The sequence below is a fragment of the Synechococcus sp. PCC 6312 genome, assembly GCF_000316685.1.
Taxonomy (GTDB): domain Bacteria; phylum Cyanobacteriota; class Cyanobacteriia; order Thermosynechococcales; family Thermosynechococcaceae; genus Pseudocalidococcus.
This window is the reverse complement of sequence record NC_019680.1, coordinates 1,565,390-2,478,008: the sequence shown is the minus strand read 5'-3', so window position 1 is coordinate 2,478,008 and position 912,619 is coordinate 1,565,390. Positions and strand designations below refer to the sequence as shown.

Sequence of the window (912,619 nt, the reverse complement as noted above, 5' to 3'; positions counted from 1 at the left end):
ACAGAGCAGTATTTAGCCCTGAAATTATGGTCACCCGAGTTAGACACAGGGGTATTTCGCTCCATTTCGGAATCAGCCCCCCTTGTTGTTCAAAATTTGATTAACTTGATGGAGCTGGCGGCTTTTGCGGGGTTGCCGTTGACTGGATTGGGGGAGTTGCTGGTCAATCGGGCGGACTATGATCCAGACTTGGGAGCGGCTGTCACCCAAGCCATTTTGCAGTGGCGGAGTTGGTGTTTGGCGCGGGGCCTGTTGACCTACGGGATTTTATTGGAGTTGTATGGCCAAGTTCTCCTCCCCCAAGCCCATTACCAGGCCCAACTGCGCCAACGCTATGATGCGGTCTTAGCCGATGATCTGGATAATTACCCGGCCCTCGCCCGAGATTTGTTCCAGGTTTTATTAGCCCAAGGGGTGAGGGGGGTATTTACCTTTAATCCGGCCGGTGGGTGTCGGCTGGGCCTGGGAGCAGATCCCGATTGCTTGGCCGGTTTAGCGGATTTTTGTCGGGTGGAAACTTTAGCAGACCTTAATCAATCTGTGTTGGGTTCGCAACCCCAGGCCCTGGTCTCCTATTGGTTGACGGATCCTCGCCCCCAACTCCCAGAAACTCTGCAATCTGTGCAGACTCCGTCCCGGATGCAGTTATTGACTACCGTTGCTGAAACCATCATCCAGGCCGTGCAGGCCAAAACCATCGCCCCGGCTGAGATTGCCATTGTTGGCCCCGGATTAGATGCCATTGCCCGCTACACCCTGAGTCAACTCCTGAGCCAGGCCGAAATTCCCCTCTATGCCCTCAATGACCAACGCCCCCTGATTAGTTCTCCCCTCGTGCGTGGAATTTTAACCCTGTTGTCCTTGATTTACCCAGAATGTGGGCGCGGCCTGGAGCGGGAAGCGATTGCGGAAATGTTGGTTGTCCTCTTTCAAGAAAAGGCCGAGATTGATCCCGTCCGGGCTGGGTTATTGGCAGATCATTGTTTTCGGCCAGATCCTGAGAACCCCAGTTTAATTGGAGCCACCGAGTTTTCCCGTTGGGATCGGTTAGGGTATCAAGCTTGCCAGGCCTATGAAGGGTTACGGACTTGGATTCAGGATCAACAAAATCAACTGGCGGATGTTCCCCGCAATCCCGTATTTATGATGGATCGGGCCATTCAGCGGTTTTTGTGGAGCCGCAACCTCAACTACAACCAAATCTTAGATCTGCGTAAACTTCTGGAAATTAGCCAGCACTACTGGGATGTCCAACGCCGTCTTGCTCAACACAGTACCGCCAGCAGCCCCGCCTATGGGGATTATCCCGCCGTTGCCACCTTTTTTCGCTTTATTCGCACCGCCCCCATCACCACCAATCCCCGCCTGCCCCGCCCAATTCCGGCTGTCACCCTCGCAACCACATTTCAATATCGCAATTCCCGCCTCAAACATCGCTGGCAGTTTTGGTTAGATGTCGGTGGGCCCCTGTGGCAAAATGGCGGTCTTGTGACTCGTTGGCAAAGTCCCTTACTCCTGCGCGCCCAAACGGGCGATCATGCGGAAATTTGGCATGATGAAATTGCCCGCTTGCAACGGTTATTGGTGGACTTAGGGAGTCGGGCCACGGAAAAAATTTATCTTTGCCATAGTGAACTGGCGGTCAATGGTCAAGAACAGTTGGGGCCGCTCCTGGGCCTGGTGGAGTTGGTCAATCCGGTGGCCGAGCCTTCAGCACCGCTGTAATAGCCTATTTTGTTGCATTGGGACTCGTCAGATTCAGTAAAAAGGGTAGATCATTCCCAGACCCCCCGAAAACCAAAACATCCGGGACTTGCGCGCCCCCTTCCCGCCAGGCCTCAATGGCTTCTTTTTGCAGGACTAATTGCCCCCCCGCACTTTTCAGGGTTTCAGCTAATAAACGTTGAGCTTCGGCTTTCCCTTGGGCCCGGTTAATCTCGGCTTGGGCCTCTTGTTCTGCTTCTTGGGCTACATAGACGGCGCGTTGGGCCCGCTGCTCGGCAATTTGTTTGTCTTCAACGGCCCGAGAAAACTCCCGGGAAAAGCTGAGGTTTACCACACTCGTATCCAAGACAATAATGCTGTACTTGGCCAGGCGTTGACTGAGGGCCAAATCAAAATCCATCTTCAGTTCTTCCCGTTTTGTAATCGCCTCTTCCGCCGTCCGCCGGGCCGCTGCGACTTTAAAGGACTCTTGGGTTTGGGGGGCAATAATTTTGGCGACAATGTTTTCTAATGTGCCTTGGGTCCGGCGAACCTTAACCACATCAATCGGATCGAGGCGGAAATTAATGGCGAAACTGGCCGTTAAATCCTGTAGATCACGGGTGGCACTTTCGGCAGGAACTTCAAACTTTTGGACGGTGACATCATAAATATCCACACGTGAGACAAAGGGAACTTTCCAATGCACTCCCTCTAAAAGCGGCACATCTTGGGCTTTCCCGGCAATGCTGAGCACCCCGGCCTGGCCTGGGTTAATGACAACAAAGGAGTTAAATAAAAATATCGCCCCGACCAAAATCGTAATACCAGCAAAGGATGTCAGCCAGTTTTTCAAATCAGACATAGACCATAGCCTCGCGTCTCACAGGGATAACTCGATTTAGAGCAGCCATGTAGCCGTTCCTTGACCCTTTGATTATGACCCGAGATTTCCGGTCAGACAGCCCAGCCAACAATTCATTAAGAATTAGAACAGTTCAGTAACATTTCCTAAGCTAAATTCTAGGATCTAGGCTGATAGGAACAGAGGGCCTGGAGGTGGTTATGCGGGCAGTCTTAATGGCCGGGGGAAGTGGAACGCGTTTACGTCCATTGACCTGTGAACTCCCCAAACCGATGGTGCCCTTGCTGAATCGGCCGATTGCGGAACATATTCTCAACCTGCTCCGGCGACATCAACTCACGGAAGTTATTATTACCCTCCACTACTTGCCTGATGTTGTCCGGGAATATTTTGGGGATGGCCATGAATTTGGCGTGGATATTACCTATGCGGTGGAAGAAGATTATCCTCTGGGAACAGCCGGTTGTGTTAAAAACATTGCCAGCTTGTTAACAGAAACCTTTTTCGTGGTCAGTGGAGATAGTGTTACTGATTTTGATTTGACTGCCGCACTGGCCTTTCACCGCCAGCACCAGGCCCCGGCTACCCTAGTTTTAACCTCTGTATCCAACCCGAAGGAATTTGGGGTCGTGATTACGGATGAACAGGGACGGATTAGCCGCTTTTTAGAAAAACCATCTCCTGGTGAAATTTTCTCGGATACAGTTAACACTGGAATTTATATTCTTGAACCTGAAGTCCTGGATTATCTACCCAGTGGCATTGAACGAGATTTTTCCAAAGACCTATTTCCACTCCTTCTCCAGTCCCAAATTCCCCTCTACGGCTATGTGGCTCAAGGCTATTGGTGTGATGTGGGTAGTCTGGAAACCTATCAACAAGTCCAATACGATGCCCTGCAAGAACGGGTGAAACTCGAGCCAGTTGGCCGAGAACTCTATCCGCAAATTTGGGTGGGTCATAACTCGATTATTCATCCGCGGGCTATTTTGCGCCCCCCCCTCTTGATTGGCCATAACTGCCGGGTTCAAGGGGATGTTTGCTTAGAAAGTGGCACGGTTTTGGGGGATAACGTGATCATCGGTAGCCGTTCCCATCTGAATCAGGCCATTGTTTGGGGGGGGAGTGTCATTGGTGAAGAGGGTGTTTTGGATAGCTGTATTATCGGGCGGCGGGTACGGGTGGATCGTCATGCCATTGTCCAGGAAGGGGCCGTGATTGGGTCGCGCACCCGGATTGGCGAAGAGAGTGTCATTGGGCGGGGGGTGCGGATTTGGCCGGGTAAACAGATTGAGGCGGGGGCAAGGGTTAATCAAAGCTTGATTTGGGGTAGCACCGGACAACGGAATCTATTCGGCTATCAAGGGGTAGCGGGCCTGGCCAACGTGGATATTACCCCAGAGTTTGCGGTGCGGTTAGCGGCAGCCTATGCGTCTACATTGGAACCCGGCACCAGCGTCTTAATTTCTCGAGATCAGCGCAGTGTATCCCGGATGATTGCCAATGCCCTAATCGCTGGGTTGATGTCCGTGGGGATCAATGTCTTATGCCTGGAAGCCATTGCCCTGCCCATTTCGCGGTTTGCGGTTCAGAGCCTTTCGGTTTGTGGCGGAATCCATGTGCGGCTGCATCCGGATCGGGATGAACAGTTGTTGATTGAGTTTTTTGATCACAAGGGCATTAATCTTAACCAGACCAAGCAGCGGCAAATTGAAACGGCCTATTTTCGCGAAGATATGCGGCGGGTTAGTTTCACGGATGTTGGCCGCATTACCTATCCCAGTCAAATTGTTGAGATCTACGCCCAAGGGTTTGGGAAATGGTTGAATACCCAGGCCCTCCAGCAATATGAATGCAAAATTGTCCTTGACTATGCCTATGCGGTTTCTGGGGCCGTCTTACCAGAACTGCTGAATAAATTTGGCTCCGATGTAGTTGTCCTGAATGCGACTGTGCATCAAACCCCCCCGAATACCGAGGAACGCCAAGGCCTGCTCCAGGAACTCGGACAAGTGGTGCAAGCGATTCAGGCCAATTTGGGGGTACAGGTTTCTGCCAATGGTGAGCGATTAACCCTCGTTGACGATAGAGGCCAGACCATTGTCGGGGAAGAATTGACAGCATTGATGGCCGATTTAGTTCTGTCTGCCTATCCAGGGGGGACGGTGATTATCCCGGTACATATTTCCAGTGCTATTGAGGTGATTGCCCGGAAACATGGGGGGAGTGTCATGCGGACTCGAGCCAATCCCACCGACCTGATGGAAGCCTGTCAGAAACAAGTGGGGGCCGTGTTGGGGGGCAGTGCTGAGACGGGGTTTATTTTTCCCCAACTCCATCCCGGCTATGATGCCATGTTCAGTATTGCCAAGCTGATGGAAATGCTCGCCCTGCGCCAACAACCCCTGAGTGAGATTCGTCAGAACTTACCCCAGGTTTTCCATACCCACCAGGCCCTGCGCTGTCCCTGGATTGCGAAAGGATCTTTGATGCGGCATTTAGTCGAAACCCATAGTCCCACTACCTTGAACTTGGTGGATGGAGTAAAAATTCTCCACCGTGATGGGAACGATTGGGTCTTGGTCTTACCTGATGCGAGTGAGCCATTGGTGCATTTGTTTGTCAATGGGCGAGAACAGGCCTGGACTGAGCAGATGAATCACGACTACAGGCAACGTATTCATGAGTTTGCCCATTTAGAACCCAGTGAGATTGGAGTATGAAAATCCCCACCCAATAAACTTATCCCCTAGGGCATCAGCCTTGCTCCTGGGCCTGTGGCACAATTTCCTAGGAGTCACATCAGGGTAGGGCGCAGCTTGTGAAAATTATTGTCGTGGGTAGTGGGGGGCGAGAACACGCCTTGGCCTGGGCTTTACTGAAATCAGCCGAAGTCACCCAAATCTATTGTTGTCCGGGGAATGGCGGAACAGCTACTCTCGAACGCTGTCAAAATATCCCCATCCAGGCCACGGATTTAGTTGACATTACCCAGTTAGCCTTAGATGAACAGGTGGGCTTAGTAGTGGTTGGTCCAGAGGTTCCCCTGGCCTTGGGATTAGTGGATCGGTTGCAAGCTGTGGGGATTCCTGCCTTTGGTCCCACTCAAGCCGGAGCCGAAATTGAAGCCAGCAAGGCCTGGGCAAAAGACTTGATGACCGAAGCCAAAATTCCCACGGCCCAAGCGGCTGTTTTTACCACTGAAACGGAGGCTATCCATTATGTTCGCGAGCAAACGGCCCCAATTGTAGTTAAAGCGGATGGCCTGGCGGCGGGGAAGGGAGTCACAGTAGCCCATTCAATGACTGAGGCCATTGAAGCGATTGAAGCGGCATTTGGGGGTGAGTTTGGCACTGCGGGGAGTCGTGTTGTGATTGAAGACTGTTTACAAGGCCAAGAAATTTCTGTCCTCGCCCTCACGGATGGCCAAGTCATTCGCCCGCTCCTGCCGGCCCAAGACCATAAACGCATTGGGGAAGGGGATACGGGGCCCAATACAGGGGGAATGGGAGCCTATGCCCCGGTGCCTTGGGTGAGTACCGCCTTAAGGGACAAGATTCAAACCCGGATTCTCGAACCCGCCCTAAACGCCCTCCAGGCCAGGGGGATTGACTATCGAGGGGTACTTTACGCCGGCCTAATGATTACTCCAGAAGGCGATCCCTATGTGATTGAATTTAATTGCCGCTTTGGTGATCCAGAAACCCAAGTGGTCTTGCCGCTGTTGGAAACTCCCCTCTTGGATTTGCTCTTGGCCTGTGTCAATGGCACCTTGGCAGAATTAGGAGAGTTGGCCTGGGCTGATCAAATGGCCACAGGTGTGGTGATGGCAGCGGGGGGATATCCGGGGCATTTTACAAAGGGGGATGAAATTACCGGGATTGAGGCCGCAAACTCCCAGGCCCTCGTGTTCCAGGCCGGGACAAGGGCAGCGAATGGGCAACTGTTTACGGATGGTGGGCGAGTCTTAACAGTGGTTGGTTGTGGGCATGATGTTAAGGAAGCCTTGGCCCAAACCTATGGTGGAGTAGCCCAGATTCAGTTTCATAATGCCTACTTTCGGCGGGACATTGGCCATCGGTTAACCGCTACTTCCTAAAATCTGCCCTAAAATATGGCTAAATCCTTGGGGAAAATCTACCGAGGGTAATTTGCATGGTCAGTTTGTTGTTATCCCGAAAGGACAGTTCAATGGTTGCTTGTGAATATCGCCCAGGCCTGGAAGGAATTCCGGCAGCACAGTCCAGCGTCAGTTTTGTGGATGGTCAAGTCGGGCGGTTGGAATATCGCGGCATCCCGATTCAAGAACTGGCCGAAAAAAGCACCTTTCTGGAAACCTCCTACCTCCTCATTTGGGGCAAACTGCCAACGGCCGAGGAGCTACGGGATTTTTGTTATGAAATTCAATACCATCGCCGGGTTAAGTACCGCATCCGCGACATGATGAAGTGCTTCCCGGAAAGTGGCCACCCCATGGATGCCCTCCAGGCCTCGGCAGCGGCATTGGGCCTGTTCTATTCCCGGCGGGCGTTAGATGATCCGGCCTATATCCGGGCGGCAGTAGTACGCTTGTTAGCGAAAATTCCGACTATGGTGGCGGCCTTTCAACTGATTCGCAAAGGAAATGATCCCGTCACCCCCAAGGATGATCTCGACTACGCCGCTAATTTTCTTTATATGTTGAGTGAACGCGAGCCGGATCCCTTTGCCGCTCATATTTTTGATACCTGCTTGACTCTTCATGCTGAACACACCATGAATGCCTCGACTTTTTCGGCCCGGGTGACAGCATCCACCTTGACAGATCCCTATGCGATTGTGGCTTCAGCAGTGGGGACTTTGGCGGGGCCGTTACATGGCGGCGCGAATGAAGAAGTGATTGAAATGCTGGAGCAAATTGGCAGTGTCGAAAAGGTGCGCCCCTTTGTGGATGATTGTTTAGCGCGCAAGGCAAAAATTCCCGGTTTTGGGCATCGGGTCTATAAGGTGAAGGATCCGCGGGCCACTATCCTGCAAAAATTGGCAGAGGATTTGTTTGCTCGCTTTGGCAGTGATATGTACTACGACATTGCCCTAGAACTGGAGCAAATTGTTAGTCAGGAACTGGGGCCCAAGGGTATTTATCCCAATGTGGACTTCTATTCAGGGCTGGTTTATCGCCGCTTAGGAATTCCCAATGATTTGTTTACCCCTGTGTTTGCCATTGCCCGGGTAGCGGGGTGGTTAGCCCACTGGAAAGAACAGTTAGAAGCGAATCGGATTTATCGTCCAACCCAAGTTTATGCAGGTCAACATGACCAGGCCTATGTTCCCATTGAAGCCCGCTAGTACCTAAATCTCTAAACTGTGGGAAGTTGCGCTAGCCAGTTAATCACCAGGGAATTGACTTGTTCGGGCCGCTCATCGTGGGGACAATGGCCGGTTTCCGGGAGGGTAATAAATTCCACAGGATGTTCTTCCCCCCAGGCCTGGAAAATATCGCCCCCTTTCACTGGAGTCCACGGATCCGCCTCTCCCCACAACACCAGCATCGGAATGTTGATTTGAGGTAATAGTTCCGCAATTCGGGGGCCGGGAGGGGCGGCTAAAATCCGGGCAAAGACGTTTTGGGCATTGGGGTCACAGGAGGGACGGTAAAGAATCTCGACTAACTCATCGGTAATGGCCGCTCGGTTGCCATAGACCTGTTTGAGGGTATTCCGAATCCGTTGGGGTTGGCGGACTTGGTTAAAAATAAAGGTTCCCAGGCCTGGGGTTGCGACTAACTTTGTAAACCCGCTCATCACCCAATTCAGGGGCCAATGGAGTTCTTCCGGCCGATGATTAAGTCCCCCAGCACAGTTGAGTAATATCAGGCCTTGGGTCATTTCCGGGGCCTGGGCTGCTACGGTCAGGGAAATTAAGCCACCAATGGAGTTCCCCACCCACACCGCCGGAGTCTGAATCTGGGCCTGCCAAAACTCCTGTAACATCTCGGCCCAAAGTTCAATGCTGTAATCCACATCTGGCTTATCTGAATCCCCAAACCCCAATAAATCCAAAGCAAAAACCTTATAGCCAGCTGTCACCCAGGCCGGGATGTTCTGCCGCCAATGCCCAATCGCCGCCCCAAATCCATGTACTAAGACGAGAGGTTGTCCTTCTCCCTGGACGGTGTAGTTAATGTGATAATCACGCCACTGCCAGGCCTGGGAGTTTTCGGAGGCTTTAACCGTTTCTACAAGGGATGTCATGGCTGAATATCCAAAATGTCCAAATTATGATGTCTTGTGTAAACCCTTTTTAGGATAACGAATTGTTAAAGGCAGATTTTCAGGATTAATCTTATTGCTCCGAAACAAAGGCTTCTAAATCAGGGAGATCGCGGGGCAAGGCCTGACTGAGTACCTGAAATCCTGTAGCAGTAACTAACACGTCATCCTCAATCCGCATCCCTTTAACATCAGCAAATTGACCTAAAACAGCCCAGTTAATCCATTGCCCCAGGCCAGGATCTAAACGCGCTTTTTCTAAGAGTTGTGGTATTTGGTAAAATCCCGGTTCAACCGTCACAACCATATTTTCTTGCAATGGCCGATGCAGACGTAGATATTGCCAACCGGGTTTGGGGCTGCGAGTTCGACCAGGAGCATATCCGGCTAAATCTCCCAAATCTTCCATATCATGCACGTCCAGGCCCAGTAAGTGACCAATCCCGTGGGGAAAGAAAACCGTAGCGACATCACCCGCTAATAAATCACTCAGATCACCCTGTAAAATTCCCAAAGCCAGCAACCCTTCTGTCATGACTCGCAAAGCAATCCCGTGAATATCCCAAAACTCCACTCCAGGTTTAATGGCGGCAATGGCCTGGGTTTGGGCGGCTAAGACCACTTCATAAATTGCCCGTTGAGTGCCAGAAAATTTCCCAGAAACCGGCCAAGTCCGAGTTATATCCGCTGCCCAGCCCGCCGGTGTTTCGGCCCCCAAATCTACGAGTAGCAAATCCCCAGGCCGGAGTGGGTGTGGTGAAAACTCTTGATGGAGAACTTGCCCTTGGGTGGTGACAATGCTGATGTAGGCGAGATTGAATTGATTGACCGCTACAACCTGTTCCATCCAGGCCCGGACTTTGGCTTCAGTTTTAGCGGTTGGTGTGGCTTTCATCCCGGCTTGGTGGGCCCGGATTGTTAACTCAATGGCCTGGGAAATCTCGGTTAGGGCAAGAGAATCATGGATGAGCCGCAGTTGAATGATTGCCTCGGCCAGTTCTAAATCACGACCACTCAGGGGAAACTCAACAGGGTGGTTAAGACAAGTGGCTTGATCAAGGCGATCACCGAGATTAACTAAGGGAATCGTGGCAGCGTTGGCAGTGAAGCGGAATAGTTCTGAATGGGGATAACTGGCCTGGGCCTGGAGTTGATCGGCCAATTGAGCACGGGTCGGGCTGTCTCCATGCCAAAGAGCAGCAGATTCCGGTAGTTCATCCCAAAAGAGAATTAAATTACCAGCTTCGAGATAAATTACGGCCTCGGCTAAGTTCAACCCGGTGAAATAGAGAAAATGACTACTGGCTCGAAATGGATAAGTATTAGCAGCAAAATTACGACTGACCCGACTCCCTGCCCAGAGTAACACCGGATGTGAACAGGTTTTCGCCAGGCCCCGCCGCCGTGCTAGTAAATCATTCACCCTTAAACCTCTGCTTCTAAAATAATCCGGTTCCCCGCCAGGCCAGAAATCCAAGGACTGGTTTGCCAGTTTTCTGTGAGTAAGAGTTGAATTAACTTGCTACTCCGTTGACTGGTCAAATTATCCTGTAACCCTAAATAATTACTAGCGGCATGGTGGCTATCTCGTTCCATCGTCTTAAACAGGCCATCTGAATTACTTAACAAATTTTGTAACTGGGCCTGGACATTATTCCACACTCCCATTTGCCGCATATTACTCAAGGACTCGGCCACCACATCTTGGCGATGCTGAATCAAAACCGTTTGTGGATGTAAAGCTGCTGGTAAATCCGCCCATAAAATCACCGGCCCATAGCCAACAATCCGCAGCATTTCCGCCCAGTTGGGGGAACCCTTCAACACTATCTCCACCATCCGACAAGCCAATGCCGTAATAATTAACCCTTGACTGTGGGCGACAATAAAAATTTCCGCACCGGCCTGGATCCCCCGCAAAATCTCATAGGCTAACCTTAATGTCGGTCGCGGCGCACCCGGTGGTAATGTCCCGTAAATATAATTGGCAAACTCCAACCAACCCATTTTCTGAATAAACGGCAACTGCAACACGGCCTGCAAACTCGATAGGTTTTGTTCACTTAGGGGCAAGGTTAGTTTTCCTGGTAATAGGGTTTTCGCGATGCCTACCATATCAGCATCTGGAGCTAAGTCCTGCACACAAAGCGCATTGAGTAATTGCCCATAGGCCTGGAGTCGCTGTGCTGCTTCGGGAGTCATTTCCCCAGGCCAGTAGCGATAGAGTTCCGCCTTTCCCAATAAGCTTTCTAGTAAATCGGCTTCAAACCCATGGGTCTGATTATGAATGCCATACATATCGAGGGGGTTGGCCTGGGTTAATTGGGCCAGTTGCTTTAGGTCTCGATATTGTCTATCTTGATCACTGGTTACGCCATTGACATGCAACAGCAAACGCCTGCGCCCAATTGCCGGGGCCTGGGCACATTTAAGGAGGTAGCCATCAACATCTTTCATAGTCAAAACTAATTTTAGTCCCAGATCAGGGGAGTTCCCAAGTATCAGTGATTTGGATCACAATAATACCCCCAAGGAATCAGGCATAATCAGAATTGACTCAGTACTATCCGAGTCATCAACAGGGAACACACAACGAGCCGGCAGACTTAATCTAGTTTGTCGGTTTTTTTTGAGTCCTCATTCACATCCTCGTACCTATGGCTGCGGCATCCTCTTTTTCCCAAAAAGTGACGGTTACTCTTGACCCGGCCCTCTATGCCCAACTTCAACAATGGCAACGTCAACACCATCTTCCCTCCACCGCCCAGGCCCTCCGACACATTCTTCAAGAGTATTTCCAGCCCACTACCCCAACTTGTCCAACTGTCCTGCAACGCCTGAATGCTTTGGAAACCGAACTGAATGATCTGAAAAAAGAACTCAAAACCGCCCTCAACCCGGAAGTCCCCCCCCTTGGCAATCTATCCTGGTTGGAACTAGAGGGCCTGGAACGATCACAACTAATTGCCTTGGCCAAACGACTGGGGCTGTATAGCTACAAACTCAATAACCAAGGCCTGCGTCGGGCCATCTTTACCGCCCAACATCAAGAATTACCCCCGATTTAGACAGGCTTCACATCATAAAAAATGCATAATTAGGCAGTCTTTCCGCTACAATTTGGGGGAACTTTACATTACTTTTTACGAAAACTATATGCCCCCACTGATTAACACCATTTCTCAGGATCAGCCCTATCTGCGGATTTACGGCGGACGACAACTGAGTGGTCACGTCAATATCAGTGGAGCCAAAAATTCGGCCTTGGTGTTGATGACTGGAGCCTTGTTAGCGGAAGATACCTGTCATTTTCACAACGTTCCTGCCTTGGCTGACATTAACCGGATGGGGGAAATTCTCCAGGCCCTGGGCGTACAGCTTTTCCCCTCTAAAGGCGGCCTCTCTCTCGACTCTCGCCATCTAACCTCAGCCCATGCTCCCTATGAACTGGTCAGTCAGTTACGGGCTAGTTTCTTTGCCATCGGCCCCCTCTTAGCTCGCCTGGGAACGGCCCGTGTGCCCTTACCGGGTGGCTGTGCCATTGGCGCGCGCCCCGTTGAACTTCATGTGCGGGGGTTACAAGCTATGGGAGCAGAAGTCCATATTGAGCATGGCATTGTTCAGGCCTACGCCCGCAAACTGAAAGGGGCGAAAATCTACCTCGACTATCCCAGTGTGGGGGCCACGGAAACGTTGATGATGGCCGCAACCTTGGCGGATGGGGAAACCATTATTGAAAATGCCGCCCAGGAACCGGAAGTTGTGGATTTGGCCAATTTCTGTCGCTCGATGGGGGCAAAAATTCGGGGGGCCGGGACAAACACTATTACGATTGTTGGGGTACAGAAACTCCACGGGACAGATTACGAGATCATTCCCGACCGGATTGAAACGGGGACGTTTTTGACCGCTGCGGCTATTACCCGTTCTGAAATTACCCTGGCCCCTGTTTTCCCAGATCACCTCACCCCAATCATTGCCAAATTGGAAGAAATGGGGGCGCAAATTGTTCAGGAGACCCCCAAAACTCTGCGCTTTATCCCGGCGGAAACTTATACCAGCACCGATATCGAGACCCTACCCTATCCAGGATTTCCCACCGATATGCAATCCCTCTTTATGGCCCTCATGACCATTGCCGAAGGAAATAGTATTTTTAGCGAAACGGTATTTGAAAATCGTTTTGGCCATGTCCCGGAATTGAATCGGATGGGGGCAGATATTCGGATTAAAGGCAACCATGCGGTGATTCGCGGCGTTCCCTTTTTATCCGGTGCGCCGGTGATGGGGACAGATCTGCGAGCCACAGCCGCTTTGGTGGTAGCCGGTCTCGCTGCCCAAGGAGAAACCCAAGTTTATGGTTTAACCCACTTAGATCGAGGCTATGAGGCCATTGAGGCCAAGCTCCAGCAACTGGGAGCCAAACTTGAGCGGGTGAATGGGGTACCCCAGGCCACGGCCGTACTTTAAGGTAGAACTATTGTCCTTGAAGTCGAGGTTTTGGACATGGAGTTGTCTCCGTTCATTGATTGGGACTATCTAGCGGAATTGTCGGGGGGGGATCGGGAGTTTGAACAAGAGTTACTCCTAACCTTTGTGGAAGATGCTCAAAGTCATTTAGGGGCGGCCCAAGCAGCGGTCACTCGCCAGGACTTAGAAGCAATGATGCGCGAGGCCCATCATTTAAAAGGCTCCAGTGGTAATGTCGGGGCCCATAGGATACAAACCTTAGCAGCGCAACTCGAATCCGAAGCCAAACAAGGTAGCCTAGACAATGCCCCAACACTCATCCGTGAAATGCAGACCATCTGTATAACCCTTGGGCAACAGATTGGAGTTAACTGGTAAGCCTATGACCGTGCCCACCAGTCTTGATGAAGTCATTAACCAGGCCAAAACCGCCACTCAGGTCGCCCTAGATGCTGGGATTAACCGAATTCAGATTGAAATACTCTTACCAGATTTACAAGTGATGCCCCTGGCCTGGAGCTATCTGGAACTGTTTCAAGATTTAGGCGTGCACCTAAAGGTCTTTTTTGCGGATGCAGGGGCAGCAGCCTTAGCCCGACGGGATTGGCAAAATCCGATTTTCTCGGTTCGAGGCGTGAATGAATTGCTTGAGCCTGTCCAAGACAGTGACCAGGCCTTTGTCTGCATTACTCCCTCCCCTGTTGAGGTGTCCTACATCGAACAAATGTGTAATGCTGCCGGAAATCGCCCATTTATTTTGCTGAACCCCAAACTCCAAGATGTGGCCATTGTTGGCATTGGCTATGCGGGACGACAGTTGCGGGAGCGATTCCTAAACACCCTGGAAACCGCTTATTACATCCGCCCCCTAGATGACACCACAGCCTTGTTACGGGCCTATCCGGGGGATTGGGAAATTTGGCGCGATGTGAACGGTGAATATCAACGTCTCGGAGCAACTCCAGCCAAGCCCAGTGGGGAGCAGATTGATAAAGTCCTCTATGGGGAACAGGCAGAAACCCCTGGGGGGGGGGGCTTTTTCGCCAGTATGCAGCGATTTCTCAAGGCATTACAGCAATAGGTTTGAATATATGGCTCTGATGTGACTTGAACACATGACCTTGGGCTTATGAGTCCCCTGCTCTAACCAACTGAGCTACAGAGCCGAAAATTTGCATTTTTAATCATAACGCAGCTAGGGACTTCAACAACAGTGCTTTGAAAGTAGGGTGGGTTAGGCGGGCTGTTCTGGCTCGAAAATAACTCAGAAACCCCATCAGCAAGATCATTTTCAACTCGCCCCTATCTAAGCTCCCAAGGGGAATTAAGATACAGACCTATCGCGTTACCCAGACTGTTCTGAGAGAGTAGAAATCTTAAAAAGACTGCCCATAAAGCATTTTCTGACTTGTCCTAATATGAGTCCTAAATGAGTAACGCTATAGCCAATGCCCAAGAAATACTGTCTCTCTTGGTTGGAATGTAGAGTCTTCACCCAACCCAGTTGCGTCCCTAAGTTAGAATTAACCTACCCAATAGCAGATCGGGGTCAAACAGACCGCCAGAGCCTGGGACATACTGATCCTGTTAGTTGGGGTTACTCATTGTTACTGTCCGAGCTAACGCTATATGCCTATCTCCTCTACTGCTGTTCCTCCCGTCATGAATGTGCCTAAGCATGGATTGCCTGTGACGATCATTACTGGCTTTTTGGGCAGCGGCAAAACTACCCTCCTGAACCATATTCTGACGAACCAAGACGGTCTGAAAACGGCCGTGCTCGTCAATGAATTTGGGGAAATTGGGATTGATCAGGAGTTACTGGTTAAAACCGATGACGACATGGTGGAGTTAAACAATGGTTGCATCTGTTGCACAATTAATAATGATTTGGTCAATGCTGTTTATCGTGTCCTGGAGCGACCGGACAAGGTGGACTATTTGGTGGTAGAAACCACTGGCCTGGCGGATCCTCTCCCCGTTGCCTTGACCTTTTTGGGGACTGATCTACGGGACTTAACTCGCTTAGACTCCATTGTGACGGTTGTTGATGCCGAGAACTTCAGCCTGGACTTGTTTAACAGTGCCGCCGCCCAGAGTCAAATTGCCTATGGGGATGTGATTCTTCTCAATAAAACGGATTTGGTGCCAACTAGCCGTGTGGAAGAACTTGAACACCGTCTCCGTCAAACTCGCGCTGGGGCCAGAATTCTTCGCACAGTTAAATCACAAGTTGCGTTGCCGTTAATCCTGAGTGTGGGACTGTTTGAGAGTGATCGCTACTTCAACCTAAAATCCGAAGATGCTTACCCAGAACATCCCGATCACCATGAGCATCATGGCCCAGCCTGTGACGAAACCTGTACCCATAATCATGATCATCGCCACGGGCATCATCACCATGCCAATCATTTGGAGATGGATGGCTTCATTTCTGTTTCCTTTCAAAGTGAGCAACCATTCCTCATTCGCCAGTTCCAGAATTTCCTAGACAACCAAATGCCAGATGCGGTGTTCCGGGCCAAGGGGATTCTCTGGTTTGCAGAAAGTCAGCGCCGCCATGTTTTCCATCTGAGTGGGAAGCGGTTTACATTGGATGATGAAGAATGGACGGGTGCTCCGAAAAATCAATTGGTTTTAATCGGGCAAGGGCTTGATGAAGCAACCCTCAAGGCGCAACTCCAGGCCTGTGTTGCCCCAATTCCGTCAATGACTAAGGGCAAGGGATTTGCGTAAGTTTTGGGCCAATTATGCAGTCTTGGGCGGCAATTCATCGGCTAAAATTGTGATTTTATCGCTTTGGCATAGGCAGAAATCTCTAGCCGTAAGGATTCACTGAACAGTTTAGATAGCATGAGGGGCAAGCGGTGCAGTTTCACATTCAGCCAGAGAGTGAGATTCCGGCCTCCACCCAACTCTTTAACCAAATTAGTTTTGCGATTGCGGCGCGCCAGTTTCCCCCTGGATATCGACTGCCCAGTACCCGCCAGTTGGCCATGCAAACGGGCCTGCATCGCAATACCATTAGCAAAGTCTATGAACGCCTAGAGGCGGCAGGCCTGGTCAAGGCACAGGTGGGGTCAGGTATTTATGTCCGGGCCCTTGGTCAAGAGGATAGTATGCCGCGGCGGGCCCGCCCCACGGTAGTACCCGTTCATCGCCTTGTTCAAGATAGTTTAGATACCTTGCTGGGGATGGGCTACTCCTTAGGGCAGATTCGGGAATTATTCCTAGCGGAAATTGAAGCCCGGCAAAAAGCAGGAGTGCGGGTGATTGTGACGGTACCACAGCATGATCAGGGGGCAGGTGAGTTAATTACCCAGGAACTCCAGCAACTCCTACCTGTCCCTGTGGAGTTAATCTATCTCGAAGATATTGAAACACTTCTGCAGCCGGATAGTGCGGCGACCTTGGTGACTGTGCGTTACTTTGCCAGCATGACAGAAGCGATTGCCCGAGCCAAGGGGGTAAGGTTGTTTTTTATTGATATTTATAACTATCAACGGGAATTGGAGGTCATTCAAAAGTTGCCCCCTGGCTGTTGCTTGGGCCTGGTGAGCCTGAGTTCCGGAACCCTGGGGGTGGCGGAGGTGATGATCCACAGTTTGCGGGGGGACGATCTCCTCTTGGTCACTGCACAGGTAAACGATGCCTATAAACTCAATGCCTTAGTTCACCGGGCCCACACAATTATTAGCGACCGTGCCAGTTCCGATCATGTCAAAGCTACCATTGCCTCTGTCCGGGAAAACTTGATTCGCCCACCCCGCTTAATTTGCTGCGAGAGTTACATTGATATCAATTCCGTGGATATACTCAAGCGGGAATTGGGATTAACGGATTTTTTGCAGGAAATTAAGGCTTCGTAGCCCAGGCCTTGTGACTGCTGCGATTATGGACATTAGCCATTGCTCAGTCATCACCTGAGGGCTGATAAATTGCATTCCTGCGAGAAGTCTCTGAGCATATCTCATTCTAGATAAGGAAAGGATGCAGACTGTTCTGATTCATGAGAATCCTATGACCCCTGCTAGTCGGGCAGCTTTGCACTTGCATCCATCTAGTCCTAAATGTGTAAAGCCATAGGGTAAGACTCATCCCAGGAGCAGGCCCAAGTCTATAGCGATGAATTCAGTTCAGACAGTGTGTTGAGTGTCGCACCCTAAGGTGTAGATTTCTTCACCTCTTTGCCCTGCATGACCTCCTCAACTTTATTCAATGTTGGCAGGGAGTCGGTTAACCCTCGTTTGAACTAGACTTTTTATATTCCACAGATATAATTTCCTCATCATTTAGGCTTAGCCTCAACTCCGAGGGGATTCTCCATTGCAGTTTAGACACATAATCCCAGGATGAAGTTGAACTAAGTTTAAGAAAGAAAACATAACTTTATATAAAACAGCCATTTTCTCGGATTATTCAAGGCTGTGGCTGGGAAATGATTTAAATTTCTACGTAAGTTTTACGAATTGATAACTTCTGATAAAACTGATTCCCGCAGCATTGTATAAGAAATACCTGAAGGGTCTGTTGAACAGGCTGTCTTGAATCCCGAATTGGCCAGATGGCGAACATAGGGTACGCAATTATCTGACCGCAGCATAGATTGGAGTTTGAAGCATTTCAGCTTGATTTATCTTGGCGAGAAGAGTTTATTGCCCAGGCCTGGTTCCTTTTTAAAGTGTGGCGATTCCTGTGGATCAAACAGTTCTTTAAGAAACAAACCTTCTATACTGCTTCGGCAGTTGCCTTAACTCTCTATAAATTGCTCACGAAGTCCAGACTTCTTTTTAAGGAGATTTTATCCATGCTAGACGCATTTGCCAAAGTTGTGTCTCAGGCTGATGCCCGGGGTGAATTCCTCACCAGTGCCCAATTCGATGCCCTGTCCAACTTGGTGAAGGAAGGGAATAAGCGCTTGGATGTTGTTAACCGTATCACCAGCAACGCTTCCACGATTGTTGCCAATGCCGCTCGGAGCCTCTTTGCCGAACAACCTCAATTAATTCAGCCCGGTGGAAACGCCTATACCAACCGTCGTATGGCTGCCTGCTTACGCGACATGGAAATCATCTTGCGCTATGTCACCTACGCTACCCTGGCTGGCGACTCCAGTGTATTGGATGATCGGTGCTTAAACGGCCTGCGGGAAACCTACCAAGCTTTGGGCGTTCCTGGTTCTTCCGTTGCTACCGGTGTCTCTAAAATGAAGGATGCAGCAATTGCTGTAGCTAACGATCCCAACGGTATTGTCCCTGGCGATTGCAGCTCTTTGATCTCTGAAGTCGCTGGCTACTTTGATCGGGCTGCTGCTGCTGTAGCCTAGTCCCCTTGGATGACTACACCAAAATTTTCCTGACCGCTTTCTAAGACACGAAACTTATTAAGGGAGAAATCTCAAGACTATGAAGACCCCGATTACTGAAGCGATTGCCGCCGCTGATACCCAAGGTCGTTTTTTAAGCAACACTGAACTTCAGGCCGCTGATGGTCGGTTCAAACGGGCTGCTGCTAGCTTAGAAGCCGCTCGCGCCTTGACCAGCAATGCTCAAAGCTTGATTGATGGTGCTGCTTCTGCCGTGTATCAAAAGTTTCCTTACACCACCTCTTTGCAAGGATCTCAATACGCTTCAACTCCCGAAGGCAAAGCCAAATGTGCCCGGGATATCGGCTACTACCTGCGGATTGTTACCTACTCCTTAGTGGCTGGTGGAACTGGTCCTTTGGATGAGTACTTGGTGGCTGGTTTGGCTGAAATCAACAGCACCTTTGATCTGTCTCCTAGCTGGTATGTAGAAGCCCTCAAAAGCATCAAGGCCAGCCATGGTTTGAGCGGACAAGCTGCTGTCGAAGCCAATGCTTACCTTGACTATGCCATTAACGCCCTCAGCTAGTTCCTAAGTTCTAGTTCGGTTGTGCCCGGGGTGGTTAGCAGATGATTTTGGGGGTAACTCTAATCCTTTGTTGACTGCGCCGGGCCTGTTTTTAGTCCACCTGTCCACTTTGATCTTTAGCAGGAGAATGCGTCGTGGCAATTACCGCAGCAGCTTCTCGTCTGGGAACGTCCGCCTATAGCAATGCGGCCCCGGTTGAGTTACGGTCTAGCTGGAGTGATGATGATGTCGAGGCGGTTATCCAGGCCGTGTATCGTCAAGTTTTAGGCAATGATTATTTGATGCAGTCGGAGCGTTTGGCTTCTGCTGAATCTCTTTTGCGCAATGGCAAGATCACAGTACGGGAATTTGTCCGGGCTGTGGCCAAGTCAGAACTATATAAAAACAAGTTTCTCTATAACAGTTTCCAAACCCGAGTTATTGAACTCAACTACAAGCATTTGTTGGGGCGGCCTCCCTATGACGAATCAGAGGTGATCTATCACTTGGACTTGTATCAAGAGCAGGGATTTGATGCCGATATTGATTCCTATATTGATTCCCAAGAATATACCGACAACTTTGGGGATTCTGTGGTTCCCTACTATCGGGGGTTTGATGTCCAAACTGGTGGCCGCACAGTTGGCTTTACCCGGATGTTCCAACTTTATCGGGGCTATGCCAGTAGTGATAATTCCCAGGCCGGGGGAACCAGTTCTCGGTTAGCACGGGACTTGGCCAGCAATAATGCCTCCTCAATTGTGCCGCCCTCTAGCAGTGATGGGAGCTTTGCCTTCTATGCTGCTACCGATGATGTCCCGCCAAAAAACTGCTTAGGGGGTTCCTATGGTGAAAGCGGCCGGATTTATCGGTTAGAGGTTGCTGGTATTCGGGGGGCTGGCTATCCCAATGTTCGCCGCAGCAGCACCGCTTATCTTATCCCCTTTGAGCAACTGTTGCCGAAAATGCAGCAAATTCATCGCACCGGCGGGCGCATTGTCAGTGTTAATCCTGCTTAGGGTCAGAGTCTCCTCAATCTCAGTTCACCATTGTTGGGAGTTTTTACATGTTTGGTCAAACTGCTACCAGCAGCACCGCTAGCAGTCCTTCCTCTGGACGGGTTTTTCGTTATGAAGTCGTTGGGTTACGGCAGAATGAAGAAGCTGATAAACAAGGCTTCCCGATTCGCCGCAGTGGCAGCACCTTTGTCACGGTTCCCTATGGCCGGATGAATGAAGAAATGCAGCGGATTTCCCGATTGGGCGGCAAAATTGTCAGCATTACTCCTTTAGTTGCTGAGGGTTAGGACGGCTGGGTGATGACGGCTTCCCTCTTGTCCGATCCTGATCTCAATCCTCCCCAGGCCCCCGGTGGTGAGGCTGATTCTGCGACTATCTTTTTACAGATGGTGGCTCAATTGAGTCATGCGGATACAAGTCTGCGTTACTATGCGGCCTGGTGGGTGGGGAAGTTTGGTCGCCAAGCTCAAGTTTCTCCTGAGGCACGCTCACAAGCGGTTTCGGCGTTGATTGAGGCCTTGGCGGATCAAGCAGATCGGACAGAATTGGGCGGCTATCCGCTCCGACGAAATGCAGCTCGGGCCTTGGGTAAGCTTGGGGATTTGCGGGCTGTGAGTCCCTTGATTGATTGCCTGGCCTGTGAAGATTTCTATGTCCGGGAAGCAGCGGCCCAGGCCCTCGGTCAATTAAAAGACCGTCAAGGGATTGAACCGCTGATGGCCCTCTTGGAAGGTAGTGTGGCCGCAGCCCAAATGGTGCCCGGTCGCCCCCACTTAACTCAGCCCTATGAAGCGATCTTGGAAAGCCTTGGGCAACTGGAAGCCAATCAGTCTGTTCCCCTCATTCAGCCGTTTCTCACCCATTCCCTCGAGCGAGTCAAATTTGCCGCGGCCCGGGCCCTCTGCCAGCTTACTGGAGATGCCGCGGCGGCAGAACTGTTGATGCAAGCCCTGAATTCACCGGATGTCCAATTAAGACGTTCGGCCCTATTGGATTTGGGGGCAACCGGATATTTACCAGCCGCCAGTGCCATTGCCGGAGCAGCGGTAGAAAACAGCTTTAAGCTGATCGCGCTCCGGGGCCTAGTGCAGGGGGCGATGCGTGTTGTTGATTTGTCCCAGTCGGATTTTCCTCCTGAGCTAACTGAATTACTGATGTTGATGGATGGGTTGCTTTAAATTATGGCTACTGCAACATCCCTCCTCTCCCTAATCCAAGCGGTTGAACAAGCGGAAACCCCAGCAGGCTTAATCCAATCTGTGGAAGCTTTGGCTGCAACCGGCTCTCTGGAAGCGATTTCCCCACTAATGGCAGTCCTAGGCTATAACAATCCTGGGGCAGCCCTCGTGGCGATGAATGGCTTAGTGCGGTTGGGTCATGCCGCAGTTCAGCCCCTACTCACTGGCCTGGATGGCTACAACTATGGGGCGCGGGCCTATGCGATTCGGGCCTTGGCGATGATTGCCCATCCCGATGCCTTGGAGATTCTCCTGCAAGCCGCCCTCAGTGATTTTGCACCGAGTGTTCGGCGAGCTGCAACGAAGGGGTTAGGAGGCTTAGATTGGCGCTTAGTTGCTGATGCCCAAGTTCTATCTACCCAGGCCCGAGTAGTTGCGGCTTTGGAACAACTGGTTCTAGAGAGTGATTGGGCATTGCGCTATGCGGTTGTTGTCGCGGCGACTCATCTGTTACCCCAAGTTAGGGATGAGTCTTTGGGAGAGCGGCTTTTAACTTTGCTGCAAACCTTAGCCCAGTGTGATTCGGATGTAGCAGTACGGGCCCGGATACAGCTATTTGCCCGTTCTTCTCCCCTCGGAGAGTGTGACCCAATGTTGCCTGCTTTCAGTGCTGCCCCTTAACTTTCGGTGTTGCTTTAATTCCCTCAATTTATCGTTATCCAGCAAAGGAACAAACCTATGGCGTTGCCCCTCCTCCCCATCCGTCCCCGCACCCAAGACCAACGGGTTGCCAGTTATGAAGTGGCTGCGGATGATGATCCAGTCCGCTATCGGCTCACAGATGCCACCTCCAATACCGATGTGGATGCCTTAATCTGGGCGGCCTATCGGCAGATTTTTAGTGAGCATTTAATCCTGGAAAGCTATCGGCAAACTTTCTTGGAGTCCCAACTGCGGAACCGGGCCATTTCTGTGCAAGAGTTTATCCGGGGCCTGGGTAAATCCGAGGTTTATCGGCAATTGGTGGCAGATACCAATTCTAACTATCGTTTGGTGGATATTAGTTTCAAACGCTTTCTCGGTCGTCCCACCTATGATCAGGGGGAGCAAATTGCTTGGTCAATTATTGCTGCGACCAAAGGTCTCAATGGCTTAATTGATGCGATTGTGGACAGTGACGAATATCAAGAAAACTTTGGCAACGACATTGTCCCCTATCAACGGCGGCGGCGGATGACCCGTCCCTTTAACCTGGTAAATCCCCGCTATGGCGACTATTGGCGCAATCAAGAACTGAAAGTCAGTGGTCTGTCCTACTATCGTGTCCGGGACTACAGTGTTGGCCCCCTCGACAAGCGGGTCATTCGCCAGGCCATTCCCGGTAACTTTCTCTCCATGGCTCGCAGTGTTCTCACCCCAACCCAAGATACTCAACGCCATGTGGCTCGGGCCACCTCCAGTTTGGTAACAGTTCCCGATTCCACGGTCTCTGGCCGGACGGATCGGGTCGCCATTAAACCCTCTCCTACTGCGTTGCCTTACCGTTATCTCCCTCGTAACCCCCAGGTGTAATCATGTCTATTCCTTTACTTGCCTATAGCCCCAGTTCTCAGAATCAGCGGGTGCCTGGTTTTGAAGTAGCTAATGAAGATACGCCCCGGCTTTATTCCTTGGTGGATGCTCCCGAGGCTAGTGATCTCGATGAATTGATTTGGGCCGCCTATCGACAGGTGTTTAGTGAGCACGTTTTGTTGCAAAGCTATCGCCAGGGAAACCTAGAGTCACAATTGCGTAACCGGGCCATCTCTGTCCGCGACTTTATCCGGGGCCTGGCCAAGTCTGAAGTGTTTCGCCGTCTCGTGGTAGAAACTAATTCTAATTACCGTTTGGTGGAAGTGGGTCTAAAACGGATTTTAGGGCGGTCACCTTATAACAAGGATGAGGAACTGGCCTGGTCAATTCGGATTGCCACCGAAGGCTGGGATGGTTTTGTCGATGCGCTGGTGGACAGTGACGAATATACCCAAAACTTTGGTGACAACACGGTTCCTTATCAACGCCGCCGCTATCAGGATCGGCCCTTTAATTTAGTCACGCCTCGGTATGCCAACTATTGGCGCAATAAGCTGGAAGAGGAGCGGTATAAATGGGGCGATATCAAAAACTTTTTGGCTATGGCTCGCACCGTCCAAGTTGCGCCGCTCCGCTATAATTCTGTCAAGACGGACAATATTAAAATTCCAGATATGAGTCGGGATGGTTCTGGGAATGCCCTAGCCTCGATTAACTCGACCGCATCGTTTCCGTTACGTTGACCTTGACCGCTATAAATTTCTGCTTTTATTTGGGAGATCTGCATGAGTTTACCGCTATTGGCTTATAAACCGACCACCCAAAATCATCGGGTTGCCAGTTTTGGCCCTGCTGATTTAGATGAGGATACCCCTTACATTTATCGGATTGAGGACGCTGGCTCACCTGGGGAAATGCAACAGGTTATTTGGGCTGCCTACCGGCAAGTGTTTAGTGAGCATGCAACTCTCAAGTTTAATCGCCAAGTCACCCTGGAGTCTCAGGTGAGCAATCGGGCGATTTCAGTGCGGGACTTTATCCGGGGGCTAGCTAAATCTGAGCGGTTCTACAACACCGTCGTGGCCGTCAATGATAACTATCGCTTGGTGGATATTTGCCTGAAGCGCTTTTTGGGCCGGGCAGCCTACAACGAAGCCGAGAAGATTGCTTGGTCTATCAAGATTGGTACTCTGGGGTTTCATGGCTTTGTGGATGTGTTGATTGATTCTGAGGAATATACGGCGGCTTTTGGGGACTATACCGTTCCTTATCAACGGAAACGGATGGAAGGTCGGCCGTTTAATTTGGTGATGCCTCGCTACGGTTATGAATATCGGGATAAAGTGGGCACAACAACGACCGATTGGCGGTTTGCCCTTGAGCAATTCTATAGCCGCAAGTACGAAATGCGCCAACTTCGGGAAGGAGATCCCCGTAAATTCCGGAGTATGGCGAACGCAATTGCGCCTACACCCCGCTATGCCCAGCGGCTGTCTTCCTTTGAAATTGATTACATGAACAAGGTGCCGAAACGGAAATAATTTGGGCTGATCGAGCACTGATAATTTCCAAGAAGAGAGGGTTAACAATATGACTCTCTCTTTTTTATTGACTGGCTATCCCCCAGGCCCTGTTCAGTATCCTTTGACCATCGTTATTGAAGAAACATTAACGTTGCTACCATAGTTGTTAGTTATTGAAGGTTGTTAGCCAGGCCTGGAACTCTGAAATATCTTGCAACTCAAGCAATGTCTTACCCAGTGATTCTAACTTTTGAGCAGTCAAAGACCTAACTTACTCCTCAATGGCGGTTGGTGAGTTGCCTACAGTTTGACGACTTCTGGATCTTGTTAAGCAAGAGAAGGTGTTGCTGTAGAAAATCGCTGATAAATAGTTGCTAGTGCCTGTTGATCGCCGACATTGCCAGGGAATAAGACCACGGGGAGCTTGGGGAATTTGGGATGATCAGCGGGGGTTTGTATCACAGAACAACCTGGCAAAATTTGTCCGAGGAGGCGAGCCGTGGGCAGGTTCAGACCCTTGCTTAAGACATCATTGGAGGTAATTCCCCCTTTGCTAATCAGGAAGCTAATGTCTGTTGGTAAGGCCTGGACAATATCCATCAAGAGTTGGGAAACAACCAGGCCAAAGGCGAGGCGAGTCGCGGTATCTGGAAAGCTCAATTCTTGACGGCTCGTGTAAATAACTGGAGTCAGATGAGCTTGAAAGGCCTCATAAATTTTAGTCAGGGTCGTTTCTAATAGGGTTGGGGCGGCGGCTTGATTGCTGGCCAGGGGAGCAATATCCAGTTCGATGCCAACCAGGCCCGGTTCTTTCAACAGTGCCATTAACTGTTCAGTTGTTTTGCGGACATGGGAACCGACAATAATCGCCCCAGGCCGGTTGTTACGCCGTAGTTGCCCCATCTCAGCAGCGGGAATTGGTTGAGGAGGGAGCTGGGCCAGGCCTGTGAGTAAACTTGCCGCACTGCGAAAGAGAAAGCGTTTACCCGTGGCCGCAACAGCCAAACTATCTTGGGCAAATTGATTCATCTGGGCCTGGTTAACCGCATCTACCACCACACATTGATTGCCATGGAGGGCTTGGAGTTGGGCCTGGACACCCTGTTGAATATCAGCTTCTAAAAACCGTGCCACCTGATCTGCTGGGATTCTACCCTGAGTTTTTTCCGCTACATAATCGGGTAAATAGCTATGGTGATAGGCAAACACTGAGTCTTGGGCAAATTCTGTTTCATGAACTGGGGTGGGAACGCCATTGATGATCAGGTAATGGATACTGTCTTGTGTGAAGCGGCCCCCTTCAAAAAAGGCTGGCACTAGAAAATGAGCATCAAAGGGGCCAAGGATTGCCGCAATGGCATCGGTTTCAATCGGGTAGTGGCCCCGCAGAGTAGAGTCCGACCGACTAACCACGAGAAAATCGCTAATTCCAGTTTCGACTAAGGCTATTTTCAGAGTTTGGCAGACTTCGGTGGTAATAGTTTGGGCCTGGTCAGGGGGTAGGGCGCGGGTATTGGTCAAAATAAAGAAAATTGGCGCAGCATCTTCCAGTCCCAGGCGCAAGGTCTCAGGATCCCAGCGAGTTAATAACAGGCAACTGTGAACGGTTTGGGAGCCAGTCGGGTCGTCATCAAGAACAATAATTTTGGGTTGGGCGGGGGCCAGGGTCACGGTATCGGCTCCTTAGGTGGGAGAAGCAATACCCTATTCTCTAATTTTTCTGGCTCTGAATCGTGTCAAAATTCATTGCTTTCCACCTAGCCAATCAATTCAATTCATAGGGAATCCAGGCTGGGAAAAATTGGCAGGAGTCGGTACAGTAAAGTCAGTCAAAATCGGGGATGTGGCAATGACCGTGATTAGTCTACTCCAACAAACAAATTATGACTATCAGGAGTTAGCAGCCAAGTTAACAGAATTATTAGCCCCCTTAGGTGGCCTGGCCGCAATCGTCAAACCAGGGGATCGGGTTCTTTTGAAGCCTAACCTCTTAACTGGAGCCAGACCCACGAAAGAATGTGTTACCCGTCCTGAAATTGTCTATTGTTTAACGCGGATGATCCGGGCTGTGGGTGGTGAGCCGTTTTTAGGAGATGGCCCCGCCTTTGGGACAGCTTTAGGAGTAGCGCGGGCCAACGGCTATTTACCGGTGATTCAAGACCTACAGTTGCCCGTGATTGAATTTCATGGGGAGCGATACGAAACTATTAGCCAAGAATTTAATCACCTCCGCCTTTCTAAGGAAGCGATGGCCGCCGATGTAATCATTAACCTGCCCAAAGTTAAATCCCATGTTCAACTGACTCTGACAATGGGAGTGAAAAACCTGTTTGGTTGTGTACCGGGAAAAATGAAGGCCTGGTGGCACATGGAAGCGGGCAAAGACCGAGATCGGTTTGGACGGATGTTAGTGGAAACTGCCAGGGCGATTCAGCCGGATTTAACGATTATGGATGGGATTATTGGCCATGAAGGGAACGGCCCCAGTGGTGGCGAACCCCGTCCCCTCAATCTTTTAGGAGCTTCTACCAATGTTTTTGCTCTTGACCAAGCCATTGCCACCATTCTCCAGGCCGACTTTAACCAAGTCCCCACCCTCAAGGCCACCGCAGAACTGGGCCTGGCCGTGGATTTAGCGCAAGTGGAATTTCCCCTCCTCAAGCCCCAAGACTTGCAAATTGATGATTGGCAATTTCCGGCCCAACTAGTTCCGATTGATTTTGGCGCGCCTCGGGTTTTGAAATCTACCTTTAAGCATTTATACGTGCGCTGGATCAAAGAACCCCTCTCAACCTACGGCCGGGTTTAAGGCCAGGTGGAGGCTTTGCTTTGGTCAGTATACCCAGTTGATGGACTCCCTTGGCGCCAAGGAGATAATGACAGACTGTTGTTATGACGGCACTAAGTTTGTTAAGGATGTCAAATAATTTGTTAATGCACAAGGATTTGCAGACATTCTCAGACTGTCTCAGATTATTGATTTATGGGGGCGGAGGGACTTGAACCCTCACGACTTATAAGGTCAACGGATTTTCATTCTCCTGCTGCTTTCACAGCCACCCGCAAGTGTTGAGAATTGGACTCTCTCTTTACCCCCTTTGACGAATCATGGTTGGGTAGCTCCCGTCGAGTCTCTGCACCTTCCGCTCCCGTGATGAAAAACGGCTTGGCTCAGGATTGCCCTATCTCAAATGCCTAAAATATGCATCAGACTTAGGTTTCCCTGAATTTGAGAGCATTCACTTAGCAAGTTTCCCCACTAAGGCTCAAATTTCTTAAGTCCGCAGCGTCTACCATTCCGCCACGCCCCCTTAAGTAAGCCTTATCATACCGCAGGCCAGGGAGCTATGGGGATAGAATAATTAAATTTTGGAACAACCTGATTAAAAATCCTCATCGGCTCCATTACCACGACTAAGATTGAACCCAGGCCAGCAATCTCTTAAGATGTCTATATTTCTAATGCCACATATGCACTGACCGGGGAACATATCAATGAGCACAATAGATTTGGCAGTGGTCGCAACCTACGGGGGCCTGGCCGGGGCTTATCTCTTAGTCCTGCCTTTTTTGACCTACCTCTATCTCCAAAAACGGTGGTATGTGGCTAGCTCTTTTGAGCGGGGGTTCATGTACTTTTTGGTGATGTTCTTTTTTCCCGGCATGATTGTTTTAGCGCCCTTTTTGAACATTCGCCCCCAACCGCGGACGTTGGAGTCTTAGAGTGCGGCGAATTGATGCCATTGCCCTAGGTCTGGCTGCTGTAATTATGGGGGCAGTCATCTATGGAGTTTTGCAACTGTTTGGTTTGGATGCCCAGACCGCCGGAGTTTGGAGTCAGGCCATCTTTGTCATCGGCTTATTGGCCTGGTTATCAACCTATTTTTTTCGGGTTTTTACCAAGCAAATGACCTATAACCAACAGCTTAAAGACTACGAAGATGCTGTCCTGGAAAAACGGCTGGAGTCCTTGACCCCAGAGGAGTTAGCCCGACTTCAAGCCGAGATAGAGGCCGATTCCCCCCATGATTGACCGCAACTCTCAGCTCAGTTTTTCGCATTTCATCAGACAAAATAGGTTACAACATCCTAACTGCAAGCTAAAATCAGGGCATCCCATCTGGGGTTGACTAGGAATCAGTTTGTCTAGACAGGCAGATTTCCGGTATTTGTCCTCATCCAGGCCTGGGAATCATGGTGTAGGAGATGGATTAGGGGTTACGGATGTTACAACGTCATTGGTTCGCCTCGCTAGTGGTGGGTGGTACTTTACTAACAGGCCTGGGAAGTTGCGCGAGTGAACAAGCTGGGGCTCCCCCTCCTCCTACAGTCAAAGTTGCTACCGTCCAAGCGGGGATGTTAGTTGATACTGGAACCTATAACACCCAACTCCAATCTCGCCGAGCCATCAACCTCAGCCCGCAAGTCTCTGGACGGATTGCCCAGATTTTGGTTCGTTCGGGGATGAATGTACCCCAAGGTGCACCGCTGATTCAAATCGATCCCTCGGAACAATCAGCCGCCGTTGCCAGTCAGTTTGCGGCCCTCCAAGCAGCCCAGGCCACCGTTGAAACCTCTCGTTCTGAATTGCGCGCCTTAGAAGCTCAACGTCGATCTGACTTGGCTACCCTAGAATTTAATCGTCTCCAGGCCGAGCGCTACACGGCTCTTTTTGAGCAGGGGGCTGTTTCTAAGGAGCAAGCCCAATCCTTCATCTTGGCCTATCGCACCGCCCAGGCCACCCTCCAATCTACAGATGCGGACATTCGGGCCCAACAAGCCACCATTATTGAAAATGAAAAGGTTTTACAACAGGCCCGGGCCAATACTCAACAACAGGCCGTCCTCCTGAACTGGTACACCGTCAATGCCCCTTTTGCGGGCAACTCGGCAATGACATCCATTTCTAAGCTCTGACCTAAACTCAGCATGGCTTGGATAATGTCACCACTGGCCTGGGAGGGGATGGGGGCTTCAAAATCCCAGAGGGGATAAATATCTGGGTCTAAGCGCAACACAAAGGAGCGATCAATTTTCAAGGCTTGAATGGGCAACTGATGAAGCCGACTAAGGGAGGAGTAACCTGTCCCGAAATCATCAATATTCAAAAACACGCCTAAGTCTTGCAGTTGCCGAGCAACCCGAACAACCACGTCTAGGCTGGTCATCATGGCGGTTTCAGTAATTTCTAAATGGAGATATTTGGGGGGCAGATCATAGGTTTCGAGAATGTCAGCCACATCATTGACAAGATTGCTTTGGAGAAATTGTTGTGGGGCTAAATTGACGCTCAGTTTTGGGATATTTCCCGGCCCCAAGGTTTGATACCACTGACTGAAATGGGCTACGGCGGTTTTTAAGACCCATTGTCCGAGGGGTAAGATGAGGCCCGTCTCTTCGGCTAAGGGAATAAATTCACTTGGGGAAATGACCCCCCGCCGCGGATGAAACCAACGACAGAGGGCTTCCAGGCCAATGACATGACGACTACTCAGGTCAACAATGGGTTGATAGTAAATTTGCAGAGGTGTGGCAGTTAGCTCTTTGGCAAGTTCACTCTCCGTCAAAAGGAGCGGATCACGGGTCTGGGCTGTGAGAATAGCACTGCGGAGTTCACTTTCTAAGCTCAGAGTAAAGCGAGCTTCCAGGTGCATTTCTGGAGTAAAGGTCAAACATTGATGTCGCCCCCGCCGCTTGGCCTGGTACATGGCAATATCGGCATCCCGGAGTAACTCATCAGGTTGACTGTAGGCTTCTGAACTCCAGGCCACGCCAATACTCAAGGTGAGTTTGATCAGATTGTCATAGATTGTGATGGGTTGTTCCGCTGTTTGCTGGAGTCGCCCAATCAAATGGTCTAAGTCTATCCCAGGATTAATGTCTTCAGCCAAGAGGACAAATTCATCCCCACTGAGACGGGCGAGGGTGTCTGTGGCCCTGAGGACGACTTGTAAACGTTCAGCTAAGGTCATGAGGATTTGATCGCCGGCCTGGTGTCCCAAACTATCGTTAATCCGCTTAAACCGATCCACATCAATAAACAGCAACACAAAGGGGCAATCGGGATGGCGGCGGTAACGGTTCCAGGCCTGGTTGAGACGCTCTAACAACAAGACTCGATTGGGCAGGCCAGTGAGGGAATCATAGAGAGCATCATGGATGAGTTGAAACTCAACTTTTTTGCGGCGAGTAATTTCACGGCCAAGGCACTGATATTCACGTAATTGATTCGCGCTGTCATAGAGGGCGCGCATTGTCCACTCATACCAGGCCTGGTCGCCACTGGGTAAATCCACAGCACATTCAATCGAACTCACGGGATGGGCTGGAGTTAGAGCCGCCAGTTGTTGGGCAAATCGAGCTGTTTCCACTTCATTAAAAGGATGGCGCACGGCCTGGTCAAAATAACACTGATCAGCTTTGATTTCCCCAGGTTCGATGAGGTGGAGATAGCGACAAAACGCAGCATTAGCAAAGGTTAAAATCCCATCCGAGCTACAGCGATAAATGAGTTCGGTTTGATCCTCAACAATGGCCCGATAGCGCGCTTCCTGTTCTTTTAAGGCCGTTACTAATTTGGCGCGACTGACAGCAATCCCCACTTGGGTAGCCAATTGCTTTAATAGGTTGACTTCATCCTCCTGCCAGGCCCGCGGCTGTTGACAGTGCTGAGCAATCAAGAGACCCAATAACTGATCTTGATAAATAATCGGTACAACAAGGTTGGCCTGGACTTGAAATTGGGCTAAAAACTCCACATAACAGGGATTCATATCCGAGTCGTGGATGTTCATGACCTGGGAAATCCGTCCCAAGCGATAAGGCCCGACCTGGGAGGCCCCAAAACAGGGATCGTAAATGATTTGGTTGAGCAAGGCATAATCAGGATTATCGACCGCCTCAGCGACAATTTTCCCAGACCAATCGGGGAGGAACTGATAGACAATGACCCGATTCACATCCAGGAATTGGCGCACCTCATCCACGGTTGTTTGGAGAATTTTGGGCACTTCTAAGGACTCGCGTACCTGAATACTCAAACGTAACAGTAATTCAGTTAGGTCACTTTGGCGTTGACGTTCGGCTTCCCGTTTTTTCTGGGCCGTGACATCCTGTAAGTAAATCGAGAAGCCCCCTGGAGTTGGGTAAATATTGGCCAAAAACCAGGTTTGGGTATAGGGGCAAAAATATTCCACTTTTTGGGGCTGATGGTTACCCTGGGCTTGCTCAATGGCCTGGAAAAAAGCCGTATGCTCCAGGTCTGGAAATACCTCCCAAGGGGTATGACCCAGCAATTGCGCCCGCGTTAGGCCTGTTCTGCGCTCAAAGTTACGATTGATATAGGTGAGCATTCCCTGCTGATCAACAGAAATAAAGGCATCCGTTGTACTCTCTAAAACAGAGCTTAATTCCTGATTGACCTCGGCTAATTTTGCTTCGGCAATGCGGCGATTGGTAACATCTTGAAAATAAACGGCTAACCCAGAATCAACCGGATAGGCCTTGACATAAAACCACCGCCCCAGCCCTGGATAAAACTCTTCCACCTCAATCGGAACCTGTTCGACCAAAGCTTGCTTAAATTTCAATTCAAAGGGGGTTCCAACCGCATCACTAAAAAGTTCCCACAGGTTATGACCAATCAGTTGCTCTTTCCCTAAGCCAACCGTCTCTTCAAATTTGGAGTTGCAGTAGGTAATTAGCCAGTCCGAGTTAAGATTAAAAAACCCATCGGTCGTACTCTCTAAAACCGTAGTCAGGCGATTATTGGTTTCCGCAAGTTGCAGTTCGGCTAACTTCTGCTCGGTGACATTCTGAAAATAGATGGAAAGCCCTTGCTCTGTGGGATAAGCTCTAACGGCGTACCAATGTTGGGTTCCGGGGTAAAATTCTTCAAACTGGACGGGTAGGTTCTCTCTGAAGGCCCTACTGTATTCCGACTCGAATAAGGTTCCTCGGGCATCGGGAAATAGTTCCCAAAAATTCTTTCCGAGTATGTTTTGACGTTTTGTCTTCAGTGTCTGTTCAAAGTTGTGATTAACATAAGTAATTGACCAATCTTGATCAACGCTGAAGAAGCCATCCGTCGTGCTTTCTAAAACATTAGTCACGGCCGCATAGGCTTCCTCTAATTTAATGCGGGTTTCCTTGCGCTCCGTAATATCTTTTTTGACATCAAAACAGCCTCGAATCCAGCCCCGTTCATCATAAAGACAAACAAAGTTACAATCTACCCACATCCAAGTGTTATCTAAGCGTTGTAAATGCAGTTCTGTTTGAAATCGTCCAAGATGAAACAAAGCTTTTAATAATTGCCGCCCCTGATCTAAATCTTTTCGGAACATATCTCCAAAGCAGAGTCCCAACAGTCGTTCCCGGCCAGCCCGATACATGGTACAGGTAGCATCATTAACTTTTGTAATTCTCAGGTTAAACAGGGCATATTCAATCGCTGCTTCACGATTTGGTTCATCCTGCCAATTCAGGGGCCTGGGTAATAGCTTAATAAAACAGGCATCTAATGATTGGCTAAAAAACGTTTCTAATAATTGTTCATTTGTACTGAGTTGTTTTTCTACCAAGCGGCGTTGGGTAATATCTCGAGATGTAGTGACAATCAGGAGAACATTCCCGGCTTCATCCAGAATTGGCCGAGTTAAGGTTTCTAGCCAAATGTATCCCCCAGATTTTTTCCGCATCCGGTAGGTAATATGAACATTTGTAACGCCCTGCAACGCCAAAGCATGGGGGCCGGAGCGAATTGCCTCAACATCATCGGGATGAAAGAGAAAGTAGGGGGTACTACCCACTAACTCCGCGGGGTCATAGCCTAACAAATCCTGACAGGAAGGGGTTAGATAAAGATAGCTGCCATCAGGTTCATGCACACAGATTAAGTCATCGGTATGGAGGGCGATCAGTTGTGCAAAATCAGCTATTAAATCATTGAACATTAAGACAAATTAACCTTTGGTCGGTTTTAATTAAATTGTTATTTCTTAATTATTTCATGAGTATAGTTAAAGACTTTTGGTTTAGTCTAGGATTGGCAAAATTTCTACATAGAGGATGAATCCGTTAGTCACAAAAAACTAGCGGCGGCTGCCAAGGGCATCCATATCAATCGGGGCAATAATCTCTCGCAAGGGTAGGCAACGGGTTTCGCCACTAAAGACATGACATTGATAAATCTGTTGTTCAGTCCAATCTAGGGCCGTTAACCAACCACTCCGACGATGATAGGCTCCGGTATCAATATCAATCCAGCCAGCACCAGCAGCCACCTGACCTGGGGCAATACCTGGGAGCGTAAAGGTAATCGTATGACCCACAACAATTACTTTTTCTGGAAAATAAGGCTCTTGACTGGCATGAAACTCCCGCCGTACCCAGCAAAATTGGTAATGACCTTGCACATCCAGGGGAAGATGGGGATCCACACCAGCATGCACGAGCCAAACATCCCCGAGATCTAGGTAGAGGGGGAGTTCTGCCATCCAGGCCAGGTGTGACTCCAATTGGGCATTACTGCGATAGCTACTCAGAGTTTCTTCCCCACCACAGGATGACCAGGCCAGCAGGCTACTCGGATCACTATCATGGGACAGGGCTGCTAGCATCATGTCTTCATGGTTGCCCAATAAGCAGGCATAGCCCCGACTTTTCACTAATTCCACCACCGCCGAACTATTGGGGCCGCGATCAACTAAGTCTCCTAAGAAATAGATTTCATCCGCCGGCTCTGGAGCAATGAACGCTAGAAGGTTGGTGAGACCCAAATAGTGTCCGTGGACATCACCAATGAAAATTCTGCGGGGTTCCATTACTAAACAATTATTGGGGAGAAGGAGCTAGGGATGTGAGAGGGTCTCGGGACGGCGCCTTGACGGTATTCTCATAATTGACATTGGGGAGTGTATTAACCGTTAAGACCTGGGGCGGGGTCGCATCCGGCGGATAGAGAAAATCAACCTGGGCCATCCGAGTTTCCCCAGGCCGTAAGTTTAAGACCGCCAAGGAATCACCTAACTGTCCCCGCCGTTGAACTAAATGGACAAACCGCACCTGCTCTTGACCGAGATCATCCAGATAGACCACCCGCACGGTGCCCCGGAAAAAGACCTGTGGGGCTGGTGGATTCATGAACTGGAGACCATTAGGATTAAAGTCATCCTTGAGGGGGGTTTGCAGGGTCAAGTTCACAGATCGAGTTTGCTGAGTCGGGTTGTGGAGAGGAATGGTAACGCTGTAATGGACTCCATAGTTACCGTGGGAGTAGTAGGCTGTATCGGGATACCGCACTAACATTGGCGCACTTTGGATTTGTCCAGTTCCCAAGGTGCCCCGCTGGAGGGTACTAATTCCATAAGAGATGGCCTGGCCGGGGTTGGGAATTTGTAGATAGTTGCGCCCATCGTCCGTCAGTTTTGCTAACCATTGAGACCCTCGACTGACCCCCGCAACTCGGCCGTAGAAAAAGCGAGCCCCATAGGTTTGAGTCGGAGGCGTGGGGGTAATATCCCGCGGACTCACAAGCCGACCGTGGTAGAGCATCCCTTGCCACTCTTCTAGGGTGGGGGCGCGCTCACTCCCATCGGGGTTGGTGCGGGCATACATCGCCATATGGGCTAAATAAAGGGGGCCGTCACTGTCCAGATACATCAACGTGGTGCGGCCGTTGGAGGATGAAACGGAGCCAAAGGGACTTGTATCTGCAATTAACGGGGTTTTGGGATCTACATAACCTTGATCGTTGACTCTAAACTCCTGTTGCGCTCGCCATGCTGCTGCCCGGGGGTTGCTCTTAGGTAAGGGCAAAATCAAATTGGTGAGCATCCGGCTTTCCCCCGGCGGGATGATAACTTGGGTTGGCCAGAAGGTTTGGCGCACTCCCCGGAGAATTTGATTTGTGGCCCGACTGCCTGGCCCCGAGAAGACATAACCAATCGGGTTATCAGCAATGGCTGGCAGCGAGCGGAAGGGCGCATCAGGAGTGCTTAAAAAGCTGGCAGCCTGGAGATAGCGAACCGTAATGGTTTGACTGGTGGGATTAGTGGCTAGCAGGCCCAGGTATAGGGACGGGACATAGGCCGCTGAATTGGATTGGGTGACATGGTGGGCAAAGACATCGAATCGCCCTTGCAAGGGATAGTTTAAGTGGGCCCGGGGATCTGTTTTGCCTTGATTCGGAAATGTTGACAGCAGTATTCCTTCACTACGAACCATTTCTGGGCTGTTACTGTTAAACACCGGCACATCATCAAGTTGTCCGGGCAACGGCCGTACCTGTTGGGGAATAAAGGCAATCCCATTGGGAATTGAGGGAACGGCCGGGACTGGGACTGAAGGGGCCGGTAAGGGGGCGACAACTGGAGGGACGACAATGGGAGAGTCAGGGCGATTGATCGAGTTAGAGGTCAGGGTTGTCGGCAGTGGGGCGGGATTAGGCTGAACAAACTGAGCGACAGGGCTAGGGCTAGTGGCTGTTGAGCGGGTAGGGGTAGGGGTGACAGAAAGGCGTGGGGCCGGGAACTGCTGACGCTCCAGGCCAGGAATTTGCTGAGGAGGTAAGTTGGGCGTGGTCTGGGCCAAAACAACAGGAAGAAACATAACCTAACCATTCAATCTACGGCAGCAAAATCACCAAATCCTCACCCCCCAATCATGGGGGAGAATTTAGCTTCCAAAAGTATAGCCTAGGACTTCCCATTCTAAATTTTTATTTTGCATCAAATCACCGCGACCACCGTAAGTCAAGATTCTGTTACTCGGCCCTGCGACTCTCGATGGCCATACCTGATTTACATCCGGTCGATAATTTTTAGTTCCAGTAAACCTAGTCCCAGTTTTAAGGTTTGGGCCGTCAGTTGACAGAGGGCAAGACGGGAGGTGCGCTCTGGTTCAGGGGAATTTAGGACAGGACACCGATCATAGAACTGGTTAAATTTTTGACTCAATTCAAACAGATATTGACAGAGGCGATTGGGCAGGAGTTCCTGGGTGACCAGACTCAAAATATCGGCAAATTGCAACAAATGCTTGGCTAAGGCTAACTCGGTGTCATCGCCTAGACAAAGTTCTAGATGGGGGGCCAGTGTCGCGAAATTAATCTCTCCTTTACGGATAATGCCTTGGATACGGACATAGGCATAGATGAGATAAGGGGCCGTGTTGCCTTGGAGCGAGAGCATTTTGTCAAAGCTGAAGACATAATTGCTGTTCCGGTTTTGGCTGAGGTCGGCATACTTCACAGCCCCCAGGCCAATCACCTGGGCCACCTCTTCAATAAAGTCTGGAGATTCCTGGCGACCTTCAATGTCCAGCCGAGAGCGCAAATCCGTTTTGGCCCGCTCAATGGCTTCATCTAAGAGTTCCTGGAGGCGAATCGTATCCCCGGAACGAGTTTTTAGGCGTTTTCCCTCGGCCCCTAGGACCAGGCCAAAGGGAATATGTTCAACCTTGACCGTTGGTGGTAGCCACCCAGCCCGCCGCGCCACTTGAAATACTTGGGCAAAATGGGTGGACTGGCCAGCATCAGTGACATAAATCAACCACTGGGCCTGGTCTTGAGTGACACGGTAACGAATCGCCGCTAAATCCGTTGTCGCATAGTTAAAGCCCCCATCAGACTTTTGAATAATCAGGGGTTGGGGATCGCCCTCCTTATTGGTGAAGCCTTCCAGAAATACACATTGGGCCCCTTGATCTTCTACCAGCAGGCCTTGGGTTTTCAGGTCAGCCACGACACTGGCCAAAAGCGGGTTATAGAAGGACTCGCCCCGCTCCGTCAGGCGAATATCCAAAAGATCATAGATTTTCTGAAACTCCCGGCGGGATTGCTGACAGAGTAACTCCCAGGCCTGGCGACTGGTGGTATCTCCTTGTTGTAACTTGACCACTTCTTCCCGGGCGGCGATTTGAAAAGCGGGTTCTAGATCAAAGCGTTGCTTGGCCTGTTTATAAAAAGAGACTAAATCACCCAAGTCCAATGCATCAGGAGTGGTTAAGGCATCAGGATAGGCGGTGCGTAAATGGGTAATCAACATCCCAAACTGTGTGCCCCAATCCCCCACATGGTTCAGCCGCAAAACATCATGCCCCTGGAATTCGAGAATCCGGGCAATGGCATCCCCAATAATGGTGGAGCGCAGATGGCCAACGTGCATTTCTTTGGCAATATTTGGGCTAGAAAAATCCACTACCACTTTTAACGGAGAGATAACTGGCGCAACACCTAACCGCTGATCCCCTAATTTCGGGGTGATTTCTCTGGCTAGATAGCTCGGCAGCAGACGCAAATTAATAAATCCTGGCCCGGCAATTTCCGGTGGCTCACAAATATCTGCAAGGTCTAGTTTTTCGATCAGCGATTGGGCCAGGGCCCGCGGATTTTGTTTAACAGCCTTGCCCAAGACCAAACAAACATTGGATTGATAATCCCCAAACTGAGGTTGACTTGCGGGGCCAACGACAACATCCGGTAAGGCCACCTGATCCCCTAAAACATCAACCAAGGCGATCCGAAATCGTGACTGAAGCTGTTGCAGAGGAGTTGTCATCTTTAACTATGCTCAAATCCAACAAAACTATCCCGGAGCCGATTCAATTCATGACGATCTACAGGATGGCATTTTGGATCATACCGGATTGACTTGACCTGCCCCTGTTTGTGGAGGGTCTCAGCCGCCTGGGTTTAATCATTGGCAATCTGACCAAGTTCAACGGCGCGAGCTTGGGCCACCTGGATAGTTTTAATAAGGGATCCCCGCACCCCGCCCGCTTCTAAAATACTAAGACCCGTGATAGTCGTACCGCCGGGACTAGTGACTTGATCTTTGAGTTGGCCGGGATGAAGATTTTGTTCCTCGAGAAGTTTAATTGTCCCAGTGATGGTTGCCAGCACAAGTTTTTGGGCTGTGGGTCTAGGCAGTCCAACTAAAACCCCGCCATCTGTCAAGGCTTCGACAATTAAGGCAACAAAAGCGGGCCCCGATCCGGCTAAGGCGGTAACGCTATTGATGAGTTTTTCCGGAACCGTAATAACTTGGCCAATTACTTGGAAGAATGTCTCGGCTTGGTGCAACTCTGGCGGGGTAATGCTTGAGGGTGCAGCAATTGCTGTAATTCCAGCTCCAACTCGGCCAGGCGTATTCGGAACGGCCCGGATCACAGTTCGCCCAGGGAAAACTTGTTCAAGCGTGCTTAAACTGATTCCGGTGACGATCGACAATAACAAACCAGAACTGGGGATGGGAGGATGCAGGTCTTGGCCCAGTTCTAAAAAAACTTGGGGTTTAATGCTGAGGAGAAGGGTCGGGGCCTGGAGTAATTCGCGATTGGCCTGGGCAATTTTTACCCCATAGGTTTGCGCTAACCAGGCCTGGCGCTGCCCTGATAATGTCGTCACCATGACCTGATCCGGCTGATAACATCCCTGAGCTAAGAGACGACTGAGAATGGCTTCGGCCATCACACCACAGCCAAGAATCCCCAGTTGGGGCGAGGTTGTCATAGGACGTTCATCAAATCTAACAAGATAGATTGAGGTTACATGGCCACCGCAGTATTCCAAGCTGGAGCCGGAGATGAGAGGGGTTGGCTTTGGGGGTGGGGAACTTCCCGGACAAGACCGGCCTGGGTACTGACCTGCACGCAACTGGGCGTAAACAGAAAAATACTCTCACCAATTCGCTCTTGATGGCCATCAATCGTAAAGGTGGCACCCGCAACAAAATCCACTGCCCGCTGGGCCTGTTCAGCATCCATCATCGTTAGGTTCAGGACGACAGATTTACGATCTTTCAGGGATTGGATGACTTGGGGCATTTCATCAAAGTTGCGCGGCTCCATGACGACCACTTCAGCCACGGCTCCCCACCAGCGATTTCCTGGCATCCCGACAACATTGTTGGCCGGATTATTGATAGAGTTGGCTGCGGTTGAGGAAGGGGTGGGAGCTTGATACGTCGAAGTGGGATCAACCTCAGGGTGAGAATAAGCCTGACCGGAGTTCAAGGTTTCTCCCAGGGAACTGTAGGGACTAGTACCAACACTCACGCCACCAGTTTGGCTAGAGACGGGTGAGGTCTCTTGGACATCGTCCTCGTAATATGTGGATGAATCTAAGCCAATCAATTCCTTAAGCTTGTTAAACATAGCGACTTATTGCATACTCCCTGGCGATGAGACGGTTGATAACCCTTAGCTTCAAAAATCTATGAGGAATATGGTAGCAGGGAAATCCTCAAGTCCAGTATCTGAAGTCAGGGAAACTGATCAAGAATCCAATCTTTCAGTAGGTTCGGAGTTTCCGACTCGTTCATTCATCTCATAGAACCGCAAATTTGTGGCTTGGCGGGTTCATAGAAAAATTTTACTTCGGCTGTTGGCGATATTACATCATGTTTACCTAAATGTCAGGTGTCTTTTCATTAATCTTTAATATTTTGTTAAGTTATGACCCAAGTCTCTGCTTTGCGGATGGCTCCATAGGAAGTATTTGCGGTTTTCAGAGGAGAAATTAAGATTGCCAATACTTATCTAAAATAGATAATTCTCTAGATCTTGCCTCATGAAGGTCTTCTAATTTGCTGCTTGACAGTCCTCAACAGGTAAGGTCATGCTCTGGCGTTTTTAAGGGATACTGCGTGGGCCAAAAATCACCTGACCCAAGCGAATCATGGTTGTCTGGGCTTGGAGGGCGAAGGGATAATCACTGGACATGCCCATAGAAAGCTCCTGAAAACTAAGGTGCTGCCAGGCCTGGTGTTGCCATGTTTCCCCTAAGTCATGGAGTTCCTGAAATACCAGTAATTGTTCAGCAGGTGTTAACCCCAGGGGCAGGATTGTCATCAGGCCCTGAATGTTTAGCTCCGTTAACTGATCTAGCTCGGGCAGGGCCGCAGTTAATTCAGAAATCGCCCATCCATACTTCTGGGGATCAGGCCGGAGTTTGACTTGGAGGAGGAGTTTGGGGGAGTTTTGGACTGCGGGGATCAAGGCCTGGAGGCGATGGGCCAATTTCAAACTATCCACGGTATGAATCCAGTCAAAGGTGTCGAGGGCTGCACGAACTTTATTGGCCTGGAGGTGTCCGATAAAATGCCATGTGATATCTGTCAGATCCGCCAATTCTCGCCGCTTGGACTGGGCCTCTTGAATCCGATTTTCCCCAAAATCACGGATCCCTGCTGCATAGGCCTGGCGCATCATCTCTGGAGAGATATATTTACTGACGGCAATCAGGCGGACAGAGGCGGGAACCCTTTGGCGGAGGGTAGCAATACGCTGGGCAATACTGGCCCCAGAATTACGATCAACCACGATAGCATTACCGATATAGAGTCAAACAGGCTCCAGTTAGGGAAAAGCTAGAACGTATTCCTGCAAGAGTCCAAGATTTAAGCATCGTTTGGGGTAACTTCGACACTAGGATTTAGAAAAAGTAAAGAGAACTAAAGAAAGGTTTGTTTATGGACTTTTTGGAGTTGATCATACTCAGCCCCTCGCCCTAATCGGCGCAATAAACGTAAGCGGGCTTCCACCATCATCCGGGCATCGCTGCGGCCCACAGGCTCAAACTCCAGGCCATCCGGACTGTGACTAACAACAAAAAAGAGGCGTTGAGCATAAAGTGTGGTGTAAAGTTCACGCCCACTCTCCACCGGACAGACACTATATAACAGGCCAAAATTGGGGTGACTAAGGTAGGTTTCGTTGGACATTGACGATTGAGCCAAAATACTCCCGCAAAGTTATTCAAGAATGGAAACAAAAACGAAATTGAGCCGTCAAGCGAGAGGAAAGCGATGGGGCAATAGGGGTTTTCTGAAATGATTAACCGATGGACGGTAAACCCAAGCAATTAAATTAAAATTTGCTGAAACTGTTCAGATTATACAGAAGTCCTGCACTCAACTCGGAATGATTCCGGCCTTTTTCAAAAACCTTTAGAAAAAGTTTTGGGGATCAACATCCAAACCTAACCGGACATTGCCTGGACAGAGCTGGCGGAGTGCGTTGACATCCAAAGGAAGGGGTGGACATTGCCCGGATTGGCGGCGATTAAACTTGAGGAGAATTTGCCAGCGATAGCGTTGAGCTACTTTTAGGATGGGGGCAGGGGCGGGGCCGAGAATGTCCACTTCAGCACTATTCAAACCAGTGAGTTGCTGGCAAGAGGTGCTGACAGTCTGGGCGGTCTGGGCAACAGCCTCGGGATCAGGACTACTGAGGCGAATTAAGACCAATTGTCCATAGGGAGGATAGTTGAGGGCCTGGCGCTGTTGGAGTTCGTCCGCAGCAAAATCCTCATAGGCATAGGCTTGAACAGCCTGAATCACTTGATGTTCAGGGGTGTAGGTTTGGAGAATAACCCGGCCTGGTTTATCCCCGCGCCCAGCCCTTCCAGCAACTTGGGTTAGGGTTTGAAAGGTGCGCTCCCCTGCCTGAAAATCGGCAAAATGCAGTAACCCATCGGCGGTGAGGATGCCGACTAAATTGACATTCTCGATATCCATACCCTTGGTTAACATTTGTGTGCCAATCATGACTTGGGCTTCTTGACGGGTGAAAGCCTCCAGTAACTGGCGGTGGGCCCCTTTACGTTGGGTAGTATCACTGTCAAAACGAATCACCTTCAGGTCGGGCAGTCGTTCCTTAAGTTCTTGGACAGCTCGCTGGGTGCCCCCTCCAAAGGGCTTAAGGTAGGGTGACTGGCAGCTCGGACATTGTTTAGGCTGAGGGCGGCTGAAGTTACAGTAATGGCAGCGAAGCACGGGGGCTTGTTGGGGATCGGGCCAATGGTAGGTCAGGGAAACGCTGCAATGGGGACATTCCAAGGCCTGGCCACAACTCCGGCAAGAGACAAAGGTGCTGTGACCGCGACGATGGATAAAGAGCAGGGCTTGACCAGAGGCGGGTAGATTTTCCAAAGCAGAAAATAAGGTTCGGCTAAACATGGAGCGATTGCCCTGGTGGAGTTCATTCCGAAGATCAACAATTTCAATCGGGGGTAATGGGCGGGCCTGGATGCGCTGGGGGAGGGGGAGATAGGTCAGTTTATCCTCTAGTTTTTGCTGCCAGGTGGCCAGGCCTGGGGTAGCACTTCCTAAAATCAACGGACAATTTTCTAACTCCGAGCGCCATTGGGCCAGGGTGCGGGCATGGTAGCAGGGGGAAGGTTGCTCTTGCTTATAACCACTGTCATGTTCTTCATCTAAGACCAAGATGCCGAGGCTGTGCAGGGGGAGAAAAATTGCTGAACGGGTGCCAATGACGAGGCGGGGTTTTTCCAGTAATAGTTGCCGCCAAGTGTCATAACGTTCTCCCTCGCTTAATGCACTGTGATAAACCAAAACCTGTTCGCCAAAGATGGCCTGAAACCGATCCAGCATTTGCGGCGTTAAACCAATTTCGGGGACTAAAACTAGGGCAGATTGACCCTCGGCAAGGCGAGGCCGAATAGCTTGAATATAAACTTCGGTTTTGCCCGATCCGGTCACTCCATGTAGCAAAAAAGTCTGGGCTTGAGTGGCCGCGTTGATGTGGGACAAGGCTTGGGTTTGGGCAGATGTGAGGGATTTTGGCGTAGCTACTGCTGTGGTCAGCCCCTGTTCTAGGCGCAGTTTTTGGCGGAGGGTGATCGTGATGCAACCCTTTTGGGCCAGTGTATTTAAGGTGCTTTTAGAGGTTTGACAGGCCTGGAGTAGGTCTTGCAGCCAGAGTTCCCCTCCAGATTGTTGCAGATAGCTGAGAATCTCCTGCTGCCGGGCCGTGAGATGATCCCCTGAGGCTTGGATGAGAATCACCGCTTGTTGTTGCTTGGCCTGGGGCGGGCTGGGGGGGCGAAGATAGCTTTTCACCCAACCATTTTTCAGGAGTTCTGCCAATGGGGCCTGGGCGCGGGGAATTTTTTGGTGAATGTATCGCCAACTGTAGTCACCCGTGGGGCTGGCCTGGAGTAGGGCTAAAATTTGCTGGGCTTTCTCAGAAATGAGACCATTACTGCGGGGGCATGGTTGAACCAGGGAAATTCGGCGTTGGGAGCGTTGCAACAGGCCTGGGGGTAGGGCTGTCTTTAGGACTTGGACTAGGGGAGTGTAATAGTATACCGCAGTACGTTCCAGCAATTGCCAATAGGTCAGACTAAAAAATCGCCGTTGAATGACTTCAATAATGGGACGAACCTGCTCAGGGAGTAAGTCCGGGGGGAGTTGCTCTAGTAGGCCAATAACAATGCCACCCATTTGCCCAGATCCAAAGGGAACACTCACTAAATCACCCGGATGAATAATCAAATCTGGGGGTTGAGCGTAGGTAAATGCTCCGGGATTCCCTGGACAGTCGAGTAATACATTCAGCCAAGGTGCGGATGGCATGGAGGAAGTGAGGAAAAAAAGTAGGAGTTAGGCATTTCCAGCATAGAAGCTAATCCAGGCCTGGAGGATTGGGGGCAGTTCACAATGGTGACGAGTTTGAATGTCGAGGCAAATATGGCGAGTCCGGGCCTGGGGAACCAAATCATTTATCTCAGGGTCGGAGGAGGCGATGATGTTTAAAAAACACGCCATGAACACGATGAAAACCCTAGCCCTACTGACAACTTCGCTGGGCTTAACCTTAACTACTCGTGTTGTTCCCGCCAATGCCCAGTTAAATGTGAATGTGAATCTCCCCGGTGCCCAACCTCAGCCAATTTATCTGATTCCGCCCCAGCCGCAAATTCAATATGTGCCTCCCCAGCCCTATTTTCACCATTCCTCACCTCGGTCTAAACACAACCGAGCCCGTTATGCCCGGCCACCCGTACAGTATATTTATCCGCAAAGTCGTTCCGGGGTAACGATCTCGTTTTAAGGTCGCTGCATTTGTCGGGGCCTTGTCCTGTTCCACTGGCCTGGGGTAGAGCCGTTCTTAGAACTTGGACGAGGGGTGTGTAGTAGTAAGCAGCCGTGCGCTCTAGCAGTTGCCAATAGGTCGAGCTAAAAAATCGCAATTGGATGACTTCGTTAATGGGGCGAATTTGCTCAGGGGTTAAGCCCGGGGGAAGATGCTCTGAGCTTCCTAAAACTATCCCACCCACTTGCCCAGGCCCCAAGGGGACGTTGACTAAATCTCCCGGATGGACGCTCAGGCCTGGGGGTTGGGCGTAGGTAAAGGCTCCGGAATTCCCTGGGCAGTCGAGTAATACATTCAGCCAAGGTGGGCAGGACATAGACGAGGTAAAACTGAGGGGGTGAGTGCAGAAATAGTTCGCAGTCTAATCCTTCCCAGCATAGGAGCTTAACCAGGCCTGGAGGATTGGGGGCAGTTCACAACGGTGGCGAGTTTGAATGTCAAGGCAAATATGGCGAGTCCGGGCCTGGGCCGCTAGCTTTTTACCCTTGAGATGCATGATCCAGTAATCAATTTGATAACTAGACGGGTCAATTTGTTGGGGTTCAAGACTAATATTCAAGTGATCCCCACAGGCCAAGGGGGCCATAAAATCCACCTCAGTATGGACAATTGGCAGGGCTAAACCTGGAAAGTCTGGAATGTTGGGCAGAGAAATTCCCTTCTGCAATAGGGCATCCTCGTAGGCCTCATGGCAAAAGTTTAAGACATTCGCAAAATAGACAACCCCCGCTGCATCCGTATCCGCAAACCGGACAATCCGCCCATAGGTCATGATCTTCAACTGCCCCAAAACCGATCCAAATCTAAAGAAATTATAAATTTTAGTCTATCTCTCTCCAGCCTTCGCGACGATTAGATCAATTGAAATGAGGTCAGCCCATAAAGACCTTAACCATAAATCAACTCTAAATACTATGACGAAGTGCTGATTTCCTGGCTGGGGATCGGCATTTTGTTTATGAAAACCCTTGATCCCCTTCTTTGGTTCTATTCCTAGACTTTGAGTGAACCCAGCCAAGACCACCAACATTTATCTAGAAGTATCTGGGAAGTGAGATAATAGCCTCTGCCAAAACTATTGATTTAATTGTGGTTGCAAATAGGTGGCGATGGAGTCCCAGGGCAGTAAGATTGTCGTCAAAATCGGTACCTCAAGCCTGACACAACCCCAGACAGGCCATCTTGCCCTAGCAACAGTGGCTCGTTTAGTGGAAGTCCTCTGTCAATTATGCCAGGGGGGGATGCAGGTGGTCTTAGTGTCTTCTGGGGCCGTGGGAGTTGGGGCGGCTCGGTTGGGATTAAAGGTGCGACCCCAGAATTTAGCTCTAAAGCAGGCCGTAGCGGCGGTGGGACAGGGGCGGCTAATCCGGTTTTATGATGATTTTTTCTCAGTCTTGGATCAACCCATTGCCCAGTTACTCTTAACCCGCCAAGATTTAATTCATCGTCAGGGTTATATCAACGCCTACAATACCTTTCAGTCATTATTCGAATTGGGGATCATCCCGATTGTCAATGAAAACGACACTATCGCGGTAGAAGAGCTTAAGTTTGGGGATAATGATACCCTCTCGGCCCTGGTGGCCAGTTTAATTGAGGCAGATTGGTTATTTTTACTCACAGATGTAGATCGCCTCTATTCGGCTGATCCCCGGCGAACTCCCTCGGCCCAACCCATTTCCGTGGTTCATGATCTCGATGAATTGGCAGCCTTATCCGTAGATGTCGGGGGTCAGGGGTCGGCCTGGGGAACCGGCGGCATGTCCACTAAAATATCAGCCGCAGAAATTGCCACTGAAGCCGGGGTGCGGACGGTAATTACCGATGGGCAGCAACCCGAAAATATCCTGAAAATCCTAGGGGGAGAATCCCTGGGAACGCAATTTATGCCCCAGGCCAAGCCCGTTAATGCTCGCAAGCGTTGGATCGCCAGGGCCCTAGTTCCCCAAGGCCAACTCCATTTAGATGGGGGGGCGATTCGGGCGATTCAAACTGAGGGGCGGTCTTTATTAGCTGCCGGGATCAAAGGGGTGGCCGGAGTCTTCCAGGCCGAGGATGCCGTGCAAGTATGCGATTTAAGCGGTGCTGAGGTGGCTCGGGGATTGGTCAATTACAACAGTGGCGAACTAACCTTGATCTGCGGCAAACATTCCGAAGACATCCCCAAAATTTTGGGTTACGCCGGCCCCGACACTGTGATTCATCGAGATAATTTAGTCATTTTATAACTGCCACAGCCGGGTTGGAGGTTGCCTTGGCATTGATATTGATATAGATAAAGAGGGGGCGGGGCTGAGAGGCGGCATTTTGGACAGTAGTGCAGGTTGATCTGATCCTGGGTCAAGATGGAGAAATGTAACGCTTCTGTAAACAATTGCCAACTCAGAGAGGAGGTTCGCTACGATGCTTAAATGAGTGTCCGCATATCTGGAACGACAGCGATACAACCATGGTTAATACTTTAACTAAGCCTGAGTTTGATGAAGTCCGGCCTGGGGTGAAAGCACCTGCCCAAGAAACGATTCTCACTCCCCGGTTCTATACCACCGATTTTGACGCAATGGCCCAGCTTGATGTCACAGAAAATCAGGCCGAGCTAGAGGCGATTTTAGCTGAGTTTCGCACGGACTATAATCGCAACCACTTTGTCCGGGATGAAGACTTTGAACAGTCCTGGGAACATATTGATGGGGAAACCCGGCAAATGTTTGTGGAATTTCTAGAGCGTTCCTGCACGGCTGAATTTTCTGGATTTCTCCTCTATAAGGAACTGAGTCGCAAACTGAAGGGAAAAAATCCCATTTTGGCCGAAGGTTTTTCCCTCATGTCTCGGGATGAGGCCCGTCATGCTGGCTTCTTGAATAAGGCTATGTCCGACTTTAATTTATCTCTGGATTTAGGCTTTTTAACTCAGGTTCGCAGCTACACCTACTTTGAGCCAGAGTTTATTTTCTACGCAACCTATCTGTCGGAGAAAATTGGCTATTGGCGGTATATCAAAATTTATCGGCATTTGGAGCAACACCCTGAAGACCGGATTTACCCCATCTTTAAGTTCTTTGAAAACTGGTGTCAAGACGAAAATCGTCATGGCGACTTCTTTGATGCTGTGATGCGGGCCCAGCCAAGTATGTTGGATCGCCCCCGGACGTTATGGCAAAAACTGAAGGAAATTCCCCGCTCATTTTCCGGCAAGGCCTGGAGTCGCTACTTGATGGTCTCCTGGGTTCCCCCCAAGCTGTGGTGTCGGTTCTTCCTCTTGTCTGTCTTTGCCACCATGTACCTGAATGATCTCCAGCGGTCGAAATTTTATGCGGCCATTGGCCTGGATGCGCGGGAATTTGACAAGGAAGTGATTAAAGAAACCAATGCCACTGCGGGGCGGGTATTTCCGATTGTTTTAGATGTGGATCACCCTGAGTTTTATCCCCGTCTGGAGGCCTGTGTGGAAAACAATGTCAAGCTGAGTGAAATTGCCAATAGTCAGCAGCCTGGCGTAGTTAAGCTCTTCCGCAAGCTCCCCCTCTATGCGGGCAATGTGGGTCAATTGCTGAAACTCTTTCTATTACCCCCCAAAGACGTTCCGGCGGGAGCTGTCAAGTAACAGACTTTAACGATAAATTACTTTATGTAACGCTCCTGTTTTTAACATGGGCGTTTTTTTATTGGCATGAGGTCATGATAAGGAGTTTGGGATCAATTGAAAACTAGACAAACGCAGGAAGATTAATTATTCCCCTGTTTATTAATAGCTTTGTGAAATTATAAACCCAAGAATAATAAATAATTAATTACGAAACGTAACTGAATTCTGAAAAGATTCTAAAAGTCTCTTTTCCCGTTTGAAAAACCGGAAGTGAATGCTTGATGCCTCTTTTGGCTTGTGATCGCTAAAAAAGTTGACTTGGACATATCTATAGGATGTAGGTAGAGGTATCTTTTTACTACGGAGTTGATCCCCAATGGAATACGCTTCGATCAATGTCTCAACCTGCCGTTTTTGCTCTCACTATGATCCCCAGGGTCGGCGTGGGGGTGAATGTCGGAAATTGGGCGTTCCAGTCCGGGGATACTGGCGAGCTTGCCCCCTAGCAATGGCAGCCTTTACCACCGATACCCCCAAACCAATCCCAATTCCTAGTGTGCGTCAAGTCATGTTTCCGACCATACCGGAGACAAAATAGCATTAATTTTAAATCCTTTCTTAACTTCTGTTCTTTTAATTTGGATAAAGTAACAAAAAATTTTGCCAGTTATTGACCTAAATAGGCCGCTAAAACATCAGGATGCTGTTGGATTTCCCTGGGGGGTCCGGCTGCTAGATTCTTTCCCTCGGCTAGTACCCAAACATTATTGCAAAGGGACATGATTACATCCATATTATGTTCAATAATTAAAAATGTTACCCCGGCTGCATTCCAGGCCTGAATATGCTCACAAATTTGTCGGATTAAGGTCGGATTGACACCAGCAGCGGGTTCATCAAGCAAAACGAGTCGGGGGCGGTGCATCATGACGCGGGCTAATTCCAGGAGTTTTCGTTGTCCCCCTGATAAGCAACCGGCATAATCATGGGCTTTGGCGGCTAATCCGACACAGTCCAAAATTTCCCAGCCCCGTTGTTGTAAGTCCTGTTCTTCTTGGCGAATTCGATGGGGCTGTAACCAACCATTCCAGAGTTTTTCACCGGACTGATGAGGAGCAGCGAGGAGCATATTTTCCATCACCGATAAACGGGAGAGGACGCGGGCGACTTGAAAGGTGCGTAACAGGCCTTGCAGGGCAACTTGGTGGGGCTGGAGTTGATTAATCGGTTCACCATCAAAAATCACCCGACCGCTATCGAGGGGTAAAAAATTACAGAGCAAATTAAAGAGGGTTGTTTTACCCGCACCATTCGGCCCAATTAAGCCAGTAATGCTCCCGGCCTGGACAGAAATACTCGCCCGCTCTACCGCCTTAATCCCGCCAAAGCTTTTGCAAATATCCGTCGCGGTTAACAACGGGGCCTGGGGAGCCAAGGTTGCCGTACCAGATTGAGCAGGTCGGGTTAAATCACTAGCGTCCAAGGGTCAGTTCCTCTTTTTTGCCCAAAATACCTTGGGGCCGCCACATCATCAAGATGATCAGTAACAGTCCGATAATCATCACCCGCAAGGCATCTAACTGGCCGCCGTCTAAGGGTAAAAATCGGGTAGTGGTACTATAAGCCCAAAATAGGGTTGCACCAATTAAAACACCAACATTACTCCCCGCTCCACCTAGAACTACGATTGTCCAGGCCTGGAACGTGAGCAACGAGATAAAACCATCAGGGTTAATAAAGGTCAACTGCCAGGCATAAAATGACCCCGCCAGACCGGCAATCGCTCCCCCTAACATTAAAGACTGTAACTTATAGGAAAAGACATTTTTGCCCAAGGCTTTAGCCACTTCTTCATCTTCCCGAATCGCCTTAAGTACCCGCCCCCAAGGAGAACGCACCCAGGTTTCCAACTGCCAAAAGACAATCGCTAAGACAACCAACAGCAGCCACAGTAAAACCGCTTTATAGGTAAACTCCCACAGACCTGTGACAAAGGCTCGGTACAGCATCCCCACCAGGCCAGCCACCAAGGTATTGACACCCCAAAGCCAGAGCCATTCTCGCCGAAGACTACGCCAGAGTTGTCTAGGATTAACATAGCGTAAGGATAAAAGCCCAACCCCGGCAGCCCAGCAGAGCAGAGCAGTTAGCAACCAGAAAACCTGAACTCCCCCGCCGGCCAATAGCTGATCAATTAAACTCCAAAGGCTCCATTCCAGGCCAACTAAGGTCAGCAAATAAGCACCTAAAATACCCACCCCTCGCCTAGGTTGATTAACCCGCAAAGGCATATCAATCATGCCCCCCAGCCATTGCCACCAGTGCCACCCCCCTAAGGCCGCAATGACCGTCAAGACAAGGATCATCCCAACTACCCAAAATCGCTGTGGTTCCCAGCCTTCTAAAGGGAGTGCATAGCCATAAACCCCTCGCGCTCCACGGGTTAGCCATTCCTCATTCAGAGCAATCAGGCGAATGATTTCAGCTGTCCCAATGGTGACAATGGCTAAATAGTCTTCCCGCAGACGCAAGGTAGAAAAGCCCATAATCACACCTAAAAGGGCTGAGAGCAACATTCCGGCCAACACAGCCAAAACAAGGGGAACATTCGCCAAACTTAGGAGCACTGTTGTATAGGCCCCCACCGCCAAAAAGCCGACATGGCCAAAATTAATCAGTCCCGTAAAGCCCCAATGCAAACTTAATCCCAAACTAAAGAGGGCAAAGGTGGCAGTAAAAATTCCTAAGGAAACTAAATATCCAACCATAGGGGCAAAATGTCCGTGAAGGAAAGGTAAACCGTTAAAAAAAGTTTCCAAATTTATTCAGGATTGACCTAAGGATACTACGCCATTTTGGTGGCCGAATTCAGGGGTTCATTTCTGAGCCATCCCTAGTGCTGGTTTTGGGGCCTGGTATCAGGATAAATTTCCAGGTAACACTGGGGGCTTTCTTAAGGGTTGGCAGATTTTAGGAGAGCAAACTAAGTAAAAATGCTTACCTCACCTAGGGTTTATGTTTTATGAGAGCATCGCCATCAAACTTGATATTTCGTAAGAATTCCGCTATCACGTTAATATGCACTTCCGCTCTCCCTTAGGGATTTGGGGTGCATTAGCCTGTGGCCAAGCTCGCTGATTGCCGGATCAACGGACTACTGCGGTGGTTGAAATTCTTCACAGGTCTTTTTATCTTGATATAAATCTCGTCTTGAAGTGTAAATTTGTATCTGTCGTAGCCCACCAAACTGGGTGAAGATAGGTAGCAGCACTTTGAGCATCCTTGCTAGGGAAACTTAATATCTGCAAGAGGGTTTAACTCCATGACCATAGCAATAGGGCGCGCACCAGCAGAGCGGGGGTGGTTTGACATCCTCGACGACTGGCTTAAGCGCGACAGATTCGTTTTCGTCGGCTGGTCCGGCATTTTATTATTCCCTTGTGCCTATTTGGCCTTGGGCGGTTGGTTGACCGGAACAACCTTTGTCACCTCTTGGTATACCCACGGGTTGGCTTCATCCTATCTGGAAGGCTGTAACTTCTTAACGGTTGCGGTTTCCACTCCAGCCAATAGCATGGGGCACTCCTTGTTATTACTTTGGGGTCCGGAAGCTCAAGGTGACTTTACCCGCTGGTGTCAGTTGGGTGGGTTATGGACATTTATTGCTTTGCACGGGGCCTTTGCGCTGATTGGCTTCATGTTGCGGCAGTTTGAGGTTGCTCGTTTAGTCGGGATTCGTCCTTACAATGCCATTGCCTTCAGTGCCCCGATTGCGGTGTTCGTCAGTGTGTTTTTGATGTACCCCTTGGGTCAATCTGGGTGGTTCTTTGCGCCTAGCTTTGGGGTGGCGGCTATTTTCCGGTTCTTGTTGTTCTTCCAAGGCTTCCACAACTGGACGCTGAATCCGTTCCACATGATGGGTGTAGCGGGTGTCTTAGGGGGTGCGCTCTTGTGTGCAATTCACGGGGCGACGGTCGAAAATACCCTGTTTGAAGATGGGGAAGGTTCAAGTACATTCCGGGCGTTTAACCCAACCCAGGCGGAAGAAACCTATTCGATGGTGACTGCGAACCGTTTCTGGTCACAGATTTTCGGGATTGCGTTCAGTAACAAACGCTGGTTGCACTTCTTCATGTTGTTTGTGCCAGTGACGGGGTTATGGATGGCTTCGATTGGGATTGTGGGTTTAGCGTTGAACCTGCGGTCTTATGACTTCATTTCCCAGGAGATTCGGGCCGCTGAAGACCCGGAGTTTGAAACCTTCTACACCAAGAACATTTTGTTGAATGAAGGGATTCGGGCCTGGATGGCTCCCCAAGACCAACCCCATGAAAACTTTATCTTCCCAGAAGAGGTACTCCCACGTGGTAACGCTCTCTAGTAATTCAATTTTTTCTACCAATCGGGATCAGGAATCCTCTGGTTTCGCTTGGTGGGCCGGTAATGCTCGTTTAATTAATCTCTCTGGCAAATTGTTGGGTGCTCACGTTGCCCACGCCGGCCTGATCGTCTTCTGGGCCGGGGCTATGACCTTGTTTGAAACGGCTCACTTCATTCCTGAAAAGCCGATGTACGAGCAGGGATTAATTCTCCTGCCCCACATTGCCACCTTGGGTTGGGGTGTCGGGCCTGGTGGTGAAGTGATTGATACCTTCCCATTTTTCGTGGTCGGTGTCTTACACTTAATCTCCTCGGCGGTGCTTGGTTTTGGTGGCATTTATCACGCCGTCCGTGGCCCGGAAACCTTAGAAGAATATTCTTCTTTCTTTGGTTATGACTGGAAAGATAAGAACAAGATGACCACCATCCTTGGCTTTCACCTGATTGTCCTAGGGATTGGGGCCTTCCTCTTGGTCTTGAAAGCCATGTTCTTTGGCGGTGTTTACGATACTTGGGCTCCCGGTGGTGGTGATGTCCGGGTGATTACAAATCCGACCTTGAATCCGGCTGTTATTTTTGGCTACGTCCTCAAATCCCCCTTTGGTGGTGATGGCTGGATTGTCAGTGTTGACAACATGGAAGATATTATCGGTGGTCATATTTGGCTCGGCCTGATTTGTATTTCCGGTGGTATTTGGCATATTCTCACCAAGCCCTTTGGTTGGGCCCGCCGTGCCTTTATCTGGTCGGGTGAAGCTTACCTCTCTTACAGCTTGGGTGCCTTGTCCTTAATGGGCTTTATTGCCTGCTGTTTTGTCTGGTTCAACAACACCGCTTACCCCAGCGAATTCTATGGCCCCACCGGCCCTGAAGCGTCTCAGGCCCAGGCCATGACCTTCTTAGTCCGTGACCAAAAACTCGGTGCTAATGTTGGTTCGGCTCAAGGCCCAACTGGTTTAGGTAAATATCTGATGCGGTCTCCTTCTGGGGAAATCATCTTCGGTGGTGAAACCATGCGCTTCTGGGATTTCCGTGGCCCTTGGTTAGAACCGCTCCGTGGCCCCAATGGTTTGGACTTGAACAAAATCAAGAACGACATTCAACCATGGCAAGCTCGCCGGGCTGCTGAATACATGACCCATGCGCCGTTGGGTTCCTTGAACTCTGTCGGTGGTGTGGCGACTGAAATCAACTCCGTGAACTTTGTTTCGCCCCGGTCTTGGCTCTCTACCTCTCACTTTGTCTTGGGCTTCTTCTTCCTAGTCGGTCACCTCTGGCACGCGGGTCGGGCTCGGGCGGCTGCGGCTGGGTTTGAGAAAGGCATTGAGCGGGAAACGGAGGCTGTTTTATCCATGCCTAACTTGGATTAGAGACGGCTTGAGTTTAGACATTTACATCATTTGTTAAAGGCTCCCGTCAGAAAATGGGGGTCTTTTTTTGTTGATAATTTTCATTTAAAAATACAGTCATTTCTGCCAAGACTGAGAAATCAAAAACTACTGCTCGCAATAGTTTCAAGTATTTTGGTGTTTAATTCTTAAGTAAAATGACTATAAAATCTAAAGGATCATTTATTTATTTTTTACCTTAGGAGTTTCAAATGTCTTTTGCTTAACTGTAATATATATTTTATTGACTAGAATAATATCTTTGGCTTACCAGTCTATGCCAGATTGATAAACAAATGAGTTATTTTGTTTGGCGATTTCCTCTAAATTTTTAATTTCCTGTTGGGCTTGTTCAATGCTCCACGGTGAAAACTGTTTGTTTAAATACGCCTTTAATTTTTCTCCTAAATCAATGATGGCTAGTTCTTCAGATAATTCCCGAGCTGATACAGGTGAGAACTGATATGATCGACACCTTGCTTTGCCAACAATGACTTTAGAAGTATCAATCCGAAGCAAAGCAATAGCGTTGACAAATTTATCTTTGTCTTCTGTACTATGAACTGAGGGACAAGAATCTTTGATTAATCTTTGCTTGTGAGCGTCCTTCATCAATAGTCGCAAGGGCAGAGACAAGTCATACGGCATCGTAATCTCACTATCACCTGTTTTTGCAAGGATAGAAAAATAAATAAAAGGCTCATCAAAGGGAACTTCACCAGCTTCCTGTGCTTGAATGAACTCTCTTTCAATAAACCATAGCTCAACTAACCAACTTAGAATATTGGACTGCCTAATCTTTTTTGTAAGAAAATCTGCATTAGCACGCAGGATTGGGAACTGAAGACAACGACAAATATTGTCTTTCTGGGTGTCATTGGCTGCGGCTTTGTCATCTTCTTGATGATGTGGCCCATCAAACTCTACGGCAAATAGTGCCTCATGATTTGAATCTGCGACAACAAAATCGAAGTGTGATTTTAAAGCGTATGAATATTCAACGTTTGACAAACCACTGTTCTTTATCTCTAGGACATCTGCAACACGTGTCTTAACAAACACTCTAGCCCCATTTTGAGAAGCGACTTTACTCAAGATGGCGTGTGTAGCATCTTCATGAAAGTTTAGAATTCTTTTTGTACGCTTCATGTTCTAACTCTATTGTGTATACCAGTTGAATAGTAATACGTTTTTTCAAAATGCTAATCAAAAGCTTTCAGCAGCCCAACAGGGAAAAAATTTCCTCAACAATGAAGATTTTATAAATCATTAAGCACTTTTAAAAAGTCTACTTCAATTTTATCGAGAGCATGATTAATTAGCTCTGAGCTATATCATTCCAACCTAAAGAGCAACTGAGAAATGTTGAAAAGTAGGAGAAAATAAATGTAGTCACAGCATTGGCGATCAACCTTAATAGTCTCAGGATTCAGATGGGGTATGCCTAAGCAACGCCGCAAAGAAAACCTCCCGACAAAAATTTGTTTCGTTTGTCAGCGGCCGTTCACCTGGCGAAAAAAATGGGCTGATTGTTGGGATGAAGTGAAGTATTGTTCAGATCGGTGTCGGAATCGTCGCACCCAGGCCTCAAACTTAGACTCGAAGTAATCCTTTCATTAACCTCTAGGAGCATTAACTGTGAACTTTTCCTCTCTTGGCCTCTTGCGGGGAATGCGGAAAACAAATCAACAATTTGCCGTCATTGGCCTGGGTCGGTTTGGCCGAGGTGTTTGCGAAACACTCCACAACTTGGGTTACGAAGTTTTAGGGACAGACCGGGAAGAACGGTTAGTGGCCCAAGTCATGCTAGAGCGGCTTGTGGATCACGCTTTAGAGTTAGACTCAACCGACCCCCAGGCCCTGAAGGAAGCGGGGATTATCGAGTTTGAAACAGTTGTCGTCGCCATCGGAAACCATTTAGAAGCCAGTGTGATTACAACTCTGAATCTCAAGGAAGCCGGAGTTCATCATGTTGTTGCCAAAGCCTCCTCAGAAGTTCATAAAAAGCTCTTGGAGCGGGTTGGTGCAGATTTAGTCGTTTTTCCGGAATATGAGGCAGGCTGTAACTTGGCCCACAGCTTAACCCGGCCAGCGATTTTAGATCGGTTTGATTTAGACCCGGATCAGAGCATTGTAGAAGTGCGCGTCCCGGAACAATTTGATCACAAAACCGTAGCGGAGGTTGGCCTGCGGCGACACTATGGCCTGAATCTTGTGGCTTTGATTTGTGATAACAATGTGGCCGTTAACCCAGACCCAGAGCAACGACTGAAAAAAGGGGCTGTGATGGTGGTGATTGGTCGGAACAAAGATATTGATCGCCTACCCCTCTAAAGCCTCAAAATTGACTTAAGAAAGCTTACCCCCACCCAGATAAAGTTCGCCCACCTGCGGGTCATTCAATAAAACTTGCCCAGGCCCGGATAGTTTATCTTTACCCGTATCTAAAACATACCCCCGGTCAGACAGGCCTAAGGCGGTACGGGCGTTTTGCTCAATCAAGATAATGGCAGTTCCCAACGCATTAATTTCCTTGATTTTGGCAAAAATATCATTGACCAAGAACGGGGATAACGCAGCCGAAGGCTCATCCAAAATCATCACCTGGGGATCAATCATCATCGCCCGTCCCATAGCCAACATTTGCCGTTCGCCACCGGATAAAGTCCCAGCCCGTTGTTTGCGCCGTTCTGCGAGTTTGGGAAAGGCTGTAAAAATTTTTTCCTTGAGTTTCTTGATATTCTGGCTGCGTAAAAATGCTCCCATCTCCAGGTTTTCATCGATGGTTAAGGAGCGGAACACATTGGCAATCTGAGGTACATAGGCAATTCCCCGTTGGACAATTTGGTTCGGCCGCAGTTGAGTAATGTCTTGCCCTTGAAACGTAATTTTGCCTTGCCGGGGTGATAAGAGTCCCGCAATTGTTTTCCCGAGGGTTGACTTTCCCGCCCCATTCGGGCCAATGACAGCCACGAGTTCTTGGGGAAAAAGTTGAAAGTTAATTCCCTGAAGAATATCTAAATCTGTTACATAGCCTGCATAGACGGATTCTACGACCAAGAGGGGTTCTGCCATCTGAGTGACTTACGCTGGGGTTTTTTGGAGTTCGGGCCGCTCTTCAGGGACAATGGCTCCCTCAACTGGGCAGACTTGGAAACAAATTCCACAGTCAATACAGGTTGCAAAATCGATCCAATACCAATCTGTACCCATCGTATTTTTACCAGGCCCCGGATGAATACAGGCCACCGGACAGGCTTCCACGCAATCGGCAATCCCGGCACAGGTTTCGGTGACAATTGTATGGGCCAAGGGAAGTTCTCCTTAGAAACTGATTGCTTTGTATTGTGACATGCAACAGACGATTGAGGATCATCTCTCAGTCCGATTGAATCGGAGGCAAGCCTAGGCTTTTTCAAGGATCAGTAACCATAGGGGTAATAGGGCTAAAATCCCCATTGTGCTAAGGGCAATGCTGCTGGTGGTAATGTCGCGGTTGAGTTCGTACTCCTCTGCCAAAATCAGGGCCGCAAATGCAGTCGGAGTTCCCGCCATCAGGACAATGGCAAAGATCGCTTCCCGATGTAAACCCACGCCCCAGGCCAGACCGCCCATCAATAGGGGCAAAATCAAGACTTTAATTAAGGTTGGTAAGAGGGCTAACTTCAACGACTGCCAATTGGGTAATTGTCTGAGGCGAATGCCAATCAAGATAAAAGCCAAGGGAATCACAAGATTAACTTCGGTATTCAGCGCAGTTTCCAAGCCAGTTGGAAATTCTACGGATCGCAAAGCCATACTCAGGAGAAATGCCCATAAACTCGGTACTGTTGCTAAGTCCTTAAGTTGTGTCCAGCCCTGGGTAGCCCGCCCATAGTAACTGGCAATTAAAACCCCACAGCCATAGGTGCCAATTACATTTTGAGTCACGGCAAAAAAGACCGCCCAGCCCAAATATTCTGGACTCATGACTTGAATCGCAATCGCTAAACCGACAAATCCCGTATTGCCTAACACCGAGGCCAGGAGATAGCTACCTCGATAGGCCCGCTCCTCAGCTACGGGTAAAAACAAACTGGCCTGGGTCGGGTTCACCCTTAACCATTGGGGAATAAACCACCGCCGCTGGAGGGGGTAACTAAATTGGGCCACCACAAACCCCACCGCTAAGGTACTGAGGGCAAACACCGGCACTAGGCCAATCATCTGACTAAAATCGGTTTGGCGGACTAGGCTAAACACCTCAATGGGAACCCCCAGCCAATACAAACCTCGCCCCAACCAGTAAGGAATCATCCCTGGCAGCCACCGACAGCCGATCATCCCCAGGCCAATCCAGGTAATCAGGGGCAAATAGCTGGCAACGAGGGCATCGGTCATGATTTAGTTCCGGCGGCGCAGGAAGGCCACAGTTTCCACATGGGCGGTTTGGGGGAAGAAATCAAGGGGTTGTGTCTTGGTCAGTTCATAGGCTCCCTGATGACAAAGCTGATCCAGGTCTCGGGCTAAGGTGGCCGGGTTACAACTGACATAGACAATCCGGGGAGCCGCTAAGGTTTCTAGACAGGCAAGAGTTTGGGGATCACAGCCTTTCCGGGGTGGATCTAACAAAATAATATCGGGATGTAAATCCGCCGCCGGTATCCAAGTCGCCATATCTCCCACAATAAATTCGGCATTGGTGATCTGGTTGATTTGAGCATTGATCTGGGCCTGGGCGACTGTAGCTGGACTAATTTCCACACCAACAACGGCCCGGGCCTGGGTGGCTAGGGGTAAACTCAAGGTTCCCACTCCACAAAAAGCATCTAAAATCGTTTCGGTTTGGGAGAGATTCAATTCCCTTTTAATCATCTCCACCAGAACTTCTGCCTGCTCTGTGTTGACTTGAAAAAAACTGGTGGCATTAATGACAAATTCCAGGCCAGCAAACTGTTCCCAAATAGATGCCTGTCCGGTAATTAACTCTGTTTCGGGGCCAAAAATCTGATTCCCTGGCTGAGAGTTGTAATTCAGACAGACCCCCACCAGGCCTGGATAAGTGGCCATCCACACCGCCGCCTGTTCGGATAATTCCGGTAAATCATCAGAAGCCGTAACCAGAGTTAAAAGTATTTCTCCCGTCCGCCGCCCAATCCGTAACCCCAAATGCCGTAACGCCCCGGTGTGATCTAGTTCGTTATAAATGCTCCAGGCCTGGTCTTGAATATCTAATTTGACCCCGGCCAGGAGGGGATTTAAGCGGACATCCTGAACCGGACATTGATTTAAGTTGACAATCCGATGGCTGCCTTTACGGTAATACCCAGCTTGTACCTGCCCTTTATGAAACGCCAAGGGATAACTCACCTTATTTCGATAGCCTAAAGCTTGTGGGGCAGGAATAATCGAGTCGAGGGGGACTTGTTGAAACTTGCCAATCCGTTCTAAGGCAGATTTCACCTGTTCATGTTTGGCCGCAATTTGTAAGTCATAGCCCACCGTTTGCCACTGACACCCGCCACATTTATCAGCCACGATACAAGCTGGTCGAACTCGTGCAGGGCCTGGAGAAAGTAATTCTAAAAGGTTGCCATAGCCATAGCGGGGTTTGACATGATTGAGCCGTAATTGCACTCGATCCCCTGGCACAGTATCCGGCACAAAAATAACTCGCTCATCCCACCGCCCCAGGCCATCCCCAGTCGAACTCAAATCCGTAATTGTTATTTCCAATATCTCTCCAGCTTTCCAACGGGGTAAAGTCTGGCCGGGCTCAGGCATTGCAGTTGATGAATCAGACAAACTTGGTAAAGCACTCATGTTTTAAGCAAACGTTGGGGGTGAGGGAGGCAGAGACATGATCCAAACTAGTGAGGATCCATTGAGCCAACCCTAACATCTAAAAAGGAAAAGCTACAACGGGTTTTGGAATTGTTGCGCGACTATAAAGATTAAAGATAGCTTGTAAGGAACGACTAGCTTTGTGCGGATCTGGATTAACTTTCTGGCCCTAGCCCCAGGCACGGCGGTAACAGTTTTAGTCATTAGCATTGCATTTTTGAGGTTCTACGATGAAAGAGACTTTTCCATCCTCGGCATCATCCCCGACCCACGAATCTGGAGCAACCGACTCACTGTGGCAGCCCTCTTGGCTACATTGGTTAATTTCGGCGTTGTAGAGCAAAGCTCGTGCGAAGCGTGGAACAATCGAAATCGAGAAACAGACCGCTTGGCTAGAGAAGAACAACGAAGAGTTGAGGAAGAGCAGCGAAGAGTTGAGGAAGAGCAGCGAGAACGAGCTAGAAGAATTGAGGAAAAAGAACAAGCGGCTCGCCGAGCTAGAGTTGAAGCTGAAAGAGATATTGCATTCGGAACCGTCCTGATTGACCCGAGTGACGAGAATCGGGAAAAGCTGCGCCGAGTCCTAGCGGTCATTGATGAATACAAAGACAACCTTTGAATATTTTTTTAATAACATTAAAATTAAAGTCATTTATTAATCAGGTTTTCAGGAATTTTGAAGCAGGATGTTATGGGAAGTGAGGCAAGTGGGTAAAGTAGCTTCTGAAGGGGAAAGTTAACCGAACTAAGGAGTTATAGCCCTCATGAAAACTGAACTCAAAGCCAAGTTTCTACAACACTTGCTCTCCAAGAAAAAAGCCAATGAAGGTTTCACCCTTGTGGAACTCTTGGTTGTGGTCATCATCATCGGGATTTTGGCTGCCATCGCCCTGCCCTCCATGTTGAACCAAGCCAGTAAAGCCCGTCTTGCCGGTGCTCAAACCCAAGCTGGCGCAATCAACCGAGCCCAACAAGCCTATCGTTTAGAGGCACCTACCTTTGCTTCTAGTACTACCGAACTCAAAATCGGTACACTGAGTAACCCTACTGGCTATACTGTCGCCTTTGGTACAGGGACTGCCACAATTGGTAGTGTTGGTTTTACAGCTGCGGATACTGCTACAGACAAATCTGTTTCTGGGTGCGCTACAGCTACAACTGATGGTATAACATCAAGTACAGTCATGGTTACTACCAATCCTAGTGGCACTCCTCCTACTTGTACATAGAGCCGATTGCTAAAAATTCACTATTATTTCCGATGAGTCAGGCCACCAGTGGTTCTGGCTTTTTTTATGATTAGAATAGGTTGTATTAGAAATTAGGCAGCACCCGTGCGAATTGCTTTCTTTGATGCCATTGGGTGGGATTATACGATTGAGTCTGTTCAGAGTCATCCTCTTGGTGGCACACAGTCGGCTCTCTGTTATTTGGCAATGGAATTGGTTAAATTTGGACATGAAATTTATCTTATTAACCATACTAAAATCCTTCATCAATCTTATGGTGTCACCTGTATTCCGATCTATCTTGTCAATGAAAGTATTTTTATTGCGTTAGATTTAGACTTTTTTATTGTTATTAATGATGCAAACAAAACTAATTTTCTAAGAGAAATACTGCCTCTTAAAACTCACTTGATTTTGTGGACAGGTCATGATGCAGATCAACCAGCAATCCAAGCACTAAGTGATCCTAATCTTGCTAGTCTTTATGACCAAATTGTTTTTGTTAGTCAATGGCAACGTTTACGATACATTAAGAAATTTAACTTAGTGTCTGAACAAACTACTGTTTTTCCAAATTGCGCTGCACCAATATTTCTCAAGACTTTTAGCTCAAAAAAATCTATTTCACTTAAAAAAATTACCCCTATCAAACTAGCCTATACCAGCACACCTTTTCGAGGATTGGAACTACTATTAGATATTTTTCCAAATATTTATGCTCAATTCAAAAATTGTCAATTGCAAGTATTCTCCAGCCTGAAAGTATATCAAATTGATAGCACTTTAGAGCAAGATCCCTATGTAGAACTATATCAACGCTGCCATGAAATTCCTGGAGTAGAATACATTGGCTCTGTACCCCAACCAGAGCTTGCAGAACATCTAAAAAACGTTGCCATTCTTGCTTACCCCAATACATTTCCTGAAACAGGTTGCATTGCCGTTATGGAAGCGATGGCCTCTGGCTGTCATGTCATTACTAGCAACTTGGGGGCATTACCCGAAACTACAGCTGGCTTTGCGACTCTCATTCCCATTAGTGATGATTGGCAAATCTATAAACAACAATTTACCCAGGCCCTGGTGACTATCTTAAAAAATATTCAAGATACTAATTATCAAGATGAATTATACCAAAAGTTAAATCAACAAATAAAATACATTAAACTCAATCATAATTGGACTATCAGAGCAAAAGAGTGGGAATCATGGCTGCAATCAATTCTTGAAGATCGGCATCATTCTCGACTAAATTGGCAAGCCTTAGCTAAGTTTTATAGAGACCACCAAAAATATACCTATCTCATCAGCCTTTATGAATCAGAACTTGAAAAGCAGCCCCACAACTTAGAACTTTACTTAGAAGCTGGTATTGCCCTAATTCTCAATGGTCAAGAAAGCGAAGCTCAACTGCTCTGGTCTGTTGCCCTGGCCGAACTGTCATCGGAAGATTACCAAACTTGGGTTTCCACTCTTGTAGATCAATTAGTTTTTACAGCTAATCAACAACATGGCCTGGGAAATATTGACATTGCCATAGCATTACGAAATTATGTCCGGGAATTTGACTCAAGTAACATTAATAATTTAATAACTATAGCAAATATCCTACTAACCCATGAATACGATCTTGACTATATTACCCAAGTATTAGGTGAAATTAAAAGTAAACTGAAAAACTGCGAATTAAATGAACTGACAGATGAAACTTACCTGGAATTAGAGAAATTAATTAACGTTTTGGCTGAAGTGATGCCTCTTGAAGAAAGTACCTATGAAATTCTCGAAATGATTTCGTCTTGGAAACATAATTCACTTGATATAGCTAATACTATAAAAGAAATAATCAACACAAGCAGAAAATATTATGAAAAAAAGTCATTCACCTATAAATATGGAGATATTTACCTGACGATTTGTAGGCGCAGTTATGCTTCGTTGTATTTTATGGCAGAGGTTTATTTCTTTAGTGATGATCTGAGTAACGCTCTCTTGTTAATTAACCAAGCACTGGCTGAATGTCATACTCTTGCCTCTCAAGCAATTACAAATGCAAAAAAACTTTCCTACCTGCTTAAATTCGGTGGACGTTGGCAGGAAGCTTTAATTACCTATCAAGACCAAATCAAATTACTCACTCAATTGGTTTCGGGAAAAGATGACAACCCCCTTACTTATCACGAGCCACTTCACCTGATTGTTATGAGTTTTGTTCACTATTATATGTCTGATGATTTAACTAATCGCCAAACTCTCCTAAGTCAAGTTTCTAGCCTGTGTCAATTATCAATCGCTAATAACTCTATTTCTCAAGGTTTTACACCCAAAATTCACATCTCCACAAAGCAAACTCAACAAACAAAAACACTAAAAATTGGTTATATTTCCCACTGCTTTAGAACCCATTCCGTTGGTTGGCTGGCTAGTGGCTTAATGACTCAACACAATCATGAGAAATTTGAGATATATTTATATATTATTGATGTCTTAAATAACGACCGAGATCCAGTATGTGAATGGTACAAACGAATTTGTGATCATTATTTTATTGGCCATACTGACTTTGAAGAACTGGCTCGTCAAATTGCTGAAGATGAGATTGATATTTTAATTGATCTTGATAGTATTACTCATGATATTACTACGGCTGTCATGTGCTTAAAGCCTGCTCCTATACAAGTATGTTGGTTAGGGTTTAATGCTCCAGGCCTAAAAGAGATTGATTACTTTCTGATTGATCACTATGTCCTTGGGAATGAGGCTCAAGATTATTATTTTGAAAAACTGTGGCGACTTCCCAATAGCTATATCAGTGTCGATGGCTTTGAAGTTCACCTAGCAACTCTTAAGCGTCATGATTTAGATATTCCCAATGATGTAATTATTTTCTTAAGTAGCCAAGGCGGACAGAAAAGACATCCTGATACGATGTCCCTGCAACTGCAAATCATTAAAAATGTTCCCAATAGCTTCTTTTTGATTAAAGGCTTTGCTGATCAAGTTTCTATACAGGAATCGTTTTATTCTATTGCATCTGAAATTGGTTTGTCTGCAAGTCAATTACGCTTTCTTAAACCTGACTCAACTTCCATGATTCATCGAGCTAACTTGGGAATTGCCGATGTTATTTTAGATACCTTTCCTTACAATGGCGCAACCACAACCCTTGAAGCGCTCTGGATGGGAATTCCCCTAGTCACTCGCGTTGGTCAACAGTTTGCTGCCCGGAATAGTTACACCTTTTTGAAAAACGCTGGTGTAGAAGAAGGTATCGCTTGGACAGATGAGGAATATGTTGAATGGGGAATCAAGTTTGGCACGGATCATGAACTCCGCCGCAAAGTAGCTGAAAAACTCCGCCGTGCCCGCTATTCTGCTCCTTTATGGGATGCGAAAGGTTTTACAAAAGAAGTAGAAGCTGCTTACCAGGCCATGTGGCATAACTATGTCACAGGTGAAATGATTCTACCCCCAGGCCATCGTATCGGCTAAAGCAAAATTTAACAGTGCCTTGGGGAAGATGGCACAATGAAAGCAACATTAATCTCCCTGATTCCCCCAACCCTACTAACTGTCCTCATCGCTGCCACCGCTGCTTTAAGATTTTATGACGCAACCGACTTGCCGCCCACCTTCCCCCAAACACCCTCCGACAATGGAGCTTCTGGATATTCATCGCCACCATCGGGATGGCTGTGGTGGATTTTGGCTTTAGGGGGTGGATTGGATATTTGGCAGCGGTTGAAAGAAACCGAGCGCGAGATGGAGAAGCTAGACAAGCTAAACTCCAAACTTGACGCGATTTGGCAATCCTCGCCTTCCTCGCCAATCCCACGGAACTCAACCGCACCCGACTAGAAGCCATGTATCTCGAAATTGAACAAGCTAATTTGAATAGTGAATGATTAAGATTCTCTGGCTTGATCTGCTGTTAGCTACCCTGTCTGAGTTTATCCAGCACCGAGCGATCTTCTAAGGTTGAGGTATCTCCAGTCACTTCTTCGCCAGCCGCTAACGACCGCAACAACCGCCGCATAATTTTGCCAGAACGGGTTTTGGGCAGGGCATCACTAAAGCGAATTTCACCTGGCCTGGCCAACGCCCCAATTTCACTGACAACGTGCTGCTTCAGGGTTTTGACTAAATTCTCATCTACGGTGACGTTATTCTCCAAGGTGACAAAGGCAACAATCTCTTCCCCTTTCACCGGATCGGGTTTACCGACAACTGCCGCCTCTGCCACAACCGGGTGAGAGACCAAGGCCGATTCAATTTCCATCGTTCCCAAGCGATGCCCTGAGACACTAATCACATCATCCACCCGGCCCATAACCCAGAAATAGCCATCCTCATCTCGCCGGGCTCCATCCCCAGCAAAATAGAGGTATTTTCCATCTTTCGGGGCAATATGTTCCCAATAGGTACGCCGGAAACGATCATCATCGCCATAAACGGTTCGCATCATTCCCGGCCAGGGGTATCGCACGACTAAATAACCGCCATCATTATCAGGCACAGGATTGCCGTCTAAATCCACGACATCGGCCAAAATTCCAGGGAAGGGTTTCGTGGCAGATCCAGGCTTAGCGGGAATGGCTCCAGGGAGTGAGGTAATCATGTGGCCGCCAGTTTCTGTTTGCCACCAAGTATCCACAATCGGGCAGCGCTCTTGACCAATGATTCGGTGGTACCACATCCAGGCCTCGGGGTTGATCGGTTCGCCCACTGTGCCTAAAAGACGTAATGAGGTCAGGTTGCGGGCCTGGGGCAGATGTTCACCCATTTTGATAAAGGCCCGAATTGCCGTGGGAGCGGTATAGAAAATCGTCACGCCATATTTTTCAATCACATCCCAAAAACAGCCGGGATTCGAGGCCCGCGGTGCGCCTTCATACATGATGGTTGTGGCCCCATTAGACAGCGGCCCATAGACGATATAACTATGACCCGTAATCCAACCGACATCAGCGGTACACCAAAACGTATCTGTATCGTTGAGGTCAAACACCCATTTGGTTGTCATGTGGGTATAAAGGTTATAGCCGCCCGTTGTATAAACCACGCCTTTGGGTTTCCCCGTAGAACCAGAGGTATAGAGGACAAACAGCATATCCTCGCTATCCATGGGTTCCGCCGGACAATTGGCACTCGCACCTTTTTGCAGGTCATGCCACCAATGATCGCGGCCGGGCAACATGGGGATGGTTTGTTTCGTGCGCTGGACAACCAGAACATTCTCCACAGAAGGGGCGAGATCACCGTCAAGGGCTTTATCCACCTGTTCTTTTAAGGGTACAATCGCATCTTTGCGCCAACCCCCATCGGCTGTAATCACCACTTTGGCCTGGGCATCATTAAGGCGATCTCGGAGGGCTTCGGCACTGAATCCGCCAAACACGACACTATGGGGCGCACCAATCCGAGCACAGGCCAACATGGCAATGGCTGCTTCGGGAATCATCGGCATATAAATCCCGACCCGATCCCCTTTGGTGACCCCGAGTTGCTTGAGGACATTGGCAAATTGGCAAACTTCCCGATGGAGTTGGGCGTAGGTGTAGGTGCGAGAGTCTCCCGGTTCGCCTTCCCAAATTAGGGCTGCTTTGTTCTTGCGCCAGGTGGTGAGATGGCGATCTAAGCAGTTGTAGGAAATGTTGATTTTGCCGTTAACAAACCATTTAGCGTGGGGTGGCTGCCAATCGAGAACGTGATCCCAGGCCTGGAACCAGTGGAGTTCTTTTTCTGCTAATTCAGCCCAAAAGGTTTCCGGATCGGCCTGGGCCTGGGCATAGAGGCGTTCATACTCGGCCTGGCTGTTGATTACCGCATTGGCAACAAAGTCTTCCGGTGGGGCAAAGCTGCGGTGTTCGTTGAGAATGGACTCAATGGGCGTGGAAACCATAGGGCAACTGCAATCAGGCTAATCTTTCCATCCTAGGACAGGACTTTACCAAATGGAACTCATCTCCACACGAAGAATGACAGGAAAATGCCAGTTTTAGTAGGTGTAAATTATTGGCTGTGAATATCTCTGAATGCTGGCCTCAGACAAATCATTGTACTATTCAACGATCAAAATATTAATCATTGTTAGTAGTTCTGGTAGCCTATGAGAAACCACATCCCAAATGACATCAAAGTCAAGTTGATCATACTCATGGACAATGACATCTCGCATTCCGGCTATTTCTCGCCAAGGAATTTCTGAATATTCTTGTCGGAGCTTGGGCGAGAGTCGGTTAGTGGCTTCCCCCAGAATGATAATTTGATAGAGAATTGCCGATAATTTTTCATTATTGCTGGCTAACTCCGACTCGCTAATTCTGTCCGTATATTGGAGAATTCGTTTTATCGCATTTGCCATGTCAATCAGGGATTCTTGATCACGCTGCATAGATAATTTGGGCTGATTCTAAGATTTTTTTACGTCTCAAATAGTTTTCACTGCGCTCTAAGGCAGCTTTGACAATTAAATCAACCTTTCGATTGAAGATTCTTTGTAGTTCATCCCGCATTTTAAATGTTTCCCTTAAACCTCGTTTGGCTATTGGAGAAAAGGTAATTAAAATATCAATATCACTGTTGACATGGAAGTCTTCACGCAAAGCAGAACCAAAGATTGCCAGTTCAGTGACCTGCCATGTTTGACAAAATTCCGAAATCTGATCCATGGGAAGATTAATGCCACTCTTGACTTGAAAACTTGTCATAGGATTCTTGGGGACTAGTTTTGCAGCAATTGCTCAACTCTCTTTACTATTCTAGGCCTGGAACCAGTAGAGTTCTTTTTCTGCAAGTTCTGCCCAAAAAGTTTCGGGATTGGCCTGGGCCTGGGTATAGAGGCGTTCATACTCGGCCTGGCTGTTGATCACCGCATTGGCAACAAAGTCTTCTGGTGGGGCAAAGCTGCGGTGTTCGTTGAGGACGGACTCAATAGGCGTGGAAACCATAGGGCAACTGCAATCAGGCTAATTTTTCTATCCTAGGACAGGAGTTGACTTGAGGGAACGTCAGTAGTGATAGATGACTACAAAAATTCCCAATGCTTATTAAGCACACTCACTATCGCTAATTTAGATAAAAATTACTTACATGACATAAATCCACTGGTGTATTCAATAGTTAACCTACAATCTTATTCTGCTTCTGCTGCATGACGCATTGAAAGAAAAGCCTCTTTAACAGGTTGACTTATAGAACTTTCTGGTTCGGCAAGAATCAATTTTTGATACTCTTGAAGAAAGCTAGTGCGTAATCTATGGAATAAATGTAAGTAATGCCTAATAAAACCTATACAATCAAGAATCACAAATTCTATGCCATTAGTCTCCAAATATAAAGAGCACGCATAATTTCGTACTTCTGATACAATCTCATCTGTTGTAACAAAAATATAATTATCAGGTTTATTCTGAATAACACTAAGCTTTTTTAAAGCACGATCTACATCTTCCTTTGTCACACGCTTATCTTTCATTTCATAACTTGTAATTACTTTGTTATCGTTAACAAGGGTAATCTCAATATCTCCAATTGCTCCAGTTTGAGAATCAGCAGCATTATGAGATTGAAGTGCAACTACTCTCTCTCCCAAATATTTCTGGGCAGCACTGTAAGCTGCGGCAACAATCAGAACAGGAAGTCGGCTAGTTCCTTTTAGACTTAAATGTTGCTCAATAAGTTTAATAATATCTTCTGAAGAAAGAGGAATTGCATCTTTTGTCGTTTCCAATGCTTGCGTAAGTTCTTTGATTCTCTGTTGTCTTTGATCTCTGAGAATTATTAGTAAACGGATAACTTCAGCCAGCAGATCACTTGCAAGGATTCGATTGCTATAAACATCATCCAGTAAATCAAGAGCATATGTGTAGAGTTGAGGAGGCCTACCAACCAGATTTAAACCTTGGACTAAAGTTTCATTTCGATTCCTTAATGCTGGGGTTAAAAAGGCAGTTGTAGTGTTGCAAGGTAAATTGTATTTATTGATAAAAGCTGTAATATACTGTTCGTCATAGGTTCGACCAGAAAAAGAATCTTTTCCTCCGATTTGTGTATATGGTTTTCTGATATCAACTTCTGGATTATGAATTTTGGCAAGAAGACAAGACATTAATAGTCTAACTCCAGCACGATTACTAAGGTTATTAGAAATGTACTCACACTTTTGTCTGATCTGATTATTTAATACAATGACTTTCTGTAAGTTTATGACTACTCGCTGAAGAGCAGTTTCAAGGATTTCTGATGGCTCTGACATTCTGTAACTCCCTGTTTTTTAATTTTATAGTTTACCCAAAGTACTTCTGTTCGATCTTGCTTAAGATTATCAGTTCGTGTATTGGTAGAGTGAGCTTTCTTAGGAGGAGATTCAATATAGTCCCAGTCTTTATATAGTTCGTTCATTAGTTTGCAGTGATAGCCAGATAGTGCAACTTTACCTTTCACATTTTTGAGTACATCTGCTAATTCTCGATGTTCTGAATCATTCATTTCAAAGCCATAAGCATTTTTATCAGATCGGGAATCATGCGGGTAAGGGGGATCGCAATAAAAAAGGGTTTTTTCGCTGTCATAGCGCTGTATAATCTCGATTGCCGATGCACACTCGATTTGGACTCGGAGAAGCCTCTGGACAATTTCAGATAATCCCTCTACACTACCTAGCCATCGAGATACTGCTCCTGCCATACCAGAACGACTTGTCATTTTGCAGTGAGCCCAACGCCCTACACTGGCTGTTTGTGCTAGTCCCGTTCTAACTTGTCGGGCCCTGACAAAAAACCGACGAGCTCGCTCTAAGTCAGAAACACTGTTCAGCGACTCTTCTACTGCAATCCTCAACTCCTCTCTTGAAAAAGGGGTAAGTCCAATTAACTTTATTAACTCGTCAGATTGATCTCTAAGAACACGAAAAAAATTAACTACCTCGCCATCAATGTCGTTATATGTCTCAATTGGAGAGGGTAAGCGATTAAGTAGTACGGCAGCACTGCCGCCAAACGGCTCACAGTAGTGGATTGCTTGCGGCAAAAGTGGAAGTAACCAATCAAGGTGTGAGTATTTACCTCCGTACCATCCAAATGCAATAACCTTAGACATTTCTGTGTTTCCATCCTGATTTTTGGTAAAGTCCAACTTTTTGTAGAGCTTTTATGCACTCTTTACCTGAAATACTCGGTAGCTTGCTCACACAACTGCCATAAATGTTTCAAACGTTTCTTCTGGAACGGTTAAGCCATCCTCTTCTAATGCCGCAACATAACCTGAGATTGCATCCTTGATATTGGTTAAGGCTTCTTCTTTAGTCTTGCCCTGGCTGACGCAACCCTTAAGACTTGGACATTCCGCAATCCAGTAGCCATCTTCATCTCGATATACAATCACTTGTCTCATTGTTTTATTACCCCTCAAGGAGTAAGATTTCCTTTATTTTAAGTAATTTTGAGCATCCTACCCCAGGCCTGGAAGTTATGGGATTATTTTTCTAGGATTTTTATCCAAACGGCTTTGGGGTTGGCCTGGGCCTGGCTCGAAATTTATTGACACACAAGAAATCGGTTTCTTCACCAACTTTAACTAAACTCTGCCAGAATTGTAGAAACAGGAAGAAAGTAGGTGAGATTTTATGGAAAAAATTAAAGTTGATCCTCAAGTCCATTTTGGCAAGCCTTGTATCGCTGGAACACGTATTACGGTGCAAAGTATCCTGGAACTATTGAATGAAGGAGTTTCCTTTTCTGAAATTGTCGGAGACTATTATCCTGATCTTGAAATTGAGGATATCCAGGCCTGCCTACGGTATGCAATCGCCCTGGTCGCATCTGAAGAAATTCACCTTGCCTCAGCTTAGTTGTGAGATTCCTGCTTGACCAAGATGTTTATGCCTTGACAGCTAGATTTTTGATCGGGCTAGGAAATGATGTTGTCTTAGTTTCGCAACTCGGTCTATCCCAGGCCAGCGATGAACAAATTCTTCAGACTGCCCAAGGACAAAACCGTATTTTGATTACACGAGATCGAGATTATGGCAATCTGGTTTTTGTTAAAGGTTTAGGCTCTGGTGTACTTTATCTGCGAGCTTTACTATCCAAAATCAATTCAATCCACCCTGAACTTGAAAGAGTTATCCAAAACTATTCTGAACAAGAACTTACTGGTGCTTTTATCGTTATTGATTCTAATGGTCATCGTTTAAGAAGGCCTTTATCTTAAATGACTTTTCAGATTTTTATCCCAGGCCTGGCTTTACTGTAGTTCAGCATTAGCAGTTTTGGCTCAAAGGGTTTTGGGGGCTGGCCTGGGCATAGAGATGTTCATACTCGGCCTGGCTATTAATCACCGCATTAGCAACAAATTCATCCAGTAGATCGTTGTAACCGTCAGAAATGACATAATCAGTTACTCTCTCATCACTTATTAGAAACACTAAAATACTTGGCCTGGGGATGATAGGCAATGATCGCTGTCGTGGATTGTTCGGGATAAATTTGTTCGCTTTCATCCATATAGAGATCAATCCGAGCCGTATCCAGTAACTCCAGTTGCTTGAATTGATCTTGAATGTTGGGACAGGCCGGATAACCAAAACTATAGCGAGAGCCTTGATAGCGTTGGGCTAAGACATCACGGATATTATCCGGGTCAAATTCCCCAAACCCTAACTCCTGACGAATCCGAGCATGAACCCACTCGGCTAAGGCTTCGGCCACCTGAACTGCCAGGCCATGGAAGTATAAATAATCGGTGTATTGGTTACTGGCAAAGAGGGATTGGGCAAATTCGGTGGCAATATGTCCAACTGTGACGGCCTGCATCGGAAAGACATCAAACTGACCGGATGACCCAGGTAAGAAAAAGTCAGCAATACAGAAGCGGCGGCCAGAACGTTGACGGGGAAAGGTAAAGGTGGCAATGGGAGAGTCTGGGGTTTGCCCAAGTTTGATCAGTTCGGGATCATAAATTTGGAGTGAATTACCGACTGATTGACAAGGAAAATACCCATACACGGCCTGGGGATGGAGTAAGTTCTCAGCAACTACCCGCTGTTTCCAAGTCTCTAAAATTGGATAAACTTTTTCACTCAAAAACTGATCGTATTCTTCGCGGGATTGCTCTTTCGGTTTGCGGAATTGCCATTGACCAGCAATCAGGGCCTGTAAATCCAAATACCAAAAGATTTCTTCCAGATCAATGTCGTTGGGCGTTAAAACTTGAGTTCCCCAGAACGGTGGGTTAGGTCGGGAAATATCTAGCGTGACAAATTCTGAGCGAGTTGTATCTTCTGGCGTTTCAATCACTGGGGCGTTTGATTCATCGGCATCCGGATCAATTGTTTCTTTAGCTTTTTTATGACCATTACCATTCACTTGATCTAAAAACCCCTGCTGATCATCCCAATTTTGTTTGGCTTTGGCGGGCATGAGTTGATCCATGAAGTGGAGATCCGCAAAGGCATCTTTCCCATAAATCACCTGACCGTGATAGACCCGCTGGCAATCTTCATGGACAAATTTAGGTGTTAAAGCAGCTCCCCCTAAAATCACCGGAACCGTAATCCCTCGCTCGTTAAATACCTCTAAGTTCTCTTTCATAAAGGCGGTGGATTTAACCAATAACCCGCTCATGGCAATACAGTCGGCCTGGTGTTCTTCGTAGGCGGCAATGATGTTTTCGACCGGCTGTTTAATCCCCAAGTTGATGACGCGATAGCCATTATTAGTCAAGATAATATCCACTAAGTTTTTGCCAATATCGTGAACATCCCCTTTGACCGTGGCAATAATAAACAACCCCTTGCCATTGCTGCCCACATCCTGTTTTTCCATGAACGGTTCTAAAAAAGCCACCGCCGCTTTCATGGTTTCCGCCGACTGGAGCACAAAGGGAAGTTGCATTTGCCCAGAGCCAAACAATTCACCCACGACTTTCATCCCATCGAGCAGGAATGTATTGATAATTTCTAAGGGCGGATAGGTTTCTAAGGCCTTCTGTAATTGTTCCTCTAAGCCAATCCGTTCCCCATCAATAATGTGCTGTTTTAGGCGTTGTTCAACCGGCAAGGCGGCATCTTGGGTGCGATCCCGTTTCGTCGTTTTCCCCGCAAAAACGTCTGTCAATTTCCCCAGAGGATCATAAATACAAATCCCATCGGCATCAAATTCCCGTCGGTCGTAAATTAAATCCTGACAAAGCTGTTGATGGTCGGGTTCAATCCGGGCTAATGGTAAAATCTTGGCGGCACTGACAATCGCAGCATCCATCCCTGCCTGCATCGCTTCATGGAGAAACATTGAGTTCAAGACTTGCCGCGCCGCCGGATTTAAGCCAAAGGAAATATTGGAAACCCCCAATAAAATATGACAGCCGGGTAATTCCTGACGCATTTGGCAAATGGATTCGATGGTAGCCAGGCCATTGGCGCGGTCTTCTTCAATCCCCGTCGAAACGGGTAAAGCCAGGGGGTCAAAGAAAATTTCATGGGCTGGGATACCAAACTCTAAGGCGGCGCGATAGGCCCGTTGGGCAATGGCAAATTTCTTCTCAGCAGTCCGGGCCATTCCCTCTTCATCAATCGTCCCCACGACAATCCCAGCTCCGTAGGTTTTGGCCAGTTCTAGGACTTTATAAAATCGGGGTTCCCCATCTTCAAAGTTGGTGGAGTTGAGGAGGCATTTCCCACCCGCAACCTTAAGACCGGCCTCCATTTTTTCCCATTCCGTGGAGTCGAGCATCAGGGGCAAGGTGACATTGGTAACGAGGCGGGAAACCAGATTGTGCATATCCCGCACCCCATCCCGGCCAACATAGTCCACGTTCACATCAAGAATATGCGCCCCTTCCCGCACCTGTTCCCGGCCTAAGGCGACTAATCCATCCCAGGCCTCAGCATTGAGTAAATCTCGGCATTTTTTTGAGCCACTGGCATTGAGGCGTTCGCCAATAATTAAAAACGAGTTGTCCTGATCGTAGGGTTGGGGGCTATAAATCGAAGCGGCGGCGGGAATAATTTCAGGGTGGCGTTCTTTTGGAGTCAGGGTTTGGGCAATTTCGGCCAGGGCCTGGATATGATCCGGACGCGTCCCACAACAGCCACCAATAACTTGAACACCCAAATCTTCGACAAACCGACTCAGAGTTAGGCGCAACTCCATCGGCGTGAGTTTGTAGTGAGCATGGCCGCCAATATTTTCCGGCAATCCGGCATTGGGAATACAAGAGACGACAAAGGGGGAATGTTTCGTTAAATAGCGAATATGATCGGCCATCAAGTCGGGGCCTGTGGCACAATTCAAGCCCAAAATATCAATCGGGTAGGGTTCGAGGATCGTCAGGGCCGCGCCAATTTCGGAACCCACCAACATCGTTCCCTGTTGCTCCATCGTCACGGACACCATAATCGGGCGGCGATCTTGTTTTTCCTCAAATACTTGCAAAATTCCATTCAGGGCCGCTTTAATTTGCAGGACATCCTGACAGGTTTCTACGAGGAATAAATCCACCCCACCATCCCACAGGCCCCGCGCTTGTTCGGCAAAGGCTGCTTGGAGCGTATCGTAGTCAATATGACCCAACGTGGGGAGTTTCGTCCCAGGCCCGATGGAACCGGCGGCAAATCTGGGTTTTTCCGGTGTGGAAAATTCCGCAGTGAGTTTTTTTGCTAACTCAGCCGCAGTTTTATTTAACTCGTAAGCCCGATCCGCCAAGTCATATTCGGCTAAAACAATTGAAGTGCCGCCAAAGGTATCGGTTTCAATCACATCCGCCCCAGCAGCGAGAAAATCCCGATGTACCTTAGCCACGGCCTCTGGTTTGGTCATGACTAAATATTCATTGCAGCCTTCGTACTCTTTGCCGCCAAAGTCTTCTGCTGTCAGGTTTTGCACTTGTAGGTTGGTTCCCATCGCTCCATCAAAAACAATGACGGGCCGGTTGGGGCTATGAAGACGGTCAAGGAATGCAGAGGTCATAAATTTAACGGTTAAGAATCCCAGAGATCCGTTAAGTCTAAAACAAAATTCGGTAACACATCATCCCCAAGGAGTTGGGTTGGTCGTTCAAGTTGTAAAGGAGCTTGTCCGGGACGATACACCCAGGCCTGGGACAATGACGGGACAATTAACCAACCTAGACGCGCTCCATTTTGAATGTATTCTGACATCTTGGCCTGGAGTAAGGGGAGGTTATCAGAGGGGGAAGCCAGTTCCAAAACAAAATCCGGGCAAATCGGGGCAAAGCCTTGTTTTTCTGCATCTGTTAATTTTTGCCACCGCTCTAAAGACACCCAGGCCAGGTCAGGGGAGCGCACCGCCCCATTGGGTAAGAAAAAGCCAGCCGAGGAATCAAACGCTACACCCAAGCCCCATTGCCGATTCCAGGCCCAGAGTTGCCCCGCCAATTCAAAGTTACGATGCCCAGTTTCACTCCCGGCGGGGGCCATTTGAATTAACTCACCTTGAGGATCACGCTCCAATCGTAAGTTGGGCCGGGCCGCACAAATCTGCCTAAATTCTTCGAGGGAAATAGGTGTTGAGATGATTGTGCCGAGGGGAGAGCGCATGATGAATTACAGAGCTCAGATAATTATTAATCTTGGGATACAACCCTAACATCAACCTAAACTCTAACATCAACCCAATTGGTCTAACATTGCGGCTCTCTGGATGAATATTAAACGACTGTTAGTTTATAGAACATTAACCAAATTATTCCAACCACCAGGCCAACCGTAATCGCCCCGATTAAATCCGTTTTAACACTGGGTTGTTGAGGTCGTAGCCACCCTTGCAGCTTTTGATTAACAAAGGGCATCCCCAGCCAGGTCAAAAAGACAACGCTAATGATATTACCCAAGAGCATACTTGTTGCTAGGGGGCGGGGAAAATAAGAGGCAATGGTTAAGTTAATGATCATCACTGTCGGGTAAAGGCACAAGATGACGGCAATCGCTTGTTTCCAGGCCGGGGGCGGGGTCGGGGTGGGTGAATTGACGCGGGCAGGAAACCAACCAGCAAAACTGCTAACCACAGGCCGGACTTCAAAGGATTCCACCAACGGCTCTAATTCCTTGAGGAGTTTCTGACGCTGCGGTGAGGCTAGCCAAGCATTTAAGTGATCTGGGCTGTCAAATTGAACCACATCTACCCATTCGTGCTCAGTATCGTAATGGGGCGGAAAACAATCAAAACTGACAAATCCGGAAAATTGCCGATGGACAACGGTTGCCTTTTCATGCCACTTTTGAAAGGCTTGTTCGTAACCCGGCTTAACCCGATTTGTAAAAATAACCGAAACCAACTGGCCGGGGCGGTTATCAGTCAGTAAAATCTGTTGTTTTGCAGGAGCAATAAATATTTCCGTTGTTGTTTTCAGCAGTGCTTCCCGTTCAGCGGAATTTAACCATTGTTCCAGGTTTTCTAGGGTGCGAAATCGAAAAATCACCACCCAATCGGCTTGAATCCCAGGCCTGGGGGGAAGTACTTCATGTCCCAAAAAACCGGGATAGCGGGCCAGGGTTTGACTGACTTGCTCTTGCCAGCTTTGATAATCATCCAAACATCCTGATTTAATTTGAAAGGAAATTAAGGCAACTGCTGCGGCCGTTGGCTGGGGCAGAATCATAGGTTAAACCAGGAAAAAACAGCTACCGATTAGAGATTCTGAAGGCCTTGTATGAATGATCATGTCTAAATCTACTCCCTAAACCTAAATAATCCTATGATTTGATTTAGATATTCACACGATTTAATGGACTTTGACTATGCCCCAGGCCGATGACGAAAAGTTTATGCGCCGGGCGATTGCGCTCAGTGAACGGGCAGCTTTAATTGAATGTACAGGCGGGCCGTTTGGTTCAGTCATTGTCAAAGATGGCGAAATTATTGCCGAGGGCTATAACCATGTGGTTGCGGAAAAAGACCCAACCTGGCACGGGGAAATGGAGGCAATTCGCAAGGCCTGTAAAGTTCTCGATACCTTTGATCTAAGCGGCTGTACGCTCTATACCAGTGCCGAACCCTGCCCAATGTGTGCCGCAGCTTCTTTTTGGGCCAGAATTGATCGCATTGTCTTTGCTGCCCATTGTGAAGATGCCCTCAAGTATGGGGACTTTGACGACACAGCGATTTACGAAGACTTGGCAAAACCACCGATGGAGCGAAGAATTCCCCACTCGGAAATTTTACGGGAAGAGTCTGTCGCTGTCTGGAAGCGCTATCAGGAAAAATCTGATCGAGTGCAGTATTAAGCCCAGGCCTAGAACTTGCTTCAGACTTTCGTTAAATCATAAAGATACGGGTCAGGGTTCATCATCTAAAACTGGTGCTGACCTCACTAATGGTAAGACAGTCGTTGTTCTCCTTCATGGTGCAGGGCCAGATAGTGGCGGTAATTATTCGCCCACTTCACAAATGCAGCAGCATCGCCAAGCAAACCCTGATTGTCTTGATAGAAAAAGTCTTCCGACTCCAGATAGTATTGGTTTTCATTGATGCTGAGTTACTTGTCAACAGCGACAAGGGCATCCAAGGGTTAGGGGGATTAGTCTTATCAATTTTTTTTGATATATTGAACTCAGTCGAGTAGTTGTATGTACGTGAGGAAAGCCCATGGCCTGGCGAGTTGGGATTAATGGCTTTGGCCGGATTGGACGTTTGGCATTACGGGCAGGGTGGGGCCGGCCAGAGTTGGAATTTGTCCATATCAATGAAATTAAGGGCGGAGTAGAAACTGCGGCCCATTTGCTCAAGTTTGACTCGGTGCAGGGGATTTGGCCAGCAGAGGTGACGGACAAAGAGGAGAAAGTTTGGATTAAGGATCGGGCCCTGAGCTTTTCTGAGTTTGCTACCCCGGCGGCTGTCCCCTGGCAAGAATTAGAGATTGATCTGGTTTTAGAATCTTCCGGTAAATTTCGCCAACCCGAGCAACTGGCTACCTATTTTGAGCAGGGGGTGAAGAAGGTGATTGTTGCCGCACCTGTCAAATCCCAGGCCTTGAACATTGTCATGGGGGTAAATGATCATCTCTATAACCCAACTGAGCATCATTTACTCACCGCCGCCTCCTGTACCACCAATTGTTTAGCCCCCATTGTCAAAGTCATTCACGAGGGCCTGGGAATTGAGCATGGTTTAATTACCACCCTCCATAACGCGACAAATACCCAAGTGGTTGTGGATGCCCCCCATCAAGATCTGCGCCGGGCCCGCTCTACCTTGATGTCTTTGATTCCCACCACGACTGGATCAGCAACGGCCATTGGGATGATCTATCCGGAACTCTTGGGGAAACTGAATGGCCTGGCGGTGCGGGTTCCCTTGCTGAATGCATCCTTAACGGATTGTGTGTTTGAAGTGGCCCGACCCACCACGGTTAATGAAGTGAATCAACTCCTGAAAACGGCTGCCGAAACGATTCTCCAAGGTATTCTGGGGTATGAAGAACGTCCCCTAGTCTCTGTGGATTATTGCCGCGACCCCCGTTCTGGAACTGTTGATGGCCTGTCAACCATGGTGGTGGATGAGACTCAGGTCAAAATCCTGGCCTGGTATGACAATGAATGGGGCTACTCAAATCGGATGGTGGAACTCGCCCAAAAGGTTGTCCAGCTTGGATAGAAAATTACTCCCCGGGCCTGGGTTTGGCACTATGCGGTAACCCCCACCCTAATTTCTGACGGAGAACATGGAAAAACTCCGGATCCCGCAAGCGAATAAACCGGGCAGCATAGGGAGAGCGACTGACAAAGACTTGATCTTCCGGCTGGATATAGCAACTGGCATTCCCATCCACAACCATAATTAAATGGCGAAAGGGGTTAGCCGGATAAATTCGCACCGGTTCCGTATTGGCAAAAACGAGGGCGCGGGCCGCTAAAGAATGGGGACAAATTGGCACCAGTTGGGAGACATTAACTCCGGGCGTAATCACTGGGCCGCCCGCCGACAACGCATAGGCCGTGGAACCTGTTGGAGTAGAGAGAATTAACCCATCTGCGGCAATATCCACCCGCTCGTGCGACCCCACATCCACCTCAAAGTGACACATCCCTGTTAACGGTTCTTTGTGTAAAACCATCTCATTGAGCGAGAGTGCTTCCCAAATCACCACCCCATCAGGATTGCTACAGCCATTTTTGCGAATTACCTGCACGGTTAACATGGTTCGGTCTTCTACGGTGTATTGACCACTGACCAACTGCTCAAGGGCCTGGGGCACCTCTTCAACATAGGCTTCGGTCAAAAATCCCATGTGGCCGGTGTTGATCGTCAAGAGAGGAATACCACAGGGCGCAAGTTGCCGAAATGCAGATAAAACAGTGCCATCCCCGCCTAAGACCAAGGCAAATTTCATCTCGGCATCAAATCCCGGCGGAGTTAAACAATCAATGGGGGTATGACAAACGGGACTATCGGGCCGGGAATAGCCTAAAATCCCACCGACTCCTGTGGCCATGCCAACCTGCCAGCCCCAACTCTCCAGTTTGTCCCTGATCTCAATGGCCAGATCGGCGGCCGCTGGTTTGGCTTCGTTGTAAATGATCCCTGCTTTCACAATTGCTCTGTACCAAGGGTTTTAGGGCGCGTTGGAGGATTTGAATGGGCTACGCTTGCGGGATTGTTTTTTCTGCTTGCTTTTTTCGTAGTCTAGTTCCTTGAGTTTACGCATAATCCGGCTGAAATATTCCTGCATGTAGGCTTCCAGGGTTAAAGTTGCTTCTGGGGCCAATTCAAAGGCTTGATAAGTATTGTCCATGGAACAGTTGAGGGGTTTGCCAGTCGCAATCACTTCTGTAAACGCAAGCCGATCTGCAACATTCCAGCCCCACTCAAAGAAAGAGACCACGTTCCGAGTTGAGCGTAGTAAGCCCAGGGGAATCCGGGTAATCTTGGCCGTTTTTCCAGACAGACGTTCACAAACTCGGACAATATCCTCTGACCCCCAGGCCTTGGGCCCGGCTAAATCATAACTTTGGCGTTCGGTGGCGGGAGACTTGAGGGCCTGGATGGCAAACTTAGCCAGGTCTTGGGTGTCCATGTAAGCCAGAGGCGTGTTTTCGCCCACCAACCAAACCGACTGCCCTTCCAAAATGGGGATCGCATACTGACCAATTAAGCCTTGATAAAATCCGCAGGGGCGCAAGATGGTATAGTTCAGCGTGGATTCTTGAATAAATTTTTCAGTACAATATTTAATGTCCATTAAGGGCACATGGGGATAGTCCGCCGCTGCCATAATCGAGAAAAAGATGTATCGCTGGATGTTAGCCCTTTCTAAGGCCTGGATCAGGTTGATTTTCCCTTGCCAATCGACATCTTTAATACTGAGGCTATCGGTGGCGCGAGCTGTGGCAGCATCAATGACTTGGGTTATTCCTTCTAAGGCTGGTGGTAAGGTTTCGGGTTCGCAAATATCCCCAGGGATCAGATGCGCCCCCCATTCCTTCAAAAATGCAGCTTTGCGCCGATTGCGGACAAGACAATGCACTGATAACCCTTCATCTAGAGCACGCCGGACAATTTGCCGCCCCAGAGTGCCAGTCGCGCCAACAACCAATAGGCTCATGAAAATTCCAGATATATATTCTTAACTTTTGTAATACTTTATCAGAATTCGTAAAACTTTTATTAAGGTTCCAGGATCATAAAAAGTCTTCCTAGGCTAAAATTAGCAGTTCTTTTTGGCCTGGCCCTGTCCGCATACAATTTAGGAAATTCAACTCTGTCATTCAGGAAGTTTGCTCATGGTAAGTCGCCCCAGTCGTGCCCAGATCGTCTGTTTTGCCTCCGCTCTCAGTATTCTGGGTGGAATGGCCCCAGCAACATTGGCTCAAACCCAGGCCCAGATTGCTCAACAGGAAGGTCTTTATGCGGTGGCTAACATAACCGAAACCCAGCGGACAGTGTTTCAAAAAAATGGGCAATGGCTGGCGGATGTTCCCAGTATTCAGCAATATATGGGCGCAACCTTACCCGCTACTTTTGACTATGCGGTGCGAACCACCACCGAAGCCGCCTATAGCTATGTCATTCCCACGACTGCTCCCAACGCAACTGGATTGAAAGCCTATGTCGGCGGGGCATTTTTAGCCCCGGATGGCAGTCAAAAAGTCACCACGATTATTTGTCAAAATCAAATATCTGGGCAAATCCGACCCGCTGACCCGCGGATTATCCGTGGAGCCGATCCGAGCCAACCCCCCTATGCTCTGGCCTGTGGAGATGGTTCAATCCAGATTCCGGCTTCAGAAGTAACTCGATAAGCTTGACTGGGGACATTTAGGAAACGGCCCTATCCTTTCAGACCGCTGCTGGCCTGGGAGGGCATGATATAGCGTTGCAGTAGTAAAAAGACGATCAGCACCGGCACAATCGAAATTACCGAACCAGCCGCAATCAATCGCCAATCCAACGAAAATGTCCCAGCTAGGGTAGCCACCCCAATGGGTAAGGTATAGAGTTCCTGTTGGTCTAAAACAATCAGCGGCCAGAGGAAATCGCTCCAGGCCCCGATAAAGACAAAAATCGCCAATGTCACTAAGGCCGGGCGAATGGCAGGGATCATCACAAACCACCACAACCCCAACTCCGAACACCCATCTAAACGGGCCGCTTCTTCCAACTCTTTGGGAACCCCCTGAAAGGCCTGGCGCAACAGAAAAATCCCAAAGGCCGAGGCAATCGCTGGAAAAATAATCCCTAAATAGGTATTTCTCAGCCCTAACTGAACTGCCAGGATATAGAGGGGAATCATGACGATCTGAAACGGAATCATAATCGTGGCCAGCACCAAGGCAAAAATAGTATCCCGGCCCCGAAAGTCCAATCTTGCCAAGGGATAGGCCGCCAAGGCTGAGGTGAAAAGATTCAGGATCACCGTCAGCACTGCGACAAGCGTACTATTCCAAAGATATTGCCCAAAAGGATTTGTTTGCCAGACGGTGAGAAAGTTAGCCAGAGTCGGGGACTGGGGCCACCATTGGGGGGGGAAGGCAAAAATATTTTCAGCGGCAGACTTAAAACTTGTACTCACTAGCCAAATCAAAGGGAGAAGCATCCCCACCGCCACCAGGCCAAGGATGGCATAGGTAATGACGGTTGCAAGCAGGTATGTAGCGCGGACCTTGCCAATCACTTGCGTGTCCAGACCGTGGTAAACATCATTGTCATACCCCCCAAGATAATTAATCCGGCTAAAACTCCGGCAATCAAGCTGGGCCAATCAAGGGATTCTGTCGCTTCTAACATCGTGATTTGCTCCAATTGTGATGGCAAGGGATACCTTAAAGCTCCAAGCCATCGGGTTGCATCGGGACGGGACTCTCTTCAGTAGGTGTTGGGAGTTTGACCCGCCGAATCGGTAAGTTGGCAATCAAAGCTGTGGTGCGTTGATCCGACTCTAGGGAAAAATCTAGGGCATCTAAATCCAGTTCCACATAGCGGGAAACGACTTCTAGAATGTCTTGGCGAAGGTGCTCGAGAATTTCGGGGTTGAGATCACAGCGGTCGTGGGCTAGTACCAGTTTCAGGCGTTGCTTGACCTGTTGACGGCTGGTTTGCTGGCGGGGAAAAATCCGTTCTAAGAGATCCGTAATCATGGCTAGAGCTTCCTGGTGAGTAGCCGTTTCAGCCTGGCAAACATCCCGTCACTTTCTCCCTGTAGGTCCAAAAATTCTACGGTTTCTCCCCCCATCCGCCGGGCAATATTCACATAGGCCTGACCGGCTAAGGAAAGGGATTCTGCCAAGACGAGGGGTTCACCTTTGTTTGTAGAAACAATCACTTTTTCATCTTCTGGGACAATTCCCAAGAGCGGAATCGAGAGAATTTCCTGCACATCTGACACCGACATCATGTCATTAGCTTTTACCATCGCCGGCCGCAGCCGATTCAAAATCAGTTGAGTATTGTGGATTCGGTTAGCCTCTAGGAGGCCGATCACCCGATCCGCATCACGCACCGCAGCAATTTCGGGAGTTGTGACAATAATCGCTTCTTGGGCTGGGGCAATGGCATTGCGAAACCCCCCTTCAATTCCGGCAGGGCAGTCAATCAACACATAGTCAAATTTTTTGGTTAAGGCTCCAGCTAATTGGCGCATTTGTTCGGCGGTAATCGCTTCTTTAGTGCGGCTTTGGGCAGCAGGTAAAAGAACAAGTTGATTCTGTCGCTTATCACGCACCAGAGCCTGATCCAACCGACAATGGCCGCTTAAGACATCAATGGCGGTATAAACCACCCGGTTTTCCAGGCCCAGAAGCAGGTCTAAATTCCGCAAACCAAAGTCAGCATCAATCAGGGCTACAGATTTTTGCTGTCGAGCGAGGGCCATGCCCAAATTTGCACTGGTTGTGGTTTTGCCGACCCCGCCTTTGCCCGACGTAATGACAATAATGCGCCCCATGAACCTGTGCCAGAATCCTTAAGTCAATTGGAAAAATTTAGCTAATTCAGTTTACCCCAATCCCGCCCAAGCAATTAAATAGCCACAGCGATGTTCCCCATTAACCAACCAGTGGGTGCGCGTCACCTGACAATCCGGCAAGGCCGCGGCAAACATCTCCAATTCATGATCACAGATAGAGGGAAAGGCTTTGGCCACATTGGCAATGGCACAGTTATACTCTGTCAGGACGAATTTTTTAGGCGGCTGATGATCCGAATCCACCGGAAAAAATTCGGCTCGATACCCCTCGCTTTGTCGCAGCTTGACCAGGCCAGCTAACCGCTCCATCAAGGGCTGCTCTCCTAGTTGTTGGAGATAGATGGCGGCTTTGCGTTTCCATTGTTGATGAAGAATCTCTTCCATTTGGGACTGCCCCAAGGTTTCGGTCAGGGTATCCAAAAGCTCGAGGGCAAATTCATTGCGGCCAGGGGTGGTATTGGGCAGGGTACGGAGGCGGTCACGGCCAATATCCGTCAGGGAATAATGATTATGGGGGCGACCCACACCATTGGCTTGCACTTCATAGCGGATTAACTGTTCTTCTTCTAAATCCTTCAGGTGTCGGCGAATGGCCTGGGGACTGACAGCTAGGGCCTGGGCTAACTCTTGGGCTGAGGCCTGGCCCTGATGTAAGAGATAATCAAGGATTTCCTGTTTAGTCGTGAGGGTAATGGACACAGCAGGTTAGAGAATTAGAAGGGGTAAAACCACTAGGACAACCAGGGAACAGGGCAACGGCAACCTTGACTTTGACAACAAAGATGTTGCTAAATTAGCATAGGATTAAGAAAACTTTCTTGTTGTTTAATTATCCTACCATTTTCCCGATCCGGCTTAGTTACTTGTCCACTGCTTGAATTCCCAAAGAGAACACTCGCATGTCTGCTACGGTTCAGTCCCTTGTTAATCAACCCTATAAGTATGGTTTTGTCACCGAGATTGAGTCGGAAACCATTCCACGGGGCCTGGATGAAGATGTGATCCGCCTCATTTCTACCAAAAAGAATGAACCAGAATTTATGTTGGCGTTTCGTCTCAAGGCCTATCGGCAATGGTTACAAATGACCGAACCCACTTGGCCCCATGTTCATTACCCGCCGATTAACTACCAAGACATTATTTACTATTCGGCTCCCAAGCAAGCAGCCAAGTTGAATAGCCTGGAAGAGGTAGATCCGGTACTCTTGGAGACCTTTGAAAAGTTAGGGATTCCCCTCTCGGAACAGAAACGCTTGAGCAATGTTGCCGTAGATGCAGTCTTTGATAGTGTGTCTGTTGCGACCACCTTTCGGAAAGACTTAGCCAAGCATGGGGTAATTTTTTGCTCCATTTCCGAAGCCGTCCATGACTACCCAGAATTAGTCGAGAAATATCTTGGTAGTGTCGTTCCCGTGGGTGATAACTTTTTTGCCGCGCTCAATTCAGCCGTGTTCAGTGATGGCTCCTTTGTTTATATCCCCAAAGACACCAAATGCCCCATGGACTTGTCCACCTATTTTCGGATTAACAACGGAGATTCTGGGCAGTTTGAGCGGACTTTAATTATTGCTGAGTCGGGAGCTTCTGTTACCTATTTAGAAGGCTGTACCGCGCCGATGTTTGACACAAATCAACTCCATGCCGCAGTGGTAGAATTGGTGGCCCTTGACAATGCGGAAATTAAATATTCTACGGTGCAAAACTGGTATGCCGGGGATGTCAATGGCAAGGGGGGAATCTATAACTTTGTCACCAAGCGGGGTTTATGTCAGGGCAAAAACTCGAAAATCTCTTGGACACAAGTGGAAACCGGCTCAGCGATTACCTGGAAATATCCCAGTTGTGTCTTGATTGGTGATCATTCGGTTGGTGAATTTTACTCAGTTGCCCTGACCAATAACTGTCAGCAAGCGGATACCGGTACCAAGATGATTCATGTGGGCAAAAACACCCGCAGCACAATTATTTCTAAGGGGATTTCGGCAGGGCGTTCCCAAAATAGTTACCGGGGCCTGGTGAAGATGGGGCCAAAGGCGATTGGAGCCCGTAATTATTCCCAATGCGACTCAATGTTGATTGGTGACCAGGCCGGGGCTAACACCTTTCCCTATATTCAAGTTCAAAATCACACGGCCCAAGTCGAACATGAAGCCTCCACCTCCAAAATTGGCGAAGACCAGTTATTTTACTTTGCCCAGCGAGGTATTTCCGCCGAGGATGCGGTTTCGATGATGATTAGTGGATTTTGTCGGGATGTTTTTAACCAGTTACCGATGGAATTTGCAGTGGAAGCTGATCGGCTATTGAGTTTGAAACTAGAAGGCAGCGTTGGTTAATTCTGGCTAAGACCCTAAAAAACATCCTCTTCCTGTTCATGCCACCACTCCCCTAAGCGCATCAAATCCCCATGAATATCTGCCAGGGCCTGGGCATAGACTTCCGGGGATAGTTCGCTGCGTTGCTCTTGAAGTTTGGTCAGGCGCAACTGGGCTAGTAACCAGGGCTGGGCAATTTTATCGGTGGCTTCCATATAGGCAGCAAGTTCAGCAGCAGTCATTGATTTTCACAGGTTGAGGAATGGATCTAGCCTTAGGAATATAACATGACCTATTTTGACGAGATGTAGGCTGGAGATGCTTCCGAGATTGTCTGATCAAATCCGTCTGGCAATTCGACCTATTCATTCTTTGAACGATGAATTGAGAAGACAGCCTGAATTGTGCTGGGGTTCTTGGTTTAGGATCAAGCTGTATCCTGTCCAGGCCAAACTCCAATGACAACAACCTCCACTGCTGCTGAAGATATTTGGCAAATTCTCCTAGACCTAGCTGAGTCTCAACAAGAATTAAAGCAATCCCAACAAGAGACCGATCGCCAGTTAAAAGAAACCGACCGCCATCTGAGAGAAACCGACCGCCATCTGAGAGAAACCGGTCAACAGCTGAAAGAAACCGGTCAACAGTTGCGAGAACTCGGCAAACAAATTGGGGGACTGGGGGCTAAGTTTGGCAGTTTTACAGAAGGTTTAGCTTTACCCTCAATGGAGCGGATTTTACGAGACCAATTTGGCCTGGAGGTGATTAGCCCCAGTGTTCGGGTCAGCAAAGGGGGACAGCATATTGAAATTGATGTTCTCGCCTATAGCAATGGGGACGTGAATGCCGTGTATGTCGTCGAAGTTAAAAGCCATGCCCGAGAAGAGGCCCTGACCCAGTTAAAAAATCTCCTCAGCCGTTTTCGTCAGTTTTTTCCAGAACATCAAGGCAAGCAACTCTATGGGATTTTGGCAGCGGTGGATATGGGGCCAGAGTTACGGGAGCGGATTTTACAAGAAGGGATTTATGTGGCCCGGATTCAAGATGAAGTTTTTTCCTTGGATATACCTGCTAATTTTGTGCCGCAATCTTTTTAGTCAGTAATTTGTTCCTGTGATTAGCTGAGTTGGGCTAGTTCTGCGGGGGTATAAGCATACCAACGGGAAAGCCGATTCAGTTCTTGTTCCAGGCCCAGGGTGGCCCGATAGCCTTCACAGTCATGGCCCAATTCCCGTAAAGCGGCCACAATCGTTGACGGTGCGACCCAGTGGGTTTGGCCCCAGGCCAGGAGATTGACCGTATTTCCATCTAATTGACTGAGGGCGATACTAAGTTTCATTTTTAACTCTGTGGCGGTGGGGAGGCTCGGGGCCTGGTTGCGGACATAGACTTGTTGGGGTTGGCCCTTAGCGAGTAACCAACGTAAATGGGTCAGCGAGGGGGGTAGGTTCCAAAGCAAAAAGGTGTCACAGGCCTGGTGGGGGCGGTCGTAGTCAATGTGGGCGGGCGTAGATTGGGTGGAAATGTAGGGGCATTGATCCCCATAGAGAAGGACTCGGCCATTCAGGGTCGCCAGGAGCCTCAGCAGATCCTCTAACTCTAGCCAAGCGGCGGGGCGGGGATAGGTCGGCGGTTCAGGGCATTGGACGATTAAATTGGGGTGATTGGCCGAGGGATTGACTCCAAGGCTAGTCCGATTGGCAGTTTTCGGTTTTCCTTTGGCTAGGGGAGAAGCCGCAGATTGTACGCCGACTAAACGGAGTTCTAGGGTGGTGTTGCCTTGCCAGGTATTTTCTTCCAGGGTGTAAGCCACATCAACCTCAGCGGGGAGGGGGTAATAACTACTCCAGTTCCAGGCCTTGGCTTTTTGAGAGATCAATTCTCCCGTTTGGGGTGCGGGTTGGGTCAGGGTCAGCATCAGATGGGTTTGATTGGGGCCAAAGAGGCGTTGCTCTTGGACTTGGACATTCCGGCTACAAAAGAGGGGTTCTGGGTTGCCTAGTCCACAGGGTTGCAGGGCCTGGAGTTGCTGCCAAAGGTCAAGGGTAATCTCACTCAGGGGAATCTCGGCATCGAGGGCAATCAAGGGCTTGAGATGTTCCGGTTGCAGGCATTGATTAGCAAATTCGGCGAGCCTTTTCCGCCAGTCCGAGAGTTTCACTTTTTCCAGACTAAAGCCCCCCGCCGCCCGATGTCCGCCAAATTTTTCCAGTAAGTCCCCGGAATATTGCAACGCGGCAAAGACATCAAATTCCGGAATCCCGCGGGCCGAGCCGCGCAGGTGAGTCTCACCTTCTTCGGTGGCAATGAACACGGGCACACCATACCGCTCCACCAACCGAGAGGCAACAATCCCAATCACCCCATGATGCCAACCCACTTTGACGAGGACTAATACCCGCTTTGCCAGTAAATCCAATTGGGCCGCTTCAACTTGAGCAATGGCTTCGGCGGTAATGCTTTCGGTTAATTCTTGGCGGCGGCGATTGGTTTCCTCACAAATTTCGGCCAGGGCCTGGGCCTGGAGCGGCTCCTCTGTGGTCAATAAATCAATCACCACCTGGGGATCCCCAATCCGGCCAATGGCATTAATCCGTGGCCCCAAACGAAATCCCACGGCGGTTGGTTTTAGGGCCGCATTATCTTCGGGCCGACATTTTGCCACCGTCATTAAGGCTTGAATTCCAACTAAGGTGGATTGAGGAATCGTGACCAGGCCCCGTTGCACCCAGCGGCGATTCACTCCCGTCAGACTGGCCAAATCCGCAATCGTTCCCAGGGTACAAAGCTCCAACAGTGGCCGGACTAAATCCTTCATTTGGCCAAAGGCCTGGGCGACACTGATCCCTAAGATATAGGCCACCCCAACTCCGGCTAAAACCGCATAGGGAGATTCGGTTGGTAAGAGTTTGGGATTGAGGATGGCCTGGGCTGGGGGCAGTTCTGGCGGTAAATCATGATGATCCGTGATGATGACAATTAATCCCAGTTGGCGGGCCAGGGCAATTGGGCCAGGGGCGGCAATCCCGTTATCCACGGTCAGAATCACCTTGACCCCGCGCCGATGACAGTCCTCCACAATCCGGTGATTAATGCCATAGCCCTCCTGCATCCGACTGGGAATTTCATAATCCACAGTGGCCCCCACGGCCCGTAAAGCTCGCAACAGTAGGGCTGTACTGGTCATCCCATCGGCATCATAATCTCCGCAAATGGCAATTTTCTCCCCCTTCATAATCACTTGGCGCAACAGTTCTACGGCAATATCCAAGTCGGCAAAGGCGGTATTGGGAGCAGGCAAATGGAGAGATTGGGGATTGAGAAACCCTTGAATGGCTTCAGTGTTGGTTAGGCCGCGATTAATCAGGAGTTGAGCCACAATCGGACTGAGATCATGGGCCTGGGCAATCGCCTGAGCCTGCGAGGCCGGGGGGTGAATTTGCCAACGTTGATTGGGAAGACTGGCCATGAAATTGGAATCAAAAAACTCTTATCAGATCCAGTATCAGAGCAAATCTCAAAAACGACCGTATTCTTCATCACGGCAAAGGAAAAAATCTCTTGAATCCCAGGCCTGGGGATTTCAGCGCATATTCTGTTTTCGCTCTTTTTTCTCATCCCGTTTCCCGACGGCCGCTAATTCAGCATCCATGAGGGTTTTACCCGTAGCAGCCAAATACACATCATCCAAACTAGGGCGGGCCTGGGCAATCCCAAAAATCGGCAAGTTGGCCTGGGCGAGAGTCGTTTGAATCGCACTCAGAGCATTGGGATTGGATTGAATGACCAAATTCAGGGAGTTACCTTGGGCTGCATTGATAATGACAGTTTGCACAAAGTCTATGCCTTGAATGAGTTCCTTGGCCTGATTGGCTTCTTGGTCTGAGGTAAATTCCCGAATCCGTAACGTAATCCGTTCCCCACCCACTTGATCCTTCAGGGCCTGAGGTGTATCCGAGGCAATGACCTGGCCTTGATCAATAATTGCAACTCGATCCGCTAGTAAATCTACTTCTTCCAGGTAATGACTTGTCAATAAAACAGTGATTCCACCTTGGCGGAGTTGTCGTAAAAAGTCCCAAATTACCACCCGGCTTTCAATATCCAGGCCCACAGTCGGCTCATCCAAAATCAAAACTTGGGGTTGATGCAACAGGCCCGCGGCGAGGTCTAAACGTTTCCGAATCCCGCCGGAATAGGTGCCACATTTGCGGTCAATCCATTCCCCCAGGCCAAGGACATCAACAATTTTGTTAATTCGTGAGGCAATTTGAGCAGACGGTAAATGATAAATCGCGGCCTGGAGTTGTAGGAGTTCCCGCCCCGTTAAGACCTTATCCAAGGCAACTTCTTGGGCCACATAGCCGAGTTTTTGCCGGACTAATTTGGGAAATTGCCCCACATCTGTCCCCGCGATTTCTAAAATCCCGGCATCGGCCTGGGTCAGCGTGGATAAGCAGCGTAATGTCGTTGTTTTACCCGCCCCATTGGGCCCCAAAAGTCCGAAAATTTCCCCAGGTTCAATCGTAAAGGTGACATCCCGACAGGCCTGGACAGCCCCATAGGATTTTTTCAAATGTTCAACCCGAACCGCAGTAGTCATAATCTTTCCTACTCCCTTCCCTACCATTGTCCCCACTTTTTGAGACCGGTGTAATTTTACTTGCAAAACTTAGGTTTAAGCAGAGTTCAAGTTTCAGAAAAATAAACGCAAAAAGCGGGCGATGGGACTCGAACCCACGACGTCAAGCTTGGGAAGCTTGCATTCTACCACTGAATTACACCCGCATTGGAAAATGGCTCTTTACCATTGGGACTTCTAGAATATCACAGGCCCTGAGTCTTGGGGATTCCCTTTTGGGTTTCCTGCCCAACCTCACCTAAGCTTGAATAATCCCTTTAGAACTGGGAATGGTCTGTAAGCGACGCGGGTCGGGAGCAACAGCCATGCGTAAGGCGCGGGCAAAGGCTTTGAATGTGGCTTCAATAATGTGGTGAGAGTTAATCCCATCTAATTGACGGATATGGAGCGTGAGCCGGGCCTGGGTGACAACCGCCACGAAAAATTCTCGTACCAGTTGAGTATCGTAAGTCCCCACCCGCTGAGTTGGAATCTCCAGGCCATAGGTCAAATGGGGCCGCCCGGAAAAGTCCATGACCACCTCAACTAAGGCTTCATCTAAGGGGGCAACAAAGTGGCCAAATCGCTGAATTCCCCGCCGATCTCCCAACGCCCGATCCAACGCCATTCCCAGGGTAATCCCAACATCTTCATTGGTGTGGTGGTCGTCAATGTGTAAATCCCCGGTCGCCTGAACTTGCACATCCACCAGGCCATGGGAGGCAATTTGATCCAACATATGGTCTAAAAATGGAATCCCTGTATGGTTGTCCGCCCCGCCGCTGCCATCTAAATTCAGATTGACCAAGACATCCGTTTCCCCCGTTTTGCGCTCGACCCTGGCCTGGCGGGGAGGTGTCATGATCAGTGGGGCAAGACTCGGTTGGCCTGGCAGAGACTGGAGCGGAACAGATTCAAGTTCGGGATGCATAGGGGGGAGGTAGAAATGGATAAAGCTTGAAAAATTATTAGGGAAAGAAAGCCATGGCAGCGTAAACTAATTCTACACAAATCCCGAAAACCAACCCCATCAGGTCTCTCAAGCCTTGATTTCGTGTTGCGGGAATCATTGCAAACGTTATTTTTCAGGATAGTAAACGTCAGTGCCTAGGACTATTATTGCTGGTAATTGGAAAATGTATAAAACCCAGGCCGAGGCGGTCGAGTTTTTACATGAATTTTTACCTTCCTTAGATATCACCCCCGAAACCCGTCAAGTCGTCCTCTGTGTCCCGTTTACCGATTTGCTCTGTTTATCCAAGAATCTTCATGGCAGCCGGGTGCAGCTAGGGGCGCAAAATGTCCACTGGCAAGACCAAGGTGCGTTTACAGGTGAAATCTCGGCCCCGATGCTGACGGAAATGGGGGTGCGTTATGTCGTGATTGGCCACAGCGAACGGCGGCAATATTTTGGTGAAACCGATACCACCGTCAATCAACGCCTGAAAGCCGCCCAGGCCCATGGCTTAACCCCAATTCTTTGTGTGGGCGAAAGTAAAGCTCAACGGGATGCGGGCGAAACCGAAACCCATATTATGAGCCAGCTTGAAATTGGCCTCCAGGGCATTGATCCAACCAACCTCGTCATTGCCTATGAACCAATCTGGGCCATTGGGACAGGGGATACCTGCGCTGATACCGAGGCTAATCGGGTCATTGGCATGATTCGTAGTCAGTTAAAGAATCCCGAAGTCACAATCCAATACGGTGGCTCCGTCAATCCCCAAAACATCGATCAAATTATGGCCCAACCGGAAATCAATGGCGCATTGGTGGGGGGAGCCAGTCTCCAGGCCAGTAGTTTTGCCCGGATTGTCAATTACGAGGGAGCCTAAAAGCAGCCAACGGGCGGAACAGGTTATAATTTGGGCGTTTGCCTTGAGCGTTGTGATAGGAAATTCATGAGTCAATCTCCCCTCCATGCATTTTTTCTCGGCCGGGCTGCGGCTGAAGTTTTACGGGAAAATGCCACCCACTGCCTAACGGATATTCTCAGTGAATTAGGCAAATTTGATGCTGAACAGCGGGAACGGTTACGGCAATTTACTGGGCAAGTCATGGAACGGGCCGAAACCGTAGCCAGCCAAGTCGCCACCACCAGCCCCAGCAGCGAACCCAGCCAAGACCTGCAAGCTACCATTGATGAATTACGAGCCGAAATTGCCCGCTTACGGTCTGCCCTGTTGAATTATCGCCAAGCTTAATGTGACAGCCGCCGAAGTTCGTTACAATTCGCAACAGGAGTCACTGCCCCTAGAAGAAGGAATCGCTGTGTCTGTGCCGCCGGAAACTACTGTCGGGCTAATGCCAACCCAAAAAGCCTATCGTTGGAATCGGCAGAAATATTCCCGGAAACGGCGCTTCATTGATATTTGGTCTTTTGTTTGGCAGTTTCTCTTTCGGCGGTGGCGACTGGGCCAGGCCTGGAGCTATCCGGGGGGCATGAGTGATGAAAAACGCACCACCCGCAGACGGAAGCAAGCCATTTGGATTCGAGACACCTTTTTAGACCTGGGTCCCACCTTTATTAAACTCGGTCAACTCTTTTCAACCCGAGCCGATCTGTTTCCAGCAGAATATGTCGAAGAACTCTCCAAACTTCAAGATCGAGTCCCGGCCTTCAGTTACGAACAGGTCTCGCAGATCATCCAAGAGGATTTTGGCCGCACCATCCCGGAACTTTTTCGGAGTTTCGACCCGATTCCCCTGGCAGCAGCTAGTTTAGGCCAAGTCCATAAAGCCCAATTGCAATCTGGCGAAGAAGTGGTTGTCAAAGTGCAACGGCCGGGCTTACGTCAGCTATTTGCCATTGACCTCGACATTCTCAAAGGGATTGCCCGCTACTTCCAAAATCATCCCAGTTGGGGGCGCGGGCGCGACTGGATGGGCATTTATGACGAGTGTTGCCGTATCCTCTACGAAGAAATTGACTATCTCAACGAAGGGCGCAATGCCGATACCTTTCGCCGCAATTTCCGAGCCATGGATTGGGTCATGGTGCCGCGGGTCTATTGGCGCTATGCCTCCCCCCGGGTCTTGGCTTTGGAATATATGCCAGGGATTAAAATTAGCCACTACGAAGCCCTTGAAGCTGCGGGTCTAGATCGGAAAGTACTCGCCCAATTGGGAGCGCGGGCCTATCTCCACCAACTTTTGGACAATGGCTTTTTTCATGCAGATCCCCATCCAGGCAATATTGCCGTAAGTCCCAATGGGCAATTAATTTTCTATGACTTTGGCATGATGGGGACTGTTCAGCCCGTTACCCGGGACAAGCTCTTGAAAACCTTCATGGGAATTGCCCAGCGCAATGGTGATCAAGTGGTACAGTCCTTGGTTGAACTGGGAGCTTTAGTGCCTACGGATGACATGGGCCCGGTGCGCCGTTCGATTCAGTATATGCTGGATAATTTCATGGATCAGCCCTTTGAAGTCCAGTCTGTAGCTAAGATTAGCGATGATTTATATGAAATTGCTTATGACCAACCCTTTCGATTTCCGGCAACCTTTACCTTTGTCATGCGGGCCTTTTCCACGCTAGAGGGTGTCGGCAAGGGCTTGGATCCGGACTTTAACTTTATGCAGGTTGCTCAACCTTTTGCGACACAACTTATGACTAATAGTAATTTTTCCGACAATGATAATCTCCTCTCGGAATTGAGTCGCCAAGCTGCTCAGATGGGAAATTCCGCCCTCGGGTTACCCCGCCGATTAGAAGATACCTTAGACAAGCTGGAAAGTGGGGATTTGCGGTTACGGGTGCGCTCCGTGGAAAGTGATCGGATTCTACGGCGGATCAGTAATACCAATTTGGGGCTGAATTACACGATCTTGATTGGTAGTTTTACCCTGGCTGCAACCATCTTAGTCGTCAATCAATTTATCTGGTTAGCCGTTTTAGCCGCAGCAGTCGTGGCCTGGGTGGCAGTTGCCTATATTCGCCTGTTGTTACGCATTGATAAATATGACCGGATGTTTTAGTCTAATGCCAGGCTCGCAGTTTATGGTTAATAAAGAAAAGGTGAGCGCATTGAGACGATGAAATTTATTGGGCTGACGGATACTGGGCTGGTTCGCAAAAACAATCAAGACTCATTCTGGTTAGATGACCCCCAAGGACGGTTCTTTATTGTGGCCGATGGCATGGGTGGTTATATCGGCGGTGAAGTGGCGAGTCAGCTAGCGGTTGAAAAAATTAGTCAGCATTTAGAGAAGAACTTAGCTCATCAGCCATTCGATCCTGTCCAAACCCTTAAAGATGCGTTTTTCGCCGCCAACCAGGCCATTTTGGCTGAACAACTGAATCAAGCTGAACAGTCAGATATGGGCACAACGGCCGTAGTGTTGCTGTTAGATGGCGAGCGGGCCTGGTGCGCCCATGTGGGTGACTCGCGCATCTATCATTGGCGGGATAACAAACTGGCCCAAGTCACCGAAGACCACACCTGGATTGCCCAGGCCGTGCGTTTAGGAACCCTTTCCCTTGAACAAGCCCGACATCATCCTTGGCGACACGTCCTGTCCCAATGCCTCGGGCGGGAAGACTTAATGACGGTGGATATTGAACCCATTCAAGTCCAGGCCGGAGACCGATTTTTACTCTGCTCTGATGGCTTAACCGAAGAACTTACAGAAGAACTCCTAGAAATTTATGTGAGTGATCCAAACCAAGCCGAGGCTGCCAAAAATCTAGTGGATGCGGCTAAAGACAGCGGGGGGAGAGACAATATCACTGTTGTTTTAGTCACCCTGTAGATAACGGGGGCTGATGGGGGTGTTTATAAGCAAAGTTTATTTTGATTTAAGAAATTCTTATAAATCAGCTTCGTTGCTAATAGTTCAAGGCTTTCGGGCGTAAAACGACCAAGTTCCCAGGAAATCACCTGAGTTTTTTGAGTAAATGTTCATTTTGAACAAAATCTCAAGGGAGTGAGTGTTATCCATTAAGTGGCAACGTTGTCAATATATTTGTTACACTTTGTAATACAAGTTGGCAATACGTCCTCAGAGGAGATAACTATGGACTCAATGCTACCCGAACTCAGTGTCGAACTCACCTTTGAACAGCAGTTTCAAATGCGGCTGATGGAGGAACAGGTCGGCGAAATGACCCAGCAACAGGCTAAGGAGTTATTGCTCCAGGCCTCACGGCTGTTGATGATGAAGGATAACGTCATTCGCTCTTTGATTAAGCGCGCGGCGTAGTTCTATGGACTGTTTAGGTCAACCTCAAGGCTCAGGCTGGATTCTCGCAAACGGGACACCGGCCGGGGATGTGGGGTGAACCTTTCTCTCGATTGAGTATTTACTTTTTTAGTATTTTTCATGTTTTTAAGGTTTAGATTTGACTCCATCAATGTTCTTGACTTTTACTGGTGATACAGTTCTGAAAGACCCCACTCCATAATCGGGATATTGCTCCTCACCCTTTCATCCCTTCAGGAGTTTGCCCTGTGACTTTAACAATTATTTTTGGGGTTGGTGTTTTATTTTTACTGACTTTGGCCGGTTTAGCGTTTTTCTTGAGTCGGAATACAACTCGTCTAAATCGGATTGAGCCGGATGGGAGTGAGTTTGCCAGCTTAGAGCTTTCAAGGAGCCAACGGGAACACCTGTTAGAGCTAGTCCGACAAAGAAAAAACATCGAAGCCATTAAGGAATATAGATTGATCACGGGGTCTAGCCTAAAAGCGGCCAAAAACGCCATAGACCGCCTCAGTCTGGACTCCTAAACCAAAATTCCGAGAAATCACTGTCTATGCCACTCGATTGATGCCCTGACTGACTGAATAGAAGTAGGCTGACGAGATAACTAAAATCGTTGAAATCCATCAAAGTCAGAAATAATCAGAAATCAGTAGCGATGATAGATAGAGGTCATGTCTTGGCTCATGAAACTCATTTTGATCCGCCACGGTGAAGCTGAAGGAAATCCAGAGGGTCGAATGCTGGGTTGTAGTGATCCCCCGTTAACCCCTATCGGTATCCAGCAAAGTCAGGCCCTCAATTCCTATTTATGGGTCCATTCCCCCGCACCAACCCAGATTTTAACCAGTCCCCTGCAACGGGCCAGCCAGACTGCTCAAATCCTAGCCAGAGCCACTCAGCAGCAACCCCAGGCCGCGGTGCAAACTTTTGAAGACTTAAGGGAGATCAGTGTAGGCATTTTGACAGGCTTAACCTGGACTGAAGCCACTGCGACCTATCCTGAACTCTGCCAACAACTGGAATCGCAACTCGATTGGCTCCCCATTCCCCAGGCCGAAACCCCAACCCAAATCAATGAGCGGGCGGCAAGGCTTTGGCATAACCTCTTAACCCAAGTTGAAGATCAAGATCACCTCTGGCTCGTCAGTCATGCTGGTTTTTTGCAGTATCTCCTCAGCGTGATTTTGGGATGTGATAAGGTCTGGCAGATTCAGGTTGGCCCCACGGCCTGGTTTGAGTTGGACATCTCCTTACCCCACTTGGATTTTGTCAATGACCCCAGTCGTCCTTTGAACACCACTCTCTGGAAAATTCAACAGTTTAATGCTTCCCCCCATTGGCCTGGATAGATTTTAGGGTGAGGAACGGGGATGTAGTGAGGCCAAGCTGGTTAACTATACTAAAGCTATTTGCTGCCCGATAGAATTGAATTTTCGCCATGTCTGGACTTAAGAGCCTTAGCCTGAGATTACCAAAACTGCCCCAATCTAGGCCGGTAGAGGTGGAAGAGTCCCTCCTGTTGCGCTTGGCCGTCCAGGTTTTAGTGATAATTGGGATTCTGGCTACAGACATTGCGGCTGAAACGAGTCATGCATTCTGGGCCGTTCCCCTTAGTCTGTTCGGTGGGGCCTGGAGTTGGCGAATGCGGCGGCGACCCAATATCGGGGCCAAGTTCTTGATTGCCATGGGCATGATTCTGGCCTTGGTCTTGTTTATTGGTCAATTAGCCCGCTTTGCCCAAGACTCCCGGATGCTGCTGACCGAGTTACTGATTCAACTGCAAGTCCTCCATAGTTTTGACCTACCTCGCCGGAAAGATTTGGGCTACTCCATGGTGATTGGGTTGATTTTGATTGGAGTGGCGGCAACTCTGAGCCAGACAATGCTCTTTGGGCTGTTTTTACTGCTTTTTTTGGCCGTGGCATTGCCCGTACTTGTTCTAGATTATCGGTCACGTCTGGGTTTGATGACTCAATCTATTCAAAGCCTAGGGGTTTCCCGCAAACAAATACGCCAAGTCGGCCGCCAATGGATCGTTACCCTCGCGCTGGTGCTTGGCCTGGGAATGGTGGTCTTTGCCGTTTTACCCCGTTTACCGGGCTATCAAATTCGCAATTTACCCGTCAGTGCCAACATTGAAGTCCAGGGGCAATTCAATCAGACCAATGTCACCAATCCGGGCTATGTCAGCGGGCAAGGGGCCGGGACGAGGGGCAATGGGGTGAATGGGGAACTGGGGGATGTTCGTTTTAGCCCTGACTTTTACTATGGCTTTGGTAGCGAAATCAATCAAAACCTGCGGGGCAGCCTGACACCTAAGGAGATTTTGCGAGTCCGCTCCCAGGCCCCAGGGTTTTGGCGGGTGATGGCTTTTGATGAATATACTGGGCAGGGCTGGCGGCTGAGTCGGAATGATGCGGCGGAGATCCTTCAACGTCCGGCCTGGTCGTTTCGTTTTGTGGTACCCCATAACAACCCCCTCGGCAATACGCGGGAAGTCATCCAAACCTATACCGTTGTTTCCGAGTTTAGTAACCTGATTCCCAATTTAGCCCAGGCCCAGGATGTCTTTTTCCCCACCCAAGAAATTGCCTACGATCCTGAAGGTGGATTGCGCGCCCCGTTAACTTTACCGGAAGGCTTAACCTATAGCGTCATCTCCCAAGTCCCCATTCGTGACCGGACCCGCCTGGGTCGCGCCAGTAGCACCTATAGCAAAGCTATGCGGGATATTTATCTGCAAGTGCCACCGGCCATTGCGCCAAAACTGCGTGCCCAGGCCCAAGCTCTGTTAGCGAAAGCTGAACAACCTCGGACAAACCCCTATGAACAAGTCCTCTTTTTAACCCAGGCCCTCAAACAAGGCTATCGGATTCAGCCAGAACTACCGCCCCTCAAACCTGGGGAAGATTTAGCCACCGCATTCTTGGCCGCGGAAGGGGGCTATCCCGATCACTTCTCAACGGTTTTAACCCTGATGGTGCGGAGTTTGGGGATGCCAGCGCGCTTGGTCACGGGCCTGGGAACCGGGGAGTTTAATCCCTTCACGGGTCTATACATCGTTAAAAATACGGATGCCTATGCCCTGACGGAAGTATTTTTCCCTGGTCAGGGTTGGTTTACCTTTGACCCCATTCCCGGCCATGATCTCCATCCCCCATCCTTAGAAGTTGATCAGACCTTTACCGTCCTCCAACAGTTTTGGAATTGGGTCGCGGGCTGGTTACCGTCCCCAGTGACCACTGGCTTTGCTAATATTTTTGCGCTCCTTGACCAGGCCTGGCGGTGGTTCCTAGGCTTATTTTCCGAGGGCATTGGTGGGGTTCTCCAGGGAAGTCTAGTCGTTCTGGGAGTTGTTGTCTTGGCCTGGTTGCTCTGGTTAAGTGGGCGAGGCCTGGTCTATCGACAACGGTTAGCCAAACTTCCACCGATGGAGCGTCTATACCAAGAGGTTTTAGATTCGTTGGCCATGCAGGGATTTCCCAAACGCCCCAGTCAAACCCCCTGGGAATATTTAGCAACCCTAGAATCTCAGCCCACACCGCCAAGGGTACAGCTAACTCTCCAAGCAGCCCTGAGGGAGATTACCAGTGCATACCTGGCCTGGCGGTATGGACAACAGATTGCCAATCTACCCGAACTCTACCGGACATGGCGGCAGGTCAAACGGCGCAATCTCAGGAAGTAGGGGTAGGGGGATCAAAGGAAAGATTTGCGGTATGCTAGAGACTGCCTTGAATGCGGATGTGGCGGAATTGGTATACGCGCACGTTTGAGGGGCGTGTGGCTTTGCCTTGCGAGTTCGAGTCTCGCCATCCGCATTACCAAACCCAACTTAGAAGGGACTTTAGTTCAGTTCTGAATTCTACATTCCCTGCTCCGGTTGCCCCTCCAACCGTTGGAGACGATTCCTCCCTGTCCGTTGCTCCATTTGGCTGGCCAGTTGTTGCCGTTGGGAGGGGGTAAGAATAGCATTAATTTCCAGCATGGTTTGGAAGCGCAATTCTGCCATTTTGCTTTCTAGCTGTTGTACCTGTTGAAACTTAGCCCGGGCCTGGCTTTCAGATGCACCATTCACCATTAGTTGCCGCAGTTCCGTCCGAGCTTGTTTTAATTGTTCCCGAGCTTGGGTCATCTGGCCCTTATACTTCTCCCGGACAGCCTGCATACGACTCGCTTGCTCAGGGGTCAAGTTCAAGTTCGGGCGATTTGGTCGGCTTGGGCGATTAGGAATCACGGGAGAGGGTGAACTGTCCTGGGCAAAGGCGGGAATGAGACTAGTCCCAGGCATCGCTAAAATAGCTGCCAAGACCCAAAGAGATGTGTTTCTTTTCCACATAGGAATGTCCTCATAAAATATAAACATGATTAGTCCAGAGACGGACTAAAAATTGTAGTGGGCGTGGGTTCTTCAGCGGTGCTGAACAGAGATTCCCAACGATCTGCCACATAGATATCCAACTCGGAAAGTTCGCTCGCTGTTAGAGCTTGTGGCCGGAGCAGTTGAGTCGTTACCAGGCCCCCACTGCCCACAATCAGCAAACTCAACAGGCCCCAGAACCAGACCCGCTGCCCTTGCCGAGTTGGAGCCTCATTGAGGACTTTTCCCATAATCTGCATTTCTAAATGACCTAAGGCAGGGGGAGGCACGGGCTGATGGCGGCGCAGAAATTGGCGCAACTGGGACGAGTGGGTGTCCTCTGGGGGCATCATAGAGCGATCCCCTCCTGGTATAGGAACTGGCGCAGGCTCTGGCGGGCATGAAACAGGCGTGATTTAACTGTACCGACCGGAATCCGCAAAATTTCCGAGACATCTTTTTGGGCTAACCCTTCCAGATCGTGGAGTACTAGGACAGTCCGTTGATCTGCTTTCAACACAGCTAGACCCCGCTGAACCAAATCCTGGTAATGGAGATCCGACAAATCAGGAGCTGGGGTGAGCGTGTGAGCCTGGTATTGGAGCGTTTCAGCTTGTTGGCGACGTTTCCCGGCCTGGCGGCGGAAGTCACTGGCAACATTACAGGTAATCCGATAGAGCCAAGTCGTGAATTTGGCCCGGTGTTCCATGCGGGGTAAACCTTTCCAGGCCCGTAAGAAAACTTCCTGCACCAAATCATCCAGAGCAGAGGGGCCACAGAGTTGAAAGAGCAACGCCCGAACCCGTTGCTGATGCCGCCGATAAAGCAGCCGAAATTGTGACGGTTGTCCCGCCAAAATCGAGAGAATAATCTCCCAATCTGGATCTGCTACTGCTGTTTCCCCTAGACAATCATCAACCGGGCCATAGTCAACCTGGGGCATGGTGTCGATCAAGCGGGTTGCCTCATCAAAGCCTACATAGATTAAAGACTGCTTCCCCGCAGGTTTGGTTCATTTGGCTTTTGATCCTGGGGATGATGCCGATCTGCGAAAAATAGATTCACCCTGAGGAACTTCCCAAAGTGCGTCACACTAAGAGAGGTGATCATTTCAAGGATATTTCTCCTATGGCATTAACCGTTGGGACTCCAGCCCCTGCCTTCACAACCAAAGATACTCAGGGTAATACCGTCTCCTTAAGCGACTTTGCCGGTAAAACGGTGATTCTTTACTTTTATCCCAAGGATGATACGCCGGGCTGCACCAAAGAGGCCTGTAGTTTTCGGGATAATTACTCCGCCTATCAGGGTAAAGATATTATCGTCTTGGGGGTCAGCGGTGACGATGAGGCTTCCCATCAAAAATTCACGGAAAAGTTTAACCTTCCCTTTCCCCTACTGGCCGATGTTAACAAGTCCATCATGACGGCCTATGACGTGGATGGCGGCGGCTATGCCAAGCGAGTTACCTATGTCATTGACAGCACTGGCACCATTAGCCATGTTTATACCAGCGTCAAAACCGATACCCACGCCACAGATATTCTCAAGGACTTGGGATATTAGGCCCAGGGACATTGATTGAAGGGCGACAAACCTAGACATTAAGGGAATTGTTACGCTTGCCTGAGGGAGCTTCCCAAACGTCGAGTTGTTATCCTCCCTACCTCGGAGCTTATCTTTTGGACAGATTGGAAATCTACTTTGAGTTAGGTTTCTGATCTGCCTGCTTTTTTTTAACAAGGGCTAACTGACTGACAATCTGTTTCTGAGTTCCAAGGCAGAAAACCCACTCCTCATCAATAAGTATCAATCCATTTAGTCCTAGAAAAACAGGTTTTTTTCCCTTAGGAGAAGGCACAGGCTGAGACCATTCCCGCCAAGAGTAAGAAGCCAATCCAGACGTTCTCGCTGAAGAATTCGCCATAACGTTGAGGGGGTAATTGGGGATAGCGCAATTGCAGATATTGCTTGAGCCAAAAGTAAGTAGCAATCGTCAAAGTCAGTCCAAACCCCCAGCCCAGGCCCTGTGTCCAACCCAATATCCCTAAAAATAGGACGGTCAATCCATAAAACCCAGCAATCGCATTCGGGGCCTGGGAGCCAAAGAATAAGGCACTACTGTTAATTCCTAAGCGCCGATCATCCTCCCGATCCGCCAAGGCATAGACCGTATCAAACCCCATTGTCCAGGCCACGACCGCTGCCCAAAGTAAACCAGTGGCAATTTCTAAGGTCCCTGTCACTGCTGTCCAACTGATCAAGACCGCAAACCCCCAGGCCAAGGACAGCACCAATTGGGGCAAGGGAAAAACTCGTTTCGCCAGGGGATAGGCAATAATTACGGGAACGGCGGCCACGGCTAACCAAAAGCTGAGGGGATTCAAATATAACGCCACGCCCCAGGCCAGCCCAAAAGCGACTGTGGCCACCACCAGACCGATCAAGACCGAAAGCCGCCGACTGGCCAAGGGGCGTTGTTTAGTCCGTTGGACATGGGGGTCTATATCCCGATCCCAGAGATCATTCACCACACAGCCGGCCCCACTGGTCGCAAACGTTCCAATCACAATCATCAGGATTAAACCTAGGGGTGGTAAGCCTCGACTCGCCAACACCGCTGCCCACAGGGCCGGAATCATCAAAATGAAGCGGCCGGCCGGCTTGTCCCAGCGCAATAGCTTAAGGATCGCGATCCAGGTGGGAGAGGAATTTGTCGGGACAGGGGGAGTATCCAGCACAATATCACCGCCACAAAACTAGAGAAGAAACTAATCCCTTTATCCCTAATTTGGGACAGGATCAATCTGGTCTGTAAACAAATTTTAAGCTGAATTTACCGATGTGTTCTAGAGGGCATGAGTTGGGCAAGAATTATTTTTCGCTCGAAATTCTTAGATCGCCAAGGACTCGCGCAGTATCTGGGGAGCATTAAACCCAGGCCTGGGGGAGATTTCTATGGGAATTTAACTGTTGCTTGCCCTAGGCTCTTTTCTACATCAGCCAAAATCAAATCTAGGAGCAATTTTTGCGTGTAGCGGCAATGGAGAGTTTCTGTCGCTTGAAAGGTTCCATGTTCCCAATACTTATTACTAGGCGCGCCCCCACCACAGATATCAAAATAATCACAACTGTCTCGACAAGCGACTACCCCGGCCTGGATATCGGCATAGATTTGAGCAAACTTCGGGGTGAAGCAAGCAGCCTCAAAGGAATCCGTCTGAACATGGCCTAGAATAAACCGCCCATAATCATCACTGGTCATGCCTAACAATTCCGGTGAATAGGTGGAAAAGTTACCATTCACATCAATATTGACCATTGCAAAGGGGGTACACAACTGATTCCGGGATAGCTGTTTTTGGGTATAGAGACACTCACTAATTCGATCAAATTCCCGTACCTTCAATTTTCCTTGGGTTTGTTTGGTTAGGTGCCAAAATGTTTCCATGAACTCGAGATATAACTCTTCTGTATCCCCTTGCAAACTGGATTGAGCATGGGCTCCTTCAATTTCCTCAACATTAAACCCAATATTATGAATTCCTGCCTCCCAAAAGAAGTCAAAGAGGGCCTGGGGATGGTGTAAGGTTTCTTGGGTTAGGACGGTAATCGTATGAAAGTTAATGTTCCAGGCCTGGAGATGCTGAATGCCGCGCAGGGTTGCTGCATGGGTTCCCAGGCCAGTGCGGGTTTGCCGGTGAGCATCGTGTAAAAAAGCGGGGCCATCTATACTGACACCGACTGAGATTTGGTACTTCTGAAATAACTCACACCAGGCTGGGGTAATTAAGGTGCCATTGGTTTGCAGGGCATGGGTAATCAGGCAGTCAACATCTGGGTAACGGGCCTGGATTTGGTTAATTTTTTCAAGGGCCTGGCCATAAAACGCTACTGGAAGGGCCAACGGTTCGCCTGCATGCCAGCAGACCGTAAAGTGCTGCCCCAAAAACCGGCTCTGGAGGAGATTAGTAAAGATCGGTTCAATTAAATCTAAATCTAAAATCTGCCGGGATTGACGGTCAGGTAGATAACAATAATCACAGTTAATATTACAAAAAGGCGTTGGTTGAATGATCACCAGTCGAAATGGGCCAAAGGTTGCCAACTCTGTTGAAGAAATAAGCATTTCAAGGGATATTTAAGGTACCTGAAAGATGACTAATGACTGACTAATAACTGACTAATTACTAAAGTCTGACCAAATATCTTCCCAATAGGCTCCATCATTAAAATTCACCCAACTATCTTCCCAGGCCGCCAAGTGTAAATTCTCCTGAAACACACCTGAACTTGTGGGGGCAAGCTGCTTAGCCGTCTCTAATTGTTGTCGCACCGCCGCTAAACGGGCCGGGATAGTTGGGGAAGGAACTAAGGTCTCGGCCTGGTTAACCGTGGCATTGGCAGAATTGGCATTTAGGAGCGTCAACAAAAACAATAAACTGGCTGTGCCATGAGTCACTCTATTTGTTTCATTTGGCATAGCGCGCCACAACCCAACTGCTCTAGAAGACAATCTCAATTTACTACATCGGTTGCATTATAGACTGGGTTAACCCGTTTGTGTTGGCCCAGGATTATTGGTCGCGCAGGAGTGGAAGTTTTAGAACGAAGTATCAACTCTCCCAAGGAAGGGATTTCAGTAGGGATTCCTGGTGGATCAGACTAACTCATGTCTAAAATATCCAAGCCCAGAGTTGGTTACTTTTCTGGTTAGTTTAATGACAGAGGACTTACCCGGTCAGCTTGGACAAAACTCCTCCGAATTGGGGTGAATCTTGCTGTACCCTTAGTAAAGAATCATTAACTATCTTTATTAAATTTTAAGGAGTGGGTTGTGGGGTATATCGAGCCGCCCTATTTTTTACTGGTTGCTAGTCTGGTTGCCGCCATCGCCTGTGGTCGGGCCTTTGAAATTACCCTAAAAGAACGGGTAGGAGAATGGTCACGGACGCGCTCGACTCGAATCCTCAGCCAACTCCAAGGGGGGCAACTCTTTGTTCCTTATTTGGGTATTTGTGGCGGGGTCTGCTCTTTCCTTGCATCTGGTTTGTCTATCTATGGGTTTCCCCTCTGGCTGAGTGGCATTGTCTCCTTCATTTTGACCTTGGGAACCGGAGCCTTAATTTGGTCGCAATTGGGTAAACTCCTCAGCCTACTCGCTCAAGGGGGGTCCCAGGCCATTGATCTTGATACCTTAGACATTCGCGAATAGCTAATCATCACTCCATCCCTGCTGCTATGGCCATCACCCGCAAACTCTCAGCCAATCAACAACGGGCCCTTGAACTCCTGATTCGCCTGAAGCGTTTGTATCCCGATGCCACCTGTAGCCTGAACTATGAAACGGTTGTCCAATTACTCGTGGCGACCATCCTCTCCGCCCAATGTACAGATGAGCGGGTTAATCAAGTGACCCCAGCGTTGTTTGCCCGTTTCCCTGATGCCCAGGCCTTGGCCAGTGCCGATATTTTAGAGATTGAATCCTTAATCCGCTCGACCGGATTTTATCGCAACAAAGCCAAGCACATCCAAGGGGCCTGTCAGCGGATTGTCACGATCTATGGGGGAGAAGTTCCTCAGGTGATGGAAGACCTGTTGACCTTACCCGGTGTGGCCCGCAAAACAGCCAATGTGGTGTTGGCCCATGGTTATGGCATCAATATGGGCGTAACGGTTGATACCCATGTCAAACGCCTGAGTCAACGCCTGGGCCTGACCAAAGCGACAGAACCGATCAAAATTGAACGGGACTTAATGCGCTTATTGCCCCAACCCGACTGGGAAAACTGGTCAATTCGGTTGATTTATCATGGTCGTGCCATCTGTAATGCCCGTAAACCCCTCTGTGACCAATGTGATTTAGCTGATCTCTGTCCCACCGCCCCAAAACCCCAACCGCCCCGCTTTGACCCACCGCCCCCTGCTCCCAACCCAAGGAAAATTACAGATGGTTCCTGATTGCCCCAGCCAATACAGTCCGAGAGGCCGTAAAATCAAGGGTCGCAAGGTTTGGCTAACCATACAAATCTCACCATCACCAGCCCTTCACTATTGATTCACTTGATCCACCACCCACCAGCGTCATGACCACCAAACAACGGGTTCTTTCTGGAGTTCAACCAACGGGCAGCTTGCATTTAGGGAACTATTTAGGGGCGATTCGCAACTGGGTCGCCGGCCAGGCCAACTATGAAAACTACTTTTGTGTGGTGGATTTACACGCCATTACGGTTCCCCACGACCCCAAAACCCTGGCTGAAAATACCCGGAAAGTGGCTGCCCTCTACCTGGCCTGTGGCATTGATTTGGCTCACGCCCAGATCTTTATTCAATCCCATGTCTCGGCCCATGCGGAACTCACTTGGCTGCTGAACTGCATTACCCCCCTGAATTGGCTGGAAGATATGATCCAGTTCAAGGAAAAAGCCATTAAGCAGGGTGAAAATGTTTGTGCCGGGTTGTTGGATTATCCAGTTTTGATGGCTGCTGATATTCTCCTTTACCAGGCCGATCTGGTGCCCGTGGGCGAGGATCAAAAACAACACCTAGAACTCACCCGCGATATTGCCGTGCGCGTCAATTATCTGTTTGGTTCCGAGGCCAATCCGGTCCTGAAACTTCCCCAGCCTTTAATTCGGACTGAGGGGGCGCGGGTGATGAGCTTAACCGATGGGACTAAAAAAATGTCTAAGTCCGATCCTTCAGAACTGAGCCGGATTAACTTGCTAGATAGCCCTGATGAAATTCGGAAGAAAATTAAGCGTTGCAAAACCGATCCCCACCGGGGCCTGGTTTTTGATGATCCATCACGGCCAGAATGTCACAATTTGCTGGGGCTTTACATGGTGCTGACCGATCAACCCAAGGCAAAAGTAGCTGCCGACTGTGCCGAAATGGGCTGGGGCCAGTTCAAACCCTTACTCACGGATGCGATCATTGCCGCACTCACCCCAATCCAGGCCCGCTATCAGGAAATCATGTCTGACCAGAGCTATTTAGCAGAGGTTTTGGAGCAGGGCCGATTCAAGGCCGAGACGTTGGCTCAAGAAACTCTCTCTCAAGTTCGCCAGGCCATGGGATTTTGCCCCAAATTTTAGCCCCGGATCCAGAGTTCTAAAGGAGCGCGTTCACCCAGGCCGGGATGATGGTTTCAGAGCCATACCAAGGAGCATTGGGGCAATCACGGGAACGACTGCGCGGGGCATGGAGGACTCCCTCTAGGGTGATATTTTCTGCTCCGGTTAAATGGGCTGAAATTACGGGCGTGACTCCATCTCCCCAGGCCTGGCCCTCCCCACAGGTGAGTTGATAGCTTTGATAGGTAAACCAACGCTCCAAGGGCCAAGTATTTTGTCCATAAATGGCTTTGCCCGCCACACAGACATACTGCACCTGGTCATAAAAGGCCCCTGGGTAGGTGGTATTGACAAAATCCAGGTTTTTCTTCGTCCAACGTTCCTGACTGGTGTGGGGAGTGCCTAAACTGACGAGGGTTTTAACATAACGTTTCCCATCCCAGGCCTGGCCGCAGTAAGGTTGATCCCCTAAATAAACCCTGGCAATCCAGCCCCCCGCCGAATGACCAATGATATTTACCTGTTCACTACCGGAATCTGCCTGCACCTGAGCCACTGTGGCCGCTAATTGATTCAAAATCGGAGTTACAGGCCGGCCGCCAATGGTGACTAACCAATCCTGTCCCCGGAGAGGCACAATCCTGGCCAAAATCCCCAAGGCTAAGAGGCTGTTCTGCAACGGAATATAATCATCTGCACCCGCTAAATAGCCTGGCAAAATCACCACAGGGAGAGACATAAGCACCAGACCTGAACCTACGAGGCGTTGGCAAAACGAATTTTCAAATAGTCCTCATCCATCTTGGCTCCCACGGGCTGCATCCCGGCCAACCCCTGCGGCAACACCATATTCCGGCGATGATTGCCAATCCGGATATTTAACTCATCTGCGTTTTTGTTCAGTTCAATTTTTTCCTTGGGAATTCCCGGCAAATAAAGCTCCAGGCTGTATTCTCCTTGGTCGGAAATGACGCGAATCGTATTTTCCTTGTAATAGACCTGGGCTGGGTCTTCATTGGCATAAAGGGTATCTTTGAGACGGTGGAGAGCCTCTAACCCACACAATTCCTCGGCAAACAACGGCACTTCTTTAACGGGCAAGGGGCGAAAATTATCATGAATTTCTTGACGATATTGCTGCTGGGACTCTTTCCAACGGGTAAAAAATGGATCACTGACCGTATCGGGAATAATTCGGTTAGCCACCACCATATCCGTTGCCACGTTATACAAACTCAGGTAGGCATGGGCCCGCAAAGACTCCTTGATCACCATTTTTTCAGGGTTGGTCACGAGCCGGACTGACGTTACAGTATTATCCGTTAGCACTTTTTCCAAGGCTTCAATCTGCTCATAAAATTCATAGGGAGCATCCATCACCTCTTGATCGGGCAAGGAAAATCCCACCAGGGGTCTAAAAATGGGTTCCACCAATGGGCGCAGGGCTACCGACATCCGTTGTAAGGGCTTGTAGAACCGCCGCATATACCAGCCACTCACTTCCGGGAGGCTCAAGAGTCGCAAGGCTGTTCCCGTGGGGGCAGAGTCAATAATCAATACTTCATAGAGGCCTTCGTCATAATGGCGTTTCATCCGGACTAAGGCAAAAATCTCATCCATCCCTGGCAGAATGGCTAACTCCTCGGCTTGTACCCCTTCCAGACCCCGCGCTTGTAAAACCTGGGTAATGTAGCGTTTGACAGCCCCCCAATTGTCTTCCAGCTCCATCAGCGCATCGAGTTCCGCACCCCAAAGATTAGGACTGATCTGGGCTGGAATATGGCCCAATTCCTGATCAAAGCTATCCGCCAGAGAGTGGGCTGGATCGGTACTTAACACGAGGGTTTTATAGCCCAATTCCGCGCACCGTAACCCCGTTGCCGCCGCCACAGACGTTTTCCCGACACCACCTTTTCCGGTCATTAAAATTACACGCATTAGGGTTGCAACCGCGTTACTGCCCTCTCATTGTAAAGAAATTTTGCAGCTTGTTCATAATCACTCCTAGAACCCGGACTGATCCCCAAACAACCCATTGGCAGGGCATACTGGAGTAGCATTATCAGGTTAGTTTCAGTTTTAGGCCTATGCCCCGTCGTCCCCCACCCCGCAACGTGCCCCCCCGTCCGACCCGTTCTGCTGCTTCTACCTCTCCGATGAATTCCACGACTTTAGCGGTGTTGGGAGGCGTATTTATTCTCGGGATTGGCGTTGGCGTGGCCTTTAGTAAAACTACGACCTTGAACCCGGAAAATGTAGCTTCAACCCAGTTCATTGACCAAAGTGCCCCTAATCCCGAACTCTGTGTCCAATATGGAGCCAGTGCCATTGTTGTGGATTCGCGGGTGTTTGTCACGTTTAACCCCTTTAATGTCTTTGTCTCTCAACCCGTGATGCAACCGGGCTGTGTGGTGCGGGCCAACAATATTGGTTTACTGGAGCAACGGAAATTGATCACAGGGGATCAGCTGCGAGAATGTCGGCAACGCTTGAATACCTTTGGTTTTACTGGCTCTATCGAAAACTCCCCCAAAATTAACTGTATCTATCAGAGCAATGCCGATCAAAATTTGTTTTTGGGAATGCCGGGGTTAGGGAATAATCCTTCCGAAACCAATAACTTCTAGGCATCTGCCCTTCATCGTCTTCCACTCAATCCCTCCAGGCCTGTTATGAATATCGGTTTACCCAAAGAAATCAAAGACCAGGAATTCCGCGTGGGTTTAAGTCCGGCATCGGTTCAAGCTTTACAGGAGCGAGGGCATCAGGTATTTGTGGAATCGGGTGCGGGTCTGGGTTCTGGGTTTAGGGATGCAGATTATCAAGCGGTTGGGGCCACCATTGTTTTGACTGCGGCCCAGGCCTGGGATCAGGAGATGGTCATTAAGGTCAAAGAACCCCTCGCGAGTGAGTATAATTTTTTAACACTTCCCAAGATTTTATTCACCTACTTACACTTAGCCGCTAATCGAGACCTAACTGAAACCCTCTTAAAAACCGACTTGACTGCCATTGCCTATGAAACGGTGGAACGGGAGCGAGGTGGCCAAATCAGTTTTCCCCTCTTAACCCCCATGAGCATGATTGCCGGACGATTGGCGGTGCAGTTTGGGGCCCGGTTTCTAGAGCGTTCTCAAGGAGGGCGGGGGATATTACTCAGTGGCTTACCCGGTGTCCAACCTGGCCATGTGGTGATCTTGGGCGGTGGGGTAGTGGGGACTGAGGCGGCTCGGATTGCGGTGGGGTTTGGGGCCAATGTGACGATTTTTGATGTCAATGTTGAGCGGCTGTGCTACTTAGAAACTCTCTTTGGAGCAAGGGTAAATTATCTCTACAGCACCTCAAATGCCCTAGCTCAAGTCATGCCCACGGCTGATTTACTGATTGGGGCGGTTTTAATTCCAGGCCAGCGACCGCCTTGTTTAGTCTCACGGGGCCTGGTGCAGCAGATGATTCCGGGATCGGTGATTGTGGATGTGGCGGTGGATCAGGGGGGCTGTATTGAAACACTCCGACCAACGTCCCACTCTCAACCCACCTATGTAGAAGCAGGGGTCGTTCACTATGGTGTCCCGAATATGCCCGGAGCTGTTCCCCGCACGGCCACCCAGGCCTTGACCAATAGTACCTTGCCCTTTGTCTTGAAATTAGCAGATCTCGGGATCGAGGCCTGTGACCAAGATCGGGGCCTGGGCCTGGGCATCAATGTCCAAAATCAGCGTCTGATCCACCCCGCCCTCCATAAAGAGTTTCCGGATCTCCTTTGAGGTGATCGCCAAACATCTCCAGAAATTTAGATCAACCCCAAAAAAAGGCCAGGCCAGGATGGTGATAGGGTAAAGAAAAACCGGCCTGGAGATTGAAGAATGGCCATCACCCTGACCCAAATTGCCCAATATCTGGATCATCACAACCTCAATTACAAACTGGATGCGGCTTACAACCAAATTATTACCGGGGTAACGGGAGATAACTTAGATCGGTTTGTGGTCGTGATTCAATTGGACGAAGAGGGGGAGTTTTTTAAGCTATTCGCCCCCGATATTTTGCCTGGGGTTCAGCACCATGCCTACAAAGAAGTAATTTTACAAACCCTGCTGGGGATTTCCTGGGAAACCAAGATGCTCCAATGGGAATACGATGCCTCTGATGGGGAGATTCGGGCCATTATTGAGTTTCCCCTTGAGGATGGCACCTTGACGGAACGCCAATTCTACCGTTGCTTAACCGCTTTGGTGGAAATTGTTGATACGACTATCCCTAAGGTGAAAGAAATCATGATGGCTGTGCCAGAAAATTCCAGTGATGATTTGGCGGTGGGTGAGCGGTTACTGTTAACGATTCAAAATGAAGCCCCAGGCCTGTTGGATTTAATTGCCCAGGCCCTAGAGGCTCGCAAACGGCGCGGCCAAACCCTGACTCCTGAGGATTAATTAGGTAATGCTTAAGAGTTTTGGGATAACTGCACTGGGAACTGGATAGTTCAGAGTAAAATTTTAGCTGGACTCAAGCGAGCGATTCAGAGGAAAGCATGATGTTGGATACCGCCATTGTCGCCATTCACGGCCGGGAAATTTTAGACTCCCGCGGGCGGCCGACTGTAGAAGCAGAAGTAGAGTTAGCCTGTGGCATTATTGGCCTGGCCCAAGTTCCCAGTGGGGCCTCAACGGGGAGTTTTGAAGCCCATGAATTGCGGGATGGGGATAAAAGTCGGTATGGCGGTAAAGGGGTTCTCCAGGCCGTGGACAACATCGAAGAAAAAATTCTCCCGGTCCTGATTGATTTTGATGCCGCCGATCAGACTGGCCTGGATCACTTGATGATTGACTTGGATGGCTCAGCCAATAAATCTAACCTCGGGGCTAATGCGATTTTGGCCGTATCCCTAGCAGCGGCTAAGGCCTGTGCGTTTGCCTTGGATGTGCCTCTATATCGCTATTTGGGTGGGCCCTTGGCGAATTTGCTCCCTGTTCCGTTGATGAATGTGATCAATGGTGGGGCCCATGCCGACAACAATGTGGATATTCAAGAATTTATGATTGTTCCCGCTGGGGCTAGCTCATTTAAGGAGGCATTGCGCTGGGGAGCGGAAGTCTTTGCGGCTCTGAGTAGTGTGCTCAAAGACCAAGGCCTGTTGACGGGGGTCGGGGATGAAGGCGGATTTGCCCCAAACCTAAGCTCAAACCGGGCTGCTTTAGATATTTTAATGAAGTCTATTGAATTAGCTGGGTTTAAGCCTGGGGATGAAGTGGCCTTAGCGTTGGATGTGGCCGCCAGTGAGTTCTATGCCGATGGTAAATATACCTACGATGGTGTCACCCGCAACCCGATTGATTTGATTGATTACCTGGGCGAATTAGTGGATGCCTATCCAATTGTCTCCATTGAAGATGGCCTCCATGAAGATGACTGGGAAAACTGGAAAATCCTCACGCAAAAGCTGGGCAGCAAGATTCAACTTGTTGGCGATGACTTATTTGTGACCAATCCGATTCGGTTCAAACGCGGCATTGATCAACATATTGGCAACTCAATTTTGATCAAACTCAATCAAATTGGGACTTTGACGGAAACCTTGGAAACCATAGATCTGGCCACCCGGAATGCCTATCGCTCGGTGATTAGTCATCGTTCTGGGGAAACGGAAGATACCACGATTGCAGATCTCGCTGTTGCGACTCGGGCCGGACAGATCAAGACCGGATCCCTTTGCCGCAGTGAACGGGTTGCGAAATATAATCGGCTACTGCGGATTGAAGATGATCTTGGCGAAAGTGCTGTTTACGCAGGGGCAGTGGGCTTCGGGCCGGGAACTCGTTAATGGTACGGCCGCAAAAGCGGTTTGGGCAGCATTGGTTACAGAGTTCGCGGGTTTTGGGCAAAATTCTCCAGGCCGGGGCCTTAACCCCTGAGGATCATGTCTTGGAAATTGGCCCAGGCACAGGAGTTTTAACGCGCCCCCTTTTGGCCGCCGCCGGACAAGTCACCAGTGTGGAAGTGGATCGAGACGCGTACCAGGCCCTAACCACAACCCTCACTCACCCCAACTGGAATCTAATTCTGGCAGATTTCCTCAAATTAGATTTAGCGGCCCTACCTGACCCCAAGCCGAATAAAGTTGTCGCCAATATTCCCTACAACATCACCGGGCCGATTTTAATCAAGCTCTTGGGAACTATTAGTCACCCCCAGGCCCTACCCTTTGAATCCCTCGTTTTACTGACCCAGGCCGAGGTCGCCAGCCGCATTTTAGCCAGTCCTGCCGATAAAGCCTATGGAGCCTTGTCCTTACGGGTGCAGTATTTAGCCAAGCCTGAAAAAATTTGCCACGTTCCGCCAACGGCTTTTTTCCCACCCCCCAAAGTAGATTCTACTGTCATTCGCCTCACTCCCCAGGCCCCGCCGATTCCCTGTGATTGCCCCCCATTATTAGATGAGTTAATTCAACTGGGCTTTGCCACCCGCCGGAAAATGTTGATCAATACCCTCAAGGGCCGGGTGGCGCGGGACGTTCTTCTCAACGCCTTTCAAGATTTAAATATTTCTGCCCAAACTAGAGCCGAGAATCTAGACTTAAAAACCTGGATTCAATTAAGCAATTGGTTAGACCAAGCTGGCCTGGAATCCGTCTCCTCAGACAAGCTACTTCTGTTCGGGCAGGGACAATTAAATCGGCTTAAATAGGCTGATCCGATAGCCCAAAAATATTATTGTAGGCTGCCACAATCACCCCATAACTGAGGGGAACAGTTACCAATAACCCTAGGCCACAGAGGCAAGCCCCGGCAAAGTTGATTAAGCCAAGCACAAACAATAAGCCAAAGATGACAAACCACTGATGGGTCACGGTTTTCCGACTGGCTTCCATGGCGGCCCAAAATTCGATCCGCCGTTCCACCACTAACGGGACAGCAAAGGTATAGGCCACGCCCAGATAGATAGCGGGAATCAGGAGAATAATACCTAGGATAATGAGGATTAGCGTCACACCAGCGGGAATTTCCGGTAAGCGTTGGAGAAAGTTAACAATTTGATCGAGTTCTGGATCTGGGGTCGCTTCTTCCAGTTGTATCCGCTCTAGCAAGGAACGAAATGAGGGCAGAAAGCCAACCACAAAGGCCATGCCCGCTAAAATGCTAAAAATGCCTGAAAATAACCCAGTCAGCAAGCTGGTTAAGAGAATAGGTAGAAAGCGATTACCCTGAAAACCAGTGAAGAAGTCTCCAAAAGAAGTGGGTTGCCCCCGGAGAAGCTTGAAGCCAACAATATAATTACCAGCCACGAGAATCGCAGAAACAAAACCATTCACCAGCGCGCCGCCAGGGATATTGCTCAAGACAATGCTGATGATGAAACTAATGACAAAAAAGCCAATGAATCCACCCACATTTTGGCTAATAATCTGCCAGCCTTCCCCCAAAAACAAGCCAATACTGACTTGATAATTTCGGCGCTCTAATGCGTTAGAACTACCCTGTTGGTCATACATACTCTATTTCCTCACACCTGAGAATTACCCCATCCCAACTCCAACCCCCCAGGCCTGGTAGCTAAGATGATTCATCGCCTTTAGATTATCTCAGATAGTCAGAACTCAGCTATCTTCTCTCAGCAGAACCAGTAGCCCCTAGTGTTTGAGTTTCCTACCCCGACTCAGTGATGAATTAAACTTTGGAGTTAGAAAAATGTCTAAAGACAGGTTTCCCAGGCCTGGCCCACCAACTCACTGAGCCAGCGGCGCGTGGTCGCATCTAATAAATAGTCCTCTGCCAAAACTTCTAATTGCAACATTTCTAAAGTTTGTCCCTGATCCCGGGCCATTTTCACCACCCCGGCAATGGCTGCGGCCACCAACTCAGCATTAACCGGCTGACGATCTAGTTCAGTCATTTCCGCGAGATTGCCAGGAATGGGATAATGCATAGGTGTGGGCAGCAATTATGAGAAATTTGTAAACTCTCTTAAACTAAGTATTTGGAAGTTTACTGTATTTCCTCGGTCTGTCAAGTCCTTTCGGGTGTGATTGAAACAAAATGCAAGAAATTCTCTATCTCGAAGTTCCAACCCCCGTCACCACAGATGTCCAGGCCTGGTTGCAGTCCCAATTTCAGCCTTTTGCGGGGCAAATTCAGGCCACGACCGCTGGGATTCGCTGGCAATTTCCGGGGACGGCATCAGAACTGTCCGTTTTTGCTTGGTCACTCCAACGCACCACCTACTTAAAAGTCTTTCGTTGGGGTCAAAGTCCGGTTCCGCAAGAGTCATCTTTGCTTCAACACCTGAAAAAATCTCTGCACACCGCTTTTCCACTCCAACACCCAGAGCCACCCGAAATTGATCTCAGCCAAAACTCGATTTTTACTGCCCTAGAGCCGTTTTATCCCCGCACGGTTAAATATTTTCAACAAATGCCCAATGGGGAAGCGGATCTGCAACGAGTTTATTGGTGGGAGCAACGCTGGCGGCAAGGCGTTCGTCATCCCCAGGCTCCCCAGCAGGTTGTCAGTCAATCTTCCGAACTGGCCGAAACGCCCAATTTTGACCTGATTTATATCGGTGGCGCGCTGGGGGTTGTCCATGCGGCCGTGATGGCCCGTTTAGGCTATCGGGTTTTGTTACTAGAGCGGTTGCCCTTTGGCCGGATGAATCGGGAATGGAATATTTCGCGGGCGGAGTTTCAACATCTGATTGATCTAGGCCTGTTCACGGCGGCGGAATTTGCCAGCATCATTGCCCGCGAGTATGTCGATGGGTTTAACCAGTTTTTCTCAGCGACTACCCCTAAACAGTGCCAGGCCCCGATTCTCCATACGCCCACCGTCCTCAATATTGCCCTCGACTCCAGCCGCTTTCTCCAACTCTGTGGGCAGAAACTCCGCCAGGCCGGGGGAGAAATTTGGGACGAAACCGAATTTATCAAGGCCACCGTTCACCCCAATGCAATCCAGATTCAAGCCACCCATCGGCCGACAAATCAAGCCCAAAGGGCAACTGGACGACTCTTGGTCGATGCGATGGGTACCGCTTCCCCAATTGCTTGGCAACTGAACGGCGGGCGGGCCTTTGATAGCGTTTGTCCAACAGTCGGGGCAATTATTTCCGGGCTAGATCCGCAAGTTTGGGATGCTGACTACGGCGATGTCTTGAACAGTCATGGAGATTTATCACGGGGGCGGCAACTCATTTGGGAACTGTTTCCGGCAGCGGGGGATGAACTGACAATTTATTTATTCCACTATCACAAAGTCCATCCCGATAATCCCGGTTCCCTGTTGGAGATGTATGAGGACTTTTTCGAGATTTTGCCGGAATACCGCCGTTGTGATTTAGATGACCTGGCCTGGATTAAACCCACCTTTGGCTACATTCCCGGACACTTTAGCTTGTATCGCCAAGACCGCACCATTGCCTTTGATCGCCTCGTGACCATTGGGGATGCCGCCTCCTTACAATCTCCCTTGGTGTTTACCGGGTTTGGCTCCCTGGTGCGGAATTTGCCCCGCCTGACGGATCTGCTCCAAACAGCCCTCAAACACGATCTTTTACAGTCTGAGCAACTCAATCAAATTCGGGCCTTCCAAAGTAATACGGCCGTGACTTGGCTATTTTCCCGCGGGATGATGGTGCCCACCGGGCGGAATTTACCCCCCAACCGCGTCAATGCCATGCTGAATACCTTTTTTGGGATTTTGGCGGGGGAATCACCCGAGTTGGCGGATCGGTTTATTAAGGATCGGGCCGGCTGGTGGCCGTTTAATCGGATGGCGATCACCGCGGCTTGGAAAAATCCGGGCTTACTCTATTGGATTTGGGATATGGTCGGCCCTTGGGATATGGCCCGTTGGTTGGGGAGTTACTTTACCTTTACTTGGGCGGCGTTTTTGAATGCCTTGTTTGGGGCCTGGGTGCCGGGATTAATCAGAAAGAGTCAGGCCTGGTTAGAGCCAAAATTTCCTCAGGTTTGGTTTCGGTTACTCTGTTGGAGCTATGATCTCACCTATTCTGTTGGCCAACCCCGGATCGAACAAACCTTACCCACCCTGCCCCGGCCTGGAACAACCCTAAACCGGCCAATGGTCACTGCTGGGAATATCCAATCACCAAATCCGTAAAACCTAACTCAACTTCTTAGTCTAGGCTAGAGCTAGTAAACATTTCCAAGAACGTATAATCTATGGGGGACATAGATTTTAGCCATATTAAAGAATGTCAGACCATGCTCAAAAACAACGACTTTACAGTGCTTTTCAGTCCCTATTGCCAGTTCATTGACCATCAATGTTGGTTATAAACCATAATACTTGCCTCACACCCTTAAGATTTAACGAATCCCAACTCCAAACAGCCTCATCTCAATCTCACCAATCCGCATACCGTCAGAAAAATTGAATCATATCGAGATTTTGAAAGGCGGAATCTCTCTAGCATAATCTTAAATATTTTCACAAAACAAATCAAATGCTCCACCACCATATGTACGATATTATCTTCATGGTCGGTGAATCAATTCCTGAGCTTTCTTCATCTTGATTGGTCGCACTAATAAACCGTTAACCGTATCGGGAAATAACACCTGTTTCAGGGGCTGAGGATGACGTTGGGTTTAGGTAAATCCAATCATGGCGACCTCCCAAACTAAGCGGGGTTGGACATATTGTTTGAGTTGTTGGCGGGCGGCTTCTAATCGTTGCACATCAGGGATATTTCGGTGGTTTTGCCAAAGGGTTTGTTGCATTAAATCCAAGAGCCAAATTTGTGATTCCACGTCCAGGCCTTGGCTAATCTCACGGGCCAACTCTAGTCCTTGTCGGAGAGAAATAGGGGGTGTTAAGCCTAAACAGGCCTGGCGGAGTTCGCTAGGAATAGTTTGCCACTGTTGCCAATGGGTAATCGCCGCTCCCGGACTGCCAGCCGCTAATTCCACCAAGGGGGGAAACCCTAAAACTTCGCTGGCCCCGGCCTGGTGGAGAACTTGGCTCATTTGACTCGCAGTGAGGCGATAAAAGGGAATCCGTTGGCAGCGGGACACTAAGGTGGGCAAAAGGGCTGTTTCACTAGGGGCGATCAAAATTAAGGTAGCCAGGCCAGGCTCTTCTAAGGTTTTTAAGAGTCCGTTGGCGGCCCCTTCAGCCATGGTTTCCGCCTGTTCAATCACCACCACCGACCGGGGAGCTTCCAAGGGGGGACGACTCAGGAACCGACTTAACTGCCGAATTTGCTCGAGGCGGATTTGGGGACGGGTTTTGGGTAAGCTCTGACCTTGGGCGATCAGTTCAGCGGCGGTTAAAAGTTTGTTGTTTTGTAGGTAGGTAGGCTGGAGCCAGAGCAGATCCGGGTGATTGGCCAAAGATTGATGGCAAGTCCCCAGCAGCGAGCGGATGAGTTGCCGCGCCATTAAAGCTCTGCCGACCCCTGGAGGCCCAGCAAACAAATAGGCCGGGGCGATCCGTTGCCGCACAAAAGCTTGTTCGAGGAGTTCTCGGGCCTGGAGTTGACCAATTACGGGGCTGAAATCTGGGGATACCATTGGCGCAGTGCATCTCGTAAGCACGATTGAATTTGGGCAGTTACCTCGGCCTGGGGGCAGTTAGCATCAATGCGCTTGATCCGCTCCGGGGCCAGGCCACTCAGTTGCGTAAATCCCTGGTGGACTCGTTGATGAAACGCTAAGGTGGCCTGTTCCATGCGATCTTGGCTGCCAGAGCGTTTTTCTGCCCGGCCCAGGCCTTGAGTTGGAGTCACATCCAGCCAGAGAGTTAAATCCGGTTGCCGGCCAGCAGTAGCAATTTGATTGAGTTGGTGAATCATCCCTAAATCCAGGCCCCGCCCATAACCTTGGTAAGCCACCGTAGAATCCGTAAAGCGATCACAGAGTACCAATCCCCCGGCATCGAGATGGGGCATAATTTTTTCCGCTAAGTGTTGGGCCCGATCCGCAGCGTAGAGCAACAGTTCACAGGCCGGGGCAATATCCGTGGGGCTATGGAGCAACAGTTGACGCAGGTGTTGACCTAGGGCGGTTCCCCCTGGTTCGCGAGTCAGCAGAATCACTGGCGTTAACTGTGGGACAAGGGTTTGTAAGGCCTCTGACCAGCCAGATTCCTGCAACCAGGCCTGGGTGAGGCCAATTTGAGTCGTTTTGCCCGCCCCCTCACCCCCTTCCCAAACAATAAAACGACCGGGAATCTGTTTACCCATCGTCATCCTGCATCCCTGAAATATCCGTTCAACTCACTGAACTATGATAGAGTGCCACAGAGCAGACTGAAATTTCTTAAACGCGTAACGCAGAACACAATCAGGCCTGGACAATCACCAGAGAATGATTAGAGGATAAATAATAAGTATCTTGACAAGCCGACCTAATTAGACATTAGATTTAGTACCCAATTCCGGTAACCTTGGTTATTATTTAAGTTAGCTGCAAGTCCGTCTCAACAATGCCATCGCTGTTCTTCTGAGTTCCTTATTTTATGGCTCGTTATACCCACAACCTAACAGTCGCTCTTCCGAAGGAGCAAGTTCAGGACGAATTAGCCGATGCCTTACGGGCCTGTGATTTAGAAGTATTGCATCAAGATAAAGATTATCTGGTCGCTCGAGAAGTTCCAGGCCGCTCGGCTCTTGCTCAATTGGTAACTGTGGAAATCTTGATTAATGATGTTCCGGTTGAGCCAGAAATCACTCGCGTGAACGTTGTCTTTAAGAATGAAGAACTACCCTTGAGCCGTAATAATCATTGTTCCCAAATTTATCGTCAAGTCCGGCAAGCCCTTACTGAAGAACGAAACTGGGAGCTTATTGGTAGCGTGTCAGGCCTATAAGCCCATTGAGAATATTATGAGTCAGCCGGCAACGGAACATCATGTGTTAATCATTCAAGACTTAAAGGGAAAACGCACCCTCCACCTCCAGTCCGCAACCTACTCTATTGGCAGAGATAAATCTAATGCCATTGTGGTTGAGGCTCCCGATATCTCCCGACAACACGCCCTCCTTTTACGACTGCCTAAACAGGGTGGTGATGGATATCACTATCGTCTAGTGGATGGAAATGCCCGTGGCCGCCTCAGTGCTAACGGTGTCTTTGTCAATGGAACCCGCTCTAAGACCCACAATTTGTTGCATGGGGATCAGATTCGCCTGGGCAGCGATGTCAAGATTGCCTATGAAGTGTTGACCATGGCTAAGGCAGAGTTTATTAGATATCTGGAGCAGATTCGTTTCCAAAGCATTAAGTCTATCCCCCTGACCGGAACCGAAACTTTAGTCGGTGAACCCTTTGAAGTTGATCCAACGGTTGTCCGTAAAGATACTTCTCTACCGCCGCCGCCAGTTGTCACCCTAGTAGAACCTAGTCCAGATGTAAGTTCTCCATCACTGTCTAAATACTGGCTAGTGGGAGTTGGAGGGATTGCAGCCGGAGTTGTTTTGGGGAGTTTGTTAATTTGGGCTTTAAGTCAATCAGCCCCGCCCAGTCCTCAACCCTCAGCCCCGCCCTCAAGTTTTCATTTCTTCAAAAGCTCCACAACTTAAAAGGGCTAGTCCCAAGATTTTGACCGCTTGGGTTTATCCGTCGGAGATAGCTAAGGGCAGGGGAAAACGCGTCTGACTGGCCAGGAGATTCCGGGGTATAGTTACGCAGACTGTTCTGAGAGAGTCAAAATCTTTAAAGAACTGCACCCATATAGTATTTCCTGACTTGTCCCAATAAGAAGCCTAAATGAGTAACGCCATAGAGCAGTCTGGGTAACCCAAGGGTGAGTTGTCAAAATGGGATTGGTTGTTGCAGCTTTTCCACCTTAGGGGGGTGTCGGAATTGGATCAGCAAGATGCCCAGGCCAAAAATTGTCAACCCCGCAGCCACCATAAAACAACCTGCCAGGCCATGGGTGAGGGCTAAGGGTGGGGCTGATTTAATTTCCGAACCGGGGGGTAAGCCGCCCAAAAGAATAAACAAACTACCCATTAAGGGCACGCCAATCATCTGCCCCAGGGTGCTAACCAAGGCAATCAAGCCTGAGCCAATGCCCATGGCGGTGGGGGGCACACTACTCATAATGGCGGTGACACTGGCAGCTTGAAACAGGCCTAAACCAATGCCATAGGGAATAAAGGTCAAAATAAACTGGATAATCGGCGAGTTGCTGTTAAATTGGCTGATCAGGAAACAAACGCCAATGACCAGGCCCAGGCCAATGATTCGAATCCGTTTGGTTCCCCAGCGATCGGATAGCTGCCCGGCCATCGGGGAAATAATGGCGTTACTAATGGGACACACGGCTAGAAGCATTCCCACCTGTTGGGTTGGAAACTGTTTAACAATTTCAAAGAAAAAAGGCAGGACAAAGACACCCCCAGCAATCACCAGGCTAACGATACAGTTGAGAATCACACTTCGGCTTAGTTCCCAGTCGCGAAATAGTTGGAGGTTGAGGGTGGGATATTTCACCTGGGTCTGAATCCAGAGGAAGAGACCGATACCAAGGGCGGCTAGGGCCAATAAAGTCAGGGGAATCATGTTTATAAACCCGCGGGCCTGGCCAGTGGTCATCCCCAAGGCAAAGCTACCTAAACTGAAGGCAATAACCCCGGCACCGAGATAATCAAAGGTTTCAGATTTACGAGGCCGGGCCTGGGTGGGTAAATACTTCAGAATAATTCCCATGGCAATTAATCCAATGGGGATATTAATCCAAAAAATCGCCCGCCAACTCACCCAGGCAATTAAGACTCCCCCTAAGGTTGGCCCCAAGGCAACTCCGACAGACATTAACCCAGAAACGATTCCGAGGGCTTTTCCCCGCTCCTGGGGTGTAAAGGATTCTGTGACAATGGCTGCAGCCAACCCGGCAATGAAAACCCCACCTAAGCCTTCTAAGGCTCGAAAGCCGACTAGTTCCCACACCGTCCCGGCAATGCCACAGAGGGCTGAACTTATCGTAAAGATTGCCAGGCCCCCGATAAATAGATACTTCTTACCCCACAGATCTCCAAGGCGTGATGCCCCTAACTGCAAACTGGTCATGACGAGAAGATAGCTGAGGACGACCCACTGAACAGCGGTAAAGCTGGTTTGAAATTCGCGGATCAAGGTCGGTAGGGCAATATTGACCACGCTTAAATCAATGGTGAACATCAAGATACCTAAACTCACCCCAGTTAAAATCCACCATTTCCGCTGTTGTCCTATTGCACCGGCCATGTTTTTCCCTATTGCTGATGTGATCTAAACCTTTTGTCCCATTGTCTCAGGTGAGCCAGGCCTGGGGCTGTAGGATTCTTACCGATTCACCATCTGACTTTGGTTAGGGCAATGACCTAAGACTCAATTGACGACCCCCTCCCCTCTCCCCAGAATCTCTTGAGTCTCATGAATTTGTAATCTGGCGGAAGACATAACATGCGCTAAACCAGAAGAGTTAAAAGTTAGCTGAAAAGACAAAAAGGGGAAAAATAAAGTATTATTGTCACTTTCAATATTTCCGGCTAGCCTGAGGTTTGGTCCTATCGCAGTTCTTTGGTTTGAGTCTAGGGAGGGGGCATTAATGCGCGTGAGTTCTGAGCATTAGCTCCTATAATCCTAGAGAAATGAATTATCGCGGCAACAAATCCGTTACTCGCCCTAGCAGAAAGATGGTAAACCATGTCTCAAAATAATAATATTGGCCCTTTACTGGCTTCCTTGGTGGTCACGCTGGGCTTATTGGGGGGTGGGGCCTGGTGGTTCTTTCGCTCCCAAGGGGGCAATGTTAACCCAATGATGTCCTTACCGACTTCAGGGGAAACAGGTCTTACGGATAGTAGTACTTCTTCCACCCCTGGGGTTGCTAACTTTAGCCAAGTTAAAGCTGTGCCATCTGGATTGTTCAACTACGGTGGGAGTACCACTTGGGCCCCCATTCGCTTGGAAACTGAATCTTTAATTGCCGGGGCCTGGCCTGATTTTCGCCTGCGTTATACCAACCCGACCACCGGGACACCGGGATCTGGCAGTGGGATTCGGATGTTATTAAATGGTCAGTTAGCCTTTGCCCAATCGTCACGCCCGCTCAATGACAAAGAACTGCAAGAGGCCCAGAGTCGCGGGTTTCGGTTGGTCGCTATTCCAGTCGCTATTGATGGGATTGCCTTTGCTGTGCATCCCAGTTTACAAATCCCAGGCCTGGCGGTATCTCAACTTGCGGATATTTACACTGGAAAAATTACCAACTGGAGTCAAGTGGGAGGCCCCAACCTAGGCATTACGCCCTACTCGCGCCGCCGGGAAGATGGGGGAACGGTGGAATATTTCATTGATGAGATATTGGGCCAGCAGAACCTCGGGGCTAACGTGCAAATGGCCAGGGATACAACCGATGGAATTCGCAAGGTGGCCAGTAACCCAGGGGGCATTTACTACGCCTCTGCGCCGGAGATTGTGGGGCAATGCACCGTCAATTACTTGCCGTTAAAAAGTAAATCCGGGGCCTGGATCCCGCCCTATCAACCCCCCTTTGTCCCTGCCAATCAATGTCCAGGCCAGCGCAATCAACTCAACCAGGCTGCATTTCAAAGCGGTGAATACCCCATTACCCGGCGATTATTTGTTATCGTCAAGCAAAATGACCAAAGTGATCAGCAGGCCGGGGAAGCCTATGCCAACCTATTATTAACAGATCAAGGACAGGCGGCCATTGCCAAGGCGGGTTATGTCCCGTTGCGATAACTGCAAAAAATCTTCAAAAAAAATCAGGTAAACCCCGAAGAGTTTACCCAAAAGGATGAAATGTAGAGCATTACTGATTTAGGATGGCGATGAGGGCAACTCAGGCAAGGCTTTTAAGATTTCTATGTCCTCAGAACCGTCTGTCCTAGGGGATGATCTCAATTTAACGCTCTGCCGAGCAACCTAGATACCAGCAAGAACTACCCCAGACGACCCTAGGACAAGCCCTGAATTAGGAAGTCAAAGTAGGGGGCGGTGGCCGCAGCATCATCTTCACTGAGGAGAGCCAAAGAGGCTTCTTTTAAGCAGCGAATCGCTTCGACCATCCCAGGCATCGGTACACCCAAGGAGTTATACATCTCCCGGACACCAATCAAGCCAATTTTCTCAATAGGCCCCTTATCCCCTGACAAGACACCATAGGTAATCAGCCGCATATACCAGCCGTAATCCCGTAGGCAAAGACTCCGTTGTTTTTGGCCATAGGCATTACCACCAGGGGAGATAAAGTCCGGCCGCTTTTGCCAGAGTTGCTTACTTGCTTTTTCGACAATCCGTTTTTCATTTTCAGATAAGGTCGAGGCGATGCGTACCCGTTGCTCCCCGGTTTGGAAGAATTCACTCAAGGTTTTTAATTCCCCGGCGGTCGGGTAGCGTAATTCATCGTCTGCTTGTAAAACAACTTGGCTAATCACACTCATATTATTTACACCGCTTGATACGCTATTTATTTTAACCAACTGCGGGCCTGGTGCTAATGGTTCTTAACATCCCAGGCCTGGGCCAGACTCACGCATCCTTAGAGAATTTGATGAGTATAGGCGTGCTGCTTCACATTATCCTCGGCCGTGACGAGTCGCTCGGAATTTAAGACCCGCTTGCGTTCTACGGAAAAATTTAAGTCGGTATAGACAGAACCCAGGGGAATATGTTCAGCCGCAACTGGTTTCGCACAGTAAGTCCGAGTGGCCGCCACAGCTCGCTCAGAAAATTCATCACAGAGTTGAGCCTCTGGGGCAAAGTCAGGCGGAACTTGGAGCGGATCCGTTGTCATCTGGCCAAGGCTGACCCCAAGAATTTTACTGTAGGAGGTGGGAATACCTTTGATGATGGCTTCAAGGGCTGCAGACGGAATTGGCTCTAACACCTGCACAGGCGTTAATTTACCATCACGTTTAATGAAGCAAGTCGCCAGGCCAAGGGCAAGGTAGCTGTCAGAGCTTAGGGCAGTGTCAAGGAGGGGTAAAGTCACAGTTTAGTAATCATCAAATAAAAAACGATCATGATCCAAGCTATCCACCGCCAGAATTAGGGAATTGGCGGGGGGCTGGTAGAATCACTGGGTTGGGGGACGGGACTGTTGAGTGGGGCCGGGTCTGAGTGGGCTGCGACTCCAGGTTTAACCCAGACAATTCGCCGTTGATTGGGACGAATGAGATTAGCATCTTCTTGGGCAATTCGTTCGATGGCCTGGGGTTGATTGTCCTGCTGATAGTGGACTTTGAGTTCATTGACCCGGGCCTGGGCTTCTTTTTGGGCCGCTTCTAAGTTCGTGAGCTTTTCCCGTTGAGCTAGGTAGTAAGGGAGAAGTTGTGTGAGAGCGACCAGGCCTGCGGTCACAATCCCCAAGTTAATCAAAACTTTGACGATAATTTCCCGCCCAATTTGTCTGTGTTTGGCCGCCAAGGACAGATTACGCTTTGGACGAACAGGGGGAGAGGGCTTAGGCGCGGTGGCAGTCATCGGGGGAATATCTCCAAACAAGGGGGGGCCTGGCCGATTTCACCTAACCCTCTATTTGTAGAGCTCAGTCGAAAGACGGAAAGCCAAGACAGCGGGAATTAAGGCAATTGCCAGGGCTATGTAAACTTGAGTATCGGTGAGAGTCATGGTTTTATTTCTCCTTAAAACAGCCAAAATGTCAGATCATGAAAGCACCATTGACCAGAAGCCAGGCCAATCCGCTGTTCCTATTAGTTCATAATCCTCAGGCCGATGGCAACTCCAGTTACAGATTGTTACACACTGTCATCTCAGGTCATTAATATTCCCCGACTTAACCCCTCTGTGAGTCCTCAATCGGGGACATCCGACCAGTCAGGGGCTGTTTAACTAGCTCCTCTTTAACCCTGAATTAGCGAGGCGATATTGGTGTAAATTTCTTGGGGCTTTTCAGGAATCTGGATCGCCAAAATTAAGCCCAGCCCAAATTGCCCACTCAGCGGCACAAATCTCTTCCCGAAAATTCACTGTATGGTGGAAGTAGCTCTAGTCATTATTTCGATGACATTATTTCTTACCGAGACCTCGACCGAGTCCCAATGTTAGATCAACTGCTGGAATTTTTTCCCGACTTTGGCTTAGAAACTGTCTCTCTACTATTGGTCCTTGTTGCCTTAGAGGCGGTTCTATCTGCTGATAATGCCATTGCCCTGGCGGCCCTTGTGCAAGGGATCCCAGATTTGAAGTATCAACAGCGGGCTTTGAATTTTGGCCTGGTGGCCGCCTTTGTGCTGCGGATTACCTTGATTTTGACTGCGACTTGGGTGATTAAATTCTGGCAATTTGAACTAGCTGGGGCCGCCTATCTACTGTGGTTATCCTTTAAGTACTTTTCCTCACCGGAAGATGAGCAACATCATCACCATGGCCTGGACATTAACTCCATCTGGCAAGCGATTCCGCTTTTGGCAATTACGGACTTAGCCTTTTCTCTGGATAGTGTGACTACAGCCATTGCCCTCTCAGAAGAACGCTGGATTGTTTTAACCGGGGGCGTGATTGGCATTCTTGTCCTGCGGTTTATGGCTGAGTTATTTATCAGACTACTTAAAGAATTTACTCACCTCCAAGATGCAGGCTATTTGACGGTGACGCTGGTGGGGTTGCGGCTGCTACTGCGGGTCTTTGACTCCCAATTTGTTTTACCTGACTGGTTAATGCTTTCGATGATTGGGCTATGTTTTGCCTGGGGCTTTTCTCAGCGGAATCCACCAGAAACAATCACCCCAGGCCCGGATTTATCTTTGAACTTAGGAACGGTCGAGCCAATGGCAGAGGACTCCCAAGAACCCGTATCCGCCGGAACTACTCATAAATCCACGGAGTTAAACTAGGCGACCAGGCCACGAGTTCTTCCGGTTGAAACCAAAGGCTAATTTCCTTGACAGCAGTTTCAGGGGCATCGGAACCATGGATGACATTGCGACCCACATCAACCCCAAAGTCGCCCCGAATTGTGCCTGGCTCAGAATTTAAGGGGTTTGTCGCGCCAATCATTTTCCGGGCTGTGGCAATGACACCTTTACCTTCCCAAACCATCGCTACCACCGGCCCCGAGGTAATAAACTCCACCAGGCCTGGAAAAAAGGGCTTGGCTTGATGTTCGCCGTAGTGAGTTGAGGCTAGTTCTTTGCTGACTTGAAGTAGTTTCAGACCTACAAGAGTAAATCCTTTTTGTTCTAGACGTTGGATAATTTCACCCACCAGGCCCCGTTGTACCCCATCCGGTTTAATGGCCAGGAATGTCCGTTCCACGCTGCTGTCTCCTCAATGTGAATGGATATGCAAGCTCATTTTACCTGTGTTTGGTTGAGGGGCCGCCGACCTGAGTTGTGACTAAAGAATTAACAGACGTTTTGAGTTAGCATAGCTGCAACCCTAGTCAATCAATCTTTTCCATAAAAATTATGCTCCTCACTGAATTATTCCCTGTTGTCAATCAACTATCCCATCAAGATAAACTGCGCCTAATTCATTTGCTGTTAATGGCAGTGGCCAAAGATGAAGGCTTTGATTTGCATACTTCTGATATTCGGGAAACGGAAATCGAAATGCTCAAGCAACTAGAAGCTAGTGAAGCGGTTGTCTGGTCGCCCTATGATGCTTACGATGCAGCACAAACCCTGGCAGATTTATTAGTAGTGGCAAAACAAGAGAATCATGCTTAACGGTCGGCAATTTATGTCTGTTTTAACTTGTGTCCCAGTCTTATGGCTAATTGAGCTTATCAATGTTATAATTCCGACAAAGTAAGGTTCATGCAATCCTCAAATGTTCATCATATAATTCTCAAATGTTTAAATGTATTGACTTATTTTGTGGAATTGGCGGCTTTAGGGTTGCAGCAAATCAAGCGTCTAAAGACTTAGGTATTGATCTTAAATGGGTTTTTTCATGCGATATAGATAGTCATGCACAACAAACATACTTTGAAAATTTTGAAGACTATCCTCAGAGTGATATTACAACGATAGAATCAAAAGATATCCCTGATCATGATTTATTATTCGCAGGATTTCCTTGTCAACCATTTTCTATTTGTGGAGACCTTAAGGGATTTGAAGATTCTCGTGGAACGTTATTTTTCGAGATCGCTAGAATATTGAGAGAAAAACGCCCAGTTGCTTTTGTTTTAGAAAATGTTAAGCAATTAGTGGGGCATAATCACGGAAAAACCTTAAGACGAATTTTAGACATACTACATGAAATTGGATATTTCGCAGATTATAAGGTTCTTAATGGATTAGACTTTGGTATTCCACACAAAAGAGAGCGAATTTTTATAGTTGGGTTTAGGGAACCGTATAATTTTGACTGGCCAACCCGAAAGATTCCAATGCAGTCCTTAGCAGATTTACTTGAAACCAAGGTATCAGATTTTTATTATGCTTCCCCTAAAATTCGTCAAAGTCGCCTAGAGAAATTTGAAGGAAAACTTCCAGAGCCACCAACTATTTGGCATGAAAATAAATCTGGACACCTTAGCGCATACCCTTACTCATGTGCGATGAGAGCCGGAGCGTCTTACAACTACTTGCTTGTCAATGGTGAACGCCGACTTACTGAGCGGGAAATGCTGAGACTGTTGGGTTTTCCTGATTCATTTAAGATCATTTATGGTTATAGTATTATGCGTAAGTTGGCGGGTAATTCTATAGTTGTTCCATGTGCTCTTTCCGTCATCAAAGCAGTCTTACTTACCTTGAAAAATCCAAACATATCTTCATCTTTAAACTATGACATCAAACAACTAGCCTTTCTCTAGATTTAGAATATTTTACATAACAAATTAATTCAAGAATAATTTAGATGATTGATATAGATGAAGCTAAAGGAAAGCTAGATAATATTATTAATATTGCTCGAACTGATTTGTATAAGCCTATTCAAATTGCAGAGGTTTTATACAATTCACGAATCAATCAAGATATTGATGTCAGTCAAGTTGAAACATATCGAAACACATCAAAGCAATGGAGGGATAATGTTACTCGGCGATTATTAGGAAAAGTTTGTACTTCGACTGCCAGATTCCAAGATAATCTTTGGGATCAAAATGCAATGCCAGTAAGTCATCTTAAAGTCTTAGATACCGAAAATAAGAGATTAGGTGGAGCTATTGAACGTTATATATATTATCGGTTTATAGAACGTCAAGAATTGGTGGCATCTGTTATGCGCAAACTAGATATTGATAATTATGAACTATTAAAATTAGAAGACTTACTTTCTTTGATTACTGATAGTACAGGATTGAGAAGAAGCATTGATAAAGTTTACGAGATCATTACTTATAGTTTGTTTGAAACAATTGTATCTAGCTTAGAAGTTGAAGTATCAGTTAAAATACCAGATAAAAATATTGAATTGTTGGAAGAATTTAATGATTTGACTCAGGTTCTGTTAGGTGTAAGTGCTGTAAATACTACATCAATGACTCAAGCTCATATTTATCGAGTTGGCGTGACAAATGCGGCAGATAGAGGACTTGATATGTGAGCTAATTTTGGCCCTGCTATTCAGGTTAAACACCTCACTCTAAAACCAAAATTGGCTGAGAAAATTGTTGATCAAGTTGAAAGTGATCATATAGTTATAGTCTGTAAAGATGCTGAGGCTATTGTGATTCAATCTGTTATTCAGCAAATTAGCTGGGGGCAACGTGTTCGTGGCATTGTGAAAGAGTCTGACCTGATTGCTTGGTATGAAAAATGCTTAAGAGGTAAGTTTGCTAAGTCACTGGGTCAAAATTTGCTGAGCCAAATGAAAAGTGATTTTGCTAATGAATTTCCACACGTAGTTGAAGCGTTTAATTTTTGCAAGGAACGGGGTTATTCTGAAATGCAACCGCTACCTTTTTGGGACGTTTAATTCGGTTCAAATTGAAGAGTGCAGGGTTAGGGTTGCGTGCTGTTGAGATAACTTTCGGCGGCTAATTTCAACCGATCTCCCTCCAAGATTAACTGATGCACATCGTTTTTGAGATCAAGATAGGGTTGGCGGGCTTCCTGTTTTTCCCGTTGCATGGCCTGGCGTGTCATTGAGCGAACAGTTCCGGCCATCCGGCGTTTGCCAAATAAATCCAGGCCAACAGAAACAAGGCTATCCGGGCGGGATTGAGCCACAGTTTGATTGATTTGTTGAATCTGGGCATTAATCTCCCGCTTAATCACTCGCAGTTGCTTTTGTACCAGCGTTATTTCTTTTACCTGCTGTTTGACTGAGGCGGGATGATCTAACACCAAGCTTATTTTTGACTTCAGAGTTTGAATTTCATCTACCCAGGCCATGGCGTTCTCCTTTTAACCAATGGATGTTTCTATGGGTTGGGGGTTTTATTGGACTTTTTCGGAAAATTTTAATCCCTACTGTACACGCTGAATTTACTCTTGCCCCTGCTCTAAAGCTGGTTGGTGGGGAACAAGGTAGGGAAAACCGTATCTACAAGCAGGGAGATTGCGAAGTCTGGAGTTCTCTGCCCCAGGCCCTACCCCTCGTAAAATAGGACTTAACGACTTTAACGCAAGCACTAGCGAGTAAGAACCGATCATGCTGGAACAGGGCACCATTTCGATCCATACTGAGAATATTTTCCCGATCATCAAAAAGTGGCTCTACTCCGATCATGAAATTTTCCTGCGGGAATTAGTCTCCAACGGGGTAGATGCGATTCAAAAACTGCGGATGATTGCCCGAACTGGGGATTATGCTGGCGATGTCGATCATCCCGAAATTACGATTGCCATTGATAAAGAAGCCAAGCAGTTAAAAATTACCGACACCGGCCTGGGGATGACCGCCGAGGAAGTCAAAAAATACATCACCCAAGTCGCGTTTTCCAGTGCCGAGGAATTTGTCGAAAAGTATAAAAATCAAGCGGATCAGGCGATTATTGGACACTTTGGCCTGGGCTTTTACTCCTCGTTTATGGTGGCTAAAACCGTTGAAATCGAGACTCTGTCGTACCAGGCCGGGGCCAGCGCGGTGAAATGGCATTGTGATGGCTCCACGGAATACAGCCTCACCGAATCGGATCGTACCGCAGTCGGAACCACTATTACCCTGACCATGCAAGAGGAGGAGTTGGACTACCTCGAACCCGCCCGGATTAAGGAATTGGTACGGAAATATTGTGATTTCTTGCCGGTGTCGATCAAACTGGATGGGGAGCAAATCAACAAACAAAAGGCGGCCTGGAAAGAGTCCCCTAGCAGTTTAACCAAAGAAGATTATTTAGAGTTTTATCGCTATCTGTATCCGTTCCAAGAAGAGCCACTCCTTTGGGTGCATTTGAACACGGATTATCCGTTTGTGGTGAATGGGATTTTATATTTCCCGAAATTGCGCCCCGATATTGATGTCACCAAAGGTCAAATTAAGCTCTTCTGCAATCAAGTCTTTGTCAGCGATAACTGTGAAGAAGTTATTCCCAAATTCCTGTTACCGTTGCGGGGGGTGATTGATAGCAGCGATATCCCGTTGAATGTCTCCCGCAGTTTCCTCCAAAATGATCGCACCGTCCGCCGGATTGCGGATTACATTGCCAAGAAAGTGGGAGATCGCCTCAAAGAACTCTATCGGGATGATCCCCAGGCCTATGCCCGCAGTTGGAACGACTTGGGCACTTTTGTCAAATTTGGCTCCATCAATGATGACAAGTTTAAAGAGCAAGTCAAAGAAATTATCATCTTCCGCACCTCTGCCAACCTAGCCGCCACCAAACCCGAAGATGCTGGAGATGAGTGGGCCGATGAGCAAAGCCTTGTTGTCGATGGGCAGTCCTACACAACCCTCAAGGATTACCTCAGCCGGACTTCGGAAAAACAAGGGCAACGGGTCTATTACTGCACCGATGAAGTCAACCAGGCCACCTATGTCAACTTGCTCCAGAGCCAAGGCATTGAAGTCCTGTTCATGGATAACTATTTTGATACTCACTTTGTCCCTTGGTTAGAGCAAGAGTATAAAGACCTTAAATTCTCGCGGGTGGATGCAGAACTCGATGAAACCCTAATTGATAAAGATAAGGCCGCCGAAATTGTCGATCCGGGCAGCAACAAAACCCGCAGCGAACTGATTCAAGAACTCTTTACCAAAGCTCTGAACAAGCCCAACGTTACTGTTCGCACTGAACCGCTGAAATCTGACAACCCTGAAGGCGCGCCCCCGGCCATGATCTTGCTCCCGGAATCCACCCGCCGGATGCAGGAAATGATGGCCATGATGCAGCAAAAAATCAGCATTGATCTGCCCAATGACCATACCCTCCTAGTCAACACCGCCCATCCCCTCGTTCAAAACCTGATCAGCCTCAGTCAAGGCAGCATTGTCCAAACCTCTGGGCAGTCACCTTCAGCGGAATTGGCCGACCAACTCTGTGCCTACATTTACGATCTGGCATTAATTGGGCAGCGGGGCCTGGATGCCGAGGGGATGAAACAATTTAGCCAGCGAGCCAGTTCCGTCCTAACCCGCTTAACCGCGATGGCCAGTAAATAGTAGATTCCCAACTCTTTGAAGTTATTTCGGGTAGAAATCATGGAGATTCACGAGCAATTATCTGAGATCCTGCCTTTTCAACTAACTTACTAGGCAATGAGCCAGGCCTATCTCAAATCTCTAAGCTCTAGTCCTACCGTGTTAGCCACTTGATAAATTGATCTGTCATCACCCATTTGGTTAAGGTTGTCGAAGGGGCAGTTTGATCGCCGAATTGGACGTAGGCACACTTGAAGGGGCAGATGGCATGGTTTTTACTGGACTAACGATTATTGGCGCACTCCTCATACTGGGTTGGGGGTTGTACCGAGCGTTACCAATGGGGAAGTTGGGCATCGTGGCCTGGTTGCAGTCGGTGGTGCTGATGCTGCCCTGGTTGCTCCTGTTTGGCTTAATGAGCGTTGGGGTCAATATCAGTTTTGCCGCAATTCTGGGCTTTCTCTTGATTTCTGTTGGGGTTTATATCGGCCTGGGTCGTTGGTTACGCGCATTAGCCGCCGCCAGTCCCCTCAGTCCCTCCATCTCCTCGGCCTCTGATCAGCCCTTGGATCAGCCAAACTCTGGGGGGATAACCAAGGCGGGGGAGGTTTCCCTAGAGGCTGAACCCATCGCCACCATTCCAGGAGAAGACTTCAAAGCGGTACAGGGAATTTTTGGAATTGACACCTTTTTTGCCACCGAACTTAAACCCTACAAAGAAGGCCTGATCTGCCGGGGGAACTTACGGGGAGAGACAAAGACTGTTCATCAAACCTTAACAACTCGCTTGGAAACGGTTTTGCCAGATAAATATCGCCTGTTCATGGTACCGAACCAAGAGAATAAACCCGTCGTGATTATTTTGCCGCGTCGGGAACCGGAACCACCCGCCGTCTCTGAGAAAATCCTGGCTACGGTCTTAGGTATTGCCGCAGTTGCCACCAGTTTAGAGGCCAGTTCTTTAGTCCAAGGGTTTAGTTTTTATCAAGAACCGGGTCGTATTTCCCAATCTTTGCCTTTGGCTTTGGGACTCATTTTAATTTTGATTGCCCATGAACTGGGACATCGTTGGATGGCGAATCAATACAATCAAGTCCTACCCCAGCGGGATCAAATTCGTTTGAGTTGGCCCTTCTTCATCCCGGCCTGGCAACTGGGTTCCTTTGGGGCGATTCTCCGCTTTGATTCATTTCTACCCAATCGAACTGTTTTGTTTGATCTGGCCATAGCTGGGCCGGCGGTGGGGGGAGTTTTATCTCTGGCGGTTTTAGTTGTCGGGTTACTGTTATCCCATCCCGGCAGTGTTTTTCAAATTCCTAGCCTATTTTTCCAAGGTTCAATCCTAGTGGGGACTTTGGCTAAGGCAATTTTGGGAGAGGCTCTACAAGCTGAGTTAGTGGATGTTAGTCCTTTCGTAATTATTGGTTGGTTGGGTCTGGTGGTGACGGCCTTAAATTTAATGCCTGCGGGACAATTGGATGGGGGACGCATTATCCAGGCCATCTATGGGCCAAAGGTGGCCACTCGATCAACTTGGATTACGCTGATCGTCCTTGGCTTAGTGGCCTTGGGAAATCCTCTGGCACTCTATTGGGCCCTATTAATCATCTTCTTGCAGCGAGATATTGAACGTCCCAACTTGGAAGAGATGACTGAACCCGATGATACACGGGCTGGCTTAGGGTTACTGGCTCTGTTGTTGATGGCGGCCACCTTGATTCCCCTTGCCCCAGGCCTGGCCGGACGCTTGGGGATTGGCTAATAGCGAGAGCGCGGTGGATAAATGAGCACGGGTTGGTTATGGGGGCTGGCCTGGTAGATAATCGGTTGACTACTGCCACCGGAATAGGTTGATCCAGAGCGGGGATAAATGAGCACCGGTTGATTGTAAGGATTGGCCTGGTAGATGATCGGCTGATTATTTTGAACTGGAAAGGGCAGCAGCGGCGGATAAGCTGACACAGGCGGCACAACAAAGGTGGGTTGACCAAAGGTATTGGGAATCGTCACAACTTGCCCCGTTTGGCCAAAAACAACTGATGTTTGGGCTAGAGTCGGCGAAACCAAGCCAAGGATTGCGGTGCTGGCCCCCAAGAAGCTAAGGCCCCAAACCCAAGGGGCTGGCTTAGCAAACTTTCCTAAAGATTGAATCATGATCTTATCCCCGCTGCGTGAGAAGCTGCTTTCAGAATATCAACCGCCTATGACGTTCAAGTGAACATGAAAGTTGCCTCAGACTGATCAATGCCCCAGCCCTAACGGGTGATGCCTGCCCCTATTTATACTTGATCCATGTCCCAACCTCACCCTAATCCTAATCCGTGGCTTTATCCCTACCCACCCCTACAAGCGGGGATTTTACTGAGGCGATACAAGCGTTTCTTTGCGGATATCCAACTCACAACAGGGGAGGAAATTACCGCTCACTGCCCAAACACAGGCCCAATGACGGGGATTTCGACTCCTGGGAGTCCGGTGCAGGTTTCCTATCATCCAGACCCCAAGCGCAAGTTAGCTTATACCTGGGAGATGATTCAAGTGAATGACAATGGCCCGGCCTGGTTCGGAGTCAATACCAGTCTCCCCAACCGCGTTGTTGCCGCCGCCTTAGACGCAGGAATTTTGCCGGAATTAGCGGGTTATGCCGAGATTAAACGAGAAGTCACCTATGGGCAAGAACGCAGCCGGATTGACTTTTTCTTAACTAGCCCCAAGCAACGCCCCACCTATGTGGAAGTCAAAAGTACAACCTGGGCCACTGGGGAACTGGCCTTATTTCCCGACACCGTTACTACCCGTGGGCAGAAACACCTCCGAGAATTGATGGCATTAATTCCAACTGCGCGGGTTTGTATGCTCTACTTCATTAACCGTGGCGACTGTCCCAACTTTGCTCCTGGAGATACAACGGATCCAACCTATGGTGAACTACTGCGCCAGGCCCGCGAGCGGGGCTTAGAAGTTTTACCCTATCGGTTTGAAATTACACCCACTGGGATTCAGTTTTGCGGACGGGCAGCTTGTCAATTTTAGGGGCAGCAGCAGTAGGTAAGGCAGGGGAGAAATAGGACTTGGACACCTGGGGAAAAGAGCCAGGCAGGTGTGTGAGAACGTCCAACGCTGCTTGTTTGACCTTGGGTTCCGGTTCATGGGGGATCAGCAATAACAAGGCCTCTTGGAAAATATTGACTCTTTGGGGATCCGTTGCCAAAGACAGGAGTTGCCGAATGGCCAAATAACGCTTGAGAGCTTGAGGATCAGCCAAATCCGTCAAGAGAGTTTGCCACTGGGTCTGGCTGTTCTGCTCGGTTTGACGTTGGTTAAGGGTGATCAATATCCAGAAAATTCCTAGTACGCCCAAGCCTTGGATGACCAAACCCAAACCAATCCACGGACTCGGACTATCTTGCCATATTTTTAGGGCTGTATAGGTACCTAAGGTTGCGCCACTGGCTAAGACTCCAGCTAAAAACAAGGGATGGTGTTGACCCAATCGCCAGAGGGAATGGGAGACTTGCCAGGCCTGGTTGAGGACAGCGGGAATGGCCGGGTGGCGGCGGTGAACAAGGAGTAATGTCCCAATTCCACTTATGGTTGCCGTCAACAAAATTGGCTCTGTCTCCCATAGCCCCAGCCCCAAAAGAGCAGTGCCCAGAACCAATGTGCCCCGTCGCGTTAATGGCCATCGCCATGAAAATCGCTGATTCGCTTGTTGCAATAAAAATACCCTGTCCAGTAAAGGCCTAAACCTGAAAAGATTAAGGGGGAGAGGCACTGATTTCCGCATCTTACTATCTCGTATCTTGACTGAAAAGCGGCGATCATGATTCAAAATTATGGTTTGAAATTGAGAGGGCATTTCCCAATTCAAACAGACTAAACCTAGGCTTAATCAACTGTCAATGGGACAGATCCCAGCCCAGCCTACACATATTGATATATCAAGATTTCCGTTGAGACTTAAAAAAGACATCCCCCTAATTTACCTCGGAATGAATCTTGCTTAGGAAAATGAGTTCATGCTTAAAGGATACCACTCGATAATTAATCGCGACCTCTTTAAGACTACCGCCGAGACATCGACATCAATGCGCTTTAAGTTAGATTCCTTCACTCAGTCCCAGGCCAGTGACGATGGTTTGCATCTCAAGAGAGGTGAGATAGGATGATGAAAATGCTTTCTAGGGCAGTCAATTGCCGCGTCCTCTGCATCTACGAACCCGCAAAGCTCTACACCCCCAGGCCAGGCCATTTCTCAAGTGGGCCGGTGGTAAATCCCAACTCATCGGGCAAATCATTCCCTACCTCCCCCTGGCACTCATGAACGGTGAAATTGAAACCTATATTGAACCCTTCATCGGTGGTGGGGCCGTATTTTTAGAAGTTGCCCAACACTATCCTGTCAAAAATCTAATCATTGCCGATGTCAACCCAGAAATTGTCCTAGCCTATCGGGTCATTCAAGCCCAAGTTAGGGAATTAATTTCAGCCTTAGCTATCCTAGAAAGCCAATATCTCCAGGCCCCTGAGTCCGAGCGGGAAGCCATGTTTTATGCCATTCGCCAAGCCTTTAACCAAACCCAAACTAAGATTAACTATGCCCGTGTAGCCGACCCGGAAATTCAGCATACAGCCCAATTAATTTTTTTGAATCGCACCTGTTTTAATGGCCTATTTCGGGTGAATCAAAAAGGTGAGTTTAATGTTCCCTTTGGGCGGTATATTCGACCGCGAATTTGTCAACCGGACAATCTCCAACGGGTTGCCGAACTCCTATCGTCTGTAAAAATCTTGCGAGGTGACTTTGAACTCATTCGCCCCTTTGTCAACCCTCAAACCTTTGTTTACTTTGATCCCCCCTATCGCCCGATTAGCAAAACTGCCAGCTTCAAAGCCTATGCCCAAGGTAACTTTACGGATCACGAACAAACCCGGTTAGCAACCTTTGCGCGAGAGTTAGATCAGCGCGGGGCCAAACTGCTCCTGAGTAACTCCGATCCCCACAATAAAGATCCAGAGGATAACTTTTTTGAAACCCTCTATGATTCCTTTCAGATTTACCGCCTCCAGGCCAAGCGGGCCATCAATAGTAACCCCAGCAAACGCGGCCCGGTCAGTGAACTGTTGATCCTCAACTATCTTGTTGAAACATTACCTGAGCAAATTGGCTAACGATCCTCATTCATCACTGCTGACGGTGTTTGACTCGGCCGGGAATCACCCTCCAAATGAGTGAGCGGCTCCATGAGGGGATATTCACTCACATAGGTGGGCGCAAAGGTGGTTAAGGACATCAGAGTGAGTTCCATTAATTCAATGTAATCCTGAATATTCACCTGATTCTCAATCAACATTTGTCGATAACTCAGACGCAGATCCTTGAGCTTTGTTAAGGCCTCTTCCGGCCTGGTTTGTAGGGTGGCTTGCCAGTCATCCACTAACAGTAAAGTCTTCAAAATTGCCTGATTCCGTTTCTCTTGAATTAAAACTTGGCACTGCTCCGAAAACCGTTGGGCGCGATGCTGTGCCTGGTCGTAGGCTTCGGCATTAATTTTGCCATCAATAAACATCAATCGCTGTTCTTGGTTTAATTCTTCAATTCCTTGCAAGGCCTGGTCAGGATAATCCGGTAAGAGTTGTTTCAATTCCGTAATCCGCTTGGTCGTAATTGCCATCACCTTTTGGGAACGCTGATATCGCCAATACTGCAAGACAATCCCCACCACACTGGACAACACCAGGATCATCACCCCGGCCTGGAGATCATTATTATTTTCCCAATAGCGCACCCAGGCACTGCGGGGATCACCGGATTTATAAACATCACTAGCCGCTGGATGGACATAGAACAGGCCCTGCTGCAATAAACGGGTTGCATCCCCAGTTTGTAATTCGGGATAAAACAGGGCAAACTCCCGCGCCGAGTCCAAAATTGCCCAAGTCACCAACCCCACAACCTGATCACTGACATCTGCGCGAGTAGCCAAGACCGTTGAGGTGCTGAAGGTGGCAATATCCTCAGGGGGAATCGGGGGATTAGCGGAATAGGAACCCTGCAAAATCCGCGTGGGAAAATAGGCATCGGGCTCCCGGATTGAGAGGTAGTTAATTAAACTGGGGGGCATTGAGATGAGCTTCAGGTTGGCCTGGGTTTTGAACCATTGCCGCAGGGTTAAATTTCCCCCCACACTGCCCACATAGACTACGGCTGCCAGTTGATTTTTAGTTAATTTATCGAGGGCCTGGTCGAGGGGACTCTCATCCGCTTGAACTTGGATATTTTGATTGGCAAAAATCACCTTGGCAGTATAACTCGGGCCACCCCCAGGCGGGCCAATCCCAACTTGCCGATTTTGTAAATCTGCTAATTTCCGCACCCCAGATGTGGTGGTCGTAATCACATGAATCGGTTCTTGGGATAGAACTGCAACCGCCTTAATTTGCCGCTTCTCCATCGCCGCCACCGCCACATCCAACTGAGTCAGGGCAAAATCCACCTGATGGGCCTGGAGTCGGGTTAAATTTTGCGTTGAACCGGAAGACGGTAGACCTTCCAGATTCAAGCCCACCTCGGCCTGGGTGACCTGGGTAATTTTCTCTCCTAACTGATGGTAAAAACTATCGGGACGACCACTGGAGAGGCGCACTGTTGAGTTCCCAGCCCCACAGCCCACCAGACCCCAGGCCAATCCCAGGCCCAAACAGCCCCCGGCTAGCCCAAGTCCTTCCCAATGCCAGTCCTGCCTTACCACCCTTTTAAATTCCCGCACTCCTACTAAAAACTTATTCCAAAAAAGTAAAAATCCCCAGCAGCCAGAGTGACTCTAGGGAAAGACATTTGCGTACTCATTAGTGTAGAAGAATTAGCCAGCGTTTGGGTAATCTTGGAGAGGAAATTAGGTTAACCCAAGAGACTCCCCGCTGCCCGAGCCATATTAGCCGGATTAAAGGCATCCAAAGCCGCCGTGGGTTCATAGCCGCAATGTACCATGCAATCACGACATTTGGGATTGCCACTGTCCCGCCCGTAGTTGTCCCAATTTGTTTCGTCTAAAAGCTCCTTATAGGTTTGGTAATGCCCTTCATTCAGCAAGTAGCAGGGTTTTTGCCAGCCCAGGACACTGTAACTCGGCATTCCCCAAGGGGTACATTCATAATCCTTCTCACCAATCAGGAAGTCTAAAAACAGGGGATTATGGTTGAAATTCCATTTTTTCTGCCCGGAGTACAACGGAGCCAGAATTTCTCGGAAAAGTTGCTTGGTCTGGTCCCGCTTGAGAAAATGCTCCTGATCTGGGGCCCACTCATAGGCGTAGCCCGGGGAAATCATCATCCCATCCACACCCAAGGTCGAAACAAAGTCAAAGAACTTTTGCATTTCGGCCACGTTGGCCCCTTCAAAAATGGTCGTGTTGGTGGTGACCCGGAACCCTTTGGCTTTGGCGGCTTTAATCGCTTGGACGGCCGTATCAAAAACCCCCTCGCGATCCACACATTTGTCATGCCACTCTCGCAGGCCATCCAGGTGAATACTAAAGGTCAAATAGGGGGAAGGTTGGAATCGATGCAGATTTTTTTCCAGCAGAATCCCATTACTACAGAGATAGACAAACTTCCGCCGCGCCACCAGGCCAGCGACAATTTCATCAATTTGGGGATGGAGCAAGGGTTCGCCCCCAGGAATGGCCACCACCGGCGCGCCACATTCTTCGGCCGCATGGAAACATTCTTCCGGAGTAAGTTGTTTGCGAAGGATTTCATTGGGGTGTTGGATTTTGCCACAACCCGTGCAGGCCAAATTGCAGCGAAACAAGGGTTCGAGCATTAAGGTGAGGGGAAAACGCTTTTGGCCCTGGAATCGTTTGGAAATAATATATGTGGCAATTTCTACGGCTTGCTTAATCGTGACACCCATGGATCCGTGCTCCTCCACCCTTTCAGGTCAGAACTAGTTGGCAAAATTTGCAAATGTTCACATTGCTTAAATATAGTATCCTGACGCTTAATCTGAATAGCCGGGCAACTGTCCCAACAGGTTTGCGAACTGGCACACTACTCTAGTTAATTTTTTCGTCCCACCCCCTAGCCAAGTTCCCCCCAGATCGCTATAATTCGATTCAATCGGGATAACTGGATTATGCCACCCGTTCTGGTTTTTGGAGATTATGGTGACGGGGTAAGGTTTTGTTTAGACTCCGGGCCTGGGTTAGAGACTCCTAGGTAAAGCCATAAAAATTTGGAACTGTAACCTCTTGACTTGTCACCACTGACACTTGCTACAGCTTCCTTAACAGATTTATCTGGACATCGCTGTTGGGCTGGCTTTTAGGCCTGGACTTTCTTAGCTTTTGCTGACTCGCAATTCCCCCAAAGCATTATTAGGTAGATCATTTCCAAGCCACGGACTTGGCCTGGTTGACGGCAACGATCATCACCCCATTGATCCAGACTCAGAACCTAGCAGCCAGTTGTGTAGCGTTAACAGTCTCGCTTTCCCAGTCATCCCTGGCTTTTTCCCCATCGTGCAGGAAAATCTTAATGTCGAAACAAATTATTATTGCGGAACAGCATCGCCTGGCCGCTGTGATTTCAGAAGATCAAATTCAAGAACTCATTGTTGCCTCAGGTAGTTATCAAATTAGTGATGTTTACCTGGGGATTGTCGAAAACGTCTTGCCCGGGATTGATGCCGCCTTTATCAACCTTGGAGATGCCACCCAAAACGGATTTATTCATGTTACAGATCTCGGCCCCTTACGGTTACGGCGGTCGGCGGGGGCAATTACAGAACTGCTAACTCCCCAGCAAAAAGTGCTTGTCCAGGTGATGAAGGAACCCACGGGCAATAAGGGACCCAGGCTGACGGGGAACATTTCCTTACCGGGGCGGTACTTAGTCCTGATGCCCTTTGGACGCGGGGTTAACCTGTCACGGCGGATTCTTAGTGAAGCAGAACGGCATCGCTTACGGGCTTTAGCTATTTTGGTTAAACCTGCGGGGATGGGATTACTCGTTCGCACAGAAGCAGAAGGCGTGGCCGAGGAGGCGATTCTTGAGGATCTAGAGGCTCTCCAACGGCAATGGGAAACGATTCAGCAACAGGCCCAATCCACCAGGGCCCCAGCCTTATTGGGACGGGATGATGACTTTGTCCAGCGGGTTTTACGGGATGTCTATAGCTCTGATGTCAACCGGATTGTGGTGGATGTGCCGGAGAGTGTCAAGCGGGTCAAGCAAAACCTGATGGCCTGGAACGAAAGTAAGTTACCCGTGGGGGTGTTAATTGACTACCACCAAGAAGCGATTCCGATTTTGGACTATTTCCGAGTCAATGCGGCCATTCGCGAAGCCTTAAAGCCACGAGTGGACTTGCCTTCCGGGGGATATGTGATTATTGAGCCAACGGAGGCCTTAACGGTTATTGATGTCAACTCTGGCTCCTTTACTCGTTCAGCAACGGCTCGGGAAACGGTGTTGTGGACAAACTGTGAGGCCGCGACAGAAATTGCCCGCCAACTCAAGCTGCGGAACTTGGCCGGGGTGATCATTGTTGACTTCATTGATATGGATACCCGCCGGGATCAGTTGCAGCTTTTGGAGCATTTTAGTAAGGCACTGCGGGCTGATAAAGCACGTCCTCAAATTGCCCAACTGTCAGAACTGGGCCTGGTGGAGTTAACCCGCAAACGCCAAGGGCAAAATATTTATGAGTTGTTTGGTCGTCCTTGTCGTAGTTGTGGGGGCTTAGGCCATTTAGTCCATTTACCCGGCTATCCCGATGACAGTCCTGGGGAAATTGTCGAGCGGGTCATTCCACCGCGGATTATTGAGACTCGATCCCGTCCCCTAGAGGTGCAAAACCGTCCAGAATTAGGCAGTGGGAATGGGATTGAATTGCAATTAACAAACCACCCTGGCTACCAAGAAGTATCCAGTTCCCGGCGGCGATCAACACGGCCTCGGGTTAGTAATGGCATCAGCTCTCCCCCAGGCCAGGCCCCAACCCCATCTCGGAGCTTGCCCCGTCGCGGCCGCCCAGACTCTACTCCGCCCCTAGATGTGACGGCCACGGTGGCTAAAACAGCCCGGACTGAGGCCGCACCCGCGACAACATCCCGGATTGTCCTGCCAGAGACTCCCCGCAGCGAAACTGGTAGCCGTCCGAGTCGGAAACCCACCCCCCGCCCCCGCACCATTGAGCCGCCTGAACATATTAATGTGACGATGACAACGGTTGAGCAGGATGTTTACGCTTTGATGGGAATTTCACCCCTTGTGCTCTACACCGGAGATGTTAAATCCCCTCGTAACACAATTGTCTCTGTTGCCGCCCCAGGCCAGGCCCCAGTTCCCCCCCCAGCCATCAGCCGAGCCGCTATTCCCGGCCAACGGGGAGAGGAGCCAGCCAGTGGTTATGCCCCTGAAGAAGTGGCCTCTCAGGAATTTCATGATGCCGTTAAGTCTCCTCTGGAGAGCCTGTCAGTGGTGGAGCCAGCCGTTATGAACCCAGCATTAGATGTGATGCTACCCCAGGCCCTGGAGACTGAATCAGCCCCAATTATTGAAACATCCCTTGAATCTGAAACACCGGAAAGTTTGGCCGTAGGAGTCAGGCGGCGGCGGCGGCGAACCACTGGGGGGGATGAACAGCTTTCTTTCGGAACTGAGATTCGCTAGTTGCGAGAGCCTCAAGTTTTAACGTTGACAGATGGTCAGCACGGTAGCAAAGGGACATCGTCTTGTTTAGGTGTCCCTCATTTTGCTTAATAAAGGTATTAGTCTATGGGTTGATGCGCCTTACTCCTTGTCCAGTACCCGTTATAGGGTTACTCATTTAGGGCCCTTATTGGGATCAGTCAGAAAATCCTTTCTAGGCGCAGTCCTTTTAAGATTTTGACTCTCTCAGAACAGTTTGCGTAACGCTATAGAACGTTACCTATTTAGGGTTAGGCATGGGCTAATAAGCAAGGAAATTACTCGACAATAAACTTAATGAAATGGGCTGTAATTAAGATTAGAGGGCATCTCTACCAGCATGAGGAGCTCGCATATCTTCAAGGGTAAGGTTAGGTTTATCCGTGTAAACTGAGCTAAGTAATAACTCTAGAACTTGAGCTTGGCGAGCACTTGCAATGGCTTGATGGGTAATCAACTCACCCACGTTCAAAATCACATTATCCTGTTGATCAAGAATCACTCGGCTTACGGCCCGGCCAAGAGCACCTTGAATCCGTTTTTTCTCAATTGCTTCAGTTCCCATCTCCTGTATCTCTTTAGCCGAATCTTTGATTTGACTCCAGAGACCTTTCGCCCCCGATTGCAGAGTCTCACCCGTGTTTTCACCAGTGGACTTGAGGCGATCTCCAGCTTCAGTCATAAATTGACCAGCCTGATCTCGCATTGCACCTTGAGTCGTCAAACCAACCGCCTCGAGTAATTCCTTTTCTTTGCCCGTAACTTTAGCTTGCTCAATGATCAGTTCGGTGACAATTTGACCTGGAGCCGTAATAATTGAACCTTCTTTGGCCCGGACAAACTGCTGGCTTCGTCGTCCTTGGGCCTGCTCAACTGTAAAACCAGCCACCGCATGGACAACCTGTTCGGTTAACTCCTGAACTTTATCACCAGTGCCTTGAGCCGTTTCTTGTACCTTATCTGTAACAGTCTGCATGGCTCCTCTAATGCCACCCACTTGCTCTTCCATCAATTGAGCCGTCTGAGTCGGGACAAAAGCAACATCTCGACCAATTTTCAAGGTTTGCAACGCAGGCACAAATGAACGTCCAGAATAGGTATCGGCAAATAATCCTCCAGAAACCTCATAGCCCTCTACCTGTCCTGTTTTCTCATCAAAATAAAGGTCAACAATAACGCCTAAATCATGGCCATCAACAGTAAGAATTCGAGTCCCGTTGAGAATATTATTCCGTTCCATTACATAATGAATTTCGGGAATTTCTTTGGCAGCTACAATGGTACTTTTAGAGGGTGTAATCACGGCATCGGGGCCAATGACCTGCACGTCCTTTAGCAATAAAATTTGAGTCGATGAAAACCACTTGGACTCATTAACAAGAAATCCCAAGAGTTGATTACTGTTCTGATCAAAAATTAAGTCTTCAATCTTATCAAACTTTTCACCTGATTCGTAACAAACCAAGGGCTTACCGATAAAATCTCTACCCTTATACATTTCTAGTACTCCTATCAATTAAGGTCGTGATCGAATCATGTAGATTGATTAGAATGCGGATGAAGGTTGATCGAATCTTTAGGGATTTAGCTGCTGTTGGGGCTGATCATTGAGCTTATTATCTAGACCGATGCCAGTAATAAGATTGATTGCTCCAGCATATTCTAGGTATCCCAAGGCTGCAATTGTCAAAATAAGAGTTATTCCTGCAAACCAATTACCATTTGACTGTTTACCTACGAGTCTTGGCATATTTTTCTCTTCAATGGTTTCAAATTTGACCGATTACTCGATCAAGTGGCTATATAAGTAAGCGTGACATAGAGATGCTTGAAATTAGGTATTAGGTGGGGATTAAAATGTATGAGTTAATTGATTTTAAAGACAGGATTCAAGAGTTTCTAAGCAGGTAAAAGATGAGTGTATGAAAGGGCCTGTTCAAGAAATACAGCAATCTTACCTGAGTCAAGAACGATTCAAGGCTGTGACTCCAGCAAAACCAATACCCCATGGTCCAAATTCCATCAGGATTGCGATAGAGATATCGGGAATTACGATTACTGCACAACTACAACAACCCAAAATACTCCATCAACCAGTAGGGTGCTGCCCACTGCCCCAATAAACCCCCACCAGGCCAGGGATTGTCGCCGCTGGAGATTGACGGCAAAAAAGGGAGCCAGGGTCAGACCCACGAGGATTAAAACCAAGAGCATGGCCCAGAACTGACCGTTAAAAGTTTGAACCTGAATGACCGCATCTTGAAAAATTCCCATGACCAGATCTGGGGCGGCTTCCACCCGCATCACCGACCGCCAGTGGGGGATCACATCAATAAGATAGAAATATAAATCTGTAATTGCCGTTCCCAATAGTGAACCCAGGTAGAATAATCCCCCAATTTTTAACTGCCCCCGCCATAGGAGCCAGGTCACGAGGGGAACAGCAAACGCTTCAATGGGTAAATGCCAGAGGGGTTCCCACCGCAACCAGCCCCAATAGACGGAGCCTGCTAACCAGCAACAGCTAAACCCGAAAAGTAAATCCCCCCAGGCCGGCCCCCGTTTTGAGAGGATCAACCACCCAGCCAATCCCCACAAGAGCGGTGTCAAACCCAAGCTTACCCAAGGATAAAGCCGGACAAGGGGGGCCTGGAAAAACACGGGAATTGAGACTAAGAAACCCGCCACGGCCATCAGTAAGCGGGGATGATAGGCAAGAGAGCCATCCAGGCCTGGGCGGAGCGGGGTAGCTAGAGAAGCGGCAGAAATTAGGGCAGACAAGGTATTCAGCACTGAAGGGGGTAAATGATGAGAGAATATTAACTTTTGTATATACTTACCCTAAGTTATCACAGAGTTAAATGTCTAAATAGGCTATCCCCCCCAGGGGTATTTAAACTTAATACTTTAATTTGAGTTTTTGCAAATATGTTTGAATTTAGCTGGCTCCAAGCGATCATTTTGGGTCTTGTCCAGGGTATTACAGAGTTTCTGCCCATTAGCAGTACCGCCCACCTGATCATTTTTACGGATATTTTTGGCTGGAAAAATGTCTGGAGTAAGCCGGCCTTGGATGCCATTCAATTTGGCAGTGTCGTGGCCGTGTTCTGGTATTTCTGGGGGGATATTCGGCAAGTCTTGGCGGGTGCGTGGCAGGCCTGGCAAGGAAAAAATTGGCAAATTGAGGAGTGGAAAATTTTTATTGGGATTGTCATTGGCACAATTCCGGCCTTGGGGATGGGCTTTCTCCTCAAAAAAATCGGGATAGACCTAGAATCTCCAGTGCTGATTGCAGTCATGGCTTTAGTGATGGCGGCCTTACTCGGCCTGGCCGAACAGGTTGGAAAACGCCAACGGGATTTTGATCACCTGGAGGTGTCTGATGGTGTTCTGGTTGGCCTGGGACAAACCATTGCGCTCTTACCAGGGGCTTCCCGCTCCGGCTCAACCCTGACAACAGCCCTCTTCTTAGGACTTAAACGAGATACAGCAGCCCGCTTTTCCTTTCTCTTAGGGATTCCGACTCTCACCATTGCCACGCTTGTCCAGGCCAGGGATGTCCTTCAAGAAACGGCGATGGCGGTTCCCCTCCTGGTGGGAATTATTTCCTCCTTTATTTTTTCCTACCTTTCCATTGCCTGGCTTTTACAATATCTGCGGAAGAAATCGGCCTGGGTCTTTGTTTGGTATCGGTTTGGGCTGGGAATTGCCCTCTTGCTGTCTGTTGGCCTGGGGTGGTTGCGGGGGTAATAGGGAGGATCAAGAATTTCGCGCAGCCCATGGCATCTCAGGGTGGGGGTGTTGGGTTGCGCCATTAAGGCTGGGATGGGGAGAGGTTAACAACTTAAAGAGTATTGGGACAAAACCGTCTGCCTAAGGCAATAGTTGAGTTCAAAGGCGCAGGAATGATTTTAATCCGCTAAATGCCTGACTTATAAAGTCTGACTTAATTTGTAGCAGCCGGCTCATTTCCGCTTCTATGGGGCAATATGCAGGAGAGGATATGATGAAAACGTTGTGGGTTTGTCCCCTGGTTAAAGCTCTTTTTCCTAACCCATCCCTCATCATGCGCTTTTCCTTTGGTTTTTCCCAGGCCCTCCTCTTAAATGCCTGCCTCACTGGCCTGGTAACGTTCACTCCTCTGGCAGGCTTGACCCAACCAGGGCAACGCTCCCTCCAAGATCAGCTTTATCAGGCCATTGGTAATCAAGACTGGGCCCAGGCCATTCGGGTCGTGGATTTAATGATCCAGGCCAATCCAAATCAAGCATCAGCCCTGCGCCAATATCGCCAAGAACTGGTTCAGATGGGCCAATTCCGCCCCACCAAGCCGCCAACCTCTGCCCCTGTGGCGACTCGGTCAACTCCTCCTAATCCTAGCCTGTTGGGTGTGGTGCAAATTCAACGCCGACAAAATGGGATTCCGGTGATTAATGTCACATTTAACCGCCGCCGTGACTTTGAAATGATGGTTGATTCTGGGGCTAGCATGACTGTGATTACGCGCCCGATGGCCAGTGCCCTCGGAATTACCCCCGCCAATATTGTTGATTACGCCATTTTTAATACGGCCAATGGTCAAGTCCGCTTGCCAATTGTTTTTGTCGGTAGTATGGATGTGGGGGGGCTGGTGACGCAACAAATTCCGGTGGCCGTGGCGGGGCCGGAAATGAGCGTGGGCCTCTTAGGGCAAGATTTCCTCCAGCGGTTTGATGTCAGTTTGCGCCGGGATCAAATTGAATTTCATTTACATCCCTAAAAGTGCTCTGGTTAACTGGGAATTGCTGGCTTTCAAGGTAAGGGTAGGAGGAGATACACCTGACCAGGCCTGGGAAAATGATGGGGAAGTTACGAAGCGGCGAAACGTTTTTTCATCACCTGTTGTCTCATATTTGGCCGACAGCTCAAGCCATAGGCAAAAAAAAGTGGCTTTATGGCAGTTTAGGGATTCTCGTAGCTGGCCTGGTGATTGGCTGCGGGCATTGGTTGGGCGCAAATGGTCTCTCCAGTCCGGTTATTACCCTATCTGGAGAAATCACACCTATTCATCAAATTCAAGGAGAGGAGCATTTTTCTCGCAAAGTTGGACAAATTGTTACCACAACTGGTATTGTCACGGGCCTGGATCAGCGGGGCTTTTATCTCCAATCTGAGCGACCTGATTCTACCCCCCGGACTTCAGAGGGACTCTTTGTATTTACGAATGTTGCCCCCACAGTCAGGCCTGGGAACCGAGTCGCGGTGCGGGGTCGCGCTCAAGAATATCAGCCAGAACAAGCCCCTGGGGAGTTGCCCTTGACCCAAATCAGTTGTCAGGGTGAAATTCAAGTCCTGAGCGAAAACCAGCCTTTACCCACTCCAATTGCCCTGAGTAACCCACCCACAGAAATTATTTATCGCCCGGCCACAAAACTGAAAAATACCCCGGTTCAACTCAATCCCCAGGCCCGGGGGCTAGACTTTTACGAATCTTTAGAAGGAATGCGGGTCACTATTCTCCAACCGCAAGTGGTCGGCCCTCAAAATTTCCGCAATCAGTTTTTTGTCGTGAGTCAAGGGGGGCAGCAGGCCACCGGCATGAACTCACGGGGCGGCATTACCATTCGAGCGTTGAGTCAGAGTCCCTATTTGGATGGTGATTTTAACCCGGAACGGATGCGGATTAACCCCAAACTCCTGAGCAAGCCCCAACAACACCCAGCCCTCCAAGTCGGAGATCGTCTCCCTAACTTAACCGGAATCCTCACCTATAACTTGGGCAACTACGAAGTTCTCCTTGACCCCAAGCAATCCCTCAAACCCATTAGTTCTCGCAACTTCATGCCGGAAACCACTCGCCTCAAAGGTGATCAGACCCATTTAACCGTAGCCACCTTCAATGTTGAAAACCTGAGTGCCCAAGAACCAGAACGGATCAACCTAGTTGCCCAGGCCATTCATCAGAATTTAAATAGCCCTGATTTGATTGCCCTCCAAGAAATTCAGGATGATAGTGGCAGCCTTGATGATGGGATTGTCAGCGCAACAAAAACGGCCCAACTGCTGGTGGAACAGATCAATCAAGAAGGTGGCCCCAGATATAACTACATAGACATTGCCCCAATCAACAATCAAGATGGTGGCCAGTCCGGTGGGAATATTCGTACCGCCTTTCTCTACAACCCCGAACGCCTAACATTGGTGAATAGTCCGAATGGCCGAGGCCAGAGTCAAACTCCCGTTCAAATTTCAACGACCGGCCTCAGTCATAATCCGGGGCGGATTCGTCCACAAGATCCGGCCTGGCGGGCGGGCCGCAAACCCCTCATTGCCCAATTCCACTGGCAGGATCAAACAATTTATGCCATCAATGTCCATCTCAAATCAAAGCGAGGTGATGAACCACTGATGGGACTGAATCAGCCACCAACCCTGGGTAGTCAGGAGATGCGGATGGCCCAAACCCAAATTTTGCAGCAATTCATTGGGGAACTTCAACAACGCCAACCCCAGGCCAGAATTATTCTCCTTGGGGATATGAATGATTTTGCCTTCTCTCTGCCTTTACAACAACTCAGCCAGACCCCGGCTAACCTCGCCAACCTGACCCAAATGCGTTTACCAGAGGTGGAGCAATACAGTTACATTTACGAAGGTAATTCCCAACAGTTAGATCACATCTGGGTCAGTCAAAATGTGGTGCAAACGAACCCAACCTCAGCGGCTGTGGATATTGTCCATCTCAACGCTGAATTTAGCCCCCAGATTAGCGATCATGACCCGGTTGTTTGTCGTTTACTTATAAATGCGGACGGAGGGACTTGAACCCACACACCTTGCAGTACTAGAACCTAAATCTAGCGCGTCTACCAATTCCGCCACGTCCGCTGATGTCTTCCCATTTTAACCCATTCACCTGAATTTTCCGTGGGCTGGAGCAAGCTAGGTTTTTGGCTCTACAAAGGAGAGATGGGCATTGGCCAAGACGGTTTTGATTTCTAAGGGGCGGGTGACTGGGCTGGGCATTAGAAAGTCGGGTTTAGGGGTGTGGAGGAGATAAACAACTTGATCCCCAGCTTGAAATTCCATATCCCCTTGAACAACCCGCACGGTCTCGGCGCGAATCCACAGCAGGGGTAAGAGCTTTTCCGACTTGACTAGGGCCAATAGATGGGCCAATTGCATATCCAGACGTTCGGCGGTCAAGGTGACTTCCCCCAGGCGGATGGAATCGGCGGTGATATACTCATTCCAATCTTTCACATTCAGGCTTTGGCTCAGGGCCGTGTCAATCCCTTGGGATAGCTCTGTGATCTCATTGCTGGGCTGATCTACCCTGGAAAATGCCGCCAAAACCCGTGGGGGCTGAAACTCTTCCCGGATCCGTTGGCTCAAGACACGATTCACTTCGGGATTACTCGTGATGGCTAAAAAGGTACCCAAATTTTCGATACCCGCCTGACGGAGAACCTCTGAGTTCAAGGCACTACTGACAAAAACCGTTAACCCCTCGGCCTGGGCTTGGTGACAATAGGTTGGATTACTGTCAATCATGACTACTAGCTCGCCCCATTGATGGAGGAGTTGCCCTAATAACCGCCCTAGAGGATTACAACCAACAATGATCACGCCACTCTTCCCGTGGGCCCGCACCTGGAGAAAGTCTGCCCAGAGTTTTGCCGTTAAGCCTTGGCCAAAGACAGTTAAGAGAATGGTCAAAAAGACAAGGGCTTTGATTGCATCTCCCCCGTTAATACCCCCATTGGTCAAACTAATCGAAAATAAAGAAGCGACGGAAGCCGCCACAATCCCCCGCGGGGCAATCCAGGCCAAAAATGCCTTTTGCTGCCATCTCAGGCCACTCTTCCAGGTTGCAACAAACACACTCAGGGGGCGGACAATAAACATCAAACATAGAACTGTACCCAGCCCTCCCCAACCCAAGGCAAACATACTGGAGACGGATAAATCTGCCGCCAACAGGACAAACAAAACAGAAATGGCCAGAGTACTCAGTTGTCCCTTAAACCGCCGTAAAACCCGCTCCCCCGGAATCTCAGCCCAGCGGAGGGTAATCCCCAACATCACCGCTGTCATTAGGCCCGACTCACTCACCAGGACTTGGGAGAGGGTAAACGTGCCCCAAACACAGGCCAAGACCAGGAGATTGCGTAATTCATCCGAGAGAAACTGGGCCTGGCGGAGAAACCAACTCAATCCCCAACCTGCTGTCCAGCCAACTAGCGTCCCAACTCCCAAGCGGATGCCTAAGCTCATCACCCCACTCCAGGGATCAAGATCATGACTGAGAACCAAATTGAGGACGACTACAGCCAAAATGGCCCCCAAGGGATCAATTAAAATCCCCTCTCCTTCCAAGATGGCCCCTAGTTTCCGCTCGGCCCCAACTTGCCGTAATAAGGGCCCGACCACCGTTGGTCCTGTCACCACGACTAAGGATCCATAGAGAACTGCAATGGGCCAGGGAAATTCCCCACTCCAATGGGCCGCTAAGGTTGCTCCCACCAAGGTAATAACTGCCCCGATGGTGACAAGATTGCGAATACTCCGGGTCACTTCCGCTTCACTGCGTTGGAGTTCGAGAGTTAACCCCCCTTCAAATAAAATCAAGGCGACAGAGAGCGGGACTAGGACTTCCAGGCCATCTCCTAAGAGTTGAGGGTGCAGCCAGTCTAAGCCACTCGGGCCAAGGCCAATCCCCACCGTCAGCAAGAGGACAATACTAGGCAACCGCAAGACACTGGCCAGGACTTGGGCCCCGATCCCAGCAACCACCGCCAAGACCACCAGCACCATAACTTGTAGGTTGTGATCCATCCAGTCACCTCCGAAATTCGGTTTTGACCTGTTGGCCTCATTTTAGGGAGTGAATTCTATTTTGTCTCCTCAAAAACATCAAAAGCCGATCAAATAAGACAGCGGCCTCTTGAGCCTAAGCTGGGCCAAGTCGGGCAATGGCCTGGTCTAGAAGGAAAGTACCCTGTTCAACGGTTTCAATTAAACAGAGTTCGCCCCGCAGATCCGCCGCGCCGCTAAATCCTTTGGCATACCAGGTAAGATGCTTCCGGGCCTGGCGAATGCCACTCAAGCCTTTGTACTCCCAAAGGGCAATCAGGTGATCACGGGCGCACTGGAGGCGTTCAATGGCAGTGGGGGTTGGTTTGGCTTGTCCGGTTTTAAGAAACTGATCAATTTCTCCCACTAGGAAGGGATAGCCCAAGGTTCCCCGCGAGCACATTACCCCATCGGCCCCTGTTTCCAGGAGGCATTGAACTGCGGCTTCAACCGAGAAAATATCGCCATTGGCAATGACGGGAATCGTCAGTTTTTCCTTAACTTTCCGGATCCACTCCCAACGGGCTGGGCCATTGTAGCCTTGGGCGCGGGTACGGCCGTGAACCGTAATCATCGCGGCTCCAGCATCCTGCATCTGTTGGGCAAAGTCGAGGATGTTAATTTCTTGATCCGTCCAACCAATCCGAGTTTTGACCGTAACCGGGACATCTACGGCCGCCACTACCGCCCGGACAATGGCCGCCGCCACCTCAGGTTGTCGCAGGAGAGAGGAACCACCGCCATTCTTGGTAATTTTATTCACCGGACAGCCCATATTGATGTCCACCGTATCGGCTCCTTCGGCAACGGCTTTTTCCGCCGCTTCTGCCAAGAAATCGGGGCGACAGTCAAATAACTGAATACTGATGGGGCGTTCTTGGGCTTCTACTTCCATGATCTGGGGCAGGTCTTTGACATAGTGCAGGCCAGTGGCATTGACCATTTCGGTATAGAGCATGGATTCTGGGGCATATCGCCGGACTAGTCGCCGGAAAACCAGGTCAGTGACTCCAGAGAGGGGGGATTGCAAGACGCGGCTATAGACAGGCAATGATCCAATCATCAGGGGAGCCGCCAGACGGGTTTTTAATTCAGGGGGAAGGGTTAGCATGACTGGGGCCTGGCAAAACTCAATGATCAAAAAAATTTAGGCTTGGTTTAGAGCAATTTCTCAAGACGGCGGCGGAGGGCATCGAGTTCGGGATTTTCAACTTCCAAGGTTTCGTAGTCAGAGAGTTCTGGATCATGATCGTGACTTTGCTCCGTTTCCCAGTCGGTTTCTGCCACATTCCGCTCTGGAGGGCTGAGGAATAAACGTTCGGCATCATTGGTCGGCATAAATCCAGCGGGAACGACTTGGCAATCATAGTCAGCGGCCTGGCAGAATTCTTCAATTTCCCGCTCATCTACACCCACAATACTGGGGGTGAGAAAATCTTGCGCTTCGAGGAGCAGGGCATAGCGGGTGGCATCATCTTCATCGGCAAACATCAGAATCAGGTTCCGATCTCCCATTTGTAAGGAGTGAATTCCTTCATTTTCAGTGCCCGGATTAAACAGCAACACATAGACTCGCATAATGGCATGAATCAATTTTTAATACTGCTTCTAGTTTACAAATGACGGGGCTGATTCAAAGAAATAGATCAGCGGCTGCCAAGTATTCTCAGGATTGAGTTGGGTTAGAGTCCTTATTATTGGAGAATATTCCAGGCCCGGCGGGGTCATGGCCCAATTTTGGCGGTTTGGCTTGCAGATGTTTCTGAGGAGGATGAAGATGTTGAACCTCAATCAAGTGGCCCAGCAAGTCACCGCCCTAGGCCAGCATTTTTACCAGGAAGCCCAGGCCCGCGCCTTAAAATTACAACTGGCCGGTGATTATCTGGCCCAGGCCCAAGGCCAAGAGACTGAATTTAGCGAGTCCCTGGCCGCCCATGAGAACCAGTTGCGGTTTACCCCGGCCTGGCCAGCAACGCCGCTCACCGAAAGAGTTACGATTCCCCCAGCTCCAGTTCAACATCGGGTTATGGCTACGGATGGCTCCCAAATTGCCCCGAGTCATCACGAAATTGCTTTTTGTTATCTAATTAACGTAGGGCGAGTGCGTTTGGACTATGGCAGCAATCTTTATCCCTTGCTGGATAGCGTGGCGGAGGTGTTCTATACTCAAGCCGAGGTTTATGCCGCCCAGGCCTGGGGAATTACACCGGCAGAATGGATGCGCCACAAACGCACACAGTTAGAAATTTTGCAATTAGTTGAACTCGCATTGGCTGATCCGGTCAATCTACCGACAGTGCTGATGCTGGATGGTTCCTTGATTCACTGGGCCTGGGAATCTTTGCCTAATGCGGCCCGGCAGGTGTTGCTAGAGCCTATTCTCCAGGCCTGGGGCCGGCTTGAAACTGCCAGAATTCCGATTGTTGGCTACCTGAGTGCTTCCCGCAGTAGTGAAACCCTGAATTACCTCCGCCTCCAGGCCTGCCCCTATCCTCTCCCCCACTGTCAAGACCATTGCCCCGCCCCAACCCGCCCACCCTGCCAAATTTTTACGGGCCTTCAGGATCCTGGCCTGTGGGAAACCCAACTATCTTCGGGTCAGCGCGGACCCCTCTGGCAAAGTCGTGCCCGCATCTTAGAGGACTATGGCCAGCAGCGAATTTTCTTTTGCTATTTCCATGTGGGGTCAGAAGTCGTGCGGGTGGAGTTTCCCCGTTGGGTCGTTGAGGATCAAACACTGTTAACCCAGGCTCTCAGTCTGACGATGGCCCAAGTGATAAAAGGCTATGGCTATCCCGTTGCCCTCGCTGAAGCCCATAATCAAGCGGTGATTCGCAGTGGGGATCGGGCCCGTTTTTTTGCCCTCTTGGAGCGAGAACTGATTAAAGCCGGCCTAAAGCAGGTTGCCCCTTCCCCGAAAGAACGTCGCAAACGCCAGAGTATTGCCTAATGGCCCAGGTGATTAGGGGAAAACCGTTAGCCCACCCTCGCAGGTCAGTTTTTCGGGAGTTAAGCATAGAGACTCCAGATGGACATCCTCCCCCAGGTTAATCTGAATGGTTTGGGGCTCTAAGCCAAAGGCCCGCAGTTGCCGAAACTCTAAACATTGGGGACTGGCCAAACCAATTTCTGAGGCAAAGCTGATGGTGAAGGGCTGTTCTCCCAGCAAATTTAAGGTGCAGTCTAAGGCCCCATGACCAAAATTGACTGTGGCTTCCGCAACTTGGAGGGTGGCTAATGCAGTGGGTAAGGGCTGATTTAATTCTTTGGAGAGAATACAGATCAAATCCCGCAGAGCCGAACGCATCAGGTCTGAGTCCAAGGATTGTTGAAAATCGGCGGAGGTCAAGTGAAGTTCACCCCAGGCCTGGATGGGTTCGAGAAGCTTTAAGGGTTTCCCCCGCAGCACTTGGCCCAGATTGACGCGAATATTTTCCGCCTGGAGTCGGGCCTGGGTTAAACAAAGTCCTTGGAAAATTACCCCCACAGCCAACACTCGCACTAAGGGTAAATAGCCGGCCAAAACCTGTTGATCCTTGGCCTGTAGGTCTATTTCTAACTCTGTAACTGCTTCTACTTGGGTTTGGAGCCACCATCGCAAAGCCGGAGTGAGGACCCGCCGAATCAATCGCTGCTGACCTCTGGGAACATCCTGAGCTTGGGGTAAATCAGCCTGGGTGGTCGGGGCTTCCTCTGGGGCAATGGGAGCAGGTTGCCCAAGATTAGACAGATCAGACGTTACCGGAAAACGAGTCATGGACGCAGAACACCAGCCAAAAGGTCTGTCCCATCATAGGGGGTTTGGAGATCCTGGAGATCGGATTTTCGCAAGTTAAGCCCCTCGGTAAAATTCTGGCTGTGAAGCTGACGTTACAGATGATTGCGAAATTTAGATCTGAGGGCCGCAAGTGTTAACTTCTAATATGGCAACTACGCCAACACCGTTAAACCAAGTTTCATACCCCACCTGCCGTTGGTTAATTTGGTTTTTTTGTCGAGTGTTAATCAAGGAGAACACGTTGCAGTCCCACACTTCCGCCTCAGCTTCCAGCCTTCGGGAAGATTTGAGTGATTACGTTGCTCACCTTCAACTTCACATGGCACTCCAGGCCCGGAATTTAGTTCCTTCTCTCAAGAACTCTCCCGATAGTCGCGAGCAACTCTTGCAGCAAACCCAGGCCACCTTTGAAAAGCATATTTCTCGCCAAAGTTACCTCGGTTAAATCCCCAGTTTTTGGGAGATGAGCTTGCAGGGATAGAGATATTGCTCCAGGCCGATATTCTCTGGGTTAGCTTAGGTGCAGTCAGAATCGGTTTGCCATCAAAACTTCCAGAAAAACGTTCCCGGCCTGGAAATAGTCCCTTTGGTGCGACTGTTTGACGAGGGAGCATCAGTAAAACAGTTGGACTGCCAGTCAATAACTTTGCATCATCTTTTGGGCTGGGCTAGACATAGGAATTCATCCTCAATTCTCAAGCGGACTGTATGGCCTGGGGACAATTCATCGCGTAGATCCAGGCCGGTTATGGGAGAGATAGGGCATAGGCCTCACTATTGTCGCCACCCCCTCACAAGTCTCTGAACCCAAGTTCCCCCTGGCCAATCATCTTAGAATGGGGAGAGGGAGGGCCAGCACCAACACCCATGAAATATTCTGCACCCCGTAAACAGTCCAGTTTCCAAAAACTCCTTACCTATCTGCGGCCCCATTGGCGCGTTACCTTGGCGGGAATTCTGGCCCTGCTGGTGGTCAACATCCTAGGCACCTATTTACCCCTGCTGATTGGCCAGGCCATTGATGAACTCCAAGATCAGTTTGAATATCAACGAGTTCTGTTTTATGTGTTTGCCCTCCTGGGGATGGCCTCGATCATGTGGTTTATTCGGATGGCCTCGCGAATTTGGCTGTTTGGCACAGGCCGTCAAGTGGAATTTGACCTCAAACAACAGATTTTTGAACATCTTCTGAAGATGGATCCGGCCTACTTTGCCCGGAACTCGGCCGGAGATTTGATTAGTCGCTCCACCAGTGATGTGGATAATATTCGCCGCCTAGTTGGTTTTGCTGTTCTCAGTTTTGTCAATACCATTTTTGCCTATGCCTTGACCTTACCTGTGATGTTAGCGATTCATCCCGGCCTGAGTTTGGGGGCGATTTCGGTCTATCCGTTAGTGTTACTAATTGTCATGGGCTTTAGTAATCAAATGCGCCTTGAACAACTGGAAACCCAGGAAGCTTTAGCAGACCTCAGTGATTTAATTCAAGAAGATATGAGTGGCATGGCCGTTATCAAGATCTATGCCCAAGAAGAAAATGAACGTCAGCAATTTAGCCGACTGAATCAAGACCTGTTAGCCGCCAACTTGAACCTGGCCAAAACCCGGAACGTGATTTTTCCGATGCTGGGGGGAATGGTGAGTTTAAGCCTGTTGATTCTCCTCTGGTTCGGCAGCCGGATGATTGCGGCCAATACGATTCAAGTTGGGGATTTCGTCGCCCTGTTGCTCTACATTGAACGGTTGATTTTTCCGACTGCCTTGTTGGGGTTTACGATTACAGCCTATCAGCGGGGAGAAGTGAGTATTGATCGAATTGAGGCTATCTTGGCGGTGGATCCCCAAATTCAAGATGATCCAACTGCTATTCCCTTAACCTCAAAAAAAGTTCAGGGCAAAATTGAGGTTAAACATCTCAACTACACCTATCCCCAGGCCCCGCGCCCAGCCCTAGAGGACGTTAACTTTCGGATTGAACCAGGGGAAACGGTCGCCATTGTCGGGCCAATTGGGTCTGGTAAATCAACCCTGGCGAATGCGCTTCCCCGACTGTTGGATGTTGGTGCGGGGCAAATTTTCTTAGATGGGATGGATATTACCCAAATTCGGGTTAGGGATTTGCGGGCCTGTATGTCCTATGTTCCCCAGGATAGTTTTCTATTCAGTACAAGCCTCAAAAACAATATTCGCTACGGTAATCCCCAGGCCGAGCTTCCAGAGATTGAAACCGCTGCCCAAGCTGCCCAAATCCACCATGAAATCCTTAACTTTCCCGATGAATATCAGACGGTGGTAGGAGAACGGGGGATTACCTTATCAGGGGGCCAACGCCAACGTACCGCCTTAGCCAGGGCCTTGTTATTAGATGCGCCAATTTTAATTTTGGATGATGCCTTGGCGAGTGTGGATAATCAGACTGCAACCCAAATTCTTCAAAATCTCCAAAGTAAACCCATTCAGCAAACGATTATTTTCATTACCCACCAACTTTCAGCCGCCGCTCTAGCCCAGCGGATTTTAGTGATGAATCGGGGCACAATTGTTCAATTTGGAACTCATGCAGAACTGATTCAAACCCCAGGCCTGTATCAAGAGCTTTGGCAACGGCATCAAATGCAATCTAATCTCTAGAAAATACATATAGCATTCCGTCTTGATTTGTGAGAATGATTGATCATCGTAGGCCCTGACAAGGAATACCCCCTCATTAAGTCTAGGCTGGAATCAAAAGTTTGCAAGTACAAATAATTCCGTACTAATCTCACGAATCATTACTGTTTGCTATGGAGTTAACCAACAAATATTTATATATAGCATTCCGTTTTTATATATGAGACAATATTAATATTCGGTGGATAATTTGATGGATGAATTAAATCAATTTATAGAGACTTGTCTAGATTCAAGAGAAATGAAGCGTGCCTTGGCTGTAAAGATGACATTGCAAGGATTTACTCACTCAGAAATTATGACTCTACTCCAGGTTTCGTCAGGATTTATTACGAAGTGGAAACAAGTCTTTCTATTGTCTGGTATCAACGCATTGAAACTGGGTTACAAAGGCAAGGCTAGATATTTATCAAATTTTGAAAAACAACAAGTTATTCATTGGTTAAAACAACAGAATCATTGTAATCTTGAAGAACTAGAAGAGTATATATTAGAAACTTCTAATATCATTTGTGCGGCTAAATCAAGTTATTATAACCTATTGTATGAAGCAGGTCTGTCTTGGCAAAAAGCCCAAGTGACTTATCCTTAGAAAGACCCTGAGAAAGTGGCGTTAAAAAAAGGAAATTTGTCAGTATTTAGACGCACATCGTCCCAGTATTGAATCTGAAGAAACTGTTGTCTATTGCCTGGATTTTGGCGTAGTCTCCCGGAGGGATTGAGTCATCTGGTCTGGGGAGATACCTGCGGATATACCTGGGGAAAAATCGATACCAGGGTACACATTCCTATTTCTAATCCAAAACAAAGACAAACCTATTATGGCGAAATTAACTACCGAACAGGGCAGATCATTATGAGAGCTTATACGAAAGGAAATAGTGTGAATACGATTAAATTTATAGAGACCCTGAGAACAATTCACCCCCATCAAAAACTGATTCTGATTTGGGATGGTGCTACTTATCATGACAGTCAAGAGTTTCGCAATTATTTAAGTGAAGTCAATGGAGATAAACCTGAACATCATTGGCCACTTTATTATATTAAACTAGCTCCCTATGTGCCTGAACAAAATCCAATTAAAGCGATGTGGCTACAAGCTAAAAACTTCTTGAGAAAAGTCTGGCATCTGTTTAAAACATTTAAAACTGTCAAGTGGTTATTTCAATCGTTTATTAATCATTTTATTTTGCGTTCTGCGCAGCTTAATATGTATGGTATCTTCTCATCAATTATTACTGTTTGCTCTAGTTCCCAAAACCAATTAGGGTTGCTATGGATCGAAACTCATGAGCTTTGATTGTGGCTTAATATTTTTACATTCGCAGTAAAACTCTAGGATCTCTTGATCCAGGATTGGCTTAACTTCTAGTACTTTCTTGAACTGAGCTTCTAACTGTAAAAAATCTAGAGGAACATCGTAAGCATGGCAAAAAAAGTGCTTGAAGGTTCACAAGCTGTTGAGTTGTTCGTAACTGTCCCAGGATAACAGTGAAGGGCGAACCCCAGGAACAGACTGCATCATGCGTTCGAGTAATTGGGTATGCCATTGGGGGCTGTCACTAATATTATTTTCAAAGTAAATTGCGACTATCTTGAGTAACTCTTCCACTGCACAGTAAAAGTTATGGATTTAGTAGGCCAGGCTTTCAAGCTTCTCGACATTATCAGACTCCAGGCCTTTGGCACGATTTTGGAGCAGAATAAAAATTCGATCAATCGTCTGTTGTTGGTTAATGTCGGCTTGGAATAAAATTAGTTGACCGCTGTCCATGATATTCCTTCCTGCCGCAGGCGATCACTAAAATGGCATTGGGCCAGGTTAATAATATCCACATCCCGTTTTAGGAACTCCGACAGATGCGCTATGGCGGAAAAAAATAAGTCGGGGTTGATTTGTTCAACGGCAAGATCCACATCGGATCGGGATGTGAACTGATAGGGACGGGTTAGAGAACCAACTAAATAGGCCTGGTAAATACCGTAATTCCGGGCATACTCTATTAGCCATTCTTAGAGTTTTGGCCGGGGTAGTTAGCCGATCTTGTTCTTGTTGCTGGCGTTGCTGGGCTTGGCTCTGATCCAGAAGGGGAGTCGGATAATTCATATGTTTGAGTCGGATCGATCTGAAACCTAACATTCCTTCCCACTTTAGGGTAGATGCAGCAGGACTGGCATATTTTGGCTTTAAAACAAAGAAAAATTGTTCTCAACGAAACATGATGAGCGAGCAAGAAAGCAAATATTTTGAAATTGACTTTACCCTAGAAATCATGGCTCGTCAGTATCTAGACAATCGAGTCTAAAAGCAGCTAAAACACCGTGATAAGAGCGATCCTAGCTCGTGGATGTTATAGGATCTACTCACGTTATTTTATAGCTGAGGCATCGGTGCTTCAACTGCATCAACGAACTGCACCCTAGAAGCGAGTCAGAATGAGTCCAACCTATAAGGCTGTCGGAATCAATCTCAAAGCCATGCCTTTAGGAGAAAGTGACCGCCTGCTAACTGTCTTGACCCGTGACCAAGGCCTTCTCAAGCTGGTGGCCGCGGGGGCCCGCCAACCCAAATCTAAATTGGGGGGGAGAACGGCCTTATTTGTCGTCAATCATCTTTTGATTCGCCCCGGCCGCACCCTGGATAAAATTGCCCAGTGTGAATTAATCTATGCCTATCCCCGCTTAAGCCAGCATTTAACAACCTTGGCGGCCGGTCAATATCTAGCAGAAATTATCTTGTACCTAGCCCGGCAACAGCAAACCCAGGCCGACTTGTTTGATTTATTTTGCCAGTCCCTCCAGGATTTAGAGCAGGTACAGGGACGAGCGGTGATGGAAACCTTACTAAAATCCATTTGGCAAATCTTGGCCTGGGCTGGTATTACCCCTCAGTGGGATGAATCTTGGCTGCCGGATAATCAGGATCTCCTGAACCCTGATTGGCGGATTGGGTTTAACCTTGGGGCTGGTTCCTTAGTCCCCCTCTCACAGCCATTGTCCAGCCTCTATGTCAGGGGAACTCATGGGTTTCCTCTGTTGAGTGCAGGTGAATTTCAAATCTTGGCCTGGATTGCCGCGCCGGTCGAAGCAAGGCAGGGGGAAATGGAGCGGCGGCCAATTCAACCTCTGGCGGCCTGGTTAGGGGTGGAGCGTTTGTTGCGACAATATATGCAGTTTCATCTTGAACATCCCCTCAAGGCAGCATCATTGTTGGATAGTTGTTTTTCGCCAATCCCCGCTTCGACTTGAGCACCATCCCTTCCCTATGACCCGTCCCCTTGCCCCTGAACCCTTGAACGCTGATCTGCCGCCTATCCCAAACGCTCCCCCAACTCCTTGGGCTGTGCTCCATAATCAAGCCTTTCTCTGGTTGTGGATCGCCCAGGTATTTTCCCAGTTGGCCGATAAGGTTTATTTGGTGTTGGTGATTGCCCTAACAACCCAATATTTTCAATCAGCCACAGCTAGTATTAGCCCTTGGGTGGCGACCATTATGGTGGTCTTTACCATTCCAGCGGTGCTATTTGGCTCCTTGGCTGGGGTGTTTGTGGATCGCTGGTCAAAAAAACGGGTTCTGATTCTCACCAATTTATGGCGGGCCGGCCTGGTGATCCTGTTGCCCCTCAGTGTTTGGCTTTGGGCAGGGGATGAGCGGGGATTTGCCTTGATTTTGGGAATTACCTTTGGGATTTCAACCCTGACTCAGTTTTTTGCCCCCGCCGAGCAGGCCGCCATTCCCTTACTCGTCGAAAGACATCAACTCCTGAGTGCCAATTCCTTTTATACCTTGACGATGATGGGGGCTTTGGTGGTGGGGTTTGCCATTGGGGAGCCACTCTTGTCCTTGGCCGGTAAATGGGGGGGCTTTGTCGGTGGGCCGGCCATTGTCAGTGGTTGCTATGGGTTGGCGGCTTTGGCCTTACTGTCCCTCAAGTCAGAAGAACAATGTCAGGTGATCCAGGCCACACCTCAGCAGTTTTGGGCCGACTTACGGGAAGGGATGAATTTTCTCAAGGGGCAACCCCTGTTACGGATGGCCTTGCTGCGACTCGTCCTGTTGTTTTCAGTCATGGCGGCCTTGGCGGTGCTTTTGGTGCGAATTGCCGAGGTTATGCCGAGCCTAGAGACAGATCAATTTGGGTTTCTCCTGGTAGCGGGGGCTATCGGTCTTGGGGGGGGTGTGTTAGTTCTCAATACGGTTGGGCATCGCCTCAGCCACAGTCAGTGGAGTCGGATTGGCAGTGGAGGAATGGCGGTCATGCTCCTAGGCCTGGGCCAGACAAGTCGCTCCCTCTGGTTAAGTTTATTGGTGATTGCCGGGATGGGAGCCTTTGCCGCCTTAATTGCAATTCCCATGCAAACGACGGTGCAGACACAAACCCCAGAAGACCTGCGGGGAAAAATCTTTGGACTCCAAAATAACCTCATTAACATTGCCCTCAGTCTACCCTTGGCGGTGGCGGGAATTGCGGAAACCCTCTGGGGCTTGAAAATTGTCCTGACTGGCCTGGCGGTGATGATTTTTTTGGGGTTAGTTTGGCCAGGCCCGGATCATGAGCAACCCGATACCTCATCCAATGAGATCAAATTAAACAAGTTCTAATGCAGGGATGGCAGCCTCCAGGCCCAGGGCCACATGAGTCCAATGGGTTCCCCCCTGACAAAAGACAATATAAGGTTCTCGCAACGGGCCATCGGCGGAAAATTCTGAGGTGCTGCCATCAATAAATGTCCCACCGGCCATCACCAACTCTGATTCATATCCAGGCATCGGGGCGGGAATCGGGTCAAGGTACGATCCGACAGGGGAAATTTTTTGTAAAGCACGACAAAAGGCAATGAGTTTTTCGGGACTGCCCAACTGAATCGCCTGGATTACATCACAGCGAGGAGCGAGGGGGCCTGGATTGACGGGATAGCCTAATTGATCAAACACATAGCCGGTTAGATAATTCCCTTTGAGAGCTTCCCCAACCATTTGTGGAGCCAAAAATAAGCCTTGTAGCAACAACCGATTTTGATCAAAGGTTGCCCCACCCTCACTGCCAATTCCGGGAGCTGTTAACCGACAGGCCGCTGCCTCGACTAAATCTTGTCGCCCCGCCACATAACCCCCAGCCGTGACAATCGTTCCCCCTAAGTTTTTGATGAGCGAACCGGCCATTAAGTCTGCGCCAACCGCACTGGGTTCTTGGGTTGAGGTTAATTCCCCGTAGCAGTTATCTACGAAACAAACAATATTGGGGTCTTGTTGCTTAACCAGGCCAATGATTTTACCAATATCCTCTAGGCTGAGACTGGGCCGCCAACTATAGCCACAGGAGCGTTGAATCGTGACCATTTTGGTTTGAGGGCGCAAGGCCTGGGCAATCGCAGACGAATCGGGTCTTCCGGCTGGAGTTAATTCAATTTGGCGGTAACTAATGCCAAAATCCCGTAAAGAGCCTTGTCCTTCACCCCGTAAACCAATCACTTCCTCCAGGGTGTCATAGGGGCTACCGACCACCGAGAGCAATTCATCCCCAGGCCGCAAGATCCCAAACAAGGCCGCGGCAATGGCATGGGTTCCAGAGACAAACTGGACTCGGACAAGGGCTGCTTCAGTGCCTAAAATATCCGCCAAGATTTTGTCTAACAGGTCTCGCCCCAGATCTCCATGTCCATAGCCCGAAACACTACTGAAATGGTGACTCCCCAACCGATGCTGTCGAAATGCAGTTAAGACGCGACTTAAGTTTTCTTTGACCAGTAGATCAATCTCGTAAAAGGTGGGGCTGAGGGTCGTGAGGGCCTGGGTAATGAGGGGATGGGTCATGGGATTGAGGACAAAAGAACAATGTGGGGTTAAAAATCCGCTTCAGCCAGACTCGATGGAAAAGATGGGTCTAAAAGTTGCTCCCAGGTATATGGAGAGTAGGAAGGCAAATCTCGATTCTGCAAGGGTGTTTCAGACACGACTAAATCAACTGCCAATGGAAAGCTAATCTCTAGGGCTTCTTGGATGAACGGCTTTAAGCTGAGATTTAGTTTTAGGAGGATTTTGATTTGTCGACGTTGATTGCGAATGCTAACAAAACAACTTTTACTTCTCTTTTCTGGTTGATAGTCCCATTTGAGGAGATGCCCAATTAAGATGACTAATCGGTTACATAATTCTTGTCGTTGTTGTTTACCCAAAGACTCAATTTCCTCAATCAAGTTGACAAAATCTAGTTGTTCTAAACAGCGTTCCCGTAAAAGATCAGCTTGTTGAACTGTCCAGGCGTAGAAATCGGTTTCGTAGAGATTCGTTTTCATACATTTCCACAGAATTTAGTGATTAAGTACAGGCTTCTAGGGCATCCAGATCAGCACTAACAATAGACTCTAGGTTACGGGTAATTTTCTCGATATCCCAATCCCACCAGGCCAAGGCTAACAACCGTTCAATCACCTCTGGGGCAAAACGAGACCGAATCACTTGGGCTGGATTTCCCCCAACAATTCCATAGGCTGGTACGTCTTTTGTTACGACAGATTTTGCGGCAATAATTGCGCCTGAACCCATTTGAACCCCTGGCATTATCGTCGCCCCATAACCAATCCAAACATCATTGCCTACCACCGTGTCGCCTTTATAGGGATAGTCACTGGCCTGGGGGGTAATCCGCTGCCAACTCTGGCCAAAAATTTCAAAGGGAAAGGCCGAAAATCCCGACATTTTATGATTTCCCCCGTTCATAAGAAACTGCACCCCACAGGCCAAGGCACAGAACTTCCCAATAATTAACTTGTCACCAACAAAGGGAAAATGATATAAGACGTTTCGTTCAAAATTTTCGGAGTCAATTGGATCATCGTAATAGGTATAGTCCTCAATCATAATGTTTGGATTAGTGACTGTATTTTTAATAAAACAAACTTGGGGAAACTCTGGTAGTGGATGAACAGAATTGGGACTAGGATAAACAAATCTTGGCATATAGGAAAATTTTTTATTAGCAGTAATGAGAGTAAAATTTAGCGGCAGTTGTTTTGAATGTCAGAATTAGACGGATGATTACTATACTTGCTCGAAGATAGTCCAGTCAATTCCGAGTTGCTTAATTGCTGCCTTGAGTGTTCCTAACTTTATGTCACGACTACCCCAATCTGGAATCACAGTTGTTTTATTCGTTTCAGGATTAAACCATTTGCGATGAGACCCACCAGAACGCTGACGAATTTCGTGACATTCGAGCTTAGATAGTTTTCTGGCAACATCTCGATACTTCATGAAGTAGAAATAATTGTCTCGATCAAAGCAGGTGTTTTTTGATCAATAATTTCTAAACCATTAGGCAGGGGTTTGCCAAAATCCTCATAAAGCTCTAAGACCGATGTAAAAGCATCTCGGACATTCGCAATCACGTCTGGCATAGAATCGCCTTCAGTAATCAACTCTGGAAACAACGGAGATGTAACAGTAAAACCGCCTTCTGGTTGGGGAGTGAGGAGAATTGGAATCTTATACAGCATTCTGACTACGTTTAATTAAGTCATTAAGATTGTATCCCAGGTCTAAACCTCAGCCCTTGCCACATTACGAATGCCAAAGGGAACATGAACCGAGGGAATATTTTGGGCGACTGAGGAAAGGTGAGTCATTTGATCATCAAAGAAAATGTGGGGTTTCATCACTTCTAGGATAGAGCGTTTTTCCAGGCCCCCTAAAAAGAAAGTTTCATCCGGCCTTACCCCCCAAGCATTTAAGGTGGTCACGACCCGATCACTGGCGGGGGAATTGCGGGCTGTAATGATGGCGGTGCGGAGAATGCGGGTGTACTGACTTGTTACTTCGGCCCGTTCACTTTCTAAGCGTTGAAAGGCAGCTAATTTCTTAAATAGGTTACTCAAGGGGCCAGGATTGTGGGGAACATGGGCCTTTTCAATTTCATGGGCCTGGAAAGAATCTAAGTTGCCAGCATAGTAAACCGCTTCGGCTTCATCATCGGCTAAAACCCCATCAAAATCAAAGGCAATCCGCAATTCAGAGTCGGTTTCTTCATCATGGACTTGGGAGGGCAAAACAATTCCGGCTGGATGACCTGCATGAATGGCCTGGCGCACATCCTGTTCATTGGCCGAGAGAAATAGGGCAATATTAAAGGCCGGAATGTAAGGATGGGGAGATTTACCATTCAAAAAACCAGCCCGTGTGATCCCCAGGCCATAATGTTTAATGCTGTTAAAGACTCGCTGACCGGTATCAGGATCGTTTTTGGACAGGAGGATCACCTCTACGGGCTGCTGATCGGGGTAGGCCTGGTTAATCCCCAAAAATCGGCGCACAAAGGGAAATGCAACTCCCAACGGTAAGGGTTCCCAAGATTTCTCCCGTTGAAAATGGCGATAGGCGGCGGCTCCCTTCTCGATAAAGATTTGATGGGATTCTGTCAAGTCAAATAAGGCACTGGAGGCCACCCCAATCACCAATTTTTCCGCCAGACTAGCCGTCATTGCCCTGCCCTAAATCTTCTTTGAGAACCATCTGATCCCTGATGGAATTATGCCGATGTAGTCTTAAGACCTCTTTAAGCCGATTTAAGCCAAATTAGGTCTTGCAACCGGGTGACACAGTTCGCTTTTGGGGACTAGAAAGCCTAAAAGCTTAACCAACAATATATTTCCTGGCTTGTTTTCATTCAGCCCTCAAGGATCATTAAAAGGCAATTCCTCATTCTAAATACTGCTAAAAAGCGAGAAATCACGAGTCCCAAAGTGGAGTGTTAAGGCCAGGTTCGTATGCTCTAAACAGTTAATTAACCAATCAACTTGCTGCCGCTGGCAAGACTGATAGTGATTAAATAAAATTGCCAAGCGTTGCTCTAAATGGGTTCTGGCTTTTTTGCAGATCAAAATAATTTTCAGTAACAGGCCCACAGTCGCCGTTGTGCCAATCGTATTCAACAAATCCATAAACACAGCATGATTGGGATTATCGGGATGTTCCACCACCAAGTAGTTCAAAGTTTGGCAACAGGTACGCACCAAAAGAAACTCATTCATCGCCGGGGCCTGTTGGAGGCTGGGTAAAGTGGTGAGATAGTGCTGCAACCGTTGACCAAAGCGACTGTTCCGTTGATCCAGGCCGGGAATATCCGTCAAATACCGATGAAAATCCTGCTGAAAATTTTGCGGCGCACTACTGGTGATGACCCGGCTTTGGAGCGAGAGGGCCTGCTGTCGAAAGGTATTTTTGCCGTTGGGCTTGCCGACATAATGCCGTAATGCGGTTTTGAGTTCTTGATCCGTTAGCAGGGTCGGATTGGGCTGCTGGACAAGACTCCCTTGGGCCCGGCGAAACTCTGTCGTCAGGTACTTAGAAATATCCCGCTCAAACAGGCCTTGGGTTTCCTGTTGTGATTTACGGATATACTCTTTTTCTTCGGGGGTATTTCCCTGGCTGAGGAGGCAGTGATCATAGAGATAGGGATAGCGGCGAATTAGGGTTACAAGGGGGCGTTCTGTGTGGCGGCGGACTTCCCGAACATCCAAGGTATCTTCACAGTAAAACTCGATGAGGCGGCGTAATTTTTGAAAATATTCGCTCTGAATGTAGCTTTTAACCAGTTGTCGTAACCGCCGCACTGCATCCGCACGACTCAGGCCTGGGGCTGGAACCATAATCGGACTAGAGAGCATGGCCAAAAAGTCCTGTACTGCGGCCTGGAGAAATGGGCGAGACTGCCAACGGTTAATTAAAATATGACAACAGCGGTTAAAGAATAACTTGAAGGTTTGTTGCCCTTGGGGACTGGCTACGATCTGATCCAGAATGAGTTGAATCTCCCGATCTGGATAGTTATAGCCCGTTAGGAATAACGTCCGAAATCGCTCAATGACTTGGTGAGGTGTTTCCTTCTGCACACAGTCCAGCAGGTGGTCATAAATCACTTGTTGATCATTTTGCTGCATCCACAGATTCATGGTGTTCATGATTTGGCCTGCTCTTGGGAGTGAAAATACTATCTCAAGGACACCAGCAACAAAACTTATTCGATACCTAAGATCGCCTATTTCTGGTATTGGCAAATGATAACGAGGTGTCCCCGGCATCTTGGTGATTTAGCTCACAGATATCTAGTGATTCTAGTCACAAAAAACAACGGCCGGGAATCAAGGATTTATCACCCCAAGATGGTCTATGTCCCCAGGGTAGAATCCGCAAGCACCATCTAGTCTTCGGTTTTGGCAAACTGAACTAGGGCAGGGAAAGCTTGGGATTAACCTAACTTATATTAAGCATCAAAGATATTTAAGGCTTCCGGCAGTGTCTAGAGCACTATAACGTCAAGGCCTGGGGATTGGTGGCAATGAGTTTGGCCAGGTCTTGGAGAAAAGCAGCGGCATCAGCCCCATAGATGACTCGATGATCACAGGTAATATTCACTTCCATCTGGGATTGCACTCCAATTAACCCCTCTTTTGTGGCCACGACCGTGGGTTTTGAGCCGCCCACCGCCATAATTGCCCCTTGACCGGGGGTGAGAATTGCATCAAACCCGTTTACACCGAACATACCCAAATTAGAGAGGCTAAAGGTGCCGCTGTTATATTCATCTGGTTGCAGTTGCTTGGCCCGGGCCCGCTCGACTAAATCCTTCCAAGTCCGAGAGAGAGTATAAATATCTACTTTGTCCGCATCTTTCAACACAGGGGTAATCAAACCACCGCCGGGCATGGCCACTGCAATGGCAATATTGATGTTGGGCTTGTATTGGATGCCTTGTTCTGTGTAGCAGGCGTTGATAATTGGGTGTTTTTGGAGAGTGAGCGCAACTGCCTTGGCCAAGAGAGCCGTCATCGTCACACCTTTGGACTTGATCTGCTTGTAGAGGGCATCCAGGCCATCGGTGGTGATGGTGTAGCTAACGTGGAAGTCAGGAATTTGCAAGCTGGCGTTCATATTCCGCACAACCGCATTTTGGAGAGTCGTCAGGGGTTGAACTTCTCCGGCTAAGGCAGCGGGGCTGACGGTTGGGGTTGGAGTAATATTTGCAGGAGTGGGGAGAGTAACCGGGGCCTGGGGGACTTGAGGGATGGTCGGTGTGACAACTTTCCCTACCGCAGCTTCCACATCAGCCATCGTAATCCGACCATGGGGGCCGCTCCCTTTGCCTTCGAGGGTTTTTAGGTCAACCTTCAGGTCTTTAGCTAGCTTTTTAGCCCGGGGCGAGGCCACTAAACGACCACTGGCCACGGGAGTTGAAATCGTGATGATCGGGGGAGCGACTGAACTACCATTGCTGCTTTGACTATTTCCATTACTGCTTGGGGTTGGGGGCGAGGTGGCGGGTGAACTGGGGGCTTGGGCCTGGGCTTGGGCAATTTCGGCTTCGGTTTCCGCAACTAGGCCAATGGTGGCACCCACAGGGGCGGAAGATCCGGCGGGAACCGTAATGACGGCTAAGAACCCCTCATAGAAGGATTCCACATCCATATCGGCCTTATCTGACTCAACAATGACAACTGTTTCGCCCTTTTCCACCTTATCCCCAGGCTCTTTGACCCAAGCAACAATTTTCCCTTCAGTCATGGTTGAACTTAGGGCCGGCATAAACACTTCGCGAATCATGGGGCAGTTTCCAACAAGCTAGAGAAGAACGGAGGTAAGTGAAGGTGAGACAGGCTCAGGGAAAAGGCTTGGGCAAAACTCAAAAACCCTGAATCAGGACGTCTGATTGGTCTAGAGTATGCCGCGGATATCTTCGATTACACCATCTCGGAGCAAGATTTCCACCTGCATTTTTTGCACCAGGTTATCTCCCTTTTTAACATAAAAAAAGTTATCCATTTGCCCCTGATCTACTTCCTGTTCAAACTCTAGTTGCTGGACTTGGTTAAGTTGCTGAAGAATCACATTTTTTTGTTGAAGCAGTTCGCTTTTTTGACCATTGGCCTGGGATTGGACTTCTTGGATTTTGGTTTCTACGGCATCACTATTCAGTTCAGTTTTCTGTTTCCGGAGTTCTGTCACGACCTGCTGAAGTTGCCCGTCAAGCTGTTGGAGTTGGCCATCCAGTTGATTGATCTGGGCCTGGAGTTGGCGTTGGGCATCTTCTTTCCACAGGGGCGTGACTACGGCCTTGATGTTAATTTGGCGGCGTAACAGGAGTGGATCCACAGTAGTCTCCATAAAAAGCAGGGGAACCTTAACTAAACATCCCGTTGATCATATCGTGGTAGCGTTCCATCACAACATGGCGGCGGATTTTTAGGGTTTGGGTGAGCAGACCATTATCAATGGTAAAGGGTTCCAAAATAAACCGAAAGTCAGCAATCCGGTCATCAGGACGATAGCCCGGCCGGTTTTTGATTTCCCGAACAAGCTCTTGGCGATATAAATCCTGGATGACCTTGCTTTCGAGGGTCACTTTTTTGCCACCAGACGGGGACTGGCCTGGGAGTTCTAAGGCATACCCGGATTCTGTCAGCCACAGTTGCAAGGCCTCGACATTGGGGACAATCAAGGCTCCTAGGGCTTTTTGATCCTGTCCCACCAGCATGATCTGATCCACATAGGGACTCCGAATACAGGCATCTTCAATCGGTTGGGGTTCGATATTTTCGCCATTGCTGAGGACAATCGTGTCTTTTTGCCGGCCAGTGAGGACAATATCTCCCGCGGGGGTCAGTAGGCCCAAATCCCCTGTATCAAACCAACCTTCGGAGTTGAGAACTTTGGCGGTGGCTTCTGGTCTGTTGTAATAGCCCTGCATGACTTGGGGCCCCGCGCCATGACCAGGCCCTTTTGCCAAAACCCAACTGGCTCCTTAATTTCAGGGTGAACAATTTTCAATTCTGTATCCGGTAAGGGCCGCCCGGAGGAACCCCGTAAATTCCCCCAGTATCGCCGCCCACTCAAGACTACAGCCGTTTCGGTTAAGCCATAGCCCACCAAGACTTCCACACCAATCATTTCGTAGAAGGTATCTAAATGGGCGGCCAAGGCTCCACCGCCGCTGATCACTTGCTTCAAGGCTCCCCCAGTTGCCCCACGGATTGTGCTGTAAACCTTTTTCTCTCCCAGGCCATAGAGGGGCTTTAAGCAAAAGAGTTGGACTTTAGCCCAAAATTTATCAGCACCGGAAGGATTCGGCTGCTCTAAACTCAATCCCTGGATAATCCGGCGGCTTTTGACATAGTGGGTGCCAATGTTGAGGAAAAATTCGGCTAAACGGCGTTTACTGGCTGGGGCTTCTCGGAGTTGTTTTTGGACTCCTTCATAAATCGCTTCCCAAATCCGAGGCACGGCAATCATGTATTGGGGTTTGTGTTTTTTCAGATCGTTTTTGAAATGGCGGATGTTGGTATAGGTTTGGCTGCATCCACTCGCAAAGAGAAAATATTCACAAACCCGTTCATAGGCGTGCCAAATCGGCAAAATACTTAAGACCCGATCCCCTGGTTCTGGTTGGACTACGGCCCAGATATTAATGATCTGACTGAGGAGGCCGGCATGGGTAATCATCACGCCCTTGGGTTGTCCTGTGGTGCCGGATGTGTACATCAAGGTGGCAAGGTTATCTTTTTTAAAGGGAACCGAGCGCACGGGGCCATATTTACCTTCTTGAAAGACTTGAGCAAAGTTTAAGAGGCGACAAGGAATATCTAAGGCAGGATTTTGGGGTTGCTCGGCTGAGAGAAGAATAATTGCTTTGAGGGGAATAAACTCTAGGCCGGGGGCGATTTTTTTGAGGGTGGCCAGGTCTTCAATAATCAATAGGCTTGAGCCACTGTCCTTGAGAATGTAGAGCAATTCTTGGGCTTCGGCCGTCCCACTGCGAACCACATTGACAGCACCAGCCAGCATTGTCCCTTGATCGGCAATTAACCAGCGGGGACTGTTATCGGCAAAGAGGGCAATGCGTTCTTCGGGTTCAATCCCCAAGGCCTGAATTCCGGCGGCAAACCGTTGAATTTGGCGATAAAGTTCACTGTAGGCAATGGCAGCGGTGGGTTCTTCGTAGGGGGCATTTAGAGCAATAATCTCGGGATAACGCTGGGACAAAAGACTCCAAATTTGGGGTAGTGCTTGCAATTTTTTATATTCTTCCCAGGCCTGGGGGAGCTTGGCATCTTGGGGTAATCCAGCCGCTGGTGTCTTGGTATATGCTGCTTCAACCATAGATCCCCACTCGATAAAACACCGTTTCACCCCTGATAATACTCATTTTCTGGCCCCTTCATGCCCGAATTTTGAGAAATCTTCCTAGCTATCCGGCCTGGCATCCCGTAAAATGACTGTGCCATTACTGATGAATATTTCACCTGGCTTAAGTAAGTTTGAATGCAACCCTCTAAAATCCCCATTCTTGACCTCAAGCCTCAGTACCAGGCCCTCAAAACCGAAATCCAGGCCGCCATTGATCGGGTTCTAGAGTCAGGACAGTTTATTTTGGGGCCGGATGTCACCGCCTTAGAAAACGAGTTGGCGCAATTTTTAGGAGTCAGGTTTGCCATTGCCGTTAACTCGGGAACCGATGCCCTGATTATCAGCTTGCGAGCCTTGGGGATTGGGCCTGGGGATGAGGTGATTACAACTCCCTTTTCCTTTTTCGCAACGGCTGAATCCATTACCCTAGTTGGAGCCAGGCCCGTCTTTGTCGATATTTGCCCAGAAACATTTAATATCAACCCGACCCTGATTGCCGCAGCCATTACCTCCCGTACTAAGGCGATTATGCCTGTTCATCTCTTTGGCCAACCGGCTCGGATGGGAGAAATTCTTGAGATTGCCCAGGCCCATGATCTAAAAGTGATTGAAGACACCGCCCAGGCCATTGGGGCACAGTATTTTGGAACGTGTTTAGATTGTCAATGCCAAGCTGGAACCCAACAGCAACTCCAAGGTAAATTTGTCGGCGGCATTGGAGATATGGGCGCGTTTTCTTTTTTCCCAACCAAGAACTTAGGGGCCTATGGGGATGGTGGGTTAATTACGACCAACGATCCAGAGTTAGCTGAACTGGCCAAAATGCTGCGGGTACATGGCTCTCGCCAACGCTATATTCACGAAATGATTGGCTATAACTCCCGGATGGATAGCATTCAAGCGGCTATTTTACGGGTGAAGTTGCCCCATCTAAAGTCCTGGAATGAACAACGCCGACAGATCGCCCAAACCTACAACCAAACCCTAGCAGATATTCCGGGAATCATCACCCCAAAAGTGACTCCAGGCCATGTGTTTCATCAATATACTGTGCGAGTTTTGGATAATAAGCGAGATCAGGTGATTCACCATTTGGCGGGCCTGGGGATTAGCACCATGATTTATTACCCCATTCCCCAGAACCGATTGACCGTCTATGACAATCACTATCCCCCCCTATCCGTCAGCGATCAATTAGCCACAGAAGTCCTGAGTTTGCCCCTCTGGCCGGAACTTGCCCCTGCACAAATTGCCCAAATTACCCAGGCCCTAGGGGAGGCGATCCGGATCAATTCCTAGCTCTCGTAATTTTGCTGCTAACAATTGCTGCTTTTGTTGGGCTGCCTCTAACTTGGCCTGGGTGGCTTGGAGTTCTAATTGGGACTGCTGCGCCGCTTCTTCAGGTGTGGGAACTAGCTCACCATTGACGGTGAAATATCGCAAACGGGACTATAGATCAGTTCATCGCTTAACAGGCCTTGGGCCGAGGGCATCACGGCAGCTAGGTCTTGAGCCAAAATAGGTTGAGTTTCTAATTGTCTAACCATTGCGACTTCTTTTAGGAGGCATTAAGCTCATTTCTCTTAGTATAGATAGGGGTTTAAGAATGGGGCTGGGTCATGGCAGCGGGTTGAATCCATTCATCAAACTGTTCTGCTGTTAAAAAGCCCAAATCCACGGCAGCTTGTTTCAAACTCAGGTTTTCGGCATAGGCTTTTTTGGCTACTTGGGCGGCTTTGTCATACCCAATATGGGGATTGAGAGCCGTCACCAACATCAACGAGTTTTCCACATACTGCTCCACCTGCGGATAATTGATCTCCAAACCCGTCAAACAAAACTCCGTAAAACAGCGACAGGCATCCGTCAATAGTTCAATTTGGGTTAAGAGATTGTAAATGATCATCGGCTTAAAGACATTCAACTCAAAGTTGCCTTGGGAACCCGCATAACCAATGGCCGCATCTAGACCCATAACCTGAACACAGACCATCGTTAGGGCTTCACACTGGGTGGGGTTAACTTTTCCGGGCATAATCGAAGACCCTGGTTCATTGGGGGGCAAAATTAACTCGCCCAGGCCACAGCGGGGCCCCGATCCCATCCAGGAAATATCATTGGCTAATTTCATCAGGGAGCCGGCCAAGGTTCTCAATACCCCACTGGCCATGACCATTGCATCATGTCCCGCCAAGGCCGCAAACTTATTCGGAGCCGAGACAAAGGGTAATCCCGTCAATTCGGCAATTTTAGCGGCCACCCGGATGGCAAATTCAGGATGGGTATTTAAGCCTGTCCCGACCGCTGTCCCACCAATGGCTAATTCACTTAAATGGGGCAGAACGGACTGAATCCGGCCAAGGTTTTGCATTAATTGGGCCTGATACCCGGAAAACTCCTGCCCAAAGGTCAACGGCACCGCGTCCATCAGGTGAGTGCGACCAATTTTAATCACACCTTTCCAGGCCTGGGCTTTTTCGGCCAACACCCGTTCCATCTCGGACAAGGCCGGAATTAACCGTTGCTGGAGAGACTGGACGGCAGCAATGTGCATCGCGGTTGGAAACGTATCATTGGAGGATTGGCTGCAATTGACATGATCATTGGGATGCACCGGATGCTTACTACCCAACACACCGCCGGCCAGTTCAATCGCCCGATTTGCAATCACCTCGTTGGCATTCATATTGGTTTGGGTGCCGCTGCCCGTTTGCCAAATTCGCAGGGGAAAGTGATCATCCAACGTCCCCTCTATGACCTCCTGTGCGGCCTGGATAATCAGGTTGGCCGGTTCAGCCTCTAGTTCGCCTAATTCCAGGTTGACCATCGCCGCCGCTTGTTTAAGAATCCCCAAGGCCTGGATCATTTCCCGCGGCATGGTTTGACCGCCAATGGCAAAATGATGGAGTGAACGGGCCGTTTGTGCCCCCCAATAGCGATCAGCCGGGACTTCCATTGGCCCCATCGTGTCAGATTCTGTCCGGGTTTGGTGCATAGGGTTGGGCTTGTCTTAGGTGCAAGATGAGTAAGCGGTAAAGAGCGAAGAAACATCAAAGCGTCGGGCCAGCATTGCCCAAAAAACATCCAGACCGCTGGGACTTTTCGGGACATTCCATCCAGTCAAACTACCATAGAAAACTAGCCCCAGTAGCTTTACCCCCCGATGGTTAAACAGTAATCCATACCCTTGCTCAAAATACAGCCCAGACCTAGGTTTTGGGAATGGTAATCGGGGTGATCAAAATTCTGGGGAGCATCAGGGAAATATTCAGATTTTCAAAGAAGCCCACGGTACGAGTCAAGAGGTCTTCAAAGGGGGTAAAGTCGGCATCCAAGACCGTAATTAATTTTCTAGAGGTATATTGTAGAGTATGGCTCGGGCTTCCGCCCTCAAGATAGCTCAGAACAGGTTAAGCTGAAGGATCCTCTCTGGAGTTTAGGGACAATCAGCAATGGATGATGGCTACAAACTGGTCAGCGATAATCGCCAGGCCCGGTTTCTTTACGAAATCTTAGATACCTATGAAGCGGGCATTGTCCTCCAAGGGACGGAAGTCAAATCTATTCGGGCAGGCAAAGTTAATCTCCGGGATGGGTTTGCGCGGGTACGCGATGGCGAAGTTTGGCTAATGAATGTCCATATTTCCCCCCATGACACCACCAATACCCACTACAACCATGATCCCCGCCGGAATCGAAAATTATTGCTACATAAGGAAGAAATTCGTAAACTGATTGGCAAAGTAGAGCAAAAAGGCTTAACCCTTGTCCCCTTAAGGATGAAACTCAAAAACGGCCGGGTCAAAGTAGAGATTGCTGTAGCCCGCGGGAAAAAACTCCACGACAAACGAGAAGACCTCAAACAAAAGCAGGATAAACGGGATATGGAACGGGCCATGAAACGGGGCTAGCCAGGGTTTTTGTGATCCCCAAGGTTCCGCTACCCCAACCGCTTGCAAGATGCCGATTCTAGAATTTCTACATATTTATTACTGTTCTTGCCGCCGAATTTTATGGAAGTAACCCGTCTGTCAAGTATAAGGACAAGTTATTTTCCAGAAGCTTTACGCATTGCTCATCCCTGGGAGATTGGTCAGCAACTGATTGCTATTGATGTCGGCGATGGTATCCTTTTAAAGCCCAAGAGGCCCTTTTCAGATGACGCTATTGAACCATATTGAACCATCAATTTTTGAAAAAATTTTTACTACTCAACTCGATCTCCGATAGGTTCTTCTGCTTCTAGTGTACTAGCCGTGTTGGGACTGGGTGAAGTGGCTGACCGAGGACGAGAAAGATAATCTTGCCACCGTTTTTTCAAGGCCTCAACTTCTTGACCCGGTGCAGAATTTGGTCGAGTATCTGTTGGCTCAGAGGAGGGGGTCTCTAGTTCAGGCTCGCTGGCTGTAACTGGCTCGGTGGATGCCATTTCTGGGATTGCCGCTGGTTCCGTCACTTCAGAATTGGGTTGGAGTTGAGATGGTGTTTCCTCCTCCAGGCCTGGGAGAGTTACAGAAGGCTGGGGCTTTTGTCTGAAGAAATTACGCCAAGACCGTTCTGATCCTTTGGGCGTGGGAGGAACCTGTTTTGTGACCTGATTTTCAGGCTTAGCTGGCGTGGCTGGGTTTGACTCCAAGGCCTGGGACGTTTCTAGACCAGAGGCTTTGGGCAGACTGACCTCAGACTCAATAGGTACAGTGAGTGCGTCTGATTCTGGGGGCGGGATTGGACTTGCGTCAAGCGGCTCTGTTGGAGTGGGGGAAAACGTGGGTAGTGGTTCCGGCTCCGAAACTGGGGGAAGGGTAGATGCAAATTTCGGGCTTAAAACTCCCTTCACGTCCGCTGCTGTTAATTCTCCCCGGAGCAGGCGAGAACGGGCATCTAGGCCCCCAGGTTGGTAATCTACGACCCAAGTTGTCGGGTTAAAGCCATTCTCGATCAGCCGCCCTTGCCCATCCAAGAGTTCCAAACGTACCCAGTTTTTGCCTTCTTTCAATCCACTTAGATAAAAAGCTTGCCAGCGATCGACTGTAAAACTGATGTCGTTAATGGTACAGCGCACCTGCCAATCGGAGAACGCATCGAGATCACTGGCCTTTCCGAGGGACAGCAACGGGGCATTGGATAGATAGAAGTCGAGGAGGAATGGCTCACCACCATAAAAACCTTGGGGTTGGTTATAGGTTAAAAGGGGACGTTGGGGCTGGGGACTGGTCTGATCGCTCTCAACAAGGGTATGAAACGTAACTTGAGCAAAAGCTCCAGCGGTTTTAAAACTCTCACCCCAGGGGCGGACGGCAATGACTCGTAAGGTATGGGTTCCGGGAGGGAGGTCTTCAATAATGACTGGCTTATCTAGGGAATAAACAGGGCGGCTGGCCTGGTTATCTAATGTCACCTGAAGATAGGGGCCCAACCCTGTGGCCAAGTCTCGAAAAATGGGCAGACTTTTGACCCCAATCTTTAAAATGACTTGGGTATCGGCCAGGATTTCATTAGGGCGGGGACTGAGAATTTCCACCTGGGGCTGGTACTGGTCAAACCATTCATTAAGTTCTTCAATAGCCAAGGGGGGGGAGACTTCACTGAGATTAGCCTTAACAATCGGGGCAACCGGAGCCATCTGCGAGACCTGGGGTTGGCCTTGACAGCCTGCCAAGCCAAAACCACAAACCAAGCCGAGAATTAAGCCAATCCTGCACAAATTTGTCCAGAAAAGACGAAAACGGCTAGATGTTAACAAATCCCATAACTGATTCATTAGTTGCCCCTAATGTAGCCACTTTTACCAATTTACAATTCCGAGACTGCACAATTATAAAGTTTTGTTACATTCTTGATAAAGAACTTCAATCTCGGCCCAAAACCTGCATTTTGGAAACGGCCCGAAGCCTGACTAGCCTTGAATATTGAGGCATCTTAAATATTGTTAACTATCGGCAAACTGAGGAACAGGCTTCTATAATTCTGAGAGTGAGCATTCCTCCCCCGGAGGGCTTCATTGTTCTTAGTCTGTCATGATCATTGAAGATTACTTTTAGTCTTGATTGATTTATTGATAGGTTCCGTATCTGGGGAGAGAGTGAACTCGTTCCTTCTTTGTCTAAAGAGAGGAGAGACTCGATGACAATCAGTCCACCGGAGCGAGAGAAAAAAGTCAGGGTCGTTGTTGATAGCGATCCGGTTCCTACTTCCTTTGAAAAGTGGGCCAAACCGGGACACTTCGACCGTACCTTGGCGAGAGGTCCCCAAACCACAACCTGGATTTGGAACCTCCATGCTCTTGCCCATGATTTTGATACCCATACCAGCGACCTGGAAGACGTATCTCGCAAAATTTTCAGTGCCCACTTCGGCCACCTGGCTGTTGTGTTCGTCTGGCTGAGCGGGATGTATTTCCACGGCGCAAAATTTTCTAACTATGAGGCTTGGTTAGCCAACCCGACTGGAATTAAACCCAGTGCCCAAGTGGTTTGGCCCGTTGTTGGTCAAGGCATTCTGAATGGCGATGTCGGCGGCGGCTTCCATGGCATTCAAATTACCTCGGGCCTGTTCCAACTCTGGCGGGCTTCTGGGATCACCAACGAATTTCAGCTTTATGTCACTGCCATCGGTGGCCTGGTTATGGCTGGATTAATGCTCTTTGCTGGTTGGTTCCACTACCACAAAAAAGCACCCAAGTTGGAATGGTTCCAAAATGTGGAGTCCATGCTTAACCACCACTTGGCCGGCCTCTTTGGCTTAGGCTCTTTGGGTTGGGCCGGACACCAGATCCATGTCTCCTTACCGATCAACAAGTTGTTGGATGCTGGAGTACCGATCAAAGATATTCCCTTGCCCCATGAGTTTATTCTCAATCCCAGCTTGATGACGGAACTCTATCCCAAGGTGGACTGGGGTGTTTTTAAAGGGGTGATTCCCTTCTTCACCTTTAACTGGGGAGCCTATTCTGACTTCCTGACCTTTAAAGGTGGTTTAAACCCCGTCACCGGTGGCCTGTGGTTGTCCGATACGGCCCACCATCACTTGGCCATTGCTGTCCTCTTCATCATTGCGGGGCACATGTACCGCACCAATTGGGGCATTGGCCACAGCATCAAAGAATTGTTGGAAGCACATAAAGGGCCCTTTACTGGCGAAGGCCACAAAGGTCTCTATGAAGTGCTCACCACCTCTTGGCATGCCCAATTGGCGATCAACTTGGCCATGGTCGGTTCCTTGAGCATCATCGTGGCTCAGCACATGTATGCCATGCCGCCTTATCCCTACTTGGCAACGGACTATCCGACTCAACTGTCACTGTTTACCCACCATATGTGGCTCGGTGGCTTCTTTATTGTCGGCGGTGCGGCCCATGCGGCAATTTACATGGTGCGGGACTACGATCCAGCGATGAACCAAAACAATCTCTTGGATCGGGTCTTACGTCATCGGGATGCCATTATTTCCCATTTAAATTGGGTTTGTATTTTCTTGGGCTTCCACAGTTTCGGCCTCTACGTCCACAACGACACGATGCGGGCTTTTGGTCGTCCCCAAGATATGTTCTCGGATACGGGCATCCAACTCCAGCCGGTCTTTGCCCAATGGATTCAAAATATCCATACCTTGGCTCCTGGTGCGACCGCTCCCAATGCAGCAGCTCCAGTTAGCTATGCGTTTGGCGGTGGGATTGTTGCCGTCGGTGGCAAAGTGGCAATGATGCCGATTGTCTTGGGAACGGCTGACTTTATGGTGCATCACATCCATGCCTTCACCATTCATGTGACGGTGTTGATTCTGCTCAAGGGTGTGTTGTTTGCCCGCAGTTCTCGCCTGATTCCTGATAAAGCGAATTTAGGTTTTCGTTTCCCCTGCGATGGCCCAGGCCGGGGTGGTACTTGCCAGGTTTCTGGTTGGGATCACGTTTTCCTCGGTTTGTTCTGGATGTACAACAGCATCTCAGTCGTGATTTTCCACTTCAGTTGGAAGATGCAGTCGGATGTTTGGGGAACGGTTGCGCCCGATGGCACGGTGTCTCACATTACCGGTGGGAACTTTGCCCAAAGTGCGATTACGATTAATGGCTGGCTCCGAGACTTCCTCTGGGCCCAGGCCTCGCAGGTGATTGGTTCCTATGGTTCGGCTCTGTCGGCTTACGGCTTGCTGTTCCTCGGTGCTCACTTTGTTTGGGCCTTTAGCTTGATGTTCCTGTTCAGTGGTCGCGGCTACTGGCAAGAATTGATTGAGTCCATTGTTTGGGCCCATAACAAGCTGAAAGTCGCTCCGGCAATTCAACCCCGTGCTTTGAGCATTATTCAAGGCCGGGCCGTTGGGGTTGCCCACTACTTGTTGGGAGGGATTGCCACGACGTGGGCGTTCTTCCTGGCTCGCATCATCTCAGTAGGATAAGGGCGAGGAGACTTTACCTAACTATGGCAACTAAATTTCCTAAGTTTAGCCAAGACCTCGCACAGGATCCGACCACACGGCGGATATGGTACGCGATTGCCACTGCGCATGACTTTGAAACCCATGATGGTATGACGGAAGAGAATCTTTATCAAAAGATTTTTGCCTCTCATTTTGGCCATCTGGCAATCATTTTCCTGTGGGCATCGGGTAGCTTGTTCCACGTGGCCTGGCAAGGCAACTTTGAGCAGTGGATTAAAGACCCACTCAATGTTCGTCCCATCGCCCATGCGATCTGGGATCCCCAATTTGGTAAGGGCGCGGTCGATGCCTTTACCCAAGCCGGTGCGTCTAACCCCGTTGATATTGCCTACTCTGGCGTTTATCACTGGTGGTACACCATCGGTATGCGCACCAACGGCGACCTCTATCAAGGCGCTATCTTCTTGATTGTTTTAGCCTCTTTGGCTTTATTTGCTGGCTGGCTGCACTTGCAACCGAAATTCCGTCCGAGCCTCTCTTGGTTCAAAAATGCTGAGTCTCGTCTCAACCACCACTTGGCTGGTTTGTTTGGGGTCAGTTCCTTGGCCTGGGCCGGACACTTAATTCACGTCGCCATTCCCGAATCTCGGGGACAGCATGTGGGTTGGGATAATTTCCTTTCGACATTGCCTCACCCGGCGGGTTTACAGCCCTTTTTCACCGGGAACTGGGGGGTCTATGCTCAAAATCCAGATACTGCTGGTCATTTGTTTGGCACAGCCGAGGGTTCTGGAACAGCAATCTTGACCTTTTTAGGTGGCTTCCATCCCCAAACCGAATCCCTTTGGTTGACGGATATGGCTCACCACCACTTGGCCATTGCGGTCTTGTTTATTGTTGCCGGGCATATGTACCGGACGAACTTCGGCATTGGTCACAACATCAAGGAAATGCTCGACAGTAAAGCTGGATTGCTTTCGGCTAAGAGTGAAGGTCAGTTCAACCTGCCTCACCAAGGTCTGTATGACACCCTGAATAACTCCTTGCATTTCCAGTTGGCCTTGGCATTGGCTTCCTTAGGGGTGATCACCTCTTTGGTAGCGCAGCACATGTACTCGCTGCCTCCCTATGCCTTCATTGCCCAAGACCACACAACCATGGCCGCCCTTTACACCCACCACCAGTACATTGCTGGCTTCATTATGGTCGGGGCCTTTGCTCACGGTGCTATTTTCCTAGTTCGGGATTATGACCCGGTGCAAAATAAAGGCAATGTCTTGGATCGGGTGTTGCAGCACAAAGAAGCGATTATTTCCCACTTAAGCTGGGTGTCCCTCTTCTTGGGCTTCCACACCTTGGGTCTCTATGTCCATAACGATGTTGTCGTTGCCTTTGGCACACCCGAAAAGCAAATCCTGATTGAGCCGGTCTTTGCCCAGTTCATCCAGGCCGCCCACGGGAAACTCCTTTACGGCTTCGATACCCTCCTGTCTAATCCAGAAAGCATTGCCGCTACGGCCTGGCCGAACTACGGGAATGTCTGGTTAGCTGGTTGGTTGGATGCGATTAACAGTGGCAAGAACTCGTTGTTCCTGACCATTGGGCCGGGAGACTTCTTGGTTCACCATGCGATTGCCTTGGGTCTGCACACCACCACCTTGATCTTGGTTAAAGGTGCCTTGGATGCCCGTGGTTCCAAGTTAATGCCCGACAAAAAAGACTTCGGCTATGCCTTCCCTTGTGATGGCCCAGGCCGGGGTGGTACTTGCGACATTTCTGCGTGGGATTCCTTCTACCTGTCCATGTTCTGGATGCTGAATACCATTGGTTGGGTCACCTTCTACTGGCACTGGAAGCATCTGGGTGTATGGGAAGGCAACGTGGCTCAGTTTAATGAGTCTTCTACCTACCTGATGGGCTGGCTGCGGGATTATCTCTGGCTGAACTCCTCTCAGTTAATCAATGGTTACAACCCCTACGGAACCAATAACCTTTCTGTTTGGGCCTGGATGTTCCTCTTTGGACACTTGGTTTGGGCAACGGGCTTCATGTTCCTGATTAGCTGGCGGGGTTACTGGCAGGAGTTGATTGAAACTCTCGTCTGGGCCCATGAGCGGACTCCCTTGGCAAACTTGGTGCGTTGGAAAGATAAGCCAGTGGCTCTCTCCATCGTCCAGGCCCGGGTGGTTGGTTTAGCTCACTTCACCGTTGGCTACATTGTGACCTATGCGGCATTCTTAATTGCTTCAACTGCATCGAAGTACGGTTGATGAACTGATTGCTGATTAGTTAGCTAAATTTTAAATCCTCTACCTTTGGGTGGGGGATTTTTTATTTTGTCTACCATTCCTCTAATGTATTAATAATGCAAAGTAATGTGAATAGTTTTGGTTCTTTCTCTTGATTTCTGTTTAATTAAGATTCAAATCCAAGAGCTTTTGATAAAATTGCTAAACTAGAATTGCCTTTAATTACCACAACACACTGAGATAGAAAATTTACTATTCCTTTTATGTAAAGTATATCTCTCATACTTAATTATGAAAGTAGAAGATTTTAAGCAAAAAAAACAAAAGTGGAATTGTTTTGCACCCACTGATACTCAAGGTTCTTTTGATCGAAAAGTAATTTCATGCAGATAATGAAGCGGTCATCAACCGACGCTCACGGTCAGCAGCATAAGCAATGCAGGCTTTTATATCTTCTCGCGTCAGATCGGGAAAATCGTCAAGAATTTCTGCTTCGGTCATCTCGGAAGCTAGATACTCAAGCACTTCATAGACTGTAATACGCAGGCCACGGACACAAGGCTTTCCACCGCGTTTTTCAGGCTCAATTGTAATGATGTCTCGGTAGTTCATAAACTAGCATGAGGGAAAAATATCTACTTAGCATTATATCGAGAACTTTTGCTGCCTGCCGACAGAGAAGACCTCTAGAGTTTATTTGCAATCTGCTGAAAAGCCTCTGCCGAAGTCCGCACTGGGATAATTTCAAAATGAACCAGATCGCTCCATGCTTCGATCCAAACTTCAAACAAGGCCTGGTCATCCGTTCGCATAAGTTGGAAGCACCGGAAATAGTTTAAATCCACCCAACTATCCACATACTCAAGGCCTGGTGGCAATTGACATTCCTAGTCAGTAGTTTTCAAGGTCTTTCCTTCACGGCAACCAGTCTCGGGAAATCCGCTACACCAGGGTTGTTAGGTGCTGACTAACTAAATCTAAAAAGTTGACAACAAGAGTCATATGGGTTGACAATAAAAAGAGGTTAGCTTGACAAAAGGGAGAGATGTAAGTGTCAAAAGTGCGAAAGCGTGGTGAACAAATTCGCCAATTTATCCTGACAAACGTTGAGAACCATCCAAGGGATATTGCTGCTCTAGTAGCGCAAGAATTTGGTATCACTAGGCAAGCTGTCAACAAACATATCAAGTGCTTAGTAGAGCAAAAGGCTCTTTCGTTTAAAGGCTCAACCAATAGCAGAAGTTACGACCTTCATCCCCTGCTTGAGTGGAGCAAAAAATACTCTTTGGATACTTCCCTTGAGGAGGATATTGTATGGGGTTCTGATATAAAGCCTTTGTTGTCTAATTTTCCGGATAATGTTAAAGATATTTGGATCTATGGCTTCACTGAAATGTTAAACAATGCCATAGATCACTCATCTGGAACAGAAGTATTTATTCAAGTCAAAAGGACTTCTTTATCCACTGAGATCATGATTCATGACGATGGCGAAGGAATCTTCAGAAAGATTCAGCGGTCATTGGAATTACATGACGAACGTCACGCAGTTCTTGAGTTAGCTAAAGGTAAGCTTACAACTGACCCAGATCGTCATAGTGGCGAAGGCATTTTCTTTACATCTCGAATGTTTGATAGATTTGCAATACTTTCTGGAAGTGTATACTTCTCCCACCAATTCGACAAGGCCGAAGATTGGATTCTTGAGAATGATAGTTCCCAAGATGGTACAACCGTTTGTATGGAGCTTAAAAATAATACTTCCAGAACCTCCAAGCAAGTATTTGACAATTTCTCATCTGGAGATGATTATGCCTTCAATAAAACAGTCGTCCCTGTGCGTTTGGCACAGTATAGAGATGAAAGGCTAGTATCTCGTTCTCAAGCGAAAAGGCTATTAGCTAATGTCGATAAGTTCAAGATAGTAATCTTTGATTTTTCTGAAGTGGAAGCGATAGGCCAAGCTTTTGCGGATGAAGTATTTCGGGTTTTTAAGAAGCAGCACCCGGAAATTGAAATTGTTGACTTGAATGCAAACGAAGAAGTTAAGAAGATGCTTAATCGTGCTACGAGTGCTCTTAGTACCTAATGGTTGAAGTTAGCAGCGGTGAAAAAATAGGCCACCCGATCGCGATCGCCGTTCCGTCGGCTACAGTGATTTGTTGGGCTGCTCGTTGCAATTAACGAAATAATGGTTGGACATTAACACCCAGAACCCAAGCCATAACCCAATCGACGAGACAATTTTCAACGCAGCAAGTCACGCGCGAAACTGGTCAACCAACGAGTAGAACGAGATAAACCTGACGCATTGCGCCCCTTGCATGTTGCAGCCCAACTATGGATTAGAGAGAAAGTTTCCACCTAAGAAACCTATAAGGAGGAAAATACAGAAAATTTCCGTCTCATTAGAAAATCTTTTTACTAGATTTAAACTCATAAATATTATGGTTGACAAATAAATCACCATTAATTTCAAGTTATGCAAGCTGAGCCTCCTCCTAAAAACTTCAACGTGAGGATCAGCAAGGTGTTTAGAACAGAAAGTATCGCCAGGCCATGGGTAAGACGGTTGCAGGTTCACAGGTGAGAATTTTCCCAATAATATCCCCATCTGCTGAGGCCCTAACGCATCAGGATTCTCTAACCACTGTAGTAATAACTACTTGGTCTTACTTCCCACCCTACCCTTACCCGAATTAACCAAGCAAGCTCAAAGAATAGATTCCAGAATTACAAGACAACAAATCACAACTTATACTCCGAGAATCAGACGACTAAAGTTCTCGCTCGCCGGATTCAGATAGCTTTTACGACTCAACCGAGCATATTTTCAATTTCGGTGCAGAGCGGTTGTTAGACAGTCTTTAGATGGGTAGAGAACAGCCTAAATCTGGTTATTGTTTAGCCAATCTATAAGAGCATAAACTTTCTTTAAATACTCAGGGAATGTTGCCAAATATGCATAAAGATGTTCTCTACGTATTTCTTTTCCTGAAGGATGACCTGCATCATTCCTTGTACTTCTAATAATAGAGAACAGCCCGATTAGGTAGTTGTCCAAATTCTCTTTTAACTCTTTAGGTAAAAGTGGTGATATCTTCGCATTTAGAAGATTCTGGAATTCGTCATGCTTTCTCTTGATGGCGAGAGTATCTGTCTTTTTCGCAAAGTTGGCTTGCTGTGTAGGATTTGATATAGCTACTTTATAGGCTTCTATTAAAAGTAGAATTGCCTTCTCAGATGCACATCCTAATGTAATTACAGAAGATAGGTGACAGTGGATTCTAAAAGCCTTTAAACTTTCTTCTAAATAAGAAATTATTACATCATCAATATTGGGAATTGCTCGAACTTCATTTAGATAGCCATCAGGATCGTAAGGCTGAGGTGATTGAGTTGTGAGAACAGTTTTGCCATACTCTGAAACATGATACCAAGGTAAACCTGGATTTAATGCATCTCCCAAGCCTGGTCTAACTAACCCCTCCATTATCAAATCCCAAATAATGTCTTCTATCCAAGTTTTATATTTTTCCGGGAGTTTGTATGTTGGATTTAAAAAGTTTGCTTCAGCAGGATTCTTTACAATACCTTTCTGAACTGCCAAGTTCGCAACATTAGAATATAGACTTGTTATTTGACCCGAAATCGAAGATTTTAATACCTCAATCACTAAAGCTCGTGTCTGCTCATACGATGTATCTAGTTTTATGGTTAGATCATTTGAGAACATAGAGCCTCCGCATGACTCTTATTGAAAACCGTGATGTTTGTCTAACTATTGATTAGACAGAAAGTTTCCATTCAAAGGAAACATATCGTGTTTAGGCTGAATGTCAAGTTTCCGCCTCAAAAAACCTATAAGGAGGGGAATACAAAAAAATTCCGCCTAATCAGCAAAACTTGCTAGATTGAAACTCATAGATATTATAGTTGATGGATAAAACACCATTAATTTGAAGCTATGCAGGCTGAACCTCCTCCTAAAAAACTGCAACGTTAAATTCAGCGTGTTTAGAACAGAAAGTATCGCTGGGCCATCGGTAAAACAGTCGCAGGTTCACAGGTGAGCAGTTCCCCATCCGCCCGGACTTCATAGGTTTCCGGATCAACTTCCATCACTGGGGTTGCGGTATTGAGTTTCAGGTCTAACTTACTTAAATTCCGGGTTTGGGAGACAGCCACCACATTTTTCTGCAACCCTAACTGTTCCTTAATCCCATTATTCAACCCCGCCTGGGACACAAAGGTTAAGGCAGTGGCATTTCTGGCTCCGGCAAAGCTGCCAAACATTGGGCGCATATGAACAGGTTGCGGGGTGGGAATACTGGCATTGGCATCTCCCATTTGGGCATAGGCAATCAGGCCGCCTTTAATGACCAGCTCTGGTTTCACGCCAAAAAACGCCGGCCGCCAGAGACATAAATCAGCGAGTTTACCCACTTCCACCGAACCGACATAATTAGCAATCCCGTGGGTAATGGCAGGATTAATCGTGTATTTGGCCACATAGCGTTTGGCTCGGAAATTATCAGCCCGTTCCGAATCTTCGCTTAATGGCCCCCGTTGAACTTTCATTTTGTGGGCGGTTTGCCAAGTACGAATAATCACTTCCCCTACCCGACCCATGGCCTGGGAATCAGAGGAAATCATGCTAAAAGCCCCTAAGTCGTGCAAAATATCCTCGGCGGCAATAGTTTCCCGGCGAATCCGGGACTCGGCAAAGGCGACATCTTCAGGAATGCTCTCATCCAAGTGATGACAAACCATCAACATATCCAGGTGTTCATCCAAAGTATTCAGGGTATAGGGCCGGGTGGGATTGGTGGAAGACGGTAAAACATTCATCTCACCGCAAATTTTGATAATGTCCGGGGCATGACCACCCCCTGCGCCTTCGGTGTGATAGGTGTGGATCACCCGATTTTTAAACGCCGCAATTGTATCTTCGACAAATCCGGCTTCGTTGAGGGTATCGGTGTGGATCGCCACTTGCACATCCATCTCATCAGCCACACTCAAACAGGTATCAATGGTGGCAGGTGTGGTTCCCCAATCTTCATGGAGTTTTAACCCACAGGCCCCGGCCTGGATTTGCTCCCGTAAGGCTTCTGGTTTGGCACTGTTTCCCTTGCCTAAAAAGCCCAAATTCATCGGAAAGGCATCGGCGGCCTGGAGCATTCGGTAAATATTCCAGGGGCCTGGGGTGCAGGTGGTGGCATTAGTTCCGGTGGCTGGCCCCGTTCCGCCGCCAATCATCGTGGTGACTCCAGAGGCAATGGCGACTTCGATCTGTTGCGGGCAAATAAAGTGAATGTGGCTGTCAATTCCCCCGGCAGTCAGAATCATCCCTTCCCCAGCAATGGCTTCTGTCCCAGGCCCAATGATGATCGTGACATTATCTTGAATGTTGGGGTTTCCGGCTTTTCCGATAGCAGCAATTTTCCCATCTTTAATCCCAATATCCGCTTTAACAATTCCCCACCAATCGAGAATTAAGGCGTTAGTAATCACCGCATCCATGGCCCCATTGGCATTTGTAATTGGGGACTGCCCCATGCCATCCCGAATGACTTTCCCGCCGCCAAATTTGACTTCTTCGCCGTAGGTTGTGAAATCCTGTTCGACTTCGATAATCAGTTCCGTATCCGCCAATCGCACCCGATCTCCGACAGTGGGGCCATAGGTTTCAGCATAGGCCTGGCGGGACATGGGATAGCTCATAACAAGAATCCAGAGACGATAATTTTTGACAAGTTAAATTGAACTCTACCAAATTTGCGGTTGACCAGGCCCCGTTAACTAAAAAAGTCCTCACCCTAACGCATTCCCATCAATTAGAAGATTTTTGGACAAGCTCTAAGGCCAGGCCATAGACATATCGCCGCGACAGATGCATTTCTAGGGCAAGTTCCCGGCTGGCCTGGGATGGAGAAAGCCCTTGTTGCAGCCGTTGTTGGAGGGCCGTTTTAATATCTTCTGGTGAGTAGTGTTCTGTTTGCGGGGATGAGCCAGCCAGAATAATCGTCAGTTCCCCTTTGGGCGGATGGGTTTGAAAATGTCTGATTGCATCTCCCAAGGTTCCCCGCCAAAATTCTTCGTAGAGTTTCGTTAGTTCCCTCGCAATCACAATCTGCCGCGTTGGGCCAAGATGGGGGATCAATGCAGTTAAGGTTTCTCTGAGTCGGTGGGGGGATTCATAAAAAATAATCGTGCGGGGTTCTCTGGCCCAGGCCTGGAGGATTTCATGTCTCACTTTTGGCTTGGTGGGTAAAAATCCTTCAAAAATAAACCGATTGGAGGGTAATCCTGAAGCAACGAGGGCCGTGAGGGCCGCATTGGGGCCGGGGAGGGGAATAATCGGAATTTGGGCATCAATACAAGCCACGACCAACTCATAACCCGGATCTGAAATGCCCGGCATTCCTGCATCACTCACTAGTGCAATGGATTGTCCAGCCTGCAAGAGTTCAATTAGCTCTGGAATCCGCTGTTGGGTATTGTGCTGGTGAAAACTAATTTGCCGAGTTGAAATTTGGCAGTGCTGCAACAGGCGGCCGGTGTGACGGGTATCTTCAGCGGCAATTAAATCTACGGTTTGGAGAATACCGAGGGCGCGAGTGGTAATGTCTGCCAAGTTGCCAATGGGGGTTGGAACTAGATACAAATATCCGGGAATTGCTTGACTGGAATTACCCATATCTAAATCTAAGGACAATGGAGCGTTCCCAAGGGAGTTTCGCGGGACGCGCCGGTAACACTGGGTAAATTCCCCGGTAAATTTTGGCCCTTCCAATAGGCTAAAACCGCAAAGGCAATCGCCTCTTTACTTTCTACGGGAACTCCAAGCTCAGTCGTTGTCAACACCGGAATCGGCTGTAACCAGGCCCCGAGTCGAGATCGTAAATAACTATTCAATGCTCCTCCCCCACACAGAAAAACCTGATCCGGCATTTGGGGTAGAAAACTTTGATAACTATGGGCAATGGTGGCGGCGGTGAACTCAGTCAGGGTAGCTATCGTATCGGCTGGGGTTAAATGGGCCGCATCCTTGAGACAGTCCTGAAAATAAGCAAGTCCAAATAATTCCCGGCCTGTAGATTTGGGTGGGGGGGCCTGAAAGTAGGGGTGTTTTAACCAGGCCTGGATCAGGTTTAAATCCGGCGTTCCAGTGGCAGCCCAGGCCCCGTTGTGATCATAGGTTTGTTGTCCCTGGGAAAAATAATGAACCGCTAAATCTATGAGAACATTCCCTGGCCCCGTATCCCAGCCAAACACTCCGGTTCCAAATCCATCTGTATCTCCTTGGGCGGGTAGATAGGTGACATTGCCAATTCCGCCAATATTTTGGACGCAACGAGTTTTTTCAGGATGCCCCAGTAAACATAGATCAATCCGCGGGACTAAGGGCGCACCTTGACCCCCCAAGGCAATATCAGCAGCCCGAAAATTTGTGACGGTCGGAATTTGGGTTAACTGGGCGATAACTTCCCCGCGGCCGAGTTGAACGGAATAACCGAGTTGGAAATCAGGGTTTGGGCCGGGAGGGCGATGGAAAACGGTTTGTCCGTGGGAACTAATCAGGTCAATTGGCTGTTGATCCCCAAGTTGGCTTTGAATCTGGCGGGCGGCCTGGGCAAAAGCTTGGGCAATTTGATCATCTAAGCTAGCTAGATCAGCAATACTCAGAGCGTCCCCGGCACAAACGCCTAAGATTTTCTCCCGTAACGACTCAGAATACCCATAGGTGGCACTGGCCTGGACTTTGATTGTCAGGTCTTGAGCAGCCCCATGGAGATCAACCACCACCGCATCAATTCCATCTACAGAGGTTCCACTCATTAAGCCGATCACCCGCATGGAGTCACCTTTAATGCCTTGCTTGCTTGATCACCGCGATTTGCGCCCATAATCTGCCGGAATTTCACCCCAGTTTACTGTATCCCACTTCAGGATTGGGTTTGGATAGGTGTGATAATGCAGCCAGGCCAAGGCCTCATCAATCCGCGTAAAAATTTCCTGATTTCCAGGCCGGCGGGCTAATTTGGTTTGGACGCGCTTTTTTTTAACCCAACTCATTCCCGTGGCCGAGTCAGAATAAATTGGGATTGTTAACCCCTGGGCCTGGAGATATTGCAATCCATCCACAATCGCTAAAAATTCCCCGATATTATTAGTCCCATAGGCTAAGGGGCCGACCGCAAATAAGACTTCTTTGGTTCCAGTATGGACACCCCGATATTCCACATCTCCGGGATTCCCCAAACAAGAAGCATCTACAGATAGGCTATCGAGGATATAAAGAACGTTACGGGTGGGTTGATCAGGGGGAGTTTGACCCGGCCTGGGCAATGGTGTCACCTGGGATGCAAATAAAAATAACTCTGTTTGCGAGGTGGCTTGGCTCATGGTGAGGGCAACTTCAGCTTGATCCCGAGTCGGAAAAGATTTGTAGCGGGCCCCTTGATACCCTTTAACTTGGGCTTCACAATCAGGCCAGGTAAAAAATAATCCAGTTTGACGACCCGCAAAAACCGCGTAGAATTTCTTAGACTTTGGCACAAGCGATTCACCTAATCATCGGTAGTAACGGTTATCCCCAGAGATTGCTCTAATTCCCAGACTAAGCTGGATTATGCTCAAAATAGAGTCGCGACAACAAATTAGTCTTATGGCTCAACTGCTCACGATTCATTGGCATCTGTGGCGGGTACGATGGCCTTGAACTTGTCACTCAAAAGGAAACATGAATGTTAGCCAAGCGAATTTTGCCCTGTTTAGATGTCAAAAACGGACGGGTTGTCAAAGGGGTGAATTTTGTGGAATTACGAGATGCCGGAGATCCAGTTGAACTGGCCCAGGCCTATAACGATGCGGGTGCAGATGAATTGGTCTTCTTAGATATCACCGCCACCCATGAGGAACGGAATATTTTGATTGATGTGGTCTATCGCACTGCCGATCAAGTCTTTATTCCCTTAACAGTGGGCGGGGGCATTGATTCATTGACTACCATTAAGGACTTATTACGGGCCGGGGCCGATAAGGTGAGTCTCAATTCTGCGGCCGTCCGTAACCCCAATCTCATTAACCAGGCCAGTGAACGCTTTGGTCAGCAGTGTATTGTGATTGCCATTGATGCCCGGCGGCGAGAGAGTTCTGAACATCCGGGGTGGGATGTCTATGTCCGGGGCGGTCGCGAAAATACTGGCTTGGATGCGCTGGCCTGGGCTAAAGAAGTTGAGAGTCGCGGGGCCGGAGAACTTTTGCTGACCAGTATGGATGCGGATGGAACCCAGGCCGGGTATGACCTTAACCTGACCCAAACCATTGCCAACCAAGTCACCATTCCTGTCATCGCCTCAGGGGGAGCCGGCACCTGTGAGCATATTCGGGCAGCCCTCACCACTGGCAAAGCAGAAGCCGCTCTTTTGGCCTCATTACTCCATTATGGGCAGCTAACGATTGCCGAAATAAAAAAACATCTTCAGGCCCATGCTGTCCCCGTGCGGGCTTAAAATACCTGTGCTGTCTTCTTGCCCCTACGGATAAAATTAGCCAGAATTCCCAGGAAACTCCTATAATTCAGGCAGCATTTTCGGCCCCACCACATAATTCTTCGGGAGTATGGTTCTAAACCTAGGTCAGTCATGATCATCTCAATAACATTCAGAAATTTTATCTACAAGGACTCTCTGTTGTGAAAGCATCCCCGGCCTGGTTAACGATTCTGAAAAGCGCTCCCGATTACGGTTTTCCCATTGCCCAAGATACTCTCACCATTGGCCGTACCCCCGAAAATACGATTGTCCTTGCCGACCGCTCTGTATCTCGCCAACACGCCCGAATTGTCTGCTCAAACGAAGGCTTTAGTATTACTGACCTTGGGAGTACCAGCGGCACGCGGATCAATTATCGGCCCTTATCTCCTCACACCAGCGAGTCCCTGAATGATGGAGACTTAATTCAAATTGGCGATTCGGTGCTGCGGTTTTCCTTAGAACGGCCTGAGCAAAGCCAACCGCGGGCTAGTCGAGTGCCATCAATTTTAGTCAGAACCGAGGCCTGGGCGCAGGAATTTATTTTAGAAATGTCTATGGTTTTGCTAGGTTCCCATAGTTCAGTGGATATTTTGGTGGATACGATTGGGATTGCCCCAGTCCATATCCGGCTTCAAGAACAGGGTGAGTACTGTTTCATTACCTACTTAGGAGACGCTCCCCAGGGACTGATGTCAGGAGGACAACCCGTGACAGAGTGGCAATTGCGTAAGGGGGAAACTCTCAATCTTGGCCCAGCTGCTACCCTCACCTACGAAGGCTTAAAACTTCCAGAACAAATTAAACGCGAACGAATTTGGCTAGATCGGCTCGCTGCAACTCAGATGGCCTTGGCTGGGGAGCAGAATATTCCAGTAGCAACAGAAGTTGGACTACCCGAAGAGGTAGATCTGACAACGCCCATGAAAACAGTCGCCTTATCCAGATTAAACACCTTGAGTATTGGCCGCGATACTAGCAATGATCTTGTCATTGAGCATCCCAGTGTCTCTCGGTTCCACGCCAAGATTGACCGTCAACAGGGGAGTTTAGTCCTCACAGATTTAGAGTCCTGTAACGGAACATTTGTTAACGGCAAAGCGATTACTGAAGTAACGAGTTTACGGGTCGGTGATGTTATCCGGATCGGTAGTGATCGGCTAATTCTCAACATTGATGAGACCTTAACCCAGTATGTAGAAGCCGGACATTTGCGTTTGGATGTGGTGGGCTTAAGCAAGGTCATTGGGGATGGCAAGCGGATTTTAAATGACATTCCCTTGTCAATTCTACCGCGAGAGTTTGTTGCCATTCTTGGCCCTAGTGGTAGTGGTAAGTCAACTCTCCTGGATGCCCTGAATGGTTTGCGCCCAGCCACCAATGGCTCTGTGATGATTAATGGGACTGATTTATATCAGAACTATGATGCTTACAAAACGCAACTTGGCTACGTGCCGCAGAAAAACATTATCCATGAAGAATTAACCCTCTTCCAGGCCCTTGACTATGCAGCCCAACTCCGCATGCCTCCCGATACAACGTCCACTGAACGGAACAAGCGGATTCAGGTAGTTTTAGGAGAGTTAGGGTTATCCCATCGGGCCGATGTCCCCATTCGGCAACTCAGTGGCGGTCAACAACGGCGGGCCTGTATGGGGGCTGAATTACTGACCCAACCGAGTTTATTTTTCCTGGATGAAGTGACATCGGGATTGGATCCAGGCACGGAAGCAGACATGATGCAATTGCTCCGGCAACTGGCTGATCAAGGACGAATCATTTTAATTATTTCCCATGCCACCCAAAATATCCGCGAATGTGACCTCGTGATTTATATGGCGGCCGGGGGCTATCTGGCCTATTTTGGCCCACCGGAGCGAATGTTGCCCTATTTTCGGGAAACCTTTCGGGATCGCTTACAAGGAGTCCCACTCCGAGATTTTGCCGATCTCTATCGCGCCTTAGATAGAGAGAAAAATCCTAACGCGCCCACCGCGACGGAATTGGCCAATCGTTATCAGCAATCCTCTCTCTGTCAAACCTTTATTGTCAATCGCCAAACCTTTCTGAGCCAAATTCCCAAAACTAATACCAAAACAACGATCCGTAGCCCGAAGAAAAAGCAGCGGCGAGTATCCCCCTGGCAACAATTTTTAGTTCTGAGCCAGCGAAATTTGACGATTCTCCGCCAAGATCGAACCCATCTCCTGCTGACCCTCTTGATTGCCCCAGTCCTGGCCCTGTTGGATTTTATTACCTGGGGACGAGATATCTTCGACTCAGCCCAAGGAAGTGCTGATGAAGCCTTAACGATGCTCTTTGCCACCGCCTTAGTTGCGGTCATGATTGGTTCCATGACGACGATGCGGGACTTGGTGCGAGAGATTGAAATTTACCGCCGGGAGCGAATGACGGGCCTCCAAATGCTCCCCTATATCTTCTCTAAAGTGGCTGTGGCCCTGATTTTAGCAATTTACCAGGCCGCGACCTATCTTTTGGTCACTAAGCTTGCAGTTAATATACCGGGGGGATGGGATATTACCTTCCAGATCTATATCACCATCGTCTTGGCCATCTTTGGCGGGATGATCATGGGGCTACTGGTTTCGGCGGTGGCTCCGAATCAAAACATTGTGCCGCTGATTTTATTATTTTTCCTAGTTCCACAAATTATCTTTAGCGGCGGCATCCAACCCCTATCTTCCTTGGGGCCAGTTGGGCAAGTTTTGAATCGAGTCACTGTCTTGAAATGGCCCTATGAAACCTTAGTCAGTCTCAGTGGCCTGGGGCGGGACGTGGCTAAGGATGCCTGCTGGCAGAAAACCAGTGAGGAGCGAGAAAACTTAACCGAGACCCAAGAAAAGGACTGTGCTTGCTTTGGGGAAAGTATTTTTCAACAGTGTAATTTTCCGGGCATCCAAAAGCAATACAACAGTGCTGTGGATCAAGCTGAGCCGCCTAAACCAGAAGATCCTGGCGACCCACCCAGTAATCCAACGGAATTAAAAGCCTATAGCGATGATCTCAAAACCTATCAGGATCAGATGGACACCTGGCAGGACAATTACACAACTTGGCAAAAGCAACGCAGCAAAGCTATTAATGGTGCCGAGGAATTAATCAATCAGATCAATAAAAAACAGGGGCATATGTTTGCCGTGGATGTGGTGCGCCATTGGCTTTATCAAGGATTTGTGATTGTTGGGATGTTAATTCTGATCCCGATCCTCCAACGCCGCCGGGATTTTAGTTAGGGTCGGCCGAGGTTGAAAACTAGACAAAAACTAAAGGTGTATCTTGGAGCGGGGCAAAGGCGATGGGGTCAAACCGATATAAACTGGCTGGCCGACCCGCAGCCCGAATGACTTTTTCTCCAGTATCTTGAAGAATTCCGAGTTTAAGTAAACGACTGCGAAAGTTAGAATAGTCAGCAAAGTTTTCCCCCAGTACAGTGCTGTAGAACTGATAGACCTCATTCAGGGTAAATTTTGCGGGGAGCACATCAAAGGCAACCGGGCTATACTCCAGCTTATTTTTCAGGCGACGATGCCCATAGGCGAGAATATCCGCATGATCAAAGGCCAAGGGAGGGACTTCATGGACTGGAAACCAGGCCCCACCCGCTTCTGCTGAAACCATTAAGGCGGCTGCCCCATAGGGAATCAAGGCAAAGTAACTGACAGAAAGATAGCGAATTCCAGCGCGAACGCTCTCTGAGGTTTTGGCTGAGTTGATCAGTCCACCCTCGGCCTGGGATCGGGCAAAAGGCTGGCGTTTCCCCAGGCCATCAAAGGTATAAAGCTGCTCCAAATAAAGAGTTCTTAAGGCAAGCTTCTCCGCCAAGACCCGATAGGCCGCCGCTTCCAGACCCTCCCCTGCCCGGACCAAGGTTCCCGGTAAACCATACCACCCTTGATAAGGAGCTTGCTGCCGTTGACTGAGGAGAACTAAGAGCCGATTCTTCTGACTATCCACCGCAAAAACCACATTATCGACCCCAACTGTAAATTCAGCTTTGTCACTCGTGGGGAAATGGGTTGCTGGAGGTTGAGTCCTGGGCGCGTTGGCTGGGGCTGTCAGGGAAGCTTGATAGAGGCCATACTGAGACACATATTGGGCAATCACCGGTAAGAGATTCTCCGGTTGGGCCGCTTGGCGGGAGGCCGTTGAGGAAATGTCGGGCCCCGTAAAAGCTCCGAGTTGAAACCGACCCCCGCGAGCGGTGAGGGAGTTGATCAAACTTGGGTTAATCGGCGCACCTGGGCGGGCTAGGACTAGAAAATCAACCAACTGAAATAGTAGTTCCACCTGATGCCACTGGCCTAACTTTGTGAGAATGTCGCTACCCACAACCAAGGTGAACTGACTTTTGGGCCAGTAGCGATGGGCCGCTTGGACAGAGTGGAGTGTGTAGGGATAGCTGAGAGCAGGTTGGTGTTGAATGTGTGGATAGGTGCTTTGCAGGTCGCCCACCAGGAGCCCTAACATGGCCTGGCGATGATGGAGAGATGTTTGTTCAGTCTTAAAGGGATTATCAGCCGCCCAGACAATGACTCTTTGAAATTGAGGTGCTAACCACTGAATAATCTCTTGATGGGCGATGGTGGGTGGATCAGCACTCATGCCAAACAGGGCTAGGCCAGTTGGGGCAATATTCTGTTCTAAAGCTTGTGGCTCAAGGGCGTGCATGAATGCTTGGGGATGGTGAGGAGGGGGGAGCTAGTTTAAGAATAAAAACCGGAGGAATCACCGAGATTTTACCAGGCCTCGCTCCAGAAGACCGACTGACCCGATAGACTGACTACTGTGCCCTATGTTTAGTATTGATTGATCCCCAAAAGGTAAGCCACCCATGACCCTCTGGCAACAGATTACCCTCGGTACCATTCCCTGGTCACAGTGGCGACAAAAAAGTCTGTTGGGGCAGTGGATGGGACTGATCCAGGCCTGGCAGCGGGGGAGTGTTTTATGGCCCTGGGTGCAGGGATTAGGGGGGGTACTGGCTGGCCTGATTTTAATTCTGGCCCCCTTTGTCCCCAGTGGGATGATCGGTGTTGTCCTCTTCGCCGGGGTGCTGTTTTGGGGCCTGTGGACAGTCAGCACTGCGCCGGAAAACCGCTTTACCCCGATTCATTCCTTGGTGGCTCTCTACTGGTCTATTGCTGTTGTTGCCACAGCATTTTCCCCCGTCAAGGCTGCCGCTTTTCAAGGACTGATCAAACTGAGTCTCTATATGGGCTTTTTTGCCTTAGCCGAACGGGTCATGCGCTCTCCCAAATGGCGGTCGGGGTTGATCACGATCTATCTCTTAACCGCGTTGGTTGTCAGCATTTATGGAGTTAGGCAATGGATCTTTGGGGCCGATGCCTTAGCCACTTGGACAGACCCCCAATCTGAATTGGCCAACACCACGCGGGTTTATAGCTACCTGGGCAATCCTAACCTCCTAGCTGGGTATTTATTACCCGCGATTCCCCTCAGTTTGGCCTCAATATTTGCTTGGCGGGGCTGGCTTCCAAAGCTCTTGGGGGGGGTGATGTTGGGGCTGAGTACCAGTAGTTTGATTTTTACCTTTAGTCGCGGTGGTTGGCTGGGCCTGGTGGTTAGTTTGGGCACGCTCTCTCTGTTGTTGCTCTACTGGTTGTTACCCCGCCTGCCTCGCTTTTGGCAATTTTGGGCCTTTCCGGCTTTGTTGGGGGGCCTGGCAGTGTTGGTTGTGGCCGCAATGATTCTCGTGCCAGCCATTCGGGGACGAGTCTTAAGTATTTTTGCCGAGCGCAATGACAGTAGTAACAATTTTCGGATCAATGTTTGGGCCGCTGTTCAGGACATGATCCGTGACCGCCCAATTTTGGGGATCGGCCCCGGAAATGAGGCATTTAACAAGGTTTATCCCCTCTATCAACGGCCGGGCTATACCGCCTTGAGTGCTTATTCGATTTTTTTAGAACTCCTCGTGGAGGCTGGGACGATTGGGTTTGCGGCTTTTGTCTGGTTTTTACTCACAACCTTGACCCAGGCCTGGCAGACCCTCAATCATCTGCGGAAGATGCGTCATCCCGATGGCTTTTGGCTGATGGCGGCCTTGGCAACCATGTTGGGGATGTTGACCCATGGCCTGGTGGATACAATTTGGTATCGCCCGGAAGTCGCGACCCTCTGGTGGTTGATGATTGCCGTGGTGGCCAGTTATCCAGCCTTTTCCCAGCCCCAGCCCCTGACGAATCCTGATTCAGAAGTTTGACCCAGTCCAGCAATCTGTTATGATTAATATCCGTCTATAGAACTTGGGATAAAAGAGTCTTACCGTGGCTAATATCAAATCTGCCATCAAGCGTGTCGAAATTGCCGAGCGCAACCGTCTGGAAAATAAAGCCTACAAATCGGTTGTGAAAACCATGACCAAGCATTACCTCCAGGCCGTGCAAACCTACACGAGCGAACCGACCCCAGAGGCCCTAGCGACCGCTCAAGCTAAAATGTCTGTGACCTTCAGCAAAATTGATAAGGCGGTCAAGCGAGGCGTTATCCATCGTAATACTGGGGCCCGGAAAAAAGCCCGTTTGGCCCGTGTACTCAATAAAGTAACGGCACCGGCTTAGAAAGATTTCATTGCCAACGTCTTTGGGGAGGGCTGGGGATGTTACCGCCATTGGTTGATACCCATGTTCACCTCAATTTTGACGTATTTACTCCCGATTTAGCGGAAATTGCCCAGCACTGGCGCGATGCCGGAGTCGTTGCCCTCGTTCATTCCTGTGTTGAACCCAGTGAATTTACTGCAATCCAGGCCATTGCCCAGCAGTTTCCCGAAGTTTATTTTGCGGTCGGCTTACATCCCCTTGATGCAGCTCAGTGGCAACCCGATTATCAAAGCCATATTCACGAGCTAGCCCGTTCCGATTCGAAAGTGGTGGCCATTGGTGAGATGGGCCTGGATTTTTTCAAAGCCGATAATATCGAGACGCAAACCAGGGTCTTTTGGAGTCAACTGGAAATTGCCCAAGCCCTGGATTTACCGGTGATTATTCACTGTCGGGACGCGGCGGCAACAATGCGTGACCTCCTGGAAAAATTCTGGCAAACCCAAGGGGCCGTTAGGGGTGTGATGCATTGTTGGGGTGGGACTCCTGAAGAAACTCAGTGGTTCTTAGACTTAGGCTTTTACATCAGTTTTAGTGGGACTGTCACCTTCAAAAATGCCCACGGAATTAAAGCCGCCGCCCAAATAGTTCCTGTGGATCGTTTGCTGATTGAAACCGATTGCCCCTTCTTAGCCCCTGTCCCCAAACGAGGGGAAAAACGCAACGAACCCAGTTATGTCCAATATGTCGCCCAACACGTTTCGGAGTTACGGAATATCTCGGTGATGGATTTGGGGCAACAAACAACTCAGAATGCGGCAAAACTCTTTGGCCTGGCCATTAGAGAGCAAATTTACGTTTAGCCGCAATGGGCATTCGCCAACCCGTTCCAAAGGCGCGACTGGTAATTTTCAGGCCTGGGGCGGCTTGATGGCGCTTAAATTCGGCCCGAGTCACCATTTGCTGAACCTGGATCACAATGGCTGGGGCATGGCCCGCTGCAATAATTTCTGCCGTAGATTGATGGTGATCGATGAACCGCTGGAGAATGTCATCCAAAATTTCATAGGCTGGCAGGGAATCTTGATCCAGTTGGCCAGGTTTAAGTTCGGCACTGGGAGGTTTGGCCAAGATATGGGTGGGGATCACTTCAGGTGTCATAAAGGGAAAGTTTGAGGCAGTATGTCCAGCCTGGGCTTGATGGTTTAACCAGTGGCAAAGATCATAGACCAGGGTTTTAGGCACATCGGCAATGGCTGCCAGGCCCCCACTCATATCGCCATAGAGAGTACAGTAGCCCACTGCTAGTTCAGATTTGTTGCCCGTAGAAATGACCAAATAGCCAAATTTGTTTGCCACGGCCATCAGTAAATTCCCACGAATCCGAGCTTGGATGTTTTCTTCCGCAATTCCGGGTTGAGTATTGGCAAATAACTCCCCCAAGGCCTGGTCATATCCTTGCATCAGATTGGCAATGGGAATGGTTTGCTGGGCAATTCCTAAATTGGCAACGAGTTGGTGAGCATCGGTGAGAGAATGATCAGAACTGTAGGGCGAGGGCATCAGAATACCAAGGACATTTTCAGACCCTAACGCCGCCGTTGCTAAAGCCGCCACCAAAGCGGAGTCAATCCCCCCACTCAGACCAATGACAGCCTGCCTAAAGCCACATTTTTCGGCATAGTCTTGAATCCCTAAAACGAGGGCGGCCCAAGTTTGCTGATGGTCATCCCCCAGGGAATTGGGTAAGATTTGACTGATTCCTGATAGCTTTCCCTGTGACCAAGTAACGTAATCCAAACTGGTCTGAAAGCCGGGAGCCTGGGCCACAAGCTGGGCCTGGTGATTCAGGGCAAAGCTATGGCCGTCAAAAATCAAATCATCATTGCCCCCCACTTGATTAACATAGATCACTGGGCAACCATAACGCTGAACGGTATGGGCTAAAAGGGCCTGGCGGAAACTGGGCTTAGAGAGGGTAAAGGGAGAGGCCGAAAGATTGATGATCAGTTGGGCTGCGGCACTGGCTAATTCTGCAATTGGGTTGGCGGGATACAGTCGTTTCCCTAAAAATTCCTCATCGTTCCAAATATCTTCGCAAATGGTCAGACCCAGGCGGATGATTTCATCTCCCTGTTGGAAGGTCAAGATGTTGATTTGGTTGCCACTGGCAAAGTAGCGATCTTCATCAAATACGTCGTAGGTGGGGAGCAGGCGTTTGGCAAATTGATAGATGATCTCACGGTTTTGAATGACTACGCCGACATTTAACAGCGGTTTTGCACCAATGTTGGCATCTGGATTGGGGGCGATAGTGCCGATGATTGCAGTGAGGGTTGGGGGAAGTTCTCGGCTAAGGGTATGGAGGGTTTTTTCGCAGGCCTGGCCGAAACTGCGGTCTAACAGCAAGTCTCGGGGTGGATATCCACAGAGGGCCAGTTCTGAGGTAATGAGAATATTGGCTCCCTGTTGCTGACTGGCCTGGGCGGCGGCTAGGATTTTTTGGGCATTCCCCTCCAAGTCCCCAATAATTGGGTTTAACTGTGCTAATGCCAAGGTAATAGACATGAAGATCCGGCCATTTAAGAAAGTACCAGGCCTGGAGCCAGGGTTGTCTTATTCTAAATCTCTTCTACAAGCGAGCAAAGCTACACAGGAGCCATGATGAGTGATGGGTACAAGCTGTTTTCAGCATCAGCAGAGTAGTTTTGGTCTTACCGATTCTCTAGCAGTAGGAGGTTTCTTCGGTATTTTGCTCAGGCGTTACCTTGTCCTGATTGTTATGTAGCCGATTGGTTGTACTATACCCACATGGAATCTCCTATCTCCTGTTAATCATTGGAGAACTTAATCTTAGGAACAATGTAAATTCTACAGCCCTAAATTGAGTGACGTTAATATTACCGCTTGCCAGAAATATTTGACAAGAATAGGAAAAACCTGATGATAAAGAATACTCAATGCGCTCAAGCTCATGAATCCCAAAATCCTTTTTTGGACTCAGTTATTCTGGCCTTACATTGGTGGTGTTGAAGTTCTCAGTTCACATTTTTTGAGAGCAATAAAGTGCTTAGGGTATGACATTATAGTTGTTACATCCCATGGAAGCCTAAGTTTACCCAATCAAGAGGACTGGGAAGGGATCACGATTCATAGATTCCCTTTTTTAAGGACTCTGGAAACCAGAGATATTGCTACTATCTTTGCGATCAAACAGCGGCTGATCGCATTAAAGCAGCAATTCCAGCCTGATCTAATCCATATTAACTTAAGTGACCCCAGTCTTTTCTTTCATTTATCCACTGCGCCGGCGATTCCCACGCTAATTTCAGCCAAAATTTCTTTTGGGCGCACACCCTTGGCATCTGATACGCTTCTCTATAAAGCCCTAAAATCTGCTCATTGGGTTACGGCTAATTCCCAGGCCATTTTGACGGAATTACACCAGCTATTTCCGCCTCTGGTCAAAAAAACTTCTCTTATTTACAATGGCTTGAAAATACCTCTACTCGCACCTACACCCCTGATTGCCACTCCCCCAAAACTCCTCTGCTTGGGCCGAGTAGTTCCAGAAAAGGGATTTGATTTAGCGATTCATGCGCTGAGAAAGGTAATTCAAGCCCATCCCGACACTCGTTTAATGATTGCTGGAGATGGCCCCCACCGCCCGGCCCTAGAACGTCAAGTTACTCTGCTTGGGCTAACAGATCGGGTCGAGTTTCTTGGTTGGATTAGGCCGGATGATGTGCCTGCTTTGATCAATTGCTCTACCTTAGTGCTGATGCCATCACGCTGGGAAGAGGCTTTTGGGTTAGTTGCGTTAGAAGCAGCCCTCCAGGCCAGGCCTGTGATTGCCAGTCGTGTAGGGGGATTACCTGAAGTTGTTATGGATGGTGAGGGAGGTATTGTTGTCGAAAAGAATAATCCCCAGGCTTTGGCTACAGCTATTTGTACTCTTCTTAGTAATTTGCCCCAGGCAAAAATGATGGGAGAGCGAGCCAGAACTAGGGCGGCAGAAATCTTTGGTTGGGAACGCTATGTCTCGGCCTATGATGCACTGTATCGTAAGCTTTGTTCATCTTAATCGAAGTCTAAGCTGTGAAAAAATTCAACGGTGCAATTGAGGCTACAGCACTTATTGAAGGGTTTAACCAGGCCTGGACAATTGCTGTAGCGGAGTATCATCAAACTACGATAGTTTTAGCTGGACGACCTGTACGCCTACGGGTAGTTGGGACTCTGTTGAACAAAAAATTGTTAACAGTCTGGCAACACCTGACTTTAGGAGCCGATACAAATCAAACTGCTGACTTAGAAATCCTGCTTTGGGATCATTCTCTAATGAGTAGAACTGAGGATGCCCATATTAATCTACCGGATAGCCTCGGAGCTAGCATCGAAATTTCCATTAACAACCGTTATGTCCTGTCTCGACAACAAGGGTTAACCACCCTTTTAGATCGGGAGAAATCGCGCTTAATTGGATATTTGTGTGCTAACAAAGCCCTATCATTTCGTGCTCAAGCCCGTCCTCTGGAACAATTGTTAAGACTTTGGCATCGAGATTTGGGGATTAATGTGATTCACGCCGCAATGGTAGCAAAAAATAATCAGGGAGTCCTACTTGCCGGTCCCAGTGGTGCAGGAAAATCAACCTCCGCCTTGGCCTGTCTAAGGGCTGGATTTACCTACTTAGGAGATGATCAAGTTGGCCTGGAAGCCGCTAATAGTCAGACTTATCTTGGTCATAGCCTCTATAACTCAATTCTGCTAAATCAAGATAGTTTAGATAAATTTCCAGATCTGATTGATTATGCCATGATCGATCGAGATCAAGAAGAATCGAAAAACTTAATCATTCTATCTCAAATCCATCAATCTCTTATTGTGAAATTCGCACTGATTAAAGTTATTATTTTGCCTCGGGTGAGTCAAGAATCAGTCACTTACCTCAGTCCGGCCAAGCAGTCTCAAGCTCTGATGCAAATGTTGCCTAACTGCCTAACCTTATATCCAAGTTGGCATCGCGAGGACTTTAATACATTGGCAACACTCATTAAAGATATACCTGCTTATTGGTTAAATTTAGGCGGAAATCCAGTGGATATTGCTAAGTGTATTCATGAAGCAATACTCAAAAATTAAGAAATGAAAATCCTCTTTTTTAGTGCCCACTTTTGGCCTTATATCGGTGGTGGTCAAATTATGGGTGCTCAGTTAGTTAAAGGATTACAAAGAAAAGGCCATGAGGTCACGGTCGTTACAGCCCATGATACGTTGGCACTACCCGATGAAGAAAAGTTTTTTGAAGTTCCCATATATCGCTTTAGGTTTTGGCACGCGGTAAGAGACCGTAATGCCAAGCTAATTTTTCAGCTCCGGCAAGACCTTTATGATTTGAAAAAGTCTCTGGCCCCTGATTTAGTTCACATGAGTAGCGTTTCACCAATAGACTTATTTCATTGGCATACAGTCAGAGCCGCCCCAGTACCAACCCTCCTCACCATTCAAGGATCAATTCCAACATGGGGTTCAGGAACGGAAAGTATTGCGATTCAAACACTCAATAGTGCTGACTGGATTTGCGCTTGTTCTACTGCAACTTTGGATGAGGCTATTCGCTTAAGTCCTACGATTCAATCTCGTATATCTATCATTCATAATGGCAAAGAACCAACGGATATCGCTCCTGCTCCCCTACCCAGCGATCCACCCCACATCATGTGTATTGGGCGCTTAGAGGAAGAAAAAGGATTTGATCTCGCCATTACTGCCTTTGCTAGAGTTTTAAAAATCTTCCCTAATAGTCGTCTTACGCTAATTGGAGATGGAAGCAAACGAAAAGAATTAGCCACTCAGACCGAAAAGTTAGGAATCTCCGAACAAGTTTTTTTTAGAGGTTGGGTCGCCCCTGAACAGATACCTGACTTAATGAACCGTGCAACTATTGTGTTGGTTCCCTCTCGGCGTGAGGCCTTTGGCCTGGTAGCCTTGGAAGCAGCCTTGTTAGCTCGCCCAGTTATTGCCAGTGCTGTAGGTGGTTTACCCGAAGTCATAGTAAATAGAGAAAGTGGAATTTTAGTTCCAATAGAAAATAGCCAGACTCTAGCCCAAGCCGTAATAGACTTACTTCAACAGCCTGAAACAATGATCCGCCTGGGTAAATTTGCCCGCCAACACGCTATCGATCATTTTAGTTTTGATCGTTATCTAGAAAACCATGTTATTTTATATAAGAAACTAATCAAGTAAGCCTAGAATGTCAATTCTATTGAAACAACTTACATCCAATCAGTCCGAAATCGCGGCACAAGTCTTAGATGGTGAGTTGATTATTATTAATTTATCAGACGGTGTCTATTACAGCATGGATGAAATTGGTGCAGACGTTTGGGTTTTGTTAGAGCAAGGTTACAGTTTATCGGCAATTAGTCAAACTCTCAGTGTGGCTTATAACATCCCCCAAAATACTATCGAAGATGATCTACAAGCCCTAGGTCAACAACTGATTTCAGAAAACCTAGTAAGAGTATCAGAACAAGATTTATCTACACAATCTAGCCTGCCTCAATTAGAGACCATTCGAGACTCTTATCGCTCGCCCATCCTAAATATTTATCGAGATATGGCTGATATGCTGGCACTGGATCCACCGATGCCTGATCTTAAAGAAGTTCCTTGGAAATAGTTCAGAAATTGTGAATCTAAACTAATAAGAGCTTGTGTCACAATCAACAACATTTATCCTCTTGACCACAGATTTCAAGCCTCTAGTTGGTGGAATTTCCGAGTATCTCCATCAACTTTTTCAAGAAATAGCTGAGTATTATCCTGTTGAAGTTTGGACAACTGTTGAGGCCCTACCTGATCAACGCTCAGCTTATCTACGTCAGCGACTGCCATATCTGCGGGAATTAATGTCGGAGCAAGAGCGAGAAAGATTCCAAAATCTTAATTCTGGTCAATATATTTATCTATTAAAAAAGTACAATGCTCAACAATTGCAGTCAATTCTTAAAAAGGAAAATTTAGCAAAAATTGAAATATTTATTGGTGTTTGGAATCTTATTGCATCTTGTTGGTGTCAGACTTTACGTCAAGTTGGCCTGCGTTACTCGATCTTTGCCTATGGCAATGAGTTAATCTCTCCTCAGTATCTAAGTGTAGATCACTGGCGTAGGGCAGATTTTCAACAGGCAAAGGCAATTTATGCTTGTAGTCAGGGAACTGCCCAGTTAGTTACTCAAGTGATGCAAACAGAAATTCCTATAAATGTAGTTAATCCGGGTATTAACCCTGATCTGGTTCTACAAAATTTCTCGACAGCTATCTCTTCCTGGCAGCCTCAACTTAATATCAAAACTCATCGTAATCAACTAACTCTGCTAACTGTAGCTCGCCTGGTTCCCCATAAAGGTATAGATTTAGTTTTAGCAAGTATGGAAACCTTGATAGCTGAGTTTCCTAATCTTGGCTATTGGATTGTAGGCAATGGCCCAGATCAGCATCGCTTGCAACATTTGTGTCAAGTCTATTCCCTAGAAGATTACGTCTATTTTCTAGGAGAGGTAGATGAACTAGCAAAGCAGACTCTTTACAAAGCTTGTGATATTTTTATTATGCCTAGCCACAGCCATAAGCATCAAGAATGGGAAGGATTTGGGATTGTTTTTTTAGAAGCAGCATTAGCTGGGAAACCATGTATTGGGAGTAATCAGGGAGGTATTTCCGACGCAATTGTGGATAATGTGACGGGATTTTTAATTGAGGCTGAAAATGTTGAAGCCATCAGCCAAGCAATCCGCTGTCTCTTACTCAATCCAAATTTAAGGGCTGAATTTGGCCGTCAAGGATTGGCTCGGGTTAGAGAAACTTTTACATGGAAAACCATAGCCCAAAAACTTATACATCTACATCAAATAGAGGTAAGTTAGAACTATATTTACTTTAATTATTTTATTAGATGCTTAATTTTTCTTGCTAAGACCATTGCTCCAAGTTCTTTAGTCAGCCAGAATTTTTCATAAGGATTTTGAGTAGATTTTAATAAATATCTTAAGCTCTTATGTCGTCCGGTAGAGTGCTTCAATAAAATTAATATCTCTTCTCTTGGGGATGAAACTTGCTCTACTAATGCAAATAAAAATGCTTCAGGAATCGGGGCCTGGAAAGACTGTTGTAAATATTGCAACATTACCCAAAGCGGGAGTGAGAACCTGGCAGACCTAGCATTATCCAGTAAATTTTGCCAATCAATTTGAGGAAATTGCTGAAGTAAAAAGTATGCATCATAAACCCATGTTAGGGCTTGACAACTAGATGAAGTAGCTGCGTGCCCGCATATATGTAGTAACAAATCTGTAAAATTAAGACTATTAACTTCTTTTTTCATGATCAATAGAGGTTTACTACCCACTAACATTTTATCTTGTACCTTGTTATAGACTGCATTAGCAAATAGGTTACGATGAATAAAGACCGGAAGACCCGATGGATGTTTTAACTCAATATCAAGCTGTTGAACATCTGAACTAATCAACCTTAATTTAGCTTTTTTAAAAGCAACAATTGCCTGTTTATATTCCATAGGTTGAATGAATAAATCAATATCATGACAGTGCCTTAGGCTTGGATGTGGATATGCAATTGATGCAGTTACAGAACCCTTTAATAAGAATGGTCGTATATTTGCTTTGTGCAAAACATCTAAGGTTTGATAGCAAATTCTTTCATAGGTTTTATTTCTTAGCTGTTCACGCATTACTGCTGTACGCAAGACAGTTTGTAGTGTATTAGAGATTTTAATCTTATTTCTTATTAACCCATAATAGAGTAATGGCAAATGCCTTTTGTAGGGCTGTGATTGCTTTTTGATTGCTATGAGTGGATTCTGGTTTTTCTGTTTCCAGGCCTGCCATGCTTTTTCTCCACCATCTCCTGTTAGTAAACATGTTTGCAAGAAGAGAGTATGGTCTGAATTTGGCAAAATAACATTTAAAATACCAGTAAGTTTTGCAATAGGCTTCATATTTTTCTCTTATTGTCTAAATTTAGTTTAACAACTTTGAGAAACTCCTGTTTACTCTCTAATGAACGTCGCCTGGTTAAATTTTTCTCATGCATTCGATGATATGTGAGGACATCAGTTAAAATAGCAAGCTTTAATCCAGCTACTCTGCCCCGGATAAACCACTCAGTTGCATCAGTAAACCATAAGTTAGTATCAAAGTTACCAATCAATTCAAAGGCTGTGCGTTTAGCCAAGAGACTTGGAGTTGCATAACCGGGAATGGGTTGTGAGCGTGAATGATTAGTAAAATAAATCTTCTCACGATTTAAAGACTCTGGCCAAAATCGCTCAACATAGGTAATACAAAGACTTAGGTCTGTGTCATCACAAAATGCAGTCATCTGCCGAGTTAGTTTTTCAGGGTGCCATAAGTCATCGGCATCTAAAAAAGCGATAAATTCACCCTGGGCATGGCTGAGTCCTAAATTGCGAGTAGCAGCCGGTCCAGAGGTAGGTTGTGAGTAAAAGCTGATGGACGCAGAGTAACTAAGAGCAATTTCCTGAGTATTATCCGTAGAGCCATCATCAGCGATAATAATTTCTAGTGGTCGCCAGGTCTGATTGAGGATACTTTCAATCGCTTCATCTAGATAGCTGCCGGAATTAAACGTAGGAATAATACAGCTAATTATTGGACTCATTATTAAGACTCTTAGTGCACTCTTGACTTATAGAATTTATATATTCACTTGATTCTTGTCTACCTAATCGAGCTAATATAACTCTTCTATAAGATAGAAGATCAGAATTATTTGGATGCTCGTTGAGAAGCTTTTGGGTAATTACCAATGCTTGCACTATTCTTCCCTTTTTTAAGAAACTTTTAATTATTGATATGCTATGGTCAAAGCTTGGCTTACCTGAAAAAAACAAATAATGTTGGTGACTATACTCTCTATCTAAAATAACTTCCGATGGTGTAATTAAGGGAAAATCCAGATCATAAACATCTAGAAAATCTTTAAGTATTGGATTTTTTGTGTTTGTAGCATCAAGACTTATGCCAACATTTTGAACTAGATTTTGAGATGGAACTACTGATAATCCTCCCTGCGATAGTTGTGCAAATGACCACTGATAATCCCAACAATGACTGAGATTCCGCAGAGCAAACACACACCCTTTTTGAAAATGCTCAAATTCTTCTGGATGCTTAATCAACTGAGCAATTGATTGCAGAACATTTGATTGTGAGTATGCTGATATTCCATGGTCATAGTATTTCCAGGCCCGCTTCCAAGTAGCCCACCCCCAGGCACTTCCATAGAGAGAAAAGTGATAACTTTGTTCATTTGATTTCCATTTTCCTAGTGGATTTGTACCACAAATTTGAGTAACCCTATGCTCCTCTCGATATCGTTCTAAAAGTTCTGAGCAGAACTGAAAAAAACTTGGCACAGGCAAACAATCATCCTCAAGGAAAATAGCCTCTTCAACTTGTGTAAACACCCAATTGATTCCTCTTGAAATGCAATAACCACACCCTAAGTGACGATCAGCATAGTTCTTGACAACTTCACAGGGCCAATCAATAGTTTCAATAATGGCGCGGACTTTTTGACATTGATCTATTTCTTTTGAATGGATAGAACGGGCTTCATCTGCAACTATAAATAATATAGTAGGTTTAACAGAACGTAAACGTTCAATAAGTCTTTCTGTAGATTGAGGTCGATTAAAAACAAATATAACAATCGGGATGTTTAGCATCTAGACTAACGCCATACAAAGTACGATAGTGAAAATGAAGCAATGAGTACTTATAGCAAAAGTAGCTATTAAAAATAATTATATAACAGTCCATCTTCATTTATGAGAATGATTGATTATCACTGACTCAGGCGAGGGATAGCTCTTCAGTGGGACTAGACTCAAATAAAATTCTCATAAAAATAAACATAAACCCAATCTCACAAATCATTGCTGTTTGCTATATTCCCTAGTAGGTTTGGTGCTGAGATCCTTGTCTTAGCCGCAGTGGTTCAATAGGACTTGTGATCAGCAAAACCGCCATTGAGCTTGAACAGTGGGCCACCGCCTTAATGTCTCGTTCCAGGCCCTGGCAGTGAGTCAAGGGGATCGAGAGTGAACAAATTTGAGACAATAAACGGGGAAATTCCCCTTGCTTGGAGGCTCTGATGACGAAAAAACTTCTCTTTGTCTGTCTGGGTAATATTTGTCGCTCCCCGGCTGCAGAAGGCATCATGAAGCATTTAGTCCAGGAGGCAGGCTTAGGTCAGGAGATTTTTTGCGACTCTGCGGGTACCAGTAATTACCACATTGGCGAACTCCCCGACTCCCGGATGATTATGATGGCTAGACAAAGGGGAATTCATCTGGAGAGCCAGGCCAGGCAGCTGCACCCGGAAGATTTAGAGAAATTTGATTTGATTTTGGCAATGGATAAAGATAACCTTGCGGATATTCGGCGTCTTGATCCTCATCAAAAATATCAAGACAAAATTAAATTGATGTGTGACTATTGCCAAACCTCGGATCTTCAGGAGGTTCCTGACCCCTACTATGGCGGTAAGCATGGCTTTGAATTGGTGTTGGATTTACTAACGGATGCCTGCCAGGGCTTACTCAATTCCCTCACTCCTAAGATAATCACTCCTCTGCCTCCAAGTTAACGGCCAGCCAGAATGAGACCAGATGCCATAGGTGTAACGTGACCATTATTCAATGTCAGGCCTTGTCTAAAATCTATACCGTCTCGGATAAAGCATCGGGTCTGAAGGGGACTCTGGCCCATTTTTGGCGGCGCAAATATCGGCAAATTCCGGCGGTTCAAGATGTCAGTTTTGAGATCAGGCCTGGGGAAGTGGTGGGATTTTTGGGTCCCAATGGGGCTGGTAAAACCACGACCTTGAAGATGCTCACCGGCCTCATTCATCCCACCTCTGGACATTTAAGTGTGGCGGGGCAAGTTCCCTATCAACGGCGACCCAGTTTTCTCAAGCAAATTACTTTGGTCATGGGGCAAAAGCAGCAGTTAATTTGGGATCTCCCGGCCTGGGACTCATTGCGAATCAATGCCGCGGTCTATGAATTGTCAGAACGAGAATGCCAGCAACGGGTCGGTGAATTGGCGGAAATGCTCGATTTGGGAGATAAACTCCGGCAGCCGGTGCGGAAGCTATCCTTAGGGGAACGGATGAAGGCTGAACTCTTGGCCGCCTTGCTACATCACCCGCAAATCTTATTTTTAGATGAGCCAACCCTGGGCCTGGATGTGAATGCTCAAATGAGTGTGCGCGCCTTCCTAAAAACCTATAACGAACATTTTCAGGCCACGATCCTCCTCACCAGTCACTACATGGCAGACATCACGGCTCTCTGTGAACGAGTCTTGCTGATCCATCAGGGTGAGTTAATTTATGATGGGCAATTGGATGACCTTTTAGATAAATTTTCCCCCTATCGCCAAGTCAAACTGGAACTCAATCAATCTGTCCCAGCCAGTGAATTAGAACAATTTGGGGATATTGAAGCGGTTCAGGAACGGGATGTTCGCTTAATTGTCCGCCGAGAACACCTCACCGAAACCGTCAGTAAAATTTTGGCTCAACTGGATGTTTGTGACCTGACCATTACGGATCCACCCATTGAAGAGGTGATTGGGCGGGTATTTTTAAGCCTGGATCAAACCCATGCAGCTTCTCAGTCACCTACTTGAGCAAGAGACTTTAGCATTTCTAGCAGGGATGATGGACAAATCTTTCAGGCTATTTATAGTCATTTCGATCAAGAATGGGACATTAGGCAGGACAACAGTTTCGGATAATCTCATCAATCAGGGGGCTTAATTCGGCGTACATCCTTGCTCACTTAAGGGCGTTAAAATCGTGCGCTATCTTCTTATAGACCAACGATTGTGCGAAGCCGTCCGGGAAGCATCCCCAGTTCCCTCCGTTGAATATCGGAGCTAATTCATTGTCGTAAATCTAGACTGTCACTCATGCAGGTAGTGAGAGAATCGGCACAATGCTTGAATTGATCGTCTTATAGATTCCCAGTGTCCCACTCCGGTTTGGAATGATCATACTATCCTACACAAACTGTTCTGAACGACTCTCAATCCTAAACGCAAAATTCCTTCAGCACTATTTGGTCGAGGTGTGTCTAATCTTAATATCCGTAGGCCCCTGAGCCGACTTTTACTTGAAAAGCTAAATAGCAGCCTTTTGTTTGATAGAATTTAGTCTATGTGAAGTCGTGATATATCTCTTCCAAGGAGAATTTAGGTGTGAAGCAAGCCACCCTGCACCAACTGAAAGTTTTTGAAGTTACCGCCCGTCATGGCAGTTTTACCCGAGCTGCAGAAGAACTTTTTTTAACCCAGCCGACTGTATCCATCCAGATGAAACAACTCACGCGAGCGGTGGGGTTGACCCTGTTTGAGCAAGTGGGTAAACGACTTTATTTGACCGAAGCCGGTAAAGAACTTCTTGCCACTTGTCAGGATATTTTTGAACGGCTGGATCGCTTTGACATGGCCATCGCAAATCTGAAAGGTCTCAAGCAAGGGCATCTGCGTCTGTCTGTGATCACCACTGCCAAATATGTGATTCCCCGACTGTTAGGCCCCTTCTGTCATCGCTATCCGGGCGTTGATGTTTCCCTGATTGTCACCAACCATGAGCAAGTGGTGGAACGTCTCCGGGATAATCTGGATGATCTTTACATTCCCAGCCATACCCCGGAACATACGGAAGTCGAGCAGCATAACTTTTTGGATAATCCCCTCGTTGTCTTGGCTCCCAGTTCCCATCGCTTGGCCGGACGGAAAAATATCCCGATCCAAGAACTCAACGGTGAGGCTTTTATCATGCGGGAGGTGGGGTCAGGAACGCGCCAGGCCATTGAGCGGTTATTTGCCGAGCATGGGATTGAAATTCAAGTCCGTCTGGAGTTGGGCAGTAGTGAAGCCATTAAACAAGCCATCGCGGGAGGCCTGGGAATTTCGGTGATGTCCCGTCACTGCTTGGCCTTGGATGGCGACTCTGGACAATTTACAATCCTAGATGTGGAGCATTTCCCGATTCAACGCCATTGGCAAGTGGTGTATCCCGCTGGAAAACAGCTATCTGTGGTGGCCCAGGCCTTTTTTGACTACATGATCCAAGAAGGGCGGACTGTGATTGAGGACAACTTAGATCGCCATGCACCCCCCCATCACCCCCCCGCTGTAGATGTCTATGCCACTGTTCCCGCCTGAGGTTCTAACTGCCGATTGGAGCGACTTTTAATTCTGCCCGCCAGTCAGTAACCGGTTTTTCCCAGGCCAACTCCCACTTTTGCCCCAAAAATGGCCCGGCATTCTGTCCCAGTTGATACCCCTGATAAACCTTTTCGATAGTCATGTTCAACTGATCTGGGTGCTTAATGGCGGCCATGATGCCTGACACAATAATCAAAACGGCACTGGGATAATGCATCTGGGCCAGGCCAAAGGCTTGAATGGCAATCTCCCCGGCCTCATCTGTGCCAAAACCCGTCACCACGTGCCAAATGTCATGGGTTTGCCGGACTCGTAAGCGAATGTAATCCAGCACATCATCCGTGGGAACCTGCGGGAAGAAATCCGCTTTGAATCCCCCTTGGGTCAGCATATTGGCATATTGAAAGCCCAGTGACTCTGTGGGTAACTTCAAAAGAGCCTCGAGGTCAAGGCTAGGGGCAACGTAGCGTTCCGTGATTAACTCAGCAACCGTTGGGATAGATTGTAGGTATTGGATACAGGCCTGCATGGCTTCCGTATTCCGCATGGCATCATTAATATCAAAGACTGATTTGAGGTTGGTTGAGTCTTGGGTTAGCTGAAACACACCCACCGCCGCCTTCATCAAGTCTTCGTGCATCTGAGCGTTAACTTCAAGCATTCTCCAGTCTCCAAATGCGAGATGAATGATTCAACCTAGATTTTCCCACTAACGTAATCCCCTCAACCATTTTCCTCACCCTGGATAGCCTGTTCTGGATCGGCCTCATTGTCGGAGTCGGGAGCAACAGAGCAATTTTTCATTAAACCGTCAGATTCGCAATGGCCTGCTCTGCTAATCCCAAAATCCGTTGTTTGCGGGTGAGTTCCAAGCGGTCAAAGGTTCGCAGCATGGGTAACAGGCGTGGGTTCTGGGCCAAGTAATCCCGTTTAGCGTCCACAAATCGCCAATACAGCCCATCCCAAACCTCTTGCCAGGCCCCACTGGGATAGTCCCCCATTTTGCGTAAATAATTCGAGCCAGAAATGTAGGGTTTGGTCATCATCAGCCCCCCATCGGCAAACTGCCCCATCCCGTAGACATTTGGCCCCATCACCCAGGCCGCCGAATCCACAAACCAGGCCATAAACCAGGTAAACACCGCGTTGGGAGCAATTTCGCAAAGCAACATCGCATTACTAATCACCATCAGCCGCTCAATATGATGGGCATAGCCCCGCAGTTTTAAGCCTTCAATGACCCGATCCACTGGGACTAAGCCTGTTGTTCCGGTTTGCCAGGCCTGGCTCAATTGCCGCTGATGCCCAAAAAAGTTGCTGGTTTCTTGGTGTTCTCCCAATGTCCAATAGGCCCCCCGCACATATTCCCGCCAGCCAATGATTTGTCGAATAAAGCCTTCGAGGGAATTTAAGGGGACAGGATGCCCAGCGATAAAGTCTAGAGTTGTGGTTAAGACCTGTTGGGGAGTCAGTAAACCAAGATTCAGCAGGGGAGAGAGGACAGAATGAAACACAAAGGGGCTGCGGCTGGGTAAGGCATCTTCGTAGGGGCCAAACTGGGGCAAACGGGCAGTTAAAAACTCTAGCAACCAGGCCTGGGCTGCACTATGGGTGACGGGTAACCAAAAATCCTCAGTCCGGCCGGGGTGCGTTGGAAACAGGTGATCTACTAATTGCGCGACCGTCTTGACAGTCTCAGTCCAGGCCGGGAACTTCACATCTGGCACAATCACATCCCTGGGTAGCCGCCGCCGATTATCCTGATCAAAACTCCACTGTCCCCCCTCGGGTTGACCTGCTTGATTGAGTAATATCCCTAGCCGCTGCCGTTGCTTTTTATAAAAATCAGCCATAAACAGCCGTTTGCGCCCCTGGCCGATTCCTTGAAATTCTGCTCGACTGGTCAAAAACATCGGTGTGGGATAAATGATCAACCGAATGGCCTGGGCCTGGCAGAACTGGACAAGCCGTTGACTAAAGCTGCGATCCTCAATTTCGTAGGTGTGGATCTCCTGATCTTGAGTCTGGTGGAGGGCCTGTAAGAGCTTATCTTCATAGGTCAAATGCTGATTGTCGGAATCCAACTCCCAATAGAGCACTCGCCGTCCCTCTGCCTCTAAGACCTGACGTTGATGCCGCATCGCTGCCAGGTAGAGCATTAATTTATGCTTGTGATAGGGAACAGCAGTGCAGAACCGAAAGTCCTCCGCCATAAAGATCAAATGTCTGTCACAGGGTAAGTCTTGATGACTGGGAAACAGCATATTACCGAGCAGAATGATCATTGACGCTTCCCCAGTGCCATGGCCAGCTTGTGATCTATCATGCCTCACCCTTAAGTTTTAACAGTTAGTCATCTGAGGATAGTAATTTAAGCTTCCGTAAGCGGGACTGAATTGCACTGGGTTGACGTTGAAATTGAGTTGCCAGTTGTTGAATAGATTGGCCCTGTTGAAAGCGTTGACCCAGTTGGAAATCTTCCTGGGCTTCCCAAGGCTCATAGGCCCGGGCATACTGTTGGCGAATTTTGGCAATCTGTTGGGAGCGTTGAAAAGAGGAACCCCCCGGTTGGCCTGGGTCTAAGCCCCCTTCTAGGGAGTTGTCCAGTGCATCCCCTAAGGGATCCGGTAAGGCGGTGGGCAATTCCATCATCTGGGTTTCTGCTGGGGGCTTTTCTGCCTTTTGTTGATCTAAGTTAATCCGAATGGTTTCAAAGCGAACCCGCCCCGCCCGGACGCTGTTTTCAATGGCCACTTGCCGATCTGATAATTTTGCCTTTCCCGACTTAATGTCCACTAACACAACTTCTAACTCCTCCGGTGAACCCTGTCCATCTTTGAGATTGGTATAACCATTAATCACTAAATAATCAATGGGGTCGCCAATAAAGCGGGCATCGGAGGGTAAATATTTGAAATTGGGGAGATACGGGGCTATTTGCTCGGCAATCTGACCTTTGATCACACTGCGGCTGGCATCAAGGCTTTTTTGCTTGGCCTGGTCAATATCCTGCTTGTGGTGAAGTTTTAGCTCGGCCAGGATGGCTTCATGGGTTTGGATTAAGTCCGTTAACTCGGCCTGATGGGTTTGTTGGAGGGCTAAAACTTCCCGACGCTGGGCCTGGCGTTGGCTTTTCTGCAAAATACTCCAGGTCAATCCGGCCCCAAACAGAACTCCAATGGCAAAAACAATCACCCAGGCCATGATCCCTTAGTCCCCCCGACGCAGCGAATAACCCACACCCAAGATAATAGCGATGAAAAACGCAACTGGAGCTAAATTCATGGGATAGGGAGGGAATGGGATCACCGACCCAATCAAAATATAGCCAGTGATGAGAAACCCCAATGCTCCTAAAGCCAGTTCCTGGGGCCGTAATCGCTGAACCTGCTGTAAAAAAACGGGTGCCGCCATACAGGTCAGGCCATAGGCAATTAAAAAACCAAAGGTGCCACAGGTGCCAAACCAAGCAAATAAATCCAACGAAGGCTTGAAAGTCAGAATACTCAGAACACCAACAATACTCACCGGAATGCAGGTCATCAGGGTAGCCCGGTGGGGTTGGCTGGAGGGTCGCGCAGTAATACTGAAAAACTGAGGCAGTTGCCCTAAGCGTGACATCGCAAAAATTAACCGACTCGCCCCCACCATCGTTGCTAGGGTACAACCAAATAAACTAGCCGTTGCCCCAATCCCAATCAAAAAACCTAACCCATCCCGCCCCATTGCCGTCGCCAAGGTTTCTAAGGGCGTAGCACTCTTGGCCACATCCACATCAAAGCTATTAAAACCCAGCACTAAAACGTAGGCGGAAAACACAAAGAAAATCCCGGCAAAAATGGGCGTAGCGACTAAGGTTTTGGGAATTGTAGCTAGGGGACGTTCCGCTTCTTCTCCCAAGGTGGTGGCCGCCTCAAAACCGGCAAAACTGAGCATGGCAATGATCAATCCTTGGTTAAAGCCATCAGTCGTCACCCCCCTCAGGGTCAGTTGGGACAAATCATCTCGCAAGCTGTCATGGAACAAGATCAAAACACAAAATACCAGCACTAACAGGACGGAAAGGGCTTCTAAAATCAACATGATCCGGGTTGAAAGCCGAATTTCCCGCAAGACAAAGACACTGGCAAGGCTGCTCACACCCATCGCTAAAACGCCTGGATGCATCCCTAACTGTAACCTCTGGCACAAACTATCCAAGTAGGTCACACAGGCCGTAATTAAGCCCATCGCCGTTGTTACATAGGCTAAGAGTAATGCCCAGGCTGTGATCAGTTGCCCCCGTTTACCCAGGCCCAAGCCAACATAATCCCCCAAAGCTCCGGCTGAGGCGGTGGTGCGACTAAAAATATTCAAGTTATGGGCAATAATCAGAGCTGCAACCGTTGCCACGACATAGGTTAACCAAGTCCCGCTCCCAGCCGCCAAGACAATAATGCCCACATTAACCGTTGGCGTTGCCGTGGGAGCCATACCTGCCAGGGATTGGGCCAAAATTCCCGTAAACCCCAGGGAACGTTTCAGGTGAGTGGTCTGTTCAGCAGTCATCGATGTTAAATCATCTGGAGGCTATCCTCAATAGTAATTTAAAAAATGTTTAGAGAATAATTTGATTCTCTGCCCAATCTGCCTAGGGTAAACGTCCTCATCGCCCAAGGCAGCCCCAAATCCGGTAAGGTTGATCCAGCATCTTTTGAGGCGATTGCGCTCCATGACTGTGCCGAAAACTCCTCCTGCTCAACGTCCTGTTCCCTTGGCGGCCCAATTTCTGAAGCTGGTGGGGGTTTTGCTCATCCTCAGTTTCTTTGGGGACTGGATTGTGCTGTTAATTGCGCCCCAGTTTCAAAATGTGCAATGGCAAATTAATCTATTGACCCAATTTGTGGATCGGGGTATTACGCCCTTGATTGCCTTTGTGCTGATCTATGTTGGGTTTTGGATTCAAGGAGTTGCCGGGGCCAATAAGGAGACGGAAGCGGGCGCGCCGGCCTGGAAAGATTGGCGATTTTGGGTCTTTGTGGTGTCCAGCTTGCTGGGTCTCCTCTTTTTGTTAACTATCCCGCTGCTAGTAGCCACCACTGGCCAATTGACCGACCAGGCCCTGACCCAACTCAAACAACAGGCGGCCCAAAGCGAAATTAATATTGATCGAGAAGAAAAACAACTGAAAGCCCTTGCCAGCAGCGGCCAGATTCCTGAAATCCTCAAAAATGATCAACTCCCGGCCGAACAACGGGCCTTACTCCAACAACTCCAGCAGGATCCCCAGGCCATAGAGAAGCAATATGGGCAAGTCCGAGAACAAATTCGCAGCAAGCAAAAAGAAGCTAGCGACCAAATTCAAACGGAGGCCTTGGTAAACCGAATTCGCTATGGCCTGCGAGCGTTTCTTTTGGCTATTGGCTTTATCACCATCGGCTGGAGTGGGTTACGGGAATCTCGCTAGCCCCTCAGGTCTTTAGCCCAGAAATCGATCTAAGGCCGCTTTGAGTTCAGCAATCTCAGTTTCAATCCGTCCCTGTTCTGCGGCCCGCGCCACACATTGAGTCAGATGTTCATCCAAAATGAGCCGGGCTACACGGTCTAACGCCCCTCGAACGGCCGCAATTTGAATCAGGACATCGGGGCAGGCCCGCTCCTCAATCACCATATTCTTAATCCCGCGAATGTGACCCTCTAGCCGCGCCAACCGATTCAAAATCGCCTTCCGAGATTCTGGGGAATGAACGTGATCCGCAGCATGAGGGACAGGGAGATCAGCATGGGAATGGGAGGGGGCAGTCACAGGATTGATTCCGATTATTGAGTTGTGATTAATTGACAGGGTTGCTGGGGCTAGGGCTGGAAGGTGGTGTATCTGGAGCAGGAGGCTGGGTGTTGACTGGGGGGGAATCCACTGGATCTGGGGTAGGGGGGAGCTCAGGGGACAATGGTGCTGCAGGACTGGGACTACTAGTGGGGGTTGGGGGAGAACTGGGCAACTCACTGGCTGGGGATGGCGTGAGAGATGGGGTTGTTTCCGGGCTACCATCGGGGCTAGGGGCTGGGCTAATTTCAGTTGTTTCCGGGGCTGGTTCAGGGCTGGGGGCAGACCAGAGGGGGCGGCGGGCGGCGGCTTCAGCATCTTCAATGCGTCTTCTTTCCCGGTACCAATCGCTAATCCGAGCTTGGGCCTGCCGATAGAGGGGGCTATGGAGGGGAATTTCTCCGGCCCGGTTAATAGCGTCGCTGAGCTTATCTTGACTGGCTAGGGCCTCGGCCTGAGCAAGAATCGGTTGATCCTGCTTAGTTTGGAGGGTGGCTTGCCATTGCTTCACTTCGGCTTGGGCCGTGCTGTAGAGAGGATTTGTGGGTGAGATCCGTTGGGCAATTAGCTGGGCAGCGGGATAGTTTTCGGCTTGGGCCAGTTTCTGGGCCGCATTCAGTAAGGGTTGAGCTTGACTGGCCTGGATTTGACGTTGCCATTGGGCAATTAGGGTTTGGGCTTCAATCCGGCGGGGTTGGTTAATGTTAACACTCTGGGCCTGGAGCACGGCCAGTTGATAGCCCCAGATTTGATCCAGGCCGGCGAGTGCCCGCGCGAGTTGCAGTTGTCCCAAGTTTTGAGCCTGCCGTTCCCAGGCCTGTTGTTGACGGGTGATATAGCCGGCTAAACCCGAATCCCCTGCCAGTTTTTCAAGACGCATAATCCCTTCCCAGTACCCCCAAAAGGTATCTTGATGAGCGGCTGCCTCGGCCTGGCCCAATTGGAGGAGGGGCGGATCTCCTTGGGTCGCTCGGAGCACTGGGGCAATTCCCCGCACCAAGTCAATGGCGGCTTCAAGGTTGCCCGCATTTTGCCACTCTTGGGCATAGTCCATGACCATCTTGACCCAGGGCTGAATTTCTTGAGGCACTCGCTGCCCGGCAATGGTTTCGGGGTTGATTTTCTCGGCCATTAAGATGGCTGCAACCAACTCGTTGACCGTTTGCCACCCCGCCAGGCCCCGGGCTTGTTCCAGTTGTCCCCAGGCCTCTCGCTCCCGGTTAATGCGGACAATCAACTCACTGGCAACGGAACTCCAGTGATCACTCCCTAGTAAACTTAATCGCCTGGCAATATCTAAGGCTGCTGGCCAATCGGCCCCATTGATGGCACTACTGGCCTGGGCCGCGAGGCTAGAACCTTCATCAGTGGTCCAATAGGTGAGTAGGGATTGGGCCTGGGGATAGTAATGAGAACCTTTGGGGACTTTTTGGATAATTGTCTTGGCATAATCAATATTTCCCTGGGCAAATTGCTGCCGGGCAATCACAATTGTCGCCTGAGACCATTGATTGCTGAGTTCCAAGGCCTGGGTATAAAGGGGATGATCCTGCGGCCATTGGCTGACTAAATCTAGGGCTGCCATCAGGGCGTTAATGTTGCCTCGGCGCGCCGCCATATCGGCACAGTACAGTTGCTCGGCATCGGTCGTACCCAGAGAAACATTCCGACATTCCGGCAGGGGGGGGAGGTTAAAGATCCAAATAGCGGCCCCCAAGGCAGTGGCCCCGGAAATAAAAAATGGCCAAAACCAAGGCGAGTTGAAAACGGGTGCAAAGGGCCAACGGATGGAGGACGAAGCCTGAGATGTAGTGGCAGCTGGAGATAATTCAATTGCACCCTGTTCACTCCTTAGGGATGGGTCTGTAGATGGATGCCGTTTGGGCTGACTCCGTTGGACTCGCCACCAAGGTCGAGATGCTTTGGGTTTCATGGCAAGTGTTCGGTCTCCTCACAGCCAGGCCGGGGCAATTTATCTTAAATCTTAAGCATAACTTAAGCGGAATCGGGTAGGGGATGTGACGTTTTCTAGGTTTAGGGATAGGAAATAGTCTAACCTTGACTCATAAGGATATGAGATCGTAAAGCATTCTGAAATGCGCTAAGGAGATGAGCGGGGGTGAAGGCAGAGGAACTACTTCAACGCTATGGAGCCGGAGACAGAAATTTTGCCGGGCAACGCCTTCGTCGCGTCAATCTCAATCACAGTTGTTTAGATGAAATTAACCTCAGTCGGGCTGACTTAACAGATGCCGGATTAAGTGGGGCTAAACTCCAGCGCGCCGATCTCCGGGGGGCCGTTCTCTCAGCCATTAATTTGAATCATGCCGACCTGATTGGGGCCGACCTGCGCGGGGCGATGCTCATGGGGGCAGATTTGCGGAAAGTGAACCTGCGGAAGGCAAATCTGACCGGAGCGGATCTAACCCGAGCAAACTTGACCGGCGCAATTTTATCGGAAGCGAACTTAACAGCCGCAGATATGAGCCAGGCCATCTTGCGGGGAGCAGACCTAACCCTAACCGATTTAACCCTAGCGGAACTGGAACAGGTGAACTTAAGCCAGGCCAACCTGACCAATGCTTATCTGCGAGGGGCGGATATGGCCGATGCAATTTTGCTCGAAGCAACCCTGATCCAGGCCAATTTACGGGGAGCTAACCTGCGAAATTGTAATCTTCAAGGGGCAAACTTACAAAAAACCAATCTTCGGGGGGCAAATTTACGCCAGGCCCGCCTAGAAGGGGCCAATCTACGAGAAGCGACCCTCACGGAAGCTAATCTCCGCTATGCCTGTTTAGATGAAGCCTGCCTAATTGGCGCAGATTTACGGGGAGCCAGCTTGGCCCGGGCCATGTTACGGGGAGCGCAACTCAACGAGGCAATCTTGACGGGGGCTAATTTGATGGGAGCCAATCTTTCTGAAGCCCAACTGCGGGGGGCCAATCTCATTGAGGCAATTCTGACTGGGGCCAATTTGACGGGAGTAGATTTAACCGGGGTGGATCTGAGTGAAACCGTGATGCCGGACGGAGCTCTGATGGATTCTCCGAGCGAGCAAGGCTCTACAGAGTCCCCTGTGGGATCAACCCCCTTTCCCTAGTTTGAGATTTAACTACGCAAGGTAACCGCAAATTTATCTTGGAGCGCGTCCCGAATGGCCTGATGGATTGGGGTGACATCTGCTTCCGTTAAGGTGCGGTCACTGGCTCGGTAAATGAGGCGAAAGGCTAAACTCCGCTGCCCTGAGGGGACGCCTTCCCCGACATATTGATCAAACAGTTCTACGGATTCGAGGAGCGTCTCTTGTTTACCAAAGGTGGCCGCTTTGATCATGATCCGTTCTAACTCCGAAACAGAGACTTCTATCGGGGCATAGAGGGCCAAATCCCGGTCGGTGGCGGGGTAAGTAGAGTAGGGACAAAACAGTTGTCGGGCCTGGTGTTGCATCAGGTGATCGAGCAGTACTTCCATGTCTAGTTCAAAAACATAGACTGCCTCTGGTAAATCTCGGGCTTGCCGCAGTTGGGGATGGAGTTGCCCAAAAGTACCGAGGCGTTCCCCTTGCAGCCAAAGTGAAGCGGTTCGTCCAGGGTGCAGACGGTCATCACGGCGATCCGGTTGATATTCCACCCCCAGGCCAAGGCGATCAAAAATACTGGTTAAAATACCTTTAGCTTCATACCAAGAGAGGGGTTGGCTGGCTTTTGCGCCCCTGACCCATTTACCCCGGAGTGGATCGCCGCTAATAATCCCGCCGAGATGATCTGTTTCCCACAGGCCCTCATCATCCTGGGTAAACACCCGCCCAATTTCAAAGCCATTTAGGGGGGGATTGCCCTGTTCTAAGTTGAACTGTAAGGCATTCAGGAGGTTGGTGATGATGTCAGTGCGCAAGGCTGAAAACTCCGCCACGAGGGGATTAACCACTGTGATTTTGCCTGTGGTATCACTGCCCGGTCGAATCCAGGAATAATGCACTAGTTCCGTTAACCCTGCCCCCCGACAGGCGGCCCGAATGGCCCGAGTTAGGGATTGCTCTAGGGGTAAGTAGCCTAATTCTGACTTGCTCGGCAGCGTATCAATAAAGCGGTCATAGCCATAGAGACGGGCCACTTCTTCAATCAGGTCTATTTCCCGTTCAATATCGCGAAACCGATAGGGAGGTACGGTAACGGTCCAGGCCGGGCTACGTTCTTCATCTTTACTGGCAGTAGCAGCAATCGGTTCCAGGCCAAACCCCAGGGATTTTAAGGTGCTCTCAACCACTTCGGCGGCTAGGTCTTCGATGTCTTCCTCAGGAGCATCCACCGGCCCTAAAACTTGCTGGAGGCGGCTGAGGCGTAATTCAAGGGTGCGAGTGAGGGGGGGGCGTTGATCAAAAATGACTTGGGATTGAATCTGCCCACCCGTCAGGGTTTGAATTAAGTCCAATGCATGGTCACAGGCCTGGAACAGTTCGGCCGGATTAACTCCCCGCTCATAGCGAGTTGAAGCCTCGGTTCGTAGGCCTTGAGCACGGGCCGATTTCCGAATCGCAACCGGACTAAACAAAGCCGCCTCTAACAATAAATTTACGGTGCCATCATGGACTTCCGTTTCTGCGCCCCCCATGATACCAGCTAAGGCAATGGGATAGTCTTCGGCAGTAATGACTAGGTTGTTAGGGGTTAAAGTACGGTCTTGTCCATCCAGGGTTTTTAAGGTTTCCCCGGCCTGGGCGAGTCGAACCCCAATGGTTAACTCGGGGCGCTCCGAAAAAGCTTGATCCAGGGAAACCGATGCTTTTTTCGATGTTTTGGCGGGTAAATCTGGGGCTTGCGCTGTTGTTGCCAGAGTTTGCAGACGATCTGCATCAAAGGCATGGAGGGGTTGCCCCCAGGTGAGGAGGATGTAGTTGGTAATATCTACCACGTTATTGATCGGGCGCATCCCAGCCGCAACTAACCGCTCTTGAAACCAGGCCGGGGAGGGGCCAATTTTGACACCCGCAATGACAGTCCCAATATAGGCAGGACAGGCCTGGGGATCGGCGATATCCAAGTTAACGTTGAGGGGGTAGGGGAGTTTTTGTCCGCTTTTGGGAATTTTAATCTCCCCCACATCTGGCAACCGCAGCGGTAACTGAGTTAAAGCCGCTACTTCTCGGGCAATGCCAATCATACTCAGGGCATCGGCGCGATTGGCAGTGGAGGTGACATCTAAAATCACATCATCTAGGCCCAGCAATGGCCGCACATCTTGGCCAGCTTTGAGGCTGTTTTCGGTGTTCTCAAAACTGTGGATTCCCGCTGACTCTTTGGCTAATCCCAGTTCAGCGAGAGAGCAAATCATCCCGGAAGAAAGCACTCCCCGCAGTTTAGTCGGGCGAATTTTCAGATCAATTTGCGGTAGATACGTCCCTGGAGGAGCTACCGGGGCCAACATCCCTGCCGCTGCATTAGGTGCGCCACAAACAATGGTGTAAGGATCATCCTCCCCAATATCCACTTGACAGACCCGGAGTTTATTGGCATTGGGATGGGGTTCGCAGGTGAGAATTTTGCCCACGACAACACCCTCTGCCCACGTGGTGCGATCTTCAATGTCCTCGACCTCAAATCCGGCCAGGGTCAAACGGCTGGCTAAATCCGTGGGGGAATCGGTAAAGGGGACAAATTCTCGCAACCACTTTAATGAGATACGCATTTAACTTCCTAAAAACCTGAGCTATTGCAGCAATGTTTGGATCTTAAACAAAATTTGACCGTCTCACGGTATGAGTAGCAGCCAGGTAACTCGAAAAATCGCTACCCTTGTTACAAGGCCTGGGGCAGATTCGAGCTATATTAGGCGCATTTCCGGTCAAATCAGGTTAAATTTCCTCTAGATTGTTGTCGTGTCTGCCAGGTATAACGATGGTTGCTTCCCCCACCTCTGCCAATGGTCAATCCCCCAAACCTGATGCTGAAGTTATTATCCAGGCCAGCAAAATTAACAAATACTACGGGGAGCGGCACGTCCTTAAAGATGTGGATTTACAGGTTCGCAAAGGGGAAGTTGTGGCCTTAATTGGCCCGAGCGGCTCTGGGAAAAGTACCCTGATTCGCTGTCTCAATGGCCTGGAGAAACATAGCAGCGGTGAAATCTATGTCCTCGGCCGGGTGATGCATCCCAACACCAGCAATAAGGAACTCAGCCTGATTCGTCGGGATTTGGGGATGGTGTTTCAGAGCTTTAACCTGTTTCCCCACATGACCGTATTGCAGAACGTGATTGAAGCCCCAATGCTGGTCCGCAAGATGCCGAAGAAAAACGCGATTGAAATGGCTGAGGTTTTACTCGCCAAAGTGGGCCTGGCAGAGAAAAAAGATGCTTATCCAGGCCAACTTTCGGGAGGACAAAAACAACGAGTCGCCATTGCTCGCGCCCTAGCGATGCAACCCCAGGCCCTGTTGTTTGATGAACCCACCTCTGCTTTAGATCCGGAACTGGTGGGGGAAGTTCTCAAGGTGATGAAGGACTTAGCCGATGAAAGCATGACGATGGTGGTGGTGACCCACGAAATGCAGTTTGCGCGGGATGTGTCGTGCCGAGTCGCCTTTTTAGCCGATGGGCATATTGTTGAAGAAGGGGAACCCCACCAACTGTTTAGCAATCCCCAACAACCCCGCACCAAAATGTTTCTAGAACGAGTTTTGGGGAAGTCTTAAGACGAACTCGGTCATTATCCCCTTGTATGTAAGCTATAGATGTGGTCTTTGGGAGCATACACCTCATGACTTTAAATCTTGAACTACCGCCAGAACTAGAAAACTCTCTGATTGAGGCTGCCCGAGAAGAAGGACTGTCAGTAGAGTCCCTAGCATTAAAGCATCTTAAGAATTTTTTTCAGGATGGGCAGAAACGCATTGAAGCTGCTAAGGTTCTCCAGTCCTGGATTGATGACTCTGATACTACTGAACAACAAGCAACAGGTGCATTCCTCTTACAGGTGCTAGATCAAGATCGTCCCATTGAGAGTAAGCTTTTTCCGAAGGAAATGAAGGGAATTACTTGGTGAGTCAGGCTATCATTTTAAATACTGGAGTTATTGGTCTTATTACTAACCCAAAACAATCAACTCTAAAGTGAATCTTGTGCTACGTGGCTTCAATATCATTTGATTTCTGGTACTACTGTAATAATTCCTGAAATTGCAGACTATGAACTGCGGCGTGAATTATTGCGGGCAAATAAAGAAGAAGGTTTAAAGCGGCTAGACGAGTTAATTAAACTTGTTGAATATTTACCTATTTGTACCCTTGCCATGCGTCAAGCGGCTCAACTCTGGGCCCAGGCTCGGCAACAAGGACAACCCACAGCCCACGATAAAAATATTGATGCCGATATGATTTTGATTGCTCAAGCTAAAACACTCTCAGCTAGAAATGTAGTGATTGCAACAACCAACGTGAGACATCTATCTCGGTTTATTAATGCTGAAATTTGGCCAAATATATTGCTGCCTGAATGAAATCAACTACCATAGAATATCTCAATTTTCGTTACGCCAGATTTGTGTATTGGTAGTTGTGTAATGTTGCGGTCGGTCAAGTTATAACCTAAAGAATTGAGTGCAAACAGGGAAATTCCGACACTATTACTCTCTATTGATCTTCCTGGCTGCTCAGACCAGCGACTAAAGCATCTGCAACTCTGGCGACAGGAATCACCTCCAGGCCTGGAAACTCTAAGGCTTGAGTCTTGGGAATAATTGCCCGCTTGAATCCCAATTTGAGAGCTTCCTTTAAGCGTATTTCCAACTGAGAAACAGAGCGCACTTGCCCCCCTAAACCCACCTCGCCAATCAAAACCGTCTGGGCTGTCACCAAGCGATCCCGAAAACTGGCCACCACTGCCACTGCAATTCCTAGGTCTGCCGCTGGTTCTGTCACCCCCAGGCCCCCCGAAGACGAGACATAGGCATCTAATTTTGAGAGGGGAATCCCTAGGCGTTTTTCCAGAACTGCCAAAATTTGTAAAAACCGATTGTATTCAATGCCCGTAGTGGAGCGTCTGGGGGAGGGGTAACTGGTCGGACTCACAAGGCTTTGTAATTCCACCACTAGGGGGCGGGTTCCTTCGCAGGCGACGATGGTTGCAGTTCCCGGGGTGGCATCGGCTTCTCCTAAAAACAAGGCCGAGGGATTACTGACTTCTTCTAAGCCCTGCTCCACCATCCGAAACACGCCAATTTCCTGACTGGCCCCAAAGCGATTTTTGACCGCCCGCAAGAGCCGATGACTGGCAAACCGTTCTCCCTCAAAGTATAAAACCGTATCTACCAAATGTTCTAAGACTTTGGGCCCGGCAATAGCCCCTTCTTTAGTGACATGACCGACAATAAATAAACTAATATTTTGTTTTTTGGCCAATCGCATCAAGGCAGCTGTACATTCGCGCACTTGAGATACCGAGCCGGGAGCTGCCGTCAATGTGGGTAAATAAATGGCCTGGATACTGTCAATTACCGCTACCGTGGGATGAATTTGCTCCAGTTCCGTTAGGATAATATCGAGATCATTTTCCGGTAACAATAAAAGTTTATCGCTGACGGCTGTACTGATCCGTTTTGCCCGTAACTTTACTTGCTGTCCCGACTCTTCTGCACAAACATATAAAACCGAATACCGTTGCTGCCAATGAAACGCGGCCTGGAGGAGGAGAGTGGATTTGCCAATGCCTGGATCACCGCCGACTAATACTAAGGAACCAGGGACAACCCCACCCCCCAAGACCCGATCTAATTCCTCAAAGCCAGAACTAAAGCGAAATTCTGGGGCATCGGTGATTTGCTCTAAACTCAGGGCTTGGGATGAACTGGCTTTGCGGGATTTACTGCTGGTTCCGGGAGTGCGGCTAACGCTAGGGACTACCTGTTCGTCTAAAGTATTCCACTGCTCACAATTACTACAGCGACCAAAATACTGGGCATATTCGGCTCCACATTCACGGCAAATAAATTGGGTGCGGGGCCTGGGCATTATTAAGAAAAAATGAAAGTTAATAAACCACTCATAATCCAGGAATCATAGGACAGACAAGGGTTTCCAGGCCTGGGACAACGTGGTAGCTTAATGATAGGATATAAACTAATAAACATTTACAACATTATATATCGGGAGTGGTAACAGTCTTGGAGAATCACAAAGAAAAGATCCTTGTGGTTGATGATGAAGCCAGTATTCGGCGCATTTTAGAAACCCGACTCTCAATGATTGGCTATCAGGTCGTTACCGCTGCTGATGGAGAAGAAGCCTTAGTCACCTTTCGGGATGAGTTTCCAGATTTAGTTGTCCTCGATGTGATGATGCCCAAGCTAGATGGTTATGGGGTCTGTCAAGAACTCCGCAAAGAGTCCGATGTCCCAATTATTATGCTGACTGCCCTGGGGGATGTGGCGGATCGGATCACGGGCCTGGAGTTAGGGGCAGATGACTATGTGGTCAAGCCTTTTTCCCCCAAAGAACTCGAAGCCCGGATTCGTTCAGTTTTGCGCCGCGTTGAAAAAACCACCACCTCAGGGATTCCCAGTTCCGGTGTGATCCAAATTAACGCCATTCGTGTGGATACCAATCGCCGCCAAGTCTATAAGGGGGATGAACGGATTCGCTTGACCGGCATGGAATTCAGCCTCTTGGAATTATTGGTCAGTCGTTCTGGGGAAGCGTTTTCTCGTTCAGAAATTCTCCAGGAAGTTTGGGGCTACACACCGGAGCGTCATGTGGATACCCGCGTGGTTGATGTCCATATTTCTCGGCTAAGGGCTAAATTAGAGGAAGATCCAAGCAACCCGGAACTGATTTTGACGGCTCGCGGTACCGGCTACCTGTTTCAACGGATTATTGAACCGGGTGAAGTCGCCGCTGCCAAAGCCTAATCATCCCGTCTTGAAGGAGGGCCTGTGACTGAATTTGGCGTTGTTTACATCACTGCCAGTTCCCAGGCCGAAGCGGAAATGATTGCTGATGCCTTGGTCAGTGATGGGTTGGCCGCCTGTGTTAGCCTCTTCCCAATTCAGTCAGTCTATATCTGGCAGCAGGAAATTTGTCGGGAGTCAGAATGGCAGTTACTGATCAAGACTCGGCGGGAAAAATACCCAGCCCTTGAAATCAAAGTCAGGACTCTCCACTCTTACACCACCCCAGAAATAATTTTTCTACCCATTGTCACCGGTTGCCCAAGCTATTTAGAGTGGATGCACACCCAAACTGCTTCATCTCAACCCTAAACACCCGGCCTGGCCATGCAGAACACCCGTCTGACTACCTTGCTCAACCGTACTGGGGATAATCTTCAGCAACAACTCCGCAATCCCTGGCGGCGGTTAGCCCTGATGATGATTGCCCTCCTGTTTGGCATCTATTTAGGAGCAGCTTTAGCCTCAACTGCTGGACAAGTGGGCTACATTGACATCGTGGCTTCGGCACTTGTGGCCATTGCCTCTGAAGTCCTCAGTGCTGTTTTCTATGGAAATCGTTGGAACTTTCAAAAAACAATCTTGGGGGAAACCCTGAATGCGATCAAAGTCGGAGTTCTCTATGGCCTATTCCTGATTGCCTTCCTCTTGGGTAGCTAGGGCTGAGGACGCGTTGGGGCATTTTCGGGGCCTGGTGAAATTCGTAAAGTATTGTTACCCAAGCATGATAGGTTTAATAGTGGCCAGTTTGAGACTTTTTAGTCTGCTTTGTGTCTGACGTTACACCTAAACCGGAAGAAAACTCCCTCCCTGGGAACTCTGAAGCCTTGGACAGTCCCCCTCAGGATATCCCCCGCTCGGATTCCATGAAAGAGTTTTATCAACTTCGTCAGGAATTACTGTTGACCAGTTTGATTCTGATGTTGATTGTGTTTCCCACGGTGTGTTTTTTTTACTCGTTCAATACCGCCCTCAATTATATGGTTGGGGCAGTCACAGCTTTAGTTTACCTGCGGCTGCTTGCTAATAACGTTGAGCAGTTGGGGCGAGGCAAAAACAAAGTGGGTAAGAGTCAGTTACTTGTCCTCGTTGTGGTGCTAGTCATTGCAACTCGTTGGCAGCAACTGCACATCCTGCCTGTATTTTTAGGGTTTCTGACCTATAAAGCAGCCATTTTGGTCTATATGTTTCGGACAGTCATTTTTCCGCCGCAGACAGGCCAATGAAAACTGGTATGATTTTTTCGCACTTCCATGAGGTTCTGGGCATGATGCCTTCCCTGTATTTTCCAGATTGGATGATACTCCCCCTGGCCAAGATCGAGGTCGGGCAACATTTTTACTGGCACATTGGCAATCTCAAAGTGCATGGGCAAGTGTTCATCACCACTTGGATTGTGAGTCTAATCCTGATTGTGGCAGCAGTTTTTGCAACCCGGAATATTCAACGGATTCCCCAAGGCGTGCAAAATCTAATGGAATATGCCTTAGACTTTGTCCGAGATTTGACCAAAGGGCAAATTGGCGAGGCAGATTATCGGGGTTGGGTTCCCTTTATTGGGACACTATTTCTCTTTATCTTTGTCTCCAACTGGTCAGGGGCCCTTGTCCCTTGGAAGTTACTAGAACTACCTGAGGGAGAATTAGCTGCCCCCACCAACGATATCAATACCACGGTGGCCTTGGCTCTCTTGGTTTCGTTGGCCTACTTCTATGCCGGGCTGCGGAAACGGGGCCTGGGCTATTTCCGGAGGTATATTGAACCAACCCCAGTGTTATTGCCCATTGCAATTTTGGAAGATTTCACAAAGCCGCTCTCCCTTAGCTTCCGTCTTTTTGGGAATATTCTCGCAGACGAGTTGGTTGTGGGCGTGTTAGTGCTGCTTGTGCCCCTGTTTATTCCCTTGCCGGTGATGCTCTTGGGCTTGTTTACCAGTGCCATCCAGGCCATTGTCTTTGCCACCCTCGCCGCTACCTATATTGGGGAAGCAATGGAAGGTCATGGTGAAGAGCATGAGGAAGCCCACTAGGTTAGCTCCGGGGAATAACTCTGGTGAAAGCCGAAATTGAGTTCAGCGACCAGGCCCATTGACTGGTATTGTTGACTCTGGAAATTTGATTGATTTCGTATTGTAGTTAGAGGAATAAAAATGGATCCCTTAGTTGCATCTGCATCGGTATTGGCTGCGGCTTTAGCAATTGGCCTGGCTGCCATTGGGCCTGGCATTGGTCAAGGTAATGCATCGGGTTCGGCCGTAGAAGGGATTGCCCGCCAACCAGAAGCAGAAGGCAAAATTCGCGGCACCTTGTTGCTGACCCTCGCCTTCATGGAATCCTTGACCATCTATGGCCTGGTTATCGCCCTCGTGTTGTTGTTTGCCAACCCTTTTGTGTCCTAAGCAATCTGAAGCGATCTCACGGGATTAGTGGTTATTCAACTTAAGTTTGATTTATCGCTAATCCCCAGGGTCTCCACAACTAGGAGAGATTGATGTTTGATTTTGATGCAACCTTGCCCCTGATGGCAGTGCAGTTCTTACTGTTGACGGTGATCCTCAACTTTGTTTTCTACAAGCCCCTGACCCAGGCCCTGGATGAGCGCAACGACTATGTGCGTACCAACCTCACCGAGGCTAAACAACGGGCTGAAAAAGCCAATCAACTGGCCGCCCAGTATGAACAAGAATTGGCTGAAACTCGCCGTCAATCCCAGGCCCTGATTGCGGAAGCCCAGGCGGAAGCAACCAAAATAGCCGCCCAGGAAATTGCCGCTGCTCAACAGGAGGTGCAAGCTCAACTGCTCCAAACTCAACAGGAACTGGATCAGCAAAAGCAAGCAGCCTTGAATACCTTAGAAGCGCAAGTATCAGGTCTAAGTCGGCAGCTCCTCACCAAGCTGTTGGGTGTAGAATTAGTCGGCTAACGGAGGAATATTGGTGGACGCAGTGTGGATTTTGGCAATGGAAGAAGCAGGCCAGTTTGGCTTGAACTTAAACCTGTTTGAGACGAACATTATTAACCTAGCCATTGTTATTGGCATCCTGGTTTACTTTGGTCGAGGTGTCCTGGGTAAAATTCTCGGAGATCGTCAAACTGCAATTGCAACAGAGGTCAAGGAAGCTGAGGAGCGCAAACAAACCGCTGCGGCCCGTCTGGCGGATGAACAACAAAAGTTAGCCCAGGCCCAGGAAGAAGCCAAACGAATTATCCGTGAAGCCGAAATCCGAGCAAAACAAGCTAAGGAGCAGATCTTAGCCCAGGCCAAAGTTGAAATTGAACGACTCAAAGCCACCGCCGGACAAGACACCCTGGCCCAAGAAGAACGGGTGAGTTTAGAAGTCCGTCAGCGGATTGCCGAGTTAGCCCTTGAACAGGTGGAAGCGGAACTGGCTCAACGCATTGCCCCGAATCAGTCGGCCCAACAGCAATTGATTGATCGGAGCTTGGCTCTACTAGGAGGTAACTAAATGGCATCCCCTGTCAGTGCAGCAATCACAGAACCCTACGCCGAGGCCCTTCTTTCCCTCGCTCAAACCCAGGGACTTGTTTCCCGCTTTAGTGAAGACACTAGTTTATTTCTAGAATTATTAGCGAGTTCCCTAGAGTTACGCAGCTTCATCAGCAACCCTCTCACAAAGGGTGAGGCCAAGAAAGCGGTGATTCGCCAGCTCTTGAACGATAAAGTCCACAGCTATTTTCTTAACTTTCTCCTCCTGCTTGTGGATCGACGACGTATCTTTGTGGCCCAAGACATTGCTGAACAATACCAGGCCCTGGTGCGGAAGCTGCAAAATATTGTCCTTGCTGAAGTAACAACCACTGTTGAACTCACTGAAGCTCAGCGGGAGGCCGTGATTCATAAAGTCAAAGCCATCACCGGAGCTAGCCAAGTGGAATTATCCTGTCACCTTGATCCGAGCCTGATTGGAGGGGTGATTGTCAAAGTGGGTTCCCAAGTTTTAGACGCGAGCTTACGAGGTCAACTGCGCCGCTTAAGTAACTCCCTTTTGGCTGCCACCTAAAGTTTTCTGGTTTCATTTTTCCTACTTTTTCCCTTGTCCAATTTTTAGAGAGCAACTCCTATGGTAAGTATCCGACCCGATGAAATTAGTAGCATTATTCGTCAGCAAATCGAACAGTACGACCAGGCCATCAAGGTAGATAATGTCGGGACTGTCCTGCAAGTCGGTGACGGGATTGCCCGGGTCTATGGGTTAGACAAAGCCATGTCCTCGGAACTCCTGGAATTTGAAGATGGGACTGTGGGTATCGCCCTAAACCTCGAAGAAGATAATGTCGGTGTGGTGCTCATGGGTGAGGGCCTGGATATTGAAGAAGGTAGTACCGTTCGCTCCACCGGGAAAATTGCCGCTGTACCCGTGGGAGAAGCTGTGATTGGTCGGGTTGTGGATGCCCTCGTGCGTCCCATTGACGGCAAAGGCGATATTGTCAGCAGCGAAACCCGTTTATTGGAATCAGCCGCGCCGGGGATTATTCAACGGAAGTCTGTCTATGAGCCGATGCAAACTGGAATTACTGCGATTGATGCCATGATCCCGGTCGGTCGCGGCCAACGGGAGTTAATTATTGGTGACCGTCAAACCGGCAAAACCGCTGTGGCCATTGACACCATCCTGAATCAAAAAGGCCAGGATGTCATTTGTGTTTATGTCGCCATCGGGCAAAAAGCCTCTACGGTGGCCCAAGTTGTCGAAGTGTTCCGGGAACGGGGTGCGCTCGATTACACCATCATCGTTGCTGCTAATGCCAGTGATCCCGCCGCCTTGCAGTATCTTGCGCCTTATACCGGGGCAACCTTGGCTGAGTACTTCATGTACAAGGGCAAACACACCTTAGTCGTCTATGATGACCTCTCTAAGCAAGCCCAGGCCTATCGACAAATGTCTTTACTCTTGCGGCGGCCACCGGGTCGGGAAGCCTATCCAGGGGATGTATTCTATCTCCACTCTCGGTTATTGGAGCGGGCTGCGAAACTCAGTCCTGAATTGGGTGAAGGGAGCATGACCGCCTTACCAATTGTGGAAACCCAGGCCGGGGACGTATCCGCTTACATTCCCACCAACGTGATTTCGATTACGGACGGGCAAATCTTCCTTTCCACAGACTTATTCAACGCTGGTTTACGGCCTGCGATTAACGCCGGGATTTCTGTGTCTCGGGTCGGTTCAGCCGCGCAAATCAAAGCGATGAAACAGGTGGCCGGGAAACTCAAGTTGGACTTGGCTCAGTTTGACGAACTCCAGGCCTTTGCCCAGTTTGCTTCTGATTTGGATAAAACCACCCAAAACCAACTGGCGCGAGGACAACGGCTACGGGAACTCCTCAAACAACCCCAATACTCACCCATTCCAGTGGAAGAGCAGGTGGCCATCATCTACGCCGGGAGTAATGGTTACTTAGATGACATTGCCGTTGATCAGGTGGTGAAATTTGTCGCTGGCTTCCGGGAATACCTCAGCAGCAGCAAGCCCCAATACGGTGAAGCAGTCCGCAGCAGCAAAAAACTGGATGAAACGGCCGAGTCTCTCCTCAAAGAAGCCCTGACCGAGTACCAGAAAACCTTTGCTGCGGTTGCCTAAGCTCAACCCTTGACGTTAATTTCATCATGATAGTCATAGTCCCTAGAGTCCGCAGCTTTAGGGATTTTTATTGCTGATAGCATTGGAGGATTCCGACAATCTTTCTAAAAGAGGCTATAACTAATTAACGGTCACAACAGGTGAAGGGAGAGGGGCGACGTAGATTTTATGTGGGAACTTTTAGCAGCAACTAATCTACTCTGGGAAATGCAAACTGGACAACCCCCTCTGACTCTCCCCCAACCCCAGGCCCTGGTGATGCAATCCGATCCGCAACTCCAAGCCCAAACCCAGGCCTATCTGAAAAATTTGGCATCCTTGGGCTTTTCTTCGCAGACTCAGGGGATTTGGCTCCAGGCCGGACAGGAATTATTGGTCAATCACAACGGCGAGAAACCCCTTTCGGCTGCATCCGTGACAAAGTTGGCCACCAGTCTTGTCGTCTTGGAAAAATTGGGCCCAGAGTATCGGTTTACCACCCAACTAGCCGCGACCGGGCCAATTCGGAATGGGGTTTTGCTGGGGGACTTGCTGGTGATCGGTGGGGGCGATCCGCTCTTAGTCTGGGAAGAGGGGGCGGCCATTGGGCATCGCTTAAATCAGTTGGGCATCCGGTCAGTCCAGGGCAACCTTGTCGTTATTGGGCCGTTGATGATGAATTTCGAGACGGATCCCCTCACCGCTGGGGTCTATCTCCGGCAAGCCATGACCGCCAGCCAACTGCCTGACTATGTCCGTAAACAGGCCCAAGCCGAGAAACTAGTCCTCCCCCCAGCCCAAGTGACCATTAACGGCACCGTCATCTCCCAGGCCGAGGCTCCCTCCCAGGCGCAACCCCTCTTTGAGCACCAGTCCCTCCCCTTAATTGAGATTGTCCGGCAGATGAATATTTACAGTAATAACGACATTGCCGAGGCCTTGGCGAGATTAGTTGGGGGTGGGCCGGCAGTGGCCAAACGGGCGATTGAGTTAGCCAATTTAACCCCGACCGATATTCAACTGATTAATGGCTCTGGGTTGGGGGATGAAAATCGGGTCTCGCCGCGGGCCGCCTGTGGAATTTTAGCAACCCTCCAGGCCTGGTTAACCCCTCAAAAGTATAACTTGGCAGATGTTTTACCCATGGCCGGTCGAGATAAAGGGACGGTAGAATATCGGCAGCTCCCCAAAGCAACCTTAGTCAAAACCGGAACCCTCTGGAATGTCAGTGCTTTGGTGGGGGTTGTCCCGACCGCTAAATTGTCAACAGTCTGTTTTGCGATTGTCAATAACGCCACCGTGGATCATGTCTGGGGTTTCCGGGAGCAACAGGATCAATTTATCCAGGCCCTGAGCCGCAGCTTGGGAACGCCAAACCCCCTCCCCACACCTTTTCGCAGTAAACAGACCTATCCTCGCCTGGGAGACCTAAATCGGAATCTTGACCCTGCCCCCCGCTCCTAAATTCAACCCAGCCGTGATGGTGGTCGGTACAACGTCCCATGCCGGAAAATCCCTCTTAACGGCGGTGATTTGTCGGCTCTTGGCCCGGCGCGGCTATCGGGTTACGCCCTTTAAAGGACAAAATATGGCCCTAAATGCTTATGTCACCCAAGCAGGCGGGGAAATTGGCTATGCTCAAGCCGTCCAGGCCTGGGCCGCCGGAGTTGAACCCCAAGTGGCGATGAATCCAATTTTGCTGAAACCCCAAGGGGACATGACCTCCCAGGTAATTTTGCGGGGCCAGGCCGTGGGGAAAACGGGAGCCACCGACTACTATCGCGATTATTTTGACCGGGGCTGGCAGGCGATTTGCGACTCTTTGGCAGACCTAGCCCAGGTGTTTGAGGCGATTGTTTGTGAGGGGGCCGGCAGTCCAGCGGAAATCAATCTCAAGCATCGGGATTTGACCAATATGCGGATCGCGACCTATCTCCAGGCCCGGACAGTGTTAGTGGCGGATATTGATCGCGGCGGAGTGTTTGCCCATATTGTTGGAACTTTGGAACTATTGGAACCGGCGGAGCGAGCCTTAATTAACGGGTTTGTGATCAATAAATTTCGGGGACAGCGATCACTCTTACAATCGGGGTTGGATTGGTTAGAGGCCCGCACTGGGATTCCCGTCTTGGGGGTGATTCCCTATCTTGAGACCCAATTACCCGCCGAAGATTCCTTAGATTTATTTGATCGCCGCACCTCCAAAAGTCAAGCGGATCTAGAAATTGCCGTGATTCAGTTCCCCCGGATTGCTAACTTTACGGATTTCGACCCCTTCTTAAGTGAACCCAGCGTGAAATTGTGCTATGTCAAACCTGGAGAACCCTTAGGCCAGCCGGATGCCGTAATTTTGCCCGGAAGTAAGACGACCATTTCAGATTTACAAACTCTCATAAAAACCGAGATGGCAACTCAGCTCCAAGACTACGCCGCGGCCGGGGGGACAATTTTTGGCATTTGTGGCGGGATGCAGATCCTCGGAAAAGAAATTGCGGATACAGAGGGACTAGAGGGAATTGCCGGAACTTGGCCAGGCCTGGGCTTATTACCCTTAACGACGATCATCACCCCGGCTAAAATTACCCAACAACGCCAGGCCACGATTCAGTACCCGATCACCTCCCCAATTACGGGCTATGAAATTCATCAAGGGGAAACCGACTTTGATCACCGGGGGGATAATCATGACTTGTTCGCCGAACCCGGCCTGGGGATGGTCAATGCGAGCCAAACCCTCTGGGGTACTTACTTACACGGACTGTTTGACAATGGCCAATGGCGGCGGGCCTGGTTGAATCAACTCCGGGCGAAAAAATCCCTGCCCCCCTTACCCACTGCGATTAGTAACTACGATCAACAACGGGACTTACACCTGAGCCAGATTACGGATTTAGTTGCCCCCCACCTCAACTTAGACTTGCTGTTGGAACCTGAAAGAAACCGCCCTAAATCCAAGAGCGAAACCACATCCGCCAACTAAATTCTAGGGGAGTTAAGGGCAAGCCCAAAAAGATCGGCAGCCAAAAGATAAACCCACCGATGACTAGGGCGATGGCCAAGACCACGACTCCCCGCCAACGAATATCCGATTGGCTCCCGGCCTGGGTGAGTAGTGCGGCTAATCCGAGAAAACTAAAAATCGCTGCAGGCAAATAGTGATAAATAAATAAACAGCGACCCACCTGCACCCAGGGTAGTAAATTTGCGCCATAGTTAATCACCACAAATAGAGCGACTGCTGGGGTTAAGTGTTGGTGAGGGGGCCATTGATCGACGTGTAAAAGGTTCCAGTGGGATTGATTTTGTTGCCAGCGTCCCCAGAGCCAGGCCCCGCACCCAACCAGCAAAATTAACACACTGATGGTACTGAGCCAGAGCAAAAGCGGATTGAATTGCGCGTGGACATCATAAACCCAGGCCGTGGCATTCCGGGGGGACATGGGGCCGAATAGGGGCGGGTTATCTAAATTGGGAGTGAGTTTGTCAACGGTCAAGTAAAAATAGCTCATCGGGCGCAAACCCAAGGGCCAAGTGAACCAAGCAGAACAGTAGGGATGGGCCGTGCTGCTAATACCCTTGTGGTAGTCGTAAAGTTGCTGCTGAATTTGGAAAAAGCCTACCCCCGGATTTAAGCGTAAATGGGGCCACCACAACAGGCTATAGATTGCGACCATCACTCCCGGTAATATCACGCCCATCTGCCAAATTGTCCACTTCCCCCAGGCCTGGAGATGCTGCCCCCAACCTTGCCGATAGCCCCAGAGCCAGCCGCTAATTTTGGCGATTCCCCAAACTCCGTAAAGTCCCAAGACATAACCCAGGCCACTCCACTTCACTGCCACAGAACAGCCCAAGGCTAACCCCGCCCCGATGAAATACCAGGCCCGATTTTGTTTTTTGGCCTCACTAGCCAGCAACCAAAGCCACTGTCCCAATAGCCCAAAGAAGAGCAAATACATATTGATTAGGGCATAGCGAGATTCCACTAATAACAGGCCATCGAGGCTGGTCAAGAACGCCGCCAAGAAAATAAATAACGGTTTTCGCCACAGACAGGCCGCAATCCCCGCCACCAATAACGGAATCAACGATCCTGTAAACGCATTCAGCCAGCGATACCCCCAAGGATCAAAGTGACCCGACAGATAAATTCCCAAGGCAATCAAATATTTTCCCAGGGGGGGATGGGCATCAAAAAAGGCGACTCCCGCTAAATAGTTCCGCCCAAAACGAGCAAAGTAAACCTCATCAAATACCAAGGTGTCAAAACGGGTCAGGCCCCAAAACCGTGTTACCAAGGCAAACAGCCATACTCCCACCAGGCCAAGACTAAGGGGTGTTAATAACAACTTCAGGGGCCTGGGCATCAAATAATGACTCGGACTCAATAGCTTAGACCTCTAAAAATTACATTTCTAGCTTGGTATATAGATGGTATTCCTGGAAGTTGTACAAGGGAATCTCAAAGCTAGGATATTCTGCCTTTTTCATCGCAAGTTATCGTTCTATAGGAAACTGAGATATATTTTATCTGTTACATCTATAATATGTTTTCGAGGAATAGATGGAGTGGGGAAGCTTTCAGTTCTTTTCAAAGGCAGCTTTGACGCGCATCAAGTCAACTGCGATGGCTCCGGGACTTTGGCTGGTAGGTACGCTTGGGTTTATTGGGCTTGGTGCTGCTGTTTTTTTTATTAATTTAGGTGCACAAGCCTTGGCCTGGGCATGTTTTTCACTTGTAGCATTTACTGTAGTGTCAATTATCAGTGTTTATCTTTTTTTTGCCTTTACAGATCCAGATCGTCTTCAGTCAGAAGAATTTGTTATTCGTAATCGTGTTGTAAGCCTTATTGGTGAGAAGGGAAAAGGATTCACAGACAATCTATACGCTCTCGAAAATGTAATAGACTTAAGTCCACCACTAGAAAAACGTGTGCTCGATCAAAATATTTATCCAGAGAAAGCAAGATTAGACTCTTCTCAAGCACAACAGGAAAATGAGACATTTAACACTGATTCGTTAGACGTTGGAGGAGATGATGATGGCAAACAATAGATACGCCTACCTCCTGGTTTTTGATACGGTAATTGGCTCATTACAAGAAGTAAGTAAGTTTTTAGACAAGCGAGAAGATATTTTCCAAAATTGGATGACGGTTTTACCGAACTCTTTTTTTGTTATTTCTGATAAATCTGCTAAGGAACTTTCAGAAGTATTCCGAACATTTACTAACGATCAGGGAAGCTTCATTATCCTTGATGTTAAAACTGATAGAAATGGGTGGCTTCCTAAGAAAGCGTGGGAATTTGTAAGAAAACCCAAAGCTATTTGGGAACAATAGATAAAACACCTAATTATCTCAGCTATAGAAAACTTTTGAGCCACATCAATGATTATCAAAGCTTGGAATTTGAAACTTTAAGCTTGAATATTGCACCTCTGAACCTCAACGATCCATCTCAGAGCTAACTATCAGGTATAGTCAAAGGCTTATGTATAATGCGCTACGCAAATAGTCCCAAACTCTTGTTAAGGCGTTCTGAAGATAAAATCTCCGTGATTAGGCTCAGATTAGACGCTGCATTGGAAAGCTATCAATCATTCTGCATCAATCCCTGCCCACATCTGAGACAGTGGGATTCTTTGTCCGGATGTTGCCTGTTGTAACGCTCGGCGTAAACTTGCTTTTATCTCTTCCACTACTGACGTATCGTCTGCATCTTCCTCAAAGTCTTCTGTCTGCTCAGGATACAAAATAATCACCCGCACAGCCCCTCGAACCCTCAAAGGCACAGGTTCTTGGAGGGACAAATTCCCTTGCGCATCTACAACACCTGTGACTTCAACTGCCCTCATCAGTCCGGCCTCAATCCATTTAGATTAAGGATAACGAACTCTTTCTTGATTAGGATTTTACTAATTCTGCATATCGCTCACTCTGGTTGATAATCAACAGCAATTGTCAATAGAAAATCTCCTAACCGTCTTGCCTCGAAAGCAGTTAGATCATGAGGTATCACGACTTGTGCAAGAAAATCAGACCGGAGTGGAAAAGAGAGCGTTAAACCACTACATGCTATTATCTCAACCTCCTGTTTCTCTGAGTACCTCTAGGCTGAATGGCTGGAGTTTTGGCGTTACTCAACTTCCGCCGCTCGCTTAAAGGCCTCATCTAAGACTTCTGAGAGGGTGGGGTGAGTATGCACCATAAAGGCGAGTTCTTGCACCGGAGTATTTTTAGCGATGGCATTGGCGGCTTCTTGAATCAAATCCGAAGCATGCAGGCCAAAAATATGAGTGCCTAAAATTTCTCCCGTATCCGGCCGGAAAATTACCTTAGCAATGCCATCGGTTTCTCCCTCGGCTAGGGCCTTAGAGTTGCCTTTGAAATAGGTACGAACACTGGTAACGGGAAATCCTTCCGCCTCGCCGAGTTTTTTGGCATCCGGTTCCGTCAATCCGACAAAGCTAATTTCTGGATGGGTAAAGGCAGCGGCTGGAATACTCCGATAATTCACTTCCCGCGGCCGGCCGGCAATATTTTCCACCACCGTAATCCCTTGGGCCGAAGCGGCATGGGCTAACATCATTTTGCCAGTGGCATCCCCAATCGCCCAAAGATTCGCTACAGGTTTACCATCTTTCAGCACCGCCATCTGATCATTGACGGTAATAAAGCCCCGCTTATCGGTTTCCACACCCACGGTTTCCAGTCCCAGGTCTTTGGTTGCCGGAATTCGCCCCGTGGCCACTAAACAGGCATCCACTTCTAAAACTTCCGTGACTTCCTTGGTTTTGGGATCCGCTAACTCAATCACAACCGGAGATCCAGGGGTAATTTTTTTAGCAATTTTGCCCGTGTGGGTTTCAATATCCCGTGGGGTAATTAAAACTCGTTGGGCCAACTTGGCAATGTCGGGGTCAAAGGTGGGCATGAGCTGATCCAAGGCTTCAATCATGGTGACTTCGCAGCCGAGAGCCGTGTAAATATCGGAAAACTCCAGGCCAATGTAGCCACTGCCAATAATCGCAATCCAATCGGGCAGCCAATCCAATTGCACGGCCTGATCGCTGGTAAAGACGGTTTTGCCATCGACTTCAATGCCGGGAGGAACCCAGGGAATCGAGCCACTGGCAATAATGATGTTTTCGGCGGTGACGGTCTTTTCCCCAGTGGGCGTGGTCACACTGACTTTTTGAGGCCCAGCGACTTTGCCCCGACCCACGAGAATATCCACCCCCAAGCGTTTGAGGCTGTTGGTTAAGTCCCCGCGGATTTTTTGCACCAGATTTTTGGCATGATCCGCAATGCCCTCCCGTTCAAAATTGACTTGACCCAGTTGAATCCCCAGGGTTTGGAGATGGTGGACCTGCTTGAGTTCCCGAACACGACCGGATGCGGCCAAAAGAGCTTTGGAGGGAATACAGCCCCGATTCACACAGGTGCCCCCCATTTCCGCCGCTTCGATAATGGCTGTTTTTAAGCCACAACTGACTGCATGCAGTGCCGCTCCGTGGCCCCCGACTCCGGCCCCAATAATGACCAAATCATAGTCAAAACTCACGCTGCGGACTCCTTCTTAGACAATGACACGATAAAAACTTAGGTGATTACCTGGATGGTCTTGGGTTGTGGCCACCAGAGCTACGAAAGCTACCAATGTTTAATCGTATCGGATTGCGGGTGTCCCGGGCCTGGGTTGGTTCGGTAAAAAAGGTTAAGTCAACGATGCCTCAGAGCTGTTCAATCTAAAGCTAAAGTCCAGCCAAAGACAGACCCGGCAAGAAATTCCCTAAGTATTTCTCGACACCCTTCGGATCCGTGAGGAGCTGACTCGCAATTTGCTGGGCCTGTTCACCTGGAAAGACATCTTCTTGACCATCTATCACGGCCTGGAGCGTATCTTTAACGACTTCTGTGGGTTCAACCTTGGGATCAGGCCAATCTTTCGCCAATTCTGTATTGACGGTCCCCGGCATGACTCCAATCACTAAAGTCCCTTGGCCCATCAGTTCTGCCCGGATGCCTTGAGTCATGGAAAATGCAGCTGCTTTAGACGCACTGTAGGAGCCACTAAAGGGGAGATTAATTTTTCCCAGCAGGGACAGAATGTTGACAATTGCGCCCCCTCCTTGAGCTTTAAGGACTGGGGCAAAGGCACGGCACATGGATAACACCCCAAAATAGTTGAGTTCCATTTCCAACCGCGCCGCCTCAAGGTCAGCCGCCGCAATTAACCCTTGATTCAGAGATGTTCCGGCGTTGTTGATCAATAGACTCACATCCGAACAATCTTTGGCGACCCGAGCTACGGCCTCAGCATTAACAACATTCAACTCTACAGGAATCACCCGATGCGAATCTAAAGCAACTAACTGATTCAGCTTAGAAACATCCCGCGCACAGGCATAGATTTTACTAACGTCTAATTTCAGTAACTCCTGAACAAAAATCGAACCAATTCCTCCATTCGCCCCAGTAATAAGAGCCACTGAGCCGGAAATATTCATGCTGAATCCTAGGTATTTATTGCCAAGCTTAAGCATAATGATAAAGTTATTATTGGTCAAATCAATTTCAAGCATACTAACCATCAATGAAATCAATAGACCTGGCAAATATTGACTTAAACTTGTTGATCGCATTTGAGGCGTTGTATCAAGAGCAAAGTGTTACTTTGGCAGCTCAGCGCATCCATGTGGGACAGCCAGCTATGAGTTCTGCGTTAGGGCGATTACGGGTGATTTTTGGAGATGAATTGTTTATTCGGATTGGCCGACAGATGTTACCCACTGCCACCGCCCAGGCCATTGCCCCAAAACTGATCCATGCCCTAGAGATGATTCGCGATGCCTTAATTGAGCCACAATTATTTGATCCGGCCACCACCAAACGAGCCTTTACGATTGCCGCCCCTGATTATTTCTCAAATCTGATTGTGCCGAAAATTTTAGACATTCTGAGCCAGACCGCCCCAGAGATTGACCTGCGCCTGATGACGGTGCAAAAAGAATCTTGTTTTAATCTGTTAGCTGAGGGTGTGATTGATTGTGTTCTCGGAACGTTTGTCGAGTTACCCAACTATTGTGTTCAAGAAACGTTGTTCTTAGAGCGGTTGGTCGGGATTTGTCAGGCGGATCATCCGGCTATTGATTGCATGGACTTGGAGCATTTTGTCCAATTTCCCCATGCCTTGTTTACCCTGCGTCGGGATGCAACGGGAATTATTGACCAGGCCTTGGCTGAACAGGGCTTAAACCGCCGCATTTTGTTAACAACTCCCTATTGGTTTATTTTGCCGGATGTGATTACAACATCGGATATTTTAACTGCCGTGCCAACCTGTTTTAGTCGCCATTTACTGGATAACTATGCTTTAGCGTCCTTTGAGATTCCCCTGAACCTTCCCTCTTGGCCTGTTTCGCTGGTTTGGCATCAACTTCAGGATCAGGATCTTGCGAATCGTTGGCTAAGACAAGTCATTCAACAGGTTTGTCGAGAAAATTTGCTCAAGATTTCTTAGATAAAAGGCTTATTTTTACGATTTGATGGTTGACCTAAATTGGTTTTACTGGGATTAGGTGATCATTAAGTTTTAGCTTCTATATTAGGCTGCTGGGAAAAGGGATGGAGGATAGTAATCTATGGATATTTGATAAGTCTAAATCTATGTTGTGTATTGAAATTGGTAATTCATTGAAAAAGCTAGAATGATACTCATAAATTCTAGTCAAAAAGATTAGCAGTAGCACTGTGACTATCCTGATTTTGCCTGTCGTGGTTAGCTAGGATTGAAGCCCTAGGGTCACAATTTATGGTTAAGTTGTAGTATCTTGGGATCAGTTATTGGCCCTGAGTGGCTAAACCTGTTCAGGTAATTAGGAGTTCGGTTCACTATGTCCCCCATCCAGGCCCCTACCCTCGACTACACCAGTGAGACCTATAAAGATGCTTACAGCCGGATCAACGGGATTGTGATTGAGGGAGAAAAAGAGGCTCACGAAAACTATATTTCCCTGACTAAGCTTATCCCTGACTATGAAGAGGATTTACTTCGCCTCTCGAAAATGGAAGCCCGCCATAAAAAAGGGTTTGAGGCCTGTGGGCGAAATTTAGCCGTTTCCCCTGATTTAGACTTTGCCGAAAAGTTTTTTGCGGATCTCCACAATAATTTCCAAGTGGCAGCGGCCGAGGGAAAAATTGCTACCTGCTTGGTGATCCAGGCCCTGATCATTGAATGTTTTGCGATTGCGGCGTACAACATCTATATTCCAATGGCCGATGATTTTGCCCGGAAAATTACCGAGGGCGTGGTCAAAGACGAGTATTCCCATTTGAACTTTGGGGAAGTTTGGCTCCAAGAGAATTTTGAAGCGGTTAAGGCTGAGGTGGAAACGGCTAACAAGGACAACTTACCTCTAGTCTGGCGGATGTTGAATGAAGTTGAAAAGGATGCCAAGGTTTTAGGGATGGACAAGGATGCTTTGGTGGAAGATTTTATGATTCAGTACAGTGGGGCGTTGGAAAATATTGGCTTTACCACCAGAGAAATTATGAAAATGTCCATGCATGGCCTGGTGGCTGCTTAAGGCAACTGATTAAGCCTATATTCCTACAACTAAGTTTAAGTAAGACCTAGGAGCTTAGGAGCTTGTTGGGGCCTGGTGAGTATAATCAGGTTATTTAACCCAGCCAGCAAGTTTCAGCCTCTAGGTCACGTTTATGATTGCCCAATCTAGCTCAACCGATGTCAGTGCAGAAGAGTACCTGGAATTAGAGCAAAATAGCCCAGAAAAGCATGAGTACATTGATGGCCTGGTTTATGCAATGGCTGGGGCAAACAGTAATCATGTCACGATCTGTATCAACTTAGTCACGATGCTACGGGATCATGTCCGGGGCCTGGGCTGTCAGATTTTTATGAGTGATATGAAAGTCAGGATTGAAAAGAAAAACTGCTACTACTATCCAGACTTATTTGTAACTTGCGATGCCCAAGATCGAGACAACACTACTTACAAGCAGTTTCCAAAGCTCATCATTGAAGTGTTATCTGACTCGACCGAAGCGTTTGATCGGGGCGATAAGTTTGATGATTATTCGAGTTTGGAAAGTCTAGAAGAATATATTCTAGTCAGTGCCAAGAGAAAGAAAATAGATTGTTTTCAAAAAAGTCAAAGTAATTCATGGATGTTTCAAAGTTTTACGAGTGATAAATTTATGTTGAAGTCTCTGAATTTTCTTGGAAATATTTCGCGGGTTTATGAAGAAACAACGACTATGGAAGAAGCTATTGATAAAAACTAATCAAAAACAATTTCTTGGAAGTGACTATTTAAAGCATTGACGATGTTTTTAGGTAGCTTTTTTTTAATATCTTGAGTATCTCTGTACGGGCGGCCTTTGATTATTTTTTGGGATAATTTATCTTTAATTCCAGGTACTTGCACCAATTCTGAGTCTGTAACCGAGTTTATCTTCAGTATTTTAGGCAATGGATTAATTAACTGTAGGATTTTGTTGACTTGATCAACTCTTTTTTGTTGTAACTTAAGTATCTGATTTTCTAAGGAATGTAAAGACTGCATCATTTCAGAAAGTTTTACAAGATCAATAATTTCTTCTTGATCTCCAAGAATTTCTGAAATCTCTTTTTGAATAATTGGAACCTGCTCATCCGAAATGTCAACTACCCAGACCCACAGCTTTGGTGCATTTATTAACTTTGCTGCTTCATAAACTTCATCGCCGTAGATAATTTCATAAAAAACATCATCACCTTTTTCAACCTGACGAACCACTAGAGGTGAAATATTACCTTGATATTGAACAATACTTTTTCCAACTACATTTATTCTTTCGGTATCAATAGGGAAAGAAGATTTAGAAATAACTGAATCAGTGTATATTTCACCGTGTAAAAGCTTTCGTAGTTTCAAATGCTTATAAATCTGCTCGTTTTGATCTAAATATCCTGTCATCTTAATTTGATTCCTGTAGCTTTAGATTTTGCTCAATAATATTCTTGGCTAAATTCTCATAACAAGTGGTGATCCTATCCAATGAATCTTTATCACTTGAGGATGATTGCTCATAAAATTCAACTGACTGAACTGGACATTTCTTCTCTGTAGAACGTGATACAGCAAGGAGTTGAGGAGTCCATGTATTTTCAGGAAGAATATCTACCCTTTGGTTAATCCTATTAAGTATTTTATATAAACTTTCCTTCATTACTAAATTCTCGTCTTTATTCCTCTTGTCATAGCGACTAACCGTAATTCCAAGTACATGAATCGGACGTTCAATAGACTGGGAAATAATAAATGTTCTATTGAGTACATACTCTAAAGCTCGAATAGGGTAGGAAGATAGCTCAGTTGGAATGAGAATTGCGGTTGAAGCAACAAGAGCAATAGCGTTAACTTTGCTAAATGATGGTGGTGGATCAATCAACACAAAGTCATAACCATGATTATTTAATTTCCTAGATAACACCCGATCAACATCAATTATTCTCATTAAATCTGGTTCCATATCTGCTAATCGAATATGGGATGGAACAATATCTAGGGTCAAGTCTCCCCATCTTCTTCTGTGAATGACATCTTGTAATGTTGTATCTCTTTCTAGTAATAGATGAGTAATATCTTTCTTTCCCACATCTTCCACATCTTTTAAGGGATCAACACGAAGACCAATACTTAAATTTGCCTGAGCGTCTATATCAATCAGTAAGACTCTTTTTCCCAACTTTGCCAGAGCAGCCCCAAGGTTAATCGTGAGAGTAGTTTTACCAACTCCGCCTTTGTTGTTGAAGACTGTAATAATCATGGGCTTTGTTTGGGGAATTACAGGAGGGTGATTACTAAAGCTAGGATAAACCTTAGTCACCACCTTACTGAATTGGGTATAGGCTTGTTGTTGTCTTTGATACAAGTGATGAATAAAACTAAGCGCGACTCTTTTATTAAGTAATGTAACTAGTTTTTTGAGTTTTGTCAGATTGGTTGTGTCTGCAATTTCTTCTACGAGCTTTACTGAGACAGGCTGAAATGGATTGTGATAGAACAGGCGCAAATGTTTGCCATTGCTAATCAGGCCAAAGATAGCCTTGGTTTTAGTCAGGTAGGTTTTGAGTTGGTTGCTTTTATTGTTGATGTTGATTGTGGGAGCTTTGACTTCGATAATCAGATAACTAAAATCTTTGATTGTGGCTTCACTTGGCTTGATAATAAAGTCGGGTCTTAATTTATCCACACTACTTTGAGCCAGCCAATCTGCTTCGGCATATCCCAGGCCTTGTAAAAATGGAATGATGATTTTTTGTTCGACATCGGCTTCTGTTTGACAAACTTTGACTTGAGTAAATATTTCTGCATAGTGTTTCATGTCCATAAGCTAACTTTTTAAGGCTCCATCTCCAGATAAGAGAACGTGATATAAATCGGTGCGCCGATCTCGGAAAAAGCCAAAAGCTGCTCGTGTTCTTTCGACTTGTTCTAAATCAAATGTAGCCGTAATAATTCCTGACTGATTGCGATCCAGCTCTGCCACTTTATCCCCCCGAACATCGGCAATAAATGAACTGCCATAAAACACCTGGCCATCCTCATTCCCAATTCGATTTGCGGCCACTACTGGGATAATATTGGCGACTGCATGACCGATCATGACGCGCTGCCAAGGGTCTTTCGTGTCCAGGCCTGGATCATGGGGTTCACTGCCAATTGCGGTTGGGTATAATAACACCTCGGCTCCCATTAGGGTCATGGCTCTGGCACATTCGGGAAACCACTGATCCCAACAAATTCCCACCCCAATGATCCCAAACTGAGTCTGCCAAACCCGAAACCCTGTATCTCCCGGCCGGAAGTAAAACTTTTCCTCATAACCCGGCCCATCAGGAATATGACTTTTCCGATAGACCCCTAAAACCTGGCCATCGGCATCAATAATCACGACACTGTTGTAATAGGCCGGGCCAGCCTTCTCGAATAAGGAAACCGGAATAACCACATTAAGTTCTGCCGCAAGGGCCTGGAAATGGCAAACCGTTGGATGGTTCTCTAAAGGGCGGGCCTGGGCAAAAAATTCCTCTTTTTCTTCTCGACAAAAGTAATGTCCTTCTAGGAGTTCTGAAGGTAAGATAATTTGCGCACCCTTAGCCTTGGCCTGGTGAATATAATCTGTAATGCTTTGGAGATTCTTATCCCGATTCGAGCTAAACGCCATCTGAATTGCTGCAACAGTGAGGTTTTTCATGGGTAGTTTTTAAGTGAAGGTTGAAGTTAGAGTTGTTGTTGAGTAATACAGTGAAAAGCCCCCCCCCCCAAGAGAATATGCTTGGCACTGAGTCCGATAGTTTTGCGCTCCGGGAATAGTTGGGCAATGGCCTTAACGGCTGGTTGATCAAACTCGCTGCCATAGGTCGGGACAATGACGGTTTTATTAGCAATGTAAAAGTTGATATAACTGGCCGGCAGCACGGTTCCATTCCCATCTAAAACCAGGCCGGGAGAAGGAATTTTGACCACCTCTAAAGGACGACCTTGGGCATCGGTGAATGTTTCTAAATCATGGGCAATTTGTTGTAACGTTGCAGCATTGACATCTTCCGCAGTCAAACTTTCCATACAGACGACCACCCCAGACCGGACAAAGCGCACCAAGGTATCAATATGCCCATCGGTATGATCATGTTCCAGGCCTTGATCCAGCCACAATACCTTTTGATAACCAAAGACCGCGTTCAGAGACTCTGTAATTTCAGATGGCGTTAAATGGGGATTGCGATTTGGATTGAGTAAACATTGTCGGGTCGTTAAACAAGTGCCTGCACCATCGGTTTCAATTGCTCCCCCCTCTAAGACAAAGGGAAAGGAATATTGGGGTAAATCCACGGCCTGGGCAATGTTTTCAGCAACCTGAGCATCTCCGGGTAAGGAATACTTTTCCCCCCAGCCATTAAACCGAAACCGGACTGTCGCAGCTTGGCCCCCTTGATTGCGTAAAAAAATCGGCCCCGTATCTCGCAGCCAAATGTCTCCAAAGGGGATGTGGTAAAACTCCGGGTTTAGCCCGTTCAACATGGCCTGGGCCGTTGCCTCTCCTGGGGCATCTAAAACGAGAATCTTTAATTGCTCTCCCTGGGGCTGTCCTGTAAGTGGATCCGGAAACGCAATGGCCTGGCAGAGAGCCGCAAATTCAGCTTGCACAGATGGTAAATTCTCACCCCACAACTCTGCATGACTGGGAAACGCTAACCAACAGGCCTGGTGAAATTGCCACTCTGCTGGATGAAAAAAGCCTTGGGCTGGGGGAACCATCATCACTCTTGGGCCTGGAGCGAAAATACGCTTAAATTGTACCGAGTCCAGGCCTGGAGATGCCTATACGCCACCATATTCTTCCAACAACGCGAGAAGATTGATCAAGGCTCCTCGAGTTTGGGGGGAGGGTTCGAGGGTATACCGTAACTGGACAACAGCAAATTGACTTTGGAGATAAGCTCGATAAGCCGCTCGTCCTCTTTCCTCCACCGCTCGTCTGCGATCCTCATTTGCTCGTCTTCTTTCTCGCTCTGCTTGTCTTCTTTCTGCATCCGCAAGATTTCGTTCTCGATCTGCTCTCTGTCTTTCCTCACTTGCAAGATTTCGTTCTCGATCCGCTCTCTGTCTTTCCTCGTCTGCTCGGCGATCTCGTTGTCTTTCTCGCTCTCTTGCTTCAATCTCACGATATCGGCTTCGATGTCCAGTGTTCCACTCAAGGCCGAGATTAACCACCAAAGCCAATGTGGCCGCCATGAAGGTTGCAAAACTCCACTGGAGGTAGGTAAAGGGGAAGAGTTGGAGGGGGATGGTGTCGGAGTTTCCATAAAATCTGAAGAGGGCCGCAAGGGCAAAGAGAAATGTCGTTAAGGAGCGGGGTAACAGGCCGAGTAACGTCACCATGCTTGTAGTCTAACCCCAATCTCTGGGCAATCATAATGTCATGAATTAGGCTAACAACAGTCATAGGTAGGCCGCTTGTGGCAGTGATCGGTCATGTGAAGATAGATTGAATGAGACTCTCGGCCTGTCTAAGAATTCTCCTAAATCTGCCCGGTTTTCAGGGATTGCTATAGGCTAGAACTAGTGATCATTAGCTGCTATGGAACTCAATGTCCAAATTCTCCGCCAGGCCCCGGATGCGCCCCCCTATTCCCAAACCTTTCGCCTTGATATTTCCCCCGGAGCGACGGTTCTCGACTGTCTGAATCAAATTAAGTGGTCACAAGACGGGACTCTAGCCTTTCGCAAAAATTGCCGCAATACGATCTGTGGTAGTTGTGCGATGCGGATCAATGGCCGGGCCGCCTTGGCCTGTCAAAACAGTGTCGCCAATGAACTGAAGTGGTCTCTACAGCCCCAGACGATCACCATTGCCCCCTTAGGGAACTTACCGATTGTCCGTGACCTAATTGTAGATATGCAACCCTTTTGGCAAAACCTAGATGATGTTAATCCCTACGTCAGCGCGGCGGCGCGCAATTTAGGAGAGCGGGAATTTCGCCAAACCCCAGACCAACGGGCCAAACTCAATGAGATGGGCAACTGTATTATGTGCGGGGCCTGTTACTCTGACTGCAATGGCAAAGAGGTCAATCCTGAATTTGTCGGCCCCCATGCCCTCGCTAAGGCCTATCGGATGTTGGCAGATAATCGCGACCAGGCCCAGGCCGAACGGCTGGAGCAGTACAACTCTAGTGCTGGAGTGTGGGGCTGTACCCGGTGTTTTAATTGCAATACGGTTTGTCCGATGGATGTGGCACCATTGGATCAAATTAGCAAGATTAAGGGAGAAATTCTCGAGCAAGCCCAGGGATTACCGGCCCCGCGTCCGATTCGGCATCGCCAAGTTTTAGTGGATTTAGTCAAACGCGGGGGTTGGGTTGATGAGCGCAAGTTTGGCCTGGAAGTCGTCGGCAATAAATTTCGGGATGTGCGGGGGGTGCTGAGTTTGCTGCCGTTGGGGTGGCGGATGGTGAAACGGGGGAAATTCCCGATGAGGTTTGAAAAATCAGCCGGCCAGGCCCAGGTGCAAGGATTAATTGAGTCTGTGCAATCCTTAGAAAAGAGCCAATCCGATCAAGGAGTTCGTTCCCATGAGTGAGCCAGATTCCCCTGAGACAACCCCAGAACCCAGTTTTGGTTGGAGCTATTACGCCGAACTGATCAACGGTCGCTTTGCCATGATTGGTTTTGTGGCCCTGTTGGTTTTAGAACTGGTCACCGGTACGGACTTTTTTAGTTGGATCGGCCTCCGTTAACTCCCTATGGCCAGTGTCACCCTTCACAATGTCAGCCGCCGCTTTCAGGATTCCCGTTTAGGGCCAGAGGCCAGTGGGGGAATTGAACCCCTTAGCTTAGAAATTCCCGATGGGGAGTTTTGGGTATTGGTTGGCCCCTCTGGTTGCGGGAAGTCCACGATTTTGAGATTGATTGCTGGCCTGGAAACCCCTACCACTGGAGAAATTTATATCGGCTCCCGTTTAGTCAATCAAGTTCCAGCCCAGGCCCGCGATGTCGCTATGGTCTTCCAAAACTATGCCCTTTATCCCCATTTGACCGTGGCTGAAAATATCGGCTTTGGCTTGAAAATGCGGAAAACAGACCCCAGCAAAATCCAAGCTCAGGTGCAACGGATCGCCCAAATGTTAGGGATTAGCCCCCTGCTGGCCCGCAAACCGAAGCAACTTTCTGGGGGACAACAACAACGGGTCGCCCTCGGCCGGGCCATTGCCCGCTCTCCCCAAGTCTTTCTGCTGGATGAACCCCTCTCCAATTTAGATGCCCAACTTCGGGATGACACCAGGGCAGAATTAAAACAACTCCATCAAACCATTGGCGTAACCACCCTCTATGTCACCCATGACCAAATTGAGGCCATGACCTTAGCGGATCGGATTGTGGTCCTAAATCGGGGGCAAGTGCAGCAAATTGGCACACCGGCAGAAATTTATCAAGCTCCCGCTAATCGTATGGTGGCCAGCTTTATGGGGCAACCGGCCATGAATCTTTGGCCTGGAGTCTATCAATCCGGGCAGGTGCAGTTTGGCGAACAGGGTATTCCTTGTCCTGAGGCATTAAAACCTAGATTACGGGAGGGGATCGGGTTGGAGTTGGGGATTCGCCCAGAACATTTGCAGGTGCACCCCTCAAATGCCGAGATGACCCTTAAAGCTCAGGTGATCCTCATAGAACCGATGGGGCGAGAAGTCTGGTTGCATTGTCAACTCCCCGGCCTGGTGGCTCATCCCCTTTTAGTCATCGCACCCACAGATTATCAGCCAACGTTAGGGGAATGGTTAAAACTAGGCTTTAGCAGTGGGCATCTCTATCTATTTGAGCAAGCCACTGGTCAGACCTTGCTATAGAGCCTCAGCCCAGGCCAGATAAGGTAAATTTGCCGCCACTGTCCGAATCTGTGCCCCTTGGGCCACTAATTGACCACAGGCATCCCATTGGCCGGAACGAAACATTTGCCGGATCCCTTCTCCCATGACCAGGCTAATTTGGGACTGGCCAAAGGTGACAAGCATTTGATCTAAATCAAGAGCAAGGGCTAAATTGGGGTCTGTTTCAATAGCCGTTTGGAGTTGGTTAATGGCTGCTGCAGTTGCTGTGACACAAGGAACGCCAAGGGAGACACAGTTTCCTAAAAAAATCTCGGCAAAGCTTTCTCCAACTACGGCCTGGATGCCCCACTTCAAGAGGGCCTGGGGAGCATGTTCACGGCTGGAGCCACACCCAAAATTGGCATTGGTGACGAGAATATTGGCCCCCTGAAATTGGGGTTGGTCAAAGGGGTGCTGTCCCTGGGCCTGGAGACGATCATCAGCAAAAACCTGGGATCCCAGGCCATCAAAGGTCACACAGCGCAAAAACCGAGCCGGGATAATTCGGTCTGTGTCAATATCATTGCCCCGTAAAACAATACCTCGCCCCTGAACCCTATTAACTTGCTGCATCGCGCCTTGTATTGAACGAATTTCTGTATTCATCATAACTTGTCTAATCCTAGGGGGAAATTTAACTATTTCTTCCAATTCCAGCTAGGATACATTTAGCTTCTTTGTCAATTTGTTAAGCCTGTTTGCTCTTGGGCCGCTCCTACCTGGGATCTTATCGGGAACTTTCTAAGAGGGCTGATTGTCTGAGAGGCCTGGTGTGAACAAGTCTTTCCTCACATCTCTAGTCACCTAGGTGTATTTTCGTCTTGAGTAGGTATCTTATGGCCGTACAAACCCGCATTTTTCCGTTAGCTCTAGCCGTAGGATGTTTAGCTACGGTGGCCGTGCCGGTCGTGGTGTATGCCCAATCGAATCCTGGGTTTACCTTTAATTGGGGAGACGGCCCTTCCGGCAAACAACAACTCCGCTACTACTTGGAATATGGCACACCTGGCTTTATGAACGACCGTTATTGGTTGCGATTGGGCAAGCAAAATGTCGCGATTAATCGGATCAATATCACCTATCCCGATTATTTTGATGGCCACTTTAATGCCAAAAGTATTGAGCTACGTACAGGGGGAACTTCCAATAACAGCTTGTTTAGTTTACGTCGGGATCCCGGTGAGGTAATGCCCTTAGCCGAAGCAACCGTGGATCAGGATAATCGAGTTATTGACATTACTCCCGCAGAACCGATTCCGGCTGGTAAAGATGTCCAAGTGGTGATTTCCAATGTGCGTAATCCGCAAGTAGGTGGAATGTACTACTTCAATGCTCGGATTAGCTCCCCTGGAGATATCCCCCTGATGCGCTACATCGGGACTTGGATTTTAAGTATTGCCCGTAACTAGAGGGTTCTTTCCCCCCTTGGCTGGGGTCAGGGTTCACAGGGTTCAATTGACAAACTGATCCATACGATTCTTGCGGCTAATTCATTCTCCATTAAGGTACTAAGGCAGGTTGTCCTTCCTCTGGAAATGTCCTTGTCCTGAAAGTCGGAGCTAAGGTTATTGTTTGATTTACTGGATACCTCTCCAACCATTACCCCCAACGTTTCCCCTGGGTTGGCCCGCTTTTTGTATTGGGCTGCTGGGGATGGTTTACTGCGTCACTATTTCCGTCAGATTGAGGTGACGGGTCAAGACTATGTTCCCCTCACCGGCCCAGTCATTATTGCCCCGACCCATCGCTCTCGCTGGGATGGTTTGCTGATTCCCTATGTCATGGGTCGGCCGGTAACTGGACGGGATTTATTTTTCATGGTTTCCCATAATGAGATGTTGGGTCTACAGGGATTGATTATTCGCCATTTCGGGGGATTTCCGGTCAACACCTCCCGGCCTGGGGTTGCTTCCGTTCGCACCGCTGTCGATCTTCTCCGCCACGGTCAAGCCCTAGTCCTGTTCCCGGAAGGTAATATTTTTCGCAACCAAAAGCTGACGGAAATTCGCCCAGGCCTAGCCCGGATTGCCCTCCAAGCTGCCGCTGTCCGCCCAAAGCCCGATGTTAAGATTCTCCCCGTCGCGATCCAATATGCCCCTGCAATCCCCCAATGGCATGCCAGCGTTACAATTCGGATTGGCCAACCCCTTTCAGTGGCAACCTATCCTTGGCAAAATTCCAAACAAGCTGCAACGGCCCTCACCCAAGACTTGACCCAGGCCCTTGTTGATCTGGAGTCTCCAGAAAAAGCCCTTTGCTCAACCGCTCCCACTGTTTAGACTCACCAGGCAAAATGGCCGAATCCTTAGGATAGAATGTTAAGGAAGATTTAATTCTCTTTCATAAATCTTTATCTCTTTTCTATGGATTGTATTATCAATCGCCGGGCTGAGTTTTCCGCCAGTCATCGCTATTGGCTACCAGAACGATCTGAGGCGGAGAATATTGCTAATTTTGGGGCTTGTGCTAATTTTCCCGGCCATGGCCACAACTACGAGCTTTATGTTTCAATGGCTGGCCCGTTGGACGAGTACGGCATGGTCTTGAATCTTTCTGATGTGAAACATATTATTCGTCAAGAAGTAATTAAGCCGTTAAATTTTTCCTTTCTCAACCAGGCCTGGCCGGAGTTTCAACAAACCCTACCCACGACAGAATTTATTGCCTACGCCATTTGGCAGCGACTCTCCCCCCATCTCCCCCTTGTGAACATTCAACTTTATGAACATCCCCGGCTTTGGGCCGAGTACCAAGGAAATGCTATGGAAGCCTACTTATCTGTCAGTACCCACTTCAGTGCCGCCCACCGTCTTGCCCTCGATGACCTGAGCTTAGAAGACAATACAAAAATCTACGGCAAATGCGCCCGCCCCCATGGTCATGGCCACAACTATCATCTAGAGGTCACGATCAAGGGAGAAATCAACCCCCGCACCGGCATGATTGTGGATTTAGTCGCCCTAGAAGCATTGATCAAGGATCACATTGTTGAACCCTTTGACCATACATTTTTGAATAAAGACATTGCCTACTTTGCCCAGGTTGTCCCCACCGCCGAAAATATTGCCATTCACATTCGCGACCTTCTACAAGAACCAGTCCGGGGCCTGGGGGCGCAACTCCACAAAATTAAGCTGATTGAAAGCCCAAACAATTCCTGTGAAGTTCTCTGTAGTCATAACGCTCCTTCTTTGACTCGGACTGGGCTGCCCACCTCCCAGGTCGTAAATGCCTAACAGGGGCAAATGTTGATCAGTAATTTTCTCATCCAACGTTAAATTTTTATTATGCTCAACTTGTCTGTGCCTTGGGTCTTAGCCTGCTCCCTGTTCCTCGCCAGTTTCCTGATTTACTTTCCCTATGCTGTGGTTGCCTATGGTCGCTTCCAGGCCGGGTTTGATATTGCGGCCCCGCGGGCGTTGTTCGATAAATTATCACCGATGGCACAACGGGCGGCCTGGGCCCATCAAAACTCTTTTGAAACCTTTAGTCCCTTTGCCGCTGCCGTTCTAGTGGCCTTGGTGGCTGGGGTGACGAGTACCACTGCTGAAATTGCGGCCATAGCCTTTGTTATCAGTCGCTTTTTCTACTCTATTTGCTATATCGCCAATATTCCTCTGGGGCGTTCTCTAATGTTTGGGGTGGGAACTGCGGCGACAATCACGATCTTTCTAGAAGCAATTAACAAACTTTCCCCAGCTTAGATGCAGCCCCTAGAGGTGGGAATTTGCTACCTTACGAGCAGAAAATGTGCCCTCCCTACCCATGCTCACTCATAACCCTGATTTACTCATTCCGCCAACCGTTCAGACTGTCGCTGAGTTAACGGACTATATCCGGGGAATTCTCGAGCAGGATCCAGAACTGATTCAAGTCTGCGTGACGGGGGAGGTTTCCAGTGTAAATCCCTACCCGAGCGGCTTGTTCTTTACCCTCAGTGATCCCACGACTCAAGCCACAATCCAATGTGTGGTCTGGCAGTCTTCTCTGCGTAAATTAGTCACAACGCCTTCACCCGGTGAGCAAGTTATTATTATTGGTAGAATCCAGGTCTATGGAGCCCGGGGCACCTATCGCCTCACGGCCTGGCAGGTATTACCAGCTGGGGAAGGCTTACAAGCCCTGAGACTGAAGCAATTGAAAGATCGCCTCGCAGCTGCCGGATGCTTTGATCCAGAACGCAAACGCCCCCTCCCTAACCATCCTCAAGTCATTGCCGTTGTCACCTCTATGCGGGCCGCGGCCTGGGGGGATATTCAACGCACCCTCAAAAATCGTTATCCCGGCCTGAAGGTACTCCTGTCGCCCGCTTTAGTGCAGGGGGAGCTCGCGCCAGACTCGATTGTTGCTGCTCTTCAGCGGATACAGGCCGATGGCCGGGCCGAGGTGATTATTTTGTCCCGCGGGGGGGGAGCCAAAGAAGACTTAGGGTGTTTTAATGATGAGCGGGTTGTGCGGGCCATTGCTCAATGTCAGATACCGATTATTGCTGGGATTGGCCACCAACGGGATGAGACCCTCGCAGATTTAGCTGCCGATGTTTGCGCCCATACCCCCACTGCTGCGGCCCAATTAGCTGTTCCTAGTTTGGCTGACCTTTATCAAGAGCATCAGCAACGGGTGGCTAGACTCCAGACTGTGCTCCAGGTTCAGTGGCAAACCACCCACAGGATTTGGCAACAGCAACAGCAACGGCTTAAACGGGTTGGCATTCAGCAAACGCTGCACTGGGAACAACAACACCTTCAGCGTCTCAAAACCCAACTTCAGCAGGCAGCCCTTGGTGAATGGCAAAGGGAATCTCATCACCATCAACTCTTAAGGGAGCGATTGCAGGGCCTAAACCCCCAGGCCATTTTGAATCGGGGTTATGCGATTGCCTGTCAAGCATCAGGGCATACCGTCAGCCAGGCCAATGACCTCAAATCTGGGGAGCTTTTGACCCTCCACTTGGCTCAAGGACAGGTTAAAGTTCGAGTCGAAAAGATTATCCCCAGCTATGGCATGACCAACCCTTTAGTCGCCAACCAGGCCGGATTAAATAACCGCGATTGGTAGCGAGAGCCACTGTCACATAAAACCGTCACAATCGTATGGCCGGGGCCTAATTTTTCTGCTAAAGCCACCGCCGCCCCAACATTGATCCCCACCGAGCCACCCATAAACAGCCCATCTTGACGTAGGAGTTGATAGACCAGATCCACTGCTACTTGATCACTGACCCGAATCGCCTCATCAATCGGGACATTTTCCATGTTGGCCATGACCCGACTATTGCCAATCCCCTCGGTGATGGAGTTACCTTCTAATTTGATCTCCCCAGTTTTGGTGTAACTGTAAAGACCACTACCATAGGGATCCGCCAGAACAGTTTGAATAGCTGGATTTTTTTCTTTCAGGTAAAGAGCAACCCCGGCATAGGTTCCGCCCGTTCCTGTCGCTGCGACCCAAGCATCAATGTTTCCCTCTGTTTGCTGCCAAATTTCTGGGCCAGTCGTGACATAGTGGGCCTGGCGATTGGCTAAGTTATCAAACTGATTGGCCCAAATGGCATTGTCTAATTCCGCCGCCACCCGGCCTGAGAGCTTGACGTAATTATTAGGGTCTTTATAAGGAACAGCCGGTACGGTGCGAACTTCTGCCCCTAAAGTCCGAAGTGTATCAATTTTCTCCTGAGATTGAGTATCAGGAATAATAATCAAACATTTATAGCCCTTAGCATTACAAATATGGGCCAGGCCAATGCCCGTATTTCCGGCTGTCCCTTCGACAACAGTTCCCCCCGGTTTTAGCAACCCCTTGGCTTCGGCATCTTCAATGATGAACAAGGCCGCCCGATCCTTAACCGAACCCCCTGGATTGAGAAACTCCGCTTTGCCCAAAATTTCGCAGCCGGTGGCCTCGCTAACACTATTGAGACGAATCAGAGGGGTGTTACCGATGGTTTCCACAAAGCCGCGTTTGATATCCATGGGTTTTCAGGCTAACTACATCACTGCTGTTCTTATTGTTAACGATTAGGGGAAAATTAGGCCCACCCGCCAAAATCCGGTAAACTAGCAGGCAGTTTCTGATCTGGGAAATTAATTAAGGCCGCCCATGAGTCAAAGAGCTTGGCTAGAGTTTGTTAAGTCTGTGAGTAAACAAGGACTCAATATTAGTCCATCAATTCTGACGATTGGGCGGGCTGCGGATAACGACTTAGTCCTCAATGATATTGCTGTATCTCGCTACCATGCTCGGATTGAACGGGTAGAGGCCGGTTATGTTTTGGTTGATGTTGGCAGTAAGGCAGGGACGCGCCTGAACGATGCAAAGTTACAGTCAAATACACCCCACCCCCTAACTGACGGAGATTTGATTACTTTCGGTAATTCAGCATTGCGTTTTCGTTTGCGTTGGCAACACCAAGATGAGGGGCAAACAACTACTCAGTCTGATGAATTATTTCAACGCAATGGTCAAGTGCCAGTCCTAGAGGTGAATACCCGGAAGTGGTCGCAAAATTGGGGGATGATGGATGCCGTTTGCCTTTTGGGATCTCACCCGGCCTGTGATATTGCGGTGGAGGGAGTGGATATTGCTCCTTGTCATTTACGGATCAGAGATTGTGGTCATTACCTCGCGATTACAGATCTAACGGAGTTGCTGTCAACCTCTGAAACTCTGCTTCAGATTGGCGATGAATATGAACTTGCGGATAAAACGACTGTCATGTACATGGGTTTAGAGTATCCCCAACAGATTGATCGTCAGCCCCGTCAATTATTCTTCCTACCACCAACCGAGATTAATCCTGATGTTAAAGCCACCCTCCTCACCCCCAATCCCCAGGCCGTGGCAACTGCAACTGTGCCGATTAAAACCCTGTCATTAGTTGGAAATGTTGAATTTACAATCGGGCGTGATCCAGCCAATCATTTACAAATCAGTCACCCAACCGTTTCCCGTTTCCAGGCCAAGATTGAGCACCGTGGTCGCGAATTTATTCTGACCGATTTGGGTTCGAGTAATGGGACGTATATCAATGGGCGACGAGTGAGTGAACCAACTTTATTACGGGTTGGCGACAGTATCAGGATTGGCTGTGAACGCTTTGTCCTGAACATTGATGAAACCCTGACTCAATACTCCGAATCGGGACATTTACGCTTAGATGCGATCCATCTGAATCGAGTGGTGGGCAAAGAGATCACCATTCTCCATGATTTATCCTTATCAATTTTGCCCAAAGAGTTTGTGGCGATTTTGGGCGCGAGTGGTAGTGGTAAATCAACTCTGCTGGATGCACTGAATGGTCTGCGGCCCGCCACAACTGGCCTGGTCTTGGTCAATGGCACCAACTTTTATCGCAATTACCAGGCCTATCAAACCCAACTGGGCTATGTCCCCCAACGCAACATTATTCATGAGGAGCTTTCTGTTGCCCAGGCCCTAGATTATGCCGCCCGCCTCCGAATGCCCCCCGATACCACCCCCAATGAGCGGGCCGAACGGGTTCAGGCCGTCTTGAATGAGTTGGGGTTAAGCCATCGCCGCCATGTCCCAATTAGTCGCTTAAGTGGGGGACAACAACGCCGAGTGTGTATTGGCGCGGAACTGCTGACCCAGCCAAGTTTATTTTTCCTTGATGAAGCCACCTCTGGCCTGGATCCGGGGACTGAAGCGGACATGATGTTTCTGCTGCGGCAACTGGCGGATCAGGGGCGGACGATTTTATTGATTACCCATGCCACCCAAAATATTCGGGAGTGTGACTTAGTCATTTACATGGCTGAGGGGGGGCGCTTAGCGTACTTCGGGCCGCCGGAGCAAATGCTGAGTTATTTTCGCAGCACATTTACCGAGGAATTTGCCGGCCTGAAACTGGATGACTTTTCCGGGATTTATCGGGCCCTAGATCAGGAAAAAAATCCCCAGGCCCCGACTCCCCAGGCCCTAGAGCAAGCCTTTCGAGATTCCCAACTGTATCAAGACTATGTGGTGGCCCGCCAAACTGTCCTGCAAAATATCCCCGATGAACCTCCCAAACGAACCCAAAACCTACAGCCAGTCTTAAGAAATCACCTCTCGGCCTGGCAACAGTTTTTGATTTTGACGCGGCGGAATTTAGTCATTCTGAGCCAAGACCGGAGTAATTTAGCTCTGACGTTGTTAATTGCCCCGTTACTGGGAATGTTGGGCTTTGTCTCTTGGCAACGGGATGTATTTGATCCGCTCAACGGGAATGCTGGCCTGGCCTTGACGATGATTTTTGTTACGACTCTAATTGCGGTCATGATTGGGGCGATGACGACCATGCGGGATTTGGTCAAGGAGGTGGAAATCTACCGCCGCGAACGGATGATTGGCCTGCAATTAGTACCCTATGTTGGTTCTAAAGTTGCCATTGCCCTCGTTTTAGCCCTCTACCAGGCCGCGACCTACCTTCTAGTCACGAAGTTGGCCGTGGACATTCCTGGGGATTGGGGCATTACCTTTGCCATGTTTATCACCCTAGCCACGGCGATTTTTGGCGGGATGGCGATGGGATTGTTGGTCTCTGCCTTTGCTCCCAGTCAGAATATTGTTCCGTTGCTGATTTTGATGTTCCTCGTGCCCCAAATCATTTTTAGTGGCGGCATCCAACCCGTAGATTCCTTTGGCTGGCCAGGCCAGGTAATCAACCATTTGACCGTCATTAAATGGCCGTTTGAATCTATGGTGACGTTGACGGGCCTGGGGGAAGGCATTGCTACAGATCCGTGCTGGCAGGAATTAACTGAGGCTCAACGGGATAACCTCACGGAAGCTCAGCAACGATCCACTTGTACCTGTTATGGGCCAGGCTTATTTCAGACTTGTAATTTTCCGGGCATTAGAGCTAAATATGTCCCGCAGGTTGATGAACCGGAACCTACCCGCCCGCCCGCCCCTGCTTTTCCCACCAATCCGGCTAACTTTCCGGCCTACCAGGCCCAGATGGATCAATACCAGGCTGACCTGAAGGAGTGGGAGGACAACTATAGCGAATGGAACCGTCAACGCAGCCGAGCCATCAATGAAGCGGAGGGGACCCTCAATCGGTTTAATCAGGATCAAGGCTATATGTTCAATGTCAATGTCCGTGATCATTGGCGCAATCAAGGCCTGTTAATTTTGGTGATGTTGGTGGCTGTTCCCTTCTTCCAAAGACAGCGTGATTTTACAAAATAAGTGATCACTCATTGGCTCCAACTGTTTCCTGGTTAATAATGTTAATTCTCATAATTTAGGCAGTGGGAAATTCAACATAAAAGTGACCTAAGGGGCCTTGGCCAGAACCAATTGGATAGCTGTGTTTGAGAGCTTGGGTAACGAAATTCTTAGCCTTTTGAATGGCCGTTAGCGGTGTCTCACCCCAGGCCAGGTTGGCGGTAATTGCGGCGGCTAAAGTACATCCACTGCCATGGGTATGCGGAGTTTCAATCAGTTCGGTTTGGAAAGTTTCTAACTGTTGCGAACTAGCCCACACATCCAGGCCCCGGAGTTCGCCTGTCATGCCGCCCCCTTTAACCAAAACAGATCGGCAACCCAAAGCCAAAATTTTCTCAGCCGCTATTTTCATTTCGTTCAGAGTCGTGATTTCCATTTCTGCCAGAATTTGGGCCTCGTAACGGTTGGGGGTGAGAATCAAGGCCTGGGGAATTAAGCTGGATTTCAGGGCTGCAATTGTGGCTGAATCAACAAAAACTGACCCCGCCCGCGAGACCATAACCGGATCCACAACAATGTTGCTGAGGTTCAAAGTTTTCAGATGATTGGCAACTGTTTCGACCAATGGGGCATTGACGAGCACACCGGTTTTGAGCGCCTGAATTTTAAGATCACTTAGCAGGGCCTGGAATTGGGCACTTATGGATTCTGGACTCAGGGCATCCACCCGTTGCACACCGAGGGTATTTTGGGCGGTAACGGCCGTCACAACTACAGTCCCATGAACTCGATAACTGGCAAAGGTACGCAGATCGGCCTGGATTCCGGCCCCACCCCCACTATCGGAACCCGCAACCGTCAAAACCACCGGCGGGACAGTTTGGGAATTGGAAGCGGTAGGCAACTGCATGGCTGGCTATACTGGACATTAGATAAAGAATGGTGCAGATCAATCCTACCTTTCCCGTCTGACCATTCCTGACTTTATGTTAACTCCCTCTGTTTGGGATACTCAGCCCCATCTCGTTGCTTCAGCCTTAGCTAATCTCTTAAACAGCGTTTTAGTCCCCCGCAATATTCGGCCCACCGTTACGCACCAGGCCTGGGGGATCAATATCATGTTGAATGCGGCCCAAAGAATTAACCCGGTTCCGGCCATCTCTCTGATTCAAAAAGCCCTAGATAAACTCAACTTCCAAGAATCCTTAACCGTTCATCTTCAAGCCCGCTGTTTAGGGATTCCCGATTGGCAGACCAACTTTGAATTTACAGGCAGCAGCCCAGTCCCAGAGACCCCTCTAGCCAAAGCCAAACGAGAGATTCAGCCCTTCAAACCCACTACCGAAAAACCTCCCCTTTCCGCCAAAACCTTTGTCAACCGTCAACCTCTCACCCCCCCAGGAAAACAACCGCCGATTCCCTTAACCTTAGAATCCTTTTTTGCCCCAGGCCGGACATCTCCAGAACCATTAGAGCTTGATCCAACCCATCAGGAAACTAACCAAACCTCTGAATCTGAGCATCTGAAATCAATAGAGGCACTCCCTGAAGTTAAACCAGCCGCCCCGGCAATGACACCCGCGATCCACTCAGGGGAGACAGAAAAAAACTCAGAACTGACTACGGCCGAACTCCTCACCCATATTGAAGCCAAGCTGGAGGAAATTTTAACCCATCAATTTGCTGACCTGATCCCAGAGCCAGAGGATAATGCCAAACCGCCAGCTAACCAGGAATTACCGACAACTCAGCCCCCCTTATCCGAGACGTTTTCCCTTTTAGAAGCCATAGAATCACCTGAAATCCCTGCTTTGGATATGCATATACCTGGCCTGGCCACCCCTCCACCGCCAATAGAGCCAAAACCATTCCTGGACTCACTCACTACCGATCTTTGGGACGCAGAACTATCTCCAGGCCCTAATCCCCCCCAGGCCCCGGAGTCTCCAAACCCACAACCGGACGATTCTACTCCTCCCCGTAAAAAACTGCCTGATCAAGCTACCCCTGACTTAGACCCGGCCCAGAATCCCAATATCTTGCCCAAGTACACGATCCCAAAGATTGAACGAGTTCCCCGCGATCAAGAAGCGAAAGTAGTCGGGTTGACTGGGTTGGTGATGGGAGTTGGGTTTTGTGCCACCGGCCTGGGAACCGTGATTGGCCTGCCGATGGTGATTGGTGGAGCTTATATGATGGGGGATCAAGAAGTGTTGCGCGGCCCTTGTCCCCATTGTGGCCAACCCTTGAAAGTCCTACTCGGTAAAATGTGGCGATTTAGTTGTCCCACTTGTCAGGGTTTAGTTCAAATTAAAAATGGGCGATTCTATCAGGTTATCCAGAGTTAGTGGGCCATGGCCTGTTCAATTATGGAAGCTTAAGACAAAGGGAGTTCACTATGTCTATTGAGTTAGCTTTAGAAGAATGAAGCAATCAGGTAGTTCTTAATCACTATCTAACGGCCGACACTTGGTATAGGAAGAATTTATCTATTGCTTGGATTCAAGAGCCTAGCACACCATTTATTTATTAGATCAAAAATTCTTGCTGTTGCAACATTTCGGGGTTATATATAGAAATGATTGGTATAGTTTATAGTTAAACAATTTGATCAACCCCAATTAGGAGGATTAGAAAAATGACACCTCAATATTATTCTCTTTGGGATCAGATACGGCAACCTTTCAGGAAGCGATTAGTTTGGCTCCTGTGGTTTGTTACCTGGATTGGCTTGGTTACAGGTATGTTTGACCGAATGTTCTACGAGTATGTAGTTATCTTTTCTGCTGCCCATACCCTGCTAGTATTATTTCTTGTTCGTTTTCGATTGGTCGTATTTCCGGCGCAAGTCAGAATCGCATATTTTTGTTGGGTAGCTATTGGGACTTATGTTTCATACATGGTGATTCTGATGTACATAACTACTATCGGTCTTGCGGCAAATCTTTTCTTTAATTACTGCCCATTAGCCCGAATGATGTATCTGTTACCCTGGAATAGAGAAGAACCATTTTCTTTTGAACTCGTTGTACGCGTTTTCCTTTCGCCTCCGGTTATGGGGAAATTCAAACCATACTCCTCAGTGGCCTAAGGAAGAGAGATAGACTATCGAATAGAATGAGAATAACGTTCAGTTATCGCGTTACGCAGATTGTTCTGAGAGAGTAGAAGCCTTAAAAAGATTACCCATAAAGTATTTTATGACTTATCCCAATAAGAGCCCTAAATGAGTAAGGCTATAGTGAGTCATTGGTCTGGCAGAATCCTCTATTGACACTAGCTATTCCTTTTATTGATTCCCACTCCAAGTTTGCTTAAGAGAAATCTAAACAGGAGCCAGGCCAAGGGAGGTTTCAATTTTATCAATCACTAGATCGGCAATCACTTGAGTTCGATAGCGACAGGCCAGGGTTTCGGTGCAATTAAATGTGCCGTTTTCCCAATATTTATTACTCCCGGCTCCACCCCCACACAGGCCAAAATAATGACAAGTCGCTCGACATTGCGCCACTCCGGCCTGCATATCAGCATAAATCTGTTGAAACTTAGGGGTCTGACAAACATCCACTAAACTATCAGTCAGAACATTACCCAAAATAAAGTCACCATAGCGTTCTGTTTTGACCGAGAGTAACTCTGGATCAAAGGTAGAAAAGTTCCCTTGATAATCCACATTCAGAATCACGAAGGGATAATTCATATCGGTTTGTGTGAGGCGATCATTGGTATAGATCAAATTGCACATGGCCTCAAATTCCCGCACCCGAAAATTCCCCTGACTGGCTGTCACTAATTCCCAAAACCGATCCATAAATTGCCGATAGCGTAGTTCTATGCCAGTTTTATTGAGGGATGAGTGTTCATGGATCCCTTCTGTTTCTTCCATATTGAAACCCACATCCCGCAACTGATGCTGGTCAAAAAAATCATAGATTTCATCGGCATAACCTAGGGAGTCTGCGGTTAAAACGGCAATTACCGAAGGATAAATGTCATGATCATGGAGGCATTGAATTCCCCGCATCACCCCTTGATGACTGCCCAGGCCGGTTCGGGTTTGCCGATGGGCATCATGGAGAAAGGCTGGCCCGTCAATACTCACTCCCACATGAACCGGATAATCCTGAAATAGTTGACACCAGGCCGGGTTGATTAATAGGCCATTGGTTTGAAAGGAAATATCGAAGGTAATCCCCTGCTGGTTAAATTCATCACTCGTGGCCTGGATCACGTCAAAGGCCTGGCGATAGTAATCCACCGGGACAGATAAAGGTTCCCCCGCGTGCCAACAAATAGTGAAATGCTCACGGGCAAAGGGACTAGAAAAAATCCGCTGAAAAATTGGCTGAATTAAATCTAGGTCAAGGCGATTGTGCAGGTGACGATTGGGAAGATAGCAATAATCACAATCCAGATTACAAAAAGAGGTTGGCTGTAACACCAATAACCGTAAGGGGCCAAAGTTTGCCACATCTGTCGCCACGGACTGACTCAACTCTGGCTTTGTCGGGATACTGGCCTGGGGGCTATCTTGCAATCGGGTCATTTACCCACCTTACCAATTCCAAAAACTACCACCATCGCCCCAACCATTCCGCCAGGGATTCCAATTGGCAAATGCACCGCCGCCTGTCCCGTTTGCCCAACCCGGCCCGCTGGTGTTGACAAAGGTGCCGCGCCCCCCGTTGACCCAGCCCGGCCCCCGCGTATTAACAAAACCACCACCGCCACGGACATTATTTCCCCAGCCACCCCCGCGATTGTTCACCCAGCCGCCGCGATTATTCACATTGCCAAAGCCCCGCGCTAACCAGATATAGCTCTCTAAACCCTCAGCAACTGCATTAGGAGTTTCCGTCCATTGGGCAGCATTCATCTGGAGATGGTGGGAGATGCGGGACAGTCGTGTTTCTACGGGATTATTTGATTGGCTGTTATTGGCCTGGGGCGCATAGTCTGCCTGCGCGGCCGCTGAGGAAGGTGTGAGGGTGGCCAGAGCTAGAACAAATGCAGCCCAACTGAGGTGTGGAGAGTCAGCCATGAGTTAATTCCTAATTAAACGCAACTTCAGATCTAATACCGATTGATAAATCCGCTCCCATCTGCCCAGGCGTTACGCCAAGGATTAGCATTATTCACAAATGTACCCCCGCCCCCGCCGTTGACCCAGCCCGGCCCCCGAGAATTTCCAAAAGCTCCACCCCCGGCCGTATTTGCCCAGCCTGGCCCCCGAGTATTCGCAAAACCACCACCACCATTGTGAGCATTACCAAACCCCCCTCCGGCCCCACTGCCCCCTTCACCCCCGTTGAGTTCTGTCATGGCCGGAATTTGCTCCGGGGATAACTGAGCTTCTGTAGCTTTTAGGGTGTTGGTGATCCGGCTAAGGCGATGTTCAATTTGGTTAGGAGTAAGAGAGGCAGAATCCGGGGCCTGGGATAATTCCGCCAAGACAGGAGGACTGGTTAACGCCGCCAAGGTCATAACAAAGGCCGTCCAACTGAGGGAATTTGCGGGAGTCATCAGGGTTTCTCCTGTTTTCTGACGGTTGATGAAGCTCTTGCCCTATGCTATCCCATCCCTCCAACGGCTATCGAGATTGGGCTGAAATTTTCACACCCGCCCAGGCCATAGTCCGATTATTTGATTACAACGGATAACGCCGAAATTGCCTCCAACAGCCCCCGCGCCTTATTGAGGGTTTCTTGATATTCCTTTTCTGGTTCTGAATCTGCGACAATCCCTGCCCCGGCCTGAACAGAAACTTGTTGTTGCCCATGACCCAGGCCCCGCACGATCATGGTCCGAATCGTAATTGCTGTATTCAACTGCCCTTCAAAGTCGTAATAGCCATAGGCCCCGGAATACAGCCCCCGCCGACAGCCCTCCAATTCATGAATAATTTCCATGGCTCGAATTTTCGGCGCGCCGCTCACCGTTCCGGCGGGAAAACAGGCTTGCAAGAGATCCCAGGCCGTCTTGTCTTGGGCCAATTCCCCAATCACGTTACTGACAATGTGCATGACATGGGAATAGCGTTCAATCACCATCAATTCCGCCACCTTGACCGTGCCTTGGGTGCAGACCCGGCCTAAATCATTCCGGCCCAAATCCACCAACATGACGTGTTCGGCAATTTCCTTCGGATCTGCTAACAAATCCTCTGCCAAGGCCTGGTCTTCTGAGGGGGTCTGGCCGCGGGGGCGAGTGCCGGCAATCGGGCGAACGGTGGCCTGGAGTTGACCGGGGTGATCAGGAGAATGTTCGGCTTTAACCATGACTTCTGGGCTAGAGCCAATCAACTGCCAATCCCCAAACTGAAAATAGGCCATGTAAGGGGAAGGATTAATGAGCCGCAGTGACCGATATAAGCCAAAAGGATCGCCCCTGTAGGTCGTGGTTAGCCGTTGGGAGAGCACCACCTGGAAAATGTCACCGGCCCGAATATAGTCTTTGGCCGTTTCAACATTTTTGCAAAACTCGGCGGGGCTGACATTGCTGGTAAAGCTGGGGGTGATTTTCTCCGGTTGCCAGGCCAGGAGGGTATCTTGGATTGCTAGAGGGGTTTGCAATTTTTGGGTCAGGTGTTCTAAACGGCGACAGGCCTGGTCATAGGCAGTTTTCACATCCGGGGCCTGGCGTAAATCCCCATACACTACGGCCCAAATCTTGCGCTTCACCTGATCAAAAATCAATAACTGATCCACCTGCATCCACAGGCCATCGGGTAAATCATCAGACTGGCCTGGATAAATCGGCACACGGGGTTCAATCCAATGAATCAACTCATAGCCCCAGGCCCCAAATAGGCCGCCAATTCCCAGGGGCAGTTCTGGTAGCTTGACGGGATGGTAGGGAGCCAGGCACTGGGACAAAATTTCAAAGGGATTGCCGCAAAAGGTCTCAACGCTGCCATTTCGATGAGTTCGGGTTGTCTGTGTCCCCCGTGTTTCTAAGACCCAAAGGGGATCGCAGCCCAAAAGACTATAGCGGCCCAGATGTTCACCCCCTTCCACAGATTCCAACAAGAAACTATAGGGTTGTCCGGCACAGAACCGATACCAGGCCGAGACCGGGGTTTCTAAGTCCGCGATCCACTCCCGATAAACCGGAATAAAGTTCCCTTGGGTGGCAAGGTGGTGAAACTGATTAAAATCGGGAAAAATCATGGGACAGCCCAGATGATGGGGCAATAAATTCGACTAGAGTGCGCTGTTATCGTATCTTGCCGTAGTCATGGGGACAGCCGCAATCTCCCCAGATTCCAGAAATAGGTGAGCTTAGTTCGAGGGGTCGGTGTTGGTATGGCAAAATAAAGATTCCTTCAGTATTGCCTATATGTTTGATGCCTTAGCGGATCGTCTGGAGTCGGCCTGGAAATCCTTACGGGGCCAGGACAAAATTAGCGAGACGAACATTCAGGATGCTTTGCGGGAAGTGCGGCGGGCCTTGCTGGAAGCGGATGTAAACTTGCAGGTCGTCAAAACCTTTATTGAAGAGGTACGCCAACGGGCCTTAGGAGCCGAAGTTGTGGCCGGAGTCCGCCCGGATCAGCAGTTTATCAAGATTGTTTACGATGAACTGGTCACGGTGATGGGGGAAAGTAATGTCCCGCTCGCCCAGGCCAGCCAGGCTCCTACGGTCATTCTTATGGCCGGGTTACAAGGGGCCGGAAAAACCACTGCCACCGCCAAACTAGCCCTTCACCTCCGCAAAGAAAACCGCACCACTCTTCTAGTGGCCACCGATATTTATCGCCCTGCCGCCATTGACCAGCTTTTAACGCTTGGAAAACAAATTAATGTCCCGGTGTTTGAGCTAGGCACTGAGGTTAATCCGGTTGAAATTGCCCGCCAGGGGATTGCCAAGGGTCGGGAATTAGGCGTTGATACCGTCATTGTGGATACGGCCGGGCGGTTACAAATTGATGCCGACATGATGGCGGAGTTGGGGGACATTAAAAAGACAGTCACCCCCGATGAAGTGCTTCTGGTTGTGGATGCCATGACCGGACAAGAGGCGGCCAACCTAACCCAGGCGTTCCATGAGCAGATCGGTATTACGGGGGCGATTCTCACCAAAATGGATGGGGATACCCGCGGTGGGGCAGCCTTGTCGGTGCGGCAAATTTCCGGGCAACCGATTAAGTTCATTGGGGTGGGTGAAAAAGTTGAAGCCCTGCAGCCCTTTTATCCAGATCGCCTCGCCTCACGGATTTTGGGGATGGGGGATGTACTGACCCTGGTAGAAAAAGCCCAGGAAGAAGTGGACTTGGCCGATGCCGAGAACATGACTCGGAAAATCCTCGAAGCTCAATTTGACTTTAATGACTTCCTCAAGCAAACCCGCCTCCTCAAAAATATGGGTTCCTTGGGGGGAATTATGAAACTGATTCCGGGGATGGGCAAAATCTCCAACGAACAACTCGAGCAAGGGGAATCCCAACTCAAGCGGGCGGAATCTATGATTAATTCCATGACGCGGCAAGAACGGGAAAATCCGCAACTTTTGGCCAACTCTCCCAGTCGCAAAAAACGGGTCGCCCAAGGTTCCGGTCATAAATTAGAAGATGTGGCCAAGCTCGTCTCAGACTTTCAACGGATGCGCTCCATGATGCAGCAAATGGGCCAAGGGGGGATGCCCGGAATGCCAGGCCTGGGAAATCCGTTTGGGGGTGGGGGAATGCCAATGCCAGGCCAGGGGGGATATCCAGGTGGACGACCGGGAGCAGGCAAGAAACCGAAAAAACAAAAGAAACGGAAAGGCTTTGGTGTACTTTAGACCCCAAAAATCAATCCCTAAGTACTTAAAACGCAACTTGGTCTTTAATTCGCTCTAGTATTTTGGGGCCAATACCGGGAACTGCATCAAGATCATCTAGGGATGTAAAAGGTTTCCCAGATCGGGCCTTGACAATCGCCGCGGCAACTTTGGGGCCAACTCCCGGCAAGTCTGTTAACTCTGACTCAGAGGCCGTATTGACATTGATCTTGCTCCCGGTTGCACTCGTAGAACGCTCATTAGCGGATTCGCGGCGGGTACTGCTTGGCGCACTAGTTGAGGCTGATTGGTCACTAGCTGGAGTTTTGGTGCGGGGTTTGCGGGGCGGCTTAGGGGCCGTAGTGGTGGATTCATCGCCTGCTCCTATATCTGGAAGCGTCACTACACCACTTTCTTCCGAACTCACAGAAGTCCGTTGCCGACTTGAGCCAGTAGCCGCCGTCCGGGTTTCAATTTTGCCGTCACAGTCTTGTAATTGTTTGGCAATTTTGGTTTTGATCCCATCCGGTAAGCCCAGCTTGGCATTGGCATAGAGTCGCTCAAATTCCCGGACATAATGAGCCGCTACAGTCGGGTGATACACCACAAGCAGATATTCGTCATTGCCTCGGTTTGCCGCTTCTGACCAGTTGTGAGACCCCATAATCACCGTTTGGCTATCAATGACCCCATATTTGTGGTGCAGCTTGTCCCCCTTGGGTAAATCAGGTGTTCCGACTGTTTGAATTGGGTTAGTCCAAGGCCGGTTGCCCGCTTCGTAGTAACATTTTCCCCGCTTGGCCTGACCTGTATTCGCCATTGCCACCCCGAGCATATCCAGAGCCTCACTAAAATCTCGATAGACAAAGCCGGGATCTACCAACGTCCGAATCCCAATACCGCTGCTATGCTTGGCTTCTAAGGTATTGACCAGTTGCTGATCGGAAAAAACAAACAGAGCCATATCAATGGATTTGCGAGCCGTGGTAAAGACATGGTTAATCAAGCCATTGGTGGTGTCTTCCCAAGGAATGCGGCGGGAGGCAGGGGAAAATTTCACATCCACTGTGGCATCGCCAATTTGCACACGCTGGGTTGGCCGAAAAGGCTTTTTGACCCCAAACAGGCTATCCAGTTTTCCCCCAGGCCCATCTCCCCACATGATGTTAAATTCTTCGATAAACAAAGCAGCTAATTGGGGGCTGTCAATATCCAGCAACGAGTTAGCATTCCCGCGGGTATCCGGCGCACCAATGTCCCCATGCACATCACTGAGGGTAAAGTTGGCTGAAGTGGCAATCACCTGTTGTCCATCAATGACGATAAACTTGTGGTGCATCAGCATACTGCCTGCCGAGCCATCCGCTGTATCATCAATCCAAGGAACTCCCCCCTGATTCAGAATCGTAATCGCATCTCGTTCCCCTAGTTCGGAGTCCGAGGCCCGCCCATCTCCATTGGTATCGACAAGGTTCAGCCAATCTCGATAGCGATCTTGCATGTGGGAGCCAAGGCTATCTAATTCTCCCTGGCTGTAGCTAGCCCAAGTGCGGGAATAGGTATTTTCCATTACGACCCGGACATTCACCCCGGCTTTTTTGCGCTCCACCAAGGCCTGGGCCAGGAGGGGTAAACGAAATTCCTGCACCGCAAAGTCAATCGAAAATTTTGCCCCTTTAATCCCATCAATCATGATCTGCTCAAAGTTCTCCCCTTCTCGGGTCATGTCTCGATAAGGTTCGGTATAGGTAAAGGCCTGGTCATGATTCATGTGGGCCTTGATGTAGGGATGTTGTGGTAAAGGTGAAAGCCCCCCAATCTTGAGTTCTTCCCGCTGGCACTGAGTTACACCAATCAGAGCAATTAACAGGCCAATGAGAAATAAGATTCCAGAGCGCCAATGTTTACGCAGGAACTTGACAACGTTTTGGGGAGGGGTAAACATAACTCCAGGCCTGGGTAGCGATAACTAAAAACGGCAGCAGGCAAGACTATGGGATGAAGTGAGATAAAATATTATCGAAATCAGAAAATCTGTGTTTAAAGTTATGCCAACTATAGGTGAACTTCGTAAAGTTGACGTTAAGGGTGGGTGGACATGAGTGAAATTCCCCAATACTTTGTTGAAGTGACCTTTACAGATGCAGGTGAGGTGGTTTGGGATCATCTCACCCGGAGTCTTGGCTTAGTGGAATGTTATACCCAACCCCAGGCCATTGCCGTTGCCCAATTTTTTGCTGACCATCCTCTGGTTGAATTAGCGACTGTCTTAGTGGAAACTGAATCGGAAGCCCCCCGCCCCATTTGGTCATCAGATGCTCGCACCCGGCAAAAATATCAACACGCCGAACGCCAGCGCCAAGAAGCCATCGAAATTCTGGGGGATGATTCCCAGTCCTTTCAAGAATGGTTAGTCCGGGAGGATGAAGGAGATGAATATTAAAGATTGGGGAGAGTGATGTCCTCAGGCCTACTGACAAAAAAAGCAATCCCCGCCGAGCAACGGTTGGTTTTACATGGGGTGAGTTGGCTGACCTATCAAGCCCTCCTGGCGGAAATTCTTGCGCAACAACGTCCCCGTATCGCCTACGACAACGGACAATTAGAGATTATGGTGCCTTTGCCAGAACATGAGTCCTACAAGCGGATCATCGGGCGAATGATTGAAGCAACAACGGAAGAACTAGGGATTGAAATTCGTAGCTTGGGGTCTTGTACTTGGAGTCGCGCTGATTTAGCCCGCGGGATTGAGGCCGATGAGTGTTATTACATTCAGCATGAAGGAATTGTCCGAGGGCAGATGCAACTGGACTTAGCAACCGATCCACCCCCCGACTTGGTCCTAGAAATTGACATCACCAGCAGTTCCTTAAATCGGATTGAAATTTATAAACTCTTGGGAGTTACGGAGATTTGGCGATTTGATGGGCGGGAACTGCTGTTTTATGTCCTGTCTGCCAATGGCTATCAAACCGTTGAACAGTCGGCGGCATTGCCTCTATTGCCCAGGCCAGAGGTGTTAGAGATGATTCAGCAAGCTTCGGAGATGGGAGAAACAACCTGGCTCAAAAGCGTCCGGCAACGGATTCAACGGTTAATCAAGGGAAACAGGGAATAAACAGGGTGACTAAAACCGGCCCTCAGTTTCTTAGGGTTACTCTGTTAAGACAAATAGAACCAGCCAAAATAAGCGAATCAAGGGTTTTATGACTTGTCCAGGCCAGCCTGAGTCACGCCATTTTCTCAGTCAAAAGAGGCTCAAACCCCCCCGACATTCGGAATGGTAATCCCTGGCAAGCTATTGAGTTGACCATCCGTTAAGGGATTGCCGCCAAACTGTTGATACATCCGCGCCAGAGCACCTGTTAAACCCGCGTTGTAGTCTAAGGCCACCTCATTAGCCACATAGTCATTCCGCTGATCTTGATAGGCAAAATCATTGGCAGAGGTCGGGCCACCCACAAGAGCACCGTAGAGAATATGGCGATTGGGGAGAGGATCATTAATGTTAGTCACTCCTGATGCGCCGCGATGATGGGGATTCAGGGCGTAATTTGTCCCAAAGCCGACCATGTAGCTAAAGTTGCGGGGGTTGTCACCGAGGAGATAATCAATTTGGCTCTTAGCTAAGTTGGCGTAGCGGCCATTTTTGTCATTGACGGTATCCGCATAAATGCCCGCCAGCATCGCCGTATTGGCCGCATAGCGATTCGACCCCCATTGAGTCAACCAGGCCAGGCCCCCAGAGGTATAGGAAATCCCGTTGCCGCTGCGATCTGACCAATAATCCAGCCAATTTTCCACATCGGTTTTGTAGCGACTCTTACCCGTTTCTTGGGCCAGCAACACCCCCACACCGTAGGATTTATCGTCCCAGTTTTGCGTCCAGCCGCGACCAATGCCGTTGTAGAGGGATTCCGCCTTGGTTAAGTAGGAGGTATTCCCCGTTGCCTTATAGAGCCAAGTTGCCCCCCAGGCCAGTTCATCATTAAAGCCGCTCCAAGAGTTGTAGTAGTTTTGAATTTCGGGAATGCTGTCGGAATATTTACCCCGGTATTGATCAGCAAAGTTATAGAGTTGAATCGCATTTTGCAGCAATAAATTCGCGTATTGGGGATTAGAAGCCTTAAACAACATCGACGCGGCGGCCAAGGTAGCAGCGGATTCCCCAGCGAGATCGGATCCGGGATTTTGGCGATCAATCTTAAAGGCAGGCCGGGCCATGGTCATATTTTCCGGCGCACCCCAATAGGCATGGTCTAAAGATGGTCGGCCCACCTGGCCCCAAAAGGCTTTCGTCCCTTGGCTGTCGGTTTCGTGGGCCTTGAGAATATAATCTGTGCCCCATTTGATCGTGCTGAGGAGTTCATCCAGTTGGCCGCTTCGGGTGTAGGCCGGGGTATATTCCAACCCGCCCCAGGCCAGCATGGTCATCGAGGCCGCCATCGGTAAGCCAAATTTCCCATGATCCCCGGCATCGTAATAGCCACCCGTTAAATCCCGGCCGACATCTTGGCCATCGTTCAAGGCTGAATTGCCGCGCCAATCAATCCGATTTGTGGGAGGTAAGGCTCCAGAGCGGTTGGCTTCATAGAACAGAAAGGATTTTTGCAGGGCTTCCCCATAATTGAATTTTGCTGCCGGGACTTCATTGCTAATAATGGTTCCGGTTCCGGTGGCTTTGGCTAGGGTGGCCTGGGTGGGGCTGCTGAGAACTAGGCTAAAGGTTTCCGGATATTCCTGGAGCGTGTCATCAATAATCGGAATTGCAATGGTTTTGCTGGTTTCCCCAGGGGCAAAGGTGAGGGTTCCGGTGCGGTTGGTAAAGTCTTGACCGGCGGTGGCAGTTCCGGATTGGGTGCCATAGTTGACGGTGATGCTGTTACTGCTGGCCTGGGAGAGGTTAACCGTAAAAACAGCATTGGCATTGAGGCCTTCCGTAACCGTCAGATCGTTGACCGTGAGAGTGGGCAGTGAAGGCGGGGGTTGGATCGAGTTACCATTAAAGACCAAATTGCTGGGGGGCGTGGTGACATTGTTCGGATTGTTGCCATTGAAGCCAAAGGAAATGGTTTGGTTGGGGTTTAGGGTGCCATTAAAGCTGGCATTTTTAATCGTATAGGTATTGCCCTGACGGCTAACAATTTCAGCATTCCAAATGTTCGTGATCGTGAATGGGGCATCAAATTTTAATGTCCAGCCATTGACGGTTTGGGTCGCCCGATTGGTGATGTTGAAGTTACCCGTAAAGCCCGAATTCCAATCACTAACAATATTAAACGTCACGGCTTGATTAGGTAGCGGTGGAGGGGCAATATCGTTATCAATAATTGTGGCTGTACCCGTGGTTTTCGCAATCGTAGCCTGTTGAGAATTACTGAGGCGGACTGTAAAGGTTTCGTTGTTCTCGACAAGGGTGTCGTTCAAAATTGGAACACTAATGGTTTTGGAACGTTCTCCCGGATTGAAGGTGAGGGTTCCGGTGCGGCTGGTGTAGTCTTGTCCGGCGGTGGCGGTTCCATTGGCAGTGGCAAAACTAACGGTAACGGGGGTTGTGCTAGCCTGAGAAAGACTGACTGTAAACACCCCATTTCCCCGATCTTCACCAACTGAAACATCATTGATACTCAGGGTTGGTAAGGGCGGCGATGGGGGCACATCATTATCGGTGATTGTGGCTGTGCCTGTGGTTTTCGCAATCGTGGCCTGTTGAGCATTACTGAGGCGGACTGTAAAGGTTTCGTTGTTCTCGACAAGGGTATCATTCAAAATTGGAACACTAATGGTTTTGGAACGTTCCCCCGGATTGAAGGTGAGGGTTCCGGTGCGACTGGTATAGTCTTGACTCGCAATCGCTGTTCCGTTGGTAGTAGCAAAACTGACTGTAACTGGGGTCGTGCTGGCCTGGGAGAGAGTCACGGTAAAAACTGCATTTCCCTTATCTTCCCCAATGGATAAGTCATTGATACTGAGAGTTGGTAGCGGTGCAGGGGCGGGGGTGGTTGTGGTCGTCAGGTTGAGATTAGTCACAGGTGGCGGAGTTGTCCCGGTATAGTTAGCGGTGAATCCGACATTGACAACTTGGCCTGGGGCAATGGTTTGATTCCACTCAGCAAAACGAATTGTGTAGCGGCTGCCTTGGCGACTGACAATTTCTGCATTCCAGATGTTGGTGATAGTAAAGGAGGCATCAAATGTCACAGTCCAGCCTTTTAAGGTTTGGGTTGGACTCCCGACAGCTAATTTTCCATTGAATCCATTTTGCCAAGTTTCCGTAACAGTATAGAGAACATTACTCATAATTGAATTCCATGCCAAAGGTAGCGATATAGAAAAACTCTATGCGCAGTGATTAGTGATCAAAATCAACCCAATTTTTCACAAGATCATCAACATAACATCTGTCTGTTTAGATGCCAGGGGAATGCAGTCAGAATTTTTTTGAGGTTTTACTCTGAGAACCATAGCATTGACGAACCATGATCATCAAAGTTCCTGACTTAAACATATTTTTTTCAAATTTCCTGTCGCTGGGATGCTCTGTCTCTCATGAAGAGGCTTGATGGAGCTTTAAGCGTGGTGATTCTAGCTTTGAGGTCAAATGATGGAGCTTTGAGCTTGGTGATTCTAGCTTTGAGGTCAAATGATGGAGTTCTGAGCTTGGTGATTCTAGCTTTGAGGTCAAATGATGGAGTTCTGAGCTTGGTGATTCTAGCTTTGAGGTCAAATGATGGAGTTCTGAGCTTGGTGATTCTAGCTTTGAGGTCAAATGATGGAGTTCTGGACTGGAAATCTGGAGTTCTAACCTGGGGGACTCATCTTGCTCAGGGTTGGGGAGACTTGGCTAGAGTAAATGAGAGTTTTCCCAAAGCAGACCATGATCAAACTCCAAAGCTGGCAGATTGGCGTGTTGGCCTTACCGATAGTGGCGGTGGGGGGCCTGGTGACGACTGCGGCGATGATCCAAATTCATACCTGGGGTCTGGATTGGCTGTGGGCAGTGGTGATTGTCATGCTCCTGGCCTGGCGGTTACTCCTTTTGCGTTGGTTAGCTCCATCGGCGGAAACAGAACTGCTCACGACTGATTTCTCTCCCCAGGTCCTGCGTTCAACCCCTGCCACCTCTGCACAAGATCAACAGGCCCAGGCCCGGATTCAATCTCTGCTCCAGACCGCCCGCAATGATCCGCCCCCTTGGGATAACTGGCCCCTGTTTTGGCAACGGATGCAGGCCTTACTGACAGAAGTGGCTTTGGTCTATAACCCGACTGTCAAGCGGCCTTTGCTCCATATCTACGTTCCCCAGGCCTATCGGTTGATGCGCGACACCGTGGAGGATGTGGATCGTTGGATGATGACCTTGGGGCCGGTTCTAAATCGAGTTACGGTTGGGCAAGCCATTCAAGCCTATGAAATCTATGAAAAACTGGCTCCGGCGGCGCGGTGGGGACTCCAGGCCTGGAACTGGGTGCAGTGGATCACGAATCCGGCCGTGGCGGTGACAAAAGTCGCGACCCAAGGCAGTCAAACCAAAGCTAATCAGGAACTCTTAGCCAACCTGGGGCAACTATTACGGGAGCAAACCCTCCGAGCTTTGGGAATTCGAGCGATGGCCCTCTACGGGAGTAAGACCACCCTGCCAAGCCTGCCCGACCCGATCCTAACGGTAAAAACTCCCCAAACCGAAACCCTGGCGGACATTCTCACCCAGGCCAGTGATCTGAACCAACTCGCAGCGGCCCCCCTGAACCTCTTAATTGCTGGCCGCACCGGAGCCGGAAAAAGTAGCCTGATTAACACCCTCTTCACCACGCCCCAAACCCAGACCAATGTTTTGCCAAATACCGCTGAGTTAAGTAGTTATCACTGGCAAAATCCCCAAGGTGAGGATCTGATTCTTTGGGACAGTCCTGGCTACGAGCAAATTAATCGTCCTGATTACCAGGCTCAGGTGGTGAACGCTCTCCAAAAGACCGATGCCCTGATTTTGGTTACTCCTGTGCTCGACCCTGCCTTGCAGATGGATCTGGAGTTTTTGGGACGGGTCAAAGCGGCCACCCCAGAAATGCCAATTGTGATTCTCGTCAGTCAAGTGGATAAACTGCGCCCGATCCGGGAATGGCAGCCCCCCTATGATTGGCAACATGGCCAGCGTCCTAAAGAATTGGCGATGCGGGAGGCCCTGAGTTACCGCCGCGACCATTTCCAGGCCTGTACGACCCATTTACTCCCAATGGTGATGGCTGATCCGAGTCGCGACCGCCAGGCCTGGGGTGATATGGAACTGATTGAAACCCTCTTAGGACTGATTGATCCGGCCAAACAGGCGCGACTGGGACGATGTTTAAAAAATCGGGATTTACGGGTGACGGCAGCGCGCCAAATTATTGATCGCTATGCCCTGGTTATGGGGTCAGCCCAAGGGGTCACCAGTTTACTCAAAGGCCCGTTGCTGCAATTTATCTCCACCTTTTTAACCGGTTCTCCCGCCGCGGCTTGGGTTTTAGCTGAAAAACTTCCCTTGGAAAAATCTCCAGTGATTCTTGGTAAAGTGCAAATGGCTTTTGAGTTGTTTAGCCTTTTAGGGGATACCCGCACCATCCATAACTTTAACTTGGCCCAAATTTGGCCGTTGCTGTTGTTAGATGAAGGCACTCTCGCTGCGCAGGCCTGGGCCCTGGGGCAAACCTTAATGGAATATTGGTCATTAAACGGGAAGAGCGATACCGCCTCTCAGTCCTTAAACCTCGAACCACGATACCGCTACTTATTAGAAAAACAAATTTAACTCAGTTCAATAATGGCAAGCCGAAGGCTACTCCGTCAGCTAGGGCTGGGGCTAGGGCTAGCGGGAGATTCAGTAGGAGCAGGTTCACCACCACCACAGGCAACCAAAGCGGTACTGGAAAGACCTAGGAGTAAAGCCAAGGCTAAGAGTTTGACAGTCGTTTTCATAGAGCTTAGGAATCCTCAATATTAATAATTCGAGTCAAATCTATTCATACCAAGAGAATCTGGACTTGACAAGATCACCACAAAAACGAAGTTAAGGAGAATTGCCCACCTCCAAAAAATTTTTGACAGCTAGGGTGAAGGCCGCCGTAGATTCGTAGGGTAAAACATTCCGTCCGGCTATCTCCACTCCCTGGGCCTGGGGCAGAGTTTCCAGATAGGGGGTCATCTGGTTAGTGGCGGGACGATTGCGGGCCTCGCGACTAATACTCGAAGCCTGATCGCCCATAACAATCAAGATCGGGGCCTGAATTTGAGACAGGAGCGGCTGATAATCTTTCCGCCAAAACCCCGATAAGAAAGAATAGACGGCATGACGGGTTTCTAAGGACTGACACCCTTGGGCTAAGAGGTCCAACCATTCCTGATCCACATCTTGGGGATGCGCAAACAGTTGCTTGATCGAAAAATCTCGTAAAAAGGCTTCGCTACGGGCATAGAGATAAAATCCCCACCCCAGCGGTGAATCAAACAGGTTCCAACTGGCTTGCTGCGGCCAGGTGTCCTTGGTTTCACTGATTAAACTCCAGGCCGGGGGGCCACTCCAAACCATCCCTTGCACCCACTGGGGATATTTGACTGCAAACTCTGCCGCCACTGGCATCAATGCGCCTTGGACAACTAGCACCGCCGGCCGTTTAACAATCACCTCAAAAAACTGCCCCAACTGATCCGCCCAATCCTCTGGATAAAAGGCCACATGGGGTAAATCACCATCCCCACAGCCGAGTAAATCTGGGTTGTAAATGGCCGCCGTCCCCCCCATCTCAAACCAGGCCTGGCAAAATCGCCCCCAAAACCGCCGCGATAAGCCGACTCCAATGGGATGAATTAAGACTAACGGGGCCGGGTCAACACCACTTTGGGCCGGGTAATGCTGATAGACGCATTGATAGGTTTGCCAACGGTAGGCCTGGAGGGGAGGAGAGGCAATCATAAACGGGTCAACCTAACGCACACAGTTTCCAGCCTAACCGTTGGTAGCGTCTTTAGGAATTAACTTGCTGGGCCTGGAGGTAGGCTTGCATCACCCGAACTTGATGGTGATCGGGATGGGCATAACTGTGACAGCGTTTAACTTCAGCAATGGCCGCCTCAAGGGGCAGATTCTGACTCTGAGTCAGGTACAACGCACAAACTGAGGCCGAGCGACCCACCCCTGCTAAACAATGGACATAGACCGTATGTTGCTTTTTGAACCACTGTTGAAGAATCGCCATGGCCTGGGCAAACTGTTCAACTTCCGGTACTCCCCCTTTAAACCCATCGGGAATCGGCACGCGCTGCCAAAGGAAATTACTGCTCAAGTCTTTCGGTAGCTCAATTTCCGTGGCTTCTGTCAAGGTTAAAACCGCTGTAATCCCAACTCGGCGTAAGTAGAATGTGGATGCACTGGCATTGGGAACAGAACCAACTGCTAATTGATTTGGTAATATCCAGGAAAATCGTTCGGGCATAAAAGGGACACCTTATAAAGCAACGATAAGCACAGCCACTCTCTCTGAGAGTCTGACCGATCTGGGATGGGTTCTAGATGCGCTCAAAACTCAGTCAACGTCAGGCAATGCAGTCGGGGAAAGTGTGCGTTTAGATACCGATCATAGTTCATCAGTACCGAGGCGGCTGTATTTCCTGCCTTAGAAATCTAGCTGGAGTTTATAGAAGATAATTTATGACACCTTGACCATCCCGACAATCTCTGGATTGAACCCGGCCGGGAATTTAGTCCGCTCATCATAACGGGCATTGCGGCGATCGGCTCCACTCAGGTTGGCCTGGGTCAAGTCGGCTCCACAGAAGTTACAGGAGTGAATATCCGCCATGGACAGATTGGCTCCCTGGAGATTGGCATCTTCAAAATTCGCTCCCTGTAAGTCCGTTAAGCGGAAATTGGCCTGACTGAGGCTACTACCTTGAAAGTTGGCCTGGTTGAGTTCCTGGGCCTGGCAGTCAATTCCAGTCAGGTCAAGCCCGCGAAAGTCTCGCTCTCCTTGGGTATAGGCGGCAATCAGTTGGGCAGCATTGAAGGCGATTGTGGGTGTGGCGAGTTCTGGGCCTGGAGAGCGATTTAGGGGCTGGGGTGGGGGACTGACGGGGCGGGTTTGGGTGGCGGCTTGAGGGGAACCATGGCGGTGGATAGTTTCTAAATAGGCATCCGTTAAGTTGGCCCCAATCAGACAGGTATTCCCAAGACTAGTCTGGTCAAGATTGGCCCGTTCTAAATTGGCATCTCGGAGATCACAATTTTCCAGGTTGGCCTGGGCTAGATTTGCGGCCTGGAGATTGATGCCCACTAGGACAGCCCCTTGAAGATTTGCACCTACCAAATTAATCCCAACAAAGTTACGTTCCCCTTGCTGGTAGCGTTTTTGCAGCTCTGCGCCTGGGTCTTGGGCCATAGGTATCTATTGGGGGTTGGGGCTAGTTAATTGGGTTGAGTTAGAGTCAGTCTTAAGTTTAATAGTCTGAGTTTTAGAACAAATTAAGCCTTGGGCAATTCCATCTGGGATGACGGGGGGAGAGGCGGGCCTGGCCAACCATATTTTTTCAGGTTAATTCGGTCGGCTCCATCAAAGATAATCCCCTCAGTCTCTAATCGCCAGCGTTGGAGGTCATCATTCCCTTGACGTTGGGGAGCATAGGAAATTTCCCCTTGGGCGTTAACAACCCGATGCCAGGGAATTTCAGAGTCTGGGGCGACCCGAAACAATGCATATCCCACTTGCCGGGCCTGGTTGGGTAGTCCTAAGAGTTGGGCAATTTGGCCATAGGTGGCGACTTGTCCGGCGGGAATTTGGCAGACAAGGGCATAAATTTGGGCATAGCGCGGGGATGGGGACTGGGGTTGCGGCTGAAAAGACATGGGCGGCTTGCAGAGGACTTGCTCCACTATCCTAGGGGGAAATATGGCCGGTGATTTTTATCTTTGGCCAGGTGACTGAGTCACAACCAGGCCCGGAAATGACCGTGAATCAAGGTTAAGATAGGAGATCACCACGATTAGCCATTGACTTAGCCTAGGAATTACAGTTGGCTGCGGTGGGTTGTTTCCTTGTCCTTTGTCTATGAAGCCCCTCACGACCTCTGATTTACTGCCAACCCTGACCATTGCTCCGGCCCAAGTTCAGCGTGGATGGGGAATTTTAGCCCAGGCCCCGGAACTAATTGCCAATTATGGCCACAAGCCCTTGATTATTGGTGGTCAACAGGCCCAAGCTGCCATTCGTCCCCATTTAAGCCATCTGAAAAAAAGCCAACTCCTCCTGGCCTGGGGGTCTCCGGTGCAAGATTGTAGTGAAGCCACCTTAGCCATCCTTGAAACAGAACTGACGGCCCACAGTGGGAATGTGATTATTGGGGTTGGTGGGGGCAAAGCACTGGATACAGCTAAGTTAGTCGCCCAGCGGGCCAAGTTACCGATTATGACTATTCCCACCTCAGGAGCAACCTGCGCGGCCTGGACAGCCCTATCCAATGTTTATAACGCGGCGGGGGCCTTTCAATACGATGTCGGCTTAACCACTTGCCCAAACCTGTTGTTGTTGGATTATCAACTCATCGCCACAGCCCCAAAACGCACCTTAATTGCCGGAATTGGGGATGCCTTGGCCAAATGGTATGAAGCCTCGATCAGTAGTGGTCATTCCCAGCAAACTCTGATTATTGCCGCAGTTCAACAGGCCCGGGTGCTCCGAGATCTGCTGCTCCAAAAATCTCCAGAAGCTCTGACGGAAATTGGCGGCCCGGCCTGGCAGGAAGTGGTAGATGCCACGGTGTTGATGGCGGGAATGATTGGGGGCCTGGGAGGGGCGCAATGTCGGACGGTGGCGGCCCATGCGGTTCATAATGGTTTAACCCACTTGACCTTAACGAAAAAAAGTCTTCACGGTGAAAAAGTGGCCTATGGGATTTTAGTCCAGTTACGTTTGGAAGAACTGATCCAAGGTAGTCACTTAGCTGCATCCTCTCGCCAACAACTCCTCAGTTTTTACCGGGAGATTGGTTTGCCCACTACCCTATCTGATTTGGGCCTGGGGGATATTTCGTTGCGAGAACTGGAAACCGCGGCAACCCAGACCTGCTTGCCCACGTCTGATATTCACCACCTTCCCTTTACTGTGACCCCGGCTGAACTAATGGCTGCGATGATCTCCACCACTGCCGAAACAACTGCGATGGCTCGTCCCAACTGTACGGAAGGGATTACCTAAGATGGGCCTGGATTGGATTAAGCCAGCCGACCGCCTCGGTTCTTTACCCCCCTATGTTTTTGCCCGTTTGGATGAGTTGAAAGCGCGGGCGAGAGAGCAGGGCCTGGACCTAATTGATTTAGGCATGGGGAATCCCGATGGCATGCCCCCACAACCCGTCATTGATGCGGCAATTCAAGCCTTTCAAGTCCCCAGCCATCATGGGTATCCCCCCTTTGAAGGCACCGCCAATTTCCGCAAAGCCATTACTCAGTGGTATCACCGCCGCTATCAAGTAGAACTGGATCCCGATGGGGAAGCCTTACCCTTACTGGGTTCTAAGGAAGGCCTGACCCACTTAGCCTTGGCCTATGTAAATCCAGGAGATGTAGTTCTCGTCCCCAGTCCGGCCTATCCGGCCCATTTTCGCGGCCCCGCCATTGCAGGAGCAAATATTTATCCGCTACTTCTCAAACCAGAAAATAATTGGCTGATTGACCTGAATCAGATTCCTGAAGACATTGCCCACCAGGCCAAGATTTTCTACTTTAACTATCCCAGTAACCCAACCGCGGCCACGGCTCCCCGGCAATTTTTTGTGGATATGGTTGAGTTTGCGCGGGAGTATAACATCCTCCTCGTTCATGATCTTTGTTACGCAGAATTGGCTTTCGATGGCTATCAACCAACCAGTTTGTTAGAAATTCCGGGAGCAAAAGAGATTGGGGTTGAATTCCATACTCTCTCCAAAACCTACAATATGGCCGGTTGGCGGGTTGGCTTTGTTGTCGGTAATCGGCATATTATCCAAGGCCTGCGAACTCTGAAAACCAATTTGGACTATGGCTTATTTGCCGTTCTTCAAACTGCGGCGGAAACTGCTCTAAACTTGCCCGATGAGTATTTAACCACCGTTTGTGATCGCTATCGAACCCGGCGTGATTTTCTCATTGCTGGCCTGGGAAAACTGGGCTGGACTGTCCCCAAAACTCAAGCGACGATGTATCTCTGGGTGCCTTGTCCCCTGGGGGTGAGCTCGACAGATTTTGCCCTGAAACTTTTGCAGGAAACGGGGGTTGTCGTTACACCTGGGAATGCTTTTGGCGAAGGAGGTGAAGGGTTTGTTCGGGTCAGTTTAATTACAGACTGCGAGCGGTTGGGGGAGGCCTTACAGCGGATGGAACAGGCCGGGATTCATTTTTAGTCGAGATTTCCTACCCCTAAATTCAGCTGGATACCAGGCCTTAAGCGGAGGATTAGAGGCGTTTTTAAGGCAGTCTCCAGGCCGGAACTTGTTACAATAGGGCAGTTTTTCAAAGCATCATGGCATTGGCCTCAATGTTCAGCAACCCAATCTGGAGAACACCAATGGCCATTGGCCTGGGAGCAATTGTCGGGGCTGTTTCCCGCTATGGGGTCGTCACCGTCTGCCAATCACAGTGGGGCCTAGGCTTTCCTTGGGGAACCTTGATTGTCAATATCTCTGGCTGCTATGTGATGGGGTTTGTGGTGGTCTTTTTTCTGAATGAGGCGATTCGGATTCATCCAGATCTCTATGTGATGATCACGACAGGATTTCTCGGTTCCTACACAACATTTTCCAGTTATGAGTTAGATACCTTCCTGCTTTGGCAAAACCAAAATGGGCAGATTGCCTTGTTTTATTGGGTTACCTCGGCGGCTCTGGGGATTATTGGGTTACGTTTGGGAGAGCGCACGGCCCAACGCTTTTTACCTCCCGATATTCCCAATTGAGTCAATTCCTACGTTAGATATAACCTGTGGCGAAACCCTTCCTATCCCTGTGCATGATTGTTAAAAATGAGGCCGCCCACTTAGCCCGCTGTTTAGCTAGTGCCCAGGCCTGGGTGGATGAAATTATTGTCGTAGATACCGGCTCAACGGATGAAACTCTGGCTATTGCTGAATCCTTCCAGGCCCAGATTTTTAGCTTTACTTGGTGTGATGACTTTGCGGCGGCGCGTAATGCTTCTTTAGAACAAGCCCAGGGGGAATGGATTTTTGTCATTGATGCCGATGAGGAATTAATCGTTACCGACCCGGCCTGGTTATCCCAACTTAGAGAACAAACAGATTTGAGCTATCAGCAATACTCAATTCGGCGTTTAGAGGCCCCCCAAGCTGAAAATAGCCCCACGATGACCGACTTCTGGATGAATCGTTTTGGTCGCAATCAAGGGGGAATTCACTATGCCGGCCGACTCCATGAACAACTGACTCACTCCGGTTCTTATCAAACGGGTTATTTAACAGGAGCTTACCTCTACCATCATGGCTGTACAACCCGGACTGAGATGATCCAGAAAATGAAAACCCGCAACATCCCTATTCTGGAGGCAATGCGGCAAGAGGGTAACATCGGCTTAATGTGGTTGATTACCCTTGCGGATCACTACAAGGCCTGTGGGGAGCTGGAGTTGGCCCAAGAATGTTTTCAAGCGGCCTATGAGCGGATTTTACCCAACCTACTTTCGGGAGAAATTCCTCAGGAAACGGGTTTTGTTAGGCAATTATTGTTTGTCTTGGCCTGGGATGCCCTCGAAGCTGAAGATTATGACCAGGCCCAATTCTTAATCCACAACGGGATTCGCTGGTTTCCCCACTATGCCCCCTTGATTTATTTAGCTGGCCTGTTGGTGTTCTATTTGGGGTTTTACTTGGGGGCAGTCCCCTATTTGGAGCAATGTTTAAGGATGGGGCAACGCCAAACCTATGATCGCAATGAACCCTTTGACCAGGCTTTTCTCAAGGCTCATCCGGCCTTTAGTTTGGGCTATTGCTGGCTGAAACTTGGACGAATCGATCAGGCTGAGACTTTTTTTGAATTAACTCTCACCCATGACCCCAATCATCAACCAGCCCAAGAACAACTCCAACAACTCAGGGAGCTCTAAGGTTGCCAGGCCTGGATATCTAATCCTTTCCCGCCTCAATTAACCACTGCCACCAAAGATTGAGGGGGGCATAGAGAATTGGGGCCCAAAGACTACTGAGAATTGCCGAACCGAGGGCAATCTGACGATGCTGTTGCCAAATCTCAGCCAGAGGACGGCTATTTTCCAGACTGAGTTGACCCGCAATGACCGTGGCACTAATGATCGCCATCGCAAAGGTAATCAGGGCAATGGAAATAAAGTCTTCAGAAACATACCGCTGTTTTTGGAGGAGCGCCGTAATCAGCCCCACAACTCCCAGAGACAGGGCATGGGTTGGTTGATGCCCCGTCAGCCCATCTTGAATCAGGCCCAGGCCGACACCACCAACAATCCCCTGCCAGGCCGGCCGCTTGACACTCCAAGCCACCACCCAAATCAAAAACCAGTCGGGGTTAATTCCCGTCATTTCCCAGGCCGAGTGATGCCAGAGGGCGGCCACCGCGCAGATAAAAATGGAGGTGACGATCACAACCCCATTTAAGCCATTACGGACTAGGGGTGAGAGTTGTTTGAGAGGATTGTCCATTCACCATTACCTGTACCCATTCCAACCGATCGACGGGGGCGGCTAATTGCACAATTGCGTGGGGGCGGGTCGGATCAGATAGATCTACTGATTCAATTACTCCGACAGGCAAACCGGCCGGAAATAAACTACTGAGTTCCGAAGTTAAAACTGCATCTTGGGGCTGCACCTTCGGATCTTTGTCAAAGAATTCTAAGACCGCCTTATTTCCCAATTGTCCCCGGAGAATACCCATTTGCCGAGTTCTACCCACGACCACCCCAACCCGACTGCTGGGATCCGTCAATAATAAAATCCGACTGGTATTGGGGGTAATGCTGGTAATTCGCCCGACTACGCCACCACTGGCTAAAACCACCGCCCCTTGGGCAAGCCCCTCACGACTACCCTGATTGAGTAAAACCTGCTGCCACCAATGATCCGCACTACGACCAATCACCCGCGCCACCACTGCTTTATTTTGTTTAACTTGGGGGATATTTAACAGTTGCCGGAGTTGGTCATTTTGGCTTTGGACTTCGGCTAGGCGTTGTTCTAGTTCCCACGTCCGGGCCTGAATTAACTGATCCGTATTATTGACACCGCCATAAATCGGTAATGTTACCACCCGATAAAGTTCGCGAATGCCCGCCCCATTGGTCTCTCGGACAACCCAGGCTACTCCTAAGGTCACTCCCGTTAATATTAACAGGCTGCTAAAGCGCGTCCACCACCGAACAACTGCCCCCATCGGTTTATTCCTGCCCTTGATAACGCTGCATCATGTTCTGACCTTGGGTGATGAGACTGGCCTGGTTAAACGCCTAGTGTGACATTGAACTTTGGCCGCCAAAGACCCGCCCTAGTTCCTTAAAGTTCTCCAAAACTCGGCCGGTGCCCAGCACCACACAGCGCAATGGATCCGGAGCCACGTGAACAACAATCCCGGTTTCATGACTAATTAGGGTATCCAGGCCCTTAAGGAGTGCCCCACCCCCTGCTAACATAATTCCCCGATCCACAATGTCGGCAGCCAGTTCCGGGGGAGTCCGCTCAAGGGTGCGTTTAATGGCTTCAATAATTCCTGTTAAGGGTTCTGCCATGCTTTCACGAATTTCTGGGGTTTTGATGCTCACGGTACGGGGTAGGCCAGAGAGTTGGTGTAACCCTCGCACTTCCATGAGTTCATCGTCGTAATGGTCGTTGGGATAGGCCGAGCCAATCCGAATTTTAATTTCCTCGGCAGTCCGTTCACCAACAATCATGTTGTGGACTTTCTTCATGTATTGAGTAATGGAATCTGATAATTCATCCCCAGCAATCCGCACCGATTCACTTAGGACTGTGCCCTGCATACTCAGCACTGCTACTTCGGTCGTTCCCCCGCCAATGTCCACGATCATGTTACCAGTGGGTTCTTCAACGGGTAATCCAGCCCCGAAGGCGGCGGCAACAGGTTCGTCAATTAAATAGACTTCCCGGGCTCCAGCTCCCCTGGCGGCATCTTCAATGGCACGGCGTTCAACCCCGGTCACACCACTGGGAATCCCGACCACGACCCGCGGCGCAAAGAGATTTTTTCCACCATGAACCTGCCGCATAAAGTATTTGAGCATGATCTCGGCCCGTTCAAAGTCAGCAATCACCCCATCCCGCAAGGGGCGCACTGCGACAACATTTCCGGGAGTTCGCCCCAACATCCGTTTGGCTTCTGTGCCCACGGCTAAGGGTTGTTGGGTAATTTGATCAATGGCAACAACAGAGGGTTCTTCTAAGACCACACCCCGCCCGGAGACATAAACCAAGGTATTCGCAGTTCCTAAATCTATGCCAATATCTCGCGAAAGTCTGTTAAACACTCCCACAGTTTTTTACCCCTGTCTTGGTAATGAATGAATCGCTGAATTGTAACAAAGTGGTTTACACAACAATGTGACGGATTTTAGTATGTTTGGGGTAACTTTGCAATTAAAAAGTTCTCCACGAAAGTCTTGCGTCTTAAGTAATAACAGTGGGTTTGTCTCGGCTGGTCAGCAGTTTGATTTGGGCGAGGGAGTCTGCCAGGCCAATTAAATCTTGCAACGCAATTTGGGCATCCAGGCCATGGTGTTGGGGATTGGGTTCATAGCGCTCTAAATAAACCCGCAGCGTGGCCCCTTCTGTCCCTGTCCCCGAAAGCCGAAAAACAATCCGACTCCCATCTTCAAAGCCAATCCGAATCCCCTGGTTGGCACTGACCGTCTGATCCACAGGGTCTTTATAACTAAAGTCATCGGCATAGGCAACCCGGCCGGCTCCCAGCGTTTTCCCCGTTAAGGTCGGCAGTTTGGCCTGGAGTTGAGACATCAATTCATTCGCCCGATCACTGGCTACCCCTTCGTAATCATGACGGGAATAAAAGTTACGGCCATAGGTTTGCCAATGTTGGGTGACAATCTCGGCCACGGACTCTTGCCTTACCGCGAGGATATTCAACCAAAACAACACCGCCCAGAGACCGTCTTTTTCCCGAACATGGTTGGATCCCGTGCCAAAACTTTCTTCTCCACAGAGGGTGGCCTGGCCAGAGTCGAGGAGATTACCAAAAAATTTCCAGCCTGTGGGGGTTTCAAAGGCCGGAATTCCCAATTGTTGGGCTACGCGGTCAGGAGCTTGACTGGTGGGCATGGAGCGAGCAATTCCAGCTAAACCCTGTCGGTATCCAGGAACTAGGGTGGCATTGGCCGCTAGGATGGCTAGGCTATCGCTGGGGGTGACAAAGAAGTTCCGACCCAGAATCATATTTCGATCCCCATCCCCATCGGAGGCGGCCCCAAAGTCCGGCCCATGTTCTGTGAACAGTTGCGCCACCAAGTCATGGGCATAGACCAAATTCGGATCAGGATGGCCGCCACCAAAGTCTTCCAAGGGAAACCCGGCCTGAACTGTTCCGGCGGGCGCACCTAAACGCTCTTCAAAAATTCTGCGGCCATAGGGGCCTGTGACGGCGTGCATGGCATCAAAAATAAACCGAAATGAGCCGCTGGCCATGAACTGCTGAATCCGGTCAAAATCAAACAACGTTTCCAAAAGTTGGGCATAGTCAGTCACGGAATCAATGACCTCCACAACCATGGTTCCGAGGGTGGTTTCTCCTAAGCGTCCTAAATCGACATCCCCCGCCGCAAGGATTTTGTAGGTTTCAATGGCCTGGGTGCGCTCGTAAATTGCCTTGGTCACTTTTTCCGGAGCCGGGCCACCATTACTGGTATTGAACTTAACCCCAAAATCTCCCCCAGGCCCCGCTGGATTGTGACTAGCTGAGAGAATAATGCCGCCAAGGGTGCGATATTTGCGAATAATGCAGGAGGTTGCCGGAGTCGAGAGAATCCCATTTTGCCCCACCTTAACCCGTGCAAAGCCGTTAGCCGCTGCCATTTTCAGAATAATTTGAATCGCTGGCTGGTTAAAATATCGTCCGTCTCCACCCACAACCAGAATTTGTCCCTGACAGCTTTCGAGAGTATCAAAAGTGGCCTGGATAAAGTTTTCAAGGTAGTGCGGCGTTTGAAAGACAGTAACTTTTTTACGCAGGCCAGATGTACCTGGTTTTTGATCTGAGAAAGGATGAGTCGCAACAACCTGAATCGTCATAGCATTCTGGATAAAGACTAGAGACAAGTTTACAAGTCTTTGACCAAAGCCGCTTAAGCGAGAGTATCCATGATTATTAAGGTCAAATTAACGGCGATAAAGACCAATTAACTCAGCCTTAGCTAAAATATGACCTGTCATTGCCGCAAGCACTTCGGCTTTTGTTTTCCCTGGCCTCAATTCCAATACGGTATCCACAGCAAATAACTGAAAAAAATATCTATGGCAGACTCCTGGCGGTGGACAAGGCCCAAAATAGCCCAACTGATTACGCGTTGTTAGGCCGTGATGACCTCCATCAGGGAGAACTGCCTTAGGGGGTAAGCTTTCGGATAAACTCGTTATATCCTTCGGCAAATCATAAATCACCCAATGATCAAACGTTTTACCAATTACGGCCTGGGCATCAGGATCATCCGTAACAACTACAAAGCTCTTTGTGTCAACCGGAGTATTTTTCCAAATTAATGGGGGTGAATGGTTGCCTCCATCACAGGTGTAGCGGGCGGGGATGTAACTATTGGGAGTAAATACTGAAGATTCAAGGTTCATGGCTAGGTTGATACAATGAATTTGATTTTAATTATGTTGGCAGCAATTTTTATCCTTATCCAGGTATTTTTAAAAGCTATTAACTTACTCATTCATATTCTTATAAGTTGCCACGGCTGAAGGTGAAATCTGATTCAGATAGCGGAAAATCCAATACTTAAAAACCGTATCCAACATCACTGGGAACGTGGCAATAAACATATCAATGAAGTCCTCGTTTTGAGGCAAGCCAAAGTGCTCCAGGGTATTGTTAACAATGACAGTCCAGCCGTGGGGTGAGTGGAAACCAACGAATACATCCGTAAACAGAATGATAATAAAGGCCTTGGCGCTGTCACTTAATCCATAAACCACTTCATCCATAAAGGTTTTCAGAATGGCAATTTGAGGCCGATTCAAGAGCAGCAGTAACGTAAACGCCGAAACTCCCAAGCTATCGGAAAGAATATTTTTCAGAGGTTCGATGAGTTCCTTTTGATATTCCGTAGAAAGTTCGATTGCTTTTTCCCGTAACTGCTCTTGGAGTTCGGCTGGCGGCACAGGAACCTGACTAATCAGACTTTGAAAGCGGATTTTATTTTCAAACTGATCTAATTCATTTAAGACCCGTTCCTGAATTTGGGTATTAATGATCATTTCAATTTTTCCCACTGCCTTAAAGTGGTTCACAATTGGCCCAATCACAAGTATTTTTGAAAGCTGTTGAGTCAGTAAAGGAATAATAATTAAAAGTAAGACAAAGCGAATTGCAATCCTTGTTCGAGCTTTGGATGTCCGAAAGTCCCGCACAATTTCTTCTTCATTGTTATCCCCTGGATCGAGTTCCCGGCGAAAACGATCTGCTGTTCGTAAAATTGAACGGGGAATAAAACCACTATCCAGCTTTGAGTCATCGGTTAAATCCTCATTACTGTAGCCCGACTCATAAAAAGATCCCAGTTCTAGGTTGGCGGGATCTGTCCTGGCAGAGGTGGGCTTTCTGGTTTTCTTTCCGTTCCCGTTCTGCTCTAGGTTTTGATGACTTAAGGACGGATTACCCAGGGCAACTAGCTCTGAATGATGGAGGCGTTTATAGCGGTTGAGGGTGGCATCAATAAACCGGAGCTTGGCAGGAATTGTCAATTCACCGGGATTAATGACCTCGGCGGTAATGGTATAGGTAGCGGCGGCTTCACTGTCTTGGTTGCCAACCGATTGATGATTACTGAGATTAGCTGGGAGTGTGACGGCTGGGGTAGAGGCATCATCAATTTCTAATATCCGATGGGTGGCCTTAAATTCTGTCAGACGCATCCGTACTGTTTTGAGAAGTTTTTGTAACTCGGCTTGAAAATAGTTTCCTTCTGACCCATCGCTGAGGGCAAAGCGACTAATGGGACGACCGCCAAAGTGCTCATTTTCAATGGCTCTGATTTTGAGGGCAGCAGTGTAGGAAGCATTGAGGGCCCGTTCTGGGGTAGAAAGATACCAATGTTCAGAATCCTTAATAAGCTGCCTAATTTTTTGAAACATCGGGAGAGTTAGCCCCTCAACCAAGACGGTACTAGAATCGTAGCAAATCCCAACTGTACACCCACGCTGACGAGTAATGGTGATCTGTTTTGGTGTGTCGTTACCGCTTGAGGGCTAGATCATCAGGTAGGCTAGAAAACGATGATGGGTTTTGAGCCAGGCCCCGGCTAGGAATAACAATTAAAGACCAGTAGGGGACTGTTTCTGGCGTAATTTCCCTCATCTGCCGAATTTGCTGAGTGGGTTGGGTTGCATATTCAATGTAGTGGGCCCGTTCTAACAATCCCAATTCCTCTAGAACATGATAAACCTTGGCAAAATGCCGCCCCAGTTTGAGAATAATCGCCGCATCAACCCCCCTAAGTTTGACCCGTAAATCAGCAATGTTTAGGGTGGCCGGAATCATGGTTAACACATCATTGCGAAACGTCAAGGGCACACCCAACATATCGGCACAGGCCAAGGTTGAGGAAATGCCCGGTACAACTTCTGTGGGAAACTGCCCCGCTAAACGCTGAAACAGATACATAAAACTGCCATAGAGCATGGGTTCCCCTTCACAGAGTACCGCCACATCCTGCCCGGCCTGGAGATAAGAGGCAATTTTAGCCGCGGCTGAGTCGTAATAGGGTTGGGAAGACCGCTCCACACTGAAAGGTAACGGTATCGGAATTTCAATCTGGTTGGCTTGAATATAGTCCGCCACGATGGCCCGGGCCAAAACTTTGCCATTTTCCATGCAGGGGTAGGCAATCACTGGAACCGTCGTGAGGATTCGATGAGCCTTGAGGGTGAGTAACTCCGGATCCCCAGGCCCAATGCCCAAACCATAGAGCTTACCGAGTTTGGTTTCTGTTGCACACATCATTCCTGCTCCTGGGCCAAGGCATTAATTGCGGCGGCGGCCATTGCACTTCCCCCTCGTCGGCCATGCACCGTTATAAAGGGAATTTGCTGGGGATGGGTGGCCAAGGCCTGTTTAGATTCCGCCGCCCCCACAAATCCGACTGGAAACCCCAAAATTAGGGCAGGTGGGGGTAGGCCCTGATCCAGTAATTCCAATAGATAAAACAAAGCCGTTGGAGCATTCCCAATGGCCACCACTGCTCCGGCTAAATGGGGTCGCCATAACTCAATCGCCGCCGCGGAACGGGTATTGCCAATGTTCACCGCCAGGCCTGGGACTGCCGGGGCATTTAACGTACACAAGACCAAATTATCCGCAGGCAGTCGTTGGCGCGTCACCCCCCCGGCCACCATTTGGGCATCACAGAGAATGACGGCCCCCTCCTGAAGAGCCTTGCGCCCAGTTTTGACGGCCCCCGCTGATGCCTGTAAATCTTTGACAATATCGGGCATTCCACAGGCATGGATTAACCGCACCACCACTGTCGCTAAATCCTGATCCAGGCCAGCTAAATTGGCTTCGGCTCGAATTGTGGCAAAGGATTGGCGATAAATTTCACTGCCATCACGGATATAGTCGTAGGTCATAATCTGCTAGAGTGGGCGGGCCCAGATTTTGGTCCTAACGTGGCGGCAATCAGGGGCAAGAGTTCCGCAAGCGGTTGTTGGGCCATGACTGGGGCCTGGTCATCCCGAAGATCTCCGAGATAGAGGCGATAAATATCTGGCCCAATGCCCAAAAGGGTGATCTCTGCCGGACTGGGTTGGGCGCAGGCCTTAGGGCAGGCGGTGAGGTGAATATTCACAGGGGTAGTTAAGGATAAGGACTCTAAATAGCCCCCTAGAACCTGGGCATCCGCTTGAGTTGGGGTTTGGGCCGCAGCACAGCCAGGTTTGCCAGCACAGGCGACAATACCTTGGGGATTTTCTGGAAAAGGGGATAAATTGAACTGGCTTAATTGCTCAATCACGGCTGGAATCTGAAGAGAGGGAGTATTAACGATTAGAACTGAGTGCCAAGGGGTGAGGCGCAAATCCCCAGAACCAAACTCTGAGGCCAAGCCCACCAGGCCCCGTAATTGATCTTTGGTCAGTTGCCCTTGGGGTAAGCCAATCCCGATATACACCTGTTCCGGCTCGGCCTGGGGGTGAATCCCAAGGTGTTGTTGACCAGGGTGGGTGGGAAGGGAGGGAATTTTGGGGTGGCGAGTGAGGGGAAAGTCTAAGTAACGGCGGGCCTGGTTTAAGAATGTTTCTAAGCCCCAATCAGCCATAATCTCTCGTAAACGGACTTTGGGGGGACGATCTGGGGCCTGGCAATAGTCAAGGTAAGCCCAAATCAGGGACTTAATTAACGGCAAGCCTTGCTCAGGAGAGACTAGCACACCTGTGGGAATCAATTTTTTCTCAATCCCAAACATTAAATGTAAATAAATCCCGGTCTCCAGGCCTGGGGCTATTTCTGGATCAACGGCTAGGGCGGTTAACTGGATTTCGTTATAGCGATGCTCGGCCACAGTTGCAGAACGCTGACCAATGCTGCACAGCCCGCCTCCATCCAGGCCAATGGAAAACTTGGCGGGTAATTGGGCCAGGCCGGGGTGATTTGCCCAAAAAAATTCTAACTCCCGTAGCCAAGGGGCAAAATTAACTAACTCGGCCGGATCACACCCTGCCAAAGGGCTAACCATGACATTGCGTAAGACATCTACAGCCGGATTTTGGGCGGCTAAGCCCAGTGCCTGTAATCGTTCTAAGACCTCAGGCCTGGGAATCTCCTTGAGTCCGCGCAGTTGGATATTGGCCCGATTCGTAATCTGTAAGGTTTCCACTCCCAGGTGCTCAGCCAAGGCCACCAGGCCCCGTCCCTGTTCACGCCTCAGTTGCCCCCCAGGAATGCGGATCCGTAGCAGTAAGCCATCAGCCGCCGTTACGCCATAAAACAGGCCTGGGCAGACAGGGGATAAAGAGTTTGTGAATGGGGGCAAATCTGACACCTAATCTCCGTGAACCGCAGAGAGGGCTAAATGAAAATGAATGTTCTATTCTCGATTGGCATTCTGACTTACTCCAATAACCTGCTGTCTCAAGTTATTTGGACTTTACAGTTGCGGCACAGTACCGGACTTTCACCGGGCTTTCCCAATCGAGCATCCCCTCATCCTAACATGGCTTGATTCTCCAGGCTGAAGCTCCCTGAGAAGCGGGCGCAGGGTAAAATCTCCAACAACAAATGTGCTAGCCTAGGCTTACTAAGAATGATTATTAATAATCATGATGACCCCCAAGTTTCCCCGCATCCAAAGATTCTCCCTCACAGGCGTGATTACAGCGTTTGATCAAGAAAAGGGCTCCTATCCTAAGGCGATATATCTCAAACATAATGAGGAAATCTATCGCATTAAGCTGACCAAACTAGCTCGTAAATCCCTCCAGCAGCCCCCAGGCCTGGAAGCCATTATCCAAGTCTCCGGGGAACGGGAATATAAACCGGAAAACAATCAATTTCGCTATAAAGCCCACGATTGCCAAATTGTTGCCTCCCCCCCAGAAAAAATCCTCTCTCCAGAGGCAGCGGTCTCCAGGGAGAAGGGCGTGAGTCAACTTGGAAAAATCTTAATTTGTCAAAAATCTAATTGTTGTCGCCGCGGTGGCACCGTAATCTGGGACGAGTTAACCCAAGAAATTGCCGCCCAAGGCCTGGAAGGACAAATTACCCTCAAAGCAGTTGGGTGTATTGGGGAATGTAAACGGGGGCCAGCCCTAGTGGTGATGCCGAGCAAAAGTCGTTTTACCCACGTCACCCCCAGCCAAGTTCCCCAATTACTCGCCGCCTGCACAATGCACCAGCAATCCTAGGCTTTCAGACTGTCTGCAGCCAAGAAATGGGCCAAATGGTAGGCCCGCTCTTCCGTCTTGAGCAAAATCTGATCGTACAAATAGGCAGTGGCCCGATCACCCAAGGTTTCGGCCTGGGCAGCTTGTTGACGCAGAATTTGGAGAAGGGATTGCTCTGCCCATAGATCATGGTTGATCATCTCCCGGCTGCTAAAGGCACCACTGGGTTCTGGAGTAAAGCAGCATAACTCTCCTAATTGAATAAAGTTAGCCGCCGGAATTCCCCCCAGGCCATTGAGCCGCTCACCCAAATCATGGACATGGCCCTGGACAGCTTCGTAGCAATCTTGGAAAAATTCATGCAACTGATAGAATTCGGCTCCCTCAACAACAAAATGATGCTTTTGATATTGCAGATACAAGGCCTGGAAACTAGCCAAAAGCCGATTCATGCCTTCACAGACTGGCGTGGTAGAGGCCAGATCCAGTAGAACAACATTTTCAGCAATGACCCCAAAATCCTGACGAGGTTGAGTCGTAGTTGTCATGGCAGTCTCTCAAATTTAAAGTTAGAGGTTAGTCGAATCTCACTACGCTGGGCAAGGAACCAGAGGTGGGTTATGGGCACAGGATATCCAAGTTGCCAAATTGATAATCCAGCGGAGAACCCTTGCCAATCGCAATAAGCTTACTTTATTGATAACATACTCGACCCAGGTTAGTCGCTGATTGTCGCCAAGATATTTTGGCCCAGGCCGGGTAACTAAGAAACTTTCTAGACTTGCTTCCTGTCTTTATTGCTATATAATATCAATAACTTTGCCGATACCCAGGTAATGACACTACCGACCCTAGCCTCACACCTTAGCAATAAGTGACTGCTGGCCTGGGAAAGCCTACTCCGATCTATCTTTTTTGCGAAAGACTGGCATTTTCAAGTATTGATTTATTTTTTTAAATTTACCTTTGGAGGATTTCCTCTCCCCATGCAGTCCCATTCCCACGCCCATCATGATTTCTCCGAAACAGCTCGGCATACTATTGCGGTGCGCTGGGATCATCGCTGGCCCATCTACCATCGGCTGTCTGGTTTGGGGATTCGCTGTTGGTGTACTCCCTATCAACCCCTCCAGGTAGAAATTTCTTCCCCAGCCGTAGCCATTCAAATCTGGAGTGTCATTCGCCAACTGACCACCTCTCGCCAAGAGCAAGCCGCTTGGTTGGGGCAGTGCTGGCAGCTTTCGACCGTTGAGTCTTAGGGCAAGTCTGTAAAACTTAGCCTAGAGGGATTTAGTCTCCTTAAAACCCTAGCAAGAACTCCTTCTCAATATTTCGGCCTAGGTGAGGGGATTGCAAGTGCGTGGGGGCAATTCCGAACCCGCATTGTAGAGATAAAAGGAGCCTAAATCTAAGACAGCATTCCGGTAGCGAATCTCACCCAGTAAGGGTTGTTTATCCTTATCGCCCTCTTTTCCACCGGTGAGATCAATGGCTTGATTCCGACTGTCATTAATGCCATAGGGGACGAGCTGGAGGGCATAGCCCTGTCGGGGATTAACAATAAATTTGCGAACTTCCACCTCGGCCACCTTCAAGAAGGGAGCCAATTGCCGATATTCAGAGGTTGGAGAGAGAGAACTGAGTAAATAGTTTATGGGTAATGTTCCGGTTGTGGAAGCAAGCCCGGAAATTGTGCTTTGATTTACGGTTCCAGCTAAACACCAAGAGACCGGAGCCGCTGGGCTTTCTCGATAGAGTCCGACAACGTTGTTGCCTTGTTTTGTAAAGATAAAACAGGTGCCACTGGGCTGGCCCGCCGGTAATGCGGTTGGGGGTTGGCTACAAACGCGGTAATTACCATCAGGCAAAGCGGCAATGGTTTCAACGGCTTGGGCAGCTGGGTTGCCAAGGAGGACTGTTAGCAGGCTTGTTGTCACTAAAGGAATGCCCAAGCGCAATGATGGTAGCATTTCCATTCCCCTAACCTTAACGTTAAAACTCTTCCACCTCTTAGCAAACATGAATTCCCGCCGAAAACCAAGACGACTTGTGCCAGTTTCGGGGGCTTAATGATTGCCTGTGCCAGTTTTTGATATCTGTGCCAATTAACCTAAATGGTCTGCGATAAATTGTGATCTGATCAACATCTGAGAATACTGTAGATAGCCACTGTGCATAGGCTAGTTTCCAGTGCGTAAAGTTAGGTGTGCTTTGAGTATCCCATTGGCTGGATAGATGACCGACACGATTAAGTTTGGTGTGGAATTAGGGTGTGAGGATTACGAAAATGTCGAGAAAAATTAGCTCTGCCTTGGTGCTGGGCCTGTTGACAAGCCTCTTAGTGGGCTGTGGTGGTGGGGAACCCGAATCAACTGCGATTAGTCCGCCCCCCTTACCCACTCCATCGCCCCCTGCCCCAGAACCCCCCCCGACGGCTGGTGTTGGCCCCTCAGTTTTAGGAAATCTCACACCGCCAACCAATCCCCAAATGCGGGTGAAAACCATTGCCCAGGCCAAGGATGTGGGCCGCCCCAATCCCTTTAGTAGTGTCAGTCCGGCGCAGGCTCCCCCTGGCTTAAATAGCCAAAATGCTCCCTTACCGGCGCCAATTCAGTTTGTCCCTGTATCCCAAATTAATCAGCGGCTAGCCGAAATTCTCCCCCCTTCTGCCTTACCTCCTGGCCGAGTTCCCGCAGCTCCCTTACCTCCGCCTAAAGATGCCCAGGGTGTGCAGTTATTTGGTGTGGCTGTGGTCGCTGGGGTTCCCCAGGCCATTGTGCGCGCCCCCGGTGAAGTTGTCAGTCGAACTGTGCGGGTGGGAGATACCTTAGCCAATGGGGTGCGAGTGACCAATATTTTGGCCTATGGCTCCAGTCCGGCCATTGTTTTAGAGCAGTTTGGACAACAGGTGACCGTTGGTATTGGCCAGGCCCAAGCCAGCACCCCCAACAATAATGCTCCTCTCTAACTCGTGATTTAAGCTATGGGCTGGGTGGCTTCTCAAGGCAGATGGGGCCAAGGGCAAGCCGCCGAAAATCTTGGAGGAGTTGGCGTCCCGCCCGTTCGTGATCGTTTTTGAAACGCTGGATAGCTAGATAAACAATATATTCTTCCCCAGAACGTTCATCTAGTCCGACCTGATAGCGGTTGAGCAAGCGGGGGGCTTGGTTTAAGTCCTGCAATAAGTCGATCAGGGCGGCCGCAACCCGCTGATTGTCATAGGCAGCTTCGCCAATATCATCACAAATAGCTAGCTTGATGGCGGCATTTTGATCTTTGAGGTTTGCAGGCAAGACCCCAGGGGCATCTAACAGTTCAAGTTGATCGGAAATGCGGATCCAGCGGAGTTGGCGGGTCACTCCAGGCCGGGCAGCACTGGCGGCAATTTTTCGCTTCAGTAACCGATTAATCAAAGCAGACTTACCAACATTGGGAAACCCTAACACCACTGCCCGCACGGGTCGGGGATTCATGCCTCGGAGTTTGCGCCGTTCATTAACCGTTACCCCTGCGGCCTGGGCGGCTTTGAAAATTGCTACGACTCCATCTCCTGTTTGTCCATTGGCGAAATAGGGACTCTCAGCTTGGGATCGAAACCAGGCCTGCCATTGTTCCCGCTCCAAGGGACTAATCATATCCAAACGATTCAGGATCAGCAGACGCGGTTTTGTCCCAATCCATGCGGGAATTTGGGGGTGAAAACTCGCTAGAGGAATCCGTGCGTCCCGGACTTCTAAGACTACATCCACCCGACTCAGTTGTTCCTTGAGGGCTTTTTCGGCCTTGGCAATATGGCCGGGATACCACTGAATCAGGGGAGTCGCGACAATACCCCGCTCAATCCGTTCTAGTGGGCCTAGGTCAAGTTCAGGCTTGGGTTTACGGGGCATGGATTTAATCTCATCATCAAAACGTCTAGGACTTATTGCACCGTGGGACGGCGACCATTCCCCCCAGTAACGAAGGTAATCGGTTGCTGATTATTTAACGGCTCCCAGCCCACATCAAACCCCTGTTGCCAGGCCACGCTCCGGGCCGCCCGAAAACAATCAAAGCTATCGGGACGAACAAAAAACAACAGGGCATCCTCTTGGGGACGGAGTTGATTTAAGGTTTGGCGAAAGACGGAATTGGCCTGGCCAACTCGCTCTGGGCTCTCTCCGGCAAAGGGGTCTAAGGGTTGATAGCGGGTTTGCAGAATCGGTTGTCCCTGATATTCAAAAACAGAGAGCCTGGCCTGGTAATAGCGAGTGTTGACCTCGAAATTATTCAGTTGGCTAAAGACCATGAGGGGATCACCGAGGGAGGTGGCACTTAACAGCCGAACTTGCTTTTCCATGGCGACTTCAACTTTATCCGCCTCAAGAGGAGTCACCCGGTTCTCGCGACATTCCACAAAGGTAATACTTTTCTTACTTTCTCGGGCCAAGGGAGTCCTAATCAAAGCGGGAGCTTCAGCCGCCATTAAGCTGGCAAATAAGCAGACAAAAATCAAAACTCCAACCGTATTGGTCAGCACATCCATAAAGGAGTCCAGGTTTTGGGCAGGGGGTTGAACCTTCCGGTAAATACGCCGTCTCATCAGTAAAAATCTTTAGCCTTAGCCATGAATGAAGGAGGGGGGAACGGGGGCAGATGACTGACAGGGGATCCCGTTCCAATCTTACTGGTTTTGCCTCGGCTGTTTTCTCAAGGGGGCCAATGCCCTCTACCGCCAGATAGCTTTCAGCCTAGGGGGCTTTTCTGTTGCCGAAATCTCAGCCTAGTCTGTGACTGATAACACAATGAGGGTCATATCATCCTGTTCCTCTTTGACCGGGCCGGTAAATTGGCTCACGGTTGTAAAAATATGTTCTAAAACCCGATCGGGAGAGAGTGCTAACTGACAGGCTTGGCTTAGGGCTTCTTGGAGACGAAACTCCTCAAAACGCTCCCGCTGTGGATTTTCAGCCTCGGTAATCCCATCGGTATAAAAAATAATTCGATCCCCCGGCTCTAATTGCACCGCCACTTCCTGATATTGGGCCCGGCCATCTAAACCAATCAACATCCCATAAGTATCTAATCGGCGCACAGATTCCGTTCTGGCCTGCCAGAGGAGGGGAGGTAAGTGGGCTGCATTACTGTAGGAGAGAATGCGGGTTTGGGGATTGTATTCCGAATAAAAAAGGGTGACAAAGCGATGGGAGGTTTCCAAATCTGGCTGCATGGCCCGATTCAGGTGTTGCATAATCCGACTGGGGCGATGGCCATTGAGAGCTTCTGCCCGCAACATTCCCCGGGTCATAGTCATAATTAGACCGGCTGGAACTCCTTTACCCATGACATCCCCAACGGCAATACCCCACCGCCCTTGGGCTATGGTTTTGTGATCCCCCTGGCCATAGGTAATTGGAATAAAGTCATAATAATCACCGCCGACCCAACTGGCTGTGCGACAGGCCGCAGCTAATTCCAGGCCCCAAATCTCTGGACAGTGGCTTGGGAGGAGATTTTTTTGAATTTCCGCGCCAATTTCCAGTTCTCGGTCTAAGCGTTGTCGCTCCCGGAGTTTGACCGCCAGTTCATCGTTGGCAATGGCCATCGCTGTTTGATCCGCAATTACCTGCATCAGATGTTGGCGGGTTTCTGACCAGTCATAGGTTGGGGATTGGGTAAAAATGTAAAGCCGGCCCCGTTCCCGGAGTTGGGAATCCTTCACGAGAATACTGGTGCCAAAAAATCTAATCCCTGTGGGAATCCGGGCGGCCAGTTGGGCATCCAGTTGGCTTTCTAGGGAGTCTTGGGTATGGGTAGTATCCACATTAGCCAGGCCATTGGCCAGGGTACGGGTTGCTGTCTCCAAGGCTGAGCGAATATTTGGGCATTGATCACTGGCATGGCAGTGGAGTTGTTCGAGACGCACCTGTCCATCAGCCCGAAATAGAACTAAGGCGGTGGCATCGGCTTCTGTCACCCGCGAGGTAATTAAGGGAATCAGTTCAAAAAATTGATTGAGGTTGTTGAGGGTGCGCAGGGCAAAACTGAGAGAAGCCAACAGTTCTTGGATTTTGCTATTTTCCCGTTGCAGTCGCGCCACCAACTGCTTCAAGGCCAAAACCGGGCCTGGGGAGGGTTGCAGTAGGGTGGATAACGATGCTGGGGGGACAGTCGTGGTCATGGAAAAAGACTCAGGCAAATTAGTATCCAAGGAATCAGGAAGCTCGCAAGTGAGGATCAGGCGGAGAAAGCAGACTGAATGCCGGAGAGGAAAAGTGTGGAGAAAAAAATGGCCAATTTGACTTGATAGTGTAGCACCTCTGTTCCTAGAGAACTCTAGAAATCAGGCCCCGCAAATCTTAAGATTTTCAGGCATGGTTAGTTTGGACTAATCTTAAAGATTTCCTGACATGGGCCTGGATAAATTGGCGGTATGATCCTGAGACATAATCACGCTCCCATCACTTTTTAGGAGGATGCCCCGTGGCCCACGCAGTCACCTTAATTCGCGGCGATGGAATTGGCCCTGAAGTTGCTTTAGCGACCCAGACGGCATTAGATGCAACGGGGGTGGCCTTTGATTGGCACGTGGTTGATGCAGGCGTGGACATGATGGATAAGTATGGGACACCCTTACCGGAGCACGTCCTAGACACGATTAAAGAAACTAAAACCGCCATTAAGGGGCCCATTACTACCCCTGTGGGGACAGGCTTTCGCTCTGTGAACGTGGAAATTCGCAAACGCCTGAATCTTTACGCTAATTTACGACCCGCTAAATCCATTGTCGGGGTAAAAAGCTATTTCCATGATATTGATCTGGTGATTGTCCGGGAAAACACCGAAGACCTCTATGCCGGGATTGAGTTTGACTACAAGACCCCGGAAGCTGCCAAAGCCAGAGCCTTTTTAAGTGAGTTATCCGGTAAATCGATCCGGGATGATGCCGCCATTGGGGTTAAGCCGATTTCCGTCTATGGCAGTGAGAAAATTCTCAATTTTGCCTTCAAGTATGCCCAGGCCAATGGTCGCAAAAAAGTCACGGCAGTCCATAAAGCCAACATCATGAAATTTACCGATGGCCTATTTTTAGAGACGGCCCGGAAACTTGCCCCCAACTATCCAGATCTAGAGTTTGAAGACCGGATTGTGGACAACATGTGTATGCAGTTAATGCAAAAGCCGGAACTCTACGATGTCATGGTCATGCCCAATTTATATGGCGATATTCTCTCGGATATGTGTGCCGGGATGATTGGGGGCCTGGGGATTGCACCGGGGGCCAATATTGGCGATGACTATGCGGTGTTTGAAGCCATTCACGGCTCGGCCCCCAAATATGCCGGACAAAACAAGGCAAATCCGACCGCGTTGATTCTTTCCGGGGTGTTGATGTTGCAATACCTGGGGGAAGTGGATGCCGCGCAACGGTTACAAGCGGCGGTGGAAAAAGTGATTGGTGAGAAAAAATATGTCACCTACGATTTAATTCCCCCCGGACAAACCCCAGTTGGTACCCAACAAATGGCCGAAGCGATTGCCCAGGAAGTACAACGTTAAGCGGGGCCTAGCGGCCATCGTATCTGAGCGGGCATCCGTACAATGTTGAATTGGTAGTGTCAAGGGTATCTTTAAGTAAGATGTATCATAGACTTTTTATTCTGCTGTTGCAGTAAAGTCAGTAAGCGTCGCAAGATTCTCTTGGGGGGCTTCCCATAGGGATAGTGTTTGTATGAAATTTTTAATTTCCGTACCAATTTTATCCATTGCTTTTTTTATCCCAGGCCCAGTGCTGGCGGCCAGCTATCCCCCGGCATCAATACAAAAATTTATGGTTGATTGTACTCGAAGGTTTCAGAAACAGGCTCCTCCTGGTTTTGGTGGTCGTGGCACAGCTTTCTGCACCTGCATGATTGAGGGAATTCAGGCAAAAATGAGCTTTAAGCAGTTTCAACGATTGGCCAGTAATCCAAATGATCCGGCTTTAAAACCAATTCAAAGGGGATGTATGTTTCATCTCTTTTAGATCCAATTAATTCTTGGTAATGCTGATTTAATTGATTAGCTCGTTCCGAAAAAGTAATGTTTAACTCTTCACAGATTCTTTTTATACCCTACTCTCCAATATGGCAGTCCGTCTTGATTTGTGAGAATGATTGATCATGACAGGCATTGGCAAGGAATAGACCTTCCTTAAATCTAGGGTGAAACTAGAAACTTTCAAGAAGATATAATTTTATCCTAGTCTCACAATTCATTACTGTTTGCTATATGTTCCTACAAAATAGCTATTGGACATCAAGACAAGCATAATCAACAAACTCTTGAATTGAATCAAAGGCATTTATGAATTTATACGGTGAATAATAAATTATGGATCTGAGTAATTTAGGCTCTCTTGGATTTACGGTAAAAATGTATATGATGATACATTTTATTGACGTGCTAATGACTGAAAGCTTTTGATATCAGGGGTTATAAGCTGAGCCTATCACCCTGTTCCCAAGAGAGCCGTAATTAATTATCTTTTGCCTGAAGTTATAGCATTAAGGCTGTACTTCAAGAAGCTGGAGGAATTAGACCTCTTTTAGTGATAATTAAGGGGTGATTTATCCAAAGGACAAGTGCATGAGTCAGGGGATTTTTCCGGTGCAGTGGCATGAAAACAGTGTCCGCCTGATTGATCAAACCCGCTTACCGGCCGAATACAGCGTTGTCGATATTCACTGTGTTGACGACATGGCCACCGCGATTACCACCATGATTGTTCGGGGTGCGCCCGCGATTGGGGTGGCGGCGGCGTTTGGGATGTATTTGGGAGCACGGGACTATGCTGATTCTGACCGTCAGGGCTTATTAGACCATCTCGAACAGGTCGCAATTCTCTTACGGCAAACTCGACCCACCGCGGTGAATTTATTCTGGGCCATTGATCAAATGCTGAAGGCGGCCCAGGCCAGACCCGGTTCAGTCTCCGAAATCCAAGCCTACCTGCTGCAAACGGCGCAAAAAATCTGTGATGACGATATCCGCACCTGTCAGCAAATTGGCGACCATGGCCTGGCAGCCTTACCGAACTCTCCTGAGAAGTTAAGAATTCTGACCCACTGTAATGCCGGGGCCTTAGCCACGGCGGGCTATGGAACAGCCTTAGGGGTAATTCGCTCAGCCTGGTCAGCGGGACGGTTAGAACGGGTTTATGCTGATGAAACTCGCCCCCGTTGGCAAGGGGCCAAACTAACCACTTGGGAATGTGTCCAAGAAGGTATTCCAGTGACGTTATTGGCAGATACGATGGCAGCCCATTGTATGCAGCAGGGGATGATCGATGCGGTCGTAGTCGGGGCGGATCGGATTGCTGCCAATGGGGACACGGCCAACAAAATTGGGACGTACAGCGTTGCTCTTGCAGCCCAGGCCCACGGGATTCCCTTTTTTATTGCCGCCCCAGCTTCTACCGTAGATTTAGCGTTACCAGAAGGCAGTTTAATTCCCATTGAGCAACGGGATCCGGAAGAAGTTTATTTAGTCGGGAATCAACGCATTTGTCCAGAAGGGGTTGAGTTTTATACGCCCGCCTTTGATGTCACCCCTGCCCATTTAATTAAAGGGATTATTACTGAGTTTGGTGTCTTTCCCCCGGAGCGATTAGAAGCGGGGTTAGCAGGCCATCTCAATGCGGAACACCAAGGCTAGGGAACCCATGGATTGGCACAGTAGCGACATCCAAAGTTTGCACCAAATTGATCAGGAGTTGGGGGATCATCCCTTTGCTCCGGCAGAATATGAAATTATTCGGCGAGTGATTTATGCCACAGGGGATTTTGACTATCAAACCTTGATCCAATTTTGTCCTCAGGCCTTGTCTGCGGGTGTGGCGGCCCTCTCGGTCAGAACCCCAATCATTGTCGATGTGCCCTTAGTGCAGATGGGAATTTTGCCGCAATTGCAAACCACCTTTGCGAATCCCGTTTACTGTGGCAGCGAAACCTTTACCCGCCCGCAGACTGAAAAATCCCGCGCGGCTTTTGGAGTCGAAACCCTCTCCCGGCGGCATCCAACGGCTATTTTTGTCATTGGGGCTTCCCAAACAACTCTGTCTCCCTTGTTAGAACTGGTGCAGGCCGATGAAATTAAGCCAGCCTTGATTATCCACACACCGGTGGGATTTTTGCCCCAAGGGCGCGAGCAACTGGAAAAATCTTGGTTACCCAATATTATGCTGAATGGGCAAAAAGGGGGGCCAGGGGTCGCAGCAGCTATTTTATCGGGTCTGATTGATTTGGCCTGGGGAGCTTACGGCCACGACATCAAGGATCAAAGTAAGCCCCGCTAACACTCCCGCCCTAATTCTCTCCTTTTTTTCCTTATGACTCTCTCTTCGCAAATTGATACCTCCGACTGGATTGTAATTGGGCAGATTGTTGCTCCCCAAGGCCTGGCTGGGGCAGTCCGAGTTTATCCAGAATCAGATTTTCCGGAGCGATTTTTAGAACCTGGGCCCCGTTGGCTAAAAACTAATCATCAAAACTCCCCAATTCCAGTCACCCTGACTGAGGGTAGATTTTTAAATGGCCCAGGCCTGTATGTTCTTACCTTTGCAGAATATAAAACCCGGACAGAGGCTGAAAATTTACGGGGAAGTCAGTTAGTCGTGCCCATGTCTGACCGCCCCCCCCTAGAGCCTAATGAATTTCATTTGATGGATTTGATCGGGCTAGACGTTTTTATTCCCCCTGATCCAGAGGTGATTGGGACGGTGATCGGGCTGATCAATGCCGGGAATGATCTCCTTGAAGTCCGGCTCCACCGCCCCCAAGAGCCAATTGTCCTGATTCCTTTGGTTCGGGAGATTGTTCCTACGATTGACCTCCAACATCGGCGGATTGAACTCACCCCCCCGACCGGATTAATTCCCGTAAAATAAACATTCCCCTGGCAAACTGGCAAAATGGTTAATAATGGCTATAGGGCCAAATTTCGCCAAGGTTGTGGAACTTCCTGTGAGTTAGCATCTTTACGTGCTGATCCACCATTTTGGGGACTGAGTTGGTAGCAATTGCAGACAGGGTAAAGAATGAGTAACGGTAAAGTCAGAATTTACGATCTTGCGAAGGAACTGAATCGGGATAATAAGGATCTGTTGACGATTTGTGAAAAGTTGGCCATCTCGGTGAAAAGCCATAGCAGCACCATTTCTGATGAGGAAGCCGCCCAAATTCGCCAAGAAGCAGAGACCTTTACACCTCCCGTAGCCCCGAAACCGATGCGTCCGGCCCAGGCTCCAGCGCGACCGAAACCTTCTGTCCCGATGCCCGTCAAGAAATCTCAACAAATTGTGGCGGTTCACAGTACCCATTCTCGCCCGACCCCTGCCTTGGCCCCAACCAGTGAGGGCAATTCAACCCCTGGCCTGGTGGAGCAGCCGTCTCGACCTGTACCGCAACTCCACCGCCCCCCAGCCCGGGAGGGAAGTTTGCAACCGCCGATTAAGCCCATCGTGCGCGCGCCCCAGCCCCCGGCCCCGCCAGCACCTGCTACCCCGGAAGTTGAACCACTTGTCCAGGCCCAGGAACCTGCCCCTTTACCGACTCTCCAAGGCCCCCCACCCCGGCCTCGCTCTACCCCATCTGCTGCCGAGACTGCTGCTTCAGCCTCGAGTTTGGAAGGCATTGCTCCACCTCGTAAAGTTCGCCTCCCCGACCCCCCCCGTTCCCAGCAACTCCAACACCCTGAACCTCTGAAAGTTCCAGGGCCTAAAATTAGTGTCTCTGGTTCAGAACCTGTCCCCCCAGACGTGCTGCCTAAACCAGTTCATAAACTCCAGCCGCCCCCGCGCCTCCTAGATGCTCCAGTCCGGCCTGCACCGCCAAAACCCCCTGGAACCGGGACATCGGAAGATGCGATTGAAGTTCTCCAAAATGACTCTGTTAATCGCGTTCTCTCAACCCGTGGCCGCCGCACTCGTGGTAAGACCGCCCAAGAGGAAGAAGAGGAACTCCGGGCCAAAAATGCCGCTAAGGGTAAACGCCGCACCTCAGGAATTGAGGAGGAAGATGAGCTAGATTTTGGGGCTGACTCTCTTCTGAAGCTACAAACCATAGATGTTAGTCAATCCCTGGTGCGCCCACCCAAGCCAAAAGCCACCAAGAGTAGTCGCCCAGTTACCGTTAAGCCTGAGGCCAAGCCAGCACCCAAGAAAGCGGATAAGAATGATCGACGTGGTCATCGCGGGCGAGATCGCCAAGAGGAAGAAGAAGTCACCAGGCCTGAGAAAATCACCCTCGACGGTAGTCTCACGGTTCAGGAATTGGCGATGAAGCTGGTTGTTCCGGAATCGGAAGTGATCAAGGTTCTCTTCTTCAAAGGCATTGCTGCTACCATCAACCAGGCCCTAGATTTGGAAACCGCTGAAATGGTGACTAAGGAATTGGGGATTGAGGTTGAAGCGGGGACTCAAGAATCTGCGGCCAAGAAAGTCACAGAGATGATTGAGGCGGGGGATCTCGATTATCTGCAACGTCGTCCGCCCGTAGTCACGATTATGGGGCATGTGGATCACGGGAAAACCAGTCTTTTGGATGCAATCCGCCATGCCAAAGTAGCCCAAGGAGAGGCCGGTGGCATTACCCAACATATTGGGGCTTACCATGTGGATGTGGAGCATAATGGCGAACCGGCCCAGGTTGTGTTCCTGGATACTCCCGGCCACGAAGCCTTTACAGCTATGCGGGCCAGGGGCGCGCGGGTAACAGATGTGGCAGTCCTAGTGGTGGCCGCCGATGATGGGGTACAACCACAGACCATTGAAGCCATTAGCCATGCCAAAGCTGCGGGCGTGCCGATTGTTGTGGCAATTAACAAAATTGATAAGGAATCGGCCCAGCCCGATCGGGTGAAACAGGAGTTAACCGAATTTAATCTGGTTCCTGAAGAATGGGGGGGCGATACGATCATGGTTCCGGTCAGTGCCCTCCAACGGGAAAACTTGGATACCTTACTGGAAATGATCTTGTTGGTTTCCGAGGTTGAAGATCTCTATGCCAACCCAGACCGACCTGCGCGAGGGACAGTAATTGAAGCCCATTTGGATAAAGCCCGAGGTGCTGTAGCCACCTTCTTGGTTCAAAATGGCACCTTACGCGTCGGTGATGTCTTTGTGGCCGGGGCCTGCTTAGGGAAAGTCCGGGCCATGATTGATGACCGGGGACAACGGGTTGAGGCGGCTGGACCATCCTTTGCGGTGGAAGTCTTGGGTCTAACGGATGTCCCTGCAGCTGGGGATGAATTTGAAGTCTTTATTGATGAAAAAGCAGCCCGTTCTTTAGCCGATCAACGGACGATGGAACAACGGCAAGTTCGTTTGGCCCAGGCCATGGCTGCCCGACGTGTTTCTCTCACCACCTTGTCTGACCAGGCTCGCGAAGGGGAACTCAAAGAACTAAATCTGGTTCTCAAAGCAGATGTGCAGGGATCCTTAGAGGCGATTTTGGCTTCCTTAGGGCAACTGCCGCAAGATCAAGTCCAACTGCGGATTTTACTCTCAGCCCCTGGAGAAATCACCGAAACAGATGTGGACTTAGCCGCAGCCAGTAGCGCCGTTATTGTCGGCTTTAATACCACCCTCGCCAGTGGAGCCCGCCAGGCCGCCGATCAAAACAATGTAGACATTCGGGAATACAACATCATCTACAAACTCTTGGATGATCTCCAGGCCGCGATGGAAGGGTTACTTGATCCGGAAATGGTCGAGGAAGAACTGGGACAAGCCGAAGTCCGAGCCACTTTTGCGGTGGCCAAAGGTGTTGTTGCCGGTTGCTATGTCCAGGCCGGGAAACTCGTGCGTAACTGCAAAATCCGGGTTCAACGGGGGAATCAAACCGTCCATTCGGGTGTCTTAACGTCCTTGAAGCGGATGAAAGATGATGCCAAGGAAGTCGCAACTGGCTTTGAGTGTGGGGTGCGCTTGGATGACTTCCAGGGGTGGCAAGAGGGGGATGTCATCGCCGCCTATCAAACCGTGGCTAAACGCCGGACACTCTAAGGAACCTCTCAGGAGATTTTCAGGATGTCTTGCCAAGATTGTTCCCAGGCCTCCTTGCTGTATTTTTGAGAATGCTCCTGTGATTGTGACTCCGATTCAATCCCGCTTGAATGTCATCTATCTTGAGCCAGGCCAACAGGGGCGAGATGGGGAGGATGTGATCTGGGGGTTGTCGCAGCCCTTAAAAACCGTACTTCCCCAATATTTTTATGATGGACGCGGCTCTCAGCTATTTGAGCAGATTTGCCAACTCCCCGAGTACTATCCAACTCGCACTGAATTAGGGATTCTCCAAAGATTTGCGACAGACATTGTCGAGATTACTGGGGCCTGTGAATTAGTGGAATTGGGCAGTGGTAGTTCGCTGAAAACCCGAATTCTATTAGATACCGCCCAGGCCTGGGGCTTACCGCTCCACTATTTACCAATTGATGTGAGTGGGAGCATCCTCAAGGAAAGTGCCTTAGCCCTATTAACGGATTATCCCAACTTGGCCGTGACGGGAATTATTAGTACCTATGAACAGGGTTTAAGCCATCTGCCCCCCCGGAAACTCCCAGAACGGATGATTAGTTTTTTGGGCAGTACCCTTGGTAATTTAACGCCCGAAGAATGTGAGCAGTTCTTTCAATGGATTCAAACCAGCCTCAAGCCAGCAGAATATTTTCTATTGGGAGTCGATTTAGTCAAGCCGCCAGGGATTTTAGCAGCAGCCTATAACGATGAACAAGGCATCACGGCACAATTTAATTTGAACTTGCTGTCCCACTTGAATTGGCGCTTTGATGGCAACTTTAATTTAAACGCCTTTCAACATCGGGCGATTTATAACTCCCAGGCCCAGCAGATTGAAATGTATTTAGTCAGTCTTGAGTCACAGCAGATTACCTTAAATGCCCTAGACTTTACCTGTGAATTTCAACCCGGTGAACTCCTCCATACGGAAATCTCGCGCAAGTTTAACTTAGAGCAAATTCAAGCCCAACTGCGACACCATCAACTGGAAACAGTACAGGCCTGGACGGACGAGCAGGATTGGTTTGCTGTGATTTTAGCTCAACGTCAAAACTAGCGACTCGGTCAATCTTGTATCAGGCTGAGCATCCGTTTACGTTTGGTATAGAGATGATGGATTTCTAAACTGGCCTGGCGACAATCAGCCCGATTGAGTTTGACTTGATAAAGCGTTGCCCCTGTAAAGTCGGCCTGTTTTAATAATGCTGCCACAAATTTAGATTCCCAAATTTCAGCTAGTAAGAAATTCCCTCGCGTTAAATTGGCATGGGAAAAACGACAGCGATAAATTCGGGTTTGACTAAAATTTGCCCCGGTTAGATTCGCCTCGAAAAAATCAGTTCCATTTAGGTAAGCCCGGCTAAAATTGGCTTCGTTCAGGTTACAGTGTCGAAAACGGGTGCGATCCAACCGGGCCTGGTCAAAGTTACAGTGGCTCAACTCTAAACCCGATAAGTTAATTTCCGATAAATCTAAGCGAGAAAAATCCCCGGTCGGATCAGTAGCCAAACGAGTGATCACCCCCTGTCGGGTCAGACGATTGCCAATCATTCCCTCACCTAGCTGGGTAACTCATAAACAGTTCCATCGGGCATAGTTGTATTATCCAAAACCGCCTCAAGCAATTCTGGCCGCAAAGCATCTGCCCCCAATAGATCCGCCCCCGTCAGATCCGTGCAGTCAAAATTTGCCCCCCGCAGTTTTGCCCCCCGCAGGTTTGTTCCCCGCATAATCGCACAACTCAAGACTGCCCGCCGTAAATTTGCTTTGGTTAATTGCGCCCCCATCAGGTTAGAACTACTGATCAACGCATTACTCAGATCAGCTTCAGTCAAGTTTGCTGCGCTTAAATCTGCCCCGAGAATTTTGGCTGAAACGAGATTGGCCTGGGTAAAATTGCAACCAATTAAATCGGCCCCATTCAGCACCGCCCCAGCCAAGTTGGAACCCGTAAAGTCGGTGTAGTTCACTTCCTCTAGGGTTAAGTCCACTCGCCGCAGATCCAGGCCAGAAAAATCCCGTTCACCAGCGCGCCAGCGGAGGAAAAAATCACGAGTATTCAGGGCTTCCATAGGTTAGGGTGCAGAAGGAGGGGACAGTTGCCAACCGGGCTTAATCACTTGACGGGCGCGGGCAATCACTAGGCTCTGGGAGGGGACATCTGCGGTTACGGTTGAACCTGCTGCGACAGTCACATCTTCGCCTAATTCCACCGGAGCGACCAAAACAGAATTTGCCCCAGTTTTACTTCGATGTCCAATAACGGTTTGATGCTTGTTCAGACCATCATAGTTTGCGGTAATTGTGCCCGCCCCAATGTTAACCTGATTGCCTAAGTGGGCATCACCAAGATAGGAGAGATGAGAGGCTTTGGTGTGATTGCCGAGGGTTGCTTTCTTGAGTTCAACAAAATTTCCAATCCGACAATGGCTGCCGATTTGACTGTGGCCGCGCAGATGAGCATAGGGGCCAATTTGGCTAGCTTCAGCAATTTGAGAGTCGGTAATAACAGAAAACTTGACAGAGACGTTGGCCTCAATTTGGCTATTTTCAATGTAGCTTCCTGGTCCAATTTGTGAACCTGAACCGATAGCGGTTTGGCCCCGCAGATGAGTTTGGGGTTCCAGAATGACATCGGGGGCTAACTGAACGGTGTCGTCAATGGTAATGCTGTCGGGATCAATCAAGGTGACACCGGCCATCATCCAATATTGCTTAATCCGTCTTTGGAGGATTTGATAGGCGGCGGCTAATTGTTGCCGATCATTCACCCCCAGAATTTCTTCATAGTCCTCGACATCCATAGCCATGACTGGATCCAGATCATTAACGGCATCTGTGAGATAGAACTCCTGCTGGTCGTTTTCGCTTTTCAGGTGAGGCAACACTTCAGCAAGTTGAGGGTAATGAAAACAATAGACTCCAGCATTGATCCGGCGATTTTGCTTTTGGGCCGCGGTGCAATCTCGGTCTTCAACAATTTGCTTGACGATGTTGTTCCCATCACAAATGACTCGGCCATAGCCCTGGGGATCGGGAATTTGGGCTGTGAGGATGGTGGCAGCATTACCATGGGCCTGGTGGGTTGTTAGTAATGCTCTGAGCGTTTCTCGGCGCAGCAGGGGCACATCCCCATTGAGTACCAGTAGATCCCCTGTGAAATTCTCCAGTAATGGCATGACCTGTTGGACAGCGTGACCTGTGCCCAATTGCTCAGTTTGGTCAACAAATTGGATCTGAGGTAGGTCTTGGAGGGCCTGGCGAACCATGTCCCCGGCATAACCGACAATCACAATTTTGTGAGTAGGGGCTAAATCTGCAACACTTTGAAAAACCCATTCTACGAGTGAGCGGCCCCCAAGGGGATGGAGAACTTTCGGTAACTGAGACTTCATCCTTGTTCCCCGCCCGGCTGCCAGTACCGCTACGGCTATCATCATTTGTCCTCAACTGGGTTTGATTGTGATTTTACGGGGAATCGGCCTCAGTTTCTAGGTATAGACTGCGATGGTTGGGAAATTCTCAGGCCTGAGCCAATATTGGCATATCTGAGATTTGACTTCAGAATATAGCAAACATGAATTGTATCGCAAACATTAATTATTCATGAGAACGTACCATACATACTGAGATGATAACAATGAAGAATGAAATGACTTAGAAACAATTCAAACAGCCATTTTATAATTTTAAACGTTTTCAATAAGTGCCACACATTCCTCAAGAAGTTTTTAACTTGCAACCACGCTGCTTCAATTGAAACTCGATTGGCTTCTAAATACTGACAAATCTCTTTTTTTTAAAGCAACTTTATCTGGATCTTTTAAGGGATTAGTGACCTTTGCCTTTTGTCAGGATAGACCCGCTTTATGTAATAAATTATAATAGCTAGACTTTGCAGAGTAGACAACGTTAAATGTATCTAAAATATACGCCTCTAACTCTTCAAGATTTCAATAATTCTGTTGCTTTAACCAATCAAGCACCTGTTGTTTTTCAACATCTGTTAAATATGCAGCTTTACCTTTGTTGGCCAGTTTTAGTGCATTAACACCTGACAATAAAAAAGCTTACTTCCATTTCGTATAGACTGAAGGTCGTGCGTAGCAAAATCCTAATGAAACCTGGAGAATATTCATAATCTGTTGATGCGTAAATCCTTCTAGTGTCATCTTTATCGCTAGGGCGCGCTTAGTCTCTCTTGAATCTAGACAAGCATCAATAAATTGGTTGAGTTCATCCATAGAACCATCCAAATCATACTCTAATTATCTTATATCTAAAAACGGATTGGTGTATTGCGGAATTTCTGAAGATACCCTGTACAGAAGAGTCCCAGGCCTGGAATTTTGTAGATGGGGCTACTGTTCAAAAAACAATATCCAAAGCACGCCAGTCTATTTTGTGCCCATGCTTTTTGCGAGGAGTAGTGGATAAAATTAAGAAGTCGAGTCACACCAGGGCCTAAGCAGCAATGTTTCCGTCTTTTTTATTGATCCCATGACCGTTATTACCAGTTCCCCTGACTTAAACATAAAAACTATTGCGGTGGTGGGTGATATTCACGAACTCTGGAATAGTGATGATGCCACGGCCCTGAAGCTCTTAAATGTGGATGTCGCCCTTTTCGTGGGGGACTTTGGGAATGAAGCGGTGGCGGTTGTCCAAGGAATTGCGGCCATTGATCTACCTAAGGCAGTGGCGTTGGGAAATCATGATGCTTGGTACAGTGCTACGGATTGGGGCCGGAAAAAATGTCCTTACAATCGCCAAATTGAAGACCGAGTCCAGCAACAACTTGATTTACTTGGGGTAGCCCATGTTGGGTATGGCTATCGAGATTTTCCCAGTTGTAGGTTTGCAGTGGTGGGGGGACGGCCCTTTAGTTGGGGTGGACCGGAGCTAAAAAATATTCACTACCTTCAGGAGCGATTTGGGATTTGTAACTTATCGGAGTCCACAGCAGAGATCATCCAAGCCGCACGCCAGGCCCCGACTGATACCCTGTGGTTTATTTCCCACAATGGCCCGGCTGGTTTAGGGGATTACCCAGAATCTCCCTGTGGACGAGATTGGCAACCTTTGGGCGGAGATTTTGGTGATCCGGATTTAGCAGCGGCCATTCAGCAGTTAAAACAGGAGGGGAAACGGATTCCTTTAGTTGCCTTTGGTCATATGCATCACCGTTTACGACACCGGAATGATCGCCAACGCACCCCAATTGCCATTCATGGAGATACTATTTATCTCAATGCGGCGGTTTGTCCCCGAATGATCCAGGCCCAGGATCAAACATGGCGCACCTTTATGGTGGTCTTTTGGGATGGAGAACGAATTATGGATATTAACCAGGCCTGGGTCAATGTGAAGGATCAACGGATTCAACACCGATCACTACTCCATCAAGCCAATTTACAACCCTTTCTCCCTCAAATCAGCGCCATCGAAGAATTAAACTTATCGGTATGCCAGAAGCGATGATGTGGCTTTGAGCAGATGGGGTTCAAGTCGGATATTTGCTAAGTCAATATAGTGCTGATCTAACTCATAGCCCACATAATGACGATTAGCCGTAATAGCCGCAATTGCAGTAGAACCACTTCCCATAAAGGGATCAAGAATAATATCATTCTTGTAGCTATAAAGCTGGATCAAGCGAAAGGGTAATTCAACGGGAAATGGGGCAGGATGACCAACTTTTTTAGCAGATTCGGGGTTCATTGTCCAAACAGATTTTGTCCATTCCATAAATTGGTCTTTGGTAATCGTATTCTCCCGATCCTGTTTTTTTCGTGCAAATGTGCCTTTAGAAAACACCAAAATATATTCATGGGTATCCCGTAAGACAGGATTTGAAGCCGACTGCCAACTTCCCCAGGCCATGGAACCCCCTGCGCCTGCCCCTTTTTGCCAGATAATTTCCCCTCGCATCAAAAAGCCAATTTCAAGCATCATTTGAGAAATATAGTCAGACAAGGGAATATAAGGTTTTCGGCCTAAGTTAGCGACATTAATACAGGCTCGCCCACCATGTGTTAAAACTCGATAGGTTTCTTGAAAAACGCGTTTGAGTAAACCTAAATATTCTGTAAGTGATAAATCCGAATCATAGGTTTTACTGACATTATAGGGGGGAGACGTAATCATCAAATGCAAACAGTTATCGGGCAATTCCGACATTTTCTCAGAACTGTGATGGATAGTTTTATCTAAGTAAGCATTAGGAAAGGGCAGATCTACCTGACTGTGAGCTTGGGGAGGATGCTTGAGGTCTTGATAAAGCTTGGATTCATAATAACCAGAGGCATCATGATTAATCCGCTGACTTGAACCAAATGGCCGGGTTCTACTCCCTTTTTTCATGACAAATCACGACCGAACTCTCGTCACATTCTTTTGGATTTTTGATAGCGTGAAAGTGTATGGATTCAGCTAGTTTTAATCATTACGATTGTACCGGGAAAGCGTAGTAACACATTCTGAATTGAGACATACAAATTATATTCATGCCATTCTAGAGTATTGGGCAATGGACTGTCGGCATTGTCTGCTGAGAATAGCCATGTGGAGATTGAGTGACTTAGGCCCCACCCAGCCATTGCTATGATTTGCCTATATCCCCCATGACTCGCTCCCAGACTACATGGGCTATCACTCCAGATTTGCACTCCAATTAAGGTAAAGAGATTGTCTAGGATTGAACTATGACTACTAACTCATTCTAGGCTCAGAAACGTTGTGGCTAATCATCCCCTCCTCCAACTCCTCCGCCATACCCATCGTCATCAAGCCCAAATTTGGCGAGCCTCCCTTTGTTCAGTGCTCAATAAAGTCTTTGATTTAGCACCGCCGCTCTTAATTGGCATGGCCGTGGATGTGGTGGTCGAACGGCAAAACTCTCTCCTCGCCCGGTGGGGGATTGTAGATGTCACAGCGCAGTTAATTCTTTTGTCCGTTCTCTCCTTTGTGATTTGGAGCTTGGAATCCCTATTTGAATACCTTTACGACCGACTCTGGCGGAACTTGGCCCAAACTGTCCAACATGAATTGCGTCTGGAAGCCTATGCCCACCTGCAAAACCTGGAAATGGCCTATTTTGAAGAACGCAGCAGTGGCACATTAATGGCCATTTTGAATGATGACATTAACCAACTGGAACGATTTTTAGACCGGGGGGCGAATGAAATTCTCCAGGTGACCACAACTGTTTTGGTAATTGGCGCAGTCTTTTTTGCTCTCGCTCCGGGCGTGGCCTGGTTTTCCATGATTCCGATGCCGTTTATTTTTTGGGGTTCTGTTGCCTTTCAGAAAAGACTGGCCCCTCGCTATGCTGATGTCCGGGAAAAAGCGGGCCTGATCAATGAGCGACTGACGAACAACTTAGGCGGCATTCTGACCATTAAAAGTTTTACCTCAGAGGTGTATGAATTAGACCGCCTGGGCCTGGACAGTGAAGCCTATCGCCAAAGTAACCAGCGCGCCATTGCCCTTAGTGCCGCCTATGTCCCCTTAATTCGCTTTGTGATTTTGTTTGGGTTCACGGCCACCTTGTTGTTTGGGGGGATAGCTGCCAGTCGAGGTGCATTGGATGTGGGTGCCTACAGTGTGATGGTTTTTCTGACTCAGCGTTTACTCTGGCCCTTAACCCGGCTTGGGGAAACCTTGGATCAATATCAACGGGCGATGGCTTCTACTCAGCGAGTGATTACCCTCCTTGAAACTCCGATAGCGATCCACCCAGGCCAGCGTCCGCTATTCCGAACTCAAGTCAAAGGGGAACTGGAATTTATCAGCGTGAATTTTGGGTATGCGAACCGGCCTGGCATCCTCAAAAACATCAATCTCAAAATTCCAGCCGGTCAAACCATTGGGGTTGTCGGGGCAACGGGATCCGGTAAAAGTACCTTAGTTAAACTACTCCTGCGACTCTATGAAATTCACGGCGGGCAAATTCTTCTCGATGGCATTGAAATTCATGAATATAACCTCAGGGATTTAAGAGCCAGCATTGGCCTGGTCAGTCAGGATGTGTTCTTGTTTCATGGCACGGTTGCGGAAAATATTTCCTATGGGACATTTGATGCCACCCCAGCAGAGATTACCCAGGCCGCCAAAATTGCTGAAGCCCACGAATTTATTCAACAACTGCCCCAAGGCTATGACACAGTGGTCGGGGAACGGGGGCAAAAACTCTCTGGGGGGCAACGTCAACGGTTAGCTATTGCCAGGGCGATTTTGAAAGACCCCCCAATCCTAGTTTTGGATGAAGCCACCTCTGCTGTGGATAATGAAACCGAAGCCGCGATTCAACGCTCCTTAGCCCACATCACCCAAAATCGGACAACCATTGCTGTTGCCCATCGCCTTTCCACCATCCGCCAGGCCCACTGTATTTATGTCATGGAGCAAGGGGAAATTGCCGAGTTTGGTACCCATGAGGAATTGCTCGGAAAAAATGGAATTTATACCCATCTTTGGCGGGTGCAAACCGGAGCAATGGGCGAGATAGAGAAATCGTTACGCTAACCTTGCGCTGCGGCTTTCCCCGATGTCAAGATCAAAAGACTTTCTGTGTGGCGACCTTCAAACTGGGTGATTGTGTCTCTGTTATCCCTCAAAGTTTGAATAATCAACGATGTCGGGCAATTGCCAACTCGAAGATAAATAAACTTGGGTGGATGACCATAGAGTAAACTTCGTTGATGAAAATCAGAATCTTTAGAAACAATTATAAAACCATGCGTTTTGGCATAGTTCCAAATTACGGTATCGTCCGTATTAATTAATCCTAGGGTTTTGACGTGCTTGGAATCAGGATAGAGATCGATAATTCTGCTAACAATTCGGTCAGATAGATTTTCATCTAAGAGCAGTTTCACAGGGATGTCACAAATAATTTCTTCTCACGATCAGCCGCAAATGAAAGGCAAGCTTTAATATCATCTGAAGTGAGTTCAGAAAAATCTTCTAGAATTTCCGTTTCGGTCATGCCAGATGCCAAATATTCTAGGATGTCATAGACCGTGATCCGCATCCCTCGAATACAAGGCTTGCCACTACGCTTTCCTGGCTCAATTGTGATGATGTGTTGGTAGTCCATATGGGGGAAAATAAGAAAGTTGTGTGTGTTTAGATTATATCCAGAGCGCTTGGTTCTAAAGGCCTGGAATTCACGCCCATCTTTAGCGGGTTCAAGCCGGGGCGATGGACAAACTCAACGAAAGAGCATTAAGCTAACAGAAATAATTGGCAGCAGTAAATATTCCACAAATATAATATTTTGAACTATCCTTAGCATAATAAGCAGTTAAGGCTTTAATAACTGCATAAAACTATGCTATAAAAAAGTTAACTTAGCTAGAATATTTACTCAAAAATTCGTCAAATGTAGAGTAACGCTTAACGTCGTTGGACTTCTGATTCTTACCTAATATTGTATTGTCAATTCTTCTTTGTATATATGATACTAGTCTCTCGAATTGGTCTAATGGAATCATATCCCATTTTGCTCCAAATTCTCTTTTGATAGTACTATACAATAACGTATAGTTCATGTTTTTAGCACCAACATCTGCAAGTTTAAATTCATGATATCTATCAATAAGTCTCTTAACATAATTTTTATGATGCATACTAGAGGCAATAGTTCCATTCGGAGGATTTACTTTTATTTTTCCGCCTTCATTCTTAATGTGTAGATTGTTTGCAATTACGCCATTATTAACGCTTTGATTAAAATTTATGACATTAGTATCCTTCGCCCTGTTCAAGTTGGGATTATTTCCGTGCATGAGCGATATCTTTAATTTGAGGATTTCTTCCTTTGAAATTTTGCCTGCTGTAACTTTAGAGTGGCAGTTACTACATAGCAGAATTATGTTCTCTTCCTTATGATTAACGACTTCAGAGTAGGGGTCTATATGATGCATTTCTAACGTAGTTACATCAGTCTCTCCACATACTGGGCAAACCATGCTAGCTTCTTGAAATATTCGCTTCCTTATTTTCTCTGGAACCGCTTTTCTGTGCATAATACAAATACTACAAATTTATAAATTCTAATTGTCCTTGGCTTGTCAACCTAATTACGAATTATACAGAAATTCCCTGCATGGCACCCCAATTAAGAGTTTTATTAAGAGTAATCTTAGTATATCGCTTGTAAACCTGGGATCAATGATCTGAGTTTGAAGCTGTAATGTTTGAGTTTTCAGTCTCTATGCCTAGGCTTAGATCACTATATTCGGGTCATTCTAAATACCTTTAATGCGAGCCATGACCAAACTCAGGGGAAAATAGGCTAAGCGTGAACTGAGGAGAATCTGTGCCAAAACTTTTAATTGCTGCCAGTGGAACCGGGGGCCATTTATTTCCGGCTTTGGCGGTGGCCCAGGCCCTGACCGATTACGAAATTACTTGGTTGGGTGTGCCAGATCGCTTAGAGAACGAGTTAATCCCAGGCCATTTCCCCTTAGTCACCATCAAAATGGGCGGATTTCAAAGTCGTAACCCCCTCAGTAACGTCAAACCCCTTGTCCAGTTGCTCAAAGCGATTCGCCAAACCCGGAAAATCTTGAAAACCGGAAACTATGGGGGTGTGTTTACCACAGGCGGCTATATTTCATCCCCGGCAATTTTAGCGGCTCGGAGTTTAGGGCTACCAGCCATTCTCCATGATTCCAATGCTCTCCCCGGCAAAGTCACCCGTTGGTTAACTCCTTGGTGTTCAACTGTGGCCGTGGGGATGGATGCAGCGGCCAAACGACTCAAACAGGGTCAATCCAAAACTCCGATTAAAATCACTGGAACCCCTGTCCGCCCAGAGTTTTTACACCAGGCCACTAACTCAATGAGCCTCCAAATTGAGAATGTCACCATTCCTGAGGATGTCACCTTAATTGTGGCGATGGGGGGCAGTCAAGGGGCTGTGGGCTTAAACCAGTTAGTTCGGGGTGCAGTCGGGGCCTGGTTGCAGCGGGGGGCCTGGGTTGTCCACTTAACGGGTCATAATGATCCTGAGGCCCAGGCCCTACAGCATCCCCATTATTTCAGTCTGCCGTTCTATCATGACATGGCTCCTCTGTTGCAGCGGGCTGACCTAGCCATTAGTCGATCCGGGGCCAGTGCCTTAACCGAATTAGCGATCACCGCCACCCCAAGTATTTTAATTCCCTACCCCTTTGCCGCCGAAGATCATCAGTGGTTTAACGCCCAAGTCTTTGCCCAGGCCGGGGCCGCTTATACCCATCGGCAACAGGAGCTAACCAGCACCCAATTACAAGAAATTGTTTTAGACCTGCTCAAACATCCAGCCAAGCTAGAAAAAATGTCCAGCCAAGCTCGGTCTTTAGCCGTTCCCGATAGTGTGGATCAACTCGTGAGCCTGATTAGAAGTCAGTGTGCTTAAGCGAATGAATTATTGCGATTGGCGACAGGACATTTTTGATACGCCTCCCAACATTGACCCCGTATTTTGGGAATTGCGAGATGAAACCTACCGCCTCTCTCCAGGCCAAACCTTAGACTTCATTGACCAGGCTCTAGTCGATCCCGCTATTCCTCAGCTTTTTACCAAAGAGCAAATTGGGATTGGCCTACAACTTCTGTTTTCCAACGCCTGTGGTTATGCTGTTTTCAGTTACTTAGAAACCCCCGATCATCAGCGCAAGGTCACAGCCATAGAAAACCTTAAATACCTCTATCAAAACTACTTTAATCCCCTCTGCCAGGCCCCGGTTAAATGGATTGGCCATGATCTGGATGATGGCCCCATTGGTTACCTTTGCTATATGTTCTGGGATATTTTTGTCCTGTATCCCGGCCATCCAAGCATCAGTGTAGAAATGACGGATGCAGCCCTAACTGTCATGGCAGAAGCCTTATTTTTTGAAAATGATCAGGTGATTGTTTCGGCCCTTCATGGCCTGGGACATTGGGTAAGTTACGTTCCCGAAGCACAAGAGATCATCCATCAATGGCAACTGCAACCTACAACTCAAAATCAGGCTGTTTTAATCTATGCTCACCAGGCCTGGAGGGGTTGTGTCCAGTAGTCATCGCGCTGCTTTTTTAGATTAAATTCTGGCAAAGTTCACGGATATTGATCACTTCCCCAATCACAATTAAAGTCGGTTTTTTGGTATTTTCTAGGCCCTCAAACTCTGCCCCCAAGGTTGTGATGATAATTTTTTCTTCGGGTTGGGTTCCGGCTTGAATTAAGGCCATGGGTGTATTAGGGTCTCGCCCCGCAGTTAGCAAGGCCTGGCGAATTTGACTGAGGTTGTGCAGGCCCATGTAAATCACAATCGTATCGGCAGCATGGGCCACCGCATCCCAATTCACGTCCGGTTGATATTTGCCAGCCCCCTCATGACCAGTGACCAACAGTACGGATGAACTGAGTTCCCGATGGGTCAGGGGAATATTTAACTTCGCTGGAACGGCAATTCCACTGGTCACACCCGGTACAACCTCCACCGGAACTTTGGCCTGGGTTAAGGCAATCAACTCCTCTCCCCCCCGCCCAAAAATAAACGGATCGCCCCCCTTCAGTCGGACTACAATGGCGTGTTCCTGGGCCTGGTCAATCAACAGTTGAATAATTTCTGCCTGATTTAAGGAGTGATTCCCCCGGCGTTTCCCCACATGAATTAGTTCCGCCATCGGGTTAATTAAGTTAAAAATCTCTGGGCTGATCAGGGCATCATACAAAACAACATCAGCACATTCTAAAAGGGTTTTTCCCCGCACCGTCAATAGACCCGGATCTCCAGGCCCCGCACCCACTAAATAGACTTTACCAACCGTAGAACTTTCACCCATAATTAATTAGAGCTTAAAACAAGAGTTTCGGAAAATCCCAGGCCATCCTGAACCAGATTGACTAATTCCGGGCCTGGGCGTAAACAATCGGTCAAATGCAGCCTTAACTGGGGATAGTCCAGATTCAGATCTTGTACCTGTTGAGTTATCAATTCCAAAAGTTTGCCTGCAAAAAGCAGATAGGGAAAAATTCTAATCTCCGTTGTTCCTTGAGACACCAGCTGCTCAATGGCTACTTTAAGGCTTTCCGGTTTTGTCCAATAGGCAGGTATTGCCCCGAGTTGTCCAGCCAGATGATCAATCCACGCCATTGCCCCTGGCCGCCGACTCCCATGGCCCAGAAATACCCAGGCCTGGTTTGCCTTCAGGATTGATTGCAAGAGTGGCATTAAACCTGGTTGTTGGCCGAGGTAAGGCAGCAAGGTAATCGGTAACGGGCTGAGGGCCTGGGCAGTTTTGACAGCGGCAGGAACATCTTCACAGACATGAACACCGGGCAATAAAAATAATGGGAGTACGTTAATGGCCGGGTAGCCACAAATTTGGGCCTGGTGGCTAAACTGCTGGATCTGTTCTGTCAAAGAAATTTCTGTAGCCTCTAGTGCCCCGCCCCCCATTAAAGATCTTGGCGAATGTGACCGTAATTGCCGTAATAGTTCAGCAAGTTCCAGGCCAGGCCTGGGGTCACGGCTTCCATGAATCACTAAAAAAGTAGCAGTGGACATTAATGCCTAGCGATGGTTTTGAGTATGGCGATTATAGCAATCCGTCTTCATTCATGACAGTGACTTTCGTTTGGTCTAGAACTTCAGCACGACGATCAGCACAGTCGCAGCTTGACTAACGCTCTCGATTGATAGGCAGATTACGCAATATCGCTGTACTCATCAAGCAAAGCCATTAAATCCCGCAAACGCTCACGATTTATGTTGGTGGGGTCAAGTTGGAATCGGAAGAGCGCCACAAAGCATTGACCTTGGAGAGCAGCTCGCTTAGCCGCGCATAGTCTTTCTCGATTTGCTCGTTCTCTTTCCTGATCCGCTCGGTTTCGTTCTCGATTTGCTCGATTTCTTTCTTGACTCGCAAGCTCTCGTTCTCTAGCTGCAAGCTCACGGTCTGATTCTGCTGCACGATCCCGTCGTATTTCGCGTTCTCTTGCTTCAATCTCTCGGTTTCTTGCCTCAACCTCTCTCTGTCTTGTTTGATCATCACGATTTCTTCCTCGATGGAGAGCGTACCACTCAAGGCTGAGATTAGCCACCAGAGCCAGTGCGGCCGCCACAAAGGTTGCAAGACTCCATTGGAGGTAGGTGAGGCGGAAGAATGGGAGGGGGATGGATTCGGTGTTTCCATAGAACCTCAACAGTGCAGCTAAGGCAAAGAGAAATGTTGCTAAGGAGCGGGGCAGGACTTGGAGAAAACTAACCACATTCCCACCCCAACTCTAGCCTAAACTTCCGCCATGACCCGTTTTTCTTGATCTTGGGCGAGAAACTTCTCTAACTCCGTCAGAGCATCGGCATCCACCTTGGTTTGCATCGGGCAGAACTTCGGCCCACACATGGAACAAAATTCGGCGGTTTTATAGATGTCCGCGGGGAGGGTTTCATCGTGATATTCCTTGGCCCGTTCCGGATCTAAGGAAAGCTCAAACTGGCGATTCCAGTCAAAGTTATAGCGGGCGGTGGACAGTTCATCATCCCGATCTCGGGCACCCGGCCGGTGGCGGGCAATATCTGCGGCATGGGCGGCAATTTTATAGGCAATTAAACCATTGCGGACGTCTTCAGCATTGGGTAAACCCAGGTGCTCTTTCGGGGTGACGTAACACAACATCGCTGTCCCGTACCAGCCGGCCATGGCTGCCCCAATTGCTGAGGTGATGTGGTCGTAGCCTGGCGCAATATCCGTCACCAACGGCCCCAAGACATAGAAAGGAGCTTCGGAACATTCTTCCATCTGCTTGCGGACATTAAATTCAATTTGATCCATCGGCACATGGCCTGGTCCCTCAACCATCACTTGGACATCATGCTCCCAGGCCCGGCGGGTGAGTTGCCCTAAGGTTTTCAGTTCCGCCAGTTGGGCGGCATCGGAGGCATCATGGGTACAACCAGGCCGTAAGGAATCCCCCAAAGAGAAGGAGACATCATAGCGTTTGAAAATTTCGATAATGTCGTCAAAGTGGTTATAGAGCGGGTTTTGTTTGTGGTGATGCAGCATCCAGCGGGCAATAATGCCCCCACCCCGCGAGACAATTCCCGTAATCCGACTGCGAACCAAGGGCAAATGTTCAATTAATATCCCGGCATGGATTGTCATATAATCCACACCCTGTTGCGCGTGTTTCTCGATGATATGTAAGAAATCATCCGGCGTGAGGTTTTCGATATTGCCGTGAACGCTTTCCAAGGCCTGGTAAATCGGCACAGTGCCAATGGGAACCGGTGAAGCTTGGATAATCGCCGTGCGAATTTCATCCAGGTTGCCGCCGCCAGTGGACAAATCCATCACCGTATCGGCCCCATATTTCACGGCTAGATGCAGTTTCGCGACTTCTTCAGCCAAGTTCGAGGAATTAGGCGAGGCCCCAATGTTGGCATTGACTTTACATTTGGAGGCAATCCCAATCGCCATCGGTTCTAGGTTGGGGTGATTGATGTTGGCAGGAATAATCATCCGGCCCCGGGCTACTTCATCCCGAATTAAATCTGGGGGTAAATTCTCTCGCCGGGCCACATAGTCCATTTCCTCGGTAATCAATCCTTGGCGGGCATAATGCATCTGGGAAACATTGGCCTGGCCCTGCCGTTTGGCAATCCATTCAGTTCGCATGCTAAAAACCTCAATAAACAGCTTCCCTCCGCCGGTATGAACCGGTTCAGGTTCTAAGGGTTTGTCTCAGCCTGATCCGCTGCGAGTAGTTGGATTAGACACCCCTAGCTTGCCCTTGATTTTATCATTTCTATCAAGGTTATAAATTCTGTCCCCAGACCTGGAGACTATTTTTTATTAAATTTATTGCTGCTAACTACTCTTAAAGTGGGACATAACGTTACGGTTGCTGACAAGCCAAACAAGCGATAGTCACTTGACAGAGACCATTCAGAATAGATAGCCTTACACCAAAGTTTATCGAATCCTCAATGGGTAACCCTAGAGAGATTGGGCAGTCATTGAAGAGTTTTGTTCCTAGCAGATTATTGCTGTTAATTGGGAGAGCAGCTTACTCAAACTACGAATTTCTCCTCGTTATCCATCGACAATCATTGTATAAATCAATACTGAATTTCTATCTCTTAACATAACCTTGGTGTTTTGATTAACTTAGCTTTACAGAACCAGCTTAAAGTATTGGGGAATACTCCTAGGCACCACCAATATGCCGAATTACACTCCCCCTCAATCCTTTGCAGATTCCCACATAGAATCTCTGGAAGCAATTTATCGGCATCAAGTCAGCACCAGTCCCCTCCCTCCTAAGTTACATAATTTTGCGGCGGGCGATTGTATTTGGCTGCATCCTGAGCGGATTTGGGTTGTTGGTCAGGGAATTGTCCAATTAAATTTGCTCCACCCCAGTGGCGATGAAGTGATTTTAGGGTTGGCCGGGCCGGGGATGCCCTTTGGTTCAGCTTTAACGACATTGGAAGCCTACCAGGCCCGCGCCTTGACGGCGGTGGAGTTGATGTCTTTTACCTTGACCGAAGTTGAGTCTTCTCCTAATTTAAACCAGAGCCTATTTCGGGGTTTGAGTCGGCGATTAAGGCAGGTGGAAGCCATCTTAGCCATTTCTAGCCATCGCCGGATTGAGGATCGCTTGCGCCATCTATTATTTTTGCTACGGCAAGAAGTGGGACATCCCCATCCTCAAGGGCATCGTTTAGCAGTCCGCCTGACTCACCAACAGTTAGCCAGTGCCATTGGGACGAGTCGGGTGACTATTACCAGGCTATTGGGAAAACTGCGCGAAGAAAATTGGCTCAAATTTGATCGGGATCGCCACCTGATTCTCACCCCGGCAATTACGGCTTTGACGCTCTAGCTTGTTTGGGTTTAGTGACGCTGGGCCTGGATCAGTAAAATAATCCCAATCAAGCCCAGGCCAATTTTGGGCGACCAACTGGCCACAGCAGGAGAAAGAATCCCCCCCTGCCCAAATGAGGTTGCGACAAAGGAAACCAGATAGTAACTAAAAATCACGGCTACGCTCAGGCCAAAAGCCCAGGCATTATTACTACGAGGCGAATTAATACCCAAAACTGCCCCAATCAGGGCTAAAAGAAGGCACACCCAAGGAAGAGAGCGTTTTTCTTGGAGTTGAACGCGCCAAGTCCGAATCCGCTTTTGATCACCACTTTGGAGCAAGATACCTAGAAAATCCTTGACCTCCCCACTACTCATAAACTCCGGTGTGCGAATTTCCTGGGCTAATTCGAGAGGGGTGCGGCGATAGGTGAAGGCTTGACGGGTAAAGGGGACAACCTCTTGATAGGCTTGGTTCCCATCCAGAAGGTAGCGCGTGCCATTGCTCAATTCCCAGGCCCGTTCTGGCTCGAACCACTCGGCCGACTCAGCGGCAATAATTTCGGACAATAATCCCTGGTCAAAATTTAGTATGGTCACCCCCTGCATCACCTGGCCATCAAATTCCTGGGCAAAGAAAATCTGCTGAAGATAGCGTTGGGCAAATTCCCGATAGAAAATGTTCCGTTCTTGAAATGGCTTGACGGGCTGGTCAATCCCCGCTTTTAGCGTCAGATAGGCCTGGTAACTACTGGCCGGCACCACATACTCATTTAAGGCCCAGGTACTCGTCATTGCCACCAGACCCGCCAACAGGGCCGGAACTACTAAACGCCTCGCACCAATGCCAACACTTTTGCAAGCAATAATTTCACTGCGGCGCGAGAGCCGACTGTAGGCCATAAGAGTGCCAAATAAAATTGCCATCGGAATCCCCAAGACAATAAAACTGGGGAGCCGCAGCAGAAAGACTTGCCCAGCATCAGCCACCCCTAGGCCAGAATCGAGGACACGCCGAATTAGTTCAAAAACAGTCCCAATGACCGCCGCAATAGTCGTAAAGATACCCAGGCCCCAAATAAACGGAGCAATCATTTCTACGAGCAAATAACGATCTAAAACGGGGAGTGAAATTGGTAGCCAAGGGCGAGTTGGGGCAACAGCCACATTTATTCTCCAGTAATGGCTAATCCGTCCACCCAGACAAGGGGGCAGAAACCACCTTGGGTAAATTGCGCAACCGGATCAAGATGAACAATCTGTTTCAGGACTGTCCGAAAATCCCCTGCTACCGTAGCCGACTCGATACTAATTTTCTCACCGTTCTTCAGTAACCAGCCATCAAAGGGCAAAGAAAACGATCCTTGTAAAGCCTTCACCCCAGCATGGAGAGCATGGAGATCATCCACATAGACGACCCCGTCCGCAGTTGCCAAATTATAACCGGAGTTAGCTTCCCGACCGGGCAAAACATCATAAAAATGACTACTGACGGTGACTTTTGCCCCCATGTTGGCATGGCCTGTGGGTTGGGCTTGGAGGCGTTTGGCGGTTCCGGCACTGTGGAGTAATCCGGTTAAGATTCCTTGCTCAATCAGGGGGGTGCGTTGGGTCGGTGTTCCTTCCCCATCAAAGGTTGTGGCACCGATATGTTCGGGATGACGGGCATCATCAAAAACAGTCAGGTCTGGAACAGCGAGGGCCTGGCCGAGGGAGTCGGGGGTGGAAAGGCTTTGTCCATCCAAAATGCTTTGGGCGTTAAACAGGTTGGAAAATGCCGAGAGGAGGCTTAAAAACGCTTCCGGGGAAAAGATGACGGGATAGTGACCCGAAGCAATAGGTTGGTAGTCTAAATGGCTAGTAGTTTTTTCTGTGGTTTCGGCAACACAACTGGCAATATCCAGGTCTTCCAGGCCATAGCTGAGGCGAAAGGCTCCGGCACTGCGGGGTTTCCGACCGGCCACATCGGTTTTGCTGTAGAGATAAATGGAGGTGTAGGTTCCCCCCTCTTGGCGCATGGCCCCTTCACTGTTGAGATAAAACCGCGAGATAGCCCGTTGGGATAATCCGTTATAGGGAACACTACTGATAGCTGGGTGAGCTTCAATGACGGCTTGTTCGGCAGCGACAAGTTTTTCGACTAATTCACTGGCGGGGGCGGGGCTGACTAGGGGAGAGGAAATGGGGGCTACGGGGGCCTGGGCCTGGGGACTAAAGTCGGGAATATGTTCTATAACCCCAAAATGACTGGCATCCCGGGCCATCCCCAAGGCTAACTCCAAACCTCGCCGATCCAAATCCGTTGTACTTGTTACCCCCATTTGTCCCTGCTCATTCCAAACCCGCACCGTAATCCCTGAGCGCTGGGAAGCTTTGACCTGCTTGGGCCGGCCATTTTGAACTTGCACAGAGACCTCATCTATCTGAGAACCACCGAGATCATATTTGTGAATGCCCAATTGCTGGGCGGTTGTTTCCACAAGGGTCATTAAGCTGCTGACATCGGTAGTCATAAGTATTTGCCTTGATAAAGTTAAGTGCCTGAGCCGCTGTCCTCCCAAGACGGATTGAGGGACTTCGCCTTTTGATCCTAATAGACCGCTGGCTGGCTTTTCAATGCAATAATTCTTTAAATGTTTAGCCTAAAAAAATCATTAGCAAAATTTATTACTTCCGCTTCTGGAGAATTTCTAAACACGAGCCTGAGGGGGTAGGGTTCAAATCATCCCTGATCTGCCCACTCCTCCATCACCTGATTGGGAATCACACCGGCCATGCATGACTTGGGGAAGACTCAATCGGCCTTGCGCTAAAGCTTGCTATCCAATTCTTGAAGAATCTGCACCCGATCAAGTTTGGGGGGCCTATCTCCAGGCCTGGGAAGGGACTGATGACACCGCATTTTGGGATAGCATTTGGCAGGCAATTCCAGATCACTTGATTATTCGTACCATCAAGTAGTTCGATACCACTGAGGAATCTTAGGAGTAGCCCTATTGCAGACTAAAGATTTAGAAATATTTTCCTTAAGTTTATTTCAGTCATCAACTATAGCGTTACACAGACTGTTCTGACGCGTAAAAATGTTCAAAGTTTCACCAGTGGGAGGTTTTCTGACTTGCTCTTAAGCAGCCGTAAATGAGTCAAACTATATCTGTTTCAGCTACTTTCCTTAAAAAACAATTTAGATTGCTATTCACCCTTGAGTTGCCCCTGGAATTGTAAAGACAGCCAACTGCCAAATAGGGCAAAAACAATCCACAGCCAACCATGCAAACTGAGCGAGGCAATCCCCCCTAAAAAAGCACTGATATTGCAGCCAAAGGAAAGCAACGCCCCATAGCCCATGAGTAAACCACCAAAGCCGCGAGCCAAAATTTGTCGCCCTGATAAATCAAACCGAATCGCAAAGTTCCCAGTTAAACCTGCCCCCAGAACCGCTCCCAAAATCAAGCTGAGATTCATCACAGAACTGACATCAGCAAAAATACTATGATTCAGAGCAAATTGGGCCGGTTCACTCTGCCAAAACGGGGCCTGGCCTGGGTTCCATCCGAGGGTTTGAGCTAAATGCGCGCCCCAGACTAAAAAGCCCCAAGTGATGCGCCAGGGTTGCCCAGAGACAATCAAAGTTAACCAGGCCAAGACTGCTAAAACAATCGCTCCAGTGGTGAGGGACCAAGGCCCCCGAATGATTTTGCTTAACTCCTGTTTGGAAGACTGATCGGTCGCGATGAGTGCTTCAGATCGAGACTTTAACGGGGCCTGGTTTAGCCAGAGAATTACACCCGCCACAATTCCCAATAGGGCTAACTGGAACGCCACACCCCCAACCCAACCCAAGGCCTGGTTCCAAACAATCGGCTGCCAACTGGGAAACTGGGCCCAAAAGGGGCGAGTCAAACTGGCCAAAAACGAGCCAACGCTAAACATCAGAATCGTAATCACAATCGAGCCATTGCCGCTCCCCAGGCCAGCTAAACTACCACAGCCACAACCCCCGCCCCACTGCATCCCAATCCCAAACAAAAACGCCCCTACCATCCCCGCTACACCCACAGGGGCCAAGGCCCCGCGAATTGTTTCCCCAGCAATTTCTCCCGCGGACAAAACAGGAGCAAACAGAACCGTGGCCACTGCGAGTAATAAACACTGAGCCAAAAGCCCCCGCCCATCCCGATGCAGCCACCAATTCCGATAGGCCGAGCTAAAGCCAAAGCGGGCATGGTGGAGAGTTAGTCCCAGCAAAGCACCCAAGAGAAAAAGAATACTCTGCCGCCAGCCATAACGGGAAAGGGCAACAACCCCAAAGCCAATGAGGCCCAGAGCTATTGCCACAGTCTTTGATGCTAAAAGTTTTTGCCAGGCCCCCGAAGGTTGAGACAGACTCATTTTTTCGGTGGTGTTTTGGTGCTGGTTTGAGAAGGGATGTCACAGGCAGAAGCCTCAGATGTAATCACCAAACTTACCAGGCCAAGCCCCAAACACAAAAGTCCCGACAACACCAGAGATGAAAGGATTTTCACAAGCAAAACCTCAACAAAAAACTTAGGAGCGAACGCTAACAGCCTCAACAATCTATTAGACCACTAACCAATCGGATCAGGGCCAGTTTGAACGGGTAAATCGGTGGCACTATACTCAGTCCAAGAGCCTTCATAGATGCGGACTTTCGGGTATTTGAGCAAGTGCTTCAGGACAATGTATTGCAAGGTAGCTTCCCGGCCGGTGCTGCACGTGACAATCACATCTTGGCTGGGGTCAACTTTTTTGCTGGCTAAAATCGCTTTGATCTCATCCAAGGACTTGAGTTTGTGCGGGTTATCTGCAGTTGTGAACGTGGGCCAAGGGATATTCCGTGCGCCGGGAATGTGACCATTCCGGATAAAGACATTTTCTTCACCGCTAAAGAGCTTTGGTGGCCGTGGATCAACAAAAACCACCCCAGGCTTACCAATCAGTTGCTTGACCTGAGCCAGATTGACGCGAATGTTGGGGTTATCTTGAAACTTTGGTTGGGCAATAGAATATTTGGGATAGGCTTTGGTTACTTCCCCACTCGCCTTATAACCAGTAAAGCCACCATCGAGAATCGCAATATCCTTAAAGCCAAGCCGCTCGAGGACATAGGCCACCATCGTTGCACCGAGAACATCCCGAGCATCCGAATAGACCAAGACCTTACTATTATTGCTAACTCCGGCTTGACCTAGGATTTTAGTGAGTTTAACTTCATCCCAGTACTGTACCGGCAAGCGACCATCCGGCCCCCGAAAAGCAGCATCAGCAATATTTACGGCATTGGGAAGGTGTCCAGAAATATATTCCAGGGGGGCATTACGGACATCGAGAATGCGAAGATTAGAGTTTTTTGCTTGGGACTTCACCCAGTCTGGACTGACAAATTGAATTGTGGCCCCGGGGGCGGCAGTGGCATTGACAATCCAGGTAATAGGTAAAGCAACGACTGCGAGAAAAAATACGGCCGCAATTAGTAATCGCCGTGACCGCCAACTGAGACGGGATAATGATTTGGTAAAGGCTCTCATGATACTCAATATTCCAAAACTCTGCAAATGGATTAACGTCTGCCTCCCTTGACCATGAACATCTGGGGGACAAATCAATTCCTTAAAGCCGACAGATATTAAGTAGATTAACTTATTTTCTCTAAAATTTCCAAGTCGGCATGGGAAAATCCATAAATTTTATCAATCGTTAGAATTGTCAGGAGTAGAGGCTGAGATGTTTTTCAACGGGGCTGCGGTCTTTTTCTTTTTACCTTTCCCATAGATATGCACTTGATACAGGGGAGCTTGTTTAATCCGCTTGACTCCGCTCAAAATTACCAAGGTCATTAATGTTCCGATTAAGCTGGTAATCCAAAGCCCACATCCGGCAGCAGTTCCCAGGCCAGCAGTTAACCACAAGGCAGCAGCAGAGGTCAGACCCTTAACTTCTGGCTTTACTCCATGACTTGACTGTTGCAAAATTAAACCCGCACCAATAAACCCCACCCCAGTTGCCACCCCCTGCACTGTCCGACTCAAGGCATTAGTGGAATTAAGATCAATCCCGGCCTGGAGTGGCAGCATCACAAATAAAGCAGAACCAACGCTCACAGCCATATAGGTGCGTAGGCCAGCAGGTCGCCCGGGTTGTTGTCGGTTTAAGCCAATCGCACCCCCCACAAAAAACGCCATGCCCAAACGCAACGAAATTGTGAATATATCATCCGGGCTGAAGAATAAAGTATTTTCTAACGCCATCAGATATACCTCACTAAACCCGGCGAATAAGGGGATTATAAGGTTTGAGCAAGGTTAAGTAAAGTTTAAGGTTGATAGCTGTATTGTCGATTGGTCAAGATTCCCACTTGAGAGAACAGATGAATATTCAGGCGTTGGGACTGAGTTTAGGTACTTTTCTAAGGCTCAGCTAAGGTGTGTTCATCTCTAGCCGCTTTCCAAATGGCCTTGGCAGCATCGGCATTCATGATTAAAATTCCAATCCCCACAATTAAATCGGGCCAGCCAGATAACCAGAGCAATGTCACCAGGCCAGCCCCGATAATCGCAATATTGGCCAAGGCATCATTCCGGGCCGAAAGAAACGCCGCTTTAACTAAACTGCCCTCGTGATGGCGATATTTAGAGATGACAAAGGCACAGACCAGATTAACAACCAGCGCACCCAGGCCAGTGCCAGACAATAACCAAGGTTCCGGTGGTGTTGGGGTAGCAAATTTCTGCCAGACGGCCCAGGCCAATGCAATCGCCGGAATCAGCAGCACACCCGAGAGGAACATCCCAACAAATGCTCGTGTTTTTGCAGGCCAGCCTAAGGCAACAAGGATGAGGAAATTAACGGCGGCATCTTCGAGAAAATCAATACTATCGGCAAATAGGGAAACTGAGTTGATGTGTCGGGCAACCCAAAATTCCACGAAAAAGTAACTGAGGTTGGCAAGCCCCACGAACAGGATGGCGGGACGTAACCCGATGTTTTTGGTCATGACTTAACTTGCCCAGAGGGTTCCAATATGTCAGAGCATAACGAAAAACTCAAATTTGGGATGAATATTGGGGGTATGGGGCCAAGGTTGCTTTTTTCTTACCCGTGAGTTGCCGTCCCAAAGACCATAGGCCCAGATAGACAAGGCTGGCAAAAATCAGAGGTAAAAGTTTGGCAACCGTTAACAAGGATTGGAATGACCACCAAAACCGTCTTGGCCAACTCCAGGCCTGGTGGGTGATGGGGACACGCTGTTGAGAGATAGGAGGCTGGGATAGAGATAAAGACATAAACGACCTACTTAAAATACTAAAAACCGAGTGAGTTACTGTACATTAGTTTTTGATTCTCGCATACAGACTGAAGTTTATGCAATGGTTAAGTCTGGGCTAATTCAGGGACGGCTCTAGGTGTTGGATGACTAAGACTCTAAAACTGGCTTGAGGCGAGGTATGGGAACGATTCAAGGCATTTATGAGGTGGGGATTGGCACACTGGATTTACTGGCTCAGGTGCAGTATTGGCAGCAGTTTGGTTATCGGATCGGTGAGATTGGACGGTTATCTCCTGAGGGTGCAGAGCGGTTGTATGGTGTGCGCTCTGGGCTGCAATCCGTCAGACTGCTTCATCAAAATGCCGATCATGGTTTACTTCGACTCATGGCCTGGGAAAGCCCGACGGGGCCTGGCCTGGGTTTGGCTTCAATGAAGGTGATCGGGAATCGCTGGGGAACGACTTTAACCAATGATCTCTTGAATCTTCTCAATCACTTTGAACTTCTGGCCCAGCGATCTCCTGATACCTATCGCTACACCGAGCCTCTTTGGAGTCAAATTTATGCTTCAGCTACTCCTGCCCGGGCCTGGGTTGACCCATTATTGGGAGTGCGTGAAAGTTTGTGGCTGACCCCATTGACCCGTCACGTTTTCTTCCAGCGATTTAACTATCAATTACCTCACTACGGCTCCGTTAACCCCCATTCTTTTTTCCAAACGAGTCAAATCACCCATGTTGGCCTGGTGATTCAAGATGATAGTAGCGAGGTGCTGGATTTTTATGATCAAGTTTTAGGACTATTGCGGGCACGGGATGGCCTGGTGGATCGCTATGAAGATAACCCCGCTGCTCGACCGATTTTGGATCTGGGGCCTGGAGATTATTACTACACCACTGATTTTGACGATCCACGCTCATCGGTAACAGATATAAGTCAAGTCCGATCCGGTCGCCTCAAAGTGATTCGCTTTCCCCAGGCCATGGCTTTAGAAAATAAGCTGCTAGAGTCACGCCCAGGCCAGTTGGGGATATCTCTTTATACCTATCGAGTTCAACCCATTTCCGAGTTTTGGGAGCGGGTTAAAGCTAGTGCAGCCACCCAAGTCACAGAAATTATTCAGAATGAGTTTCAAGAACCCAGCTTTTCCTTTATGGCTCCTGATGGCTATTTTTGGACACTTGTGGGTTAAATACAATCCAGGAATATATTCTAGAGTTGTGAAAATCCAGCCCTAACTTGACCTGCTTCGGTGGCTTTAGGAACTTCAATTAACTGCCCAGTTTTGACATCGTAAATAAACCCATAAATCGGGATATTGCTGGGGACAAGGGGATGACGGCGAATTCGTTGAACATCAGCAACTACACTTTTAGCCAAATCCGTAAATGTCAACCAATCAATAAACCGAGCCTCATCGGCAAATTCAGACTTAAGCTCTTGACCTACATCCCGCCAACCAGACTCATCAACAATTGCAGTTTCTAAACTTTGGCTGAGGAGGCCCCGAATAATCTCATCGGTAAAAAGCTCCATGCCGCAATTGGTGTGATGAATCACAAACCATTCCCGTGTGCCTAAAAGTTTGTAGGAAATAATCAAGGAGCGAATCGCATCATCACTGGCCCGTCCTCCTGCATTGCGAATCACATGGGCATCTCCCTCTGCCAGGCCAGCATATTTCGCCGGATCCAGACGGGCATCCATGCAGGTCAAAATCGCAAAACGTCGGCCTGGGGGTAACGGTAATTCACCCTTATCGCCAAAATTCTCAACATAGCTCTGATTTGCCGCCAAAACCTCTGCTAAAACCTGACTCATGCGGATACCTCCTTCAAAATCCCGTAACTCGATAGTGTTATGAGACTATATCATGAGTGGCAATTCAAAACTGCTCCGATCCAAGTTCAAATCGTTGATCGATTGCTGACAGTAAACCTACCCAGGCCTGGGAACGCGTCAACTCTAAGTGATGAGGATTTAATCAAGCACAATTGTCCCGAGGTCATCCAGGGGTGCGGCAAAGACATAGTAAAAGACCCCTACGCCCAACAGAATAATGCTCAAACTGGAAATAATTACCCAGCGGTCGGGCGGCTCATAGGTATCGTTTTCAATATCGTCACGCACGACAAAATAATGCTGCGTTGAGAGCAAAACAGTAATCAGACCCACCACCGCAAAGGCCAAACCCAAACGCCAACCATTTCCCGGGGGTTGAATGGCCAAAGGGGGCCGCAAAATCCGTAAACGCACAATCAGCACCCCAAACCCCATCAGGGCCACAGCACTCCGCATCCAGGCCAGGTAGGTTCGCTCGTTAGCCAAATGATCCCGAATCCGGTTGAGGTTCTTTTTCCTGGGTGGATTTTTTTCATCCTGGCTGGTTGGCGGCAGTTCAACGGAGTTACTCATGGAAATTCACAGGATCAACATTAAATCTCTAACTAAGCGAAAGCCTCACATCCCCCTCAAGTTACCGCCATCATAGAAAACCACCCTTCAAGAAAATGTATTAGCGATGACAACATTCAGGCCTGGATCGAGAGGTTCCAGGTAATTCTAGCGGTTCCAGATTTATAAAGTACAAAAACTTGACCGATTTACAGGGTTTTGATTAGGATGGGCTATACACGTTCCTGCTTGCAGTGTTGTTTGGAGTCGGCTTCAGTTTTTTTTAGGAATAACGTCCGACAGCACCGGGGAGCGGAATTAATCAGGTCTAAATTGTTCGCCAAGGGTCATTATGAGTTCATCCTATCGCTTTGAAACTCTCCAAGTGCATGCGGGTCAAGAACCGGCCCCCGGAACGAATGCGCGGGCTGTGCCGATTTACCAAACCAGCTCCTATGTCTTTGATGATGCCGCCCACGGGGCCAGACTCTTTGCCTTAGAGGAATTTGGCAACATCTACACCCGGATCATGAACCCGACCACGGATGTTTTTGAGAAACGGATTGCGGCGTTGGAAGGGGGAGTTGCGGCTCTGGCGACATCGAGTGGTCAAGCGGCCCAGTTTTTGGCGATCAGTAACATTGCCCAGGCCGAGGATAACATTGTTTCGACAAGCTATTTATACGGCGGTACCTATAACCAGTTCAAAGTTACCCTACCCAGGCTGGGGATTGGGGTGAAATTTGTGGCGGGGGATGAGGCGGAAGATTTCCGATCCGCGATTGATGAAAATACCAAAGCTCTCTATGTCGAGTCCATTGGTAACCCCCAGTTTAATATCCCTGATTTTGCCGCCCTCGCCCATGTGGCCCACGAAAATGGCATTCCCCTGATTGTGGACAATACCTTTGGTGCAGCGGGTTATGTGGCCCGGCCGATTGATTATGGGGCCGATATTGTTGTCCAGTCGGCGACGAAATGGATTGGCGGCCATGGGACTTCCATTGGGGGCGTGATTGTTGATTCCGGCAAATTTGACTGGGGTAATGGCAAGTTTCCGCTGTTTACCAAACCAGCTCCGGGCTATCACGGCTTGAATTTTTATGATGCCTTTGGCCCCCAGAGTCCCTTTGGCAATATTGCCTTTATCATTCGGGCGCGGGTGGAAGGCTTACGGGATATTGGGGCGGCCTTAAGTCCGTTTAATGCCTTTTTGTTTTTACAAGGCCTGGAAACCCTTTCGCTGCGGTTGGATCGGCATTTGTCCAATGCATTAGAACTGGCTCAGTGGTTAGAAACGCTGCCCCAAGTGGCCTGGGTGAACTATCCGGGCTTGCCTAATCATCCCTATTACGAGCAGGCGAAAAAATATCTCCAGCATGGCTTTGGCGGGGTGTTAAATTTTGGCATCAGGGGTGGTTACGAAGCGGGGCGGGCCTTTATCAATGCGGTCAAACTGGCGAGTCACTTGGCCAATGTCGGGGATGCGAAAACCTTGATTATTCATCCCACCTCAACCACCCATCAACAACTCAGCCCTGAGGAACAAGTATTGGCCGGAGTCACGCCAGATCTAGTTCGAGTTTCGGTTGGGATTGAGCATATCGAGGACATTAAAGCCGACTTTATCCAGGCCTTTGCTGCCATTGAGGCCATTACCGGGGGATAGAGATGCGTTACCAGGCCATCATTTCGCCAGAAACCCAGTTCTATCAGCATCCCCAGCCCTTGACTTTAGAGTTGGGGGGAACCTTAACCGGGGTGCAAGTGGCCTATCGAACCTGGGGTCAGCTTAATCCGAGTGGCGATAATGGGGTGCTGGTTTGCCATGCCTTTACCGGATCTGCCGATGTTGAGCAATGGTGGGAACCTTTGTTAGGCCCAGGCCGCTGTTTGGATCCGACCCAAGATTTTATTATTTGTAGCAATATTCTCGGCAGTTGCTATGGCACGACCGGCCCGACTTCGATTAACCCGTTAACCCAAACTCCCTATGGCCCGGAATTCCCCGCGATTACGATTCGCGACATGGTGCATCTCCAGGCCGAGTTACTCAAAGCCTTGGGGGTGAAGCAGTTACGACTAGCCATCGGTGGCTCCCTAGGCGGGATGCAGGTCTTGGAGTGGGCGGTTTTATATCCGGAAATGGTCAGGGCGATTGTTCCGATTGCGGTCTCTGGGCAACACTCGGCCTGGTGTATTGGGTTGCATGAGGCCCAACGGCAAGCGATTTATGCAGATCCCCACTGGCAAAACGGCTACTACACCCAAACTCCGGCCCGAGGCCTGGCGGTGGCGCGGATGATCGCCATGAATACCTATCGGTCGTGGGATAGTTTTCAAATGCGTTATGGCAGAACCTTCCAGGCCAATGATTTTAGGATTGCCAACTATTTAAACTACCAAGGGGAAAAGTTCGTTGAACGGTTTGATGCCAACTGCTATGTCACCCTGACCCAGGCCATGGATCGCCATGATTTAACTCGGGCTGATAAATCCTATCCTCAGGTTCTCCAAAGCATCTCGCAACCGACCCTAGTCATTGGCATTGATACGGATATTCTCTATCCCCCCAGCGAACAGGAAGAATTGGCAGAGTTGATTCCCAATGCCCAACTAACCTGGCTGAACTCCCCCCACGGCCATGATGCCTTTTTGATTAATATGACCGAACTGAATCAGAGCGTATTAGAGTTTCGTCAGCGTCAATCGGATTTGTTTACCCCAACCCTGGCCTGGCATTAAGTCCTCTCTTTTTCAGCATTTTGAGAACTGTAAATCTGTTGTGGCAGAAATCCCAAAAATAATGCACCGAAGTCTTATAGCATTACGCAGACTGTTCTGGGTGAATAGAAATCTTCCCAGCCTTGACTAAAAAGCGCTTTCTGACTTGTCCTTAGCTCAATTCTAAATGGGTAATGCTATAGGTCTATATAATATTTTCAAATAATAAGTTAAAGCATGAATTGAGCGATGATCTACAGCATGGATTTACGAACGCATGTCGTTAATTGTGTCCATTGAGGGGGCAGAGTAGTTGTAGAGTGTTTGCTCTGGGCTGTAATCCGTCAGACTCCTCTATCAAAATGCTGATCATGGTTGAGTCTGATTCATGGCCTGGCTGCGGAACAAACGTGGATGGTTAGGGTGATAGAGTTGCGAACGGTTGCCCCGATCAGGTCGTAAGGCCGGAGTCACTAAATACAACGTTGTTCGATAAAGATGATGGGTCTGGGTGACGTTGGCCATCTCGGTGAGGGGAACCACATGAATCTGCTCATCAGGCCAGCCCAACCGAAAACAAATCGCCACAGGGGTATCAGGGGGATAGTGAACAAGTAATTCAGCTTGAGCTTTTTCAACATGGCGGGCACTGAGGTATAGACATAGGCTGGCCTGGTGGGCGGCAAGGTGAGCTAATTCTTCCTTGGCTGGAACTTGGGTGCGGCCACTGATACGGGTGAGGATAATTGTTTGAACCAGTTCGGGAATGGTGAGTTCGACTTGGAGCTTGGCCGCTGCTAGTTGAAAGGCACTAATTCCAGGAATTACTTCTATAGGGATGTTTGCTTGCTCTAGGGCTTGGAGTTGTTCGTGGAGGGTGCTGTAGAGACATGGATCACCGGATTGTAAACGGAGGACTAATTGCCCGGCCTGGACGCGCTCGATCATTAGGGGTAGGACAGTTTCTAGAATCTGATCTGCAGTGGGGATGAGTTCACAGTCGGCCTGGGCTAAATTGAGGATTTCCGGGGGAATAAGGGAGTTGGCATAAAAAATCACATTGGCCTGGGTAATCAAGCGTTGAGCTTTCACTGTCAATAGGTCAGGATCCCCAGGCCCCGCGCCAATTAGATAGAGTTTACCCGTTGCCAAAATCTAGACCCTCGGCAATAGCCGCACAGCTAAGGAAACCACGCCAAAACCGACCAATAGCACACCACTCGCTGGGGTAATCCAGGCCGACCATTGACGCAGGGCTAGGAGCTTTTTGATACTGGCTGTAAATGTACCCGCAATGATCAGAGGCAACACATAACCAACTGTATAGGCAAGTAATAATCCGGCTCCGACCACAGGTTTTTGATTCGCTGCCACCCAGGCCAAGAGAGTTGCCAATACGGGAGTACTACAGGGAGCCGCCACCAGGCCAAAACTTGCTCCTAGCACATAGGATCTCAATCCCTTGGGAACCCGCTCAGGAAGTTCCTCCAGGCCTGGCCAAGTGGGTAAAGTAATTGGCAAAGCATTGAGCAAATTTAAGCCCATGATGATCGCCACTAAACTGACCACAATGGTTAGCCCCGGCCCCACTTGGCCGTAGATTTTTCCCGCCAACGCTGCAATAATTCCCAAAATCGCTAAGGTTGTGGCTAAACCCAGGGCAAACCAGGCCGATTGTTTAGCTGCTTGTAGGCGATTTTCCGCGTTATACCCGCCAATATAGCCAATGGTGATCGGCAACATCGAAAGGGTACAGGGGGTAAGGCTGGTGAGTAATCCGGCCATAAAAATAATGGCAATGCTAACAGGATTGAGGTCAGTGAGTTGAGCCACAACAATTTGATTGGCCCATTGCTCTAAGGCATAAAAAAGTTCTTGAACACTGGCCACAGGCTGCCTCAACCTTGGGATGTATATTGCCAAAGCTTTAACACTATAGCGTCACAGTCACCATTGGCGGCAACTGAAAACCCTGGACATTGGCCGGCCGATTCTGGGTTTAACAGTTACGGCAAACAATCACCTAAGGATAAAAAGCTAACTGTGGTAAACCAAGGGTTTCTGACCAGCCCGACATGAGGTTAAGACACTGCACCGCTTGTCCGGCCTGGCCCTTCATCAGGTTATCAATGGCAGACATAATAATCACCCGTCCGGTGCGCTCATCTACCTCAATGCCGATGTAGCAGAGATTTGTCCCACAGGCCCATTTAGTTTGGGGATAAATTCCCGGTGGCAGAATTTTCACCCAGGGAGAATTGCGATAAAAGGCTTGGAAAATCGTAATTAAATCTTCTCGCACCAGGCCGGGATCCCGCAGCGTTGCATAGACTGTCGCCAAAATCCCGCGGGGCATCGGGATGAGATGGGGGGTAAATTGGACTTTTACTGACTGCCCTGCTAAATCACTGCAAATTTGCTCAATTTCGGGGGTATGGCGATGGCGGGCGACACCATAGGCAGCAAGGGAGGCATCGGCCTCAGCTAAAAGGAGATTAATTTTCCCTTGCCGGCCGCCACCGGATGTCCCAGATTTAGCATCAATAATCACGGTTTCTGGGAGAACCAGGCCCTGTTTCAGCAATGGGGAGAGAGCTAATAAGCTGGCCGTGGGATAGCAGCCGGGGCAACCCACTAACTGGGCCGGGGCAATTTTATCGCGATAGAGTTCGGGTAAACCATACACGGCCTGGGCGGCAAGTTCATCATCCTGACGCTCTGTACCGTACCACTGGCGATAGGTGGCTAAGTCTCGAAAACGATAATCTGCCGAAAGGTCAAGGACTTTACAGCCTTTTGCTAACAGCGGTTGGGCGATTTCCAGGGCCAGGCCATTGGGTAGGGACAAAAAGACGACTTGGGCTTTCGAGGCAATGACATCCACATCCACGGCTTCAACGGTTAAGTCCAGACAATGCTGCAAATGGGGATAGAAATCACTATAGGGTCGCCCCGCACTGCCCTCGCCTCCCAGATAGGTAATTGTGGTTAGGGGATGCTCAAGGAGGAGCCGGACTAGTTGCACACCACCATAACCAGAGGCCCCAACAATTGCGACTGATATGGCTTCCACTTGAGTCATGATTGTTGCCCCACTTTCCCCTGGCTGAGTTTTTGGCGATTTGACGATAACTCTGCTAAAGATAACAAAACCCACTCCGAAAACCGCTAAGATCAGATCAAGAAAGTTGTTAAGAAATTTTACGAATTCTCATTCCCACTGTGACTCACTCCTCTGAATCTGACTTTGAATTTGATTCCATTACCTCTGCGCTGACGGCATTAAAACAAGGCCAGGCCATTGTCGTCGTGGATGATGAGAGCCGGGAAAACGAAGGGGATGTAATTTGTGCGGCCCAGTTTGCCACACCAGCCCTGATTAACTTTATGGCGGTCAATGCCCGGGGACTGATTTGTCTCGCCATGGAGGGAGAGCGGCTGGATCAACTGGATTTGCCCCTGATGGTAACCACCAATACCGATAGTAATCAAACCGCCTTCACGGTCAGTATTGATGCCGGGCCGCACTTGGGGGTTTCCACGGGAATTTCTGCCGAAGACCGAGCTAGGACGATTCAAGTTGCCATCCAGGCCCAGACCCAACCCAGTGATTTACGCCGACCCGGCCATATTTTTCCCTTAAGAGCCAGAGAAGGGGGGGTGCTGAAACGAGCGGGGCATACAGAGGCGGCGGTAGATTTGGCGAGGTTAGCAGGGCTATACCCGGCAGGAGTGATCTGTGAGATTCAAAATCCCGATGGCTCAATGGCCCGCCTACCAGAATTAATTCAATACGCCCAAAAATACGACCTGAAAATTATTAGCATTGCGGATTTGATTAGCTATCGCCTCCAACATGAACGATTTATTTATCGGGAAGCCATCGCCAAATTGCCCTCAGAATATGGGGAGTTTCAAATCTATGCCTATCGCAATGGCCTAGACCAGTCAGAACACGTTGCCATTGTCAAAGGGAATCCTGAAACCTTTAGTCAAGAGGCTATTTTAGTCCGGGTACATTCGGAATGTTTGACCGGCGATGCCCTTGGCTCCTTACGGTGCGATTGTCGGATGCAGTTACAGGCTGCTCTAAAAATGTTGGAAAGTGCCGGACAAGGGGTGGTGGTCTATCTGCGGCAGGAGGGACGGGGGATTGGTTTAGTCAATAAACTGCGGGCCTACTCCCTCCAAGACATGGGCCTGGATACGGTTGAGGCAAATGAGCATTTAGGGTTTCCGGCTGACCTGCGTAACTATGGGGTCGGGGCGCAAATCCTCAATGATCTTGGGGTAAAAAAAATTCGCCTGATTACCAATAATCCCCGCAAAATTGCTGGTTTGAAGGGCTATGGCCTGGAAGTTGTCGATCGAGTGCCATTATTAATTGAAGCCAATGATTTTAACTCCACCTACTTGGCCACCAAAGCCGAGAAACTAGGGCATATGCTCCTGCAAACCTATCTAGTTACGGTGGCAATTCAATGGCAACAACCACCCGCAACCGTTACAGAACGCTATGAGCATTTAGAAAAACTGCGTTATCTAGCCCAGGCCCAGCACTTACTCCTGCAAGAAGAAGCCCGTCCAGTGGCCCAGGCCCTATTTGGGGAGACAGATTTAGTCTTTCACCTTGGTCTGGATCAACCGGATGTGGCCGCGCCAAATTGGTATCAACAACCTGGACACCCCTACCTCTTAGCTGTGCAAAATATTCTGGAGCAACTCACCAGCGGAAAATGGCTGCGTCAGTTAGAGTTTCTCATCTCCACAGGTGTCGATCCAATGCGTAGTTTACAGGTGGGCCTGGAACGGGAAACTTACTCGGTGCAGGAAACAGGCTCGCAATCATCCCTGGCCTGGGAACCACAAGTAATCTACACAGTCAGCTTGTAAATTCCAGTTTTGCTCGATACCTGACTTGACTAAGCACTTCTCAAGGCCACAATTGGGTCTAACTGAGCGGCGCGGCGGGCGGGAACAACCCCAAAGAATAAGCCAATTCCCCCAGAAACCCCCACTGCCAAAGCCACGGCCGCTGGAGCCACCCCCGCTTCTAAGGGAGTAATCGCCCCAATTAACATCACACCACCAACCCCCAGGCCTGTGCCAATCAACCCACCCAACGCAGATAAAATCATCGCCTCAATAATAAACTGCCAGAGGATATCTTCTTGGGTCGCTCCAATGGCTTTGCGTAGACCAATTTCCTGGGTGCGTTCGGTGACGGAAACCAACATAATATTCATAATTCCAATCCCACCCACCAAAAGGGAAATACCCGCAATGGCCGCCAACATTAGGGTCAAAGCATTGGAGATATTCCCAATAATTTCCAAGGCTTCTTTTTGAGTTTGGATAGTAAAGTCATCCTCATTAACAATTTGGTGGCGCAGGCGCAACAGATTCGTAATTTGATACTTAGCGGCATCAATACTTTGTTGATCATTGGCCGCAATAGAAATAAACGTTAACGGAATCCCATAGGGGGATCGTGTCCCAACGACTCGGTTGGCCATTGTGGTGATCGGAATAAAAGCGGTTTCATCTTGGTTATTTCCCAGGAAAGCGCCTTTTTCCTTCAAAACCCCAACGACCTCAAAGGTGATGCCCTTAATCCGAATGGATTCCCCAACGGGGTCTTGCCGCACAAAGAGTTTATTCGCCATCTCCGAGCCAAGGACTACGACCCGATTTTGCCGAGCCAGATCTGCATCGGAAATAAATCGCCCTCGATCCACTTCAAAACTACGCACCGTTAAAAAATTCGGCGTTGTTCCAACCACCAGGCCAGCCAAGTTACGACTATCAAAGGTAATCCGCTGTTGACTTTGAATTTGGGGCGCCACCTCTTTCACCGAAGGCACTTGTTGAGCAATAGCTTTAGCATCGGCTAGAACCAAGGTTTGAGGCAGATCAAAGGTACGATTGCGAGCCTGAGGGGAACCAGGGACAACAAACAAGGTATTGGGGCCGAGAGATTCAAACTGACCCGCAGCATAGCGTTCCGCCCCTTGGCCAACCCCGACCATGGCAATTACCGAGGCATTCCCAATCACAATCCCCAGCATGGTCAAACCGCTTCGCAGCCGATTCGCACTTAAGGTGGCCACCGCAATTTTGAGACTTTCCCAGATTTCCATGACAATTCTCCAGGCCTGGTGCGGCTAAATATCGATGTAAAAAGCAAGCATCCCTATGGTTACTTTACTTAATTTATTGTTACAGTTGTCGCTGCCATCTCCGGATCTGCCCCTGCGCTCCACGATAAAATACAATTGGTCTGAGCTAGAAGCTCTCCTCAGCCATCCTTGCAACTACCCGAATATCTAGAGAAAAATCTGTCATGGAAGGATTTTGGCAAAACGTCTTTCGTTATCAGCGCTATTTCGTTACAGTCTTATTGGGCGTTGTTTGGAATCTGGTTGAACCCCTCATTCCCCTCTTCAAAAAACCAGTTACCGCCGTTGCCTTAGTGGGGTTATTAGTCGGGAGTTTAGCCTTTGTCACCTTGACGATGCGAGCCATGCTGGGCCTACCGGTGAGCTAAATCCTCAGCCTTAGTCATAGCCAATTAAACTACCCACCCGCTCGTACCACTTCATCAACACTTGAGCCAACTTGGCCGAATCGTGGCGGACTAACTTCTTGGCGTGGTTCTCCACCATGACATCGGCCAAAATTAGGCGGCAGCCCAGTTCCCGTAACTCCTCCCGATTAATGGTGACGGGTTGGGAATGATTGAGTTGATAGCGAGATTGGGTAATTGGGCTAGGGGGTGTTTTTTGCATTAAGACCGCATCAAAGACCCGCTCCCCACACACATGATCTAACACCCGGATATGATCCCCAACGCTATAGCCATCGGTTTCTCCGGGCTGGGTCATAATATTGCAGACATAAACACAAGGACAGTGGCGATTGAGGAGGGCGGCCGTAATATCGGGGACGAGCAGGTTCGGGGCAATACTGGTGAACAAACTCCCCGGGCCCAAAATAATGTAATCAGCGTCCTCAATGGCCTGGATCGCTTTGGGGAGGGCGGGGGGGTGGGGGGGATGGCAACCAATTTGGATAATCCGGCCACCGGCTTCAGTAATATTCGACTCGCCTTGCACACATCGCCCATCAGCTAACTCAGCCCAGAGGGTCATATCCGTCAAACTAGCGGGTAAGACTTGCCCACGAATGGCCAACACTTGGGAACTGGCGGCAATGGCCTGCTCCAAGTCACCTGTCACCTTTTCCATGGCTGTAATGAACAAGTTGCCAAAGCTATGCCCCTCTAGGCCTGCACCAGACTCGAACCGATATTGAAAAAGTTCTGTAATTAATCTTTCTTCATCCGCGAGGGCCGCCAAACAGTTGCGAATATCCCCTGGTGGTAGCACCCCAATTTCCCGCCGCAACCGCCCAGAGGAGCCCCCGTCATCGGCCATGGTGACAATTGCGGTAATGTTGGCACTGTAAATTTTTAAGCCCCGTAATAAGGTCGAAAGCCCAGTTCCTCCCCCGATGGCGACGATTTTGGGCCCCCGTCCTAAACGCCGATGGGTCAAGAGGCGATCCACCAGCTCCCGATCCCCATCTGGTAAAAGCACTTCCGTAATGGAGCCTAAGGTGCGCGATTGTCCCCACCAAATTAAAAACAGGCCGATCAAAATGGCAATCGGGCCACTGATGTAACTTGGAAAGACCTCAGCAAAGGCCTGGACTAACTTGCCAATGAATTGAAATGTAAAGAAAATGGGCGTGAGTTTGATGCTAATCGCCAGGCCCAGGCTAACTAAAATAATTCCTGCCGCACTGATTAGTAACCAGCGTTTGACCACCAGGCCGGGTTGCAACCATTTTGACCAACGATTAATCTGGCGGGTGGAACGGGGGCGGGGGGGTTTACGGGAGAAGGGACGGGGCTGGGTGGAGGTCATGGGCTGTTGGCCAGGGGCATGAATTAAGAAACATGAACAGTGGGGTAGATTTTTCGGGACGTGGCACAGAGCTAGAACAATGACCAGGCCTGGGATTTGGTAAAGTCACTCCATCACGAGCCGCACTGCCCTAGCCCCCAGACTCCCGATTCCAAAGGGCAAAGTTAAGGGATAGTAGAGTTTAGGAATGAATCTTGACGCTCTGCCACCTTACGTTACATCCTGCCATACCGCCTATGTTTCCTACCCATCGCCCCCGTCGCCTCCGTCAACACCCACAACTACGGCGGATGGTGAGTGAAAATACGTTATCCACAGCGGATTTAATCTACCCCTTGTTTGCAGTCCCCGGTGACGGCGTTGCCCAAGAAGTTAAATCAATGCCGGGGGTCTATCAGTTATCAGTAGATAAAATCGTGGCCGAGGCTCAAGAAGTCTATGACCTGGGGATTCCAGCGATCATTCTCTTTGGGATTCCCGATAGTAAAGATAATCAAGCCACCGGGGCCTGGCATGATTGTGGAATTGTCCAAAAAGCGGCAACGGCTGTTAAATCCGCAATCCCAGATTTGATCGTCATTGCCGATACTTGTTTGTGCGAATACACGAGTCACGGTCATTGCGGCTATCTCCAAACTGGGGATTTAACCGGCCGCGTCTTGAATGATCCCACCCTCGAACTATTGCAAAAAACGGCTGTTGCCCAGGCCAAGGCCGGTGTGGATATTATTGCGCCTTCGGGGATGATGGATGGGTTTGTCCAAGCCATTCGTCAGGGATTAGATGGGGCTGGGTTTACAGATATTCCAATTTTATCCTACGCTGCTAAATATGCCTCTGCCTACTATGGCCCCTTCCGTGATGCCGCTGAATCTACCCCCCAATTTGGCGATCGCCGCACCTATCAAATGGATCCCGCTAATTCCCGGGAAGCCCTGAAGGAAATTGAACTCGACATTGCCGAAGGAGCCGATATGCTCATGGTCAAACCGGCCTTGGCCTATATGGACGTAATTTGGCAAGTTAAACAAGCCTCAAACTTACCCGTGGCGGCCTATAACGTTTCTGGGGAATATTCAATGGTCAAAGCCGCAGCCCTAAATGGCTGGATTGATGAGCGCAAAGTTGTTTTGGAAACCCTAATTAGCTTTAAGCGGGCTGGAGCCGATTTAATTCTCACCTACCATGCCAAGGATGCGGCCCGTTGGCTACAGGAGTCTTAAGTACTTCGATGGTCAGTATGCTTAAAGTTCAAACATCTAAAGTTGCCTAGCCTTAAGATGAGTAATTTCCAGCGAGATATTACTGCACTAGAGGCACAGGCAAGCAAGTGGTGGCCAGAAAATTTGGCGAATCGAGATGCAGAAGTTAGCGTACTGCCAAAATTGCTCAAAACCCAGGATGATTTTATCGCTTTGCTACAACTGAGTAGAAAAAATCCTAGACAAATCTTCCGTCTCACCCAATATGTAGGTTGTCCCGCAAATTTACTGATTAAGCATCTTGCTGTTATTTCAAACTATGGCGGTGAGGCAATTCAAAGACTCGGAAGGAACTTCACAGAGGTTTTTGAAAGACGCAGCAAGTCAGATCGAGCAATGATGAACTTTACTTGGCAGGATAAACCATGTCGCTACGTTTTCAAGGCCTCGTCCCATACAGGTTTAAAAAACACAACACTTCACATTGATGGTAATGGACTTCTCATTCCCAAACCATTTGATGACTTAAAGCGTGACACGACAATGATCCTGCTTTATGCGGGATTGTCAGATTCTGCGGATCAAGCTGGGCTAGAGGTCTGTAATCTCGGTTCCATGCTGGGAGATAGAACAGCGTTAGAAAGATTTATCAAAGAAAGATATATTATCGTCAGCCGAATTACAGGTGGAGCAACGGCAAATTCACTTGGTCAACTAGCTCAAAAATATCTCGAGGAATACCTAATTCAAAAGTTAGGTAGTCAATATTCAGTCGAAGTCAACAAAAAGCTTAAGCTCTCATCATCTACATCAATCCCCTTCGATATATTAATTTCTAAAAATACTAATAAACAAAATAGTAAATCTATTGGTATTGAAATTAGCTTCCAGGTCACAACCAATAGCACTATTGAAAGAAAAGCATCACTAGCGGAAACTAGGAAAAAGCTTATGAGTTCTAGTGGTCACCGGATCGCTTATGTCATTGATGGTGCTGGAAACTTTCAACGATCCTCTGCAATTATCAAAATCTGTCAGAACAGTGATTGTACTGTTGCGTATTCAGATGTTGAGTTTGATATTCTGATTAATTTTATCCAACAAGAGCTACTATGATACGGTTTATTGATCTCTTTGCTGGTATCGGTGGAATGCGGTTAGGGCTTGAGCAAGCTTGTCAGCAACTTGGTCTGGAATCAAAATGTGTTCTGAGTTCAGAAATTGATCGGAAAGCAAAAGAGACTTATGCTCTCAATTTCAATGAAGTGCCTCAAGGTGATATTCGACAGGTCTCTGAAATTCCAAAGTTTGACTTTATGCTCGCAGGCTTTCCGTGCCAACCATTCTCTCATGCTGGAAAACAAAAGGGGTTTGGAGATACTCGAGGAACTCTTTTTTTTGAAATAGAACGCATCCTTGAACAGTGTCAGCCTAAAGGATTTCTGCTTGAAAATGTGCGCGGATTAACTACTCATGATCGTGGAAGAACTTTTCAAACCATTCTTCATTCATTAGAAAAGCTAGGGTACAAAACTAATTATCTTCTTCTAAACAGTAGTAATTTTAGCTTAGCTCAAAATAGAGTCCGTATCTATATTATTGGACTTCTTCATCAATATCCTATCTTGACAATTCAGTCGGATCGTGGAGCTATTGATTCCCATTCATTTAAGCAACATATCGTTCAGCCAAGCTTGTTTGATGAAAGCCTATCCGTAATAAAAGTAAAAGATATCCTCGAGACACAGGTTTCTGAGAATTATTATGTTTCCAGGAACTTTGAGCAACAATTGTTGAAAGCAGTGGGTTACAAAATTGAGAAACTGTATGGAGTTCGACTCATTGACTTCCGAGGAGGAAATTCGATTCACTCCTGGGACTTAGGGTTGAAGGGTAAATGTACTCAAGATGAGCGAGATTTCATGAATGCACTAATATCAAACCGCCGCTTAAAAGCCTTTGGAAAACATCAAGATGGAAAAAGTTTAACTCTTGATCAAATTCAAACATTTTTTAATCATGATCATCTTTATGATTTAGTTCAGTCACTCATTGAAAAGGGATACCTCAAGGAACATAATGGAAAATTCAATCCTATTTGTGGAAATATGTCTTTTGAGATATTTAAAATATTGGATCCTGATAGTATTTCAATTACCTTAACCTCTTCTGACGCTAGTCGCATTGGAGTAATTCATCAAGATCGGATTAGAAGAATTACCCCCCGTGAATGTGCAAGACTGCAAGGATTTCCCGAGACATTTGCAATTCATCATGAGGATCATGCCGCTTATAAGCAACTTGGAAATGCTGTTAGTGTTCCTGTAGTCAAGGCAATTATTAAAGATTTATTTGATAATGAGAATAATAGAGCGATTTTAATGGAATCAAATAAATTCAGTAAATTTGATTATCTAGCAAGTTAGAAATTGTTCGTTTAAATGTTAAAGTCTAGCTAGTTTAGAAGTTTATGCACTTTCTTTTTTTTGCTCGGATTGCCGATATTTTCTCCCCCCTAACCCTGCAGACCAAGAGCTTAGGCGGTACGGAAAGTTGCGTCTATTACCTGGCTCAGGCCCTGGCCAAATTGGGGCATCAAGTCACGGTGATTAACAACTGTCGGTCAGAGGCAGGGATTTATGATGGTGTGCTCTATCGGGACTACCATCCCCGTTGGGGCTTGTGGGAAACCATCGACTACGCCCGGAAGCATCCCGTTGATTATTTGATCATTGTTCGTGATTTTGCTGGCCCAATATTTCCGATTCCGGCCAAGCAAGTCCTCTTTTGGGCCCATGATGACTTTTCAGCTTTGGGTATCTATCCCGAGCAGGCCAATAGCTGGAAAAAAATAGCGGGAAAATTAATCCTCCGGTTGTTAGGGCTATTATTTCGCCGGATTGATCGGGTAATAGCCGTTTCCCACTGGCAAGCTGAACCGTTTATTCAGGGAATGAGACTCGCACCCGAAAAAATTTTAGTCTCTCCCAATGGCATTGATCTGGACTTGTTTGATGTCGAAAACTGGTCAAAATACCCCTGGCGGATTATCTATTCTTCCCGACCAGAACGGGGCCTGGAGGTACTGGTGAGCCAAATTTTTCCCAAGGTTAAACAGGCCTGCCCCGAAGCTGAACTCCATATTTTTAGCTATGTAGATTTAGCCGATTACCAACATTGGCAAGGAAACGGGATTATTTTCCGGGGCCAGGCCAGTAAAGCCCAACTCGCCCAAGAACTGATGCAAGCTGCCCTTTGGGTCTTACCCCAACTTCCCCATGAACCCTCTCCCCAGGCCATGTATTCATTCAATGCCGAAACTTTTTGTATCGGAGCCGCTGAGAGCCAATGTGCCATGACGGTACCGATTTCTTCCTATCGTGGGGCTTTACCCGAAACAACCATCCCCGGAAAAACGAGTATTTTGGTGGACTGGGACTATCCAATCACAGCGAAATTTATGGATGACTTTGCCCAGGCCATCATTGATCTCCTTAAAAATCCCGACAAACGCGCAAAAATGGCCCAGGCCGGGCGGACTTATGCCTTGGAACGTTTCGACTGGAACCGGATTGCCAGAAACGTTTTAGCAAACCTCCAAACTTAATCGGGATTACAACTGAATTGGGATTATCAGGAGGGGCTAGGAAAAAATCGTCCGGCCTGGGGTTGGGTTTTGACAATCACATGGGTACCGACAGGGAGGGGGTGGGGCGTGACAGAGCGAGCATGAAGTTCACGACCAGAGGCCGTCTGTAGGCAATACCGATACTCCCGACCTAAAAACTGGCGGGTACGAATCACAATATCCGATTGGGCCACAGGTTCCAGAATCAGTTCCTCCTCCCGTAGCATTAGCTCCCCAGGCCCATGACCCGCCTCTTCTGGGGTTGTAAATTGTCCAACTTCAGTCTGGCAACTAGAACCTTCGGCCTGGGCTGGGAGGAAGTTGGCCTGGGTGACAAATCCGGCCACAAAGCGGGAGGCGGGCTGGAGGTAGATGTCTTCAGGTGTCCCCCATTGCTCCAACTTACCCTGCTGCATGACTGCCACCACATCAGAAATTCCGAGAGCTTCTTCTTGATCATGGGTGACAAAAATGGCCGTCGTTCCCGCCACCTTGAGAATCTGCCGGAGTTCTTCCCGGAGTTGGATACGGACAAGGGCATCCAGATTGCTAAGGGGTTCATCTAGCAAAATTAAAGTCGGCTCAGGGGCCAAAGCTCTAGCTAACGCGACTCGTTGCTGCTGCCCACCAGAGAGTTGATGGGGATACCGCTGGGCCATACCCTCCAGGCCCACTAAGGCCAGACTAGATGCTACCTTAGCTCGGATAATTCCCGATTTCAAACGCTGTTGTTGCAAGCCAAAAGCAATATTTTCAAAAACGGTTAAATGGGGAAAGAGGGCAAAATCCTGAAAAACCATCCCTAAGGAGCGCTGTTCGGGTGGGAGCCCCCCTTTGGCGGTGGCAATTCGGTGCTGATTCAGGTAAATTTCCCCCTGGTCAATGGTCTCAAACCCAGCAATCAGTCGCAATAGAGTTGTTTTTCCGCAGCCAGAAGGGCCGAGTAAACTTAAAATGTGCCCCGATTGTAATTCGAGGGAAATACTTTCGACTGCGGGGCGGGCCTGGGGTTGATATCTTTTGGTCACTGCCGCAAGGCGCAAAATTGGTTGCCTAGTGCTTGGAGAACTGGGATGAGACGGGGCCTGGAGATCAGATGTCAGCATGGAGCAGTCAAAAAAGGGAGATAAGAATAATTCTCATTAGTATAATCTAACCATACCACCGCCCCAATGTCTCTACTCTAGTCATGCCTCCGGTTAAATTTCTCCGGGAAGTTGGGAGATAATCCTTGGCTCAACTGAGGTTGTGGATATAGTTGCCCAAGGTTGCTTCTAGTTCATTCATGGAATATTTCTTGATGTCATACTCAATCACAATGCTACAGGCCTGGAGATTGACCCGCACATCTTTAACACCTTCCAAAGAAAAGAAGAACGATTCAAAGTGAACCCCATAGACCATGTTATTCTTCAAAACTGGAAATTTAAGCCGCAGCCGTCCCGGAATATGATGGGCCACTTGCAAATCAATATAGCCAAAGAGTTGGGCAAAAGTCAGATGATGTCTGGCCCGCCGCCGCTTAGAAACAGATACCGAAAAGCCCTCTTTTTCTTCCAGATAATTTACTAAGTCCACTAAATAGTTCTGCACCCGTACCAAACGCCGCCGCCCCGTAAAATCTGCGGTGGGTTGAGCCTTATCTATGGCATGGAGGGCATCGCGAATATTCAGGTAGAGGGCCGAGCGTTCATTCCGTTGATTCTTAATTTGTTCCTCAAAATCATAAAGAGAAATGGACTCAAAACTGGGAAACTGGGATTCGACTTGAGGTAAGTGGGTATTTAGATGGGCAGCGTTACCAGCATGGGCGTAGGCAATCGCAGTGGGCTTAACAAAGGTCAGACCGAGGGCTTTTTGTTCGGGGTATGAGAAGTAAAAGGCATCTTCTTCGGCTTCGCTAGCGTGGGTAATGTCGGAAAACATCTCTGAGACTTGGCGGGTGAGTTCAATGAGTTTTTCGTCACTGGTATAGGGGCCATAGCGATAGATCGTGAACGACCAACCAAAATAAATCACGATGGTATAGACAATTTCTAGGGCCGCTGCCGAAAACCCAGCATAGCCTTGACGTGTTTCTTCGCCGGGGAGTTTGTGGTAATTGCCGCTGAGGTAGTTATAGAGAGCATCTTGAAGTTCCTCTGCCGCAAGGATAAAGGGATTGACATAGAGGGCAGCATTGCGATCTCGTTTTGCTTCTTCTTCCTTATCCTGTTGCTGTCGCCAGGTGAGAACTGTCCAGGCCGCGGTACAAACCCCTGAAAGGATCGAAGCAATTAAACCAAGTTGTATCGGATCCATCTATCGCATCGCTTAACGGCTACCCCCATATCCTAATTGACGCGCAGGCGTTCCTCGTTTCCTCTGCCAGGCCCCTAACAGATGCGTTCAACACTATGGCGCTGGAAGAGAATCTCGCCGCGGCGGGTGCATTTGTTAACGATATGGGGATGCATGAGTTCTCCTAAGGCAGTTGTGACATCAGTGCCTAACAGTTGAGCAGCCTCTTCAAGGGTGAGCCATTCTTGCCCCAGTTTTTCTAGGATTGGCCCATCGGGGGTTTGTTCTAAGCGGTTAACTAACTCTAGGGTTAAGTACCAACAGGCCAGGGTGTCTGCTTCGGCGCGATGAGAGGTATCTACAGGAAAATCAAAATGGCGGACGAGATCGGGTAAACGGCGGGATTTCAGGTGGGAGAGTAAAATCCGGGAGAGCTTGACGGTACAAAATTGGGCCTCTAAGGGGCGGCTAAAGGGGATATTTAGTTTTTCATACTCTGACTGGATAAAACCATAGTCAAAAGGCAAGTTGTGGGCAGTGAAAATTCCGGTTTCTAACAGGGGTAAAAATTCAGGCCAGGCCTGGGCGGGTGGGGGGGCATCGGTGACGAGATCTGGGGTAATTCCTGTAAAGCGTTGAATATCTTTCGGAATTGGGATCGGTGGTTTGATCAGTTGCGTTCTGTGTTTGGCAATCCCGGCCTGGGGGCATCCCTGGAGAACAGAAATTTCAATCACCCAATTATGGTCGGGTTGACTCCCCGTTGTTTCCACATCTACAACGGTTAAATCACTAGTTCCCAGGTGTCGATATATGGCCAGAATGTCTTGGGAGTGGAGCATCAAAAGAATCTCTGCTTAAGACTTCGGTGGATCAGCGGGAGTCGGAACCGCGCGCAGGGCCTGGCGAAATCCGAGGACAACGAAAATATTGGCTACGGTCAAAAAAGCTTCTGCGGCCCCATGCAACCAATCCACATTCGCTAAGGAGGTATGATAAACCCGTAAGGCATAGAGTCCGGCTGGAATTGTGACGGCAACAAAGACTAACGTGCCATAAAATCCCATTAACGCGAGCCGGGGCATGGTTGGGGTTTTGGTTAAAAAATAGAGAAAGCCAAGAAAGGGAAACAATGACAAGGCAAATAGGGTATTAACATCCATGGGATGGGTCAGGCTCGTTAAACAATTTTTGAGACAGGAAACCACGCTTTATATTATCCAACGCTTGGCCCAGGCCCTGCTGACCTTATTTTTAGCCTCTGCCCTCAGTTTTGCCATTATTCAGCTAGCCCCTGGCACTTATCTGGATACTCTCAAGGCAAATCCCCGCATTTCCCCGGAACGGTTAGCAGAGTTGGAGCAACAGTTTGGCCTAAATCGCTCGGCCGCGGAACAATATTTTCACTGGCTCTGGCAGATTATTTCCCAAGGGAATTTTGGCACGAGTTTTATTTATCAACGGTCGGTTGCGTCTTTGTTATGGGATCGGGTTCCGGCCACCTTGCTCTTAGCGTTTAGTTCTATTCTGGTGACGTGGGGGATTGGGATTCCCTTGGGGATTGTGGCGGCGGTGAATCAAAATCGGTGGGCAGACCGGGTCTTGCAGGTGGTAAGTTATCTGGCCCAAGGGTTTCCCAGTTTTGTTGCCGCATTATTGTTATTATTCTTAGCTCAGAGTATGCCCTTGTTTCCTGTCGGGAATATGACCAGTATTGATTATGCGGACTTCACAGGCCTTGGCAAGGTGCTAGATATTGGCTGGCATTTGATTTTACCGACTTTAGCGTTGAGTATTACCAGCTTTGCCGGGTTACAACGGTTAATGCGGGGCAATTTACTGGATGTCTTGCGACAAAACTATATCCAAACGGCCCGGGCCAAAGGCTTGCCCGAACATCGAGTCATCTATGTTCATGCCCTCCGCAATGCAATCAATCCTTTAATTACGTTGTTAGGGTTTGAATTTGCCGGATTACTCAGTGGGGCTTTTATTGCCGAATACTTTTTTAACTGGCCAGGCCTGGGGCGATTAATTTTACAAGCAGTTCAGGTACAAGATTTATATCTCGTCATGGCCAGCTTAATGATCGGAGCCGTGATGTTGATCCTCGGAAACTTATTGGCGGATTTATTACTAAAGTTTGTCGATCCTCGGATTCAACTTGACCAGTAAAATTAATAGTTTAGCTCTTGGTTGCAATGACGTTTAAGCTAATCAGCGTATCCAAAATTCTTAATCCACTACAGTCATTAAATAAATCAAAGGTTGATACTTGTTCAATCTCAGTAAAGCCAGCTTCGTTTAAGTACATCGCAAGAATGTCAAAGTCAAATCCGACTTTATGAATATCATATTCATTAATCTGACCACCAAACATAATTCGCATCAAATGAAAGCGTTCTAGAGGCAAAAGGTTTGGATTCGTGTATAACCAGCATAATGTTTTTAAATCTGGTACGCTGATGTATAGCTTTCCATTTTCCTCTAAAACACGATACCACTCACTCAAAACCGTACTCAGTTCATTATTGATGCCATAGTAAAAATGCTCTAAAACATGACTGGAATAAATACAATTGATGGAATGATCTGGAAATTGGCTCAACTTGGTTGCATCACCGATAAAGTCAACTTCTGGGCGTGACTCAATATCAAGTATTTTCCAATCCGGGTGAGCCTCTTTCCCTCCAATATGTAATCGCAGCGGTTGCCCTAATTCAACATTCATCAGCACATTTCCAGAATTAATCAACCTTAGACTACCCAAATCGGTTCTAAATTCATCATAAATCCAAGTAGAACAGCTTCTCCACTTAAGGTTTGAGGATTTTCCAGAATTTCCACTGCTTGCCCAGGCCAGTAAATGTGAACAGTTCTGGTGTCTGGGATAATTAACCAACCTAAACGCAACCCGTTCTCCAGATATTCCTGCATTTTGGCCTGGAGTAGCCTTAACTCATCAGAATCTGACCTTAACTCCACAACAAAGTCCCGGCATAAGGGAATAAACTGACGGCGCTGTTCTGGAGATAACGATTTGCCAACGAACCAAAGACAGTCAACTTAAATCCGGCGAACGGCGGGCCCCATTGGGTAAAACGAACCCCGTAGATGAATCAAACGCCTTGCCTAACTGAGTTTTGCGGTTCCAGTCCCAAAGTTGGCCAATTAATTCCGGATTGCGCACTCCTGTTTCTCCCCCAGTTGGTGCCATAATCATCAACTCTCCCGTGGCAGACATCTCAAGGCGTAGGTCTCGGTTGGCCTGGGCGAGTTCTGCAAATTCCCCATTGCTGAATATGAAACCCTTGGGTAAGTTGAGTATCGTGGTCATCCCTGCTCTCCAGGCCTGTCTACCTTCCTAACCTCTTTATCTTAATTCTCCAGGCTCCGAGTCAGCCCTAGCTAGAACTTAGGTACAGACATTTAAATGCTCTCTCTAGTGCTATAAAACAAGTAATCAAGTCCTAGCCCGAGATATCCATCACTAGTCGCATAAAGAATATGTCAGCCCCCCACATTGTTGACCGGACTCAACCTTGGCTCAAATCCCTGGGACTGGAATTAGACCGGCCCCGCTGGTGGCTAGAGATTGCCGTGATCTCCCTTCTCTATACTGGTGCCTGCTGGCTTGTGCTCAAAAGACTTCCGATTCTGGATGCAATCAATGGTTCTCCCTTCTGGCCTGGGGCAGGGATTACGGTGGGGGGCTTACTGACCTGGGGGCGATCACGGTGGTTGGGAGTCACGCTCGGAGCTTTGCTGGTTAATTGGGGGGTTAAGGCCGATCCGCTCGGGAGCGCGCTCATCGGTACAATGGGCATCACCTTGGGCGTACTGCTAACCGTGACTATTCTGCGACAATTGCTTGGCACCAACGAACCTTGGCGAACTGTACGGAATGTCGTTATTTTTACGATTTGCGCCTTATTTACCGGGACACTCATTCAATCTCTAACCGGAGTTGGCTTAGTGTTTGCCTCTGGAGTCATCGCCGTTCATAATGCCCCCCAATTTTTTGCCAACTGGTGGATTGGGGATAGTATTGGAGTTCTCGTGATTGCGCCGGTTTTTTATACGTGGCTTTCTAAGAAATCCCAGGCCTGGCCTGCTCTCAACCCCTCGACGCGCATGGGCAACCTCAACGAACTAGGGATGATCCTGATCTGTGAGGGCCTGATTCTTTACCTTGCCTTTGGTCTGGGACAGCCGCTTGAGTATTTACTATTTCCGCCCTTGATTTGGTGTTCGTTTCGCTTCCCGGCTAGAGTAACCACCTTACTTGTTGCCCTGACTGCCACTGTTGCTGCTGTCTCCACCACCTATAAGCTGGGAACCTTTTATCGGCTTTTTGAGGAAAGTCAATCCCTGTTACTGTTGCAGTTATTTATTGGCGTGATGGCGGTGACAGTTTTAGTGGTGCTGGGTGTCGTGGCTGAAAATCATCAAGCGGAATGGCGACTCAGTCAACTCAATGAGGAATTAGAACAACGGGTTTTAGATCGCACCGATGCCCTCCAGACCAGTGAAGCCAACGCCAAAAATCTCGCTGCTAAAGCCGAAGCAGCCAACCAGGCCAAAAGTGCCTTTATTGCCAACATGAGTCATGAACTACGATCCCCCCTAAATGCAGTTTTAGGCTTTTCCCAACTGATGTTACGGAGCAAAGAACTCTCACCATCCCAATATGAAAATGTCGGAATCATCTATCGGAGTGGCGATTATTTACTCACATTAATCAATAATATTCTTGACCTCTCTAAACTCGAAGCCAACAAAGCCACCTTTAACCCCCAAAACTTTGACCTGATTCGCCTACTCAATGATCTTGAAGATATGTTGCACTTGCGCGCGACGAATGCTGGCCTGGACTTGGTTTTTTCACGGAGTCCGGATCTCGTCCGCTATGTCCAAACCGATGAAATGAAGTTGCGGCAAGTCTTGATTAACCTCCTCAGCAATGGGATCAAATTCACCCCCGCTGGCCGCGTCTGGCTCCAGTCCAAGAGTGAACCAACCCCTGACCCGAAAACTTGGCAACTGGAAATTACGGTTGGAGATACTGGTGTGGGCATTAGTCCTGAGGAATTGAGCCAACTCTTTGAACCCTTTACCCAAGGTCAAGCCGGCCGGGAAAAACAAGAAGGAACAGGCCTGGGACTCAGTATTAGCCGCAAATTTGTCCAACTGATGGGGGGCGATATTCAGGTCAAAAGTCAAATCGGACTCGGGACACAGTTTCATCTGCAAATACCCGTCAAACTCGGGCAAGGCACCATTCGGGATAGTGCTGAAGGCAAAAAACAGGTCAAAGCCCTAGCTCCCGGCCAGGCCCGGTATCGCATCCTCGTTGTTGATGACCAAGAAGTCAACCGCAAGCTATTGATTAAACTGCTTGAGCCTTTAGGGTTTGCGATGAAAGAAGCTGTCAATGGCCAAGAAGCCGTAGCCATTTGGGATGTCTGGGAACCCCATCTGATTTGGATGGATATGCGGATGCCGGTCATGGATGGCTATGAAGCAACTAAGCAGATCAAAGCCACTACCAAAGGTCATGCAACTGCGGTCATTGCTCTCACAGCCAGTGTCCTAGAGGAAGAACAGGCAATTATCCTCTCGGCCGGTTGTGATGACTTTTTGCGGAAACCCTTTGCCGAACACACCATCTTTGATGCCCTGACCAAACATCTGGGAGTGACCTATATCTACGAAGACTCCACTCCCTCCCTCTCCCTGTCCCCCGATCAAGCCCTCACCACAGAGCAACTCTCAGGACTAGCTTCAGAATGGTTGTCCCAGGTCTATACCGCCGCCCTTGAGGCCGATAATCAATCTATCCTGTCATTCATTGAGGAACTTCCCCCCCACTATCTGCATCTTCAAGCTCCCTTAAGCGTGATGGCCCGGCAATTTCAGTTTGAAACCCTGATTGATCTGATTGAACCTTTGCTGCCCTCTCCCAGCTAATCCCAGTGAACATCTAAACTAAAATTGTCAGTCTATATCTGTCAACACAAACCCAGCCCTAAATTTACAATGACTCTTGCTTATCCTCCCCTTGGGGCCAGCCCGATGAATTCTCCAACTGACCAGACATCCGAGAGCAAAGGGAATGTTTTATTAGTGGACGATATTCCTGAGAATCTGCAACTCCTGAGTGATTTACTCGTGAAATTAGGTTACACCGTCCGGAGTGTAACCAGTGGCAAAATGGCCCTAAAAACGATGCGAGTTAAACAGCCGGACATTATTCTCCTTGATATTAAAATGCCTGAGATGGATGGCTATCAAGTTTGCCAGGCCCTAAAAGCAGATGAAGACTTAAAGCATATTCCAGTTATTTTCATTAGTGCCTTAGATGATGTCTTTGATAAGGTAAAAGCCTTTAATGTGGGTGGTATAGACTACATCACAAAGCCCTTCCAAGTCGAAGAAGTCGTGGCTCGGATTGAAGGCCCCTTAACGATTCAACGGCAACAAAAACAATTACAAGAAGAAATTAAAAAACGACAAGAAGCCGAAGAAGTTCTTTATCAATCCCGCTCCTTATTGGCCAGTGTTTTGAACTGCTCTTTGGATGGAATTGCGGCCATGCAAGCGGTGCGCGATCCGGCCACTGGGGACATTGGTGATTTTCGCTGTTTAGTCGTCAATCCCGTCATTGCCCGGATTCTCAACCGTGATCGCAATGAATTAGTCGGTAAAATGGGTTTTCGGAAATTCCTGACACATTTTGATCCGAATCTGTTTACGAAACTCGTTCATGTTGTCGAAACCGGGGCGGCCCTCTCGGAAGATATTTTTGTTTCCTCCCAATCCCAGGCCTGGTATCACTTATCGGCAGTGAAGTTGGGGGATGGCTTTGCCGTAACCTTACGAGATATTACCCATCGCAAACAAACCGAAGTTGCTTTACAAGATGCTAATCAAAAACTCGAACAACTAGCCAACCTAGATGGCCTGACCCAAGTGGCAAATCGGCGCTGTTTTGATCAACGGTTGCAACTGGAATGGCATCGCTCCCAACGGGAAGAAGAACCCCTGGCCGTAATTATGTTGGATATAGATTCCTTCAAGGCCTATAACGACTTTTATGACCACTTAGCCGGAGATGAATGTCTGATTGGGATCACCCAGGCCTTGGAACGAATTCTCAAACGCCCGACTGATCTCCTCGCTCGCTTTGGTGGGGAAGAGTTTATTATCCTTTTGCCTAATACAAATGAAATTGGCGCTATTAAACTTAGTCAAGAAATCCAGACTTTAGTGGACTCCCTCGCCATTCCCCATCATCAAACGATTGTGCAGGGCAAAGCAACCATCACCGTGAGCTTGGGCATCGCCAGCTTTATTCCCGACCCAGATTATCTCCCCGAAACCCTAGTTGCCCTTGCAGATCAGGCCCTCTACCAGGCCAAGGAACAGGGCCGTAACTGCTACGTGGTTGCACTGCCCCCAGCCTAAAGTATAAAAAGCTAGCCTAGGCCTGAACCCAAAAACTCAGATGATAGAGGGTATTTTTGGCTGGGTGGGCCTGGATTTCTTGGAGAACGGCTTGCCCCGCCCAGGAAATTTCGGGAATCGTCACATCCACAACCGCTTTCTGCCCCCGCGCATCCCGGACTAAAAACTCGGCCAGCTTAGTTTTAATCATCAGGGGCAAAGACTCGTTGCCATTGTGGCCATAGAGAACCGCAGGGGTTAATCCCGATTGGCGAAGGGCATTGGGTTTACTGTCGGCAGGGCGAACTTGACATTCAATAGCTAGGGACATGGTAGAACTCCTAAAAACAGACATGAAAAATGAAAGACCAAGGGCAATCAAGTGATTGCAACTCAAACACAGGCTTAGCTCAAAGGCGGTGGTGGGCCATTACTGCCATCTCCGTAAAGTAAGGCGCGCTTGGGCCCATGAATGGGGTCTTCGACAATAATGGTTTGGCTGCGTTCGGCTCCAACAGAAATAATCGCAATTGGCACAGACATCAACTCGGCCAAAACTTTTAAGTAATTCAGAGCCGCCGGGGGCAGTTCCGCTAAACTCCGACAATGACTGGTGGATTGCTGCCAGCCGGGGAGAGTTTCATAAATGGGCTGACATTGGGCAAAGTGATGGGCATTACTGGGAAAATCGGCGCACCGCGACCCCGCCACCTCATAGGCAACACAGACCTTAATCTCTGGCAAGTCATCCAAGACATCGAGTTTTGTAATCGCCAAACAGTCCAGGCCATTGATCCGTACCGCATAGCGACCAATCACGGCATCAAACCAGCCACACCGCCGCGCCCGTCCCGTTGTTGTCCCAAATTCTGCCCCCCGATCTCCGAGCAATTTACCGGTGTCATCTAGGAGTTCGGTCGGAAATGGCCCTTCCCCCACTCGCGTCGTATAGGCTTTGGCAACACCAATCACCCGATCAATAATGGTTGGCCCGACACCAGCCCCGACACAGGCCCCACCCGCTACCGGATTAGAAGATGTCACATATGGGTAGGTGCCATGATCTAAATCTAAGAGAGTCCCCTGTGCGCCTTCAAAGAGAATATTTCGCTTATGGGAAACCGCATCATAAATTCGCAGTGAGCCATCCACCACATGGGGTTGCAAGCGTTGGGCATAGCCGAGATATTCATTGACAATGGCTTTGGCATCGAGGGGCGGTAATCCATAGAATTTTTCCAAGAGCACATTCTTAGACTCCACAGCCCACTGCACCTTGGCTTCGAGGTTGGCAGCATCGAGTAAATCCAACACCCTTAAGCCCGTCCGCTCCGATTTATCCGCATAGGTAGGGCCAATTCCACGGCCTGTGGTGCCAATTTTGTGAGTCCCGCGCCGTTCTTCCGAGGCCTGGTCAATCAGCCGGTGGTAGGGCATGGTTACGTGGGCCGTCTCGGCAATGTGCAGATTAGCGGTACTAACGCCGGCCTGCTCCAGTTGATCCAATTCCTGAATCAATAACTGCGGATCAATAACTGTTCCCGTGCCAATAATACATTCGGTTTCTGGATAGAGGATGCCCGATGGAATCAGGTGTAGCTTGAGGGTCTGATCATTGACAACCACCGTATGGCCAGCATTGACCCCTCCTTGATAGCGCACCACCACATCCGCCGAACGACTCAGCAGATCCGTGATTTTACCTTTGCCTTCATCGCCCCACTGAGCGCCGACTACAACTACGTTTGCCAAGGGTTTACCCCAGGATTGATATGCACACAAACCCCTATTATAGGCCTAGAGTCACCTTAAGAAAACAGCTTTCATTAACAGTGCTAGAGGAATTCTGAGGCAATACCATCCCTGAGTTTGCTCCACTTGGACTCCGCTACTACACGCAACTTGGTCAAGGTATGGCTAGAGTTTAACTAGGTTGGCTGGCCATGAGATCCATATTCTTAATATCCGATGGTGCATATCTTGATGCTCTGATCAAAGAGATATACACAACTGCCAGAGTGAGTCTTTGCCAATTCGGTTGATTGATGGTCACAAACACGCCTGCCAGTAAAGCTAGCCAACCAACCGGGCCGAGAACAAGGGCAATGATTTGGCTCATGCCGATATAGACAGCAAAAGGCAGAGTAATACCCAAAGCACTGGTTAAACCGCCTAAAACTGAACTGGCAAGAACATAGACCCCAAAGCCACTCATCTTAGCTAGAGTCATCACCCCACCAGTTAGCAAGAGTCCCTCTAAGTGCAAGTCATGGTGAGTCTGATCAATTTGGCGCAGGAGTTCTTGTTGTTGCTCTGGAGGTAGAGTAATGAGCATTTCCTGAAACAGCTTACAGACAATCGCCGTCTCAATTTCTGCTGTTGCTAAGTCTTCCCAAGTTCGACCGCCCAATAATCCTAGCCAGTCAATTTGGAGGTGATCGGCAACATCGGTAACAATTTGCTTCCAGTCAGGATCAGCAAAAAATTGCCCAATCGTGCCATAGCGCAGATAGCGAATGTGATCACAAAGTAGGCCTGGGGAAGAACCAAAACCGGCATCAATGAGTTCGGCCAGATTTTGACGATGCTCCTCACTAGAATCATCAAGAATTCGATAGACCTCATCCATCCCCATTGCATCAAGTCCTCACGATTAAAGTTTATGGAACAACTAAGACTGGACAAGGGGCAAGATTTATCACTCGGTTACTGACGCTTTCATTGGCTCCTTCTTGGGTTAAACCAATCCCCCGGCAACCCATGACAATTAAATCGGCATTCAACTCATCAGCAACATCACAAATCGTAAAGGCGGGGATGCCCTGTCGTTGGAGGACTTGTGTCGTTAAACCTTGGTTGGTAAAGCCCTGTTTTAATTGCGCTAAGAAACTATCAATGGCCTGGGTGATTTCCGAGTCGGGTTCCCCTTCTTGAACCGCAAGCAACCATAACTGTCCTTGGCAAAACTGAGCCAGTTGAATCAGGGTTTCGGCCGCATCTTGAGTATCACGACTCCGATCAACGGGAAATAAAATCCGCTTAAACATTGTCTTCGATCTCCTTTAGATTAGGTGGCAGGGTACGCACTTCGGTAAAATTGGTTACGGCAAATGGGCCAGATTTGGGATTAAGCCCTACTACCATTGTCTTACTTTCGATACCCTCCCAGGCCTGGGGTCAGGTCACATTGAAACACTTGCACACGCAACGCAGATTTAGGAGTCAATTACCGTGTCAAAAAAAACATTAGCAGATTTAACCGCCGCTGACTTAGACGGGAAACGGGTATTAGTTCGGGCGGATTTTAATGTCCCCCTCGATGGCACGGGCGCAATCACAGACGATACACGGATTCGGGCCGCACTTCCGACCATCCAAAATCTGACTAGCAAAGGCGCAAAAGTTATTCTCGTCAGTCACTTTGGCCGGCCAAAAGGCGTAGATGACAAACTCCGGCTCAATCCGGTGGCCACCCGCTTAGGTGAACTTCTTGGGCAAGCCGTAAGCAAGCTGGATAATTGCATTGGGGATGTGGTTACAGCCCACTGCCAGGCCATGACTCCCGGTTCTGTCACCCTACTCGAAAATGTCCGGTTCTACCCAGAAGAAGAAAAAAATGATCCGGCTTTTGCGGAGAAGTTAGCCTCTGTGGCGGAAGTCTATGTCAACGATGCCTTTGGAACGGCGCACCGGGCCCATGCTTCTACGGCGGGTGTCACCCAATATCTGAGTCCCTGCGTTACAGGCCTGTTGATGGAGAAAGAACTGGAATACCTCCAAAACGCGATTGAAAATCCCCGCCGGCCCTTGGCTGCGATTGTCGGGGGGTCGAAAGTGTCCTCCAAAATTGGCGTGATTGAAACCCTCCTGGATAAAGTGGACATTCTTATTCTGGGTGGGGGGATGATTTTTACCTTCTTCCAGGCCCAGGGCTTGAGTGTCGGTAAATCCTTAGTGGAAGCTGACAAGTTAGAACTGGCCACTGCCCTAGAAGCCAAAGCCAAAGCACGGGGGGTGAAATTACTCTTGCCGACCGATGTGGTTGTGGCCGATGCCTTTGCCGCCGATGCCAATGCCCATACTGTCCCTGTTAATAGCATTCCCGATGGTTGGATGGGTTTAGATATTGGCCCCGACAGCATTGCCACCTTCCAAGCCGCTCTCAAAGATTGCAAAACCGTGATCTGGAATGGCCCAATGGGAGTGTTTGAGTTTGATAAGTTTGCCGTGGGAACTGAGGCCATTGCCCGGACATTAGCGGAACTGACCCACACGGGAGTTTGTACCATCATTGGCGGAGGGGATTCTGTCGCAGCCGTGGAAAAAGTCGGGGTTGCTGACCAAATGAGTCATATCTCAACCGGGGGCGGGGCCAGCTTAGAGCTTCTGGAAGGGAAAGTTCTCCCTGGTGTAGCCGCTTTAGATGATGCTTAATCCTCTCTGATTGATGCGACTCCTAAGTTCAGTTTTTGGGCTGGTGAAGACTCTCAACCGTTAGCTCTGGCCCAAACTGATATTTTGTCCTCCTCATGGCCCTCGCTTCTGTTGCGGAACTGCTCCAGGTTTTTTTGAATAAATGTTTTGGCAGTTTGGCGGTTGGTTTGCCCCTCAAAGGTTCCCAGGCCCCAGGCCGATTGGGGAGATTGCCACAGTTGGGCATGGGTGACAGCGGGTTGGGCCAAAAAGTGATTGCGTTTTCCCCAGGCCTGGCCACAAACATCTGTAATCCAATCATGGCTAACCGTTACAAGTGGGAAATTGCCCCATAAGGGTACTCCCCAAGCATCAATCACCACTACCCCACCGACAATTCCACCCAGTTTTTGCCAGAGTTGTGCCGCCCCCAGGCCCCCAACCACCCCAGCACTATAGGCGACCATTATTAAGGGTTGAGTTGGATCACACCCGGCCTGGTAAAACTCAAGAACAGCGGCTGGAGAATAAACAGGTTTTGATGCCGGAAAACAGCGCACCTCGCTCGTCTCTAGGTTCATTCCGATCAAAAATTTACCCGTCCAGGTCGGCTCATGAAATCCCGGGCAAATCATCAACGGATTAGACATTGAGATAGCAACTGAAGATCAAAGTCAATTATTTGAGTTGTTTGGTTTAGTCGGTAGATTGTCAGTATTAACTAACTTGAGGACTTTAAAGAACCTAATAAACTTGGGTTGTGTTCACGACTAGAAAAAAGATGAGGTTGTGGTGAAGGAGGAGTAATATCTGAATTTGTCAAAAGTGAAGTACGGCGTTGGAAATTTTCATAACTACCAACACATGAATTTAAGCGATCTAGAATCCCATGGCGAACTTCTCGTGAAATAGAATACTTTCTGTCCTGATGCTTAAATTGAGCGATTTGGTCTAAAAATAATGTTGTTGCTCTATAAACCAATTTGAGATTAGCCAATGAGTTTGCATCAACAAGTTCAATTGCCAATAAACGAAATTGCTGACTGATAATTCTTGATTCTTCTTCTGTTAGCCCATGATCAGCATAGTAATAACTAATCAACTCTGCTACCCATTGGGCGTGTTTTGCTGCGTCTTGAATTTGATGTTGAGCTTTTTCGATGGGGGCCAACATCTTATCCATCAATAACTCTGCTGCCAAGTGATCCCGTAACTGAGAATCGGCAATAATTGACAGTTCCTTTATTTTTCGTTCATGGTGGCGGCGGGCTTCATCTTGAGCCTGGGTTAATATCTGACTAAACAGCGCAACACCAGAAAAAACCTGATCTAACATTTTTAAGCTGGCTCCTCAAGATAATTCGATAGTTCTTACCCTAGATGACGCTAAGCGAGGAAAAGTTTTAAATAGATTATCCATTAAAATATAAATTATTGAGCCACTTTTCTTAAATTAGGGTAATCAGTTGCTCAATGGCCTGGGTAGCGGAGCTAAATCGAGCTGCAGGGTTTGGGTCTGTCAAGGTATTAATCACATCGGCAATGGCTGGATTAAGTCGGGGAATATCCTCCGCATACAAGCGATACTCTTTAACTCCCCAGCGGAAATAGGCATCTGGCTCGTACCCCGTCAGCAAATAAACTAACGTTGCCCCCAGGCCATAGAGATCAGAGGCAGGTTGCACTTGTCCGGCCTGTTGTTCTGGGGGGAGATAGCCCATATTACTCATCATGGTTCCAGTTTCAGCCGTTGTCACCGCCACATGCCCCCACCCCACTAAAACCCATTCTCCGGCTACACTATCGGGGGCAGACCCAGGCCGGGGGAGTAATGCACTTATGAAGTTGCTGGGCTGAATGTGTTGATGGATAAGGGGGGGATGCTCACGGTGGTTGCGGTCTAGGAGTTCACAGATAGGGCGTAATCGTTGGCAGACTTCGGCCAATTCTAAAGCACCTTCCTCTTTAACCTTGACCTCTAGGTTTTGGCCATAGACCATTTCTGCCGATAAATAGGACTGACCATCCACCGCAAACGCTTCATAGAATTTGGGCAAACTGGGATGGTCAAGTTGACATAATTGCCGGGCCTGGTGGCGAAATGTTGAACGATTGGCCATATTGGCCTGGGAAGATAGAGCTTGCAAGACAACCGTTCGTCCAGCCCGCCAGGCCAAAAACCTCCCCTCTTCTGCCAATTCCCACACGACTTTATAGGGGCCGAGAGTCTTCTGCACCTGTAAGGGAGAGCCACAATCAGGACAAAACAAATCCGTATCTGTCTTATGGGGATGCTGACATTCACTTCCCTGGTACTCCCCCAAAAACTCTAGGGGCAAATCACCCGCTACATGGAATTTTCGGTCACTTTCCTCATCATCCTCTTCCCCCGTCTGGGACTGTCCTATGCCCTGAGGGCGGGTTTCAGCCTCGGTTTGGACTCCACCAATGGTCATCTTAGCTGGATCCACATATTGCTCAGGAATTGTTCCCCGCTCTGGCATTGTATCCATGCGGGCATTGGGTGGGGGTGGCTGGCTGGAAGCACCTATCCGAATTTGAATATTGGGGCCCGATCGGGCGAGGCGGAGGATGCCACCGTCATTTAGGGAGGCTTGCTGAACCCGTTTTCCATCTAAGTAGGTCCCATTTGTGCCCAGATTGACCACTTCCCAATGCAACCCACTCCGGCGGAGTTCCACATGGTGACGAGATACAACTGCGCTGTACAGTACCACATGATTATCTACGGCTCGGCCAATGCGAACGACAGACTCATGCTCGAATGTCCAGCTTTGTACGGGAGTGGCCTGGACGGGATGGAGAAGAGTAAGAGTGATCACGATATTAACCAGGGGGACATAGTGAAAAAACGTTAAAAATGGGACTCTGATGCAAGCCAGACAAGAGCTTAAAATACTTGCCTAGGGACAGCAAACTCAACCTCATTTCTAAGATTAAGCCATAGATCAGGGCATGGAGTGGGGCAAACATGATTGAGTGGCTAAAAAAACAGAAAAAAGACCGGCTTAAATCATGATTTGAAAGATAAACGTGACCAAATCTCCCTTGCCGAAGGCAATTCGATCCCCGTTCTTAAGGGAGTAACGATTCCCAGGGGGTAGGGGTTGATTATTCACATAGGTACCATTGGCACTACCCACATCTTCTAAGAGGATTGTTTCTCCATCTAAGCAGAGATCAGCATGAATCCGGGAGACAATTTCAGAATTGGGAAAACCAGACAGGTCAATATTGGGGGGAATGCGGTCGTTGGGCTTGCCGATGTGGATAACAGCCAGGCCGGTGGGAATGGGGACAGGAATTTTGGTTTGGATGTGGTAGAGCTGCGCTTTGATCTCAACCAAGGGGGTGGAAGGGACACTAAACACTGAGGGCGGGGGTGGAATTGGGGGCCGAGGTAAGGTAGAGACAGGGGTGAGGGGTTCTGGAGCGTTTAACTCGGGAATATCACTCAACTCGGGAATATCGGTGAAAGGAGGGGTGAGGGGAACTGATAAATCCGGTAAGGGGGGCATATCTGGGGGGGGAGCCATGATCTGACGCAGATTAAAGCCACACTGGCCACAAAAGCTGGCATCGGCCTGGACAGGAGCTTGGCAATTAGGACAAGTATTCATTTGGGGTAACGCCGAAAAGCAATTCTCACATTGCAGTGCATGGTCAGGGTTTGGGTGTTGGCAAGTAGGACAAATAATCATAGGAACATCGTAGCCCCAAACAAGTTTGGCCAATTAGCCCACCTCTAAACTATCCCGAAAGGTGACTCGGAATTGATCACTATGGACAGTTATCCGGCTATTTTATAGTGAATCATACAGAAATCAGGGAGAAATTTGCGAAAATTTGCGGCTAAGGTTATTCGTCACTCCAACCCAGGCCAGCCTCTTGATCCAACAACCAAATCAAGGTTTCATCCGGTTGAATGAGCCGGGCTGGATAGGCCTGTGGATCACCCGTTTCCGTTAAGACTTGTCCAAGGGCTGCTTGCTTGTTTGCTCCAGCCACCAGAAATAACACACAACGGGCCTGGTTAATGACTGGAACCGTCAGGGTTAAGCGGGGTTGTCCCTCTTTCTCTCCAACAGTGACAAATTGATCAGTCACATCGAGGGCGGGTGTATGGGGAAACAAAGACGCTGTGTGTCCATCCGGGCCCATCCCCAACAGAACCAGATCAAAGTCTGGCGTTGGTTTATCCAAGGACTGAAAGTACTCTAGAAGTTCTTGATGATACTGCGCTGCGGCCTGGTGAGGGTCAGGTAAAAAGGTCGGCATTGGATAAATCTGCGCGGCGGGAATCGGAATGTGATCTAACCAGGCCTGGCGGGCCATCCCTTCATTACTATCGGGGTGATCCGGGGGCACATAACGCTCATCGCCCCAAAAAACGTGAAACGCTGACCAGGGTAAGGACTCTTGAGATAGTCTTTCATAGAGGCTTTTGGGTGTGCTGCCTCCCGCTAGAACAATATTAAACCGACCCCTCGCCGCTAGGGCCAACTCCATTTGCTCAACGGTAATTTCGAGGGCCCGTTGGCTAAGGCTCTCCAAATCTGGCAAGACTTCAATCCGTTGTTCAGCAGGCATACACTTAACCAAGAATCAGCAACAGAGGTCTAGTCAACAATAGCCTATTCCCGGAGGGTCGGGATACTGAGTCAAACAGCCATAAAAAAACAGTGCCGAGGAAGACACCGTTAGAATTATTTTGACAGTAAATGATTAGTAGCGGAGATTTAGTCAGTAGTTGGCGGTGAGAAATCTTTTATTCCATGACTTCAATGCGGACTGAACCAACCCCACTACTGACCAGGCCAATCACTTCCGCCGCTCCTCGGGACAGATCAATCACTCGGCCCGGGGTAAAGGGGCCACGGTCATTAATTCGGACTAAGACCGAGCGACCATTGTTCAGGTTAGTGACCCGGACCATCGTGCCAAAGGGTAGGGTTTTGTGAGCCGCCGTCATGGCATATTGGTCAAACCGTTCACCACTGGAAGTTCTTGCCCCATGAAATCCTGGCCCATACCAAGAGGCCATCCCGGTAAAGAGGGAGCGCACGGCCCCAGAGTTGAAATTACTAGTTGCCACTCGAGTTTGGGTGGGGTAATTTCGTCCCTCTGCGGTGGTTAAAGCCGGGGCATTACCCAATTGTCGCCGGATCAGGTTGGTAATTTGGAGTGCATCCTTAGAGAGATTTTTGCCACCTTGAGGAAAGATAACGCTACTATTGACAGTGACGAGGGCATCCTGACGTGGATCTTGACCCGCATAAATGCGATAGCTGTTAATGTTCGGATTCCAGGCCAAGCGGATTGTTTTAGCATCAACACCACTGGTGTGAAGCTGGTTTAGGCGTTCAGCTAACTGATTGGCCTGGACAACTGCGGTTATTGGAGCCGCATTGCGAGCAATCCCGAGGTTTGCAGCTGAAGCAACTTGCACGCCACTGGGAGGAGAAGCCTGAGACCCCAAAAAGGTCATAGCCGGAATTCCCCGGAGATAGAGGGTGACAACTTCTCGGCCATTCAGGTCATGGATCAAGGTTGTAGCAATGGGGCGGATGGTCGTAGCTGTAGCGGCAGAGTTGTCAGAAGCTTGTGGCGCAGATTGACCCGAAATTGTAGCGGCGGTGGGGGCAGAGTCTGCAATGGAATTGGCTGCAGGTGTAACTGAGGCGGAAGCAAGAGATTGAGACGGTTGGGAGTCAGGAGAGCGTTCTGGGGTAGCCTCACTCCAAGGTAAGAAGCCCAAGATAGCGAGAACCGTAGTCGCCATCCCCAAAATAAGGTTTTTTTGATTCATACACTACGTCCGTTAAACATAGGCTTGTGGGTGAACACTGCTTTAGAGACCAGAGAGAAAGATTAGAACTGGTTTTGCAGATAACTCGAAGTTGAGCCGAGTTTGTCCTCAACAAGCGGGACTGTTTTAACGTACCACGAAGCCTTGGAGGGGCGGGATCGCTTGATCAGCGGAGTTTTATTTAATCTTAAAAAATTAAATTATGGGTATATTTCCCCAATCCCAGGCCCCAAAAAGTTTTTATCGGGCTGCAAAACTCTTAAGAATGATTAATATTATTTATCATTATCTGGAAATTTTTTTCAATTCCAAAATGAATCAGTGATCAAAATCACAAAAAGATGTCCTCGATTTCGAGATCGTAAAAATTCTTTCGATTCACCCCAAAAAATCTAAGGGGCTTTAGCTGACCTATCTCACTATATCTCTACAAGAAATTTTATAAAATTTGACCGTGATTAGGATAGGTAGGCAGAGGGAAGAAAATTGTATTTTATCTTTGAGCGAGCAATTTTAGAATCAACTATTGGAACATTGTGCTTCCCTTTACATTCCAAGCTACGCACCGGAGTGGAAAAGAGCCAGGGATATGTGCCAATTTATGTGCCGGTACATCGGATTTGCTCCATAGAATTATATGCTGCCAAATATTTTAGATATTAATTATTTTTGCTCAGGACTTATTGTTTTTTACCATTGGAATAAGATAAAGATTCACTTATATATACGTTCAGTTCTCGGTTTTGTTGGAGTTGAGCCAATGGAAATTCTCAGAAGCAGGCCCGATCTAAGACGTTGAAAACGCTCATCTAGGTTCCAGACCGCTGGGTGGCTACCCCCATATTTGCTCTGGTGATTGTGACGAATGCCTGGGCCCCGATATGATTGCTAACGCAATGACTCAGGACTAGAGAGACACTATGGACTATCGGGACGCAGGGGTAGATGTCCAGGCCGGGCGGGATTTTGTCCAACAGATTCGGGGCCTAGTGGCCAAGACCTTGCGACCTGAGGTTTTAGGAGGGCTGGGGGGCTTTGCTGGATATTTTGAGTTGCCCAGTGGCTATCAGCAGCCTGTTTTAGTCTCAGGAACCGATGGGGTCGGCACCAAGCTCAAAATTGCCCAGGCCATTGGCCAGCATCAAACCATTGGCATTGATTTAGTGGCGATGTGTGTTAACGATGTCCTCACTTGTGGGGCTAAACCTCTATTTTTTCTGGACTATTTGGCAACAGGGAAACTTGACCCCCAGGCCTTGGTGGATGTGGTGGCGGGAATAGCCTGTGCCTGTCAGGCGGTGGGCTGTGCCCTGTTGGGGGGGGAAACGGCAGAAATGCCCGGATTTTATCAACCAGGGGACTATGACCTGGCCGGCTTTTGTGTTGGGATTGTTGAAAAAGAACGGCTAATGGTAAAGGTCAACCTTGGAGATGTGGTCATAGGCCTGGCCAGTAGTGGCGTACATAGTAATGGCTTTAGTTTGGTACGGCGGATTATCGAAAGCAAGGGCTGGGCCTGGACAGAACAGATCCCCGCACTGGGTGAGCAGTCCTTGGGGGAAATTTTTCTAACCCCGACCCAACTCTACGTGGCTCCAGTTCAAGCGGCCCTCAACGCTGGCCTGGACATTCATGGGATGGCGCATATTACAGGGGGTGGCTTACCGGAAAATTTACCCCGCTGTCTCAGCCCTGGCCAAAGTATTGCCATTGAACCGGGGGCCTGGGAGGTGCCGAAATTGTTTGAGTGGTTACAGATTCAAGGATCAGTCAGTTCAGCGGCCATGTACGAGACCTTTAATATGGGGATTGGGTATTGCCTGATTGTGCCGAGGGAGCAAGCCTTAATCACCCAAGAGTTTTTCCAGGCCCAAGGTCTCAAAAATTATGTCATGGGTACGGTTATGCCTGGGGATGGTGAATTACTGGGATTACCTACTTAGGCTGAGGGAATATCCAGAGATTTTTTCTGCCTTTTATCTATTATGTCTGCTAAAACTGGCAAGCACATTTCATTTTCAACCCAGCTAGACCAGGCCAATGCCCGCTTAAAGGTGGCTCGGTTGGGGGTTCAAATTGAACAGCGGGGCCAGAAACTTAATCTTCGGGGTATCTTTCCGCCAAAGCCAGAGAGTCACCGCCTTGTCCCCCATCAGCAACGCCTCAGTTTGGGTTTACCAGCCACCCCCCCAGGCCTAGACCAAGCAGAACAAAAAGCGATGGAAATTGCTCTCCTGGTGATGCAAGCCCGGTTTGATTGGCAGCCCTATCTTTCACCCATCCAGCATTTGGGGCCTGAGGCAACTGTGGTAGATCAAATTTCAGCATTCCAGGCCCATTTTTTTAACCAACCGCCGACAATTGGGCAACGCTCCACTTGGTCAACTGCCTACCGCCCCTATTTCCGTAAGCTCGAAATCTTAGCGGCAAACCGGACGAATCTTTCCCTGGCCGAATTGATTTACGCCACTGTCCAGGCCACACCCGCCAATTCTCGCAGCCGCCAGGCCTGTTGTACCGCGATGCAAGCCTTGAGCCAATTTTTAGAGCTTAAACTCCCCAAACCCTTAACCCACTTTGCCGGTCACTACAGCCCCAGCCGCACCCAACGCCGCCACCTCCCCAGTGATACCGAAATCCTCCATTACTACGAGCAAATTCCCAACCCGGCCTGGCGGTTTGTCTATGGCATCATCGCCACCTATGGGTTACGCAATCATGAGGTCTTTTTTTGTGACTATGGCAGCTTGCGGGATCAGGAGCCAGAAGCCGTGCTTGAAGTCCTAGATTCCACTAAAACCGGGGGGCATCAGGTTTGGCCCTTTCAGCCGGAGTGGGTGGAAAGGCTTAATTTACAGAACATCAACTTACCACCAGTGAATACCGACCTGAGGATAACCACACTCCAACGGATTGGACAACGGGTCACCCAACAATTTCGGCGTTATCAAATTCCCTTTAGTCCCTACGATCTACGCCATGCTTGGGCCGTGCGAACAATTCATGTGGGTTTACCCGATACGGTTTCCGCCCGGATGATGGGCCATTCCGTGGGCATTCATACTCGTACCTATCATCGTTGGATTACCCGGCGAGATCAACAACAGGCCGTCACCGCAGCCCGCCAACGCTGGGAAGTTTTGCATGGGAATTGAGCACAACCCTGTCCTCCCTAGCTGGTCTGAAATGGGGCTGGGAAAATTACGTTTCTTTTAACCATTCAGCAAAAGTCTTAGGCCAACTTAGGGGCAGCATTGAGCGGCTCCGGTGATATTTATTGCAGTATGTTACTCTGGCGGCGTTTGCGGGCCCAACTTCAGGAGTAATTCCGGTGAAACTAATTCATCAATGGTTTGGGTCAAGCTCCAGGCCTGGGGAAAGGTCACATTAGGATAAGCTGCGTTGACTTCTTCTAGGGCATCATGCCAAATTTCAGAAAATTGCTCGTGGGCATAGTTTTTTAAGCTGGGCGAATCTTTCAGAATTTGCCGGAGTTGTCGTTGCTGTTTCCGAATTGTAGCGTCCCAACCACGGTAATCTGGCTCAGACGGAACATAAAGACGTTTCAGATAGTGGCAAAGCAAAACAAAAAGGCGACTTCTTAGCTCCCGGCGTTCTCGATTAGCCAAACTTTCAATTTCCTCAATTAAGTTCTCAATATCTAATTGGTTAAAGTCGCGCTGCTGGAGTCGGGTGAGCGTCTCTTGATACCACAGCACTAAATCCTGTTCATAGAGCTTATGGGAAATTTTAGTCGGGGTGAGGGTCATAAAGACTGGCCTGGATGATGTTTTAATAAACGGAGTCGCTACCAATAATCATAAAGCAGGCACTAAACTTCAGTCTTTTGGCATTAAGTCCCCAGAGGCAGAGACTTCAGAGATAATCAAAAGACATAAACCCCTATTTTTGTCCCTATGTCCTCAACCCTTACTTCTGTGTCCCTGACCGTCAATGTGATTAAGACTGAACTGGACAATGGCCTGGTGGTGTTAATTAAGGAAATTCCCACGGCCCCGGTGGTGAGTTTGCAGGTGTGGTATCGGGTGGGTTCAGCCCAAGAAGCCCCAGGCCAAAACGGAATTGCTCACCAACTCGAGCACCTGATGTTTAAGGGAACCCAGGCCCGGCCGATTCAATTTGGGCAGTTATTTAGTGCGATTGGCAGCCAAACCAACGCCTTTACCAGCTACGACATGACGGCCTATTTCCACACGGTACGGGCTAGCCAACTCGAACCCTTGTTAATCTTGGAAGCGGATCGGATGGTGAATACGGATCTTTCCCCCAGCCATCTCAGCAGTGAAAAACGGGTGGTGATCTCGGAATTACAAGGCTATGAAAACAGCCCGGAATATCGCCTCAGTCGGACTTTAATGAACTACCTCTATCCCGATCATCCCTATGGGCTACCGGTGGGGGGAACAGTTGCGGATGTGGAAAGCTTTAGTTTAGAAGCCGTTCAAAGCTACTATCGCCAGTTTTATCGTCCTGACAATGCCGTGCTTGTCATTACTGGGGATATTGAAACCCAGGCCACGCTGCAACTTGTGACAGACATTTTTGCCCCAATCTCCCGACCGGATTTTCCCCTCCTGCCCCATAAACCGAGAACACCCCGCCCCGGCCTGGCCCCAACCACTCCGATCATTCTCTCTGAACCGGGTAGCGCACCCCTGTTGCAAATCCTCTATCCCTTACCCCCTTGTGACCACCCAGATTTTGCTGCAATTGAAGTCTTGGATGCGATTTTAACGGCCGGCCGCAGTTCCCGCCTCTATCAAGCCCTGGTCGAAACGGGATTAGTCAGTTCTGTCAGTGCCTATGCCGCCGGATTACAGGCCGGGGGCTGGTATGAGCTAGATGCAGTCGCCACCCTAGAAACCAGTCTAGAGGAAGTTCTGGCTGTCCTCCAGGCCGAGATTTGCCAAATCCAAACCGAGTTCGTTTCCCAAGAGGCGTTAGACCAGGCCAAGACCCAACTCCAGGCCCACTTTATTTTGCGCAATCGCGACATTGACAGCCAAGCCGGCCAGTTAGCCTACGATCAGGTGGTGACCGGAGACTACCACTTCAGTGAAAAACTCCTCACTCGGATCACCCAAGTCACCGCCGCCGACATTCAACGGGTGGCCCAAACCTATCTCAGCCCAGACAACGCCATCGAGGGACGGTTTATTCCCAGCGAACTCACGGCCACGCCGCCCCAAGCCAGTGGCATGCAAACCAGTGAAAACTTCAGCCCAGGGATTCCCGTTGACCCGGCCACAGTGGCCCAATTTTTACCGCCCACCACCCATGAGCCGCCCCAGTCCCACCTGGCTCTCCCGGAAAAATTCACCCTCAAAAATGGTCTGAGAGTTTTACTGTTACGGGATACCAGCACCCCCACTATTACCCTGAGTGGCCATATCCAAGCTGGATCCGTCTATGATCTGCAAACTCGACCCGGAGTCGCGAGTCTGACGGCCGGAAACCTAGCCAATGGGACAAAAACCAAATCGGCGTTGACCTTGGCCCAAACTTTAGAATCACGGGGGGCTGGCCTGGATCTAGCCGCCTTTCGGGAAGGAGTGGATGTGGATGGTTATGCCCTGGCCCCGGATTTGCCTTTACTATTAGCAACCTTGGCAGATATTCTCCAAAATGCCACCTTTCCAGACGCAGAATTTAACCGGAGTCGCCAGCGAGCCATCACCGATTTACAAATGGACTTGGATGATCCGAATCGCGTTGCCCGGCGCGTCTTCCAGCAAAGGGTTTATCCCGCCAATCACCCTCTCCATTCCTTTCCCACCCTAGAGGATCTCCAGGCCATCACTCGCGAGGATTTAATTCGCTTTTACCATCAGCAATACACCCCTGAAAATACCATTCTTACCTTGGTGGGTAATTTTGAAGTGGATCACGTTCTGGATGAAATGGAGCGTTTGTTCGGGGCCTGGGAGAATCATCCCCAATCCTTAACCTTAGAGGTTCCCCCCGTTCACTTCCCCCCTCAGAATTCATTTCAAAATCCGGTTTTACCCGGTAAATCCCAGGCCATTACCTATCTCGGTCATCAAGGCATTGAACGCCGAGATGCGCGCTTTTACGCCGCCCTGCTCCTCAACCACATCCTGGGCGGGGATACCCTGGCCAGTCGTTTAGGGGTGGAAATTCGCGATCGGCTCGGCCTGACCTATGGGATTTATAGCTACTTTGCCGCGGGTCAATATCCTGGCCCCTTTGCGATTCAAATGCAAACAGCCCCGGAAGACACAGCCCAGGCCATTACGGCCACCCTGACCCTCTTAAAACAACTTCAAGAAACTGGCATTACGGAAGCCGAACTCATGGCAGCCAAACGGACTCTCATGAATAGCCATCCCGTGGATTTAGCAAATCTAGATCAATTGGCCCGCTCAATTTTGGCTCAGGAAATTATTGGCTTACCCATCACCGAAATCCGGGACTTTCCCAACCATTTGGCGGCTGTGATGATGGCGGATGTGGAGGCGGTTCTTCAGGAATTAATTCATCCCGACCAGATGGTGATTGTCAGTGCTGGGCCTGGCGTTACAACTCCAGACATTTGAATTGGGATTTAACTTTCTGAGAGGACGCTGGCTCGGACTGTATCCCCAGATTTTAAGGGACGCCCACTCCGAACCACATAGCGTTCCCCTGGTGCCAGGCCAGCGACAATTTCTACCTGCCCATTGCGACGATTACCCAACTGCACAGAGCGCAACTCAACCTGATTATTTTTAACTACATAAATTTTTCCTTCTTTGGCAGAGACATTGCCCTCCTCTTCACCCGCCAAGGCAGCTTGGGAAATAACAACTCGCTCTTGAATTTCTTCTGCAAAGGTGACCCGCGCTAGTAGGCCAGAACCAAACCTTTGTTGGGGATTATTGAGGAGGATTTCAACCGGAACCAGTCGGGCTATGGCATCGGCCGCTGGGGAAATGCGGCTAATTCGACCCGTTAATCTTTCGGTTTGGGCGGTATCAAGGGTAATTATGGCTTGTTGACCCACTCTAAGATCGGCAATTTCCCGTTCCGATAGCTCGACAACAACTTTTAATTGGTTCAAATTGCCCAGGCGCAGTAACTCACCCCCCGGTTGCACGAGATTCCCCGTTTCCGTCAAGCGCTCTAAAACCACCCCATTGAGGGGCGACCGAATCAGGGCATATTGGAGGCGGGCTTGGGTTTGTTTGACGATGGCCGCTTGGGCTTGGACACGACCTTGGGCAATAGCGACCCCCTCTTGGGCTGTCCGCACTTGGGCCTGGGTGGAGGCGAGGACTTGGCGTTGGGTTCGGGCGGTGGTTTCGGCCTGTTCGGCGGCCTGGGCTGCAATGGCTCCACTGGCTAACAACTGTTTTAAGCGGGCGGCATCGGACTGGGATTGCTGTAGATTAAGGCGGGCTTGTTCAACGGCAATTCGGGCATTATTAACTTGGGCCTGGGCCTGGACGACCTCACTGCGGCGGGCGGCTAATTCGGATTCGGCTTCAATGACGGCGGCGCGTAACAGGGCGGCATCCAAGCGAGCTAAGATCTGTCCCCGGACAACCCGATCTCCCACATCTACCCCTAAGCTGAGCACCTGTCCCTCCACCTGGGCCCGCAAGACCACATCCTGATTGGGGCGTGTTGTCCCCGTAAATGTCACCCTGCTGCCTAAGGTTCCAGGTTTAGCCACTGCCAAATCCACAGGGATTTCAGAAGAAACCGGCCTGGCCGTCGCATTAGGAGAGAGTGAAGTCTGACATCCCGCGCTCCCCCAGGCCAGAGCGACTAATAATATCCCTTGTGTAAAAACGGTCATCCGGTTCATGGCCAAAATTCTCCCCACGGCGACATCCCACTATTAATGAATGCTTTGGGCCTCTTGTCATTGTCAGTTCGCTTGTGATCCATCCCAATGCTAACCATTGCCTTTTTTAATTGCGAACATTGCCTTGGGTCAGACGGCTCAAACAGGGACTGGCCCAGGCCTGGGGAGGTGAATTCCTGAGAGCTTGAATTTTCCTGACGAAAGTTGAATGTTAAACTAGAACGTGACAGATGCAAAGCTACAGCGTTACCCATATCAGTCTCAACAGGAGCAAGCCAGAGAATTTTCAGACCCTATTCCTCAGATTTTGACTTGCTCACATCGGTCTGTACAACGCTATTCTGAACAACGCGATAAAGACAAACTCATTCATCTCCCCTTGAGGTATCTATGGCTGCAACGTTAGAACTCACCCACGAAAACATTGAAAAAGTCTTGGATGAACTCCGCCCGTATCTCATGGCTGATGGCGGGAATGTCGAGGTGGTTGAAGTGGAAGGGCCCATTGTCCGGTTGCGGTTGCAAGGGGCCTGTGGCTCTTGTCCGAGTTCAACCATGACGTTACGAATGGGCATTGAGCGGAAATTAAAAGAGTCCATCCCCGAAATTGCTGAGGTTGAACAGGTTTTCTAAGCAGATTCATCGGATATTTCAAAAACACCTATTGCTTTAGACGGGCTAGCGAGGGCTTTGGTTCAATCCGTTAGCAGCTTTTTCAACGTTTTTCAGAGCCTGGCTACAGACCCAGACCCATCTGGGAAAGACTACAGCCGCGCCTCCAGAAACCTATTGATCCCTTGTCTCGCAGCTTTTAGTGGGACAGGGATTTTTTGATGGATGGTCACTATCTGGCCAACGTGCCTAGGATCACAGGCTGGGCATAGATTGATCACTGTTCCTTACGGGTAGGCCTGGGAGAATCAATCCTATGTGATGGATTACCCACCGATGAGTCCTGCTTCCTTAATAGCTAAACCCATTCCCCAAAACCAAGTTGCGGCTCCCTTAATTGCTTGTATTGACGATAGTAGGACGGTGCAGCGGCAGATTTCCCTAACCCTCACGGCCGCCGGGTATAAAGTCTTGCCAATTATGAGTCCCACCCAGGCCAAGGCCCAACTCCTGGCCACTCCCCCGGCACTGATTTTGTTAGATATCGTCATGCCTGAGGTAGATGGGTATGAGCTTTGTCGGCAAATTCACCGGACTCCCGCCCTGGCTGAGATCCCCATTTTGATGCTGACGGCTGTGGATCACCCCATTTTTCGGATTCGGGCCCGCGGTGTTGGTGCTGAGGATTTTTTATGTAAACCCATTGCCCCCGATACTTTGCTGGCACACCTGGAAAAACTACTGCATCTCGGTCAATTTCCAACTAGGAGACCTCCCATGAGACAGAATTTTGCGATACCCTCCCCAACTCCGACTCTTGACCCAAAGCCCTATTGGGACTTGGCTAGCCAACGCCTGGGCCTGAGTAACCGCCAACGCCAAACCTTAATTACAACGGGTCAAAAATTAGAGCGGGCCCTGATGAATCAACCCCAACGGGCCGATCTCTGGGAAAAGCTGGGGATGGTGTCCTACTTGCTGAATCATCTCACCCTGGCAGTTTTGTCCTTAAATAATGCCCTCAAACTCATGCCAGAAAACCATTACCACCATCGCAATTTGGGCTGGTTGGCGGAAGAGTTGCGCGAGATTGAATCAGCCATTCAGCATTACCAGGCCTGGTTAGGGGTCGTTCCTGATGATGTTTATGTCCAAGGTCGCCTAAAACTAATTCAAGAGTCAGTCCAGGCCTAAGGTTTTAGCGGCCCCAAGAAGGCTACCTGTCCCAAGCGGGGTAAAATACAGAGCAAGTCAAGGTAGAGATTCATTCCGAGACCGAAAACCAACTCAATTATTACCACTAAAGATAATTCTTTGCGTTAGAGCTATGGATCGGATTTGGGTTCTTGGGCGTAATGTTTTCCAGGCCACCTTTCGGGAACGGGTGCTCTACATCACGGCCCTGTTTGCCATCGCCCTCACCTTGGCCGTGGTGTTACTCAGTGAAGTCTCGGCGGGTACAGAAAATAAAATTACCCTTGATGTGGGGATAGGGGCGATTAGTCTCTTTGGCCTGGTGGTGACCGCTTTTGTCGGGAGTGGCCTGATCAATCGGGAAATTGACCAACGCACCGCCCTCGTGATGATGGCTAAACCCATTAGTCGAGCCGAGTTTATTATTGGCAAACATCTGGGCCTGGCGGCGGTTTTGGCGGTGTTAGTGGCCTTGATGACGGTGATTTTCTTTGCCCTGATGAGTTTTAAGGGTTTTAGCTATCCAGCCGGGGCGATTACCATTGCGGCAATTTACATCATTTTAGAGTTGGCCCTCTTGGCGGCCGCAGCAATTTTATTTGGGGTCTTAACTAGTTCTTTGATTGGGACATTATTGACCCTAGCCCTCTATTTTATGGGCCATTTCAGCCAAAACCTGATTACATTACAGCAACGGATGGAAGATGGGTTTGTCAAATCTTTAATTAACACGATCTATTTAGTTGTCCCAGATCTGTCCCGCCTTGATCTGAAAAATGATGCAGTCTATGGAATTTTGCCAGGTTCTCAACCGTTAATTGTCAATGGAATTTATGGCCTGGTCTATACGGCGTTGTTACTCTCCCTGGCTACATGGATTTTTTCACGGCGTGATTTCTAAAAATAGTGGCTGGGATTTTCCGTCGCGCTTTAACCCCAATATTCAGCAGAATTAACCGCTGTTTCTTCAATGCGGATGCGTTCAACTTGAATCCGTGGATCAGCGTTTACGTCCCTTAAGATGTGACTGGCCTGGTGATATAAAAACTCAGCTAAACATTCTGTTGTCGGGTCGGTCGCAAGGGTAAACAGGCGTAAATCTGGATCACTGGCCTGGAGTAGTTTAACGAAGGGATCTGCCTCACACAAAACCAAGGCATGATCTAAATATTGATCTAACCAGGCCCGCCAGACGAGCTTTAATTGCCCGAACTCAATGACCATGCCCTGCTGATCTAACTGTGGAGAGTGTAACGTCAAAATAATTTGCCAACTATGCCCATGAATACTCCGGCACTTAGGGGAGTTCTCGGCCTGCCAAAAACGATGGGCCATTTCTAAGTTGTGGCGAATTTCCAAGCGAAACATGAAATCAAAACAGTCACTCGCTTCCTAGTCTAATCTATCGCTACGGAGCCGTTTGGGACCTGGGATATTGACCTATTGAGGTTTGTGATCCGCTTAACAATGGAGATGAGTTGCTGGGGATTAGGATGTGTATACCTTGACAGCCAATAGGTTTGCCCTAATATATTATACAGGAATATTAATTGTCGGGTTATTGATATCATTGTGTCCGACCCAATCTCTATGGAACTCAACCCCGCACAGGCCGCCATTGCCCAGCATCTCCAGGGTGCAATTTTAGTCTTGGCTCCGGCTGGGACTGGTAAAACGAGAGTATTGACCGCCCGTTTAATTCAAGCCCTCAAGGCAGGGTTTCAGGCTCAGGATATTCTCTGTCTCACCTTTACCAATCGAGCCGCGCAGGAAATGAAGACCCGCGTTCGCCAAGCGATTCCTGACCAGGCCGAGCATCTGACGATTAAAACCTTTCATGGTCTGTGTGCTTGGATGTTACGGCAAGAAGCCACTGCGATGGGTTTACCGGCCGATTTTACGATTTTTGATGATAGTGATTGCCAAGAATTAGTCCAACAGATTTTTAACCTGAGTGATGCCCGAGATGTTAAAAAGTATACCCGTGAGTTGATGACGACTAAAAGTCGCGGGTATTGGCAGGATGGTGACGGCTGGTTAGGGGTATTCCGGGGCCTGGGGGACTATGCACCACAGGGGGTTAAATACCAACTGGCCCTTCAAAAACGCCATGCCCTCGATTTTGCTGATTTAATTTACTATGTGCGCCGGATGCTACGGACTGATCCGGAAATTGCCCAACGCTGGCAGCAACGGTTTAAGCTCTTACAAATTGATGAAGTTCAAGATACCCACAGTTCTGAGTATGAAATTGTCGCCCATTTGGGACGAGGTTCCGGCAATATGGCCATGATTGGAGACCTGGATCAGACGATTTTTGAGTGGCGCGGTTCAGAACCAGATTTAATTTTGTCCCAGTTTCGCCAAGAGTTTCAGCCCCAGGTTTATGAATTGGCCTGGAATTATCGGGCGACCCAATCTCTCTTAGCCACAGCGGATCAATTTGCCCAAAACTTTGCCCATCGCCACACCCAGATTACGGCTGCTCCCAGTTGCCCGGCTGGCCCACCCCCGATCATCCACCAGGCCCCGACTGCCCAGGCTGAAGCCGATTGGATTGGCCAACAAATTCAAGAGATGGCCCGTAAGTCCCCAAATTTTAGCTATAGCCGCACGACTGTTTTAGCCCGCAATCATTTCCGTCTGGCCGAGATTAGTACCAGCCTGAAAGCGATGGGGATTCCCTGCCTAACGGTGGAGCAATTTGAATTTTTCCAACGTCAAGAGGTCAAGGATGCTCTCGCCTTAATACGCTTATTGTTAAATCCCTTTGATGCGACGGCCTTACGGCGACTGTTACTACAATTAGTGCCGCAAATTGGCCTGGGGACGATTAATACAATTCAAAAACAGGGCCAGGCCTGTGGGTTGTGGTTAACAGATTTAATTGATTTACCCACCCTAGAAGACGGTGATCCCTTTCAGGGGATTCTCCAGGCCCAGCAGTCGGGCAAGATCATTGTGTTTGATGTCGAAACGACGGGCTTGTCGGTGGCGGAATCGGAAGTGATTGAAATTGCGGCCCAACGGTATGACGGCGGGGAACATACCCTCAGCTTCCAACGCTTTATTACAAACCTCAAGCCAGTCGGGGAAACCGAAGCCATTCACGGATATAGCGATCAGTTTTTAATGATTCGGGGTCGGCCAGCCAAGGAAGTGTTTCGGGAGTTTCAACGCTTTGCCCAAGGAGCCTATTGGATTGGCCACAACCTGGGTTTTGATATCAAGATGATCACCGCCCACGCCCGCCGGGTTGGTCTAGAGTTCAATATTTCCCGCTGGGGAGATACCCTCAATTTAGCCCACCGCTTTGTCCAGGCCCCCAATTACAAACTCGCCACCCTGGCCAAGCATTTTCAACTGAAACAAACCCCCACCCACAAAGCCGATGATGATGTCCGCACAACGGTTGAACTACTGAATTGTTTATTACCCCTGACCATTCCTGGCCGGCCCCAACGTCAAGCTCTGATTCAACGCTATCAACGGCAGTTTTTTCCGTTTGCCCGACAACTCTACCAATGGCGACAAGCAAGTGACCAACTCCGGCCGGGAGAGTTAATCCGCCAAATCATCCAAGACTCTGGATTATATCGCCATTACAGTAGTCAGCCGGAACGCCTAGAGAACTTGGATCAACTCATTGATGTCTTTACAGAGCGGGATCAAGCTCAACTCCATCCCCACACAGCCCTCCGAGAGATCATCGAATTTACAGCCCTGACTCGGAATGTTGACCGGCTCACCCAGGCCGAGAATCTTGTCCCTTTAATTACAGTTCACCAGGCCAAGGGGTTGGAGTTTGATCGGGTTTTTGTGGCAGGCCTGGCGGATGGAGAATTTCCGAGTTTTCGCAGTGTCCAAGAGGGCCGGCTTGAAGAGGAAAAACGCCTGTTTTATGTTGCCTTGACGCGGGCTCAGCAGCAACTTTATCTCTCAACCCATGAGCAGGATGATAGAAGTAAGAAAGCTCCCAGCCCCTTTTTAACAGCCTTGACCCAGGCCTGAAGCGAGTAGAAAGGTATTTTCTCTGCATTAACCAAGTTGGATGGAGCCTAAGTGTAATTAAATTTCAACGAGATTGAGTCTGAGCCAGCAAACTTACAAAATCTTGATGCTAAAATGGGGGGCCTGGTTGCCGATGTAGCTCAGTGGTAGAGCACTCGATTCGTAATCGAGCGGCCGTGAGTTCAAATCTCATCATCGGCTTTTTAGCAACAGCTTCTTTGAGAGGATCGCCTTGGGAAATACATCCCGGTAAATCAGCCAACATGACCGGATAGTAATTCGTTTTTAGATATGAGATGGTTAGAGCATGATTTGGATGGTCTTATGGATGAACTCAACCCATGTATTGATGCTTATCTAGATCAAGACAGACTCAGCCCGCCTTAGCGGTAAAGATGACCCTAGAAGGATTGACGCATCAGCAGATGATGAATATTCTTCAAGTTTCATCAAGATAAAGTCGCCGTTAAAAATAAATAAATAAATTCAGGCCGGGAATGGTGCGGGATAAGGTCCAGAACAGCAGGCCAATGTAGGGTAAACCCAGGCCCCACTGATACCAAACCAAACTTCCGACCAGGCCAGGTAACTGTTGATCTCGCAAGCGCACATCATTAAAGCCAAATTTGAGAAAGTTAATTAAACTGAGGTCGAAATAGTTTAGTCCTGTCCAGCGGCGACCCCAGAGAATTGGCTCATAGCGTTCCCGAAAAAATGGAAATCTCGGCATAATCGGTAAGCGACCAATGAGGAGGCGAAACTGCCGCTGACTGCCATCTTCCACGAAATAACTAATGGTCATCAGGTCATGATAGCGACCTTTGAGATAGATAATCAGCGTTAAAACGAGGGGAATTGGCACAAGAAACATGACTAAACAAAGCCACGTTAACCCCGGATTGACGGCAGAACGCATGACTAAACTACTCCCGACTAACCCCAAGCTGATCCCGCCTAAAATCATGACCATTGTTTCCACCAGGCCTGGCAGGATGGGAGTTGGCCGCCACCGTCTAATCCGATCCACGGCCCAAAAGACCAAGGCAAAATAGGCAATCGCGACCAAGCCCACCCCAAAGATTAATCCAAACCGACTCCCGTAGGCCGTAAAAGCTAACAGTAAACTCAAGCCCAACCATTGCCAGAGATACCCCCAATAGGCAGTTAAGGAGAGCGCCGGAACAACATTTACCTTGGCCTGGAGTTTGACATAGGTGGCCAGATCAATCACATTCCGGTTAAGTAAGTCACTGAGATCCGTAAAGGGTTTTTGGGCCCGCTGGGCGAGAACTTGCGCGGTCTGCGATGGTGTAAATCCTAGCTGCTGTAATTGAGACTCAGAGAGTTGATTCAAATTCCGTTGCCAAAGGGTGCGGCTGAGTTCTTGCCAGTGGCGGAGTTGGCCCATGAGTTCAATGGCATTGGCATCTTGAATTTGTTCCAACTGGCGGAAGTTACGGACTAGATTACGAATAACGGTTTGATTGTTGCGGTAGCTAGGCAGGGTGAAGATGGCCCCGATTTTGCCCGGAGTTCCCAATATTTGGGCAGTTTTGGCATCAAACTCCAGGTCAGGAATATTAATTTTGGCCTGGGGACTAAAGCTGGCATCACTGAGATCAAGTTGGTTGAGAATGGTCGCAGCCCGCAGATTCATTTTTTCTTGGAGTTGCATCCCCCGAAAACTGATCATCTGGTTAAAGCTGGCCTCTGGAAAAAATACCGATTTCTGCCACTGACTACGATTAAAATTAACCGTTCCTAACCAGCGGGTTTGACTAAAATCTGCATTACCTTGCCATTGTGAACGGGAAAAGGTGGCGGACTGCTCGAAAATGACGCGACTAAAATTAGCACTGTCACGAAATTCACTATTACTAAAGTCAACGGATTGCTGCCAGCGAGTTTGGGTCAAGTTGATTTTCCGAAAAAAGATCGTGCCGCGCCAATTACTGGCCTGATGAAATTGACTCCCACTCCAATTACAGGCCTGGCTGAAGCGACTCCCAGACCAGTCGGACTTGCCGAAAAAATCTGCATTCTGCCCTTGGATTGCTCCGAGAAAGAAGGTATTTCGTCCAGAAACTAGGCCCTGGAATTGGGTTCGGTTGAGATAGACGGCTCCCCGCCATAAGCGCAGTTGTAAATCATCTTCACGGTAATCTTGACTTAACAGTGATCGGGATAAGCGACTCAACTGGAATAATCGTTGCCGATCCTGATTAAATTGAGCTTGTTCAGCAGCAGAAAAATTAGGAGCTAGGGCCTGGCCTGTTAAGGGTAAGCGCACTCCCAAGGCCCCAAACTGCCAATCACCACGGATCACCGCATCACTTAAATCCAGGCCCCAGGCCTTGCCCGCGCGTTGTAATTGGGTTGCCAGCAAGGAATAGAATTGGTCGCGAAAGGGGGCATTTTCGGGACGTAAATCAATTTGAAATTGTCTTAGATCTATAGTGGGTTTGCCATCTAAAGTCATTGGATTTTGGAGCCGTTGTTGAAGTGTCTCAAGGGTCAATAAAGGATGTTCATCGGCTAGGCCTGGCCGGGTTAAACCTATCCAAAGTAAAATACCAAAAAAGATACTCCAAAAGACTCTCTTAACATTGCTATTGAGAGAATATCCCTTTGGGTTAGACATAAGAACCAAGACAGTAAAATCCTCAATAGAGGTGACGACCTATCCCAGATGTTGATCCTGTAACAGGCTCTGGACAATGTTTGCTATGATTGTATTACTCTTGCTGACAAAATCCCCATGAGTGAGCCAGAATTTCAAACCCAAGTCTTAACTGAATTACGCAGCATCAATCAACGCCTCGATCACTTAGAAGCTGATTTGGCGGCCTCTACCCAGCGGATGGATAAATGGGAAGAACGCTTTTTTCAACTCTCGCGCGATAACCTCATCATTGCCCGGACGGTGATTGTGGCGGCGGCTTCGGTGGTGATTTTTGGCAGCTTACTCCAAAATGCGGATGCTTTGATTGGGGCAGTTACAAAGCTTTTAGAGCGAGCCTAAGTTGCTGGATGAGTGGGCATAACTCTCTGAACATTCCGCTCCAGGCCTGGGAAATTCAAACTCCCTAGGGCATAATGATGGGTAATCTAAGGATAGTTATTGCTCCGGTCTGGGATGGGTTATGGCAAGTTTCTGCAAAAATGTTACTAAAACGAACTGGTTAACCGGGTGCTGTATCCTGGGCATCTTGGTCAACTTTGTAACCCCAGGCCTGGCTGCCAAACCGGAAGACCTCCAACAACTCAACCGCACCGGTAACTGCCCCAACTGTGATCTGAGCTATGCCAACCTCAATGGCCGGAATTTCAAAGGGGCTGATCTGCAAGGCGCAAATCTAAATGCGGCAACTCTCAGAGGGGCGAATCTGACGGGAGCAAATTTGACCGGAGCCACCCTGACCAATGCCGATTTGCGGGGGGCGCGCTTTAGTGGTGCGAATTTAACCAATGCCAGCTTGGCCTGGGCCCGAGTTGAGCGGGTGCGGTTTGATCAGGCGAACTTGACGGGGGCAATTTTAGGCGGAAGTAAACTGGCTGGGGCTTTGGATTTAACGGGTGCAACACTGCCCAACAGTCAGCCTGCGTTCTTTGCTTTACCGACTCGCCAATCCCGCTGATTGAGTCATCCGCAGTAAATCCGTCAACGTACCACAATAGGGACTCAAGCCTAAGCTCTGGGGGTTGATAACTTCGTCATAGCTAAAGTGCCGATACTGGAGACAAAAATAATCCCAGGCCGCCATCTGGAGGCCAAAAACCCTGATTAAAATATTCACCAACCACAATCGGAGCGGGAGTTGAAAATAAATTCTCTGTCCAGTAAAGTCACACATTTCTTGCAACATTTGACTAACTGTTAAAGCCGGATTTCCCAACACTAAGCGCGGGCCTAGGGCCACTTCCGGGTGCTGAATGAGATAGGTGATCACCTGGGCAATGTCACGACCGTGGACAATGTGAAAACTCCCATCCACATCAAAACATTTGGCCAACCAGAGCCATTTGAGCGCTTCCCCCAGGCCCCCCGTAACATGAGAGGTCGGTTTGCCATCGCCGCCACCCCCAAAAACCAAAGTGGGAAAAAGCTCCACAATCCGATCCGCAATGGGTAAACTTTCCAATTCATGGAGACATTGATACTTGGAGCGAATGTAATCAGTGCCAATTGTGCCCGCTTCGGCAAGAGGATTAAGTTGACGATCTAGAACACTTGCAGTAGAAAAGTAAAAGACTTTTTGGCAAACGTCTGGATTTAACGCTGCCATTAAGGCCAAGGTTTGCGTGACATTCACCTGGAAAATTTCTGGGCCGCCCCACATGGTTGCAGTCAGAATGGCAATGTTTAGCGTTGGGAGCAAATCCGCCAGGGGTTCTAGATTGAGCATATCCCCCTGAATCACCGTAATCCCAGGCCGGGCCGTCACATCCAGGTTTAACTTCGCCGGATTCCGCACCATGAGAAATAATTCATGATCAGTCTGCTGAATCAAACTTTCGGAAATGTAGTGACCAATGCACCCACTGGCTCCCGTAACTAAGATCCGCAAGGGTTAATAGCTCCCCGATTTGACCAAATCAAACAAGTAGGCCACGTTTTCTTCGGGAGTCTTTTGGAGAACACCATGACCTAAGTTAAAAATATAGCGAGAGTCCCCGGCCTGGCGAATAATATCGGCTACCCGTTCTTTAATCACATCGGGACTGGCAAATAGAGTCACAGGGTCGAGATTGCCTTGAATGCCAATGTTGGGGCCGAAGCGTTGCCGGACTGGGCCAATATCCACCGTCCAATCCAAACTGACAATATCCACCCCACTGGCGGGCATTTTATCAAGGATTGCGCCACTGCCATTGATGTAAAGAATTACCGGCACATGGGGGTAAATCGCTTTCACACCCCGGACGACCCGTTGTTGGTAGGGTAGAGCAAAATTGGCATAGTCCCGCTGGCTGAGTTGACCGGCCCAGGAATCAAATAATTGCACCACCTGAGCACCACAATCAATCTGATAGCAAAGATAGGCGGCAATGGCATCGGCCAGTTTTCCGAGGAATTGATGTAAGAGATCCGGCTCCTGATACGCCATAGTCTTGATGACAATATAATCCTTAGAGCTTTTTCCCTCCACCGCATAGGCCGCTAATGTCCAAGGTGCCCCAGCAAATCCTAAAACGGTGGCTCTATCTCCCACTTCTTTTCTCAGGGTCGTTAAGATGGGGCGGATGAATGGGCAGGCAACTTCTGGTTCAAGGGGGGTTAAGGCATCCACCTGGGCCTGGCTGCGGATCGGCGGATCAATGATTGGCCCTTTACTTTCGATGATGTCAAAGGGAATCCCCAGGCCGGGTAAGGGCGTTAAAATATCTGAAAAAAGAATGACCCCATCGGGAGCAAAGGCCCGAAACGGTTGGAGGGAAATATCAATGGCTAAGTCGGGAATTTCGGAGCGATCACGAAAAGAGGGGTAACGATCCCGCAAGTCTCGATAGACCTTCATATACCGGCCGGCCTGGCGCATTAACCAAATCGGGGGACGATCTAGGGTTTCCCCTTGAGCGACGCGCAACAGATGCGGGAGTACCGAGGTCGTTGTCCCCACGTTTTTAATTCCTTGAAATTCAGTACATACTCTAGTCTATGCCAGGCCGGGACTCCTGAAAAGTCTTTAGTCGGTCTGCCAGCGGTCTCTCACCCCCTGTATAGTGCTATAGAAGCGCAATCTGGCAATATCTACCACATTTATGGCAAAACTTGGCTTTAATCCCCTCCAGTCCCTCGCGGCCGCCATCAAAGTATTTGAAAGCAAAAAAATGGCAGTTGTGCTCTTGATGGGTTTTTCCTCTGGATTGCCTTTTTTCTTGACCAGCCGCACCCTCCAGGCCTGGATGACCCAAGCGAACGTAGATTTAACGGCCATTGGGTTGTTTAGTTTGGTCGCGCTGCCCTATTCCCTCAAGTTCCTCTGGTCGCCCCTATTAGATCGCTATGTTCCCCCCTTTTTAGGCCGGCGGCGAGGCTGGTTGGTTGTGACCCAAATCGGTTTGCTGCTGGCAATTGCGGCCATGGCATTACAAAATCCAGCGGTGGGATTGCGGCTGTTGGCCATTAATGCCTTACTCATTGCCTTTTTCAGTGCCAGCCAAGATATTGCCGTGGATGCCTACCGGACAGACATTTTAGAAGAGTTAGAAATGGGGGCCGGGGCTGGGGTTTATGTTTTGGGCTATCGGATTGCGCTCCTGGTAACGGGGTCGGCAGCGTTGATTTTGGCGGATCAAATGCCTTGGCCCTTGGTTTATCTATTAATTTCTGGGCTGATGATTGTCGGGATATTAACCACCTTTTGGGGAGAGGAACCGGCAACAGATGTCCCTGCGCCCCCCTCTTTGAAGGATGCGATTATTTTGCCCTTTGGTGAGTTTTTCCAACGGTTTGGCTGGGGCAAGGCCCTGATTATTTTGCTCTTTGTCTGTTTCTATCGCTATGGGGATGCTCTGATTGGGAATATGGTGACTCCCTTTTTATTAAAAACTGGGTTTAGTCAAACAGAAATTGGGGCCTGGCAAGGGGGCCTGGGCCTGGTGGCAACCATTGTCGGGGTCTTGGCGGGAGGGGCGATTATTAGTCGGATTGGGATTCATCGGGCCCTGTGGATATTGGGCTTTCTCCAGGCCTTGAGTAATCTTACTTATTTTGCCTTGGCTCAAGCGGGACAGAGTTATGGGCTGATGATTTTAGCGATTAATGTGGATAACTTTTGTGGCGGCCTGGGAGTAGCAGCCTTGACAGCCTTTCTAATGAGTTTATGTAATCCCCGCTTTTCCGCCACTCAATATGCCCTCTTGTCCAGTTTATTTGCCGTTAGTCGAGATATTTTTACCGCCCCCGCTGGCCGACTGGCAGAGATGATGGGTTGGCCCTTATTTTTTCTCTTTACCTTAGGGGCTGCCTTACCCGCCTTGGCCCTGTTGCCCTTTTTTGCCCCCTGGCAGAGCCATGAAGAACCTCCCCTTCCCCGGCCTGGTCAGTAACTTTTGATTTGTTTTCTATTCGATATGAACTAAAAAGGAGCTAATGTTCTTATCACTCTGAACCTGGTAACTGAATTCATCCACATTTTGTAGGGCTAGAAAAATGCCCAAACCACCAATAGGACGTTCTTCAATGGGTTCTTCTAAAATAGATTCATCAAAGTTACGCTCCCGTGGATCATAGGCCAGACCAGAGTCAATTAAAATAATTTTCAAAAACGTTGGCGCAAGTTCAGCACTGACTTCCAGACCAACGGGGGAGGATTGATTCGCATAACCATAGTTAATAATGTTTGTCGCTAACTCGTCCACTGCTAACCTTAAGCGATAGGCTTTCTTTTGGGAAAGTCCAGCAACTTTGGCCACATTCAGGACATATTTACCAATTGGTTCCAAAGAGTCTAACTCGGCGGGCAAAACCAGGGTTTCCATAGGATTAATTCCGATAAACTACCAACATCGTAATATCATCGAACTGAACTGCATCAGCAATATGGTCTAACAACTCTGAGCGCACACATTCAAGAATATTGACATGATCCTCATAATGCTGAATGAGTAATTGTTCAAGTCGCTTACGCCCAAAAAACTTCCCATTGGGGCAACGGGCATCCGTCACACCATCGGTATAACCCACTAAAAGATCACCTAACTCAAGATTAATGTGATGGCTGGGGAACGTAGATTTCGGCATCATCCCCACTGCTGGCCCCGAGGACTTTAGTTGGTGTTTAATGCCGGCCTGGTTGAGGACATAAACTGGCTCATGGCCAGCATTGATGTAGGTTAACGTTCCAGTTTTAATATCAAGAACGCCGAAAAATAGGGTCGCAAACATCGCCATGCTGGAATGTTCAGTTGTAATGTAGTCATTAGTTAAGTAAACTGCCTTGAGAAACTGATGCACGAGCGGATCCATTCCGTCCAAAATATCTGTAGGATCATCATTTAAGCCTCGATTATCAATGTAAATTTCTGATGACATCCCCGCCCCAGAGAAGACCCGCAAGAGGCTCCGAAAGAGGCCCATAAACATCGCTGCACCGACACCTTTATCGCAAACATCGCCAATCACCAGGCCAAGGTAATTGTCATCTAACGTAAACGCATCGTAAAAATCTCCAGACACAGAGCGGGCTGGTTCAAATAAACCCGCAATATCCCAACCCGCTGCTTCCGGTAGATGCTCGGGGAGAAAATCTTGCTGAATTTGCCGTCCTTTTTCTAATTCCAAGCGGTAAACAGCATCTTTAACCTCTTGATCAATCAGATTTTTAAGTCGGGACTGCATATTCATAAAGCTTTGCGCCAATGTCCCAATCTCGTCTTGGCGGTGAATATCAATCACATAGTCCAAATTTCCATCGGCAATCGCGCTGGTGGCCTGGGTTAGAGCAGTAATCGGGACGGTGCTATGATGAATAATCTTCCAGGAACTATAGGCAACAATGATCCCAATGAAGGCCACTAGAATTAAACCCACCCGATTAACATCGGCAATGGCTGACTGAATTGTTTCTTCAGTATTAATTAAAATCAATCCCCATGTTCGATTATTTCGATATTTAATCGGCATTGTAAAGATAAACTTTCCGTCAGTATAGGTGACGCGCTGTTCCCCAGACAGAACTCGTTTTTCTGCTGGCAAATTCTGACGATTTTCTAATTGACTATAGGCGATGTTGCCAGTATCCGCATAAATCCAACCCTGATAATTGACAAAAATAATCCGATCAACATCAATTGATTTACCGATATCATTAACAAACCTTGAAATGGCACTGAGCGGAATACACTCCAATAATACTCCTACTTGTTTCTGGCTTTCTGGAGATACTATTGGCATAATCAAGCAATCTTTGCTGTCTTCAATAGTGGTGTTTCTTGTCAGGCGGTTCATAGGCCCGCCGCGAGCTTGAGATTCTGAAAGCCATGTTGGAATCTTGTCAAAAGCCTGGAAAGAATTTTTGGGACTCTCGGCAATTAACTTTCCTTGCATATTAAATACGCTAAAATTCCCTTCCCAGTGATGAAACTGAGCAAAATGCTGGAGGAGAACCCCAGATTCTTTTTGATTAAACTGGATAACGGCTGGATGAGAGGCTAAAAACTCGGTATCAAGGCGGCGCTCACGATCGAGTCTGCCCATCAGTTCGGCCAGTAACTTGCCCCGACTGACGAGGTCTAGTTCAGCCAACTTAATTAACCGCTCCTCTGTGTAGAGATCAAGCCAATAAATTCCACCTAAGGACACTGGAATGAGGCAAATGAGCAGTAAAAAGACAATTCGTAACTGAATTGAGCGGGCAATGGGGTTGTTGTGCTTGATCTGGGTTAATTTTTTAAGCACGCCTTGCCGAAATGTTTGAATTTGACTTTTAATCGGCTTCGCATCTTGAGAAATAGTCATAGGCCATTAACCCTAGTATCCAGGCCTGGCTGAAGGGCTAATTTCAATGACAGTTGAAGGTATCGGCTATTCATTAATCTAAAGATATGACATCTAAAGTTAAATAAGCAGCAAAAAATAGGTATTGAATGCCTAGGCCTAATTTAACTAGCAAAGTCAAAGGTATCCACTAAATAAAAGCTTTGGTGCAAACCTGTTTGATCAATTGTATCCTGCACCATTTCTTGGGCCCCAACAATATAGATATTGACACTAGTGCCCATTTTTTGTTTGGCAAAAATCAAAACCCGTAACCCAGCACTCGACATATATTCCAGTTCTGCCATCAGTAAAACTAAGCGTTTAATTTCTGCCTTGGCGATCTCTTCAATTTTCTCCTTGAATAGGGGCGCTGTGCTGCCATCTAACTCACCGATCAATGTAACCTTACCCAAGTCCCCTAAAACTTCTGCTGCAATTGTAAATGCCATAGTTCCTCTCAATAATATGTGTGCAGTTATTTTGCCAATAAAATGACTAGGCTCCGATCCCCAACTAATAATCCAGATTGCGAGTCTAAACGCGGTTCTGACCCAGGCCAGTGAATATCCTCAGGTGGATGAGCACCTGTATTGGCAAACACATACCAAGCTTTACCCACAGATGTGGCAGGTAATTCAAACCAGAGGCTTTCATGGTGCATATTCATCGCCACATAGATTTGATTATCTTTAACTTTGCCCCCTTTGGCGTGGTGACCACAGAGCATAAAAGCCAGCACCCGACTTTCATTAGACCAATCCGCATGCCAGGCCCTAACTCCATGCCAACTAATATCTGGCAACCCTGTCCCTAAATAGTCACGGTTTTGGTAATGTTCAGGGTTTCGTAACACTGGATGGGACTGGCGAAAGGCAATACAGCATTGAACAAAGCGAAACCAGTCTTTTTCTTTTTCGAGTAAGTTCCAGTTCAACCAATTCAACGGGGAATCATGGCAATAGGTGTTGTTATTTCCGTATTGCGTCCGACCAAATTCATCCCCCATTAGGATCATCGGCACACCCTGACTCACCATCAGAATCGCCATCGCATTTCGCATTAGTTTATGGCGCAGGGCCTGGACATAAATATTATCCGTGGGGCCTTCAATACCGCAATTCCAACTGTAATTATCATTCGCTCCATCATTGTTGTGTTCGCCATTGGCCTCATTATGTTTACCGTTATAGGAAACCAAATCAGCTAGGGTAAACCCATCGTGGGCCGTGATGAAATTAATCGAAGTCGAAGGGGGACGGCCAGCGGCTTGATAGAGATCCGGAGATCCCTGTATCCGTTGGGCCATTTCCCCGACCAGGCCCAGATCGCCTTTAATGAATTGACGCACCGAATCCCGATATTTACCGTTCCATTCCGCCCAACGCCCGTAATTAGGAAAAGATCCCACTTGATAGAGTCCCCCGGCATCCCAGGCCTCGGCAATTAGTTTCGAGCGGGCCAAAATTGGATCAAAGGCTAAGGTTTCCAGCAGTGGTGGATTGGCCAACGGAAAACCCCAGGGATCGCGGCCCAAGATAGAAGCTAAATCAAAGCGAAAGCCATCGATATGAAACTCTGCTGTCCAGTAGCGCAAACAATCCAGCACCATGCCCCGGACAATTGGATTATTACAATTCAGGGTGTTGCCGGTGCCGCTGAAGTTAAAGTAATATCCCTCTGGGGTAAGCATGTAATAGGTTTTGTTATCAATCCCCCGGAACGAGATCGTGGGCCCGCGCTCATTCCCCTCAGCCGTGTGATTAAAAACCACGTCTAAAATAACGGCAATTCCCACCTTGTGGAGTTCTTTGATCAGGGTTTTGAGTTCATCGGTTTGCATCCCAAATTTGCCAGTAGCTGCATAGCCTGCCTTGGGCGCAAAAAAGTTAACCGTGCTGTAGCCCCAATAATTGAGCAGGAGTTCGCCAGTTTCGGGATGCCGCCGACTGTTTTCAAACTCATCAAACTCAAAGATTGGCATTAACTCGATGGTATTCACACCTAGTTCTTGCAGGTAGGGAATTTTGTCCCGAATCCCAGCAAAGGTACCCCGATGACTTTCTTTGATCCCGGAAGATTCATCTTTGGTAAAGCCGCGGGCGTGCATTTCATAGATGATCATGTCCTCGAGGGGAATATCTAAGGGACGATCATCCTGCCAGTCAAAGTCATCAAAACTAATTCGGCCCCGGTGTTGGTAAATATCGTTCCAATCTGGTTGGACACCCCAGACATCCCGACCACTGACAATTTTGGCGTAGGGATCTAACAGAATTTTGCTCGTATCAAACCAATGCCCGGCCTGGAAATTATTGGGACCATCCATCCGATAGCCGTATTCCAGATTTTCGTAATCCAGGTCAAACACGGTCATGCAAAAGACATTGCCAATCCGAAAGGCCTCAGGAAAGGGTATCTCGGCAAAGGGTTGAGGTTCTTTTTTGTTAAAGAGGACTAAGGTACAGGTCGTGGCATGACTGGAATAGATCGCAAAATTGACCCCACCGGGAACGAGCATGGCCCCAAAGGGAAAGGGTTGACCACAGCGGAGTTTGCGGCCGTTGATCTGATGGGTAGGGTGAATATCAATCCGTTCAATGGACATGATTTACAAGGCCGCCTTGCCTGCGTCTAGGGTGTCGCGAATCGTAAAAAACTCCAAAAATCCTGTGACAGACATGGTATCAATCAGTTCCTCAGAGAGGCCGACCAAGACGAGTTGGGCTGAATTGGCTGTGGTTTGACGATAGAGAAACAGGAGTAACCGTAACCCGGCACTGGACATATAGGGAACCTCGGTCATATCCAAGATGATTTTGGTATCCGGTACAGCGAGGGGCATGATGGCCTGGTGGACTTGGGGTGCAGTATTGGCATCCACTTCCCCCTCTAGGGTGACTAACTGAAATCCATCCTCGGCTTTGATGTCAATGTTCATAGACTCAGGACTTGGGGGCTAAACGAACTTTCACCTTGACCCGTTCTTTTGTCTCGGGCAATTTCACCGTCAGGGCCTGGGAATCAAAATCAGTGTAGGCTTTGCCGTCAATTTCCACAGACTCAAGCAAGATCGATCCCGGTGGCAAAATATCCGGTGAAACGCGCAAAATCCGATCTGGGAAGCCATTGGGTAGGGGCTTAAAGTAAAAGTCCATTGGGTGCTTGGTGATCAGGAAGTTGGTATAAACCGCCGCCAAATAACAGAGTTCAAAGGAGTGATAGCCGCTCATGGAGTGGCTGCCCTTGGCCCGCTCATTCCCCCTAGCCAGATAGGAAATCCCATTAGCTAGGACATTAAAGTAAACACCGCCATCCTCCAAGTCTAAGAACCAGGCGTTATAGAAGGCCGCAGCTTCTCGACCTAGACGGTGATAATCATCATGCTCAAGGATACCCCCCAAAATCAAATAGGCGAGAATGGCTTGTTCCTGTTGCCACCAGGCCTTGCGATCATGCCAGACAAACTGATGGAATTTACTATTATTGGTGAGTAACCGCTCGACCGTATCTGACCAGCCGCCCCGTTGTTGATCACTTCCCACCGAGGGCATCAGATCCGCAATTTTCTGAGCCAGGCCCACATACTGTTCCTTAGGTTTGAGGCTCTGCATCCGCATCAGGTTCCAAGCAATTTTTAGGTTATGGCCCACCACTGCCCGATTTTGCTGCCAGCCCCAGGTTGTATCGTGGGACCAGTCTTCATAGAACCGCTCTTGAACAAAGGGACTGTTTTCATAGTCGGGAAAATACTTTTCAATCGTGTCGAAGGTGTACTCCAACATATCGGCGTATTTCTGCTCACCCGTAGCCAACCAAAGATTGATCAAATAGGCCGGTGCATGATCCCCAACGGAGTTCCAGTTTTTCCGAGCTTTGTTGCGACCGAGGGAGTCACTGCGAGGATCCAACATCAAGGGGTCAATGTGGGAGAAATAGCCACCGTATTCAGACTGGTCGAGAAAGAACTTATCAAACAGCTTGATGGTTTGTTCGGCATCCGACAGAATCCGGGGGTCTCCAGTGCAGCGATAGGTTTGGATTGGCCCGGCTAAGGCATAGATCTGTTCGTAGGCCGGAATCGCATCGTAATCGTCGCCAAACTCAGAGGCAAAGATTTTGAGTTCTTTTTCCCCTTGGACATCAATGCCGTGATACCAGTAAATAATGTCCTCATCCCGGTCCACAAAGCGCATATGATCCCGGAGATATTCGGTGCCTTTTTCTGCTGCTTCTAGGAACACTTCATCCCCGGTCATCATAAAAGCCGTGGCAAAGCCGTAAACCAGACGGGAAATAGTATCGGTTTCTTGGCGAAATTTGACTGAGGAGCGTTCCCCGCTCACTGACAAATCCGTCCGATAGTTGCGGTAATCAATTTCCTCTTGGCCAAATTGGGCCTTGACGTAGAACTTACCGAGGGCGTTGATCTGCTGAATCCACCAGTCCTGCTTTTCAAAGACATAATCATCTTCTTTTTTACCGGCAAAGACGACTTGCTTGGCATCAAAAACATCGGTATCGGGATAAAACACCCCATAGACAAAGAGAAACCGTCCCGGTGTTAACCAGGCCCGCATCGTACTCGTGGCATCGGGATAGCCTTCATCAAAGTTTTGAATCACCTTGGCATAGGCCATTGGACTCAGTTTGACCGGAAATTCCCGGCCATCAGAGGTTTTCAGGCCAAAAATGTCGGTTTCGGTGTCGTAGCTGGTTACATAGCCCGCAATCAAGTCGGAAAAGGGGAAGTTAATTTGGGGTGCCATAGGGTTGGAATCAAAGGAGGACTAAGCGGGACTAAGCGGCATCGAGTTGCTCGACAAAGACTTTGACAAATTCTTCAATCATGCCGGGATGTTTGCCTGTAATTAAGTTGCCATCAATGACGAGATCCACGGTTTCATCGTTTTCGATCACAACATCGGCTCCGGCATTTTCGACATCACAGACAATATTATGGGCGCAGGTGACTTTCCGGTCTTTGAGCAAGTCGGGATCGGCACAAAATAACCAGAGGCTATGGCAAATCGTTCCCAGTTTTACCCCTTCAGTGGCCATGGCTTTCCGGAGAAACTCCACCGCTGGCGCTTCATTTTTACCGCCTTTTTTCACCTTCACCTGATAGCGCAACCGATCCATGGCATAAGCCCCAATGGCAATGATCCCCTTGTAGTCGCTGGGTTCAACATCATTGACTTCGGTGGTGACGGTGGCATGAAATTCAATCACATCATTTTCAGGGTTAGAGCCAAAGGTGAGTTGCGGCTGTCCCCAAAGATGGCTGAGATATTCCACTTCATAGCCGTGGGCGGGGAAATATTCGTTAAACCATTTGTACTCGGTGGCATCAAAATGTTCTTCGATCAGAACCCCGATTTTGCCCTTAGTTGCGGTCATAGTTGCCTTTTTTTAGAACGTTATGAGGTGAATGGATTACTCGAACATTTCCTTTAGGGTGCCAAAACAGCCCGCCGCTTTATTAAACCCAGCATAAACACACATAAACAGCAGGAGTTCTTCGATTTCTTCCCGAGTGGCTCCCTGCTGCATCGCCATCGTCACATGGGCTTTGAAGGGGTTCCCCGGCCCGGTTTGATCTTGGTTGACCACATCCACAGCAATGGTGATCAAGGCTTTGGTTTTTTGATCAATCAGCGGCAATCCCCAGGCCTCGCCGGCCACCCTGGTACAAAAGTCACCAAACTTGGGATTGATACTATTTAACCCGTCTTGCAGGGCCTGGTCATCGAGCACCGCATTGGCAAATGGACTCATGGACTGATTCTCCTGGCAAATTTTTAGGTCGTGATTAATTTGAGCAAGCTTTCGGGCGCAAAGACATCCCTGTAGAAGGTGAGTTGTTCGGTTTTTAAGTAACAGCCGCCCCGATGCCCGCGCCGAACCCAGGTGACATTCCCCTTAGCAATGGTTTCATGGGTGACATCATCAATACATTTCCATTCAAAAAAGGTGTGCTCACCCCAAAACATGACAATTGGCCAAACCATGGTCACGCCCGGCTGTGCAATTAGGGCCCACCAATGTTGTTCCCGCTCTTTTTGTTGCTCCAGGCCAGAGTAGGGGCCATCCTGACAGAAATAAACGAGATCATCCCGGTATTCGCCGGTTAAAATATCTCCCCGGCCTTGGCGCAGGGCTTCACAGTGGGTTGGCCACCAGTCTTTGTTTTCCTGCTCAATTTGCTCCAGGGTGTAGTCAGGGCCAATGGTGGGCAAGGTAGCTTCTTTCAGGCCAACAATCCGTAATCCCTCGGCAATCAGTTCGGCTTTCTGGGTATCGGGAACCAGGCCGGGTTGGGAGTAATTGGCTTTTAGATTGGCGTAATAATTGGTACGGGCCATAGAGAACAGCGTCCTTTTAAGAGTGCAGTCACAAGTCAAATCTAGATTCTGGAAAAATGGGAACAGCTTTAGGTTTTCTCAATAAACTTGCGATTAATTTATGATCCGGCTTGTAATGAGAACCAAGAATATAAATAAATAACAAGTAATTGTTAAGATTCTAAAAGCCTCCGCAGGGCAAGGTTAAACATCATGAATATTGTTAACACTTTATAAGTGAATATAGTCAATTTTAACCTGCCTCAAAATACTCCAAAGTGGTTAAACCAACAATTTAATGCTAAGCATACCATGAAGTCCCGAAACTCCTCGGATAATGACCAAAAATTAACTTTTACTTAATCTTGTTGAGTAGGCGATCATTCTAAGGAAATGGAGACTTTAATTTTTGTGAATTGTGTCCGTTAAAGCCAGTGGTAAATCTTTATAATGATCTCCACAGTCAGTATTAATATCGAGAGGGCGTAACTTAGGCTATGAGCATTACATATGTTGAAGGTTATACTGACTCTGGCAAGGCTCTTGGGAGTAAATATCATAATGAATAATGCTCAAAGACATGGCTGGCCTAGGCTGCTCTCAATTATGGTTGGGCTTTTGTTGGCTCTGGTGATTGGTCTCAGTACCGTCTTAGTTTTGCCCAGTCCGGCTCAGGCCACAGTTCGTGAAGCTCCCTCTTTAGTTGTGGTTGCCGGAAAAATCAAAATCAAACCAGGGACAAAGGAAGAATTTACACAGTTGGCCGAAAAGTGTCTGATCCTCTCCCGCCAAGAACCTGGCTCAGTTTCCTATAGTTTTTATGAAGATCAAACCGCTCCTAACACCATTTTATATTTTGAAGAGTGGCGGAATCAGGCGGCCTTAGATCATCATTTTCAAACTCCCTACTTTCAGGAATTTATGGAGAAAGCCGGGCCGTTATTTAATGGTACGCCAGAGATTAAGGTTTACAGTGTGGCTGAGACTAAAACCCTATAGTTGATATGCTCATACTCGACTTGATTACAGCATTTTTGAGGTGATTTCCTGCTATGCTCAAGCACTGGTTTAGAACTAGTTTATCTTTGCTTATAACTATCATTTTAATGTTGGGGATCATGGGTTTTGATAATTCCCCGGCCTGGGCGATTGATTCTATTACCGATCTGCCATTTCCTAAAGTCGAAAAACCGGAGCAAATTTTAGGCCCCGCTGGAGAGATATTCACGTTTGCCACTTGTAATCGGGGAACCCAGGGCTTTACCTTGGCTGATGCTCAAATTCCTGCCGGAGCGGGGCCACTGCCTCATATTCATCACCATACTAATGAATGGTTTTGGACACCGAAAGGAGGCTTGGAGTTGTTTCAAAGTGTGCAGGAATATCCAGACCTAAGCCATCCCGCTACCGATGAAGATGCTGGTCGAGCCAAAGTCTATACCGTTGATACCGTTCCCAACCAGATTGTTTATGGGCCGAAAAATCGGGTGCATGGGTTTACGAACATTACCAATGAAACACGCCCACTAACATTTATTTGGCTACAGGATCTAACGTCCCCTGACTATCCCTTTAACGATGGTGGGATTCGGGAGTATTTTCAAGATGTGGGAGTTCCAATTCCTGATATTAATCACTTGCCTGCGATTACAGATGAGTCCAAGGAAGAATTTGTCACCCACGCGCCCCAGTATGGCATTAACCAAAGTGACTATTTCTTAAAATATGTCTCCCAGGTGGATAGTCATCCGCCCCTAATTTTGGCTAAAGGCAGTAATGATTCCGACCTAATGGCAATCATTGATACGATCCAGGCCTTTAATCAGGGCGATACTTCGGTAAGTTGTTTTTAAGGGAGAGCAAGATTTAGCATGTTTAATCCACAGTTGGGCTATGCAATCTTAGGCGGCTGGATATTAGGGGTAATTTTTGGTTTTTTCCGCCTACCGTTGCCAGTTCCTCCCTTTGAAGGATTAGTCGCCGCTGCCGCCTGTTTATTGGGACAAGTTACCTACACATTTATTAAACAAAAACTCGGACAAGGATAATTGTGGATCATGTTGAAAATTAGAACTTGGGTTGCATCACTGGTTTTTGTGGTTGTTATTGCTGGAGTGATTCTGTTCCAGACCCAGGCCAGTTGGGCTAAGGCTCCCTATTCGATTGACAATATTCCGATGCCAAAGTTAGACGATCCCTTGCGAATTCTGACCCCAGCTAACGAAATCTTTGAAATTGCTTCCTGCTCCACAAAAGACTTTGGTTTTGCGATTACGACGGCCCAAATTCCCCCCGGCGGCGGCCCAATGCCCCATGTCCACTACTACATCAATGAATTTTTCTGGCCCCAAAAAGGAGGCATGGAAATTTTCCATAGTGAGCGCAAGTTTCCCGATATGAGTAAGCCACCCACTATTGAAGCGGCCGGCCGGGCTCCCCTCTACAGTCTTGAAATGAAACCGAAGCAAGTCGTTTACTCACCCCACACCTATATGCATGGCTTTGTGAACCCGACTAATGAAACCTTGCCGATGGTGATGATTTGGGTGCGGGATGAGATCGCTCCAGACTTTGAATATCACGATGGTGGAATGCGAGAATATTTCTCAGCCGTGGGGGCCCATATTACGGACATCAACAATTTGCCGACAGTCACCCAAGAACAACGCAATGCTTTTGTCAGCCAGGCCCCGAAATTTGGGATTAATCAAAGTTCGTTTATGATGCAGTACGTTACCAGTATTAGTGATAAGTTCCCAAAGAATTTGGCTAAGCTTCAGAATGAGCAAACCCTGTCCAAGGTAATTGAAACGATCAATGCCTTTAACAACGGTGACAAATCCGTAACCTGTGGGTAAGCATGGTCGCTGCAATTCGTTTTGGTGTGCATTCGTTCATCTGGAAACAGGAGTTTTTCGGGAACGAGAGTTATATTTTTGAGCAAGCCCAGGCCTGGGGATTTGATGGCGTAGAAATTTCGACCCATTATTTCGCTGATATTTCCCCAGACACGATTAAAGCTTATCGAGATCGCTATGGGATTGAAATCACCCTTTGTACGAGTATGCCGACGGGATTGTCTTTAACCAGCGATGATCCAGAATGTTGGCAAAAGTCAGTGCAGTACGTCAAAGATGCGATTACCTTTGCCCAGGCCTGTGACATTACGCAACTCTCTGGCCCACTGATTCATCCTGTGAGTTACTTAACTGGCAAACCCCTGCAACCGGAAGAAACGCCCCGACTCCACCAGGCCTTGACTCAAATTGCGGATGCCTTAAGTCAGACCAACATCAAACTGGCCATCGAACCTCTAAACCGTTTCCAAGGTTATGCCCTAAATACCGTTGCCCAAGGGTTAGAGTTACTGAATCATATTGGTTCCCCCCAACTGGGCCTATTGCTGGATCTCTTCCACATGAATATTGAAGAAAAAGATATTGTGAAGGCATTCTTGGCGGCCGGTGACAAATGCTTCCATGTCCATGCCTGTGCCTGTGATCGGGGAATTCCAGGAAGTGATACCATGCCCTGGCCTGGTTTATTTCAAGCCTTGGATACCCTTAACTTCAATGGCTGGATTGTGATTGAAAGTTTTAATCGTGAGGATCAAGCCCTGGCCACCGCAGCCCGCGTTTGGCGACCCTTGGCAGACAGCAGTGAACAAATTGCCCGTGACGGCCTCCAATTTTTACAGCACACCTATCAGGCAACCCGATGAGAGACCCGTTTATTCCGATTGATTTGCCCCCTGGCTTTGAGCATACGTTTACGACCGTTGGCGATGTCACCCTCCATGCCATTGAAGGCGGCCAAGGCCCGACCCTCTTGCTCCTCGGTGGCTGGCCCCAAACCTGTTATGTCTGGCGATTACTTTGGCAACAGTTGGGCGAAAAATTCCGGGTTATTTCCCTCGATATGCGTGGGCAAGGCGACTCTGATATTCCGGCTGGCCCCTATGACTGTGGCACGGCGGCCCAAGAGATTAAAGATTTCCTTGCATTGAAGCAAATTAATCAGTTTTACTTGGTAGGCCATGATGTCGGGGCCTGGGTCGCGTTTACGGTGCTGAAAACCTTTCCTGAGTCGATTCTCGGGGCCGGGTTGATTGATGCCGCAATTCCTGGCCTGGTCAGTCCTGACTTTTTTGGGGTGGTGAATGCGGCCAAAGTCTGGCAGTTCTATTTCCACAAAGTCCCGGATTTAGCCGATAGTTTAGTTGCGGGGAAAGAACTGGAGTATCTCAGTTGGTATTTCACCAATAAATCTAAGCGTAAACAAAACCTAACCCCAGAGGTGATGGATTATTACGCTAAATACTACAGTCAGCCGGGAGCGATGAAAGCTGGATTTCTCTGGTACGCCGCCCTCGAAGAAACCATGGCCGCCAATACCCTCGCTCCAGAAACCAAGTTTACCCAGCCGATTTTTGCCATGGGGGGTGAATTTGCCACGAAAACCCTAATCTACAACGGCATGACTCCCTACTGTGAAAATCTGACCAGTTATCTCATTGAGCAATGTGGTCATTACATCCCGGAAGAAGCCCCGGAAGAAATTTTTCAGGCTATCTCAGACACGTTCAGCGTTTAAAGGAGAGAGTTCACCATGCACCGTCGTGATTTATTCAAACAGGGATTAGCTGCTGGAGCCGGAGCCTTGGCCACCTATAGCTTCATGCAACCTCGTCCCGCCCAGGCCCAGTCGCGTTCTAATACGGTTAAACCCGGACAGTTTTGGCCCGATGGGATTCGGATGCCGATGTCTTTGTCCTTAATGTTTGAAACGGGCGCACAACCTGCCACCGGGGCCCCGACTCCCTTTGGTAACTTCACCCCTCCCCCTGGCTATTACGATATGCCGACCATTACCTGGTACCGCTATGGCTACACGGAAGGCGTGCCAAGGATTTTAGATGTTTTGGACAAGTACAAGATTAAAATCACCTCCCATATGTCCGGCCGCACTGTCGAAATGTATCCGGATCGGGCGAGGGAAATTGTCCAACGGGGTCATGAAGCGGCGGCCCACGGCTGGAACTGGGACAACGAATTTAATATGTCCTATGAGCAGGAAAAAGCCTTCATTCAGCGCAATGTGGATATGATCCTCAAGGTGACGGGACAACGGGCTGTGGGATATAACGCTCCCGGCCTGCGGGGATCCGTGAATGTGCTGAATGTCTTGAATGAACTTGGATTTGTCTATCACATTGATGATGTCAGCCGGGATGAACCCTTTATTGTCAAATTGCTCAACGGGAAAACGATTGTTGTTGTTCCCTATGCGGTCTATATGAATGACATTCGGGCCTATGAAGCGCGGTTTTTCTCATCAGAACAATATTTAATTGAACTGAAAAACTCCTTTGACCGCCTCTATGAAGAATCTGCTTACCGCCGCCGGATGATGGCCGTGACAATGCATGATCGCCTCCAACGCCCGGAACACGTCCAAACCTTTAACGAATTTCTGGAGTACATCATTAAAAAACCAGGCGTGACCTTCATGAAGAAAATTGACATTGCTAACTTTGCCAATAGCGATCCCAATACGATTCGGGAAAATATTGCGGATGTCTATCCCAATGTCCCTAACTTTGAAAAGAAAACCACCTAAACTTCATGGCTTGAACTCTTAACCTAGCACTATAAATATATAGCAACCTCATTTGAGATTCTAATAATAAACTGATTATAATAAATTAGTCAATAAAAAATGAATAGTCAATAGCCTATATGAATTTATTCGTTCTAATCCTGATGGAAGAGAACTGAAACGAGTCTGGTATCTATGTCAAACATCTAAGGCTGCTGGGTGGTTATTTGAATGGTTTATCAATCATTCTATACTGCATTCTCGGCAACGTAATATGTATGGTATCTTCTCGTGAACAATTTGTGTTTGCTATATCAACTTAATCATTACAGTCCAAACGAACACAACTATGGAAATTACAGCCATTGCTAGAGAACGAGAGGGGATTCTTAGCGGGATGGCCCAAATTGCGCTGTTGGGGGGAACCCGGACATTAACCCCAGCCGACATCTCCAGTCTCCAGGCCTGTAGCCACTATCTTTTTCAAACTGAACTTCCAGATTGGCATCAGCTACCCCCAATTTTGCCCCAACAGTTAGCCCAGCGTTTACCCGATCCACACCAACGGGAATTAGCCCTGCAACTGCTGACAGTCATGGCCTTTGTGGATGGTGTTGTTGATGAAGCCAAAATTAATCTTGTTCTCACCTATGCTGATGCGCTCAACGTTCATGCGGACTACATCCAGGATTTAGTTGCTACAACCCGCCGCCACTGGGCCTGGATTTTAGCGGACATGAGTCAGCGAAACATTGAGAGTATTATGGGACAACCTTGGGCAGGCGGCGACATCACGGATTGGTTATTGCCCTATCAACAGACAACTGCCCCAACCTTGGTTGCTCGTTTCCAGGCCCTTGCCACACTACCTACTGACACCCTTGGTTACCAATTTTGGGAATTCTATCAAGCCCAAGGCTATGCCTTTCCAGGAGAGTCCAGTGGCTTGAATGCCAAATTTGCAATTCCCCACGACTGTACCCACCTCTTCGCAGGATATGACACCTCACCCGCCGGAGAAATCTTGGTTTCCACCTTTACGGCCGCCATGCACCGCCAAAAACCCATGGGCGGCCATATTTTGCCAGTGATTTACAGTTGGCATTTAGGGATTGCTTTTAATGATGTAGCCGGATCTGCCCAAGGAGCATTACATCCAAAAGAATTTTGGCAGGCCTGGGCTCTTGGTAATGATACCGCCATAGATCTGTTTGACCCGGCCTGGGATTTTTGGGTGGTCACATCAATGCCCCTGGCAAAACTCCAAGCCATGTACAAAATTTCTGGCCTGTAAGATACAAGGATTCAACGAAGCGGGCACGGGGAATCGAACCCCGATCAGTAGCTTGGAAGGCTGCGGTTTTACCACTAAACTATGCCCGCGTCTGGCAAAGAGCCTAGATTAATCAGCATTGTCTATATTAGCCTATTATTTTCACATTCTCAGGCCTGGAAATGTAGAAAAATCATTGGGCAGCAATTTTCTATCCGGCTCAGGTTGAGGCAGGAGTTAGGAGGGGAAAACCTAATTCTTGGCGTTGCTCTAGGTACAGTTGGGCCACCTGCCGGGCTAGATGACGAATTTTGCCAATGTAGCGAGTCCGTTCCGCCACAGAAATAACCCCACGGGCATCAAGCAAATTAAAGGTATGGGAGCATTTAAGGACATAATCCAGGCCGGGTAGGACTAGCTTGCGGTCAATGAGTTGTTCCGCTTCTGCTTGGTATAGGTTAAACAGAGTAAACAGCATTTCTGGATTTGAGGCTTCAAAGTTATAGGTTGATTGCTCAATTTCTCCCTGTAAATGCACATCCCCATAGGTTAACTGCTGATTCCACTGAATTTTGGCCATGGCATCCACCTCTTGCAAATACATGGTTAAGCGTTCCAGGCCATAGGTGATTTCAATGGATACCGGGCGACAATCCAGGCCCCCACATTGTTGAAAATAGGTAAATTGGGTCACTTCCATCCCATCGAGCCAGACTTCCCAACCCGTCCCCCAGGCCCCCACCGCCGCATCTTCCCAATTATCTTCGACAAAACGAATATCATGATCTTCGGGTTTAATGCCCAAGGCCCGCAGTGAATCTAAATAAACCTCCTGAATGTTATCCGGTGAGGGCTTAATCAGGACTTGATATTGGTAGTAGTACTGATACCGATTCGGATTTTCGCCATACCGTCCATCTCCCGGCCGCCGACAGGGTTCAACATAGGCCACGGCCCAAGGTTCCGGCCCCAAGGCTCGCAAAAAGGTATGAGGACTTTTCGTACCCGCGCCTTTTTCAATGTCATAGGCCTGGGCAATCAAGCAACCCCGCTCTCCCCAAAATTGATGCAAGGTTCCAATCACGGCCTGGAAATTCACGGGTTGTCCTACTCCAATCTTGAAGGTATCGCTTTTCCAGAATATCGAATCATTGGGGGCCAATTATGCCAAAGCACCAATCTAGGCTGAGATTAACCCTTCTTGCCGAGCCATGTGCAGGATCAAATCCACGACCCGCGAGGAATAGCCCCACTCATTGTCATACCAGGCCACGACTTTGAAAAACTGCGCATTTAACTCAATCCCAGCGGTGGCATCGAAAATACTGGAATGGGTGTCGGTGGTAAAGTCAGTGGAGACAACTGCATCGTCCGTGTAGCCTAAAATCCCCTGGAGTTCACCTGTAGCGGCCGTTTTCATCGCGGTACAAATTTCCCCATAACTGGTGGGACGATCGGTGCGAAAGGTTAAATCCACCACCGAAACATTGGGAGTGGGGACCCGAAACGCCATCCCGGTTAATCTCCCGTTCAGTTCTGGCAAAACTAAGGTCACAGCTTTGGCGGCCCCGGTCGAAGCCGGAATAATATTTTGGGCCGCCCCGCGCCCGCCGCGCCAATCTTTTTTGCTGGGGCCATCCACAGTGGGTTGGGTTGCGGTCATGGCATGAACGGTCGTCATTAAGCCCTCAGCCAGGCCAAAATTATCCTGAATGACTTTAGCAATGGGGGCGAGGCAATTGGTCGTACAACTAGCATTGGAAACGATGACATCAGTGGCAGGATTAAATTTACGCTGGTTTACCCCCATGACAAAGGTGGGAACTCGTTCAGAATCCTTGGTAGGGGCAGAAATAATCACCCGCTTGGCCCCGGCCTGGAGATGTTGAGCCGCCCCGTCATAGCCCGTAAACAGGCCCGTTGATTCCACCACATAGTCAACCCCAAAATCGCGCCAGGGGAGTTCGGCCGGATTGCGAATCGCCACGCACTTAATGAGTTGCCCATTGACCTCAATCCCGGCTTCCGTTGCTTGCACATCTCCGGTATAGCGACCGTGGGTGGAGTCATATTTGAACAGGTAGGCCAGGTTATCAGGCGGAACCAAATCATTAATTCCGACGAATTCAATTTCGGGATGTCCTAAACCGGCCCGGAGCACGAGTCGCCCAATTCGTCCAAATCCGTTGATGGCAACTTTTAACTTGGTCACAATCTTTTCTCCGCCATTTCTGTCACTTTGATCCTAAGCGGGGAAAGGCAAAAGCTAGATTTTTTTAGATTTAATTTGTCTTTGCGCCAACAACTTTTGATGGGTTTGGGAATCAGGATGACGCAGAGACTCTCGGATCATCACGTTCTCCAGCTTGCCCCGTTTACCAGCCAAAATGAGTCTCTATTCCGCATTCCCAGTCCCTACTCCTGTGGTATTAACCCCTGAGATGACTGAATTTAGACGGATGCTTCAGCCAGTCTAGAAGAGTAAAAAATGTCTAGGCGGGGATGCGTTTCTTGAGGGAATTGGCGCGACGTTTGGCAACGGCATTGTTGGGATCAGCCCCTAAGGCTTGCTCGTAGGCTTCGAGGGCCTGGGTGACTAAGCTTTTCCGCTCGTAGGCATGGCCGAGATTGTTGGCCGCTGTTACATAGGCTGGGTCTTGGTTAAGGGCTTCTTTGTAGTTGCGAATGGCTAAATCGTATTGATCCTGAACAAAGTAAGCATAACCGAGCGCGTTGTAGATGGGGGCAGTAATAGCCGTGGGATCGGTTTCCGCTGTTTTCAGGGCTTTTTGGAGGAGAGGAATGGCTTGGGTTGTCAGTTTTTTATTCAGATAAATACTACCCAATTCAAAATACTCTTGGGCTGTCCCTTTTTCTTGTTTTAATTTGGCCTGGAGACGAGATAAGGCGGTTTCGATCCGGCGAGTCCGTAAAATTTGCCGAAATACAAACCAGCCCACGGCCGCCAACAAAATGAGGAGGACACCCAAATACAGTGCGGGTAAATTAGTCTCCATTACTGCTTTTTCCTCTAAAAACAAGCTAAGGTCACCAGGCCTGGGAGCCAAGCATCGGCAAACACCCATTTTCCAGACTAGCAAGGATAGAGCCGGAGAAGCCCAAGATTCTAGATTCAAAAAAATAGCCTCCCAGGTTCCCCAGCCGAATCAACGACCTCTAGAAACCTGAAAAGCTATGTCTAAAGAGAGAGATTAAGAGACATTTTTTTGACGAAGTTTATGTCATCAGGCTCGGGCCTCGTCACAACCCTGACCCTGTTGGCTTAGCCTGCCAGAGGCATAAAACTTAGAGGCTAGTCAGAAAGCCGATGAGACCCTGGCCGGTGAAAACTTCCAAGGCCAACAATGAGATAAAGCCAACCATGGCTAAACGACCATTGAACAATTCAGCGTAGGGGGTAAATCCTGACTGAGACTCGTTCATGACGTACATTTCCGGCTCAATCGCAAAGTTGTTCATCTTACCTTGGTCGTCAACAATAGAACCGCTTCTCATATTTCGCTCCGTTATTTAGCTTTACTTTTTAGCTTCTTTACAGAAGTTAACATTCTTTACAAAACTTGACAACTATCTGGACAAATTCCTCAGCAAAGTCTCTCTGCGCTTAGCCCTTGTCGGTCTAAATCTTAAGCTGAGTCACCCTGGAGCCTTTATTTTGCAGGTGATATGAGTTCGAGGAAGTCTGTAAAGTGAATTGAGGCGTGAGCCACCCGGCCTGGATGATTTGTCACAAAACGGTTGTTTAAATTTAAGGAATCTCGCTCTTTGGTCGGAGAAGTTTAATTTATTTCTTCAGTTCTTTTTGTGAATCCAGGCCAGCCCTTGACACCCTCACCTCTCAGTTGCCCTATCACAGGATACTTTCTATAGTCCGACCCCCCTTGACTTAGGGCCAATAGAAAAATTAACCCGCCCTAAATTTGGCATCTCTGCACCCGATCGATCAGCCTGTGTCACGCTATATGCTCTAATCTGAAGTTATCTCTAGTCCCCGATTCCTTTTCAATGCCCAGTCGCTTCCTCAAACGTCGAACCAAAATTGTTGCCACCGTTGGCCCTGCCGTCAGTAGTCCAGAACTGTTAAGGGCAATTATTGAAGCCGGAGCAACAACCCTACGCCTCAACTTTTCCCACGGCAGCCATGAGGATCATCAACGGAGTATTCGTTTAATTCGCCAAATTTCCTATGAGCTAAACCAGCCCGTAGGTATCCTCCAAGACTTGCAGGGGCCGAAAATTCGTCTGGGTAAATTTGAAAATGGCAAGATCAGTCTCCGGCCTGGGGATAAGTTTACCCTCACCAGTCGCATTCTCTTGGGTAATGAAACCATCAGCACCATTACCTATCCTCCCCTCGCTAAAGAAGTGCCCCCCGGAGCAACAATCCTCCTTGATGATGGGCGGGTGGAGATGGTTGTTGAGAATATAGACAAAATCAAAGAGGAACTCTATTGCCGAGTTGTGGTCGGGGGGCAGTTATCCAATGCCAAAGGGGTTAATTTCCCTGGTGTTTACCTATCCATTAAAGCCTTAACCGAAAAAGACCGGGCCGACCTCATGTTTGGCTTAAACCAAGGGGTAGATTGGATTGCCCTCAGCTTTGTCCGCAATCCCCAGGATATGTTGGAAATTAAGGAACTGATCTCAGCCGCTGGGAAATCTGTCCCTGTGATTGCCAAGATTGAAAAACACGAAGCCATTGAACAAATGGAGGCAGTGCTCTCGGTCTGTGATGGGGTCATGGTGGCTCGGGGGGATTTGGGCGTAGAGCTCCCGGCGGAAGATGTCCCAATTTTGCAGAAACGGCTGATTGCGGCGGCCAATCGGTTGGGCATTCCAGTCATTACTGCCACCCAAATGCTCGATAGTATGGTCAATTCCCCGCGGCCAACAAGAGCAGAAATCTCTGATGTGGCCAACGCAATTTTGGACGGAACCGATGCGGTGATGCTGTCTAACGAAACGGCAATGGGCCAATACCCCGTGGAGGCGGTGGCAACCATGGCCCGGATTGCCATGCGGATGGATGACCAGGCCCAACTGCATCGGTCTCCCCCTGCCTCAGTCCCCGGCCAATCCATTCCCAACGCTATCAGTCAGGCCGTGGGTCAGGTGGCGGCCCAACTCAATGCCAAAGCGATTATTACCCAAACAAAAACTGGGGCCACAGCTCGGAATGTGTCTAAGTTTCGGCCCCAGATTCCAATTTTGGCCGCAACGCCCCAACTCGATATTGCCCGGCGACTGCAATTGGTGTGGGGTGTGGAGCCTTTACTCACCCTCAATCAAGGCTCAATTCGGCAATCCTTCCAAGTTGCAATTAATACTGCCCAAGAGCGGGGCCTGCTTGCTGAACGGGATTTGGTCGTAATGACAGCCGGAACATTACAGGGAGTTTCTGGCTCAACGGACATGATTAAGGTGGAAATTGTCACCTCGATTATGGGGCGGGGGGCGGGAATTGGGCATGGTTCTGTGAGTGGGCCAGCCCGAGTGATTCCGGAGGGGGCGCGGATTAGCTCTTTTAATCCGGGAGAGATTTTGGTCACATCCCGGACTAACGCCGACTATGTGGACGTGATTCGCAAAGCTGCTGGAATTATTACTGAAGAAGAAAGTCTGACCAGTCACGCCGCGGTGTTGGGCCTACGCTTGGGTATTCCCGTTATTGTTGGGGTTAAAAATGCTACAGATATTATTCGAGAAGGGACAATTTTGACGTTGGATGTACAGCGGGGCCTGGTCTATTCAGGTTCTGTCAATAGCCTTAAGGAGCACTATTCCTAGGGGGGGTAGGCTGAGTGAGGTTATCAATTGGCTAGAATCGGTCTATTGAAGCTCAATGGGGCTGTGGTTCCCTAGGGTAATCCTTTTGACCTCTCCACGGTTCTGGCTGGAAAGGTTTAATCCTTCTATCGCATTACTCACTTAGGGCTGTTATTGGGACAAGTCAGAAAATGCTTTATGGGCAGTTTTTTATTTTAAGATTTCTACTCTCTCAGAACAGTCTGCATAACGCTATACATTAGGAATGAGGCTGGGGATCCCGATGGCCCAAAAATGGTTGATTGGAGAATTCAGTGGGTGGCGACTCCTCAAGTCAATTCTCTTTGTCTATGTGACTGTAGCCATTTATCTTTTCTTTCGGGCAGATCAGATGATCTTTCAGCCCCAGGGCCCCAGTTATGAAATCACCCCTGAATTTATCCAAATACCGATTACAGACCAAGAGTTTATTACCGCCCTCTATTTACCCAATCCCCAGGCCAAGTGGACTATTTTTTACAGTCACGGTAATGCTGAAGACCTCGGCGATATCCGCCCCTTTTTAAACCAACTGCGGGACTGGGGATTTAACATTTTTGCCTATGATTATCGGGGCTATGGTCAAAGCTCTGGCGTTCCTGGAGAAGCGAATGCCTATACCGATGCCCTAGTGGCTTATACCTACCTAACCCAAACCCTGAAGATTCCGCCAAATCAGATCATTCTCTATGGCCGATCCCTTGGAGGTGGTGTGGCCACTCATCTCGCGACAGAAGTAGAGGCAGCGGCTTTGGTTTTAGAAAGTACCTTTACTTCTGCCTTTCAGGTTGCCTCACCCATCCCAATCTTTCCCTTTGATAAATTTACCAATATCACCAAACTCGGGCACATCCAGATACCGGTTTTGATCATTCACGGTGAGGCGGATGAAGTCATCCCTTTTGCCCACGGACAAGCTCTCTACGAAGGGGCCAACGCGCCCAAATTTCACCTTTGGGTTTCCGGTGGTAGTCATAACAACATTTCCCTAATTGCCAGGGAGCAACTGCACCAGGCCCTACAAGCCCTGAGAACAAGCCTAGAGGAATCCTCCAGCACCTCAATCCCCAAGGGCCTTAAAGGAAAAGTAAGGCCGTAGCTCATGGTTCCTGGATGGGCTGAAAACGCCGAGGCTGATCCTCTGAACCCTAACCCACTTTGGCCAGATGCAAAACAACCCCCAGGCCTGCCCCAATCTCTTCTGGGGTGACTTTGCCATCTTGATTGGTGTCTAAGGCATCAAAGACAGCATCCGAACCAAGCCACTCCTCCCGCGTAATAATCCCATCCCCATCTAGGTCATAGACATGAAAAATATCTTCCGTGGCATGGGTGAGGGTGGCTTCCCCTTCCAGACGGGCTAAACGCCGGGCTAAGAGGTCTTCTAGGGTTTCTAGGGCTTTGGTAAATCCTTTGATGCCTTCATCCAGTTTTTCGGAGGCCATCGGATCAGCGGCGTGCATTTGGTCAAAGGTGGCCCGATCTAGGGAAATGCGCTCAATCTCCAGGCCAGGGGCTTTCGAGGGATCCAGTTTGCGGGGCAGTTCGGCCTCTGTGGATTTGAGTTGGGCCAGCAGGGCTGGGGAAATGGTCAACAGGTCGCACCCGGCCAACTCGGTAATTTCGCCAATGTTGCGGAAGCTAGCCCCCATGACTTCGGTGTGATAGCCAAATTTTTTATAATAGTTGTAAATAGTGGTGACGGAAACTACGCCCGGATCTTCATGGGGTTCATAGCTTGCGCGACCGGTACTTTTTTTATGCCAATCCAAAATCCGCCCGACAAAGGGAGAAATCAGGGTCACGCCCGCTTCCGCACAAGCAATGGCCTGGTGTAAGCCAAAGAGTAGGGTTAAATTGCAATGGATTCCCTCTTTCTCCAGCACCTCAGCAGCTTTAATGCCTTCCCAGGTTGAGGCAATTTTAATCAAGACCCGATCTGGGCCAACTCCGGCTACCGCATATTGGGCAATCAATTCACGGGCTTTTTTAATTGTGGCTTCGGTGTCATAGGAGAGGCGCGCATCGACTTCTGTGGAAACACGACCGGGAATAATTTGTAAAATCTTTAAGCCAAAGGCCACGGCTAACCGATCAAAGGCGAGGGAGGTAATGTCTTTTTCCGTTGCACCAGTTCCTAAATCGGCTTTGGCTTTGAGTAAGGTTTCGTCCACAATGGCCTGGTATTCCGACATTTGGGCAGCGGCCGTAATCAGGGAGGGGTTGGTGGTTGCATCCCGCGGCGTAAATTGTTCAATGGCCTGGATATCGCCGGTATCAGCCACCACAACGGTCATTTGGCGCAGTTGATCCAATAAATTCATAGGATGCGGTTCTCCCAGTCGTCTCTTACAATCTAGTCGTTGCGTTCTAATTCCGGCCGAATTTGATCGCCCTTGCAACAATGATTAACTCGGTAAACCCCAATGACTTCCTGAAATTTCAGATTTAATTTGGGATCACGGGGCAGGAGTCGCTGGATCGGTCAGCAATATCTCGGCCTGGAGAAGGGTCAGAATTTCTGTTAACCGATTGGGCTGGGAAATGTATAAATAGCCTAAAAGGGCTTCGAGGCTCGTGGCCTGTTGATAGATTTGGGCAGACACTCGCTTTGGCCCGGCAGTGGCAGCATTCCGTCCCTGGCGGATAATCTCCAGTTCTTGGGGGGTGAGATGCATCAAAATATTGTGTAGGTACTTGGCCTGGCTTTCGGCTTTGACGTGCTCAACAACACGGCGATGATAATCTCCCATTCTCCGGGGTGGGTTTAAGCAAAGGGAGCGAATAAACAATTCATAAATGCTATCGCCCAAATAGGCCCAGGCTGCGGGTGGATATTGATGGGGAGCAGACTGACGACCAGGCCCCGGAATCAACAATGGATAACCTGATGCTGCCATGGCCTGGGACATTACGGGAGAGGAAGAACGAGATCTTATTTGCCGGCCGAGTCTGCGGTTTCTATGTTGGCCAGAGCCGTGCTCAAGTCCGGTTGCAGGGAGAGGAATTTTTCCAACCGCACCAACTTAACGGTTTGGGTAACACGAGGATTACTGACAATTTGCAAGGTGCCACCGCCATCTTGAACTTTTTTGGCCAATTGCACCAAAACCCCCAGGCCAGAGCTATCAATAAACTCAATTTTCGACAAGTCTAAGATCAAATGCTGCGGCCCTTCCTCGATGCACTTGGTCAAAACTTTCCGAAAGGCAGGCTCTGAAAAAGCATCAATTAAACCAGTGAGGCGAAACAGTTGCAAATTGTCCCTAATCTCGCGGGTGCCTCGTAAACTTACCGTGAGGGAGAGTGGTTCAGAAATGCTGGCCTCCTGTGGCGGAATCTCAACAGAAAATTTAGAACTTCAGTATAGGCACTCTCAGCCCCCTTGTCTATCCCCTCCACCCCCAGGCCTGGGTAAAGACAGCCCCCCAACCAAGGGAAAACCAAGCAAGTGCTGGGACAGTCTCTAGGGTAACAGGAGCATGGCATCACCAAAGGAGTAAAACCGATAGCGGGCCTGGATCGCCAAGTTATAGAGGTTGAGTAAGGCGTTTCGCCCAATTAAGGCACTGACGAGAAGCAATAAACTGGAGCGGGGTAAATGAAAGTTGGTGATTAAACCCTCGACCACTTGCCATTGATAACCCGGATAGATAAACAGGTTAGATTCTCCACAAAATGGAGCCAGTATTCCGCCTTGGGCGGCTGTTTCTAAAGAGCGAACAACGGTTGTCCCCACAGCAATGATTCGTCCCCCGCTGGCCTGGGTTTTCTGGATTTGCTCAACGGTTTCAAGGCCAACTTCGATCCATTCTTGGTGGAGTTCATGTTGGGTGACATCTTCAAGTTCAAGCGGGCGAAACGTGCCTAGGCCGACATGGAGGGTCACAAAACAATGGTTAATGCCGTGATGTTTGAGGGTGATTAACAGGCCGGGGGTAAAGTGTAAACCTGCCGTTGGGGCCGCCACTGCACCGGGAATTTGTCCATAAACCGTTTGATATTGCTCAGGGCGGGCCGGCTGGCCATCAATATAGGGCGGCAGAGGCATTTCCCCGAAGTTGTCTAGATGATCTAAAAGTCGTTCGCCAGGGGGTAAATCAAACTCAATCAGGCGGCCACGGGTTTTGGGGTCATAGGCGAGGATTTCGGCCCGATAAATCCTTTCCTTGTCCGTCCGATCCAGAAACTCCAGGATATGCCCAGGGCGGATTCGTCTGCCGGGTTTTACCAGGCCCAGCCATTGGCGCGGTGTTTTTTCAGCCAGAAGCAAGACTTCCACCGGGACAGGAATTTGACCGATTTTTTGCCCCCGCAACCGGGCCGGAATCACCCGCGTGTTATTGAGGACTAAGAGGTCGCCTGGCCGCAAGCACTGGGGAAGATCTCGAAACTGATGATGGGCAATCCCCGTAGGGCTAAACACGAGCAGCCGGGAACTATCGCGGGGTTCGGCAGGGGCCTGGGCAATCAGTTCAGGGGGTAACTCGTAATCGTAACTGCTGAGTTGGAGATCTGTGGGGATAGTCACGGGTGCAAATGAGGGATATTGGCAACTTAGGCCGAAACCTGTAAGGGTAAAATCAATCGACTCAGGACACGACCATCCTCTAGTTTATACAGGTCTAGGGTTGCGCCTAGTTGCTCCACAATCCCAAAACAGGCCCGCAGATGTCGCCCAGGCGGTTGATCGAGGGTTGAGGGGGCTAACCAATCCAGGTGTTGCCGATGGTGGAGATCAATGAGCAGGCGGGGGTCAATCTGGCCATCGTCTGTAATCGAAAGTTCAAGCCACTGGCTATCAATGGCCTGACACCAAATATCAATCCGTCCCTGGGCCTGGGAGCGTTGGGCCGCGCACAACAAGAGTTCCTGCAAAACTAAATCAATCTTGGCAATATCCCCCGTGACCGACAGCATTTCTGGATTATGTACCTGTGTCCACAGTTGCTTCTGTTTGACGAGGGACTCAATTCGCTCGAGGGAACGTCTCAACAATGTCGAGAGGCCCAGGGATTCTTGCTGTTGTCCCATCGCTGGTTTTAGCTCCCAGGCCTCTTGTTGCAGCAGGGGAACTAAGCTGGTGAGTTGGCTTTGAAACTGCTGGCCGGTGCGAGCTAGTTGGGAGAGAGCAACGGGAGGATTACTGGTTAACCCCTGATAGAGTTGCTGATAAGTACCGCCGAGATCCCGGTAGAGATTTTCAATTCGCCGGTGTTTATACCAATTGAGCATCTCTAACCGCTGCCAGCCCTCAATCAGAACGTTGGATAAGGAAATACTCCGGTGGGCATACGCCAAGTGATTGACGAGGGTAATCAGGGCTTCCAAATAGGCCGGGGGCCAGCTGCGATCTTGGCGATCAGCGACAATCACGACCCCAGAGGGTTGATATTCCGGATCGGTACGCAGGGCCATCGCTAAAACTTGACCAATGTCTTGACCTGTGAGCCATTCCCGGGTTTCTGGAGCGAGATCAGTGGGGCTGAGTTGAATCACCTCTGGATAGGGGTGGGGATGGTTGAGGAACGTAGATTCATCGGCCTGGGACATTTCCAAGGCGGCCTGGATCAGGGGATCGCGGTTGATGTCAATTTCATAGTTGGCGCGAATACTAAACTTAGGGAGAACTTGGGCTGGGGCAATAATCCAACCTTGGGTTTGGCCGGGCTGCCAGGTAATCAGAGCCGCAAGGGGGGCCTGGAGCAGTTCCATCAAATTTTGAATGCTGGCCAACTCCAGTCGCTCTAAATTTTGGGTTTTTTGGATGGCCACTAAGCCCCGTTGGAGGGCATTGTAAAGGTGTTGCTGTTGCTGTGTTTGTTGTTGAAGTTGCCATTGCTGGGTTAACACTCCCAACTGGCGGGCAATCATTTGGGCTAGTTGTAAGTCCTGCTCTAACCAAGCGGCCCCATTGTTGCGACCCATCAACAGAAAATGACTGGGTGTGCCCGTGGCCTGGGTGGGAATGACAAGCCAAGCCGGACAATGGAGGCTTAATAACGCTTGATGCCAACTGATCAACCGTAAATCCTGGGCCAGATCATTAATGACTTCTGGATCAGACTTATTGGATAGGTTTCGCCAATCTAAACTACTCAAGGCCGCTAATTTGACCAGGCCCGCCCGGCCCCTGGGGAGTGGGTGTTGATGTGCAACGGTAAAAGCACCCGTATCGGGGTCGTGGCGAACCAGAAGAATGGCTTGGGCTTGGAGGTGATTCACTAATTGCTCACAGGCCTGGCGTAATACCCCTTGCCAATCTTGATCCGAACAAATGGCCTGGGTGAGACCACTGGCGAATATTCGGGCTTGTTCGGCTTTTTCCAACTGGGATTCAGCAGCCTCTACCGGGGTGAACAGTGCTAGAAATTGCGCTGCAACTCGTAACATTTGCCGGTCGGCCTCTGACCAAATCCGGGATTGGGGCATATCGGCGATTAAGAACCCCCAGAGTTGCTCCCCCATCATCACAGGAGCAGCCAGGATTGCCGTGGCTTTTAGCAATTGGAGGAGGGGAATGGGCGATTGGGAACTGACTAGGCCATGGGCATCACTAATGGCCACAACCTGACCACTGCGGAGAGTCTGGCAAAACGCCGGAATCACTTGGGCTGGAATTAGGACATTCTTGCGTTCATTTTCCCGTGGGAGGGGCTTGTTAGCGGTAGTACGGCGGCGGAGATAATCCTGGGTTTCAGCTTGCCAAGTAAACAGGCTGGTATGGGCGGGCTGAATGGCCTGCTGTACTCGTTGGAGGAGTCCATCAATTCGGGCTGTTAGGGTAGGTGCTTGACTCACCTCTTGTAGTAATTGGCTGGCTAGGGTGGCATCAAGGGGGGTGGGGGTAACCTCAATGGGGGGCGGTAGATCACTAAGTTTTGGCAGATGGGGGGCTGGGGACGGCTGGGGGATAGGAGCTGGAGTTGAGCGGGAGAGGGGAGTGATTAAACGGTGCATTTCTTGGGCTAGGCCAGAGAGCAAAATCGAGACGAAATGGTGTTCTTGACCCCGCAGAATTTCCCCCCAGTGGTTAGAGCCAATCAAGACCAGCCCCAGACAATCATCTCTGAGACTAATGGGATAAACAACGGTGCCCTGAATTCGCAGTTTTTTGGCAACCCGACACCATTCCCCCGCTCGCGGTTCCGCTTGTAAATCTGGCACAGAGACCAGATGTTTCTGCATAATCACCTGATCCAACAGCCCCCCTGCCATGGCGGGAAAGCGTTGCTTCAAGAAATTCGGAGCACCCACAGCGGTCTGTCCCCCCTGCCCTTGGAGAGATTTATCAGCACTTTGATAGGTGGCTAGCCAAACTAGATGGACTCCAGATAATTGGCAGAGAAAATCAATCACCAAGGGCCACAAAGCCGCCAGTTCTGTTTGCTGCCGTAATTGATCCAGCGTGGTGGCCAGCAAAGCCACAGCCATGTCCCCTGAAGAGCGGCTAACGGTTGTCCCCCCCCGGTCAGGTACTGGGCCAGTGGCTGGATTAGGCATAGTTAAGAACTACGGGGGTAAGTGGGGCGACCAGTTACAAGGGCAATGGGAACAAAGGTTTTAGTAAGTGGGGACAGAAGGGTCAACGTCCTGACTCCAGGCATTGATCCCGCCTTTGACATTTGTTCCAGGGATGCCGGCCTGGTTGAGAATTCCCAAGGCTTTGGCAGAACGTCCTCCCATCTTACAGTGGGCAATCAGGCGATGACCGTTCAGCAGCTCTTTAACCTTGGCGACTCCCGCTCCATTTTCAATCTCTGGCAGCGGGATCAGCACAGCACCGGGGATGCGGGCAATTTCGTACTCATTGGGATTACGGACATCAATTAAGAGATAGTCATCGACATCGCTATCCAAGAGTTGTTTTAATTCGGTGACCGTTATTTCCTGCATCTCTGCCATTTGTTTAGCCTCTTCTGCCTTGGCCTGGGAAATTCCACAAAACTCTTCGTAGTCAATCAACTCCTTAATGACGGGGCGGACGGGGTTAGGCCGCAGTCGTAATTCCCGGAATTTCATATCCAAAGCATTAAATAACAGCAAACGGCCACTCAGGGTTGTCCCCTGCCCAAGAATGATCTTGATGGTTTCGGTGGCTTGAATCACCCCAATAATGCCTGGGAGAATCCCCAAAACCCCACCTTCGGCGCAGGAGGGAACCAGGCCTGGGGGCGGTGGCTCTGGATAGAGATCCCGATAATTGGGGCCATCTTCATAGTTAAAGACGGTGGCCTGGCCCTCAAACCGAAAAATCGAGCCATAGACATTCGGTTTGTTCAGGAGGACACAGGCATCGTTAACGAGGTACCGAGTTGGAAAATTATCTGTCCCATCCACCACAATGTCGTATTGTTCAACAATTTGCAGCGCATTGGCGGCACTTAGGCGGGTTGGGTAAAGCTCGACTTGACAACGGGGATTAATTTCTAAAATCCGATTTTTAGCAGACTCAATCTTTGGTTTACCGACCCAGGATGTGCCGTGAATGACCTGGCGTTGCAGGTTGGAGCTATCCACAATGTCAAAATCAACAATCCCCAGATGCCCAATGCCAGCCGCTGCTAGGTAGAGGAGGAGGGGTGAACCCAGGCCCCCTGTCCCAATACAGAGCACTCGCGCCGCCTTCAAGCGTTTTTGGCCATCTAAGCCTACTTCCGGCAAAATCAAATGTCGAGAATAGCGTTCGTACTCGTCTTTTTCTAGTTGAATAGCATCCAGGTTGGGATTGAGCATGGTTTAGAAATCAGGTGGCAATAGTTTAGGGGCAGAGGGCAGCGGAAACTGTCTGCCTATTTGATCAGTTTATCGCTAAAGCTTAGGAAGCCTCAGAGTTACGCAACAATGATTTAACTTTGGTTGCTGTTTTATGAATGTTGACGGCTTTCAGTTGTTAAGCTGTGCGCCAATCTCTTTGGATTTCATCGGCAACGCGGCGATAATCGGCAGTGGCTTCTTTGGCATGATTACCTTTCCACTGGGTAATGGGGACTCCATCCAGGGCCGCCCGTTGGTGGGCTTTGTAGGAACGAATAAAAGCATGACAGGTGGCAATACCCAGTTGGAGGAGCGTATTTTGGGCTTCTAGGGCTTCGGGAATGCTGCGGGGATCTACTTGGGTTAATAGAACGCGATGGGGGACGTGACTAGGCTGAACAATGGCTTTAATCGTCTCAATCAGGGCCGCAAGGTCAATGGGGGCGGGTTGGGTGGGCAGGAGGAGATAATCGGCGATGGGAACAACGGCGGCCAGGGAGTTGGCAGATAGGGAGGGGGGGGTATCTACCACAACCAAGTCATAGTTGGGGAGTTGCCGCACTTTACCCAGGAGCTTGGGGTCTTGTTCCTGAGCCAAATCAAAATCCATGGGTAAGCCATGCCGTTGAAACCACCAAGTGGCCGAGGCCTGCGGATCTGCATCTACCAAAAGAACTTTCTGGGTTTCAGCAAAGGTGGCGGCTAAATTGATGGCTGTTGTGGTTTTCCCGACTCCGCCCTTCCCATTCAAAACAACCAATAGACGTGGCGTACTCACAAGACTCTCATCCTTAACGTAACTTGGATTAACTCCTGCCCATCGCCTGGGGATTATGGCAAGAGTACCACACTGTTCATCGCTTAGATTCCTAGCGTTAGACAAACTTTTCTGAACTGATCTGGCGAGGGTGAATTGTTGATGAGAGAGACAGTCTGAAGAATCGATACAGCAGGTTTCTGATATTTTACAAGGCTCATAAAATATCTCTATTTTTAATGTAAGCCTCTACACGAGACTTATCAGTTTTTCTGCAATTGCCAATATTGACTCAATCACTACAAGCTTTACTAAATTAACTTTGATAATTTTTAGATCTCGATAAAAACTTGCAGAAAATTCTCTTATTTGGCCACAGCAATAGCTTAAATTTTTTCGTACTATAGGACTGAATTAAGTTTTGACGATAGTTCCAGTAAGGCTAATAATAAAGGCTATTGTGGGGCTTGAGTCACTGTACTTCTTGCCAAGATAAATGCATTGATAATGATGCTAGCCTCTGAAAATAAACATAGGTTATGAGTCGCTCAAAATCTTAGTGATTAGTTTCTACGTTAGGTTATCGGCCTCGGCACTTTAACTCCGTTCTTGCATGACTTATTTTAAGAGTTGCCGCCTTAACCCAATCTGCCAATGCTGCGTCAACTCAGATTTTAATTTCTTGGGTTTCCATTATCATTAAAATTGTTGAAGAAAACGGAGATCACTGCTATAGAGGCGGCGAATGTCATCAATTTGGTGCAGAACCATCGTAAACCGCTCAATTCCCAGGCCAGCCGCAAAACCGCTATATATTTCCGGATCGTAGCCGACATTTTTGAGGACATTGGGATCCACCATGCCGCACCCCATCACCTCCAGCCAACGACCATTCCATTCCACATCCACCTCAGCAGAAGGCTCGGTAAAGGGGAAGTAACTGGCCCGGAAACGAATTGGAACATCACCAAAAATTTCCATCAAGAAAGACTTCACCGTTCCCTTCAAGTCCGTAAACGTTAACCCCTCATCAATGGCCAAAATTTCCAACTGATGAAACACGGCGGCATGGGTCGCATCTTCGGTATCACGACGAAAACACCGGCCAGGGGCAATCAGACGGATGGGAGGATCATTTAACTCCATGTGGCGAATTTGGATCGATGAGGTGTGAGTCCTGAGGAGGTTCCCATCGGGTAAATAAAAGGTATCCTGCATATCCCGGGCCGGATGATCTGGGGGGGTGTTCAGGGCTTGGAAGTTGTAATAGTCTGTTTCCATTTCCGGCCCTTCATCCACCATGTAGCCCAGGCCAATGAAAATATCAATAATTCGATCCATGGTGGCATTGAGGGGATGAATTCGTCCTTGGGGACGGTAACAACCTGGCATCGTGACATCAAGGGTTTCGGCGGCGAGTTGAGCTTCGATTTGGGCCGTTTGGAGGGCTGCTTTTTTTTGCTCAAGACTGGCCTGAACCTCATCTTTGAGAATGTTAGCCAACGCGCCTAGACGGGGCCGATCAGCAGGGGGAAGTTTACCCATTGCCCCCAAAATGATGGAGAGTTGCCCCTTTTTGCCGAGATAGCCAATCCGCAGTTGCTCAAGTTCCCCTAGGGCCTGGGCCGCCTTAATACCAGCAATGGCCGTAGTTTGTAGATCATTGAGTTGTTTTTCTAAGGCAGCCAAGTCAATTACAGGGGAGGTCATCGGTTTGCGGCAATCACTGTTTCTACTCTACCGCACTGGTCTCTCTCGACTGCATTGGAGCGAGCTTCTTGGTCAAGCAGGTCGGGGTAGCCTAAGGCTTAAACTCTTGGTAAGGATGGGTCACATTAGGGGCATCCCGAAAAGCAGGATGTTGGGCCCGTTCTAGGCCAGTCCGATAGGCAAAATAGCCCAGAAAAACAATTAGGGTGTTGACGGTGATTAAGAGCAACAGTTTTCGATTGCCAACAACGGGTTGTGTTAGCCGGGCTGTGCGACTTAAGACCGGGAGTTGACCAGCCATAACAGTTTGCCTCCAGTACCTCAACGTTTGAGAACCTTTTCTGACTTAAAACCCAACCTTGGTTCGTGCGGAAGTTTTAAGTAGAACTTTATGGCCTAAACTTATCACCTGGACAGTTGTCAATCCTGCTTTCGGGGTAATTCTTAACCTGAGAGATGAAGAATTATTAAGCGCACCACCAATCCCCCAACTTCTGTCTTGGCCGGTCTTATTACCACATTCTTAATAAAAAGTTACATCTTTATTGATAATTAATCGCATTTAATGTCTTAGGATATTGCCTAGAAGTTATTGAGAATCTATTTCAATAGAAGGATAATTGTTCTCTCCTAAATTCGCGTCTCCTAAGACTGAATTACATCGAAAAGCCTGGGTTCACACCGAGGGGTTTCATTTTGTGCCTTGATCTCGATTATTTTCAGGGCTGTCCAAGGGGGACGGAATTGTCAGTTATCCTTCTTTGTCAAAACGGATTTGAGCGGCTTCCCAAAATTGATCAAAACTATTCTCATTAGTGAGGTGTATCTCTATGACTATGGCAACGGATCCCTTACCTGGATCATCCCCACCCAGACCCATAACTGCTAGTGCTGGGATGCAGACCTATGGCCAGGCAACCGTTAACTATGACTGGTGGGCCGGTAATGCGCGCTTTGCGGAAAAGTCTGGGTTGTTTATTTCGGCCCATGTGGCCCAAGCGGCACTCACGGTTTTTTGGGCCGGGGCGTTTACCCTCTATGAAATTTCCCTGTTTGATGCCAGTCAACCGATGGGGGAGCAGGGCCTGATTCTGCTACCGCATTTGGCCACCCTGGGCCTGGGGCTGGGCGATGGTGGACAAGTCACAGATACCTATCCCTATTTTGTGGTTGGGGTTGTGCATCTGATTGCTTCGGCGGTCTTGGGGGCGGGGGCACTGTTCCATCTTCTGCGAGCACCTGAAAGTCTTGAAACTGCTAAAGGCCAGGCCCGCCGCTTTCATTTTGCCTGGGATGATCCCAAGCAGTTAGGGATTATTCTCGGCCATCATCTGCTCTTTTTGGGGGCTGGAGCTTTATTGCTCGTGGCTAAGGCCATGTATTGGGGCGGACTCTACGATGCCACCACGGAAACCGTCCGCATCATTAGCCAACCGACCCTTGACCCCCTAGTGATCTACAGTTATCAAACCCACTTTGCGAGCATTAGTAGCCTTGAAGATTTAGTTGGTGGACATATTTATGTGGGCTTGTTGCTCATTGGGGGCGGAGTTTGGCATATCTTAGTTCCCCCCTTACCCTGGGCCCGCAAAGTGCTTATTTTTTCGGGAGAAGCAATTCTGTCCTATTCCTTGGGGGGGATTGCCTTGGCTGGTTTTGTAGCAGCTTATTTTTGTGCGGTCAACACCCTGGCCTATCCTGCGGAGTTTTACGGCCCGCCCTTAGAAATTCGGCTGGGGATTTGTCCCTACTTTGCTGACACTGCGACGGATTTACCCTATGGCGTACACACGGCCCGGGCCTGGTTGGCTAATGCCCATTTCTTCTTGGCATTCTTTTTCCTTCAAGGTCATCTCTGGCACGCTTTACGGGCGATGGGGTTTGATTTTCGGCGCATCTCCCAGGCCATTGATGCCATTAGCGATGTTTAGGTAGCCAGGAATGAGGCAGAAGCTAGAAGTAAATCTCTAGATTTTCAGGTTTAGATTTTGCTTTTAACTTTTGCCTGATCAATGAGTTGTATTTGGAGAAATTTAGATGACGAAAATTGGTTTGTTTTATGGCTCTCAGATGGGAAACACGGCCGATATTGCCGAGAGAATTGCCCAGGCCTGGGGTGGGGATGTGGTGGAGGTGCAGGATATTGCCCAGGCCAGCCCCGATGATTTAGCCAACTACCCTTGCTTAATTATTGGCTGTCCAACTTGGAATATTGGCGAACTCCAAAGTGATTGGGAGGCTTTTTTCCTGGACTTGGCTGACCTTGACTTTGCAGGCAAACAGGTGGCTTACTTTGGGCCTGGGGATCAGGTGGGCTATGCTGACAACTTTATGGATGCCCTGGGGATTTTAGAGGCAGAAATCTCTCGTTTGGGGGGCAAGACGGTGGGATATTGGCCCACAGAGGGGTATGACTTTAATGAATCTAAGGCGGTTAAAAATGGCAAGTTTGTGGGTCTAGCTTTGGATGAGGATAATCAAGCGGAACTAACTGACTCCCGCATCCAGGCCTGGGTGAGCCAACTTAAAGGAGAGTTTCAACTCTAGGCTATCTCCACCATGCTCCTAGGCTAGGAAACATCGGAACAGTTCTTACGTCATTCCAGGAGGGGGTTACCCTGGCCCTGATGAAGTGCAAATCTATCAACCTGTGATCACTATCATGGTTATCGCCTCAGTGCTTGGGGTCTAATGAAGCTAACGTCAGCCTCATAAATGCCACAGGTTTGGTAGGGTTTGACCTGGCTGCTGGTTTGTTTGAGATATTTAACTCCATGACTGTTCCTTCTCCTCGCCGGTCTCTGACAATTCCTTTTTTTTCCCTAAGGCTTTGGTGCCTAATGGCGATTGGCTGCGGCCTGGCGGTGCTCTGGTGGAAATGGTGGTCAGATGCTAGTTTCTTAGCTCCCCTGCACAGTCGGACTATTCAGGCCCAAGTCCCTCTCGTTTGGCTGGATACTACCGGCCTACCAGAGATTTATCTATGGTTGATTCCCCTCTCATGTTGGGGCCTGGCCTGGGGCTTGACCCGATTGTGTCCCAAACCCCAATTGTGGTCACGGGCAGTGATGGTGGCAATTCTCCTGGCTCTATTGGTGCGTTATGTTTTGTGGCGGGTGCTGACGACCTTAAACTTTGACTCTCCCTCTGCTGCGGTGGTGAGTGTGGGTTTCTTAGGCCTGGAATTGTTGGTTTTGGCCGGGCAAGCCTGGCAGTTAAATTGGCTGCTTTATGAACGCCCCAAGGTTGACCCGGTCTCCGATCCTCATCTCCAGTCCCAACAATCCTTAGCCCCAATCCAGACCGCGGTTTATGCCCCCAAGGTTGATATCTTAATTCCTACCTACGATGAACCCCTGAATATTCTCAAGCGAACGATTGTCGGGTGTCAGGCTTTGGATTATGAAAACGTTGAAATCTTTTTGCTAGACGATACCCGCCGCCCTGAGGTGAGAGAACTGGCTGCCATTCTCGGCTGTCATTATTTGACGCGCCCTAATAATCTCCATGCCAAAGCTGGAAATCTCAATCATGGCCTGGAGTTTTGCCAGGGGGAACTGGTGGTGGTCTTTGATGCTGACTTTGTGCCAACCCGTAATTTTTTAACCCGGACAGTCGGCTTTTTTGCGGATGCAACCGTTGGCCTTTTGCAAACCTATCAGAGCTTTTATAACCATGATCCTGTAGCCCGTAACCTTGGCTTAACTGATACTCTGCCCCAGGAAGTGGAAATATTTTCCCGCCATTATCAAGTTTTGCGGGATGCCGTCGAGTCTGCCATTTGCTATGGGAGTGCGTTTGTAGTGCGGCGGGCAGCATTGGAAGCGGTCGGAGGATTTGATGTTGATACTCTGAGCGAAGATTATTTGACGGGGGTGCGGCTGAATAGTCTTGGCTATCGGGTGTTGTACCTAGAAGAAAGTTTAAGTGCTGGGCTTTGTGCCGATGACTTAGCAGGACATATTCAACAGCGGTTGCGTTGGGCGAGGGGGAGTTTGCAGTCTTTTTTTGTAGGGGCGAATCCCTTAACCATTTCCGGCCTAAACCGACAACAACGGATCGCCCACCTAGAGGGGTTAGTCCAATGGTTTCATAGCCCCATTCGTTTAATTTTCTTGCTCTTGCCCTTAGTGGCCAATGGCCTGGGCCTGGTGCCGATTAAAGCCACGATTGCCGCTTGGATATTTTATTCCTTGCCCTATTACTTAGTTACCTTGAGCAGTTTTAGCTGGCTGAATGGGCGCAGTCGCTCGGCCTTAATGTCCGATGTTTATAGTGTTTTGCAATGTGTACCGATTACCATCACGGTGTTTCAGACCCTGTTATTTCCCTTTGGACGCTCATTTCAGGTCACTCCCAAGGGACGACAACGCTGGAATTATCGCTTGAATGGAAGGGTGGCCTGGCCGTTATTGCTGTTACTGGGGGCCTCTCTCATTAATTTATTGTTTTGTGCTTGGGCATTGCTGCAACCAGCGGGGACGGTTGGCCCTTGGGAGCAAATTGGCCTGGCCTGGGGTATTTACAATCTCCTGGTTTTGGGCCTGGCGGTGATGGCCTGTGTGGATGGCCCGCAAGTGGATGGGTTTCTCTGGTTTGCCTTAAAGCGGCCCTTAACTGTAGATATAAAAACTAGTAAGGATTGGGAGATGAGCGGCCAGGTGCGGTTGCTTTCGGAAGGGGGGGCTGTTATTGATTTAGAAACACCGATTATCCTTCCCCCTGGGACAACCTTAGAGTTGGAATTTGGTAAATCCCACTTTAAACTTCTTGCCCAGGCCATCAGTCATGGATCGGAACAAGCGGGGCCTGGTCACGAGTTGCGAGTGATGTTTGAGGAGCTAAGTTTACCTGAATATCGCAAGTTGGTGCAGCTTTTGTTCTGTCAGCCTGGTCAGTGGTGTTGGCCGAAATCCCAAGGAGAACTCAAAACCCTTGGACAATTACTTAAAACCCTGGTTCGACCGGCCTGGCAACGGTATCCTCAAGGACGATTAACCCCTGTGGTGATTGATTTACCCCCAGGCCATGATTTACCCAGGTCTCAATTACCCAAAGAAACTTTTGCTTAATCCAGTCCAGATTGGGATTCAGGGCTATTTCTACTCAGTCGCTCATATTAACTAGGTGGACTCAAGAACAGCCCATCGATATTGCTGGTGTTGATCTAAAGTGAATCTTCAAGTTTTTGGGCAACAATCAACTGAGAGATACTAACTTGAGTCGCATGCCAAATGACTTCTAAGCTTATTGGAGCCACATAACACCAAATATGATATGCCGATTTATTGAGAATTGGAGTTAATGTTGGGGCTGGGGGATTCTGGGGCTGGGCTAGGGATAGGCGAATTGGCTTGTACCCCGGCAGCGATGACCCAACCTTCCAGTCCAGTCCTGGTTTTAACGCGGTAGAACTCCCCATCAGCACTGGCTTCTAGAATGGTGACAGTTTCATTCAAGGCTACTCCCCCTAAGGTGGCTTCTGCACGACTAGGGCCACTACGAACACTCAAGCCAATCGCTTCGATCACGGTTCCATTGGCTTCTTGGGCTGCGACTGTGGGAGTTGGGCTGGGGGCTGGGGGTGATTGAGGCACAGATGGACTGGCAACTGGGGTGGTTTTAGGTTTGGGGGGTGGGCCGGTGATCGGGAATTCATTTTCAAATTCAGGGCGCGGAGGTGAACCAGTCAGGGGCATAACCAGTAAATAGTAGCCACCAGCCAAAAGAAACAGGATAATTCCCAGGCCTAGGATTGTTCCTAAGGTTTTTGACCACATCAGTTTTGCCATCTCAACACGGGTTAGCCGCAACAGTCCTAGATGATCATGCCGTAATTCCCGAAATTGTCAAAACACCACCCTAGGGCTGACTTTACGGACGGCGGAACTACTTTAGCAAAGCTGGATCGATCTCAATACCGAGGGCCTGGGCTACCCGCTGACCATACTCCTGATCGGCACGGAAAAAGTGACAGAGTTGCCGAAGTTGGATTTCTTTTTTAGCCCCTCCTAAAGCTCCAGCAATGGCCTGGGCGGTGCGGTTCTTCTCGGCTTCGGAAAAGATGCGCCACAAATTCCCGGCCTGGGTGTAGTCATCTTGATCCCGTGAGTCATAGCGATCAGCAACCACATCCCCTAAGGACAGGCCAGGTTCTTGAAACTCTGGGGCTTCTTTGGGGGCAGAATCATCACTGTTGGGATAGTAATTCAAGCTGCTCCCACCAAACCCTGTGGACATGGCTCCATCGCGTTGATAGTGCATGACCGGACAGCGGGGTTGATTGACGGGTAATTGTTGATAGTTTGCCCCGATTCGGTAGCGTTGAGCATCGGGATAAGACATTAAGCGGGCCTGGAGAACTTTATCGGGGCTGGGGCCAATACCAGGGGGAAAAACGGAAGGACTAAAGGCGGCCTGTTCGACTTCGGCAAAATAATTGATGGGGTTGCGATTCAGTTCCAAAATGCCAATTTCCATGAGAGGAAACTGGTTATGGGGCCAAACTTTAGTGAGATCAAAGGGGTTCCATTGGAAGGCCTGGGCCTGTGCTTCGGTCATGACTTGGATTTTCACGGTCCAACTGGGAAACTCACCTCGCTCAATGGCGTTAAATAAATCCCGTTGATGGGACTCGCGGTCAATTCCAATTAAGTTGGCAGATTCTTCTCCGGTGAGACATTTAACACCTTGACGAGTTTTGAAATGGAATTTACACCAGAAGCGTGATCCAGCCGCATTAATAAACGAATAGGTATGACTGCCGTAGCCGTTCATGTGCCGATAGCTGGCCGGTAAGCCCCGATCACTAAACAAGATGGTGATTTGGTGTAAGGATTCAGGGTTGAGTGACCAAAAATCCCATTGCATATTGGCATCGCGCAGGTTGGTCTGGGGATGACGTTTTTGGGTATGGATGAAGTTGGCAAATTTGTAGGGATCGCGAATGAAGAAGACAGGGGTATTGTTACCGACTAGATCCCAGTTGCCTTCTTCGGTGTAAAACTTGACGGCAAACCCCCGGACATCCCGCTCCGCATCGGCAGCCCCTTTTTCTCCAGCTACAGTTGAAAATCGCAAAAAGACATCTGTTTGTTTACCGACTTCGCTGAGAAATTTAGCGCGGGTATATTCGGGGATAGGTTTAGTGACGGTAAAGGTTCCATAGGCCCCAGACCCTTTGGCATGGACGACCCGCTCTGGTATCCGCTCCCGGTTAAAGTGTTGCATTTGCTCAAGGAGTTGGACATCTTGCATGAATAAAGGGCCACGGGCACCAGCGGTTAAGGCATTTTGTCCATCGGCAATTGGGCAACCTGAGGCAGATGTGAGTTTGGGTGATTCCGTCATGGGATGAAGTAGTCCTTAATGTTCGATAATGACGCTGAAACCAGGCCTGGGCGAGACTTCAACTCTCACATCTTAGGAGGGGTGAATAGAATAATTGGGGAAATTATGGAAACTCTTAAGATTGAAGTGTTAATTAATACAACCAGTCAGGAGTAGATCGGTTTAAAATTATTCAACATTCATTTGTCGAATTTCATCAAGTGGTGAAGTGTTAATATCTGTGGATTCGGGTTCAGGAGGTGGAGGTGGGTCAGGGCAAAATTCTAAACTAAATTTCAAACGTAGCTTGCCTTTAATCCAGTCTCCATATCCAGGTTCGAGAGTTTCGCAATTTATACCATCATTGAAAATATTTATATCTTGAGTGAAGTTTCCTAAACCAGCTTGCTGAATTGTGCTAAATAACTCATTTAGACGAGTGCTAGATGTAAAGTATCTATCCACACTTCTCTGAAGCTTGTCATACTTAAAAGCAGTTTCATCAATCAGTAAAACTGTTTTTTCGTTTGTTATTGGAGCAAAATTAGAGTCCATTGCTAAGTTCCTCTGTTTGAAACTGACTTAATAACCAGGCCACGACTTGAGATTGATCCGTTTCTCGACTCCGATTTAGAGCTTCTTCTAGTAGTGTAAATCCCAGGCCTGGTAATACTTGGGAAACCTGAATTCGTTGACTGCCCAGGCCAGTAACAGCATAGGCTAAAATTTGAGGCGTTTGGACATCTACAACCCAATATTCACTGACACCCAATTCCTCGTATAATGCCCGTTTTGTCCCCACATCATCGAGTAATGAACTCTTGGCAATTTCAATCACTAGATTAGGTGCAGGATAATGATCCAGATTCACGATACCTGTTCCCGAAGGAATGACTTGAGCATTATTTTCAAGGTAGTAAGACACATCTGGCTGACAGTCCCGAATTCCAGTTTTACGCAGCGTTGTTGTATCTAACCCTGTGATAGGAATACCTTTGAGTGCTGCAAACAAATTAACGGCTAAAATTAGCACAATATGATTCTGTCCATGATCAAAACTCACGGGTAACATCTCAAGCCTCATATGGTCTTTGTAGTAATAACTCTTGGCCTGGGTATATAGAGGGTCTGAAATTATCTGAATATACTCATCCCAAGGTATTTTTACCCAACTATCCGTTTGTAGTCTTTCTTTGAGATAACTCACGACTCAACCTATATGCTAATAGATTTACAACCTGCAACTACTCAACACTCATTTTACGAATTTCATCAAGATTTAGCATTGAAGATTCAGTAACTTTAGGTGGAAATGAAGAATCAGATGCAAATTCCAGAGTAATCTTAATGCGTGCTTTCCCTTTAATCCATTTCAACTGTCCTGGTTCTAAAAGTTCAGCTTCGACTCCTTCAAATAAAAACTTTTGAGGAATATTACCCTTGCCCTGTGCACCAATTTGCTCTGAAATCGAAGAATTCCAATCTTTGCCAAACTTAGTCAGCATCTCAATCAAGTCGATTAACTTAAAAGTACCAGTCTTGAATGAAATAACAGATAGATCGTTATTAACTGGACAAAATTCAGACTCCATAAATTGATCTCCTAAATTAGAGGGTTAATAGAACTAAGGGGTTACAGCATCAGTGTTGGGCAGCGGAGGTAATTCAGGCGAAGCAACATAAACAGTGGTAGGGTTTAAGACCAAATCTGATTTCAAGATTAAGGGTAACTTCTTCCGATCCAGGCCCATGAGTTCTAAACAGGAATTAATACTGTTCACAGAAGAGTTATAGGTTTCAATTTTTTGCTCTAGCTCTGTTTTCTTGAGTTGATTTTTCTTCAAAGTCTCCTCTGCTTCTTTGGCCAAGGTTTTACCCATAAACTGTCGCGCATGATCATATTGTTGCAAAATTGCCTCGGCCTGATTATTCAAAACTTCGAGTAAACTACTGTTGATGGTTTGGTTAACTTTTTGACGATAGGTAAAAACAATCGTGCCCCGGACTTTGCGCTCAAAATCTAACTTTAATAAATCTCGAATTGATTGCTCGGCATCCACTAAACTTTGACAATCTGATTGTTGACAGGCCCGTTGAAATGCTTGTCGAAGTTGCCAAATAAAAACCGTATCTTCCGTGTAAAATTCTGGACGTTCCCGCACATAACTGTCACATTCATTTTTGGCAATCGTGGTAATGGCATTGATTGTACTTTGCTGGACTTGGGAGAGTCGTTGTTCAATACCTCCGTCATTGCCTAACATCCGAAAGAGTTCTCGATAGTAAGGTTGTTGGTGTACTCGTTCCTGGAGTTTGGCAAAAAAGTTGTTAATTGTTTCCTGAGAAGCTTCCACTAGAGTATCTTCCAGGCCATTGGCAAGGTAATAAAACGCTTCCGCCAGAATTCCTAAAATGGGAACAGTGGAATTACGTTTGTGGCTGGCCTGGGCATTACGGTAAACATCAGCAACCGAGAAATTAACTAATAACTCATCCAGGCGATTAACCATGCGTTGACTGAGTTTGAGGAAATCATTTTCATAGGTTTTGTTATCTTTACTGGCAATAGCCTGGTTTAGTTCCTGTTCAATATGTAGTCGAAAATCATCGCCTGCTTTTTTCAATTCATGATTGAGTTTCCGTAAATCTTGCTCCTGCATTGCTACAACATCATTAGGTTGAGCCTCTAAATGCTGCCAAGTATCCAAGTATAGCTTACGAATACTAATGCATAATGGTTGCAAGTCATCAGCTAAATTAACCATCAACAATGGACGTTTTTCTTCAGTTAAATAGCGCGTTACTCCAGAGCGAAACTCTTCGACACCACTATCACTAACTAATTGCTCAATTAATCGCTCATGATTCTCGGTCAAAATCCGCACATAGTTGTCATTGGGAGTATCACCACCACTCACATAAACATTAAACCCCTTCCCCAATAATTTTCCAGAGTTAGCACAGTAGTTATTAAAGGCATAGACAAACTGAGGAGTTTCTTCATTACCGCCACTATTCTTAACACTTTCAGCAAAAATGCTATCTAAGCCAAACCGATTAGTACCATTCGTTCGCCTGACTTGACTGCCATAAAAACCCAAGAGGCCACTGGTACGATAAATCCTTAAGTTGCCAGTGAATTGATCATTCATTAACTGCTCAAGGCGAAGGCGAAGTTGGGTGTTATACCAGGTTTCGTCAATCCGATTAAAGACATAAAAAACCCGATCTCGTACCCCTTGATTACTGCGGGTTTTCTCTAATAGTTCCGTTTCTTCGGTACTCAATTCCCCCGATGCCGCTGCTTTTAAAACACAAATTACTGCCGAGGTATCAGGGTTTTCAATGCGTTGATAGGCTAGATCTGCATCTTTTTTGACGGGAGCATCAATTCCTGGCGTATCAACTAAAACATTGCCATCCTTCAGTAAATCATGGTGACAGTAATATTCAATCCGTTTTAAGACAGCACTATTAATTCCGCGTCGCGCAAAACTGGCTGCTTCTTGGATATTGGCAAAATTAAACTGCTCCATTGAAAAGGTATTGTTATTTTGGGTATGGATCCGCTCCCGATTGTGCATGAATCCGGCCAATAGGTAATTTAAGGCACTGGCCTGTTTGGCTAATTCCGACTTACTTTCCCCCCCTTCCTGTTGGATGATAGCTTGGGCTTGTTTTTGGAGAGTTTGGACAGCACTGGGATCGTTAAGGTGAATGGTGGCTGGCAACTTGAGGCGGTTGACTAAGATTAAAACCTGCTCCCGAATTTCCGCTTCACTGAGGAATGTTAAAACAACTCGCTCCAGTTGAGGTTCGGCATAGGCGATTAAGCATTCAGTTCCGGTAGCATGGCCCTCGGCACTATAAAGAAGTTCTCGTTCTAGCAAGGCATTAATGAGCATAGATTTCCCAGCACTGAAAGCCCCGGCAAAGACAATTTGAAATGTGGGGGAAACTGCTTTACCGAGGGAGGTTCTGGCCTGGGTCGTATCAAGAGTTTGTAGGGTTGGCTCTTGGTGAATCAGTTGCAGGAATTGATCAACCGTGTTTTGCAGATCGGGACAGAGATGGGTGAGGGAAGACATAATTAACTATTCCTTAATTCAGATGAAAACATTCCTTAACCAGGCCGGGTATTCACTCTCATCCCAGTTAATGCCCTTAAACTAGCACAATTTTTCTAGCAATCAATTTTCAAAATTATGTTAAGCCCAAGCCATTTAACTTAGACTTTTGATACATAACGCCATGAATTTGCGAAGGGGGCGGGAGTGGTCGGACTCAAGATGGGGATACTCTACTTTGGCCTGGTGTTTGGGGCTGGGTTTGGCTTGGGCATTGTGAGAACAATCTGGCTTGTGCCTTGGTTAGGAAATCGCTGGGCTGAGTTGTTAGAAATGCCGTTCATGTTAATGGTGATTATTCTATCTGCTCAATGGATTGTGAAAACGACCTCAAGAGAACTCAAAGCAAATGAGAATCTTGGCTATTTAGGGGTTGGCATTTTAGCATTGGCCTGTTTATTGGCGGCTGAAGTTGCAGTTGGGATTGGCTTACGAGGCATGAGCATCACCCAGGCCCTATTGGCACGAGATCCTATTTCTGGGACTGTCTATTATCTGTTACTTTTAGTTTATGCTTTGATGCCTTGGTTATGGGCGAAACGGTTGCAAAGTTTGAATTAGGTCCTGGACTTTTGTTAAGTTCTTAACCCCTGGACTTAATTCAACTCCACTGGATAGGTCAATGCCATCAGGATTAGTTAATCTAATTGCTTCAACAACATTGTCTGGGTTTAAGCCCCCCGCCAACCACCATGGACAACCCGGCTGAAAGTCCTTAAGCAAATTCCAATCCCAGGCCTGGCCAGTTCCCCCTAATTGTTGGGGATGATAAGCATCAAGGAGCAAAATATCGACTAATGGGGCATAATCTTTGGCCTGGTCTAAACTGGCTTGATCTTTAACTCCTAAGGCTTTGATTAGCGTGTGATTGGGGAATTTAGTTCTGAGAGTGGTGACAAATTCAGGTGATTCTTGGCCGTGGAGTTGAATTGTGTTAATCCCTGAGATATTCACGGTTTTATTAATAGTTTCGAGTTTCGCATTGGCAAAAACACCCACGGTTAATAGGTTGGGAAACGCAGCTAATTTTTCGGTAATTTCCTGGATTCTGAACGGGTCAATATAGCGGAGGGAACGGGTCACACAAATCAAGCCAAGGGCATCTACCCCCAACTTGGCAATTTCTATCGCTTGCAAGGCCTGGGTTAGACCACAAATTTTGAGCATTAGCATTCCAGTTCTCATTATCGGGCCGCTGACTAGCAGATAGAACAAAAAATAAATTGTTTACTCGATAAACTGTAATAAGTCAAACTCTCGACGAATGTTCAAAAGAGATTGATCAAGCAAAGGCTCAAATTCTAGAAAGGGAACTCGTTTTTCTCGTTTACGAGTTTTGAACCAGATTGAGATCAATTCTGGAATGAGCAGAGGCAGAATCTTTAGAACTTCGCCATAAAGCCAAAACGCACCTTTTTCTCTAGTCATGTCATCGTACATCACGTCCACAGCAGGTGTATTTCGATTTCTCATTGCACAGAACCGCTGAAACGTGCAATCACTTGTCCACCAGAATAAAGGCAGAATTTTTAGTTCGTCATACATTCCTGTATCGCAGCCGTAAATGACATGACTAACATCGTGCGCAAGGAGGATTTTAGCAAACTCTGGTGGCTGACTGCTTGGAGGAGTGATGTGAGGGTTGAAGACATAATATTCTTCCAGACCTTCCTGAAGTGTTTGAGTGCTATTTCTATCCATGTAGTATGGGCGAGGTGGCGTTTTTATGGAATTACGATACGACTTAGTTCCGTAAATTATATTAGCACGTATGGATAGGATCAATAGAAAATCACCGGGGAGACCTCGTAGCACTCAATCTCATCAAGCGATACTGAAAGCAACCATAGAACTGCTGGCAGAAGTTGGCTTTGATGCAATGAGTATTGATGCCATCGCGACTCATGCAGGTGTAGGCAAAACCACTATCTATCGTCGTTACAGTGGCAAGGAGGAATTAGTTGCAGATGCGATTGAGAGCCTTCGACAAGATATTGTGATTCCTGACACAGGTTATCTCTGGAGTGACCTTGACGAATTAATTAACAGTGCGGCCCAGATCACTCTCAGCCCTCTGGGACGACAGACTGTTGCCATGATTATTAGCACTGCTTCAAAAAATTCTCAGTTTGCACAGATCTACTGGACTAAATATATGCAGCCGCGTCGGAAAGCCTTTGCAGTTGTTCTAGAACGGGCCAAAGTCAGAAATGAGGTTCAGGCAGACTTAGATGCTGGTTTAGTCTTTGACATGATGAGCGGGATTATGCTTCATACATTAGTTTTTCAACCTACCTCGGAATCATGGACAGAATACATCCGTCGCGCTCTAAATCTACTCTTGAAGGGAGCTTCAACCTAATTTAATGAGGGGAAACGCATACTCAAGTGACAAGTATCCCAAAGAGGTAATCATTGCTCCATCCAGCTTTGAGTCATTTTGACTTCAGTCCGGCCTGGGTCGAGGAATCTTGTCGGAAGAGATTAAGAACTCTATGTCGAATCAAAGCAACATTTTCAGGGGCATGGTCTTTGCGCATGCATGAATGCTCTTTGCTAAAGGCCACATCCAAGACCCAATAGCGTTGATTCTCAATTCCCCAATGGCTACGCACCGCTTGGGCAAAAGTTTGTGCTCCCAACACCTACGGCAGGCTTCGTCAATGCATCTAGGGTGACATGGCCCGCTCCCCCACCCACCATCTGATTTTTCTGACTTGTCAGTATGGCTTCCTTTTTCCCGCCCCAGTTGTCGGCGTGACGCGCTGTTTTCCCATCAGTAGTGATAATTTCCCCCAGATTCAGTTGAGCGACTGATTGAACCCAAAGGCGGCAAACCCTTGGCTAATCCTGTCATGAGAGGGGATGCCATTCCCTAACTCGAGAAGTCCCTGTAACCATGACTCTTTCGCTTTCCCATCCGCCTCTATCTCTACTCAGCTATTTGCACCACAAATAACTCCACAGAGGAGTCACCCAATCATGTCCAACAGCTTGTGCTCCAAAAAGGTTGCTGCTCTCGGCTCCCCTAGTGCTTGAAAGTGCGATGGTAAGTTGGATGTAGGTCTGATGAGGGCAGTCATGGGAAAGTCTTGATTTGGGCATTCCCATCTTTACCTCTTTGGGTATGCATTTGCCCTGGTCAACTATCAGTGTATCTTGACAAAATCCCTAGTTTGAGAATAGGATGATATCCTGACAAAAAAGGGGCTATAGCTCAGTTGGTAGAGCACTTCAATGGCATTGAAGGGGTCAGCGGTTCGAATCCGCTTAGCTCCATAGGTTGGGAAGCCTAGACACAGTAAGGCTTTTGGGAGTTCTAAGACACTTCTAAAGGTCGCTTTTTATTGTCAATAAGCCAACGAAAGAAGGCTTTTAAGGGTTATTTGGGCGTTGAGTTTACCCCCATTTTTACCCCCGTAGGTTTCCCATGAGTAAAGTTACGATTGAGCATCACCGAGGTTTATTACGGTTACGGTGGCAATATTCTGGCAAGCGTCACACTCTATCTTTAGGTGTCAAAGATGATGCAATTGGCAGGGGCATGGTCCAAATTAAAGCCAGTGAAATTGAGCGAGATGATGTATGGCTAAATTGATCAAGTTTTGCACACTACTTAGTCAGAACTGCGGGTGACTCATGGCAATGCGCAGAAAAACCTAGCCGATATACATCGGCAAAAAACGTTTAGTTCTAGTTATAGCAGGCCAAAAGGTTTTGAGAAGACCTACCATATAATCCCTAAAGTTATCCCCAAAAACCTTAACGGGTTCACCCAACCTCTCAAGAAAAAACCGGGCATCACCCCGGCTCAATCAAATAAATCACAGGACTATTCTATGATGCAAGCAAAATTTGTTACAACCCCGGATTTAATTAAAGTTGTTCCTCTAGGGAAAACCAAGCTGCAACAACTTCGTGACGAAGGAATTTTTGCTGAGGGGCTGCACTGGGTAAGAATTCCAGGCCCCAACCCGCGCAAGATTCTTTGGAATTTACCACTAATTGAGGATTTTCTAGCCACTGGCGGCGGGCCTGCCCACCAAGTCGCTATTGACAATTATTTAGCAAGTCTGCCTAGTAACCAGGCCTGGAAAGGGAAAGGAGGGCTAAAAGCCGCTTAAAAGCGAAATCCCCGGAGGCGAACCAGGGATTTCAAAAATTTTGAGTTAAAGGCGATTTAGGGCGGCGAAACCCAAGCGCAATCTAATCTTAATCGCCTTTGACTTCATTAACAAATTACATGGAGTAAAAAAGGCAATGAACTCGACAAAAATCCAATCTTATTTGAGCAATCGGGGCTTAAGTCTTTAAGACTGTGAGCTACTGGAAATCCGTCATCTGACCTATGACCAGTCCACGAGCGAAACTTACGGATTTCCACCGTTGGCTACAAGTCCTGATGGGATTATTTTCTTTCCATTCACAAAAGACGGGACAGTTGGAATTGCCCGGAATTTCTACCCTGATGACTATGCTCAGGCAGATCACCTTCAAAAAATCAATGAATGGCGGCAGTCCAAGGAATTGGAGCCAATTAAGAAAACTCCTAAATATTTGTTGCCAAAAAACTGCAAAGAGAAATTCTACAATCCCTATCTAATCCTGAATCCTGATGGTGAAATTCAGGTTATTTTGACAACTGAAGATGTGGTTGGGGTGGCCAAGGCAGCTTTGCGGGGCATCCCAGCAGTCTCTACGTTTGGCATTTGGCTTTTTTCTTCTGAAGATTGCGAAACTGATCCAAATGCTGAACTTCTAGAGTTACCGGCCCCTTTTCTTGCGGATTCAGACGCGATCGAAAAGTCTGGAGTAGCGGCGGGTATTGTCCGAACCGGCTTTGTTTCCGGCGTTCCGATTGGTTGTTTCCCATCGATGAATCAGAAAAAGGTTGGACTGGATGAGTATCTTGATCTCAACCCCCAGATGACGGCCGATAATTTGGCGGCTATGGTCAGTGAAAACTCCATGCCAGTTTTGGCCTGGGTCGCTAACTTTCTCCCAAATCTTATTGATTGGTTGAAGGAGCGGGGCTATCCAGACGGGCAGGCCTTAAAACTAGCTTCTCCTGTGCGTGAGGCTGTCTTAACTGAGTTTTTGAAACATTGCTCTGTTGAAGATTTGCGGGTGTCAGGCTTTTACCAGGAAAACCTAAAATCTTTGGACCTGACCTTGGAATCTCTAAAGCAAAAGGAACGGACAGCGGCGAGTTCTGACCCAATGCGAGGTGTGGCAGATCTCATCATTGAGATTGTTAAGGCAGAAGCCTTTTTATTTCATGATGCTGAAAATGAGGTTTATGCGGATGTGATCGTGAATGATTGCCGTCACACTTATCGGCTTCGGTCAACGGAATTTAAGCGATGGCTGGCCCGGCAATTATTCGAGTTGCACGGTAAATGTCTCAACTCGGAAGCCTATACCGCAGCCCGAACCACCCTTGAAAGTCTTGCGGTTTTTGATGGACCAGAACACAAGGTATGGCTTCGAGTTGGGGAACATGAAGGCAAAATCTATATTGATTTAGCGAATGAACAATGGCAGGCCGTTGAGATTGATACTCAAGGCTGGCGCGTGCTGGATCGTCCTCCGATTCGCTTCTGGCGGCCATCCTCCATGCTCCCATTACCTGTTCCCATCAAAGGTGGTGATCTAAACAAATTCAAAGCCCTGCTTGGTCTGGATTCTGACACCCCAGAAGCAAAACGGACATGGGTCATTATCGTCACCTTCTGGATGTACTGCTTGACTCCACTTGGGGATTATCCCGTGTTGCTTTTGGTGGCCTGTCGGGGCAGCGGAAAAACGACTCTAGCCGAGTTCCTGAAAAATACCATTGACCCTGGCAAGGCTCCCTTAATTCATATTTCTGGCGATGCTCATAAGGTTGGTGTAGCTGGTTTACGGCGTTGGCTCCTGTGTTACGACAATGTAAGTTTTATTTCAGAACCTGAAAGCGATATTCGGCGCCGGGTGGCCACTAAATTCGGACATTCAACCCGGACGCTATTTGAAACTGAAGGTGAAACTAATTTCGATTTTTCCAGGCCCCAAATTATCACCGCCATCGATCATGTTGTAACCCGTGATGACTTGGCAGACCGGCTCTTAATGGTGCAGTTGCCAGAGATTGATAAGCCTAAACGGCTTACAAAGCAACGGCTCAAAGCCAAGCTAGAAGCCATGAAACCAGGGATTTTGGGAGCCTTGCTAACAATTCTGTCCCAGGCCCTAGCAATTCGGGAAACCCTGGAGGATAAAGACCTTCCCCGGTTGGCTGACTACGGCAAATTGGCGATTGCGGCGGAACAGGCGTTAGGGATTGACGCTGACACCGAAGGAAATTTCCTGACTATCTTCGACAAAACTCGTGAACTATCCCGGCAAGTAGTTTTAGAGGCTTCCCCGTTGGCTGAGGCTATCAGTTTGATGGTTGCGGGGGCAGCTTGACGGGGACTGCTACCGAACTGCTGAAACGTTTAGAGACCTATACCGAAGAAACTACGGTCAAATCACGGGCCTGGCCTAAGTCCACTAACTCTCTATCCCGACAACTGAACCGACTCAAATCCGATTTGGCAGCGGGTGGGATTGCGGTTATCACTACGCGAGATGGGCATGGGGGAACTCGATGATCGAGATTAAAAAACTGGCTGATGACTCCGAGGTAATGCCCAATGAAATCTAAAAGTATTTCGCGAGCGGTGAAACCAGTCAGCAAGGTGAAAATATCGTCAGCACTGAAACCCTCTCTAGGTAAGGCTTTTGATTTTTCACTGACGATGCTGACGATATTTTTAAGCCTTTTACTGGTCGGTCAATCTTGGAAAAGGGTATCTGGAGGTTATTTATGGTAGTCATTGATATTCCTCTAGGTGCAGTGGCTTACGATAAGTCTGGAATTGGGTATCGAGTGGTCGAGGTTTTCGATGATGTGGTGACGCTTGAGAAACCCGACCGGGCAAGGCTCAAGGCGAATTAGTCAGCCATCATCCGGTGGGAACTCCCCCAATCCCCCAGCGAACCCGTCACAGTTGAACCTGATCCGTATCCGGTGGGAACGCGAGTTTATCTCAGGAATTGGTTTGAACCCTTTGACCCGAAGAACTTTAAGCCGGAATGGTGGGAGGTGATTAAGCCACGGAATGCACACGGAATTTATTTATTCAAGTCTGATTCGGGCAATATTGCGGGCCTGGATGCAGCAAAGATACGGCGTGACCAACTTAAGGAGACTCACTCATGACCTACCCCATCGGCGCAAAGCTCCTACTACGAACCCCGCTGCACTTCAAAAAACCTTGCAGGTATGAGGTGAACACTGAACTAAACCGAGAGGGCATCCAACTCCTGGAAGCCGATACTGGGGCAATTTCCGGGCTAACAGCGGATCAAATTACGAAGTATCAAAAAGAGGCAGAAAACCATGATAACAACGACTGATGCAATGTTACGGGGCTGGTTTGAGGGTGTCTTACATGACCTCAATCTCCAATTTGAAAACGACATCGTTTTGACCGGAACGCAATGGGTGATTGGTCAATCCACAAGGTCTATGATTTTTGTTTGGCTAAAGACTGGAGAGGATGTACTAAAGCTTTTGATGGCAACCGATGAGTTTTTGACACGGGGAGAACCCTCCGATGGTCAAAGTTTGAGGGAGCAATTAGACCGTGCCGTTGCTTGAACCACAGTGAGAATTATTTAGTAGAGCGAATGGAGGCATTGGACAAAGCGGCTATTCATGGATGACTGCTACCGAGTTCTGATCTGGCTACGATTCTGGGACTAGGAAATATAGTTCGTCAATCAGTAGCTCAATAGAGAACACTGTAAGAAATTGCGAGGCCTGGGCATGGCTTGGAATAGCTAATAAGAAGAGTCCTACCAGAAATCGTATCGGCACATCAGAATGCGCCACCACATCTATTGCTGGGAAAGATTTAGCTCAATTGTGAAATTCCCCAGATATAGCCTGGAGAGTTTGATAGGTTTGTTTGTACCGTTCAATCCGGGCAAAATCCTTCGCTGTAGGTTCTGCAATCCGGCTTAAATCCATGTTGTGAGTTAAGTCTGCCAGCTTCACTTTGATAGCAATGGGATTTGACTTCACCCGCTCTAGGTAATCGTCTAAGGGTTCACCATCTCGCTTAGTGATGGCATCTACTGCCGCCAAACACTCTGCACTAAAGCCTTCAGCCGCTAAGTCATTCAAGCTGATCGGGGTATCTTCCACCACATCATGCAATACGGCCACAATCTTTTCTAATTCCCCATCTACCAGGGCCATAACCGCTAAGGGGTGGGAAATGTAGGGTTTACCCGCTTTATCTACTTGTCCCTGGTGGGCCTGGGTGGCAATCTCAATCGCTTTGCTGATAGTGGGCATTGTTCCGATGGTCTAAGCTACACTTCCATCCTAACCAGGCCTGGAAGTGGGAAATTTCCCAGATGGAGTCGCCACAGATTCTAATTGAGTCATAAGTCTCATCCAAGTTTTTACTAAGGATCAGTGAAAACTCTTTCTCTCAAATAATTTTAAAAAGCTAGGTGGCTGGTTACTGAGCAAAATCTTAAATATGTAGTAAATTTTGGGTACTTTCAGGAAAAATGCACGATAAACAGACTATAAAGAGATTTATTTAGTATTTTGCTGTATAAGCACTAGTTATAAAATAATTAGGAGTTGGTTCTTTGATGTCACCTGAAACCATGGCATATGCTGCTAATGTAGCTACTATAATAAGCAGCTTTACTATTGTGATTGCTCTGTATGTGTATATTAAAAATAAATTCCAAGAGAGAAGAAAATTTGATTTTAGTATCCCATCTAAGAGAAAAAAGTACTTTTTGATCTTGAGTAAAAACCCATCACTCATAGATAAGGTCGTCGTAAATAAAAGATATAAAAAAGGATCAGAACTCCATGAAATACTTTTAGGTAGATATCTTTTTTCCATTTATGGAGATAGAGAAAAGATATTACAGGATGGACTCAGATTTATTCTTTCAGATGAAGCAATCAGCGCTTTTCAAAATCTAGATAGCGCAATATACAATAATTTTGATGTGATTCTATCCAGGTTCTGTTCTTTAGTTGTCGATAGAGAAGATTTTTATACATCCGACTCTAAAGAGATTGACGCTTGGATCGATCTTGAAAAGATTAAGCCATTTGTTGTTAAGTTTCCCATACCGGAAGGCTTGTTCAATGAAGAAGTTTTCTCAGAAATTAGATATGGCAGGAAAACCATTTCAAGTCTTGGGAGTACGGTTATACATAACTATTTTCTTCCTTACCTAATACTCTATGTTGCTGGAAAGTACGATTCATTTTCTAAAGACGATCTATACTCGGTGCTTTCTGTATTGTGGGAGGTTGGGCCGTCATGATATTTTCTAACGATCGATAGAAGAAAGTTAGATGAAGAAACTACGATTAGTTCATGTAACTTAGTCTAACGTTGATTCTGTCGTAGGGATGAGATGGGACTGAGGCAATTTAGGAGCATTGATAAGCGGGTGCTATCGCCCAACGGTTCGGTTTAATACCAAAATGCCCGACTGATAAGGTTTTCTGATGCAAATGGTGGTGAATCACCCAAGGAGTCAAGATGTCTGGAAAAAGTGCAACCTCAACGATGCTACGAGTCCCTAATGAGCTTTTACCCCAGGTTAAAAGTCTGATTGAGTTATGGCGGGGGCCTGGTAATAGCACTGTATTGATGGGGAATTTGTCCCAGGCCATCGAGGCTACCCAACACAGGGTCAGAGATTGGGGCATGGCCTGGATGCTACGGCATTGAGCGAGTTACTACCTGTGCGCGTGGTGCTAGACCATCCGGGTCGGGTATCTGATGTTTATGAATTGGGTGGGGAAATGGTGCGGGTGCGGTACAGCGAGGTCTTTCAGCTTCCCAGGCCCCAGGTAGCCCAACTCCAGGCCAAGCTAGATGCGCTCAACCGCCATAGTTTTAATAGTCCGATCACGTTGCGGGTTTTGTCCTGAATTCAGTGAAACCTTCTTTTTGCCTGGTAAATACGTCTGCGGCTTGTTCTTGTGATCATCTCCAGGGTCTCCTGCTCTGTCCATTGTGGAATTGGCTGCGGTGTTGGGACTGGAGAAAGTACAACCGACAAGCGAGTTTGACCGTTATGCCTTCACCTTTAGCCATGCAGCAAAGCAGGGCCGGGAATGGCTGTGGCGGGTGGAGCAGCATAGGTTAGGGTAGAGGATAACTTCAGTGCTTGATGGACAGGTAGTGGGCTGATGAATGCCGTTGAAATTGAAGAAGCAGTCTCTAACTTAGCCGCCGCCCCTTTTGACCCTGAAACCTTTCCCTTTGCCTTTTTAGAAGCCTTTGGCAATAAGCCCACCACAATCCAAAAGCTGAAAAAAGGGGATAGCAATCAATCCGACCAGGGGGGCGTACTCCAGCGGAACAATATCCATCTCAAGGTTTGTCCGGCGGGTGAAGTCACGGCCACACTCACGGCTTTACGGAACAGTCCGGCCACGGCTCGCTACAAGGCCAAATTTATTCTGGCGACAGATGGCCTGGATTTTGAAGCGGAAAATTTGATCGAGGGGGAAACGGTTGCCTGTGCCTATTCTGAGTTTGCGGATCATTTTGGCTTTTTCTTGGCCTTGGCGGGAATCACGACCGTTAAGCAAATTCGGGAAAATGCGTTTGACATTAAGGCAACGGGGCGGCTGAATCGGCTGTATGTGGAGCTACTGAAGGAAAACCCGGATTGGGATGCGGCCAACCGCCGGGAAGAAATGAACCACTTCATGGCCCGGTTGATCTTCTGCTTTTTTGCTGAGGACACCAACATTTTTCATTCCGAGGGGCTGTTTACCCAGACTGTGGCCAAGATGAGTGCGGGGGATGCCTCGAATACCCATGCGGTGTTGTCGGAGTTGTTTCGGGCGATGAGTATTCCCTTGGAACAGCGGGAAGCAGCGGGGATTCGGAATTGGGCGAATGTTTTTCCCTATGTCAATGGTGGGTTGTTTGCAGGCAGTGTGGAGGTTCCCAGGTTTAGCAAGATTGCCCGGTCTTATTTGCTCCATGTGGGCAGTTTGGACTGGAAAAAAATCAACCCCGATATTTTTGGCTCCATGATCCAGGCCGTGGCGGATGAGGCGGAACGGGGGGCGTTGGGAATGCACTATACGAGTGTGCCGAATATTCTCAAGGTCTTGAATCCGTTATTTTTGGATGATTTGCGGGGGCAATTAGAGGCGGCGGGGGACAATGCCCGGAAGTTACTCAATTTACGGCAACGGCTGGCCAAGATTCGGGTGTTTGATCCGGCCTGTGGTTCGGGGAATTTTTTAGTGATTGCCTACAAGGAAATGCGGGCGATTGAGGCGGAAATTAACCAGCGGCGGCATGAGGCGGATCGGCATTCTGAGATTCCCTTAACCAACTTTCGGGGGATTGAAATTCGTCATTTTGCCTGTGAAATTGCCCGGTTAGCGTTGATTATTGCGGAATATCAATGTGATGTCTTGTACCGGGGGCCGCAGTTAGCCTTGGCGGAGTTTTTGCCCCTGAAGGCGGATAACTGGATTACTTGCGGGAATGCCTTGCGGTTGGATTGGCTCAGTATTTGTCCACCCACAGGAACATCGGTAAAAGTGCAGCGGGAGGATTTGGATTTGTGGGGGGAAACACAGGATCAGGCGGCGATTGAGTTTGAAAATGAGGGCGGGGAGACTTACATTTGTGGCAATCCGCCGTATTTGGGTAGTAAATGGCAATCTGATAAACAAAAGGCTGATCTGGCTGAAATCTTTGATGGAAGGCTTCAAGGTTGGAGATCTTTAGATTATGTTGCTGGTTGGTTTATGAAAGCAGCAGATTTTGGTACTCAAACAACCACTACAGCAGCATTTGTCGCAACAAACTCTCTGATTCAAGGACAGCAAGTACCTATTTTATGGTCTCTAATTTTAGATATGGGACATAAAATTACATTCGCACATACTTCTTTTAAATGGTCTAACTTAGCGAATCATAATGCTGGCGTGACAGTGGTTATTGTTGGTATTAGTAGGCAATATATGAAATCCAGGCTCTTATACTCTATTTCGGATGAAGAAAGAACCATTGTCAAGGATGTCGATAATATTAATCCATATCTAATAGCTGGATCTGATGTTGTTGTTTACCCATCATCAAAAAATCTATCAAGACTTCCAGATATGGTTCGTGGAAATTCACCGACTGATGGCGGTCATCTCATCCTCGAAAGTCATGAACTACAAACTATTAATATTAGCCAAAAAGCAAAAAATACATTTATTAAGAGATTTATCGGTTCAAGAGAATTAATTTCCGGAAGTTACCGATATTGCATTTGGATTGAAGATACTCAGCTTGAAGTTGCCAAAAAAGAAGCTGCGATAGTTGAACGGATAGAGAGAGTAAGAAAATTTAGAGAAGACAGTAAAAAGGCTGCAACTGTTAAGGCTGCTAACTGGTCTCATCGTTTTGATGAGCGTAAACCCATACCGCTGTCACCAATTATTTGTATTCCTGTGATTAGTTCGGAAAATAGGCCGTATCTTCCGATAGGAGTCTTACCATCTGGAACAGTTGTATCAAATAAAGCTTTCACAATGAATGGTAGTGATCTTTGGCCGTTCTCCATTATTTGCTCACGTCTTAATTTAGTGTGGGTAGCGACTGTTTGCGCAAGAATGCGAACAGATTTTTCTTACACCAATACCCTCGGCTGGAATACCTTTCCTGTCCCCACCCTCACCGAGCAAAACAAAGCCGATTTGACCCGTTGCGCTGAAAATATCTTGTTAGCCCGTGAGCAATATTTCCCCGCCACCATTGCCGATATGTATGACCCCGACCGGATGAATAGTGAATTTCCTTTAGTTGGCCTGGCCCATGACCGCAATGATGAAGTTCTAGAGCGAATTTATATTGGTCGCCGCTTCAAAAACGATACGGAGCGATTGGAAAAATTGTTTGAACTCTACACCAAAATGACCAGCCAACAGGCCCCTGCCAAAAAGTCAACTAAACGGAAAACTTAGCAGCATTGAACCCTTTATCTATCTCAAAAAAAGAGGAAACATAATCATGGCTAAATCAATCGTCCAACAATCAAAGCAGAACTTTTTATTAAACATTACAGCCTTAGGTCAATCTGGACAATCCAATATTTCAGAATCCGGTGAAGAGATTTTACGCCATATGAAATAGCCAATTCATAGGAGTTTTAGAGTGAAAATTCCAGACGATGCAATTATTTCAGACGATAAAATAGTTCATTATCTCCTAGTTCAGAAACTTAGAAATGATAAGTCAAAGTTTTTAGCAAAGGCTGGATTCACAACAGAAAATCCAGAAGCATTGAAACTCGCTATTCGGTCACTTATAAAAATCGGTGAAGCTATAGAAGATCAAAATAACGAGTATGGAACCTTTTATCAAGTTGCAGGATAAATTATTGGCACAAATACTGTCATCCTATCTGTTGTTACAATTTGGCTGAAACGACAAGTTGATCAAAAGTTTCAGTTCGTGACCCTCAAACCACTCAAGGAGAATTGAACATGACTCTAGAACTATACCAAGACGTTGCCTTAATCTGCGACTTGCCGGAATATAACCTCAGAGCCGGAGATATTGCAACACTGATTGATTTTGTCCCCCATCCCCGTAACGGTGAAGAAGGCTGTATTTTAGAAATATTTAATGCTGTGGGTGAGTCTCTTGCCGTCATTACTGTCCCAAGATCGAAAGTAGAGGTTTTACGTTCCGATGAGATTCTCTCTGTTCGCTCTTTAGTTAAATCCAGTTGATGTGAGCTTCAATATTTCTTGATCCAAAATGGCCAAAATAGTCGGTATCTCAAAGCCAGAAAAAACGGGCATCATCCTAATTAAAGCCAATGCAATTATCTATCCCCACTTTTACCGTCAGGAGCCACCATTTATGTCTCTAACAGAAACGATACCGAACGCTTGGAAAAGTTGTTTGATCTCTATACTAAAATGACCAGCCAACCAGCCGTAGCTAAGAAAACTAACCAACGCAGAACCAAAGGAGCAAAATTATGACTCCAAAACTTCAAATTATCCTTCAACATTTGAAACAAGAACTCACAACACTCTATACCAGCCGCCTCATCCATCTCACCCTCTTTGGCTCCCAAGCCCGTGGGGATCAACAACCCGAATCAGATATTGATATTCTTGTTGTGCTGGCTTCTATGACCAATCCCGGCGAAGAAATCAAACGAACTGGCAAAATTATTGCTGAACTGTCCCTTAATTACGATGTGGTGATTAGCTGCCTCTTTATGGATCAAGCTGATTACCAAACCCGTAATAACGTCCTCATTCGTAACATCCGTCAAGAAGGCGTATTGTTATGACCAAGGAGCAACAAGAACTGCTACTCAAAGCCCAAAAAAGTTTACAAGCAGCTAAACTCCTCCTTGCCAATGCCTACCCAGAGTACGCAGCCTCTCGTGCCTATTACGCCATGTTCTACATTGCCGAAGCCTTTTTAGAAGGGGAAGGACTCTCATTTTCTAAACATTCTGCTGTAATTGCCGCTTTCGGTAAAGAATTTGCCAAACCCCAACGAGTTTCCCCAGACTTTCACCGCTACTTGATTGAGGCCCAAGAACTACGCTCGGCTGGCGACTATGGGCATTTGGATGCTGTCACAGACGACCAAGCTAGAGAACAAATTGAGCGCGCCGAACAATTTTTGGCTGTTGCGATACCGGAAATCAACAAAATAATCACTTAAACACTAATGACTAACTAGGTCTAGACCCTATGATTCAAATTCAACTCAACTTACCTGAAAGCGCCTTCTCTGCCCTGCGTTCAACCCCAGATGAATTTGCCCAAGAGCTACTGATTACAGCCGTAGTCAAATGGTATGAAATGGGCATAATTTCCCAATCCAAGGCGGCCGAAATAGCAGGCATCAGTCGTCAAGCCTTTTTGCAAGCCCTAAATCGTTTTGAAGTTTCCCCATTCCAGACCACAGTAGAAGAACTCATCGAGGAAGTTGGCCGTGGTTAGACGTTGGGTCGTTAACGCCTCGCCCATCATCAGCTTGCCCAAAATGACCAGCCAGCAACAGACTCAAAAAACAGAAAATCTAAAGCTACTGACTCGAGAAAAGAAATCACACTATAATCTAAATGGATCAACTAATTATCGAAATACAGCAAAAGTTTGTAAGAGATCAGGTTGAATTTTCTAAGCACGCTGTTGATCAGTCCATTTTACGAAAAATTCGAGTTTATGAAATTAGAGAGGCAATTGCTAATGAACAAATAATCGAACACTATCCACAGGATAAATATGGGCCAAGCTGTTTGATTCTTGGCTTGACAGTGACAAACCGCCCGCTCCATGTTCAATGTAGTTATCCAAATCGCCCACTCATTAAAGTTATTACAGTGTACGAACCTGATTTCGGAAAATGGACTAATAACTTTACTAAAAGGAGAATAAGTCACAATGGAAATTAATAAAGAAGAAGCACTAATTGAAAAAAATGTGACTTATACATTAAATGTAAATGATCAAATTATTGTAATCCAAAATGTTCCTGCTCGTGTCAATGAGGAAACTGGTGAGCAATTTTTTTCATCATCAACTGTTGAATACTTGCAAAACACTATTCTAGATAGTAATAAACCAGATCATTTCATTCAAGTTCCTGTTTACAACTACTCACAAAAATCCGCATAAATGGAGTTCCCCATTATGTCTCTAATAGAACTAAAAGCAACTGTGATGAAATTGCCGCCCAAAGATCGCCTTGCCTTAGCCGCCGCAATCATCGAATCCTTGCATGATACAACCATCTCTGTTTCTGAACGTGCTAAAGCAATCGAAACAATGCGAGAACTTCTCAAAACAGATCAACTTGCTCCCAGTGATCAAGAAATCGCGGCAATCTTAGATCAACGGCGAGTCGAAAAATACATCCTATGAAAATCTTAATTGACACAAATATAATTCTAGATTTCTTATTAGAGCGAGAACCATTTTTTCAAAATGCAGAACTCCTGTTTCAAACCATCAGCACCGGACAAATTATCGGTTATGTTACTGCTACAATATTGACAGATATTTTCTATATCACTCGTAAATATACTCAGAGCATTGAACAAGCACGACAAGCTGTTTCAGCAGTATTAACCGCTATGGTTATTTGTCCGATTGATCGAGTCGTTTTAGAATCTGCGTTGAACTCTAACTTGACTGATTTTGAGGATGCGGTTCAAATTTTTAGCGCATTTACCCAAGGCCTGGATGCAATTGTCACCCGCGATACGCAAGACTTTTCGAGTTCGCCTATTCTAGTATTATCAGTTCAGAAAATACTAATTCAGATTAAGCCCTAATGCCGAGAATATTTTGTTAGCCCGTGAGCAATATTTCCCCGCCACCATTGCCGATATGTATGACCCCGACCGGATGGACAGTGAATTTCCCCTCGTCCACCAGGCCTGTGACCACAATGATGAAATCCTCGAACGCATTTATATTGGTCGCCGTTTCAAAAACGATACCGTTCGCACAGCGTTCCCTGAGGAATTGCGGTTGGAAAAATTGTTTGAATTCTATACCAAAATGACCAGCCAACAGGCCCCTGCCAAAAAATCAACTAAACGGAAAGCCAAGAGTAGGATATGAAAAGAGAGCTAAGAGTAGGGCAAGCAACATCATGACAGACCTAGATCGGATCACAATTAACCCACAGATATGTCTCGGTCAGCCCACCATTCGTGGAATGCGGATCACCGTGGGTTTCATTCTCAAGCTCCTAGCCAGTCAGCTATCTATTCAGGAAATTTTGGAATCTTACCCCGAGTTAGAAGAAGAAGATATTCGTCAGGCTCTTAATTACGCGGCCTGGGTTGTCTCTGATCGGATGGTTAGCTTAACTTCAGCATGAGTAATTTATGTTTGCTGGCAGATGTTCATATTTCTCCGTTGACAGTAGCGGCCTTAAATCGAGAAGGCTACAACACCGTAAGAACGACAGATTTTCTACCTGCAAGTGCTGCCGATGTGGAGATTTTAGAACTTGCTAGAGTTAAGGGTCGAGTCATCCTAACTCAAGACTTAGATTTTTCCATGTTGGTAGCTCTAAGTAATGCTCAACAACCGAGTTTGATTACCTTACGCCTATCTTCTGCTAAACCTAATTTAGTTACTCAAAAGCTTTTGGAGATGTTGCCTTCTATAGAAAAAGAACTGACAGATGGTGTAGCAGTAACTATTACTGATGACTCCGTTCGTATTCGTCAACTACCAATTCGCCGTAATGACTAGCCAGAAAGTTAACCAGTCCAAAATCAAAGGAGCAAAATCATGATTGCAGTTCCGAATCAACCCCCAAAATTAACACCTACTGAATATTTCGCATGGGAAGAGCAACAATTACACCGCCACGAATATATCAATGGTGAAGTTTATGCCATGAGTGGGGGAACCCGAAACCATAGCCGTATTGCTTTGAAATTCGGTGCTTTACTGGATAATCACTTGTCCAATAGCAGTTGTCAGGTCTTTAACTCCGATTGTCGAGTGAAAATTGTTGAAACCAATGACTACATTTATCCCGATGTCAGTGTTAGTTGTGATCCCAGAGATAAAACAACCGACCAATATATTACCTACCCCTGCATCATCATTGAAGTGTTGTCGGATAGTACCGAAGCCTATGACCGGGGCAAAAAGTTTTTTCGCTATCGTCAGAATCCGCAACTCCAAGATTACGTCTTAGTCAGTTCCCAGGAAATTGCCATTGATCTGTATCGCAAAAATAGTAATGATCATTGGGAGATTATCAATTACCGGCCTGGGGACACCGTAGAATTGCAATCCGTAAACCTGAGCTTTCCAATTGAGCAAGTCTATCGTGGGATCGACTTTTTGGAAGTTTCGGCTGAATCTGCTCAACCTTGAAAAAATTCATACCCAGGCCCATCGTCAAAACACATTTATCCCCTAACTGTCATGACTACCGCTGAAAAACTCCATCAACTCATCGCAACCCTTTCAGAAAAGCAGATCCGTGAAGTCCTGCGCTTTGCCGAACTGATCCAGCAAAAACAACTCACCACAACCCAATCCGAGCAGTCTAGAGCGATTCAAACAATGCGGGGCCTGCTCAAAACGGATCACGCACCACCCACAGATGAAGAGGTAATTGCCCTGTTAGAACAACGCCGCATGGATAAATATTTGTAATGAGAACATTAATAGATACCAACATCATTCTGGATTTTCTGCTGGAGCGACCCTTATTTTTTGAGGATGCGGTTCAGATTTTTTGTGCCGTGGCCCAAGGCCTGGATGCAATTGTCACCCGCGATACGCAAGGCTTTTCGAGTTCGCCTATTCTAGTATTATCAGTTCAGGAACTACTAATTCAGATCAAGCCCTAATGCCGAGAATATTTTGTTAGCCCGTGAGCAATATTTCCCCGCCACCATTGCCGATATGTACGACCCCGACCGCATAGATAGTGAATTTCCTCTCGTCCGCCAGGCCCATGACCACAATGATGATGGCCTGGAGCGCATTTATATTGGTTGCTGCTTCACCTGTAATTTTTTAGGAGGCGATACCGTTCGCACAGCGTTCCCTGAGGAGTTGCGGTTGGAAAAATTGTTTGAACTCTATACAAAAATGACCAGCCAACAGGCCTCATCAAAAAATCCTGCCAAACGTAAAACTAAAGGAGGTTAATGATAATGGCAAAAGATTTAACTTCATCGCCCCTCGATCGCCAGAATGTTCTCAACAATCGCTATGCCCTAGAAAAAATTGAAGAACACTTAGGATTAGGAGGTACTTACTATGATGGGGAACTCTTATTTACCAAACAGCAGCTAGTTGAGATTTTTGGGGTGAGCGAAAGTACCGTCGAAAAGTACCTAGCCAGCCACAGCGATGAACTGAGTGCCAATGGCTATACGGTGCTACGAGGCCGGAAACTCCGAGAATTCAAGGCTTTGACCGATGCTACCGTAACTGATTACGGTACCAAAACCACGGTACTAGGTGTGTTCACTTTTCGAGCAGCCCTCAACTTGGCAATGGTGCTGGTGGAGAGTGATCGTGCCCGCTCCATTCGCTCCCGTATCTTAGATATTGTCATTGACGTAGTGGCCCAACGGACGGGCGGACACACTAAATACATTAACCAGAGAGATAAAAACTACTTACCTGCGGCCTATCAAGAATTTAGCTATCGGAAGACGTTTACCGAAGCTCTTGATAATTACCTGGATATGGGCAAGTATAAATATGGCTTTTATACTAACAGAGTGTATCAGATTGTTTTCCTAGAGAAGGCGGAAGAGTATAAGCAGATTCTCAGCCTAGGTAAAAACGATTGCCCCCGCGACACCATGTATGCTGAAGTTCTAACTGCTATCGCCAGTCTAGAGAATGGTTTAGCAGCAGAACTAAAAGCCAAGTCAGAACAGTTGGGAAGGAAGTTAAAACCAACAGAGGCTGACTCACTATTTAAATCAGCAGAGCAAAATCCTTACCTAAAGCCTATTATTGAAGAGGCTCGTATCAAAATGGCTAGTCGTGATTTAGGATTTCGGGATGCTCTGCATCAAAAATTAGAAGCGTATATTCAAAGTATTCCAGAGAGCGACTTTGAGAAATTTTTAGGAGAGGCCAGCCGTTCTTTAGAAGAGCAACTTTCCGATCCGGTTGTTTTAGCTGTATTTAAGCGATTGAAGGATCGATAAGCTGTGGCAGCAAGTTTTTTTTACTTTGATATTCACTATGCGGTTAAGGAACATGATTGGATCATTGAAAACTCAGAGGGTTATCCGGGAATTAGTAATCTCGGGCTACTAGAGAGTGCATTAGAACACATTCAAAATGATCTTTATTACCCTGAGATTCACCACAAGTTAACTCACCTAGTTTTTGCAGTCAACAAATTTCATGTCTTTATTGATGGAAATAAGCGTTCTAGCATTGTATTAGGAGCTTATTTTCTAGAGATTAATGGCTATGATTTTTTGGTAAAAAAGTTTGTGCTAGAAATGGAAAATATTGTTGTCTGGGTAGCAGAAGGGAAAGTTTCCAAAGAGCTTTTGGGTGAACTAATTGAGTCTCTTATCTTTGAGGAGGATTTTAGTGAAGAACTCAAGTTGAAATTGGCGCATGCTGTGATGGGTATTGGTGACAGCAATAGATAGATCGACACGATATACCTGTTACATCCCCTTTGGAGCGTAGAAGTGCTTAAACGCAAATCCATATTTCCCAGGTCTAAAGCTTGAAGCCCCTGTAATACAAGGCTTTTAGTGCTTAAACGCAAATCTTTAACCAAGAGAGTTCCATGAGTCAGCCCCCCATTATCCCCTCCGTTTCCGTCACCTACGCCCAGGCCGGAACCTCCACCAAAGCCAATAGCCTGGGAATGCGGCCCATGCAAGAACGGGCCTATCAAAAACGAGGCGAACAATATCTCCTGATCAAATCCCCGCCCGCATCCGGCAAAAGTCGCGCCCTGATGTTCATTGCCCTGGACAAACTAGAAAACCAAAACCTGAAGCAAGCCATCATCGTAGTCCCAGAAAAGTCCATCGGAGCCAGCTTTCATAACGAACCCCTAAGTCAATATGGCTTTTGGGCAGATTGGGTGGTTCAACCGCAATGGAACCTCTGTGATGCCCCTGGAACCGATGGTGGTAAAGTCGAGAGCTTCCGAAAATTCACCAACAGTTCCGCCAAAGTTCTCGTCTGCACCCATGCTACCTTTCGGTTTGCCGTGGATAAATTCGGCATTGAACTCTTAGATGATCGTTTAATTGCCGTAGATGAATTTCATCATATTTCTGCAAATCCAGATAATAAACTTGGAGATCATGTCCGGCAACTCATCAGTCGGGACAAAACCCATATTGTGGCCATGACCGGCTCCTATTTTCGGGGCGATTCCGAAGCCGTACTCCACCCTGAAGACGAGGCCCGCTTTGAGACTGTCACCTATACCTACTACGAACAACTAAACGGCTATGAATACCTGAAGCAACTGGATATTGGCTACTACTTCTATACCGGGAGCTACACCGATGAAATTACCCAGGTACTTAATCCCAAGCAAAAAACAATCCTCCACATTCCCAACGTCAATTCCCGCGAAAGTACCAAAGACAAAATCCGTGAAGTCGAACACATCATCGAGGAATTGGGGGAATGGCAAGGGACAGACCCAAACACAGGCTTTCAACTGGTCAAACTTACCGATGGCACTATCTTAAAAATTGCTGACCTTGTGGATGATGACCCAACCACACGAGATAAAGTTGTTGCTTCCCTCAAAGACTCAACCCAGAAAAACAATCGTGACCATGTGGACATCATTATTGCCCTAGGCATGGCCAAAGAGGGATTCGACTGGATTTGGTGTGAACACGCCTTGACCATTGGTTATCGCTCCAGCTTGACCGAAATTATTCAGATCATTGGGCGAGCTACCCGAGATGCCCCTGGAAAGACCAAAGCCCGCTTTACCAACTTGATTGCTGAACCGGATGCGAGTGAGGAAGCCGTTGCAGAAGCCGTGAACGATACCCTCAAAGCCATTGCCGCCAGTTTACTCATGGAACAGGTACTCGCGCCCCGTTTTGAGTTCAAACCCAAGCATCCACAAAATGAACCCACCCCAGGCTTTGACTATGGGGAAACAGGCTATCAAATCGGCCAGTGCAATGTCGGGGTTCATAACGAGACCGGGCAAATTCAAATCGAAATCAATGGCCTGGCTGCACCCAAAAGCCCAGAGGCCCAGCGTATCTGCCAAGAGGACTTAACTGAGCTAGTGACCGCCTTCGTTCAAGATAAACCCAGTCTGGAGCGGGGCCTGTTTGACGAGGAATTAGTCCCCGAAGAACTGACCCAAATCCGGATGGGCAAAATTGTTCAAGAGAAATTCCCAACTCTGGAACCTGAAGATCAAGAGGCGGTACGCCAACACGCTGTTGCTGCCTTGAATATGGTTCAACAGAGCAAGAAAATTTTGAATGATGCCATTTTGAATGAGCCGAGCGGCAGTTATGGAACTGATACAACAAGTAGCGAGAGCAGTCCAATATCTAAAAATACGGCTCTATTGGATGGAGTACGGCAGTTTGCTTTCTCTGTGACAGAACTGGATATGGATTTGATTGATCGGATTAATCCCTTTGGAGAAGCCTACGCCATCCTAGCCAAATCCATCAGTGAGGAACGCCTCAAACAAGTTGCGGCTGTGATTGCGGCCAGGCGAGTTAACCTAACCCTAGATGAGGCCCGAGAGCTTGTGAAACGAGCCAAACGATTTAAGGAAGAAAAGGGTCGCCTCCCATCTATTACGGCTGTGGATCCGTGGGAAAAGCGGATGGCTGAGGGAATTGCATTTTTAGCAAAGAACGCCAAGGAACAGAAAAATGCCTAACCAGATCACTGAAGAGGATATTGAACTCCTTGAGGATTTGGGTGTAGATATAACCCCATCTCCCCAAGCACAACGGACTGCCCGTGAAGAACGCATTATTTCTGGCTTTGAAGAAATTGAACGATTTTTCCTAGAAACAGGCAGATTACCCCAACACGGGGATGACCAAGATATTTTCGAGCGGATTTATGCGGTTAGGCTGGATCGTTTACGGCAATCTGAGGAATGTCAAGCGGTTTTAACCCCTTTAGATACCCACGGTTTACTCAACGCTGTTCCAGCGGATATAACTCTTTCGGAATCAGACGATGAGGATGATGAAGCCCTACTTAAGTCTTTGGGAATTGATGAGACGTTAGAAGATGACATTACTCAACTCACCCATGTCCGCTCTCGCCAGGAAATCAAAGCTGCCGAAGAAATTGCCCAACGTACTACCTGCCCAGACTTCAAAAAATTCAAGCCCATCTTCGAGAAAGTTCAGCAGGAATTAAAAACGGGTGTTCGGCAAACGATTAAATATCAGGACAATGCCAACGTGGAGGCGGGAGACATCTTTATCTTGGATGGTCAAATGGTAATGGTTGTCGAGATGGGGGAGCAATTTATCAGTGACTATGGCAAACCAGATCGGCGGTTGCGAGTGGTCTATAGCAATGGGACAGAGAGTAACTTGCTGCTGCGTTCTCTCCAACGGGCATTGAATAAGGACAAGACTAGCCGCCGGGTCACAAATCCAAACTTAGGGCCATTGTTTACCAATCAGGATGCTGATGATGAGGATTTACCCACGGGTTACATTTATGTCCTCAGGAGTCAGTCGGATCACCCATTTATTGCCCAAAATCGGGATGTGATTCACAAAATTGGCGTGACAGGGGGAGATGTCAAGCACCGCATTGCGAATGCCAAGAAAGACCCAACGTATCTGCTGGCTGAGGTGGAAATTGTGACCCAGTTCAAACTGCTGAATGTTAACCGGAAAAAACTGGAGGGACTGCTGCACAAGTTTTTTAGCCAGGCCCGCTTAGAGATGGAGTTACTGGATCGATTTGGCACACCAGTTCAGCTCCGAGAGTGGTTCCTAGTGCCGCTTGATGTGATTGAGGAAGTCATTGAAAAAATTAAGGACGGGACGCTGGATCAGTTTACCTATGATCCAAAAGCAGCAAAGCTCACACAAATAACGGCATAAGTAAAGGAGCTATAACAGCCCCATGTTTATCAGCGTTTGAACAAACCCTAACTCCACTTCAGTGCAGCAAGCTTAGTCAAGGAATCACTGAGATTCCCGTGAATGCTAATCAAGGCTAAGGTCAAACCGTTACCAATGGCATCAATCCCATCCAGCGGATCATTTTTAAGAAAAGTGAAGACTAAGCGTTCAAACCGATCTCCCATGTCTCTGTTGGATGTGGCTGCTTCTCGCAATTCTGCCAGCAGACTATGGAGAGATGTGGCCATGGGGGGCCTCCTTATGGGTTTGGTTTAACGCTATGGATGGCTAGAGCTTGAGGGAGCCTATATTTCAAGTCACCGCAGCAATCAAGGCTATCTCCAGGCTATTTCTTAACGAATTTGTAAGGTTTTTATCCATTTAATTTCTCATAACATCAGACCTGATAAAGCATAAGTTCATTGAATTCGATGAATGTTCAGTGACGGTTCAGAGAATTCAGTGAAAGGTGAGTGAATGTCTGAAGTTGATTTAGTCCCGGTATCTATGCTGGTAGAACGGTATGGCTTGAAGCGACCCGCTCTCTATGGCCGCTTTGCTAAGTTAGGGATTGAGCCGCAACGCATTGGCCGTACCGCTTACGTTACCCAACAAGACATGGCAAAACTTGACCAGGCTGACGATACCCTTGCCCAAGGTGGCACATTGTCAGAGTTCAGTGAATTAATTGAATCCTCCGCAAGCTTGGTGAAATCCACTACCACAGCACTCTCACCTAATTCCCTGAATCAGTCTTTAGAGTTGGTGGCTGAAATCCTGTCCATGACTCCCCGGCAAAGTGAAACAGCATTATTGGTTGAGCGACTAGAAGCCTTGGATAAGGCGGCCCAAAATGGTTGGCTTCTACCCAGCCATGATTTAGCTACGATTCTAGGCCTTGGGAAGATTGCCCAAGGGTCTGAATTTTCTCGCTATGGCTTTGTTTTTCATCGGTTGGAGAAACAAGGGACACAATACCTATGGCGGGTAAATAAAGTTCAATAGCAATTCAATGAATCATCTCTGTTCCATTCCCCAGACCTATTAGAGGAAATTTAATATGGTGCAAGTTCTGGGGCCGTACAATCCAGCGGTCAAGATCAACAACGAGCAAAACAGCAGTATCAGCTTTGCAATTCGGACTATGACCCGTAAACCAAGTCCCATATTGACTTTGGCGATGAGTTTAGCGACCTCATTTCCTGGGGAGACCAGCATAGTATTTTGCAACCGGCCGGGGCCTGGACGCTGACGATGCGAACCACGCTCCGCAATGAGGCACTCCTGGAACGGCTCCGACCGGGGCTGATTTTAGAAGCCTATGCCTGTCGAGATGATGATCCACTTCTGGTATTACCGGATCGGCCCATTGTCTCCGACATTAACAATGACTTTGATGTGATTGACGATAACAAAAATGCCCAACGGCAGCAGAAAGAAACCCCAGTTCAGAATGATCCACGGGTCGTAGAAAACAGCTTCAAAATTTCAGATCAGTTCTTGACGGGCAAAGGCTACGAAGTCAAAGGGGATGACTATTTGGAAGCCTCTCCCTACCTGTTAATCCGGGGCATTATCTCCGCTTTTGGCCGAACCACATCGGTCAGTGAAGGGTCTGCCAGTACGGTACTGCAAATTACCGGGGAATCCTACGGTCAGGTCTATCAAAATGCGGTGGTGCTGTTTGATACCTATGCTAGGGTCTCGACTGGACGGGCGATCTCCCTAGAAGCAACTCGATTCCCCAGTAAGCCGTTGGTGGTTTACTATATGCTCCTGCGGCACTTCGTTGAGAAATATTGGGATGAACCGACTGGTTGGATTGCCCGTACCCGAATCCCATTAATGATGCCCTATCAGTTTGCGATTCCCAATCAAAATACTACTGTTTGGGGCGGTGTACGAGCTTTATTTCCCGAAGCGGTGAATGGCCTGGGGCTATCGGTACTTTTTGTAGATCATACTGGGGCGATTGTGAGTGAGAAACAACCGTTCTCCGGTCGTGACCAGGCCCTTGTTGATCCGTACTTTCTGGCCCAGATTGAAGGAGCCAAAGGTCAATCCCAAGGACAGTTATTTCCTGATGCTGCCATCACAAAGCGGTTGCTGCGGAACTGGGAAGATTTACCCCTTTATGAACTCCCCAGTTGGCAAGTAGTAAACTGGGCAGACCGACTGACCCAGGATCATTTGTCAAACTATGTGAAAGTTGTTTCAACGCCCTACAGCGGTTCTGGGGCCGGGGGTGAACAATCCTCATTACCCGCAACGCCGATCAACGTCACCTCGATCAAAACCTATGGTGGGGTGCGGCCTATCCCACTTAACTACCCCTTAGAAACTACATTTTATAAGCAATCGGCTCCTGACCCCTTTGCTGGCAATGATTCACGGGCGGCATTTGCGGTTTCAATGGCGTTGGAAGTCTTGCGTTGGACTGAATATGCCATTCGCCGGGTTCAGGTACAGGTGCGGGGACAAGCCCATTTCCGACCCCATACTCGGTTACGGCTGTATGAGAATTGGCATGACCCAAGTGCAGAACCGAAGGAATATTATGTGGTCGGTCGCACCCATAGCCTAGATTTTGCCAGAGGCGGTTGGACAACCATTCTTGATTTAATCCAAGACCGCCGTGATAACCTTCCCCTTGGCGTAACGGAAAGCACCTATTGGGTTTTGTCAGGGACTCGGGCTAACGGGACAGGATTTGAAACGATCACAACGGGTCAGCTTAAGTCCTATGTGGAAAGCCGGATTGAGCAACAACAAATTGACCAGCAACCCGCCCGGAATCAAACAGGGGGCATCCCGATCCCTGTACCAACTCCGCAGGCCCGCTAATGATTATCATCCCTCCCCCATCCCCCCAAGCCCATCTGGTCAATTTGCCAGATACACCAGAGGTGAATTGTGATCAAAAAGTGAGTACAAATGGTGACAAAGTTATAACAAAAATAGGGAAAATGATAGCAAAAACCGGAAAAAAAGGTCATGGACAATGATTCAGGCGATTACCGATAACCTAGGCCTGGTAAGGGATAAGAGCATTTCTGAGCGTAAGCAGTGAATACAAAGTGGCTACAAAACAGCAACGGCTGAAGGCAAAAATAAATCTGGGTCAGTCTACATAAACCCTGAAACCCTTGCTAGAAAAGGGTTTGCACGATTTTTAGGATAAGTCAGATTTGTTTTTTCTGTTGCCATACTGTTCCCCGACATTGGTACTGCCAAATTACTTGCTGATTCCGGTCATCCAAGCGGTACATCGGCTCACAGTAAATGCCTCCTGCCATTTGCCCCAGGCCTTGAATCTGACTCATTAAGGCGTTCCGAGCATCAAATTCCGTCGCCCCATAGGATGTGACGGTTTGCGGTTGGGAAGTCTGGGCCAGGCCTGGGAGAGTAAATAATAAGATTGCTACCAGGCCAGGAATGGTTCGCTGCATCTGGGTTGTCCCCCACAGGGTCAATGAGTGTAAGACTTGCTGATTATGGACTATCGAATATCCATTTTTGGACGTTCGGGAAATGGGTAAAGCTATGTGGGGATTTTCCCAGATGATCAATTCCGTTCAAGGTAGAAAGTCAGCAAAGAAATGCCCCTGAACTGTGTTGATTCGGGCGATTAACTCGTCTCGGTTCGCAGTGGCTAAATAGCCTCTTTTAACGAGTCCATAAGCCAGTCGTTTTAGGGTCTGGGGGCTAAGGGAGTTTAGATAGGTTAATCGGTTCTCGGCCGGGACGTTAAAGAAGAAGTACAACGGGTCTATGGGGCGTGTCATCTCAATACCTCCAGGCCTGGGGTGAACACTCAACTGAATCGTTTAGGATGCTCATTGCGTTTATCCGTGTCATCTGAGTCTGGTTGTTGTTTGTGACGTTTCCCCATTGCTCGCAGTGTCTCAACGGAGCATCCAAGTAGCTTGGCTCTGGCCTGGAGGAGTCGTTCTTTGTGCTGCTTCCAAGATTCTCCAGGGATTGGGTCAAGGCGCATTTTTAATACCTCCATACAGGTTCAGGAATTTTGTCCGTCTGGAATAGATAGCCCTCTACCAAGCGATACAGCTTCATGGCGTGTTCGTTGACGGGCTGACCATGCAATAGCCTGGAGGTCACTTCAGCCACAAGCTCGCCCGCACTATCAGCACCGTACCGGGATAAATGTTGTTTGATGGCCTTAATTTCATGCGGCTCCCATTTTGACCATTCTCCATGTTGGTTATTGTCCCAGCGATGCCCCAAGGCTTTAGTGCGGGTGCTGTGGAGTGCATGGCCTAATTCATGACTAAAGGTAGCTTCAGGTAAAGCCCAGTACCCACGATGCCGATACCGTGCATAGTCGTTGGGATGGATAGATGCTTTTTGGTTTTTGGTCAACATCCCCCGTTCATAATCAGCAAAGCTGTCTAATTGCCCCAGGCCTGGATTACCGAGATGAATAACATGGGTGGTGTCGTCATAGTGGGCAATGGCGTGGTTGGGAGCTTCGGGATGTGGATTGGGGCGAAACGTGACAGTTAAGGGTTTAGGAGACCGAAGGCGGCTGACTTTGCCATAATGCGGACTGTATTCATCCCAATTCCGTTTGTGCTGGGTATGAAACGTGGATACGCCTAAGTTCTTGGCATTGTCGAGCATTTCATGGATGTGGTTCAGAAATTCCGCATGACCATTTTTGGTTAACCAGGTCGGTGTTTCCCGGCTCCCTGAAACAACCACACCATGCTTTTGGTGAATCAGGTTAGCGGTTTCGTCAATATAGCCATTTAACTTTGCATCCCGTTCTGCGCGTTCTTGAGCTGTTTCATCTTCCCACTGTTGACGATATTCCTTGGGAATGGGATAGCGTTGCTGATGCTTCTGGTAAATCCCTGTCCCGGCCGGTATCCGGTTTACAACTTTTCTTAATCGTTGGGTGCGCTTAATTTGACCTGGGTAAGCAACCTTCTCCAATGCAAAATTATCAGTATCAAGCCGATAAATTGCAGAGCCAATTCTATACAGTGTTTCAGTCATAATAATTACTCGGGTTTTCTCCATTTTATCGTTTTATTTAATGTTAATTTGAACTAAAAAAAGCCTGGTTAGTCACTCCCCAGGCCTGGCAATATAAATTGGCTAAGAATGTTTAGCAGCAAATGAAGCTAACTTTTTCAGTTCATCGAAAATTTCTTCTAGGCTCTCAGTAATAGCTTCAGCTTGAAAACTGGTTAACTGCCCAGATTGTGCATTACAAAACGGATTGATGGAAAAGGTTAACATTTCCACTTTGGCGGCAACCCCATTGAGGTAATGGACGAAGTAATTGGACTCAGAAGCAGTTTGCTTCACTTCGGTCTGTAGCATGATGCGATCCTCTTAAGCGTGTGGTAAATCAATGCGCTGGTTAGTCACTTCCCAGGCCTGGGTGAACTTAAACGATGGCCAACTCCTTCACTAACGTGGCTTTATCTTTGCGGGAATACTTAGCAATGCCTTTGGACTTGGCGACTTGACGTAATTCACGAATCCCTAACCCTTTGTAGGGGGCAATGGCATTGGATGGAGTAGGAATCACATCCAGGCCTGGGGCGAGATAACCCGCAATGGAAACCGGAGCTAAACGGGGAAATGAGATGACTTGATTGGCTGTGGACTGGGATTGAATGTTAACTTCACCCTCCCAAGGGTCAGCTAAACCGGGAATAGTTAATCTGGCAGTTTGGGGCTGACAGGCTTTAATTTCTTCCGCAACCCAATCAATCCAAGGCTGCACGACTTTACGAGTTGCTTTACCCGCCTCATAACTGACCTGGGCAGCTTCACGGGTTAATGTCCCTAACGCAATGGTGAATCGGGCTAACGATAACGCTAATTGAAGGCTGTCAAAAACAATATCAATGCCTACGGAGGCAAGTTCGAGAAGGGTCTCATCCATACCTAAAATCCTTTGGGTAAACGTGCTGTAGCGGCATCCATTTCCTGAAAAGGGGGCGGATGAACCCCATCGAGAATGCTTTACTGCCTTTCGCAAGTGGCCTGGCTACCAGCTTTGGGGGCATCGAGGCGGTGTTCTGTTCCTCTTGACTTAAAGATAGCACCGTTAACGGTGATTTAATCCCTTAAAGTCATTGGACTTTTGCCCAAAAAGTACATTCTGCTATTGAATCCAATCAATCCTTGTTAACCGTGATAGTCTGAGATTAACTATTGAGTAATGAGCAATGCCTAATCCTCACCCTATTCAGACACCAGCCCTTAAAGCCAAACAGTTCAAACGACAAGATAATACGACTGAGCCATTAGCCGATAAGGTAGTAGCGGTTAGGCTGCCAGTTCGGGCGTATCGGTTAGTGCGGGCCATGCCTAAACGGGGGGCCTGGTTGCGGCGGGTGATTGTCGAAGCCCTAGAGCGAGAATTTGATTTGCTGATGAAAATTGATGAGCAGGAGTAGAGCTATGCAAACGGTTCAGACCTTATACGAGACAGACTACGCCGATTGGGTAGCGGATACCGTTAGGCGATTAAAGGCGGGTGACTTTGCAGGCCTGGATATGGCGGCGTTGATTGAGGAGGTAGAAAGTTTGGGACGCTCAGAACGCCATGCACTTAAGTCACAGTGGATCAGGGTAATTTTGCATCTCCTTAAGCTAGAGGCACAACCTACCGCAACGGACTATCACAACAGTTGGGTATCGAGTGTCTTGGATGGATTGCAGGAGATTGGTGATTCACTAAAAGACTCACCCAGTTTGAACGGGTATTTACGGTCTAGTGAATCAGAGTGGTATGTCCAGGCAGTGAAAAAAGCCTCAGTGGAGACAAAGCTGCCCCAGGCGCAGTTTCCCGATTCCTGCCCCTATGATGTGTTGGCCTTGATTGAGGGAGATTATCCTGAATCGTTACGCTATTTCTTTGTGATTGAGTAAGCCCAGGCCACACAACGGATGCAGGCCCGTGAGCGGTTGGTAAACAGCTATTACGACATTGCTGAAAATGCCCTTTGGCAAGCGGGTAAGGTTTTGGCTGAGGCTCAAGATGATATGGCTCAATATGGGCCTGGGGGTAAGTTTTAGGCCTGGGTTGAGGCAAAAACAAGGTATAGCAAGGTCACAGCTTACCGACTCATAAATGTGTATCGTTCAATTCCAGAAGTAGTTTGTTCCAATTTGAAACAAACTAAGTCACTTCTCTACGCTTTATCTACCCCTGAATTACCTGAACCCGTCCGTGATGATGCACTTCAAAAGATTGGGCCATGGCCATTTCTTGGATTGGCTTAATTCTGAGTTTGAGATGAGCAAAAGCTCCGCATATAACTTTATCAATGCGGCTAAAGTTTTTGGCGATAAAATTCCAAGCCTTGGAAGTTTTTCGGGGGAAGTCATCTCCGCATTGGCTTCTCCATCTACTCCCCAAGAAGTCCGAGATGAGGTGATTGACAAAGCCAAAGAAGAGGATTCGGTCACGTTGAAAGAGTTAAAGGAACTCAAAGCCAAGCACCAGGTCCTAGTGGCTGAGGCTACCAAGACCCAACAATCGTTAGAGCTTCAGAAAAATGTTTTAACCCAACTCCAACAGGACAAGATTAGCAAATTAACCAAGACTGCTAATTTGCCAACGAAGATTTTTGAGGCTTTTTCAATGCCCTAGGCGTTTATTTGTCATAAAGATACAGGCCTAATCCGAACCGAGCGCAAGCCCTACGAAATGCCATGCTCTCAGCGTTAGAACTTGGATCCCCATAGGATGAGCAATCTAAGCTCTCAGTTCTACTAGCGCACTGCACGATTAACCCATCACTGCAAGGAATGGAGAGGCTACCGACCATGAACAAGGCTTTGTCAGCTAACTCCAATTTGGTAATCTCCCAGGCCCATCCCGGCGCGTACTTATCTAAAATGCGGTTTGCACAATGCCAAGAGATGTAGGTTAAATCCTTCCCACCCTCGCGGCGAGTTGAAAGCAGTGATTGGGGCAATGGCCGGGATAAGGCAGCTTGAATCTGTTTGAGACTCCATTGTCCAGGCGCAGAAGGTGGCTCAAGTTGATCGCCAGTGGTGGTGGCTACCACAGCATTTTTAGGAACCGGTGCGGGTGAGTTGACTTGCTCAATCACGAAAATGTCATGATGCAGCTTATTTTTGTCATCGTACCGGGGGCGCAACTCGACAATATCCCCGGCCATGTAAAGGCTTGAATCTTCAGAGGATAGGTTCTTCCAGATTTTGCTATCGGGGTTATCGTCATCCGCAATGCTCAAATCACGGAATAGGATACCGACATAGTGGACATCTCCATACTTAGATGGCTTGGGTTCAGAGATGTAAGCGACACGGGCTTGAATCGGGGTGGTGGCTATAGTTGCGTTCATTCATCATTCTCCATTGGTTAGATGGGGGTTTAGCCTCCCCCCAGGCCTGGTAATTACTGTGGGCAATCTTCTAAAACTTCAGGTGGGGCGGCACATTCTAAACAATCCCAATACTCGGATTCATGGACATCATCAAACATGAACAGTTCACGGTCTAACTCAGATTGAAGACGGTCTTCATCTTGCTATTCACGAAGGTTATTGATGTATTGCTCGTAAGTCATTTATTATTGAAATTCCTATCTAATTTTAGCGTTAATTACTATTAGTTTGATAAGGATATAAGCCTTACTCTTAATTACTATTAGCCATTGACATAATCTGCTAATGAGTTGTAACCGAGATGGTTAAGAGTGGCGTAACAGTGTTTGCAGCAAGCCTTTTTCATTACGGCGGCCTGAGTTTGGAAGTCTTGACAAGTACAAGTCAATTTATTGGTCAGGTATTGAACCAAGTAGGCAGTCTCACCACTGCTAGAGCACACCATGTACTCTCCAGTCTCAAAAGGCACTTTCACCACGTCCAGGCCAACAGCCCCAGCTTTACGGAACGCTACGAATTGATGCTTAAAGGCAGCTTTAGATGCAAACCGAGAAAATAACCCTTTAGCGTGGAGATAAACCACATTGGCCCAAACTTCAATCACCAAACCTTTGATCTTATTGCCCATGATCCGGGCGGCATTAGCGGCGGTGTAAATGAGGTCAGTAGCGGTTTTGGTGGTCATAATGGAAAAGCCTCTTAGTGGGTAGAGAGAGACTTGGTGCTTGGCGGTGCGGGTCTCCCTTTGTTTTGGAAAAGTGGGAGATTTTCTTGCCCCTCTCCCTAGGACACCCTGACTACCAGGGGCACGCTCTTGGCGTGGGAGCCGTTCACCCGGCATCGGTTTGGCGTATCGCCTCCCCTTGAATATTTACAATATAACTCAGTCACTGAGATATTCTTATTTAATAAATCATTGACTTATCTCGGTAACTGAGTTAGCTTCAATACACTATGCTTATCTTAGTTACTGTGTTAGTCTGTCTAGTAACCGAGATAAGAGTGTCTATGCCTAATCCAAACCCTAGAACCGAGTTTCTTAGGCCCTACAAGGCAGTTGGGGCTTTACCGTCAGAGCCACTAGGGGATAGGCCCCTGGCAGTCAAAGTTGGTCAATCAGTGCTTAAGGCAGTCATGGCCTTAGATCGTCCTAAGCGAATCACTTGGTTAAGGACGGTCATCACTGAAGCTGCACAGCGTGAACTTATGGGCAATGCTTCCCAAGCCGGCCTGGATGCCACAGCCGATGATGTTCCCAATTTGGGAGCAACTACCAGGACTTGTGATGCAGCTCCATCAGTTCAAAAACGTAGGGGGCGAAAACCCAGAGGAGAAAGCTAATGAGTGAGCCAACCTTAGAGCAATTAAAAGCGTTCTATAGGGTGGTCTATCAGTTGGTGAGATTATCCACGGTCATTATTTTTGTGGAGTTGCCAGAGGATAAATCCCTCTATGTTTACACCGGCCGGGATGATAACCCACTATCTCGGTCTATTTTGTCCATCAACCCAGAGGGAAATATTAGCTATGTCTAATGTTCTTGACCTAACCCAACTGACTACCCAACAACTCACTAACTTGCTGTGGGATGTTAAAGGCACTCCCCAGGCCACGGCGGTTTATGAGGAACTACGAAGCCGACCTCCCCGGTTAAGCCTGAATCTTGATGACCTGGCCTGGGAGCAGAAATTTCAGACGTTTTTTAGCTCAATCCAAACAGGAGAAAAGACAAGTTAGGCGTTTTCAGATTGCAATGTGTCCCGGATTGTGTCCCGGATACTTTATTGAGAATCCTTGAAGTGACTATTGGGTAAGGTTCACAGCGTTTAATGTCTCTTCAATGGCATTGAAGGGGTCAGCGGTTCAAATCCGCTTAGCTCCATAGGTTGGGGAACCTATACACAGTAAGGCTTTTGGGAATTCCAAACAACTTCTAAAGGTCATTTTGATTGTCAATAGGACAACAGATAAAGACCGTTATGGGTTGTTTGGGGTTGTAGTTTTACCCCGAAATTTACCCCGTAGAGCAAAGCTCGTTCGCAGATGTCTAAAGTCGCGACTGAGAAACACGGAACCCGGTTGCGGCTCCGTTGGCAGTATTTAGAAAAGCGATACACCTTAGCGGTGGGGATGTCAGACTCCGTAGTTGGGCGTTCCAGAGCAAAGCAGATTGCGGGTCGGATTGAGCAGGATATAGGCACTGGACATTTTGACCAAACCCTTTTGGCATATACCCGGAAACTGGGTAAGACTCGAACTGAGCTAAGGTGAAATGTATCGCCTTTATATTCCCAGTATCCCGCTCTTGCTTGGAATGGCTATATCACTTTATTGATGATGATCAAATTGTTGAGATACACAAAGATTCAAGGCAATTAGCTTGTGTATTGTAGACATTACAAATAAGAAGTAAATGAGTCATTATGAGTGGCTTCACGAGTGATCATGCGTAGAGATTACAGCCAATTTAGTGGGGCTGAACATCCCGATGAATCTTATGCACCAGCAGCGAAATTTGTGATTTAACTCGAGCCGGTCAATGCGGTTAGCAAAGTTTTTAATTTCAGTAGAATTTCTTCCCATTCCCGTTCTGGCTCTGACCCTGCTACGATACCTGCGCCCCCATAGACCCTGGCTTCTTTCCCAGATAGCAATGCAGAACGAATTCCAACAATAAATTCTCCTTCTCCAGTGGCATTGATCCAGCCTAGGGGAGCCGCATAAAGACCCCGTTCCCAATCTTCTTGGTTGACTAGGTGTTGACAGGCTTGATGTTGGGGATGCCCTGCAACCGCTGGTGTCGGATGTAAACGAGTGACAATATCCAAAATGTGAACTTCGGCTCCTACCCAGGCCTGGATCAGGGTTTGTAAGTGTTGAATGTTAGCCAAACGGAGGAGAGTTGGTTGAGTAGGAATCATAATTTGACTCGTAAACTCCCCCAAGGCCTGACGCAGAAAATCAACAATAACCTGATGCTCACGGAGGTCTTTTTGACTTTGCTGTAGTTCCAGGCCAAGGCGTTGATCCACCTCCGCCTGTTGATCACGGGGGGCAGAACCCGCCAAGGCATCCACCCGAATATGTCCTGCGGCTAAACTCACTAAACGCTCTGGGCTGGCCCCAATAAATGTTTGTCCTTGGCCATTGCTAATACTAAAGCTGTAACAACTGGGATAGGTTTGGCGGAGATGGTGTACGGTAGGCAAGCCTTGGAGGTCTTGATTGGCACGAATATCTATGGCACAGGCCAAAACTAATTTTTCTAAGGTTCCAGTCGCGATTTTCTGGAGGGCCTGTTGGACTTGGGTTTGAAAAGCCTGGGCCTGGGCATCAAGGTTGGGTAAGGTGAGACTCAGTTTTGGAGGCAAGGGGACGGATAAGGGGGTTTGGAGCGTTTGCCAGGCCATCCATAGTTCTTTAATCAATCCCTGCCAGGCCTGATCATTACGAGGGCGTTCACTAGTTAAGGTTAAGGTTGTTCCTTGGTCAGTTTGGGCCAGTTGCCAGCGAGGAAGAACGGCCCAGGCCACAGGAAATCCAGGCGTTGTGGTTGGATGCTTTAAACCTGAGTGATGGGCCTGATCAAAGAAACTAAACGTACAGAATATTCGTGTTCCCGTTAGGCCAGGTAGTAGCGGATCGAGTCCCTGATTGAGGGGCCAATCGGGAGTCATAGGGGTGAGATCCGCCAGAGTTTGTTGACTAAAGAGACGGATTTGATCAAAGCGGTCAGGGGCCTGGGCCTGGAAATCATGAAGAACCTCAACACCAAGAATGACCTGATGAGTATGAGGATGCTCCAAATAAAAATGCCAGGGATGGGGACTATGACAATAGGTTAACAAGGCTGAGAGCGCGACTAAGGTGTCTAGTTCCGGTAGGGGTAAAGTCAAACTCACCCAGGTTGTATCGATCTGGCTTCGCTCGGGAATTGCAGCTAACCACTCGGCCACTTCTGGATCGCCCAGACCTGGGGAAATGGTCGTATAGGGAAGGGGTGAGACGGGCATATCATGTCACCCATATGGAGATGCAAAGGGTCGGTCGCGAGCGGGAATAGGGGCAAGTCCGAGGAAACTTGGTAGGCATTATCTTTAACATCTCTAGGTGTTTGGAAGCGTTACTCTATCGTCACCGATGAGGACAAGGAAATCAGGCTGCTGTTATCCGATCGTGAAGGGTTCACCTCTCCATCGTAAAATTGTAGGGCTTTCTACGGTAAGGGATTATCAGATGGCTTCCACAAATCAGCCTTGGTCGCCGGAATCAGACTCAGCCGCAACGTCCCCTGCCTTGGCCCCAGCCCCAACGCCCTCCCGCAAACTTTGGTGGGCCGCCCTCAAACCGCCAATGTATAGTGTGGCTGTAATGCCGATTTGGGGGGGTACGGCCCTGGCCTGGCACTTAGAGAAAACCCTGAACGGGCCTGTTTTTGCGACATTTTTAGGGGCGGCAGTGCTGATCCTGGCCTGGTTGAATTTAACCAATGATGTCTTTGATTCTGAGACCGGGATTGATCAAAATAAACATCATTCGATTGTCAACCTAACGGGCCGCAAAACCCTGATTTTTTGGATTGCTAATCTTTGTTTGGGGTTGGGACTCGTTTCTTTAGCAATTTTATCGGTACTCCAAGGGAATTTTGTCGTCTTTGGATTAGTTCTCCTCTGCTGTGGGTTGGGATATACCTATCAGGGGCCACCCTTTCGATTGGGGTATCTGGGCCTGGGAGAGCCGATCTGTTTTGTCACCTTTGGCCCCCTTGCGGTTGCGGCAGCCTACTATAGCCAGGCCCAGAGCTGGACTCCGCTAATCTGGCCGGTAGGGATGATCATTGGCCTAACAACAACGTTAATTTTGTTCTGCTCGCATTTTCATCAAGTGGAGGATGACTTAGCTGCGGGGAAATATTCACCCATTGTCCGGATCGGGACAAAAACTGGGGCGGTCGTTACCCAAATTATGATTGGCTTGGTATTTGGCTTAACGGTGTTAGGGTGGGGCCTGGGACAGTTTCCTGTAACCGTGTTGTTAGTTTTGGCAAGTTTACCCTGGGGGATCTACCTGGGGCAGTATGTGCAGCGATACCATGACACTCCCAGCATGATTCAATCCTCTAAATTTATTGCTGTGAGTCTCCATTTTTGGAGTGGCCTGTTGCTGGGCCTGGGATGGATTTGGGCCTAGTTTGCTTGAAGCCTTAAATCCGATATCGCCTTTTTCCCTCTAGTTTTGGCAATAGGCTAAATCACAATAATGTCGCTGGCAGTCAAAGATAGCTTATTAGTCAAAGTAGCAATTTGAGTCGCCGCGGTTCCCCCTAATCCATCGGGATCAAAGAATAAGGCTCCTGTACTCTGGTTGTAAATAAAGCGTTGGGCTGTACTGGTCGCTACGGTTCCTAAAACAAACCGATTACTGGGTAATATACCTGCTCCTAAACCCCCACCAAAGCCAGATGCCAAGACTTGGATCTTATCCGTGTTGCCCATCCCTTTACTGAAGTCGGAGATCGTGTCCATACCCTCTGTCCGGCTATTAAACCGAAAGTAATCATGGCCTGGGCCACCCATAAGCAGATCATTGCCTGGCCCGCCAATGAGCGTATCGTTACCTGCGCCCCCAATCAGCCGATCCGCACTAAGGCCTCCATTGAGAGTATTGTTGCCTACATTGCCCGTAATCGTATTAGCTAAACTATTGCCTGTCCCGTTGATATTGGCCGACCCAGTGAGAATTAGATTTTCGACATTGGCTGAGAGCGAGTAGGAAATTGTCCCGCGGACGGTATCAACTCCAGCATTTACCGCTTCAACCACAACATCCCCAACGTTATCGACCACATAAGTATCATCACCCAGGCCCCCAATCAGCCGATCTGCACCCACCCGTCCATCCAGATAATTATTGCCTGGCCCGCCGATGAGTGTGTCATTCCCAGATGTACCCATTAGGGTCAGAGGGCTTGAACCAGGGCCAATCAAAACCGTTGCCCCCACCTTGAGGCTAATCAACTGAAAATCATTATTCTGCACCACTTGGACTGGATCATGACTCGCAGCCGTTGCGCCAAACCCAAAGCTAACTTTGCTATTAGCCGCTAACTGCCCATTCCAAGACTCATGGGTAACCCGATATTCATAGAGGCCACCTGTTAAAGTTGTTTCCGTGTATTTGCCATTCCAAAGACTGGTGATCCGGTGATAAGTCCGAAAAACAAACTCCCAACCTGTACCCGCTACACCTGAGTTCATCAGTGTCACTTCAGCCGTAAATCCAGTCCCCCACCCTGTCCCCGTAAAATTCACGTTGGCCTTGGCTGGATTGGGGTTGATCGGGGGGGGTGTAATCGGGTCTATCGGATCCGTGGGTGGCTGCCAAGGTGTGCCAGTTCCCGGAACTCCATCATAGGGGGCAAAGAGTTTGGCAAATTCCCAAGGAGTTTGGTTAATTGAACTGTGATTGTAGGTGGCAGGAGAATTAAAGTTGCCATTGGCTGGAGCCTGGTCACGGCCGATTGACCACATGGACATCATCCCAATGCCCACCGACTCGGCAAAATTAAAGACCTTGAGGGCATCGGCCTGGGTAAACACTTCTGTGGCGATGTCATTGCGGCCAATCATTGGAGTGAGGCCAATTTTGCCCCAGGCCTGGGCATTGGTTAGGGATATTCCCACACTGGCATAGAGGGATTTTACCTGGGCCTGAGTACTTCTGGCTGCTTTGATGGTGTAGTCGCCCATTGTTCCTTGGCTGGGGGGTGCTTCATTGGCCCCAAAGTTCATGGCCATGATGTTGATCAAGTTCAAATTCACCCCGGCCTGGAGAGCAGAGCGCACCACATTTAAGCCATCAGGGGTAAGGCCACTGGGGAGTACAGGTAAGGTAAGGCGAATATCAAGATTAATTCCCTTTGCTGCATACTCTTTTTGAAGTTCAGCTAGGGCCTGACTCCGGCGAGCAATCGAGACAGGATCGGCAACGGCGGCCCCTTCAATGTCAAAATCTAGGCGGGTGACTCCATAGGCATCAATGACTTGACGATAGGCATTTTTTGCTTCTGTAACAGTCTTGGCAACTTCCGCAAGTTCCCGCCCAAAGGCTCCCCCAAAGGAAAGAATGACATCCCCACCAATGGCCCGGAGGGCGTTAATTTGTGACTTGAAAAAGCTCTGGTTGACACTATAGGCCCCATAGCCACCCCAGGCCCCCCGGGCTAAATTACCATCTTCCGCCGTAATAAACGCCAGGTTAAAACTTTTTACCCCCGTTTGGCGGGCAATATCCCCTAAATTGGGAGTTGGCCATAGGGCAATATCCACATAGGGGGCAAATTCTGCCATGATCATCGCTCCAAGGATGAGAAGTAGGAACCCATTTATAACCTGTTTGGAAGGCTAACAGCAGGTTAAGAATAGTTTTTTTGACGGCTTTCCTTGCCCTGAGTTCCCTTAGCTCAAATTGTTTTAATGCCGACTTAATGCCGAAGAACAACCCGATAACGCGCCTTACCTGCTTCTAAATGGGCAATGGCTTCATTCACTTGTGCCAAGGAAAAATACTCTGTCACCGGAGCAATGTCATGGCGGGCGGCAAAATCTAGCATCTTGGCAACGGTGGTTGGACTCCCTAAGGGACTGCCAGAGATAGACTTCTGCCCAACAATCAGGGGAAACACATGGGAGGACACTGGATTTGGAGCAACCCCAACAAAATGTAATCGTCCTTTGGGGCGCAGCGCGTTGATATAGGCACTCCAATCGAGATCAGCATTGACGGTGGAAATAATTAAATCAAAGGAATTGGCCACTGCCTCTAGGGCATCCGCATTCCGAGAGTTAACCACATGATTAGCTCCTAGGCTTTGCAACTCTTCTGTTTTATCGGGATTACTGGAAAATGCCGTCACCTCACAGCCCCAGGCCCGGAGAAACTGCAACGCCATGTGACCCAGGCCGCCAATGCCAATCACGCCAACGGAATCTGTGGGTTGAACATCAAACTGGACAATCGGATTAAACACTGTAATCCCGCCACAAAATAGGGGGCCGACTTTAGCCGCATCCAGGCCCTCAGGCAAAACCGTCACCCACTCTTGATGGGCCCGCACCCGATCCGCAAAGCCCCCATACCGGCCCACGATGGTTTGTTCAGCGGTTTGACAAAGATTATGATTCCCGGACATACACCATTGACAATGCAAACAGGAATGGGAAAACCAACCCAGGCCAACCGATTGCCCCACTTGTAACGTTGTGACATTATCCCCGATGACCGCAATTTTCCCCACTACCTCATGGCCGGGTACAAGCGGGTATTGGCTGATGCCCCACTCGTTGTTGATCATGCTCAGATCACTATGACAGAGGCCGCAATAGTCCACGGCAATTTCGACCGCGTCTGGGGGCAATGGGCCGGGATCATAGCTAAAGGGCTGAAGTTGACCACCGGGTTCATGGGCTGCATAGGCCTGGATCATAGGATTGATATCTCAATGAGGATTGAAGCTGTTGTGATTTTGCCCCATAGACCCTATATCTGGGTTAACGGACAAGTATCAACCATAAATCTTGATATTACTTAGGACTTGGAGAGTTTTCTTAATCGTTCGACAGGTCTGTCAACTCTTAAATGTTGAAGAGCATCTACAAATTGTCACTATCCAAAACTATAGCGTTAGACAGACTGCCCTAGAGGCGGGAGAATCTTGAAGGCTGACCGATCTTTCTGGGGCAAACTATGTCAACAACTGTTTTTTAACTTGTGCCTGTCTAGCCTGAAATCGGTAACACGATATCCCCTCAATCACGGATGCAGTTTACTTGACCTCACCTCTTAACCAAGGGCCACATTCTTTTTGGAGGCCTTGGAGGGTCAGATTAGGGTAATTCTCCGCTTCAAAGGCTTCGGCTTCAACGGGAATTTCTTCTGGTGCATAGCTGTGGTTTTGGCGAAGATTCAGTATAGTGCGCCGACTGACTTGTAGCCCCACCGGAATTAGGGTATTCGCGCCTTGCCCCGCGGCAAAACAGGCCTGGACAATATGCCACCCTTCATGACGCAGTGTTTCCAAAAAGATACCCCAATGGGCCACCGCAGATGGGCGCAAGACCAAAACATCCTGGGTCACGTTGTAAGAGCCATAATTCCCATCCTGACTGGAGCGCAGATAAACTTCGGTACCCGTTTGGAGGATGGTGGTTAGCAGGGCATAGGCTTCTTTTTCTTCAGGGCCTTGGAGTTGGAAGCGTTGGGGATCTTGGCCCGGCCGATAGACTAAATCAAACAAGGCCTGAATGTCTGTATCATCGCTAATCTGAATCCGGCGGGTTTGGGCCTGGGCGAACGTAGCGCTAGTCAAAATTGTCAGGGTGGTCAGGGTTACTCCCAGACAGGCCTGGTAAAACCCACGGGGGATCAGCCGAGAAATGGACATGGAGAGTTCAACAATTGGGGGGTGAAACTATGATAACGACCCAGCCCACTAATCATTTGTTTCCTGAGCCAGCAGCGTAATCGGCTCTCAGTTCTGGCCGAAGAACCCCAAATATCAATTTATTTTTATTTTCAAAAGAATAAAGGCTATCCCCGAGCCAGAGGGGGTTGATTGCGCAGGGCCCGTAAGGCATTCAAACAGAGGGGACAATCACACCCAAAAAGCTGCACCGCAGTATTGCTTTCCTCTTCTGTAAATTCCAAGATGGCATTGGGGTCAATCACGGTAGTGCGAGTTTTAGCCATCTCAACTGCGGGGCCGGAGGCCTGGTTGGCGCGGGTACAAACAAGCTGAAATTTGCTGTGGGGACTGGGGATACAAATCTGGTTCTCAGGGGACGGGACAGGGATAGTAATGGCGGTTTGTGCTAATGCCGGTTTAACAGAGGCCAAAAGACTAAAAGCCGACACTAACAGCGTGGGACTGGTCATGAGCACTAAGCGCAACATAAGCAATTTCCTGAGAGTCTTGAAACGTTTAAGGTATTAATGAACCTAACCGAGTTAATAGTAAGTCACTAACACCATTGCTACGGATAATACCAGGGCAGTTGGGGTTTGATGCAGTCTGGAGAAGCCTAGCCTGACATCAAGGCTGGAATTAGCTTTCGGCTAAGCGAGGTAATCCCATGCTGTAGTTCTGGACTCGAGAGTTGAGGTTGTAGCTAATTTCGCCCTTGAGTAAGAGGTTGCGAATAAAGTGCTCCAAATCAGAGCCAATCCGGCGGATGTTGTATTCGATTAAGTCTTCCCCTTTGTAGCTGGCAACCAATTCACTAAATTTTTGCTCAACTTGGGCAATGGCCTCGGGGTTCCAAGTCAGTTCATTGTCAGGATCAATATTGAGGGTGAGACTATCCGTAGCTGGTGTAAGTTCCCCCTCATTGACGGTTGCAGCATAGATATGGATATGGCGGGTGGTTGACTTCAGGAGCATAGGGCTAATGATCCATTCCAAGGGAATTGTATGTGCGATTTTAGCATGGGCCGTTATGGGGATCATATCTATGTTTTTTAGGTTATCCATAGAAATCACCAAGGGCTACCAATCATCGTAAAGCCAGCCCAATAGTATGGAGCTTGAAATTCCGGATTTTGCTGGAGTTTTTGTTGGGCATGACGCAGAGCTAAGGCTTTGTAGGGGGCGTTTTTTAAATCTGCGTAGAAGGCTTTCATCAGTTCAAAGGTGGCCTGGTCACTGACTTGCCATAAGCTCCCTAGGGCTGATTTCACCCCGGCCTGTAGCGCAAGCCCCGCAAATCCGAGTTCGGCTTGTTCATCGCCTAAAGCAGTTTGACAGGCACTCAGAACCAATAGTTCCGCAGGCGGCCGGCCGAGATCTAAGCTGGGCAGTTGGTTCAGGCGGACAGAATCCTCTTGCCAAAGTTGAATAAAGGAGTTGTTCACCTTTCCGGGTTGAAACATGGCATGGGTTGCTAGATGCACAATGGGATAGCCGCGCCTCTGTCGTTCTTGACGCAGATTTTTAACGGTAAAGTCCTGATTTATTAGGGTTGGGCCACCCCAGAGGTCTTGAATGGTTTTGAGTTCGGCTGGGACATTGGGGAGAGGCGAGAAGTTGAGAAACTCAGAAGCTCCCATCGCCAAAACTTGGCTATTTTTTAAGGACTTATAGCGAACATCCGTTAAGTCAAAACCAGGAATCAGACTCATGTTAAATCGCTCAATCAGAAACTTTTTGCCATCAAATAAAGCTGCCCAAGGTAAGGAGCGTAAACCAGGCCCGACACAGAACAACAGGGTATCCACTTGGTCTTTAGCCAGTTGAGCTTCCAGAGGCTTAATCCACCAGTCATAGAGTGTTTGTCCACTGCTGAGATAGGCTCTGGTGAATTGGGTCCGCGGGTCAGAAACATTCCGGCGAAAGGTATTCATGACCTGATTCATTTCTACCTGAGAGACAGCGGGCTGGGTGATGAGGATCGGGGGAGAGGCCCAAGTGCTGACTAACAAGGCAAATTCATTTTCATGGATAAAGAGGTGGAGGACAGCGGCCCGGCTACCATTTTGCCGTTGAATCCTGGTCAAGGTGCGCTGAATGTATTGGGGAGTGTAGGTTTTGCCTTGGATATTCCGTTGAAAGTAGCTGGCATATTCCTGCCGCCAACCATTTTCCTTTAGGGCGACAAAATCAACGGCACTGAGTCCTCGCCGATAGTCTTGTCCCGATGCTGGGGCGGTTGCTTGACTAGAGATGACTGGGGATGCCGCCAGGCCAAGGATGAGACTCAAAGCAAGGACAAATAAACCTCCGTATAAGCGAAGTCGCCATTGCCGAAAAAGGGTTGCCAGCATAAATCTTGCCCCAGTTGAGAGTTAACTGTTGCTACTGATATTAAAGGATGCTCCTGATGAAAACCCGTCATGATTAGGGGTTAAAGCTTGGAAACCTGTGGTGCAGTCCGCCGATCCTCCTATCCTCAAGGATTTCAGCCTACAATCTTTGTCAAAGTTTTAATCGTTAATGACTTGCCAGGCCAATGCTCGCTGCCCTTCATCAACAGCCGTCAACTGAAGCTCAATCACTGGCCCAGGGATTAAGAAAACCTGAGCTAAGGTCTTTGGCCACTCAATTGCCACCAGACCCAAGGGAAAGTCCTCCCCCTGCCAGTACAACTCAGGATGAAGTGCCAGGATTTCCGGTTCTGACAGGCGATAGAGATCGAAGTGATAAAGGGGTAAACGTCCCTCAAAATATTCCTGGATTAGGGTGAAGGTGGGACTGACAATCGGGTCGCTAATTCCTAGACCCAGGCCCAGGCCTTGGACAAAGGTGGTTTTGCCGCTGCCTAAATCTCCATTCAGTAAAATTGTTGTTCCCGCGGGTAGATTCTCTCCCCAAGATTGGGCGAGGGCCTGGAGTTCCATTTGCGTCAAAATCATCGGGTTAGACCGCAGAGAAAGGGAGTGCAGGAGCATAGCTAAAGCAGGGGGATGGGGCAGTAATAATTAATTAATGTCGGGTAATGCCAGCGGAGAGAACTTAAAAATTTTTAACAAAAGGTACTGACATCTCGGTTTAGGCTAGACATTAGGGCTACAAAGCTGAAAGCCATATAAACATTTTTTGCAAACCTTAACGCATCAATGGAACGGTTAACAATGAGCAGCAATTTAGCAATGCAACTTCGGGAAGGCACCAAAAAGGCTCACACGATGGCGGAAAACGTGGGCTTTGTCCGTTGCTTCCTCAAAGGGACGGTGGAAAAAAACTCCTACCGCAAGCTGGTTGCCTCCTTGTATTTTGTTTACAGTGCCATTGAAGAGGAAATGCAGCGGTTGCAAGCTGATCCGATCATCAGCAAAATCTATTTTCCCGAACTCAACCGGAAACATAGCCTCGAACGGGACTTAGCCTTTTACTTTGGCCCCAACTGGCGCGAACAAATCAGCCCCTCCCCGGCAACCCAGGCCTATGTGGCTCGGATTCATGAAATTGCTCAATCGGCTCCAGAACTCTTGATTGCGCATTCCTATACTCGCTATATGGGAGATCTCTCTGGAGGACAAATTCTCAAAGGGATTGCAGAGCGGGCCATGAACCTCACCGAGGGCGGCACTGCGTTTTACACTTTTGAAACCATCACCGATGAAAAAGCCTTTAAAGCAAACTATCGCCAGACCCTTGATGACCTGGGCCTGGATGATGCCACCATTACTCGGATTGTGGAAGAAGCTAACGATGCTTTTGGGATGAATATGCGCTTGTTCCAAGAACTCGAAGGCAACCTAATCAAAGCCATTGGGCAGTTGTTGTTTAATTCCTTGACTCGCCGGAAAATGCAAGGCAGCACTGAATTGGCCACCGCTGAGTAACCCATCTATCTGGCTCCAGGCCGCAACTAAGCTCTGAAACTGAATGATTTAACGGGAGAGGTGATTTTTCCATCTCTCCTTTTTGTGCAAGGTAGGATCAATAGACATCTCCAGAAATGAAGCTAGAACCTTTATGGGGCATGGATCAAAATCAGGTTATTGGAGATGTCTAATAGACATGACAAAATCCTAGCAGTATGGATGTTGTAAGTTAATTTCATGAAAATTAAAGTCGTCATTTGGCAAGAGGATGGGGTCTGGTGTGGTTCTGTGCCAGCTTTACCCGGTTGTCACACTTGGGGTGAAAGCTATGAAGAACTCTTAGAAATGCTCAAGGAGGCCATTATTGGCTGGTTGGAGGTTGCCAGTGAAGATAGCAATATGGAGGTCGATTCTGAAAAGCAACTTGTTGAATTATCCTTGTCAAGTCGGTTTCAGGAAAGACTTTTTGCCGGATTGTTGAACGTTATGGTTGGGTTTTACGGCGGATTATGGGCAGCCATCACATCTATCCTCGAAAAGATTCTCCGGTTCGCCTTGTCATTCCTGTGCATGGTAATCGAGACGTGCCCATTGGCACTCTCAAAAGCCTAATGCGGCATGCGTGGCTACAAGAAGAAGATTTGCAGTAATGTAGGTTTTGCAGTTTCCAGGATGGGTTATGAAAGCAGTTCTATTACGACAACCAGGCCCGGCCTCTGCCTTAGAACTCAGTGAAATTCCCAGGCCCCAACTTGAAAGCCCTGATGAAGTTTTAGTTAAACTCAAAGCCGCCGGAGTTAATCCCATTGATACCAAACTCCGTCAACGGGGCACGTTTTACCCAGAGTTAATGCCTGCAATTTTAGGTTGTGATGGGGCTGGAGTGATTGCTGAAGTCGGCTCAGAAGTCACTCAATGGTGTGTCGGTGATGAAGTGTTATTTTGCCAAGGGGGATTAGGGAAGCGGCCTGGCACCTATGCTGAATATGCGGTTGTCCCCAGTCATTGCCTGGCCCGTAAGCCCCAACCTCTTTCCTTTACCCAAGCTGCGGCCTTGCCCCTCGTCACCATCACGGCCTGGGAAGCTCTTTATGATCGGGCCCAACTGCAACCCGGCCAACGGATTTTAATTCATGCCGGAGCCGGGGGAGTTGGCCATATTGCCATTCAATTGGCCAAATTATCTCGGGCCGAAGTTGCTACCACCGTGAGTTCGCCCGCGAAAGCAGAATTTGTCAAACAGTTAGGGGCTGAGTTAGTTCTCAATTATCGGGAATTTGGGTGGGAGGAGGAATTACAGGCCTGGACTGGGGGCAAGGGTGTTGATGTCGGCTTTGACACGGTGGGGGGAACGACTTTAACCGAGACATTTTCTATGGTCAAGCCCTACGGCCAAGTGGTGACGTTATTAGAACCTAGTCCTGAAACAAATTGGAAAGTAGCCCGCCGCCGGAATCTCAAGGTCAGTTTTACGATGATGTTGGCCCCGGAACTGGATGATTTAAGAGAGGCTCAAATCCACCAGGCCCAGCTTCTACAACAGGCCATCGGTTGGGTTTTTTCCGGGTACTTACAGATAGAAGTCGCAAAAACATTCCCTTTGGCAGCCGCTGCCGATGCCCATCGTTATTTGGAGTCGGGGCAGGGCCTGGGCAAAATTGTTTTAGTCATTTAAGGTATCGAGAAACCTAGATGGGGTAAATAATGGAGTAGGCTAATTTCAACCACAAGAATCCGCCACTATTGCGGGATTGAGGCTGTCTCCACCGATGAAAATCTTAGGCATGTTGCCAGTCATAGATCTTTCTTACTTGTCCTAACCTAGCCTTCAATGGATAACGCAATATGACTCCCAAACTGTGGCAAGGCTCTACTCCCTTCTTGATCATTACCTTGGTGATCACGGGGTTGGTGGTAGGACTTCGCCAAGCGGGTGGCCTCCAACGGGTAGAGTTAAGGACTTATGATCTACTCCTCCAGGCCCGTCCTGATCCTGGCCCTGACCCCCGCCTGCTGACGGTTTTGATTACCGAGGACGATATTCAAGCCCAAAAGACTTGGCCCCTCAAGGATGCCACCATTGCCCAGGCTTTCCGCACCCTCTTAGCCGCGAATCCACGCGCCGTTGGCTTAGACATTTTCCGAGATTTACCCGTTGAGCCTGGCCACACCGAACTGTCCCAGCTATTTGCCACCGACAACCGCCTCATCCCGATTTGTAAAGCTGCCTCTAGCGACAGTCAGGAAGTGGGGCCCCCGCCAATGATTCCCCAAACACAAGTGGAAGCTCAGGTGGGCCTGGTCAACATTCCCGTAGATATTGATGGAGTCGCCCGCCGTAACTTGTTTTTGGTTAGTCCCAGCCCTGGCCTCTGCCAGACGCCCTATTCCCTAGCCTTACAACTCACATTCCACTACCTGGCCAAGGAAAATATCGCCCCCAAACTCACGACCGCTGGTCTGTTGCAACTGGGTCAGGCTGAATTTCCCACCTTAAGCAGTAATTCCGGCGGTTATCACAATTTGGATGCTCGCGGGGCCCAGATCATGCTGAATTATCGCTCTGGCAAGGCGGTTTCTGAGACAGTCACCCTCACGGAACTCCTCAAGGGAAAAGTGCCAGCTAGTCAAATTCAGGATCGAGTCGTCTTGGTGGGAGTTGCTGCGGCTAGTTTGAAGGATTCCTTTTTAACTCCCTATAGTGACTCGGCCAATAACGCCCAACTGATGCCTGGGGTCATGGTTCATGCCCAAATGGTGAGTCAGTTCTTGAGTACAGTCTTGGATGGTCGCCCCCTGATTTGGTCTTGGCCAGTTTGGGTTGAGGTGATTTGGGTCTGGGTGTGGGCGGGTGTGGGTGTGGGCCTGGCCTGGCGACTTCGCCAACCCCTCTGGCTCGGTGGGGCATTACTCGCTTCTCTGGTGGTTTTAGGCGGAGTGGCCCTTGGGGCGATGTTGGCCTCTGGCTGGATTCCTCTAGTGCCACCGTTCTGGGGCCTGGTTTTGGGGGCAGGGGTAACGATTTCTTATGTCAACTATCAGGGGCAACAGGAGCAAAAACGGTTCTTGCAACGGGTCAAAGAACAGGAAGATGCCTTAGCGGTATTGCGGTCGTTACTGGCAGAAAGTACAACAGCCAACATTCAAGCGGCAACGCCCATTACAGAAATTAAAAACAAACCCAATTCCCTCCTCAGTGATCGCTATCAAATTAAAAAAGTGTTGGGATCGGGTGGCTTTGGCCGAACCTATTTAGCGGCAGATACGCAACGGCCTGGGCAACCGATTTGTGTGGTTAAGCATCTCCGGCCGGGTCGTAAGGACGAACGGTTTATGCAGGTGGCCAGACGATTATTTGCAACTGAAGCGGAAATTCTTGAAACTCTCGGACGCTATGATCAAATCCCCTTATTGCTGGCCTATGTTGAAGAAAATCAGGAGTTTTACTTAGTTCAGGAGTTTATTGAAGGCACATCCCTAAGCCGAGAGCTAACCAAGCCATTACCCGTGGTCTGGGCCATAACGTTTCTCCAGGATTTGTTAACAACCTTAAGTTTTGTCCATAGCTATCACGTTATTCACCGGGATATTAAGCCGGATAATCTAATTCGCCGGACTACTGACCATAAAATCGTTCTGATTGATTTTGGTGCTGTTAAGCAGATGCAGCCCCCCCAAAAAGACCAGGCCAGTTCTGCCCAAGACAGTACGGTGATTATTGGCACGATGGGCTATGCTCCACCGGAACAACTGGCGGGTCAACCGGGATTAAATAGCGATCTTTACGCTGCCGGGATGATTGCTATCCAGGCCTTGACAGGAGTAAAACCACGGGACATTGAACGGAATCAGGAAACGGGAGAACTGGACTGGCAAAGGCATATCAGTGTTCATCCTGGCCTGGTCACTATCCTCAACCGAATGATCCGCTTTAACTTCACAGAACGCTATCAATCAGCCCATGAAGTTTTAGGAGATTTAGGAAAGCTGCGAGTGAAATAGCCCGGGTAGAGGTAACGTCTGTCTAGCGACGGGTGCGTGATGACCAAATTGAATCCCCCGGCAAATAAATCACCAAGTTGCCATCATTTTGCATGACCACAAAGGATTCTCGCTGCCCTACGGTTCCTGAAGACCATAAGGGGGACTGGCCTGGACTGTACAGCACTAAATTGCCATCATTTTGCATCACCAGCCGTTCAACAGCCCGATTACTTGTTTTGGATGACCATAGAGGAAACTCCTGACCACCCCGACGTTCATAAACGACTAAGTTGCCATCGCTCTGCAACCGCAAAAAATAAACACCATTAGTCGAAGCTAAATATTCACCTGGACGTAGAACTTCTCCTGGGTTGAGCCGATCTGATCCGGCCCCAGCCATGGCCATCATTGCGCCCCAGGCCAGGATCAGGGATGCACTTACTCCAACAGTGGTTAACTTAAAAACTTGGCGCGACAAAACCTTGAGCATTTTTAAACGATTCAAAACATCCAACTGCACCATACCCTAAAAAAAGCCTTAATTAAGCTGAGAGAGAAGAGAACAACACAACGTATTTTGAATAGATAAAAGTCACCACGCATTATCGATTAGACCTTATTTAGAGCTTCTATGTCTTAATCTATATGAGTAGAGCTACAGAGAATTTAAGGATATCTATAACTTTGAAAAGTGCGAATAGCTATCCCCCACTCATTGATGGCTGACCCGCATTAAGTGGACGGTGGATTTTTCCTGGTACGACTGGCCCTTGGTTTTGGCACTGGGGCAGGTTCAACAACGGCAGGCACAGCTTCAGCAATGGGTTGTTCTAGGGCTAGGGGTTGACTTGCTGAGGCAGGTTGGATCAAGACGGGGGCGGTTTCTTTTTGTTTGAGGCTGAGGGGAATCCGAATCGGTTGCAACTGCTCCAATAAACAACTGGCCAGGGGCAGGGTTTGATCCAGTTCATCCAAGGGGCGCGGCACTAACATGACCGCATGGAGTTCACCAATCCGATCCGCTGCTGCCATCCCCGCTTCAAGAGCCATCGCCGCATTGGAGGCCGTTCCCCGGATAATCACCGTACACAGGCCTGCCCCAATCACTTCATAGGCTGTCAGCACTACCTCAGCTGCTTTAAGCATGGCATCAGCCGCCCCAACCATGGCCGGAAATCCCCTTGTTTCTAGTAAACCCACCGCATGACTACTGAGCCGATGCCCCGAATGTTTTCCTGTGAGTTCTGCCAAGCGACTCCCGATGGGAAGGATCTGATCAAGGTTTGGATCAGGACGAGCTAAAACCAAGGTGGATAATGCTTGCCCAAATTGGCTGGCTCGTTCAGCACCTTCCGCAACCGCTAGGCGAACATCGGAAATATTGCCTCGCACAATTGCCGTACAGTGGCCACTGCCAATTTTTTCATAGCCAATCAGATGGACATCAGAGGACTTCAGCATATGATCAGCAATCCCGACAATGGCCGGAAAACTTTGGGCAGATACTAAACCCAAAGCCAAATCAGTGTAGTCGGTGGGACGATTCATTCCGGTCGTTTACAGGATATTAAAGGCTGTGGCTTCATTTTACCGTGAGTCTCTTGTTTCCTGGGATTGGGGGCAGAATTATCAGTTGGGGCTTGGGAAGCAACTGGAAAAAACAATCGCGCCAGCAACCCTAATTTCCCTCGACAGATTAACCAAGCTAAAATAAGGCACAGTCTCTCTGGTGGTTAAACCATGCGACCTGTGATTACATCTGTGGCGGTAGTCCTAGCCCTAGTCTCGATCTATGCCTGGGGTAATTTTTGGCTGCGGAATCTCGGTGCGTTCTCTGTTCTCGTGCTTTGGTATTTCGCGGTTCTCCAACCCCCGAAACAATCGGGTTTTTAAGTTGTTAGTCGTGAAGCACTTCCCCTGAGCTAACCAAGGCATTAACCGAAGGACAACGATGATGGTCAAAATTATTAGTCGCTGCAGTTTAGGAATTCAGCCGGTCTATGACATTGGCGTAGCTCAAGATCATAACTTTGTGATTCGGGGGGGGCTGGTGGCCAGCAATTGCTTTAATAAGTCCCACTCCACCGCCTACGGGTATGTCACCTTCCAAACTGCCTACTTAAAGGCCCACTACCCTGTGGAGTACATGGCGGCCCTCCTCACCGCTAACAGTGGAGATCAAGATAAAGTTCAACGCTATCTAGCCACCTGCATGACGATGGGGATCGAGATTCAACCACCGGATATTAATTGCTCTGGCGTGGACTTTACACCGATTGGGCAAAGTATCTTGTTTGGCTTGTCTGCGGTTCGCAATGTTGGCCTGGCTGCGATTGAGGCGATTTTGGCAGCCCGTCAAGAAGGGGGAGAATTTCAATCCTTAGCCGATTTTTGTGATCGGGTCGATTCACGGGTCGCCAATAAACGGGCGGTGGAGGCCTTAATTTCGTCTGGGGGCTTTGACAAAATTGAACCTAACCGTAACCAACTCCTCCATGATCTAGAACTCGTGCTGGAGTGGGCCCAGGGGCGGGCCAAAGATCGGGCGGTGGGGCAAGGTAATCTGTTTGATATATTGGGCGGGATAGCCGCAGAAACAGCCACTACTAGTTATAAAGCGGCTCCTAAAGCTCCCCCTGTAGAGGACTTACCCGATGGCGATAAGTTACGGATGGAAAAAGAACTGCTCGGTTTTTATGTTTCGGATCATCCCCTCAAAGGAGTTCAAACCGCCGCCCGGATGTTGGCCCCAATCAGCCTCGGAGACCTAGATCAGCAGGGAGACCAAAGCCTGAGTGTCATTATTTTAATTACGGAGCTAAAACCGATTGTGACGAAAAAAGGAGATCGGATGGCTGTAATCCAAATGGAAGATCTGACGGGTAAGACAGAGGCAGTGGTTTTTCCACGAACATTTGAGCGGATTGGCCACTTACTAGCAGCAGATCGACGACTGATGGTTTGGGGCAAAGTGGATCAACGAGATGATCGGCGGCAGTTTGTGATTGAAGATGCAGAACCCATCGAAGAAGTGCGGATGATTATGGTGGAACTCCCCCCAGCCCAGGCCAGTGATCTCCAGGCCCAGCATCGTCTTGCAGAAATTCTCAAAGCCCAGGCCGGAGAAACTCCTAAAATCCCAATCATTGCTAGAATCACGGATCAACACCAGGCCCAGTATGTCCGGTTGGGGGCACAGTTCCGGGTTGAGTCCGATGAAAAAACAGTTTCAGCTCTAAATCAAGCCGGGTTTGTGGCTAAATCTTCCCAATTAGTCCCGGCTTAGTTTTGAGTCGAATTAGCTGAGGAGAGTTACTTTTTCTTGCCCTTGGGTAATTCTTGAGGGGCCAACTCAGACAGCCGAAATGTCACCAGCTTGTCCCAATTACCGCCTTCAAATAAAACCGCTGCTTTCCCATCTGTGATTCGTTGCACCAGGCCTTGAAAGCCATAGTAGGTATCCCCAGGATTAATCACTTTCACAATGGTTCCGGGCAAAATCAAGGTCTGAGTTAGGGATGCCATAACAAAATATCCTTGTTGAGTGGTGACAAGATAGATAATAGTCTAGCCTAGAGTGGCTTGTGTCATTGCCAGTATCATCTCAGAGGAATTAAGCCTAGAACAGTCTCCAACTTAGGGACGGCGATTGGTTTGACGCGGACGAAAATTAGCCACTGACTGCACCAGGCCCAGGGCAATGGCATTGGCCATCAGGGATGAGCGGCCATAACTCAACCAAGGTAAGGGGATCCCTGTCACAGGGGAAAGGCCAATGGTCATGCCAATGTTGATCACCACCTGGAAAATGATCATTGCGAACATCCCAATAGCAATCAGGGAACCAAAATCATCCGCGGCACTGTTGGCAATCTGAATAATCCGCAAACAGATAAACCAAAACAACGCTAACACCAAAAATGTCCCAAGCAAGCCAAATTCCTCACCAATGGCAGAGAAGATAAAGTCCGTATGTTGCTCTGGAATGAACCCCAATTGGGTTTGAGTCCCATGATTTAAGCCCCGTCCTAAAAGGCCACCGGCCCCCACCGCAATCCGGGACTGAATCAGATGATAGCCCCCCCCAAGGGGATCTTTGTCAGGATTAAGAAAGAGGGTAATTCGGTCTTTTTGATAATCATGGAGTAAATTCCAGAGGACTTGCCCCAGGCCCCCACTGGCTAAATTTAATACCCCGGCCCCAACCGCCCCTGTCAAGCCCAAGGGTAAACACCACCAGGCCAAGATCGCCATGCCCGCCACCCAGGTCAGCCACAGCCACAGAGAAAGGTTATAGGGCAATGCTAGACCCAAGATAATCGCCGAAACCAAAGGGGAAATCATCAACACAATCCAGCCCCCGTGAGCGTTGGCCCAATAGAGCATTCCCACCGTAATGGCCACAAATACTAAGGCTGTCCCTAAGTTAGGTTGCGCTAAAATTAAGCCCATAGGTAGTATTAAGGCTCCCACAACTCGGGCAATCCCCAGCAAATTGTTGGCCGGTCGCCGATTTAAGAGGGCCGCCACAGTGACGATAACCCCGACTTTGGCAAATTCTGAGGGCTGGACATTAAACCCGCCAATCTGAATCCAGCGTTGGGCCCCCAAGGCCGTAACCCCAAAGAGAGAGACAGCCACCAAAGCCAGATTTGTCGCCGCGTAAGTGTACCAATGCCAGGCCTGGAGCGTATCATAGCGCCAACGGGCAATCCCTAAAGTGGTGATCAACGCCACCCCAGCCGTGATCAAATGATCGAGCCAGTTCATCTCACCTTTATTGAAATCAATGCTGTAAATGGACACGACTCCAATTAAGAGGAGACTGACTACCGCTCCCATTAAAAGCCAGTCAATGTTCTGCCAGGGCCGCCACCAAACAGACCATCCCTGCCAAAGACGGGCAAAATAGGGAGGTTGACTGGGCGAGCGAGACGATGGACTAGGCATAGGAATTAGGTGGGTTGACTAGATAAAGCGGTCAGATGTCTTGAGGGGGTGAAGACCAAATCAGGTGCCTGGATTTTTGTCAATGACACATTGGGTATTGAGGTGATATTCAAGGCGATAGCGTTAGGCAGACTGTTCTGAGGGAGTAGAAATCTTAAAAAGACTACCCATAAAGCATTTTCTGGCTTGCCCCTATCCAGCCCTGAATGAGTAACGCTATATTACTTCTGAATCAGTCGTCTAATTGCACCAATAAGCCTCTATCTTAGGGGTAGTCTAGTGACTCTAGTCAGGGTATTGACAATAATCAGCAGCAGCGGGGGCATCTCTGCGACAAACCGACCGCGACCCCTGCTATAGTAGCTTGAGACCGTCTTAGGCGGATTCATTAAAGTCTTTCAATGAAAAAACATGATTGAACCTTTACTTTGTGGTATTGTTCTCGGTCTAATTCCTGTCACCCTAGCTGGCCTCTTTGTGGCGGCTTATTTGCAGTACAAGCGGGGCGATCAACTCGGGGTATAACAAAAAACAGTTTGCCTTGAGGGTTTTGAGATTTCCCCTCATACTCAAGACAGGATCAGCCTTTGATACATGATCGCTCCATTATTTTCACCCGGAGTGAATTTATCATTTTGAGCAAAAACAAATACTCGGTTAAGGAGTCACAGAATTGCGGTATCTATTCACCTCAGAATCGGTTACAGAAGGCCACCCCGATAAAATTTGTGACCAGATTTCCGACTCTATCTTAGATGCCCTCTTGAGCCAAGATTCTCGGAGTCGAGTGGCGGCAGAAGTAGTGGTGAATACGGGCCTGGTCTTGATTACTGGAGAAGTGACAACCCTGGCTAATGTCAATCTGGTGGATATTGTTCGCCATAAAATTGCCGAAATTGGCTACACCGATGCTGATAACGGGTTTGCGGCCCATAGCTGTACGGTACTCACGGCCTTGGATCGCCAGTCCCCAGATATTGCCCAAGGGGTTGATTCTGCCCAAGAACGGCGGGAAGCCTTAAGTGAGTCAGAACTCGACCAAATTGGCGCAGGTGATCAAGGCATTATGTTTGGTTATGCCTGCAACGAAACCCCAGAATTAATGCCTTTGCCGATTAGTTTGGCCCACCGTGCCGCTCGGAGACTAGCTGAAGTTCGCAAAGAAGGAAAACTCCCCTACCTCCGCCCAGATGGGAAAACCCAAGTCACGGTCATTTATGAAGAGGGTCAGCCGGTGGGGATTGATACAATTCTGATTTCAACTCAGCACACGGCCACCATTGACGACATTACTGACGATAAAGCCATCCAGGCCAGGATTAAAACGGATCTTTGGGATTATGTGGTTCAGCCCATCTTCGCCGATATTGCCCTCAAACCCGATAGCCAAACTCGCTTTTTTGTCAATCCGACCGGGAAATTTGTCATTGGCGGCCCCCAAGGAGATGCGGGTTTAACAGGGCGCAAAATTATTGTCGATACCTACGGCGGCTATTCCCGACATGGGGGGGGCGCATTTTCGGGCAAGGATCCAACCAAAGTAGATCGCAGTGCGGCCTATGCTGCTCGGTATGTGGCTAAAAATATTGTCGCGGCTGGCCTGGCGGAAAAATGTGAAGTCCAACTCAGCTATGCCATTGGGGTTGCTCGGCCGGTGAGTATTTTTATTGATACCTTTGGCACCGGGAAAGTTGATAATCAAGTTCTTCTGGATTTGGTCGAAAAACACTTTGAACTCAGACCAGCGGGAATGATTCAAGCCTTTGGCTTACAGACTTTGCCCAGTGAGCGCGGGGGCCGGTTCTATCAAGATGTGGCTGCCTATGGTCACTTTGGCCGGAATGATTTGGATTTACCTTGGGAAAAAACTGATAAGGCTGAGGTTTTGAAAGCAGCACTTTAATGACTGGCAACAACCCGATACAACATTACCTTTCTTGTTAAAAAACTAATTCTTCGAGGGTGGAGGGGTAGTCCTAAATTCAACCTATAAGGTTTTAATTGTGACTGATACCCTCAAACCGAGTTGGAGCTAAAAGCGTTAGGATACTAGATCCATTGCGCCTCTTCCAGGCCTCGCTATGACCAAACCCTTTTCCGGCAAATTTTTCTATGAGTCTTCCGATTGTGGCCATTGTCGGCCGTCCTAATGTTGGTAAATCTACCCTAGTCAATCGGCTCACGGGAGAAATGGCTTCAATTGTCCATGACCAACCGGGTGTGACCCGCGACCGCACCTATCGGCCAGCCTTTTGGCAAGATCGGGAATTTGTGGTTGTAGATACCGGGGGCCTAGTTTTTGGGGATGACAGTGAATTTTTACCCCTAATTCGCCAGCAAGCGATAGTTGCCCTCAATGAAGCTAAAGTCGCCATCTTCATGGTGGATGGTCAAATTGGCCCAACAGCCCTGGATTTAGAAATTGCCGCTTGGCTCCGACAGCAACCCGTGCCTGTTTTACTTGCTGTGAATAAATGTGAATCTCCCCAGCAAGGCCTGGCCCAAGCGGCAGAATTTTGGCAACTGGGCCTGGGGGAACCCTATCCGATTTCCAGTATTCATGGCAGTGGCACTGGCGAACTTCTAGATCAACTCCTGGACTATATTCCACCGACTGATCCCGAAATTACTGCTGAGGAAATTCGCGTTGCGATTGCGGGCCGTCCCAATGTGGGTAAATCTAGCCTACTTAATGCCTTTCTAGGGGCTGAGCGGGCCATTGTTAGTCCAATTTCTGGAACCACTCGGGATGCGATTGATACGGTTGTGGAGCGGGATGGTCAAACCTATCGCTTAATTGATACGGCCGGGATTCGGCGGCGCAAAAGTGTGGACTACGGCCCAGAAATGTTTGGGGTGCATCGCGCCTTCCAGGCCATCCATCGAGCGGATGTAGTCTTGTTCATTTTAGATGCCCTAGAAGATATTACGGAACAAGATCAACGGCTGGCTGGACATATTGCGGAACAGGGGCGGGCCTGTGTGCTGGTCGTGAACAAGTGGGATGCGGTCGAAAAAGATACCTATACAATCAATGATTACCGTCATCGTGTCTATCAACGCCTCAATTTTGTGGATTGGGCTGAGGCAATTTTTGTCAGTGCCTTAACCGGACAGCGAGTTGATAAGGTTTTTGACTTTGTGAACCAGGCCGTAGAGCAACATCGCCGCCGGGTGAGTACCGCTGTGGTGAATGAAGTTGTTCAAGATGCCGTCAATGGGCATAGCCCGCCTGCAACCCGCCAAGGTCGTCAAGGGAAAGTGTATTATGCCACCCAAGTCAGTACTCAACCCCCAACCATGGCTATTTTTGTCAACGATACCAAGCTATTTAAGGACAATTACCGCCGCTATTTAGAAAAACAGTTTCGGGAACAATTGGGTTTTAAGGGAACACCCATCCGATTACTGTGGCGCGGTAAAAAACCCCGACATGGTGTCCCTGAATAGCGAGCAGAGTCCTAGTGTTATTGACTCAATTGTTTAGACCGCATAAAATCGCTCAAGCCCATTAGCAAGAATTAGGCAATTGCGGATGGTATTTAGATGGAGCTGACGGGAGTCGAACCCGTGTCCGCCCAAGTTATTAAGTGTCCTACTCATTCACAGGTTTAGCCTTTCTAATCCTGAGGCGGGAACTGCTCCTTATTCCGAACAGTAGGATTCTCAGAGAGGGTCTTGGTTAATTACTGTCCCCGAGAGCAGTAACTAAAGCATCCGTTGGGGGGTTAATCTATAATCTTTAACGGAGTCAGACTATAGATGCTCGAACCAAAAGAGTGGTATTTAGGCTACAGCAGCAGCTTTACGAGCAAAAGGAACGATGTTGTTCGCAGTTACATTTTTTTGAACTCTTGATTTGCGAGAGGGAGTTCGCTCTCGACCTGTATCATAGAACCCGGTTCACAAGAACGTCGAAACCGTTACAGCCCCGTGTCTATACCTTCGATTATACAGAGTAGAAACTATTGTTGCAGAACAAAAGCTCCCCGAATATGGAATTTGGCCAACAGGGCTCAAGGCCAGGCCTGCCAGTTATCGTTAAAAATTGACATTCCGGGAAAGGCAATCGGGTTATCATTGGCTATCAAGTGCTGTTGGAGTTGAGTTAAGGGTTTGCTTTCCAGGGGTAGGGGTTGAATTAAGTCCGGCGGTAACAGGTTCCGTTTCAAGACAAATGCTGCGGCTGTTCCGGCTCCGGCTCCGGCTGACCACTCATAGGCCTGGACTCGATAGGCAGCAGCGGCAATATGACTAACGGCAATATTCTTGCCTGTAACAATCAAATTATCAATCCGGGGGGGAATCATCGCCCGCAAGGGAATTTGAAAAGGATAGGTTTCCGCTGCCCCTTGGCGTTCACCCGGCCGTTCAATGTTACCTGGGTTTTCCGGGGGACTTTTTAACATACAGGGATGAAAATCAATTGGATAATGCCCAATCCCCACACTATCGGGATAGAGTCTTGCGCGGGTGCGCCAGGCCATGTCTTGAATTGCCAGTTCTCCCGTCATTACCTTAAGTCCTTGTAGGCCCCCCAGGCCCATGGCAAGCTCAGAAAACAGTCTCGGTGGGAGTTGAGTTTGGTAGTAGGGGTCTTTGGCGTAGTCTTGGCGGGAGATATCCACCTCATTCACCTGAAATCCTTGGGGCCATCCACTGGCATACCGGCCAATCAACCGCCGTCCCTCCCGAACATAGGGGAATTTCGACAGGCCATGCACAGTTCCCATAGGAGAGTCCAACCCAGCTAGATAGCGTAAGTAGGGATTGGGGCGTTTGGGTTCCGTCAGCTTTGAATCCGTGGTGCCGCCCCAGAGCCAATAGAAATAGCCTAAGGCCAGTTTTTCCCCCCCTGCTAAACTTTCGGTGCGAATACCGCCGAGCCAATCACCGGGATTGAGTTGTCCTTGGGCCTGGAGTTGCGCCCTTGTATAAATCCAGTTATCAACCGGAGTCCCCGGCCCGTAGTCATTCCCACCGCCCCAGTTCTGCATGGAAATATCCCCAGGCGTGACTGAGTGAAAGTTTTGGCCGACTTTGGCACTGTAAATGCGGCGATAGGTAAATACCAATTCTGGTTCTTGGCTGTAGCGGGGTAAGTCAAAGCTATAAAAGGGTTCAAATTGCGGGTAAAACTCCGGCTTTATGTGAGTTTGGGGTTCTCCTGTGGCCGCCATCGCAAAGGTATAGGTGAAGGCCTGGGGGCAGTAGGGGTAGGGGGTTTGGCTCGATGCAGAGGGGTTTTGTGCGTCCACCGGATCAATGCCCAATTTGTAGGGTAAATCAGCCAGGCCGAGGAGTTCTCCCGTTTCCGTGGCTTCAATCACGATCCAGGGGCGGGTGGGTGGGGGCGTAAACTTTAGGATCGTTTTGGTGAAATTGGCAGAATCCGCTTCCGTATAAAAATCTTTCAGGGTTTCAGATAAAAGCAAGGTATTCAAGGGTGGCGCATTGGGGGCGGGTTGGTGTTGGATGGCTCTGACTGCTTGAACTTGTTCTCCGGCTCCCACGGGGTTAATGGTTAAATCTTTGACAACGGTATTTAGAAATAAATGCAGCTTCCCTTTACCTTTTTTCTCAGCTTCTGATAGCATTTGAGCCACAATCTCATGGCCGGCCTGGGGCAGAAAACAAACTTCACTCACCCAACAATCACCGGGGCGCGGATTCCTGGCCTGGGTAATGAGGCGTTGGCGCAAAATATTGTAACCACGGGAGAAGTAGAGTAACTCTCGTTGCCGGGGGCGTTCATCTAGAGCCGCAGTTCCCTGAGCCGAAATTTGTCCTCCCAGCCAATCCGTCAACTCAGTTAAACAGACCGTTTTCCCAGCCAAAAGAGATTCATAAGTTGCGGCCACCCCGGCCAGTCCCCCACCCACAACTAAAATGTCACAGGTAACGGTTAGATCAATCGAACGCCTGTCGGCTCCTAACCCAGGCCTGGCACTGCTCCAAACTAGTCCCAAGAATGCCAGTCCACACAAGGATAAATGTGTAATCTTCAAAATAAAAAAAGGAGGTAAGACAACCTACCCCCAAATTTAATCTATTTTTTAATCCTGACATCCCTAGGGATAACTTGCTAGAGAGACAAAATTAATCAAGTTTTAGTAGCGATAGCCACTGCCACTTTGATTGGGTTTATGCACAATAAAGCTCATGACTTGGCACTGTTTGATGTTGTCAAAGGCGACCACCCGGATATAGCAGTTGGGGTATTCCGAGCGGCATTGTTGAACCTCATTCAAGACTTCTTGGGGAGAAGAACAATCAAATAAGGGCAACTTCCACATCGTCCAGTAGTAAATTTCGGCGGCAGAGCTTTCGTTAAATTCGACACAGGGGTGATAGCCCTGGTCGATGGTGTACTGGATTTGGCGGGCAATCTGGGCATCGCTCAAGGGAGGCAAATAGGAGAAGGTTTCGTAACGCCGCTCTTTGGGTAATGTTTTCATGATGTTATCAATGTCCTCAAAGGTTTAAGAATTCGGTTGATGGGTTGAATCGGTCAAATCGGCAGGAGTCGGGCTGGATGCCTCAGGCGGGGCCGGGGCAGGAGCAACTTGGGTCATCCGTTCCAGTTGTTGACAGCGTTGGTGCAAATTAGCCTTTTGAATCCCAGTCCGTAACATTTCGGGCAGAAAGTCAGCAACTTGATCCGCTAAGTGCTCGCGCACCGTCAAAATCCGAAAGGCTAAGTCTTGCTTTTCCTGAAACAGGTCTTGCAAGTAGAGTTCGCCATCTTGCACCCGTTCTTTGGTCGTAAACCGTTGGAGCCAGAGGGACCGGGGTGGGTCTGTTTCATCCAGTTGGGCAATCACAGTCCGCACGGCCTGGTAAGTTAGATAACTAATCAGGGTTTTGGCGGTCTCTTTGGCAACGTGTTTGACATCCATAGACTGACCTAGACCAAGGGGCGAGAAGCAGATGTTATTGGGCATAGGATAACCAACTTTTTCTACTTCCCACTACCATGACTCTGGCTTAGACGGTATCCACAGCCTCAAATTCAAACTTGATTTCTTTCCAGAGTTCGCAAGCCGCTGCCAATTCAGGCGACCACTTACAGGCTTCCCGGATAATATCGCCACCTTCGCGCATTAAGTCACGACCTTCATTCCGGGCCTGGACGCAAGCTTCTAAGGCAACCCGGTTGGCTGTAGCACCCGGAGCATTCCCCCAGGGGTGACCCAAGGTTCCACCACCAAACTGGAGGACGGAATCATCGCCAAAGATTTCCACCAAGGCCGGCATATGCCAAACGTGAATCCCACCGGAAGCCACGGCCATGACCCCACCCATAGAAGCCCAATCCTGGGTAAAGTAAACACCCCGTGAACGGTCTTGCTCGATGTAGTTTTCCCGGAGCAGGTCGATGAAACCCAGAGTAATGGCTTTGTCGCCTTCTAATTTACCGACAACGGTTCCGGTGTGAATGTGGTCACCGCCCGACATCCGCAAGCACTTGGCCAAGACCCGGAAGTGGATGCCGTGGTTTTTCTGGCGGTCAATGACGGCGTGCATGGCCCGGTGAATGTGGAGCAAGACCCCATTATCCCGGCACCAGTGGGCCAAGGTTGTGTTGGCGGTAAACCCACCGGTCAAGAAGTCATGCATAATGATCGGCATTTCCAGTTCTTTAGCGAACTCGGCCCGCTTCAGCATTTCTTCACAGGTGGCAGCGGTAACGTTGAGGTAGTGACCTTTGACTTCTCCCGTCTCGGCCTGGGCTTTATGAATCGCATCCGCCACAAACAGGAAGCGATCCCGCCAGCGTTGGAAGGGTTGGGAGTTGATGTTTTCGTCGTCTTTGGTGAAGTCTAAACCACCCCGGAGGCACTCATAGACGGCCCGACCGTAGTTTTTGGCCGATAAGCCCAATTTCGGCTTAATCGTACAACCCAAGAGGGGACGACCATACTTGTTAATTTTGTCCCGCTCAACTTGAATTCCGTGGGGAGGGCCTTGGAAGGTTTTCAGGTAAGCCACCGGAATCCGCAAGTCTTCTAAACGGAGGGCTTTCAGGGCTTTAAAGCCAAAAACGTTCCCGACCAAGGAGGTCAAGAGGTTGGTGACAGAGCCTTCTTCAAACAAATCCAGGGGATAGGCAATGTAGGCAATGAATTGATTGTCTTCACCAGGAACGGATTCAATGTCGTAGCACCGACCTTTGTAACGATCCAAGTCAGTGAGTAAATCTGTCCACACCGTTGTCCAAGTCCCGGTTGAAGATTCGGCCGCCACCGCCGCCGCTGCTTCTTCGTAGGGCACACCGGGTTGGGGAGTGACCCGAAACGCGGCCAAAATATCTGTATCTTTGGGGGTGTAGTCCGGTGTGTAATAGGTTAACCGATAGTCTTGCACCCCGGCTTTATACCCAGCTTTACCGGGGGCTTTTTGTGCGTAGGACATAAAATGAGCTTCCTCTTGGTTTAGTCACCTGTACGTCAACAGGTAGTGCGTAGCAAAATCCAACCCTACAGTTTTGCGATCATTCCCAGGCCCAGCATTCCTATCATCATTAGCCATAAAAATCAGACAAGAATTAAACCTGTCAACCAACAGAAATAAACTATGACATAAAAAAGCTGAAGAGGGATTAAGCTCTCCGGGGTGCTCACAAGTTTGTAGGCTATCTATATAAAGCATTAGCTTAAATGACCCCAATTGCAATAACTAGGGCTTTGGAGATTCTTAATGTTTGTATAGGAACTAGTTATCAATCTTTGCGTTTATTTACAGCTAAATTCCTATCACCAATTATGCCATAGAAACAAGTCAATTGTCATGAAGTTTTTTCATTCTAATATTCAATGATAATCCACTGTGCTTCCTGGTCAAATTGTGCTTTCAAAGCCTTTGCAGTAAAGAACCCCGGGAAGAGGGTAGTTGTGAGGGAGTGGGGCCATTGGCCTAGAGAATGATGACTTCCAGTCAGGTCTAATCATGAAGCTATGAAACGGATGATTTTTAGATTCTCTGTAAATATTTAATGGGAGTTCGCTAGACTGAGAAATGATCATGAACAAGATAATTGGTATTTGGATAAGGCTATGGCAGGAATGCAAGCTCCACGGGGAACACGGGATATTCTGCCCACAGAAGTACCCTATTGGCAGCAGATTGAAGTCATAGCTCGACAGATTCTTCACCAAGCTGCGTTTCAAGAAATTCGTACTCCCTTATTTGAGCAAACTGAATTATTCCAACGGGGGATTGGAGAAGCAACGGATATTGTTGGTAAGGAAATGTACACCTTTGAGGATCGGGGGGGACGCTCCTTAACCTTGCGGCCAGAGGGGACAGCCAGTGTGGTGCGGGCCTATATTGAGCATGGATTCCAGGCCCAGGGGGGAATCCAACGCCTTTGGTATACCGGCCCGATGTTTCGCTATGAACGTCCCCAAGCCGGCCGTTATCGGCAATTTCACCAGTTGGGGATAGAAGTTTTAGGCACCCATTCCCCCCGGGCTGATGCAGAGGTGATTGCCTTGGGCCTGGATATTTTGAAAGCGTTGGGCCTGGGGGATGTAACTTTAATGTTGAACTCGGTCGGGAGCCGGGAGGATCGGAGTCATTATCGCCAGGCCTTGGTAGATTACCTCACCCCGTTCAAAAGTGACCTGGATCCCGATTCCCAAACCCGCCTAGACCGTAACCCGTTGCGAATTTTCGATAGTAAAGACCCGAAAACCCAAGCCATTACCCAGGATGCCCCCCAATTACTCGCCTATTTAGCCCCAGCTTCCGCAGAACATTTTGAGAAGGTACAGCAGTATTTAACAGACCTAGGCATTACCTACACCATCAATCCCTGTCTAGTGCGGGGTCTGGACTACTATACCCATACGGCCTTTGAATTTCAAAAATTAGACCTCAATCAAGAAGCAACGGTCTGCGGCGGTGGACGTTATGATCACCTCGTGAGCGAATTGGGTGGCCCAGAGACTCCAGCCGTGGGTTGGGCCATGGGGTTGGAGCGACTGATTTTACTCCTCCAGGCCCAGCAGACGGCTCCTCAAGCTTCTTTGGATTTTTATGTTGTGGCCAAAGGGGAACTCGCTGAACGGCAAGCCTTAGCCCTCGCCCAGCAACTGCGACATTTAGAATTTGCGGTCGAGCTAGACCTGAGTAGCAGTGCCTTTGGGAAACAACTGAAGCGGGCGGATCGCAGTGGGGCTAAACTGTGCCTGATTGTGGGTGACAGGGAAGCTACGAACCAGACTGTCCAAGTCAAAGCCTTGATCACCAGCGAACAGGCCGTCATCAGTCAGACCCAACTCCTCCAAAATCGCGACCAATTACAGCAGTGGTTAAATGGGGCTGGCCTGGGCCTTGCTTAACCCCATCCATGTCGAACTAACTGGAAGTGGATTTCTTGGCTCTGGTCGCAGTTGACTTTTTAGCTGCGGTTTTGCGAGTTGTGGTTTTCTGGCGGGTAGATTTAGTTGTGGCTGTAGTTTTGGTGGATTTAGTCCGGCCGTTCCCTTTGGGGGCTTTTTCGGCTAACAAGGGTAGTGCTAACTCTAAGGTCATCTCCTCGACTGTGACCCCTTCCGGCAATGAAGCATTCACCTTGCCATGATTGACATAGGGGCCATAGGGACCATTAAAAATCTGTACGGGTGCGTCATCACTGGGATGGTTGCCTAAGTTTTTCAGAGCTTCTTTCTTGGCGCGGCCACGGGTAGCCTTTGGTTCTGCCAGGATTTCTAAAGCACGGTCTAAGGTGATGGTAAACAGGTCATCCCCAGCTTTCAGAGAACGGTATTCTTTTTCCCCATCGGGATCTATCACCACATAGGGGCCAAACCGACCTTGATTGGCCTGGATGAGTTTGCCCGTTTCAGGATGAAGTCCGAGGGTGCGCGGCAGGGATAACAACGTCACCGCCAAATCTAAGGTTACTTCTTCAGAGGTAATCCCCTTCGGTAAAGAGGCGCGCTTGGGTTTAGGGTTCTCTGTTGTGGCATCACCTAGTTGCACATAGGGGCCAAACCGGCCTGAGAGCAAGAAAATAGGCTCCCCAGTTTCAGGATGGAGGCCTAATTTGTCGGGGCCTTCCAGCTTTTGACGAATGAGTTGTTCAATTTGCTCATGGTTGAGACTGCCAGGGGTGGCATCTTGGGGCAGGGAGGCTTTAACGGGGGCATCCCCATTCTCCATGACCACAAAGGGACCATAGCGACCAACAACAACCTCGGCTTTGACATTGGGTAAATGAATTGCCCGGGCTGAACTGGGATCAATCCCCTGTTCCCGTTCCTTGACCTGAGTTTCCAGGCCCTTATCCCCTAAATAAAACTCCTCTAGGTAGGGTAACCAGTTCACCTCCCCTGTAGAAATGTCATCTAAGGTTTGCTCCATCCGGGCTGTGAAACGCAAATCAACCAGATCTGGGAAATTTTGCTCTAGAAGCCCGGTCACGGCAAAGGCTGTAAACGTGGGTTCTAAGGCATTGCCGCGGCGAATGGCATATTCCCGATCCAAAATGGTGCTGATGATAGTGGCGTAGGTACTGGGGCGGCCAATGCCTTCACTTTCCAGGGCTTTAACCAAGGTCGCTTCTGTGAATCGGGCCGGGGGTTGGGTTTCATGGCCAAGGGCATCGAGTTTTTTACAGGTCAGCTCGTCCCCTTGGGCTAGGGCCGGGAGAATGACCTCTTGGCTTTCGAGGGCGGCATCGGGATCATCAGACCCTTCGACATAGGCCCGGAAAAACCCTGGAAAATCAATTTGCTTGCCACTGGCCCGAAAGATCGCATCATCGGCCTGGATTTGGGCAGTGATCAGGGTTAACCGCGCTTCGTCCATCTGACTGGCAATCGTCCGTTTCCAAATCAAGTCGTACAGTTCCAAATCCCGGCCACCCAAACCCGTGTCTGCAGGCAAGACAAAACTACTCCCGGCCGGCCGAATTGCTTCATGGGCTTCCTGGGCCCCTTTGGATTTGGTTGTAAACTGGCGCGGTTTCGGGGCGAGAAAGTTCTTGCCATACATCTGGCTGACACAATCACGGGCGGCGGTGATCGCTTGCTCCGATAAATGCACCGAATCCGTCCGCATATAGGTGATAAACCCTTCTTCGTAGAGCTTCTGGGCTGTCCGCATCGTGTCCTTGGCTGAGAGGTGGAGCTTGCGGTTGGCTTCCTGTTGCAGGGTCGAAGTGGTGAAGGGTGGGGCTGGCTTACGGGTTTGGGGGCGCGACTCTAATTGACTCACTACCCAGTTGGTTTGTAAAAGTCGGTCGCGCAGGGCCTGGGCTGTGGCGGCATTAAGTAAAACCACACTGCGATTGGCCTGGATTTGTCCCGTAGCAGGGTCAAAATCACCTCCAGTGGCGACGCGCTGCCCTCCCAGTTCAATTAAGGTGGCGGTAAAGGGAGATTTGTTTTTATCTAGGGTTGCTTTTAAGTCCCAATAGCTGCCGGAATGAAACGCTAGCCGCTCCCGTTCCCGATTTACCAATAAGCGCACGGCGACGGACTGTACCCGCCCGGCTGAAAGATGGGGGGCAATTTTGCGCCACAGTAGGGGAGAAAGGGTATAGCCGACCAAGCGATCTAATATCCGGCGAGTTTCCTGGGCCCGGACTAGCTTTTGATCCACGTCTCGACAGTCTGCTAGGGCCGCTTGAATCGCCTCGGCGGTAATTTCATGGAATACCATCCGTTTGGTTGGGACTTTGGGCTGGAGCAGTTGGAGTAAATGCCAGCTAATGCTTTCTCCTTCCCGATCTTCGTCAGTGGCTAACAGGAGTTCATCGGCATCAGCCAGGGCAGATTTCAGTTCCTTAACTACCTTTTGCTTATCTTTCGGCACGATATAGAGTGGTTCAAACCCCTCTTCCACATTGACACCTAAGGTGGCCCAATCCAGGCCCTTGAGATTAGCGGGAATATCTGCGGCACTCCGAGGTAAATCGCGCACATGACCCATGGAGGCTTCGACCCGGTAGTTTTTGGGTAGATATTTACGAATCGTGCGGGCTTTTGTGGGCGATTCAACAATGACAAGGGTGGACATAAGCAGAAGAAAGTTCCAAACCAGAGAGAACGTAATTAAGACAAATTAGCAGTCCTGACAAAAAACCGCCTAGATCTCACAGGGTAGCAGTAGAGGCTCAGAAATGGGTATGCCCAGGCCTTAGGGAGGGGTGAATGTAACGTCATTATTGACGATATATTGCCCAGAAGTTGGAGCAGCCCCGCTCCGAAAAAAGTTTATTTTGTGTAATTTGTAGCTGTGCCTCTGGCCCAAAGTCTGCTATGAACATTGGATTATAACTTTTTTTATTGTTTTAACTACTTTAGTAAACCCCTTTTAATCTACCCTTGGGGTAAAGGAAATTTGCCAGCTTGGCCCCAATGAATCCGCTGTCGCCCTTGTCTGAGTCCAGTTTCTTCAGTCCAGTATCGGCCCAGGCTCCATGGGTCACTGGTCTATTCCAGTCCCTTTTGGCTTTTACTGCTGAACCGATCTTTTTAGTGGGAGTCCAGACCATAACCGGGGAATTTTTCTTCTTAGAGTCTAACGAGCAGGCTCGCCAAGTTTTAGGAATGAAGCAACCAGGCAGTTATCCCTGTCGGATTGATCTCGCCGTTGTAGAGACTGTGGGCAGTTGGCTCATGACCCATCTCCAGGCCTGCTGGCAGCAACAGGAACCCCTGACTGTCGGTGGCGGTCCCTTAATCCTCGATTTGCAACCTTTAAGTGCCACTCTGGGCCTGGGGGATTTAATTTTAGGGAGTTGTCATCATGCCACTGCCCCCGCCGCTCTCCAAGACTCAGCCCACCGCCTCGGTAACCTTTTGAATGGATTACCCGGGATTGTTTTTTCCTTTGCCAATAGCTCCCATTGGCCGATGCAATATCTGAGTCAAGGCTGCCGAGAACTGACGGGTTACACCAATACGGAGTTGCTCTATCGCAGTGGGGAAGCCTTTAATGCCATTACGCACCCCCAAGACCTTGGCCGGGTACTCCAAACCATTGAAGTGGCCATTACTCAAAAAGAATCTTATGAAATTGAATATCGGATTATCACCAAAGCGGGTCCGGAGCGTTGGGTGCGAGAATATGGCATTCCGGTTTTAGACCCGACTGCCCCCAGTTGCACGGCGTCAGTTATTGCTGTTGATGGTTTTATCCGGGATATTACGGATTGGAAATATATTAACCAAGCCCTAGACTTGCCCTTGTCCCCGGTGATCTCTAACATTGGCGATGACTTTTGCCGGGATTTAGCCCTCCATCTGACCGAGAGCCTGCGGGTGGATTTTGTCACAATTGCCGAATTAACCCAACCTCACCAGGCCGAGACTCGGGTCGTTTGCTATCAGCAGCAGGTAGAGGAAAATTTTTGCTATGACCTGAAGGGCGCACCCTGTGAAATGGTCGCAACATCCCGAGAACCTTGCTTTTATCCCTGTAACGTTCAAGCTGCCTTTCCCGAAGATCGTCTCTTACAAGAGATGGAGATCGAAGCCTATGTGGGGATTCCCTTGATTAATGCGCGGCAAGAATGTCTGGGTTTAATGGCCGTGATGCATCAGTCCCCGATTGAAAATTTGTCCCTCATTGCCGCTGTGCTCCAAATTCATGCCCCGCGAGTTACTACAGAATTGGAACGGCAACGGGGAGAACGGGCTCTCCAAGCTGCAGAAGCGAAATGGCGGGCCTTGGTGGAATATAGTTCTGACTTGATCTCCATTCTGGCCCCCAGCGGTGAAATTCGCTATCACAGTCCGGCTATTAACCGCTTACTGGGTTACACGGCCGCAGAACGCTTAGGACGAAGCTTTTGGGAACTGATTGATCCGGCGGATTACCCCTTTCTCCAACAGGCCTGGCAACGGTTAATTACCCAAAACAGCATTCTGATTACGGTTGAATATCGTGCTAAACATCGGGATGGCACCTGGCGATACCTCGAATCCACCGCCCAAAGTTATATTGACGATCCCTTCATTGCTGGCATTGTTGTCAATACCCGTGATGTGGGGGAACACAAGCAAACCACCGCTAACCTCAAACAACTCATTCACTTTGAACAATTAGTTACCACCCTGGCCACCCAGTTTATTAACCTACCCATTGAAGACATAGATGGGGGTTTACAACGTATTCTCCAGGCCACGGGGGAATTTACAATGGCCGATCGGAGTTATTTATTTTTACTCGATGATGCCAGTGGAGCCACTATTAGTAACACCCATGAATGGTGTGCTCCGGGGGTTCGTCCAGAAATCCAGACCCTCCAACACCTTGTAGTGGCGGATCTCTATCACTTTTTTCAGCCTCTATTTGACCTAGAATCCATTTGTTTAACCCACATTGACCAGTTCCCAGCCGATAGTCCAACTCGGGAAATTTTAGAACGACAGGATATTCAATCCCTCTTAGCAGTCCCCTTAAGTTCAGAAGGGAAATTCATTGGCTTTCTCGGCTTTGACTATGTCCATCGTTGCCATCATGATCTGGAAACCTACATTCCCCTGCTAGAAATTTTGAGTGAACTGTTTATTAACGTCTTAGGGCGACAGCAGCAAGAAAAAGAACTACGCCAGGCCATTGTCCAAAGCGCAAAATCGGAAGCTAAATATCGGAGTATTTTTGAGAACACCATTGAGGGTATTTTTCAATCCAGTCCCAGTGGCTCCTATATCAGTGCCAATCCAGCCCTGGCGAAAATTTATGGCTACAGTACACCCGCCGAGTTGCAAGAGAACTTGACCGATATTAGTAACCAACTCTATGTCTTACCGGAACGCCGCCAGGAATTTGTCGAAATCCTCAGTCAACAGGGCTATGTGACAGATTTTGAGTCTCAAGTCTATCGGCGGGATGGGCAAATTATTTGGATTTCTGAAAATGCCCGGGTTGTTAAGGATGCCGAGGGCCAGCCCCTTTATTTTGAAGGCACAGTCGTTGACATTACCGAGAGGAAACTAGCAGAAAGTACGATTTATTACCAGGCCTTTCATGATTTGTTAACGGGCTTACCCAATCGGGTCTTGTTTGATGATCGCTTACCCCTAGCCTTAGCAGAGGCTCGCCGTCACCATGATTTTGTGGCTGTGATGTTTTTAGACCTGGATCGTTTCAAAGCCATTAATGATACCCTTGGTCATGCCATTGGCGATCAACTCCTCCAAGAAGTGGCGGCCCGTCTAACCCGATGCTTACGGGAAGTGGATACCGTTGCCCGCTGGGGTGGTGATGAATTTACGATCCTGTTGCCCGGCCTGGCCCAGCCCCAAGATGCCGCCCTCGTGGCCGAACGCATTATTACCACCCTCAAACCCAGCTTTAATCTGGAAGATCATCATCTACACATCACCACCAGTCTCGGGATTGCGATTTTTCCCCAGGATGGCGAGGATGCGGATACTCTCCTGCGTAATGCAGATGTCGCCCTTTACCGGGCCAAAGATACAGGCCGGGATAACTATCAGTTTTATCAAGCGACCTTTAACGCCCAGGCCAGCTTTTTACTCCAACTGGAACAGGATTTACGCCAGGCCCTCCCCCAAGCGCAACTGCAACTGTTCTATCAGCCCCAAGTTGATTTGGTCACTGGCGAGATTTTACATTTAGAAGCCCTGGCCCGTTGGCAACATCCGGTACACGGCTTGCTCTCCCCAGGAGACTTTATTTTAATGGCCGAGGAAAACGGCTTAATCATTAGTATTGGCCAGTGGATATTGCACCACGCCTGTGGGGAGTGCCAGGCCTGGCAAAACATTGAGGGACTTCAAGAAGTCGGTGTTTCTGTTAATTTATCTGCTCGACAATTTTTGGATCCCAATTTGGTCCAGACCATTAAAGCTGCCTTAATAGAAAGTCAATTACCCCCAACATTATTAACCGTAGAAGTGACGGAAACCATTGCCATGCAAAACCTCCAACGCAGTCAGGAAATTCTGGCCGAACTGCGGGATTTGGGTCTGGGCATTGCCTTGGATGATTTCGGGACGGGGTATGCGTCTTTGAATTACTTAAAACGGTTTCCCTTAACCAGCTTAAAAATAGATCGCAGTTTTATTACCGACCTAGCGGAAGATGCCCAAGATCAGGCGATTATCCGGGCAATTTTGTCCCTTGGGCAGGGCTTAAACCTAGAGATTGTTGCTGAAGGTGTCGAAACCCAAGCCCAACTGCAAATTTTACAAGCCCTCGGCTGTCATGGGATCCAAGGCTATTATTGCTCTCGTCCTTTACCCTATGCCCAACTCCTAGCCTGGGTCGCAGCGGGCGGTTGTCATTGGCCTTGGTAAAATGCGCTATGGGGATACCTCAGCGCTGGATAGGATTTGATCGTGACAGAGCCAATTCGGATTGCTCATTTTTCAGATATTCTCTGTATCTGGGCTTATATTGGCCAGATTCGCCTCACTCAATTACAGGAAACCTTCTCCACTCAGGTAGTTTTTGACTATCACTTTGTCGAGATATTTGGAAACACCCAGGAAAAGTTAACCAAACGGTGGCAAGCGCGCGGGGGCCTGGCAGCCTACAATCAACACGTTCTGTCGGTGGCCGCGAAGTTTGATCATATCCAGGTACACCCAGAGATTTGGACAAAGGATATTCCCCCTTCCTCAACGGCTTGTCATCTGTTCCTCCACGCCATCAAACTCCTCGAACAAAACGCTTTGATTGATTCAACTGCAAATCTCTATGCCCAGGCCATTTGGCGGTGTCGAGAAGCCTTTTTTATAGATTTAGCCAATATTTCCCAGCGGTCAGTGTTGTTAGCGATTGCCGAAGACCTCAAGCTCCCCATTGCTGCCATTGAGTCGGAAATTAACTCAGGCGCGGCCTTTGCTCAACTGGTAGAAAACCTTGATCGAGTCAAAGACTATGGTGTTTCCGTTAGCCCAACCCTAATTTTTAATGAAGGCCGCCAGCGATTATCTGGAAATGTTGGCTATCGGGTGATCCAGGCCAATGTTCAAGAGCTGCTCCATAATCCGCCTGGGGAATTGTCTTGGTGTTAATTGCCCTTTGCTTCTGGGTCTTCATCCCTGCCCAGTTCTTCAGCCTCGCCTGGCAAAATCTGGGTTGATCTTCGTGGCTGAGAGTCACATAGAACGCTGCCATTTTCAGTAATACTCATTGAATACAAAAACTTCCTGCTATGATGAGCCTGAGTTTTTTATACCTATTGACTGCCATGTGGGGTGAGTGTGATGGAGTTGGCTAAACCACAGTCTGTACCGATGAGTTTTAATGGGCGACCCTTCCATTTCATTGGTATTGGTGGGATTGGTATGTCAGCTTTAGCTTATATCTTGGTCAAACAGAAATTTGCTGTCTCCGGTTCAGATTTACGAGCCACCAACTTGACCCATCAGTTGCAATCCATGGGTGTGACCTTTTTTGAGTGCCAAGTTGCTGAGAACTTAACGGATTACCCGGCCCGGACTGGCCATCGCCAACTCCCCCAAGTGATTTGCTCCACTGCAATTGGGGAGAACAATCCTGAGTTTCAAGCCGCCCAGGCCCTTGGTTGCCCAATTTTTCATCGCTCCGATATTTTAGCGGCCCTGATTGAACGATCCCAAGGCATTGCCGTGGCTGGTACTCATGGCAAAACCACCACCAGTAGCATGGTCGGCTATGTTCTCTTGGAAGGGGGATTGGATCCAACCATTGTTGTTGGGGGAGAAGTTGCAGCCTGGCACGGGAATGCGCGCATTGGCGATGGGCCCCATCTAGTTGCCGAAGCGGATGAGTCCGATGGGTCTCTGCAAAAATTTTCCCCTCGTTTAGGGGTAATTACAAATATTGAGTTAGATCATCCCGATCACTATCAAACCCTGGAACAAGTGGTGGCGATTTTTGCACAGTTTGCCCAACAATCTCAGGGCCTGGTTGTCTGCTGGGATTGTCCGACTGTCCGGGAACACTTAAACCACGAAAACTTGATTACCTACAGCCTCAGTCGGGAATCGGGGGCTGACTATACTGTGGATCATGTCCAATACGGGGCCAATGGCACAACTGCTCATGTGTCGGAGCGGGGGAAATCCCTAGGGATATTGCAACTGAAACTTCTCGGGCCGCACAATCTCCAAAATGCCCTTGCGGCCATTGCGGTGGGTCGGGACGTTGGCCTGGATTTTGCCACCATTTCCGCAGCTTTAGCAAAGTTTGAGGGAGCCAGACGGCGGTTTGAGGAACGGGGCCAGGCCAATGGGGTACGGTTTATTGATGACTATGCTCACCATCCCAGTGAAATCCAAGTTACGTTACAGGCGGGACGGTTACAAGTGGGCCATGATCAACCTTGGCGGCGGCTGGTGGCCGTGTTTCAACCCCATCGCTTTAGCCGAACCCTAACGTTTCTGGAAGAATTTAGCCAAAGTTTTCAGGCTGCGGACGTGGTTGTGATTACCGATATTTATAGTGCCGGGGAACCGGATCAAGGGCTTGTCCAGGCCAAAGATTTGGTCAGTCGCTTAAATGACTATCATCCCCATGTCAGTTATGCTCCAACAACCACCGATGTGCGTTATCATTTGCGGCAAGTCCTGTCTCCTGGAGATTTAGTCATTTTCTTGGGGGCCGGCAACCTCAACCAACTCATTCCCGATGTGATTGCGGATCAAGTCCCAACTGCGGAGGTCATGGGCGGCGTAGAGGTCATTGCTGTTAATGCTTGCGTGCAGGTGGTGGCTCAGTGATTAAAACACCGACGGCCCAGATTATTCCCGGCACTCAATGTGTCATTTCGCCCCAAGTCCCCCTGAATGGGTTTACGACTCTGAATGTGGGGGGAGCAGCCCAGTGGTTTGTGGCTCCGGAATCCATTCAAGATTTGCAAGCCGCCTATCGCTGGGCCCAGGAATATGATTTACCGATTACAGTCTTGGGGGCTGGCTCCAATTTATTAATTAGTGATCAAGGGCTGCCCGGCCTGGTGATTGCGACAAAGCATTTACGGCGGATCAAGTGGGACAAGGAAACGGGACAAGTCACTGCCGGAGCCGGACGCGCCCTCCCACAATTAGCCCATCATGCGGCCCGATTAGGGTGGTCTGGCCTGGAATGGTCGGTGGGAATTCCCGGAACCGTTGGTGGGGCAGTCGTCATGAATGCTGGGGCCCACGGCGGCTGTGCGGCTGATTATTTGGTTTCTGCCTTAGTTTTAGAACCCGATGGCTGTTTATCTGTTGTCACTGGCTCGGATTTAGCCTACGGTTATCGGTCTTCACTCTTACAGGGAACCCAACGCTTAGTCCTCCAGGCCACTTGGCAAATGCAACCCGATCACGATCCGCAGCGGGTCAAAGCCGCCACCCAAGAGCATCTCAATCAACGCCTTTCGACCCAGCCCTATCATCTCCCCAGTTGTGGCAGTGTGTTTCGCAATCCCCAACCCCATACCGCTGGCTGGCTGATTGAAAAAGTTGGCCTTAAGGGCTATCAAATTGGCCAGGCCCAAGTAGCAGAGCGGCACGCTAACTTTATCCTCAATTGTGGCGGGGCTAAGGCGATGGATGTGTTTCAACTGATTCACCATGTCCAGGCTTGTGTTTCGGAGCGTTGGGATGTTCTGTTGCATCCAGAAGTGAAAATCTTGGGTGAGTTTGCCTGACGTGATGCCTTCACCATGACTCCCTCCCTTGGCCTGGCGATGATTGTTCGGGATGAAGCCCAGGATTTACCGAGGTGTCTTGCTAGTGTCCAGGATGTTGTGGAGCAAGTTGTCATTGTTGATACGGGGTCAAGGGATCAGACCATAGAAATAGCCCAGGCCTGGGGTGCGCAAGTGATTCAATCGGCCTGGGAGAATGATTTTGCCCAAGCCAGAAATGTCAGTCTCAAGGCGATTCAAACCGACTGGGTTTTAGTCCTCGATGCCGATGAAGCTTTAGTTCCAGAGGTTAAGCAAACGATTCAAGCCAGTATTGAGCAACATGATTTAATTGCAATTGCGCTGCTCCGTCACGAAGTCGGTGTCATTCCCCCCTACTCGGCAGTATCCAGGCTATTTCGCCGTCATCCAGATATTTACTTTAGCCGCCCCTATCACGAAACCATAGATGATGCCGTTTTAGCCCTTATGCAACAAGAACCCCATTGGCAAATTGGGCAGTTAGAGGGGGTGGCAATTCAGCACTGGGGCTATACCCCATCACGATTACAACATCGGGATAAAGTCACCCAGGCCATCGTAATCATGTCTGAGTATTTAGCCGCTCATCCTGAAGATGCCTACATCTGTGCCAAGTTAGGGGGAATGTATTTACAGGCTGGACAATGGGACTTAGCTCAAATCACCCTAGAACAAGGCCTAAACATCAGTGCCATTGAACCGTCCGTGGCCTCCGAACTGCACTATCAATTGGGAAACTATTACAGTCAAGTTGGCCGTCAAGAGCCGGCGATTGAACAGTATCAAGCGGCCATCAGAGAAGAAATTCCACCCATAACCAAGATCTCAGCCCAAATTCGCCTCGCCCAGGCCTGGAGTCGCCAAAAAAACTACGGTCAAGCTATTGCAGCCTACGAAACCGTGATTACCCTTGCGCCGGAGTTTCCCCTGGCCTGGCAGAATTTAGGGGTGATTTATCTCAAACTTGGCCAAATTCAAACCAGCCGTAAGTATTTTCTAGAAGCCATCCACCGCCTCAAGATTACAGATCCAGCCGAAGCCCAACGCTTGCAAAGTGAACTAGCTGCAATGGGGTTTATACTGACTTAAGTTGTTGGGTGCTTTGGGATTTGCTATCAAAAATGTTTATAGAGATAGAATTTGTCAAGGTACTGATTCTCCTGCCATTACTGCTTTTTTCAGGGAATTTTCTAGAATTTCTTTGTTGGCTAGAGTAATTCCTAGTCGGGTTTTAAAAGTTCCTCACAGTTTTTAACAAGGGGAATAGCTAGCACTTGTGAGAGATGAAGAGCCTCTTGGCAATGGTCGAGGAAGCGATTGAGATGATTCGTTTCATTTTGTAGGTGGTTGCCTATTTATATTTGTCTCATAAAAATTCTATATGGTTATACATTTCTTCGGGTTTAAGAATTTCCCAGATTAAGAGTAGCCCTCGAATTATTTGACCAATTGACTTACTTTGTTGTGGATAATAAGCAATCCCTGCATGAGTTACAGATAATTGACTGAATCTTAAAAAATCAGTATCTTGAGTAAAAATTACGCGACCTTTAGATAAAGAAAATTGGTCTTGTATTTCATCCGATACCCCCAATAAATTTTCTTCTGGAGTAGTAGTAACATCAAGGCCTCGATGGCGCAATCCAATGGCAATGCTATAGCTTACATTCTCATCTAAATGAAATTTTAATCTTGTTACTCATTCATTCTTCTCAATTTTTCTTGGACTAGAGAAGGTGTTTTAGCTTGCATTTCCTTCGCAAAGGCATCATCATCTAGAATTTGTTGTCTAATTTCTTCAAGATGATCGTGATAATAAGAAAGAGCGGCGTAAACATCGGCTAGTGTGATACTTGGGTAGTGATAAACAATTTCATCGGGGGACATTCCCATCCATTCATGCCAAATAAAGACATCTTGGACTTTGATACGATGATCTGCGATGCGAGGTTTCCCCCCACAGGTTCCTGGGGTAATTTCAATGTGATTGATTAAAGTTGTTGCCATTGATAATCCTGATAATTTGTTTATTGAATTAAATCATTAAAATTCGGGTAGGGGCTTAGTTTCTAAGTCCAATATTTCTGAATTTGGAAAGTAAACTTTAATCATTTTCCCCTAAGTTTTCCTGAATTTTGGCGAGGAGTTCTTCGCAGTCTTTGACTAAAGGAATACCAAGTTCTTGGGAGTGAGTGAGGGCGAATTGGGGTTGATGGGCGATCACCTCTTAAAATGTCAGTCTAACTGAGTTCAGATTTCAAGGGCTGCATATAAAACATCGGGATCGAGATCGGCTCCATTGGGCCATTGAATTGTTCCGAGTTCAGGATTGACTTTTACTTGAGCAAAGTAGTCGGGATTTTTAAGTGGTTCAAATACGCCACTAAATTCGATTTGTTTTTGAAGGTCAATAATACCTTCTAGGTTGTCTTCAAAACGGAGATGAAGTTGATAGTTGTTTAAGGGTTCAACAAAAGTGATGTCTTGTAACATAATTAATCTAAAGGTTGGATTTTTTGTAAGGGTTGTTGTTGTCTAGCGAGTTCCCAGTTATTTTGTAATTCTGACTGATGAAGGGCGGCCCATTCAACAATGAGACCAAGAACTCTTGGGGTTAGTTTTCCTTCAATAATAGATAAATTTTCAATGCTAATTAGGGCTTTTTGATTACCATAGCGAACATGAAAATGAGGTGGATTGTGATCATTGTAATTGATCGTAATAATGATTCCGAAAAAGCGACTAATTTCAGGCATATTTAAAGTTTAGCTTATGATATTCATGATTTTTCCTCATTATTATAGGGTTTTGGATTTTCTGCTAATGTAGCCTGAATTTTGGCGAGGAGTTCTTCGCAGTCTTTGACTAAAGGAATGCCAAGTTCTTGGGAGAGAGTGAGAGCGGCTTGGCAATGGCTGAGGGCGAGGTGGGGTTGATTGGTTTGATGAGCGATTTCGGCAAGGGTTTGGAAACTATGGGCGATTAAAGATTTAAAGTTAATTGCTTGAGAAATAACTAAGGATGCTTGAATTTTGGTTTCTGCTTCGCTGTAGTTTTCAAGTTTGATCAACGTCTCCCCTATATTGTGTAAAGAAATTGCCACCCCTTGCCAAGCGCCGATTTCTTCACTGATGTCGTGACATTGCTGATGATAGGCGATCGCTTTTTCATACTGTCCCAAGGATTTATAACAAATGCCTAAATTGACTAGAGAGAGTGCCACCCCTTGCCGATTACCGATTTCCTCTTCGATTGTAAGAGATTGCTGATGATAGGGGATTGCCTCTTCATATCGCCCTAGGGAGTGATAACAAAGTCCTAAATTGTCTAGAGAACTTGCCACTCCTTGCCGATTGCCTATTTCTTCATTGATGTCGTGAGATTGCTGGTGGTAAGCGATCGCTTTTTCATACTGCCCTAGGTAATCATAACAAACGCCTAAATTGCTTAGAGACATTGCCACTCCTTGCCGATCGCCCATTTCTTCACTGATGTCGTGACATTGCTGGTGATAGGCGATCGCTTTTTCGTACTGCCCTAGGTAATCATAACAATTGCCCAAAAGGTTTAACGAGTTGCGATAACATTTCTGTTCTCGTTGACTACCCGCGACTACCTGCTTGTATAACTCTGCTTCCTGTCGATAAAATCCTTGTAAATGTAAAAAATGATCAACGGATTTATTTTTCCCTTCTCCGCCCCGCTCTTCCGTCAAAATCTCATAAGCCTGTTCAAATTGCCCTAACTCAATTGCATGATAAAACGCCTCCAAATAGGCCGTCAAATCGTCTAAGGATTTCCAAGGAGGCGAGGGTAAATGTGCCAAAAAATAAGCCAACGCTGACTGATGGGCAACTCGCAACACCTCAGAATCCGCTTGCTGTTGCACAAACATCTGAATTAAGGGCAACAACTGAAACTGTCGCGGTTTATTGTTGAGCGGTTCAGGGGGTGACTCCTGCAATAACGAGAGTCGGGCTAAGTGCCGTAACTCTGGCTCCGTGACTTCTGCCGCTAACCCTTGAGCTAAAGACAAATCAAAGGCAATCCGTAACACCGACAACCGTTTTAACAATGTTCCTAACCGAGGTGAGAGGCGGGCCAAACTGGCTGCCACCACTTCTCCTACAGAGGTTTCCGCGTCACGGTGATAACCCGACACCGAAAACAAATCTAACCCTAATTGCGTTGCCGCCGTTACCGTTACCCCCGCCCCAAATTGCTCCACCATCAAACTACAAACCAGTTGCATCAGGAGCGGATGCCGTCCCATCTGGTTCACAAATCGAGCTAATTCCGATTCCGTTCCCGTCAAACCATAATCCACCGTCACTAAACGCATGGCATCGGCTTCGGCCAACCCCTGAAGGGCTAACCAATGACAACGACGCAGTAAATTAGGGGTAAAACTCGGCTTTTCTCGACTGGTGAGCAGTAGCTTACTATTGCGTCCTGTGGCTAACCATCGGCTTAAAAATTGACCATAAACCGAATCTGCATCTGCTGTCACCACCGTTTCCAAATTATCCAACACCAACAAACAAGGCCCTTGGGTTAATCCCTGTACCATCTGCTGAATTAATGTCTCCTCATCCCATTTTTCATCGTAGGGTTGCCCCAACTGCTCCAATAACCAACGCCCAAATTGAGCTAACCCATAGGCTTGGGTGAAACTGACCCACAATACTCGCCAATCCAGGGTTAACTGTTCCGTTAACTTCACCGCTAGAGCTGATTTACCATAACCCCCTGCTGCCGTAATGCCGATTAAGCGAATATTGTCATTGCCTAACGCCCGTTGAAGTTCACTGATTTCGGTTTGCCGTCCCTGCCACTCATCAACAGTGGGGGGTGTGGTATTCAAGGTTGCAGAGGTCGCCACGGGTTGGGGCGTTTGACGGGACTTATTGGGATGCCATTCATTCGGATCAACAATTTCTGTGACCTCTAGACCCAACGCCGTACAAATTGCCAGGACATAATCTCGATCAATGCCTTCACCATTAAAAAATCGTCTTATCGTTCTTGGGTCAACTGAAGTTTGAGAGTTCCGAGAAATACGATCAGCAATGCATTCAAAGGTCAAGCGGGTTCCATCCTCTTTGCCAGCCGCCTTAGTCTCCTGTAATTTTTGTTGTCCTGCAACGGTTGCGGCGATCCCTCTCGTGCGCTGCTGTGTAGGCATAGCTCAACTAAGTTTTGGTCACTGTGCTGATTTAGTTTAACTCGCTTCAAAGTGGACAGATAAGGCAGTTAAGAAAATTTTGTTATCTGCCTTAACTCGTCTGGAGATTCAATGTCATTTTTTTGATGATGGGATTGTCAAGTTATAGAGGACTTTTCCATGACTCCCCTACAACGCTTTGTTCAGTATGTCATCATTGCCAACGCCGTGTTGAACCTCTTCAGTTTCGTTAATCTCAAGCCAGATTTAGCAGCTACACTAAACCAAATTCCCCCATTTACTGCCATTCCAGGGCAAATCTCTCTAAAAAGCCCTTAAAATACTTCACCTAATTGCCCCATTTCTAGGGAGAGTTAGGGGGGTATTTGATGCCTCCTGCTGAAGGTGTTTGAAACCCTTTCTTTAGTTATGTGTACCTCATGGTGTTTTCAGGCTTTCGCTACGAGGTACACATCTTATTTTTTTAGCATTGGAAGGTACTGCTCTTGTTTTTCCGGGAAAAAAATTAGATAACCATCTTTGTGACGGGAATCAGAACTTAATCCGACTCTTGCAATTGGGTGACAATCCGTTGACTCAGTTCTGGATCTGTATTGGCCAAGCCGAGGAGTTGCAGATATTCAGGCCCCGTTAGTCCCGTGGCTTCAATGGTGGTAATTGCCGCTGTTTCAATATCCTGCTCAATTTGCAAGGCTTCGGCCTGGGTTTCAGCACTGCGTAATTCTGCTTCTCGAGAATCAATTAAGGCAATCACCTGGCGATAGGCCTGGGCAAACTGACTAATTTTTTCAGCGGATATATCACTAGCGGTCAATTCTGGCGTTTCTGGCGTAGTTGCGGCCCATGCTGGCCCATTAACGTTACCCAGGCCACCGATGACTAACCCTAAAACAAGAAGTAAGCCCAGACCCCAGCGAGCTAGAGCTTGTCCATAGGCAGAAATTTTATTCATGTACAGTCTCCTCATTGGCTGAATTTCTAACGGTGGCTTGGAGAGATGAGGCTTTTTGTCTGGGGCTATGTTAGGCAGACCTTAAGAAACTTTTGGCTTGATAAAGACAATGGACTGCTTCCAGACAATAGTTGGCTGATCGTAGTGATCGAGAATGCAGAGGCAATTATTATCCTGCCAGCGAACCTTGCCCACCACCAAATCGCTCGTTACCAGTTTGACCTCAACTTCGGTGTTATCTTTAATCAAAGTTTGGACTTGCCGGACACTGGGTAAATTAGCATCAAAATCATCACCCATGACTGATCTTCCTCCTTGATGAGTAGCGCATTGGGGGTACTAGCCTTGCCTCACTCACTGTAGCTTACTGACGGAATTGGCCCAACCCTGCCCTACGCTATCCCCTGTCACTTGCGTCATTGTTCCTGAATCATTAGTAATACAGCCAAGTGGTAAAGGCATATTTAACTCCCGATTGAACCGGTAAGGCCTGATGGGGATGGGTAAAGTAGGATGGAAAAACCAATACAGAACCCGTTTGGGGCCTTACCTTCACATCTTGCCGATCAAAGAAGGTTTCTCCGCCAGTAAAGTCCTGATTCAAGTAGCCGACAATACTAATGTCCCTGGTCGGAATCCCCTGAGCCACCTCCATCATGCGACTGGCTAAAAGCAGATTATCCACATGGCGGCGATACCCCTCCCCGGCCTGGTAGCGGAGAATTGAAAACATCTCAACATTCGGAAAATCAATTCCGTAGCGTTCATACACCAGGCCTTGGATAATCTTAATTTTCTCGTACAACAAGTCCTGAGTCGAAGTTTTCAGGGGATCATCGCCATCCAGGGGCAACAACCCACCGCTGCGTACCCCTGAATCCACCAGACCCATGAGGATTTTTGCGGGATCAAACTGGATACATTCGGCGACTTGGATAATGTGCTGACAGAGGGTCGCATCCAGTAACTTCTCAACAAGGAGAATATCCTGTCCCAAATCTAGTAACCGATGGGAAATCATTGTCTTAGCCCATGAATGTTGTCAAGGTCAGGATACAGTTGCCAGGCCACAATTCCCAGCGTCAATAACGATAACCAGGCCAGGGAAAGCCAACGGGTTAAACTCAAGGCTTGATAAATTTTATCCACCGTAATGGGCTGCTCTGGTTTACCTAAGCGGGGCTTAACCTTCCGTTCCCCCTGATAATAATTTTCGCCCCCCATTTGTACCCCCAAAACCACGGCATAGGCGCATTCACTCCAGCCAGCATTCGGACTTGGATCCAAGGGGGCATCGCGACAACAAATCTCCCAGGCCTGGCGCGGGTTTTTGGCCCATAGCAGCAACGATAAAACCACCAACCGACAGGGAAACCAGGTTAAAATGTCTTCCGTTTTCGCTGCCACCCAACCCAGATCTGCATAGGGAAATCGCCGATAGCCAATCATCGAATCAAGGGTACTCGCCGCTTTGTAGGCCATTGCCAAGGGAATCGGCCCCAGGCCTGGGATTAAACAGCCCACTCCGGCATAAAACAAGGGGGCAAAAACTCCATCGGTGGCATTTTCTGTGACTGTTTCCAAAACGGCCCGCAAAATTTCCCCAGCGTCTAAATTCTCCGTATCCCGCCCCACATAGCGACTTAACCGAGATCGGGCCGTAACTAAATCCCCCTGTTGCCAAGGAGTCAGCACATCCACCGCCGCTACCCGTAAACTCCGCCCGGCCAAGCAACTAGCCAAAAGAATAATAGCGACTCCCCAACCCAGGCCTGGCAACAATCGCTCTCCCCCTGCAACCAGCAACCAACTTACCCCGCCTGTGCCCAAAATTACCCCCCAGGCTAAGAGTCCCCCACTGATCCGTAAATAGAGCCGTTGAGTCGTGACAGACATGGGAATTCGTTGGCCCAGTCCGAAAATTAATTGGGTTCCAGCTTCAATCACTGCACCGATCACTTGTACCGGATGGAGCCAATGCCACGGATCCCCCAGCCAAAAATCGAGGAGGGCTGCCCCACAGAGGCTATAAAGATGCCCCAAGGAAAGTTCAATCATGTTTCATTGCGTTACGCCAATTGTTCAGAAGGAATCGAAGTTTTCAGAACATTCCCGCTCTCCCTAGGGAAGGTTACGTTAAAAATTATGGCCTGACTCACCCCAATCACGGCCCAAAATGGGTCAGGCCCTTACCTCCCTGTCTGAAAACGGGTTGTTCATCAGGGGCAATTGATTGATGGATTTAATTAGTAAATTTAATCAAAAGACTCTCGACCGATAAGCCAAGATAAACTTTAATCAATTTTAGGCCTCATAAAACATTGGGCCAGGGTAGTTCATCTCCGTGCAAAGCGAGGTTTCTCTATGGCCCCTAGAATCGCGGCAAACTCTAACATTGCGCCCCAAATCACTTGGTTCAGTCGGCAGGGCCTGGTGGCAATTCTAGAAACCATTCAGGACTTAATTGTAATTTCCCTTTGCATTGGCCTGTTTAGTTTCATGGTCTTGGAGTTACGGGAGATGTTTATTTCCCTGTTGCCCCCCCTAGACTTTCCCAATGTTACGGCCGATATTCTTTTCCTGCTCATTTTAGTTGAACTTTTTCGGCTGTTGATCATTTACCTCCAAGAACAGCGCGTCTCCATTGGGGTAGCGGTTGAAGTGGCCATTGTCTCTGTCCTGCGGGAGGTGATTGTCCGTGGTGTCTTGGAAGTGCCTTGGAGTCATGTCCTATCAGCCTGTGCATTTTTATTAGTCATGGGCGCGTTATTAGTAATTCGGGTTTGGTTACCACCGACCTTTGCGGGGGTTGATCCAGAACGGGAAATTCGCCGCCGCTACCAACTCAGCAGTATTCTCCCCAACAACCTGACTCGGGAAGACCAACCCCCTCAAGATTTATTGACGAGTCACAATGACGCAAGGGCCAATCAAGCTGATAATAAAACTTAATGACGGTTATTCGATGCGCTAATTTCCGAGTTGGCGGATCAGTAAAATTTATTAGCTTCTCCAGTTATGAACGGTTTTAACTCAGCATCTCGGCCCTTATCCCTTGGCCAGTTCAAGGCTCTCACCCAGACCCTTGGGATGATCATCAGCTTTTTTCTCTTGGTTGCCCCGCCTGTTTTAGCGACCGGAGCCTATGCCTTGCCTGTCCCGAATGACAGTAATCCCCTCTGGGTGGTGGATCAGGGAGATATAATTAGCCCATTAACAGAGGGCCGCCTAGAGGGGATTGCTAAGAACCTGGCTCAATCCACAGACACTCAGGTACACTTTGTGACAGTCCATCGCCTCGACTACGAAGAAACGCCCACCACTTTTGCAACCAAACTCCTGAACCGCTGGTATCCTGAACCAGAGGATCAAGCCAATCAAGCCATTCTCGCCCTTGACACTGTTACCAATGGGACCTATTTAATCACGGGGGAAGCCGTTAAAGCCAAGCTATCGGATGACATTGCTGAGAGTATTGCCCAGGCCACAATGCGCGTTCCGATCAAGGATGGCAACTACAACCAGGCTTTTTTGGATGCCAGTGCTCGTATTGAAGCGGTTTTAACCGGACAACCCGACCCCGGCCCCCCAGTTGAAAAGGAAGTTGTCGCCGAAAAGACCTATAAAAGCCTTGACGAAACCGATGATCGCTCAGCCACTGTGATTGTGATTGTTTTACTGATTGCCGCTACCGTCATTCCGATGGTTACCTACTACTGGTATCAAGGTTCGTCATAAGATTGGGGACAGTGTGGCGGACAGAATTAATCCGGTGGAGGCGATTACGATTATGCAGGTATACATTTATCACACCCCAGAGCGTGTTCCCCCGGATTGGGTTCCCGATTGTGCCATTGCTGTAGATGTCTTGCGGGCCACGACGACCATTGCCACAGCCCTCGCCGCCGGAGCCGAAGCAGTCCAGGTTTTCAGCGACCTAGAAGATTTAGATCGGGTCAGCCAGGCCTGGCCAGCAGAGCAGCGGATTCGGGTTGGAGAACGGGGCGGGAAAAAAGTTGAGGGCTTTGATCTGGGAAACTCCCCCTTTGATTGCACCCCAGACCGAGTCAAAGACTGTCGGTTGTTCATGAGTACGACCAATGGCACCCGCTCCCTAGCCCGGATTCAATCGGCCAAAATTGTCCTAGCTGCTGCTTTAGTGAATCGGGCTGCTGTGGTGAATTATGTCCATCAACTCTATCCGCCCACAGTTTGGATTGTCGGCTCCGGTTGGGAAGGGGCCTATTCCTTGGAAGATACGGTTTGTGCGGGTGCTATTGCCCATAGTTTATGGATGTTGACAGGACTGTCAGTGGCAGAATTTGCCGGGAATGATGAAACAGTGGCGGCCTTGGCTCTCTATCGTCACTATGAGCATGATTTACTGTCTCTCTTCCACCAGGCCAGTCATGGACAACGGCTTCTGAAACTTGGCTCGCTGGATGATTTGAAATACTGTGCCCAGACGGATATTTTGGATGTGCTGCCGATTCAAACGGAACCCAAAGTATTAGTCGCCGGATAGGGCTAAGATAAGTTTTGGTTGTTTTTTGATGGGGCGACCCGTCTTTCATTTTGGAGAGGTTGGAGCATCATGGCTGAAGAGATTTTTAATACCGCAGTAATTTCCTTTACCTTAGTCCTCGTTGGCCTGGGCCTGGGTTACTTCCTGCTGCGGGTTACCCCAGATGAGTAAGTCCAGTGAAATTGCCGCAACCATCTAGGACCCGATAGTTCCAAGCAAGAACCTAGATAAGCTAGTCCAACCCTATCCCGCCCCAGTCGTCCCCCAAAACATAAAACCTCCTGGGCAATCATAAGAGATCGGTTTTATGACTGTTCTTGATACCTCAGTCTTGGAGATGAACTAATTTAGCCGATAGCTTTCACCGTAAAGTTGATATTTTTCAAGCTGCTACTACTGGGGAGTGAAATCGGCATATCACTTTGACCCGATACATCAGCGCTCACAGAGATATCAATCGAAACAAATGCTTTGCTACCTTGTAGAGCCTGAGGAAGCGTGACCCGGGATTCACATTGATTGTTGGCCACAGATTTGACATGGGCAGATTGGGGCATGATCGGTGGGAAAGTGGCCCCATTCGATAACTTGACCTTGAATTGGGAACAGATACTGGGTGCACTATTGAGGAGGATTTTTCCGCTAACCGTGGGGGTAAGTTCAATCCGGTTGGGAATCCCATTAGGCTTCAGGGTTGGGTTGATACAGTCGCAGGGATTTCCGCCCGAACTGCCGTTGGAATCAGAGTCATGGGGCTAACTAGGGAGCAGATCGCAAACCGTTTCATAAAAGTCTCCTGGGTTGAAGGCGAAGGTAAAGTGTTTAGGGCGATTGGGCTGATGTTTGTATTGTCGGGGTAGGCCCTCAAGTACAACAGTGACCCGGCCTGGGGGTTAATGGATATTAATAATATGAATTGTTATTAAGCAATAGGGAGAGCCATGCAGAAAGTTGCGATCTTTGGCAATGCTGGGGGCGGAAAATCAACACTCAGTCGCAAACTAGCCACAATAACCGGTTTGCCACTTTACACCTTAGACAAGATTAAGTTTCAATCTGATGGGCAAGAAGTCTCCCAGGCCGAGTATGGGCAAGCCCACCAGGCCATTTTAGACTCTGAGAGATGGATTATTGATGGCTTTGGATCCCTGGACACCCTCTGGCCGAGACTGGATGCCGCTGATACCCTGATTTATGTTGATTTACCCCTAGCCCGGCATTTCTGGTGGGTGACCAAGCGGTTCCTGACAGGATATATTTCGCCCCCAGCTGGTTGGCCAGAAAACAGTCCCATTCTCAAGAGTTCGCTCCAAAGCTACCAAGTCCTTGGGCTATGCCACAAACGTCTCACCCCCAAATATCGTGACTATGTGCAGCAGGCCCGCAGTCGGAAAACGGTTTATCACCTCCGCTCTACTCAGGACATGGCTCAGTTTCTCAAATCCATCGAAAATCAGTTGGGTTAGGCGGTGCCGATGGTGGTGGAGACGGCGGACATATAGGTTTTTTCCAAGACTTCTTTAGACGAGAGCGAGGCCTGGGCAACGAGATAACGAGCAATTAGCCCTGTCCAACCGGTTTGGTGGCTGGCCCCAATCCCGGCCCCATTATCGCCATGGAAATATTCATAGAACAGGATCAGATCCCGCCAATGGGGATCCGTCTGGAACTTCTCGGTTTCGCCATAGACGGGTCGCCGTTCTTCGGTTTGCAGAAAAATATTATTGAGGCGGGTGAGAATTAAGTCGGAAACATCCCAGAGGGTGAGCCAATTCCCGGAGCCGGTGGGACATTCCACCTTAAACTCATCGCCATAATAGCCATACATTTTTCGCAGCGCTTGGACAATAATGGCATTCACCGGCATCCAGACCGGGCCGCGCCAATTGGAATTGCCGCCAAACATCCCCGATGTTGATTCGGCCGGTAAGTAATCCACCCGGTATATGTCGCGCCCTAAGACGAATTTATAGGGATGCTCGAGGTGGTAACGGGATAGGGATCTCAGGCCGTAATCACTCAAAAATTCCGATTCATCCAGCATTTTACTCAGGATACGCCGCAGCTTTTCTGGGCCAACCGGGCAGAACAAATGGCGGTTTTTCACGCCGAGGGCATTGGGGTCATTGATATTGGCCAAAAGTTCAGGATGGCGGGCATTAAACTCGGCGATGCGGGCTTTGAATTTTGGCAAACGCTCAAGAATTTCATCACTGACAACGGCCGTAGCACAGAGGGGAATCAGGCCAACCATGGAGCGGACTTTTAAGCGTTGGGCCCGGCCATCAGGTAAGTGGAGAATGTCATAGAAAAAGCCGTCCTCTTCGTCCCAGAGTTCATCTTTGTTGTTTCCAACCCGATCCATCGCTCCGGCAATGTAGATGAAATGCTCATAAAACTTGCAACAGAGGTCTTCGTAGGCCGGATTGTCGAGGGCCAACTCCACCGCCATGTTCAACATATCCAGGGAATACATGGCCATCCAACTGGTGCCATCGGCTTGCTCTAAGCGTCCCCCCATCGGTAACGGCGCGCTGCGGTCAAACACCCCAATGTTATCCAGGCCAAGGAAACCGCCCTCAAAGACGTTATTGCCGGAGGCATCTTTACGATTCACCCACCAAGTAAAGTTGAGCAGGAGTTTGTGAAATACACTTTCCAGGAAGACCCGATCCCCTTGACCGCCATTCAAAGCTTTGTCCAACATATAAATCTGATAGGTGGAAATGGCATGAACCGGCGGGTTAACGTCCCCAAAATTCCATTCGTAGGCGGGGAGTTGACCATTGGGATGAAGATGGAGTTCATCCACCATCAGGCACAGTTGCTCTTTGGTAAATTCCATATCCACCAAGCACAGGGCAGCACAGTGAAAGGCGAGATCCCAGGCCGCGAACCAAGGATATTCCCATTTATCGGGCATGGAGATAATGGCAGAACTCTCGAGATGAAACCAATCTTTATTACGGGTAGGCAAGCGTTCCGGGCAATCGGGGGGGAGAATTTCGTCTTCAAGCCATTCTTTGACTGGGAAGTTATAGTACTGTTTTGTCCACATCATCCCGGCAATGGCCTGGCGGGCAATATTTTTAGCATCAGGACTGAGGCTATCGGGAATCACTTTCCCAAAAAATTCATCAGCTTCTTGACGACGGGCCTGGAATGTTTTTGTAAAGGCGGGGCCAAAGTCTGAGTTAGGCGTTGTGCCGAGGCGAACTTGAATGATTTGACTGCCCCCGGCCGGAATTTCGAGAAAATAATCAGCCGCAGCTTTTGTCCCGACTCGGCTGGGATTCACCGCATCGGTTTGACCATGGACTAAATAGTTATTAATTCCATCTTTGACGTAGGGTTGAAGATTCTCCAGGCCAAACACCCGTTCCAGATTCGTTTCATTTTCGGTAAACAACAGAGGTGGGGCCTGGTGACAGGATAAATAGCGAGTTCCCAATTCAGGATGTTGGGCGGCGATGATTCCGGCACTGGTTTGGCGTAATTGGGGTTTTGTAACGGGGTGTTTAAACCAACTCCAGGTATTGCGGAACCAAATAGAAGGCAACACATGGAGGCTGGCAGCTTGGTCTCCCCGATTAAAGACTTCAATTTGAATTAACCAATCTTCCGGAGATTCCTTGGCATACTCCACAAAAACATCAAAATAATGATTTTCATCAAAAACCCCCGTATCAAGAAGTTCATATTCTTGGTCGTAATAACCGCGGCGGGCATTGGTCTGCACTAAGTCATCGTAGGGAAATTCGCGTTGGGGATATTTGTAGAGATATTTCATGTAGGAATGCGTTGGCGTACTATCTAGGTAAAAATAGTATTCCTTGACATCTTCACCGTGATTCCCTTCACTATTAGTTAGACCAAAAAGTCGTTCTTTAATAATGGGATCAACGCCATTCCAAAGGGCCAGGCCAAAACAGAGTTGCTGTTGATCATCACAAATCCCCGCTAGGCCATCTTCCCCCCAGCGATAGGCCCGTGAACGGGCTTGATCATGGGAAAAATAATCCCAAGCATTGCCATCGGTAGAGTAATCTTCTCGTACAGTCCCCCATTGTCGCTCACTCAGATAAGGACCCCATTTTCGCCAAGGATGTGTGCTGGCTTTAGCTTGGTTGAGTCGTTGAATTTCAGGAATATTTTGGGTTGACATCGTGAAGTCCTTAGGTAAGGGTAGTTCTGTATCAGGTTTGACAGGGGTAATAACTAATCAAGGATTTTAGGCGTATTTAGCTTAAACGTACCAAAGTAAGTCCCAGGCCTGGTTAATCTTCAAAAATTCTTTATAGTTACCCATCTCTAGCGTTCCCTATTCCAAACATTGACGAGTAAAGATGGTTTACTCCTAGAACTAGTTATGTCAAGCATAGCATTTGATCCAGTTAGCAAAACTGGTAATGGTGGGGTCTGCGGTGATTTAAGACTGGTAAATCAAATAATCTCACTGATTTAAACTGATAGTATGGATGAATAAATTTTATGGTTTTTATCGAGAAATCTTGAAGAAAACTATCAATATTGTGTTAAATAGTTTATTGATTCTAGAAATGAGCTTTTGCCAACAGAATTCTGATCGAAAATACGTCCATAGAAAAGACAATAGGTTTTTCTTTGATTTTGATAATTGACCTGGGTATAAACTAAAGCTCTGATACATAAGCTTTAAGCTCATCAACTCTGCCAAGATAGAGTTAAGAGGATTTTTAGAGAAAACATCCACAGAGGAGTTAGTTCTTATATAATGTGCAAACTTCTCCTTTTTAGTAGCAGAGTAATGATCGATATGAGAAAATATATTTCTGGGAATTGATAGTTCTAGATTATCATTAAGATAAGTTAATGTGGTCAACAAGGGAAGATTAAGTGAAAATAAATTAGTTCGTTCCACTAATTCTAACCAGTTAGAAAAATCTTGCTTATAGTAAATTGTTAATGCATCAGCAATCCAACGAATAGGAGGCTCCGGAGACCAGCAAGAACCGTGAACACAGACATGGAGAAAACGGTCAATTGGTTTAAGTATTCTTGTTTTTAAACCCATAAATTTTACTAGCTGACTGTCATCCCAAAAAACTTTCTGATCACAAAGGGTAAAACTATTTTGAAAAATTCGCCAATGTAAATCTAGGCTCCACCCGTCTTGATCTTTTAATCCAGAGGCATGTCGCAAAGATATATGTTCATGGACCTTGTCAGGATTATAATGTGTAGACTTCCAACCATCTTGCATTAAAATCGTCATAGCTTTTTCAGTAAACTCAGGAGGAACCAAAACATCCATATCTACCATAGGCCGTACCCCCCAATCTTGATAATCGGCAATGCATAAGCTCATCCCCTTTAGTAAAATAGTTGGAACATCTGCCTCTTGAAACTTCTCTAAAACTTTTCTTAGCCTTTGAGCACGAAGCTGATTCATTGACCAAGTATATCGATAGATACCTTTAAGCTTTTCTATTGTTGGGTGTTCGACACCAAGTTGAGATAAATTTCGGTATAGTAGCGGCAGTAGCCGATTAGAGCCAGCATCAAGGTTTTCAAAGTCCACTTGCTGTATCCAGGCCTGCCATGCGTGAATTGCCCTTTCTCCAGGCCAAAGAGATGCCCGCAATAATAAAATTTGTTCAGGAGTTGCTTGGTAGTTTCCACCCCTTAATGGCCGGGTCGCATGTGTTGAAATAGACATAGACAAAGATAACCAAAAGACGTATCAACAATTAAATAAGAGGAGAAACTAGTCTTAACTTGCCATCATTCATTTCTAAGACTTGATCTGCCTGTTCAGTTAGTTTTAAGTTATGGCTAACAATTAAAATTCCAGGCCTGGATTGTACTTTCTTCAAATTAGCCATCAATTCCGCAATTGCCTCTTGATCCAAGTGATTAGTTGGTTCATCTAAGATTAACATCTTAGGATAACGTAATAAACTACGAGCCAATGCCAGTCGCTGCCGTTGCCCACCAGATAAGAGATTGCCATCTTCACCAATTTTTGTCTGAAGCCCTTGTGGCAATTGTTGAATGAAATAATCTGCCATAGCAATTTCAAGAACATGGTTGACTTCGGATTCAGGATGATCATTCAGACCATAGGTCAAATTTTCCCAAACCGTACCAGGAAAGAAGAAATTTTCTTGCCTTACAACCCCAATTCGTTGACGAAAAGAAGCTATATCAATATCCCTATAAGACAACTCATCAGCCACAATCTCTCCAGAGTTGGGTCGGTAAAAGCCCAAGATCAAATCAATGAGAGTACTTTTTCCGCAACCGTTTGGGCCGAGAATAACAATAACTTGGCCTGGCCATAGGGTTAAGCTTAAATCCGATAGGATTGGAGTCTTACCGTGAGAGAAAGTAATAGCGGTTAAAGATAGTTTACCTTGCCAATCAACCTGTATCTGTCCATTGTAGGGCTGCGAAATTGGATAATGGAAAAAACGATAGATATTATCTAAAGATGCTTGTCCTGAAATGAAAACTGGAATTGTTCCCAATATTGATTGTAAGGCAGTTTGCAACAGGTTTGTAGCGATATAAAATCCAATCAACTCACCCAAGCTAATTGTATTACCAATCACAGCCCAACCACCACCTATTAAAAGTATTAACTTAGCAATGGTTAATAAGTTATTTTGAGTTAAGGTATAAGCACTATTTAACCAAGCCACTTGGATACTTTTATGGTATAAATTTTTAATTGATTCTTTCTGACGAAACCATTCCCATTCTTGGGCAGATTGAATATGAATTAGATCTAAACTGCGAATAGTAAATAAGATGCCCTTACTAAACTGTTCAAATGCTCTTAAGAATAATGGTGTGGTATATTTTAACTTTCTCCTTGCATAGTAATTATAAATAAATGCCAGTGGTGAAATTAGAGCCATTAAGGCTAAAAGCAATGGGTTCCAATACCAAAGTAAGATAACTAAGCTAATAGTTGTAACAACGGATGGCAGCACCACTGTGAGAGAGTTATTGCTCATAATATCTAGACGTTCAGTATCTTGAACAATAGTCGTGTGCCAGTGAACGTAATCTGACTGACGATATATCTCTCTGGGGATGATGAATAATCTTTCTAGGAGTTGCACGCGCATTTTTAGAATTGCTGTTTTGGTAATAATCAATGTTAAATAACGATTTGTGAGAGCGATAGTGGCACTTAAAAGACTAAAAAGAAGCATCCCTAAGCCAACTTGAAAAAGAGAGACTAAGCTTCGACTTGGAATGGCCCAATCAAATGCAGCGCGAGCCAAGTACATACTCGGTAAAACCATAAGTGATTGTAAGAAAGAGAGAAAGATACTCCAGGAAAGTTTGCCATATCGTCGTTCGTAAAATGACAAATAAAATTGCCACAACTTTAGAGAATGTCTTGTCTTCACAGTTTAAAATTGACTCCTTCTACGGTCTAAAGAAGATTTTATAATCCGCACATAGTCTTGCCAATAACTTTTCGATTTTTGAGATGAATTATCATTGTGAACACGCCTTAAGAGCACGACATCGGGTGGAAGAAAGCTGATTAGATTTAATTCAATCGCTCTTAAATACCAGTCAAGAAATTGTCCAACTTCACAAGTTTCTGAGAATTGACCGACATGGTTAAAGGTTTCTCGTCTTAATAACATAGCCCCAGCGGCGTAAGCGGGCATAATCTTGTGAGGATAGTTCCAGCGTTGCGCTTCTTGGGTAGAGAGATCGGGACTGATGAAATGCTCAACTTGTCCAAAGACAATATCTATATCTGGATTTTGCTTGAATGCATTTATCTGGATAGTTAATTTATTAGCTGCCCAAAGATCATCGGCATCCAGGAAGGCGAGAAATTCACCCTGAGAGATTTCAACACCATAATTACGAGCTACTCCAACCCCTCGATTTTCTTGATATTTGTAGTAGATATTCTGATGATTCTGCATCAATTTCTGTATAACTGTGGATGTGTAATCATTAGAACCGTCATCAATTACGACAATTTCCAAAGAGTTTTTCATCTGAGAAAGAACACTAGTAATAGCAGCTTTAATATACTTTTCACCATTAAAAACAGGTATAATTACACTGATCAAACTATCATCCTTAATTATATTTGTCATATTAAATAAATTTACATCGGACTATATAGTATTATGCATCAGTATAAGTAGCTTTAGTCAGTTAATATCTATGAAAATAGTTAGAAATCTTGAACTTCATATCATTCATAACTGTAATCTACACTGTGAAAGTTGTGCTCATTATTCTAATCAATATCATCAAGGACTAGTAACTCTGGGACAAGCAGCGCGATGGTTTGAGCAATGGCAAGGACGAGTTCAGCCAATTTCCTTTTCTTTACTCGGGGGCGAGCCGACTCTTCATCCTCAGTTAGCAGAATTTGTACCGCTTGTTAAGAAATATTTTCCGCACAGTAAGTTGCGTTTAGTGACCAATGGTTTTTTTCTTGAACGGCATCCTGATCTTCCTCGATTTCTTAGGTCTTACCCTAGGGCTGAACTTCATATTTCAATCCATCACGACAGCCCAGAATATCTAAGCCACCTACAACCCCAATTAGATTTAGTTTTTCAATGGCAACGAGAGTATGAAATCACTATAAAGATTTTAAACTCTCAAAAATATTGGACACGGCGATATTATGGCATTGGTTCACAGATGGAACCTTTTGCAGATAATCAACCCCGACAAAGTTGGGAAAATTGCCCTGCGAAGCATTGTTTACAGTTATTTCAAGGGCAACTTTGGAAATGTCCTCCTCTCGCATACTTACAACTTCAAGCAAAGAAATACTCTCTTTCTGAATACTGGCAACCCTATTTAAACTACACACCACTATCGTCAAACTGCACCGAGCCAGAACTACACGAGTTTTTAGGGCGTGAAGATGAAAGCTATTGCGCTATGTGTCCATCAAATCCCAAGACATTTTCATTGCCTAATCCGATTACAAATATTTCTGTTAAGTAAGACATCAGCTATCCACATCTACATCAAGAAGATTTAGCACGATACCCCAAACTTGCCACGCCATTATCAATTGTCAGAACTGTACCAGTTGTAAAGTGACTAAAATAGTCAGAAGCAAGATAAACTACAGCTCTACCAATGTATTTTGGGGGAATAGAAGTTTTTTGTAATTGACCATATTGCCAGTAACGAGGGTAGCCTTGTTCATCTTCTTTTATTAACCCAGGCGCAATGCCATTAACACGAATACCAAATTTACTTAAGTCAATGGCCATTTCTTTGATAACCATGCCTAATGCTGCCTTAGAGGAGGAGTAGCTTGGATCATTATGGATCAGCCATTGATGGATTGACGTTATGAATATAATTGATCCCTTTGTTGAGGTTCTAATCATATTACTAGCCACTAATTGAGTTAGGTAGAGAGGGCTAAATATATTAGTATCATAAACCATTTTCCAATCCGATAGACAAAAGTCATTGATCTGAGATTTTCTAACGGCAATTCCAATATTATTTACTAAAATATCAATAGTGATATTTTCTCGACTTAAATACTCAATAATCTGGTCAATATCTTGCTGATTGACAATATTAGCTTGAAAGCCCTTAAACTTCACGGTGTAAGTACCTAATTCAAATTCTAACTTTTTACATTTTTCCGGGTCTAAGTCTAAAAAATAGATATTTGCTCCCTGCCTGGCCATCTCTAGAGCAATGCTACGACCAATATTTTGCCCAGCACCAGTAATAAATACATTTTTGCCATACAAAAGCTGATTATCCATCACCAACTCTGGCTCGGTGGTTGATATGATGAAGACTGGATCAGCTTTTCCTTTTAATATATTAAAGACTAACTTGAGACGACGCAAGATATTCATTTATCTGTACCAACGAAAATTAGGTGATACGTTACCTTTCAGACCAGGCCCCGAGATAGTCCATCAATGAGCTATGGTTATTATCCATAATCTGAGAATTTTTCTGCTTCATTCGTTGAAGATGTCGATGAAACGCTTCTAATCGCCCCTTTTGTAATATTTTTATAGATTTAGTTATATTTTTTTCGTGGCGACGGTAATATAAAACTACCTGAGCAAGGCGATGTTTAATAATTCCTAACTCCCAAGCCCGAGTAAACCAATCCATATCCTGACCACTATATAAACTTTCATCAAAAGTACCCACTCTCTGAAAAAGAGATTTTCGATAGAGACAACAACCTAGCTGCATCAGAAATACCGGTTGAGAATGGGGTAAAAACACACCAAGATCTGAGTTTAAGACATAAGGTTGCATTAGGCCTTGAACTATATCAACCAGTGGCCTGATTTGGAGATATTCAACAAATTTTATCAATATGTTATCCAACCAAAAATCATCAGAGTCTAAAAACGTTACGAACTCTCCCTTAGCAATTTCTAAACCCCGATTTCGGGCTGGGCCTGGGCCGGCGCAAGAAGACTTTAAATAATGGACTAGTGGGTCTGATTTTGCAATGTCTGCGGTCTGATCAGTTGAACCATCATCAACCACGATAACTTCAATTGGCTCATAATATTGTCTGTGAATACTAGCTAGTGCTTCACCGAGGAAAAGCTCTCCATTATGCACAGGTATGATAACACTCACTAAGGGTTTACCATCAATCATAAAGTTAGTCACTTCTTTTTCCCAATCTTTTCTGCTGGATGTGCTGACGAAGAATATTAAGTAACTCCTGAGAGTTAACACCAGCATTAATCGTTGCGGTATTCCCGCTCCAAACTCGCTTGTAAAGCAATATTTGTGGGATAGCCTTCATAGGGATATTCTTCTGTTCAGCTCGAATAAACCACTCAACATCATTAGCAAACGCAAGAGATGGTGACAGTAAACCTACCTGCTTAAACACATTTTTTCGAGCTACTAGAGTTTCCATGATGTGCCCAATAAGCTCTCGTTCTAGTAGGGATAATTTAAAACTATAGGTATCTTCTAGAGTAGACTCTGTAAAGTAACAAAAATTAGTAATTGTGTATCCTAAATTCGGTTCTCTCTTCATTAATTCAATCTGTAATTGAAGCTTCTGAGGCGACCATCGATCATCATGAGACAAAAAAGCAATAAATTCCCCTTGAGCACTTTCAATTCCTTGATTATAGGCTTGAGCCAGGCCTGGTTCTCGCTGTAACTGATATTGAACTAGATCATAGGATTGGGCAATTATTGCAGTTCGATCTGTTGAGTTACCATCAACCAGAATAATTTCATCAACAGGATAGGTTTGAGTGACAATACTGTCAATGGCTTCAGATAAATAAGGTTCGCCATTTTTAACCACCATCACCACACTGATCATAGAAATGGAGTTCATGAAATTCTTGGTAACTCCGGAGATGAAACATAACCAAAATAATCGGCCACAGTGATTGAGGAAGACAGAAGCTCTGATTCTTGTCGATTTCGTTTTAGATGACGGTAAAAAGCCTGCACTAATCCCTGTTGAACTCGGAGCTTATCATTAGTCATATTTTGATCATGCCTACGACGTAAGAGAGCGACTTCATAAATTCGAGCTTTTGGAATTCCAAGCTCCCAGGCTCGCATAAACCAATCTACATCCTCATTTGTTTTGAGTGAAATATCACAGTAGCCCACCTTCTCAAATACAGATGCCCGATATAGTGCACTGGCAAAGTTTACATTCCAATGGGGAATTCCCGAGTAATCAAATGTTCTTGTTTGCGGATTATAGTTAAGTTGCTGAACTAAGCCATGGGCAATATCAACCGTGGTATTTCGACTCAAATAAGTTGCCAAGTTAAGTAGCATTCCCGGTGGATATAAGTCATCAGAGTCTAAAAATGTGATGTATTCTCCTTTGGCAGCTTTAATACCCGTATTTTTTGCAGATGCAGCTCCCTGGTTGTATTGATAAATATAGGAAACTTTCGGATTTGCTTGGCTAATTGATGCGGTTTTGTCCGTAGAACCATCATCCACGACAATTATTTCGAGTGATTGGTAATTCTGGGAGTGAACTGAATCTAACGCCTCGGTTAGAAACCGCTCTCCGTTATATACAGGTATAATCACTGAAATTAGAGGTAAATTGATAATCATCATAACTTATCCAATATAACCCGATGATTTAAGACTCTAAGAAAATAAACTCAAGTGGTAAGTTAATCAATTCATAACGGTTAGGGAGCAACTGAAATCAATAGGGCCAATGTCCAAAATAATCTAATATTTTCTGTATTTGTAAATTTTCCATTTTATGCTCCTGTTGACGTATTCGTTTTAAATGACCATGATATACTTTAACCAAATTTAGCTGAGATAATGTTAAAAATTTTGTCATATTATTATCATGTTTTCGATACAATAAAGACGGAAAATTCAGTTTTTCTTTGTAAATATTCATTTCGTATGCTCTTAACGTCCAGTCCCAATCTTCACTACAACTTAATGTTGTATCAAAGAATCCTACAGAATCAAATACATATTTACGGTATAAAGAACTTGCCATTAAAGCAAACATGAAATAAGGAACTGTTGTCGGGTTAAATTTTTGATGATAAGTATTAAGACAATATTCTTGAACCTGAGACTGAACAATATCAACAGAGGGATTATTAACGAGATAACTTGAGTGTCGCCGTAGTGTATCTCTCGTCCAGATGTCATCAGAATCTAAAAATGCGATAAATTTACCACTGGCCTTCTTTAATCCCATATTCTTTGCCGCACCAGGCCCCTGGTTATTCTGATAATAATAATTAACGGTCGGGTCAGATTGAGCGATAACAGCACTATTATCTGTTGAGCCATCATCAACAACAATAATTTCTAGAGATGGATATTCTTGAGCATGAATACTTCCTAATGCTTCCGGCAAGAATTGTTCGCCGTTCCAGACAGGAATAATCACGGAAATTAGGGGGTAATCACTATTCATATAATCATTTCTTTTGATTATTTTTAAGGTATTTATTAAAGCCAATATATTCGAGAAAATTTTGTTTTTTATGGCTAAGTTGTAGATTTTGATGATTATATTGAATGTGTTTATAGTAAACTCTCATTATTCCTTTTTTTATTGTTATGGTATCCCACGTCATATTATTGTCATGTCTGCGATAGTGAAGAGTAACTTTATCAAGACTATAATTTGGAACTTCTTGATACCAGGCCCGCATAAACCATTCAATATCATCACAACCTTTAAGCCCATCAGACAATAGACCTACCTTGAAAAATATTGATTTGCGAAAAAGAGCACTACCTAGGTTGACATGCCAATAGGGAAGTCTATCGGAAATATAGAACTTGCCATCATCTAAACAATAGTTATACTCTTGTACTAATCCATTAACTAATGCAACATCGGGCATTTTCTGTAATATTTCAACTAGCCTAATTAAGCTACCTTTTGGCCATACATCATCTTGATCAAGAAAGGTAATTAAGTCTCCTCTTGCTTGAAGTATGCCATTATTCCGTGCTACAGCCTGTCCTTGATTTTCTTGATAAAAGTAACGAAGTCTTGAATCGGCTTTGGCAATTTCAGCACTATTATCCGCAGAACCATCATCAACAACAATTAGTTCTAGTGGGTCATAGTTTTGAGCATGGATACTGGCAAGAGCTTCTGCTAAAAAATGCTCTCCATTGTAAACAGGAATAATGACTGAGATTAAAGGGAGTGTCATAACTAAATAGCTACAATTCATTTAATATTTGCAGAATATTATCAGGAATCTGCTTTATATCTGTCCCAATTTTGAGGTAAAAACAAGGTAAGTATGATGCAACTTTGGAAATCATCTGAAATGTATTTTTATTCGTATAGGGCAATTGGAAAATACTACTAGGAGCGGTTGAGAAAAGTGCTTTAGCTGGAGACGTTCTTTCCCATGTTGTTGCGCTTAAACCAGTGACCTTGGGAATACAAATAGCTTTTAAGGGTAACTCATTTAGTAAAGCTTCAGGCGCAAACTGGTTAACAAATGCCATTGCTTTCTCATATTCGATATTTCTGGAGTTAGATAGATGCTTGTTGATGAATGGAAAACGTTTTAAATCATTTTTACCGACTAACTTCACTGTACTAAATAAGCTATGGACTTTTAGATATGTCTCCCAAGTTACAACACAGTAGTCATCACTTAAATATTTTAGTTTGCTATCTATACAGGCCAAGGCTGTAGTTGACTTTCCTGAGCCGCCTTTACCAACCAACAGTACTCCTTTATCCTCTAAACCCACTGCACCAGCATGAAGCATTAATTGTCCTTTACTTTGAACTAACCAATGCCAAATAACTTTAAATGGTGAACCAATTTCATAGTAAGGTAGTCTATTTATATCTTGGATTAAGCAGAGAGCAATGTTTTTCTCCAAATGATAGAGGTTGATAATACCTGAGCCACCATTATAGGCAATTAAAATTTGCTGATTGTCACCACTAATTATTTCACCTCGAGGAGCAAGATACTTTTCAGGGTGCTGGGCTATTGCTTCAAACCAAGCTTTAACTAATTGCGGCAAAGGTTGATTATGAGAAACTTGCTCTGATACAAAGATGGTTAAATCTGCTTTCACCTGAGAAGTCTTAGGAATAATTAAATGTAGTTGAGCTGGAGAGATGATTTTTTGAATAGTCTCATTTGCAAATTTTAAGTGAACGGTGTAATCCCCTATTTTATAGAAGCTTTCGGAGACTGTGGTTGTATGACTGAAACTATCTTGGCAGTATTGATAAAAACTCCAAAAAATATCATGATTGTCTATCATTAAGCTAGAATCTCTCATCAAAGTCATACGCTATATTTTTCTGTAAGCTGTCTTTTAAGCCTCTACTCAATATTGGCTTTCGGCCAACCGCTGTCTGTAACATCGTGAATTGGGTCTAATATCAACAAATCTTGCAAATCGCTATATTTACACAGCTTTGGCTCAACAAAACTCTTCTCTACTGCTATATTGTCTAAATTCAATGGCTCAGGATCAGGCAAATCTTCCCCTAAGGGTACAATCAAGCCCTCCATTTGCAATTCACTGACCAGGCCGACCACAGTATTCATCATCCGATCAGGATGGTCACTAAATGTCTTAGCTAGCCAATTACCAATGTCAGTAACCGTTAGTCCTTGGGATAATAACTCCCAGATTATGGCTCCAGAACCTTCCATGCTGTAATAGTTACCACTGTCAAGGTTGAGAATAACTGCTTCCCCCTCAATCACTTCGCTGACGACCGTAGGCGTGTTGACTCTAAACTTCATAACTTATCTCGAAAGATATTTTTTTGGGAGGACATTGGCTTAATATTTTTGTTAGCCTACCACAGATGGTTCGTTGTTAAAAAAACAAATTGGTATAGCTCTATGCGAATGAACTCTTTCGGGGGGAAGCAACTTCTCGCATTAATTCGTGAAGGAAACTATGCCCACCCCGGGGAAGAGGAAGCCATTGAGCTGATGTTTGCCACAATTCCGCAAAATCCGGCCAGAAAGATGCTAGATGTTGGTTGTGGTCGGGGCGGCACGGCTCATTATTTACAGTCCCACGGTTGGGGAAACGTGACTGGCCTGGATTTGGATACAGACTCGATTCAATATGCCCAAGAGCACTATCCCGGCTGCAAATTTTTCACTGGAAATGTTCTAAATGCACCAAACACTCTACCGACAACCTATGATTTGCTCTACCTATTCAACTCGTTCTATGCCTTTGAGGATCAGGCCCAAGCCCTAGATGCTCTTCACCAAGTTGCCCATCCCGGCTCCACCCTTTTAATCTTTGACTATACAGATTTAGGAACCTATCACCAGGCCCCGATTACCCAAGCTAATAAACCTTTTATTCCCCATCCCATCGTTTTAGCTGAAATCACATCTCTACTGGGAACACAGTGGCAATTAACTCGTATTCAGGATCTTTCCGCACAGTATCAACGGTGGTATCAACACTTTATGGCCCAGGCCCATAGTAAACGGCTCGACATTATTCAATTAGCTGGAGTCCAGGCCTGGGAGGCCGTCAGCCAAGTCTATGGAGAACTATTAGAATCCATCCGGCGGGGAGAATTAGGGGGGACAATCATCACCGCCCAAGCCCAGTAAGGCTCACTGATGCCTCCATGACAATCACTGCCTAAGCAACCTTAGCACCCTGACCATTAAGCTGGGTCACCTGGGTTTGAGCCAAGACCCCGACTTTTGCCCAAGCTGAACTCATTGCTTCAGCTACCCCTTGAGAGGATTGGGGAGATGTTAATGCCAGCAACGTTGGCCCCGCCCCACTTATCACCAGGCCATAGGCCCCCGCTGCCAGTGCCGCGATTTGGACCTGCTCATAACCCGGAATTAGGGAATGACGATAGGGTTGATGGAGTCGATCTTGCAGGCCAGCCGCGAGCCATTGAACATTACCAGTCCCCAACCCTTGAATCAGTAGGGCGAGGTGAGCCGCATTAAAAATGGCATCTCCATAGCTGAGATGGGGCGGGAGAACTTGCCGAGCCGTCTGGGTCGCTAATTCAAACTCTGGGATCGCAATCACGGGAACAACAGATTCATGCCAGGCCAAGGGAACTGTCACCCATCCCTGATCCCCTGCCCCCGTTGCCGTCAATTGACAGCCCCCCAACAAGGCCGGAACCACATTATCTGGATGGCCCTCCATCTCAATTGCGAGGGCCAGGAGTTGTTGAGGATTCAAAGGCTGATCCATAAGTGCATTGGCCCCTAGCAGCCCCCCAACAATAGCCGTAGCTGAACTGCCCAGGCCTCGCGCTAAGGGGACTCCCAATTCAATCTCTAGCTGAATATCAGGAATATCTTCCTCAAGGGAATCATAAAAATAACAAAAAGCTTGATAGGCTAAATTCCGCTCATCCGTCAAGACTTTGTCCGCATCCCGGCCCCGAGCCATAATCTTGGTCGTTGGAGATTTTTGGAACTTAAATTGATTTGTCAGGGATAGGGCTGCTCCTAGACAATCAAACCCAGGCCCAAGATTTGCTGTTGTTGCGGGTACTGTCACCGTAATCATGAATGCTGATTAATAATACTCTGTAAAGATGCCTGTCCATCATACTGGAGAACCCTAAGCTCTTTACAGCTAGCAACAGGACAACGTCTCACAATATAATTGAAGTACTCAGCTAGCACCCAGAAAGATTATGGTTACGCAGCCATCTCAAGAATGCCTCGACCCTGACGCTGTTGAAAATAGTCCACTGGATCAGCAAGTGCCAACACAACCGAGTCCCAAAGTTAAGAACAAAAAAGCCCTCCCCACCCTAAGTCGTTCAGAAAAGCTGGCGGCAGTTAGAAAAGCAAATCAGGCTCTTATGAAAGCATTAAGTCTCATGTCACAAAAAAAAGAAAGTGTGTAACGTTTGCCCGGCAAAAATATCCCTAAATGACAGAGCCTTACCCATTGGGCTAAATGGGGCAAATTCAGAAAAATTATCTGGTGAAGTTTGTAATATTTCTCTGGGTTGAGATAGGCTAAGCAATACTATAACCAATGACTAAGGTAACGTTTGATACAAATATTCTCATTTCTCGTCGAAATATTGAGTTACCCAATAGTTTTTACCTCTCTGTAGTCATACTTCAAGAGTTGGTTGCGGGTGCTGATGACCAAGCACAATTGAAGCGATTGAACATTGCTAGACGGGAGTATGAAAAATCTGGAAGACTTTTAGTTCCAAATGCAGAAGATTGGTGGATTGTTGGGAAGGTGACAAACTCTCTCCAAAAAGGCTTGAAGTCAAAGCGAGCTGGACTAACTCCAAAGATGTCGGCTGAACAGAAATATCGAATTACCCATGATGTTCTGATTGCCCGAACAGCAAAGCGAGCCAGCGTTACAATCGTAACTGATAACATAAAAGATTTTGAAATCATTCAACGTTTTTGTCATGTTCGAGTCATTACTGGTGATGCATATTTTGGCTCAATAAAATAGATTCCATAAATAAAAACTGGGGTGTTTTTTATGTGGCACTCTTCAATCCAGGGGGACGAAACCGTGGCTCTAGGGTTTTGACAAGAACATCCCTAGGCAAGAAACGCGGGAGGCTGACAACAACGCGATTTTGCAACTGCCCGCTCACCAGATGAGAACGCCGCGCCGCCAGAGCCATCAATGCTTCTCTAACAACCACTTCCGGTGCATCCCCTTTTGACATCCCTGGGGCTTGGGCCATCTCGGCTACATCGAAAAATTCAGTTCGGGTTGGGCCTGGGCAAACCGCCATGACTGTAATTCCCCGCCCATAGTTTTCGGCCCAAAGAGCTTCGCTGAAATGAAGCACAAACGCCTTAGTGGCGGCATAAACACTGATGTAGGGCATGGGGAGGAAACCTGCAATGGAGCTAACGTTGAGAATTTCCCCTTGCTGCCGTTGCTGCATTTCCCCCAGGAACAAATGGGTCAATTCCACCAAGGCCGTAATATTCACTTGGATCATGGTGGTAAACTTACCTAAATCACGGCTTGCAAACTCCCCATAGTCCCCAAAGCCAGCATTATTGATCAATAAGTCAACGGTCATCCCCCAGGCCTGGACTTGCTGAAAAATCCCTTGAGCCGCCCCCAATTGACTTAAATCTTGAACAATATATTTAACGGTGATTTCATATTGCTGTTGGAGGGGATCTCCCACGGCCTGGAGTTGTGCTTGGTTCCGAGCCGAAAGGATCAGGTCATACTGTTTGGCTGCCAAGGCCTGGGCAAATGCCGCTCCAATCCCCCGTGATGCACCGGTAATCAAGGCAACTGGCATACTGTATCTCCCTCAACCCTAGAGTCCTGAACAAATGTCCCTACTCTAGCGAATATTTAGGCCAATCCCTGATCTGTATTGTTGTTAAGAAAGCCTAAAAGCCTAAACAGGGATCTGGCGGCGGGGTCGTGGTAGGTGGTTCAGTTTCTGCGGCCATAGCTAAACGATTGGCCACTGTTGCGGCATAACCTCGGACTAAGGACCAAACCAAGGGTGCCAGCCAGCCCCGCATTAACACCGAGTAGGTGATTTTCGTGCCACAGACCGTAGATTCCATCCGGTAAATGACTCGCTCTTCAACCCCGGGCAGAACCATAATTCGGATACTGAGCAGATCTTCAGGGGAAACCCGCTCGACAAAAATCTGCATTGGCCAGGGAATTAACCGACTGACGGCCCCAAAAATAAGACCCGGCTTGGGCATTAATCCATAGGGAACATTGGTGCGGGCAATTAACGGGTGCCAAGAAACATCCGCCAAGTTGGCAATTTTTTTCCAAATCAAATCCACAGACGCGGAACTAATGGCCTGGTAAGTCCGAGCAAGAGGCCAACTGGCAGGGGACAACTTGAGGGATTTAGGTAAACGATGCGGGCCCACTCGGCTTCTCCTAACCTTGGCTATCGGGTTACGCAGACGGTTTTAAGGGGATAGAATATTCTACGAGCGTTAGCAATAGCCTACCGGAGGCGCAGCAAAGCTCTACACAGCATTGTCCATAGACCATTTCCTAACTTGCCTTTATGGAACCCTAAGTTGACTGACGGGGTATATCGGAGGAAACCGATAACTAATCCATTAAAACGCAAATCTTCCAAGGGATAAACCCAGCTTAAGGGAACTTTAAGATTGATAACCCAGCCTCCCATCTGACCACAATCTCATGGATCATTTTAGATAGCGTCTGATCTCAAGTTTTGATGGAACTTCCTTAATTATGTCCGCCCCTGCCACCATACCAACTGTTACCTCTCTACCTCCCGATAATTCCCGCGAGCAAGTTGCCACCTTTTTAAAAGGCTTACAAGACCGGATTTGCCAGGGACTAACCACCGCAGACGGGCAAGGGGAGTTTCAAGAAGATAGTTGGACGCGGCCGGAAGGCGGGGGGGGCCGATCTCGGGTGATTCGCCACGGCGGTTTACTGGAGCAAGGGGGAGTGAATTTCTCCGAGGTTTGGGGTGATCACCTGCCACCGTCTATTTTGCAGCAACGTCCAGAGGCTGAGGGTCATCGGTTTTATGCCACCGGAACCTCAATGGTGTTGCATCCCTGGAACCCCTATGTACCCACGGTTCACTTGAACTACCGTTATTTTGAAGCTGGGCCCGTATGGTGGTTTGGGGGTGGTGCAGATTTAACCCCCTACTATCCCTTTGCTGAAGATGCAGCCCATTTCCATCACACCCTCAAACAGGCCTGTGACTCGCACCAGCCCGATTACTATCCCGTTTTTAAGCTCTGGTGTGATGAATACTTCCATCTGAAGCATCGGGGGGAATCTCGCGGCATCGGCGGTATTTTCTTTGACTACCAGGACGGTGAACAGGAGTTGTATCGTGGCCCCAATCCCCATGGCCTGGCAGCCCAACTGAGTCAAGAAAAGGGAATTCCACCACAACGGACTTGGCAAGACCTCTTTGGCTTAATTCAAACCTGTGGCCATGCCTTTTTAGATAGCTATTTACCAATTGTGGAACGGCGGCGGGGCCTGGAGTATGGTGACCGAGAGCGGCAATTTCAACTCTATCGGCGCGGGCGTTATGTGGAATTTAATCTGGTTTATGACCGAGGTACTATTTTTGGGTTGCAAACCAATGGCCGAACAGAATCTATCCTGATGTCTCTGCCGCCCCTAGTCCGCTGGGAATATGGCTATCAACCAGAACCCAACTCCCCGGAAGCCAAGCTCTATGAGATTTTTCTCAAGCCTCAAGATTGGGTCAACTGGCAACCCGCCTAATGCCGTTCTCCCATCATCTCTCCCGATTCTTCTAGAAAGTTCCGTATTTTTACGATGGTTGACCTACTCCGGATTTGACAGAGTGGTATGTGCATAACTGCCTAAAACTTAGACCTCTATGGCGTTCCCGATGGGTGTTCCCTCCATTTTGTCCACCGGAGTAGTGATGGACTCGTCTATTCTCAATCAGATCATGGCCCGACTTTCCCATGCGGATCAGATTCGTTTGCTGGTTTCTCATCCCTTTTTTACGGGCCGTTGTCCCCAATGTCATAGTCGCGTCCCCCTCTCCCAGGCCAATCTTGGACAAGCCCAGTGTACCCATTGTGGCTGGCAGGATCTAGACCTGCAACAGGAAGAATTACGAGAGGACAGCATTACCCCCTCCTGCTAAATTTTTCCCATATCATGGTTCTATGGCTTGGAGTGATTGGGATGCAGGCAGATTATCAGCAACGGCGGGAGACCTTAAAGGCAAAAATCGGCACAGGAGTTGCTGTCTTCAACAGCGCGCTGCGGGCGGTCATGCACAACGATGTGGAATACAACTTTCGTCAAGATAGTGACTTTTATTATCTGACTGGTTTCAATGAACCCGGAGCCGTTGCCGTCTTCGCCCCTAACCATAGCGAGCATCAATTTATCCTGTTTGTCCGTCCCAAGGATTTAGAGCAAGAAATCTGGTCAGGGCGGCGGGTTGGCGTAGATGCAGCTAAAGATTTATTCGGGGCTGATGCAGTTTTTCCCATTGCCGAACTTGATGAAAAACTACCGGGCTATTTAGAAACTGGGGATCAGATTTACTATCATCTCGGTCGGGATGAAAAATTCGATCAGAAAATCCTCAACCATTACCAACACCTACTGCAAACCCTGCCCAAACGAGGCACTGGCCCAGTCGCCCTAGCGGATCCGACTCCGATTTTAGCTCCCTTGCGTTTAATCAAGTCTCCATCAGAGTTAGCCCTAATTACCCGCGCCATTGAAATTACCGTAGAAGCCCACAAGCTGGCCCGAGAGATGGCCAAACCCGGATGTTACGAGTATGAAATCCAGGCCGAGATGGAGCGTTTATTCCGTTTTCGGGGGGGGGATGGGCCGGCCTATCCGTCAATTGTTGCTTCTGGGGAAAATGCCTGTATTCTGCACTATACGGAAAATAAGCGCCAACTCCAGGCCGGGGATTTACTGCTAATTGATGCGGGCTGTGCTTACAGGTACTACAACGCCGATATTACTCGTACCTTTCCGGTCAGTGGGACGTTTACCGATGAGCAATATATCCTTTACGACTTAGTGTTGAAAGCCCAAAAAGCGGCGATTGCCCAGGCCAGATCCGGTAACACCTTTAATCAAGTCCATGAGGCAGCCGTCCAAGTGATTGTGGAAGGACTTTTAGAACTCAATCTGTTGGCTGGGGATGTGGAAACCTTGATGACCGAGGGCAAAGAAGACAATAAACAAAAATATCGCACCTTTTTTATGCACGGAACGAGTCACTGGCTGGGCCTCGATGTCCATGATGTGGGTTTATACAAACACAATAAAGAAACTTGGGTGACACTCCAACCTGGGCAACTCTTAACGGTCGAACCCGGAATTTATATTGCCCCCGAAGCCCAACCCGCTGAAGGTCAACCATCCATCCCTGATAAATGGCGGGGCCTGGGGATTCGGATTGAAGATGATGTTTTAATTACCACAGGTGAACCGAATATTCTCACCGCCGCAGTTCCCAAAGAAATTGTGGACATCACCAATTGAATTGATCAAGGAGTTCGGCGGGTTAAGGTGGCTTCCATCAGACTAAGATTTTTAGTCCCAGCAGTATAAACTATTGTCATTGCATATTGATTAGGATTGAGTTGCCAATAGGTTTCTGTGCCGCCCCGTTTAGCGGGATCTCCTAAAACCCAAAATCGTTTGGTGATTGATTTCTCTCCGACCCAGCCCACCCCTTCCACCCGGCCCCACTGACTATGCTGTAGCACAAGGGTATAGTGACTTTCACCGTAAGCTAACTTGCCCCGATATTGCAGAGTCAATGGTGATTGTGGCTCTAACTGATCTGGAAATATAAATTTTGCGGCCATTGTGAACCAATCATCAGAAGTCCAACTGACTAGGATCCGCCCACTGACTTTTTGCTGACTTTGATTGGGGAGACATAAAGAGCCTTCCGCAGCCCAATCTCCGGCATCTATAAAAAACGTATGTCCCGCTGCCTGTGCCACCATAACTAGACCCCTACTCCCCAACCTGGCTGTCTCAACGTTTAAGGTTAAACTCTAAATACTGGAGATGCCTATCAAATGTTCAAATTTCCACCAGAATAATAGGGCATAATCATTACAGTTTAAGGGTCGGATGGACAAGAGATACGGATGTGATTTGCTTGGGGCGCGCCCCTGTCCGTCCAGGCCTACTTTACTCCCTGAAAAATACTGCAAAAGGTTAGCTCAATGAACCCACCCCTTTCAGCCATTGGTCAGCAAATGTCCCATTTGTCGGGGGTGCGGGCAATCATGAAAGATATTATTGAAACCCTCCATGCCCATAAGGGTAAAGAACTCATTAATCTTAGTGCGGGTAATCCCTTAATCGTTCCCGAAGTTGAGCAACTCTGGCGGGATTGTACCCAAGAACTCTTAGCTAGTCCTGAATATGGGCAAGTGGTTTGTCGCTATGGCACAAGTCAAGGCTATGAACCGCTGATTGAAGCCATTGTGGCTGATTTTAACCGCCGCTACGATCTCAATCTAACGGAGAAGAACGTTTTAATTACCCCCGGTAGTCAAACACTCTATTTTTATGCAGCCAACGGTTATGCTGGGCCAACGGAATCCGGGGAGATGAAGCAGGTGGTGCTGCCCCTCAGCCCCGAATATACTGGCTATGGCGGCATTAGCTTACATCCCGACATGGTGACAGCCTATCGCCCCCGTTTAGACATAGATGTTGCCCGGCATCGCTTTAAGTACCGTCCAGACTTTGAACAACTGAAAATTGACCAAAGTACGGGCTGTGTGATCTTTTCCCGTCCCTGTAACCCAACAGGCAATGTTCTAACTGATTTGGAAGTTCGGCAAATTGCTGACCAGGCCTTGCCCTATGGTGTGCCCGTATTTGTGGATGCTGCCTATGGCCCGCCCTTTCCCAGCCTTAACTTTACGGAACTCAATCCCATTTTTGGCTCGAATCTAGTCCATTGTCTGAGTCTCTCAAAAGCTGGCCTGCCAGGGGAACGGGTGGGAGTAGCCATTGGGGATGCCTCTATCCTGCGAATTTTGGAAGCCTTTCAAACTAATGCCTGTATTCATGCCTCCCGATACGGCCAGGCCATTGCTGCGCTAGCGATTGCCAATGGAGCATTAGCCCAGGTATCCACAGAGGTGATCCGCCCCTTCTACCAGGCCAAGTTTACAATCCTAGAATCAACCCTAGCAGAGTATTTATCCCCAGAATTACCCTGGTTTCTCCATCAAGGGGAAGGGGGAATTTTTGCCTGGCTCTGGTTGCAAGACTTACCGATTTCGGATTGGGAGTTGTACCAGCGGCTCAAGCAGGTGGGGGTAATTGTTGTTCCTGGTAGTTCCTTTTTCCCAGGCCTGCGGGAGGATTGGCCCCATAAACAGGAATGTATCCGGATTAGCCTCACCGCTGGAGATACTGAAATTGCTACGGGGATGAAACGCTTAGCCGAAACCATTACCCAGGTCTATCAGGAAGCATCCCGGCCGATGGCAGCCACTCTGAAGCACTAGACAAGAGGGAATAGGGATATGAACCTGTCCTCCGATGCCCCACCCAACAGCCCTTTCCCAAAAAACGGTAACAGCAACTTGTCGCCATTCGGGATCTCTTGCATTCCCAACCCCAGGAATGGACGATTGAGCAAATCATGGCCCAGTTCAAAAATGCCAACCGGAAAAACAAACGATCCTTGACTGTTTAGAGGCACTACAGGGCCTGGGGATTGTCGCTAAACATACTGAAACTCAAGGAGATACATTCCGTTGGTATTTTGCCGAACTTCAAAACAACCGTTAGTCAAACTAGGTAGCATGGAACAAGCAATAGGAGATTATTAAGTCATGGTCATTACCAACCCCCAGGCCCATTCTCGTCAAGTTCTTTTATCCCAAGATGAAGATGGTTATTTTATTGTCGAAGTCCTCAGCCTCCCCGGATGTGTTAGTCAAGGTAAAACTCGTGAAGAAGCCCTAGAAAATATTAAATGAAGCCATTGAATTACATCTTGAAGTCTTAGAAGAACATTTCCTGGAGTCATTATCATGAATCAGCCAATTCACGAGAGTGAAAAATTACGAGAAATTATTTTTCTAGTTGAAGAAGATCCAGAAGGAGGATACACGGCCAAGGCCATTGGAGAAGCTATTTTCACTCAAGCTGATAGCATTTCAGAATTACGAGAATTTGTAAAAGATGCAGTTGAATGTCATTTCCCAGATATTAACAACCGTCCCCAATTAATCCGTTTACACCTAGTTCATGATGAAGTATTTGCCTCATGAAACTGCCTAGAGATCTATCCGGCGAAGCATTAGCAAGAATTTTAGAGCGCCTAGGGTACGTTATTGATCGTCAAACTGGTAGCCACATTCGCTTAAGCACTCAACAAAATGGAGAACACCACATCACCATACCAAACCATAGCCCAATTAAGGTTGGTACATTGAGTGCTATCTTGCGAGAGATTGAAAATCATTTTGGACTAACTCGAGAGGAACTTCTCAGAAAGCTACTTAGCTAGGATTTCTAGAATCGGATCAAAAATGGTTAAATACATTTTTATTCTCTCGGAGCCTTCAGAGCTACATCAAATTCCCATGTCAAGGCCGAGAATTCGAGAACAATTAGACCAAGAGCTAAGTCAAACCTCCGATTAACTTTTGTCAACGATTCTTGATTTTGTTTACTTTCTCAACTCTCTCTATTCTGCCACCTCATTACCTCGCCCCGAATCTCCTTCTACTACTGCTTCAATCTTGCAAGCCTTAAAGTCTATTCAGTGGCATGGGGATGACCTAGAAGACTGTCTCGAACTCGTCAAAGCAAGTCATGGCAGATTTTACTTCCGAGGTTAACATGACAGAAATTATTTTTTGAGTTGAAGAAGCTCAGGAAGGTGGCTTTGTTTCAAGAGCGATGGGGGAGGCAATATTCACTCAGGCCCCTAGTCTCTCAAGAATTAGGGAAATTCGTTAAGGAGGCTGTTTAGTGTCACTATGAAAATGTTAATGAGCGAGAAGAGCTTGATGACAACTCAACCCTATCTATCATTGCACTATTTTTCTTTTATCTAACTTGGAGTTTTACGACCGATGTTCCATCCATCCATATCCTTTTCTGTTTTGCTTCTGGGTTTGGCGGTAGGTTCCGTCCCTCTCATGCCGGCCGTTGCCCTTGAAGAAACACCAGTACTCTCGGCTAAAATTGCCCTTAAAGCAGCAGAGGCGGGTATTGAGGCCTGTCGAGTTCAAGGCTATGGGGTTACGGCCACAGTGGTCAATCCAGAAGGAAATGTCATTATCGTGATTCGCAGTGATGGGGCGGGTGTCCACACAGTTCAAACGGCGTTTAATAAGGCTTATTCCGCAGTTACCCTGGCCAATAATCATAATCTTGACACCACATCAGGAATTCTCGCCTCAATGCAGGCCAAGGGGGCCGTTGGGGTTGGAACTTGGCCGATGCCACCAGACCCATTACGGGGGATTACCCTGTTTCCGGGTGGAGTGCGCTTAATGTCGAAAGGGAAGTTAGTTGGGGGCCTGGGAATTTCTGGAACACCCGTGGGGATGACGGATGAGGGCTGTGCCCTAAAGGGTCGCGATGCAATTCTCAACGACCTCAAGTAATCTGATTTAGGCCAGCAAGAACAAGAAAGACCAGAAAGAGCGGATGGATTCATTGGATTCAACCCGAACCAGCGACCTATCATTTCTTGGGTGTAGCTTACCAGGCCAGCCCTGTGGATGGTGATGTTAGGCTAATTCTTCTAAGCTCTTGCCATTCGGTTCTATTCTGACCACAAAGGTGATTAAGCCTCCCAAAACTGCTGTCCCAGAGAGGATATAGAGGAGTGGGGTGGTGCCAATTTGCTCTCGGAGAATAGGGAAGAAGAATGCGGTCAATACAGCCCCAATCTTGGCAAAGGAGGCGGCAAACCCGGCCCCCAAGCCCCGAATTTCTGTTGGAAAAACTTCACCCGCTAAGAGATAGGTCATGGCATTGGGGCCGAGGTTGTTCATAAAGTTGAAGATCATAAATCCGGCAAAAATCAGGAAAATCTTCAGTTCATGGCCATCGGGAATATCAGCCGCAAAGGAAGCAATCAGTAGCCCAACCGCGCACCCGCCAAAGCCGAGAATTTGGAGTGGAATTCGGCCAACTTTATCCACCAAGGGCAAGGAGGTTAAGAAGCCGAAAAGTAAGAATAAATCAATCACCCCAGAGCCTTCCGCAGCCACCATGTCCTGGAAAATGAAATTAGAGCTTGTTCTTGTAAACAGGGTTGCTAGGATGGTTGGCGTAAAAATGCCGATACCGTAGGTGGAGAGGTCTTGTAAAAACCAGGGGACAGCGGCAAGGATAGTGGCCTGGAAGTATCGGGGGGAAAACAGGAGCCGAAACCCTGGCCGGGCAGTTCTAATGTTGAGACTCAGAGAGCCACGGTCAATAGCTACAGGGCGTTTCAGTAATCGTTGGGCAGCGCGATGGGCCTCTTCAATCCGTCCTCGTGCTAAAAGCCAATGGGCTGACTCGGCCAGGGTAAGTCGCAATAGAAAGACAATCAACCCCGGCCCGATTAACGCTGCATACATCCACCGCCAGGCCTCGACTTGGGGATAGACCTTGAGGACTGCTAAACCCAGTAACACCCCACCTAATGAGCCAACGGATTGAAAGGCAAAGGCCCCCAACACCATCCGCCCGCGAAATTTACTGGGAATAGACTCAGAGACAATAATATGGGCAGTGGGATAGTCGGCTCCAAGGGCGAGGCCAACACAAAATAGGGCCACAATCAGCACCCCAATGTTCCAGGCCAAGGTACAGAGGACTAAAAACAGCGTAAAGAGGGCCATTTCCCAGACAAAAACAAACTTACGTCCAAGGCGATCCGCTAAGTTACCAAACAGGGAGGCCCCGACCAAAATACCAAAGAGGGTTGCAGCGGATAGGCTCCCATCTAGGGCTGCGGGTAGATCAAAATATCGCTCAAGCAGGGGTAAAGCAACACCTGTAATAAATATCACCATCCCTTCAAAAAATTTCCCCATTGCGGCTAAGGCCCAAATCCGCCATTGCATTGGGGTAAGGGGACGGGGCGGGGATTCATCAATATGGGCTTGCAGACTTTTAGGGAGTATGGATTCCATAGATACTAGATGGGAACGATCACAAAAGGACGTTTAGTATTTCCAGATTAACGCCGCCATAACGAGAAGAGGTAGGAGTGAAGATTTTAACCCGGACTCAGCAGTGGCTCAAGATAAGGGTGAGGGAAAATTTGACCAGACAATAGAGGGTATAAACATATGCCATCCTATTCCACAGATTGCGCCAAAACCCTAAAAATCTAATCAGCATTTCTGTAGGGGGTAGTTTTACCGGTCAGTTAAGGATTGTTTTGCCATTAATAACCAGGCCTGTTAGTTTCAAGAGTGGGAGTTTTTATAAATAACTAAGGTAAAGTTTTCAACGGGAGAGCCTTGATTATAGGTTGAGGGTATAAATTCTACTCGATGACCTGTTTGAGTGAGTTTTTCGACAATGGGGTTGACATAGGCATGGCGTTGGCGGGGATGGTTATTGGTATAAATGGGGTAGAGTCTAACTTGCTCACGGGCGATTCGGAGCAACTCCGTCATGGCCTGGTGATGAAAGTCTAAATCAAAGGGACTATTGGGCAAAATTCCGCCAGATTCGATCGAACTATAGGCTAAGAGAAAATGTGCTGATAAGACCCAATCAAAGCTGTTATCGGCAAAGGGCAAATGGGGTAAACTCCCAACTTGATAGGCCTGGGGCCGGTCTTTGAAATCGTGGTAGAATTTTTCCATTGCCTCTAGCTTGGCCTGGCTGAATTGGGCAAATATTTCATCAGTAAATGTTGGAAATTGATCCATGCGCACCTGGGCCTGGGCTAAGCAAAAGGTAATATCTGTCTTGGCCCGTTCATAGAGTTGTTCTGCGGATTGATTTTGATAAACCGGATCACAGCCGACTACATCCAGGCCCCGGTTAAAACTTTCGGCGACAAAGGAATCCGGCCCAGAAGGACAATCTAAAATTCGTTTTCCCGCCAGTTCTGCATCGGTGAAATTAAACATTTGTTCATATTCGGCAAATGTCCGGCCAAAAAACACAATTCGAGGCAAATTAAAATCAACACTTGGTTCTAGAGAAGTCATGGGAAGCGAGATTGGCAGTACTTTTTTATTGTAGGCTGAATCGGGAGTTGACCCCAGGCCTGGAGACATCTATCTAAAAATAATTATCAACCCCTACCCATGAATTGAATAACGATAAACCTGATGCAACTTTTCCCAACTAACATTCAGCCATGGATAGTGATCTGGTTCAGTATCAAAGATGAATTGGACTTCGACATCATTAGATTAGATATGTCATCTTCGGCATACTGAGTTAACAACTCTTGAATATTTTTACGATATTTATCTATCTTAATCTATTGCAAGATTACCTCCTCGGTTGGGGCATAGACTATTAGTGAAATCTGATCCTGAGTAACGGCGACTTGGGTAAATTCATAACGGTCGGTTTTCCCTAGTTCGCCCCCAGGCCCCGGATCCACTAGGATCAAAGCATTGAATCACGCCATACCTTTGTGGATGCTCCCATGACAACCGAGACAGCGATCAAAAATCCTCTCCTGATTGGGGATGGTCTGCCCCCGTTTGCGGAAATTGAACCGAGCCTAGTTGAACCCGCCCTCAAACAACTCCTGGTTGAACTGAATCAGGAACTGACCGACTTAGAAACAACCGTCATCCCGACTTGGGAAAAATTGGTCGAACCCGTTGAACGATTGGGAGAACGCCTGGCCTGGACTTGGGGGATTGTCAATCATCTCATGGGGGTCAAAAATAGCCCGGAATTGCGCGCCGCCCATGAAACCATGCAGCCCGAAGTGATTGAGTTTTATAACCGTCTTGGTCAAAGCCAGCCCCTCTACCAGGCCTACAAAGCTTTACGGGATAGCCGCGAGTGGTCAACCCTGGAACCGGCCCAAAAACGAATTATTACCGCCGCGATTCGCAGTGCTGAACACAGTGGGGTGGGCCTGGCAGGGGAAGCTAAAGAACGATTTAACCAAATTCAACTCCAACTGGCAGAACTGGGAACCCAATTTTCTAACCATGTTCTTGATGCCACCAAAGCCTTTCGCTTGAAATTAACGCAACCTGAAGAAGTCGCCGGATTGCCCCCCAGTTTACTGTCCTTAGCTGCCCAAACCGCCCGGGCCGATGGAGAAGAAGCGGCTACCCCGGACACAGGCCCTTGGCACATTAGTCTCGATTTCCCCAGTTTTGGCCCCTTCTTGCAACACAGTCAGCGGCGGGATTTACGGGAGCAGGTCTATCGGGCTTTCATTAGTCGGGCCGCTAGTGGTGAATGGGATAATAGCGAGATCATCGAAAAAATCCTCAAACTCCGGCAAGAAGAAGCGCAACTTTTGGGATTTAAAACCTATGCAGAATTAAGTCTCGATGGCAAAATGGCTCCCAGTGTGGCTGCGGTTGAAAGTCTTTTAGAAGAATTGCGCCAAGTCAGTTTTCCGGCCGCTGTCAAGGAAATGGAGGAATTGCAGGCCTTTGCCAGTGAACAAGGACAGAATGAGCCGTTACAGCATTGGGATATTGGCTATTGGGCCGAGCGGCAACGGGAAGCCAAGTTTGCCTTTAATGATGAAGAATTGCGTCCCTATTTTTCCCTGCCGCGGGTGTTGGATGGCTTGTTTGGCCTGGCCTCGCGGTTATTTGGTGTCACCATTACCGAAATTAAATCTGGTATTCCCGTCTGGCATCCTGATGTCCAATATTTCCAAATCAAAAACGAAACGGGGGCGGAAATTGCGGGCTTTTATCTGGATGCCTACAGTCGGCCGGCAGAAAAACGGGGCGGGGCCTGGATGGATGATTGTTTGGGCCGGGCTAAGGTGCGTGTCGGGACAGATTTCAAAACCCGCTTACCCGTAGCGTATCTAATCTGTAATCAAACCCCACCGATTGACGGCAAACCCAGCCTGATGACCTTTGGGGAAGTGGAAACCCTCTTCCATGAGTTTGGCCATGGCCTACAACATATGCTCACCCAAGTGGATTATCCCAGTGCGGCCGGAATTAATAATGTCGAGTGGGATGCGGTGGAATTACCCAGCCAGTTTATGGAAAATTGGTGCTATGACCAGGCCACATTATTCGGCATGGCCCGCCACTATGAAACCGGAGAAATCTTACCAGAACATTACTATCAAAAACTCTTAGCAGCCCGCACCTATCGCTCTGGGAGTGGGATGTTACGGCAGTTGTACTTCAGTTTGGTGGACTTAGAACTGCATCATCGCTATCAACCCAGTAGTTCTGAGAAAGCCAACGATATTCGGGATCGGATTGCCAAACTCACGACTGTCTTACCACCCTTACCGGAAGATGCCTTCTTATGCTCCTTTGGTCATATTTTTGCCGGGGGCTATGCGGCCGGGTACTACAGCTATAAGTGGGCCGAGGTCTTAAGTGCCGATGCCTTTGCTGCCTTTGAAGAGGTGGGCCTGGAAAATGAAGCGGAAATTCAAAAAACAGGCCGGCGGTTCCGGGATACGGTGCTCGCGCTCGGAGGTAGTCACCCCCCTATGGAAGTATTCAAATCTTTCCGTGGCCGAGAACCGGAAACTACACCGTTATTGCGTCACAGTGGCCTGGTGAGTAGCTCCCATTAAATCCAGCCCAAATCAACAGCCTCCAAGTCCTCTCTCGCCATTGATTCGTTGTGGAATTAACCTCCTCCCCTACCCCTAGCCAAGTCCAGGCCCTGTTTAATCGGATTGCTCCGGTCTATGATCCCCTCAATGATTGGCTCAGTCTTGGGTTGCATCGGGTTTGGAAGCAGATGGCAGTGAAATGGTCACAGGTTCAGCCCGGCCAGTCAGCTTTGGATGTTTGTTGTGGCAGCGGTGATTTAGCCCTACTGTTAGCCCGCCGAGTTGGGATTCAGGGCCAAGTGGTGGGTTTGGATTTTTCTACGGCTCAATTGGAGATGGCCAAAATTCGTAGTCGGGGTCTGGGGCAGATCAAATGGATTCAAGGCGATGCCCTCGGATTACCTTTTGATGATGGCAGTTTTGATGGGGCAACTCTGGGTTATGGCCTGCGAAATGTCAGTGATATTCCCCAATGTCTGAGTGAGTTATATCGAGTTTTACGGCCGGGGGGCTGGGTGGCGATCTTAGATTTTAGTCATCCTCAAGAGTTATGGCTCAAGAACTTCCAGGCCTGGTATCTCCAACAGATTGTGGTTCCCTTGGCCAAAACCTATAACCTCACAGACGAATATACTTATCTGATTCCTAGCCTCGCTCGTTATCCCAAACCCCCAGAACTGATCACGATGGCTCAAGCGGCTGGATTTCAGGCAGTGACATTTTATCCCTTAATGGGCGGACTGATGGGAGTCTTGGTGGGGCAACATCCTTAGATTCTTGGTCTGGTGATCTCGCGATTTGGCACAATAGGAACTGGAAAAGAGTTGGCGAGGTAGTTGCGGGGGTAGCAATACTCCTGAGGAAAGTCCGGGCTTCCAAAAGATCAGGCCTGCTGGGTAACGCCCAGTGCGCGCGAGCGTGAGGATAGTGCCACAGAAACATACCGCCGATGGCCTACGGGCACAGGTAAGGGTGCAAGGGTGTGGTAAGAGCGCACCAGCAATATCGAGAGGTATTGGCTCGGTAAACCCCGGCCGGAAGCAAGGTCACGAGGGTGCAAGGGTTGATCTTTTTCCTGCCCCGCTAGCGAGAACCGCAAGAGGCATTTGGTAACAAATGTCCCAGATAGATAACTACTCTTTGGTCACAAAGAACAGAACCCGGCTTACGTCTAACTCTTTTCCTTTTCCAATCTGAGTGAATCTCCCCCAACGCCTAGACTAGAAATGGTTCCCCCACGGCCAGGAACGTTGGCGATTCGGTAATCCTACGGAGTTATTCCGTCCCCTAAGTCCTGTAGGGTAGTAGGCAGGGTAATTGTTAAGAAAAGTAAACTTCATAAAACGAGATACCATGTCCCTTTCGCCGATGACCCGCTACCAAATTCGCCGTTTATTACAGGAAAATGCAGTAGCTCTGGGGATTACCGCTGTTCCCTTGCCCATGACTGATGACATCGAAGATTCCGCTTTTGCTGAACAACTCATTCGTTTAGAGTCCTTTGCCAGTGACAGATTAGCTGATTTGGATCTACTGGTGCGTTTACATCAATCTTTGAGTCGGCATGGTAGTAGCTATCGCGCCTATCTGCATAATTTAGAAGCAAAGTTGTTTTCTCTGATGGGGCTAAGTCTCAATTCACTGCCAGCCCTTGAGGAGCCAACCTTGCCGCTTTATTTTTCTGGAACTCTCAAATCTCTGCCTCAACCCAGTATCTCCTTAGCGGATGCCCTCGTTGTTTTGAACCAAGTTAGTATTGTTGCGAGCAAATATCTAGGGGAGCTAATCACGCGTAACTATTGGCATACCAGTCGGCCCCACAGTAGTTGGTTTGCTGATTATGAAGTTAGTGCCGCTGCGGAAGTGACCTATCGCCATCGCCGGCCAGCCGAGGAGATTTTGCTCACCCCAGAACAGCTAGATCAACTCCAGTCCTGGTTAACGGCGTTTGTCAGTCAATGCCAACGGGTACTCCCCCAATTTAGTCGGATGCTACAAAAAGTTGGTTTAGAGGCAAAAGTTCCCGGCCTGGGTTGATGCTCAGGAATACCAAATAGATTCAATCTGAGATAGGGTCTTGGTAATTGTTTCAGGCTCTTGATTATGGAGTAATACCGTTACATGGCCCAGCTTTCGGCCTGGATAGGCTTGAGTTTTACCATACCAATGGACAGTCGCTTGGGGAATTTGGCTCAGGGTTTGGCGTTTTTCACCGTAGTCGGACGTGGCGGTTTCAAAGCCCAAGAGGTTGATCATAACGCCGGCAGGAGATTGTAAGTCCGGATTGCCTAGGCCCCGGCCGGTAATCGCCAGTAAATGTTGGGCAAACTGACTGGTGTGACAGGCTTCAATCGTGTAGTGGCCGGAGTTGTGGGTGCGGGGGGCAATTTCGTTGATTAGCAGTTGATTGTCAGCGGTTAGGAAAAACTCAATCCCCAAGATACCGACAAAATCTAAGGCTTCTAAAAGGGTTTGGGCCATGGCCTGGGCCTGGGAGGTAATCTCAGAACTCACGGGGCCGGGGGCAATGACGCGACGACACACTTGATCTTCCTGTTGGGTTTCGACTAAAGGATGAAAAGCAACTTCCCCAGAGACCGAGCGGGCCGCCATCAACCCCAACTCACAGCGAAAGGGCACAAAGGCTTCAATTAAAAACGAATTAAAATCAGGGCGATCTTGCCAAAAACTATCCCAGGCCCCGACATCTTTAATTACAAACGTACCTTGACCGTCATACCCATGCCGCCGCGCTTTTACCACCACTGGAAACGCAAAGGTTTTGCTGACTTCCGTGAGAGTTGCAACGTGATCTGCGCCCACAAATTTCGGGATAGCTAAACCCAAAGATTCTAAAAATTGCCGTTGCTCTAATTTGTCCAACAGCGGGGCGAGACTGCTCAAACTGGGGCGAAAACACACTCCGGCATCAGCGAGTTTTTCTAACCCGACTAAATCCACAAACTCATTTTCAAAGGTAATGACATCAACTCTTTGGCTCAGGGCTTGAGTTGCAGCAAGATCGTCAATCGGAGCATAAATAACATCCCTTGCCACAGATACCGCAGAATCAGTAGCACTCGGCGTTTGGACAATTAACTCAATTCCCAAATCCCGCGCCGCCAGGCCCAGCATCCAAGCTAGTTGTCCACCACCAATGACCCCGACTCGTTTGTAAACTTGGCAATCTGGGAATGTTGAGTTTGGATTACTCATCGGCCCTTAAGCCCGCCATTTGACCTTGGGCAAGATGTGATTGTTATCCACCCGCTGTTTGTACTTGATAGCAAAGTTTAGGAGGGAATCTAGGAGGGAGTCGGAGAGGTAATGGGGTTGCAGGCCCAAATCCAAAAGTTTGGTGTTTTTGGCATTGAAGTAATGCTCTTCTTTTTCGACTCGTGGGTTTTCGAGGTTGGTCACTTCAACTTTGATCCCCAAGGCCTGGCCCGCTTCCTTGACCTTGTCAGCCAAATCGGCAACACTGAATAGCTCTGTAAATTGGTTAAAGACCCGGAATTCTCCAGCCGCCGCAGGGGTTAACAGGGCTAACTCAATACAGCGAACCGTATCCCGAATATCCAGTAAACCACGGGTTTGGCCGCCCTTGCCATAGACCGTTAACGGATGCCCCACCGCGGCCTGAATACAGAACCGATTCAATGCTGTGCCAAAGACCCCGTCATAGTCCAAACGGTTGATCAACAACTCATCCATACCCGTTTCTTCCGTCAGCACCCCATAGACAATCCCTTGGTTCAGGTCAGTCGCCCGCAGGCCCCAAATCCGACAGGCAAATTGGATGTTATGGCTATCGTGGACTTTACTCAGGTGATAGAAACTACCGGGCTGTTTCGGATAGGGCAGAGTATCTTTGCGGCCGTTATGTTCAATGGTGATGTAGCCTTCTTCGATGTCAATATTGGGAGTGCCGTATTCACCCATTGTGCCCAACTTGACTAAGTGACAGTCAGGGAAATGGTCATGGATCACATACAGCAGGTTCAGATTGCCGATGACATTATTGGATTGAGTCAGGACAGCGTGTTCCCGGTCAATCATCGAGAAAGGAGCCGAGCGTTGTTCACCAAAATGCACGACTGCATCCGGTTGAAAGGTAAGCATTGAGGACTTGAGAAATTCGTAGTTGCAAATATCCCCAATGAACAAGTCAATGGTTTTACCCGTTAAGTCCCGCCACCGCTGTAACCGATACTGAATGGGGGCAATCGGCGTGAGGGTTTCAACACATAGCTCTGCATCCCAATGTCGCCGGACTAAGCTATCTAAAATTGCAACGTCATGTCCCCGATTGGATAAATGTAATGCTGTTGCCCAACCGCAATATCCGTCGCCGCCAATGACCAGAACTCTCATACTGTTTTACTGAAGTGAGTGTATGAATGGCCCCATTGTTAACTGCGCTACAGTTGTTCATGTTGGCCTTGCTACCACGTTACCAGGAATACGCCTTCTTACAGGCCCCTATGAATAAAATTCTGACTTTCCCAGTTTTCGGGCCGATATTCCGAAGTAACATCTTAGTTCTAGGCCCCAGTGGTTTACTCAATCACAAAGACATAGCGCAACGATTCAGGATAGTTTCCGGCAATCAAGTCCAACACATCATAAGGACAGGATTCGGGAAATTGGGCCTGGGGCAGTCTGGTTTCAATGGAGGCTTCTGATCGGGCATCTGGATACCAATCGGCCGGGTTTGCACGTATGTACCCTTTTAAGCTGGGGGAATCTCTAAGAAGACGTTTGATTTGCCTAACACCCTCCACCACACTAGAGACCAAACTATTGTGATAGTCCGTGGTCTGGGGCTGGGCTTCTAGCTTGAATAAATGCTTAACGACCCGGATCCATTGGCTGCTGAGGGCATGACGTTCTGAGCGTCCCAAGCTTTCCATCTCCTCAATTAAGTTTTCTAAGTCCAGGCCTGTAAAGTCTTTTGCTTTTAATCGAGCTACCGTCTCGGCAATCCAATCAGCATAATCTACGTCATAGAGGGTAGGAGTCGTTATAGTCATGATCCAGGCCAGGTGGTTTGGGATGTTTCTTGGGTTCTCTGTCTGCTTTGTATTTTGGCATCAGGGTAAGGAGAAAGAGTCTATGTCTGAATCTAAGACAACCCGGCCCGAGCCAGTCCTTTGAAGCAAGAGGCACGCATGGGAAATGTCATTGAAGAGGAACTTCTGATTCCGCCGATTCTAAGGATTCTGGGGGGCGATTGCGCTCAAGGTCATTTAAGAGAGATAGCACCTTGGTTCCCCGTTCGAGGGAGCGATCTTCCACAAAAACAATCTCTGGTGTCCGCCGTAACCGAACCCGTTGCCCAATTTCACTGCGAACATAGCCCGTTGCTGCCTTCAGGCCTGCCATTGTTGCGGTGCGGACTTCATCGGTTCCATAGATACTGACAAAAATTTTGGCGTGCTGTAGATCCCCGGAGACAATCACATCCGTAACGCTGACCATGCCATTGCCAACTCGCTCGTCTTTGATGTTGTGGACTAAAAGCTGACTGACTTCGCGACGGATCAGTTCTGCGACCCGTTCAACACGTCTGGGGGGGGCCATGATTTTCTCCTGAATCGGGGCTTGCACTTTTTCTATCTTATCCAACTGGGTAGCGGGGCTTGGGGTGGCGGTCTGACTTAACTTCGGAATCACGAATATAATCAGGTGAGCATTTACGGCGTTTTGTTTCCATGGTTCAACCGACTCATAAGTTTAGTGCCCAGGCCTGGCATCAATTTTTAGCCATTGCCCAACCCTATTTTTTCCCAAGAGAGATGAAGCGGAGTGGGGCAATTTTCTTGGTGCTATTGCTGCTGATCATGGCCTTTATGTTCGGGATACTCTTTGTCCTGGTGAGTGGGATAACCCTGGCCTTAAATGCCCTATTTCCAGAGGTTTTTGGTCAGGTTGCTGGCGGGTTTGTCAAACTCATTCAGGGGATTTTAGGGGGCCCTGGCCTGGGGGTTATTCTGGCTACCTTGATTATTCCAGCCGCAGTTTTTATCTTTTTACGCCGCCAAACCCTGCCCCGCAGCCAGGCCTGGATATTACTGGGCTTATTGTTGATGCTTTCCCTGTCCGTCAGCGGCTTAAACGTGATTATTAGCTATGTGGGGCGATTTTTCCAAACAGCTTTGGCAGAAAAGGATCAACCCACTTTTTGGCGATTTTTGTTTGTCTATGCCGGGGTGTTTGTTGTCGGTACGCCCATTGTGGTGATTTATCGCTATGTGCGGGAATATCTGGGTCTGCGCTGGCGGGATTGGTTGACTCGCAGCTTTTTGGAGCGTTACTTTCAAAACCGGGCTTATTACAAAATTGAATCCCAGGCCGACATTGATAACCCCGACCAACGGATTGCCGAAGATATTCGCTCCTTTACCCAAACCTCCCTCGGCTTCTTGCTGATTATTTTGGGCAATGTCATTGATTTGATTGCTTTTTCTGGGATTCTCTGGTCAATTTCCCAAACCCTAACGGCCACCCTAATTGTTTATGCCATTGTCGGGACAATTATTACGGTGTTATTGGGGCAACGCTTAATCCGACTGAACTTTACCCAATTGCGGCGAGAAGCCGATTTTCGCTATGGCCTGGTTCATGTGCGGGATAATGCAGAATCCATTGCCTTTTATCGGGGGGAACAGCAGGAGTCACTCCAAGTCCGGCAACGCTTTGTAGAAGTTTTGCGTAATTTTAACCTACTGATTGGTTGGCAGCGAAATTTAGGATTCTTCACCACAGGCTATAACTACCTAACCGTCATTGTCCCCTCTTTAATTGTTGCGCCGATGTATTTCCGGGGAGAGATTGATTTTGGGGCGATTTCCCAGGCCGGATTTGCCTTTAGCCAAGTCTTAAGTGCCCTCTCGATTATCATTGACCAGTTCACTAGCTTAAGTGCCTTCATTGCTGGCATTGAACGTTTAGCTGGCTTTACAGAAGTTCTCGAACCCATTCCACCCTCTGCTGAACATCCGGAAATTACGGTCACTGAAGCTAATGAATTGATCCTTAAGGATGTGACGGTACAAACGCCCAACTACGAACGCACTTTGGTGAAAGACCTATCTTTTGCTTTACAACCAGGCGAGGGCTTGGTGATTATGGGGCCGAGTGGGGTGGGGAAAAGCTCTCTTTTACGAGCAATTGCTGGCCTGTGGAATTCTGGCTCTGGGGAAATTGTCCGGCCGGCTCCGGGAGATGTTTTGTTTCTGCCCCAACGGCCCTATATGCTCCTTGGCTCCCTGCGAACTCAGTTACTTTATCCGGCGGCTAATCCCCAAACTACAGACCAAAACATTTTTGAAGCCTTAGCGGAAGTCAACCTGGAACATTTACCAGATCGGGTTGGGGGCCTGGATGTGGATTTGGATTGGGCAGATGTCTTATCGTTGGGAGAACAACAACGGTTGGCTATTGCTCGTTTGCTCCTGAATAATAGCCCCTATGCAATTTTGGATGAAGCCACGAGTGCCTTAGATCTAGCCAATGAAAAGCGGGTGTATGAACGCATCCAGGCCATGGCTACCAGTTACATCAGCGTCGGGCATCGGGACAGCTTACGGCAATATCACAATTACGTTTTAGAGTTAGATAGTGACCAGGCCTGGCGATTGAAATCAACTCTTTAGGGCGATGAATCTGTCTGAACTCAATTAAACTCAAGCCTGTGTTCCTAATTTATTCCTTTGCGAAGGTGAAAATACTCCCCGCCAACAACCGATTATGACTACCAACTGATCCTAACTGAGCAGCGTTTACCGGATTTGGCCAGAGAAGTTGCCGATAGCTGTTTTGCATTGAATTTAATAGAAAAAAACAACTCCATGTCCGACTGGAAATTTCTAAATATTGGGTGATTGATATTGAAAAGTGTGATATGGGTGTTTCACGTAATTTTGAGACAGTGTATGAAACTAAAATATGAATTTAATCGGAATAACAAGGCCTAATACTGTCTCATTCCTGATCGAATTAACTATAAATATTCACTCGAGCCGTACCAAAGGGAATAAAATCAGAGCGACCCCGTAGCCTTGCGGATAAATGAAACAGCCAAGAACGAGTATTTATATTCGAGTATTTTACAGATTTAAAAACAATTTTTAGATTTTCTTTATGAAGAAGTTTATTGAAACTTAATCGAATTAGATGATTATCGATAGTGTAGCTCATCTCTACCTTGTTGCCATCTTGATCAATAACACTAATTCCATTAATCACACCAAATCCTTGAGGAATCGTCATTGACAGTGCTTCAATATTGCCATGACCAATATCGATCAGAATATAATAATTGGAAAAGAGAACACCTTCATTCTTAGGATTAGCATAGGCCTCTTGAATGCTGGGCAACAGTAAATTATTGGAAAAAGAAGGCTGAGGAAATAAACCAAATGATAGTAAAGTAATCATCATGTACTTGAAAGTATTCATGGCTTGTCCTTTTAGATCAAATTAACAATTCAAAGATTGATACTTTTCATCCTAAATATTTGCTATAAATCAAGTCTAGAGTATGATTATGAAACAGTCATGAAATTTCATGAATTAAGCCATAACTAGGCAACGGAATATGAAAATGTCATTGGTTTACAGAACGATGTGAGAGTTTAACAGCAAAGTATCCTGCTATTACCTGATAAATAAATGGAAACTGGGGAATCAGGATTAGATACATGGCAGCATAATTGTAAGTTAAAGTTGCTTCCCTGCTAATATCTAACTATCAAAAATTAGTATTATCTGTTGAATTATTAAAAATAGTGCATCAGATTTCAAATATAACCCTTGCACTACTTTTGATTTGTTTTTGGATTGTTTTGAAAAAATCTGAGTTTTGATTGGCTTGACTATGGCACCTTAACCCAGAAACCAGAAGTGATAATCTGACCATTACGGTTGAACTGTCCCCATAGCTTGTACATTCCAGCTTGAGGAAATACTGTGGCAAAATTAACATCGCCTGAGAATTTCTTAGTGGTTGCATGGGCGTGAATATAGTCTTTTCTGCTCAGATTATCAGACCGCCTGAGAATCACAAGATGCCCCCATTCGCCAAGATAGGGTTGTAAATCTGGAATTGGTTGATTTTGACTGGAATCCCTGAGATTAAAGGTGAGGTTAACTGGTTCACCCGCTTTAACAGTCATGGGGTTTAACTCCAGGCCGACGGTTGTATTGCCGATCACCTGGTTCTGACTTAAATCCAGTTGAGTCCGTGCCGCAGAAGTTCCCGGAACAGCCGTTTTTAAGACAGAAACTACCTCAGACTCTCCGGCTGGTTTATAGTCCGCAAAAAAGACATAATTTCCTGGCTCGGGCAATGTAACGGTCACGCTAAAAATACCATCACCTTGATATTCAGGATGTAAATGCTCAAAGAAATTGAGATCACGATTGACCGCAATTAAATGCATCAATTTCTCTTGAAAAACATCAAACTTCTTAATGGCCTGGCCTGATTGATCCTCTACCTTAAATGTTAAAGCTGTCGGTTTATTGGCGGGAATTTCTTCAGGATTGACTAACCGAACCGTGGGGGAAATCGATGTATTGCCATGGCTACTGTGGCCATTATTGCCTTGAGCCGAATCATCACCTGGCCTGGTATCAGCCTCATGATGAGCCATCCCGTGATTCATGCCCGCATGAGCAGATCCGGCGGTGTTAGATGATTCAGCGGTCGTTTTCCCATAAAACTGAGTCAGAGCCGCAATCCCAATCAGAATCGAGGTTCCACTAATCGCAACAAGCAATTTCGATTTGGCTAACATTGTTCTCCCTTAATGATCCTTAGAAACGATACACAGCCCTGATCCTAATTCTGAGGAATGATCATGAAATTAAGATGAAATCAGGGGCTTGGATGCTAACGGGAATACCCTTGAATTAGAGCCATTTCTGCCCCCAGTCCTTGACTTTGACTAGGGACATTAACCGATTCAGGCTGGCCTGGAGAAAATAGCAACATAACTCCCATCAAAGCCATAATCGCGTTTTCAGCAAAACTAACAACCCCCAACGGTGCTTTAGAATTACCACCCATACAAGCACAATTCAAGGCTAACTTATCAATAAAAACTGCTTTAAAAACAGAAATTCCGCCACTAACTCCAACCACTAATGCACCCACGCCAGTCACGATTGGAGTCAGGCCAGATAAAATCCCCAGGCCAATAAACAACTCCAAAAATGGGTAGATTTTGCCATAGGGCTTACAGCGTTGCATCACTAAATCATATTTGGCAAAACTCTCAGCAAACGCATCTAAATCCATCAGTTTCAGCGAGGCGAGCATTGACAGGGCAATCCCCATAAACCCGGTAAACCCTAATGAGGTAGCCAAGGTCATCAAACCCGCTGTTGAAAATAGGGCAATCACGGGGGTGTAGGAATATTCTGCTGCCTCGGCCTGGACTTCTAAGTACGCAGCCAAATCGGTATAGCCGCCAATCCGAGTCTCACCCCAGAAAATTTGCGGTGTGGTTTTCACTTGGTGCAGGGCCTTGAAGTCCTCAACCTCGGCTTTTGTGGTCAGGTGAATATCCTCAAAGGGAATATTTTTATCGTTCAACAAGGCAACGGCTTTTACTCCCCATGGACACTCATGGCCTGGCATTGACATCCGATAGACTTTCACCGGGGCGGTTGTCAGACTTAAGTTCATTGCTGTAACTCCTAATCAACGCAACATAGTCTGATAGTAGAGTCTCAAGTAGGCTTTAGAGTCAAGTGTTTTTTGGAAATTCATTATGGCAACTCGTTCAGCCCTCAAAATTGGCGATGTGGGCAAAAAAATTCTGGCGTATCTGTTCCGACCTTGGGCTACGACAAAACTCTGTATTAATCAGCCTGATCAACTGGAGTGAAAACGGCCATCGGTCAATATGGATGATTATTGAGCAAAATACATGATAATCAGACTCTATAGAATGTTATCTAGCGTTTTGCTGTATGAGCACTAGTTATGCCGCCTGAGCTATCGGTGAGGACGTAACCGATAGCGTATCAGTCATTGCCTAGAGTCAAATGAGCGCAAGGGCATCGGCACTTACCCAGCTATCGCAGATTTTGACCAAACATAAGGTTGGAATGCCTTATCTAAAGGGGTTTTAGCGATGTGGTTAGTGTAGTTGTGGATGATTTTGACAGCAATACCCAAAATGACTTCCAAAACCTGCTGCTTGGCATAACCTGCGGCTAGAAACTCTCCAATTTCTCGATCGTTCACCCAACCTCGTGCCTCAATCATCCTCTGAGTAAACAGCCGTAACGCCTGTAGTTTCTGATCTGCTAGAGGTTGACCCTGGCGAAGAGCTTCAATGTCTTCAGGAGCCATCCCAATCATTTTTGCTAAACCGGAATGGGCTGCCATGCAGTAGCGGCATTCATGTTCGTAATTGGCAGTCAGATAAATGACTTGTTGCTCGATCACTGTAAAGCTGGTTGTTTCAAATAAGTCCCACAATGCCATTCCACCTTTTAAGACAGCGGGAGCTTCTGCCAAAATCCCCTCTAAATTTGGGATCAAACCAAATGTCTCTTTAGCATGAATAAGAGCTTCCTTTGAAGCTTCTGGCGCAGTTTCAATCGTGTGAATCGTAAATTCCATTGCTCTACCTCTTCAATAAACTACGGAGTAGACAAGTCTGTCTACCTGTGATGCGTGCTAGTATAACCCTATGGAGACAAAGTTGTCTACCCAAGGTTATGACTACTGAATCAAGTGCTGCACGCCAACAAATTTTAGAAACCGCTTCTGAACTGTTTTATCAGAAGGGAATTCAATATGTAGGAATCAATGAAGTCATTGCGGCATCTGGTGTAGCAAAGCGAACACTCTATCGTTGGTTCTCTTCAAAAGACCAACTGATTGAGGAAGTGATGAAATATCGGGCTGCTCAATGGTTGCGTTGGTTTGAAGATGCAGTCGCAGACCAAGGAAACACGCCTAAAGATCGGTTACTGGCAACTTTTGATGTTCTTCAAGGCTGGTATGCTGAGCCGGACTTTCGAGGATGCCCATTTATCAATGCGGTCTTAGAAATTGCTGATGCGTCTCATCCAGCTCATCAAATCTCAATTAATTTAAGACAAGCGATCCGTGCTTACATCATGCAGTTAGCATCTGAAGCAGGGATACGTGACCCTGCATCGTTTTCACAGCAGTATTTGCTTTTAATTGGAGGAGCTAGTTTAATGGCAACGATTGAGGGAAACCCAGGTGGAGCGCAATATGCCAAAAATGCTTTGTCTGTACTGATTGATGCTAGTTAACAGTTACGGCGGCATAACACGGCGCTGCACCGGAACGTATTCGCGCGATCGGCAAGTAGCAAAGTTGATCTGCGTCCGGTGAGCTATGCCGTTAGACAGCGAAGACACATAACTGAGAGATGGGGGCAAACATGCAAATTGATGGCGCAATTGTAAAAGAGCAAGGAGTCACTTTCGCGATCGTCATTGTGAAACCACATGCCATTCAAACACAATCCAGCGCAAATGACATGAGGCAGTCTCTCTCAGGAATTGCCGACTTTCAAGGTCTTCCAATGATTCTTGCGTCACAAGATACACATGGGAGATTTACATACCAAGGCCGTCATGACATTGTTGATTTCCTTGCGTCGATTGATGCGTCTCGCATTCCATGGAAACGTTACACGATTTCGTAGACAACTAATCCTACTTGTATGATTGTTTCTAGCTAATACTGCGTCGGTACGGACAGAAAGGTAAGCTTCTTATGACTAGATACAACTTGACCGATAACCAGAAAAACTTGCTCAAAGAGCTTGTCACACTTATTCAATTAGGTTCAGTAGATGAGGAGTTCCAGATTTTTTGGTCTGGCAATGACGCAATTGGATATTCTGCTATGTTAGTTAGTCCTAATAAACCTAGTGAAATGCTTCCCTTAGCGACCAAAAGCGGAATAGCTGCATTAGAAAGCTGTGGTTTTCTTTCCTGTCAGGGAAGTTCGTCACGCCCAACGTGCGCTTTAACAGGGGAAGCTTACATAGCAGTTGAAACAGACTTTAATTCTCCGGACACTTCATTCATTGAATATTTAACACCTCTAACCGGCATAGATGGGTTTGATGAGGAATTAAAAACGCGGTGCATACCACTTTTGGCAACAGGAGGTTCAGACTCTACATTATGGGATTCCGTTGTGAGAACGGCGGGGGTCATCTTGGAAGCTCGGTTAAGAGATGTTGGTTCTATATCTGATCCTAACCAAACAGGACAGGGACTAGTTAATGCAATATTCAACAAAAGTGGAACATTGGCATCAAAACTTACAGTTGATTCTGAAAGACAAGGATATCGAGATTTGTATGCTGGTATTGTTGGATCTTTTCGCAACCCGTCTGCTCATAGGTTAATTGATCCAACACCAGAAGATGGGGGAGCTTTCTTAGTTTTCGTTAATCTGCTTCTTAAAAAGCTTGAAGCTTTGAGATAGAAGTTTGCCTCCTGATTACAGTAAAAATGGATTTGATAACATTTCCATATTGTCTGGTAATGCTGACTAACAACAGTGCTGCACCGGAACGTATCAATGTAGTTGGTTGAATAGCAAATATTATCTGTATCCGGTGAGCACGACCGTTAGACCTTTGAGTTGATGACGGGATAGTGCCTCAAGACTTTTTATCGCTCCTCAAATCTTCTTCATCTATTGATGACACTAAATATGGTGCTATAGTAGTGCCATGCCTACGACACCCTTACTTCGTGTTGTCATGGACACCAACGTTGTGTTTGAGGGCTTAACAAAACAGGGGAATGCCGCTGGCTTCGTCATTGATGCTTGGTTAGCTGGTTTAATGCAGGTTCATGTCTCCAATGCACTTGCCTATTAGTACGAAGATGTTTTATCTCGTAAACTCTCTCAAGTTCGTTGGCAGGAACTCAAACCTATTTTAGGTATTCTGCTAAGTCATTCTCAATTCACAATAATTCATTATTCATGGCGACCAACGTCACCTGATGCAGGAGATGACCTTGTAATTGATTGTGCAATGAATGCTAATGCCATTGTCACAACCTCCAACCTACGTGATTTCAAAAATGCAAGAGAATCTTTAGGTTTACAAGTGATGACTCCTGCTGAATTAGTTACCAAACTGGCACTTGAAGGAAGCTAATGATGAGCCGATTAACACTTCGATTACCAGAAACACTGCACCAACAACTAATTCATCTGGCTGAGAGTGAAGGCGTTTCCTTAAATCAGTACATTGTTTATGCGCTGACTCGTCAAGCCACCTTAGCTTATACAGTTCAAACAACTCCTACAGAGGAATTCAATCAGCAACAGCAAGCTTTTCAAGCGTTACTCAAAGAATTGGGACAAACCTCTTCAGCAGAAGTTAAGTTAGTTTTGGATAAACGAGAAGTGGTTCAACCAGAAGAAGAATTAAGCCCTGAGATTGTTGCCCGTTTTCAGCAGCATATTCGTGACGCTTCAAAAGCTTGAGGGTATAAGCAATGAATGTTAACAAGTTGCTGCACCGGAACGCCGAAAGTTGTTTGGCTAAGTTGCAAAGGTTGTCTGCGTCCAGTGAGCTTGGTTGATATGCTACAGGTGATTTAAGTTTTTCTGGTTTCAGCATTTGCGCAATACACTATAAAAAGAACATTTTTGTTTCCCATTTTGATGTGATAAAAGAATGCCTTTTCCTCTAAAATGGAGATATGAATAGTGAGGTGAGTAGAGTTAGCTTAACAAACACTTGCAGACAGACTTAAAGCAAGAGTACCCGTGTTAAATCGGCTAATGCCTAAGAAAGACAAGCTACTTCAGTTATTAAGGAACAGTCCTAATAATGCAAGATTTACAGACATTTGCCAACTTTTAGAGTTGAGTGGGTATCTGCTAGATAGAATTACGGGCAGTCATCATATCTTCAAGAAGGGCGAGGTGATTTTTGTAGTTCCAGTTCACAACAAACGAGTAAAGGCTATTTATGTTAGACGAGTTGTAGAACTTATTGAAGGAGATCAAGAATGAACTATCCAATAGTGGTTTATCCCTGCGAAGAGGGTGGTTTTGTAGCTGAGGTTCCAGCATTACGAGGTTGCTTGGCACAGGGAGAAACTTTAGATGAAACATTAAAAGAATTGATGACGGTAAGGGATTTGTGGCTGGAAACCGCTCAAAAACACGATCAGAAATTACCAGATATTGGAAGTGCGATCACAAAAGTGCGAGCGTTAAGCGCATAACAAGTCATTGGAGTGGAACAGAGAAATATACTTCAAAGTGATACAAAGGTAGTTGCTGCCCGCTCTACTCCAAGTCATTATGATGCTCTAGATTATTGGTAAGGCAGCAGTAGTTTTATATAATTTGTAAGCGTTCAGAATTATCTTGAGTTTGAGCTTTAGTTTGTGATCCTAGAAGTTGCTGTTCTTGATATAAAACCAGGTTTAGCTACAGAATTTAAAACTGCCTTTGAAAAAGCTTCAACCATCATTGCGACTATGCCAGGGTATATTTCTCTCGAGCTTCAGCGTTGCATAGAAACCCAAAGCCGTTATATTTTGCTAGTCCGTTGGCAAAAACTAGAAGATCATACGATTGGATTTCGACAATCGCCTCAGTATCAAGAATGGCGTTCTTTGCTTCACCACTTCTATGAACCATTTCCAGTTGTAGAACACTACGCAACTGTTTTGTACAATAGTCGTAATGGGTCAGTGCCTTGATATGATTGGCAGGAAGATGTGACGATTTGTGTTTGTGATACCTGCGGCAATCGATATTATTCAGCCAATATTCTTCATGCAGTTCATGCTATTGCAACTGGGGTAAAAGCTCCTGAGCGAACCGAACAAATTCCGGTCACTCACCCAGAATCAGCGTAGTCAACGCAGTATAACAACGCCTATTTACCCGATGTTCAAAACTTGTTGTTGGGATTATCTGCGGCGGGTGATTGGGAACGTTCAACAGGCTAGTTTACGTGGGGGATTTTTTAGCATTCAATAAGACAACTGCTTTCACACGCACGGGTAATCATGACTTTGCATTGACATCGCAGAACGCCACACCTCATTGTCATGGCAAAATAGATTTATGGCAAAGTCTAAAGCATACTTGAGAGTTAAGTATTTTTCAGGATTATTTATGACAACTCGTTCAGCCCTCAAAATTGGTGATGTGGCCAAACAGTCAGGTGTATCCGTTCCGACCTTGCGCTACTACGAAACCTTGGGCTTAATTAGTCCAGCCGAGCGAGGTGACAATGGCTATCGGTATTATTCGCCCTCCGTGGTTTCTCAAGTTGCTTTTATTAAAAAAGCCCAGGCCTTGGGGTTGGCCCTAGATGAAATTCGCCAAATTCTGAATGTGCGGGATCGAGGGGAATTACCCTGTGAGATGGTGCAAAGTTTACTAACGCAGAAAATTCAACAACTTAACACCCAAATTTCACAAATGCAGATGTTCAAGCAGGAACTAGAGGCTTATCAAACTCAGTGGCAAAACATCACACCCCAACTGACTGACGCTGAAATTTGTCCGCTGATTGAAACCATTACCCCATGATTTGAATTAAGGCGTAAAGGTAAACCGACCATTAATTTTCTCACCCCGAATATCGGTCAGAACAACCAAACGATATTCTCCCGCAGGTGCATCAGTCAGGTAGGCCGTGTAGTGTTTGTCGGCATCACTGTATTGAAAATCTAGGGTTTTCTGGCTGCCACCGGGGAGTTGTAACTGTCCGACAACTTGAGCATCGGGAACAGGGGTGTGAGCTTCTCCTTCTTGGATAAAAAAGTCAATGTGCAGACCAGCGGGTTCTTCTGCGACCAGGAGTTCTAAATGGTATTTCCCGGTTTCAATCACTTGTCCGCCTTGACCATGACCATCTGAGGGTTCGGCATTCGTGACTGAATTAGCAACTTCAGGACTAGGGCTAGACATTTCTGGGGACGGACTGGCTGGAGATAGCGCTGAGCTGGTTGTGTCCGAACTGCCACCACAGGCCCCGAGGCTCAAACCCAGGCCAAGAATTGTGATTACCGATAAAACTTTGACTTGCATGATTTTATTCCTCACAAAAGTAACGTGAAAATTTAGGATATGGGGCCGACTTGAACCGGCTGGCCTGGTGGATTAAACTCCTCGATTTCAGGTTCCAACGCCGTTTTGGGCAAGAAATAGCGACCAAATTGGGCATAGAGGGCCGGTAACACCAGCAAAGTGAGAGCTGTGGAGGTAAACAATCCCCCAAGAACAACAATCGCTAAAGGTTGCAGCACTTCTTTCCCGGCCCCCGTTCCCCAGGCCAGTGGTAGCATCCCCAACGCCGAAGTCAGCGCCGTCATCAAAATAGCCACCAAGCGTTCCATCGAACCCGCCGCAATCACCTGTTTCAGAGGCAAGCCCAAGGCAAACTTTTGATTGTAGTTATCCACCAACAGCAACCCATTGCGCACCGCCACCCCAAACAAGGTAACAAAACCAACCAGAGATGAAACGGAAATGACGGCTCCCGTGACAGCAAGGGCAAACACCCCCCCCACTAAGGCTAAGGGCAAGTTAATCATAATCATCAGCATGGCGGGTATAGATTTGACAGCAAAGTACATCAAAATTGCAATCACTAAAATCGCCAGGCCACCATAGAGGATGAGGTTTTGGGTCGCCCGTTCCTCCGATTCAAATTGGCCACTGTATTGGATTAAGTAACCACTGGGAACGGTGACGGTTTCAGCAATCTGGGCTTGAATCTCATTCACCGCTGAACGTAAATCCCGTCCCGAAACATTGGCGGAAACGACTAACAATCGTGAGACATTTTCCCGATTGATGGTGTTGGGGCCGGTTTCGTAATTCACTTGCGCGACTTGGGCAAGGGGAATTTTGCTGCCAGTCGGGGTGGAGATCAGCAAGTTCCGAATTGTCTCGATATTGTTGCGGGCTTGCGGCTGTAGCCAAACGACTAAATCAAACAACTGCTGCTCCTGTAACACCTGGGACACCACCCGCCCGTTAAAGGCTGTTTCAATGGTTTCGGCTAATTGCCCCACAGATAAGCCATAGCGACTGGCCTGGGCCCGGTCAAATTGGATTTGGATTTGCCGAATCGGGACTTGCGGTTCCAGTTGTAGATCCACCAGGCCAGGAATATCTCGCATCGCGGCTTCCACATCTTGCCCAATTTGCCGCAATTGGTTGAGGTCAGGGCCAAAGATTTTGATTGCAATGGCACTCCGCACCCCAGACAGCACCTCATCCATCCGATGGGAAATAAACCCACCGACATTGGCTGCTACTCCCGGAATCTTATTAAACTCAGCCCGAATCGTATCAATACTGCTGGCTCGATTTTGTAAGCCCAAATCGCTAAGTTCCACATCCAAATGGCCCAAATTCACCCCACCGGCATCACTATCCCCAGGCGCCCGACCGGCCCGCAACTGTACCGAGCGAAATCGGGGATCATCTTTGAGCGCATCTTGCATGGCCAGGCCAACCCGATTGGTTGCTTCCAAAGAACTGCCGGGATAAAGCAACATGGCATTGACGAGAGAACGCTCTTGAAACTCCGGCAAAAAGACGCGACCCATAAAGGGCAAAATCAGCATTGCTGCTACAAATAACCCTAAGGCGGCATAGAGCACCCGTTTCGGTTTATGAATGGCGAAATCCAGTAGTGGCCGATAAACGCGTTGGAAGTAGGCGGCCACCCATGTTTCGTCACTGGGCAGTTGCCGGGGAGCTAAGAGAAAGGCACATAGGGCCGGGGACAGGGTCATGGCCACAAACGTGGAAGCCAAAATCGAGACCAGGTAAGCGACTCCCATTGGGGCAAAAATCCGCCCTTCCACCCCAGTCAGGGTAAAAATCGGAGCAAAGACAACCACAATAATTACAGTGGAAAAAATCACACTGGTGCGGACTTCCACGGAGGTGTCATAAACCACTTGCAGCGGGTGTTTGGGATTGCCCTGGGCCTGGTTTTCCCGCAGCCCCCGATAGCAGTTCTCCATATCCACAATCGAGTCATCCACCACCGAACCAATGGCCACCGCCAGGCCCCCTAAGGTCATGGTGTTAATCCCTTGCCCCAGGCCATTCAGGATCAACAAACCAATTAAGACAGAGAGGGGAATGGCACTCAGGGTAATCGCCGCTGTTCGCCAATTCATCAGAAAGAGAAGCATCACCACCGAGACAATAATGATCCCGTCTCGCAAGGAATCCCGGACATTGTGAATTGCAGAGGCAATAAAATCTTCTTGGCGAAAGGTTTCTAAAACCTCCACGTCTGGGGGCAATCCGGCTTTAATCGCGCTCATCACCCGTTCAACATCCCGTGTCACGGTGGGCGTATCGGCCTGGGGTTGCTTATCAATCACTAAAATCACAGCCCGTTGGCCATTGACACTGCCATCCCCCCGCGCCAAGGCCGCCCCAATTTGGACTTGAGCCACATCCCCGAGGCGAATCGGGACACCATTACGAGAGGTGATCACTGAGTTGGCTAAATCTTCCAGGCCCTCAATCCGCCCAATCCCGCGAATAATTTCTTCCTGGTCTGGGCCGATGAGAAATCCCCCGGCTCCGTTGAGATTGGCCTGTTCGGCCGCCAGCGTCACATCAGCTAGGGAAACATCAAAGGCTTGAAGCTTAGCCGGATCCACTAAAACTTGATATTGGCGAATATCTCCCCCATAGGTGACAACATTAGAAACCCCCGGTACTGCCAAGAGTTGATTGGTAATCGTGCGATCTACTAGGCGGCGGACTTCCATCAAATCAGTTGTTGGAGTGGCTCCGTTCTCAGCTTTCACTGTTAGGGCAACCATCAAAATTGTCCCAATTGGAGAGGAAATGGGCGAGATGGCCGGAGTTTCAACTCCTGCGGGTAACTTTGTTTGCGCTTGTTGCAGGCGTTCCGTGACTAACTGCCGGGCCTGGTAAACATCTGTATCCCAACTAAAAATCGCTCGAACCACGGAAATTCCCACGGCAGAAGACGAGCGCACGGTTTCAATGCCGGGTGTGCCGTTAATCGCACTTTCAATCGGTAATGTCACCAGGGACTCGACTTCTTCCGGGGCCAGGCCGGGGGCTTCCGTTTGAATTTCCACTTGCGGTGGGGCAAACTCGGGAAAGACATCCAAGGGCATCTGGGTTAAGTTGTAGCTGCCCAGAATCGTAACCACGATGGCCCCAATGACCACCAACCAGCGTTGAGCAATTGACCATTTAAGAATCCCATTGAGCATAGTCCGCTCTCACTGCTCCAAAAACGTTATGAGGTCAAAGAAGGGGTAATCTCCAGCCGTTACTCCCGATGCGAGCCTTCTAAGATGCGGGGTTCTTCTGAGACATACTCCGGTAAGAGACCGGCGTTTCTATGGCGTTCTTGACGGGTTGCCCAGGTCAGGCCGGCCCAAAACATGCCCCCAGCGATCCCAACAACACCTAAGCCAGCTAAGATAAATCCCCACCAGGGAAAAGGATTAGAGGCCTGGGATTCTAGTTCAGTTTCCGGCTCTTTATTCCCCCGTAAGGATTGGGTATAAAGCTGATTCGCTCGCTCTGTGACAATTCGATCCCCCTCAAACAAACCAGAAGTTACTTCGACCCAATCCCCCGCTTGTCGCCCTATTTCTACCTCGACCGGTTCATAAACTGCCCCATTTTCGACAAACACAATCTGGCGGTTATCGTTGGTTTCAACGACGGCCTGGGTCGGGATAGCTAAGACGGGTGTGGGTGTGGTTCCTGTAATAATCTCTAGCTCAACAAACATTCCCGGCCGCAACAGCCCCTCTCGATTGGTTAATTCCGCCACCACTGGCACGACGCGACTCTCTGGATCAACCACGGCATCTAGCACCCGAATCCGACCCTGGAATTGTTGGTTAGGACTATTACTCACCCGCCCCCGAACCGCCTGTCCAATTTGCACCTGCTCTAGATCTTTTTCGTAGAGGTTAGCGGTAACTTGAACCTGGTCTGTATTGACGATGGTAAAAATCGGTTCCCCGGCATCTTCTCGGGATTCACCCAAACGAACTGGAGGATTGGCGGTGGGGGTGGGAATGGTAATCACTCCGGCAATCGGGGCGGTAATGGTAATCGTGCCATTGGCATTGGCCTGGGTTCCCAGTTGCCTTAACCGGGTTTGATAGGTGCGTTGACTCAAGGTGATTTGGCGTTGGGCCTCCTGGAGTTTGGCCTGGGCCTGTTTGAGTTGGGTGGCGGCGGTGGCGACATTTAACCGACTTTCGGCCCGACTGAGATGGGCTTTGGCTGTGGCAAGTTCACTGGCAGAGGTGAGGGATTGCCGCCGGGGTAAGGCTCCAGCCACGACTAATTCTTGATCTCGGTCGTGACTTTCTTGGGCTAATTCATAGGCACTGCGGGCTTCGGCGATCTCTTGTTGCGAAATAATTTGTTGTTGGCGGTAATTTTCTTGGGCTAGTTGGACATCGGCCTGGGCCTGGTTGACGGCAGCGATGGCTTCATTTTGGCGATCCAAGGCCTCGGTGCTGAGTTGGGCCAGTTCGGGGCTGCTCATGATGGCGAGGGGTTGTCCGGCTTTGACGGCCTGGCCTGGAGTCACCAGTAGCTTCACTAGGGTTCCCCCCACGGGCATGGTGACAGTGACCGACTGATTTGGGACTGCTTCAATCGTGCCGGTTGTTTTAAGCGCTAGGGGTAAAGGCTGACGTTGAACTGGGCGAACAGTAATGCCTAAACGTTGCTTCACCTCTGACTCTAATTTCACAGCACGGGTGGATTGGGCAGATTCACTTTGATGAAATTCATCCCCATGGCCGGCATGTGCCCAAGTTTTGACGGGCGTGAAACTGGTGGCCAGGATCAGGAACAACCATAAGGGTGATTGCCAGGTTTGCCAACGCCTTACCATGTTGGATCCTCAGGAAAATTAGCTTAGGGCTTGCCCTTGGGTGATGCCATTTGCTCAGTCAGAACGACCCAGTTGACAAGACCATAATTAGTTTGGCTGAGAATTATGAAATTGAGATGAAATTAGGATTGACGGCTGATTTCACTGATGTTGTCCGAGACCAGGGGTAACTCCACGGTAAAGGTACTACCCACCCCGACTTGACTCTGAACCGAGATGCGGCCGTGATGATGCTGAACAATGGATTGGGCAATGGCTAATCCCAGGCCAGTTCCCCCTGAGCGTCGCGACCGATCACAGCCAACCCGATAAAACCGTTCAAAGATGCGGGCTTGCTCAGCCAGGGGAATCCCCACTCCCTGATCCGTTACGCTAATGCGGGCAAAGGATTGGCTGTGATTGAGCGTAATGGTCACAGTTCCCAGCGTAGGGCTGTAGTGAAGGGCATTGATGATCAGATTACCCAGGAGTCGGTATAGTTGTTCTTCATCCCCCCATCCATAAATATCTGACTCAGCCGCTAGGGTTGGATGAATTTGTTTTTCTAGGGCGATGGCAGCAAACTCTTCCATGAGGTCGAGAATGATCTGCTTGAGATCACAGGCCTGGAAGTTTGTCGCAACAGCATCCAGATCAAAACGAGAGAGTAACAATAAATCCTGAACCAAACCATTGAGACGGATACTTTGGCGATGCAGGGTTTTCAGCAGAGCATGACTCTCCGGTTGCATTTCATCCAAACAACTTAAACGGGTTTCCAGGGTGGCTTGGATGGCGGCCACCGGGGTTCGTAGCTCGTGGGCAGCATCAGCAGTAAATTGCTGCATTCGTTGATAGGCCTGATAGATGGGTGCCATCGAGATCCCGGCTAACCACCAACTGGCCAGACCAATGCCGATGACAGCAAGGGGATAACTGATTAACAAAAACAATTGCAGCGTTTGAAGATGGGCCTGGTATTGAGTGAGTGTTCGGCCAACTTCCAAGTACCCCCACGGCTGGCCAGCTGCTGTTTTTAATTGAATCTCTATGGAATGCTTATTCTGATCAGCATTTTTAGCTAATGGAGTTAATTCTTGATTTTGAACATGAGCATGAGTGGTAGCAATTAATGTCTTTGATAAATTAAATAAGTTGATGAAGTAGCCATCCTGATGAACGACACTCAAGGTATGAACCCGAGGAATATTGCCAACAGATTGACAGTTTTGAGCCACAATGCACAGGGAAGGAATGAGACGCTCGACATCTAGCTCAATCTGGCCGGGGTGGCGGAGTATTGGCTCCAAGCCGTCATGCAGTGTCCCCGTAATCGAGACGAGTTCCCGATCCAGAGCTTGCCATTGGTTATAGGCTTCTAACTGATAGAACGCAGTGCTACATACCGCTAAGATGAAACTCATGACGGCGGTGTAATACCCGGCTAGCTTTAGTTTAGTTTGGATAAATAAGGTTTTTTGTTCCATTCTTTCCAGGCTGGTTGCTGGACTGTGGTTCTTACCCCTCACCCTTCATCTGGCAAGATATGAATCCGCACCATGCGGGCTTTATCTCCTTGTCCCAACTGAATTTCTAACAAATCTCCTGACAACGTTTCCAGGCCGGTGAGTAATTGCCGGAGGTGGGGGGTACTACTACCTGATTCAACATAAAGCTGCTCTGCTAAGTAACTGAGGCGTTTCCAGGTGGTATAAAGGCGAGCAATGGTTGTTTCTAGTTGGGCGGCCTGTTGGACGAGATCTGCGGCAGATTGGAGTTGACCAAGGCGTTGGGCTTCCCCGAGGGCCTGGGTGAGATCCAGTTCGAGTTGACTAAGGGCCTGGATTTGGGGAGCCGATTCCAAGTAGCGAGATAAACTGCGGGCAGCAGCGGTGACTAGCTTAATGGTATCCACATCTGGGGTTTGGGCCACCTCGGCCTGGAGACTAGTTTGCTGCTCAAGAGGCAGTTTCTCCAACTCTTTGACCAATGGGGCTAGATAGCGGGGGGACAGGCTCCGATCAGCGGCTTTTTCTTTGATAATCGGTGGCAAAATATCGGATTGGAGGGTTGTCCACTCGTCATTGATTTGCTTGACTTCTCGATAGGTAATCCGCTCTCCTCGATTGGCCGCCGTAGTCACCATTTCTTGAACTTCAGGCGGGGCCTGGGCGGTTTCCACAAAAGCTCTCTTACTAAAGCGTTCCACAGCCGCTGCAGGCAAAGCCCCAGAACTCAGGAGCGTATCAGCACTATTAGCCAGTTCAATCAAACTATAGGCGCGAGTTTTACTAATTTCCTGTTCTTGGAGCCAGCGTAAAAATCCCTGACCCCGACTATCCCCCTGTTGTTTTTCCCGGTCTCGAACCGTTCGTAAAATTCGTCCCCGCCAAATTTCTGTTTGGAGATCAAAGCGTTCACAAACTTGCCAGGCCAGGTCAACCTTGGATAAAAAATCCTGATCCGAAAGACCTAAATCCTCCGGATCGGGCAGCTCCACATCAAGTTCTAAGCCAGGCAAAGCAATAAAGGAGTTTTGATCCACACAGATAGCCTAAGCAGGGGTTTTAACTTGTTTAGCCAGTTCCAAAAAGCTCTTCATGTTTGCTCCAGGCCGGCGGCGCGCAAATTGAAAATAGGGAACTGCTGGAGCTTCAGGAGCCGTAGTTAAGGGTTCAGGATTGGTCGTTACGGTGGGTGCAGGCAAGTTGAGAGGGTTGGGTGTGGGAGCCGGGGTTTCGACTTTAACAGGGGCAACTGGGGCTGAAGTTTCTGCTGCCGGAGCCGGAGCCTTAGGAACAGATTTAGCCTCATCCAGTTCTAAATAGTAGCCAGATTTCTTACCCAGGCCGAGTAAGCCGCCTAAGAAGCCAAAGAGAGCCGAAAAGAGTTTTTTCAAAATTGCCATCGTGATTTCTCCCAACAGTGTTAAAAAAGTAATGCAACCATTCGCGATCAAGTTTGTTAGCAAGTCTTCAGGTATTATCCGGGTTGCCGTGGCCTGGGATCAAGGAACAGGTCAGATGAGCCGTAATTTTTCAACTCCTACTAAGAAAACTTCTCCTACAAGTAGGCAAGCTCATCACTCTCCTGTAATTCCATGGGTAAATTTTCCCAACCCAGGCCCCGCCGGACAATTTTGGGAGGTTCAACCCCACAGTCAATGATTGTCGAAACAGCCCGGCCTGGGACAATTTCAGCATCAATAATCACATCCACCAAGCGGTCAAAGCGATCAAAAAGTTCCGCCGTATCCCGATAATGATCCTGATCCGGGGGCAAAGGGGCCGATGTAGAAATAATGGGATTGCCCAAGGCAGTGAGCAGGGCCTGGCAAATAGCTGAGTCGGGGACACGAATTCCAGTGGTTTTTCGCTTGGGGTTTTGGACGAGTTTGGGAACTAATTTGGTTGCACCCAGGAGGAAGGTATAGGGGCCAGGAATCAACCGCCGCATCAGTTTATAGGCCGGGTCACTGACATAGGCATAGCGAGAAATATCTGAGAGGGAAGGACACAAAAATGTTAAGGGCTTGTCGTTAGAGAGTTGTTTCAGTTGTCGGACTCGCTGAATCGCCCCCTTGTGGTTCAAGTCACAACCAATGGCATAAACCGTATCTGTGGGATAGAGGAGCACCGCACCGGTCTGTAAGGATTGAACGAGTTGCTCGACTATCCGGGGCTGGGGGGTGGTGGCATGGAGGGAAATTAGATTAGCCATAATAGCCCCCTAACTTTTGTCCGTAATTAACTCAGTCACAGGCAACGGAACGCTATTCAACGAGCAGGTTATTTTCTCTCCTTGAACAACTAACTCACCGAGGCCCGTTTGAATTCGCAGTTCCCCATCCCGATAAACCAGAATTTCCCTGATCTGCTCCCAAGATATTAAAGAAGAAACCTCAGCGGGTTGATCGGCAATCTCAGTCGCATCTGGAGTTAGCCAGTTAATTTTCTGATTCGGGGACAGGATCCACTCAACCCCGTTGCTTAACGTGATCGTGATCAAGCCATCGGGAAACCCGGCAAAATTAATATCCACCAAGGGTACCCACTGTTCATCCCGCCAAACCAAAATTGCTGAACAGTCCTGTCTATCCCCCGCTTGTTGCCCCATCCACCAACTTTTCCAGAGCCGTCGTGCCTCCCCAAAGGTATGTTCATGGCCGGGTAATCGTGACCCACGCCGATATTCCACCCAGGCCATGGGTTCTAAAACTTCCCGCTCTGGTAAAAAGCCAAGTTCTCCTAGGAGTTGGTCTACGGAGGTTGTCATGGATGTGTTTGGATACAGGGTCACGGTTGGTAATCCGGCTACCCAGGTGCGCGTGGCAATTAATTCTTCTGTTTGACTAACCAAATGGCAGGCATCTATGGCCCCGGAGTCAATGTGCAGGTATTCGTTGCCCAGGAGATCCATCTCTGCCAGGGGGGCCTGGAGAAAATGGCGGATGATGGTTTCATTGTCGGGCGCATTGTGAGTCTCTACGACCGTGTTTTGGGCACTCAGATCTTCTGCTAGTTCCCCTTGATTATCGGGAGTATATCTGACCGAACCATCTGGGAGAACTGCCCCTTCTAACTGGGCCTCAGCTAAGTCCGACTCCCGCGCATCCGCCCCCGACAAATCCGCACCGCTTAAATCTGCCCCAACAAAATTGGCATCCCGGAGGCGACTATCCCGCAGGACAGCCCCATTCAAAACGGCCCCACTCAGTACCGCTTGCTCCAAGTTGGCCCGTGAGAGATAGGCCCCGACTAAGATTGCCCCACTTAACATCGCCCCGCGCAGATCTGCATCAACCAAATTGGCCCCACTTAAGTCTGCTCCAATCAACTTGGCATTGCGGAGATTAGCCTTACTAAAGTTGACCTTGATTAAGTCGGCACCGCTCCAATTCACCCCACTCAGATTGCAGTTGGCAAAATCACTATGACTCAGGCTGGCTAGAGGTAATTCCAGGCCCTGTAAACTCATCCCTCGAAAATTCCGTTGGCCTTGGCTGTATTGAGAGAGGAGATCGCCACTGTGAGATTGCTTCATAGATTCAGGATGCTCTAACCGAGGCTAAGTTTATTTTTAACCACAGCTATATTTTAAGCTACCACTAGACGACTCCAGAGAGATTTTAGGTGGCTGCAACCCCTGTGATGGCATTTAAGGCCGCCAGATTTTCCCCCGGCCAGCCATGTCCATCTAGGGCTACCTGCTCAATCAAGCTGGCTAGACGTAAGGCTTTTAGGGCCTGCTCTCCACCCACAGAAGGAGGATTGCCCCCACGCACACAATGGACAAAATGCTCTAATTCTGCATGGAGTGGCTCAATGTTGCTGGTATAAACTTTTTCGATCAGCCCATCTTGACGGTATAGCACTTGCCCATGATCAGCGAGACAACTGGCGTGCATTTGGCGATGGATCAAGATCTCATTTTTTAAGAAATCTGCTTCTGTCAGGGATTTTTTACAGTGGGCGACAATCCGGCGTAATTTGCGATGGGTGACTTTGCTAGCTGTCAGGGTGGCCACTACCCCATTGGCAAATCCTAAGGTGGCAGTAACATAATCCAAATAGCCGGAATTAGCCGAACGACTCCCGGCGGCGGTTAACCGCGAAACCGGAGAATTAGTCAGTTCCAGCAGGAGGTCAATGTCATGGATCATCAAGTCCAAAACCACGGAAACATCATTGGCCCGGTCTGAATAGGGACTCATCCGATGGGCTTCGAGGGCGAGAATTTCTTCGGTTGTTAAAACCTGACTAAATTCTTGAAAAACTGGGTTAAACCGCTCAATGTGCCCAACTTGCAAAATACAAGTCTGTTCTGCGGCTGTATTCACTAGAGATTCCGCTTCGGCAATACTGGCGGCGATGGGTTTTTCAACCAGAACATGGACCCCAGCCCGTAAGCAGGTAATGCCAACCTCATGGTGCTGGCGAGTGGGGACGGCAATACAAACCGCATCTACATGGGGCAGTAGGTCGTGATAATCCTCAAAAAAACGGACTCGATATTTACTGGCGGTATCAATACCCCGCTCTAAGTTCAAGTCCGAAATTCCCACCAGTTCCACATCTTTGAGCAGACTTAAGACTCGAGTGTGGTGCTGCCCCATGTTGCCGACCCCAATGACACCGACTTTGACCGGGGGAACGGGAGCACGATGGCTCTGGGCCTGGGGAGAATTTGCAAAGTTGGGTTGAGTCACTCCAGATACCGTCCTCAATAATTAGGGATGTTCCCTTGCATGGCCGATTTAAGAATTGTCTGACGCAAATGAGTCAAAAATCGTTTCCGGCTAATAGGGGCATAACTCAGGTGAATGTTACCACAGCTCATGTGATTGTAAAGATTCTTATCTGTCACTTTTGCTAACTTTGGCCAATGTCCCAGATGAAATAAAGTTTTGTGAACTCGTCTGTAACACATTATTAAGTCTGATTGATCTAATTAAGGAGTCTTATCAATACTCAAAATACCTTAGTTGCCATCTCCCTTAGGAGACTAGCTGACTCTAAAAAATAACTTTATTAAATACCTGGAAAATATTTATGCCCTGCTTTACCCTGGCTCCCCGTTACCGTTTGGATGATGAATCTCTTTGGCTGGAAGGGATAGATCCATCTCGCCATTATTGGCTTTGGGTGAATGGGGAGCAACAGTTATCGAGACCAATTCCAGGACTGAATGTGGAATCTGGGGGCGAGTTAAAGCAGTTTATGGAGCATTTTTGGGACTTGGGGCCTGGGGAATCCTTAACATGGTCGCGGGCTGCGACAGAACTGAAAATCCACTGTGTCACCACCAATTGCTATGGGGTTGTGGATGAAGTTGAAGGGGCATGGGTTTGGCATTTATTTGACCGGGAGAGTTTGGAAAGTTTATTAATGACGGCTAGCCCCCGTTGGCAATGTCGGCCGGAGGACGTGGCTCTGGGACGGCGGCGGTTGTGGCAGTCTTTGAATTTAACCCTAGCTGCCTAGCTTTACAACAACTGATTGCATAAATATTTACGATAGGGACATCCTTTTTGCGACTAAGACTCCTAGGGGATCTGAAATCTCACCATAGAACCCCAATGTTGAGAAAAAGATTGCGGCGGCGCGGGATGAACAAATACCGCGTTTTGGAGATGGGAATAAGAGGGTAGCTCTGATTACTGTTTATACATGCTTATCAGTGAATGGAATTGAGCTTACAGCCTCAGAGGTTGATGCAGTAGCTTTTTGTCAGGATTTACCAGCTAGTCTTAAATCGCAGGAGGAATGTATGGAGAGGCTAGCACACTGGTTGCAAAAGAATAGTGAACCGATCGTTCTAGGGATACCCCCAGGCCTGGTTCAGTGGCAAATTTTCTACTGTAGGATGACCCATTGAGGGCTAGCTTGTGATTCTAGTCACAGAAATGTCGCCAGAGGATCACGTTAAAAAAATGTTCATATCACGCCTACATCCTTCGGGTTTAGGGACACTGTAGGTATCCACCCAAGCTAGCTATTTACTGAAGCTGCCTCAGAATAGGAGTTCACTATGTTTCCCACACGCTTTATTGCCCAGGCCAGTTTACTTGGAGTCATCGGCCTCTCCTCTCCCTTAATTGCCTTACCCCTCGTAACTCCGGCTGTGATGGCTCAGACAGCATCAGATGGCTATAATGGGGCGATGCAAAAGGGCTATGGCTTAACGGCTCGCAGGGATTATCAGTCTGCCCTAGTCAATTTCAAGAAGGCCCTGAGTCTGCGTCCAGGCGATCGCTATGCCACTGTGGCGATTAGTAATGTTCAGGCCTATATTGCTCGAGATCGAGTTGCAAACCGGCCCGTTGCTAATCGTCTAGCCTATATCCCTAGTCATTTAGGAATGCCTGGTAATACAGTAGCAGGGGCGACCCGGGGGACAACTTGCACACCTGGATCAGTCAAATTAACTGCTTTGGCTCCCAATAATGGCTTGGCCCTGACAGCTTCCAAGAATCCAGACCTGTTTTTCTATGTTCCTGCTTCTTCTGCTAAAGCCATTGAACTGATTGTGTCCGATGAGCAGGGTAACCTGATTGAGCAACGTACCTACGGCATTAATCCAACGGCCGGTATTGTCAAGGTTAAGCTCAACGGAGGAAGCAATGGCCTGGAAGTTGGCAAGAAATATAAATGGAACTTTTCCTTAGTGTGCAGTAGTGACCCCAGTGGTTTTCCCTATGTGGAGGGCTGGGTAGAGCGGGTGGATTTAGATCCAAATATGCTCCAGGCTATCAACAGTACCCCAGTGGCGGAACGGCTCCCCCTCTATGCTGCCAATCAAATTTGGAACGATACCTTAACGGCTTTGGTTCAACTGCAACAGAGCAGCCCTAGTAACTCTAGCTATCAAGACCAATGGCAAACTTATCTCCAAGAAGCAGGGGTGGATCCGGGTATTGCAACAATGCCCATATTGGACTGCTGCCAGGCCCAGTAACTCAGTTAATGCTCCAAGCGCGGCAAAATCTCAGGGAATTTTAACTCTATCCGTTCAATTGGGAAGGGAGAGATTAAGATTAAGGCTATAAATTGATGCCCATTTTTTATAGCTTCCCCATGAGTAATGCTCCCCTTTGGCGACGTGTTCTCCAGGCCCAAGTTCCCGCAGTTTTGATTGCCTTTGGGGCCACTCTGGGCGTTATGGGTCTGAAGATGCTGACCTTGCTGGAGTCATTTGAGTTGCGGGCTTATGACCAGATGATGCGCTCCGAGCCCGAGCGATTGGTAGATTCGCCAATTCTGTTGGTCACGATTACGGAAGCAGATATTCAGTCCCAGAAAATATGGCCGTTACCGGATTGGCTCTTAATCCAAGCTCTGGAAAAACTTCAAGCCGGAAATCCAAAGGTGATTGGCCTCGATTTATTTCGGGATTTACCGATTCCTGACCCCTTTAATCCTGAGGTAGAAAACACGGTTCAGAATAACCTGAGTCAATATCTGATTGCCCATCCTGATGTCATTGCCCTGTGTAAAGTGGGTCGTCAGGATAATCCTGGGGTGGCATCGCCAGCGGGTTTAGAGTCGGATCAGGTGGGATTTGCCGATTTACCCCTGGATCCTGATGGGGTGGTGCGGCGGGGGATTTTAGTGCGGACACCGACACCTGAGGCTCTCTGTACTACGGCAACCTCTTTGGGGTTTCTCCTCGCGCAACGGTATCTGTCAAAACCGGCTGAGTTTGATGCCAATGAGCAGTTAAAAATCGGTGATCAGGTGTTTGAGAGGATTATGTCGAATACGGGGGGATACCAAGGGATAGATGCGCGGGGCTACCAGATTCTAATTGACTTTCAAAAGGATGAAGGCTTGGGGCAACAGGTGTCCTTGACGCAGGTATTAAAGGGGGAAGTGCCACCAGCCCAAATTCGCAATCGGGTTGTGCTGTTGGGGGTAACGGCGGACAGTAGTAACGATAAATTTATCACACCCTTAAACAACCTGAGAGAGGGAGAAGAACGCACCCCAGGCCTGGTGATCCATGCCCAAATTGTCCAACAAATTATTGGGGCAGTAAATCGGACTCAACCCTTAATCTGGGCCTGGGATGGGGTGGGGGAATGGGTTTGGGTCTATGGCTGGTCTTTGCTGTCGGGGATGCTCTGGTTAAATCTCTCCCGGCGATATTCTTGGCTGTTGGCGAGCGTGGGGGTGGGGATTGGTGTCGGAGCCTTGGTGGGGGTCAGTTATGGTGTGTTTGTAGTGGCAGCAGGATGGTTACCGTTGATTCCGGCGGGCCTGGGGATGGTGACAACCTCATTAGCGATGGTGATCTATGGAGCCACTCGTCTAGAGAAAGGACAATCACCTTCAGAAGCCCTCACCCCAGCGGTACTCCCCCCCGATCCACTCTCCTTGCCCCCAAGTCAGCCCCAACCATTCCAACCGCTTCCAACGGCTCTGGATTTGACAGCGATCTCACCGGCGGCATCTGCCAATCTGCCAGGCCTGGGGCAAGAATCAACAGCCATCTTTAATCACGATCCAGCCCCTCTGCCACAACGTTATCCCCAAAATCCTGCCCGCTCATCTCCCAAGCCAACTGATCCCGCTGATACCCTGATTGAACTTACAGATATTACTGATGTAACCAGTCAAGATGCGACTGATCCTGAAAAAACCTTTGCCGTAGATGGGCCGTCAATAACCCGCTTTGCTAAGGCTGTGCCAAATCCCCGGCCTGGGCAATGTTCGGAAGCAACCTTTGTTCTCGATAGTGAGCCAGGTTCAACGGGTGATGGTTCATTACCGTCCCAACCAGACTCGGCAGCACCACCAACGGTACTTAACCCCAACCACGCCGCAAATCTGCCATCTATACCAACGTCCCCCCAAGTCTTCCCCGGAGAGGCAACAGTTATTGATGCTGATTTTGATGCCGCCCCGGAAACAGAGGCTCCGATTACCGATATTTCAGCATTGAATCCCCATAACCTAGGTCTGAAATCAACGGAACATGATCCGACTACGAGTTCTATTCCCACCTCTAGTCCTGCCAAAGATATTGATGCCCATAGCTATTCAGCGGAACTGATTCCAGGCCTGCTGGCGGGACGGTATCAAATCATTACCCAGTTAGGACGGGGTGGTTTTGGGCGCACCTATTTGGCCGAGGATACGCAAATGCCCCTTAAGCCGGTGTGTGTTGTGAAACAGCTATTGCCCTCACGCTCCGATGCCAAATTTATGCAGGTGGCGCGGCGGTTATTTCAACGGGAGGCAGCAACGTTAGCTCAGGTTGGCCAGCACGATCGCATTCCCAGACTTCTAGCCTACTTTGAGGAGAGCCAAGCCTTTTTCTTGGTTCAAGAGTATGTTAAGGGTCGCTCTCTTCAGGATGAGTTGCAACAACAGCGGACTTTTAGCCCAGGATATGTTAAGAAACTTTTAGAGGAAATCTTAACCATCCTCGTCTATGTCCACAGCCTAAACGTCATTCATCGCGATATTAAACCTGGAAATATTCTTCGCCGGGACTCAGATCAGCAGCTTGTCTTAATTGATTTTGGAGCTGTGCGCCATATTCAACTGGAAGATATGGCCGCCATAGATCAGAAATTTACGATTGCGATTGGCACCCGTGGCTATGCCCCCAGCGAACAAATGGCCGGATACCCCACCTTTGCCAGTGATATTTATGCTTTGGGAGCCGTGGCCATTCAAGCCCTCAGTGGAGTTAGTCCGAGTAATATTCAGCATGATCGAAATTCTGGCGAGTTAATTTGGGCCAGTGCTAGGCCAATTTCTGAGCAATTTGAGCATATTCTCAATCGGATGGTGCGCTACAACTTCCGGCAACGATACCAATCCGCCCAAGCCGTTTTAGATGATTTAGCTAAGACCTCAGTTCACTAGAAAAACTCTCGTAATTGTCCTGTGACTCATTGGGATGGGGCAGAAGTAAATTAGAGGCAGTAAAAACTTCCTTCTTAGAACAGTCTGCCTACCGCCACAACTGAGGCCACAGCATTTTGGGCCTTGATGATTTTTCTTTTACCTTAATTCACCTACTTCGTTTCAGCCCACTAGTCGGATACTTTATTTTGTATAAATTTATTTTAATGTGAGATTTTTGGACTTATAGTAAGTCTTGTTTTAAGTCTAGTTTTTTAGTATTTTAACCAAGTTGATAGATGTTTTGGAGGAGGTTTTAGGACGTAATCCCGTTGAAATTTGGATAGGGGCATTTTAAAAAACGATTGTTTGCAAGGATTTGTAGGGTTTTAATGGGGCAGAGGGATCTGCTTAAGGCTACTGGGATAGGGGAAATCATTGAGCAATGATCGGGATGGAACAATAAGACCTGCATCTGTGAAATTTGAACAATAGTTCTGAAAATATTAAATTCCAAAGCCTGAGTCATTTAGGCAGGACAAGCGGTAGAGAAGCCCAGAAGGATTTCAGGATTAGGCTGAGGGATATGTTTGTGCGCCAGGCCAGAATTGGGGACAAGGAGTTTGAACTTCTGCGGAAAACGCAATAGAGCAAGTATCTACAATCTATGTTTTTAAGTACTTACAAGACTTTCAGATATTTAATGGACTAAAATTGGACTAAGTCAATTGGCCTGAAAAAGCGCACAAAAAAATGACCCTGCAATTCCCCATCGTTTTTTTTGGGGCAGGGCCAAGGACGCAGTTAGGAGGTATCTTGAACAATTACGTTATAGGTATTTCTGCTGAACAGAGCGTCTCTTTATTAAGTCTTTAGATTTTTAAGATTAATTTAAGAGAATGTTACTGAAAATTAACCTCCCTACCCCTTTTTTCAAGGGTTTGCTCCCAGGCCTGGGCTAGCTAAACATTTTGGCCAGAGTCTTAGCGTTGGAGATGGAATCAAGGCCGATTACAGAGGGGCTGATTGGTTAGGTTCCTCTAATCTTTGTCGGCAAAAACCATCTGCAGAACCCTTAGAATCAGGGAATATAACTCGACCCAAGAACTGCGATGCGCCCTAAGGATTATGCCTTACCAGTTATGGTTGTCCTCCTCATTTATATTGCCTATGGTTCAGCCATTCCCGGCCCCCTGGGGAGCTTCAGCCAAACCTTACGGAGCGGAGCCAATCACTTTTTTAGCTCTATTTTTTCTGGCTTTGCCACCTATAACCCCTATAATCGCTCTGAAAAGGCAGTTCAAGAACTCCAAAAAAATAAATAGGATGACCGCTGACCCAGACGTTCCGGGAACTACACAAATCCTCAACAAAATAAAATCTGGTTGGATTAAATGTCTAAAAATCTTCTCTTTGCTGTTATTGCCCTCACCATGATTGGGATTGCCATTTTATCGGTTCAAAATGCCAGTCCAGCCGTGGTTAGTTTCCTATTTTGGCAGTCTATTTCTCTGCCGCTGGGCATTATTCTCACCCTCGCCTTTGCCATTGGCCTGTTGATGCCGATTTTTCTAACGTGAGACCCTACAAGACTAGATTTTCCCCCCCGGCAATCACCTCAGCTTTTTCAATCATGTCTCCAGGCCGCAGTTTACCCAGAACATCTTGCCCATCAACGGTATAGCCAAACACCGCATATCGCCCATCGAGTAGGTTCAAACCAGCCGGGGTTAGCTCAGGTTCAAAGAGAAGAAAGAAAAACTGCGAGGAGCCCCCGTTAGCATCTTCATTGGGACGAGCTAAGGCTAGAGTGCCATAGGCAGAAAAGGGTAGGACTGGATGCTCTAAATAACGTCCCGCGTCTTCCAAGGTGATGCCATAGAGGGGAGTATTATCGCCATCAGTGAGAATCTCTAGGGGAATGGCCCGATATTCTTTCGTTTTGGGGTCAATAAAGCCATCTTCGGGGCCGGGGGGATCACCAGCTTGTAGAACATAGGATTCTTCGGCCCGCGTAAACGGCAACTGATTATAAAATCCCCGCTTGACCAAATCCACAAAATTGCCAGCCGTGACAGGAGCACTATAGCCGTCTAGGACTACGGTAATATCCCCTTTACTCGTTGTTAGTTTGACCGTTGCTCGACCTAATAATTGGGGTAAATTGCGATACTCAGCCGGAATTTGAAAGGGAAACCCTTTAACCATCAAATCTTCCAGACGACCAACCTGATCTAAGGCCTGGGCTTTGAGGGGCAGCAGTTGTTGACGATCCTTCGCCTCTGCGGCGGTTTGTAACGCGTCTAGGGTCTGGTTCAGTTGCTCAAGATGGTCTTTGGCCTGGGGTTGGCTATCGGTAGGAATACTGGCCAAGAGCTTGTCGGTTTTGGTCTCTAGGAGCCGCTTGGCTTTTTTAATATCACCCCCCACTCCACTCCAGCGTTTAGCCCGCAGTTGATTGGAAATATCCTCAAGATTGCCTTGGAGTTCCCGAACAGTTGGGTTATCAATGGGCAGAGCGTTCCGTAAAATCGCTTTGGCATCGGTGACGGCATTGCCTTGGGGTAAAGCGGCAATGAGTTGCAAGTTCTCCCAACCCCTGGCCCAGGCCCCGTTGCTCATTACCCCCAAACCCAGACCCCAGAGGAATACCCCACAGATGACCACAGCCAAAAAGCGGGAGAGGGATTGGTACCAGGCCTGGAAGTTCATCGTGCTACGCCAAACTACTTCATCTTTAATTTTCGCCTGAGAGGGGCCGACTTGATGGGAGAGTTAGCCAGGCCTGGTATGGTGAGAAAGGAAATATCACAATTACTGGCTATGTTGACTCAGGATATTGCATCCCCTGTCAGTGCAGGAAACCTCCCCGATCCGGCTCCCCTCACCATTGCCGGCCGCCGCTTCCAATCGCGGTTGATGACAGGAACCGGGAAATATCGCTCCATGGCTGAAATGCAGGCCAGTATTGCCGCCAGTGGTTGTGAAATTGTCACCGTTGCCGTCCGTCGCGTCCAAACCAATGCCCCTGGCCATGTCGGGTTAGCAGAAGCCATTGACTGGTCAAAAATCTGGATGTTGCCCAATACCGCCGGGTGTCAAACGGCTGAAGATGCGATTCGAGTGGCTCGCCTGGGTCGGGAAATGGCCAAACTATTGGGACAAGAAGATAATAACTTTGTCAAATTAGAAGTCATTCCGGACTCTAAATATCTCTTGCCCGATCCAATCGGCACCTTAGAAGCAGCAACTCAACTGGTCAAAGAAGGCTTTGCGGTTCTCCCCTATATCAATGCTGATCCCCTTTTGGCCAAACGATTAGAGGAGGTTGGGTGTGCCACCGTTATGCCCTTGGCTGCTCCGATTGGCTCTGGGCAAGGCCTGAAAAATGCGGCCAATATCCAAATCATTGTCGATCTCGTGACTATCCCGGTGGTTGTGGATGCTGGGATTGGCTCTCCTTCCGAAGCGGCCCAGGCCATGGAATTAGGGGCTGATGCTTTGCTGATTAATACCGCCATTGCCCAAGCCGAACAGCCGTCTCAGATGGCCCGCGCCATGGCCCTAGCTACCCAAGCTGGCCGATTAGCCTATCAAGCTGGGCGGATTCCCGTTAAAGCCTATGCCAGTGCCAGTTCACCCCTCACCGGAACCATTGCTCACCCGGCCCAGATTTAGGGGTTGGTGGGATGAGATTGGTGCAACAAGTCCTCGAAATCGGCTTTGGGATTCTCAGTCTGACCGGATTTATATTTTATTCGTGGCAGGCTATTGCGGTTAAACAGTTCTTTAGTCGCGCCAAAATCCCCCCCCTCAATCCGGCCCCACCCGTGACAATCTTAGTACCTGTCTGTGGATTGGAAGCCGGGGCCTGGGAAAATTGGCTTTCTCTTTGTCAACAAGATTATCCGAATTATAATGTCCTATTTGGAGTGCGGGAATTATCAGACCCAGCCGTTCCCTTCCTTAAACAACTGGTGCAAACCTATCCCTACCTGGTGCGCTGGTATCACTGTCCGGAAATTTTAGGAGTGAACTACAAAATTAGTAATTTGCTCCAACTGCGTGATTATGCCAATGGCCAGATCATCGTTTTTGTAGATAGTGATATTCGCGTCACCCCGGATTACCTAGCCACCGTCATCGCGCCCTTACAAAATCCCCAACTCGGAGTTGTCACCTGTGGCTATTTTGATCATCGCCCGCGGGGCCTGGGAGCAGCACTGTCAGCATTGGGGCGGTGTTTAGATTTTATTCCAAGTATTCTAATTGCTCGGATGTTAGATGGCGGTCTTAAGTTCGCGGTTGGGCCGACGATTGCGGTTCGTTCTCAGGTCTTGACTCAAACAGGGGCAATGGAATTAGCTAAAAACCGGATTGGGGACGATTATCGGCTGGGGTATGAGGCGGCGGCGGCAGGGTACGGGGTTGAGCTTTCCACCTATGTACTCCATAACGATTGTTCAGGGGATTCCCTCGGGACGGTTTTTGGGCGGGAAGTTCGTTGGTCCCGCGGGATTCGCTTTAATCGTGGATCGCAATATTATGGCATTGGTTTCACCTTTGGGACGGTTTATAGTGTTTGCCTGGTTTGGGTCTCTGGGGAATTATGGACGTTGGCGGTTTGGGCGGCGGTTTGGGGAATGCGATTGTTCCAGGCCTGGATTTGTTGTCAAACCATGAACGCTGAGAAGCTTTGGGCCTGGATTTGGGTTTTGCCCCTCAGAGATGGCTTGAGTTTTTTAATCTGGCTCGTGGGCTGCTTTGGTCGCAAAGTCCATTGGCGGGGCCGAGAATTAGAATTAGAGCCGGGGGGGTACTTGGTGGAGAAGTAGGGTTTCAACCATTGATAGGCCTGAGAAATGACCTTAAGAAAATCCCTAGAGGCCCAAATCCAGCAGCAATATGACCGGCTGGCGGCTCATTATGATCACCGTTGGCATCACTATTTAGACGAGTCTTTACACATCCTCCAGGCCTGGTCAGATATTCATGCCTCCGATCGGGTTTTAGACCTGGCCTGTGGGACTGGGGAATTTGCCTATCGCCTCTTGAGCCAATATCCAGAGTTACGCCTGACTGGAATTGACCTGTCTCCCAAAATGCTGGCTGTTGCCATAAATAAATGCCAGACCTTTCCCGAGGCCCACTTTCAATGTGCCAATATCCAGCAACTTCCTTTTCCCGATGCCTGTTTTGACCGGATTGTGACCAGCAGTGCTTTTCATTATTTCCCCGAACCTGTAAACGCTCTAACCGAAATGAAACGCGTCCTCGATCCGGCTGGCAAACTCATTATTGTGGATTGGTGCAAAGACTATTGGCTCTGTCAGATCTATGATTGGGTACTGCCTTGGGTTGATCCGGCCTACCGGGGCTGTTACACCCGCGCAGAATTGAGGGAGTTAATCGAAAAAGCCCAGTTAAAACTTCACTACCTAGAGCGGATCCGTCCTGACTGGGCCTGGGAATTTATGGTTGCCGTTGTCTCGCTGAATTAAACAATTCGTGAATACTCGGCCTAGACAAGTTTTAACTGCGGATAAGCCAGAAGCACCTCATCAGCGGTTAGAGTATCACCCATGGCCTGGGGTTGCCACAGTAATTCCACCGCTAATAACCGATCACTGCTAATTCCGCCCAACTGTTGCAAGGCCTGGCGGAGATCACTGCTGGAGTTAATTTTCGGTAAGCTGAATTTACCCTCAGAAGCCACAATCAAGGTGACAACAATATATTCACCACTGGCAGACCCATAGGCAAGGGCATCTTTCTCAGCCTGGCTCAGGGCCACCACTGCGGTCTGACGAAGTTCTTGGCGATAGTTGGAGAGGGTTTCTGCCGAGAGTTTGCTCCGTTCTGCTAATGCCAGTTGGTTAAATTGAGTTTCTGCCGCTAAAAGCTTGGTTTGTTTTTCCTCAGAAGCCGCATAGACCCAATAGTCAGGATGCCGCAACAGAGCCAAAGTAGATTCCTGTAAAACCTTGGTTAACCCGCTGGCAGAACTCGTATCAGCACTCAGGCCAATCCGATTTAAGTCCGCCTGTAGTTCCCGAGCCTGAGCCGTTAAGCCCACATGGAGAACGTTCAGAGACACGGCTGGGTTACTACTGCCCAATTCACTGCCCATGCCGCCATCTCCCTCATCCCGAAATCGCCGAAAGGACGAAACCAGGAAGTTAGCCAGGCCAAAGAACAAAATCAGCGTAAACAGGCCGCCAAAACCGCCCCCAAAGCCAAAAAAGGGAATTAAAAACGGAAAACCAAATCCGCCCCCATAGGTCGGAGCCCCATAGCCGCCACCCCGAGAGTAAGACCGACTGGGAACCGGCCGACTGAAAGAGCCACCTCCCACTCGCCCCCCACTCCGGGCCGCTAAGACAGTCCCCCCATCGAGAGCCAATTGCCAAATTAATACCGCCGCCACCAAGATACCGAGGGCTGGGCGCAGAGTTTGCCAAACTTTTTTAATCATGTTCTTCGTCATGGGTCGTATTCTGGACACCGTTCTTTTTTAGCTTAACGCCTCTCCCCAGGCCTAACAGTGGTGGCAACCGAAAAGACTATTGCCAAAATCATCAGTTCTCCCACAACCCTTAATACCCCCAACCTTAATCTGCTGGAGTCTTAAATCAGCGAGAAATTAGGCCAGAATGCTAGCTAAAAGAGCTTTTTGGGCGTGGAGACGATTTTCCGCTTCTTCCCAAACCCGTGACTGGGGGCCTTCCAAAACAGCCGGAGTAATCTCTTCACCCCGATGGGCCGGTAAACAGTGGAGGACAATGGCATTGGGGTTAGCAAGTTGTAATAGCTCATCATTAATTTGGTAAGGCTGGAATAAGGGCAATCGATCCGCTGCTTCATCCTCCTGTCCCATACTGGCCCAAACATCTGTATAAAGGGCATGACTTCCCGCCGCCGCCGCCTTCACATCGGTCGTAATCACCACTTCACTTTTCCCTGCCGCAATCCCCTCGGCCTGGCTGACAATCTCCGGTAAAGGTTGATAGCCCACGGGAGCCGCAATCCGAATATTGACCCCCACCAAAGCACACCCCAACAACAAGGAATGAGCCATATTATTGCCATCCCCGACATAGGTCAGGGTTAAATCCTCCAGGCCCCCGAATGATTCTTTCAAGGTTAGTAAATCTGCCAGAACTTGACAGGGATGTTCTCGATCCGTCAAAGCATTGATCACAGGGATGCGGGCGTGATTGGCAATGGTTTCTAAGTCGGCCTGGGCAAACGTCCGAATCGCTAAGGCATCCAAATAGCGATCCAAGACGCGGGCCGTATCGGGGAGAGGTTCACCCCGGCCAACTTGGGTCGATTGGGGATTGAGATCAATGACATTTCCCCCCAGTTGATACATGGCCACAGAAAAACTGACGCGGGTGCGGGTTGAGGCTTTTTGGAACAGGAGGCCCAGGACTTTGGGACAGCGGGGAGTCATCGCGCCAGATTTCATCTGTGAAGAAAAATCTAGTAGATATAAAATCTCACTCTGGCTCAAATCAGCCATGCTTAACACATCCCGCCCACACAAACTTTCCATGACCGCTACTGCACTCCGATCGCTGATCCTTGACCCTTAGAGATTACCCTATGTCAGCAAGTTTAGGCTTGGGAAAATGGGGGAGGAGACCTAAGCCTTAGTCAAAACAAACAGGCTGCCTTCATTCCCGCGCCCCAGACGCAGATCATCATCCAGGTAGGTAATATCTAGCCAGCCCTGTTGTTCTTCACTGTTAAGCTTGAAGTCCAGACTCATCAAGGTTTTACCACTGGCGAGTTGACTAATAAACTGTTCTGGGTTGCGGTAATTGAGTAGTTGTCTTAACCCAATAATCGAGCGTTGGAATTTTACCCGGACTCTGGCAGGTGCTTCAGAAATTGGCTCAAACTTGGCCACCACACTCACCAGGCCCTCCAGGTAAGGCAGCCCGTAAAGCTCGGCAATATTAAAAATGGCTTGTTCCTCTGGCCGGACACATTGGTAAATTTGCCCTAATTTGACCAGAGGCGCACGATCCAGGCCGAGTAAGGCTTGACTACTGGTATAAATCAACCGCCAGTTACCCGCTAGTTTATCAGGAGCCTTCAGGGGATCAGGGGTGGGGTTGACTGCTTCTAGGCCCTGGGCTAACTCATCAACCCTTTTCTTTTCCGTTGGGTTAGCGAGAATTCCCCGATTGAGGCCAGCAATCGCCGTCAGTAGAGCCGCTTTAGGCATGAATCTGTTCCTGGTGTCTCAATCAGTTTGCCTCTTTATTTTGATCCTAATTCCTGTTTAAGACCAGATGGCAGCTATCGGATTAAATCGCGGCTTCAGCCCCATTCACCACGTACTGATTCCGCCCCTTTTCCTTGGCTAGATAGAGAGCATCATCCGCGGCTTTTAACCAGGTTTGCGGGGGTTGACCCGGCCTGGGGATGCCACATTGAATCCCAATACTGACGGTTAACTGCTGCGAAATTGCTGAGGTCGGATGGGGGAGGCCTTGGGCTGAGATGAGGTCTTGAATTCGTTGGGCAATCACTACGGCTCCAGATAAATCGGTACGGGGCAAGATCAAGACAAATTCTTCACCACCATAGCGGGCCACTAGGTCAGAGGAGCGGTGAATCGATCGCTGGAGGGTCTGGGCAACTTGGATCAGGCAACTATCCCCGGCCTGGTGTCCCAAGGCATCGTTATAGTTCTTGAAATAGTCAATATCCAACATTAATAGGGCCAAGCAATCTCCTTCCCGACAAGCAACCTGCCACTCCTGCGCTAAAACCTGATCGAAATAGCGACGATTGTAAACCCCAGTCAAGCCATCAATTTGGGTGAGGCGTTCTAATTCTTGTTGGGCTTCTTTGAGGGGGGTAATGTTGACGTTGAGGCCACTCATGCGGATCGGCTGGCCAGAGTCATCATATTCGACATGGCCCGTTCCCATGATCCAGACCACCCCACCGTCAGCCCGCACCAGACGAAATTCTCCTTGATAAGGAATTCCAGTGGCAATGGCTTGCTCAACTCCGGCTACAACGCGATCGCGATCCTCAGGATGCAGCAAGTTGATGAAGGTGTCTTGATTTTTGGGGTAACTATCCGGGCTGTAACCCAGGGCATAGTCGGTATTTTCTGACCAAGTGGAGATATTGGTCATTAAGTCTCGCTCCCACCAGCTAGTTGACGTGGACTCTAGGGCAATTCTCAGACGTTCTTCACTTTTTTGGAGGGCTTCTTCCATCTCTTTGCGCTCATTAATGTCAAGATTGATGCCGCTCATCCGCATTGGCCGGCCGGTTTCATCCCGTTGAACGATTCCTTTCGCCATTACCCAGTAAATCGCGCCATCAGGATGCAAAAACCGAAACTCAACCCGATAGGGTGTGTCATGTTCAAGACTGGCCTGGATTGCATGATGCACCTGTTCACGATCATCGGGGTGGACAAAACTGAGAAACCCTTCAACTTGGGAGAGACAATCTTCCGGTTTTCGGCCCACCATGGCGTAAAAATTGTCTGACCATCTAATCACGTTATTGAGAATATCCCAATCCCACCAACTGGTACCAGTCGAACTGAGAGCTAATCGTAGCCGTTCTTCACTTTCCTCTAGGGCTAGTTGGGTCTGTTTTCGTTCAGTAATGTCAATCATGATGCCACTGACTTGGAGCGGCCGGCCCGTTTCATCCCGTTGCAGTGCACCGAGGTCTGCTATCCAAACTATTTTGCCATTGGGTGGGATCATCCGAAATTCAACATTAAAGGGTGCGTCATGTTCTAAGGTGGCCTGGATCGCCGCTTGGACTTTGGCCTGGTCATCTGGATAAATGAGAGCAATGGCATCAGCCCAGGTTTGGGGGAGTTCATCACCGTGGCGACCGAGGAGATCATGGAAGGATGGGGCAGAGTACATTTGGTCGTTCACAATATCCCACTTCCACCAGTTGGCTGTCTCGGCGGAAAGGGCGAGTTGGAGGGTTTCTTCACTGGCTTTGAGGGCTTCTTCGGCTAGTTTGCGTTCGGTGATGTCTAGGTTAATTCCACTCATCCGGGTTGCGCGCCCATTTTGATCCCGTTGGACTGTTCCGGTGGCCATAATCCAGCGCATGGAGCCGTCTGGGTGGACAAAGCGAAATTCAGTTTTGTAGGGAGCATCTGTTTGGACTGACTCCATCAGTTTGGATTGGGTCGGCTCCACATCATCGGGATGGAGAAAGCTGAGGAAGGAGTCGACATTTTTGGGATAGGAGTTGGGGGCGCGGCCGATCATCTGATCAAAGTTTTCTGACCAATCTACGGCGTTGGTTTGAATATCCCAATCCCACCAGCTTGTCACCGTAGATTGCAAGGCAAAGCGGAATTTTTCTTCACTTTTGATCAGAGCTTGGGTGCGCTCTCTAACTTCTGCTGCGAGGGTTTCGTTATAGTTTTGGAGAATTTGTTCCAGGTGTTTACGCTCAGTAATATCTAGAAAAATAACGAGGGCTGCTGTAATTTCACGGGCCTGGTTATAAATGGGGATACCATAAGCCTTGAATATCCGGCGGTGTTCCCCCTGGCGAAATTCTAAATCATCAAGTTCAGTCGTTTGACCGTGCAAGGCCTGGACAGCGGGGAGTAATTCGGTGGGGTAGGGGCGATTTTGGCCAACTTGAAAGAGATGAAAGTCTTGGTTGAGTGTATCCAGGCCTGGGGAGTTAGGAATTGCGGTGAGTCCCAGTAAGCTCATGCCAGCCGGATTCAGGTACTCAACTTGGCCGTGGAGAGCATGGATTGCCACACCAATGGGAATTGCATCCAGAATTTGGGATAGGTGGGCTTTTTGCTCGGCTAGTTCGTGATTGGCAGTCTGAAGTTGATTAAGGGTGATGTGGATTTTCTGAGCCATCTCGACAAAGGCAGAGTCAAGCTCACTAATTTCTTTGATCGGATGAGCGATCGTATCTAGGCAGGTATCGGGTGCAACAAATTCACGGGTGCGGTTTTGAAGTGTCCGAATCGGGCGAATAATGGCCTGGGCAGTCAGGAGATTCAAGATCACCATAATCACAAGTAACAGCACTAGCAAAAACAAGATCGGAATTAAGTCTTTCTGAATATCCTGGGTGAGTTCGACTTCGGAAATAACGGTCATTAATAGCCAATCTAAACTGGGATCAAAGTTCAATCGCTCGGTCTCAACATAATAACGATTACCTGCAAAGATGAGACTTTCTAGACGCGACTCTCCGGGTTTCAGGGTACTGGCCTGGGGGAGTAGAGGAGCCAGGGATACCAGCAGCGGATTGGAACTATTTTGAATATGAATTCGTTTGAGGGAATATCCAGGCTTATTTTTATGTCTGACTAGCGAATAAGGTTTATCCCTAGTTGTTGATCCGACTAATTCCCCACTCAACTCGGTGATAAACGCCAGAGACTTAACCTTAAATTGCTGTCCTTCTAAGAGAGTATTAATTTTTTCGAGACTAATGCTACTAACAAATAAGGTGGGCAAGCGGTGGGTATCGGTTGGATAAATAGGAATATAGGTACTGATGACTAAGTTGGAACCCTCACGGCTTATATGGGGCTGGCTCCAGGAATTGGGTTTGATATTTTGAATGCTTTTGTACCAAGGCCAATCTGTCACCTTGAAAGGGCGCATAGTTGTCAGATCAACAAATTTATTTCCGACATGGTTAACTCGAAAGATTTGTAGTTCATTGGGACGCTCAGGACTCAGGAGTTCTACATCAAATTGATTGGGAGTAGTGCCATAACGATTCACTCTAAAGGAGTAGCCCCCAACTTGACTCACTCCAATGGCGGAAATATTGGGAAAGTTATTGAGTTGAATCGTCGCAACACGAATAAGTGAATTGTAATTTGTTGTACCGTTAGTAATTGCAACAATATCTCGATTAATTGCATTGAGACGAATAGCTGTATGCAGTTCTTGGCTAATTTGATTATTAATTCGTTCACTAGTTTCTATCGTCAGCGCAGCCAGTAAGTTAGAGATCGTTCTTTGTTTAGATTGCTCGAACAGGAGATAGGATAGTCCTAAAAAAACTCCCGATTGAAACAGAAATAAAACGATAAATAAGGTTCGCAGGGATTTTGGTTTACGAAGGGAGTCTCGCATCTTTGAAAACTGCGGCAGTATCATTATTTATAAGGTTTTATATCCATCAATTTATTCTATCTTGTCAGGTAAGATTAACGTTACATTAAAGAATGTTAAATTTTCAGAAGAATAAGTAACGGATTAAACGTGGAAATCCCACAAGGATCGCCAAAAACGAGTGTGTCGATCGTGGCTAATTCCCTTGGCTCTGGTCATTTAGCCCTAAGCAACTTAAGAAAGTGTTAATGATGAACAGAGATTTTCCCAGGCCTGGCAGACTGTATTAATATTGCGCTCACTTGCTCAGGGATGGGGATATTGACCTATGGCTGAATTAGACATCACAGCAGCACCGCTTGAAGCACAAACCGAGGGACCTGGAAAAAAGAAGAAAGCCAAGGACAAGAAAAAAGCCCTGCCCGAAACTCCAAAACCCAGCAAACTCGACCGTGACTTCTACGACAAAGAACTGGCTCGCCTCCAAGTTGAACTGGTCAAGATGCAATATTGGGTTAAACACGCTGGCCTGAAGATCGTGATTATTTTTGAAGGGCGGGACGCAGCCGGCAAAGGTGGGATGATCAAACGAATTTCTGCCCCCCTAAATCCCCGTGGTTGCCGGATCGTTGCCCTGGGAACTCCATCAGACCGGGAAAAAACCCAATGGTACTTTCAACGCTATGTCGAGCATCTCCCAGGGGCGGGCGAAATTGTCATGTTTGACCGGAGTTGGTATAACCGGGCCGGGGTGGAGTGGGTAATGGGCTTTTGCACTGAGGCTCAATATAACGAATTTATGGACTCTTGCCCCCAGTTTGAGCGGATGCTGGTTAAATCTGGAATTATCCTTATTAAGTATTGGTTTTCGGTCAGTGATGATGAACAGGAGCGCCGCTTCCAGGCCCGGATTTTAGAACCTGCTAAACGCTGGAAAATTAGCCCGATGGACATAGAATCGCGGGATCGCTGGGTGGATTATTCCAAAGCCAAAGATGCGATGTTAGCCCATACGAATATTCCCGAAGCACCCTGGTTTACAGTCGAAGCCGATGACAAACGCCGGGCCCACCTCAACTGCATTAGCCACTTACTCAGCAAAATTCCCTACGAAGACATCACGCCCCCGGCCATTGATCTGCCGCCCCGCCGCCCCGCCCCCGAAGACTACGTCCGCCCGCCGATTAACGAACAATTTTTTGTACCCTCCATCTACTAAGTTCCGAGAGAAAGCTGGAGAACCCTAAAGATTCACAGTAGGCTGGATTGATGGGTTAGTTTTAGGCAATAACGATGGATGTCATTCCCGCGATTGATTTGTTAGGTGGCCAATGTGTGCGCTTGTTTCAAGGGAACTATGACCAGGCCCAAGTCTTCAACACCAATCCCCGCCAAGTGGCCGAAAGTTTTGTTTCTCAAGGGGCAACGCGGCTGCATTTAGTGGACCTAGATGGGGCCAAGTCCGGTCAACCTGTTAACTATGACATCATTGCTGAAATTGCCCAGACTCTCCCAATTCCAGTCCAGGTGGGGGGGGGACTACGAACAAAAGCACAAGTGCAAGCTTTACTTGGCCTGGGGGTGGAACGGGCAATCCTCGGAACTGTAGCTCTCAAACAACCGGAATTAGTGGCGGAACTGGCCGCAGAATTTCCAGGACAGATTTGGGTGGGGATTGATGCCAAAAATGGCCGGGTCGCAACCCACGGCTGGCTAGAAACCTCAGAAATCACTGCAATTCAACTGGCTCAACAGATGCAGCGGCTGGGGATTGGCGGAATTATTTATACCGATATTGCCCGTGATGGCACACTCCAAGGGCCAAACCTAGATGCCTTAAAGGAATTAGCCGATCAAGTTGAAGTCTCAATTATCGCCTCTGGGGGTGTGAGTTCCCTGACCGATATTCTCGATATTTTTGCCCTGACTGGCCGGGGGATTGTTGGGGCAATTGTGGGGAAAGCGATTTATACCGGAGCGGTAGACTTAGCAGAAGCCATTAAAGCTGTGGGTATTGGCCGCTGGCAGGATGTCCCCCCGGATTTAGGACAAGTCACTTGGGCTTAGGGCGATACTGCCTAAAATAGAAGAATCATTGTCTATATATTTGTTTCCAGGGTGCTACCTTGTCTAATTCTGCGTCACAGTCCCTTCTCAATCTCCCCAAAACCAGTGAATCAGAAACCCTGAAGCGGATTCGGCATACTACGTCCCACGTTCTTGCGATGGCGGTGCAAAAGCTGTTTCCTAAGGCTCAAGTCACCATCGGCCCCTGGATTGAAACCGGTTTTTACTACGATTTCGACAATCCTGAGCCGTTTACCGACAAAGACCTGAAGGCCATCCAAAAAGAGATGGTCAAAATCATCAAACAAAAATTGCCCGTTATTCGGGAAGAAGTCAGCCGAGAAGAAGCTGAAGCTCGGATCAAAGCCTTGGGCGAACCCTACAAACTGGAAATTCTGGCGGATATTAAAACCGAACCAATCACGATCTATCACCTCGGTGAGCAGTGGTGGGATTTATGCGCCGGCCCCCATGTGGAAAATACGGGCGACCTTAACCCCCAGGCCATTGAACTCGAAAGTGTCGCCGGAGCCTATTGGCGGGGGGATGAAACCAAAGCCCAACTCCAACGCATCTATGGCACGGCCTTTGAAACTCCGGAACAGTTAGCCGAGCACAAACGCCGCAAAGCCGAAGCCCTCCGCCGCGATCACCGCAAGCTTGGTAAAGAACTGGGCCTGTTTTTATTTACGGATATTGTCGGCCCAGGCCTGCCCCTCTGGACTCCCAAAGGCACAGTCTTACGCTTCACCCTGGAAGATTTTCTTAAGCAGGAGCAACTCAAACGGGGCTATTTACCCGTTGTCACCCCCCACATTGCTCGGGTTGATTTATTCAAAACGTCCGGTCACTGGCAGAAATATAAAGAAGATATGTTCCCTCTCATGGCCGATGATCTCGATGCCGCAGCGGTGGAAGAGGGATTTGTCCTCAAGCCAATGAACTGCCCCTTTCATATCCAGATCTATAAAAACGAGTTGCGTTCCTATCGCAGTTTACCGATGCGGTTGGCGGAATTTGGCACGGTCTATCGCTATGAACAGTCCGGGGAATTGGGCGGTTTAACCAGGGTGCGCGGCTTTACAGTAGATGACTCCCATTTGTTTGTCACGCCGGAGCAGTTGGATCAGGAATTTTTGGATGTGGTGGATTTAATCCTCTCCGTCTTTAAGAGCCTCAACCTGAAAACCTTCCGGGCCCGGTTGAGTTTCCGGGATCCCGACTCGGATAAATATATTGGCTCAGATGAGGCCTGGTCAAAAGCAGAGGGGGCAATTCAACGGGCAGTGGAAACCCTGGGACTGGAGCATTTTATTGGCATTGGCGAGGCAGCCTTTTATGGGCCTAAACTTGACTTCATTTTCCAAGACGCCCTCGGTCGGGATTGGCAGTTAGGTACGGTGCAAGTGGATTACAATTTGCCGGAACGCTTTGGCCTGGAATATGTGGCTGAAGATGGCAGTCGCAAACGGCCGGTGATGATCCATCGCGCCCCCTTTGGGTCTTTGGAACGATTGATTGGGATTTTGATTGAAGAATATGTGGGGGATTTTCCCCTCTGGTTGGCCCCTGTCCAGATTCGCCTCTTGCCCGTGGGAGAAGATCAACATCCCTTTGCCCAAATTTTGCTGACTCAACTGTTAACCCTAGGAATTCGGGCCGAACTGGATCAGAGTGGGGAACGGTTGGGTAAACAAATCCGCAATGCCGAAAAAGAGAAAATTCCCGTCATGGCCGTGATTGGAGCCAAAGAAGTGGAGAGCAATAGCCTCAGTTTACGGACGCGAGCCCAAGGGGATTTAGGGGTTGTGCCGGTGCCAGAGGTAGTCCAACAGTTTCAAACTGCTCTCAAAAATCACCAGGCCGAGTTAGGGATTACCCCAGGCCCTGCGAATACCGAATCTTAACAACAAACTCCTTAAACATATAGGTTAAAATCCAGGCCTGGTCAGTGATTCAATCATCCCCTGGTATTGGTAATAATCAGAATCGGTTCTAGATTGATCAAACCCATCATCGGGGTCAGGTTTCCGTCTTACTTTCCCAGGCCGGACAACATCTAGACAGCACCGATTTACTGGTATTAATTCCGAGTCGTTAAAGTTATCTGAGCCACCCCTCCAAAGCTGCCAATCCCTAAGTCTGCCCGAAGCGGTTTTGTTGGACATCCTGACAGTAAGCCGTCACAGCTTGGTGAATCGTCCCCCGCAAATGGGCATAGGCTGGGGCAAAGGGTGGAGACTGAGCCGATAATCCCAAAAGATCTGCTGTCACTAACACTTGGCCATCACAATGGGGCCCTGCACCAATCCCAATGGTCGGAACTCGCAGTTTTTGAGTAATCACTTCCGCCAGATCGGCCGGAATATGCTCCAAAATGATCCCAAAGACCCCCGCAGCTTCCAAGGCTAAGGCATCCCGAATAATCCCATCGGCGGCAGCAGCAGATTGTCCCTGTTGGCGAAAGGAACCCAGTTGATGAATCGCTTGGGGGGTTAACCCGACATGGCCTAAAACTGGAATCCCCACCTCAACGAGAATTGTTACGGCCCTGATGGCACTGGAATAGGCTCCCTCTAATTTCACAGCTTGAACTCCCGCCTCTTGGAGTAACCGGCCGGCAGATTGCAGGGCTTGGGTTGAACTTTGTTGATAACTTAAACAAGGCAGATCCGCTACCAGCAAGGCTCGTTTCACCCCCCGTCGCACGGCCTGGCTATGATGCACCATCTGATCGAGCGTCACAGGCAATGTGGTTGGATACCCCAAGGCCACCATACCCAGAGAGTCCCCGACCAAAATCACATCTACGCCGGCCCGATCCAAAATTTCCGCCAACAAGAAATCCCAGGCCGTGAGCATGGTAATCGGTCGACCCTGCTGTTTCCAATGTTGAAGTTGGGGAATGGTCACCGGGCGGCTAGTTACAGGTTGCTCAGAAGCCATAGCGGGATATCCTCGACCGCAGAAAGCTCTTGGATCCTACTCGATTTCCTTTGTGGCCTGGTCAGCCTAAGGTCGCGAATTGTTGCTGAAATGGGAGACTTCATCAGGCCAACTTTGGGAAAGGCCCGGGCAATGGCATGATATTTAGTAATTGATCCCATTGGGGAGATACTGTGACGGTGTGCCGCAGATATGCTCAGACCTGGACATCATCTTACCCGAACTCAATTGGGATCCCCTTGACCTTAACTGCTGAGATTGCAACCTATCAAGAAAATGCACGGAGAACTATGCTGAGACGATGCTTCTGGCTGGCGGCGGCCCTGATCCTCTGTACCTGGCAAGTGTTGACGGGAACCGCGCTGGCGGCTGAACTTACGGCCGATGTGTTAACTGTTCCTTTCGATAGCCAAGGGAAATCCATTACCTTAACCAAACAACAATATGACGAAGGGCAACGGTTATTTAACTATGCCTGTGCCACTTGCCATGTGGGCGGGGTAACAAAAACTAATCCTAGCCTTGACTTGGCAACAGAAACCTTGGCCCTGGCGACTCCACCTCGGGATAGTATTACTGGCCTGGTGGACTACATGAAAGACCCAACTACCTATGATGGGGAAGAGTCCATTGCCGAAGTTCACCCCAGCCTCAAGAGCGCCGATATCTTTCCGAAGATGCGGAACTTGACCGATAAAGACTTAGCTGACATTGCCGGTCACATCCTGGTGGCTCCCAAAATCCTGGGTGAAAAATGGGGCGGCGGCAAGGTCTATTACTAAATCTAATTAACCTGAATGAATAACTATCCGCAATTACTCCCCACCCTTGCAAAAATAATCCCCTGGCTCCAGGTTGGCATCACAGCATTAGTTGTTAGTTGCTTGGCCTGGAGTTTTGCTTGGGGTAACCCGGCCTGGGCGGTCAATGGGATTGATGGCTATGTGTCTCAATATCTCAAGGCCACTCAACCCGTCAGTTTGCCCCTAGATGCCACAGGTGCTACCCGAGAGTTTACTCCAGCCGAGTTAACCCAAGGAAAACGTCTGTTTGAAGAAAATTGCAAAAACTGCCATGTTGGCGGGGCCACTCTCCCGAATCCCCTTGTCTCTTTATCCTTAAAAGACCTTCAGGGAGCAGCCCCACCCCGAGACAGTATTGCCAGTTTGGTGGCTTTTCAACGCCTCCCCATGACCTATGATGGAAGCGAAGAAAGCTACTGGTGCCGAGAAGTCCCAGAAAACTGGTTAACGACTGAGCAATTGGAAGAATTAGCTGCATTTATCCTTCGAGCTGCATCCGTGGCTCCGGGTTGGGGAACAGAAACCTTTGCTGATTCAGCTCCTTAACGGATTTGGGATGGAAAAATTTGGTAAACTTGCCGATGGTGGCTTGGGCCGCTGGCATCCCGTTGACTAGCTCATTCTTAAAAATGCCCGAATTAGAACTGGCCACTTTTAATACTTGCCCTAAGAATTGAACCCTGAAGAGGAGAATACTTGTGAAAACGTTATTAACGATCCTGGCTTTGACCCTAGTGACCTTAACGACTTGGCTGAGTACCCCGGCATTTGCGGCTGATATTGCTGATGGAGCCAAGGTATTCAGTGCTAACTGTGCAGCCTGTCACATGGGCGGTGGTAATGTCGTGATGGCCAACAAAACCCTCAAAAAAGAGGCCCTAGAGCAGTTTGGGATGAACTCTGCTGATGCCATTATGTATCAAGTCCAAAATGGGAAAAACGCAATGCCTGCTTTTGGTGGTCGATTAAGCGAAGCTCAAATTGAAAATGTCGCTGCCTATGTTTTAGATCAATCTTCTAAGAATTGGGCGGGTTAAGTTAGTGGTTGAGGGCGGCTCTAAGGAACCCCAAAATTCTCAATTCTAGAAAAACTAGCTAAATTTTCACCCTCGGTAGCGGGGGTTTTTTAGTATCTAGTAAACCTCTAGGTCAGAAAGGGGAAGGTAGAAAAATCTGGAAATTGGGCTTTGATCGGGGCAACAGCAGTTAGGGCCTGGCTGAGTTGGCTGTGGATTCTGCCGTTAGTGGCTAAAATCCGCCCTGTTTCTAAAACCAAAGCAGACTGATCATAGGCGGTCACCACTCCCCCTGCCTCCCGGACAATCACCACTCCAGCAGCTAAATCCCAGGGCGAAAGGCCTCGCTCCCAGTAGCCATCTAACCGCCCACAGGCCACATAGGCAAGATCAATAGCCGCAGCTCCGGCCCGGCGAACGCCTTGGGTCAGGTGGGTGAGATAGCAAAATTCAGCATAATTATTGTCGGAAGTTTCACGGCGGTCGTAGGCAAAACCGGTTACCAGTAAGCTATCCCGCAGTTGGCTGGTGTGGGAAACATGAAGATGCTTAGTGGCGGCGGCTGTCAATGGCGGTGTTGAGACCGTTGCTCCCAGGCCCTTGGCTGCGGCAAACAGTTCTTGATGAAAGGGATCAAAGATTACTCCAACTTGTGGTTCTCCTTCAACGAGCAGGCCAATAGAAACCGCACTAAAAGGGTATTGGTGGGCATAGTTTGTTGTCCCATCCAGGGGATCAATCGCCCAGAGATAGGGGCTGGTGTTGGTGCCGATCCGACCAGATTCCTCGGCCAAAATTTGATGGCTAGGAAAGTTTTTTTGCAGAATCCCTAAAACCGCCGCTTCTGATTCTTTGTCCGCAATCGTGACTAAATCGCCGCTCCGGCCTTTTTCTTCAACCATTTCCAATTGTCCCCAATGGGCCTGGAGAATTTTCCCACCGGCCAATGCTGCTTCTGTGGCAACGGCCAAACAGTCCGCTAAAAACTGATCACTCATGGGAAATATGCCAATTAGTCCTCATCCAACGGTAGCCCGATTTGGACTTTCCCCTTACCAAAATATTGCCCAAATTGGAGTTCATAGACCTCATCTTCGTCTTGGGTTTCTACGACTAGATCTGATTCAGCATAGGAGACACAGAGAAGGGCATACCCCTGGGCCTGGAGTTTGGGTGAAAGCCCCATCGCTTCGGGTTGTCTGAGGGAGCCGGATTTGACCTGCACTGCACAGGTGGTACAAGCCCCATTCCGGCAAGCAAAGGGTAATTCAGTCCCAGTGGCTTCTGCACTATGGAGAATGTACCGATCCGCCGGAACCCTAACTTGGTAGGTTTGCTGGCGTTGGCGATCATGAATTGTGACTGAGTAAGTTGTCGTCATGGAGAGGCAGGGAGAAATAGAGGCTAAAGCAGGAATGTGGGTTGTAGTGATCAGGGCTAGAGTGCTGTCCAGATGAGTAGGAACTCGTCAACCCCATTGGGATATCTTTGTTCAGAATCGGGCAATGATGCTAGCTGTAGATATAGTAGTGTGATAGAAAAATGTTATGGCAAAGGAGAGAATATGGGTGGGAATCTTTATCTGTCTGATGGATTTACACCATTCACCTTAGCAAAATTTGGCCCTCTTCTTGAATTCTGGCTATGGTTGATACCTCAGTAATTTTAATGTCTTCCTTCCAGGCAATTGCCTGAACTTGATAAAATGGCTGACTTTCTTCAAACGGTTTTGAACGGTCTTTCCTTGGGTAGTGTCTATGCCCTATTTGCCTTGGGGTATACCTTGGTATTTTCAATTTTAGGTATGATTAACTTTGCCCACGGGCCGGTTTTTGCCTTGGGTGCTTACTTGACCTATGGTTTGCTTGGGAGTCGGTTCGGTTTTAATGGCATCCTCGCCAATGCTCAACTCCCCTTCAGTTTGCCTTTTCCTCTGGCCGTGATCTTGAGTGGGGTTTTATGTGGCTTGGTTGGCCTGGGAATTGAGTGGGGGGCTTTTCGTCCGTTGCGGAAGGCGGGGGCTGAACCGCTCCTAAGCGTTGTTTCTAGTTTGGGGGTGGCGGTGATCCTGGTCAACCTGATCCAATACCTTGTTGGGGCTGAAGTTTATACCTTGCCAAGTGGGATCTATGGTCAAATTCCAGCGGCGATTAATTTTGGCTCTACGACCTCTCCCCTGTTGATTCGCACCAGTCAATTGGTGATTTTTATCGTTTCAGTTCTGTTACTCATTACCTTAACCCTTTGGATTAATGGAACTCAGATGGGTAAGGCGATGCAAGCAGTGGCAGAGGATGAGATAACGGCAAAGTTATTGGGGATCAATCCCGATGGGTTTATTAGTTTGACATTTTTCATCAGTAGCTTTTTGGCAGCGGTGGCAGGGAGCTTGGTGGCAGCGAGTGTGAGTATTACCGGACCACAGTTTGGCCTCAGTTTTGGGTTGAAGGGCCTGGCGGTGATTGTCTTGGGTGGCCTGGGGAGTATTCCGGGAACGATGTTGGCGGGGATTTTCCTCGGCTTAGTGGAGAGTTTTGTCCCCTCTGAATGGTCGGGATTTCGGGATGCGGTTGGATTTAGTCTCTTATTTTTAGTCTTGATTATTCGTCCGCAAGGGTTGATGGGCCGTAAGTTAATTGAAAAGGTTTAAACAGAGATCAATTCCCAAACTTGAGGGTCTTAATGAATTGGGTCAACTTGGCAAAAAATTGAGATTAGGGGGAATAGACCACCAACGGTACAGAAGAACAACGGTATTCACACTTGCTCACAACCAAGTTGCTGTATCGGGATCGCCAAATAAACTAGCTCCTGGGAGGGAATCATCCGGTTCAAACCAATATTGGCGCACCAGTTCCAGAAATTCTGCTTTAGACATCCCCAAGTCAGCCGTTTTGGAATTCGCAAGCAACTGCTGAAAATTAGTCACAACCCATGCCCCACCTTTTTCATAGGCCTCTGCATAATCTTGAACATCTACCTCGGTTAAGTAACCATCGCCATCAGTATCCAAAATATCAAAGAAGCCACCTGCGGCCCGCTCAATAAAGGCAACTCCGGCCTGGGGATGGGAAGTCATCAACTGCACCACTGCGGCATGGCCTTGAACAAATTCATCTAAGGTCACTTTGCCATCATGATTTAGATCTCGGCGACTGTTTTCCCAGGCGTAGGTGTGGGCGAGAAGAGCAAACAGTTCTGCATACTCAGGGGTTCCAGGGGTAAATTTACGAGCCGCAAAATGCTCTGCCACAACTTCCAAATCGGTTTTATAGTCCAATACGCCATCACGATTGCGATCCATGAACTCAAATAATTTCTGAAATCGCTGGATCAGATTATCAGGCAGCATTGTATTTATCCAAAGACAGCATATCCCCATTTTGCCGAGGCTTTACTAAGAATAGTGGGTTTGGTCTCAATTGAATTTTTGATTTTAAAATAAAAAGGAGCCATTGTCGGCCCCTCAAAAAGTTAATGAAAATCAAAAGATTAAACTGAAATCTATTTGACGCTGGCTTTGGCTCCAGCTTCCTCAAGTTCTTTCTTGGCGGCTTCGGCATCTTCCTTGGGTACACCCTCTTTAATCGGTTTCGGGGTAGATTCCACCACATCTTTGGCTTCTTTCAGGCCCAGGCCAGTCAAGGAGCGTACCACTTTCAGCACCGCAATTTTCTTGTCGGCGGGAACTTCTTCCAAGATCACGTCAAAAGCGGTTTTCTCTTCCACTTCTTCTGCAGGGGCCGCCGCACCACCAGCCGGAGCCGCCATAATCATCCCGCCCACAGGAGCCGCAGCACTCACGCCAAAGGCTTCTTCGATTTGCTTAACCAATTCAGCAGCTTCCAAGAGGCTGAGGGTTTTTAACTTTTCTAAAATTTCATCGGTTGCAGCAGACATTGTCTAAACTCCTAAAAACAAAAACGTCAATTCAACTCAGTCAAATTTGTTTGATGCCCAGCATCAGCAGAGAACGGGGAAAACTTTAACCTTTATCAGCAATGGCCTGGGTTGCCCGTGCCAAGGAGGCCGGAACTTCTTTGATCCCAAAGGCAATCTTGGTCGTCAAGGCATTTAAGGCCCCGGCTACTTGAGCCATTAACTCTTCCTTCGATGGCAGTGAACCAATGGCTTTAACTTGGTCTTCACTCAGGGCCTGGCCATCAAAGACGCCACCGCGAATCGTGGTTTTCTTGGTAACCTTTTGGAACTCTTGATAGGCCTTAATTGCCCCACCCAGATCGTCCTTGACCAACAGAAATGCTGAAGGGCCCTGGAGAAATTGGGACAGGGGTTGCCACTGAGTCTGATCAGTAATCGCAATTTCCATCAAGGTGTTTTTAGTTACCTTACAGACGGTATTGGACGGCCGTAGCCGATTCCGTAAGTCCGTCAGTTCTGCCACGGTCAGGCCTTGGAAGTCAACCACCATGGCCATTTGAGCTTCACTGAGCAGGGATTTGAGATCTGCCACAATCTCTTGCTTATTGGCGTAGGTTCGACCCACTAGTCACCTCCTGAACAACAAAATCGTAAAACTGGTATCGAAAAACTCAAGCCATCTTTGGATAAAAACAAACCCCCTTACCATATAGGCCGGGGGCAAACTAATCAGGATAGGCTTAGAGGAACTAAGAAACCTGTAGATTTGGGTTTACCTCGGCAGGATATTAAGCAAACTGCACCTGCTGTCTCCGGCGATTTAGTTGTGAGGGAATGAAGATTTATCCCTGGAAATTGGCAGAACTGTTTCTCTCCTAGACTTCTCCAAATTTGAGATCGCGTAAACCGCTGATATCCACTTGAATGGAAGGCCCCATGGTGGCAGCAACATAAATACTGCGCCAGAAGCGACCTTTGGCTCCCGAAGGACGATTCCGATCAATGGTCTCCTGTAAAGCTTTGAGGTTAACTAACAGGTCTTCTGCCGGAAAACTCGCTTTACCAAAGAGAACGTGAACAATCCCCGTCCGATCAGCACGGAATTCCAGTTTACCAGCTTTGAACTCAGAAATGGCCTGGGGCAAGTCAAAGGTAACGGTTCCGGCTTTGGGGGAGGGCATTAACCCCCGGGGCCCGAGGATCCGACCGACTTTGGCCACTTGGGGCATCATGTCTGGGGTGGCAATCAACAAATCAAAATCCATCATCCCTTTTTGGATTTCGTCAATCAACTCTTCGGAGCCGGCAATATCGGCCCCGGCCTGGGTGGCTTCGTTGACTTTTTCACCTCGGGCAATCACGGCAACTCGGACTGTTTGGCCCGTTCCTTTCGGGAGTGCAACCGTCGTCCGCAGTTGTTGATCCGTATATTTAGGATCAATTCCCAAGCGAATGTGGGCTTCAGCGGATTCGGGAAATTTGGCAGTGGCTGTTTCTTTGAGCAAATTCAAGGCATCCAAAGGCGCATAGGGGCGATCTTCTACCTTGGCCTGGAGTTCCCGTAACCGTTTTGAGACTTTTGCCATTATTTTCTCCTGGGGTCATTGCGGAATTATATTCCTCCCCCGTAAACATCAATAATTCAGACAACCAACATCAACAACAGGAAACAACTGGAAAACGTTTTGGACTTTTCATCGTGTGACTAAATCAGCGACTTAATCAACAATCGTCACACCCATGTTCCGGGCTGTGCCTTCAATAATCCGCATGGCAGCTTCAATATCGTTGGCGTTCAAATCCGGCATTTTCTGCTGGGCAATCCCCTGGAGTTGGGAGCGGGTGAGTTGACCAACTTTTTTCTTGTTCGGCTCTCCAGAACCCCGTTCAATACCGGCGGCTTTTTGAATCAATACAGAGGCCGGTGGGGTTTTGAGGATAAAGGTAAAGCTGCGATCTTCAAAGACCGAGATTTCTACCGGAATAACAGTTCCCACCTGGTCAGCGGTGCGAGCATTGTACTCCTTGCAGAACATCATGATGTTAACCCCATGTTGTCCCAGGGCAGGACCAATAGGTGGAGCAGGGTTTGCTTTACCGGCCTGGATCGCCAATTTAATAATTGCAGTGACTTTTTTAGCCATGAATCAAAATCCTAACTTTGTTTCTCAATTTGGTTGACTTCTAATTCCACTGAGGTTTCCCGTCCAAAAATAGATAGTAAGACCTTCAGTTTGCTCCGTTCTGGGCTGACTTCAATCACATCCCCTTCAAAGTCCTTAAATGGGCCACTGAGAACCTTGACTTTGTCACCCAGCACCAAGTCAATTTTGTGAATCGGCTCTTGCTCTTCCACTTTCTTGAAGATGCGGGCAACCTCGGCAGGACTTAAGGGGAGGGGTTTGACGTGACCACGGCCGCGTCCAGAAGCTCGCCGTTGTTCCGAGCCAACAAAGTTGATCACGTTGGGAGTATTTTTAATAACCTGCCAGGCCTCATCATCAATTTCTAAGACCCCCTCTGGCGTTGTGTTGGCTCGAACTCGAATCAGAACATAGCCCGGAAAAACTTTTTCTTCCGAAGTAGTCCGAGAGCCGTCTTTTTTGATCCGGATGGTTGGGGTTTGGGGAATTTCGACTTGAAAGATGCGATCAGCCACGTCTAGGGTGTGTAGCCGCTGTTCAATGGTGCTTTTAACCTTTTTTTCACACCCAGAAGCAACTTGGACAATGTACCAATAACTTTGACCAATATCCGCTGTTTCCGTTGGATAGATAGGGGGGGAATCAGTTAGATCATTTACCATAGGATTTCTAAAAAATACTCCCAGCCAACCAACTAAACAGTTGATCTACCAAATAAATCAGACCTGCCGAGAGGGAGACAATTAAAATAACTGCGGCGGATTCTCCAATTAACCGTTGGCGGTCGGGCCAAACTACCTTGTTCAGTTCTTCTTTAGTTTCTTGCAGAAAAGTAGCCGGGTTAAACCCAGTATTATTTGGGGCGGTCTTTTCTACATCGCTGCCTTTGGTCACTCTGGCACTCCTGTTAATTGGCTTGAAAACGGGGGTTTGTGGACAGGCCAACTCAAGGCAATTTAATGCCCGGTCTTTCAGTATAGCAGGCCTGGTTAGGTGTTTGATCTAAAAAACTTGAGAAAATTGGACGACAACAGGGAATTGAAGATTTTTAGTCTTCGTGGTCATCAAAGGGATCGGCCAGTTCTTTGGAAGGAGGGCCAAAGGAGAGATAGATAGAGTAGCCAGTAATGCCGATACAGATAGCGGCAAGGGTAATACTAAGAACTGTTGCAGGCTCGTAAGACATAGGGTATTTAGGGGATCGGTTTCCTCTATAATATTACGGAACGTTAAAACTCTGCTCATTTAAGTAATACACCTATGGCAAAGCGCACTTGGTTAGGCGATATTCTCCGTCCCCTTAACTCTGAATATGGGAAAGTTGCTCCTGGCTGGGGGACGACTCCGTTGATGGCGGTGTTTATGGGGCTGTTTTTAGTCTTTTTACTAATTATTTTGGAAATCTACAATTCCAGCTTGATTTTGGATGGCTTCACTGCCAGTTGGAAAGGTTAAGGATTAAGGAATATGAATTTTTTTGGCATCGGCTTGCCGGAAATCATCTTGATTTTAGTCGTGGCATTACTCGTCTTTGGCCCGAAAAAGCTGCCAGAAATTGGCAAAAGTTTGGGCAAGGCTCTGCGGAGTTTCCAGGATGCATCCCGTGACTTTCAAGATGAGTTTAAACGGCAAGCTGCTGCTTTAGAGAGTGAGCCTACCCCAACGGTCTCCTTACCACCAGCCCAGGCCCCGGAATTGTCCCCGGTGGAATCCGTAGTTGAGTCGGCTGAAGTAAGTGCGGTTGTAGAGGCGGTGGCTAATCCTGAAAAATCGCCTGAATCATTGGAATCGGCTGTCTAGGCTATGGCTGGGTTGGTCATGCCCCAGTTGATTGTTGGCCTGGGTAATCCGGGAGAAAAGTACGCCCAAACCCGACACAATATTGGCTTTCGGGTTATTGATGCCCTTGCCCAGGCCTGGCATATTTCCTTAACGAGTCAGTCAAAATTTCACGGTTTACTGGGGGAAGGCATCATCCCAGGCCAGGGAAAGATTCGTCTTCTCAAGCCCACTACTTACATGAACCAGTCGGGACAGTCTCTCCGGGCCGTTCTGGATTGGTATAAGCTACCCCTAAATTCAATTCTGGTCATTTACGACGATGCGGATTTGGCCCTAGGACGAGTACGGATTCGGCTAAGTGGCTCTGCCGGTGGTCATAATGGGATGCGCTCGATCATCAGTCATGGGGGCAGTGAAGAGTTTCCTCGATTGCGGGTCGGGATTGCCAATGAGTTTCGGTTGAATCAAAAAGGGCCGCGGGATGCAGTGCCCTATGTGTTAGCCAATTTTTCCAGCGATGACCTGAAATTACTTCCCGATGTTCTCGATTTGGCGGTGGCGGCGGTGACGGCCTGTGTGCAGAGGGGAGTGGAGCAGAGTATGAATTTATATAATGGGCGAGTGTTGCAGTGGAGCTAGTCTATTTTTATCGCATGAGACAGACGTGAGCGTTGTCCGATTTGTCACCGAATCTTTGAGGCTGTCAATCTCCGAAAAAGTTTTTTATTCATTATGGATGTCCAATTAAAAGTGTTCTACCAACCTTTGTAAAGTTGCTGATGTAATCTTATTGTGAAGAAAATATTAATATTTTGCACAGATAGATATGTGGGCTTATATAGGCTTCCCAATAGTTTATTAGCTGCAGGCTTCAAGGTTTTTGTACTGAGTCCAGTCGGGGCATCAGTTTTAAGCAGTAGTGCCGTACAAGGATATAGGCTACTAAGTTTCTTAAAGCCAGGGCGCAAGTTTATAGATACAACTAAAAGAGATTTAGATAAGGCAATAGATTATTTCAAAATCGACTTTATAATTCCTGGAGATGAATTAGCAGTGGCTCTGATGCAACGAGTATATCGTCTAGATGGAGAAACTTTTCCCAATCGGCATTTGCTCCGAGACTCTTTGGGAGAGACGGTCACTGACGGGATTACCTACAGCAAGGTATATATCAATAGGGTCGTGGAAAAACTGAATATAAATATGCCAAAGAAATTTAAGTTAAATGAGTTGAATGCTGTTAATTTTCCAGTTGTCTTGAAAAAAGCAGTTGGTCATGGTGGTGATGGCGTTCTCATCTGTGCCAATGAGAAAGAATTGAAAAATGGCTTAAAAAACCGTAACTTCTGTAAACCATCAATCATCAAAAAGTTAGCCCGTGAACTGCTAGGCAGAAATACAACTTGGCTGCTAGATGCTGATGAAACATTTATTGAAGAGTTTTTGCCAGGTACTGGGGCTGTGACGACTGGGGTTGCCTTTGATGGGGAAATAAAAGCTATATTTACTTGTAAGAAGGTAGAAATTAATGATACAGGTCATGCCATAAGAGTTAAACATATTGAGGCTCAGGAAGCTGAAGCATCCACAAGAAAACTGCTAGGGGAGCTAAAATTTACAGGATTGTTTGATATTGATTTTATTTTCGATAATAATAAATATTATTTTATTGAGCTAAATCCACGGCCCAGTCCAATTTCCTCGATTGGACATTTTTTTGGGGTTGATTTGTGTAAGGCCCTTGCTGGTTTAGACCCTAGGTGTAACAAAACATTGGATATTGTTGAACTATACGATACGTTTAAACCCAGTTGATCCCCTAGGAGACCTAAAGTTAGCTGGTTACCTCTTTGGGAGCATCCAAGGCTCCAGACACCTGGCCATTGAAGCCATAAATCTCCCGTTTACCGCCTATTGCCACGAGTTGTACGGTTTTGGTATCTCCTGGTTCAAACCTAACCGCTGTCCCCGCCGGAATATCTAAGCGCATCCCCCAGGCCTGGTCACGATCAAACTCCAGGCTGCGATTGACTTCATAAAAGTGAAAATGGGAGCCGACTTGAATCGGGCGATCACCCGAGTTGGACACAGGAAGCACTATGGTGGGCCGACCTGCATTGAGTAAAAGTTCGCCTGACTCGGACAAAAGCTCTCCGGGGATCATAATTGAAGGTCTCGCAATAACCATAGTAAAATAAAATTTGAAGTAAGACGCTGGCCAAGTTAAACCCAACTTCTCAGACTGCTAATCATACTCTATCCATAGTTCAACCGTTCAATGTTAGGTCTTTGAAAAGTCAATTGTTTTATATTTTTAGCGATCCGGGCGAATCACCCCATCCTGAACCACACCGATATTTGGACTGCTAAAGGGATTGGTGTTGCCCTGCCAGTTGAAACCATTAATCCGAAAGGCGATCCCCGCCACGCCCAGATCCACGTTATAGCGAATAAACAACCCATAGGTGCGACGACTGTACTCGAGGAAAAAATTCGTGTTAAAAAAGTTACCTGTGCCGACATTTAATTGTGAGGTGACACCCGCAAGGACAGGCCCATAGAGTTGTTGCCGCGCCCCTACGTTGAGCACACTAAAGTCGGCAATCCGGTCAAACAAAAAGGGAGAGCCACCACTACTAAAGGTCTGACTGTAACCCACGTCAAAGCCTGTATAGTCAAACCAATTACGCCTTAAATGACCTAACTGTCCTCGAAAGCCTCCACCCCCCTGTAAAGCGGGTTGTGTATTGCCACTGGTGTAATAAGTACCCACAGCTTGCCCAGTGAAGTAAATGGAGAAATAGGGCTGTAAGGGGGCGGGACTGTAGCGTAGGCCTTCTTCACGGGTGGGTGGAAGTGTCTGACCTTGCCAGAGCCGAAATTCTCGATAGAGGTTGACTACCCCTTGCAAACGCCCCAGGCCTGGTTGGGGTCCTAAACTGGGTTGATCACTATTGGCGGTAATGTACTGTCCCCCGGCCTGGTAGCTCAGGTTAATCCCCGTTTGCCCCAAGGTAATATTTGGGGAAATGAACACCCCCCCTAAACTGCTCTGTAAATCCTGCTCTCCTAAGGAACCATTGATCAGCCGCTCCCGAAAAATCCCTTGGGTATTCAAGACATAGCCAGATGCAAAGCTTTGTTGAAGAAGTAAATTCCCGCGGGCAGTGGTTGGCCAGGCATTGGGATCCAAGTTCGTAATTAGACCATAGCCGATCAACCGAGTCATGGGCGTAAACCCGTGTCTAACTTGGAGGGTTGCCCCATAGATGTCCGTTTGGCCCAGATCGAAATTACTATTAATCGACCGTTGTAGATAGAACTCAGGAGACAGGATTAAACTGGTGGAACTATTGCGGACAAGGCTAAATGCCTTTGACAAGTAAAACCCACCCCGATCGGTGCTGTCATAACCAGCTTGAAAGGGGAGAATTTCCTGCTGTTCACCTAAAATATATTCCTCTCGCGGAATTGGAATCGCGAAGGATTGATCGAACACCAACCGGCCTTGGCGGGCAATTAAACGGCTATTTTGGGGAGAAATGGGTTCCAGGGTTGCTTCTCTGGCTCGAAATTCCAGTTCAGGCGGAGCAAAGGGGTCATTGGTCAGCCGCAAATTACTGGCATACCATCGCCGCCCATCAAATTCCAAGCGATCTGCTACGAACAACAGCCGATCAATATTAGACTGTCCTTCGGGATTTACGGGATTGTTGGCAGACTGGAAGCTAGGCAAGGTGGGTAATCCCGGAAGATTAGGCGTTGCCGCTCTGGGACTCGTAAACTGATCAGTTTTTTGGATATTGATTGCCCCGCTGGCCTGGGTAACAACACCCCGATCCAAAATCAGGTTGTACTCTAAGCGATCCCCCCGAATCACTTGATCCCCGCGCGTGAGGACAACATTGCCCTCCGCTACTAAGATGTTTTCGTTTAAGTCGGTTTGGACCCGGTCGGCGGTTAGTTCGGCTTCCCGAAAGCGGATAAAGACATCACCAATGGCATTAAAAAACTGGCGCAGGGTATCGTATTCTTGCCGATCTGCCAGGGTTTCCAGGGGTTCAGTACTACTTTGATTAGCCTGGGGCGGCGGGGATTCTGGATTGCCAGGGGTAGGAACTGTAATTTCAACTTGGGCTAGGTCAACTCGAGTCGGCTTTTGCCACGGGATGGGGGAGGCCACAACAAAGCGAACTTGGGTCGGAGATGGCGCATTTGGGGCGTTTGTTTTTGCCAGATTAACTCCAGGCCCTAAAAGTGCTGCCTCCGATTCTCCGCTGAGATCGGTCAGTTCAGCCGGTTTAGGAAGAGTGGTTGGAGGGGGTAAAGGTTGGGGGGGCAGAGAGAGAAATAGGGGGGGGAGAACAGGCATAATCCGGCCAATTAAAAACAACCGCTAGGGTGCTCTTCTCAGGGTGCAGCCTCCCCCTTGAGCTTGTCTAGTCTAGATCTTTGCGCTTCGGGTTCCGAGAGGGGTCACTAGAGAGAAACCCAAAAACGAACAGCAGGACGAAAAAACTAACGACAATATAAACGGTAATTTTGAGAGTTTCCATAATATCAGTTGAATGTTTCTCAACGGCAGCATCAGGATCATCATATCGGAAAACCCTACCCCCATCACTGAGCCGCTAAAAATTGTCGATAGCTCTTACTCAGTTCAGTGACGGCCAGTTCATAGAGTTCTTGCCCATGTTCCGGGGTGGCCAGGCCGGGATTGGAACCCATCCGTCCATCGGGGTAGCGTTGGCGAAAATCTGCGGCTCCATAGATGACATGATCTCGATTAACTGGGGTAGTTAAAGGAGCCTGTTTGATCGCAGCGGGATAGGCAAATTGAGTGACTGCAACTTCGCTGGGAGTAGCATGGGAACCTTCTTGATCGCCATATAATTCCCTAGCTCGTTTGATGACAGCCCCAACCATGAACCAGTTGGCTAAATAACATTGAACCACGTTGGCCTGGGGCAGCCCTAGATCTGCAACTGTGGCATAGGTTTCCGCAAAAGCAGCCTTGAGCGTGGCAATATTTCCCCCATGACCATTGATAAAAAAGAATTTTGTAAAACCGGCGCGGACTAAGCCGACTAAATAATCGCGAATCACCAAAATTAAGGTACTCGGTCGTAAGCTGATACTGCCGGGAAATTCCATGTGATGCAGGGCCATGCCGACGTTAAGGGTTGGGGCAACAAGGGCCTTGGTTTCCTCCCCGACTCCCTTGGCAATCAGTTCTGCACAAATCGCATCCGTGCCAATTAACCCCGTGGGGCCGTGTTGTTCCGTTGAACCAATGGGCAAAATGATCCCTGTGGAGGTTTGTAAGTAGGTTTCAACTTCGGGCCAGGTGGAAAGATGGAGGAGCATAGTCTACTTAAATAGAAATTAGGGTTGGATAGAAATTAGAGAGTTTGACTGGATTTAAGGCATGGATCTTGACTATAGCGTTACACAGGCAGTTTATAGGGGTAACTCTTGACAACTCTAACTCAGGGGTAGATTGAGCAATTCCCCCAGGCCGGGTGGTAAGTTCCTCTCGCTTTTGCGGAATAGTAGAACTAGGGAGAACATGGGAGGCAATGTGTTTCCAGGCCTGGCCAAAAAACTGGTTTCCGGATCGGGAGAGCGTGATATCCGGGCCCCCCAACCTGTACGGTTATCCTGGCTTTTTTCCCCACAGGGCTATCAAACCTTATTGCTGTTGAGTTGCGACTTAGTGGCTTTAGTCGGGGCCTGGAAAATTGGCTTGAAATTTAATCGCTTATATTCCCCAATCCCTCCGGAATTAGTTTGGTGGGAGTGGTTTGGGCTGCCAAGTTTATTCTGGGGCTTTGCCCTGGGCATTTTACTGATTTTGGCCATGGGTGGGCTGTATCATCCGCGCCGGGACTGGAAAAACTATCTCCGGGCCGGGCAGTTAGTTAGTTTAGGCTACATTTTGTCCCTAGTGATTAGTTATTGCTATGACCCCACTTTGGATATGCCACGGTCGTTATTTTTCATGGCCTGGATTGGCAGTGTCATACTGGTCATTGGCTTGCGGCTTTTGGCAACTTTGGTGACCCAACTGCGGGCGCATCAACAACAAGTGCGGGTTTTTTTAATTGCCCCACCAGAACGGTTAGAACTATTGCTGCATACCCTAGAAAAGCAATCCCATTATGCAATTGTCGGTACGGCCCAGGCCAACGCTGCCTATACCCCAGAAACCTGGCAGGCCATTCTCCAGTCCAGTCCCCAAGAGGTCTTAGCGGCAAATTTACCCCCAACAGATTTAGCCTCCACCCTCTACTGGCAACTGCGCCAACGGGGAATTCATTTGCGCTTAGTCCCCTCCAGTTTGGAGATTTTGTATCGGCGCGGTGTTCCCGAAATTTTTGCGGCGTTACCCACACTCCGGGCAGAAGTGACCTATCTCAATGGCCTGGAATATCGCCTCAAACGGGGCCTGGATGTGGTTGGAGCATTATTGGGAGTGGTACTGCTTGCGCCGGTACTTATTGTTGTGGCAGTCGGCATTAGGATAACCTCCCCCGGCCCAATATTTTTTTGCCAAGAACGGGTTGGGTTGCGAGGGCGAGTCTTTCAGATGTGGAAATTCCGCACCATGGATTGCAATGCTCACCACCGCCAAGCGGAACTAGAAACGGCAAATGAGTCCTGTGATGGGATTTTATTTAAGATTAAGGATGATCCCCGGATTACCCCCTTCGGCCGTTGGTTAAGACGTACCAGTATTGATGAGTTGCCCCAGTTATTTAATATTTTGCTCGGTCAAATGAGTTTAGTTGGCCCCAGGCCCCTGCCTGTGCGCGATGTGCAACGGTTTAATTCTTGGCATCATATTCGCCACCATGTCTTACCGGGAATTACGGGACTATGGCAAATTTCGGGTCGCTCTAAAATTGGGCACTTTGACGAAGCCGCCCGCCTTGACCTTTATTACATTGATAACTGGTCGTTTAACCTAGATTTAGAAATTCTGGTGGAAACGCTGCGGATTGTCCTGTTTCAACAAGGAGCATATTAAACCTAGGCGGGGCGTTTTTTGCGGCGGATTGTAGCCCGGTCTATCGGAAACCCAGGCAAAGGAATGATTAAGGTTTCACGCTCGGCTTCCAGAGTTTTAAGCTTGGTGTAATCAACCCAATGAATACAATCTACCGGGCAGGTATCAATCGCTTCTTGGATCAGGTCTTCACTATCGCCATCTTGACGGACAACCCGAGAACGACCGTAGTTTGGCTCAATAAAAAAAGTATTTCGGGCCACATGGGCGCAGTGTTTACAGCCAATGCAAGTGACCTCATCCACATACACCCCTTTCTGCCGTACCAGGCCGCCCAGTTCCGGTTCCAGGCCCGACCGCTCCATAGAGCCTAACCCCGCCAACGTTGAACCACTAACCGCAAACTGCCATCATTTTGTTGTTGTTCTTCTGTAACAGCAAAACCCTGGGCCTGGGCTGATTGGAGCACGGCATGGTAGGCGTAACGTTGATTGACTTTATCTAAAAACCGTTCAACACTCCAGGCCTGGTTCCAAAGTTCTAAATCTGCCACCAGTTCATACTCTGTTCCATTCCAGCGAAAGCCAATGCCATAGCCATTATCTTGGGGAATGACCACATCAGCAGTTTGGGTTTGCCCTTGGTAGCCTTGCAGGGGTTGTGGGCCGGGCTTCCAAGTGAGTTCTAAATCATTCAAAGCCGACTTGAGGGCGGGGAGACTGCGAATTTGGGTTTTGATTTGACTGAAGTGAGACATGATTTTTCCCAAGGGTAAAAGATAGATGTATGAACAGACTAAGAGCATTCAGCAGAACTACCACTCACTGAAACTAACTTGCGCCGGAGTTTCTTGGCGTTGGGTCAAGGTGGAGGCAAAATAGTCCGAGGTGGGTTGCTGACTGATGACACAGCCCAATTCTGCTTCGATGGCCGCCGTCACTTCCGCGCAAGACGAGCCAGAAACTCCCGTCACCCGCTCCACAACTCGCCCATCCGGATAAATGACAAACTCCAGCGTTTCCATGCCCAATTGCCCAGGTAAACTAACGTGCCAGGTCCTAAGACCCAAAAAATCAACTGCTTTCAATTGTGTCCAAATACTACCAGATTGGTCAAGTCTGCATGAAACTTAATAATTAGCAACATTCCGGCAAGTTTTAGTCCCCTAACTGATGGTTTCTGCCCAGGCCTTGGCCCAATTCAAGGTGGCTTGCACCCGCTCTGGGGAAATACTTTCGCAGTAAAGGCGTAATAACGGCTCGGTACCACTAAAGCGAATCAATAGCCAACCGTGATCCCCTAAATGGAACTTAAAGCCATCAATGGTTTGTAATTTTTCAACGGGAGTTTCGAGAACAGTTTGGGGCGGATTCGTTTCTAGAAGATGCTGGAGGTTGTCTTTGGCTGCTAGATTGGGCAGATGAAGATCAATTCGGTCGTAGTAGGATGTAAACCCGGTTTTAACTTGGAGAGACTGATAGTAAGCCGCTAAATCCAGGCCCGACTTAACTACTGCCTCCAAAACATAGAGTGCCGACAACAGCGCATCCCGTTCAGGAGTATGGTTGCCATAGCCGATGCCGCCGGACTCTTCCCCTCCTAAAAGGACATCTCCACCCATGAGCATCCGATCACCAATGTACTTAAAGCCAATCGGGGTTTCATAGAGGCTGAGACCATGTAAGGCTACCACCTTGGGAATCAAATCAGAACTACTGATGGATTTAATCACCTCGCCCCGATAGCCATGCTGCACCGTTAAGTGATCAATCAAAATTGGGATTAACTGTTGGGCGGTTAATAAATTTCCTTGGGCATCAATGGCCGCAATCCGATCCGCATCACCGTCAAAAACCAAGCCAACGGTTTTCCCCTGGGTTTCCTGGGCGGCCTGGCGAATTCTGGCACAACTGGCCTGGAGATATTTCCCAATCGGTTCCGGTGCGCCACCACTAAAGAGGGGATCTCGGCCGCTATTAAGTTCATGAATGGGTTGTCCCAAAATACGCCCTAAACCTCCCGCTGCGGATCCGTGCATCACATCGGCCCAAACCGTCAGGTGGTGGGTTTTTATGGCAGTTTGAATCGCAGGTAAATCAACTTTTTGCTGCAAGGCCTGGCAATAACTCGGCCAAGGGTCAAATGGTGTCATGCTGCCGGTGCGGGCCTGGACATGGAGATGGGGGCGAGTTAATTCCTCCTCAATTTTTTCGGTCACTTCCGGCGGCACAGAACCAGCAAAGGCCCCTTTCACTTTCAGACCGGAGTAGATGCCAGGGTTATGGCTGGCCGTAATCACGAGCGCACCCAACGCCTTGTGTTGTTTAACGGCCCAACTAAAGGCCGGCGTGGGGGCAAATTGATTCGCCAAGAGAACATCAAACCCCAAGTCTTTCAGCGTTTCCGCCACGGCCTGGGCAAATTCTTCTGCAAGGAACCGCCGATCATAGCCAACAATAATCTGCTGACTGTGGGTGGACGGGCCATAGGTGGTATTAAGGACTAAGGCCGCGGCCTGGGCAGCCCGAATTAGCCGCTCAAAGGTAAACTCTGCGCCAATAACTCCCCGCCACCCATCAGTCCCAAATTTGATTGGACTGCTGCTGGTAATCCCTTGCCAAAACATGGTTGACCCTAGCCTATTGTGAATATCCGCCCTTCCAAAATACCGGATTATGGCTGCCGCATCGGAACCCCGTGATCGCGATGAGCCAAAAACTTGACTTTAAACTTTTGAACTCGCCAAGCAACGGCTTGAGGACATAGAGACTGAAATCAAGTGGCAAGAAAATATCTCCAAGCTACAAAATGCCTAATCCTTAAAGAACTCACCCAGAAAGCCATCACAGAATCAGAAAAGGAATAGACTCAAGCGATGAGATTTATTGAAAAAACGCTAAAAGCCCAACAGAATTGTGCCTGTCAATGTTTCCGCGCTTTCGCCTGTTTCATCTGATAAAGGTAATACTATTTTCCCGGCAAACCTAACGCTATACTAAGTTTGCTCCTGATTCCTTGGAACTTAAGGCCATGAATAGTTGTGTCTTAATGGCAGAAATCATTGAACCGCCAGAACTACGCTATACCCAAGATAATCAAACTCCCATTGCAACGATGATCGTTCAGTTTCCGGGGCAACGGGCCGAAGACCCTCCCGAAACCCTCAAGGTAATTGGCTGGGGTAATTTAGCTCAACAAATGCAAGACCAATGCAAGCTCCAAGATCGCCTCTTAATTGAAGGGCGGCTGAACATGAATACCTGGGAACGACCGGAAGGCTTCAAGGAAAAGCGGGCTGAACTGACGGCAAGTAAGATTCATTGGTTGACGGGGGATGGCCAAATTGTCACCCGCCAGGCCGAACCCGCTTCTCTCACTAGTAAACCTGCATCTGCGGTCACGCCCGCCTCTCCTCCCCCGGTGGCCGCTGCTGCTCCTGCTCGCTCTAGTACACCCGTCCCCCCCCCACCAGCCACCCCAACTCGTCCTTTGGCTGAACCAGATTTACCCCCAGATGATTTGCCTTTTTAAGCGTTCTTGAATTGAGACAAAAATCTTCCTGACCGATTTTGGCTGTGTTTAGGGGAAAATGGCTCCTTGGGTACGGCCATGGCCAGTTTGGCGATCATAGTCAATGTCCTTTTGGGCGTAGCGGCGGATAATCCCTTGGGCGGCTTGATTGGCAACTTGCCCCATAGAAGCACAGGTGGGTTGTGTGAGATTGCTTAAACGTTGCCAGATTTCCTGGGTGGCGGCACGACCGTGATTGCTGTGACCGTCTTCATGCATTTGCAGGGCCTGGTAGTAGCGGTGCCATTGCTGTTGAAGTGAACGGCGCGCTTGTTGAAAGTTTTGCCATTGGGGCATGGTGTAGGTAATGTCAGTCTTGACAGCCAAAGAGGTCATGCGACAACTGCCCCCAACCAAGCCGTAACGATACCGCCAGGCCACGTGCCATTTCGTGTAAGCATCAAAGCGTCTGCCATTTTGACCGGATGGCCCGAGTCGATTCATTTGTTGACGTAACGCTAATGCACTTGTCCCAGTAATGCCATAGTAATTGACCTGACTGTGAATCATGGGAGATGCCACCCAGGCCTGGCCCAATCCAAGCCAACTGAAGAGTAAAGCCAAGATCACGCCTAAGCTCAATCTCAATGTTAACTGCCAGCCTTTGCCCATTGGCCATCCTTACCTGTACCTGAATTAGCGGGGCGGTAGCTTCAATTTTATAGCTGGTTCTAGATGTTCCAATCATGCCTCAGTTACTCGGACAGGAAAGCCCCAACAAAAATCTTTAGATAAGCTATAAAGGGGGTACTAACCATGCCATAAAAATGAGGTTCAACAAACCATGATGGCTAATCTCTCAGAATTACTCCCCCACTATTCAGAAGGTAGCTTCCCCAGCGGAGCAACTACACCACGGATGCAAAATTTGGTGGACTTAATTACAACCTTGCACGTGGCCGATGCAATTGCCAATGCCGGGTACTTAATTAGTAGTTCAGAACTTGCGGACTTGATGGATGTCAATGCTAGTGCAGTCACCAGTCGGGGCGATGAATGGACATGGCGCAATTGGGCAATTTCCCGAGTTCGGCGAGAAGGGAACCAAATTCTCTGGCAACTTCAGCGGGTTAATCCCCAATCCGAAGGCTAGACTCACTTGAGTCGGGGATAGGGGTTAGGCTTATGGATCATCAGCCAAAGACCTCAGGATTGTGGGGGTTCAATGCTCCCCAAAATTTGTTTCTTGTAGTCCTCAATATTCTGGACAAATTCCTTCCGGCTTTTGGCAAATAACAAGTAGCGATAGACAAACCAACTGCTAAAGCCAAACCCAATCAGTTCAAAAGTCGGGGCTAAGAGAGGAATGGTCTCAATAACTTCTAGAATTGCTACGGCCAGAGCAACAAAGGGAATCGTGGCAACAACAATGGCAGCAGTGGTGAGGGGTTGTTTGTATTCCCCAAAGAAGTTTCCGATCTGTTCTGGGAACACCGTCAAGAGCCAGTAGAGTTTTTCCCGAATTTGCTGCATTTGCTCATCGCTCATCCCGGCTGGGGTGGGTTCTGGAGAAAGGGGGGCAATGGTACCCGGCTCAGTTTCAATGGCTAACGGTGCAGGTTCAGCGTAACTGACTTCTGGGGCAGCATCCACAGGCGAGGGTTCTGCTTCATGACCTTGGTGCTCAGAAGGTTGATGAAAGTCGTAAGTTTCGCTCATCCAGTTTGGCCTCACCCAATGCTATACCTGGCATATTTTATAGCATCCTCGGGAACTATTTACCCTCTTTGGCGGGCGAGTTGGTCTGGATAGCTGAACCGTCTAAGATGGAGAAATGCTAAAAAATCCTCTGGTTTTTGCCATTCCTGCCCCATGAGTTCCCTGCCCCCCACGCCGGAGGATGGAGATGATTCTTTTCTGGATGATCAGGATTGGTCTGGCCCAGAACTCAGTACCGCAACCATTTCCGACCCAGACTATGCCCAGGCCTTGATTCGTCAACAGATTCAACGCACCCTGGTTATTACCGAAACTGCCTTTTTAGCCAGTGCTGCGGCTTTAATTTGGCTGATCAATTTTTATGTTCCAGCGGGGCCCCTATTGAGGATTTTCTTCCCAATTCCCGTAGCACTAATTTATTTACGGTGGCATCGGCGGGCGGCCTGGATGGGGGCTATTGTGAGTGCGTTGTTGCTATCGGTTTTGATGGGGCCGCCCCGCAGTCTCCAATATCTATTGCCTCACGGAATTTTGGGTGTCGTGTTAGGGGGACTCTGGAAGCAAAAAGCACCTTGGCATATTTCCCTATTCTGGGGAGCGGTTCTGGGAAGTATTGGCTTTTTCTTTCAGATCCTGGTGGTGTCGGCTTTGCTGGGGGAAAACCTCTGGATTTACGTCAACCAACAAGTCACCAGCTTTTTGGACTGGGCCTTAGTGCAATTGGGGATTTTGCTGATTCCTAGTTTTGGCTTAGTTCAGGCCACGGCGGTAGTTCTCGTCTTTTGCCAATCCTATGTCTATGCCTTGATTGTGCACATGGTGGCTTGGCGGCTCTTGGCCCGGCTTGGGAATCCCATCCCCGATCCACCGGCCTGGTTAGAGGCGGTTTTAGTTGATCGAGATGTCTAAGATACCTGAAGACAATTAGCCCCTCAGCTTAAGAAAGATGCATAAATCCCCATGAATAAACCCTGATGAAGGGCGGTTCTCCGTATGGGACGGGGCTGGCCTGGCTGAGATGAATATGGCAAAATAAAAAATATCTAACTCCCAAGTCGTGCGTAACCAAGGAGAACTGCGGTGAGTAGTACCAGTAATTTTCGGGACGCGATTCGCCAGGCCCAAAGTAGTGCCATCGTTGGCCCCAGTGTGATTGCCAATGCCCTGCCCTTTGTCGGGGGTGGCTTAGTTTTAACGTCGGTCGGGGCCTGGGGTGGCCTGGGGGTCATTTCCTCAGCACCACAGCTATTCATGCCCACCTTTATCGTGGCGATTATTGCTTCCATAGCGTTGTTCTTTGTTGCTCGCGGTGTGGCTGAGTCTGGGAATAAGGCGGCGGCACTACCTCTTTTGGCAGCTTATAGTTTGCTGACGGGTTATACCTTGGCTGGCTTATTATTTGTGGCTCTCCAAACTAAGGGGGTCGGCATTGGTGGCATCGGGATTGCGGCCCTTGGCTGTGGCGTGACCTTTATTGCGGCCCGGCCGATTGGCTCCAATTTGTCCGATAAAGATGGCATGGCCCTGACCAAGACAATCCAGTTGGGGATTATGGCGCTGTTCGTGGTGATTTTGGCTCAGGTTCTCTTTGCTGTTTTTGGAATTTTCACACCAACCTTTCTCGAAATTGCCATTTCTGGAATTGGGGTGATCCTGTTTGTGGGTGCAGCGGTGGTGGACTTTTATGTGCTCCCTCGTACCTATCAAGATGATCAATATCTGCCTGCTGCCTTGTCCATGTACCTGACCTATGTCAACCTGTTTATCTTTATCCTGCGGCTGTTGATTGCCTTGAATGGTCGGGATTAAGCCCAAGGACTGACTGAAAAAATTTACACCGACCAGGCCGGGGGGATTGCTCTCTCCGGTTTATTTTTCGGCTTAAAACTATAAAAAGACCGAGTTTGCTAAACTAGGGTGAACGATGGTTAAGACAGGAAACGGTATGGCAGTTAAGCCAGATTGGCTGCGGGTCAAAGCTCCCCAATGGCAACGGGTGGGGGATGTTAAAAGCTTGCTGCGAGATTTAAATCTCAATACGGTCTGTGAAGAAGCCTCCTGTCCGAATATTGGCGAATGTTTCCAGCAAGGCACCGCTACGTTTTTGATTATGGGGCCGGCCTGTACCCGCGCTTGTCCCTATTGCGATATTGACTTTACCAAAAAGCCTTTAGCCTTAGACCCCACGGAACCAATCCGATTAGCCGAAGCTGTTGGCCGTCTGAATCTGAATCATGTGGTAATTACGTCGGTGAATCGGGATGATCTGGTTGATGGGGGGGCGAGTCAATTTGTCCGTTGTATTGAGCAAATCCGGCAACGTTCCCCCCAAACCACGATTGAAGTATTGATTCCAGATCTGTGCGGCAATTGGCAAGCCCTTGATTTAATTCTCCAGGCCCAGCCCGATGTTCTGAATCACAACACAGAAACCGTCCCCCGCCTATACCGAAGAACCCGTCCCCAAGGGGATTACCAGCGGACTTTGGCCTTACTCAAGCGTGTCCGAGCGGTGGCTCCCTGGACCTATACCAAGTCGGGCATGATGGCGGGATTGGGGGAAACAAACGCCGAAGTTGAAGCTGTGATGCAGGACTTACGGGCCGTGGATTGTGACATTCTGACTCTGGGGCAATATCTCCAACCCAGCCCGAAGCATTTGCCCGTGTCTGAATTTATTACCCCGGCCCAGTTCCAGGCCTGGCAAACCTTAGGGGAATCCTTAGGCTTTTTACAGGTCGTTTCATCCCCCTTAACCCGTAGCTCCTACCATGCCGAAGAAGTCCGCCGTCTGATGACCCAATATCCCCGTAGCCGTCCCCACACTGCTCCCTGATCTCTCTGAGGCCATTCCGAATGAGTCAATTCATGCGCTATTGGCAGGGACTGGTTGAGCAAGTCATTCATTTTCGCCGGAATCGAGCCTCCAGTGAGGAATTAGCCCAACTCCGCTCGCTCCTATGGCATGAGAGTGATCCCGATATTTCCTACCTGGTTTTGATTGTTGGTTCTTGTCTGATTGCGACCTTGGGCCTGTTGAGTAATAGTGCGGCCGTGATTATTGGCGCGATGATTGTTGCACCCTTGATGATGCCGATTCGTGGTCTGGCTTTAGCGGTTTTGATTGGGGACTTAGCTCTTTTTCGCCTTGCTTGTACGGCAATTGTTGTTGGGACATTGATTGCAATTGTGATCTCCTCTAGCCTGGGATTAATTACCAGCATTCCCATCTATGGCAGTGAGATTATGGCCCGTTCCCAACCCAATTTGCTGGACTTGGGCATTGCGGTTGCGGCTGGGGCTGTGGGGGGGTATGCCTTGGTGCAGCCGAAAATTTCTAGTACCTTAGCGGGGGTCGCCATTGCCGTCGCCTTAATGCCACCTGTTTGTACCATTGGCCTGGGCCTGGCCCAAAGCAACCTCAGCCTGGCTCGGGGGGCAACTCTACTCTACTTAACTAACCTTTTAGGAATCGCCTTTGCCTGTATGGTGGTGTTTTGGCTCTCCGGTTATGTCTCTCTGAAAAAAGGACGGCGACCGATTGCCCTTGGCGTGGTGTTGACGGGCCTCTTAGTTATTCCTTTAGGGATCAGTTTTGGTCGTCTGCTGCGGCAAAACCGCCTTGAAGCCAATATCCGCAGTGCCTTAGTGAATCGAACCTTAACCTTTCAACGCCTGGATCTATTTCGGATGGAGACCAATTGGAGTACCGACCCGCCAACCGTGAATCTTGATGTACGCGCTTCGGAACCCGTGACCCCTAATCAGGTTGAACTACTCCAGCAGTTTATTTCCCGAGAAATGGGTCAGCCTCTGCGGTTAGTCTTTCGCTTTTCTAATGTGGAAGAAGTTACCAGTGATCCCCCAACTACCACTGAGCTACCTCTGTGAAGCCCTGCACCAGGCCTTGATTGTTTCTAGAACTTTCTCCCAATCTTAACTTCCTGAGAATCATTTAGAGGAGAGAGGATGAGAACGGATAAGTTATTTTATGCGATTTTTCTATTTCAGACTCGTTTGATTACGGAATTGATCCCCGGCCTGCCCGCAAATTGTGAGTTTGAATACAGTGCACCGGTTGTTAAGGAATCGGAATATCGGATTGATGGTGTGTTTACGCCAGTTGCTGAAGATCCAGGCCTGCCGATTGTGTTTATTGAAGCCCAGATGCAACCAGATGCGGGGTTTTATGGCCGATTTTTTGCTGAGGTTCATGTCTATTTGCATCAATATCAAGTGATCCGACCCTGGCAAGGTTTGCTGATCCTGGCTTCTCGGCAACATGAGCTTGGTGTTGATGTCCCCTATCGGCTGTATTTGGAACAGCAGGTGCAGAAATTGTATTTAGAGGATTTGGCTACAGCAACAGATTTATCCCCAGGCCAGGCCTTGCTACAGTTGATCGTCATCGAAGCATCCCAAACCCCCCAGGCGGCCCAGAACCTCATCCAATCCCTAGCCAACACCTCTGATTTTACCCAATGGCTAGATTTGATTGAGGCTATATTAGGAAATAAGTTTCCTGATTTAAATTTGGAGGAAATTCGTAAAATGCTCGGACTGCAAGCAGAAGACCTCAGCCACACCAGGCTTTATCAAGATGTACTCCAAATTGGACGGCAAGAAGGGGAGAAACTTGGAGAACAAAAAGGCGAGTCAAAAGTAATTGTTCGTCAACTAGGGCGTAAATTAGGTGGTGTTGATGCCTCTCTTGAAAATCAGATTACATCCTTAACGTCTGAACAATTAGAGTTACTCGGTGAAGCGTTGCTTAGTTTTCAGGATGTATCAGAATTACAGGCCTGGTTAGCCACAAGCCATTGATAGTAAACAGAGATGATTCATGAACAGAGCAAGTCTTAAAAACTGAACTTTGCATGGATACTCATCAAAACAAAAATAATCTTTTTGGTGGATGGTATTGGAGCGGGAACTTGACATTCAGCCTAAACACCTTAATAGTTCTTTTAGACTGAAACTTTCTGTCTAATTCATAGTTGGACTGTTTGAGCGCGGCGTTTCTGTGGCTGGAAATCACAATTTGTTAAGATGTAATCTATGAATATACTTACCACGTCACAACAGGAAGGACTCGCAGGAAAGGTCATCGCTATTACCGGTGCCAGCAGTGGAATTGGTGAAGCTGCCGCACGTTTTTTGGCGACCAAAGGCTCCAAAGTCGTCTTAGGCGCTCGGCGCATCGAAAATTTAAAGACCATCGCAGACGAAATTCAGTCCGCCGGAGGAGAAGTTTGCTTCACCTCTTTGGATGTTACGCAAAAAGAACAACTGGAAAAATTTATCCAGTTTGCACAAGTACAATTCGGGCGTGTTGACGTGCTGGTGAGCAATGCGGGCTTGATGCCGCTCTCTTTGCTTGAACAATTGAAGGTAGAAGAATGGGACAGAATGATTGACGTAAACTTGAAAGGCGTGTTGTATGGCATTGCGGCGGCGTTGCCGGTTTTCAAAGCCCAGAACTCTGGTCATTTTGTCAACATTACATCGATCGCCGACAGGTGGGTCGGCCCTACATCCACGATTTATAGCGCTACGAAGCACGCCGTGCGTGTGGTATCAGAAGGTCTGAGGCAGGAAATGGGCAACACCATCCGGGTGACAATAATAGCCCCAGGAGCGACCGAATCGGAACTGCCCAATACAATTTCAGACTCTGAAATGAAAAAGACCGTAATAGAGCAGTTTCGCATTGACCTAATTCCTGCCGAAGCCATTGCACGCGCCATCGCCTATGCTGTGGAGCAACCCGCCGACGTGGACGTGAACGAAATTGTGGTGCGGCCAACCGCGCAAAAATACTGACTTCGCTGTCTGCTCCTTTTGCATATGAAGCCCGACACGCAGCCAAAAGTGAACCAACAAGCAGCCCAACAACTGCAATGCACCGGAACTTTGAAGCGTGCTGATTCTAGCAGAAGCTATATGCGTCCGGTGATTGCAACCGTTATATTATCGCCCCTTTGTAGTGGCGGTTCTGTCAACTCTTAGATAAATTTTTAGTCAGATGGAACTAATCTCTGCGATTGCTTGGAAGTTGGGCAATGCAAGGATGTGTGATGCGAGTGCTTACAAGATAAAGAGTTGATAGGAGGTGGCAGAGATGTTAGGGTTCACAGCCTCAGAACTACAAAAGAGCCGTTTTTATCAAGAGGTCAAAGCCGAGGGCCTGGAGGAGGGACGGCAAGAAGGGTTAAAACAGGAAGCTTTTTCTCTCGTATTTCGGCAATTACAGCGCAAGTTGGGTGATTTACCAACCACGCTATCTAGGCAAGTAGCAGAATTGCCATTGGCTCAATTAGAGAATTTAGGTGAGGCTTTACTCGAGTTTCAAGATGTTTCAGAACTCCAGGCCTAGTTAGCCGCAAGCTATTGATAGTAAACAGAGATGATTTGTGAACAGAGCAAAACCTAAAAACTCAACTTTGCATGGATACCCATCTAAATAAATTAAACTTTTCTTTCAGAGAGAATCGAGCAAGAACTTGACACTCAGTTGAAGCACCTTAATAGTACTTTTAGGCGGTATACTTCTGTTTAATACTTAATTTAGACTCTAGTCCTCTTAGATAAATACTAAACTCATGCTCAAATTCAGTATCATAGATTCAAAACTGATGAATTGAGTTAACGCATGATCCAAATAGAGTTTCTTGATAAAAATCCAGCTTTGTTCGGAGCATTATTAGGGGCTGGAGGGACACTATTTGGTGTATTTGTTACACAATTAACAAATATTTTTGTTAAAAGATTTGAAATCAATGCTCAAGTTCGTCATCGTAAACTTGACTGGAGCTGGGAATTTGAGAAAAAGAATATCATAGAGCCAATATTAACATTTCTTGACTCTGAATTGAAGTTGATGACTTTTGTCTATATACAAGGATTTGAAGGCAAAAAAGAAGATTCGGAAATAAAAAAACATATTCTAGACATGTCAACAGTATCTGCTCGAATTAAAGCATTGGATGACCAGGAATTGAATGAAAAATTTAGCGAATTTACTAGGAAGCGGATAGGTGTTGGAAATAATGTATTTGATGAGTATAGAAAAGATATGAGTAGTGCTTTTAGTGAACTTCAAGAAGCAGAAAAATTGGCAGGAGAAATAATTTGGTCAATCAAAATTAGAATTCGACAACAAGATGAATTAGTTATGAGGTCAAAAAGGGGAGATTGACCAACCACGCTATCTGGGCAAGTAGCAGAATTGATATTGGCTCAGTTAGAGAATTTAGGTGAGGCTTTACTCGAGTTTCAAGATGGGGCAGACCTACAGGCCTGGTTATCTTATGGGTAAATTGGCCCCCATAACTTGCCTAGTTGTCTGATTTATCCCTTGCACCAGGCCCCGAGAGTTTCAACCACCGTTTCAATCGCAATTTCCTCAGACTCTTTGGTGGCCCGTTTAACGACTTCTACCTTGCCCTGCGCCAAAGCCCGGCCGGTAACAATCCGAAAGGGAATCCCAATTAAGTCTGCATCTTTGAACTTGACCCCGGCCCGTTCATCCCGATCATCCAAAAGGGTTTCAATTCCAGCTTCATTGAGTTGCTCATAGAGTTGGGTCGCCACTTCCACTTGTTTGGCATCAGTAATATTGGGAATGACCACAATCGCCTGATAGGGGGCAATCGCCAGGGGCCAAATAATCCCATCTTTATCGTAGGATTGCTCCACCGCGGCCTGGGCCAAGCGCGACACTCCTATGCCATAACAGCCCATAACCAAGGGAATTTCTTCACCGGACTCCGAGGTATAGGTAGCCCCGAGAGCTTGAGAATATTTCGTCCCCAGTTGGAAAATATGCCCAATTTCAATGCCGCGGGCAGTTTCTAACGTTTGGCTCGGATCATGAACCGCTAAATCCCCGGACTGGGCCTTGCGAACATCAACAACGGTTTTGGGTAAGGGATATTGAACGTTCCAGTTGGCCCCAAAACCATGAACTCCCGGTTGATCGGCTCCGGTGACAAAGTTTTTCAGGTCAACTGCTGTTTGATCCACCAAGCGCACAAACTTTGGCAGGATGATTTCTACAGGCCCCTCATCATCAGTGGAGGCCGGTTTGGGTGGTTTAATCCATGTATCCGCCAGGCCGGGACTGAGATAACCCAAAGGTAAGGGTTGTTTGGCCCAGCGTTGTTGAGCATTGGCATCAGGAACCGTCAGGGATAACACGGCTTTACCGCCATACTCGGGTGCAAGGTTGGTTAAGGCGTTTTGCAGTTTAACTTCATTGATGGCCTGGTCGCCCCGAATACTGACCAACACCAACAAGGTAAACCCATTATCTAAGCTGGCTTCGTAGAGGACATTTTTGACAATTTGGCTCGGGTCACAGTTCGCAACGGTCGCCAGTTTTTCAATCGTGTCTGTTCCGGGAGTTGGGCGTTCTTCATAGGTGGTGAACGTTGACGGAATTGCAGCCGTGGGCCGGGAAATCGCTTTTTCCACATTGGCCGCATAATTCCCATCAGCGGTATAGAGAACTTCATCTTCCCCGGCATCAGCTAAGACCATAAACTCATGGGAACCGGCCCCGCCAATCGCCCCAGAATCCGCTTCCACTGCTCGAAACGTCAACCCACAGCGGCTCAAAATATTCGTGTAGGCCTGGTACATATCCTGGTAGGTGGCTTTGAGACTGTTGGTGTCGGCATGGAACGAATAGCCATCTTTCATGATGAATTCCCGGCCCCGCATCAAGCCAAACCGCGGCCGAATTTCATCCCGGAATTTGGACTGAATTTGATAGAGATGTAACGGTAACTGACGGTAAGAGCGAATCATGTCCCGGGCCACGGCCGTAATCACTTCTTCATGGGTTGGCCCCAGGCCCAGTTGCCGACCTTGCCGATCCGTCAGGGCAAACATAATCCCCTCAGCTTTGGTGTAGGTATCCCAGCGGCCCGATTCTTGCCACAGTTCAGCCGGTTGAATTTGGGGCAGTAAACATTCCGTGGCCCCCGTAGCATTCATTTCCTCGCGGACAATGGCACTAATTTTTTGTAAAACTCGCCAGAGCAAGGGTAGATAAACATAGACCCCACTCCCCACCCGGCGAATATATCCCGCCCGTAAGAGCAATTTATGACTGGGAATTTCGGCCTCAGCAGGGCTTTCGCGCAAGGTGACAAAGAGCATCTGGGAGAGACGCATAGGGCAAAATTCCTAGATAACGGGTTGGGCTTAGGTATGACGGCTAGGACTTAAATATTACACGCTTGACAGACCCTCGATCATCGTTCAGTTAAGATGCAAAAAGACCGTTAGAGATTCCCTATGTTCACGAAAACCCCTTGGCCTGGTTATGTTCCCGTAGCTGTTTCCCTTGGCCTGGGTTTGGGTTTGGCGGCAGGATTAGCAACGGCGCAGTTAAGTCCACCCACAGAAGGGACAAAGGTCAATCTCAACGGTCGGGAATATGTCATGGCCTGGAGTCAAGGGGTTAATCCTCAGGGACAGCCGACCTTCGGAATTAGTGATGCTGGCCTGGCCAATCGCTTTGGGTTTAACCTCCTCAGCACGAGCAACCCCCAAGTCCAACCTGTGGAATGGTTTAACGGCAGTTCCCAGGCCCTGACTGTCCGCTGGAGTCCGAATGGGATGTTCCGTTATCTAGACATTTCGGCGATTGCTCAACAACAGGCCTGGCAAGTCCAACCCCAAGGGGATACGCTGCAAATTAAAACCCCACCCGCCCAGGTTTTGGGATTTCGCCAGGGACAACAACCTTGGGGAACTCGCTGGGTGATTGATGTCAGTCGGCCCACCCCTTGGCAGATTAGTCGGCTCACCAACAGTCGCACTGGCCTGACCCCCAGGGAATTTGCCCTTACTGTGGAAGCTAGCCAAGTCGCCTCAGAACCAATCCCCAACATCAAAGTCACCACCGCCCCAACCCGCACAATCTGGGAAACCTCACTGTCTGGAACTACCCGCCCCCAAGTTTCGATGCTGGTGAATCCGCCCCGGATTGTGGTGGACTTTCGCAATGATCCCCCGCCGCCACGCACGATTCAGTGGGCCCCCGGTCTGGCCTGGCAGGAAGAAACTATTTCTCTTCGCAGTGGGCAGTTTCCGCTAAATTCTCTGATCCTTGATCCCAAGCAACCCAACCTGAGTTTGCGCCCGATTTGGCCGAGTCCTAATACCCTAATCGGTATCCAACCCTTGCCGGAATTGGCCCAACGCTGGCAGGTGGCCGGGGCGATCAATGGCGGATTTTTTAACCGAGATAAGCAAATGCCTTTGGGGGCGATCCGGAGTCAGGGACAATGGATTTCGGGGCCTATTTTGAATCGGGGGGCGATTGGCTGGACAGAGCAGGGGCAAATCAAAGTCGGACGCTTGGCTTTACGACAGACCCTAACAACAGCCACAGGGGCAAAGGTGAATGTTACTGACCTGAATAGTGGCTTCTTACAACCAGGCCTGGCTCTTTATACTCCCGCTTGGGGGCCGCGCTATTCTGCCCAAACCAGTAATGAAACCATTTTCACAGTGCAAAATAAGCAAATTAGCAATCGCCAAGTGGCCGGCGGCCAGGCCTGGGTCATTCCCACCGATGGTTACTTGTTGGTTTGGCGCGGCACAGGCCCGCTTCCAGAGACCTTAACCCCAGGCCAAACTGTAGAACTACAAACAACACCTCTCCCCAGTGACTTTGATGCGTTTCCCAACATTCTTGGCGCGGGGCCACTGTTGATTGATGGTGGAAAAATTGTCCTCGATGCGGCGATTGAACAATTTGGCCGGGGCCTGGATGCTCAGTCTGCCCCCCGGAGTGCCATTATCCAAATGCCCGATGGCAAGATTCGTTTAGTCACCACCCACAATCGTTTAGGCGGATCTGGGCCAACTTTACCGGAATGGGCCGCAATTCTCTTACAACTCGGCGCAACCCAGGCCCTGAACTTAGACGGCGGCAGTTCTACTAATCTCTATCTCGGCGGCCGGTTAATTGATCGGCATTCGGTGACAACGACGCGAGTAGCCAATGGGATTGGGATATTTTTTAAGCCGCCCCAAAATCTGAGTAACTGAGATGATCCTAAGCAGATAAAATTAACGACTGGCAGGATTAGGTAAACGCGCATCGGGCAACACAGAGGCAGGTAGGCGACCTTGACTGACTAATTTTTCCCAGGCCTTGAGGATGGCTAACAAATCACTCGGCAGTTTGTATTGATCTATATCCGTAAATTCAGTGGTGGACTGGGAATTTGAGAGAAAAATAGTCATAAAGGCCTGGGCTTCCGGTTGAGGGGGAAATTTATAGGTATTAAAGCGATTAAAGCGGCGTTGACGGAGGAGTTCTTGCCAGAGGGCTACTTGTTCCGGGGAGATTTGCCGCAAAGGTTTGGTTTCAGTTCGCCCTTGGGGATCCCTACTTTCCTGAACAATTTGCCCATCGGCTAGGAGCCAAGTCACGGTTTGTCGCGCACTGATCCCCCCAGAACTGATCATCCGAAACAGTTGCCCATCGCTTAATTCTGGCGGTAAATCTGTGGGGTCAATTTTGCTCGGTGGCTGCACGAGTTGCCCAATCACCTGACTGCCGGCCGCATCCCAAACAATCACAGTTCCGGCCTGGTTGGTTCGGTAAAGCCAGCGTTGGGGAATCGTTTCCAAGCGACTTTGCACCGCTACTTCCCAGCCGGGGGTGAGTTTTTCGGCACAGAGCAAGTTTAAGCCCCCCAGGCCCAGGCAACCATCTGACCAAATCTTGGGGCTGGCAGCCGTAATCATCAGGGTATTCGGGGCCTGGTTAAAGTCCTGAGCCGTGCGTTCTAGAATACCGTTAGCAATGGCCTGGGGGAGCAGCGGTACTGGAGACTGGAGATTTTCTAGCACGATTAACTGGCCAGAATCATTGGTGCGATAAAACCATTGCTTTTGCCCATCACTCACACTGACGCGCCAACCCACCACCAGCAAGGGACTACAGGCCTGAGGAGTTGCTTTGGGAATGCCTAAACAGGTATCGGGCCAGGTTTGGGGAGTCGCGGCCAGAATCTTCAGGCGTTGGGGAGACACCTTTAACTGCCGGGCCAAGTCCTTTGTTACTCGCGCTCCGACTGCTACTGGTAGGCCATTTTCTTCTCCAGCAACTCGTAGATCCCCAAGCCAGCCCCAGGCCAGGCCCAACAAAACAAGCATCACCCCTTGACTCAATTTCATCATCCGGTCAGCTACCCAAAAGGCTCATCTGCCACCTTAATTCATTCCGCCGCACCACTGGGAGACTAACGCTGGCCTGGCCTGAGTTTTTCGGCAGGGACTACTTAGGACAGGTCTTAAACTCTGGGGATTTGGAATCAAAGTTACAGCTATAAACGACAGATTCTTGCCAACTCAGGGGAAGTTCCAATAAATCCCGCGTCCCAGTCACCCCTTGGAGAATAAACAAAATCAGGGCCAGGGAGTTCAAGATGATATGCACTCGCCGCCATTTCTTACTCTGGTAAATATCCTGAACAATGGCCGCAGCAAAGATCATCAACCAACTGGCGACAATGCCAAAATAGTAATGGGAGATGTACCACTCATCATTGCGATGAAAAATCCCCGGCTGCCAACCTAAAACCCCGATTCCCAACCCCGTTAAGGTGGCAAAAACTCCCCGCCAAAGCTTGGCCCGAGTTCTCATCAAAATTCCCAAGGAAACAAGGGTCAGAATAAACATCACAACCACAAACCCAACTTGCACGGTTCTGAGTTTGCCATCCTTGGCCTGATCCAAAAATCCTTGATAGCCAAAGACGACTCCATAGGCCAAAGCAACTAGGGTAATCCCGACCACTCCCGCCGCCAACAGGTTACCAATGGCCACATGCTCCCGGCCGACTTGGGGTGAAATTTTCCCCTTAGCTTCCCCCGGAGCAGAGAGCCGCCGTTGTCGAGTTTGCCAGGCCAGATAGCCCACGATGCCAATCACCGGAAAGATAAAGGTACAGGCCAAAATTGGGTGGATTAAAAGGAGAATATCGGCAAGGTTTAGCAGCATTGTTAAAGTCTCAATCTGGCTATGTGTATTTTAGGGCTGTATTCTAGGTTTGATTTCTGAGAATTACCTGAGAAGTGGTTGGGATCAGGCCGGGATTCAGGCTTGGTTGAGAATCTGCCCCTTAAAACTTGGGGATCATTGCCGGAAAGACCCCTAATCGTTAACATAAACTTAAGATATGTAAAGAAAACTATTAATAAATCTCTATGCTGCAACTCATTCACGCCACAATCTCTCGGATAACAACTGTGAGACTAGGGGGTCGGGGGCGACAGGTGGGGATTGCAGCTTGGGGCCTGGTGCTGAGTTGCGGCTTATTTTTGGGCATGACTACCCCGGCCTGGGCCTTTAACAATCCAGAACTTTTGCCGGCCCAACCCACAACCATTGTAGATCTCGCCCAGGCCTTAACCCCCGTGCAACAGGAAAAACTAGGGGCGCAACTGGAGCAGTTTGAGGTGGATACGGGTTGGAAATTACGGGTCTTAACGCAATATGATCGCACTCCAGGCCTGGCGGTGAAAGACTTTTGGGAACTGGACGATCACAGCATTTTATTAGTGGCTGACTCTCGGGGCGGAAATATTCTCAATTTTAATGTTGGTGATGATGCTTACCGAGTCTTACAACGCACCTTTTGGGTCGAACTGCAAACCCGCTTTGGCAATCAATATTTTGTCCGGGAAAATGGTGAAGACCAGGCCATTATTCAATCGCTGGAGGCCATTGAAAACTGTTTAGTTAAGGGGGGCTGTCGGGCGGTTCCTGGTTTACCTTCTGAACAGTGGATATTAACCCTGATTACTTCTGCTCTAGGTGGCGTAATTTTTGGCTTTGCTGCCCGTCCCCGTCAAGAAAATCAAGTCGTAGCCTGGAAGTGGATTTTATTGTTTTCACCCCTTTGGGGAATGCTGTTCTTAGCCTTTGGCCTGGGGCCGGTTTTGGTCAGAACAAGCGAATGGATTCCCATTTTCCGTAATATTGCTGGCTTTGTGGCTGGGGCTTTAATCGCCTTTCTTGTCCCGACTCCAACGCCTTCAACTCCCTCAGAAACCTAACTCAAACCGGGGCCTGACGATTCTCCACCACTGCGCTTAACTCAGTCGAGAAATTCAATTGATTTAAAGAAATGGTGTGAGCCATCAGGATTAAGTATTTTTGCTGACAGACAACCCCTGTTACCAAAGTTTATATTGAGGATAGATAGACCGTAATAATTCGTAATGCCTATGCCCCTAGCTACCCATGTTGGTCGCTCTTCACCCCCAAACATTTCCAAACCAAATCCCGACTTGGTGGCTGTGTTTCGCCGGATTAATGCCCAGAATTGTCCCCATCTCTACAACTTTCACCTCCACACCACGGCTTCCGATGGTCAACTCAGTCCAGAAACTTTAGTCGATCAAGCATTAGATGTTGGTCTGATTGACTTTGCGATCACAGATCATCATTCAGTTGAAGGCTATTTTGCGGCTCAGGCTGACTTAAATCAACGGGATGTCCCCTGCAAACCTCGAATTTGGTCAGGCATAGAAATTACAGCATCTTTACTGGATGTCGAAGTGCATATTCTTGGGTTTGGCTTTAACGCAACTCACCCAGCCTTAGAACCCTATCTCCAAGGCACAGCGCCAACTGGAACCGCCGCCACCGCCAAGATAGTTATCCAGCAACTCCACCAGGCCGGCGCGATTACCGTTCTTGCCCACCCAGCCCGCTATAAACGTCCAGCTACCGAACTGATCCCCGCAGCAGTGGAATTGGGAATTGCCGGAGTCGAAACCTACTATGCCTATGGAAATCCCCACCCTTGGGTTCCTACACCCCACACAACGGATTTAGTCGGCGGTTTTGCTCAACGCTATGGTCTTCTCGAAACCTGTGGTACAGATACTCACGGGCTCAATATTCTGGGCCGGATTTAGTCATCGGTTCTGTTCAACGGGGCAACATTCGGCCGTAGGATGAGGCATAAGTCCTTTGTAATTTTTTTGATTCCGTAAAGGGTATCTTGCTATGTTTATTGGCCCATTGGCAGGTTTAGAAGCAGTTTTTGAAGGCTTAGGGCCGTTCTATGCTGTCTTAGCGTTAGGGTTTATTGCTGCTGTCAGTTTAGGTTCCGTGGCCTGGTATAACTCAAAACGTCCAGCTGGTTGGGAAGATAAAGAACGCCCAGATTTTTTACCCAAAGTGGATGATGAACCCTAAAACTAGCAACCTTCAAACTTTAGTCTCAAAGAGCTTCTAATGTCGTCATGACCCGCATCAGCCCCGTATCTTAAGCTAAAGTCAGGAAATTTGAGGTAAAGCGATGGAAAAAGAGTTGACAATCACTCTGGACGAAGAGATATATAACAAGCTGAGTTGCCTTGTTGGAAGTGAGACAATTAGCCAACTGATTGAGAACTTAATTCGTCCCCAAATTATGGATGTTGATTTAGATGAGGGATATCGTCAAATGGCCGCGGATCAAGAAAGAGAAGCCGAAGCTCTGGCATGGTCTGAGGCTACCGTTGGCGATATTGATGATCAGGGGTGAGGTTTGGTGGGCTAACTTTGACCCATCAGTTGTAGGTGAGATTCGTAAAGTTCGCCCCGCTGTCATCATAAGTAATAACTCTGCCAATCGGTATCTTAATCGTGTTCAGGTAGTTCCTCTCAGCAGTAATGTGAAGAGGCTTTATCCTAGTGAAGTACTGGTTTTCCTTAGAAGTAAGCCCAATAAAGCTATGACAGATCAGTTAACAACAATCAGTAAGTTAAGGATAACTAATTTTATTGGTTGTTTATCTGAACCGGATATGACCAGAACTGGACACGCAATGATGATTCATTTGAGTTTGAGGTAAACAGGCCGAGTGCAGTTGTTTTATTTACTTCTTCGGTCAGCATGGCGGACAGTGGCAGGGGCAGGCCTGGCAGGGTTATTGAATGGGGCGAGTACGGCCGGATTAATTGCCCTGATTAATGCGGCTCTGAACAATTTTACAGATTTGCAGTCCGTCTTACCTTGGGGATTCACGCTTTTAGGCATCCTTCTCCTCCTAACTCATTTTGCTTCCCAAGTTTTACTCGTCCAGGCCGCCCAACAGGCTGTTTCTGAGATGCGCTTAGTTTTAGGAAGTCGAATTTTAGCCTCACCCCTGCGGCAACTGGAAGCCCTCGGCAATGCCCAACTCTTAGCCACCTTAACGGACGATGTAGAAGCGGTGGCCCGGTCATTTTCCGTCTTGCCAAATTTATTTAATGCCGTTGCCATTGTGCTGGGCTGCTTACTTTACATGGCCTGGCTCTCCGTTCCCCTATTTTTTATCTTGATTATCTTAATTGGCTTTGGGACAGGGAGTTATCTTTTTTTGGCGGGGAAAGCGGGGCGATTTTTAACGGCGGCAAGGTCACAACAGGATCGGCTGTTTCAACATTTTCGAGCCTTAACTGAGGGCAATAAGGAACTCAAGCTCAATCGGGAACGCCGCCAGGCCTTTATCACTGAAGAATTTCAACCGACCGTAGCAGAGGCTCGCAAGCAAAATCAAATTGGCTTAACGGTCTTTGCCATTGCGGCCAGTTGGGGGCAGTTGCTCCTGTTTGTTACCATTGGTTTTTTCCTCTTTACCCTGCCAAATTTGCTAGGGGTGAGTGGGCCGGTGATGTCGGGCTATGTCTTGACGATTATTTATTTAATGTTACCGATGCAGCACGTCATTGAAGCCATTCCAATCCTGAGTCGGGCCAGTGTCGCTTTAACAAAAGTTGAATCCTTGCAGTTATCCCTCAATGAACACGTTTTAGCGACAACCTTAGAAGCAGATTTACCTCCCCTCGGGGCCTGGCAAACCCTAGAACTGATTAACATTCGCCATACCTATCAAAGTGGCAGTCAAGATAATCCGTTCACGTTTACCCTCGGCCCCTTAAATTTGAAATTCCAGGCCGGGGAATTGGTCTTTATTGTCGGTGGCAATGGCAGCGGTAAATCAACCTTAGCTAAAATTATCACTGGCCTGTATGAGCCGGAAGATGGGGAAATTCGTCTAGATGGCCAAGTCATTAGCCCCGATTTACAGGAATGGTATCGGCAGCATTTTGCGACTGTGTTTTCAGACTTCTTTTTGTTTGATCGTCTTTTGGGAATTGAAACTAAAAATAATTTGACCCAGGCCGAGGATTACATCAAACTGCTCCGGCTGACCCATAAAGTTTCTATTCAAGGGGATCGACTTTCTACAACTAATTTATCCCAGGGGGAACGCAAACGCCTTGGGTTATTAACGGCTTACTTAGAAAACCGCCCAATTTATCTGTTTGACGAATGGGCCGCCGATCAGGATCCGATCTTCCGAGATTTCTTCTATACCCAAATGCTGCCAACCCTGAAACAACGCGGAAAAACCATCTTCGCCATTAGTCATGATGATCGCTATTTCAAAGTGGCAGACCGCATTATCAAACTGGATTACGGCCAAATTGAATCCGATACCCCTGGCTCTGGCCTGGATTCTTGGCTACAGGAACATCACAGCCCCAATACCCCGCTATCTTCTTAGTGCTTCAATCCCCTCATTGGCTAATTGCTTCATTAGCGGCAACTAAATCACACCAATCTGGGCAACGTTGTTGATCCAACTGTTGTAAATAGTGGCGATGTTGATAGTAGTCTTGGCGTAATTTTTCCAGAGTTGCCAATCGCTCATGATTCACTCCCGGAAAATCTTGCATCGGAACCGTTTCATCTAACATCAGGCGATCTAAATAGGTGCGTAGGGCTTCCCCAGCCAAGGATTCTTGAAGCACTAAGGTCATCGTTTCTCCCCAGGCCTGGAGTAAGTGCCGACAGCGTTTTTCCACCATAATTCGTTCGAGGGACGCTGCCGCGGCTTGAATGGATAAGGTAGGCCGATGCAGATCTAAGCGGGTCTTTTCATCGAGTTGCAATAGGTTCCAAATTTGATGCAGTTCCGTATGAAACTCTGTACATAAATCTTGAACCGCAGTAATTAAATCCAAATCATGATGAACGGGCAACCACTCGGCCCCATAGGGATCATCAGGAGCAGGTAATCCGGCAAAGGCTGATTCTTCAAGGCTAAGGATTTGTCGCCACAAAAACCGATGATGGGAAAAGCTGAACTCTAAATCCCGATCTTGAAGCACTTGGCGGATTGCTGCGCGTTGGTTGGGCAGGTGTAAATAAATCCGTAACAGTTGAGCTTCTGCGGCTTCCCGGAGAGTGGTGTCGGCCGGTCGTTGCCATTTTTGCCCTTGTCCATGCCAGCGTTGCCCCCGCACCTGTTGCCGTAAGGATTCTTCTAGCCTGAGAGTTAATCGCGTATCCCCTTGTCCCAACAGTTCGGCACAGCGATGGATGTAATGACTACGGAGAGTGGCACTGGGCAATTTCCCAAGGAGGGCCGTAATTTTGTGGGTAACCTCTTGAAACTGATCGGCCTGGGATAAATCGTGGGTGTCCAGGAGTCCCTGAATCTGCCAATCTAACCACAAGGGGGCCGCACTAACCAGATTTAGATAATCTTGGGCCGAGTGTTGCCTTAGAAACTCATCCGGGTCTTTCCCCTGGGGAATCGTTAAAATCCGCAACTGGACATCGCCGCTATAGGCTAAATCTGCCACTTCCCCGATGGCCCGTTGGGCGGCCTTTTCTCCGGCCTTGTCGGCATCAAAGTTAAGGATGACTTGCTTAGAATCCAGATAGCGCAACAGTTGCCGGACTTGTTCTTTACTGAGGGCAGTTCCAAGGGTAGCGACAGCTTGCGTAATTCCGGCCCGATGCAGGGCAATCACATCAAAATAGCCTTCCACCACAATGGCCTGGTCTTGTTTGGCAATGTCATGGCGGGCTTTGTCCAGGCCAAACAGCAATTTCCCTTTGCTAAACAGTGGTGTTTCGGGAGAGTTGAGATATTTTGGTTCTTCATTGGTTAACGTCCGACTGCCAAAACCCACCACTCGCCCTTGGGGATCATGAATCGGAATCACCAACCGATCCCGGAAGCGGTCATAGTAGCCATCTCCTTGGTTGCGGGGGACAATCAGCCCGGCCTGTTCCACGAGGGAGGCGGGATAACCCTTTTGCTCCACAAGATAGCGATAGAGGACTTGCCACCCGGCCGGAGCATAGCCAATTTGAAACTGCTGTAGTGTTGCTTCATCCAGGCCCCGTTTATTAACCGCATACTCTAACGCCGCTTGGCCGGTGGGTTGTCGGAGGGCGTGTTCATAAAACGAGCAGGTCAGAGCCAAAATTTCGTAAAGCTGCTCTTTGAGGGAAAGCTCCTGTTGCAGGGCCTGGCGTTGGTGTTCATCAACGGTACGAACCGGGACTTGATAGCGTTGGGCTAGATCAAGAACCACCTCACCAAAGGAGCGTTTTTGCACCTCCATCAAGAACTTAACCGCATTGCCCCCAGCCCCACAGCCAAAGCAGTAGTAAAAGCCCTTGGCCGGACTGACACTAAAACTGGGAGATTTTTCATCGTGGAAGGGGCAGCAGCCAACAAAATCCTTCCCGCGCTTGCGTAGGGCCACATGCTCAGACACGACCTCGACAATATCGACGCGGGCGCGTACCTGTTCAATCGTATCGGGATGGAGGCGGGGGGCGGACATGATCACCGAGGTGAGTCAAGCTGGCGTAACTGATAAATCATAACCCTAAAACCCAGAAAGCTAGGTATTGTTTTTTAAAACTTCAACTTAGGGGAAAATTCTGTATATTTCTCGACGATGAGCAATTCTCTGGCAAATAATTCGTTGTTCTGATCTATTGATCGTGATCCCAATACGGTAATCACCAATCCGAATTTTATACTTATCAGGATAACCTTTCATTTTTTCAATATAGCCAAGCGCAAATGGGTTATCTGATCTGAGTTCTTGAAAAACAATAGATTCAACTCGATCTTGGATATGGCTAGGCAGGTCAGCAAGTTCTTTGAGAAATTTCTTGGTATAGTCAACCTGCCACATTTTCGGACTTCAGCGATTGATAATAAGATTCAGCCGCCGCTCCAGACAGTAGTTCATCATTTTCCACCTCTTTCATCAGTTCTGCCAAACCAAAGTCTTCTAAGACTGCTTCAATTTGGTGATAAACAGCGATAGGGATCTGAACCGCAAGAATCTGTTGCTGCTCATCCAGGACATATTGTTTAGGAATTTCTAGCATTTTTTGACCTCAAGACTCTTTTAAGATAATTTCCCCCACCATGCCCGCTGCTTGATGGCCGGGTACAGAGCAATGGAGTTGATAGGTTCCGGGTTTCATCGGCACAAAAAACCATTCCGCCGTTGCCCCAGGCCGGAGTTCTAGTTCATGGATTGCGCCTTTGACTTCCACTTGCCCCGCTTCAACTTTTTGTGTCCAACTGTTATCTGCAAAGTCTTTGGCCGTGAAATAGTGCTTCAGATGACTGGGGTTCGTTAAGGTTAGTTTGTATTTCTGTCCGGTTTTAAACTCAAACTGATTCGGGAAAAACTTTAACTCATCGGATGTATTGCCTAGGGTGACGCTCACATCTGTGGGGGATATGGCGGCCAGGCCTGGGGGAGTACAACCGAGCCAAAGTAGCGCGATCAGGACTAAGGCCAAAACCTTTTTCATCAGCTCATCCCTGCAAGACCAGACCTCTATCCTAATCAATGGCAAGAGGGATCGGGCTGATCATCAATAACTAATCACAATTGTTTTTGGAAGGAAACTAACCACAACATTTCGGGGCCTGGCCATTGGAGATCACGGCCCTGTCTGCGGATAAATCAATGATCTTCGGGCCACCACAGGTTACTGGCGTTTTTATAGCCACTGAATCCAGGCTGTCCAAGGCAATATCGTGATCTAGGTGGTAGGTTGCTTGATCCAAAACACGATAGGGGCGGCGGGCGCGAATTTCAATTTGACCAAACCCGGCCTGGGCTAGATGCTGAATATATTCCGCGTAGGTCAAGGCCCCCGATAAACACATGGCCCGCAGTCGTTCATCTTGGCGTAAATGTTCGGGAATGGGGATGGTGGTAATCGGGTCACTCATCAGCAATCGGCCTTGGGGCTTGAGGACACGGGCAGCTTCCTTGAGGGCAAGGGCTAAATCAGTAGGTTCAAAGATATTGAATAAACAATTTTGGGCGACGACATCCACCGACTCAGCGGCTAAGGGCAAATGAAAGGCATCCCCAGCACAGATTTGGACAAAGGCGGGATCAAACCAGGGATTAAGTCGGGCTGCTTCGACTAAGTTTCGTTGGGCCGCCTCCCGCATTTCTGCAACGGGATCTACGGCAATTACCGCCCCAGGCCGGCGAGCAAAATAGGCAAACTGGAGTGCTTCCAGGCCCCCACCCACACCCACATAAAGTACAGTTGGTTGATTAGCTAATTCTGAGGCCTGTACCGTCGTCCCACAGCCATAGTTCATGGCCTGCATGATGTCAGGAATGACTAAATCTGGGAGAGCCTGAATTTCTTCATTAACACAACACAGGCCAATGTCCGGGGTTTGGGCAACAGTAGCGTAAAATTCGGCGGCGGTATCCAGATAACTCATATCAACATTCGGGGAGGACATTTCTAGTCTAGTCAGTTCTTCATTTATCCCTGGCTTGGCTTAATCTGCGATTCCAATCTCCTTTCGGCCGGCTCAGGTAATTCAACTAAAATAGAGAAATCAATCCCCCTTAAGATAGTGGCTATCCCCCAGGCCTGGTAATTGTTTCCATGACGCGCAGTGGTATTGGTATTCAAACCGCCCAAATTAGACCGGAACGCCAAACCGGACAAATCCATGTCTATGACGGGGCCGGCAAGGGAAAATCCCAAGCAGCCTTAGGGGTGGTGTTGCGCTCCATTGGCCTGGGGATTGCTTCGGCCTGGCACACGCGGGTTTTGCTGTTGCGGTTTCTCAAGGGGCCGGGCCGTGACTATGCCGAAGATGCCGCCATTGAAGCCTTGCAACGGGGGTTTCCCCATCTCATTGATCAGGTGCGGACCGGACGGGCTGAGTTTTTTAATGCCGACCAAATTACCCGCTTAGATCGCCAAGAAGCGCAACGGGGCTGGGATATTGCCAAAGGAGCCATTGCCTCTGGACTTTATTCCGTCATTGTTTTAGATGAACTGAATCCAGTTTTAGACTTGGGCCTGTTGCCCGTGGATGAAGTGGTGCGGGTACTGAAGAAAAAATCCGATGATCTCGAAATTATCACCACGGGCCGGGGGACTCCACACCAACTTTTAGAAATTGCCGATCTCCACTCAGAAATGCGGCCTCACTTTCATCCCATCGCCATCGAACAAGGGATTGAAGGGATTGAAATTTATACGGGTGACGGCAAAGGTAAATCCACCAGTGCCCTCGGTAAAGCCCTCCAGGCCATCGGTAAAGGCATTAGCCAAGATCAATCCCATCGGGTACTCATTATGCAGTGGCTTAAGGGGGGCCAAGGCTATACGGAAGATGCGGCCATTGCGGCCCTTCAGCAGAGTTATCCCTATCTCGTGGATCATCAACGCTGTGGCCGGGATGCGATTGTTTGGCGGGGACAGCAACAGGAATTGGACTATGTGGAAGCAGAACGAGGTTGGGAAATTGCCCGGATGGCCATTGCCTCTGGGTTCTACAAAACCATTATCTTAGATGAGTTAAATCCCACCGTAGATTTAGAACTTCTACCCGTTGAACCCATTGTCCAGGCCTTTCTCCGTAAACCACGGGATACAGAAATTATCATCACCGGCCGCTGTAAGCATCCCCCCGCCTATTTTGACTTAGCTAGTGTCCACTCAGAGATGATTTGCCACAAACACTATGCCGAACGCGGGATTGACCTAAAGCGGGGCGTTGATTTTTAAGCAGGGGATAGAGTTAAGTACAGGTAGTTTGCGGTAAAGTTTGGCAAAGCGCGCTTAACAAAATGCGGTGTGAGGGGTATAAAGACCAATGAAAAAATTATTATGGGCAACGGGACTAATGTGGTGGGGCCTGGGGACGTCTACCTATGCTCTGCCCATACCACCAGAAACTGCATCTGATCTGCCTAAACCTGAGCAACCCCAAGGCAATCCCCCGGTTATTGAGACACAAACTCCTGCTGGAAGCCAGAATTTAAGCCCCAGTTCTCCCCAACCTAACCCGCCAACGCCAGTCATCAGTCGAAATGGTCTGTTGATCAAAGCCCCGGTTGTTGAGACACAAACTGGGAGCCAGAATTTAAGCCCTAGTTCTTCCCGAACTAACCCGCCAACGCCGGTCATCAGTCGAAATGGCCTGTTGATCAATACACCAATTGTTGAGGCACAAACTCCTGGCGGAAGCCAGACCATAACCCCCAACTCTCCCCAACCTAGCCAGCCAACTCCCTCTAATCCGCCCACTCCGGTGACCAGTCAAAATGGGCTTTTAACCACCGACCAGACCGGCAGTAATCGTAATGCCTCTTCGTTATTGGAGGAGGATGCCACCAGTATTCGCCCCAACGCCGTGACTCAGAATGCCGACACGCCAGATAATCCTGAACCCATACCCGCTGAGTTGACTCCTGAATTTACGCCTACTCCCCTAATGCTCCCGCCAATCCGACTTTTCAACCTGGATACCGCCAACCACCTGCCCGCGGGGACAATTCAGTTTACTGGGGGGCTATTTACCTACACCACCAATCCCGACTTGGATCCGGGTAATGGACTGGAGGTCTTTTATGGCTCCGTGGATGGGGGGGTAACGGATCGGTGGCAATTGGGGCTAACCGCTAATTTCTATGACGATCCAATTTACCGCTTCATCAAAGGACAAAATCCCGAAATCACAGTCGTGACTATTGCGCCAAACTTCAAATACCAAGTGTTTAAGGGGGATAACCTGGCTTGGTCGGTGGGCGGCTCGATTGAGTACCTGCAATTTAGCTCAAGTAATTTTGTCTTTGCCCCAGGCCTGGGAACAACTAAAGACAGCATGATTGTGGGTTCGATTCAATCGCCCTTAACTTGGACATTTGATGATGATGGGCATTTTCAGTGGCATTTGACCCCCAGCATTACCTTTTTGCCCAGTACCTTCACCGGGGGGCAGCCCTTCTATGGGACGAATTTTAACCTTGGGACAGGCTTTAGCTGGAAGTTTAATCAGCAGGTGAGCGTGTTTGGGGATGTTACGGTTCCCTTTGGGCCTGGGCAAAATGCCATCAATGCCGCCAATGGTCAGTTATTTATCACCCCGGTCTGGAGTGGTGGTTTTCGCTTTCTCGTCAATCCAGCGGTTGGGGTGGATCTCTATGCCACCAATGCCTTTGGGACAACGCCAACCCTGCGAACCATTGCCTTTCCCCCCGATGGGGCTAGTGTTTCCTTTGGCACTGGTTTAACCTACACGCCTGAGTTTGGTCAGAATTTCCTGCCTAGTTTTCGTGACCGGCCCCGGGTTCCCCTGACCGAACGGGATCGGCAATTGTTGCTGAATGGGATTACCCTAGTTACCGCTGATACGCTCTTACCGGAAATGATGCGCTTGCATGGAAACTTTGGCGGAGTTGGCAATGGCGGCAGTGTGGCGGTTGGCTTAACCTACGATACCCAGTTTGAATTGTTTGTTGAGAAACCAGAGGATGGAGTTAGTCTTTTGCCTGGGGTCAACTATAGCAATCAAACCAACTTTGGCCTGGCGGCAAAAATACGCTTCCTCGATCAAAGCCAGGGCGATCCCTTCTCCATTGGTTTTCAAGGCTCCTTTAACCGTGCCGTCAGTGGGCAAATTTCTATTGCTACCCTGCAACTTCCGATGAATTATCGCCCGATTGATTCTTTGGCCCTATTCTTTAATCCCAAAGTCGCGCTCATGGGTGATCATCAAGTCCCCGTTGGGCTAGGATTTGGGGCCAATTTTGAGGTTTTCCCAGGCCTGCAGCTGATTGCTGAAGCAACCCCAATTTTGACTGGGCAACGTTCGGTATTTAGTGGCGGGATTCGCTATACCATTCCCAGAACTAATTTCAGTATTGATATTTACGGGAGTAATGCCGCTGGCCAGAGTATGCCTGTGGGGGGATTCATTGCTCAAGATGGCAAGTCTGTGGGTATCAATATCAATTGGCTCTTTGGTGGGCGAGATTAATTAAGAATACAGGCCTGGATGAACGTTGCCATTGTCCATGAGTGGTTTGCCAGCTATGCCGGTTCTGAGCGGGTTGTCGAGCAACTCTTAAATCTCTATCCAGAAGCAGATTTATATAGCTTGGTGGATTTTATTCCCAGGCCCGCCTGTGATTTTCTCCAAGGTAAATCTGTAACCACCTCATTTCTGCAAAACCTCCCCTTGGCCAAACGCAAGTTTCGGAGTTATTTGCCCTTAATGCCCTTGGCTGTGGAGCAATTTGATTTGCGACCCTACGATTTAGTCCTTTCCAGCCATCATGCAGTCGCGAAAGGAGTTTTAACACGGCCGGATCAGTTGCACATCTGTTACGTTCACACTCCGATCCGCTATGCCTGGGATCTCCAAGAGCAATACCTGGAAACGAGTGGTTTAAGCCGAGGGTGGAAGCGGGTTTTGCCAGCCTTAGTTTTGCACTATTTACGGCTTTGGGATGTGGCGACCGTGAACCGGGTTGATCACTTTATTGCCAATTCTAAGTTTGTCGCCCGCCGGATTCAGAAAACCTATCAGCGCGATGCCCAGGTCATTTATCCCCCAGTGAATACAGCCCCGTTCCAGGCCAATCAATCCCGGCAAAACTTTTATCTGGCTATGGCTCGTCATGTTCCCTATAAAAAGATGGCTCTAATTTTGGAGGCATTTAATCAGTTGGGCTTACCTTTGGTCATGATTGGGGATGGTACCGAAACCCTTAAATCCCAGGCCCGTGCCAATGTGCAGATCCTTGGTTATCAAGCCGATGCTGTGGTCAAAACCTATCTAGAAACTTGTAAAGCCTTTGTCTTTGCCGCGGAAGAGGATTTTGGCATTACGGTGGTGGAAGCGCAAGCGGCCGGTGCGCCAGTGATTGCCTATGGTCGCGGGGGGGCCTGTGAAACCGTTATTCCGGGACAAACTGGCCTATTCTTTCCGCAACAAACTGTTCCTAGCCTCAGCCACACCATTGCAGAGTTTGAACAAAGCGGGATTGCTGCCAGTTCTCAAGAAATCAGTACCCACGCCCAAAAATTTACGATTCAGCGTTTCCAAACGGAGATTAAAGCCTTCATTGAACAGGCCTGGGCGGAGTTCCAAACCAAGCAATTCCATTCATAGCGGGATGGATCATCTGTGTAGAACGGGGCCGAGCAGCTTAAAATTCTAGAGTGCTGATATTCGGGGAGTAATCTGTGCCCACCCCAATGATTGAAGTTAACCATTTGAACAAGGTTTATGGTTCGACCCAGGCCCTGGGGGATGTGAGTTTCCAGGCCGAAGCCGGAGAAATCTTGGGATTATTAGGCCCCAATGGTGCGGGGAAAACAACCACGATGCGGATTTTATCGGGGTATCTACCCGCTAGTCGGGGGACAGCCGCCATTGATGGGTTTGAAGTTCATCAGAATCCGATGGCGGTGCGGCAACGAATTGGCTATCTACCAGAATCCCCGCCTCTTTATCCAGAAATGTCCGTGGCCCAGTACCTTAACTTTGTGGCCGAAATTAAGGGAGTCAGTCCGGGAGATCGGCCCCAACAGGTGAAAAAAGCCCTCCTGAGTTGTGGCCTGGAAGACAAAGCCAAAACCTTAATCCGCAAACTCTCGAAAGGCTATCGGCAGCGAGTCGGCATTGCCCAGGCCATTGTTCACGATCCCCCGGCAATTATTTTAGATGAGCCGACCGTTGGCCTGGATCCGCGCCAAATCATTGAAGTTCGGAAACTGATTCAGCAGTTGGCCGGCGAACGGACGGTGATTTTATCGACCCACATTTTGCCGGAAGTCAGTATGACCTGTAATCGGGTGGTAATTATCAATCGCGGCAATGTGGTGGCCACGGGTTCTTTGGATGAACTAATGACCCAGTTGGCCGGCGGCTATCGCTATGAGCTAGAAGTGCGCGGCGAGAAGACCGAGATTGAAGCCGTTTTAAGTCCAATTCTCAGTCAGGACGCGACCACCTTGGCCTGGGGCGATCCTCTCAACAAGGATTTGGATTTAACCAATCTTTACCGGCTCCACCTGACCCTGCCCGGCCCCGAAGATTTAGGGGCGACGATTTCCCGCAGGTTGATTGAAGCTGGCCTGGACTTATACGAAATGCGGCGCAATCGGGATAACTTAGAAGATGTTTTCCTCAAGCTGACCACCCAAGAAGACATTACCCCAGAAGCTAGTCTAGCCCCAGTTCCCAGCCCCGAAGCGGCCGCCCCTGACTCCGATTCCCCAGCCCCCACCAACCCATGAAGCAATTACGGCTAATTTTCGCTAACATTCTGGCCATCTATCGGCGAGAATTACAGAGCTATTTTTACTCTCCCTTTGCCTACATCATTGCGGGCATCTTTTGGCTCTTGGCAGGCATCTTCTTTGTGGTTATTGTCCAAACCGTTACCCAGCAGGCAGCCCAAAACGATCTCGCCCAGCAGCAATTTGGGATGGCTCCTCAGCCTATAGATGTGCCGCAAATTATTCTCCAAGGATTCTTAGGGGTTTTAGGGTCAATTTCCCAAGTGATTTTGCCGATGCTCTCCATGAGTCTTTACACCGAAGAACGCAAGCGCGGCACCTTGGAACTCTTGGCGACCTCACCCATTACCAACTGGGCGGTGGCGGTCGGAAAGTGGCTGGCCGTTGTCACCTTTTACTTGACCTTAATTGTGCCTCTGTTGATCTATCAGAGTTTGGCCTATAGTGATGCCAATCCACCGATGTCCATTGCCTTAATTTTGGTTGGTCACGGGGGCCTGGTACTCCTAGCCGCTGTTATCCTCTCCTTGGGGATGTTTATTTCTTCCCTGACAGATAACACGATTATTGCGGCGGTCATGACCTTTGCGCTGATCCTCGTCCTCTGGATTTTTGACATTATTGCTAAAAGTGTTGGTGGTGATTTAGGCAGCGTCTTAACCTACCTCTCCCCCGTGGAGCATTTCAACTCTCTCACCCAAGGTGTGATTAAGACCAACAGCCTTGTTTTGTTTGCGACCTACATCTTTTTAGGCATTTACCTCACCGCCCAATCCATTGATGCCTTTCGCTTCCAACGCAGTTAAGTCGGTTGATCCAGGTATTCTTGGCCCGATCCGCCCTTAAAATAAAACCAACAGGACGTTCACCCAGGCCTCGGCTATGACTCAACCCATCCCGGCTGTGACCTTACCCCCCTCCCCTGATTTAGAAGCAGAAGTAGCCTGGTTACAAACAGCCCTAGGGGCCTGGCTGGATCAGGAATATTTACCAGAACTTGTCAACCAGGCCATCGCCGCGCGGGCCGCTCAAGTGTATTTCCGACAACGAATGGAGGGGGAACATGATCTGGGGTCAATTGTGATTGCCATTGTTACGGAAATGCAGATGTTTGATTTCTCCCGCAGCTTTTATAGCGAATTTGCCATTGCCAATGCCGTGAGCGACTTGTTAATGCAACGCCTTGGGATTGATACCTGCTGCGGGCAAACCTAAAGTCAGGATTTTGGCCTGTTTTATTCATTTTTATTCATAATGTTGGAGTTCCCATGGCCATTCCCCGCACTCTAGAGCCAGAGGTGATGGATACGGCCCAGGCGGCGGCAGATTACGATGGGATGGACTTTACAGAAGTTAACAACGACTTTGCCCAGTTGGCTTTGGAATTGGGGCCTCAATCAGGAAAAATTTTAGACTTAGGCACAGGTACAGCCCGGATTCCGCTCCTCTTGGCCCAGGCCCGGCCCCAATGGCAGATCACAGGTGTAGATTTAGCTGCATCCATGTTAGCTCTGGGGCAAGAACATATTGACCAGGCCAACCTCCAGGGGCAAATCTCTTTATTTCTAGGGGATGCAAAGTCCTTACCCTTTGGGGATCATGAATTTGACCTGATTATTTCCAATAGTTTGGTGCATCATCTCCCTGATCCCTTGCCCGTTCTCCAGGAAATTCAACGACTTTTACAGCCCCAAGGAGGCTTACTGATTCGAGACTTAATCCGCCCACAGACCGAGGCAGGCCTGGAAAACATTCTGATGAACCACGGCGGCGACTCTAGCCCGAACCAACTCAAACTCTTTCAAGATTCCCTCCGAGCCAGCTTTACCCTGAGTGAAATTAAAACCATGATCCAGCAGGCCGGGATCAAGAATGTAGAGATTTATCAGTCTTCAGATCGCCATTGGACTGCGGCTCGAGCCGTGCGTTTGTTATAAATCTTTAGGTTTTTTTAACCCTCTTTTCGGAAGAACCTGCCTAGGATCAGGGGGGAAAGTTGCGGATTTTTCTGGACATTCCGGCAAATTCCAGTTCAAATAAGAGCTTTATGGAACAGATTCCTGGATCAATACTCACCTTGACGGCTGGCATCATCATCACCCTGATTAGCATCTGGGCCAGTCAACAATCCCACCTGTTTTTCCCCGAGCAAGCCTCAGCAGTTGCCCCCTTGGTGGATAACCTGTTTGGGATCATGGTCGGGATTGCCGTGGCCTTTTTCTTTGTCGTCCAGGGTGCAATTCTCTATTTCATGATTCGCTACCGCCAACGGCCTGGAGATGAGGAGGATGGTGTTCCTATCCGGGAAAACTTACCCCTTGAAGCCTTCTGGACGGCAATCCCAGCGATTATCGTGATTTTCTTGGGCATCTATAGCGTGGATATTTTCCAGCAGATGGGGGGCTTTAATCCGGGCGATCATGCGGGTCATGCCATGGTTGGCCATAAACACTCGGCCGCAGTCGTGGCCCAGGCCCCAGACATGAATATGGCCTCTGATGTCCCGATGCTGCTGGCCCAGGCCAATACCTCTGCTGAAGTTGGCTTTGGTGCCAGTCCCGAGAATGTCGGCAAACCCCCTGATGTAATGGTGGATGTGGCTGGGATGCAATATGCCTGGATTTTTACTTACCCCGATAGCGGTATTATTTCCGGTGAACTCCATATTCCCGTGGGTCAAGATGTCCAACTGAATATTTCTGCTAAAGATGTGATCCATTCCTTCTGGGTGCCGCAATTCCGCCTCAAACAAGATGCAATTCCGGGGATTCCGACTGAACTACGCTTTAAGGCCACCAAACCGGGTGCATATCCAGTTGTTTGCGCGGAACTCTGTGGCGGCTATCACGGTTCCATGCGGACAAGGGTGATTGCCCATACCCCGGAAGACTACCAGGCCTGGGTTCAACAAAATACGGTGGCCAATGCCCCGCCAGAGTCCCCGGTGTTACTCGCCCAAGCCGCTGCTATGACTCCTAAGAATGGGATGGTGGCCGGTCACATTCACCAGATGGGCATTACTCCCGAAACCCTGGCCCAACTTCATCCCTAGGCCGACTGTCCTGGTTTTCTCTCAACTGACCTGATTCCTAACTGAACCCATCATGGCCCAAGCACAACTTCCTGTCGGTACTCCCTTAACCACTCCTGAGCCAGAACATCCCCAGGCCTGGAAATGGTACGACTATTTCACCTTTAACGTTGACCACAAAGTTATTGGGATTCAATACCTCGTCACCGCCTTTTTCTTTTACTTGGTGGGCGGCTTAATGGCTGTGGCGATGCGGGCCGAACTGGCAACCGCCGACTCCGATCTCCTCAATCCCAACCTCTACAACGCCTTTTTGACCAATCACGGCACAATCATGATTTTCTTGTGGATTGTCCCAGCAGCCATTGGTGGCTTTGGCAATTATCTAGTGCCGTTGATGGTCGGGGCCCGCGATATGGCCTTCCCCAAACTCAATGCTTTGGCCTTTTGGTTAAATCCCCCCGCCGGAGCCTTATTGATTGGTAGTTTCTTCTTTGGGGGCGCGCAATCCGGTTGGACATCCTATCCGCCCTTGAGTTTGATCACCGCCAACACAGCCCAGAGTATGTGGATCCTCAGCATCGTCTTAGTGGGAACCTCCTCGATTATGGGGGCCCTCAACTTTGTCGTCACGATCCTGAAGATGAAAATCCCCAGTATGCGCTGGGATCAACTGCCCTTGTTCTGCTGGGCGATTATGGCCACGTCATTGTTGGCCCTTGTTTCCACCCCGGTTTTGGCGGCGGGACTCATTCTGTTGCTCTTTGACATTAACTTTGGCACCTCCTTCTTCAAGCCAGATGCGGGCGGCAATGTGATCATTTATCAGCATTTGTTCTGGTTCTACTCTCACCCCGCCGTTTATCTAATGATTTTGCCGATTTTTGGGGTGATGTCGGAAATCATTCCCATCCACGCCCGTAAGCCAATTTTTGGATACAAAGCCATTGCCTATTCCAGTATGGCCATTTGTGCGGTCGGCCTCTTCGTCTGGGTGCATCATATGTTTACCAGCGGCACACCCCCTTGGATGCGGATGTTTTTCACCATTTCCACGCTGATTGTGGCAGTTCCAACCGGAGTCAAAATCTTTAGCTGGGTGGCAACACTGTGGGGCGGCAAAATTCGTTACACCAGTGCCATGTTGTTTGCTGTAGGCCTACTCTCGATGTTCTTCTTGGGCGGCTTAAGCGGTGTCACCTTGGGGACGGCTCCGGTGGACATCCATGTTCATGACACCTACTATGTGGTTGCCCACTTTCATTACGTCTTGTTTGGCGGCTCAGTATTTGGTTTATATGCCGGAATTTATCACTGGTTTCCGAAAATAACTGGGCGGATGTTGAATGAGTTTTGGGGCAAAGTCCATTTTGTCTTGACCTTTATTGGCACCAACCTCACCTTTTTACCGATGCATCAATTGGGTTTACAGGGAATGCCGCGCCGCGTGGCCATGTATGACCCCCAGTTTGAATCCATTAATAAAATCTGTACGATTGGGGCGTTTGTCTTGGCGTTTTCCGTGGTTCCGTTTTTAATCAACATCATTTGGAGTTGGATGAAAGGACCGAAAGCGGGGGATAATCCCTGGGGTGGCTTAAGTTTGGAATGGACTACGGCCTCGCCGCCGATTATTGAAAACTGGCCTGTTTTGCCTGTCCTCACCACTGGCCCCTATGACTTTGGCGGCTCGCCGGAAGATGATGATTCAGACTTCGATGATGAATAGGGAGTAATCATAATGACCGGTTCAACCTTAGATTCAGCCACAGTCACCACCGAAACTGAAGTTGCCCAGCATCACGAACATGAAGATTATCGGGTTTTTGGCCTGATTGTCTTCCTGATGTCGGAATCCTTGATGTTTGGCGGAATTTTTGCGACTTATTTAATTTTGCGGGGTCTGACAGAAACCTGGCCGCCAGAAGGGACAGAAGTTGAGCTACTCCTACCGACAATCAACACGATTATTCTGGTTTCCAGTAGCTTTGTCATCCATAAGGGCGATGTGGAAATCAAGAAGGGTAATCTCCAAGGGATGCGGCTTTGGTATTGGATCACAGCAGCCATGGGGGCAATTTTTCTTGGTGGGCAAGTCTATGAATATATGACCCTCGGCTATGGTTTAAGCTCGAATATTTTTGCCAATTGCTTTTATGTGATGACAGGGTTTCATGGTCTCCATGTTTTTGTCGGCTTGCTGTTGATTTTGGGGGTGTTGTGGCGCTCTCGCCGACCGGGCCATTATTCCGCCAGCAAGCACGTCGGGATTGAAATGGCGGAAATTTATTGGCACTTTGTCGATATTATCTGGATTGTTTTGTTTGCCTTGCTCTATATCTTGACTCAGTTTTAGCGTCAATAAAGGCCAATCCTGGCCAGTTTTTATGCCCACTTGCTCCCACCTCCAACCGTATTAATGCTCGTTTCGGCAACTCACGTCCTAACGTTTATCTTGGGATTGTTGGCCATTGCCGTTGTTGTCTGTATTTTGGTCGGTATCTACTTTTATCACATCGTTAAAAAACAACCCAGAAGGTCAAGCAAACAGTTTCAGCAACGATCAAGGTTTCAAAAGAATGAACGTCAGCAGCAATCGCAAAACTGGTTTATGTCATCCAAAGCAAAACATTTGGAAAGGGAACTTCTGTCGTTATTACGGGGTGATCAGAAAACACTCCAACGGCTTTTAAGCTATTCACAAGAACATAATCGGAATAAATCAATAGAGTGGCATTTGGAAAAAGTTAAATATGACCTAGAGCGAGATCGGGGCGCACTGTAGGATTCCTGATGAAAATCCTAGCTTGAGGGGCTAAAGTGGAGGGCCAACCAAATGGCATTTTCTGATGTCTCAACAACACGGTGACGACAATGGGCCGGGAGCAAAAGATAATCACCTGCAACAAGATTGACTAATCCCTGGTTAGCAATTTCCAAGATGGCTGTCCCCTGAAGAAGCGCGACCCATTCCGCCTCGGCCTGGTCGTACCAAAAACCTGGCGGACTGGCTTGGCCGTGGGACATAATCTGCTCTAACCGCCAGGCCTGGGAATGGAGTAGGGTGACAAACTCTTCCTGATTGGATGGGTTTTGGGATTGATAAAGATTAGGCATGGTCTAATAGGGGTTAATCTCCTGTTACTGTTTGCGCCCCAAGGATTAGTGTGGTTACTTAAGGAAGTCAATTGTGCGCAAGAGTATTTTATCGTTCAGGGTCAAATGGAGCGTTACTGGGAATGGACTGCCTGGATAAGTGGCTCTCATCTGAAGGGAGGTCAAGGCCCGTTCTGTACAGCGCGCGCACGTTTCTGTTGAGAGAGTTTTTGAAACTAAAGCTATCTTGGAGACTATCATTAATTTTGAGATAAACGTGAACTGGATTGAGGGTCGGGAATTGATCATTGAGTTGATTAATCGGCCGAAGGATGACCCATCAACAAACTTAAAGTTTTCCCAAATCATTCCAGGCCGGGGGCAAAACTAGATTACCCTTGGGGGAGGCTCCCGAACGACTGCTTAACTGCACCTATTTCCCAGAGAGATTAAAAAATGCCTTTTCCCCGTGCGGCTGGTTTACTCCTTCATCCGACATCCTTACCCGGTGGTCAGGGCATTGGCGACTTAGGGCAAGCAGCTTTGGATTTTGTTGATTTCATGGCCGACACTGGACAACAACTCTGGCAAATGCTTCCCCTTGGCCCCACCGGCTACGGCAACTCTCCCTATATGTGTTATTCGGCGATGGCGGGGAATCCGGTGCTGATTAGCCTGGATAAACTGGTTCAAGGGGGATGGTTAGAGGCCGCTGCGGTGTCTGCTCTCCAGTTTCCGGCCCATGATTGGGTGGACTACGATGGGGTGATTCCTGCCAAACTTGCCCTCTTGCAAAAAGCGGCCCAGGTCTTTAAAGAAAAAGCTACCCCTGAGGATCACGCTAAGTTTAGGCAATTTTGCCAGGCCATGGCGTTTTGGCTCCCGACCTATGCCCTCTACATGGCCCTCAAAGATGAGCAAGAAAATCAGCCTTGGTATGAATGGGAACCTGGCCTGGCCTGGCGAAACCCAGAAGCCATTACCGCCGCTGAAGCCCGCCTGGCCCCACAGGTGTTTAGTTATCAATTTCAGCAGTTTATCTTCTTTCAGCAATGGTCAAGGTTGCGGGCCTATGCCAACCAGAAGGGGATCAAAATGATTGGGGATATTCCCATTTATGTCGCCCATGATAGTGCGGATGTTTGGGCCTTTCCCCATCTGTTTGAGTTAGTGCCCCAATCCCCCCAAGCAGTACCAACCGTGACCGGAGATACAGAATCCCCAGAAAAATTAAGCCCCAAACCCGGCCTGGTGGCCCAAATGGCTGGTGTTCCCCCGGATTATTTCAGCGAAACGGGCCAACTCTGGGGCAACCCGATCTACAACTGGCAGGCCATGGAACAAGAGGGCTATCGGTGGTGGATCGAGCGGTTCCGCGTGCTTTTTGACTGTATGGATTTAATCCGCGTCGATCACTTCCGAGGCTTTGAGGCCTATTGGCAAGTTCCCCAGGGGGAAGAAACGGCGATCAAGGGGGAGTGGGTTAAAGGCCCAGGGGCGAAGTTGTTTGAAGTTGTCCAGGCCGAGTTAGGGGAGCTACCCATTTTGGCGGAGGATTTAGGGGAAATCACTCCAGAAGTCATTGAATTGCGGGATCAGTTTGCATTTCCGGGTATGAAGATTCTCCAATTTGCCTTTGGGGGCGGTGCTGACAACCCTTTTTTGCCGTTTAACTATGAGCGTAATTTCTTGGTCTATACCGGAACACACGATAACAACACCACTGTGGGCTGGTTTGCGGAACTGGGAGAATGGGAGCAAAATCGGATTCGGGATTATTTGGGCGCCATGACCCATGAGGGGATTCACTGGGATTTGATTCGTTTGGCCTTTAGTTCCGTTGCCAATCAAGCGATCATTCCCGTCCAAGATTTATTAGGATTAGGGACACCCGCCCGGATGAATTTTCCCAGCAAACCAGAGGGCAATTGGGCTTGGCGGTTGAGACCGGAGGAATTTCAGGACTTACAGGGGGGTCTGGGACAACGCCTCAAATACCTCACGCAACTCTATGGCCGCTACCCCTCACCACCGCCGGAAACTGGAGCCACTGCAACTGAGTCTGACAATAATGGGATTTGAAGATTGGCCAGAAAAAATTGGCTTGGGGTTGTTGAGCTTAGGATTGGGCCTGGTGCCACCCTGTTCAATGCTCTTGGGACAGTTCAATCCATCCCCCCCAGCGGCAGACCCCACTAGCTCAATCACCATTTATGTTTATGGGGACTATGTTCATACCAATATCCTAGTGCCCGTCACCACGCCCACAAACAACTGGCGTAACTATTTGGAATTGGGGCAACTGGGGGAAAATCCCCGGACAGATCTTGAATATTTGGGGTTTGGTTGGGGCGAACGGGAACTCTACCGGAACTTGACCCGGATTGAGGATATTCCCGCTGACCAGGCCTGGCGAGCCTTATTTCATGGCCGGAGTCCCGCAACTCTCCATGTCCAGGGTTTTCCACAACTTCCCCAGGCCCCCTTGGCAACCTTTCTGATTCCCCTCCGAATTAACGAACGGGACTACCAGGCCCTGACCGAGTTTTTGCTGGCCAGTTTTGAACGGGATGCCCAAGACCGACCCATCCGCCTTAATCCCAGTCGCCAAGCCCAAAGTAGTTTCTATGCCGCTACGGGACATTATTCGGCCTGGAACACCTGTAATTCTTGGACGGCCAAAGCCCTCGCCGAGGCCAACATTCAACCGCCTTTCTGGGATACCCTGGCCCTACCCCTCTTCTACCATTTGCAGTGGTACAAAACCTGTCAGCCGGAGTAAGCCTTAGGGTCAGCCGTTCTATGTATTGGTGGTGGCTGTCTGCTGGTCTCGAAATAACAGAAATGCTGTAGCATTAATCATTCGCTCTTCATCCATGGGAATAATCTCTTCCCCGTGCATCGCCTTCTGGCTGAGAACAAAAAAGACCATTGCACCCAGGACAATCCGGGCCGTTGCTTCCGGGTCAGGCACACCGAATTCTGGATGGGCGGCAATATATTGAGTTAAAAACTCGAGGGAATATTTCGTCAGGTTTTGGATACAGGCCTTGGCCAGTTGCGGAAAACGCCCGGACTCGCCAATTACCATTCGCATAAAGTCTAAATGTTCGGAATCCACTAACATCCGGGCCATGATTGTTCGCCCCATCGCCGGAAAAACCACCAGTGGATCCCCCTCCAGCCTGGGATCATCCATATCCGTAAAAACTTCACTAAATTTTCGTTTGGCCATCCGCCGCACCAAGGCCTGGAATAGCCGTTCTTTATCTTGAAAGTGACTATAGACCGTCGCCTTTGAGACCCCCGCCGCGGCGGCCACTCGATCCATACTGGTGCCCGCATAACCCTGAGCCAAAAATGCCTGCATTGCCCCAGTCAAGATTTGTTCGGCTTTATCACTGGCCGGAGATGGAGTCATGGAGCCGGTTCCTAAAAATATTTTTTAACTATAAATATCCTATCGCTCTCCTCGGCTGCAGGGCTAATCGGAAATCGCAGAAATACTTGACTAACTAAACTATACCGTATAGTCTATTTAGTGAGAAAACTATACCGTTTAGTTCGGGGTTTAGCCCATGTCCCAAGCCAGCCGCGCAAGATATCCCCAGGTCTCCCCCCGCTCTCTTGCCATTTTGATTACATCTGCCACCCTGGTTGTTGGCGGTTCCCTGGCCTGGACAATGGCTCAAACCCAATCCGCATCCCGTCCCCAGGAGGTGGCTATTGCCCCCGTGACTGAGACGATTACGGCCCTAGGGCGCATTGAACCCCAAACCCAAGTCATTGAAGTGGCCGCCCCAACCCAAACCGAGGGGACAAGAGTTGAGGAATTGTTGGTGCAAGAAGGCGATTGGGTCAAGGCGGGGGATGTAATTGCCACCTTGGATAGTTACTCTCGGTTGCAAGCGGCTCAACTCCAGGCCCAAAAACAGGTGCAGGTCGCCCAGGCCAACTTAGCTAAAGTCCGAGCCGGAGCTAAACAGGGAGAAATTAAAGCCCAACAGGCCACCATTGCCCAAATTACCGCCGAAGCCCAAGGGGATATCCAAGCCCTCAGGGCCACCGTCAGCCGCCTCCAGGCCGAAGTCAACAATGCCGAGATTGAATATCAACGCCATCGGGCCTTAGCCAGGGAGGGGGCCATTTCCACCTCGCTCCTGGACAGCAAACGCTTAACCCGAGATACGGCCCAAGAACGCCTCCAAGAAGCCCAATCCAATCTCCGCCGGGCCCAGGCCAGTCGCCAAAACCAAATCCAACAGGCCCAAGCCACCCTTGACCAGATTGCCGAAGTCCGCCCCGTGGATATCCAAGTTGCCCAGGCCGAAGTCCAAGCCGCCCAGGCCAATCTCAAGGAAGCTACGGCCAATTTTGCCCTGGCCCAAGTTCGGGCTCCCCAAGCTGGACAAGTGCTCAAAATCCACACCTGGCCTGGGGAACGACCCGGCAATGAGGGGATTATTTCCCTGGGACAAACCCAACAGATGTATGCCGTGGCAGAAGTCTATGAAAGTGATGTCAAGCATCTTCACCCCGGCCTGGGGGCCACCATCAGCAGTGAAGCTCTGACGGGGACATTGGCGGGAACAGTCGAGCAAGTCGGGTATCAAGTCCTCCGTCAAAACGTGATCAACACCGACCCCGCCGCCAACACCGATGCCCGCATTGTCGAAGTCCGGATTAAACTCGACCCCGCCTCGAGTCAAAAAGCCGCCCGCTATACCAATCTTCAAGTCAAGGTGGTGATCATGCCATGAAGGCCGGGTTAGACAGTCTCAAAAATCGGACTCCCTTGGGCTGGTTGCAACTGAGTCATGAAAAAGGTCGTTTTTTGGTGGCCTTGGCGGGGATTGCCTTTGCCGATGTTTTGATGTTTATGCAATTGGGGTTTCAGAATGCTCTCTACGAAAGTAATACCCGCTTTCACCAAAACATCAACGCAGATCTTGTCCTGATTAGCCCCCAGGCCCGCAACTTGGTTAACTTATCCACCATTCCCCGGCGGCGACTCTACCAGGCCATGAATGTTCCTGGCGTGGCCACAGCCCAAGCTCTTTATACGAACTTCAGTGATTGGCGTAACCCCCAAACCCGTCAAAAAACAGCAATTTTGATTGTTGGCTTTAGCCCGGAACGCTCGGCCTTAGCTCTCCCAGAAGTTGCCAACCATCTCAATGATCTGAAACTACCCGATTACTACTTGTTTGATCAGGCCTCCCGTGGCGACTATCAAGACGTGATCGCCCAACTCCAGCAGGGCCAGATCGTCACCACGGAAATTGAACGCCACACAATTCGTCTCAGCCAAACCTTTACCATTGGCGCGTCCTTTGCCACGGATGGCACATTAATTACGAGTGATCAGAGTTTTTTAAGACTGTTTCCCCGCCGCCAGGCCACGGCTGTCAGTGCCGGATTAATTAGCCTCCAGCCCGGAGCCGATGCCGAACAGGTGGCCACAACCCTACGAGCCACATTGCCGGAAGATGTGCGGGTTTTGACCAGAGCGGAATTTATTCAATTTGAAAAAGACTATTGGACGCGCAATACCGCCATTGGCTTTGTCTTTGGCCTGGGAACCGTGATGGGCTTTATCGTCGGGGTCGTAATTGTCTATCAAGTCCTTTCCACAGATGTCAATGCTCATTTGGGAGAATATGCCACCTTCAAAGCTATGGGCTATCGAGATCGTTATTTACTTGGGATTGTCTTTGAAGAAGCCATTATTATGGCCGCCCTGGGGTTTATACCGGGCCTGGGGGTTTCTCTGGGCCTGTATGTTTTGACTCGTAATGCCACCAGCCTCCCCATTGCCATGACCCTCGGCCGCAGTATTTTGGTGTTTCTCGTCACCTTGGGTATGTGTGGAATTTCGGGAATAATAGCCACCCGCAAACTGCAACAGGCTGACCCGGCTGATAGCTTTTAAGGCAAACAAATGCAATTGAAATTTGGGGGATAGTTTGATGGCATCATTACCAGCGATTTCAATTCAGGGACTGAGTCACGCCTTTGGTCAGGGGGAACTGCGCAAACAAGTCCTAGCCAACATCAACTTGGAGATTCAGGCGGGGGAAATTGTGATTATGACTGGCCCGTCTGGCTCCGGTAAAACCACATTACTCTCGTTGATTGGTGGGTTACGGGCGGCTCAGGTTGGGAGCTTAAAGGTTCAAGGCCAAGAACTCTGTGGTGCATCTCCCCTGGAATTAGTCACAGCCCGGCGACGTAATGGCTATATTTTCCAGGCCCATAATCTCCACGGCAGTTTAACCGCGTTGCAAAATGTCCGCATGGGGTTGGAAGTTCATGGGCAATATCCCAAAGCCGAGTGGAATCTCAGAGCCCGTGATATTTTGACCGAAGTGGGCCTGGGAGAACGCCTTGCCTACTATCCCAAAGACCTATCTGGGGGGCAAAAACAGCGGGTGGCCATTGCTCGCGCCTTAGTCAGCCGTCCCCAAATTCTCTTAGCCGATGAACCCACTGCGGCGTTGGATAGCCACTCTGGGCGGGATGTGGTCAACCTGATGCAAAAACTGGCCCAAGAACAGGGCTGCACGATTTTACTAGTCACCCATGACAACCGGATTTTAGATCTTGCGGATCGGATTGTTCACATGGAGGATGGCCAACTCTCCCAAAACCAGGCCCTGGTAGCGGTCTAAATGGATACACTCAGCCAACCTGATAGTGACTTTGAACCAGGCCATTGTCATAGGAGCGGGTGTATTGATGAACTAGGGGGATATCGGTTGTCAGGGCCCCAAACAGGGGAATCCCTTCTCCCAGTAGGATCGGAATCCGGGAAATAATCAAATCCTGAATCAGGCCAGCCCTAAGGAACTGTTGAATCGTTTGTCCGCCGTCAATATAAACACTTCTGATTCCTTGGTTTGATAAATAATCCACCACTTGCTCTGGTACTGCTGCCATTACTGTTACGGTAGTTCTGAGGGCTGCGGGAACATTGCAGGAATGATGACTTAAGACCACAACGGGGCGGTTACCATAGGGCCAAGGCTGAAAGGATTTGACCAATTCGTAGGTATTACGCCCTAACACGACTCCATCCACACTGTCCATAAAGGCCTGATAGCCATAGTCTGTGAAATCTGGTGAATCTTCTGGAGTTTGGGGGAGCCAATCTAACGCCCCATTGGAACGGGCAATAAATCCATCCAAACTAGTCGCAATGAATACCCGACAAATCAAGGCCACCTCAGTCATTTCTTCGTAAGATTATATGGCTATAGAAATTGGCAGAAACAGATTAAACCTCAGTCAGTGCAGTTGCTACGGTTGGAAATTGGGCCTGAAAAATTTCCCGAATCCCACAGGCAATTTCCCGGTGTTCCTGTTGACAGTCTGGGGCACAGCGCACCTGAAAGTAGTGAATCCAAGAGCGAACGGAGCCTTTCATATAAATCCGGGTCACGGTATTTAAGGGCAACAGGGCCCGGGCGCATTCCTTGGCAATGCCCCGCTCCAGAGCGGCTTGATATAACCCAAAATTCATTTCCCAAACCTGTTGCTGGCTGGCCTTGAACCAGGCCTGGTCGGATTCTGCCAGATCATCAATGGAGTTTTGGCGATTTTTGACATCTTGACGGCGGGCGGGATAGGTTTCAAACCCCTGGGCCTGGGCATAGCGGAGACTAAATTCTTGAAATGAAAAACTCCGATGGCGCAAAATCTGCTGGGCAATCATCCGGGTGGTGAGAATCTCTACGGTCATATCTACCATCTCAAACACTGACCAATGACCGTGGCGAATACAATAGGCCAGCAGCTTAGCATAGTTGGGGTTTTCTTGATTGGGACTGGAGACCCTGGCGCAATAGGCCATTAACCCTTCCGCTGATAATTTCTCCCCAGCAACTTCTACCACCGGCTGCGTGATTGATACCAGCTTAACCTCCATACTCTCCTCCCACCTGCACAGAACAAATTAACCTTACCAATGATTAGGATTTCAGGCCACTGGCTTGATCGAGAACCTGAATGGCCTGAACATAAGTAGGCTTTGCTTCTTCCAGGGAATTGCCAACCCTAGTGATCCCAAGTTTGCCAAATTCTGAGCGCACTCCCATCAGGTGAAATACACGACCCGTTTCGGTGCTGAAGCCAAAATGGAGAGGATAGCCAGCAATAATATCAAGCAAGTCGTTAGCTGCTCTGGCAGAAATTTTCTATATTTTCTTTCCTGCTGAGTGCTTAGGCAGATACTTAACATTCAGGCTAAACACCTGAATCCTCCTGATAGGCGGTATATTTCTGTCTAGTCTCTAGTTAGACGACATTTAATAAAAGATAATTTAGGCAAAAGATGAGTAATTTGTTCTAATCTTATGTTGTTTCTTATGCTGGTAAAGAAAGAAGGATGTCGATAGAAGAAGAAGCTAAAGCGGTGGTTCTCCAGTACGTTGCAGCTTTTAACCAAGGTGATTTAGAGGAGCTGAAAGCTTTACTTGCTGAAGGTGCTGAGATCCAGGGGGTCATGGGTCAAGGTCTCATTGAGAAGATTGAACCTATTTGGCGTCAACTTATCGAGGGCTACGGTATGCGGCTTCAGGTCGAAGAACTAATTGCGGAGGGCAATATCGTAGCGGCAAGGTATGTTGAGACAGGTATTTTCAGAGCACCGGCATTTGGGAATCAGCCTACCGGAAAATCCTATGAGCTTGTTGCTATGGAATGGTTTGAAATAGAAGATGGCAAGATCAAACGCCGTTGGGGTGCTAGGGATGCTGCATCACAGGCGCGGCAGTTGGGTATTCCTCTTTCCTAGCTTAAACACACTGTCTAACAATCCGCTTGCACACCGACCGGATTCAGTTGATTGGCTGAGAACGAAAGTTTACTATCGGCGGGTGAAGCGAGCCGTTAAGCTACCAGGGAATTGGCTCATTGGCTGGCTTGATCAAGAACATCAATGGCCTGGTCGTAAATAGACTTGGCTTCTTCTGGGGAATTGCCAATGCTGGTGATGCCTAACTTGCCAAACTCGGATAAGGCCCCCATGAGGTGAAACACACTTCCCGTTTCGGTACTAGAGTCAAAATGTAGGTGATAGCGGGCAATAATATCAAGCAAATCGTTAGGTAGCAGGCCATGGTAATTGGCATGACGAAGATTATCGGAGGCGATGTAGTACTTGGGGCGATGGTGGTAGCTATAAAACAAACCCGTTCCTGGGTCATACCAGCCATTGGTTAAAAACTTGAGGGTCATAAACGGATGGGTCGTGCCGCCTCTTCTCAGGTTGACTTCAATGGCTTGTAAATCCCAAGTATCCGAGTCTTCCCCAGGCCTGGCAATGAAGTCCACACCATAATGTCCAATCACCCCTTGGCGGGCCAACTGCTCCCCCACTTTCAAGCCATACTTTTGCAACATCAACCGATAGGGTTCAGCCGCTGGAAAAGAACAGCCCAGGAAAATTTGACCATCGGGGGCATCGAGAATCTGGTCGTGGGTGGAGATAATTTCAATCTGCCCAATTGGTGTAATTTGCCCTTGGACACTAGGAGATTGCTTCGTTCTGCCTTCTAAGAAACATTCCACAATTCCCCCTAACTCTGCAAACCGTTCTCGATAGGATTCCCATGTTTCCTGGGGGGCCTGGAATTGCATTTGGCTGAGGGCCTGGGTGATGGCGATGACCTGGGAGGGTTCCGGCCAAGATTGAACTTCAGTCAGGGGGCGTAAATCTAAAAGAGCATTTCCTTCTCCCGAAAACGCCTCATTTAACTTGACCACGACCCGTTGTAGATTAGGGTTACGTTGCCAGAGGTGAACAATTTCCTCAGCCAGGCCCGTCTCGGTTTGGATCAGGCCACTGCCATCAGGATGGGGAATTCCAGCTTCGGCAAACAGTTGACGGCTCCCAGATTTTGTCCCCCAGTAGAGCAAATCTGGATTAACGGCATAAAGGGGAATCCCCAGTTTCAACGCTAATTCTCGCTCCAGGCCGGTGGCATTAAAACAGACCATATAGGCTTGATCTGAGCGTAAAGCTTGACTAATCCGGGCCATGAGGCGAGGGCGTTCAAGAATTTTTGCCGTTAGGGGCTTATCCGAGTAATCATAGGTGGACAAAAGTAAAAGCCGTTCACGGGCATGGGAGGAGGGAATCCCCGGTAATAGGTCAAGGTAGTAGTCAATAATGCTGGGGTGAAGCGGTTGCGAGGTGACATAGACCATCCGGGTGTGGGGGTTGCGCAGTTGAATCAGGGTATAGAGTTGTCGCTCTTCGTAGTGGGTATAGCCAGTAATCTTCGCCAGTTCCCGCTGGGGAAAACTCAAGGACGGAATCACGACAATATCTCGCTCTTGGATATTCCCTTGGGTTGAATCTGGGACAAAGGTTTCACTGCCTTGCCAACAGCGTACCAACTGGCTTTGGAGGTCTTGAAACTGTTGGGTCGTCATTGCCTTAAACTCTCATTATTTGGTCACGTGCTGCTGCCCGGCCCGGTGAATTTGCCAACTTAGCCACAGTACCGGAATTAACCCAACTAAAACAATTGCCAACGCTCCTCCCGCCGCTTCATTCAGCCGTTCATCGGAGGCCAGCCGATAGACCTGAATCGCCAAGGTATCAAAGTTAAAGGGACGAATCACGAGGGTGGCGGGTAACTCCTTCATCACATCCACAAACACCATCATCGCCGCTGTTAATAACCCAGTCGTCATTAGGGGTAAATGGACTGAGATGAGGGTTCCAACTACAGTTTTGCCCAAGCTCCGGGCCGCTTCATCCAGACTGGGACGAATTTTGAGAAGGCTGGCTTCAACAGAGTTAAAGGAGACGGCTAAAAACCGCACCAAATAGGCATAGAGCAAGGCAAAAATGGTTCCGCTTAATACCAGGCCTGTAGAAATATTAAAGGTCGCCACCGCAAAGCGATCCATTTGGTTATCAACCCAGCCCAAAGGCACCAGTATCCCCACGGCAATCACTGCCCCCGGAATTGCATAGCCCATCACCGCAAGCTGTGTCCCTAAGCGTAAACTCCAGGCCGGGAACAAGCGCAATCCATAGGCGAGGAACACCCCTAAAATTACGGCTAAGAGGGCGGCTAAACCCGACAAAATCAAGCTATGGCCCGCATGCGTCCAAAATTCTTCATTCCAGGCCCCGGCTCCTTCTCGAATGGCCATCTGGAGTAAGACTGTGGCCGGAGCCATAAAGCCCAACCCCACAGGTAAGAAACAAAAGAGAGTTGCTAATCCGGCCCGCCAAGTTTTTAAGGAGTAAGGGCGGAGCTGGTCGGAATGGCCCTGTTTCGTAAATCTGGCCTGGCCCCGCGACCACCGTTCTGCCAACAACAGCCCGAAAATAAACAGCAACAACACTGAAGCCAATTGAGCCGCCCCCGTCCGATCCCCCAGGCCCAGCCAAGTCCGGTAAATCCCAGTGGTAAAAGTATCTACGCCAAAATATTGCACCGTGCCAAAGTCGTTCAGGGTTTCCATCAACGCCAACGCCACCCCCGCGGCAATGGCCGGTCGAGCCAAGGGCAAAGCCACCGTCCAAAAACTCCGCCACGGCCCACAGCCCAAGGAACGACTGGCTTCTAGGGTACAGGTGGCCTGCTCTAAAAATGCAACCCGCGCCAGTAGATAAACATAGGGATAGAGGACTAAGGTCAACATCAAGATTGCCCCTGGCAGAGAGCGAATTTCGGGAAACCAATAGTCGCCCCATTCCCAACCGGTCCAAGCTCGTAATCCTGACTGTACTGGCCCCTCAAAGGAGAGGAAAACCGTATAGGTGTAGGCCAAGATGTAGGCTGGGGCCGCAAAGGGGAGCAGCAATAACCAACTCCAGGCCCTGGAACCCCAAAACTCACACATCGTCACCAGCCAAGCTGTACCGACCCCAATCACCGTCACGCCCAGGCCCACCCCTAACATCAGCCAGCAGGAATTCAGGACATAATCCTTGAGGACAGTTTCCGCCAGATGTTGCCAGGTGGTGCTGGAATTTGTCAGGATCTGTCCCAAAATGACAAGAATCGGCAAGGCAATCAGCAGGGCCAGCAGCCAAACAACGCCGATCCAGGCCTGGGCACTGAACAGTACCTGTTTAATTTTCTTGAACAAAGAGATTGGGCGGCGGCTGAGGGTGGGAGAGGAAGATGTTAGCGGCGGGGTCATAACCAAGGCCTGGAAAACAGCGATTAGTCCCATTGTGAAATTTAACCTGAGGCCTTGTCACTCATCTGGGGGGTTGGACTGATTCAGGTCGAGATGGAGCATGGGTCATGGGGTGTGATTGATTATGGCTGAGTTGGGTCGGGAACGGATCGGAGTCGTTGAGTAAAAGCCTGTTGCGGTCAGTTGCCATAGGGTACTAACAAGGTTTCTAAACTTGGGAAATTGGCAGGGCAGAAATTCCTGATTTTTTGACGTTGGGGGAGACTGCTGGGCGGGTTGGGGCGAACTAGAACTGCATCTGTCTATACCTAGGACAAAAATTATTAACTTTAGGCTTTGCATAATTGGAATCTTAGGTAACAATGTCCTTCCATAGGCGTTTTGCAAATGTGACCTGGATCGGCATGGCAACCTGGGAATTTTTACTGCAAAAAGAAGGCGATCGTGAATGGCTTTCCCTCGAATCGGCCCATGGGTCCGTGTTGGAAGGCTGTTATCGGTTGATGGCTAAATGTCCCCACCCCGATGCTTCTATTGATATTGAAATTAATCATTACTTTGACCAGGCCGGCCTAACCAAACATCGTCAACAGCACCGTACCCACCGCAGTAGTGCCTCTGGGCTTTTGGGGGTCATTCCCTTTACCTATCTTGAACCGGGCCTGTGGGAATTAACCTGTAGTCTCCAGCAAACTCCCATTGATCCAAGTCAGTCTGTTCAACTGAAGCTAGAGGTTTTACCCCAATTGATGAATACTGAATGGGACTGGGAGCCAGAACCCGGCCTGGAGGGGGACAATGCTACTCAGCCCGAATTACCCCAGACCCTCAACCCACCTGCACCTGGGGAATTCCCACGACCGGAACCAGCCACTGCATCTACGCTATCCCCTGGGCCGACACCTCTCTTGGTTTTGGATCAAAGTGCCCATACGGTATTTGCGGATGAAGTCGTCACCTTGACAGGCCAGGTCTGGGCAGCGGGAGAGTTAACCATTCGTCTGCGAGACCCCCTGACCCAAGAGCTTACCTGCGAGCAAACAATCCACTTGATAGATCCAGTGCCCCAGCGGTTTAGTTGTACCTTAAATCTGCCCCAGGCCAATTGTGTTTTAGTTGGCGAAGCGCGGTTAATCCCCAGTTCTGGTGAACAGCAACCCCATCTGCGGGCCTCCCAAGCCTTTATGATTACGGTTTTGCTCCCCCCAGATACGGAACTCCTCAACCAACTCTTATCCCCCTCTGCGTCCCTTAACAGCACTAGACTTTCCGAACGGGACTGTACCTCGGCTAGCACTGGTGCACATGCGCTATTCCCTGACCCTGTGGTAACCAGTCGCAAGGCGCAATCGGCCCCTGATCTGTTTAATGTCGAGGCCGATAAACCCTTACCACCTGCATCGCCAAAGCCCACTTCACCCCGTCCAGAATTACCGATTCTAGCTCCCATTGCCTTATCCACCGTCCCCTCGCCTGGGTTAGTCATGCCCCCCAAACTGGCAGCAGCGGCAGACCCTTACCTCGACCACCAGGCCGTGCAGTTGCCCCATTTTTGCCAGCGGTCGCCATCCACACCCCCTGCCCCTGTTCAGCCCCGCAGTTTTGCGACTCTCAAACGCCAACATCGGTTTTTGAAAACCCTGGTTAACTTAGCGGGTGATGTGGCTGTTCTGAATCCGGAACCTGAAAGTCCAGAGCCCATATCCCCTCTGGTCGCCCCTGCCCCTAAATTCTCATCCCCAATCCTCCCGCGCCCCTTAGCGGCCCCCATTTTGCACATTGCCCCCAACTCTCTCCAGGCCGGGACATTATTTTCCCTAAATTTGGACTTGCCCGAATATTATCCGGGGATTGGGGTAAAACTGTGGGTTACCAATGCCGAAACCGGGGACTTAATTGCTGGTCCACGCTGGCTAACAAGCTTCCAGGCCGGTGCCGAGACGGAAACAGCAACAACCCATCTAAGCTTGGGGATTCCGGCCACCGTCAAGGTTATTGCCCTGATGGCCATTGCCGTGGATGAAAAAACTGGCCGGGAAAGCCAAACTGTAGTCATGCGCCAACACTTGATCCCGGGCCAAACACCGGAGAGTTAAGTCTAAGCCGATGGGGGAATAATGGGGATTGCAATTAGTAGTTTTATTGGGCTTTTAATCCTAACAGAACTGGTGATTGGGTTGCGGCAGTTGATTACCCTTACCAGCGATCCTATTTTTGGGGGCGATTCTGGCCATTGCCTCGAATTGGCGATATTTACGGGCATCATGAACCCGCCCAATTTCACCCTTAACTAAGCTGGTTAAGCTAAATTCAGCCCCCTCTCCTAATAGCTCCCAAATTTAGACTATGGGTAATGTCCTCACTCAACTGCCCCTATTCCAGGCCACCCAACGCCGCCTGGCCATTTGGTACACCTTGGTCACAGGCCTGTTGTTATTGATTTTCGCCACAGGGTTTTTCTGGTATGTGCGGGGTACACTCATCGAGCGGGTGGACGATACCCTCAATCATGTGGTGGAAGTCGTCAGTCGCTCCCTGATTATTAGCCCCGATGCCCCAGATCCGATCAACTGGCCGGTTAGTTTTGACCATAACCCCTTGGCCACAGCAGCCCTTGAAGAAGACCACATTGACTTGGAAGGGTTTAATGCAGCCGGAGAACTGGCCTGGTCAACCTTGGGAGATGTGTTGGAAATTCCCCTGCGTCCCAGCCGAAATCCCGTCACAATCATCACCAATCCCCTCGCCCCACCGGAATCACGCCACTGGTTAAGGCAAATCACCGTTACCCTGCGCCAAAAAAATCAGGTGATTGGTTATTTGCGAGTCAGTCATCCTTGGTTTGAGGTAACACGCCCCAGCCAAGAGTTATTACGGGATCTGGGCCTGGGCCTGGGGGCCATGGTGGGCCTGGTGGCGGCCAGTGGTTGGTTTCTGTCTCGGCTGGCCATGGAACCAATTTGGGAATCCTACGCCTACCTGAAACAATTCACCGCCGATGCCTCCCATGAACTGCGCAACCCCATTGCCCTGATTCAAACCAATGTCCAAGTGGCCTTAGCCGATCCCCACCCCGACCGCCAGGCCCAGCAATTACAAGCTATTGAACGGATCACCAGACGATTGGGCCGCTTAGTGGATGATTTACTGTTTCTCGCCCGCCAAGATAGTGGGATTGTTCCGCTGCGATTACAACCCTGCGCCTTAGATGGCATCTTGATGAATGTAATTGGGGAGCAGGAAATCATTGCCCAGTCGCTGCAAATCACCCTGGATCTCGAGATTGCCGATATGGAAGCCCTGAACCCAAATCCCAATGATGAACCCTTCACTCTCCAAGGCGATGAGGATCAACTATTACGTCTATTTACAAACTTAATCAGTAATGCCATTGTCCACAGTCCTGGGTCTGGCTGGATTCGGATTCAACTCTCCCAGGAGGCTCAATCCTATCAGGTCACGATTCAAGATCAGGGGCCGGGGATTCCCAGTGAATCTCTGCCGCGGATTTTTGATCGCTTCTTTCGCCTGAAGCCAACACAGTCAGACGGCACCGGGTTAGGATTAGCCATTGCCCAGGCCATTGTCCACAATCATCAGGGCAAAATCCAAGTTAAGAGTGGGATTAACCAAGGCACCAGCTTCACCGTCTCCCTCCCCCGCACCAATTGATCCCTCAGGGCAATTTATAATTAGAGATAGAAAGATTTTTCCTTAAGTCCCCTCAAGAGTTAGTCTTTATGCCCCCTACCCTCAGTCCTGCCTCAGTTTTGGATGTCTTGCGACCAGTAGAAGATCCCGAGTTACGGCGGAGTTTGGTGGAACTGAACATGATCCGCAATGTGGATATCCAGTCCGGGACGGTGCGCTTTACCTTGGTCTTGACAACTCCCTCCTGTCCGTTACGGGAATTTATTGTTGATGATTGTAAAAAAGCTGTCTTTGCCTTGCCAGGGGTTGCAGATGTGCAGGTGGATGTGACAGCAGAAACACCTCAACAAAAAAGTTTGCCCGACCGAACCGGGATTCCAGGGGTTAAAAATATCATTGCGGTTTCCAGCGGCAAGGGCGGGGTGGGTAAAAGTACGGTAGCCGTCAACATTGCTGTGGCCCTGGCAGAGGCGGGTTCGGCCGTGGGAATGATTGATGCCGATATTTATGGGCCGAATGTGCCGACCATGTTGGGTCTAGAGAACGCCATTATTGAAGTTCGGAAAACCCCCCAAGGGGATGTCCTAGAGCCACCCAGTCATTACGGGGTGAAAATGGTCTCCATGGGCTTTCTCATTGATCCGGATCAGCCGGTGGTCTGGCGTGGGCCGATGTTGAACGGGATTATTCGCCAATTTCTCTACCAGGCCGACTGGGGCGAATTGGATTATTTAATTGTGGATTTACCGCCTGGAACCGGAGACGCGCAATTAACCCTAGCTCAGGCTGTCCCCATGGCCGGTGTTGTCATTGTCACCACTCCCCAAACTGTGGCCCTTCAAGATGCCCGGCGGGGCCTGAAAATGTTTCAGAATTTAGGGGTGCATGTCCTCGGCCTGGTGGAAAATATGAGCTACTTTATTCCGCCGGATTTACCGGATCGCCGTTATGACATTTTTGGCTCTCAAGGCGGGGAGCGGATGGCCAAGGAGTTAAATGTGCCCTTGTTGGGTTGTGTACCCTTGGAACTCAATGTCCGGGAGGGGGGCGATGCGGGTTTACCGATTGTCTTGAACTATCCTGATTCCGCCTCGGCTCAGGCCCTACGTCAAATTGCCCAACAGGTGGCGGCCAGGGTTTCTATCGCGGCTTTAGTGGGTATTTAGGTTAGCGTGAATAACTTTATGGTTGTCTCCCCCAACTCTCCGGCCTGGCATACCCTCAGTCGCCAAGATACCGCTGTCCATCTGCAAACAGATCCCAACCGAGGACTGACAACTGAGCAGGTTGAACAACGCCACGACTATTACGGGCCCAATGAACTCAAAGAAACTCAGGGTCGCAGTAAGTTTCAGATTTTCCTGGATCAATTTCGCAATGTCATGCTGATCATGCTGATTGTTGTGGCGTTCATCTCTGGTGGCCTGGATGTCTATGAGGCCTGGACTAGTCACACATTCATTTTTCCGAAAGATGCTGCGGCAATTTTGGTCGTTGTGGTTCTCAATGGCCTGTTAGGCTATGTGCAGGAAACGCGGGCAGAAGCGGCCTTAGCAGCCCTGAAAAGTATGGCCACCTCGAAAGTCCGGGTGATTCGGGCAGGACGGGTCAGTGAAATTGACTCTGTAGAATTAGTGCCTGGGGATGTCCTGATTTTAGAAACAGGAGTAAAAATTGCTGCCGATGGCCGGCTGTGGGAAGCCGTTAATTTGCAAGTCCGGGAAGCGACTCTGACGGGAGAAGCCCATGGGGTGATCAAAGATGCTGGCCTGGAACTGCCGGAAGATACGGTTTTAGGGGATCGGTTCAATTTTGTTTATGCCGGGACCGAAGTAACCCAGGGGCGGGGGACAGTCATTGTCACTCATACGGGCATGAGTACTGAGCTAGGGAAAATTGCTACAGCCCTGCAAGCGGTGGAAACAGAACCAACCCCCCTGCAAAAACGGATGACGGAACTGGGGAATAAATTAGTCTTTGGCTCCCTCATCCTAGTCGCCCTAGTTATTGCTGTGGGATTAATTTTTCGACCAGATTTATTTCGACAGTTCGTGGAAGTGTCCCTGAGTATGGCCGTGGCGGTCGTTCCCGAAGGCTTACCGGCGGTGATTACCGTAACCTTGGCCCTAGGAACCCAACGGATGGTCAAGCGCAATGCCCTCATTCGTCGCCTTCCGGCCGTAGAAACCTTGGGAAGTATTACCACCATCTGCTCTGATAAAACGGGGACATTGACTCAAAATAAAATGGTGGTGCAGGAAATTCGGACTCTCCATAATCAGGCCGATGTGACTGGAACGGGCTATGACCCTGATGGTGAATTACAATCCCGCCCTCCCAGTGACCCCCATGTGGCTGGCCTTGGCCTGGCTGAACAGCGATTGCTCCTCTTAGCGGGGGCTGTTTGTAATGATGCCGTCTTGCAAAAGGAAGCAGGGGAATGGGTCATTCTCGGAGATCCGACAGAAGGGGCGTTGTTACCCTTAGCGATTAAAGGTGGTTTTGACCTAGCGCAACTTCAACAAGAGTTTGAACGCCTGGTAGAGTTTCCTTTCTGTGCAGATCGAAAACGAATGAGCGTGATCGGGACTCTAGCTACGGCGAGTCACTATGGCCTGGACGGTGCTCCCTACCTCATGTTTACCAAAGGGTCTCCAGAACTGACATTAGAATGTTGTACCCAAATTCAATTAGGTTCGGCCGCCCAGCTCCTTAACCCCGGCCAACGGGCCATGATTTTGGCTCAAAACGACCAACTGGCCAAGCAAGGGCTACGGGTCTTAGGTCTCGCCTATCGGGCCTGGTCAGAGTTGCCGCCCCCTGCTTCTGAAGTCCAGAGTGAACAGAATTTAGTTTGGCTGGGCCTGGTGGGTATTTTAGATCCGCCCCGTCCAGAAGTAAAGGCGGCTGTAGAAAAATGTTTAACCGCTGGGATTCGCCCGATCATGATTACCGGGGATCATCAACTCACCGCCCAGGCCATTGCCACCAGTTTAGGCATTTGCCAGACCGGGGATTGCGTTTTGACCGGGCGAGATCTGGCCAAACTGTCTCCGGCGGAACTGGATCAACGGGTGATGGAGGTGAACGTCTATGCTCGCGTTTCCCCAGAGCACAAGCTGCAAATCGTCCAAGCCCTCCAACGACAGGGGCAAGTGGTGGCGATGACGGGGGATGGGGTGAATGATGCTCCGGCCCTGAAACAGGCAGACATTGGGGTGGCGATGGGAATTACGGGCACTGATGTCACCAAAGAAGCCAGTGATATGGTCTTACTAGATGACAACTTTGCCACAATTGTTGCAGCCACCGAGGAAGGGCGGGTCATTTATAGTAATATTCGCCGCTTCATTAAATATATTTTGGGTTCCAATATTGGCGAAGTCTTAACCATTGCCGCTGCCCCGATCATTGGCCTGGGTGGAGTTCCCCTGTCGCCCCTACAAATTTTATGGATGAACTTGGTCACGGATGGTTTGCCAGCCTTAGCCTTAGCTGTAGAACCTGGCTCTCCTGGTGTGATGCAAGTCCCCCCCATTAATCCCAAGGAGAGTATCTTTGCGCGGGGGATGGGTTTCTATATGGTTCGGGTTGGCCTGGTTTTAGCGATTGTCACCATTGCCATGATGGCCTGGGCCTATGGGTTTACCAATACTGTCACCTCAGATATCCTAAGTCCAAAACGCTGGGCCACGATGGTATTTACGACCCTTTGCATTGCTCAGATGGGCCATGCCTTGGCGGTGCGCTCAACCTCAAAGTTAACCCTTGAACTGCCCTTCTTTTCTAATCCCTATCTTTTACTATCCCTATTCCTGACAACAGTGCTGCAACTGTGCTTAATTTATGTCCCATTTTTGCGAGAGTTTTTTGGTACATTCATCATCTCTGGTCAGGAATTACTGATTTGCTTTGGGTGCAGTGCCCTTGTTTTTGTTTGGGTTGAGATGGAAAAATTAGTCTATCGTTATTGGAAACGATCCTGAAGGATATTTGCCAGTTTGTCTTACTTCAGGGAAATTAATGCAGAGAGGGCCATGAGTGATGTGATGACAGACAGTAAAGCCAAGCAAATCTTAGATGCTATTCAAGCCCTAACAGTGGAAGTAAAGGTTAACCAGGCCCGGACTGAAGAACAATTCAAGACCTTACGGGCCGAATTTAAGGCTGAAATTAATGAGTTACGGACTGAAGTTAAAGCCGAAATTAAAGCCCTTAATGACAAGGTGGATACTTTACGTTCTGACCTGCGTGATCACATTAACGAACTACGAGACAGGCAAAAAGCAATTGACTCTAGATTATGGGCCTTTATTGTTGGTTTAGTGATATTAGTGGGTGGCGGTGTTATTAAAGTCCTTTGGTTTGACCGGCCTTGAATTTCGGTCTAATTCCCTGCAACAGTCTCTACCCCGCTATAGCCGCGAATGAGTTGGGTTGTAGCCGCCACATCCAAGGGGACAGAAAAATAATAGCCCTGGCCGACTGGACAGCCTAATTCCCGGAGTTGTTGAGCTTGGAATTCAGTTTCAATCCCCTCTGCTACCACCGTTAACTTTAAGCCTTGGGCGATGCCGAGAATTGCTCGAATAATTTCTAAGCTATTTTCATTATGTTCAATGTCTTTGACAAAACATCGATCTATTTTAAGCACATCTATGGGGAGGCGGCTTAAATATCCTAGTGATGAATATCCCGTCCCAAAGTCATCCATGGCCAGACGAATCTGTTGTTGTTTCAACTTTAAGAGGGTTTGCATCGCCGCATCGGGATTTTCAACAACGGTTGTTTCTGTAATTTCTAGTTGTAATTTTTCTGGGGCCAGGCCAGTGCGGGTTAGGGTTTCAAAGACCGTATCCACTAAGTGGGGTTGGCTCAGTTGGCGGGCGGAAACATTCACACTTAAGACTAGGTTTAGATCTGGAAACTGTTCATACCACTGTTGCATCTGTTGACAGGCGTGCCAAAGAACATAGGCCCCAATCGGGATAATCAATCCTGTTTCTTCCGCAATGGGAATAAATTTATCAGGGCGAATTAAGCCCTCAACTGGATGTTGCCAGCGGATTAAGGCTTCAAACCCCTTGAGTTGATTGTTATTGAGGGAGTAAATGGGTTGGTAGTAAACACAAAGTTCTTGTTTCTCTAGGGCCTGGTACAAACTATTTTCCAGTTGCATTCGTTCCCGAAGAGTGGCGTGCATTTCCGGTTGAAAAATGACGTAGCGATTTCCCCCAGCGACCTTGGCCCGATACATGGCAATATCAGCATTGCGAATATATTCATCAGCAGGCTGGTTAAGGTCGGACTTTAGATGTACCCCAACACTAGCTGTGGCAAAAAAGGACTGACCCCGCACAATGAATGGGGCCTGAAATGCACTCACTAAACGTTGGGCCACAATCAAGGCATCATCCAGTTCACCTAAATCATCGAGTAAAATGACAAACTCATCTCCACCCACGCGGGCAATCGTATCATCAGGCCGGAGATATTGTTGCAAACGATGCGTAAATTCAATCAGTAATTGATCGCCAGAGGAATGGCCTAAACTATCGTTAATAACCTTAAATCGATCAATATCAATAAATAAGAGGGCAAAGTGATAGGTGTCCCGTCTGCGGGCATGGCGGAGGGCCTGGCCTAACCGATCCAGGAGTAAAGCCCGATTGGGTAAACCCGTTAAGAGATCATGCAGAGCATCGTGGAGGAGTTGGGTTTCGGCCATGCGGTGTTCGGTTTGATCGGTGAGGGATCCGGCCATCCGATAGGCCTGGCCATACTGATCACGCAAGACTTGTCCCCGACTTAAAGCCCAGCGGTATTGACCGTTTTTGTGACGAATCCGATATTCCTGCTGGAAATGGGGGGTTTGCCCCTGAACGTGCAACGTGAGATTGAGCTTGACCCGCTCCACATCTTGGGGATGGATACGATTAACCCATTCCTCTAGGGTCTGCCCCAATTCATCTTCTTGATAACCGAGGAGAACTTTCCAGCGAGGGGAGTAATATACTTCATTAGTGCGTAAGTCCCAATCCCAAACTCCATCGTTTATTCCCATAATCAACAGGGCATAGCGTTCTGTCGTTTCCAGGAGTGCCATCTGGGCCTGGTGGAGAATGTTGATATTTTGCCCACAAGCAATGCCGCTGCCATCGGGTAGGCGAATGTAACTCCAGAGGGTTTCAATCACTTGGGCTGAGCGGGTATGGGTGGGGATAGATTGCCAACCGTATTGTCCCCCCAACATCCAAGCGCGAACCTGTTGACAGGTGCTTGGATCGGGGTAGCAGGCCGCTAAAACATCCTGGGTGACGAGATCAGCTGTTGTCCACCCCAGTATTTGCGTGAATTCTTCATTTACGGAAATTAATACCCCTTCCAAGCTGTAAATGGCCACCATTAAGGGCAACTGAGAAAATGTATCTCGGACGAGTTGATAACTGTTTACTTCAACCAGCCAATTCGGAACAGACAAGTCGCTTATATCTGCTGGAGCCAAAGACTCATTATCAGGATGCTCAGGATAATCCGTTGTTGATGCCATAGAGAGCCGGAGCCGATTAAACCTGAGAGGTTGTTTTAATTGTTAGTAATTTCACTAAATAATGAGTCATGCTACAAAAAGTTGATAAGTGTAATAAAGGTAAATATCTATATAACTTATAGCAGCCTCAATTCTTGTGCAAGCAAGTCACACTCAAGGTTGTAGATAACATCCTAAACTAAATGTCAAGTGCCCGGACGAACTTCTGTGAAAATCTCAGCTAAAATCTTAGCTGCGCCCTGCCCTTTGAGTTGAGTTGCAAGTTTAACCCCCAGGCCCTCGGCTGCTGTGATTGGCCCAGTGATCTCGTTTTTAACCAGGTTCTGTCCATCTAAACTAGCCACCAGGCCCGTCAAGGTCAATTCATCCCCATTAATTTGCGTATTCACCCCAATGGGTACCTGGCATCCCCCTTCTAGCTCCCGGAGAAAGGCCCGTTCTGCCAAGCAGCGTTGCGCCGTGGGGTAATGTTCTAGGGTTTTGACAATGCCTAAAATTTCTGGATCAGCAGCGCGGCACTCAATCCCCAAAGCTCCTTGTCCGACTGCGTGCAGGGAAATCTCTGGGGGAATGACCTGTTGAATTCGGGCCCCAAAACCCAGGCGTTTTAACCCAGCCACAGCCAAAATTAGGCCATCATATTCACCCGCATCTAATTTTTGTAAGCGGGTATTGAGATTGCCCCGCACATCTTTGAAGGTTAAGTCAGGGAAATAATGCCGGAGTTGGGCCAGCCGCCGTAACGAGGACGTACCAATCACAGAACCAGCGGGTAAGGTATCGAGTTGATGATCTTTGAACTTGGCATTGACCACCAGGCCATCGGCAGGATCTTCTCGCTCTGTGATTGCCCCCAGCATCAAGCCATCGGGTAAGTGGGTGGGTAAATCCTTGAGGGAATGAACGGCTAAGTCTGTATCTCCCCGGAGCATTGAGACCTCTAATTCTTTGGTAAAGAGGCCCTTATCCCCAATCTTGGCTAAGGCCACATCGAGAATGTTGTCCCCTTGGGTGCTCATGGTCACCACATCAAACTGCCGCTCGGGATGCCGTTGCTGTAATTCAGCTTGTACCCATTCGGTTTGCACCAGGGCCAGTTGACTTTTACGGGAACCAATCCGCACAGTTTGGCTAGGAGAAGAAACAGCAGTCATAAAATCAGCCCAAGTTTGCTAAATCACAGGGGTAAGGATTGTCCCTACCTTTTCTACTCTAGTAGATTGTGTTTCTCTCCAGGCCTGGAATAACAATCCTAATGCTGATTCGTTAATAAAGTTAATTCAACTCCTACTTCATGCTTGAAATGCGGCTCTGACCCGTTTCTCACAAACGCGCCCAAACCAGGCAATGGGTAGACTTAAGGCCAGATACAGAAGCAACGCCAACACATAAAGAGGAAAGGGGTTGCTACTGTTGCGAATCGTCCAACTGGTCATGATTGAAGTTAAATCCATCCCAGCAATCACACTGACAATAGCCGAGTCTTTCAACATATAGATAAAATCATTGACCAGAGGCGGAATCACCAATTGGAAGGCCTGGGGGAGGACAACATGAATAAACCCTTGATTATTGGTCATCCCTAGGGAGAGGGCTGCTTCTGTTTGCCCCCGATCCACAGAATTTAACCCAGCCCGAAAGACTTCTGCTTCATAGGCGGCATAGTTTAGGGCGAGGGCAGTGATTCCAGCTGTCCAGGCATTGACAAGGGTAGCTAAATCCAGTTGCGCCAAGATTGCCCCAACCCCGTAGTAGAGGAGGAGAATTTGGGTAATAATCGGCGTACCACGAGTCACTTCAATGAAAAAACGGGCCGGCCAGGCCAACCAAATCAATGCCGAAGTGGACATTGCGGCCAGCACTAACCCGAGGAGGACGGCAATGGGAAAGGAGACTGCGCAATAAATGAGGGTATTCAGTGTCCCCTTGAGAAAATCTGGCAAGGCCCGAATTGCTAACTCCATTGTTGCCCCTGCTATCCCTTAACTAATCCCAATTTCAGCCTGCTGACTATTCCACATTTTCCATTTTTCGTAAATGCCTTTCAGCGTACCATTGGTTTTCAGGTTGCCGAGGGCCTGGTCAATTTCGGCTTTGAGGGTTTCAGCTTTGGGACTACTCTTGTTAAAAGCAAGCACATAGTTATTGAGATAAAAGGGCCTCCCAATCGGTTTCAGGGCGGTTTCCACAGTCCCCCCCGGCCCGCTGCCCAAGACATAATAGGCCACAATGGGCGAATCAATAAAGACGGCATCAATCCGTTTTTGGATTAAATCATCAAAGGGTAGATTACCGTCATAGGTACGGGGTGTCAGGTTGGGGTCGGATTCAAGAATTTCTTGGGCTTTATATCCCAGGCCTGTACCCACCGTCATGCCGGCTAAATCGGCCAAACTCATCTCGCTGTCAGCATTAAATTTCGCAAACCGCTCATCATCAGCCCGGACGACAATTTGTTGACCATAGCGATAGTAGGGGACAGAGAAAATCTGGGTCTTTTCTCGATCGGCATCAATTTCCCAACCGTTCATAATCATGTCAAACCGATTGGCCGCGAGGGAGGCCCCCAGTTGGGCATAGGACGTTTGCAAGAAGGTCGGTTTTGCACCGAGTTGTTCCGCCAAGGCCTGGGCAATTTCCACCTCAAAGCCAATCAACTCGGCTGGACTTTGGGGATTATAGAAAACATAGGGCGCGCCGCTGGTTGCCTCCCCCCCCCATTGCAAATTGCCCGGAATCATCAAGCCAGAACTAGACACCGGAGCTGGGGAACTACTGGTTTCATTGCTCTCAGTGACATTTCCAGAACAACCCACCAGGCCACTTTTCAAGGTAGCCCCTAAAATAACCAGTCCCGCAGTTTGTCCGACCCGAGTTATAAACTGACGACGCTGTAATGCTGACACCCGATATCCTCCACAACACTGAGATAAGCAGCCTAAAATCGGATATTTCTACCAATCCATTTATAGTAAGTTAACCTGCCACAGTTTTCGTATCAAAGGACACACCTAGCTGGCCTGGGGATGTTGATCTAGCCAATCATAGAGTTGATCGAGTTGGGCCAGGGTAATGAGTCCATACTGCCAAAGAATAATCGGCAAGGGCCCACGGGATTGTCGCCACTGTCGCATCGCCAAGTCAATGGACTCCGGAGAAAGGGACAAATCTTGCTTCAGGTAATTTAAAAGGAGCGGGGCTGGGGAACTAATGGTTTTGATCATGGGGCTGAGGACAATGGCAAAGGATGAAAGAATCGGGTTGAATCATCAGGGCTTAGAGTTGGATTAGGCGACCAGGCCTGGTTTATGCAGACCGTTAACCGCATTTCCGGCAGAATTTGAACCACTCTTCTACTCAAGCCTGAAAATTGACTGTCTAACCGAGAGAGTATATCAGTGTTCTAGGCTACAAAACGGTACTTTTTCGTAAACATTTATGTTGCGCTTAACCTGCCTACCTGAGGTTGCCCATACCTTAGCAAATTTCTCAAAAAATCGGTCTCCCACACCCAGGTTTACTTCGCGCCTGAGTTCTAATTGGGCAAGTTGATTAAGGCAAAGACCAGTTTAGCCCTCGAAGGCAGGGAGGGTTTAGGTATTAGGAATTTTGTTTGCGGGCCTGCCAACTCTCAATAATCCGGCCAAAGTTGAGGCGAAATTCTGACCAACCGAGGAAACTTCCTGGTACTTCTTCTTCCCAAGAGGCGGAAATGACTCCATAACTTAAGCCCAACACTCCTAACCCAAAGCAGCCCATACTCACGAGGACAACGGCAACATTGGGGAGTTCAAATAATTCTTGCTTGACAATCACATAGCAGAGGGGAAAGGTCAGCAATCCTAAAAGACTGGGAACACCGCAGCAAACCGCCATCCGGGTCGCCATCCGATTACTCACCACCTCAGGGATGCCCAGGCCAGCTTTTTTCTGAGGGCTGCTTGGTTGACTCTCAGGTTGAGGGGCCGTCAGGGAGACCTTGGGTGTTTTTTTCTGAGACTTTTTGGATTTAGGTTGAAAGGGTAACGAAGTCTGGGGTTGAGAGTTCCCAGAGGCGGCTGACTTTGCTGAGCGTTCCTGAGTCATAACGTTTATTAACCGCGGATACCGAGCTTGCCAATCAGTTCCCGATAGTGACCACCGTCATGTTTAGCAATGTAGCTGAGGAGACGTTTGCGCTGACCAATCATTTTCAACAAACCACGGCGGGAGGCATGATCTTTTTTGTTGCTCTTGAGGTGCTCTGACAGGCGCTTAATCCGTTCGGTGAGGATTGCCACTTGGACATCGGCAGAACCTGTGTCAGTCCCATGAACTTGGTAGTCGTTGATGATTTCCTGTTTTCGCTCTTGAAGTAAAACCATAATTCCATCTGGTGCAGTAGGGGTCAGGATTCATCATTCTACCAGATTCCCCTCAGGGCTAACTCTATCGGTTGGAGATTCCATTCCCTAGATTCCATTCCCTAGAATGAAGGGAGGGTTTAGGTGGGATAGCCATGCCGTTGTCCTCTAACCCTTTGTTGCCAACCCCACACCCCCACGGGAGGACTAAATGAGTTTAATCATTACCTGGTTAGTCACGAGTCTAAGCTTGTTCGTGATCTCTAAAATTGAGATTCTCGGGGTAGAGATTGAGAGTTTTCCCACCGCATTGTGGTCTGCGGCTGTTTTTGGCATTTTGAATGCAACCTTGGGAGCCGTTCTCAAATTCTTGGCGTTTCCGATTACTTTTTTAACCCTGGGCCTGTTTGCGTTGATTTTAAACGGGGTGATTTTTGCCTTGGCGGCCGCACTGGTGAGTGGATTTAACTTGAAAAATGGCTTTTGGAGTGCCTTATTTGGGGCAATAGCCTTGAGCGTGATGAACTCCTTGACCTTTGCTGTTTTGGGAAGCCTAGGGATTGTCTAAACCCGGCCTGGAACTTTTTTCCCCAGCGATTCAGATTTACTGCCATCCAGGCCTGGCCCAGGGATGGTTAACCCGCTATCAGCAGCGGCGGCCGGCCTTTGCTTGTGTTTTGGGATTTACAGAAACGGCCCTGATTCCCGGAATTTCTGCGGCTGGGGCTACACCAGAATCTCGCCAATATACGGCCCTTGCCGATGCTGAATTTTTGATCAATGGCCCGCAACCTCACCCCCGCTACCCCTTACCCCCCTTAACTGCTGGAGCATCCCCTGTTTTAATTACACGGGCAGTGATCCAGGCCTGCCATTGGCCCACTTATTTGTTTAACACGGGCCTACCCTTTCCCCCCAGTGTGCCAATGATTGACGTTTCCGGCCAGCCAACACGCTGTTTAACGACAGGAAAGGCTATGGATGCAGATCTAGTGGAGCGTCTCTGGGAACAAGGTCTGGCCTGGGGCGAAAAGCTCAACCCTGATTGTGATTATCTAATTCTTGCCGAATGTGTGGTGGCCGGCACAACGACTGCTTTGGCTATCTTGGAAGGCTTAGGCATCCCGGCCCGACAGCGGATTGGCAGTAGTCATGTCCAGGCCAATCATCGGCAAAAATGGCACTTGGTTCAACAGGCCCTCGCCCATCTGTCTGTTCCATATACACCAATGGAGTTAGTGGCTAGGGTGGGAGATGCGATGCAGATTTTTGCGGCCGGAATGATCATACGTGCCAGTCAGCAGGGGGGAGTGCTCTTAGCAGGGGGCAGTCAAATGTTAGCCGTTTATGCCCTCGCCCAAGCCTTAGCCAAAGCAGAAAACCTGGCCTGGCAACCTGACAATATTGTCATTGGCACGACTCGCTGGATTACCGAAGATGCTGGAGCCGATGTGGTTGGCCTGTCTACAGATCTGGGTGTTCCCCTCCTAGCAACTCAATTAAACCTCGGTCAGTCCCAATTTCCAGCCCTCCAGGCCTATGAGCAGGGGTTTGTCAAAGAGGGGGTTGGGGCCGGGGGTGTCGCAATTGGGGCCGCACTTTCCCACAACTGGACATTAGCCCGTTTAGCCAATGCGGTTGAGCAGGTTGCCGCCGCCTATCTCGAGAGCCAATTGCACTACCCCATCTGATCTAAGCTCTATAATTGCCCTTGGTAACAATTTTGGTGGAGTGAGCCTGATGAAATCCTTAATCCCGTGGGGCCTCGTCCCTGCCCTCGTCATTGGTGTTACTGCACCTGGCCTGGCAAGTGATAACCTCAGCACCGTCACCCAACGGGTCGAAACCGCCACCTTTGTTCTGAGCCAATTTACCGCCGACAGCAGCCAACGCATCCCCCCTTCAATCATTCGCAAAGGGCAAGGCATCGCGATTGTCCCTGGGATTGTCCAGGCTGGGTTTATTTTTGGTGGTCGCCGTGGTGCGGGGATTCTCTTAGTACGTAATGACAAGGGTGGTTGGAGCCGTCCCGCTTTCATTACCGTCACCGGCGGAAGTTTTGGCTTACAGATTGGCGCGCAATCCTCAGACTTAGTGCTGGTGTTTAATAACAAATTAGTCGTCACCCAAGCCTTATCCCAATCCTTTCGCCTCGGGGGTAATGTTTCTGTGGCAGCCGGGCCAGTAGGCGGAGATGTCGTCAGTCCCTCTGATCCGAGTCCCAGTGTGTTCTCCTATGCCCGCAACTCTGGCCTGTTTGCCGGGGTTTCCTTAGAAGGGGCAAACCTTTCCTTTGACAGTACGAGCAGCAACACTTTTTATGGAAAAAATAACCTCACGCCGCTGCAAATTTTTAACAACAATCCTCCCTTACCCTCTCCCCCAGTCTTAACTGGACTTTATCAAGCCCTGGCGAGTGCGGCCCGGTAGCCTAGTCTTTGCCGCTGCACCCTTGCCTGAGTCACCCTCTAGTTTCAGAATGGGAAAGGCTTGTCTCGGATTGGCGGTGATATGCGCGTTGCCTTAGTCACGGAAACCTTTTTACCGAAAGTGGATGGGATTGTCACCCGCCTTTGCCAAACCGTCCGGCATTTACAAGAACTGGGAGATCAGGTTTTGGTCATCTCTCCAGCCGGGGGGATTAAGGAATACTGCGGCGCGCAGGTGCATGGGGTAACGGGCTTTCCTTTGCCACTCTATCCCGAACTGAAATTGGCCTTACCCCGGCCCTCCATCCAAACGGCCATTGAAGCCTTTCAACCTGATTTAATCCATGTGGTCAACCCGGCCGTGTTGGGCCTATCAGGAGTCTGGGCCGCCAAAACTCTAAATTTACCCCTAGTGGCGTCTTACCACACTCATTTACCCCAATATCTGCAGTACTACGGTCTAAGTTCTCTAGAGGGGGTATTGTGGCAACTCCTGCGCTTAGTGCATAACCAGGCCCAGTTGAATTTATGTACCTCCACCGCGATGATTGCCGCCTTAGATCGCCATCACATTGACCATTTGGCCCTGTGGCAGCGGGGGGTTGATGTGGAGCTATTTCACCCGAGTAAAGCGGATCCGGCCATGCGTGAACACCTGAGCCAAGGACATCTAGATTCACCGTTGTTACTCTATGTCGGGCGGTTATCGGCGGAAAAAGAGATTGAGCAAATCAAACCGGTTTTGGCAGCCATTCCCAATGCTCGGTTAGCCTTAGTCGGCGGTGGTCCCCATGAAGCTGAACTGCGGAAATATTTTGCCGACTCGCCCACTTTTTTCGCGGGCTATTTAACCGGAGAACCCCTAGCCCAGGCCTTTGCGGTGGCCGATGCCTTTGTCTTTCCCTCACGGACTGAAACCCTGGGATTAGTGTTATTGGAGGCAATGGCGGCGGGTTGTCCAGTCGTGGCAGCCAGAAGTGGGGGAATTCCCGATATTGTCCAAGATGGGGTGAATGGTTACCTGTTTGAGCCGACAGATCCCGCCGGAGCCATGACAGCCACCCAAAAGTTACTTGCACAGCCTAGTGAAAAAGAAGCCCTGCGCCAAAATGCCCGCTATGAAGCAGAACGCTGGAGTTGGCAAGCTGCGACCCAACAGCTACAGAGCTATTACCAAGCCGTCCTCAGGGCCTACCCGGCTCCAGTTCCCATCGCCTCCTAGATTTATTACTCATGATATAAATATAAAATTGCTGCTGGCCGGGCCGGGGAACGTTGCTAATGTTAGAAAGCATTTGCTGGATTTTACTGCTCGGATTTGGGGGGGGACAACTGGCCCGCCTATTGAAAATTCCAGCTTTGGTAGGGATGGTGATTGTTGGGATTATCCTCGGGCCCCAAGTTGCTCAGGTGATTGATCCAGCCATCTTAAAAGCGGGAGCCTACTTTCAAAAAATTGCTGTCATGGTGATTTTGATGAAGGCCGGCCTGGGCCTGGATTGGGAAAAGCTCTCTCAGCAAGGGACAGTGGCTCTGCGCTTAGGATTTTTCCCAGCGGCCTGTGAAACACTCGTGATTGCCTTTGCCGCGATGGTGTTATTTCAGTTTGACTTTGCCACGGGCCTGCTCTTGGGCTGTGTGATTGGGGCTGAGTCACCTGCCGTGATTGTGCCGGGGATGTTGCGCTTAAAGAGTTTAGGCTGGGGAGTGAGCAAGGGCATTCCTGATGCGGTCTTAACAGGCAGTGCCTTATCAGATGTCCTGATTTTGTTGGTGTTTGGCCTGTTGATGAATGTTCTAGGGGAAGGGCCGGCCCAGGCCTGGTATTGGCTCCCGCTGCAAGTCCTGATGCAAATGAGTTTGGGATTATTGTGCGGTTGGGTCTTGGCGCAAATTTTAGTCTGGGTCTTAGTGCGACAAAGTTGGACCCAAACCCTGACCCAAGATACCCTGGTGACGGCTGGATTAGCTCTAGCTTTAATCTTATTGGCTGACCAGTTACCGATATTTTCAGGCTATTTAGCGGTCATGGGGGCGGGGTTCTTTTTGATTGAACTGGATGCTCCCTTAGCCCGGCGATTACGATCTGGGTTTGATAGTCTGTGGACGGTAGCGGAACTATTTTTATTTGTGTTTCTCGGAGCTAGTATTCAAGTCAACATTTTGGGAGAGACCTGGGGCCTGGGCCTGGGGATTTTAGCCATTGGTACTTTAGTCGGCCGGATGATCGGTTGGTTGCTTTCGACTTGGGGGAGTAATTGGAACTGGAAAGAACGGCTTTTCTTACTGCCAGCCAATTCCGCTAAGGCCACGGTGCAAGCAGCGATTGGTGGTTTACCCCTGGCTATGGGGATTCCTGGGGGGGACAAAATTCTGGCGGTGGCCGCGCTTTCAATTTTAGTAACCGCTCCCCTCGGGGCCTGGGCTATTCCCACCTTTGCTCCCCAACTCCTCAGCCGCGGTGAGGTTGACCCGACCAAAACAACCATGACCCGCAAATTAACGATCCTGGCTGCAGTTGACACGGACTCCCAGGCCCCCATTGTCCTCAAAAAAGCAGCCGAATTGGCGCGCCGCAGTGATGCCGAGGTGATTGTGCTCCATGTCATCCAAACCCCCGAAACCAAACCCCTAGAAACCTTACAAACCCAATGTCAATCCTTGTTAGCGGACATTCGCCATCGGATCATGACCGTTGAAGGCACAGTTCCCGCCGAAATTTTACGCATTTCCCAAGAGTTCCAAGCCAGTGAAATCATCCTCGGTCGGCAGGGACAGACAGGGTGGCAGTCCAAGTTGATTGGATCCGTTTCCCAGGCCATCTTAGAATCCAGTTCTACCCCCGTCTTAATTGTCTCAGAAACCGCTTGAGGCGATGATCACCGGATTGGGCAAAGTGGTCTTGAGGATGAGCCGAGTTAGGGCAGCCTAGCCACTGTAAAATGGGTTCGATTCTGAAGGTTCTATCGCGTCTATGGCTAGTCAGCGGATCGTCATGTTGATTCCGGGGGGAATTGGGGATCAAATCCTCATCTTTCCCACCTTGGCAGATCTGCGGGGCCACTATCCCCAGGCCGAAATTGATGTTGTGGTTGAACCTCGCTCCCAAGCGGCCTATGAGGTGAATGCCGTCGTGAATCAGGTTTTGACATTTCCATTTCGGGCTAAAAAAACTTGGCGGGATTGGTGGGGCCTAATTCAGCAAATCCGGAGCAGACAATACGACATTATTGTTTCCCTCGGTGAAAGTTTTGCGGTACGGGTTTTGCTCTGGTTAACTGGGGTTCCCAAGCGGGTCGGGTATGCTAACCAAAAAACTTGGGGTTTACTGACCCATCCGGCTCCCTTAAATAAAAACCAATATGCGGCCGCTATGTATCATGATCTCCTCAAGGGCCTGGGGATTGATCGGGAATATCCGCCTTTAGTAGCCACTGTTAAACAGAAAGACCAGGCCTGGGGAGAGTCAGAACGGCTTCGTTTACAGGTGCAATCCCCCTACATCCTGATTCACGGCGGCTCTAGTAAAATGGCCCGCCTGAAGGGAATCAATAAGATCTACCCGATCCAGGCCTGGCTTGAAGTTCTCCATACCCTCAACGCAAAGTATCCCGGAATCTCAGTGCTGATCGTGCAGGGCCCGGATGATCAGGAATGGGGTGAACAATTGACCGCCGCCATCCCGGAACTGAAACGGACTCAGCCCCCCAGTTTTGGCAAATTAGCCGCGCTGATTGAGACCGCAACTGGGATGATTTGTACCGACAGCGGCCCGATGCATTTAGGAGTTGCCTTAAATACCCCCTTAGTGGCTCTTTTTGGCCCCACTGACCCCCAGAAACTCTTACCGCCCCAACCCCATTTCCGGCCGGTGAAATCTCCTACGGGGCAAATTGGTGATATTTCTCCGGCCATGATATTAGCTGAAGTTGTCGAGGTGTTGCATGGCTAGAGCCGCCGTATTTTTGGATCGCGATGGGGTTCTCAACCAAGAGGCTGGCTATTTATTTCAGGTTGAGGATCTCCAACTAATGCCCGGTGTGGCCCAGGCCGTGGGGCGGTTAAATCAGGCCCAGCTATTTTGCTGCCTTGTTTCTAATCAATCGGGCCCGGCTCGCCATTACTATGACTATGACCATGTATTGGCCCTGCATCACCGCTTAGAAACCTTACTGGCTCAAGAAGCGGGGGCCAAACTGGATGCCCTGTATTTCTGCCCGGAACTCAGTCCCCCTGAAGGTGGAATCAACCCAACCTATACGGCCTGGACAACCTGGCGAAAGCCCAATACGGGAATGCTCGTTGCCGCGGCCTGGGATCATGATTTAGATATTGCCTCCAGTTTTATGGTTGGGGATAAGGCCACGGATATAGATTTGGCTCGGAATGCCGGCTGTCGGGGGATTCTTGTCCAAACCGGCTTCGGGCAGAGCGTCTTAGCTGGGGATTATCAACACCAAACGGAGCCGGATTTTATTGCCGCGGATCTCAACCAGGCCGTGGATTGGATTCTCGCACAGCTACCCGCTAGTCCCTCAGAATGATTTTTGCAGATCCTAGGGATGAGATATGATAGCAGGCGTGACTGATGTTTGTTGATTGGGAAGGAATGTTATGGCGCAGGGACAAGGCTTTGGATTTGGCTTAGGCAAAATGCGGGAATTGGCAGATGCCATCCAAAAAGCCCAGAAAGTCCAAGAAGGAGCCAAAAAACTCCAAGAAGATTTAGAGCAAATGGAAATTGAAGGCCAAGCAGCCGGGGGCCTGGTCAAGGTGTTTATGAGTGGGACGCAAGAACCATTACGGGTGGAAATTACCCAGGATCTCCTCTCAGAGGGGGCCGAAGTCCTGTCAGATTTAGTCACTGCGGCCATGAAAGATGCCTACATCAAATCCACCACCACCATGCGGGAACAAATGGAAGAATTAACGGGCGGGTTATCCATCCCTGGCCTGGGCGGTTAAAGGATCAAACCGCAATTCCCTAGGGGTGAAGCAATGGCGGGGCCGTTATGAATTTTGATTGTCGAAGATGACCCAATGATGCAGTTGGGCTTAGAGCAATCTCTGACGGCCTATTCCCAGTTTGAGATTATTGCCCAGGCCGATGATGGGTTTTCGGGGGTGGAAGCGGCCCGGAATTTACAGCCGGATTTAGTGGTCATGGATATTGGTTTGCCAGGCCTGGATGGAATTGCCGCCACCCAGCAAATTAAGGCCGAATTTCCCCAGATCCATGTAGTGATGCTGACCTCCCATCAATCAGAAACAGAAGTGGTAGCGGCCTTGTCCAGTGGAGCCGATGCCTATTGTATCAAGGGAGCTACGGTTGATCGTCTAGTCACTGCGATTGCCGCTGCCCAAGAGGGAGCTACCTATTTAGACCCGCAAATTGCCCGGCAAGTGGTTCAACATCTCCGTCCACCCCAAACCAATCCCAGTGGAATGCAGTTATCTCAGCGGGAAATGGATGTTTTGCAATTGATGGTGCAGGGATTAAGTAATCCGGAAATTGCCGAAAAATTATTCCTCAGTCCCAACACGATTAAGACCCATGTGCGGGGAATTATGAATAAACTCTCGGTAGATGATCGAGTCCAGGCGGCGGTGGTGGCCCTCCGGTCAGGCCTGGTCTAAACTCCTACCACGTGGGATCCCTAAATAAGTAGACAGTGTACTGAGCCTGGCCTGGGGGAATGGCACTAATACAGGTTCTCACTTCACCCAATTCCTCAACCTCGACCGTACAGGCCCCACAAGACCCCTGCAAACATCCTGTCGGAATCTCAATCCCGGCCTGGTGCGCCACCTCTAACCAAGAATCCCCGACACTGGCCTGGATGGTTACGCCTTCAGACTGAAAACAGATAGTAATAGACTCAGGCATGATCAGGACGGACTAAATCTTCACGGTTAACAAATCAGGATTGAGAAGCCAAAATTTCCAGCCTTGAAAATGGACAGTCTGATGGAAAACGCTGAATTGGCATTTGGGTTTCCTTGGCCGCATCTCGGCGCGCCCGCTGATAGTATTTGTTGAGCCAGGCAGAGTCCTCTAAAAAACGCCGCAAACTGGGAGTGTCTTCCAAACAATCTTGGATTCTATCTCGGCAATTGCTGATCGTGATTTCCCAACTCGTTGTTTTGCGTTCTGGTTGGTAGCGGCATTTCAGTAAATGAAGTAACAGGACTTGTAGATAGCTACCTAGTTCCCGCTGTTCTCGTCGGCCCAGGGCCTCTAGCTCCTCGATTAAATTCAGGACATCTAATTCTTGCCAACACCCTTGATTCAGACAGGTGATTTGATGCTCTGTCCACTGCAAAAAATCCTGTTCATGAAGGGAGGACGGATTCATAGGACGCAATTGGGGATTTACTTGCTGTTGTTGACCAGACTCCAGGCCTGGATAAAAAATCAGAATCTTTAATTTACTACTCACAACTTAACACAGGCCCACAGCCGGCAAAAGTCTGAGAAAATGGGATAACTCAATCTACTGAGAATACTAATAACCCTGAGTGAAAGATTTATGGCGGACAATTGGCGGAGTCGGATCATCACCCAAGGCGTACAACGGACTCCCAATCGGGCCATGCTCCGGGCTGTGGGCTTTGAGGATGTGGATTTTAACAAACCCATCGTTGGCGTGGCCAGTGCCTACAGTACAATTACCCCTTGCAATATGGGGATTGCGATTCTGGCAGAACAGGCCCAGGCCGGGATTCGGGCCGGGGGAGGAATGCCGCAGATTTTTGGCACCATTACCGTCAGCGATGGCATTTCTATGGGCACAGAAGGGATGAAATATTCCCTAGTTTCGCGGGATGTGATTGCCGACTCCATTGAAACTGCCTGTAATGCTCAGAGTATGGATGGGGTTTTGGCCATTGGCGGCTGTGATAAGAATATGCCCGGCGCAATGATTGCCATGGCCCGGATGAATATTCCGGCAGTTTTTGTTTATGGGGGAACAATTAAACCCGGACATCTGGAGGGGGAAGACTTAACCGTTGTCAGCGCCTTTGAAGCCGTAGGTCAGTTTAGTGCCGGTCGGATTGAGGAAGCTCGTCTTTTTGCCGTGGAACGGAACGCTTGTCCGGGGGCTGGCTCCTGTGGGGGGATGTTTACCGCTAACACGATGTCCTCGGCCTTTGAAGCAATGGGGATGAGTTTGATGTATTCCTCCACCATGGCCACCGAAGACCCTGAAAAAGCCGAGAATACCCAACTGGCGGGAAAAGTTTTAGTCGAGGCGATCCGCAATAACCTCCGGCCCCGCAATATTATTACCCGCAAATCCATTGAAAACGCCATCTCGGTGATCATGGCCGTGGGTGGCTCAACCAATGCGGTGCTGCACTTTCTGGCCATTGCCCATTCCGCAGGTGTGCCTTTAGTGCTGGATGACTTTGAAGCCATTCGCGAGCGCGTTCCAGTTCTCTGTGATATGAAGCCATCGGGCCGTTATGTGGCTACGGATTTGCACAAGGCGGGTGGGATTCCCCAGGTGATGAAAATGCTCCTCAGTCATGGGTTGCTCCATGGGGACTGCATCACGATTACGGGGCAAACAGTTGCTGAAGTATTAAAAGACATTCCCGCAGAACCCCGCCCGGATCAAGAGGTAATTCGGCCTTGGGACAATCCCATGTACGCCTCTGGACACTTAGCAATTCTCAAGGGGAATCTGGCGACCGAGGGGGCCGTGGCAAAAATTTCCGGCGTGAAAAACCCAATCATCACCGGGCCAGCGCGGGTGTTTGATTCCGAAGAAGCCTGTTTAGATGCCATTCTCGCCAACAAAATTAACTCAGGGGATGTGGTCGTAATTCGCTATGAAGGACCAAAGGGTGGGCCGGGGATGCGGGAAATGCTCGCGCCGACTTCGGCGATTATTGGGGCGGGCCTGGGAGATACCGTGGGTTTAATTACGGACGGGCGGTTTTCTGGGGGAACCTATGGCATGGTGGTTGGCCATGTAGCTCCCGAAGCTGCAGTTGGGGGGACTATTGGCCTGGTTCAAGAGGGCGACTTGATTACCATTGATGCCCATAAACGGCTGCTGCAACTTAATATCTCGGATCAGGAATTGGCCCAACGCCGCCAGGCCTGGCAACCCCCACAACCGCGCTATACCCAAGGTGTTCTGGCCAAATACGCCAAATTGGTTTCCTCCAGTAGCTTAGGGGCCGTCACTGACTTAAATCTGAGTTGAGACGTATTAATTGAGTTAATGACCGACTTAATTTCCGGCTAAAGAGTCAGATTCTCCAGGCCAGCCCGGGGATTACTCTGGCGAAGTTTGGCCAGTTGTTGATACAGGTCTCGCTCGGCGGCTGTCAGGTCTTTCGGAGTAATGACTTGAATTTTAACCAAGAGATCCCCCATGCCCCCCTTAACCCCAGGCCAGCCTTTTCCCTGTAGGCGTAAGGATTGCCCAGACCTAACACCAGCCGGGATATTCAAGTTGACAGAGCCAGCCGGAGTCAGCAAATTAACTTGAGTACCCAAGACCGCTTCATCTGGGGCAATGGGTAATTCACAAGTTAAACTGTCCCCGTCAAATTTAAAGAAGCTGTGGGGAGTAATTTGGACGCGCAGGTATAAATCGCCGCGCATTTGACTGAGAGGGTTAGCTTGCCCCTTCCCTTTGACTCGGACTTTACTGCCTGGTTTCGCACCTGCCGGAATTCGGACGGTAATGGTTTCTGGCCCCACTTGCAGCCGCTTTTCGCAGCCCTTGAGTGCTTCTGAGAAGGTTAATTGAATCTCAGCCTCCCGATCCGCCCCCACCGGAGAACCAACCCCAGGGCCTGGAAAGCCTTCTCCATAGGTATAGGTCTGTCCTGTCCCCCCCCCCGTTGCCCCTCCATATCCGCCAAAGCGGCCCAGGAGTTCATTAATAAATTCATCAAAATTGTTATAGCGGCCAAAGTCAAAGTCCATATTATTAAAGTCAACATTGGCTCCTGGCCCAGGCCCGCCAACTCCAGGCTGCTGCCAATAGCGACCAAATTGATCGTATTTTTGGCGTTTTTCTTTATCCGAAAGAACTTCGTGGGCTTCGTTGATTTCTTTGAACTTGGCTTCAGCCACTTTATCCCCAGGATTTAAATCGGGATGGTATTGGCGGGCGAGACGGCGAAAGGCCTGGCGGATTTCAGCATCGGATGCGGTCTTAGTGACTCCCAAAATTTGATAGTAGTCCTTAAAATCTGTTGCTGCCATCGCAATTCTGCCCCAACCAGAGAGTATTAAGTTTTAGAATTCTCCTACCTACAATGTATGATAAGTTTTCCAATTACCGGACGGAATATTCAGGTTGTCCAGATAACCGAATCATTGACGGCTCAGGCAGCAGCAGCAGCAAACCAGGAGAATTACTGGGGTAATAGGGGCAGTCCGAGGGTAATCAGATAATAAACTAAGGGAGCGGTGAACACATAACTATCAGCCCGATCTAAAATACCCCCGTGGCCCGGAATTAAATCCCCCGAATCTTTGACCCCCGCATCCCGTTTCATCATGGATTCCGTTAAGTCTCCCAGCAAGCTGGTAATGCCAATCATCACCCCTAGGCCGGTGCCAGCAATAATCCAACTGGGCCACTCTAAAACCCAAGCTCCCCCCAAGCCCATCCCAATACTGCCCAAAATCCCAAACACTGCCCCTTCGACCGTTTTTTTCGGACTAATTGCTGACAAGGGGGTTTTCCCAATCCACTTTCCCATCACATAGGCCCCAATATCCGCCGCCCAAATACAGGCAAAGGCCAAAAGGGTAATCGCCAGGCCTGGAGGTAGTTCTGTGGGCTGCCAAGATGTGGGCCAATACCCTCCAAAGGGAAATGTTGACTCTGGCACACCGAGTTGGCGAATCCGGACTAAATAACTTGGTAAGTAGCCGCCATAGAACAACCCCATAATGGATGTGGAAATATCCGCAATCGAGGCCAGTTTCGGTTCAAACAACAAATAAAAGCAAATAATCGTCCCGGCCAATGGAAAAATGGCATCAGCAACTAGAGGAAGTTTATAGGCGGTAATTAAAAATAGTTGACTGACGACAAGGGTGGTTTTGGTGGCGGGGACAATGCCTTTAGCGCGGGCCAGCTCGAAATACTCTAATTGCCCCAGATACACTAATGCTCCCAGGCCGAGGGTAAAGTACCAGCCCCCCAGCAAGGTAAATCCTAAGGCCACAATGATGGCCACCACTGCACTAGTAATCCGAATCCAAGGCATACGCTTCCACTCCTAGGCCCAGTTGAACCCACATTTCCTAGGGGTAGCACCGTGATGTCGGCCAATCGCAGTAATATTTTCTAGAATAGCTTATTTGCTGACTTCCTTAAATCTATGCACAAGACCCCTTTAGCCACCAGAGGGAGGGTTGAACATTTAAGATAAAAATCAGCAACTTTGCCTCTCAACAACAGGCCTGGATAGGGTTCCGCTCATGTCAAAGTTTGATGACACACTTAAGACGTTTTATGCCCCCAATCGCCAGGCCTGGCGGGAGTGGCTGGAGATAAATCATCGGGCATCAGCAGGAATTTGGCTTCTGTATTACAAAGTCAGGAGTCAGCAGCCCAGTATTCAATACAGTGAGGCCGTTCAAGAAGCCCTCTGCTTTGGTTGGATTGATAGCAAGGTCAAGTCAATCGATGCAGAACGTTATCAGCAGATTTTTACCCCCCGCAAACCCAAGAGTGTCTGGTCAAAGCTCAATAAATCCTATGTCCAAGACCTGATTAAGCAAGGGCTAATGACACAAGCGGGCCTGGAGATCATCAACCGGGCCAAAGAAGATGGCTCATGGACAAGCCTTGATCAGGTTGAGGCCTTGATTGTCCCCACAGATTTGCAGCAGGCCTTAGCCGCCAATGAACTGACAAACCAAAATTTTCAAGCCCTGAGTAACTCCGCTCAGAAAAACATTCTCGCTTGGATTGATAGTGCCAAACGGGCCGAAACGAGACGGAAACGAATTGTCCAAACGGTTAGTGCTATGGCTCTCAATCAAAACCCCTTAGTTAAATCATGATGATTCGTGAGTGTGTCACAATCTGCCTAGACCTACTGGCCCCGTATTTTGCCGCTATACTGATTGGGTTGCATCCCCCCTGTAAATCTAGCTCATGAGTACCCAGATCAAAATTATTCAGCCCACTGGTGTTTTTGGTGGCCCCCAAGCAACAGCCTTTCGCCAAGAAATTGTAGATTTAGTCCAGGCCGGGGTCACTGTGGTCTTAATTGACTGCAAAGAGATTACGTTTATGGACAGTTCTGGCCTGGGAGCGTTGGTGGTGGCGTTAAAAAACCTCCGGACAACCAATGGGCAATTGTTTCTCTGTGGTGTGACAGAACAGGTAAAAATGCTCTTTGAATTAACCAGTATGGATAAAGTCTTTCGCATCCTCAAGGATCAAGCCGAGTTTGAAACTACAATTCGCCCAGCCTTATAGCCTGATCCAGACTGTTCTCGACCCTGCACCACTCAAAACCGATTGCCTCCTGACCCTTGCCCTGTCTCTATCTAAGCTTCTACCGCGACCCCTAAACTAGATGAGACAACTTGCACCAGAAGTTCTGCTGGAGATCCACAGCCAGATTCCAAGGCGCAGGTTAAGATTAACAAGACTCAATCTCCAACCTTCTTGCAGGATAGTGTTTACCTATGGTTGCCCCGACCTCGCCCTCACCCTATTTACCCTTGGCTGCCAAGATCGAGCTACATCACCAGCAAATTATTGTTGCCCAACAATTTAAAGATACCCTCGGCAGCGACTTTGCTAAGTCTTGGAATAATTTTGTTGACTCTGGTCAAGTTTGGGCCCTCATGATTGGCCTGGCTTTGGGGTGGATTGCTGGAAAACTCTTGAATTTCTAAAATTAGATTTCTCAATTTACCCAGCGACTAGGGTCACTAAGGGGGCCTGGGTACACCCGATCCATGAGAGGAGAGGCAATAAACGTGGTAACGAGGGCCATGATCACCAGCATTGTAAATAAGACTGGAGAAATAACCTTCAAACTCAAGCCCACATTGAGAATAATTAATTCTGTTAACCCCCGCGTATTCATCAGCAGGCCCAAGGCCGCAGCCTCCCCAGCCGGTAAGCCTGTCCAACGCGATACCCAGTAAGTCCCCCCAAACTTACCTAAAACTGCTGCTAATAGGATCAGGATAGTTAAACCCCAAAGAGTCGGTGTATTCACCAGGCCAATTTGAGTGTTAATGCCACTATAGGCAAAAAATAAGGGCAAAAGAAAAATAGTGACAAAATCTTGAATTCGCTCTCGGAGATAGACGGCACTGGCCAGATTCTTGGGCATAATCACCCCCATAATAAATCCACCGAAAATTACATCAATGTTGAGTAACTGAGTCCCAATTGCACTGAGGATTAAGAGAATATAAATCATTGTTTGCTGGTTGAGGGTTAAGGGACTCCGCCGCTCCCAGGCCCGCATTTGTTGTTCAATCCATCGCCGCCCCACGGTCATCATTAACGTGGTAAAGATACTAATTCCCACGAAGGTTGGCCAGGCCGAGAAAATATCATTGGAACGGGTCGCAATAATGGCCATCGCCAATAAGCACCAGGCTGTGATGTCATCTACAGAGGCACAGGTGAGGGCTAATAGTCCCAATGAAGTTTTCTGGAGATTTTTTTCTTTAATAATTCGAGCCAAAACAGGAAAGGCCGTCACCGACATCGCCGCCCCCAAAAAGAGCGCAAACGCCAAATTTGAAATCTCAGGATTATTGCGTAAAGGCTGCAACAGGGTTAAGGCTAAGCTCACTCCCAAGGCAAAGGGCACTAAAATACTGATGTTGGATGTCGCTATTGCCACCCGTAGCCGTCCCCGCATATTTTCTGGACTCACGTCTAGCCCGACCAAAAACATGAAGAAAATTAGACCAATCTGTGAAAGTAAATAAATGGAGGGCATGACATCCTTGGGAAACAGGATAGCCTCGGCCTGGGGAGCCAACCAACCCAATAGAGACGGCCCCAGCATAATCCCCGCCACGATTTCTCCCATAACGGGTGGCTGATTGATTCGCGTAAATAGATGACCCACTAGCCTGGCCAGGCCAATGATTAGGCAAATATCAAACAAAATTAAGAGTAGGGTTTGGGTTTCCATAAAGACAGGCCTGGTGATAGAGCATTCCCACTTTGGGAAAATTAATGGATTGAAAGTTGATTACTGCCTGCTGAAATATAACCGCCACGTCGATGACTGTCAGCGGAAGCATCCTTATATTCGGCTGGGTAATCTAGAGTAGGATTCTCAAGCCTTAGCTCACAGGCAGCTTATCAAAATCCGGCGGGGTTCTAAAGACAAGAAAGTAAAACTGTTCCGGGTGACGGTATTGACCCACCGGCGAGGCTTGGCTGTGATGAATGACTTCCCCCAAGACGAGACAAATGCTGTCTAGCATCATCGCCGAACCTGTGGCTAGATTTCGGCGACGGCCCGTTCAATCAGCCGCCGGGCCAGAGTCTGAACTCCGGTGTGATAGTAGTAGTTGGTACTCATGTCTAAAAACGCACCTAAAACATCTAAATTATCTTTCGAGAGTTCCACAGAGCGTTGCAGGCTATTGACCACTTTTTCGGGAGTTAAGTCTCGCGAGGCGATAAAATCCCCCATCCAGCCCTGGACTGAACTAAAGCTTTGGGAGACAAATCCGAGTTGTTCAACGGGGCCATCGCCAGGAATGAGCTTGGAAACAGCTTTAAAGGTCGGGTTTTCCGTCAGTTCTTTGGGTTGAAGATTTCTTAAGACATCCAAGGACTTTAAAATAAAATCTGGGCCCAGGGGGATGAGGCCATCAAAACAGACCAAGGCCGCCATCCGCATTAAGGATTCGCCGCCGTAGTCAGCCAAGGCCCGTAAAAAGTCCCCAATACTGTCTCCCGGAATCCCATTGATTTGGCAAAAGGCGACGACTTCGACCACCAGTTTAATGGTCAAATCTAAGGACTGGGCTTTTTCCGGCTTGGGGGTGAGCTTATCGAGAAATCCCAGAAATGAGATTTTTTCACCGACTTTATTAGCCAAGGCTGCTGCCCCCAAAAGGGAATCCGTCCTATCCACGGTTTGATAGAGCCAGAGGGCCCGTTGATAGCCTTGGGATTTATCATTAAAGAGATAAACAGCCCGCTCGCCAATTTGCTGCACCAGGCCAGGGTCGGTTTCCCCCGTAACTTGCCGAATCGTATTTTCAAACCCCACTAAATTATTCCATTGACCAGGGATAACAAAATCCAGGGCCTTCAAAGCCATGACAGTCACCCCACCTGTGGGCAGTTGATCAACAATCTTAAAAATTGAATCACTCACAATAGTCTCCTCGCTTGAATCTGGGTTGATGGGGTCTGATCGGTTAATCTTGAGAGTTTTGGTTATACCTGGCCTGGGTCAATGCCTAGCTCCCGTAATTTGGCGGCAAGTCGGTCGGCTTCCTGCTTCGCCTGGTGAAGTTTGAGTTGGGCTTCTTCGAGTTCCTGTTGGGTTTCCTGAAGTGATTGTTGGGATTGCTGATAGGCTTCTTCTGCACTCATTAAGCGTTCCCCTGTTTCGGTGTACCAATAGAGCCATTCCCGGGTGTAGCCCCGAAAGGTATTGATCTCTCGACCCAAGGCCAGGCCAATTTCCGGTAGCCAGATTCGTTCTCCTAACATCGGCAAATATTCACCGTTTTCGAGGCGATATATCTCTAAGGGTTGCCGCTTGGGCCAATAGTTGGGCATGGGGCGATAAATGGCGTAGTAACGAATCCCTAAATCGGCGTAGAGGTCTCGTTTAGCTTCATATTCCTGGCCATAGGTTTTGGAGATGACTTCCAAGGTAAAAATGGGGATCACATTCCCTTCTTCCCAAAGCACATAGCTCAAGCGACCGGCCTCACCCCGAAATCGAGATACCCCTAAGCTCAGGAAGCCATCAGGAACTACAGCAGGCCGGTTGGGATCGTAATAAATTCCCATATCTACGCCAAAGAACCAGCCATCCCGTTGCCCCCAGTGCCGAGCCAAAATTTCTAGGAGGAGATTGGGGATGAGGTTTTGCCATTCATTATCCACAGGGGTGTCATCGGAGCAGGGTAGGTCTTCAGCGGTGGGCAGGTTTGGGGTGTGAGGATCGTAAAGCAACATGGGCGAGAACCTTTAGGGAAGTTGGGCCAGGCCAGCAAGGTTAAATTTCTCAATCCAGGCCTGGCGGTCGGCGGCGGTGAAGCTTGTATCCCGAGAAAGCACCTTAACTTGATACCGATCTGCTACCAAGATTGCGCTTTGGGTCGTGCCAATTTCAACAGATGGATAGCCCGCAATTTGATTCGGACTGTTCTGAAACTTAGCCGCGGCACTGGGGAGGCTTGTGGTGTCGGAAATGGCTAACAGGGCCAAATCCTTGCCGTCTTTAATGAGTTTAGCTTCGGCAAATCCCTTTTTCTCTTGGGTATAAACTCGCTCATAGCCTGGTTCAGGGGTGGGGAAAAATTTGTTAAATTCACTCCCTTGGGTAGCATCTTGGGCGACTGCGGGGGTGGCTTTGGCCTGGGTACTTTTGATTTGGGCCTGCTCAAAGGGTGAGGGCGGGGCCTGGGTGCAGCCCGTAATCAGCAGTAAGCCAACTAAACAAACGCTAACCGCAATTCGATAGAGACGATTCACAAACAAGCCTCCCTAAAAAGATCACAGACTGCTGCACCACCCAACTATTTCTGCACAACGGGGCAAGATTAAAGGCAAATCCCAGCAAAGGGCTAGTCTTATTTTTTTCCGCTGAACTATGGGTAGTCCTGTATTCCCCCAAGAATCATCAAGTGCAAACCCAGGAGTTGGATCTATTCTGCCACGGGTGACGATACCGATCTGGGGCTAGAGGTGATTCGCGGCAGAGTTAGGGTCTGCCATTGACCAAGCAACTGCTGGAGATATTTCCGGTGATGTAAGCGCAAGATTTGGGAGATAATTAAAGTCACTGACAATTTTTACTTGCCAAAGCACTCCCCATGAGCCAAAGTTACACCGTTGAAATTGAACATCAAGGGCAAACCTACACCCTGAGCGTCTCTGAAGATAAGCAGATTTTGCGGGCGGCCTATGCTGCTGGGATGGATACCTTACCAAGTGCCTGTAACTCCGGCGTTTGTACGACCTGCTCGGCCCTGGTTGTCGCGGGAGAGGTGGATCATGGGGATGCCATGGGCTTGAGTCCCGAACTGCGAGAAAAGGGCTACGTTTTGCTTTGTGTAGCCAAACCTAAGTCGGACTTGAAAATCATTAGCGAAAAAGAAGATGAGGTCTATGATCTCCAGTTTGGGCAGTTTCAACAGACGAGTTAGGTATTCTCTGCGGATAATGGGTTGATGAAAACACAATTTATCACCCTGGAATTGCCCCAGCCTCCTGATCCCAGCCAGTTAATTTCTCTAATTACCGAAGAACTCATAAAAGTGGGGATGCCCCTGCGTTGGGCCATTACCGAACTCCCAGAGCCGGGGATGATTCGTGTTGAGGCCGTAGTGACCCCGATTGAGCTTGGTGCTGACCGTTTATGACCCGTGCTTTAACTGCGGTTTTAATCATTCCTACAGGGATTGGTGCGGCCATGGGGGGCTATGCCGGAGATGCCATTCCTGTGGTACGGGCCTTGGGGCAAGTCTGTGACCAAATTATTACCCATCCAAATGTGTTGAATGGGGCCCAACTCTATTGGTCAATGCCGAATGTGGCCTATGTGGAAGGCTATGGACTGGATCAGTTTGCGGCTGGGGCCTGGGGTTTACAACGGGGCCAAACGAATCGGATTGGCTTACTGTTTGACCAGGCCATTGCTCCAGACTTGCGATTGCGACATTTACAGGCGGCCGAGGCTTGTCGGGCAACCTTGGGACTGCGGCTCACGGATTATGTCGTTACGGATCAGCCATTGGGGGTGGAGTTGCGTACCTCGGCCTCTGGAGCGACCTGGGGAACCTTAAGACATCCAGACAGTTTGCTGAGGGCCGCCGCCAAACTAATTGAGACAGCCCAGGCCATTGCCATTATTACTCGCTTTCCCGATCAAATTGATGCCCAGGCCCTCAGTGATTACCGCCAAGGTCAGGGAGTCGATCCGTTAGCGGGAGCCGAAGCTGTCATTAGCCATTTAGTGGTCAGGGAGTTTCAAATTCCGGCTGCCCATGCCCCTGCTCTGATGCCCCTACCCCTGGATGCGAGTGTGAGTCCCCAGGCCGCTGCGGAAGAAATTGGCTATACGTTTTTGCCCTCGGTCTTAGTGGGTCTGAGCCAAGCTCCTCAATTTGTCTCTCTCGATTCTCAGGTTTCCCACCAGGCTGCGGGTGTGATGGATCGGCGATGTGTGGATGTGGTCATTAGTCCAGCGGGGGCTTGTGGCGGGTCAGGATTGTTGGCGTTTAATCAAACGGGAACCCAAATTATCACTGTGGCGGACAATTCAACCACCTTAAATGTGACCGCTGCGGGCCTGGGGATTAAGGCTCTAGCTGTTCAATCCTATGCTGAAGCTATTGGGGTCTTAGCGGCCATGAAAGCGGGGGTAGATGTCCAACGGTTATGGCCAAAGATGGGGCGATTACGAGAACTTTCCAGGGAGTAGGTTCTTTAACCACTGCTCGACTCTGGCTCCATAGACGGGTAATGCATAATCCCGCTCTGCTTGTGCTCGACAGGCCTGGCGATTAATTTGCTCCAACTTGTTAATGGCAGCAACTAAGCCAGAAACAGAATCCGGTGTCACTAACCAGCCTGTTTGCCCATCCTGAATAATTTCGGTCGGGCCGCCACGGGCATAAGCAATGACAGGAACCCCACAGGCCAGGCTTTCGATTAAGACATTGCCAAAGGCTTCAACCCAGCGAGAGGTGACCAGTAAGGCCCGGCATTTTCGCAAAATTTCCTGCATTTCCTGAGTTGTTTTGAAGCCGAGATATTGAATCGGTGCATGGGGGTAGCTGGCTTGAATGCTTTCCCAGTAGGCAGCATCTTGTAACTGGCCCATGATTTTGAGGGGAGTTCTCGTTTCGTTCACCGCTGCCACCGCATCTTCCAGGCCCTTTTCTGGGGAAATTCGCCCTAGCCAACATAAAGACTCCTCGGGTTCTGGACAAAACTCATACAGCGATAGATCTAAACCACTGCCCAAGACCACACATTGATCGGCAAAGGGAAACGTGAGGGCCTGGGTACGGGTATAGACGCTAATACTGCCCGGAAATTGGTCAACCACCTCCTCCACGACTCGATCCATGACCTCGTTTAAGGAACCCATACTGACCAGATGGGCAATGGGCTTTTGGAAAAATGGGGTTAAATAGAACGGCAACCAATCGTAGGCAAAATTGACCAAAATGTCGTAGTCAGCCTGGACTTGGCGGGCATAATCCCACATCCGCCCTAAAACCGGGTTGGGTGGCATCTCAATGGGTTGGTCTCGGGTTTGGGTTTGGGCTGGGACTTGTAATGCGCCGGAAATTTCAACCATCTCCACAGGTAAGGGCAGTTTTGAGCCTTGGGGAGCAACGACTGTAATCTGGTGGCCAAGGGTGACGAGGGCCTGGGCAATATTCAGCAGGGTTAATTCAACACCCCCCCCTAAGCCAGAACCGAGGGGGCCAACTGATGTGGAGAGGAATAAAAGTTTCAAGATGTTAGAAGTTAACGCAGTAACTCGGCCCCAGCCACGACTTCCAAAATTTCCTGGGTGATGGCGGCCTGGCGGGCTTTGTTGTAAGAACGGGTTAAGGTTCCGACTAAGGTTGTGGCGTTATCGCTGGCATTACTCATGGCAGTCATCCGGGCGGCCAGTTCTGAAGCGGCGGCCTCTTGCATAGAGCGCAGGAGTTGATTGTTCAGGTATAAGGGCAAGAGCGCATCTAAAATCTGCACAGGATCCTGCTCAAAAATCATATCCGCCGCTAAGGGGGTTGTCGGCAGTGCTACTTTTTCCCGGCTGACTTCCAGTTTACTACTGCGGCTGGTTAACCGGAAAATTTCATCATCTTCGGCTTCCAGGCCTTGGGGGTCTAAGGGCAACAGGGTTTGAGTCACGGGACGGGAGCTAATTAAAGAAACAAACTTGGTATAGATCAATTCAACCCGATCCACGGTTTCCGATAAAAACAAAGACAGGAGTTCATTGGCAATCTGCATCGCTTCGGTGGCTGAAGGAATTTGCTCCAATCCGGTAAATACAGCATCAATGGGGCGTTCGCGACGTTGGAAATATTGAGCGGCTTTGCGGCCAACAATCACCAGGGTATAGTCAATTCTCTCGGACTGGAGTTCCCTAATCCGATCTTCGGCCCGGCGAATCACACTGGAGTTATAGGCTCCACAGAGGCCCCGATCTCCGGTAATCACCAGGAGAGCCACTTTTTTCACCGGTCGTTTAGCCAACAGGGGCAAATTGGCTTCTTCAAATCGTAACCGGGCCTGTAACCCATGCAAAACCAGGGCCAACCGATCGGCAAAGGGGCGGGTGGCTGTGACTTGTTCTTGCGCCCGGCGAACTTTAGCAGCGGCCACCAAACGCATTGCTTCAGTGATTTTGCGGGTATTTTTAACTGACTGAATCCGATCCCGAATTGATTTGAGGTTTGCCACAATTACCGTCCTTAAATCCCAACCTAAGTCTGCGCGTCTTTACAGGATTTTAACGTAGAGGGGGCCTGGGTTCTAGATCAATCTTGCCCGCCATTAAAGAGGGACAGTTCCTCCACGGGCATTGCTACCCCCCGCAGCTACCGCAGACTTATGCCAGGATAGAGTCAATTTCGCCGCATTTTTTCAGGGAGTTGGCCCGTTACCATGCAAGTTCACTGCACCCGGCCTGGCTGTCCACAACCGATTAATAATTTCCCAGAATTGGATGACCCAGCGGTGCGGAAAAAGTCGCCTCAGAAGTTCTGCCTGGCCTGTGGGATGCCCTTAATTTTAAGGAGTCGTTATGTTCCCCAGAAACTCCTGGGCCAGGGAGGATTTGGGGCGGCCTATTTTGCCCGAGATTTAGACACACCGAGATTACGGGAATGTGTGATTAAGCAGTTGGTGGTGAATACGACAGATCCAGAGACTCTCGCCAAAACCCAAGAACTCTTTGAACGGGAAGGGGAAGTTTTAGAAAACCTCGGAACCCATGCCCAAATTCCGGATTTATATGCCTACTTTGAACTGGATGTGCCGAATCCCCAAACGGGCCGGTCAGAACCCTATTTCTACATTGCCCAAGAGTTTATTGATGGGGAAACCCTCGAAGAAGAAGTGACTCGCAAAGGGCGGTTTACGGAAGCAGAGGTGGTGGCATTACTCCGGGAAATTTTGCCTGTTTTGCAGTATGTCCACGATAACGGCTCAATTCATCGGGATATTAAGTTGTCTAACATCATGCGGCAACATCCCCATAAAACCAAAGTTCCTAACCAGGCCAGTCTCTATCTTTTAGATTTTGGAGCCGTGAAGCAACTGGCAACTCTGGGCGGCCCGAATAAAATGACTGGAATTTATACGCTCCATTTTGCCCCCCCCGAACAAAGCCGCGGTGAACAGGTTTTTCCGAGCTCCGATCTCTATGCCCTTGCTGTGACTTGTGTGGTGTTGCTGACCGGAAAACCGCCCAGTGATCTCTATGAGGCCTATACCAACTCCTGGAAGTGGCGACCCTATGCCCAAGTGACGGAGCAACTGGCCCAGGTTTTAGATCGGATGTTACTCCCTGCCCCCAGTCAACGGTTTCAATCCGCCAGTGATGCCTACTACGCTCTGACTCAAGGCTCAATTATTCCCACTCCCGCCCCGATGCCGCCCCGCTCTAGCACTCTTCCCATCACCCCACAACCGATCCCACCCGTCAGCGCGCCGCCGCCCGCAACTGCCACGAATTTGCAAGGGTCTGTTGGGGTTCCCAGTCCGCCGATTCCGCCAGCTTCCAGTCAAAATATTAACCAGCCGACCATTACGCCCCGGCCAGCAAAGGGTAAACCACCAAACGTTCCCAAGCCTCCTAAACCCGCTAAATCTCCGGCTCCGTCCTTACCGATGGTGAAAGTTTTGACTGGAGCGGCTTTTACAGGGTTTGAAGCGGGTATTTTGGGACTGGTTGGTTATGGCTTGTTAACTCAAGGGTGGGCTTCTCTGGGCCTGGTGGCGGGTGGTGGCGGGGTAGTGCTGGCTTTGCTGATTTTTTTGCAGTTCAAAGGGGTGATCGAGAAGTGGGAGCAGCTGGTGATTGCCGGATTGTCTGCTGCCGTTGCTTGGTTTATGCCGTTTTTACCGCTGGTTGGGGTTCAGGCCTTACTGGTTTCTGGGATGATTGCCGTTGGCCTGGTAGTGATTGCCCAGATATTTTTACTAATTTACACCGTGCTCTCAAAAATTTTATAAGTCTGAATTTCTAAATTTCCAAAGTCAACGCGGGGGATAACGCCAAATACTCGGGGCGACTAATTATTAGGTTTCGGAAGCTGGATACCTGGGAATGGCGCGTGAAAAAATTAGGGCTGAGACCAGTCAAAGCCGCCCCAACCCAAATTTTTTGTAATCTAAATTGTGATCGAGACCGTCTCTAAGGAGCTAGGGCATTTCCCCGGAGCAGGCTGCCAATAGTTTTAGCGGTAATTTTCAACTGCACTAGGGGATTTGCTGGGACAACGGTTTTATAGAGGTAGCTGTCAAAGGTGAGCCGCTGCACGTCAATGTCTTCGCACATTTCAACAAAGGCTTCCCGAGTCGCATCTGAGCGATAGAAGACCCGTTGCAGCAAGTCCAACACCAAGTAGGTCATGCCATAGCGTTGATCCCAGCGTTTGAGATAAACCTTGAGATCCGCTTCGGTGGGGATACGTTGACCGTTATTGGAAAATTCGACAATCGTTTCGGCACACATCCGAGCAGACTTGGCGGCAAAATATATCCCTTCACCTGAAGATTTGGTTACCGTTCCAGCGGCATCGCCAACCAGGGCTACACGGCCAACAACACGCCGCGGCCGGGGATGTTCTGGGATGGGATGGGCTTCAACTTTAATGATTTGCCCCCCCTCCAGTTTGGCAGCGGCCCTTGTCCGAATCCCGGCCTGGAGTTGACGGATTTTTTCCTTGTTGATCTTCATGGTGCCGGTACCGACTGCCACGTGATCATATTTGGGGAAAACCCAAGCGTAGAAATCCGGGGAAACATCATCACCCACGTACATTTCGGCTAAGTCGTTGTAGTAGGCCATTTTGTCTGCGGGCAACCGAATGCGCTCTTGGAAGGCAATGGCGTAGTTGTAATCACCAGCATCAATTTCTTTGGCAATCCGGGAGTTGGCTCCATCAGCCCCAATCACCACATCCACTTCGAGGGTTTTGGCGATGCCTTCTGGGCCACCGTTGGAGAGGTCAGCGTAATGGAGGGTGTAGGGTTTGGAATTATTTTCGGGAATATCCAGCTTAAAGACTGTCCCATTGATTAAATTGGCCCCAAAGCCAGCGGCCCGCTCCCGCAAGAAACCGTCTAAGACTTCCCGGCGGCACATCCCGATATATTCATCGGCTTTGAGGGTGTGGCCAATGTTGACCTCAATGTTGGAGGGGGAGATCATTTTCATCTTGCGGACTTGCCGATCAATGATGTGTGGCGGCAAATCAAACTCACTCACCATGCACAGGGGAATGGCACCACCGCAGGGCTTGGCATTGTCTAGTTTACGTTCAAATAAATAGGTTTCGATTCCAGCCCGCGCTAGTGTTTCTGCTGCTGAAGATCCCGCCGGCCCTGATCCGACAACCGCAACCCGAAGTGCCAAGGTCGTTCTCCCAAAATGCAATAACGGCAACAGTTTGGATGGTAACACGGCATTTTTAACGGTTCAGTAATATATCGCGGCAACTTACAAATCTGTAACAGTCTGTAATGGAACAGGGAGATTTTCAACAATAAACCCAGATCTACTTCGTGGGCATGGCCATGAAAATTAATTTGTTTTTTGCATTTCATCTATAGAAGAAGTTAAATGTTACAGTTCTTTATGTTTCTACAACCCTTGCCAGGCCTGGATTTTGTGGATCAGGACATTGAGGCTGTGATGAAAGTCTGAGTAACTTAACAATTTGCAACAATAGATCGAATAGGTATATATTCTTATTGGGGTTGCGAGTCACCTGTGTCTGCGATACATTTCCTCCCACAGTTATTACCAGAGCTACCCCGATTCGACACATAGTTTCTACCCTTTGGGGGATAATTGATGGCTGCTCAATTTCCTTGGTTGACGCTAATCACATTACTGCCGGTGGTTGCGGCATTCTTCATTCCTTTACTGCCCGATAAGCAAGGTAAGACCGTACGCTGGTACGCCCTCGTGGTTGGCCTGGTCACCTTTGGCTTATCCGTTTATGCCTTTAGCCAACATTACGACCCGCTCACCCCGGATTTCCAAATGACGGAGGTGATTCCCTGGATTCCACAAATTGGTTTGAATTGGTCTTTGGCGGTGGATGGCCTGGCCATGCCGTTGATTCTCCTAACGGGCTTAATTAATACAGTGGCGATTTTTGCGGCCTGGAATGTCCAGCACAAACCTCGGCTCTTCTACTTCTTAATGTTGGCTTTGTACTCGGCTCAGATTGGTGTATTTGCGGCCCAGGATTTAGTTTTGTTCTTCCTAATTTGGGAACTTGAATTAGTCCCTGTTTACCTGCTGATTTCCATCTGGGGTGGGCCAAAGCGTCAGTACGCGGCGACTAAGTTTATTCTCTACACTGCCCTCGGCTCCATTTTTATTCTTGTGGCTGGCCTGGCCATGGCTTTCTCTGGAGGGAACTTCACCCTGGATATGGCCACCTTAGGGATGAAAGAATACCCAATGGCCTTGGAACTTCTGGCTTATGCCGGATTTTTGATTGCCTTTGGGGTGAAGATGCCGATTTTCCCGCTCCATACCTGGTTGCCCGATGCCCACGGTGAAGCCTCTGCCCCTGTCTCTATGGTTTTGGCTGGGGTTTTGCTCAAAATGGGTGGCTATGGTTTGATTCGCTTCAACGCTCAAATGCTCCCCGATGCCCATTTCTACTTTGCCCCCGTCCTGATTATCTTGGGTGTGGTCAATATTGTTTACGGTGCTTTAACGGCCTTTGCCCAGGAAAACTTAAAGCGTCGCTTGGCCTGTTCTTCCATCTCCCACATGGGTTTTGTTCTGATTGGAATTGGGACGCTCAACGCCGTTGGTCTGAATGGGGCAATGTTGCAGATGATCTCCCACGGTTTGATTGCCGCTGCCTTGTTCTTCTTGGCTGGGGTCACTTACGAACGGACTCATACCCTGGTCATGGAAAAAATGGGTGGCCTGGCTAAATCTATGCCAAAAACCTTTGCCCTGATTACAGTTGGTTCAATGGCTTCCTTAGCTTTGCCTGGGATGAGTGGGTTTATCAGCGAGTTGACTGTATTTGTTGGTTTAACAGCTAGCGATACCTACACCTCGATCTTCAAAGTTGGTGTGATTTTCCTCTCTGCCGTTGGCCTGCTTTTAACCCCGGTTTATCTCCTCTCCATGTTGCGGAAGGTCTTCTTTGGCTCTGGGGAAGGTGGAGAAATGTTTGATAAGTACATCAGTGATGCCAAACCGCGGGAAGTCTTCATTGCTGCTTGCTTACTAGTGCCAATTTTGGTAGTTGGCTTCTATCCCAAGTTAGCGACCCAAACCTATGATGTGACAACTGTGGCAGTGGCGGATCAGATTCAACGGGGTGTGCCGACTGTTGCATCCCAGGCCTTCCCGCTTTATGCCCAACTCCACCAGGCTCCCAGTTTAGCCCCTCAAGAAACCACAATTGCTATGATGCAGGGTCACTAAAGCACATCCTTAGTTATCTTTAACCCCCAATTTACGAACGGCCATAAACAGTCTTGGGAGTCAGCGTTGAAGCTCTCCAGCAGATTTATGGCTGTTTTTTATGTTTAAGGGTCTAATACGTTACGGTGCAAGTTGGGCGAAAGGAAATTTATGGGGAATCCATTGGTACAGGATGCGGTGATTACAAATTATGGCGGAATCAAGCCAGAGATTGAGTGCTGAGGTTAAATCACTAGCTCCAGAGGTTGATTAGCGATCCTTGGCCGGTTTTCGGAATATTTTGGTGGAATTGATCTGGAGCAAGTCTTTTCAGTTGGCGGGTATCATCTAGATAACTTTCAGAATCCCAGGCCATGACAGCAGCAATCATTGACATTGGTACACTCATTGTTCGTAATCCTGATATTTGTGGAAACCGGCCTCGCACTAAGGACACTCGAATTGGTGAAAACTGACAAACTATTTTATGCGATTTTTCTATTTCAGACTCGATTAATTACAGAGTTAATACCTGGCCTGCCGGAAAATTCTGTGGCGAATACGGCTGATTTTATGCCATGGTTTAGATTTGATTGAGGCTATATTAGGGAATAAGTTTCCAAATCTAAGTTTGGAGGAAATTCGTCAAATGCTCGGACTACAAGCAGAAGACCTCAGCCATACTAGGTTTTATCAGGATGTATTGCAAATCGGCCGAGAAGAGGGAGAGAAGTTAGGAGAATCAAAGTTAATCCTTCGTCAATTAGGGCTTAAGTTTGGCAGTATTGATGCTTCTCTTGAGCAACAGGTTAGGGCTTTATCTTCTGAGCGGTTAGAGTTACTGGGCGAGGCATTGTTGAATTTTCAGAATATTTCAGAACTCCAGGCCTGGTTAGTCAAACAAAATTAGCACAATTGAAGTTGTCTCCAATAAAGGTCAGTAGGCCAGTATGGCGTTATTAGAACGAGTCCAGGGCAGGCGAGAGGAAATTTACACGATTGCTGCATGGCCTGGGACGTTCAATGTCCGGGTGTTTGGTTCGGTGGTGCGGGGAGAGGATACGGTGGATAGTTATGTTGATTTTTTTTGATTGACTATGATGCGAGTCGGGTTACACCTTGGTTGACCGGTGGGTTATTGATGGATTTGCGGGATTTGTTGGGCTGTCGGGTGGATGTTCTGACAGAAAAGGGGATTAGTCCATTTATTCGGGAGCGGGTGTTGGGAGAAGCCAGGCCCCTATGAGTACAAAGGATGATAAGCTAGCTAAAATAAATATTCAAGGCTTAAGCAGTTACCAATGTAGTACCTTTCGTGAATGACAGAGTACGATGGCTTCAACCTAACAGACTTGCTTCAAAAAGTCTTGAGGAAAAGCAGAATATATTCTGTTCTTGATCCAATAAATAACTCGTAATAAATTTTAAAAGGACGTTTGGCATAACTTAAACTTAACTCATACTCTCTTTGTCGTCATACAGAAACCTATTACTTGAAATTGATTCGGGACTATCTAATTCATAACTATGGCAACATCAAATTCTAATACTCCCTACATGATTCAAGTTTTTTGTAGTTTGCGAAGTGGTAATTTTCCAAATCAAAATGATACTTTTAGAGGAATATTAGATTCTTTAGATCAAGCTGCTAGAGCTATTAATCCGTCAGTTTCACAGGGTTCACTGAATGTTTGCCATGGTGATTGGTATGAGTGGATCATTGCTAGAAGCTTGTGGAATTTCCGAATACAAAACAGAAAAAAGCTTATTGGATTACTATTGCCTAAAGTTTCGAGTTTCGATATTTCAAATTTATATACTCCAAACTTAAGCAATCACATAAATGATCTAAAACAAAAAGTGAACAACATAGCAGGTGTTCAGCTTATAACTTCAAATCCTGATTTTGTTGTTATTGATCCAGAGGAAATTGATGTTGACCCTTCTTTGAACTCTCACATTCATCAATTTACTTCAGATTCAATAAGACTACTACAGCAATCATATACTGGATTTATCGATCAATGTTCATTTAACAATATTGTTGCTTATTTAGCAGTAAAAACAAGTTTTAGATCTGATAGGCGTTTACAGATTCCCCATGAAGGTAGTCTTATGAAAGCGACCTATATACATTTGCAAACTAGAGAGTGGGTTATCAATCCAAAGGGTTTAAAGTATTATGCTGCGGCTTCGGAAGTAGGCCCTGCTGATAGAGATGCATTAAAGACAGTTGCAACCCACTCTATTACCAATGTTCAGAGTTTGCCTCAGGCTGCCGTTGATGAAGTTTTTGAGATTAACACACTACAGCAAGCTAATGATGCTTTTGAAAAAATATTGATTTATTAACAACTATTTAATGCTTTCCAGGAAATCACGAACTGTATTTGCAATACCTAAAGAAGCCAAATACGGTACGCCATTTCCAATTGTTTTAAACATATTAGACAAAGACATACTTTCAGGCAAACTAAACTCTGGTGGCAAAGATTGTATAGCTAATGCTTCAGCGACAGAAAGCCTTCTACTCTTGTATGGATGTAAATGAACTTCATTATTACCATATGCAGCTGTGGGGGAATATCGCCATCTGTGTAAGCGTTTATAGGATTTCTTGCTATCATCCCCTTCAGCAACAGTCTGAAATCTTATCAATCCAGCCCTCGGTTTAAAAAAATGATGGGCATTAGGATGATGTTCAACATTATTTTTTTTAAACCAATATTGGACAGTAAGTTGATGTAGTCCATTAAGATTTTCTGGCATAGATCTAAAGCTATCTTCTTCATAGACATCTGTAGACGGCCATAAAAATCGATTTAATACTTCATTTTTGTCGTATTTAATATATTTATCCCACTTGAAAGCGTCATATAGAGATTGCTGATGATTTAATCTTGATATAAGTGTCTTTTTAATGCCAAACATTATAATCCGATCTCTATTTTGCGGCACTCCAAACTCGATGCAATTGGTTAGTCTGTCGGTAAGAACATATCCATAGTTAGATAACTTATGTTTCAAGTTTTCATAGAATTGCCGATGACTTCTAGTTCTCCACAGCCCTTTAACATTTTCAAATACAAAGAAATCTGGCTGATTTTCAATAATAATATCAACATAAACCTTGGTTAACTTTCCATTGTCACCATATTGACCTTTATTTTTACCTCCAATTGAAAAATCAGGACATGGTGGGCCGCCAACAAAGCCAACCAGATTCACTTTTGATTTAGCATTATTTACTAACTTCTGAAGATATATCCTGCTATCACCACTGAGAAAAGATTCTATACTAGTTGAATCATATCCATATTTCGGAGGTTTTATCCTTAGTTGAGTTCTTGAATACTTATATGCCTCTAAAAAAGGGATATGATTCTCATTGACAAACTCAATGTTAAAGCTTGCACGTTCAAATCCTAAATCGAGAAATCCACAGCCAGAAAAAAATGAAAAAATAATGGGTGACTTCATTTTCAACGCTTTTTAATAAAATTGAGTCATCTACAGCTTGAGATAGTTGATATTTTTACGCACTCAGTACGTTATGTCAAGTAGTAAAGTTATGAATTCTAAGTTTTCAGAAAGTCTCAATGAGGCAAAGCAAAAGCTGGGTATAACCCAAGTAGAACTTTGTAGGATTTTATTTGACGTTCCTCATAGGACTTTGCAAAGCTGGTTGCAAGGAGAAAAAGAACCCCCATCATACGTACAACAGCTTATATTGTTCAGATTAAAAAAATATTGATCAAATAGTGTGTGGCCGGTAAAACTTGTTAGATAGAACCTTCTTACAGGTTGGACTGAATCCCAAAGCTTTGAGAGGATTGTGAGATATTTATCAAGACTATGCTCCTAATAATTGAAGGAAATTATTATGAAAGCCGTCAAAGCTATGGCCACCATTAACCATCAAGGCCAATTAACCCTAGATCACCCCCTAACCATTGATGAAAATAGTCGAGTTGAAGTAATCATTCTTGTTCCAGAATCAGACGCAACCGATGAACCCACCCAAGTCGAAGTATTAGCCGATTTTGCGTAGGACTAAGCGAGTGAGTTATGTTGTGGCGGCTGTCAAGGGCCTAGCCATCTTCATCAAGCCGTTTATGGATAAATCTTCATCAATCGGGGGCCAGTGAATCCCATATCCGGCGAGCGAAACTTGATAGATAGATCGTTCTTGTGGGCTGGCATTAGCTAATCATGATGAAATTTCAGAGATTGGGATGCGAGCAACTTGGTTATCTACCTTCAGGATTAGAACATCAGCCTCAAACTCCAGGCCATAAACATGGTAAAACTTAGTCATTTTTTCCCTCAAAGTCGCGATTGAGAAAGTTTAGGTGTTTTGAACTGTAATTAATTGTGAGGTTTGCAAGCGTTGGAGCCAGGCCTGGTAAAACTCTCCATTTGCCTCTTTCTCAGTCGAATTACTGGTATCCCAAGGGTAGGGCGTGAGTCCGGTAATAGCCGCAGTGGTCACACAAAACATAGACTTTTGAAAAGTTTCGCAAATTTTGACCCGCAGATCATCTTCACCCCGATTTTGTTGCTGATAAAACTTTAATAAGTAATCCGGGAGATAATGGCGCATATCCTGCATCACCAATGTCGGGGGAATTCCAGCCGCTCCAGTGGGGAGGGGATCCGCATACAAGGCACCATAGGCAAACTGATCTTGTTCTGGGGAAATTTGCTGGGCCTGGGCATTGTAAGAGACGGTGCCAAAGAAAGGTGTACCTCGCAAGAAAATGGCTTCCACATAGGGAACCGCCGTATCCATCAAAAAGGTTAACCCTGCACTGGCCGGGAGAATATCGTAGGTTTGCCCATCAATTTCCACGCTGTAGGTAATCGGTTTATTGGCATCAGCCACCAGGCCATTGCGGATATGGGCGACCACTTGGGGAATTGTCGTAATCCGGCCGGCATCATACTCATCACTCAGGGTGAGGAAAATTGGATACATCACCGTCCAAAACTGCCCCAGGCCGCTGTAGTAAGCCCATTGCCGCACGACTTCGGGGAGAAATTCGGGAAAGAGATAGTTCAGGAGTCGCATCATCGGATTATCAGCGGTCTTGGCCGCAATCGCTTTCTTCGCCAGGCCAACAAATTCCTCAGAATCCAAATAGGTATCCAGGCCCCCACCCCCATGCCAGAGCATCACCCGCAAGCAATATTCCGCATATTCAAAGTTAATTCGGTCATGGAACCAATGCCGCCAGAGCTTGCCCCAGCTAAATTCACCATTGAAATACTTAAAAAAGGGAAATAGCACCAAAAACTGATGGTCGGCGATGTAGATTAAATTCTCGGCATAGGCTTTCAGGACAATTCCATAGCTCTTGAGAATCCCGACTACTTCCATCACGTTTTGCGGTGAATCTGGCAGTAAGGCTTGACCCGATTGCAGGGCGTGAAAGACTTTTTCCAGTTGTTGTTGAGGATTTCTTTCGGTGGTGGGAGTCATTAAGTTCATGGCGGTAAACTAACGAGGCAAGGAGGTGAGCAGGGCCTGGGGGGCAGTGTGAAAGGCCGTTAAAAGGCTATCTGTATTTTGGCTCCACTGGATCAGCAAATTTGGTTGCAGGCCCAAGATAATAATCAAAATTGCAAGGATTACCCCCGGCCACCGCTCCCGAGCACTCACAGGCGGTAAATTAGCAAGCTCAGGCGTGAGTCGGCCAAAGAACACCCGGTTGACCAGCAGCAGAAAATACACCGCCGTTAAACCTGTCCCGACCATGGTTAAGAGGGTTTGAACCGGAAAGACAGGGAAACTACTGCGAAAGACCATAAATTCCGCCACAAAGCCAACCATCCCCGGAATCCCACCACTGGCCATCACCCCCGCTACCATCAACGTGCCAATCAAGGGTAAACCCCGCTCTGGATTCAACAGGCCCCGCAAAGTTTCGATATCCCGGCTTTTAGTTTTGGCATAGACGACTCCGACCAACAGAAATAATAGAGCCGAAATCAGCCCGTGACTAACCATCTGTAAAATCGCCGCCAATAAACTCAAGGGGGTTGCCGCGGCACAGGCCAGGAGGACAAACCCCATGTGACCAATGGAACTGTAGGCCACCATTTTTTTCATGTCTTTCTGGGCAATCGCCATTAACGACCCATACAAAACACTGACCACGGCCCAAGTTGCTAAATAGGGGGCTAACAGATGCCAGGCCTGGGGAAATAACTGCACCCCATAGCGAATCAGACCATAGGTTCCGAGTTTGAGTAATACCCCCGCCAGCAGCACCGAAATTGGGGTTGAGGCTTCCACGTGGGCATCGGGCAACCAGGTATGAAACGGCACGAGGGGAATTTTGATCCCCAGACCCGCGAGAATAAAACCCAACAAAATACACTGAGACACCACCGGCAAGGCTTGGGCCATCAAGGGGTCATAGTCAAAATTCAAGCCCCCGGTCAACCAGGCCAGGCCCAAGAAGCTACTGAGAATCAAGACCCCTGAGAGGGCCGTATAAATCAAAAACTTAGTCGCTGCGTAATTTCGCCTAGGCCCGCCCCAAATCGCAATCAATAAATAAAGGGGAATCAACTCAACTTCATAGAACAGGAAAAACAGGAGCAAGTTATCGGCTAAAAAGGCCCCGGACACGCCCGCATTGAGGAGCAAAATTAAGCTGTAGTAAAGGCGGGGACGGTTAATTTCTGAGGGACTGGCAAAGATGGCAATCACCGTCAAGAAGCTATTCAGAAAAATCAACGGCAATGAGAGGCCATCCACGCCCAAGCGGTAATTCAAGCCTAAATTGGCCAGCCAATCAAGATTTTCCGTTAACTGCGCGCTGGTCTGGGCAAGATTAAATTGTTGACCGACTACGGCTGTCCAGGCCAAGACGATGCCACCAATCACTAAAGCAATGATGCGATAGGTCGGACTAGATAATTTCGAGGGAAGGAGGAACAGGGTTAAACTTCCCAGCAGGGGTAAGAGCAATAACAAACTCAGCATTAGCCTAACCTCCCCAGCCAAACGTCATGCCCAGCGGTTTCACCAAAAATAGCCCTGCCACCAACAACGCTGAAAAAATTAAGATTAAATAGGCTTGGGATTGACCGCCCGTTCCATATTTGAGAAATTCTCCCCCCGCCAAGGCCGCCCGCCCGGTCAAATTCACAACATTATCCACCACATAACGATCTAGCCAGGTACTCAACTGCGAGAGGATTTGCACACCCGCCACCACCGTCACCCGATAGAGCCGATCCACATAAAAGTCATAGGCAAATAAATCCTGTAAGAAGCGCAATTGTCCCTGCAATGGTCGAGACCAAGTTCGGTTTAAGTTCACCAGGCCCCCAGCCGCCATGCCAATAATTCCCGATCCGGTTAACAAAACCACGGCTGTCCAGTCCAAATCTGCGGCCAGCGGTAACAGTTGGAATCGGGCCAAAATCACCGGGACTAAAACACACAAAATCGTCAAACTCACGAGCGGCACAGCCATCGGCCAAGGCACTTCTGGGGCCCGGCGGGTTTTGGGTTGAGCTTGCCCGAGAAAAACTAAGCGCATCATCCGCATCAAGTTCAGGGCAGTTAAAGCATTGACAATCAACATCACCGCCACAAGGCCTGGATTCTCAAAGCCGACCCGCGTGATCACCCGATAGCCCGCCCAAAAGCCCCCCAAGGGCAATACCCCAACCAAGGCCGCACTGCCGACCACAAATCCTGTCACCGTTGCAGGCATTCGTTTTCCCAGGCCCCCCAGTTCTGTTAAATCCTGGCAGTTGGTGGTATTGATCACACAGCCCATGGTCATAAACAAGAGGGCCTTCGCAATCCCGTGGGTCAACAATACTAAATAGGCAACATTAATCCACTGACACCCGACTGCGACAAACACCAACCCCAAATAGGCACTGGTGGAATGGGATAAGGCCCGCTTAACATCAATTTGCGCCATCGCCACCAAGGAAGCCCCGATTGCTGTCACCGCCCCCAAGGTTATTAAAATGACATCCGAACCGTAGCAGTGGACTAAAATCGGCTGGAGCTTAATCAGGACATAGGCCCCCGCTCCCACAACGACGGAATTTCGCATGATTGAAGCCGGGTTTGGCCCCTCCATCGCCTCATCCAGCCACAGGTGCAACGGAAATTGAGCGCACTTCCCCGTCGGCCCAGCAATCAAGGCTAACCCTAATAAAAAGCCCAGGCCTGGGGATAAATTTGCGTTTTCAGCCCAATCGTAAAGAACTGGAAAATCTAAACTCCCGGCCTGGGTGGCTAAGGCGACTACCCCCATTAACAGGAGAATATCACCCACTCGCTTGGTCAAGAATGCATCACGGGCCGCCGTCACCACCAAGGGTTGCGCATACCAAAAACCGACTAACAAATAGGTCGAAAGGGTTAGCAACTCCAGCAACATATAACTGAGCAAGAGGGAATTACTCAGGGCCAGGCCACTTAATGCCGCCTCAAAAAATCCCATTAAGGCAAAGAACCGCCCCAGGCCCCAGTCTTTTTCCATATATCCGAGGGCAAACAGTTGGGCCAAAAGACTGAGGCCAGTTACCAATTCCATCGCCCCGACACTTAAGGGCGTAATACTCAGCGGGAAGGCAATATCCAGGCCTGGGGCACTCAACCAATGCCAAATCAATTCCGTTGGCCCCGTGGCCTCTAGGATCCGGAATACCAACAGGCCATGGACAAAAGCAATAAACGTCAAGGAAAAGTTAAGATAAGCAGCCGGGCGCGGACCAGTCCGTTTTATCCAGCCCGTAGCCCAAGGTAAAGTAGCCAATGCCCCCAGCAGTCCATAGCAGGGAACTAACCAACTTGTTGCCACTAAAATATCGGCCATAAGCTATTGCTGCCTCTTTTCAATCATCCCCAACCCTGCCAAACTCAATGCCAGTTCTTGCCCGCTCAGGAATTCCTCAATAAACCTCATCCTAACTCTTGACTTGTCTCCAAAACCCCTTTTCATGCCCCCAGGCCTGGTGAATTAGGTATGGGTTATTCAAAGAATCACAACATCAGGAAAATAATCACAAACTTTCATGTCACTATATTGCAAATAGTAGATAGACTTAAGCTTATTGAAATCGCTTTTATCATTGACAAGTCCTATGGGAAGAGCAATTCACGGGTTCTGTTGTTCCATAATTGGCGCACAGTCAATGACAAAATAAACAACAATAGGTTAATCTCTATTTTTGCTGATTGCTAACTGAGACCAGTCCGGTCACAAATCAGAAATGGATTAGGTTTTGTAATCATCACAGCCAGAAATCGTTATCGGGGATTCTGTTGTCAAATGATCCCCCTAAACCTACTCTTAATAACAGATAGGTAAGACGGCCTCCCCGTCAACTGTGGAACCTAGTTCCCGCAGATGATTTAAGTTTGACCGTCTTAAAATGCCAGGCGGCCCATAGTCGTTGTGGAGTTTATTAACAATTTTAGCTTCATTTTTTCCAGGAGAATTAACTGATGCCAATTGCTGTAGGAATGATTGAAACCCGCGGGTTTCCGGCCGTAGTTGAGGCCGCTGATGCAATGGTGAAGGCCGCCCGTGTTACCCTCGTTGGCTATGAAAAAATCGGGAGTGGTCGAGTAACTGTGATTGTTCGGGGTGATGTCTCCGAAGTCCAGGCCTCGGTTGCCGCAGGTGTTGAAAACATTAAGCGGGTGAACGGCGGGGAACTGTTGTCCACTCACATTATTGCCCGTCCCCATGAGAACTTGGAGTACGTCCTCCCAATTCGCTATACCGAAGCGGTTGAACAGTTCCGAAATTAGCGAAATTGTTAGAATGTTGCCTTAAATCTAACAGAAGTTTTCACAGGAACTTCAGGCCTGGCAATAATTCACCTATTTTGATTTTATTGCTTGTGAATTGACAGTTTTTTGATCCCAAAATCTAGGAGTTATTAACAATGGCAATTGCAGTTGGAATGATTGAAACCTTGGGTTTTCCCGCCGTAGTCGAAGCCGCTGATGCAATGGTGAAGGCTGCCCGTGTCACTCTGGTTGGCTATGAAAAAATCGGCAGTGGTCGGGTGACGGTGATTGTGCGGGGCGATGTCTCGGAAGTCCAGGCCTCAGTCGCAGCCGGTATCGAAAACGTCAAACGAGTTAATGGTGGTCAAGTGCTTTCAACCCACATCATCGCTCGTCCCCATGAGAACTTGGAATACGTCTTGCCCATTCGCTACACCGAAGCGGTTGAACAGTTCCGGGAAAGTGTTAGCGGTATTCGTCCCCTAGGCCGGCCATAATGCAAATTGCTCAAGTCCGCGGCACCGTCACCAGCACGCAAAAAGAAAGCAGTCTCACGGGGGTTAAATTCCTCGTGGTACAGCTTCTTGATGAACAGGGTGAGCCAATTCCAGGGTATGAAGTGGCCGCCGATACCGTGGGGGCTGGGGCCGCGGAATGGGTCTTGATCAGTCGCGGCAGTGGGGCCCGACAAATTGCGGGGGCAGTTGAAAAACCCATTGATGCCGCAGTTGTGGCCATTATTGACACCGTGAGTTTAGATAACGGCCTGCTGTATAGCAAACGACAACAATACTACTAAGAATAAATATGGCAGTGCAAACCTACCCGGCTCCTCCTACCCCTTGGTCAAAAGACTTAGCCGAACCCCAGATTGACTCCTCCGCCTATGTCCACGCCTTTACTAATCTGATTGGGGATGTGCGGGTGAAGGCCGATGTGCATATTGCCCCCAGTACTTCGATTCGGGCTGACGAAGGGACTCCCTTTTATATCGGGCCTGGCACCAACATTCAGGATGGGGTAGTGATTCATGGCCTGGAACAGGGGCGTGTGCAAGGGGATGACGGTCAGGAGTATTCTGTCTGGATTGGTGAGGATGCTTCCATTACCCACATGGCCTTAATTCACGGGCCATGCTACATCGGGGCAGAGTGCTTTATTGGCTTTCGCTCAACGGTATTTAATGCCCGCCTTGGCAAAGGCTGTATCGTCATGATGCACGCCTTAGTCCAGGATGTTGAGCTACCTCCGGGGAAGTATGTGCCATCGGGAGCCGTGATTACCACCCAGGCCCAGGCTGACCGCTTACCAGATGTAGAAGCCACGGATGTCCACTTTGCCCAGCACGTTGTCGAAATTAATGATGCTCTCCGGTCAGGGTATCGCTGTGTGGATAATGTCGCGTGTATTGCCCCTCTCCGCGATGAACTCAAAACCGGCACCGCCAAATCCACTCCACAGAAACAGGTCAAACATTTAAGCAAGCAGGGTAGTACTATGGGTTTAACGTCAGAAGTGGTCTCACAAGTCCGGCAACTGTTGCAACAAGGCTTTCAAATTGGTACGGAACACGCTGACCCCCGCCGCTATCGAATCAATTCCTGGCATACCTGCGCCCCGATTACCGCCAGCCGTGAGCCGGATGTGGTCGCAGCCCTGAATACCTGTTTAGCCGAACACAGTGGCGAATATGTCCGCTTGATTGGGATTGACACCAAAAACAAACGTCGGGTTTTAGAGCAAGTCATTCAACGGCCGGGAGATGTCCCAACTACAACATCGTTTACCCCTGGAGTTTCCAGCCGTCCGGGCACAACATCTGCACCTAGCTCCTCTGGGATCGATAGTTCGGTTATTGGGCAAGTCCGGCAACTATTGCAACAGGGCTATCAAATTGGCACGGAACACGCCGATCCCCGCCGCTATCGGATTAATTCTTGGCATACCTGCGCCCCGATTAGCGCTACCCATGAATCCGGGATCATTGCTGCGTTGAATACCTGTTTAGCTGAACACAGCGGCGAATATGTCCGGTTGATCGGAATTGATACGAAAAACAAACGCCGGGTTTTAGAGCAAGTCATCCAACGCCCAGGCCAGGCTGCCGTGATCCCCTCTACCTCTGGGGGAAGTCATGCCGCAGGGGGCAGTAGTGCTGTTAGTGCAGACAGTGACCTCAATACTCAGGTACAGGATTTAATTCGCCGTGGTTGTCAGGTGATGACCGAATATGCCGATGCTCGCCGGTTCAAAACCAGTTCTTGGCACAGTGGGATTAAACTCTCCCCAAGTAATGCCATGTCCGAGCTACAGGGATTCTTAGCCGCCCATCCCAAGGATTATATCCGGTTGATTGGGGTGGATGCCAAAGCCAAAACTCGGGTCACCGAAACCATTATTCAACGACCCCAAGGCGCGCCCGGTAGTAAATCAACTACTAATGGCAAAACAGCTAAGAGCAAAGGTTTTGCTGCCCCTAGCCCAACCCCAAGTTCCAGTAATGCCAATGGCTTCAGTGCCGATGTGGTGGCCCAAATTCGCCAACTGCTGCAACAGGGTTATCAATTAGGAACGGAACACGCTGATGTCCGCCGCTATCGCACCAGTTCTTGGCAAAGTGGCCCGGTCATCAATGCTCGCCATGAGGGAGAAGCTGTTGCAGCTTTAGCGGCCTCTGTTCAACAATTTTCTGGGGAATATGTCCGCTTAATTGGGATTGACCCGAAAGCCAAAAAACGGGTGGCAGAAGTGATCATCCAACAACCGACAAAGAAATAAGTACGTTTGCCCTATTTCGGGAGGCTGGCCTTGATGGCTAAGCACTTACCGCCCCTGGCCCCACTCAATTATCCCCAGGCCCATTGTGTGGGAGAGGTATTCATTCATCCCCATGCCGTGATTGCCTCTGGGGTGTTGCTCTGGGCCGAATCAGGAAGCCGCCTAGAAATTGCTGCCGGGGCCTGTATTGGGATGGGTACGATTCTCCACGCCCAAGGGGGCAAGATGGTGGTGGCAACAGGAGCTAGTTTGGGAGCGGGAGTATTGTTTATTGGCTCTGGTGAAATTGCCGCCCAGGCCTGTATTGGGGCTGCCACAACCTTAATCAATACTTCTGTGGCCGCTGGAGCCGTGATTCCGCCTGGATCCCTATTGGGTGATACAAGTCGGCAAGTGCCCATTTTAGAAAATTCAACCCTGGAGCCGCCCCAGGATAGCCCAGAAATTGCCCCACCATCTCCTTCACTAACTACTGAACCTTTGGAGGAACCAGCATCTAGTCCGCCAGAAGCTCCAGTCATGAAAACAAACCAAGAAACCCTAGATGTTGTGACTGAGGCAACAGAGCAAATTACTGAGACCTCCACTAAGACAATCTATGGGCAGGTTTATGTGAATCAGATGTTGCAACATATGTTTAATCGCTCTCCTTGACCAGAACCGCCACCTGACCCTTGGCAAACCTAGGGCGCGTCATCTCCGAACATTGGCGTTCGCCTACTGAAGGTACAGCAAGGCTCTACAGTCCTGTCTAAATCTGATGCTTGTCCGGGTGTGAGATAGAAGCTTGTTGGATTGCCGCAGGCATCGCAGCTTGTCTAAATTATTGATGCCCAACGCCCTAGCTTACCAATCTTCACAATATTGTTTCTTGGCTCTGCCTAGGATTCTGACTCTCCGGCTTCACTGGCAATAGCGAGGCCCTCTTCTGTGGCTAAGGCGGGAACAATGACGGCGGCAGGCTTAAAGACAATTCGCAACAGGGGCGGGGCGACAAAGGTAGTAATGATGACCATCGCAATAATGGCGGCATCCAAGGATTTAGAGAGAACCCCACTAGCTGTCCCGACTGCGGCAAAAATTAAGCCTACTTCCCCCCGTGGCACCATCCCGACCCCAATCGCCAAGCGGTTAATCCCCGGCCGGCCAAAGACAGTTAAGCCAGTTACCATCTTGCCTAATATCCCCACCACAATCAAAAAGGAGGCAATAATCAGGCCTGGGCGGTTTTCAGGGACGAGGGGATTAAGGACACTAATATCGGTTTTCGCCCCCACGCAGACAAAGAAAATGGGCACAAGCATATCAGCAATCGGCACAACCTGTTCTTCCAACTCCCGCCGTCGTTCCGTTTCTCCCAAAACCAGGCCAGCCGTGAATGCCCCTAAAATTGCCTCCAATTGTAATGCCACCGCCACATAGGCCAGAGCAAAGGCAAAAATGAGGGACGGAATCAGTAAGCTACCCCGAGTTCCCAAGCGATCCACCAGGCCGAGGAAATAGGGACTGAGCAATCGTCCTAAAACAACTGATCCCACCAAAAAGACGATGGAACTGATGATCAGATAAACAACATTACTAATCTCTACGGTTCCGGTTTTCGCCAAGCTAGCCACCACGGCCAAAACAATGATCCCCAAGATGTCATCTAGTACCGCAGCACCAATAATAATCTGCCCTTCCGGGGAACTCAGTCGTTGCATTTCCGCTAAAACTTTCGCCGTGATCCCAATACTGGTCGCTGTTAGAGCCGCCCCTGCAAAAATCGCCGGAATCGTATCAATATGAAAGAAGTAAATTAGCCCAATCGTCCCGGCAATAAAGGGTACAGCCACCCCAACTATGGCTACCACAGCCGCCTGTAAGCCTGCTTGTAAGAGTCCGGGTAAGTCTGATTCCAGGCCAATTTCAAACAAGAGGATAATCACCCCAATTTCCGACATCACCGAGATGACTTCACTACAGGTTTGGCTAATCAGGGCTGTTAAATCCGGTTCCATGCCCGCCGTTTGTTGCAGCAGGGTAGAAATTAGCGAAGGCTCAACGGCCCCACCTTCAGAAAACACCAAGAGATGCAAAACAGAAATCCCAACGATGACACCGCCGACCAATTCCCCCAACACCGCCGGGAAGTTAATCCGCAGGCAAATTTCCCCCCCCACCTTACTAGCAAGATAAATCACGACCAAGCTCAGGAGCACCGCAGCCAAGATCAACGGCCCTGTTTCGGCGGGATCAGCTTCAAGAGCCAGATCAGCCCAGAGGGGATGGGAGAAGAAGGGAAGTAAAGACGGTAAAGGCATAAGTTGTAGATTTTGTTGGCAGATTTACCCTAGTTTATGATGAACGTCCCCATCGTCAAGCCCTGAGTCCCGCAGACAATCTTCGAGTTGCGACTAGAGTTACCCCAAATTATCCTTCGCAAGCGTTCTTAAATTAGCCCTTGACTTCACGTTCAGAGTCGAGAGGGTGAGGATCAAGTATGACTCTGGGGGGGGCAGATTCTGAACTGGGGGTGGGGCCACCATGCCGAGCTAACCATTCCTGAAGGATGGGATTGACTAACTCTGGGGCTTCGTCTTGGGGGCAATGGCCAACCTGAGGCAGGGGAATAAAGTCCTCAACCGTGGGGTAGGTGGCCCAGGCCTGGCCGAGGGTAATGGGTTCCCAGGGATCTGCGTCTCCCCAGAGAATCAGCACAGGAGATTGGACTTGGGGTAAAAGGTCTTCGGCAAGAGGGCCTTGGGAGTAGGTAACAAAGGCCAGGAAAACATCGGCTGCGCCCTGATCTTGAGAAGGCTGATAAAGGAGTTCTACCAGTTCATCGGTAATGGCAGCAGGATTGACATAGGCCTGGTGGAGCACCTTGCGGATCACATTTCGGCGAGCTAAACGATGAAAGAACCAATTGCCGAGGGGCTTAAATTGGAGAATTTGCTGCAACACTCCGGCTCCCCACTGACGGTAAAAGGGGAGTGATTGGCGTTTTTTCTCATGGAGTAGGCGCAGAGAGCAATTTAAGAGGGCCAGGCCCCGCACCTGATCCGGTCGATCCACCGCTGCCTGTAAAGCCACCACACAACCGATGGAATTTCCGACTAAAAACGCTGGCTCACCAATCATTTCCTGAATAAAGTCACTCACTAAGGCGGCCCAGGTGGGAAAGGTATAACTCAGTCCCGAGGTGGGTTCTGGTTTCGCCGACTGACCAAAGCCAATTAAATCGAGGGCATAAACACGGGCTGATTGAGCCAAGACGGGGATATTTTTGCGCCAATGTAAACTGGATGCCCCAAACCCATGAATTAAGACCACTGCTGGGCCAGACTCGCCTGCTTGCCGATAACAAATGGGATGGCCACGCCAACTCCAGGCCTGGGGTAATTGTTGGCAGACAGTCTGGGATGCAACGACTGGAGTGGAAGATAGGTTAACCATCAAAGCCTACTTTTTTCGTCCTACCCTATAGTGATAACCAATCCAACTAAATTTATGTGGATTTTCGCCCAACTCAGACAACGCTGGCAGTTAGATCCGCGCTTACTTCGGCAAGGAGCCATAACCGCCATTGCTGTGATTGTTCCCTTAATGCTTCAAATCATGACTGGGGCCGTTGAGTGGAATTGGGCGGCCTGGGGAGCCTGTTATGTGGGGATTGGGGATCCGGGGGGAGCCTATCGGCGGCGGGCGATTACCTTGCTGGCCATTGCCTTGGCAGGGGGGTTGAGTATCGGGGTCGGTATTTTAATTAGCGGGGTTTTGGGTCTGACCCTGTTTTTGATGTTTATCTGGGGCTTTAGCTGTGGCTTTCTGGATGCTTTTGGCAAAGAGGGGAATTTAGCCGGGGTGTTAATTGGTTGTTGTTTTTTATTTGCGATCCACGCGAGCGATCATTCCTGGGCCAATGCCGTCTCTTCAGGGGGAGCTTACGCCTTAGGAGGGCTTTGGGCAACCTGTTTAGCTCTCTTGGCCTGGCCCCTGCAACCAGAATTACCCTTCCGCCAGAGTGTCGCCCAAGTCTTGCGGGGAGTCACCCATTATCTCCAGGCCGGGGTTCAAACACCACCGGATCTCCTTCAATTCCAGGCCATCACCCTCGAAAATCGGCAACGAATCCTGAATGCCCAAACAATTCTGACGCAAATTCATTTGCCCAAGCGACCCAAAACAGCCGCACAGATACAAAAACACCAGAAAGTCACCTACCTTGCAACGCTTCTAAAACTGAGTGAGCAACTGTATCTAGCCATTCTGATGTTGACAGAAATTTTGCAGCGGCAACGGTCAAATTTATTTCAGTCTCTCTGGTCGGATATTTATCAAGATATTAATCAATTAATTCTCAATCTTAATCAGATCACAGAACAAGTCGAACAAGTCAATCATCATTTAGAGCAATTTGATTTAACCGCAAAAATTGAAAAGTTGGATCAGAAATTTGAACAGCAAAAGTTAATTACCTTTCAGGGAGCCGATCAATCCACTGCCTATGATGAATCCCTAGAGTTAAACTATGCTTTATTATCCCTGAAACAAATCGCCCATAATCTCAACCAAATCTATAACGTTTTCACAGGCACGATCACTCCAGACTCCAATGACTTGGTGCGTCAATTTGAACCTACTCTCATGTGGTGGAAAGTCTTAAAAAGCCATTTTACGTTGGATTCTGTGATTTTTCGCCACGGTTTACGGATCGCGATTGGCACGACTCTGGTGGTTGCGATTTATAATGCCTGGAATTTACCCTATGGCTATTGGATGGCGTTGACCGTATTAGTCATTCTTAAACCCCATTATAGTGATGCCTCTAAACGGGGGGGACAGCGGGTTTTGGGCAGTGTGGGCGGGGCATTAGGGGCAATTCTCCTAGTCAGTTATGTGCAGAATCCCTACATTCTCATGCTGTCTATGATTCTCCTGATTGTCCTGATGGTGGGCTTTCTGCCGGTTAATTACTTTGTGTTTGTCCTGTTATATACCCCGATTGTGATCATTATGGATAGTATTGATAATCCCTTCACGGCGGGCCTGGCTGATAGTTGGATATTGGGGGAATTACGACTACTGAATACATTGATCGGGGCCTGTGTGGCATTTGCGGTAAATTATATTGTTTTGCCTCAATGGGAACCGAAACGATTAAGCTCTCAACTGGCAGAACTATTAACCACGTTATCGCGTCTATTGGCAATGGTTTTAACTGGGTATCAAGACAATCAATCAATCTCAACTCAAGATTTACTTGCAATTCAACAACAAACTCGACTGAAATTGAGTAACATTCACCAGGCCTGGCAACGATTTCTGAATGAACCCCACTCCTCCCCCCAGGAAATTCAACTGGTTGAACAATTGCTTCATTACAGTCAACGTCTGTTTATTGCCCTCAGTCTGTTAGGAAATCATTTATTACAATTTCAAAATCAGTTTTCTATGCCTAACCTAACGATGATCACGAATCAACTGACGGCAATTTTGGGCAATTTAATCGCCGCTTTACTGTCCGATGTTCCTCTGATTCCATTTCCCCAAGAGCTAATCCAAGAACTCGCAGCATTGGAAACAGATTTAGGACAACTTCGCCAACAACGAATTCGGGAACTCAAGCAACAGCAACTCGAAACTCCAACTCGGCAAGCAATTATTGATGACACCCTCATAGTCGAGCAACTCCAAATCATGACTCGCAGCCTCCAAGCTCTCCACAATATTCTTCAACCCCTACTCTTAACCTTGCCCAGGCCCAAGCCTCAACGAAAAGAATAGACTCCAGACACATTGAGTAAATAGTTCTGCCAAAGGATTGGCTCGTTATTCTACTACATACGTCAGAGGGGAATTTTGGCAATTCGGTTGATCCACTCTTCTGAATTTGATACTGACCAAAATCGAAATATCCATAACTTATTTAAGCTTGTGTCCCATCAAGGTTCCAGCTTAAGTCGAGGAGATATCTTTTACAAAAACTTCACGAGCACTAGGACATTTTACAGCATGCATAAAAAATAAAGCCACCCTCAAATATTACTGCTACCTATAAAAAAGTTGAGGGACACTCCGCTCTAGGTTTGCCCCTCATGAATGCTAGATTAGCTTGGTTACTTGATACGCTCGAAGAACTGAAGATTGACTGAGCCTTCTTCGATTTTCTCTAAATAGGAGAGACAGTCAGGAGCAAAGGGGCCAGTTCCCCATTTGGCACAAAGTTCAGCAGCTTGAGATTGACTATCGGCAAAGACAACATCCACATAGATGCCATCGACTCCCCTTAATAAAGCATGTCCCAGAAAACCCGCTTCATTAGCGTAGAGACCCTCAACCATTTGATCGACAGCTTCAAATAACTTAGTTTCAGAAATACCCGGTTTGAGTCTAAATGTCGAAAACTCCATGCCTCCAAAAGCCGGGATATCAGATAGTACCTTCAGTTCCATAATTTTTCCTCAATTGCTTGATCCAAAAATCAGCGTAAAACAGGGTTCCTGACAGCCTCATGTCAGTGGGAGAAAGATGACTTTAATTTCCAGGACTTGGCTTGAGCGTGCATATATGCGGTTAGACTGATTTCTTGCTCAGAAGGCTTAGCGTCCGCGGCCAAATCGAGGTGTTGAATTCGATCAAGACGGAAATCTCTGTATGCGCTTCTAAGTAAACACCATGCCCCAACTGTCCATTTTTCACCCCAGTAAAATATCCCCAGAGGAAATACAGTTCTTTTGGACATCTGATCGCTCAAATTCAAATATATGATGTTGATTGCTTGCTGGTTTTGGATTGCTCGATAAAGCTCATCCCAATGCCTTAATGTTTGCGTGTTTGAAATGTTATTTAATGCCCTGACGGTCGTTAGATTAGCCTCAACAGTGCGAGGGGGTAGTGCTGCTTCAATTTTGCTTAAAAGAGTTTTTGCTGCCATTGTTAGCTCCGATCCAGTCGCTCTAGAAACCATTTCCACTCCGAGAATCAAAGCGTCGAGTTCATTTGGATTCAGGGTTAGCGGCGGCAACTCAAAATTTTCATCCATTAGATAGCCAACACCAGGCTCACCATATATTGGAATCCCACTAATGGAAAGGTCGTCAATATATCGATAAATTGTACGCACGGAAACACCAATTCGTTCCGCAAGACTCTCGGCTGTAATGGGTTGATTAGATCGGACTAAGTTCACCACTTGGAAAAGACGGTCGGCTTTCCTCATTTAATCTTTCGATTTATTGAGCAGAATATTAAATATTAAATTCTAGAGGGTTTCCCCGCACATCTGTGTTGAGTTTGCCGTTTCCATAAGCGACTTGCCCACCCACAATCGTATAAACCGGCCAACCTGTTAAGTTCCAGCCTTCAAAGGGACTCCAGCCGCATTTGGTAAAGAGTTCTTCCCGCACCACAGGTTTATAGGTGTTCATGTCCACTAAAATCACATCGGCATCATAGCCCGTTGCAATCAAGCCTTTGTTGGGAATTTTGTAGGCCTGGGCCACGTTGAACGACATCCATTGAGACACTTGAGCGATGGTGCATTTTCCCTGCTTGGCCTGGGTCAGCATTAAGGGTAAAGCCGTTTCTACGCCGGGCATTCCTGAGGGGGCATTCGCAGGCTCTAGAAAAACAGTGGCGGGGTGTTCGGCCAGGGGTTCATCAATCACATCTTGACCCTTTTCCGCCAGGGTATGGGGGGCGTGATCTGTGGCGATAAAATCCACAACACCATCCACAAGGGCCTGCCATAACACCGCTTGATCCTGGGGAGATCTCAAAGGCGGGTTCATCTTGGCCAGGGTGCCAATGGTTTCATAAGCATCGGTATTCAAAAATAGATGTTGGGGCGTAACTTCAGCCGTGACCCAGGCCGGTTTATCGGTTCTCAGCAATTCCGCTTCTTCGGCGGTGGACATGTGGAGGATATGGAGGCGGCGGTGATATTTTTTCGAGAGTTTGAGGGCCAGTTGGGTGGCATTGAGGGCAGCCTGGTTGTCTTGAATCAGGGAGTGAATTGCGACATCTGTTCGTCCAGCAAACTCTTGGAGACGGGCTTTGATGCGGGCCTGGTCTTCGGCATGAACGGCAATTAAACGGTTTTCATAGTTGGAGTCACTCAGATCACGATAAAAAATTGGCTCTAGGACTGCCTCTTGATCCACTAACAAATCCCCGTGCATGGATCCCATAAAAATCTTGATGCCCGGCGTTGGGTTGGCGGTGCGTAAATCCGGTAAGTTTTCGGCCGTCGCACCAATGAAAAATCCATAATTTACCAGAGACTTTTGGGCAGCCCGCTGGAGTTTGTCTGTCAATGCTGCTTGTGTGATCGTCAGGGGATTGGTGTTAGGCATTTCTAAAAAAGAGGTGACTCCCCCGTGGGCACAGGCACAACTGGCGGAAAATAAATCTTCTTTATGCTCCAGGCCAGGTTCGCGAAAATGCACCTGCGGATCAATCACCCCCGGCATTAAGACTAGACCCGCGCCATCAATCACCCGTAAATTTTGCAAGCTGGCGGTTTCAAGGTCAGGCCCAAGCTGGCTAATTTTTCCCGCGTCTAAGAGCACCTCCACCCGACTTAACCCCTCTGGCAGGAGAACTTCGGCATTTTTAATCAAAATTTGGGAAATCGGGGTAGTTGTCATCGGGAGGATCCAAGTTTTCTCAACCCTAGCCAATAAAAAACGGGAGCAGCAACCCACCCCCGCAACACGATAGAAATTACTTCAGGAGTTCAACCAATATTAAGGATCGTAGGGCTGTTTCCCAGAGAACTTGATTTGGCCGGGGCTGGGGTTTTCACCAATGGAACGGGGAACACTGTTGACCGCTTCCCGACCCGCATTGACTTTCTCAGGGAATACGCCATCTTTGGGATGCAGCAAGACACTCTCACCATCGGGGAAGATGCGATAGATTTGATAGTTATTGATTTTCCGAGGCCGCAGTTGTTGAGCCGCTAAAGCCAAGCATTGCTCTTTCCGGGCCAGATAAACAAGGTTTTCTCCTTCCCGCATCACCGCCGCCCCAGCCGTGGGCATTTCAAACACCTGTTCTTTCGGGCTAGTCCAGGTAATGGCATATTTTTCTTCAACTTCAGCTTTGGTTAACAGGCCCCCAGTGCTACCAGCATACAGAGGCGGTTGTCCAGTCAATGTTTCAGGCATGAGCTACAACTCCCAATCTTGCACTCTACAAGGTAAAAGTTTGTTTGTGTCAGTCATTGTGTAGTCAAATCAGCCGGCCAAAGGGGCACGCACGCTAATAACTGAAGGAATCGTATCACTGGGCTTTACAGGTTTTCGCATTTTCTTGAGAATCTGTAACAGTTCTTAGAATCTTCGCTAATAGCTCTGTTCTTGGCCTGGCCTGGGATATTGCTTGATCTAGCCCAATTGTGTCCTCAAATAGACATTAAGACTTACAACAACCGCTGGGTTCTCTATTGGCCCCTCTGTTAAGGTCACAAGTAGAACAAAACCGATGATCTGGCACGTTTGGAGTGACTCAGAATACATTTTGGGACATTTGTTTTTGAGTTGGCGACCAGAATTTTCGAGGTAAGGCAATGAAAACCAGCATCACATCCACCCCCCTCTTGAAATATTCCCTAGACGTAGCCCGGGCCTGGTGTCAGGAAAATGGCTGGAGCGATCTCTTTATTGAACAATATCGGCTTTGGGCTTTTCCACCGGGGGGCGTGATGCCGTTACCCTTGCCGGAATGTGCTTTAGAGGAAGTTACCTTTAATTCTGATCTCAGTCCCCGGCAAATCCTTTCCCAGGCCTTGGTGTTTACGGCTGCTATTGGATCCGTTTTAACGAGCTTTGCCACCCATTCCCCCGTAGTTTTAGTGGTTGGATTTGCCGCCTGTGCTATTGCCATTGGCCTGGGTGAACCATAAAAAACACACTAAATTATATAGTCAAAAATTTTTGAGACCATGTTTCCACTGCTTAGGCTATAGTTGGGGGCAAGCAAAGGATAAAACATATGTCATCACAGGTATTACATCAAGAACTCATCACACCACCAATTGCCTATAGCCTTAATTTTAATAGGTTTACAAATCAGCGCGAGGTTGGTCGAGTGTACGCGATTGCCTTTGATATGGATATCGAGTCCTTAAAGCAAAACTATGGCGATCCCTATAACAACGCCTATGCCGAGATTCGTAAAGTGCTGCAATCTCATGGGTTTAGCCCCCAGCAAGGCAGTGTTTATTTTGGGGATAGCACGGTAAATGCCGTTACTTGTGTTTTAGCAGCTCAGGACTTGGCTAAGAAACTCCCTTGGTTTGCCGAATCTGTGCGAGACATTCGGATGTTACGCATTGAAGAATTTAATGACCTCGGCCCTGCTGTTCAATCTGGCTAACTCGAGTCATTTCAGGTTAGGAACACAAAAAAGATGATCTAAACTCTAAATCCGCTGCTTGCCGACCCAGCTGACGCGCTTTTTCAGGGCAGTTCCATCCTGGATCGTGTGAAAGAGGTAGGAATTGTGTTGAGACTGAATCACGATGTAGCACAGGTCTTGGGTGTCAGAAATATTGCGAATACACCGCTCTCCTGCTGGATCAACCCGGATAATCGTCCCTTCCCTCACCCCAAACATCACCTGATCCACCTGAAACTCTCCTTCCCCTTGGACAAAAATGTAAATTTCCTCATTCACCCGATGGGTGTGATAAAAGGGGATGGATTTATTTGGAGGCAAGTTATTGAGGGAAATTTCGGCACTGGTTAAATCTAAAACCTGCTTGAGAAAAATTTTACCTTCAACCGAAACTGGAACCTCTGCAGGTTCAAACACATATTGCCGCAGTTGTTGAAATCCACCAAAGTCTGCCATTGCAAAGTTTTCACCTGTCTTGGCCTGGGGTTGTTTTGTGGTCATAGGGGCTGTTTGCATCTGTAACTTTTAATATGCAAGTTATTGTAACAAAGCTAAGTTGTAAAATACAAGTTACTCCACAAAGGTTCTGATGCCGCCCATGTCTCGCCGCTCAAGTTGCCCCATCGCCTGTTCCTTGGATTTGATTGGCGATCGTTGGACGTTGCTGGTGATTCGGGACATGATGTTTTTTGGGAAACACCGCTTTGAGGAGTTTTTGGAGTCTCCAGAGGGGATTTCCACAAATATTTTGGCGAACCGGCTCAAGCAGTTGGAAGAATTGGGCTTGATCAAAAAAGAACCCTATAGCAATCATGCTCGGCGGATGAATTATGCGTTGACAGAACGGGGAGAAAGTTTGCGGCCGGTATTACGAGCGATGGTGGTATGGGGACTGAAACAGATTCCTGAGACTGAGATATTGACTCCAAGGCAACCTTAAAACCGATGGCAAATTTTTTGAATAAGAGGAGCGGAGGTAGATCAAACGGGGACACCGTGGTCGGTCTGGGTGGACTGTGAAAGCAATAGAGCTTCAAATTTACTAAACTATTCCCTAAACGCCTCGTCCCATAGTTATATCGGCCCGTAGTAGCCTTGCGGAGTACGGAATAGTTCAATAGCTTTTAGGGTTTTCGGTCTTTGCCAGTTCCCTCAGCATAGGGGTAAGTACTTTTGATTTGAGGAGCAATGCCCCGATTCCTAACTCTGTTATCCGTAGCTTACCTTAGACAAAATGAGACTGATTCAAGCTAAATACTGCTCTAAATGCTTTTCCACTAATACTTTATAGACATTCTCAGACTGTTGTTTCACGGGCTTGGAGGGACTCGAACCCCCGACCTGCTGATCCGTAGTCAGCCGCTCTAATCCACTAAGCTACAAGCCCAATCGAGAATCTCTATTGTATCAGATGGCTTTCTCTGTTGGATAGGCATTTGTAGATACTCAGCAGGCCCTCTTTGTAGGTGGGAAAAAATAGCTCTACTCCCAACTGGGATTTAATTTTGAAATTACTGACCCGACGAGACTCTTGCCAAAAGGATGTGGCCATTGGACTGAGATTCGCCTCTTCCCAGAGAATGGCTGGCGGCGGCTCTATCCCCATCAGGGAGCAGGCCTGAAGAATTAAGTTACTTGACTCAGTGGGCAAATCATCAGCAACGTTGTAGATGTTTCCAGGCCTGGGATTGATCATTGAGCGCCAAAGAGCTTGGACAATATCATCCACATGAACACGGGAAAAAACATGGCCGGGTCGAATAATATGTTGGGCCTTTCCCGAACGTAGCCGCTCAAAAATATTCCGACCTGGCCCCGGCCCATAAATCCCAGAAAGGCGAAAAATATGGGCGGGTAAACCTGAGTCTAGAAAGCCCACTTCTGCTTGGACACGATGGGATGAGCGAGCATTTTGAGGATTGACCGGACGCGTCTCCTCCACCCAGGCCCCTTGACAGTCTCCATAGACTCCAGTGGTGGACAAATAACCAAACCAGCCCAGATTTAACCCTTGCAGCACCGGTAAAAGCTGACCTAGAACTAAATCTTGACCAGAACTGAGGGGGGGAATACTACTGAGAACATGGGTAACAGCATCTAAGGCAGCGGGATCGAGAGGAGTGACTTCACCCTGGGCCTGAGAAGCTAGGGGATAGCAGGGAATTTGTAAATCCCCTAACTCCGGCGGTAACTGCCCTAACCGATTTGTGACGGCGACCGGAATTCCCTGCTGTGTTAACCACCGTGCCAGGGTAGTTCCCGTGTAGCCACACCCCAAGATCAAAACGCGCATGGCTTTTAACTACCCCAGGCCTGGCTAGTCAGAAAAATAACTAGGGTCAACGTGCCCTACTCTGTCATAGGAACTTCAACTAAACGAACCTTTTTAGCCAACCCTAGGAACTCCAAAACCTGAATGGTCATCCAGGTTAAATCAATTTCCCACCAGCGCAGACCATGACGAGCCGAATACTGATAAGCATGGTGATTATTGTGCCAGCCTTCACCAAAGGTTAAAAGGGCCACCCACCAGCAATTGGTTGAACGGTCAGCACTGTCAAACGTCCGATAGCCAAACTTATGGGTGGCACTATTGACCAACCAAGTGGTGTGATACACCGTCACGAGGCGCACTAAGACCCCCCAAACGACAAACTGCCAACCGCCAACAAAGTACAGGAGAATCGCAAAGGCCACCTGAATCATCACAAAATTTTCATCTAAGAAGCGATAAAACGGGTCATCGGCAATGTCTTTGGTAAACTTAGGAATTTCTGCTTCAGCGGGCACATCTCGTAACATCCACTCAAAATGACTCCACCAGAAGCCCTTGCAAGAATCATGGTGATCCACCGCTTGATCAGAGTAGAGGTGATGATGCCGATGTAAGCCAACCCACCAAATCGGCCCGCCCTGCATTGATAAGGTTCCTAAGAAGACCAAAACATACTCCAGCCATTTGGGAACTTGGAAACTCCGGTGCGTGAGCAGGCGATGCCATCCCAGGGTAATTCCCAGGCCGGCTGTCACCCAGTGGAGGATTAAGGCTAACCCCACCCCTGTCCAACTAAACATCCCTGGGATAAAGACTAACAAAAGAGAAAGATGTAACAAAACCATAAATCCGACAACAGGCCAGGAAATCGGTGGTTTAACGTAAGTGGCAAGGGTCATGCAGAAATCTCAATAGTAACGAAGGGCTTCACTCCACAAAGACAGTAGAAACCTCTTTTAGATCATTTCCTCAGTTTGGGGTTTAAGTCAAGAAAACTAGCCCCCCTCTTGAGGTCAATTACGCCCTGGAGAGCCAAATAACCCTGTAAATTCAGTCCTTAACCGCCCGATGGGACATTATTAATTCTTTATTAAATTTCTTGATACATAATGATCTTGGTTTCATTCTTGGCTAAAAAATATTAAAACGTCATGAATCCAGGTGCGAATCAGCTAATCTCTATTTCGATCCAGAAGAAGACGAGCTTAACCGTACCGTTTATCGGGATGTCCATTGCGCTGGCTTGAGGAGTCAAAATCTTGAAGATCAATACTGAAGATGTCACCCCACAACAATTCCCTCAGCAACCGAGGTCTGTTTCCTGGGGGATCACCTTGGCCCTAATCCTCTGGGGACTGGCTTCAGTTCCGCCAATAACAGCCCAGCGGAACACCCCAAGAACCCCTTTTCAAACTCCCAACGGAGAAATTATGTGGCCAGGCTGGCAACCTGAAGAAAAAGTTACGGTAGCCTATCCCCAGTTACCCAAAGTTCGCTCGGTTCTGGCTAATGGCTGCGGCGTGATTCGTTTGAGTCATTCCACGGCCTGGCCGGCTTCACCCCAAACGGTATTTCAAATTGGCGAGCGCACCTTTGCCCTGAATATCTTGCCTCCAGGCCCCCCGCCCAAATGTGAAAAAGGGATGAATGCCACTGTCGAGCTATTTCGCAATCCCCGTCGCTACAACATGGATGCCTATATTGGTGGTTTTGCACCCCAGGCCAAGGTGGAGGTCGCCTATATGAATCTGCCTCAAACCCGCAGTCTCAGTGCCAATGCCTGTGGCTTGCTCGTGATCCGTTCTACAACAACCTTTCCCAACAACAGTATTATCGTCAATGGCACCCCCATTAATCGCCCCAGCCTGGCCCAACGCCCCGCCCCGATCTGCCAACAAGGAAAATTGTTCTATCCCGGCTAATTAACTTTCCCAAGACTTGATGTCCTGGTTCTTTAGTCTGTCATAGGGGGAGCAGTCGCCTCTGCAATTCCTAAGCTGGCCAAAATAGAGACATTGAAATCACTGTCACATAGCATCAACACTGTGCCTAGTGCGCCCCAGCGGATGATTACCACTATAAGGTATGGGTAATGTTGGGAGAGATGCCCGCTAAAACCTGTTCATAATCTCCCCGACTCAGAGCCGCAAAGGTTTTTCGCACTTGTTGCCGGATAATAGTGTGATACATTGATTAGGCTTAAGGAATGACTGGTAAAATTTAACTTTTTCTTGATTTTAGTGTTCATCACTCAGACCATCACAGCACAGTCTTAAGGTAAATCTCGTCATGGTTTGCCCATAGCCCCTAAACAGTTATGTTAAATAGTCGAATTGCGGCGGGATTACTGGGGGCCTGTGTCGGAGATGCCTTGGGTGTGCCAGTTAAATTTACAACCCGTGCCGAACGCACCACGGATCCGGTTCAAGAAATGCGCGGTTATGGGACTTGGAAACAACCGGCTGGGACTTGGTCTGATGATGGCTCTTTGCTACTCTGTTTGGCGGAAAGTTTATGCCAGGGGTTTGACCTAGATCATATTGCCCAAACCTTTGTCCAGTGGCATACCCAGGCCCATTGGAGCGCGAGAGGCATCATTTTTGATATTGGTACAACGACTTGCTATGGCTTACAACGGCTCCAACAGGGGGCTTCACCGACAGCATCGGGGGCATCCCATCAAGAAACCTGTGGTAGTGGCGCACTGATGCGAACGTTGCCGCTGGCCTTTCATTACTTTCGGCATCTCAATTTTCCCCAACTCCTGCAAGAAATCCATCAAACCTCAGCTATCACCCATGCCCATCGTCGTTCCCAAATGGCCTGTGGTATCTATGTGAGTATTGCCCTTTGTTTGCTGGAAGGGGCTTCTCCATCTGTGGCCTATCAGCAGGGGATTAAGAACGTCTATCCCCATTACCAGGCCCCGCCCTATGCCCAGGAATTGATTCATTTTGGGCGGATTTGGAGTGGTAAAGTTCATACCTTGCCCATGACGGCGATTCGCTCCGATGGGTATGTGATTTCCACCTTGGAAGCGGCCCTCTGGTGTTTCCTCAACCATGATTCCTTTGCCCCAGCCGTGTTACAAGCCGTCAATTTAGGGGGTGATACCGACACTACGGCTGCCGTTACTGGGGGCCTGGCGGGGATTTACTATGGCCTGGACGGGATTGCGCGCCACTGGTTGCAAGAACTAGCCCGGTATGATGATATCCGCCGTTTAGCCCAACGATTAGAGGCAGCAATTTTTGCCTACCCAGCCTAGCATCTGGCTGACTCGATAGCCTCAGTTGTCACCACCGTTTATGATCTAGAGCATCACCCCAATCATGGTTGATCTCCCCCTCAAAGCTAGTGTTTGGCGAATCCTCATGAATGCTGATGAATTTTTTGTCATCCTCGAACCGAACCAACCAGAACAATTTCTCACCGTTCAAGAACTCCAGGCCAAGTTAGAGACCCTTTTAGCCCAACGCCAGGATAATCTACCCCAAGACCTAAAAAACATTCCCACCATTACCGCCCAGGCCCAGCGACTTATTGATACCAGTTGTGACCTCGACATCGGCCCGAATCAGTATCTCCAATGGTATGCAGTGCGCTTAGAAAAATAACTAACTTGGGGCGGGGGGCATCACTCACTTTGGCCATGAGAGATTGACGGGTTGAGAACAATGAATCAGAGTTGATGAGCCAGTCGTATCAGCTTTTCCTGACCTATGCTGCCCCTAAATCGGTAACACTAGACTTCTGGTTTAGCCATAGCTTCCCCCCTGCCCCACCTCGTTGATAGCCTGTGATGACCATAAGATATATTATTTTACGGATTAAAAAACATAAAATTGAGCGGCTTTGGCCCCGCTGGCGAATCTGGAGCCTGGTGATCTTTAGCTTGAGTCTATGTTTAGGAGTCTTTCCTGCCTTCAATGGTTATGTCCATGCCCGGCCGGCCGCCACGCCCGTCACCCAAGTCCAAGGTCAATGGGGGTTTATTGATTATCGGGGTAAGTTGGCGATTCCAGCCCAGTTTGAAGATGCCTATTCCTTTAGCAGTGGTTTAGCTGCTGTCAAGGTCAAGGGGAGCTATGGGTATATCAATCTCCAGGGGAAACTGCGGATCAAGCCCGAATTTGAACAAGCCTACCCCTTCAGTGATGGCCTGGCCCATGTCAAAACAGCGGGTAAATTTGGCTTTATTCGCCCTAATGGGAAGTTCGCGATCAATCCTCAATTTAATGGGGCTGGGGCCTTTGTAGATGGGCTAGCTCCCGTTAAACAGGGGGATAAGTGGGGCTATATTCGCAAAAATCAAAAACTGGTGATTCCACTGCAATTTCAAGAGGCCCAGGAATTTTCTGAAGGAGCGGCCGCCGTTAAGGTTAGGGATCAGTGGGGCTTTATTAACAGCAATGGTCGGCTAATTGTCCCGGCTCGTTACCAGGCCGTCTATCCCTTTAGTGAGGGTCTGGCGGCGGTGCAGGCCAATGGGAAGTGGGGCTTTGTCAATCGGGATGGGCGTGTGGTCATTCAACCGGACTATGGGGCAGTTTATAACTTTGGGGATGGGGTGGCGGCCGTCGAGAAAGAGGGCAAGTGGGGATTTATCAACAAAGGCAACCGCCCAGAAATTCCCCTTCAGTTTGACAAAGTTGCGCCCTTTTCTGAGGGGTTAGCAGTGGTACAGCAGGGCAGTCGTTATGGCTATATGAATCGGACGGGCCGGGTGGTGATTCCATCGCGCTTTGATGCAGCCTATTTTTTTGTCAGTGGCTTGGCCCCTGTGATGCAGAGTGGCAAATATGGTTTTATTGACACCAGTGGCCAGATGGTGATTAATCCCCAGTTTGCCAGTGCGTTTTATTTCTACGAAGGCTTGGCTCGCGTGCAGTTTTAATGACTCGCTATTTTCGACTCACCATCCCCCAGGCCAGGACAGAAGGGGACAATCTTACCCTCACCCCAGAGCAGCATCACTATCTTGGCCATGTTTTACGACTGGGCCCGCGGGCGAACTTTATTGCCATGAATGGTCAGGGCCAGGCCTGGTTGGCCGAATTATCCCTAGACACCCATCAAGCGACTCTAATTCACCCGTTAGATCAGGCCCATGAGTTACCGATTGATCTAGTTTTATGTATTGCCATTCTGAGAAATAATGCCCTTGATCAGGTGATTCACCAGGCCACAGAGCTTGGAGTCAAGCAGATTTATCCAATTCTTACCGCCCGAAGTTTACCTGCCCCTAGTTCTCAAAAGCTGACCCGCTGGCAACGAATCGCCCAAGAAGCCGCCGAGCAATCAGAACGGTTATATGTTCCCCAAATTACCACCCCCCAGGCCTGGACAGAGGTCTTAAAACTAGGCGATCCCTTGAGTCGAAAATATATCTGTAGTTTAGGTGAACAGATCAGGTCATTAGTCAATCAGTTGGCGGATCAACAAGAAACATCCCGAGAAATTTGGTTGGCCGTTGGCCCAGAAGCAGGTTGGACAGAAACAGAACAAGAACTAGCCAGGGCTGCAAATTGGTATCCTGTGTCTTTGGGAACTCGCACATTGAGGGCTATCACAGCTGCCATCGTTGGCCTGGGCTTGATTGCTAACCACCCCATTAGACAGACTTGAGACGATGGGGCCTTAATAGAGTCGCTCTAGAACATAATCTGTTAAGTTGACCAAGGCCTGGCGCGCATCAGAGGTTGGCAGATCGTCTAAACAAGGAATCGCCGCCTTCGCAAACCCAGTCGCCAATTCCCGAGCCTGGGCAATTCCAGAACTGCTATGCACGAGTTCTAAGGCCGCTTCAATGTCTCCAGTTTCGCTGAATTCCCGTTCGATTAAGACTTCTAGATAGGGATTTTCCTGGAGGGCATATAGAACAGGTGCAGTTAAATTGCCATCTCGTAAATCTGACCCGGCGGGCTTGCCTAAGTCATCGGTGGAGCGGGTGAAGTCGAGAATGTCATCCACAATTTGAAACGCCAAACCTAAGTTCCGCCCATAGTGATAGAGGGCCTGGATTAAGTGCGGCGGAACCCCACTGAGGACTCCGGCCGCTTTGGCACTGTTGGCAATTAGGGAAGCAGTTTTGTAATAGGTTTTGTTCAGGTAGGCCTCCAGGCCCAGACTGGTATCGTAACGATTAAACCCCTGCTGAATTTCTCCCTCAGCAAAATCCTTAATCACTTCCGAGAGGAGCTTGACCACCGCTAAATTATCGAGATCCGCTAGATACCAGGAGGCCTGGGCAAAGAGAAAGTCCCCGGCCTGGATCGCAACCCGATTGCCAAACAAACTATGCACGGTTGGCATCCCCCGGCGGAGTTGGGATTGATCCACAACATCATCATGGAAGAGGCTAGCGGTATGAATCATTTCTGTAATTTCCGCCAGCCGCCGGTGACGTGGTGTTAAGTCCCCTTGAGGTAATGTGGCCCGAGAAATCAGAAAAACAATGGCTGGACGAATCCGTTTCCCGGTGGTCGAGAAAAGATGTTCTGCCGCTGCATTGAGGACAGGATGTTGGGCCCCAATCAAATTTCTGAGATTTTCGGTCAGTAGCCTGAGATCGGCTTCAACGGGAGAAAACAGTGATGTTACCGAAGTCATGGACGGGGATGCCGCAAGAATGTTTACGAAATTTTACATAATCCTAGTTGTATTCTAAGCTAACCGACTGAAGTTGGGCCGTTTCTGAGTAAATCCGGCTTGGACTGGGTTTCTTGCCCTCAGTGGAATCGATTGAAAAATGCGAATGACAGTGGTAGATGCCTCGCCGTTTTGTCCCTTATTGATACCGTAAATTTTACCTGGGGTTCAGACTTGCTGAGACCCCAGTCCATCGATTCAGGTCGGAACAGAGCTCAAAAGGCCTGGCTAAAGATCACTGACTTTTTTTCCTTGACTCTTGATCCAAGTTGATTTTTCCGGTTCCGAGAAAGCGTATATTGGAGAGGCCAATTAGAGCATTTCATGGGGTTCTATGCGCTTTTCTCACCTTGTAATTGCTGCCGCCTTGGCCTGGGGAAGTTGGCTGACCGGAGTGGGTCGGGCGGCCGATCAACTTAACTTGGTTTTGGGGACAAGTAGTTCCTCTAGCGGGATTTTAATTCCAGTGACTGACCTGAGAACCTTTGCTCAAACTGGTAATGCGCCCGGAAATCTCCAGTCAATTTTGGGTTTACTGTCCCCGGAAATGCAAAATAATTTTCGGCAAGCCTTGAAAGTTAACTATCCCGTCGATGTGGCAGATTTGGAACAGCGAGCTATTTCAGATAATGGGAATCAGATTCTCACAGAATTAGCGGCAGCCACTCTCCGCCCCGGCCCCGATGGGGTTAATGCCTTAAAAACGGCGATCTTGAAAACGGCTGCCAATCCCCAAGGCTTTAATCTAGTTGATTTCATCCAGGCCTATCCTGAACCCGTCCTGAATTTAGACATTAATCAGATGCAAGCCTTGATTAAAACAAACGATAAATTGGTCGCCCTGGCGGTGAAGAAATTTCAACAAGTCTCCCCAAATCAGGCTCCCACCTCTCCCTAGTTGCTTAATGGCGAGTCTTGCTCATTTTGCCCAAGCCTATCGTTGATTTGCCCCAATGAGATAGTTGTTCCCTATGGCCGAATCCTGCTAGCGTATGGGGTAGCTTTTAGTTACTGTTTTGGTGGTGAGGAGTTGGCCAAGTGGAGCGAGATATTCCTGTTGCCGAGCGGATCAAAGCCCCATCTCAATCCACCCAAATTCGCAAATTTCCCTGGCTCTGGTTAACTGTTGGCCTGGGAGTGGGAATTATTGGACTGGCCTTGGCTTGGATTTTACCGAAGATGCTAGCTAGCTCTGTCCCTTCTGCTGTTGCAACCCGTCCAGTGCCCCCAGGCCCCTCTTCACCGAATAATCCTGACAATATCCTTGGTCATTTACCCTATCCAGAAGCACCCTTAACGGAGTTAGTGCCGATCACCCCCGATGGCCGGGTTAAGTTACGGAAAGCAGCGGCTCAGGAATTCAAAAAGATGGTCGCCGATGCCCAGGCCGCCGGGGTAGCGATTATGCCTCTTTCGGGGTTTCGCTCTAAAACCGATCAAGATCACCTATTCTTTGGAGTCAAGAAGGAACGGGGCCAAGAAACAACGGAACGGGCTTTGGTGAGTGCGCCCCCTGGCTATAGTGAGCATCACACGGGTTACGCCATAGATGTGGGGGATGCCGCGGATCCCGCCAGTTACCTTCATCCCGATTTTGACCAAACTGAAGCCTTCGCCTGGATGCAGAAAAACGCCGCCTACTATAGTTTTGAACTGTCTTTTCCCAAGAATAATCCCCAGGGCATTAGTTATGAACCCTGGCATTGGCGTTACGTGGGAGATCAAGCTAGCCTGAAAGCTTTTTACCAGGCCCGCCAGTTAGCGAAACAATCCTTGCCCCAGGTGAATTCCCCCCAACTGCCCACCAATCCTTAGCTGTTTGGCTATTAGCCTTGACGCATCACCGTATCTTTGCGAACGGATAAGTTTTGAATCCGCTCATCCGCCTCTGGGGGTAAATCAGCTTGGCTGTAGGGGGTATCCCGAAACTTGGCCTGGAGGTAGTCGGCGAGGGCTTTTTGTTCGCTTCCAGGGGTATCAAATTGGGGACGAAGATCACCGGAAACCAGATCAACCCGCTTGACTCGGCTGGGACTCGCTTCGATAAAGGCAGGAAACGGATAGGCATCGCCCCCATTCGCCAAGTAATTTAAGGTGACAATCCGAATGGTTCGGTCAGGCTTTCCTTGGAGTTGCCCATTTTTAACCAGAACATCTGTCACCTGGCCCTGAGAATCTTTTATGGCTAGGGATTGAACACGCTGGTTGACAGGTTTTTCTAGATCAAAACTAAACGCCAGGCCAGCCACTTGGGGAAACTGTCCCGGTGTCGAGAGGGAATCGCTTGCGGCCACCCCATGTTCTAATACCTGGTGTAACTCTTGGGCCGTCAAGGTGAGCAAGGTCAGGCTGTTGTTAAAGCGGAGGGAATTTTCAATATCCAGACGAGAAATCTCACCCATTTTTTTATTGGCAATGGGGTTGGCTTGGGTCGGGAGGCGTTCTCCTGCGGTGCCTGAATTTCCCCCCAGGCCACTGATTGCCCCAATATTATCCCGAATCCCACCCCCATTTTTGATGGAGACTTTTACGGTCGGATCACGGTTTTGGGCTGTGGCTAAGTTGGCATCGGCGGTTAAATTTCCCAGGTTTGTTTCTTGAGTCCGGACATCCCGGCGTGACCCATTGAGAAACACCTTGGCCTGGCCATACTGCTCCCCATCCTTCGCCATAATCACCCCCCGAATGGCCTCTGTGATCGCAATAACTTCTGGACTAGGGGGAATAGTTCCAGGCCCAAGGGTCGGATAGGCATCACTGAGGCGGGTATAGTCTGGGTTGGCTTTGGCTCCGGTTTTTAGGTGGCCTTGGCCATCAAACTCGACTAACAGCCGCCCGACATAGCGATAGTTTGCCCCCGTGTTGACAATGGCAATGGGATCTTTGTTTTTTGAGGTTTTCCAGACCGGATAGCGGCCCAAAACCTTATCCCCCTCCCGAACTCTTGCCAGGTCATTGGTCAGAACCGCATGGGAGCCACCGGCAATGATCACATCCACATCTTGGAGTTGGGCAGCCAATTGAATGTCCATCCCCAGTTGTTGAAGATGGGAGAGAAGAATAATTTTGTTAATCCCTTGGCGGGTGAGTTGATCAATCACAGGTTGCACAGTTGCGGCCAGGCCGGGGATGTCTTCCGGTTGTCGAGGAAGAACCGCCACACCCGGCCCAGGAGAAGCAATGACGGGTAACAGAGGGGTTGTCACACCGACCAGGCCAATCTTCTGCCCGGCCACGGTGACGATAGTGCTATGGGCAATCCGCTGGGGGATCGTGTCTGCCCGTTGAGCATCGGCGGTTTGCAAGTCTTTGAGGTTGTCATCCTGATCAAAGTTGAGGTTGGTGGCGAGATAAGGAAACCTTGCGCCCTGATACCCCTTTTCATCGGCTCGGAATAAATCCGCAATCCGCCCGGTTCCTTCATCAAATTCATGGTTGCCCCAGGCCGCAGCTTGAATACCCAACGCGTTCATAATCGCAATATCCCCGCGCCCATTCCCTTCCCGGCCCAAGACCTCCCGCAGTTGTGGATCCCCACTGGCGGAGAAAAAGGGCCCCATAATAAAATTGTCTCCCGAAGAAAGTACCAGGGTATTGTTGGGCATTTCTGCTTTGAGGGTATTTAAGACGGATGAAAAATTAACTGCATCCTCAAGGGCGGCAATTCCCGCTTCAAAATCTGAGGCATGGAGGATTTGTAAGGATAGGGCCGGACTCGATTGCTGAAACCAGAGCAGTAAGCCAAAGGCCGTCAGAATCGCTAAACCAAGGAGAGAAACCCAGCGGCGGCGGAACAGTCTCATGACAAAATTAGGAAGCGTCAGTTTGAACACCCTAGCTTAACGGTCAGAGCTTAAGTTGCCATTAAGAATAGTGGATTTTAGGCTGTGACGCTGATTGACCTATTCTTGCATGGTGCATTAATTTCTGATGACTTCTGTTTCCCAATGCTTTACTAATTTACGGGCGCGCCAGGCCTGTGGCTTAATTCCGTTTATTACGGCCGGAGACCCGGATTTAGAAACAACGGCGGCGGCCTTAGAGATTTTGGATCAACATGGGGCTGACCTGATTGAATTGGGGGTTCCCTATGCGGATCCCCTGGCCGACGGCCCCGTCATTCAGGCGGCGGCCACCAGAGCGCTACAAAAAGGAATCCGCTTAGAGCAGGTTTTAGGGTTAATCAAGGAGTTACGCCCCACAATCCAGGCCCCCTTGATTTTATTTACCTATTTCAATCCCATCTATCACCAAGGGATTCGAGCTTTTTTAACGAGGGTGGCGGCGGCGGGAGTCCAGGGCCTGGTGATTCCTGATTTGCCTCTTGAGGAAGCAGATGGGGTGTTAGGGTTGACCACAGACCTGGGCCTGGAATTAACCCTTTTGGTGGCCCCAACCACGTCCCCAGAACGGATGGCGGCCATTGCCCAACGCTCCCAAGGGTTCATTTATCTGGTCAGTACCACCGGGGTCACGGGCATGCGGGCTGAGATGCAAAACCGGGTGGGAACCATGTTAACAACCTTAAAAAATATTACTGATAAACCCATTGGGGTCGGCTTTGGCATTTCCCAATCGGCCCAAGCCGTCCAGGTTCGGGATTGGGGGGCAGATGCAGCCATTGTAGGCAGTGCCTTTGTCTCTCGTCTAGCCCAGGCCGATAAACAGGTGGCTCTGGCCTCAGTCAAGCAGTTATGTCAGGACTTAAAAGCTGGTTTGACGGGGATGACAGACTATAGCGTTACACAAACTGTTCTGAGAGAGTAGAAATCTTAAAAAGCTTGCCCATAGAGCATTTCCTGACTTGTCCCAATAAGAGCCTTAAATGACTAATGCCATAAATTAAGGTCAGGAGAGTCTTTAGCTAAAAGTAAGACCTGTAGAGCATTGTGGTATTAACTGTCGTCGGACAAACTTGAACGCAGTGAGCCGCGGCTTTTTTACTCTCCCCTTACCTCAATCCATGCTGTAGGACAGGCCCATCTCTCTCTCTCCTACCTAGCTGGCAGTACTATAAAGCTGTTGGGTCTTGTGAACCTCTTGGATAACTTTTTGCTGAAATGCATCTGGGGCGATGACCTTAACCCCCGGCCCAAATCCTAAAACCCAGGCCTTGAGAGTCACATCTTCAAACGACCAGGCCGGTAATAGGACGTTCATCCGGTAGGGATGGGTCAGATCTGTGGCTCGACCTAAGGTGAAGATTTGCTTCAGGTCAGAATGATGGTGAATTGACCGGCCGGGTGGGGGTGTCATTTTTAACTGTTCAAAAGGGAATCGCTGGGTTCCTTCACTAACAAACTTAAACAGCACCTCCGTAAATTGCAGTTCTAGGGTGGCCATCTTTTGCAGACGTTGGGCAGGGCTAAGGCTGAGAAATTCCTGTTGTTGCTGCTTATCCACACCCAGGAAAATACCTGCACTGTGGCTGCGGAGTTTTTGGAGTTGATTGCGGGCCCCTTGCTGTTGTTTGGCAGTACGGGTTGCAACCTGGCTATACTGTTTAACTTGATAAAGCCGATCTAACCGGTCATACCTGAATAATCCTTGGGACTCTCCAGCGGCCGATTCATAGCCTAAATACCAAGCAATGTTGTGAAAGATGATTTCTAGGGGCCAAATATCTTCTTCCTGTATGAAATCCTTAAAACTGTCAAATGTTGCCGATCCCCGTTGGCGGCCAATCCGAATCTTCTGGCCGGAGCGAATATAGGATTCCAAGTCAGTTAAAGCGGTGACTGAAGCTAAAGAGGTAGAGCTTAAGAATTTGGGACTCACAATACTGCCACTGGCAATAACCCGCACCGGCTCATAATCGGCAAGATTAAACTGGGCCCATTGCAACCGTTTTTGAAATCGTTCTACCGTGGCCTGGGCCATAACATCATTCAGGCCTTTGACCTGTTCGGCGGCTAATTCATAAACTCGGAGTAGGTCTTCTTCCGTCAAAATTCCAGTACCCAGGCAGTAGCCCTTGCGTAAGGTCTTATCGGGGAGGAGGCGATAGGGATTAAAAACGAGTTGAATATCTTTCCGTAAGGTGGTGTTTTCTGGGCTGGGGAGAATCTTGGCTGCGTAGAGTCGCTCGGCTAAGCAATCCACCATATTCTTGGCTTGATCCGCTTCACGATAGTCCTCTTGCTCTAAGGGATGATGGAGAATATAGCGAAGGGTTGCTAAAAGCCGATTAAATCCCAACCAATCACTATAACGATGGGCCATACAGTCAGACGGGGCGGGGAGAGGCTGACTCAGGGGTTGATCCACCATTTGTTGACTGAGAAAGCCATTTTTATCCAGCCACGCTAGATCTGTTTTCAAGGCCCCTAAATCTGCGTACATTTGATGATATTGAGTCGTCATCACCGCCGCAATTTCATCCAGGCCCGTGAGGAGAGGGGGCAATGTATCCACTTTCAGCAGGCGCAAAAGCTCTTCTGGATTCTCTGCTCGGAAATTCCCCAGGCCTGGATAACGGATGATGAGGGAGAGCAAATGGAGGAGACGATCAAAATCCAAAAGCCGAGAATAGCGGTGGGGCAGGATATTTTGCGTTCGATTTTTGCGGTTTTTTTGGCTCAGGGGCAATGCGGCTAGGGATTTTGCAAGATTGGCCTGGATCTGTTCTAAAGTTCCTAGGGCGGGGTTGATAGTAAAAATGGCGGTAAACCCTTCGGCGGGGAGGACTGGAAAACTTTTTAAGGCCTGGGCAAATTCCTGAATCACTAAGGTTGGCACATGACGGTCGCGGGCTTGATTCCAGGCTAAACAAGTCTTGAGAGGCGTTACTAATTGCCAGGCCACCCACTGCACCCCCGATTTAGCCAGCTTGCTCAATAGACTTTGCCGCCACCAGCGATAGGCATTCGTTGCATCGTAAATAACCGATTTCCCAACTGAGATCGCCCGTTCCATTTGGTCTAATAACTGCGGCTCTATGTCTGACCAGGCCCCTTGGATCGCCATATCCCCATACAACTGCTCGCGGATCTGATCCGCACTGACAATCTGAGTGGGTTGGCCCTGTTCGCCTAAGTGAGTTTCTAAAATTTTGGCAAACGTCGTCTTACCACTACTGGGAGGGCCAACTAGGCAGTGACAGATTAGGGGTTTGAATGGCAAGGCCTGAGTCATAGGTTCGCTTCAGATATACGCCGAAAGGCACTCAAATGGATCACCCGTTCACGGGCAAACAGGACACTGCCAACTGTTGTGGGACTGGTTAAGCGTAGATCAAATCCTTCCCCCAGGGCCGGAAAACTTTCCACAGTTGATCTAGCCAGCTTAGTCAGAAAGTCGATGACATTGACCGGGTTAGCTGGATTCGGGGAAGCTTGGGCTTGACTGAGGGCATCAATGGCATAGCTCCGTAACAGTTTGGGGAACAGGGGCCCAAGGTGGGCGGGCAGTCAAATACTCCAGTCCGATGATTTGATTGTTAATCGTAAAAATGGCCCCCACCTGATTAAGGACGGTGCCAAAGGCTGCTAAGTAGGTCTGTAATTGGCTTTCTGACTGTGCATAAATATCGGCCATGGCCCTCGTGTCACTAAAAGCATCCAGCGCATAGGACATCTCGTTAACTTCGGCCCACACTTCCCCCTGATGACCATCCCGCTGTCCCCGTTGTTTCAAAGACGTGGAGACTCGATCCATTTTATTAGCCCGACCTTTGGCAAAATAACTCCGGTCTGAGGTTGTAAATTCTCGCGAGCGATACTGCCACCGCCCTTGTTCAACACAGGAAACGGGGATTTTGATTTGGCTATGACCCGCCGCCAGGATACTCAGGTTGACAATCCGATTTTGCTTGGCCCCCACTAACTCCTCGCCATCTAACAACAGCACTGCCGTATCACCTTCATTAACAAAATAAAGTTTGGGCACACCCCCCCCTGCGGACACTTCGGTAATTTTGACGGTTTTGGCCCCTAGGGCCTGGTCAAGGGTGAGGTAATCCAAGGCGGGATAATCTTTCGCAATCAAGGGGTAAAGGGTCAGGTTGCGGTGGGATTGGGGTTTTCCCAGGCAGATTTGGGCTAATAAGGCGGGAATGGGAGTCATAAATCTTCTCCATCAATAAAGAATATCTTTGGTAATTGGGCCTGCCAACAACTGACATCTGGCTATGTTTGAGGAAGTTCCTAGGGTTGCCCCTAGCCTTTGGGTCTAAGGTGCAATTTTTGAGCGAGTCGAGCCAAAGCCCGTTTCTGTCGCCGCACAACTTTGGGGGTTTTCCGACTCCGGGCCTGGGGTTGACCACTGGCCTGCCAATGTTTGATTCGCATGGGCTGACTCTCCTGTTCAGTGAGCTTATTTTGACTCTAGCCACGCTCTCGGAAAAATTCAGCTTTTTGGTGCGAATAACCAGCGATACATCTTAGCTATCTTCGTTACTATCTTCAGAAGAATTATTTAGCTCAGAGTCAAGTTCCTTTTTTCGTCCTTTGTTATAAGCATCCGTACCATAGATAATCACGGCTGTTCCGGCCAAAGAACCCACTACTGCAATTGCAACTTCTTTTCGCCCTTGAATCCCTAAAAAGGTTGCAGACCCAACAGCAGTGAGAGCAATCACAGAACCCAAAATCGAGCCGAGAATAAAACGCCTTTGATTACTGAAAAAGATTCGTTCTTGGGTTTTAACTACTCCACTTTCAAGACTCAATTCAGTATTTCTTAGCTTGAGCCTCTCTACTTCTATCTGTCTCCGGTGATGTATTTCACTAATAATTTCTCTTAAGTATTCTTGAGCAAATTCAGGATCAAATTTGTTGTAACCTTCAAGTTCTGCGGGAGATATTGGACCCTCCTGATATGAAACAAATAACTGAGAAGAGTTTTGCTCTGGATATGAAATATCTTCAGGCTTTAGTAAATCTGATCTGACAGGACTAATTTCTTCTTTAGACATCTCCAAAAACCTGTAATCCATAATGGGTGACCGTTTAAGCTATATTTCAAGAATATTTAACGATGCTCAGAAACAAAGACTTACGGTGCTTTGCAGTCCCTATTACCAGTTCACTAACTTTAAATGTTGGTTATAAACCATAATACTTTTCTCATATGCTTAATGTTTAACTAATCTCAACTCTAAACAGCCCAATCGCAATCTCACTAGTCCACAAACAGTTAGAAAAATTGAATCATATCGAGATATTGGAAGTCGGAATCGCTCTTGCATAATCCTAAATATTTTCACAAAACGAATCAAATGTTCTACGATAATACGTCGTGCTGAAAACGATTTGTTATCTTCTTTCTCTTGACGCGTTAATTCTCCATTCTTAGGCTTTTTCGTTGGTGTTTTAATTTGTCTCTCTCCCACATAAGCTTTATCTCCCATAAAGAACTGCTCTAGGGTAAAGCGAGTTCGACTGTTTCGCCAGATACTAATATCACTTATCCGACCTGGCATCCCCACGACCACATCAATAATATCTAAAGTCACAGGACTTACAATTAACTGATTTTTTAAAGTGAAATTCTTCCTTTTGCCAGAATATGTACGCTTCTGCTCCTGATAGCTCGAAGGTCGCTCTATGACTTGTTCTGTGCTATCTATCACTAACTCTTGATTGACTAATTTGGCCAGAGTTTCAGCCCCAGCCTCCGGGTACTTTTTTACTTGTTCTAAAAGACTAGGTGATAGTCCTTCCTCCAGGAGTATTTGCCAATAGTTAAAGACATTATGAGCAGTGGACTCGCTGACGTGAAACATCAAACCAAGCAGTTGAAAAGTTAAATAATGTCTGAGATAGAGTAGCGTTAAGATAATTTGGTTTTCTAGGGTCAAGATAGGAGACTGACCACCGCCCGCTCGAATCACTCGTTTCTTCTGGTTCTCAATCTCCTCTTGTTTTATCTGATGCAATCTTTTACAATGTTCGATCAGCTCTTCTAGTTGCTCAAAGTTAACACCCATCAAGCGTTTACAGTCTTTTGGTTTCTGACAAATCAATTTGTAGATGTCATGACTCATATTAATTAGCTCTATTTTGGCTGTATATTCTTAATTTATACAGTGAAAATCTACCTCTAATTCTATCGTGGAGATATCTATAGGGAAATCCAATTTCTAATGATCTGCTCTAGCCTATGTAAACTCAGGTTAACAAGAGAGAGGCGCATCAAAAATTTGACCCAAATCATCCCAAAAACGTGCAACGCCCAAGCTAAGTTTAGCTTTGTGTGTTGTTCCGCCTCTGACCATCGAGTTGGCGGCCGTAGCTACGGAAACCACCCGTTAGCTGAGGGGATGTAAAGTCATCTTGTTTGGGTTCGATGGCACCAAGCCCAATACGGAGAGGCTCTACCTTCCCCAATAGACTATCTAAATTGAAACCACCAGAAATGGCAGCCAGTTCATCGGGGGTGAGTTGCCGTTCAATGCCCTGTTCTTCTGTCTCGTTCATAAAGTCTCCTGAGTAATGATTGATGAACAGTTTGATAATAGTCAAGCCTTGATCAGGATTCCCCAATGCGTTGAAGAGTCATTCCAGATTTCCCCCCAGTAAGCTTTATCCCGCCTGTTGCAGGTTTAGGTTCCTCAACAGCATTCTCTTTGATCTCACCCAAATCGATTATGGGCATATAATCGCTGACAGTAGAACCGTTATAAGACCACTCCACCTGGAGACAGCCCAGCTTTACGTCATCGCTCAAGCCAGAGGTAGCCTTGAATTCCTGCACCAAATTATCAGTGTCTCTAGCACTTGCATAACCGACGATACGGGCATTGGATGGAATGCCTGCGGCCTTGAGTTGATCTGCAGAAACAAACTGCCCTAAAGTTGCTTCTTCCTTAACTTGTAGAAAACTGATTGCACCCGCCGGGACGCTAGGAGTAGCACCAAGAGCACCTGATTCAAGAATCGGTGTTATGTTGCGTATCCCGGTGGTGGCACTGACGATCACACGGCCTCCAGCAGAAACAGCTCCACCTGCCACGCCCCCACCAATAACAAGAGCAATACCGCCTACGATCTTTCCTCTAGCCAAATTTAGTGGGGATGGTAGAAGCGATTACGACTTAAATGACTCGACTGAGGGGTTGTAAGCTCCTCTTTCTTAGGTTCATTGGCGGTAATCTGGGCATCGTTCATTTCGATCATGGGCACAACGTCCCGGACTGGAGAGCCATTGTGTGACCAACTTACCTGCAAATAGCCCAGTTTTGCGTTGTCGTCCAGGCCAAGGGTAGTCTTGAATTCCTTCACGAAATCAGCATCAGCCTCTTTAGCACCTACATAGCCCACAACGCGAGCATCCGCCGGAATATTAAACTGCTTCAGTTGACCTTCAGATAAAAACTGTCCTGCTGATTTTTCAACAAGCTGCTCACCAATCGACGATCGTTGGTTTACCTGTAATCCTGAGATAACCGCATTGTAAGAGAAAACAGATTCAGTCCGAGGCATAGAACTAAATGAGCCACCATTAGCCCAGTGTTCACGTTGTGCTTGTTTCACAATCTCTCCAATGCTGCCTCTAGTGAATTGTTGTGGTGCACCAGCGATTGAAGGGCTGGGCGTAGTTCCCCAACTGATGGGATTAGCAGCAGAAGCAGTAGTAGTTCTGGCGGTCCGGACTACAGATGAGATAGCCCCGCCAGCAGCAGATGTTCCGACAACAAGCACAACTCCCCCCAAAATCTTTCCTGCAGGTGAGTCTTTTACATCTTGATAAACCTGCTCTCCCCGAGACATGGTGTTCTTCTGAACGTCAGCCGCCGTGCCTAGGTCGCCGGTTAACTCGGCCCATGCCCCCTTAAAGGCCTGGGCAACAGTGTAACCACCCTGGGCAACACGCCCCCCCACTTCACCAAGAAGATCGATGGAATTTGGCTCTGGCCTGCCATGCATCACCCCGCCTAATTTCGCCATTCTGTCCCAAACATTCATTCCCCCAGCAATTGACTCTAACTCTTCAGAGGTGAGTTCCCGCTCAAGGTCTTGATTTTCATTGTTAATCGTAGTCATGATGTAATCTCCATTAAAAAATAATTGAACAAGTTGTTTGTAGCTCTCAACCGAAATAAGGGCAAAAACCAAGCCGAGGGTAGCGAATTTCTCAGGCTTGCCCCACCCGTGCCAAGATTTAATTTAGCCTTGAGTGCTGTTGCGCCGCTGACCATCTAATCGACGGCCGTAGCCACGGAAACCACCTGTTGACTGAGGTGGTGTAAAGTCATCTTGTTTGGCTTCATTTTTCTTGGCTTCATTGGCAGATATGACAGGTATAGCTATGGATTCGACTACGCCATTAGAGTTTTGTGAAACCAGTTGAAAAAAGCCAACTTTAACTTCACCCGTGTAGCCAGCGGCCGCAATTTGTTCTTTAAGATTGTCTGGACATACACCCCCATCATGATAGCTAGCGATTTTGAAATCTCTGTCAGTGGTGAAGCCAAGGGACTTGAGTTGGTCTGAGGAGAAAAAATCGTTTAATTTTTTACCTGAAAAATCTTGTTGGAAGCTAATAGTTCTGTCAATGGGAATTGAAGGAGCACTATTAGTTCGAGAATTCAATGCGCTTATGGCAATCACAATGACACCAGCCCCTGCCACAGTACCAGCACTACCAGCCAAGGCCCCGACAACATACGAACCTCCAACAACAGCAGCAGCACCAATGATCAAACCCCCTCCAATTTGCCCAGCAGTAGAGTCTCGCACATCTCGGTAAAGTTGACCCACTCGACCTAAGCCATTTTCTTCAATATCACGCACCGTATCCTTGTCGCCTGCAATAGTGGCACCCAACGCCTTAAAGGCTTGACCAACGGCATAACCACCCGCCGCTACTCCACCAGGAATTGCCCCTGCTACTCTCTTGGTATCGTCCCAAAATTCACCGAAACTGTAGCCGCCAGCGATTGCCTCTAACTCTTCAGGGGTGAGTTCCCGTTCAAGTTCTTGATTTTCCATTGCAGTCATAATCCAAGCTCCATAAAAGGATTGTAAAAAAAGGTTCCTTCGACTCTCAATTGCAATAAAAGTTGTTCTGAGAGTCAATGCATCACATTCCTGAAACTAGCCAAATTTAGTGGGGATGGTAGAAGCGATTACGACTTAAATGATTTGACTGAGGGGTTGTAAGCTCCTCTTTCTTAGGTTCATTGGCGGTAATCTGGGCATCGTTCATTTCGATCATGGGCACAACGTCCCGGACTGGAGAGCCATTGTGTGACCAACTTACCTGCAAATAGCCCAATTTTGCGTTGTCGCCCAGGCCAAGAGTAGCCTTAAATTCCTTCACGAAATCAGCATCAGCCTCTTTAGCACCTACATAGCCAACAACGCGCGCATCAGCAGGAATGCCAAACTGCTTCAGTTGATCTTCAGATAAAAACTGCCCTGCCGATTTTTCAACAAGCTGCTCACCAATGGGCGACTGCTGGTTGATCTGTAACCCAGTGATCGCAAAGCTACCTTTGCCAGGATAAAGGTCTAGAGGGACATCATGAAAGGAATTAGCGAGGGATCCAGCCGGAGAGCCACCAAAACCTGGAGTTCCAGCAGGCCAAGCCGGTGTATTGGTACCGCTATTTGGAATTAGTGGACGAGTACCTGCTGTGCGGATAGTAGCAGTGCCGATGCTCCGTACTCCAGATGCAATAGCCCCTCCAGCAGCAGCAGTGCCGACAACAAGAACACAACCTCCCAAAATCTTTCCTGCGGTTGAGTCTTTCACATCTTGATAAACTTGCTCTCCCCGAGACATAGTGTTCTTCTGAACGTCTGCCATCGTTTCGTCGTCACCGATTATCATGGCCCCGAAGCCCCTAAACGCCTCTTTAAGAGTGTAAGCAGCCTGGGCAACGCGCCCCCCCAGTTCACCAATAATATTGCCAGAGGCCCCTTCTTGCCTGCCATGCATCACCCCACCCAATTTTGCCATTCTGTCCCCAACATTCAGTCCTCCAGCAATTGCTTCCAACTCTTCAGGGGTGAGTTCCCGCTCAAGTTCTTGATTTTCGTTATTGATCTTGGTCATGACGAAAACTCCATTGATTGTTATTAAACGAATTGTTTATCGCTCTCAAACCAACTAACAGCTAATCATTTTCATATTTACTAGCAATAGGAAGTTTACATCCCTCATCCTCAGTTGGTAGGCCTGGTGAGGCATCATGGATTACGATTGTCTCACCTCTCGCATTCGGAACTGTAACTGGACAGAGCGGGGATACATGACCTAATAGGTTTTTCTTGGTGTCATCCCAAAAATCACCCAAACTTAAACCGCCAGCGATTTCTTCCAACTCTTCAGGGGTGAGTTCCCGTTCAAGTGCTTGATTTTCCATCGCCATACCCTCCATAAATTCAAGATGGAACTCGTTGCTTGCAAACCTTAATTTAGGAAATCCGCTGTGCTATATATTTTTCTGGGCCAGTCAACTTAAGCCCACCAACGTTCTCCCGTTTAGGTTCGTTAGTAGCTGGTTGACTCACCTCCTGGATGGTAATGATGGGAATGTTCCTGATAATGAAGCCATTACCTGTCTCTTGCTTGACTTCCAAAAAAGCCCCCTGAATGTTAGCTTGGGAACCCAATTGGTTAGATAAGTCAGTGGCAGATTGAAGATTTTTCACTTCAAAATAGTTATAGACAGTATCGTTCTTGTTGAAACCTGCTTCACTCAGTTTTTGCAGTTGTTCGGCGGAAAAGATATCTTGGAGTTGCCTGTTTTTCTGTTCTAAAAAGCTGAAGCTAGAGTTAAAGCTACCAGTTGGACTGCCGTACGCAGTATTACCGGTATGAGACGGAATTGAATCAAGGGTGATATCTAAAAACGGATTTACTGGACGTACATCCGTTGGACGAATTCCTGTACGAATCACATCAAAGGCCATTTTGCCACCCTTGGCGATAGCCCCAACAATGCCGACCGTTGATACCACACCTAACACCTTGGTGCCAAGACCATCTTTCACATCGTTGTAAAGTTTTTCTGCACGATCCATAGTGTTTTGTTGAATGTCTTTGGCTGTTTCCAAATCACCAGTCATTTCAGCAATCATTCCCTTACAGGCTTGAACAACCGTATATCCTCCCGCAATCATAACGCCGCCAACTTCACCAAAATCATCACCAATCTTTTTGAAGAAATCAGTAAATTCGCTGCCGCCAGAGATAGCAGCTAGCTCATCTAGGGTCAATTCCCGCTCAATGAGTTCTTGTTGATTTAGATCGGTATTCATTGTAATTATCTCCATAAAACTTGATGCTCGGAACATTCAAACTCTAAATACGTCAACTGCTTTCTTAATGAATTCTGAGTGTTATTCTCTTTCGATATTTGTAATATAGCATTCTAAAAATAGGGGGGGGACGACTTGATATTTTGATTACTTATATCCTGCTGAAGAACCTAGCAATAGGAGGAGAGTACATCACCCATTTGGTATCATCCACTTGGCTAATCTTGAGTATAGTCTTCAACACTTTGGGCAGAAAGCATCCGATGATACAACCCCTTGGCTTCCCATAATGCTTGGTGGGTTCCTGACTCAACGATCTGGCCTTGTTCCATGACAATAATCTGATCACAGTCCCGGATCGTGCTCAAGCGATGGGCAATGAATAAGCAGGTTAAACCCCGAATTTGGAGGCATTGCATAATTTGCTCCTCAACATTGGCATCAAGGGCACTGGTGGCCTCATCAAAAATGCACAGGGAAGGATTGCGGACTAAGGCTCGAGCAATTTCTAGGCGTTGGCGTTCTCCCCCACTGAGATTCATGCCCCCTTCAAGCAGTTGAGTTTGGTATCCGGCAGGGAGGGTCATAATCTTGGGGTGGATCATGGCATCAATGCTGGCCTGGATAATATCGGTATCTGTCAGAGTGTGATCCCAAAGGGTAATGTTGTCTTGAACAGTCCCAGAGAAAATCACGCTGTCTTGGGAGACATAGCCTATAGAGTGATGGAGGACGGCGCGGGGAATGTCTAACTTTGGCTGTTCATCAAATAAAATACTGCCTTGCCAAGGTTGATAGACTCCTAGGATCAGTTTGGCAATTGTGCTTTTCCCCGACCCGGATCCGCCAACTAGGGCAACTCGTTCGCCGGGAGCTAGGGTTAGATTGAAGTTTTGAATCAGGGGTGGGTCAATCGGGCTATAACCAAAGGTAATGTTTTTAAGTGTTAATTGCCCCTCTAATTTTGCCATTGAGTTGGGAGGGGATTGAGTCTCTAGAGATTGAAGAGTGGTAGGACTGGCAAATTGAAAAAAGTCTTGACCGGGTGGAATGGGATTGTCTAAGACATCATCCAGGCGGGCAATATCCCCATAGAGTTCCTGAATACTACTGCTCATCAAGACGAGGCGGTTAATGGGTTCGAGGAATAGCTGCATTAGGGCTTGATAGGCAACTAACATTCCAATGCTCATTTCTCCCCGCATGGCCTGAATACCACCAACGACAATCAGGGTCATATTAGTGAGGGAGCTAAGGGCAGAAGGCAAGATACTAATGGTTTGGGTGGGAATCGCAAGTTCTTGTTGAGAGTTAATGGCTTTGGTATAAAGGCCGGCCCAACGATTAAAGAAGAAAGTTTCCAGGCCCGATCCCTTGATGGTTTCAATCGCTTGCAATCCAGTAATGGTTGTAGACATCGCCCGACCGAGTTCTAACCCCAGCCGTAAATTAGTATCTTGACGTTGCCGGGCAAACCAGCGTAATCCCAGCGCATTCACGCCAGCCAGGCCGATGGCAATTAAGGTTAACGGGACACTGTAGGTAAACATGACCAGGCCATAGACAATCATCATGACGCTATCAATCACTGTTTTGGCTAGTTCACCAGATAGAACATTAGCAACCGTATTATTCAAACTGACGCGACTGCCAATTTCTCCGGCGGAACGCTGCTCATAGTAACTGGCGGGTAAACAGAGAATATGCTCAATAAACTGACTGGATAATTGAATGGCTAAACGGGTGCGTAAACGCCTCAGGGCCTGGGATTGCCAAAAGGTAAGGGATAAATTGAGGGCCGCAACCAGGGCAATTAACAACAAGAATGGCCGCAACCAATTTAGGTGGTTTTCAATGAGAATATTTTCAACAAAGAGTTTAGAGAAAATAGCAATGACTAGACCCGGAATGGTTAAAAGGAAGCCGACTAGGACTAAATAAAGCAACTCCAGACTCGCCCGACTTTGCCGCAATCGCCGCCACAAGCTGGGCCAAATACTGGGGGCATGGCCACGGGGTTGAAAGGTTGGCTGAGGTGTAAAGGTGAGAACAATGCCGGTGAAGGAACGATCAAACTCATCCAGGCTAATCTGTCGCCGTCCAACAGCGGGATCATTAAGATACACTTGGTCTTTGCCAAAGCCTTCCACCACCACAAAATGATTAAATTCCCAAAAGGCAATAAAGGGAGGAGTCAGTTTCTGGGTAGAGGTTAATTCTAAGCGATAGCCTTTCGCATCCAATCCATAGCGAGATGCAGCTTTGACAATATTGGCGGCGTTACTACCATTCCGAGACACCCCACAGGCCTGGCGCAATTCAGCCAGGGGAACATAGCAGCGATGAAATCCTAAAATAATGCCTAATGCCGCAGCGCCACATTCGACAGCTTCCATTTGGAGAATAGTGGGTGTACTGATAGGGGCAGACATGGTTAGTACAGTCCTGTCCACTGGCGCAAAATTGGCAAAACGTAACTAATTGGGGAGTTTTCCTCTAAGGTGACGGCGGCTGTGGCAATAGAGCCAGAGGTAATTTTGAAGTTAGGCCCTTGAGAAGCAGTCCAGCGATAGCCACTTTTCGTGTTGGGGTCAGTTTCTAGGGCCACAAAAACCTCAATTTTTCGCCCCTTGTCCGTGAGAGCCTCGGCTAGGGTTTTGTCGCCTGTAAATTCCTGAGCTGAGAGTTCGCTAACAGGATAGGGAGAAACCGATAAGACTTGTCCTTGAATACCGCCATATTCTTCCCGTTTCACAGTGTCAGGCGTGACAGAGACCTTCATGTTGGGAGTAATTCGTTTACCGTCTCCAGGTGTGAAGTAGAGCAATGCTGTTAAGGAAGGGCCTTGGGTGCCAGCTACTTGAATTTGACCAATCGGAGTTCCCACTTGGACGATTTGACCGACTGAAGCAAACATATCCAAAATTGTGCCAGTGTGGGGGCTACGGATTTGACTGCGTTGCCGGAAGGTGGCCTGGAGGACTTGGAGTTCTCCTTTAATAGACTGAATTTTAAGCGTGCGTTCTGTAGTTCGGGTTTGATCTTGTAAATCTACATTGATGAGTTGTCCGTCCAATTCATCCAGTTGGGCCTTGAGATTGGCAATTCGCTCTTGGGTGCTGTCGTATTCTTCATTGGCTGTGACAATTTCGACATTAACCCGTTCTAAATTGGAAGTGATTTCTGAGACATTATTTTCAGTGCGAATAGCTTCTTCTTTAATTTGAATAAACGCTGATTGAGAGATTGCCCCTTCCTTAACCAACGGTTCCGTCTGTAAGACTTTGTTTTCTTGTAACTGAGCCAGTGCTTGCATCCGTTGTTGTTGTTGTCTTAATCCCTGTTGTTGAACAGATAATGACGTGAGCTTGCGGGTTTTGATAAAAGTAGCTCGCTCTCGGAGGGATTCAATTTCGGCTTGGGTTGTTTCTTTTTTAATGAGAATTGCCCGCTCGCTGAGGCTTGTGGATTCCTGTTCCAGGCCCCTGAGGGATTTCTGCTGATTGACTAATTCTTGCAGCTCCCGTTGCTTATTTTCTAATTGAAAGGCTAGGTCAGGTTGTTCAATTTCTCCCAGCAACTCCCCGGAACTCACTGCATCTCCCTCTTGGACAAGAATTTGGGAAATGCGTCCCTCCCCCGATGCAGCAAAAAAGCTAATTTCCGGAGGTTTACCGCGCTCTTCGCGAGGTCGGAGAATAATTCCTTGGCCATCCACGGTTACAGGAATCCGCCCAAATATCCCCCAGGCCAGCAGCCCCAACACCATTGTTCCCAGAACAGACAGGGCAAACCAAGGGGTGAGGTGATAAACATTTAAGCGTTGACGGAATAGATCTGAGCTAGAGAGGTTTTCTAAGGCTTTGGCTCGGAAGGTGAGCTTGGAAGGTGGGGCTTCTGATGACATAGAGAGTATAAAGAGTGTTGAGAACTAAAACCTAGGATAATTAAGCTTAAACAAGTTGACGGCGGGCTAAGTTGGCAAATAGGCCTGGCTGAGAGACTAACTCCTCAAATGTCCCGACTTGAAGAATTTGCCCCTGCTCTAGGACGTAAATGCGCTGGGCTTGGCGAATGGTACTGAGGCGATGGGCAACAATAATCCGTGTTATTTGGAGTTGGTTAAGCGTTGCCGTAATCAAGGCCTGAGTCTGGTTATCAAGGGCGCTTGTCGCTTCATCAAACAGGAGAATTTTCGGGTTGTGGGCTAATGCTCGCGCAATTAAAAGCCGTTGAATCTGTCCCCCTGAAAAATTTCCACCGCCTTCACTAATTCGGGTTTCAAGTTGCATTGGTAACTCGCTCACTTCCTTGGCTAAATTGGCTTGCTCCAAGACCTCCCAGGCCTGGTCACGACTAATTGTTTCCCCACAGGCAATATTTTCAAAAATCGAACCTGGTAAAAGACGGGAGTGTTGAAGTACAAGGCCAATTTGGCGGCGAACTAAGGGTAAATCTAACTGGCTCAGTTCTTGACCGTCATAGAAAATACCTCCCGTTTCCGGTTGATCAAAGCCGAGGAGTAAGCGAAATAGAGTAGATTTTCCTGACCCAGAGGGGCCGACTAGGGCTATAAATTCTCCCGGCCGAGCTTCCAAGTTAATTTGATTCAGTGTTAATGGAGCATCAGGCTGATAGCGATAACAGACCTGTACAACTTGAACTGCACCCTGAAGTTGGCCAGGATCATAACTCTGAGGACTGACTTCCAAGGGCGTTTGTAAGATCGGTTCCACTTGTCGCCACAAACTGACCACAGGCAACAGCCCAATCAACGCATAAGCAAAATGAGTCGCGTTTTGGAAAAAATTAGTATAAAGCGTATTAAAACCAACAAAGTTCCCCGTGGACAATTCACCGCTTTCGACTGTAAAGCCAATCACCCCAAAAAGAATCGCCGTACTGGTGAGAGTTGCCCCCTGATTAAACAATTGCAGGCTATCTCCCCAAGTTTGGCTGGCCAAGGTTAATTGTTGCTGTTGACTATAAAGGCTGCTCCAATTCAAGAATGCCCGCGGCACAGCACCCGTGACCTGTAATGTCTTTGCTGCTGTCATCAGTTGCACTACCATGCCATAGAGATTACCTGTCAATTGCCGCATTTTTTCGTAGATATTGAGAATAAACCAAGCATGGAGAAAGGTCACCAGAACAATGACAGTCATTAAACCAATGGCGATCCAGGTCAGGGTTGAGTCGAGATAAAACATCATCCCCAAGTTCCCTAAGGAAACTAATCCGGTAATCACCGCTTGTAAAGTTGAGCCAGTCAGGAGCTTACGCATTTCGGTGACACTAAAGATACGGTTTGTGAGTCCCCCAGTTGAATAATTGCGAAAAAAGTTAGCAGGTAACTCCAAGACCCGATCCCAGACGGCGGCTTGGGTGTCAAATTCTGCCCATGTTTCCACTTGTAGGATGATCATTCCTTGCAAAAACTGAAAGAAGGCCACGGCAATTACAGAAGCAAAGAGGCCGATTCCCAGTTGAGTCAAAAGTGTGTAATTGGCTGCGGGAATGGCCTGGTCGATCAAAATGTGATAAAGCTGGGCGGGGATGATGACTAAAAGTACTTGCATCACCAAAGCTATTAGCAACACCAGCCCCAATAGATGCCACCGCCGATGTAGGGCAAACCTGACCAAGTTCCAAGCCCCTTGAAGTCGCCGTGCTAAAGGACGGGTGAAAACATAAGCAGAAGGTTCGAGTTGACTGGGTTTAAAGTCAAGGATAGGTAAGGTAAGTTGAGTTGCGGAATTAAATACTGTATAGGAATGATTATTTTGGGGAGTGAGGACAATCGGAATTCCTGTTTCGGCCATAACCCCCAACATTACTCCGGAATCCTGTCGCCACCACTGCCCCACTAACTGCACCCGTCGGACTCGAATTCGGGAAGCACGGGCAATAGCTTGAATCTGGTCAGATAAGCTGAGGTTGAACGTATCTAGTTTAAGATTCCCTGAAAACTCTAAACCAGCAATTTTCCCTAACCGATGTAATGCCACATTAAGGGGATTGGCCTGGGAGCTACCTAAGGTTCGTTTAACTAAAACATTGTCAAATTGACCATAAGCATTCTCCAGGGTTTGGCGATGGTTGGTTTCGTAAGTTGCGATTTTGGCAAACTCCTGAACCGTCTGGGCTTGAACAGCAGCAATTAACCAGGCCAGGTATTGTTCCCCAAACCAATGCCAACCCGTCATTTGAGGGCTAGTCAGTTGATGTGGATATTCTAAAAAAGGTTCCAAAGTCAAGGTTGCTGCTGTTTTGGCTAACACCCAAGAGTACATAGTGAGGGGGAAGAGGCTCCCGGCCGGGATTTGAACATTGCCTTGAAAATATACCTCCCCAGCCAGCACCATAACCCAATAACAGGATTCTAGGGGAAGCCGGAAAACCTCTCCAGGCCCTAGTTCAATTGGTAATTGGGGTGCAAAGGCATAACCGGAAGGATGAGGGTGGACAAGTTCTGGACGAACATACATTTGCTGGGCGAGAACTTCCAACCACTGCTGCCTCGGCTTTGGCAAAATTCCCAGAGACGGATCTGCTTCGGCAAAATTTATGGGAGTAACCCTGCTGCTACCAATGGCTCTGGCCCGGACGCATAATTCCTCACACACGGGCAAGCCAAAAATGATTGAGCCTTGAGGCATGATAAAGAGGGGCTGTTGTCTTGAATGCTGAGATTGAACGGAAAAGATCGCAGCAAAGCCCTCCTGGACAAACCAAGTAGATGTCAGTTTTCCGGTAATTTCAAGACTCTGGCTCATAATGACTGGCGATAGGGGAGAACAAATAAAATACTATTCCATTTTACCCTCAGCAAAATTTGCAGATATTAGGTCTATGTTCAGATGAATTTCCTCGCTCGCAATTTATGTTTCCATAGCTACCTTTGTTTTGCAGGGGATGTGCTAAAAAAAAATAAAGGTTTTTTCAATCAAGGTTTATTGTTCCCATGAATCCCTACGCTTCCTTCGCAGCAACTGCGGTAGATGTGGCAGGTATCGAACATATTGTTTGGGAAAATAACGGGCAGTTAATCCATGCCATCTATGACAAAAATTCAGGGACATGGGATCAGGCCAGCCCCATCAGTAACGCCCTGGGCGGCTCCAACCTAAAGCTGATTGCCGGAGACCTTTACCCTTACCTAGAAGGCGGAAACATTGAATACGCCCCAGGCCTGGTTGCGTTTTGGGAGCAAGGGCTTGGCAACTCTAAGGAAGTCTATGCTGCTGTGGGGCGCTACAATGCCACAGGCAAGTTGGAGTGGTCAGATGCGGTTCAATTAACCCATGACGGGGTAGCAGATCAGAACATCGATGCGGCTTTACTTCAGGATGGACTCCTGGATGTGGTCTATCAGAAATCTCTGGTGATTGATCCCCGTGACCCACAGTACACGATCAATCCTGCCCAAATGGGACTAGATGCGGCTCAATCCAATCGGGATGACACCGATCTTTACCATACCTATCTTTCCGTCAACCTGAATCAGGGGCAGCCCAGTCTCCAGATTTTTAACGGGCAAAGTGTTAACCTAACCTTCAATGAGAATCCAGGCAACACAGCCACCTATTATCCATTGGGGCCTGGGGCCCAAGGCATAACACCGGGCGGTTCTCCATCCCAACCAAGTCAGCCCATTGTCGAAAACTCTTTCCCGGCCGGGGTAACACGGGGTTTTAACCTTAACTTCGGTGCGCCAAATAAAAATGTGGATGGCCGGATTGGTGTGCCGTGGATGAGTGATACCAGTAATCTTGGCCTGCAATTAACAGGGAATCTGGGCATGACTGGTAATCACCAGGCCCTGAAAGCAAAATTAGCTCTGGATATTTCCGACTACACCAAATCAGATGGCATTAAAGCTGCTGCCAGTGGAGTCTCGCCTTCATCTAGTGTTCGCAGTGGTAGCTTATTTTCCATTGGCGGATGGGGGGTTAATGCAGTTCAAATCGATTCAGGGGGACAGGTTAATTATAGTCCAAGCACCGGAACTCTCGTGGGTCTGCAACGGTCGTTTGAGCTTGGTTTACAACTGTTTAAGCAATATAAACTGAATCTGGGCACAAAGACTTTCAGCATTGGGCAGTTTCGGGCAGAAGCAGACTTTGACTTCGGCTTAGAAGTAGGCTATACGTTCACTCAACCTAATGCTGGCACGAAAGCTCCATTTATTTTGAATCAGCCAGGTTGGTTAACGGGTATTGGTGAGTTTGGCACAGCCGTTTCATTTCTATATCCCGCAGCTAACGATAAAAATGAAGGGACGGCTGGGGCAGCTGGCTCGATTGTTCAAACCCTAGTTGGTCTTGGAACATCTGCTCCAATTATTATCTCGGCCTGGGATATCACTATGCCCCCCTGGCCTTGGCCCACAGAAAGTGACTATGGGAAGTTTGGCTTTGGGTTTGGGCTGCCCCTGACGGTTAAGCTATCTGGAACCTGAGGGATTCTTAATCAAACTTTTACGGCCCAGGCCCAAGCCAGTGCGGGATTAACCTTTGAGCTAGAAGTAGAACCTGACCTGGCATTTACAATTCCTTGACAAGCCGGGATTAATGCCAATCTGCAAGCAGGGTTCTTTACCTGGAGTTACAACTGGGGTATCAGTGGTACACTCGTCAACACCCCCGATTCTAGCGATGCCGGTACTCAATCTCTAGCCACTGCCGCTAATAACAGTCAGACCACTGACACCAATCCAGGAACAGTAACGGTTGGCTACAACCCCTACACAGGCCGGGCCAACCACTACCAAACTCCCCTCTCGCAATCCATCAGTCAACAGGCATCTGGAACCACGAGTGGGGGAATTACGACAACCACAACTGCCCAAATTGGCTATATCAACCTAGCTACAGGTGGCTCCAGCTATCTCAATGGGCTGAGTGGGAGTTTTCAAACCTATGTACCAGGGAGTAGTACAAACGATGATGCCTTAATGACTGTCTATGTCAGCCAAGGCACAATCACCAACGTAACGGTCGTAGATCAAGGGAGTGGATATAGCAATCGGCCCCTAAATTTGGACTTTGGCCTGAGTGGCGGGACTGGGGCAGCGGCTACTGTAACATTAGATGCTAATGGACAAATTACCCAGGCCAACATCACCCAAAAAGGAACGAACTACTTAGGCGGAAAATCGGGTTACTTTGTTATAACGCCCAAAGGAGAGAGTACCGAAGCAGCTTTGCTATCTGTTAGCGTGACTCAGGGGGAAATTACTGACATTACGATTCTCAACGGTGGGCAGGGATACAAGTCCAGTGGTATTAGCCTCGATTTCAGTCAGAATGGCGGCGGCGGAACAGGCGCAACGGCAACCGCCCAACCCATTGCCACAGAACTAATTAATCTCGTCAATGACGGCCCCCCCAGTATTAGTTCGATTACCTATCCTGTTAATCAAACTCTCCAAACAGCCACGACCATGGCCTGGGTGGCGGATGGGATTGACAATATTACCCCCCTGACGAATCAAAGCAAAAACAAAGCTGTCATCACCCGTCTGCAAACCGCTGTCCTTTCGGGAACCGATTGGAGTGCGCCGGAACCTGTCCCAGGCCAGGGGAGTCGTGGCTTTAACTTTGACCCGGCCATTGGCTATTACTTGGATCAATTGGGCAATCCCGTGCGAGTGTTGGTCTGGGCCCATGCTGATGCCAGTGATCTCAATCCCAACAGTAGCGGCGATGAGATTACAGATGCCCTATTGGCTACAGACATCTACTACTCAATTGCTCCGAGTGGCCAGGCCTGGAGTTCGCCGCAATTATTGGCTGCCAATGTGGGTACAGATACCAAAGTGACCTTGGGAGCCGGGACAACCTCAGGAGAATTGATTGCTACATGGGTGAATACAGCCCTACCTGATCCAGCAACCGGTGATACCTCTCAGAGCCTTTACACAACCATTTGGAACGGACAAAGCCAGGCCTGGTCAACACCCACTGTTATTCCCAATGTTGGTGATGCCAGCGGATCTGCGATTGCCAGTCTCGAAGTAGGGGAATTTCAAGGCAATCCCGCCATTTTTTGGAGTGATACAACAGCCCCTGCCTATGCCTACTCAGTACTCCAAGACAGCCCTGATATTTACTACCGCTTTGACGACCCCCTGGGAGCAACTGTTTCTCTGAATTTGGCCAGTGGAGGAGTAACAGGGAATGCGGCCTATGTGGGATCAGCCAACTTTGGCCAACCAGGGGCCTTAATTGCGGCCAATGGCGGTGGTGATCCTAACACCAGCATCGGCCTCAACGGCAATGGTTATGTGTTAATGCCTGGAGTTGATAGTCAGTCTTCGTTAGGGGATTTTAGTGTTGAGTTTTGGGTGAACCTAGATAACTTCAATTCCGGTCAAAGTCTTGTGGATCAAGGGGTTTACAACCCTGATGCTATTTTGCCCACGGCAACCATCCCCCTCACAATCGTCAAGGCCCCCACGCAACAAAATGGAGTCTGGGGCTATGCCTACGCTGTTTCGATTCTGGCTAACACCGAGATAACGGTTACCAATGCTGGGGCTGGTCTCTCGCCCTTTAATTTGGATTTGAATACGCTGCTACCAGGAACAGTCGTGACCTTGGTTGATGGCACGAAGGTTACTCTATCTGGGGTTCCCCTCCTCAACCTTAATATTGAGGATCAGCAGTTAAAAGGGATCGCGCCTCCGGAAGCGACTCAAATTCTTGGCACAACCTTTGTTGCAAATCCCTTTGCCGAAGTGGCTCACACTTCAACGACTACCCAAACCGAGTCTCTCAGCTTTACCCAAGTCACCGGCTGGTCAATTCGCACTGGAAACAATAACAACATTGTCTTTAATGCGGGTGGGGGAGATGCTGTCTCGGGAAGTCTTAACCCAAATACCTGGTACTACGTTGCTGCTACTTATAACTCGAGTACCCAAGTGGCTTCTCTCTATGTCAATGGGGAATTAGTCGCTCAACAAACAGGAAGCCGCTTTGCTCCCAATGCTGTACCTGTGGTGCTGGGCTATAACGTCCAAGGCCAGTTAGATGAATTCGCCTACTACAACACTCTTCTGACCCCAAACACCAATTCCGGCAGCCTCAATAGTCAAGGGCAAGTTAGTAGTTTAGGATTCAATAGCCTGGGGCAAATTACCGAGCACTTCGCGAATCGCTACAACAATCCCAACTCTGCCGAAGATGCCACCTTTTACAGTGTTTATGATCCGACTACTCAGGCCTGGAGTAGCCCAATTCAATTTACAGCCCAGGCCGCCGTTGAGGCCACAAATCCACTTTTAGAACGCTCGCCCGCGGTCGATATTACCTCCACTAACCCCAACCAATTGCGTCCTGATGGGGTGATTGATACCCATATTCAAGTTGTACTGAATCCCAGCATTGTTGCACCCGGCGTGACGATTACTGGGATTGAAATTCAAAATGCAGCCGCAACCCAGGCTTGGACAGTAGGAGATGTGACGGCGACAAGTCAGGGCCTGGTTGGAGTAGTAGCTAATGGGCAACTCCTCAACCCAATTAATCCTAGTAGCAACTTTGCCTACACCGTCATATCCAATGGCACAACTCTGGATTTGTACTTCCAAAGTAATTTGGCTCTTGGTAGTGAAGTTGAAGTTACATTTACCACTGTCAGTAGCACCGGAGGCCAACAAACTTCAACTCCCGTTAACACCACCGTCATTCCTAATCCTGTCAGTTCAATCGCCCAGGCCACAACCGCCGGCCAAGAACTAGTTGCGATTGGCGGCATTCTCGAAAATGAAGTCACGGCCCTTGCCCAAGTAGATAGTGGTGTGATCTTAAACACGCCAGATAGTGCCGGATTAGCCGTTGCGGCAGGGAATTTTCTTAACAATCAAGTTGCTTTAGCGGTCACCATGCCCAGTGGTAATGCTGGAGAGGGAGCGATTTGGGTACTTCCTGCGGGCAGCAATGACATTTTGGATTTACTCGCCACCGAAACCCTCTCCACCACTCCCCCAACTGACGGCATCTTGATCAAAGGCGATAGGAGTGATTCGAGTCATCCGCAAACAGGCAATGTGCTCGCTGTCGGTGATGTCAACGGGGATGGTATTGAAGATTTAATTATTGGCGCATCCCAGGCCAACAACCAGGCCGGTAAGGTTTATATTCTTTCTGGGGCAACACTGACTCCCAATAACACCATTGACCTGATCAATAACCCTGGAGTGACACTTCTGGGCACAACAGGTAGCCAGGCCGGGTTTGCGATTGCCACGGGGGATGTTAATGGGGATGGCATTGCCGATATTGTTGTGGGCGCACCCTATGCCAGCTATGGCGGACAACAGGTTGGGGCGGCTTACTTAGTTTTGGGCGGTAATAATTTCTTTAATACGCCAACGGTCAACCTCAATAGCAGCAACCTCCTGCTTCAAGGGACATCAGGAACCTACATCGACCAATACATTCAGACTGTAACTTGGACAAGTCAGGTGGGGTTTTCAGTCGCGGTCTCCCGAGGCACTCAAGGTAAAAGCAATTCTGTCAATGGAGATAGCTATGCTGATATTGTCATTGGCGCGCCCCACTACCGCCAAACCGTCGAGTTTTCAGGAGATGGGTTTAATCAAAATGCAACTAAATCCCAGTACACGGCCTACTCCAAACTCTTAACCACGATTGCCAATACTGGCAGAGGCTATAGCTACTCGGCAAATGCCAATACAGGGCGGGCTTATATTCTATTTGGGAGCAGTGTAGTTCCCAACAATCTCACGGAAACGGAACTGAATGGGACAAATGGGGTCATTCTTGATGGCTCGCCGATGTTGCTGACTGATATGCAGACGGGTTTTGCGGTCGGGACTGGGGGTGATCTCAATGGCGATGGCTTTGATGATGTGGTGGTCGGCGCACCGGCAGGTAATAACGAAACTGGAATTACTTTAGTTTTGTCTGGCCAGGCCCAAGGCTCTAGTTTTCAGCAGCAATATGTCCTCACCCAACAGGCCAACTTAGTGGTCGGGGGCAGTGATACCTTTGCCCAGGCCGGTAAAACCCTCAGTCTAGTGGGGGATGTTAATGGGGATGGCATTGACGATTTATTAGTGGGTGCTCCCAATGCTACCTACAGTACCGGTGAAGCGCATATTTTGTTTGGGCAAGATTCAATTTTTCCCAGCAGCAGTCCCAAATACTTCAGCTTTCAACCGGGAGCAACCACCGCAGCCCTAAATCTCAATGGTGGTATTTCTGGAAATCTAGCCGCCGCCGCTGTTTCGTCAGGGGTAGACATCAATGGGGATGGCATTGAAGATTTACTGCTGAGTGCCCCCTATGGAGGAAAACTTTATGGGGTTTTTGGGCATCAGTGGCTCAGTAATGACGGCAACCTGAAGCTCACCAACTTAGCCAATGACCAAGGGATTTTCCTCGATCAATCAGGCAGCGGCAATGGGGTGGCGAACTTAGGGGATATCAATGGGGATGGCTATGCTGATACTCTCCTCTCTCTCACGAACCAATCTGCAACGGTAGTGCTTGGCGGTGGTACACAGACGGTCCTAGATGAATCCCTGAATACATCCAATCTCCAGATCACTCCAATCTCGGGAACAACCCTGAATCAGGCCCATGCCATTGGTGACTTTAATGGGGATGGCCTGGCTGATGCTCTGCTGACTCAAACTAGTGCCGTTCAAGCCTCTATCGTTAATGGCAATATTGGCGTTATTGAGCGCGAGGATGGCAATACACAACTTAGCGTTTGGGTTGGGGAAAACACTGGTTTTGGGAACCTCTACTATAGCGAATCAACTGACGGTATCAATTGGTCTCAACCGGCCACTATTAGCTATGGATCGACCAATACAACACCTGGTTTAGTGTCATTTGAAGGTCGTATTTGGGCTTATTGGTACGGTAGTGGTAACGATGGCCTCTTTTACTCGGTTTATTATGGTTCTGGGGTGTGGACTGAGCAAGCTAAAGCAAATTTAGCCATGGCAACATCTAGTGGTGTTAGCGTTGCTGCATTTAATTCAACTCTCTTTGCCATATGGAAAGGTGAAAAGGGCGATCAGAGCATCTGGTATTCCTATTCCCAAGATGGCCAGAATTGGGTCGATCAAATTCAATTTCCTGGTACACCAATCTATTACAACAGCATTCCCAATCTAGTTTCGTATAATAACCAGCTTTTTGCTTACTGGTATGCAGATACGAATAATGGATTTCACTATGCTGTTTGGGATGAAGCATCCTCATCCTGGTCGGGTGAACAGCGAGCCAACCTTGAATACTTTGGCAACGTTATTGAGACAGGTGGCATCAGCTTTACAGAAGTCAATGGGATACTTTACGCCTCTTGGGTTGACTATTATCAAAACCTATACACAGCCTCTTCCACAGATGGTTCCAACTGGACAACTCCCGTTCTACAACCCAATTCCTCACTGTTTAGTAATACTGCTCCTGTTGGCCTCCCAGGCATGACAACTCTGAATTCCCAACCCTATGTTCTCTGGGCCGTGGGTGATAATGGCAATGTAACAGCCATTCAATCAGCGGTTGCTGGGAATAATACTGCGTCTTTAATCGCTACTTCTCAGGACTATTCCTCCCAAATTATTTCTCTAGCATTAGGAAATACAAGTTTAAGTGCCGCTCAAAGCTTTAATTTGGGGGGTGCATCCTCATTCCTTTCTCAACAATCTTTTTCTAAGTTGACTAAAGCAGGCGACTTGAATGCCGATGGCTATGCCGATATTGTCGGCTTAAGTAATGGCAACACCTATGTGAGCTTTGGGAATAGTGCAGGTACGCTTGGAAACTTCTACAAGCTCAACACTAATACTTACACCAGTCTTAATGCCGCTGGGGATATAAATGGAGATGGAATTGATGATCTAGTCCTGGGGAATGGCAATGCCAATGGCAATCTGGGGGCAGCCTTTGTTATTTTTGGCAACACTGATATTACCAATCAGCTTGAAAGTGGTACAGCAATTACTGCCAATAGTACGGTGAATGGGGCTACCAATAGTTTTACGCCCAATTCCTCTGGCCTGGCCTGGTCTAGCCAAGTAGATACGGGTGTTAATGGCAACATTCAGTACCTATTTAATGGTGGCTTTGGCCTGAGTACAGTTGAGCATAATGGCCGGCTTTTTTCGGTCTGGTTAAGTGCAGATGGCAGTGGTACATTTTCCAACAATGGTCAAGTTGAGTACAGTGTTTCGAATGATGGTGTAAATTGGTCTGGTCGTCAGCAAGTTGGTGGCAGTTCCAAAGCTGCACCCGCATTAGTTGTCTTTAATAACGACCTTCTTGCCTTTTGGTATGGTATCAACGACGATGGACTATTCTATTCCACATACGGTGGCGCTGGCTTTGGTTGGAATCCTCAATTCAAAGCAAACCTTGACTTTGGAACAAGTAGTGGACTTTCGCTAACAGTATATAATAATACCCTTTTTGCTGTTTGGAAGGGCTTTAGAAGCGACTCAAACCTTTATTACGCCTTCTCCTCTGACGCGCAAAACTGGTCTGCTCAAGCACCTATTCCTGGGGTGGGTACCTTTGGCTTATCAAATGTACCAACTGTAGCTGTTTTCAACAATACCCTTTTTGCTTATTGGTATGGTTCTGGCCAAGAAGGATTTTTCTACTCTACCTATAATCAGGGTACAAATAGTTGGAGTAGCCCTCAGCTGATTAGTAATCTAACTTTTGGCAACGGTGCCTCTACGGAGTATGGTATTTCGACAACAGTTTTGTCTAATCAACGCCTTTACATGACTTGGGCCAATAACGAGACTGTCTATAGCTCTTCTTCCGCTGATGGGGTTAACTGGGATACGCCAACTCAACTAAGTTTTAGAGCAGGTGGTGTTCCTGGCATTTCAGCCTTCCAAAATCAACTCAATCAAGTTTGGATTGATGCCACAGTACCTGGAAACTTCGTTGTTTCTCATTCCCAACGACTAGTTTATCAACCGGAATTTGGCTCCCAAGTGACTACGGTGGGAGATGTCAATGGCGATGGCTTTGCCGATGTAGTAGTAGGCTCTCCCAGTTATGCCAGTTCTCCAGGGGATCTGGTCGGGACAGCTTACTTACTCCTGGGTAGCGCAACTGGATTTGCCTCACAGTCTGTGCAATTAAAGGGCGCAGATTTAACCCAGGCCACCTTTTCCCAAGCGGGGGATATTAATGGGGATGGGTTTGATGATGTTTTGATTGCTTCACCCAACTATAACAGCGGTACCTATGGGAATAATGCTGGCATTACCTATGTTGTCTTTGGCTCTCGTGACTTAGGGACACTCAGTAGCATTAACCTTAGCCAGCTTCAGCCAATTAATATAACCTCTGGAACGATCACGGATGGGAAAATTGGGGCAATTTCTTTAACTGCTCGTGGCTCAGGTTACTTGAATGGGGGTTCTGGCACATTTGAGATTTTTGTGACCAGTAGCACCAGCACTCAACCCGGCGTAATTCTTGCCACAGTCAGTCAGGGACAAATTCAAACGATCTTAGTTGAAAATCCTGGAGCCGGCTTCACCTCTCTGAATAATCTGGTCTTTGACTACAGCCAAGGCGGAGGGGGAACTGGAGCCAATATTTCGGTCACATCCTTAATCAGTTTGGCTGGCTTCCAAATCGTAGGCCTGGAAAACTCCAAAGCCGGTAGTTCCCTCAGTGGGGGTGGGGATGTCAATGGTGATGGCTTTGATGATTTGGTCATTGGTGCGCCTGGGGACAACCTCAGCTACGTCCTATTTGGTGGAGACTTCACAGCTAGTGTCAATCAATATGGGAGCATTGGCGATGACACGCTTCTGGGGACAGCAACCGGGGATGTACTTTTGGGGCAATCTGGGGATGATACGCTTTTGGGCAACGGCGGCTATGATGTTCTTCTCGGTGGTGTGGGTAACGATTGGCTGCAAGTGCAAGATACAAATTTCCGGCGGGTGGATGGTGGCAGTGGCACAGATACCTTAGCTCTCTACGGCTACAACGGCCAGGCCTGGGATTTGACCACCTTAGCTCCTGGCAGCCGCCTCCAAGATCTGGAGGTTCTGGATATTCGCAACCACGGCAGTAACTTACTCGGCCTCAACAGCGTCACAATTCTGAAGTTATCAAGTAACACGAATATCCTCACGATTAATGGTGACAGTACAGACCGGATTAACCTCAGCCCCGATTTTAATGCTAACGGAAATCAATACATTAGTGGCGAGAATTATGCGGTGTATCAAGCAGGGGCAGCCCAAGTGTGGATCAATACTGTAATACCAATAGCCAACATTAGCTTTAATGCCCCAGTCACTAATAGTCCAATTCCACTCCTTTCAAGTAGCTCTGATGTTGCCACATTCTTCTCCCTTAGTGGCTTAGATGCAACTGTTACCAATCATAACCAGGCATCCTCTACTGCAGCCACGAAGACTAAACCTCAACCTACCCAGTTTCATGTTTCTAGTCCAGTGATGAGTGAAAATCACCAGAACCTAGTGTTTACCGTGTCTCGCAGTGGAGACTTAACCAAAGCTGCTGCTGTTCGTTATCGCACTATCAATAGCACCGCCCATGCAGGGAGTCATTATCACGGTCAAGTTGGTTATGTTCACTTTGCAGCAGGCGAGACCGAAGCAAAGGTCAAAATTAACTTAATTGATGACGACGTGTTAGGGCCACGCCTCAAACAAATGAGTTTAGGAATCACTCCACTCCCAGACGAGCAAGCCACTGCCATTACAGATCGTTCATTGCACTTTAATACGGATGTTGATAATCAAGTTCAACTGCGTAACTTAGATATGATAAACTTAGCCCCATCTGAGAGCTTGAATTTGGGGAGTTATCTACCATTTGGGATTCAGAATTTTAAGGTAGCTGTTCCTGGTGAAAAAACGATCCTAACCTTACCCTTTACTGGAGTACATGATCTCAATAGTTACTATCGATTTAATGCTCAAACTAGTCGCTATGAAGAGTTTCTGTATAATGGCCAAACAGGTATCGAGTTTGTGGATACTGATGATGATGGCCTAACGGATACCCTCAAACTGCACCTCCTGGATGGCGGGAGCGGCGATAGTGATAAGGTTGCTAATGGAGTGATTGCCGGAACTAGTGCCCCTAGTCAAGTTACCCCTGGCCCTGTAGAAGTTAATGCCGGTATTTTCTATATTCCCACCGCCAGTGATAGTGCGCTCCAGTTCCATAACGTCACAGCCAAAGGGGCCTATCGGTTTGGGGTGTTTCAGGTGGATGATGCTCAGGGGCGAATTGGTAATTTACTGCCCACCGACCCCGGATATGCCGCCGCCGCCCAGGCCCGCCACCAGACTATTTTCCAAAATGCCTCGGCGAGTAACTTGAATGCCCTGACCACCAACGCTGCCCAAGCCGCATTACAAGACCCTCAACTCCTTGTTCAATCCGAGTTTCAGACCAATGGCGCGTTTCAAGCAACGAACCTCATAGGTAATCAATATTATGGGATGTTCCTGAGCCAAAATGGGCAAACTCAACTCTCTACTAGTGACCCCGCTTTTGAGGCTGAAGCCGATAGTCGGGGCTATTTTGAGCTCCGCTGGTCAAACACCCAATTTGAGGTAGGCACACCGGTTCTGGTCACTCCTGGACAAGCAGGACAAACTATCACCGCTCGTTTTGAACTGGCTCGGGGCGGAGCTTACAACAATACCTTGGCTTTATTTCAAGTGGATAGTTTAACAGGGGGGCTAGATACTACTGGCGATGGAGTCATTGATCTCAAACCGGGAGATACAAGCTATACCCAAGCTGTGATGGAACGGATTCAAGACCCCCTGACAGGCAAGCTATTACCCACTGTGCCCACCATTTTTACCAGTCAAGGACAATCCGTTGTCCTCCCCAGTGGTGCTCTCTATGGGATGGCACTAATTACCAATGGCAGCCTGGACCAGTTTTTAGGGACTAATCCCAGTAATGCCTCTACTGGCTCTATTCACACCTTCTTCTCTTTTGAGGCAGCAAATCCTGATGGAGTGGCCCATGTCCGGCGGTTGGGTAACACTCTCTGGGGCTTTGAAGATATTTTCGGAGGCGGTGATAGAGACTACAACGATATGGTCTTACAAGCGACTTTCGCATCGTTTTAAGATTTATCTCTCAATTTAGGATCAACAGTTCAAAAATTGACCCAAAGAATTCCAATGATTTCTAAGAAGTATAGCAAACATGAATTATTCATGAGAATATACCATACATACTGAGATGATAAGAATGGAGAACAAAATGACTTAAAAACTCTTGAAACAGCCATTTAGTAATCTTAAATTTTTTCAATAAATTTCACTCATTCCTCAAGAAGTTTTTAGCTTGCAACCACACTGCTTCAATCGGATTTTGTTCCGGTGCGTATGGGGCTAATTTGATGCAGTAAATAGACCATTCTTGTTCTGGCTTATCTCCATTGACTTGATGTAAATAATTACGGAAATCATGACTGCTATGATATGCTGCACCATCCCAAATCACAATAACTTTCTGATTAGGATGAATCGTCTTTATCTCTTTGATAAACTGAATGGTATTCTGGCTATTTCCATTGGAATAAGGTCTTACAATTAGGCGACTTGTGACATAGTTAATTGCACCATAATATGTTTGCCTTTCCTTTATATTTTTGATAGGAACCTGTACTCTTTTATCCGTTTTACCCCAAGCATATCCACAAATATCCCCTGAAACGAGATGACACTGATCCGCCCAGTAGACAAAGGTTTTTCCCGATTCAATCTCTTTGGGTAGATTCCCCGCCCCTATAGCCCTTCGGGCATTCAAGAAAGGGGCGTACCCTTGAGAAATGAGCGAGTACATCCATAAGAGTCATAACGTCACAGTTTTGCTATATAGTAATTACAAATAAGTCTTAGAGATTGCGGTTGGCATAGTCTCGAATAATGTCATCAATGGCGGTGTCTGGCGTTGCATACTGTCTTCGTTTCTTCAAGGCAGCAAAATCGTGCTCAATCTTGTTAAAGTCTGGCGAGTATTTGGGTAGGAAGAGCACCTGATGCGCGCATTGGTGGGCAATGTCTCGAATCACATTTTTCCGGTGAATCGGGGCATTGTCTAAAATCAACACGGACGGGACTTGGAGGGTTGGTAATACCCACTCAGACAGCCATTTCTCAAAACATCCGGCATCAACGCTTCCCTCAACTACCATGGGGGCTAATAGAGCATCTTTGCATCTGGCCATGAGTAGATTTTCCCGTTTTTCTCGTTTTCCGGTTCTGTCTGCAAAGAGCTTGGTGCCTCGTTGGGCCCACCCCCAGGGTTGAGAGACTCGGTTGTCAAAGCCACTTTCATCGATGTAAACGAGACATCTCGACCCCTGTCGCTTCACAATCTCCTGTAATTGCTTGAGATAGACTTGACGTTCCTGAGGATTGCGTTCTCGATACTTTTGCTGTTTTTTTTCGGGTAATTTTCATCTGCTTCAGAGCATACCAAATGGCGTGAATGTTCACCCCGAAATGGGCTGCTCGGTCACAGAGGCGGGCATTGGGGTGGTCTTTAACGTGCTGTTCTAGAACCGCCCAATCGAGCTTGCGCTGACGACGTTTGACAACGGTGGGACGTAAATCCTCTCGGTTCAACCAGTTATAGACCGTTGCCGGACACACCTGAAACCGACGAGCTGCCTCTGCTTTGCTGCCACCCTCTTTTACAAAGGTCACGACTCGGGTGCGCAAATCCATGCTGTACGGCATTGACTTTTCATCTTTACTTCTTAATTGAAAGTACTATATCACCTGGTATTTCCGGCTAAATATCGTCGAGCCGTAATCGATGAACGAGTGGATGAGGTATTGAGAGAAGTCTGCTTAGAAATAGAAAAACGCTATGAGATTAAATTTGTTGAGATTGGTGTAGATAAAGACCATGTTCATTTTTTAGTGCAGTCAGTTCCGACGTATAGTGTGACGAAATTAGTGACCATGCTCAAAAGTTTAACGGCTCGGGAAATTTTTAAGCGATGCCCTCAAGTTAAGCGACAGTTATGGGGAGGTGAGTTTTGGAGTGATGGATATTTTGCGAGTACAGTTGGGAAATACGGGGACGAGAAAATGATTGCCAGCTACGTTAAAAGTGAAGGACAAGAATACTTGCAATTACACAGAGATGAGCAACTAAGTATCTTTTGATACTGATACCCCGTCCGCTTGCGGCGGGGAGGCTTCATTTGAAACTCGATTAGCTTCTAAATGCTGACAAATCTCTTTTTTTAAGGCGACTTTATCAGGGTCTTTTAAGGGATGAGTGACTTGTGCTTTTTGCCAAGATAGACCCGCTTCATGTAATAAATTATAATAGCTAGACTTTGCAGAATAGATAACATTAAATGTATCTAAAATATACGCCTCCAACTCTTCAAGATTCCAATAATTTTGTTGCTTTATCCAGTCCAGTACCTGTTGTTTTTCAACCTCTGTCAAATATGCAGGCTTACCTTTATACGCAAGTTTTAGCCCATTCACACCTGATAATAGAAACGCTTGTTTCCATTTTGTGATGAATCCTGATGAAACTTGAAGAATATTCATAATCTGCTGATGGATAAATCCTTCTAGGGTCATCTTTACTGCGAGGGCGCGCTTAGTCTCTCTTGAATCTAGACAAGCATCAATAAAAAGGACAACTCGCAGTCTCTAGTCAAGGCTTGGTAGTGCTTCGCTATACCTCCGGTAGGCTGTTGCCAACGCTTGTAGAAGATTTCTGTTCATCTAGAACAGTCTGCATAAAGCTATATTCGGATAGGGTCATCAACGGTCGAGGCGTTAACCATGCCAATGGATAAACGCAAATATCCTAAAAACTGGAAAGCCATTGCCTATACCATTAAGCACAATGCCAACTGGATATGCCAAGACTGTGGGCGGCCATGCCGCAAACCAGGCGTTCCCTGGAAAGTCTTCATTCACTGGTTATGCGACCACCCTGATAAATGCTGGATTAAAGACACCCTCGAAAACGACCGGGAAAAGGTACAACGGTTCACCTTGACCGTCGCCCACCTCAACCATCGCCCACAGGATAACCGCATCGTTGGCGTGAGCCTGCCGTAGGCATAAAACCTAAAAGCCCTATGCCCCCGCTGCCATCTGGCCCATGACATGACTCACCATGTCAGCAATGCCAAAGCAACGCGCCGCCGCAAAAAAGAAAAATACCACAACGATATTGGACAACTGCGGCTGAAACTCTAGACTTCCCCTAGAACAAACCCACCACAATCTACATATTCAGGACAAACTGACCCAAATCGTTCAGGTCAAACTGAAAGGCAAAGGCATCAGGGCAGACGAAATAAACATAACTAAACCCCAAAACCATACAACGCTCCCCCAGCGAATGACACAAGCACGTTGACAACTTAATCGCCACATCATCTGAGGGACACCCCACCACTAATGAACATCCACATTTCGATACGCGGCAGCCCCGCAGCAAATGAGCCGTACTCCCATCCAAATGCTCCAAGAGCCGACTCATTACAGTTTCGGAAAATAAGAGGCTGAAATCGTCCATTCGGAATTAGTGGTTAAGGATACGTTAAGTTTACCGAAAGATAAGGAGAAAACAAAATAACAGTCCCATTCAACAGAGCGTTAAACCTAACACAATCAATAGTTTAACAAAATTAAACAAGTTGAAACAGTCAATGTCATGCATCGTTTCTTTGTGTAAACCCACCCAGGAGGAATTATAAAATCCATCCATGAATTTGAAGCAGAAATCAAGGAAAAGTATCACCTAGACGAATCGGAAGTCATCATACAAGAGTATGCCGAATATTGTCTGCTAACCAATGGACTTGAAGAGTACAACCAACTCATTGACAAGCTCAACAAAGAAGCAGACCGTAAGTTCGCTGAGTCAGTCTGGCTCCATAACGAGAGCAACAAAGACCGTATCATCGCCGCTCGACTGAAGGAAAAAATGAATGAGCGGATTAATACGACCGGACGGCTCAAAAATAAAACTCCCCATTAAATGCGAGGCGGAAAACGAAAAGGGGCCGGGCGCAAAAGTGCATGGCAAAACCAGAAAACCTGCACCATTCGCGTCCCGGTCATCATTGCTCAACAGCTACTCGAAATCGCCCACGAACTCGATCAATACGCAAGCGAACATCAACTCTCAATCTCAGATGTCCTAAGGCAATTGGAAATTAAACCAAACACCATCAATGGTCATCACCCAACCAAAGACCCAAACCAGAAAGAATCTTGATTCTGATACAATTTCAAAGACCTTTGCCTCGTCCTGTATGTTACCCCTAGAAGCCCTCAAGCATTATTTCGGCTATGAGGCATTCCGCCCCGGTCAGGCAGAGATTATCAATGCATCCCTCAATCAGCAAGACGTTTTAGCCATTCTGCCAACTGGCGGGGGCAAGTCTATCTGCTTTCAGTTACCCGCCCTCCTCAAGCCAGGGGTAACGCTCGTTGTCTCGCCCCTCATTGCCCTGATGTTAGACCAGGTGCTGGCCTTGCAGAAAAATGGCATTCCGGCCACGTTTCTCAACAGCACCTTAGCTGCCGCTGAAGCCAGAGCGCGCATTCACTCCATTCTCAATGGAGAGGTCAAACTGCTCTACGTTGCCCCAGAGCGCTTAGTCAGTGACTCATTTACCGCCTTATTAGCCAACATCCACCAAACGGTTGGGATTGCCAGCTTTGTCGTGGATGAAGCCCATTGTGTATCCGAATGGGGTCATGACTTTCGACCCGACTATCGCCAACTCAGTCGGTTACGAGAACTCTTTCCAAGCATTCCGATGATGGCCTTGACCGCCACAGCGACCCACTGTGTCCGAGCCGACATTACTGAACAACTCTCCCTCAAACAGCCCTTTATCCATGTCGCCAGCTTTAACCGCCCTAACCTCTACTACGAAGTCATTGAAAAAAGCCGAGGTAAAGTCAGCCTATCGGAACTCACTCGCTACATCAAAAAAACAGAAGGCTCTGGCATCATCTACTGCATGAGCCGCAAAAACGTTGAAAAGCTGGCCAGTGAATTAAACGAGAATGGTATTTCAGCCCTGCCCTACCACGCTGGACTGAATAACGACACCCGCACCGACCATCAAACCCGTTTTATTCGGGACGATGTGCAAATTATGGTGGCCACGGTTGCCTTTGGTATGGGTATCAATAAGCCCGATGTCCGCTTTGTCATCCATTACGATCTGCCCCAGACCATTGAAGGCTATTACCAAGAATCGGGTCGGGGCGGTCGGGATGGTGAACCGGCCCGATGCACCCTGTTCTTCAGCCCTGGAGACATCAAACAGGCAGACTGGTTTATTCAGAACAAGGTTCACCCGGAAACCAATGAACCCCTGGAAGATGAGCAGCGCATCGCCCGACAACAACTCCGGCAGATTGCCGCCTATGCCGACAGCACCCTCTGTCGCAGAACAACCCTCCTCGGTTACTTCGGTGAAGCCTTCCCCGGCAACTGTGGCCAATGTGATAACTGCCGCTTTCCCAAACCTAAACAAGACTGGACAATCGAAGCCCAAAAGTTTCTCTCCTGTGTCGCCCGCACTGGCGAACGATTTGGTAGTCGCTACATCATTGATGTTTTGAGAGGCTCAACCCGTGACAAAGTTACCAAAAACGGTCATGAAACTCTCTCAACCTTTGGCATTGGCCTTGATAAGTCCATCAAGGAGTGGCAGCATCTAGCCCGCAGTCTCGTCCAACAAAACCTCGTCAATGAATCCGATGATGGCCACGGTATCCTCACCCTCAATACCCTGAGTTGGGCGGTACTGAGAGGACAGCACCAAGTTTGGGTTGCGCTCCCCAACCAACTCAGCAAAGAAAAAGTCACAATCGAAAAAGAACCTGACCTCGGCCCCATCCATACCGGATTGTTCCAATCGCTCCGTACCCTTCGCAAAGAGTTAGCCGATGACCAGGGCCTTGCCCCCTACATGATCTTTACGGATAGTAGCCTTAAGGAAATGGCCCGCTATCGCCCTTGCAGCCTCCCCAGCTTCAGCAAAATAACGGGAGTCGGTGACAAGAAACTCGAAGTCTATGGCTCTATCTTCGTAAAGCACATTTTCACTTACTGCCAACAGCATAGACTCCATGAAGCCATGCCTCGCTTCATCCCGAGCGAGACTCCCACCGAGAAGAAGCCAACAGCGAGAGAACGAACACTTAATGTCTGCAAACTGTTCCAAAGGGGACTATACCCACAAGACATCGCCAAATCCCTTGAAATGAAAGTCCAGCGAGTCTATGAACACTTAGCCGATGGAATCGAAGCCGGACAAATCCCCAGCATCGAAAGATTAGTCTCTCCAGAACGTCAAACCATGATGCTTAAAGCCTTTGACAAACATGGAGCCGACCGACTCAAGCCCATCTATGAAGAACTCAATGAACAGTTCTCCTATGAAGAACTAAGAGTCATGAGAGCGTTATGGAAAGTAACAAACCGAAATTAACAACCAGACTCAATTTGGTGAAACTCTGTTGACTACTACTGATAGCAGTATCAGTTGAGTTCGCTATTCTGAACAAAGTACCCAGGTGGAGCATCTAAGAGGCACAGCAACAATGGGATATGCGCTCTCTGCATCTCGATTACAAACCTATCAACGATGTCCCCAAGCCTATTATTTTCAGTATGAGCGGCACATGAGTAACCCAATCGGACAGAGAGCCGCGAGCTTGGGATGGGCACTCCATCAGACCCTTGCGACTCTCTACCGTGACTGGTCTTATAGTCAACCGATGCCTTGGTCTTGGGTCATGGTGCAATGGAAACCCTACAAAACTCGGTTAACTCCCTTCGAATACCAAGACGGGGAAATTATCCTCCAGCGTTACTATGCTGAGTATCTCCAGTCAGATATGCTGCGTAAACCAGTGGCAGTTGAAGGACGGATTCAGGGCACTCTCCTGTTTGACGGGATTGAATTTAGTTTAAAAGGACGTTATGACCGCTTGGACTGGTTTGAGGACGGCTTGGCCTTAGTAGATTACAAGTCAGCGAAGTCGCCCCAAGTGCCTGCTCCAGATGCGGTTGATGTCCAGTTGGGGCTTTATGCTTTAGCCCTAGGACAACACTACCAACAATCCTTGAAGCAAGTGAGTCTGGTGTTTCTACGGACAGGAAATGTCATTAGCTTTGCGGTCACTGACAATCATCAAGCTAAGGTTCGTTTTCTGATTCAGGACTTAGCACTCAGGCTTCACGTTGACCAAGATTGGAATCCCTGCACAGGCACTCACTGTAAGGGCTGTAGCTATAAAGCCTATTGTCCTGCGGTTAACCCTGATCCAGCCCCATTACCCTCAGAGATTCAATCTCGACCAGCTCCTCCCCTGCAACTTGCTCTCACCCTATTTGGCTAATAATTGAAGAGTATTGAGAACTATGAATTACGGTGAAAGTCAAGCAATCTTTCAGCGAACCTCATGAATTCATTCATGAGTAGGGTGCTTATGAAGTTGAATTTTTAGGTTTTACTCATCTCACAAGTCATCTCTATTTACTATAGCCGTCACCATCCTAGTTATTGTTACTAGCTTCGCTTTTCATTATATTTGGTCGTCTTCCCCAAGGCTTCAAGACTGAAATACCAATGATGACCAAGAGACAGAGAGCCTGAATAAGAGTTCCAAGTAATACACCCTTTGCATCAAATTCATACATTGGATTACTAATGGCTTGCAGCCCATTCTGTGCTGAGAGTTTCTCGGCGGTATTACCCCAAGGAAATAACCAGAAGGTTCCAAATACAACTAATCCAGTTGTGATAAACCATTTTGTAATTACCCAATAAAACTTAGTAAACCCATAGTTTGTAACCCAACAAAGAAGCGTTGCTGTCACAACTGAACCAATTGCTGAGGGAATTACAATCCAGTCATCCAGTAAATTGATGGCAGAATCGAGAGCGTTTAGTACATCAGCGTTAGTTGATGTTGTATTTCTCAGCGATAAGAGGAACATACTCAAGACGGCTCCAGTCCAAAGAGCGGCGAATCCAACATGGGCAGACAACAGCCAATTTTTTTGACTGACACTTAGTTTTGACATTTTCCCTCCTGAATTGGTGCAAGCAACTCCAATCCGCTTGAATAGTCATGAACTTGTTTAAGCGGCTCAGAATATTAAATATATTGACATTTAATATATTAAGTGATTTGTGACCCGTCAATAGCCTGCCGTTGAGAGTGCTAGAGAAGGTTATGAACCATCTGATCTAGAATCCCCAGAATGGCTTGCTGCTGGGCTTTTGGGATGCTGCCAGTCGCTTTTTCAATGGTTTCTGCACCCACTGCTGGTAAGACGTGCATTAGTTTCCTGCCTTCTTCGGTCAACCAAATGCGAACAATACGGCGATCTCCAGGATCACGCTCTCGATAGACGAGGTTGCGATCTTCCATCCGATCCACGACTCCGGTTAGTGTTGCTCCAAGTTGCTTAAGCTTATCGGCGATCCCAGATGTTGAAAGTCCATCCTCTTCCCACAAGCAACATAGAACGAGGTAATGAAATGGAGTCAGCCCATAGGGTTCCAGCCGATCTAAGAAATCTCGATACATCAATTGGGATACTAGTTTGACTTTGTACCCTAGGTTGTAAGGTGCTAAGACATAATGCCATTGCCGGAGAAAATCGGCTTTTGCAGAGGAATCAGGCATGGTGGGTAGAGTTATTGTCAAGTCAAATAGTTAACATATTAACTATTTTATGAATGCAGTGACTTTTTATTTGAAGCAGCGGAAGTAGACAAAATCTAAAACAAACTCTGGAACATTAACAGTCCTCGTCTGGTGGCTTGTGAGACACCCGCTACTCTAGAACTTGCTAAGATAATGTCCTTGAATTTCGTACATTAATCATGAAAGGCGGAGCAAGACCCGGAGCGGGGCGACCAAAAGGGACGGGGAAGTATGGCGAACCCACGGAGGTGATTCGTTTACCTCTGAGTGTGATTCAGCAGATTCCCCAGTTATTAGAGCAGCAACAGCCTAGGACGACCCTCACTGAGTTATATCGCCCCCAACTCGGAGCTACTTTAGCGTTGCCGCTCTATCAGATGCCTGTCTCAGCCGGATTTCCCTCGCCAGCCGATGACTACATTGAGCAGCGTTTAGACCTGAACCGACATCTCATCAAAAATCCAGCCGTAACCTTCATGGCCAGGGTGTCTGGGGATTCAATGATTGGGGTGGGTATCCATGACGGCGATGTAATTATTGTTGACCGCTCCCTAGAACCCAAGGACGGGCAGATTGTCATTGCGGTGTTGAACGGGGAGCTAACGGTCAAGCGATTAAAATGCAAGCGTAAACGGTTATTCTTGCAAGCTGAGAATCCTAACTACCCTGACATTGAAATTACCGATGCCAGTGCCTTTCAAGTCTGGGGAGTCGTGACTAACGTGATTCATGCCCTATGAATTGAGCAGAATGAAACAGTGCCGTCAAGGTCTATATCCCTATGAGCCAGATTAAAGTTCGCCCAGAAGTTGCCCAGGCTTATCAATCTGCTTCTGTCTCTCAACAGGAGCAGATTCAGGTACTACTGACGCTACTCCTTCAACAACCGCAAGAAGAAAACGCCCAACTACTGCTGCACCTAATGGATTATCTGAGTGACCAGGCCGGTGCACGGGGGTTAACACCTGAGTTGTTGGCTGAGATATTAGCAGAACCAGACGCATGAGTTCAGAACGATTTGTTGTTGATTGCAACATCCTCGTCAGTGCTGCTTTGTCGAAGGTCAGTGTCTCTCGGCAAGGTTTGAATAAAGTGATTCAGAGTGGGACTCTCCTCTTTTCCCAGGCCACTCTCACGGAATTGGAGCTGGTCTTAAGTCGCCCAAAATTTACGCGTTACATTACCCCTTTAGAACGCCAGTTGTTTATTTTTCAAGTAGTCCAGACTGCCGAGATTGTCAGCATTGACTGTCAGATTCAAGCCTGTTCAGACCCTAAGGACGATATGTATCTTGAACTGGCAGTGAGTGGAAAAGCCACCCTGCTATTGACAGGAGATCGTGATTTACTAACTCTCAACCCCTACCAAGGCATTCCAATTCTGACGTTAACCCAATGGCTAGACCTAAGAGAAGCCTGAATGTTTGCCCTGGTGGACTGCAACAATTTCTATGTCTCCTGTGAACGGGTCTTTAAACCCAAGCTCCAAGGACAGCCCGTAGTTGTCTTATCGAATAACGATGGCTGTGTAGTGGCTCGCTCCCAGGAAGTTAAAGCCTTGGGTGTACCGATGGGGGCTCCCTTCTTCAAAATCAAAGACCTTGTAGCCGCACACAACATTCAAGTTTTTTGGAGTAACTATGCCCTCTATGGAGATATGAGCCAACGGGTAATGCAGACCCTCACCTACCTGTGTCCAGGCCTGGAGGTTTACTCGATTGATGAAGCCTTCCTCGACTTCTCTGGGTTTCAAGCTCACCCGTTGAAACAGGGCCAGGCCATCCGTGAAACCGTGCTGCAATGGACAGGCATTCCCGTTTCGATTGGCATTGCCCCAACTAAGGTGTTAGCAAAGGTTGCTAACAAGCTCGCCAAACAAAACGGTGGGGTCTTGGTATTGTCTCCATCGGCAATCAACTCAGTATTAGCCAGTCTGTCTGTGGAGGACATCTGGGATATTTCAACCCGCTGGGGTCAACGCTTACGAACTATCAACATTACCAATGCCGCCGAGCTAGAATCTGCAAACTTGGCTATGATTCGCCAGAAATTTAATGTGGTCATGGAGCGGATTGTCCGGGAGTTGCGGGGAGAATCCTGCCTACCTCTGGAGTCGGTGATCAATCCCCAACAAAGTTTGGTTGTGTCTCGTTCTTTTGGTCAGCCAGTTACCACATTAACTGAACTGAAACAGGCCGTTGCTACCTATATCAGCCGAGCCACCGAAAAACTTCGCAGCAAAGAACTGATGACAACCCATGTGACTGTGTTTGCCAGGACGAATCGGTTTCAGGAGAACTATGAATCACCCAGTGCGAGTATGACCCTGCTGAAGCCGACCAACCATACCGGGAAGTTACTAGATGTTGCCTTACGCTGTGCTGAGTCTATGTACCAGGCCGGGCGAGCCTATAAGAAAGCGGGCGTAATTCTCCAAGGGCTAAGCCCACACCAGGCTATTCAGCACACTTTCTTTGATGCTCCCTGTGACGAGAAAGAGGAGGCGTTAATGGCGACCCTTGACCGAATCAATCAGCGGTTTGGACAGCATACCCTGCGCTACGGGGCTATAGGGATAAAGCAACATTGGGTAATGCGGCGTAGTCAACGATCTCCCCATTACACAACTCAATGGAAAGAGTTATGGACGATTCAATCCTTTTGAGCAACACTCAAGGTTAATTTTTATCACTACGATTAAAGTGGTCACTTTTTAGAAAAATGATTGAAAATTGCTCTTTTTGTATAAATTATGCACGCTCCTATTACCTTGTGCGTGCGATCCACTCAAGCGGGCGAAACAAAACCCCATGCTCTGACTTTAAAACAAGTCTTCAAAAAGAACTTTGGCAACCTGAAGGGGCGGCCTACTACGACGGTGAACTGATCTACCAGCCACCCGAATTAAGCTATGAAGAACGATTAGAACGACTGGAATGGCATCCCCAATTTACCGGACGATGCCCAAACTGCGAGATGCCGATAACACAGACTGAACCGGCCCGGATTCATTGGGACTGTGAACATTGTGGCTGGAAGAATGACTCACTTTGAGAGTAGAGCAAACATCCGATCCGAAATAGCCCGACTTAGCTCGCCCAACTCCAACATAGACATCTGGGATACCTGTTCCATCACAGTCGTAGCTTGAGACTCTAAGGGACGAGCAAACAAGTAAGCAACCAAGGATTCTGTGGTCTCTTTTCTATAGGAGGCGATCCGAGCCAAATTCTCTAGGGATGGCAGACTTCCCTGAGACTCCCACATCTGAATTGCAGACTGACTCACCCCAAGTAGCTGAGATAACTCGCGCTGGGTCATAGTGCCACGCATCTCAACCATCATCAGAGAAAAGCGAGCCTTAAATATATCGAAGTCCTCCACGACCGTCTTACCAAAACCAAGACACCCTCATTTTGGCATGGAATGAATCACCAAGAATGATTATGTGATAAGTTAAGATTGATTTACTAATAAAGCAAGACCAGTAATGTGATCGCCAGCATCGAAGACCGCGCAGAGAGAAAAAACGTCACGATTCGGATGACACCGCAAGTAAAGCGACTCCTCCAGTTAATGGCCGCAGACGAACAGCACTATGCCTCAGACCTAATCGAGGAAGCAATTATTCTCCGAGTTGTTGCCAAAGGACTACAAGAGAAGGCAAGCATCAATGAAATTGCTGTGAGAACAGGTTTATCTATGGACGACATCAACCTTGCAATTCAAGAACTAAAAGAAATCCAATGGAACTAACTCTATCCGAATTTGCTGCTTGGTCACAGCAATTAACACCAAGTCAACTCCAAGTATTGATCGCAATTCAGTTGCTTAAAAGTAGCAGCGCTGAGGAAATTAGCAAAACTATTCAAACATCAGAGCGAAACGTAAAACGCATTATCAAAGAACTTAAAATCCTAAACCTGATCCAAGTAAATCGAGAGACACTCATTGAGGCTGTTCCAACAATACACACCAAATCTGACCCTGAATTACCAGTTTTGTCCCTCAATTACCAGTTTTGTCACTTCAGAAAACAGAAAATACAGAAATCAAATCTGATGAACCGAAGGAAATTCAAGACAAAAACAAGTCCAAAAACACTAGAAGCCTTACAGTGCAAGCGATTGAAGCAGATTTACCAAAATTTAACGAAAAAAATATAGATCTAAAGAATTTAAATATAGATCTAAATACTAAGAATTTAGATCTACATAACACACACGCAGATTTTTATTCCCGTGCGTGTGCGCGTGAGGACGAGGAAGTTGAAGCAAAAAACTCCCTCCAAAAACCGGATAATACCCCAGACCAAAAATGCTCAGATTTGGTTCAAAATTTGCCTGTATGCACTGCAAGTGATGAAGCCCGTCTGTTTGGTCGCCCAGACTATTACAGACGGTTTGAGGGGCAATTTGAAGCAGCTATCCTACCCGTGTGGCGAAGTGGGTATGGTATCGAAGGCCTGAAAGAGGAATTTGTTGAATTTATCCGCAAGACCCTGGACAAAATAGGCGGTGAGCATACTCGCGGTGATGCGGTTATCTACATCATAAAACGAGAAAAAATGCAAGATACTGATGCGCTAGAAGCTCGCGCAAATGACTGGTTAAACGAGGAAAAAAGGCGTAGGCAAAACAAATTTCAACAAGGAAATAATATGTATCTAAATGCAGATAACAATGATAATTCCTTGGATATAAGTGAGCTTCAAATACAAATTTCTCTAGAACTTAAAAAGCTTGGATGGTCGAAGAAAGAGGCTCTGAACTACATGGTTCAACATCATGGATGGGTGGAGAACATCATCATTCGGGAAGGTAGATTTGACCGACTCACCAACGAAGACTTGATTCAACTTTTACTGAAACTTAAGGGTAGAAACAATGCTCAACAAGAGACTTGAGGCGGCTGAATTACAAGCCACTAAATTAAAGCAGAAAAAAAGAACTGAGAGAAGAATTTATCGAGTATCTAACCAGTCAATACAACCGAGTCATGGCGGATGGGGAAATTGCACCGGAGGGGGTATGGCTAGAGGTATGCAAATGTCATGGCCGTAAAAACAGCTATCAGGTTTTCTACCGTAGTTTTCAGCCCATCTTTAACGGTAAGAAACGAAAATATGTCGGGATGAGAAATTCCAAAAAGCACCAAGCCGCCGCTGAAGCTATTGAACGCCGTGACCATCTCCACAGCCTCAGCTTACAAATCAAGGAACTGCAAAAATATGGCCAATAAGTACAAAGTTGGCGACCGGATCATGCCCATTAACCAAGCAGCCAAAGAACTAGAAAAAGAACTCGGCATGAAAGGATGTTCAAGAGATAGAGTCCGGTTAAAAATTCAGAATAGTTGGCGGTTTAAGTGGCAAGAAGGAGTCCACTTTGTCCGGTCTGGCAAGGGTATAACCGCCCTCAACATAGATGCAATTAAACGAGAAGTCCTTAAGAGCTAACAAGGAAAAAAACGCTCTGATAAGAATATCTAAGATAAACTCATAGCTAAGGTGTCTTTCAGGGAGATGACCCCAAGGAGGCCAAATTATGACTACAAAAATCACTGGTGAAGTCGAGTACAAAATTCCAATCACAGGAGAAGCGGGAGCAGTCCCAACCGCATTCACTATTAGCGTGAATGACCAAAAACTGACACTCCCTAACCAATGGTTGCTATCCCAAGAGCAAGTCGAAAGCCTAAAAAATGCCACCAAAATTGAAACCAGTAATACACACGGTCAATTAGACCTCAATATAAAGAAAGTAAAGGTCTATCAACAGAACATCTACTTCTCCGGCGTTGGCACCTGGACAGGAAACGAAGAAATCATCTACTCCAGCATCGGAGAACTGAGCTTCATCTATTACAAGTCAACGGTCGTTAAGGGAATGTACCTCCGCAATGGAGAGGAACTTGAGCTAGAAAAGTACCTCATTCGGAAACGATGCTTCAGTCGCTTGTTCGGCTTTGACATCGAAGACTCACTTACCTATGGCGGACAAGTAAAAACAAGAGAGCTGCTAAAGGTGGCAATCGAGAAAACTGATGATTACGCCCCGCTCTGTCTTGACGAAGAAGACCTAAAAAAAAAGATGGAACACTGGATTAAAGAAAATCAGAAAACGGTCAACGACATAGCCCTTAATATCCAAAGCCGCAAGCTAATGGAGAAGATGGAACAGAGAGAATGGCCACCTGAAATAGATGAGGCAGCGGCCAAGGTCAACCAATGGATGATCCAATCAAAAGGTATTAGTCTCCAAGAGTACCTCTACTTAATCTGACTCCCTCAATTTGTTATGAACCGCAGTCTGATAAACGTCCAAAATCCGGTATTAAGAAATTTAGGAAATATGAATACCTGAAAGCCTTATACAGAAGCATTTAGATAACTTAAGAAAAACACTGGCTTATTTTTTGGCTTAAAATATAGCCAGTTTTGACGCGTCAGATATGTTTACAAAACTCAACAAAAAAAAGCTGAAGGAAGGACACCAGACCAGACAGCAAATCCTCAACGCGCTTGAGAATCATGAAGTCTGTGATCGCAATACCCTTTGCAAGATGACAGACCTTTCCTATAGCCAAGTTAGGGTGCAAACCGCCAACTTGGTTCAGTCTGGGGTGATCAAGTCATTTGTGGTCAACAAGTCCCGGTTCTACAAAATCATTGGGATTATCGCCCTGGTGGCCAGCACTATCGAAATTGGTATTCACATCTTTGAGGCTAACAATCATGAACAGCACGCCCTGGCAGCAGATTACATTGGGTCAGATTTACCGAGCTACGATTAACACCCTAGAACGGTGGGGGACGGCCATCCGCCAAAGAGCAGAGTCTTTCGTACAGACGACTATCGAACCCGCCTGGGATGCCGTCAAGTCATTTGGAGATGAGCCTTACCCGCTTCTCCCACCCGCCAAGCTACAGTTAATGCCACAACAACCGGAACAAGAACCCACAACCCCAACCCAACCCAGCCCACTCCTACTCGCCACACTATCAGAACAACCCAACCCTACCTACTGGTGGTTGCCGTTCCTACGAGAGTCGTTTATCCCTACCCCAGACCTAGAAAAGCCAGAGAAAAAACCTAAACCGAAAAGGCGTTCCGTAACCGCTGAACAAGGTCGGAAAGTTATCGAAGAAACACCCCTACCCTTTGAAATCGACTTTCACAGCATTAAACTGTGCGATTTGCGACGTAGGCGAACGGTCTTTGGCCTCCTCTACGTCGCCTGGACAGAGAAGAAACTCCGCACCTATAGCGAACTCAAAGAATTCGTGAGGGAACACACAGGAACACGATGCTCTAGTGCTATGGTCAGCGCATTTAAGAGGTTTGTTGAAAGTGGCAAAATCTATAAAACGGCACATTAGAAGCCTCAAAGATGGCACGAAACGCCTCTATACCTATGCCATTGACCAAGTAACCGGGAAATCGGAAAGCATTGGCATCCAAACGGTACAAGAAGAACAGTCCATTTCCCAACGCCTGTATAGACGTTCAATTTTTCAACACATCGTCGCCTCACTCAAAGCCGACAGTAGCCTGCTAGTCGTCAGCGAGATTGGAGGCGGAAAAACCTATCTGGCCGAAGCGACCCACCGAGAACTGACCGATGAAGGGTTCCTTTGCGTCCTGATTACACCCAGCACCATCCGAGCCAACATGATCCAGATCGCTGAAGCACTTGGGGTGGATACCTACAACCTGGAAGGGAAACGAATGAACATCCAGGAACTACAAGAAGCTGTCCTAAATTGGCTGCAAGATAACCTGGCCTTCCTGATTTTTGATGATGCCCACAAACTACCCGCCACATTCCGCTACTGGCTGGAAGAACTACAGAAGAAAAACCAGCATATCCTCTTGTTCGCAACCCACCCCCCACCCAAGGACATCTTTATCCGACTGCCCCGCATGGAACTACCGCCATTAGAAAACAAATGGATTCGCCAAATCATGTACGAGGCCGCCGAAGACCTGGGTATTGACCTAACCCCTGCCAGAATTGCAGCCTTACAAGAACGCTGTGCCGGAAATCCAATGTTGGCCAAGCGGGTTGTCAAGGAAGAATATCTCGGTCTAGATGACCTAGCCCCAGACCATACTCAGTGGATCGATGGAACGCCATTTCTCGTCGCAGTGATGTTGTGCTTCGTGATTGTTCGCTTTCTGGGGCTGGGATTCAACAGCACCAGCCTTTACTTAATGGGCGGCATCCTTACCGTTGCAGTCGGTGTCGTCCGCTTGCTTGTCTCGGCCATGCCTCGCAAACAGAAATACCTGGGACGGTGACACATGGAAACAGTCATATTCTGCCGGGGAGATTACCTCCCAGAGCAATACAAGAACCTGATGTCCAATGGACAACTGAAGAAGTATTACCGGATGAATGGCAGCAGCCCCCAACTCGCTCGGCCTTACCTCCGAATCTGGGAGATAGAACTGGAAGCCAAAACAAAAGGCTGGACAGCCAAGATAATCACTGGAAGACAAGGAAAAGTCGTCCCGACCGCACGACCCCAATGAGACACTCAAAATGTTAATGGCCAAAACCGTTATTCACCCTGGTGAGACAACCGACCGCATCACCCTAGCCGTAACCATCGGCTCCAGTGAAAAAATCACTGACCGCTTGGCCCTAATCAAAGCTGTATTAAGAGGGCTACACGCCCAAGCCGAAGCAGAAGGGCTAATAAGCCTGGCCAGTGACGGGATTACGACTGAAATACGAGTGCAGGAAGTCGAACCATGAAGGCCATCACCCATGCTGCACTAGCGGCAACCAGCACAGCCGCCTTTTTAGGGGAAAGTAACCCCTTAGTTTTGTTGGCTTCAGCAATCGCCTCACAAATACCCGATGTGGATACCAGCAAATCAGTGTCGGGCCGCATCTTGTTCCCAATCAGCAGCTTTATTGAGCAAAAGTTTCCCCACCGCTCTGTAACCCACAGCTTCATCGCTACCGCCATTATTGCGGTGGTACTCAGTCCAGTCTTACTCCTAAGCCGCACTATCTATGGTGCTTTGGTGGTCGGTTACTTTATGGGCTGGTTTGGGGATGTTTTCACCAAAACGGGAGTCGCTGCGTTCTACCCAAGCCAAGCCCGACTGGTTATCCCTGGCAACCCTCAGTTACGACTCAGTACCAATTCGGCCGCCGAGCCTTTTATCTTCGTTCTGCTAATAATCGTGGGGGTTATTGTCCTCAACATTAACTCCCAAGGCGGCATCGTCATGGCCTTTAACCAACTACTCGGACTACCCGAGGGCGTGATTGAGGAAGTTATATCTAAGGGACAGAACAATATTCTATATGTGGAAATTATCGGGAAGGATGAAACCACACAGCAAAATATCAAAGATAGGTTTGAGGTCATCCAAGCCTTAACCAGTAACGACCTACTCGTTGAAAGCCAGGGCGGTGTTCTCTACCGAGCCGGACGGTCACAAAACGCCCAAATCCGAGTCGGCAGTATTCGCCTGGAACGTGGCCCATCCGTTAGCAGTGAAACACGACAAGTCACCCTAGAAGAACAACCCTTTACTGACCTCAATTTAGACCAATACCCAAAGCGAACTTACCTGACCGGAACGGTTGCAGTTACTGATAGCTTCAGCTTAAACTTAATTCCTTTGATAGATAGATATAATCCCGTCACCTTTCAACCCACTCGGGATAACACAGGCATCCTCAGACTTAGATCTGCCAGACCACAAGATATTGCAACCATCGAAGCGGATGTAACTGGCAATATTCTCATTCGCACTGTTGTCCCCAAGGAGTAATCCATGCCTCGTACTTTACCCAATGCCCGTTTAGTTCCACTACATCCCAAAGCATCAACAGTGAGAACAATGGATACCGATGGTATCCACTTGGGGACAAATACCCATTGGAACTATAAAGACTTACCCAATGGCCATGTGGCCATCATCGGAGCCAGTGGCAGTGGCAAAACCCAAACGCTGAAGGCAATCGCCTGGGAGCTGTGCAAAAAAGAGCAATGCCAAATCATATGGCGACCAGTCCCTGCCTAACGAGAAGCATATCCCGCTTCATGCCAATAGCGAATTTGGGATCAACCCGCTTACGCTCAACCTTGACCCGGAAGGAGGCGGGCCCAAAATTCAAGCCATCACCATCGGGCAGATTTTGAAACGAAATCTACAAATTGGCCCAAACCAAGAAGGTCTTATCTTAGATGTGGTCGGAGAGCTTTATACCAGATGGGGCATCAAGGGCATTGAAACCTGGCAAAATGAACCACCCAACTTTAGCCATGTCCAAACCGAACTAAACCAACGCTGCAAGAATGGGTGCAAAGAATCCCAAAAGTTAATACTGAAGTTGGCTGCAACCTTTACCTATGGCATCTTCAACCGGGCCAATATGCCCTTTGACCATCCCCTAATCCGGGTGGATATGCAGAAACTACCGCCAGAAATCGGAGCCATCGCTGCTGAAAGTTTGGCTAAGCAACTCATGGATAGCCATCGGCTCTATGGTGAAGCACCCAGCCCCAGAACCTTTATCTTCATTGATGAGGCAAAGGAACTGAGCAAGTCTCCCGCCCTGGATCGCATCGTCTGTGATGGTCGGAAGTACGGCCTTAACTTAGTCGTGGCCAGCCAGTAAGAACGTCACCTTAGCGCCGACGTTCTTAGTAACACGGCCACCAAAATTGTCCTGCCTGTAGATCAAGTCGAAGTTGAGAAAGTAGCCAAGAAGTTTAGATTTGCCCCTCAACGAGTCTCGGCACTGAAACCGCTGCAAGCTCTAATCCGCTTTGGGAATGATGCCAAGCAAACCGACATCATTCCCTACTTCAGCCGGATTAACCCCAACAACCTTCATGAGGTTGTCCCCCTAGACCCCTTATTAGCAATGGCAGAATGACCCATGCTTAGATTTATTGCTCGTATCACCCTCGGTCAAATTGTCAATGCTGTGATCGCCATTGGCGCAGTCGCTGGCACATCCTTTCTAATGAGCCATACCATTGTTATCCCCAATATCTCCATCGCTCAGTCCGCTGGGGATGATGACCCAGATGAGGGACAGCCAATCGAAGATGATAACTCACCCCCCGGAGAAACGGAACCACAGGGAACACGAAGCGATGACCCCAAACGGTTCAAAATCCAACTCTCGATCACTGACCCCACTGACTTAAAGGTTCGCCAGGGCGACACCGTCCAGAAAAATCAAGTCTTAGCTGACCGTGCCAAAGCCAGAGAAATGCTGACCTATCGCAAACAGCAACTCGCCGTACAAATTAACCGGATGCAAGCCCGACAGGTCAACCGCCCCCAACTGTCAACAATTCGGCAACTACCCGCCCCGGATTACTTAGCAGAGCAAGCGGATGTACAAAAAGCCCAACTAGACCTAAACCATGCTCAAGAAGCCCTCAGTCTTCATCAGCGGAAGATGGGTGTCCTTCAGACCATGGCCCAGGAAGTCCCCCCAGCAGTTATGGAACATGAGCAACGACAACTTGAGATGGCCAAGGAAGAAGTAAACAGGCGCATCGCCGCTGTCAGTATGGCCAACGCCAAGCTGGTCAGAGCGCAACAGCAGCGGCAATATACCGAATACCAGCACCAGTTAGAACTGGCCAAGCTCCAAGCCCAATCCCAACAATCCCAAATTGATGCAGACCGAGCCGTTCAGGAACAGACGTTCCAACTCGCCCAACTGCAAACCCAAGCAGACCAAATCGAAAGTCAATTACAAACCTTATCCACTGTCAGGAGTCCCTATGCAGGTAAAGTCGCTCGTATCCGCTGGCTTGAGCAGTCTGATACTAACCTCCGTGTTGAGCTTACCCTTGATCTCCAAGGCACAGCCCAGTAGTGAACCCACTGAAGATGATGCAGGAGGCGAAGCCGCCCCTGTACCCATCAATCCTGAGCCAGAGCAGGAAGCCCCAGCCACTACCAGCCCACAACCCATTAACATTCCAGTCCCAAGCAGTGTAAGGCCTAGCACAACTTCAACACCCGGAACAGGGAACACAACCAGACCAACGGTGGCGGCCCCTAGAACACCAACCGCTGCACCGCGACTACCTGAAAACCCATTTCAAGGTGGACAAACAGCCGCCAGCATGGAAGAAGTGCTTCGGTTTCAGTTCAATAACAATCTTTGGCAGGGCATACTCGGTGGACTTCCTTGCCTGGATAGTACCCAGGAATGTGTAAAACGGTTACAGGATTTGGCAGTCTCACGCTCTCCAATCCTGAAGGAAGTAGATGCCCGAATTGAAGAAGCCAATACTCGCATCCAAGAAGCACAAACCAATAACCAAAGACTCGTTAGCTTGGAGCTATTTACACCAGCACTGCAAAGCTATCTCAGTTTTGACGCTGGCCCAAGTGCCAGACTCGGCACCACCCAGGTCGTCACCGACCCCTTCACCGGACGACAAAGTACCATCACTACATCTGGGCCAACCGCTGAATCACCCTTTGATAAACTTGGCCGCCTGTTCACCGGGACGGGGCTTGCTGAAGCCCTCAGCTTAATTGGTGTCCCACTCATCAGTAACCTATTTGGTGGCTCACAAGCTGCTGCTACTCGCAGCCTCGCCATCAGCGACCTTCAGATTAAAGTAGCTGAACTCCAACGAAACCGAGCCGAACTGGCCGGTCGTATCCGAGATAAAGTAACTCTCGATGTTCTTGCCTTTGACCAGTACAAACGTGAGTTTCAAGCCACCCAGGAACTGGCCCGCCGTGAACTAACCCGACTCAAGCTCTACGAAGTTACCTATCGCTATGGCTCCGGTTCAACAGATCAGTATCTCAGTCGCATGAACCAGACCGACCAGTACACCAGCAATGCCTTCAAAGCCTGGGCTGCTATGCGAAAAAACTTAGAGCAAATCAAAATCCTAACCACTGGTGAAAACCAATTAAACCCAGATGCTCAACTACGACCCGCAGAAGAAGCACTATAAATGTTGTTCTATGGATAAAAAAGTCCTACGGGATAACGACCCCAAAAAGTAGGATAAAAATCCATGATTCAACCAACCCGTGAAAACTTTGAAACGGCAAGGAAAGGTCTGATTGCTGAGGGATACGAGCATATTTGCACCGTCATGAGTGGAGATAAAAACAAAGGCCTCAACTACGGGACGCGGTTCTTAAATCCAACCAGCCATGAAGTCCTCTGGCTGAATAAGGATACCCTTAGCTCCATCCTGTTCCAGTTAGCCAAAAGCAAGCTGGCCAAACACGGATATAAACTATGTCTGAATTACTCAGGCGAAAAGGGTGAGTACAACTCCATCTACACCCACGCGTCAAAGCAACCCGTCACACTCAACACCGAGTTGGTTGCATCTATCCTTTCCAATGACATTTAAGTATGTCTAATAAAACAACGTATAGGCACGGTATCGCGTGGGGAAACCCTTATACCTCCCCTCCCAATAATCTACCTAGAGTATTAGACATCTCCAAAAACCTGTAATCCATAATGGGTGACCGTTTAAGCTATATTTCAAGAATATTTAACGATGCTCAGAAACAAAGACTTACGGTGCTTTGCAGTCCCTATTACCAGTTCACTAACTTTAAATGTTGGTTATAAACCATAATACTTTTCTCATATGCTTAATGTTTAACTAATCTCAACTCTAAACAGCCCAATCGCAATCTCACTAGTCCACAAACAGTTAGAAAAATTGAATCATATCGAGATATTGGAAGTCGGAATCGCTCTTGCATAATCCTAAATATTTTCACAAAACGAATCAAATGTTCTACGATAATACGTCGTGCTGAAAACGATTTGTTATCTTCTTTCTCTTGACGCGTTAATTCTCCATTCTTAGGCTTTTTCGTTGGTGTTTTAATTTGTCTCTCTCCCACATAAGCTTTATCTCCCATAAAGAACTGCTCTAGGGTAAAGCGAGTTCGACTGTTTCGCCAGATACTAATATCACTTATCCGACCTGGCATCCCCACGACCACATCAATAATATCTAAAGTCACAGGACTTACAATTAACTGATTTTTTTAAAGTGAAATTCTTCCTTTTGCCAGAATATGTACGCTTCTGCTCCTGATAGCTCGAAGGTCGCTCTATGACTTGTTCTGTGCTATCTATCACTAACTCTTGATTGACTAATTTGGCCAGAGTTTCAGCCCCAGCCTCCGGGTACTTTTTACTTGTTCTAAAAGACTAGGTGATAGTCCTTCCTCCAGGAGTATTTGCCAATAGTTAAAGACATTATGAGCAGTGGACTCGCTGACGTGAAACATCAAACCAAGCAGTTGAAAAGTTAAATAATGTCTGAGATAGAGTAGCGTTAAGATAATTTGGTTTTCTAGGGTCAAGATAGGAGACTGACCACCGCCCGCTCGAATCACTCGTTTCTTCTGGTTCTCAATCTCCTCTTGTTTTATCTGATGCAATCTTTTACAATGTTCGATCAGCTCTTCTAGTTGCTCAAAGTTAACACCCATCAAGCGTTTACAGTCTTTTGGTTTCTGACAAATCAATTTGTAGATGTCATGACTCATATTAATTAGCTCTATTTTGGCTGTATATTCTTAATTTATACAGTGAAAATCTACCTCTAATTCTATCGTGGAGATATCTATAGTAAATATTAGTACGAATTATAAAAATTGTAATTAGGGTAAGCGATGCCGCGTTTCAAGGGTCACAACTTTGACATCTTGATTGATTTGATGAGTAGCTGCAAAAAGATTATTTTTATCGTTATTTTTTATTTTTCTGGAAATAGATATTGATTTTGGTTCGCGATTAATAATCACAACCTCATCTTGGAAGATACCAGTTATGTCAAAGATACGTGAAGCTCCTTCTAGAAAAGATGCCTGCCTATACTTGAGTTTTAATTTTTGTTTAATAGCCATAAAACGATAACTCCAAAGGGCTTTAAAAGATTATATCGCTCTTGGTTTGGCTTGGCCTGAGGCTGGAACCATAAACTTATCTTAGCCCTTATCACCAGGCCCGCGGTAAAATCTAAACACCTACAAGAAATTGAGACGCTGGGTTATGGCAAAGTTTGTGGCAATCGGTCATTACTGTGGGGATGTCCTAGAAAAACGCGCCCCCTATCGTGATGCTCACCTCGCTGGCCTGCAAGCCCAAAAAGAACAAGGCATCTTGATCACCATTGGCCCCACCAAAGACCTGACCCTGTTTGTAGCCATCTATGAAGCCGCATCCCAAAAGGTTGTCGAGGCTCTTGTCACGGGGGATCCCTATTGGCAAAACGGGATTTGGACTGATTACGAAATTAAAGAGTGGATCCAAGCCATCGGTTAAGGAAGCAGTCATCTCCTCAGATTTTTGCGTCAAGATAGGATCAGTCCTTCTTTTACTTTCTCGGCTTAAATCATGACTGCTACGGCCTGCCATTCTCCAAACGCCATGACCTTGGAATTTTCCCACCCCCTTGATCCCCTCTCCCTGTCAGAAGTAGCGGCAGCGGTGGCTATTGTTAAGTCAGAGAAACACTTAGGGCGGCATTATCGCTTTTCCACCGTCACCCTCCACGAACCAGACAAAGCGGTGGTTTACGGCTTCAAGCCCGGAGATGGGATTCTGCGCCAGGCCAAGATTGTCCTCTTAGATAATGACACTGGCAAAACCTATGAAGCCGTAGTGAATTTGAATCTGGGAACGGTCGGGGCCTGGACGGAAATTCCTGGAGCTACACCCCGGATCATGACCGATGAAGTGGTGGAAGCCGAGCAAGCGATTAAAGCCCATCCCGATTTCCAGGCCGCGGTGAAACGGCGGGGAATTAGCAACCTGAATTTAGTCATGATCGATCCCTGGGTGCCTGGCTATTTCGATATTCCCGAAGAGAAAGGAATTCGGTTAGCGCGGGCTATCGTTTGGCTGCGGATGAGTCCCCACGATAATGCCTATGCTCACCCCATTGAGGGCCTGGTTCCGGTGATTGATCTCAACAAAATGCAGGTGATCAAGATTGAAGATTACGGAGTGGTGCCAGTCCCGCCCACCGATGGCAATTATGCCGCCGAGTTTATTAAAAATCCTCGCACCGATATTAAACCCCTCCAGATTGTCCAACCTAATGGCCCCAGCTTTGAAGTTTTGGGACAGTTAATTAAATGGCAGAAGTGGCAAATACGAGTTGGCTTTACCCCGCGGGAGGGCCTCGTCCTCTACACAGTGGGCTATGAAGATCAAGGGCGCGTCCGGCCAATTATGTATCGAGCTTCAATGGCGGAAATGGTGGTTCCCTACGGTGATCCGCGCCCCCAACACGTTCGCAAAAATGCCTTTGATGTGGGTGAAATTGGCCTGGGTAGTTTAGCCAATTCCCTCAAACTCGGCTGTGATTGCTTGGGGGAAATCTACTACTTTGATGCAGTGGTCAATGACAGTCGGGGAGGCGCGGTGCTGATTGAAAACGCAATTTGCCTCCATGAAGAAGATTATGGCATTCTCTGGAAACACGTAGATTGGCGGTTAGAGGCTACAGAAGTGCGGCGGTCGCGGCGATTAGTCCTGTCGTTTATTGCTTCGATTGATAACTATGAGTATGGCTTTTTCTGGTATTTCTATCAGGATGGGACGATTCAGTATGAGGTGAAATTAACCGGAATCTTACTCTGTGCCGCAGTTGGAAATACACCGGATTATGGAACGCTAGTTGCACCCGAACTCAATGCCTTAAATCATCAACATTTCTTTTGTATGCGCTTGGATATGAGTATTGATGGTGAAGAAAATTCTGTCTTTGAGACCCACTCCGAAGCTGTTCCTCCAGGCCCCGATAATCCCCAAATGAATGCGTTTATCGCGAAGAAAACCTTACTGAAAACTGAACAGGAAGCCCAGCAGTTGGTGGATCCGTTTATTGCCCGCAGTTGGTTAATCACGAATCCTAACCTTAAGAACTATCTGGGACAGCCGGTGGCCTATAAACTCATTCCCAGTGAAACCTGTTTACCCTTTGCCAATGACCAGGCCTGGGTGATGAAACGGGCGGGATTTCTCAATACTCACTTTTGGGCAACACCCTATCATCCCGATGAAAATTTCCCGGCCGGTGATCATCCCAATCAACATCCCGGCGGTGAGGGCTTACAAAAATGGACACAGGCTAATCGCCCCATTGAAAACACTGATGTGGTGGTTTGGTACAACTTTGGCCATCATCACATTCCCCGCCCGGAAGATTGGCCGATTATGCCGACTGCCTATATTGGGTTTCATCTCAAACCCTTTGGCTTCTTTGACCGGAATCCTGCCCTTGATGTCCCCCCCAATTCCGCCATTAACCCTAGCTCTACTCCCACGGGCCATTGCCATTAACCCCCTCTAACTTGCCTCTTGCCATGTTCAAGGTAAGGGTCACTTCTAAAACTGGCCGTGATCCCGAGTCTTGCTCGGAAGCTCTGTGCTAGCCTGCATAAAATCATGATTTTCTTTAGGATTGGTTTCTCTTTTGTAGGTTGAGATTGTTTATCCGTTTCCGTCGTTCACCCAATCACTCTTCTACCAACCCTGTAAAAGTATCTCTTGCAGCAGTACCCAATGAGTTTCATCGGTTTTGGTGGTTAGCGGGTTGGTTGGGAGTTGGCTTAATATCAGCTACGTTGGGGGGCCTGGTAGCCGTTATTTCCCACAGCACACCCTTACAGCAAAAAGCCCTTAGTCCCACAGAAGCTGCGGTTTTCTCCCAGGCCCCTGGGAATACGTTGCAACTGGATCGTCCCCTAACTTTGATGGTGATCGGCACCAGTGTCTTAACTGCCGATGTAGATGCCCCGCCCCCCTCTGGCCTAACCTACCATGCCAATGTCAACTCCCTTGAGGGACTATCCGACACTCTCCTCCTCCTTAGATTTGATCCCCAAGAACAGCGATTGGTGATGCTCTCCATTCCCCGTGATACCCTGACATCTATTTCCGGTCGGGGCGATGCCAAAATCAATGAAGCCAATGCTTTGGGTGGCCCAGCCCTGACAGCGGCAACGGTGAGTCAACTGTTGGGTGGGGTGCAGATTGATCGCTACCTGAGAATTAATGTCCAAGGCGTAACCAAGCTGGTGGATGCCCTCGGTGGAGTGACATTTTATGTTTCCAAAGACATGAAATATCGAGATGACAGCCAACGCCTAAATATTGACCTGAAAGCTGGGAAGCAACATCTGGATGGTCAAAAAACCCATGATCTACTCCGATTTCGCTATGACGAGTTGGGGGATATTGGCCGGATTCAACGCCAACAAGCTGTAATTCGGGCCGCAGTTGAACAATCCCTGAAGCCAGAAACCCTGTCCCGGATTCCCCAAATTCTCAATGTTGTCCAGGAAAATCTCGATACCAATCTCAGTCTTCAGGAAATTGGCCAACTGGCAGGATTCATCAGCAACCTTCCCCGCTCCCAAATGCAAATGCTGATGCTCCCAGGTTACTTCAGCAACAATGGCCAAGACTCCAATACCCCCAGCTATTGGCTACCTCGCTATGGGGCAATTCAAGCCCTGGTCAATAGTCATTTCCGAGATCATCAGGATGAAACTCTGACAGAAACTCAACCCAGCCGGATCAGGATTGCCATTCAACCCTCTGGCTCCCTTGCAAATCAAGGCTCTTCCCCAGAGCCAGCATCTACCCATCCGACCCTCTCACAAACGATCAAAAAACTAGGGGAGGCTGGATATAGCAATGTCTATTTCGGCCAGGCCTGGGACGAACCCTTAGCCACAACCCGGATTATTGCCCAACAGGGAAATTTAGCTACAGCCCAGGCCATTCGGATTGCCCTTGGATTTGGGGAAGTGCGAGTTGAAAGTACGGGGGTTTTAGATTCTGATATCACCATTCAATTAGGCGCTGATGCCCAATCGCACCCTTCCCCGAACTATCCCTAAGGTTAGTTGGCCAAAATACAGAAAAATCTCCGGAAAAATATCAACCACAGCACTTTTCGAGATTAGGAGTGGGATTATGGTGATGTTTAACGGTTTTTAGGTGATGCACTCAATTATGTCTGGCTTAGTGCGGATTGATTACCAGGCCCCCACTGCGGCGGTAGAGTTTACAGCCTCTCTCCATGACATTGGTTTTGCAGTCTTGGAGTCTCCGCCGATTCCCGCCGGCCTGGTTGAACAGGTGTATGCTGATTGGCAGACTTTTTTCAGTTCTGATGAGAAATTTAACTACACCTTTGATCCGCAACGCCAACGGGGGTATTTCCCATTTCAGATGGAACGGGCCAAAAACCAAGCTCATCCTGACCTGAAAGAATTTTTCCATCTCTACGCACGGGAGGACTTACCACCAGGCCTGGGAGGAGCAACTTGGGTCTTATTCCAAACCCTAATCCGTATCGGTGCAGACTTATTAACCTGGCTAGAGGCCCATTGTCCCCCAGAGATCCAGGCCCGGTTTCAGCCATCCCTCGTCAAGATGACCCAAGACAGTCCCGAAACTCTTTTGCGAATTTTGCACTATCCCCCCCTACCCAAAACAGTCCCTGGAGGAGTTGTCCGCGCCGCGGCCCATGAAGATGTAAATTTGATTACCCTCTTACCAGCCGCAACTCAGGCAGGCCTGGAAGTTCAAGATCGTCACGGGGCCTGGTATCGAGTGCCAGCAGAAACTGGGGATTTGGTCGTCAATGTCGGGGATATGTTGCAGTTGGCCAGCCAGGGCTATTATTGCTCCACGACCCACCAAGTCGTAAACCCAGAAGATACCCTTGCAGGAGAGTCCCGCTTTTCTCTACCCCTATTTATTCATCCCCACCCCGATGTCCAACTAACTCCAGAGATCACGGCGCGAGCCTACCTACAACAACGCTTGCAAGAAATTGGCTTACTTTAAACAAGTCCAAAATTAACAATTTTTTACAAGAACGGCGGCGATGGCCAATTTAGCTAAATATTCATGCACCATAGCGTTACGCAGACTGGTCTGAGAAAATAGAAATTTTCAGAAGACTACCTATAAAGCATCGCCTGACTTGTCCCGATCTAGCTTTAAATGAGTAACACTCTAGTTAGCTTCTCGTGTTTTAACCGAATTTACTGACTCCCCAGGCCTGGAGAAAGAGATTTTTGATGGGTGAAGGGATTAACTTACATCCAATGTGTATTGATTCCCTGACGGTTACTAAAGTTCTGAACATAGCACCTGGCCAGTATTTGGATCAAACCAGTGGATCGCCGCTTCATCCAGTCTCAGCCACAGAGAATCGCCAACCTTCACCAACAGTTGGGCTGGAACTCGGACGCGCCAGGCCAAGGCCTCTTGAACAGACTGAATCTCCACGACTAGGGATGTTTCATGGCCGAGAGCTTCAACTAGGGCAACCACTCCCAGAAGATGACCGGGGCCGTCTGATGCCGGATAAAGATGTTCAGCCCGAATCCCTAAAGTTAAGGGTTTTCCTGGCCAGGCCTGCTTAATGTGCGCTTGTTTTTTTAAGGGCAAAGACCAATCCCCAACCACAAATTCTCCCTGATCATTCACCAGGCCTGTGACAAAATTCATCGGCGGAGAGCCAATAAACTCGGCCACAAACCGATTTGCAGGCCGTTGATAGAGGTCTAAGGGAGTTCCTAACTGTTGGATCTGGCCACCTTGTAGGACAACAATCCGGTCGCCCATGGTCATCGCTTCGGTTTGGTCATGGGTCACATAAACCGTTGTTACCCCCAGTTGCCGTTGGAGTTGGACAATTTGGGCCCGAGTTTCCGTTCGCAATTTTGCATCCAGATTAGACAGGGGTTCGTCCATCAAAAAGGCCTGGGGATTGCGAGCCATCGCCCGACCCAATGCGACCCGCTGCTTTTGTCCTCCAGAAAGTTGTTTGGGATAGCGGTTGAGGAGGGGTTCAATTTGCAGCATTGTCGCCACAGCGTTAACCCGCTGTTGAATAGCTAATTCGCGAGGATCTCGGTAACGAAGGGGTTTCGGCAGCCATCCAGTCAACTTTTGTAAGCCACTGGCCAAGGGAAGCGGTAACGTTAGAAAACCAGGCCGGGTAGGGGTTGGCATATCTGGAGCGACACTTCGCCGTAAACCAAAGGCTAGGTTATCCGCCACTGTTAAATGGGGATAAAGGGCATAGCTTTGAAAAACCATGGCAATGTCCCGAGCTTTGGGGGGCAGGTTATTGACACAGCGATCTCCAACCCAAATCTTTCCCGCGGACGGCTCCTCCAGGCCAGCAATCAGCCTCAATAATGTGCTTTTCCCACAACCAGAGGGGCCGACCAGGACAATAAACTCCTGATCTTGAATATTAAGGTTAATATCTGTCAGGACTGAAATGGGTAGATGCCCTGAGCCAGCCCCGCCATAGGACTTGGACAACTGCTCTAGAACAACTTCAGCCACAAATTCCAGGCCAATTCCAACGGGTTAAAGGACAATTCCAGCAAACTAGGACTCAGACTCCTCATCTGCATCGTCTTGTTCTGGGAAGTAGAAGCCCTTAGCCCGCTCCGTCAGAATAGATTTACCAATGGACAAAGCCCGGTCAGCTTGCAGACTTGCTTTCCGTTTCCAGTTGGATCGGCGGATATCCCGCTTTGATTTGGAGGTTTTCTTCTTCGGACAGGCCATGATACCGCTCTCGTTGGGATCTATAGGGTTAAGATGCAGTCCCTTATCTTAGCAGGTTCATCCCCAGAAGGCCTAGGGGCAGTCCCTAACGCAGGAGAGAAGACAAACCTATTCCACGGTTCGCGGAGTTTTGGGTGGCATCGCTCCCATCGGCCGTTCATCAGCCACAACGGTTTGATTGCGAGCCTTAGCTTTGGCAGCACTTTGTTTGAGGGCCTGGAGGCGAGCTTCATAGCGTTTCCGTTGGCGGCGGGCGGGGGTTTGCTCGATCAGGACTTTTAGGGCACTACCCAGGCTTTTGTAGGCATTAGGTAAGGTATAACCAAACCGCACCGCTAAGCCAATGGCTTTTTCATCGGCCTCAATGGCCTGGCGGAGAAGCTTATCCCCATTATTTTTCTGATAAAGCCGATAGCCGGAAAAGCCACAGAGGCCCAAGGCTAGCATCAATAATAAGCCATCCTGAACCCACAACTCACCCACGGCCCCGCCCAAGCCAATGGCTAACGCCGCCATTTCCCAGCCATCCTTAGGAATCGTATCGGCCTGGATCCGGGCCACTTCATGCCAGAAGAGTAAATTTCGCTGATCTTTGGCTAACTGATCCCAACGAGCTAGATCCACCTGGATTTCAACTTCATCTTTGCCAATTTCTTCAGAAACCAACAATGGCGGGTTAGCCCCACTGGCCGGCTCAAGCATCACCCAGCTTTGGAGTTCTGGGGGTAATAAAGATTTTAGCCGCCGTAATTCAGCGAGATCAGCACGGCCGGGAGGGGGCATGGCAGCCATAGTTACACCTTTGTAAAATCAATCCTCAAAATTAACAAAGTAGAGCAAAAATACCAGTCTTGATATCTAGTTGTACCCATTAAAGCGAATTGTGGAGCATCTTAGGAGGCCAAGGTTGCTGTCCGCCGCCGCCGCAGTGAACTATTGGGGGTGGGTGAACTGGCACCATTGGCCTGGGGTTTGCTATTGACCGGATGCCCACTAGTCGCTTGAGTATCCCCTTTGACCGCAATCGGTTGGATCAACAGCAACAGGCCAGCATTGCCTTGGAGTTCTCGGCGCAACAGCCGCACTAGTTCCCGTTCTAGGTGGTTTTTTAGGCCAATCCAGTCAATATCTTGGTTGCCATTGCGGGCGTAATCTGACCAGCGATCTCGTAAGCAAGATTCTAAAGTGGCCCGAACCCAGGCCTGCCAAGCACTATGCTCAATCGGAGTCACGACACCCCGTAAATGAACATCCGGGTCGGCCTGGAGTTGCCCATTGGTTCCCACCGCTGCTGCGACTGTAATAATCCCATCTTCCGCGAGTTGTTGCCGCTCTTGAAGGACATGGGCCTTGACGATGCCACCCCGATCCATCAATTCAATTCCGGCTGGAACTTTATCAATGACACGGAGGGATTTTTCAGTCAGTTCCACTACATCGCCATTGTCAATAATCACCATATTATCCGCCGGAATCCCCATACTTTGCGCTGTTTGACTGTGGCGGATCAGCATCCGGTGTTCCCCATGCACAGGCAGGAAAAACTTGGGACGGGTGAGGGCAATCATCATTTTTTGGTCTTCTTGACAGCCGTGGCCAGACACATGAATACCTTGCTCGCGACCGTAAATGACTTTGGCTCCCTGCATCATCAATCGATCCACCATGTTAACGACGGCAATGGTATTTCCAGGGATTGGATGTGCCGAGAGAATAACTGTATCAGTGGGGCGAATTTTAACTTTGTGATGCTCGCCTTTAGATATCCGAGTTAAGCCCGACATCGGCTCGCCTTGGGATCCGGTCGTCAGAATCATCACCTTGTTATCGGGATACTTGTGAATGACATGGAGCGGCTCAAATAGCTTATCGGGGCATTTAATATAGCCGAGGTTCCGAGCATGGGCAATCACATTGAGCATCGAGCGACCCACCACCGAGACCACCCGCCCATATTTCTCGGCTAACTCCAGAGCCATATTTAAGCGATGCACCGAAGAGGCAAAGGTGGTGAAGATAATCCGGCCCTGGGCCTGCATAAAAATTCGCTCTAAATTCGGAAAAACGGAGCGTTCGGAGGGGGTATAGCCGGGAACTTCGGAGTTGGTGGAGTCACTGATCAGACACAAGACCCCTTTTTCACCATGTTCCGCCAAACGTTGAAAATCGAAATACTCGCCATCTACGGGGGTATGGTCAATCTTGAAGTCACCGGTGTGAATCACAACCCCCAAGGGAGTATGAATCGCCACAGAGCAACTATCGGCAATGGAGTGGGTATTACGGATGTATTCAACTAGAAAGTTTTTACCTAAGCGAACCATATCGCGAGGGCGGACACTCCGTAACTCGGTTTTATCCAATACTCCGGCTTCTTCTAACTTCCCTTGAAGTAAAGCCATCGCCAAACGGGGACCGTAAATCACCGGGATATCAAACTGCTTCAGATGGAAGGCAATCCCACCAATATGATCCTCGTGACCGTGGGTGACAATCATTCCTTTGATTTTGTGGCGATTGTTGCGCAGGTAGGTCATATCCGGCAGGACAATATTCACCCCGTGCATCCCGTCGGTAGGAAAAGCTAACCCGGCATCGAGGAGAATAATTTCGTCCTCATATTCAAACACACAGGTATTTTTGCCGATTTCATGCAGGCCACCCAGGGGAATAATTTTCAGGGCGGGGGTTGTACCAGATTGGGTCATAGGTCTCCTTAAAGAGGTGGATTAAATAAACAAGAAAAAACTTTTAATTTTTAGGAATCTAGGCAGTCTCCGGCCTGATCCGTCCGGCCCAGTGTTGTTAAAAGAACATTTTCTAGACAGGGACTAGAGAAGTTGCAAGGAGGTCAGCACAGAGTGGAGAGATTGACGCAACGATTCAGAGGCTGGGGTGAGGGGTAAGCGGGGGGCTCCAACCGGCCAACCTTGAAGTTCTAATGCAGCTTTGACGGGAATCGGATTTGTGGTCACAAATAACACTTTGAAGAGGTCTAAAAGCTGTAAGTGTAGGGTGGCGGCGGTCTCAACCTGGCCTTGAACGAAAGCCTGCACCATTTGTTGCAACGATTCTCCTACCAGATGACTAGCAACACTGACTACACCATAGCCGCCAATGGCCAAAAGGGGCAAGGTGAGGGAATCATCACCGGAATAAATCCTAAAGGGCGGGGGCAGGTGCCGGCGAATTTGGCTGGCCTGGTCTAGGTTCCCACTCGCTTCTTTGATAGCGACAATATTCTCTAATTCAGCCAAGCGAATCACCGTTTCAGGGAGCAGGTTTTGACCTGTACGGCCAGGAATGTTGTAGAGCATCAACGGAAAACCTGGCACGGCCTCGGCGATGGCCTTAAAGTGAGTATATAAACTCTCTTGAGGAGGTTTATTATAGTAGGGGACTACCAATAAGGCCCCATCCAGGCCCAGTGCCGCGGCTTTGGAGGTGGCAGAAATAGCCTCCTTAGTACAGTTTGAACCCGTACCGGCCAAAATCTTAGCTTTTTTGCCCACTGCGGCCTGAACGGTTTGGAACAGCTTAAATTCTTCATCCCAGGTTAGGGTAGGAGATTCTCCAGTTGTGCCACAAATGACCAGGCCATCAGAGCCATGTTCAACTAAGTAAGTCGCCAATTCTCCTGCCAAGTCGTAATTAACCCCGCCCTCTGGCGTAAACGGTGTAATCATGGCAGTAATGACGCGCCCGAAGTCAGTCACGGGGTAACCCTCTGATCATGGTGCAGGAGTACCAAATCTAAACCAGAGCCTAAAGCCAAGAAACTACCATTTACGGGCAAGATAAACCAAACTCCATACAGGGGGATAACTTGATTTTAGAGTCTTGGGGCGGGTTGCGGTAGATACTAGGGGGTATCGGAATTGAATTTCTCTAAATAGATATCCCCCTAATCAGCAACTTTAGCTGGAACCTTCGGAGGCTTACTCCCTTGGATGCCATTTAAAAACATGGGGACAAATCGATCCATAAACGCCTGAGGATTCCGTTGCCAGGCCCGCTGGGCCGCATGAAAGCGACTGAACTGTAAATCTGGGGCCAAAAGACTTTTTGGGAGCCGTTCTGCGAGATAGGAAACCCGATTAAGCATGGGCATTGTTTCGGCAATATCGAGGAGATTTCCAACTCGGCGTAATTCAGCCCCCAAAGTAATATCCAGGCCAGACTCAAAGGCCGCTTGCTCGATTGCGGCATAGCGACGCTTGGCCAGTTCGACTTTTTGGCAGTTTTCGGGACTTTTGCGGGCTAATTGAGCTAACCAACGATTGCCCCAGCGCACATGGCCGACTTCTTCTGGGAGAATTTTCCCAATCACCCCAGCAATGGCCTGGTTTTCGGGAGTTTGCGGGGCCTTTTTCAGAGCGTACAGATGACCCGAAAAATACTCACAGCCCCGTTTTTCCGTGACGTTGATCGCCGCCAGAGTATTGATTAAAAATTCATCACTGCCGGGCTTATGCTCATCTAAAAGCCGTTCAAATTCTTCGATGTAGGAAACGCCGGGGGGAGTATTGACCTCAGTTCCCATGTCCACCAACAAATCCGTTAGCCACATGGCATGACGCGCTTCATCAGCAATGTGACGGGATAGGTCTTTAATCAGTTCAGGGGGCTGTCCGTTCAGTTGCTCAATTAAATTAGTCAGGTCTTTGCAACTGCGCTGTTCACTGTAGCGATAGCGGTTCAGGGTAATGAGATGAATCTCCCGATCTAAAACCACTTGCTGGAGGATATCACGGGCAGAGTAGGTATTGAGTAACTTTTTGGGGTAAGCAACCGTCATAGGGCTGAAGTCTTATTGCGTTTTATTAAGTGCCTTCATATGGTAACGCAACTTCCTAGAACCATCCAGATTAAGAGTTGACAGGCCTGGGGAAAAGTGTACTCGAACAAGAACAGGGATATTTACCTCTGGATAATTTCTAGATTTGGACTAAACCCCTAGTCTTCAGCCATTAGCTCATAGGGTGTCAGCACCGTCATTTGCCGGATGTAGCCAGGCATACTTTTGATTACCAAGTTTCGGTATTTCAACGGATATGACTGGTGCTCCTATAAGCGGCGGTGAACAAAGATCAGGAGGATGACAACCTAGTGGTTGATTACCCACAGAGGTAATTGATATTAATTTTTCGGCAGCAATATCCCTGGGGCTTTGATATCGAAATGACTATAACCAGAAAAAGAGTGTTCCAAACAAGACATACAACGCAGCAAAAAATAAATATTACGACAGATAACCTTGATTCTTATATATAAGAATATATCTTGAGAAAATTATTCATATAGCCTCAAGTTCAGGCAGTAGCTGTGCTTATTTGTGATTGTATTGTACTCAAAATCAGTCTAATTATTTTCAATCTTAAAGTAAATTTTGAATAGATAATTTATTGAGTAAGATAATACTCTTCATCCTTTTTGATAAATCTCTGTAGGAGTTTGATTTTCTCGGGACATGAATCTTTCCACAATACCTTCTCTATCAAAAAGCCATTCACCAGAACAGTTATCCCGCTGGCGGCGGCGGAATCGTTACTATCACCAGGATATTGAACGGCTGTGTCGATTTTATGTGTCGCCGGGGGCCAGTGTCCTAGAAGTGGGGGTGGGTCTTGGTCATCTCTTAGGGGCTGTGCAACCCGGCCAGGGAACAGGCATTGATCTCAACCCCCAGGCCATTGAAGCGGCCCAAAACCGGTTTCCGGAACTAGATCTGTTTGTTGGTAATGGGGAGGAAAGCTTACCTAAAGGAGAATTTGATTACATTCTTTTAGCGAATACGGCGAGTCAGTTTACGAATATCCAAAAAGCTTTTCAAAATCTACTCCAGGTCGCGACCCCAAAAACCCGGATTATTTTGATTTATCACAACCCGGCCTGGGAATTGATTTTACGAGTTGCAACTTTGATTGGTCAGCGGATGCCGATGCCCCCCCTCAACTGGCTGAATCGGGAAGATTTAACCAATCTAATGAACTTGGCCGGTTTGGATGTGGTGGCAACGGGCAAACGACTGCTCATCCCCAAGTGGATTCCCCTCCTGAGTGGCCTGGTGAATCGTTACATTGCCCCTCTCCCCTGGATTAATTCTCTTTGCTTGACCGAATACCTAATTGCCCGCCCCCAGGCCAACCCGACCCAACCCCAACATCACACCTGCTCCGTCATTATTCCTGCCCGAAATGAAGCTGGTAATATCGAAAGCTGTGTCACGCGAATGCCCAGGCTGGGGACACATACGGAAATTATTTTCATTGAAGGCCACTCCAGCGACAACACTTGGTCAGAAATTCAACGGGTTCAGGCTGAGTATGGCCAGGCCTGGGATATTAAAATTGCCCAGCAAACGGGGAAAGGGAAAGGGGATGCGGTGCGCTTGGGGTTTGATATGGCCAGTGGGGATGTTTTGATGATTTTGGATGCAGATTTAACCGTCCAACCGGAAGATTTAGTCCAGTTCTATGATGCTGTGGCCAGTGGACGCTGTGAGATGGCTAATGGCTGTCGGCTCATTTATCCGGTCAGTTCAGCCGCAATGCCTTGGCTCAATCGGATGGCCAATCGGTTTTTTGCTTGGTTATTGTCCTATTTGTTGAACACCCGGATTAAAGATTCCCTCTGCGGAACCAAGGTGATTTCGCGGAAAAACTATCAACGTTTGGCGGCAAATCGGGTTTATTTTGGAGACTTTGATCCCTTTGGAGATTTTGACTTACTCTTTGGGGCGGCAAAACTAGGCTTAAAAATTCAAGATATTCCCGTCCGCTACTTTCCTCGCAGCTATGGCAGTTCCAATATTCAACACGTTAAAGAGGGCCTGGTTCTCCTCAAAATGTGTCTCTACGCGGCTCAGAAAATTAAGTTTGCTTAGTGGTCCTTAGAGTTCCTGCTGCCAATTTTGCAAAATTTCTAAAAGCCGGGCCTGGGCCGAAGTGGGAATCAGGACGCTTAAGGGTAACTCGGCCTGCCCATCCCCCAATTTCACCAGAATTTTCCCTAGAACAGTTTTAACATCCGTAGCTTGGAGTTGTTTCCCGCTGAGATGGGGATAAAATTCATTGGCCAACCTGGTGTGGAGATGGGCTTCAGCCAAGTACAAATGCCAGCGGGCGATGTCGATGTAAACCTCCTGACCAATTTCCGCCGCTAGTTTTTCGAGGAGTTCGGTTGTCTGACTCATGGTTTTGCCCCCATTGGTTTACCTTGACCATTATCCCAGGCCCGCTACTCCCACTGGTTGAGCCTGATCCTAATGGTGATGGTGGTGGTGATGGCCGTTGGGGCTGCTGCCAGAGTTAGTTAACGTTACTGGAGGTTCAGGGGTAGTCAGAGCAGCAATATGAGGTTTGGCCCAGGCCGCGACCATGTCCAAAAACTCTGACATTGCGTTAACACAGGGCATTTGGTCATAGCTAACATCAGGATAGTGTTTTTCCAGGCCATGGATAATGTGATGCACATCCAACAGGGTTTCGTGGTTTTCGGTGGCAAAGCCAATGGGCATAAACAGAATGACCTTCGCGCCCAGTTGAATTAAATTTTTGCTGGCCTGGGTGACATCGGGCTGTGTCCATTCAATCAGCGGCGTATCGTGGTTGAGCCAACCCACAGAAATGAGCGGATACCGATAAATCAACTCTTCCCGCACAGACTCATAGAGGGCCTGACTTTCACTAATTCCAGAGGTAAATCCTTTCGCTTTATGGGGACAGCCATGATTCATCAGGACAATCCCGATTTGGCTGGGGGCATAGGTTTTAAGCCACTGGGATTGAATTTGGGTTTCGACAATTTGGGCGAGAAGCTGAATGTAGTCCGGGCGATTAAAAAAGGAGGGAATATACCGGGTTTGGGGCAACCAGGCCGGCTGATCGGCGGCGGTTAGTTCGGCATTGATCTCACTGATGGCGGCATTCACCTGCTCAACGGCAATCCCACTGGTAAAAATTGAATCCACGACCAAAAGGGGATAAATCAGCAAGCGGTCAAACCCCTGGGCCTGGATTTCGGTGAGTACCTGTTTGGGTAAATAGGGCGCGCAAAAATTAAAGGCCTTAAAAACGGTGACTTGCTCTCCCCAATGGGCCTGTAACTGGGCTTCAATCCCGGCCCGCTGATCTTCAAAGATTTTGTTGTGAGGTGAAATAAAATCGTGATGCTGATGTCCCCATTCATGGCGATCAAAAAGGGCTAATAGTCGCGCCAAGGGGGGATAAACCCAGGCCGGCACTGGGGCAAACTTGGCCGTGAGCAGATTCAGAGCTTGTTCGTTGTAATTGGCAAAATCTTCATAACTCTCAACTTCCCCATAGCCCATTAACAATACCGCCACCCGCTGCTCTTTCGCCCCAGATAATTCTTTTGCTGAATTTAATTCTATTGCTGTAACGGACGGAGAGATAACATTAGCCTCTGAAAGGACAACCATGCCCACAACCTGAAACGCTGCCCCCTAGCCTAACATCCCCCCCGAGAGGATAGGGGCAGGAGTCACAAATCTCTACAGGCTGCAACTCAATGAGATGGATTTCGTCTGTAGATTGGTTAACGGAATCAGGCTCCCTTAGAATAGGCCCTGTGAGAATGCTTGGGTGAGGAGATTAAACCAAATGTTCAATGTGATGTTCAGTCAGCAGTTACCGGCCTGGCAGGCTTCTCTGGGTTTAGCAAGTTTGGCCTGGGGATTATCGGGGATTGTTTTCCCTGTAGCCGCGACTCCAATTCATTCGCCTAATACTGAATCATGGCAACTCGCCCAGGCCCAGCCAGTCCCACCGCAACAACTCCAGGCCAATGCCGAAGCCTTTGTGGATGCCCTCTTTACCCAAAAATATGACCAGGCCTGGCAATATCTTGCTCCCCAAACCCAAGCCGAAAACCCACCAGCTATTCTGCAAAGGAAACGGGAAATTTTCGTCAAGCGCACCGGAGACTTCCGCCAACGGCTTTCATCGCGGGTAGATGGAGCCATCATCGTGATCAAAGTTGAGTTTAGTAAACTGACCGATGACCTGATCGTGATTATGGAACCGGACGGAAAAGTGCTGGGTGTAGATTTTCCCGCTGCCCCTAATGATGCCTCGGCCCAACCCCCAAGTCAGTAGTGAGGAAAAAGGCGCAAGCAAAGAAGATATCGGCAAGAGAGCAGGGACAACATCATTTCTTTCAAGCCCCATTTCTCACTTCTAAATCCTCATTTCTCCCCCAAATAGTCCCACTGGTCAAACGTTGCGGCTTGGCCGATGGTCTGGTTTTGATCATTTTGGACTGTCCAGATTGTGGCATTGCGAATTTCAAACCGTTTACCAGTCCGACTCATCCGAATCCCCCGATAGTGTTCAATCACCCCTTGTTGGGCGGCCCGTTGGAGAAGGGTGGCGCGCTCGGACTGGGCTGGGGTTTCCGCACTGAGGCGGGATGGCATTTGAATCAGTTCGTCCCAAGCTAGTTCCCAAAGCTTAAGGCTGGCCTGGTTGCCATAGTTAAAAATTGGGTCGGGTTGCCCGTCGTGGGACAAAATCGGATTGGGATACTCAAAGAGGGCAGTCGTTCTCTCAATGGGTGATAAAGTTTCCCAGGAGTTGGATAAATTTGGGATTAACCAACGACTTGTCCAATGATGAAAACTTTGCCAAAGAAACTGGGCGTGTTGTTGATACGCAGGAGTTTGCCAGGGAGAAATGTTCACAACGGTCTTTTAAATTTTTATTGCCCTTAACATAATCCCTAGTTCGATATCCCCTTGACCAGGCCTGGGGCATAGATTAAGCGAAATCAAGGGAATTATCTCGAAAATCTCCAGAGCTTCCTTGGCCGAAAGGGGGAAATCGTAACATTTTGTAAACTATAATGAAAACGAATTTCTAAGAATTTTTAGGTTTGCTCATGCGAGTTGCCATTGCTGGGGGCGGGTTAGCCGGATTATCTTGCGCTAAATACTTAGTTGATGCAGGTCATACACCGATTGTGTTTGAGCGATCGGCTGTGTTTGGTGGCCTGGTGGCGGCCTGGCAAGATAAGGATGGGGACTGGATTGAAACTGGCCTGCATGCCTTTTTTGGGGCTTACCCGAATATGTTGCAACTGATGGGAGAGTTAAACATCCTGGATCGGCTGCAATGGAAGCGCCATGCCCTCATTTTTAACCAGCCGGAAAAGCCGGGGGTACTTTCTTGGTTTGATGTCCCAGATATTCCCGCTCCCTTTAATGTGATTGTCTCGATCCTGCGCAATAACGATATGTTGACCTGGGAACAGAAGGTTCGCTTTGCTTGGGGGTTAATTCCAGCGATTATCCGGGGGCAAAAGTATGTGGAGGACATGGACAAGTACAGCCTTTTGGAGTGGCTCGAGCAACAGGGCATTGATGAGCGGGTCAATTCTGATATTTTTATTGCTGCATCTAAGGCATTGACATTCATTAACCCCGAAGATGTCTCTGCAACCATTCCCCTAACTGCTATTAACCGCTTCCTCAAAGAACGTTACGGCTCTAAGATTGCTTTTTTAGATGGTGCGCCCCCAGAGCGTCTTTGCCAGCCGATTATGGATTATGTAACAGAGCGGGGTGGCGAGTTTCATACCAATGCTTCTTTGAAGGAAGTTCTCTTGAATGAGGATGGCTCTGTTAAGGCGTTTCGGATTCGGGGCTATGACGGTCAACCGGAGCGGGAAATCACTGCGGATGCCTATGTATCAGCCATGTCCGTAGATGCCTTGAAGTTATTGTTACCAGAGCCGTGGAAAGAACTGCCCAATTTTCAAATGCTTCAGGGCCTGGAAGGGGTAGCTGTGATTAATGTCCAAATTTGGTTTGATCAGAAGTTACCCACCGTAGATCATCTTCTGTTTTCCCGGTCAAATCTCCTCAGTGTTTACGCGGATATGAGCACCACCTGCAAAGAGTACGAAGATCCGGATCGCTCGATGTTGGAATTGGTCTTAGCCCCGGCGGAAGATTGGATTGGCCGCTCTAACGATGACATCATCCAGGCCACGCTGGCAGAACTGACCAAGCTTTTCCCAGACCATCTCCCTGAACCTGTCAAGGTTTTGAAAACAGCCGTGGTTAAAACGCCCCGCTCGGTTTATACAGCCACCCCAGGCCGGCAACAATTTCGCCCAACCCAGGCCACGGTGATCCCCAACTTCTTTTTGGCAGGCAGTTATACTTATCAAGAGTATTTAGGCAGTATGGAAGGGGCAGTGCTTTCTGGTAAGCTGACAGCGCAGGCCATTACCAATGCCAAACTAGACGTGCCTGAATCTTTGCCCTCTACTGCGACTCTTGTTGATGCTGCAACTGTCTAGACCAGAGTACTCGCCCCCCCTTGTCCCATTAGACGCGGCCTACGAACAATGTCGGCAAGTCACGGCCCAGTACGCTAAAACGTTTTATCTCGGCACTTTGTTAATGCCCCCTGCTAAGCGTCAAGCTATTTGGGCGATCTATGTTTGGTGTCGGCGGACTGATGAATTGGTGGATGGACCCCATGCTGCTTTAACTACTCCCAAAACCCTTGATGATTGGGAAGCCCGCCTCGAAGATATTTTTGCTGGCAAACCCCATGATGGGATGGATTTGGCGCTAGTGGATACGCTGGATAAGTTTCCCCAGGATATTCAGCCTTTCCGGGATATGATTGCTGGGCAACGGATGGATTTATACCGGAATCGCTACACCAGCTTTGATGATCTCAACCTCTATTGCTATCGAGTGGCGGGAACTGTTGGCTTGATGTCTTTGGCGGTGATGGGGGCTGAACCATTTAATGATCAACTGAAATCGCCGTGGGTCAATCCCTACCAGGCCAGGGGAACGCTCTCAGAACAAGCAGTGGCGTTGGGGGTGGCGAATCAGTTAACCAATATCTTGCGGGATGTGGGTGAGGATGTCCGGCGGGGACGGATTTATTTGCCTTTAGAAGATTTGGCAGCATTTAACTATTCCGAAGAAGAACTTTTAAATGGGGTGGTGAATCGGAACTGGCGAGAGTTGATGAAGTTCCAAATTGCCCGGGCTCAAGAGTTTTATGTCCAGGCCGAGGCAGGTGTAGGCTATTTACACAAGGATGCACGGTGGCCGGTCTGGTCGGCGTTGATGCTGTATCGGCAAATTTTGGATGTGATTGAACAAAACAATTACGATGTCTTTAGCCGCCGGGCCTATGTGTCGGGTTGGAAGAAATTTATTGGATTACCATTGGCCTGGTGTAAGTCACTTTAAAGGCAATCAAAGTAGATAAGAGGAAGCCTGGGCTAGAATTCTAGGGAGTAGTCCGGTTATACCTTATGAAAATTATCAAAGTAGTCCATCAAGACTCACCCGATCTAAAAATATCACCTCAGATAAACCATCTTTCAAATTCCTTCGATTCAAATAAATTTCTTAGTCAGGAATCAGAAAACATTTTAGAAAGAGTAAAATTAACCTATAAGATGAATTTTTTTGAAAATTTACTTAAGAACGGAGAAAATATTGCCGATTTTGCTTTTTTATCTGCATTAATTGCGATTCCAGGTGGTACTGAAGCGTACAGAAGGTTGTACTCTGATAAAAAGCATAGAGATGCACTTGTTAAGTTGACAATAGAAACGACCGTAGAGGAAATAGTTACTCATTTTCAATCTTATTCAGAACAAGTCCAGGTCACTTCTCTAGAATTGGCACGTTCTCAATATCCTAATTCATCAAATCTTTCTTTAGGAACCTATACACTTCACCCACGAGATACAAAACGACTCACTCGCTTAGAGCGTTATCACAAAAACCTTGCCTTAGAAAAGGATGATGAGTTAATTATTCTACTCGGACGCATGGGAGCAAAAACTCTAAGAATTGTTGAAAAAGATAGTGATTCTGAATCTGGAGCGGCATCGGTAGGGGCTAAAACAATCTTCGTAGATGGCAAAATTGATACTCAACTGAGCGGCAAAATTGAAGTTGGTAAGGAATTAGTCGTTGAATTTGAAGGCAAGCCTGTTCAGATTGATCCAAACTTACTCAAAAACTCCCTCTGGTTTTCTGATGATAGTAAACTGCTTTCTATATTTGAGAGCCGTTGCTACAACCCTAATAAAATTCAAAAATACACTTTGCGGAACACCTATACTGAAAGCTTTGATTTTAACTTTGATCTAGCCGCTAAATATTTGGTTTTCAAAGGCGATCTAAAAGCTGAATATCAATCCGTTAGTAAAAAGGAGCGTTTCTTTCACATCGAGTTTGGATAAAGCAATACCTGAACCTTAAAACATAGAATTTACTTCACATTTAACGAGACTTAAGCATGACAATTCAAGAACTCAAAAAACAAGCCCTTCAACTTTCCTCTGGTGATCGCTGGCAATTGGTGAAAACTCTTTTAGACTCTTTGAAACAAGAAGCTAATCCCGAATTAAAACAAAGAAATTTATCAAGCCTAAGAGGAATTGCTAAAACTCCAATGACCTCAACAGAAATAAATGATCAAGAAGATTACATTACTTATTTAACTGAGAAATATCGGTAATGAGGCTTCTAATTGATACTAACGTTGTGCTTGATTTTCTACAGGAACGAGAACCTTTTGTTGAAAGCGCAGCGGAACTCTTTGCCCGAATTGATAGAGGAGAGATCGAAGGATTTATTGCGGCTACAACGATTACAAATATTTACTATATTGTCCGCCGTGGAGTTGGGGCTATAGTGGCAAAAAACTCTGTTATTCAAATTCTTTCTAGTCTCAATATTTGTACAGTTGATCAGGAGGTCTTAGAACAAGCAATTAAACTTAATTTTCAAGATTATGAGGATGCAGTTCAGTATTCCTGTGCAATCGCATATAACCTAGATGCTATTGTAACCCGTGATTTATCGGGATTTGTCAATTCAGAGATTCCTGTAGTTTTACCGAATGATCTAGAAATTTTATTCCCTCCGTCTGGGCTTTGATAAAGGATGAATTTTCTAACCGTTACCTTAAGAGCACCAGAATTATGAAAACATTAGGAGAAATCATGTCATGGTTAGAAGCCAATAAACTTGTTCTTGAAGAACGCTATCACGTTAAAGAACTTGGAGTTTTTGGTTCCTACGTCAGGCAAGAACAAACAGACACTAGTGATGTAGATATACTTGTAGAATTTTCTCAAACACCCAGCCTTTTGAAGTTTATCAATTTAGAAAACTACCTGACTGATCATTTTGGGTGCAAAGTGGATTTGGTTCATAAAGCTGGCTTGAAACCCCGAATTGGTGAACGGATTTTGGCAGAGGTTGTTTATTTGTGACTCAGCGGCAGATTCAGGATTATTTACAGGATATTTTGGATGCGGTCGGTGCGATTGAGCAATTTACAACTGGGATTGAACTTGATGATTTCTCCCAAAACTTAGAGAAGGTCTTTGCCGTTTCTAGAGCCATTGAGATTATTGGTGAAACAGTAAAACACATACCAGATTCAGTCAGGCAGGAGTACCCTGATATTCCTTGGAGAGATGTTGCTGGAATGCGAGATAAACTGATTCATAATTATTTCAATACGGATGTGGAGATTGTTTGGCAAGCGGTGGTTGAAGATGTTCCAAGACTAAAAGTTATGATTTCACGAGTTTTAGATGATATTCAAGATTAAGTATCTGCTAGGTTTAATAAACATCCTTTGACTGGAATAGGTACTTATTGGTAATTTTATATAACATTTCAAGAACTACAAAAACAAGCCCTTCAACTTTCTCCTAGCAATCGCTGGCAGTTGGTAAAAACTCTTTTCCTTTATCCATTAATCAATTTAAAATAAATCAACATTTCGTTGTCTCTCATCATAATGAAAGTAGCCGTAAGCACATAGATTAAATAAAACCTAAATTTCCCAGATCATCGAAAAATCCGTGCTAGAACAAAGCTAAGGCTAAAAAATGTCTGTCCTTTGAATAACTGGGTTTTAGCATCATGGTTATGACACCGACCGCCCCAGGCCAAGTACTTCCACTCAATCAATCCCTCAGTCCCTACGGCCAAGCCCGCGCCACCATTAGCGGAAACCCATTAACTCCTGAAGAAATCAAACTCATGGATGCCTATTGGCGGGCCTGTTGCTACTTAATTGTGGGGATGATTTATCTCCGTGATAATCCGCTGCTCCGTGAACCCCTGAAAATAGACCAAATCAAAAAACGCCTCCTCGGTCATTGGGGGTCTAGTCCCGGCCAATCCTTTATTTGGACACATCTCAACCGGGTGATCAAAAAATACGACCTGGATATGATTTACCTCTCAGGGCCGGGTCATGGTGCGCCGGGAGTGATTGCGCCAGTTTATTTGGATGGCAGTTATTCCGAGGTTTATCCCGAAAAAGGGGAAGACTTAGCTGGCCTGAAGGAATTCTTCAAACAATTCTCATTCCCCGGTGGCATTGGTAGTCACTGCACCCCAGAAACCCCCGGTTCCATCCATGAAGGTGGCGAACTTGGCTATAGCGTTTCCCATGCTTACGGCACTGTGTTTGATAATCCCAATTTAATCTCAGTGGTTGTGGTTGGGGATGGCGAATCGGAAACCGGCCCCTTGGCTACCTCTTGGCACAGCAACAAATTCCTCAATCCAATTACCGATGGGGCTGTCCTGCCAATTCTCCACTTGAACGGCTACAAAATTAATAACCCGACGATCCTGTCTCGGATTAGCCATGCAGATTTAACAGCCCTGTTTCAAGGCTATGGCTATGAACCCCTGTTTGTGGAAGGCTCGGATCCGGAAACCATGCACCAGGCCCTGGCCGCCACCCTGGACTATGCGATTGAGAAAATCAAAACCTATCAAGCCGAAGCTCGCAGCACCGGAGTTGCCAAACTTTATCGCTATCCGATGATTATTTTCCGCACCCCCAAAGGTTGGACTGGTCCGGCGGAAATTGACGGCAAAAAATTTGAAGGCTTTTGGCGGTCGCACCAAGTCCCCATGGCTGATGTCGTGAAAAATCCAGCCCACCTCCAACTTCTCGAAGACTGGATGAAGAGCTACAAACCGGAAGAACTCTTTGATGCCAACGGCACCTTAATCCCAGAACTCAAAGCCCTCGCACCCAAAGGTGAAAAACGGATGGGGTCTAACCCCCACACCAATGGCGGCCGGATTTGCAAGGATTTACGGATGCCGGATTTCCGGGAGTATGGCATTGCCGTTGATAAACCGGGAACCTTTGAAGCTCCGAATACCCAACCCCTCGGTGTCTTTTTGCGGGATGTCATGGCCCGGAATATGACCAATTTCCGTGTCTTTGGGCCGGATGAAAACACCTCCAACAAGCTGAATGATATCTATGCGGTCAGTAAAAAGACTTGGCTGGCGGAATATCTCCCGGAAGATGCTGATGGGGGTGAACTGGCAACCAATGGCCGGGTAATGGAAATGCTGAGTGAGCATACCTTGGAAGGCTGGTTAGAGGCCTATTTACTGACTGGACGGCATGGCTTTTTTGCTACCTATGAATCCTTTGTCCATGTGATTGATTCGATGTTTAATCAACACGCCAAATGGATTCAAAAAGCCGCAGAACTCCCTTGGCGCGCTCCGGTTCCTTCCTTGAATTTGTTGATTACTTCGACAGTATGGCGGCAAGATCACAATGGTTTTACCCACCAGGATCCCGGCTTTTTGGATATTGTCACCAACAAAGATCCGGAAGTGGTGCGAATTTATCTACCCCCAGATGTGAATTCACTCCTGTCCTGTGCCGATCACTGCCTCCAAAGCAAAAACTATGTCAACGTGATTGTCTGTGATAAGCAGATGCATTTGCAGTACATGGATATGGATGCGGCGATTGTCCACTGCACCAAAGGGATTGGGATTTGGGATTGGGCTAGTAATGACCAGGGCTACGAACCCGATGTCGTTTTAGTCGGCTGTGGTGATATTCCCACCCAAGAAGCATTGGCGGCGAATGTCATGCTCCGGGAAGCCTTTCCTGACTTGAAGATTCGCTTTCTGAATGTGGTGGATTTGCTCAAGTTGCAACCGGACACGGAACATCCCCACGGATTAAGTGATCGGGATTTTGACAGTTTGTTTACCCTTGATAAACCGATTATCTTTAACTTCCACGGTTATCCTTGGCTGATCCACAAACTGGCCTATCGCCGTCACAATCATGTCAATCTCCATGTCCGGGGCTACAAGGAAAAAGGCAACATTAACACTCCCCTGGAGTTAGCGATTGAGAACGAAGTAGATCGGTTTAGCATTGCCATTGATGTGATTAACCGGGTGCCAAAACTCACAGTCGCCGGGGCCCATTCCAAGGAGAAATTCCGCAATCAACAAATCGAAGCGGCGAACTATGCGTTTGAACATGGGATTGATCCACCGGAAATTGTCAATTGGCGTTGGCCGTTGTAGTGTTTCCCAGGCCTGGAGATTTCAACGGTTCAAGGATTCTATCGGCGTAAATGCTGGGACAAATTCCGCTGTTTCCCAGGCCTGGTCAGGTAATTCATCACAATCTGGGTCTGAGTCAATAGCAGCTTGTAGTTCTGCTTCAGTCATAGATTTAACCCTATCCCAATCTGATGTATTTGGTGCTGGGGCGTATGGGTCAATCACGACTCTGACCAAATTTTCTCCGTTCTCGTTGATTCGCTCTACGGACAGAAATGATTCGGACGGTTTCACTGCGCCATGTCCAGACGATGCAGATAAGTTCTCCATTTCGGTAGAGAAATCGCCGCCAGCGTTGCTCACTATATCGGTTATCGCAGACATCAATCACATCCTCTTGAAAGAAAGCGGCAATGGCATCTTCAAAAGATAGTCCATGCTTGAGTAAATTGCTCTGGGCCTTTGATTCATCCCATTCAAACTGTGCTGGGGACATAGATCAATTCTATTGCCTAAATATCCTGCATTACCTGCCACAGTGCCTACCGTGAATTGAGATTAGCCATTGTAGTGTTATGTTTCCCAGGCCTGGCTCCACTCTCTCTCTCCCTCTTAATTCTCAGAAGATCAACGGATTTAGGAAAAAGGAAGGAACGAACTGGGCCTGGACGATGAATTATTAATCAATAAAGAAATATAATGTTGCATAATAGAGCCATGAATAGTTGGGTAAAGAACGAGAGCCGATGAAACCATCTAACATCTCTTGGCAATACAACGAGTTCAAACAAGTTGGACGTGACTACGGCAACCAGTCTGAAGTGGACGTTTACGATACTAGTCATGCTGATTTCCGTGACATCAAAGCAGAAAGTAACCGAGTCCTAGACTTATTGGCCATCAAAGCGGGCGATACAATTATTGACTTTGGTTCTGGGACGGGGACATTGGCCATTGAAGCGGCAAAACGAGGGGCAAGGGTTCATGCTGTTGATATTTCCTCAGCTATGCTTGATCGAGCTAAGACCAAATCTACTGAAGCAGGGGTTACTAGCATCACCTTTCATCAAGCCGGATTTTTAACCTACAACCACCCTGACTATTCCGCCGATGCCATTGTGACAACCTTTGCCTTTCATCACCTGCCTGATTTTTGGAAAGGGATTGCGCTCCAGCGAATTCATCGGATGTTGAAGCCAAGCGCCCAGTTTTATCTGCACGATGTCATCCTTGAGGAAAAACATTCGCTTGAAAATATTTCTAGTTTTATTCATCAGCAGGAGCAGGCTGGGGGTGACTTTTTGCGAGAAGATGCAGAGGGTCATTTTCGGGATGAGTATTCGACCTATGACTGGGTGATTGAAGGTCTTTTAGCCAGGGCTGGCTTGAGCATCATCCACCGGTATTTCGATGGTGGAGTCATCGGGACATACTTATGTCAAAAAAATGACGAAGCTTAATTTCAATCTTGACTGATGAACAAGCTATAACACTGAATCTAGATCAGGGGAAAGTATTGTCTATGAAAGCTCAGCAAGCAAGAACTTTAGCATCCTATAATCGCTGGATGAATGAGCGGCTATACGCAATCTGCGATGAATTATCTGATGAAGAGCGCAAGAAAGATCGAGGTGTGTTTTTTCGGTCAATTCATGGGACTTTGAATCATTTATTACTGTCTGATAAGATTTGGCTGGGTCGTTTTGAGGGGGAGGCGTTTGCCGTTACTCGTCTTGATCAGGAGTTATTTGAGGATTTTAGAGAACTCCAATCTGAACGAGAGAATACAGATTTACGGATTGATAATTGGAGTGCTCAATTAACAGATGAAATTCTGAGTGGTGATTTGGTTTATACCAGTATTGTTAACCCTGGATTGCGCCGATATGTTTATTGGGTGGCAGTGACTCACTTTTTCAACCATCAAACCCACCACCGAGGGCAACTGACTGCCATCCTGAGTCAATTAGGGAAGGATTACGGGACAACAGATCTGATTTGGTTGCCAGAATTTACAACGGGACAGTACTGACAAATTTTAAGAGGGGGGTGATAAGAGTAATTCAAGGTTTTTGCGACTAGCAAGCAGAGCAGCAAGGATAACTCTGGGGATTATCTTTGTAAGATTGAGGAAGATGGGAGGGCAATGCTGGATGCTCATGGGCATTTGGTGATTATTCATGATTTGGATGAGATTGCTGCCGGCTTTATTGAGTTTGCCCAGGCCCAGAAATTTTCATTTTGGCGGGAGGTCTAAGGAATGACACTAGCGGAAGCATTATCTCCAACTGCAAAACCGACTCAACCCATGAGTGATACTTGGCTGCCTGTTGCTTGGGATGAGTATCAAGCTCTTGTAACCGATCCAGCCAATGACAAAACGAAATGCTATTACTACCGGGGCCACATGAGGTTAGAAATGCCGCCTGTTAGTCATGATCACGCTGAAAGTGATGGCACAATTACCCTTGCCGTTAATCTGTTTGGTATTGCTCAGGGGATTCGGTTCAAGGTTTTAGGAAACTGTAGTTATCGCAAATCTGGGGTGGCAGAGTGTCAACCGGATGTGTCGTTTTATCTGGGTGACAAGACTCAAGCTGTTCCGTTTGGGACTGGGGTTATTGATTTAGAGACCTATCCGGCTCCCGATTTGGTGATTGAAGTGGCCAAGTCTTCGCTGTTTGATGACCTGAGTGTGAAGCGTTTTCTTTATGAGTCATTAGGAGTTAAGGAATATTGGGTTGTAGATGTCGAAAAAATTGAAATTACGGCTTATGTCATGACGGATGGGGGTAGCAACCGGATTCAAGGATCACAAGTATTACCAGGCCTGGCTTTTACGGTTTTAGAAGAAGCTCTGCGTCGCAGCCGAGAAACAGATCAATCCCAGGTTGGGGCCTGGTTATTGAGTCAATTTCAGTCTGGGTAATTGGATAGAATTGATGACTACAATCCTGTGCCTCGCGTTTAACGGAATGGATGCTATTAATTAAACAACTTGAAGAACATAAAATCCATAACCATAAATGTCGCTAAACTTTGTAAATTGTTCCGTCTCTGTTTCAGTTTTATGGATAACGACCTGCATAATCAGGATAATTTAGACCTACTTCATCTGCTCCCAAAGGGGGTCATGATTAATTATTAAGGTACAACTTTAGCTACCAACTCGAAGTTTTTATGGTTATTAGCAGACAGAATCGCCGCCCAGGCCAAGCAACCCTCCTGAACGTATAAAACTACAGAGAATATTCTATACTGAGCTTAATTGTGGATTTTTGCTTAATAATGCGATGATCCCCCTGCGTCTAACCTTACAAAACTTTCTCAGCTATCACCAGGCCAGTTTGGACTTTAGCGGCTTACAGTTGGCTTGTATTTGTGGCCCCAATGGTGCTGGAAAATCATCCCTATTAGAAGCCATGGCCTGGGCGGTTTGGGGCCAAAGTCGGGCCATTAATGAAGATGATCTGATCCACAGCGGTCAAACAGAAGCCCAAGTTGATTTTGTTTTAGAAATTCAGGGGCAATGTTATCGAATTATCCGCACCCGCCGCCGAAACCAGGCCACCTATTTGGAGTTCCAGGCCCGGATTGAGGCCACTGCCAACCTAGGCGACCCATCAGGATTTCGGAGTTTAACTGGCCGCAGTTTACGCCAAACCCAAGCGCGAATTTGCCAACAGATTCATTTGGACTATGAAACCTTCATCAATTCGGCCTATTTACGTCAAGGGCGCGCCGATGAATTTATGCTCAAACGGCCGGCCGAACGTAAACAACTCCTAGCCGATTTACTCAAACTGGATCACTATGAAACTCTAGCCGAGGCCGCCCGTGATTCTGCCCGTCAATATAAAGGTCAACTTGGACTATTAGGGCAAAACCTGAGCCAAATTGAAGCCCAACTCACGGGCCTGGAAGATTTAGCCTGCGAAAAAGTCAGCCTAGAGCAAAAAATTCGCGCCTTGCGACAACAGCTTGAACACCTCCAGGCCGAGCAACAAAAACTAACCGAACTGTCCCAAAGCCGACAACTCTGGCAGCAACAACTGACTTGGGCCAACCAGCAACAGACTCATCTCCAAGCAGAACTCACCCGCCAATCACAAAGTTGCACCACAGCCCAGGCCCAACTCCAAAAACTGCACCCCCTCCTCCAGACCCAAGCTCAAATCCAGGCCGGTTATGGGTATTGGCAACACCTGCAAACCCAGGATCGCCAGTTAGCAGAAAAAGCAACGGTTTATCGGGGCCTGGAAACTCGCCGCCAAAACTTGCAACAAGCCCTCGACCAGGCCAGCCTAACCCTGCATCAACAATTACAAACCTGCCAATCTCAACTCACCCGCCTAGAACAGCAACAGGCTGATTGTTTAAAAGTTATCAGTAAAGAAACTGAAATCGAAGCCGCACTCCAAAACCTCCACACCAGCAAGGCCAAGCTGCACTATCTTGACGATCTCCAAAATCAAGCCTTTCCCCTCCTGCAACTCCAACGCCAACTGGAACTGGAACAAGAACGCGCCCACTCTCGCCTTGTCGCCCGCATGGATGAACTACGCAGCAATGCCCGCCAACTCCAGCAACAACAGGCCGGCCAGCCCCAACTTCAACAAGCGGTTTTAGAAGTCACCAGCAAAATCTCCCATCTCCAAAAGCAACGGGTGTATCTACAACATCTCCAAGACAAGGGCCTGGAACGCCGCCGCTTTATGGAACAACTCCAAGATCGGCAACGGGATCTCGAAACTCAACTGGGGCAATTGGAGCAAAAAATGCAACTGTTAACGGTTCCAGATGCCTGCTGTCCCCTCTGTGATCGGCCATTGGATGAATTGCACTGGGCCTTGGTCAAACAACGCCATGAACAGTCTCAACAAGATCTGCTGGATCAAATTTGGGTGATTCGGGAACAGTTAGCAGTGTCCGAGCGGGAAATTCAAGTTCTGCGCCGGGAATATCGAGAGGTTGATCAAGAACTGAGCCAACTCCATCAAGTCCTAGAGCAGCGGGGCCGCCTGGAAGCCCAATTAGGGAATACGACGAGCTTGGAAGCACAGTTGCATCGCATCTTTAACGAAATTCAAACCCTTGAATCCCAACTCCAGCAGCAGCAACAGGCCCAAAATCAGGCCCCGGAATGGCAAACCCTGACTACCCAGTTGGCCGCCCTCAACTATGACGAAAAAACTCATGCCCTGGCCCGAGGCGAAGTCGAACGGTGGCGTTGGGCCGAAGCTAAACAAGCCGAACTGAACCAGGCCCGCCGCCAACTCCATCATCTAGAACAACAACTCCCGGCCCTGATCACGCAGCAAAATCACCTCCAAACGGAACTTAAGACCCTCACCACCGACTCCGACTTAGCTCAAGAATTGCAAACCATCCAGGCCCAACTGGACGCGCTTGACTATGACCCCACTGTTCACCATCAACTCCAGGCCCAGTTGCGGGACTATCAGCCCTATTTACTTCAATGGCAAGAACTGACCCAGGCCCAGGCCAGGGTTCCCCAACTTCAACAAACCATCCAAGACTTGACCATCGCCATAGACAAGATTAAAGAGCAAATTGCAGAGATCGGAACTCAAATCACACACCTACACGCCCAACTCCATCACAGCCAAGATACCCCCAATCGCCTTAAGCAACTTGCCGAGGAGATGAACCAAGCCCAAACTAATCTCGAAACCCATCTGGCCCACCTCGGTCGTCTCAGCCAACAACAACAGCAGCACAACCAACTCCAAACCCAACTGGGCCAACTCCAACAGCAACAGGCCCACGCCCAGTCCCAACTACAAATTTATCAAGAACTCGCCCAGGCTTTTGGTCAAAATGGCATTCCGGCCCTGATGATTGAAAATCTTTTACCCCAACTAGAAGCCGAAGCAAATCATCTTCTTGGGCGGTTAACGGGCAGTCAACTCCACGTCCAGTTTGTCACCCAAAAAGCGGGCCGAGGCACTAAATCCGTTGGTGCAGCCTTCCGTAAAGAACCCAATAAGCTGATTGATACTCTAGATATTTTGATTGCTGATACCCAAGGCACTCGTCCCTATGAAACCTATTCTGGTGGGGAAGCTTTTCGGGTTAATTTTGCGATCCGGTTAGCCCTTTCACGTTTGTTAGCTCGTCAAAGTGGGAGTGAACTGCAACTGTTGATTATTGATGAAGGGTTTGGGACGCAAGATCAGGAGGGGTGTGAACGGTTAATTGCCGCCTTGAATAGTATTGCCCCAGATTTTGCCTGCATCTTAGCCATTACCCATATGCCCCAACTCCAAGCTGCGTTTCAAACCCGGATCGCTGTCACTAAAACCACGGCCGGATCACAACTGACGTTGATTAGTTAAGGGAATTTATCAATCAAAAGAAGCAGGTGATTAGGGTAACTTGGCCTGGTAGCGATAGTATATCCACCCCGCCGCTAGACAAAGGGTCGTATTCCCAAATAAGGTCAAACCGGCCTGGACTGTGACAAGCCAGTCAAGCTGAACATCGTTGTCGTAGTAATGCCAAGTACAAGCACACATCGCACTGATTAAGGCCGGGAGCATGGCCAAAGCTAACCACTTCCAACCCTGCTGTGGATGTAGTTCCCCAAATCGCCAAATTAAAACAATCGCTGCCATCCACTCCAAAACGCTCGAAATATGAATCACCCAGGTGGGAATTGATAATGCTTGCATAATGTTCTGATGAACTACCTTTCATAGCGTGACACAAATCGCCATCCATTGAGAGTTAAATTGGGCTTGATCAGAAATATTTCAAGCTCGCTATATTTCTATATTTATTTCTTAGAGTTAGATTTACCTATGATTTAAGAGAGTGAGATTAGTTAACAGCAATTAATTAAATTGAATTCATCTTGAACACATTTAATATTAAGTCTGGCATTGAAGTTTCTAATAAACTGACTCTTGCAAATTTGTATTTTTGTCTCAATAACATCAACTTTTGAACAAACAACAAAACAAAATTTTTTTATTGCTTTTGGATGACTGGTAAGTTGAGGTATTGTAATTTCAAGTTGTTCAATAGCTTCTGATAGCTTATTACCTTTGAGTTCGACATAAATCTCTACATTGTCACAAGGAATCAAACCAAAATCGCATTTTTTACCCTCTTTAATGACACAATCATCAATTCTAATTTTATAAACCCAATATCCTGGAGAGTTTTTAAAGGCTATTTTTCGATTCTTTTCTGAACATACAATTATTTTTTCTTTTGTCTTAGTAACACACTCAGGGTGACTGTTAATCAATTTATTCATTAATTGGCTCAACAAAATCAAGAAGACTATCGAATTGGACTATTAACTCTTCAGAAACCGAGTCAATGATTTGGGCATCAATCAGGCCTGTTTCAGGATTAATAATATTTTGACAACGACCCTCAGATAAAGAATAGGCAGCCACATCAGCCGTATGGAGTGACTTATATTTTGGGAGAATCTCTTCTAGTTTCTTTTGGGTGTCCTCATCAGCGGTTTCATAGAGTTGCCCGGCCTGGAGAAGGTTATTAATCGCAGTCAGGACATAAGGGCTATGAGTTGTAATAAAAAATTGTAACTTATCTGATTGACTATTAAAGACCGCAGTAATCAACTCGACAATATTTCTTTGAGTGTTTGGAAAGAGATGTGCTTCTGGTTCTTCAACATAAACTGCATAACCAAGTGACGAATAAGCTAAAAATGGTAGTGCTTCTAGGATAATTGTTAAGGGGAGAAGCTCCTGCTGTCCAGATGAAGAGTTAGCTACACGAACCTGTCTCCCATCACTAGAAACAAGATAATCTTCACTTTCACGGCGAATGTGTTTAGCACGCAAGGAGTTTTTAATAACCTGTCTAATTTCAGATTGAATATCAGAATTTATTATTTCCTCATGATTGTGGTTTAAATGGTGTGGAGAATTTTTAATTCCTTCATAAATTAAGCCAAACATTCTTAAAAAAGGATCAAGAACATTACTATTAGAAGTAACCGAAAAAATTTTGTTTTGTAGATTAACAAAAAATGAGCGTCCAGCGGGGATAAATAGTTGTTTGTACCCTACTTCTGGAATTTTAATATTACGTAAATTTTCTATAAAAACATCACGCAATATCTCCCAAAGTTCTAATAATCTATTAGGTTCATATTTGTTAGTCTGATCAATAATCTGATCATTTAACATTTTACGTGAAGTAAATAATTCATTAATCTTCGTCTTAAAGAAACCCGAATAGCCTAGAAAAAGGCTACTTTGATTATCTGAATTTCTTTTGATTTCGATATACATATCAAAAATTTCATATCTAATATGAAAATCACCCTTTCCCCATGAATCAGATGGAAAGTATTCTACAAATTTTTGAGAGTAGTCAGAGTTTAATCGACTTTCTTCTTGTCCTTTTTCTACTGCCGATAAGATTTCCCAGATAAAGTTCTTGAAATAGAAAAGCAACTTAGCACAAATGCTTTTCCCACTGGTTTCTGGGCCAATGAGAATGTTGATTTTCTTGACTTCAATTTCCAGCTCTTTAATGCCAGCAAAGTTTTTGATAATTAGCTTTTCAGTCATGATTTAGACCTCGAGCAAAAAGAGACTTAGTTATCCACACCTGCAATCGGAGCAAAGCCTTGACGTTGGACATTTTCCGTCACAACCCGTGGTTCTAGGAACTGTAACAAATAATCCTGACCGCCAGCTTTGGAGCCAATTCCCGATAACTTAAACCCACCAAAGGGTTGCCGATCCACAATTGCGCCCGTAATTCCGCGATTGATATAGAGATTTCCGACTTCAAACTGGCCTTGAGCCTGGGTGATGTGGCTAGGAGTCCGGGAATAGAGTCCGCCAGTCAGAGCATAATTAGTTCCGTTGGCAATTTCTAGGGCGTTTTGGAAGGTTTCTGCTTTGATAACAGCGAGAACTGGGCCAAAAATTTCCTCTTGGGCAATGGTAGCGTTGGGGGAAACATCGGTAAAAATCACCGGGCCAATAAAATACCCAGGCCGGGGAAAAGGCATTTCCAAGGCGAGAGTGCATTCCTGTTGACCTTTGGCAATGTAGGCCTGGATTTGGGTTTGGGCCGATTCACTCACCACAGGCCCCATGCCGGAACTTGGGTCTTCGGTAACACCGACATTGATCGATTTCGTGGCTTCAATGAGGCGTTCAACAAAGGTGTCATAAATCGGTTCTAAAACAATCACCCGCGAGCAGGCCGAGCATTTTTGCCCACTGTAGCCAAAGGCTGAATGCACTACTCCCGCCACGGCCTGGTCTAAATCGGCACTTTCGTCAATGATGATGGCGTTTTTGCCCCCCATTTCGGCGATCACCCGTTTGATGTGTTTCTGGCCTGGTTGAAGTTTGGCAGCTTCTTCAATGATCCGACAGCCCACGGACTGAGACCCGGTAAAGGCAATCAGATGCACGGCCGGATGATTGGTTAAATAACTTCCGACTTGCGACCCAGGCCCCGGTAAATACTGAAACACTCCCGGTGGCATTCCGGCTTCTTGGAGAATTTCAGCCAGCTTGGCAGCAATCACAGCCGAGGGGGCCGCGGGTTTGAGGATCGTGCAATTTCCGGCAACCAGGGCAGCCACGGTCATCCCGGTGGGAATCGCAAAGGGGAAGTTCCAAGGGGAAATCACCACCGCCAGGCCCCGCGGTTGATAGAAATAATGATTCGTCTCGCCAGGGAAATTACGGGTATAGCCCTGGTCTAAGCGTTCCATCTCATCGGCATAGTAGCGGCAAAAATCAATGGCTTCCGAGACTTCGGGGTCGGCTTCTTGGACAACTTTTCCCACTTCCAAGACCATCCAGGCCACGAGTTCTGGGCGTTTTTGCTCCATCAAGTCAGCGGCACGGCGAAGAATATTAGCCCGTTCGGTGGCGGGGGTATTTTTCCATCCCGGAAAGGCGGCTTGGGCGGCTTGGATCGCTTGCTCGGCCTGGTCTACCGTGGCTTGCCCAACTTGCCCAATAACTTCACTGGGATTGCAGGGATTGACCGAGTTATCGAACTGGAGCGTGTTGACGGGTTCACCGTTGATAATTGGCAGATAGGTTTTGCCGAGATTGGCCCGCACGGTTTTGAAAGCAGTTTGAATCGCAATTCGGGCCGGGGCCTGGGCATAGTCGCTATCCGGGGCATTGGCAAAATTCGATTCTTTCCCGGCCGTGGTATGGACATCAAACAGGTCAAAATCATCACTCTTGATCGGCGGGGCAATCAGGGCGGCCACATCCACATCCCCCAAACTTTGGCGCAGGAACGAACTATTGGCGGTATTTTCCAAGAGGCGGCGAATCAAGTAGGCCATCCCCGGAATTAAATCGCCATAGGGACAATACACCCGCACCCGTTGACCCAGGCCAACCAAAGCTTTTGCCAGTTTATCGGCCATCCCATACAAAACTTGGCATTCAAAGGCATCACTAGGGACATTCAAAGCGCGGGCAATGGCGATGGCTTTGGCTTGGGAACGGACGTTATGGCTACCAATGGCGGTTTTGACGACAGCGTGATTTTCTAACAAAAGTTGCGTGATTCGCTCGTAATTCACATCGGTGTCGGTTTTGTGGCTGTAAACCCTTAGGGGCCAATCTTTCTGTACCGCTTGGATCGTTTCTTGATCCCAATAGGCTCCTTTGACGAGGCGAACGGTGAGGGGATAATTGCGTTTTTGCAGCCAGGCAATTACATCTTGGGCATCTTGATAGGAGTCCCGCAGATAGGCCTGGAGCGTCATCCCAATATCCGTCCGTTCCCGAAATTCTGGCTCTAATAACAGGTCTTGTAAAATCTTGAGGGTGCTGGCTTTGTAGCGGTATTGCTCCATATCAAAATGAATGGCCACCCCATACTCCCAGGCCTGGCGCAGTAACAAACGAATCTGCTCACCCACTTTTTTGGCACTGCCGACTTCATCCAACGGGTCAAACTGGGAATAAAAGGCAGTTAACTTCACCGAAACTTGCGGCTTATTTGCAACCGGATTGGCACTGCCAGGGCTGAGGGTTTGAATTAAATCCAGATATTTTTGGAGATAGGCTTGGCTTTCTGTTTCGGTAATGACGGCCTCACCGAGAATATCAATCGTAAAGGCCATCCCCGCTTTTTTCAGCCGGTCAATGGTCTTTAGAACTTGGGGGGTGGTTTCGCCAGAGATATATTTATGGGCCAGGGCCTGGACTGCGGTAGTAAAAGTGGTTGCGGCTAATTGTCCGGGAACTGAGTCGGCCTGGGCAAAATTGAGTAAGCTTTTCAGACCCCCGGGTAACTCCACACTCGGATCACTGAGGTATTCCTGAAGATGGCGGGCAATTTCGGTTTTGCTATGAAGCGAAGGTAAACAATCAATCAGCCGAAACAACTGCACCCGCAACCCCGGATGTTCCATCGTCCAACCCAGGAGTTTGTCATCAAGGCGGGCCTGATCCCGGAGTTGGCTGAAGAAATTCTTATTTTCTTGGGTGGCGGCAAATAATTCTTTGGCAATGGCCTGGGTGGCTGATTCGTAGATACTCAAAACAATTCATTCAGTGAGGATGTTTATATTTTCGCCTAAAATTAGCTAGGCTGCTCTATTTTCGTCATGGGAGAAAGCCCGATAAATTGGTGGCGAATCACACCTAAGCCCAAGGCTGCAATCGGTAAACCCAAGATGACAAACCCCCAGGCCTGGTGAAATCGCGATAACTTTAACAAGGCAGCAGATGGGCTAGTCATAAATGTTTTAGCTTGCATCAACTCTGCCTTGACCTGATTCTCGGATAACGAATGGCCAAACTCTAAGGTGTCTTGATGATTGCGGAAGTCGAGACGATAGACCGGATCACTTTCGGTATTTTCCCCCAGGCCCAGGCTGACCGACTGGATATTATCCAGGGGCACACTCTTCAGCACCAGCCACCACAAAACTTTATGTTCTTTCTGGCAATCAATCCGCCTCACTTGATTTTGCTGACAGGTGACTAACTCGGTGTGGGGCAGGCCAGACCAAACAAAAATCATCCCAACCGCAGTCAGAGTTGCTCCAGTCAACAGTCCGGCTAATCGCTGGAGGGGAGTAAGCATGTTCAGATAGCTAATGTCCCGGCTGGATAAATGCCCGGTTCTAATGGCCGATCCACCAAAGAAGCCTGCCCAATCACTGTTCCCTCTGGCACAATCGCATTGGCCCCAATCTTCACCTTCTCGCCAATATAGCTAGGCCCCTTAAGGATGGCCTGGGCATGAACCTCTGCCGTTGGAGCCGCCCAAACCTGTGGTGCAATTTCTCTGGCGTACTCGGCAATTGGATAGGGCATAATTCCCGCCAAGCTGTCCAAATGGGCCTGGTAGTATTTCTGGGGTGTGCCTAAGTCCTGCCAATAGCCCTCCCAAATCAAAGCTGCCATTCTCTCTGACTGGGCCAGGAGTTGGGGGAAAACTGTGCGCTCAAAACTTAAGGGCTGGCCATGATCGTATTGGGCAAAAATCCCTGGCTCGAGGACATAGGTTCCAGCATTAATGGTGTCAATGCCCAATTCAGCCGCCTGCTCGGGAGTGGGTTTTTCCCGGAAAGCAACTACTTGATTAACCCCCCCTTGAGTTTCGGCTAGCTCAACCAGGCCAAAGGCGGTGGGATTACTGACACGGGTTAAAGCTAAGGTGGCTTGAGCTTGGGCCGTCTGGTGACAGTCAATCAGTTGTTGCAGATCCAAATCCGTCAAAATATCGGCATTAAAGACTAACAACGAGTCTCCCGTAAAATAAGGCTCTGCTAGCTTCATCGCCCCGGCCGTATCGAGGGGAATTTCCTCGCGCAGATAGCGAATTTGCACACCCCAAGCCCTGCCATCCCCAAAATAATCTTCAATCTGATGGGCGTGGTAATGAACATTAATCAAAATATCTCTAATCCCCACAGCCCGACAGCGCTCCACCATCCAGGCCAAAAAGGGACGATCTAATAAGGGCAACATTGGCTTGGGAGTGGTTTGGGTCAGGGGGGCCATGCGCGTCCCTTTACCACCCGCAATAATCACAGCCTGCATAGAACTGATTAATTCCCACGCACAGTACGAACTCAGTGTATAGCATTAGATAGGCTGGAGCAGCGGTATGAAGAGAACAACGTATACGTTATCCGGGGGTGACAAATGTCCTTAACCAGCATCTATTGCCGATTTAATCTGGTTTCTGGCCGACTTAACTTTGGCATTTCGATCCCTCTACCTTGGTCACAGCACCCCAGAGAAATGTTAATCTCCTAAGATATTAGATTAGGTATATAAACTCATTGCCGATCCTTTCCACCTCAGAAGCTCATTTCTCAACCATTCCAGTCAATTATCCAACTGCCAATTCTGCTTCGGTTTTTCCAGAACATTTACCCCCATGCCCCCAATCATCAAGTCCAATGTCACCCCAGTTCAGGTTTTATGTCGAAACACTCCCCTAACGCCCCCCACGATTTCCCAAGACTCTCTGGTAAATGAGGTATAGAACCTTGGCAATTTCATCAAAACAACGTGCTTCCCGCTCATCTCGTTCTCCTCGCACCGCCCAGGCCATGGCAGTCCCCCGCAAAAATCGTTCTCCTTGGTCTTGGTTAGGGTGGGGTGTGGCCTTTGCAACCGTATCAGCAGTCTCCTTGGGCCTGGGGATGTCGCTTTCGTTGATGACACCCTCACGCCAGAGTAACGGGGAACTTTCTGGGGGTTGGGGTCAATTATTTGGGCGTGGGTTTCAATACGGCCTCGCTCGCCCGATCAACGTCCTGATTATGGGTGTGGATTTAGAACCTAATGCCCAAGGTTATGACCATGACTCTTTGAATGGTCGCAGTGACACAATGCTTTTAGCTCGGCTTAATCCTGATCATAATTCAGTTACGGTCTTAACCATTCCGCGGGATAGTCGGGTCGAAATTCCCGGTTATGGAATGCAAAAAATCAACGCCGCCAATGCCTTTGGGGGTGCGCCCCTAGCGACGCAGGTGGTTAGCCACACCCTAAATTATGTGCCCGTGGATCGCTATATCCGCATCAGTACCCAGGCGTTTCGGGAGCTAGTGGATTTAATTGGTGGAGTGGAAGTGAATGTTCCTGTGCGGATGCAATATACCGATAACACTCAAAAACTGTTTATTGACCTCCAGCCTGGCCTCCAAACCTTAAATGGAGATCAAGCTGAGGGATTTGTCCGGTTCCGCCATGATGGCCTGGGGGATATTGGCCGGGCCCAGCGGCAACAGATATTACTAAAGGCATTACAGAAAAAAATTTCTAATCCCTTGATGCTGGCCAAGTTACCCCAGCTCTATCAAGTCATGCAGCAATATATGGATACTGATCTGAGTTTTGGCGAGATGATGGCCATATTGCAGTTTGGCCTGGGCACGTCCTCCAAAAATATCAATATGCTGCTGTTGCCCGGTCAGTTCAGTGGCGATGGCTACGATGCTAGTTATTGGTTGCCCAATTATGAGGCTATTGATCGCCTGGTAGCGCGCCACTTTTTTGAAAAAGATGCGAGCTGGAGTGGGACAGAGACCGTTGACCCCAAAGGCTTAAAAATTGCCATCCAAAATGCTACCGATAGTGACCAGGCCGGGCAAGTCATTGTTGACTTTTTAATGGCCCAAAATTACCGAAATGTCTATATGGATTCTGAATGGTCACATCCGGTCGCAAAAACACAAGTTATTGCCCAGCAGGGGGACAGGGAAGCTGCCGTGGCCATGCTGATTGACTTGGGCTTGGGTCGTGTTGCTAAAGAGCTAGTGGAAGTAGATGCAACGGGGAGCTTTGGTTCAGATATTACGATTCGGATTGGCAGTGACTGGCGTAGTTTTGTCCCAGCAAATTTCTAGGGATATCCAGCCCAAAAACATAGCCAGAGAATCATCGTTCGTTTAAGGTTTCCCTGGCTGATAGTGCAAATTTTCCCAGAAACCATCCCCTAAACCAGGGTTTTGGCCTGGGCAGGAATTTCAGTTTCAAGAATGTCGCTGGGGGCCGGGATTGGGGAGGGGTTGGCCTGGGATTTTTGATGTTTCTGATATAAAACAGCCGCAACCGTGCCAACGACGAACAAACCACCACCCAGGGCTAAAACATTTGGCCAGGGAGCATTGGGGACTTGAAATGACCCATTAGCAGTGGAATGGGTGGTGTGGTAGCCACAGGCCCAGGCTGGAGACATGGGAGCCGCCCCAAAAGCCCCAACTCCTATCAGACTGGCAACGATTAATCCCTGTGATAAACGAGCTAAACCCATAGCCTACTCTCCCGGACATCGAGACAACGAATTACTATGGTTTTAACATATTCAGCTCCCCTTGGCTCTTAAGGAAACCTGAAGCTACAGCCCCAATGTCTGCGGGAATTAAGGGGCATCCTGATCAAAGGCTAGTGAAACTTAATTACCGAGATTGAAACACCAGTGCCAGTTGGTTTTGGGCATAGAGTCGCAAGGTGTTGCCTTGGATTTCATAGCGGGTTACCTTCCCCATAGCCTGGAAGAATTGAGATTCAATCTCTTGGACATTACCCTGTAAACAGGCCATTTTTGTACTGGCAGCGGGCCCCATCTGCAAAGAATTACCGGTTTCGCTAAAGCCCCCCGTAAATCGGTTGCAACCTCCAGAGCCGAAATAGCGTTTTTCAGTCGTATTAAACTCCACATAGGGGGGATTAGCTTTGACTTGGCCTGGTGGAATCATTTGGTTACCAATGGCCTGGAGATACCATTTGGGGCCAGCTAACTCCATAGACTGACTGGAGGTAGAAACTGAAGTGGCATTATTCTCATTGTTTTCAGTTGTTGTAACAGTAGTAGCAATTAAGTCGGGAACTTCATCAGGACGAATCCTGAACGTGACAAAGCTTTTCCCAAAGGGACAACAAAGCGGGTCTGTGCTGCGATAACGGGCAAACTGAACGTTAATTTCGGTACCACTGCTCAGATAAGGTGCATAAAGAACCCCATCACTACGGGAGTCCATTAGTACAGGTGAGAGCGTCCCCGCGTAACGGCCCTCCACATAGACAAAGGCCTGGAAGCCCATTGGCCGGCACATCCCATCAAAACCAGAGGTGGCTAAAAATAACTGGGTGGTGTCATAGGTTTGCAAGGGGCCAAACAATTTCCAGCCTTTGGCAACTACGGCCCGCTCCACATCAAGACTGGGTTGGCGAATCTGACTAACGCATTGGGCGATATTAATGGGAGGCAGGGGTTGCGGCAACTGGGGAAAATCTGAGGTTGGCCGATTCCAGTTGGTTAAGGGTTGATCTAGCCAAGAGGGAGAATCACTCGGGGCCTGGGCCAAGGCAGCCAAGGGAACCCAAGACAGAACCGTAGAAACCAGGCCAGTGATAGCTAAACGAAATGGGTGGGACATCATATCGGATCGGCAAAATTGAATAGTGTTATCGTGCTTTCAATCTATGACAGTTGGGGAGAGGAATAGGTTTCTGGGCGGCCGCCTTTGGTTATGACTTTGGTTATGAATTGTCACTCTAGGGTTTGCCGCTTCTATTTCTTAAACCCCTTTAGTCCCCATCCTGAGACTGCAGATGCCGATCCTGTTGACCGGCCCAGTAGTTAGCCAAGGTAATGCCAGAAATATTATGCCAAAGACTAAAAATGGCCGCGGGTAGGGCAGCTGTAGCATTGACAAATTGCGTCGCTAGGGCAACCCCCAGGCCAGAGTTTTGCATTCCCACTTCAATCGCAACGGTACGACAATCGGCTTCGGGCATCTGAAATAGGCGCGCCCCCCAGTACCCCAGTAATAAACCCAGGCCATTGTGCAAAATCACCGCCAAAATCACCAGCAAAGGTAGTTGTAAAATTTGGACCTGGTTCTGCCCCACAACCGTAGCAATAATGAGGGCAATCAAAAGGATAGAAATTGCCGGAAAAATATCCAAGATTGGCTGTAAACGCCGCCGCAAAAGTCGTCTGAGGAGCAAGCCATCTAGTAAGGGAAACAACACAATCCAAAATACAGACCCCATCAACGGCCCCAAGGCTAGATCAATTTTGGTGCGGGCTAGAGTATAAATTAATAGGGGTGTGAGGAGAGGCGCGAGCAGCGTGGTTGTTAGGGTTAAGACGACTGAGAGAGGCACATTTGCCCGGGCCAAATAGGTGATCACATTAGATGCTGTTCCCCCTGGACAAGCCCCAACGATGACCAGCCCGACAAACTCATCCCGCGGTAATTGGAAAAGTGTCGCTAATCCCCAGCCCAAAGTCGGCATAATCAAAAATTGCAGAAACACACCAATCCCCACCAAGGACTTTTTCTGCCAAATGCCTTGAAAATCTTTAAATTCCAAGGTTAGCCCCATCCCAAACATCACCAGGCCCAACAGTTGAGGGATATAAGTTATAAAGCCCGTAAACAGTCCCGGATACCCCAAGGCCAAGAGAGAGAGGGATAACGCCACCAGGAGGAAATAGCGTTCAATCCAGCCAATAACTGTTCTCAAGAGGACTAACCCACTAACAGATTTTCTTCGGGATAATGCACGGTCGTGGGTTTGGGATCCCCAATAATTGCCGCCATCAAGAGAAGAATTCCAACTCGACCCACATACATGGTGATCACTAAAATTACCTTAGAAACCAGGGACAAACTGGCCGTAATTCCCGTAGATAGGCCCACAGTGGCAAAAGCAGAAACAACTTCAAAGAGGATTCTAATGAAGTTAACATCCCGATCAGCAATGGAAATAATGATAGTTGCGAAGATGACGACTACGGCTGAACCGACTGTCACGGCCACTGCTTTCATGATGAGGGAGGGAGGAACTTGCCGCTCATAGAGTAATACCTCTTCTTTTCCTTGCAAGGTAGATTTGGTAATTCCCGCCAGGAGTCGGGCTGTTGTCGTTTTAATCCCGCCTGCGGTTCCCCCTGGACTGCCGCCAATAAACATCAAGGCAATGATCATAAACAGGGCTGTATTACTCATCGCCCCAATATCCACCGTATTAAATCCGGCTGTGCGGGCTGTCACGGACTGAAACCAGGCCACGAGAACTTGCTGTCCAAAGTTCAGATCAAAGTACTCTGGTGATGTTTTTACTTCAATCAGGAAGAGGGCAATGGTGCCAAAAATTAGGAGGCGAGTGGTGGTGGTGGTAACAATCTTAAAATTTAAGCTAAAGGTTAACAGGCCAGCCTTGTGATCCAGGCGATCTCGAAACCAGGTGTAAATTTCAAAAATCACTTCGTAGCCAATGCCCCCAAAGATAATGAGGGCGGGAATAATTAGATTAATCCCCAGGGAGGCCTGGTAGGAGATCAAATTATCACTAAACAAACTAAACCCGGCATTATTCCAGGCACTAATACTATGGAAAATTGCCAGCCACAGGCCATGCCCCCAGCCATATTGAGAGTGGAAGTTGAGTAACAAGAGAAAAATACCTGTAATCTCAAAGATCAAGGTTGTGGCGATTATCGAGTGGATCATTTGGCGGCCCCCATGCATCCCTTGCCGATCCAAGGCCTGTTGAATCGCCATTTTTTCCTTGAGCTTAAACTTTCGCCCCAGCAGGAGAATTAAAAAGGTGTTGGCGGTCATATAGCCCAGACCCCCAACTTGAATCAACGCCAGAATCACCACCTGTCCCCAAGTCGAAAAATACGTCCCTGTGTCCACCACGACATGGCCGGTGACACAAACCGCCGAGGTTGCCGTAAACAGGGCTACGATGGGATCATTCCAGGCCCCACTACTCGTAGAAATCGGCAACACCAGCAAAAACGTGCCAATGGAAATCACCGCCAAAAAACCTAAGCAGATCGTCCGGGGAATTGTCAGCATTTGGAACACCACCCAAGGGGCCATTGAAGATTAGCGTGCAATAGGATCCTCTGGGGCAAAATATCCACCTGCCTCCCCTGCCCATTCAGCCAGTCAGTTAAAATTATGCCGTTATCTCGGAGCAATCAAGCCAATGGCCCTATCCCTGGAGCAGAAAATTTCCGCCTTTTACGATCGATCCTCTGGCCTGTGGGAGCAAATCTGGGGAGAACATATGCACCACGGCTATTATGGCCCCACTGGCGAAACCCGCAAATCCCGGCTCCAGGCCCAAATTGACCTAATTGAAGAACTTTTGCACTGGGGAGAGGTTGAGACAGGGGCAGACATTTTAGATGTGGGCTGTGGGATTGGCGGCAGTTCCATCTACTTAGCCGGGAAATTTGGGGCCAATGTGACGGGCATTACCCTCAGTTCAGTGCAAGCGGGCCGGGGTCAATCACGCGCTCAACGGTTGGGATTGGCGGATCGGGTCAGTTTTCAGGTGGCCAATGCCCTAGAGATGCCTTTTACAGATAACAGTTTTGATCTGGTTTGGTCGTTGGAAAGCGGGGAACATATGGCTGACAAGACCCAATTTCTCCGGGAATGTTGTCGCGTCCTCCGGCCGGGGGGGAAATTACTCCTAGCGACTTGGTGTCATCGGCCGACCTTACCGGATTACCCACCCCTGACGGAAAAAGAAACGGAGCATCTCCGCCGGATTTACCAGGTCTATTGTTTGCCCTATGTGATTTCATTGCCGGACTATAAAGCCATTGTCGAATCCCTGCCCTTAATTCAGGTCAAAACCACCGATTGGTCTCTAGCCGTAGCCCCCTTTTGGCAGGATGTGATCACCTCTACCACCTCGCCCCAGGCCTTGTGGGGATTATTGACGGCTGGCTGGTCAACGGTGGAAGCGGCATTGTCTTTAGGGTTAATGAGTCAGGGCTTTCGTTCCGGCTTAATTCGCTATGGCCTACTGCAAGGGGTAAAAGTAGCTGGGGAAGCCTGAAATTTCGAGACACAGGTTAATGAAATTTATGCACATAGGACAGGAATCTTTAGAAAACGTAACCTACCATACGGAGTAAAGAGGATTTCTGGGCTAGGCTAAGGGGAATAGGGGTACTTTATGCGAGGCTCTTCGGAAAACCTATGATTGAACCATTACTGACCGTTACCCCCACCGCCTCGGATTCATCCCCGGTTTGGGCTTCTCTGAAGCGAGCCATTGCCCAGAGTTCTGGTTTCAAACGCTGGCTACAGGAGTCGGCTTTGCGGGCTGTCAAAGAGGCGGACTTAGATACCCAAGTGGCGGCCTATCTGCGGCAAACCCTAGAAACCTTAGCCTACTAAATCTTGCTTCTGGAGTGGCTGTTCCCGGTTCCATTATTGTTCCTCTATGACATTATCGTTCCAGGCCCATCCCGAGCCTCCCTTAACAACACCCGAGGGTTGGTTGATTCTCCTCCACGGCTGGGGGGCCAATGCCCAAGATTTACTCTCTTTCGCCCCAATTCTCGGTTTGGCTGGCTGGCAAATTTATTGTTTGGACGCTCCCTTCCCCCATCCGCAAATACCGGGGGGCTATATGTGGTATGACCTGACGGACTTTGCTAGTAAACCGGGCCTGGATACCAGTCGCACTGCCTTAAAAGATTGGATAGCGACGGCCCCCTTGGATTTATCGCGCACAGTTTTAGCTGGTTTTTCCCAAGGTGGAGCCATGACCCTTGAACTTGGCCTGGGATTACCCTTGGCGGGCCTGGTGGTCTTGAGTGGTTATCTCCATCCTCAATTGGCTTTACCGATCACGGCCCCACCGATCCTGATGATCCACGGACAAGCAGATCTAGTTGTGCCAGTTAACATTGCCCAGGCCAGTTATCAGGAACTCCAACAAGCCCAAATTTCCGTCAACTATCAAGAGCTAAACATGGGCCATGAAATTAATCTCGCGGCCATTCAAATCGTCCGGGATTTTATCCTCAGCTTGCCCTTGGCTAAGGGGTAGTTTTTGAATCCGTGACATCGCCGGAGCCTAGGAATTGAGCGTCGAAAGATAATGATGGCAGTCCTTCGAGAGGCTCAGTTCTGTCCCTTGAGCATTCCAATAGACTTCATCAAAAATTTCATACAAGATAAATAAGCCCCGCCCACCTTCAGAGGTTTCTTCCGGGAGCAAGTCTTCAATGAGGATTGGGTAGGCGGAAGGGGGATCAAAGCCAGCCCCTTGATCGGTGATCACCCAATGAATCTGCTCATCAATAATTGAATAGCGCACGAGGACAACTTTTTGCGGATTTAATTCATTGCCATGTTTGGCTGCATTGACGAGGGCTTCTTGGAGTCCCAGACGAACTTCTTCACGGTAGGCTTCCGGGACATGGGCCAGGAGTTTGTCGAGGACGGGCTGCAAATAGAGGGTTGAAGTAAAGGTTAGGGTACTCCATTGGGGAGCTTTAGCCAGATACATTACAGCAGTCATTGGTAAACGACCTTTGAACGATGAGCTTTTATCCACACAATCGGAGGATAGCGGGTACTAGGATTGTGAAAGAGTAATGGGTCAGAGTGTTCGCAAGTCGCATTAAAAGAAATTTACTGAATACCAGCTATGGCTAGATCATAACAAGCCCGCGAATTTACCACAAGAGAGCCAGAATTTAGGCAAGGGAAAACCGTACTTGATAGAGCCTGATAATTTCGGCGGTGACGGCTTCAATACTCAACTGATCCGTGACAATTTCAATGGCATCAGGGGCGGGGCGAAAGGGAGCGTAGGCACGATGTTGATCCGCATAGTCCCGTTGGCTAATGTCGGCTTGGAGTTGGGCCAGGCTAATGTCAGGGTTGCCTTGGGCCTGGAGTTCTTGCCAGCGGCGTTTGGCTCGTTCTTCCACAGAGGCTGTCAAAAAGATTTTTAGGCCGGCCTGGGGAAACACATGGGTACCAATATCTCGCCCTTCAGCGGCCACCCCACCATTCTGGCCCAGGAGTTGTTGTTGCTTGACGAGAATTTTCCGCACAGCAGGCTGGGCAGCGACTTGGGAAACATGGGCCGTTACTTCGGGGGCGCGGATGGCCTGGGAAACGTCTTGGCCGTTGATGAATACCTTTGGGGCCAGGCCCGGTTGAGATTGGGGCACAAATTCAATTCGACATTGGCTAATGGTATCGGCTACGGCAATGGGATCCCCTAAGTTTACCTGTGCGGTCATCAGCCACCAGGTTGCAGCCCGGTACATGGCCCCTGTATCCAAGTAGAGAAGCCCCAAAGCAGCAGCAGCTTGACGGGTCACGGTGGATTTTCCGGCTCCAGCTGGCCCATCGATGGCCAAAATTGGCGGACAGGCATCTAAAAGACAGTTATCAATCAGGCGGGTGGTGCCAAGATAGACTGCGGTGGCCAGCAATCCTTGGGTTTTAATCTCCCCTAGGGGCTGCATTGTATCGGGATCAACGAGGTCAATATAGTCAAGGGTCAGGGTCGGAACCTGTGCCAGATGTTTTTGGACGGTCGCAATCAGGGCGGCGCGATCACGGATTCCTTGGTGAAAGAGGGTTTGAGCCTGCTGTAAGGCCTGAGAAATGGCTGTGGCTTGCTCCCGTTCTAACTCAGTTAAGTACTGATTGCGAGAACTCCAGGCCAGGCCGGCTGACTCCCGGATAATTGGAATGGCGATGATTTTAACAGGAAGATTTAAGTCCGCGACGAGGCGGCGGATGATGGCTAACTGTTGGGCATCTTTTTGACCGAAATAGGCTCGCTGGGGTTTAACCAGATTCAAGAGTTTCAACACCACCGTTGCCACCCCAGTAAAATGACCCGGCCGACTCCGACCACAAAGGGCTTCCGTTAATTCCGGGGGCGGGATGACACGGGTGAGGTTGGCCTGGGGATAGAGCGCATCACGGTGGGGGGCAAAGACGAGGTCAACCGCAGCAGTTTGGCAGAGATCACAGTCTTGGGCCAAGGTTTGGGGATAACGGGCCAGATCTTCTTGGGGGCCAAATTGGAGGGGGTTGACAAAAATACTGACGATGACAATTTCACAGTCTTGGCGGGCCTGGCGGATGAGGGCTAAATGTCCGGCATGAAGCGCGCCCATCGTAGGAACAAAGCCGACGGTGGCCGATGTGGGCCAGGAAGCTGTCCCCAGGTTTTCTAAAAAGGCCTCCAGGCCAGCAATAGTTTTAACTACCCGCATTGGTTTAAACAACAAACAGCGCGATCAAGCCACTTTGGTTGGGGGAGACTTGACCCCTAGGTAGAATAGCCTATTCTTGCGATGCTTGCTTGGGGTGGGGTAACGTAAAACGAGATGAGGGGCCTGGGAGTCGTAAATTAGTGAATAAAAACTGGCTAAAACGTTGTGGCGCAATCGGGGTGGCGGGCCTGGGGGTAGGTTCCCTCGTGATGGTTCTTTATTCCCAAGCTCAGAGTGAAACTGTTCCTGCGGCCTCAACACCTTCTCCTGTCGAACCACCGCCCATCGAAAATCTCCCTACGCCAACTCTGCCCACTGCTGTTCCCCTACTGAAACCCGCCCAATCGACTTATACCGCTGTCAATGAATTTAGTCATAATACCTTTCAAATTGATAGTCGCCGCCTCTTTCATCCCCAGCCATTGCCCAAGTTACCGATTCGGACAGCCCCTTCAAAGTTATTGAGAGTATTACGAAATACCCGTACCTATTTTGCCCAATATGGCAGTTCAGATCCAGTGGTGCAGCGGGATGGAATTTTGGCGGCCCAAGGGGTGACAGTAACGGATGTTTTAAATACTCTCGATTTTATGATTGCAACCTTGACGGAGGACATTAGCAAAAAGCAACCGATTCGCCTCTTAGATAGTCAATTTATTAATGAAAATTTCCGAGTTATGGCCTGGAAGCCCTATAATCCTCGCAATCTCCAACAAACTGAAAAGTTACGTCTCACAAAATATGCGGTTTTTACCCACCGTGGTTCTCGTACCCGCACAGCGACTTATAACGTGGCTCTTTATGCGTTGCCCCCTAATGCTAATGAGGACTATTTCTATCGTCAATATACAAAGCAGCAGGTGATTGCCGGTATTTATGAGCCTGGGGGGCAGGAGTATGGACGTGTGCAACCGATTGCCTATTTAACCCGGTCTGCCTTTGAAGATGCGTTAATGCAGGGAACCATTTTAATTCAGTTTCCCGATGGTTCAGCCAGTTATTTCAATGTGGATCGGAATAATAATATTGCTTTTGTTAAGGGCCTGGACCCCTACCATCAAAAACGCTATTGGTATTTTCGGGAGGTTAAAGCGATTAAGGGGTATGGCAGTGAAATTACCAATAAAATTGATATTGAACCTGAAGTTACTTTTGCTGGAGATGTCTATAACATTGGCCTGGGACGGGTGATTCTTTTAGAAGATCAGGCCGGGGGGGGACATAAGCTCCGGTTAGGGGTGATTGCTGATACAGGTGGGGCATTTATTCCTAATTTATATCAATTGGATTTTTTGACTGGAGTGTTTCCAACCCGTCAGGATTTTCAGAATTATATCTATCAACTCCCGGAATTTGTTAAGGCATATATCTTAATTAAGAAGTAATGAGATTTTTAAGTCAATTTACTATTATATTATTTCAATATATATAATTAATCTTCTATCACCCAGGATAATTTTCAATTTCTTGGCAAATGGCCCGGAGTTTTACTTGATTTTCTGGGGTGGGATCAGCCAAGTAAGTTAGGAGCGCAATATCTCGTCTATCCTGGCGTTGCTCTCTCTCAATTTCTCGGTTTCTTGCTTGATCCTCTCGGTTTCGAGCCACGTTTCCATTGAACCACTTAAGGCCAAGATCCACCACAGCCACCAGGAGGGTTGCGGCAAAGGCCCATAAGCTCCATTCTCTGAAGACTTCGGGGGTGAATTGGAGTGAGAAATCTGCTGGCTCATAAAACCTCAATGCAGCGGTTACAGCAACTAAGACAGTTAGGAGCGTACCGGGTAGGACAGATAAAAAGGTTAACCACAGTTTCATCGTAGCCCGTGAGTCCCATAGCCCAGGATGCTCACATTCTAACTATCCACGCTACCCTGAAAAAGTGCTGTCTATTTGGCTTGAATCATGCTTGGTTCCGTTGAGCTTCGGTCGTTTTTAGATGGGGAAAGTCGGCCTTCATTTGTCTTGTCTGGTGCAAAACCTCACTACAACCCGGATCGCCCAGGCCAGGTCGAACACATTTTCCTAGACCTGAATTTAGACCTCCAGCAGCAGCAATGTTGGGGAACCTGCCAAATTCGCTTAAACCCCATCGTCCCAGGCCTGGAGCAACTCACCCTTGATGCTGTCAACCAAAACATTAAAGGGGTCTGGATTAACGACCAATCCGTCAACTATAGCTACGATGGCGAACAACTAATCATTGCCCTGGCCCACCCACCCACCCCCGGACAACCGATCACGATCAAAATTGACTATCATCTCGACCACCCCCAACGTGGCCTCTATTTTGTTCTGCCCAATGAGCATTACCCGCATAAACCAATCCAGGCCTGGACACAAGGGGAAGATGAAGACTCCCGGTTTTGGTTTCCCTGTTTCGATTACCCCGGCCAACTGGCCACTTCAGAGATTCGGGTGCGAGTCCCCCAACCTTATATGGCCATTTCTAACGGGGAATTACGGGGCGTAGAAGATCACGGCGACCACAAGATTTATCACTGGTATCAACCCCAAGTCCATCCCACCTATTTAATGACATTGGCTGTCGGGGAATTTACGGAACTCCAAGACAGTTGGCAGGGCAAACCCGTTACCTATTACGTCACCCCCGGCCGGGAAGCAGACGGACAACGAACCATGGGTAAAACACCACAAATGATTGAGTTTTTCAGTCAGAAATATGGTTACAACTACCCCTATCCCAAATACGCCCAAGTCTGTGTCGATGACTTCATTTTTGGCGGCATGGAAAACACCTCAACCACCCTGTTAACTGACCGTTGTTTATTGGATGAACGGGCCGCTCTTGATAACCGCAACAGTGAAAGTTTAGTTGCCCACGAACTGGCCCATCAGTGGTTTGGCGATTTAGTGGTGATCAAACATTGGTCTCACGCTTGGATTAAAGAAGGGATGGCTTCCTATTCCGAAATCATGTGGACAGAGCAGGAGTACGGAGCCGATGAAGCCGCCTATTATCGCCTGGGTGAAATTCGCAACTACCTCCATGAAGACAGTTCCCGCTACCGCCGCCCCATCGTCACCCACATTTACCGAGAAGCGATTGAACTCTACGACCGTCACCTCTATGAAAAAGGGGCCTGTGTCTATCACATGATCCGGGCGGAGTTGGGGGAGGATTTATTCTGGAAAGCCATCCATACCTTTGTCCAGGATAATGCTCACAAAACCGTTGAAACAATTGATCTATTGCGGGCCATCGAGAAAGCCACCGGCCGGAATTTAATGCCCTTATTTGATCAATATGTGTTTCGGGGTGGGCATCCAGACTATAAAGTTGTCTATCGTTGGGATTCTAAGAGTAAGTTAGCGGTTATTACGGTTACTCAAACCCAGGCCAGCAAGGAAGGTACATCTCCTTTAGAGCGAGGCTTATTTGATTTAGATATTCCCTTGGGTTTTGGTTTTGTAGCTGATAGCGGCGAAGTGACATCGCAAACCCTTTCTGTCCGCATCCATGAACCGGAACAAAGTTTTTATATCCCACTCCCACAAAAACCGCAATTTATCAGCTTTGATGTTGGCAACCACACCTTAAAAACCGTCACCTTAGAGTATCCCCTACCCGAACTCAAGAGCCAACTCAAACACGATCCCGAACCCCTCAGTCGGATCAATGCCGCTAAAGCCTTAGCCAAGAAAGGGGGCCTGGAAGCGGTGATTGCCTTAGCTCATGGATTAGAAATGGATCCGTTTTGGGGCGTGCGGGTGGAAATTGCCAAACAACTGGGAACGATCAAACTGGATCAAGCCCTCCATGCCTTAGCCATTGGATTACAGGATACTGAAGCCAGAGTGCGCCGGGCCTGTGTGGATGCGATTACCTCATTCAAATCCACGGAAGCCTATCAACTGATCAAAGCCATGGCGATTCACGGGGATGCCAGTTATCTCGTTGAAGCTGCGGCCTTGCGGGGAATTGGGGAGATTGCAGCAGCCAAACCGGGAGACAAACCGAAACCGAAGAAAGTCTTTAAAATTCTTGAAACTGCCTTAGAAGAACGCTCCGGTTGGAATGAAGTCGTCCGGGCTGGAGCCATTGGGGGCCTGGGAGCCTTGAAGGAATTACCGGAAGCCGTGGATTTAGTCCTAGACTATACGCAATTAGGAATTCCCCAACCCTTACGTTTAGCGGCGATTCGGACTCTGGGAACTCTCGGTAAAAGTCAAACTCCGGAATTACTAGAGCGGATTTTGAATCGGGTACAACATCTCAGTACAGAAAGCTTTTTCTTAACTCAAGTGGCGGTTATTTCTGCCCTCAGCCAAATGGATAGCTCCCAGGCCCTGGGTTTGTTGCGTCACATGGCTGAACAATGTTTAGATGGTCGAGTCAAGCGGGCGGCGGATGAAGGAGTCGCTAAAGTCCAAAAAGCCATCGGGAACTCCCAGGCCCTGAAAACCGTGCACGATGACCTGGCAGACCTGAAGAAACAAAATCAAAAACTCCTCAGTCGCTTGGAACAATTGGAAGCCCAAACTAAAGCCAATCAAACCGAAGACCCGAATACCCCAGTCGAATCCAATGGGCAAACCACTTAGACGTTCTACTCTGAGATCATGGGGAGTGATTTTGAGTTAATCGGCAAACTGACAGACATTGAAATAATTGCCGTTAATTTGTCGATCCGGGAGCTGCGAAGACTCAAAGATGAGTTTGGTGGTCGGCGGTGGCGCAAATTGAAAGGCATCGGACTTGTGCAATTTCCCAACGGTGCGATTCGCCAGGCCGAGCTACACTGGTATGAGGCACACGGGGTGGGTCGACGCAAAATGAAAGTAAAGCGTATCCTCGAGTGAAAATCATGGAAACAGCAGAATTAACCATTCAATTTGCTATCTGTATCGCAACCGATGAAGATGCAGATATCGAGGCCTGGAAGATTTACCGAGTCCTACCTGATCCCAAAGCTCTAGAGGTGGGCTGTTTACGAGTCATTGATGAGTCTGGGGAAGATTACCTGTATCCTCAAAGTAATTTTGTCATCATGGAATTACCGACAGACATCCGAGAGCGGCTTCTGGCAACCATTGAACAGTGAGAATTGCTCCCCCCAGGCCCTGAGTTTGTTGCGTCACATGGCCGAACAATGTTTAGATGGCCGAGTCAAGCGAGTGGCGGATGAAGGGGTGACTAAAGTTCAAAAAGCCATTGGCAACACCCAGGCCCTGAAAACCGTGCAAGATGACCTGGCAGACCTGAAGAAACAAAATCAAAAACTCCTCAGCCGCCTGGAACAATTGGAAGCCCAAACCAAAGCAAACCATGACTCAGACACATCGGAAAAACTGGAATCAGACGAGACTTCTTCTTAGGTTCGGGATTCCTGGCTGGGGGAAATTTCTTCTGCTTCTCACCCTGAGTTTTTTGCTGGTTGTGGGGCTGGAACTACCGAGTTGGGGCCAGTTTACGATGCCAGGCCTGGGGAATAACAACACCAATAATCCACCCTCAAATGTGATACGCAGTGGGGATATTGAAATCGCCCGGGTCATGTTAGATGGGAGTCCTTTATTTTTTGTGACTGCACCAACCGTCCTAGATCGGGACAATCCAGGGGATCAAATGCCTGTGGAAATACGCGCCGAGTTGATCGAATTTAGTTTGCAGCGCGTCCTGACGAGTAATGAAATCGGAACTCCCAACCCTAACCTGATCTTTACCACCCTCGATCCGAAGAAAATCTTGGTCGGAGTCGCCACGCTGAATAAAGAAACCGTTATTTCTGTCCGCACCAACGAGCTCCAAAATCCCCAAAAAATTCTCACCGTTACCGCCACAGATTCGCTCTTTTATGGAATGCCGATTGCTGACTTAGCCGAGGATTGGCGCGGTCGGATTCAAACAGCACTGCGCCAAGCTGCCCATGATCGCTCTCCTCAGGCATTGACCAATTATTTTCAAAAGTCTTTTCACGCCCTGCTGATTCTTCTGGCTCTGAGTGTGGGGTTATTTTGGCTGAAACGTTATCTAAAAGGGCGACTGAAACATCTGAAAGAACAATTCGAGTTCGTCCAAGCAGGGTCAACCCCAGAGCCAGATCATCAAAGCATTAGCTCAGTAACCAACCCCTTAAAAGTTCCGACCCAAAGCTCAAATGCCATTAATCGTTGGCTCAGTCAGCAGCTCAGTTCTCCAAAACTATATTTGTTGGATAAACGGATTAAAATTACCGCTCTAGGGCTGTTTATTTTGACCTGGGGGCAAGTGGCGATCTGGCTGATTGGCGGGGTTTATATCTTTAACTTGTTCCCCTGGACGCGCTATTTTGCCTGGCGATTCCTTGGCTTGCCCATTTCTTGGCTGGTGATTTGGTTTGTGAGTGGCCTGGTGAATTCCTTAGGAGACCTGGCCCTTAAACGCCTTGGACAGATTTGGCACAACTACCCCAAAGGTGATACAGATATTCAACGCAGTGCTTTGCGAATTGGGACGACCTTAACTGTACTTGGGGACTTAAAAACCACGATTGTCTATGGGGTTGCCCTGGGCCTGGTGATCGGCAGTTTGGGAATTCCGGTAGGTTCAGTGATTGCGATCGGAGGTCTCCTGGCCTTTGCTCTATCTCTGGGGGCCCAAAGCCTGGTGCGAGATTTGATTAACGGGGCATTTATTATCTGGGAAGATCAGTTTGGCATTGGTGATGTGGTCGTGATTGGTGATGTGAGTGGGGCCGTGGAAAACATGAATCTGCGGATTACCCAACTTCGGAATGGGGAGGGGCGATTGATTACCATTCCCAACAGCGCCATTTCGGTTGTCGAAAATCTGACTCGAACTTGGTCAAGGGTAGATTTTACGATTGATATAGACTCTCAAACCCCTGCCCATCAGGCCCTAGATTGCCTCAAACAGGTCACGACTGAACTGTACACAGATCCGGCCTGGCATGAAAAAATTCTTGAACCACCGGAAGTCTTGGGCATTGAACAATTGACCCACAGTGGCTTAAGTATTCGCATCTGGATTAAGACCAAACCTGGACAACAGTGGGCGGTGGGGCGAGAGTTACGGCAGCGGGTTCAGAGGACAATGTTAAAGGCCGGACTGGAGATTGGCCGACCCCAACAAACGCTGATTAATCCGCAAAATGGCAAAATAAATGGGCTATCTCATCAGCAGGCCAATGATCCAAGTTAGGCAAGTCTGGGCATACTGTCCTAGGTCTAGGGATTTCCCATTCTAAATTCTGAGTAGTAACCACCGATGTCTTTTCCTTTATCTCGATGGATTTTTCTGAAAATTACCCCCATTTTGGTCTTAACTAGTTTGGCCGGATGCGCCGGAAACCAGGCCTGGGAACAAGCTTTTTCCGCAGATCCCAATGCCCAAACCTGGAATGAAGCCAGTCCTGCCCCCCTCACACTTCCCTCCGAATTGCAGTTTCCCCAGGCCAGCCTGATCAAAACTCTTCCCCTCGAAAATGGACAAAGTGAAACTCACTGGCAAGCTAGTCAACCTCCGCTGGCCATTCAAGGCTTTTATCAGCAACAACTCGCCCAACTGGGCTGGCAACTGCAACCACCCCAAACAGTCGGTACTCAGGTTATTCTCCAGGCCCAAAAAGACACTAAACAACTCCGGCTCACCCTGAATTCCCCCACTAACAACGGGACAGAATTCACGATTCAATTTGGCCCTGGACAGCCTGCCCCCAATCCGACTAATTCACCTACCATCCCCGCTCCCACACCCCAGCCCAGCCCAGCCGATCTCCCGCCCCAATCCTTTACCGACTTAGCCCAAGCCCCCGCTACCTTGCAACCCGCCCTCCAGAATTTAGCCGAACTTGGAGTCATCACGGGCAGTCCCCAAAATCCCCAACAATTTGCCCCCAACCAGCCAATTTCACGGGGAACCTACGCGCGCTGGTTAGTCACGGCCCACAATCGCTTTTATGCAGATCGCCCCGCCCGCCAAATTCGCCTGGGCAGTCCCAATGATAAACCCCTCTTTAATGATGTCCCGAAAACCAACCCGGACTTTCCCTACATTCAAGCCCTGGCCGCCGCTGGATATTTACCCAGTCCCTTAACAGGCAGTGTCACGCCCCTTTTCCGCCCCAGTGCCCCCTTGACCCGAGAAACTCTTCTCCAGTGGAAAGTCCCCCTAGATGTTCAGCGAAACCTAACCACCACTGCCATTGATCGAATCGAACAAACCTGGGGATTCAAAGACAGCAATCGAATTACCCCGGAAGCCTTAAGTGCCACCGCTGCTGATTTTCAAAATGGAGATTTATCTAACATTCGCCGCATTTTTGGGGCAACCCTGCTGCTGCAACCCCAAAAACCGGTGACGCGGGCCGAAGCCGCCGCCTCTCTCTGGTATATGGGCAACCAGGCCGGGGAGGGTCTTTCCGCTCAAGATATTCTTGGGAAAACCACTGCTCCATCTTCAAATTAGAGTTCTAGCCCAAGCCTAGTTTAAGCATCATCGTCATAGTCTAAAGGGTGACGACAATCTAGTCATTTTGCTTAGGAATAAAACACGAAAAACCCGAAAACCACTATGGCTGGTAGGTTTGCATGTCTCAGCTTTGGCAGAAATGACGATCACTCAGCAGTTGAGTAAACTTTTCTCCTAGGTTTAGGTCAGCCTAGAATCCTTGGTTTAGCTTTCTAACAGCTGCAAATTGCTGAGGGTGAGTTCAGTAGTGGTTGTCTGGCCTTGCTCTGAAACATGAACAACTTTTTTGGACAGTAGGAAATAGCCACCCACTTTCTCGTAGGTATCGAGGAATTCCACGTCCTGCAAAACTTGATTGCTTTGGGGCTGACGGAAAATGGCTTTGTAATGGGTTGAGATGTAGCCCTCGCCTGTATCTAAGGCTGCAAGGTGATCAATGGCAAAGGCCATTCCGCCCATGACCCGACTCACATAGACGACTTGGTTATTGCGAACCCGATAGTTAGACCCCATCGCATCCCCAGTGACTAAAATTTCTACAGAGCCTGTGGCATCCGTATCCCCAACCGTAAAGGTATTTTTCCCGTGGCTGGCCTGGAAGCTATTGCGCTTACGGTGGGTGACCACTTCTTGGAGGGGGCGTTGAATTTCTTTTTGAATCTCCTCAGACTCAATACCTGTCACCGTAACTTGAAAATTGGCTGTCACCGTTACCTGGCCATGATGACTGATATCCCCTTGACAAAGAGTGACATCAGCCGAAAATCCGGGAAAGTTTTCATCCCAGGTGTAACGATTTTCATAGGCAGCTTGAAAAAGGGCTTGGGCATCAAGGGCCTGGGTGGTCGGCATAGAAAACTAACTCCGCAGCGAAGCAATTATGTTTACTATAAATCATCTGCAAAAAAGATTTTTCCCTTCGGCTAGAGTCCTTGGACAAGGATCAGTGGGAGTTGGGGTTGGCTGATGGCCTGGGCATAGGTTGGGGTTAGGAATGGACGAAACTGGGCCTGGTTAGCAATGTGAGTTTCGGCAAAAGCAACACTGAGGGCATTCAGATAGCGCCGGGCTAGGGCTGGATCAGGGCCGAATAGGGCTGCGGGTAGAGGAATTGCCCCACCCCCTTGGCCACCCATCCCAGGATTGTAGTTATGGGTTCCCTTTTGGATGACAGTTAGGTATTTGGTTGGGGTTTGGAGCCAAGTAAAGGGTTCAATTTGTTCTAAAACAGCAGGGGTGACCACATCATCAGAGCCCGCTACCACCATCACTGGAATCGCAATTTGCTGAAGACTGGCCTGGCCGAGAAGAATGCGTTGAATCGGGTTTAGGGCAATGACCCCTTTGATCCGCTCATCTCGGAGATTGATGGCTTCGGGCCTTAGGGCCATGGCACTACATTGGATAGGAACTGCGATGCTCAAAGCTCCTAGCTCTTGCTGACAGTCCTGTTTAATCTGCTCCCAGTTTAGGTTTGCCCCCGCCAACGACAATACGGTTTGCCCACCAATGGAGTGACCAATTGCCCCGGCCTGGTTGGGATTGATTTTGCCTTGGAAACGCGGATCGGTCTGGCTGAGGCGGGTCAGTTCATCCAGCACAGCCGTAATATCGCGGGGGCGTTCGATAAATTCTTCAGGGCGGATAAACTGTTTTTCCAGGCCGGTTAAAAAAGCGAGGCGTTGCTGGGCGTTACTACCGGGATGTTCGGGGAGAGCCACCGCCAGGCCATAGGATGCGAGATGTTTGGCCAGTTCTAGGAAGTCATTGCGATCAGACCCCAGGCCATGGGAAATGATCATCATCGGCGCCGGCCTGGAAACAGCGGGGAGAAAAACTGTGACTGGAAACTGTCGTTGTCGCTTGGTATCCATGACGGTAATCGTCTGTTCTTGCCAGGTCACTGGGCCCACTTGGCGCAAATCCGGGAGTTTCTGAAAGTCTATGGGGCCAATGGCTTTAATTTCCGCCGCTGCTCGAGCTTCCAGGCCAGTCATAGCGGTGGTGGTGGTTTCCATCAAATGCCCAAACAAACGGAACTGGGCCAAAACACGCTCAGAATTAACGTTGATACAACAGCCAGGCACAAGTCTAAGAATATTGAGAATGCTTAACCCCTCCGGATCCTGAGCCGCTAAGATAAAGGCCGAGCGCAACCCATAAAACCCGTTTTGATTCGCCCCACTGCGTAAATCTTCCCCTACTGATTTCAGGACTGTTTCCCCCAGCTTAGAGTAGAGAAATTGGGAGACGGCAAAGGCAGGAACATTGATCCGGGCCTGGAGAATTTGCCGTAACTCAGCCATTTGTGCGGGAGTGGCCCGTTGGGCGTAGCTGGCTAATTCCCCTTGGAGTTTTCCCGATTGGGCATAGACTTCTAAATCCTTAATCGTCAGGTTAAAACGCACACCACTGAAGGGAATGGAAAACCTTTCCGCAGCCAAACTTTGGGCGTAATCAGCACCCATACCCCCTAAGACCAAACTACCCAGGCCTAAGATTCGTCCCCATCGTGACATCTGTCTGCGAAGCGAAAGGTTATGCATTATGCCCACGCTGGCCAAGGGAGTCATTCAACCTAAGAAAAGTTAGGTTGCCATCTTTGCCAGAACTGTCCCTAAAAACAGACTAAAAGATTGCTGCATCGTTTGGCCAACCGTTAGAACTTCTTCATGATTCAGAGGGTGATTGGCGATACCTGCACCTAAGTTTGTAATGCAGGAGAGGGCAAGAACTCGCATTCCCATTTGCCGCGCCACAATCACTTCTGGAACCGTTGACATTCCCACTGCATCTGCCCCCAGGCCCCGAAGCATCCGAATTTCTGCAGGTGTTTCATAATTCGGCCCGGGTAAAGCCGCATATACTCCTCGATGACAAGTTAAGCCCAGAGCTTGAGCCGTGACCTGCGCTAAATCCTGCCATTGGCCATCATAGGCCCGCACCAAGTCCACAAACCGGGAGCCAAATTCCCCTCCACTCATGCCCCGCAACGGATTATCCACCAACAAATTGAGATGATCGGTAATAATCATCAAGTCTCCCGGCCGAAAATGGGTTTGAACGCCTCCAGCGGCATTGGTGGTAATTAAGCCCTTCGCGCCAAGAAGATGGGCCACCCGCAGGGGAAAGATTGTTTCGGCAAGAGAATAACCCTCGTAAAAATGAAATCTTCCTGAGAGGATCATTAGGGATTTATTTTCGTGCTTGGCTAAAATCAACTGATTACCATGACCGGGAACGGTGGCCTGGGGAAAGTGGGGAATGCTCCTATAGGGAAACATCCTTTCGATAGTGACACATTCGACTAAGCCTCCCCAACCTGACCCTAAAACTACCACTAAATCTGGTGCAAACGAACCCTGGGCCTGAATAAAATCAGCAGTGGCCTGGGCTTGGCTTTTGAGAGATGCCATGGTGACTGAATCAAAGAGTTTTCGAGAGTATGATAGGGGATTCGTTGCTACTTAATTTCGCCTTAATGTAATCACGCAAAATGCCTCCTCCTGGAATATCTAAGAGTAGGCAAAAATACAAAATCTTGATTGTTACTGGATAAACAGGTGAACCTGAATACCTCATCCAGAAATATCAGAACCACTGGCAGGATATGTTGATCTCGGCTCTAGTCCTCCCTAACCAGTAAACCAGAATGCAATGTCAGGGTTAGATCCCGCTGAGCATCAATCGCCACCACATCATCTGACACAGGTTTGACTATACCGTTGAGGTTGGAATTATCTGTTGATCCAGGCCCTAAGATCAACCGCTCGGGGTTGTAATTTCCCCCGGTAATGGCAGAGACTCCCATGGTAATCGCGGCATTGATTAGGTCATTGCGAGACACCGCTAGAGTCGGATTGTTCCCCTTGTTAGTGTTGACATAGTTGGGAACGGTGCCTGGCAAAATCTTCATCACGGCAATGGTTTGATTTCCAGCAAGATTATTCACAGCAGCGGCAACCGTTGAGCCAATCGCAGAGTTCCGCAGCACATTGATGATATTTGGATCACGCAGGCTGAGAGTTTTCCCCACCACTGACGATGTCGCTGAAAGCGGAATCCGTTGGTCATTTTTTAAGAGCAAGCCATCTGCAACAAAGCGAGAACCGCCCTGCACAGGCTGGATTTGTCCGTGAATCAGACTACCCCGAGGGATCGCGACCCGCCCCCACGAATCATTAATATTTGCTGTAGTAGCTAGATTAATCTCTACCGTTTCATTAGGAGCTAGGAGAATCAGGGGAGCGTCTAGATAACGAACTGGAATCTGAGTGCCGACAGCAACATTTGCCGGTGCTTGAGACAAGGAGGGGCGGACAGGGGCCGGAACAGGCGTTGGCGTAGGGGCCTGGGGGGGAGCTAAAGCTACATACTGAGTGGGAACAAACGCTTGCGTTCCTGTTTTTGTCGCCTGACAAAGGAAGTTAGCAATATCCACTCGACTGGCCAGTTGAGTCGGTTGCAAGTTCCGCACATTCGGGTAATTAACCACCAACTGCCGCTCCGTTGCCGCTGCAATTGCCGAACGAGCATATTCGGGAATAACATTTGCATCATTAAAGTTTTCGAGCGTAACATCCACACTACTCGTTGGAATATAGTTTAAGCCACTGGCTAAAGCCACCAAGGCCTGGACACGGGGAATATTTTCATTTGGACGGAAGTAGTTTCCAGGGTAGCCGCTGAGGAAACCGGTTCGTGAAGAATTTTGAATACCTTGATAGGCCCAAAAGTTTGACTGAACATCACTAAACTGACTGGCAGACCGATCTATGGGCGCGGTAGGAAAGGCTTTGCTTAACATGGCAGCAAACTCCGCCCGAGTGACAGCAGCATTGGGGCGAAATGTCCCATCAGGATAACCACTAATAATGTTGCGCCGGACAAGGGACTCAATACAGGTTTGTCCCCAGATTCCCTGAATATCGCTAAATGAGGATTGAGCCTGAGCCTGAATTGGGAACAGAAAAGGAATGCTCAAGCTGAGACTGGGAATTCCCAGGCCAATAAATGTTCTAAGAGTCTGTTTCCAGGGTGAGTAACTATTCATCTAAATCTCCATTTTTAGCGAGTAAATCTAGTTTTTTGAATTAGCTAAAAATGTTATCAACCCTAATCTTTAATCGAAAATGTGGCAAATCTTTGTTGTGATTTGTGTCTATTCACAATTCAGGAAAGGGCGACTAATAGCTTCTTTTAGCTGAAGTTTACGGCGATTTCGCTCTCGATATCTATATCATAATCGGATTTAAGATACTCAGTGTATTCACTACTTTGAATAAATTAGGATTTTTTCTTATCTTCTTTCAAGTCAATTTTATTTATGTATAAGCAGTCGTCTATTATGGTTGACTTCGTGTTGAATATGTCCCAATTAAACTGGACAATAACAAATCCAAGATTTATCCCAAAAAACACAAAACTTAATCAAATTTTGGTTGAATGAGTCGAGGGACTGGAGAAAGCGGGGAATTGCTAGATAGAGAAACTCGGCTTGAAATATAGGGTTACCCAATTATGACTAGATAGAAGCAAGTTCAAACGCGTCTAACGGGCCAGATTTACAAGATTTTTATGAGTCAAAATAGTCTGCATAACACAATAACTAGGGATTCCAGTTTCCCCCAATCAGATCTTCAAATAAAAGCCAAATCCGAATAGACAGATTATGAAAGACTTCAAGAAATAAAGGGATAGGTATTACACTGACTGAACGGGAGATTATCTGCTTATATTTGCCCCTGATATAACAACTAGATATGAATTACATCAATAGGTTAAATTGTATTGCGAAATTTATCACAATTGAATCAATTTCGATGCTTTGTTAGTTTTGCTGGCAAGATCAGGAAGTCAAAATTAAGATAATATCCTAATAAAATGAGGTTTGCTGAGTGATATCCATTTACAAATGTAGTAAAGTCTGTCAAAATAAAACTTCTGCGGTGGCTAAAACTAAAGCTAACAAGTTAATACTAACTTAGGCCTAATTTTAACTGGGTGTTGCATTACATTCTTGGTTATGAATAACAAAAAGTAAGACCTCGACTCTATAGCAATCAGATAAAAGTTCTATCTTAGATAACGTGGGCAATGTAACTAAACCGTGTAGGATCTAAGGTTAGTGTTAATTGCTTCTGCCGAGGGGTTTCATGGCTGCTGTTTTATCTTCCCCAACTCCACCAGACTTTTGCCAAGGGGTTCAATATTTTGGTCAGGATTGGCCAGACTGGGAAACTCACGGCACGACCCCGATCATCTCTGCGGATTCTCAATATATTCTTGATCCTCAGGATCCCACCGCCGCCTATCAAACCCTGCTCTATGCCGAGGCCCTGCGCTATCTGATGCTGCAAATGACGGCCAGTAAAGCTTCTGGACACCCCGGTGGATTTGCCAGCCAGGCCGAGGCCTATGCCGCGTTGGTGATGCTCGGTCACAAAAATATCATTACGGAAGTGGGGCATCACGCTCCTGGATTTTACTCGGCCATGTTTCTGGATCGGTCTCTGGAAGCGATGGGGATTAACACGGTTGAGGATTTACGGGGCCGTTTTCGGGAAAAACACGGCCTGTTAGGGCATTTATCCGGCTATATTCCGGGAATTTTGGCTCCAGCCGGCCCCCTCGGTCAAGGACAGCACTTTGCCATGTCAGCGGCCTGGTTACATCGGGATACGCTCTTTCCCTTCACGGTCGGTGACGGTGGCCTGGGTGAACCCTATGTCATGAGTAGCATTGCCCACTTTAATACGGCCTTTCCCACGGTGACGAACTTCTTGCCGGTCTTGGTTTGGAACGGGTTTAGTCAAGAACATCACAGTATGGTCTCCCTCAAATCCAACCAGGAGATGATTGCCTATTGGCAGGGGAATGGCTTCAAAAATGTTGTTCTCGTGGATGCTAAGGACTTTGATGACCAGGCCCAGGCCGGGGCTTATGTGGACAGTACAATTTTTTCCTTCAAACAACGGTTAGCCTTCAGCCAAGCGGTGCTTCAGGGTGTGGATCAAGCGGCGAAATCTGCTCTCAGTGGGGAATTAACGGTCTTTATTATTAAGCAACTCAAAGGGGCCGGAGTTCATGCCAAAGGGGCCAAATCCCATAACCTCTATGGCCATCACACCCTGGAAAATCCTGATATTATTGCGGCTCTGGAAAAACGGGCCTTATCACCGGGGGCCTGGGAATTAGTGCGGACAAATTGTGAACGGGCTGGGGGTGGGCCGGCGGCTAAGGTTGCGGTGACAGAATCCATATTAGATTTACCTGACTTGGGAAAATTACCCTTAGAAGCCTATGGCCTGGGTGAAGCCAAAGTTGCTACGACTGCCATGGGTCGGTTAGTTGCGGATGTCGGACAAAAGGATCGCCGTTACCTTGTCACCAATGCCGATGGGAATGAAGCCTCTGGGATTGCCAATATTAACCAGGCCCTGAAAATTATCCATCCCACGACTGATGATCTCTACAACCAGGCCCCGGATGGTCAAGTCTATGAACCCCTGAGCGAAGATGCCTGTGCTGGATTGGCCGCCGGATTAGCGTTGATGGGCAGCCGCAGTTTGTGGTGTTCCTATGAATCCTTTGCGATCAATGGTTTACCGATTTGGCAGACTGTCACCCAGGCCATGGCCGAGCTGCGCCGCCCGACACCTTCGACAATTACGCTGTATACCGCCGGAGCCTTAGAACAGGGCCGCAATGGCTGGACACATCAACGCCCGGAAATTGAAGCCTATTATGCGGCGATGATGCGAAATGGCAATGTGTTTCCGCTGTTTCCCCCCGATGCCAATAGTGTTCAAGTCTGTTATCGCTGGGCCTTGGGAACCTTCAATAAAGGGATTTCGATTATTGCCAGCAAAACCCCGTTACCGATCCGCACCACGTTTGAGCAAACGGAATACGCCTTAGACCATGGCGCGGTGACGTTACAGGACTCTGGCTCGGGCAAAACAATTGTCCTGGCCGCATTGGGCGATCTCATTCTTATTCCCGTCCTAGAAGCGGCCCAACAGTTAGAATCCCAAGGCTATCGGGTGCGAGTGGTTTCGGTGATCAATCCCCGGCGGTTGTATCGGCCTTCAGACGTGGCCTGGGAAACTTGTTCTGAACCCGATGGCGGTTTTGCTTCCGATGCTGTCTTTAACGAACTTTTCGGTGGCGATGCCTTGATTGGAATTACCGGCGGGCCTGGGGCGATGTTAGAACCTTTATTACTGCGGTCAAAGTTGAATCGAGATATCCTGGCCTGGCAACGGGGAGAAACCACAGCAAGTGCTGGGGAGCTTTTAGGGTTCAATGGCTTAACGGCTGAGAAGATTTCGAGTCGGGCAGTCTCACTTTTGGGTTAGGGGCCTTGACTAACGACTATAAATGAGAATGTTACCGTTCAATTGAGCCGGTTCAAAGTTAGTTCTTCCAACGCTATGCTCCTGATCCACGCAAAGGCTATCAGTACTTTATTTTGAGCGATTTACTTGCATAATTTTGCAATTGTGATATTATGCAGTTATGCAATCAGAAACCATTATTGAAGCACTTTTAGCTCTTGCTCAAGAAACACGGCTTTCTACTTACCGTTTGCTTGTCCGTGCGGGTCCTTCGGGGCTACCTGCGGGAGAAATTGCTTCGGCTTTGAGTGTAAACCCTTCTACTATGTCTCGGCATCTTGCACAGCTAGAACGAGCTAATCTAATCCGCTCTTGGCGTATTCAACGGCAAGTATTCTATGCGATCAACTGGGATGGGACGAGTCATCTTCTAAGATTTCTAACTGAGGATTGCTGTAAGGCAGATCCATTAGTTTGGTGTAGTGATAAATCTAAAGACTGCATAAATGAACAGAACATAGGAGAAATCAATGAGCTTTGATCACAAACCTAGAATTCTTGTTCTCTATGGTTCTTTACGAGAACGCTCCTACAGTCGGTTATTGGCTGAGGAAGCTGCCAGAATTATTGAAGAATTCGGTGCGGAAGTCCGTTTTTTTCATCCACATGATTTGCCCCTACATGCAAGTGTTCCAGATACTCATCCTAAAGTTCAGGAACTAAGAGAACTCGTTAATTGGTCGGAAGGACAGGTCTGGTCAAGCCCAGAGATGCACGGAAATGTTAGTGGATTACTCAAACATCAAATTGATTGGATTCCACTCAGTATTGGCGCAGTGCGACCTACGCAAGGGAAAACCTTAGCAGTGATGCAAGTGTGTGGCGGCTCACAATCCTACAACACCGTCAATACGCTACGAGTGTTAGGGCGATGGATGCGAATGTTCACGATTCCAAATCAGTCTTCTGTGCCAAAAGCCTATCAAGAATTCAATGAAGATGGGACGATGAAAGACTCACTATACCGCGATCGCGTCGTCGATGTGATGGAAGAACTTTACAAGTTCACTCTGCTGTTACGCAACAAAGTTAATTACCTAACTGATCGATATAGTGAACGTAAAGAAGAAGCTGAAAAACAAGCAAGAGAAATTGTTAGTCAATCCATTGGTTCATCATCTAGCTAATGAACTTACTTGAAAGTACAGGAGGCTCTCATGATTGAAGGAATTAGCCACATCACCTTTATCGTCCGTGATCTTGAACAGATGGCAACATTTCTAACGCACATTTTTGATGCGAAGGAAATTTACGCAAGTGGCGACAAAACATTCTCTTTGTCACGGGAAAAGTTCTTCCTTATCAATCATTTATGGATTGCAATTATGGAAGGTGAGCCGCTTCCCAGTAGAAGTTACAATCATGTTGCTTTCAAGATTAGGGAAAAAGACTTCGAGCAATATGCTGAACGAATAAGGAGTCTTGGGGTAGAAGTCCGTAGCGATCGCTCTCGTGTAGAAGGAGAAGGTCAATCTCTCTACTTCTACGATTACGACAATCATCTTTTTGAACTCCACACTGGAACACTTGAAGAGCGTCTAGAGCGATATTCACAATCGTTATAGATGGCAAAAACTAATGAAATCTTGACTACCTACCTATTAATTCACACTACGCCCTAAAAACTATGTATTAGGCTAAAAGTCTCCGTCTAAAATAACTATAGCAATCATACTTGAGTCAAGAATGATTCAAGGCCTTAACTCCAGTAAAATTAACATCCCAATTTCCAAAGTCCATAAGGATTGCTATATCAAGGTGTCTAGACTGAATCTTAGGTCTTTATCTAATTACCATATAGGAATATAAATGTAAAAACTGAAGATTTAAACTACGGCCTGGTTTTGAACTACCCCAATCTTATTTGTGAGTATTCTGATTTCATGACAGGACTTAATCGTGCTCAAATTTTAAGTGAAGTGCCAAAGTCAATAATTAAACAGTGTGAACACCTGGCCTGGGTGGGTGTCAGAAGAACACTTGATCGTGTTAATTCGAGGCCATTTTAACTCCAATATTCGACCTTTATGGCTGGGCTTAATCGTGCTCGAATTTTAAGTAAATTACCAAGATCAATATTTAAACAGTGTGAAGGCCTGGCCTGGATTTAGAGCTATACGCTCTTGAATGCTGAGCTAAAGCCAAGTTCAATGCAGACTGCTTTCTCAATTTCATCCCAGTAGATATCTTCTAAAACCCCCTGTCTCCTCTTAATTCTCTGAGCATCCACAGCCCTCATTTGACTTAAGTTGACGTGTCGATCTCTGTCCAGGCCATTCTGAGCAGTTGGTGTAATATTCACAACAAAAGGATAAGTCTTTTTTCCGGGCAATAAGGGAGCAACTATAGTCGTAGTCCCACTTTGGTTACCAACATCATTTTGCAAAATCAGACAAGGCCACTCTTTATCCGTTTTATGACCCACAACGGGCTTCAGATCAACCCACCAAATCTCTCCTCGCTTGTAAGTTAGGATTCCGTTAGGCATTTAAACCGTCACCCACCGCACTATCCCAAACAAAAATTTCTTCTTGGAACTCTAGGTTACCGGACTGATCCTTATAAGCCTCTTCTAACTCCTTCATGAAAATCTTTTTCTTCTCTTGCAAAAGAACATGATTGATAAAGCTACTCCGATTGCTGGCTAAATGATCAACAAACTCCAGAACTTCATCATCCAATGTTATGCTTACTTTTTTGCTCATAGCTGAAACCACCTGCGCATAAATTGGTAGGATTATATTCTCATACTAGCTAATCCTATATTGGATTGTCCATGATGGTATCCTGAAGCACTTGGTAAGTAGGTTTGATCCTTTAACGGCTGAGAAAACTACCCAGCGGGCAATCTTTTTTGGGGATTCATGGCCTGGTTAACCATTGACGAGTTTCGCTGGCATCATCATATTCCGGGTATTCCAGAAGATTTAAACTATGGCCTGGTTTTGAATTACACCAAGATTATTTGCGAATATTTTACCTTCGGTGAATTGAAGACGCTGAATAGTTTTAGAGAGTTTGCGGGTATCAAACCGTCATCAATCCCAAGCAAAATTAGCAGGGTTATGGGCTTAGCTTAACTTTTCGCCACTCAGGATAAAAATCGGTTCTACTGCTGCAAAAATCTGATGCCCACCGCGGGTTTCGAGACGATTAATCACCGACTGGACAACTTCAATGCTCCGGGCTTGGACGGTGGCAAGGGCTTCTGAGAGGGCATATAAATTTTCGAGACTGCTGGCAGTGGCGACAATTCGACCACCAGGGGCTAAAAATTCCCAGGCCTGTTCCAAAATAATCTTCATCGGCCGTCCCCCTTCCAAACAAACCCGATCTGGAGTGGGGCTTAAGGAGGCGAGGCAGGCCGGGGCTTCATCCACAACAATTTCGACATTCTGCAAATCAAACTGATCACAATTGCGGCGAATTAACCCAGCCACTTCTTCATCTCGCTCGACTGCGACAATTTGCCCTTGAGGAGATAACAACCCCGCCTCGACTGGAATGGTTCCTGTCCCCGCCCCAATATCCCAAAGCACCGAATTGGCCTGGAGTCGTAAATGGGCCAGCACCAACAACCGCGTTTCCCGATGGGTCAAGGGAATTCCCGGCAAGCGTTCAAAATAAGCATCTGGAATCCCCGGTGTAACATAGGGCCAATTGCGGGCAGCCATCACAGGTTTCTGCTCCCATCAGGCATGGTTGTTTTAGAAAAACAATGTTGAATCGGTGTCAAAATCAAATCTATGGCCTATGAACCCTTTATTGCCTAGCTCCTCTCCAATCCTACATGGGGAACATCCGATCCTTTCTGCTTTACTCTAATCTATGGTGAGCATTTGTGTTTTCTGGGTTTGTCCCCAGGCCAGGCTCGGTTTTAGCTAAGGGGATGGGCAAGGGTGCACCACAATGTTTACAGCAACGGGCATCGAGATCATGGGCGGCCAACCCACAGGTAGAACAAACCACCATCCGTTGATTAGCACTTTTGATCAGTTGCCGAATGAAATCTCCCACTTGCCAGGGAATTAAAGCAATGCCCGTAAAAATCATCAAGACGGTTAACAGGCGGCCCACTTCCGAAATTGGCGTAATATCCCCAAATCCGACCGTGGTCATGGTCACAACTGCATAGTAGAACGCATCCAAGAAGGTTTGGAAATTCTCGGAGTTTAAATCGTGCTCGGCCTGGTAAATTAAGCCGGAATAGACAAATAAAATGGCCAAGAGGGTCAGCAAAATCCGGGCAAAAATGACCGTGTCATTGGTGGTAAAGCGGCCAAACCAAGCGCGATTCTCAAAAAAGCGAAACAGCCGTAAAATCCGAAACCAGCGAAAGACGCGAATAAAACTAATATCAACCAGGCCAATAAAAAAGGGAACAATCGTGAGTAAATCAATCAGAGAATAAACACTGAAGAAATATTTCCATTTCCGTTCCGCAGCCCAAAGTCGGAGGAGATATTCAACGGCAAAGGTAATCAGAATCCCAACGTTAACCCGATCCAAAACGACGCGTAGTTCCGCGGGAATCGGATAGGTTTGAATCACAAAAATGGCAATTGAACACAAGACCAGGCCGGTGATGGAGAGATCAATCAGTACCTCATGCCCCTGCAACCATTGTTTGACGCGACTGGGATCAAATTTTGAACGGCGGGGTTGGGGCTGGTTCATGAATGAATGGGGGAAGTTAGGCCAAATCACCTAGGGAATGCTCGCTAAATTTTAGCCTGCTTGTTCGACCCCCTGCCTAGGCCTGGGAATCCCGATGGCTGCTTTTGTTGTTCCAACGGGTCGGGGGTGTTAGTCTCAAGGTTGGGTTTCGGTCACATTGAATACTAGAGCTTTATGCACCTACGCTTTCTGCCCAGCAACTTTCCTCTGAAAATCCCCCAACTCCCGGCCTGGTGGCAAGTTCGGTATGGTTTAGTGGGAGCGGGCCTGGGTTTGCCCATTTTAGGTGTTGTTGTTCTTCTTCCCCTCTGGCGTGCCCAGCCTGCATTAACTCCTCCTCTTTACCTAAGTCAAAATTATTTGAGTCCTGACACCTTAGGTTCCGTTGCTGCCCCCACTCCCTTAAAAAATTCTCCTCAGCACGTTCCCACTCCTTTTCTGGGGAAATCTACGCCAACGGGTAGTTCCAGTCTCTTCTTCCCCTCGCAAGATCTCCTCTCGGCCCGGCCAACCCCCGCCTTGACTCCTCAAACTCCAGCCACAATCGTTAATCCACCCGTAGCCAATAAAACCACGTCTTTTGCACCGGTAACTCCACCCAAGGCCTTAAATCCGGTCCCCCCTAGTCAAAGTCGGTCGCCTGAGGTCCGGGTGGCAGTGGTGGATAAGCAGGGGCAGGTGAGAATTGGGGTTTCGGCCAATGTCCAAATTACCGATGACCGGGGGCAAGCCTTAGGGACATTAGCCGCTAATCAAGCCGTGACACTCCAGGCCGGGGGACAGGGATTAACGGGGTGGGAAAAACCATTGCCAACTTCCATTTGGTTAACCCCAGGGGGGCAGGGCCTGGTCTATGTGGATGGGTACTGGTATCGGGGCAAAATGCGGATCATTAACCTCAATGGCACTATTACCGCGATCAATCAATTGGAATTAGAACAGTATTTAGTCGCCGTTGTCGGGGCAGAAGTCTATCCCAGTTGGCCAGTCCACACTCTCAAAGCCCAGGCCATTGCCGCTCGTTCCTATGCCCTGGCCCAAATGTTCCGCCCTGCCAGTCGTTATTTTGATTTAGGGAATACTGAACGCTGGCAAGTGTATCGAGGCATCAAAGATGAATGGAATACCACCCAGGCCGCTGTCCAAAATACCCGCGGGATCGTTCTAACCCACAGTGGCCGAGTCATGGTTTCAATGTACGCCGCTACCGATGATATTGTCCGAGATGTTTTTGGGGGGCGGGGCATGAGCCAAACGGGAGCCTATGAACTGGGGAAACAAGGCTATTCCTATTTACAAATTCTGGGCAATTACTATCCAGGTGCCAGCTTGTCGCAAATTCAATAGAACCTAAACCTCTCAACTTAAATTCACCCCTTAATCCCTGGAATAGCCGCAATTAACTGGCGAGTATAGTCACTTTGGGGTTGCTCATAGAGGCTAACGGCTGGGGCAATTTCTTCCACCTGGCCACGATACATCACCATAATTCGGTCGCTCATGAACTTCACCACACTCAAGTCATGGGAAATGAAAATATAGGTCAGATTAAACTCGGCCTGGAGTTCCTTGAGCAAATTTAAGACCTGGGCCTGCACCGAGACATCCAACGCCGAAACCGACTCATCACAGATAACTAACTCTGGTTGTAACGCCAAGGCCCGCGCAATACAGATGCGTTGCCGCTGACCGCCAGAAAACTCATGGGGATAGCGATTGGCCATCGTTGGTTCCAGGCCCACCCGTTCTAATAGGTAAGCTACACGACTCTGACGGAACGGTCTTGTCGATCTCGCAGAAGATTTTTGCTGAATATACAGGGGTTCGGCAATGCTGGCCCCAATGGTTAAGCGGGGATCTAGGGCACTGTAGGGATCTTGAAAAATAATTTGCAGCCGTTGCCGCCGTTGTTGCCCCCGCCAATGGGTGACATCCTGCCCCCGAAACATAATCTTGCCGGTACTCGGATTCACCAACCCCAATAAGGTGCGCGCCAAAGTTGTCTTACCACAGCCCGATTCCCCGACCAGGCCAAGGGTTTCTCCTGGATAGAGTTGAAAAGAAACATCATTCACGGCCTGGCAATAGCGTTTGGGTTGCCCCAGGAGAGCCGGCATGGGAAAAAAGACCCGTAAATTGGCCACTTCTAATAAGGGAGGTTGGGTCTGGAGGGCTTGGACTCGTTCCAGTTGGCTTGCTTCACTGATGATGGTTGCTGGATTGTTGAGATCACAGAGACGGGAAGAGTTGGCAGGATCTGGGGATAGAAAATCAGCAATGGTTGGTAAGGTGGCCAGGCGAATATCTAAACGGGGGCGACAGGCTAACAGGCCCTGGGTATAGGGATGCTGAGGGCGGGCGAATATCTCCTCCGTGGGGCCAGTTTCGACAATTTCCCCTTGATACATGACGGCAATTTCATCGGCTAAATCGGCGACAATCCCCAAATCATGGCTGACAAAAATCATTGACATCTGCCGTTGGTGACTGAGGTCTTTGAGAAGCTTGAGAATTGCGGCTTGAATGGTGACATCCAGGGCAGTGGTGGGTTCATCGGCAATGAGAATTTCTGGGTTAGCGGCTAATGCCATCGCAATCATGACCCGTTGAATTTGCCCCCCCGACAATTGGTGCGGATAGCGGTCTAAAAAAGTTTGTTTCTGGGCCTGAATGGCGGCTTGAATTTGGGCAGGCGATTCTCCGACAAACTGGGCCGCAAGCTCTTGATCTGTGGGAATTAATTGCACTTCTTGCAGGAGGGCGATGCTGGTGCGCTTGGCGGCGGCGGGACTAAGTTTTTTGTGCTGTCTAAGGACTTCTTGGAGTTGAAACCCACAGCTAAAGACCGGATTTAAGGAACTCATCGGCTCTTGAAAGACCATCCCCAAGGCCTGGCCGCGGTAGGTGGTTAGTTCCCTCGGTATGAGTTGTAAGAGGTTGACGGATTGGCCCCCTTGGGGATGAAACCAGGCCTGGCCAGCGGTAATTTTTCCAGGTGGTAACAATAACTGCATTAAGGCTAAACAAGTCACCGACTTACCGGAACCCGACTCCCCCACCAGGCCCAAGGTTTGCCCTCGCTTCAAACTCAAGTTGATGCCATTGACGACGGGTCGGGCCGGGGCGGGAAATTCAACCCGTAAACCAGCAACTTCGAGGACATATTCAGAGGGGGATAGGGGCATATTGAATTAATGAATAGGGGAGATTAGGTATATTGATCCAATTGTTTTTGGGGAATCACAATTAAGGTTGTCCCTTCCCGGCGCACCACATAAACCGCTTCATTTTCGGCAATTTCCAAATGGTGATCTTCACAACGGGCCTGCCAGGAATTCCCCTCATACAAGACCCGGCCGGTTTTCCCAGGGTTAATGACAGTCAAGGTTTGGGCTTCCATGGCTTCTTCTAAGCTCAGGGCTTTACGGTGGGGAAAAAATCGCCGGATCAGGTAGATCAAAAGGACGGACACCAGCAACCAGAGGACAATTTGCACCGCCGGATTGGGAATGAGGAGGGAGACAACGGCCATCAGTAAAGCACTCACCCCCAGCATCATTTCGACAAAGGCCGTGGGAATCAGGACTTCTAAGAAGCAGAGGATTAACCCCAGGCCAACCCACAACCAAAACATCGAGACAACCACAACAGTCCCTCTCGGTTCACGATGAGAATACCTTAGTTACAGTCTAGAAGAGTTGGTTTATGGGTTTTTTGCCCAGGCCTGGATCCGACTTAATACCCGCTCATTTTCGGCGGCTGTGCCAATGGTTAAGCGAATCCCATCACAGGTAAACCGAACCAAGCTCCCGGCCTGGCGCAGTATCTGGGCTAATTGTTGGGTGGTCGTCCGATCCTGGGCCTGGAAATAAATAAAATTCCCCTCACTGGGCCAAACCCGTAATTGGGCAATGGCTTGTAAGGCTTGGAACAGGTACTCTCGTTGTCTTAACAGGCCGGGGACTTCCCCTAACAAAGCGTCCTGCTCTGAAAGAACTAACTGGGCCGCTGCCAGAGAAGGGGCCGTCAGGTTATAGGGTAAGCGCAATTTTTCAAGGGCTAAAATCACCTCTGGATGCCCCAGGCCATACCCCACCCGAAATGCGGCCAACCGCCAAGCCTTAGAAAACGTCCGTAAAACGAGCCAGTTGGGATGATACGCCAGTTCTGCCGCCAAGGTCAGGCCACTAAATTCAAAGTAGGCTTCATCAATGACCACCAACACCGAATCGGGAATGGTTCTCAGCCAGGCCTGCTCGGCCCCTGTTAAGGCATTACCTGTGGGTGAGTTGGGGTGAACAACAAAGATAACTTGGATAGATGATTCTTTGAGGGCTTGATCGGCGGCGGCTAAATCCATCTCAAAGTGATCGGGATTGCGGCCAATGGAGGTCACACCAATCCCCAGGCCCCGGGCCAAAATGCCGTACATCGAAAAGGTGGGTTCGGCGACCAAGATTTTTCCCTGGCCTGGGCCGCAAGTAGCTAAGAGAATGGCCCGGATTAACTCATCGGAACCACAACCTAGAGAAACTTGATCAGGAGTTATGGGCTGGCCTGGGGGTGTGATCTGACTGTTGACATAGTGGGTAATGGCTGTTTTGAGGCGGACATGACTGCCATCGGGGTAACGGTTAGCCGGGATGGATTTCCATAAATTATCAACAAATTTCTGCTTTATATCCGGGGGCAAGTCGGCAGGAAATTCATTAGTGTCGAGAATATCCAGTGGCTCTGGCGGGAGATGATCACTATCAGCGTGGGGGGTGTAGGCCTGGAGTTGGTCAAGTTCGGGACGTAAAAAGGAAAACGGCATGGCCTGTGTCCGCTCTGATCAGGGGTATGAGTCCAGTCTAAGGCGAAATTCTCTCTGTTTCTGGATTAAAAGCCAACAAAAGCCCCCCTGGGTGGCGGCCTTCGCCAAAGTTTTTAGTTTTGGAAATCAGACCGTCTTGACCGGACATAAGCCTCGACCCATGATTTGATTGGGTAACAGAATGCTTCATAGGAGAATCTATAAATCTGCGCGCATTCTTTAATTTCAACGTAACATATACCCTTGTGGGCTTTAATTCCGGTGCTTGAGTGAACCTATGGCCACTATTCTGCGCGATTGGAGTTACCGCTATCCCTGGTTTTATGACACAGTTTCCCGTTTGGCCTCTGTGGCGGTGGGGGGAGAAACGCGCTTACGGCAACTGGCCTGGCAGGATTTAGACTTACTCGCAACCAGCCCAGTTTTAGATTTATGTTGCGCCCACGGGCCGGTGACAAAATTGCTCTGTCAAAGATTTGAAAATGTGACGGGTCTTGATGCCTCTCCCCAGGCCATTGCCCGGGCCCAACTTGCGGTTCCTCAGGCCCAGTTTGTGGAAAGTTTTGCCCAGAAAATGCCCTTTGCAGACCATCAATTTGGCTTAGTCCAGACCAGTTTGGCCCTCCATGAAATGACGGCAGCCACCTTAGGGGAAATCTTGACCGAGGTTTATCGGGTGTTGCAGCCAGGGGGAATCTTTGCTTTGGTTGATTTTCACCCGCCGAAGTTGCCGTTACTGTGGCCAGGCCTGGGCCTCTTTTTCTATCTCTTTGAAACCGACACGGCCTGGAGATTTATGGGTGAAGATTTAAGTCAACAACTGCGGGGCCTGGGTTTTGAAATTCAGAAATACCAGACTTATACTGGCGGGAGTTTACAAGTGATTCAGGCCCAAAAGCCAACCGCTTAATTTCGGATGGGAACTCCACAATGGCGATTCGGATTCAGGGACAACGGAAATTAGCCACCCCACCCGGCAATCAGACCCGCCCGACTACGGCCAAAGTTCGCCAAGCCCTGTTTAACATCTGGCAAAATTCAGTCTCAGGCTGTCGCTGGTTGGATCTGTGTGCAGGCAGTGGGGCGATGGGGGCTGAGGCCTTAGTCCGGGGAGCCAGTGTCGTGGTGGGGATCGAGCAAAATCCCCAAGCTTATCGGCTCATTCAGCACAATTGGCAATCCCTAGCCCAGGCCGAGCAGCAATTCCAAGTCATCCGCGCCGATGTGATCCAGGCCTTGCCCCAACTCCAGACTGCCCCCTTTGACCATATCTACTTTGATCCTCCCTACGACAGCAATCTCTATCAACCGGTCCTAAAACTGATTGCTGCATTAAACCTGCTCGCCCCGACCGGAGCAATGGCGGTGGAATGTCGGACTCATCAACTGCCGGAGTTAACTGGCCTGGGCCCGTATCGGCAAAAAGTCTATGGCAGCACGACGTTGATTATTGTTTCTAGTTTTAATGGCGAAATAGAACCTAAGCCCAATGGAGACCCAGAGTAACTTGATAGAAAATGAAACTCATCAGCCAAGCATACCCCAGGGAAAAGACGAGGGAAAAAAGGGTCAGGCCCCAGGATTTGGATTCACTTTTCAGAACAGCAACGGTCGTTAAACAGGGGGTATAGAGTAAACAGAAAATGCAAAAACTCAAGGCCTGGGGAACCGTCACAGATGCGGCAATGGCCTGGCTGACACCACTAGCATTCATGGCATAAATCACCGCAAGGGAACCCACGACAATTTCCTTGGCCACAAACCCAAAAATTAGAGCCAACGTGAGTTGGGGATCAATACCCACCGGAGCCATGATCGGAACCAGTAATTTGCCAATTTGCCCCCCAATCGTATCCAGGCCCGTTGCCCCTGGCGGTAAATTCGTAATCGTCCACACGCCCAAACAACCAAGGGTAATAAACCCCGAGGCCCGATAGAGAAATTCTCGAACTTCACCCCAGCCCCGCAAGAGGACGTGCTTTAAGGTGGGCAATCTGTAGGGGGGCAGTTCCAAAATAAAGGGTTCGTGGTTTTTTAATTGTTGGGACTGGCTAAAAATTGCTGCTGCCAAAAATGCCGCGACAAAACTCAGGACATACAAGCCAAACAGGGCAATGGCTCCCTTCGTTCCCGGTAACACAGCCGCCAAGATAAACACAAACACCTGTAGCCGGGCCGAGCAGAGGGAAAAGGGAATAATTAGCATCGTCAACCACCGCAGGGCCTGGGAGCGCATCACCCTTGTGCCCATCAAGGCCGGCACGTTACAGCCAAACCCCAACATCTGCATCACAAAGCCCCGTCCATCCAGGCCCAACCGGCCCATAAAGGCATCCATCAGGTAGGCTGCTCGCGATAAATAGCCACTATCCTCGATAGCCGCCATGACAAAAAAGAAAATCACGACCAAGGGCAAGAATGAAGCCACTGTGGCCAAGCCATTCCAGAGGCCATTGGTAATCAAGTCTTGGATCACTTGGGGGAGCGGATGAATCAGGGGTTGCAGCAGGGTTTGATTCAACCAGTCCGTGACCAGGCCCATCAGATCTTGGGAGGGGAGTCCCACTTGCCAAATGACCATGAACAAGCCAAACATGACCGTAAAAAAGAGGGGAATACCCAAAACTGGATGCAGGAAGAGTCGATCAAGGCTGGCGGTAACCGTTCGTCTGAGTTGACTGGGTAAAACGACGGCCTCGGCTAAAACGGTCGTCATGTCCTGGTTGAGGCTGCCGTTGTTTGTCAAACAGTCCTGGAGGTTGGCCACTTGATAGGCGGTTTCTTGTTCTCTGAGGGTGCAGGTTATTTCAGCCAGGGCCTGGGCGTATCCTTGACCATATTTGGCACTCAGGAGACAAACGGGCAGCCCCAGATTTCGAGCCAAGGTGGGGCCATGAATCTCAATCCCAAATCGTTTGGCTTCATCGGATAAATTTAACAGGACTATGGCCGGTAAACCGAGAGCCTTAACTTGGAGAGCCAGCCGCACCTGCCGATCAATTTGGGCCGCATTCAGGATAATCAGAATCAAATTAAGCGGAAATTCTGCCAGAAATCGCTGAACGACGGCCTCATCCTCACTAAAGCCATTCAGATCATAGATACCGGGGAGATCGACAAACTCGACCATTTCCTCCCCCAATGGGATCACGGCTTGGAGAAGATCAACGGTAATCCCTGGCCAATTCCCCACAAAGGCCCTTGCCCCGGTCATGCGGTTAAACAGAGTTGACTTTCCTGTATTGGGCATTCCGAGTAGGGCGATTCGTTTCGCGGCCTGGTGGGTTGGAACCGCAACTGCGCCAGAGTGACAGGTACTCATCGGGGAACCGAGGGAGCATTCAAGATAATCAAGGCTGCTTCATGGCGGCGAATCGCGACTTCTGTGGTTAAACCGACTCGAATATGGAGGGGGCCACCTAGGGCGGCTTTGCGTAAAACTTCCACTTTGCGCCCGTGCATGATCCCCAAGGCGGCTAAACGATCTGTGAAACCGGGCCCAAACACAGTGGCTTCGGTATGGCTGATGGTGGCAATTTCCCCGATAGGTAATTCCGACAGTGGCATTTTGTGCTCCTGGTGAGTTTCCGTCGCCGCAGATGAATCTTGCCTCAAGGCAAACCGCGACCGCCCTACAAAGATATGTTCGCAAAAATATCAGGATTTCTCAAAGATTTAATCCCTAGTGACGGCCCAACTCCCAATTCCGCCACCTTGATCAAGAAAGACTTTGCTGAGAAAATTGACGATTGTCTGAAGGCTTGGCCTATATCTCTTTGAATTCTAAAAACTTGCGAAAATGTCACCTGAGCTTGTAAAACTCCGGGAAGAGATGACTAAAATATAGGAATTGCAAATTACAATGGGCTGCTATTCATGCTTGTCTGCCCTCACTGCCACCAGTTTAATGCCGAGACAAACAAGTTCTGCTTATACTGTGGCACTCCCCTTGTTCCCCCCGCCCCTGTCGAGAATGAATTAAGCTCACCGACTTCTGAATCTGCGGCAAAATCAAGTTCTCAGCAACTCGGAGCCAAAGGTACTGCCGAACTGGCCTGGTCAGAACTCGGAGAAATGACTTGGACTCCAGATTTATTAACCGCTGCCAATTCCAGGCCTGGAGATCAGCCACCCTCTCCCGCTAATCTGCCACCCAACCCGACTGAAGCGGACTCTCCCCAGACTGAAACCCCTGTCTCATTACCTGTTGCTGAAGCCTATCCCGGTGATGATGAACTGACCCTCATTCCCGATGCCATTGACATCCAGGAGATCAGCCGAGACCTACTCACGAATTTTGGCAGCCAGTCTGAGCCAATTTCTGCCGTAGTCGTCTATCCCTGTGATTCTGACTCTCCCTGGTTGGCCTGTGAGAGGAGGCCTGATTTGCCCCCAGTGCTAGAGCAAGATACCGAACGCCAAGAAGGGGCCATCTTTTTAGACGAGGAGAACCGCTACCGTTGCCTCACGTCTTTTAGCCTAGATACAACCTCTGGCCGTGTGGAAGATACTCAACCCAGCCGCCCAACTAGAGTTTTGGAGTTCAGCCAAACCTTAATTCAACAGGCTGATCAGTTTGATTTAACTCAGCCTCAGGAGATGTTGACTCAACTCCAGGCCCGCCCCGATGCCCCCACCCCTATCGTGATCAGCTACCTGAGTTTACGGTTGTTATTCTCTGAGTTTGTCCCCCGCCTCCAGGATGCTTGGGTTGGTTATGGGACAGGCCAGCCGGGGATCCATGAGCCGCGTCAATTCGTGGTTTTGCAGGATCGGAGTCAATGTCCCAGTTTATGGCAGGCCTGGCAGGATCCAGAATTGGATAACGGGCAACTTCTGGCCTGGATGGAGGAAATGATTGACCTCTGGCCCAATCTGGAGGCCTGGGGCTGTGCGGCCAGTCTTTTAGATGAAGATAACCTTTGTATTTACGGTGAAGGGATTTTAGCCGTCCGGTATCTCGACTTTTCCCCCCTCCCTGATCCATCGCCGCAAGGCCTGATCGCGCTTTGGCAGTCTTTACTATCCCAGGCCCCTGCCAGCCGTCAACAGGCCTTTCAACCTCTTTTTGTCATGCTCCAAACCCAGCCTCAGCAAACATTGGCTGACATCCAGGCCTTAATTGAGCAACTGTGGGAAACACTCCAATCGGATCTGATCAACCTCGGTAATAGCCAAGACTTTGACTTGAAAAACGTTGTCGCCAGCCTAGATGCCCATTGGCAACAGGATCTCAACTCAACCCCAGCCCAAGCAATTACAGAGGATTCCCCAACTGCGGTCTTACCCAAGCAATTAGTCCAGTTAGATACCGTTGGTTTGACGGATACCGGGCGGCAACGACATCACAATGAAGACTTTTTCCTGATTGATCATCGGCAACACTATTGCGGGACATCCATTGGGCAAAAACTCCAGGCCCGTGGGCTTTATGTCCTCTGTGATGGGATGGGTGGCCATGCCCAAGGGGAAGTTGCCAGTTCCTTAGCCGCCAGCACAGTATTTAATTTTTTCCAAGAGCATTGGCTAGAGGGTGAGCCACTCCCAGAAGATGAGGTGATTCGCCAGGCCATTTTTGCCGCTAATCAAGCTATTTTCAATCACAACGAGGATCAGCGCACCATTGGGAGTGGGCGAATGGGCACCACCCTCGTCCTTGCGTTGGTTCATAATCAGGCGGTTTGTTTAGCCCATGTGGGGGATAGTCGGGCCTATCGGTTTACCCGGCGGCATGGCCTGGAACAGCTATCGGTCGATCATGAAGTGGGTCAGCGGGACATCAAGCGCGGTGTGGAACCGGAAATTGCCTATGCCCGTCCCGATGCCTACCAACTCACCCAGGCCTTGGGCCCCCGTGGCAATGACTATCTCAACCCCGACATTTTGACCCTAGAGGTTACGGATGATACGGTGTTTCTCCTCTGCTCCGATGGCTTAACCGATAACGACTGTCTTGAGTCTCACATTGAAAGCCATGTTGCTCCGCTCTTGAGTTTTGATAGCAGCTTAAGCAAAGGGGTTCGGACGTTAATCAATTTGGGTAATGAGCATAATGGTCACGATAACTTAACAGTGATTGCGATTCGGATGAAGTTGCGTTCAGAATTAGATCAGATTTTTTAAGGAACTCCGGCGCACATTGATGTTCCGACCAGTTCTGAAGTCTGATGCTGGGTTGGTGCATCATCAAACATTTCAGCTTCTTGTTCTCCTAAATTGTGATGAAAAACTGTGGTTACACTGAGTTTGCTTGATCCCTGGAAGCGCACCCCTGTCAAACGTTGGCGATTTCCCGCTAAACCAACTATCCGCATCGGCCGAGCGGCTGATAATGACATTATTTTGAATGATATTTTGATTGCCCGTTACCATGCGGAGGTGGCTTGCTATACGGATCCAGAAAACTTGGGGCGGTGGTATGTCAAAAATGTCGGCCCCACTGGGACATTTCTAGACGGCAAATTAGTCAGTGATGGCCCCCTGGGCAATGGTAGCCTCCTACAACTTGGCCCAACTGGCCCGATCCTGCAATTTGAAGTCCTCAGTCGCCGCAATGCTCCTTCTACCTTGGCCACCTGTCAGCACATCGGGAATATGCCAGGAAATCTTTTTTGTATCCACTGCGGGCAGCCCCTAAATGTCCAGCGGACGATCCGCAATTATCAGGTTCTTCGCCTCTTGGGCCATGGGGGAATGGGAACCACTTATCTGGTCTGCCAAGAAACGGACTATCGCCCCAATCAACTGCCGCAGGTTTGGGTTCTCAAAGAATTGCGCTCGGATGTTGAGGCAGAAGACAAAGTTCAGGAGCTTTTTGAACGGGAAGCTCGTATCCTCCAGGGACTTTGTCATGCCGGAATTCCTAAGTTTCATGATTATTTCATTGAGGATGGTAAAAAATATTTAGTCATGGAACTCATTCATGGCCTGGATTTAGACCGTTGGGTGATTCGCAATGGCCCCGTAGAACCCGCCCAGGCCATTCAATGGATGTTACAAACCTGTGGCGTTCTAGATTATCTCCACAACCAAGATCCCCAGGTGATTCACCGGGATCTCAAACCCAGTAATTTACTCGTGCGCTCCAGTGATAATCAAGTGGTGTTGATTGACTTTGGGGCAGTTAAGGAAGTTGGTCATTCCCCAGGGACACGAATTGCGGTGGAGGGGTATTCGGCTCCCGAACAAATGCTGGGGCATCCAGTTGTTCAGTCGGATTTATATGCGGTTGGGGCAACTCTGGCCTTTTTGCTACTGGGGGACAGTCCCATTCGGTTTTATCGCCATGAGATGGGAGTTTATCGCCTGAATATTTTGGATCAACCCTCAGTGCCCGAAAATCTAAAGCTCGTGATCCAACGGGCCACCGAACCCCAAGTGAGTAACCGCTATCAAAGTGCGATTGAATTGGCGCGGGCCTTGAAAGGTTGCCAGGAGAACGCTTAATCCAGGCCCAGATGAAGTTCTCGGCCCTGGATGCTGCTCACATTCGCATTGGGAGAGATGGACAAAGATAATATTGGTTAAACCAGGGAGCGGGGCCGAGGTTTGGATAGGATAAGATTGTGGGAAAGAAATTAACCCCAAGACTCCCCGGCTGGCTGGTCAATCATCCACCTTAGCGCGGGCCTGGGTTTGTTCAAAAAGGTGAGAGCAGGGATGTCAGTTGGATAGGAGCGCAGGTGGGGTGAGTCAGCCGCAAAGCCAAGGAGTCTCTGGGCCATTATCCCTGGCCACACTGTATTGCCCGACCTGTAATCGGGAAAATCTGGAGGCCTTTGCCCATTGCCATGCTTGTCAGACTCCCCTGCCAAAGCGATATTTACGGGTGATTTGGCCAGACGATCGTGCCCCCTTAGAACCGGGTAGTTATTTGGCAGGGCGATTTCTAGTGCGCGGGCCGGATTTAGTCCTCGATACCCAACCTGGAGACCCGCCCCCCTATACAGACAGTCACCTGGCTCTGATCGAACCCTATCTGAAACTGTTTGCTTGGCGACTGCATATCCCTCAAGTGTTTGGGCTATTAACGCAGCCGGAACCGGTGTTACTCCTGGAACTCGGCCCCTGGGGAAAAGTGGACATTACGGCTGACCTGCCCATTTTGCAACTGCCCCAAACCCTGACCGGACTCACTAGTGCTGTCCCCCTCCGCCAGGCCTGGACAAAAGCAGGATTATTCCGGCAGTTAAATTGGCTCTGGCAGCTGGGGCAATTGTGGCCAGTCTTAACCCAGGCCGGAGTCAGTGCTACTTTATTTGAGCCGGAGTATTTACGGGTTGAAGGGGCCATTCTGCGGCTTGTCCAGTTAACGTTAAATCCAAGTTCAGAAACAGCCCCAGAACTCGGGCAACTCCTCCAGGCCTGGTCGGAGTGGTTTCCCGTTCAGGCGGTGGCGACCCAAGCAAGATGGACAACTCTGCGGGAAAATTTACCCCAAGCGGCTGACCTGGCCTCGACCTATTTCCAAACGCAGATCCAGGCCTGGATCACAGAAGTGGCTGAGGATTATACCTTTACCTTTGATTTAGCCACCCAAACGGACAAAGGCCCCCGCCGCAAGCGCAATGAAGATAATTGTTACCCGCCATCGGAGACATTTTTGGTGGCTGAGTCCGAAGTTCTCACTCTGGTTTGTGATGGTGTCGGTGGCCATGCGGGGGGTGATGTGGCTTCGGGCCTGGGAATTCAAGCTTTCACCGCAGCCCTCCCAGAATTGAGGCATACTCTCATCAGCGGTGGCGATATCCAGACCACCCTAGAGACTGTGATTCACCGTGCCAATGATTTAATTGCCGTCCAAAATGATGCTGAAGAACGCCAAGACCGGCAACGGATGGGAACAACCCTTGTCGCGGCCCTGGCCCAGCAAGCGCAACTGTATTTAGCCCATGTGGGGGATAGTCGGGCCTATTGGATTACTCGCTATGGCTGCTATCAAGTCACCCTGGATGACGATGTTGCCTCTCGCGAAGTGCGCTTAGGTTTGAGTCCCTATCGAGTCGCCCTGAATCACCCCTATGCAGGCTCTTTAATCCAGGCCTTGGGGGTAGCTCCCTCCGCCCACTTACGGCCGACCATTAGCCCCCTGATTGTGGATGAAGATAGCCTATTGTTGCTTTGCTCCGATGGCCTGAGCGATTTAGACCGGGTTGAGCAGTATTGGCCAACGTTATTATTGCCCCTTTTAACAGATGCCAACAGCCCAACCGATTTACGCCAGGCCTGTCAAGCTTTAGTCGAGCTAGCCAATAGCCGCAATGGCCACGATAATGTCACCGTTGCCCTAATCCGTTTCCGAGTGCAACCCCCTGAACACACCCCACCAGAACCCAACTATGTGCAGATTTTCTATCCCTCACCAGAAGAGTTAGGCAGTGATGTCTTGCTGTTAGAGGAGAACTTTGAACCAGAACAAATTCTTCCAGATTCCCTGCCCCCGGCCCCAGAAAATCTCCGCCTATCTTGGTTGAGGGTGGCCGTGATGGTATTGGTGATTACGATGCTGGCGGTGGGAGGCTGGGCCTGGTACCAAGGCTACTGGCTATTTTCTCCTCATCAGTCTGACCCCTCATCCCCCCCGACCACCAATTCCGGCTATTAACCCATCCCTAAGGCCAAGGTATTTTCTTCTGCTGCCCTGGGCTGCCTTTGGGCCTGAATGATAGAGCTTTGAACTTGAATGATGGAGCTTTGAACTTGAATGATGGAGCTTTGAACTCGAATGGTGGAGCTTTGAACTTGAATCGTGGAGCTTTGAACTTGAATCGTGGAGCTTTGAACTTGAATCGTGGAGCTTTGAACTTGAATCGTGGAGCTTTGAACTTGAATCGTGGAGCTTTGAACTTGAATCGTGGAGCTTTGAACTTGAATCGTGGAGCTTTGAACTTGAATCGTGGAGCTTTGGGCTAGAAGGTGAGACTCGCTCGGAGAACAGGGGGATTGCACTCATCGTTGACCAGTAGCTTGAGGTGGCTGGGGGTGAGCGGGTGAACCTGGCCTGGCTATACTAGGGAAGCTGAGAGTTAGGAATGAATTCATGTCAGTGATTCGGGAGCTACATCGCCAACTTATCCAGAAAGAACGCTCCGCCACTGAAATTACCCAAGATTACCTCAACCGGATCAGCGAACTTGAACCCAAAATCCACAGTTACTTGACCATTACGGCTGACCAGGCCCTCGCCCAAGCTAAAGCGATAGACACGAAAATTGCCGCGGGAGAAGACATTAGTCTGTTGGCCGGTATTCCTTTGGGTATTAAAGATAATCTCTGTACCCAAGGGGTGAGAACAACCTGTGCCTCTAAGATTCTGGCTAATTTTATCCCTCCCTACGAATCAACTGTGACCCAGAAATTAAACCAGGCCGGAGCGATCCTGCTCGGAAAAACCAACCTGGATGAGTTTGCCATGGGCAGTTCTACGGAAAATTCGGCCTTTCAAGTCACGGCAAATCCCTGGGATCTGGCCTGTGTACCGGGGGGATCATCGGGGGGATCGGCAGCGGCCGTGGCGGCTCAGGAATGTGTGGCGGCCTTGGGTTCCGATACCGGGGGTTCCATTCGTCAACCAGCCTCTTTTTGTGGGATTGTCGGCCTAAAACCAACCTATGGGCGGGTGTCTCGCTTTGGATTAGTGGCCTATGCCTCCTCCTTGGATCAAATTGGCCCCTTGGCTCTAACCGTGGCAGATGCTGCTATTCTGTTGACTGCGATTGCCGGTTATGATGCCCAGGATGCCACCAGTTTGCGGGTCGAGGTGCCTGATTATGGTCAGTTTGTGGATCACGGTAACAAGAAGAAACCCCTGAAAGGCAAACGAATTGGGCTAATTTCGGAAACAATGGGGGCCGGATTGCAGCCGGAAGTTTCGACAGCGATTGCAGCAGCAGTAAACGTTTTGGAGGGCCTGGGGGCCACAGTTCAAGAAATTTCCTGCCCACGTTTTGCCTATGGCTTACCAACCTATTACATCATTGCCCCATCAGAAGCCTCGGCCAATTTAGCCCGCTATGATGGGGTGAATTTTGGCTACCGGGCTGATGCAGAAAGTTTATTGGAGATGTACACCAAGACGCGGGCGGAAGGTTTTGGCAGTGAAGTCAAACGGCGGATTATGATTGGCACCTATGCCCTCTCGGCTGGCTACTATGATGCCTATTATTTGAAAGCTCAAAAAGTCCGCACCCTCATTAAAGAAGATTTTGCCAATGCCTTTGCGGCGGTTGATGTGCTCATTTCACCGACTGCGCCGACAACTGCCTTCCAGGCCGGGGAGAAAACTGCCGATCCCCTGAGTATGTACTTATCTGACTTAATGACCATTCCTGTTAACTTAGCCGGATTGCCAGGATTAAGCTTACCCTGTGGGTTTGATCAAAAAGGTCGCCCCATTGGTTTGCAGTTAATTGGCAATGTTTTACGAGAAGATCAGATTTTTCAAGTCGCCTCTGCCTATGAGCAAGCCACTGATTGGCACAAACAACAGCCCACTCTTTAATGTTTCAGGACAGACCTAACTGACCCGCTCAATCACACCTTGATCAAATACTTGCCCGTCTGTGCCAACGGTACGAATGATGAGTTGATTGGCCCACACATCTAGGCTGGCAAAACTGAGGCGGCTGGCACTATATGCTGTCCACCCAGATCGATCCACGGGACGAATTCCGGCCCCGGCCCCCACAGTTAGATAGGTTGTGCCTTTAATCGGGTTACTCCGTTCATAGTTATGCTCATGGCCGTTGATATAAAGCTGGACTCGATATTTTTCAAAAAGAGGTGTGAATTGCTCAACCATGGCTGGATTGGTGCCATAAATGCCTGAGGAGTAGATGGGATGATGACCGAAGACCACTTTCCAGGCCGCGGTGCTCTTGCTGAGTTGCTCTTTTAGCCAGGCCAATTGGGCATCCCAGTGATTTCCGCCATTGGTATCTAAGGCAAAAAACTGGACGGGGCCTTGGGTGAAGGTATAGTAACGCCCGCTCATATTAAAGCCAGGATAGTGAATTTGGTCTTCGCCATTGTGGGTGCGAATGTCGTGATTTCCTAGACAGGCGTAGAACTTGACCCCGGACTCCAACAGACCTTGATAGGGTTTTTCAAAGACCGCGCCAATTTTTTCAATTTCCCCATCGTTGTAAATGTTATCTCCGGCTAGAGCAACCAAAGAAAAGGGATGACGTTTGTACCAGGCCTGCATCGCATTGGCCACAGCATATTGCCCCTCGGCCCCCGTCCCCGTATCGGCCACAGCGACAAACCGCAACAGGGGAACTTGAGGACTATTGGCGACTACGGCTCTTTGTTTTTGCATCCAGGCCCAGGTCGGCCCCAAGGCTAATCCGACTCCAAAGGCTAAAAAATCGCGACGTTTTAATTGCATGAATATCTCGGTACAGGTCTAACCTTGCAGTTTAATCCCGATGACTTGGGTATGTTGGCCTCTGGCCTGGGTGATATGGGTGCGGTTATTTAGTCCAACTCCTAAAATGACTTTATGAGACGCGACTCCATCTTTTATCAACTCTTTCAACAATTTCCCTCTAGCCTCTTTGACTTGCTGCCCACGGCTCCCCCCCAGGCCTCGGATTATCATTTTGAATCCATCACCGTCAAAGAAACGGCTTTTCAACTGGATGGGGTCTTTCTGCCACCAGAGTCAGGGAATCCAAGAGTTGTTTACTTTTGTGAGGTGCAGTTTCAAAAAGACGAACAATTTTACGAACGATTTTTTAGTGAAATTTTTATTTACCTTTACCGTTTTCGTCAAACCTTGGCTAATTGGCAAGCTGTTGTCATTTATCCCAATCGTCAAACGGAGCAAACAAACTGCACCCTCTACGCACTTCTCCTCAATAGCCCTCAAATCCATCGAATTTATTTAGATGAACTTGAATCAAGTGAAACCACTTCTCTCCCTGTTCAACTAATTCAACTCACGGTGATTCAGTCCACAGAGGCAAAAGAATTAGCTCAAAGTATTGTCAGACAAGCGAAAGCAGAGCCACCGGAAACACAACAAGCCATAATAGACCTAGCGACAACCATCATTGCGTATAAATTTACCCATCTGACTCGGCAGGAGGTGGAAGAGATGCTCGGATTTACAACCAGTGAACTCAAAAACAGCCGCTTTTATCAGGAGATCACGGCTGAAGCTCTAGAGCAAGGACGAGAAGAAGGGGAACTGATTGGCCAGCAGCGGGGGCGGCAAGAAGGAGAACAACTTTTAGTTTTGCGGCTATTATCTCAACGGTTTGGCGCACTTCCCCCAGGCCTGGAGGCTGAGATTAAATCCTTATCCTTGGATGATTTAGAGGAATTAGCCCTAGCAATTTTTGAATTTCAAAAAATGGATGATATTGGGGCCTGGTTGCAGCGTCACTGAATCTGGAGGGTGATTATTGACTCTAACCGCTTGAGTTTTGGATCAGACCTGAAGCAACTAATCCTGTAGTTTAATCCCGATGACTTGGGTATGTTGACCCCTGGCCTGGGTGACTCCGATGGTGCGTTGAGAAGCTTCAATCATCGGGCGACGCAAACTAACAACAATAAACTGGGCCTGTTGGGCTTGCTGCTGAATCATTCTGGAAAGGCGTTCGACATTGGCTCCATCCAAAAACATATCCACTTCATCAAAGGCATAGAAGGGCGAGGGGCGATACCGTTGCAGGGCAAAGATAAAACTCAGGGCGGTTAAGGATTTTTCTCCCCCAGACATAGATGCCAGCCGTTGGACGGGTTTGCCTTTGGGATGCGCGACAAGATTTAGGCCTCCAGCAAAGGGATCCTGGGCATTTTCCAGTTGTAAGTAACCATCCCCATCAGAGAGGGTAGCAAAAATGGCCTGGAAGTTGATATTAACGGCATCAAATGCTTCTTGAAAGGCCTGGTGGCGGAGGGTGGTAAAGTTCTCAATTCGCAATAATACTTCCGTGCGTTCCGAATCTAAAACCCCAAGTTTTTGACTAAGTTCATCGAGGCGGGTTTGGGTATGCTCGTATTCTTCAATCGCCCGCATATTGACCGGCTCCATCGCTCGTAGGCGTTTTTCTAGATTTAAAATTTGCTCTTGCAGTTGGGGCAGAGTCAGATCGGCGGGAATTTCGGGGAGTTCGGGGGGCAGTTCTGGTGGGGTTTGCTCGGTTAAAGATTTGAGTTCAGTCTGTTTTTGGGCCTGGGTTTCCGTCAAGTTTTGCAGTTGCCATTGAAGGGATTGTTGCTGCGTCTGGGCCTGGCGGAGTTGATATTCCTGTTGGTCTCGTTGTTGTTTAATTTCGCCCATTTGGGTTTCCAGGCCCCGGATCTGTTTTTCTAACTCATTCACTTGAGCCAAAACTTGACTGATTTCAGTTTCAGATTGAGTCGCTTGTTGCAGGGCCTGGGTTTGTTGCTGTTGGAGCGTGGCAATCCGGGTTTGATGTTGCTGAATTTGGGTTTCTTGGCGTTGATAGTGATAAATTAAATCCTGCTTTTGGCGCTCCAGGCCCCGTAAGGTTGCATCTTGAGTTTGCCAGGCCTGTTCTTTTTGTTGGACTTGGTCTTGCAGGGTTTGCCATTCATTATGGGTTTGGGATTCTTCCAGTTTGGCTAAGGTTTCGCGGAGTTGGCTTAAACGGGTTTCTTGTTGGGGTAAATCGGTGGTGAGTTGGTGGAATTTTGCTAAAGTTACGCTGAGTTCTGATTGATTTTGACTGAGTTGGGTTTGAATTTGTTGCTGTTGCCGGGTCAGGGCCTGGGCAGAGGTTTTCAGTTGATTTTGTTGTTGATCTAAATCCCGCAGTTGTTCTCGTTTTTCTGTCAGGTCTTGGATTTTTTTTTGTAGTTTTACCTGTTGACTACTAATGTCGGTTTCAATCCGTCCCAAAAGACGATCAATTTCCGCTAGACGATGCCGTAATTCCCGCACCTCATTGGATTCTTGGGCTTCACTTTTGCCAAAATGCAAACTCGATTGTTGCGATCTGCTTCCCCCCGACATGGCCCCACTGGTTTCTAACAGTTCTCCATCCAAGGTGACGATTCGATGTTGACCAATATATCTGCGGGCAGTGGCTAAATCTTCAAACACCAAGGTCTGACCAAACACATAGGCAAAAATTGGCAAGAGGCGGCGTTCAAACTCAATTAAATTCAGGGCATAATCCACCAGGCCTGGCAGGTTTAAATTGGGTAAATTCCGGGGGGATTGCATTTTAGTCAGGGGTAAAAATGTCGCCCGACCGCCCCGTTCCCGTTTGAGAATTTCAATCCCCGCCGCCGCCACAGAATCATCCTCCACGACAATTTGCCCTAAGCGCCCACCCGCTGCAATTTCTAAGGCCAGTTGATAGGCCGTTTCGACCCGCCCCAGTTGTGCCACAGTCCCAATTACTCCAGGCAGTTGAGCTTGCAGAATTAAGCGCGTGGCCTGAGTCCCTTGGGTTTCTTGGATCGCCAGTTGTTGGGCTTCTAGTTTGTCCAGTTGCCGTTGTTTGTCCCGTTGTTCCCGGTGCAGACGGTCGCGGGTTTGTTGATTCAGGTGCAGTTGTTCTTGGAGTTGGGCAATCTGTTGGGCCAGGCGTTGAATTTCGGCCTGTTCCGGGGCTAGAAGAGTGTCGGCGGTGGCCATTTCATCTTCCACAATCGCCAGTTCAGATTCAATTTCTGCTAGGGCCTGGGTTTGCTCGGAAATTTGCCGTTCCAGTTGGCTTTGGCGTTCTTGGAGCCGGGATTGTTCGAGGCGTTGAGGTTCTAATTGGGTTGCAAGTTGGTTGATTTCCTGGCGGATTTGGGTATGTTCTTGCATCCAGGCCTGGGCGGCAGCATTCAGGGTTTTGGCTTGGTTGCGACTGGCTTCGAGTTCTTGCAGGGCAATTTGACAGGCCTGGTGTTGGGGTTGAATTTGTTCAGTTTCTAACTGTTGTTGCTGTTTTTTGAGAGTTTCGAGTTGAGTTTGTTCTGTTGCCAAGGTAATTTGTAAGTTCCGCAGTTCCTCGGCCTGGTGCAGTTGAGTTTGTTTGAGTTCCGTTTGTTGCCGTTCTAATTGCCGTTGTTCCGCTTGTTTTTGAGCCAGTTGGGTTTGGAGTTTAATCAGTTCATCTTCCCCGAGAGCTTTGACTTGCCGATTCAGGGTTTCTAGGGTCTTTGTATCGGTGTTAATTTGAGTTGTTAATTGCTCCAGTTGGGTTTGTAGCTGGGTCTGGGATTTTTCGCCCTCCTTAATTTGGGTTTGCAGTTGTTTGATTTGCCGCTGTACCGTTGCCCAGGCCAAGACTCGACTCCATTCCTGTTTGGTTTCTAACTCTTGCCGTAAGACTTTATATTTTTCCGCCTGAACCCGATCCCGTTGCAGCCGATCTCGTTGTTGAATTAACTCTTGCTCGACAATCCGAAACCGTTCTTCCCGTTCTTTTACCGTGTCGAGCTTTTCCTTGGCCTGGTTAATTTTCCGGTCAAAATCCGCCACTCCCGCCAACTCATCAATAATTTCCCGCCGTTGCTTACTATTCATCGAAATAATGCCGGTGACATCCCCTTGCAGCACGACGTTATAGCCCTGGGGGTAAATTCGCAGTTGTTGGAGTTGATTGTGGAGTTCATTCAGGGTACAGGCCTGGTCATTGAGTAAATAAGTCGAGGTATAAGTCCCCTGTTTCGTGACGCGCAATTTTCGGGTAACCTGCCATTCCAAGGTTTGCGGGTGTGCGGATGATTCGGTGGGTGGTGCGGGACTATCTTCCGTGGAGAGCGTGGCCTGGGGAATTTCGTGGGGTTCTAGGGCAAAGGTGACGACGACTCTGGTTTCGACCACGCTTTGATTGCGCCGGGTTTGACTGTGATTGACCAGATCCGGTAATCGTTCGGCCCGCATTCCCTTGGAACCCGCCAGGCCCAGGGCAAATAATAAAGCATCGAGTAAATTGGATTTCCCCGATCCATTGGGGCCTGAAACCACCGTAAAACCAGGCAGTAAAGGGATTGCCGTTGTCCCCCCAAAGGATTTGAAATTAGTGAGTTCCAGTTGCTTGACGTACACGGCAGTCTATGGGTTCTTAACTCAGATTATGGATACTCTAGCATTGACATCCCCAGCCTTAGACCGCGACCACAAAATCCACTGTCATAGGGGAGAAAAAGCTCAATTCAATATCTCAACCCAAGTGCCCCTAAATCACCGTATCGTCAGGGATTACCGCATTTTTAAGAACTACTACGATCCCACTGCGAATATAAAACCCCACTTCTTCCCGATTCGACTCTTCAACCCGATCCTTATTGATAATTTTGACATTCCGGCCAATACAGGCGTTTTTATCCACAATGGCTCGCCGGATAATACTATTAGCCCCAATCCCAATCGGAACTTTATTTTGGTCATAGCTGACGTTTCGCTCTGATAGGGGTTGATAAAAGTCCGATCCCATAATCAAGGCATGGTCAATCACACAACCGGACTCCACCCGAGAGCGTACCCCTAAAACCGAGTGATGGACTTGACATTCTTTGAGGATGCAGCCCTCACTGATGATGGATTCAGTAATGTTGCAGGAGAGGAGTTTCGAGGGGGGTAAATAACGAGGCCGAGTGTAGATCGGGGCATTTTCGTCATAAAAACTAAACGGGGGCTGGGGCTGACGAGTCAGGGCCAAATTAGCATCATAGAAAGATTCAATTGTCCCAATATCTTCCCAGTAACCATCAAAGAGATAGGTTTGTACATTCCGATGCCGGGCCGCCGCTGGAATAATTTCCTTCCCAAAGTCTGTAGCATCGGGCATTTCTTTGAGGACATCAACCAAGACCTGCCGATTAAAGACATAAATCCCCATGGAGGCCATATAGGGCTTGCGCTGGGCCACATCCGGGCTTAAGCCAAACCGGGTCGTATCCACCGCCATGGACTTTAGGACATCCCCCTTAGGTTTTTCGGTAAAATCAATGACCTGCCCAGATTCCTTGACCTTAATTAAGCCAAACCCTTGGGCCGCCTGCTCATCCACAGGTAAAACTGAGAGAGTAATATCGGCATTGGTATCAATATGACGTTGGACAAACTGACGATAATCCATCCGATAAAGATGATCCCCTGAGAGAATCAAATATTGATCCACATCCCAATCTGAGAGGAGCCACAGGTATTGCCGGACTGCATCGGCTGTGCCTTGGAACCAATTCGGATTTTCTGGAGTTTGTTGGGCCGCTAAAACTTCAACGAAACCACCCGTAAGACTGGGAAACGTGTAGGTGCGGGCGATGTGGCGATTTAAGGAGGCGGAATTAAACTGAGTTAGGACATAGATGCTCGTCAATTCTGAATTGATGCAATTACTGACTGGAATATCAATGAGGCGATATTTACCGGCTAAAGGCACTGCTGGTTTGGCCCGCCGTTTTGTCAGGGGATATAAGCGTGTGCCTGCTCCACCACCGAGAATAATCGCCAAGACTCTCTTCATTGCAGTCTCCCGTGATTTGTGTCGAGCCGACTAATGGTTTTGATTAATTCAGCCCACGTCCAGTTTAAGCTGGCCTAGGCCCCGCGCTCTAGTCTATTCACAACCCCATCCGGATAATCTTGCTCCTGCCTTACCCGAAGTGGTTGACTTGATGGGTTTGATGGGTATTGGCTCGAGTATGGGTAATTTCAGGCTCCAGATTCAATAGCTGTTCTCATAGCTTTTAAGCCGTAAGGGATATGGTCTGCCAATGATTTTATAAATTAATTTAGCTATGGGTCGAGGCTTCCATCCAACTCAAGCCTATGAGCGTTAATAAATAAAGATCCTCATTGAGCCTGACCAATGAGCTACCTCCAAAGTCACCCACAAATGTCATTGGCTTGGATAAGAGAGGATTGGATATTTACCAGAAACGTTGAAAGCCGCAATAAAACTTTACATTTCAAGAGACAAGTAGCTTCGGCTGCCAATCAAAGCTCCAGTGGATAACCGAGCAATGCCGACTTAGTTCAAGTTGTAAATAGCGCAATTTATCTAATAATGTACGACCATAGTAAATAGGAAGCTCTATCAACTCTAAGATTAAATATGCAATCAGAATCATATAAATTTGTGTAGTTACACCGTTCAAACTCTTCGTGATTAATCGTTCTAAAGATAAGTGCATCTTCTGCGAACGTTGGCGTTAGCCTGTCGGAGGTGTAGCTTTGCTCTATAAAAATTTCCATAAATTTTCAATCGCTCAACGATATCAATACAGTTCACTAATCTCTTCATCACTCATATCTTAAAGATTAGTTACCAAAGGAAACTCTACACCACTGTTAATATCACAAAGTCGAATCATTCGATAGCGGTCGTGGTCTAGTTCTGTCTTCATATTTTTTTTAATTCGCACTAAAAATAGGTGTTGTAATTGGCTCAATTCATCGATAAATTTCCAGTCAGCAAACCCTCTATCCATTAAAGCAGCTGCATTTTTCGGGATCATTGTCAGAATTTCCTCGGTAGATTTGGCATCATTTTCTTGACCAAAGTTAATCATGCATTCACTTGTAACATTCTGAGTCAGATTAAATCCATTAATCAGCTTCACTTGATGATATCCTTGCGACCAAAAGAGCTTACTAGTTAAGGTAATGACTGTTGAATCAATGGGAAATAGCATCAGCTTAGAGGTGGTATTTTTCCGTTTGACTTGCTGCATCAGTTGAACATAAAATCACCGAAATAAGCCATTTTCACGAGTTTTATTTGCTTTTGAAAAGATGGATATATCAATCTCAATTCCTGATTGATTTAAGCGATAAAATAAGGATCTCATGCTGGTTATACCTTGGTCTAAGACGTAGGTTAACCAGATTTTGAAAAGCAGTTACGAGTTAATAACTGGGTAATCGTGATCGCTGAGTTGCTTCAGAATTGATTTGACAATGCTTGAAAATGATGCCATGATACACTCACTATTTTTTTGTTTCTATAAGGGGAGAATACTTCATTTCTGCCCTTTTTTTTGCACTTCAAGCTAACTTTCAACACTTCTGTGAATGAGAGTATTCATAAATTCTTAACAACAGCCGTCCTACTCAACAATATCCAGGCCAGTTCACAGAAAAACAGCACCGTTTAGGTCAGGACTGCCATTATTTTATGACGTTTTGCTAATCCAAAGATAAAGAGTTAAGAAAAATCTCGATTAAGTCAGTATGCCAAGTGGAAGATAGGTATAGATATAGCCTTACTCCGGCCCCCTTATTGAATCGCGACACTAGGAGAGAAATATGTTTGCTACTCCTGCCCAAGCACAAAAGTTTCTCAGTGATCCATCCCAGGCCTTGGTCTTGCCCCTTAACCGTCTTTGTTTATCAGACTTGCCTTTAGTGGGTGGAAAAAATGCCTCCTTAGGGGAAATGCTCCAACAACTCACCCCACAGGGGATTAATGTTCCCGATGGCTTTGCAACTACTGCTTATGCTTATCGTACTTTTATTCTGGAGGGAGGCCTGGAGCCGAAACTGCGCGCCCTTTTGTCCGCTTTAGATGTAGAAAATGTCCCCCAACTGCGACAAATTGGCCAAGAACTCCGATCCTTAATTCTCGAAACACCTTTCCCAACATCTCTGCACACCGCGATTACCCAGGCCTATGGCGAAATGTGTCAACGCTATGGGCCAGATACAGATGTTGCTGTGCGATCGAGTGCCACCGCCGAAGATTTACCCGATGCCAGCTTTGCCGGACAACAGGAAACCTACTTAAATGTCCATGGTCTCACCGGAGTTCTCAAGGCCTGTCACAGTTGCTTTGCTTCCATTTTTACGGATCGAGCCATTTCCTATCGGCAAATTAAAGGCTTTGATCACCTTGATGTGGCCTTGTCTGTGGGTGTGCAAAAAATGGTGCGCTCCGATTTAGCTTCCTCAGGGGTAATGTTTTCCATTGACACGGAAACGGGCTTTAAGGATGCAGCCTTGATTACGGCAGCCTATGGCCTGGGTGAAAATGTCGTCCAAGGGGCCGTCAACCCCGATGAATATTTGGTCTTCAAACCCACCCTCAAAACAGGCTATCGACCGATCTTGGAAAAACGCCTCGGCAGTAAAGAAATCAAAATGGTCTATGACCTGGGTGGCTCCAAGTTAACCAAAAATGTCTCAGTTTGCCCTGAAGACCGGGCCCGATTTGCTCTGAGTGATGATGAAATTCTCCAACTCGGTCACTGGGCCTGTGCGATTGAGGATCACTATTCCCAACTCCGGGGCAGCTATACTCCCATGGACATTGAATGGGCGAAGGATGGCAATACAGGCGAACTTTTTATTGTCCAGGCCCGGCCCGAAACCGTCCAATCCCAAAAAGCCACCAATGTCTTGCGCTCCTACAAACTCCAAGAAACCGGAGAAGTCTTAGTCCACGGGCGGGCTGTGGGGGAAATGATTGGCCAAGGTCAAGCGCGGGTGATTATGGATGTCCGCCAGATCAATGAGTTCCAGGCCGGGGAAGTGTTAGTCACCAACCGCACGGATCCAGACTGGGAACCAATCATGAAAAAAGCCAGCGCGATTGTTACTAATCAGGGGGGCCGGACATGCTTTACAGGCGACACCAAGATTTTAACCAATCAAGGGTTTATGAGCCTCAGCCAAGTCTATGACCGGGGCAGTGATGGACTCTTAACACTCTCCTTTAATCCGCAAACCCAAGGGATCGAGTGGAAGCCGATTATTGACACCATGAAGCGGCCAAACCAGGTGATCGGGGTGAGTGTCTCGCAAACTGGCAAAATGACCCACAATACCTTGCGGTTGACTCCAGATCACAAAATGATCAACCTACGCAATGGTGAATTCGTTAAGACCGAAATCCAAGAAATGCTGGCCAATCAAGAAATGGTGGTGGTGGCCCAGACGATTCCCCAGTTAGCCGAACACTCTGAGCAAGCGGCGGATTTAGCCTACTTCCTAGGCGGCATTATTACGGATGGTTCAATCTATACCACTCGGACTCACGGGGAAGTTCAATTCATCCAGAAAGATGTTCCCGAAAAAGCTGCGTTTATTACCACGATGCAAGCTAAAGCCGAGAAACTCTTTGGGAAGTCTTTCACGCCCTATGAGAAAAAAGCATCCACCGGCATGATTCGGGGCGAAACAGTCACGGGCCAGGCCACGGCTTATCGTCTGTATTCCAAATCCATTGCCTATCAGGTAAAAGAACTGGAAGAAAATATTGTTCCGATGCTGCTCCAGAGTTCTCCAGAGGTGGCCTATCAGTTTTTGGCCGGTGTGATTGACGGTGACGGCTGTTATGCCAATAATCGGATCAATATCTATGCCTCTGAGGAAAATCTTCTCCAAGCGATCATAGTTGCCTGCATGAAGATTAATACTGTTCCTCAAGTCACCCAGAATCGCCAAATTTATAATGTCCAGATTGTTGAAAAGCTGCCGGAAATTCTCAGCTATACCCAACGGGTCAAAGGAGAAGTAACTGCCCGCACGATTCAAACTCGCTTTTTTGCAGCTCGTCAACTGTTTGATGAAACAGCTATGGGCCAAGTTAAATTGCGCCGGGATCAGAACTATTTAATTTCCGAGCAACTCCTAGAACAGATGGACGAATTTGAGTCTCTGCGGCAAGGTGATATTCGGATGCAACGGGTTGTGCAAGTGGAGAATTTACAACCGGCCGAAGTGTTTAACATTACAGTCGCAGATCATCACAATTACGTTGTCTTTACCGAGAAATACACTCCGGTACTGGTTTGTAACTGCCATGCTGCGATCATTGCTCGGGAAATGGGAATTCCGGCCATTGTCGGCTGTGGGGATGCAACGACTAAATTACAAACCGGACAAGCGGTGACGATCTCCTGTGCGGAAGGGGAAATGGGCAAAGTCTATGCAGGACTCCTCAACTTCTTAATTGATGAGGTGGCCCTAAAAAATCTGCCCCGAACCCGGACTCAAATTTTGATGAATGTCGGTAATCCGGAAGAAGCCTTTGGTTTGGCTGCCATTCCCAATGATGGCGTGGGTTTAGCCCGGTTAGAGTTTATTATTGCCAATCACATCCAGGCCCATCCCTTAGCCCTATTGCATTTTGAACAGTTGGAAGACTACCAGGTAAAAGCCGAAATTGCCGCATTGACGGCCCAGTATCCCCATAAACCGGACTTCTTTGTGGATAAGCTAGCTCACGGCATTGGCACGATTGCGGCGGCCTTTTACCCCAAACCTGTGGTGGTGCGGATGTCCGACTTCAAGAGCAACGAATATGCCAACTTGCTTGGTGGGCGACAGTTTGAACCGCAAGAGGAAAACCCGATGATTGGCTGGCGGGGTGCGTCTCGCTATTATGACCCTCTATACGCGGCGGGTTTTGCCCTCGAATGCCAGGCCATGAAACGGGTACGGGACGAAATGGGTCTAACCAACGTCATCCTGATGATTCCCTTCTGTCGGACACCCGCCGAGGGGCAACGGGTTTTAGAGGAGATGGCAAAACATGGCTTAAACCGGGGTGAAAATGGCCTGGAAGTCTATGTCATGTGCGAGTTACCCAGTAATGTTGTCTTGGCAGATCAGTTCTCGCAAGTCTTTGATGGCTTCTCCATTGGCTCTAACGATTTGACTCAGCTAACGCTGGGCCTGGATCGGGATTCTGGGTTAGTTGCTCACCTCTTTGATGAGCGCAATGATGCCGTGCTGCGGATGGTGGCCCAGGCCATTCAAACCGCTAAGAAACATCAGCGCAAAATTGGTATCTGTGGCCAGGCCCCAAGTGACTATCCTGAGTTTGCTCAATTCTTAGTCGAACAAGGGATTGACTCGATTAGCTTGAACCCGGATTCTGTCCTGAAAACTCTGCTCAGTATTGCGGAAACAGAAGCGCAGCTTGACAATCGTAATTTCTAAATTGACCAAGTAAACCATAGCCCCAGGCCTGGAATTTTGAGGTCATCGGTCAGGAGCAATCTTGGGCTGGGGAAATTTCTGAGTTCACTTAACCCAGCTGGTGTGGCAAGTGCTACCCTAGGGGCAAGTTTTGGGGATAGGTGGGATGGCAATTATTGCTCTACGGGCCTGGTATTTAGCGGAATATGAACCCTTAGAAACCATTGAACAACGCCCCCATGATTTACGCCTGAGTAAAAATAGCCTTTTAAAGACGGCATTGCGGGCAGATTTCCTGGATGATGCGGCGGCGGTTAAGGAATCCCTCTGGTTTCAACGCTACCTGCAAGGGGAACCTGTGGAATTTTATATTGAAGGGAGTGGTAGCTATTTAATTGCCAACATTGACCTGATTAGTCATGAAATCTACTTTGTTAAACAGGACACCCTCGCCCACTTGGAGCCAACGATTTTCTTTTGTTCCCAAACTGAATTGAGTGATTCTAGCGATCAATTACGCTGGGCAATCCAGGCCTGGTTAACGGAATTTAACCCCAAATCACGCTTAGAACTAACCTTAGTTGAATCCCATCGGCTCAGTGATGGCCCAATCCGGTTACAAAGTACATTGGCTGGGAAACTCCGCCGCAGTCTGGTTTTTATTGCCGATGTTAGCCCGATTAGTTATTTAGATACTCAACCCCCAGTTCTAATTCCCAGTCCCAAAGTCTCCGTAGAAGTGGGGTATGCCTTGCACTGTAAACACCAAGAACAAATTCTCCTAGCGCAGATGGAACGCCCCCAGTGGCCAGGCCAGTTTCCGGTGGATTTACCCAGTAGTCAACGCCTTTCGTTTGCGGATAGTGCTGAACTGGCCGAGTCCCTAACGCCTCTCTTATTAAAAGCTCTAGCACCGTTTAAGTTATTTCACTAAAATCCGGATTTAGTTTATGGGTGGTCAAAGTTATAGACAGAGCGTACATTCCTGATGCTTCCTAACCCCAATGGGAGGATTATGCACAGTTGTTCAAACAAACCTAAGTTAGGCATTGGCGAATGGGCCATGATGAAGACTGCTGAAATTTCTCCATGAATACCCACTAACCACTCATCAATATTGAAACGGGAGCCGGCCTGGCTGCGTTAACCCTAGGTCATGAATCCGATTCAGAACGTTGGGAAAGGGCTAAAAACCCCAGGCCTGGGATCGGTTTTGATTTTATGGTGGGATATGGGAGCAGCTTTGTGCTTAATACCCCAGATGGGTTACATCGTCCGGCTTTGTTCGACTAAGGCCACAGGTTCGGATTGAGGCACATCCTGGGATTGTCCGGCCATAAAGCTACTGAACTTCCCAGCCAAAAACGCGTCAACAGAAAACAAACCGGCCCCATTGAGCAGGAAGAAAAGGAACACAGCCGCGTAGAGCATGGAAAGTTCCAGGTAGGGAATACTGAAGCCAGCCACTAGGACATGGTGATACATGGCCACCAGCATTGTGCTGAATAATCCCAGGGCCGCTGGTCGGGCTAAAAATCCCAGGGCTAATAATGGAGCAGCAAGCAGTTCTGTAAAGGCGGCAACATAGCTAAAGAAAATTGGAAAGGGTAAACCAATCACCTCGACATAGGCGGCTGAAAAACTGTCAATATCGGCCAGCTTATCCAGGCCATTGTGAATCATCACCAGGCCCGCCACGATCCGTAAAATAGTCCAACCGGCCTGGGAACCGTAGCTGGGGGTAAACCGGGTTTGCAGGAGTGCGACTGACCAACGGCCAATTTGTTGCGAAATATTCATAAGTATTAAGAATCCTAAAGTTTTATAATTTTAATCTAGCAATTCCTAAGAAAAGTAACAAATCTATTCGCTGAGAATTTGGCAAGGCCTTGGGGAGGTCTCCAGTCAGAATTTTCCAGGGCCAAGCCTTAATCGGGACTGAGTTTGACCAGTTTTACAGCAGTCCTCTTAGCTGAGCTAAGGAAAAATTCAACCTTCATCCTGGCTCCTATTACCGTCTTGGAGTTGTATCTTCATCTTTTGTTTGTGAGTCAGACGGATAGGATGGGGTATTGCTGGAGTTGGGGCTTATCTCCCATCCCGTGGGCAACTCAACACTGACAGCACCGAAGCGATCATCACTAGGTCGGTAGGATAAAAGTTCTATGCCAATCGGTTCCCCAGTCGTTTGATCCTTGATTAAAATCACACCATCCCCGAGTTCTGTGGCAATTTGATTTTTAGAGGGTGGTTGCCAAAAAACAGTGAGTAATTCCATTTCGGGTTCATAATAAATTTTTACTCGTGTCACAAAATTTCTCCTTCTTTGATTGCATCCGTTTGGTAAGCCGTAATTAGAAATCCATCACCATTTAAGCGGCGGGCAACTGCAACAACCCAGCGTCTTTCTTTGAGGACAAGGTAAAATAACAGCACATTGGGATCGCTACTACTGCATCGAATTTGATCAGGTCTGGCCAGTGCTTGTTGAATTTCTAGTTCAAAATCAGCAATGTCAGGATGTTTGACAATCAGCTTTTCCCAATACTGTGCAGAAGTCCGAACTGTAAAGTTTAGGGGAGTGAGAACCTCAAATTTGCCCATGAGCCATCCCCGATGAATTTTGTCCGATGCAATATGGCTTATTTCAACGATAGATGAGACTACGGTGAAATGGGGATTTTGCGCCAAGTCTAAGGAATCACGGTAAAATTGCGGGGGTTTGGATTGTGGCTCCAGGGTTCTGATTTGGGAGGTTAGTGGCTTGGCAACAAAAGTAATCATTGTTCGGCACGGCGAAAGTACATTTAATGTCCAAGGCCGGGTACAAGGGCATGGAGACGCGTCCACGTTGACGGAGCGCGGGATTGCTGGAGCCAAGCAGGTGGGCCAGGCCTTGATCGGAATTGAATTTGACCACTTCTATAGCAGTCCCTTGCGCCGGGCCTATGAAACCGCCTTAGAAATTTCCGATCAATTAGAAATTTCCGATCAATTAGACGTGAAAGCCCCGGAAAAGACTGATTTACTCAAAGAGATTTTCTTGCCGGCCTGGGAAACGCTGAAGTTCGAGGAAGTCAAGGAAAAATACCCGGAAGCCTATCAGCATTGGCATAGCAGTCCCCAAGATTTGCAGATGGAGTACGAAACCGCCGAGGGTACTAAAACGGTTTATCCATTGCGGGATTTATTTGTCAAGGCCCAGGCCTTTTGGCAATTTATCTTAGAGAAACACCCAGAGCAAACGATTTTATTAGTGGGTCACAGTGGCATTAACCGCGCTTTAATTTGTACTGCCTTGGGCATGGGCTTAGAAGGCTATATCCGCCTGCAACAGGCCAACTGTGCGATTAATGTCTTGAATTTCCCTGGGGCCAGGGGTGAAGCCGCCCAACTGGAAAGTTTTAATATCACCAGTCATCTCGGCGATCCGTTTCCGACCCCGCGCTTTAAAGAGAAAACCTTACGCCTCTTGCTGGTGCGGCATGGAGAAACCGATTGGAATCGTCAGGGCCGGTTTCAAGGGCAAATTGATGTGCCGCTCAATGCGACGGGCCAAGAACAAGGTCAACAAGTGGCTCAATTTCTCCAAGATGTTCCATTCCAATTTGCGATTACCAGCCCGCTCTTGCGTCCCAAAGCCACGGCCGAAGCAATTTTACAGTTTCATCCCCAGATTGAATTGGGCTTAGAACCAGAACTGGCCGAAATTAGCCACGGGGCCTGGGAAGGAAAGTTAGAGCCAGAAGTCGAAGCGGAATATCCCGGTGAAATTGAACGCTGGCGGACGGTTCCCCATCAAGTCCAAATGCCCGCGGGTGAAAATCTCCAACAAGTCTGGGATCGGGCGATCCAGGCCTGGGACAAGATTATCGAAACTGCTAAAAATAATTCGGATTACAGTCAGCCCATTGTCGGGTTAGTCGTGGCCCATGATGCGATTAATAAGGTGATTCTCTGTCATGTGGCCGGCCTGGGGCCGGAGGAGTTTTGGCAGTTCAAGCAGGGGAATGGGGCGGTGAGTGTGATTGACTATCCGCTTGAGGGGGGAACACCGCGGCTACAGGCGATGAATATTACGACCCACTTGGGAGGCGTATTGGATCGAACCGCGGCCGGAGCATTGTAGATGAGAGACTTACCTGAATCCTATGTGCTGCAAGGGGTACGGATTATTGATCCAACTCAGCAGTGGGATTTTTGCGGCGATGTGTGGATTGAACAGGGTCAAATTCGGACAATTGAACGAGAATTAAGTGGGGTTGCGGCTGAGATTCCGAGAGTGCCGGGGGAGGGTTTGCTGATTGCCCCAGGCCTGGTGGATTTATACAGTCAAAGTGGTGAGCCGGGGTATGAACAACGGGAAACCTTAGAGTCGTTCATCCAAGCAGCCCAGGCCGGGGGATTTTGTCGGGTGGCTCTGTTACCGCTGACCAATCCGGTGTTGGATCATCCATCTGTTCTCAAGCAAATCCAGGCCAAGCTACCCACTAACTCACCCGTTCAACTGCATTTTTGGGGCGCGATTACCCAAGCGGCAAAGGGCGAAAAACTCACAGAACTCTACGAACTTGCCCAGGCCGGGGTGATTGGCTTTAGTGATGGTCGGCCCTTACAAAATTTGGGATTATTGCGCCGTAGTTTAGATTATCTCCAGGCCACAGAATTACCCATCATGCTCTGGCCCCAAAATCTGGATTTAGCCGGTCAGGGGGTGGCGCGAGAAAGTGTGGAAGCTCTGGCGTTGGGATTAACGGAACAACCAATCAGTGCTGAAACCACAGGCCTGGCCAGCGTTTTAGAACTCAGTCCTGAAATTCCTGTGCCGATCCATCTGATGCGAATTTCCACAGGTCGCAGTGTTGAACTCTTAGCCCAGGCCCAGAAAAATCCCATTACTGCCAGCGTGTCCTGGTTACATTTGCTCAAGAATACAACCGACTTAGCCACCTACGACCCCAATCTGAGACTTGAACCACCTTTAGGCACACCCGCGGATCAAGATGCGCTGATTGCTGGGATTAAATCAGGAGTAATTACTGCCATTGCCGTGGATCATCGCCCGCGTACCTATGAAGAAAAAATGATTTCCTTTGCTGAGGCGTTACCGGGAGCCATTGGCCTGGAGTTGGCGTTACCGATTTTATGGCAAGAATTAGTCGTGACTGAGAAGTTAACCGCCTTAGAACTATGGCGCGCCCTGAGTCAAAAACCGGCCGAAATTTTGCAGCAATCACCACCCACCTTGGGATCTGGGAGTCAGGAGTGGATATTATTTGATCCAAACCAGGCCTGGAGCGTTAACCCCGAAAATCTTTGTTCCCAATCTCACAACACCTCCTATCTTGGGCAAACCATTTCCGGCCGGATCGTTGGGGAATTGTAGTCATGGCAGCAGTCATTCCAGGCCGATTTACAGCGGATACCCAGCAGGGCGTTGTCGTTTTCCTAATTGGGATGCGGGTGAATCGGTTTTGGGCCTTTTCCAAGTGGATTCCGACGGCCAGGGCAATGGGGCCGATGTTGAAGGTGTTATATGAATTTCCCGAAAAAGGCTTTTTAGGTCAGGAGTCATTTTTTCGGCTGTTCCCCCCAGAAATTGTTTTAATTTCCTATTGGCGTTCCTTTGAGCATCTGGAGCAGTTTGCCCGCAATAGGGATGATCCGCACCTCCAGGCCTGGCAGGATTTTAATCGCAACATTGGTAGTGATGGCAGTGTGGGCATTTGGCATGAAACCTATTGCATCCAACCGGAGCAAGCCGAAGCAATTTATGTGAATATGCCGATTTTTGGCCTGGCCAAGGCAACCGCCCATCGTCCTGTAACGGGATTTAAGGCAACGGCCCGGAATCGGCTGAGCCAAACAGAGACTGTGGATGACCCCCTTGGCTAGTGGTCTTCTTTCCATAGGGTTAGCCAATCATTCAAATCAAAATTTTGAAAGGTTCACGATGCGCTGAAAAGGCCTAATCTCCAGGCCTGGCTGTACTATGTAGAGGTGTAAATTAACTTTCTTGGTCGCGCGTTCCTATGCCTACCCTTGAGACCCGCACAGAACCAATGCTCATTAACATGGGCCCCCATCACCCTTCAATGCACGGGGTGTTGCGACTAATGGTGACCTTGGATGGGGAAAATGTGGTGGACTGCGAGCCGGTGATTGGCTATCTCCATCGGGGCATGGAAAAAATTGCCGAAAACCGCACCAATATCATGTTTATTCCCTACGTCAGTCGCTGGGACTATGCGGCCGGGATGTTCAACGAAGCCATTACCGTTAATGCCCCGGAAAAATTGGCTAATATTGCCGTCCCCAAGCGGGCCAGTTATATCCGGGTGATCATGCTGGAACTAAACCGGATTGCCAATCACCTCCTCTGGCTGGGGCCATTCTTAGCGGATGTGGGCGCGCAAACTCCTTTCTTCTATATTTTTCGGGAACGGGAACTCATTTACGACCTGTTTGAAGCCGCAACCGGAATGCGATTCATCAATAACAACTACTTCCGCATGGGGGGTGTGGCAGCCGACCTAACCTATGGTTGGGTAACCAAATGCCAAGACTTCTGTGACTATTTCCTCCCCAAAGTTGATGAATACGAGCGTCTGATTACCAACAACCCGATCTTTATCCGCCGCCTCCAAGGCATGGGAACCATTACCCGTGAAGAAGCCATTAACTGGGGCTTGTCGGGGCCGATGTTGCGGGGGTCTGGGGTGAACTGGGATCTTCGCCGTGTTGATCACTATGAATGCTATGACGACTTTGATTGGGAAGTTATCACCGAACCGGATGGGGATTGTATTGCTCGCTATCTTGTCCGAATTCGGGAAATGCGGGAATCCACCAAAATTATTCTCCAGGCCCTAAAAGGACTGCCTGGCGGCCCCTACGAAAACCTAGAAGCCAAACGGATGGTGGAAGGAGCAAAATCGGAATGGAATGGCTTTGACTATCAATACATGGGCAAGAAGCTGGCTCCTACCTTCAAAATCCCCAAAGGTGAGCATTATGTCCGGGTTGAATCGGGCAAAGGGGAGTTAGGGATTTACCTAATTGGCGATGATAATATCTTCCCGTGGCGTTGGAAGATTCGTCCACCGGATTTCAATAATTTGCAGGTTTTGCCCCAACTGGTTAAAGGCACTAAAGTCGCTGATATTGTCGCTATTTTGGGCAGTATTGACGTGATTATGGGGTCTGTGGATCGTTAGCTCTACATTTAAGCAGCAAGAGCATTTGCTAAATCGAACAATTTATAACTTTGGACAGGGTGACGGAGCTTGCTTGGGATCACTGTGAAGACAGGGTTGCTGGGCAGCTTCTTCCTCTGTAAAGGGGAGTGGCATCTGACCAAAGACCATGGCACAACTTAAATCCTGAAAATCTGGGGTCATCGTCAGGGGAATCCCAAACTGTTCTGTAAAAAATTTTTGGGTCGGCAATTTACACAGATTCACACACATCCCAACACAGCCACTTTCTTCGAGATAGCGACATTTCTTAATTTGTACCCGGCTTCTTTGCCAACGGAAAGCCTGATCCGGCCCGGCCACAAGGGTAGATTGCCATTCACAGGGGCCAACCAGCCATTGAAAGAGACGGGTCGCAAACCAGGCATTGAGTTCACAGACTAAAGGGGCAGGCGAAAAAAAGTTCCGAATCCCCCAAAGAACCCAACGGGGAATGACAGAGGCCAAGACTTCGGCAATCAGAGCTTGTTGTTCTTGGGCCGTCCGTCCCTGCATCACTTGTTGGGATAGCCAGACAAAATTGGCATAGGTCGGGGAGGGTGGAGTGAGATCTAAGGCCTGGGCAATTTTACGGTTAATTAAACCAAGGGCCAGCCGATCAAAGGCATTATCGGTATAAATGGCAGCGGGTTGAGCAAGCTTTTTCAAGGTAGATTTCGAGCAGGGTGATAAATAGCAATATTCTCGATTAGGCAGGAGACTCTACCTATTCATCCTAACGTTTATTCCCAATGCCCCTAAAACCCACCCCAACTATGAACGGAGCCAACGGGTTTCCCCGCCTTTTTGATCAATCAATTTAATTCCCAAGGTACCAAGATAGTCCCGAATCCGATCCGACTCAGCAAAGTTCTTGGCTTGTTTGGCCTGTTGGCGTTGGTGAATCAGGGTTTCAATTTCGGCATCAGTGATTATTGGCTCTGGTTCAGGTTCGGCACTGTTGGGTGTTACCTCCAGGCCCAGGATTGCGGCTAATTTCACTAGGCTGTGCCATTGTTGCCAAAGATGATCGCGGGGTTGATCGCTAGAGCCAGTGTGGCGAATTTGATTATGCTGACGTTGGAGATTTTTAGCTAGGTCAAATAAAACTGCCAGGGCTGCCGGAGTGTTCAGGTCATCATCCATACTGGCCTGGAACGCGGTTTTTAATTCAGGCTCGATGGGCAAAGGGTCTAAATCTGTAAACAAATCCTGATGAGTCCAGCCAAATTCCAGGCCCTCCTGCAAGGTTTGCCAGCCGTGAGTGGCCGCATCCAGAGCAAGGGGCGTGAAATCGAGGGGTTTGCGATATTGGGCCTGGAGAATAAAGAGACGCACAGCCATTGGATCAATTCCCGAATCTAGCAACGCTCGAATGGTCGTGAAATTGCCCAAGGACTTAGACATTTTCTCGGTATTGATCGTGACAAAGCCGTTATGGAGCCAGTAATTCGCCAAGGTCGTTTGGGTTGCGGCTTCCGATTGGGCAATTTCGTTTTCATGATGGGGAAAAATTAAGTCCATTCCGCCTGCATGAATATCAATTGTGCCGCCAAAGGCCTCGGATACCATTGCCGAACATTCAATATGCCACCCTGGCCGGCCCAGTCCCCAAGGAGAGTCCCACGGTTCATAAACAGTCATTTCCTCTGGTTTGGCAGCTTTCCAAAGAGCAAAGTCCAAGGGGTGACGCTTTTTTTGCTCCATTTCTACAACTCGGCCACTGGCCCCCGCACTCATTTGTTCTAGATGCCGCCCGGAGAGTTTGCCATAGCTGGGAAATTTCTCCACTGCATAATAGACATCTCCCTGGACTGGATAGGCATAACCTTGGGCCACAAGCTCCTGAATTAACTCAATAATTCTCGGCATGACCGCAGTAGCCTGGGGGTAGTGATCGGCGGGGCGAATATTGAGGCGGGCCATGTCGGTGTGGTAGGCCTGGATGTATCGCTGGACGATCTCCGTAACCGTTATGTTTTCCTGTTGGGCCCGATTAATAATTTTGTCGTCAATATCGGTAAAGTTTTGGACATAGGTCACGCCATAGCCCAAGAATGCTAAATATCGCCGGAGAATATCCCAGGCCAGGTAAGAGCGGGCATGGCCCAGATGGCAATAATCATAAACAGTGACTCCACAGGCATAGATCGTTACCCGGCCGGGTTGGAGGGGGTGAAAGGGCTGGAGTTGCCGAGTGAGCGTGTTGTATAGCTGCAATGCCATGGGAAATAATAACCAAGAACTAGCTCAAGATTAATAGGTTTATTGACAAACCCTTTTTCCATCCTAATATTGATCCTGTCAAAAAGCCGATGGTTTCTCTTCAGCCAAGTCTCTCAGTTGTTTCATGACTGTGGGTAAAACTTTTTTGAAGTTGCGGCCGATAATTAACCCAAAAACTCCCGATAATAGCTCGGAAAACTCAATCTGATGCGTAAAGGTCGTTAAATTACTATTTGTTTGAACGTATCGAAATATCCATAACCAACATAAAGGTAAGCGAACTGTCAATTCATAGCTTTTCGGGGGTTGAAATTTTGTAATCACAAAAACTGACGTTGGGCCAACCTTGGAGATTAAGCTCCCTTGAGTTCCTAACTTAAACTCTCCTGTGATCTCAACCTTAATTAACTCGGTATCCCATGCCGGCCAGGTTGTTATATCTATCCAATAGTGCCAAATTCTCTCTGGAGGGGCAACAGTAGTCTGAGTATGGGTAAATTTCATGGATCCTGTTGGCCCAGAGCAGCAATTCCCCAAAAGATAACATGAGGATCCAGATGACAGGGTAGGCTAAGATACTTGGGTTGAAATTGTAATAGCCCCGCTTTTAAGAATTCTCCATCACCGCCCGTAAAAGTTACCTGACTTGTTGGATACTCTTGTAACCAATCTTGAATAAATCGGTCAAGTCCACTTAAAACTGTCCAAAAAATTCCCGCTTGGATGGCAGAGGGCGTATCATTGCCCCAGAGTGGAGGTATCGTCTCCCAATTAAAATTAAGGCTACTGAGGGCGGCGGTTTGAGTTTCTAAGGATTTGGCCATTAAGCCCAGGCCTGGTAAAATCAGCCCTCCT

At 48.4% G+C, this 912,619-nt stretch carries 909 protein-coding genes, 8 tRNA genes, 2 other RNA genes, 11 pseudogenes, 2 riboswitches and 1 other annotated feature (2 of these 933 cut by a window edge); of the genes and pseudogenes, 465 read left to right on the top strand and 465 right to left on the bottom strand.

Features of this window, described 5'->3' with window-relative positions; genetic code table 11:
* A protein-coding gene (locus SYN6312_RS12065) for a hypothetical protein (RefSeq protein WP_015125166.1) crosses the window boundary here: on the top strand, positions 1-1,725 show its 3' portion. Its footprint begins 354 nt before the window's first position; the window shows 1,725 of its 2,079 coding nt (coding positions 355-2,079); the start codon falls outside the window, past its left edge; it ends in the stop codon at positions 1,723-1,725.
* A gap of 4 nt (positions 1,726-1,729) precedes the next feature.
* Here SYN6312_RS12065 and SYN6312_RS12060 read toward each other — a convergent pair whose 3' ends face one another.
* Complete coding sequence (locus tag SYN6312_RS12060) at positions 1,730-2,569, bottom strand: prohibitin family protein (protein WP_015125165.1); 840 nt, start codon at positions 2,567-2,569, stop codon at positions 1,730-1,732.
* A gap of 200 nt (positions 2,570-2,769) precedes the next feature.
* On the opposite strand from SYN6312_RS12060, the gene SYN6312_RS12055 reads away from it, so the two are divergent.
* The 3 genes from SYN6312_RS12055 (at position 2,770) to SYN6312_RS12045 (ending at position 7,897) form a co-directional block, all read left to right on the top strand.
* Complete coding sequence (locus SYN6312_RS12055; RefSeq protein ID WP_015125164.1) at positions 2,770-5,292, top strand: mannose-1-phosphate guanyltransferase; 2,523 nt, start codon at positions 2,770-2,772, stop codon at positions 5,290-5,292.
* A gap of 98 nt (positions 5,293-5,390) precedes the next feature.
* Positions 5,391-6,668 carry a phosphoribosylamine--glycine ligase gene (gene purD, locus SYN6312_RS12050; protein ID WP_015125163.1) on the top strand — a complete coding sequence of 426 codons (1,278 nt, stop codon included), beginning with the start codon at positions 5,391-5,393 and terminating at the stop codon, positions 6,666-6,668.
* A 92-nt stretch (positions 6,669-6,760) separates the two neighbouring features.
* A complete protein-coding gene (locus SYN6312_RS12045; protein WP_015125162.1) occupies positions 6,761-7,897 on the top strand; it encodes a citrate synthase in 1,137 nt (378 codons plus the stop codon).
* An 11-nt stretch (positions 7,898-7,908) separates the two neighbouring features.
* On the opposite strand, the gene SYN6312_RS12040 is transcribed toward SYN6312_RS12045, so the two are convergent.
* The 3 genes from SYN6312_RS12040 to SYN6312_RS12030 form a co-directional block, all read right to left on the bottom strand.
* Positions 7,909-8,802, bottom strand: a complete 894-nt coding sequence (locus tag SYN6312_RS12040; protein ID WP_015125161.1) for an alpha/beta fold hydrolase — start codon at positions 8,800-8,802, stop codon at positions 7,909-7,911.
* A gap of 91 nt (positions 8,803-8,893) precedes the next feature.
* The gene (locus tag SYN6312_RS12035) at positions 8,894-10,243 is read right to left on the bottom strand and encodes an aminopeptidase P family protein (RefSeq protein ID WP_015125160.1); all 1,350 of its coding nucleotides are present in this window, start codon (positions 10,241-10,243) and stop codon (positions 8,894-8,896) included.
* A 2-nt stretch (positions 10,244-10,245) separates the two neighbouring features.
* A complete protein-coding gene (locus tag SYN6312_RS12030) occupies positions 10,246-11,277 on the bottom strand; it encodes a hypothetical protein (protein ID WP_015125159.1) in 1,032 nt (343 codons plus the stop codon).
* A 200-nt stretch (positions 11,278-11,477) separates the two neighbouring features.
* On the opposite strand from SYN6312_RS12030, the gene SYN6312_RS20120 reads away from it, so the two are divergent.
* The 4 genes from SYN6312_RS20120 to SYN6312_RS12010 all read left to right on the top strand — a co-directional run bounded on the left by SYN6312_RS20120 (position 11,478) and on the right by SYN6312_RS12010 (position 14,371).
* Positions 11,478-11,888: a hypothetical protein gene (locus tag SYN6312_RS20120; RefSeq protein ID WP_015125158.1), complete on the top strand. Its 411-nt coding sequence runs from the start codon at positions 11,478-11,480 to the stop codon at positions 11,886-11,888.
* Between the two features lie 88 nt (positions 11,889-11,976).
* Complete coding sequence (gene murA / locus SYN6312_RS12020; protein ID WP_015125157.1) at positions 11,977-13,290, top strand: UDP-N-acetylglucosamine 1-carboxyvinyltransferase; 1,314 nt, start codon at positions 11,977-11,979, stop codon at positions 13,288-13,290.
* 36 nt (positions 13,291-13,326) lie between these two features.
* Positions 13,327-13,668, top strand: a complete 342-nt coding sequence (locus SYN6312_RS12015; protein ID WP_015125156.1) for an Hpt domain-containing protein — start codon at positions 13,327-13,329, stop codon at positions 13,666-13,668.
* A 4-nt stretch (positions 13,669-13,672) separates the two neighbouring features.
* Positions 13,673-14,371 (top strand): DUF1995 family protein, encoded by a 699-nt coding sequence (locus SYN6312_RS12010; protein ID WP_015125155.1) that lies wholly within the window; start codon positions 13,673-13,675, stop codon positions 14,369-14,371.
* A gap of 11 nt (positions 14,372-14,382) precedes the next feature.
* Here the strand turns inward: SYN6312_RS12010 and SYN6312_RS12005 are convergent.
* Positions 14,383-14,456: transfer RNA gene (locus SYN6312_RS12005), tRNA-Met, on the bottom strand.
* Positions 14,457-14,919: 463 nt separating this feature from the next.
* On the opposite strand from SYN6312_RS12005, the gene SYN6312_RS12000 reads away from it, so the two are divergent.
* The 11 genes from SYN6312_RS12000 to SYN6312_RS11950 all read left to right on the top strand — a co-directional run bounded on the left by SYN6312_RS12000 (position 14,920) and on the right by SYN6312_RS11950 (position 24,473).
* On the top strand, positions 14,920-16,026 hold the full coding sequence (locus SYN6312_RS12000; RefSeq protein ID WP_015125154.1) for a GTP-binding protein: 1,107 nt from the start codon (positions 14,920-14,922) through the stop codon (positions 16,024-16,026).
* Positions 16,027-16,157: 131 nt separating this feature from the next.
* Complete coding sequence (locus SYN6312_RS11995) at positions 16,158-17,159, top strand: GntR family transcriptional regulator (RefSeq protein WP_015125153.1); 1,002 nt, start codon at positions 16,158-16,160, stop codon at positions 17,157-17,159.
* 938 nt (positions 17,160-18,097) lie between these two features.
* Complete coding sequence (locus SYN6312_RS11990) at positions 18,098-18,616, top strand: phycocyanin subunit beta (RefSeq protein ID WP_015125152.1); 519 nt, start codon at positions 18,098-18,100, stop codon at positions 18,614-18,616.
* Positions 18,617-18,695: 79 nt separating this feature from the next.
* Complete coding sequence (gene cpcA / locus SYN6312_RS11985; protein ID WP_015125151.1) at positions 18,696-19,184, top strand: phycocyanin subunit alpha; 489 nt, start codon at positions 18,696-18,698, stop codon at positions 19,182-19,184.
* Between the two features lie 134 nt (positions 19,185-19,318).
* Positions 19,319-20,182: a phycobilisome linker polypeptide gene (locus SYN6312_RS11980; protein WP_015125150.1), complete on the top strand. Its 864-nt coding sequence runs from the start codon at positions 19,319-19,321 to the stop codon at positions 20,180-20,182.
* 47 nt (positions 20,183-20,229) lie between these two features.
* Positions 20,230-20,469, top strand: a complete 240-nt coding sequence (locus SYN6312_RS11975; protein ID WP_015125149.1) for a phycobilisome linker polypeptide — start codon at positions 20,230-20,232, stop codon at positions 20,467-20,469.
* Positions 20,470-20,481: 12 nt separating this feature from the next.
* On the top strand, positions 20,482-21,360 hold the full coding sequence (locus SYN6312_RS11970; protein WP_015125148.1) for a HEAT repeat domain-containing protein: 879 nt from the start codon (positions 20,482-20,484) through the stop codon (positions 21,358-21,360).
* Positions 21,361-21,363: 3 nt separating this feature from the next.
* Complete coding sequence (locus SYN6312_RS11965; protein ID WP_015125147.1) at positions 21,364-22,041, top strand: HEAT repeat domain-containing protein; 678 nt, start codon at positions 21,364-21,366, stop codon at positions 22,039-22,041.
* 57 nt (positions 22,042-22,098) lie between these two features.
* Positions 22,099-22,932 carry a phycobilisome rod-core linker polypeptide gene (locus tag SYN6312_RS11960; protein ID WP_015125146.1) on the top strand — a complete coding sequence of 278 codons (834 nt, stop codon included), beginning with the start codon at positions 22,099-22,101 and terminating at the stop codon, positions 22,930-22,932.
* Between the two features lie 2 nt (positions 22,933-22,934).
* On the top strand, positions 22,935-23,675 hold the full coding sequence (locus SYN6312_RS11955) for a phycobilisome rod-core linker polypeptide (protein WP_015125145.1): 741 nt from the start codon (positions 22,935-22,937) through the stop codon (positions 23,673-23,675).
* A gap of 42 nt (positions 23,676-23,717) precedes the next feature.
* Positions 23,718-24,473 carry a phycobilisome rod-core linker polypeptide gene (locus tag SYN6312_RS11950; RefSeq protein WP_015125144.1) on the top strand — a complete coding sequence of 252 codons (756 nt, stop codon included), beginning with the start codon at positions 23,718-23,720 and terminating at the stop codon, positions 24,471-24,473.
* Positions 24,474-24,621: 148 nt separating this feature from the next.
* Here the strand turns inward: SYN6312_RS11950 and SYN6312_RS21035 are convergent, their stop codons facing one another.
* Positions 24,622-24,717, bottom strand: a complete 96-nt coding sequence (locus tag SYN6312_RS21035; protein ID WP_071880535.1) for a hypothetical protein — start codon at positions 24,715-24,717, stop codon at positions 24,622-24,624.
* A gap of 65 nt (positions 24,718-24,782) precedes the next feature.
* Positions 24,783-26,126, bottom strand: a complete 1,344-nt coding sequence (locus tag SYN6312_RS11945) for a four-carbon acid sugar kinase family protein (protein ID WP_015125142.1) — start codon at positions 26,124-26,126, stop codon at positions 24,783-24,785.
* Between the two features lie 178 nt (positions 26,127-26,304).
* Here SYN6312_RS11945 and SYN6312_RS11940 point away from each other — a divergent pair, with 178 nt between their 5' ends.
* The 4 genes from SYN6312_RS11940 to SYN6312_RS11925 all read left to right on the top strand — a co-directional run bounded on the left by SYN6312_RS11940 (position 26,305) and on the right by SYN6312_RS11925 (position 29,372).
* On the top strand, positions 26,305-27,264 hold the full coding sequence (locus SYN6312_RS11940) for a DUF362 domain-containing protein (RefSeq protein ID WP_015125141.1): 960 nt from the start codon (positions 26,305-26,307) through the stop codon (positions 27,262-27,264).
* Between the two features lie 686 nt (positions 27,265-27,950).
* Entirely contained in the window at positions 27,951-28,178 is a 228-nt protein-coding gene (gene ndhL, locus SYN6312_RS11935) for an NAD(P)H-quinone oxidoreductase subunit L (RefSeq protein WP_015125140.1), read from the top strand.
* A 1-nt stretch (position 28,179) separates the two neighbouring features.
* Positions 28,180-28,488: a DUF3007 family protein gene (locus tag SYN6312_RS11930; RefSeq protein WP_015125139.1), complete on the top strand. Its 309-nt coding sequence runs from the start codon at positions 28,180-28,182 to the stop codon at positions 28,486-28,488.
* 191 nt (positions 28,489-28,679) lie between these two features.
* Positions 28,680-29,372 carry an HlyD family secretion protein gene (locus SYN6312_RS11925; RefSeq protein ID WP_015125138.1) on the top strand — a complete coding sequence of 231 codons (693 nt, stop codon included), beginning with the start codon at positions 28,680-28,682 and terminating at the stop codon, positions 29,370-29,372.
* On the opposite strand, the gene SYN6312_RS18370 is transcribed toward SYN6312_RS11925, so the two are convergent.
* The 12 genes from SYN6312_RS18370 to SYN6312_RS11870 all read right to left on the bottom strand — a co-directional run bounded on the left by SYN6312_RS18370 (position 29,285) and on the right by SYN6312_RS11870 (position 45,144).
* Positions 29,285-33,409, bottom strand: coding sequence for a PAS domain-containing protein (locus tag SYN6312_RS18370; protein WP_015125137.1), 4,125 nt, complete (start codon positions 33,407-33,409; stop codon positions 29,285-29,287). The genes SYN6312_RS11925 and SYN6312_RS18370 overlap by 88 nt on opposite strands.
* A 138-nt stretch (positions 33,410-33,547) precedes the next feature.
* Positions 33,548-34,279, bottom strand: a complete 732-nt coding sequence (locus SYN6312_RS11915; protein ID WP_015125136.1) for a metallophosphoesterase — start codon at positions 34,277-34,279, stop codon at positions 33,548-33,550.
* A gap of 10 nt (positions 34,280-34,289) precedes the next feature.
* Positions 34,290-36,065, bottom strand: coding sequence for a DUF3370 domain-containing protein (locus tag SYN6312_RS11910; protein WP_015125135.1), 1,776 nt, complete (start codon positions 36,063-36,065; stop codon positions 34,290-34,292).
* Positions 36,066-36,256: 191 nt separating this feature from the next.
* Positions 36,257-38,014 (bottom strand): arginine--tRNA ligase, encoded by a 1,758-nt coding sequence (gene argS, locus SYN6312_RS11905; RefSeq protein WP_015125134.1) that lies wholly within the window; start codon positions 38,012-38,014, stop codon positions 36,257-36,259.
* A 134-nt stretch (positions 38,015-38,148) separates the two neighbouring features.
* A complete protein-coding gene (gene proC / locus SYN6312_RS11900; RefSeq protein ID WP_015125133.1) occupies positions 38,149-38,967 on the bottom strand; it encodes a pyrroline-5-carboxylate reductase in 819 nt (272 codons plus the stop codon).
* Positions 38,968-39,002: 35 nt separating this feature from the next.
* A complete protein-coding gene (locus SYN6312_RS21030) occupies positions 39,003-39,611 on the bottom strand; it encodes a cell division protein SepF (protein ID WP_015125132.1) in 609 nt (202 codons plus the stop codon).
* Between the two features lie 477 nt (positions 39,612-40,088).
* The gene (locus SYN6312_RS11890) at positions 40,089-40,778 is read right to left on the bottom strand and encodes a YggS family pyridoxal phosphate-dependent enzyme (RefSeq protein WP_015125131.1); all 690 of its coding nucleotides are present in this window, start codon (positions 40,776-40,778) and stop codon (positions 40,089-40,091) included.
* A 131-nt stretch (positions 40,779-40,909) separates the two neighbouring features.
* On the bottom strand, positions 40,910-41,179 hold the full coding sequence (gene pipX, locus SYN6312_RS11885) for a transcriptional coactivator PipX (protein ID WP_015125130.1): 270 nt from the start codon (positions 41,177-41,179) through the stop codon (positions 40,910-40,912).
* A 225-nt stretch (positions 41,180-41,404) separates the two neighbouring features.
* Positions 41,405-43,834, bottom strand: a complete 2,430-nt coding sequence (priA, locus tag SYN6312_RS11880; RefSeq protein ID WP_015125129.1) for a primosomal protein N' — start codon at positions 43,832-43,834, stop codon at positions 41,405-41,407.
* A gap of 27 nt (positions 43,835-43,861) precedes the next feature.
* Positions 43,862-44,026, bottom strand: a complete 165-nt coding sequence (locus SYN6312_RS20370; protein ID WP_216594146.1) for a thioesterase family protein — start codon at positions 44,024-44,026, stop codon at positions 43,862-43,864.
* Positions 44,027-44,226: 200 nt separating this feature from the next.
* Positions 44,227-44,670, bottom strand: a complete 444-nt coding sequence (locus SYN6312_RS19875; RefSeq protein ID WP_172636053.1) for a hypothetical protein — start codon at positions 44,668-44,670, stop codon at positions 44,227-44,229.
* A 45-nt stretch (positions 44,671-44,715) separates the two neighbouring features.
* The gene (locus SYN6312_RS11870; protein WP_015125127.1) at positions 44,716-45,144 is read right to left on the bottom strand and encodes a thioesterase family protein; all 429 of its coding nucleotides are present in this window, start codon (positions 45,142-45,144) and stop codon (positions 44,716-44,718) included.
* Between the two features lie 313 nt (positions 45,145-45,457).
* Between SYN6312_RS11870 and proB the strand changes: the two genes are divergently transcribed.
* The 3 genes from proB (at position 45,458) to SYN6312_RS19005 (ending at position 48,538) form a co-directional block, all read left to right on the top strand.
* The gene (proB, locus tag SYN6312_RS11860; protein WP_371257357.1) at positions 45,458-46,582 is read left to right on the top strand and encodes a glutamate 5-kinase; all 1,125 of its coding nucleotides are present in this window, start codon (positions 45,458-45,460) and stop codon (positions 46,580-46,582) included.
* Positions 46,583-46,803: 221 nt separating this feature from the next.
* Positions 46,804-47,958 carry a magnesium-protoporphyrin IX monomethyl ester (oxidative) cyclase gene (gene acsF / locus SYN6312_RS11855; protein ID WP_015125125.1) on the top strand — a complete coding sequence of 385 codons (1,155 nt, stop codon included), beginning with the start codon at positions 46,804-46,806 and terminating at the stop codon, positions 47,956-47,958.
* Positions 47,959-48,316: 358 nt separating this feature from the next.
* Entirely contained in the window at positions 48,317-48,538 is a 222-nt protein-coding gene (locus tag SYN6312_RS19005; RefSeq protein ID WP_015125124.1) for a hypothetical protein, read from the top strand.
* 69 nt (positions 48,539-48,607) lie between these two features.
* Here SYN6312_RS19005 and SYN6312_RS11850 read toward each other — a convergent pair whose 3' ends face one another.
* Positions 48,608-49,423 carry an ABC transporter ATP-binding protein gene (locus SYN6312_RS11850; RefSeq protein WP_015125123.1) on the bottom strand — a complete coding sequence of 272 codons (816 nt, stop codon included), beginning with the start codon at positions 49,421-49,423 and terminating at the stop codon, positions 48,608-48,610.
* A complete protein-coding gene (locus SYN6312_RS11845) occupies positions 49,413-50,708 on the bottom strand; it encodes a branched-chain amino acid ABC transporter permease (RefSeq protein WP_015125122.1) in 1,296 nt (431 codons plus the stop codon). Before SYN6312_RS11845 ends, SYN6312_RS11850 begins: the two co-directional genes overlap by 11 nt.
* A 554-nt stretch (positions 50,709-51,262) precedes the next feature.
* Here SYN6312_RS11845 and psbD point away from each other — a divergent pair.
* Together psbD and psbC are read left to right on the top strand one after the other, a co-directional pair.
* Positions 51,263-52,321 (top strand): photosystem II D2 protein (photosystem q(a) protein), encoded by a 1,059-nt coding sequence (gene psbD, locus SYN6312_RS11840; RefSeq protein WP_015125121.1) that lies wholly within the window; start codon positions 51,263-51,265, stop codon positions 52,319-52,321.
* Positions 52,305-53,690, top strand: a complete 1,386-nt coding sequence (gene psbC / locus SYN6312_RS11835) for a photosystem II reaction center protein CP43 (protein ID WP_015125120.1) — start codon at positions 52,305-52,307, stop codon at positions 53,688-53,690. The genes psbD and psbC overlap by 17 nt, the downstream gene beginning before the upstream one ends.
* Before the next feature lie 285 nt (positions 53,691-53,975).
* Here the strand turns inward: psbC and SYN6312_RS11830 are convergent, their stop codons facing one another.
* Positions 53,976-54,857 (bottom strand): DUF2726 domain-containing protein, encoded by an 882-nt coding sequence (locus SYN6312_RS11830; RefSeq protein ID WP_015125119.1) that lies wholly within the window; start codon positions 54,855-54,857, stop codon positions 53,976-53,978.
* A gap of 291 nt (positions 54,858-55,148) precedes the next feature.
* Here SYN6312_RS11830 and SYN6312_RS19000 point away from each other — a divergent pair, with 291 nt between their 5' ends.
* Positions 55,149-55,316 carry a DUF2256 domain-containing protein gene (locus tag SYN6312_RS19000; RefSeq protein WP_015125118.1) on the top strand — a complete coding sequence of 56 codons (168 nt, stop codon included), beginning with the start codon at positions 55,149-55,151 and terminating at the stop codon, positions 55,314-55,316.
* Positions 55,317-55,346: 30 nt separating this feature from the next.
* Positions 55,347-56,042 carry a TrkA family potassium uptake protein gene (locus SYN6312_RS11825; protein ID WP_015125117.1) on the top strand — a complete coding sequence of 232 codons (696 nt, stop codon included), beginning with the start codon at positions 55,347-55,349 and terminating at the stop codon, positions 56,040-56,042.
* A 15-nt stretch (positions 56,043-56,057) separates the two neighbouring features.
* Here the strand turns inward: SYN6312_RS11825 and SYN6312_RS11820 are convergent, their stop codons facing one another.
* The 4 genes from SYN6312_RS11820 to rlmD all read right to left on the bottom strand — a co-directional run bounded on the left by SYN6312_RS11820 (position 56,058) and on the right by rlmD (position 59,471).
* Positions 56,058-56,783, bottom strand: coding sequence for an ABC transporter ATP-binding protein (locus SYN6312_RS11820; protein WP_015125116.1), 726 nt, complete (start codon positions 56,781-56,783; stop codon positions 56,058-56,060).
* Between the two features lie 9 nt (positions 56,784-56,792).
* On the bottom strand, positions 56,793-57,020 hold the full coding sequence (locus SYN6312_RS11815) for a 4Fe-4S dicluster domain-containing protein (RefSeq protein ID WP_015125115.1): 228 nt from the start codon (positions 57,018-57,020) through the stop codon (positions 56,793-56,795).
* 93 nt (positions 57,021-57,113) lie between these two features.
* A complete protein-coding gene (locus tag SYN6312_RS11810; protein ID WP_015125114.1) occupies positions 57,114-58,088 on the bottom strand; it encodes an AEC family transporter in 975 nt (324 codons plus the stop codon).
* Between the two features lie 3 nt (positions 58,089-58,091).
* Positions 58,092-59,471, bottom strand: coding sequence for a 23S rRNA (uracil(1939)-C(5))-methyltransferase RlmD (gene rlmD, locus SYN6312_RS11805; RefSeq protein WP_015125113.1), 1,380 nt, complete (start codon positions 59,469-59,471; stop codon positions 58,092-58,094).
* Positions 59,472-59,673: 202 nt separating this feature from the next.
* Between rlmD and SYN6312_RS11800 the strand changes: the two genes are divergently transcribed.
* The 4 genes from SYN6312_RS11800 (at position 59,674) to SYN6312_RS19870 (ending at position 64,618) form a co-directional block, all read left to right on the top strand.
* Complete coding sequence (locus SYN6312_RS11800; RefSeq protein WP_015125112.1) at positions 59,674-60,150, top strand: hypothetical protein; 477 nt, start codon at positions 59,674-59,676, stop codon at positions 60,148-60,150.
* 145 nt (positions 60,151-60,295) lie between these two features.
* The gene (locus tag SYN6312_RS11795; RefSeq protein WP_015125111.1) at positions 60,296-60,760 is read left to right on the top strand and encodes a type IV pilin-like G/H family protein; all 465 of its coding nucleotides are present in this window, start codon (positions 60,296-60,298) and stop codon (positions 60,758-60,760) included.
* Positions 60,761-60,865: 105 nt separating this feature from the next.
* Entirely contained in the window at positions 60,866-64,252 is a 3,387-nt protein-coding gene (locus SYN6312_RS11790; protein WP_015125110.1) for a glycosyltransferase, read from the top strand.
* A gap of 36 nt (positions 64,253-64,288) precedes the next feature.
* Complete coding sequence (locus tag SYN6312_RS19870) at positions 64,289-64,618, top strand: hypothetical protein (RefSeq protein ID WP_015125109.1); 330 nt, start codon at positions 64,289-64,291, stop codon at positions 64,616-64,618.
* Between the two features lie 73 nt (positions 64,619-64,691).
* Here SYN6312_RS19870 and acs read toward each other — a convergent pair whose 3' ends face one another.
* The 7 genes from acs to SYN6312_RS11755 all read right to left on the bottom strand — a co-directional run bounded on the left by acs (position 64,692) and on the right by SYN6312_RS11755 (position 70,153).
* Positions 64,692-66,662 (bottom strand): acetate--CoA ligase, encoded by a 1,971-nt coding sequence (gene acs / locus SYN6312_RS11785; RefSeq protein WP_015125108.1) that lies wholly within the window; start codon positions 66,660-66,662, stop codon positions 64,692-64,694.
* Between the two features lie 159 nt (positions 66,663-66,821).
* Complete coding sequence (locus SYN6312_RS11780) at positions 66,822-67,154, bottom strand: DUF86 domain-containing protein (protein WP_015125107.1); 333 nt, start codon at positions 67,152-67,154, stop codon at positions 66,822-66,824.
* Positions 67,144-67,431, bottom strand: coding sequence for a nucleotidyltransferase family protein (locus tag SYN6312_RS11775; protein ID WP_041431486.1), 288 nt, complete (start codon positions 67,429-67,431; stop codon positions 67,144-67,146). Before SYN6312_RS11775 ends, SYN6312_RS11780 begins: the two co-directional genes overlap by 11 nt.
* A gap of 90 nt (positions 67,432-67,521) precedes the next feature.
* Entirely contained in the window at positions 67,522-67,710 is a 189-nt protein-coding gene (locus SYN6312_RS11770) for an acetyl-coenzyme A synthetase N-terminal domain-containing protein (protein ID WP_015125105.1), read from the bottom strand.
* A gap of 185 nt (positions 67,711-67,895) precedes the next feature.
* Entirely contained in the window at positions 67,896-69,017 is a 1,122-nt protein-coding gene (locus SYN6312_RS11765; RefSeq protein ID WP_015125104.1) for a restriction endonuclease, SacI family, read from the bottom strand.
* Entirely contained in the window at positions 68,972-69,859 is an 888-nt protein-coding gene (locus SYN6312_RS11760; RefSeq protein ID WP_015125103.1) for a DNA adenine methylase, read from the bottom strand. The genes SYN6312_RS11765 and SYN6312_RS11760 overlap by 46 nt, the downstream gene beginning before the upstream one ends.
* 87 nt (positions 69,860-69,946) lie before the next feature.
* On the bottom strand, positions 69,947-70,153 hold the full coding sequence (locus tag SYN6312_RS11755) for a type II toxin-antitoxin system HicB family antitoxin (protein WP_015125102.1): 207 nt from the start codon (positions 70,151-70,153) through the stop codon (positions 69,947-69,949).
* A 232-nt stretch (positions 70,154-70,385) separates the two neighbouring features.
* Here SYN6312_RS11755 and SYN6312_RS11750 point away from each other — a divergent pair, with 232 nt between their 5' ends.
* Both SYN6312_RS11750 and SYN6312_RS11745 read left to right on the top strand, forming a co-directional pair.
* Entirely contained in the window at positions 70,386-70,610 is a 225-nt protein-coding gene (locus tag SYN6312_RS11750) for a DUF433 domain-containing protein (RefSeq protein ID WP_015125101.1), read from the top strand.
* Between the two features lie 2 nt (positions 70,611-70,612).
* On the top strand, positions 70,613-70,972 hold the full coding sequence (locus SYN6312_RS11745) for a DUF5615 family PIN-like protein (RefSeq protein ID WP_015125100.1): 360 nt from the start codon (positions 70,613-70,615) through the stop codon (positions 70,970-70,972).
* Between the two features lie 49 nt (positions 70,973-71,021).
* Here the strand turns inward: SYN6312_RS11745 and SYN6312_RS19865 are convergent, their stop codons facing one another.
* The 4 genes from SYN6312_RS19865 to SYN6312_RS11730 all read right to left on the bottom strand — a co-directional run bounded on the left by SYN6312_RS19865 (position 71,022) and on the right by SYN6312_RS11730 (position 76,378).
* Complete coding sequence (locus tag SYN6312_RS19865; protein WP_015125099.1) at positions 71,022-71,186, bottom strand: hypothetical protein; 165 nt, start codon at positions 71,184-71,186, stop codon at positions 71,022-71,024.
* Positions 71,170-74,727, bottom strand: a complete 3,558-nt coding sequence (gene metH, locus SYN6312_RS11740; protein WP_015125098.1) for a methionine synthase — start codon at positions 74,725-74,727, stop codon at positions 71,170-71,172. The genes SYN6312_RS19865 and metH overlap by 17 nt, the downstream gene beginning before the upstream one ends.
* An 11-nt stretch (positions 74,728-74,738) precedes the next feature.
* Positions 74,739-75,317, bottom strand: a complete 579-nt coding sequence (locus SYN6312_RS11735; protein ID WP_015125097.1) for a Uma2 family endonuclease — start codon at positions 75,315-75,317, stop codon at positions 74,739-74,741.
* A gap of 110 nt (positions 75,318-75,427) precedes the next feature.
* Entirely contained in the window at positions 75,428-76,378 is a 951-nt protein-coding gene (locus tag SYN6312_RS11730; protein ID WP_015125096.1) for an antibiotic biosynthesis monooxygenase, read from the bottom strand.
* A gap of 139 nt (positions 76,379-76,517) precedes the next feature.
* On the opposite strand from SYN6312_RS11730, the gene SYN6312_RS11725 reads away from it, so the two are divergent.
* Together SYN6312_RS11725 and SYN6312_RS11715 are read left to right on the top strand one after the other, a co-directional pair.
* The gene (locus SYN6312_RS11725; protein WP_015125095.1) at positions 76,518-77,003 is read left to right on the top strand and encodes a nucleoside deaminase; all 486 of its coding nucleotides are present in this window, start codon (positions 76,518-76,520) and stop codon (positions 77,001-77,003) included.
* Between the two features lie 361 nt (positions 77,004-77,364).
* Positions 77,365-78,372, top strand: coding sequence for an ArsJ-associated glyceraldehyde-3-phosphate dehydrogenase (locus SYN6312_RS11715; protein ID WP_015125094.1), 1,008 nt, complete (start codon positions 77,365-77,367; stop codon positions 78,370-78,372).
* Between the two features lie 4 nt (positions 78,373-78,376).
* Here the strand turns inward: SYN6312_RS11715 and SYN6312_RS11710 are convergent, their stop codons facing one another.
* Both SYN6312_RS11710 and SYN6312_RS11705 read right to left on the bottom strand, forming a co-directional pair.
* Positions 78,377-79,312 (bottom strand): NAD(+) kinase, encoded by a 936-nt coding sequence (locus SYN6312_RS11710; protein ID WP_041430838.1) that lies wholly within the window; start codon positions 79,310-79,312, stop codon positions 78,377-78,379.
* 18 nt (positions 79,313-79,330) lie between these two features.
* Complete coding sequence (locus SYN6312_RS11705; RefSeq protein ID WP_015125092.1) at positions 79,331-80,320, bottom strand: SDR family oxidoreductase; 990 nt, start codon at positions 80,318-80,320, stop codon at positions 79,331-79,333.
* 178 nt (positions 80,321-80,498) lie between these two features.
* Here SYN6312_RS11705 and SYN6312_RS11700 point away from each other — a divergent pair, with 178 nt between their 5' ends.
* Positions 80,499-81,017: a type IV pilin-like G/H family protein gene (locus SYN6312_RS11700; RefSeq protein WP_015125091.1), complete on the top strand. Its 519-nt coding sequence runs from the start codon at positions 80,499-80,501 to the stop codon at positions 81,015-81,017.
* A gap of 29 nt (positions 81,018-81,046) precedes the next feature.
* Here the strand turns inward: SYN6312_RS11700 and SYN6312_RS11695 are convergent, their stop codons facing one another.
* The 4 genes from SYN6312_RS11695 to sufR all read right to left on the bottom strand — a co-directional run bounded on the left by SYN6312_RS11695 (position 81,047) and on the right by sufR (position 83,878).
* Positions 81,047-81,811, bottom strand: coding sequence for a carbohydrate ABC transporter permease (locus SYN6312_RS11695; protein ID WP_083853559.1), 765 nt, complete (start codon positions 81,809-81,811; stop codon positions 81,047-81,049).
* Positions 81,812-82,037: 226 nt separating this feature from the next.
* The gene (gene minE / locus SYN6312_RS11690; RefSeq protein WP_015125088.1) at positions 82,038-82,352 is read right to left on the bottom strand and encodes a cell division topological specificity factor MinE; all 315 of its coding nucleotides are present in this window, start codon (positions 82,350-82,352) and stop codon (positions 82,038-82,040) included.
* 2 nt (positions 82,353-82,354) lie between these two features.
* Positions 82,355-83,158, bottom strand: a complete 804-nt coding sequence (minD, locus tag SYN6312_RS11685; protein ID WP_015125087.1) for a septum site-determining protein MinD — start codon at positions 83,156-83,158, stop codon at positions 82,355-82,357.
* A 51-nt stretch (positions 83,159-83,209) separates the two neighbouring features.
* A complete protein-coding gene (sufR, locus tag SYN6312_RS11680; RefSeq protein WP_015125086.1) occupies positions 83,210-83,878 on the bottom strand; it encodes an iron-sulfur cluster biosynthesis transcriptional regulator SufR in 669 nt (222 codons plus the stop codon).
* 200 nt (positions 83,879-84,078) lie between these two features.
* Here sufR and sufB point away from each other — a divergent pair, with 200 nt between their 5' ends.
* A complete protein-coding gene (sufB, locus tag SYN6312_RS11675; RefSeq protein ID WP_015125085.1) occupies positions 84,079-85,515 on the top strand; it encodes a Fe-S cluster assembly protein SufB in 1,437 nt (478 codons plus the stop codon).
* Between the two features lie 14 nt (positions 85,516-85,529).
* Here the strand turns inward: sufB and SYN6312_RS11670 are convergent, their stop codons facing one another.
* Positions 85,530-85,736, bottom strand: coding sequence for a hypothetical protein (locus SYN6312_RS11670; RefSeq protein ID WP_015125084.1), 207 nt, complete (start codon positions 85,734-85,736; stop codon positions 85,530-85,532).
* 216 nt (positions 85,737-85,952) lie between these two features.
* Here SYN6312_RS11670 and SYN6312_RS11665 point away from each other — a divergent pair, with 216 nt between their 5' ends.
* A complete protein-coding gene (locus SYN6312_RS11665; protein WP_015125083.1) occupies positions 85,953-86,591 on the top strand; it encodes a DUF3782 domain-containing protein in 639 nt (212 codons plus the stop codon).
* A gap of 20 nt (positions 86,592-86,611) precedes the next feature.
* On the opposite strand, the gene recJ is transcribed toward SYN6312_RS11665, so the two are convergent.
* The 4 genes from recJ to hisB all read right to left on the bottom strand — a co-directional run bounded on the left by recJ (position 86,612) and on the right by hisB (position 90,977).
* Positions 86,612-88,963 carry a single-stranded-DNA-specific exonuclease RecJ gene (gene recJ, locus SYN6312_RS11660; RefSeq protein ID WP_015125082.1) on the bottom strand — a complete coding sequence of 784 codons (2,352 nt, stop codon included), beginning with the start codon at positions 88,961-88,963 and terminating at the stop codon, positions 86,612-86,614.
* Between the two features lie 114 nt (positions 88,964-89,077).
* The gene (locus tag SYN6312_RS11655) at positions 89,078-90,097 is read right to left on the bottom strand and encodes an ABC transporter ATP-binding protein (RefSeq protein WP_015125081.1); all 1,020 of its coding nucleotides are present in this window, start codon (positions 90,095-90,097) and stop codon (positions 89,078-89,080) included.
* Between the two features lie 113 nt (positions 90,098-90,210).
* Positions 90,211-90,282, bottom strand: a tRNA-Gly gene (locus tag SYN6312_RS11650).
* A 92-nt stretch (positions 90,283-90,374) separates the two neighbouring features.
* Complete coding sequence (gene hisB, locus SYN6312_RS11645; RefSeq protein WP_051021124.1) at positions 90,375-90,977, bottom strand: imidazoleglycerol-phosphate dehydratase HisB; 603 nt, start codon at positions 90,975-90,977, stop codon at positions 90,375-90,377.
* 241 nt (positions 90,978-91,218) lie between these two features.
* On the opposite strand from hisB, the gene tpiA reads away from it, so the two are divergent.
* From tpiA to SYN6312_RS11600, 9 genes are all read left to right on the top strand, one after another.
* A complete protein-coding gene (gene tpiA, locus SYN6312_RS11640) occupies positions 91,219-91,950 on the top strand; it encodes a triose-phosphate isomerase (protein WP_015125079.1) in 732 nt (243 codons plus the stop codon).
* 66 nt (positions 91,951-92,016) lie between these two features.
* The gene (locus tag SYN6312_RS11635; protein ID WP_015125078.1) at positions 92,017-92,319 is read left to right on the top strand and encodes a DUF6825 family protein; all 303 of its coding nucleotides are present in this window, start codon (positions 92,017-92,019) and stop codon (positions 92,317-92,319) included.
* Between the two features lie 100 nt (positions 92,320-92,419).
* The gene (locus SYN6312_RS11630) at positions 92,420-94,096 is read left to right on the top strand and encodes an AarF/ABC1/UbiB kinase family protein (RefSeq protein WP_051021122.1); all 1,677 of its coding nucleotides are present in this window, start codon (positions 92,420-92,422) and stop codon (positions 94,094-94,096) included.
* A gap of 57 nt (positions 94,097-94,153) precedes the next feature.
* Positions 94,154-94,870 carry a Stp1/IreP family PP2C-type Ser/Thr phosphatase gene (locus SYN6312_RS11625; RefSeq protein ID WP_015125076.1) on the top strand — a complete coding sequence of 239 codons (717 nt, stop codon included), beginning with the start codon at positions 94,154-94,156 and terminating at the stop codon, positions 94,868-94,870.
* A 264-nt stretch (positions 94,871-95,134) separates the two neighbouring features.
* Positions 95,135-95,320 carry an NblA/ycf18 family protein gene (locus SYN6312_RS11620; protein ID WP_015125075.1) on the top strand — a complete coding sequence of 62 codons (186 nt, stop codon included), beginning with the start codon at positions 95,135-95,137 and terminating at the stop codon, positions 95,318-95,320.
* 248 nt (positions 95,321-95,568) lie between these two features.
* Entirely contained in the window at positions 95,569-95,847 is a 279-nt protein-coding gene (locus SYN6312_RS11615; RefSeq protein ID WP_015125074.1) for a hypothetical protein, read from the top strand.
* A gap of 147 nt (positions 95,848-95,994) precedes the next feature.
* Positions 95,995-96,672, top strand: coding sequence for a histidine phosphatase family protein (locus tag SYN6312_RS11610; RefSeq protein ID WP_083853521.1), 678 nt, complete (start codon positions 95,995-95,997; stop codon positions 96,670-96,672).
* Positions 96,673-96,824: 152 nt separating this feature from the next.
* Entirely contained in the window at positions 96,825-99,011 is a 2,187-nt protein-coding gene (locus tag SYN6312_RS11605) for a DUF3488 and DUF4129 domain-containing transglutaminase family protein (protein ID WP_253276344.1), read from the top strand.
* A 52-nt stretch (positions 99,012-99,063) separates the two neighbouring features.
* Positions 99,064-99,144: transfer RNA gene (locus SYN6312_RS11600), tRNA-Leu, on the top strand.
* Between the two features lie 44 nt (positions 99,145-99,188).
* Here the strand turns inward: SYN6312_RS11600 and SYN6312_RS11595 are convergent.
* Genes SYN6312_RS11595 through SYN6312_RS11585 form a run of 3 tightly spaced genes read right to left on the bottom strand, consistent with a single transcriptional unit; the run spans position 99,189 to position 100,626 of the window.
* On the bottom strand, positions 99,189-99,662 hold the full coding sequence (locus SYN6312_RS11595) for a Spy/CpxP family protein refolding chaperone (protein ID WP_015125071.1): 474 nt from the start codon (positions 99,660-99,662) through the stop codon (positions 99,189-99,191).
* A gap of 29 nt (positions 99,663-99,691) precedes the next feature.
* On the bottom strand, positions 99,692-100,036 hold the full coding sequence (locus SYN6312_RS11590; protein WP_015125070.1) for a hypothetical protein: 345 nt from the start codon (positions 100,034-100,036) through the stop codon (positions 99,692-99,694).
* The gene (locus SYN6312_RS11585) at positions 100,033-100,626 is read right to left on the bottom strand and encodes a sigma-70 family RNA polymerase sigma factor (RefSeq protein WP_015125069.1); all 594 of its coding nucleotides are present in this window, start codon (positions 100,624-100,626) and stop codon (positions 100,033-100,035) included. The genes SYN6312_RS11590 and SYN6312_RS11585 overlap by 4 nt, the downstream gene beginning before the upstream one ends.
* 185 nt (positions 100,627-100,811) lie before the next feature.
* Between SYN6312_RS11585 and SYN6312_RS11580 the strand changes: the two genes are divergently transcribed.
* A complete protein-coding gene (locus SYN6312_RS11580) occupies positions 100,812-101,249 on the top strand; it encodes a peroxiredoxin (RefSeq protein WP_015125068.1) in 438 nt (145 codons plus the stop codon).
* Positions 101,250-101,530: 281 nt separating this feature from the next.
* Here the strand turns inward: SYN6312_RS11580 and SYN6312_RS11575 are convergent, their stop codons facing one another.
* The 3 genes from SYN6312_RS11575 to SYN6312_RS11565 all read right to left on the bottom strand — a co-directional run bounded on the left by SYN6312_RS11575 (position 101,531) and on the right by SYN6312_RS11565 (position 104,145).
* A complete protein-coding gene (locus SYN6312_RS11575; RefSeq protein ID WP_015125067.1) occupies positions 101,531-102,424 on the bottom strand; it encodes a 4-hydroxybenzoate solanesyltransferase in 894 nt (297 codons plus the stop codon).
* Positions 102,425-102,639: 215 nt separating this feature from the next.
* Positions 102,640-103,812, bottom strand: coding sequence for a cyclophane-forming radical SAM/SPASM peptide maturase GrrM/OscB (gene grrM / locus SYN6312_RS11570; protein WP_015125066.1), 1,173 nt, complete (start codon positions 103,810-103,812; stop codon positions 102,640-102,642).
* Between the two features lie 54 nt (positions 103,813-103,866).
* On the bottom strand, positions 103,867-104,145 hold the full coding sequence (locus SYN6312_RS11565) for a hypothetical protein (RefSeq protein ID WP_156804789.1): 279 nt from the start codon (positions 104,143-104,145) through the stop codon (positions 103,867-103,869).
* A gap of 375 nt (positions 104,146-104,520) precedes the next feature.
* Between SYN6312_RS11565 and SYN6312_RS11560 the strand changes: the two genes are divergently transcribed.
* The 3 genes from SYN6312_RS11560 to trpS all read left to right on the top strand — a co-directional run bounded on the left by SYN6312_RS11560 (position 104,521) and on the right by trpS (position 106,783).
* The gene (locus SYN6312_RS11560) at positions 104,521-104,898 is read left to right on the top strand and encodes a hypothetical protein (protein WP_015125064.1); all 378 of its coding nucleotides are present in this window, start codon (positions 104,521-104,523) and stop codon (positions 104,896-104,898) included.
* A gap of 26 nt (positions 104,899-104,924) precedes the next feature.
* Positions 104,925-105,644: an endonuclease III gene (gene nth, locus SYN6312_RS11555; RefSeq protein WP_015125063.1), complete on the top strand. Its 720-nt coding sequence runs from the start codon at positions 104,925-104,927 to the stop codon at positions 105,642-105,644.
* 125 nt (positions 105,645-105,769) lie between these two features.
* Entirely contained in the window at positions 105,770-106,783 is a 1,014-nt protein-coding gene (gene trpS / locus SYN6312_RS11550) for a tryptophan--tRNA ligase (protein WP_015125062.1), read from the top strand.
* 16 nt (positions 106,784-106,799) lie between these two features.
* On the opposite strand, the gene SYN6312_RS11545 is transcribed toward trpS, so the two are convergent.
* Together SYN6312_RS11545 and SYN6312_RS11540 are read right to left on the bottom strand one after the other, a co-directional pair.
* On the bottom strand, positions 106,800-107,501 hold the full coding sequence (locus tag SYN6312_RS11545; protein WP_015125061.1) for a triacylglycerol lipase: 702 nt from the start codon (positions 107,499-107,501) through the stop codon (positions 106,800-106,802).
* Positions 107,502-107,518: 17 nt separating this feature from the next.
* On the bottom strand, positions 107,519-108,700 hold the full coding sequence (locus SYN6312_RS11540; protein WP_015125060.1) for a TRC40/GET3/ArsA family transport-energizing ATPase: 1,182 nt from the start codon (positions 108,698-108,700) through the stop codon (positions 107,519-107,521).
* Positions 108,701-108,849: 149 nt separating this feature from the next.
* Here SYN6312_RS11540 and SYN6312_RS11535 point away from each other — a divergent pair, with 149 nt between their 5' ends.
* From SYN6312_RS11535 to rsmA, 5 genes are all read left to right on the top strand, one after another.
* A complete protein-coding gene (locus SYN6312_RS11535) occupies positions 108,850-109,389 on the top strand; it encodes a DUF3172 domain-containing protein (RefSeq protein WP_015125059.1) in 540 nt (179 codons plus the stop codon).
* A gap of 45 nt (positions 109,390-109,434) precedes the next feature.
* The gene (gene ald / locus SYN6312_RS11530; RefSeq protein ID WP_015125058.1) at positions 109,435-110,529 is read left to right on the top strand and encodes an alanine dehydrogenase; all 1,095 of its coding nucleotides are present in this window, start codon (positions 109,435-109,437) and stop codon (positions 110,527-110,529) included.
* Positions 110,530-110,628: 99 nt separating this feature from the next.
* The gene (locus tag SYN6312_RS11525) at positions 110,629-111,195 is read left to right on the top strand and encodes a hypothetical protein (RefSeq protein WP_015125057.1); all 567 of its coding nucleotides are present in this window, start codon (positions 110,629-110,631) and stop codon (positions 111,193-111,195) included.
* 98 nt (positions 111,196-111,293) lie between these two features.
* Complete coding sequence (gene eno / locus SYN6312_RS11520) at positions 111,294-112,583, top strand: phosphopyruvate hydratase (RefSeq protein WP_371257356.1); 1,290 nt, start codon at positions 111,294-111,296, stop codon at positions 112,581-112,583.
* Positions 112,583-113,446 carry a 16S rRNA (adenine(1518)-N(6)/adenine(1519)-N(6))-dimethyltransferase RsmA gene (gene rsmA, locus SYN6312_RS11515; RefSeq protein ID WP_015125055.1) on the top strand — a complete coding sequence of 288 codons (864 nt, stop codon included), beginning with the start codon at positions 112,583-112,585 and terminating at the stop codon, positions 113,444-113,446. The genes eno and rsmA overlap by 1 nt, the downstream gene beginning before the upstream one ends.
* Here rsmA and SYN6312_RS11510 read toward each other — a convergent pair.
* Both SYN6312_RS11510 and SYN6312_RS11505 read right to left on the bottom strand, forming a co-directional pair.
* Positions 113,439-114,251: a DUF975 family protein gene (locus SYN6312_RS11510; RefSeq protein WP_015125054.1), complete on the bottom strand. Its 813-nt coding sequence runs from the start codon at positions 114,249-114,251 to the stop codon at positions 113,439-113,441. The two genes, rsmA and SYN6312_RS11510, sit on opposite strands and share 8 nt — an antisense overlap.
* A 200-nt stretch (positions 114,252-114,451) precedes the next feature.
* Positions 114,452-114,652, bottom strand: coding sequence for a hypothetical protein (locus tag SYN6312_RS11505; RefSeq protein ID WP_253276343.1), 201 nt, complete (start codon positions 114,650-114,652; stop codon positions 114,452-114,454).
* 143 nt (positions 114,653-114,795) lie between these two features.
* Between SYN6312_RS11505 and SYN6312_RS11500 the strand changes: the two genes are divergently transcribed.
* Positions 114,796-116,874, top strand: coding sequence for an NAD(P)/FAD-dependent oxidoreductase (locus tag SYN6312_RS11500; RefSeq protein ID WP_015125052.1), 2,079 nt, complete (start codon positions 114,796-114,798; stop codon positions 116,872-116,874).
* A gap of 491 nt (positions 116,875-117,365) precedes the next feature.
* On the opposite strand, the gene SYN6312_RS11495 is transcribed toward SYN6312_RS11500, so the two are convergent.
* Both SYN6312_RS11495 and tmk read right to left on the bottom strand, forming a co-directional pair.
* A complete protein-coding gene (locus tag SYN6312_RS11495; RefSeq protein WP_015125051.1) occupies positions 117,366-118,289 on the bottom strand; it encodes a DNA polymerase III subunit delta' in 924 nt (307 codons plus the stop codon).
* Positions 118,262-118,960, bottom strand: coding sequence for a dTMP kinase (gene tmk, locus SYN6312_RS11490; protein WP_015125050.1), 699 nt, complete (start codon positions 118,958-118,960; stop codon positions 118,262-118,264). Before tmk ends, SYN6312_RS11495 begins: the two co-directional genes overlap by 28 nt.
* Before the next feature lie 275 nt (positions 118,961-119,235).
* Here tmk and SYN6312_RS11485 point away from each other — a divergent pair, with 275 nt between their 5' ends.
* Both SYN6312_RS11485 and SYN6312_RS18365 read left to right on the top strand, forming a co-directional pair.
* Positions 119,236-119,586: a hypothetical protein gene (locus SYN6312_RS11485; protein WP_015125049.1), complete on the top strand. Its 351-nt coding sequence runs from the start codon at positions 119,236-119,238 to the stop codon at positions 119,584-119,586.
* Between the two features lie 16 nt (positions 119,587-119,602).
* Positions 119,603-120,298: an FHA domain-containing protein gene (locus SYN6312_RS18365; protein WP_015125048.1), complete on the top strand. Its 696-nt coding sequence runs from the start codon at positions 119,603-119,605 to the stop codon at positions 120,296-120,298.
* A gap of 232 nt (positions 120,299-120,530) precedes the next feature.
* Here SYN6312_RS18365 and SYN6312_RS11475 read toward each other — a convergent pair whose 3' ends face one another.
* On the bottom strand, positions 120,531-121,967 hold the full coding sequence (locus SYN6312_RS11475) for an MFS transporter (RefSeq protein ID WP_015125047.1): 1,437 nt from the start codon (positions 121,965-121,967) through the stop codon (positions 120,531-120,533).
* A gap of 441 nt (positions 121,968-122,408) precedes the next feature.
* Between SYN6312_RS11475 and SYN6312_RS11470 the strand changes: the two genes are divergently transcribed.
* A complete protein-coding gene (locus SYN6312_RS11470; protein ID WP_015125046.1) occupies positions 122,409-123,470 on the top strand; it encodes a PstS family phosphate ABC transporter substrate-binding protein in 1,062 nt (353 codons plus the stop codon).
* 215 nt (positions 123,471-123,685) lie between these two features.
* Here the strand turns inward: SYN6312_RS11470 and apcD are convergent, their stop codons facing one another.
* The 4 genes from apcD to psaM form a co-directional block, all read right to left on the bottom strand.
* Entirely contained in the window at positions 123,686-124,171 is a 486-nt protein-coding gene (gene apcD, locus SYN6312_RS11465) for an allophycocyanin subunit alpha-B (RefSeq protein WP_015125045.1), read from the bottom strand.
* A 98-nt stretch (positions 124,172-124,269) separates the two neighbouring features.
* Positions 124,270-124,722, bottom strand: coding sequence for a hypothetical protein (locus tag SYN6312_RS11460; protein WP_015125044.1), 453 nt, complete (start codon positions 124,720-124,722; stop codon positions 124,270-124,272).
* A gap of 56 nt (positions 124,723-124,778) precedes the next feature.
* Entirely contained in the window at positions 124,779-125,213 is a 435-nt protein-coding gene (locus tag SYN6312_RS11455) for a hypothetical protein (protein WP_015125043.1), read from the bottom strand.
* A 51-nt stretch (positions 125,214-125,264) separates the two neighbouring features.
* The gene (gene psaM, locus SYN6312_RS18985; RefSeq protein ID WP_015125042.1) at positions 125,265-125,360 is read right to left on the bottom strand and encodes a photosystem I reaction center subunit XII; all 96 of its coding nucleotides are present in this window, start codon (positions 125,358-125,360) and stop codon (positions 125,265-125,267) included.
* Between the two features lie 431 nt (positions 125,361-125,791).
* Between psaM and SYN6312_RS11450 the strand changes: the two genes are divergently transcribed.
* Positions 125,792-126,586: a TerC family protein gene (locus SYN6312_RS11450; protein WP_015125041.1), complete on the top strand. Its 795-nt coding sequence runs from the start codon at positions 125,792-125,794 to the stop codon at positions 126,584-126,586.
* Here the strand turns inward: SYN6312_RS11450 and ndk are convergent.
* Entirely contained in the window at positions 126,558-127,007 is a 450-nt protein-coding gene (gene ndk, locus SYN6312_RS11445) for a nucleoside-diphosphate kinase (RefSeq protein ID WP_015125040.1), read from the bottom strand. The genes SYN6312_RS11450 and ndk overlap by 29 nt on opposite strands.
* 152 nt (positions 127,008-127,159) lie before the next feature.
* Here ndk and SYN6312_RS11440 point away from each other — a divergent pair, with 152 nt between their 5' ends.
* The 3 genes and pseudogenes from SYN6312_RS11440 to SYN6312_RS20605 all read left to right on the top strand — a co-directional run bounded on the left by SYN6312_RS11440 (position 127,160) and on the right by SYN6312_RS20605 (position 129,623).
* Positions 127,160-127,420: a hypothetical protein gene (locus SYN6312_RS11440; RefSeq protein WP_015125039.1), complete on the top strand. Its 261-nt coding sequence runs from the start codon at positions 127,160-127,162 to the stop codon at positions 127,418-127,420.
* Positions 127,421-127,545: 125 nt separating this feature from the next.
* Complete coding sequence (locus tag SYN6312_RS11435; protein WP_015125038.1) at positions 127,546-128,517, top strand: DNA cytosine methyltransferase; 972 nt, start codon at positions 127,546-127,548, stop codon at positions 128,515-128,517.
* Positions 128,518-128,561: 44 nt separating this feature from the next.
* Positions 128,562-129,623, top strand: a pseudogene (locus SYN6312_RS20605) (HaeII family restriction endonuclease).
* 26 nt (positions 129,624-129,649) lie between these two features.
* Here SYN6312_RS20605 and SYN6312_RS11425 read toward each other — a convergent pair.
* A complete protein-coding gene (locus tag SYN6312_RS11425; RefSeq protein ID WP_015125037.1) occupies positions 129,650-130,042 on the bottom strand; it encodes a hypothetical protein in 393 nt (130 codons plus the stop codon).
* Between the two features lie 259 nt (positions 130,043-130,301).
* On the opposite strand from SYN6312_RS11425, the gene htpG reads away from it, so the two are divergent.
* Positions 130,302-132,251, top strand: a complete 1,950-nt coding sequence (gene htpG / locus SYN6312_RS11415) for a molecular chaperone HtpG (RefSeq protein WP_015125036.1) — start codon at positions 130,302-130,304, stop codon at positions 132,249-132,251.
* 247 nt (positions 132,252-132,498) lie between these two features.
* The gene (locus SYN6312_RS11410; protein WP_015125035.1) at positions 132,499-133,992 is read left to right on the top strand and encodes a site-2 protease family protein; all 1,494 of its coding nucleotides are present in this window, start codon (positions 132,499-132,501) and stop codon (positions 133,990-133,992) included.
* Here the strand turns inward: SYN6312_RS11410 and SYN6312_RS11405 are convergent.
* Positions 133,989-134,384, bottom strand: coding sequence for a hypothetical protein (locus SYN6312_RS11405; protein ID WP_015125034.1), 396 nt, complete (start codon positions 134,382-134,384; stop codon positions 133,989-133,991). The genes SYN6312_RS11410 and SYN6312_RS11405 overlap by 4 nt on opposite strands.
* Before the next feature lie 138 nt (positions 134,385-134,522).
* On the opposite strand from SYN6312_RS11405, the gene sfsA reads away from it, so the two are divergent.
* Complete coding sequence (sfsA, locus tag SYN6312_RS11400; protein ID WP_015125033.1) at positions 134,523-135,263, top strand: DNA/RNA nuclease SfsA; 741 nt, start codon at positions 134,523-134,525, stop codon at positions 135,261-135,263.
* Here sfsA and SYN6312_RS18360 read toward each other — a convergent pair.
* Complete coding sequence (locus tag SYN6312_RS18360; protein WP_156804788.1) at positions 135,214-135,948, bottom strand: hypothetical protein; 735 nt, start codon at positions 135,946-135,948, stop codon at positions 135,214-135,216. The two genes, sfsA and SYN6312_RS18360, sit on opposite strands and share 50 nt — an antisense overlap.
* A gap of 476 nt (positions 135,949-136,424) precedes the next feature.
* On the opposite strand from SYN6312_RS18360, the gene SYN6312_RS11390 reads away from it, so the two are divergent.
* Positions 136,425-137,402, top strand: a complete 978-nt coding sequence (locus SYN6312_RS11390) for a DNA adenine methylase (RefSeq protein WP_015125030.1) — start codon at positions 136,425-136,427, stop codon at positions 137,400-137,402.
* Here SYN6312_RS11390 and SYN6312_RS11385 read toward each other — a convergent pair.
* Together SYN6312_RS11385 and hpnH are read right to left on the bottom strand one after the other, a co-directional pair.
* Entirely contained in the window at positions 137,399-138,982 is a 1,584-nt protein-coding gene (locus tag SYN6312_RS11385) for a TAXI family TRAP transporter solute-binding subunit (protein ID WP_015125029.1), read from the bottom strand. The two genes, SYN6312_RS11390 and SYN6312_RS11385, sit on opposite strands and share 4 nt — an antisense overlap.
* A gap of 149 nt (positions 138,983-139,131) precedes the next feature.
* Complete coding sequence (gene hpnH, locus SYN6312_RS11380) at positions 139,132-140,145, bottom strand: adenosyl-hopene transferase HpnH (RefSeq protein WP_015125028.1); 1,014 nt, start codon at positions 140,143-140,145, stop codon at positions 139,132-139,134.
* A 623-nt stretch (positions 140,146-140,768) separates the two neighbouring features.
* Here hpnH and SYN6312_RS11375 point away from each other — a divergent pair.
* Positions 140,769-142,907, top strand: coding sequence for an Rne/Rng family ribonuclease (locus tag SYN6312_RS11375; protein ID WP_015125027.1), 2,139 nt, complete (start codon positions 140,769-140,771; stop codon positions 142,905-142,907).
* 337 nt (positions 142,908-143,244) lie between these two features.
* Here the strand turns inward: SYN6312_RS11375 and SYN6312_RS11370 are convergent, their stop codons facing one another.
* From SYN6312_RS11370 to SYN6312_RS11365, 3 genes are all read right to left on the bottom strand, one after another.
* Positions 143,245-144,423 carry a PRC-barrel domain-containing protein gene (locus SYN6312_RS11370; RefSeq protein WP_015125026.1) on the bottom strand — a complete coding sequence of 393 codons (1,179 nt, stop codon included), beginning with the start codon at positions 144,421-144,423 and terminating at the stop codon, positions 143,245-143,247.
* 78 nt (positions 144,424-144,501) lie between these two features.
* Positions 144,502-144,675 (bottom strand): hypothetical protein, encoded by a 174-nt coding sequence (locus SYN6312_RS19860; protein ID WP_156804786.1) that lies wholly within the window; start codon positions 144,673-144,675, stop codon positions 144,502-144,504.
* A gap of 305 nt (positions 144,676-144,980) precedes the next feature.
* Positions 144,981-145,706, bottom strand: a complete 726-nt coding sequence (locus tag SYN6312_RS11365) for a DUF3120 domain-containing protein (protein WP_253276341.1) — start codon at positions 145,704-145,706, stop codon at positions 144,981-144,983.
* Positions 145,707-145,853: 147 nt separating this feature from the next.
* On the opposite strand from SYN6312_RS11365, the gene SYN6312_RS11360 reads away from it, so the two are divergent.
* From SYN6312_RS11360 to SYN6312_RS18980, 3 genes are all read left to right on the top strand, one after another.
* Positions 145,854-146,675, top strand: a complete 822-nt coding sequence (locus SYN6312_RS11360; RefSeq protein WP_015125023.1) for an undecaprenyl-diphosphate phosphatase — start codon at positions 145,854-145,856, stop codon at positions 146,673-146,675.
* Between the two features lie 253 nt (positions 146,676-146,928).
* On the top strand, positions 146,929-147,684 hold the full coding sequence (locus SYN6312_RS11355; RefSeq protein ID WP_015125022.1) for a TIGR02281 family clan AA aspartic protease: 756 nt from the start codon (positions 146,929-146,931) through the stop codon (positions 147,682-147,684).
* Positions 147,685-147,761: 77 nt separating this feature from the next.
* On the top strand, positions 147,762-149,729 hold the full coding sequence (locus SYN6312_RS18980) for an endonuclease/exonuclease/phosphatase family protein (protein ID WP_083853519.1): 1,968 nt from the start codon (positions 147,762-147,764) through the stop codon (positions 149,727-149,729).
* Here the strand turns inward: SYN6312_RS18980 and SYN6312_RS11345 are convergent.
* From SYN6312_RS11345 to SYN6312_RS11330, 4 genes are all read right to left on the bottom strand, one after another.
* Positions 149,711-149,792 (bottom strand) — tRNA-Leu (locus SYN6312_RS11345). The genes SYN6312_RS18980 and SYN6312_RS11345 overlap by 19 nt on opposite strands.
* 54 nt (positions 149,793-149,846) lie before the next feature.
* Positions 149,847-151,742, bottom strand: coding sequence for a sodium:proton antiporter (locus tag SYN6312_RS11340; protein ID WP_015125020.1), 1,896 nt, complete (start codon positions 151,740-151,742; stop codon positions 149,847-149,849).
* Between the two features lie 115 nt (positions 151,743-151,857).
* On the bottom strand, positions 151,858-152,871 hold the full coding sequence (gene dusB, locus SYN6312_RS11335) for a tRNA dihydrouridine synthase DusB (RefSeq protein ID WP_015125019.1): 1,014 nt from the start codon (positions 152,869-152,871) through the stop codon (positions 151,858-151,860).
* A 47-nt stretch (positions 152,872-152,918) separates the two neighbouring features.
* Complete coding sequence (locus SYN6312_RS11330; protein WP_253276340.1) at positions 152,919-153,353, bottom strand: DUF3110 domain-containing protein; 435 nt, start codon at positions 153,351-153,353, stop codon at positions 152,919-152,921.
* Positions 153,354-153,537: 184 nt separating this feature from the next.
* Here SYN6312_RS11330 and SYN6312_RS11325 point away from each other — a divergent pair, with 184 nt between their 5' ends.
* Entirely contained in the window at positions 153,538-154,710 is a 1,173-nt protein-coding gene (locus tag SYN6312_RS11325) for a DNA double-strand break repair nuclease NurA (protein ID WP_015125017.1), read from the top strand.
* A 12-nt stretch (positions 154,711-154,722) separates the two neighbouring features.
* Here the strand turns inward: SYN6312_RS11325 and SYN6312_RS11320 are convergent, their stop codons facing one another.
* Positions 154,723-155,517, bottom strand: coding sequence for a DUF2993 domain-containing protein (locus SYN6312_RS11320; RefSeq protein WP_015125016.1), 795 nt, complete (start codon positions 155,515-155,517; stop codon positions 154,723-154,725).
* A gap of 262 nt (positions 155,518-155,779) precedes the next feature.
* On the opposite strand from SYN6312_RS11320, the gene SYN6312_RS11315 reads away from it, so the two are divergent.
* From SYN6312_RS11315 to SYN6312_RS11300, 4 genes are all read left to right on the top strand, one after another.
* Complete coding sequence (locus SYN6312_RS11315; protein WP_041430830.1) at positions 155,780-155,983, top strand: hypothetical protein; 204 nt, start codon at positions 155,780-155,782, stop codon at positions 155,981-155,983.
* Positions 155,984-156,405: 422 nt separating this feature from the next.
* Positions 156,406-158,169, top strand: a complete 1,764-nt coding sequence (locus tag SYN6312_RS11310; protein ID WP_015125014.1) for an ABC transporter ATP-binding protein — start codon at positions 156,406-156,408, stop codon at positions 158,167-158,169.
* Positions 158,170-158,401: 232 nt separating this feature from the next.
* On the top strand, positions 158,402-158,800 hold the full coding sequence (locus SYN6312_RS11305) for a helix-turn-helix domain-containing protein (protein ID WP_041431462.1): 399 nt from the start codon (positions 158,402-158,404) through the stop codon (positions 158,798-158,800).
* Between the two features lie 126 nt (positions 158,801-158,926).
* Positions 158,927-159,511, top strand: coding sequence for a transposase (locus SYN6312_RS11300; RefSeq protein WP_172636052.1), 585 nt, complete (start codon positions 158,927-158,929; stop codon positions 159,509-159,511).
* Positions 159,512-159,661: 150 nt separating this feature from the next.
* Here the strand turns inward: SYN6312_RS11300 and SYN6312_RS21025 are convergent, their stop codons facing one another.
* From SYN6312_RS21025 to SYN6312_RS21020, 3 genes are read right to left on the bottom strand one after another with little or no spacing between them, the layout of a single operon-like run.
* Entirely contained in the window at positions 159,662-159,844 is a 183-nt protein-coding gene (locus SYN6312_RS21025) for a hypothetical protein (protein ID WP_371257403.1), read from the bottom strand.
* Positions 159,845-159,985 (bottom strand): hypothetical protein, encoded by a 141-nt coding sequence (locus SYN6312_RS19855; protein WP_156804785.1) that lies wholly within the window; start codon positions 159,983-159,985, stop codon positions 159,845-159,847.
* Positions 159,967-160,215, bottom strand: coding sequence for a nucleotidyltransferase domain-containing protein (locus tag SYN6312_RS21020; RefSeq protein ID WP_216594223.1), 249 nt, complete (start codon positions 160,213-160,215; stop codon positions 159,967-159,969). Before SYN6312_RS21020 ends, SYN6312_RS19855 begins: the two co-directional genes overlap by 19 nt.
* 432 nt (positions 160,216-160,647) lie before the next feature.
* Here SYN6312_RS21020 and recO point away from each other — a divergent pair, with 432 nt between their 5' ends.
* Together recO and SYN6312_RS11285 are read left to right on the top strand one after the other, a co-directional pair.
* On the top strand, positions 160,648-161,460 hold the full coding sequence (gene recO, locus SYN6312_RS11290) for a DNA repair protein RecO (RefSeq protein ID WP_015125013.1): 813 nt from the start codon (positions 160,648-160,650) through the stop codon (positions 161,458-161,460).
* A 16-nt stretch (positions 161,461-161,476) separates the two neighbouring features.
* A complete protein-coding gene (locus SYN6312_RS11285; protein WP_015125012.1) occupies positions 161,477-162,814 on the top strand; it encodes an MFS transporter in 1,338 nt (445 codons plus the stop codon).
* Here the strand turns inward: SYN6312_RS11285 and SYN6312_RS11280 are convergent.
* The 11 genes from SYN6312_RS11280 to SYN6312_RS11235 all read right to left on the bottom strand — a co-directional run bounded on the left by SYN6312_RS11280 (position 162,800) and on the right by SYN6312_RS11235 (position 172,360).
* A complete protein-coding gene (locus SYN6312_RS11280; protein WP_015125011.1) occupies positions 162,800-164,026 on the bottom strand; it encodes a methionine gamma-lyase family protein in 1,227 nt (408 codons plus the stop codon). The two genes, SYN6312_RS11285 and SYN6312_RS11280, sit on opposite strands and share 15 nt — an antisense overlap.
* 29 nt (positions 164,027-164,055) lie before the next feature.
* On the bottom strand, positions 164,056-164,508 hold the full coding sequence (locus SYN6312_RS11275) for a DUF29 domain-containing protein (protein ID WP_015125010.1): 453 nt from the start codon (positions 164,506-164,508) through the stop codon (positions 164,056-164,058).
* Positions 164,509-164,530: 22 nt separating this feature from the next.
* Positions 164,531-165,172, bottom strand: coding sequence for a Vat family streptogramin A O-acetyltransferase (locus tag SYN6312_RS11270; RefSeq protein WP_015125009.1), 642 nt, complete (start codon positions 165,170-165,172; stop codon positions 164,531-164,533).
* Between the two features lie 81 nt (positions 165,173-165,253).
* Positions 165,254-165,466, bottom strand: a complete 213-nt coding sequence (locus SYN6312_RS21015; RefSeq protein WP_015125008.1) for a type II toxin-antitoxin system HicA family toxin — start codon at positions 165,464-165,466, stop codon at positions 165,254-165,256.
* Positions 165,463-165,708, bottom strand: coding sequence for a type II toxin-antitoxin system HicB family antitoxin (locus tag SYN6312_RS11260; RefSeq protein WP_015125007.1), 246 nt, complete (start codon positions 165,706-165,708; stop codon positions 165,463-165,465). Before SYN6312_RS11260 ends, SYN6312_RS21015 begins: the two co-directional genes overlap by 4 nt.
* A gap of 42 nt (positions 165,709-165,750) precedes the next feature.
* Positions 165,751-166,689: a 5'-nucleotidase gene (locus SYN6312_RS11255; RefSeq protein WP_015125006.1), complete on the bottom strand. Its 939-nt coding sequence runs from the start codon at positions 166,687-166,689 to the stop codon at positions 165,751-165,753.
* A gap of 222 nt (positions 166,690-166,911) precedes the next feature.
* Complete coding sequence (locus SYN6312_RS11250) at positions 166,912-168,168, bottom strand: hypothetical protein (RefSeq protein ID WP_015125005.1); 1,257 nt, start codon at positions 168,166-168,168, stop codon at positions 166,912-166,914.
* Between the two features lie 346 nt (positions 168,169-168,514).
* Complete coding sequence (locus SYN6312_RS11245) at positions 168,515-169,807, bottom strand: dihydrolipoamide acetyltransferase family protein (protein ID WP_015125004.1); 1,293 nt, start codon at positions 169,805-169,807, stop codon at positions 168,515-168,517.
* A gap of 111 nt (positions 169,808-169,918) precedes the next feature.
* Positions 169,919-170,368 carry a YlqD family protein gene (locus SYN6312_RS11240; RefSeq protein WP_015125003.1) on the bottom strand — a complete coding sequence of 150 codons (450 nt, stop codon included), beginning with the start codon at positions 170,366-170,368 and terminating at the stop codon, positions 169,919-169,921.
* A gap of 16 nt (positions 170,369-170,384) precedes the next feature.
* The gene (locus SYN6312_RS21010; RefSeq protein ID WP_371257355.1) at positions 170,385-170,951 is read right to left on the bottom strand and encodes a hypothetical protein; all 567 of its coding nucleotides are present in this window, start codon (positions 170,949-170,951) and stop codon (positions 170,385-170,387) included.
* On the bottom strand, positions 170,864-172,360 hold the full coding sequence (locus tag SYN6312_RS11235; protein ID WP_371257354.1) for an AMP-binding protein: 1,497 nt from the start codon (positions 172,358-172,360) through the stop codon (positions 170,864-170,866). Before SYN6312_RS11235 ends, SYN6312_RS21010 begins: the two co-directional genes overlap by 88 nt.
* A gap of 162 nt (positions 172,361-172,522) precedes the next feature.
* Between SYN6312_RS11235 and SYN6312_RS11230 the strand changes: the two genes are divergently transcribed.
* On the top strand, positions 172,523-173,686 hold the full coding sequence (locus SYN6312_RS11230) for a DegT/DnrJ/EryC1/StrS aminotransferase family protein (RefSeq protein ID WP_015125002.1): 1,164 nt from the start codon (positions 172,523-172,525) through the stop codon (positions 173,684-173,686).
* Here SYN6312_RS11230 and SYN6312_RS19850 read toward each other — a convergent pair.
* From SYN6312_RS19850 to SYN6312_RS20765, 4 genes are all read right to left on the bottom strand, one after another.
* Positions 173,657-173,830 (bottom strand): hypothetical protein, encoded by a 174-nt coding sequence (locus SYN6312_RS19850; RefSeq protein WP_156804784.1) that lies wholly within the window; start codon positions 173,828-173,830, stop codon positions 173,657-173,659. The genes SYN6312_RS11230 and SYN6312_RS19850 overlap by 30 nt on opposite strands.
* Positions 173,800-173,934 carry a hypothetical protein gene (locus SYN6312_RS20770; protein ID WP_256377475.1) on the bottom strand — a complete coding sequence of 45 codons (135 nt, stop codon included), beginning with the start codon at positions 173,932-173,934 and terminating at the stop codon, positions 173,800-173,802. Before SYN6312_RS20770 ends, SYN6312_RS19850 begins: the two co-directional genes overlap by 31 nt.
* Positions 173,935-173,987: 53 nt before the next feature.
* Entirely contained in the window at positions 173,988-175,382 is a 1,395-nt protein-coding gene (gene fumC, locus SYN6312_RS11225) for a class II fumarate hydratase (RefSeq protein ID WP_015125001.1), read from the bottom strand.
* A 214-nt stretch (positions 175,383-175,596) separates the two neighbouring features.
* Complete coding sequence (locus SYN6312_RS20765) at positions 175,597-175,722, bottom strand: hypothetical protein (RefSeq protein WP_256377474.1); 126 nt, start codon at positions 175,720-175,722, stop codon at positions 175,597-175,599.
* Positions 175,723-175,839: 117 nt separating this feature from the next.
* On the opposite strand from SYN6312_RS20765, the gene smpB reads away from it, so the two are divergent.
* The gene (smpB, locus tag SYN6312_RS11220) at positions 175,840-176,298 is read left to right on the top strand and encodes an SsrA-binding protein SmpB (protein ID WP_015125000.1); all 459 of its coding nucleotides are present in this window, start codon (positions 175,840-175,842) and stop codon (positions 176,296-176,298) included.
* Positions 176,299-176,594: 296 nt separating this feature from the next.
* Here smpB and SYN6312_RS18355 read toward each other — a convergent pair whose 3' ends face one another.
* Positions 176,595-178,148, bottom strand: coding sequence for a hypothetical protein (locus SYN6312_RS18355; protein ID WP_015124998.1), 1,554 nt, complete (start codon positions 178,146-178,148; stop codon positions 176,595-176,597).
* A gap of 362 nt (positions 178,149-178,510) precedes the next feature.
* Here SYN6312_RS18355 and psaA point away from each other — a divergent pair, with 362 nt between their 5' ends.
* Complete coding sequence (gene psaA, locus SYN6312_RS11210; protein WP_015124997.1) at positions 178,511-180,778, top strand: photosystem I core protein PsaA; 2,268 nt, start codon at positions 178,511-178,513, stop codon at positions 180,776-180,778.
* A 23-nt stretch (positions 180,779-180,801) separates the two neighbouring features.
* Positions 180,802-183,030 carry a photosystem I core protein PsaB gene (gene psaB / locus SYN6312_RS11205; protein WP_015124996.1) on the top strand — a complete coding sequence of 743 codons (2,229 nt, stop codon included), beginning with the start codon at positions 180,802-180,804 and terminating at the stop codon, positions 183,028-183,030.
* A gap of 360 nt (positions 183,031-183,390) precedes the next feature.
* Here psaB and SYN6312_RS11200 read toward each other — a convergent pair whose 3' ends face one another.
* Positions 183,391-183,621, bottom strand: a complete 231-nt coding sequence (locus tag SYN6312_RS11200; RefSeq protein ID WP_015124995.1) for a DUF433 domain-containing protein — start codon at positions 183,619-183,621, stop codon at positions 183,391-183,393.
* 74 nt (positions 183,622-183,695) lie between these two features.
* Positions 183,696-183,887, bottom strand: coding sequence for a DUF3303 domain-containing protein (locus tag SYN6312_RS18350; protein ID WP_083853518.1), 192 nt, complete (start codon positions 183,885-183,887; stop codon positions 183,696-183,698).
* Positions 183,888-184,060: 173 nt separating this feature from the next.
* Between SYN6312_RS18350 and SYN6312_RS11195 the strand changes: the two genes are divergently transcribed.
* Positions 184,061-185,098 carry an STAS-like domain-containing protein gene (locus SYN6312_RS11195; protein ID WP_015124994.1) on the top strand — a complete coding sequence of 346 codons (1,038 nt, stop codon included), beginning with the start codon at positions 184,061-184,063 and terminating at the stop codon, positions 185,096-185,098.
* A gap of 798 nt (positions 185,099-185,896) precedes the next feature.
* On the opposite strand, the gene SYN6312_RS11190 is transcribed toward SYN6312_RS11195, so the two are convergent.
* From SYN6312_RS11190 to SYN6312_RS11170, 5 genes are all read right to left on the bottom strand, one after another.
* Entirely contained in the window at positions 185,897-186,745 is an 849-nt protein-coding gene (locus SYN6312_RS11190; protein WP_015124993.1) for a hypothetical protein, read from the bottom strand.
* Positions 186,746-187,026: 281 nt separating this feature from the next.
* A complete protein-coding gene (gene ureC, locus SYN6312_RS11185; protein ID WP_015124992.1) occupies positions 187,027-188,736 on the bottom strand; it encodes an urease subunit alpha in 1,710 nt (569 codons plus the stop codon).
* 109 nt (positions 188,737-188,845) lie between these two features.
* Positions 188,846-189,712 carry a 16S rRNA (cytidine(1402)-2'-O)-methyltransferase gene (gene rsmI, locus SYN6312_RS11180; protein WP_015124991.1) on the bottom strand — a complete coding sequence of 289 codons (867 nt, stop codon included), beginning with the start codon at positions 189,710-189,712 and terminating at the stop codon, positions 188,846-188,848.
* A gap of 8 nt (positions 189,713-189,720) precedes the next feature.
* Positions 189,721-190,872, bottom strand: a complete 1,152-nt coding sequence (locus tag SYN6312_RS11175) for an anhydro-N-acetylmuramic acid kinase (protein ID WP_015124990.1) — start codon at positions 190,870-190,872, stop codon at positions 189,721-189,723.
* A 30-nt stretch (positions 190,873-190,902) separates the two neighbouring features.
* Entirely contained in the window at positions 190,903-191,574 is a 672-nt protein-coding gene (locus SYN6312_RS11170) for a viroplasmin family protein (protein WP_015124989.1), read from the bottom strand.
* Positions 191,575-191,762: 188 nt separating this feature from the next.
* On the opposite strand from SYN6312_RS11170, the gene hisF reads away from it, so the two are divergent.
* Together hisF and SYN6312_RS11160 are read left to right on the top strand one after the other, a co-directional pair.
* Entirely contained in the window at positions 191,763-192,530 is a 768-nt protein-coding gene (gene hisF / locus SYN6312_RS11165) for an imidazole glycerol phosphate synthase subunit HisF (RefSeq protein ID WP_015124988.1), read from the top strand.
* A gap of 182 nt (positions 192,531-192,712) precedes the next feature.
* Positions 192,713-195,805: an FHA domain-containing protein gene (locus SYN6312_RS11160; RefSeq protein ID WP_015124987.1), complete on the top strand. Its 3,093-nt coding sequence runs from the start codon at positions 192,713-192,715 to the stop codon at positions 195,803-195,805.
* Between the two features lie 19 nt (positions 195,806-195,824).
* On the opposite strand, the gene SYN6312_RS20110 is transcribed toward SYN6312_RS11160, so the two are convergent.
* The gene (locus SYN6312_RS20110) at positions 195,825-196,631 is read right to left on the bottom strand and encodes an NUDIX domain-containing protein (protein WP_051021118.1); all 807 of its coding nucleotides are present in this window, start codon (positions 196,629-196,631) and stop codon (positions 195,825-195,827) included.
* Positions 196,632-196,646: 15 nt separating this feature from the next.
* Positions 196,647-197,240: pseudogene (locus SYN6312_RS20105) on the bottom strand (nicotinate-nucleotide adenylyltransferase); the annotation flags it as partial.
* Between the two features lie 163 nt (positions 197,241-197,403).
* Here SYN6312_RS20105 and SYN6312_RS11150 point away from each other — a divergent pair.
* The 3 genes from SYN6312_RS11150 to SYN6312_RS11140 all read left to right on the top strand — a co-directional run bounded on the left by SYN6312_RS11150 (position 197,404) and on the right by SYN6312_RS11140 (position 199,998).
* Positions 197,404-198,795 (top strand): IctB family putative bicarbonate transporter, encoded by a 1,392-nt coding sequence (locus SYN6312_RS11150; protein WP_015124985.1) that lies wholly within the window; start codon positions 197,404-197,406, stop codon positions 198,793-198,795.
* Positions 198,796-198,859: 64 nt separating this feature from the next.
* The gene (gene rpsT, locus SYN6312_RS11145; RefSeq protein ID WP_015124984.1) at positions 198,860-199,153 is read left to right on the top strand and encodes a 30S ribosomal protein S20; all 294 of its coding nucleotides are present in this window, start codon (positions 198,860-198,862) and stop codon (positions 199,151-199,153) included.
* Positions 199,154-199,191: 38 nt separating this feature from the next.
* The gene (locus SYN6312_RS11140) at positions 199,192-199,998 is read left to right on the top strand and encodes a TatD family hydrolase (RefSeq protein WP_015124983.1); all 807 of its coding nucleotides are present in this window, start codon (positions 199,192-199,194) and stop codon (positions 199,996-199,998) included.
* Here SYN6312_RS11140 and SYN6312_RS11135 read toward each other — a convergent pair.
* Positions 199,976-201,703, bottom strand: a complete 1,728-nt coding sequence (locus tag SYN6312_RS11135) for an NAD+ synthase (protein WP_015124982.1) — start codon at positions 201,701-201,703, stop codon at positions 199,976-199,978. The genes SYN6312_RS11140 and SYN6312_RS11135 overlap by 23 nt on opposite strands.
* A 406-nt stretch (positions 201,704-202,109) precedes the next feature.
* On the opposite strand from SYN6312_RS11135, the gene SYN6312_RS11130 reads away from it, so the two are divergent.
* Genes SYN6312_RS11130 through SYN6312_RS11110 form a run of 5 tightly spaced genes read left to right on the top strand, consistent with a single transcriptional unit; the run spans position 202,110 to position 207,069 of the window.
* The gene (locus tag SYN6312_RS11130) at positions 202,110-203,219 is read left to right on the top strand and encodes a glycosyltransferase family 4 protein (RefSeq protein ID WP_015124981.1); all 1,110 of its coding nucleotides are present in this window, start codon (positions 202,110-202,112) and stop codon (positions 203,217-203,219) included.
* 14 nt (positions 203,220-203,233) lie between these two features.
* Complete coding sequence (locus SYN6312_RS11125) at positions 203,234-204,280, top strand: serine kinase of the HPr protein, regulates carbohydrate metabolism (protein ID WP_015124980.1); 1,047 nt, start codon at positions 203,234-203,236, stop codon at positions 204,278-204,280.
* 3 nt (positions 204,281-204,283) lie between these two features.
* Positions 204,284-205,387, top strand: a complete 1,104-nt coding sequence (locus SYN6312_RS11120; protein WP_015124979.1) for a glycosyltransferase family 4 protein — start codon at positions 204,284-204,286, stop codon at positions 205,385-205,387.
* A gap of 7 nt (positions 205,388-205,394) precedes the next feature.
* Positions 205,395-205,823 carry a PqqD family protein gene (locus SYN6312_RS11115; RefSeq protein WP_015124978.1) on the top strand — a complete coding sequence of 143 codons (429 nt, stop codon included), beginning with the start codon at positions 205,395-205,397 and terminating at the stop codon, positions 205,821-205,823.
* Between the two features lie 34 nt (positions 205,824-205,857).
* Positions 205,858-207,069, top strand: coding sequence for a glycosyltransferase family 4 protein (locus SYN6312_RS11110; protein WP_015124977.1), 1,212 nt, complete (start codon positions 205,858-205,860; stop codon positions 207,067-207,069).
* A 17-nt stretch (positions 207,070-207,086) separates the two neighbouring features.
* Here SYN6312_RS11110 and SYN6312_RS11105 read toward each other — a convergent pair whose 3' ends face one another.
* The 3 genes from SYN6312_RS11105 to SYN6312_RS11095 are packed head-to-tail and all read right to left on the bottom strand — an operon-like array spanning position 207,087 to position 209,915.
* Positions 207,087-208,163, bottom strand: coding sequence for a nucleotidyltransferase family protein (locus SYN6312_RS11105; protein WP_015124976.1), 1,077 nt, complete (start codon positions 208,161-208,163; stop codon positions 207,087-207,089).
* Positions 208,160-208,846 (bottom strand): glycosyltransferase family A protein, encoded by a 687-nt coding sequence (locus SYN6312_RS11100; RefSeq protein WP_015124975.1) that lies wholly within the window; start codon positions 208,844-208,846, stop codon positions 208,160-208,162. The genes SYN6312_RS11105 and SYN6312_RS11100 overlap by 4 nt, the downstream gene beginning before the upstream one ends.
* Positions 208,830-209,915: a hypothetical protein gene (locus tag SYN6312_RS11095; protein ID WP_015124974.1), complete on the bottom strand. Its 1,086-nt coding sequence runs from the start codon at positions 209,913-209,915 to the stop codon at positions 208,830-208,832. The genes SYN6312_RS11100 and SYN6312_RS11095 overlap by 17 nt, the downstream gene beginning before the upstream one ends.
* 428 nt (positions 209,916-210,343) lie before the next feature.
* Here SYN6312_RS11095 and SYN6312_RS11090 point away from each other — a divergent pair, with 428 nt between their 5' ends.
* From SYN6312_RS11090 to SYN6312_RS11080, 3 genes are all read left to right on the top strand, one after another.
* Positions 210,344-210,838 carry a low molecular weight protein-tyrosine-phosphatase gene (locus tag SYN6312_RS11090; protein WP_015124973.1) on the top strand — a complete coding sequence of 165 codons (495 nt, stop codon included), beginning with the start codon at positions 210,344-210,346 and terminating at the stop codon, positions 210,836-210,838.
* A gap of 38 nt (positions 210,839-210,876) precedes the next feature.
* Positions 210,877-211,884, top strand: coding sequence for an ATP-binding cassette domain-containing protein (locus SYN6312_RS11085; protein ID WP_015124972.1), 1,008 nt, complete (start codon positions 210,877-210,879; stop codon positions 211,882-211,884).
* A gap of 570 nt (positions 211,885-212,454) precedes the next feature.
* Positions 212,455-213,426, top strand: coding sequence for a LysR family transcriptional regulator (locus tag SYN6312_RS11080; RefSeq protein WP_015124971.1), 972 nt, complete (start codon positions 212,455-212,457; stop codon positions 213,424-213,426).
* 4 nt (positions 213,427-213,430) lie between these two features.
* On the opposite strand, the gene SYN6312_RS11075 is transcribed toward SYN6312_RS11080, so the two are convergent.
* The 4 genes from SYN6312_RS11075 to SYN6312_RS11060 form a co-directional block, all read right to left on the bottom strand.
* Positions 213,431-214,090, bottom strand: coding sequence for a Coq4 family protein (locus tag SYN6312_RS11075; protein WP_015124970.1), 660 nt, complete (start codon positions 214,088-214,090; stop codon positions 213,431-213,433).
* 142 nt (positions 214,091-214,232) lie between these two features.
* Complete coding sequence (locus SYN6312_RS11070) at positions 214,233-215,714, bottom strand: cryptochrome/photolyase family protein (RefSeq protein ID WP_015124969.1); 1,482 nt, start codon at positions 215,712-215,714, stop codon at positions 214,233-214,235.
* Between the two features lie 64 nt (positions 215,715-215,778).
* Positions 215,779-216,633 carry a Holliday junction resolvase-like protein gene (locus SYN6312_RS11065; RefSeq protein ID WP_015124968.1) on the bottom strand — a complete coding sequence of 285 codons (855 nt, stop codon included), beginning with the start codon at positions 216,631-216,633 and terminating at the stop codon, positions 215,779-215,781.
* A gap of 6 nt (positions 216,634-216,639) precedes the next feature.
* Positions 216,640-217,977 carry an APC family permease gene (locus SYN6312_RS11060; protein WP_015124967.1) on the bottom strand — a complete coding sequence of 446 codons (1,338 nt, stop codon included), beginning with the start codon at positions 217,975-217,977 and terminating at the stop codon, positions 216,640-216,642.
* 163 nt (positions 217,978-218,140) lie between these two features.
* On the opposite strand from SYN6312_RS11060, the gene SYN6312_RS11055 reads away from it, so the two are divergent.
* On the top strand, positions 218,141-218,875 hold the full coding sequence (locus SYN6312_RS11055) for an HpsJ family protein (RefSeq protein ID WP_015124966.1): 735 nt from the start codon (positions 218,141-218,143) through the stop codon (positions 218,873-218,875).
* Between the two features lie 12 nt (positions 218,876-218,887).
* Here the strand turns inward: SYN6312_RS11055 and SYN6312_RS20600 are convergent, their stop codons facing one another.
* Together SYN6312_RS20600 and SYN6312_RS20595 are read right to left on the bottom strand one after the other, a co-directional pair.
* Positions 218,888-219,214, bottom strand: a complete 327-nt coding sequence (locus tag SYN6312_RS20600; protein ID WP_015124965.1) for a metal-sensing transcriptional repressor — start codon at positions 219,212-219,214, stop codon at positions 218,888-218,890.
* A gap of 28 nt (positions 219,215-219,242) precedes the next feature.
* Positions 219,243-221,168, bottom strand: a complete 1,926-nt coding sequence (locus SYN6312_RS20595) for a hypothetical protein (RefSeq protein WP_015124964.1) — start codon at positions 221,166-221,168, stop codon at positions 219,243-219,245.
* A gap of 186 nt (positions 221,169-221,354) precedes the next feature.
* Here SYN6312_RS20595 and SYN6312_RS11040 point away from each other — a divergent pair, with 186 nt between their 5' ends.
* Positions 221,355-222,338 carry a pentapeptide repeat-containing protein gene (locus SYN6312_RS11040; RefSeq protein WP_015124963.1) on the top strand — a complete coding sequence of 328 codons (984 nt, stop codon included), beginning with the start codon at positions 221,355-221,357 and terminating at the stop codon, positions 222,336-222,338.
* Between the two features lie 8 nt (positions 222,339-222,346).
* Here SYN6312_RS11040 and pheT read toward each other — a convergent pair whose 3' ends face one another.
* Positions 222,347-224,923: a phenylalanine--tRNA ligase subunit beta gene (gene pheT / locus SYN6312_RS11035; RefSeq protein WP_015124962.1), complete on the bottom strand. Its 2,577-nt coding sequence runs from the start codon at positions 224,921-224,923 to the stop codon at positions 222,347-222,349.
* 266 nt (positions 224,924-225,189) lie between these two features.
* On the opposite strand from pheT, the gene SYN6312_RS11030 reads away from it, so the two are divergent.
* The 3 genes from SYN6312_RS11030 to SYN6312_RS11020 all read left to right on the top strand — a co-directional run bounded on the left by SYN6312_RS11030 (position 225,190) and on the right by SYN6312_RS11020 (position 226,730).
* Positions 225,190-225,927: an amino acid ABC transporter ATP-binding protein gene (locus SYN6312_RS11030; protein ID WP_041431452.1), complete on the top strand. Its 738-nt coding sequence runs from the start codon at positions 225,190-225,192 to the stop codon at positions 225,925-225,927.
* 65 nt (positions 225,928-225,992) lie between these two features.
* The gene (locus tag SYN6312_RS11025) at positions 225,993-226,277 is read left to right on the top strand and encodes a hypothetical protein (RefSeq protein WP_015124960.1); all 285 of its coding nucleotides are present in this window, start codon (positions 225,993-225,995) and stop codon (positions 226,275-226,277) included.
* Positions 226,278-226,376: 99 nt separating this feature from the next.
* Entirely contained in the window at positions 226,377-226,730 is a 354-nt protein-coding gene (locus tag SYN6312_RS11020; RefSeq protein WP_015124959.1) for a type II toxin-antitoxin system VapC family toxin, read from the top strand.
* 133 nt (positions 226,731-226,863) lie between these two features.
* On the opposite strand, the gene radA is transcribed toward SYN6312_RS11020, so the two are convergent.
* A complete protein-coding gene (gene radA / locus SYN6312_RS11015; protein ID WP_015124958.1) occupies positions 226,864-228,240 on the bottom strand; it encodes a DNA repair protein RadA in 1,377 nt (458 codons plus the stop codon).
* Between the two features lie 152 nt (positions 228,241-228,392).
* Between radA and rpaB the strand changes: the two genes are divergently transcribed.
* The 12 genes from rpaB to cobQ all read left to right on the top strand — a co-directional run bounded on the left by rpaB (position 228,393) and on the right by cobQ (position 237,733).
* Positions 228,393-229,136: a response regulator transcription factor RpaB gene (rpaB, locus tag SYN6312_RS11010; RefSeq protein WP_041430829.1), complete on the top strand. Its 744-nt coding sequence runs from the start codon at positions 228,393-228,395 to the stop codon at positions 229,134-229,136.
* A gap of 24 nt (positions 229,137-229,160) precedes the next feature.
* Positions 229,161-229,487, top strand: coding sequence for a divalent-cation tolerance protein CutA (cutA, locus tag SYN6312_RS11005; protein WP_015124956.1), 327 nt, complete (start codon positions 229,161-229,163; stop codon positions 229,485-229,487).
* A 15-nt stretch (positions 229,488-229,502) separates the two neighbouring features.
* On the top strand, positions 229,503-229,835 hold the full coding sequence (locus SYN6312_RS11000; RefSeq protein WP_015124955.1) for a DUF565 domain-containing protein: 333 nt from the start codon (positions 229,503-229,505) through the stop codon (positions 229,833-229,835).
* A gap of 110 nt (positions 229,836-229,945) precedes the next feature.
* A complete protein-coding gene (locus tag SYN6312_RS10995; RefSeq protein WP_015124954.1) occupies positions 229,946-230,401 on the top strand; it encodes an ATP synthase I subunit in 456 nt (151 codons plus the stop codon).
* A 41-nt stretch (positions 230,402-230,442) separates the two neighbouring features.
* The gene (gene atpB, locus SYN6312_RS10990; RefSeq protein ID WP_015124953.1) at positions 230,443-231,204 is read left to right on the top strand and encodes a F0F1 ATP synthase subunit A; all 762 of its coding nucleotides are present in this window, start codon (positions 230,443-230,445) and stop codon (positions 231,202-231,204) included.
* Positions 231,205-231,324: 120 nt separating this feature from the next.
* Positions 231,325-231,573 (top strand): ATP synthase F0 subunit C, encoded by a 249-nt coding sequence (gene atpE / locus SYN6312_RS10985; RefSeq protein WP_015124952.1) that lies wholly within the window; start codon positions 231,325-231,327, stop codon positions 231,571-231,573.
* Positions 231,574-231,665: 92 nt separating this feature from the next.
* On the top strand, positions 231,666-232,097 hold the full coding sequence (locus SYN6312_RS10980; protein ID WP_015124951.1) for a F0F1 ATP synthase subunit B': 432 nt from the start codon (positions 231,666-231,668) through the stop codon (positions 232,095-232,097).
* 13 nt (positions 232,098-232,110) lie between these two features.
* Positions 232,111-232,641 (top strand): F0F1 ATP synthase subunit B, encoded by a 531-nt coding sequence (locus tag SYN6312_RS10975; protein ID WP_015124950.1) that lies wholly within the window; start codon positions 232,111-232,113, stop codon positions 232,639-232,641.
* Positions 232,642-233,196 carry an ATP synthase F1 subunit delta gene (gene atpH, locus SYN6312_RS10970; protein ID WP_015124949.1) on the top strand — a complete coding sequence of 185 codons (555 nt, stop codon included), beginning with the start codon at positions 232,642-232,644 and terminating at the stop codon, positions 233,194-233,196. It abuts the gene before it with no gap.
* Positions 233,197-233,256: 60 nt separating this feature from the next.
* Positions 233,257-234,774, top strand: a complete 1,518-nt coding sequence (atpA, locus tag SYN6312_RS10965; RefSeq protein WP_015124948.1) for a F0F1 ATP synthase subunit alpha — start codon at positions 233,257-233,259, stop codon at positions 234,772-234,774.
* A gap of 168 nt (positions 234,775-234,942) precedes the next feature.
* On the top strand, positions 234,943-236,217 hold the full coding sequence (locus SYN6312_RS10960) for a D-alanyl-D-alanine carboxypeptidase/D-alanyl-D-alanine-endopeptidase (protein ID WP_015124947.1): 1,275 nt from the start codon (positions 234,943-234,945) through the stop codon (positions 236,215-236,217).
* A gap of 16 nt (positions 236,218-236,233) precedes the next feature.
* A complete protein-coding gene (gene cobQ / locus SYN6312_RS10955; RefSeq protein ID WP_051021114.1) occupies positions 236,234-237,733 on the top strand; it encodes a cobyric acid synthase CobQ in 1,500 nt (499 codons plus the stop codon).
* Here the strand turns inward: cobQ and SYN6312_RS10950 are convergent.
* Positions 237,699-239,141 carry a phospholipid carrier-dependent glycosyltransferase gene (locus SYN6312_RS10950; protein ID WP_015124945.1) on the bottom strand — a complete coding sequence of 481 codons (1,443 nt, stop codon included), beginning with the start codon at positions 239,139-239,141 and terminating at the stop codon, positions 237,699-237,701. The two genes, cobQ and SYN6312_RS10950, sit on opposite strands and share 35 nt — an antisense overlap.
* A gap of 176 nt (positions 239,142-239,317) precedes the next feature.
* Here SYN6312_RS10950 and SYN6312_RS10945 point away from each other — a divergent pair, with 176 nt between their 5' ends.
* Together SYN6312_RS10945 and SYN6312_RS10940 are read left to right on the top strand one after the other, a co-directional pair.
* A complete protein-coding gene (locus SYN6312_RS10945; RefSeq protein ID WP_015124944.1) occupies positions 239,318-239,809 on the top strand; it encodes a hypothetical protein in 492 nt (163 codons plus the stop codon).
* A complete protein-coding gene (locus tag SYN6312_RS10940; RefSeq protein WP_156804781.1) occupies positions 239,790-240,095 on the top strand; it encodes a hypothetical protein in 306 nt (101 codons plus the stop codon). Before SYN6312_RS10945 ends, SYN6312_RS10940 begins: the two co-directional genes overlap by 20 nt.
* A 257-nt stretch (positions 240,096-240,352) precedes the next feature.
* Here SYN6312_RS10940 and SYN6312_RS10935 read toward each other — a convergent pair whose 3' ends face one another.
* The 3 genes from SYN6312_RS10935 to SYN6312_RS10925 form a co-directional block, all read right to left on the bottom strand.
* The gene (locus tag SYN6312_RS10935; RefSeq protein WP_015124942.1) at positions 240,353-240,610 is read right to left on the bottom strand and encodes a hypothetical protein; all 258 of its coding nucleotides are present in this window, start codon (positions 240,608-240,610) and stop codon (positions 240,353-240,355) included.
* 281 nt (positions 240,611-240,891) lie between these two features.
* Positions 240,892-242,319 carry a dihydrolipoyl dehydrogenase gene (lpdA, locus tag SYN6312_RS10930; RefSeq protein WP_015124941.1) on the bottom strand — a complete coding sequence of 476 codons (1,428 nt, stop codon included), beginning with the start codon at positions 242,317-242,319 and terminating at the stop codon, positions 240,892-240,894.
* Between the two features lie 190 nt (positions 242,320-242,509).
* Complete coding sequence (locus SYN6312_RS10925) at positions 242,510-243,265, bottom strand: SDR family oxidoreductase (protein WP_015124940.1); 756 nt, start codon at positions 243,263-243,265, stop codon at positions 242,510-242,512.
* Between the two features lie 86 nt (positions 243,266-243,351).
* On the opposite strand from SYN6312_RS10925, the gene SYN6312_RS10920 reads away from it, so the two are divergent.
* The 3 genes from SYN6312_RS10920 (at position 243,352) to SYN6312_RS10910 (ending at position 246,062) form a co-directional block, all read left to right on the top strand.
* Positions 243,352-244,278 carry a LysR family transcriptional regulator gene (locus SYN6312_RS10920; protein ID WP_015124939.1) on the top strand — a complete coding sequence of 309 codons (927 nt, stop codon included), beginning with the start codon at positions 243,352-243,354 and terminating at the stop codon, positions 244,276-244,278.
* 373 nt (positions 244,279-244,651) lie between these two features.
* Positions 244,652-245,344 carry an aldehyde oxygenase (deformylating) gene (locus SYN6312_RS10915; protein ID WP_015124938.1) on the top strand — a complete coding sequence of 231 codons (693 nt, stop codon included), beginning with the start codon at positions 244,652-244,654 and terminating at the stop codon, positions 245,342-245,344.
* Between the two features lie 133 nt (positions 245,345-245,477).
* Entirely contained in the window at positions 245,478-246,062 is a 585-nt protein-coding gene (locus tag SYN6312_RS10910; RefSeq protein WP_015124937.1) for a Uma2 family endonuclease, read from the top strand.
* Here the strand turns inward: SYN6312_RS10910 and SYN6312_RS10905 are convergent.
* Genes SYN6312_RS10905 through SYN6312_RS18955 form a run of 5 tightly spaced genes read right to left on the bottom strand, consistent with a single transcriptional unit; the run spans position 246,059 to position 250,708 of the window.
* The gene (locus tag SYN6312_RS10905; protein ID WP_015124936.1) at positions 246,059-246,736 is read right to left on the bottom strand and encodes a ParB N-terminal domain-containing protein; all 678 of its coding nucleotides are present in this window, start codon (positions 246,734-246,736) and stop codon (positions 246,059-246,061) included. The two genes, SYN6312_RS10910 and SYN6312_RS10905, sit on opposite strands and share 4 nt — an antisense overlap.
* 1 nt (position 246,737) lies before the next feature.
* Positions 246,738-248,147 carry an AAA family ATPase gene (locus SYN6312_RS10900; RefSeq protein WP_051021008.1) on the bottom strand — a complete coding sequence of 470 codons (1,410 nt, stop codon included), beginning with the start codon at positions 248,145-248,147 and terminating at the stop codon, positions 246,738-246,740.
* A gap of 9 nt (positions 248,148-248,156) precedes the next feature.
* Positions 248,157-249,020, bottom strand: a complete 864-nt coding sequence (gene aguB / locus SYN6312_RS10895) for an N-carbamoylputrescine amidase (protein ID WP_015124934.1) — start codon at positions 249,018-249,020, stop codon at positions 248,157-248,159.
* A 26-nt stretch (positions 249,021-249,046) separates the two neighbouring features.
* Complete coding sequence (locus tag SYN6312_RS10890) at positions 249,047-250,087, bottom strand: agmatine deiminase family protein (protein ID WP_015124933.1); 1,041 nt, start codon at positions 250,085-250,087, stop codon at positions 249,047-249,049.
* A gap of 60 nt (positions 250,088-250,147) precedes the next feature.
* The gene (locus SYN6312_RS18955; protein ID WP_015124932.1) at positions 250,148-250,708 is read right to left on the bottom strand and encodes a hypothetical protein; all 561 of its coding nucleotides are present in this window, start codon (positions 250,706-250,708) and stop codon (positions 250,148-250,150) included.
* A 199-nt stretch (positions 250,709-250,907) separates the two neighbouring features.
* On the opposite strand from SYN6312_RS18955, the gene SYN6312_RS10880 reads away from it, so the two are divergent.
* From SYN6312_RS10880 to SYN6312_RS10870, 3 genes are read left to right on the top strand one after another with little or no spacing between them, the layout of a single operon-like run.
* The gene (locus SYN6312_RS10880) at positions 250,908-251,909 is read left to right on the top strand and encodes a succinate dehydrogenase/fumarate reductase iron-sulfur subunit (protein WP_015124931.1); all 1,002 of its coding nucleotides are present in this window, start codon (positions 250,908-250,910) and stop codon (positions 251,907-251,909) included.
* Positions 251,902-252,066 carry a chlorophyll a/b-binding protein gene (locus SYN6312_RS18950; RefSeq protein WP_015124930.1) on the top strand — a complete coding sequence of 55 codons (165 nt, stop codon included), beginning with the start codon at positions 251,902-251,904 and terminating at the stop codon, positions 252,064-252,066. The genes SYN6312_RS10880 and SYN6312_RS18950 overlap by 8 nt, the downstream gene beginning before the upstream one ends.
* A gap of 6 nt (positions 252,067-252,072) precedes the next feature.
* The gene (locus SYN6312_RS10870) at positions 252,073-253,173 is read left to right on the top strand and encodes an ABC transporter ATP-binding protein (protein WP_015124929.1); all 1,101 of its coding nucleotides are present in this window, start codon (positions 252,073-252,075) and stop codon (positions 253,171-253,173) included.
* Here the strand turns inward: SYN6312_RS10870 and leuD are convergent.
* Positions 253,168-253,767: a 3-isopropylmalate dehydratase small subunit gene (gene leuD / locus SYN6312_RS10865; RefSeq protein ID WP_041430827.1), complete on the bottom strand. Its 600-nt coding sequence runs from the start codon at positions 253,765-253,767 to the stop codon at positions 253,168-253,170. The two genes, SYN6312_RS10870 and leuD, sit on opposite strands and share 6 nt — an antisense overlap.
* A 263-nt stretch (positions 253,768-254,030) precedes the next feature.
* On the opposite strand from leuD, the gene SYN6312_RS10860 reads away from it, so the two are divergent.
* The 5 genes from SYN6312_RS10860 (at position 254,031) to xseA (ending at position 258,252) form a co-directional block, all read left to right on the top strand.
* The gene (locus SYN6312_RS10860; protein WP_015124927.1) at positions 254,031-254,603 is read left to right on the top strand and encodes a DUF2808 domain-containing protein; all 573 of its coding nucleotides are present in this window, start codon (positions 254,031-254,033) and stop codon (positions 254,601-254,603) included.
* 159 nt (positions 254,604-254,762) lie between these two features.
* Entirely contained in the window at positions 254,763-255,473 is a 711-nt protein-coding gene (locus SYN6312_RS10855; protein ID WP_015124926.1) for a 1-acyl-sn-glycerol-3-phosphate acyltransferase, read from the top strand.
* 84 nt (positions 255,474-255,557) lie between these two features.
* The gene (locus SYN6312_RS10850) at positions 255,558-256,430 is read left to right on the top strand and encodes a 6-carboxytetrahydropterin synthase (protein ID WP_015124925.1); all 873 of its coding nucleotides are present in this window, start codon (positions 255,558-255,560) and stop codon (positions 256,428-256,430) included.
* A gap of 51 nt (positions 256,431-256,481) precedes the next feature.
* Positions 256,482-256,898 (top strand): MAPEG family protein, encoded by a 417-nt coding sequence (locus SYN6312_RS10845; protein WP_015124924.1) that lies wholly within the window; start codon positions 256,482-256,484, stop codon positions 256,896-256,898.
* Between the two features lie 46 nt (positions 256,899-256,944).
* Positions 256,945-258,252 (top strand): exodeoxyribonuclease VII large subunit, encoded by a 1,308-nt coding sequence (gene xseA, locus SYN6312_RS10840; RefSeq protein ID WP_253276339.1) that lies wholly within the window; start codon positions 256,945-256,947, stop codon positions 258,250-258,252.
* On the opposite strand, the gene SYN6312_RS10835 is transcribed toward xseA, so the two are convergent.
* On the bottom strand, positions 258,192-259,166 hold the full coding sequence (locus SYN6312_RS10835; RefSeq protein WP_015124922.1) for a cysteine synthase A: 975 nt from the start codon (positions 259,164-259,166) through the stop codon (positions 258,192-258,194). The two genes, xseA and SYN6312_RS10835, sit on opposite strands and share 61 nt — an antisense overlap.
* 127 nt (positions 259,167-259,293) lie before the next feature.
* Between SYN6312_RS10835 and SYN6312_RS10830 the strand changes: the two genes are divergently transcribed.
* The gene (locus SYN6312_RS10830) at positions 259,294-262,389 is read left to right on the top strand and encodes an FHA domain-containing protein (RefSeq protein ID WP_015124921.1); all 3,096 of its coding nucleotides are present in this window, start codon (positions 259,294-259,296) and stop codon (positions 262,387-262,389) included.
* Between the two features lie 55 nt (positions 262,390-262,444).
* Here the strand turns inward: SYN6312_RS10830 and thiD are convergent, their stop codons facing one another.
* Positions 262,445-263,278, bottom strand: a complete 834-nt coding sequence (gene thiD, locus SYN6312_RS10825) for a bifunctional hydroxymethylpyrimidine kinase/phosphomethylpyrimidine kinase (protein ID WP_015124920.1) — start codon at positions 263,276-263,278, stop codon at positions 262,445-262,447.
* Positions 263,279-263,354: 76 nt separating this feature from the next.
* On the opposite strand from thiD, the gene SYN6312_RS10820 reads away from it, so the two are divergent.
* On the top strand, positions 263,355-264,716 hold the full coding sequence (locus tag SYN6312_RS10820) for a hypothetical protein (RefSeq protein ID WP_015124919.1): 1,362 nt from the start codon (positions 263,355-263,357) through the stop codon (positions 264,714-264,716).
* A gap of 977 nt (positions 264,717-265,693) precedes the next feature.
* On the opposite strand, the gene grrM (SYN6312_RS10810) is transcribed toward SYN6312_RS10820, so the two are convergent.
* The 4 genes from grrM (SYN6312_RS10810) to trpE all read right to left on the bottom strand — a co-directional run bounded on the left by grrM (SYN6312_RS10810) (position 265,694) and on the right by trpE (position 269,537).
* Positions 265,694-266,914 (bottom strand): cyclophane-forming radical SAM/SPASM peptide maturase GrrM/OscB, encoded by a 1,221-nt coding sequence (gene grrM / locus SYN6312_RS10810; protein ID WP_015124917.1) that lies wholly within the window; start codon positions 266,912-266,914, stop codon positions 265,694-265,696.
* Between the two features lie 9 nt (positions 266,915-266,923).
* A complete protein-coding gene (gene grrA, locus SYN6312_RS10805; protein WP_015124916.1) occupies positions 266,924-267,409 on the bottom strand; it encodes a GrrA/OscA1 family cyclophane-containing rSAM-modified RiPP in 486 nt (161 codons plus the stop codon).
* 32 nt (positions 267,410-267,441) lie between these two features.
* A complete protein-coding gene (grrA, locus tag SYN6312_RS10800; protein WP_015124915.1) occupies positions 267,442-267,891 on the bottom strand; it encodes a GrrA/OscA1 family cyclophane-containing rSAM-modified RiPP in 450 nt (149 codons plus the stop codon).
* A 116-nt stretch (positions 267,892-268,007) separates the two neighbouring features.
* The gene (trpE, locus tag SYN6312_RS10795; protein WP_015124914.1) at positions 268,008-269,537 is read right to left on the bottom strand and encodes an anthranilate synthase component I; all 1,530 of its coding nucleotides are present in this window, start codon (positions 269,535-269,537) and stop codon (positions 268,008-268,010) included.
* 169 nt (positions 269,538-269,706) lie between these two features.
* On the opposite strand from trpE, the gene ffh reads away from it, so the two are divergent.
* Positions 269,707-271,149, top strand: a complete 1,443-nt coding sequence (gene ffh, locus SYN6312_RS10790; RefSeq protein WP_015124913.1) for a signal recognition particle protein — start codon at positions 269,707-269,709, stop codon at positions 271,147-271,149.
* Between the two features lie 25 nt (positions 271,150-271,174).
* Here ffh and SYN6312_RS10785 read toward each other — a convergent pair whose 3' ends face one another.
* Positions 271,175-273,073, bottom strand: a complete 1,899-nt coding sequence (locus tag SYN6312_RS10785; protein WP_015124912.1) for a phospholipase D-like domain-containing protein — start codon at positions 273,071-273,073, stop codon at positions 271,175-271,177.
* A gap of 153 nt (positions 273,074-273,226) precedes the next feature.
* Between SYN6312_RS10785 and SYN6312_RS10780 the strand changes: the two genes are divergently transcribed.
* Both SYN6312_RS10780 and SYN6312_RS10775 read left to right on the top strand, forming a co-directional pair.
* Positions 273,227-273,571 (top strand): hypothetical protein, encoded by a 345-nt coding sequence (locus tag SYN6312_RS10780; RefSeq protein ID WP_015124911.1) that lies wholly within the window; start codon positions 273,227-273,229, stop codon positions 273,569-273,571.
* Between the two features lie 15 nt (positions 273,572-273,586).
* Entirely contained in the window at positions 273,587-274,246 is a 660-nt protein-coding gene (locus tag SYN6312_RS10775) for a Uma2 family endonuclease (RefSeq protein ID WP_015124910.1), read from the top strand.
* Positions 274,247-274,386: 140 nt separating this feature from the next.
* Here SYN6312_RS10775 and SYN6312_RS19380 read toward each other — a convergent pair whose 3' ends face one another.
* Positions 274,387-277,428, bottom strand: coding sequence for a glycoside hydrolase family 9 protein (locus SYN6312_RS19380; protein WP_015124909.1), 3,042 nt, complete (start codon positions 277,426-277,428; stop codon positions 274,387-274,389).
* 553 nt (positions 277,429-277,981) lie between these two features.
* Here SYN6312_RS19380 and SYN6312_RS10765 point away from each other — a divergent pair.
* Entirely contained in the window at positions 277,982-279,916 is a 1,935-nt protein-coding gene (locus SYN6312_RS10765) for a GTPase family protein (RefSeq protein WP_253276338.1), read from the top strand.
* A 35-nt stretch (positions 279,917-279,951) separates the two neighbouring features.
* On the opposite strand, the gene SYN6312_RS20760 is transcribed toward SYN6312_RS10765, so the two are convergent.
* The 5 genes from SYN6312_RS20760 to SYN6312_RS10745 form a co-directional block, all read right to left on the bottom strand.
* Positions 279,952-280,083: a hypothetical protein gene (locus SYN6312_RS20760; RefSeq protein WP_015124907.1), complete on the bottom strand. Its 132-nt coding sequence runs from the start codon at positions 280,081-280,083 to the stop codon at positions 279,952-279,954.
* 91 nt (positions 280,084-280,174) lie between these two features.
* Entirely contained in the window at positions 280,175-281,077 is a 903-nt protein-coding gene (locus SYN6312_RS10760) for an alpha/beta fold hydrolase (RefSeq protein ID WP_015124906.1), read from the bottom strand.
* 52 nt (positions 281,078-281,129) lie between these two features.
* Positions 281,130-281,597 carry a dual specificity protein phosphatase family protein gene (locus tag SYN6312_RS10755; protein WP_015124905.1) on the bottom strand — a complete coding sequence of 156 codons (468 nt, stop codon included), beginning with the start codon at positions 281,595-281,597 and terminating at the stop codon, positions 281,130-281,132.
* Positions 281,598-281,810: 213 nt separating this feature from the next.
* Positions 281,811-282,539: a pentapeptide repeat-containing protein gene (locus tag SYN6312_RS10750; RefSeq protein WP_015124904.1), complete on the bottom strand. Its 729-nt coding sequence runs from the start codon at positions 282,537-282,539 to the stop codon at positions 281,811-281,813.
* 83 nt (positions 282,540-282,622) lie between these two features.
* A complete protein-coding gene (locus SYN6312_RS10745) occupies positions 282,623-283,003 on the bottom strand; it encodes an MGMT family protein (RefSeq protein WP_015124903.1) in 381 nt (126 codons plus the stop codon).
* 202 nt (positions 283,004-283,205) lie between these two features.
* On the opposite strand from SYN6312_RS10745, the gene SYN6312_RS10740 reads away from it, so the two are divergent.
* The 4 genes from SYN6312_RS10740 to SYN6312_RS18340 all read left to right on the top strand — a co-directional run bounded on the left by SYN6312_RS10740 (position 283,206) and on the right by SYN6312_RS18340 (position 287,245).
* The gene (locus SYN6312_RS10740; RefSeq protein WP_015124902.1) at positions 283,206-284,351 is read left to right on the top strand and encodes an iron-containing alcohol dehydrogenase family protein; all 1,146 of its coding nucleotides are present in this window, start codon (positions 283,206-283,208) and stop codon (positions 284,349-284,351) included.
* 1 nt (position 284,352) lies between these two features.
* Positions 284,353-285,534 (top strand): aspartate aminotransferase, encoded by a 1,182-nt coding sequence (locus tag SYN6312_RS10735; RefSeq protein ID WP_015124901.1) that lies wholly within the window; start codon positions 284,353-284,355, stop codon positions 285,532-285,534.
* Positions 285,535-285,698: 164 nt separating this feature from the next.
* Complete coding sequence (gene crcB, locus SYN6312_RS10730; protein WP_216594143.1) at positions 285,699-286,085, top strand: fluoride efflux transporter CrcB; 387 nt, start codon at positions 285,699-285,701, stop codon at positions 286,083-286,085.
* 26 nt (positions 286,086-286,111) lie between these two features.
* Positions 286,112-287,245: a glycosyltransferase gene (locus tag SYN6312_RS18340; RefSeq protein ID WP_071880533.1), complete on the top strand. Its 1,134-nt coding sequence runs from the start codon at positions 286,112-286,114 to the stop codon at positions 287,243-287,245.
* Positions 287,246-287,264: 19 nt separating this feature from the next.
* Here the strand turns inward: SYN6312_RS18340 and mreD are convergent, their stop codons facing one another.
* From mreD to cobG, 9 genes are all read right to left on the bottom strand, one after another.
* Positions 287,265-287,813, bottom strand: a complete 549-nt coding sequence (gene mreD, locus SYN6312_RS10720) for a rod shape-determining protein MreD (RefSeq protein WP_015124898.1) — start codon at positions 287,811-287,813, stop codon at positions 287,265-287,267.
* The gene (gene mreC / locus SYN6312_RS10715; RefSeq protein WP_015124897.1) at positions 287,773-288,543 is read right to left on the bottom strand and encodes a rod shape-determining protein MreC; all 771 of its coding nucleotides are present in this window, start codon (positions 288,541-288,543) and stop codon (positions 287,773-287,775) included. The genes mreD and mreC overlap by 41 nt, the downstream gene beginning before the upstream one ends.
* A 73-nt stretch (positions 288,544-288,616) precedes the next feature.
* The gene (locus tag SYN6312_RS10710; RefSeq protein ID WP_015124896.1) at positions 288,617-289,657 is read right to left on the bottom strand and encodes a rod shape-determining protein; all 1,041 of its coding nucleotides are present in this window, start codon (positions 289,655-289,657) and stop codon (positions 288,617-288,619) included.
* A 133-nt stretch (positions 289,658-289,790) separates the two neighbouring features.
* Positions 289,791-291,425 carry an alpha-D-glucose phosphate-specific phosphoglucomutase gene (locus SYN6312_RS10705; protein WP_015124895.1) on the bottom strand — a complete coding sequence of 545 codons (1,635 nt, stop codon included), beginning with the start codon at positions 291,423-291,425 and terminating at the stop codon, positions 289,791-289,793.
* A gap of 87 nt (positions 291,426-291,512) precedes the next feature.
* The gene (locus SYN6312_RS10700) at positions 291,513-291,977 is read right to left on the bottom strand and encodes a YbhB/YbcL family Raf kinase inhibitor-like protein (RefSeq protein WP_015124894.1); all 465 of its coding nucleotides are present in this window, start codon (positions 291,975-291,977) and stop codon (positions 291,513-291,515) included.
* Between the two features lie 84 nt (positions 291,978-292,061).
* The gene (gene pxcA, locus SYN6312_RS10695) at positions 292,062-293,489 is read right to left on the bottom strand and encodes a proton extrusion protein PcxA (protein WP_015124892.1); all 1,428 of its coding nucleotides are present in this window, start codon (positions 293,487-293,489) and stop codon (positions 292,062-292,064) included.
* Between the two features lie 100 nt (positions 293,490-293,589).
* Entirely contained in the window at positions 293,590-294,357 is a 768-nt protein-coding gene (cobI, locus tag SYN6312_RS10690; RefSeq protein WP_015124891.1) for a precorrin-2 C(20)-methyltransferase, read from the bottom strand.
* On the bottom strand, positions 294,354-294,983 hold the full coding sequence (locus SYN6312_RS10685; RefSeq protein WP_015124890.1) for a precorrin-8X methylmutase: 630 nt from the start codon (positions 294,981-294,983) through the stop codon (positions 294,354-294,356). The genes cobI and SYN6312_RS10685 overlap by 4 nt, the downstream gene beginning before the upstream one ends.
* The gene (gene cobG / locus SYN6312_RS10680) at positions 294,980-296,383 is read right to left on the bottom strand and encodes a precorrin-3B synthase (protein ID WP_041430826.1); all 1,404 of its coding nucleotides are present in this window, start codon (positions 296,381-296,383) and stop codon (positions 294,980-294,982) included. Before cobG ends, SYN6312_RS10685 begins: the two co-directional genes overlap by 4 nt.
* A 44-nt stretch (positions 296,384-296,427) precedes the next feature.
* Positions 296,428-296,576, bottom strand: a riboswitch (cobalamin riboswitch).
* Positions 296,577-296,669: 93 nt separating this feature from the next.
* Between cobG and SYN6312_RS10675 the strand changes: the two genes are divergently transcribed.
* Entirely contained in the window at positions 296,670-297,254 is a 585-nt protein-coding gene (locus SYN6312_RS10675; protein WP_015124888.1) for a (2Fe-2S) ferredoxin domain-containing protein, read from the top strand.
* On the opposite strand, the gene SYN6312_RS10670 is transcribed toward SYN6312_RS10675, so the two are convergent.
* Positions 297,251-297,781 (bottom strand): Dps family protein, encoded by a 531-nt coding sequence (locus SYN6312_RS10670; RefSeq protein WP_015124887.1) that lies wholly within the window; start codon positions 297,779-297,781, stop codon positions 297,251-297,253. The genes SYN6312_RS10675 and SYN6312_RS10670 overlap by 4 nt on opposite strands.
* A 438-nt stretch (positions 297,782-298,219) precedes the next feature.
* Here SYN6312_RS10670 and SYN6312_RS10665 point away from each other — a divergent pair, with 438 nt between their 5' ends.
* Positions 298,220-298,492: an Asr1405/Asl0597 family protein gene (locus tag SYN6312_RS10665; RefSeq protein WP_015124886.1), complete on the top strand. Its 273-nt coding sequence runs from the start codon at positions 298,220-298,222 to the stop codon at positions 298,490-298,492.
* 78 nt (positions 298,493-298,570) lie between these two features.
* Here SYN6312_RS10665 and SYN6312_RS10660 read toward each other — a convergent pair whose 3' ends face one another.
* A complete protein-coding gene (locus SYN6312_RS10660) occupies positions 298,571-299,203 on the bottom strand; it encodes a hypothetical protein (protein WP_041430825.1) in 633 nt (210 codons plus the stop codon).
* Positions 299,204-299,520: 317 nt separating this feature from the next.
* Here SYN6312_RS10660 and SYN6312_RS18335 point away from each other — a divergent pair, with 317 nt between their 5' ends.
* Positions 299,521-300,201: a hypothetical protein gene (locus SYN6312_RS18335; RefSeq protein WP_015124884.1), complete on the top strand. Its 681-nt coding sequence runs from the start codon at positions 299,521-299,523 to the stop codon at positions 300,199-300,201.
* A 13-nt stretch (positions 300,202-300,214) separates the two neighbouring features.
* Here SYN6312_RS18335 and ylqF read toward each other — a convergent pair whose 3' ends face one another.
* The 3 genes from ylqF to SYN6312_RS10640 form a co-directional block, all read right to left on the bottom strand.
* Positions 300,215-301,123: a ribosome biogenesis GTPase YlqF gene (gene ylqF / locus SYN6312_RS10650; RefSeq protein ID WP_015124883.1), complete on the bottom strand. Its 909-nt coding sequence runs from the start codon at positions 301,121-301,123 to the stop codon at positions 300,215-300,217.
* 32 nt (positions 301,124-301,155) lie between these two features.
* Positions 301,156-301,815, bottom strand: coding sequence for a hypothetical protein (locus SYN6312_RS10645; protein WP_041430824.1), 660 nt, complete (start codon positions 301,813-301,815; stop codon positions 301,156-301,158).
* 180 nt (positions 301,816-301,995) lie between these two features.
* Entirely contained in the window at positions 301,996-303,393 is a 1,398-nt protein-coding gene (locus tag SYN6312_RS10640; RefSeq protein ID WP_015124881.1) for a PP2C family protein-serine/threonine phosphatase, read from the bottom strand.
* 302 nt (positions 303,394-303,695) lie between these two features.
* On the opposite strand from SYN6312_RS10640, the gene SYN6312_RS10635 reads away from it, so the two are divergent.
* From SYN6312_RS10635 to egtD, 7 genes are all read left to right on the top strand, one after another.
* Positions 303,696-304,772: an isocitrate/isopropylmalate dehydrogenase family protein gene (locus SYN6312_RS10635; RefSeq protein ID WP_015124880.1), complete on the top strand. Its 1,077-nt coding sequence runs from the start codon at positions 303,696-303,698 to the stop codon at positions 304,770-304,772.
* Positions 304,773-304,944: 172 nt separating this feature from the next.
* Positions 304,945-305,238 carry a hypothetical protein gene (locus SYN6312_RS10630; RefSeq protein WP_015124879.1) on the top strand — a complete coding sequence of 98 codons (294 nt, stop codon included), beginning with the start codon at positions 304,945-304,947 and terminating at the stop codon, positions 305,236-305,238.
* 602 nt (positions 305,239-305,840) lie between these two features.
* Complete coding sequence (gene mtnA, locus SYN6312_RS10625) at positions 305,841-306,908, top strand: S-methyl-5-thioribose-1-phosphate isomerase (RefSeq protein ID WP_015124878.1); 1,068 nt, start codon at positions 305,841-305,843, stop codon at positions 306,906-306,908.
* 7 nt (positions 306,909-306,915) lie between these two features.
* Positions 306,916-307,548 carry a precorrin-8X methylmutase gene (locus SYN6312_RS10620; RefSeq protein ID WP_015124877.1) on the top strand — a complete coding sequence of 211 codons (633 nt, stop codon included), beginning with the start codon at positions 306,916-306,918 and terminating at the stop codon, positions 307,546-307,548.
* A gap of 33 nt (positions 307,549-307,581) precedes the next feature.
* Entirely contained in the window at positions 307,582-308,139 is a 558-nt protein-coding gene (rimM, locus tag SYN6312_RS10615) for a ribosome maturation factor RimM (protein WP_015124876.1), read from the top strand.
* Between the two features lie 150 nt (positions 308,140-308,289).
* Entirely contained in the window at positions 308,290-311,256 is a 2,967-nt protein-coding gene (infB, locus tag SYN6312_RS10610) for a translation initiation factor IF-2 (protein WP_015124875.1), read from the top strand.
* Between the two features lie 79 nt (positions 311,257-311,335).
* Entirely contained in the window at positions 311,336-312,328 is a 993-nt protein-coding gene (egtD, locus tag SYN6312_RS10605; RefSeq protein WP_015124874.1) for an L-histidine N(alpha)-methyltransferase, read from the top strand.
* Positions 312,329-312,336: 8 nt separating this feature from the next.
* Here the strand turns inward: egtD and SYN6312_RS10600 are convergent, their stop codons facing one another.
* The 4 genes and pseudogenes from SYN6312_RS10600 to SYN6312_RS21005 form a co-directional block, all read right to left on the bottom strand.
* On the bottom strand, positions 312,337-312,822 hold the full coding sequence (locus tag SYN6312_RS10600) for a pentapeptide repeat-containing protein (protein WP_015124873.1): 486 nt from the start codon (positions 312,820-312,822) through the stop codon (positions 312,337-312,339).
* A gap of 8 nt (positions 312,823-312,830) precedes the next feature.
* Entirely contained in the window at positions 312,831-313,343 is a 513-nt protein-coding gene (locus SYN6312_RS10595; RefSeq protein WP_015124872.1) for a pentapeptide repeat-containing protein, read from the bottom strand.
* A 3-nt stretch (positions 313,344-313,346) separates the two neighbouring features.
* The gene (glmU, locus tag SYN6312_RS10590) at positions 313,347-314,708 is read right to left on the bottom strand and encodes a bifunctional UDP-N-acetylglucosamine diphosphorylase/glucosamine-1-phosphate N-acetyltransferase GlmU (protein ID WP_015124871.1); all 1,362 of its coding nucleotides are present in this window, start codon (positions 314,706-314,708) and stop codon (positions 313,347-313,349) included.
* A 414-nt stretch (positions 314,709-315,122) separates the two neighbouring features.
* Positions 315,123-315,209, bottom strand: a pseudogene (locus SYN6312_RS21005) (hypothetical protein); the annotation flags it as partial.
* Between the two features lie 562 nt (positions 315,210-315,771).
* Between SYN6312_RS21005 and SYN6312_RS10585 the strand changes: the two are divergent.
* Positions 315,772-316,752 carry a TIGR04168 family protein gene (locus SYN6312_RS10585; RefSeq protein ID WP_015124870.1) on the top strand — a complete coding sequence of 327 codons (981 nt, stop codon included), beginning with the start codon at positions 315,772-315,774 and terminating at the stop codon, positions 316,750-316,752.
* Here SYN6312_RS10585 and SYN6312_RS10580 read toward each other — a convergent pair.
* Positions 316,729-317,634 carry a site-specific DNA-methyltransferase gene (locus tag SYN6312_RS10580; RefSeq protein WP_015124869.1) on the bottom strand — a complete coding sequence of 302 codons (906 nt, stop codon included), beginning with the start codon at positions 317,632-317,634 and terminating at the stop codon, positions 316,729-316,731. The two genes, SYN6312_RS10585 and SYN6312_RS10580, sit on opposite strands and share 24 nt — an antisense overlap.
* 375 nt (positions 317,635-318,009) lie before the next feature.
* Here SYN6312_RS10580 and SYN6312_RS10575 point away from each other — a divergent pair, with 375 nt between their 5' ends.
* Positions 318,010-319,797: an ABC transporter ATP-binding protein gene (locus SYN6312_RS10575; protein ID WP_015124868.1), complete on the top strand. Its 1,788-nt coding sequence runs from the start codon at positions 318,010-318,012 to the stop codon at positions 319,795-319,797.
* Here the strand turns inward: SYN6312_RS10575 and SYN6312_RS10570 are convergent.
* The 3 genes from SYN6312_RS10570 to SYN6312_RS10560 form a co-directional block, all read right to left on the bottom strand.
* Positions 319,794-320,150: a DUF5615 family PIN-like protein gene (locus SYN6312_RS10570; protein ID WP_015124867.1), complete on the bottom strand. Its 357-nt coding sequence runs from the start codon at positions 320,148-320,150 to the stop codon at positions 319,794-319,796. The genes SYN6312_RS10575 and SYN6312_RS10570 overlap by 4 nt on opposite strands.
* Positions 320,147-320,371, bottom strand: a complete 225-nt coding sequence (locus tag SYN6312_RS10565) for a DUF433 domain-containing protein (protein WP_015124866.1) — start codon at positions 320,369-320,371, stop codon at positions 320,147-320,149. Before SYN6312_RS10565 ends, SYN6312_RS10570 begins: the two co-directional genes overlap by 4 nt.
* Before the next feature lie 253 nt (positions 320,372-320,624).
* Positions 320,625-321,302, bottom strand: a complete 678-nt coding sequence (locus SYN6312_RS10560; protein ID WP_015124865.1) for an HNH endonuclease — start codon at positions 321,300-321,302, stop codon at positions 320,625-320,627.
* Between the two features lie 293 nt (positions 321,303-321,595).
* Between SYN6312_RS10560 and murG the strand changes: the two genes are divergently transcribed.
* On the top strand, positions 321,596-322,678 hold the full coding sequence (gene murG / locus SYN6312_RS10555) for an undecaprenyldiphospho-muramoylpentapeptide beta-N-acetylglucosaminyltransferase (RefSeq protein ID WP_015124864.1): 1,083 nt from the start codon (positions 321,596-321,598) through the stop codon (positions 322,676-322,678).
* Entirely contained in the window at positions 322,671-323,324 is a 654-nt protein-coding gene (locus SYN6312_RS10550) for a hypothetical protein (protein WP_156804780.1), read from the top strand. Before murG ends, SYN6312_RS10550 begins: the two co-directional genes overlap by 8 nt.
* Positions 323,325-323,340: 16 nt before the next feature.
* Here the strand turns inward: SYN6312_RS10550 and cobA are convergent, their stop codons facing one another.
* The 4 genes from cobA to thiC all read right to left on the bottom strand — a co-directional run bounded on the left by cobA (position 323,341) and on the right by thiC (position 326,928).
* Positions 323,341-324,093 (bottom strand): uroporphyrinogen-III C-methyltransferase, encoded by a 753-nt coding sequence (gene cobA / locus SYN6312_RS10545; protein WP_015124862.1) that lies wholly within the window; start codon positions 324,091-324,093, stop codon positions 323,341-323,343.
* A gap of 2 nt (positions 324,094-324,095) precedes the next feature.
* Positions 324,096-324,818, bottom strand: coding sequence for a sirohydrochlorin chelatase (locus SYN6312_RS10540; RefSeq protein ID WP_015124861.1), 723 nt, complete (start codon positions 324,816-324,818; stop codon positions 324,096-324,098).
* A gap of 199 nt (positions 324,819-325,017) precedes the next feature.
* On the bottom strand, positions 325,018-325,377 hold the full coding sequence (locus tag SYN6312_RS19840) for a hypothetical protein (RefSeq protein WP_041430823.1): 360 nt from the start codon (positions 325,375-325,377) through the stop codon (positions 325,018-325,020).
* A 165-nt stretch (positions 325,378-325,542) separates the two neighbouring features.
* Positions 325,543-326,928, bottom strand: a complete 1,386-nt coding sequence (gene thiC, locus SYN6312_RS10530) for a phosphomethylpyrimidine synthase (protein ID WP_015124859.1) — start codon at positions 326,926-326,928, stop codon at positions 325,543-325,545.
* Positions 326,929-326,934: 6 nt separating this feature from the next.
* A riboswitch (TPP riboswitch) is annotated at positions 326,935-327,044 on the bottom strand.
* A gap of 431 nt (positions 327,045-327,475) precedes the next feature.
* On the opposite strand from thiC, the gene SYN6312_RS10525 reads away from it, so the two are divergent.
* On the top strand, positions 327,476-328,138 hold the full coding sequence (locus tag SYN6312_RS10525; RefSeq protein ID WP_015124858.1) for a Crp/Fnr family transcriptional regulator: 663 nt from the start codon (positions 327,476-327,478) through the stop codon (positions 328,136-328,138).
* 11 nt (positions 328,139-328,149) lie between these two features.
* On the opposite strand, the gene SYN6312_RS10520 is transcribed toward SYN6312_RS10525, so the two are convergent.
* Together SYN6312_RS10520 and SYN6312_RS10515 are read right to left on the bottom strand one after the other, a co-directional pair.
* Positions 328,150-329,286, bottom strand: coding sequence for an LptF/LptG family permease (locus tag SYN6312_RS10520; RefSeq protein WP_015124857.1), 1,137 nt, complete (start codon positions 329,284-329,286; stop codon positions 328,150-328,152).
* A 2-nt stretch (positions 329,287-329,288) separates the two neighbouring features.
* Positions 329,289-330,632 carry a TldD/PmbA family protein gene (locus SYN6312_RS10515; protein ID WP_015124856.1) on the bottom strand — a complete coding sequence of 448 codons (1,344 nt, stop codon included), beginning with the start codon at positions 330,630-330,632 and terminating at the stop codon, positions 329,289-329,291.
* A gap of 265 nt (positions 330,633-330,897) precedes the next feature.
* On the opposite strand from SYN6312_RS10515, the gene SYN6312_RS10510 reads away from it, so the two are divergent.
* Positions 330,898-331,080 carry a hypothetical protein gene (locus tag SYN6312_RS10510; protein WP_015124855.1) on the top strand — a complete coding sequence of 61 codons (183 nt, stop codon included), beginning with the start codon at positions 330,898-330,900 and terminating at the stop codon, positions 331,078-331,080.
* A 231-nt stretch (positions 331,081-331,311) separates the two neighbouring features.
* Here the strand turns inward: SYN6312_RS10510 and SYN6312_RS10505 are convergent, their stop codons facing one another.
* The 5 genes from SYN6312_RS10505 to SYN6312_RS10485 form a co-directional block, all read right to left on the bottom strand.
* Complete coding sequence (locus SYN6312_RS10505) at positions 331,312-332,511, bottom strand: YeeE/YedE family protein (protein ID WP_015124854.1); 1,200 nt, start codon at positions 332,509-332,511, stop codon at positions 331,312-331,314.
* Between the two features lie 197 nt (positions 332,512-332,708).
* Positions 332,709-333,668 (bottom strand): sulfurtransferase, encoded by a 960-nt coding sequence (locus SYN6312_RS10500; protein WP_015124853.1) that lies wholly within the window; start codon positions 333,666-333,668, stop codon positions 332,709-332,711.
* Between the two features lie 162 nt (positions 333,669-333,830).
* On the bottom strand, positions 333,831-334,388 hold the full coding sequence (locus SYN6312_RS10495) for an MgtC/SapB family protein (RefSeq protein ID WP_015124852.1): 558 nt from the start codon (positions 334,386-334,388) through the stop codon (positions 333,831-333,833).
* 158 nt (positions 334,389-334,546) lie between these two features.
* On the bottom strand, positions 334,547-335,134 hold the full coding sequence (locus SYN6312_RS10490) for a cation transporter (RefSeq protein WP_015124851.1): 588 nt from the start codon (positions 335,132-335,134) through the stop codon (positions 334,547-334,549).
* Between the two features lie 49 nt (positions 335,135-335,183).
* Positions 335,184-335,423, bottom strand: coding sequence for a hypothetical protein (locus tag SYN6312_RS10485; RefSeq protein ID WP_015124850.1), 240 nt, complete (start codon positions 335,421-335,423; stop codon positions 335,184-335,186).
* Between the two features lie 162 nt (positions 335,424-335,585).
* Between SYN6312_RS10485 and SYN6312_RS10480 the strand changes: the two genes are divergently transcribed.
* A complete protein-coding gene (locus SYN6312_RS10480; protein ID WP_015124849.1) occupies positions 335,586-336,599 on the top strand; it encodes a hypothetical protein in 1,014 nt (337 codons plus the stop codon).
* 20 nt (positions 336,600-336,619) lie between these two features.
* Here the strand turns inward: SYN6312_RS10480 and SYN6312_RS10475 are convergent, their stop codons facing one another.
* Positions 336,620-337,228: a carbonic anhydrase gene (locus SYN6312_RS10475; protein WP_015124848.1), complete on the bottom strand. Its 609-nt coding sequence runs from the start codon at positions 337,226-337,228 to the stop codon at positions 336,620-336,622.
* A gap of 159 nt (positions 337,229-337,387) precedes the next feature.
* Complete coding sequence (locus SYN6312_RS10470; protein WP_015124847.1) at positions 337,388-337,822, bottom strand: YidH family protein; 435 nt, start codon at positions 337,820-337,822, stop codon at positions 337,388-337,390.
* Between the two features lie 331 nt (positions 337,823-338,153).
* Between SYN6312_RS10470 and SYN6312_RS10465 the strand changes: the two genes are divergently transcribed.
* Together SYN6312_RS10465 and metX are read left to right on the top strand one after the other, a co-directional pair.
* Positions 338,154-339,470, top strand: coding sequence for an O-acetylhomoserine aminocarboxypropyltransferase/cysteine synthase family protein (locus SYN6312_RS10465; protein WP_015124846.1), 1,317 nt, complete (start codon positions 338,154-338,156; stop codon positions 339,468-339,470).
* Positions 339,471-339,472: 2 nt separating this feature from the next.
* On the top strand, positions 339,473-340,546 hold the full coding sequence (metX, locus tag SYN6312_RS10460) for a homoserine O-acetyltransferase (RefSeq protein WP_015124845.1): 1,074 nt from the start codon (positions 339,473-339,475) through the stop codon (positions 340,544-340,546).
* A 348-nt stretch (positions 340,547-340,894) separates the two neighbouring features.
* Here the strand turns inward: metX and cobM are convergent, their stop codons facing one another.
* The 3 genes from cobM to argC form a co-directional block, all read right to left on the bottom strand.
* A complete protein-coding gene (gene cobM / locus SYN6312_RS10455) occupies positions 340,895-341,677 on the bottom strand; it encodes a precorrin-4 C(11)-methyltransferase (protein WP_015124844.1) in 783 nt (260 codons plus the stop codon).
* 3 nt (positions 341,678-341,680) lie between these two features.
* Positions 341,681-342,415, bottom strand: coding sequence for a cytochrome c biogenesis protein CcdA (locus SYN6312_RS10450; RefSeq protein WP_015124843.1), 735 nt, complete (start codon positions 342,413-342,415; stop codon positions 341,681-341,683).
* A 133-nt stretch (positions 342,416-342,548) separates the two neighbouring features.
* A complete protein-coding gene (gene argC / locus SYN6312_RS10445) occupies positions 342,549-343,607 on the bottom strand; it encodes an N-acetyl-gamma-glutamyl-phosphate reductase (RefSeq protein ID WP_015124842.1) in 1,059 nt (352 codons plus the stop codon).
* A gap of 140 nt (positions 343,608-343,747) precedes the next feature.
* Between argC and ribBA the strand changes: the two genes are divergently transcribed.
* Positions 343,748-345,418 carry a bifunctional 3,4-dihydroxy-2-butanone-4-phosphate synthase/GTP cyclohydrolase II gene (gene ribBA / locus SYN6312_RS10440; protein WP_015124841.1) on the top strand — a complete coding sequence of 557 codons (1,671 nt, stop codon included), beginning with the start codon at positions 343,748-343,750 and terminating at the stop codon, positions 345,416-345,418.
* A 29-nt stretch (positions 345,419-345,447) separates the two neighbouring features.
* On the opposite strand, the gene SYN6312_RS10435 is transcribed toward ribBA, so the two are convergent.
* Positions 345,448-346,665 (bottom strand): ABC transporter permease, encoded by a 1,218-nt coding sequence (locus tag SYN6312_RS10435; protein WP_015124840.1) that lies wholly within the window; start codon positions 346,663-346,665, stop codon positions 345,448-345,450.
* Between the two features lie 203 nt (positions 346,666-346,868).
* Here SYN6312_RS10435 and SYN6312_RS10430 point away from each other — a divergent pair, with 203 nt between their 5' ends.
* Entirely contained in the window at positions 346,869-347,072 is a 204-nt protein-coding gene (locus SYN6312_RS10430) for a DUF751 family protein (protein WP_015124839.1), read from the top strand.
* A gap of 10 nt (positions 347,073-347,082) precedes the next feature.
* Here SYN6312_RS10430 and yvcK read toward each other — a convergent pair whose 3' ends face one another.
* On the bottom strand, positions 347,083-348,453 hold the full coding sequence (gene yvcK / locus SYN6312_RS10425) for a gluconeogenesis factor YvcK family protein (protein WP_015124838.1): 1,371 nt from the start codon (positions 348,451-348,453) through the stop codon (positions 347,083-347,085).
* A gap of 236 nt (positions 348,454-348,689) precedes the next feature.
* Between yvcK and hemB the strand changes: the two genes are divergently transcribed.
* The 4 genes from hemB to SYN6312_RS10405 are packed head-to-tail and all read left to right on the top strand — an operon-like array spanning position 348,690 to position 353,262.
* Positions 348,690-349,676, top strand: a complete 987-nt coding sequence (hemB, locus tag SYN6312_RS10420) for a porphobilinogen synthase (RefSeq protein ID WP_015124837.1) — start codon at positions 348,690-348,692, stop codon at positions 349,674-349,676.
* Between the two features lie 57 nt (positions 349,677-349,733).
* Positions 349,734-350,771, top strand: a complete 1,038-nt coding sequence (locus SYN6312_RS10415) for a hypothetical protein (RefSeq protein ID WP_015124836.1) — start codon at positions 349,734-349,736, stop codon at positions 350,769-350,771.
* A complete protein-coding gene (locus tag SYN6312_RS10410; protein ID WP_015124835.1) occupies positions 350,768-352,081 on the top strand; it encodes a DNA cytosine methyltransferase in 1,314 nt (437 codons plus the stop codon). The genes SYN6312_RS10415 and SYN6312_RS10410 overlap by 4 nt, the downstream gene beginning before the upstream one ends.
* Positions 352,082-352,125: 44 nt before the next feature.
* Positions 352,126-353,262 carry a glycosyltransferase family 4 protein gene (locus SYN6312_RS10405; protein ID WP_015124834.1) on the top strand — a complete coding sequence of 379 codons (1,137 nt, stop codon included), beginning with the start codon at positions 352,126-352,128 and terminating at the stop codon, positions 353,260-353,262.
* A gap of 26 nt (positions 353,263-353,288) precedes the next feature.
* Here the strand turns inward: SYN6312_RS10405 and SYN6312_RS10400 are convergent, their stop codons facing one another.
* The 4 genes from SYN6312_RS10400 to SYN6312_RS10385 form a co-directional block, all read right to left on the bottom strand.
* A complete protein-coding gene (locus SYN6312_RS10400) occupies positions 353,289-354,389 on the bottom strand; it encodes an ABC transporter ATP-binding protein (RefSeq protein WP_015124833.1) in 1,101 nt (366 codons plus the stop codon).
* 130 nt (positions 354,390-354,519) lie between these two features.
* Positions 354,520-355,584, bottom strand: a complete 1,065-nt coding sequence (locus tag SYN6312_RS10395; RefSeq protein ID WP_015124832.1) for an HMA2 domain-containing protein — start codon at positions 355,582-355,584, stop codon at positions 354,520-354,522.
* A gap of 74 nt (positions 355,585-355,658) precedes the next feature.
* A complete protein-coding gene (locus tag SYN6312_RS10390) occupies positions 355,659-356,405 on the bottom strand; it encodes a PolC-type DNA polymerase III (RefSeq protein ID WP_015124831.1) in 747 nt (248 codons plus the stop codon).
* A 15-nt stretch (positions 356,406-356,420) separates the two neighbouring features.
* Positions 356,421-356,726, bottom strand: a complete 306-nt coding sequence (locus SYN6312_RS10385) for a DUF3593 domain-containing protein (RefSeq protein ID WP_015124830.1) — start codon at positions 356,724-356,726, stop codon at positions 356,421-356,423.
* Here SYN6312_RS10385 and SYN6312_RS10380 point away from each other — a divergent pair.
* A complete protein-coding gene (locus tag SYN6312_RS10380; protein WP_015124829.1) occupies positions 356,725-357,738 on the top strand; it encodes an ABC transporter permease in 1,014 nt (337 codons plus the stop codon). The genes SYN6312_RS10385 and SYN6312_RS10380 overlap by 2 nt on opposite strands.
* Before the next feature lie 10 nt (positions 357,739-357,748).
* Here the strand turns inward: SYN6312_RS10380 and SYN6312_RS10375 are convergent, their stop codons facing one another.
* The gene (locus tag SYN6312_RS10375) at positions 357,749-358,294 is read right to left on the bottom strand and encodes a methyltransferase domain-containing protein (RefSeq protein ID WP_015124828.1); all 546 of its coding nucleotides are present in this window, start codon (positions 358,292-358,294) and stop codon (positions 357,749-357,751) included.
* Between the two features lie 26 nt (positions 358,295-358,320).
* A pseudogene (locus SYN6312_RS10370) lies at positions 358,321-358,900 on the bottom strand (Uma2 family endonuclease).
* Between the two features lie 170 nt (positions 358,901-359,070).
* Here SYN6312_RS10370 and SYN6312_RS10365 point away from each other — a divergent pair.
* Together SYN6312_RS10365 and SYN6312_RS10360 are read left to right on the top strand one after the other, a co-directional pair.
* Positions 359,071-361,533, top strand: a complete 2,463-nt coding sequence (locus tag SYN6312_RS10365; protein ID WP_015124827.1) for an MASE1 domain-containing protein — start codon at positions 359,071-359,073, stop codon at positions 361,531-361,533.
* 105 nt (positions 361,534-361,638) lie between these two features.
* Complete coding sequence (locus SYN6312_RS10360; RefSeq protein ID WP_041430820.1) at positions 361,639-363,030, top strand: diguanylate cyclase domain-containing protein; 1,392 nt, start codon at positions 361,639-361,641, stop codon at positions 363,028-363,030.
* Positions 363,031-363,046: 16 nt separating this feature from the next.
* Here SYN6312_RS10360 and rplY read toward each other — a convergent pair whose 3' ends face one another.
* The 4 genes from rplY to SYN6312_RS10340 all read right to left on the bottom strand — a co-directional run bounded on the left by rplY (position 363,047) and on the right by SYN6312_RS10340 (position 366,056).
* A complete protein-coding gene (gene rplY / locus SYN6312_RS10355; protein ID WP_015124825.1) occupies positions 363,047-363,340 on the bottom strand; it encodes a 50S ribosomal protein L25 in 294 nt (97 codons plus the stop codon).
* Positions 363,341-363,414: 74 nt separating this feature from the next.
* Positions 363,415-364,761, bottom strand: a complete 1,347-nt coding sequence (locus SYN6312_RS10350; RefSeq protein WP_015124824.1) for an adenylosuccinate synthase — start codon at positions 364,759-364,761, stop codon at positions 363,415-363,417.
* Positions 364,762-364,933: 172 nt separating this feature from the next.
* Positions 364,934-365,644: a hypothetical protein gene (locus tag SYN6312_RS10345; protein ID WP_015124823.1), complete on the bottom strand. Its 711-nt coding sequence runs from the start codon at positions 365,642-365,644 to the stop codon at positions 364,934-364,936.
* Positions 365,645-365,669: 25 nt separating this feature from the next.
* The gene (locus tag SYN6312_RS10340; protein ID WP_015124822.1) at positions 365,670-366,056 is read right to left on the bottom strand and encodes a universal stress protein; all 387 of its coding nucleotides are present in this window, start codon (positions 366,054-366,056) and stop codon (positions 365,670-365,672) included.
* A gap of 184 nt (positions 366,057-366,240) precedes the next feature.
* Here SYN6312_RS10340 and pgk point away from each other — a divergent pair, with 184 nt between their 5' ends.
* Positions 366,241-367,443, top strand: a complete 1,203-nt coding sequence (gene pgk, locus SYN6312_RS10335; protein ID WP_015124821.1) for a phosphoglycerate kinase — start codon at positions 366,241-366,243, stop codon at positions 367,441-367,443.
* 53 nt (positions 367,444-367,496) lie between these two features.
* Here pgk and SYN6312_RS10330 read toward each other — a convergent pair whose 3' ends face one another.
* The 6 genes from SYN6312_RS10330 to SYN6312_RS20830 form a co-directional block, all read right to left on the bottom strand.
* Positions 367,497-368,003, bottom strand: a complete 507-nt coding sequence (locus tag SYN6312_RS10330; protein WP_156804779.1) for a hypothetical protein — start codon at positions 368,001-368,003, stop codon at positions 367,497-367,499.
* A gap of 140 nt (positions 368,004-368,143) precedes the next feature.
* On the bottom strand, positions 368,144-368,758 hold the full coding sequence (locus SYN6312_RS10325) for a hypothetical protein (protein WP_015124819.1): 615 nt from the start codon (positions 368,756-368,758) through the stop codon (positions 368,144-368,146).
* Positions 368,759-368,870: 112 nt separating this feature from the next.
* Positions 368,871-370,265 carry an FHA domain-containing protein gene (locus SYN6312_RS10320; protein WP_015124818.1) on the bottom strand — a complete coding sequence of 465 codons (1,395 nt, stop codon included), beginning with the start codon at positions 370,263-370,265 and terminating at the stop codon, positions 368,871-368,873.
* 186 nt (positions 370,266-370,451) lie between these two features.
* Positions 370,452-371,144, bottom strand: coding sequence for an FHA domain-containing protein (locus SYN6312_RS10315; protein ID WP_015124816.1), 693 nt, complete (start codon positions 371,142-371,144; stop codon positions 370,452-370,454).
* Between the two features lie 157 nt (positions 371,145-371,301).
* Complete coding sequence (gene pgl, locus SYN6312_RS10310) at positions 371,302-372,033, bottom strand: 6-phosphogluconolactonase (protein ID WP_015124815.1); 732 nt, start codon at positions 372,031-372,033, stop codon at positions 371,302-371,304.
* A gap of 178 nt (positions 372,034-372,211) precedes the next feature.
* Complete coding sequence (locus tag SYN6312_RS20830) at positions 372,212-373,252, bottom strand: septal ring lytic transglycosylase RlpA family protein (RefSeq protein ID WP_015124814.1); 1,041 nt, start codon at positions 373,250-373,252, stop codon at positions 372,212-372,214.
* A 920-nt stretch (positions 373,253-374,172) separates the two neighbouring features.
* Between SYN6312_RS20830 and purM the strand changes: the two genes are divergently transcribed.
* Both purM and SYN6312_RS10295 read left to right on the top strand, forming a co-directional pair.
* The gene (gene purM, locus SYN6312_RS10300; protein WP_015124813.1) at positions 374,173-375,195 is read left to right on the top strand and encodes a phosphoribosylformylglycinamidine cyclo-ligase; all 1,023 of its coding nucleotides are present in this window, start codon (positions 374,173-374,175) and stop codon (positions 375,193-375,195) included.
* 42 nt (positions 375,196-375,237) lie between these two features.
* A complete protein-coding gene (locus tag SYN6312_RS10295; protein WP_015124812.1) occupies positions 375,238-376,407 on the top strand; it encodes a site-specific integrase in 1,170 nt (389 codons plus the stop codon).
* Positions 376,408-376,539: 132 nt separating this feature from the next.
* On the opposite strand, the gene SYN6312_RS10290 is transcribed toward SYN6312_RS10295, so the two are convergent.
* Positions 376,540-377,022 (bottom strand): DUF29 domain-containing protein, encoded by a 483-nt coding sequence (locus tag SYN6312_RS10290; RefSeq protein WP_015124811.1) that lies wholly within the window; start codon positions 377,020-377,022, stop codon positions 376,540-376,542.
* A 147-nt stretch (positions 377,023-377,169) separates the two neighbouring features.
* On the opposite strand from SYN6312_RS10290, the gene SYN6312_RS10285 reads away from it, so the two are divergent.
* Positions 377,170-379,830, top strand: a complete 2,661-nt coding sequence (locus tag SYN6312_RS10285) for a pitrilysin family protein (protein WP_015124810.1) — start codon at positions 377,170-377,172, stop codon at positions 379,828-379,830.
* An 8-nt stretch (positions 379,831-379,838) separates the two neighbouring features.
* Here SYN6312_RS10285 and SYN6312_RS10280 read toward each other — a convergent pair whose 3' ends face one another.
* Positions 379,839-381,074 carry an efflux RND transporter periplasmic adaptor subunit gene (locus tag SYN6312_RS10280; protein WP_253276337.1) on the bottom strand — a complete coding sequence of 412 codons (1,236 nt, stop codon included), beginning with the start codon at positions 381,072-381,074 and terminating at the stop codon, positions 379,839-379,841.
* Between the two features lie 399 nt (positions 381,075-381,473).
* Between SYN6312_RS10280 and SYN6312_RS10270 the strand changes: the two genes are divergently transcribed.
* The 3 genes from SYN6312_RS10270 to SYN6312_RS10260 all read left to right on the top strand — a co-directional run bounded on the left by SYN6312_RS10270 (position 381,474) and on the right by SYN6312_RS10260 (position 383,790).
* On the top strand, positions 381,474-381,716 hold the full coding sequence (locus SYN6312_RS10270; protein ID WP_015124808.1) for a NifU family protein: 243 nt from the start codon (positions 381,474-381,476) through the stop codon (positions 381,714-381,716).
* A 315-nt stretch (positions 381,717-382,031) separates the two neighbouring features.
* Positions 382,032-382,889 (top strand): response regulator, encoded by an 858-nt coding sequence (locus SYN6312_RS18325; RefSeq protein ID WP_015124807.1) that lies wholly within the window; start codon positions 382,032-382,034, stop codon positions 382,887-382,889.
* Between the two features lie 133 nt (positions 382,890-383,022).
* Positions 383,023-383,790, top strand: a complete 768-nt coding sequence (locus SYN6312_RS10260) for an ABC transporter permease (protein WP_015124806.1) — start codon at positions 383,023-383,025, stop codon at positions 383,788-383,790.
* A 29-nt stretch (positions 383,791-383,819) separates the two neighbouring features.
* Here the strand turns inward: SYN6312_RS10260 and SYN6312_RS10255 are convergent, their stop codons facing one another.
* Positions 383,820-384,257: a 6-carboxytetrahydropterin synthase gene (locus SYN6312_RS10255; RefSeq protein ID WP_015124805.1), complete on the bottom strand. Its 438-nt coding sequence runs from the start codon at positions 384,255-384,257 to the stop codon at positions 383,820-383,822.
* Positions 384,258-384,461: 204 nt separating this feature from the next.
* Here SYN6312_RS10255 and SYN6312_RS10250 point away from each other — a divergent pair, with 204 nt between their 5' ends.
* Together SYN6312_RS10250 and SYN6312_RS10245 are read left to right on the top strand one after the other, a co-directional pair.
* Complete coding sequence (locus SYN6312_RS10250; RefSeq protein ID WP_253276336.1) at positions 384,462-386,900, top strand: 3'-5' exonuclease; 2,439 nt, start codon at positions 384,462-384,464, stop codon at positions 386,898-386,900.
* Positions 386,901-387,029: 129 nt separating this feature from the next.
* A tRNA-Thr gene (locus SYN6312_RS10245) sits at positions 387,030-387,101 on the top strand.
* 265 nt (positions 387,102-387,366) lie between these two features.
* On the opposite strand, the gene SYN6312_RS10240 is transcribed toward SYN6312_RS10245, so the two are convergent.
* Entirely contained in the window at positions 387,367-389,541 is a 2,175-nt protein-coding gene (locus SYN6312_RS10240; protein WP_015124803.1) for a pentapeptide repeat-containing protein, read from the bottom strand.
* A gap of 117 nt (positions 389,542-389,658) precedes the next feature.
* Between SYN6312_RS10240 and SYN6312_RS10235 the strand changes: the two genes are divergently transcribed.
* Entirely contained in the window at positions 389,659-389,922 is a 264-nt protein-coding gene (locus SYN6312_RS10235) for a hypothetical protein (RefSeq protein WP_051020998.1), read from the top strand.
* A gap of 121 nt (positions 389,923-390,043) precedes the next feature.
* A complete protein-coding gene (locus tag SYN6312_RS10230) occupies positions 390,044-390,538 on the top strand; it encodes a pentapeptide repeat-containing protein (protein WP_015124802.1) in 495 nt (164 codons plus the stop codon).
* Here SYN6312_RS10230 and SYN6312_RS10225 read toward each other — a convergent pair.
* A complete protein-coding gene (locus tag SYN6312_RS10225; RefSeq protein WP_015124801.1) occupies positions 390,515-391,468 on the bottom strand; it encodes an NAD(P)-dependent oxidoreductase in 954 nt (317 codons plus the stop codon). The genes SYN6312_RS10230 and SYN6312_RS10225 overlap by 24 nt on opposite strands.
* 3 nt (positions 391,469-391,471) lie before the next feature.
* Positions 391,472-392,521 carry a uroporphyrinogen decarboxylase gene (hemE, locus tag SYN6312_RS10220; protein WP_015124800.1) on the bottom strand — a complete coding sequence of 350 codons (1,050 nt, stop codon included), beginning with the start codon at positions 392,519-392,521 and terminating at the stop codon, positions 391,472-391,474.
* Between the two features lie 142 nt (positions 392,522-392,663).
* Between hemE and SYN6312_RS10215 the strand changes: the two genes are divergently transcribed.
* Positions 392,664-393,953, top strand: a complete 1,290-nt coding sequence (locus tag SYN6312_RS10215; RefSeq protein WP_015124799.1) for an AmpG family muropeptide MFS transporter — start codon at positions 392,664-392,666, stop codon at positions 393,951-393,953.
* A gap of 15 nt (positions 393,954-393,968) precedes the next feature.
* On the opposite strand, the gene SYN6312_RS10210 is transcribed toward SYN6312_RS10215, so the two are convergent.
* The 9 genes from SYN6312_RS10210 to SYN6312_RS10170 all read right to left on the bottom strand — a co-directional run bounded on the left by SYN6312_RS10210 (position 393,969) and on the right by SYN6312_RS10170 (position 402,746).
* A complete protein-coding gene (locus tag SYN6312_RS10210) occupies positions 393,969-394,385 on the bottom strand; it encodes an anti-sigma regulatory factor (protein ID WP_015124798.1) in 417 nt (138 codons plus the stop codon).
* Between the two features lie 4 nt (positions 394,386-394,389).
* On the bottom strand, positions 394,390-396,363 hold the full coding sequence (locus SYN6312_RS10205) for a SpoIIE family protein phosphatase (RefSeq protein WP_015124797.1): 1,974 nt from the start codon (positions 396,361-396,363) through the stop codon (positions 394,390-394,392).
* Between the two features lie 143 nt (positions 396,364-396,506).
* Complete coding sequence (locus SYN6312_RS10200; protein WP_015124796.1) at positions 396,507-396,833, bottom strand: anti-sigma factor antagonist; 327 nt, start codon at positions 396,831-396,833, stop codon at positions 396,507-396,509.
* Positions 396,834-396,859: 26 nt separating this feature from the next.
* Positions 396,860-398,983, bottom strand: coding sequence for a glycogen debranching protein GlgX (gene glgX / locus SYN6312_RS10195; RefSeq protein ID WP_041431411.1), 2,124 nt, complete (start codon positions 398,981-398,983; stop codon positions 396,860-396,862).
* A gap of 9 nt (positions 398,984-398,992) precedes the next feature.
* A complete protein-coding gene (locus SYN6312_RS10190) occupies positions 398,993-399,322 on the bottom strand; it encodes an anti-sigma factor antagonist (RefSeq protein WP_015124794.1) in 330 nt (109 codons plus the stop codon).
* Between the two features lie 4 nt (positions 399,323-399,326).
* Positions 399,327-401,150 carry an AGE family epimerase/isomerase gene (locus tag SYN6312_RS10185; RefSeq protein WP_015124793.1) on the bottom strand — a complete coding sequence of 608 codons (1,824 nt, stop codon included), beginning with the start codon at positions 401,148-401,150 and terminating at the stop codon, positions 399,327-399,329.
* Between the two features lie 31 nt (positions 401,151-401,181).
* A complete protein-coding gene (locus SYN6312_RS10180) occupies positions 401,182-401,781 on the bottom strand; it encodes a DJ-1/PfpI family protein (protein ID WP_015124792.1) in 600 nt (199 codons plus the stop codon).
* Positions 401,782-401,817: 36 nt separating this feature from the next.
* Positions 401,818-402,159 carry a carboxymuconolactone decarboxylase family protein gene (locus tag SYN6312_RS10175; protein ID WP_015124791.1) on the bottom strand — a complete coding sequence of 114 codons (342 nt, stop codon included), beginning with the start codon at positions 402,157-402,159 and terminating at the stop codon, positions 401,818-401,820.
* A 23-nt stretch (positions 402,160-402,182) separates the two neighbouring features.
* Positions 402,183-402,746 (bottom strand): hypothetical protein, encoded by a 564-nt coding sequence (locus SYN6312_RS10170; RefSeq protein WP_015124790.1) that lies wholly within the window; start codon positions 402,744-402,746, stop codon positions 402,183-402,185.
* 585 nt (positions 402,747-403,331) lie between these two features.
* Here SYN6312_RS10170 and SYN6312_RS10165 point away from each other — a divergent pair.
* The 8 genes from SYN6312_RS10165 to SYN6312_RS10135 all read left to right on the top strand — a co-directional run bounded on the left by SYN6312_RS10165 (position 403,332) and on the right by SYN6312_RS10135 (position 409,617).
* A complete protein-coding gene (locus tag SYN6312_RS10165) occupies positions 403,332-403,724 on the top strand; it encodes a putative quinol monooxygenase (protein ID WP_051020996.1) in 393 nt (130 codons plus the stop codon).
* A gap of 119 nt (positions 403,725-403,843) precedes the next feature.
* Positions 403,844-404,578 (top strand): mannose-6-phosphate isomerase, encoded by a 735-nt coding sequence (locus tag SYN6312_RS10160; RefSeq protein WP_253276335.1) that lies wholly within the window; start codon positions 403,844-403,846, stop codon positions 404,576-404,578.
* An 18-nt stretch (positions 404,579-404,596) separates the two neighbouring features.
* On the top strand, positions 404,597-404,773 hold the full coding sequence (locus SYN6312_RS20100) for a hypothetical protein (protein WP_015124787.1): 177 nt from the start codon (positions 404,597-404,599) through the stop codon (positions 404,771-404,773).
* Between the two features lie 9 nt (positions 404,774-404,782).
* Positions 404,783-405,583, top strand: a complete 801-nt coding sequence (locus tag SYN6312_RS10155) for a cupin domain-containing protein (RefSeq protein ID WP_015124786.1) — start codon at positions 404,783-404,785, stop codon at positions 405,581-405,583.
* Positions 405,584-405,585: 2 nt separating this feature from the next.
* A complete protein-coding gene (locus SYN6312_RS10150) occupies positions 405,586-406,446 on the top strand; it encodes a sugar phosphate isomerase/epimerase (protein ID WP_015124785.1) in 861 nt (286 codons plus the stop codon).
* The gene (locus SYN6312_RS10145; RefSeq protein ID WP_015124784.1) at positions 406,443-407,318 is read left to right on the top strand and encodes an alpha/beta fold hydrolase; all 876 of its coding nucleotides are present in this window, start codon (positions 406,443-406,445) and stop codon (positions 407,316-407,318) included. Before SYN6312_RS10150 ends, SYN6312_RS10145 begins: the two co-directional genes overlap by 4 nt.
* Positions 407,319-407,333: 15 nt before the next feature.
* Complete coding sequence (locus tag SYN6312_RS10140; protein WP_015124783.1) at positions 407,334-408,344, top strand: polysaccharide deacetylase family protein; 1,011 nt, start codon at positions 407,334-407,336, stop codon at positions 408,342-408,344.
* Positions 408,345-408,672: 328 nt separating this feature from the next.
* The gene (locus SYN6312_RS10135; protein ID WP_015124782.1) at positions 408,673-409,617 is read left to right on the top strand and encodes a hypothetical protein; all 945 of its coding nucleotides are present in this window, start codon (positions 408,673-408,675) and stop codon (positions 409,615-409,617) included.
* 18 nt (positions 409,618-409,635) lie between these two features.
* Here the strand turns inward: SYN6312_RS10135 and SYN6312_RS10130 are convergent.
* The 5 genes from SYN6312_RS10130 to SYN6312_RS10110 all read right to left on the bottom strand — a co-directional run bounded on the left by SYN6312_RS10130 (position 409,636) and on the right by SYN6312_RS10110 (position 413,112).
* Positions 409,636-409,706: transfer RNA gene (locus SYN6312_RS10130), tRNA-Gly, on the bottom strand.
* Between the two features lie 110 nt (positions 409,707-409,816).
* A complete protein-coding gene (glyQ, locus tag SYN6312_RS10125) occupies positions 409,817-410,695 on the bottom strand; it encodes a glycine--tRNA ligase subunit alpha (protein ID WP_015124781.1) in 879 nt (292 codons plus the stop codon).
* Positions 410,696-410,776: 81 nt separating this feature from the next.
* A complete protein-coding gene (gene gap, locus SYN6312_RS10120) occupies positions 410,777-411,808 on the bottom strand; it encodes a type I glyceraldehyde-3-phosphate dehydrogenase (protein WP_015124780.1) in 1,032 nt (343 codons plus the stop codon).
* Positions 411,809-412,088: 280 nt separating this feature from the next.
* A complete protein-coding gene (locus SYN6312_RS10115) occupies positions 412,089-412,613 on the bottom strand; it encodes a tetratricopeptide repeat protein (RefSeq protein WP_015124779.1) in 525 nt (174 codons plus the stop codon).
* A gap of 289 nt (positions 412,614-412,902) precedes the next feature.
* Complete coding sequence (locus SYN6312_RS10110; RefSeq protein WP_015124778.1) at positions 412,903-413,112, bottom strand: chlorophyll a/b-binding protein; 210 nt, start codon at positions 413,110-413,112, stop codon at positions 412,903-412,905.
* A 510-nt stretch (positions 413,113-413,622) separates the two neighbouring features.
* Between SYN6312_RS10110 and pyk the strand changes: the two genes are divergently transcribed.
* Entirely contained in the window at positions 413,623-415,404 is a 1,782-nt protein-coding gene (gene pyk / locus SYN6312_RS10105; RefSeq protein WP_015124777.1) for a pyruvate kinase, read from the top strand.
* A gap of 262 nt (positions 415,405-415,666) precedes the next feature.
* Positions 415,667-416,521 carry an alpha/beta hydrolase gene (locus SYN6312_RS10100; RefSeq protein WP_015124776.1) on the top strand — a complete coding sequence of 285 codons (855 nt, stop codon included), beginning with the start codon at positions 415,667-415,669 and terminating at the stop codon, positions 416,519-416,521.
* Between the two features lie 49 nt (positions 416,522-416,570).
* Here SYN6312_RS10100 and SYN6312_RS10095 read toward each other — a convergent pair whose 3' ends face one another.
* From SYN6312_RS10095 to SYN6312_RS10055, 9 genes are all read right to left on the bottom strand, one after another.
* Positions 416,571-417,746: a transaldolase gene (locus tag SYN6312_RS10095; protein ID WP_015124775.1), complete on the bottom strand. Its 1,176-nt coding sequence runs from the start codon at positions 417,744-417,746 to the stop codon at positions 416,571-416,573.
* 135 nt (positions 417,747-417,881) lie between these two features.
* Positions 417,882-418,322 carry a Mini-ribonuclease 3 gene (locus SYN6312_RS10090; protein ID WP_156804777.1) on the bottom strand — a complete coding sequence of 147 codons (441 nt, stop codon included), beginning with the start codon at positions 418,320-418,322 and terminating at the stop codon, positions 417,882-417,884.
* A gap of 35 nt (positions 418,323-418,357) precedes the next feature.
* Positions 418,358-418,741 (bottom strand): STAS domain-containing protein, encoded by a 384-nt coding sequence (locus tag SYN6312_RS10085; protein WP_041430818.1) that lies wholly within the window; start codon positions 418,739-418,741, stop codon positions 418,358-418,360.
* 147 nt (positions 418,742-418,888) lie between these two features.
* Entirely contained in the window at positions 418,889-419,947 is a 1,059-nt protein-coding gene (gene queA / locus SYN6312_RS10080) for a tRNA preQ1(34) S-adenosylmethionine ribosyltransferase-isomerase QueA (RefSeq protein WP_371257402.1), read from the bottom strand.
* 32 nt (positions 419,948-419,979) lie between these two features.
* Positions 419,980-422,925: a GAF domain-containing protein gene (locus SYN6312_RS10075; protein ID WP_015124771.1), complete on the bottom strand. Its 2,946-nt coding sequence runs from the start codon at positions 422,923-422,925 to the stop codon at positions 419,980-419,982.
* A gap of 60 nt (positions 422,926-422,985) precedes the next feature.
* Complete coding sequence (gene moeB, locus SYN6312_RS10070; protein ID WP_015124770.1) at positions 422,986-424,158, bottom strand: molybdopterin-synthase adenylyltransferase MoeB; 1,173 nt, start codon at positions 424,156-424,158, stop codon at positions 422,986-422,988.
* Between the two features lie 157 nt (positions 424,159-424,315).
* Positions 424,316-424,957, bottom strand: a complete 642-nt coding sequence (locus SYN6312_RS10065; RefSeq protein ID WP_015124769.1) for a ParA family protein — start codon at positions 424,955-424,957, stop codon at positions 424,316-424,318.
* A gap of 678 nt (positions 424,958-425,635) precedes the next feature.
* Entirely contained in the window at positions 425,636-426,646 is a 1,011-nt protein-coding gene (gene pheS / locus SYN6312_RS10060; RefSeq protein WP_015124768.1) for a phenylalanine--tRNA ligase subunit alpha, read from the bottom strand.
* A gap of 91 nt (positions 426,647-426,737) precedes the next feature.
* The gene (locus tag SYN6312_RS10055) at positions 426,738-426,947 is read right to left on the bottom strand and encodes a hypothetical protein (protein WP_015124767.1); all 210 of its coding nucleotides are present in this window, start codon (positions 426,945-426,947) and stop codon (positions 426,738-426,740) included.
* A 595-nt stretch (positions 426,948-427,542) separates the two neighbouring features.
* Here SYN6312_RS10055 and SYN6312_RS10045 point away from each other — a divergent pair.
* The 3 genes from SYN6312_RS10045 (at position 427,543) to SYN6312_RS10035 (ending at position 431,718) form a co-directional block, all read left to right on the top strand.
* Positions 427,543-428,577 (top strand): chlorophyll a/b binding light-harvesting protein, encoded by a 1,035-nt coding sequence (locus SYN6312_RS10045; protein ID WP_015124766.1) that lies wholly within the window; start codon positions 427,543-427,545, stop codon positions 428,575-428,577.
* 106 nt (positions 428,578-428,683) lie between these two features.
* Positions 428,684-429,193 carry a flavodoxin FldA gene (gene fldA / locus SYN6312_RS10040; RefSeq protein WP_015124765.1) on the top strand — a complete coding sequence of 170 codons (510 nt, stop codon included), beginning with the start codon at positions 428,684-428,686 and terminating at the stop codon, positions 429,191-429,193.
* Positions 429,194-429,486: 293 nt separating this feature from the next.
* The gene (locus tag SYN6312_RS10035) at positions 429,487-431,718 is read left to right on the top strand and encodes a glycosyltransferase family 2 protein (protein ID WP_015124764.1); all 2,232 of its coding nucleotides are present in this window, start codon (positions 429,487-429,489) and stop codon (positions 431,716-431,718) included.
* Between the two features lie 213 nt (positions 431,719-431,931).
* Here SYN6312_RS10035 and SYN6312_RS18320 read toward each other — a convergent pair whose 3' ends face one another.
* From SYN6312_RS18320 to SYN6312_RS10005, 6 genes are all read right to left on the bottom strand, one after another.
* The gene (locus SYN6312_RS18320; protein ID WP_015124763.1) at positions 431,932-432,426 is read right to left on the bottom strand and encodes an SH3 domain-containing protein; all 495 of its coding nucleotides are present in this window, start codon (positions 432,424-432,426) and stop codon (positions 431,932-431,934) included.
* A gap of 109 nt (positions 432,427-432,535) precedes the next feature.
* Positions 432,536-433,996 (bottom strand): catalase, encoded by a 1,461-nt coding sequence (locus SYN6312_RS10025; RefSeq protein ID WP_015124762.1) that lies wholly within the window; start codon positions 433,994-433,996, stop codon positions 432,536-432,538.
* Between the two features lie 168 nt (positions 433,997-434,164).
* Positions 434,165-434,530, bottom strand: coding sequence for a KGK domain-containing protein (locus SYN6312_RS18315; protein ID WP_015124760.1), 366 nt, complete (start codon positions 434,528-434,530; stop codon positions 434,165-434,167).
* A complete protein-coding gene (locus tag SYN6312_RS10015; RefSeq protein WP_015124759.1) occupies positions 434,520-435,182 on the bottom strand; it encodes a Uma2 family endonuclease in 663 nt (220 codons plus the stop codon). Before SYN6312_RS10015 ends, SYN6312_RS18315 begins: the two co-directional genes overlap by 11 nt.
* Positions 435,183-435,219: 37 nt before the next feature.
* Positions 435,220-435,567, bottom strand: a complete 348-nt coding sequence (locus SYN6312_RS18310; RefSeq protein ID WP_015124758.1) for a KGK domain-containing protein — start codon at positions 435,565-435,567, stop codon at positions 435,220-435,222.
* A gap of 33 nt (positions 435,568-435,600) precedes the next feature.
* The gene (locus SYN6312_RS10005) at positions 435,601-438,063 is read right to left on the bottom strand and encodes a dynamin-like GTPase family protein (RefSeq protein ID WP_015124757.1); all 2,463 of its coding nucleotides are present in this window, start codon (positions 438,061-438,063) and stop codon (positions 435,601-435,603) included.
* A gap of 186 nt (positions 438,064-438,249) precedes the next feature.
* Here SYN6312_RS10005 and SYN6312_RS10000 point away from each other — a divergent pair, with 186 nt between their 5' ends.
* Positions 438,250-438,663 (top strand): hypothetical protein, encoded by a 414-nt coding sequence (locus SYN6312_RS10000; protein WP_156804776.1) that lies wholly within the window; start codon positions 438,250-438,252, stop codon positions 438,661-438,663.
* Here SYN6312_RS10000 and SYN6312_RS09995 read toward each other — a convergent pair.
* A complete protein-coding gene (locus SYN6312_RS09995; protein ID WP_015124755.1) occupies positions 438,631-439,275 on the bottom strand; it encodes a phosphoribosylanthranilate isomerase in 645 nt (214 codons plus the stop codon). The two genes, SYN6312_RS10000 and SYN6312_RS09995, sit on opposite strands and share 33 nt — an antisense overlap.
* A gap of 54 nt (positions 439,276-439,329) precedes the next feature.
* Positions 439,330-439,803, bottom strand: coding sequence for a hypothetical protein (locus SYN6312_RS09990; protein ID WP_015124754.1), 474 nt, complete (start codon positions 439,801-439,803; stop codon positions 439,330-439,332).
* A gap of 70 nt (positions 439,804-439,873) precedes the next feature.
* On the opposite strand from SYN6312_RS09990, the gene SYN6312_RS09985 reads away from it, so the two are divergent.
* Entirely contained in the window at positions 439,874-440,464 is a 591-nt protein-coding gene (locus SYN6312_RS09985) for a TetR/AcrR family transcriptional regulator (protein WP_015124753.1), read from the top strand.
* A gap of 73 nt (positions 440,465-440,537) precedes the next feature.
* Here the strand turns inward: SYN6312_RS09985 and SYN6312_RS20095 are convergent, their stop codons facing one another.
* Positions 440,538-440,744: a transposase gene (locus tag SYN6312_RS20095; protein WP_172636050.1), complete on the bottom strand. Its 207-nt coding sequence runs from the start codon at positions 440,742-440,744 to the stop codon at positions 440,538-440,540.
* Positions 440,745-441,308: 564 nt separating this feature from the next.
* Here SYN6312_RS20095 and SYN6312_RS09975 point away from each other — a divergent pair.
* The 8 genes from SYN6312_RS09975 (at position 441,309) to SYN6312_RS09950 (ending at position 445,789) form a co-directional block, all read left to right on the top strand.
* Positions 441,309-441,381, top strand: a tRNA-Ala gene (locus SYN6312_RS09975).
* A gap of 151 nt (positions 441,382-441,532) precedes the next feature.
* Positions 441,533-441,700 (top strand): hypothetical protein, encoded by a 168-nt coding sequence (locus SYN6312_RS19830; protein WP_156804774.1) that lies wholly within the window; start codon positions 441,533-441,535, stop codon positions 441,698-441,700.
* A 241-nt stretch (positions 441,701-441,941) separates the two neighbouring features.
* Positions 441,942-442,226: a hypothetical protein gene (locus SYN6312_RS19825; protein ID WP_015124752.1), complete on the top strand. Its 285-nt coding sequence runs from the start codon at positions 441,942-441,944 to the stop codon at positions 442,224-442,226.
* A 262-nt stretch (positions 442,227-442,488) separates the two neighbouring features.
* Positions 442,489-444,552 carry a hypothetical protein gene (locus SYN6312_RS09965; protein WP_015124751.1) on the top strand — a complete coding sequence of 688 codons (2,064 nt, stop codon included), beginning with the start codon at positions 442,489-442,491 and terminating at the stop codon, positions 444,550-444,552.
* Complete coding sequence (locus tag SYN6312_RS09960) at positions 444,549-444,737, top strand: hypothetical protein (protein WP_041430814.1); 189 nt, start codon at positions 444,549-444,551, stop codon at positions 444,735-444,737. The genes SYN6312_RS09965 and SYN6312_RS09960 overlap by 4 nt, the downstream gene beginning before the upstream one ends.
* Before the next feature lie 215 nt (positions 444,738-444,952).
* On the top strand, positions 444,953-445,084 hold the full coding sequence (locus tag SYN6312_RS20755; RefSeq protein ID WP_015124750.1) for a hypothetical protein: 132 nt from the start codon (positions 444,953-444,955) through the stop codon (positions 445,082-445,084).
* Between the two features lie 260 nt (positions 445,085-445,344).
* Complete coding sequence (locus tag SYN6312_RS09955; RefSeq protein WP_015124749.1) at positions 445,345-445,545, top strand: hypothetical protein; 201 nt, start codon at positions 445,345-445,347, stop codon at positions 445,543-445,545.
* Positions 445,529-445,789, top strand: coding sequence for a hypothetical protein (locus SYN6312_RS09950; RefSeq protein WP_015124748.1), 261 nt, complete (start codon positions 445,529-445,531; stop codon positions 445,787-445,789). The genes SYN6312_RS09955 and SYN6312_RS09950 overlap by 17 nt, the downstream gene beginning before the upstream one ends.
* Before the next feature lie 261 nt (positions 445,790-446,050).
* Here SYN6312_RS09950 and SYN6312_RS09945 read toward each other — a convergent pair whose 3' ends face one another.
* Entirely contained in the window at positions 446,051-446,491 is a 441-nt protein-coding gene (locus SYN6312_RS09945; protein ID WP_015124747.1) for an HD domain-containing protein, read from the bottom strand.
* A 308-nt stretch (positions 446,492-446,799) separates the two neighbouring features.
* Between SYN6312_RS09945 and SYN6312_RS09940 the strand changes: the two genes are divergently transcribed.
* From SYN6312_RS09940 to SYN6312_RS09825, 26 genes are all read left to right on the top strand, one after another.
* A complete protein-coding gene (locus tag SYN6312_RS09940) occupies positions 446,800-447,495 on the top strand; it encodes a hypothetical protein (protein WP_015124746.1) in 696 nt (231 codons plus the stop codon).
* Between the two features lie 221 nt (positions 447,496-447,716).
* A complete protein-coding gene (locus tag SYN6312_RS09935) occupies positions 447,717-447,908 on the top strand; it encodes a hypothetical protein (RefSeq protein WP_015124745.1) in 192 nt (63 codons plus the stop codon).
* Positions 447,878-448,111 carry a hypothetical protein gene (locus SYN6312_RS09930; protein WP_172636048.1) on the top strand — a complete coding sequence of 78 codons (234 nt, stop codon included), beginning with the start codon at positions 447,878-447,880 and terminating at the stop codon, positions 448,109-448,111. Before SYN6312_RS09935 ends, SYN6312_RS09930 begins: the two co-directional genes overlap by 31 nt.
* 85 nt (positions 448,112-448,196) lie before the next feature.
* A complete protein-coding gene (locus tag SYN6312_RS19820; protein WP_156804773.1) occupies positions 448,197-448,334 on the top strand; it encodes a hypothetical protein in 138 nt (45 codons plus the stop codon).
* A gap of 38 nt (positions 448,335-448,372) precedes the next feature.
* Positions 448,373-451,165 carry a DNA methyltransferase gene (locus SYN6312_RS09925; RefSeq protein WP_015124743.1) on the top strand — a complete coding sequence of 931 codons (2,793 nt, stop codon included), beginning with the start codon at positions 448,373-448,375 and terminating at the stop codon, positions 451,163-451,165.
* Between the two features lie 46 nt (positions 451,166-451,211).
* Entirely contained in the window at positions 451,212-451,334 is a 123-nt protein-coding gene (locus tag SYN6312_RS20750; RefSeq protein WP_256377471.1) for a hypothetical protein, read from the top strand.
* Between the two features lie 21 nt (positions 451,335-451,355).
* Positions 451,356-451,577: a DUF6883 domain-containing protein gene (locus SYN6312_RS09920; RefSeq protein WP_253276333.1), complete on the top strand. Its 222-nt coding sequence runs from the start codon at positions 451,356-451,358 to the stop codon at positions 451,575-451,577.
* Between the two features lie 110 nt (positions 451,578-451,687).
* Positions 451,688-451,936, top strand: a complete 249-nt coding sequence (locus SYN6312_RS09915) for a DUF4926 domain-containing protein (RefSeq protein WP_015124742.1) — start codon at positions 451,688-451,690, stop codon at positions 451,934-451,936.
* Positions 451,937-452,190: 254 nt separating this feature from the next.
* The gene (locus SYN6312_RS09910) at positions 452,191-452,511 is read left to right on the top strand and encodes a nucleotidyltransferase domain-containing protein (protein ID WP_015124741.1); all 321 of its coding nucleotides are present in this window, start codon (positions 452,191-452,193) and stop codon (positions 452,509-452,511) included.
* Positions 452,508-452,894, top strand: a complete 387-nt coding sequence (locus tag SYN6312_RS09905; protein WP_015124740.1) for a HEPN domain-containing protein — start codon at positions 452,508-452,510, stop codon at positions 452,892-452,894. The genes SYN6312_RS09910 and SYN6312_RS09905 overlap by 4 nt, the downstream gene beginning before the upstream one ends.
* A gap of 29 nt (positions 452,895-452,923) precedes the next feature.
* The gene (locus SYN6312_RS09900; RefSeq protein WP_015124739.1) at positions 452,924-453,175 is read left to right on the top strand and encodes a UPF0175 family protein; all 252 of its coding nucleotides are present in this window, start codon (positions 452,924-452,926) and stop codon (positions 453,173-453,175) included.
* Positions 453,176-453,297: 122 nt separating this feature from the next.
* Complete coding sequence (locus tag SYN6312_RS09895) at positions 453,298-453,630, top strand: DUF4258 domain-containing protein (RefSeq protein WP_015124738.1); 333 nt, start codon at positions 453,298-453,300, stop codon at positions 453,628-453,630.
* Entirely contained in the window at positions 453,620-453,853 is a 234-nt protein-coding gene (locus SYN6312_RS09890; RefSeq protein ID WP_015124737.1) for a YgiT-type zinc finger protein, read from the top strand. The genes SYN6312_RS09895 and SYN6312_RS09890 overlap by 11 nt, the downstream gene beginning before the upstream one ends.
* Positions 453,854-453,868: 15 nt before the next feature.
* Positions 453,869-454,099, top strand: coding sequence for a hypothetical protein (locus SYN6312_RS09885; RefSeq protein WP_015124736.1), 231 nt, complete (start codon positions 453,869-453,871; stop codon positions 454,097-454,099).
* A complete protein-coding gene (locus SYN6312_RS09880) occupies positions 454,096-454,512 on the top strand; it encodes a PIN domain-containing protein (protein ID WP_015124735.1) in 417 nt (138 codons plus the stop codon). The genes SYN6312_RS09885 and SYN6312_RS09880 overlap by 4 nt, the downstream gene beginning before the upstream one ends.
* A 10-nt stretch (positions 454,513-454,522) precedes the next feature.
* Positions 454,523-454,804 carry a type IIL restriction-modification enzyme MmeI gene (locus tag SYN6312_RS09875; RefSeq protein WP_371257401.1) on the top strand — a complete coding sequence of 94 codons (282 nt, stop codon included), beginning with the start codon at positions 454,523-454,525 and terminating at the stop codon, positions 454,802-454,804.
* Positions 454,805-454,835: 31 nt separating this feature from the next.
* Entirely contained in the window at positions 454,836-455,066 is a 231-nt protein-coding gene (locus tag SYN6312_RS09870) for a DUF433 domain-containing protein (protein WP_015124734.1), read from the top strand.
* Positions 455,063-455,446, top strand: coding sequence for a DUF5615 family PIN-like protein (locus SYN6312_RS09865; protein WP_015124733.1), 384 nt, complete (start codon positions 455,063-455,065; stop codon positions 455,444-455,446). The genes SYN6312_RS09870 and SYN6312_RS09865 overlap by 4 nt, the downstream gene beginning before the upstream one ends.
* Before the next feature lie 39 nt (positions 455,447-455,485).
* The gene (locus tag SYN6312_RS09860) at positions 455,486-456,082 is read left to right on the top strand and encodes a Uma2 family endonuclease (protein ID WP_015124732.1); all 597 of its coding nucleotides are present in this window, start codon (positions 455,486-455,488) and stop codon (positions 456,080-456,082) included.
* 51 nt (positions 456,083-456,133) lie between these two features.
* Positions 456,134-456,367 (top strand): DUF2281 domain-containing protein, encoded by a 234-nt coding sequence (locus SYN6312_RS09855; RefSeq protein WP_015124731.1) that lies wholly within the window; start codon positions 456,134-456,136, stop codon positions 456,365-456,367.
* A complete protein-coding gene (locus SYN6312_RS09850; RefSeq protein WP_051020993.1) occupies positions 456,367-456,564 on the top strand; it encodes a hypothetical protein in 198 nt (65 codons plus the stop codon). The genes SYN6312_RS09855 and SYN6312_RS09850 overlap by 1 nt, the downstream gene beginning before the upstream one ends.
* Positions 456,565-456,577: 13 nt before the next feature.
* Positions 456,578-456,868 (top strand): hypothetical protein, encoded by a 291-nt coding sequence (locus SYN6312_RS09845; RefSeq protein ID WP_041430809.1) that lies wholly within the window; start codon positions 456,578-456,580, stop codon positions 456,866-456,868.
* A gap of 5 nt (positions 456,869-456,873) precedes the next feature.
* Positions 456,874-457,887: a hypothetical protein gene (locus SYN6312_RS09840; RefSeq protein WP_015124730.1), complete on the top strand. Its 1,014-nt coding sequence runs from the start codon at positions 456,874-456,876 to the stop codon at positions 457,885-457,887.
* A 3-nt stretch (positions 457,888-457,890) separates the two neighbouring features.
* On the top strand, positions 457,891-458,346 hold the full coding sequence (locus tag SYN6312_RS09835) for a type II toxin-antitoxin system death-on-curing family toxin (protein WP_015124729.1): 456 nt from the start codon (positions 457,891-457,893) through the stop codon (positions 458,344-458,346).
* Between the two features lie 143 nt (positions 458,347-458,489).
* Positions 458,490-460,589, top strand: coding sequence for a DEAD/DEAH box helicase (locus SYN6312_RS09830; RefSeq protein ID WP_015124728.1), 2,100 nt, complete (start codon positions 458,490-458,492; stop codon positions 460,587-460,589).
* Positions 460,582-461,784, top strand: a complete 1,203-nt coding sequence (locus tag SYN6312_RS09825) for a GIY-YIG nuclease family protein (RefSeq protein ID WP_015124727.1) — start codon at positions 460,582-460,584, stop codon at positions 461,782-461,784. The genes SYN6312_RS09830 and SYN6312_RS09825 overlap by 8 nt, the downstream gene beginning before the upstream one ends.
* 47 nt (positions 461,785-461,831) lie before the next feature.
* On the opposite strand, the gene SYN6312_RS09820 is transcribed toward SYN6312_RS09825, so the two are convergent.
* Positions 461,832-462,053 carry a hypothetical protein gene (locus tag SYN6312_RS09820; RefSeq protein WP_015124726.1) on the bottom strand — a complete coding sequence of 74 codons (222 nt, stop codon included), beginning with the start codon at positions 462,051-462,053 and terminating at the stop codon, positions 461,832-461,834.
* Positions 462,054-462,282: 229 nt separating this feature from the next.
* Between SYN6312_RS09820 and SYN6312_RS09815 the strand changes: the two genes are divergently transcribed.
* Together SYN6312_RS09815 and SYN6312_RS09810 are read left to right on the top strand one after the other, a co-directional pair.
* The gene (locus SYN6312_RS09815; protein ID WP_015124725.1) at positions 462,283-462,810 is read left to right on the top strand and encodes a hypothetical protein; all 528 of its coding nucleotides are present in this window, start codon (positions 462,283-462,285) and stop codon (positions 462,808-462,810) included.
* A 249-nt stretch (positions 462,811-463,059) separates the two neighbouring features.
* Positions 463,060-464,649 (top strand): hypothetical protein, encoded by a 1,590-nt coding sequence (locus tag SYN6312_RS09810; protein ID WP_015124724.1) that lies wholly within the window; start codon positions 463,060-463,062, stop codon positions 464,647-464,649.
* Between the two features lie 338 nt (positions 464,650-464,987).
* Here the strand turns inward: SYN6312_RS09810 and SYN6312_RS09805 are convergent, their stop codons facing one another.
* The 6 genes from SYN6312_RS09805 to SYN6312_RS09780 all read right to left on the bottom strand — a co-directional run bounded on the left by SYN6312_RS09805 (position 464,988) and on the right by SYN6312_RS09780 (position 467,725).
* Entirely contained in the window at positions 464,988-465,254 is a 267-nt protein-coding gene (locus SYN6312_RS09805; RefSeq protein ID WP_015124722.1) for a hypothetical protein, read from the bottom strand.
* Between the two features lie 126 nt (positions 465,255-465,380).
* Positions 465,381-465,590, bottom strand: coding sequence for a hypothetical protein (locus SYN6312_RS09800; RefSeq protein WP_015124721.1), 210 nt, complete (start codon positions 465,588-465,590; stop codon positions 465,381-465,383).
* A 29-nt stretch (positions 465,591-465,619) separates the two neighbouring features.
* Positions 465,620-465,802 (bottom strand): hypothetical protein, encoded by a 183-nt coding sequence (locus SYN6312_RS09795; RefSeq protein WP_015124720.1) that lies wholly within the window; start codon positions 465,800-465,802, stop codon positions 465,620-465,622.
* A 2-nt stretch (positions 465,803-465,804) separates the two neighbouring features.
* A complete protein-coding gene (locus SYN6312_RS09790) occupies positions 465,805-466,824 on the bottom strand; it encodes a hypothetical protein (RefSeq protein WP_015124719.1) in 1,020 nt (339 codons plus the stop codon).
* 102 nt (positions 466,825-466,926) lie between these two features.
* Positions 466,927-467,154 (bottom strand): hypothetical protein, encoded by a 228-nt coding sequence (locus SYN6312_RS09785; protein WP_015124718.1) that lies wholly within the window; start codon positions 467,152-467,154, stop codon positions 466,927-466,929.
* A gap of 67 nt (positions 467,155-467,221) precedes the next feature.
* Positions 467,222-467,725, bottom strand: a complete 504-nt coding sequence (locus SYN6312_RS09780) for a hypothetical protein (protein ID WP_015124717.1) — start codon at positions 467,723-467,725, stop codon at positions 467,222-467,224.
* Between the two features lie 286 nt (positions 467,726-468,011).
* Here SYN6312_RS09780 and SYN6312_RS09775 point away from each other — a divergent pair, with 286 nt between their 5' ends.
* From SYN6312_RS09775 to SYN6312_RS09765, 4 genes are all read left to right on the top strand, one after another.
* The gene (locus SYN6312_RS09775; protein WP_015124716.1) at positions 468,012-468,242 is read left to right on the top strand and encodes a hypothetical protein; all 231 of its coding nucleotides are present in this window, start codon (positions 468,012-468,014) and stop codon (positions 468,240-468,242) included.
* A 4-nt stretch (positions 468,243-468,246) separates the two neighbouring features.
* A complete protein-coding gene (locus SYN6312_RS09770) occupies positions 468,247-468,717 on the top strand; it encodes a DUF29 domain-containing protein (protein WP_041430806.1) in 471 nt (156 codons plus the stop codon).
* Positions 468,718-468,735: 18 nt separating this feature from the next.
* A complete protein-coding gene (locus SYN6312_RS20745) occupies positions 468,736-468,864 on the top strand; it encodes a hypothetical protein (protein ID WP_015124714.1) in 129 nt (42 codons plus the stop codon).
* Positions 468,865-469,084: 220 nt separating this feature from the next.
* Positions 469,085-469,441: a hypothetical protein gene (locus tag SYN6312_RS09765; protein WP_156804772.1), complete on the top strand. Its 357-nt coding sequence runs from the start codon at positions 469,085-469,087 to the stop codon at positions 469,439-469,441.
* Positions 469,442-469,445: 4 nt separating this feature from the next.
* Here the strand turns inward: SYN6312_RS09765 and SYN6312_RS19370 are convergent, their stop codons facing one another.
* Together SYN6312_RS19370 and SYN6312_RS09755 are read right to left on the bottom strand one after the other, a co-directional pair.
* Complete coding sequence (locus tag SYN6312_RS19370) at positions 469,446-470,162, bottom strand: hypothetical protein (RefSeq protein WP_015124713.1); 717 nt, start codon at positions 470,160-470,162, stop codon at positions 469,446-469,448.
* A gap of 304 nt (positions 470,163-470,466) precedes the next feature.
* Positions 470,467-470,889: an SWIM zinc finger family protein gene (locus tag SYN6312_RS09755; RefSeq protein WP_015124712.1), complete on the bottom strand. Its 423-nt coding sequence runs from the start codon at positions 470,887-470,889 to the stop codon at positions 470,467-470,469.
* 434 nt (positions 470,890-471,323) lie between these two features.
* On the opposite strand from SYN6312_RS09755, the gene SYN6312_RS20355 reads away from it, so the two are divergent.
* The 4 genes from SYN6312_RS20355 to SYN6312_RS09740 all read left to right on the top strand — a co-directional run bounded on the left by SYN6312_RS20355 (position 471,324) and on the right by SYN6312_RS09740 (position 472,475).
* Complete coding sequence (locus tag SYN6312_RS20355) at positions 471,324-471,545, top strand: hypothetical protein (protein ID WP_216594138.1); 222 nt, start codon at positions 471,324-471,326, stop codon at positions 471,543-471,545.
* Positions 471,545-471,739, top strand: a complete 195-nt coding sequence (locus tag SYN6312_RS09750) for a hypothetical protein (protein ID WP_015124710.1) — start codon at positions 471,545-471,547, stop codon at positions 471,737-471,739. Before SYN6312_RS20355 ends, SYN6312_RS09750 begins: the two co-directional genes overlap by 1 nt.
* Positions 471,732-471,941, top strand: coding sequence for a hypothetical protein (locus SYN6312_RS09745; protein ID WP_015124709.1), 210 nt, complete (start codon positions 471,732-471,734; stop codon positions 471,939-471,941). Before SYN6312_RS09750 ends, SYN6312_RS09745 begins: the two co-directional genes overlap by 8 nt.
* A 306-nt stretch (positions 471,942-472,247) precedes the next feature.
* The gene (locus tag SYN6312_RS09740; RefSeq protein ID WP_015124708.1) at positions 472,248-472,475 is read left to right on the top strand and encodes an Arm DNA-binding domain-containing protein; all 228 of its coding nucleotides are present in this window, start codon (positions 472,248-472,250) and stop codon (positions 472,473-472,475) included.
* A gap of 251 nt (positions 472,476-472,726) precedes the next feature.
* On the opposite strand, the gene SYN6312_RS09735 is transcribed toward SYN6312_RS09740, so the two are convergent.
* Entirely contained in the window at positions 472,727-474,217 is a 1,491-nt protein-coding gene (locus tag SYN6312_RS09735; protein WP_015124707.1) for an isochorismate synthase MenF, read from the bottom strand.
* Between the two features lie 223 nt (positions 474,218-474,440).
* On the opposite strand from SYN6312_RS09735, the gene menA reads away from it, so the two are divergent.
* Positions 474,441-475,394 (top strand): 2-carboxy-1,4-naphthoquinone phytyltransferase, encoded by a 954-nt coding sequence (gene menA / locus SYN6312_RS09730; RefSeq protein ID WP_015124706.1) that lies wholly within the window; start codon positions 474,441-474,443, stop codon positions 475,392-475,394.
* A gap of 56 nt (positions 475,395-475,450) precedes the next feature.
* Here menA and SYN6312_RS19360 read toward each other — a convergent pair whose 3' ends face one another.
* From SYN6312_RS19360 to tsaE, 7 genes are all read right to left on the bottom strand, one after another.
* Positions 475,451-477,553, bottom strand: a complete 2,103-nt coding sequence (locus tag SYN6312_RS19360; protein ID WP_015124705.1) for a cellulose binding domain-containing protein — start codon at positions 477,551-477,553, stop codon at positions 475,451-475,453.
* A 134-nt stretch (positions 477,554-477,687) separates the two neighbouring features.
* Positions 477,688-478,689 carry an NAD(P)-dependent alcohol dehydrogenase gene (locus SYN6312_RS09715; RefSeq protein ID WP_015124704.1) on the bottom strand — a complete coding sequence of 334 codons (1,002 nt, stop codon included), beginning with the start codon at positions 478,687-478,689 and terminating at the stop codon, positions 477,688-477,690.
* A gap of 339 nt (positions 478,690-479,028) precedes the next feature.
* Entirely contained in the window at positions 479,029-479,646 is a 618-nt protein-coding gene (locus SYN6312_RS20085) for a hypothetical protein (protein ID WP_015124703.1), read from the bottom strand.
* Positions 479,647-479,792: 146 nt separating this feature from the next.
* Positions 479,793-480,155 carry a hypothetical protein gene (locus tag SYN6312_RS09705; RefSeq protein ID WP_015124702.1) on the bottom strand — a complete coding sequence of 121 codons (363 nt, stop codon included), beginning with the start codon at positions 480,153-480,155 and terminating at the stop codon, positions 479,793-479,795.
* 151 nt (positions 480,156-480,306) lie between these two features.
* Entirely contained in the window at positions 480,307-480,642 is a 336-nt protein-coding gene (locus tag SYN6312_RS09700) for an NAD(P)H-quinone oxidoreductase subunit M (protein ID WP_015124701.1), read from the bottom strand.
* A 95-nt stretch (positions 480,643-480,737) separates the two neighbouring features.
* Positions 480,738-482,021, bottom strand: a complete 1,284-nt coding sequence (locus tag SYN6312_RS09695; RefSeq protein WP_015124700.1) for a CHAT domain-containing protein — start codon at positions 482,019-482,021, stop codon at positions 480,738-480,740.
* A gap of 159 nt (positions 482,022-482,180) precedes the next feature.
* Positions 482,181-482,645 (bottom strand): tRNA (adenosine(37)-N6)-threonylcarbamoyltransferase complex ATPase subunit type 1 TsaE, encoded by a 465-nt coding sequence (tsaE, locus tag SYN6312_RS09690; RefSeq protein ID WP_015124699.1) that lies wholly within the window; start codon positions 482,643-482,645, stop codon positions 482,181-482,183.
* 183 nt (positions 482,646-482,828) lie between these two features.
* On the opposite strand from tsaE, the gene SYN6312_RS09685 reads away from it, so the two are divergent.
* The 5 genes and pseudogenes from SYN6312_RS09685 to SYN6312_RS09670 all read left to right on the top strand — a co-directional run bounded on the left by SYN6312_RS09685 (position 482,829) and on the right by SYN6312_RS09670 (position 487,526).
* A complete protein-coding gene (locus tag SYN6312_RS09685; protein WP_015124698.1) occupies positions 482,829-483,542 on the top strand; it encodes a heme oxygenase (biliverdin-producing) in 714 nt (237 codons plus the stop codon).
* Between the two features lie 219 nt (positions 483,543-483,761).
* A pseudogene (locus tag SYN6312_RS19810) lies at positions 483,762-483,926 on the top strand (type II toxin-antitoxin system HicB family antitoxin); the annotation flags it as partial.
* Between the two features lie 107 nt (positions 483,927-484,033).
* Positions 484,034-484,174: a type II toxin-antitoxin system HicA family toxin gene (locus SYN6312_RS19805; RefSeq protein ID WP_253276332.1), complete on the top strand. Its 141-nt coding sequence runs from the start codon at positions 484,034-484,036 to the stop codon at positions 484,172-484,174.
* A gap of 29 nt (positions 484,175-484,203) precedes the next feature.
* Positions 484,204-485,199: a zinc-dependent alcohol dehydrogenase family protein gene (locus SYN6312_RS09675; RefSeq protein ID WP_015124696.1), complete on the top strand. Its 996-nt coding sequence runs from the start codon at positions 484,204-484,206 to the stop codon at positions 485,197-485,199.
* A 170-nt stretch (positions 485,200-485,369) separates the two neighbouring features.
* Complete coding sequence (locus SYN6312_RS09670; RefSeq protein ID WP_015124695.1) at positions 485,370-487,526, top strand: CHASE2 domain-containing serine/threonine-protein kinase; 2,157 nt, start codon at positions 485,370-485,372, stop codon at positions 487,524-487,526.
* A gap of 22 nt (positions 487,527-487,548) precedes the next feature.
* Here the strand turns inward: SYN6312_RS09670 and SYN6312_RS09665 are convergent, their stop codons facing one another.
* Both SYN6312_RS09665 and SYN6312_RS09660 read right to left on the bottom strand, forming a co-directional pair.
* Positions 487,549-488,031, bottom strand: coding sequence for a D-mannose binding lectin (locus SYN6312_RS09665; protein ID WP_015124694.1), 483 nt, complete (start codon positions 488,029-488,031; stop codon positions 487,549-487,551).
* Positions 488,032-488,240: 209 nt separating this feature from the next.
* Complete coding sequence (locus SYN6312_RS09660; RefSeq protein WP_015124693.1) at positions 488,241-489,056, bottom strand: BMC domain-containing protein; 816 nt, start codon at positions 489,054-489,056, stop codon at positions 488,241-488,243.
* A gap of 192 nt (positions 489,057-489,248) precedes the next feature.
* Here SYN6312_RS09660 and SYN6312_RS19800 point away from each other — a divergent pair, with 192 nt between their 5' ends.
* Complete coding sequence (locus SYN6312_RS19800; protein ID WP_015124692.1) at positions 489,249-489,401, top strand: hypothetical protein; 153 nt, start codon at positions 489,249-489,251, stop codon at positions 489,399-489,401.
* Between the two features lie 58 nt (positions 489,402-489,459).
* Positions 489,460-490,794, top strand: coding sequence for a trans-splicing intein-formed DNA polymerase III subunit alpha C-terminal partner DnaE-C (locus SYN6312_RS09655; RefSeq protein ID WP_015124691.1), 1,335 nt, complete (start codon positions 489,460-489,462; stop codon positions 490,792-490,794).
* Between the two features lie 26 nt (positions 490,795-490,820).
* Here SYN6312_RS09655 and SYN6312_RS09650 read toward each other — a convergent pair whose 3' ends face one another.
* A complete protein-coding gene (locus SYN6312_RS09650; RefSeq protein WP_041431386.1) occupies positions 490,821-491,012 on the bottom strand; it encodes an NAD(P)H dehydrogenase subunit NdhS in 192 nt (63 codons plus the stop codon).
* 132 nt (positions 491,013-491,144) lie between these two features.
* Positions 491,145-492,458 carry a rod shape-determining protein RodA gene (rodA, locus tag SYN6312_RS09645; RefSeq protein WP_015124689.1) on the bottom strand — a complete coding sequence of 438 codons (1,314 nt, stop codon included), beginning with the start codon at positions 492,456-492,458 and terminating at the stop codon, positions 491,145-491,147.
* A gap of 411 nt (positions 492,459-492,869) precedes the next feature.
* Here rodA and petG point away from each other — a divergent pair, with 411 nt between their 5' ends.
* The 3 genes from petG to der all read left to right on the top strand — a co-directional run bounded on the left by petG (position 492,870) and on the right by der (position 495,908).
* A complete protein-coding gene (gene petG / locus SYN6312_RS09640) occupies positions 492,870-492,983 on the top strand; it encodes a cytochrome b6-f complex subunit V (RefSeq protein ID WP_015124688.1) in 114 nt (37 codons plus the stop codon).
* Between the two features lie 148 nt (positions 492,984-493,131).
* Positions 493,132-494,361, top strand: coding sequence for a methionine adenosyltransferase (metK, locus tag SYN6312_RS09635; RefSeq protein WP_015124687.1), 1,230 nt, complete (start codon positions 493,132-493,134; stop codon positions 494,359-494,361).
* 209 nt (positions 494,362-494,570) lie between these two features.
* The gene (der, locus tag SYN6312_RS09630; RefSeq protein WP_015124686.1) at positions 494,571-495,908 is read left to right on the top strand and encodes a ribosome biogenesis GTPase Der; all 1,338 of its coding nucleotides are present in this window, start codon (positions 494,571-494,573) and stop codon (positions 495,906-495,908) included.
* Between the two features lie 94 nt (positions 495,909-496,002).
* Here der and ssrA read toward each other — a convergent pair.
* From ssrA to SYN6312_RS09610, 5 genes are all read right to left on the bottom strand, one after another.
* Positions 496,003-496,391, bottom strand: a transfer-messenger RNA (tmRNA) gene (ssrA, locus tag SYN6312_RS18900).
* Between the two features lie 83 nt (positions 496,392-496,474).
* On the bottom strand, positions 496,475-498,427 hold the full coding sequence (locus tag SYN6312_RS09625) for an FAD-dependent oxidoreductase (RefSeq protein ID WP_015124685.1): 1,953 nt from the start codon (positions 498,425-498,427) through the stop codon (positions 496,475-496,477).
* 141 nt (positions 498,428-498,568) lie between these two features.
* Entirely contained in the window at positions 498,569-498,916 is a 348-nt protein-coding gene (locus tag SYN6312_RS09620; protein WP_015124684.1) for a ribulose bisphosphate carboxylase small subunit, read from the bottom strand.
* Positions 498,917-498,940: 24 nt separating this feature from the next.
* A complete protein-coding gene (locus tag SYN6312_RS09615; protein WP_371257351.1) occupies positions 498,941-499,402 on the bottom strand; it encodes a chaperonin family protein RbcX in 462 nt (153 codons plus the stop codon).
* 43 nt (positions 499,403-499,445) lie between these two features.
* Complete coding sequence (locus SYN6312_RS09610) at positions 499,446-500,873, bottom strand: form I ribulose bisphosphate carboxylase large subunit (RefSeq protein ID WP_015124682.1); 1,428 nt, start codon at positions 500,871-500,873, stop codon at positions 499,446-499,448.
* 641 nt (positions 500,874-501,514) lie between these two features.
* Between SYN6312_RS09610 and hisS the strand changes: the two genes are divergently transcribed.
* Complete coding sequence (gene hisS, locus SYN6312_RS09605; RefSeq protein WP_015124681.1) at positions 501,515-502,804, top strand: histidine--tRNA ligase; 1,290 nt, start codon at positions 501,515-501,517, stop codon at positions 502,802-502,804.
* Between the two features lie 16 nt (positions 502,805-502,820).
* Here the strand turns inward: hisS and topA are convergent, their stop codons facing one another.
* On the bottom strand, positions 502,821-505,487 hold the full coding sequence (gene topA, locus SYN6312_RS09600) for a type I DNA topoisomerase (protein ID WP_015124680.1): 2,667 nt from the start codon (positions 505,485-505,487) through the stop codon (positions 502,821-502,823).
* A 431-nt stretch (positions 505,488-505,918) separates the two neighbouring features.
* Here topA and SYN6312_RS18300 point away from each other — a divergent pair, with 431 nt between their 5' ends.
* The 5 genes from SYN6312_RS18300 to SYN6312_RS09575 all read left to right on the top strand — a co-directional run bounded on the left by SYN6312_RS18300 (position 505,919) and on the right by SYN6312_RS09575 (position 514,176).
* Positions 505,919-509,740, top strand: coding sequence for an EAL domain-containing protein (locus SYN6312_RS18300; RefSeq protein ID WP_172636046.1), 3,822 nt, complete (start codon positions 505,919-505,921; stop codon positions 509,738-509,740).
* 42 nt (positions 509,741-509,782) lie between these two features.
* On the top strand, positions 509,783-510,463 hold the full coding sequence (locus SYN6312_RS09590; protein ID WP_015124678.1) for a DsbA family protein: 681 nt from the start codon (positions 509,783-509,785) through the stop codon (positions 510,461-510,463).
* Between the two features lie 192 nt (positions 510,464-510,655).
* Positions 510,656-512,152 carry a UDP-N-acetylmuramate--L-alanine ligase gene (gene murC / locus SYN6312_RS09585; protein WP_015124677.1) on the top strand — a complete coding sequence of 499 codons (1,497 nt, stop codon included), beginning with the start codon at positions 510,656-510,658 and terminating at the stop codon, positions 512,150-512,152.
* Positions 512,149-513,066: a UDP-N-acetylmuramate dehydrogenase gene (murB, locus tag SYN6312_RS09580; protein WP_015124676.1), complete on the top strand. Its 918-nt coding sequence runs from the start codon at positions 512,149-512,151 to the stop codon at positions 513,064-513,066. The genes murC and murB overlap by 4 nt, the downstream gene beginning before the upstream one ends.
* Before the next feature lie 15 nt (positions 513,067-513,081).
* Positions 513,082-514,176, top strand: coding sequence for a glycosyltransferase family 2 protein (locus SYN6312_RS09575; protein WP_015124675.1), 1,095 nt, complete (start codon positions 513,082-513,084; stop codon positions 514,174-514,176).
* Positions 514,177-514,453: 277 nt separating this feature from the next.
* Here the strand turns inward: SYN6312_RS09575 and SYN6312_RS09570 are convergent.
* From SYN6312_RS09570 to SYN6312_RS09550, 5 genes and pseudogenes are all read right to left on the bottom strand, one after another.
* Positions 514,454-514,762: pseudogene (locus SYN6312_RS09570) on the bottom strand (DUF5615 family PIN-like protein); the annotation flags it as partial.
* 20 nt (positions 514,763-514,782) lie between these two features.
* The gene (locus tag SYN6312_RS09565) at positions 514,783-515,094 is read right to left on the bottom strand and encodes a DUF433 domain-containing protein (protein ID WP_015124674.1); all 312 of its coding nucleotides are present in this window, start codon (positions 515,092-515,094) and stop codon (positions 514,783-514,785) included.
* Between the two features lie 243 nt (positions 515,095-515,337).
* Positions 515,338-515,580, bottom strand: coding sequence for a DUF2442 domain-containing protein (locus SYN6312_RS09560; protein ID WP_015124673.1), 243 nt, complete (start codon positions 515,578-515,580; stop codon positions 515,338-515,340).
* Between the two features lie 2 nt (positions 515,581-515,582).
* On the bottom strand, positions 515,583-515,843 hold the full coding sequence (locus tag SYN6312_RS09555) for a DUF4160 domain-containing protein (protein WP_015124672.1): 261 nt from the start codon (positions 515,841-515,843) through the stop codon (positions 515,583-515,585).
* Positions 515,844-515,866: 23 nt separating this feature from the next.
* Positions 515,867-518,272: a tetratricopeptide repeat protein gene (locus SYN6312_RS09550; protein ID WP_015124671.1), complete on the bottom strand. Its 2,406-nt coding sequence runs from the start codon at positions 518,270-518,272 to the stop codon at positions 515,867-515,869.
* Positions 518,273-518,431: 159 nt separating this feature from the next.
* On the opposite strand from SYN6312_RS09550, the gene SYN6312_RS19795 reads away from it, so the two are divergent.
* Positions 518,432-518,590 (top strand): hypothetical protein, encoded by a 159-nt coding sequence (locus SYN6312_RS19795; RefSeq protein ID WP_015124670.1) that lies wholly within the window; start codon positions 518,432-518,434, stop codon positions 518,588-518,590.
* 220 nt (positions 518,591-518,810) lie between these two features.
* Here the strand turns inward: SYN6312_RS19795 and SYN6312_RS09545 are convergent, their stop codons facing one another.
* The 4 genes from SYN6312_RS09545 to cbiB form a co-directional block, all read right to left on the bottom strand.
* Positions 518,811-519,224: a DUF4168 domain-containing protein gene (locus SYN6312_RS09545; RefSeq protein ID WP_015124669.1), complete on the bottom strand. Its 414-nt coding sequence runs from the start codon at positions 519,222-519,224 to the stop codon at positions 518,811-518,813.
* Between the two features lie 81 nt (positions 519,225-519,305).
* Positions 519,306-519,524: a hypothetical protein gene (locus SYN6312_RS09540; RefSeq protein ID WP_015124668.1), complete on the bottom strand. Its 219-nt coding sequence runs from the start codon at positions 519,522-519,524 to the stop codon at positions 519,306-519,308.
* A gap of 133 nt (positions 519,525-519,657) precedes the next feature.
* The gene (locus SYN6312_RS09535) at positions 519,658-520,245 is read right to left on the bottom strand and encodes a 2OG-Fe(II) oxygenase (protein ID WP_015124667.1); all 588 of its coding nucleotides are present in this window, start codon (positions 520,243-520,245) and stop codon (positions 519,658-519,660) included.
* Entirely contained in the window at positions 520,242-521,282 is a 1,041-nt protein-coding gene (gene cbiB / locus SYN6312_RS09530) for an adenosylcobinamide-phosphate synthase CbiB (protein ID WP_015124666.1), read from the bottom strand. The genes SYN6312_RS09535 and cbiB overlap by 4 nt, the downstream gene beginning before the upstream one ends.
* A gap of 306 nt (positions 521,283-521,588) precedes the next feature.
* Between cbiB and SYN6312_RS09525 the strand changes: the two genes are divergently transcribed.
* From SYN6312_RS09525 to SYN6312_RS09510, 4 genes are all read left to right on the top strand, one after another.
* Positions 521,589-522,176 carry a phosphate-starvation-inducible PsiE family protein gene (locus tag SYN6312_RS09525; RefSeq protein WP_015124665.1) on the top strand — a complete coding sequence of 196 codons (588 nt, stop codon included), beginning with the start codon at positions 521,589-521,591 and terminating at the stop codon, positions 522,174-522,176.
* A gap of 66 nt (positions 522,177-522,242) precedes the next feature.
* A complete protein-coding gene (psb32, locus tag SYN6312_RS09520; protein WP_015124664.1) occupies positions 522,243-522,962 on the top strand; it encodes a photosystem II repair protein Psb32 in 720 nt (239 codons plus the stop codon).
* A gap of 52 nt (positions 522,963-523,014) precedes the next feature.
* On the top strand, positions 523,015-523,749 hold the full coding sequence (locus SYN6312_RS09515; protein WP_015124663.1) for a 2-phosphosulfolactate phosphatase family protein: 735 nt from the start codon (positions 523,015-523,017) through the stop codon (positions 523,747-523,749).
* Between the two features lie 69 nt (positions 523,750-523,818).
* The gene (locus SYN6312_RS09510; protein ID WP_015124662.1) at positions 523,819-523,920 is read left to right on the top strand and encodes a PetM family cytochrome b6-f complex subunit 7; all 102 of its coding nucleotides are present in this window, start codon (positions 523,819-523,821) and stop codon (positions 523,918-523,920) included.
* Positions 523,921-524,096: 176 nt separating this feature from the next.
* Here SYN6312_RS09510 and SYN6312_RS20080 read toward each other — a convergent pair whose 3' ends face one another.
* Positions 524,097-524,306 carry a hypothetical protein gene (locus SYN6312_RS20080; RefSeq protein ID WP_015124661.1) on the bottom strand — a complete coding sequence of 70 codons (210 nt, stop codon included), beginning with the start codon at positions 524,304-524,306 and terminating at the stop codon, positions 524,097-524,099.
* Positions 524,307-524,690: 384 nt separating this feature from the next.
* On the opposite strand from SYN6312_RS20080, the gene SYN6312_RS09495 reads away from it, so the two are divergent.
* Positions 524,691-525,215, top strand: coding sequence for a hypothetical protein (locus tag SYN6312_RS09495; protein WP_015124659.1), 525 nt, complete (start codon positions 524,691-524,693; stop codon positions 525,213-525,215).
* Here the strand turns inward: SYN6312_RS09495 and SYN6312_RS09490 are convergent.
* The 4 genes from SYN6312_RS09490 to SYN6312_RS09475 all read right to left on the bottom strand — a co-directional run bounded on the left by SYN6312_RS09490 (position 525,212) and on the right by SYN6312_RS09475 (position 531,866).
* Positions 525,212-527,914 carry a hypothetical protein gene (locus SYN6312_RS09490; protein ID WP_015124658.1) on the bottom strand — a complete coding sequence of 901 codons (2,703 nt, stop codon included), beginning with the start codon at positions 527,912-527,914 and terminating at the stop codon, positions 525,212-525,214. The two genes, SYN6312_RS09495 and SYN6312_RS09490, sit on opposite strands and share 4 nt — an antisense overlap.
* Before the next feature lie 333 nt (positions 527,915-528,247).
* Positions 528,248-529,447: a nucleotidyltransferase family protein gene (locus SYN6312_RS09485; protein WP_015124657.1), complete on the bottom strand. Its 1,200-nt coding sequence runs from the start codon at positions 529,445-529,447 to the stop codon at positions 528,248-528,250.
* Positions 529,448-529,478: 31 nt separating this feature from the next.
* Positions 529,479-531,152, bottom strand: coding sequence for an ABC transporter ATP-binding protein (locus SYN6312_RS09480; protein ID WP_256377470.1), 1,674 nt, complete (start codon positions 531,150-531,152; stop codon positions 529,479-529,481).
* Positions 531,153-531,155: 3 nt separating this feature from the next.
* Positions 531,156-531,866, bottom strand: coding sequence for a glycosyltransferase family A protein (locus SYN6312_RS09475; RefSeq protein ID WP_015124655.1), 711 nt, complete (start codon positions 531,864-531,866; stop codon positions 531,156-531,158).
* A 70-nt stretch (positions 531,867-531,936) separates the two neighbouring features.
* Here SYN6312_RS09475 and SYN6312_RS18895 point away from each other — a divergent pair, with 70 nt between their 5' ends.
* Positions 531,937-532,737: a radical SAM protein gene (locus SYN6312_RS18895; protein WP_015124654.1), complete on the top strand. Its 801-nt coding sequence runs from the start codon at positions 531,937-531,939 to the stop codon at positions 532,735-532,737.
* A gap of 23 nt (positions 532,738-532,760) precedes the next feature.
* Here the strand turns inward: SYN6312_RS18895 and SYN6312_RS09470 are convergent, their stop codons facing one another.
* The 8 genes from SYN6312_RS09470 to SYN6312_RS09435 form a co-directional block, all read right to left on the bottom strand.
* Positions 532,761-533,621 (bottom strand): SDR family NAD(P)-dependent oxidoreductase, encoded by an 861-nt coding sequence (locus SYN6312_RS09470; protein ID WP_041430800.1) that lies wholly within the window; start codon positions 533,619-533,621, stop codon positions 532,761-532,763.
* Between the two features lie 31 nt (positions 533,622-533,652).
* A complete protein-coding gene (locus tag SYN6312_RS09465; RefSeq protein ID WP_015124652.1) occupies positions 533,653-534,393 on the bottom strand; it encodes a glycosyltransferase family A protein in 741 nt (246 codons plus the stop codon).
* A gap of 4 nt (positions 534,394-534,397) precedes the next feature.
* Positions 534,398-535,096, bottom strand: coding sequence for a glycosyltransferase family A protein (locus SYN6312_RS09460; protein WP_015124651.1), 699 nt, complete (start codon positions 535,094-535,096; stop codon positions 534,398-534,400).
* Positions 535,093-535,848 carry a glycosyltransferase gene (locus SYN6312_RS09455; protein WP_015124650.1) on the bottom strand — a complete coding sequence of 252 codons (756 nt, stop codon included), beginning with the start codon at positions 535,846-535,848 and terminating at the stop codon, positions 535,093-535,095. The genes SYN6312_RS09460 and SYN6312_RS09455 overlap by 4 nt, the downstream gene beginning before the upstream one ends.
* A 94-nt stretch (positions 535,849-535,942) precedes the next feature.
* Complete coding sequence (locus SYN6312_RS09450; RefSeq protein WP_015124649.1) at positions 535,943-536,683, bottom strand: glycosyltransferase family A protein; 741 nt, start codon at positions 536,681-536,683, stop codon at positions 535,943-535,945.
* Positions 536,684-536,687: 4 nt separating this feature from the next.
* Positions 536,688-537,437 (bottom strand): glycosyltransferase family A protein, encoded by a 750-nt coding sequence (locus SYN6312_RS18295; RefSeq protein WP_015124648.1) that lies wholly within the window; start codon positions 537,435-537,437, stop codon positions 536,688-536,690.
* A gap of 10 nt (positions 537,438-537,447) precedes the next feature.
* Positions 537,448-538,539 (bottom strand): serine kinase, encoded by a 1,092-nt coding sequence (locus SYN6312_RS09440; protein WP_156804769.1) that lies wholly within the window; start codon positions 538,537-538,539, stop codon positions 537,448-537,450.
* 44 nt (positions 538,540-538,583) lie between these two features.
* A complete protein-coding gene (locus SYN6312_RS09435; RefSeq protein ID WP_015124646.1) occupies positions 538,584-539,012 on the bottom strand; it encodes a PqqD family protein in 429 nt (142 codons plus the stop codon).
* A gap of 102 nt (positions 539,013-539,114) precedes the next feature.
* Between SYN6312_RS09435 and SYN6312_RS09430 the strand changes: the two genes are divergently transcribed.
* Complete coding sequence (locus SYN6312_RS09430) at positions 539,115-539,852, top strand: bifunctional 2-polyprenyl-6-hydroxyphenol methylase/3-demethylubiquinol 3-O-methyltransferase UbiG (protein WP_015124645.1); 738 nt, start codon at positions 539,115-539,117, stop codon at positions 539,850-539,852.
* Between the two features lie 31 nt (positions 539,853-539,883).
* On the opposite strand, the gene thrB is transcribed toward SYN6312_RS09430, so the two are convergent.
* Entirely contained in the window at positions 539,884-540,783 is a 900-nt protein-coding gene (thrB, locus tag SYN6312_RS09425) for a homoserine kinase (RefSeq protein ID WP_015124644.1), read from the bottom strand.
* A 130-nt stretch (positions 540,784-540,913) separates the two neighbouring features.
* Here thrB and SYN6312_RS09420 point away from each other — a divergent pair, with 130 nt between their 5' ends.
* The gene (locus SYN6312_RS09420) at positions 540,914-541,129 is read left to right on the top strand and encodes a hypothetical protein (RefSeq protein WP_015124643.1); all 216 of its coding nucleotides are present in this window, start codon (positions 540,914-540,916) and stop codon (positions 541,127-541,129) included.
* A gap of 134 nt (positions 541,130-541,263) precedes the next feature.
* On the top strand, positions 541,264-541,707 hold the full coding sequence (locus SYN6312_RS09415) for a type II toxin-antitoxin system VapC family toxin (RefSeq protein WP_015124642.1): 444 nt from the start codon (positions 541,264-541,266) through the stop codon (positions 541,705-541,707).
* A 28-nt stretch (positions 541,708-541,735) separates the two neighbouring features.
* Here SYN6312_RS09415 and SYN6312_RS09410 read toward each other — a convergent pair whose 3' ends face one another.
* Entirely contained in the window at positions 541,736-542,527 is a 792-nt protein-coding gene (locus SYN6312_RS09410) for an SDR family oxidoreductase (RefSeq protein WP_015124641.1), read from the bottom strand.
* Positions 542,528-542,621: 94 nt separating this feature from the next.
* A complete protein-coding gene (locus SYN6312_RS09405; RefSeq protein ID WP_015124640.1) occupies positions 542,622-543,128 on the bottom strand; it encodes a hypothetical protein in 507 nt (168 codons plus the stop codon).
* Positions 543,129-543,465: 337 nt separating this feature from the next.
* Between SYN6312_RS09405 and hemF the strand changes: the two genes are divergently transcribed.
* From hemF to SYN6312_RS09390, 3 genes are all read left to right on the top strand, one after another.
* Positions 543,466-544,491, top strand: a complete 1,026-nt coding sequence (gene hemF, locus SYN6312_RS09400) for an oxygen-dependent coproporphyrinogen oxidase (protein WP_015124638.1) — start codon at positions 543,466-543,468, stop codon at positions 544,489-544,491.
* A 130-nt stretch (positions 544,492-544,621) separates the two neighbouring features.
* On the top strand, positions 544,622-544,885 hold the full coding sequence (locus tag SYN6312_RS09395; protein WP_041430798.1) for a hypothetical protein: 264 nt from the start codon (positions 544,622-544,624) through the stop codon (positions 544,883-544,885).
* A 41-nt stretch (positions 544,886-544,926) separates the two neighbouring features.
* Positions 544,927-546,255, top strand: a complete 1,329-nt coding sequence (locus tag SYN6312_RS09390; RefSeq protein WP_015124636.1) for an aminopeptidase P N-terminal domain-containing protein — start codon at positions 544,927-544,929, stop codon at positions 546,253-546,255.
* A gap of 5 nt (positions 546,256-546,260) precedes the next feature.
* On the opposite strand, the gene SYN6312_RS09385 is transcribed toward SYN6312_RS09390, so the two are convergent.
* On the bottom strand, positions 546,261-546,728 hold the full coding sequence (locus tag SYN6312_RS09385; protein ID WP_015124635.1) for a hypothetical protein: 468 nt from the start codon (positions 546,726-546,728) through the stop codon (positions 546,261-546,263).
* Between the two features lie 225 nt (positions 546,729-546,953).
* Between SYN6312_RS09385 and SYN6312_RS09380 the strand changes: the two genes are divergently transcribed.
* The 5 genes from SYN6312_RS09380 to SYN6312_RS09360 all read left to right on the top strand — a co-directional run bounded on the left by SYN6312_RS09380 (position 546,954) and on the right by SYN6312_RS09360 (position 550,373).
* Positions 546,954-548,255, top strand: a complete 1,302-nt coding sequence (locus SYN6312_RS09380; protein WP_015124634.1) for a valine--pyruvate transaminase — start codon at positions 546,954-546,956, stop codon at positions 548,253-548,255.
* Positions 548,256-548,585: 330 nt separating this feature from the next.
* Entirely contained in the window at positions 548,586-548,732 is a 147-nt protein-coding gene (locus tag SYN6312_RS18890; protein WP_015124633.1) for a type II toxin-antitoxin system HicB family antitoxin, read from the top strand.
* A 54-nt stretch (positions 548,733-548,786) separates the two neighbouring features.
* A complete protein-coding gene (locus SYN6312_RS09370) occupies positions 548,787-549,026 on the top strand; it encodes a hypothetical protein (protein ID WP_015124632.1) in 240 nt (79 codons plus the stop codon).
* Positions 549,023-549,265, top strand: a complete 243-nt coding sequence (locus tag SYN6312_RS09365; protein WP_015124631.1) for a type II toxin-antitoxin system HicA family toxin — start codon at positions 549,023-549,025, stop codon at positions 549,263-549,265. The genes SYN6312_RS09370 and SYN6312_RS09365 overlap by 4 nt, the downstream gene beginning before the upstream one ends.
* A gap of 637 nt (positions 549,266-549,902) precedes the next feature.
* The gene (locus SYN6312_RS09360) at positions 549,903-550,373 is read left to right on the top strand and encodes a heme-binding protein (protein ID WP_253276329.1); all 471 of its coding nucleotides are present in this window, start codon (positions 549,903-549,905) and stop codon (positions 550,371-550,373) included.
* Between the two features lie 126 nt (positions 550,374-550,499).
* Here the strand turns inward: SYN6312_RS09360 and SYN6312_RS09355 are convergent, their stop codons facing one another.
* From SYN6312_RS09355 to SYN6312_RS21000, 3 genes and pseudogenes are all read right to left on the bottom strand, one after another.
* Positions 550,500-551,897 carry an MFS transporter gene (locus SYN6312_RS09355; protein ID WP_015124629.1) on the bottom strand — a complete coding sequence of 466 codons (1,398 nt, stop codon included), beginning with the start codon at positions 551,895-551,897 and terminating at the stop codon, positions 550,500-550,502.
* 279 nt (positions 551,898-552,176) lie between these two features.
* Complete coding sequence (locus tag SYN6312_RS09350; protein WP_156804768.1) at positions 552,177-552,899, bottom strand: hypothetical protein; 723 nt, start codon at positions 552,897-552,899, stop codon at positions 552,177-552,179.
* Between the two features lie 126 nt (positions 552,900-553,025).
* Positions 553,026-553,124: pseudogene (locus SYN6312_RS21000) on the bottom strand (element excision factor XisI family protein); the annotation flags it as partial.
* 257 nt (positions 553,125-553,381) lie between these two features.
* Between SYN6312_RS21000 and SYN6312_RS09345 the strand changes: the two are divergent.
* From SYN6312_RS09345 to SYN6312_RS09335, 4 genes are all read left to right on the top strand, one after another.
* The gene (locus SYN6312_RS09345; protein WP_015124627.1) at positions 553,382-555,481 is read left to right on the top strand and encodes a M3 family metallopeptidase; all 2,100 of its coding nucleotides are present in this window, start codon (positions 553,382-553,384) and stop codon (positions 555,479-555,481) included.
* A gap of 50 nt (positions 555,482-555,531) precedes the next feature.
* The gene (gene ubiE / locus SYN6312_RS09340; protein ID WP_015124626.1) at positions 555,532-556,236 is read left to right on the top strand and encodes a bifunctional demethylmenaquinone methyltransferase/2-methoxy-6-polyprenyl-1,4-benzoquinol methylase UbiE; all 705 of its coding nucleotides are present in this window, start codon (positions 555,532-555,534) and stop codon (positions 556,234-556,236) included.
* Positions 556,237-556,283: 47 nt separating this feature from the next.
* Positions 556,284-556,646: RNase P RNA component class A (gene rnpB, locus SYN6312_RS18590), an RNA gene on the top strand.
* A 170-nt stretch (positions 556,647-556,816) separates the two neighbouring features.
* A complete protein-coding gene (locus SYN6312_RS09335; protein ID WP_015124625.1) occupies positions 556,817-557,500 on the top strand; it encodes a hypothetical protein in 684 nt (227 codons plus the stop codon).
* A 3-nt stretch (positions 557,501-557,503) separates the two neighbouring features.
* On the opposite strand, the gene SYN6312_RS09330 is transcribed toward SYN6312_RS09335, so the two are convergent.
* The 4 genes from SYN6312_RS09330 to rbfA all read right to left on the bottom strand — a co-directional run bounded on the left by SYN6312_RS09330 (position 557,504) and on the right by rbfA (position 561,046).
* Entirely contained in the window at positions 557,504-558,679 is a 1,176-nt protein-coding gene (locus tag SYN6312_RS09330) for a 5-(carboxyamino)imidazole ribonucleotide synthase (protein ID WP_015124624.1), read from the bottom strand.
* A gap of 6 nt (positions 558,680-558,685) precedes the next feature.
* Positions 558,686-559,837: an NAD-dependent epimerase/dehydratase family protein gene (locus SYN6312_RS09325; RefSeq protein WP_015124623.1), complete on the bottom strand. Its 1,152-nt coding sequence runs from the start codon at positions 559,835-559,837 to the stop codon at positions 558,686-558,688.
* A 185-nt stretch (positions 559,838-560,022) separates the two neighbouring features.
* Positions 560,023-560,496, bottom strand: coding sequence for a DUF29 domain-containing protein (locus tag SYN6312_RS09320; RefSeq protein ID WP_015124622.1), 474 nt, complete (start codon positions 560,494-560,496; stop codon positions 560,023-560,025).
* Positions 560,497-560,644: 148 nt separating this feature from the next.
* On the bottom strand, positions 560,645-561,046 hold the full coding sequence (rbfA, locus tag SYN6312_RS09315) for a 30S ribosome-binding factor RbfA (RefSeq protein ID WP_041431362.1): 402 nt from the start codon (positions 561,044-561,046) through the stop codon (positions 560,645-560,647).
* A 131-nt stretch (positions 561,047-561,177) separates the two neighbouring features.
* On the opposite strand from rbfA, the gene SYN6312_RS09310 reads away from it, so the two are divergent.
* Positions 561,178-563,121 (top strand): ABC transporter ATP-binding protein/permease, encoded by a 1,944-nt coding sequence (locus SYN6312_RS09310; RefSeq protein WP_015124620.1) that lies wholly within the window; start codon positions 561,178-561,180, stop codon positions 563,119-563,121.
* A 343-nt stretch (positions 563,122-563,464) separates the two neighbouring features.
* Here SYN6312_RS09310 and SYN6312_RS09305 read toward each other — a convergent pair whose 3' ends face one another.
* The 4 genes from SYN6312_RS09305 to SYN6312_RS09290 form a co-directional block, all read right to left on the bottom strand.
* Positions 563,465-563,926: a hypothetical protein gene (locus SYN6312_RS09305; RefSeq protein WP_015124619.1), complete on the bottom strand. Its 462-nt coding sequence runs from the start codon at positions 563,924-563,926 to the stop codon at positions 563,465-563,467.
* A gap of 416 nt (positions 563,927-564,342) precedes the next feature.
* Entirely contained in the window at positions 564,343-565,266 is a 924-nt protein-coding gene (locus SYN6312_RS09300) for a hypothetical protein (protein WP_015124618.1), read from the bottom strand.
* A gap of 95 nt (positions 565,267-565,361) precedes the next feature.
* Complete coding sequence (locus SYN6312_RS09295; RefSeq protein WP_015124617.1) at positions 565,362-566,159, bottom strand: glutaredoxin; 798 nt, start codon at positions 566,157-566,159, stop codon at positions 565,362-565,364.
* Between the two features lie 384 nt (positions 566,160-566,543).
* Complete coding sequence (locus SYN6312_RS09290; RefSeq protein WP_015124615.1) at positions 566,544-567,104, bottom strand: carboxymuconolactone decarboxylase family protein; 561 nt, start codon at positions 567,102-567,104, stop codon at positions 566,544-566,546.
* 98 nt (positions 567,105-567,202) lie between these two features.
* Between SYN6312_RS09290 and SYN6312_RS09285 the strand changes: the two genes are divergently transcribed.
* The 10 genes from SYN6312_RS09285 to SYN6312_RS09250 all read left to right on the top strand — a co-directional run bounded on the left by SYN6312_RS09285 (position 567,203) and on the right by SYN6312_RS09250 (position 572,051).
* Positions 567,203-567,769: a TetR/AcrR family transcriptional regulator gene (locus SYN6312_RS09285; protein ID WP_015124614.1), complete on the top strand. Its 567-nt coding sequence runs from the start codon at positions 567,203-567,205 to the stop codon at positions 567,767-567,769.
* Positions 567,770-567,900: 131 nt separating this feature from the next.
* Positions 567,901-568,167: a hypothetical protein gene (locus tag SYN6312_RS09280; protein WP_015124613.1), complete on the top strand. Its 267-nt coding sequence runs from the start codon at positions 567,901-567,903 to the stop codon at positions 568,165-568,167.
* Between the two features lie 71 nt (positions 568,168-568,238).
* Positions 568,239-568,961, top strand: a complete 723-nt coding sequence (locus tag SYN6312_RS09275; RefSeq protein WP_015124612.1) for a TIGR02391 family protein — start codon at positions 568,239-568,241, stop codon at positions 568,959-568,961.
* A gap of 250 nt (positions 568,962-569,211) precedes the next feature.
* Entirely contained in the window at positions 569,212-569,361 is a 150-nt protein-coding gene (locus SYN6312_RS20585; RefSeq protein ID WP_253276328.1) for a PIN domain-containing protein, read from the top strand.
* 159 nt (positions 569,362-569,520) lie between these two features.
* Positions 569,521-569,646, top strand: coding sequence for a hypothetical protein (locus SYN6312_RS20740; protein WP_256377469.1), 126 nt, complete (start codon positions 569,521-569,523; stop codon positions 569,644-569,646).
* Positions 569,646-569,978, top strand: a complete 333-nt coding sequence (locus tag SYN6312_RS09265) for a YlcI/YnfO family protein (protein WP_015124611.1) — start codon at positions 569,646-569,648, stop codon at positions 569,976-569,978. The genes SYN6312_RS20740 and SYN6312_RS09265 overlap by 1 nt, the downstream gene beginning before the upstream one ends.
* A gap of 300 nt (positions 569,979-570,278) precedes the next feature.
* Positions 570,279-570,512 (top strand): type II toxin-antitoxin system HicA family toxin, encoded by a 234-nt coding sequence (locus SYN6312_RS20995; RefSeq protein ID WP_015124609.1) that lies wholly within the window; start codon positions 570,279-570,281, stop codon positions 570,510-570,512.
* Positions 570,509-570,727 (top strand): type II toxin-antitoxin system HicB family antitoxin, encoded by a 219-nt coding sequence (locus tag SYN6312_RS09255; protein ID WP_015124608.1) that lies wholly within the window; start codon positions 570,509-570,511, stop codon positions 570,725-570,727. The genes SYN6312_RS20995 and SYN6312_RS09255 overlap by 4 nt, the downstream gene beginning before the upstream one ends.
* Before the next feature lie 165 nt (positions 570,728-570,892).
* Complete coding sequence (locus SYN6312_RS18870) at positions 570,893-571,210, top strand: antibiotic biosynthesis monooxygenase (protein ID WP_015124607.1); 318 nt, start codon at positions 570,893-570,895, stop codon at positions 571,208-571,210.
* A gap of 421 nt (positions 571,211-571,631) precedes the next feature.
* Positions 571,632-572,051, top strand: a complete 420-nt coding sequence (locus SYN6312_RS09250) for a heavy metal-responsive transcriptional regulator (RefSeq protein ID WP_015124606.1) — start codon at positions 571,632-571,634, stop codon at positions 572,049-572,051.
* Positions 572,052-572,057: 6 nt separating this feature from the next.
* Here SYN6312_RS09250 and SYN6312_RS09245 read toward each other — a convergent pair whose 3' ends face one another.
* From SYN6312_RS09245 to SYN6312_RS09205, 9 genes are all read right to left on the bottom strand, one after another.
* Entirely contained in the window at positions 572,058-572,552 is a 495-nt protein-coding gene (locus SYN6312_RS09245) for a hypothetical protein (protein ID WP_015124605.1), read from the bottom strand.
* A 32-nt stretch (positions 572,553-572,584) separates the two neighbouring features.
* Positions 572,585-575,746 carry a CusA/CzcA family heavy metal efflux RND transporter gene (locus SYN6312_RS09240; RefSeq protein ID WP_015124604.1) on the bottom strand — a complete coding sequence of 1,054 codons (3,162 nt, stop codon included), beginning with the start codon at positions 575,744-575,746 and terminating at the stop codon, positions 572,585-572,587.
* A 59-nt stretch (positions 575,747-575,805) separates the two neighbouring features.
* Positions 575,806-577,401 (bottom strand): efflux RND transporter periplasmic adaptor subunit, encoded by a 1,596-nt coding sequence (locus SYN6312_RS09235; RefSeq protein WP_015124603.1) that lies wholly within the window; start codon positions 577,399-577,401, stop codon positions 575,806-575,808.
* A 122-nt stretch (positions 577,402-577,523) separates the two neighbouring features.
* Positions 577,524-578,867 (bottom strand): two-component system sensor histidine kinase RppB, encoded by a 1,344-nt coding sequence (gene rppB / locus SYN6312_RS09230; protein WP_015124602.1) that lies wholly within the window; start codon positions 578,865-578,867, stop codon positions 577,524-577,526.
* 38 nt (positions 578,868-578,905) lie between these two features.
* Positions 578,906-579,925, bottom strand: coding sequence for a hypothetical protein (locus SYN6312_RS09225; protein ID WP_015124601.1), 1,020 nt, complete (start codon positions 579,923-579,925; stop codon positions 578,906-578,908).
* Between the two features lie 9 nt (positions 579,926-579,934).
* Entirely contained in the window at positions 579,935-580,288 is a 354-nt protein-coding gene (locus SYN6312_RS09220; RefSeq protein WP_015124600.1) for a hypothetical protein, read from the bottom strand.
* 155 nt (positions 580,289-580,443) lie between these two features.
* Positions 580,444-581,100, bottom strand: coding sequence for an L-threonylcarbamoyladenylate synthase (locus SYN6312_RS09215; RefSeq protein ID WP_015124599.1), 657 nt, complete (start codon positions 581,098-581,100; stop codon positions 580,444-580,446).
* 9 nt (positions 581,101-581,109) lie between these two features.
* Positions 581,110-582,423: a pentapeptide repeat-containing protein gene (locus SYN6312_RS18865; RefSeq protein WP_015124598.1), complete on the bottom strand. Its 1,314-nt coding sequence runs from the start codon at positions 582,421-582,423 to the stop codon at positions 581,110-581,112.
* Positions 582,424-582,508: 85 nt separating this feature from the next.
* Positions 582,509-583,588 carry a Gfo/Idh/MocA family protein gene (locus SYN6312_RS09205; protein WP_015124597.1) on the bottom strand — a complete coding sequence of 360 codons (1,080 nt, stop codon included), beginning with the start codon at positions 583,586-583,588 and terminating at the stop codon, positions 582,509-582,511.
* 343 nt (positions 583,589-583,931) lie between these two features.
* On the opposite strand from SYN6312_RS09205, the gene SYN6312_RS09200 reads away from it, so the two are divergent.
* From SYN6312_RS09200 to SYN6312_RS09180, 5 genes are all read left to right on the top strand, one after another.
* On the top strand, positions 583,932-584,363 hold the full coding sequence (locus SYN6312_RS09200; RefSeq protein WP_015124596.1) for a hypothetical protein: 432 nt from the start codon (positions 583,932-583,934) through the stop codon (positions 584,361-584,363).
* A 547-nt stretch (positions 584,364-584,910) separates the two neighbouring features.
* Positions 584,911-585,837 (top strand): DUF928 domain-containing protein, encoded by a 927-nt coding sequence (locus SYN6312_RS09195; protein WP_015124595.1) that lies wholly within the window; start codon positions 584,911-584,913, stop codon positions 585,835-585,837.
* Positions 585,838-585,932: 95 nt separating this feature from the next.
* Positions 585,933-588,755, top strand: coding sequence for a CHASE2 domain-containing serine/threonine-protein kinase (locus tag SYN6312_RS18290; protein WP_015124594.1), 2,823 nt, complete (start codon positions 585,933-585,935; stop codon positions 588,753-588,755).
* A 1,091-nt stretch (positions 588,756-589,846) separates the two neighbouring features.
* On the top strand, positions 589,847-590,059 hold the full coding sequence (locus tag SYN6312_RS09185) for a hypothetical protein (RefSeq protein WP_015124593.1): 213 nt from the start codon (positions 589,847-589,849) through the stop codon (positions 590,057-590,059).
* A 69-nt stretch (positions 590,060-590,128) separates the two neighbouring features.
* On the top strand, positions 590,129-590,314 hold the full coding sequence (locus SYN6312_RS09180; protein ID WP_015124592.1) for a lipopolysaccharide assembly protein LapA domain-containing protein: 186 nt from the start codon (positions 590,129-590,131) through the stop codon (positions 590,312-590,314).
* Between the two features lie 4 nt (positions 590,315-590,318).
* Here the strand turns inward: SYN6312_RS09180 and SYN6312_RS09175 are convergent, their stop codons facing one another.
* Positions 590,319-591,446, bottom strand: coding sequence for a peptidylprolyl isomerase (locus SYN6312_RS09175; protein ID WP_015124591.1), 1,128 nt, complete (start codon positions 591,444-591,446; stop codon positions 590,319-590,321).
* Positions 591,447-591,557: 111 nt separating this feature from the next.
* Here SYN6312_RS09175 and SYN6312_RS09170 point away from each other — a divergent pair, with 111 nt between their 5' ends.
* The 3 genes from SYN6312_RS09170 to SYN6312_RS09160 are packed head-to-tail and all read left to right on the top strand — an operon-like array spanning position 591,558 to position 594,235.
* Entirely contained in the window at positions 591,558-592,412 is an 855-nt protein-coding gene (locus SYN6312_RS09170) for a thiazole synthase (protein ID WP_041430793.1), read from the top strand.
* Between the two features lie 11 nt (positions 592,413-592,423).
* Positions 592,424-593,569: a glycosyltransferase gene (locus SYN6312_RS09165; protein ID WP_015124589.1), complete on the top strand. Its 1,146-nt coding sequence runs from the start codon at positions 592,424-592,426 to the stop codon at positions 593,567-593,569.
* A 27-nt stretch (positions 593,570-593,596) separates the two neighbouring features.
* Complete coding sequence (locus tag SYN6312_RS09160) at positions 593,597-594,235, top strand: class I SAM-dependent methyltransferase (RefSeq protein ID WP_015124588.1); 639 nt, start codon at positions 593,597-593,599, stop codon at positions 594,233-594,235.
* Between the two features lie 20 nt (positions 594,236-594,255).
* Here the strand turns inward: SYN6312_RS09160 and SYN6312_RS09155 are convergent, their stop codons facing one another.
* The 4 genes from SYN6312_RS09155 to SYN6312_RS18285 all read right to left on the bottom strand — a co-directional run bounded on the left by SYN6312_RS09155 (position 594,256) and on the right by SYN6312_RS18285 (position 600,865).
* A complete protein-coding gene (locus SYN6312_RS09155; RefSeq protein ID WP_041430792.1) occupies positions 594,256-595,209 on the bottom strand; it encodes a DUF1517 domain-containing protein in 954 nt (317 codons plus the stop codon).
* Between the two features lie 168 nt (positions 595,210-595,377).
* Complete coding sequence (argF, locus tag SYN6312_RS09150) at positions 595,378-596,292, bottom strand: ornithine carbamoyltransferase (protein ID WP_015124586.1); 915 nt, start codon at positions 596,290-596,292, stop codon at positions 595,378-595,380.
* Between the two features lie 90 nt (positions 596,293-596,382).
* The gene (locus SYN6312_RS09145; protein ID WP_015124585.1) at positions 596,383-596,970 is read right to left on the bottom strand and encodes a PAP/fibrillin family protein; all 588 of its coding nucleotides are present in this window, start codon (positions 596,968-596,970) and stop codon (positions 596,383-596,385) included.
* A gap of 82 nt (positions 596,971-597,052) precedes the next feature.
* The gene (locus SYN6312_RS18285; protein ID WP_015124584.1) at positions 597,053-600,865 is read right to left on the bottom strand and encodes a PAS domain-containing protein; all 3,813 of its coding nucleotides are present in this window, start codon (positions 600,863-600,865) and stop codon (positions 597,053-597,055) included.
* Between the two features lie 307 nt (positions 600,866-601,172).
* Between SYN6312_RS18285 and ppk2 the strand changes: the two genes are divergently transcribed.
* From ppk2 to SYN6312_RS20990, 4 genes are all read left to right on the top strand, one after another.
* Positions 601,173-602,063 (top strand): polyphosphate kinase 2, encoded by an 891-nt coding sequence (gene ppk2, locus SYN6312_RS09135; protein WP_015124583.1) that lies wholly within the window; start codon positions 601,173-601,175, stop codon positions 602,061-602,063.
* A 74-nt stretch (positions 602,064-602,137) separates the two neighbouring features.
* Positions 602,138-602,911: a 1-(5-phosphoribosyl)-5-[(5-phosphoribosylamino)methylideneamino]imidazole-4-carboxamide isomerase gene (hisA, locus tag SYN6312_RS09130; RefSeq protein WP_015124582.1), complete on the top strand. Its 774-nt coding sequence runs from the start codon at positions 602,138-602,140 to the stop codon at positions 602,909-602,911.
* 59 nt (positions 602,912-602,970) lie between these two features.
* On the top strand, positions 602,971-604,818 hold the full coding sequence (thrS, locus tag SYN6312_RS09125; RefSeq protein WP_015124581.1) for a threonine--tRNA ligase: 1,848 nt from the start codon (positions 602,971-602,973) through the stop codon (positions 604,816-604,818).
* 92 nt (positions 604,819-604,910) lie between these two features.
* A complete protein-coding gene (locus SYN6312_RS20990) occupies positions 604,911-605,012 on the top strand; it encodes a DinB family protein (protein WP_071880562.1) in 102 nt (33 codons plus the stop codon).
* A 35-nt stretch (positions 605,013-605,047) separates the two neighbouring features.
* On the opposite strand, the gene panB is transcribed toward SYN6312_RS20990, so the two are convergent.
* Positions 605,048-605,857 carry a 3-methyl-2-oxobutanoate hydroxymethyltransferase gene (gene panB / locus SYN6312_RS09120; protein ID WP_015124580.1) on the bottom strand — a complete coding sequence of 270 codons (810 nt, stop codon included), beginning with the start codon at positions 605,855-605,857 and terminating at the stop codon, positions 605,048-605,050.
* Between the two features lie 290 nt (positions 605,858-606,147).
* On the opposite strand from panB, the gene psbV reads away from it, so the two are divergent.
* From psbV to petJ, 3 genes are all read left to right on the top strand, one after another.
* Positions 606,148-606,639, top strand: coding sequence for a photosystem II cytochrome c-550 (psbV, locus tag SYN6312_RS09115; protein WP_041431357.1), 492 nt, complete (start codon positions 606,148-606,150; stop codon positions 606,637-606,639).
* Positions 606,640-606,654: 15 nt separating this feature from the next.
* Positions 606,655-607,206, top strand: coding sequence for a photosystem II cytochrome PsbV2 (psbV2, locus tag SYN6312_RS09110; protein WP_015124578.1), 552 nt, complete (start codon positions 606,655-606,657; stop codon positions 607,204-607,206).
* Positions 607,207-607,358: 152 nt separating this feature from the next.
* Positions 607,359-607,697, top strand: coding sequence for a cytochrome c6 PetJ (gene petJ / locus SYN6312_RS09105; RefSeq protein ID WP_015124577.1), 339 nt, complete (start codon positions 607,359-607,361; stop codon positions 607,695-607,697).
* A gap of 107 nt (positions 607,698-607,804) precedes the next feature.
* Here the strand turns inward: petJ and SYN6312_RS09100 are convergent, their stop codons facing one another.
* Entirely contained in the window at positions 607,805-608,674 is an 870-nt protein-coding gene (locus SYN6312_RS09100; RefSeq protein WP_015124576.1) for an inositol monophosphatase family protein, read from the bottom strand.
* A gap of 14 nt (positions 608,675-608,688) precedes the next feature.
* On the bottom strand, positions 608,689-609,057 hold the full coding sequence (locus SYN6312_RS09095; RefSeq protein ID WP_015124575.1) for a 2Fe-2S iron-sulfur cluster-binding protein: 369 nt from the start codon (positions 609,055-609,057) through the stop codon (positions 608,689-608,691).
* Between the two features lie 324 nt (positions 609,058-609,381).
* Here SYN6312_RS09095 and SYN6312_RS09090 point away from each other — a divergent pair, with 324 nt between their 5' ends.
* Positions 609,382-610,326: a branched-chain amino acid ABC transporter permease gene (locus SYN6312_RS09090; protein WP_015124574.1), complete on the top strand. Its 945-nt coding sequence runs from the start codon at positions 609,382-609,384 to the stop codon at positions 610,324-610,326.
* A 117-nt stretch (positions 610,327-610,443) separates the two neighbouring features.
* Here SYN6312_RS09090 and SYN6312_RS09085 read toward each other — a convergent pair whose 3' ends face one another.
* From SYN6312_RS09085 to psbN, 8 genes are all read right to left on the bottom strand, one after another.
* Positions 610,444-611,028 carry an EF-hand domain-containing protein gene (locus SYN6312_RS09085; protein WP_015124573.1) on the bottom strand — a complete coding sequence of 195 codons (585 nt, stop codon included), beginning with the start codon at positions 611,026-611,028 and terminating at the stop codon, positions 610,444-610,446.
* A gap of 152 nt (positions 611,029-611,180) precedes the next feature.
* A complete protein-coding gene (gene rplL / locus SYN6312_RS09080) occupies positions 611,181-611,576 on the bottom strand; it encodes a 50S ribosomal protein L7/L12 (RefSeq protein ID WP_015124571.1) in 396 nt (131 codons plus the stop codon).
* 85 nt (positions 611,577-611,661) lie between these two features.
* Positions 611,662-612,183, bottom strand: coding sequence for a 50S ribosomal protein L10 (gene rplJ, locus SYN6312_RS09075; RefSeq protein WP_015124570.1), 522 nt, complete (start codon positions 612,181-612,183; stop codon positions 611,662-611,664).
* 57 nt (positions 612,184-612,240) lie between these two features.
* Positions 612,241-612,392: a sequence feature (ribosomal protein L10 leader region), on the bottom strand.
* A 41-nt stretch (positions 612,393-612,433) separates the two neighbouring features.
* Entirely contained in the window at positions 612,434-613,147 is a 714-nt protein-coding gene (gene rplA, locus SYN6312_RS09070) for a 50S ribosomal protein L1 (protein WP_172636083.1), read from the bottom strand.
* Positions 613,148-613,276: 129 nt separating this feature from the next.
* Positions 613,277-613,702: a 50S ribosomal protein L11 gene (gene rplK, locus SYN6312_RS09065; RefSeq protein WP_015124568.1), complete on the bottom strand. Its 426-nt coding sequence runs from the start codon at positions 613,700-613,702 to the stop codon at positions 613,277-613,279.
* Positions 613,703-613,713: 11 nt separating this feature from the next.
* Entirely contained in the window at positions 613,714-614,364 is a 651-nt protein-coding gene (gene nusG, locus SYN6312_RS09060; protein WP_015124567.1) for a transcription termination/antitermination protein NusG, read from the bottom strand.
* Between the two features lie 7 nt (positions 614,365-614,371).
* Positions 614,372-614,596, bottom strand: coding sequence for a preprotein translocase subunit SecE (secE, locus tag SYN6312_RS09055; RefSeq protein ID WP_015124566.1), 225 nt, complete (start codon positions 614,594-614,596; stop codon positions 614,372-614,374).
* A gap of 154 nt (positions 614,597-614,750) precedes the next feature.
* Positions 614,751-614,888, bottom strand: a complete 138-nt coding sequence (psbN, locus tag SYN6312_RS09050; RefSeq protein WP_015124565.1) for a photosystem II reaction center protein PsbN — start codon at positions 614,886-614,888, stop codon at positions 614,751-614,753.
* A 74-nt stretch (positions 614,889-614,962) separates the two neighbouring features.
* On the opposite strand from psbN, the gene psbH reads away from it, so the two are divergent.
* From psbH to SYN6312_RS09030, 4 genes are all read left to right on the top strand, one after another.
* Complete coding sequence (gene psbH, locus SYN6312_RS09045; protein WP_015124564.1) at positions 614,963-615,157, top strand: photosystem II reaction center phosphoprotein PsbH; 195 nt, start codon at positions 614,963-614,965, stop codon at positions 615,155-615,157.
* A gap of 12 nt (positions 615,158-615,169) precedes the next feature.
* Positions 615,170-615,502 carry a TatA/E family twin arginine-targeting protein translocase gene (locus tag SYN6312_RS20735; RefSeq protein ID WP_015124563.1) on the top strand — a complete coding sequence of 111 codons (333 nt, stop codon included), beginning with the start codon at positions 615,170-615,172 and terminating at the stop codon, positions 615,500-615,502.
* A gap of 3 nt (positions 615,503-615,505) precedes the next feature.
* A complete protein-coding gene (gene pth, locus SYN6312_RS09035) occupies positions 615,506-616,123 on the top strand; it encodes an aminoacyl-tRNA hydrolase (RefSeq protein ID WP_015124562.1) in 618 nt (205 codons plus the stop codon).
* 153 nt (positions 616,124-616,276) lie between these two features.
* Complete coding sequence (locus tag SYN6312_RS09030; RefSeq protein ID WP_156804766.1) at positions 616,277-617,299, top strand: ATP-grasp domain-containing protein; 1,023 nt, start codon at positions 616,277-616,279, stop codon at positions 617,297-617,299.
* A 19-nt stretch (positions 617,300-617,318) separates the two neighbouring features.
* Here SYN6312_RS09030 and SYN6312_RS09025 read toward each other — a convergent pair whose 3' ends face one another.
* From SYN6312_RS09025 to SYN6312_RS09015, 4 genes are all read right to left on the bottom strand, one after another.
* A complete protein-coding gene (locus tag SYN6312_RS09025) occupies positions 617,319-617,648 on the bottom strand; it encodes an urease subunit beta (RefSeq protein ID WP_015124560.1) in 330 nt (109 codons plus the stop codon).
* A gap of 150 nt (positions 617,649-617,798) precedes the next feature.
* Positions 617,799-619,856, bottom strand: a complete 2,058-nt coding sequence (locus tag SYN6312_RS09020) for a DUF3769 domain-containing protein (RefSeq protein WP_015124559.1) — start codon at positions 619,854-619,856, stop codon at positions 617,799-617,801.
* 67 nt (positions 619,857-619,923) lie between these two features.
* The gene (locus SYN6312_RS18855; protein WP_015124558.1) at positions 619,924-620,040 is read right to left on the bottom strand and encodes a photosystem II reaction center protein I; all 117 of its coding nucleotides are present in this window, start codon (positions 620,038-620,040) and stop codon (positions 619,924-619,926) included.
* Positions 620,041-620,104: 64 nt separating this feature from the next.
* Positions 620,105-620,851 (bottom strand): creatininase family protein, encoded by a 747-nt coding sequence (locus SYN6312_RS09015; protein ID WP_015124557.1) that lies wholly within the window; start codon positions 620,849-620,851, stop codon positions 620,105-620,107.
* 202 nt (positions 620,852-621,053) lie between these two features.
* Here SYN6312_RS09015 and SYN6312_RS09010 point away from each other — a divergent pair, with 202 nt between their 5' ends.
* Positions 621,054-622,514, top strand: a complete 1,461-nt coding sequence (locus SYN6312_RS09010) for a sugar transferase (RefSeq protein ID WP_015124556.1) — start codon at positions 621,054-621,056, stop codon at positions 622,512-622,514.
* Positions 622,515-622,516: 2 nt separating this feature from the next.
* Here SYN6312_RS09010 and SYN6312_RS09005 read toward each other — a convergent pair whose 3' ends face one another.
* From SYN6312_RS09005 to SYN6312_RS08990, 4 genes are all read right to left on the bottom strand, one after another.
* Entirely contained in the window at positions 622,517-622,858 is a 342-nt protein-coding gene (locus SYN6312_RS09005) for a ferredoxin (protein ID WP_015124555.1), read from the bottom strand.
* A 5-nt stretch (positions 622,859-622,863) separates the two neighbouring features.
* On the bottom strand, positions 622,864-623,250 hold the full coding sequence (locus SYN6312_RS09000) for a DUF1257 domain-containing protein (RefSeq protein ID WP_015124554.1): 387 nt from the start codon (positions 623,248-623,250) through the stop codon (positions 622,864-622,866).
* A gap of 57 nt (positions 623,251-623,307) precedes the next feature.
* Complete coding sequence (locus SYN6312_RS08995; protein WP_041430791.1) at positions 623,308-623,517, bottom strand: DUF2997 domain-containing protein; 210 nt, start codon at positions 623,515-623,517, stop codon at positions 623,308-623,310.
* Positions 623,518-623,658: 141 nt separating this feature from the next.
* A complete protein-coding gene (locus tag SYN6312_RS08990) occupies positions 623,659-625,119 on the bottom strand; it encodes a phosphoglucomutase/phosphomannomutase family protein (protein ID WP_015124552.1) in 1,461 nt (486 codons plus the stop codon).
* A gap of 404 nt (positions 625,120-625,523) precedes the next feature.
* Here SYN6312_RS08990 and SYN6312_RS08985 point away from each other — a divergent pair, with 404 nt between their 5' ends.
* A complete protein-coding gene (locus SYN6312_RS08985; protein ID WP_015124551.1) occupies positions 625,524-626,024 on the top strand; it encodes a single-stranded DNA-binding protein in 501 nt (166 codons plus the stop codon).
* Between the two features lie 48 nt (positions 626,025-626,072).
* Here the strand turns inward: SYN6312_RS08985 and SYN6312_RS08980 are convergent, their stop codons facing one another.
* Positions 626,073-626,627: a DUF922 domain-containing Zn-dependent protease gene (locus SYN6312_RS08980; protein WP_172636043.1), complete on the bottom strand. Its 555-nt coding sequence runs from the start codon at positions 626,625-626,627 to the stop codon at positions 626,073-626,075.
* Positions 626,628-626,847: 220 nt separating this feature from the next.
* Here SYN6312_RS08980 and SYN6312_RS08975 point away from each other — a divergent pair, with 220 nt between their 5' ends.
* Positions 626,848-627,156 (top strand): hypothetical protein, encoded by a 309-nt coding sequence (locus SYN6312_RS08975; RefSeq protein ID WP_015124549.1) that lies wholly within the window; start codon positions 626,848-626,850, stop codon positions 627,154-627,156.
* Between the two features lie 53 nt (positions 627,157-627,209).
* Here the strand turns inward: SYN6312_RS08975 and SYN6312_RS08970 are convergent, their stop codons facing one another.
* Complete coding sequence (locus SYN6312_RS08970; protein ID WP_015124548.1) at positions 627,210-627,722, bottom strand: CAAD domain-containing protein; 513 nt, start codon at positions 627,720-627,722, stop codon at positions 627,210-627,212.
* 153 nt (positions 627,723-627,875) lie between these two features.
* On the opposite strand from SYN6312_RS08970, the gene SYN6312_RS08965 reads away from it, so the two are divergent.
* The 9 genes and pseudogenes from SYN6312_RS08965 to SYN6312_RS20730 form a co-directional block, all read left to right on the top strand.
* Entirely contained in the window at positions 627,876-628,631 is a 756-nt protein-coding gene (locus SYN6312_RS08965; protein ID WP_015124547.1) for a DUF2232 domain-containing protein, read from the top strand.
* A 171-nt stretch (positions 628,632-628,802) separates the two neighbouring features.
* Positions 628,803-629,531 (top strand): Bax inhibitor-1 family protein, encoded by a 729-nt coding sequence (locus SYN6312_RS08960; RefSeq protein ID WP_015124546.1) that lies wholly within the window; start codon positions 628,803-628,805, stop codon positions 629,529-629,531.
* A gap of 136 nt (positions 629,532-629,667) precedes the next feature.
* Positions 629,668-630,558 carry a lipoyl synthase gene (gene lipA, locus SYN6312_RS08955; RefSeq protein WP_015124545.1) on the top strand — a complete coding sequence of 297 codons (891 nt, stop codon included), beginning with the start codon at positions 629,668-629,670 and terminating at the stop codon, positions 630,556-630,558.
* A gap of 20 nt (positions 630,559-630,578) precedes the next feature.
* A complete protein-coding gene (locus SYN6312_RS08950) occupies positions 630,579-631,613 on the top strand; it encodes a DUF389 domain-containing protein (protein ID WP_015124544.1) in 1,035 nt (344 codons plus the stop codon).
* Positions 631,614-631,691: 78 nt separating this feature from the next.
* Positions 631,692-632,546, top strand: a complete 855-nt coding sequence (locus tag SYN6312_RS08945) for a DUF2887 domain-containing protein (RefSeq protein ID WP_015124543.1) — start codon at positions 631,692-631,694, stop codon at positions 632,544-632,546.
* Positions 632,547-632,780: 234 nt separating this feature from the next.
* Positions 632,781-633,545, top strand: a complete 765-nt coding sequence (locus SYN6312_RS08940) for an SDR family oxidoreductase (protein ID WP_015124542.1) — start codon at positions 632,781-632,783, stop codon at positions 633,543-633,545.
* Positions 633,546-633,843: 298 nt separating this feature from the next.
* The gene (locus SYN6312_RS08935) at positions 633,844-634,098 is read left to right on the top strand and encodes a DUF4351 domain-containing protein (protein WP_041430789.1); all 255 of its coding nucleotides are present in this window, start codon (positions 633,844-633,846) and stop codon (positions 634,096-634,098) included.
* Positions 634,099-634,374: 276 nt separating this feature from the next.
* Positions 634,375-634,920, top strand: a complete 546-nt coding sequence (locus tag SYN6312_RS08930; RefSeq protein ID WP_041430787.1) for a hypothetical protein — start codon at positions 634,375-634,377, stop codon at positions 634,918-634,920.
* 21 nt (positions 634,921-634,941) lie between these two features.
* Positions 634,942-635,040 (top strand): annotated as a pseudogene (locus tag SYN6312_RS20730) (DUF4351 domain-containing protein); the annotation flags it as partial.
* A gap of 32 nt (positions 635,041-635,072) precedes the next feature.
* Here the strand turns inward: SYN6312_RS20730 and SYN6312_RS08925 are convergent.
* Positions 635,073-636,902 carry a proline--tRNA ligase gene (locus SYN6312_RS08925; protein ID WP_015124541.1) on the bottom strand — a complete coding sequence of 610 codons (1,830 nt, stop codon included), beginning with the start codon at positions 636,900-636,902 and terminating at the stop codon, positions 635,073-635,075.
* Between the two features lie 123 nt (positions 636,903-637,025).
* Here SYN6312_RS08925 and SYN6312_RS08920 point away from each other — a divergent pair, with 123 nt between their 5' ends.
* Entirely contained in the window at positions 637,026-638,789 is a 1,764-nt protein-coding gene (locus tag SYN6312_RS08920) for a phosphodiester glycosidase family protein (protein ID WP_015124540.1), read from the top strand.
* A 21-nt stretch (positions 638,790-638,810) separates the two neighbouring features.
* Here the strand turns inward: SYN6312_RS08920 and SYN6312_RS08915 are convergent, their stop codons facing one another.
* Positions 638,811-639,929, bottom strand: coding sequence for a hypothetical protein (locus tag SYN6312_RS08915; RefSeq protein ID WP_041430786.1), 1,119 nt, complete (start codon positions 639,927-639,929; stop codon positions 638,811-638,813).
* Between the two features lie 97 nt (positions 639,930-640,026).
* Complete coding sequence (locus SYN6312_RS08910; RefSeq protein ID WP_015124538.1) at positions 640,027-640,752, bottom strand: DUF4079 domain-containing protein; 726 nt, start codon at positions 640,750-640,752, stop codon at positions 640,027-640,029.
* A gap of 326 nt (positions 640,753-641,078) precedes the next feature.
* Here SYN6312_RS08910 and SYN6312_RS08905 point away from each other — a divergent pair, with 326 nt between their 5' ends.
* The 6 genes from SYN6312_RS08905 (at position 641,079) to SYN6312_RS08880 (ending at position 645,299) form a co-directional block, all read left to right on the top strand.
* Positions 641,079-641,810, top strand: a complete 732-nt coding sequence (locus SYN6312_RS08905) for a TPM domain-containing protein (RefSeq protein ID WP_253276460.1) — start codon at positions 641,079-641,081, stop codon at positions 641,808-641,810.
* A gap of 171 nt (positions 641,811-641,981) precedes the next feature.
* Entirely contained in the window at positions 641,982-642,677 is a 696-nt protein-coding gene (locus SYN6312_RS08900; RefSeq protein ID WP_015124536.1) for a PHP domain-containing protein, read from the top strand.
* 91 nt (positions 642,678-642,768) lie between these two features.
* The gene (psb35, locus tag SYN6312_RS08895; protein ID WP_015124535.1) at positions 642,769-642,960 is read left to right on the top strand and encodes a photosystem II assembly protein Psb35; all 192 of its coding nucleotides are present in this window, start codon (positions 642,769-642,771) and stop codon (positions 642,958-642,960) included.
* Between the two features lie 103 nt (positions 642,961-643,063).
* The gene (locus SYN6312_RS08890) at positions 643,064-643,291 is read left to right on the top strand and encodes a hypothetical protein (RefSeq protein ID WP_015124534.1); all 228 of its coding nucleotides are present in this window, start codon (positions 643,064-643,066) and stop codon (positions 643,289-643,291) included.
* Positions 643,194-643,601 (top strand): type II toxin-antitoxin system PemK/MazF family toxin, encoded by a 408-nt coding sequence (locus SYN6312_RS20985; protein ID WP_371257387.1) that lies wholly within the window; start codon positions 643,194-643,196, stop codon positions 643,599-643,601. The genes SYN6312_RS08890 and SYN6312_RS20985 overlap by 98 nt, the downstream gene beginning before the upstream one ends.
* Before the next feature lie 9 nt (positions 643,602-643,610).
* Positions 643,611-645,299: a cyclic peptide export ABC transporter gene (locus SYN6312_RS08880; protein WP_015124532.1), complete on the top strand. Its 1,689-nt coding sequence runs from the start codon at positions 643,611-643,613 to the stop codon at positions 645,297-645,299.
* A 13-nt stretch (positions 645,300-645,312) separates the two neighbouring features.
* Here SYN6312_RS08880 and dnaG read toward each other — a convergent pair whose 3' ends face one another.
* From dnaG to arsM, 5 genes are all read right to left on the bottom strand, one after another.
* Positions 645,313-647,379 carry a DNA primase gene (dnaG, locus tag SYN6312_RS08875; protein ID WP_015124531.1) on the bottom strand — a complete coding sequence of 689 codons (2,067 nt, stop codon included), beginning with the start codon at positions 647,377-647,379 and terminating at the stop codon, positions 645,313-645,315.
* A gap of 87 nt (positions 647,380-647,466) precedes the next feature.
* Positions 647,467-647,739 (bottom strand): type II toxin-antitoxin system RelE/ParE family toxin, encoded by a 273-nt coding sequence (locus tag SYN6312_RS08870; protein ID WP_015124530.1) that lies wholly within the window; start codon positions 647,737-647,739, stop codon positions 647,467-647,469.
* Positions 647,726-647,938, bottom strand: a complete 213-nt coding sequence (locus SYN6312_RS08865) for a hypothetical protein (protein ID WP_015124529.1) — start codon at positions 647,936-647,938, stop codon at positions 647,726-647,728. The genes SYN6312_RS08870 and SYN6312_RS08865 overlap by 14 nt, the downstream gene beginning before the upstream one ends.
* A gap of 9 nt (positions 647,939-647,947) precedes the next feature.
* Entirely contained in the window at positions 647,948-648,373 is a 426-nt protein-coding gene (locus SYN6312_RS08860; RefSeq protein ID WP_015124528.1) for a plastocyanin/azurin family copper-binding protein, read from the bottom strand.
* A 97-nt stretch (positions 648,374-648,470) separates the two neighbouring features.
* On the bottom strand, positions 648,471-649,313 hold the full coding sequence (arsM, locus tag SYN6312_RS08855) for an arsenosugar biosynthesis arsenite methyltransferase ArsM (RefSeq protein WP_015124527.1): 843 nt from the start codon (positions 649,311-649,313) through the stop codon (positions 648,471-648,473).
* A 170-nt stretch (positions 649,314-649,483) separates the two neighbouring features.
* Between arsM and SYN6312_RS08850 the strand changes: the two genes are divergently transcribed.
* The 11 genes from SYN6312_RS08850 to SYN6312_RS19790 all read left to right on the top strand — a co-directional run bounded on the left by SYN6312_RS08850 (position 649,484) and on the right by SYN6312_RS19790 (position 660,957).
* Complete coding sequence (locus tag SYN6312_RS08850) at positions 649,484-650,617, top strand: cob(I)yrinic acid a,c-diamide adenosyltransferase (RefSeq protein ID WP_015124526.1); 1,134 nt, start codon at positions 649,484-649,486, stop codon at positions 650,615-650,617.
* 88 nt (positions 650,618-650,705) lie between these two features.
* Complete coding sequence (locus SYN6312_RS08845) at positions 650,706-652,871, top strand: hypothetical protein (protein ID WP_015124525.1); 2,166 nt, start codon at positions 650,706-650,708, stop codon at positions 652,869-652,871.
* Positions 652,872-652,889: 18 nt separating this feature from the next.
* The gene (locus SYN6312_RS08840; protein ID WP_015124524.1) at positions 652,890-654,008 is read left to right on the top strand and encodes a glycosyltransferase; all 1,119 of its coding nucleotides are present in this window, start codon (positions 652,890-652,892) and stop codon (positions 654,006-654,008) included.
* An 86-nt stretch (positions 654,009-654,094) separates the two neighbouring features.
* Positions 654,095-655,138, top strand: coding sequence for an ABC transporter ATP-binding protein (locus tag SYN6312_RS08835; RefSeq protein ID WP_041430782.1), 1,044 nt, complete (start codon positions 654,095-654,097; stop codon positions 655,136-655,138).
* Positions 655,135-655,947, top strand: coding sequence for an ABC transporter permease (locus SYN6312_RS08830; protein WP_015124522.1), 813 nt, complete (start codon positions 655,135-655,137; stop codon positions 655,945-655,947). Before SYN6312_RS08835 ends, SYN6312_RS08830 begins: the two co-directional genes overlap by 4 nt.
* Positions 655,948-656,023: 76 nt before the next feature.
* Positions 656,024-656,356 carry a hypothetical protein gene (locus SYN6312_RS08825; protein ID WP_015124521.1) on the top strand — a complete coding sequence of 111 codons (333 nt, stop codon included), beginning with the start codon at positions 656,024-656,026 and terminating at the stop codon, positions 656,354-656,356.
* A 53-nt stretch (positions 656,357-656,409) separates the two neighbouring features.
* Entirely contained in the window at positions 656,410-657,078 is a 669-nt protein-coding gene (locus tag SYN6312_RS08820) for a class I SAM-dependent methyltransferase (protein ID WP_015124520.1), read from the top strand.
* A gap of 110 nt (positions 657,079-657,188) precedes the next feature.
* The gene (locus SYN6312_RS08815; protein ID WP_015124519.1) at positions 657,189-658,193 is read left to right on the top strand and encodes a cytochrome c oxidase subunit II; all 1,005 of its coding nucleotides are present in this window, start codon (positions 657,189-657,191) and stop codon (positions 658,191-658,193) included.
* Positions 658,194-658,245: 52 nt separating this feature from the next.
* Complete coding sequence (ctaD, locus tag SYN6312_RS08810; protein WP_015124518.1) at positions 658,246-659,901, top strand: cytochrome c oxidase subunit I; 1,656 nt, start codon at positions 658,246-658,248, stop codon at positions 659,899-659,901.
* Positions 659,902-659,913: 12 nt separating this feature from the next.
* A complete protein-coding gene (locus SYN6312_RS08805) occupies positions 659,914-660,528 on the top strand; it encodes a heme-copper oxidase subunit III (protein ID WP_015124517.1) in 615 nt (204 codons plus the stop codon).
* 63 nt (positions 660,529-660,591) lie between these two features.
* Positions 660,592-660,957: a hypothetical protein gene (locus tag SYN6312_RS19790; protein ID WP_015124516.1), complete on the top strand. Its 366-nt coding sequence runs from the start codon at positions 660,592-660,594 to the stop codon at positions 660,955-660,957.
* Positions 660,958-660,974: 17 nt separating this feature from the next.
* Here the strand turns inward: SYN6312_RS19790 and SYN6312_RS08800 are convergent, their stop codons facing one another.
* On the bottom strand, positions 660,975-661,289 hold the full coding sequence (locus SYN6312_RS08800; RefSeq protein ID WP_015124515.1) for a cupin domain-containing protein: 315 nt from the start codon (positions 661,287-661,289) through the stop codon (positions 660,975-660,977).
* An 88-nt stretch (positions 661,290-661,377) separates the two neighbouring features.
* Positions 661,378-661,533: a DUF29 family protein gene (locus tag SYN6312_RS20980; RefSeq protein ID WP_371257400.1), complete on the bottom strand. Its 156-nt coding sequence runs from the start codon at positions 661,531-661,533 to the stop codon at positions 661,378-661,380.
* Between the two features lie 191 nt (positions 661,534-661,724).
* On the opposite strand from SYN6312_RS20980, the gene malQ reads away from it, so the two are divergent.
* Positions 661,725-663,350 (top strand): 4-alpha-glucanotransferase, encoded by a 1,626-nt coding sequence (gene malQ, locus SYN6312_RS08795; RefSeq protein WP_015124514.1) that lies wholly within the window; start codon positions 661,725-661,727, stop codon positions 663,348-663,350.
* Positions 663,280-664,050 (top strand): DUF2459 domain-containing protein, encoded by a 771-nt coding sequence (locus SYN6312_RS08790; RefSeq protein WP_083853508.1) that lies wholly within the window; start codon positions 663,280-663,282, stop codon positions 664,048-664,050. Before malQ ends, SYN6312_RS08790 begins: the two co-directional genes overlap by 71 nt.
* A gap of 18 nt (positions 664,051-664,068) precedes the next feature.
* On the opposite strand, the gene SYN6312_RS20825 is transcribed toward SYN6312_RS08790, so the two are convergent.
* Positions 664,069-664,689, bottom strand: a complete 621-nt coding sequence (locus SYN6312_RS20825; RefSeq protein ID WP_015124512.1) for a TetR/AcrR family transcriptional regulator — start codon at positions 664,687-664,689, stop codon at positions 664,069-664,071.
* A 157-nt stretch (positions 664,690-664,846) separates the two neighbouring features.
* On the opposite strand from SYN6312_RS20825, the gene SYN6312_RS08780 reads away from it, so the two are divergent.
* The 3 genes from SYN6312_RS08780 to SYN6312_RS08770 are packed head-to-tail and all read left to right on the top strand — an operon-like array spanning position 664,847 to position 667,939.
* A complete protein-coding gene (locus SYN6312_RS08780) occupies positions 664,847-666,028 on the top strand; it encodes an ABC exporter membrane fusion protein (RefSeq protein WP_015124511.1) in 1,182 nt (393 codons plus the stop codon).
* A complete protein-coding gene (devC, locus tag SYN6312_RS08775; RefSeq protein ID WP_015124510.1) occupies positions 666,025-667,200 on the top strand; it encodes an ABC transporter permease DevC in 1,176 nt (391 codons plus the stop codon). Before SYN6312_RS08780 ends, devC begins: the two co-directional genes overlap by 4 nt.
* Before the next feature lie 37 nt (positions 667,201-667,237).
* Complete coding sequence (locus SYN6312_RS08770; RefSeq protein WP_015124509.1) at positions 667,238-667,939, top strand: DevA family ABC transporter ATP-binding protein; 702 nt, start codon at positions 667,238-667,240, stop codon at positions 667,937-667,939.
* A 10-nt stretch (positions 667,940-667,949) separates the two neighbouring features.
* On the opposite strand, the gene SYN6312_RS08765 is transcribed toward SYN6312_RS08770, so the two are convergent.
* The 3 genes from SYN6312_RS08765 to SYN6312_RS08755 are packed head-to-tail and all read right to left on the bottom strand — an operon-like array spanning position 667,950 to position 669,436.
* A complete protein-coding gene (locus SYN6312_RS08765) occupies positions 667,950-668,501 on the bottom strand; it encodes a dihydrofolate reductase family protein (protein WP_015124508.1) in 552 nt (183 codons plus the stop codon).
* 43 nt (positions 668,502-668,544) lie between these two features.
* Positions 668,545-669,195 (bottom strand): FAD-dependent thymidylate synthase, encoded by a 651-nt coding sequence (gene thyX / locus SYN6312_RS08760; RefSeq protein WP_015124507.1) that lies wholly within the window; start codon positions 669,193-669,195, stop codon positions 668,545-668,547.
* Positions 669,196-669,238: 43 nt separating this feature from the next.
* Positions 669,239-669,436, bottom strand: coding sequence for a peptide ligase PGM1-related protein (locus SYN6312_RS08755; protein ID WP_041430779.1), 198 nt, complete (start codon positions 669,434-669,436; stop codon positions 669,239-669,241).
* Positions 669,437-669,654: 218 nt separating this feature from the next.
* Between SYN6312_RS08755 and SYN6312_RS08750 the strand changes: the two genes are divergently transcribed.
* Positions 669,655-670,062, top strand: a complete 408-nt coding sequence (locus SYN6312_RS08750) for an ester cyclase (protein ID WP_015124506.1) — start codon at positions 669,655-669,657, stop codon at positions 670,060-670,062.
* 116 nt (positions 670,063-670,178) lie between these two features.
* On the opposite strand, the gene SYN6312_RS08745 is transcribed toward SYN6312_RS08750, so the two are convergent.
* On the bottom strand, positions 670,179-671,705 hold the full coding sequence (locus tag SYN6312_RS08745) for a peptide ligase PGM1-related protein (protein ID WP_015124505.1): 1,527 nt from the start codon (positions 671,703-671,705) through the stop codon (positions 670,179-670,181).
* 15 nt (positions 671,706-671,720) lie between these two features.
* Positions 671,721-673,469 (bottom strand): iron ABC transporter permease, encoded by a 1,749-nt coding sequence (locus SYN6312_RS08740; protein ID WP_253276442.1) that lies wholly within the window; start codon positions 673,467-673,469, stop codon positions 671,721-671,723.
* A gap of 371 nt (positions 673,470-673,840) precedes the next feature.
* Here SYN6312_RS08740 and SYN6312_RS08735 point away from each other — a divergent pair, with 371 nt between their 5' ends.
* From SYN6312_RS08735 to SYN6312_RS08715, 6 genes are all read left to right on the top strand, one after another.
* Positions 673,841-675,532, top strand: coding sequence for a hypothetical protein (locus SYN6312_RS08735; RefSeq protein WP_015124503.1), 1,692 nt, complete (start codon positions 673,841-673,843; stop codon positions 675,530-675,532).
* Positions 675,533-675,553: 21 nt separating this feature from the next.
* The gene (locus SYN6312_RS19780) at positions 675,554-675,730 is read left to right on the top strand and encodes a hypothetical protein (RefSeq protein WP_015124502.1); all 177 of its coding nucleotides are present in this window, start codon (positions 675,554-675,556) and stop codon (positions 675,728-675,730) included.
* Between the two features lie 52 nt (positions 675,731-675,782).
* Complete coding sequence (locus tag SYN6312_RS08730) at positions 675,783-677,108, top strand: cell wall metabolism sensor histidine kinase WalK (protein ID WP_015124501.1); 1,326 nt, start codon at positions 675,783-675,785, stop codon at positions 677,106-677,108.
* 68 nt (positions 677,109-677,176) lie between these two features.
* On the top strand, positions 677,177-678,253 hold the full coding sequence (locus SYN6312_RS08725; RefSeq protein WP_015124500.1) for an Mrp/NBP35 family ATP-binding protein: 1,077 nt from the start codon (positions 677,177-677,179) through the stop codon (positions 678,251-678,253).
* Between the two features lie 18 nt (positions 678,254-678,271).
* On the top strand, positions 678,272-681,073 hold the full coding sequence (locus SYN6312_RS08720) for a cation-transporting P-type ATPase (protein ID WP_015124499.1): 2,802 nt from the start codon (positions 678,272-678,274) through the stop codon (positions 681,071-681,073).
* 51 nt (positions 681,074-681,124) lie between these two features.
* Positions 681,125-681,466, top strand: coding sequence for a hypothetical protein (locus SYN6312_RS08715; RefSeq protein ID WP_015124498.1), 342 nt, complete (start codon positions 681,125-681,127; stop codon positions 681,464-681,466).
* An 8-nt stretch (positions 681,467-681,474) separates the two neighbouring features.
* Here the strand turns inward: SYN6312_RS08715 and SYN6312_RS08710 are convergent, their stop codons facing one another.
* The 7 genes from SYN6312_RS08710 to rpsO all read right to left on the bottom strand — a co-directional run bounded on the left by SYN6312_RS08710 (position 681,475) and on the right by rpsO (position 688,001).
* Complete coding sequence (locus SYN6312_RS08710) at positions 681,475-683,637, bottom strand: bifunctional diguanylate cyclase/phosphodiesterase (protein WP_015124497.1); 2,163 nt, start codon at positions 683,635-683,637, stop codon at positions 681,475-681,477.
* Between the two features lie 185 nt (positions 683,638-683,822).
* On the bottom strand, positions 683,823-684,791 hold the full coding sequence (gene hemC / locus SYN6312_RS08705) for a hydroxymethylbilane synthase (protein WP_015124496.1): 969 nt from the start codon (positions 684,789-684,791) through the stop codon (positions 683,823-683,825).
* A 138-nt stretch (positions 684,792-684,929) separates the two neighbouring features.
* Positions 684,930-685,601 (bottom strand): amino acid ABC transporter permease, encoded by a 672-nt coding sequence (locus tag SYN6312_RS08700; protein WP_015124495.1) that lies wholly within the window; start codon positions 685,599-685,601, stop codon positions 684,930-684,932.
* Positions 685,602-685,619: 18 nt separating this feature from the next.
* Complete coding sequence (locus tag SYN6312_RS08695) at positions 685,620-686,543, bottom strand: ABC transporter substrate-binding protein (protein ID WP_015124494.1); 924 nt, start codon at positions 686,541-686,543, stop codon at positions 685,620-685,622.
* Positions 686,544-686,648: 105 nt separating this feature from the next.
* Complete coding sequence (locus tag SYN6312_RS08690) at positions 686,649-686,861, bottom strand: DUF2949 domain-containing protein (RefSeq protein ID WP_015124493.1); 213 nt, start codon at positions 686,859-686,861, stop codon at positions 686,649-686,651.
* 376 nt (positions 686,862-687,237) lie between these two features.
* On the bottom strand, positions 687,238-687,723 hold the full coding sequence (locus tag SYN6312_RS08685) for a PAM68 family protein (RefSeq protein WP_015124492.1): 486 nt from the start codon (positions 687,721-687,723) through the stop codon (positions 687,238-687,240).
* Positions 687,724-687,731: 8 nt separating this feature from the next.
* On the bottom strand, positions 687,732-688,001 hold the full coding sequence (gene rpsO, locus SYN6312_RS08680; protein ID WP_015124491.1) for a 30S ribosomal protein S15: 270 nt from the start codon (positions 687,999-688,001) through the stop codon (positions 687,732-687,734).
* Positions 688,002-688,191: 190 nt separating this feature from the next.
* Here rpsO and SYN6312_RS08675 point away from each other — a divergent pair, with 190 nt between their 5' ends.
* The 9 genes from SYN6312_RS08675 to SYN6312_RS08635 all read left to right on the top strand — a co-directional run bounded on the left by SYN6312_RS08675 (position 688,192) and on the right by SYN6312_RS08635 (position 696,046).
* On the top strand, positions 688,192-688,548 hold the full coding sequence (locus SYN6312_RS08675) for a phage holin family protein (protein ID WP_015124490.1): 357 nt from the start codon (positions 688,192-688,194) through the stop codon (positions 688,546-688,548).
* The gene (gene cobT, locus SYN6312_RS08670; protein WP_015124489.1) at positions 688,541-689,671 is read left to right on the top strand and encodes a nicotinate mononucleotide-dependent phosphoribosyltransferase CobT; all 1,131 of its coding nucleotides are present in this window, start codon (positions 688,541-688,543) and stop codon (positions 689,669-689,671) included. Before SYN6312_RS08675 ends, cobT begins: the two co-directional genes overlap by 8 nt.
* A gap of 49 nt (positions 689,672-689,720) precedes the next feature.
* The gene (locus SYN6312_RS08665) at positions 689,721-690,410 is read left to right on the top strand and encodes a lipid-binding SYLF domain-containing protein (RefSeq protein ID WP_015124488.1); all 690 of its coding nucleotides are present in this window, start codon (positions 689,721-689,723) and stop codon (positions 690,408-690,410) included.
* A gap of 81 nt (positions 690,411-690,491) precedes the next feature.
* Positions 690,492-691,631 carry a glycosyltransferase family 1 protein gene (locus SYN6312_RS08660; protein WP_015124487.1) on the top strand — a complete coding sequence of 380 codons (1,140 nt, stop codon included), beginning with the start codon at positions 690,492-690,494 and terminating at the stop codon, positions 691,629-691,631.
* Between the two features lie 59 nt (positions 691,632-691,690).
* The gene (locus SYN6312_RS08655) at positions 691,691-693,280 is read left to right on the top strand and encodes a sodium:proton antiporter (RefSeq protein ID WP_015124486.1); all 1,590 of its coding nucleotides are present in this window, start codon (positions 691,691-691,693) and stop codon (positions 693,278-693,280) included.
* A gap of 103 nt (positions 693,281-693,383) precedes the next feature.
* Positions 693,384-694,361 (top strand): glycosyltransferase family 9 protein, encoded by a 978-nt coding sequence (locus tag SYN6312_RS08650; protein ID WP_015124485.1) that lies wholly within the window; start codon positions 693,384-693,386, stop codon positions 694,359-694,361.
* Positions 694,354-694,953 carry an HAD-IIIA family hydrolase gene (locus SYN6312_RS08645; protein ID WP_015124484.1) on the top strand — a complete coding sequence of 200 codons (600 nt, stop codon included), beginning with the start codon at positions 694,354-694,356 and terminating at the stop codon, positions 694,951-694,953. The genes SYN6312_RS08650 and SYN6312_RS08645 overlap by 8 nt, the downstream gene beginning before the upstream one ends.
* A 70-nt stretch (positions 694,954-695,023) precedes the next feature.
* Positions 695,024-695,374 (top strand): YbaB/EbfC family nucleoid-associated protein, encoded by a 351-nt coding sequence (locus SYN6312_RS08640; RefSeq protein ID WP_015124483.1) that lies wholly within the window; start codon positions 695,024-695,026, stop codon positions 695,372-695,374.
* Between the two features lie 54 nt (positions 695,375-695,428).
* Positions 695,429-696,046, top strand: coding sequence for a response regulator transcription factor (locus SYN6312_RS08635; RefSeq protein WP_256377493.1), 618 nt, complete (start codon positions 695,429-695,431; stop codon positions 696,044-696,046).
* A gap of 4 nt (positions 696,047-696,050) precedes the next feature.
* Here the strand turns inward: SYN6312_RS08635 and SYN6312_RS08630 are convergent, their stop codons facing one another.
* Together SYN6312_RS08630 and SYN6312_RS08625 are read right to left on the bottom strand one after the other, a co-directional pair.
* Positions 696,051-696,296: a 2Fe-2S iron-sulfur cluster binding domain-containing protein gene (locus tag SYN6312_RS08630; RefSeq protein WP_015124481.1), complete on the bottom strand. Its 246-nt coding sequence runs from the start codon at positions 696,294-696,296 to the stop codon at positions 696,051-696,053.
* Between the two features lie 34 nt (positions 696,297-696,330).
* Entirely contained in the window at positions 696,331-696,849 is a 519-nt protein-coding gene (locus SYN6312_RS08625; protein ID WP_015124480.1) for a DUF29 domain-containing protein, read from the bottom strand.
* Positions 696,850-696,939: 90 nt separating this feature from the next.
* On the opposite strand from SYN6312_RS08625, the gene ilvD reads away from it, so the two are divergent.
* Positions 696,940-698,625 carry a dihydroxy-acid dehydratase gene (ilvD, locus tag SYN6312_RS08620; RefSeq protein WP_015124479.1) on the top strand — a complete coding sequence of 562 codons (1,686 nt, stop codon included), beginning with the start codon at positions 696,940-696,942 and terminating at the stop codon, positions 698,623-698,625.
* Positions 698,626-698,663: 38 nt separating this feature from the next.
* Here the strand turns inward: ilvD and SYN6312_RS08615 are convergent, their stop codons facing one another.
* Both SYN6312_RS08615 and SYN6312_RS08610 read right to left on the bottom strand, forming a co-directional pair.
* Positions 698,664-699,638 (bottom strand): DnaJ C-terminal domain-containing protein, encoded by a 975-nt coding sequence (locus SYN6312_RS08615; RefSeq protein WP_015124478.1) that lies wholly within the window; start codon positions 699,636-699,638, stop codon positions 698,664-698,666.
* Positions 699,639-699,790: 152 nt separating this feature from the next.
* Entirely contained in the window at positions 699,791-700,654 is an 864-nt protein-coding gene (locus SYN6312_RS08610) for a phosphatidate cytidylyltransferase (protein WP_015124477.1), read from the bottom strand.
* 214 nt (positions 700,655-700,868) lie between these two features.
* Between SYN6312_RS08610 and SYN6312_RS08605 the strand changes: the two genes are divergently transcribed.
* The 3 genes from SYN6312_RS08605 to SYN6312_RS08595 all read left to right on the top strand — a co-directional run bounded on the left by SYN6312_RS08605 (position 700,869) and on the right by SYN6312_RS08595 (position 702,302).
* Positions 700,869-701,456 (top strand): YdeI family protein, encoded by a 588-nt coding sequence (locus SYN6312_RS08605; protein WP_015124476.1) that lies wholly within the window; start codon positions 700,869-700,871, stop codon positions 701,454-701,456.
* A gap of 94 nt (positions 701,457-701,550) precedes the next feature.
* Entirely contained in the window at positions 701,551-701,877 is a 327-nt protein-coding gene (locus SYN6312_RS08600) for an STAS domain-containing protein (protein ID WP_015124475.1), read from the top strand.
* A 212-nt stretch (positions 701,878-702,089) separates the two neighbouring features.
* Complete coding sequence (locus SYN6312_RS08595; RefSeq protein WP_015124474.1) at positions 702,090-702,302, top strand: hypothetical protein; 213 nt, start codon at positions 702,090-702,092, stop codon at positions 702,300-702,302.
* An 11-nt stretch (positions 702,303-702,313) separates the two neighbouring features.
* On the opposite strand, the gene SYN6312_RS08590 is transcribed toward SYN6312_RS08595, so the two are convergent.
* The 5 genes from SYN6312_RS08590 to SYN6312_RS08575 form a co-directional block, all read right to left on the bottom strand.
* Positions 702,314-703,567, bottom strand: coding sequence for a cation:proton antiporter (locus SYN6312_RS08590; RefSeq protein ID WP_015124473.1), 1,254 nt, complete (start codon positions 703,565-703,567; stop codon positions 702,314-702,316).
* Positions 703,568-703,721: 154 nt separating this feature from the next.
* Positions 703,722-703,868, bottom strand: coding sequence for a hypothetical protein (locus tag SYN6312_RS19775; protein WP_156804765.1), 147 nt, complete (start codon positions 703,866-703,868; stop codon positions 703,722-703,724).
* Positions 703,869-703,882: 14 nt separating this feature from the next.
* Positions 703,883-704,770 carry a hypothetical protein gene (locus SYN6312_RS08585; protein ID WP_015124472.1) on the bottom strand — a complete coding sequence of 296 codons (888 nt, stop codon included), beginning with the start codon at positions 704,768-704,770 and terminating at the stop codon, positions 703,883-703,885.
* 62 nt (positions 704,771-704,832) lie between these two features.
* A complete protein-coding gene (locus SYN6312_RS08580) occupies positions 704,833-705,585 on the bottom strand; it encodes a Uma2 family endonuclease (protein ID WP_015124471.1) in 753 nt (250 codons plus the stop codon).
* Between the two features lie 12 nt (positions 705,586-705,597).
* Entirely contained in the window at positions 705,598-706,104 is a 507-nt protein-coding gene (locus tag SYN6312_RS08575) for a hypothetical protein (RefSeq protein WP_015124470.1), read from the bottom strand.
* A 341-nt stretch (positions 706,105-706,445) separates the two neighbouring features.
* On the opposite strand from SYN6312_RS08575, the gene SYN6312_RS08570 reads away from it, so the two are divergent.
* The 3 genes from SYN6312_RS08570 to SYN6312_RS08560 are packed head-to-tail and all read left to right on the top strand — an operon-like array spanning position 706,446 to position 708,055.
* Positions 706,446-706,778 carry a 2Fe-2S iron-sulfur cluster-binding protein gene (locus SYN6312_RS08570; RefSeq protein WP_015124469.1) on the top strand — a complete coding sequence of 111 codons (333 nt, stop codon included), beginning with the start codon at positions 706,446-706,448 and terminating at the stop codon, positions 706,776-706,778.
* 24 nt (positions 706,779-706,802) lie between these two features.
* On the top strand, positions 706,803-706,994 hold the full coding sequence (locus tag SYN6312_RS08565) for a hypothetical protein (RefSeq protein ID WP_015124468.1): 192 nt from the start codon (positions 706,803-706,805) through the stop codon (positions 706,992-706,994).
* Positions 706,991-708,055: a DUF3326 domain-containing protein gene (locus tag SYN6312_RS08560; protein WP_015124467.1), complete on the top strand. Its 1,065-nt coding sequence runs from the start codon at positions 706,991-706,993 to the stop codon at positions 708,053-708,055. The genes SYN6312_RS08565 and SYN6312_RS08560 overlap by 4 nt, the downstream gene beginning before the upstream one ends.
* On the opposite strand, the gene SYN6312_RS08555 is transcribed toward SYN6312_RS08560, so the two are convergent.
* The gene (locus SYN6312_RS08555) at positions 708,032-709,102 is read right to left on the bottom strand and encodes a glycosyltransferase family 4 protein (protein ID WP_015124466.1); all 1,071 of its coding nucleotides are present in this window, start codon (positions 709,100-709,102) and stop codon (positions 708,032-708,034) included. The genes SYN6312_RS08560 and SYN6312_RS08555 overlap by 24 nt on opposite strands.
* Before the next feature lie 11 nt (positions 709,103-709,113).
* Positions 709,114-710,061, bottom strand: coding sequence for a F0F1 ATP synthase subunit gamma (locus SYN6312_RS08550; RefSeq protein ID WP_015124465.1), 948 nt, complete (start codon positions 710,059-710,061; stop codon positions 709,114-709,116).
* Between the two features lie 204 nt (positions 710,062-710,265).
* On the opposite strand from SYN6312_RS08550, the gene SYN6312_RS08545 reads away from it, so the two are divergent.
* On the top strand, positions 710,266-711,837 hold the full coding sequence (locus tag SYN6312_RS08545) for a serine/threonine-protein kinase (RefSeq protein ID WP_015124464.1): 1,572 nt from the start codon (positions 710,266-710,268) through the stop codon (positions 711,835-711,837).
* Between the two features lie 181 nt (positions 711,838-712,018).
* Here the strand turns inward: SYN6312_RS08545 and chlP are convergent, their stop codons facing one another.
* Positions 712,019-713,242: a geranylgeranyl reductase gene (gene chlP, locus SYN6312_RS08540; protein WP_015124463.1), complete on the bottom strand. Its 1,224-nt coding sequence runs from the start codon at positions 713,240-713,242 to the stop codon at positions 712,019-712,021.
* A gap of 438 nt (positions 713,243-713,680) precedes the next feature.
* Here chlP and SYN6312_RS08535 point away from each other — a divergent pair, with 438 nt between their 5' ends.
* Positions 713,681-715,291, top strand: a complete 1,611-nt coding sequence (locus tag SYN6312_RS08535) for an NAD(P)H-quinone oxidoreductase subunit 4 (RefSeq protein WP_371257386.1) — start codon at positions 713,681-713,683, stop codon at positions 715,289-715,291.
* A 232-nt stretch (positions 715,292-715,523) separates the two neighbouring features.
* On the opposite strand, the gene SYN6312_RS19770 is transcribed toward SYN6312_RS08535, so the two are convergent.
* A complete protein-coding gene (locus tag SYN6312_RS19770) occupies positions 715,524-715,679 on the bottom strand; it encodes a hypothetical protein (protein ID WP_015124461.1) in 156 nt (51 codons plus the stop codon).
* 240 nt (positions 715,680-715,919) lie between these two features.
* Here SYN6312_RS19770 and SYN6312_RS08525 point away from each other — a divergent pair, with 240 nt between their 5' ends.
* From SYN6312_RS08525 to SYN6312_RS08515, 4 genes are all read left to right on the top strand, one after another.
* Complete coding sequence (locus SYN6312_RS08525) at positions 715,920-716,180, top strand: DUF4351 domain-containing protein (protein ID WP_051020987.1); 261 nt, start codon at positions 715,920-715,922, stop codon at positions 716,178-716,180.
* A 40-nt stretch (positions 716,181-716,220) separates the two neighbouring features.
* A complete protein-coding gene (locus tag SYN6312_RS20565; protein WP_015124460.1) occupies positions 716,221-716,361 on the top strand; it encodes a hypothetical protein in 141 nt (46 codons plus the stop codon).
* The gene (locus SYN6312_RS20560; RefSeq protein WP_253276441.1) at positions 716,358-716,516 is read left to right on the top strand and encodes a hypothetical protein; all 159 of its coding nucleotides are present in this window, start codon (positions 716,358-716,360) and stop codon (positions 716,514-716,516) included. Before SYN6312_RS20565 ends, SYN6312_RS20560 begins: the two co-directional genes overlap by 4 nt.
* Positions 716,517-716,797: 281 nt before the next feature.
* Complete coding sequence (locus SYN6312_RS08515; protein ID WP_015124459.1) at positions 716,798-717,622, top strand: Cfr10I/Bse634I family restriction endonuclease; 825 nt, start codon at positions 716,798-716,800, stop codon at positions 717,620-717,622.
* Between the two features lie 3 nt (positions 717,623-717,625).
* Here SYN6312_RS08515 and SYN6312_RS08510 read toward each other — a convergent pair whose 3' ends face one another.
* Positions 717,626-718,750, bottom strand: a complete 1,125-nt coding sequence (locus tag SYN6312_RS08510; protein ID WP_015124458.1) for a DNA cytosine methyltransferase — start codon at positions 718,748-718,750, stop codon at positions 717,626-717,628.
* Between the two features lie 403 nt (positions 718,751-719,153).
* Between SYN6312_RS08510 and SYN6312_RS20075 the strand changes: the two genes are divergently transcribed.
* On the top strand, positions 719,154-719,321 hold the full coding sequence (locus tag SYN6312_RS20075) for a hypothetical protein (RefSeq protein WP_015124457.1): 168 nt from the start codon (positions 719,154-719,156) through the stop codon (positions 719,319-719,321).
* 15 nt (positions 719,322-719,336) lie between these two features.
* On the opposite strand, the pseudogene SYN6312_RS20555 reads toward SYN6312_RS20075, so the two are convergent.
* The 4 genes and pseudogenes from SYN6312_RS20555 to SYN6312_RS08495 all read right to left on the bottom strand — a co-directional run.
* Positions 719,337-719,468 (bottom strand): annotated as a pseudogene (locus SYN6312_RS20555) (DUF2442 domain-containing protein); the annotation flags it as partial.
* Between the two features lie 150 nt (positions 719,469-719,618).
* Complete coding sequence (locus SYN6312_RS08505) at positions 719,619-720,761, bottom strand: CO2 hydration protein (RefSeq protein WP_015124456.1); 1,143 nt, start codon at positions 720,759-720,761, stop codon at positions 719,619-719,621.
* 9 nt (positions 720,762-720,770) lie between these two features.
* A complete protein-coding gene (locus SYN6312_RS08500) occupies positions 720,771-722,264 on the bottom strand; it encodes an NADH-quinone oxidoreductase subunit M (protein WP_015124455.1) in 1,494 nt (497 codons plus the stop codon).
* A 4-nt stretch (positions 722,265-722,268) separates the two neighbouring features.
* Positions 722,269-724,125 (bottom strand): NAD(P)H-quinone oxidoreductase subunit F, encoded by a 1,857-nt coding sequence (locus tag SYN6312_RS08495; protein ID WP_015124454.1) that lies wholly within the window; start codon positions 724,123-724,125, stop codon positions 722,269-722,271.
* 632 nt (positions 724,126-724,757) lie between these two features.
* On the opposite strand from SYN6312_RS08495, the gene SYN6312_RS08485 reads away from it, so the two are divergent.
* The 5 genes from SYN6312_RS08485 to SYN6312_RS08465 all read left to right on the top strand — a co-directional run bounded on the left by SYN6312_RS08485 (position 724,758) and on the right by SYN6312_RS08465 (position 728,480).
* Entirely contained in the window at positions 724,758-725,066 is a 309-nt protein-coding gene (locus SYN6312_RS08485) for a carbon dioxide-concentrating mechanism protein CcmK (RefSeq protein ID WP_015124453.1), read from the top strand.
* A gap of 137 nt (positions 725,067-725,203) precedes the next feature.
* Complete coding sequence (locus SYN6312_RS08480; protein WP_012627077.1) at positions 725,204-725,545, top strand: carbon dioxide-concentrating mechanism protein CcmK; 342 nt, start codon at positions 725,204-725,206, stop codon at positions 725,543-725,545.
* Positions 725,545-725,847 carry a EutN/CcmL family microcompartment protein gene (locus tag SYN6312_RS08475; protein ID WP_015124452.1) on the top strand — a complete coding sequence of 101 codons (303 nt, stop codon included), beginning with the start codon at positions 725,545-725,547 and terminating at the stop codon, positions 725,845-725,847. The genes SYN6312_RS08480 and SYN6312_RS08475 overlap by 1 nt, the downstream gene beginning before the upstream one ends.
* Positions 725,848-725,855: 8 nt before the next feature.
* Positions 725,856-727,826 (top strand): ribulose bisphosphate carboxylase small subunit, encoded by a 1,971-nt coding sequence (locus SYN6312_RS08470; protein WP_015124451.1) that lies wholly within the window; start codon positions 725,856-725,858, stop codon positions 727,824-727,826.
* 33 nt (positions 727,827-727,859) lie between these two features.
* Positions 727,860-728,480 (top strand): hypothetical protein, encoded by a 621-nt coding sequence (locus SYN6312_RS08465; RefSeq protein ID WP_015124450.1) that lies wholly within the window; start codon positions 727,860-727,862, stop codon positions 728,478-728,480.
* Between the two features lie 227 nt (positions 728,481-728,707).
* Here SYN6312_RS08465 and SYN6312_RS08460 read toward each other — a convergent pair whose 3' ends face one another.
* Both SYN6312_RS08460 and SYN6312_RS08455 read right to left on the bottom strand, forming a co-directional pair.
* Positions 728,708-730,129 (bottom strand): cation:proton antiporter, encoded by a 1,422-nt coding sequence (locus SYN6312_RS08460; RefSeq protein WP_015124449.1) that lies wholly within the window; start codon positions 730,127-730,129, stop codon positions 728,708-728,710.
* A 133-nt stretch (positions 730,130-730,262) separates the two neighbouring features.
* Positions 730,263-731,264, bottom strand: coding sequence for an alpha/beta fold hydrolase (locus SYN6312_RS08455; protein WP_015124448.1), 1,002 nt, complete (start codon positions 731,262-731,264; stop codon positions 730,263-730,265).
* Between the two features lie 54 nt (positions 731,265-731,318).
* Here SYN6312_RS08455 and SYN6312_RS08450 point away from each other — a divergent pair, with 54 nt between their 5' ends.
* Positions 731,319-733,595: an FUSC family protein gene (locus tag SYN6312_RS08450; protein WP_015124447.1), complete on the top strand. Its 2,277-nt coding sequence runs from the start codon at positions 731,319-731,321 to the stop codon at positions 733,593-733,595.
* Between the two features lie 332 nt (positions 733,596-733,927).
* On the opposite strand, the gene SYN6312_RS08445 is transcribed toward SYN6312_RS08450, so the two are convergent.
* The 4 genes from SYN6312_RS08445 to SYN6312_RS08430 all read right to left on the bottom strand — a co-directional run bounded on the left by SYN6312_RS08445 (position 733,928) and on the right by SYN6312_RS08430 (position 736,981).
* Positions 733,928-734,263, bottom strand: a complete 336-nt coding sequence (locus SYN6312_RS08445) for a hypothetical protein (RefSeq protein ID WP_015124446.1) — start codon at positions 734,261-734,263, stop codon at positions 733,928-733,930.
* A gap of 62 nt (positions 734,264-734,325) precedes the next feature.
* A complete protein-coding gene (locus SYN6312_RS08440) occupies positions 734,326-735,030 on the bottom strand; it encodes a YafY family protein (RefSeq protein WP_015124445.1) in 705 nt (234 codons plus the stop codon).
* Between the two features lie 28 nt (positions 735,031-735,058).
* Positions 735,059-736,459 (bottom strand): dihydroorotase, encoded by a 1,401-nt coding sequence (locus SYN6312_RS08435; RefSeq protein ID WP_015124444.1) that lies wholly within the window; start codon positions 736,457-736,459, stop codon positions 735,059-735,061.
* 99 nt (positions 736,460-736,558) lie between these two features.
* The gene (locus SYN6312_RS08430) at positions 736,559-736,981 is read right to left on the bottom strand and encodes a photosystem I reaction center subunit II PsaD (protein ID WP_015124443.1); all 423 of its coding nucleotides are present in this window, start codon (positions 736,979-736,981) and stop codon (positions 736,559-736,561) included.
* 401 nt (positions 736,982-737,382) lie between these two features.
* Between SYN6312_RS08430 and SYN6312_RS08425 the strand changes: the two genes are divergently transcribed.
* Together SYN6312_RS08425 and SYN6312_RS08420 are read left to right on the top strand one after the other, a co-directional pair.
* Positions 737,383-737,718 carry a hypothetical protein gene (locus SYN6312_RS08425; RefSeq protein ID WP_015124442.1) on the top strand — a complete coding sequence of 112 codons (336 nt, stop codon included), beginning with the start codon at positions 737,383-737,385 and terminating at the stop codon, positions 737,716-737,718.
* An 89-nt stretch (positions 737,719-737,807) separates the two neighbouring features.
* A complete protein-coding gene (locus SYN6312_RS08420) occupies positions 737,808-738,191 on the top strand; it encodes a putative virulence-associated protein D (RefSeq protein WP_015124441.1) in 384 nt (127 codons plus the stop codon).
* A 45-nt stretch (positions 738,192-738,236) separates the two neighbouring features.
* Here the strand turns inward: SYN6312_RS08420 and SYN6312_RS08415 are convergent, their stop codons facing one another.
* Complete coding sequence (locus SYN6312_RS08415; RefSeq protein WP_015124440.1) at positions 738,237-738,713, bottom strand: cupin domain-containing protein; 477 nt, start codon at positions 738,711-738,713, stop codon at positions 738,237-738,239.
* 97 nt (positions 738,714-738,810) lie between these two features.
* Here SYN6312_RS08415 and SYN6312_RS08410 point away from each other — a divergent pair, with 97 nt between their 5' ends.
* Positions 738,811-739,152, top strand: a complete 342-nt coding sequence (locus SYN6312_RS08410) for a helix-turn-helix domain-containing protein (protein WP_041430758.1) — start codon at positions 738,811-738,813, stop codon at positions 739,150-739,152.
* 373 nt (positions 739,153-739,525) lie between these two features.
* Here the strand turns inward: SYN6312_RS08410 and SYN6312_RS08405 are convergent.
* The 3 genes from SYN6312_RS08405 to SYN6312_RS08395 all read right to left on the bottom strand — a co-directional run bounded on the left by SYN6312_RS08405 (position 739,526) and on the right by SYN6312_RS08395 (position 741,386).
* Positions 739,526-739,599 (bottom strand) — tRNA-Arg (locus SYN6312_RS08405).
* 12 nt (positions 739,600-739,611) lie between these two features.
* Positions 739,612-740,505 (bottom strand): SDR family oxidoreductase, encoded by an 894-nt coding sequence (locus SYN6312_RS08400; protein ID WP_015124438.1) that lies wholly within the window; start codon positions 740,503-740,505, stop codon positions 739,612-739,614.
* A gap of 56 nt (positions 740,506-740,561) precedes the next feature.
* The gene (locus SYN6312_RS08395) at positions 740,562-741,386 is read right to left on the bottom strand and encodes a fatty acid desaturase (protein ID WP_015124437.1); all 825 of its coding nucleotides are present in this window, start codon (positions 741,384-741,386) and stop codon (positions 740,562-740,564) included.
* Positions 741,387-741,746: 360 nt separating this feature from the next.
* Between SYN6312_RS08395 and SYN6312_RS08390 the strand changes: the two genes are divergently transcribed.
* The 5 genes from SYN6312_RS08390 to SYN6312_RS08370 all read left to right on the top strand — a co-directional run bounded on the left by SYN6312_RS08390 (position 741,747) and on the right by SYN6312_RS08370 (position 746,115).
* Positions 741,747-742,409, top strand: coding sequence for a hypothetical protein (locus SYN6312_RS08390; RefSeq protein ID WP_041430756.1), 663 nt, complete (start codon positions 741,747-741,749; stop codon positions 742,407-742,409).
* A gap of 395 nt (positions 742,410-742,804) precedes the next feature.
* Entirely contained in the window at positions 742,805-743,755 is a 951-nt protein-coding gene (locus SYN6312_RS08385; protein WP_015124434.1) for an ADP-ribosylglycohydrolase family protein, read from the top strand.
* Between the two features lie 64 nt (positions 743,756-743,819).
* Positions 743,820-744,104 carry a chlororespiratory reduction protein 7 gene (locus SYN6312_RS08380; protein ID WP_015124433.1) on the top strand — a complete coding sequence of 95 codons (285 nt, stop codon included), beginning with the start codon at positions 743,820-743,822 and terminating at the stop codon, positions 744,102-744,104.
* Between the two features lie 185 nt (positions 744,105-744,289).
* A complete protein-coding gene (locus SYN6312_RS08375) occupies positions 744,290-745,384 on the top strand; it encodes a WG repeat-containing protein (protein WP_015124432.1) in 1,095 nt (364 codons plus the stop codon).
* Positions 745,384-746,115 (top strand): 16S rRNA (uracil(1498)-N(3))-methyltransferase, encoded by a 732-nt coding sequence (locus tag SYN6312_RS08370; protein WP_015124431.1) that lies wholly within the window; start codon positions 745,384-745,386, stop codon positions 746,113-746,115. Before SYN6312_RS08375 ends, SYN6312_RS08370 begins: the two co-directional genes overlap by 1 nt.
* Before the next feature lie 12 nt (positions 746,116-746,127).
* Here SYN6312_RS08370 and sds read toward each other — a convergent pair whose 3' ends face one another.
* Complete coding sequence (gene sds / locus SYN6312_RS08365; protein WP_015124430.1) at positions 746,128-747,099, bottom strand: solanesyl diphosphate synthase; 972 nt, start codon at positions 747,097-747,099, stop codon at positions 746,128-746,130.
* 373 nt (positions 747,100-747,472) lie between these two features.
* Here sds and SYN6312_RS08360 point away from each other — a divergent pair, with 373 nt between their 5' ends.
* Together SYN6312_RS08360 and SYN6312_RS08355 are read left to right on the top strand one after the other, a co-directional pair.
* Positions 747,473-748,036, top strand: coding sequence for an alpha/beta hydrolase (locus SYN6312_RS08360; RefSeq protein WP_015124429.1), 564 nt, complete (start codon positions 747,473-747,475; stop codon positions 748,034-748,036).
* A 140-nt stretch (positions 748,037-748,176) separates the two neighbouring features.
* Entirely contained in the window at positions 748,177-748,953 is a 777-nt protein-coding gene (locus tag SYN6312_RS08355) for a D-alanyl-D-alanine carboxypeptidase family protein (protein WP_015124428.1), read from the top strand.
* Between the two features lie 11 nt (positions 748,954-748,964).
* On the opposite strand, the gene SYN6312_RS08350 is transcribed toward SYN6312_RS08355, so the two are convergent.
* Positions 748,965-750,941, bottom strand: a complete 1,977-nt coding sequence (locus SYN6312_RS08350) for a bifunctional UDP-sugar hydrolase/5'-nucleotidase (protein WP_015124427.1) — start codon at positions 750,939-750,941, stop codon at positions 748,965-748,967.
* Between the two features lie 127 nt (positions 750,942-751,068).
* On the opposite strand from SYN6312_RS08350, the gene trpA reads away from it, so the two are divergent.
* Positions 751,069-751,905, top strand: coding sequence for a tryptophan synthase subunit alpha (trpA, locus tag SYN6312_RS08345; protein WP_015124426.1), 837 nt, complete (start codon positions 751,069-751,071; stop codon positions 751,903-751,905).
* A 231-nt stretch (positions 751,906-752,136) separates the two neighbouring features.
* Here trpA and SYN6312_RS08340 read toward each other — a convergent pair whose 3' ends face one another.
* From SYN6312_RS08340 to SYN6312_RS08275, 16 genes are all read right to left on the bottom strand, one after another.
* Entirely contained in the window at positions 752,137-754,272 is a 2,136-nt protein-coding gene (locus tag SYN6312_RS08340; RefSeq protein WP_015124425.1) for an AAA family ATPase, read from the bottom strand.
* The gene (locus SYN6312_RS20975) at positions 754,269-754,496 is read right to left on the bottom strand and encodes an ARPP-1 family domain-containing protein (protein WP_371257399.1); all 228 of its coding nucleotides are present in this window, start codon (positions 754,494-754,496) and stop codon (positions 754,269-754,271) included. The genes SYN6312_RS08340 and SYN6312_RS20975 overlap by 4 nt, the downstream gene beginning before the upstream one ends.
* The gene (locus SYN6312_RS08335; RefSeq protein WP_015124424.1) at positions 754,492-755,202 is read right to left on the bottom strand and encodes an ARPP-1 family domain-containing protein; all 711 of its coding nucleotides are present in this window, start codon (positions 755,200-755,202) and stop codon (positions 754,492-754,494) included. The genes SYN6312_RS20975 and SYN6312_RS08335 overlap by 5 nt, the downstream gene beginning before the upstream one ends.
* A gap of 92 nt (positions 755,203-755,294) precedes the next feature.
* Entirely contained in the window at positions 755,295-755,426 is a 132-nt protein-coding gene (locus SYN6312_RS20725) for a hypothetical protein (protein ID WP_015124423.1), read from the bottom strand.
* Between the two features lie 92 nt (positions 755,427-755,518).
* The gene (locus tag SYN6312_RS08330) at positions 755,519-756,052 is read right to left on the bottom strand and encodes a hypothetical protein (RefSeq protein WP_041430753.1); all 534 of its coding nucleotides are present in this window, start codon (positions 756,050-756,052) and stop codon (positions 755,519-755,521) included.
* A 159-nt stretch (positions 756,053-756,211) separates the two neighbouring features.
* On the bottom strand, positions 756,212-757,123 hold the full coding sequence (locus SYN6312_RS08325) for a transposase family protein (RefSeq protein WP_015124421.1): 912 nt from the start codon (positions 757,121-757,123) through the stop codon (positions 756,212-756,214).
* A gap of 199 nt (positions 757,124-757,322) precedes the next feature.
* Positions 757,323-757,556 (bottom strand): hypothetical protein, encoded by a 234-nt coding sequence (locus tag SYN6312_RS08320; RefSeq protein ID WP_015124420.1) that lies wholly within the window; start codon positions 757,554-757,556, stop codon positions 757,323-757,325.
* A 52-nt stretch (positions 757,557-757,608) separates the two neighbouring features.
* Complete coding sequence (locus tag SYN6312_RS08315) at positions 757,609-758,058, bottom strand: hypothetical protein (protein ID WP_015124419.1); 450 nt, start codon at positions 758,056-758,058, stop codon at positions 757,609-757,611.
* An 86-nt stretch (positions 758,059-758,144) separates the two neighbouring features.
* On the bottom strand, positions 758,145-759,194 hold the full coding sequence (locus SYN6312_RS08310) for a hypothetical protein (RefSeq protein ID WP_253276440.1): 1,050 nt from the start codon (positions 759,192-759,194) through the stop codon (positions 758,145-758,147).
* A 51-nt stretch (positions 759,195-759,245) separates the two neighbouring features.
* Positions 759,246-760,079 carry a hypothetical protein gene (locus tag SYN6312_RS08305; protein WP_015124417.1) on the bottom strand — a complete coding sequence of 278 codons (834 nt, stop codon included), beginning with the start codon at positions 760,077-760,079 and terminating at the stop codon, positions 759,246-759,248.
* Between the two features lie 106 nt (positions 760,080-760,185).
* The gene (locus SYN6312_RS08300; protein WP_015124416.1) at positions 760,186-761,139 is read right to left on the bottom strand and encodes a hypothetical protein; all 954 of its coding nucleotides are present in this window, start codon (positions 761,137-761,139) and stop codon (positions 760,186-760,188) included.
* Between the two features lie 61 nt (positions 761,140-761,200).
* Positions 761,201-761,449, bottom strand: a complete 249-nt coding sequence (locus SYN6312_RS08295; protein WP_015124415.1) for a hypothetical protein — start codon at positions 761,447-761,449, stop codon at positions 761,201-761,203.
* A 52-nt stretch (positions 761,450-761,501) separates the two neighbouring features.
* Positions 761,502-762,347: a hypothetical protein gene (locus tag SYN6312_RS08290; protein ID WP_015124414.1), complete on the bottom strand. Its 846-nt coding sequence runs from the start codon at positions 762,345-762,347 to the stop codon at positions 761,502-761,504.
* A 218-nt stretch (positions 762,348-762,565) separates the two neighbouring features.
* Complete coding sequence (locus SYN6312_RS08285; protein WP_015124413.1) at positions 762,566-764,779, bottom strand: NHLP family bacteriocin export ABC transporter peptidase/permease/ATPase subunit; 2,214 nt, start codon at positions 764,777-764,779, stop codon at positions 762,566-762,568.
* Positions 764,780-764,781: 2 nt separating this feature from the next.
* Positions 764,782-766,254 carry an NHLP bacteriocin system secretion protein gene (locus SYN6312_RS08280; protein ID WP_015124412.1) on the bottom strand — a complete coding sequence of 491 codons (1,473 nt, stop codon included), beginning with the start codon at positions 766,252-766,254 and terminating at the stop codon, positions 764,782-764,784.
* A gap of 46 nt (positions 766,255-766,300) precedes the next feature.
* A complete protein-coding gene (locus tag SYN6312_RS08275; protein WP_015124411.1) occupies positions 766,301-769,123 on the bottom strand; it encodes an NHLP bacteriocin export ABC transporter permease/ATPase subunit in 2,823 nt (940 codons plus the stop codon).
* A 188-nt stretch (positions 769,124-769,311) separates the two neighbouring features.
* On the opposite strand from SYN6312_RS08275, the gene SYN6312_RS08270 reads away from it, so the two are divergent.
* Both SYN6312_RS08270 and SYN6312_RS08265 read left to right on the top strand, forming a co-directional pair.
* On the top strand, positions 769,312-770,808 hold the full coding sequence (locus tag SYN6312_RS08270; protein ID WP_041430745.1) for a hypothetical protein: 1,497 nt from the start codon (positions 769,312-769,314) through the stop codon (positions 770,806-770,808).
* A gap of 495 nt (positions 770,809-771,303) precedes the next feature.
* Positions 771,304-781,491: an FG-GAP-like repeat-containing protein gene (locus SYN6312_RS08265; RefSeq protein WP_041430744.1), complete on the top strand. Its 10,188-nt coding sequence runs from the start codon at positions 771,304-771,306 to the stop codon at positions 781,489-781,491.
* Between the two features lie 193 nt (positions 781,492-781,684).
* Here the strand turns inward: SYN6312_RS08265 and SYN6312_RS08260 are convergent, their stop codons facing one another.
* Positions 781,685-782,212: a transposase gene (locus SYN6312_RS08260; protein ID WP_051020985.1), complete on the bottom strand. Its 528-nt coding sequence runs from the start codon at positions 782,210-782,212 to the stop codon at positions 781,685-781,687.
* A gap of 52 nt (positions 782,213-782,264) precedes the next feature.
* Positions 782,265-783,111: pseudogene (locus SYN6312_RS19345) on the bottom strand (IS630 family transposase).
* A gap of 24 nt (positions 783,112-783,135) precedes the next feature.
* Here SYN6312_RS19345 and tnpA point away from each other — a divergent pair.
* Positions 783,136-783,546, top strand: a complete 411-nt coding sequence (gene tnpA, locus SYN6312_RS08250) for an IS200/IS605 family transposase (RefSeq protein WP_015124410.1) — start codon at positions 783,136-783,138, stop codon at positions 783,544-783,546.
* On the opposite strand, the gene SYN6312_RS08245 is transcribed toward tnpA, so the two are convergent.
* Positions 783,532-783,978 (bottom strand): winged helix-turn-helix domain-containing protein, encoded by a 447-nt coding sequence (locus tag SYN6312_RS08245; RefSeq protein WP_156804763.1) that lies wholly within the window; start codon positions 783,976-783,978, stop codon positions 783,532-783,534. The genes tnpA and SYN6312_RS08245 overlap by 15 nt on opposite strands.
* 207 nt (positions 783,979-784,185) lie before the next feature.
* Between SYN6312_RS08245 and SYN6312_RS08240 the strand changes: the two genes are divergently transcribed.
* Complete coding sequence (locus SYN6312_RS08240; RefSeq protein ID WP_041430739.1) at positions 784,186-784,467, top strand: hypothetical protein; 282 nt, start codon at positions 784,186-784,188, stop codon at positions 784,465-784,467.
* A 169-nt stretch (positions 784,468-784,636) separates the two neighbouring features.
* Here the strand turns inward: SYN6312_RS08240 and SYN6312_RS20350 are convergent, their stop codons facing one another.
* Positions 784,637-784,930 (bottom strand): hypothetical protein, encoded by a 294-nt coding sequence (locus tag SYN6312_RS20350; protein ID WP_156804762.1) that lies wholly within the window; start codon positions 784,928-784,930, stop codon positions 784,637-784,639.
* Between the two features lie 465 nt (positions 784,931-785,395).
* Between SYN6312_RS20350 and SYN6312_RS19340 the strand changes: the two genes are divergently transcribed.
* From SYN6312_RS19340 to SYN6312_RS08230, 3 genes are all read left to right on the top strand, one after another.
* The gene (locus SYN6312_RS19340; protein ID WP_015124407.1) at positions 785,396-785,635 is read left to right on the top strand and encodes a hypothetical protein; all 240 of its coding nucleotides are present in this window, start codon (positions 785,396-785,398) and stop codon (positions 785,633-785,635) included.
* A 37-nt stretch (positions 785,636-785,672) separates the two neighbouring features.
* Complete coding sequence (gene recQ / locus SYN6312_RS08235; RefSeq protein WP_015124406.1) at positions 785,673-787,871, top strand: DNA helicase RecQ; 2,199 nt, start codon at positions 785,673-785,675, stop codon at positions 787,869-787,871.
* A 112-nt stretch (positions 787,872-787,983) separates the two neighbouring features.
* Positions 787,984-788,784 (top strand): PD-(D/E)XK nuclease family protein, encoded by an 801-nt coding sequence (locus SYN6312_RS08230; protein WP_015124405.1) that lies wholly within the window; start codon positions 787,984-787,986, stop codon positions 788,782-788,784.
* Positions 788,785-788,941: 157 nt separating this feature from the next.
* Here the strand turns inward: SYN6312_RS08230 and SYN6312_RS08225 are convergent, their stop codons facing one another.
* Positions 788,942-789,472: a hypothetical protein gene (locus SYN6312_RS08225; protein WP_015124404.1), complete on the bottom strand. Its 531-nt coding sequence runs from the start codon at positions 789,470-789,472 to the stop codon at positions 788,942-788,944.
* Positions 789,473-789,612: 140 nt separating this feature from the next.
* Positions 789,613-790,080 (bottom strand): MarR family winged helix-turn-helix transcriptional regulator, encoded by a 468-nt coding sequence (locus SYN6312_RS08220; protein WP_015124403.1) that lies wholly within the window; start codon positions 790,078-790,080, stop codon positions 789,613-789,615.
* A gap of 200 nt (positions 790,081-790,280) precedes the next feature.
* On the opposite strand from SYN6312_RS08220, the gene SYN6312_RS08215 reads away from it, so the two are divergent.
* The 4 genes from SYN6312_RS08215 to SYN6312_RS08200 are packed head-to-tail and all read left to right on the top strand — an operon-like array spanning position 790,281 to position 792,765.
* Positions 790,281-790,841, top strand: coding sequence for a LexA family transcriptional regulator (locus SYN6312_RS08215; RefSeq protein ID WP_015124402.1), 561 nt, complete (start codon positions 790,281-790,283; stop codon positions 790,839-790,841).
* Between the two features lie 41 nt (positions 790,842-790,882).
* The gene (locus tag SYN6312_RS08210) at positions 790,883-791,107 is read left to right on the top strand and encodes a hypothetical protein (RefSeq protein ID WP_015124401.1); all 225 of its coding nucleotides are present in this window, start codon (positions 790,883-790,885) and stop codon (positions 791,105-791,107) included.
* Complete coding sequence (locus SYN6312_RS08205) at positions 791,104-791,520, top strand: putative toxin-antitoxin system toxin component, PIN family (protein WP_015124400.1); 417 nt, start codon at positions 791,104-791,106, stop codon at positions 791,518-791,520. The genes SYN6312_RS08210 and SYN6312_RS08205 overlap by 4 nt, the downstream gene beginning before the upstream one ends.
* Positions 791,521-792,765 (top strand): Y-family DNA polymerase, encoded by a 1,245-nt coding sequence (locus SYN6312_RS08200; protein ID WP_015124399.1) that lies wholly within the window; start codon positions 791,521-791,523, stop codon positions 792,763-792,765.
* 380 nt (positions 792,766-793,145) lie between these two features.
* Here SYN6312_RS08200 and SYN6312_RS08195 read toward each other — a convergent pair whose 3' ends face one another.
* Complete coding sequence (locus SYN6312_RS08195; RefSeq protein ID WP_371257398.1) at positions 793,146-793,433, bottom strand: helix-turn-helix domain-containing protein; 288 nt, start codon at positions 793,431-793,433, stop codon at positions 793,146-793,148.
* Positions 793,434-793,592: 159 nt separating this feature from the next.
* Between SYN6312_RS08195 and SYN6312_RS08190 the strand changes: the two genes are divergently transcribed.
* From SYN6312_RS08190 to SYN6312_RS08120, 16 genes are all read left to right on the top strand, one after another.
* The gene (locus tag SYN6312_RS08190) at positions 793,593-793,856 is read left to right on the top strand and encodes a hypothetical protein (protein ID WP_015124397.1); all 264 of its coding nucleotides are present in this window, start codon (positions 793,593-793,595) and stop codon (positions 793,854-793,856) included.
* Between the two features lie 265 nt (positions 793,857-794,121).
* The gene (locus SYN6312_RS08185) at positions 794,122-795,006 is read left to right on the top strand and encodes a hypothetical protein (RefSeq protein ID WP_041430737.1); all 885 of its coding nucleotides are present in this window, start codon (positions 794,122-794,124) and stop codon (positions 795,004-795,006) included.
* A 92-nt stretch (positions 795,007-795,098) separates the two neighbouring features.
* A complete protein-coding gene (locus tag SYN6312_RS08180) occupies positions 795,099-795,341 on the top strand; it encodes a hypothetical protein (RefSeq protein WP_041430735.1) in 243 nt (80 codons plus the stop codon).
* Positions 795,331-795,558, top strand: coding sequence for a hypothetical protein (locus SYN6312_RS08175; RefSeq protein ID WP_015124394.1), 228 nt, complete (start codon positions 795,331-795,333; stop codon positions 795,556-795,558). The genes SYN6312_RS08180 and SYN6312_RS08175 overlap by 11 nt, the downstream gene beginning before the upstream one ends.
* Positions 795,559-795,646: 88 nt before the next feature.
* Positions 795,647-796,384 (top strand): hypothetical protein, encoded by a 738-nt coding sequence (locus tag SYN6312_RS08170; RefSeq protein ID WP_015124393.1) that lies wholly within the window; start codon positions 795,647-795,649, stop codon positions 796,382-796,384.
* Between the two features lie 169 nt (positions 796,385-796,553).
* A complete protein-coding gene (locus SYN6312_RS08165; RefSeq protein WP_015124392.1) occupies positions 796,554-796,895 on the top strand; it encodes a hypothetical protein in 342 nt (113 codons plus the stop codon).
* Entirely contained in the window at positions 796,837-797,481 is a 645-nt protein-coding gene (locus SYN6312_RS08160; protein WP_015124391.1) for a hypothetical protein, read from the top strand. Before SYN6312_RS08165 ends, SYN6312_RS08160 begins: the two co-directional genes overlap by 59 nt.
* Positions 797,453-798,403, top strand: coding sequence for an ATP-binding protein (locus SYN6312_RS08155; RefSeq protein WP_015124390.1), 951 nt, complete (start codon positions 797,453-797,455; stop codon positions 798,401-798,403). The genes SYN6312_RS08160 and SYN6312_RS08155 overlap by 29 nt, the downstream gene beginning before the upstream one ends.
* 3 nt (positions 798,404-798,406) lie before the next feature.
* Positions 798,407-798,637, top strand: a complete 231-nt coding sequence (locus tag SYN6312_RS08150) for a hypothetical protein (protein ID WP_015124389.1) — start codon at positions 798,407-798,409, stop codon at positions 798,635-798,637.
* A 10-nt stretch (positions 798,638-798,647) separates the two neighbouring features.
* On the top strand, positions 798,648-798,863 hold the full coding sequence (locus SYN6312_RS08145; RefSeq protein WP_015124388.1) for a hypothetical protein: 216 nt from the start codon (positions 798,648-798,650) through the stop codon (positions 798,861-798,863).
* Positions 798,860-799,897, top strand: a complete 1,038-nt coding sequence (locus tag SYN6312_RS08140; protein ID WP_015124387.1) for a metal-dependent hydrolase — start codon at positions 798,860-798,862, stop codon at positions 799,895-799,897. Before SYN6312_RS08145 ends, SYN6312_RS08140 begins: the two co-directional genes overlap by 4 nt.
* Before the next feature lie 3 nt (positions 799,898-799,900).
* Positions 799,901-800,149: a helicase HerA domain-containing protein gene (locus SYN6312_RS20550; protein ID WP_253276439.1), complete on the top strand. Its 249-nt coding sequence runs from the start codon at positions 799,901-799,903 to the stop codon at positions 800,147-800,149.
* Between the two features lie 115 nt (positions 800,150-800,264).
* Positions 800,265-800,747 (top strand): type IV secretory system conjugative DNA transfer family protein, encoded by a 483-nt coding sequence (locus tag SYN6312_RS20545; RefSeq protein WP_253276438.1) that lies wholly within the window; start codon positions 800,265-800,267, stop codon positions 800,745-800,747.
* Between the two features lie 264 nt (positions 800,748-801,011).
* The gene (locus SYN6312_RS08130) at positions 801,012-801,968 is read left to right on the top strand and encodes a hypothetical protein (RefSeq protein ID WP_015124386.1); all 957 of its coding nucleotides are present in this window, start codon (positions 801,012-801,014) and stop codon (positions 801,966-801,968) included.
* Entirely contained in the window at positions 801,943-803,073 is a 1,131-nt protein-coding gene (locus SYN6312_RS08125) for a hypothetical protein (protein WP_253276437.1), read from the top strand. Before SYN6312_RS08130 ends, SYN6312_RS08125 begins: the two co-directional genes overlap by 26 nt.
* Positions 803,074-803,136: 63 nt before the next feature.
* A complete protein-coding gene (locus tag SYN6312_RS08120; protein WP_015124384.1) occupies positions 803,137-803,484 on the top strand; it encodes a hypothetical protein in 348 nt (115 codons plus the stop codon).
* 250 nt (positions 803,485-803,734) lie between these two features.
* Here the strand turns inward: SYN6312_RS08120 and SYN6312_RS20345 are convergent, their stop codons facing one another.
* The 3 genes from SYN6312_RS20345 to SYN6312_RS08110 form a co-directional block, all read right to left on the bottom strand.
* A complete protein-coding gene (locus SYN6312_RS20345; protein WP_256377497.1) occupies positions 803,735-804,127 on the bottom strand; it encodes a transposase family protein in 393 nt (130 codons plus the stop codon).
* A gap of 120 nt (positions 804,128-804,247) precedes the next feature.
* Positions 804,248-804,646, bottom strand: a complete 399-nt coding sequence (locus tag SYN6312_RS20335) for a transposase family protein (RefSeq protein WP_071880526.1) — start codon at positions 804,644-804,646, stop codon at positions 804,248-804,250.
* A gap of 114 nt (positions 804,647-804,760) precedes the next feature.
* Complete coding sequence (locus tag SYN6312_RS08110) at positions 804,761-805,006, bottom strand: hypothetical protein (protein WP_015124383.1); 246 nt, start codon at positions 805,004-805,006, stop codon at positions 804,761-804,763.
* A 145-nt stretch (positions 805,007-805,151) separates the two neighbouring features.
* Between SYN6312_RS08110 and SYN6312_RS08105 the strand changes: the two genes are divergently transcribed.
* The 4 genes from SYN6312_RS08105 (at position 805,152) to SYN6312_RS08090 (ending at position 809,969) form a co-directional block, all read left to right on the top strand.
* Complete coding sequence (locus SYN6312_RS08105) at positions 805,152-805,424, top strand: YciI family protein (protein ID WP_015124382.1); 273 nt, start codon at positions 805,152-805,154, stop codon at positions 805,422-805,424.
* Between the two features lie 72 nt (positions 805,425-805,496).
* The gene (locus SYN6312_RS08100) at positions 805,497-807,449 is read left to right on the top strand and encodes a primary-amine oxidase (protein ID WP_015124381.1); all 1,953 of its coding nucleotides are present in this window, start codon (positions 805,497-805,499) and stop codon (positions 807,447-807,449) included.
* Between the two features lie 146 nt (positions 807,450-807,595).
* Positions 807,596-809,014, top strand: coding sequence for an LCP family protein (locus tag SYN6312_RS08095; protein WP_015124380.1), 1,419 nt, complete (start codon positions 807,596-807,598; stop codon positions 809,012-809,014).
* Positions 809,015-809,129: 115 nt separating this feature from the next.
* A complete protein-coding gene (locus SYN6312_RS08090; RefSeq protein ID WP_015124379.1) occupies positions 809,130-809,969 on the top strand; it encodes a 2OG-Fe(II) oxygenase family protein in 840 nt (279 codons plus the stop codon).
* Positions 809,970-810,257: 288 nt separating this feature from the next.
* Here SYN6312_RS08090 and SYN6312_RS20970 read toward each other — a convergent pair whose 3' ends face one another.
* The 7 genes and pseudogenes from SYN6312_RS20970 to SYN6312_RS08060 all read right to left on the bottom strand — a co-directional run bounded on the left by SYN6312_RS20970 (position 810,258) and on the right by SYN6312_RS08060 (position 816,513).
* Complete coding sequence (locus SYN6312_RS20970; RefSeq protein WP_371257397.1) at positions 810,258-810,638, bottom strand: TOBE domain-containing protein; 381 nt, start codon at positions 810,636-810,638, stop codon at positions 810,258-810,260.
* Between the two features lie 243 nt (positions 810,639-810,881).
* Positions 810,882-811,487: pseudogene (locus tag SYN6312_RS20965) on the bottom strand (ABC transporter ATP-binding protein); the annotation flags it as partial.
* A 45-nt stretch (positions 811,488-811,532) separates the two neighbouring features.
* Positions 811,533-811,715: a 50S ribosomal protein L32 gene (gene rpmF / locus SYN6312_RS08080; RefSeq protein WP_015124377.1), complete on the bottom strand. Its 183-nt coding sequence runs from the start codon at positions 811,713-811,715 to the stop codon at positions 811,533-811,535.
* Between the two features lie 108 nt (positions 811,716-811,823).
* On the bottom strand, positions 811,824-812,507 hold the full coding sequence (locus SYN6312_RS08075; protein WP_015124376.1) for a DUF3318 domain-containing protein: 684 nt from the start codon (positions 812,505-812,507) through the stop codon (positions 811,824-811,826).
* A 101-nt stretch (positions 812,508-812,608) separates the two neighbouring features.
* A complete protein-coding gene (locus tag SYN6312_RS08070) occupies positions 812,609-814,423 on the bottom strand; it encodes a ribonuclease J (protein ID WP_015124375.1) in 1,815 nt (604 codons plus the stop codon).
* Between the two features lie 123 nt (positions 814,424-814,546).
* Positions 814,547-815,431, bottom strand: coding sequence for a 4-hydroxy-tetrahydrodipicolinate synthase (gene dapA, locus SYN6312_RS08065; protein WP_015124374.1), 885 nt, complete (start codon positions 815,429-815,431; stop codon positions 814,547-814,549).
* A 188-nt stretch (positions 815,432-815,619) separates the two neighbouring features.
* On the bottom strand, positions 815,620-816,513 hold the full coding sequence (locus SYN6312_RS08060) for a ferritin-like domain-containing protein (RefSeq protein WP_015124373.1): 894 nt from the start codon (positions 816,511-816,513) through the stop codon (positions 815,620-815,622).
* Positions 816,514-817,185: 672 nt separating this feature from the next.
* Between SYN6312_RS08060 and SYN6312_RS08055 the strand changes: the two genes are divergently transcribed.
* The gene (locus SYN6312_RS08055; protein ID WP_015124372.1) at positions 817,186-818,601 is read left to right on the top strand and encodes a glycosyltransferase; all 1,416 of its coding nucleotides are present in this window, start codon (positions 817,186-817,188) and stop codon (positions 818,599-818,601) included.
* A 6-nt stretch (positions 818,602-818,607) separates the two neighbouring features.
* Here SYN6312_RS08055 and SYN6312_RS08050 read toward each other — a convergent pair whose 3' ends face one another.
* On the bottom strand, positions 818,608-818,910 hold the full coding sequence (locus tag SYN6312_RS08050) for a DUF3181 family protein (protein WP_015124371.1): 303 nt from the start codon (positions 818,908-818,910) through the stop codon (positions 818,608-818,610).
* 69 nt (positions 818,911-818,979) lie between these two features.
* A complete protein-coding gene (locus SYN6312_RS08045) occupies positions 818,980-820,158 on the bottom strand; it encodes a ferrochelatase (protein WP_015124370.1) in 1,179 nt (392 codons plus the stop codon).
* A 181-nt stretch (positions 820,159-820,339) separates the two neighbouring features.
* Between SYN6312_RS08045 and SYN6312_RS08040 the strand changes: the two genes are divergently transcribed.
* Complete coding sequence (locus SYN6312_RS08040; RefSeq protein ID WP_015124369.1) at positions 820,340-820,834, top strand: hypothetical protein; 495 nt, start codon at positions 820,340-820,342, stop codon at positions 820,832-820,834.
* An 89-nt stretch (positions 820,835-820,923) separates the two neighbouring features.
* Here SYN6312_RS08040 and SYN6312_RS08035 read toward each other — a convergent pair whose 3' ends face one another.
* Positions 820,924-821,418, bottom strand: a complete 495-nt coding sequence (locus SYN6312_RS08035) for an MEKHLA domain-containing protein (protein ID WP_015124368.1) — start codon at positions 821,416-821,418, stop codon at positions 820,924-820,926.
* Positions 821,419-821,615: 197 nt separating this feature from the next.
* Here SYN6312_RS08035 and pds point away from each other — a divergent pair, with 197 nt between their 5' ends.
* From pds to SYN6312_RS07995, 8 genes are all read left to right on the top strand, one after another.
* Positions 821,616-823,040, top strand: coding sequence for a 15-cis-phytoene desaturase (gene pds, locus SYN6312_RS08030; RefSeq protein ID WP_015124367.1), 1,425 nt, complete (start codon positions 821,616-821,618; stop codon positions 823,038-823,040).
* Complete coding sequence (locus SYN6312_RS08025; protein ID WP_015124366.1) at positions 823,024-823,956, top strand: phytoene synthase; 933 nt, start codon at positions 823,024-823,026, stop codon at positions 823,954-823,956. The genes pds and SYN6312_RS08025 overlap by 17 nt, the downstream gene beginning before the upstream one ends.
* Positions 823,957-824,021: 65 nt before the next feature.
* A complete protein-coding gene (locus SYN6312_RS08020; RefSeq protein WP_015124365.1) occupies positions 824,022-824,963 on the top strand; it encodes a hypothetical protein in 942 nt (313 codons plus the stop codon).
* Positions 824,964-825,019: 56 nt separating this feature from the next.
* Positions 825,020-825,241, top strand: coding sequence for a hypothetical protein (locus tag SYN6312_RS08015; RefSeq protein WP_015124364.1), 222 nt, complete (start codon positions 825,020-825,022; stop codon positions 825,239-825,241).
* Positions 825,241-825,663, top strand: coding sequence for a PIN domain-containing protein (locus tag SYN6312_RS08010; protein ID WP_015124363.1), 423 nt, complete (start codon positions 825,241-825,243; stop codon positions 825,661-825,663). The genes SYN6312_RS08015 and SYN6312_RS08010 overlap by 1 nt, the downstream gene beginning before the upstream one ends.
* A gap of 65 nt (positions 825,664-825,728) precedes the next feature.
* The gene (locus SYN6312_RS08005; protein WP_253276435.1) at positions 825,729-826,001 is read left to right on the top strand and encodes a nucleotidyltransferase family protein; all 273 of its coding nucleotides are present in this window, start codon (positions 825,729-825,731) and stop codon (positions 825,999-826,001) included.
* On the top strand, positions 825,998-826,345 hold the full coding sequence (locus SYN6312_RS08000; protein WP_015124361.1) for a DUF86 domain-containing protein: 348 nt from the start codon (positions 825,998-826,000) through the stop codon (positions 826,343-826,345). The genes SYN6312_RS08005 and SYN6312_RS08000 overlap by 4 nt, the downstream gene beginning before the upstream one ends.
* Positions 826,346-826,668: 323 nt before the next feature.
* Positions 826,669-829,110 carry a phosphoketolase gene (locus SYN6312_RS07995; RefSeq protein WP_015124360.1) on the top strand — a complete coding sequence of 814 codons (2,442 nt, stop codon included), beginning with the start codon at positions 826,669-826,671 and terminating at the stop codon, positions 829,108-829,110.
* A 21-nt stretch (positions 829,111-829,131) separates the two neighbouring features.
* Here SYN6312_RS07995 and SYN6312_RS20720 read toward each other — a convergent pair whose 3' ends face one another.
* Together SYN6312_RS20720 and SYN6312_RS07990 are read right to left on the bottom strand one after the other, a co-directional pair.
* A complete protein-coding gene (locus tag SYN6312_RS20720) occupies positions 829,132-829,257 on the bottom strand; it encodes a hypothetical protein (protein WP_015124359.1) in 126 nt (41 codons plus the stop codon).
* Between the two features lie 49 nt (positions 829,258-829,306).
* Positions 829,307-829,585 (bottom strand): BrnT family toxin, encoded by a 279-nt coding sequence (locus SYN6312_RS07990; RefSeq protein WP_015124358.1) that lies wholly within the window; start codon positions 829,583-829,585, stop codon positions 829,307-829,309.
* A gap of 250 nt (positions 829,586-829,835) precedes the next feature.
* On the opposite strand from SYN6312_RS07990, the gene SYN6312_RS07985 reads away from it, so the two are divergent.
* The 4 genes from SYN6312_RS07985 (at position 829,836) to SYN6312_RS07970 (ending at position 835,448) form a co-directional block, all read left to right on the top strand.
* Positions 829,836-830,549, top strand: a complete 714-nt coding sequence (locus tag SYN6312_RS07985) for a class I SAM-dependent methyltransferase (RefSeq protein ID WP_015124357.1) — start codon at positions 829,836-829,838, stop codon at positions 830,547-830,549.
* Between the two features lie 62 nt (positions 830,550-830,611).
* A complete protein-coding gene (locus SYN6312_RS07980) occupies positions 830,612-831,121 on the top strand; it encodes a DinB family protein (protein ID WP_015124356.1) in 510 nt (169 codons plus the stop codon).
* Between the two features lie 228 nt (positions 831,122-831,349).
* Positions 831,350-832,018: a Uma2 family endonuclease gene (locus SYN6312_RS07975; RefSeq protein WP_015124355.1), complete on the top strand. Its 669-nt coding sequence runs from the start codon at positions 831,350-831,352 to the stop codon at positions 832,016-832,018.
* A gap of 364 nt (positions 832,019-832,382) precedes the next feature.
* Complete coding sequence (locus SYN6312_RS07970) at positions 832,383-835,448, top strand: AAA family ATPase (RefSeq protein ID WP_015124354.1); 3,066 nt, start codon at positions 832,383-832,385, stop codon at positions 835,446-835,448.
* A gap of 30 nt (positions 835,449-835,478) precedes the next feature.
* On the opposite strand, the gene SYN6312_RS07965 is transcribed toward SYN6312_RS07970, so the two are convergent.
* The 6 genes from SYN6312_RS07965 to SYN6312_RS07940 form a co-directional block, all read right to left on the bottom strand.
* Positions 835,479-835,784, bottom strand: a complete 306-nt coding sequence (locus SYN6312_RS07965; protein ID WP_015124353.1) for a DUF2499 domain-containing protein — start codon at positions 835,782-835,784, stop codon at positions 835,479-835,481.
* 152 nt (positions 835,785-835,936) lie between these two features.
* On the bottom strand, positions 835,937-836,374 hold the full coding sequence (locus tag SYN6312_RS07960) for a hypothetical protein (RefSeq protein WP_015124352.1): 438 nt from the start codon (positions 836,372-836,374) through the stop codon (positions 835,937-835,939).
* Positions 836,367-837,668 carry an AAA family ATPase gene (locus SYN6312_RS07955; protein WP_015124351.1) on the bottom strand — a complete coding sequence of 434 codons (1,302 nt, stop codon included), beginning with the start codon at positions 837,666-837,668 and terminating at the stop codon, positions 836,367-836,369. Before SYN6312_RS07955 ends, SYN6312_RS07960 begins: the two co-directional genes overlap by 8 nt.
* A gap of 26 nt (positions 837,669-837,694) precedes the next feature.
* On the bottom strand, positions 837,695-840,634 hold the full coding sequence (gene pruA / locus SYN6312_RS07950) for an L-glutamate gamma-semialdehyde dehydrogenase (RefSeq protein WP_015124350.1): 2,940 nt from the start codon (positions 840,632-840,634) through the stop codon (positions 837,695-837,697).
* A 41-nt stretch (positions 840,635-840,675) separates the two neighbouring features.
* The gene (locus SYN6312_RS07945; RefSeq protein ID WP_015124349.1) at positions 840,676-841,182 is read right to left on the bottom strand and encodes a hypothetical protein; all 507 of its coding nucleotides are present in this window, start codon (positions 841,180-841,182) and stop codon (positions 840,676-840,678) included.
* Between the two features lie 2 nt (positions 841,183-841,184).
* Positions 841,185-842,144, bottom strand: coding sequence for a sugar phosphate nucleotidyltransferase (locus SYN6312_RS07940; protein WP_015124348.1), 960 nt, complete (start codon positions 842,142-842,144; stop codon positions 841,185-841,187).
* A 455-nt stretch (positions 842,145-842,599) separates the two neighbouring features.
* Here SYN6312_RS07940 and SYN6312_RS07935 point away from each other — a divergent pair, with 455 nt between their 5' ends.
* Positions 842,600-843,964, top strand: coding sequence for an LCP family protein (locus tag SYN6312_RS07935; RefSeq protein WP_253276434.1), 1,365 nt, complete (start codon positions 842,600-842,602; stop codon positions 843,962-843,964).
* 89 nt (positions 843,965-844,053) lie between these two features.
* Here the strand turns inward: SYN6312_RS07935 and SYN6312_RS07930 are convergent, their stop codons facing one another.
* The 4 genes from SYN6312_RS07930 to SYN6312_RS07915 all read right to left on the bottom strand — a co-directional run bounded on the left by SYN6312_RS07930 (position 844,054) and on the right by SYN6312_RS07915 (position 847,933).
* Complete coding sequence (locus tag SYN6312_RS07930; protein WP_015124346.1) at positions 844,054-844,371, bottom strand: hypothetical protein; 318 nt, start codon at positions 844,369-844,371, stop codon at positions 844,054-844,056.
* Positions 844,372-844,516: 145 nt separating this feature from the next.
* Positions 844,517-845,500 carry an META domain-containing protein gene (locus SYN6312_RS07925; RefSeq protein ID WP_051020981.1) on the bottom strand — a complete coding sequence of 328 codons (984 nt, stop codon included), beginning with the start codon at positions 845,498-845,500 and terminating at the stop codon, positions 844,517-844,519.
* A gap of 148 nt (positions 845,501-845,648) precedes the next feature.
* Positions 845,649-846,593, bottom strand: a complete 945-nt coding sequence (locus SYN6312_RS07920) for a bile acid:sodium symporter family protein (protein ID WP_015124344.1) — start codon at positions 846,591-846,593, stop codon at positions 845,649-845,651.
* Between the two features lie 5 nt (positions 846,594-846,598).
* Positions 846,599-847,933, bottom strand: a complete 1,335-nt coding sequence (locus SYN6312_RS07915) for a TrkH family potassium uptake protein (RefSeq protein ID WP_041431305.1) — start codon at positions 847,931-847,933, stop codon at positions 846,599-846,601.
* A gap of 136 nt (positions 847,934-848,069) precedes the next feature.
* Here SYN6312_RS07915 and SYN6312_RS07910 point away from each other — a divergent pair, with 136 nt between their 5' ends.
* The 3 genes from SYN6312_RS07910 to SYN6312_RS07900 all read left to right on the top strand — a co-directional run bounded on the left by SYN6312_RS07910 (position 848,070) and on the right by SYN6312_RS07900 (position 849,935).
* On the top strand, positions 848,070-848,933 hold the full coding sequence (locus SYN6312_RS07910; protein ID WP_015124342.1) for a methyltransferase domain-containing protein: 864 nt from the start codon (positions 848,070-848,072) through the stop codon (positions 848,931-848,933).
* Positions 848,934-849,076: 143 nt separating this feature from the next.
* Positions 849,077-849,277, top strand: a complete 201-nt coding sequence (locus SYN6312_RS07905; RefSeq protein ID WP_015124341.1) for a hypothetical protein — start codon at positions 849,077-849,079, stop codon at positions 849,275-849,277.
* Between the two features lie 46 nt (positions 849,278-849,323).
* Complete coding sequence (locus tag SYN6312_RS07900) at positions 849,324-849,935, top strand: alpha/beta hydrolase (protein WP_015124340.1); 612 nt, start codon at positions 849,324-849,326, stop codon at positions 849,933-849,935.
* A gap of 27 nt (positions 849,936-849,962) precedes the next feature.
* Here SYN6312_RS07900 and SYN6312_RS07895 read toward each other — a convergent pair whose 3' ends face one another.
* Together SYN6312_RS07895 and SYN6312_RS07890 are read right to left on the bottom strand one after the other, a co-directional pair.
* Positions 849,963-850,409: an anti-sigma regulatory factor gene (locus SYN6312_RS07895; RefSeq protein ID WP_015124339.1), complete on the bottom strand. Its 447-nt coding sequence runs from the start codon at positions 850,407-850,409 to the stop codon at positions 849,963-849,965.
* Positions 850,410-850,587: 178 nt separating this feature from the next.
* Positions 850,588-852,132 carry a bifunctional pantoate--beta-alanine ligase/(d)CMP kinase gene (locus SYN6312_RS07890; protein WP_015124338.1) on the bottom strand — a complete coding sequence of 515 codons (1,545 nt, stop codon included), beginning with the start codon at positions 852,130-852,132 and terminating at the stop codon, positions 850,588-850,590.
* A gap of 140 nt (positions 852,133-852,272) precedes the next feature.
* Between SYN6312_RS07890 and SYN6312_RS07885 the strand changes: the two genes are divergently transcribed.
* Positions 852,273-853,517: a hypothetical protein gene (locus tag SYN6312_RS07885; protein WP_015124337.1), complete on the top strand. Its 1,245-nt coding sequence runs from the start codon at positions 852,273-852,275 to the stop codon at positions 853,515-853,517.
* Between the two features lie 58 nt (positions 853,518-853,575).
* On the opposite strand, the gene SYN6312_RS18275 is transcribed toward SYN6312_RS07885, so the two are convergent.
* Positions 853,576-853,950 (bottom strand): hypothetical protein, encoded by a 375-nt coding sequence (locus SYN6312_RS18275; RefSeq protein WP_015124336.1) that lies wholly within the window; start codon positions 853,948-853,950, stop codon positions 853,576-853,578.
* An 87-nt stretch (positions 853,951-854,037) separates the two neighbouring features.
* Here SYN6312_RS18275 and SYN6312_RS07875 point away from each other — a divergent pair, with 87 nt between their 5' ends.
* The 5 genes from SYN6312_RS07875 (at position 854,038) to SYN6312_RS07850 (ending at position 860,563) form a co-directional block, all read left to right on the top strand.
* Complete coding sequence (locus tag SYN6312_RS07875; RefSeq protein ID WP_015124335.1) at positions 854,038-856,698, top strand: M1 family metallopeptidase; 2,661 nt, start codon at positions 854,038-854,040, stop codon at positions 856,696-856,698.
* Between the two features lie 263 nt (positions 856,699-856,961).
* Positions 856,962-857,198 carry a hypothetical protein gene (locus SYN6312_RS07865; RefSeq protein ID WP_015124333.1) on the top strand — a complete coding sequence of 79 codons (237 nt, stop codon included), beginning with the start codon at positions 856,962-856,964 and terminating at the stop codon, positions 857,196-857,198.
* Positions 857,188-857,472, top strand: a complete 285-nt coding sequence (locus SYN6312_RS07860) for a hypothetical protein (RefSeq protein WP_083853507.1) — start codon at positions 857,188-857,190, stop codon at positions 857,470-857,472. The genes SYN6312_RS07865 and SYN6312_RS07860 overlap by 11 nt, the downstream gene beginning before the upstream one ends.
* Positions 857,423-859,297 (top strand): mechanosensitive ion channel family protein, encoded by a 1,875-nt coding sequence (locus tag SYN6312_RS07855; RefSeq protein WP_015124332.1) that lies wholly within the window; start codon positions 857,423-857,425, stop codon positions 859,295-859,297. The genes SYN6312_RS07860 and SYN6312_RS07855 overlap by 50 nt, the downstream gene beginning before the upstream one ends.
* Positions 859,298-859,363: 66 nt before the next feature.
* Positions 859,364-860,563, top strand: coding sequence for an S-layer homology domain-containing protein (locus tag SYN6312_RS07850; RefSeq protein ID WP_015124331.1), 1,200 nt, complete (start codon positions 859,364-859,366; stop codon positions 860,561-860,563).
* 207 nt (positions 860,564-860,770) lie between these two features.
* On the opposite strand, the gene SYN6312_RS07845 is transcribed toward SYN6312_RS07850, so the two are convergent.
* The 4 genes from SYN6312_RS07845 to SYN6312_RS07830 all read right to left on the bottom strand — a co-directional run bounded on the left by SYN6312_RS07845 (position 860,771) and on the right by SYN6312_RS07830 (position 865,619).
* Complete coding sequence (locus tag SYN6312_RS07845) at positions 860,771-861,418, bottom strand: DUF3386 domain-containing protein (protein ID WP_015124330.1); 648 nt, start codon at positions 861,416-861,418, stop codon at positions 860,771-860,773.
* Between the two features lie 71 nt (positions 861,419-861,489).
* Positions 861,490-863,034, bottom strand: a complete 1,545-nt coding sequence (locus tag SYN6312_RS07840; protein WP_172636041.1) for an alpha/beta hydrolase — start codon at positions 863,032-863,034, stop codon at positions 861,490-861,492.
* A 120-nt stretch (positions 863,035-863,154) separates the two neighbouring features.
* Positions 863,155-863,982 (bottom strand): purine-nucleoside phosphorylase, encoded by an 828-nt coding sequence (locus SYN6312_RS07835; protein WP_015124328.1) that lies wholly within the window; start codon positions 863,980-863,982, stop codon positions 863,155-863,157.
* A gap of 209 nt (positions 863,983-864,191) precedes the next feature.
* Positions 864,192-865,619, bottom strand: coding sequence for an S-layer homology domain-containing protein (locus tag SYN6312_RS07830; protein WP_015124327.1), 1,428 nt, complete (start codon positions 865,617-865,619; stop codon positions 864,192-864,194).
* 1,102 nt (positions 865,620-866,721) lie between these two features.
* On the opposite strand from SYN6312_RS07830, the gene SYN6312_RS07825 reads away from it, so the two are divergent.
* From SYN6312_RS07825 to fosX, 4 genes are all read left to right on the top strand, one after another.
* Positions 866,722-868,926: a phosphoketolase gene (locus tag SYN6312_RS07825; protein ID WP_015124326.1), complete on the top strand. Its 2,205-nt coding sequence runs from the start codon at positions 866,722-866,724 to the stop codon at positions 868,924-868,926.
* A gap of 160 nt (positions 868,927-869,086) precedes the next feature.
* Complete coding sequence (locus SYN6312_RS20960; protein WP_015124325.1) at positions 869,087-869,446, top strand: helix-turn-helix transcriptional regulator; 360 nt, start codon at positions 869,087-869,089, stop codon at positions 869,444-869,446.
* Complete coding sequence (gene arsH, locus SYN6312_RS07820; protein WP_015124324.1) at positions 869,436-870,092, top strand: arsenical resistance protein ArsH; 657 nt, start codon at positions 869,436-869,438, stop codon at positions 870,090-870,092. The genes SYN6312_RS20960 and arsH overlap by 11 nt, the downstream gene beginning before the upstream one ends.
* Positions 870,093-870,122: 30 nt before the next feature.
* Entirely contained in the window at positions 870,123-870,530 is a 408-nt protein-coding gene (gene fosX / locus SYN6312_RS07815; protein WP_015124323.1) for a FosX/FosE/FosI family fosfomycin resistance hydrolase, read from the top strand.
* A gap of 548 nt (positions 870,531-871,078) precedes the next feature.
* On the opposite strand, the gene SYN6312_RS07810 is transcribed toward fosX, so the two are convergent.
* Both SYN6312_RS07810 and SYN6312_RS07805 read right to left on the bottom strand, forming a co-directional pair.
* Entirely contained in the window at positions 871,079-871,453 is a 375-nt protein-coding gene (locus SYN6312_RS07810; RefSeq protein ID WP_015124322.1) for a type II toxin-antitoxin system PemK/MazF family toxin, read from the bottom strand.
* On the bottom strand, positions 871,446-871,670 hold the full coding sequence (locus SYN6312_RS07805) for a hypothetical protein (RefSeq protein WP_015124321.1): 225 nt from the start codon (positions 871,668-871,670) through the stop codon (positions 871,446-871,448). Before SYN6312_RS07805 ends, SYN6312_RS07810 begins: the two co-directional genes overlap by 8 nt.
* A gap of 159 nt (positions 871,671-871,829) precedes the next feature.
* Here SYN6312_RS07805 and SYN6312_RS07800 point away from each other — a divergent pair, with 159 nt between their 5' ends.
* Positions 871,830-872,045: a hypothetical protein gene (locus SYN6312_RS07800; protein WP_015124320.1), complete on the top strand. Its 216-nt coding sequence runs from the start codon at positions 871,830-871,832 to the stop codon at positions 872,043-872,045.
* Here SYN6312_RS07800 and cbiT read toward each other — a convergent pair.
* Together cbiT and SYN6312_RS07790 are read right to left on the bottom strand one after the other, a co-directional pair.
* Positions 872,037-872,639, bottom strand: coding sequence for a precorrin-6Y C5,15-methyltransferase subunit CbiT (cbiT, locus tag SYN6312_RS07795; protein ID WP_015124319.1), 603 nt, complete (start codon positions 872,637-872,639; stop codon positions 872,037-872,039). The genes SYN6312_RS07800 and cbiT overlap by 9 nt on opposite strands.
* Before the next feature lie 142 nt (positions 872,640-872,781).
* Positions 872,782-873,642, bottom strand: coding sequence for an ion transporter (locus tag SYN6312_RS07790; RefSeq protein ID WP_015124318.1), 861 nt, complete (start codon positions 873,640-873,642; stop codon positions 872,782-872,784).
* Positions 873,643-873,816: 174 nt separating this feature from the next.
* On the opposite strand from SYN6312_RS07790, the gene SYN6312_RS18270 reads away from it, so the two are divergent.
* Positions 873,817-874,989: a SpoIID/LytB domain-containing protein gene (locus tag SYN6312_RS18270; RefSeq protein WP_015124317.1), complete on the top strand. Its 1,173-nt coding sequence runs from the start codon at positions 873,817-873,819 to the stop codon at positions 874,987-874,989.
* A gap of 23 nt (positions 874,990-875,012) precedes the next feature.
* Here the strand turns inward: SYN6312_RS18270 and SYN6312_RS07780 are convergent, their stop codons facing one another.
* The 3 genes from SYN6312_RS07780 to SYN6312_RS07770 all read right to left on the bottom strand — a co-directional run bounded on the left by SYN6312_RS07780 (position 875,013) and on the right by SYN6312_RS07770 (position 878,458).
* On the bottom strand, positions 875,013-876,827 hold the full coding sequence (locus tag SYN6312_RS07780; protein ID WP_015124316.1) for an ABC transporter ATP-binding protein: 1,815 nt from the start codon (positions 876,825-876,827) through the stop codon (positions 875,013-875,015).
* Between the two features lie 23 nt (positions 876,828-876,850).
* Positions 876,851-877,276 (bottom strand): NfeD family protein, encoded by a 426-nt coding sequence (locus SYN6312_RS07775; protein ID WP_041430717.1) that lies wholly within the window; start codon positions 877,274-877,276, stop codon positions 876,851-876,853.
* A 69-nt stretch (positions 877,277-877,345) separates the two neighbouring features.
* Entirely contained in the window at positions 877,346-878,458 is a 1,113-nt protein-coding gene (locus tag SYN6312_RS07770) for a histidinol-phosphate transaminase (protein ID WP_015124314.1), read from the bottom strand.
* A gap of 277 nt (positions 878,459-878,735) precedes the next feature.
* On the opposite strand from SYN6312_RS07770, the gene SYN6312_RS07765 reads away from it, so the two are divergent.
* Both SYN6312_RS07765 and rsmD read left to right on the top strand, forming a co-directional pair.
* The gene (locus SYN6312_RS07765; protein ID WP_015124313.1) at positions 878,736-879,368 is read left to right on the top strand and encodes a class I SAM-dependent methyltransferase; all 633 of its coding nucleotides are present in this window, start codon (positions 878,736-878,738) and stop codon (positions 879,366-879,368) included.
* Positions 879,369-879,388: 20 nt separating this feature from the next.
* On the top strand, positions 879,389-879,964 hold the full coding sequence (gene rsmD, locus SYN6312_RS07760; protein ID WP_015124312.1) for a 16S rRNA (guanine(966)-N(2))-methyltransferase RsmD: 576 nt from the start codon (positions 879,389-879,391) through the stop codon (positions 879,962-879,964).
* On the opposite strand, the gene feoB is transcribed toward rsmD, so the two are convergent.
* Positions 879,939-881,780 (bottom strand): ferrous iron transport protein B, encoded by a 1,842-nt coding sequence (feoB, locus tag SYN6312_RS07755; protein WP_015124311.1) that lies wholly within the window; start codon positions 881,778-881,780, stop codon positions 879,939-879,941. The genes rsmD and feoB overlap by 26 nt on opposite strands.
* Entirely contained in the window at positions 881,777-882,025 is a 249-nt protein-coding gene (locus tag SYN6312_RS07750) for a FeoA family protein (protein WP_015124310.1), read from the bottom strand. The genes feoB and SYN6312_RS07750 overlap by 4 nt, the downstream gene beginning before the upstream one ends.
* Before the next feature lie 309 nt (positions 882,026-882,334).
* Here SYN6312_RS07750 and SYN6312_RS18265 point away from each other — a divergent pair, with 309 nt between their 5' ends.
* The 3 genes from SYN6312_RS18265 to SYN6312_RS07735 all read left to right on the top strand — a co-directional run bounded on the left by SYN6312_RS18265 (position 882,335) and on the right by SYN6312_RS07735 (position 888,062).
* Positions 882,335-884,581 (top strand): serine/threonine phosphatase, encoded by a 2,247-nt coding sequence (locus tag SYN6312_RS18265; protein WP_015124309.1) that lies wholly within the window; start codon positions 882,335-882,337, stop codon positions 884,579-884,581.
* A gap of 108 nt (positions 884,582-884,689) precedes the next feature.
* Positions 884,690-885,904, top strand: coding sequence for an FHA domain-containing serine/threonine-protein kinase (locus tag SYN6312_RS07740; protein WP_015124308.1), 1,215 nt, complete (start codon positions 884,690-884,692; stop codon positions 885,902-885,904).
* A 241-nt stretch (positions 885,905-886,145) separates the two neighbouring features.
* Complete coding sequence (locus SYN6312_RS07735; protein ID WP_015124307.1) at positions 886,146-888,062, top strand: protein phosphatase 2C domain-containing protein; 1,917 nt, start codon at positions 886,146-886,148, stop codon at positions 888,060-888,062.
* Here SYN6312_RS07735 and SYN6312_RS19755 read toward each other — a convergent pair.
* Positions 888,059-888,406 (bottom strand): hypothetical protein, encoded by a 348-nt coding sequence (locus SYN6312_RS19755; RefSeq protein ID WP_015124306.1) that lies wholly within the window; start codon positions 888,404-888,406, stop codon positions 888,059-888,061. The two genes, SYN6312_RS07735 and SYN6312_RS19755, sit on opposite strands and share 4 nt — an antisense overlap.
* Positions 888,407-888,497: 91 nt before the next feature.
* Here SYN6312_RS19755 and gatA point away from each other — a divergent pair, with 91 nt between their 5' ends.
* Positions 888,498-889,958 (top strand): Asp-tRNA(Asn)/Glu-tRNA(Gln) amidotransferase subunit GatA, encoded by a 1,461-nt coding sequence (gatA, locus tag SYN6312_RS07725; RefSeq protein ID WP_015124305.1) that lies wholly within the window; start codon positions 888,498-888,500, stop codon positions 889,956-889,958.
* A gap of 15 nt (positions 889,959-889,973) precedes the next feature.
* On the opposite strand, the gene SYN6312_RS07720 is transcribed toward gatA, so the two are convergent.
* Positions 889,974-890,846: a metallophosphoesterase gene (locus tag SYN6312_RS07720; RefSeq protein ID WP_015124304.1), complete on the bottom strand. Its 873-nt coding sequence runs from the start codon at positions 890,844-890,846 to the stop codon at positions 889,974-889,976.
* 114 nt (positions 890,847-890,960) lie between these two features.
* On the opposite strand from SYN6312_RS07720, the gene SYN6312_RS07715 reads away from it, so the two are divergent.
* A complete protein-coding gene (locus SYN6312_RS07715; protein WP_015124303.1) occupies positions 890,961-891,851 on the top strand; it encodes an Rpn family recombination-promoting nuclease/putative transposase in 891 nt (296 codons plus the stop codon).
* A 57-nt stretch (positions 891,852-891,908) separates the two neighbouring features.
* Here the strand turns inward: SYN6312_RS07715 and smc are convergent, their stop codons facing one another.
* The 3 genes from smc to SYN6312_RS20955 form a co-directional block, all read right to left on the bottom strand.
* Positions 891,909-895,484: a chromosome segregation protein SMC gene (gene smc / locus SYN6312_RS07710; protein ID WP_015124302.1), complete on the bottom strand. Its 3,576-nt coding sequence runs from the start codon at positions 895,482-895,484 to the stop codon at positions 891,909-891,911.
* A gap of 130 nt (positions 895,485-895,614) precedes the next feature.
* Positions 895,615-896,904 carry a glucose-1-phosphate adenylyltransferase gene (locus SYN6312_RS07705; protein ID WP_015124301.1) on the bottom strand — a complete coding sequence of 430 codons (1,290 nt, stop codon included), beginning with the start codon at positions 896,902-896,904 and terminating at the stop codon, positions 895,615-895,617.
* A gap of 790 nt (positions 896,905-897,694) precedes the next feature.
* Positions 897,695-898,114 carry a transposase gene (locus SYN6312_RS20955; RefSeq protein WP_051020979.1) on the bottom strand — a complete coding sequence of 140 codons (420 nt, stop codon included), beginning with the start codon at positions 898,112-898,114 and terminating at the stop codon, positions 897,695-897,697.
* A 574-nt stretch (positions 898,115-898,688) separates the two neighbouring features.
* Between SYN6312_RS20955 and ppsA the strand changes: the two genes are divergently transcribed.
* Positions 898,689-902,324 carry a phosphoenolpyruvate synthase gene (ppsA, locus tag SYN6312_RS07695; RefSeq protein WP_015124300.1) on the top strand — a complete coding sequence of 1,212 codons (3,636 nt, stop codon included), beginning with the start codon at positions 898,689-898,691 and terminating at the stop codon, positions 902,322-902,324.
* 145 nt (positions 902,325-902,469) lie between these two features.
* Complete coding sequence (locus tag SYN6312_RS07690) at positions 902,470-903,237, top strand: hypothetical protein (protein WP_015124299.1); 768 nt, start codon at positions 902,470-902,472, stop codon at positions 903,235-903,237.
* Positions 903,238-903,569: 332 nt separating this feature from the next.
* On the opposite strand, the gene SYN6312_RS07685 is transcribed toward SYN6312_RS07690, so the two are convergent.
* From SYN6312_RS07685 to SYN6312_RS07675, 3 genes are all read right to left on the bottom strand, one after another.
* On the bottom strand, positions 903,570-904,103 hold the full coding sequence (locus SYN6312_RS07685) for a DoxX family protein (RefSeq protein WP_015124298.1): 534 nt from the start codon (positions 904,101-904,103) through the stop codon (positions 903,570-903,572).
* A 211-nt stretch (positions 904,104-904,314) separates the two neighbouring features.
* Positions 904,315-904,614 (bottom strand): hypothetical protein, encoded by a 300-nt coding sequence (locus tag SYN6312_RS07680; RefSeq protein ID WP_015124297.1) that lies wholly within the window; start codon positions 904,612-904,614, stop codon positions 904,315-904,317.
* The gene (locus tag SYN6312_RS07675) at positions 904,611-904,907 is read right to left on the bottom strand and encodes a hypothetical protein (RefSeq protein ID WP_015124296.1); all 297 of its coding nucleotides are present in this window, start codon (positions 904,905-904,907) and stop codon (positions 904,611-904,613) included. The genes SYN6312_RS07680 and SYN6312_RS07675 overlap by 4 nt, the downstream gene beginning before the upstream one ends.
* Before the next feature lie 160 nt (positions 904,908-905,067).
* Between SYN6312_RS07675 and SYN6312_RS07670 the strand changes: the two genes are divergently transcribed.
* The 4 genes from SYN6312_RS07670 to SYN6312_RS07655 all read left to right on the top strand — a co-directional run bounded on the left by SYN6312_RS07670 (position 905,068) and on the right by SYN6312_RS07655 (position 909,520).
* On the top strand, positions 905,068-906,432 hold the full coding sequence (locus SYN6312_RS07670) for a histidine phosphatase family protein (protein ID WP_015124295.1): 1,365 nt from the start codon (positions 905,068-905,070) through the stop codon (positions 906,430-906,432).
* Positions 906,433-907,689, top strand: a complete 1,257-nt coding sequence (locus tag SYN6312_RS07665) for a dihydroorotase (protein WP_015124294.1) — start codon at positions 906,433-906,435, stop codon at positions 907,687-907,689. It abuts the gene before it with no gap.
* Positions 907,690-907,691: 2 nt separating this feature from the next.
* A complete protein-coding gene (locus SYN6312_RS07660; RefSeq protein WP_015124293.1) occupies positions 907,692-908,198 on the top strand; it encodes a DUF4188 domain-containing protein in 507 nt (168 codons plus the stop codon).
* Between the two features lie 137 nt (positions 908,199-908,335).
* Positions 908,336-909,520 (top strand): NAD(P)H-quinone oxidoreductase subunit H, encoded by a 1,185-nt coding sequence (locus SYN6312_RS07655; RefSeq protein ID WP_015124292.1) that lies wholly within the window; start codon positions 908,336-908,338, stop codon positions 909,518-909,520.
* A 42-nt stretch (positions 909,521-909,562) separates the two neighbouring features.
* Here the strand turns inward: SYN6312_RS07655 and SYN6312_RS07650 are convergent, their stop codons facing one another.
* The 4 genes from SYN6312_RS07650 to SYN6312_RS07635 all read right to left on the bottom strand — a co-directional run.
* Complete coding sequence (locus SYN6312_RS07650; RefSeq protein WP_015124291.1) at positions 909,563-910,207, bottom strand: DUF4033 domain-containing protein; 645 nt, start codon at positions 910,205-910,207, stop codon at positions 909,563-909,565.
* 105 nt (positions 910,208-910,312) lie between these two features.
* The gene (cysS, locus tag SYN6312_RS07645; protein ID WP_015124290.1) at positions 910,313-911,764 is read right to left on the bottom strand and encodes a cysteine--tRNA ligase; all 1,452 of its coding nucleotides are present in this window, start codon (positions 911,762-911,764) and stop codon (positions 910,313-910,315) included.
* A 78-nt stretch (positions 911,765-911,842) separates the two neighbouring features.
* Positions 911,843-912,268 (bottom strand): SRPBCC family protein, encoded by a 426-nt coding sequence (locus SYN6312_RS07640; protein ID WP_015124289.1) that lies wholly within the window; start codon positions 912,266-912,268, stop codon positions 911,843-911,845.
* Positions 912,265-912,619, bottom strand: partial view of a pantothenate kinase gene (locus SYN6312_RS07635; RefSeq protein WP_015124288.1) — the final stretch only. It continues 416 nt past the right edge of the window; only the last 355 of its 771 coding nucleotides appear in the window; the start codon falls outside the window, past its right edge — the gene reads right to left on this strand; the stop codon is at positions 912,265-912,267. Before SYN6312_RS07635 ends, SYN6312_RS07640 begins: the two co-directional genes overlap by 4 nt.

Excerpts from the sequence above, each read along its gene's own strand:
- SYN6312_RS12060 (WP_015125165.1), bottom strand. The coding sequence starts at position 2,569 with ATGTCTGATTTGAAAAACTGGCTGACATCCTTTGCTGGTATTACGATT.
- SYN6312_RS12055 (WP_015125164.1), top strand. The coding sequence starts at position 2,770 with ATGCGGGCAGTCTTAATGGCCGGGGGAAGTGGAACGCGTTTACGTCCA.
- SYN6312_RS12045 (WP_015125162.1), top strand. The coding sequence starts at position 6,761 with ATGGTTGCTTGTGAATATCGCCCAGGCCTGGAAGGAATTCCGGCAGCA.
- SYN6312_RS12040 (WP_015125161.1), bottom strand. The coding sequence starts at position 8,802 with ATGACATCCCTTGTAGAAACGGTTAAAGCCTCCGAAAACTCCCAGGCC.
- SYN6312_RS12030 (WP_015125159.1), bottom strand. The coding sequence starts at position 11,277 with ATGAAAGATGTTGATGGCTACCTCCTTAAATGTGCCCAGGCCCCGGCA.
- SYN6312_RS20120 (WP_015125158.1), top strand. The coding sequence starts at position 11,478 with ATGGCTGCGGCATCCTCTTTTTCCCAAAAAGTGACGGTTACTCTTGAC.
- murA (WP_015125157.1), top strand. The coding sequence starts at position 11,977 with ATGCCCCCACTGATTAACACCATTTCTCAGGATCAGCCCTATCTGCGG.
- SYN6312_RS12015 (WP_015125156.1), top strand. The coding sequence starts at position 13,327 with ATGGAGTTGTCTCCGTTCATTGATTGGGACTATCTAGCGGAATTGTCG.
- SYN6312_RS12010 (WP_015125155.1), top strand. The coding sequence starts at position 13,673 with ATGACCGTGCCCACCAGTCTTGATGAAGTCATTAACCAGGCCAAAACC.
- SYN6312_RS12000 (WP_015125154.1), top strand. The coding sequence starts at position 14,920 with ATGCCTATCTCCTCTACTGCTGTTCCTCCCGTCATGAATGTGCCTAAG.
- SYN6312_RS11990 (WP_015125152.1), top strand. The coding sequence starts at position 18,098 with ATGCTAGACGCATTTGCCAAAGTTGTGTCTCAGGCTGATGCCCGGGGT.
- cpcA (WP_015125151.1), top strand. The coding sequence starts at position 18,696 with ATGAAGACCCCGATTACTGAAGCGATTGCCGCCGCTGATACCCAAGGT.
- SYN6312_RS11975 (WP_015125149.1), top strand. The coding sequence starts at position 20,230 with ATGTTTGGTCAAACTGCTACCAGCAGCACCGCTAGCAGTCCTTCCTCT.
- SYN6312_RS11970 (WP_015125148.1), top strand. The coding sequence starts at position 20,482 with ATGACGGCTTCCCTCTTGTCCGATCCTGATCTCAATCCTCCCCAGGCC.
- SYN6312_RS11965 (WP_015125147.1), top strand. The coding sequence starts at position 21,364 with ATGGCTACTGCAACATCCCTCCTCTCCCTAATCCAAGCGGTTGAACAA.
- SYN6312_RS11960 (WP_015125146.1), top strand. The coding sequence starts at position 22,099 with ATGGCGTTGCCCCTCCTCCCCATCCGTCCCCGCACCCAAGACCAACGG.
- SYN6312_RS11955 (WP_015125145.1), top strand. The coding sequence starts at position 22,935 with ATGTCTATTCCTTTACTTGCCTATAGCCCCAGTTCTCAGAATCAGCGG.
- SYN6312_RS11950 (WP_015125144.1), top strand. The coding sequence starts at position 23,718 with ATGAGTTTACCGCTATTGGCTTATAAACCGACCACCCAAAATCATCGG.
- SYN6312_RS11940 (WP_015125141.1), top strand. The coding sequence starts at position 26,305 with ATGACCGTGATTAGTCTACTCCAACAAACAAATTATGACTATCAGGAG.
- ndhL (WP_015125140.1), top strand. The coding sequence starts at position 27,951 with ATGAGCACAATAGATTTGGCAGTGGTCGCAACCTACGGGGGCCTGGCC.
- SYN6312_RS11925 (WP_015125138.1), top strand. The coding sequence starts at position 28,680 with ATGTTACAACGTCATTGGTTCGCCTCGCTAGTGGTGGGTGGTACTTTA.
- SYN6312_RS18370 (WP_015125137.1), bottom strand. The coding sequence starts at position 33,409 with ATGTTCAATGATTTAATAGCTGATTTTGCACAACTGATCGCCCTCCAT.
- SYN6312_RS11915 (WP_015125136.1), bottom strand. The coding sequence starts at position 34,279 with ATGGAACCCCGCAGAATTTTCATTGGTGATGTCCACGGACACTATTTG.
- SYN6312_RS11910 (WP_015125135.1), bottom strand. The coding sequence starts at position 36,065 with ATGTTTCTTCCTGTTGTTTTGGCCCAGACCACGCCCAACTTACCTCCT.
- argS (WP_015125134.1), bottom strand. The coding sequence starts at position 38,014 with ATGACAACTCCTCTGCAACAGCTTCAGTCACGATTTCGGATCGCCTTG.
- proC (WP_015125133.1), bottom strand. The coding sequence starts at position 38,967 with ATGACAACCTCGCCCCAACTGGGGATTCTTGGCTGTGGTGTGATGGCC.
- SYN6312_RS21030 (WP_015125132.1), bottom strand. The coding sequence starts at position 39,611 with ATGTTTAACAAGCTTAAGGAATTGATTGGCTTAGATTCATCCACATAT.
- pipX (WP_015125130.1), bottom strand. The coding sequence starts at position 41,179 with ATGTCCAACGAAACCTACCTTAGTCACCCCAATTTTGGCCTGTTATAT.
- priA (WP_015125129.1), bottom strand. The coding sequence starts at position 43,834 with ATGCCATCCGCACCTTGGCTGAATGTATTACTCGACTGTCCAGGGAAT.
- SYN6312_RS20370 (WP_216594146.1), bottom strand. The coding sequence starts at position 44,026 with ATGGCGTGTTTTTTAAACATCATCGCCTCCTCCGACCCTGAGATAAAT.
- SYN6312_RS19875 (WP_172636053.1), bottom strand. The coding sequence starts at position 44,670 with ATGTCCTGCCCACCTTGGCTGAATGTATTACTCGACTGCCCAGGGAAT.
- acsF (WP_015125125.1), top strand. The coding sequence starts at position 46,804 with ATGGTTAATACTTTAACTAAGCCTGAGTTTGATGAAGTCCGGCCTGGG.
- SYN6312_RS19005 (WP_015125124.1), top strand. The coding sequence starts at position 48,317 with ATGGAATACGCTTCGATCAATGTCTCAACCTGCCGTTTTTGCTCTCAC.
- SYN6312_RS11845 (WP_015125122.1), bottom strand. The coding sequence starts at position 50,708 with ATGGTTGGATATTTAGTTTCCTTAGGAATTTTTACTGCCACCTTTGCC.
- psbD (WP_015125121.1), top strand. The coding sequence starts at position 51,263 with ATGACCATAGCAATAGGGCGCGCACCAGCAGAGCGGGGGTGGTTTGAC.
- SYN6312_RS11830 (WP_015125119.1), bottom strand. The coding sequence starts at position 54,857 with ATGAAGCGTACAAAAAGAATTCTAAACTTTCATGAAGATGCTACACAC.
- SYN6312_RS19000 (WP_015125118.1), top strand. The coding sequence starts at position 55,149 with ATGCCTAAGCAACGCCGCAAAGAAAACCTCCCGACAAAAATTTGTTTC.
- SYN6312_RS11820 (WP_015125116.1), bottom strand. The coding sequence starts at position 56,783 with ATGGCAGAACCCCTCTTGGTCGTAGAATCCGTCTATGCAGGCTATGTA.
- SYN6312_RS11810 (WP_015125114.1), bottom strand. The coding sequence starts at position 58,088 with ATGACCGATGCCCTCGTTGCCAGCTATTTGCCCCTGATTACCTGGATT.
- rlmD (WP_015125113.1), bottom strand. The coding sequence starts at position 59,471 with ATGCCTGAGCCCGGCCAGACTTTACCCCGTTGGAAAGCTGGAGAGATA.
- SYN6312_RS11795 (WP_015125111.1), top strand. The coding sequence starts at position 60,296 with ATGAAAACTGAACTCAAAGCCAAGTTTCTACAACACTTGCTCTCCAAG.
- SYN6312_RS19870 (WP_015125109.1), top strand. The coding sequence starts at position 64,289 with ATGAAAGCAACATTAATCTCCCTGATTCCCCCAACCCTACTAACTGTC.
- acs (WP_015125108.1), bottom strand. The coding sequence starts at position 66,662 with ATGGTTTCCACGCCCATTGAGTCCATTCTCAACGAACACCGCAGCTTT.
- SYN6312_RS11780 (WP_015125107.1), bottom strand. The coding sequence starts at position 67,154 with ATGCAGCGTGATCAAGAATCCCTGATTGACATGGCAAATGCGATAAAA.
- SYN6312_RS11775 (WP_041431486.1), bottom strand. The coding sequence starts at position 67,431 with ATGGATCAGATTTCGGAATTTTGTCAAACATGGCAGGTCACTGAACTG.
- SYN6312_RS11770 (WP_015125105.1), bottom strand. The coding sequence starts at position 67,710 with ATGGTTTCCACGCCTATTGAGTCCGTCCTCAACGAACACCGCAGCTTT.
- SYN6312_RS11765 (WP_015125104.1), bottom strand. The coding sequence starts at position 69,017 with ATGTCAGAGCCATCAGAAATCCTTGAAACTGCTCTTCAGCGAGTAGTC.
- SYN6312_RS11760 (WP_015125103.1), bottom strand. The coding sequence starts at position 69,859 with ATGTCTAAGGTTATTGCATTTGGATGGTACGGAGGTAAATACTCACAC.
- SYN6312_RS11755 (WP_015125102.1), bottom strand. The coding sequence starts at position 70,153 with ATGAGACAAGTGATTGTATATCGAGATGAAGATGGCTACTGGATTGCG.
- SYN6312_RS11750 (WP_015125101.1), top strand. The coding sequence starts at position 70,386 with ATGGAAAAAATTAAAGTTGATCCTCAAGTCCATTTTGGCAAGCCTTGT.
- metH (WP_015125098.1), bottom strand. The coding sequence starts at position 74,727 with ATGACCTCTGCATTCCTTGACCGTCTTCATAGCCCCAACCGGCCCGTC.
- SYN6312_RS11735 (WP_015125097.1), bottom strand. The coding sequence starts at position 75,317 with ATGCGCTCTCCCCTCGGCACAATCATCTCAACACCTATTTCCCTCGAA.
- SYN6312_RS11730 (WP_015125096.1), bottom strand. The coding sequence starts at position 76,378 with ATGATTCTGCCCCAGCCAACGGCCGCAGCAGTTGCCTTAATTTCCTTT.
- SYN6312_RS11725 (WP_015125095.1), top strand. The coding sequence starts at position 76,518 with ATGCCCCAGGCCGATGACGAAAAGTTTATGCGCCGGGCGATTGCGCTC.
- SYN6312_RS11715 (WP_015125094.1), top strand. The coding sequence starts at position 77,365 with ATGGCCTGGCGAGTTGGGATTAATGGCTTTGGCCGGATTGGACGTTTG.
- SYN6312_RS11705 (WP_015125092.1), bottom strand. The coding sequence starts at position 80,320 with ATGAGCCTATTGGTTGTTGGCGCGACTGGCACTCTGGGGCGGCAAATT.
- SYN6312_RS11700 (WP_015125091.1), top strand. The coding sequence starts at position 80,499 with ATGGTAAGTCGCCCCAGTCGTGCCCAGATCGTCTGTTTTGCCTCCGCT.
- SYN6312_RS11695 (WP_083853559.1), bottom strand. The coding sequence starts at position 81,811 with ATGCTTCTCCCTTTGATTTGGCTAGTGAGTACAAGTTTTAAGTCTGCC.
- minE (WP_015125088.1), bottom strand. The coding sequence starts at position 82,352 with ATGATTACGGATCTCTTAGAACGGATTTTTCCCCGCCAGCAAACCAGC.
- minD (WP_015125087.1), bottom strand. The coding sequence starts at position 83,158 with ATGGGGCGCATTATTGTCATTACGTCGGGCAAAGGCGGGGTCGGCAAA.
- sufB (WP_015125085.1), top strand. The coding sequence starts at position 84,079 with ATGTCTGCTACGGTTCAGTCCCTTGTTAATCAACCCTATAAGTATGGT.
- SYN6312_RS11670 (WP_015125084.1), bottom strand. The coding sequence starts at position 85,736 with ATGACTGCTGCTGAACTTGCTGCCTATATGGAAGCCACCGATAAAATT.
- SYN6312_RS11665 (WP_015125083.1), top strand. The coding sequence starts at position 85,953 with ATGACAACAACCTCCACTGCTGCTGAAGATATTTGGCAAATTCTCCTA.
- recJ (WP_015125082.1), bottom strand. The coding sequence starts at position 88,963 with ATGGCCAGTCTTCCCAATCAACGTTGGCAAATTCACCCCCCGGCCTCG.
- SYN6312_RS11655 (WP_015125081.1), bottom strand. The coding sequence starts at position 90,097 with ATGACTACTGCGGTTCGGGTTGAACATTTGAAAAAATCCTATGGGGCT.
- hisB (WP_051021124.1), bottom strand. The coding sequence starts at position 90,977 with ATGACACCTCCCCGCCAGGCCAGGGTCGAGCGCAAAACGGGGGAAACG.
- SYN6312_RS11635 (WP_015125078.1), top strand. The coding sequence starts at position 92,017 with ATGAGTCAATCTCCCCTCCATGCATTTTTTCTCGGCCGGGCTGCGGCT.
- SYN6312_RS11630 (WP_051021122.1), top strand. The coding sequence starts at position 92,420 with ATGCCAACCCAAAAAGCCTATCGTTGGAATCGGCAGAAATATTCCCGG.
- SYN6312_RS11625 (WP_015125076.1), top strand. The coding sequence starts at position 94,154 with ATGAAATTTATTGGGCTGACGGATACTGGGCTGGTTCGCAAAAACAAT.
- SYN6312_RS11620 (WP_015125075.1), top strand. The coding sequence starts at position 95,135 with ATGGACTCAATGCTACCCGAACTCAGTGTCGAACTCACCTTTGAACAG.
- SYN6312_RS11610 (WP_083853521.1), top strand. The coding sequence starts at position 95,995 with ATGTCTTGGCTCATGAAACTCATTTTGATCCGCCACGGTGAAGCTGAA.
- SYN6312_RS11595 (WP_015125071.1), bottom strand. The coding sequence starts at position 99,662 with ATGTGGAAAAGAAACACATCTCTTTGGGTCTTGGCAGCTATTTTAGCG.
- SYN6312_RS11590 (WP_015125070.1), bottom strand. The coding sequence starts at position 100,036 with ATGATGCCCCCAGAGGACACCCACTCGTCCCAGTTGCGCCAATTTCTG.
- SYN6312_RS11585 (WP_015125069.1), bottom strand. The coding sequence starts at position 100,626 with ATGCCCCAGGTTGACTATGGCCCGGTTGATGATTGTCTAGGGGAAACA.
- SYN6312_RS11580 (WP_015125068.1), top strand. The coding sequence starts at position 100,812 with ATGGCATTAACCGTTGGGACTCCAGCCCCTGCCTTCACAACCAAAGAT.
- grrM (WP_015125066.1), bottom strand. The coding sequence starts at position 103,812 with ATGCTTATTTCTTCAACAGAGTTGGCAACCTTTGGCCCATTTCGACTG.
- nth (WP_015125063.1), top strand. The coding sequence starts at position 104,925 with ATGGCCATCACCCGCAAACTCTCAGCCAATCAACAACGGGCCCTTGAA.
- trpS (WP_015125062.1), top strand. The coding sequence starts at position 105,770 with ATGACCACCAAACAACGGGTTCTTTCTGGAGTTCAACCAACGGGCAGC.
- SYN6312_RS11545 (WP_015125061.1), bottom strand. The coding sequence starts at position 107,501 with ATGTCTCTCCCTGTGGTGATTTTGCCAGGCTATTTAGCGGGTGCAGAT.
- SYN6312_RS11540 (WP_015125060.1), bottom strand. The coding sequence starts at position 108,700 with ATGCGTGTAATTTTAATGACCGGAAAAGGTGGTGTCGGGAAAACGTCT.
- SYN6312_RS11535 (WP_015125059.1), top strand. The coding sequence starts at position 108,850 with ATGCCCCGTCGTCCCCCACCCCGCAACGTGCCCCCCCGTCCGACCCGT.
- ald (WP_015125058.1), top strand. The coding sequence starts at position 109,435 with ATGAATATCGGTTTACCCAAAGAAATCAAAGACCAGGAATTCCGCGTG.
- SYN6312_RS11525 (WP_015125057.1), top strand. The coding sequence starts at position 110,629 with ATGGCCATCACCCTGACCCAAATTGCCCAATATCTGGATCATCACAAC.
- eno (WP_371257356.1), top strand. The coding sequence starts at position 111,294 with ATGATGTTGGATACCGCCATTGTCGCCATTCACGGCCGGGAAATTTTA.
- rsmA (WP_015125055.1), top strand. The coding sequence starts at position 112,583 with ATGGTACGGCCGCAAAAGCGGTTTGGGCAGCATTGGTTACAGAGTTCG.
- SYN6312_RS11510 (WP_015125054.1), bottom strand. The coding sequence starts at position 114,251 with ATGTATGACCAACAGGGTAGTTCTAACGCATTAGAGCGCCGAAATTAT.
- SYN6312_RS11505 (WP_253276343.1), bottom strand. The coding sequence starts at position 114,652 with ATGACTGAACTAGATCGTCAGCCGGTTAATGCTGAGTTGGTGGCCGCA.
- SYN6312_RS11500 (WP_015125052.1), top strand. The coding sequence starts at position 114,796 with ATGCAAGAAATTCTCTATCTCGAAGTTCCAACCCCCGTCACCACAGAT.
- SYN6312_RS11495 (WP_015125051.1), bottom strand. The coding sequence starts at position 118,289 with ATGGTATCCCCAGATTTCAGCCCCGTAATTGGTCAACTCCAGGCCCGA.
- tmk (WP_015125050.1), bottom strand. The coding sequence starts at position 118,960 with ATGGGTAAACAGATTCCCGGTCGTTTTATTGTTTGGGAAGGGGGTGAG.
- SYN6312_RS11485 (WP_015125049.1), top strand. The coding sequence starts at position 119,236 with ATGGCTCGTTATACCCACAACCTAACAGTCGCTCTTCCGAAGGAGCAA.
- SYN6312_RS18365 (WP_015125048.1), top strand. The coding sequence starts at position 119,603 with ATGAGTCAGCCGGCAACGGAACATCATGTGTTAATCATTCAAGACTTA.
- SYN6312_RS11475 (WP_015125047.1), bottom strand. The coding sequence starts at position 121,967 with ATGGCCGGTGCAATAGGACAACAGCGGAAATGGTGGATTTTAACTGGG.
- SYN6312_RS11470 (WP_015125046.1), top strand. The coding sequence starts at position 122,409 with ATGTCTCAAAATAATAATATTGGCCCTTTACTGGCTTCCTTGGTGGTC.
- apcD (WP_015125045.1), bottom strand. The coding sequence starts at position 124,171 with ATGAGTGTGATTAGCCAAGTTGTTTTACAAGCAGACGATGAATTACGC.
- SYN6312_RS11455 (WP_015125043.1), bottom strand. The coding sequence starts at position 125,213 with ATGACTGCCACCGCGCCTAAGCCCTCTCCCCCTGTTCGTCCAAAGCGT.
- psaM (WP_015125042.1), bottom strand. The coding sequence starts at position 125,360 with ATGACTCTCACCGATACTCAAGTTTACATAGCCCTGGCAATTGCCTTA.
- SYN6312_RS11450 (WP_015125041.1), top strand. The coding sequence starts at position 125,792 with ATGTTAGATCAACTGCTGGAATTTTTTCCCGACTTTGGCTTAGAAACT.
- SYN6312_RS11440 (WP_015125039.1), top strand. The coding sequence starts at position 127,160 with ATGCTCCTCACTGAATTATTCCCTGTTGTCAATCAACTATCCCATCAA.
- SYN6312_RS11435 (WP_015125038.1), top strand. The coding sequence starts at position 127,546 with ATGTTTAAATGTATTGACTTATTTTGTGGAATTGGCGGCTTTAGGGTT.
- SYN6312_RS11425 (WP_015125037.1), bottom strand. The coding sequence starts at position 130,042 with ATGGCCTGGGTAGATGAAATTCAAACTCTGAAGTCAAAAATAAGCTTG.
- htpG (WP_015125036.1), top strand. The coding sequence starts at position 130,302 with ATGCTGGAACAGGGCACCATTTCGATCCATACTGAGAATATTTTCCCG.
- SYN6312_RS11410 (WP_015125035.1), top strand. The coding sequence starts at position 132,499 with ATGGTTTTTACTGGACTAACGATTATTGGCGCACTCCTCATACTGGGT.
- SYN6312_RS11405 (WP_015125034.1), bottom strand. The coding sequence starts at position 134,384 with ATGATTCAATCTTTAGGAAAGTTTGCTAAGCCAGCCCCTTGGGTTTGG.
- sfsA (WP_015125033.1), top strand. The coding sequence starts at position 134,523 with ATGTCCCAACCTCACCCTAATCCTAATCCGTGGCTTTATCCCTACCCA.
- hpnH (WP_015125028.1), bottom strand. The coding sequence starts at position 140,145 with ATGGGTGTCACGATTAAGCAAGCCGTAGAAATTGCCACATATATTATT.
- SYN6312_RS11375 (WP_015125027.1), top strand. The coding sequence starts at position 140,769 with ATGTCGAAACAAATTATTATTGCGGAACAGCATCGCCTGGCCGCTGTG.
- SYN6312_RS11370 (WP_015125026.1), bottom strand. The coding sequence starts at position 144,423 with ATGTATAAGGGTAGAGATTTTATCGGTAAGCCCTTGGTTTGTTACGAA.
- SYN6312_RS19860 (WP_156804786.1), bottom strand. The coding sequence starts at position 144,675 with ATGCCAAGACTCGTAGGTAAACAGTCAAATGGTAATTGGTTTGCAGGA.
- SYN6312_RS11360 (WP_015125023.1), top strand. The coding sequence starts at position 145,854 with ATGTTTGAATTTAGCTGGCTCCAAGCGATCATTTTGGGTCTTGTCCAG.
- SYN6312_RS11355 (WP_015125022.1), top strand. The coding sequence starts at position 146,929 with ATGATGAAAACGTTGTGGGTTTGTCCCCTGGTTAAAGCTCTTTTTCCT.
- SYN6312_RS18980 (WP_083853519.1), top strand. The coding sequence starts at position 147,762 with ATGATGGGGAAGTTACGAAGCGGCGAAACGTTTTTTCATCACCTGTTG.
- SYN6312_RS11340 (WP_015125020.1), bottom strand. The coding sequence starts at position 151,742 with ATGGATCACAACCTACAAGTTATGGTGCTGGTGGTCTTGGCGGTGGTT.
- dusB (WP_015125019.1), bottom strand. The coding sequence starts at position 152,871 with ATGCTAACCCTTCCCCCTGAATTAAAAACCCGTCTGGCGGCTCCCCTG.
- SYN6312_RS11325 (WP_015125017.1), top strand. The coding sequence starts at position 153,538 with ATGTTGAACCTCAATCAAGTGGCCCAGCAAGTCACCGCCCTAGGCCAG.
- SYN6312_RS11320 (WP_015125016.1), bottom strand. The coding sequence starts at position 155,517 with ATGACTCGTTTTCCGGTAACGTCTGATCTGTCTAATCTTGGGCAACCT.
- SYN6312_RS11310 (WP_015125014.1), top strand. The coding sequence starts at position 156,406 with ATGAAATATTCTGCACCCCGTAAACAGTCCAGTTTCCAAAAACTCCTT.
- SYN6312_RS11305 (WP_041431462.1), top strand. The coding sequence starts at position 158,402 with ATGGATGAATTAAATCAATTTATAGAGACTTGTCTAGATTCAAGAGAA.
- SYN6312_RS19855 (WP_156804785.1), bottom strand. The coding sequence starts at position 159,985 with ATGGACAGCGGTCAACTAATTTTATTCCAAGCCGACATTAACCAACAA.
- recO (WP_015125013.1), top strand. The coding sequence starts at position 160,648 with ATGAGTCCAACCTATAAGGCTGTCGGAATCAATCTCAAAGCCATGCCT.
- SYN6312_RS11285 (WP_015125012.1), top strand. The coding sequence starts at position 161,477 with ATGACCCGTCCCCTTGCCCCTGAACCCTTGAACGCTGATCTGCCGCCT.
- SYN6312_RS11280 (WP_015125011.1), bottom strand. The coding sequence starts at position 164,026 with ATGACCCATCCCCTCATTACCCAGGCCCTCACGACCCTCAGCCCCACC.
- SYN6312_RS11275 (WP_015125010.1), bottom strand. The coding sequence starts at position 164,508 with ATGAAAACGAATCTCTACGAAACCGATTTCTACGCCTGGACAGTTCAA.
- SYN6312_RS11270 (WP_015125009.1), bottom strand. The coding sequence starts at position 165,172 with ATGCCAAGATTTGTTTATCCTAGTCCCAATTCTGTTCATCCACTACCA.
- SYN6312_RS21015 (WP_015125008.1), bottom strand. The coding sequence starts at position 165,466 with ATGAAGTATCGAGATGTTGCCAGAAAACTATCTAAGCTCGAATGTCAC.
- SYN6312_RS11260 (WP_015125007.1), bottom strand. The coding sequence starts at position 165,708 with ATGCTGTATAAGATTCCAATTCTCCTCACTCCCCAACCAGAAGGCGGT.
- SYN6312_RS11255 (WP_015125006.1), bottom strand. The coding sequence starts at position 166,689 with ATGACGGCTAGTCTGGCGGAAAAATTGGTGATTGGGGTGGCCTCCAGT.
- SYN6312_RS11250 (WP_015125005.1), bottom strand. The coding sequence starts at position 168,168 with ATGAACACCATGAATCTGTGGATGCAGCAAAATGATCAACAAGTGATT.
- SYN6312_RS11245 (WP_015125004.1), bottom strand. The coding sequence starts at position 169,807 with ATGATTCGCGAAGTGTTTATGCCGGCCCTAAGTTCAACCATGACTGAA.
- SYN6312_RS11240 (WP_015125003.1), bottom strand. The coding sequence starts at position 170,368 with ATGGAGACTACTGTGGATCCACTCCTGTTACGCCGCCAAATTAACATC.
- SYN6312_RS21010 (WP_371257355.1), bottom strand. The coding sequence starts at position 170,951 with ATGCAGGGCTATTACAACAGACCAGAAGCCACCGCCAAAGTTCTCAAC.
- SYN6312_RS11235 (WP_371257354.1), bottom strand. The coding sequence starts at position 172,360 with ATGGTTGAAGCAGCATATACCAAGACACCAGCGGCTGGATTACCCCAA.
- SYN6312_RS11230 (WP_015125002.1), top strand. The coding sequence starts at position 172,523 with ATGCAACCCTCTAAAATCCCCATTCTTGACCTCAAGCCTCAGTACCAG.
- SYN6312_RS20770 (WP_256377475.1), bottom strand. The coding sequence starts at position 173,934 with ATGGTTAGACAATTAGAAACTCAACCTATTTTGGCTCAAGACCTAGCT.
- fumC (WP_015125001.1), bottom strand. The coding sequence starts at position 175,382 with ATGCACCAAACCCGGACAGAATCTGACACGATGGGGCCAATGGAAGTC.
- smpB (WP_015125000.1), top strand. The coding sequence starts at position 175,840 with ATGGATGATGGCTACAAACTGGTCAGCGATAATCGCCAGGCCCGGTTT.
- SYN6312_RS18355 (WP_015124998.1), bottom strand. The coding sequence starts at position 178,148 with ATGAATCAGTTATGGGATTTGTTAACATCTAGCCGTTTTCGTCTTTTC.
- psaA (WP_015124997.1), top strand. The coding sequence starts at position 178,511 with ATGACAATCAGTCCACCGGAGCGAGAGAAAAAAGTCAGGGTCGTTGTT.
- psaB (WP_015124996.1), top strand. The coding sequence starts at position 180,802 with ATGGCAACTAAATTTCCTAAGTTTAGCCAAGACCTCGCACAGGATCCG.
- SYN6312_RS11200 (WP_015124995.1), bottom strand. The coding sequence starts at position 183,621 with ATGAACTACCGAGACATCATTACAATTGAGCCTGAAAAACGCGGTGGA.
- SYN6312_RS11190 (WP_015124993.1), bottom strand. The coding sequence starts at position 186,745 with ATGTTCTCAAATGATCTAACCATAAAACTAGATACATCGTATGAGCAG.
- ureC (WP_015124992.1), bottom strand. The coding sequence starts at position 188,736 with ATGAGCTATCCCATGTCCCGCCAGGCCTATGCTGAAACCTATGGCCCC.
- rsmI (WP_015124991.1), bottom strand. The coding sequence starts at position 189,712 with ATGGGTAATTCCAGTCAAGCAATTCCCGGATATTTGTATCTAGTTCCA.
- SYN6312_RS11175 (WP_015124990.1), bottom strand. The coding sequence starts at position 190,872 with ATGCGGGTGATCGGCTTAATGAGTGGAACCTCTGTAGATGGAATTGAT.
- hisF (WP_015124988.1), top strand. The coding sequence starts at position 191,763 with ATGTTAGCCAAGCGAATTTTGCCCTGTTTAGATGTCAAAAACGGACGG.
- SYN6312_RS11150 (WP_015124985.1), top strand. The coding sequence starts at position 197,404 with ATGACCCTCTGGCAACAGATTACCCTCGGTACCATTCCCTGGTCACAG.
- SYN6312_RS11140 (WP_015124983.1), top strand. The coding sequence starts at position 199,192 with ATGTTACCGCCATTGGTTGATACCCATGTTCACCTCAATTTTGACGTA.
- SYN6312_RS11135 (WP_015124982.1), bottom strand. The coding sequence starts at position 201,703 with ATGTCTATTACCTTGGCATTAGCACAGTTAAACCCAATTATTGGGGAC.
- SYN6312_RS11130 (WP_015124981.1), top strand. The coding sequence starts at position 202,110 with ATGAATCCCAAAATCCTTTTTTGGACTCAGTTATTCTGGCCTTACATT.
- SYN6312_RS11120 (WP_015124979.1), top strand. The coding sequence starts at position 204,284 with ATGAAAATCCTCTTTTTTAGTGCCCACTTTTGGCCTTATATCGGTGGT.
- SYN6312_RS11115 (WP_015124978.1), top strand. The coding sequence starts at position 205,395 with ATGTCAATTCTATTGAAACAACTTACATCCAATCAGTCCGAAATCGCG.
- SYN6312_RS11105 (WP_015124976.1), bottom strand. The coding sequence starts at position 208,163 with ATGAAGCCTATTGCAAAACTTACTGGTATTTTAAATGTTATTTTGCCA.
- SYN6312_RS11100 (WP_015124975.1), bottom strand. The coding sequence starts at position 208,846 with ATGAGTCCAATAATTAGCTGTATTATTCCTACGTTTAATTCCGGCAGC.
- SYN6312_RS11095 (WP_015124974.1), bottom strand. The coding sequence starts at position 209,915 with ATGCTAAACATCCCGATTGTTATATTTGTTTTTAATCGACCTCAATCT.
- SYN6312_RS11090 (WP_015124973.1), top strand. The coding sequence starts at position 210,344 with ATGACGAAAAAACTTCTCTTTGTCTGTCTGGGTAATATTTGTCGCTCC.
- SYN6312_RS11075 (WP_015124970.1), bottom strand. The coding sequence starts at position 214,090 with ATGCTTGAAGTTAACGCTCAGATGCACGAAGACTTGATGAAGGCGGCG.
- SYN6312_RS11070 (WP_015124969.1), bottom strand. The coding sequence starts at position 215,714 with ATGATCATTCTGCTCGGTAATATGCTGTTTCCCAGTCATCAAGACTTA.
- SYN6312_RS11065 (WP_015124968.1), bottom strand. The coding sequence starts at position 216,633 with ATGGCCTGGGTGATTGTTTTTGCCATTGGAGTTCTGTTTGGGGCCGGA.
- SYN6312_RS11060 (WP_015124967.1), bottom strand. The coding sequence starts at position 217,977 with ATGACTGCTGAACAGACCACTCACCTGAAACGTTCCCTGGGGTTTACG.
- SYN6312_RS11055 (WP_015124966.1), top strand. The coding sequence starts at position 218,141 with ATGACTGTGCCGAAAACTCCTCCTGCTCAACGTCCTGTTCCCTTGGCG.
- SYN6312_RS20595 (WP_015124964.1), bottom strand. The coding sequence starts at position 221,168 with ATGAAACCCAAAGCATCTCGACCTTGGTGGCGAGTCCAACGGAGTCAG.
- pheT (WP_015124962.1), bottom strand. The coding sequence starts at position 224,923 with ATGCGTATCTCATTAAAGTGGTTGCGAGAATTTGTCCCCTTTACCGAT.
- SYN6312_RS11025 (WP_015124960.1), top strand. The coding sequence starts at position 225,993 with ATGACTTTAAATCTTGAACTACCGCCAGAACTAGAAAACTCTCTGATT.
- radA (WP_015124958.1), bottom strand. The coding sequence starts at position 228,240 with ATGCCCAGGCCCCGCACCCAATTTATTTGCCGTGAATGTGGAGCCGAA.
- SYN6312_RS11000 (WP_015124955.1), top strand. The coding sequence starts at position 229,503 with ATGCAGAACACCCGTCTGACTACCTTGCTCAACCGTACTGGGGATAAT.
- atpB (WP_015124953.1), top strand. The coding sequence starts at position 230,443 with ATGATGCCTTCCCTGTATTTTCCAGATTGGATGATACTCCCCCTGGCC.
- atpE (WP_015124952.1), top strand. The coding sequence starts at position 231,325 with ATGGATCCCTTAGTTGCATCTGCATCGGTATTGGCTGCGGCTTTAGCA.
- SYN6312_RS10980 (WP_015124951.1), top strand. The coding sequence starts at position 231,666 with ATGTTTGATTTTGATGCAACCTTGCCCCTGATGGCAGTGCAGTTCTTA.
- atpH (WP_015124949.1), top strand. The coding sequence starts at position 232,642 with ATGGCATCCCCTGTCAGTGCAGCAATCACAGAACCCTACGCCGAGGCC.
- atpA (WP_015124948.1), top strand. The coding sequence starts at position 233,257 with ATGGTAAGTATCCGACCCGATGAAATTAGTAGCATTATTCGTCAGCAA.
- SYN6312_RS10960 (WP_015124947.1), top strand. The coding sequence starts at position 234,943 with ATGTGGGAACTTTTAGCAGCAACTAATCTACTCTGGGAAATGCAAACT.
- cobQ (WP_051021114.1), top strand. The coding sequence starts at position 236,234 with ATGGTGGTCGGTACAACGTCCCATGCCGGAAAATCCCTCTTAACGGCG.
- SYN6312_RS10945 (WP_015124944.1), top strand. The coding sequence starts at position 239,318 with ATGGAGTGGGGAAGCTTTCAGTTCTTTTCAAAGGCAGCTTTGACGCGC.
- SYN6312_RS10940 (WP_156804781.1), top strand. The coding sequence starts at position 239,790 with ATGATGATGGCAAACAATAGATACGCCTACCTCCTGGTTTTTGATACG.
- SYN6312_RS10935 (WP_015124942.1), bottom strand. The coding sequence starts at position 240,610 with ATGAGGGCAGTTGAAGTCACAGGTGTTGTAGATGCGCAAGGGAATTTG.
- SYN6312_RS10925 (WP_015124940.1), bottom strand. The coding sequence starts at position 243,265 with ATGAATATTTCCGGCTCAGTGGCTCTTATTACTGGGGCGAATGGAGGA.
- SYN6312_RS10920 (WP_015124939.1), top strand. The coding sequence starts at position 243,352 with ATGAAATCAATAGACCTGGCAAATATTGACTTAAACTTGTTGATCGCA.
- SYN6312_RS10915 (WP_015124938.1), top strand. The coding sequence starts at position 244,652 with ATGTCCCCCATCCAGGCCCCTACCCTCGACTACACCAGTGAGACCTAT.
- SYN6312_RS10910 (WP_015124937.1), top strand. The coding sequence starts at position 245,478 with ATGATTGCCCAATCTAGCTCAACCGATGTCAGTGCAGAAGAGTACCTG.
- SYN6312_RS10905 (WP_015124936.1), bottom strand. The coding sequence starts at position 246,736 with ATGACAGGATATTTAGATCAAAACGAGCAGATTTATAAGCATTTGAAA.
- SYN6312_RS10900 (WP_051021008.1), bottom strand. The coding sequence starts at position 248,147 with ATGAAACACTATGCAGAAATATTTACTCAAGTCAAAGTTTGTCAAACA.
- aguB (WP_015124934.1), bottom strand. The coding sequence starts at position 249,020 with ATGAAAAACCTCACTGTTGCAGCAATTCAGATGGCGTTTAGCTCGAAT.
- SYN6312_RS10890 (WP_015124933.1), bottom strand. The coding sequence starts at position 250,087 with ATGATGGTTCCCCCAGCCCAAGGCTTTTTTCATCCAGCAGAGTGGCAA.
- SYN6312_RS18955 (WP_015124932.1), bottom strand. The coding sequence starts at position 250,708 with ATGGTGACGTTACTCGGCCTGTTACCCCGCTCCTTAACGACATTTCTC.
- SYN6312_RS10880 (WP_015124931.1), top strand. The coding sequence starts at position 250,908 with ATGGAACTCAATGTCCAAATTCTCCGCCAGGCCCCGGATGCGCCCCCC.
- SYN6312_RS18950 (WP_015124930.1), top strand. The coding sequence starts at position 251,902 with ATGAGTGAGCCAGATTCCCCTGAGACAACCCCAGAACCCAGTTTTGGT.
- SYN6312_RS10870 (WP_015124929.1), top strand. The coding sequence starts at position 252,073 with ATGGCCAGTGTCACCCTTCACAATGTCAGCCGCCGCTTTCAGGATTCC.
- leuD (WP_041430827.1), bottom strand. The coding sequence starts at position 253,767 with ATGCAGCAAGTTAATAGGGTTCAGGGGCGAGGTATTGTTTTACGGGGC.
- SYN6312_RS10860 (WP_015124927.1), top strand. The coding sequence starts at position 254,031 with ATGGCCGTACAAACCCGCATTTTTCCGTTAGCTCTAGCCGTAGGATGT.
- SYN6312_RS10850 (WP_015124925.1), top strand. The coding sequence starts at position 255,558 with ATGGATTGTATTATCAATCGCCGGGCTGAGTTTTCCGCCAGTCATCGC.
- SYN6312_RS10845 (WP_015124924.1), top strand. The coding sequence starts at position 256,482 with ATGCTCAACTTGTCTGTGCCTTGGGTCTTAGCCTGCTCCCTGTTCCTC.
- SYN6312_RS10835 (WP_015124922.1), bottom strand. The coding sequence starts at position 259,166 with ATGGATATCAAACGCGGCTTTGTGGAAACCATCGGTAACACCCCTCTG.
- SYN6312_RS10830 (WP_015124921.1), top strand. The coding sequence starts at position 259,294 with ATGAGTCAAAGAGCTTGGCTAGAGTTTGTTAAGTCTGTGAGTAAACAA.
- thiD (WP_015124920.1), bottom strand. The coding sequence starts at position 263,278 with ATGCAGTTGCCTACCGCTTCCAATTCCCAAACTGTCCCGCCGGTGGTT.
- SYN6312_RS10820 (WP_015124919.1), top strand. The coding sequence starts at position 263,355 with ATGTTAACTCCCTCTGTTTGGGATACTCAGCCCCATCTCGTTGCTTCA.
- grrM (WP_015124917.1), bottom strand. The coding sequence starts at position 266,914 with ATGACCCGATTGCAAGATAGCCCCCAGGCCAGTATCCCGACAAAGCCA.
- grrA (WP_015124916.1), bottom strand. The coding sequence starts at position 267,409 with ATGGCTGACTCTCCACACCTCAGTTGGGCTGCATTTGTTCTAGCTCTG.
- grrA (WP_015124915.1), bottom strand. The coding sequence starts at position 267,891 with ATGACTCCCGCAAATTCCCTCAGTTGGACGGCCTTTGTTATGACCTTG.
- trpE (WP_015124914.1), bottom strand. The coding sequence starts at position 269,537 with ATGATTTTTCCCGATTTTAATCAGTTTCACCACCTTGCCACCCAAGGG.
- ffh (WP_015124913.1), top strand. The coding sequence starts at position 269,707 with ATGTTTGATGCCTTAGCGGATCGTCTGGAGTCGGCCTGGAAATCCTTA.
- SYN6312_RS10785 (WP_015124912.1), bottom strand. The coding sequence starts at position 273,073 with ATGTTTACCCCTCCCCAAAACGTTGTCAAGTTCCTGCGTAAACATTGG.
- SYN6312_RS10780 (WP_015124911.1), top strand. The coding sequence starts at position 273,227 with ATGAGTGAAATTCCCCAATACTTTGTTGAAGTGACCTTTACAGATGCA.
- SYN6312_RS10775 (WP_015124910.1), top strand. The coding sequence starts at position 273,587 with ATGTCCTCAGGCCTACTGACAAAAAAAGCAATCCCCGCCGAGCAACGG.
- SYN6312_RS19380 (WP_015124909.1), bottom strand. The coding sequence starts at position 277,428 with ATGAGTAATGTTCTCTATACTGTTACGGAAACTTGGCAAAATGGATTC.
- SYN6312_RS10765 (WP_253276338.1), top strand. The coding sequence starts at position 277,982 with ATGAGAGTTTTCCCAAAGCAGACCATGATCAAACTCCAAAGCTGGCAG.
- SYN6312_RS20760 (WP_015124907.1), bottom strand. The coding sequence starts at position 280,083 with ATGAAAACGACTGTCAAACTCTTAGCCTTGGCTTTACTCCTAGGTCTT.
- SYN6312_RS10760 (WP_015124906.1), bottom strand. The coding sequence starts at position 281,077 with ATGATTGCCTCTCCTCCCCTCCAGGCCTACCGTTGGCAAACCTATCAA.
- SYN6312_RS10755 (WP_015124905.1), bottom strand. The coding sequence starts at position 281,597 with ATGCCCGAACGATTTTCCTGGATATTACCAAATCAATTAGCAGTTGGT.
- SYN6312_RS10750 (WP_015124904.1), bottom strand. The coding sequence starts at position 282,539 with ATGGCCCAAGACCCAGGCGCAGAGCTGCAAAAACGCTACCAGCAAGGG.
- SYN6312_RS10745 (WP_015124903.1), bottom strand. The coding sequence starts at position 283,003 with ATGTCTTTTCAGCCGCAACCCCAGTCCCCATCCCCGCGCTATGCCCAA.
- SYN6312_RS10740 (WP_015124902.1), top strand. The coding sequence starts at position 283,206 with ATGAAGCCCCTCACGACCTCTGATTTACTGCCAACCCTGACCATTGCT.
- SYN6312_RS10735 (WP_015124901.1), top strand. The coding sequence starts at position 284,353 with ATGGGCCTGGATTGGATTAAGCCAGCCGACCGCCTCGGTTCTTTACCC.
- crcB (WP_216594143.1), top strand. The coding sequence starts at position 285,699 with ATGGCCATTGGCCTGGGAGCAATTGTCGGGGCTGTTTCCCGCTATGGG.
- mreD (WP_015124898.1), bottom strand. The coding sequence starts at position 287,813 with ATGGACAATCCTCTCAAACAACTCTCACCCCTAGTCCGTAATGGCTTA.
- mreC (WP_015124897.1), bottom strand. The coding sequence starts at position 288,543 with ATGGGGGCAGTTGTTCGGTGGTGGACGCGCTTTAGCAGCCTGTTAATA.
- SYN6312_RS10705 (WP_015124895.1), bottom strand. The coding sequence starts at position 291,425 with ATGACGATTCAGGTTGTTGCGACTCATCCTTTCTCAGATCAAAAACCA.
- SYN6312_RS10700 (WP_015124894.1), bottom strand. The coding sequence starts at position 291,977 with ATGAACCTTGAATCTTCAGTATTTACTCCCAATAGTTACATCCCCGCC.
- pxcA (WP_015124892.1), bottom strand. The coding sequence starts at position 293,489 with ATGTTTCAAAAAATTAGGCAGCTTATTAAGGATTCTGAACATTGGTAT.
- cobI (WP_015124891.1), bottom strand. The coding sequence starts at position 294,357 with ATGATGTGTGCAACAGAAACCAAACTCGGTAAGCTCTATGGTTTGGGC.
- SYN6312_RS10685 (WP_015124890.1), bottom strand. The coding sequence starts at position 294,983 with ATGACCTACGACTATATCCGTGATGGCAGTGAAATTTATCGCCAATCC.
- SYN6312_RS10675 (WP_015124888.1), top strand. The coding sequence starts at position 296,670 with ATGATGACCCCCAAGTTTCCCCGCATCCAAAGATTCTCCCTCACAGGC.
- SYN6312_RS10670 (WP_015124887.1), bottom strand. The coding sequence starts at position 297,781 with ATGACAACTACGACTCAACCTCGTCAGGATTTTGGGGTCATTGCTGAA.
- SYN6312_RS10665 (WP_015124886.1), top strand. The coding sequence starts at position 298,220 with ATGCAGTCCCATTCCCACGCCCATCATGATTTCTCCGAAACAGCTCGG.
- SYN6312_RS10660 (WP_041430825.1), bottom strand. The coding sequence starts at position 299,203 with ATGCTACCATCATTGCGCTTGGGCATTCCTTTAGTGACAACAAGCCTG.
- SYN6312_RS18335 (WP_015124884.1), top strand. The coding sequence starts at position 299,521 with ATGTCGAGAAAAATTAGCTCTGCCTTGGTGCTGGGCCTGTTGACAAGC.
- ylqF (WP_015124883.1), bottom strand. The coding sequence starts at position 301,123 with ATGCCCCGTAAACCCAAGCCTGAACTTGACCTAGGCCCACTAGAACGG.
- SYN6312_RS10645 (WP_041430824.1), bottom strand. The coding sequence starts at position 301,815 with ATGAGACGGCGTATTTACCGGAAGGTTCAACCCCCTGCCCAAAACCTG.
- SYN6312_RS10640 (WP_015124881.1), bottom strand. The coding sequence starts at position 303,393 with ATGACCACGACTGTCCCCCCAGCATCGTTATCCACCCTACTGCAACCC.
- SYN6312_RS10630 (WP_015124879.1), top strand. The coding sequence starts at position 304,945 with ATGAAATTTTTAATTTCCGTACCAATTTTATCCATTGCTTTTTTTATC.
- mtnA (WP_015124878.1), top strand. The coding sequence starts at position 305,841 with ATGAGTCAGGGGATTTTTCCGGTGCAGTGGCATGAAAACAGTGTCCGC.
- SYN6312_RS10620 (WP_015124877.1), top strand. The coding sequence starts at position 306,916 with ATGGATTGGCACAGTAGCGACATCCAAAGTTTGCACCAAATTGATCAG.
- rimM (WP_015124876.1), top strand. The coding sequence starts at position 307,582 with ATGACTCTCTCTTCGCAAATTGATACCTCCGACTGGATTGTAATTGGG.
- infB (WP_015124875.1), top strand. The coding sequence starts at position 308,290 with ATGAGTAACGGTAAAGTCAGAATTTACGATCTTGCGAAGGAACTGAAT.
- SYN6312_RS10600 (WP_015124873.1), bottom strand. The coding sequence starts at position 312,822 with ATGATTGGCAATCGTCTGACCCGACAGGGGGTGATCACTCGTTTGGCT.
- SYN6312_RS10595 (WP_015124872.1), bottom strand. The coding sequence starts at position 313,343 with ATGGAAGCCCTGAATACTCGTGATTTTTTCCTCCGCTGGCGCGCTGGT.
- glmU (WP_015124871.1), bottom strand. The coding sequence starts at position 314,708 with ATGATAGCCGTAGCGGTACTGGCAGCCGGGCGGGGAACAAGGATGAAG.
- SYN6312_RS10585 (WP_015124870.1), top strand. The coding sequence starts at position 315,772 with ATGACCGTTATTACCAGTTCCCCTGACTTAAACATAAAAACTATTGCG.
- SYN6312_RS10580 (WP_015124869.1), bottom strand. The coding sequence starts at position 317,634 with ATGAAAAAAGGGAGTAGAACCCGGCCATTTGGTTCAAGTCAGCGGATT.
- SYN6312_RS10565 (WP_015124866.1), bottom strand. The coding sequence starts at position 320,371 with ATGGACTACCAACACATCATCACAATTGAGCCAGGAAAGCGTAGTGGC.
- SYN6312_RS10560 (WP_015124865.1), bottom strand. The coding sequence starts at position 321,302 with ATGCACAGAAAAGCGGTTCCAGAGAAAATAAGGAAGCGAATATTTCAA.
- cobA (WP_015124862.1), bottom strand. The coding sequence starts at position 324,093 with ATGGGTGAAAGTTCTACGGTTGGTAAAGTCTATTTAGTGGGTGCGGGG.
- SYN6312_RS10540 (WP_015124861.1), bottom strand. The coding sequence starts at position 324,818 with ATGTCCACTGCTACTTTTTTAGTGATTCATGGAAGCCGTGACCCCAGG.
- thiC (WP_015124859.1), bottom strand. The coding sequence starts at position 326,928 with ATGCGAACTGAATGGATTGCCAAACGGCAGGGCCAGGCCAATGTTTCC.
- SYN6312_RS10525 (WP_015124858.1), top strand. The coding sequence starts at position 327,476 with ATGCCGAATTACACTCCCCCTCAATCCTTTGCAGATTCCCACATAGAA.
- SYN6312_RS10515 (WP_015124856.1), bottom strand. The coding sequence starts at position 330,632 with ATGACTACCGATGTCAGCAGCTTAATGACCCTTGTGGAAACAACCGCC.
- SYN6312_RS10510 (WP_015124855.1), top strand. The coding sequence starts at position 330,898 with ATGACTTGGGGAAGACTCAATCGGCCTTGCGCTAAAGCTTGCTATCCA.
- SYN6312_RS10505 (WP_015124854.1), bottom strand. The coding sequence starts at position 332,511 with ATGAGTCTGTCTCAACCTTCGGGGGCCTGGCAAAAACTTTTAGCATCA.
- SYN6312_RS10500 (WP_015124853.1), bottom strand. The coding sequence starts at position 333,668 with ATGAGAGCCTTTACCAAATCATTATCCCGTCTCAGTTGGCGGTCACGG.
- SYN6312_RS10495 (WP_015124852.1), bottom strand. The coding sequence starts at position 334,388 with ATGGCGTTAGAAAATACTTTATTCTTCAGCCCGGATGATATATTCACA.
- SYN6312_RS10490 (WP_015124851.1), bottom strand. The coding sequence starts at position 335,134 with ATGACCAAAAACATCGGGTTACGTCCCGCCATCCTGTTCGTGGGGCTT.
- SYN6312_RS10485 (WP_015124850.1), bottom strand. The coding sequence starts at position 335,423 with ATGTCTTTATCTCTATCCCAGCCTCCTATCTCTCAACAGCGTGTCCCC.
- SYN6312_RS10480 (WP_015124849.1), top strand. The coding sequence starts at position 335,586 with ATGGGAACGATTCAAGGCATTTATGAGGTGGGGATTGGCACACTGGAT.
- SYN6312_RS10475 (WP_015124848.1), bottom strand. The coding sequence starts at position 337,228 with ATGAGTCAGGTTTTAGCAGAGGTTTTGGCGGCAAATCAGAGCTATGTT.
- SYN6312_RS10470 (WP_015124847.1), bottom strand. The coding sequence starts at position 337,822 with ATGAGTAACTCCGTTGAACTGCCGCCAACCAGCCAGGATGAAAAAAAT.
- SYN6312_RS10465 (WP_015124846.1), top strand. The coding sequence starts at position 338,154 with ATGAGTTCATCCTATCGCTTTGAAACTCTCCAAGTGCATGCGGGTCAA.
- metX (WP_015124845.1), top strand. The coding sequence starts at position 339,473 with ATGCGTTACCAGGCCATCATTTCGCCAGAAACCCAGTTCTATCAGCAT.
- argC (WP_015124842.1), bottom strand. The coding sequence starts at position 343,607 with ATGACTCAAGTGGAAGCCATATCAGTCGCAATTGTTGGGGCCTCTGGT.
- SYN6312_RS10435 (WP_015124840.1), bottom strand. The coding sequence starts at position 346,665 with ATGGAAATCTGGGAAAGTCTCAAAATTGCGGTGGCCACCTTAAGTGCG.
- SYN6312_RS10430 (WP_015124839.1), top strand. The coding sequence starts at position 346,869 with ATGGAAGGATTTTGGCAAAACGTCTTTCGTTATCAGCGCTATTTCGTT.
- yvcK (WP_015124838.1), bottom strand. The coding sequence starts at position 348,453 with ATGACCTCCACCCAGCCCCGTCCCTTCTCCCGTAAACCCCCCCGCCCC.
- hemB (WP_015124837.1), top strand. The coding sequence starts at position 348,690 with ATGTTTCCTACCCATCGCCCCCGTCGCCTCCGTCAACACCCACAACTA.
- SYN6312_RS10415 (WP_015124836.1), top strand. The coding sequence starts at position 349,734 with ATGAGTAATTTCCAGCGAGATATTACTGCACTAGAGGCACAGGCAAGC.
- SYN6312_RS10410 (WP_015124835.1), top strand. The coding sequence starts at position 350,768 with ATGATACGGTTTATTGATCTCTTTGCTGGTATCGGTGGAATGCGGTTA.
- SYN6312_RS10405 (WP_015124834.1), top strand. The coding sequence starts at position 352,126 with ATGCACTTTCTTTTTTTTGCTCGGATTGCCGATATTTTCTCCCCCCTA.
- SYN6312_RS10400 (WP_015124833.1), bottom strand. The coding sequence starts at position 354,389 with ATGCTGACATCTGATCTCCAGGCCCCGTCTCATCCCAGTTCTCCAAGC.
- SYN6312_RS10395 (WP_015124832.1), bottom strand. The coding sequence starts at position 355,584 with ATGGATCCGATACAACTTGGTTTAATTGCTTCGATCCTTTCAGGGGTT.
- SYN6312_RS10390 (WP_015124831.1), bottom strand. The coding sequence starts at position 356,405 with ATGCTCCACTCCCAAGACATTCTGGCCATATATCGACACCTGGGAACT.
- SYN6312_RS10380 (WP_015124829.1), top strand. The coding sequence starts at position 356,725 with ATGGGATGGGTCAGGCTCGTTAAACAATTTTTGAGACAGGAAACCACG.
- SYN6312_RS10385 (WP_015124830.1), bottom strand. The coding sequence starts at position 356,726 with ATGGATGTTAATACCCTATTTGCCTTGTCATTGTTTCCCTTTCTTGGC.
- SYN6312_RS10375 (WP_015124828.1), bottom strand. The coding sequence starts at position 358,294 with ATGAATGTTGAATTAGGGCAACCGCTGCGATTACATATTGGAGGGAAA.
- SYN6312_RS10365 (WP_015124827.1), top strand. The coding sequence starts at position 359,071 with ATGTCAGCCCCCCACATTGTTGACCGGACTCAACCTTGGCTCAAATCC.
- SYN6312_RS10360 (WP_041430820.1), top strand. The coding sequence starts at position 361,639 with ATGAATTCTCCAACTGACCAGACATCCGAGAGCAAAGGGAATGTTTTA.
- rplY (WP_015124825.1), bottom strand. The coding sequence starts at position 363,340 with ATGTCCCTAGCTATTGAATGTCAAGTTCGCCCTGCCGACAGTAAACCC.
- SYN6312_RS10345 (WP_015124823.1), bottom strand. The coding sequence starts at position 365,644 with ATGGGGATGGATGAGGTCTATCGAATTCTTGATGATTCTAGTGAGGAG.
- SYN6312_RS10340 (WP_015124822.1), bottom strand. The coding sequence starts at position 366,056 with ATGTTTAAGCGGATTTTATTTCCCGTTGATCGGAGTCGTGATACTCAA.
- SYN6312_RS10330 (WP_156804779.1), bottom strand. The coding sequence starts at position 368,003 with ATGAACCTAGAGACGAGCGAGGTGCGCTGTTTTCCGGCATCAAAACCT.
- SYN6312_RS10325 (WP_015124819.1), bottom strand. The coding sequence starts at position 368,758 with ATGTTAGATCAGGTTTTTTCTGGTGTTGCGCTGTTTAGTCAGATATTA.
- SYN6312_RS10315 (WP_015124816.1), bottom strand. The coding sequence starts at position 371,144 with ATGATTATTTGTCCTACTTGCCAACACCCAAACCCTGACCATGCACTG.
- pgl (WP_015124815.1), bottom strand. The coding sequence starts at position 372,033 with ATGCCTGCTGAACAACGGATTGAAGTCTTGCCAGATTTGGAGAGCCTT.
- SYN6312_RS20830 (WP_015124814.1), bottom strand. The coding sequence starts at position 373,252 with ATGAATCAAAAAAACCTTATTTTGGGGATGGCGACTACGGTTCTCGCT.
- purM (WP_015124813.1), top strand. The coding sequence starts at position 374,173 with ATGGACTATCGGGACGCAGGGGTAGATGTCCAGGCCGGGCGGGATTTT.
- SYN6312_RS10295 (WP_015124812.1), top strand. The coding sequence starts at position 375,238 with ATGTCTGCTAAAACTGGCAAGCACATTTCATTTTCAACCCAGCTAGAC.
- SYN6312_RS10290 (WP_015124811.1), bottom strand. The coding sequence starts at position 377,022 with ATGACCCTCACCCCGACTAAAATTTCCCATAAGCTCTATGAACAGGAT.
- SYN6312_RS10285 (WP_015124810.1), top strand. The coding sequence starts at position 377,170 with ATGTCCTCAACCCTTACTTCTGTGTCCCTGACCGTCAATGTGATTAAG.
- SYN6312_RS10280 (WP_253276337.1), bottom strand. The coding sequence starts at position 381,074 with ATGACCGTTTTTACACAAGGGATATTATTAGTCGCTCTGGCCTGGGGG.
- SYN6312_RS10270 (WP_015124808.1), top strand. The coding sequence starts at position 381,474 with ATGGCTGCAACGTTAGAACTCACCCACGAAAACATTGAAAAAGTCTTG.
- SYN6312_RS18325 (WP_015124807.1), top strand. The coding sequence starts at position 382,032 with ATGAGTCCTGCTTCCTTAATAGCTAAACCCATTCCCCAAAACCAAGTT.
- SYN6312_RS10260 (WP_015124806.1), top strand. The coding sequence starts at position 383,023 with ATGGATCGGATTTGGGTTCTTGGGCGTAATGTTTTCCAGGCCACCTTT.
- SYN6312_RS10255 (WP_015124805.1), bottom strand. The coding sequence starts at position 384,257 with ATGTTTCGCTTGGAAATTCGCCACAACTTAGAAATGGCCCATCGTTTT.
- SYN6312_RS10240 (WP_015124803.1), bottom strand. The coding sequence starts at position 389,541 with ATGTCTAACCCAAAGGGATATTCTCTCAATAGCAATGTTAAGAGAGTC.
- SYN6312_RS10235 (WP_051020998.1), top strand. The coding sequence starts at position 389,659 with ATGAGTGAGCCAGAATTTCAAACCCAAGTCTTAACTGAATTACGCAGC.
- SYN6312_RS10230 (WP_015124802.1), top strand. The coding sequence starts at position 390,044 with ATGGCAAGTTTCTGCAAAAATGTTACTAAAACGAACTGGTTAACCGGG.
- SYN6312_RS10215 (WP_015124799.1), top strand. The coding sequence starts at position 392,664 with ATGGCAAAACTTGGCTTTAATCCCCTCCAGTCCCTCGCGGCCGCCATC.
- SYN6312_RS10210 (WP_015124798.1), bottom strand. The coding sequence starts at position 394,385 with ATGGAAACCCTGGTTTTGCCCGCCGAGTTAGACTCTTTGGAACCAATT.
- SYN6312_RS10205 (WP_015124797.1), bottom strand. The coding sequence starts at position 396,363 with ATGACTATTTCTCAAGATGCGAAGCCGATTAAAAGTCAAATTCAAACA.
- SYN6312_RS10200 (WP_015124796.1), bottom strand. The coding sequence starts at position 396,833 with ATGGCATTTACAATTGCAGCAGAAGTTTTAGGGGACTTGGGTAAGGTT.
- SYN6312_RS10190 (WP_015124794.1), bottom strand. The coding sequence starts at position 399,322 with ATGAACATTGACATCAAAGCCGAGGATGGATTTCAGTTAGTCACCCTA.
- SYN6312_RS10185 (WP_015124793.1), bottom strand. The coding sequence starts at position 401,150 with ATGGCACCCCAAATTAACTTCCCCTTTTCCGACTTGATTGCGGGCTAT.
- SYN6312_RS10180 (WP_015124792.1), bottom strand. The coding sequence starts at position 401,781 with ATGACCGCAACTAAGGGCAAAATCGGGGTTCTGATCGAAGAACATTTT.
- SYN6312_RS10175 (WP_015124791.1), bottom strand. The coding sequence starts at position 402,159 with ATGAGTCCATTTGCCAATGCGGTGCTCGATGACCAGGCCCTGCAAGAC.
- SYN6312_RS10170 (WP_015124790.1), bottom strand. The coding sequence starts at position 402,746 with ATGGCCCGTACCAATTATTACGCCAATCTAAAAGCCAATTACTCCCAA.
- SYN6312_RS10165 (WP_051020996.1), top strand. The coding sequence starts at position 403,332 with ATGGTTGGGCTTTTGTTGGCTCTGGTGATTGGTCTCAGTACCGTCTTA.
- SYN6312_RS10160 (WP_253276335.1), top strand. The coding sequence starts at position 403,844 with ATGGGTTTTGATAATTCCCCGGCCTGGGCGATTGATTCTATTACCGAT.
- SYN6312_RS20100 (WP_015124787.1), top strand. The coding sequence starts at position 404,597 with ATGTTTAATCCACAGTTGGGCTATGCAATCTTAGGCGGCTGGATATTA.
- SYN6312_RS10155 (WP_015124786.1), top strand. The coding sequence starts at position 404,783 with ATGTTGAAAATTAGAACTTGGGTTGCATCACTGGTTTTTGTGGTTGTT.
- SYN6312_RS10150 (WP_015124785.1), top strand. The coding sequence starts at position 405,586 with ATGGTCGCTGCAATTCGTTTTGGTGTGCATTCGTTCATCTGGAAACAG.
- SYN6312_RS10145 (WP_015124784.1), top strand. The coding sequence starts at position 406,443 with ATGAGAGACCCGTTTATTCCGATTGATTTGCCCCCTGGCTTTGAGCAT.
- SYN6312_RS10140 (WP_015124783.1), top strand. The coding sequence starts at position 407,334 with ATGCACCGTCGTGATTTATTCAAACAGGGATTAGCTGCTGGAGCCGGA.
- SYN6312_RS10135 (WP_015124782.1), top strand. The coding sequence starts at position 408,673 with ATGGAAATTACAGCCATTGCTAGAGAACGAGAGGGGATTCTTAGCGGG.
- SYN6312_RS10115 (WP_015124779.1), bottom strand. The coding sequence starts at position 412,613 with ATGGAGACTAATTTACCCGCACTGTATTTGGGTGTCCTCCTCATTTTG.
- SYN6312_RS10110 (WP_015124778.1), bottom strand. The coding sequence starts at position 413,112 with ATGAGAAGCGGTTCTATTGTTGACGACCAAGGTAAGATGAACAACTTT.
- pyk (WP_015124777.1), top strand. The coding sequence starts at position 413,623 with ATGCCCAGTCGCTTCCTCAAACGTCGAACCAAAATTGTTGCCACCGTT.
- SYN6312_RS10100 (WP_015124776.1), top strand. The coding sequence starts at position 415,667 with ATGGCCCAAAAATGGTTGATTGGAGAATTCAGTGGGTGGCGACTCCTC.
- SYN6312_RS10095 (WP_015124775.1), bottom strand. The coding sequence starts at position 417,746 with ATGAATTTATTGGATCAACTGCGCCAAATGACCGTTGTGGTGGCTGAT.
- SYN6312_RS10090 (WP_156804777.1), bottom strand. The coding sequence starts at position 418,322 with ATGGCAGCATCAGGTTATCCATTGTTGATTCCGGGGCCTGGTCGTCAG.
- SYN6312_RS10075 (WP_015124771.1), bottom strand. The coding sequence starts at position 422,925 with ATGCCTAATCCAGCCACTGGCCCAGTACCTGACCGGGGGGGGACAACC.
- moeB (WP_015124770.1), bottom strand. The coding sequence starts at position 424,158 with ATGCTCAATCCCAACCTGGATGCTATTCAACTAGAAAAAGACGAGTAC.
- pheS (WP_015124768.1), bottom strand. The coding sequence starts at position 426,646 with ATGACCTCCCCTGTAATTGACTTGGCTGCCTTAGAAAAACAACTCAAT.
- SYN6312_RS10055 (WP_015124767.1), bottom strand. The coding sequence starts at position 426,947 with ATGGCTGGTCAACTCCCGGTCTTAAGTCGCACAGCCCGGCTAACACAA.
- SYN6312_RS10045 (WP_015124766.1), top strand. The coding sequence starts at position 427,543 with ATGCAGACCTATGGCCAGGCAACCGTTAACTATGACTGGTGGGCCGGT.
- fldA (WP_015124765.1), top strand. The coding sequence starts at position 428,684 with ATGACGAAAATTGGTTTGTTTTATGGCTCTCAGATGGGAAACACGGCC.
- SYN6312_RS10035 (WP_015124764.1), top strand. The coding sequence starts at position 429,487 with ATGGCGATTGGCTGCGGCCTGGCGGTGCTCTGGTGGAAATGGTGGTCA.
- SYN6312_RS18320 (WP_015124763.1), bottom strand. The coding sequence starts at position 432,426 with ATGTGGTCAAAAACCTTAGGAACAATCCTAGGCCTGGGAATTATCCTG.
- SYN6312_RS10025 (WP_015124762.1), bottom strand. The coding sequence starts at position 433,996 with ATGACGGAATCACCCAAACTCACATCTGCCTCAGGTTGCCCAATTGCC.
- SYN6312_RS18315 (WP_015124760.1), bottom strand. The coding sequence starts at position 434,530 with ATGGACTCTAATTTTGCTCCAATAACAAACGAAAAAACAGTTTTACTG.
- SYN6312_RS18310 (WP_015124758.1), bottom strand. The coding sequence starts at position 435,567 with ATGGAGTCTGAATTTTGTCCAGTTAATAACGATCTATCTGTTATTTCA.
- SYN6312_RS10005 (WP_015124757.1), bottom strand. The coding sequence starts at position 438,063 with ATGTCTTCCCTCACCCATCTCTGTCCCGATCTGCAAAACACGGTTGAT.
- SYN6312_RS09995 (WP_015124755.1), bottom strand. The coding sequence starts at position 439,275 with ATGCTAATGCTCAAAATTTGTGGTCTAACCCAGGCCTTGCAAGCGATA.
- SYN6312_RS09990 (WP_015124754.1), bottom strand. The coding sequence starts at position 439,803 with ATGGATAGAAATAGCACTCAAACACTTCAGGAAGGTCTGGAAGAATAT.
- SYN6312_RS09985 (WP_015124753.1), top strand. The coding sequence starts at position 439,874 with ATGGATAGGATCAATAGAAAATCACCGGGGAGACCTCGTAGCACTCAA.
- SYN6312_RS19830 (WP_156804774.1), top strand. The coding sequence starts at position 441,533 with ATGAGTAAAGTTACGATTGAGCATCACCGAGGTTTATTACGGTTACGG.
- SYN6312_RS19825 (WP_015124752.1), top strand. The coding sequence starts at position 441,942 with ATGATGCAAGCAAAATTTGTTACAACCCCGGATTTAATTAAAGTTGTT.
- SYN6312_RS20755 (WP_015124750.1), top strand. The coding sequence starts at position 444,953 with ATGGTAGTCATTGATATTCCTCTAGGTGCAGTGGCTTACGATAAGTCT.
- SYN6312_RS09955 (WP_015124749.1), top strand. The coding sequence starts at position 445,345 with ATGACCTACCCCATCGGCGCAAAGCTCCTACTACGAACCCCGCTGCAC.
- SYN6312_RS09950 (WP_015124748.1), top strand. The coding sequence starts at position 445,529 with ATGATAACAACGACTGATGCAATGTTACGGGGCTGGTTTGAGGGTGTC.
- SYN6312_RS09945 (WP_015124747.1), bottom strand. The coding sequence starts at position 446,491 with ATGCCCACTATCAGCAAAGCGATTGAGATTGCCACCCAGGCCCACCAG.
- SYN6312_RS09940 (WP_015124746.1), top strand. The coding sequence starts at position 446,800 with ATGTCACCTGAAACCATGGCATATGCTGCTAATGTAGCTACTATAATA.
- SYN6312_RS09935 (WP_015124745.1), top strand. The coding sequence starts at position 447,717 with ATGTCTGGAAAAAGTGCAACCTCAACGATGCTACGAGTCCCTAATGAG.
- SYN6312_RS09925 (WP_015124743.1), top strand. The coding sequence starts at position 448,373 with ATGAATGCCGTTGAAATTGAAGAAGCAGTCTCTAACTTAGCCGCCGCC.
- SYN6312_RS20750 (WP_256377471.1), top strand. The coding sequence starts at position 451,212 with ATGGCTAAATCAATCGTCCAACAATCAAAGCAGAACTTTTTATTAAAC.
- SYN6312_RS09915 (WP_015124742.1), top strand. The coding sequence starts at position 451,688 with ATGACTCTAGAACTATACCAAGACGTTGCCTTAATCTGCGACTTGCCG.
- SYN6312_RS09910 (WP_015124741.1), top strand. The coding sequence starts at position 452,191 with ATGACTCCAAAACTTCAAATTATCCTTCAACATTTGAAACAAGAACTC.
- SYN6312_RS09905 (WP_015124740.1), top strand. The coding sequence starts at position 452,508 with ATGACCAAGGAGCAACAAGAACTGCTACTCAAAGCCCAAAAAAGTTTA.
- SYN6312_RS09900 (WP_015124739.1), top strand. The coding sequence starts at position 452,924 with ATGATTCAAATTCAACTCAACTTACCTGAAAGCGCCTTCTCTGCCCTG.
- SYN6312_RS09895 (WP_015124738.1), top strand. The coding sequence starts at position 453,298 with ATGGATCAACTAATTATCGAAATACAGCAAAAGTTTGTAAGAGATCAG.
- SYN6312_RS09890 (WP_015124737.1), top strand. The coding sequence starts at position 453,620 with ATGGAAATTAATAAAGAAGAAGCACTAATTGAAAAAAATGTGACTTAT.
- SYN6312_RS09885 (WP_015124736.1), top strand. The coding sequence starts at position 453,869 with ATGTCTCTAATAGAACTAAAAGCAACTGTGATGAAATTGCCGCCCAAA.
- SYN6312_RS09880 (WP_015124735.1), top strand. The coding sequence starts at position 454,096 with ATGAAAATCTTAATTGACACAAATATAATTCTAGATTTCTTATTAGAG.
- SYN6312_RS09870 (WP_015124734.1), top strand. The coding sequence starts at position 454,836 with ATGACAGACCTAGATCGGATCACAATTAACCCACAGATATGTCTCGGT.
- SYN6312_RS09865 (WP_015124733.1), top strand. The coding sequence starts at position 455,063 with ATGAGTAATTTATGTTTGCTGGCAGATGTTCATATTTCTCCGTTGACA.
- SYN6312_RS09860 (WP_015124732.1), top strand. The coding sequence starts at position 455,486 with ATGATTGCAGTTCCGAATCAACCCCCAAAATTAACACCTACTGAATAT.
- SYN6312_RS09855 (WP_015124731.1), top strand. The coding sequence starts at position 456,134 with ATGACTACCGCTGAAAAACTCCATCAACTCATCGCAACCCTTTCAGAA.
- SYN6312_RS09850 (WP_051020993.1), top strand. The coding sequence starts at position 456,367 with ATGAGAACATTAATAGATACCAACATCATTCTGGATTTTCTGCTGGAG.
- SYN6312_RS09840 (WP_015124730.1), top strand. The coding sequence starts at position 456,874 with ATGGCAAAAGATTTAACTTCATCGCCCCTCGATCGCCAGAATGTTCTC.
- SYN6312_RS09830 (WP_015124728.1), top strand. The coding sequence starts at position 458,490 with ATGAGTCAGCCCCCCATTATCCCCTCCGTTTCCGTCACCTACGCCCAG.
- SYN6312_RS09825 (WP_015124727.1), top strand. The coding sequence starts at position 460,582 with ATGCCTAACCAGATCACTGAAGAGGATATTGAACTCCTTGAGGATTTG.
- SYN6312_RS09820 (WP_015124726.1), bottom strand. The coding sequence starts at position 462,053 with ATGGCCACATCTCTCCATAGTCTGCTGGCAGAATTGCGAGAAGCAGCC.
- SYN6312_RS09815 (WP_015124725.1), top strand. The coding sequence starts at position 462,283 with ATGTCTGAAGTTGATTTAGTCCCGGTATCTATGCTGGTAGAACGGTAT.
- SYN6312_RS09810 (WP_015124724.1), top strand. The coding sequence starts at position 463,060 with ATGCGAACCACGCTCCGCAATGAGGCACTCCTGGAACGGCTCCGACCG.
- SYN6312_RS09805 (WP_015124722.1), bottom strand. The coding sequence starts at position 465,254 with ATGCAGCGAACCATTCCTGGCCTGGTAGCAATCTTATTATTTACTCTC.
- SYN6312_RS09800 (WP_015124721.1), bottom strand. The coding sequence starts at position 465,590 with ATGACACGCCCCATAGACCCGTTGTACTTCTTCTTTAACGTCCCGGCC.
- SYN6312_RS09795 (WP_015124720.1), bottom strand. The coding sequence starts at position 465,802 with ATGCGCCTTGACCCAATCCCTGGAGAATCTTGGAAGCAGCACAAAGAA.
- SYN6312_RS09790 (WP_015124719.1), bottom strand. The coding sequence starts at position 466,824 with ATGACTGAAACACTGTATAGAATTGGCTCTGCAATTTATCGGCTTGAT.
- SYN6312_RS09785 (WP_015124718.1), bottom strand. The coding sequence starts at position 467,154 with ATGCTACAGACCGAAGTGAAGCAAACTGCTTCTGAGTCCAATTACTTC.
- SYN6312_RS09780 (WP_015124717.1), bottom strand. The coding sequence starts at position 467,725 with ATGGATGAGACCCTTCTCGAACTTGCCTCCGTAGGCATTGATATTGTT.
- SYN6312_RS09775 (WP_015124716.1), top strand. The coding sequence starts at position 468,012 with ATGCCTAATCCTCACCCTATTCAGACACCAGCCCTTAAAGCCAAACAG.
- SYN6312_RS09770 (WP_041430806.1), top strand. The coding sequence starts at position 468,247 with ATGCAAACGGTTCAGACCTTATACGAGACAGACTACGCCGATTGGGTA.
- SYN6312_RS20745 (WP_015124714.1), top strand. The coding sequence starts at position 468,736 with ATGCAGGCCCGTGAGCGGTTGGTAAACAGCTATTACGACATTGCTGAA.
- SYN6312_RS09765 (WP_156804772.1), top strand. The coding sequence starts at position 469,085 with ATGAGCAAAAGCTCCGCATATAACTTTATCAATGCGGCTAAAGTTTTT.
- SYN6312_RS19370 (WP_015124713.1), bottom strand. The coding sequence starts at position 470,162 with ATGAACGCAACTATAGCCACCACCCCGATTCAAGCCCGTGTCGCTTAC.
- SYN6312_RS09755 (WP_015124712.1), bottom strand. The coding sequence starts at position 470,889 with ATGACCACCAAAACCGCTACTGACCTCATTTACACCGCCGCTAATGCC.
- SYN6312_RS09750 (WP_015124710.1), top strand. The coding sequence starts at position 471,545 with ATGAGTGAGCCAACCTTAGAGCAATTAAAAGCGTTCTATAGGGTGGTC.
- SYN6312_RS09745 (WP_015124709.1), top strand. The coding sequence starts at position 471,732 with ATGTCTAATGTTCTTGACCTAACCCAACTGACTACCCAACAACTCACT.
- SYN6312_RS09740 (WP_015124708.1), top strand. The coding sequence starts at position 472,248 with ATGTCTAAAGTCGCGACTGAGAAACACGGAACCCGGTTGCGGCTCCGT.
- SYN6312_RS09735 (WP_015124707.1), bottom strand. The coding sequence starts at position 474,217 with ATGCCCGTCTCACCCCTTCCCTATACGACCATTTCCCCAGGTCTGGGC.
- menA (WP_015124706.1), top strand. The coding sequence starts at position 474,441 with ATGGCTTCCACAAATCAGCCTTGGTCGCCGGAATCAGACTCAGCCGCA.
- SYN6312_RS19360 (WP_015124705.1), bottom strand. The coding sequence starts at position 477,553 with ATGGCAGAATTTGCCCCCTATGTGGATATTGCCCTATGGCCAACTCCC.
- SYN6312_RS09715 (WP_015124704.1), bottom strand. The coding sequence starts at position 478,689 with ATGATCCAGGCCTATGCAGCCCATGAACCCGGTGGTCAACTTCAGCCC.
- SYN6312_RS20085 (WP_015124703.1), bottom strand. The coding sequence starts at position 479,646 with ATGTCCATTTCTCGGCTGATCCCCCGTGGGTTTTACCAGGCCTGTCTG.
- SYN6312_RS09705 (WP_015124702.1), bottom strand. The coding sequence starts at position 480,155 with ATGTTGCGCTTAGTGCTCATGACCAGTCCCACGCTGTTAGTGTCGGCT.
- SYN6312_RS09700 (WP_015124701.1), bottom strand. The coding sequence starts at position 480,642 with ATGCTCCTGAAGTCAACCACCCGCCATATCCATATCTATGCTGCAACC.
- SYN6312_RS09695 (WP_015124700.1), bottom strand. The coding sequence starts at position 482,021 with ATGCTGGCAACCCTTTTTCGGCAATGGCGACTTCGCTTATACGGAGGT.
- tsaE (WP_015124699.1), bottom strand. The coding sequence starts at position 482,645 with ATGCTCCTGCACTCCCTTTCTCTGCGGTCTAACCCGATGATTTTGACG.
- SYN6312_RS09685 (WP_015124698.1), top strand. The coding sequence starts at position 482,829 with ATGAGCAGCAATTTAGCAATGCAACTTCGGGAAGGCACCAAAAAGGCT.
- SYN6312_RS19805 (WP_253276332.1), top strand. The coding sequence starts at position 484,034 with ATGGGCAGCCATCACATCTATCCTCGAAAAGATTCTCCGGTTCGCCTT.
- SYN6312_RS09675 (WP_015124696.1), top strand. The coding sequence starts at position 484,204 with ATGAAAGCAGTTCTATTACGACAACCAGGCCCGGCCTCTGCCTTAGAA.
- SYN6312_RS09670 (WP_015124695.1), top strand. The coding sequence starts at position 485,370 with ATGACTCCCAAACTGTGGCAAGGCTCTACTCCCTTCTTGATCATTACC.
- SYN6312_RS09665 (WP_015124694.1), bottom strand. The coding sequence starts at position 488,031 with ATGGTGCAGTTGGATGTTTTGAATCGTTTAAAAATGCTCAAGGTTTTG.
- SYN6312_RS09660 (WP_015124693.1), bottom strand. The coding sequence starts at position 489,056 with ATGAATCGTCCCACCGACTACACTGATTTGGCTTTGGGTTTAGTATCT.
- SYN6312_RS19800 (WP_015124692.1), top strand. The coding sequence starts at position 489,249 with ATGCGACCTGTGATTACATCTGTGGCGGTAGTCCTAGCCCTAGTCTCG.
- SYN6312_RS09655 (WP_015124691.1), top strand. The coding sequence starts at position 489,460 with ATGATGGTCAAAATTATTAGTCGCTGCAGTTTAGGAATTCAGCCGGTC.
- rodA (WP_015124689.1), bottom strand. The coding sequence starts at position 492,458 with ATGCCTAGTCCATCGTCTCGCTCGCCCAGTCAACCTCCCTATTTTGCC.
- petG (WP_015124688.1), top strand. The coding sequence starts at position 492,870 with ATGATTGAACCTTTACTTTGTGGTATTGTTCTCGGTCTAATTCCTGTC.
- der (WP_015124686.1), top strand. The coding sequence starts at position 494,571 with ATGAGTCTTCCGATTGTGGCCATTGTCGGCCGTCCTAATGTTGGTAAA.
- SYN6312_RS09620 (WP_015124684.1), bottom strand. The coding sequence starts at position 498,916 with ATGAAAACATTACCCAAAGAGCGGCGTTACGAAACCTTCTCCTATTTG.
- SYN6312_RS09615 (WP_371257351.1), bottom strand. The coding sequence starts at position 499,402 with ATGCCCAATAACATCTGCTTCTCGCCCCTTGGTCTAGGTCAGTCTATG.
- SYN6312_RS09610 (WP_015124682.1), bottom strand. The coding sequence starts at position 500,873 with ATGTCCTACGCACAAAAAGCCCCCGGTAAAGCTGGGTATAAAGCCGGG.
- hisS (WP_015124681.1), top strand. The coding sequence starts at position 501,515 with ATGGCAGGAATGCAAGCTCCACGGGGAACACGGGATATTCTGCCCACA.
- topA (WP_015124680.1), bottom strand. The coding sequence starts at position 505,487 with ATGTCCACCCTTGTCATTGTTGAATCGCCCACAAAAGCCCGCACGATT.
- murC (WP_015124677.1), top strand. The coding sequence starts at position 510,656 with ATGGAGTTGGCTAAACCACAGTCTGTACCGATGAGTTTTAATGGGCGA.
- SYN6312_RS09575 (WP_015124675.1), top strand. The coding sequence starts at position 513,082 with ATGACTCCCTCCCTTGGCCTGGCGATGATTGTTCGGGATGAAGCCCAG.
- SYN6312_RS09565 (WP_015124674.1), bottom strand. The coding sequence starts at position 515,094 with ATGGCAACAACTTTAATCAATCACATTGAAATTACCCCAGGAACCTGT.
- SYN6312_RS09560 (WP_015124673.1), bottom strand. The coding sequence starts at position 515,580 with ATGTTACAAGACATCACTTTTGTTGAACCCTTAAACAACTATCAACTT.
- SYN6312_RS09555 (WP_015124672.1), bottom strand. The coding sequence starts at position 515,843 with ATGCCTGAAATTAGTCGCTTTTTCGGAATCATTATTACGATCAATTAC.
- SYN6312_RS09550 (WP_015124671.1), bottom strand. The coding sequence starts at position 518,272 with ATGCCTACACAGCAGCGCACGAGAGGGATCGCCGCAACCGTTGCAGGA.
- SYN6312_RS19795 (WP_015124670.1), top strand. The coding sequence starts at position 518,432 with ATGACTCCCCTACAACGCTTTGTTCAGTATGTCATCATTGCCAACGCC.
- SYN6312_RS09545 (WP_015124669.1), bottom strand. The coding sequence starts at position 519,224 with ATGAATAAAATTTCTGCCTATGGACAAGCTCTAGCTCGCTGGGGTCTG.
- SYN6312_RS09540 (WP_015124668.1), bottom strand. The coding sequence starts at position 519,524 with ATGGGTGATGATTTTGATGCTAATTTACCCAGTGTCCGGCAAGTCCAA.
- SYN6312_RS09535 (WP_015124667.1), bottom strand. The coding sequence starts at position 520,245 with ATGATTTCCCATCGGTTACTAGATTTGGGACAGGATATTCTCCTTGTT.
- cbiB (WP_015124666.1), bottom strand. The coding sequence starts at position 521,282 with ATGATTGAACTTTCCTTGGGGCATCTTTATAGCCTCTGTGGGGCAGCC.
- SYN6312_RS09525 (WP_015124665.1), top strand. The coding sequence starts at position 521,589 with ATGGCCCCTAGAATCGCGGCAAACTCTAACATTGCGCCCCAAATCACT.
- psb32 (WP_015124664.1), top strand. The coding sequence starts at position 522,243 with ATGAACGGTTTTAACTCAGCATCTCGGCCCTTATCCCTTGGCCAGTTC.
- SYN6312_RS09515 (WP_015124663.1), top strand. The coding sequence starts at position 523,015 with ATGCAGGTATACATTTATCACACCCCAGAGCGTGTTCCCCCGGATTGG.
- SYN6312_RS09510 (WP_015124662.1), top strand. The coding sequence starts at position 523,819 with ATGGCTGAAGAGATTTTTAATACCGCAGTAATTTCCTTTACCTTAGTC.
- SYN6312_RS20080 (WP_015124661.1), bottom strand. The coding sequence starts at position 524,306 with ATGCCCCAATCTGCCCATGTCAAATCTGTGGCCAACAATCAATGTGAA.
- SYN6312_RS09495 (WP_015124659.1), top strand. The coding sequence starts at position 524,691 with ATGCAGAAAGTTGCGATCTTTGGCAATGCTGGGGGCGGAAAATCAACA.
- SYN6312_RS09490 (WP_015124658.1), bottom strand. The coding sequence starts at position 527,914 with ATGTCAACCCAAAATATTCCTGAAATTCAACGACTCAACCAAGCTAAA.
- SYN6312_RS09485 (WP_015124657.1), bottom strand. The coding sequence starts at position 529,447 with ATGTCTATTTCAACACATGCGACCCGGCCATTAAGGGGTGGAAACTAC.
- SYN6312_RS09475 (WP_015124655.1), bottom strand. The coding sequence starts at position 531,866 with ATGACAAATATAATTAAGGATGATAGTTTGATCAGTGTAATTATACCT.
- SYN6312_RS18895 (WP_015124654.1), top strand. The coding sequence starts at position 531,937 with ATGAAAATAGTTAGAAATCTTGAACTTCATATCATTCATAACTGTAAT.
- SYN6312_RS09470 (WP_041430800.1), bottom strand. The coding sequence starts at position 533,621 with ATGAATATCTTGCGTCGTCTCAAGTTAGTCTTTAATATATTAAAAGGA.
- SYN6312_RS09465 (WP_015124652.1), bottom strand. The coding sequence starts at position 534,393 with ATGATTGATGGTAAACCCTTAGTGAGTGTTATCATACCTGTGCATAAT.
- SYN6312_RS09460 (WP_015124651.1), bottom strand. The coding sequence starts at position 535,096 with ATGAACTCCATTTCTATGATCAGTGTGGTGATGGTGGTTAAAAATGGC.
- SYN6312_RS09455 (WP_015124650.1), bottom strand. The coding sequence starts at position 535,848 with ATGATGATTATCAATTTACCTCTAATTTCAGTGATTATACCTGTATAT.
- SYN6312_RS09450 (WP_015124649.1), bottom strand. The coding sequence starts at position 536,683 with ATGAATAGTGATTACCCCCTAATTTCCGTGATTATTCCTGTCTGGAAC.
- SYN6312_RS18295 (WP_015124648.1), bottom strand. The coding sequence starts at position 537,437 with ATGACACTCCCTTTAATCTCAGTCATTATTCCTGTTTACAATGGAGAG.
- SYN6312_RS09440 (WP_156804769.1), bottom strand. The coding sequence starts at position 538,539 with ATGAGAGATTCTAGCTTAATGATAGACAATCATGATATTTTTTGGAGT.
- SYN6312_RS09435 (WP_015124646.1), bottom strand. The coding sequence starts at position 539,012 with ATGAAGTTTAGAGTCAACACGCCTACGGTCGTCAGCGAAGTGATTGAG.
- SYN6312_RS09430 (WP_015124645.1), top strand. The coding sequence starts at position 539,115 with ATGCGAATGAACTCTTTCGGGGGGAAGCAACTTCTCGCATTAATTCGT.
- thrB (WP_015124644.1), bottom strand. The coding sequence starts at position 540,783 with ATGATTACGGTGACAGTACCCGCAACAACAGCAAATCTTGGGCCTGGG.
- SYN6312_RS09420 (WP_015124643.1), top strand. The coding sequence starts at position 540,914 with ATGGTTACGCAGCCATCTCAAGAATGCCTCGACCCTGACGCTGTTGAA.
- SYN6312_RS09415 (WP_015124642.1), top strand. The coding sequence starts at position 541,264 with ATGACTAAGGTAACGTTTGATACAAATATTCTCATTTCTCGTCGAAAT.
- SYN6312_RS09410 (WP_015124641.1), bottom strand. The coding sequence starts at position 542,527 with ATGCCAGTTGCCTTGATTACCGGTGCATCACGGGGGATTGGAGCGGCA.
- hemF (WP_015124638.1), top strand. The coding sequence starts at position 543,466 with ATGTCCGCCCCTGCCACCATACCAACTGTTACCTCTCTACCTCCCGAT.
- SYN6312_RS09395 (WP_041430798.1), top strand. The coding sequence starts at position 544,622 with ATGGGTGTTCCCTCCATTTTGTCCACCGGAGTAGTGATGGACTCGTCT.
- SYN6312_RS09390 (WP_015124636.1), top strand. The coding sequence starts at position 544,927 with ATGCAGGCAGATTATCAGCAACGGCGGGAGACCTTAAAGGCAAAAATC.
- SYN6312_RS09385 (WP_015124635.1), bottom strand. The coding sequence starts at position 546,728 with ATGGTGGCACAGGCAGCGGGACATACGTTTTTTATAGATGCCGGAGAT.
- SYN6312_RS09380 (WP_015124634.1), top strand. The coding sequence starts at position 546,954 with ATGAACCCACCCCTTTCAGCCATTGGTCAGCAAATGTCCCATTTGTCG.
- SYN6312_RS18890 (WP_015124633.1), top strand. The coding sequence starts at position 548,586 with ATGGTCATTACCAACCCCCAGGCCCATTCTCGTCAAGTTCTTTTATCC.
- SYN6312_RS09370 (WP_015124632.1), top strand. The coding sequence starts at position 548,787 with ATGAATCAGCCAATTCACGAGAGTGAAAAATTACGAGAAATTATTTTT.
- SYN6312_RS09365 (WP_015124631.1), top strand. The coding sequence starts at position 549,023 with ATGAAACTGCCTAGAGATCTATCCGGCGAAGCATTAGCAAGAATTTTA.
- SYN6312_RS09360 (WP_253276329.1), top strand. The coding sequence starts at position 549,903 with ATGCCGGCCGTTGCCCTTGAAGAAACACCAGTACTCTCGGCTAAAATT.
- SYN6312_RS09355 (WP_015124629.1), bottom strand. The coding sequence starts at position 551,897 with ATGGAATCCATACTCCCTAAAAGTCTGCAAGCCCATATTGATGAATCC.
- SYN6312_RS09345 (WP_015124627.1), top strand. The coding sequence starts at position 553,382 with ATGACAACCGAGACAGCGATCAAAAATCCTCTCCTGATTGGGGATGGT.
- SYN6312_RS09335 (WP_015124625.1), top strand. The coding sequence starts at position 556,817 with ATGTCCCTTTCGCCGATGACCCGCTACCAAATTCGCCGTTTATTACAG.
- SYN6312_RS09330 (WP_015124624.1), bottom strand. The coding sequence starts at position 558,679 with ATGAGTAATCCAAACTCAACATTCCCAGATTGCCAAGTTTACAAACGA.
- SYN6312_RS09325 (WP_015124623.1), bottom strand. The coding sequence starts at position 559,837 with ATGAGAGTTCTGGTCATTGGCGGCGACGGATATTGCGGTTGGGCAACA.
- SYN6312_RS09320 (WP_015124622.1), bottom strand. The coding sequence starts at position 560,496 with ATGACTATAACGACTCCTACCCTCTATGACGTAGATTATGCTGATTGG.
- rbfA (WP_041431362.1), bottom strand. The coding sequence starts at position 561,046 with ATGGCCCCCCCCAGACGTGTTGAACGGGTCGCAGAACTGATCCGTCGC.
- SYN6312_RS09310 (WP_015124620.1), top strand. The coding sequence starts at position 561,178 with ATGGTTCAACCGACTCATAAGTTTAGTGCCCAGGCCTGGCATCAATTT.
- SYN6312_RS09305 (WP_015124619.1), bottom strand. The coding sequence starts at position 563,926 with ATGAATACTTTCAAGTACATGATGATTACTTTACTATCATTTGGTTTA.
- SYN6312_RS09300 (WP_015124618.1), bottom strand. The coding sequence starts at position 565,266 with ATGTTAGCCAAATCGAAATTGCTTGTTGCGATTAGTGGAACCTCGATT.
- SYN6312_RS09295 (WP_015124617.1), bottom strand. The coding sequence starts at position 566,159 with ATGAACTTAAGTCTGACAACCGCCCCGGTGAAAGTCTATCGGATGTCA.
- SYN6312_RS09290 (WP_015124615.1), bottom strand. The coding sequence starts at position 567,104 with ATGGAATTTACGATTCACACGATTGAAACTGCGCCAGAAGCTTCAAAG.
- SYN6312_RS09285 (WP_015124614.1), top strand. The coding sequence starts at position 567,203 with ATGACTACTGAATCAAGTGCTGCACGCCAACAAATTTTAGAAACCGCT.
- SYN6312_RS09280 (WP_015124613.1), top strand. The coding sequence starts at position 567,901 with ATGCAAATTGATGGCGCAATTGTAAAAGAGCAAGGAGTCACTTTCGCG.
- SYN6312_RS09275 (WP_015124612.1), top strand. The coding sequence starts at position 568,239 with ATGACTAGATACAACTTGACCGATAACCAGAAAAACTTGCTCAAAGAG.
- SYN6312_RS20585 (WP_253276328.1), top strand. The coding sequence starts at position 569,212 with ATGCCTACGACACCCTTACTTCGTGTTGTCATGGACACCAACGTTGTG.
- SYN6312_RS20740 (WP_256377469.1), top strand. The coding sequence starts at position 569,521 with ATGAATGCTAATGCCATTGTCACAACCTCCAACCTACGTGATTTCAAA.
- SYN6312_RS09265 (WP_015124611.1), top strand. The coding sequence starts at position 569,646 with ATGATGAGCCGATTAACACTTCGATTACCAGAAACACTGCACCAACAA.
- SYN6312_RS20995 (WP_015124609.1), top strand. The coding sequence starts at position 570,279 with ATGCCTAAGAAAGACAAGCTACTTCAGTTATTAAGGAACAGTCCTAAT.
- SYN6312_RS09255 (WP_015124608.1), top strand. The coding sequence starts at position 570,509 with ATGAACTATCCAATAGTGGTTTATCCCTGCGAAGAGGGTGGTTTTGTA.
- SYN6312_RS09250 (WP_015124606.1), top strand. The coding sequence starts at position 571,632 with ATGACAACTCGTTCAGCCCTCAAAATTGGTGATGTGGCCAAACAGTCA.
- SYN6312_RS09245 (WP_015124605.1), bottom strand. The coding sequence starts at position 572,552 with ATGCAAGTCAAAGTTTTATCGGTAATCACAATTCTTGGCCTGGGTTTG.
- SYN6312_RS09240 (WP_015124604.1), bottom strand. The coding sequence starts at position 575,746 with ATGCTCAATGGGATTCTTAAATGGTCAATTGCTCAACGCTGGTTGGTG.
- SYN6312_RS09235 (WP_015124603.1), bottom strand. The coding sequence starts at position 577,401 with ATGGTAAGGCGTTGGCAAACCTGGCAATCACCCTTATGGTTGTTCCTG.
- rppB (WP_015124602.1), bottom strand. The coding sequence starts at position 578,867 with ATGGAACAAAAAACCTTATTTATCCAAACTAAACTAAAGCTAGCCGGG.
- SYN6312_RS09220 (WP_015124600.1), bottom strand. The coding sequence starts at position 580,288 with ATGGCAATTTTGAAAAAACTCTTTTCGGCTCTCTTTGGCTTCTTAGGC.
- SYN6312_RS09215 (WP_015124599.1), bottom strand. The coding sequence starts at position 581,100 with ATGGCTAATCTAATTTCCCTCCATGCCACCACCCCCCAGCCCCGGATA.
- SYN6312_RS18865 (WP_015124598.1), bottom strand. The coding sequence starts at position 582,423 with ATGAAGCAATCTCACAGTGGCGATCTCCTCTCTCAATACAGCCAAGGC.
- SYN6312_RS09200 (WP_015124596.1), top strand. The coding sequence starts at position 583,932 with ATGCCCTGCTTTACCCTGGCTCCCCGTTACCGTTTGGATGATGAATCT.
- SYN6312_RS09195 (WP_015124595.1), top strand. The coding sequence starts at position 584,911 with ATGTTTCCCACACGCTTTATTGCCCAGGCCAGTTTACTTGGAGTCATC.
- SYN6312_RS18290 (WP_015124594.1), top strand. The coding sequence starts at position 585,933 with ATGCCCATTTTTTATAGCTTCCCCATGAGTAATGCTCCCCTTTGGCGA.
- SYN6312_RS09185 (WP_015124593.1), top strand. The coding sequence starts at position 589,847 with ATGCGCCCTAAGGATTATGCCTTACCAGTTATGGTTGTCCTCCTCATT.
- SYN6312_RS09180 (WP_015124592.1), top strand. The coding sequence starts at position 590,129 with ATGTCTAAAAATCTTCTCTTTGCTGTTATTGCCCTCACCATGATTGGG.
- SYN6312_RS09175 (WP_015124591.1), bottom strand. The coding sequence starts at position 591,446 with ATGAACTTCCAGGCCTGGTACCAATCCCTCTCCCGCTTTTTGGCTGTG.
- SYN6312_RS09170 (WP_041430793.1), top strand. The coding sequence starts at position 591,558 with ATGTTGACTCAGGATATTGCATCCCCTGTCAGTGCAGGAAACCTCCCC.
- SYN6312_RS09165 (WP_015124589.1), top strand. The coding sequence starts at position 592,424 with ATGAGATTGGTGCAACAAGTCCTCGAAATCGGCTTTGGGATTCTCAGT.
- SYN6312_RS09160 (WP_015124588.1), top strand. The coding sequence starts at position 593,597 with ATGACCTTAAGAAAATCCCTAGAGGCCCAAATCCAGCAGCAATATGAC.
- SYN6312_RS09155 (WP_041430792.1), bottom strand. The coding sequence starts at position 595,209 with ATGATTAAAAAAGTTTGGCAAACTCTGCGCCCAGCCCTCGGTATCTTG.
- argF (WP_015124586.1), bottom strand. The coding sequence starts at position 596,292 with ATGGAAAGTTTGTGTGGGCGGGATGTGTTAAGCATGGCTGATTTGAGC.
- SYN6312_RS09145 (WP_015124585.1), bottom strand. The coding sequence starts at position 596,970 with ATGCCTAAAGCGGCTCTACTGACGGCGATTGCTGGCCTCAATCGGGGA.
- SYN6312_RS18285 (WP_015124584.1), bottom strand. The coding sequence starts at position 600,865 with ATGCGAGACTCCCTTCGTAAACCAAAATCCCTGCGAACCTTATTTATC.
- ppk2 (WP_015124583.1), top strand. The coding sequence starts at position 601,173 with ATGGCTGAATTAGACATCACAGCAGCACCGCTTGAAGCACAAACCGAG.
- hisA (WP_015124582.1), top strand. The coding sequence starts at position 602,138 with ATGGATGTCATTCCCGCGATTGATTTGTTAGGTGGCCAATGTGTGCGC.
- panB (WP_015124580.1), bottom strand. The coding sequence starts at position 605,857 with ATGGCTTCTGAGCAACCTGTAACTAGCCGCCCGGTGACCATTCCCCAA.
- psbV (WP_041431357.1), top strand. The coding sequence starts at position 606,148 with ATGCTGAGACGATGCTTCTGGCTGGCGGCGGCCCTGATCCTCTGTACC.
- psbV2 (WP_015124578.1), top strand. The coding sequence starts at position 606,655 with ATGAATAACTATCCGCAATTACTCCCCACCCTTGCAAAAATAATCCCC.
- SYN6312_RS09100 (WP_015124576.1), bottom strand. The coding sequence starts at position 608,674 with ATGAGTGATCAGTTTTTAGCGGACTGTTTGGCCGTTGCCACAGAAGCA.
- SYN6312_RS09095 (WP_015124575.1), bottom strand. The coding sequence starts at position 609,057 with ATGACGACAACTTACTCAGTCACAATTCATGATCGCCAACGCCAGCAA.
- SYN6312_RS09090 (WP_015124574.1), top strand. The coding sequence starts at position 609,382 with ATGGCTGACTTTCTTCAAACGGTTTTGAACGGTCTTTCCTTGGGTAGT.
- SYN6312_RS09085 (WP_015124573.1), bottom strand. The coding sequence starts at position 611,028 with ATGCTGCCTGATAATCTGATCCAGCGATTTCAGAAATTATTTGAGTTC.
- rplL (WP_015124571.1), bottom strand. The coding sequence starts at position 611,576 with ATGTCTGCTGCAACCGATGAAATTTTAGAAAAGTTAAAAACCCTCAGC.
- rplK (WP_015124568.1), bottom strand. The coding sequence starts at position 613,702 with ATGGCTAAAAAAGTCACTGCAATTATTAAATTGGCGATCCAGGCCGGT.
- nusG (WP_015124567.1), bottom strand. The coding sequence starts at position 614,364 with ATGGTAAATGATCTAACTGATTCCCCCCCTATCTATCCAACGGAAACA.
- psbN (WP_015124565.1), bottom strand. The coding sequence starts at position 614,888 with ATGTCTTACGAGCCTGCAACAGTTCTTAGTATTACCCTTGCCGCTATC.
- psbH (WP_015124564.1), top strand. The coding sequence starts at position 614,963 with ATGGCAAAGCGCACTTGGTTAGGCGATATTCTCCGTCCCCTTAACTCT.
- SYN6312_RS20735 (WP_015124563.1), top strand. The coding sequence starts at position 615,170 with ATGAATTTTTTTGGCATCGGCTTGCCGGAAATCATCTTGATTTTAGTC.
- pth (WP_015124562.1), top strand. The coding sequence starts at position 615,506 with ATGGCTGGGTTGGTCATGCCCCAGTTGATTGTTGGCCTGGGTAATCCG.
- SYN6312_RS09025 (WP_015124560.1), bottom strand. The coding sequence starts at position 617,648 with ATGATCCCCGGAGAGCTTTTGTCCGAGTCAGGCGAACTTTTACTCAAT.
- SYN6312_RS09020 (WP_015124559.1), bottom strand. The coding sequence starts at position 619,856 with ATGCCTGTTCTCCCCCCCCTATTTCTCTCTCTGCCCCCCCAACCTTTA.
- SYN6312_RS18855 (WP_015124558.1), bottom strand. The coding sequence starts at position 620,040 with ATGGAAACTCTCAAAATTACCGTTTATATTGTCGTTAGTTTTTTCGTC.
- SYN6312_RS09015 (WP_015124557.1), bottom strand. The coding sequence starts at position 620,851 with ATGCTCCTCCATCTTTCCACCTGGCCCGAAGTTGAAACCTACTTACAA.
- SYN6312_RS09010 (WP_015124556.1), top strand. The coding sequence starts at position 621,054 with ATGGGAGGCAATGTGTTTCCAGGCCTGGCCAAAAAACTGGTTTCCGGA.
- SYN6312_RS09005 (WP_015124555.1), bottom strand. The coding sequence starts at position 622,858 with ATGGAGCGGTCGGGCCTGGAACCGGAACTGGGCGGCCTGGTACGGCAG.
- SYN6312_RS09000 (WP_015124554.1), bottom strand. The coding sequence starts at position 623,250 with ATGTCTCACTTCAGTCAAATCAAAACCCAAATTCGCAGTCTCCCCGCC.
- SYN6312_RS08995 (WP_041430791.1), bottom strand. The coding sequence starts at position 623,517 with ATGGAAACGCTGGAGTTTGTCATTTATCCGGATGGGCGAGTTGTGGAG.
- SYN6312_RS08990 (WP_015124552.1), bottom strand. The coding sequence starts at position 625,119 with ATGTTTTGGCAAGGGATTACCAGCAGCAGTCCAATCAAATTTGGGACT.
- SYN6312_RS08985 (WP_015124551.1), top strand. The coding sequence starts at position 625,524 with ATGAATAGTTGTGTCTTAATGGCAGAAATCATTGAACCGCCAGAACTA.
- SYN6312_RS08975 (WP_015124549.1), top strand. The coding sequence starts at position 626,848 with ATGATGGCTAATCTCTCAGAATTACTCCCCCACTATTCAGAAGGTAGC.
- SYN6312_RS08970 (WP_015124548.1), bottom strand. The coding sequence starts at position 627,722 with ATGAGCGAAACTTACGACTTTCATCAACCTTCTGAGCACCAAGGTCAT.
- SYN6312_RS08965 (WP_015124547.1), top strand. The coding sequence starts at position 627,876 with ATGAGTTCCCTGCCCCCCACGCCGGAGGATGGAGATGATTCTTTTCTG.
- lipA (WP_015124545.1), top strand. The coding sequence starts at position 629,668 with ATGGCAGTTAAGCCAGATTGGCTGCGGGTCAAAGCTCCCCAATGGCAA.
- SYN6312_RS08950 (WP_015124544.1), top strand. The coding sequence starts at position 630,579 with ATGAGTCAATTCATGCGCTATTGGCAGGGACTGGTTGAGCAAGTCATT.
- SYN6312_RS08945 (WP_015124543.1), top strand. The coding sequence starts at position 631,692 with ATGAGAACGGATAAGTTATTTTATGCGATTTTTCTATTTCAGACTCGT.
- SYN6312_RS08940 (WP_015124542.1), top strand. The coding sequence starts at position 632,781 with ATGAATATACTTACCACGTCACAACAGGAAGGACTCGCAGGAAAGGTC.
- SYN6312_RS08935 (WP_041430789.1), top strand. The coding sequence starts at position 633,844 with ATGTTAGGGTTCACAGCCTCAGAACTACAAAAGAGCCGTTTTTATCAA.
- SYN6312_RS08930 (WP_041430787.1), top strand. The coding sequence starts at position 634,375 with ATGATCCAAATAGAGTTTCTTGATAAAAATCCAGCTTTGTTCGGAGCA.
- SYN6312_RS08925 (WP_015124541.1), bottom strand. The coding sequence starts at position 636,902 with ATGCGTCTCTCCCAGATGCTCTTTGTCACCTTGCGCGAAAGCCCTGCT.
- SYN6312_RS08920 (WP_015124540.1), top strand. The coding sequence starts at position 637,026 with ATGTTCACGAAAACCCCTTGGCCTGGTTATGTTCCCGTAGCTGTTTCC.
- SYN6312_RS08915 (WP_041430786.1), bottom strand. The coding sequence starts at position 639,929 with ATGATGAAATTGAGTCAAGGGGTGATGCTTGTTTTGTTGGGCCTGGCC.
- SYN6312_RS08910 (WP_015124538.1), bottom strand. The coding sequence starts at position 640,752 with ATGCTGCTAAACCTTGCCGATATTCTCCTTTTAATCCACCCAATTTTG.
- SYN6312_RS08905 (WP_253276460.1), top strand. The coding sequence starts at position 641,079 with ATGACTACCCCGGCCTGGGCCTTTAACAATCCAGAACTTTTGCCGGCC.
- SYN6312_RS08900 (WP_015124536.1), top strand. The coding sequence starts at position 641,982 with ATGCCCCTAGCTACCCATGTTGGTCGCTCTTCACCCCCAAACATTTCC.
- psb35 (WP_015124535.1), top strand. The coding sequence starts at position 642,769 with ATGTTTATTGGCCCATTGGCAGGTTTAGAAGCAGTTTTTGAAGGCTTA.
- SYN6312_RS08890 (WP_015124534.1), top strand. The coding sequence starts at position 643,064 with ATGGAAAAAGAGTTGACAATCACTCTGGACGAAGAGATATATAACAAG.
- SYN6312_RS20985 (WP_371257387.1), top strand. The coding sequence starts at position 643,194 with ATGAGGGATATCGTCAAATGGCCGCGGATCAAGAAAGAGAAGCCGAAG.
- dnaG (WP_015124531.1), bottom strand. The coding sequence starts at position 647,379 with ATGTCCGCCCCCCGCCTCCATCCCGATACGATTGAACAGGTACGCGCC.
- SYN6312_RS08870 (WP_015124530.1), bottom strand. The coding sequence starts at position 647,739 with ATGTGGCAGGTTGACTATACCAAGAAATTTCTCAAAGAACTTGCTGAC.
- SYN6312_RS08865 (WP_015124529.1), bottom strand. The coding sequence starts at position 647,938 with ATGCTAGAAATTCCTAAACAATATGTCCTGGATGAGCAGCAACAGATT.
- SYN6312_RS08860 (WP_015124528.1), bottom strand. The coding sequence starts at position 648,373 with ATGAAAAAGGTTTTGGCCTTAGTCCTGATCGCGCTACTTTGGCTCGGT.
- arsM (WP_015124527.1), bottom strand. The coding sequence starts at position 649,313 with ATGAGTTATCTGGATACCGCCGCCGAATTTTACGCTACTGTTGCCCAA.
- SYN6312_RS08850 (WP_015124526.1), top strand. The coding sequence starts at position 649,484 with ATGACGCGCAGTGGTATTGGTATTCAAACCGCCCAAATTAGACCGGAA.
- SYN6312_RS08845 (WP_015124525.1), top strand. The coding sequence starts at position 650,706 with ATGAAAAAATTATTATGGGCAACGGGACTAATGTGGTGGGGCCTGGGG.
- SYN6312_RS08840 (WP_015124524.1), top strand. The coding sequence starts at position 652,890 with ATGAACGTTGCCATTGTCCATGAGTGGTTTGCCAGCTATGCCGGTTCT.
- SYN6312_RS08835 (WP_041430782.1), top strand. The coding sequence starts at position 654,095 with ATGATTGAAGTTAACCATTTGAACAAGGTTTATGGTTCGACCCAGGCC.
- SYN6312_RS08830 (WP_015124522.1), top strand. The coding sequence starts at position 655,135 with ATGAAGCAATTACGGCTAATTTTCGCTAACATTCTGGCCATCTATCGG.
- SYN6312_RS08825 (WP_015124521.1), top strand. The coding sequence starts at position 656,024 with ATGACTCAACCCATCCCGGCTGTGACCTTACCCCCCTCCCCTGATTTA.
- SYN6312_RS08820 (WP_015124520.1), top strand. The coding sequence starts at position 656,410 with ATGGCCATTCCCCGCACTCTAGAGCCAGAGGTGATGGATACGGCCCAG.
- SYN6312_RS08815 (WP_015124519.1), top strand. The coding sequence starts at position 657,189 with ATGGAACAGATTCCTGGATCAATACTCACCTTGACGGCTGGCATCATC.
- ctaD (WP_015124518.1), top strand. The coding sequence starts at position 658,246 with ATGGCCCAAGCACAACTTCCTGTCGGTACTCCCTTAACCACTCCTGAG.
- SYN6312_RS08805 (WP_015124517.1), top strand. The coding sequence starts at position 659,914 with ATGACCGGTTCAACCTTAGATTCAGCCACAGTCACCACCGAAACTGAA.
- SYN6312_RS19790 (WP_015124516.1), top strand. The coding sequence starts at position 660,592 with ATGCTCGTTTCGGCAACTCACGTCCTAACGTTTATCTTGGGATTGTTG.
- SYN6312_RS08800 (WP_015124515.1), bottom strand. The coding sequence starts at position 661,289 with ATGCCTAATCTTTATCAATCCCAAAACCCATCCAATCAGGAAGAGTTT.
- malQ (WP_015124514.1), top strand. The coding sequence starts at position 661,725 with ATGCCTTTTCCCCGTGCGGCTGGTTTACTCCTTCATCCGACATCCTTA.
- SYN6312_RS08790 (WP_083853508.1), top strand. The coding sequence starts at position 663,280 with ATGGCCGCTACCCCTCACCACCGCCGGAAACTGGAGCCACTGCAACTG.
- SYN6312_RS20825 (WP_015124512.1), bottom strand. The coding sequence starts at position 664,689 with ATGACTCCATCTCCGGCCAGTGATAAAGCCGAACAAATCTTGACTGGG.
- SYN6312_RS08780 (WP_015124511.1), top strand. The coding sequence starts at position 664,847 with ATGTCCCAAGCCAGCCGCGCAAGATATCCCCAGGTCTCCCCCCGCTCT.
- devC (WP_015124510.1), top strand. The coding sequence starts at position 666,025 with ATGAAGGCCGGGTTAGACAGTCTCAAAAATCGGACTCCCTTGGGCTGG.
- SYN6312_RS08770 (WP_015124509.1), top strand. The coding sequence starts at position 667,238 with ATGGCATCATTACCAGCGATTTCAATTCAGGGACTGAGTCACGCCTTT.
- SYN6312_RS08765 (WP_015124508.1), bottom strand. The coding sequence starts at position 668,501 with ATGACTGAGGTGGCCTTGATTTGTCGGGTATTCATTGCGACTAGTTTG.
- thyX (WP_015124507.1), bottom strand. The coding sequence starts at position 669,195 with ATGGAGGTTAAGCTGGTATCAATCACGCAGCCGGTGGTAGAAGTTGCT.
- SYN6312_RS08750 (WP_015124506.1), top strand. The coding sequence starts at position 669,655 with ATGTCGATAGAAGAAGAAGCTAAAGCGGTGGTTCTCCAGTACGTTGCA.
- SYN6312_RS08745 (WP_015124505.1), bottom strand. The coding sequence starts at position 671,705 with ATGACGACCCAACAGTTTCAAGACCTCCAAAGCCAGTTGGTACGCTGT.
- SYN6312_RS08740 (WP_253276442.1), bottom strand. The coding sequence starts at position 673,469 with ATGGGACTAATCGCTGTTTTCCAGGCCTTGGTTATGACCCCGCCGCTA.
- SYN6312_RS08735 (WP_015124503.1), top strand. The coding sequence starts at position 673,841 with ATGGCAACCTGGGAATTTTTACTGCAAAAAGAAGGCGATCGTGAATGG.
- SYN6312_RS19780 (WP_015124502.1), top strand. The coding sequence starts at position 675,554 with ATGGGGATTGCAATTAGTAGTTTTATTGGGCTTTTAATCCTAACAGAA.
- SYN6312_RS08730 (WP_015124501.1), top strand. The coding sequence starts at position 675,783 with ATGGGTAATGTCCTCACTCAACTGCCCCTATTCCAGGCCACCCAACGC.
- SYN6312_RS08725 (WP_015124500.1), top strand. The coding sequence starts at position 677,177 with ATGCCCCCTACCCTCAGTCCTGCCTCAGTTTTGGATGTCTTGCGACCA.
- SYN6312_RS08720 (WP_015124499.1), top strand. The coding sequence starts at position 678,272 with ATGGTTGTCTCCCCCAACTCTCCGGCCTGGCATACCCTCAGTCGCCAA.
- SYN6312_RS08715 (WP_015124498.1), top strand. The coding sequence starts at position 681,125 with ATGAGTGATGTGATGACAGACAGTAAAGCCAAGCAAATCTTAGATGCT.
- SYN6312_RS08710 (WP_015124497.1), bottom strand. The coding sequence starts at position 683,637 with ATGGCATCAACAACGGATTATCCTGAGCATCCTGATAATGAGTCTTTG.
- hemC (WP_015124496.1), bottom strand. The coding sequence starts at position 684,791 with ATGACTGCTGTTTCTTCTCCTAGCCAAACTGTGCGGATTGGTTCCCGT.
- SYN6312_RS08700 (WP_015124495.1), bottom strand. The coding sequence starts at position 685,601 with ATGGAGTTAGCAATTCGGGCCTTGCCAGATTTTCTCAAGGGGACACTG.
- SYN6312_RS08690 (WP_015124493.1), bottom strand. The coding sequence starts at position 686,861 with ATGATCAAAACCATTAGTTCCCCAGCCCCGCTCCTTTTAAATTACCTG.
- SYN6312_RS08685 (WP_015124492.1), bottom strand. The coding sequence starts at position 687,723 with ATGACTCAGGAACGCTCAGCAAAGTCAGCCGCCTCTGGGAACTCTCAA.
- rpsO (WP_015124491.1), bottom strand. The coding sequence starts at position 688,001 with ATGGTTTTACTTCAAGAGCGAAAACAGGAAATCATCAACGACTACCAA.
- SYN6312_RS08675 (WP_015124490.1), top strand. The coding sequence starts at position 688,192 with ATGAGTTTAATCATTACCTGGTTAGTCACGAGTCTAAGCTTGTTCGTG.
- SYN6312_RS08665 (WP_015124488.1), top strand. The coding sequence starts at position 689,721 with ATGAAATCCTTAATCCCGTGGGGCCTCGTCCCTGCCCTCGTCATTGGT.
- SYN6312_RS08660 (WP_015124487.1), top strand. The coding sequence starts at position 690,492 with ATGCGCGTTGCCTTAGTCACGGAAACCTTTTTACCGAAAGTGGATGGG.
- SYN6312_RS08655 (WP_015124486.1), top strand. The coding sequence starts at position 691,691 with ATGTTAGAAAGCATTTGCTGGATTTTACTGCTCGGATTTGGGGGGGGA.
- SYN6312_RS08650 (WP_015124485.1), top strand. The coding sequence starts at position 693,384 with ATGGCTAGTCAGCGGATCGTCATGTTGATTCCGGGGGGAATTGGGGAT.
- SYN6312_RS08645 (WP_015124484.1), top strand. The coding sequence starts at position 694,354 with ATGGCTAGAGCCGCCGTATTTTTGGATCGCGATGGGGTTCTCAACCAA.
- SYN6312_RS08640 (WP_015124483.1), top strand. The coding sequence starts at position 695,024 with ATGGCGCAGGGACAAGGCTTTGGATTTGGCTTAGGCAAAATGCGGGAA.
- SYN6312_RS08630 (WP_015124481.1), bottom strand. The coding sequence starts at position 696,296 with ATGCCTGAGTCTATTACTATCTGTTTTCAGTCTGAAGGCGTAACCATC.
- ilvD (WP_015124479.1), top strand. The coding sequence starts at position 696,940 with ATGGCGGACAATTGGCGGAGTCGGATCATCACCCAAGGCGTACAACGG.
- SYN6312_RS08615 (WP_015124478.1), bottom strand. The coding sequence starts at position 699,638 with ATGGCAGCAACAGATTTTAAGGACTACTATCAAATTTTGGGAGTCACT.
- SYN6312_RS08610 (WP_015124477.1), bottom strand. The coding sequence starts at position 700,654 with ATGCCTTGGATTCGGATTACTAGTGCAGTGGTGGCCATCATTGTGGCC.
- SYN6312_RS08605 (WP_015124476.1), top strand. The coding sequence starts at position 700,869 with ATGTCAAAGTTTGATGACACACTTAAGACGTTTTATGCCCCCAATCGC.
- SYN6312_RS08600 (WP_015124475.1), top strand. The coding sequence starts at position 701,551 with ATGAGTACCCAGATCAAAATTATTCAGCCCACTGGTGTTTTTGGTGGC.
- SYN6312_RS08595 (WP_015124474.1), top strand. The coding sequence starts at position 702,090 with ATGGTTGCCCCGACCTCGCCCTCACCCTATTTACCCTTGGCTGCCAAG.
- SYN6312_RS08590 (WP_015124473.1), bottom strand. The coding sequence starts at position 703,567 with ATGGAAACCCAAACCCTACTCTTAATTTTGTTTGATATTTGCCTAATC.
- SYN6312_RS19775 (WP_156804765.1), bottom strand. The coding sequence starts at position 703,868 with ATGATGCTAGACAGCATTTGTCTCGTCTTGGGGGAAGTCATTCATCAC.
- SYN6312_RS08580 (WP_015124471.1), bottom strand. The coding sequence starts at position 705,585 with ATGTTGCTTTACGATCCTCACACCCCAAACCTGCCCACCGCTGAAGAC.
- SYN6312_RS08570 (WP_015124469.1), top strand. The coding sequence starts at position 706,446 with ATGAGCCAAAGTTACACCGTTGAAATTGAACATCAAGGGCAAACCTAC.
- SYN6312_RS08565 (WP_015124468.1), top strand. The coding sequence starts at position 706,803 with ATGAAAACACAATTTATCACCCTGGAATTGCCCCAGCCTCCTGATCCC.
- SYN6312_RS08560 (WP_015124467.1), top strand. The coding sequence starts at position 706,991 with ATGACCCGTGCTTTAACTGCGGTTTTAATCATTCCTACAGGGATTGGT.
- SYN6312_RS08545 (WP_015124464.1), top strand. The coding sequence starts at position 710,266 with ATGCAAGTTCACTGCACCCGGCCTGGCTGTCCACAACCGATTAATAAT.
- SYN6312_RS19770 (WP_015124461.1), bottom strand. The coding sequence starts at position 715,679 with ATGAGTGTACCAATGTCAATGATTGCTGCTGTCATGGCCTGGGATTCT.
- SYN6312_RS08525 (WP_051020987.1), top strand. The coding sequence starts at position 715,920 with ATGCTCGGACTACAAGCAGAAGACCTCAGCCATACTAGGTTTTATCAG.
- SYN6312_RS20565 (WP_015124460.1), top strand. The coding sequence starts at position 716,221 with ATGGCGTTATTAGAACGAGTCCAGGGCAGGCGAGAGGAAATTTACACG.
- SYN6312_RS08515 (WP_015124459.1), top strand. The coding sequence starts at position 716,798 with ATGGCAACATCAAATTCTAATACTCCCTACATGATTCAAGTTTTTTGT.
- SYN6312_RS08510 (WP_015124458.1), bottom strand. The coding sequence starts at position 718,750 with ATGAAGTCACCCATTATTTTTTCATTTTTTTCTGGCTGTGGATTTCTC.
- SYN6312_RS20075 (WP_015124457.1), top strand. The coding sequence starts at position 719,154 with ATGAAAGCCGTCAAAGCTATGGCCACCATTAACCATCAAGGCCAATTA.
- SYN6312_RS08505 (WP_015124456.1), bottom strand. The coding sequence starts at position 720,761 with ATGAACTTAATGACTCCCACCACCGAAAGAAATCCTCAACAACAACTG.
- SYN6312_RS08500 (WP_015124455.1), bottom strand. The coding sequence starts at position 722,264 with ATGCTGAGTTTGTTATTGCTCTTACCCCTGCTGGGAAGTTTAACCCTG.
- SYN6312_RS08495 (WP_015124454.1), bottom strand. The coding sequence starts at position 724,125 with ATGGCCGATATTTTAGTGGCAACAAGTTGGTTAGTTCCCTGCTATGGA.
- SYN6312_RS08485 (WP_015124453.1), top strand. The coding sequence starts at position 724,758 with ATGCCAATTGCTGTAGGAATGATTGAAACCCGCGGGTTTCCGGCCGTA.
- SYN6312_RS08480 (WP_012627077.1), top strand. The coding sequence starts at position 725,204 with ATGGCAATTGCAGTTGGAATGATTGAAACCTTGGGTTTTCCCGCCGTA.
- SYN6312_RS08475 (WP_015124452.1), top strand. The coding sequence starts at position 725,545 with ATGCAAATTGCTCAAGTCCGCGGCACCGTCACCAGCACGCAAAAAGAA.
- SYN6312_RS08470 (WP_015124451.1), top strand. The coding sequence starts at position 725,856 with ATGGCAGTGCAAACCTACCCGGCTCCTCCTACCCCTTGGTCAAAAGAC.
- SYN6312_RS08465 (WP_015124450.1), top strand. The coding sequence starts at position 727,860 with ATGGCTAAGCACTTACCGCCCCTGGCCCCACTCAATTATCCCCAGGCC.
- SYN6312_RS08460 (WP_015124449.1), bottom strand. The coding sequence starts at position 730,129 with ATGCCTTTACCGTCTTTACTTCCCTTCTTCTCCCATCCCCTCTGGGCT.
- SYN6312_RS08455 (WP_015124448.1), bottom strand. The coding sequence starts at position 731,264 with ATGGTTAACCTATCTTCCACTCCAGTCGTTGCATCCCAGACTGTCTGC.
- SYN6312_RS08450 (WP_015124447.1), top strand. The coding sequence starts at position 731,319 with ATGTGGATTTTCGCCCAACTCAGACAACGCTGGCAGTTAGATCCGCGC.
- SYN6312_RS08445 (WP_015124446.1), bottom strand. The coding sequence starts at position 734,263 with ATGGAACTGAAGGTACTATCTGATATCCCGGCTTTTGGAGGCATGGAG.
- SYN6312_RS08440 (WP_015124445.1), bottom strand. The coding sequence starts at position 735,030 with ATGAGGAAAGCCGACCGTCTTTTCCAAGTGGTGAACTTAGTCCGATCT.
- SYN6312_RS08435 (WP_015124444.1), bottom strand. The coding sequence starts at position 736,459 with ATGACAACTACCCCGATTTCCCAAATTTTGATTAAAAATGCCGAAGTT.
- SYN6312_RS08430 (WP_015124443.1), bottom strand. The coding sequence starts at position 736,981 with ATGCCTGAAACATTGACTGGACAACCGCCTCTGTATGCTGGTAGCACT.
- SYN6312_RS08425 (WP_015124442.1), top strand. The coding sequence starts at position 737,383 with ATGAAAACCAGCATCACATCCACCCCCCTCTTGAAATATTCCCTAGAC.
- SYN6312_RS08420 (WP_015124441.1), top strand. The coding sequence starts at position 737,808 with ATGTCATCACAGGTATTACATCAAGAACTCATCACACCACCAATTGCC.
- SYN6312_RS08415 (WP_015124440.1), bottom strand. The coding sequence starts at position 738,713 with ATGACCACAAAACAACCCCAGGCCAAGACAGGTGAAAACTTTGCAATG.
- SYN6312_RS08410 (WP_041430758.1), top strand. The coding sequence starts at position 738,811 with ATGTCTCGCCGCTCAAGTTGCCCCATCGCCTGTTCCTTGGATTTGATT.
- SYN6312_RS08400 (WP_015124438.1), bottom strand. The coding sequence starts at position 740,505 with ATGCGCGTTTTGATCTTGGGGTGTGGCTACACGGGAACTACCCTGGCA.
- SYN6312_RS08395 (WP_015124437.1), bottom strand. The coding sequence starts at position 741,386 with ATGACCCTTGCCACTTACGTTAAACCACCGATTTCCTGGCCTGTTGTC.
- SYN6312_RS08385 (WP_015124434.1), top strand. The coding sequence starts at position 742,805 with ATGTTAAATAGTCGAATTGCGGCGGGATTACTGGGGGCCTGTGTCGGA.
- SYN6312_RS08380 (WP_015124433.1), top strand. The coding sequence starts at position 743,820 with ATGGTTGATCTCCCCCTCAAAGCTAGTGTTTGGCGAATCCTCATGAAT.
- SYN6312_RS08375 (WP_015124432.1), top strand. The coding sequence starts at position 744,290 with ATGACCATAAGATATATTATTTTACGGATTAAAAAACATAAAATTGAG.
- SYN6312_RS08370 (WP_015124431.1), top strand. The coding sequence starts at position 745,384 with ATGACTCGCTATTTTCGACTCACCATCCCCCAGGCCAGGACAGAAGGG.
- sds (WP_015124430.1), bottom strand. The coding sequence starts at position 747,099 with ATGACTTCGGTAACATCACTGTTTTCTCCCGTTGAAGCCGATCTCAGG.
- SYN6312_RS08360 (WP_015124429.1), top strand. The coding sequence starts at position 747,473 with ATGCGCTTTTCTCACCTTGTAATTGCTGCCGCCTTGGCCTGGGGAAGT.
- SYN6312_RS08350 (WP_015124427.1), bottom strand. The coding sequence starts at position 750,941 with ATGAGACTGTTCCGCCGCCGCTGGGTTTCTCTCCTTGGTTTAGCGATT.
- trpA (WP_015124426.1), top strand. The coding sequence starts at position 751,069 with ATGACTTCTGTTTCCCAATGCTTTACTAATTTACGGGCGCGCCAGGCC.
- SYN6312_RS08340 (WP_015124425.1), bottom strand. The coding sequence starts at position 754,272 with ATGACTCAGGCCTTGCCATTCAAACCCCTAATCTGTCACTGCCTAGTT.
- SYN6312_RS08335 (WP_015124424.1), bottom strand. The coding sequence starts at position 755,202 with ATGACTCCCATTCCCGCCTTATTAGCCCAAATCTGCCTGGGAAAACCC.
- SYN6312_RS20725 (WP_015124423.1), bottom strand. The coding sequence starts at position 755,426 with ATGCGAATCAAACATTGGCAGGCCAGTGGTCAACCCCAGGCCCGGAGT.
- SYN6312_RS08330 (WP_041430753.1), bottom strand. The coding sequence starts at position 756,052 with ATGTCTAAAGAAGAAATTAGTCCTGTCAGATCAGATTTACTAAAGCCT.
- SYN6312_RS08325 (WP_015124421.1), bottom strand. The coding sequence starts at position 757,123 with ATGAGTCATGACATCTACAAATTGATTTGTCAGAAACCAAAAGACTGT.
- SYN6312_RS08320 (WP_015124420.1), bottom strand. The coding sequence starts at position 757,556 with ATGAACGAGACAGAAGAACAGGGCATTGAACGGCAACTCACCCCCGAT.
- SYN6312_RS08305 (WP_015124417.1), bottom strand. The coding sequence starts at position 760,079 with ATGACTGCAATGGAAAATCAAGAACTTGAACGGGAACTCACCCCTGAA.
- SYN6312_RS08300 (WP_015124416.1), bottom strand. The coding sequence starts at position 761,139 with ATGACCAAGATCAATAACGAAAATCAAGAACTTGAGCGGGAACTCACC.
- SYN6312_RS08295 (WP_015124415.1), bottom strand. The coding sequence starts at position 761,449 with ATGGAAAATCAAGCACTTGAACGGGAACTCACCCCTGAAGAGTTGGAA.
- SYN6312_RS08290 (WP_015124414.1), bottom strand. The coding sequence starts at position 762,347 with ATGAATACCGATCTAAATCAACAAGAACTCATTGAGCGGGAATTGACC.
- SYN6312_RS08285 (WP_015124413.1), bottom strand. The coding sequence starts at position 764,779 with ATGTCTGCCCCTATCAGTACACCCACTATTCTCCAAATGGAAGCTGTC.
- SYN6312_RS08280 (WP_015124412.1), bottom strand. The coding sequence starts at position 766,254 with ATGTCATCAGAAGCCCCACCTTCCAAGCTCACCTTCCGAGCCAAAGCC.
- SYN6312_RS08275 (WP_015124411.1), bottom strand. The coding sequence starts at position 769,123 with ATGAGCCAGAGTCTTGAAATTACCGGAAAACTGACATCTACTTGGTTT.
- SYN6312_RS08270 (WP_041430745.1), top strand. The coding sequence starts at position 769,312 with ATGAATCCCTACGCTTCCTTCGCAGCAACTGCGGTAGATGTGGCAGGT.
- SYN6312_RS08265 (WP_041430744.1), top strand. The coding sequence starts at position 771,304 with ATGACTGTCTATGTCAGCCAAGGCACAATCACCAACGTAACGGTCGTA.
- SYN6312_RS08260 (WP_051020985.1), bottom strand. The coding sequence starts at position 782,212 with ATGTACTCGCTCATTTCTCAAGGGTACGCCCCTTTCTTGAATGCCCGA.
- SYN6312_RS08245 (WP_156804763.1), bottom strand. The coding sequence starts at position 783,978 with ATGACCCTAGAAGGATTTATCCATCAGCAGATTATGAATATTCTTCAA.
- SYN6312_RS08240 (WP_041430739.1), top strand. The coding sequence starts at position 784,186 with ATGCCAATGGATAAACGCAAATATCCTAAAAACTGGAAAGCCATTGCC.
- SYN6312_RS20350 (WP_156804762.1), bottom strand. The coding sequence starts at position 784,930 with ATGGACGATTTCAGCCTCTTATTTTCCGAAACTGTAATGAGTCGGCTC.
- SYN6312_RS19340 (WP_015124407.1), top strand. The coding sequence starts at position 785,396 with ATGCGAGGCGGAAAACGAAAAGGGGCCGGGCGCAAAAGTGCATGGCAA.
- recQ (WP_015124406.1), top strand. The coding sequence starts at position 785,673 with ATGTTACCCCTAGAAGCCCTCAAGCATTATTTCGGCTATGAGGCATTC.
- SYN6312_RS08230 (WP_015124405.1), top strand. The coding sequence starts at position 787,984 with ATGGGATATGCGCTCTCTGCATCTCGATTACAAACCTATCAACGATGT.
- SYN6312_RS08225 (WP_015124404.1), bottom strand. The coding sequence starts at position 789,472 with ATGTCAAAACTAAGTGTCAGTCAAAAAAATTGGCTGTTGTCTGCCCAT.
- SYN6312_RS08220 (WP_015124403.1), bottom strand. The coding sequence starts at position 790,080 with ATGCCTGATTCCTCTGCAAAAGCCGATTTTCTCCGGCAATGGCATTAT.
- SYN6312_RS08215 (WP_015124402.1), top strand. The coding sequence starts at position 790,281 with ATGAAAGGCGGAGCAAGACCCGGAGCGGGGCGACCAAAAGGGACGGGG.
- SYN6312_RS08210 (WP_015124401.1), top strand. The coding sequence starts at position 790,883 with ATGAGCCAGATTAAAGTTCGCCCAGAAGTTGCCCAGGCTTATCAATCT.
- SYN6312_RS08205 (WP_015124400.1), top strand. The coding sequence starts at position 791,104 with ATGAGTTCAGAACGATTTGTTGTTGATTGCAACATCCTCGTCAGTGCT.
- SYN6312_RS08200 (WP_015124399.1), top strand. The coding sequence starts at position 791,521 with ATGTTTGCCCTGGTGGACTGCAACAATTTCTATGTCTCCTGTGAACGG.
- SYN6312_RS08195 (WP_371257398.1), bottom strand. The coding sequence starts at position 793,433 with ATGCGTGGCACTATGACCCAGCGCGAGTTATCTCAGCTACTTGGGGTG.
- SYN6312_RS08180 (WP_041430735.1), top strand. The coding sequence starts at position 795,099 with ATGGCGGATGGGGAAATTGCACCGGAGGGGGTATGGCTAGAGGTATGC.
- SYN6312_RS08175 (WP_015124394.1), top strand. The coding sequence starts at position 795,331 with ATGGCCAATAAGTACAAAGTTGGCGACCGGATCATGCCCATTAACCAA.
- SYN6312_RS08170 (WP_015124393.1), top strand. The coding sequence starts at position 795,647 with ATGACTACAAAAATCACTGGTGAAGTCGAGTACAAAATTCCAATCACA.
- SYN6312_RS08165 (WP_015124392.1), top strand. The coding sequence starts at position 796,554 with ATGTTTACAAAACTCAACAAAAAAAAGCTGAAGGAAGGACACCAGACC.
- SYN6312_RS08160 (WP_015124391.1), top strand. The coding sequence starts at position 796,837 with ATGAACAGCACGCCCTGGCAGCAGATTACATTGGGTCAGATTTACCGA.
- SYN6312_RS08150 (WP_015124389.1), top strand. The coding sequence starts at position 798,407 with ATGGAAACAGTCATATTCTGCCGGGGAGATTACCTCCCAGAGCAATAC.
- SYN6312_RS08145 (WP_015124388.1), top strand. The coding sequence starts at position 798,648 with ATGTTAATGGCCAAAACCGTTATTCACCCTGGTGAGACAACCGACCGC.
- SYN6312_RS08140 (WP_015124387.1), top strand. The coding sequence starts at position 798,860 with ATGAAGGCCATCACCCATGCTGCACTAGCGGCAACCAGCACAGCCGCC.
- SYN6312_RS20550 (WP_253276439.1), top strand. The coding sequence starts at position 799,901 with ATGCCTCGTACTTTACCCAATGCCCGTTTAGTTCCACTACATCCCAAA.
- SYN6312_RS08130 (WP_015124386.1), top strand. The coding sequence starts at position 801,012 with ATGCTTAGATTTATTGCTCGTATCACCCTCGGTCAAATTGTCAATGCT.
- SYN6312_RS08120 (WP_015124384.1), top strand. The coding sequence starts at position 803,137 with ATGATTCAACCAACCCGTGAAAACTTTGAAACGGCAAGGAAAGGTCTG.
- SYN6312_RS20335 (WP_071880526.1), bottom strand. The coding sequence starts at position 804,646 with ATGAGTCATGACATCTACAAATTGATTTGTCAGAAACCAAAAGACTGT.
- SYN6312_RS08110 (WP_015124383.1), bottom strand. The coding sequence starts at position 805,006 with ATGGCTATTAAACAAAAATTAAAACTCAAGTATAGGCAGGCATCTTTT.
- SYN6312_RS08105 (WP_015124382.1), top strand. The coding sequence starts at position 805,152 with ATGGCAAAGTTTGTGGCAATCGGTCATTACTGTGGGGATGTCCTAGAA.
- SYN6312_RS08100 (WP_015124381.1), top strand. The coding sequence starts at position 805,497 with ATGACTGCTACGGCCTGCCATTCTCCAAACGCCATGACCTTGGAATTT.
- SYN6312_RS08090 (WP_015124379.1), top strand. The coding sequence starts at position 809,130 with ATGTCTGGCTTAGTGCGGATTGATTACCAGGCCCCCACTGCGGCGGTA.
- SYN6312_RS20970 (WP_371257397.1), bottom strand. The coding sequence starts at position 810,638 with ATGAATTTTGTCACAGGCCTGGTGAATGATCAGGGAGAATTTGTGGTT.
- rpmF (WP_015124377.1), bottom strand. The coding sequence starts at position 811,715 with ATGGCCTGTCCGAAGAAGAAAACCTCCAAATCAAAGCGGGATATCCGC.
- SYN6312_RS08075 (WP_015124376.1), bottom strand. The coding sequence starts at position 812,507 with ATGGCTGCCATGCCCCCTCCCGGCCGTGCTGATCTCGCTGAATTACGG.
- SYN6312_RS08070 (WP_015124375.1), bottom strand. The coding sequence starts at position 814,423 with ATGACCCAATCTGGTACAACCCCCGCCCTGAAAATTATTCCCCTGGGT.
- SYN6312_RS08060 (WP_015124373.1), bottom strand. The coding sequence starts at position 816,513 with ATGACGGTTGCTTACCCCAAAAAGTTACTCAATACCTACTCTGCCCGT.
- SYN6312_RS08055 (WP_015124372.1), top strand. The coding sequence starts at position 817,186 with ATGAATCTTTCCACAATACCTTCTCTATCAAAAAGCCATTCACCAGAA.
- SYN6312_RS08050 (WP_015124371.1), bottom strand. The coding sequence starts at position 818,910 with ATGAGTCAGACAACCGAACTCCTCGAAAAACTAGCGGCGGAAATTGGT.
- SYN6312_RS08045 (WP_015124370.1), bottom strand. The coding sequence starts at position 820,158 with ATGGTTGTCCTTTCAGAGGCTAATGTTATCTCTCCGTCCGTTACAGCA.
- SYN6312_RS08040 (WP_015124369.1), top strand. The coding sequence starts at position 820,340 with ATGTTCAATGTGATGTTCAGTCAGCAGTTACCGGCCTGGCAGGCTTCT.
- pds (WP_015124367.1), top strand. The coding sequence starts at position 821,616 with ATGCGAGTTGCCATTGCTGGGGGCGGGTTAGCCGGATTATCTTGCGCT.
- SYN6312_RS08025 (WP_015124366.1), top strand. The coding sequence starts at position 823,024 with ATGCTGCAACTGTCTAGACCAGAGTACTCGCCCCCCCTTGTCCCATTA.
- SYN6312_RS08020 (WP_015124365.1), top strand. The coding sequence starts at position 824,022 with ATGAAAATTATCAAAGTAGTCCATCAAGACTCACCCGATCTAAAAATA.
- SYN6312_RS08015 (WP_015124364.1), top strand. The coding sequence starts at position 825,020 with ATGACAATTCAAGAACTCAAAAAACAAGCCCTTCAACTTTCCTCTGGT.
- SYN6312_RS08010 (WP_015124363.1), top strand. The coding sequence starts at position 825,241 with ATGAGGCTTCTAATTGATACTAACGTTGTGCTTGATTTTCTACAGGAA.
- SYN6312_RS08005 (WP_253276435.1), top strand. The coding sequence starts at position 825,729 with ATGTCATGGTTAGAAGCCAATAAACTTGTTCTTGAAGAACGCTATCAC.
- SYN6312_RS07995 (WP_015124360.1), top strand. The coding sequence starts at position 826,669 with ATGACACCGACCGCCCCAGGCCAAGTACTTCCACTCAATCAATCCCTC.
- SYN6312_RS20720 (WP_015124359.1), bottom strand. The coding sequence starts at position 829,257 with ATGACTGAAGCAGAACTACAAGCTGCTATTGACTCAGACCCAGATTGT.
- SYN6312_RS07990 (WP_015124358.1), bottom strand. The coding sequence starts at position 829,585 with ATGTCCCCAGCACAGTTTGAATGGGATGAATCAAAGGCCCAGAGCAAT.
- SYN6312_RS07985 (WP_015124357.1), top strand. The coding sequence starts at position 829,836 with ATGAAACCATCTAACATCTCTTGGCAATACAACGAGTTCAAACAAGTT.
- SYN6312_RS07980 (WP_015124356.1), top strand. The coding sequence starts at position 830,612 with ATGAAAGCTCAGCAAGCAAGAACTTTAGCATCCTATAATCGCTGGATG.
- SYN6312_RS07975 (WP_015124355.1), top strand. The coding sequence starts at position 831,350 with ATGACACTAGCGGAAGCATTATCTCCAACTGCAAAACCGACTCAACCC.
- SYN6312_RS07970 (WP_015124354.1), top strand. The coding sequence starts at position 832,383 with ATGATCCCCCTGCGTCTAACCTTACAAAACTTTCTCAGCTATCACCAG.
- SYN6312_RS07965 (WP_015124353.1), bottom strand. The coding sequence starts at position 835,784 with ATGCAAGCATTATCAATTCCCACCTGGGTGATTCATATTTCGAGCGTT.
- SYN6312_RS07960 (WP_015124352.1), bottom strand. The coding sequence starts at position 836,374 with ATGAATAAATTGATTAACAGTCACCCTGAGTGTGTTACTAAGACAAAA.
- SYN6312_RS07955 (WP_015124351.1), bottom strand. The coding sequence starts at position 837,668 with ATGACTGAAAAGCTAATTATCAAAAACTTTGCTGGCATTAAAGAGCTG.
- SYN6312_RS07945 (WP_015124349.1), bottom strand. The coding sequence starts at position 841,182 with ATGCTTACTCCCCTCCAGCGATTAGCCGGACTGTTGACTGGAGCAACT.
- SYN6312_RS07940 (WP_015124348.1), bottom strand. The coding sequence starts at position 842,144 with ATGCAGGCTGTGATTATTGCGGGTGGTAAAGGGACGCGCATGGCCCCC.
- SYN6312_RS07930 (WP_015124346.1), bottom strand. The coding sequence starts at position 844,371 with ATGGGTTTAGCTCGTTTATCACAGGGATTAATCGTTGCCAGTCTGATA.
- SYN6312_RS07925 (WP_051020981.1), bottom strand. The coding sequence starts at position 845,500 with ATGATGTCCCACCCATTTCGTTTAGCTATCACTGGCCTGGTTTCTACG.
- SYN6312_RS07910 (WP_015124342.1), top strand. The coding sequence starts at position 848,070 with ATGGCCCTATCCCTGGAGCAGAAAATTTCCGCCTTTTACGATCGATCC.
- SYN6312_RS07905 (WP_015124341.1), top strand. The coding sequence starts at position 849,077 with ATGATTGAACCATTACTGACCGTTACCCCCACCGCCTCGGATTCATCC.
- SYN6312_RS07900 (WP_015124340.1), top strand. The coding sequence starts at position 849,324 with ATGACATTATCGTTCCAGGCCCATCCCGAGCCTCCCTTAACAACACCC.
- SYN6312_RS07895 (WP_015124339.1), bottom strand. The coding sequence starts at position 850,409 with ATGACTGCTGTAATGTATCTGGCTAAAGCTCCCCAATGGAGTACCCTA.
- SYN6312_RS07890 (WP_015124338.1), bottom strand. The coding sequence starts at position 852,132 with ATGCGGGTAGTTAAAACTATTGCTGGCCTGGAGGCCTTTTTAGAAAAC.
- SYN6312_RS18275 (WP_015124336.1), bottom strand. The coding sequence starts at position 853,950 with ATGAAACTGTGGTTAACCTTTTTATCTGTCCTACCCGGTACGCTCCTA.
- SYN6312_RS07875 (WP_015124335.1), top strand. The coding sequence starts at position 854,038 with ATGCTTGGTTCCGTTGAGCTTCGGTCGTTTTTAGATGGGGAAAGTCGG.
- SYN6312_RS07865 (WP_015124333.1), top strand. The coding sequence starts at position 856,962 with ATGGAAACAGCAGAATTAACCATTCAATTTGCTATCTGTATCGCAACC.
- SYN6312_RS07855 (WP_015124332.1), top strand. The coding sequence starts at position 857,423 with ATGACTCAGACACATCGGAAAAACTGGAATCAGACGAGACTTCTTCTT.
- SYN6312_RS07850 (WP_015124331.1), top strand. The coding sequence starts at position 859,364 with ATGTCTTTTCCTTTATCTCGATGGATTTTTCTGAAAATTACCCCCATT.
- SYN6312_RS07845 (WP_015124330.1), bottom strand. The coding sequence starts at position 861,418 with ATGCCGACCACCCAGGCCCTTGATGCCCAAGCCCTTTTTCAAGCTGCC.
- SYN6312_RS07840 (WP_172636041.1), bottom strand. The coding sequence starts at position 863,034 with ATGGGTGCTGATTACGCCCAAAGTTTGGCTGCGGAAAGGTTTTCCATT.
- SYN6312_RS07835 (WP_015124328.1), bottom strand. The coding sequence starts at position 863,982 with ATGGCATCTCTCAAAAGCCAAGCCCAGGCCACTGCTGATTTTATTCAG.
- SYN6312_RS07830 (WP_015124327.1), bottom strand. The coding sequence starts at position 865,619 with ATGAATAGTTACTCACCCTGGAAACAGACTCTTAGAACATTTATTGGC.
- SYN6312_RS07825 (WP_015124326.1), top strand. The coding sequence starts at position 866,722 with ATGGCTGCTGTTTTATCTTCCCCAACTCCACCAGACTTTTGCCAAGGG.
- SYN6312_RS20960 (WP_015124325.1), top strand. The coding sequence starts at position 869,087 with ATGCAATCAGAAACCATTATTGAAGCACTTTTAGCTCTTGCTCAAGAA.
- arsH (WP_015124324.1), top strand. The coding sequence starts at position 869,436 with ATGAGCTTTGATCACAAACCTAGAATTCTTGTTCTCTATGGTTCTTTA.
- fosX (WP_015124323.1), top strand. The coding sequence starts at position 870,123 with ATGATTGAAGGAATTAGCCACATCACCTTTATCGTCCGTGATCTTGAA.
- SYN6312_RS07810 (WP_015124322.1), bottom strand. The coding sequence starts at position 871,453 with ATGCCTAACGGAATCCTAACTTACAAGCGAGGAGAGATTTGGTGGGTT.
- SYN6312_RS07805 (WP_015124321.1), bottom strand. The coding sequence starts at position 871,670 with ATGAGCAAAAAAGTAAGCATAACATTGGATGATGAAGTTCTGGAGTTT.
- SYN6312_RS07800 (WP_015124320.1), top strand. The coding sequence starts at position 871,830 with ATGGCCTGGTTAACCATTGACGAGTTTCGCTGGCATCATCATATTCCG.
- cbiT (WP_015124319.1), bottom strand. The coding sequence starts at position 872,639 with ATGGCTGCCCGCAATTGGCCCTATGTTACACCGGGGATTCCAGATGCT.
- SYN6312_RS07790 (WP_015124318.1), bottom strand. The coding sequence starts at position 873,642 with ATGAACCAGCCCCAACCCCGCCGTTCAAAATTTGATCCCAGTCGCGTC.
- SYN6312_RS18270 (WP_015124317.1), top strand. The coding sequence starts at position 873,817 with ATGCACCTACGCTTTCTGCCCAGCAACTTTCCTCTGAAAATCCCCCAA.
- SYN6312_RS07780 (WP_015124316.1), bottom strand. The coding sequence starts at position 876,827 with ATGCCCCTATCCCCCTCTGAATATGTCCTCGAAGTTGCTGGTTTACGG.
- SYN6312_RS07775 (WP_041430717.1), bottom strand. The coding sequence starts at position 877,276 with ATGTTTTGGTTGTGGGTTGGCCTGGGGTTAATCCTCTGCTTCTTAGAA.
- SYN6312_RS07770 (WP_015124314.1), bottom strand. The coding sequence starts at position 878,458 with ATGCCGTTTTCCTTTTTACGTCCCGAACTTGACCAACTCCAGGCCTAC.
- SYN6312_RS07765 (WP_015124313.1), top strand. The coding sequence starts at position 878,736 with ATGGCCACTATTCTGCGCGATTGGAGTTACCGCTATCCCTGGTTTTAT.
- rsmD (WP_015124312.1), top strand. The coding sequence starts at position 879,389 with ATGGCGATTCGGATTCAGGGACAACGGAAATTAGCCACCCCACCCGGC.
- feoB (WP_015124311.1), bottom strand. The coding sequence starts at position 881,780 with ATGAGTACCTGTCACTCTGGCGCAGTTGCGGTTCCAACCCACCAGGCC.
- SYN6312_RS07750 (WP_015124310.1), bottom strand. The coding sequence starts at position 882,025 with ATGCCACTGTCGGAATTACCTATCGGGGAAATTGCCACCATCAGCCAT.
- SYN6312_RS18265 (WP_015124309.1), top strand. The coding sequence starts at position 882,335 with ATGCTTGTCTGCCCTCACTGCCACCAGTTTAATGCCGAGACAAACAAG.
- gatA (WP_015124305.1), top strand. The coding sequence starts at position 888,498 with ATGTCAGTGATTCGGGAGCTACATCGCCAACTTATCCAGAAAGAACGC.
- SYN6312_RS07720 (WP_015124304.1), bottom strand. The coding sequence starts at position 890,846 with ATGCAATTAAAACGTCGCGATTTTTTAGCCTTTGGAGTCGGATTAGCC.
- SYN6312_RS07715 (WP_015124303.1), top strand. The coding sequence starts at position 890,961 with ATGAGACGCGACTCCATCTTTTATCAACTCTTTCAACAATTTCCCTCT.
- SYN6312_RS07705 (WP_015124301.1), bottom strand. The coding sequence starts at position 896,904 with ATGAAGAGAGTCTTGGCGATTATTCTCGGTGGTGGAGCAGGCACACGC.
- SYN6312_RS20955 (WP_051020979.1), bottom strand. The coding sequence starts at position 898,114 with ATGCAGCAAGTCAAACGGAAAAATACCACCTCTAAGCTGATGCTATTT.
- ppsA (WP_015124300.1), top strand. The coding sequence starts at position 898,689 with ATGTTTGCTACTCCTGCCCAAGCACAAAAGTTTCTCAGTGATCCATCC.
- SYN6312_RS07690 (WP_015124299.1), top strand. The coding sequence starts at position 902,470 with ATGGCAATTATTGCTCTACGGGCCTGGTATTTAGCGGAATATGAACCC.
- SYN6312_RS07685 (WP_015124298.1), bottom strand. The coding sequence starts at position 904,103 with ATGAATATTTCGCAACAAATTGGCCGTTGGTCAGTCGCACTCCTGCAA.
- SYN6312_RS07675 (WP_015124296.1), bottom strand. The coding sequence starts at position 904,907 with ATGGGCAAATTTGAGGTTCTCACTCCCCTAAACTTTACAGTTCGGACT.
- SYN6312_RS07665 (WP_015124294.1), top strand. The coding sequence starts at position 906,433 with ATGAGAGACTTACCTGAATCCTATGTGCTGCAAGGGGTACGGATTATT.
- SYN6312_RS07660 (WP_015124293.1), top strand. The coding sequence starts at position 907,692 with ATGGCAGCAGTCATTCCAGGCCGATTTACAGCGGATACCCAGCAGGGC.
- SYN6312_RS07655 (WP_015124292.1), top strand. The coding sequence starts at position 908,336 with ATGCCTACCCTTGAGACCCGCACAGAACCAATGCTCATTAACATGGGC.
- cysS (WP_015124290.1), bottom strand. The coding sequence starts at position 911,764 with ATGGCATTGCAGCTATACAACACGCTCACTCGGCAACTCCAGCCCTTT.
- SYN6312_RS07640 (WP_015124289.1), bottom strand. The coding sequence starts at position 912,268 with ATGAAATTTACCCATACTCAGACTACTGTTGCCCCTCCAGAGAGAATT.